This is a genomic window from Clostridium sp. JNZ X4-2 (assembly GCF_054889485.1).
On sequence record NZ_CM142685.1, the window covers coordinates 2,305,497 to 3,228,242 of the forward strand.

At 33.2% G+C, this 922,746-nt stretch carries 864 protein-coding genes, 12 tRNA genes, 3 rRNA genes, 1 other RNA gene, 19 pseudogenes, 21 riboswitches and 9 other annotated features (1 of these 929 cut by a window edge); of the genes and pseudogenes, 175 read left to right on the forward strand and 724 right to left on the reverse strand.

The window, feature by feature from the left end; all coding sequences use genetic code 11:
- Positions 1–26 precede the first annotated feature (26 nt).
- From ACYUJ6_RS11040 to ACYUJ6_RS11060, 5 genes are all read right to left on the reverse strand, one after another.
- A complete protein-coding gene (locus ACYUJ6_RS11040; protein WP_461842835.1) occupies positions 27–470 on the reverse strand; it encodes an MOSC domain-containing protein in 444 nt (147 codons plus the stop codon).
- Positions 471–498: 28 nt separating this feature from the next.
- Positions 499–975 carry a cyclic pyranopterin monophosphate synthase MoaC gene (gene moaC / locus ACYUJ6_RS11045; RefSeq protein WP_461842836.1) on the reverse strand — a complete coding sequence of 159 codons (477 nt, stop codon included), beginning with the start codon at positions 973–975 and terminating at the stop codon, positions 499–501.
- Positions 976–1,005: 30 nt separating this feature from the next.
- Complete coding sequence (locus ACYUJ6_RS11050) at positions 1,006–1,494, reverse strand: MogA/MoaB family molybdenum cofactor biosynthesis protein (RefSeq protein ID WP_461842837.1); 489 nt, start codon at positions 1,492–1,494, stop codon at positions 1,006–1,008.
- A 74-nt stretch (positions 1,495–1,568) separates the two neighbouring features.
- Positions 1,569–1,838, reverse strand: a complete 270-nt coding sequence (locus ACYUJ6_RS11055; RefSeq protein ID WP_461842838.1) for a hypothetical protein — start codon at positions 1,836–1,838, stop codon at positions 1,569–1,571.
- An 86-nt stretch (positions 1,839–1,924) separates the two neighbouring features.
- Positions 1,925–2,413, reverse strand: coding sequence for a metal-dependent transcriptional regulator (locus ACYUJ6_RS11060; RefSeq protein ID WP_461842839.1), 489 nt, complete (start codon positions 2,411–2,413; stop codon positions 1,925–1,927).
- 376 nt (positions 2,414–2,789) lie between these two features.
- On the opposite strand from ACYUJ6_RS11060, the gene ACYUJ6_RS11065 reads away from it, so the two are divergent.
- Positions 2,790–3,623: a methyl-accepting chemotaxis protein gene (locus ACYUJ6_RS11065; protein ID WP_461842840.1), complete on the forward strand. Its 834-nt coding sequence runs from the start codon at positions 2,790–2,792 to the stop codon at positions 3,621–3,623.
- 124 nt (positions 3,624–3,747) lie between these two features.
- On the opposite strand, the gene ACYUJ6_RS11070 is transcribed toward ACYUJ6_RS11065, so the two are convergent.
- The 8 genes from ACYUJ6_RS11070 to ACYUJ6_RS11105 all read right to left on the reverse strand — a co-directional run bounded on the left by ACYUJ6_RS11070 (position 3,748) and on the right by ACYUJ6_RS11105 (position 11,107).
- A complete protein-coding gene (locus ACYUJ6_RS11070; RefSeq protein WP_461842841.1) occupies positions 3,748–5,640 on the reverse strand; it encodes an LTA synthase family protein in 1,893 nt (630 codons plus the stop codon).
- 151 nt (positions 5,641–5,791) lie between these two features.
- Positions 5,792–7,318 carry a HAMP domain-containing sensor histidine kinase gene (locus tag ACYUJ6_RS11075; protein WP_461842842.1) on the reverse strand — a complete coding sequence of 509 codons (1,527 nt, stop codon included), beginning with the start codon at positions 7,316–7,318 and terminating at the stop codon, positions 5,792–5,794.
- On the reverse strand, positions 7,287–7,997 hold the full coding sequence (locus tag ACYUJ6_RS11080; RefSeq protein WP_461842843.1) for a response regulator transcription factor: 711 nt from the start codon (positions 7,995–7,997) through the stop codon (positions 7,287–7,289). The genes ACYUJ6_RS11075 and ACYUJ6_RS11080 overlap by 32 nt, the downstream gene beginning before the upstream one ends.
- 225 nt (positions 7,998–8,222) lie before the next feature.
- The gene (locus ACYUJ6_RS11085) at positions 8,223–8,489 is read right to left on the reverse strand and encodes a hypothetical protein (protein ID WP_461842844.1); all 267 of its coding nucleotides are present in this window, start codon (positions 8,487–8,489) and stop codon (positions 8,223–8,225) included.
- A gap of 95 nt (positions 8,490–8,584) precedes the next feature.
- Positions 8,585–9,394, reverse strand: coding sequence for a hypothetical protein (locus ACYUJ6_RS11090; RefSeq protein WP_461842845.1), 810 nt, complete (start codon positions 9,392–9,394; stop codon positions 8,585–8,587).
- A complete protein-coding gene (locus ACYUJ6_RS11095) occupies positions 9,394–10,089 on the reverse strand; it encodes an ABC transporter ATP-binding protein (RefSeq protein WP_461842846.1) in 696 nt (231 codons plus the stop codon). The genes ACYUJ6_RS11090 and ACYUJ6_RS11095 overlap by 1 nt, the downstream gene beginning before the upstream one ends.
- Before the next feature lie 2 nt (positions 10,090–10,091).
- The gene (locus tag ACYUJ6_RS11100) at positions 10,092–10,460 is read right to left on the reverse strand and encodes a GntR family transcriptional regulator (RefSeq protein ID WP_461842847.1); all 369 of its coding nucleotides are present in this window, start codon (positions 10,458–10,460) and stop codon (positions 10,092–10,094) included.
- A 197-nt stretch (positions 10,461–10,657) separates the two neighbouring features.
- Positions 10,658–11,107, reverse strand: a complete 450-nt coding sequence (locus ACYUJ6_RS11105) for an MBL fold metallo-hydrolase (RefSeq protein ID WP_461842848.1) — start codon at positions 11,105–11,107, stop codon at positions 10,658–10,660.
- Between the two features lie 209 nt (positions 11,108–11,316).
- Here ACYUJ6_RS11105 and ACYUJ6_RS11110 point away from each other — a divergent pair, with 209 nt between their 5' ends.
- Positions 11,317–11,979: an FMN-dependent NADH-azoreductase gene (locus tag ACYUJ6_RS11110; RefSeq protein WP_461842849.1), complete on the forward strand. Its 663-nt coding sequence runs from the start codon at positions 11,317–11,319 to the stop codon at positions 11,977–11,979.
- Positions 11,980–12,030: 51 nt separating this feature from the next.
- On the opposite strand, the gene ACYUJ6_RS11115 is transcribed toward ACYUJ6_RS11110, so the two are convergent.
- From ACYUJ6_RS11115 to ACYUJ6_RS11125, 3 genes are all read right to left on the reverse strand, one after another.
- Positions 12,031–13,128, reverse strand: a complete 1,098-nt coding sequence (locus ACYUJ6_RS11115; RefSeq protein WP_461842850.1) for an amidase domain-containing protein — start codon at positions 13,126–13,128, stop codon at positions 12,031–12,033.
- Between the two features lie 130 nt (positions 13,129–13,258).
- Positions 13,259–14,161: a M15 family metallopeptidase gene (locus tag ACYUJ6_RS11120; RefSeq protein ID WP_461842851.1), complete on the reverse strand. Its 903-nt coding sequence runs from the start codon at positions 14,159–14,161 to the stop codon at positions 13,259–13,261.
- 157 nt (positions 14,162–14,318) lie between these two features.
- Complete coding sequence (locus ACYUJ6_RS11125; RefSeq protein WP_461842852.1) at positions 14,319–15,152, reverse strand: alpha/beta hydrolase family protein; 834 nt, start codon at positions 15,150–15,152, stop codon at positions 14,319–14,321.
- Between the two features lie 249 nt (positions 15,153–15,401).
- On the opposite strand from ACYUJ6_RS11125, the gene ACYUJ6_RS11130 reads away from it, so the two are divergent.
- Positions 15,402–15,575, forward strand: a complete 174-nt coding sequence (locus tag ACYUJ6_RS11130; protein WP_461842853.1) for a Spo0E family sporulation regulatory protein-aspartic acid phosphatase — start codon at positions 15,402–15,404, stop codon at positions 15,573–15,575.
- A gap of 135 nt (positions 15,576–15,710) precedes the next feature.
- Here the strand turns inward: ACYUJ6_RS11130 and carB are convergent, their stop codons facing one another.
- The 7 genes from carB to recQ form a co-directional block, all read right to left on the reverse strand.
- Positions 15,711–18,935: a carbamoyl-phosphate synthase (glutamine-hydrolyzing) large subunit gene (gene carB, locus ACYUJ6_RS11135; RefSeq protein WP_461842854.1), complete on the reverse strand. Its 3,225-nt coding sequence runs from the start codon at positions 18,933–18,935 to the stop codon at positions 15,711–15,713.
- Between the two features lie 21 nt (positions 18,936–18,956).
- Positions 18,957–20,021, reverse strand: coding sequence for a glutamine-hydrolyzing carbamoyl-phosphate synthase small subunit (gene carA, locus ACYUJ6_RS11140; protein ID WP_461842855.1), 1,065 nt, complete (start codon positions 20,019–20,021; stop codon positions 18,957–18,959).
- Positions 20,022–20,035: 14 nt separating this feature from the next.
- Entirely contained in the window at positions 20,036–21,040 is a 1,005-nt protein-coding gene (gene argF / locus ACYUJ6_RS11145; RefSeq protein ID WP_461842856.1) for an ornithine carbamoyltransferase, read from the reverse strand.
- A gap of 20 nt (positions 21,041–21,060) precedes the next feature.
- Entirely contained in the window at positions 21,061–21,861 is an 801-nt protein-coding gene (locus tag ACYUJ6_RS11150; protein WP_461842857.1) for an ABC transporter substrate-binding protein, read from the reverse strand.
- A 201-nt stretch (positions 21,862–22,062) separates the two neighbouring features.
- Positions 22,063–23,082 carry an NADH:flavin oxidoreductase gene (locus ACYUJ6_RS11155; protein ID WP_461842858.1) on the reverse strand — a complete coding sequence of 340 codons (1,020 nt, stop codon included), beginning with the start codon at positions 23,080–23,082 and terminating at the stop codon, positions 22,063–22,065.
- A gap of 139 nt (positions 23,083–23,221) precedes the next feature.
- Positions 23,222–24,124 carry a fumarylacetoacetate hydrolase family protein gene (locus tag ACYUJ6_RS11160; RefSeq protein ID WP_461842859.1) on the reverse strand — a complete coding sequence of 301 codons (903 nt, stop codon included), beginning with the start codon at positions 24,122–24,124 and terminating at the stop codon, positions 23,222–23,224.
- Positions 24,125–24,199: 75 nt separating this feature from the next.
- A complete protein-coding gene (gene recQ / locus ACYUJ6_RS11165) occupies positions 24,200–26,347 on the reverse strand; it encodes a DNA helicase RecQ (RefSeq protein WP_461845493.1) in 2,148 nt (715 codons plus the stop codon).
- A 359-nt stretch (positions 26,348–26,706) separates the two neighbouring features.
- Between recQ and ACYUJ6_RS11170 the strand changes: the two genes are divergently transcribed.
- On the forward strand, positions 26,707–27,537 hold the full coding sequence (locus ACYUJ6_RS11170; protein WP_461842860.1) for a YitT family protein: 831 nt from the start codon (positions 26,707–26,709) through the stop codon (positions 27,535–27,537).
- A 98-nt stretch (positions 27,538–27,635) separates the two neighbouring features.
- On the opposite strand, the gene ACYUJ6_RS11175 is transcribed toward ACYUJ6_RS11170, so the two are convergent.
- The gene (locus ACYUJ6_RS11175; protein ID WP_461842861.1) at positions 27,636–27,869 is read right to left on the reverse strand and encodes a glutaredoxin family protein; all 234 of its coding nucleotides are present in this window, start codon (positions 27,867–27,869) and stop codon (positions 27,636–27,638) included.
- Positions 27,870–28,058: 189 nt separating this feature from the next.
- Here ACYUJ6_RS11175 and ACYUJ6_RS11180 point away from each other — a divergent pair, with 189 nt between their 5' ends.
- On the forward strand, positions 28,059–28,247 hold the full coding sequence (locus ACYUJ6_RS11180; RefSeq protein ID WP_461842862.1) for a hypothetical protein: 189 nt from the start codon (positions 28,059–28,061) through the stop codon (positions 28,245–28,247).
- Positions 28,248–28,389: 142 nt separating this feature from the next.
- On the opposite strand, the gene ACYUJ6_RS11185 is transcribed toward ACYUJ6_RS11180, so the two are convergent.
- The 7 genes from ACYUJ6_RS11185 to ACYUJ6_RS11215 all read right to left on the reverse strand — a co-directional run bounded on the left by ACYUJ6_RS11185 (position 28,390) and on the right by ACYUJ6_RS11215 (position 34,208).
- Positions 28,390–29,406 (reverse strand): ABC transporter substrate-binding protein, encoded by a 1,017-nt coding sequence (locus ACYUJ6_RS11185; protein ID WP_461842863.1) that lies wholly within the window; start codon positions 29,404–29,406, stop codon positions 28,390–28,392.
- Positions 29,403–30,146, reverse strand: a complete 744-nt coding sequence (locus ACYUJ6_RS11190) for an ABC transporter permease (protein ID WP_461842864.1) — start codon at positions 30,144–30,146, stop codon at positions 29,403–29,405. The genes ACYUJ6_RS11185 and ACYUJ6_RS11190 overlap by 4 nt, the downstream gene beginning before the upstream one ends.
- Complete coding sequence (locus tag ACYUJ6_RS11195) at positions 30,143–30,898, reverse strand: ABC transporter ATP-binding protein (RefSeq protein WP_461842865.1); 756 nt, start codon at positions 30,896–30,898, stop codon at positions 30,143–30,145. Before ACYUJ6_RS11195 ends, ACYUJ6_RS11190 begins: the two co-directional genes overlap by 4 nt.
- Positions 30,899–30,900: 2 nt before the next feature.
- Positions 30,901–31,560 (reverse strand): thiaminase II, encoded by a 660-nt coding sequence (gene tenA, locus ACYUJ6_RS11200; RefSeq protein WP_461842866.1) that lies wholly within the window; start codon positions 31,558–31,560, stop codon positions 30,901–30,903.
- Between the two features lie 89 nt (positions 31,561–31,649).
- Positions 31,650–31,761, reverse strand: a riboswitch (TPP riboswitch).
- A 78-nt stretch (positions 31,762–31,839) separates the two neighbouring features.
- A complete protein-coding gene (locus tag ACYUJ6_RS11205) occupies positions 31,840–32,448 on the reverse strand; it encodes an ABC transporter ATP-binding protein (RefSeq protein WP_461842867.1) in 609 nt (202 codons plus the stop codon).
- A 49-nt stretch (positions 32,449–32,497) separates the two neighbouring features.
- Complete coding sequence (locus tag ACYUJ6_RS11210) at positions 32,498–33,247, reverse strand: ABC transporter permease (protein ID WP_461842868.1); 750 nt, start codon at positions 33,245–33,247, stop codon at positions 32,498–32,500.
- Entirely contained in the window at positions 33,210–34,208 is a 999-nt protein-coding gene (locus ACYUJ6_RS11215) for an ABC transporter substrate-binding protein (RefSeq protein WP_461842869.1), read from the reverse strand. Before ACYUJ6_RS11215 ends, ACYUJ6_RS11210 begins: the two co-directional genes overlap by 38 nt.
- A gap of 435 nt (positions 34,209–34,643) precedes the next feature.
- On the opposite strand from ACYUJ6_RS11215, the gene ACYUJ6_RS11220 reads away from it, so the two are divergent.
- Genes ACYUJ6_RS11220 through ACYUJ6_RS11230 form a run of 3 tightly spaced genes read left to right on the forward strand, consistent with a single transcriptional unit; the run spans position 34,644 to position 38,029 of the window.
- A complete protein-coding gene (locus ACYUJ6_RS11220; protein WP_461842870.1) occupies positions 34,644–35,705 on the forward strand; it encodes a sugar phosphate nucleotidyltransferase in 1,062 nt (353 codons plus the stop codon).
- A 21-nt stretch (positions 35,706–35,726) separates the two neighbouring features.
- Positions 35,727–36,887 (forward strand): glycosyltransferase family 4 protein, encoded by a 1,161-nt coding sequence (locus tag ACYUJ6_RS11225; RefSeq protein ID WP_461842871.1) that lies wholly within the window; start codon positions 35,727–35,729, stop codon positions 36,885–36,887.
- 5 nt (positions 36,888–36,892) lie between these two features.
- Positions 36,893–38,029 (forward strand): glycosyltransferase, encoded by a 1,137-nt coding sequence (locus ACYUJ6_RS11230; protein WP_461842872.1) that lies wholly within the window; start codon positions 36,893–36,895, stop codon positions 38,027–38,029.
- Between the two features lie 109 nt (positions 38,030–38,138).
- Here ACYUJ6_RS11230 and ACYUJ6_RS11235 read toward each other — a convergent pair whose 3' ends face one another.
- The 9 genes and pseudogenes from ACYUJ6_RS11235 to ACYUJ6_RS11275 form a co-directional block, all read right to left on the reverse strand.
- Positions 38,139–39,236: a glycerol dehydrogenase gene (locus ACYUJ6_RS11235; RefSeq protein ID WP_461842873.1), complete on the reverse strand. Its 1,098-nt coding sequence runs from the start codon at positions 39,234–39,236 to the stop codon at positions 38,139–38,141.
- A 120-nt stretch (positions 39,237–39,356) separates the two neighbouring features.
- Entirely contained in the window at positions 39,357–40,370 is a 1,014-nt protein-coding gene (locus ACYUJ6_RS11240; RefSeq protein ID WP_461842874.1) for an SPL family radical SAM protein, read from the reverse strand.
- Positions 40,336–41,169, reverse strand: coding sequence for a hypothetical protein (locus ACYUJ6_RS11245; protein ID WP_461842875.1), 834 nt, complete (start codon positions 41,167–41,169; stop codon positions 40,336–40,338). Before ACYUJ6_RS11245 ends, ACYUJ6_RS11240 begins: the two co-directional genes overlap by 35 nt.
- A gap of 212 nt (positions 41,170–41,381) precedes the next feature.
- On the reverse strand, positions 41,382–43,403 hold the full coding sequence (locus tag ACYUJ6_RS11250; protein WP_461842876.1) for a methyl-accepting chemotaxis protein: 2,022 nt from the start codon (positions 43,401–43,403) through the stop codon (positions 41,382–41,384).
- Positions 43,404–43,764: 361 nt separating this feature from the next.
- Positions 43,765–44,352 carry a protein kinase gene (locus ACYUJ6_RS11255; RefSeq protein ID WP_461842877.1) on the reverse strand — a complete coding sequence of 196 codons (588 nt, stop codon included), beginning with the start codon at positions 44,350–44,352 and terminating at the stop codon, positions 43,765–43,767.
- A gap of 131 nt (positions 44,353–44,483) precedes the next feature.
- Positions 44,484–45,537, reverse strand: a pseudogene (locus ACYUJ6_RS11260) (MDR family MFS transporter).
- Between the two features lie 86 nt (positions 45,538–45,623).
- Positions 45,624–46,802, reverse strand: a complete 1,179-nt coding sequence (locus ACYUJ6_RS11265; RefSeq protein ID WP_461842878.1) for a PDDEXK nuclease domain-containing protein — start codon at positions 46,800–46,802, stop codon at positions 45,624–45,626.
- A 139-nt stretch (positions 46,803–46,941) separates the two neighbouring features.
- Positions 46,942–47,853, reverse strand: a complete 912-nt coding sequence (locus ACYUJ6_RS11270) for a ribonuclease Z (RefSeq protein WP_461842879.1) — start codon at positions 47,851–47,853, stop codon at positions 46,942–46,944.
- A gap of 245 nt (positions 47,854–48,098) precedes the next feature.
- Positions 48,099–48,320, reverse strand: coding sequence for a helix-turn-helix domain-containing protein (locus tag ACYUJ6_RS11275; protein ID WP_461842880.1), 222 nt, complete (start codon positions 48,318–48,320; stop codon positions 48,099–48,101).
- A 222-nt stretch (positions 48,321–48,542) separates the two neighbouring features.
- Here ACYUJ6_RS11275 and ACYUJ6_RS11280 point away from each other — a divergent pair, with 222 nt between their 5' ends.
- The 3 genes from ACYUJ6_RS11280 (at position 48,543) to iadA (ending at position 52,031) form a co-directional block, all read left to right on the forward strand.
- Complete coding sequence (locus ACYUJ6_RS11280; RefSeq protein WP_461842881.1) at positions 48,543–49,529, forward strand: biotin--[acetyl-CoA-carboxylase] ligase; 987 nt, start codon at positions 48,543–48,545, stop codon at positions 49,527–49,529.
- A gap of 141 nt (positions 49,530–49,670) precedes the next feature.
- Entirely contained in the window at positions 49,671–50,327 is a 657-nt protein-coding gene (locus ACYUJ6_RS11285) for a YdjY domain-containing protein (protein WP_461842882.1), read from the forward strand.
- 537 nt (positions 50,328–50,864) lie between these two features.
- Positions 50,865–52,031: a beta-aspartyl-peptidase gene (iadA, locus tag ACYUJ6_RS11290; RefSeq protein ID WP_461842883.1), complete on the forward strand. Its 1,167-nt coding sequence runs from the start codon at positions 50,865–50,867 to the stop codon at positions 52,029–52,031.
- Between the two features lie 18 nt (positions 52,032–52,049).
- Here the strand turns inward: iadA and grdD are convergent, their stop codons facing one another.
- The 9 genes from grdD to ACYUJ6_RS11335 all read right to left on the reverse strand — a co-directional run bounded on the left by grdD (position 52,050) and on the right by ACYUJ6_RS11335 (position 61,130).
- Entirely contained in the window at positions 52,050–53,189 is a 1,140-nt protein-coding gene (gene grdD, locus ACYUJ6_RS11295; protein WP_461842884.1) for a glycine/sarcosine/betaine reductase complex component C subunit alpha, read from the reverse strand.
- Between the two features lie 42 nt (positions 53,190–53,231).
- Complete coding sequence (gene grdC, locus ACYUJ6_RS11300; RefSeq protein WP_461842885.1) at positions 53,232–54,764, reverse strand: glycine/sarcosine/betaine reductase complex component C subunit beta; 1,533 nt, start codon at positions 54,762–54,764, stop codon at positions 53,232–53,234.
- Positions 54,765–54,863: 99 nt separating this feature from the next.
- Positions 54,864–56,168, reverse strand: a complete 1,305-nt coding sequence (grdB, locus tag ACYUJ6_RS11305; RefSeq protein ID WP_461842886.1) for a glycine reductase complex selenoprotein B — start codon at positions 56,166–56,168, stop codon at positions 54,864–54,866.
- Positions 56,169–56,215: 47 nt separating this feature from the next.
- Positions 56,216–56,680, reverse strand: a complete 465-nt coding sequence (gene grdA / locus ACYUJ6_RS11310; RefSeq protein WP_461842887.1) for a glycine/sarcosine/betaine reductase complex selenoprotein A — start codon at positions 56,678–56,680, stop codon at positions 56,216–56,218.
- 200 nt (positions 56,681–56,880) lie between these two features.
- Positions 56,881–58,167 carry a glycine/sarcosine/betaine reductase component B subunit gene (locus tag ACYUJ6_RS11315; protein WP_461842888.1) on the reverse strand — a complete coding sequence of 429 codons (1,287 nt, stop codon included), beginning with the start codon at positions 58,165–58,167 and terminating at the stop codon, positions 56,881–56,883.
- Positions 58,168–58,224: 57 nt separating this feature from the next.
- On the reverse strand, positions 58,225–58,557 hold the full coding sequence (locus ACYUJ6_RS11320; protein WP_461842889.1) for a thioredoxin family protein: 333 nt from the start codon (positions 58,555–58,557) through the stop codon (positions 58,225–58,227).
- Positions 58,558–58,573: 16 nt separating this feature from the next.
- Positions 58,574–59,500 (reverse strand): thioredoxin-disulfide reductase, encoded by a 927-nt coding sequence (gene trxB / locus ACYUJ6_RS11325; protein ID WP_461842890.1) that lies wholly within the window; start codon positions 59,498–59,500, stop codon positions 58,574–58,576.
- Positions 59,501–59,556: 56 nt separating this feature from the next.
- On the reverse strand, positions 59,557–59,931 hold the full coding sequence (locus ACYUJ6_RS11330; RefSeq protein WP_461842891.1) for a GrdX family protein: 375 nt from the start codon (positions 59,929–59,931) through the stop codon (positions 59,557–59,559).
- 132 nt (positions 59,932–60,063) lie between these two features.
- Positions 60,064–60,164: riboswitch (glycine riboswitch) on the reverse strand.
- Between the two features lie 225 nt (positions 60,165–60,389).
- A complete protein-coding gene (locus ACYUJ6_RS11335; RefSeq protein WP_461842892.1) occupies positions 60,390–61,130 on the reverse strand; it encodes an ATP-binding protein in 741 nt (246 codons plus the stop codon).
- 113 nt (positions 61,131–61,243) lie between these two features.
- On the opposite strand from ACYUJ6_RS11335, the gene ACYUJ6_RS11340 reads away from it, so the two are divergent.
- Positions 61,244–61,921: a Crp/Fnr family transcriptional regulator gene (locus ACYUJ6_RS11340; protein ID WP_461842893.1), complete on the forward strand. Its 678-nt coding sequence runs from the start codon at positions 61,244–61,246 to the stop codon at positions 61,919–61,921.
- A 644-nt stretch (positions 61,922–62,565) separates the two neighbouring features.
- Positions 62,566–63,393: a methyl-accepting chemotaxis protein gene (locus ACYUJ6_RS11345; protein ID WP_461842894.1), complete on the forward strand. Its 828-nt coding sequence runs from the start codon at positions 62,566–62,568 to the stop codon at positions 63,391–63,393.
- A 200-nt stretch (positions 63,394–63,593) separates the two neighbouring features.
- On the opposite strand, the gene ACYUJ6_RS11350 is transcribed toward ACYUJ6_RS11345, so the two are convergent.
- Positions 63,594–64,604, reverse strand: a complete 1,011-nt coding sequence (locus ACYUJ6_RS11350; RefSeq protein WP_461842895.1) for an asparaginase — start codon at positions 64,602–64,604, stop codon at positions 63,594–63,596.
- 271 nt (positions 64,605–64,875) lie between these two features.
- Here ACYUJ6_RS11350 and ACYUJ6_RS11355 point away from each other — a divergent pair, with 271 nt between their 5' ends.
- A complete protein-coding gene (locus tag ACYUJ6_RS11355; RefSeq protein WP_461842896.1) occupies positions 64,876–65,427 on the forward strand; it encodes a GNAT family N-acetyltransferase in 552 nt (183 codons plus the stop codon).
- A gap of 76 nt (positions 65,428–65,503) precedes the next feature.
- On the forward strand, positions 65,504–66,418 hold the full coding sequence (locus ACYUJ6_RS11360; protein ID WP_461842897.1) for a DUF2156 domain-containing protein: 915 nt from the start codon (positions 65,504–65,506) through the stop codon (positions 66,416–66,418).
- A gap of 108 nt (positions 66,419–66,526) precedes the next feature.
- Here ACYUJ6_RS11360 and ACYUJ6_RS11365 read toward each other — a convergent pair whose 3' ends face one another.
- Positions 66,527–67,894 (reverse strand): ATP-binding protein, encoded by a 1,368-nt coding sequence (locus tag ACYUJ6_RS11365; protein ID WP_461842898.1) that lies wholly within the window; start codon positions 67,892–67,894, stop codon positions 66,527–66,529.
- 160 nt (positions 67,895–68,054) lie between these two features.
- On the opposite strand from ACYUJ6_RS11365, the gene larE reads away from it, so the two are divergent.
- Positions 68,055–68,873, forward strand: a complete 819-nt coding sequence (gene larE, locus ACYUJ6_RS11370; protein ID WP_461842899.1) for an ATP-dependent sacrificial sulfur transferase LarE — start codon at positions 68,055–68,057, stop codon at positions 68,871–68,873.
- A gap of 211 nt (positions 68,874–69,084) precedes the next feature.
- On the opposite strand, the gene ACYUJ6_RS11375 is transcribed toward larE, so the two are convergent.
- The gene (locus ACYUJ6_RS11375) at positions 69,085–69,684 is read right to left on the reverse strand and encodes a nitroreductase family protein (RefSeq protein WP_461842900.1); all 600 of its coding nucleotides are present in this window, start codon (positions 69,682–69,684) and stop codon (positions 69,085–69,087) included.
- A 164-nt stretch (positions 69,685–69,848) separates the two neighbouring features.
- On the opposite strand from ACYUJ6_RS11375, the gene ACYUJ6_RS11380 reads away from it, so the two are divergent.
- From ACYUJ6_RS11380 to ACYUJ6_RS11395, 4 genes are all read left to right on the forward strand, one after another.
- Positions 69,849–70,538: a response regulator transcription factor gene (locus ACYUJ6_RS11380; RefSeq protein ID WP_461842901.1), complete on the forward strand. Its 690-nt coding sequence runs from the start codon at positions 69,849–69,851 to the stop codon at positions 70,536–70,538.
- A gap of 87 nt (positions 70,539–70,625) precedes the next feature.
- Positions 70,626–71,543, forward strand: coding sequence for an ABC transporter ATP-binding protein (locus ACYUJ6_RS11385; protein ID WP_461842902.1), 918 nt, complete (start codon positions 70,626–70,628; stop codon positions 71,541–71,543).
- Positions 71,543–72,337, forward strand: a complete 795-nt coding sequence (locus ACYUJ6_RS11390) for an ABC transporter permease subunit (RefSeq protein WP_461842903.1) — start codon at positions 71,543–71,545, stop codon at positions 72,335–72,337. Before ACYUJ6_RS11385 ends, ACYUJ6_RS11390 begins: the two co-directional genes overlap by 1 nt.
- A gap of 165 nt (positions 72,338–72,502) precedes the next feature.
- Complete coding sequence (locus ACYUJ6_RS11395; protein ID WP_461842904.1) at positions 72,503–73,258, forward strand: sensor histidine kinase; 756 nt, start codon at positions 72,503–72,505, stop codon at positions 73,256–73,258.
- A 43-nt stretch (positions 73,259–73,301) separates the two neighbouring features.
- Here the strand turns inward: ACYUJ6_RS11395 and asnB are convergent, their stop codons facing one another.
- From asnB to ACYUJ6_RS11415, 4 genes are all read right to left on the reverse strand, one after another.
- The gene (asnB, locus tag ACYUJ6_RS11400) at positions 73,302–75,143 is read right to left on the reverse strand and encodes an asparagine synthase (glutamine-hydrolyzing) (RefSeq protein WP_461842905.1); all 1,842 of its coding nucleotides are present in this window, start codon (positions 75,141–75,143) and stop codon (positions 73,302–73,304) included.
- A gap of 274 nt (positions 75,144–75,417) precedes the next feature.
- Positions 75,418–77,073 (reverse strand): glutamine--tRNA ligase/YqeY domain fusion protein, encoded by a 1,656-nt coding sequence (locus tag ACYUJ6_RS11405; protein WP_461842906.1) that lies wholly within the window; start codon positions 77,071–77,073, stop codon positions 75,418–75,420.
- A 361-nt stretch (positions 77,074–77,434) separates the two neighbouring features.
- Positions 77,435–77,710 carry a hypothetical protein gene (locus ACYUJ6_RS11410; protein ID WP_461842907.1) on the reverse strand — a complete coding sequence of 92 codons (276 nt, stop codon included), beginning with the start codon at positions 77,708–77,710 and terminating at the stop codon, positions 77,435–77,437.
- A gap of 118 nt (positions 77,711–77,828) precedes the next feature.
- The gene (locus ACYUJ6_RS11415; protein ID WP_461842908.1) at positions 77,829–78,116 is read right to left on the reverse strand and encodes a hypothetical protein; all 288 of its coding nucleotides are present in this window, start codon (positions 78,114–78,116) and stop codon (positions 77,829–77,831) included.
- 337 nt (positions 78,117–78,453) lie between these two features.
- On the opposite strand from ACYUJ6_RS11415, the gene ACYUJ6_RS11420 reads away from it, so the two are divergent.
- From ACYUJ6_RS11420 to ACYUJ6_RS11430, 3 genes are read left to right on the forward strand one after another with little or no spacing between them, the layout of a single operon-like run.
- Positions 78,454–79,650: a methyltransferase domain-containing protein gene (locus ACYUJ6_RS11420; protein WP_461842909.1), complete on the forward strand. Its 1,197-nt coding sequence runs from the start codon at positions 78,454–78,456 to the stop codon at positions 79,648–79,650.
- Between the two features lie 23 nt (positions 79,651–79,673).
- On the forward strand, positions 79,674–80,849 hold the full coding sequence (locus ACYUJ6_RS11425) for a DegT/DnrJ/EryC1/StrS family aminotransferase (protein ID WP_461842910.1): 1,176 nt from the start codon (positions 79,674–79,676) through the stop codon (positions 80,847–80,849).
- A 6-nt stretch (positions 80,850–80,855) separates the two neighbouring features.
- Positions 80,856–81,980 carry a DegT/DnrJ/EryC1/StrS family aminotransferase gene (locus tag ACYUJ6_RS11430; RefSeq protein ID WP_461842911.1) on the forward strand — a complete coding sequence of 375 codons (1,125 nt, stop codon included), beginning with the start codon at positions 80,856–80,858 and terminating at the stop codon, positions 81,978–81,980.
- Between the two features lie 67 nt (positions 81,981–82,047).
- Here ACYUJ6_RS11430 and ACYUJ6_RS11435 read toward each other — a convergent pair whose 3' ends face one another.
- The 6 genes from ACYUJ6_RS11435 to mobA form a co-directional block, all read right to left on the reverse strand.
- A complete protein-coding gene (locus tag ACYUJ6_RS11435; RefSeq protein ID WP_461845495.1) occupies positions 82,048–82,869 on the reverse strand; it encodes an alpha/beta hydrolase family protein in 822 nt (273 codons plus the stop codon).
- Between the two features lies 1 nt (position 82,870).
- On the reverse strand, positions 82,871–83,569 hold the full coding sequence (locus ACYUJ6_RS11440) for an arginase (RefSeq protein WP_461842912.1): 699 nt from the start codon (positions 83,567–83,569) through the stop codon (positions 82,871–82,873).
- 66 nt (positions 83,570–83,635) lie between these two features.
- Positions 83,636–84,754 carry a D-glucuronyl C5-epimerase family protein gene (locus ACYUJ6_RS11445; protein ID WP_461842913.1) on the reverse strand — a complete coding sequence of 373 codons (1,119 nt, stop codon included), beginning with the start codon at positions 84,752–84,754 and terminating at the stop codon, positions 83,636–83,638.
- Between the two features lie 270 nt (positions 84,755–85,024).
- Complete coding sequence (locus ACYUJ6_RS11450; RefSeq protein ID WP_461842914.1) at positions 85,025–85,183, reverse strand: hypothetical protein; 159 nt, start codon at positions 85,181–85,183, stop codon at positions 85,025–85,027.
- Between the two features lie 266 nt (positions 85,184–85,449).
- Positions 85,450–86,010, reverse strand: coding sequence for a hypothetical protein (locus ACYUJ6_RS11455; protein ID WP_461842915.1), 561 nt, complete (start codon positions 86,008–86,010; stop codon positions 85,450–85,452).
- A 16-nt stretch (positions 86,011–86,026) separates the two neighbouring features.
- On the reverse strand, positions 86,027–86,653 hold the full coding sequence (mobA, locus tag ACYUJ6_RS11460) for a molybdenum cofactor guanylyltransferase (protein ID WP_461842916.1): 627 nt from the start codon (positions 86,651–86,653) through the stop codon (positions 86,027–86,029).
- A 719-nt stretch (positions 86,654–87,372) separates the two neighbouring features.
- On the opposite strand from mobA, the gene mobB reads away from it, so the two are divergent.
- A complete protein-coding gene (mobB, locus tag ACYUJ6_RS11465) occupies positions 87,373–87,915 on the forward strand; it encodes a molybdopterin-guanine dinucleotide biosynthesis protein B (protein WP_461842917.1) in 543 nt (180 codons plus the stop codon).
- 337 nt (positions 87,916–88,252) lie between these two features.
- Here mobB and ACYUJ6_RS11470 read toward each other — a convergent pair whose 3' ends face one another.
- On the reverse strand, positions 88,253–89,539 hold the full coding sequence (locus ACYUJ6_RS11470; protein WP_461842918.1) for a Na+/H+ antiporter NhaC family protein: 1,287 nt from the start codon (positions 89,537–89,539) through the stop codon (positions 88,253–88,255).
- A 329-nt stretch (positions 89,540–89,868) separates the two neighbouring features.
- Here ACYUJ6_RS11470 and ACYUJ6_RS11475 point away from each other — a divergent pair, with 329 nt between their 5' ends.
- Positions 89,869–90,051 carry a hypothetical protein gene (locus tag ACYUJ6_RS11475; protein WP_461842919.1) on the forward strand — a complete coding sequence of 61 codons (183 nt, stop codon included), beginning with the start codon at positions 89,869–89,871 and terminating at the stop codon, positions 90,049–90,051.
- Positions 90,052–90,427: 376 nt separating this feature from the next.
- Here the strand turns inward: ACYUJ6_RS11475 and megL are convergent, their stop codons facing one another.
- Complete coding sequence (gene megL / locus ACYUJ6_RS11480) at positions 90,428–91,630, reverse strand: methionine gamma-lyase (protein ID WP_461842920.1); 1,203 nt, start codon at positions 91,628–91,630, stop codon at positions 90,428–90,430.
- Between the two features lie 194 nt (positions 91,631–91,824).
- Positions 91,825–93,396, reverse strand: coding sequence for a sigma 54-interacting transcriptional regulator (locus ACYUJ6_RS11485; protein ID WP_461842921.1), 1,572 nt, complete (start codon positions 93,394–93,396; stop codon positions 91,825–91,827).
- 329 nt (positions 93,397–93,725) lie between these two features.
- On the opposite strand from ACYUJ6_RS11485, the pseudogene ACYUJ6_RS11490 reads away from it, so the two are divergent.
- Positions 93,726–94,466, forward strand: a pseudogene (locus ACYUJ6_RS11490) (IS256 family transposase); the annotation flags it as partial.
- On the opposite strand, the gene ACYUJ6_RS11495 reads toward ACYUJ6_RS11490, so the two are convergent.
- From ACYUJ6_RS11495 to ACYUJ6_RS11505, 3 genes are all read right to left on the reverse strand, one after another.
- The gene (locus ACYUJ6_RS11495) at positions 94,465–94,728 is read right to left on the reverse strand and encodes a Txe/YoeB family addiction module toxin (protein ID WP_461842922.1); all 264 of its coding nucleotides are present in this window, start codon (positions 94,726–94,728) and stop codon (positions 94,465–94,467) included. The pseudogene ACYUJ6_RS11490 and the gene ACYUJ6_RS11495 overlap by 2 nt on opposite strands.
- The gene (locus tag ACYUJ6_RS11500) at positions 94,713–94,970 is read right to left on the reverse strand and encodes a type II toxin-antitoxin system Phd/YefM family antitoxin (RefSeq protein WP_461842923.1); all 258 of its coding nucleotides are present in this window, start codon (positions 94,968–94,970) and stop codon (positions 94,713–94,715) included. The genes ACYUJ6_RS11495 and ACYUJ6_RS11500 overlap by 16 nt, the downstream gene beginning before the upstream one ends.
- Before the next feature lie 86 nt (positions 94,971–95,056).
- Positions 95,057–95,344 carry a transposase gene (locus tag ACYUJ6_RS11505; RefSeq protein ID WP_461845497.1) on the reverse strand — a complete coding sequence of 96 codons (288 nt, stop codon included), beginning with the start codon at positions 95,342–95,344 and terminating at the stop codon, positions 95,057–95,059.
- Between ACYUJ6_RS11505 and ACYUJ6_RS11510 the strand changes: the two genes are divergently transcribed.
- Positions 95,241–95,471, forward strand: coding sequence for a hypothetical protein (locus ACYUJ6_RS11510; RefSeq protein ID WP_461842924.1), 231 nt, complete (start codon positions 95,241–95,243; stop codon positions 95,469–95,471). The two genes, ACYUJ6_RS11505 and ACYUJ6_RS11510, sit on opposite strands and share 104 nt — an antisense overlap.
- Here the strand turns inward: ACYUJ6_RS11510 and ACYUJ6_RS11515 are convergent.
- The 6 genes from ACYUJ6_RS11515 to ACYUJ6_RS11540 form a co-directional block, all read right to left on the reverse strand.
- Positions 95,465–95,599 (reverse strand): hypothetical protein, encoded by a 135-nt coding sequence (locus tag ACYUJ6_RS11515; protein ID WP_461842925.1) that lies wholly within the window; start codon positions 95,597–95,599, stop codon positions 95,465–95,467. The two genes, ACYUJ6_RS11510 and ACYUJ6_RS11515, sit on opposite strands and share 7 nt — an antisense overlap.
- Before the next feature lie 67 nt (positions 95,600–95,666).
- A complete protein-coding gene (locus tag ACYUJ6_RS11520) occupies positions 95,667–95,915 on the reverse strand; it encodes an IS110 family transposase (RefSeq protein ID WP_461842926.1) in 249 nt (82 codons plus the stop codon).
- Positions 95,916–96,635: 720 nt separating this feature from the next.
- Positions 96,636–97,931, reverse strand: coding sequence for a LysM peptidoglycan-binding domain-containing protein (locus tag ACYUJ6_RS11525; RefSeq protein WP_461842927.1), 1,296 nt, complete (start codon positions 97,929–97,931; stop codon positions 96,636–96,638).
- A gap of 69 nt (positions 97,932–98,000) precedes the next feature.
- Positions 98,001–98,912, reverse strand: a complete 912-nt coding sequence (locus ACYUJ6_RS11530; protein ID WP_461842928.1) for a PLP-dependent cysteine synthase family protein — start codon at positions 98,910–98,912, stop codon at positions 98,001–98,003.
- Between the two features lie 45 nt (positions 98,913–98,957).
- The gene (locus tag ACYUJ6_RS11535; RefSeq protein WP_461842929.1) at positions 98,958–100,100 is read right to left on the reverse strand and encodes a trans-sulfuration enzyme family protein; all 1,143 of its coding nucleotides are present in this window, start codon (positions 100,098–100,100) and stop codon (positions 98,958–98,960) included.
- 2 nt (positions 100,101–100,102) lie between these two features.
- Positions 100,103–100,738 (reverse strand): class I SAM-dependent methyltransferase, encoded by a 636-nt coding sequence (locus ACYUJ6_RS11540; protein WP_461842930.1) that lies wholly within the window; start codon positions 100,736–100,738, stop codon positions 100,103–100,105.
- A gap of 154 nt (positions 100,739–100,892) precedes the next feature.
- Positions 100,893–101,143 (reverse strand) — a binding site (T-box leader).
- 325 nt (positions 101,144–101,468) lie between these two features.
- Between ACYUJ6_RS11540 and ACYUJ6_RS11545 the strand changes: the two genes are divergently transcribed.
- On the forward strand, positions 101,469–101,960 hold the full coding sequence (locus ACYUJ6_RS11545) for a sigma-70 family RNA polymerase sigma factor (RefSeq protein WP_461845498.1): 492 nt from the start codon (positions 101,469–101,471) through the stop codon (positions 101,958–101,960).
- Entirely contained in the window at positions 101,950–102,876 is a 927-nt protein-coding gene (locus tag ACYUJ6_RS11550; RefSeq protein WP_461842931.1) for a DUF4367 domain-containing protein, read from the forward strand. The genes ACYUJ6_RS11545 and ACYUJ6_RS11550 overlap by 11 nt, the downstream gene beginning before the upstream one ends.
- 72 nt (positions 102,877–102,948) lie before the next feature.
- On the opposite strand, the gene ACYUJ6_RS11555 is transcribed toward ACYUJ6_RS11550, so the two are convergent.
- The 6 genes from ACYUJ6_RS11555 to ACYUJ6_RS11580 form a co-directional block, all read right to left on the reverse strand.
- Positions 102,949–103,371, reverse strand: a complete 423-nt coding sequence (locus ACYUJ6_RS11555; RefSeq protein ID WP_461842932.1) for a GNAT family N-acetyltransferase — start codon at positions 103,369–103,371, stop codon at positions 102,949–102,951.
- Between the two features lie 202 nt (positions 103,372–103,573).
- Positions 103,574–103,690: ribosomal RNA gene (gene rrf, locus ACYUJ6_RS11560) — 5S ribosomal RNA — on the reverse strand.
- 167 nt (positions 103,691–103,857) lie between these two features.
- Positions 103,858–106,753: ribosomal RNA gene (locus ACYUJ6_RS11565) — 23S ribosomal RNA — on the reverse strand.
- Positions 106,754–107,281: 528 nt separating this feature from the next.
- Positions 107,282–107,358: transfer RNA gene (locus ACYUJ6_RS11570), tRNA-Ile, on the reverse strand.
- A 231-nt stretch (positions 107,359–107,589) separates the two neighbouring features.
- A 16S ribosomal RNA gene (locus ACYUJ6_RS11575) occupies positions 107,590–109,100 on the reverse strand.
- The 16S, 23S and 5S rRNA genes sit together here with 1 tRNA gene alongside, the layout of an rRNA operon.
- Before the next feature lie 724 nt (positions 109,101–109,824).
- Positions 109,825–109,992 (reverse strand): Spo0E family sporulation regulatory protein-aspartic acid phosphatase, encoded by a 168-nt coding sequence (locus ACYUJ6_RS11580; protein ID WP_461842933.1) that lies wholly within the window; start codon positions 109,990–109,992, stop codon positions 109,825–109,827.
- Positions 109,993–110,247: 255 nt separating this feature from the next.
- On the opposite strand from ACYUJ6_RS11580, the gene add reads away from it, so the two are divergent.
- The gene (gene add / locus ACYUJ6_RS11585) at positions 110,248–111,282 is read left to right on the forward strand and encodes an adenosine deaminase (RefSeq protein WP_461842934.1); all 1,035 of its coding nucleotides are present in this window, start codon (positions 110,248–110,250) and stop codon (positions 111,280–111,282) included.
- Between the two features lie 55 nt (positions 111,283–111,337).
- Here the strand turns inward: add and sufU are convergent, their stop codons facing one another.
- From sufU to ACYUJ6_RS11645, 12 genes are all read right to left on the reverse strand, one after another.
- Entirely contained in the window at positions 111,338–111,790 is a 453-nt protein-coding gene (sufU, locus tag ACYUJ6_RS11590) for a Fe-S cluster assembly sulfur transfer protein SufU (RefSeq protein WP_461842935.1), read from the reverse strand.
- Positions 111,777–113,039, reverse strand: coding sequence for a cysteine desulfurase (locus tag ACYUJ6_RS11595; RefSeq protein WP_461842936.1), 1,263 nt, complete (start codon positions 113,037–113,039; stop codon positions 111,777–111,779). The genes sufU and ACYUJ6_RS11595 overlap by 14 nt, the downstream gene beginning before the upstream one ends.
- Complete coding sequence (sufD, locus tag ACYUJ6_RS11600; protein WP_461842937.1) at positions 113,032–114,210, reverse strand: Fe-S cluster assembly protein SufD; 1,179 nt, start codon at positions 114,208–114,210, stop codon at positions 113,032–113,034. The genes ACYUJ6_RS11595 and sufD overlap by 8 nt, the downstream gene beginning before the upstream one ends.
- Positions 114,211–114,221: 11 nt before the next feature.
- Positions 114,222–115,628: a Fe-S cluster assembly protein SufB gene (gene sufB / locus ACYUJ6_RS11605; protein ID WP_461842938.1), complete on the reverse strand. Its 1,407-nt coding sequence runs from the start codon at positions 115,626–115,628 to the stop codon at positions 114,222–114,224.
- Between the two features lie 29 nt (positions 115,629–115,657).
- On the reverse strand, positions 115,658–116,404 hold the full coding sequence (gene sufC, locus ACYUJ6_RS11610) for a Fe-S cluster assembly ATPase SufC (RefSeq protein WP_461842939.1): 747 nt from the start codon (positions 116,402–116,404) through the stop codon (positions 115,658–115,660).
- A gap of 270 nt (positions 116,405–116,674) precedes the next feature.
- Positions 116,675–116,836, reverse strand: coding sequence for a DUF2292 domain-containing protein (locus ACYUJ6_RS11615; RefSeq protein ID WP_461842940.1), 162 nt, complete (start codon positions 116,834–116,836; stop codon positions 116,675–116,677).
- Between the two features lie 309 nt (positions 116,837–117,145).
- Positions 117,146–117,254, reverse strand: a riboswitch (SAM riboswitch).
- Positions 117,255–117,333: 79 nt separating this feature from the next.
- A complete protein-coding gene (locus tag ACYUJ6_RS11620) occupies positions 117,334–118,671 on the reverse strand; it encodes a nitrogenase component 1 (protein WP_461842941.1) in 1,338 nt (445 codons plus the stop codon).
- Complete coding sequence (locus ACYUJ6_RS11625) at positions 118,664–120,136, reverse strand: nitrogenase component 1 (RefSeq protein ID WP_461842942.1); 1,473 nt, start codon at positions 120,134–120,136, stop codon at positions 118,664–118,666. Before ACYUJ6_RS11625 ends, ACYUJ6_RS11620 begins: the two co-directional genes overlap by 8 nt.
- A gap of 15 nt (positions 120,137–120,151) precedes the next feature.
- The gene (locus tag ACYUJ6_RS11630; protein WP_461842943.1) at positions 120,152–120,985 is read right to left on the reverse strand and encodes a MetQ/NlpA family ABC transporter substrate-binding protein; all 834 of its coding nucleotides are present in this window, start codon (positions 120,983–120,985) and stop codon (positions 120,152–120,154) included.
- Between the two features lie 24 nt (positions 120,986–121,009).
- Positions 121,010–121,678, reverse strand: coding sequence for a methionine ABC transporter permease (locus tag ACYUJ6_RS11635; RefSeq protein ID WP_461842944.1), 669 nt, complete (start codon positions 121,676–121,678; stop codon positions 121,010–121,012).
- Positions 121,675–122,454, reverse strand: coding sequence for a methionine ABC transporter ATP-binding protein (locus tag ACYUJ6_RS11640; RefSeq protein WP_461842945.1), 780 nt, complete (start codon positions 122,452–122,454; stop codon positions 121,675–121,677). Before ACYUJ6_RS11640 ends, ACYUJ6_RS11635 begins: the two co-directional genes overlap by 4 nt.
- A 203-nt stretch (positions 122,455–122,657) precedes the next feature.
- A riboswitch (SAM riboswitch) is annotated at positions 122,658–122,764 on the reverse strand.
- 83 nt (positions 122,765–122,847) lie between these two features.
- Positions 122,848–124,032, reverse strand: coding sequence for a DUF4317 domain-containing protein (locus ACYUJ6_RS11645; RefSeq protein ID WP_461842946.1), 1,185 nt, complete (start codon positions 124,030–124,032; stop codon positions 122,848–122,850).
- A gap of 184 nt (positions 124,033–124,216) precedes the next feature.
- Between ACYUJ6_RS11645 and ACYUJ6_RS11650 the strand changes: the two genes are divergently transcribed.
- From ACYUJ6_RS11650 to ACYUJ6_RS11660, 3 genes are read left to right on the forward strand one after another with little or no spacing between them, the layout of a single operon-like run.
- Entirely contained in the window at positions 124,217–124,555 is a 339-nt protein-coding gene (locus ACYUJ6_RS11650) for a HesB-like protein (RefSeq protein ID WP_461842947.1), read from the forward strand.
- Positions 124,556–124,577: 22 nt separating this feature from the next.
- Complete coding sequence (locus ACYUJ6_RS11655) at positions 124,578–125,903, forward strand: FxLYD domain-containing protein (RefSeq protein ID WP_461842948.1); 1,326 nt, start codon at positions 124,578–124,580, stop codon at positions 125,901–125,903.
- The gene (locus ACYUJ6_RS11660; protein WP_461842949.1) at positions 125,890–127,029 is read left to right on the forward strand and encodes a S1C family serine protease; all 1,140 of its coding nucleotides are present in this window, start codon (positions 125,890–125,892) and stop codon (positions 127,027–127,029) included. The genes ACYUJ6_RS11655 and ACYUJ6_RS11660 overlap by 14 nt, the downstream gene beginning before the upstream one ends.
- Positions 127,030–127,078: 49 nt before the next feature.
- On the opposite strand, the gene thiI is transcribed toward ACYUJ6_RS11660, so the two are convergent.
- The gene (gene thiI, locus ACYUJ6_RS11665) at positions 127,079–128,221 is read right to left on the reverse strand and encodes a tRNA uracil 4-sulfurtransferase ThiI (RefSeq protein ID WP_461842950.1); all 1,143 of its coding nucleotides are present in this window, start codon (positions 128,219–128,221) and stop codon (positions 127,079–127,081) included.
- Positions 128,218–129,354, reverse strand: coding sequence for a cysteine desulfurase family protein (locus ACYUJ6_RS11670; RefSeq protein WP_461842951.1), 1,137 nt, complete (start codon positions 129,352–129,354; stop codon positions 128,218–128,220). Before ACYUJ6_RS11670 ends, thiI begins: the two co-directional genes overlap by 4 nt.
- A gap of 133 nt (positions 129,355–129,487) precedes the next feature.
- Here ACYUJ6_RS11670 and ACYUJ6_RS11675 point away from each other — a divergent pair, with 133 nt between their 5' ends.
- Positions 129,488–130,231 (forward strand): polysaccharide deacetylase family protein, encoded by a 744-nt coding sequence (locus ACYUJ6_RS11675; protein WP_461842952.1) that lies wholly within the window; start codon positions 129,488–129,490, stop codon positions 130,229–130,231.
- Positions 130,232–130,380: 149 nt separating this feature from the next.
- Here the strand turns inward: ACYUJ6_RS11675 and ACYUJ6_RS11680 are convergent, their stop codons facing one another.
- The 16 genes from ACYUJ6_RS11680 to ACYUJ6_RS11755 form a co-directional block, all read right to left on the reverse strand.
- The gene (locus ACYUJ6_RS11680) at positions 130,381–130,992 is read right to left on the reverse strand and encodes an IDEAL domain-containing protein (RefSeq protein WP_461842953.1); all 612 of its coding nucleotides are present in this window, start codon (positions 130,990–130,992) and stop codon (positions 130,381–130,383) included.
- A gap of 81 nt (positions 130,993–131,073) precedes the next feature.
- Complete coding sequence (locus ACYUJ6_RS11685; RefSeq protein ID WP_461842954.1) at positions 131,074–131,733, reverse strand: HAD family hydrolase; 660 nt, start codon at positions 131,731–131,733, stop codon at positions 131,074–131,076.
- A gap of 124 nt (positions 131,734–131,857) precedes the next feature.
- Positions 131,858–133,042, reverse strand: a complete 1,185-nt coding sequence (locus tag ACYUJ6_RS11690; protein ID WP_461842955.1) for a class I SAM-dependent methyltransferase — start codon at positions 133,040–133,042, stop codon at positions 131,858–131,860.
- Between the two features lie 203 nt (positions 133,043–133,245).
- Positions 133,246–134,571, reverse strand: coding sequence for a hemolysin family protein (locus ACYUJ6_RS11695; RefSeq protein ID WP_461842956.1), 1,326 nt, complete (start codon positions 134,569–134,571; stop codon positions 133,246–133,248).
- Between the two features lie 154 nt (positions 134,572–134,725).
- Positions 134,726–134,809: transfer RNA gene (locus ACYUJ6_RS11700), tRNA-Leu, on the reverse strand.
- A gap of 73 nt (positions 134,810–134,882) precedes the next feature.
- Positions 134,883–134,956: transfer RNA gene (locus ACYUJ6_RS11705), tRNA-Lys, on the reverse strand.
- A 217-nt stretch (positions 134,957–135,173) separates the two neighbouring features.
- On the reverse strand, positions 135,174–137,060 hold the full coding sequence (locus tag ACYUJ6_RS11710) for an EAL domain-containing protein (RefSeq protein ID WP_461842957.1): 1,887 nt from the start codon (positions 137,058–137,060) through the stop codon (positions 135,174–135,176).
- Positions 137,061–137,263: 203 nt separating this feature from the next.
- Entirely contained in the window at positions 137,264–138,445 is a 1,182-nt protein-coding gene (rpsA, locus tag ACYUJ6_RS11715; RefSeq protein ID WP_461842958.1) for a 30S ribosomal protein S1, read from the reverse strand.
- Between the two features lie 119 nt (positions 138,446–138,564).
- On the reverse strand, positions 138,565–139,536 hold the full coding sequence (locus tag ACYUJ6_RS11720; protein WP_461842959.1) for a P1 family peptidase: 972 nt from the start codon (positions 139,534–139,536) through the stop codon (positions 138,565–138,567).
- A 59-nt stretch (positions 139,537–139,595) separates the two neighbouring features.
- Positions 139,596–140,186 (reverse strand): ECF transporter S component, encoded by a 591-nt coding sequence (locus tag ACYUJ6_RS11725; RefSeq protein ID WP_461842960.1) that lies wholly within the window; start codon positions 140,184–140,186, stop codon positions 139,596–139,598.
- 146 nt (positions 140,187–140,332) lie between these two features.
- Positions 140,333–141,850, reverse strand: a complete 1,518-nt coding sequence (locus ACYUJ6_RS11730; protein ID WP_461842961.1) for a hypothetical protein — start codon at positions 141,848–141,850, stop codon at positions 140,333–140,335.
- Between the two features lie 262 nt (positions 141,851–142,112).
- A riboswitch (cobalamin riboswitch) is annotated at positions 142,113–142,288 on the reverse strand.
- 79 nt (positions 142,289–142,367) lie between these two features.
- A complete protein-coding gene (locus ACYUJ6_RS11735) occupies positions 142,368–142,565 on the reverse strand; it encodes an alpha/beta-type small acid-soluble spore protein (RefSeq protein ID WP_461842962.1) in 198 nt (65 codons plus the stop codon).
- Positions 142,566–142,742: 177 nt separating this feature from the next.
- On the reverse strand, positions 142,743–143,576 hold the full coding sequence (locus ACYUJ6_RS11740) for an energy-coupling factor ABC transporter ATP-binding protein (protein WP_461842963.1): 834 nt from the start codon (positions 143,574–143,576) through the stop codon (positions 142,743–142,745).
- A gap of 14 nt (positions 143,577–143,590) precedes the next feature.
- Entirely contained in the window at positions 143,591–144,370 is a 780-nt protein-coding gene (gene cbiQ / locus ACYUJ6_RS11745) for a cobalt ECF transporter T component CbiQ (protein ID WP_461842964.1), read from the reverse strand.
- A 3-nt stretch (positions 144,371–144,373) separates the two neighbouring features.
- Positions 144,374–144,712 (reverse strand): hypothetical protein, encoded by a 339-nt coding sequence (locus ACYUJ6_RS11750; protein WP_461842965.1) that lies wholly within the window; start codon positions 144,710–144,712, stop codon positions 144,374–144,376.
- A 2-nt stretch (positions 144,713–144,714) separates the two neighbouring features.
- Positions 144,715–145,383, reverse strand: coding sequence for an energy-coupling factor ABC transporter permease (locus tag ACYUJ6_RS11755; RefSeq protein WP_461842966.1), 669 nt, complete (start codon positions 145,381–145,383; stop codon positions 144,715–144,717).
- 154 nt (positions 145,384–145,537) lie between these two features.
- Positions 145,538–145,709: riboswitch (cobalamin riboswitch) on the reverse strand.
- A gap of 361 nt (positions 145,710–146,070) precedes the next feature.
- Between ACYUJ6_RS11755 and ACYUJ6_RS11760 the strand changes: the two genes are divergently transcribed.
- Both ACYUJ6_RS11760 and ACYUJ6_RS11765 read left to right on the forward strand, forming a co-directional pair.
- Complete coding sequence (locus tag ACYUJ6_RS11760) at positions 146,071–146,523, forward strand: hypothetical protein (protein ID WP_461842967.1); 453 nt, start codon at positions 146,071–146,073, stop codon at positions 146,521–146,523.
- Positions 146,524–146,609: 86 nt separating this feature from the next.
- Positions 146,610–147,038: a ferritin-like domain-containing protein gene (locus ACYUJ6_RS11765; protein ID WP_461842968.1), complete on the forward strand. Its 429-nt coding sequence runs from the start codon at positions 146,610–146,612 to the stop codon at positions 147,036–147,038.
- A 54-nt stretch (positions 147,039–147,092) separates the two neighbouring features.
- Here the strand turns inward: ACYUJ6_RS11765 and ACYUJ6_RS11770 are convergent, their stop codons facing one another.
- The 4 genes from ACYUJ6_RS11770 to ACYUJ6_RS11785 all read right to left on the reverse strand — a co-directional run bounded on the left by ACYUJ6_RS11770 (position 147,093) and on the right by ACYUJ6_RS11785 (position 149,532).
- Positions 147,093–147,608: a tryptophan transporter gene (locus ACYUJ6_RS11770; protein ID WP_461842969.1), complete on the reverse strand. Its 516-nt coding sequence runs from the start codon at positions 147,606–147,608 to the stop codon at positions 147,093–147,095.
- Positions 147,609–147,760: 152 nt separating this feature from the next.
- Positions 147,761–148,000: a binding site (T-box leader), on the reverse strand.
- A 78-nt stretch (positions 148,001–148,078) separates the two neighbouring features.
- Positions 148,079–148,516 (reverse strand): CBS domain-containing protein, encoded by a 438-nt coding sequence (locus ACYUJ6_RS11775; protein ID WP_461842970.1) that lies wholly within the window; start codon positions 148,514–148,516, stop codon positions 148,079–148,081.
- 202 nt (positions 148,517–148,718) lie between these two features.
- A complete protein-coding gene (locus ACYUJ6_RS11780) occupies positions 148,719–148,898 on the reverse strand; it encodes a hypothetical protein (protein ID WP_369704893.1) in 180 nt (59 codons plus the stop codon).
- 238 nt (positions 148,899–149,136) lie between these two features.
- Positions 149,137–149,532 carry an HNH endonuclease gene (locus ACYUJ6_RS11785; RefSeq protein WP_461842971.1) on the reverse strand — a complete coding sequence of 132 codons (396 nt, stop codon included), beginning with the start codon at positions 149,530–149,532 and terminating at the stop codon, positions 149,137–149,139.
- A gap of 449 nt (positions 149,533–149,981) precedes the next feature.
- Here ACYUJ6_RS11785 and cls point away from each other — a divergent pair, with 449 nt between their 5' ends.
- Positions 149,982–151,409, forward strand: coding sequence for a cardiolipin synthase (gene cls / locus ACYUJ6_RS11790; RefSeq protein ID WP_461842972.1), 1,428 nt, complete (start codon positions 149,982–149,984; stop codon positions 151,407–151,409).
- Positions 151,410–151,462: 53 nt separating this feature from the next.
- On the opposite strand, the gene ACYUJ6_RS11795 is transcribed toward cls, so the two are convergent.
- The 17 genes from ACYUJ6_RS11795 to aroF form a co-directional block, all read right to left on the reverse strand.
- Complete coding sequence (locus ACYUJ6_RS11795; RefSeq protein WP_461842973.1) at positions 151,463–153,463, reverse strand: fructose-1,6-bisphosphatase; 2,001 nt, start codon at positions 153,461–153,463, stop codon at positions 151,463–151,465.
- Between the two features lie 140 nt (positions 153,464–153,603).
- Entirely contained in the window at positions 153,604–155,118 is a 1,515-nt protein-coding gene (locus ACYUJ6_RS11800) for a phosphohexomutase domain-containing protein (protein ID WP_461842974.1), read from the reverse strand.
- A 168-nt stretch (positions 155,119–155,286) separates the two neighbouring features.
- The gene (locus tag ACYUJ6_RS11805) at positions 155,287–157,467 is read right to left on the reverse strand and encodes a heavy metal translocating P-type ATPase (protein WP_461842975.1); all 2,181 of its coding nucleotides are present in this window, start codon (positions 157,465–157,467) and stop codon (positions 155,287–155,289) included.
- Between the two features lie 270 nt (positions 157,468–157,737).
- On the reverse strand, positions 157,738–157,965 hold the full coding sequence (locus ACYUJ6_RS11810; RefSeq protein WP_369704899.1) for a heavy-metal-associated domain-containing protein: 228 nt from the start codon (positions 157,963–157,965) through the stop codon (positions 157,738–157,740).
- Positions 157,966–158,049: 84 nt separating this feature from the next.
- Positions 158,050–160,290 carry a heavy metal translocating P-type ATPase gene (locus ACYUJ6_RS11815; protein ID WP_461842976.1) on the reverse strand — a complete coding sequence of 747 codons (2,241 nt, stop codon included), beginning with the start codon at positions 160,288–160,290 and terminating at the stop codon, positions 158,050–158,052.
- 47 nt (positions 160,291–160,337) lie between these two features.
- Positions 160,338–160,610 carry a metal-sensing transcriptional repressor gene (locus ACYUJ6_RS11820; protein WP_461842977.1) on the reverse strand — a complete coding sequence of 91 codons (273 nt, stop codon included), beginning with the start codon at positions 160,608–160,610 and terminating at the stop codon, positions 160,338–160,340.
- 214 nt (positions 160,611–160,824) lie between these two features.
- Complete coding sequence (locus ACYUJ6_RS11825; RefSeq protein WP_461842978.1) at positions 160,825–161,583, reverse strand: YncE family protein; 759 nt, start codon at positions 161,581–161,583, stop codon at positions 160,825–160,827.
- A gap of 88 nt (positions 161,584–161,671) precedes the next feature.
- Positions 161,672–162,325 (reverse strand): L,D-transpeptidase family protein, encoded by a 654-nt coding sequence (locus ACYUJ6_RS11830; protein WP_461842979.1) that lies wholly within the window; start codon positions 162,323–162,325, stop codon positions 161,672–161,674.
- 49 nt (positions 162,326–162,374) lie between these two features.
- A complete protein-coding gene (locus ACYUJ6_RS11835; protein ID WP_461842980.1) occupies positions 162,375–162,809 on the reverse strand; it encodes a hypothetical protein in 435 nt (144 codons plus the stop codon).
- A gap of 166 nt (positions 162,810–162,975) precedes the next feature.
- Complete coding sequence (locus tag ACYUJ6_RS11840) at positions 162,976–163,491, reverse strand: shikimate kinase (protein ID WP_461842981.1); 516 nt, start codon at positions 163,489–163,491, stop codon at positions 162,976–162,978.
- Between the two features lie 3 nt (positions 163,492–163,494).
- On the reverse strand, positions 163,495–164,334 hold the full coding sequence (aroE, locus tag ACYUJ6_RS11845) for a shikimate dehydrogenase (RefSeq protein WP_461842982.1): 840 nt from the start codon (positions 164,332–164,334) through the stop codon (positions 163,495–163,497).
- Positions 164,331–165,470, reverse strand: a complete 1,140-nt coding sequence (locus ACYUJ6_RS11850; RefSeq protein WP_461842983.1) for a bifunctional chorismate mutase/prephenate dehydratase — start codon at positions 165,468–165,470, stop codon at positions 164,331–164,333. Before ACYUJ6_RS11850 ends, aroE begins: the two co-directional genes overlap by 4 nt.
- An 18-nt stretch (positions 165,471–165,488) precedes the next feature.
- Complete coding sequence (gene aroC / locus ACYUJ6_RS11855) at positions 165,489–166,571, reverse strand: chorismate synthase (protein WP_461842984.1); 1,083 nt, start codon at positions 166,569–166,571, stop codon at positions 165,489–165,491.
- A complete protein-coding gene (aroA, locus tag ACYUJ6_RS11860) occupies positions 166,552–167,832 on the reverse strand; it encodes a 3-phosphoshikimate 1-carboxyvinyltransferase (protein WP_461842985.1) in 1,281 nt (426 codons plus the stop codon). The genes aroC and aroA overlap by 20 nt, the downstream gene beginning before the upstream one ends.
- A gap of 36 nt (positions 167,833–167,868) precedes the next feature.
- Positions 167,869–168,951, reverse strand: coding sequence for a 3-dehydroquinate synthase (gene aroB, locus ACYUJ6_RS11865; RefSeq protein WP_461842986.1), 1,083 nt, complete (start codon positions 168,949–168,951; stop codon positions 167,869–167,871).
- Between the two features lie 7 nt (positions 168,952–168,958).
- Positions 168,959–169,849 (reverse strand): prephenate dehydrogenase, encoded by an 891-nt coding sequence (locus ACYUJ6_RS11870; RefSeq protein WP_461842987.1) that lies wholly within the window; start codon positions 169,847–169,849, stop codon positions 168,959–168,961.
- Between the two features lie 27 nt (positions 169,850–169,876).
- Complete coding sequence (gene aroF, locus ACYUJ6_RS11875; protein WP_461845499.1) at positions 169,877–170,911, reverse strand: 3-deoxy-7-phosphoheptulonate synthase; 1,035 nt, start codon at positions 170,909–170,911, stop codon at positions 169,877–169,879.
- 551 nt (positions 170,912–171,462) lie between these two features.
- Here aroF and ACYUJ6_RS11880 point away from each other — a divergent pair.
- Positions 171,463–172,722, forward strand: a complete 1,260-nt coding sequence (locus ACYUJ6_RS11880; protein WP_461842988.1) for an SH3 domain-containing protein — start codon at positions 171,463–171,465, stop codon at positions 172,720–172,722.
- 127 nt (positions 172,723–172,849) lie between these two features.
- Here the strand turns inward: ACYUJ6_RS11880 and ACYUJ6_RS11885 are convergent, their stop codons facing one another.
- The 3 genes from ACYUJ6_RS11885 to ymfI form a co-directional block, all read right to left on the reverse strand.
- Positions 172,850–173,245: an SdpI family protein gene (locus ACYUJ6_RS11885; RefSeq protein ID WP_461842989.1), complete on the reverse strand. Its 396-nt coding sequence runs from the start codon at positions 173,243–173,245 to the stop codon at positions 172,850–172,852.
- A 51-nt stretch (positions 173,246–173,296) separates the two neighbouring features.
- Positions 173,297–174,133 carry a response regulator transcription factor gene (locus ACYUJ6_RS11890; RefSeq protein WP_461842990.1) on the reverse strand — a complete coding sequence of 279 codons (837 nt, stop codon included), beginning with the start codon at positions 174,131–174,133 and terminating at the stop codon, positions 173,297–173,299.
- A gap of 156 nt (positions 174,134–174,289) precedes the next feature.
- Positions 174,290–175,033, reverse strand: a complete 744-nt coding sequence (ymfI, locus tag ACYUJ6_RS11895; RefSeq protein ID WP_461842991.1) for an elongation factor P 5-aminopentanone reductase — start codon at positions 175,031–175,033, stop codon at positions 174,290–174,292.
- 160 nt (positions 175,034–175,193) lie between these two features.
- Between ymfI and tpx the strand changes: the two genes are divergently transcribed.
- The 3 genes from tpx (at position 175,194) to ACYUJ6_RS11910 (ending at position 177,743) form a co-directional block, all read left to right on the forward strand.
- Positions 175,194–175,688 (forward strand): thiol peroxidase, encoded by a 495-nt coding sequence (gene tpx / locus ACYUJ6_RS11900; RefSeq protein ID WP_461842992.1) that lies wholly within the window; start codon positions 175,194–175,196, stop codon positions 175,686–175,688.
- Between the two features lie 170 nt (positions 175,689–175,858).
- A riboswitch (glycine riboswitch) is annotated at positions 175,859–175,948 on the forward strand.
- A 149-nt stretch (positions 175,949–176,097) separates the two neighbouring features.
- Positions 176,098–176,367 carry an ACT domain-containing protein gene (locus ACYUJ6_RS11905; RefSeq protein WP_461842993.1) on the forward strand — a complete coding sequence of 90 codons (270 nt, stop codon included), beginning with the start codon at positions 176,098–176,100 and terminating at the stop codon, positions 176,365–176,367.
- Between the two features lie 17 nt (positions 176,368–176,384).
- Positions 176,385–177,743, forward strand: a complete 1,359-nt coding sequence (locus ACYUJ6_RS11910; RefSeq protein WP_461842994.1) for a DUF711 family protein — start codon at positions 176,385–176,387, stop codon at positions 177,741–177,743.
- A gap of 114 nt (positions 177,744–177,857) precedes the next feature.
- On the opposite strand, the gene ACYUJ6_RS11915 is transcribed toward ACYUJ6_RS11910, so the two are convergent.
- Entirely contained in the window at positions 177,858–179,837 is a 1,980-nt protein-coding gene (locus ACYUJ6_RS11915) for a methyl-accepting chemotaxis protein (RefSeq protein WP_461842995.1), read from the reverse strand.
- Between the two features lie 151 nt (positions 179,838–179,988).
- Positions 179,989–180,624 (reverse strand): tRNA (guanosine(46)-N7)-methyltransferase TrmB, encoded by a 636-nt coding sequence (gene trmB, locus ACYUJ6_RS11920; protein WP_461842996.1) that lies wholly within the window; start codon positions 180,622–180,624, stop codon positions 179,989–179,991.
- 218 nt (positions 180,625–180,842) lie between these two features.
- On the opposite strand from trmB, the gene ACYUJ6_RS11925 reads away from it, so the two are divergent.
- Positions 180,843–181,964 carry a hypothetical protein gene (locus tag ACYUJ6_RS11925; protein WP_461842997.1) on the forward strand — a complete coding sequence of 374 codons (1,122 nt, stop codon included), beginning with the start codon at positions 180,843–180,845 and terminating at the stop codon, positions 181,962–181,964.
- Positions 181,965–182,107: 143 nt separating this feature from the next.
- Here ACYUJ6_RS11925 and ACYUJ6_RS11930 read toward each other — a convergent pair whose 3' ends face one another.
- The 4 genes from ACYUJ6_RS11930 to ACYUJ6_RS11945 form a co-directional block, all read right to left on the reverse strand.
- Entirely contained in the window at positions 182,108–182,758 is a 651-nt protein-coding gene (locus ACYUJ6_RS11930) for a site-2 protease family protein (RefSeq protein WP_461842998.1), read from the reverse strand.
- Between the two features lie 11 nt (positions 182,759–182,769).
- Entirely contained in the window at positions 182,770–183,795 is a 1,026-nt protein-coding gene (locus ACYUJ6_RS11935) for a hypothetical protein (RefSeq protein ID WP_461842999.1), read from the reverse strand.
- A gap of 35 nt (positions 183,796–183,830) precedes the next feature.
- A complete protein-coding gene (locus ACYUJ6_RS11940) occupies positions 183,831–184,838 on the reverse strand; it encodes a phosphodiester glycosidase family protein (RefSeq protein ID WP_461843000.1) in 1,008 nt (335 codons plus the stop codon).
- Between the two features lie 218 nt (positions 184,839–185,056).
- Positions 185,057–186,433, reverse strand: a complete 1,377-nt coding sequence (locus tag ACYUJ6_RS11945; protein ID WP_461843001.1) for a PhoH family protein — start codon at positions 186,431–186,433, stop codon at positions 185,057–185,059.
- A 385-nt stretch (positions 186,434–186,818) separates the two neighbouring features.
- Here ACYUJ6_RS11945 and ACYUJ6_RS11950 point away from each other — a divergent pair, with 385 nt between their 5' ends.
- Entirely contained in the window at positions 186,819–187,016 is a 198-nt protein-coding gene (locus ACYUJ6_RS11950; RefSeq protein ID WP_461843002.1) for a small, acid-soluble spore protein, alpha/beta type, read from the forward strand.
- A gap of 74 nt (positions 187,017–187,090) precedes the next feature.
- Here the strand turns inward: ACYUJ6_RS11950 and ACYUJ6_RS11955 are convergent, their stop codons facing one another.
- Entirely contained in the window at positions 187,091–188,107 is a 1,017-nt protein-coding gene (locus ACYUJ6_RS11955; RefSeq protein ID WP_461843003.1) for an alpha/beta fold hydrolase, read from the reverse strand.
- 209 nt (positions 188,108–188,316) lie between these two features.
- Here ACYUJ6_RS11955 and ACYUJ6_RS11960 point away from each other — a divergent pair, with 209 nt between their 5' ends.
- The gene (locus ACYUJ6_RS11960) at positions 188,317–188,703 is read left to right on the forward strand and encodes a GtrA family protein (protein ID WP_461843004.1); all 387 of its coding nucleotides are present in this window, start codon (positions 188,317–188,319) and stop codon (positions 188,701–188,703) included.
- Positions 188,704–188,739: 36 nt separating this feature from the next.
- Here the strand turns inward: ACYUJ6_RS11960 and ACYUJ6_RS11965 are convergent, their stop codons facing one another.
- The 4 genes from ACYUJ6_RS11965 to ACYUJ6_RS11980 form a co-directional block, all read right to left on the reverse strand.
- Positions 188,740–188,913: an aspartyl-phosphate phosphatase Spo0E family protein gene (locus ACYUJ6_RS11965; RefSeq protein ID WP_461843005.1), complete on the reverse strand. Its 174-nt coding sequence runs from the start codon at positions 188,911–188,913 to the stop codon at positions 188,740–188,742.
- 540 nt (positions 188,914–189,453) lie between these two features.
- Positions 189,454–189,576, reverse strand: a complete 123-nt coding sequence (locus ACYUJ6_RS11970) for a hypothetical protein (RefSeq protein WP_369704931.1) — start codon at positions 189,574–189,576, stop codon at positions 189,454–189,456.
- Between the two features lie 269 nt (positions 189,577–189,845).
- Positions 189,846–190,043, reverse strand: coding sequence for a cold-shock protein (locus ACYUJ6_RS11975; RefSeq protein WP_369704932.1), 198 nt, complete (start codon positions 190,041–190,043; stop codon positions 189,846–189,848).
- A gap of 876 nt (positions 190,044–190,919) precedes the next feature.
- Entirely contained in the window at positions 190,920–191,180 is a 261-nt protein-coding gene (locus ACYUJ6_RS11980) for a hypothetical protein (protein ID WP_461843006.1), read from the reverse strand.
- A gap of 349 nt (positions 191,181–191,529) precedes the next feature.
- Here ACYUJ6_RS11980 and ACYUJ6_RS11985 point away from each other — a divergent pair, with 349 nt between their 5' ends.
- Entirely contained in the window at positions 191,530–191,805 is a 276-nt protein-coding gene (locus ACYUJ6_RS11985; protein ID WP_461843007.1) for a hypothetical protein, read from the forward strand.
- Positions 191,806–192,666: 861 nt separating this feature from the next.
- Here ACYUJ6_RS11985 and ACYUJ6_RS11990 read toward each other — a convergent pair.
- Positions 192,667–193,188, reverse strand: a complete 522-nt coding sequence (locus ACYUJ6_RS11990) for a putative ABC transporter permease (RefSeq protein ID WP_461843008.1) — start codon at positions 193,186–193,188, stop codon at positions 192,667–192,669.
- Positions 193,189–193,330: 142 nt separating this feature from the next.
- Positions 193,331–193,411: an XkdX family protein gene (locus ACYUJ6_RS11995; RefSeq protein ID WP_461845500.1), complete on the reverse strand. Its 81-nt coding sequence runs from the start codon at positions 193,409–193,411 to the stop codon at positions 193,331–193,333.
- A gap of 291 nt (positions 193,412–193,702) precedes the next feature.
- Between ACYUJ6_RS11995 and ACYUJ6_RS12000 the strand changes: the two genes are divergently transcribed.
- The 3 genes from ACYUJ6_RS12000 to ACYUJ6_RS12010 all read left to right on the forward strand — a co-directional run bounded on the left by ACYUJ6_RS12000 (position 193,703) and on the right by ACYUJ6_RS12010 (position 195,007).
- On the forward strand, positions 193,703–193,903 hold the full coding sequence (locus tag ACYUJ6_RS12000) for a hypothetical protein (RefSeq protein ID WP_461843009.1): 201 nt from the start codon (positions 193,703–193,705) through the stop codon (positions 193,901–193,903).
- Positions 193,904–194,477: 574 nt separating this feature from the next.
- Positions 194,478–194,648 (forward strand): hypothetical protein, encoded by a 171-nt coding sequence (locus ACYUJ6_RS12005; protein WP_461843010.1) that lies wholly within the window; start codon positions 194,478–194,480, stop codon positions 194,646–194,648.
- Positions 194,649–194,797: 149 nt separating this feature from the next.
- Positions 194,798–195,007 carry a hypothetical protein gene (locus tag ACYUJ6_RS12010; protein ID WP_461843011.1) on the forward strand — a complete coding sequence of 70 codons (210 nt, stop codon included), beginning with the start codon at positions 194,798–194,800 and terminating at the stop codon, positions 195,005–195,007.
- Between the two features lie 85 nt (positions 195,008–195,092).
- Here the strand turns inward: ACYUJ6_RS12010 and ACYUJ6_RS12015 are convergent.
- Both ACYUJ6_RS12015 and ACYUJ6_RS12020 read right to left on the reverse strand, forming a co-directional pair.
- Positions 195,093–195,167 (reverse strand) — tRNA-Glu (locus ACYUJ6_RS12015).
- A 313-nt stretch (positions 195,168–195,480) separates the two neighbouring features.
- Positions 195,481–195,675, reverse strand: a complete 195-nt coding sequence (locus ACYUJ6_RS12020; protein ID WP_461845501.1) for a DUF2284 domain-containing protein — start codon at positions 195,673–195,675, stop codon at positions 195,481–195,483.
- A gap of 616 nt (positions 195,676–196,291) precedes the next feature.
- Between ACYUJ6_RS12020 and ACYUJ6_RS12025 the strand changes: the two genes are divergently transcribed.
- The 5 genes from ACYUJ6_RS12025 to ACYUJ6_RS12045 all read left to right on the forward strand — a co-directional run bounded on the left by ACYUJ6_RS12025 (position 196,292) and on the right by ACYUJ6_RS12045 (position 201,544).
- A complete protein-coding gene (locus tag ACYUJ6_RS12025) occupies positions 196,292–197,041 on the forward strand; it encodes a DeoR/GlpR family DNA-binding transcription regulator (protein WP_461843012.1) in 750 nt (249 codons plus the stop codon).
- Positions 197,041–197,946: a 1-phosphofructokinase gene (pfkB, locus tag ACYUJ6_RS12030; RefSeq protein WP_461843013.1), complete on the forward strand. Its 906-nt coding sequence runs from the start codon at positions 197,041–197,043 to the stop codon at positions 197,944–197,946. The genes ACYUJ6_RS12025 and pfkB overlap by 1 nt, the downstream gene beginning before the upstream one ends.
- A gap of 67 nt (positions 197,947–198,013) precedes the next feature.
- The gene (locus tag ACYUJ6_RS12035) at positions 198,014–199,912 is read left to right on the forward strand and encodes a PTS fructose transporter subunit IIABC (protein ID WP_461843014.1); all 1,899 of its coding nucleotides are present in this window, start codon (positions 198,014–198,016) and stop codon (positions 199,910–199,912) included.
- Positions 199,913–200,068: 156 nt separating this feature from the next.
- Positions 200,069–200,725 (forward strand): metal ABC transporter ATP-binding protein, encoded by a 657-nt coding sequence (locus tag ACYUJ6_RS12040; protein ID WP_461843015.1) that lies wholly within the window; start codon positions 200,069–200,071, stop codon positions 200,723–200,725.
- A 24-nt stretch (positions 200,726–200,749) separates the two neighbouring features.
- Entirely contained in the window at positions 200,750–201,544 is a 795-nt protein-coding gene (locus ACYUJ6_RS12045) for a metal ABC transporter permease (protein WP_461843016.1), read from the forward strand.
- A 93-nt stretch (positions 201,545–201,637) separates the two neighbouring features.
- Here the strand turns inward: ACYUJ6_RS12045 and ACYUJ6_RS12050 are convergent, their stop codons facing one another.
- The 26 genes from ACYUJ6_RS12050 to pdxR (ACYUJ6_RS12175) form a co-directional block, all read right to left on the reverse strand.
- Complete coding sequence (locus ACYUJ6_RS12050) at positions 201,638–201,934, reverse strand: DUF2325 domain-containing protein (RefSeq protein WP_461843017.1); 297 nt, start codon at positions 201,932–201,934, stop codon at positions 201,638–201,640.
- Between the two features lie 160 nt (positions 201,935–202,094).
- Positions 202,095–202,616, reverse strand: coding sequence for a cob(I)yrinic acid a,c-diamide adenosyltransferase (gene cobO / locus ACYUJ6_RS12055; RefSeq protein ID WP_461845502.1), 522 nt, complete (start codon positions 202,614–202,616; stop codon positions 202,095–202,097).
- Between the two features lie 63 nt (positions 202,617–202,679).
- On the reverse strand, positions 202,680–203,522 hold the full coding sequence (locus ACYUJ6_RS12060) for a GHMP family kinase ATP-binding protein (protein WP_461843018.1): 843 nt from the start codon (positions 203,520–203,522) through the stop codon (positions 202,680–202,682).
- 12 nt (positions 203,523–203,534) lie between these two features.
- Positions 203,535–204,305 (reverse strand): cobalt-precorrin-6A reductase, encoded by a 771-nt coding sequence (locus ACYUJ6_RS12065; protein WP_461843019.1) that lies wholly within the window; start codon positions 204,303–204,305, stop codon positions 203,535–203,537.
- A 25-nt stretch (positions 204,306–204,330) separates the two neighbouring features.
- The gene (locus ACYUJ6_RS12070) at positions 204,331–205,149 is read right to left on the reverse strand and encodes a sirohydrochlorin cobaltochelatase (protein ID WP_461843020.1); all 819 of its coding nucleotides are present in this window, start codon (positions 205,147–205,149) and stop codon (positions 204,331–204,333) included.
- A 17-nt stretch (positions 205,150–205,166) separates the two neighbouring features.
- A complete protein-coding gene (gene cobJ / locus ACYUJ6_RS12075) occupies positions 205,167–205,901 on the reverse strand; it encodes a precorrin-3B C(17)-methyltransferase (RefSeq protein WP_461843021.1) in 735 nt (244 codons plus the stop codon).
- A 2-nt stretch (positions 205,902–205,903) separates the two neighbouring features.
- Positions 205,904–206,917, reverse strand: a complete 1,014-nt coding sequence (gene cbiG / locus ACYUJ6_RS12080; protein WP_461843022.1) for a cobalt-precorrin 5A hydrolase — start codon at positions 206,915–206,917, stop codon at positions 205,904–205,906.
- Complete coding sequence (cobM, locus tag ACYUJ6_RS12085; RefSeq protein WP_461843023.1) at positions 206,898–207,674, reverse strand: precorrin-4 C(11)-methyltransferase; 777 nt, start codon at positions 207,672–207,674, stop codon at positions 206,898–206,900. The genes cbiG and cobM overlap by 20 nt, the downstream gene beginning before the upstream one ends.
- Before the next feature lie 13 nt (positions 207,675–207,687).
- Complete coding sequence (locus ACYUJ6_RS12090) at positions 207,688–208,353, reverse strand: cobalt-factor II C(20)-methyltransferase (protein WP_461845503.1); 666 nt, start codon at positions 208,351–208,353, stop codon at positions 207,688–207,690.
- Positions 208,354–208,432: 79 nt separating this feature from the next.
- The gene (cbiT, locus tag ACYUJ6_RS12095; protein ID WP_461843024.1) at positions 208,433–208,996 is read right to left on the reverse strand and encodes a precorrin-6Y C5,15-methyltransferase (decarboxylating) subunit CbiT; all 564 of its coding nucleotides are present in this window, start codon (positions 208,994–208,996) and stop codon (positions 208,433–208,435) included.
- Complete coding sequence (gene cbiE, locus ACYUJ6_RS12100; protein WP_461843025.1) at positions 208,993–209,616, reverse strand: precorrin-6y C5,15-methyltransferase (decarboxylating) subunit CbiE; 624 nt, start codon at positions 209,614–209,616, stop codon at positions 208,993–208,995. Before cbiE ends, cbiT begins: the two co-directional genes overlap by 4 nt.
- Before the next feature lie 23 nt (positions 209,617–209,639).
- Positions 209,640–210,719: a cobalt-precorrin-5B (C(1))-methyltransferase CbiD gene (gene cbiD / locus ACYUJ6_RS12105; RefSeq protein WP_461843026.1), complete on the reverse strand. Its 1,080-nt coding sequence runs from the start codon at positions 210,717–210,719 to the stop codon at positions 209,640–209,642.
- Between the two features lie 20 nt (positions 210,720–210,739).
- Positions 210,740–211,363 carry a precorrin-8X methylmutase gene (locus ACYUJ6_RS12110; protein ID WP_461845504.1) on the reverse strand — a complete coding sequence of 208 codons (624 nt, stop codon included), beginning with the start codon at positions 211,361–211,363 and terminating at the stop codon, positions 210,740–210,742.
- 33 nt (positions 211,364–211,396) lie between these two features.
- Positions 211,397–212,473 (reverse strand): nicotinate-nucleotide--dimethylbenzimidazole phosphoribosyltransferase, encoded by a 1,077-nt coding sequence (gene cobT / locus ACYUJ6_RS12115; protein WP_461843027.1) that lies wholly within the window; start codon positions 212,471–212,473, stop codon positions 211,397–211,399.
- 17 nt (positions 212,474–212,490) lie between these two features.
- Positions 212,491–213,825: a cobyrinate a,c-diamide synthase gene (locus ACYUJ6_RS12120; protein ID WP_461843028.1), complete on the reverse strand. Its 1,335-nt coding sequence runs from the start codon at positions 213,823–213,825 to the stop codon at positions 212,491–212,493.
- Between the two features lie 49 nt (positions 213,826–213,874).
- Positions 213,875–214,849, reverse strand: coding sequence for a porphobilinogen synthase (hemB, locus tag ACYUJ6_RS12125; RefSeq protein ID WP_461843029.1), 975 nt, complete (start codon positions 214,847–214,849; stop codon positions 213,875–213,877).
- A 44-nt stretch (positions 214,850–214,893) separates the two neighbouring features.
- Positions 214,894–216,366, reverse strand: coding sequence for a uroporphyrinogen-III C-methyltransferase (cobA, locus tag ACYUJ6_RS12130; RefSeq protein WP_461843030.1), 1,473 nt, complete (start codon positions 216,364–216,366; stop codon positions 214,894–214,896).
- Between the two features lie 11 nt (positions 216,367–216,377).
- Positions 216,378–217,250, reverse strand: coding sequence for a hydroxymethylbilane synthase (gene hemC, locus ACYUJ6_RS12135; protein ID WP_461843031.1), 873 nt, complete (start codon positions 217,248–217,250; stop codon positions 216,378–216,380).
- A 32-nt stretch (positions 217,251–217,282) separates the two neighbouring features.
- Positions 217,283–217,939, reverse strand: a complete 657-nt coding sequence (locus ACYUJ6_RS12140; protein ID WP_461843032.1) for an NAD(P)-dependent oxidoreductase — start codon at positions 217,937–217,939, stop codon at positions 217,283–217,285.
- 16 nt (positions 217,940–217,955) lie between these two features.
- Positions 217,956–219,047 carry a pyridoxal phosphate-dependent aminotransferase gene (locus ACYUJ6_RS12145; protein WP_461843033.1) on the reverse strand — a complete coding sequence of 364 codons (1,092 nt, stop codon included), beginning with the start codon at positions 219,045–219,047 and terminating at the stop codon, positions 217,956–217,958.
- 30 nt (positions 219,048–219,077) lie between these two features.
- Positions 219,078–220,031 carry an adenosylcobinamide-phosphate synthase CbiB gene (cbiB, locus tag ACYUJ6_RS12150; protein ID WP_461845505.1) on the reverse strand — a complete coding sequence of 318 codons (954 nt, stop codon included), beginning with the start codon at positions 220,029–220,031 and terminating at the stop codon, positions 219,078–219,080.
- A 72-nt stretch (positions 220,032–220,103) separates the two neighbouring features.
- Complete coding sequence (locus ACYUJ6_RS12155; protein WP_461843034.1) at positions 220,104–221,621, reverse strand: cobyric acid synthase; 1,518 nt, start codon at positions 221,619–221,621, stop codon at positions 220,104–220,106.
- 137 nt (positions 221,622–221,758) lie between these two features.
- A riboswitch (cobalamin riboswitch) is annotated at positions 221,759–221,933 on the reverse strand.
- 112 nt (positions 221,934–222,045) lie between these two features.
- Positions 222,046–222,771, reverse strand: a complete 726-nt coding sequence (locus ACYUJ6_RS12160) for an energy-coupling factor ABC transporter ATP-binding protein (RefSeq protein WP_461843035.1) — start codon at positions 222,769–222,771, stop codon at positions 222,046–222,048.
- Positions 222,768–223,574 carry an energy-coupling factor transporter transmembrane component T family protein gene (locus tag ACYUJ6_RS12165; protein WP_461843036.1) on the reverse strand — a complete coding sequence of 269 codons (807 nt, stop codon included), beginning with the start codon at positions 223,572–223,574 and terminating at the stop codon, positions 222,768–222,770. Before ACYUJ6_RS12165 ends, ACYUJ6_RS12160 begins: the two co-directional genes overlap by 4 nt.
- 96 nt (positions 223,575–223,670) lie before the next feature.
- A complete protein-coding gene (locus tag ACYUJ6_RS12170; RefSeq protein ID WP_461843037.1) occupies positions 223,671–224,225 on the reverse strand; it encodes an NUDIX domain-containing protein in 555 nt (184 codons plus the stop codon).
- On the reverse strand, positions 224,225–225,670 hold the full coding sequence (gene pdxR / locus ACYUJ6_RS12175) for a MocR-like pyridoxine biosynthesis transcription factor PdxR (RefSeq protein ID WP_461843038.1): 1,446 nt from the start codon (positions 225,668–225,670) through the stop codon (positions 224,225–224,227). Before pdxR (ACYUJ6_RS12175) ends, ACYUJ6_RS12170 begins: the two co-directional genes overlap by 1 nt.
- A gap of 230 nt (positions 225,671–225,900) precedes the next feature.
- Between pdxR (ACYUJ6_RS12175) and ACYUJ6_RS12180 the strand changes: the two genes are divergently transcribed.
- On the forward strand, positions 225,901–226,824 hold the full coding sequence (locus tag ACYUJ6_RS12180) for a D-alanine--D-alanine ligase (protein WP_461843039.1): 924 nt from the start codon (positions 225,901–225,903) through the stop codon (positions 226,822–226,824).
- Between the two features lie 284 nt (positions 226,825–227,108).
- Here ACYUJ6_RS12180 and ACYUJ6_RS12185 read toward each other — a convergent pair whose 3' ends face one another.
- The 13 genes from ACYUJ6_RS12185 to ACYUJ6_RS12245 all read right to left on the reverse strand — a co-directional run bounded on the left by ACYUJ6_RS12185 (position 227,109) and on the right by ACYUJ6_RS12245 (position 240,318).
- Positions 227,109–227,975, reverse strand: coding sequence for a diguanylate cyclase (locus ACYUJ6_RS12185; RefSeq protein ID WP_461843040.1), 867 nt, complete (start codon positions 227,973–227,975; stop codon positions 227,109–227,111).
- A complete protein-coding gene (locus ACYUJ6_RS12190) occupies positions 227,972–228,322 on the reverse strand; it encodes a hypothetical protein (protein WP_461843041.1) in 351 nt (116 codons plus the stop codon). The genes ACYUJ6_RS12185 and ACYUJ6_RS12190 overlap by 4 nt, the downstream gene beginning before the upstream one ends.
- 117 nt (positions 228,323–228,439) lie before the next feature.
- Positions 228,440–230,938, reverse strand: a complete 2,499-nt coding sequence (locus ACYUJ6_RS12195) for an MBL fold metallo-hydrolase (RefSeq protein ID WP_461845506.1) — start codon at positions 230,936–230,938, stop codon at positions 228,440–228,442.
- 211 nt (positions 230,939–231,149) lie between these two features.
- Positions 231,150–231,479 (reverse strand): hypothetical protein, encoded by a 330-nt coding sequence (locus tag ACYUJ6_RS12200; protein ID WP_461843042.1) that lies wholly within the window; start codon positions 231,477–231,479, stop codon positions 231,150–231,152.
- Between the two features lie 202 nt (positions 231,480–231,681).
- Positions 231,682–232,974, reverse strand: coding sequence for an oxalate/formate MFS antiporter (gene oxlT, locus ACYUJ6_RS12205; RefSeq protein WP_461843043.1), 1,293 nt, complete (start codon positions 232,972–232,974; stop codon positions 231,682–231,684).
- Positions 232,975–233,177: 203 nt separating this feature from the next.
- Positions 233,178–234,122: an oxalate oxidoreductase subunit beta gene (locus tag ACYUJ6_RS12210; RefSeq protein WP_461843044.1), complete on the reverse strand. Its 945-nt coding sequence runs from the start codon at positions 234,120–234,122 to the stop codon at positions 233,178–233,180.
- A 20-nt stretch (positions 234,123–234,142) separates the two neighbouring features.
- Positions 234,143–235,333, reverse strand: a complete 1,191-nt coding sequence (locus ACYUJ6_RS12215; protein ID WP_461843045.1) for an oxalate oxidoreductase subunit alpha — start codon at positions 235,331–235,333, stop codon at positions 234,143–234,145.
- Positions 235,334–235,364: 31 nt separating this feature from the next.
- Entirely contained in the window at positions 235,365–235,658 is a 294-nt protein-coding gene (locus ACYUJ6_RS12220; RefSeq protein WP_369704162.1) for a 4Fe-4S binding protein, read from the reverse strand.
- Positions 235,659–235,689: 31 nt separating this feature from the next.
- Complete coding sequence (locus tag ACYUJ6_RS12225) at positions 235,690–236,343, reverse strand: oxalate oxidoreductase subunit delta (protein WP_461843046.1); 654 nt, start codon at positions 236,341–236,343, stop codon at positions 235,690–235,692.
- Between the two features lie 51 nt (positions 236,344–236,394).
- Positions 236,395–238,509 (reverse strand): AAA family ATPase, encoded by a 2,115-nt coding sequence (locus ACYUJ6_RS12230; protein WP_461843047.1) that lies wholly within the window; start codon positions 238,507–238,509, stop codon positions 236,395–236,397.
- Between the two features lie 417 nt (positions 238,510–238,926).
- A complete protein-coding gene (locus tag ACYUJ6_RS12235) occupies positions 238,927–239,610 on the reverse strand; it encodes a GntR family transcriptional regulator (protein ID WP_461843048.1) in 684 nt (227 codons plus the stop codon).
- A 228-nt stretch (positions 239,611–239,838) separates the two neighbouring features.
- Positions 239,839–240,069 carry a hypothetical protein gene (locus tag ACYUJ6_RS12240; protein ID WP_461843049.1) on the reverse strand — a complete coding sequence of 77 codons (231 nt, stop codon included), beginning with the start codon at positions 240,067–240,069 and terminating at the stop codon, positions 239,839–239,841.
- 162 nt (positions 240,070–240,231) lie between these two features.
- A tRNA-Leu gene (locus ACYUJ6_RS12245) sits at positions 240,232–240,318 on the reverse strand.
- 368 nt (positions 240,319–240,686) lie between these two features.
- Here ACYUJ6_RS12245 and ACYUJ6_RS12250 point away from each other — a divergent pair.
- The 6 genes from ACYUJ6_RS12250 to ACYUJ6_RS12275 all read left to right on the forward strand — a co-directional run bounded on the left by ACYUJ6_RS12250 (position 240,687) and on the right by ACYUJ6_RS12275 (position 246,237).
- Positions 240,687–242,102 carry an amino acid permease gene (locus tag ACYUJ6_RS12250; protein WP_461843050.1) on the forward strand — a complete coding sequence of 472 codons (1,416 nt, stop codon included), beginning with the start codon at positions 240,687–240,689 and terminating at the stop codon, positions 242,100–242,102.
- An 80-nt stretch (positions 242,103–242,182) separates the two neighbouring features.
- Positions 242,183–242,285, forward strand: a riboswitch (TPP riboswitch).
- A gap of 64 nt (positions 242,286–242,349) precedes the next feature.
- A complete protein-coding gene (gene thiD / locus ACYUJ6_RS12255; protein WP_461843051.1) occupies positions 242,350–243,153 on the forward strand; it encodes a bifunctional hydroxymethylpyrimidine kinase/phosphomethylpyrimidine kinase in 804 nt (267 codons plus the stop codon).
- Positions 243,154–243,197: 44 nt separating this feature from the next.
- Entirely contained in the window at positions 243,198–244,007 is an 810-nt protein-coding gene (gene thiM / locus ACYUJ6_RS12260) for a hydroxyethylthiazole kinase (RefSeq protein WP_461843052.1), read from the forward strand.
- The gene (gene thiE, locus ACYUJ6_RS12265) at positions 243,998–244,612 is read left to right on the forward strand and encodes a thiamine phosphate synthase (RefSeq protein WP_461843053.1); all 615 of its coding nucleotides are present in this window, start codon (positions 243,998–244,000) and stop codon (positions 244,610–244,612) included. Before thiM ends, thiE begins: the two co-directional genes overlap by 10 nt.
- A 162-nt stretch (positions 244,613–244,774) precedes the next feature.
- Positions 244,775–245,578: an amino acid ABC transporter substrate-binding protein gene (locus ACYUJ6_RS12270; protein WP_461843054.1), complete on the forward strand. Its 804-nt coding sequence runs from the start codon at positions 244,775–244,777 to the stop codon at positions 245,576–245,578.
- Between the two features lie 20 nt (positions 245,579–245,598).
- Complete coding sequence (locus ACYUJ6_RS12275) at positions 245,599–246,237, forward strand: amino acid ABC transporter permease (protein ID WP_461843055.1); 639 nt, start codon at positions 245,599–245,601, stop codon at positions 246,235–246,237.
- Positions 246,238–246,261: 24 nt separating this feature from the next.
- Here ACYUJ6_RS12275 and ACYUJ6_RS12280 read toward each other — a convergent pair whose 3' ends face one another.
- From ACYUJ6_RS12280 to thrC, 5 genes are all read right to left on the reverse strand, one after another.
- Positions 246,262–246,384, reverse strand: coding sequence for a hypothetical protein (locus ACYUJ6_RS12280; protein WP_461843056.1), 123 nt, complete (start codon positions 246,382–246,384; stop codon positions 246,262–246,264).
- Positions 246,385–246,516: 132 nt separating this feature from the next.
- Positions 246,517–247,746, reverse strand: coding sequence for a peptidase T (gene pepT, locus ACYUJ6_RS12285; protein ID WP_461843057.1), 1,230 nt, complete (start codon positions 247,744–247,746; stop codon positions 246,517–246,519).
- 139 nt (positions 247,747–247,885) lie between these two features.
- Entirely contained in the window at positions 247,886–251,593 is a 3,708-nt protein-coding gene (gene addA / locus ACYUJ6_RS12290) for a helicase-exonuclease AddAB subunit AddA (protein WP_461843058.1), read from the reverse strand.
- Between the two features lie 37 nt (positions 251,594–251,630).
- Positions 251,631–252,695, reverse strand: coding sequence for a sensor domain-containing diguanylate cyclase (locus ACYUJ6_RS12295; protein WP_461843059.1), 1,065 nt, complete (start codon positions 252,693–252,695; stop codon positions 251,631–251,633).
- A 509-nt stretch (positions 252,696–253,204) separates the two neighbouring features.
- Positions 253,205–254,695 carry a threonine synthase gene (gene thrC, locus ACYUJ6_RS12300; RefSeq protein WP_461843060.1) on the reverse strand — a complete coding sequence of 497 codons (1,491 nt, stop codon included), beginning with the start codon at positions 254,693–254,695 and terminating at the stop codon, positions 253,205–253,207.
- A gap of 227 nt (positions 254,696–254,922) precedes the next feature.
- Here thrC and ACYUJ6_RS12305 point away from each other — a divergent pair, with 227 nt between their 5' ends.
- The gene (locus ACYUJ6_RS12305) at positions 254,923–256,077 is read left to right on the forward strand and encodes an aminotransferase class V-fold PLP-dependent enzyme (RefSeq protein WP_461843061.1); all 1,155 of its coding nucleotides are present in this window, start codon (positions 254,923–254,925) and stop codon (positions 256,075–256,077) included.
- 105 nt (positions 256,078–256,182) lie between these two features.
- Here the strand turns inward: ACYUJ6_RS12305 and cbiM are convergent, their stop codons facing one another.
- The 5 genes from cbiM to ACYUJ6_RS12330 all read right to left on the reverse strand — a co-directional run bounded on the left by cbiM (position 256,183) and on the right by ACYUJ6_RS12330 (position 260,321).
- A complete protein-coding gene (gene cbiM, locus ACYUJ6_RS12310; RefSeq protein ID WP_461843062.1) occupies positions 256,183–257,166 on the reverse strand; it encodes a cobalt transporter CbiM in 984 nt (327 codons plus the stop codon).
- A gap of 296 nt (positions 257,167–257,462) precedes the next feature.
- Positions 257,463–258,314 (reverse strand): lipoyl synthase, encoded by an 852-nt coding sequence (gene lipA, locus ACYUJ6_RS12315; RefSeq protein ID WP_461843063.1) that lies wholly within the window; start codon positions 258,312–258,314, stop codon positions 257,463–257,465.
- A gap of 67 nt (positions 258,315–258,381) precedes the next feature.
- A complete protein-coding gene (locus ACYUJ6_RS12320; protein ID WP_461843064.1) occupies positions 258,382–259,362 on the reverse strand; it encodes a lipoate--protein ligase in 981 nt (326 codons plus the stop codon).
- 416 nt (positions 259,363–259,778) lie between these two features.
- On the reverse strand, positions 259,779–260,057 hold the full coding sequence (locus ACYUJ6_RS12325) for a hypothetical protein (RefSeq protein ID WP_461843065.1): 279 nt from the start codon (positions 260,055–260,057) through the stop codon (positions 259,779–259,781).
- Between the two features lie 45 nt (positions 260,058–260,102).
- The gene (locus ACYUJ6_RS12330) at positions 260,103–260,321 is read right to left on the reverse strand and encodes a hypothetical protein (protein WP_461843066.1); all 219 of its coding nucleotides are present in this window, start codon (positions 260,319–260,321) and stop codon (positions 260,103–260,105) included.
- 238 nt (positions 260,322–260,559) lie between these two features.
- Between ACYUJ6_RS12330 and ACYUJ6_RS12335 the strand changes: the two genes are divergently transcribed.
- Positions 260,560–260,763 (forward strand): cold-shock protein, encoded by a 204-nt coding sequence (locus tag ACYUJ6_RS12335; protein ID WP_106011167.1) that lies wholly within the window; start codon positions 260,560–260,562, stop codon positions 260,761–260,763.
- 176 nt (positions 260,764–260,939) lie between these two features.
- Here ACYUJ6_RS12335 and sdaAA read toward each other — a convergent pair whose 3' ends face one another.
- The 3 genes from sdaAA to ACYUJ6_RS12350 all read right to left on the reverse strand — a co-directional run bounded on the left by sdaAA (position 260,940) and on the right by ACYUJ6_RS12350 (position 263,094).
- Positions 260,940–261,812: an L-serine ammonia-lyase, iron-sulfur-dependent, subunit alpha gene (sdaAA, locus tag ACYUJ6_RS12340; protein WP_461843067.1), complete on the reverse strand. Its 873-nt coding sequence runs from the start codon at positions 261,810–261,812 to the stop codon at positions 260,940–260,942.
- A 3-nt stretch (positions 261,813–261,815) separates the two neighbouring features.
- On the reverse strand, positions 261,816–262,499 hold the full coding sequence (gene sdaAB / locus ACYUJ6_RS12345) for an L-serine ammonia-lyase, iron-sulfur-dependent subunit beta (RefSeq protein ID WP_461843068.1): 684 nt from the start codon (positions 262,497–262,499) through the stop codon (positions 261,816–261,818).
- Positions 262,500–262,620: 121 nt separating this feature from the next.
- Positions 262,621–263,094 carry a hypothetical protein gene (locus ACYUJ6_RS12350; RefSeq protein ID WP_461843069.1) on the reverse strand — a complete coding sequence of 158 codons (474 nt, stop codon included), beginning with the start codon at positions 263,092–263,094 and terminating at the stop codon, positions 262,621–262,623.
- Positions 263,095–263,689: 595 nt separating this feature from the next.
- Here ACYUJ6_RS12350 and ACYUJ6_RS12355 point away from each other — a divergent pair.
- Positions 263,690–264,994, forward strand: a complete 1,305-nt coding sequence (locus tag ACYUJ6_RS12355) for an aminotransferase class V-fold PLP-dependent enzyme (RefSeq protein WP_461843070.1) — start codon at positions 263,690–263,692, stop codon at positions 264,992–264,994.
- Positions 264,995–265,041: 47 nt separating this feature from the next.
- Here ACYUJ6_RS12355 and ACYUJ6_RS12360 read toward each other — a convergent pair whose 3' ends face one another.
- Positions 265,042–265,470 (reverse strand): hypothetical protein, encoded by a 429-nt coding sequence (locus tag ACYUJ6_RS12360; protein ID WP_461843071.1) that lies wholly within the window; start codon positions 265,468–265,470, stop codon positions 265,042–265,044.
- A gap of 129 nt (positions 265,471–265,599) precedes the next feature.
- Here ACYUJ6_RS12360 and ACYUJ6_RS12365 point away from each other — a divergent pair, with 129 nt between their 5' ends.
- Positions 265,600–266,436: a sulfite exporter TauE/SafE family protein gene (locus ACYUJ6_RS12365; protein ID WP_461843072.1), complete on the forward strand. Its 837-nt coding sequence runs from the start codon at positions 265,600–265,602 to the stop codon at positions 266,434–266,436.
- The gene (locus tag ACYUJ6_RS12370; RefSeq protein WP_461843073.1) at positions 266,437–266,808 is read left to right on the forward strand and encodes a DUF1634 domain-containing protein; all 372 of its coding nucleotides are present in this window, start codon (positions 266,437–266,439) and stop codon (positions 266,806–266,808) included.
- 31 nt (positions 266,809–266,839) lie between these two features.
- Here the strand turns inward: ACYUJ6_RS12370 and ACYUJ6_RS12375 are convergent, their stop codons facing one another.
- Positions 266,840–268,303 (reverse strand): aminoacyl-histidine dipeptidase, encoded by a 1,464-nt coding sequence (locus ACYUJ6_RS12375; RefSeq protein WP_461843074.1) that lies wholly within the window; start codon positions 268,301–268,303, stop codon positions 266,840–266,842.
- A 181-nt stretch (positions 268,304–268,484) separates the two neighbouring features.
- A complete protein-coding gene (locus ACYUJ6_RS12380) occupies positions 268,485–269,276 on the reverse strand; it encodes a Cof-type HAD-IIB family hydrolase (protein ID WP_461843075.1) in 792 nt (263 codons plus the stop codon).
- A 166-nt stretch (positions 269,277–269,442) separates the two neighbouring features.
- Between ACYUJ6_RS12380 and ACYUJ6_RS12385 the strand changes: the two genes are divergently transcribed.
- A complete protein-coding gene (locus tag ACYUJ6_RS12385; RefSeq protein WP_461843076.1) occupies positions 269,443–270,336 on the forward strand; it encodes a DMT family transporter in 894 nt (297 codons plus the stop codon).
- A 100-nt stretch (positions 270,337–270,436) separates the two neighbouring features.
- Here the strand turns inward: ACYUJ6_RS12385 and ACYUJ6_RS12390 are convergent, their stop codons facing one another.
- Complete coding sequence (locus ACYUJ6_RS12390; RefSeq protein WP_461843077.1) at positions 270,437–270,802, reverse strand: GerW family sporulation protein; 366 nt, start codon at positions 270,800–270,802, stop codon at positions 270,437–270,439.
- A gap of 45 nt (positions 270,803–270,847) precedes the next feature.
- Positions 270,848–271,507 carry a hypothetical protein gene (locus ACYUJ6_RS12395; protein ID WP_461843078.1) on the reverse strand — a complete coding sequence of 220 codons (660 nt, stop codon included), beginning with the start codon at positions 271,505–271,507 and terminating at the stop codon, positions 270,848–270,850.
- A gap of 123 nt (positions 271,508–271,630) precedes the next feature.
- Here ACYUJ6_RS12395 and ACYUJ6_RS12400 point away from each other — a divergent pair, with 123 nt between their 5' ends.
- Positions 271,631–272,212: a hypothetical protein gene (locus ACYUJ6_RS12400; RefSeq protein ID WP_461843079.1), complete on the forward strand. Its 582-nt coding sequence runs from the start codon at positions 271,631–271,633 to the stop codon at positions 272,210–272,212.
- A gap of 15 nt (positions 272,213–272,227) precedes the next feature.
- Here the strand turns inward: ACYUJ6_RS12400 and ACYUJ6_RS12405 are convergent, their stop codons facing one another.
- Genes ACYUJ6_RS12405 through ACYUJ6_RS12420 form a run of 4 tightly spaced genes read right to left on the reverse strand, consistent with a single transcriptional unit; the run spans position 272,228 to position 276,226 of the window.
- The gene (locus ACYUJ6_RS12405) at positions 272,228–273,256 is read right to left on the reverse strand and encodes an ABC transporter ATP-binding protein (protein ID WP_461843080.1); all 1,029 of its coding nucleotides are present in this window, start codon (positions 273,254–273,256) and stop codon (positions 272,228–272,230) included.
- 28 nt (positions 273,257–273,284) lie between these two features.
- On the reverse strand, positions 273,285–274,094 hold the full coding sequence (locus ACYUJ6_RS12410; RefSeq protein ID WP_461843081.1) for an ABC transporter permease: 810 nt from the start codon (positions 274,092–274,094) through the stop codon (positions 273,285–273,287).
- The gene (locus ACYUJ6_RS12415) at positions 274,081–274,962 is read right to left on the reverse strand and encodes an ABC transporter permease (RefSeq protein WP_461845507.1); all 882 of its coding nucleotides are present in this window, start codon (positions 274,960–274,962) and stop codon (positions 274,081–274,083) included. The genes ACYUJ6_RS12410 and ACYUJ6_RS12415 overlap by 14 nt, the downstream gene beginning before the upstream one ends.
- Positions 274,963–274,990: 28 nt before the next feature.
- Positions 274,991–276,226, reverse strand: a complete 1,236-nt coding sequence (locus tag ACYUJ6_RS12420; RefSeq protein WP_461843082.1) for an ABC transporter substrate-binding protein — start codon at positions 276,224–276,226, stop codon at positions 274,991–274,993.
- A 364-nt stretch (positions 276,227–276,590) separates the two neighbouring features.
- On the opposite strand from ACYUJ6_RS12420, the gene ACYUJ6_RS12425 reads away from it, so the two are divergent.
- Both ACYUJ6_RS12425 and ACYUJ6_RS12430 read left to right on the forward strand, forming a co-directional pair.
- Positions 276,591–276,872, forward strand: a complete 282-nt coding sequence (locus tag ACYUJ6_RS12425) for a DUF4491 family protein (RefSeq protein WP_461843083.1) — start codon at positions 276,591–276,593, stop codon at positions 276,870–276,872.
- Positions 276,873–276,895: 23 nt separating this feature from the next.
- Complete coding sequence (locus ACYUJ6_RS12430) at positions 276,896–277,708, forward strand: lecithin retinol acyltransferase family protein (protein WP_461843084.1); 813 nt, start codon at positions 276,896–276,898, stop codon at positions 277,706–277,708.
- A 3-nt stretch (positions 277,709–277,711) separates the two neighbouring features.
- On the opposite strand, the gene moaA is transcribed toward ACYUJ6_RS12430, so the two are convergent.
- Positions 277,712–278,680 (reverse strand): GTP 3',8-cyclase MoaA, encoded by a 969-nt coding sequence (moaA, locus tag ACYUJ6_RS12435; RefSeq protein ID WP_461843085.1) that lies wholly within the window; start codon positions 278,678–278,680, stop codon positions 277,712–277,714.
- A gap of 254 nt (positions 278,681–278,934) precedes the next feature.
- Positions 278,935–279,405 (reverse strand): spore coat protein, encoded by a 471-nt coding sequence (locus ACYUJ6_RS12440; RefSeq protein WP_461843086.1) that lies wholly within the window; start codon positions 279,403–279,405, stop codon positions 278,935–278,937.
- 438 nt (positions 279,406–279,843) lie between these two features.
- Here ACYUJ6_RS12440 and ACYUJ6_RS12445 point away from each other — a divergent pair, with 438 nt between their 5' ends.
- From ACYUJ6_RS12445 to ACYUJ6_RS12455, 3 genes are read left to right on the forward strand one after another with little or no spacing between them, the layout of a single operon-like run.
- Complete coding sequence (locus ACYUJ6_RS12445) at positions 279,844–280,035, forward strand: spore coat associated protein CotJA (RefSeq protein ID WP_461843087.1); 192 nt, start codon at positions 279,844–279,846, stop codon at positions 280,033–280,035.
- A gap of 17 nt (positions 280,036–280,052) precedes the next feature.
- Positions 280,053–280,307 (forward strand): spore coat protein CotJB, encoded by a 255-nt coding sequence (locus tag ACYUJ6_RS12450; protein WP_461843088.1) that lies wholly within the window; start codon positions 280,053–280,055, stop codon positions 280,305–280,307.
- A gap of 12 nt (positions 280,308–280,319) precedes the next feature.
- Entirely contained in the window at positions 280,320–280,892 is a 573-nt protein-coding gene (locus ACYUJ6_RS12455; protein WP_461843089.1) for a manganese catalase family protein, read from the forward strand.
- 94 nt (positions 280,893–280,986) lie between these two features.
- Here the strand turns inward: ACYUJ6_RS12455 and ACYUJ6_RS12460 are convergent.
- The 5 genes from ACYUJ6_RS12460 to ACYUJ6_RS12480 form a co-directional block, all read right to left on the reverse strand.
- Positions 280,987–281,071 (reverse strand) — tRNA-Leu (locus ACYUJ6_RS12460).
- A gap of 40 nt (positions 281,072–281,111) precedes the next feature.
- Complete coding sequence (locus tag ACYUJ6_RS12465; RefSeq protein WP_461843090.1) at positions 281,112–281,699, reverse strand: lytic transglycosylase domain-containing protein; 588 nt, start codon at positions 281,697–281,699, stop codon at positions 281,112–281,114.
- Positions 281,700–281,742: 43 nt separating this feature from the next.
- The gene (gene coaE / locus ACYUJ6_RS12470; RefSeq protein ID WP_461843091.1) at positions 281,743–282,342 is read right to left on the reverse strand and encodes a dephospho-CoA kinase; all 600 of its coding nucleotides are present in this window, start codon (positions 282,340–282,342) and stop codon (positions 281,743–281,745) included.
- A gap of 23 nt (positions 282,343–282,365) precedes the next feature.
- Positions 282,366–285,008, reverse strand: a complete 2,643-nt coding sequence (gene polA / locus ACYUJ6_RS12475; RefSeq protein WP_461843092.1) for a DNA polymerase I — start codon at positions 285,006–285,008, stop codon at positions 282,366–282,368.
- 334 nt (positions 285,009–285,342) lie between these two features.
- A complete protein-coding gene (locus ACYUJ6_RS12480) occupies positions 285,343–285,897 on the reverse strand; it encodes an MEDS domain-containing protein (RefSeq protein ID WP_461843093.1) in 555 nt (184 codons plus the stop codon).
- Between the two features lie 359 nt (positions 285,898–286,256).
- Between ACYUJ6_RS12480 and ACYUJ6_RS12485 the strand changes: the two genes are divergently transcribed.
- Positions 286,257–287,354 carry a putative NPN-dependent ornithine cyclodeaminase gene (locus tag ACYUJ6_RS12485; protein ID WP_461843094.1) on the forward strand — a complete coding sequence of 366 codons (1,098 nt, stop codon included), beginning with the start codon at positions 286,257–286,259 and terminating at the stop codon, positions 287,352–287,354.
- A gap of 81 nt (positions 287,355–287,435) precedes the next feature.
- On the opposite strand, the gene trhA is transcribed toward ACYUJ6_RS12485, so the two are convergent.
- A complete protein-coding gene (gene trhA / locus ACYUJ6_RS12490; RefSeq protein ID WP_461843095.1) occupies positions 287,436–288,086 on the reverse strand; it encodes a PAQR family membrane homeostasis protein TrhA in 651 nt (216 codons plus the stop codon).
- 205 nt (positions 288,087–288,291) lie between these two features.
- Between trhA and ACYUJ6_RS12495 the strand changes: the two genes are divergently transcribed.
- Entirely contained in the window at positions 288,292–288,960 is a 669-nt protein-coding gene (locus tag ACYUJ6_RS12495) for a DUF6483 family protein (RefSeq protein WP_461843096.1), read from the forward strand.
- 54 nt (positions 288,961–289,014) lie between these two features.
- On the opposite strand, the gene ssrS is transcribed toward ACYUJ6_RS12495, so the two are convergent.
- From ssrS to hflX, 27 genes are all read right to left on the reverse strand, one after another.
- A non-coding RNA gene (gene ssrS / locus ACYUJ6_RS12500) (6S RNA) lies at positions 289,015–289,191 on the reverse strand.
- A gap of 93 nt (positions 289,192–289,284) precedes the next feature.
- Positions 289,285–291,075, reverse strand: coding sequence for an aspartate--tRNA ligase (gene aspS, locus ACYUJ6_RS12505; RefSeq protein WP_461843097.1), 1,791 nt, complete (start codon positions 291,073–291,075; stop codon positions 289,285–289,287).
- A gap of 189 nt (positions 291,076–291,264) precedes the next feature.
- Positions 291,265–292,515 carry a histidine--tRNA ligase gene (gene hisS, locus ACYUJ6_RS12510; RefSeq protein WP_461843098.1) on the reverse strand — a complete coding sequence of 417 codons (1,251 nt, stop codon included), beginning with the start codon at positions 292,513–292,515 and terminating at the stop codon, positions 291,265–291,267.
- Positions 292,516–292,589: 74 nt separating this feature from the next.
- Positions 292,590–294,020, reverse strand: coding sequence for a coproporphyrinogen III oxidase (locus ACYUJ6_RS12515; protein WP_461843099.1), 1,431 nt, complete (start codon positions 294,018–294,020; stop codon positions 292,590–292,592).
- Between the two features lie 50 nt (positions 294,021–294,070).
- The gene (locus ACYUJ6_RS12520; RefSeq protein ID WP_461843100.1) at positions 294,071–294,685 is read right to left on the reverse strand and encodes an MBL fold metallo-hydrolase; all 615 of its coding nucleotides are present in this window, start codon (positions 294,683–294,685) and stop codon (positions 294,071–294,073) included.
- A 31-nt stretch (positions 294,686–294,716) separates the two neighbouring features.
- Entirely contained in the window at positions 294,717–295,166 is a 450-nt protein-coding gene (gene dtd / locus ACYUJ6_RS12525; protein ID WP_461843101.1) for a D-aminoacyl-tRNA deacylase, read from the reverse strand.
- A 27-nt stretch (positions 295,167–295,193) separates the two neighbouring features.
- A complete protein-coding gene (locus ACYUJ6_RS12530; protein ID WP_461843102.1) occupies positions 295,194–297,368 on the reverse strand; it encodes a RelA/SpoT family protein in 2,175 nt (724 codons plus the stop codon).
- Positions 297,369–297,608: 240 nt separating this feature from the next.
- Positions 297,609–298,127: an adenine phosphoribosyltransferase gene (locus ACYUJ6_RS12535; protein ID WP_461843103.1), complete on the reverse strand. Its 519-nt coding sequence runs from the start codon at positions 298,125–298,127 to the stop codon at positions 297,609–297,611.
- A gap of 126 nt (positions 298,128–298,253) precedes the next feature.
- Positions 298,254–299,102, reverse strand: a complete 849-nt coding sequence (locus ACYUJ6_RS12540; RefSeq protein ID WP_461843104.1) for a DHH family phosphoesterase — start codon at positions 299,100–299,102, stop codon at positions 298,254–298,256.
- Positions 299,103–299,265: 163 nt separating this feature from the next.
- The gene (gene secF, locus ACYUJ6_RS12545; RefSeq protein WP_461845508.1) at positions 299,266–300,138 is read right to left on the reverse strand and encodes a protein translocase subunit SecF; all 873 of its coding nucleotides are present in this window, start codon (positions 300,136–300,138) and stop codon (positions 299,266–299,268) included.
- Positions 300,139–300,148: 10 nt separating this feature from the next.
- Complete coding sequence (gene secD / locus ACYUJ6_RS12550; protein WP_461843105.1) at positions 300,149–301,426, reverse strand: protein translocase subunit SecD; 1,278 nt, start codon at positions 301,424–301,426, stop codon at positions 300,149–300,151.
- 269 nt (positions 301,427–301,695) lie between these two features.
- Positions 301,696–303,057 (reverse strand): thioether cross-link-forming SCIFF peptide maturase, encoded by a 1,362-nt coding sequence (gene scfB / locus ACYUJ6_RS12555; RefSeq protein WP_461843106.1) that lies wholly within the window; start codon positions 303,055–303,057, stop codon positions 301,696–301,698.
- An 89-nt stretch (positions 303,058–303,146) separates the two neighbouring features.
- Positions 303,147–303,284 carry a six-cysteine ranthipeptide SCIFF gene (gene scfA, locus ACYUJ6_RS12560; protein ID WP_369704224.1) on the reverse strand — a complete coding sequence of 46 codons (138 nt, stop codon included), beginning with the start codon at positions 303,282–303,284 and terminating at the stop codon, positions 303,147–303,149.
- A gap of 80 nt (positions 303,285–303,364) precedes the next feature.
- Positions 303,365–303,736: a TIGR04086 family membrane protein gene (locus ACYUJ6_RS12565; protein WP_461843107.1), complete on the reverse strand. Its 372-nt coding sequence runs from the start codon at positions 303,734–303,736 to the stop codon at positions 303,365–303,367.
- A gap of 60 nt (positions 303,737–303,796) precedes the next feature.
- A complete protein-coding gene (gene yajC, locus ACYUJ6_RS12570; RefSeq protein ID WP_461843108.1) occupies positions 303,797–304,120 on the reverse strand; it encodes a preprotein translocase subunit YajC in 324 nt (107 codons plus the stop codon).
- Between the two features lie 51 nt (positions 304,121–304,171).
- Positions 304,172–305,302: a tRNA guanosine(34) transglycosylase Tgt gene (gene tgt / locus ACYUJ6_RS12575; RefSeq protein WP_461843109.1), complete on the reverse strand. Its 1,131-nt coding sequence runs from the start codon at positions 305,300–305,302 to the stop codon at positions 304,172–304,174.
- A 14-nt stretch (positions 305,303–305,316) separates the two neighbouring features.
- Positions 305,317–306,342 (reverse strand): tRNA preQ1(34) S-adenosylmethionine ribosyltransferase-isomerase QueA, encoded by a 1,026-nt coding sequence (gene queA, locus ACYUJ6_RS12580; RefSeq protein ID WP_461843110.1) that lies wholly within the window; start codon positions 306,340–306,342, stop codon positions 305,317–305,319.
- 36 nt (positions 306,343–306,378) lie between these two features.
- Complete coding sequence (gene ruvB / locus ACYUJ6_RS12585; RefSeq protein ID WP_461843111.1) at positions 306,379–307,422, reverse strand: Holliday junction branch migration DNA helicase RuvB; 1,044 nt, start codon at positions 307,420–307,422, stop codon at positions 306,379–306,381.
- 14 nt (positions 307,423–307,436) lie between these two features.
- Positions 307,437–308,027, reverse strand: coding sequence for a Holliday junction branch migration protein RuvA (ruvA, locus tag ACYUJ6_RS12590; RefSeq protein ID WP_461843112.1), 591 nt, complete (start codon positions 308,025–308,027; stop codon positions 307,437–307,439).
- Positions 308,028–308,158: 131 nt separating this feature from the next.
- On the reverse strand, positions 308,159–308,761 hold the full coding sequence (locus ACYUJ6_RS12595; RefSeq protein WP_461843113.1) for a hypothetical protein: 603 nt from the start codon (positions 308,759–308,761) through the stop codon (positions 308,159–308,161).
- 52 nt (positions 308,762–308,813) lie between these two features.
- A complete protein-coding gene (locus tag ACYUJ6_RS12600; RefSeq protein ID WP_461843114.1) occupies positions 308,814–309,638 on the reverse strand; it encodes a ComEC/Rec2 family competence protein in 825 nt (274 codons plus the stop codon).
- A 275-nt stretch (positions 309,639–309,913) separates the two neighbouring features.
- Positions 309,914–310,654, reverse strand: coding sequence for a YebC/PmpR family DNA-binding transcriptional regulator (locus ACYUJ6_RS12605; protein ID WP_461843115.1), 741 nt, complete (start codon positions 310,652–310,654; stop codon positions 309,914–309,916).
- Between the two features lie 114 nt (positions 310,655–310,768).
- The gene (locus tag ACYUJ6_RS12610) at positions 310,769–311,413 is read right to left on the reverse strand and encodes a YigZ family protein (RefSeq protein ID WP_461845509.1); all 645 of its coding nucleotides are present in this window, start codon (positions 311,411–311,413) and stop codon (positions 310,769–310,771) included.
- A gap of 54 nt (positions 311,414–311,467) precedes the next feature.
- A complete protein-coding gene (pdxR, locus tag ACYUJ6_RS12615) occupies positions 311,468–312,883 on the reverse strand; it encodes a MocR-like pyridoxine biosynthesis transcription factor PdxR (protein WP_461843116.1) in 1,416 nt (471 codons plus the stop codon).
- A gap of 137 nt (positions 312,884–313,020) precedes the next feature.
- Positions 313,021–313,920, reverse strand: a complete 900-nt coding sequence (locus tag ACYUJ6_RS12620; protein ID WP_461843117.1) for a nucleotidyltransferase domain-containing protein — start codon at positions 313,918–313,920, stop codon at positions 313,021–313,023.
- A gap of 217 nt (positions 313,921–314,137) precedes the next feature.
- Positions 314,138–314,299 (reverse strand): rubredoxin, encoded by a 162-nt coding sequence (rd, locus tag ACYUJ6_RS12625; RefSeq protein WP_461843119.1) that lies wholly within the window; start codon positions 314,297–314,299, stop codon positions 314,138–314,140.
- Positions 314,300–314,529: 230 nt separating this feature from the next.
- Positions 314,530–316,308 (reverse strand): GTPase HflX, encoded by a 1,779-nt coding sequence (hflX, locus tag ACYUJ6_RS12630; RefSeq protein ID WP_461843120.1) that lies wholly within the window; start codon positions 316,306–316,308, stop codon positions 314,530–314,532.
- Between the two features lie 212 nt (positions 316,309–316,520).
- Between hflX and hpt the strand changes: the two genes are divergently transcribed.
- The gene (gene hpt, locus ACYUJ6_RS12635; RefSeq protein ID WP_461843121.1) at positions 316,521–317,042 is read left to right on the forward strand and encodes a hypoxanthine phosphoribosyltransferase; all 522 of its coding nucleotides are present in this window, start codon (positions 316,521–316,523) and stop codon (positions 317,040–317,042) included.
- Positions 317,043–317,118: 76 nt separating this feature from the next.
- On the opposite strand, the gene yunB is transcribed toward hpt, so the two are convergent.
- A complete protein-coding gene (yunB, locus tag ACYUJ6_RS12640) occupies positions 317,119–317,787 on the reverse strand; it encodes a sporulation protein YunB (RefSeq protein WP_461843122.1) in 669 nt (222 codons plus the stop codon).
- A gap of 137 nt (positions 317,788–317,924) precedes the next feature.
- Between yunB and ACYUJ6_RS12645 the strand changes: the two genes are divergently transcribed.
- A complete protein-coding gene (locus tag ACYUJ6_RS12645) occupies positions 317,925–320,288 on the forward strand; it encodes a transglycosylase domain-containing protein (RefSeq protein ID WP_461843123.1) in 2,364 nt (787 codons plus the stop codon).
- Between the two features lie 128 nt (positions 320,289–320,416).
- Here ACYUJ6_RS12645 and sigF read toward each other — a convergent pair whose 3' ends face one another.
- The 5 genes from sigF to ACYUJ6_RS12670 form a co-directional block, all read right to left on the reverse strand.
- Positions 320,417–321,172, reverse strand: coding sequence for an RNA polymerase sporulation sigma factor SigF (gene sigF, locus ACYUJ6_RS12650; RefSeq protein ID WP_461843124.1), 756 nt, complete (start codon positions 321,170–321,172; stop codon positions 320,417–320,419).
- A gap of 9 nt (positions 321,173–321,181) precedes the next feature.
- Positions 321,182–321,610 carry an anti-sigma F factor gene (spoIIAB, locus tag ACYUJ6_RS12655; protein ID WP_461843125.1) on the reverse strand — a complete coding sequence of 143 codons (429 nt, stop codon included), beginning with the start codon at positions 321,608–321,610 and terminating at the stop codon, positions 321,182–321,184.
- Between the two features lie 16 nt (positions 321,611–321,626).
- Positions 321,627–321,962, reverse strand: a complete 336-nt coding sequence (gene spoIIAA / locus ACYUJ6_RS12660; RefSeq protein ID WP_461843126.1) for an anti-sigma F factor antagonist — start codon at positions 321,960–321,962, stop codon at positions 321,627–321,629.
- 485 nt (positions 321,963–322,447) lie between these two features.
- On the reverse strand, positions 322,448–323,275 hold the full coding sequence (gene speE / locus ACYUJ6_RS12665) for a polyamine aminopropyltransferase (protein WP_461843127.1): 828 nt from the start codon (positions 323,273–323,275) through the stop codon (positions 322,448–322,450).
- 112 nt (positions 323,276–323,387) lie between these two features.
- Positions 323,388–325,154 (reverse strand): Eco57I restriction-modification methylase domain-containing protein, encoded by a 1,767-nt coding sequence (locus ACYUJ6_RS12670; RefSeq protein ID WP_461843128.1) that lies wholly within the window; start codon positions 325,152–325,154, stop codon positions 323,388–323,390.
- 161 nt (positions 325,155–325,315) lie between these two features.
- Between ACYUJ6_RS12670 and pdaA the strand changes: the two genes are divergently transcribed.
- Positions 325,316–326,212: a delta-lactam-biosynthetic de-N-acetylase gene (pdaA, locus tag ACYUJ6_RS12675; protein WP_461843129.1), complete on the forward strand. Its 897-nt coding sequence runs from the start codon at positions 325,316–325,318 to the stop codon at positions 326,210–326,212.
- Positions 326,213–326,348: 136 nt separating this feature from the next.
- The gene (locus ACYUJ6_RS12680) at positions 326,349–326,762 is read left to right on the forward strand and encodes an RrF2 family transcriptional regulator (RefSeq protein WP_461843130.1); all 414 of its coding nucleotides are present in this window, start codon (positions 326,349–326,351) and stop codon (positions 326,760–326,762) included.
- A gap of 46 nt (positions 326,763–326,808) precedes the next feature.
- Here ACYUJ6_RS12680 and ACYUJ6_RS12685 read toward each other — a convergent pair whose 3' ends face one another.
- The 21 genes from ACYUJ6_RS12685 to ACYUJ6_RS12785 all read right to left on the reverse strand — a co-directional run bounded on the left by ACYUJ6_RS12685 (position 326,809) and on the right by ACYUJ6_RS12785 (position 351,975).
- On the reverse strand, positions 326,809–327,522 hold the full coding sequence (locus ACYUJ6_RS12685; protein ID WP_461843131.1) for a WecB/TagA/CpsF family glycosyltransferase: 714 nt from the start codon (positions 327,520–327,522) through the stop codon (positions 326,809–326,811).
- Positions 327,523–328,176: a sugar transferase gene (locus ACYUJ6_RS12690; RefSeq protein WP_461843132.1), complete on the reverse strand. Its 654-nt coding sequence runs from the start codon at positions 328,174–328,176 to the stop codon at positions 327,523–327,525.
- Between the two features lie 60 nt (positions 328,177–328,236).
- Positions 328,237–329,244 (reverse strand): acyltransferase, encoded by a 1,008-nt coding sequence (locus ACYUJ6_RS12695; protein ID WP_461843133.1) that lies wholly within the window; start codon positions 329,242–329,244, stop codon positions 328,237–328,239.
- Positions 329,245–329,265: 21 nt separating this feature from the next.
- On the reverse strand, positions 329,266–330,816 hold the full coding sequence (gene murJ / locus ACYUJ6_RS12700; RefSeq protein ID WP_461843134.1) for a murein biosynthesis integral membrane protein MurJ: 1,551 nt from the start codon (positions 330,814–330,816) through the stop codon (positions 329,266–329,268).
- Between the two features lie 14 nt (positions 330,817–330,830).
- The gene (locus ACYUJ6_RS12705) at positions 330,831–331,925 is read right to left on the reverse strand and encodes a glycosyltransferase family 4 protein (protein WP_461843135.1); all 1,095 of its coding nucleotides are present in this window, start codon (positions 331,923–331,925) and stop codon (positions 330,831–330,833) included.
- A gap of 27 nt (positions 331,926–331,952) precedes the next feature.
- Entirely contained in the window at positions 331,953–333,209 is a 1,257-nt protein-coding gene (locus tag ACYUJ6_RS12710; protein ID WP_461843136.1) for an O-antigen ligase family protein, read from the reverse strand.
- 29 nt (positions 333,210–333,238) lie between these two features.
- On the reverse strand, positions 333,239–334,291 hold the full coding sequence (gene wecB / locus ACYUJ6_RS12715) for a non-hydrolyzing UDP-N-acetylglucosamine 2-epimerase (protein WP_461843137.1): 1,053 nt from the start codon (positions 334,289–334,291) through the stop codon (positions 333,239–333,241).
- Between the two features lie 22 nt (positions 334,292–334,313).
- Entirely contained in the window at positions 334,314–335,060 is a 747-nt protein-coding gene (locus tag ACYUJ6_RS12720) for a DapH/DapD/GlmU-related protein (RefSeq protein WP_461843138.1), read from the reverse strand.
- Positions 335,061–335,132: 72 nt separating this feature from the next.
- Positions 335,133–336,239, reverse strand: coding sequence for a Gfo/Idh/MocA family protein (locus ACYUJ6_RS12725; RefSeq protein WP_461843139.1), 1,107 nt, complete (start codon positions 336,237–336,239; stop codon positions 335,133–335,135).
- A gap of 31 nt (positions 336,240–336,270) precedes the next feature.
- Positions 336,271–337,587 carry a nucleotide sugar dehydrogenase gene (locus tag ACYUJ6_RS12730; RefSeq protein WP_461843140.1) on the reverse strand — a complete coding sequence of 439 codons (1,317 nt, stop codon included), beginning with the start codon at positions 337,585–337,587 and terminating at the stop codon, positions 336,271–336,273.
- Positions 337,588–337,663: 76 nt separating this feature from the next.
- Positions 337,664–338,857: a sugar ABC transporter substrate-binding protein gene (locus tag ACYUJ6_RS12735; protein ID WP_461843141.1), complete on the reverse strand. Its 1,194-nt coding sequence runs from the start codon at positions 338,855–338,857 to the stop codon at positions 337,664–337,666.
- Between the two features lie 43 nt (positions 338,858–338,900).
- Positions 338,901–340,439: a murein biosynthesis integral membrane protein MurJ gene (murJ, locus tag ACYUJ6_RS12740; RefSeq protein ID WP_461843142.1), complete on the reverse strand. Its 1,539-nt coding sequence runs from the start codon at positions 340,437–340,439 to the stop codon at positions 338,901–338,903.
- A 106-nt stretch (positions 340,440–340,545) separates the two neighbouring features.
- Complete coding sequence (locus ACYUJ6_RS12745) at positions 340,546–341,529, reverse strand: acyltransferase family protein (RefSeq protein ID WP_461843143.1); 984 nt, start codon at positions 341,527–341,529, stop codon at positions 340,546–340,548.
- A gap of 25 nt (positions 341,530–341,554) precedes the next feature.
- Complete coding sequence (locus tag ACYUJ6_RS12750; protein ID WP_461843144.1) at positions 341,555–342,844, reverse strand: O-antigen polymerase; 1,290 nt, start codon at positions 342,842–342,844, stop codon at positions 341,555–341,557.
- A 28-nt stretch (positions 342,845–342,872) separates the two neighbouring features.
- Positions 342,873–343,874, reverse strand: coding sequence for a glycosyltransferase family 2 protein (locus ACYUJ6_RS12755; RefSeq protein WP_461843145.1), 1,002 nt, complete (start codon positions 343,872–343,874; stop codon positions 342,873–342,875).
- Positions 343,875–343,901: 27 nt separating this feature from the next.
- On the reverse strand, positions 343,902–345,023 hold the full coding sequence (locus ACYUJ6_RS12760; protein ID WP_461843146.1) for a glycosyltransferase: 1,122 nt from the start codon (positions 345,021–345,023) through the stop codon (positions 343,902–343,904).
- Positions 345,020–346,201 (reverse strand): glycosyltransferase, encoded by a 1,182-nt coding sequence (locus ACYUJ6_RS12765; RefSeq protein WP_461843147.1) that lies wholly within the window; start codon positions 346,199–346,201, stop codon positions 345,020–345,022. Before ACYUJ6_RS12765 ends, ACYUJ6_RS12760 begins: the two co-directional genes overlap by 4 nt.
- Before the next feature lie 4 nt (positions 346,202–346,205).
- The gene (locus tag ACYUJ6_RS12770; protein ID WP_461843148.1) at positions 346,206–348,059 is read right to left on the reverse strand and encodes a polysaccharide biosynthesis protein; all 1,854 of its coding nucleotides are present in this window, start codon (positions 348,057–348,059) and stop codon (positions 346,206–346,208) included.
- 123 nt (positions 348,060–348,182) lie between these two features.
- Positions 348,183–349,100, reverse strand: coding sequence for a UTP--glucose-1-phosphate uridylyltransferase GalU (galU, locus tag ACYUJ6_RS12775; RefSeq protein WP_461843149.1), 918 nt, complete (start codon positions 349,098–349,100; stop codon positions 348,183–348,185).
- 32 nt (positions 349,101–349,132) lie between these two features.
- A complete protein-coding gene (locus ACYUJ6_RS12780) occupies positions 349,133–350,224 on the reverse strand; it encodes a tetratricopeptide repeat protein (RefSeq protein ID WP_461843150.1) in 1,092 nt (363 codons plus the stop codon).
- 23 nt (positions 350,225–350,247) lie between these two features.
- Positions 350,248–351,975: a phospho-sugar mutase gene (locus tag ACYUJ6_RS12785; RefSeq protein ID WP_461843151.1), complete on the reverse strand. Its 1,728-nt coding sequence runs from the start codon at positions 351,973–351,975 to the stop codon at positions 350,248–350,250.
- Between the two features lie 283 nt (positions 351,976–352,258).
- Between ACYUJ6_RS12785 and ACYUJ6_RS12790 the strand changes: the two genes are divergently transcribed.
- Positions 352,259–353,719: an aminotransferase class I/II-fold pyridoxal phosphate-dependent enzyme gene (locus tag ACYUJ6_RS12790; protein WP_461843152.1), complete on the forward strand. Its 1,461-nt coding sequence runs from the start codon at positions 352,259–352,261 to the stop codon at positions 353,717–353,719.
- A gap of 87 nt (positions 353,720–353,806) precedes the next feature.
- Here ACYUJ6_RS12790 and ACYUJ6_RS12795 read toward each other — a convergent pair whose 3' ends face one another.
- The 4 genes from ACYUJ6_RS12795 to ACYUJ6_RS12810 form a co-directional block, all read right to left on the reverse strand.
- Positions 353,807–354,703: a bifunctional enoyl-CoA hydratase/phosphate acetyltransferase gene (locus ACYUJ6_RS12795; protein ID WP_461843153.1), complete on the reverse strand. Its 897-nt coding sequence runs from the start codon at positions 354,701–354,703 to the stop codon at positions 353,807–353,809.
- Between the two features lie 112 nt (positions 354,704–354,815).
- Positions 354,816–355,838: an alpha-hydroxy-acid oxidizing protein gene (locus tag ACYUJ6_RS12800; protein WP_461843154.1), complete on the reverse strand. Its 1,023-nt coding sequence runs from the start codon at positions 355,836–355,838 to the stop codon at positions 354,816–354,818.
- A gap of 129 nt (positions 355,839–355,967) precedes the next feature.
- Complete coding sequence (locus ACYUJ6_RS12805; RefSeq protein ID WP_461843155.1) at positions 355,968–358,328, reverse strand: endonuclease MutS2; 2,361 nt, start codon at positions 358,326–358,328, stop codon at positions 355,968–355,970.
- A 54-nt stretch (positions 358,329–358,382) separates the two neighbouring features.
- Positions 358,383–360,752: a DUF3656 domain-containing U32 family peptidase gene (locus tag ACYUJ6_RS12810; protein ID WP_461843156.1), complete on the reverse strand. Its 2,370-nt coding sequence runs from the start codon at positions 360,750–360,752 to the stop codon at positions 358,383–358,385.
- A 144-nt stretch (positions 360,753–360,896) separates the two neighbouring features.
- On the opposite strand from ACYUJ6_RS12810, the gene ACYUJ6_RS12815 reads away from it, so the two are divergent.
- From ACYUJ6_RS12815 to ACYUJ6_RS12825, 3 genes are all read left to right on the forward strand, one after another.
- Positions 360,897–361,442: a DNRLRE domain-containing protein gene (locus ACYUJ6_RS12815; protein WP_461843158.1), complete on the forward strand. Its 546-nt coding sequence runs from the start codon at positions 360,897–360,899 to the stop codon at positions 361,440–361,442.
- Positions 361,443–361,607: 165 nt separating this feature from the next.
- The gene (locus ACYUJ6_RS12820; RefSeq protein ID WP_461843159.1) at positions 361,608–363,422 is read left to right on the forward strand and encodes an exosporium glycoprotein BclB-related protein; all 1,815 of its coding nucleotides are present in this window, start codon (positions 361,608–361,610) and stop codon (positions 363,420–363,422) included.
- A gap of 396 nt (positions 363,423–363,818) precedes the next feature.
- The gene (locus ACYUJ6_RS12825) at positions 363,819–364,868 is read left to right on the forward strand and encodes a glycosyltransferase (protein ID WP_461845510.1); all 1,050 of its coding nucleotides are present in this window, start codon (positions 363,819–363,821) and stop codon (positions 364,866–364,868) included.
- 154 nt (positions 364,869–365,022) lie between these two features.
- On the opposite strand, the gene ACYUJ6_RS12830 is transcribed toward ACYUJ6_RS12825, so the two are convergent.
- The 13 genes from ACYUJ6_RS12830 to ytxC form a co-directional block, all read right to left on the reverse strand.
- Positions 365,023–365,517, reverse strand: coding sequence for a class I SAM-dependent methyltransferase (locus ACYUJ6_RS12830; RefSeq protein WP_461843160.1), 495 nt, complete (start codon positions 365,515–365,517; stop codon positions 365,023–365,025).
- Complete coding sequence (locus tag ACYUJ6_RS12835) at positions 365,496–365,792, reverse strand: hypothetical protein (protein ID WP_461843161.1); 297 nt, start codon at positions 365,790–365,792, stop codon at positions 365,496–365,498. Before ACYUJ6_RS12835 ends, ACYUJ6_RS12830 begins: the two co-directional genes overlap by 22 nt.
- A 90-nt stretch (positions 365,793–365,882) precedes the next feature.
- Entirely contained in the window at positions 365,883–366,872 is a 990-nt protein-coding gene (locus tag ACYUJ6_RS12840; protein WP_461843162.1) for a glycosyltransferase, read from the reverse strand.
- Positions 366,873–366,893: 21 nt separating this feature from the next.
- On the reverse strand, positions 366,894–367,877 hold the full coding sequence (locus ACYUJ6_RS12845; RefSeq protein WP_461843163.1) for a glycosyltransferase: 984 nt from the start codon (positions 367,875–367,877) through the stop codon (positions 366,894–366,896).
- 115 nt (positions 367,878–367,992) lie between these two features.
- Entirely contained in the window at positions 367,993–368,592 is a 600-nt protein-coding gene (locus ACYUJ6_RS12850; protein ID WP_461843164.1) for a cell division protein ZapA, read from the reverse strand.
- Positions 368,593–368,761: 169 nt separating this feature from the next.
- Positions 368,762–371,143, reverse strand: coding sequence for a phenylalanine--tRNA ligase subunit beta (gene pheT / locus ACYUJ6_RS12855; protein WP_461843165.1), 2,382 nt, complete (start codon positions 371,141–371,143; stop codon positions 368,762–368,764).
- A 63-nt stretch (positions 371,144–371,206) separates the two neighbouring features.
- Positions 371,207–372,226, reverse strand: coding sequence for a phenylalanine--tRNA ligase subunit alpha (gene pheS / locus ACYUJ6_RS12860; protein ID WP_461845511.1), 1,020 nt, complete (start codon positions 372,224–372,226; stop codon positions 371,207–371,209).
- 82 nt (positions 372,227–372,308) lie between these two features.
- Positions 372,309–372,528, reverse strand: a binding site (T-box leader).
- A gap of 62 nt (positions 372,529–372,590) precedes the next feature.
- A complete protein-coding gene (locus ACYUJ6_RS12865) occupies positions 372,591–373,376 on the reverse strand; it encodes a TrmH family RNA methyltransferase (RefSeq protein ID WP_461843166.1) in 786 nt (261 codons plus the stop codon).
- A 223-nt stretch (positions 373,377–373,599) separates the two neighbouring features.
- The gene (gene rplT / locus ACYUJ6_RS12870) at positions 373,600–373,959 is read right to left on the reverse strand and encodes a 50S ribosomal protein L20 (RefSeq protein ID WP_369704282.1); all 360 of its coding nucleotides are present in this window, start codon (positions 373,957–373,959) and stop codon (positions 373,600–373,602) included.
- A 28-nt stretch (positions 373,960–373,987) separates the two neighbouring features.
- On the reverse strand, positions 373,988–374,185 hold the full coding sequence (gene rpmI / locus ACYUJ6_RS12875; RefSeq protein WP_461843167.1) for a 50S ribosomal protein L35: 198 nt from the start codon (positions 374,183–374,185) through the stop codon (positions 373,988–373,990).
- 19 nt (positions 374,186–374,204) lie between these two features.
- Entirely contained in the window at positions 374,205–374,726 is a 522-nt protein-coding gene (gene infC / locus ACYUJ6_RS12880) for a translation initiation factor IF-3 (protein WP_461843168.1), read from the reverse strand.
- A 21-nt stretch (positions 374,727–374,747) separates the two neighbouring features.
- Positions 374,748–374,872, reverse strand: a sequence feature (ribosomal protein L20 leader region).
- Positions 374,873–374,919: 47 nt separating this feature from the next.
- Positions 374,920–376,833, reverse strand: coding sequence for a threonine--tRNA ligase (gene thrS / locus ACYUJ6_RS12885; RefSeq protein ID WP_461843169.1), 1,914 nt, complete (start codon positions 376,831–376,833; stop codon positions 374,920–374,922).
- A gap of 60 nt (positions 376,834–376,893) precedes the next feature.
- Positions 376,894–377,119 (reverse strand) — a binding site (T-box leader).
- Between the two features lie 71 nt (positions 377,120–377,190).
- Positions 377,191–377,425 (reverse strand) — a binding site (T-box leader).
- A gap of 67 nt (positions 377,426–377,492) precedes the next feature.
- Positions 377,493–378,395, reverse strand: a complete 903-nt coding sequence (gene ytxC / locus ACYUJ6_RS12890) for a putative sporulation protein YtxC (protein ID WP_461843170.1) — start codon at positions 378,393–378,395, stop codon at positions 377,493–377,495.
- 250 nt (positions 378,396–378,645) lie between these two features.
- Here ytxC and ACYUJ6_RS12895 point away from each other — a divergent pair.
- The 6 genes from ACYUJ6_RS12895 to ACYUJ6_RS12920 all read left to right on the forward strand — a co-directional run bounded on the left by ACYUJ6_RS12895 (position 378,646) and on the right by ACYUJ6_RS12920 (position 379,782).
- Positions 378,646–378,721 (forward strand) — tRNA-Val (locus tag ACYUJ6_RS12895).
- A 9-nt stretch (positions 378,722–378,730) separates the two neighbouring features.
- A tRNA-Asp gene (locus ACYUJ6_RS12900) sits at positions 378,731–378,807 on the forward strand.
- A 3-nt stretch (positions 378,808–378,810) separates the two neighbouring features.
- Positions 378,811–378,886, forward strand: a tRNA-Phe gene (locus ACYUJ6_RS12905).
- A gap of 10 nt (positions 378,887–378,896) precedes the next feature.
- Positions 378,897–378,971 (forward strand) — tRNA-Gly (locus ACYUJ6_RS12910).
- A gap of 10 nt (positions 378,972–378,981) precedes the next feature.
- Positions 378,982–379,055 (forward strand) — tRNA-Cys (locus tag ACYUJ6_RS12915).
- 214 nt (positions 379,056–379,269) lie between these two features.
- Positions 379,270–379,782, forward strand: coding sequence for a helix-turn-helix domain-containing protein (locus ACYUJ6_RS12920; RefSeq protein ID WP_461845512.1), 513 nt, complete (start codon positions 379,270–379,272; stop codon positions 379,780–379,782).
- A gap of 21 nt (positions 379,783–379,803) precedes the next feature.
- Here ACYUJ6_RS12920 and ACYUJ6_RS12925 read toward each other — a convergent pair whose 3' ends face one another.
- From ACYUJ6_RS12925 to ACYUJ6_RS12940, 4 genes are read right to left on the reverse strand one after another with little or no spacing between them, the layout of a single operon-like run.
- On the reverse strand, positions 379,804–381,171 hold the full coding sequence (locus tag ACYUJ6_RS12925; protein WP_461843171.1) for a sensor histidine kinase: 1,368 nt from the start codon (positions 381,169–381,171) through the stop codon (positions 379,804–379,806).
- On the reverse strand, positions 381,155–381,844 hold the full coding sequence (locus ACYUJ6_RS12930) for a response regulator transcription factor (protein WP_461843172.1): 690 nt from the start codon (positions 381,842–381,844) through the stop codon (positions 381,155–381,157). Before ACYUJ6_RS12930 ends, ACYUJ6_RS12925 begins: the two co-directional genes overlap by 17 nt.
- Before the next feature lie 38 nt (positions 381,845–381,882).
- Positions 381,883–383,046 (reverse strand): ABC transporter permease subunit, encoded by a 1,164-nt coding sequence (locus ACYUJ6_RS12935; RefSeq protein ID WP_461845513.1) that lies wholly within the window; start codon positions 383,044–383,046, stop codon positions 381,883–381,885.
- Between the two features lie 2 nt (positions 383,047–383,048).
- A complete protein-coding gene (locus tag ACYUJ6_RS12940; RefSeq protein WP_461843173.1) occupies positions 383,049–383,978 on the reverse strand; it encodes an ABC transporter ATP-binding protein in 930 nt (309 codons plus the stop codon).
- A gap of 107 nt (positions 383,979–384,085) precedes the next feature.
- On the opposite strand from ACYUJ6_RS12940, the gene ACYUJ6_RS12945 reads away from it, so the two are divergent.
- A complete protein-coding gene (locus ACYUJ6_RS12945; protein ID WP_461843174.1) occupies positions 384,086–385,249 on the forward strand; it encodes a pyridoxal phosphate-dependent aminotransferase in 1,164 nt (387 codons plus the stop codon).
- 45 nt (positions 385,250–385,294) lie between these two features.
- On the opposite strand, the gene dapB is transcribed toward ACYUJ6_RS12945, so the two are convergent.
- From dapB to pckA, 5 genes are all read right to left on the reverse strand, one after another.
- Positions 385,295–386,041, reverse strand: coding sequence for a 4-hydroxy-tetrahydrodipicolinate reductase (gene dapB, locus ACYUJ6_RS12950; RefSeq protein ID WP_461843175.1), 747 nt, complete (start codon positions 386,039–386,041; stop codon positions 385,295–385,297).
- Positions 386,042–386,195: 154 nt separating this feature from the next.
- On the reverse strand, positions 386,196–387,077 hold the full coding sequence (gene dapA, locus ACYUJ6_RS12955) for a 4-hydroxy-tetrahydrodipicolinate synthase (RefSeq protein ID WP_461843176.1): 882 nt from the start codon (positions 387,075–387,077) through the stop codon (positions 386,196–386,198).
- 38 nt (positions 387,078–387,115) lie between these two features.
- Entirely contained in the window at positions 387,116–388,111 is a 996-nt protein-coding gene (locus ACYUJ6_RS12960) for an aspartate-semialdehyde dehydrogenase (RefSeq protein WP_461843177.1), read from the reverse strand.
- Between the two features lie 296 nt (positions 388,112–388,407).
- A complete protein-coding gene (locus ACYUJ6_RS12965; RefSeq protein ID WP_461845514.1) occupies positions 388,408–389,241 on the reverse strand; it encodes an undecaprenyl-diphosphate phosphatase in 834 nt (277 codons plus the stop codon).
- Between the two features lie 428 nt (positions 389,242–389,669).
- Positions 389,670–391,256, reverse strand: a complete 1,587-nt coding sequence (gene pckA / locus ACYUJ6_RS12970) for a phosphoenolpyruvate carboxykinase (ATP) (protein WP_461843178.1) — start codon at positions 391,254–391,256, stop codon at positions 389,670–389,672.
- A 427-nt stretch (positions 391,257–391,683) separates the two neighbouring features.
- On the opposite strand from pckA, the gene ACYUJ6_RS12975 reads away from it, so the two are divergent.
- Together ACYUJ6_RS12975 and ACYUJ6_RS12980 are read left to right on the forward strand one after the other, a co-directional pair.
- Positions 391,684–393,033: a MurT ligase domain-containing protein gene (locus ACYUJ6_RS12975; RefSeq protein ID WP_461845515.1), complete on the forward strand. Its 1,350-nt coding sequence runs from the start codon at positions 391,684–391,686 to the stop codon at positions 393,031–393,033.
- 32 nt (positions 393,034–393,065) lie between these two features.
- The gene (locus ACYUJ6_RS12980) at positions 393,066–393,809 is read left to right on the forward strand and encodes a type 1 glutamine amidotransferase (RefSeq protein WP_461843179.1); all 744 of its coding nucleotides are present in this window, start codon (positions 393,066–393,068) and stop codon (positions 393,807–393,809) included.
- A 93-nt stretch (positions 393,810–393,902) separates the two neighbouring features.
- On the opposite strand, the gene ACYUJ6_RS12985 is transcribed toward ACYUJ6_RS12980, so the two are convergent.
- From ACYUJ6_RS12985 to ACYUJ6_RS13070, 18 genes are all read right to left on the reverse strand, one after another.
- Positions 393,903–394,808 (reverse strand): DMT family transporter, encoded by a 906-nt coding sequence (locus ACYUJ6_RS12985; RefSeq protein ID WP_461843180.1) that lies wholly within the window; start codon positions 394,806–394,808, stop codon positions 393,903–393,905.
- 222 nt (positions 394,809–395,030) lie between these two features.
- Positions 395,031–396,152, reverse strand: a complete 1,122-nt coding sequence (locus ACYUJ6_RS12990) for a sodium ion-translocating decarboxylase subunit beta (RefSeq protein WP_461843181.1) — start codon at positions 396,150–396,152, stop codon at positions 395,031–395,033.
- Positions 396,139–396,300: a hypothetical protein gene (locus tag ACYUJ6_RS12995; RefSeq protein ID WP_170065727.1), complete on the reverse strand. Its 162-nt coding sequence runs from the start codon at positions 396,298–396,300 to the stop codon at positions 396,139–396,141. The genes ACYUJ6_RS12990 and ACYUJ6_RS12995 overlap by 14 nt, the downstream gene beginning before the upstream one ends.
- Positions 396,301–396,357: 57 nt before the next feature.
- Entirely contained in the window at positions 396,358–396,738 is a 381-nt protein-coding gene (locus tag ACYUJ6_RS13000; RefSeq protein WP_461843182.1) for a biotin/lipoyl-containing protein, read from the reverse strand.
- Between the two features lie 20 nt (positions 396,739–396,758).
- Positions 396,759–397,082 (reverse strand): OadG family transporter subunit, encoded by a 324-nt coding sequence (locus tag ACYUJ6_RS13005; RefSeq protein ID WP_461843183.1) that lies wholly within the window; start codon positions 397,080–397,082, stop codon positions 396,759–396,761.
- Between the two features lie 24 nt (positions 397,083–397,106).
- Positions 397,107–398,648, reverse strand: coding sequence for an acyl-CoA carboxylase subunit beta (locus ACYUJ6_RS13010; RefSeq protein ID WP_461843184.1), 1,542 nt, complete (start codon positions 398,646–398,648; stop codon positions 397,107–397,109).
- A gap of 28 nt (positions 398,649–398,676) precedes the next feature.
- The gene (gene mce / locus ACYUJ6_RS13015) at positions 398,677–399,084 is read right to left on the reverse strand and encodes a methylmalonyl-CoA epimerase (RefSeq protein ID WP_461843185.1); all 408 of its coding nucleotides are present in this window, start codon (positions 399,082–399,084) and stop codon (positions 398,677–398,679) included.
- Position 399,085: 1 nt separating this feature from the next.
- Positions 399,086–400,042, reverse strand: a complete 957-nt coding sequence (meaB, locus tag ACYUJ6_RS13020; RefSeq protein WP_461843186.1) for a methylmalonyl Co-A mutase-associated GTPase MeaB — start codon at positions 400,040–400,042, stop codon at positions 399,086–399,088.
- A gap of 13 nt (positions 400,043–400,055) precedes the next feature.
- On the reverse strand, positions 400,056–400,454 hold the full coding sequence (locus ACYUJ6_RS13025) for a cobalamin B12-binding domain-containing protein (RefSeq protein WP_369705724.1): 399 nt from the start codon (positions 400,452–400,454) through the stop codon (positions 400,056–400,058).
- A gap of 84 nt (positions 400,455–400,538) precedes the next feature.
- Positions 400,539–402,203, reverse strand: a complete 1,665-nt coding sequence (locus ACYUJ6_RS13030; protein ID WP_461843187.1) for an acyl-CoA mutase large subunit family protein — start codon at positions 402,201–402,203, stop codon at positions 400,539–400,541.
- 17 nt (positions 402,204–402,220) lie between these two features.
- Positions 402,221–403,744, reverse strand: a complete 1,524-nt coding sequence (locus ACYUJ6_RS13035; RefSeq protein WP_461843188.1) for an acetyl-CoA hydrolase/transferase family protein — start codon at positions 403,742–403,744, stop codon at positions 402,221–402,223.
- Positions 403,745–404,046: 302 nt separating this feature from the next.
- Positions 404,047–404,367 (reverse strand): DUF3870 domain-containing protein, encoded by a 321-nt coding sequence (locus ACYUJ6_RS13040; protein ID WP_461843189.1) that lies wholly within the window; start codon positions 404,365–404,367, stop codon positions 404,047–404,049.
- A 116-nt stretch (positions 404,368–404,483) separates the two neighbouring features.
- Positions 404,484–404,661: riboswitch (cobalamin riboswitch) on the reverse strand.
- Positions 404,662–404,663: 2 nt separating this feature from the next.
- A complete protein-coding gene (gene clpB / locus ACYUJ6_RS13045) occupies positions 404,664–407,258 on the reverse strand; it encodes an ATP-dependent chaperone ClpB (protein ID WP_461843190.1) in 2,595 nt (864 codons plus the stop codon).
- A gap of 73 nt (positions 407,259–407,331) precedes the next feature.
- Positions 407,332–408,609 carry a transcriptional regulator gene (locus ACYUJ6_RS13050; protein ID WP_461843191.1) on the reverse strand — a complete coding sequence of 426 codons (1,278 nt, stop codon included), beginning with the start codon at positions 408,607–408,609 and terminating at the stop codon, positions 407,332–407,334.
- A gap of 18 nt (positions 408,610–408,627) precedes the next feature.
- Entirely contained in the window at positions 408,628–409,932 is a 1,305-nt protein-coding gene (locus tag ACYUJ6_RS13055) for a helix-turn-helix domain-containing protein (RefSeq protein WP_461843192.1), read from the reverse strand.
- A gap of 264 nt (positions 409,933–410,196) precedes the next feature.
- The gene (locus tag ACYUJ6_RS13060) at positions 410,197–410,355 is read right to left on the reverse strand and encodes a YtxH domain-containing protein (protein ID WP_461843193.1); all 159 of its coding nucleotides are present in this window, start codon (positions 410,353–410,355) and stop codon (positions 410,197–410,199) included.
- A 91-nt stretch (positions 410,356–410,446) separates the two neighbouring features.
- Complete coding sequence (locus ACYUJ6_RS13065; protein ID WP_461843194.1) at positions 410,447–411,391, reverse strand: YkvA family protein; 945 nt, start codon at positions 411,389–411,391, stop codon at positions 410,447–410,449.
- Between the two features lie 35 nt (positions 411,392–411,426).
- Positions 411,427–413,121 carry a MutS-related protein gene (locus ACYUJ6_RS13070; RefSeq protein ID WP_461843195.1) on the reverse strand — a complete coding sequence of 565 codons (1,695 nt, stop codon included), beginning with the start codon at positions 413,119–413,121 and terminating at the stop codon, positions 411,427–411,429.
- Between the two features lie 338 nt (positions 413,122–413,459).
- Here ACYUJ6_RS13070 and ACYUJ6_RS13075 point away from each other — a divergent pair, with 338 nt between their 5' ends.
- Positions 413,460–415,217 (forward strand): ATP-dependent metallopeptidase FtsH/Yme1/Tma family protein, encoded by a 1,758-nt coding sequence (locus tag ACYUJ6_RS13075; RefSeq protein WP_461843196.1) that lies wholly within the window; start codon positions 413,460–413,462, stop codon positions 415,215–415,217.
- Between the two features lie 73 nt (positions 415,218–415,290).
- Here ACYUJ6_RS13075 and ACYUJ6_RS13080 read toward each other — a convergent pair whose 3' ends face one another.
- Both ACYUJ6_RS13080 and ACYUJ6_RS13085 read right to left on the reverse strand, forming a co-directional pair.
- Positions 415,291–416,310: a rhomboid family intramembrane serine protease gene (locus ACYUJ6_RS13080; protein ID WP_461843197.1), complete on the reverse strand. Its 1,020-nt coding sequence runs from the start codon at positions 416,308–416,310 to the stop codon at positions 415,291–415,293.
- A 92-nt stretch (positions 416,311–416,402) separates the two neighbouring features.
- Positions 416,403–417,461 (reverse strand): HD-GYP domain-containing protein, encoded by a 1,059-nt coding sequence (locus tag ACYUJ6_RS13085; RefSeq protein WP_461843198.1) that lies wholly within the window; start codon positions 417,459–417,461, stop codon positions 416,403–416,405.
- A 230-nt stretch (positions 417,462–417,691) separates the two neighbouring features.
- Between ACYUJ6_RS13085 and ACYUJ6_RS13090 the strand changes: the two genes are divergently transcribed.
- Positions 417,692–418,027 (forward strand): hypothetical protein, encoded by a 336-nt coding sequence (locus ACYUJ6_RS13090; protein ID WP_461843199.1) that lies wholly within the window; start codon positions 417,692–417,694, stop codon positions 418,025–418,027.
- 27 nt (positions 418,028–418,054) lie between these two features.
- Here ACYUJ6_RS13090 and ACYUJ6_RS13095 read toward each other — a convergent pair whose 3' ends face one another.
- From ACYUJ6_RS13095 to ACYUJ6_RS13140, 10 genes are all read right to left on the reverse strand, one after another.
- Complete coding sequence (locus tag ACYUJ6_RS13095; protein WP_461843200.1) at positions 418,055–418,486, reverse strand: Fur family transcriptional regulator; 432 nt, start codon at positions 418,484–418,486, stop codon at positions 418,055–418,057.
- 20 nt (positions 418,487–418,506) lie between these two features.
- Positions 418,507–419,058, reverse strand: a complete 552-nt coding sequence (locus ACYUJ6_RS13100) for a manganese efflux pump MntP (RefSeq protein WP_461843201.1) — start codon at positions 419,056–419,058, stop codon at positions 418,507–418,509.
- Between the two features lie 108 nt (positions 419,059–419,166).
- Positions 419,167–419,883: a M48 family metallopeptidase gene (locus ACYUJ6_RS13105; protein ID WP_461843202.1), complete on the reverse strand. Its 717-nt coding sequence runs from the start codon at positions 419,881–419,883 to the stop codon at positions 419,167–419,169.
- Between the two features lie 576 nt (positions 419,884–420,459).
- Positions 420,460–421,374, reverse strand: a complete 915-nt coding sequence (locus ACYUJ6_RS13110) for a branched-chain amino acid transaminase (protein WP_461843203.1) — start codon at positions 421,372–421,374, stop codon at positions 420,460–420,462.
- Positions 421,375–421,699: 325 nt separating this feature from the next.
- Positions 421,700–422,833 (reverse strand): ISAs1 family transposase, encoded by a 1,134-nt coding sequence (locus ACYUJ6_RS13115; protein WP_461842474.1) that lies wholly within the window; start codon positions 422,831–422,833, stop codon positions 421,700–421,702.
- A 167-nt stretch (positions 422,834–423,000) separates the two neighbouring features.
- Positions 423,001–424,716 (reverse strand): methyl-accepting chemotaxis protein, encoded by a 1,716-nt coding sequence (locus tag ACYUJ6_RS13120; protein WP_461843204.1) that lies wholly within the window; start codon positions 424,714–424,716, stop codon positions 423,001–423,003.
- Positions 424,717–424,778: 62 nt separating this feature from the next.
- The gene (locus ACYUJ6_RS13125) at positions 424,779–426,788 is read right to left on the reverse strand and encodes a penicillin-binding transpeptidase domain-containing protein (RefSeq protein ID WP_461843205.1); all 2,010 of its coding nucleotides are present in this window, start codon (positions 426,786–426,788) and stop codon (positions 424,779–424,781) included.
- A 16-nt stretch (positions 426,789–426,804) separates the two neighbouring features.
- Entirely contained in the window at positions 426,805–427,026 is a 222-nt protein-coding gene (locus tag ACYUJ6_RS13130) for a YdbC family protein (RefSeq protein ID WP_461843206.1), read from the reverse strand.
- 61 nt (positions 427,027–427,087) lie between these two features.
- Positions 427,088–428,128 (reverse strand): low-specificity L-threonine aldolase, encoded by a 1,041-nt coding sequence (ltaE, locus tag ACYUJ6_RS13135; protein WP_461843207.1) that lies wholly within the window; start codon positions 428,126–428,128, stop codon positions 427,088–427,090.
- A gap of 185 nt (positions 428,129–428,313) precedes the next feature.
- The gene (locus tag ACYUJ6_RS13140) at positions 428,314–429,570 is read right to left on the reverse strand and encodes a glutamate-5-semialdehyde dehydrogenase (protein WP_461843208.1); all 1,257 of its coding nucleotides are present in this window, start codon (positions 429,568–429,570) and stop codon (positions 428,314–428,316) included.
- Between the two features lie 395 nt (positions 429,571–429,965).
- Between ACYUJ6_RS13140 and ACYUJ6_RS13145 the strand changes: the two genes are divergently transcribed.
- From ACYUJ6_RS13145 to dapD, 4 genes are all read left to right on the forward strand, one after another.
- Positions 429,966–430,235, forward strand: a complete 270-nt coding sequence (locus tag ACYUJ6_RS13145; RefSeq protein WP_461843209.1) for a small, acid-soluble spore protein, alpha/beta type — start codon at positions 429,966–429,968, stop codon at positions 430,233–430,235.
- A gap of 126 nt (positions 430,236–430,361) precedes the next feature.
- Positions 430,362–431,108: a class I SAM-dependent DNA methyltransferase gene (locus ACYUJ6_RS13150; protein ID WP_461843210.1), complete on the forward strand. Its 747-nt coding sequence runs from the start codon at positions 430,362–430,364 to the stop codon at positions 431,106–431,108.
- Between the two features lie 32 nt (positions 431,109–431,140).
- The gene (hslO, locus tag ACYUJ6_RS13155; RefSeq protein ID WP_461843211.1) at positions 431,141–432,031 is read left to right on the forward strand and encodes an Hsp33 family molecular chaperone HslO; all 891 of its coding nucleotides are present in this window, start codon (positions 431,141–431,143) and stop codon (positions 432,029–432,031) included.
- A 115-nt stretch (positions 432,032–432,146) separates the two neighbouring features.
- Positions 432,147–432,863, forward strand: a complete 717-nt coding sequence (gene dapD, locus ACYUJ6_RS13160) for a 2,3,4,5-tetrahydropyridine-2,6-dicarboxylate N-acetyltransferase (protein ID WP_461843212.1) — start codon at positions 432,147–432,149, stop codon at positions 432,861–432,863.
- A gap of 75 nt (positions 432,864–432,938) precedes the next feature.
- On the opposite strand, the gene ACYUJ6_RS13165 is transcribed toward dapD, so the two are convergent.
- From ACYUJ6_RS13165 to ACYUJ6_RS13190, 6 genes are read right to left on the reverse strand one after another with little or no spacing between them, the layout of a single operon-like run.
- A complete protein-coding gene (locus ACYUJ6_RS13165; protein ID WP_461843213.1) occupies positions 432,939–434,324 on the reverse strand; it encodes a methyltransferase MtaB domain-containing protein in 1,386 nt (461 codons plus the stop codon).
- A 30-nt stretch (positions 434,325–434,354) separates the two neighbouring features.
- Entirely contained in the window at positions 434,355–434,999 is a 645-nt protein-coding gene (locus ACYUJ6_RS13170; protein ID WP_461843214.1) for a corrinoid protein, read from the reverse strand.
- A gap of 11 nt (positions 435,000–435,010) precedes the next feature.
- Positions 435,011–436,135 (reverse strand): hypothetical protein, encoded by a 1,125-nt coding sequence (locus ACYUJ6_RS13175; protein ID WP_461843215.1) that lies wholly within the window; start codon positions 436,133–436,135, stop codon positions 435,011–435,013.
- A 20-nt stretch (positions 436,136–436,155) separates the two neighbouring features.
- Complete coding sequence (locus ACYUJ6_RS13180; protein WP_461843216.1) at positions 436,156–436,911, reverse strand: amino acid ABC transporter ATP-binding protein; 756 nt, start codon at positions 436,909–436,911, stop codon at positions 436,156–436,158.
- The gene (locus tag ACYUJ6_RS13185) at positions 436,911–437,630 is read right to left on the reverse strand and encodes an amino acid ABC transporter permease (RefSeq protein ID WP_461843217.1); all 720 of its coding nucleotides are present in this window, start codon (positions 437,628–437,630) and stop codon (positions 436,911–436,913) included. Before ACYUJ6_RS13185 ends, ACYUJ6_RS13180 begins: the two co-directional genes overlap by 1 nt.
- Before the next feature lie 46 nt (positions 437,631–437,676).
- Positions 437,677–438,495 (reverse strand): transporter substrate-binding domain-containing protein, encoded by an 819-nt coding sequence (locus ACYUJ6_RS13190; protein WP_461843218.1) that lies wholly within the window; start codon positions 438,493–438,495, stop codon positions 437,677–437,679.
- Between the two features lie 558 nt (positions 438,496–439,053).
- Positions 439,054–439,158: riboswitch (SAM riboswitch) on the reverse strand.
- A 317-nt stretch (positions 439,159–439,475) separates the two neighbouring features.
- On the opposite strand from ACYUJ6_RS13190, the gene ACYUJ6_RS13195 reads away from it, so the two are divergent.
- Positions 439,476–441,218 (forward strand): IS1634 family transposase, encoded by a 1,743-nt coding sequence (locus ACYUJ6_RS13195; protein WP_461843219.1) that lies wholly within the window; start codon positions 439,476–439,478, stop codon positions 441,216–441,218.
- Positions 441,219–441,391: 173 nt separating this feature from the next.
- On the opposite strand, the gene ACYUJ6_RS13200 is transcribed toward ACYUJ6_RS13195, so the two are convergent.
- From ACYUJ6_RS13200 to pdaB, 3 genes are all read right to left on the reverse strand, one after another.
- Positions 441,392–442,132, reverse strand: coding sequence for a single-stranded DNA-binding protein (locus ACYUJ6_RS13200; protein ID WP_461843220.1), 741 nt, complete (start codon positions 442,130–442,132; stop codon positions 441,392–441,394).
- Between the two features lie 91 nt (positions 442,133–442,223).
- Positions 442,224–442,721: a hypothetical protein gene (locus ACYUJ6_RS13205; RefSeq protein WP_461843221.1), complete on the reverse strand. Its 498-nt coding sequence runs from the start codon at positions 442,719–442,721 to the stop codon at positions 442,224–442,226.
- A gap of 154 nt (positions 442,722–442,875) precedes the next feature.
- A complete protein-coding gene (gene pdaB, locus ACYUJ6_RS13210; protein WP_461843222.1) occupies positions 442,876–443,631 on the reverse strand; it encodes a polysaccharide deacetylase family sporulation protein PdaB in 756 nt (251 codons plus the stop codon).
- Between the two features lie 177 nt (positions 443,632–443,808).
- Between pdaB and ACYUJ6_RS13215 the strand changes: the two genes are divergently transcribed.
- A complete protein-coding gene (locus tag ACYUJ6_RS13215; RefSeq protein ID WP_461843223.1) occupies positions 443,809–444,336 on the forward strand; it encodes a DUF4364 family protein in 528 nt (175 codons plus the stop codon).
- A 4-nt stretch (positions 444,337–444,340) separates the two neighbouring features.
- Here the strand turns inward: ACYUJ6_RS13215 and ACYUJ6_RS13220 are convergent, their stop codons facing one another.
- The gene (locus tag ACYUJ6_RS13220; protein ID WP_461843224.1) at positions 444,341–445,228 is read right to left on the reverse strand and encodes a YncE family protein; all 888 of its coding nucleotides are present in this window, start codon (positions 445,226–445,228) and stop codon (positions 444,341–444,343) included.
- 146 nt (positions 445,229–445,374) lie between these two features.
- On the opposite strand from ACYUJ6_RS13220, the gene ACYUJ6_RS13225 reads away from it, so the two are divergent.
- Positions 445,375–445,632, forward strand: a complete 258-nt coding sequence (locus ACYUJ6_RS13225) for a TIGR03905 family TSCPD domain-containing protein (protein WP_461843225.1) — start codon at positions 445,375–445,377, stop codon at positions 445,630–445,632.
- Positions 445,633–445,702: 70 nt separating this feature from the next.
- Here the strand turns inward: ACYUJ6_RS13225 and ACYUJ6_RS13230 are convergent, their stop codons facing one another.
- From ACYUJ6_RS13230 to ACYUJ6_RS13250, 5 genes are all read right to left on the reverse strand, one after another.
- Positions 445,703–447,046 (reverse strand): bifunctional folylpolyglutamate synthase/dihydrofolate synthase, encoded by a 1,344-nt coding sequence (locus tag ACYUJ6_RS13230; RefSeq protein ID WP_461843226.1) that lies wholly within the window; start codon positions 447,044–447,046, stop codon positions 445,703–445,705.
- A 20-nt stretch (positions 447,047–447,066) separates the two neighbouring features.
- Positions 447,067–449,715 carry a valine--tRNA ligase gene (locus ACYUJ6_RS13235; RefSeq protein ID WP_461843227.1) on the reverse strand — a complete coding sequence of 883 codons (2,649 nt, stop codon included), beginning with the start codon at positions 449,713–449,715 and terminating at the stop codon, positions 447,067–447,069.
- A 56-nt stretch (positions 449,716–449,771) separates the two neighbouring features.
- Positions 449,772–449,983 (reverse strand) — a binding site (T-box leader).
- A 141-nt stretch (positions 449,984–450,124) separates the two neighbouring features.
- Entirely contained in the window at positions 450,125–450,529 is a 405-nt protein-coding gene (locus ACYUJ6_RS13240; protein WP_461843228.1) for a hypothetical protein, read from the reverse strand.
- A gap of 134 nt (positions 450,530–450,663) precedes the next feature.
- Entirely contained in the window at positions 450,664–451,683 is a 1,020-nt protein-coding gene (locus ACYUJ6_RS13245) for an ABC transporter substrate-binding protein (RefSeq protein WP_461843229.1), read from the reverse strand.
- 228 nt (positions 451,684–451,911) lie between these two features.
- Positions 451,912–456,207, reverse strand: coding sequence for an acyl-CoA dehydratase activase-related protein (locus ACYUJ6_RS13250; RefSeq protein ID WP_461843230.1), 4,296 nt, complete (start codon positions 456,205–456,207; stop codon positions 451,912–451,914).
- 455 nt (positions 456,208–456,662) lie between these two features.
- On the opposite strand from ACYUJ6_RS13250, the gene ACYUJ6_RS13255 reads away from it, so the two are divergent.
- The 3 genes from ACYUJ6_RS13255 (at position 456,663) to ACYUJ6_RS13265 (ending at position 458,732) form a co-directional block, all read left to right on the forward strand.
- Positions 456,663–457,421 (forward strand): ABC transporter ATP-binding protein, encoded by a 759-nt coding sequence (locus ACYUJ6_RS13255; RefSeq protein WP_461843231.1) that lies wholly within the window; start codon positions 456,663–456,665, stop codon positions 457,419–457,421.
- The gene (locus ACYUJ6_RS13260) at positions 457,421–458,224 is read left to right on the forward strand and encodes an ABC transporter permease (protein WP_461845516.1); all 804 of its coding nucleotides are present in this window, start codon (positions 457,421–457,423) and stop codon (positions 458,222–458,224) included. Before ACYUJ6_RS13255 ends, ACYUJ6_RS13260 begins: the two co-directional genes overlap by 1 nt.
- A gap of 148 nt (positions 458,225–458,372) precedes the next feature.
- Positions 458,373–458,732 (forward strand): tetratricopeptide repeat protein, encoded by a 360-nt coding sequence (locus ACYUJ6_RS13265; RefSeq protein WP_461843232.1) that lies wholly within the window; start codon positions 458,373–458,375, stop codon positions 458,730–458,732.
- A gap of 44 nt (positions 458,733–458,776) precedes the next feature.
- Here the strand turns inward: ACYUJ6_RS13265 and ACYUJ6_RS13270 are convergent, their stop codons facing one another.
- The 3 genes from ACYUJ6_RS13270 to ACYUJ6_RS13280 are packed head-to-tail and all read right to left on the reverse strand — an operon-like array spanning position 458,777 to position 462,102.
- A complete protein-coding gene (locus ACYUJ6_RS13270) occupies positions 458,777–459,964 on the reverse strand; it encodes a transglutaminase-like domain-containing protein (RefSeq protein WP_461843233.1) in 1,188 nt (395 codons plus the stop codon).
- Between the two features lie 14 nt (positions 459,965–459,978).
- Positions 459,979–460,818, reverse strand: coding sequence for a recombination regulator RecX (recX, locus tag ACYUJ6_RS13275; RefSeq protein ID WP_461843234.1), 840 nt, complete (start codon positions 460,816–460,818; stop codon positions 459,979–459,981).
- A gap of 51 nt (positions 460,819–460,869) precedes the next feature.
- Complete coding sequence (locus tag ACYUJ6_RS13280; protein ID WP_461843235.1) at positions 460,870–462,102, reverse strand: M16 family metallopeptidase; 1,233 nt, start codon at positions 462,100–462,102, stop codon at positions 460,870–460,872.
- Between the two features lie 153 nt (positions 462,103–462,255).
- Between ACYUJ6_RS13280 and ACYUJ6_RS13285 the strand changes: the two genes are divergently transcribed.
- Positions 462,256–463,827, forward strand: a complete 1,572-nt coding sequence (locus ACYUJ6_RS13285; RefSeq protein WP_461843236.1) for a DEAD/DEAH box helicase — start codon at positions 462,256–462,258, stop codon at positions 463,825–463,827.
- A gap of 169 nt (positions 463,828–463,996) precedes the next feature.
- On the forward strand, positions 463,997–464,578 hold the full coding sequence (locus ACYUJ6_RS13290) for a flavin reductase family protein (protein ID WP_461843237.1): 582 nt from the start codon (positions 463,997–463,999) through the stop codon (positions 464,576–464,578).
- A gap of 182 nt (positions 464,579–464,760) precedes the next feature.
- Here the strand turns inward: ACYUJ6_RS13290 and ACYUJ6_RS13295 are convergent, their stop codons facing one another.
- The 3 genes from ACYUJ6_RS13295 to greA all read right to left on the reverse strand — a co-directional run bounded on the left by ACYUJ6_RS13295 (position 464,761) and on the right by greA (position 467,882).
- The gene (locus tag ACYUJ6_RS13295; protein WP_461843238.1) at positions 464,761–465,255 is read right to left on the reverse strand and encodes a YbaK/EbsC family protein; all 495 of its coding nucleotides are present in this window, start codon (positions 465,253–465,255) and stop codon (positions 464,761–464,763) included.
- A 74-nt stretch (positions 465,256–465,329) separates the two neighbouring features.
- A riboswitch (SAM riboswitch) is annotated at positions 465,330–465,431 on the reverse strand.
- 79 nt (positions 465,432–465,510) lie between these two features.
- Entirely contained in the window at positions 465,511–467,247 is a 1,737-nt protein-coding gene (locus ACYUJ6_RS13300) for a phosphoenolpyruvate carboxykinase (RefSeq protein ID WP_461843239.1), read from the reverse strand.
- A 170-nt stretch (positions 467,248–467,417) separates the two neighbouring features.
- A complete protein-coding gene (gene greA, locus ACYUJ6_RS13305; RefSeq protein WP_461843240.1) occupies positions 467,418–467,882 on the reverse strand; it encodes a transcription elongation factor GreA in 465 nt (154 codons plus the stop codon).
- Positions 467,883–468,284: 402 nt separating this feature from the next.
- Between greA and ACYUJ6_RS13310 the strand changes: the two genes are divergently transcribed.
- From ACYUJ6_RS13310 to ACYUJ6_RS13320, 3 genes are all read left to right on the forward strand, one after another.
- Positions 468,285–469,133, forward strand: coding sequence for a YitT family protein (locus ACYUJ6_RS13310; protein WP_461843241.1), 849 nt, complete (start codon positions 468,285–468,287; stop codon positions 469,131–469,133).
- 141 nt (positions 469,134–469,274) lie between these two features.
- Positions 469,275–469,919, forward strand: coding sequence for an undecaprenyl diphosphate synthase family protein (locus ACYUJ6_RS13315; protein ID WP_461843242.1), 645 nt, complete (start codon positions 469,275–469,277; stop codon positions 469,917–469,919).
- 135 nt (positions 469,920–470,054) lie between these two features.
- Positions 470,055–470,216, forward strand: a complete 162-nt coding sequence (locus ACYUJ6_RS13320) for a CDIF630_02480 family spore surface protein (RefSeq protein WP_461843243.1) — start codon at positions 470,055–470,057, stop codon at positions 470,214–470,216.
- An 88-nt stretch (positions 470,217–470,304) separates the two neighbouring features.
- Here the strand turns inward: ACYUJ6_RS13320 and nifJ are convergent, their stop codons facing one another.
- Positions 470,305–473,829, reverse strand: coding sequence for a pyruvate:ferredoxin (flavodoxin) oxidoreductase (nifJ, locus tag ACYUJ6_RS13325; protein WP_461843244.1), 3,525 nt, complete (start codon positions 473,827–473,829; stop codon positions 470,305–470,307).
- 410 nt (positions 473,830–474,239) lie between these two features.
- On the opposite strand from nifJ, the gene ACYUJ6_RS13330 reads away from it, so the two are divergent.
- Positions 474,240–475,148, forward strand: a complete 909-nt coding sequence (locus tag ACYUJ6_RS13330; RefSeq protein ID WP_461843245.1) for a cation diffusion facilitator family transporter — start codon at positions 474,240–474,242, stop codon at positions 475,146–475,148.
- Between the two features lie 34 nt (positions 475,149–475,182).
- Here ACYUJ6_RS13330 and ACYUJ6_RS13335 read toward each other — a convergent pair whose 3' ends face one another.
- From ACYUJ6_RS13335 to cobC, 6 genes are all read right to left on the reverse strand, one after another.
- Positions 475,183–475,377, reverse strand: a complete 195-nt coding sequence (locus tag ACYUJ6_RS13335) for a DUF1858 domain-containing protein (RefSeq protein WP_369705357.1) — start codon at positions 475,375–475,377, stop codon at positions 475,183–475,185.
- Between the two features lie 45 nt (positions 475,378–475,422).
- Entirely contained in the window at positions 475,423–475,617 is a 195-nt protein-coding gene (locus tag ACYUJ6_RS13340) for a DUF1858 domain-containing protein (protein ID WP_369705358.1), read from the reverse strand.
- A gap of 143 nt (positions 475,618–475,760) precedes the next feature.
- Positions 475,761–476,828: an FAD:protein FMN transferase gene (locus ACYUJ6_RS13345; RefSeq protein ID WP_461843246.1), complete on the reverse strand. Its 1,068-nt coding sequence runs from the start codon at positions 476,826–476,828 to the stop codon at positions 475,761–475,763.
- Positions 476,829–476,869: 41 nt separating this feature from the next.
- A complete protein-coding gene (cobU, locus tag ACYUJ6_RS13350; protein WP_369705360.1) occupies positions 476,870–477,418 on the reverse strand; it encodes a bifunctional adenosylcobinamide kinase/adenosylcobinamide-phosphate guanylyltransferase in 549 nt (182 codons plus the stop codon).
- Between the two features lie 32 nt (positions 477,419–477,450).
- Complete coding sequence (cobS, locus tag ACYUJ6_RS13355; protein ID WP_461843247.1) at positions 477,451–478,212, reverse strand: adenosylcobinamide-GDP ribazoletransferase; 762 nt, start codon at positions 478,210–478,212, stop codon at positions 477,451–477,453.
- A 99-nt stretch (positions 478,213–478,311) separates the two neighbouring features.
- Positions 478,312–478,905 carry an alpha-ribazole phosphatase gene (cobC, locus tag ACYUJ6_RS13360; RefSeq protein WP_461843248.1) on the reverse strand — a complete coding sequence of 198 codons (594 nt, stop codon included), beginning with the start codon at positions 478,903–478,905 and terminating at the stop codon, positions 478,312–478,314.
- A 188-nt stretch (positions 478,906–479,093) separates the two neighbouring features.
- Here cobC and perR point away from each other — a divergent pair, with 188 nt between their 5' ends.
- Positions 479,094–479,513 (forward strand): transcriptional regulator PerR, encoded by a 420-nt coding sequence (perR, locus tag ACYUJ6_RS13365; RefSeq protein WP_461843249.1) that lies wholly within the window; start codon positions 479,094–479,096, stop codon positions 479,511–479,513.
- Positions 479,514–479,574: 61 nt separating this feature from the next.
- Here perR and ACYUJ6_RS13370 read toward each other — a convergent pair whose 3' ends face one another.
- Complete coding sequence (locus ACYUJ6_RS13370) at positions 479,575–480,798, reverse strand: ABC transporter substrate-binding protein (RefSeq protein WP_461843250.1); 1,224 nt, start codon at positions 480,796–480,798, stop codon at positions 479,575–479,577.
- A gap of 164 nt (positions 480,799–480,962) precedes the next feature.
- Here ACYUJ6_RS13370 and ACYUJ6_RS13375 point away from each other — a divergent pair, with 164 nt between their 5' ends.
- On the forward strand, positions 480,963–481,904 hold the full coding sequence (locus ACYUJ6_RS13375; protein ID WP_461843251.1) for an FG-GAP repeat domain-containing protein: 942 nt from the start codon (positions 480,963–480,965) through the stop codon (positions 481,902–481,904).
- Positions 481,905–482,012: 108 nt separating this feature from the next.
- Here the strand turns inward: ACYUJ6_RS13375 and tnpA (ACYUJ6_RS13380) are convergent, their stop codons facing one another.
- Together tnpA (ACYUJ6_RS13380) and ACYUJ6_RS13385 are read right to left on the reverse strand one after the other, a co-directional pair.
- Positions 482,013–482,468: an IS200/IS605 family transposase gene (gene tnpA / locus ACYUJ6_RS13380; RefSeq protein ID WP_461843252.1), complete on the reverse strand. Its 456-nt coding sequence runs from the start codon at positions 482,466–482,468 to the stop codon at positions 482,013–482,015.
- A 321-nt stretch (positions 482,469–482,789) separates the two neighbouring features.
- Positions 482,790–483,743: a helix-turn-helix transcriptional regulator gene (locus ACYUJ6_RS13385; protein WP_461843253.1), complete on the reverse strand. Its 954-nt coding sequence runs from the start codon at positions 483,741–483,743 to the stop codon at positions 482,790–482,792.
- Positions 483,744–483,993: 250 nt separating this feature from the next.
- Between ACYUJ6_RS13385 and ACYUJ6_RS13390 the strand changes: the two genes are divergently transcribed.
- The gene (locus ACYUJ6_RS13390) at positions 483,994–484,377 is read left to right on the forward strand and encodes a hypothetical protein (RefSeq protein WP_461843254.1); all 384 of its coding nucleotides are present in this window, start codon (positions 483,994–483,996) and stop codon (positions 484,375–484,377) included.
- Positions 484,378–484,455: 78 nt separating this feature from the next.
- Here ACYUJ6_RS13390 and ACYUJ6_RS13395 read toward each other — a convergent pair whose 3' ends face one another.
- The 21 genes from ACYUJ6_RS13395 to ACYUJ6_RS13495 all read right to left on the reverse strand — a co-directional run bounded on the left by ACYUJ6_RS13395 (position 484,456) and on the right by ACYUJ6_RS13495 (position 505,159).
- Positions 484,456–485,151, reverse strand: coding sequence for a lysostaphin resistance A-like protein (locus ACYUJ6_RS13395; protein ID WP_461843255.1), 696 nt, complete (start codon positions 485,149–485,151; stop codon positions 484,456–484,458).
- A gap of 24 nt (positions 485,152–485,175) precedes the next feature.
- Positions 485,176–485,775 (reverse strand): ribosome biogenesis GTP-binding protein YihA/YsxC, encoded by a 600-nt coding sequence (gene yihA / locus ACYUJ6_RS13400; RefSeq protein ID WP_461843256.1) that lies wholly within the window; start codon positions 485,773–485,775, stop codon positions 485,176–485,178.
- An 11-nt stretch (positions 485,776–485,786) separates the two neighbouring features.
- A complete protein-coding gene (lon, locus tag ACYUJ6_RS13405) occupies positions 485,787–488,108 on the reverse strand; it encodes an endopeptidase La (RefSeq protein ID WP_461843257.1) in 2,322 nt (773 codons plus the stop codon).
- A 198-nt stretch (positions 488,109–488,306) separates the two neighbouring features.
- Positions 488,307–489,596 (reverse strand): ATP-dependent Clp protease ATP-binding subunit ClpX, encoded by a 1,290-nt coding sequence (gene clpX, locus ACYUJ6_RS13410; protein WP_461843258.1) that lies wholly within the window; start codon positions 489,594–489,596, stop codon positions 488,307–488,309.
- A 19-nt stretch (positions 489,597–489,615) separates the two neighbouring features.
- Entirely contained in the window at positions 489,616–490,200 is a 585-nt protein-coding gene (clpP, locus tag ACYUJ6_RS13415) for an ATP-dependent Clp endopeptidase proteolytic subunit ClpP (protein ID WP_461843259.1), read from the reverse strand.
- A gap of 116 nt (positions 490,201–490,316) precedes the next feature.
- Complete coding sequence (tig, locus tag ACYUJ6_RS13420) at positions 490,317–491,609, reverse strand: trigger factor (protein WP_461843260.1); 1,293 nt, start codon at positions 491,607–491,609, stop codon at positions 490,317–490,319.
- A gap of 267 nt (positions 491,610–491,876) precedes the next feature.
- Positions 491,877–492,665, reverse strand: a complete 789-nt coding sequence (locus tag ACYUJ6_RS13425; protein WP_461843261.1) for a sugar phosphate isomerase/epimerase family protein — start codon at positions 492,663–492,665, stop codon at positions 491,877–491,879.
- 211 nt (positions 492,666–492,876) lie between these two features.
- Complete coding sequence (locus tag ACYUJ6_RS13430) at positions 492,877–493,674, reverse strand: hypothetical protein (protein ID WP_461843262.1); 798 nt, start codon at positions 493,672–493,674, stop codon at positions 492,877–492,879.
- Positions 493,675–493,883: 209 nt separating this feature from the next.
- Positions 493,884–494,456 carry an orotate phosphoribosyltransferase gene (gene pyrE / locus ACYUJ6_RS13435; protein ID WP_461843263.1) on the reverse strand — a complete coding sequence of 191 codons (573 nt, stop codon included), beginning with the start codon at positions 494,454–494,456 and terminating at the stop codon, positions 493,884–493,886.
- 10 nt (positions 494,457–494,466) lie between these two features.
- Positions 494,467–495,363 carry a dihydroorotate dehydrogenase gene (locus ACYUJ6_RS13440; RefSeq protein ID WP_461845517.1) on the reverse strand — a complete coding sequence of 299 codons (897 nt, stop codon included), beginning with the start codon at positions 495,361–495,363 and terminating at the stop codon, positions 494,467–494,469.
- A gap of 30 nt (positions 495,364–495,393) precedes the next feature.
- Entirely contained in the window at positions 495,394–496,167 is a 774-nt protein-coding gene (locus ACYUJ6_RS13445) for a dihydroorotate dehydrogenase electron transfer subunit (protein WP_461843264.1), read from the reverse strand.
- Positions 496,168–496,195: 28 nt separating this feature from the next.
- Positions 496,196–497,056, reverse strand: coding sequence for an orotidine-5'-phosphate decarboxylase (gene pyrF, locus ACYUJ6_RS13450; RefSeq protein ID WP_461843265.1), 861 nt, complete (start codon positions 497,054–497,056; stop codon positions 496,196–496,198).
- Between the two features lie 25 nt (positions 497,057–497,081).
- Positions 497,082–498,269: a dihydroorotase gene (locus ACYUJ6_RS13455; RefSeq protein WP_461843266.1), complete on the reverse strand. Its 1,188-nt coding sequence runs from the start codon at positions 498,267–498,269 to the stop codon at positions 497,082–497,084.
- 36 nt (positions 498,270–498,305) lie between these two features.
- Positions 498,306–498,737 (reverse strand): aspartate carbamoyltransferase regulatory subunit, encoded by a 432-nt coding sequence (locus tag ACYUJ6_RS13460; protein ID WP_369705380.1) that lies wholly within the window; start codon positions 498,735–498,737, stop codon positions 498,306–498,308.
- A 12-nt stretch (positions 498,738–498,749) separates the two neighbouring features.
- The gene (pyrB, locus tag ACYUJ6_RS13465) at positions 498,750–499,670 is read right to left on the reverse strand and encodes an aspartate carbamoyltransferase (RefSeq protein ID WP_461843267.1); all 921 of its coding nucleotides are present in this window, start codon (positions 499,668–499,670) and stop codon (positions 498,750–498,752) included.
- 213 nt (positions 499,671–499,883) lie between these two features.
- A complete protein-coding gene (locus tag ACYUJ6_RS13470; protein ID WP_461843268.1) occupies positions 499,884–500,669 on the reverse strand; it encodes a hypothetical protein in 786 nt (261 codons plus the stop codon).
- Positions 500,670–500,763: 94 nt separating this feature from the next.
- Positions 500,764–501,510: an IclR family transcriptional regulator gene (locus ACYUJ6_RS13475; protein ID WP_461843269.1), complete on the reverse strand. Its 747-nt coding sequence runs from the start codon at positions 501,508–501,510 to the stop codon at positions 500,764–500,766.
- 241 nt (positions 501,511–501,751) lie between these two features.
- Positions 501,752–502,204 carry a NanQ anomerase/TabA/YiaL family protein gene (locus ACYUJ6_RS13480; RefSeq protein WP_461843270.1) on the reverse strand — a complete coding sequence of 151 codons (453 nt, stop codon included), beginning with the start codon at positions 502,202–502,204 and terminating at the stop codon, positions 501,752–501,754.
- Positions 502,205–502,230: 26 nt separating this feature from the next.
- Positions 502,231–503,517 (reverse strand): MFS transporter, encoded by a 1,287-nt coding sequence (locus ACYUJ6_RS13485; protein ID WP_461843271.1) that lies wholly within the window; start codon positions 503,515–503,517, stop codon positions 502,231–502,233.
- A 37-nt stretch (positions 503,518–503,554) separates the two neighbouring features.
- A complete protein-coding gene (locus ACYUJ6_RS13490; RefSeq protein WP_461843272.1) occupies positions 503,555–504,190 on the reverse strand; it encodes a bifunctional 4-hydroxy-2-oxoglutarate aldolase/2-dehydro-3-deoxy-phosphogluconate aldolase in 636 nt (211 codons plus the stop codon).
- 15 nt (positions 504,191–504,205) lie between these two features.
- The gene (locus ACYUJ6_RS13495) at positions 504,206–505,159 is read right to left on the reverse strand and encodes a sugar kinase (protein ID WP_461843273.1); all 954 of its coding nucleotides are present in this window, start codon (positions 505,157–505,159) and stop codon (positions 504,206–504,208) included.
- Positions 505,160–505,821: 662 nt separating this feature from the next.
- Here ACYUJ6_RS13495 and ACYUJ6_RS13500 point away from each other — a divergent pair.
- Positions 505,822–505,971, forward strand: coding sequence for a CGNR zinc finger domain-containing protein (locus ACYUJ6_RS13500; protein WP_461845518.1), 150 nt, complete (start codon positions 505,822–505,824; stop codon positions 505,969–505,971).
- Between the two features lie 10 nt (positions 505,972–505,981).
- Here ACYUJ6_RS13500 and ACYUJ6_RS13505 read toward each other — a convergent pair whose 3' ends face one another.
- Positions 505,982–506,509 carry a cysteine hydrolase family protein gene (locus ACYUJ6_RS13505; protein ID WP_461843274.1) on the reverse strand — a complete coding sequence of 176 codons (528 nt, stop codon included), beginning with the start codon at positions 506,507–506,509 and terminating at the stop codon, positions 505,982–505,984.
- Positions 506,510–506,688: 179 nt separating this feature from the next.
- Between ACYUJ6_RS13505 and ACYUJ6_RS13510 the strand changes: the two genes are divergently transcribed.
- The 5 genes from ACYUJ6_RS13510 (at position 506,689) to ACYUJ6_RS13530 (ending at position 512,728) form a co-directional block, all read left to right on the forward strand.
- Positions 506,689–507,426, forward strand: a complete 738-nt coding sequence (locus ACYUJ6_RS13510) for a hypothetical protein (RefSeq protein ID WP_461843275.1) — start codon at positions 506,689–506,691, stop codon at positions 507,424–507,426.
- Positions 507,427–507,696: 270 nt separating this feature from the next.
- Positions 507,697–508,950: a nickel-dependent malate racemase, LarAH6 family gene (gene larAH6 / locus ACYUJ6_RS13515; RefSeq protein ID WP_461843276.1), complete on the forward strand. Its 1,254-nt coding sequence runs from the start codon at positions 507,697–507,699 to the stop codon at positions 508,948–508,950.
- Positions 508,951–508,985: 35 nt separating this feature from the next.
- On the forward strand, positions 508,986–510,626 hold the full coding sequence (locus ACYUJ6_RS13520) for an NAD-dependent malic enzyme (protein ID WP_461843277.1): 1,641 nt from the start codon (positions 508,986–508,988) through the stop codon (positions 510,624–510,626).
- Between the two features lie 203 nt (positions 510,627–510,829).
- Positions 510,830–511,741 carry a DMT family transporter gene (locus ACYUJ6_RS13525; protein WP_461843278.1) on the forward strand — a complete coding sequence of 304 codons (912 nt, stop codon included), beginning with the start codon at positions 510,830–510,832 and terminating at the stop codon, positions 511,739–511,741.
- 108 nt (positions 511,742–511,849) lie between these two features.
- Entirely contained in the window at positions 511,850–512,728 is an 879-nt protein-coding gene (locus tag ACYUJ6_RS13530; RefSeq protein ID WP_461843279.1) for a LysR family transcriptional regulator, read from the forward strand.
- Positions 512,729–513,122: 394 nt separating this feature from the next.
- Here ACYUJ6_RS13530 and ACYUJ6_RS13535 read toward each other — a convergent pair whose 3' ends face one another.
- From ACYUJ6_RS13535 to ACYUJ6_RS13545, 3 genes are all read right to left on the reverse strand, one after another.
- Positions 513,123–513,317, reverse strand: coding sequence for a hypothetical protein (locus tag ACYUJ6_RS13535; RefSeq protein ID WP_461843280.1), 195 nt, complete (start codon positions 513,315–513,317; stop codon positions 513,123–513,125).
- Between the two features lie 85 nt (positions 513,318–513,402).
- The gene (locus ACYUJ6_RS13540; RefSeq protein ID WP_461843281.1) at positions 513,403–513,861 is read right to left on the reverse strand and encodes a hypothetical protein; all 459 of its coding nucleotides are present in this window, start codon (positions 513,859–513,861) and stop codon (positions 513,403–513,405) included.
- 61 nt (positions 513,862–513,922) lie between these two features.
- Positions 513,923–514,372 (reverse strand): helix-turn-helix transcriptional regulator, encoded by a 450-nt coding sequence (locus ACYUJ6_RS13545; protein WP_461843282.1) that lies wholly within the window; start codon positions 514,370–514,372, stop codon positions 513,923–513,925.
- A 200-nt stretch (positions 514,373–514,572) separates the two neighbouring features.
- Here ACYUJ6_RS13545 and ACYUJ6_RS13550 point away from each other — a divergent pair, with 200 nt between their 5' ends.
- Positions 514,573–514,932: a DUF3139 domain-containing protein gene (locus ACYUJ6_RS13550; RefSeq protein ID WP_461843283.1), complete on the forward strand. Its 360-nt coding sequence runs from the start codon at positions 514,573–514,575 to the stop codon at positions 514,930–514,932.
- A 122-nt stretch (positions 514,933–515,054) separates the two neighbouring features.
- Here the strand turns inward: ACYUJ6_RS13550 and ACYUJ6_RS13555 are convergent, their stop codons facing one another.
- The 4 genes from ACYUJ6_RS13555 to ACYUJ6_RS13570 form a co-directional block, all read right to left on the reverse strand.
- Positions 515,055–515,246 carry a YwbE family protein gene (locus ACYUJ6_RS13555; protein WP_461843284.1) on the reverse strand — a complete coding sequence of 64 codons (192 nt, stop codon included), beginning with the start codon at positions 515,244–515,246 and terminating at the stop codon, positions 515,055–515,057.
- Positions 515,247–515,440: 194 nt separating this feature from the next.
- A complete protein-coding gene (locus ACYUJ6_RS13560) occupies positions 515,441–515,836 on the reverse strand; it encodes a pyridoxamine 5'-phosphate oxidase family protein (RefSeq protein WP_461843285.1) in 396 nt (131 codons plus the stop codon).
- 144 nt (positions 515,837–515,980) lie between these two features.
- Positions 515,981–516,880, reverse strand: a complete 900-nt coding sequence (locus tag ACYUJ6_RS13565; RefSeq protein WP_461843286.1) for a DUF2156 domain-containing protein — start codon at positions 516,878–516,880, stop codon at positions 515,981–515,983.
- Positions 516,881–516,980: 100 nt separating this feature from the next.
- Entirely contained in the window at positions 516,981–517,397 is a 417-nt protein-coding gene (locus ACYUJ6_RS13570) for a MarR family winged helix-turn-helix transcriptional regulator (protein WP_461843287.1), read from the reverse strand.
- 162 nt (positions 517,398–517,559) lie between these two features.
- On the opposite strand from ACYUJ6_RS13570, the gene ACYUJ6_RS13575 reads away from it, so the two are divergent.
- A complete protein-coding gene (locus ACYUJ6_RS13575; protein ID WP_461843288.1) occupies positions 517,560–518,849 on the forward strand; it encodes a transposase in 1,290 nt (429 codons plus the stop codon).
- 444 nt (positions 518,850–519,293) lie between these two features.
- Here ACYUJ6_RS13575 and ACYUJ6_RS13580 read toward each other — a convergent pair whose 3' ends face one another.
- Positions 519,294–521,852, reverse strand: a complete 2,559-nt coding sequence (locus ACYUJ6_RS13580; protein WP_461843289.1) for a Ryanodine receptor Ryr — start codon at positions 521,850–521,852, stop codon at positions 519,294–519,296.
- Positions 521,853–521,873: 21 nt separating this feature from the next.
- Positions 521,874–523,580: a methyl-accepting chemotaxis protein gene (locus ACYUJ6_RS13585; protein ID WP_461843290.1), complete on the reverse strand. Its 1,707-nt coding sequence runs from the start codon at positions 523,578–523,580 to the stop codon at positions 521,874–521,876.
- A gap of 222 nt (positions 523,581–523,802) precedes the next feature.
- Positions 523,803–523,885: riboswitch (cyclic di-GMP riboswitch) on the reverse strand.
- Positions 523,886–524,111: 226 nt separating this feature from the next.
- On the opposite strand from ACYUJ6_RS13585, the gene ACYUJ6_RS13590 reads away from it, so the two are divergent.
- The 4 genes from ACYUJ6_RS13590 to ACYUJ6_RS13605 all read left to right on the forward strand — a co-directional run bounded on the left by ACYUJ6_RS13590 (position 524,112) and on the right by ACYUJ6_RS13605 (position 528,018).
- Positions 524,112–524,438, forward strand: a complete 327-nt coding sequence (locus tag ACYUJ6_RS13590; protein ID WP_461843291.1) for a DUF3870 domain-containing protein — start codon at positions 524,112–524,114, stop codon at positions 524,436–524,438.
- A 124-nt stretch (positions 524,439–524,562) separates the two neighbouring features.
- Positions 524,563–525,642 carry a dipeptide epimerase gene (locus tag ACYUJ6_RS13595; RefSeq protein ID WP_461843292.1) on the forward strand — a complete coding sequence of 360 codons (1,080 nt, stop codon included), beginning with the start codon at positions 524,563–524,565 and terminating at the stop codon, positions 525,640–525,642.
- 84 nt (positions 525,643–525,726) lie between these two features.
- Positions 525,727–527,226 carry a glutamate/gamma-aminobutyrate family transporter YjeM gene (gene yjeM / locus ACYUJ6_RS13600; protein WP_461843293.1) on the forward strand — a complete coding sequence of 500 codons (1,500 nt, stop codon included), beginning with the start codon at positions 525,727–525,729 and terminating at the stop codon, positions 527,224–527,226.
- A 12-nt stretch (positions 527,227–527,238) separates the two neighbouring features.
- Positions 527,239–528,018, forward strand: coding sequence for a serine hydrolase (locus ACYUJ6_RS13605; protein ID WP_461843294.1), 780 nt, complete (start codon positions 527,239–527,241; stop codon positions 528,016–528,018).
- A gap of 328 nt (positions 528,019–528,346) precedes the next feature.
- Here ACYUJ6_RS13605 and ACYUJ6_RS13610 read toward each other — a convergent pair.
- From ACYUJ6_RS13610 to ACYUJ6_RS13630, 5 genes and pseudogenes are all read right to left on the reverse strand, one after another.
- Positions 528,347–528,548, reverse strand: a pseudogene (locus tag ACYUJ6_RS13610) (DUF1232 domain-containing protein); the annotation flags it as partial.
- Positions 528,549–528,830: 282 nt separating this feature from the next.
- Positions 528,831–528,998 (reverse strand): transposase, encoded by a 168-nt coding sequence (locus tag ACYUJ6_RS13615; RefSeq protein WP_461843295.1) that lies wholly within the window; start codon positions 528,996–528,998, stop codon positions 528,831–528,833.
- Positions 528,988–529,146 carry a transposase gene (locus ACYUJ6_RS13620; protein WP_461843296.1) on the reverse strand — a complete coding sequence of 53 codons (159 nt, stop codon included), beginning with the start codon at positions 529,144–529,146 and terminating at the stop codon, positions 528,988–528,990. Before ACYUJ6_RS13620 ends, ACYUJ6_RS13615 begins: the two co-directional genes overlap by 11 nt.
- Positions 529,147–529,395: 249 nt before the next feature.
- Positions 529,396–530,337 (reverse strand): 3-hydroxyacyl-CoA dehydrogenase family protein, encoded by a 942-nt coding sequence (locus ACYUJ6_RS13625; RefSeq protein ID WP_461843297.1) that lies wholly within the window; start codon positions 530,335–530,337, stop codon positions 529,396–529,398.
- A gap of 51 nt (positions 530,338–530,388) precedes the next feature.
- Positions 530,389–531,234 (reverse strand): aldo/keto reductase, encoded by an 846-nt coding sequence (locus tag ACYUJ6_RS13630; protein ID WP_461843298.1) that lies wholly within the window; start codon positions 531,232–531,234, stop codon positions 530,389–530,391.
- 208 nt (positions 531,235–531,442) lie between these two features.
- Between ACYUJ6_RS13630 and ACYUJ6_RS13635 the strand changes: the two genes are divergently transcribed.
- On the forward strand, positions 531,443–531,568 hold the full coding sequence (locus ACYUJ6_RS13635) for a hypothetical protein (protein WP_461843299.1): 126 nt from the start codon (positions 531,443–531,445) through the stop codon (positions 531,566–531,568).
- A 5-nt stretch (positions 531,569–531,573) separates the two neighbouring features.
- Positions 531,574–532,191 carry an HD domain-containing protein gene (locus ACYUJ6_RS13640; protein WP_461843300.1) on the forward strand — a complete coding sequence of 206 codons (618 nt, stop codon included), beginning with the start codon at positions 531,574–531,576 and terminating at the stop codon, positions 532,189–532,191.
- A gap of 73 nt (positions 532,192–532,264) precedes the next feature.
- Here ACYUJ6_RS13640 and ACYUJ6_RS13645 read toward each other — a convergent pair whose 3' ends face one another.
- The 10 genes from ACYUJ6_RS13645 to ACYUJ6_RS13690 form a co-directional block, all read right to left on the reverse strand.
- Positions 532,265–533,464, reverse strand: coding sequence for an FprA family A-type flavoprotein (locus tag ACYUJ6_RS13645; protein WP_461843301.1), 1,200 nt, complete (start codon positions 533,462–533,464; stop codon positions 532,265–532,267).
- Between the two features lie 302 nt (positions 533,465–533,766).
- Complete coding sequence (locus tag ACYUJ6_RS13650; RefSeq protein WP_461843302.1) at positions 533,767–534,399, reverse strand: ankyrin repeat domain-containing protein; 633 nt, start codon at positions 534,397–534,399, stop codon at positions 533,767–533,769.
- Positions 534,400–534,464: 65 nt separating this feature from the next.
- Positions 534,465–535,694, reverse strand: a complete 1,230-nt coding sequence (locus ACYUJ6_RS13655; RefSeq protein ID WP_461843303.1) for an ABC transporter permease subunit — start codon at positions 535,692–535,694, stop codon at positions 534,465–534,467.
- Position 535,695: 1 nt separating this feature from the next.
- Positions 535,696–536,583: an ABC transporter ATP-binding protein gene (locus tag ACYUJ6_RS13660; RefSeq protein ID WP_461843304.1), complete on the reverse strand. Its 888-nt coding sequence runs from the start codon at positions 536,581–536,583 to the stop codon at positions 535,696–535,698.
- A gap of 74 nt (positions 536,584–536,657) precedes the next feature.
- Positions 536,658–537,437, reverse strand: a complete 780-nt coding sequence (locus ACYUJ6_RS13665; RefSeq protein WP_461843305.1) for a hypothetical protein — start codon at positions 537,435–537,437, stop codon at positions 536,658–536,660.
- Positions 537,438–537,445: 8 nt separating this feature from the next.
- Positions 537,446–537,955, reverse strand: a complete 510-nt coding sequence (locus ACYUJ6_RS13670; protein ID WP_461843306.1) for an RNA polymerase sigma factor — start codon at positions 537,953–537,955, stop codon at positions 537,446–537,448.
- A 160-nt stretch (positions 537,956–538,115) separates the two neighbouring features.
- The gene (hcp, locus tag ACYUJ6_RS13675) at positions 538,116–539,762 is read right to left on the reverse strand and encodes a hydroxylamine reductase (RefSeq protein WP_461843307.1); all 1,647 of its coding nucleotides are present in this window, start codon (positions 539,760–539,762) and stop codon (positions 538,116–538,118) included.
- Between the two features lie 497 nt (positions 539,763–540,259).
- Positions 540,260–541,108 (reverse strand): DUF1129 family protein, encoded by an 849-nt coding sequence (locus ACYUJ6_RS13680; RefSeq protein WP_461843308.1) that lies wholly within the window; start codon positions 541,106–541,108, stop codon positions 540,260–540,262.
- Positions 541,101–541,439 carry a PadR family transcriptional regulator gene (locus ACYUJ6_RS13685; RefSeq protein ID WP_106008429.1) on the reverse strand — a complete coding sequence of 113 codons (339 nt, stop codon included), beginning with the start codon at positions 541,437–541,439 and terminating at the stop codon, positions 541,101–541,103. Before ACYUJ6_RS13685 ends, ACYUJ6_RS13680 begins: the two co-directional genes overlap by 8 nt.
- Before the next feature lie 227 nt (positions 541,440–541,666).
- A complete protein-coding gene (locus tag ACYUJ6_RS13690) occupies positions 541,667–542,917 on the reverse strand; it encodes an APC family permease (RefSeq protein WP_106008430.1) in 1,251 nt (416 codons plus the stop codon).
- Positions 542,918–543,134: 217 nt separating this feature from the next.
- Here ACYUJ6_RS13690 and ACYUJ6_RS13695 point away from each other — a divergent pair, with 217 nt between their 5' ends.
- Positions 543,135–544,010 (forward strand): LysR family transcriptional regulator, encoded by an 876-nt coding sequence (locus ACYUJ6_RS13695; RefSeq protein WP_106008431.1) that lies wholly within the window; start codon positions 543,135–543,137, stop codon positions 544,008–544,010.
- A 73-nt stretch (positions 544,011–544,083) separates the two neighbouring features.
- Here ACYUJ6_RS13695 and fumC read toward each other — a convergent pair whose 3' ends face one another.
- The 3 genes from fumC to ACYUJ6_RS13710 form a co-directional block, all read right to left on the reverse strand.
- On the reverse strand, positions 544,084–545,448 hold the full coding sequence (fumC, locus tag ACYUJ6_RS13700) for a class II fumarate hydratase (protein ID WP_106008432.1): 1,365 nt from the start codon (positions 545,446–545,448) through the stop codon (positions 544,084–544,086).
- A gap of 511 nt (positions 545,449–545,959) precedes the next feature.
- On the reverse strand, positions 545,960–546,340 hold the full coding sequence (locus ACYUJ6_RS13705; protein WP_242977472.1) for a hypothetical protein: 381 nt from the start codon (positions 546,338–546,340) through the stop codon (positions 545,960–545,962).
- Positions 546,337–546,540, reverse strand: a complete 204-nt coding sequence (locus ACYUJ6_RS13710) for a helix-turn-helix transcriptional regulator (protein WP_106008433.1) — start codon at positions 546,538–546,540, stop codon at positions 546,337–546,339. The genes ACYUJ6_RS13705 and ACYUJ6_RS13710 overlap by 4 nt, the downstream gene beginning before the upstream one ends.
- Before the next feature lie 243 nt (positions 546,541–546,783).
- Between ACYUJ6_RS13710 and ACYUJ6_RS13715 the strand changes: the two are divergent.
- Positions 546,784–547,218, forward strand: a pseudogene (locus ACYUJ6_RS13715) (PDC sensor domain-containing protein); the annotation flags it as partial.
- A gap of 21 nt (positions 547,219–547,239) precedes the next feature.
- Here the strand turns inward: ACYUJ6_RS13715 and ACYUJ6_RS13720 are convergent.
- Positions 547,240–548,141 (reverse strand): annotated as a pseudogene (locus ACYUJ6_RS13720) (amino acid permease); the annotation flags it as partial.
- 176 nt (positions 548,142–548,317) lie between these two features.
- Between ACYUJ6_RS13720 and ACYUJ6_RS13725 the strand changes: the two are divergent.
- Positions 548,318–549,235, forward strand: coding sequence for a tetratricopeptide repeat protein (locus tag ACYUJ6_RS13725; protein WP_461843309.1), 918 nt, complete (start codon positions 548,318–548,320; stop codon positions 549,233–549,235).
- Positions 549,236–549,251: 16 nt separating this feature from the next.
- On the opposite strand, the gene ACYUJ6_RS13730 is transcribed toward ACYUJ6_RS13725, so the two are convergent.
- The 13 genes from ACYUJ6_RS13730 to ACYUJ6_RS13790 form a co-directional block, all read right to left on the reverse strand.
- On the reverse strand, positions 549,252–550,298 hold the full coding sequence (locus tag ACYUJ6_RS13730) for an alpha/beta fold hydrolase (RefSeq protein WP_461843310.1): 1,047 nt from the start codon (positions 550,296–550,298) through the stop codon (positions 549,252–549,254).
- A gap of 41 nt (positions 550,299–550,339) precedes the next feature.
- Complete coding sequence (locus tag ACYUJ6_RS13735) at positions 550,340–550,804, reverse strand: pyridoxamine 5'-phosphate oxidase family protein (RefSeq protein ID WP_461843311.1); 465 nt, start codon at positions 550,802–550,804, stop codon at positions 550,340–550,342.
- A 54-nt stretch (positions 550,805–550,858) separates the two neighbouring features.
- On the reverse strand, positions 550,859–551,689 hold the full coding sequence (gene nadC, locus ACYUJ6_RS13740) for a carboxylating nicotinate-nucleotide diphosphorylase (RefSeq protein ID WP_461843312.1): 831 nt from the start codon (positions 551,687–551,689) through the stop codon (positions 550,859–550,861).
- Between the two features lie 5 nt (positions 551,690–551,694).
- Positions 551,695–553,263 carry an L-aspartate oxidase gene (locus ACYUJ6_RS13745; protein WP_461843313.1) on the reverse strand — a complete coding sequence of 523 codons (1,569 nt, stop codon included), beginning with the start codon at positions 553,261–553,263 and terminating at the stop codon, positions 551,695–551,697.
- Positions 553,264–553,311: 48 nt separating this feature from the next.
- On the reverse strand, positions 553,312–554,223 hold the full coding sequence (gene nadA, locus ACYUJ6_RS13750) for a quinolinate synthase NadA (protein ID WP_106008440.1): 912 nt from the start codon (positions 554,221–554,223) through the stop codon (positions 553,312–553,314).
- A 240-nt stretch (positions 554,224–554,463) separates the two neighbouring features.
- Positions 554,464–556,710: an RNA polymerase recycling motor HelD gene (gene helD, locus ACYUJ6_RS13755; RefSeq protein WP_106008441.1), complete on the reverse strand. Its 2,247-nt coding sequence runs from the start codon at positions 556,708–556,710 to the stop codon at positions 554,464–554,466.
- A 401-nt stretch (positions 556,711–557,111) separates the two neighbouring features.
- Positions 557,112–557,429 carry a hypothetical protein gene (locus tag ACYUJ6_RS13760; protein WP_106008442.1) on the reverse strand — a complete coding sequence of 106 codons (318 nt, stop codon included), beginning with the start codon at positions 557,427–557,429 and terminating at the stop codon, positions 557,112–557,114.
- Complete coding sequence (locus ACYUJ6_RS13765; RefSeq protein WP_158255875.1) at positions 557,408–557,566, reverse strand: hypothetical protein; 159 nt, start codon at positions 557,564–557,566, stop codon at positions 557,408–557,410. The genes ACYUJ6_RS13760 and ACYUJ6_RS13765 overlap by 22 nt, the downstream gene beginning before the upstream one ends.
- A 45-nt stretch (positions 557,567–557,611) precedes the next feature.
- Positions 557,612–558,502, reverse strand: coding sequence for a cation diffusion facilitator family transporter (locus ACYUJ6_RS13770; protein ID WP_106008451.1), 891 nt, complete (start codon positions 558,500–558,502; stop codon positions 557,612–557,614).
- Positions 558,503–558,591: 89 nt separating this feature from the next.
- Complete coding sequence (locus tag ACYUJ6_RS13775; protein WP_106008443.1) at positions 558,592–559,335, reverse strand: protein kinase domain-containing protein; 744 nt, start codon at positions 559,333–559,335, stop codon at positions 558,592–558,594.
- A complete protein-coding gene (locus ACYUJ6_RS13780) occupies positions 559,326–559,550 on the reverse strand; it encodes a hypothetical protein (RefSeq protein ID WP_106008444.1) in 225 nt (74 codons plus the stop codon). Before ACYUJ6_RS13780 ends, ACYUJ6_RS13775 begins: the two co-directional genes overlap by 10 nt.
- Before the next feature lie 586 nt (positions 559,551–560,136).
- Positions 560,137–561,345, reverse strand: a complete 1,209-nt coding sequence (locus ACYUJ6_RS13785; RefSeq protein WP_461843314.1) for a M56 family metallopeptidase — start codon at positions 561,343–561,345, stop codon at positions 560,137–560,139.
- Between the two features lie 5 nt (positions 561,346–561,350).
- Entirely contained in the window at positions 561,351–561,713 is a 363-nt protein-coding gene (locus ACYUJ6_RS13790) for a BlaI/MecI/CopY family transcriptional regulator (RefSeq protein WP_106011124.1), read from the reverse strand.
- A gap of 412 nt (positions 561,714–562,125) precedes the next feature.
- Between ACYUJ6_RS13790 and ACYUJ6_RS13795 the strand changes: the two genes are divergently transcribed.
- Positions 562,126–562,779 carry a hypothetical protein gene (locus tag ACYUJ6_RS13795; protein WP_106011125.1) on the forward strand — a complete coding sequence of 218 codons (654 nt, stop codon included), beginning with the start codon at positions 562,126–562,128 and terminating at the stop codon, positions 562,777–562,779.
- A gap of 317 nt (positions 562,780–563,096) precedes the next feature.
- Here ACYUJ6_RS13795 and ACYUJ6_RS13800 read toward each other — a convergent pair.
- From ACYUJ6_RS13800 to ACYUJ6_RS13830, 7 genes and pseudogenes are all read right to left on the reverse strand, one after another.
- Positions 563,097–563,285 (reverse strand): annotated as a pseudogene (locus tag ACYUJ6_RS13800) (hypothetical protein); the annotation flags it as partial.
- Positions 563,263–563,793, reverse strand: a complete 531-nt coding sequence (locus tag ACYUJ6_RS13805) for a DUF3368 domain-containing protein (RefSeq protein WP_420866712.1) — start codon at positions 563,791–563,793, stop codon at positions 563,263–563,265. The pseudogene ACYUJ6_RS13800 and the gene ACYUJ6_RS13805, both read right to left, overlap by 23 nt.
- A complete protein-coding gene (locus ACYUJ6_RS13810; protein WP_106011127.1) occupies positions 563,765–564,073 on the reverse strand; it encodes a UPF0175 family protein in 309 nt (102 codons plus the stop codon). Before ACYUJ6_RS13810 ends, ACYUJ6_RS13805 begins: the two co-directional genes overlap by 29 nt.
- A gap of 593 nt (positions 564,074–564,666) precedes the next feature.
- Positions 564,667–565,656: a helix-turn-helix transcriptional regulator gene (locus ACYUJ6_RS13815; RefSeq protein WP_106011128.1), complete on the reverse strand. Its 990-nt coding sequence runs from the start codon at positions 565,654–565,656 to the stop codon at positions 564,667–564,669.
- Positions 565,657–565,719: 63 nt separating this feature from the next.
- Positions 565,720–566,307 (reverse strand): GGDEF domain-containing protein, encoded by a 588-nt coding sequence (locus tag ACYUJ6_RS13820; protein ID WP_106011129.1) that lies wholly within the window; start codon positions 566,305–566,307, stop codon positions 565,720–565,722.
- Between the two features lie 94 nt (positions 566,308–566,401).
- Positions 566,402–566,665 (reverse strand): annotated as a pseudogene (locus ACYUJ6_RS13825) (phage portal protein); the annotation flags it as partial.
- Positions 566,666–566,943: 278 nt separating this feature from the next.
- Positions 566,944–567,939, reverse strand: a complete 996-nt coding sequence (locus ACYUJ6_RS13830; RefSeq protein WP_461845519.1) for a DpnII family type II restriction endonuclease — start codon at positions 567,937–567,939, stop codon at positions 566,944–566,946.
- Here ACYUJ6_RS13830 and ACYUJ6_RS13835 point away from each other — a divergent pair.
- Positions 567,938–568,707, forward strand: a protein-coding gene (locus tag ACYUJ6_RS13835) for an IS5 family transposase (protein WP_420866705.1) whose coding sequence is annotated in 2 segments (ribosomal slippage) — positions 567,938–568,265 and positions 568,265–568,707 — 771 coding nt in all. Because the reading frame shifts where the segments join, the coding sequence is not laid out codon by codon here. The two genes, ACYUJ6_RS13830 and ACYUJ6_RS13835, sit on opposite strands and share 2 nt — an antisense overlap.
- A 287-nt stretch (positions 568,708–568,994) precedes the next feature.
- Here ACYUJ6_RS13835 and ACYUJ6_RS13840 read toward each other — a convergent pair.
- The 6 genes and pseudogenes from ACYUJ6_RS13840 to ACYUJ6_RS13865 all read right to left on the reverse strand — a co-directional run bounded on the left by ACYUJ6_RS13840 (position 568,995) and on the right by ACYUJ6_RS13865 (position 573,838).
- Positions 568,995–569,471 (reverse strand): type IV toxin-antitoxin system AbiEi family antitoxin domain-containing protein, encoded by a 477-nt coding sequence (locus ACYUJ6_RS13840; RefSeq protein ID WP_106010589.1) that lies wholly within the window; start codon positions 569,469–569,471, stop codon positions 568,995–568,997.
- 129 nt (positions 569,472–569,600) lie between these two features.
- A complete protein-coding gene (locus tag ACYUJ6_RS13845; RefSeq protein WP_461843315.1) occupies positions 569,601–569,726 on the reverse strand; it encodes a hypothetical protein in 126 nt (41 codons plus the stop codon).
- Positions 569,726–569,923: pseudogene (locus ACYUJ6_RS13850) on the reverse strand (phage holin family protein); the annotation flags it as partial. The pseudogene ACYUJ6_RS13850 and the gene ACYUJ6_RS13845, both read right to left, overlap by 1 nt.
- Before the next feature lies 1 nt (position 569,924).
- Positions 569,925–571,874, reverse strand: a complete 1,950-nt coding sequence (bioF, locus tag ACYUJ6_RS13855) for an 8-amino-7-oxononanoate synthase (RefSeq protein ID WP_461843316.1) — start codon at positions 571,872–571,874, stop codon at positions 569,925–569,927.
- 226 nt (positions 571,875–572,100) lie between these two features.
- Positions 572,101–572,262, reverse strand: a complete 162-nt coding sequence (locus ACYUJ6_RS13860) for a hypothetical protein (protein ID WP_461843317.1) — start codon at positions 572,260–572,262, stop codon at positions 572,101–572,103.
- Positions 572,263–572,431: 169 nt separating this feature from the next.
- Positions 572,432–573,838, reverse strand: coding sequence for a glycoside hydrolase family 113 (locus ACYUJ6_RS13865; RefSeq protein WP_461843318.1), 1,407 nt, complete (start codon positions 573,836–573,838; stop codon positions 572,432–572,434).
- Between the two features lie 703 nt (positions 573,839–574,541).
- Between ACYUJ6_RS13865 and ACYUJ6_RS13870 the strand changes: the two genes are divergently transcribed.
- Positions 574,542–574,940, forward strand: a complete 399-nt coding sequence (locus tag ACYUJ6_RS13870; protein ID WP_106010591.1) for a (deoxy)nucleoside triphosphate pyrophosphohydrolase — start codon at positions 574,542–574,544, stop codon at positions 574,938–574,940.
- 14 nt (positions 574,941–574,954) lie between these two features.
- On the opposite strand, the gene ACYUJ6_RS13875 is transcribed toward ACYUJ6_RS13870, so the two are convergent.
- Together ACYUJ6_RS13875 and ACYUJ6_RS13880 are read right to left on the reverse strand one after the other, a co-directional pair.
- Positions 574,955–577,846, reverse strand: a complete 2,892-nt coding sequence (locus ACYUJ6_RS13875) for a DEAD/DEAH box helicase (protein WP_420866706.1) — start codon at positions 577,844–577,846, stop codon at positions 574,955–574,957.
- 719 nt (positions 577,847–578,565) lie between these two features.
- Positions 578,566–579,609 carry an ADP-ribosylglycohydrolase family protein gene (locus ACYUJ6_RS13880; RefSeq protein WP_106010594.1) on the reverse strand — a complete coding sequence of 348 codons (1,044 nt, stop codon included), beginning with the start codon at positions 579,607–579,609 and terminating at the stop codon, positions 578,566–578,568.
- A gap of 204 nt (positions 579,610–579,813) precedes the next feature.
- On the opposite strand from ACYUJ6_RS13880, the gene ACYUJ6_RS13885 reads away from it, so the two are divergent.
- On the forward strand, positions 579,814–580,101 hold the full coding sequence (locus ACYUJ6_RS13885) for a hypothetical protein (RefSeq protein WP_106010595.1): 288 nt from the start codon (positions 579,814–579,816) through the stop codon (positions 580,099–580,101).
- A gap of 28 nt (positions 580,102–580,129) precedes the next feature.
- On the opposite strand, the gene ACYUJ6_RS13890 is transcribed toward ACYUJ6_RS13885, so the two are convergent.
- Both ACYUJ6_RS13890 and ACYUJ6_RS13895 read right to left on the reverse strand, forming a co-directional pair.
- On the reverse strand, positions 580,130–580,444 hold the full coding sequence (locus ACYUJ6_RS13890) for a hypothetical protein (RefSeq protein WP_146127611.1): 315 nt from the start codon (positions 580,442–580,444) through the stop codon (positions 580,130–580,132).
- Positions 580,445–580,490: 46 nt separating this feature from the next.
- A complete protein-coding gene (locus ACYUJ6_RS13895; protein WP_170065767.1) occupies positions 580,491–581,873 on the reverse strand; it encodes a transposase in 1,383 nt (460 codons plus the stop codon).
- 231 nt (positions 581,874–582,104) lie between these two features.
- Here ACYUJ6_RS13895 and ACYUJ6_RS13900 point away from each other — a divergent pair, with 231 nt between their 5' ends.
- On the forward strand, positions 582,105–583,235 hold the full coding sequence (locus ACYUJ6_RS13900; protein ID WP_158255936.1) for an ISAs1 family transposase: 1,131 nt from the start codon (positions 582,105–582,107) through the stop codon (positions 583,233–583,235).
- Positions 583,236–583,373: 138 nt separating this feature from the next.
- Here the strand turns inward: ACYUJ6_RS13900 and ACYUJ6_RS13905 are convergent, their stop codons facing one another.
- From ACYUJ6_RS13905 to ACYUJ6_RS14120, 44 genes and pseudogenes are all read right to left on the reverse strand, one after another.
- Positions 583,374–583,949 carry a hypothetical protein gene (locus tag ACYUJ6_RS13905; protein WP_461843319.1) on the reverse strand — a complete coding sequence of 192 codons (576 nt, stop codon included), beginning with the start codon at positions 583,947–583,949 and terminating at the stop codon, positions 583,374–583,376.
- Complete coding sequence (locus ACYUJ6_RS13910) at positions 583,942–584,760, reverse strand: ImmA/IrrE family metallo-endopeptidase (protein ID WP_461843320.1); 819 nt, start codon at positions 584,758–584,760, stop codon at positions 583,942–583,944. Before ACYUJ6_RS13910 ends, ACYUJ6_RS13905 begins: the two co-directional genes overlap by 8 nt.
- A 10-nt stretch (positions 584,761–584,770) precedes the next feature.
- On the reverse strand, positions 584,771–585,178 hold the full coding sequence (locus ACYUJ6_RS13915) for a helix-turn-helix domain-containing protein (protein WP_229980501.1): 408 nt from the start codon (positions 585,176–585,178) through the stop codon (positions 584,771–584,773).
- A 134-nt stretch (positions 585,179–585,312) separates the two neighbouring features.
- The gene (locus ACYUJ6_RS13920; protein ID WP_229980502.1) at positions 585,313–585,513 is read right to left on the reverse strand and encodes a hypothetical protein; all 201 of its coding nucleotides are present in this window, start codon (positions 585,511–585,513) and stop codon (positions 585,313–585,315) included.
- Between the two features lie 551 nt (positions 585,514–586,064).
- Positions 586,065–586,304, reverse strand: coding sequence for a hypothetical protein (locus ACYUJ6_RS13925; protein ID WP_229980503.1), 240 nt, complete (start codon positions 586,302–586,304; stop codon positions 586,065–586,067).
- Entirely contained in the window at positions 586,289–586,693 is a 405-nt protein-coding gene (locus ACYUJ6_RS13930; RefSeq protein WP_229980504.1) for an AAA family ATPase, read from the reverse strand. The genes ACYUJ6_RS13925 and ACYUJ6_RS13930 overlap by 16 nt, the downstream gene beginning before the upstream one ends.
- Positions 586,669–587,154, reverse strand: a pseudogene (locus tag ACYUJ6_RS13935) (IS5 family transposase); the annotation flags it as partial. The pseudogene ACYUJ6_RS13935 and the gene ACYUJ6_RS13930, both read right to left, overlap by 25 nt.
- A gap of 247 nt (positions 587,155–587,401) precedes the next feature.
- Positions 587,402–592,735, reverse strand: a complete 5,334-nt coding sequence (locus ACYUJ6_RS13940; protein WP_229980505.1) for a DEAD/DEAH box helicase — start codon at positions 592,733–592,735, stop codon at positions 587,402–587,404.
- A gap of 20 nt (positions 592,736–592,755) precedes the next feature.
- A complete protein-coding gene (locus tag ACYUJ6_RS13945) occupies positions 592,756–593,808 on the reverse strand; it encodes a hypothetical protein (RefSeq protein WP_461843321.1) in 1,053 nt (350 codons plus the stop codon).
- A gap of 6 nt (positions 593,809–593,814) precedes the next feature.
- On the reverse strand, positions 593,815–595,839 hold the full coding sequence (locus tag ACYUJ6_RS13950; RefSeq protein ID WP_461843322.1) for a hypothetical protein: 2,025 nt from the start codon (positions 595,837–595,839) through the stop codon (positions 593,815–593,817).
- Positions 595,832–597,430 carry a competence protein CoiA family protein gene (locus tag ACYUJ6_RS13955; RefSeq protein WP_461843323.1) on the reverse strand — a complete coding sequence of 533 codons (1,599 nt, stop codon included), beginning with the start codon at positions 597,428–597,430 and terminating at the stop codon, positions 595,832–595,834. The genes ACYUJ6_RS13950 and ACYUJ6_RS13955 overlap by 8 nt, the downstream gene beginning before the upstream one ends.
- Positions 597,431–597,481: 51 nt before the next feature.
- Complete coding sequence (locus ACYUJ6_RS13960; RefSeq protein WP_461843324.1) at positions 597,482–600,733, reverse strand: type I restriction endonuclease subunit R; 3,252 nt, start codon at positions 600,731–600,733, stop codon at positions 597,482–597,484.
- A gap of 263 nt (positions 600,734–600,996) precedes the next feature.
- Positions 600,997–602,583: an SIR2 family protein gene (locus ACYUJ6_RS13965; protein WP_461843325.1), complete on the reverse strand. Its 1,587-nt coding sequence runs from the start codon at positions 602,581–602,583 to the stop codon at positions 600,997–600,999.
- 60 nt (positions 602,584–602,643) lie between these two features.
- Positions 602,644–603,999, reverse strand: coding sequence for a restriction endonuclease subunit S (locus tag ACYUJ6_RS13970; RefSeq protein WP_461843326.1), 1,356 nt, complete (start codon positions 603,997–603,999; stop codon positions 602,644–602,646).
- Positions 603,989–605,506, reverse strand: a complete 1,518-nt coding sequence (locus ACYUJ6_RS13975; RefSeq protein ID WP_461843327.1) for a class I SAM-dependent DNA methyltransferase — start codon at positions 605,504–605,506, stop codon at positions 603,989–603,991. Before ACYUJ6_RS13975 ends, ACYUJ6_RS13970 begins: the two co-directional genes overlap by 11 nt.
- Before the next feature lie 44 nt (positions 605,507–605,550).
- A complete protein-coding gene (locus ACYUJ6_RS13980) occupies positions 605,551–606,144 on the reverse strand; it encodes a helix-turn-helix domain-containing protein (RefSeq protein WP_461843328.1) in 594 nt (197 codons plus the stop codon).
- A gap of 757 nt (positions 606,145–606,901) precedes the next feature.
- Positions 606,902–606,970 (reverse strand): annotated as a pseudogene (locus tag ACYUJ6_RS13985) (CPCC family cysteine-rich protein); the annotation flags it as partial.
- Between the two features lie 41 nt (positions 606,971–607,011).
- Positions 607,012–607,221, reverse strand: a complete 210-nt coding sequence (locus ACYUJ6_RS13990; protein ID WP_461843329.1) for a hypothetical protein — start codon at positions 607,219–607,221, stop codon at positions 607,012–607,014.
- Positions 607,222–607,275: 54 nt separating this feature from the next.
- Positions 607,276–608,442, reverse strand: coding sequence for a phospholipase D family protein (locus tag ACYUJ6_RS13995; RefSeq protein ID WP_461843330.1), 1,167 nt, complete (start codon positions 608,440–608,442; stop codon positions 607,276–607,278).
- 212 nt (positions 608,443–608,654) lie between these two features.
- Entirely contained in the window at positions 608,655–609,050 is a 396-nt protein-coding gene (locus tag ACYUJ6_RS14000) for a TM2 domain-containing protein (RefSeq protein ID WP_461843331.1), read from the reverse strand.
- Between the two features lie 106 nt (positions 609,051–609,156).
- Positions 609,157–609,834 carry a GIY-YIG nuclease family protein gene (locus tag ACYUJ6_RS14005; RefSeq protein ID WP_461843332.1) on the reverse strand — a complete coding sequence of 226 codons (678 nt, stop codon included), beginning with the start codon at positions 609,832–609,834 and terminating at the stop codon, positions 609,157–609,159.
- Positions 609,835–610,052: 218 nt separating this feature from the next.
- Positions 610,053–610,469: pseudogene (locus ACYUJ6_RS14010) on the reverse strand (GTP pyrophosphokinase); the annotation flags it as partial.
- Positions 610,470–610,512: 43 nt separating this feature from the next.
- Positions 610,513–611,502: a helix-turn-helix transcriptional regulator gene (locus ACYUJ6_RS14015; RefSeq protein WP_461843333.1), complete on the reverse strand. Its 990-nt coding sequence runs from the start codon at positions 611,500–611,502 to the stop codon at positions 610,513–610,515.
- A gap of 59 nt (positions 611,503–611,561) precedes the next feature.
- Positions 611,562–612,149 carry a GGDEF domain-containing protein gene (locus ACYUJ6_RS14020; protein WP_106008559.1) on the reverse strand — a complete coding sequence of 196 codons (588 nt, stop codon included), beginning with the start codon at positions 612,147–612,149 and terminating at the stop codon, positions 611,562–611,564.
- Positions 612,150–612,386: 237 nt separating this feature from the next.
- Complete coding sequence (locus tag ACYUJ6_RS14025; protein WP_461843334.1) at positions 612,387–614,069, reverse strand: SWIM zinc finger family protein; 1,683 nt, start codon at positions 614,067–614,069, stop codon at positions 612,387–612,389.
- 449 nt (positions 614,070–614,518) lie between these two features.
- Positions 614,519–615,349 (reverse strand): methyl-accepting chemotaxis protein, encoded by an 831-nt coding sequence (locus tag ACYUJ6_RS14030; protein WP_434735236.1) that lies wholly within the window; start codon positions 615,347–615,349, stop codon positions 614,519–614,521.
- 192 nt (positions 615,350–615,541) lie between these two features.
- A complete protein-coding gene (locus ACYUJ6_RS14035; RefSeq protein ID WP_106008561.1) occupies positions 615,542–616,864 on the reverse strand; it encodes an MFS transporter in 1,323 nt (440 codons plus the stop codon).
- 219 nt (positions 616,865–617,083) lie between these two features.
- Positions 617,084–617,355, reverse strand: a binding site (T-box leader).
- A gap of 319 nt (positions 617,356–617,674) precedes the next feature.
- Positions 617,675–619,861, reverse strand: coding sequence for a hypothetical protein (locus tag ACYUJ6_RS14040; protein ID WP_461843335.1), 2,187 nt, complete (start codon positions 619,859–619,861; stop codon positions 617,675–617,677).
- A complete protein-coding gene (locus ACYUJ6_RS14045; RefSeq protein WP_461843336.1) occupies positions 619,851–622,073 on the reverse strand; it encodes an efflux RND transporter permease subunit in 2,223 nt (740 codons plus the stop codon). The genes ACYUJ6_RS14040 and ACYUJ6_RS14045 overlap by 11 nt, the downstream gene beginning before the upstream one ends.
- Before the next feature lie 134 nt (positions 622,074–622,207).
- Entirely contained in the window at positions 622,208–622,783 is a 576-nt protein-coding gene (locus ACYUJ6_RS14050; RefSeq protein ID WP_461843337.1) for a TetR/AcrR family transcriptional regulator, read from the reverse strand.
- A gap of 404 nt (positions 622,784–623,187) precedes the next feature.
- Entirely contained in the window at positions 623,188–623,805 is a 618-nt protein-coding gene (locus ACYUJ6_RS14055) for a hypothetical protein (RefSeq protein WP_461843338.1), read from the reverse strand.
- A 106-nt stretch (positions 623,806–623,911) separates the two neighbouring features.
- On the reverse strand, positions 623,912–624,835 hold the full coding sequence (locus ACYUJ6_RS14060) for a GH25 family lysozyme (RefSeq protein ID WP_461843339.1): 924 nt from the start codon (positions 624,833–624,835) through the stop codon (positions 623,912–623,914).
- Positions 624,836–625,159: 324 nt separating this feature from the next.
- Entirely contained in the window at positions 625,160–626,122 is a 963-nt protein-coding gene (locus ACYUJ6_RS14065) for an AEC family transporter (protein WP_461843340.1), read from the reverse strand.
- 174 nt (positions 626,123–626,296) lie between these two features.
- Positions 626,297–626,512: pseudogene (locus tag ACYUJ6_RS14070) on the reverse strand (NAD-dependent malic enzyme); the annotation flags it as partial.
- Between the two features lie 75 nt (positions 626,513–626,587).
- Positions 626,588–627,088 carry a 3-isopropylmalate dehydratase small subunit gene (locus tag ACYUJ6_RS14075; protein ID WP_461843341.1) on the reverse strand — a complete coding sequence of 167 codons (501 nt, stop codon included), beginning with the start codon at positions 627,086–627,088 and terminating at the stop codon, positions 626,588–626,590.
- A 4-nt stretch (positions 627,089–627,092) separates the two neighbouring features.
- Positions 627,093–628,349: a 3-isopropylmalate dehydratase large subunit gene (locus ACYUJ6_RS14080; RefSeq protein ID WP_461843342.1), complete on the reverse strand. Its 1,257-nt coding sequence runs from the start codon at positions 628,347–628,349 to the stop codon at positions 627,093–627,095.
- A gap of 473 nt (positions 628,350–628,822) precedes the next feature.
- Complete coding sequence (locus tag ACYUJ6_RS14085) at positions 628,823–630,715, reverse strand: sigma 54-interacting transcriptional regulator (RefSeq protein ID WP_461843343.1); 1,893 nt, start codon at positions 630,713–630,715, stop codon at positions 628,823–628,825.
- Positions 630,716–630,745: 30 nt separating this feature from the next.
- Complete coding sequence (locus ACYUJ6_RS14090) at positions 630,746–631,870, reverse strand: radical SAM protein (RefSeq protein ID WP_461845520.1); 1,125 nt, start codon at positions 631,868–631,870, stop codon at positions 630,746–630,748.
- A gap of 181 nt (positions 631,871–632,051) precedes the next feature.
- Positions 632,052–632,417, reverse strand: a complete 366-nt coding sequence (locus ACYUJ6_RS14095) for a DUF4180 domain-containing protein (protein ID WP_461843344.1) — start codon at positions 632,415–632,417, stop codon at positions 632,052–632,054.
- Positions 632,418–632,561: 144 nt separating this feature from the next.
- Complete coding sequence (locus tag ACYUJ6_RS14100; protein ID WP_461843345.1) at positions 632,562–633,092, reverse strand: GNAT family N-acetyltransferase; 531 nt, start codon at positions 633,090–633,092, stop codon at positions 632,562–632,564.
- 40 nt (positions 633,093–633,132) lie between these two features.
- A pseudogene (locus tag ACYUJ6_RS14105) lies at positions 633,133–633,311 on the reverse strand (acetyltransferase); the annotation flags it as partial.
- Between the two features lie 38 nt (positions 633,312–633,349).
- Positions 633,350–633,649: a hypothetical protein gene (locus ACYUJ6_RS14110; protein WP_461843346.1), complete on the reverse strand. Its 300-nt coding sequence runs from the start codon at positions 633,647–633,649 to the stop codon at positions 633,350–633,352.
- 270 nt (positions 633,650–633,919) lie between these two features.
- Entirely contained in the window at positions 633,920–634,813 is an 894-nt protein-coding gene (locus ACYUJ6_RS14115) for a methyltransferase domain-containing protein (protein WP_461843347.1), read from the reverse strand.
- Between the two features lie 461 nt (positions 634,814–635,274).
- Positions 635,275–635,595, reverse strand: coding sequence for a DUF2087 domain-containing protein (locus ACYUJ6_RS14120; RefSeq protein WP_461843348.1), 321 nt, complete (start codon positions 635,593–635,595; stop codon positions 635,275–635,277).
- Between the two features lie 138 nt (positions 635,596–635,733).
- Between ACYUJ6_RS14120 and ACYUJ6_RS14125 the strand changes: the two genes are divergently transcribed.
- From ACYUJ6_RS14125 to ACYUJ6_RS14135, 3 genes are all read left to right on the forward strand, one after another.
- Positions 635,734–636,168 carry a MarR family winged helix-turn-helix transcriptional regulator gene (locus tag ACYUJ6_RS14125; protein WP_461843349.1) on the forward strand — a complete coding sequence of 145 codons (435 nt, stop codon included), beginning with the start codon at positions 635,734–635,736 and terminating at the stop codon, positions 636,166–636,168.
- A 24-nt stretch (positions 636,169–636,192) separates the two neighbouring features.
- Positions 636,193–637,014, forward strand: a complete 822-nt coding sequence (locus ACYUJ6_RS14130) for a class I SAM-dependent methyltransferase (protein WP_461843350.1) — start codon at positions 636,193–636,195, stop codon at positions 637,012–637,014.
- A gap of 290 nt (positions 637,015–637,304) precedes the next feature.
- Positions 637,305–637,832 carry a DUF6143 family protein gene (locus tag ACYUJ6_RS14135; RefSeq protein WP_461843351.1) on the forward strand — a complete coding sequence of 176 codons (528 nt, stop codon included), beginning with the start codon at positions 637,305–637,307 and terminating at the stop codon, positions 637,830–637,832.
- A 428-nt stretch (positions 637,833–638,260) separates the two neighbouring features.
- On the opposite strand, the gene ACYUJ6_RS14140 is transcribed toward ACYUJ6_RS14135, so the two are convergent.
- The 4 genes from ACYUJ6_RS14140 to ACYUJ6_RS14155 form a co-directional block, all read right to left on the reverse strand.
- Complete coding sequence (locus ACYUJ6_RS14140) at positions 638,261–638,476, reverse strand: hypothetical protein (RefSeq protein WP_461843352.1); 216 nt, start codon at positions 638,474–638,476, stop codon at positions 638,261–638,263.
- Between the two features lie 68 nt (positions 638,477–638,544).
- Positions 638,545–638,712, reverse strand: coding sequence for a hypothetical protein (locus ACYUJ6_RS14145; RefSeq protein WP_461843353.1), 168 nt, complete (start codon positions 638,710–638,712; stop codon positions 638,545–638,547).
- 168 nt (positions 638,713–638,880) lie between these two features.
- The gene (locus ACYUJ6_RS14150; protein WP_461843354.1) at positions 638,881–639,657 is read right to left on the reverse strand and encodes a class I SAM-dependent methyltransferase; all 777 of its coding nucleotides are present in this window, start codon (positions 639,655–639,657) and stop codon (positions 638,881–638,883) included.
- A gap of 10 nt (positions 639,658–639,667) precedes the next feature.
- A complete protein-coding gene (locus ACYUJ6_RS14155) occupies positions 639,668–640,201 on the reverse strand; it encodes a methylated-DNA--[protein]-cysteine S-methyltransferase (RefSeq protein WP_461843355.1) in 534 nt (177 codons plus the stop codon).
- Positions 640,202–640,790: 589 nt separating this feature from the next.
- Between ACYUJ6_RS14155 and ACYUJ6_RS14160 the strand changes: the two genes are divergently transcribed.
- Positions 640,791–641,717: a site-specific integrase gene (locus ACYUJ6_RS14160; RefSeq protein WP_461843356.1), complete on the forward strand. Its 927-nt coding sequence runs from the start codon at positions 640,791–640,793 to the stop codon at positions 641,715–641,717.
- Here ACYUJ6_RS14160 and ACYUJ6_RS14165 read toward each other — a convergent pair.
- From ACYUJ6_RS14165 to ACYUJ6_RS14280, 24 genes are all read right to left on the reverse strand, one after another.
- On the reverse strand, positions 641,714–642,199 hold the full coding sequence (locus tag ACYUJ6_RS14165; protein ID WP_276329485.1) for a restriction endonuclease subunit S: 486 nt from the start codon (positions 642,197–642,199) through the stop codon (positions 641,714–641,716). The genes ACYUJ6_RS14160 and ACYUJ6_RS14165 overlap by 4 nt on opposite strands.
- A 274-nt stretch (positions 642,200–642,473) precedes the next feature.
- Complete coding sequence (locus tag ACYUJ6_RS14170; RefSeq protein WP_461843357.1) at positions 642,474–642,848, reverse strand: type II toxin-antitoxin system death-on-curing family toxin; 375 nt, start codon at positions 642,846–642,848, stop codon at positions 642,474–642,476.
- Complete coding sequence (locus ACYUJ6_RS14175; RefSeq protein ID WP_106011075.1) at positions 642,845–643,090, reverse strand: type II toxin-antitoxin system prevent-host-death family antitoxin; 246 nt, start codon at positions 643,088–643,090, stop codon at positions 642,845–642,847. Before ACYUJ6_RS14175 ends, ACYUJ6_RS14170 begins: the two co-directional genes overlap by 4 nt.
- 295 nt (positions 643,091–643,385) lie before the next feature.
- Positions 643,386–643,721 carry a type II toxin-antitoxin system PemK/MazF family toxin gene (locus ACYUJ6_RS14180; protein ID WP_150358255.1) on the reverse strand — a complete coding sequence of 112 codons (336 nt, stop codon included), beginning with the start codon at positions 643,719–643,721 and terminating at the stop codon, positions 643,386–643,388.
- On the reverse strand, positions 643,706–643,912 hold the full coding sequence (locus tag ACYUJ6_RS14185; RefSeq protein WP_461843358.1) for a DUF2281 domain-containing protein: 207 nt from the start codon (positions 643,910–643,912) through the stop codon (positions 643,706–643,708). The genes ACYUJ6_RS14180 and ACYUJ6_RS14185 overlap by 16 nt, the downstream gene beginning before the upstream one ends.
- Before the next feature lie 386 nt (positions 643,913–644,298).
- Positions 644,299–645,888 carry a type I restriction-modification system subunit M gene (locus tag ACYUJ6_RS14190; protein WP_461843359.1) on the reverse strand — a complete coding sequence of 530 codons (1,590 nt, stop codon included), beginning with the start codon at positions 645,886–645,888 and terminating at the stop codon, positions 644,299–644,301.
- A gap of 31 nt (positions 645,889–645,919) precedes the next feature.
- Positions 645,920–647,170, reverse strand: coding sequence for a restriction endonuclease subunit S (locus ACYUJ6_RS14195; protein ID WP_461843360.1), 1,251 nt, complete (start codon positions 647,168–647,170; stop codon positions 645,920–645,922).
- A gap of 74 nt (positions 647,171–647,244) precedes the next feature.
- A complete protein-coding gene (locus ACYUJ6_RS14200) occupies positions 647,245–650,454 on the reverse strand; it encodes a type I restriction endonuclease subunit R (RefSeq protein WP_461843361.1) in 3,210 nt (1,069 codons plus the stop codon).
- On the reverse strand, positions 650,451–651,026 hold the full coding sequence (locus tag ACYUJ6_RS14205) for a restriction endonuclease subunit S (protein ID WP_461843362.1): 576 nt from the start codon (positions 651,024–651,026) through the stop codon (positions 650,451–650,453). The genes ACYUJ6_RS14200 and ACYUJ6_RS14205 overlap by 4 nt, the downstream gene beginning before the upstream one ends.
- A 1,071-nt stretch (positions 651,027–652,097) precedes the next feature.
- Positions 652,098–653,396 carry a TIGR02679 domain-containing protein gene (locus ACYUJ6_RS14210; RefSeq protein ID WP_461843363.1) on the reverse strand — a complete coding sequence of 433 codons (1,299 nt, stop codon included), beginning with the start codon at positions 653,394–653,396 and terminating at the stop codon, positions 652,098–652,100.
- Positions 653,397–653,399: 3 nt separating this feature from the next.
- Positions 653,400–657,485: a TIGR02680 family protein gene (locus ACYUJ6_RS14215; protein WP_461843364.1), complete on the reverse strand. Its 4,086-nt coding sequence runs from the start codon at positions 657,483–657,485 to the stop codon at positions 653,400–653,402.
- Positions 657,486–657,506: 21 nt separating this feature from the next.
- The gene (locus ACYUJ6_RS14220; RefSeq protein ID WP_461843365.1) at positions 657,507–658,643 is read right to left on the reverse strand and encodes a TIGR02678 family protein; all 1,137 of its coding nucleotides are present in this window, start codon (positions 658,641–658,643) and stop codon (positions 657,507–657,509) included.
- Positions 658,644–660,128, reverse strand: a complete 1,485-nt coding sequence (locus ACYUJ6_RS14225) for a TIGR02677 family protein (RefSeq protein WP_461843366.1) — start codon at positions 660,126–660,128, stop codon at positions 658,644–658,646.
- 106 nt (positions 660,129–660,234) lie between these two features.
- A complete protein-coding gene (locus ACYUJ6_RS14230) occupies positions 660,235–660,633 on the reverse strand; it encodes a hypothetical protein (protein ID WP_461843367.1) in 399 nt (132 codons plus the stop codon).
- A gap of 505 nt (positions 660,634–661,138) precedes the next feature.
- Positions 661,139–661,609 (reverse strand): UPF0158 family protein, encoded by a 471-nt coding sequence (locus tag ACYUJ6_RS14235; RefSeq protein ID WP_461843368.1) that lies wholly within the window; start codon positions 661,607–661,609, stop codon positions 661,139–661,141.
- Positions 661,610–661,714: 105 nt separating this feature from the next.
- Positions 661,715–662,029, reverse strand: coding sequence for a hypothetical protein (locus ACYUJ6_RS14240; protein WP_461843369.1), 315 nt, complete (start codon positions 662,027–662,029; stop codon positions 661,715–661,717).
- Positions 662,030–662,140: 111 nt separating this feature from the next.
- Positions 662,141–662,995 carry a SatD family protein gene (locus ACYUJ6_RS14245; protein ID WP_461843370.1) on the reverse strand — a complete coding sequence of 285 codons (855 nt, stop codon included), beginning with the start codon at positions 662,993–662,995 and terminating at the stop codon, positions 662,141–662,143.
- A 124-nt stretch (positions 662,996–663,119) separates the two neighbouring features.
- Entirely contained in the window at positions 663,120–663,458 is a 339-nt protein-coding gene (locus ACYUJ6_RS14250) for a GNAT family N-acetyltransferase (protein ID WP_461843371.1), read from the reverse strand.
- 336 nt (positions 663,459–663,794) lie between these two features.
- Positions 663,795–664,697, reverse strand: a complete 903-nt coding sequence (locus ACYUJ6_RS14255) for a LysR family transcriptional regulator (RefSeq protein ID WP_461843372.1) — start codon at positions 664,695–664,697, stop codon at positions 663,795–663,797.
- 505 nt (positions 664,698–665,202) lie between these two features.
- On the reverse strand, positions 665,203–666,174 hold the full coding sequence (locus ACYUJ6_RS14260) for a sugar phosphate isomerase/epimerase family protein (protein WP_461843373.1): 972 nt from the start codon (positions 666,172–666,174) through the stop codon (positions 665,203–665,205).
- 82 nt (positions 666,175–666,256) lie between these two features.
- The gene (locus ACYUJ6_RS14265; protein WP_461843374.1) at positions 666,257–667,060 is read right to left on the reverse strand and encodes a pyrroline-5-carboxylate reductase family protein; all 804 of its coding nucleotides are present in this window, start codon (positions 667,058–667,060) and stop codon (positions 666,257–666,259) included.
- A gap of 30 nt (positions 667,061–667,090) precedes the next feature.
- Positions 667,091–667,885: a glycyl-radical enzyme activating protein gene (locus ACYUJ6_RS14270; RefSeq protein WP_461843375.1), complete on the reverse strand. Its 795-nt coding sequence runs from the start codon at positions 667,883–667,885 to the stop codon at positions 667,091–667,093.
- Positions 667,886–667,901: 16 nt separating this feature from the next.
- Positions 667,902–670,283 carry a glycyl radical protein gene (locus tag ACYUJ6_RS14275; protein WP_461843376.1) on the reverse strand — a complete coding sequence of 794 codons (2,382 nt, stop codon included), beginning with the start codon at positions 670,281–670,283 and terminating at the stop codon, positions 667,902–667,904.
- Between the two features lie 39 nt (positions 670,284–670,322).
- The gene (locus ACYUJ6_RS14280; RefSeq protein WP_461843377.1) at positions 670,323–671,648 is read right to left on the reverse strand and encodes an MFS transporter; all 1,326 of its coding nucleotides are present in this window, start codon (positions 671,646–671,648) and stop codon (positions 670,323–670,325) included.
- A gap of 376 nt (positions 671,649–672,024) precedes the next feature.
- Here ACYUJ6_RS14280 and ACYUJ6_RS14285 point away from each other — a divergent pair, with 376 nt between their 5' ends.
- Positions 672,025–672,378 (forward strand): MerR family transcriptional regulator, encoded by a 354-nt coding sequence (locus ACYUJ6_RS14285; RefSeq protein ID WP_461845521.1) that lies wholly within the window; start codon positions 672,025–672,027, stop codon positions 672,376–672,378.
- Between the two features lie 446 nt (positions 672,379–672,824).
- On the opposite strand, the pseudogene ACYUJ6_RS14290 reads toward ACYUJ6_RS14285, so the two are convergent.
- Positions 672,825–673,010 (reverse strand): annotated as a pseudogene (locus ACYUJ6_RS14290) (ParB N-terminal domain-containing protein); the annotation flags it as partial.
- Between the two features lie 544 nt (positions 673,011–673,554).
- Positions 673,555–674,202, reverse strand: coding sequence for a type II toxin-antitoxin system PemK/MazF family toxin (locus tag ACYUJ6_RS14295; RefSeq protein WP_461843378.1), 648 nt, complete (start codon positions 674,200–674,202; stop codon positions 673,555–673,557).
- Positions 674,203–674,423: 221 nt separating this feature from the next.
- Here ACYUJ6_RS14295 and ACYUJ6_RS14300 point away from each other — a divergent pair, with 221 nt between their 5' ends.
- The 4 genes and pseudogenes from ACYUJ6_RS14300 to ACYUJ6_RS14315 form a co-directional block, all read left to right on the forward strand.
- Positions 674,424–674,765 (forward strand): hypothetical protein, encoded by a 342-nt coding sequence (locus ACYUJ6_RS14300; protein WP_461843379.1) that lies wholly within the window; start codon positions 674,424–674,426, stop codon positions 674,763–674,765.
- 518 nt (positions 674,766–675,283) lie between these two features.
- Positions 675,284–677,704 (forward strand): DEAD/DEAH box helicase, encoded by a 2,421-nt coding sequence (locus ACYUJ6_RS14305; protein ID WP_461843380.1) that lies wholly within the window; start codon positions 675,284–675,286, stop codon positions 677,702–677,704.
- Positions 677,705–678,421: an SWIM zinc finger family protein gene (locus tag ACYUJ6_RS14310; RefSeq protein ID WP_461843381.1), complete on the forward strand. Its 717-nt coding sequence runs from the start codon at positions 677,705–677,707 to the stop codon at positions 678,419–678,421. It begins immediately after the preceding gene.
- Positions 678,415–678,588, forward strand: a pseudogene (locus ACYUJ6_RS14315) (transposase); the annotation flags it as partial. The gene ACYUJ6_RS14310 and the pseudogene ACYUJ6_RS14315, both read left to right, overlap by 7 nt.
- Before the next feature lie 897 nt (positions 678,589–679,485).
- Here the strand turns inward: ACYUJ6_RS14315 and ACYUJ6_RS14320 are convergent.
- The 26 genes and pseudogenes from ACYUJ6_RS14320 to ACYUJ6_RS14445 form a co-directional block, all read right to left on the reverse strand.
- Positions 679,486–679,674, reverse strand: a pseudogene (locus ACYUJ6_RS14320) (hypothetical protein); the annotation flags it as partial.
- Positions 679,643–680,182, reverse strand: a complete 540-nt coding sequence (locus tag ACYUJ6_RS14325) for a DUF3368 domain-containing protein (RefSeq protein WP_461843382.1) — start codon at positions 680,180–680,182, stop codon at positions 679,643–679,645. The gene ACYUJ6_RS14325 and the pseudogene ACYUJ6_RS14320, both read right to left, overlap by 32 nt.
- A complete protein-coding gene (locus ACYUJ6_RS14330) occupies positions 680,154–680,462 on the reverse strand; it encodes a UPF0175 family protein (RefSeq protein WP_461843383.1) in 309 nt (102 codons plus the stop codon). The genes ACYUJ6_RS14325 and ACYUJ6_RS14330 overlap by 29 nt, the downstream gene beginning before the upstream one ends.
- Positions 680,463–680,551: 89 nt before the next feature.
- Complete coding sequence (locus ACYUJ6_RS14335) at positions 680,552–680,860, reverse strand: hypothetical protein (RefSeq protein ID WP_461843384.1); 309 nt, start codon at positions 680,858–680,860, stop codon at positions 680,552–680,554.
- Positions 680,861–680,935: 75 nt separating this feature from the next.
- A pseudogene (locus ACYUJ6_RS14340) lies at positions 680,936–681,151 on the reverse strand (distal tail protein Dit); the annotation flags it as partial.
- On the reverse strand, positions 681,127–681,258 hold the full coding sequence (locus tag ACYUJ6_RS14345; RefSeq protein WP_461843385.1) for a hypothetical protein: 132 nt from the start codon (positions 681,256–681,258) through the stop codon (positions 681,127–681,129). The gene ACYUJ6_RS14345 and the pseudogene ACYUJ6_RS14340, both read right to left, overlap by 25 nt.
- 1 nt (position 681,259) lies before the next feature.
- The gene (locus ACYUJ6_RS14350) at positions 681,260–681,565 is read right to left on the reverse strand and encodes a hypothetical protein (RefSeq protein WP_461843386.1); all 306 of its coding nucleotides are present in this window, start codon (positions 681,563–681,565) and stop codon (positions 681,260–681,262) included.
- A complete protein-coding gene (gpG, locus tag ACYUJ6_RS14355) occupies positions 681,525–681,746 on the reverse strand; it encodes a phage tail assembly chaperone G (RefSeq protein WP_461843387.1) in 222 nt (73 codons plus the stop codon). The genes ACYUJ6_RS14350 and gpG (ACYUJ6_RS14355) overlap by 41 nt, the downstream gene beginning before the upstream one ends.
- A 20-nt stretch (positions 681,747–681,766) precedes the next feature.
- The gene (locus ACYUJ6_RS14360; RefSeq protein WP_461843388.1) at positions 681,767–682,333 is read right to left on the reverse strand and encodes a major tail protein; all 567 of its coding nucleotides are present in this window, start codon (positions 682,331–682,333) and stop codon (positions 681,767–681,769) included.
- A 337-nt stretch (positions 682,334–682,670) separates the two neighbouring features.
- A complete protein-coding gene (locus ACYUJ6_RS14365; RefSeq protein WP_461843389.1) occupies positions 682,671–683,057 on the reverse strand; it encodes an HK97-gp10 family putative phage morphogenesis protein in 387 nt (128 codons plus the stop codon).
- Positions 683,026–683,259, reverse strand: coding sequence for a phage head closure protein (locus tag ACYUJ6_RS14370; protein WP_461845522.1), 234 nt, complete (start codon positions 683,257–683,259; stop codon positions 683,026–683,028). The genes ACYUJ6_RS14365 and ACYUJ6_RS14370 overlap by 32 nt, the downstream gene beginning before the upstream one ends.
- Positions 683,260–683,393: 134 nt before the next feature.
- A complete protein-coding gene (locus tag ACYUJ6_RS14375) occupies positions 683,394–683,954 on the reverse strand; it encodes a zeta toxin family protein (RefSeq protein WP_461843390.1) in 561 nt (186 codons plus the stop codon).
- 2 nt (positions 683,955–683,956) lie between these two features.
- Positions 683,957–684,127, reverse strand: a complete 171-nt coding sequence (locus ACYUJ6_RS14380; protein ID WP_461843391.1) for a hypothetical protein — start codon at positions 684,125–684,127, stop codon at positions 683,957–683,959.
- Positions 684,128–684,307: 180 nt separating this feature from the next.
- A pseudogene (locus tag ACYUJ6_RS14385) lies at positions 684,308–684,979 on the reverse strand (IS982 family transposase); the annotation flags it as partial.
- Between the two features lie 421 nt (positions 684,980–685,400).
- Positions 685,401–685,727 carry a type II toxin-antitoxin system RelE/ParE family toxin gene (locus ACYUJ6_RS14390; protein ID WP_461843392.1) on the reverse strand — a complete coding sequence of 109 codons (327 nt, stop codon included), beginning with the start codon at positions 685,725–685,727 and terminating at the stop codon, positions 685,401–685,403.
- A complete protein-coding gene (locus ACYUJ6_RS14395; protein ID WP_461843393.1) occupies positions 685,724–686,029 on the reverse strand; it encodes a type II toxin-antitoxin system RelB/DinJ family antitoxin in 306 nt (101 codons plus the stop codon). Before ACYUJ6_RS14395 ends, ACYUJ6_RS14390 begins: the two co-directional genes overlap by 4 nt.
- Positions 686,030–686,179: 150 nt before the next feature.
- A complete protein-coding gene (locus tag ACYUJ6_RS14400) occupies positions 686,180–687,292 on the reverse strand; it encodes a plasmid pRiA4b ORF-3 family protein (RefSeq protein WP_461843394.1) in 1,113 nt (370 codons plus the stop codon).
- A 196-nt stretch (positions 687,293–687,488) separates the two neighbouring features.
- A complete protein-coding gene (locus ACYUJ6_RS14405; RefSeq protein ID WP_461843395.1) occupies positions 687,489–687,869 on the reverse strand; it encodes a recombinase family protein in 381 nt (126 codons plus the stop codon).
- A gap of 27 nt (positions 687,870–687,896) precedes the next feature.
- The gene (locus ACYUJ6_RS14410; protein ID WP_461843396.1) at positions 687,897–688,730 is read right to left on the reverse strand and encodes a nucleotidyl transferase AbiEii/AbiGii toxin family protein; all 834 of its coding nucleotides are present in this window, start codon (positions 688,728–688,730) and stop codon (positions 687,897–687,899) included.
- A complete protein-coding gene (locus tag ACYUJ6_RS14415; protein ID WP_461843397.1) occupies positions 688,727–689,320 on the reverse strand; it encodes a type IV toxin-antitoxin system AbiEi family antitoxin domain-containing protein in 594 nt (197 codons plus the stop codon). Before ACYUJ6_RS14415 ends, ACYUJ6_RS14410 begins: the two co-directional genes overlap by 4 nt.
- A 149-nt stretch (positions 689,321–689,469) precedes the next feature.
- The gene (locus tag ACYUJ6_RS14420) at positions 689,470–689,679 is read right to left on the reverse strand and encodes an SPOR domain-containing protein (protein ID WP_461843398.1); all 210 of its coding nucleotides are present in this window, start codon (positions 689,677–689,679) and stop codon (positions 689,470–689,472) included.
- Positions 689,652–689,822 carry a hypothetical protein gene (locus ACYUJ6_RS14425; protein WP_461843399.1) on the reverse strand — a complete coding sequence of 57 codons (171 nt, stop codon included), beginning with the start codon at positions 689,820–689,822 and terminating at the stop codon, positions 689,652–689,654. The genes ACYUJ6_RS14420 and ACYUJ6_RS14425 overlap by 28 nt, the downstream gene beginning before the upstream one ends.
- A 15-nt stretch (positions 689,823–689,837) precedes the next feature.
- Positions 689,838–690,140, reverse strand: a complete 303-nt coding sequence (locus ACYUJ6_RS14430; RefSeq protein WP_461843400.1) for a hypothetical protein — start codon at positions 690,138–690,140, stop codon at positions 689,838–689,840.
- Positions 690,141–690,435: 295 nt separating this feature from the next.
- On the reverse strand, positions 690,436–690,972 hold the full coding sequence (locus ACYUJ6_RS14435; RefSeq protein WP_461843401.1) for a hypothetical protein: 537 nt from the start codon (positions 690,970–690,972) through the stop codon (positions 690,436–690,438).
- Complete coding sequence (locus tag ACYUJ6_RS14440) at positions 690,965–691,723, reverse strand: ImmA/IrrE family metallo-endopeptidase (protein WP_461843402.1); 759 nt, start codon at positions 691,721–691,723, stop codon at positions 690,965–690,967. Before ACYUJ6_RS14440 ends, ACYUJ6_RS14435 begins: the two co-directional genes overlap by 8 nt.
- Positions 691,713–692,063 (reverse strand): helix-turn-helix domain-containing protein, encoded by a 351-nt coding sequence (locus ACYUJ6_RS14445; RefSeq protein ID WP_461843403.1) that lies wholly within the window; start codon positions 692,061–692,063, stop codon positions 691,713–691,715. The genes ACYUJ6_RS14440 and ACYUJ6_RS14445 overlap by 11 nt, the downstream gene beginning before the upstream one ends.
- 400 nt (positions 692,064–692,463) lie before the next feature.
- On the opposite strand from ACYUJ6_RS14445, the gene ACYUJ6_RS14450 reads away from it, so the two are divergent.
- From ACYUJ6_RS14450 to ACYUJ6_RS14510, 13 genes are all read left to right on the forward strand, one after another.
- The gene (locus tag ACYUJ6_RS14450; RefSeq protein WP_461843404.1) at positions 692,464–692,748 is read left to right on the forward strand and encodes a transposase; all 285 of its coding nucleotides are present in this window, start codon (positions 692,464–692,466) and stop codon (positions 692,746–692,748) included.
- On the forward strand, positions 692,745–693,380 hold the full coding sequence (locus ACYUJ6_RS14455) for an IS3 family transposase (protein WP_461843405.1): 636 nt from the start codon (positions 692,745–692,747) through the stop codon (positions 693,378–693,380). The genes ACYUJ6_RS14450 and ACYUJ6_RS14455 overlap by 4 nt, the downstream gene beginning before the upstream one ends.
- Before the next feature lie 515 nt (positions 693,381–693,895).
- Positions 693,896–695,386, forward strand: coding sequence for a group II intron reverse transcriptase/maturase (ltrA, locus tag ACYUJ6_RS14460; protein ID WP_461843406.1), 1,491 nt, complete (start codon positions 693,896–693,898; stop codon positions 695,384–695,386).
- A gap of 390 nt (positions 695,387–695,776) precedes the next feature.
- Positions 695,777–696,502, forward strand: coding sequence for a LytR/AlgR family response regulator transcription factor (locus ACYUJ6_RS14465; protein WP_461843407.1), 726 nt, complete (start codon positions 695,777–695,779; stop codon positions 696,500–696,502).
- Positions 696,503–697,858, forward strand: a complete 1,356-nt coding sequence (locus tag ACYUJ6_RS14470) for a sensor histidine kinase (protein ID WP_461843408.1) — start codon at positions 696,503–696,505, stop codon at positions 697,856–697,858.
- A gap of 20 nt (positions 697,859–697,878) precedes the next feature.
- Positions 697,879–698,103: a hypothetical protein gene (locus ACYUJ6_RS14475; RefSeq protein WP_461843409.1), complete on the forward strand. Its 225-nt coding sequence runs from the start codon at positions 697,879–697,881 to the stop codon at positions 698,101–698,103.
- Positions 698,100–698,246 (forward strand): hypothetical protein, encoded by a 147-nt coding sequence (locus tag ACYUJ6_RS14480; protein ID WP_461843410.1) that lies wholly within the window; start codon positions 698,100–698,102, stop codon positions 698,244–698,246. Before ACYUJ6_RS14475 ends, ACYUJ6_RS14480 begins: the two co-directional genes overlap by 4 nt.
- Before the next feature lie 119 nt (positions 698,247–698,365).
- Positions 698,366–698,959, forward strand: a complete 594-nt coding sequence (locus tag ACYUJ6_RS14485; RefSeq protein WP_461843411.1) for an accessory gene regulator B family protein — start codon at positions 698,366–698,368, stop codon at positions 698,957–698,959.
- A complete protein-coding gene (locus ACYUJ6_RS14490) occupies positions 698,946–699,077 on the forward strand; it encodes a cyclic lactone autoinducer peptide (RefSeq protein WP_461843412.1) in 132 nt (43 codons plus the stop codon). The genes ACYUJ6_RS14485 and ACYUJ6_RS14490 overlap by 14 nt, the downstream gene beginning before the upstream one ends.
- Positions 699,078–699,228: 151 nt before the next feature.
- The gene (locus ACYUJ6_RS14495) at positions 699,229–699,615 is read left to right on the forward strand and encodes an SH3 domain-containing protein (RefSeq protein ID WP_461843413.1); all 387 of its coding nucleotides are present in this window, start codon (positions 699,229–699,231) and stop codon (positions 699,613–699,615) included.
- 21 nt (positions 699,616–699,636) lie between these two features.
- Complete coding sequence (locus ACYUJ6_RS14500) at positions 699,637–699,999, forward strand: SH3 domain-containing protein (protein ID WP_461843414.1); 363 nt, start codon at positions 699,637–699,639, stop codon at positions 699,997–699,999.
- An 82-nt stretch (positions 700,000–700,081) separates the two neighbouring features.
- Positions 700,082–700,981: a M28 family peptidase gene (locus tag ACYUJ6_RS14505; RefSeq protein WP_461843415.1), complete on the forward strand. Its 900-nt coding sequence runs from the start codon at positions 700,082–700,084 to the stop codon at positions 700,979–700,981.
- A 31-nt stretch (positions 700,982–701,012) separates the two neighbouring features.
- Positions 701,013–702,392 (forward strand): S8 family peptidase, encoded by a 1,380-nt coding sequence (locus ACYUJ6_RS14510; protein WP_461843416.1) that lies wholly within the window; start codon positions 701,013–701,015, stop codon positions 702,390–702,392.
- Between the two features lie 31 nt (positions 702,393–702,423).
- Here the strand turns inward: ACYUJ6_RS14510 and ACYUJ6_RS14515 are convergent, their stop codons facing one another.
- Positions 702,424–702,900 (reverse strand): transposase, encoded by a 477-nt coding sequence (locus tag ACYUJ6_RS14515; RefSeq protein WP_461843417.1) that lies wholly within the window; start codon positions 702,898–702,900, stop codon positions 702,424–702,426.
- A 611-nt stretch (positions 702,901–703,511) separates the two neighbouring features.
- On the opposite strand from ACYUJ6_RS14515, the gene ACYUJ6_RS14520 reads away from it, so the two are divergent.
- From ACYUJ6_RS14520 to ACYUJ6_RS14535, 4 genes and pseudogenes are all read left to right on the forward strand, one after another.
- Entirely contained in the window at positions 703,512–704,372 is an 861-nt protein-coding gene (locus ACYUJ6_RS14520) for a transposase (RefSeq protein WP_461843418.1), read from the forward strand.
- A complete protein-coding gene (locus tag ACYUJ6_RS14525) occupies positions 704,347–705,183 on the forward strand; it encodes a transposase (protein WP_461843419.1) in 837 nt (278 codons plus the stop codon). Before ACYUJ6_RS14520 ends, ACYUJ6_RS14525 begins: the two co-directional genes overlap by 26 nt.
- 57 nt (positions 705,184–705,240) lie before the next feature.
- On the forward strand, positions 705,241–705,675 hold the full coding sequence (locus ACYUJ6_RS14530) for a group II intron maturase-specific domain-containing protein (RefSeq protein ID WP_461843420.1): 435 nt from the start codon (positions 705,241–705,243) through the stop codon (positions 705,673–705,675).
- A 94-nt stretch (positions 705,676–705,769) separates the two neighbouring features.
- Positions 705,770–706,027, forward strand: a pseudogene (locus tag ACYUJ6_RS14535) (integrase core domain-containing protein); the annotation flags it as partial.
- A gap of 359 nt (positions 706,028–706,386) precedes the next feature.
- Here ACYUJ6_RS14535 and ACYUJ6_RS14540 read toward each other — a convergent pair.
- The 62 genes from ACYUJ6_RS14540 to ACYUJ6_RS14845 form a co-directional block, all read right to left on the reverse strand.
- A complete protein-coding gene (locus ACYUJ6_RS14540; RefSeq protein ID WP_461843421.1) occupies positions 706,387–706,884 on the reverse strand; it encodes a hypothetical protein in 498 nt (165 codons plus the stop codon).
- Between the two features lie 2 nt (positions 706,885–706,886).
- Positions 706,887–707,606, reverse strand: coding sequence for a hypothetical protein (locus ACYUJ6_RS14545; RefSeq protein WP_461843422.1), 720 nt, complete (start codon positions 707,604–707,606; stop codon positions 706,887–706,889).
- 44 nt (positions 707,607–707,650) lie between these two features.
- Positions 707,651–709,669: an AAA domain-containing protein gene (locus ACYUJ6_RS14550; RefSeq protein WP_461843423.1), complete on the reverse strand. Its 2,019-nt coding sequence runs from the start codon at positions 709,667–709,669 to the stop codon at positions 707,651–707,653.
- 43 nt (positions 709,670–709,712) lie between these two features.
- On the reverse strand, positions 709,713–711,104 hold the full coding sequence (locus ACYUJ6_RS14555) for a transposase (protein WP_461843424.1): 1,392 nt from the start codon (positions 711,102–711,104) through the stop codon (positions 709,713–709,715).
- Positions 711,105–711,216: 112 nt separating this feature from the next.
- Positions 711,217–715,680 (reverse strand): DUF4011 domain-containing protein, encoded by a 4,464-nt coding sequence (locus ACYUJ6_RS14560; RefSeq protein WP_461843425.1) that lies wholly within the window; start codon positions 715,678–715,680, stop codon positions 711,217–711,219.
- Positions 715,681–716,349: 669 nt separating this feature from the next.
- Positions 716,350–717,198, reverse strand: coding sequence for a hypothetical protein (locus tag ACYUJ6_RS14565; RefSeq protein WP_461843426.1), 849 nt, complete (start codon positions 717,196–717,198; stop codon positions 716,350–716,352).
- A gap of 62 nt (positions 717,199–717,260) precedes the next feature.
- Complete coding sequence (locus ACYUJ6_RS14570) at positions 717,261–717,680, reverse strand: hypothetical protein (RefSeq protein ID WP_461843427.1); 420 nt, start codon at positions 717,678–717,680, stop codon at positions 717,261–717,263.
- Positions 717,681–718,021: 341 nt separating this feature from the next.
- Entirely contained in the window at positions 718,022–718,936 is a 915-nt protein-coding gene (locus tag ACYUJ6_RS14575; protein ID WP_461843428.1) for a S1 family peptidase, read from the reverse strand.
- A 140-nt stretch (positions 718,937–719,076) separates the two neighbouring features.
- Positions 719,077–720,330 (reverse strand): SEC-C domain-containing protein, encoded by a 1,254-nt coding sequence (locus ACYUJ6_RS14580; RefSeq protein ID WP_461843429.1) that lies wholly within the window; start codon positions 720,328–720,330, stop codon positions 719,077–719,079.
- 98 nt (positions 720,331–720,428) lie between these two features.
- Positions 720,429–720,665: a hypothetical protein gene (locus ACYUJ6_RS14585; protein WP_461843430.1), complete on the reverse strand. Its 237-nt coding sequence runs from the start codon at positions 720,663–720,665 to the stop codon at positions 720,429–720,431.
- 59 nt (positions 720,666–720,724) lie between these two features.
- Positions 720,725–721,225, reverse strand: a complete 501-nt coding sequence (locus ACYUJ6_RS14590) for a hypothetical protein (protein WP_461843431.1) — start codon at positions 721,223–721,225, stop codon at positions 720,725–720,727.
- Positions 721,226–721,230: 5 nt separating this feature from the next.
- Positions 721,231–721,428 carry a hypothetical protein gene (locus tag ACYUJ6_RS14595; RefSeq protein ID WP_461843432.1) on the reverse strand — a complete coding sequence of 66 codons (198 nt, stop codon included), beginning with the start codon at positions 721,426–721,428 and terminating at the stop codon, positions 721,231–721,233.
- Positions 721,429–721,518: 90 nt separating this feature from the next.
- The gene (locus ACYUJ6_RS14600) at positions 721,519–722,781 is read right to left on the reverse strand and encodes a hypothetical protein (RefSeq protein ID WP_461843433.1); all 1,263 of its coding nucleotides are present in this window, start codon (positions 722,779–722,781) and stop codon (positions 721,519–721,521) included.
- A complete protein-coding gene (locus ACYUJ6_RS14605; protein WP_461843434.1) occupies positions 722,775–723,038 on the reverse strand; it encodes a hypothetical protein in 264 nt (87 codons plus the stop codon). Before ACYUJ6_RS14605 ends, ACYUJ6_RS14600 begins: the two co-directional genes overlap by 7 nt.
- A 65-nt stretch (positions 723,039–723,103) precedes the next feature.
- Entirely contained in the window at positions 723,104–723,334 is a 231-nt protein-coding gene (locus ACYUJ6_RS14610; protein WP_461843435.1) for a helix-turn-helix domain-containing protein, read from the reverse strand.
- A 136-nt stretch (positions 723,335–723,470) separates the two neighbouring features.
- Complete coding sequence (locus ACYUJ6_RS14615; RefSeq protein WP_461843436.1) at positions 723,471–725,039, reverse strand: recombinase family protein; 1,569 nt, start codon at positions 725,037–725,039, stop codon at positions 723,471–723,473.
- On the reverse strand, positions 725,026–725,460 hold the full coding sequence (locus ACYUJ6_RS14620) for a recombinase (RefSeq protein WP_461843437.1): 435 nt from the start codon (positions 725,458–725,460) through the stop codon (positions 725,026–725,028). Before ACYUJ6_RS14620 ends, ACYUJ6_RS14615 begins: the two co-directional genes overlap by 14 nt.
- Positions 725,461–725,464: 4 nt before the next feature.
- Complete coding sequence (locus ACYUJ6_RS14625; protein WP_461843438.1) at positions 725,465–727,024, reverse strand: recombinase family protein; 1,560 nt, start codon at positions 727,022–727,024, stop codon at positions 725,465–725,467.
- Positions 727,025–727,076: 52 nt separating this feature from the next.
- Complete coding sequence (locus tag ACYUJ6_RS14630; RefSeq protein ID WP_461843439.1) at positions 727,077–727,304, reverse strand: SHOCT domain-containing protein; 228 nt, start codon at positions 727,302–727,304, stop codon at positions 727,077–727,079.
- A 166-nt stretch (positions 727,305–727,470) separates the two neighbouring features.
- Positions 727,471–728,151, reverse strand: a complete 681-nt coding sequence (locus ACYUJ6_RS14635; protein ID WP_461843440.1) for an N-acetylmuramoyl-L-alanine amidase — start codon at positions 728,149–728,151, stop codon at positions 727,471–727,473.
- On the reverse strand, positions 728,151–728,555 hold the full coding sequence (locus tag ACYUJ6_RS14640; protein ID WP_461843441.1) for a phage holin family protein: 405 nt from the start codon (positions 728,553–728,555) through the stop codon (positions 728,151–728,153). The genes ACYUJ6_RS14635 and ACYUJ6_RS14640 overlap by 1 nt, the downstream gene beginning before the upstream one ends.
- Before the next feature lie 20 nt (positions 728,556–728,575).
- On the reverse strand, positions 728,576–729,928 hold the full coding sequence (locus ACYUJ6_RS14645) for a hypothetical protein (protein WP_461843442.1): 1,353 nt from the start codon (positions 729,926–729,928) through the stop codon (positions 728,576–728,578).
- 194 nt (positions 729,929–730,122) lie between these two features.
- A complete protein-coding gene (locus ACYUJ6_RS14650; protein ID WP_217821399.1) occupies positions 730,123–730,410 on the reverse strand; it encodes a hypothetical protein in 288 nt (95 codons plus the stop codon).
- A gap of 337 nt (positions 730,411–730,747) precedes the next feature.
- The gene (locus ACYUJ6_RS14655) at positions 730,748–731,662 is read right to left on the reverse strand and encodes an RES family NAD+ phosphorylase (RefSeq protein ID WP_461843443.1); all 915 of its coding nucleotides are present in this window, start codon (positions 731,660–731,662) and stop codon (positions 730,748–730,750) included.
- A gap of 252 nt (positions 731,663–731,914) precedes the next feature.
- The gene (locus ACYUJ6_RS14660) at positions 731,915–733,042 is read right to left on the reverse strand and encodes a hypothetical protein (RefSeq protein ID WP_461843444.1); all 1,128 of its coding nucleotides are present in this window, start codon (positions 733,040–733,042) and stop codon (positions 731,915–731,917) included.
- Complete coding sequence (locus ACYUJ6_RS14665) at positions 733,043–734,899, reverse strand: phage tail spike protein (RefSeq protein ID WP_461843445.1); 1,857 nt, start codon at positions 734,897–734,899, stop codon at positions 733,043–733,045. It abuts the gene before it with no gap.
- Positions 734,899–735,606, reverse strand: a complete 708-nt coding sequence (locus tag ACYUJ6_RS14670; protein ID WP_461843446.1) for a distal tail protein Dit — start codon at positions 735,604–735,606, stop codon at positions 734,899–734,901. Before ACYUJ6_RS14670 ends, ACYUJ6_RS14665 begins: the two co-directional genes overlap by 1 nt.
- A 1-nt stretch (position 735,607) precedes the next feature.
- On the reverse strand, positions 735,608–738,052 hold the full coding sequence (locus ACYUJ6_RS14675) for a phage tail tape measure protein (RefSeq protein WP_461843447.1): 2,445 nt from the start codon (positions 738,050–738,052) through the stop codon (positions 735,608–735,610).
- A gap of 201 nt (positions 738,053–738,253) precedes the next feature.
- The gene (gpG, locus tag ACYUJ6_RS14680; protein ID WP_017894908.1) at positions 738,254–738,538 is read right to left on the reverse strand and encodes a phage tail assembly chaperone G; all 285 of its coding nucleotides are present in this window, start codon (positions 738,536–738,538) and stop codon (positions 738,254–738,256) included.
- Positions 738,539–738,580: 42 nt separating this feature from the next.
- Positions 738,581–739,411, reverse strand: a complete 831-nt coding sequence (locus ACYUJ6_RS14685) for a major tail protein (RefSeq protein ID WP_461843448.1) — start codon at positions 739,409–739,411, stop codon at positions 738,581–738,583.
- Positions 739,412–739,431: 20 nt separating this feature from the next.
- Positions 739,432–739,761 (reverse strand): hypothetical protein, encoded by a 330-nt coding sequence (locus ACYUJ6_RS14690; protein WP_461843449.1) that lies wholly within the window; start codon positions 739,759–739,761, stop codon positions 739,432–739,434.
- Positions 739,758–740,138: an HK97-gp10 family putative phage morphogenesis protein gene (locus tag ACYUJ6_RS14695; RefSeq protein WP_291721273.1), complete on the reverse strand. Its 381-nt coding sequence runs from the start codon at positions 740,136–740,138 to the stop codon at positions 739,758–739,760. The genes ACYUJ6_RS14690 and ACYUJ6_RS14695 overlap by 4 nt, the downstream gene beginning before the upstream one ends.
- On the reverse strand, positions 740,131–740,457 hold the full coding sequence (locus tag ACYUJ6_RS14700) for a phage head closure protein (RefSeq protein WP_461843450.1): 327 nt from the start codon (positions 740,455–740,457) through the stop codon (positions 740,131–740,133). Before ACYUJ6_RS14700 ends, ACYUJ6_RS14695 begins: the two co-directional genes overlap by 8 nt.
- Positions 740,454–741,026, reverse strand: coding sequence for a head-tail connector protein (locus tag ACYUJ6_RS14705; RefSeq protein WP_461843451.1), 573 nt, complete (start codon positions 741,024–741,026; stop codon positions 740,454–740,456). The genes ACYUJ6_RS14700 and ACYUJ6_RS14705 overlap by 4 nt, the downstream gene beginning before the upstream one ends.
- Positions 741,027–741,086: 60 nt before the next feature.
- On the reverse strand, positions 741,087–741,548 hold the full coding sequence (locus ACYUJ6_RS14710) for a hypothetical protein (protein WP_461843452.1): 462 nt from the start codon (positions 741,546–741,548) through the stop codon (positions 741,087–741,089).
- 106 nt (positions 741,549–741,654) lie between these two features.
- A complete protein-coding gene (locus ACYUJ6_RS14715) occupies positions 741,655–742,287 on the reverse strand; it encodes a CatB-related O-acetyltransferase (protein ID WP_461843453.1) in 633 nt (210 codons plus the stop codon).
- 233 nt (positions 742,288–742,520) lie between these two features.
- A complete protein-coding gene (locus ACYUJ6_RS14720; protein WP_461843454.1) occupies positions 742,521–743,378 on the reverse strand; it encodes an AraC family transcriptional regulator in 858 nt (285 codons plus the stop codon).
- Between the two features lie 165 nt (positions 743,379–743,543).
- A complete protein-coding gene (locus ACYUJ6_RS14725; RefSeq protein WP_461843455.1) occupies positions 743,544–743,999 on the reverse strand; it encodes an AraC family transcriptional regulator in 456 nt (151 codons plus the stop codon).
- Positions 744,000–744,174: 175 nt separating this feature from the next.
- Positions 744,175–744,633, reverse strand: a complete 459-nt coding sequence (locus ACYUJ6_RS14730; protein ID WP_461843456.1) for a hypothetical protein — start codon at positions 744,631–744,633, stop codon at positions 744,175–744,177.
- 180 nt (positions 744,634–744,813) lie between these two features.
- A complete protein-coding gene (locus ACYUJ6_RS14735; protein ID WP_461843457.1) occupies positions 744,814–746,097 on the reverse strand; it encodes a phage major capsid protein in 1,284 nt (427 codons plus the stop codon).
- Entirely contained in the window at positions 746,094–746,924 is an 831-nt protein-coding gene (locus tag ACYUJ6_RS14740) for a head maturation protease, ClpP-related (protein WP_461843458.1), read from the reverse strand. The genes ACYUJ6_RS14735 and ACYUJ6_RS14740 overlap by 4 nt, the downstream gene beginning before the upstream one ends.
- The gene (locus ACYUJ6_RS14745) at positions 746,917–748,197 is read right to left on the reverse strand and encodes a phage portal protein (RefSeq protein WP_461843459.1); all 1,281 of its coding nucleotides are present in this window, start codon (positions 748,195–748,197) and stop codon (positions 746,917–746,919) included. Before ACYUJ6_RS14745 ends, ACYUJ6_RS14740 begins: the two co-directional genes overlap by 8 nt.
- An 11-nt stretch (positions 748,198–748,208) precedes the next feature.
- A complete protein-coding gene (locus ACYUJ6_RS14750; RefSeq protein WP_461843460.1) occupies positions 748,209–749,759 on the reverse strand; it encodes a terminase large subunit in 1,551 nt (516 codons plus the stop codon).
- A 2-nt stretch (positions 749,760–749,761) separates the two neighbouring features.
- Positions 749,762–750,232 (reverse strand): phage terminase small subunit P27 family, encoded by a 471-nt coding sequence (locus tag ACYUJ6_RS14755; protein ID WP_122057954.1) that lies wholly within the window; start codon positions 750,230–750,232, stop codon positions 749,762–749,764.
- Between the two features lie 55 nt (positions 750,233–750,287).
- Positions 750,288–750,494 (reverse strand): gamma-glutamylcyclotransferase, encoded by a 207-nt coding sequence (locus ACYUJ6_RS14760; RefSeq protein WP_461843461.1) that lies wholly within the window; start codon positions 750,492–750,494, stop codon positions 750,288–750,290.
- Positions 750,487–751,224, reverse strand: coding sequence for a virulence-related protein (locus ACYUJ6_RS14765; RefSeq protein WP_461843462.1), 738 nt, complete (start codon positions 751,222–751,224; stop codon positions 750,487–750,489). The genes ACYUJ6_RS14760 and ACYUJ6_RS14765 overlap by 8 nt, the downstream gene beginning before the upstream one ends.
- 239 nt (positions 751,225–751,463) lie before the next feature.
- On the reverse strand, positions 751,464–751,775 hold the full coding sequence (locus ACYUJ6_RS14770; protein ID WP_461843463.1) for a DUF6329 domain-containing protein: 312 nt from the start codon (positions 751,773–751,775) through the stop codon (positions 751,464–751,466).
- Between the two features lie 68 nt (positions 751,776–751,843).
- Positions 751,844–753,088, reverse strand: coding sequence for a site-specific DNA-methyltransferase (locus tag ACYUJ6_RS14775; protein WP_461843464.1), 1,245 nt, complete (start codon positions 753,086–753,088; stop codon positions 751,844–751,846).
- 273 nt (positions 753,089–753,361) lie between these two features.
- Entirely contained in the window at positions 753,362–753,739 is a 378-nt protein-coding gene (locus ACYUJ6_RS14780) for an HNH endonuclease (protein ID WP_461843465.1), read from the reverse strand.
- Positions 753,740–753,853: 114 nt separating this feature from the next.
- Positions 753,854–754,282, reverse strand: a complete 429-nt coding sequence (locus tag ACYUJ6_RS14785; protein WP_217821423.1) for a DUF1492 domain-containing protein — start codon at positions 754,280–754,282, stop codon at positions 753,854–753,856.
- A 1-nt stretch (position 754,283) separates the two neighbouring features.
- Positions 754,284–754,505 carry a hypothetical protein gene (locus ACYUJ6_RS14790; RefSeq protein WP_461843466.1) on the reverse strand — a complete coding sequence of 74 codons (222 nt, stop codon included), beginning with the start codon at positions 754,503–754,505 and terminating at the stop codon, positions 754,284–754,286.
- Positions 754,498–755,859, reverse strand: a complete 1,362-nt coding sequence (locus tag ACYUJ6_RS14795; RefSeq protein WP_461843467.1) for an SNF2-related protein — start codon at positions 755,857–755,859, stop codon at positions 754,498–754,500. The genes ACYUJ6_RS14790 and ACYUJ6_RS14795 overlap by 8 nt, the downstream gene beginning before the upstream one ends.
- Positions 755,840–756,121 (reverse strand): VRR-NUC domain-containing protein, encoded by a 282-nt coding sequence (locus tag ACYUJ6_RS14800; RefSeq protein WP_461843468.1) that lies wholly within the window; start codon positions 756,119–756,121, stop codon positions 755,840–755,842. Before ACYUJ6_RS14800 ends, ACYUJ6_RS14795 begins: the two co-directional genes overlap by 20 nt.
- A gap of 220 nt (positions 756,122–756,341) precedes the next feature.
- Positions 756,342–758,705: a virulence-associated E family protein gene (locus tag ACYUJ6_RS14805; RefSeq protein WP_461843469.1), complete on the reverse strand. Its 2,364-nt coding sequence runs from the start codon at positions 758,703–758,705 to the stop codon at positions 756,342–756,344.
- Positions 758,702–759,136, reverse strand: a complete 435-nt coding sequence (locus ACYUJ6_RS14810; protein WP_461843470.1) for a DUF7768 domain-containing protein — start codon at positions 759,134–759,136, stop codon at positions 758,702–758,704. The genes ACYUJ6_RS14805 and ACYUJ6_RS14810 overlap by 4 nt, the downstream gene beginning before the upstream one ends.
- A 4-nt stretch (positions 759,137–759,140) precedes the next feature.
- Positions 759,141–759,914: a phage antirepressor gene (locus tag ACYUJ6_RS14815; protein ID WP_461843471.1), complete on the reverse strand. Its 774-nt coding sequence runs from the start codon at positions 759,912–759,914 to the stop codon at positions 759,141–759,143.
- A gap of 108 nt (positions 759,915–760,022) precedes the next feature.
- On the reverse strand, positions 760,023–761,972 hold the full coding sequence (locus tag ACYUJ6_RS14820; protein WP_461843472.1) for a DNA polymerase: 1,950 nt from the start codon (positions 761,970–761,972) through the stop codon (positions 760,023–760,025).
- Positions 761,973–762,047: 75 nt separating this feature from the next.
- The gene (locus tag ACYUJ6_RS14825; protein ID WP_461843473.1) at positions 762,048–762,596 is read right to left on the reverse strand and encodes a DUF2815 family protein; all 549 of its coding nucleotides are present in this window, start codon (positions 762,594–762,596) and stop codon (positions 762,048–762,050) included.
- On the reverse strand, positions 762,574–763,737 hold the full coding sequence (locus ACYUJ6_RS14830) for a DUF2800 domain-containing protein (RefSeq protein WP_461843474.1): 1,164 nt from the start codon (positions 763,735–763,737) through the stop codon (positions 762,574–762,576). The genes ACYUJ6_RS14825 and ACYUJ6_RS14830 overlap by 23 nt, the downstream gene beginning before the upstream one ends.
- Positions 763,730–764,071, reverse strand: coding sequence for an rRNA biogenesis protein rrp5 (locus tag ACYUJ6_RS14835; protein ID WP_461843475.1), 342 nt, complete (start codon positions 764,069–764,071; stop codon positions 763,730–763,732). The genes ACYUJ6_RS14830 and ACYUJ6_RS14835 overlap by 8 nt, the downstream gene beginning before the upstream one ends.
- Positions 764,064–764,270, reverse strand: a complete 207-nt coding sequence (locus ACYUJ6_RS14840) for a hypothetical protein (protein WP_461843476.1) — start codon at positions 764,268–764,270, stop codon at positions 764,064–764,066. The genes ACYUJ6_RS14835 and ACYUJ6_RS14840 overlap by 8 nt, the downstream gene beginning before the upstream one ends.
- A 116-nt stretch (positions 764,271–764,386) precedes the next feature.
- Positions 764,387–764,878, reverse strand: coding sequence for a sigma-70 family RNA polymerase sigma factor (locus ACYUJ6_RS14845; RefSeq protein WP_461843477.1), 492 nt, complete (start codon positions 764,876–764,878; stop codon positions 764,387–764,389).
- Between the two features lie 418 nt (positions 764,879–765,296).
- Here ACYUJ6_RS14845 and ACYUJ6_RS14850 point away from each other — a divergent pair, with 418 nt between their 5' ends.
- Positions 765,297–766,499: a hypothetical protein gene (locus tag ACYUJ6_RS14850; RefSeq protein WP_461843478.1), complete on the forward strand. Its 1,203-nt coding sequence runs from the start codon at positions 765,297–765,299 to the stop codon at positions 766,497–766,499.
- A 12-nt stretch (positions 766,500–766,511) separates the two neighbouring features.
- Here the strand turns inward: ACYUJ6_RS14850 and ACYUJ6_RS14855 are convergent, their stop codons facing one another.
- The 45 genes from ACYUJ6_RS14855 to ACYUJ6_RS15075 form a co-directional block, all read right to left on the reverse strand.
- Positions 766,512–767,810 (reverse strand): LlaJI family restriction endonuclease, encoded by a 1,299-nt coding sequence (locus tag ACYUJ6_RS14855; RefSeq protein ID WP_461843479.1) that lies wholly within the window; start codon positions 767,808–767,810, stop codon positions 766,512–766,514.
- A gap of 6 nt (positions 767,811–767,816) precedes the next feature.
- Positions 767,817–769,469, reverse strand: coding sequence for an AAA family ATPase (locus tag ACYUJ6_RS14860; protein WP_461843480.1), 1,653 nt, complete (start codon positions 769,467–769,469; stop codon positions 767,817–767,819).
- Between the two features lie 308 nt (positions 769,470–769,777).
- Entirely contained in the window at positions 769,778–771,202 is a 1,425-nt protein-coding gene (locus ACYUJ6_RS14865; RefSeq protein WP_461845523.1) for a DNA cytosine methyltransferase, read from the reverse strand.
- A 1-nt stretch (position 771,203) separates the two neighbouring features.
- The gene (locus tag ACYUJ6_RS14870; protein WP_461843481.1) at positions 771,204–772,139 is read right to left on the reverse strand and encodes a DNA cytosine methyltransferase; all 936 of its coding nucleotides are present in this window, start codon (positions 772,137–772,139) and stop codon (positions 771,204–771,206) included.
- A complete protein-coding gene (locus tag ACYUJ6_RS14875; protein ID WP_461843482.1) occupies positions 772,139–772,330 on the reverse strand; it encodes a hypothetical protein in 192 nt (63 codons plus the stop codon). Before ACYUJ6_RS14875 ends, ACYUJ6_RS14870 begins: the two co-directional genes overlap by 1 nt.
- A 519-nt stretch (positions 772,331–772,849) precedes the next feature.
- Positions 772,850–774,694 (reverse strand): 23S rRNA (uracil(1939)-C(5))-methyltransferase RlmD, encoded by a 1,845-nt coding sequence (gene rlmD, locus ACYUJ6_RS14880; RefSeq protein ID WP_461843483.1) that lies wholly within the window; start codon positions 774,692–774,694, stop codon positions 772,850–772,852.
- Between the two features lie 614 nt (positions 774,695–775,308).
- Entirely contained in the window at positions 775,309–776,580 is a 1,272-nt protein-coding gene (locus ACYUJ6_RS14885; RefSeq protein WP_461843484.1) for an MFS transporter, read from the reverse strand.
- A gap of 125 nt (positions 776,581–776,705) precedes the next feature.
- Positions 776,706–777,350 (reverse strand): lipoyl synthase, encoded by a 645-nt coding sequence (locus ACYUJ6_RS14890; RefSeq protein WP_461843485.1) that lies wholly within the window; start codon positions 777,348–777,350, stop codon positions 776,706–776,708.
- Entirely contained in the window at positions 777,311–777,484 is a 174-nt protein-coding gene (locus tag ACYUJ6_RS14895) for a hypothetical protein (RefSeq protein ID WP_461843486.1), read from the reverse strand. The genes ACYUJ6_RS14890 and ACYUJ6_RS14895 overlap by 40 nt, the downstream gene beginning before the upstream one ends.
- A 105-nt stretch (positions 777,485–777,589) precedes the next feature.
- A complete protein-coding gene (locus ACYUJ6_RS14900) occupies positions 777,590–778,477 on the reverse strand; it encodes an NAD(P)-binding domain-containing protein (RefSeq protein WP_461843487.1) in 888 nt (295 codons plus the stop codon).
- 39 nt (positions 778,478–778,516) lie between these two features.
- Positions 778,517–779,917, reverse strand: a complete 1,401-nt coding sequence (gene lpdA, locus ACYUJ6_RS14905) for a dihydrolipoyl dehydrogenase (protein ID WP_461843488.1) — start codon at positions 779,915–779,917, stop codon at positions 778,517–778,519.
- 37 nt (positions 779,918–779,954) lie between these two features.
- Positions 779,955–781,184: a dihydrolipoamide acetyltransferase family protein gene (locus tag ACYUJ6_RS14910; RefSeq protein ID WP_461843489.1), complete on the reverse strand. Its 1,230-nt coding sequence runs from the start codon at positions 781,182–781,184 to the stop codon at positions 779,955–779,957.
- Between the two features lie 14 nt (positions 781,185–781,198).
- Entirely contained in the window at positions 781,199–782,182 is a 984-nt protein-coding gene (locus tag ACYUJ6_RS14915; RefSeq protein ID WP_461843490.1) for an alpha-ketoacid dehydrogenase subunit beta, read from the reverse strand.
- Positions 782,179–783,144, reverse strand: a complete 966-nt coding sequence (locus tag ACYUJ6_RS14920; protein ID WP_461845524.1) for a thiamine pyrophosphate-dependent dehydrogenase E1 component subunit alpha — start codon at positions 783,142–783,144, stop codon at positions 782,179–782,181. The genes ACYUJ6_RS14915 and ACYUJ6_RS14920 overlap by 4 nt, the downstream gene beginning before the upstream one ends.
- A gap of 344 nt (positions 783,145–783,488) precedes the next feature.
- Positions 783,489–785,471: a sigma-54 interaction domain-containing protein gene (locus tag ACYUJ6_RS14925; RefSeq protein WP_461843491.1), complete on the reverse strand. Its 1,983-nt coding sequence runs from the start codon at positions 785,469–785,471 to the stop codon at positions 783,489–783,491.
- 453 nt (positions 785,472–785,924) lie between these two features.
- Positions 785,925–787,682: a pyruvate kinase gene (gene pyk / locus ACYUJ6_RS14930; protein WP_461843492.1), complete on the reverse strand. Its 1,758-nt coding sequence runs from the start codon at positions 787,680–787,682 to the stop codon at positions 785,925–785,927.
- A gap of 43 nt (positions 787,683–787,725) precedes the next feature.
- Complete coding sequence (pfkA, locus tag ACYUJ6_RS14935) at positions 787,726–788,682, reverse strand: 6-phosphofructokinase (RefSeq protein WP_461843493.1); 957 nt, start codon at positions 788,680–788,682, stop codon at positions 787,726–787,728.
- A 254-nt stretch (positions 788,683–788,936) separates the two neighbouring features.
- Positions 788,937–792,419, reverse strand: coding sequence for a DNA polymerase III subunit alpha (locus ACYUJ6_RS14940; RefSeq protein ID WP_461843494.1), 3,483 nt, complete (start codon positions 792,417–792,419; stop codon positions 788,937–788,939).
- Positions 792,420–792,426: 7 nt separating this feature from the next.
- Entirely contained in the window at positions 792,427–793,731 is a 1,305-nt protein-coding gene (locus ACYUJ6_RS14945) for a DRTGG domain-containing protein (RefSeq protein WP_461843495.1), read from the reverse strand.
- Between the two features lie 11 nt (positions 793,732–793,742).
- On the reverse strand, positions 793,743–794,693 hold the full coding sequence (whiA, locus tag ACYUJ6_RS14950) for a DNA-binding protein WhiA (RefSeq protein ID WP_461843496.1): 951 nt from the start codon (positions 794,691–794,693) through the stop codon (positions 793,743–793,745).
- 14 nt (positions 794,694–794,707) lie between these two features.
- Entirely contained in the window at positions 794,708–796,036 is a 1,329-nt protein-coding gene (locus tag ACYUJ6_RS14955) for a gluconeogenesis factor YvcK family protein (protein ID WP_461843497.1), read from the reverse strand.
- Positions 796,033–796,920: an RNase adapter RapZ gene (rapZ, locus tag ACYUJ6_RS14960; RefSeq protein ID WP_461843498.1), complete on the reverse strand. Its 888-nt coding sequence runs from the start codon at positions 796,918–796,920 to the stop codon at positions 796,033–796,035. The genes ACYUJ6_RS14955 and rapZ overlap by 4 nt, the downstream gene beginning before the upstream one ends.
- A 149-nt stretch (positions 796,921–797,069) precedes the next feature.
- Positions 797,070–797,984: a UDP-N-acetylmuramate dehydrogenase gene (murB, locus tag ACYUJ6_RS14965; protein ID WP_461843499.1), complete on the reverse strand. Its 915-nt coding sequence runs from the start codon at positions 797,982–797,984 to the stop codon at positions 797,070–797,072.
- A gap of 120 nt (positions 797,985–798,104) precedes the next feature.
- Positions 798,105–799,973, reverse strand: a complete 1,869-nt coding sequence (gene uvrC / locus ACYUJ6_RS14970; RefSeq protein WP_461843500.1) for an excinuclease ABC subunit UvrC — start codon at positions 799,971–799,973, stop codon at positions 798,105–798,107.
- A 17-nt stretch (positions 799,974–799,990) separates the two neighbouring features.
- The gene (locus ACYUJ6_RS14975; RefSeq protein ID WP_461843501.1) at positions 799,991–800,599 is read right to left on the reverse strand and encodes a metal-dependent hydrolase; all 609 of its coding nucleotides are present in this window, start codon (positions 800,597–800,599) and stop codon (positions 799,991–799,993) included.
- A gap of 174 nt (positions 800,600–800,773) precedes the next feature.
- Positions 800,774–802,201: a peptidoglycan D,D-transpeptidase FtsI family protein gene (locus ACYUJ6_RS14980; protein ID WP_461843502.1), complete on the reverse strand. Its 1,428-nt coding sequence runs from the start codon at positions 802,199–802,201 to the stop codon at positions 800,774–800,776.
- Positions 802,202–802,205: 4 nt separating this feature from the next.
- Positions 802,206–803,408, reverse strand: coding sequence for an FtsW/RodA/SpoVE family cell cycle protein (locus tag ACYUJ6_RS14985; protein ID WP_461843503.1), 1,203 nt, complete (start codon positions 803,406–803,408; stop codon positions 802,206–802,208).
- An 89-nt stretch (positions 803,409–803,497) separates the two neighbouring features.
- Complete coding sequence (locus tag ACYUJ6_RS14990) at positions 803,498–803,935, reverse strand: FHA domain-containing protein (RefSeq protein ID WP_461843504.1); 438 nt, start codon at positions 803,933–803,935, stop codon at positions 803,498–803,500.
- Positions 803,936–804,005: 70 nt separating this feature from the next.
- A complete protein-coding gene (gene uvrA / locus ACYUJ6_RS14995) occupies positions 804,006–806,828 on the reverse strand; it encodes an excinuclease ABC subunit UvrA (protein ID WP_461843505.1) in 2,823 nt (940 codons plus the stop codon).
- Between the two features lie 31 nt (positions 806,829–806,859).
- A complete protein-coding gene (gene uvrB, locus ACYUJ6_RS15000; protein ID WP_461843506.1) occupies positions 806,860–808,851 on the reverse strand; it encodes an excinuclease ABC subunit UvrB in 1,992 nt (663 codons plus the stop codon).
- A gap of 4 nt (positions 808,852–808,855) precedes the next feature.
- Positions 808,856–810,145 carry a PDZ domain-containing protein gene (locus ACYUJ6_RS15005; protein ID WP_461843507.1) on the reverse strand — a complete coding sequence of 430 codons (1,290 nt, stop codon included), beginning with the start codon at positions 810,143–810,145 and terminating at the stop codon, positions 808,856–808,858.
- A 113-nt stretch (positions 810,146–810,258) separates the two neighbouring features.
- Complete coding sequence (locus tag ACYUJ6_RS15010; protein WP_461843508.1) at positions 810,259–811,434, reverse strand: S41 family peptidase; 1,176 nt, start codon at positions 811,432–811,434, stop codon at positions 810,259–810,261.
- A gap of 193 nt (positions 811,435–811,627) precedes the next feature.
- The gene (gene ftsX, locus ACYUJ6_RS15015; RefSeq protein WP_461843509.1) at positions 811,628–812,518 is read right to left on the reverse strand and encodes a permease-like cell division protein FtsX; all 891 of its coding nucleotides are present in this window, start codon (positions 812,516–812,518) and stop codon (positions 811,628–811,630) included.
- Entirely contained in the window at positions 812,508–813,194 is a 687-nt protein-coding gene (gene ftsE, locus ACYUJ6_RS15020; protein ID WP_461843510.1) for a cell division ATP-binding protein FtsE, read from the reverse strand. The genes ftsX and ftsE overlap by 11 nt, the downstream gene beginning before the upstream one ends.
- A 151-nt stretch (positions 813,195–813,345) precedes the next feature.
- Positions 813,346–814,287, reverse strand: a complete 942-nt coding sequence (locus ACYUJ6_RS15025; RefSeq protein WP_461843511.1) for a transketolase family protein — start codon at positions 814,285–814,287, stop codon at positions 813,346–813,348.
- Complete coding sequence (locus ACYUJ6_RS15030; RefSeq protein WP_461843512.1) at positions 814,287–815,111, reverse strand: transketolase; 825 nt, start codon at positions 815,109–815,111, stop codon at positions 814,287–814,289. Before ACYUJ6_RS15030 ends, ACYUJ6_RS15025 begins: the two co-directional genes overlap by 1 nt.
- A 205-nt stretch (positions 815,112–815,316) precedes the next feature.
- Complete coding sequence (locus ACYUJ6_RS15035) at positions 815,317–815,667, reverse strand: type II toxin-antitoxin system PemK/MazF family toxin (RefSeq protein ID WP_369703081.1); 351 nt, start codon at positions 815,665–815,667, stop codon at positions 815,317–815,319.
- Positions 815,627–815,947 carry a CopG family ribbon-helix-helix protein gene (locus ACYUJ6_RS15040; RefSeq protein ID WP_369703082.1) on the reverse strand — a complete coding sequence of 107 codons (321 nt, stop codon included), beginning with the start codon at positions 815,945–815,947 and terminating at the stop codon, positions 815,627–815,629. The genes ACYUJ6_RS15035 and ACYUJ6_RS15040 overlap by 41 nt, the downstream gene beginning before the upstream one ends.
- A 614-nt stretch (positions 815,948–816,561) precedes the next feature.
- Complete coding sequence (gene alr / locus ACYUJ6_RS15045) at positions 816,562–817,728, reverse strand: alanine racemase (RefSeq protein ID WP_461843513.1); 1,167 nt, start codon at positions 817,726–817,728, stop codon at positions 816,562–816,564.
- A gap of 108 nt (positions 817,729–817,836) precedes the next feature.
- Positions 817,837–818,445 (reverse strand): germination lipoprotein GerS-related protein, encoded by a 609-nt coding sequence (locus ACYUJ6_RS15050; RefSeq protein ID WP_461843514.1) that lies wholly within the window; start codon positions 818,443–818,445, stop codon positions 817,837–817,839.
- 80 nt (positions 818,446–818,525) lie between these two features.
- Positions 818,526–820,025, reverse strand: coding sequence for an NAD(P)H-hydrate dehydratase (locus tag ACYUJ6_RS15055; protein WP_461843515.1), 1,500 nt, complete (start codon positions 820,023–820,025; stop codon positions 818,526–818,528).
- A complete protein-coding gene (acpS, locus tag ACYUJ6_RS15060) occupies positions 819,997–820,401 on the reverse strand; it encodes a holo-ACP synthase (RefSeq protein ID WP_461843516.1) in 405 nt (134 codons plus the stop codon). Before acpS ends, ACYUJ6_RS15055 begins: the two co-directional genes overlap by 29 nt.
- A gap of 121 nt (positions 820,402–820,522) precedes the next feature.
- Complete coding sequence (locus ACYUJ6_RS15065) at positions 820,523–820,873, reverse strand: DUF6514 family protein (protein WP_461843517.1); 351 nt, start codon at positions 820,871–820,873, stop codon at positions 820,523–820,525.
- A gap of 330 nt (positions 820,874–821,203) precedes the next feature.
- Positions 821,204–821,908, reverse strand: a complete 705-nt coding sequence (gene sleB, locus ACYUJ6_RS15070) for a spore cortex-lytic enzyme (protein ID WP_461843518.1) — start codon at positions 821,906–821,908, stop codon at positions 821,204–821,206.
- A 121-nt stretch (positions 821,909–822,029) separates the two neighbouring features.
- Entirely contained in the window at positions 822,030–823,292 is a 1,263-nt protein-coding gene (locus tag ACYUJ6_RS15075) for a magnesium transporter (RefSeq protein WP_461843519.1), read from the reverse strand.
- Positions 823,293–823,521: 229 nt separating this feature from the next.
- Positions 823,522–823,692: riboswitch (M-box (ykoK) riboswitch) on the reverse strand.
- A gap of 350 nt (positions 823,693–824,042) precedes the next feature.
- On the opposite strand from ACYUJ6_RS15075, the gene ACYUJ6_RS15080 reads away from it, so the two are divergent.
- On the forward strand, positions 824,043–825,866 hold the full coding sequence (locus ACYUJ6_RS15080) for a YgiQ family radical SAM protein (protein ID WP_461843520.1): 1,824 nt from the start codon (positions 824,043–824,045) through the stop codon (positions 825,864–825,866).
- A gap of 26 nt (positions 825,867–825,892) precedes the next feature.
- Here the strand turns inward: ACYUJ6_RS15080 and ACYUJ6_RS15085 are convergent, their stop codons facing one another.
- From ACYUJ6_RS15085 to ACYUJ6_RS15105, 5 genes are all read right to left on the reverse strand, one after another.
- Complete coding sequence (locus tag ACYUJ6_RS15085; RefSeq protein WP_461843521.1) at positions 825,893–826,564, reverse strand: hypothetical protein; 672 nt, start codon at positions 826,562–826,564, stop codon at positions 825,893–825,895.
- 99 nt (positions 826,565–826,663) lie between these two features.
- Positions 826,664–827,551 (reverse strand): YegS/Rv2252/BmrU family lipid kinase, encoded by an 888-nt coding sequence (locus ACYUJ6_RS15090; protein ID WP_461843522.1) that lies wholly within the window; start codon positions 827,549–827,551, stop codon positions 826,664–826,666.
- A gap of 178 nt (positions 827,552–827,729) precedes the next feature.
- Positions 827,730–828,152 (reverse strand): CBS domain-containing protein, encoded by a 423-nt coding sequence (locus ACYUJ6_RS15095; RefSeq protein WP_461843523.1) that lies wholly within the window; start codon positions 828,150–828,152, stop codon positions 827,730–827,732.
- Positions 828,153–828,218: 66 nt separating this feature from the next.
- Positions 828,219–828,887, reverse strand: coding sequence for a TVP38/TMEM64 family protein (locus ACYUJ6_RS15100; RefSeq protein ID WP_461843524.1), 669 nt, complete (start codon positions 828,885–828,887; stop codon positions 828,219–828,221).
- Positions 828,888–829,259: 372 nt separating this feature from the next.
- The gene (locus ACYUJ6_RS15105; protein ID WP_461842474.1) at positions 829,260–830,393 is read right to left on the reverse strand and encodes an ISAs1 family transposase; all 1,134 of its coding nucleotides are present in this window, start codon (positions 830,391–830,393) and stop codon (positions 829,260–829,262) included.
- A gap of 144 nt (positions 830,394–830,537) precedes the next feature.
- Between ACYUJ6_RS15105 and pssA the strand changes: the two genes are divergently transcribed.
- The gene (gene pssA / locus ACYUJ6_RS15110; RefSeq protein ID WP_461843525.1) at positions 830,538–831,065 is read left to right on the forward strand and encodes a CDP-diacylglycerol--serine O-phosphatidyltransferase; all 528 of its coding nucleotides are present in this window, start codon (positions 830,538–830,540) and stop codon (positions 831,063–831,065) included.
- A gap of 46 nt (positions 831,066–831,111) precedes the next feature.
- Here the strand turns inward: pssA and ACYUJ6_RS15115 are convergent, their stop codons facing one another.
- The 4 genes from ACYUJ6_RS15115 to ACYUJ6_RS15130 form a co-directional block, all read right to left on the reverse strand.
- The gene (locus ACYUJ6_RS15115) at positions 831,112–831,474 is read right to left on the reverse strand and encodes a hypothetical protein (protein WP_461843526.1); all 363 of its coding nucleotides are present in this window, start codon (positions 831,472–831,474) and stop codon (positions 831,112–831,114) included.
- A gap of 235 nt (positions 831,475–831,709) precedes the next feature.
- Positions 831,710–833,158 carry an APC family permease gene (locus tag ACYUJ6_RS15120; RefSeq protein WP_461843527.1) on the reverse strand — a complete coding sequence of 483 codons (1,449 nt, stop codon included), beginning with the start codon at positions 833,156–833,158 and terminating at the stop codon, positions 831,710–831,712.
- 107 nt (positions 833,159–833,265) lie between these two features.
- Positions 833,266–834,231: an alpha/beta hydrolase gene (locus ACYUJ6_RS15125; RefSeq protein WP_461843528.1), complete on the reverse strand. Its 966-nt coding sequence runs from the start codon at positions 834,229–834,231 to the stop codon at positions 833,266–833,268.
- 44 nt (positions 834,232–834,275) lie between these two features.
- Positions 834,276–835,550, reverse strand: a complete 1,275-nt coding sequence (locus tag ACYUJ6_RS15130; protein ID WP_461843529.1) for an O-acetylhomoserine aminocarboxypropyltransferase/cysteine synthase family protein — start codon at positions 835,548–835,550, stop codon at positions 834,276–834,278.
- Positions 835,551–835,854: 304 nt separating this feature from the next.
- A riboswitch (SAM riboswitch) is annotated at positions 835,855–835,969 on the reverse strand.
- Between the two features lie 267 nt (positions 835,970–836,236).
- Between ACYUJ6_RS15130 and ACYUJ6_RS15135 the strand changes: the two genes are divergently transcribed.
- Positions 836,237–837,610 (forward strand): ISNCY family transposase, encoded by a 1,374-nt coding sequence (locus ACYUJ6_RS15135; protein WP_461843530.1) that lies wholly within the window; start codon positions 836,237–836,239, stop codon positions 837,608–837,610.
- Positions 837,611–837,980: 370 nt separating this feature from the next.
- On the opposite strand, the gene ACYUJ6_RS15140 is transcribed toward ACYUJ6_RS15135, so the two are convergent.
- From ACYUJ6_RS15140 to ACYUJ6_RS15195, 12 genes are all read right to left on the reverse strand, one after another.
- Positions 837,981–839,204 (reverse strand): prenyltransferase/squalene oxidase repeat-containing protein, encoded by a 1,224-nt coding sequence (locus tag ACYUJ6_RS15140; protein WP_461843531.1) that lies wholly within the window; start codon positions 839,202–839,204, stop codon positions 837,981–837,983.
- A gap of 44 nt (positions 839,205–839,248) precedes the next feature.
- A complete protein-coding gene (locus tag ACYUJ6_RS15145; RefSeq protein ID WP_461843532.1) occupies positions 839,249–839,953 on the reverse strand; it encodes a DUF4430 domain-containing protein in 705 nt (234 codons plus the stop codon).
- A complete protein-coding gene (locus ACYUJ6_RS15150; RefSeq protein ID WP_461843533.1) occupies positions 839,943–840,659 on the reverse strand; it encodes an ECF transporter S component in 717 nt (238 codons plus the stop codon). The genes ACYUJ6_RS15145 and ACYUJ6_RS15150 overlap by 11 nt, the downstream gene beginning before the upstream one ends.
- Positions 840,656–842,290, reverse strand: coding sequence for an ABC transporter ATP-binding protein (locus ACYUJ6_RS15155; RefSeq protein WP_461843534.1), 1,635 nt, complete (start codon positions 842,288–842,290; stop codon positions 840,656–840,658). The genes ACYUJ6_RS15150 and ACYUJ6_RS15155 overlap by 4 nt, the downstream gene beginning before the upstream one ends.
- Positions 842,271–843,179, reverse strand: a complete 909-nt coding sequence (locus ACYUJ6_RS15160) for an energy-coupling factor transporter transmembrane component T (protein ID WP_461843535.1) — start codon at positions 843,177–843,179, stop codon at positions 842,271–842,273. The genes ACYUJ6_RS15155 and ACYUJ6_RS15160 overlap by 20 nt, the downstream gene beginning before the upstream one ends.
- Positions 843,180–843,254: 75 nt before the next feature.
- Positions 843,255–844,826: an Ig-like domain-containing protein gene (locus ACYUJ6_RS15165; protein ID WP_461843536.1), complete on the reverse strand. Its 1,572-nt coding sequence runs from the start codon at positions 844,824–844,826 to the stop codon at positions 843,255–843,257.
- Between the two features lie 23 nt (positions 844,827–844,849).
- Positions 844,850–846,610 carry a cell wall-binding repeat-containing protein gene (locus ACYUJ6_RS15170; protein ID WP_461843537.1) on the reverse strand — a complete coding sequence of 587 codons (1,761 nt, stop codon included), beginning with the start codon at positions 846,608–846,610 and terminating at the stop codon, positions 844,850–844,852.
- Between the two features lie 141 nt (positions 846,611–846,751).
- Positions 846,752–846,935: riboswitch (cobalamin riboswitch) on the reverse strand.
- Between the two features lie 134 nt (positions 846,936–847,069).
- Positions 847,070–848,002, reverse strand: coding sequence for an ABC transporter permease (locus ACYUJ6_RS15175; protein WP_461843538.1), 933 nt, complete (start codon positions 848,000–848,002; stop codon positions 847,070–847,072).
- Positions 848,003–848,006: 4 nt separating this feature from the next.
- Positions 848,007–849,080, reverse strand: coding sequence for an ABC transporter permease (locus ACYUJ6_RS15180; RefSeq protein WP_461843539.1), 1,074 nt, complete (start codon positions 849,078–849,080; stop codon positions 848,007–848,009).
- Complete coding sequence (locus ACYUJ6_RS15185; RefSeq protein ID WP_461843540.1) at positions 849,073–850,590, reverse strand: ABC transporter ATP-binding protein; 1,518 nt, start codon at positions 850,588–850,590, stop codon at positions 849,073–849,075. Before ACYUJ6_RS15185 ends, ACYUJ6_RS15180 begins: the two co-directional genes overlap by 8 nt.
- A gap of 72 nt (positions 850,591–850,662) precedes the next feature.
- The gene (locus ACYUJ6_RS15190) at positions 850,663–851,775 is read right to left on the reverse strand and encodes a BMP family ABC transporter substrate-binding protein (RefSeq protein WP_461843541.1); all 1,113 of its coding nucleotides are present in this window, start codon (positions 851,773–851,775) and stop codon (positions 850,663–850,665) included.
- A gap of 161 nt (positions 851,776–851,936) precedes the next feature.
- Positions 851,937–852,119, reverse strand: a riboswitch (cobalamin riboswitch).
- A gap of 167 nt (positions 852,120–852,286) precedes the next feature.
- Positions 852,287–853,603, reverse strand: coding sequence for an acetyl-CoA hydrolase/transferase family protein (locus ACYUJ6_RS15195; protein ID WP_461843542.1), 1,317 nt, complete (start codon positions 853,601–853,603; stop codon positions 852,287–852,289).
- Between the two features lie 207 nt (positions 853,604–853,810).
- Here ACYUJ6_RS15195 and ACYUJ6_RS15200 point away from each other — a divergent pair, with 207 nt between their 5' ends.
- Positions 853,811–854,902, forward strand: coding sequence for a glycerol dehydrogenase (locus ACYUJ6_RS15200; RefSeq protein WP_461843543.1), 1,092 nt, complete (start codon positions 853,811–853,813; stop codon positions 854,900–854,902).
- A 50-nt stretch (positions 854,903–854,952) separates the two neighbouring features.
- Here ACYUJ6_RS15200 and ACYUJ6_RS15205 read toward each other — a convergent pair whose 3' ends face one another.
- The 38 genes from ACYUJ6_RS15205 to ACYUJ6_RS15390 form a co-directional block, all read right to left on the reverse strand.
- Complete coding sequence (locus ACYUJ6_RS15205; protein ID WP_461843544.1) at positions 854,953–856,206, reverse strand: restriction endonuclease subunit S; 1,254 nt, start codon at positions 856,204–856,206, stop codon at positions 854,953–854,955.
- On the reverse strand, positions 856,181–856,393 hold the full coding sequence (locus tag ACYUJ6_RS15210) for a hypothetical protein (RefSeq protein WP_461843545.1): 213 nt from the start codon (positions 856,391–856,393) through the stop codon (positions 856,181–856,183). Before ACYUJ6_RS15210 ends, ACYUJ6_RS15205 begins: the two co-directional genes overlap by 26 nt.
- Positions 856,394–856,724: 331 nt before the next feature.
- A riboswitch (cobalamin riboswitch) is annotated at positions 856,725–856,921 on the reverse strand.
- An 82-nt stretch (positions 856,922–857,003) separates the two neighbouring features.
- Positions 857,004–857,885, reverse strand: a complete 882-nt coding sequence (locus ACYUJ6_RS15215; protein WP_461843546.1) for a dihydrodipicolinate synthase family protein — start codon at positions 857,883–857,885, stop codon at positions 857,004–857,006.
- A 25-nt stretch (positions 857,886–857,910) separates the two neighbouring features.
- Positions 857,911–859,020 (reverse strand): M24 family metallopeptidase, encoded by a 1,110-nt coding sequence (locus tag ACYUJ6_RS15220; RefSeq protein WP_461843547.1) that lies wholly within the window; start codon positions 859,018–859,020, stop codon positions 857,911–857,913.
- Between the two features lie 62 nt (positions 859,021–859,082).
- Entirely contained in the window at positions 859,083–859,859 is a 777-nt protein-coding gene (locus tag ACYUJ6_RS15225) for an IclR family transcriptional regulator (protein ID WP_461843548.1), read from the reverse strand.
- Positions 859,860–859,900: 41 nt separating this feature from the next.
- Positions 859,901–861,121 (reverse strand): nickel pincer cofactor biosynthesis protein LarC, encoded by a 1,221-nt coding sequence (gene larC, locus ACYUJ6_RS15230; RefSeq protein WP_461843549.1) that lies wholly within the window; start codon positions 861,119–861,121, stop codon positions 859,901–859,903.
- Positions 861,122–861,211: 90 nt separating this feature from the next.
- A complete protein-coding gene (locus tag ACYUJ6_RS15235) occupies positions 861,212–862,648 on the reverse strand; it encodes a hypothetical protein (RefSeq protein ID WP_461843550.1) in 1,437 nt (478 codons plus the stop codon).
- Positions 862,648–863,265, reverse strand: coding sequence for a 4Fe-4S binding protein (locus tag ACYUJ6_RS15240; RefSeq protein ID WP_461843551.1), 618 nt, complete (start codon positions 863,263–863,265; stop codon positions 862,648–862,650). Before ACYUJ6_RS15240 ends, ACYUJ6_RS15235 begins: the two co-directional genes overlap by 1 nt.
- 137 nt (positions 863,266–863,402) lie before the next feature.
- A complete protein-coding gene (locus ACYUJ6_RS15245) occupies positions 863,403–864,176 on the reverse strand; it encodes a 2-keto-4-pentenoate hydratase (RefSeq protein ID WP_461843552.1) in 774 nt (257 codons plus the stop codon).
- 24 nt (positions 864,177–864,200) lie between these two features.
- On the reverse strand, positions 864,201–865,082 hold the full coding sequence (locus ACYUJ6_RS15250; RefSeq protein ID WP_461843553.1) for a molybdopterin-binding protein: 882 nt from the start codon (positions 865,080–865,082) through the stop codon (positions 864,201–864,203).
- A 6-nt stretch (positions 865,083–865,088) separates the two neighbouring features.
- Positions 865,089–865,916: a beta/alpha barrel domain-containing protein gene (locus tag ACYUJ6_RS15255; protein ID WP_461843554.1), complete on the reverse strand. Its 828-nt coding sequence runs from the start codon at positions 865,914–865,916 to the stop codon at positions 865,089–865,091.
- Between the two features lie 16 nt (positions 865,917–865,932).
- Positions 865,933–867,192, reverse strand: coding sequence for a benzoate/H(+) symporter BenE family transporter (locus ACYUJ6_RS15260; RefSeq protein ID WP_461843555.1), 1,260 nt, complete (start codon positions 867,190–867,192; stop codon positions 865,933–865,935).
- 480 nt (positions 867,193–867,672) lie between these two features.
- Entirely contained in the window at positions 867,673–868,368 is a 696-nt protein-coding gene (locus tag ACYUJ6_RS15265) for an HlyD family secretion protein (protein WP_461843556.1), read from the reverse strand.
- A gap of 19 nt (positions 868,369–868,387) precedes the next feature.
- Positions 868,388–869,146, reverse strand: coding sequence for an efflux RND transporter periplasmic adaptor subunit (locus ACYUJ6_RS15270; protein WP_461843557.1), 759 nt, complete (start codon positions 869,144–869,146; stop codon positions 868,388–868,390).
- Between the two features lie 280 nt (positions 869,147–869,426).
- Complete coding sequence (locus ACYUJ6_RS15275) at positions 869,427–871,298, reverse strand: cell wall-binding repeat-containing protein (RefSeq protein WP_461843558.1); 1,872 nt, start codon at positions 871,296–871,298, stop codon at positions 869,427–869,429.
- A gap of 26 nt (positions 871,299–871,324) precedes the next feature.
- A complete protein-coding gene (locus ACYUJ6_RS15280; protein WP_461843559.1) occupies positions 871,325–872,101 on the reverse strand; it encodes a DUF4430 domain-containing protein in 777 nt (258 codons plus the stop codon).
- Between the two features lie 19 nt (positions 872,102–872,120).
- Entirely contained in the window at positions 872,121–872,807 is a 687-nt protein-coding gene (locus ACYUJ6_RS15285; protein ID WP_461843560.1) for an ECF transporter S component, read from the reverse strand.
- Entirely contained in the window at positions 872,804–874,432 is a 1,629-nt protein-coding gene (locus tag ACYUJ6_RS15290) for an ABC transporter ATP-binding protein (RefSeq protein WP_461843561.1), read from the reverse strand. Before ACYUJ6_RS15290 ends, ACYUJ6_RS15285 begins: the two co-directional genes overlap by 4 nt.
- Positions 874,410–875,312: an energy-coupling factor transporter transmembrane component T gene (locus ACYUJ6_RS15295; protein ID WP_461843562.1), complete on the reverse strand. Its 903-nt coding sequence runs from the start codon at positions 875,310–875,312 to the stop codon at positions 874,410–874,412. Before ACYUJ6_RS15295 ends, ACYUJ6_RS15290 begins: the two co-directional genes overlap by 23 nt.
- Before the next feature lie 74 nt (positions 875,313–875,386).
- Positions 875,387–878,269: a cell wall-binding repeat-containing protein gene (locus ACYUJ6_RS15300; RefSeq protein WP_461843563.1), complete on the reverse strand. Its 2,883-nt coding sequence runs from the start codon at positions 878,267–878,269 to the stop codon at positions 875,387–875,389.
- Between the two features lie 73 nt (positions 878,270–878,342).
- On the reverse strand, positions 878,343–879,707 hold the full coding sequence (locus tag ACYUJ6_RS15305) for a cell wall-binding repeat-containing protein (protein WP_461843564.1): 1,365 nt from the start codon (positions 879,705–879,707) through the stop codon (positions 878,343–878,345).
- A 61-nt stretch (positions 879,708–879,768) separates the two neighbouring features.
- Positions 879,769–882,378: a leucine-rich repeat domain-containing protein gene (locus ACYUJ6_RS15310; RefSeq protein WP_461843565.1), complete on the reverse strand. Its 2,610-nt coding sequence runs from the start codon at positions 882,376–882,378 to the stop codon at positions 879,769–879,771.
- A gap of 154 nt (positions 882,379–882,532) precedes the next feature.
- On the reverse strand, positions 882,533–882,988 hold the full coding sequence (tnpA, locus tag ACYUJ6_RS15315; RefSeq protein ID WP_461843252.1) for an IS200/IS605 family transposase: 456 nt from the start codon (positions 882,986–882,988) through the stop codon (positions 882,533–882,535).
- Positions 882,989–883,246: 258 nt separating this feature from the next.
- Positions 883,247–883,429: riboswitch (cobalamin riboswitch) on the reverse strand.
- Between the two features lie 341 nt (positions 883,430–883,770).
- Positions 883,771–883,911, reverse strand: coding sequence for a hypothetical protein (locus ACYUJ6_RS15320; protein WP_461843566.1), 141 nt, complete (start codon positions 883,909–883,911; stop codon positions 883,771–883,773).
- A complete protein-coding gene (locus tag ACYUJ6_RS15325) occupies positions 883,908–884,015 on the reverse strand; it encodes a hypothetical protein (RefSeq protein WP_461843567.1) in 108 nt (35 codons plus the stop codon). Before ACYUJ6_RS15325 ends, ACYUJ6_RS15320 begins: the two co-directional genes overlap by 4 nt.
- A gap of 251 nt (positions 884,016–884,266) precedes the next feature.
- Positions 884,267–884,638: an HIRAN domain-containing protein gene (locus ACYUJ6_RS15330; protein ID WP_461843568.1), complete on the reverse strand. Its 372-nt coding sequence runs from the start codon at positions 884,636–884,638 to the stop codon at positions 884,267–884,269.
- 43 nt (positions 884,639–884,681) lie between these two features.
- Positions 884,682–885,359 carry an Rpn family recombination-promoting nuclease/putative transposase gene (locus ACYUJ6_RS15335; protein ID WP_461843569.1) on the reverse strand — a complete coding sequence of 226 codons (678 nt, stop codon included), beginning with the start codon at positions 885,357–885,359 and terminating at the stop codon, positions 884,682–884,684.
- A gap of 256 nt (positions 885,360–885,615) precedes the next feature.
- The gene (locus ACYUJ6_RS15340) at positions 885,616–885,921 is read right to left on the reverse strand and encodes a type II toxin-antitoxin system RelE/ParE family toxin (RefSeq protein WP_461843570.1); all 306 of its coding nucleotides are present in this window, start codon (positions 885,919–885,921) and stop codon (positions 885,616–885,618) included.
- Positions 885,905–886,177 (reverse strand): type II toxin-antitoxin system Phd/YefM family antitoxin, encoded by a 273-nt coding sequence (locus ACYUJ6_RS15345; RefSeq protein ID WP_461843571.1) that lies wholly within the window; start codon positions 886,175–886,177, stop codon positions 885,905–885,907. The genes ACYUJ6_RS15340 and ACYUJ6_RS15345 overlap by 17 nt, the downstream gene beginning before the upstream one ends.
- Before the next feature lie 204 nt (positions 886,178–886,381).
- Positions 886,382–886,495: a DUF4351 domain-containing protein gene (locus ACYUJ6_RS15350; protein WP_461843572.1), complete on the reverse strand. Its 114-nt coding sequence runs from the start codon at positions 886,493–886,495 to the stop codon at positions 886,382–886,384.
- Positions 886,479–887,348 carry a hypothetical protein gene (locus ACYUJ6_RS15355; RefSeq protein WP_461843573.1) on the reverse strand — a complete coding sequence of 290 codons (870 nt, stop codon included), beginning with the start codon at positions 887,346–887,348 and terminating at the stop codon, positions 886,479–886,481. Before ACYUJ6_RS15355 ends, ACYUJ6_RS15350 begins: the two co-directional genes overlap by 17 nt.
- 43 nt (positions 887,349–887,391) lie before the next feature.
- Positions 887,392–888,351: a DUF4351 domain-containing protein gene (locus ACYUJ6_RS15360; RefSeq protein ID WP_461843574.1), complete on the reverse strand. Its 960-nt coding sequence runs from the start codon at positions 888,349–888,351 to the stop codon at positions 887,392–887,394.
- 621 nt (positions 888,352–888,972) lie between these two features.
- Positions 888,973–889,341 (reverse strand): HIRAN domain-containing protein, encoded by a 369-nt coding sequence (locus tag ACYUJ6_RS15365; RefSeq protein ID WP_461843575.1) that lies wholly within the window; start codon positions 889,339–889,341, stop codon positions 888,973–888,975.
- A gap of 43 nt (positions 889,342–889,384) precedes the next feature.
- On the reverse strand, positions 889,385–889,615 hold the full coding sequence (locus ACYUJ6_RS15370) for a hypothetical protein (RefSeq protein WP_461843576.1): 231 nt from the start codon (positions 889,613–889,615) through the stop codon (positions 889,385–889,387).
- Positions 889,587–890,075, reverse strand: a complete 489-nt coding sequence (locus ACYUJ6_RS15375) for an Rpn family recombination-promoting nuclease/putative transposase (RefSeq protein WP_461843577.1) — start codon at positions 890,073–890,075, stop codon at positions 889,587–889,589. Before ACYUJ6_RS15375 ends, ACYUJ6_RS15370 begins: the two co-directional genes overlap by 29 nt.
- Before the next feature lie 236 nt (positions 890,076–890,311).
- Complete coding sequence (locus tag ACYUJ6_RS15380; RefSeq protein ID WP_461843578.1) at positions 890,312–893,878, reverse strand: PQQ-binding-like beta-propeller repeat protein; 3,567 nt, start codon at positions 893,876–893,878, stop codon at positions 890,312–890,314.
- A 15-nt stretch (positions 893,879–893,893) separates the two neighbouring features.
- On the reverse strand, positions 893,894–894,022 hold the full coding sequence (locus ACYUJ6_RS15385) for a hypothetical protein (protein ID WP_461843579.1): 129 nt from the start codon (positions 894,020–894,022) through the stop codon (positions 893,894–893,896).
- Positions 894,023–894,248: 226 nt separating this feature from the next.
- Positions 894,249–894,430, reverse strand: a riboswitch (cobalamin riboswitch).
- A 364-nt stretch (positions 894,431–894,794) separates the two neighbouring features.
- Complete coding sequence (locus ACYUJ6_RS15390; protein ID WP_461845525.1) at positions 894,795–895,730, reverse strand: Rpn family recombination-promoting nuclease/putative transposase; 936 nt, start codon at positions 895,728–895,730, stop codon at positions 894,795–894,797.
- 467 nt (positions 895,731–896,197) lie between these two features.
- Here ACYUJ6_RS15390 and ACYUJ6_RS15395 point away from each other — a divergent pair, with 467 nt between their 5' ends.
- Entirely contained in the window at positions 896,198–897,913 is a 1,716-nt protein-coding gene (locus tag ACYUJ6_RS15395; RefSeq protein WP_461843580.1) for an IS1634 family transposase, read from the forward strand.
- Positions 897,914–898,809: 896 nt separating this feature from the next.
- Positions 898,810–898,990: riboswitch (cobalamin riboswitch) on the reverse strand.
- 169 nt (positions 898,991–899,159) lie between these two features.
- Here ACYUJ6_RS15395 and ACYUJ6_RS15400 read toward each other — a convergent pair.
- From ACYUJ6_RS15400 to ACYUJ6_RS15465, 14 genes are all read right to left on the reverse strand, one after another.
- Positions 899,160–899,549 (reverse strand): helix-turn-helix domain-containing protein, encoded by a 390-nt coding sequence (locus tag ACYUJ6_RS15400; protein ID WP_461843581.1) that lies wholly within the window; start codon positions 899,547–899,549, stop codon positions 899,160–899,162.
- 262 nt (positions 899,550–899,811) lie between these two features.
- Positions 899,812–900,996 carry a nickel pincer cofactor biosynthesis protein LarC gene (gene larC, locus ACYUJ6_RS15405; protein WP_461843582.1) on the reverse strand — a complete coding sequence of 395 codons (1,185 nt, stop codon included), beginning with the start codon at positions 900,994–900,996 and terminating at the stop codon, positions 899,812–899,814.
- 79 nt (positions 900,997–901,075) lie between these two features.
- Positions 901,076–901,663 carry a hypothetical protein gene (locus tag ACYUJ6_RS15410; protein WP_461843583.1) on the reverse strand — a complete coding sequence of 196 codons (588 nt, stop codon included), beginning with the start codon at positions 901,661–901,663 and terminating at the stop codon, positions 901,076–901,078.
- A gap of 19 nt (positions 901,664–901,682) precedes the next feature.
- Positions 901,683–902,705: a hypothetical protein gene (locus ACYUJ6_RS15415; protein WP_461843584.1), complete on the reverse strand. Its 1,023-nt coding sequence runs from the start codon at positions 902,703–902,705 to the stop codon at positions 901,683–901,685.
- 12 nt (positions 902,706–902,717) lie between these two features.
- Positions 902,718–903,098: a hypothetical protein gene (locus ACYUJ6_RS15420; RefSeq protein ID WP_461843585.1), complete on the reverse strand. Its 381-nt coding sequence runs from the start codon at positions 903,096–903,098 to the stop codon at positions 902,718–902,720.
- Between the two features lie 293 nt (positions 903,099–903,391).
- Positions 903,392–904,318, reverse strand: coding sequence for a thiamine pyrophosphate-dependent enzyme (locus tag ACYUJ6_RS15425; protein ID WP_461843586.1), 927 nt, complete (start codon positions 904,316–904,318; stop codon positions 903,392–903,394).
- An 11-nt stretch (positions 904,319–904,329) separates the two neighbouring features.
- Entirely contained in the window at positions 904,330–905,505 is a 1,176-nt protein-coding gene (porA, locus tag ACYUJ6_RS15430) for a pyruvate ferredoxin oxidoreductase (RefSeq protein ID WP_461843587.1), read from the reverse strand.
- Between the two features lie 18 nt (positions 905,506–905,523).
- Positions 905,524–905,820: a 4Fe-4S binding protein gene (locus tag ACYUJ6_RS15435; protein ID WP_461843588.1), complete on the reverse strand. Its 297-nt coding sequence runs from the start codon at positions 905,818–905,820 to the stop codon at positions 905,524–905,526.
- Entirely contained in the window at positions 905,817–906,395 is a 579-nt protein-coding gene (locus ACYUJ6_RS15440) for a 2-oxoacid:acceptor oxidoreductase family protein (protein WP_461843589.1), read from the reverse strand. The genes ACYUJ6_RS15435 and ACYUJ6_RS15440 overlap by 4 nt, the downstream gene beginning before the upstream one ends.
- Positions 906,396–906,744: 349 nt before the next feature.
- Positions 906,745–908,163, reverse strand: coding sequence for a sigma 54-interacting transcriptional regulator (locus tag ACYUJ6_RS15445; protein ID WP_461843590.1), 1,419 nt, complete (start codon positions 908,161–908,163; stop codon positions 906,745–906,747).
- Between the two features lie 15 nt (positions 908,164–908,178).
- Positions 908,179–908,727, reverse strand: a complete 549-nt coding sequence (locus ACYUJ6_RS15450) for a molybdopterin-binding protein (RefSeq protein ID WP_461843591.1) — start codon at positions 908,725–908,727, stop codon at positions 908,179–908,181.
- The gene (locus ACYUJ6_RS15455; protein ID WP_461843592.1) at positions 908,687–909,049 is read right to left on the reverse strand and encodes a hypothetical protein; all 363 of its coding nucleotides are present in this window, start codon (positions 909,047–909,049) and stop codon (positions 908,687–908,689) included. Before ACYUJ6_RS15455 ends, ACYUJ6_RS15450 begins: the two co-directional genes overlap by 41 nt.
- A gap of 163 nt (positions 909,050–909,212) precedes the next feature.
- A complete protein-coding gene (gene larB, locus ACYUJ6_RS15460) occupies positions 909,213–909,959 on the reverse strand; it encodes a nickel pincer cofactor biosynthesis protein LarB (RefSeq protein WP_461843593.1) in 747 nt (248 codons plus the stop codon).
- Between the two features lie 170 nt (positions 909,960–910,129).
- Positions 910,130–911,779 (reverse strand): nucleoside kinase, encoded by a 1,650-nt coding sequence (locus ACYUJ6_RS15465; RefSeq protein ID WP_461845526.1) that lies wholly within the window; start codon positions 911,777–911,779, stop codon positions 910,130–910,132.
- A 214-nt stretch (positions 911,780–911,993) separates the two neighbouring features.
- Between ACYUJ6_RS15465 and ACYUJ6_RS15470 the strand changes: the two genes are divergently transcribed.
- From ACYUJ6_RS15470 to leuS, 9 genes are all read left to right on the forward strand, one after another.
- Positions 911,994–912,674 (forward strand): DUF421 domain-containing protein, encoded by a 681-nt coding sequence (locus tag ACYUJ6_RS15470; protein WP_461843594.1) that lies wholly within the window; start codon positions 911,994–911,996, stop codon positions 912,672–912,674.
- An 11-nt stretch (positions 912,675–912,685) separates the two neighbouring features.
- On the forward strand, positions 912,686–913,066 hold the full coding sequence (locus ACYUJ6_RS15475) for a DUF4363 family protein (protein ID WP_461843595.1): 381 nt from the start codon (positions 912,686–912,688) through the stop codon (positions 913,064–913,066).
- A gap of 169 nt (positions 913,067–913,235) precedes the next feature.
- Positions 913,236–914,168: a class II fructose-1,6-bisphosphate aldolase gene (fba, locus tag ACYUJ6_RS15480; protein WP_461843596.1), complete on the forward strand. Its 933-nt coding sequence runs from the start codon at positions 913,236–913,238 to the stop codon at positions 914,166–914,168.
- A 158-nt stretch (positions 914,169–914,326) separates the two neighbouring features.
- Positions 914,327–914,857 (forward strand): class IV adenylate cyclase, encoded by a 531-nt coding sequence (locus ACYUJ6_RS15485; protein ID WP_461843597.1) that lies wholly within the window; start codon positions 914,327–914,329, stop codon positions 914,855–914,857.
- Positions 914,858–914,895: 38 nt separating this feature from the next.
- On the forward strand, positions 914,896–915,774 hold the full coding sequence (locus ACYUJ6_RS15490) for a DUF5685 family protein (RefSeq protein WP_461843598.1): 879 nt from the start codon (positions 914,896–914,898) through the stop codon (positions 915,772–915,774).
- Complete coding sequence (locus tag ACYUJ6_RS15495; RefSeq protein WP_461843599.1) at positions 915,758–916,348, forward strand: J domain-containing protein; 591 nt, start codon at positions 915,758–915,760, stop codon at positions 916,346–916,348. Before ACYUJ6_RS15490 ends, ACYUJ6_RS15495 begins: the two co-directional genes overlap by 17 nt.
- A gap of 23 nt (positions 916,349–916,371) precedes the next feature.
- Positions 916,372–916,890, forward strand: a complete 519-nt coding sequence (locus tag ACYUJ6_RS15500; protein WP_461843600.1) for a hypothetical protein — start codon at positions 916,372–916,374, stop codon at positions 916,888–916,890.
- Positions 916,891–916,968: 78 nt separating this feature from the next.
- Positions 916,969–917,043, forward strand: a tRNA-Gln gene (locus tag ACYUJ6_RS15505).
- Positions 917,044–917,145: 102 nt separating this feature from the next.
- Positions 917,146–917,353 (forward strand) — a binding site (T-box leader).
- Positions 917,354–917,415: 62 nt separating this feature from the next.
- The gene (gene leuS, locus ACYUJ6_RS15510; protein ID WP_461843601.1) at positions 917,416–919,848 is read left to right on the forward strand and encodes a leucine--tRNA ligase; all 2,433 of its coding nucleotides are present in this window, start codon (positions 917,416–917,418) and stop codon (positions 919,846–919,848) included.
- Positions 919,849–919,936: 88 nt separating this feature from the next.
- On the opposite strand, the gene ACYUJ6_RS15515 is transcribed toward leuS, so the two are convergent.
- From ACYUJ6_RS15515 to ACYUJ6_RS15530, 4 genes are all read right to left on the reverse strand, one after another.
- A complete protein-coding gene (locus tag ACYUJ6_RS15515) occupies positions 919,937–920,725 on the reverse strand; it encodes a GTP pyrophosphokinase (protein ID WP_461843602.1) in 789 nt (262 codons plus the stop codon).
- A gap of 225 nt (positions 920,726–920,950) precedes the next feature.
- On the reverse strand, positions 920,951–921,643 hold the full coding sequence (locus tag ACYUJ6_RS15520; RefSeq protein WP_461843603.1) for a metallophosphoesterase: 693 nt from the start codon (positions 921,641–921,643) through the stop codon (positions 920,951–920,953).
- 4 nt (positions 921,644–921,647) lie between these two features.
- Positions 921,648–921,911 carry an EscU/YscU/HrcU family type III secretion system export apparatus switch protein gene (locus ACYUJ6_RS15525; RefSeq protein WP_461843604.1) on the reverse strand — a complete coding sequence of 88 codons (264 nt, stop codon included), beginning with the start codon at positions 921,909–921,911 and terminating at the stop codon, positions 921,648–921,650.
- Between the two features lie 95 nt (positions 921,912–922,006).
- Positions 922,007–922,746, reverse strand: the end of a protein-coding gene (locus ACYUJ6_RS15530; protein ID WP_461843605.1) for a hypothetical protein. The gene runs 1,018 nt beyond the window's last position; the window shows 740 of its 1,758 coding nt (coding positions 1,019–1,758); the start codon falls outside the window, past its right edge — the gene reads right to left on this strand; it ends in the stop codon at positions 922,007–922,009.

The following is a 922,746-nucleotide window of genomic DNA, read 5'->3' on the forward strand; positions in this document are numbered from 1 at the left end:
GCTTCTCTGCACATTATGTATTTTAATTAGACCTGCGGTTCAACTAAAGTTATAGGATCTCCCTCATATATCCATCCATCCTTGATTATTTTGGCAAATACTCCCTCTCTGGGCATAATACAATCTCCAACTTGTTTCCTTATGGCACATCCGCTGTGACATTCCTTACCAATTTGTGTGATTTCCATAATTACTTCCCCTACTTTAAGCACAGTTCCCACTGGAAGTTCATATAAAACAATACCTTCAGTAGTGATGTTTTCCGCAAATTTTCCGCTGGACAAATCATTTACTCCGAGAGCTTTCATCTTGTCAATGCTCTCTTTTCCAAGCAAACTCACCTGCCTGTGCCAGTTTCCCGCATGAGCATCATTTTCCAATCCATTATTTTGTTTGAATAATCCTTTTCCTATAGGTTTTTTTATTTCTCCTTTTTTTTCACTTATATTTACTGAAACAACTGTGGCCATATTTTTTTCCCCCATTACAAAAATATATTTAAAGCTTTCTCTTAAACAATCCAGACTTTCCTCCGCTTTTTTCCACAAGCATTATATTGGATATTATCATTGCTCTATCCACAGCCTTACACATATCATATATAGTAAGAGCCGCTGTACTGACAGCTACTAATGCCTCCATTTCAACTCCCGTCTTTCCTGAAATTTTTGCAGAAGCTTCAATATCAATCTTGGATTTTTCAAAATCCAATGTAAATTTTATATCACAACCTGTTATATTTATAGAATGACACATTGGAATTATATTGGCAGTATTTTTTGCAGCCATTATTCCTGCCACCTGAGCTACAGAAAGCACATCGCCTTTCTTTGCTTTTCCCTCTGATATAATAGATAAAGTTTCCTTTTTCATGAATATGGAACCTGCAGCTATTGCACATCTTTCTGTATTTTCCTTTTCACTTACATCTACCATTCTTGCTCTTCCCTGTTCATTTATGTGAGTCAGTTCCATAAACTATTCCCCCCCTGTAGTAGGCCTTGCCTATTTTGCACATTCAGAATCCCATCCCATCAATATATCAATACCATGGGGCAGTGCAGGCAATATAAATTGAAGGTTTTCCACCGCCCCTTTAGGACTTCCTGGTAAATTTATAATCAGTGTTTTTTTTCTTATACCACACACCGCCCTTGAAAGCATTGCCTTTGGAGTTATGTCCAAAGACTTTGTCCTCATGGCCTCTGCTACACCAGGTACATTTTTTTCTATAACTTTTAAAGTTGCCTCCGGAGTAATATCCCTGGAAGAAAAGCCTGTCCCTCCATTTGTAAGTACCAAATTCACTTTCAATTCATCACAGGCATAACACAGTTCTTTTTGTATATCTTCCATTTCATCCGGTATTATCTTATAATATGCAATATTATATTTAGACTTATCTAAAACATTTTCTATTTCAGGTCCGGTTCTATCAATTCTCTTCCCTTGAGAGCCCTTATCACTTATTGTAATTACAGCAGTTTTTATCATAATATAACCTAAAAGGTTTTCAACTCCTTCCTAATTCAGCTTTTTAAAATTCACTTCATTTTTCAGCTGATCTACTATTTTTTAATTTCATCATAATCTACATCTATAATTTTTTCATTACCAATACCAAATGGATTCTCTTCATTTTTCTCTATATTATCCATATTCTTTTTTTTTGATTTGTTTCTTTTTTTACTTTTAAAATACCCTCCTGCCTTATAAAACACAAAAGCAGCAATTCCCACTGCCACTAATAAGGGTATTATCCTTATTAGAATAAAAATAATAATCAGCGTAAACAATACTTTACAAACTACAGAAATGTTTTTAAATATAAAATCCATATTATTCATCCTTTTTATATTTTTATAATTTATTACTATAAATTAATTATATCATAAAAAAGTCTTTAATAAAGTATCAATACCTTTTATTTTGAATTCTTCTTTACGATCATTTTCTTATTTCTAAAAATTATAAAATCCTCAATCACATCTGGTCTTATATTTACAAAATCTATGAAATCTTTTAAATGCCTTACGGTTTGGCTATTTATAGTATGCTCCAGTTTTTCCGTTTGTTCTAATACATTTTCTGATATGCCAATAACTTTTAAGAAACTTTCAACAATATTATGCCTATCCAGCAAATATTGTCCCATGTTTTTACCCTGATCTGTAAGAATTATTATCCCATACTTTTCGTAATTTATAAAATTTAACTCAGCAAGTTTCTGGATCATCTTTGTAGCTGAAGGAGGTTGTACATTTAAAGCTTTTGCCAGTTCATGAATTCTAGTGAACCCTTCCTTATGGGCCAATCTATATGTCATCTCCAAATAATCTTCCATAGATGCTGTCAAAACGTCATACTCTTTTTTCATATATTCGCTAAAAGTAAAAAAATCTCCATCTGTCATATCATTCTCCTATAAATTGCTATTTTTTATGAATATCGTGTATTTCCCTAATAAATTCTTTCACATCAAACCATATCAGGACTACCAAGCTAAAAGGTATGATAAATATAAATATGACAAAAATGACTTGTAATATATTTTTTATTAACATATTCAATTTTTCAGTTTCAAAAGTGAAACTCCTCCTCATTACAGTCAGATAAGTAGATCTAAAAGTAAATATCTTTATTAAAATCAAAAATTATATTGTACTATATATAAATAATATGCTTTATATTTTTTACATATACTAGTAAATATTATCTTTACCTGTACAATGTGGTATAATCGTAACAATAAAATAATCTTACGTTATTATAAGGAGGAACATAAATAAATGGAAAGCTTTTTTAACATTGCACAATTAAATGCATTTACTTCTATAGCACCTTGTTTACAAAACTTCTTTAAAGAAGACATTCTAATATCCATATCAGATACCGAGAAATATACATATATATTCGGCAACGAAAAATTTAATTTAAATGTAAAACCTGGTGATAAAATAACAAATTCAGGTTCGGACTATACTGCAATGAAAACTAAAAGAATTGCCACAGAACGAATCTCGAAAGAAATATTTGGAAAGGAAGTGGAATCCACATCTATTCCAGTTATAGACGACAATAACATGGTTGCAGGATCTGCTGCAATAGTAAAAGATTTAAGCAAAAGTTTTAAAATATCTAACTTATCACAGTCCCTTTCAGATGCATTGAGCAAAATCAGCGAGTCTACTAACAGTGTGTCAATGGATGTACAAGCTATGGCTAAAACTAATGATAAAATAAAAAATAGTATTGAAGATACAAAAAATCAATCCAGTGAAACTGATGAGATACTGGCTTTTGTAAAAAATATAGCTAATCAAACCAACTTACTTGGTTTAAACGCTTCTATAGAAGCTGCCCGGGCAGGTGAATACGGAAAAGGATTCAACGTGGTAGCTCATGAAATAAGGAAATTATCCTCTTCCAGTTCAGATTCTTTAAAAGAAATCGACCAAATTTTAAAAAAGATTCAATATTCCATATCTGACATATCAAAAAATATGAATAACATAAATGATACCTTTAATAATGAAGTTTCAAAATTTGAAGATATAAACGCCCTTCTTCAGGAACTTTCAGCCAGTTCACAGATATTAAAAGATGTTGCCAACAGTTATTAGTTTAATAAAATACACATCAGCATGGTCAAATAGAGCAAGCCACATGGTAGAAGAAGTACCTGCCATGTGGCTTGCCCTTTCAAGTATAATCATATCATACTTAATATATACCACTTATTCAATTTCACTTTTCCTGATCAAATGCACTTATCAAATTATGATTCAGCAAATCATCTGAATACTCCAATTCTTTTGTGTACTCATCTTTTTCATTCTTCAGTGCCTCAGTTTCATTTACTTTAGTTCCAGATTTCAAATTATAGTATGTGTTAGACCAGGATACATATAAATTCTGTCCATCTATAAAGGATCCATTTCTGAAAATAACTTTCTCGCTATTGCCATTTAGCATGTCACTTCCAAACATATAGTTTTTAGGCAAATTATACATATTAGCTAAAGTTGGATATAGATCCATCTGACCAGTGTACTTATGATTTACCCCTGCATATTCGTCACCTGGAAAATGCAGCAATAAAGGTACCTTCTGATATTTAAACCATGTATAATCATCACTGCTGCTTTCATTTTCAAATTTAAAAAGCTGCTGGGCATTGTCTTTTGGAATAGCAAAATGATCTCCATATAATGCTATAATAGAATTTTGCATTATTCCATCCTTCTCAAGATTATCTAAAAACTCTCCTAATTGGGCATCTGTATAATGTATGGCTTTTAAATAATTGCCTATGAATGTTCCTTCATACTCACCTACATTAAAATCCCCATACTTGTCCACAGCTTCATAGGGAAAATGGCTTGTTAAAGTAACCAAAAAAGAATAGTAAGGTTGTTTAAAACTTTTCATTTTTTCCAAGGACTGATTCAAAAAGGATTTATCACTTAGCCCTAGTCCAATTTTTTCATCAACATTAAAGCTGTGCTCTCCGAAAAAATCATCAAAACTCTGGGCTTTATACATGACATTTCTATTCCAGAACCCCTCACTATTTCCATGAAGAGCTGCAGTATAATAGTTTTTATCTTTCAGGGAACTTGCCAGGGAATCATATTTGTCTCCACTATAGGTATAATAGGCAGCTCCGGATTGTGCCGGATAAAGTGAATTGTTGGACATGAACTCCGCATCTGATGTATTTCCTCCTGCAACCTGATAAAAATAATTGTCAAAATACATACATTTATTTACCCATTTATTTAGGTTTGGCGTTATTTCCTGGCCATTTACCTTTTGATTTATTACAAACCCCTGAAGAGCTTCTACCTGGATTACTATCAGATTTTTTCCTTCTCCTATACCCTTGAAATTGCTTTCATCTGTATTTTTATTGTTATTCTGTAAAAATGTCTTAATATCTTTTTCTTTTTCATCGGGTAATTTTTTTGAATTCTTGATGCTATTACTTATGTAATTATAAGAATCCACCAAATGGAAATTAACGTCTCCTATCATGTTAGTCAAGTATATCCTGTTGCTCATAGCTGTAAGCAATGTAGGCTGCTGTTTAGAAACCCTATAAAAGACACTTGCATTAATTCCAATTCCAAATACAAATATTACTAAAAAATTCAATAATCTTCTGGATAAGGGCTTTATATTTTTCTTCTTTTTTTTATAAATTCTCCCCGCAGGAAGTAAGATGAACAAATCCAATAGATAATAAAGATCTTTAACACTAGCCACGCTGCTGACGCTGGATGATACTCCCTGCAGCAATTTGGCATTCCGTATAGCAGCCACTGTAGTAATATCTTTAAAATATCTATAATACATCAAATCTGCTATAAGTATTCCGCTTAATACGATATCAGCTATATATAAAAAACTAATCCTGGTTTTTTCCTTAAAAGCAAATGAAAAACTTATCAATATTAATATTGATGCAGCTATTGGGAAAATTACAGATTTATTTAAATAGCCTGAAGATATATCTTTTTCATAGGACATAAGTTTTACAAAAACTATAATACAAAATAAAATTATATCTATGTTATTAAACAATAAATTAAGTACTCTGCCCAGTATTTTATTGTCTTTAACATCTGGAAATCTCATTTTTCTTCCTCTTTTCTAAGTAGCTATTTTAAACTTTCAAGGTGAATTTTACATCATTTAAGTGACACTTACATGACAAGTTTATTAATAATTTGTTAATAAACCCATAACCTATTGTTAATAAACCTGTCAGCTTTATATTCATAAAATTTTATACTTTAACAATTATGAAATAAAATTCAACCCCATTATCTGTATTTTTAACACCATACTCATACCCATGCAACTCCAATATGTTCTTGACTATAGCAAGACCGATACCGGTACCTCCCAATTCCCTGTTTCTTGACTTATCCACCTTATAGAAATTATCCCAAATTTTATTTATATCTTCATCTGGTATATTATTCCCAGTATTCTCTACAGATACAATAGCCCTGTTTCCACTGTCTATTATTGAAAAGCTTATACTGCCGCCTTTTTCTGTATTCTTTATAGCATTAGTAGTAAAATTATCTATAACTTGTTCCATTCTGTTCCAATCGGCATTTACTTTAATCTGCTTAATCATATTGAAATGAACCGTTACATTTTTATCCTTTATAACTTTAAAAAATTTTTTGCATACAGAGCTTATAAGCTCGTCTATGAAGAATTCTTCCTTATCCAGTTTAAATACTCCAGATTCGAGATGGGATAAATTTAACATATCTGCTACTAAATTTGCCATCTTGTTGCTCTCATCTATTATAATATCAATATAATCATCTTTTTCATCAGCTTTAAATATATTATCCTTCAAGCCCTCTGCATAACCTTCTATTAGATTTATAGGAGTTTTAAGTTCATGTGAAATGGAGGCTACAAATTCTTTTCTAACTTTTTCTATCTTTCTTTCCCTCTCTATATCCTTCTCCAATTTTATATTGGCTGTTTTAAGAGAAGTTAAAGCTTTATCTAGATTACGAGATAAAAAATTCAAAGTATTTGCCAAATTTCCTATTTCATCTTCATTTTTAATATTGCATTTTTCGGAAAAATCAAGTGATGCCATCTTTTTTGCAGTATCATTTAGCTTGACTAGAGGTTTTGACACCATATTTGTATATATGAGAGAAAGTATTAGAATCAATACTACTGCACCTATATAAAAATAAAAATAAAATTCTTTTATTACAGAAGATGCTTCGTCCACCGGCTGAAGGGAAGTTACCGAAAATATTATTTCTTCCTTTCTGTTATTTGGAATAGCTGTAAGAATATTTTTTGTTCCATTGATTTCCCTGTTCGTAATCACAGTTATAGACTTATTATATTTTTTCATTTCATTAAATAAATCAGAATCCTCAGTCCATCTTATTATAATATCATTTATGATTTTTATTCTAACCGCATCATAATTTTCGCTGTTCAATTTTGTTATAAATTTTATTTTACCACCCTTATCCATTATAACCAGTTTGGCATTATTATCTTCTTCAAATTTTCTGATAAGATCTATTACTTCATTTTCGTCCTTTGCTTTATTATAAGCTATCTTAAACTTTTGAGTTTCATCCTGTAGATTTCTTTCTTTTCTATTTATATAGAATTTGCCAAAAAATAGTGATTGAAAAATCAAAGTACTGCTTATAAAAATTATAAATACCAGTGCAGTTATTACAAATAATTTCCAAGTTATGTTTTTTCTTATTTTTACTATAAATCTATTTTCCCAGAAAATATTTCTTATTTTCATTGTTTTTTACCTCAAATTTATAACCAATTCCCCTAACCGTAGCTATTAAATAGGATTTAACTCCCAATTTTTCTCTCAATCTTTTAACATGAGTATCCACTGTTCTAAGATCTCCATAATAGTCCATTCCCCATATAGAGTCCAAAATTTTTTCTCTGCTTAAAACTATATTTTTATTTTTTATCAAATAACATAATAACTCAAATTCCTTTGGAGAAAGATATACAATTTCACCATCTATTTTCACCTCATGGCCTTCTTCATTTATAAAAATACCATCATAAATATTTTCTTTTATAGAATCATTTTCGTCATCATAGGTTCTTCTTAAAAGAGCTTTTATTTTAGCTACTAAAATTTTAGGGCTTATAGGTTTGGTTACATAACTATCTGTTCCCAGCTGAAACCCTAAAAGTTGATCTTCATCTTCAGCTCTGGCAGTAAGCATAATTATTGGAACATTTGAAATCTTTCTAAGTTCTTTACATACTGTCCATCCATCCATTATAGGCATCATTATATCCAGTACCACTAAATCTATATGGTTTTCTTTAAATTGTCTAAGTGCCTCTTTTCCATCTCCTGCTAAAATAACATTTAATCCCTCTTTTTTTAAATATGCCTCTATGAGAATTCTCATTCTCTGTTCATCATCTGCCATCAGAATAGTTTTATTCATTACGCATATCTCCTAAATATATTATTTTAATATAAACTTTATATATTCACATTGATATATTCATTTACTATTACTATATACCTTCTATAATCTGTATTTCACAGATTAATTATTAATTTACATTAATATGATATAGAAAATAATATAATTTGTACAGCACTGCTGTAAAAGTTATTTAGAAAGGGTTATCTTTTTTTAGATAACCCCTTCTAATATTTTAGGTCATTAATTTTTTTTACCGAGATAGTTGTTGTAAATATTTTCAAGATATATATCGGGTTCAGGCATTGGATAACTTTTTCCCTTTTTCCTCAATTTCTTATGTTGGTTATAACGTTTTACTATTCTATCCCAATCTTCAGGATAATTTTCCTTAAATATTTCTACAAATCCTTCCAGACTGAAATCTTCTTTTAAATCAGCAAATACTTTTTCAAGTTTATTAGTTTTGTCTTTTATTATTTCTGATTTTGAAACATGTATTTTTCCCATAATACATCACAACCCCTCTCTATAATTTATATTCTCCCAATTTTAATTAAATCCTCTAATATTTATAAAATTTAAATTATTGTTAATAGTTTAAATTATAAATCCAGCTTGTTTTCTATAAGATAGGCTGTAGCATAAAACATTGCTATCATTAAAATTATAGATATAATAATCAAAGATATATTAAGATTGGCTCCTGAGGAAAAAACATTATTGGAGTTAGCAAGAGTATTCCCCATCTTTATCCAGGATCCTTCATTACCGCTGTTAAATATTCTCAACGTAAAGCTTTGAGGGAATATATCGGAAAATACATCTTCTATTTTGCTTTGTGCCAGACATAGTACTATAAATATAACAAACGTACCCATCTTTCCTAATTTTCTATTTTTAATGGCAACTCTGCCCAATGTGAGAGATAAATATACAGTAAGTAAAAATGAAACATATACTACAAATAGCACCAATATGCAATATACTATAAATTGTGGAGTTAAGGTACTAAAAACCTGCCTGAAAGATATTCCTGTAAATACAAATCCCTGGGTCAGCTTCAGCATTTGGATTAAAATAGCTGTAAATGCCAGTAAAACCAATGATGCTATCAAACTTTGCAAAATAGCTGTAATAATCTTATTCATCAATATATTCCCGCCGCTTTTAGGTGTAGTAAAGACAAGATATGCGGTATCCTCATATATATCCCTGCTGAACAGCCTTATATTCCATAGTATAATCACTATACCTGCTGCAAAGTTTATGGCAAGATTCAAGAAAACTATAATTTGTGGATCCCATACATTTATTCTGGTAAGCAGCAATATATTTAAAATTATTATAGTACAAATTATTATTATGAAATCTTTAAAACAGCCTTGGAGATCATATTTTATAAATTTAAACATTATTTAAACACCTCACGATATATTTCATCCATGGACATTTTCTTCTCCGCCCTAAGTTTCTCAGCGTTGCCAAACAATATTATTTTACCTTCGGATATAAAGGCCACATCATCAAACAATCTTTCAATATCACTTACTAAATGTGTAGTTATAAGTATGGAACTGTCTTCTGTATAATTTTCAAGTATGGCATCCAATATCTTTTCCCTGGTTGTAGGATCTACTCCTCCTAAAGGCTCATCCAGTACATAAAGTTGTGCCTTTCTTGACAGCACCAACGTAAGATACAATTTTTCACTCATACCCTTTGACAATTCCTTAACCTTGCTATCCTCATTCAATTCCATGAACTTCAAAAGCTCCTGCGCCTTTTTTCCATCAAAATCTTCATACATATCTTTAAAAAAAGCTATGGCATCCTCTATTCTCATCCATTTATAAAGATAATCCCTGTCAGGCAAATATGAAACCTGGGCTTTTGTCTTTATTCCCGGTCTATTCCCATTTATAAATATTTCTCCAGAACTTGGCCTCAATATTCCTGCCACAATTTTTAAAAATGTAGTTTTACCACTTCCATTTGGTCCTAAAAGTCCTGTTATCTTACCCTTTTTAATTTCTAAATTGACTCCATTTAAAGCAGTTTTTCTAAAATAAGATTTTTTCAAATCAGTACATTTTAGTATTGTTTCCATTTTTATATATCCTCCTGTATTTTTTCTCTTACGATTTTAACTATCTCTTCCGGGGAAAACCCCAAGTCTGTCATGCCTTCTATAAAATTACCTATGATATATTGTGCCATTTCTTTCTTTAATTCCCTTATTACAGATATATCCTCCTTTACAAAGGTGCCCATGCCTCTTTGTTTATAGGTAATACCCTGCCTTTCCAATTCTTTATAAGTCCTCTGAACAGTATTTGGATTCACTTTAAGTTTTGCAGACATTTCCCTTACAGAAGATAGTTTGTCTCCGGGTTTCAATTCTTCAGTTACTATTCTTCTCTTTATAATATTCATTATTTGAATGTATATTGGTATATTAGGATCAAATTCAGCATCCATTTTATCACCTCCATGTAAGAATGATTGAGCTTGTGTCATAATATGATAATACACTAATGATATATTATTGTCAATACATGCAATTTGTTTTACACTGTTTGTCCACAAATTGGTTTTAATTCTCTTCTATTTAAAATATAGGAACCTAACAGCTTATTTTTTATTTAAATCAATCAATATCTGTCTTTAACACCATTTTATACAAATAAAATACTATCGTTTACTATATAAGAAATAACTCCTTTTTTATGTCCTGGAAACACAATAGATTTTATTTTTATCTTTCCCATATTAATTTCATCTCCGTCATGAAGTTTCTCACACTTTATATTTGTGGTATCTTCAATATAAAAGGGTCTGTTGGAAAATTTATTTATAGATATATCTGCTGAAAAATAGATATTTGCATTTTTAAATAATTTAATGCCCCCGGTATGATAAAAATTAGGGTAAGTTAAAAATATCCCGGAAACAGATTGAGGATGAATATTTATTTTTTTCAGCTCTCTATTTATGACAGAGGGCATAAGTCCTGTGTTAAAGCAGATAGTAGTTTCACAGTCAGAATACATAAAAAAATTAGAAATTAACGTTCTAACTACATATATATTTCCTGTCAGCTTTTGGGTTTTAGTCAATTTAAACAATATGTATTTCCTCCTAATTCCATCATATCTTTCTTTTTTGTATAGTAAAATATATTCTTACTGTAGCATATCCTTCTTTTATTAATTTATACATTAAAAGTTTCAAGCCAAACTGAATTTATACTTTTGATCAATAGCATAAATTAAGATTATAAGCTAAAAATAATTAATAGAATATAATTCAATATTCTCATAAGGAGGTATAAAAATTGAAAAAGCTATTATATATTACTGCAAACACAAAACCTGAAGAAACGTCCATCAGTAAAACCGTGGGAAGACGTTTTATAAATAATTTTATATCTAAAAGTAAGAACTATACTGTAGAAGAATTAAATTTATATGCGGAAAACATTCCCGAAATAAATCACAGGATATTTAAAGGCAGAGGACAATTGGCTTCCGGAGCTGATTACAATAACTTATCGGAGGAAGATAAGAAATCAGTGGACAGAATTAACACACTCTGCCATCAATTCTTAAGTGCAGATACCTACGTAATTGCAGCTCCAATGTGGACTTTAAGCTATCCCTCAAGGCTTAAGTCATATCTGGACTGTATTATGGTAAATGACAAAATCATCAAAACATCTCAAGAAGACATAATTGGACTTTTAGATGACAAAATACGAGACATGGTTTATATCCAATCCTGCGGAGCAGTTTACCCTAAAATATTCAATTCCAAATTTAATCATGCGGTTGATTATTTTAGAGATGTATTTAAATTTCTGGGTATAAATAAATTTGAACATATACTGGTAGAAGGTACGGATCAATCTTCTGTTGGTGGTGCCAAAGCCATGGAGAATGCTCAAAAAGATATAGAAAATGTGCTGAACAAGCTTTCTAAAGATACTTCAGCTTTATAATGCAAATAAAATTATCATGATTTTCAATCATGATAATTTTATTTTATATTCTTAATAATTTACATGTACCAGCCAAAATTTTATATTTTTATCACTCCATCCCAAATCCCACGGAACCCTGTTTCTGTCTGTATTATGGCAGCTCACCAGGGAATATCCTTTAGAATCTGCATCTGTTACCACTGAAATATGGGTAATATCCCCTTTTTTTTCATAAGCTATAAAATCCCCGGGAAGAAGTTTATAGGAAGCCTTATATACTTTTTCATAACTTCCATGTGCAATAACGGATGCTCTTCCGCTGTATATCATATAGTTTTTAAAACCATCTGCATTTAACCAGGAACTTGTAGCTCCTGATCTGTCATAATTCCACATAGAATTTTTTTTAAACCTTCCGCCTTCATGTAATACTTGAGATGCAAAATTGGCACAATCTCCTCCCTGGGAGTTATAATTTCTATATTTCTTATTATAAGTATATCCATATTGCTCTTCCGAGGCTATGCCACAATATCTACCTGAATACTCCATGGAGGATTTTCTCCTGTCAGTTATATTGGAAAAATCTCTTTTACTCTGAGACAATATATACTGTTTTACTGAATCACCCTTTAAATTCTCCAAATTCAGAGAATCTGCAAAGGGATCCTTATACCACTCTTTTGTAATAATCCACCTGCTATCTTTTTTCGCAATATTTATTACATGAGAGGTTCCAATTCGGCAGCTGTTTACGGCTTTCGGTGCACCTTCGTATATATACCTGTATTCTGTTGAACATATTAAATTTACAGAAAATCTATCATCCTTTTTTCTCACTCTCTTAATTACTATATTGGGAATAATTTCAGTAAATTTCACCCCTTGTTTTTCCTCCCAATTTTTTAGATATTTCATCTTCTTTTCTTCGTGTTCATAGGCCCATGTACCATATGTTGTATTTTTATCATAACTGGACTCTATAAGCTTTAAATTCCCATTTAATATAGCTTCATTTCTATCCCTAAATATTTTTTTTGTGGAATTTATAATCTCATCTTTTTCATCAATTTCTTTTCCCTGTATATTTTCAAAAGGACATGTAAGAAATACAACTAAAATTGCCATTATGATTTTCAAAACTCTTTCTACTATTGAATGTTTCATAAGTCATACTCCTCATACAATTTAATAATGGATTAAAATTTATATAATTTGTACACTTATTGTACCCAATTGCAATAATAATGAGCCTGTAAATTTTAATAAAAATTTCATATTTATTACAAATCCCTCATTACAATTTTCCATCAATTTTTTCAACGTAGCTTTTTACCAGCTTATCTTTATAGGGGGCACCTTCATACCAATAACTCTTATTTTTGCTTTTATCTCCAAAATATCTGGCTTTTAGAATTATCTCCGGTCTGTATTCAAAATGCAATGTGTCAAAATGACTCCATTTACCACCCCACACGAAATTATTTTTTTCAAATATTTCTACAATTTCTCTCGGATATTCTCTTATTCTAACACTGCCTTCTTCTTTAGATACCCACTTCCAATAATCCCTTCTGTCTCTGGCCAGATCAATAGCTATTCCAAAGGAGTGGGGACTTAATAAGCCTGTTCCTGAAATACATCTGTAGTTGAAGGTACCGCTGCTGGGAAACAGACATCTTGAAATATCTGATCTTTCTTGTGCAAGAGGCATAAGTTCTTTCATTGCATTTTCAAGAGATCCTGAAGCTCCATTATTGCCATTAAATTGAAGTCTCTTATATCCAAGGCTGGTCATCTTAAGATTTGATTCCACAGAACCTTTATTGCTGCCATAAATATCTTTTAATAGAGAATAAACCCGTAACCTTCCAGGATCAAAATTTTTTTCTACAGCTCCGTCTATAGCTTTCAACGGATAAGGTTGCTCCATCATATCCTGTAAATCTGTATTTTGAAATTTTTCTTCAAAATTTTTTTCCTTTTTATCATCATACAAAATTTTTTTACCAGAATTCATAATTATATATACACTGCCGCTTTTATCTTTTTCCACATCTGCAATATACTCCGGATAGGCCATCATAAGGCATAAAATATCCTGTTTTGTTACAATATCATAGTCCTTTGAAGCAGCTTTTCCAGGTATATCAATACATATACAAAAAAGTACAGCCAGTATAATCACATTTTTTTTCATAAACTGAATCACACTCCAACTTCATCAAGTTATTCTTGAGTCCAGGTGGAATTTACACATAAGAAATGTTTTTCGTACCTGAATTTTAGAAGAAATTATCAATAATATCAGAACAGCTTATTGAATGAATTTCTAGATTTATTTTATGTACATATATTCAGTTTATGCATTGAAGCCAGATCAATATTTCCTTAGCAAGAGCTATTCTTTTGCTGGTAAAAGAATGATCTCCATCCAAAACTTCCTCTTTAAGATGAATTTTTTGTTTTTTTAGTGCCTTCACAAGAGGCAGATAATGCTCATCTATAGGTGCTACTATATCTTTTTTCCCTCCAATCATTAATATGGAATGTTTTTTTAAATTTTCTGCTATATTCAGTAAGTTCCATTTATACTTGTTTTCTATAATACTTTTTATAAAATTCTGTACAGTTATACCATTAAGGGGTATCACTGCCTTTTCCCATTTCTTAATGGCTGAATCTATTAAAAAATCATTTTTCGAGATATTCTCTCCATATAGTCCAAAGTTAAATCCGGCAATGCATGCTGCTGACTTTATTTCAGCATGATTTGCTGCAGTCATAAGAGCACTAAACCCTCCCAAACTGTGTCCAATTAAGATTATGTTTTGGTCATCAACTCTACAGCACTCCCTGGAGAACCTTGATTTCAAAAAATCAATTGAAGATTCTACATCCTCCAATACGTGGTTTATAGAATAATCTCCTTTGCTTCCCCAACTGCCTCTATAGTGGAATATCAATACGTTATAACCACTTCTCAGCAGTACATGAGCAATATCAAAGTTTTGTTCATATCCGGGAAACCCATGTAATAAAATTATTGTTTTATGGGGGCCTATACCCTGTGCCACATGCATTATTCCCATAATTTTAGATCCATTACTGTTAAAATCAACTCCCTGCACCATTGCTGGATAATTTTCATCTAATTCCCCTGGATCCTCCCATATAGCCTTAAAATTCATATAATCACCCTGCTTTCCAATTTATATTGATACTTATATCTTACCAAAATTCATTACTATTGTTAATCTATCAGTTTCTATTTACAAAAATCTTTATATAAATAAGCTGTCTGCAATTAAATACTATTTGCAAATAGCTTATTTATTGTGTAGAATTAAATATATCACTATTTTTGCATACTAGATTTATATGAATAATAGAAGTTTTGACAGGCATTAAAATATAAAATATAAATTGGAGTGTTAAATTTGTCAAGGGAAAAAATTTATAAATTGAAAAGGGAACTTAATTTATTGATTCACCAAAATACAAATTCGGACAAACTTCTGGAGATAAGCGGGAAACTAGATGAGGCACTGGAAGAATTCATGTATGAAAAACTAAAAAATACACCAAAATATAAAACTGTTTCTGACAAATAGTTTACCTCATAGCTGTTCCCTCTAGTTGTTTCTCTCAGAAAGACTTAAAAGTGATGCAAATAAAAATTATATTGGTTGCAAAAAATTAACTATATCCAGCTTTCACAATCAATATAATTTTAACTTTATCTCTATTTAATTACATGAAACAGTTTCTCTATATTTCACTCTTTTTTTTAAATATTCATTCATCGTTCTATATTCCACGGTTTCACCTTTTTTTTCTATTAAGACAGTCTCAATATAGGCATTGGCCGTATCAAGACATGTAAATACAATTTTATCATGTGCAAGTGCCATATTCCTTAACTTAAAGCCTTCTCTTGTGCTGTCATAACCCTGGGTAGCTATATTTATCACCATATCTATTTTACCTAGCTTTATATATTCCAAAGCATCACCTATATTTAATTCACTGCATTTTATTCCGTTCTCACTTAGAAATTTATAGGTTCCTCTTGAAGCAGTTATATTAAAATCCAGTTTTTCATATTTTTTAATTATATCAACTGAATTCTTCTTATCTATATCACTGATTGAGGCATATAAATTTCCACCTTTAAGCATATGAATTCCCGATGCCTTAAATGCCTTATATATTGCCTTATTTCTGTCAAAATCCACTCCTAGAACTTCTCCTGTGGATTTCATTTCAGGTCCCAATGCCACATCCACCCCAGGCAGTTTTTTATTTGAAAATATAGGCATTTTTACTGCATAGATATTACTATACTTATACATGTCCTGTTTATATCCAAAATCTTTTATCCTTTTACCAAGCATGATTTTCACAGCTATCTCAACCATGGGTATATCCGTGACCTTGCTTAAGATAGGCACTGTCCTTGAGGCTCTTGGATTTACTTCTATCACATATACCTTTTCTCCATCATAGGCATATTGAACATTTAAAAGTCCTTTTACATTAAGCTTTCTGGCTATTTTAACAGTATAATCCTCTATAATTTCAGATATGCCTTCAGGTAAATCATTTGCAGGATAAACTGCTATGCTGTCTCCTGAATGTACACCTGTTCTTTCTATATGCTCCATTATTCCTGGAATTATCAAATCTTCCCCATCAGATATTGCATCTACTTCTATTTCCTTCCCGAGCAAATACTTATCTACAAGTACGGGATGTTCTTTTGACAAGTTAACTGCTTCTTTTAAGTATTTGCGCAGTTCTTCATGCTTGTAAACAATTTTCATTGCCCTGCCTCCTATAACATAGGAAGGCCTCACAATAACAGGGTAACCTATCTTCTCCACAAGTGCATCCGCTTCTTCCATACTGGTTACAGATCCACCTATAGGTGAATTTATATCAAGTTCTTTAAGAAGTACCCTGAATTTTTCCCTGTCTTCTGCTAAATCTATGGATTCAAAAGAAGTTCCAAGTAAATTGACCCCTCTGTCATTTAGCTTTTGTGATAAATTCAAGGCAGTCTGACCTCCAAATTGAACTATAACCCCATCTACTTTTTCTTCATTTATAACATTCATAACATCATCTATATAAAGCGGATCAAAATACAGTTTATCAGAAATGTCGAAATCAGTGCTTACAGTTTCAGGGTTGTTGTTTATTATAATGGCCTCGTATCCTGCTTTTTTTATTGCCCATACTCCATTTACACAACAGTAGTCAAATTCTATCCCCTGTCCTATTCTAATAGGCCCGGAACCTATTACTAATATCTTTTTGTTATTTGTAATAACATTGTCGCTTTCCAAATCATAACAGGAATAATAATAAGATGTTTTTGCTTCAAATTCACCACTGCAGGTATCAACCATCTTATAAACAGATTTTATATTGTTTACCTCCCTCAATTTCTTCAGATCCTCAAGCTTCATTCCTATTAATTTGCAGATATACTCGTCTGTAAATCCCATAATTTCTGCTTTTTGAATTGTCTCCACATTGGGTACACTTTCTGTAAGCTCATTTTCCATATCAATTATATTTTTTATACCGCTTAAAAACCATTCATCTATTTTAGTTATTCCATGAAGCCTTTCTATGCTCATACCCTTTCTAAGACCTTCCGCTACGGCAAAAATTCTTTCATCATCCTGTTCATTCAGTTTTTCAATTATTTCATCTGCATTCATACCTTGAAGATTGTCCAATTTAAGTCCTATTATTTTACCTTCAAGACTTATAACCGCTTTTAAGAGAGCACTCTCAAAGCTTCTATCTATTGCCATTACTTCTCCAGTGGCCTTCATCTGAGTTTTCAAAGTCCTATTTGCGGTTTTAAATTTATCAAAGGGCCATTTGGGCATTTTAACTACACAATAATCCAGAGCGGGTTCAAACAATGCACTGGAATTTCCAGTAACATAATTTCTAAGTTCATCCAGGGTATACCCAATTGCAATTTTAGCTGCAATTTTTGCTATAGGATATCCTGCTGCCTTGGAAGCAAGAGCACTTGATCTGCTCACTCTAGGATTTACTTCTATTACCATATATCTGCTGCTGATAGGATCCAGTGCAAATTGAATATTGCATCCACCTTCTATTTTCAAAGTTCTTATTATTTTTACAGCGGATCTTCTGAGCATCTGATATTCTCTGTCATTGAGGGTCTGTGATGGAGCTACAACTATACTGTCTCCAGTATGTATTCCAACAGGATCTATATTTTCCATGTTGCAGACCACCATGCAATTATCCTTTTTATCCCTCATAATCTCATATTCTAATTCTTTCCATCCAGCCAGACTTTGTTCTAAAAGTATCTGGTTTATAGGACTTTCTTCCAATCCATTTTCACATATTTCAATGTACTCTTCATAAGTTTCTGCAATTCCTCCGCCGGTTCCACCTAAAGTATAAGCTGGTCTTATTATAACTGGAAGGCTGACTTTATTTAAGAATTTTTTACATTCCTCTAAGTTTGTTGCAATATCACCTACTGCTATAGGTTCATTTATTTCTCCCATTAAATTTTTAAAACTTTCTCTATCCTCTGCATTTTTTATGGACTCTGTCTTTATTCCAAGAAGTTCCACTCCGTATTTTGCAAATATTCCAAGCTTATTCAAATCCATTGCAAGATTTAAAGCAGTTTGACCTCCAAATCCAGCCAAAACGCCATCCGGTCTTTCTCTTTTTATTATTGCCTCAAGAGATTCAACAGTTAAAGGTTCTATATAAGTCTTGTCCGCAATATTTTTATCAGTCATTATGGTAGCAGGATTACTGTTTACAAGTACAGTTTCTATACCTTCCTTTTTTATGGACTCACAAGCCTGTGTCCCCGAGTAGTCAAATTCTGCAGCCTGACCTATTATTATAGGGCCTGATCCTATTATCAAAACTTTTTTCAAGTTTTTTCTTAACGGCATTATATCACTTCTCCTTGTTATTTATACTAAAGTCATCAATTGCAAAAATTTATCAAATAAATATTCCGAATCAGTAGGTCCTGGAGATGCCTCCGGATGAAATTGCACTGAAAATACAGGCAGCTTTTTATGCCTTATTCCCTCTACAGTGTTGTCATTTAAATTAACATGGGTTATTTCAATATCACTCTCATTTAAGCTCTCCCTTTTAACTGCATATCCATGATTTTGAGAGGTTATAAAGGCTTTATCTAAAGTTATATCATATACGCCATGATTTCCACCCCTATGCCCAAATTTCATTTTATAAGTATCTCCACCAAAAGCCAATGATAAAAGTTGATGCCCAAGACATATTCCAAATATAGGTACTGTTCCTATTAATTTTTTTATGTTGTTCATAATGTTTCCCAAATCTTTAGGATCTCCCGGGCCGTTACTCAGGAGTATACCATCTGGATTTATATTCATTATGGCTTCATAAGAAGAATTATATGGGAATATTGTTATATCACAATTCCTAATTTTTAAATTTTCAATAATGTTATTTTTAGTTCCAAAATCCAGAAATGCCACTTTAGGTCCACTGCCCTTAATATGCACTATGGATTTTGTACTCACCTGCGCTACCAGATTTTTATCTTCATGGGAATTCAAAATGTCTTTTATTTCATTTATGGATCTGTTTTCATCACATATTACACATTGCATAGTTCCAGCAGATCTTATTTTCTTGGTTATACTTCTTGTATCTATACCCCTTATTCCTACAATTTTATTTTCTTTTAAAAAATTTTCAAAACTATTTTCACTTAAATAATGTGATGTATTATTATACATATTTTTAATTACAATACCTTTAGCCTGTATTTCATTAGACTGGCTAAAATTATAATTGATACCATAATTTCCGATATAAGGATAGCACATGGTTATTATCTGTCCCCTATAGGATGGGTCTGTAAGTATTTCCTGATACCCTGTCATTGAAGTATTAAAAACCAGTTCTCCTGTAGTTATCCCTGGTTTTCCCATGGCTTTTCCCATAAATACAGTTCCATCTTCTAAATACAATATGGAATTCATAATATTCCTTCTTTCTAAATATTACTGCATAGAGTTGCTACCATAACTGCTTTTATAGTGTGCAATCTGTTTTCTGCTTCATCAAATACTACGGAATGCTGACCTTCAAATACATCTTCCGTCACTTCCAAAGCTTCATATCCAAATTTCTTGTATATATCTTCTGAAGTATCCGTCTCTCTATTATGAAAGGCTGGAAGACAATGCATGAATTTCACATTTTTATTTTTACAGGATTCAATAAGCTTGCTGTTTATCTGATATGGCATTAAAGTCTCAATTCTCTTTTTCCATAAAGCTTTATCCTCCCCCATGGAAAGCCATACATCAGTATATAAAACATCCGCCCCTTTTACACTGCTGTATATATCATCACTTATTGTAATATTTCCTCCATTTTGCTTTGATATTTCTTTACACTGCCCAATTAGCTCATCATCTGGGAACAACTCCTGAGGAGCTGCAATCTTGAAATTCATTCCCATTTTTGCAGCCCCTATCATAAGGGCGTTTGCCATGTTATTCCTTCCATCACCAATGTAAATAAAATTTACATCTTTCAGAGGTTTATTCACATGCTCTTCCACAGTTAAAAAATCTGCTAAAACCTGAGTGGGGTGATCTTCATCTGAAAGTCCATTCCATAAAGGTACTTTTGAATACTCTGCAAATATCTCCATGTTTTTTTGTGAAAATCCTCTGTATTCCACTCCATCAAACATTCTTCCCATTACCCTGGCGGTGTCTTTTACTGATTCTTTTTTACCCATATGGCTTCCTGCAGGGCCTATATAAGTCACCGTAGCACCCTGGTCATAAGCCCCCACCTGAAATGAACATCTTGTTCTCAAAGAGTCCTTCTCAAATATCAATGCAATATTTTTCCCCTGCAGTCTCTTCTTTTCCTTTCCGCTATGTTTCTCTTCCTTCAATTTTTTTGAAAGTTCCAGCAGGTATTTTATCTCCTCTTGTGAAAAATCTTTTAATGTTAAAAAACTTTTTCCCTTTAAATCAACCATAAATATCTCCTCCTTAAAAATCAATCTTTATAGGCATCAAAGCCAAACCACTTTACTGAAAGTTTTGAAAGCGTTCCATCCTTTTTCATATCTCCTATGATCTTGTCAACTTCCTTTTTCAGTGAATCGTCACCTTTTCTATAGGCTACTCCCATGGGTTCTTTGCTCAAGGCACCTGGTACCATTTTAAATTCACCTTTTTTCTTTTGGATATAATATCCGCCTACCTGTTCATCCATTATAGCAGCATCCACCCTGCCTATGGACATATCCTGGAAGGCTTCCGTTATCTTGTCGTATTTTTTTGTTTCCTTCACACCTTTTATTCCATTTGCCACCTTTTCTCCGGTGGTACCTAGCTCACAAGCTATAACCTTTCCCTTTAAATCTTCTACTCCTTTTATATCTTCTCTTCCATTTTTTACTGCAATAATCTGCCCTCCATTTATATAAGGTATGGAAAAGTCAGTATTCTTTTTTCGTTCATCCGTTATACTTATGGACGCAATAGCTGCATCAAATTTATTTGAATCAAGTGCCAATATGAGTCCATTAAAATCCATAACTAAGAAATCTGCCTTCACTCCCAGTCTTTTTGCCACCTCATTGGAAAAATCCACGTCAAATCCTACTAATTTACCACTGCCATCCCTGAATTCCATAGGTGGATATCCTTCTTCAGTCCCTATTGTGATTTTACCTGATTTTTTTATTTTATCCAGCAAATTTGAATTTGCATTGCTCTTAGTAGTCTGCCCACAAGCTGTGAATAATACTACGCTGAAAATAATTGTAATCATGATTGCTATTTTCTTTTTCATTATCGTCCCCCTAATTTATAATAATCCAATATAGTATAACAAAATAATACCTTGATATATTTTATAATTATACATATATATTAATAATAATGCAACATACTTTCAGATATTTACCCAAATTTATTTACCTCATAGGATAAATCACAGTATAAAAAACTTACAATAATAACAAGTATTATTGTAAGTTTTCTAATTTATATTTTATATATGATTTATACATCTAATTCCCTTATCTGTCATACACCTGCTGCAGGAAATGCAGCTGGATTTAGTAGTGGATCCGCTAAGCCATTTGTTTATAAGATCGGGCTCGCATATAAAAGGTCTTGACATAGAAAAATACTCTATATGTGTATTATTCAGTATATCATTCATATTGAACACACTCCTGTTTAACCCGTCTAGGATCACAGGGCATTTTACTTCCTCCGCTACTTTTTGTGCATATTTTTTAAATAGAATCTCTGATTTTCCTTCATCCCTGAAATCTTTAATATTTCCGCTAATCTCTATAGCGTCTATACCAGCCTCATCCAATAGCCTGCACAGATAATTCCAATCATCAAAAGCAACCCTTTTTTCTTCCACCTCAGAGGAGTTTATCTTTATAAATATATTAAAGTTCTTTCCCACCTTGCTGCGCATTTTATTGTATACTTCAAATATAAACTTAGCTCTATTTTCCACGCTGCCGCCATAATCATCAGTTCTAGTATTATATATGGTACTTATAGTTTTGCTAAGGAAGCATCCGTCAGCTCCATGAATTTCTACCCCGTCAAAATCACATTGTCTGGCCCTGTAAGCAGCATTTGCAAAAGCATTTGCTATATCTTTCATATTTTCTTTTGAAATCCTATCTGAAAATTCAGAAGTATCCATCTGTCCCTTTGAACTTGTATATCCATCCCTCTGAGCAATTTGCATAACTATATCAGAATGATTTTCATGAACTATATCCGTTAACTTTTTATATTCCTTTATAAAACAATCATCATATATGGACAACATATTACGCCTTGGCTTTTCATCCTCAAATATATCGGTACATCCAGTTATTATGAGTGCCACTCCCCCTGAAGCCAGATTCTTATAAAGCTGAAGTAATTCAGAAGTAATATGTCCATCTTCCGAGGCCATATTCTCCCGGGTTGCAGAGCGCATAAATCTATTTTTTAGTTTCAAATTATTTATATAGGTTGTATCAAATAATGATTTCATAATAAACCTCCAAATAACTTTATAATTTAAACTTTACTACATTATACTTTAAGCTATGAAATTTTACAAAAATACAACCTAATCACCTGATCACCTAATCCATATCTTTAACTCCGCAAATTATTATATTTTTCAAATTCTATACAGTTTCCACTACATTATTTATAAGGCTTCCTATTTTCTCAATATAACATTCTACCATATCTCCATTTTTTAATGCCTTAATAGGATCAAAACCCATTCCCACACCGCTGGGAGTACCTGTGGATATAATATCCCCTGCTTTTAAAGTCAATCCCCTGGATAAATCACTTATTATATAAGGTATATCAAAAATCAAGTTTTTAGTATTGGAATTTTGCCTCACTTCTCCATTTACCATACATTTAATATCTAAATTAACTGGAAAAGGTATTTCATTTTTATGTACTATGCAGGGCCCCATTGGGCAAAAAGTATTCAGGCTCTTCCCCTTAAACCACTGAATATGCTTTCCTTGAAGATCCCTAGCCGACACATCGTTTATTATAGTGTATCCAAAAATATGTTCTTCCACATCTTCTGCCTTTATATCTGCACCATCTTTTCCTATTATAACTGCAAGTTCAGCCTCATAGTCCACCTGCCTTGTAACTTCAGGGGAAAATTCAATATTATCTCCAGTTCCCACGGCAGGCGATGCCACTTTTGTAAAATATATAGGTTCGCTTGGAATACCATTTCCTGATATTCTGGTTATTTTTATTTCCCTGGCATGTTCTACGTAATTTTTCCCAAGGCAAAATACATTTCTCCTGGGATAAGGTATTGGAGCTTTTAATCTAACTGAATCCAGTGGAATAGACAGAGTACTTTTATTGTTTAAAAAATACTGAAGCTTATTTAACTTATTATCATCCAAATACTCTATAAACTCCTGCATGGTCTCAGGTGGATCTTTTTCTCCAATACCTTTAAATAGGTTTTTAAGATTTAAAATAGAACTTCCCTTTAAAATTCCTATATTCTCTTTTTTTTCATAAACATAAGTCACAAATTTCATATTATCACCCCTTTTTATAGTTTAAAAAATAGCTATTTACTATATTAATAATATATAAATACTAATGATCTAATTTTAATTATTCAAAATATAATCTTTAAGTATGACTGCCTTTATCTTATCATAACTTATATTATCCGGAAGAGACTCTTTAATAGGTTTTAATTTAGACATACCCAATTTTTCTATAACTTTTAAAACCTTATTTTCTTCATCTGTTGTAAATAAATTATCAAATTTTACATTCAAATTAAATTTTTCTCCCTCCTCCAGGTATTTTGTAATATGAGATATCACCGTAGATACCGTAAGATCTCTTTTCCTTGAAATTTCCTCTATACTCATATTATCCTTGATCATATTTATGGTGATTTGAAATGTTTTCAACTTATTGCCTTTTCCCTCATGATTTTTTTGCAGCTCCCCTTTAAAAAACCAGCTGGGCTGTATTTTATTTTTTTCTACATATTCTCTTATGATTTTTAAAAATCTATTCCCATACTTTTTAAGCTTTAGTTCTCCAACTCCAGATATATCAAGCATCTGCTCGGAAGTTACCGGATATCTGCTGCTAAGCTCCCTTAAGGTAGTGTCTGCAAATACCAGATATGGAGGAATTGATTCTTCATCAGCTATTTCTCTTCTGCAGCTTCTCAATGTTTCAAATAAATCACTGTTGGTAATTATTTTTTCTGCTTTAGCCGGCTCTTTCAAAACCACCTTTTCCTCTCCTTTTAATATTTTTACAGACTGAGAATTTAATATTACCATGGGATACTCCCCTTCTTTCAAAGAGATATAACCCTGAGCTATAAGTGTATTTATAAAATTAGAAAGCTGACTTTTTGAGTAATTTTTCATTATACCATAGGTAGATATCCTGTCAAATCCGTACTGAAGCACCTTTTTTTGCGAAGATCCCCTTAAAACATCCACTATCATATTCACGCCAAATTCTCTTTTCATCCTGTAAATACAGGAAAGTACCTTCTGGGAATCCACAGTCTTGTCTACATATTCTCCTTTTCCTATACAATTGCTGCAATTTCCGCACTCTTCATAATCCACATGTTCCCCGAAATAATTCAATATATATTTTCTCAAGCAGCCATTGTAGTGGACAAAATCCACCATATACTGAAGTTTTTTATATTCGTTTGTTCTTCTTTCCGGAGATTGTATACTTGTTTCTATTAAATATTTTTGGGTAATTATGTCTTGAGGTGCAAACATGAGTATACATTCGCTTGCTTCCCCATCACGCCCTGCTCTGCCTATTTCCTGATAATAACTTTCTATATTCTTTGGTATATTATAGTGAATTACAAATCTTACATTTGATTTATCAATACCCATTCCAAAAGCATTAGTGGCAACTATTACATTTATTCTGTCATATACGAAGTCCTCTTGATTTTTTTTCCTGTCCATGCTGGATAGTCCGGCATGATATCTCCCTGCAGATATATTATTTGCCTTGAGTTTTTCATATAAACTATCCACTTCTTTTCTGGTAGCTGCATATATTATACCTGACTGTTCTCCATTGGTCTTAATATAGTTCAGCATATGCTGAAATCTATTTCCAACCTTTAAACATTCTATTCTTAAATTTTTTCTATCAAACCCGGATATAAAAACAGCAGGATTGTTTAATTTTATCTGGTTTACAATATCCACTCTCACTTCTTCTGTAGCAGTAGCTGTAAATGCGGTAACTACAGGTCTTTTGGGAAAATCATCTATAAATTTCCAAATATATGTATAACTCACCCTAAAATCGTGTCCCCACTGTGAAACACAATGAGCTTCGTCCACTGCCACCTGGGAAACCTGCATGCTTTTAATAAGATGGCAAAAATCAGGGGAGCCCAGTCTCTCAGGTGCCACATACAGTATTTTTATATCTCCGTTTTTCAGCTCCGAACATATATTTAAAATTTCACCTTGAGAAATGGAACTATTTATATATGCAGCTCCTATGCCTAAATCTTTTATACTGTCCACCTGATCCTTCATAAGAGAAATCAAAGGGGATATTACTATAGTTATACCTTTAAAAAGCAGGGCCGGTATCTGATAGCATATGGACTTTCCTCCTCCTGTGGGCATTATAGCCATAGTGTCCCTCCCACTTAATATGCTTTCAATTACGTCATTTTGATCTCCTCTAAAGTTTTCATATCCATAGTATTTTCGTAAAGCCTTTAAAGCGCTGTTAATCAATGACTTCACCTCTATATTTTATATATTCTAAACAAATTATAGCATATAAAATTATGGTTTTAAAATTGTCACTTATCTTAAAATATCTGCGTAAAATACTTATATGAAAATATTATATAAGTTAATAAATAATTATCTTGATATATATACCTTAATTCATTATAATGAGTATTGTAAATAATAATTGGCAATTTATCTAATCAGATGGTAATTTTAATTATAAAATGTATTTATACTCATAATGGTATTAATTCATTATTTTTAGACAAAATCTGCCATATGAGCAAAGTCTTTCATCCCAAGGGGACGGAGGGCTTTTATAGTGCTTATGTTTTTAAAAATAGGAGGGAAGTGGAATGAAAAAAAATTTAGTTGATTTAATCGTAATTTTATTGGCATTATTTTTATTTTCTTTTGCTTTGAACGTTTTTCTTGCACCGCATAAAATTGTGCCGGGCGGGGTTTCTGGACTAGCAATTGTACTAGAGTCTGTACTGCACATAAGGAAGTCAATATTAATAGGTATTTTTAATATACCCATTTTTATTTTGGGATTATTTACACTGGGTAAAAGGTTTGTGTTGAATACAGTGTTAGGTGCTTTTTTAGTCCCTGTGTTTGTAGAATTGACCAATAATATTGCCCCCTTTACCAATGATATCCTCTTATCCTCCTTGTTAGGCGGTGTACTGACAGGTATTGCTTTAGGGATGCTTTTAAGCAGACAATCTTCCGTAGGCGGTACAGATACCATTGCTAAAGTCATATCCAAATACACCCATAAACCTGTAGGAAAAATAATGATGAGTATAGATCTGTCAATAGTAATGTTTACCTGCTTTGTTTTTGGTATAGAAAAGGCTCTCTATGGCATAGTAACGGTATATTTGATTGGAAGAGTTGTAGATATATATATTAAGGGTTTTACCGATTCCAAGTCAGTATTTATAATCTCCGACAGAGTTGAAGAAATCAATGATTTGATTCTAACCAAACTACATGGGGGGACTACCAAAATTGAAGCAAGAGGCGGATATACAGATGACAAACGTGATATATTAATGTGTCTTGTGACAAATTCGGAGCTGGTAAAACTAAAAAGATTAGTAAGAGAAATTGATATAAATGCCCTGGTTTTAATACAGAATTCTTATGAAGCCTACGGCAAGGGATTTGGCACAGCTTAATTTATTTAAGGAAACCTTATTCATTTATATAAAAGGAGATTCAGGAATAAAATAATTTTTATCCCTAAATCCCTTTTCTCACTTTATAGCAAATTTTATCATCGAATATTCAAAAGGCTTTCTACTTTTGATTCATTAAATCCCACAAGATATTCACCATCTATAACTATGACTGGAACTGATCTATATCCTTTTTTCATTAGTTCCTTTCTGGCATGGGCATCTGTAGTAATATTATGTTCTGTAAAATCTATATTGTTTTTTGTAAAGAACTCTTTTGCACTGTGGCAGTACTGACAGGTACTAGTTGTAAATATGTCTACCTTACTCATAAAAACCATCTCCTTGTAACATTTACCTTTCAAATTTATAATATCATATTGATGTATATAATTCAATAATAGTTATTAAATAATACAGAATATATTTAATAACATGAATAAAGACTGAATTTTATTAAGCCAAATATGAATAAAATCATTAATTCTTACAAAATCTATTAATGGAAAGGTGGGAATGAGATGGATTTAACAACAGAAGATATGATAAAAAATAAGCTTCTTGATGTACAAGAAAATGTAAGAGACTTTCAAGAGTATTCAAAGAAAATAGATAATAAGGAAATCAATGAAAAGTTCAAACAATTTGCAGAGGAATCTGCATTGGAAGCACAGGAATTGGAAAAATTGCTTAATAAATATGGCAAATAATCTAATTTAAATTTTTATAGAGAGAATTTAATCTCTCTATTTTTTATTCAAAGCTGCACTCTCAGTTTTTTCAAAGTTGTGGATAAATACTTATATATCCGGATCTTTAAGCACAGCTTTATCACAACACAGTTCACAATGGTTATTTATTATAATCCAGAACATTTACATAAAAATCTTCTGCATTTACATCCTTTTTTAGAAGTCCCTGTTTTTTTAACCAATCTATATTGTTCTGCCATACTGCTTTATCCTGACTTAAAAAAGGTTCATCTTTTGACTCCATTTTAGGCAAAAGTATACTGAGACTCTTTTCTTCAACAGCTTCTTTAAGTGGGAAACTGCCTTTTTGCTGATTGTCCATGAGTATTTTCAATGATTTATCCGGATTATTTTTCGTATACTCAAATCCCTTCTGTGCGGCTTTCATAAATTTTTTGATGGTTTCAGGTTTTTCCTTGAGAGTTTTGTCACTGGTTACAAATACTTCTTCATAATAATTTGGCACTCCATATTTTGAAGGATCAAAATAATTTACAGGATGATTTTCATTTTGCATCATCAATACTTCATGATTTATAAGTCCGCCTGTAGTTGCATCCACTTTTTTAGTTACCATGGATGATAAAAGATCAAATCCTACATCCACCATTTTAACATTCTCAGGGTTTCCCCCGTCTTTTTTAACCATGGTCTTTACGTACTCAGTATTCAATGGATTTCCCGAATAACCTACGGTCTTTCCCTGAAGATCTTTGGGAGAATTTATACCATTTCCCTTTAAAGCTATTATCACATTAAGGGGAGTATGTACTATTGCCCCCACAGATTTCACAGGCACTCCCTGATTTGCCCTTGCAATTACAAGATCCGGCTGATAGTAAATTCCCAAAGTTGCCTTCCCTGCTGCTGGAAGAGTAAGAGGATCTGTAGGATCTGACGGGAATTTAATATTTACTTTAAGTCCCTCTTCCTTGAAATATCCTTTTTCAATGGCTGCATATATAAAAGTATGTATAGCATTGGGATACCAGTCAAGCACCAGATCCACATTTTCCAATTTACCATTATCCTTTTGGGATGATTTACTGCCGCATCCCGTTAAACCAACCAGCATTAAAGCTGACATGATAAAAGCTAAAATTTTTATTTTTTTCACACTTCATTCCTCCCTTTTACTATTTTATTTTCAAGCACACTTATAATTTTAACCATAACCAGTGCAACTGCAGACAATATTACAATAGGGGCAAAAACTCCCGCACCATCCAGCTGTGTCATCATTCTCTTGCTGAAATATCCAAGGCCAGCCTGTGCTCCCAGCCATTCACTTATAGCCGCACCTACCACACTCAGCGGAACTGCTATTTTAAGAGCAGAAAAAAAATAAGGAAGTGCTGCCGGAAACTTCAATTTTATAAATATATCCTTTTTACTGGCACCATATGTAAATAGAAGTTCCTCCATATCCCTTCTAGTGGAACGAAGGCCGTCATATACATTTATTGTTATAGGGAAAAAAGTTATGAGTATGGTTACCAATACCTTACTCCATATTCCATATCCAAACCACAGCACAAATATAGGTGCAAGTGCAGTTATGGGCACTGTCTGAGTTACAATTACGATAGGATAAAGAGCTCTCTGCACCTTTTCACTGATATTCATGGCAGCAGCAAGAAGCACCCCAAATATTATGGATATTCCAAGTCCCTCAAAAGTTACAAGAAGAGTTGCCGGCAGATGAACCAAAAATAAAATATCTTTCAGTTCCCATATTTTTTTTACAATTGCCGTAGGGGATGGAAGGATATACATGGCATCTATATATCTGGCAATTCCCTCCCAGGCTGCAAAAAATAACAGGCATATTATTATGGATGATCTGTATTTTTTCACAGCCTGACCCCCTTTTTCAATTCATTTATAAGCTCACTCTTTATTTCTAACATATCAGGGCTGTCAAGCATATCCCTTGTACGCGGATAACTTAAATCCACTTTTATTTCCTTAAATTTTCTTATGGGACTTCCATCTGTTATAAATATTTTTGTTGATAAAAAAAGTGCTTCTTCTACATCATGTGTTATGAACAACACCGTTTTATTTAAATTTGACCATTTATCTAAAAGCCACTCCTGCATGGAAAGCCTTGTTATTGCATCCAGTGCACTAAATGGTTCATCTAAAAGAAGCATATCCGATCCTGTAAGAAGAGTTCTTGTAAAAGAAACCCTCTGACGCATACCTCCTGATAAATCCCTGGGGTATTTATTCTTGTATTTTTCAAGTCCAAAGGCCTTAAGTATTTTTTCAGCTTCATATCTGGCTTTTTTAAAATCCTCTCCCTTGATTTCAAGAGGCAGTGAAGAGTTTTGAAGTATAGTCCTCCAGGGTATTAAAAGATCATTTTGAGGCATATATCCTATATATCCTTTTTTAAGGGTATTGATATTTCTATTTTCTAAAAATATATCTCCCTCAAAAGGTCTTTCCAATTTGCAGATAAGCCTGAACACAGTGCTTTTCCCACACCCACTGGGACCTACTATACTTATAAATTCACCTTTGTTCACAGTAAAATTCAAATTTTTTATTATGAAATCAGGGTCTTCATCATATTTAAAACTTATATTTTTAAATTCCAGCACAATTACATCCCCTTTTTATATGACATATCCCAAAACATTCTTTCATATTTACTGGTATTTATAAAAATTTCTTTCAATCTCTTGAATTTTTCCCTGGATATATCTTCAGTCATATGATCAAGCAGATCAATTGTCCACCGTGTTTCCCTTTCATAATCCTCTGATGCATATCCCCTTATCCACTGTCCATAAAATTCATGCTGGGCGGCACCATCTATTTTGCTCAGTTTTTTTCCAATTAAGTAATAACTCCACATACAAGCTAGAAGTGAGGCCGTCAAATCCATTAAATCACCCATCTGGGACACTGACAACATATAATTTGTATATGAAATATTTTCAATGGAAGCTCTGGTATTCTCTATATCCTTTTTTCCAATGCCAAGTCTCTTCATATAAGCCCTATGTATATTCATTTCCCCATTTAATATATTATCCACCATTTTGGAAAAGCCCCTCATAGTAATTTCTTCATTGGATTTAACCACTCCAAGAGCATATATTTTTACATAATCCAAAAGATATATATAATCTTGAATCATATAGAATTTGAATTTATCTATCTCCAAACTTCCATCTGCTATTCCTTTTATGAAAGGATGCTGATAATAAGAATCCCATATGTCCTTTACACTGTCGTACAATTTCATAGATGTCTTCATGTAATTCCCCCCTTTTTCAGTTCACAGTTCACAATTATTTTCATAAAAAAAGGCACAACCTTCTGAAGAGGTTTGTACCTTTACTCGCTAAATTACATGTGGCCTCTTCCTACGCTGGCATTAACCAGATCAGGTATAAATAGGGTCTAAGGATTTAATCCTTACTCTCAGCCGGTAATACCAGCCCCCCTGGGATATATGACGTATTTAATTTTATATATTACACAAACACCAATTATAGTACTACAATAATTGAAATTAATCAATATCTCATTGCATTTACTCCAGTGAATAAACTATATTGCCTAGTTCATCTGCTTCTTTTTTATCATGGGTCACCAGTATAATTGTTCTTTTATTTTCCCTATAAAGTGATAAAAATTTCTTTATTATGTCACCTTTCAGTCTATCATCCAGACCCTTAAAAGGTTCATCCATTAAGAGCAAATCACTTTTGTAGGCAAAGGCCCTGGCAAGTGCAACTCTTCTCTTCATACCACCGCTTAATTCCCTGGGAAATTTATCCCTGCAATTTGACAATTCCACCATGCTTAAAAATCTATTCACAGTAAAATCCACCTGAATTTTACTCATTGTTGACTTCAATACAAAGGCTATGTTTTCGTACACTGTAAGATGTGAAATCAATCTATCTTCCTGAAAAATATAAGATAGCCTGCTGCTCTCCAAATGAACCTGTCCGCTATAATCCTTTTCAATTCCGCTTATGATATTTAAAAGAGTGGTTTTACCGCAGCCTGAAGGCCCCAGGACCGCTGTGATTTTGTTTTTTAGAAAGTTCACATTTAAATTTGTAAATACAGGAATTTCCCCATAGGACTTATTTAAATTTCTAATCACGACTTCGTACTTATCATTATTTTCCATACAGGCTGCCTCCCTTTATACTTACCCATTCAAATTTTCATATTACAAATCACTTTTTTACATCCAAATAATATTTAAATATCTTTTCAAACATAAAACTCAGTATTACAACTACAATAGTCCATGCAAACAGCTCCTGAGTTTCAAGAGTCGTTTTAGAATTCAATAGATTCAATCCTATGGAATAATTGGGTGTACTCAATACTTCTGATGCAACTGAAACCTTCCATCCAATTCCAAGGCACATGAGTATACCTGATACAATATAATTTTTTATACCGGGAAGATATATGTCTTTTAATAAATATTTTTTCTTCACCTTATATATATTTGCCATCTGAATTAGCTTTTCATCCACAGACTTTATTCCCTGAATTACATTTGTGTACACTATTGGAAAACATATGAGAACAGCTGTAAAAATAACCACATAGGATGAAGTAAACCAAATTAAAGCTATGATAATTATGGACATAACCGGAGTTGCCTTCATTGTAATTATAAGAGGATCTAGAATTTCCTCTATAAATTTGTTGAGGCCTGCAGCTACACCAAGCACAATGCCCACAATTATAGATATTAAAATTCCTGAAATTACCCTTATTATGCTGCTAAAAACACTTTTCCAAAAATAAACTTCCTTCATTAAAACAAATAGTGTTTTTATTACCTCAAAAGGTGATGGTAAAAGGAGTGAATTATTTATAAAAAGGGAGCAAAACTCCCATATAGACAACCAGAATATTAATATAAATAATTTTTTAATTACCTTTGGTTCCACTGTAATAGAAATTTTCATCCGGTATCTTTCCCCCAACAGATTTTGGATCACTTTCATATAAAACTTCATAGAATTTTTGAAGGATTTGTTTTCCATCTTTTGCACTTATAAATACTATATTGCTGTTTGGTATGGCCAGCTCTACCACTTTAGCCTTTGGAATTATGCCATGTTTTTCCATGAGTTTTCCAGCCTCTGTCTTCTTTGAATTTACAAAGTTCACAGATTCCCTGTATTTATTTAAAAAGTTATCTAAATCTTTTCCCCTTTTATCTATAAAAGATTTTCTAAATACTATAGTTCCCATAGCCAGCTTACTTTGCCCATTGGAGGCTTTATCCCATTCCTTGGTTAAATCTACAGGTACCTGCAAACTACTGTCTTTCATCTTGGTTGTAGTTACAAAAGGTTCCGGAAGTACTGCTAAATCCACCTTTTTGGCCGCTACTGCTGCTGCCAAATCACTGTGACTCATTTTATAATCAATAATTACATCTTTTCCAGGTTCCAGACCATTTTTTCTCAATATGTAATTTAATATGAATTCCGGAGCAGCTCCCTTATCACTTGAATAAATGGTTTTCCCTTTTAAATCAGCTATACTTTTCACCGTATTGCCATTTTCCACAATGTATAGAACACCTAAAGTATTTATTCCCACAAGTTTAATTGAACCTTTTGTCTTATTATATAAAATTGATGCCAAATTTGAAGGCACCGCTGCACCATCCAATTCTCCATTTATAAGTTTGGAGGTTATCTGATCTGGTGAATCATACAGAGTGATGCTGTAGTTCTCTTTATCTTCCATAAGTTTTGCCATACCCATTCCGGTAGGTCCTTTCAAAGCCGCAATTTTAATCTTTTCCTCTTTAGTCTGAGATTGAGTATTACCAGAACCATTAGAACATCCTGCCGCAAACAAAGTTGACATTATAAGTGCCAGAACCATAATAAATATACTCATTTTCTTTTTCATAAAAAATCCCCCGTTTAATAATTTAGTCGTAATCATAATAACATAGAATTCTATTCTATTATAACATTATTTCTTTAGATTTTAATTACATTAAAGTAATTTTATATATAATTCATCAGGAGAATTATGTTGACATAATAATAATATTATACTACAATGGATTTATTAGCAATTCATGGCAGTGAATACTAATAATACATGGCAATTTAAAATATTCTTAATTTCACATTTGCAAATTCATATCTTAAACTGATCTTTTATTTTTTATATAGGGTTCAGCAATAGTTGTAAAATATTACCTTAAAATTATATTCATGAATATAATTTCTATTTAGCATATACACAATAACTAGAGCTATTTGGCAAATAACATTTTTTTAAATAAAAATGTTTATTCAATATAAGAAATTTAATTAACATAAGGGAGGAATCAACATGAAAGCATTACTTTTAGCTGGGGGTAAAGGTACCAGATTAAGACCTCTAACAGACAAGTTACCAAAACCCATGGTCCCAATTATGGGAAAACCGCTTATAGAAAGAGTAATAACAAAATTAAAAGAAGCCGGAGTTACTGAAGTAGTTCTAAGCACTTGTTATAAATCGCATTACATTGAAAATTATCTGGATAATGGTTCAAAATTAGGGATAAAAATAGATTATGTTTCTGAAGATATGCCTCTTGGTACAGGTGGTGCCATAAAGAACTCTGAAAAATTTTTTGATGATACTTTCATAGTTTTGAATTCTGATATAGTAGACGATATATCCTATAGAGACTTGGTACAATATCACAAAAAAAAGGGAGCCTCAGTTTCCATAGCTATGACAAAAGTTAAGAATCCCTCTCAATATGGAGTTATAGAATTTGATGAAAATAACTATATAAATGCCTTCAAAGAAAAGCCTAAGGAGGGAGAAACAAGTTCAAAATGGATAAATGCTGGAGTTTACGTGTTTGAGCCGGATATTTTTAAGGAAATACCTAAGAATAAAATAGTTTCTGTAGAAAGGGATGTTTACCCTCTGCTGCTTAAAAAAAATTATAAAATGGCAGCCTATGAATACAATGATTACTGGATTGATGTGGGAACCTTAAAAAAATATATACAAGCACACGTAGACATACTTCACAGCAGATGCCGCAAGTTTAAAAAAGCTAATAACCTTTCGGACATAAAAAACATAATCTTTAAAAACAACAATGTAAAAATAAATCCCCGTGCAAAAATAATAGGACCGGTATTTATAGGGAACAATTCTATTATCGGAGCTGGCGCTCAAATAGGTCCTTATGCAGTTATAGGAGATAACTGTCATATAAATCAAATGAGTACTATAAGCAGAAGCATACTTTGGGATAGGGTAAAAGTAAATGAAAATGCAAATATAACAAACTCAGTAATAGGCTCGGGCTGCACCATAGATAAATATTGCAACCTGCTTAATACAGCCTATGTTTCAAATAATTATAATAACAATCTACTTGCTATATAAAAAACTAAAGAGGTGATACCATTGAGTAAAAATATAGTCTTTTTAAGCACTTATCCTCCAAGGGCATGTGGGATAGCCACATTTACTGCTGATTTGGTCAAAAATCTTGAAGATAAATTTCCCTCTAATAATTATAAAATAGCTGCCATCAGTGATGAAAATTATAAATACGGGAAAAATATATGGTCTACTTTAGATCAATTTGACAGGAAGGCTTATGTCCACCTTGCGAACCTGATAAATAATTCCGATATGGACTTAGTTGTAATAGAACATGAATATGGAATATACGGCGGGGATTGTGGGGAATACTTATTGGATTTTATAAACAGTTTAAAAATTCCCTTTATAGCCACCTTTCATACCATATTGTCAAAACCAAATAAAAAGCAGAGGAATATACTAAAAATATTAGGCAGTAAAAGCAAAAAAATTATTACCATGGGAGAAAACTCTATAAAAATTTTAAATCAGGTATACAATATACCTGAAAATAAAATCATAGTAATACCTCATGGAGTGCCAGATATCATTGTAGAGGGAAAAGATCCTTTAAAAGAAAAATTGGGCTATGAGAACAGAAGTGTAATAAGTACCTTTGGTCTTTTAAGCTCCGGGAAGGGTATAGAATATGGTATAGAAGCTATAAGCCAGGTTGTAAAAACTCACCCTGATGTACTCTATTTAATACTCGGTCAAACTCATCCTTGTGTAAAAAGAACGGAAGGAGAAAGTTATAGAAATAATTTACAAAGTTTAGTATCAAAATTAAATATAAAAGATAATGTGAAATTTGTAAACAAATATCTTACGAAAAAAGAAATAGTCCAATATTTAACCTTGTCTGATATATATATGACCCCTTATCTTGCAAGTGAACAGGCAGTAAGCGGCACATTGGCTTATGCTGCCGGATATGGAAAGGTAATAGTATCCACACCTTACAGATATGCAGAGGAAATGTTAAAGGACAATAGGGGAATGCTTGGAAAATTTAAAGATTCAACTTCTCTGTCACAAGCAATAACATACTTGCTTGACAATCCAACAGCCAGAAAAAACATGGAAAAAAACATGTTTGACCTGGGCAGAAAGATGAAATGGCCTTACGTTGCAAAACAATATGAAAATTTATTTTCAAATATAATCAAGGCTGATAAAATCGCAAAGCAGGTGGTGTAACGCATATGCACATTTTTCAGGAAGAACATTCAATACCTCTTTTTATAATGACTGATGATACTGGTATTATTCAGCACAGTGTATTTTCAGTGCCGGATCCAAACTCCGGTTACACCACAGATGATAACTCAAGAGCCTTAATTGCAGCTGTAATGCTCTATGAAAAATTCAAAAGCAAAAAATATTTGAAATTGATATTTATCTACAGTTCTTTTTTATTATATGCTCAAAATGATAAGGGAACTTTTAAAAATTTCATGGATTACAATAGAAATTTTACGGAAGAAGAAGGATCTGAAGATTGTTTTGGAAGATGTTTATGGGCACTGGGATATACCTTTAAATCAAAAGGCGTACCGGAATCCATAAAATCTGCAGTTTTAACTATGATATACAGGGCAATTCCCAATATACCATCATTAACTTATATAAGAGGAAAATCTTATTCCCTATTGGGATTAAATCTCTTTTATAAAGCTCTTTTGGAAAAAGGCAATGATACTATGGCAAAGGAACCCATAGACAGATATCTAAATGGCATTGAAATTTTAAAAACCAATGATGTATCAATGACAACCATGTTGGATTTAGTTAATATCTCAAAAGATCAAATAATAAACATATGCCAATGTCTTACAGATAATTTTGAAGTTCATGCCAGCGGATCCTGGCAATGGTTTGAGGACAGTTTAACTTACGGGAATGCCCTGCTTCCCTGGAGTTTATTAAAGGGCGGCAGCACCTTAAGCAACAAAAAGTATTTGGATACGGCACTTAAATCATTAAACTTTTTAGAAAAACTTTGCTTTTCAAAGGGCTATTTTAAACCTATCGGCAGCAATACCTGGTTTAAAAAGGGAGATACAATTCCTTCTGAATTTGATGAACAGCCTATAGAAGCCTGTGGTACATGTATTATGTATACGGAAGCATATAAAATATTAAAGGATATAAAATACCTGGATAAGGCTCATATCTGTCACGAATGGTTTCTTGGAAAAAACTCTAAAAGCAAAGTTCTAGTAGACAGCTTTACCAATGGCAGTTATGATGGAATAATGAAAACTCATGTGAATTTAAATCAGGGAGCTGAGAGTATACTTGCAAAAATAATAACCGAACTGACTTTAGATAATCTTTAATAGTCAATTTCTACTTGCAATAACAGGCGAATACAATTATAATGCTTATGCAATCCATAAATAACTGCCAGTTTTTGATGATATTTCAAATCAAAAGCTGGCAATTGTTTTACATCTGCTTATACATTTTCCCCAGTTCGTCAGCAGTAAGTATTGCCGAATACACGTCTTCTTTTGTAACCTTAAAGGGCATATTCCCCATGGTATCATTTTTATCACAGGAAACTTCTGCGGCCTTCATTATGTCATCCTTGTTTATTTCCTTAATTCCAAGATCTCTTAGGGTAGTTGGAAGCCCTAAATCAATACAAAAATCTATGACCTCCTCTATTTCTTCTGAAGGACTGTTTTCAAGAATCAATTGAACTAAAGTTCCAAAAGCAACCTTTTCTCCATGATATAATTCATGGCACTCTTTGATTACTGTAAATCCATTATGAATAGCATGTGCAGCTGCCAATCCACTGCTTTCAAATCCAATTCCGCTTAAATAAGTATTTGCTTCAATTATGTTCTCCAATGCCTTTGTAGACACCTTGTTTATAACAGATAACTTAGCTTTAAGTCCATCTTCCAAAAGTGTATCATAACATAATTTTGAAAGTGCAAAAGCAGCCTTTGTAGCTTTACCTCCTGCCATAGTAACTGCTCCTGATCTGACACATGCCCTTGCCTCAAAATAAGTTGCCAGTGCATCTCCCATTCCTGAAACAAGAAGTCTTACTGGAGCCTTTGCCACTATTGATGAATCCACAAGTACCATATCTGGATTTTTAGGAAGTACTAGATATTCACTGAACACACCTTCATCTGTATATATTACAGAAAGTGCACTGCATGGTGCATCAGTAGCAGCTATAGTTGGAACTATTACAACCGGAGTACCTGCATAATATGCAACCGCCTTTGCAGTATCAAATATTTTTCCTCCTCCTATACCAATTACCACATTGTTATTATTTTGTTTCAGTTTTTTTTGCAACCTGTCTATTTCATTTTTAGAACATTCTCCATTAAAAGCTTCAAAATATAACGAACAATCTTTTCCTTTAAAGCTCTCTTCTATTTTTTCTCTTGTCCTTTTAATTCCATTTTCACTGGCTATTATAAAAAAGCTATTTCCAAGCTCTTTAACGTAATCAGCTATTTTATTAAGTTCTCCATTTCCCTGCACGTATTTTCCTGTTGATATGATAATTCTTGACATTTTTAATCACTCCTTTATTCAATTATTTTTAATAACTTGATTTATATTATACCCCGAAAGTCACTTTTATAAAAGATTAAGGTCCAGTTACAACTTCCACTTTCATTTTAACAATACTGATTATTGTATAAATATTTTATCCTTTCTAACGTAATTGGAAACTATATTGTATACAAAATCCACCATTTCCCTGTGGTGTGCTTCATCATAAGTGCAGACTCCATCTAATGTTTTAAAGGGATAGGAAAGCAAACTGGAATCAGGATTTGACTTTATCATATTTTTAAAATAGCTTTTTGAAATTCTGAACACTCCTATACTGATATCCTGTACCTTCTCTACTGGAATAATTTCAAAGGTTTCTTCTATACATCTTTTATAATATTTATCCCAATTTTCAACATACAATATAGGATCAAAACATATTCTCACCTTCCACCCTTTCTCCAAGGCACTTTTAGCTGATTTCAATCTTGAATTTAACTCCGGAGCACCTGTTTCGTATTTCCGGGCAATTTCATCTGGTGAAATTGTCCATGCAAGTACTACATTGTCAAGAGGTACAACATCTTCTATACTTTTAAAATTAGAACTTTTGGTTCTAACTTCTATTTTTAAATTATTCTTTTTTTCAGCAAATTCCAGCCATTTATTTAAAAATCCCGTTATACCCTCAAAAGCCATTATATCCGTATCATAAGATATGCATATATATACAGGATGTTTTTTCAAAATACAGTTCAACTGGTAAAAAACATCCTGTATATTTACGAATATAACTACATTTGCTGAAGAATACATACCTTGAAGATAGCAGTATTCACAATTATACAGACAATTCATTATAGAAGATGTATAATAAAAATATTTGTTCCCAAAATCATCACAAACCTTGGCTCCTTTATAAATCAAATTTCCATCATCATACGCCAATATTAATTTAGGAGACTTTTTTTGTACTAGAAAGTTTTGATTGTGCCTGCAAAAAACATCTTTATAATGCCCTATCCTTATTACCTTTGAATTTTTTAATTTTGAAAGTATGGCTTTTGTATTCTCATCTTCAAAAATCCTGTCTTCTACATAAATGTGGGAAAATCTAGATGAACTCAAGCTGCTGCACCAATTTTTCAAAATACATCTTCCTCTCATATTTGGTTTTACAGTAAATTTGAGTAAAAGGTTCAAGTGCAAGAAGTAAATTACCATTTCTGATTTTATATGATTTGGATAATTTTTTAAGTTCCTGCTGCATGGACACAGATAAATTGAAATTAGATACAATTTCATTTATATAATTCATGTCCTTTTCATCAAGTATATCACTGGGTTTTGCACATTCATGGGCAATATCAAGTATCCATCCGCATATTTTTTCTGAACTTTTTTCAATTAACTCTTCTATTCTTTCTTCATCTATGTCATTGCCATGTACATAATCAAATACTACTTTTAAGCAATAAATTCTATGAGGCGGCAAAAATATGGACACAGATTGAAAAAAGGCGGATCCCTCAATATCCATAATGTCTCCTTTTATCTTTTCAGCTTGTTCTTGATCCAGTGCTTTGGGAAAACTCTCCAGACATCCTTCTTCAAAAGGATGCCTGAATATCATATCAGGATAAAAGTCCCTATTGTTTACACCATCTGTTATTTTATTGCAGAGTACTACGTTCCCTATTTTAAAACTTTTATTTTTACTTGAACATAATCCTATATTTATAAAAGTATCATATTTATTCACATCAAATCTGCCTATAATATAACTACAGGCACTGACCTGATTTACAATTCCAGTGTTACTTATTACAATTACAATTTCGTCATTTTTAAAAACCTGGAACTTGTTTATGGAATTATCCTTTTTCAAGGAGAATTTTTTTATAAAAGGCTCTGCTTCACAATATAATGCTGTTGATATAAAAACCATATAATATATCCTGATCTCCAGCTATCAGGATTTTTCACCTCAACTTTCTTTTATACTTTTTATCACAGTACCATAACTTCATGATAATTCATATGAACTATCATACTATAATAATTAATTTAAAGAAAGCCTTAAATCTATAATTTCAATCTATCTTAAAACACAACCCCCATCTTTACAAGGCGGGGGTTGTGATAAACTGGATTAACTGTTTACATTTTAAATTTATCTGTTTCCTCACTCAATTTGTTTACAATATCATTGAGCTCTGATGCATATTTATCCACATTTTCCGAAGATGCAAACATCTCTTCTGAAGATGCTGATATTTCCTGTGAAGATGCAGAAGTTTCTTCAGATACCGCAGTTACAGATTCAACTTTTCCCAAAACATCATCCTTTGATTTAACAGTCATTTTTAAAGAATTATAGGTATTGTCAAGTAAAGGCCCTATGCCTTCTACTGCATGTGATATTTTTTCAAAGGAACTTTTAGTACCCTTTACTGTATCTTCCTGATTTTCCACAAGGCTGTTTACCTTATTTGAAGTCAAGATTACATCTTTGGTTTCATTGCTTATGGATTGTATAATATGCTGTATCTGTTCTGTTGACTCTTTTGACTTCTCTGCCAGCTGTCTTACTTCTTCTGCTACTACAGCAAAACCTTTTCCTGCCTCTCCTGCCCTGGCTGCTTCTATAGCGGCATTTAATGCAAGCAGATTTGTCTGATCCAGTATCCCGTTTATTACATCCGTTATACTTCCCACCTTGGATACGCTGCTGCTGAGGCCATTTATTTTCTCAGAAACTGCTCCAAATGATTCTCTTACATCTTTTATGGATTTTAACAGCCGGTCTATTTGTTTTTTTCCTTCTTCCAATATAATATTAGTTGTCCCTGAACTTTCTTTAACTTCTGAAAGTTTACTGTATATATTTTGCAGTTCATCCGCCAGACCTACCATGCTATTTGAAATTCCAACTAAATCACTGGCCTGTTGGGTAGTACCCCTGGTTACTTCCTGCACTGCACTTGCCACGTCATTGGCAGCTCCAGTCATCTGGCCTGAATTTGTTTTTAAATCTGAAGACATGGAACTTACCTTCAGCGAATTATCCTTTATGGTTCCAATGGTATTTCTGAGACTGGCGCTCATATTTCTAAAACTGTCCGCCAATACTCCGATTTCATCATTGCTGTCCACATTTATTTTCACATTCAAATCTCCATCCGATATTTTTTTGGATACACCAACCAGTTCTTCCAATGGCTTTGTTATACTGCTGGATATCCTAATAAGTACAAATGCAGCAACAACAAAAGCTATAACAGATAATACTGCAATTATGCCAATTATACTGTAAACAGCCTTGTTTGCATTTTTCATGGAAATACCTATATTTACGGCGCCAACTGTTTTTCCGTCAACTTTTACAGGGTATATAACATCATATACAGGAATCTGATTCTTGTATTTGAATTTAGATGAATAGGGCTTTCCATCCACTGCAGCAGTTTTACTTCCTGCATCACTCAGCTTGGTTCCTATCCTGCTTTTATCCGTATGTGCTACTACCTTGGTATTATTGTCCATATAAAGTGCATATACTATGGAACTATCTTTAGCTAAAGTATTAACTATATTTTGAGGCTGCATCTTGACTGTCAGACTCTGTACTTTATTTGCCATCACTCCTATCTGGATGACTCCCCCATCCGCATTTTTTATGGATCCAAATTTGTAATAATTGTCGCTACTAGTACTCTTTCTAATATCCTCCATGACAATATTTTTTCCACCATTTAATATTTCATAAGATGAATCTCCATTTTTAAAGGCATAACCCAAACTAGTGGGCAAATTTGAATATATTATTTTTCCCTTTGGATCCGTGACATTTATCTCATCTACCTGGAATTCCTTGGCAAGAGTAGTCAAATAATCATTGTTTACCTTGTCCTTATTATCTCTTATGAAACCTGCCAAGGTGCTTATTCTGGTCTCTATGGACCCGTTTAAATTTTTTATGGAGTCTGTATTGTTAGCCAAGCTATCAGATATTTGTTTAGTCATCATCATTCCATCAGTCTCCATCTGAGCTATAACCTTACTTTTAGCTATTCCTATGGATATGGATGCTATTAGTACAATAACTACAGCCATTATAATCATAGGTATGGATAAAATTTTAAACTTTAAATGAGTTTTTTGCTTATTGTAATTTTCCACAATTATTCACGCTCCTCTTTTGCATATTATCATATATACCTGGAAAATTATTCAATACATTGGTTCTATTATCAAAGAAGATTTTAATATTTTTTTATATATTATTAAAAAGCTAATTAAATCATTAAAACATCCATGGTAATTATAACATATTATATAATAAAATCCAATTTTTTCTCTAAATTATTTGCACTTTAAGAAAAATATGATACTTTTTAGAATAAATTATCATTTTATTCCATATATGCCATTACCAAAGTGCAAATTAAGGATAAACAATGCTACACCCCTGCATACTTTTTCCTAAGACTCAGTTGGGAAAAAGTATGCCTTATGAGTAAATTCCACCTGAACCCAAGAGTCACTTGATACCTCTTCCCAGATATCTTCGTATTTTAAAATTCCATTCCCTGTATTCCTCTCCATATTCTTTTTTTACAATTTCCAAAAACTCATCCAGTACTCCCAGTTTACTCAAGCCTTTCATAAGATGCCGCGGATAGCTGCAATTTTTGGAATAATTATTCTTAGGATCTATTACTTTTATAGAAAAATCATCACTTAGATACAAATCCTTGCACCTTATATCTAATTTAGTAAAGCCCAGTTCTTTAAATTCTTTTATGAGTTCAATCATATTAGCTGCTATTTTTCTATTTAATCCATTTTTCTTAATATAATAATCAAGTCTTTCTCCCTTGGCATAGCTTCTCACAATATAATAGTCTCCATGAAAATATACTTGAGGAAAGTATTTGCTTTTGCTTGTTTTTTTCAATATGTCATATTCATTTTTACATACATATTTGCTTTTAAATATTTTAATTACTTTGTTATCTTCAAGCAAATACACTATGCCATTATGCCCGCATCCCAAAAAATCGGCTCCTCTCAGCATATTTTCAGCCCTTTCGTCCAGTTCAATATAATAACCCTCTCTCTTACTCATAAACAAACCTTTCTATATTGTTGTTATTATATTGTATGAGCCTTGATATAATAATTTGATAATAACTTAAATAAAAGTAAAAAAATCTGGGAAGTAATATTCTTCCCAGATTTATTTTATAACTTCAAAATCTAATTATTTTCTTTTAAATCCTTTGGTAAAAATAAAGAAAGTATAAGTGAAACCCCATTAATTATAATAACGTATATGAATAATACATGAAGACTTGAATTTAACGATTCTTTTATAAATTGCAAAGACACTCCCATATTAACGGATGCTTCAGAATACAGATTACTTGGATCTATCCCTGAAATTCCTATTCTATTAAAATATTTTAATATATTCAAATTAAATATACTTCCAAATATGCTTATTCCTATAGTCTGCCCTAAATTACGCAGAAGGGAATTTGATGCAGTAGCCGCCCCTCTCATATAATAACCTACCGATGACTGTACAACTATAGTAAGTGTAGTAAAATTGCCTCCGAAACCAAACCCTAAAATAGCTACACATAGTATGACTAAAAACAATGAAGAGCTAATTTCCATGTGAAGGAGCAGTACACTTCCCAACAGCACTATAATTGAGCATATTAGAATAATCTATTTTTCTCTTTTTCTTTTGAAAATTTTCATTGAGATTTTTTTGAATAAGTACTATTGATATTATTCCAAAAGGTATGTTTATAAAAAATATCCAGTGCCAGGATAAAGTATCTATTAAAAATCCTCCTAAAAAAGGTCCTATTAGACTGGATATACCCCATACCGTACTAAGCCACCCTTGAACTTTTGCCCTTTCCGAAATGGAAAATATATCTCCGACTATAGTATATGTAATTGTAAATATTGAACCTGCTCCAATTCCCTGCAGGGCTCTGAATATTATAAGTGAGTATATATTTTGAGAAAGTCCGCATAAAATACTTCCCAGTAAAAATATTGCTATCCCAATTGTTAGAAGGTTTTTCCTGCCGTATAGATCTGACAGCTTACCATATATAGGAGTTGTTATTGCAGATGTAAGCAGATAACTGGAAAATATCCAGCTTACAAGTCCGAATCCATTCAAATCTTTTATTATAGTTGGAACCGCAGTAGTTACAACTGTCCCTTCTACAGCCGCAAGAAACATAGCCAACATCGTTGCAATAATTATATTTCTCTTTTCTATTACCATGTTAAATCTCACTTTCTTTAAAAGAGCCTTCGATTTACCAGTTTACCTGAGATTTTATACTCTACAAATAATTATTCACCTTAAAATTATAACAATTTTAGTTTGCTTTTAATCCCACAGCCTATTTCTTTTACTGTAGGCAATATTCCTTGATACTGTTGCGGGATATCTTCATTTAATCTGTATTCTGCATCTTCAGATTCTTCCGCATCCTTAAAAGCATACTGTACAATTAATTTTTCATCTTCTTTACAAATAATTATGCCTATGGAACTGTTATCATCTTTACTTTTAACTGAATCGTCCAATATAGAAAGATGAAAAGTCAGAATGCCAAGGTATTCCGGCTTGAATTTTCCAACTTTCAGCTCAACGGCTACATATCGTTTTAACTTTAAATTGTAAAAAAGTAAATCCACATAATAATCTCCTCCGGAAAGTTCCATATGATACCTATTGCCAACTAATGCAAATCCAGAATTTAGTTCCAAAAAAAATTCCATTGTATACTTAATAAATTGTTCCTGAAAATTCTTCTCTTTTTCCTCATCTAAGTCATTCATAAAATCTATGAAATATTCATCCTTTAATGCTGAAAAATAATTTTTCATATCATCCTCAGGTAACTGACCTGTATCTTCATTTGAAATTATATCTTTTATAAAAGGTGATACACCTGCATCCTGTTTTTTTTCATTGTTCTCACCTTTGGAAAGGTTGTCCACTTGTACTTCTGATGTAATAATATCTTTATTTTGAACAGATTGTACCTCTTCATTTGTTGTTTCTTCTTCAGGAACTTCTTCCCCATTATCTTCTGCTATTCCATACTGCAAATCTATTTTTCTGGCTAAAGTCTCCGGATTCCATCCCTTTTCCAGAGCTTCATTCATGTACTCCATTCTTCTATTTACATTTTTTATCCTGTCCACAAGGAGAATATTGCATGACCAGCTTATCCTTGAAGCCACATTTTCCACAAAATTTTGAGACTTGTATTCTTCAGCAAACTTAGCCATATTTTTTAAATTTTTTTCTGAAAAACTGAGTCTGCTTGAAAACTGAGCTTTAAAATATTGTGCTAGAATATTTATAAATTCACTTCCACAGCCCTTATTTTGTCTTGTTAAGATTAAATTCCCAATTTTCCAGTAAAGCATAAACATGTTTTTATTAACAGTTATCAATGATCTGTTTTTTGAAGAGATGACATCATTCCTCAAATTTTCAAGGGACTTGCCCACATCGTTATAATTTTCTATCATAGTAAAACCACCTCAGAACTGGCATCATTTTAGTTTTAATAATTATATATTTTTATTATACGGTAAAATCCATAATATTTCTACCAAATTAAAACTATTTATTCAATATTAAGCCATTCAGCTGAATCTAAGAATAACTTTATTCCTTGAATTTTATGCTTTTCACATATCTGTCCTCTCCTATTATTGTATTTTTAAACATATCCCTGGCATTTTTTAAATATACCTCAGGTTCAGGCATTGAAGGACTAAAATGAGTTAACCATAATTCTCCTACTCCTGCCCTTTTGGCAAGAAGTGCCGCCTCTGAAAACACCATATGTTTATACCGAACAGCCTTTGGGATATTTTCATCATCCCCATACATTCCCTCACATATGAACACATCGGAATGTTGAATGAATTTCACCAGTGCTTCCGTTGGTCTGGAGTCTGTACAATAGGACACCTTTAATCCTGTCCTTTCATATCCAAGCGCCATATCCGGAGTGTATATACGTTCCCCGTCCTTTATGACCTCCCCCCTTTGAAGACTGTTCCAAAACATTAAAGGCACTCTATTTTTTAAAGCCTTTTTCCTGTCAAATTTTCTATTTCTGACTATATCTAAAGAATATGCCAGACAAGGTATACCATGATCCACAGATAATGCATTTATATTAAAGCCACCTATTTTTTTATAATAACTGCCCTCTCCATAAAGTTCAATCAAGTTTATTTTATATGGAAGTACGGGAGCTATGACTCTAAGACCATTTATCACTTTCAATAACCCAGCAGGTCCCATTATAGTAATAGGATCAGTCCTTCCTGAATTAGCTATTGTAAGCAGTAATCCCGGCAGTCCTGCTATATGATCTGCATGAAAATGCGTAAATAAAATCACATCTATATTCTTGATTTTCCACCCTAAAATTTTTAAGCTGATCTGAGTACCCTCACCACAGTCTATAAGCAGTTTTCTTCCATTGTAAGAAGCTATCATAGAAGTAAGCCATCTGCCAGGCACAGGCATGCTCCCTCCGCATCCCAACAAACATAAATCCAACATAAGCGCCTATCCCTTCTCCAAATTTAATATATACATAATATTTCCTTTTAAACAAGACTATAATTTAAATCTATTCACATATAACTTGAACAATCTTACTAAATGGTTAAAGCTGCAGAATTTATCCGCAGCTCACTTTTTCAATATAATAATTTAGGCTTTTTTATATATCCTTTCCTGATGTTTCTTCTTTTATCCGGTAATTATTTATCTCTAAATGTAATTTTATGAGAAGCTCTTATTTATCATGCGCTTAATATTAAATCATCAATTTTACAGCCAAGTATCTTTGCTATTACAACAACTTTTTCAAGACTTGGATTTTTCTTATCTCCTCTCTCCAGCTCTTCTAAATAAGACTTTGAAATTGAAGTTTGGAAACTGGTGTTTTTAGTAAGATTTTGAACATCCAAAGTAGTATACCCTAAGCTTATCCTTATATCACGAATTTTTTTTCCGTTTAACATAAGAAAACCCCCTATTTAATATTAACTTCTCTAATTTAAATTATATTACTTTCTTATAAAAATTTACAGGTGCATTTTATTGTCTAATCTATTTATTATTTCTTATTCAACCTCATACAGGAATATTCAGCTGAAAAATATTTTACCTGATTATTACGATACAGTTTAAATATATGAACTGTGCTATAATACTATTAAATAATATAAAAAGGTGGGTTTTACATGAAATATGAAGTACTTCATTTATTGAAAGAAAATAGTGAAACATTTTTATCCGGGCAGCTCATAAGTGAAAAACTAGGGGTAAGCCGCACCTCCATATGGAAGTACATAAAATCATTAAAGGAAGAAGGGTATATAATAGATTCTTCTTCTAAAAAAGGTTACAGATTGATAAATTCTCCAGACACACTTACTTTTGAGGAAATTAAAAAATATCTAATTACAAAATACATAGGAAAAAAGATTGTACATTTTGAAAGTACCAATTCTACAAATGATAAAGCAAAGGAATTGGCTGAACAAGGTGCCAATAATGGAACTATAATAATATCTGAGGAGCAGGTAGGCGGTAAAGGCAGGCTTGGCAGGCTATGGTGTTCTCCTAAATATAAGGGAATATGGCTGTCTATGATATTGAGGCCCAATATAAATCCAATGAAGGCTCCAAAAATAACTCAAATAGCTGCCGCTGCCATGATAGAAAGCTTAAGGAAATTTAATATAAATGCCAAAGTAAAATGGCCTAACGACATAATAATTCACGGTAAGAAAGTTTGTGGAATTTTAACAGAAATGAGCGGTGAATTAAACAGAGTAAATTATGTAATTGTTGGGATAGGTATAAATGCCAATTTAGATAAAGGTGATTTTTCAAAAGACCTGCTGGATAAAGCCACTTCTCTTAAAATAGAGATAAAATTCCCTGTGGACAGAAAGGCCTTAGTTGGTGCTCTGTTAAATAAATTTGAATGTCTATACACAGAATTTCAGGAAAAGGAGAAAATTGAAACTTCCATAAAAATATGTAAAGACAATTCTGCTGTTATTGGTAAAAATATAAAAATAATTAAAAACACTGATGAAAGCTATGCAAAAGCATTGGACTTAGATGAAGACGGTGGATTAATAGTACAGTATGAAGATGGCTCTGTTGAGAAACTGATATCCGGAGAGGTTTCCATAAGGGGATTAAATAAATATATTTAAATTTTTTAATTAATTTTTACTATAGATAAAATCCGAATCATAATATATAAATATTTGTTATAGGACATATCATCATGTATAATTATTATGAATTAAATCCAAGGATGAAAACATAATCTATATTAAGGGAGGTTCTATGTTATGAAAAGGATTTTATCCATTATATTTTCTGTACTGTTTATTGGTGTACTATCTGTTGGATGTTCAACAGATAAGCAATCATCAAATACACAAAAACAATCTGCTGAAAATAAAGATCAAAAAGTTCTCACTGTAAATAAAAACAATAAAGAGGTTAAAATATTATCGGAAGTAAACGGAAAATATTTTACTGAGAATACCCGTCATGGTGTAGTATTTAAAGATGGATCAAATGGTGAAAAGTCTGTACTCCGTGGACTTGTAGATCCAGAGGATTTTTATAATGCTCTGATATCCATCGGAGCAAAACCTGGAAATAATCTACAGGCAAGTGACAAAGGCAAGGGCAAAAAAGTAGAAGGTTCAAAATTAAATGTATTTGTTACCTGGGATGGTCTTGGAAAGGAAATACCTTTCTCAGATATTATAGATTCAAGTGATCCCAGACCAATGGATATACGATTTGGCGGCAACTTGGCTCATGCTAAAAAAATGAAGACAGGCTGCATACTATGCTTAGACAGCTGTGCTGTGGGTATTACTAGTAATTCAGCTTATGCATTTGGAGAATCTGATACCGTTAAATTTCACGGTAAAAAAGATGTTCTTCCAAAGGATGGAACAAAGGTTACAGTAATATTCAGGCTGGCAGAATAAATACTTTAGGAGGGTACGATATTAACATCGTACCCTCTGCCTGTATACTTGGAGGTGCAAAATGAAATTTTTCAACTTATTATACAATAGTTTCATATGGGGATTGCTGATTGCAATCATAGCTTTTCAAAATGAATGGCTGGAAATGCGGATTAATATAGGTATAATAATTCCAATTATAATGATATTGTGTTTTATAATATATTTTATTATATCAAGAAGGAGTAATTTATGGAATAGAATTGGATTCAAATTCAGTATATGCAACTTGATATTATGTAGTTTAATAACAATTTTAATAATCGGTCTGGACAGATTTCAAAGTCTCCCTGCTTCTATATTAAGGGAAGGGATACACCACAGTAATTTAAGCTTTTTTACAGTGAATTTATCACTAATTATCTTTTTTATAGCAGGACTTCTTATTATCTTTTTTTCTAATAAAACCGAAAGAACTTAATTTTTATGAATAACTTTTATTTCTATGTTTAAATTATAATAAAATAGCAAACTATAATATCAAAGGATGTGTAAATAATGATTTTAATAAAAAACATAGAAGTATTTGATCCAAAATCCATAGGTAAAAAAAACATATTGATATGTTATGATAAAATAGCATATATATCTCAAAGCATAAGTATTCCGGATAAGAATTTCCCTCAGGTGGAAATAATAGATGGAAGCGGATTGAAAGCCATTCCTGGTCTAATTGACCTTCACATACATATAAACGGCGGCGGCGGAGAAGGTGGATTTCAAAACAGAACTCCTGAATTAAATCTTACAAAATTTACGTTAAATGGTGTCACAACTTGTGTAGGACTTTTAGGTACAGATGGAATTACAAGAAATATGGGAGGACTAGTGGCAAAAGCAAGAGCTCTCCAAAAGGAAGGCATAACTACATACTGCTGGACAGGATGCTATGACGTTCCTACCAGAACTCTTACAGATAGTGTCCGTGGAGATATTATCGTCATAGACAAGATAATAGGAGCTGGTGAAATAGCTGTTTCAGATCACAGGGGAAGTCACCCTTCAGAAGAGGATTTAATACACTTGGCCTGTGAAACCAGGGTAGGAGGTCTTATTTCGGATAAATGCGGGGTTCTTCATATGCATCTGGGAGATGGTAAAAAAGGATTGACTCCCATATTTGATTTAATAGAGAATTCAGATATACCTTTTGAAAATTTACTGCCTACACATCTTAATAGAAATAGTCTGTTATCCAAACAGGCTATAGAATATTTAAAGATGGGAGGGTTTACCGACATAACCACCGGAATTAAAAATAATGGTGATGATGCTATGAGTTCCTCCCAGCTATACAGTACAATGTTGAAGGAAAACATTTCCCCTTATCATGTAACCATGAGTTCCGATGCAGGTGGAAGTATGCCATTTTTCGACAGTAAGGGCAATCTGACCAAATTAACCATTGGCATGCCCTCTACAGATATGGACTCCGTAAGAGAATCCATTGAAAGAGGACTCTCCATGGAAACAGCTCTTATTCCACTTACTGTTTCTCCTGCTAAATTTCTTAAATTTCCATACAAAGGGAAAATAGCAGAAGGATATGATGCAGATTTAGTTTTATTGGACAATAAATTGAATATTCATACTGTTATAAGTCGTGGTAAACTTATGGTTCAAAACTACAAGCCCCTGGTATACGGAACCTTTGAAGCCAGATAAGAGGGTCAATTCTCCCTCTTATTTATATCCAGCTTTTTTTAGAATTTCTATGGCTGTTTCCCCTTTTTCCGGATGAACTAAAATTACAGGCCCCGTACAGCCCATGCCGCTTTCACAATATATGCCTTTCTTCCACAATACATTACATGCATTGTCCAATTCCAGTATGTCTATTCCCGGTATTGCATAAGTAACGATTTCTTTATCTGGTATTTTCACCTGTTCAACATTTGATGGTTTTTCCTTTATCAATATTTCTTCTAATCCTGCACATTTTGCTTTTTTGAATTCATTTTTTGCCCTCTGGAGTACTTTCCCTTCAGCGCACATGGCACAATATTTCAATCCTTCACATATAAGAGCTGCCCCTGATGCCCTGGATACTATATTTATCAATTTATCATAATTTTCTCCTATTCCGGGACCGTATCCATATCCCAGTGTTTCATAATTTCCACCTGTAGTATAGGCTGAAAATATTTTTATAAGCAGATTCCCTGTCAGTGAATCACATACCATAATATCCGGAGTACCTGCCAATATGTCATTTCCCCTCATCAATACCTCTCCGTTTTTTCTTAGAGATTGTGCAAAGTCAATTTTATACCCTCTATTCTGCAGTTCTTTCAATGCTCTTTCCGCACCTCTAGCTCCATCTATATTTAAAATACCAACTGTGGGATTGTCTATTCCAATGGAATTTGCCACAGCAATACCGGCTATGGAATTTTTAACCATACCCTCTACCCTATTGGTGGACATAGTACCTGTAGTAGTTGAAATTATCATATTTCTCCCACTGCCCGGAGTAACTAATCTGCCTACAGTTGAAACTCCTATGGGAAAATCAAAATGCTGTGTTACACATCCATCTATCTTTTTTTCTTCAAGGAGGTCCAGCATTTTTTTGTGACCTTCTTCTGAATTCTCTGCCTCTACAATTTCAAAATCGCAATGAACTTTTGGTCCTATAAGAACTATATCAAAATCCCCGTATTTGCTCCTGGCCAGTTGTGCAGCTTTTATCATTTCATCTATTCCATGTTCAGAACCATAAATTGTAAGTCCTATTTTAAGTTTTCTCCTGAAAGTGCCATTTTCTATACCATCTGCTATATCACTAAATGCTTCCGCAATCATTTTTTTTGTTTTGTCCATAATTATCCTCCCACCCTGCAAATTTAACCATATTATTTAATATCAATCACTTATTAATTGCTGTGCAAATTTTTTCATCTCCTGGGATATAATCTTCTTTATCTCCTCTTTACCTACTCCAACACTTTCTTCCAGCCCTCCGTTCTTTTCTACAAGTATGGATACTCCATCAAACAGGTTAGTCATTCTTCCTAAAAATAAACTTCCCTTTCCTATTATCATAAAGTTGTTTAATCTGCCATTCATTATATGTTCTATACCATGTCCTATAATAGGGACACCTGAGGGTATATGTCCTTGAGTAGGAGCATATCCCGGATATCCATGTTTTTTAACAAATAAGGGCAGCTCCTTCCGTTGAATTTGTCCATTTTTAACCGCCAGAGCACCTATCATCTTATAATTTTGCATAGGCACATCACCTGCACCGGCTGGTTCTGTTATATCAGGTATTTGCATTTCTGGAGCAAACTTGTCTACATCTGTAATTTTCATTCCATTTTTAGTAAGAGGATTAAGTACAAGAGCCTGCATTACTGCTTGAGGTGCAGCACCATCTCCTATTGTATGCCTTCCAATCACATCAGTTCTAAGCACAGGACTTATTCCATCATTTTCCGATACAAGAATTGCAAAGCCGCCAAGGCAGTCCTCCAATAAAGGTATGTTTTTCTTCACATGATCTTTTCCATTCATTCCAAGTTTAGCAGTACATCCACCTGCAAATACTATAATGTTTTTATATATTCCTGACTTTACTAAAGCAGCAGCTGTAATCAACGCATGTGCAGGTCCTGCACAAAATCCTCTCATATCAACACCAGTAGCCCCTTTTATTCCGGCTATTTCACCACAAGCTTTGGCAATATTTCCTCCTCCTCTTTGATTCATATCACCTATAGCTTCTTCTGAACACTCTATTAAATAATCAACTTCATTCACGTCTATTCCTGAATTTTTTATGAGATGCATTAAAGCCAAAACTCCTGATGCTTTTACAGATAGATTTTCGAGCATGGTGTGGGCCGACAGATTTGAATCAAATTCATGAGCCCTTTTTATACATCCTACTAATTTATCCTCTTTATAAAGTCCTTCTGCCTTTTTATCATCCAGAAGCTGTTTTATATTTTTTATGTCTTCTCCTTCTTTTAATTGATCAAGTTTTTTATTTAGGATAGGATGTTTTTTAAAACTTTCTTTTACAATTTTCATAAAAGATTTTTCTAAGATTACTAAATCAAACACATCAGAAATCTTCAATAATCCATAGAACTCATCCTGACACATAATTTCTCCAAACTTTCCAAACCTGTTTGTATCTTTCATATTATTTAAATACCAGGGTCTTTCTATTTCAGACAGCTCCTCCGGTATCATATTTCCTATATAAGTCTGGTTAGGAGCATAAGATACAACATCCTGAAAAGATCTTAAATGACTTTTTATTTCTTTTAAATAGTCCGAACCGGGATTTGTATTTCTCTCCATGCTTTGAGTAGTGCCATTGTGCACCAGCATATCCGGTGTATTAATTAAAATATAAGAAGCCTTCTTAATAACAGGGAAACTCATTTTAAAACCTCCATTTACCTTTTTATAAGCCAGGGAAATCAAAAACTGCGTATTTCAATTTCCCCAGACATTCAGTCTTATTTAGATTCCATCAGTTGTTTATTCAAAAACTTTTTGCCCTTCTACCGGTGTTGAAAGGGCCTTCAGTGCCTTTTTAACTAAATTATATCTTAATTCAAATTCACCTTTTTTATCCAATGTGGGCTTTCCCAAGGGATGAGGTATAGCTATTGTAGGTATTATTCTGTTTGCCCCAACTGTCAATGATATAGGAACTACCGTACACATATGAACTACCGGCAGTCCTCCTCTTTCTATTTCTTTTACCATAGTTGCACCGCAACGAGTACAAGTTCCTCAGGTGGATGTCAATATAACTGCATCAACACCATCAGCTACAAGCTCTTTAACTATGGTATTTGCAAACTTTTTGGCAGATGCCACTGCCGTACCATTTCCAACAGTTGAATAATAATATTTATAAAGAGAGCCTATTTTACCTTCCCTTTCCATCTTTCTTAAGACATCTACAGGAAGTACCCTGTCCGGATCCTCATTTGCATAAGTGGGATCATAACCCCCATGAGCTGTTTCAAAGGTTTCAGATGTTAAATTCTGAATTCCTTCTATACTGTATTTTCCAAACTTGGATGCACTGGAGGATTCTATGTGATCCGGATTTCCTTTTGGAACTATGCCTCCAGAAGTAACTAGTGCAATTTTAGCTTCAGCTATGTCTTTCACTGCCGGATTGGGATTTACCTTGTCAAATACGGGCATTTTAAATTCTGTGATAAAGTTTCCCCCTTTCAATTTATTGACAAGCATATCTACCGCTCTTTTAGATCCACGTTCCCCGCTAAAGCAATTTTTTCTTATTCCCCTTTCAATATATCCTTCTTCTTCAGGGCTTCCTATTTCCTCTCCTCCAGCCAGTTTTAAGGATAATGACACTATTTTAGGGAGAGCTTTTCTCATACCTGCAGCACTATTTTTAGTTTCAATTATATATATATACTTTTTAAATAAATCTGCTCCCGGATTTTCAGAATACATGGCAGTAACAGCCGGGATTCCCAGTTTATCCTGAACTTCTTTTGACATGGAACCACATGCCATACCATATCTGCCTGCATTGAAAGCAGGTCCCGCTATAAACAAGTCCGGACTATACTTTTTAATCATACCAATTATTTCTTTTTTTGCATCTTCTATATTTTCATTAAAATAAGAATCTCCACAAATAACCGTGGCCACTATTTCAACTCCTTCTTTCTTGAACAGGCTATTCAATCCCATTCCCGGACCTATAAAACCTTCTCTGACTTCAGGTTTTATATTTGCCTTCTCCTCTCCTCCTATACCGGCATAAAATTGATTTATATAATGCACAACTCTAATCATACAATTTATACTCCTTTCAAAGTTTTGCAAAACTTCCCATGAAACTTCTAGTATTTTGAATACTCATCTCTGATCTGTTTAACTTCACTGATTATTTCATCTACATCCAGAACCATTTCCATCATCCCACACTGCTCATCATAAACTGCAGCATCACACTCTTCTTTTATTTCCGGCTCTACAATGTGATAAACAGCTAATCCCAGCTCAATTCCTGCAAGCGGCCCTGCAAAAGTCGGATCTCCAGCACTTACTGTTTCTGCCGAAAGCCCTGAAGCTTCCGCCTCCGCTCCCCCTAAAATTACCACTATATTTTCTTCACCATATTTTTCTGTTAAATCTTTTACTCTCTGTTGGATCTCCAGATCCATAGCTCCCGCAGCAGTTCAAACAAAACATTCCGTAGAAGCAAATACAACTTCTGCTCCAGCTGATTTTGCACATGCTTCAATAGCTTGGCCAGGTATGCCGTCCCTGTCTCCTATAGCAATGACTTTTTTCCCTTTTAACATTTTTTATCATTCCTTTCAAAAAATATATTATAAACTGTAACCTACTTTTTATATCTGCATAATAATATTTTATCTATTACCAAATTGATATTTTATTTTAAAATATTGCTTATCATTTTCTTTTATTTATTCTATAATAAAATTTGAATATTTTATATTTTTATTATTTGGGATATTCTTTTCCCGCTAATTTAATTGGACTAATATCCTTTGGAAGTTAGTTTGGTAAACCCAACTTCGCTGGTAGCTCCAGTTACCACCTGGAGTTCAGCTTCTATGGTTCCATCTGGTCTTAAGCTTTTTACATGACCGCCTGCAATTACATTAGCAGCTTCAGGATGTCCTATTGTTTTTTTCATTTTAGGAAGTTCAATTATCTCATTTGCATTTCCTGCTGTAACAACTGCATCTCCCTTGACTGTAGAATCTGCCAGTGATTGAGACGCACCATCCCTGCCTGCATATTCATCAGTTATAAGCACAGTTTTTATACCCATATCTGATATTTTATTACAATTCATTACAAGATCCGCATCTGGATTCCCAAATCCCTCTTCCGATATGATAACTGCATCAGCTCCAAGATATTTCACCAGTTTAGCTGTAAAATCAGAGGATCTTTCCTTATCTGCCAGATATACGTTTTCATTTGTAATTACACAGCCTAAGAAATTAATATCTTTTCCATCCCTATCATACAATTCCTGGATAACCGGATTGTTTAAATGCACATAAGTGGGATTTTTATCGCAGGCAGATACACAATTTCCACTGACTACTGCACCATCAAATATTTCTGTAGGATATAAAAAGGTTGGTATAATTTTTTTTGCATCAACTCCATAGACATAAGTGTCATGCATTAATCCCTGACTTTGAAGCATGTAAACATAAACAACTTTAGGCAGATTACTATATCTTTTTACTTGCTCCACTAAAGGCAGCGTTTCATAAATTTTGACTTCATCCGGTTCTATATTCCTTGCAGCTTCGCCAAGATAAGCAGCTGCTTTAAAACCAATCATTCGGATGGCTTCTTCATGTTCGTGCTGTTTTATTCCCTGTTTTGGTTCACAAATTATAACTAAATTATTTGTTTTTGAAAAAGGAGTATACTTTGCTCCCTCCCCACTCATATCTATAATACCCTCTTGAAACCCCACAATACTTCCTGTAGTAACTACAGCTGCTCCACTCAGCACATGTGTTCTGCCCTCTCCAACAGTGTCGACCTTGCTTATGAATCCTGGAAATATACCTCCTTTTCCCTCCACCTTAACTCTGGGCTCAATTACATCTTTTACAGGTATGATCCTGGTTTCATCATCTGGTCTGGCAATATCCACCTCTATTTGCCCAATTCTTTCATCTCCGCCGATTTTTTCTATCAATTCATTTCTGTTTACATAGAGAACCCCATCTGCAACCTCTGTTTCACTTCCAAATTTAATATCCTTAATATGAATTTTTCCAATTTCCAGCTGCAATACCTTCACCTCCAAATTTATTAAAATCAAGAATTTAAAATATTAAATTTTTGATTTTTACAATGTATTATAATAGGACTTAACAAACTCTTCCACATCATCTAAAGATGTTATTTTATCGGCAGTAATAGAATTGATCTTTTCTCCCTTATTATAAAGTACCATAGTAGGCAGCCCTAAAACCTTCTGACCTATTGCAAGCCTTCTGGCTTTACTTATATTGAGGCTTGAAAACTTAACTTTATCTCCATATTTATCTTCTAGCTTGTGCACTCCAGGCATAAGCTGTTTGCATATTTCACATTTATCGCCCCAGTAATCTACAAGTACCGGTTTATCCTTATAACCTAAAACCTCTTCGTTAAAATTTTGTTTTGTTAATTCGATCATTATAGTTTCCTCCTATTCAGATTTTATTTTTTTCTATATAAGCTTCAGCAGCAGTTGCTGCAATGGCACCATCCGCTGCTGCAGTTATAACCTGCCTTAAAGATTTTCTCCTTATATCTCCTGCTGCAAATACACCTGATATATCAGTTCTCATATCCTCATCTGTAATTACGTAATCCTTTTCATCCATAGTTACTTTTCCCTTAAACAATTGTGATATGGGATCATATCCTACAAATACAAAGCATCCATCTACCTTTAATTTCCCAATCTCACCTGTAATTTTATTTTTTATGATCAACTGCTCCAATATTTCCTCTCCTACAGCTTCTTCCACAGTAGAATTCCATATGAACTTTATTTTGGAATTATGGAAAGCCTTATCCTGCAGGGATTTTGTTGCTCTTAATGCATCCCTTCTGTGTATAACCGTAACACTCTCTGCAAATTTTGTAAGGTAAATAGCCTCCGTAATAGCTGAATCTCCTCCTCCTATTACCGCTACATCCAGATCTGTAAAAAAATCCGCATCACAAGTTGCACAATATGAAATCCCCCTGCCCCTCAATTTTTTTTCATTTTTAAAACCTGAAAGCCTGGGATTTGCACCTGTGGCAATTATTATTGTTCTAGCTCTGTAAATATCTTTTTTGCTCTTTAAAACCTTAACTGCCCCATCTATATCCACATCTGCTATCTCATCTTTAACAAATTTCACCCCAAAGCCTGCTGCCTGGTTTTTCATCCTTTCACTTAAATTGGTTCCTGTACAATTTTCAACGGATCCTGGATAATTTTCAAGCTCATCTGTTGTAGTTATCTGTCCTCCATATTTTGCCCTTTCTATAAGCAAAGTGTCCATTCTAGATCTGGCGGCATAAAGTCCTGAAGATAATCCTGCCGGTCCTCCGCCAATTATTATGCAATCATATATATGTTCCATTTTATACCTCCCTGTATTATTGATAAAATACAACAATTTTTTCTGTTGTACATCTTCTAAAGTTTATACTTTACAAGCTCATAGTCTATTAGAGAAAAATCATCCAATATTTTTTGATTCCATTGCGGAATACCATAATCCCTAAAAAATTTTTCAGTAGTATGAATCCCCCTTTCTATATAATTCAAAGAACTAATATCTACAGTATCTTCAGTTTTTTCAGTTATTATGATAGTTCTATATGGAGTCTCATTGGGTTTTATGCTGCCCATAAGCGGATGAGTTAATAATTTATGATTTCCATGTATATAATTTCTTGCTCTTTTCAATACCTGCATAACAGTGCCTTCTATAAAGTCTATTTTATATTTATTTGTTAACTGTTTTTTACACATGGGATTATTGGTAATCACTATTATAGGTTCTATCATATTCCTTCTCCCTTTCAAAATTTTCAATCAAATTCAAATAAAATTAAAGGACAGGGTAAAAGAATTCTCTTTTACCCTGTCCTTTTTACCTGAGAGATTTACTCCGTCGGTGCCAAAAGCTTTCCAGAGTTTTGTCCTTTTTCGGTCCTTTGACCTGAGAGATTCATATTATTTAAGAGAAATAATACTTACTCCTTCGGCTATCCATTTAAGGATACTATAGAATGATATTCTATAGTTAAGTAGTTCTTCAAAGAAATTTTATATATTGTTTAAACTTCTACTTAATCTCCCGAAAAATTCATCCAGCTTATCTTATAATTAAAATTTATTTTCTATTCACTTTAATTATATATTACATCTGGATACTTTTCTATATATTTCAATTAGATTACATATTTCATTTTTTTATAACACCTATAATATTATAGATATACTCATAATGTATTTTAACCTAACTACTCACTTATGCTCTCTCCTTCAGTGGATATTACAACCTCCTTGTAAGGAACTATAATTCCGGATTTCAGCATAGAATTTTTCACTGCATTTACAATTCCACCACAGCATGGTACTTCCATTCTCACTACAGTTATACTTTTTAAATTGGTATTTTTTATAATTTCTATAAGTTTTTCTTCATAGCAGCTTATGTCATCCAATTTTGGACATCCTATTACCACAATATGATCTTTAATAAAATCTTCATGGAAATTTGCGTAGGCATAAGCCGTACAATCAGCTGCTACCAGAAGATTTGCATTTTTTAAATAAGCTGCCTTAGGATTTATAAGCTTCAATTGAACTGGCCACTGCCTAAGTTCTGATATAACACTGCCATTTTCTTCACCATTATCATTAACCTTCCTATGGACTTTTGAGCCTGATGTCCTGTCTATACTTCTAGCTGCTGTTCCAGGACATCCGCAGGGTATAGAAATTTTAAAATTATGCTTGTCTTTTTCCTTTTTTCTTTCTATAACTAATTTCTTATCATAATCTTTACTTTCCCTTTCAATTATATTTATTGCACCTTCAGGACACTCAGGGAGACAATCTCCAAGTCCATCACAGTATTCATCGCTTATAAGCTGAGCTTTTCCATTTAGCAATTCTATGGCATTCTCGTGGCAGGCATTTACACACAAACCACATCCATTGCATTTTTTCTCATCTATATCAATAATTTTTCTTTTCATTCAAATTCCTCCCTTGTTTTTATGTCTATATTATAATAAAATAAAATTATATAATCTGTACCTTATGTTACCATTGTAATTATAATTTAATATTGAATAGATTGGAGAAAATCATGGAGAATATTGCTGATGTATTTAGTAACTGCATACTAATGAAAAACTTTTCAAAAGATAATATCAAAAATTTTCTTGAAAAAATAAATTACACCTCAATGCACTATTCAAAGGGAGAAATCATAGCTATTGAGGAATCAGACTGTTCAAAAATAGGAATAGTCATAAGTGGAACTGTGGAGGTGCAAAAAATATTTTCCTCGGGGAAGGCCATTACTATAAGCAGTTTAAAAAGAAGCGATATATTTGGGGAGGTCATAATATTCTCCAACAGGAACACCTATCCTGCCACTATAATTGCATCAAGTGATGCATCTATAATATTTATATCTAAAGAAAATATATTAAAACTCTGCAATCTATTTCCCTTATTTTTAAATAACTTTATGACTCTCTTGTCTGATAAGATACTCATGCTAAATAAAAAGCTTAAGAATATATCTTATGAAACAATACGCCAAAAAATTATTTCTTATGTTTTAGATGAATATACCCATCAAAAAAAACTGAAACTAATACTAAATTACACCAGAAAAGAAATGGCTGAACAGCTTGGGATTCCACGGCCATCGCTTTCAAGAGAACTTGCACATATGAAAAAAGAAAGGCTGATAGATTTTGGCAGGAACTACATACTGATAAAAAATGTAGACACCCTGGAAAATTTATTATTTTAAAAGAAAAGGAAACGAAAAATTTCGTTTCCTTTTTGTTTATTCTAACATATTCTCCTTCCACATCCACCACATAATAATAATATTATTATTATTATTATTATTGAACTGCTTCCGCGTCTATCATCATCACATCTGTGTGACATAAAGATCCCTCCTTATTATCTCAAATTATAAATATATAATTTTAAGTTATCTTAATTTCTTATCTTTTGTTCTGCTCTGCTATTAATTGCTCAGAATTCTTAAAATTAAAAGCATCATATTCAATAAAAAGTTAAATGCTTGTTTACTAGATATATTTTACTTTTGCATAACAACAGTTTCTATCTAGCATCTTCCTCCCAAATTACCACAATCAATACCACAGCACAATATTAAGATTATTATTATAACCAGTACTTCTTTTCCACTTCCACTATTACCACAACCACAACCTTTGCGTGACATAAAGATCCCTCCTTATTATCTTTAATAATTATATATTATTAGGTACTCTTTTTTTTCATCATGTGTTCTATACTTTTATAATATTAATCAGACCAGCAAATGTTACTTTTATTTTTTAAAAATAATTAAAAAATCCTTTAATTTATGTTATTGTATAATTGTATGTAATAATATTATTAAAATTTCGGAGGAATATCATGGAAAAAATTAAAATTGAAAATAAACTTCAGCAAGCCTTTAACACTTTAATACCCTATATGCAATATTTTTTTGATGATGAAATAGCTTTTACCATGTCAAATACAACTCATTTTATAAAAGTTGTAAACAGCAAAAATATAAACATGAATGCAAAAGCAGGTGATCCCCTAAGACCAACTGGAGCTGCCTATGAATGTATAAAAGCTAGAAAACCCGTTTCAATCATGGTCCCCAAGGAAACCTTCGGATTAGAATTAAAAGCCATAGGCATACCTGTAGAGGAAGATGGTAAAATACTGGGAAGTATAGTCCTTGCGAAAAGCGCAAAAAGACATTATGAATTTATAGAAGTGTCTAAAATATTGTCAGACTCCATAGAAAATATTTCAAAAGCTTCAGGCATACTATCTTCTGGAATAGAAAATGCTGCAAAATTCAATGATGATATATTAAATGAGGTAAGGGATGCCTTAAATAATTCAGAAAACACTGATGAGGTATTAAACTTTATAAAAAATATAGCTTCTCAAACCAATCTGCTTGGTTTAAATGCAGCTATAGAAGCTTCAAGAGCTGGAGAACATGGAAAAGGATTTTCGGTAGTGGCAAATGAAATAAGAAAATTATCCAATTCAAGCAGTACATCCATAAATGAGATAAACTCAACATTAACTGAAATAAAAAAATCTGTAAATAATATTTCCCAGGGAATTTCATCTACAGCTGATACCTTTAAAAATCAACTATCTCAAATACAGGAACTGGATGCTTCAATAAATAGTCTGACTACATTGACAAATAAGCTAACAGAATTGTCAGAATGACCTTTAAATACATATACTTATACAGCCTAAGTTCTAAAACTTAGGCTGTATAAATTATAACGACTTCTTATTTTTCAGCATTCTGAACACATTAAATGCCATACCAAATATACAAAATACAGTTCTGCAAGCATAATAACCTATAAGCAGCCCAGCTGTTCCCCTGGATACTTTCATTGCAGGCTGTAAATACAGATACTTCAGAAATTCTTCTTTAAGCTGAAATCAGGAAATATCTCCCCTATTTTTTCTCCCACATTGTTTAAATTTTTCCCATATCTATATTTATTCAATGCATTTTTTTCATTTTGGTTTAAAACATTTAAATCTTCCAGACATTTAACAACTGTAGGCCATATTGCTCTAGTGCTGCCATCTTCTATTTTAATCGCTACTCCTAAATTCATACCTTTAATTCCAATACAATATATACCTTCTGCTCCAAACTTTCCAAGGATCTTATTGTTAGTGTTTTTAATAACTTCAGTACAGAATCCATTAGTACCTGCTATCATTTCAGGTGCATTATTTACAGCATTAAATATTCTATCTGCAGCCTTTCTATAATCTTTAGGAAGCCACTCAGTATTAGCCATTTTTGAAAAACCCAGCGCCATATTATATAAAGGCATCCCGAATACAGGCACAGTACATCCATCTGTTCCTATAATTATATTTTCTTTCCTTATGGAACAGACTTCAGAGATTATCCCTTTAATTTCTTTTTGAACAGGATGTTCAGGCAAATTATAATCTTGCAGGCTGTATCCCTTTAATACACATACGGAAAGTATTCCCGCATGCTTTCCGGAACAATCCGTATAAGCAGGATTCAATTTTGCATGATTCCATAAAAGCCTTTTAGAATATTCTTCATTTAAAGATAATGTAGAACCACATAATAAATTATCCACATTAAGTCCTAATTTTTCTAATATTTTTTCTACAGTTTTCCTATGAAATTCTTCTCCATAGTGGGAACCACACATTATGGATATTTCTTCATCCGTAAAAGAAAATTTATCTGATGCTCCCGACAATATAACTTCTAAAGCCTGTATTGGTTTTGCAGCAGAACGCATATAAGCAAATTTATGTGCATCTCCCAGGCTGCAGACAAGATTACCATTGCTCCCTACTACTGCTATATCCGCTCTGTGAACACTTTCAACCAAAGGTTCCCTTGTAACTTTAACAACTATTTCCGACATAAAAATTCCTCCAATAAATCCAAATTATAATTAAGTATTCCATCTGAACTTTTCTTTTCTTTTAATATAAAAAAAGTTTCACATATTATCAGCGTTTATATGCATTCTATATTATAGTAAGCAAAAATATATTATAATATATAAAAGATTAATACTAGAAAGTTTATTTTTAATGGGATTTTACATAAGATATGGATTAGGTTATAATAACTATGTATAAAAAACCATTATTTTTTAATTCTAACTTTTTTTACAAGGAGTGATCTATGTTTTGATTAAAAATTTGTTGAAAGGCTCTAAGATACAACTTACTGCCTTCAAAGATTCCCACCTGACCTATTTGGAGAAGTGGTATAATGATATATACTTTTTAAGAAATTTTGATATGATACCAGCTTTTCCAAGAAGCTGTCAGGAATTAAATTTTACATTGAAAAATTTAAGGGAATCCAATGATAAGTTTATGTTTGCAATAAATTCCATAGAAGATGAAAAAATAATAGGAATCACAGGTTTTGAAAATATATTATGGAATAATGGAACTGCAACAATATATATAGGTATTGGCGACAAAAACTATAGGGGCTGTGGAATTGGCAATGAGGCTTTGCATCTAACCCTGGAATTTGGATTTGAAGAATTAAACCTTCACAAAATACAACTTACCGTTTTATCCTATAACAAACCTGCCATAAGGCTTTATGAAAAATCAGGCTTTAAAAAAGAAGGAACCTATAGAGAATTTATTTACAGAGATGGAACCAGATATGACATGTATCTTTACGGAATACTAAGATCTGAATGGGAAGCCACTATAAAATAACAAGGGAGGTACTCTCAGTAAATAATAAGTATTGCACAATTTTATACGTGTACTATTTATTAAACTGTGAATTTTTATGCTTATATTTAAACCTATTACTATAGATGATAAAATTATTTTTGATAAATACTTAAATCACTACAATTTTGATACCTGTGAATATTCTTTTACAAACCTTATCATATGGAGAAAAGGCTGTGATATTAAATATACCATTTATAACAATGCCCTTATTATAAAGAAAAGAGATTTTAAAGGGAATTATCATTTCATGCAGCCCATAGGCTATACTGAAAAGAATCTAAAATCTATAATAGAAGAACTGCTCAGATACAAGGGAAAACATCCCATGGTCTATCTATTCAAGGATGCTGAAGAAAAGTTCTTAAATGATTTAAAAGAAATTTATGGTGATAATATTAGTGTAAAAGCTGACATAGATAATTTTGACTACATTTATACAACTGAAAAGCTGATTACTTTATCCGGGAAAAAACTTCATTCCAAAAAAAATCATTATAATTATTTTACAAAAACTTATGACTATGAAATTAAAGATTTTTCTGAGCCAAATGTGAAATCAGATATTGAAAATGCCGCTGAAAACTGGTATAAGGGAAAAAATAATGGGGACAAATATTTAGAATACGAGTTAGACGGCACCAGGGAAATCATAAACAATATGAAACTTTTGAATTTGGAGGCAATGGCAGTATATGTAGAAGATAGAATAGCTGCCTTTACAATAGGGGAACAAATCAATGACCATATGGGAATTATACATATAGAGAAAGGTGCCTCTTCCATAAGAGGAATATATACTTTTGTAAATAAAACCTTTGTAGAAAATTACCTATCTGCTGTTAAATATATTAACAGAGAACAGGACTTAGGTATTCCCGGCCTTAGAAAGGCCAAGAAATCATATCATCCTGTAAAAATGGCAGAAAAATATTGCATAAACTTTTCTGCCACTATTGTTTTCAATTAACTAGAACAACTATAGTTAAAAGTTAAAAGTTATGAATTGCAAGTTAAAATTACTGGCTGATTCTCAATAAGTGCCCAAAACCTTTATTTACTTTTAACTTTTAACTGTTTACTTATTATTGCAAAATTTTTCCTGGCACCCTTCTATCCAATCCACAAATTGTCTTGCAGTCCTTGCAGAACGTCCATTATACCAGCGTTCCCATTTAAGTGCCTCACTATAAAGTTTTTCTCTATCAATATTTAATTTTCTTTTTTTAGCGATACCCTGTACAATCTGTAAATACTTAACTTTGTCTGGAGATATAAATACCACATTTATTCCAAATCTATCTGCCAATGAGAGCTTCTCCTGTACGCTGTCCTCTCTATGAACTTCTTCATCAAAACCAGAAGTTCCTCTTTCACTAAAATACTCTTTTACAAGATGTCTCCTATTGGAAGTGGCATATATCAATATATTGGATGATTTATTTTCAAATCCTCCTTCCAGCATTGATTTAAGTGCAGTGTAACTTTCCTCATTATCTGAAAAAACTAAATCGTCCACAAATATGATAAATTTCTGCGGTTTGCTTTTCAATTTTCTTATTATATCCGGGAAATCCTCCAGGTATACTTTAGGCAGTTCAACCATACGAAGCCCCCTAGTATAATATTTATTAAGGATGGCCTTAACTGTGGAAGATTTACCTGTCCCTCTATCGCCGTGAATCAACACATTATTGGCTGGAAACCCCTTTAAAAATTGTACTGTATTTTCCTCTACTATTAAATGTTCCTTTTCATAGCCAATAAGATCTGAAAGTTCAATAGGATCTGGATCTTCAATTCCCTTGAAACATCCTTTACCATCAATATGTTCCCAGACAAAGGCCCTATAATTTGCAAATATGCCACATCCGTAAATATTATGAAATTTTGCAAGATCATCAATACATTTACTCCATTTGCTGCTGTAATGAAAACTCTTTTCTATTGGACTTATATGTCCTGGATAATTTTCTTCTTTAAAATCATCTTTCATTTCCAATTTAGGAAATCCCTCAATTATCTTTCTAAATAAATCCTTGTCAAAACACTTTAATAATTGACCCCTTATGTTAAAAAAACTTAATTCTGCAACACACTGAAATTTTTCCAGATCCTTAGCCGCTGCGTCCTTAATTATATTTTCATTTCCTTTAAAATTTCCCTTCTCAGAACTTAATGAAAAATAATTTTCACTAAAAATTATCTTATCAATAATATAATTTTTTAAAGAAGAGTACCCGCTTTCAGTCAAATTAGAGAAAAAACAGTTATACAAATTAGCAATAGATTCCATATTGACTTCCCCCTGGTCAATATAATCGAGAAAATTTTTCAAACTACCTATTACCTTATCCTGAAGTAAATTTCTATAAATAGAAATTGAATCTAAAGCTAATTTTGCATATTTTATGTCAAAATCTGCTTCAAAATTTATGTTTTTCATAAACAGCCCCCTAAAATAAATTATTTATAATTCATTTTAGCACATTAATTATTAAAAATCAGATCCTTTCCAATTAAAATTTACAGACTATAAGCTCGAAAAGTGAAGTATTATGTTATAATAAATATAAATAAAAATAGTTATAAAGTAGAGGTTGATTATGAATACAAAATTAAAAACATTAAAAGAAAATCTTAAATCACTTGAAAGCGTATTAATAGCATTTTCTGGCGGAGTGGACAGTACATTTTTATTGAAGGTGGCACATGATGTGCTTCAGGATAAAGTCCTTGCTGTAACTGCAACTTCATCTACATACCCCAAGAGAGAACTGAATGAAGCTAAAAAATATGCAAAATCCATAGGAGTACGGCATATAATTATCCCATCAGAAGAACTTGACATCAAAGGTTATTCCCAAAATCCTGTTAACAGATGTTATTATTGTAAGAAAGAATTATATTCAAAATTAAAAAAAGTTGCAGAAGAAAATGGTATAAAATTTCTTTTAGACGGCTCCAATTTTGATGACATTGGCGATTATAGACCTGGAATGAAAGCTGCAAGGGAATTAGGTGTATTAAGTCCACTAAAAGAAGCAAAATTAACTAAAGAAGATATCAGGACCTATTCTAAAGGAATGTCCTTACCAACCTGGAATAAACCCTCTTTTGCATGTTTATCATCAAGATTTCCCTATGGAAATGAAATAAACAGTAAAAAATTAAAAATGGTAGAAGATGCAGAACAGTTTTTATTGGATTTGGATTTTAAACAGGTTCGAGTAAGACATCATGGAGAAATTGCAAGAATTGAAGTTGCTCCAGAAGAAAGAATTAAATTTTTTAATTTAGATATGATGAATAAAGTGGGGAAAAAATTAAAGGAACTAGGATTTACTTATGTTACTTTAGATATTTTAGGATACAAAACAGGAAGCATGAATGCCGTATTAAAAAAAGCTGTACAGATCAAATGATTGTTAAGTGCAGTTAAGTTTGCCCATAAGAAATGCTCTCCATATGCAGTCTTGAAATAACCTATCCAGTGACCCAAGCAATGGTCATGGAATAAAATAAGGCTAATGAAATCGTATAAGTATAAAAATAACGGGGAACACCTCTGGATTTTTGTGTGAATCAAATCCAGATGTGTTTCCCCATTTTATTTTAAAACAGCTGCTTTTATGTTTACTTAAATACTCTTATTCTATCCTCTAATGGCTTGATTTCTTTTTCTCCAGCTTCTGAAGTCGGGTTTCCAAAAGCAAGCTGTGCAATTAACTTCCAATTATCAGGTATGTTATATGTTTTTTTCACTTCTTCATCTATGAGAGGATTGTAGTGCTGAAGAGAAGCCCCAAAACCTTCTAATTCCAATGAAGTCCATATTATATATTGAAGGATTCCAGAACCCTGCTGTGACCACACAGGAAAATTATCTTTATAAGTGGGAAAGTTTTTTTGAAACTCCCATACAACATCTTCATCCTCAAAGAATAAAATGGATCCATATCCCCTTCGGAAGGAATTGATTTTTTCTGCCGTTTTTGAAAAGCTTTCCTCTGGAACTATCTTTTTAAGTTCTGCCTCTGTAATATCCCATAATTTATCGTGGTTTTCACCTAATAAAATCACTACTCTTGCACTTTGAGAATTAAATGCCGATGGAGCATTTTTCACAGCCTCATTTACCACTTCTATTATTCTATCATCTGAAACAACCTTCTCTTTATTTATACCATAAATAGTTCTTCTATGTTTTACTGCACTATAAAAATCCTTACTCATTTTACATACCCCCAATTTGATAATTATTATTTATTGATATTAATTATACACTATACTTTCAAAAATTCAAACCCTATTGGTAAATTTTTTTGATTTTCTCATCATTGATTTGATTTTAAATTTATTCTACTATAATAATATAATTTATAGAAAGGTGATAATTTATGAAAGAATCCATAAAAATATTGATAGTGGAAGATGATGCTGATATAAACAAACTACTCTGTGATATGTTAAAAAATTGCGGATACAATACAGTTTCAGCATACTCCGGAACTGAAGCTATACTAAATATAAAAGATGATTATTGGGATATGATTATTCTCGATTTGATGCTTCCAGGATTACCCGGTGAAGAAATACTAAAAAGAATCAGGGCAACTAGAAAAATGCCTGTAATCATAATTTCAGCCAAAGAAGATATGGACACTAAGATCCAGACTCTTAGAACAGGTGCAGATGATTATATAACCAAGCCTTTTGATATAAATGAGGTTTCCGCTAGAATTGATGTCAATCTGCGAAGGTATAAAAATTTTTCCAAAGAAAACAATCTTCTGTTGACCTATGAAGAGATTTCTTTAAACAAGGATACAAGAGAAGTGTTTGTAAACGAAATTCCCCTGAATTTAACCACAAGAGAATTTGATATTTTACAACTTCTAATATCTTACCCTAAAAAGGTTTTTACAAAGACAAATATTTTTGAAACAGTCTGGGGAGAAAATTATCTATGCGATGATAATACAATAAAAGTCCACATAAGCAATTTAAGAAATAAAATTCATAGTGCAAAACCGCTCCATGAATATATACAAACTATATGGGGTATTGGGTATAAACTTCATGTTTAATCTTTACACTTAATTAACCTTTTCTTTACCGTTGCTTATCCATAAAGTTCTAAAATTTATATATTCCATAGAGAGAGGGGTAACACTATGACAGATTATATTGTAAAAACCATAGATCTAAGTAAAAAGTATAAGGATAATTTAGTGGTGAACAACTTAAATTTAAACATTAAAAGGGGTGAAATTTATGGATTTATAGGGAAAAATGGAGCTGGCAAAAGTACAACTATGCGTATACTTACAGGACTTTCAAAACCTACCTCCGGAAAAATAAATTTGTTTGGATTTGATTCTAAAAACAAGATAAATAATTTCAGAAAGAGAATTGGAGCTCTAATTGAGTCCCCTGCACTTTATCCTGACATGTCTGCTTATGAAAATTTAGAAGCCTGCAGAATACAAAAGGGCGTACCCGGCAAAAAATCCACCGAAAAACTTTTAGAATTTGTAGACCTTTCAAACTGCGGCAAAAAGAAAGTAAAAAACTTCTCAATGGGTATGAAGCAAAAACTCGGTCTTGCCATAGCTCTAATGGGAGATCCTGAACTTTTGATACTTGACGAACCTGTAAATGGACTTGATCCAATGGGAATTGTGCAAATAAGGGAAAAACTAAAAAAGCTTAATAAAGATAAAAACATGACCATACTTATTTCCAGTCATATTCTAGGAGAGCTATATCAACTAGCCAGCTGCTTTGGAATAATTCATAAGGGAAAACTTATAGAAGAATTGACTCTTGAAGATTTAAATAAAAAATGTAAAAGGAGTTTAAACATAAAAGTAGACGATATTCAAAAATCTGTTGTGATTCTTGAAAGAGAACTTAATACAGATAATTTCAGTGTACTTGCTGATGAAACCATAGCCCTATACGATTATATAGACAATCCGGGAAAAATATCCAATGCCCTTTCTAAGTCAAACATTACAGTTGAACAGATAGTGACAAAAGGTCAAAATCTGGAGGATTATTTTATGAATTTAATAGGGGGCTTAAAATAATGTATAATTTATTGAAATTCGAGTTATTTAAATTAAAATCCAATATAACCTTTAAAATTTCAATTATCATCACATTGATTTTAATTTTTCTTGTTTTGAAACTGTTTCATTCCCATGCAGGTTTAATTATGATATTTGCATTTACATATGAACATAAAGACATTGGATTTATTGTGAACAGTTTTAATAATATATTGACTCCCACCGCTTTGGAATTTTTCAAATCCTCTTTGGGGTTTAGCGTACTACTTACAATATTGTTACTATTTCTTGTAGGATCCTTTATTGTCAATGAATATAGCTATGGCACCATAAAAAACACCTTATCCTATGGACACAGCAGATTAAAAATATATTTATCTAAAGTTGTAATAATCTATCTGGCAATTTTTATACTTCTCATTTTACTATTGTTTACTCCATTAACAATAGCATTGATTTTAGGGTGGGTAAAATTCATTTCCTTCTATAGGATTATAAAGCTGTTTAAATACACCCTGTTGATATATTTGATTTTTATGGCCACAGCCAGTGTTTATATGTGTCTTGCAACTATATTAAAAAATAAATCCATAGTTATTGCCCTTGGAATGATATACTTATTTATAAATGCAGCTGGATTTCTAATTAATTTTAAATTCGACAAATATACTCCTACATTTATGCTTATAAGACTTGGAAACTTGAATCCATCTTTGTCAGATATTAAAAATATAATATTAATTTGTAGTATTATTATCCTGATATTTGTATCACTTGGAATTATAATATTTAAAAATCAGGATATAAAATAACGAAAGGATGTGCTGCATATAATTTGGCTCATATATATATTAATATTTTTTCTTATATTCTTACTGTTATATCTAATTTCTATAAAAACACAAATAAGAAGCATTACAACACAGCTTAAAGATTACAATAATAACAAAGTTCATAAAAAATTGGACATAACACTTTTGGATAGAGACATTGAAAATCTGGCCCTTATCATAAATCAACATATAAATATAAGTAAAAAGGCAAAATTAATGCAGAAAAATTCCCAGGAGGATCTCAAAAAATCCATAGCCAATATATCACATGATCTTCGCACACCTCTTACTTCCATAAAAGGTTATGTTCAAATGCTGCTTTCCACAAAAACATTAGATGAAAAGCAAAGGGAATATCTTGAAACAATACTTAGAAAGTCAAATTTATTGGAAGTCTTAGTAAAGGATTTTTTTGAAATTTCCATTGTAGAATCTCCTGAATGTGAATTAAAAACTGAAGCTTTAAATATAAATAATATTTTATATGAATCACTTGCTGACTTCTATTACAATTTTACTGCAAACAGTATTACACCACATATAAAAGTATCCAATGAGAATATATTTGTTATAGGAAATACTGCTGCCATAAGAAGAGTCCTTGATAATTTATTGAATAATATAATAAAACATTCACAAAAATGTGTTTCCATAAATTTATTCAAAGGTGAAAATTCAGCCGTATTAAATATAGTAAACAAAGTTGACAACCTTAATAAATACAATGTCAAACTTATATTCAATAGATTTTACAAAGCTGACAATTCTAGAAGTTCTGGCAGCACCGGCCTTGGCCTGTCTATTGCCAAAAGCCTTATGAGTAAAATGAACGGCAGTATATATGCCAGTTTAAACAAAGATATGCTTTGCATATCCTGTATATGGAAGCTTTCAAAATAATGTCATAATAAAAAATTACTGGTTAAACACCAGTAATTTTTTATTAAAACTCTATTTTAACCTTATATTCTTTAAGCCATACATTTACCTGAATCAAATAAGCCAGTAATTGAGGCCCTCTCATAAGCTGGCCGAACCATGGAGCTTTAAAAGAAGAACCTCCTGTCTCTATTAAAGTTTTCACAGCCTCTTTATCTATAAGGGGAAGTATAGGAGAAGTTTTATCATCCATTATATCCTGCATCCACTTCTGAACTATTTTAGTATATTGGGGATTATGGGTTTTAGGGTAAGGACTCTTTTTCCTTTTGATAATATCTTCTGGTAAAATTCCCTCCAGGGCTTTTCTAAGCAGCCCTTTTTCTCTTCCCTTATAAAATTTTATATCAGAAGGTATATTGAAAGCATATTCCACCAGTCTATAATCTGCAAAAGGAACCCTTACTTCAAGACTATTTGACATGCTCATTCTATCTTTTCTATTTAATAAAGTGATCATGAACCACTTTATATTTAAATAGAACAACTCTCTCATACGATATTCTGTCTTTGACTCTCCATCCAGATGGGGAACCTGTTTTATAGTACCTTTATACTGTTCATTCAAGTATTCATCTAGATTTAGAGATTTCAATTCATCTGATAAAATTTCCTTTCTGGAATTTACAGACTTTGACCATGGAAAAGTCTGTGCATTGATATCTTCAGGTCTTCTGTACCATGGATATCCTCCAAATATCTCATCTGCACATTCTCCTGACAGTGCTACCGTATTGTCTTCTCGTATCCTTTTGCAAAAAAGATACAGCGAGGAATCGATGTCTGCCATACCTGGAAGATCACTGGCTTTCACCGAATTATACAGAGCATCAGCTAAATCCCTGCTGGTATTTATAATTCCGTGATGGCAACTGTTTACATACTCCGACATCTTTAAAGCCCAGATCTTATCTGAAGTAGGTTCAAAATCATTTGCTTTAAAATATTTATCATTGTCTTCATAATCAATGGAATAAGTATTTAAAACTTTTCCCTTCTTTTTAAATTCTGATGCTGCTACAGCAGATATGGCACTGGAATCAAGTCCTCCTGAAAGAAATGTGCAGACAGGAACATCAGCTACAAGCTGTCTTTTTATAGCATCCACCAAAAGTGTTTTTACATACTCTGCTGTAGTTTCCGGGTCTTCATTATGAACTTTACACTGGGGTTTCCAGTATTCTTTTAGTTTTAATCCGTCTCTGTTATATATAAGATAGTTAGCCGGCGGTATCTCATGTATATTCTTAAATACACCTCCGCCGAGAGATCTTGCAGGCCCCAGTGCAAATATTTCAGTTAATCCTTCTCTGTCAACTACGGGTTGGATAAATGGATGGGCTAGAATTGTCTTTATTTCTGAACCGAAAATAAAGGAATTATTTTTTATTGTATAAAACAGCGGCTTTACTCCCAAAGGGTCTCTTGCCATAAACAACCTTTTTTCATTTTCATCCCATATTGCAAAAGCATATATGCCATTCATATATTTCAAACAATCTATTCCCCAATGTATATAGCTTGTAATAAGTACTTCTGTATCAGAATAGGAGTCAAAAGAATACCCCTGTTCTACAAGCAGTTTTCTTAAATCCTCAGTATTATAAAGTTCTCCATTATATACTATTATATATTTTTTACCATTTACCTTTTTTAACATAGGCTGAGCACCGCCAGAAGGATCCACAACTATCAGTCTTCTATGTCCTAATAGTACATTTTTTGAATAATAATATCCTTCATTGTCAGGTCCTCTTTCTTTTAACGTATTTGTCATATTTAAAATCACATCTCTATTTTTAGAGATATCCTCTTTTAAGTTAATCCATCCTGCAATTCCACACATAGAAGTCCCCTCCGAATAAATTATTTAGTATAGAGCTACTTATAATTTATGATTTAAAAATATATATGTGCATAAATCAATAAATTTATACATTAGTTATGCCCTCTTGATTTTAATTCTATTACTTTGGGAAAAGCTTATTTGGTACAAAAAACATTTCTTAATGGCCAACTCCGCCTGGACCCAAAAATCACTTGATTAAATTTTTCTGAACAAATAAAAATTGCCTTAAAATGATACAAGATCATCTTAAAGCAATTTTTCATCATAAAACTTACTTGATTTTAAAAGAACTCTTAAGAGATACTATCCTATTAAATACCAGTTTCTCATCTTCAGTGTCTTTTGGATCTACATTAAAATACCCATGCCTAAAAAACTGAAACTTTTCTCCAGGTTTTGCCTCTTTCATGTCAGGCTCCAAAAATCCATTTAAGATTTGAAGGGATTTGGGATTCACATTATCTAAAAAAGAATCATTTTCTTCTCCAGCCTCATTTAAAATCAATGGTTCATACAATCTTATTTCTGCTGAAATTGCGGTATTTACATTTACCCAATGAATTGTACCTCTTACTTTCCTTCCATCCGGACTATTGCCGCCTTTTGACGCCGGATCATAGGTACAGTGCAGTTCAATTATATTTCCACTTTCATCCTTAATTGCTTCACTGCATTTTATAAAATATGCACCTTTTAATCTAACCTCATTTCCTGGAAATAACCTATAATACTTTTTAGGTGGATTTTCCATAAAGTCTTCCTGTTCAATATATACTTCTCTTGAAAAGGGAACCTCCCTAGTTCCTGCTGAAGGATCATCCGGATTATTTTCAATTTTAAAAGTTTCTGTTTTATCCTGCGGATAATTAGTTATTATAATTTTTAGTGGATTTAAAACAGCCATAGTTCTTAATGCTTTTTTTTCAAGATCATCTCTTAAAAAGTAATCCAGCATTTGGGAGTCGACTACACTGCTGGCCTTCGCCACCCCAATTTCCCTGCAAAACCTGCGGATAGATTCCGGAGTAAATCCTCTTCTTCTAAGTCCTGCAATAGTTGGCATACGCGGATCATCCCATCCATCTACAAAATTTTCATCTACAAGTTTTTTAAGTTTTCTCTTGCTCATAACAGTATTTGTCATATTCAATCTGGCAAATTCTATTTGTTTAGGCTTATTCTCTGTTTCACACTCCTGTATAATCCATTCATAAAGTGGACGATGATCTTCAAATTCAAGTGTACAAATAGAGTGAGTAACTCCCTCTATTGCATCCTCCAGGGGATGTGCAAAATCATACATAGGGTATATGCACCACTTATCTCCTGTATTATGATGATGTGCATGAGCTATCCTGTATAATACCGGATCCCTCATATTTATATTTGGTGATGACATATCAATTTTAGCTCTTAAAACTTTTGCTCCATCTTCAAATTCTCCATTTTTCATCTTTTCAAATAATTTAATATTTTCCTCTACTGTCCTATTTCTATAAGGACTTTCTTTCCCTGGCTTCGTTAAAGTTCCCCTATATTCTCTTATTTCATCCGGTGTTAAATCACATACATATGCCTTTCCCTTTTTTATTAAAATCAATGCATATTTGTACATCTGATCAAAATAGCTGGATGCAAAATGTAACTCCTCCCAATCATACCCAAGCCACTTCACATCCTCTTTTATTGAATCCACATATTCCGTATCCTCTTTTGAAGGATTGGTATCATCAAATCTCAAATTAGTTCTTCCATTAAATTCATCTGCCAAACCAAAGTTTAAAACTATGGATTTGGCATGACCTATATGTAAATATCCATTTGGCTCCGGAGGAAATCTAGTTATTACCTTCTTATATTTACCTGATTTTAAATCCTCTGCAATTATATTCCCAATAAAATTTGATGAATTATTGTTATATTCCATTAAGTACCCTTCCTTTTCTAAGACTTATTCATATTTTAGCAAATTTTTTATTTTAAAAACACAGATTAAAATTCCACAATACTTTTATTTGATATTACCATATATTTCGTGTATGTTCAATAATAAGCCTTTATTTATCTAACATTGTAACTTTCTCTTTCACTTTTATTATGTTATAGTTTATGCAATTATTATATAAGATACTATATAATTTTAAAAAGTTTATTGCATCTTACCTTATATTTTTTTAATTTTTATAACAAAATTTTCTCTTTAATTTCATATATTCCTCCATATAAAAATAAGAGCCTACTTAAGGCTCTTTAAGGTCTCTAATTATTTAATTAAAATAGCATAGAAACTAATCTATACTATTAAGGTTTTCTTCTTTTCCCTGTTGTTTTAAATACCATCTTGACGCATTAATTTTCTGGTTCAAATCTCCAGCAGATGGTTCAAAACTTTTTATTACCTTATCTTCTTCTTGAAGTTCACATAAATCATCATAAATTATAGAAACATCATCTATTTTTAAAAGAAATTTTAAAGTAGTCATTGGGCATTCGCTTAATCCACTTATGTAATTATGTTTTTCTAATATGTCTAATATTTCTTGCTTTAAATTCTCTTTATCCATTATCATTATTCCCTCCTAAACTTTTATATCTATATGAATTTCTACAAACAATGATAATATCCTGCTAAAATAAAAAGATGGCAACAAGTACCAGATTCTCTGGTACTCTAAATCATTATTATGCTTCTTCTAAAGTGCCAAAATGTTTATTATATAGTTCAACTTCATCTAGACTTTTAAACAATTTTTTCACTGTATCATTAGTTTCTTTGTATGCTATTTTCTTATCAAAATTTTTCATAGCTACTGAAAACCAATTGCCTTTTCTGGTTCTATATAAAACAGTATCGTACCTAGGATTTATTATAAAACCTAAAGGACCTTCCAATGGATATTGCTTTGTGTATTTTATAATCTTTTCAGATTTTTCAGTATCATATACTTTGTTATCTATTATAAATTTCATTTTTTTCCTCCATACAGTACAGAAATATAATAAAATCGTATTTGTTATTATCACTTATTTATTATATTTATCTTATACCATAAATGAGACTAATCTATCCCCTTAATTCCAATTAAATCTTACTTATTTTTTATAAAGTATATGTTTTTTTACTTCCTAAGGTAAGCACCAAGCAAAAAATAATGCTCTAAAAACATTAACTAAAAATTTATTTTAAATTTTTTTGACGAATTTTTGACGAATTATTTTGCAATCCCATATAAATAAATATAAAATAAAGTATTGACCCTTACCTTACGTAATGTGATACAATAATTTAGGTAGAGGTGATATTGTTATGTCTGACCCAAAACCTAATTTAGTTACTATAGGTAATTTTGCCAAAAAATCTGGTGTTACTTTAAGAACTCTACGGTATTATGATAAAATAGGACTTTTAAAACCTTGTTCTTATAATCAATCCGGGCATAGGTTGTACAATTTAGAGGACTTTGGTAAATTGCAAAAAATACTGACACTTAAATTTATAGGACTTTCCCTTCAGGATATTTCCAGAATAATGAATTATGATGTAAATCATAATGATTTAAAGAAATCTCTTGAAATACAAAAAGAAATAATGAAAGGAAAAATATATCATATTGAAACTGTAATAAAGTCTATAGAAGAAGCTGTCCATATGCTAAACCATAATAGAGAATTAAATTGGAATAAGTTTATAAATATAATAAATGCAATAAACATAGATCAAAAATGGATAGAACAATATGAAAATGCCTCTAATTTAAAAGCAAGAATAAGAATGCATGAACTTTTCAGTACCAACAAGCAGGGCTGGATGAGCTGGTTTTTCAATCAATTAACCCTTCCAGACAAGGCTCGTATATTGGAACTGGGCTGTGGAGACGGTGAACTATGGGCAAAAAATTCAGATAAGATTCCAAGGGGATGGGATATAACCCTTACTGATTTTTCCCCTGGAATGTTGGAAGATGCTAAAAAAAATCTCAGTTTAAAAAGATTTACATTTAAATTGGTAGACGTACAGGATATTCCTTACAGCAAAAACAGTTTTGATGTAATAATTGCCAACCATATGCTCTATCATGTGGCTGACAAGGATAAGGCTTTTTCAGAAATCTATAGGGTTTTAAAACCCAATGGATATTTTTATGCCTCTACAGTTGGGAAAAATCACATGAAAGAAATGAGAGATATTGTTAAAAAATTTAATTCCCAGGGTATAACAACAGACAGCTGGAATCTTACAGAAAATTTTCAGCTTGAAAACGGACTTGCTGAAGTTTCAAAGTGGTTTAAAGATGTAACTTTAAAAAGGTATAGTGATAATTTAAAAGTAACCTCTTCTGAACCTCTTATAGATTATATATTTTCAATGCCAGGCAATACTAAAAATACACTTGACGAAACCAAGATTCAAAATCTTAAAAATTTTTTGCAGTCTGAGATAAACAAAAATGGATATATTTATATAACAAAAGATACTGGCTTTTTTAAGGGTATAAAAGATTAAAATATAGAAAGGATTTGATATTTATGAATAAAAAAATTCCCTTTTCTCCTCCAGATATTACTGAAGCTGAAATCAATGCAGTAGTAAATGTTCTAAGATCCGGCTGGATAACTTCCGGACCAAAAACTGCTGAATTTGGAGAAAAGATAGCTGAATATTGTGGTACAAATCATGCCATAGCATTGGCAAATGCCACTGCAGGTCTTGAAATTCTGCTTCAGGTATTCCATATAAAAAGCGGAGACGATGTGATAACCACTCCTTATACTTATACTTCTACTGCCAGTGCATCTATTCACCGCGGAATACTGCCTACTTTTGTAGATGTAAAAAAGGATGATTTTCTAATTGATCCGGATAAATTATATGATGCTATAAAACCAAATACAAAGGCCATATATTCTGTGGATTTTGCAGGAGTACCTGTTGATTATGATGCCATTCATGAGGTTTTAAAGGCTAAAAATCGTAAAGATATACTTCTGGTATCTGACTCCGCCCATGCCTTTGGTGCAGCCTACAAGGGTAAGAAGGTAGGAAGTCAGGTTGACGCCCATGTATTTTCCTTTCATGCTGTAAAGAATTTAACTACAGCTGAAGGTGGTGCGGTAACTTTTAACAATAACCATTTATTTGGTAAAAAGGATCTTTTAAAAGATTTAAAATTAATGTCCCTTAATGGTCAATCCAAGGATGCCCTTTCAAAAACACAGGCAGGTGCATGGAAATATGATGTATTATTCACTGGAGCCAAATGCAATATGACTGATATAAATGCAGCAATAGGTCTGGTACAGCTTTCCAGATACGAAAATATGTTGAAAAAGCGTAAGACAATATTTGATATATACACCAATGCATTAAAAGGCAAAGATTGGGCCATAATTCCTTTTGAAAAAAATGATGATAAAGTAACCTCCTATCATTTATATCCACTTAGATTAAGGGGTTTTAAGGAAGAAAAGAGGAATGAAGTCATAAGAACTCTGGCAGAAAAGAATATTGCAACCAATGTACATTTTACACCTCTTCCAATGTTTACAGCATATAAAAAACTTGGATATTCCATAAATGATTATCCAAATGCATATTCACAATATGTCAATGAGATAACTCTTCCTCTCTATTCAACTCTTTTACCGGAAGACGCTGAATATGTGGCACAGGAACTTATAAAAGCTGTAGAGAAAGTGAGGTAATATATAATGGAAGTTAAATTTTTTACCCCTACAAGGGAATATTCTGAAAAGAAAGATGAATTTGATAAGGCAATACAATCTGTTATAAACAGCGGAAGTTTTATAATGGGAAAAGAAGTTACAGACTTTGAAGATGCCATAAAAAAATATACAGGAGCCAAATATGCAATTTCTGTAGCTTCAGGTACAGATGCACTGATTATAACTTCTGATATACTGGGATTTAAAGATAAAAAAGAAGTGATAACTTCACCCTTTACTTTTCTTGCATCTGCTTCCTGTATAGCTAGGCATAATGCAAAACCTGTCTTTGTAGACATAGATGAAACTACCTTTAATATAGATGCCAATAAAATCGAGGAAAAAATAAACCCCAATACGGCAGGTATACTCCCTATACATTTATTCTGCCAGATGTCAGACATGGATAAAATAATGGATTTGGCTTCTAAAAACAATTTACGTGTACTTGAAGATGCCGCAGAAGCTTTTGGCATGAGATGGAAAGGAGACAATGGTATTGTATATAAACATTCCGGTACCATTGGTGATATGGGCATATTCTCCTTTTTCCCCACTAAAACACTAGGCGGTTATGGTGATGGAGGAATGATAGTTACAAATGATGCCAAACTGGCAGAAATGGCAAAAATGTTTAGAGTTCATGGGGCCTCTAAAAAATATCATTATGATTATCTGGGTTATAATTCAAGACTTGACACCATACAGGCTGCTGTATTGTCAGTTAAATTAAAGCATTTAGATAAATCTATAGAAAAAAGATTGAAGGTCTCAAATTGGTATAAAGAAAGACTTAATGACTGTGAATATGTAAAAATACCTGGAATAAAGGGAGAACAAAAATCAGTATACTATGTATTTAACATATTGGCAGAAAGCAGGGATGAACTGGCAGCATATTTAAAACAAAATAATGTGGGTACCAGTATATATTATCCAATTCCGCTTCATCTTCAAAAATGTTTTAATTATTTAGGATACAAAGAAGGGGATTTTCCTGTAGCTGAAAAAGTGTCAAAGGAAATACTTGCACTTCCAATATATCCTGAAATAACAGAAGATGAAGTTGACTTTGTGTGCACTGCCATAAAGAATTTTTACAAAAAATAATCTATCGGTTTACAATATAACCATATTCTTTACTTCCAGTGATCCTGGGAGTAAAGAATAAATAAACCTAATATAATATATGTTTTTTGGTAAAACAAACTATTTTTTGCACAAGCTGCTGATAATAAAATGGACTTGAATAACAGTGATCTGCTCCCGTAATAAATTGCAGCAAGGCTTTGTTTCCCAATAATCTTTCAATTTTTTTAGAATACAGCGGCGGCACTGACTCATCATCTGTACCATGAAGTATGAGTACATTTCCATTTATATTTTTTAAGCAATTAAAAAAGTTATAGTCAGATGCATCCTCTATAGCCTTTTTATCAAGTTCATTATTTTCAAAATTTATATATCCCTTATTTAAAAATTCATACAGCCTGTCTCCTTTTATTTCATTGATAAATATATCATACATATTAAATGCAGGGCTTATAAGTATAGAATTTTTAATCATATCCGAATAATTAGATGCAGTTATTACGGCAATTGCCCCACCCATGCTAAATCCTAAAATGTTCATATTTGTTTTATCTATATAATCAAGGGAACTGGAAAATTTCAGTATCACACTACAATCCTCAGCTTCTTCAGATATAGTTACATATTTAAAATCCCCATCGCTTTCACCGCTGCCGGCAAAATCAAATCTAATAGAAGCCACTCCCAGTTTTTCTAAAATTCTAGCTATTTTCACAAACATAAAATTATGGCCAACTTTATTTCCCATAAACCCATGGCAAAAAATTATACACGGTACCTTACCCTCTATTTCAGGTCTGTTTATAATTCCTCTTAGAGTTCTATTTTTTTTATTTTTTACTTCAAAGTTTTCAACCATATTATTAACCCTCCTATGGCTTTCCCTCTTTTTAATTTTTGAAATTATATTAAAGTGTTATATATATCTTATCAGAAAGAGTAAGACCTTCAGGATTCCAGTTCCGCTTAGGACATTTTACTACTTTATAGGGCATATTCAAATCTTTTATAAATTCATAGAATTTACAGTCCAGCCAAGGCGGAGTCCAGCTTCCCGATCTGCATATATGGATATAATCAATAGCTGTTTTATCTTTAAGATCTTCTATTTGAGGATATTTTACATTAAAAATCTGATTTATTTCCTTAAATTCATCTTTGCTTTCATGAGTATAAGGACTGTAAACTATACTAGCCTTATTTACCACCTCATTCTTCAACAGCTTTCCAAGCCAGTTAGCACAGTTCAATTCAAAATCAAGTGATTTAATTCCTCCATATCCCAGATCAGAGTGAGCATCAAAATTTATTACTTCACCACGATTACTATTTTCTTCTATATAATAGGAAAATTTATGTGAATCAGATACATATACTTTAGCCTTCTTTTTTATGATAAAATGCTCTTTGATTACATTCCAGAATCCTATCAGTTCTCTTCCCGTTTTAACTGATTTTTCTATATTAATTCCCTTTTTTTTGTCTTCAAAATATCTTCTATACCACATAATAACATTATTTCTTCTATTCTCAATATAGGAACCATACCAGCTCTCTTTTATTGGAATAAAATAATCCCAATCAATACTCAGAAGATTTTTTTTCATAAAAACACACCTCTTTTATTACTATAATTTTAAACCACCCTGAGTAATTTTTAAAGTATGTTAAAATCACTTCTTAACATATGAAATCCACATATCTCTCATGTTTTTGAAATATTCTTCTTTTGTTATATCATAAAGTACATTCATCTGTTCTATATGGACTGCATGATAGAAGTCAGAACTGCTGGGCACTGAACTTTTTACCATATAGTTCAAATCGTAAGATGTGAAATTTCCCATATCATAATAGGGCAATATATATTTCAAAGTTTCAAGTCCTTTATTCCAGTATCTTTTAGCTGTATTAGAATAATGCATATTTCCCAGGCAACGTACACTGCTCCAATCATAAAGGCCCATTAAAGTAAATATATGCCCATTCAATGTATAAGTGGATGTGGAATTTATATACTGCTGAAAAAATATTTTATTTTTAAGTCTTTTATCCAAGGTGCCTAAATTATCCATTACCCCCCCCTCTGAAATTGGTGTTAAAAGATATCTCAATACCTTCTGGCCTGATTTTACATATTTATGATCTTCAGTTATATGATAAGCTCTGGCAAATACACTTAAAGCTTGACCCTGTGACATACTGGAGGCCCATCCTTCATTTAAACACTCATAATGATTGTATTTAAATTCATACCTTAAAGACCCGTCCTCTTTTATACTCTTTATCAAAAAATCTACTATATTTAAAAATTTATCTTTATTATCTTGTCCATCCATATATTTATCATACAGATGAAGTGCGTACTGACATATAGTAACTGCATTATAATAAAATTTTTCATCATATTTTACCATAGGTATTCCATTTTTATCAAATTTAAAACTTGGAGATTGTATATAAACCCAGTCCTGTTGATGATTGAAATATTTTTTAAAGGGGCTGTATTCCCCATATAAAATATAACTGCACTTATTATTTTTATAATAACTTCTCCCGTCTTCGGCAATATGTACATACTCAGGTAAAAAGGAGTAATTTTTTAAAACCGGTAGCTTTTCTTCTGCCAGCAGTTTACACACTTTAGCTTCATTTACAACATATATTGGCAAATGCGGATTGGATAAAATCATATTATATCCCTCTATTGCCTCCGTATATTTTTTATTACACTGCAGCCGGCGGCTTCTTTTTAATATGTTCTTTCCTTCTTCTTTAGAAGGTTCACCCACTTTGAGAAGCTTCTGCACCTCTATTAAAAGATCCTGTAACACTAATTAAAATAATAAGCATACTTATTATTCTTATAAATATATTTTTCTTCAATTTTATATTTTCTCCCCTTTTATAGTTTTTAATTGCTGCTTTAAAAATGACAACTTTTAATATTATTTTCTAATGTATAAAAATATATTCGAATTTTCGTGTAAAATAAAAAAGCACTCCTCCTTATGAAAGAGTACTTTTCTCTCTTTACCATCCTATTTACCTGTTCTTGACATCTATGAACTTATTTTCTCACAGTATTTTTGAGTTATTTTATTTATTGTTTTCCTGTTAGGGCAACCGTAGCAGCACATATTCGTTATAATTTTTTCACGTTCCATAATAGCTGACAATTTGCACACATCACATGTTTTAGGATATTTCTTTTTCTCCACTGCACTTCCTCCAATTAAATAAATTATTATTAAAACGTATACTATTATTTAGTTATTTCCATTTTATGCATTATCTAAACATATGTGTAATTATTTAACTTAAAAAATCTGTTTAGATAGATCACCAGCATTATAATTGGATACACATATAGAACCTTGAGCTTTTGTCAGAATTAGATCCAAATCATTATTCTTAAGTTATTGAGCTAATTTCCATATTCACAATTCATTAATTTCAGTTGAATATAAGGATAAGAATTTCTAAACTATTTTTTTATTATAATATCTATTTTCTTTAGTATTTCTTGAAAATTTTCATTGAAATTGTTTTCTATAATTATGTCAGCTTGATCTATGACATCACTTGCCGATTTCTTTATTCGGCAATTTCCAGAATTTTTTATCATAATAAAAACACCTGGATTAACAACAGTTCTCAAGCTATTTGATTCACATACTATAATATTATTTTCAGGTATTTGGGCAATAAATACTCCAAATCCTTCACATATATTACCTTCCAATGTTTTTAGCCAGTAAACCTTATCCGCTCCTGCAGCTAACAGCAAGGAAGTATCTTTATTATTGGATGCGTCCAGCTCCTCCGTTATTTGAAAATTTTCCTTTAAGCTTGAACACACCCCGCAACCTTCTCCTCCATGTATGCATTTTTTATTTTTGTCATGAATAGTTGTTACTTTTAATCCTACTACTGGTCTAATTAATTTATACTTGCTTATTATTGAACTTGAAAGAGTAGTTTTACCACTGTTTCTAGCAGTTGAGCCAATCAAAATCATATTGGGTACATTATACTTCCTGATCACAGCTTTATTCACCTCATTATAAATTATTAGTCTGCCGTCCTGGAAAGTTATTTATTGTAGAAATGTATCTATCCAAATCTTCTTTAGTATTTATGTTTAGAAACATATCCCAGTTTGGACTGTACCTTCTCGCTTCCTGCTCTTCTATATAGAGAGTATTAACCTTATTGGTTAAACAAACTATAGCCCTATGATTTTCCAAAAGAAGCTTTTCTATATATTTTATTAAACTTCTAGAATAAAAAGCATTAAAATGCTCCAGCCTGTCTCCTACTCTAGTTATACACGCATCTACATCTAATTCTCTTATTTTTTCCTTCATATATCTTATATAATCAACGTTTATATTTGGCATATCACAAGCTACAAAATATACATACTTGCTGTTGCTTTTCTTAAGTCCAATATGAATACCGCTCAATGGTCCCTTTTGTTTTATTTCATCACAGACTATGCTGTAGTAACTTCCTGTATACTGTTCTGGTTTATTTGTAACTACAATAATATCATCAAATTCCTTTTTTAGTTTGTCAATCATAATTTTCAGCAATCTTTTTTCATTTATCTTCATAAATTGTTTATCAAATCCCATCCGTGAGCTTCTTCCGCCCGCTAATATCACTGCCGTTTTAAACTTTTCCATAGTTCCTCTCTTCTTTTAAAAATTTTATTACAATTATACTGTCCTAATCGTTTTCAGAAATTAATAAGCATTTATTAATATAATATATCATAATCAATATCTATAATCAATTTCAAATTATCATATAATTAGTTTAAAAACAGAATAGTAAAAATAAGATCTATTCTAATTTTAGATACATAGCATTATTACAGGCCTGAACTGGTTCCCTAAAATGATGACCTGGCTTCTGCACTGAAGGGCAGCTTTAACATAAATGTAGCTAAATGCAAAACCGGTTTTCAGCTCCTCTTAAAGCAGAGAGTTGAATCTTATACTATTCAAAAGGCAGCAGAGATTTGCTGCCTTGATGCAGGTAAGATTGAAGAAGCCCTTAATATATATGCACAGAATTCTCCTGCAGGTCTTTGTCCGGGCATTGCGGATGATCAAAGTTCTAATTCAGTACAAGCAGCTATGGCGGCAGTTATTCTGAGTTAAAGGGCAGTCCTGGAAAATGCAACGTAAATATGGATCTTGTATGTGGTGAAAATTAATATATAATTATCTTATGGAAAGTCGGGCAAAACTTGAATCCGCTATAGATATGAGATTCAGAAAGTTCAAGTTTTGCTTATACAATAACATAAAAATAGAATGTATAAGGTAGAGAAAGAAGTAAAAATGATTGATATAGATAATACATTAAATATAATTAATAAAAGCAGGAGATGTTTTAAGTGGAAAATTTATATTCAAAAAATAAAAAAGAAAATATAGCTGTAATTTCCATAATTTCAACTAAATCCGGTATGGGGAAGACTACTTTAGTTGAATCACTAATTAAAGTTTTTAAAAGCAGGAATTACACTGTAGGAACATTAAAATATGATGTTAAAAAATTTGACATAGACAAAGAGGGAAAGGACAGCTATAGATTTAGTCATGCTGGAGCTGATAATGTAATCATTGCATCTTCTAAAAAATTAGCTATGATTCAATCATTAAAAGAGGAAAAAACTATAGAAGAAATTATTACTCTTTTTGGTAATTTAGATATTATATTGATTGAGGGATTTAAAAATAATATTTATCCTAAAATAGAAGTTCATAGAAAAGGCATAGACAATAATTTGCTTTGTAAAAATTCTCACTATGGGACATCTAACTTTATAGCTGTGGCTAGTGATGAAAATTTAGATGTAAATATTCCTATTTTAAATTTAAATGATTCAGTTTCTATAGCAGATTTTATAGAGGACAGCCTAATTAATAAGAAGTAGAGCTTTTAAATTTCTCCTCAAATTTGGTTAATAATATTATACTTGATCTAGCTGCAATAATTGATATTTAGTATTTATTTTATTATTTTCATCATTTTTAAAAAAGATATTAACATTAACCAGCCATATTGCAGTTACTGCTACAATCATGGCTGACATAATTATGATTTTTTTCCTTCACGTTACATAAATTAGTATATGGCCTCAGTTATATGAATATTTGGAATTTCAACATTTTTTTAAATCCATTCATCTCTGCACCATCAAAACAATATAGTTTAATCAACAGCTTCCGTAAAGTTTCTATATTAAAGATTCTGTTAAAGGGTATGTACTTTTAAATGCTAGTAGAATTTTTATAATCTTCTAATTTAATACATCCTTTAGCTGGAGTTTTAAACTTTGGTATTCCAAATATTATAGCCAATATTGATGCAACACCTAGAAGGTATGGATAACAAAGATATTTCATTATTAAAAATGGTGAAATTGCTGCGAGACTAGAAGCAACCAAAAGTTGGGCACCATAAGGTATACATCCTTGTACAAAGCAAGCAAAAGTATCTAAAAGACTGGCAGTTTTTCTTCTATCTACATGATATTTCTCAGATAAATCTTTAGCTAGTGAACCAACTATAATTATAGAAACAGTGTTATTAGCAGTACATAAATCTACTAAACTAACTAATATACCGATGCCAAATTCAGCACCTTTCTCGGAATGAATTCTTTTTTGTATCGTATTTAATAAAAAATCTATACCGCCATTGAATTTTATTAATTCACCTATGCCACCGATTAGTATGGATATTATAGATATATCCTCCATACCTGCAATACCTTTTGCACAAAGTTGAAATACTGTAAATACATCAAAAGAACCGTAAATAAGACCTATTATAGCTGCTAATACGATACCTCCAACTAATACTAAGACCACGTTAAAACCCGTTAAAGCTACTACTAGTACAGCTATATAAGGTAATATTTTAATAAATTCATAGTTATAAACTCCTGTATGATTGATTTTCATACCTAAAGTCAAAAATGCATATATAAGTAGTGTTATGACAGCTGCTGGAAATACTATTTTTATATTAGCTTTAAATTTATCTACCATTTCACAGTCTTGAGTTTTTGTAGCAGCTACAGTAGAATTTGATATCATAGATAGTCCATCACCAAACATAGCCCCACTAACAACAGCAGCAACTAAAAATGCAACAGGTAAACCTGTTTTTTGTGCAATTCCAATTGCAATAGGTGTTAATGTTACTATGGTTCCAACGGAGGTTCCAAGTGACATAGATAAAAAAGAACCAATTATAAATATACCAGCTACCATAAAGCTGTGCGGGAAAACAGCTAGTCCCAAGTTTACAGTGGAATCTACAGCTCCCATAGCTTTACTTACTTCCGCAAAAGCACCTGCTAAGATAAAAATCAAACACATAAGTATTATGCTGGAATCTCCAGCACCTTTACAAAATCTTTCAACTTTTAATTCTATAGGTATTTTTTTGTTTTGAAGTATGGCTATGGTAGATGCAATTATTAAAGCTACAACTACTGGCATTTTATAAAAGTCTTTCATTACAATTGAAACACCAAGAAATAGCACCATAAATACAACTAACGGCAGTAGTGCTATAGCATTACCTTTTTTTTATTCATTATTCTGAATACCTCCTTCAACATTTTTATACAAATTTCAATATAATCACCTAAATCTTTTATAATTTCTACAGTTAAAAGGTGTTATCTTCAAGTTTTTTATATCTTCTCTTTTGATGCAATATTTGTGGATTAAACCAAAGTCGATAAGTATACAATCATTCATAGATTTTGCTCCTTCATATTTCATTTTTAGATATGTTATAATATATTCATAAACATAGTAATTAAGCAATTTACACGAGGGACGTTGATTAATCTGATCAAAGAGATCTACCTATGGCAGTAGCTCCGCTTAATGAGGTTAGAAAAGTAATAAGTTATGCTGTAAGCGTAATCCCATCTAATAAGATACTGATGGGCATACCAATGTATGGTTATGATTTGACACCAGGGGGTGAATTTGCAGAGAGCATCGGGCATCAGGAGGCAGTGAACAGGGCAAGAAGATATGGGGCATAAGTAAAATTTGATGAACTGGCTCAATCTCCTTATTTTAACTACGTAGATGAAGAGAGAAGAGAACATGTGGTGTAGTTTGAAGATGACATAAGCATACAGGTAAGGTACAGACTGGTCAGTGAATACGGACTCCGAGGAGTCCGTTACTAGACACTGGCTCAGCCTTTCCCTCATAATTGGTATATATTAGATAACATGTTTCAGATTACAAAAGTTATACCTGCTGAATAAATATAGATTTTTTAAAGTGTAAATGTTAGCCTAAAGTATTAGGTGCTCATTTACACTTATTTAACTATTTAAAATATTACCATAGGTTTTGGTAAATTTTAAATTTTATCATAATTATTTTGAAATTTGGATTATATTATTAAATTTATTTTACTATTAAATCAAGAGCCTGTTTTAAATCATCTATTATATCCTCTGCATTCTCTAGACCAACAGATAATCTTACAAGACCATCACTTATTCCAGCAGCATGTCTTTCTTCTGGTGAATATGGTGAGTGAGTCATAGAAGCAGGATGCTCAATAAGAGTTTCAGCATCTCCTAAACTTACTGCAAGTGTAGCTAATTTTAAATTGTTCATAACTAATGCACCTTCTGCTACACCACCTTTTAATTCAAAGGAAATCATAGCACCTGGAAGTTTCATTTGAGATTTAGCAAGGTCATGATATTCGAAACTTTCAAGACCAGGATAATATACTTTTGAAACAGCAGGATGTGATTCTAAAAATTCAGCAACTTTCATAGCATTTTCACAATGTTTTTCCATTCTTATAGGTAAAGTTTTCATTCCCCTTATAATAAGATATGCATTAAAAGGACTAAGTACTGCACCAGTCATATCTTTTAATCCAAAAAGTTTAACTTGATCTATAAATTCTTTTTTACCAATTGCAAAGCCGGCTATAACATCTCCGTGTCCATTTAAGTATTTAGTTGCAGAATGAACAACTACATCAGCACCTAATTCTAGAGGCTTTTGGATATAAGGAGTACAGAATGTATTGTCTACAAATACAAGACAGTCCTTATTGTTTTCATGAGCTACAGTAGATATTTTTTTAATATCATTAACTTTTAATGTTGGATTTGCTGGAGTTTCAAGATAAACAACCTTTGTGTTTGGTTTTAAAGCTTTTTTTACATTTTCAATTTTTGTTGCATCAACAAATGTTACATCAACACCGAATCTAGTAAGACCATGATTTAAAAGAGAGAAGGTGCATCCATATAAAGTATCTGATGCAACTACATGATCACCAGCTTTAAGTGCAGACCAAAGTGCAGCAGAAATTGCTCCCATACCAGATGCAGCAGCTGCAGCAGCTTCGCCACCTTCTAGTAAAGCTATCTTATCTTCAACTTCTGAACAAGTTGGGTTTCCAAGTCTAGAATATACATATCCGCCTTCTTTTCCGGCAAATCTTCTTCCACCTTGTTCTGCTGAGTCAAATACGAAAGTTGATGTTTGATATATTGGTGTAGCTAGGGAACCATATTGAGTATCACCAACATGACCTCCATGTATTGCTAATGTGTTAAATCCCATTTTTTTTGTATTTTCCATAAAAATTTATCCTCCTAAACATTCTTATTTATACAACATTCATTGAGCAAATTTTATGCCAATTATGTAACACAGTATTTACAATACGATGTAAAGGTTTCCAACCACTTTTTTAAAGCAAGCGTAAAGTTTTATTTACATATGTCAATAAAACTTTACACTTGCTTTAAATTTGCATAGGAATGTAATATAAATTAGTGAAAATTTATTCCGTATTTATTTAATTTATTTATTATGGTAGTATGAGATACTCCAAGAGCTTTTGCAGCTTTTCTACAGCTTTTATGGCTTTGCATAGCAGCAATAAGGGCTTTCTTTTCAGCAGCTGCCACTACATCTTTTAATTTAAAATTAAAGTTATGATTTTCGGAATCCATTTCATGTTTTGTAGTTTTTTGAAAATCCATGATCAAATTTTCTTTTTTAAGAAAAGATACATGACACATATTCATAGCTCTTTCTACAACATTTTTTAATTCACGTATGTTACCAGGCCAGTTGAACTTTACAAGTTCCTCTATAAATCCCATTTCTGCACCTTTTATATTTTTATCCATCTGTTTATTTAAGACTTTTATAAAAAAGCTAACTAACATAGGTATATCTTCAATTCTATCTCTAAGACTAGGAATATATATAGGTATTACATTTAGTCTATAATATAAATCTTCTCTAAAAGTATTTTTTTTAATCATATCTTCTAAATTTCTATTAGTTGCTGCAATTATTCTTACATTTACTTTTTCTTCTACCGTACTACCTATTTTTCTTATAGTGCCTTCCTGTAAAACTCTTAAAAGCTTTGATTGAAGAGGAAGCGATAGTTCTCCTATTTCATCCAAAAATAAAGTACCATTATCTGCTGCTTTAAATAAACCGTCTTTACCGTTTTCTGTTGCACCAGTAAAACTTCCTTTCACATATCCAAAAAGTTCACTTTCTATAAGATTATCTGGAAGAGCAGCACAATTTATAGCTATAAAACTTTTATCTGTTCTTGAGCTTAATTTATGTATAGCCCTTGCAAATAGTTCCTTGCCTGTACCACTTTCACCGCGAAGAAGTATAGTTGAATTACTTTTTGCTACAGATATACATATTTTTTTAGTCTTTACAATAGAAGAACTATTGCCTATAATATCTTTAAATACAAATTCTTCTTTTGAAGTAATGACATTTGACATTTCTATGGCCTCATCAATGTCTTTAAGTGAGGCAACAGCAGCTATGGTTTTTCCTTTATCATCTTTTACAGGACGTCCTGAAGTAATATAGTGAAAACTATCTTTAACATTTTTTGTAAGTACTTCAACATTGTCATAATTTTTACCAGTTTTTAAAAGGTTAATAATAGGTCCATCGAAGCCTAAAAGTTCCTTTATATTTTTCCCAACTATTTTTTCTCTTTCTGTATGGAATATTTTTTCACAATAATTATTGAAGAGTTCTACTTCCCCACTATGGTTTATGGCTAGTATACCATCTTGTACAGCATCTATAATAGCACGAAGTCGCCTTTCATTTTTTTCATAAGAAAGTAATTCAACTTCTCGAACTTTTAAAACACCATTTATATTAAGTAGATTTTCAATGATATTTGATTCTTTTTCTTCTTCTTGTAAAGTTTCTACCTTTATATATACTTTGTTTGGAAAAACTTCGAGAGAATGAATACTGATGTTATTTTCATAAAGTTTCTTTAAAATATCTAAAACCATTCCTATTCGATCACGTGAGATTATTTCAAGTCTTAAGTAAGTTTTCATAAATATCACTTTCCTTTTTAATATAATAGTGAATTGATTATAGAATAATATCTACATAATTTTATATTTAAAATAGCAATCGTTTCAAGTAAAAATGAAGTTCTATATAGTAATTGCCTCAAGTTGTTACATTTTAACTAGCAAATTTGTTTAAAACGTTTACACGGTTTTTATTAGTTAGCTTATTTTGCTAAAATTAAAGCTATTACAATTTTTAAATACTTTGGCATAATAAATGCTATTACTAAAAAACTGTATTTAAGAAAACCAACAGCAAATTGAAATGAATGCTTGATGAATATTATGGTGCAATGGGTTCATCAGCAATTATGACTACCCGGGATATAACCGAACAAATAAAAAATCTCTATGATGTTGAACTATCTGCTGAAATGGTCTCTAATATAACAAATAGGATTGTACCTGTAGTTACAGAGTGGCAAAACAGGCCTCTTGAGAAAACATATTCCTTTATATTTATGGACGCAGTGCACTATAAAGTACGGGAAGATAAGCAAATTATTGTCAAAGCTGCGTATGTTGTACTGGGTGTAAATATGGATGGTGAAAAAGAAGTTCTCGGCATATGGATAGGGGCAAATGAAAGCAGCAAATTCTGGCTTTCAGTGCTTAATGATCTTAAAAACAGGGGAGTTAAAGATGTCCTCGTATTCTGTGTTGATGGACTCAATGGATTCAAAGAAGCAATAAGTGCAGTATATCCTTTTGCTAAGATTCAGAGATGTATAGTTCACCAGTTAAGATCCAGTATGAAATACATACCTCATAGACATAAAAAAGAATTTGCCAAAGATTTAAAGTCTGTTTATGGGGCAGTGAATGAAGATACTGCCCTTGAAAACCTGATGACTGCTAAAGAAAAGTGGGATAACAAGTATCCAAACGCCATAAAAAGCTGGGAGGACAACTGGGATAATCTCGTAACTTTCTTCATGTTTCCCGATTATATTGGAAGAATCATGTATACTACAAATGCAATAGAGAGTCTAAATAGTCAATTTAGGAAAGTAACTAAAACAAAGCTTATATTTCCAAATGATGAAAGCCTTATTCGTAATGTGTCCACATTCTTATGATTTTTATTATATTTTCTTCTTCTAAAACATCATATATTAATCTATGCTGTATATTAATTCTTCTAGAATAAAGTCCTCTTAAATCACCTACTAATTTTTCATACCTAGGTGGATTTTGATAAGGATTTTTTATCATTATTTTTAGTAAACCCTTAGCCTTTTTATCTAATCCACAAGCTTCCAGCTTTTTAGCATCTTTTGCTGCCTGCTTAGTGAAAACTATTTTAAATTCCATCCTATATCCTCTAATGTTTTACAATCTCCAATAGGCTCTTTTTTACCTTCAAGTATACTTTCTTTCATACCAGGTATAGAAACAAGATTCAACGTTTCCTGTATAGCCTCCCAATCTTTCATACTAATCATTATCACATCACCATTTTTACTTGTTATTTGTACTGGCTCGGAGCTTACTATCGTCTGATTTATAATGTTATATATATCATTTCTAGCAGCAGTAACATTAACAGTTTTCATAATACCACCTCTTTATTTTTATTATAGCGTACGTTTTTACGAATGTCCATACACTTCTATTTATTATGTGGATTAAAGCTTCATTATTACTTCTTATGGTAGTAATAATTGTATTCTCTATTGAATCGTAAAATACTGCCTGCAGTTTCGAGAATATAGTATCTTAAATATTTATTACCTGTTTTAGTTAAATACGTATCCTCAGCTGTAAAGTTACCTGATTGCTTTTTTCTCCAGGTAAGTCCTAAATATTTGGCAAGGCTTGCCTGATTGTTAAATTTAGTTATATCACCAATTTCTGCTGTAATTCCGGCTGCAAAAACAGGACCTATGCCATATATAGAACAAAGACATTCAAATTCATGTGTCTGCAGTGCCTTGACTGCTCTTTCAATTGCTTTGTCAAAAGTTGTAGCCTCTTTTTCTAAAGCTTTTATGCAGTTAAATAATGCGGCAATTGCAGCATTAAGTGGGTTATATAAAGATTTATCAAGTCAATGAGAGTCACGTGCCGCCCTTTTTAGAATTTTGGCGGTAGCCATTGGATCTTTGAATCTATTTTTACTTTTGTCAACTAGAAAATCAACTAATTGGTTTATATCAGTGTTTGCAATTTCTTCTGTTGACATAAATTCCATCAAACTGCTGAAGATGCAGCACCAAATTTATTTGAGAAAGACCGGTTGATCTTATCCATTACAGCCAGTTCACTGAATTTGAGAAAATATTTGAGAGAATATATGATTTTTCTCTACTGATATTTTCTATGATGTGAAGTCTGCATCTAGTGAGTCTCTGTAATGCAATATATTGGCTGCCTTTCCATGGTGCCGTTGTTATTTTTCCTACTCTTGCAAAATCTGAAATAACCATAGCATCCTTCGGATCAGTTTTGTCAATATCAATAAAAGTTTTCTTATAATTAGTTATAACCTTTGGATTCATGCAATAGACCTTCGGTTTAAACCACAATAATTCCTCTAAAAAAATAAAAGATAAGTTGCATGAAGTATACAGTTACTATGAGAATAATTTTAATGCACTTGCAAGGTATCAGGACAGGAAGGATGTCACCCGCTTGACCTACTGCAGTACGAACTTATTATAAAATTGGAACCCGTATCCGATGAAGCCATATCAGAGATTTTAGACAACATTTTTATACCGCTTATACATGCAATCCAGTGATAGCAAAATCTTTGACAAATGCATGATTGGTAAAACAAATCGATACCATAAAAACATAACAACGGTGTTTGCAAGCTGTTTTTCGAATATTTTAGGTACAACATCACGATTTCAATACGAAGAATACAATGAATTTATTAAGTCTAAGGCCGTTAATAGAGCCTACAAATTTACTTATCTCCTAGCGTACAAAAATAAAATAATTCTAAGGGGTTTGGCTTCTTAATGTATATTTTTTACAAAAATCTGACCATACCCCATAAATCCTATTATGCAACAGCCTATAATCGAATTACAACACTTTGTTTATCTCCTACATATAAATTATCAAACTTTTTAATGGGGCAATGGGGCATCCATGCCATATACCAAAAGTAAATGTTATAACTTGATATATGATATTTATAAAAATATAAAGAAAAAAGGCATAGCTGCCTTTTTTCTTTATTGTACTTTTTCCATTAAAAAACTTTATATTCATTCAGCAGGTATAACCTTTGTTATGTGAAACATATTATCTAATATATACCAATTCTGAGGGAAAGGCTGAGCCAGTGTCCAGTAACTCACTCCTCGGAGTCCATATTCGCTGACCAGTCTGTACTTTGCCTGTATACTTCTGGCATCTTCAAACCAAACTACATGTTCTCTTCTCTCTTCATCTACGTAGTTGAAATAAGGGGATTGAGCCAGTTCATCAAATTTTATTTCTGCCCCATATCTCCTTGCCCTGTCCACTGCCTCCTGATGTCCGATGCTCTCTGCAAATTCACCCCCTGGTGTATAAGGTAATGTCCAATCATAACCATACATTGGTATGCCCATCAGTATCTTATTAGGCGGAATTACGCTTACAGCATAACTTATTACTCTTCTAACCTCATTAAGAGGGGCGACGGCCATAGGAGGACCTCCCGACCACCCCCATTCGTAAGTCATTATTATAACAAAGTCCACTATTCTTCCATGAGCGGCATAATCATGAGCTCCATGCCATGCACCAGATGTTACATCATATGTTTTAGGTGCCAGTGCAGTTCCAACTACATATCCTAAAGGATGAGCCTTTGATACTAATTTCTCAAGAAAATTATTATAATTTTCTCTGTCCGAAGGTGGGATTCTCTCAAAATCTATCACAACTCCGTAATATCCCTTTTCATCCATAGTTTTAATTATATTGTTTATCAAAGTATCCTGAAGATTTTTATTGTTTAATATAGTGGATATTAAATCAGTATCAAAATTTGCTCCTGATATATTTGTCACTGATAGCAATGGTGCAATTCTATTGCTTCTTCCCACCTCAATTATTGTTTCATCTCTAAGAGAAGTCAGTCCGCCTTCTATGGTAACATGATGGCTAAAAGGGGTTACATAGGTTAAATAAAGACCTACATTATTTATGATAACTCTCTCCCGCTCAGCCGTAGAAGGCTGTATAAATCCATTGGTTTCAATAACTCCATAATTTTTTGCCTGTTCAGGTATTCTTATTATCATACCAGGATAAATAGCTGCAGGATTTACAATATTATTTAGCTGAACTATACTATCTACAGAAACTCCAAATCTTTGAGATATGGACCATATAGAATCACCTGGCCTAACCCTGTATGATCTTTCTGTTGTAGGGATTACAAGGGATTGACCTATCACTAAACTTTCCTGTGGATTAAGATCATTGGCATCTATTATACTGTTTGGAGTAACACCAAATCTTTGAGCTATAGACCATATAGAATCACCTGAACGAACTACATATACATTCAAATATGGTACTCCTTTTTACTTACTATCATTAACCATTATATTCAAAAATTATATTTTTGTTCTAAAAAATTAATTATAAATATTTTTGCTAAAATATCTGTCCCCTCTATCTGGAAATACGGTTATTATATTCCCAGCTTTTATAACCTCTGCTAATTTCATTGCTCCTGCCATAGCAGCGCCTGAAGAGGATCCTACTATCAGACCTTCTCTTTTGGCCAATTGTTTTACCATATTAAAAGCTTCCTCATCACTTACTTTTATGATTTTATCAACTAAGTTCATATCCATGGTATGAGGAATGAAATTATTGCCTATACCTTCAATATCATAGTGGCTTTCAACCCCACCGCCTAAAGTAGAACCTTCGGGATCCACTAACACTGATTTCATATCCTTTATTTTTTCTTTTAAATATTTTGAAACTCCTGTAAAAGTTCCACCACTGCCTGCTCCTGCTACAAGGTAATCAATTTGCCCCTCCATACCCAAATATATTTCAGGACCTGTAGTTAGATAATGAGCTTGCGGATTATCATCATTTTCAAATTGTTTTAATGAAATTGAGTTTGGTATGCTTTCAAGAAGCTCCTGTGCCTTTTCTATAGCACCAAGCATACCTTTATCTTCAGGAGTGTTTATTATTTCTGCACCAAGTGCTTTCATAAGTGTTTGTTTTTCAGAGGAAAATTTCATTGGAACTACAAATATAACTTTATAACCTTTGTTAAGTGCCCCCAATGCAACCCCTAATCCAGTATTACCTGCAGTTGGTTCTATTATAGTATATCCTTTCTTTAAGATTCCTTTTTCTTCTGCAATTTCTATCATATACACTCCAATTCTGTCTTTTATACTACCTCCAGGATTGAAATTTTCCAACTTGGCAAATATGCTTACTCCTTCTTTTATATCAAAATTATTTAACTTTAATATTGGAGTATTGCCTACCATTTCTTTTATATCGTTATAATACATCATATTATTAATCCTCCACCAAATTTCACATTTTGAAAATTCACTGTATTATTTGGCAAATTTCAATGCATTTTTCAAATCCTCTACTAAATCCCTTTTATTTTCAATCCCCACTGACAATCTAATTAGGCCGTCAACTATTCCTATTTCTTGCCTTATATCATAGGGCACTGCCGCATGAGTCATTGTAGCTGGATGGGATATTAAAGACTCTACTCCACCTAAACTTTCTCCTAATATTATAAGTTTTAATCCTTTAAAAAACTTATTTATATCTATATAATCCTTTAAAACAAAGGAAATAATTGCACCATATCCATTAGCCTGCTTTTTTTGAATTTCATGTCCTGGATGGGTTTCAAATCCTGGATAATAAACTTTTTCTACTAAACTATTTTCCTTTAAAAAATCAGCTACATATTCAGCATTTTCATTGTGCCTATCCATCCTAACCGATAATGTTTTTATTCCTCTTATTAAAAGCCAGCTATCAAAAGGATTCAATATTCCACCTGTTGAATTTTGAATAAAGTGAACCCTTTCCCCCAGTTCTTCATTGTTTACCACCAAAAAACCAGCAATTAGATCACTATGGCCGCCTAAGTATTTGGTAGCACTGTGAATTACTATATCTGCCCCTAATTTTATAGGCTTTTGCAGATAAGGTGTCATAAAAGTATTATCTACAATAGTCAATACCTTGTTTTTTCTCGCTATTTCACTTACTTTAGATATATCCGTTATAGACATAAGAGGATTGGTAGGTGTTTCAATAAATATTGCTTTTACATCTTCAGTAATACTATCCCTTACTTTTTGCAAATCACTGGTATCTACTAATTCATAATTTATATTAAAATTTTTAAATACTTTATCTATAACCCTGAAAGTCCCTCCATATACATTATTGGAAAGTATTATTTTATCTCCGCTTTTGAAAAGCATCAAGGCTGCCGATATAGCTGCCAACCCGGAAGCAAAAGCAAAGCCTCTATATCCCTCTTCCAAATCTGCAATTAATTTTTCCACTGCATCTCTAGTTGGATTTCCTGTTCTTGAATATTCATAACCGCTGTTTTTTCCAAGTGCTTCTTGTTTGTACGTAGAAGTCTGATATATAGGTACACTGACTGCACCTGTTTTTTCGTCTCCGTCTATTCCTCCATGTATTAGCAATGATTCGATTTTCATAATTATTGTTCTCCCTTCTTAATTCCTTTTGCTATAAATATTCCAGGTTCCGTATGCTCACCCTTGCTTGAATACCCATTACATTTCAATTTTGTGTTTTCAAAACTTATATCACTAAATCCTGCCTTGCTGAACCAATCAGTTATTTGTTCCTTAGAAAATCCCAGCCACTCATCATGCATTTCAGTTCTTGCCCATTCTCCATTATGCTCTTTTACATCTGATACAATAAATGCTCCATCTTTTTTCAAAATTCTATAGGCCTCTTTTACCGCTTTTTCTGCATCCGCCACATGATGAAGGGCCATATTTATATAAACCGCATCAATTGATTCATCAAATAGTGGAAGATCTGTTATTGACCCTTTTATAGGATATATATTCTTTATTTTCTTATCCAGACATTCATCATGCAATTGTTTTAACATATTTCTAGAATTGTCCAAAGAAAATACTAAATTTGCATTTTTCGATAAAGCCAAGGAAATAAATCCTGTCCCGCATCCCAGATCCACACATATTTTATTTTCTGTGTTAAATTTAGAAAGTACAATATATTTTAGTTTATCTTCAAAATATTCTTCTCTTATTACATTCCATTTGTTTGCAATGGAATCAAAATATGATACTGAATTCATAATTAACTCCTCCATAAATACTAAATTAATTTTATATAAAATCATATTTTAGTATTTTTAAATTTCTTTATATCCCAGTAAAGGTATTTCTGGCAGTTACTTATATTACTTTTCAAATTCCGGAATTTTGAAAAATAAAAAACCCCTGCCTCAATACAGAGGCAGAAGGTTACTTCCGCGGTTCCACTCTGTTTATATCATATAAAATATAATCATATGATAAAACTCTTTTATTGGTACAATCATACCTCAACGTTTTAACGGACGTTTCCGCTGAAATCTACTATTGTTCAATTCAGTACTCCAAGATGCAATTCAATTACCTCTAGTTAAAGTTTCCTTACACCCAGGGGAAACTCTCTCTTATAACTTTGTGTAACCTACTCTTCTTATCATCGTAATTCTTAGTAATTTACTATGAAATAAATTTACATTATTATAATACTATATAAATTTATTTTAATCAAGTGTAAATTATAAGATTCCAATTTAATTAACCATAAATATCTTTTTTATTTTAATTTTATTATATACCTGTTTTTATAAATTGCTACTAAAACTTTATATTTGCTTAAATATACTTTTATAAAAAATCAGATACTTTACAATTTGGACTTACTATTTTAAAATAAATTATGTGCTTTTATATTTGAAACATAAAATATATGTATTTCGTCTAATTTATAGGAAGGAGAATGCTTTGAATACAGAAACGGAACTTGAAAGATTAATGAACTGCTACGGAAATGATGTTTTAAGAATTGCTTATATTTATCTTAAAGACTTGCATTTAGCTGAAGACGTTTTTCAGGATGTATTTATTAAAGTCTATAAAAATTTTCATAAATTTAATGGCAAATGCAGCGAAAAAACCTGGATACTGACCATAACCATAAATACTTGCAAAGATGTACTCAGAAGCTCATGGATAAAGAAAGTTTTCAAATTTGACGACATAGAATATGAATCTTTTAGTGAAGCCAAAAATTCAATAGATGATAGGGTAATTAAAAACATAGAATATGAAGACTTGTTAAAAAAAGTTATGGACTTACAAAAAAAATATAAAGAAATTATACTCTTGTATTACTATCAAGGTTTGTCCACCTCTGAAATAGGCAAAGTTCTAAGAATACCTGAAGGTACTGTAAGAAGCAGACTTTATAGAGCAAGAGAATTATTAAAATATAATATAGGCGGTAGTATTGAATATGAAGGATGATATTAATAATTTAAAGGAAATAGTAAATTCAGTTCTGGAGGATATTCACGTAACTGAAGAATTAAAAAATAAAACTTTTATCAAATGTAAAAATAGAAACTTAAAGCCTTTATTTATTAAAAGTTTATCTGCAGCAGCAATAACATTTGCTCTATTAGGATATTATTATTACTTCCATGCTAAAAATAATACGGTAGCAGAAAATTCTATTAAAACTTTAAACAAATTCATAAAAATGCCAATTCATAATAATTATACTCTTTTACCATCTAAAAAAATTAATATAACTAATACTGACAGTAAAATTTATCCAGATAAAAAAACTGCAAATTCTAAATCCACTTTCAATACAAAAGACATTTATAATTCAAGTTCTGTAAATACTAGTAATCCTCCAGTTTTCATATCCCCCAATAAGAATGAAGTTAAAAATACAAATATAGAATTCAAAAATGAAGATTCCATAATAAATAATAAAGTAAATAAAGAAAATGATACTTCAAATATAACCATTTCTCCATCATTAAATGGAAAAATGATGGAATCAAATTTAAAATTCTCAAATATACTGGATTTAGCTACTATACAAAATTATTTTGGAAACAACGTTTCTTTACCTTCATATATTCCTGAAGGCTTCAAATTAGCCAGTATGATTGTTCCGCAAAATTCAGAAAAAGGGAAAAGCATAAATATAGAATATACCAATACTGATAGTAAATATTTTAACCTAATTCAAAATAAAAAACCTTCTCCTGATATTTCTGGTGAAAAGGTACCCATTAATGAAATTACAGGTTATATATCTACAGAGGACATTATAAAAATAACATGGATAAAAAATAACATCCAATATACCCTATATGGAAATATTTCCAAAGATTCTATAATATCTATAGCAAAGTCTATTAATTAATCATTATTGCCTTAGGTATTTTATAATTTTAGTACAATAATTTAACCGATATCATGTATTTACTAAAAGTGCCTAATTAATTATACACATATTTATATGTTCTATACCAGCTTCAAAAAATTTTTCTCCATAAGGTTTAAATCCCAACTTTTTATAAAAACCTTCAGCAGAAACCTGAGCATGAATGAAAACCTTTTTCCTTCCCTGCAAAAAGATCTTATTTAAAAGCTTATTTACTAAAATCTTCCCCAATCCTTTTCCTCTATATTTCTTCAATACAGCTATCCTGCCTAAATAATATTCTTTATTTTCAATTATTATCCTTCCTGTAGCTACCGGCTCCCCTTGTAAATAAATAACCAGATGATCACATATTTTATCTTGATCATCTAATTCCTCCTCTATAGGAACACACTGTTCTTTTACAAATACTTCATTTCGTATTGTAAATGCATCTTTTGAATTTCTAATGCCTTTAAACCATTTTATTTCCATATTACACCCTCCTATACTTTTATTTTACTGCTTTTTATAATAAAGTGTAAAAATAAATAACCACAAATACTTATTTATCTGATAATGTTCTGTATATAAATTAAACATTCCTCTCCATTATCTAGGAAAGAAATGTCATGTAGTATACTTTTTATAGTATACATTAATAAATTTAATTGTCTTTACAATATAATTAAAAATTACCTGGCGGCGACCTGCTCTCCCACAGGGCCTCCCCTGCAGTACCATGGGCACTGTGAAGCTTAACCTTCCTGTTCGAAATGGTAAGGGGTGTTGCCTTCACGTTATTGCCACCAGATGCTGATTTGTCAAAATCTTCGATTTTGGTAACGAATCAGTACTCCTCAGCTTTAGCTGAGTGAGTTTCATTATATAGCTTTATTCTTCAAACTTCTATCTCTGTTCTATGAACTTTGATATATTGTCCTCTGAAAATTGCACAGTAAATATTTATCCATATTGTTTTTGGTCAAGCCCTCGACCTATTAGTATCAGTCAGCTTAACATGTTGCCACGCTTACACCTCTGACCTATCACCTTGTGTTCTTCAAGGGGTCTTACCAGCTTTCGCTGTGGGAAATCTTGTCTTGAGGGGGGCTTCACACTTAGATGCTTTCAGTGTTTATCCCTTCCCGACTTAGCTACCCAGCTGTGCTCCTGGCGGAACAACTGGTTCACCAGAGGTCAGTCCATCCCGGTCCTCTCGTACTAAGGACAGCTCCTCTCAAATTTCCTGCGCCCGCGACGGATAGGGACCGAACTGTCTCACGACGTTCTGAACCCAGCTCGCGTGCCGCTTTAATGGGCGAACAGCCCAACCCTTGGGACCTACTTCAGCCCCAGGATGCGACGAGCCGACATCGAGGTGCCAAACCTCCCCGTCGATGTGAACTCTTGGGGGAGATCAGCCTGTTATCCCCGAGGTAGCTTTTATCCGTTGAGCGATGGCCCTCCCACGAGGTACCACCGGATCACTAAGACCGACTTTCGTCCCTGCTCCACCTGTATGTGTCGCAGTCAGGCTCCCTTATGCCTTTGCACTCTCCGAAGAATTTCCAACCCTTCTGAGGAAACCTTTGTACGCCTCCGTTACTCTTTTGGAGGCGACCGCCCCAGTCAAACTGCCCACCTAACATTGTCCCGTTGCCAGTTTCATGGCACCCGGTTAGAATTCCAGTACTGTCAGGGTGGTATCCCAACATCGACTCCAAAATGGCTGACGCCACTCCTTCCATGTCTCCCACCTATCCTGTACAGACAATACCGAAATTCAGTGATAAGCTACAGTAAAGCTCTACGGGGTCTTTCCGTCCAATCGCGGGTAGCAAGCATCTTCACTTGCATTTCAATTTCGCCGGATTTGTTGTCGAGACAGTGCTCAAATCATTACGCCATTCGTGCGGGTCGGAACTTACCCGACAAGGAATTTCGCTACCTTAGGACCGTTATAGTTACGGCCGCCGTTTACTGGGGCTTAAGTTCTTACCTTCGCATTGCTGCTTAGTATTCCCCTTAACCTTCCAGCACCGGGCAGGCGTCAGCTCCTATACTTCAGCTTTCGCTTTAGCAGAAACCTGTGTTTTTGATAAACAGTTGCTTGAGCCTTTTCTCTGCGGCCTCTTTCGAGGCACTCCTTCTCCCTAAGTTACGGAGTCAATTTGCCGAGTTCCTTAACAACAATTCTTCCGATGGTCTTAGGATTCTCTCCTCACCTACCTGTGTCGGTTTGCGGTACGGGCACACATAAATTCCATAGAGACTTTTCTTGGCAGTGTGATATCAGATACTTCTCCTTTCGGATTCCCCTTCACAGCTCGCAATTGAATACATGGTTTTCCCTCTGTATTCTCACTCACTGCTTAGACATACCTCCAACAGTATGCACATCCTATCCTCCTGCGTCATCCCTTCTGGTCTTTTTCATCTATATGCGGTATCGGAATTTCAACCGATTGTCCATCACCTACGCCTTTCGGCCTCGGCTTAGGTCCCGACTTACCCTGAGTGGACGAACCTTCCTCAGGAAACCTTAGGTTTTCGACCAATAAGATTCTCACTTATTTCTCGCTACTTATGCCAGCATTCTCTCTCCTGTCCTGTCCACCGCTCCTTCCGGTACGGCTTCTCCCTGGACAGCATGCTCCTCTACCGCTCTTTCAAGCCCACAGCTTCGGTGGTAAGTTTTAGCCCCGGACATCTTCGGCGCATGACCTCTTGACTAGTGAGCTATTACGCACTCTTTAAATGAATGGCTGCTTCTGAGCCAACATCCTAGTTGTCTTAGAGATCACACTTCCTTTTCCACTTAACTTACACTTCGGGACCTTAGCTGGTGGTCTGGGCTTTTTCCCTTTTGACCACGGATCTTATCATTCGCAGTCTGACTGCTGAGATTCAAGTTTATGGCATTCGGAGTTTGATAAGGTTCAGTAACTGTTGTCAGCCCCTACCCCATTCAGTGCTCTACCTCCATTACTCACTCTCAACGCTAGCCCTAAAGCTATTTCGAGGAGAACCAGCTATCTCCGGGTTCGATTGGAATTTCTCCGCTATCCACAGCTCATCCCATGGTTTTTCAACACCATTGTGGTTCGGTCCTCCACGAAATTTTACTTCCGCTTCAACCTGGCCATGGATAGGTCACCCGGTTTCGGGTCTACAACATACAACTTCTCGCCCTCTTCAGACTCGGTTTCCCTCCGGCTCCATACCTTAAGTACTTAACCTTGCTGCATATCGTAACTCGCTGGCTCGTTCTACAAAAAGCACGCCGTCGTACTTTATCGTACTTCGACTATTTGTGGACACACGGTTTCAGATTCTATTTCACTCCCCTCCCGGGGTTCTTTTCACCTTTCCCTCACGGTACTTCTTCTCTATCGGTCACCAGGTAGTATTTAGCCTTGGGAGGTGGTCCTCCCTGCTTCCCACAAGGTTTCTCGTGTCTCGTGGTACTCTGGTTCAGGTCTCGCAGTTCTTCCTTTTCACTTACAGGGCTGTTACCTTCTGCGGCTCAACTTTCCAGTTGTATTCAATTAAGTCTTCCCTGCTTTTATGACCTGACCTCAACCCCAGAAACAAGTTTCTGGTTTGGGCTCTTTCCCTTTCGCTCGCCGCTACTTGGAAAATCGATGTTTCTTTCTCTTCCTCCGGGTACTTAGATGTTTCAGTTCCCCGGGTCTGCCTCTGCATATCTATTTATTCAACATGCAGTACCCAGCGTTGTCTGGGTGGGTTTCCCCATTTGGATATCTCTGGTTCACTGGCTATTTGCGCCTACCCAGAGCTTTTCGCAGCTTATCGCGTCCTTCTTAGGCTCCTGGTGCCAAGGCATCCTCCATGCGCCCTTTGTAGCTTGACCTTTAGTTTTAAAATTGCCATTAACTTCGTCCAGCTGCGTCAAATACCTCACTCCGGTACTCATTTACACTAGTAAACTCCGTTCCTCCTTCGGTATTTTCCTTGCTGTACTCGTTACTATCAATTTTCTTAAAAATTACTATCAGCTTCACAATACTGCGTTAAAACCTTCCCTTCGGTGCTCATTTACATTAGTAAACTCTGCTCCTCACTCAGGTTTTTCCTTGTCTTGTCCGCTGCTATTAATTTTAATTACATTGGTTCTCAGTTATAACTTACGTCATAACTTACAAATAAGTATAAACTAGTTATACTTACATACTACAAAGGTTATTTCTAACCTTAGCTTTGTTTCTAAAATTGATATTAACTTCACATTTCTGCTTGTTACTACCAATTTTTTATTTCTTATTTACTGTGCAATTTTCAAAGGACAATTTTTTTCTGTTCACAATTACAGCCTGCACTGTACAATTTGGAACAGAAATTCAATTGTGAAATGTACATTGTGCATTCTACAATTGATTAATGGTGGGCTTAAATGGACTCGAACCATCGACCTCACGCTTATCAGGCGTGCGCTCTAACCAGCTGAGCTATAAGCCCTTATGGAAAGAAAGATCTATGATCCTTCAAAATTAAACAGAATAAAGCGGATTACTTCTATAAGTTAAACCATCAAAAATCGCTATTAACTTCACATTTCTTCGTCAAGTCTTTCGCTGTGGTGCTCACTTACACTAGTAAGCTCTGCTCCTCGCTCAAGCCTTTCCTTGATCTGCTCGTTACTACCAATTTTTTTAAGACAATCATTACAATCATCTTTCGACTCCCTAGAAAGGAGGTGATCCAGCCGCAGGTTCTCCTACGGCTACCTTGTTACGACTTCACCCCAATCACTAACCCCACCTTCGGCCGCGTCCTCTTTCGTTAGACTACGGACTTCGGGTGTTGCCAGCTCTCATGGTGTGACGGGCGGTGTGTACAAGGCCCGGGAACGTATTCACCGCGACATGCTGATTCGCGATTACTAGCAACTCCAGCTTCATGCAGGCGGGTTTCAGCCTGCAATCCGAACTGAGAGTAGTTTTTGAGGTTTGCTCCACCTTGCGGTCTTGCGTCTCGTTGTTCCTACCCATTGTAGCACGTGTGTTGCCCTGGACATAAGGGGCATGATGATTTGACGTCATCCCCACCTTCCTCCGCGTTAACCGCGGCAGTCTTGTTAGAGTGCTCATCTTACTGTTAGCAACTAACAACAGGGGTTGCGCTCGTTGCAGGACTTAACCTAACATCTCACGACACGAGCTGACGACAACCATGCACCACCTGTCTCCCTGCCCCGAAGGGCTTCTCTTATCTCTAAGATATTCAGGGGATGTCAAGTCCAGGTAAGGTTCTTCGCGTTGCTTCGAATTAAACCACATGCTCCGCTGCTTGTGCGGGCCCCCGTCAATTCCTTTGAGTTTTAATCTTGCGATCGTACTTCCCAGGCGGAGTACTTATTGTGTTTACTGCGGCACAGAAGGGGTCGATACCTCCTACACCTAGTACTCATCGTTTACGGCGTGGACTACCAGGGTATCTAATCCTGTTTGCTACCCACGCTTTCGTGCCTCAGCGTCAGTTACAGTCCAGAGAACCGCCTTCGCCACTGGTGTTCTTCCTAATCTCTACGCATTTCACCGCTACACTAGGAATTCCGTTCTCCTCTCCTGCACTCCAGACACCCAGTTTGAAATGCACTGCCCGGGTTAAGCCCGGGTATTTCACATCTCACTTAAATGTCCGCCTGCGCACCCTTTACGCCCAGTAATTCCGGACAACGCTTGCCACCTACGTATTACCGCGGCTGCTGGCACGTAGTTAGCCGTGGCTTCCTCATCTGGTACCGTCATTATCGTCCCAGATGACAGAGCTTTACAATCCGAAAACCTTCTTCACTCACGCGGCGTTGCTGCATCAGGCTTTCGCCCATTGTGCAATATTCCCCACTGCTGCCTCCCGTAGGAGTCTGGACCGTCTCTCAGTTCCAATGTGGCCGATCACCCTCTCAGGTCGGCTACGCATCGTTGCCTTGGTAGGCCGTTGCCCTACCAACTAGCTAATGCGCCGCGGGTCCATCTCAAAGCGGATTACTCCTTTAAAGTACCATCCATGTGAATCATACTTGTTATGCGGTATTAATCTCCCTTTCGGGAGGCTATCCCCCTCTTTGAGGCAGGTTACCCACGTGTTACTCACCCGTCCGCCGCTAATCCACTCCCGAAGGAGCTTCATCGCTCGACTTGCATGTGTTAAGCACGCCGCCAGCGTTCGTCCTGAGCCAGGATCAAACTCTTAATTTAAAAGTTTATATGGCTCTGTTTAAAATTGCCATTAACTTCGTCCAGCTGCGTCAAATGCTTCATTCCGGTGCTCATTTACGTAAGTAAACTCTGCTCCTCATTCAGCCTTTTCCTTGCTGTACTCGTTACTGCCAATTTCAGGCTTATTGCCTCTTTAGAAAATTAATACTAACTTCGCATTTCTTCGTCAAACCCGACCCTGCGGTGCTCATTTACTTAAGTAAACTCCGCTCCTGGCTCAAGGTTTTCCTGGAACTGCTCGTTATTATTAATTTTAGATACATTACGCTAAGTATGTATAACATCATAAATGATGCTTTACTACTGAACATAACATACAAAATATTACGAAATTACTTTCTTTGCTGCTGCTGCAGCTCAAAAGAATTGCTGGTTTATTCTTATATAAGTTTTCCTTATATTTTATTCTGTTTAATTTTCAAGGATCATCTTCAATTGCCTGTCTCTCTTAAGACAGCTTGTATAGTGTATCATTTAATTTCATATTTGTCAACATATTTTAAAATTAATTTTATTAACTGCCAATATATTTTTTACAGCTGCAAACTTACCATGATTTCAAAAGTGTGACTTAAAAATTAACCGCAAATTTAGATAAAACATTATATTATAGAACAAACCAAAGCTACTTATTTCTTCACCAATTTCATTATGAACCACACAGTAAAAAACATATCACAACCTATTTGTTAACACACAATGGCTACATATTAAAAATCAAATTATTTCCATAATCATTAACATTCCTATATTGAAGATAAATTAATTTGTCCAACTGTTGACTTATCTCCAATATTTCTCCATTGTATAAAACTTCACCTTTAATAACCAATGAATTTAATTTTTCTCTTAATTGTTCTATTTGTTCCATAAATTTACCATCTTTCTTATAAATTTTAACAACCTTATTTATTGTATTACTTTATTGTGTAAATTACAACACCTAATGAAAATATTTTGCAATCTCTTTTTAAAAAATACACCACTATAAGTAATATCCTCCAAATGAACTGTGTTCAATAATTTAATTTTTCTTGAAAATCTTTAAAATGTAACATATCATACTTTAATATTTAAGATATATAATATTAATATATCTTAAATAACTAATAAGGAGCAGGATATAATGAATCTTAATAAAATAATAAAACTTATCCCAAAAACAGATCTCCATTGCCACTTAGACGGAAGTTTAAGGCCTGAAACTATTTTAGATATAGCTTCAAGGGAAAACATACCTGTTTTAAGCAATACTTTAAATGATTTTGAAAAACAAGTTAAAGTTTTTGGAAAGTGCAGTTCTTTAAAAGACTATCTGGACAAATTTAATTTACCTATAAAAATTATGCAAAGTGAAAAAAATATATATAGAGTAACTACTGAATTACTAGAAGATGCCTGGGAAAAAAACATTAAATACATAGAGATACGCTTTGCTCCTTTTAATCATTCAAATGATAAATTAAATCCGGAACAGGTTGTAGAAACTGTGCTATCTGCCATGAAATATAATAGAAATACTCTAGGAATCAAGTCAAATTTAATCCTATGTATTTTAAGGCAGGAGCCTGTTAAATATGGAATAGCTCTTGTCAATCTGGCAAAAAAATTCTTTGGCAGGGGTGTAGTTGCCATAGATCTTGCAGGGAATGAATCCGATTTTCCACCTGAAATTCACCGGGAATCTTTTAAGCTGGCAAAAGAATATGGTATTCACCGTACAGTTCATGCAGGTGAAACAGGTATATCACGAAATATAATAAAATCTATAAAAACATTATATGCTGAAAGAATAGGTCATGGTACCTATGCATATAAAGACAACAAAATAGTTGAATATATGAAAGAAAACAAAATTCCTCTTGAAGTGTGTATAACCAGCAATGTAAATACATCTGCCGTAGGCTGTTATACTGAGCACCCTGTAAAAAAATATTTGGATGAAGGTCTTGTCATAACAATAAATACAGATAATACCACAGTGTCAAATACAGATATAATTCAAGAGTTTAAATACCTTGTAAAATATCAAAATTTTAATTTTACGGACATAAAAAAAGTTATAGAAAATGGAATAGATTATTCCTTTGCATCTGAAAAAGATAAAAATGATCTGCGAAATGAATACAATTCTTTTATAAATAAATTTAAAAACATTTGATTATTAAAAGCACCTCAAAAGCAAAACTTTTGGGGTGTTTTTAATAACTAAATTTTTAATTGTCAGAGCTATCTTTTCCTCTTTTTTTTATAGCTTCTTCCAATGTATGCCAGGCAAGAACTGCACATTTTACTCTGGCAGGCATCATTGATATATTTTTAAGCGCTATGGCATCCTCTAATTTTTCCAGTTCTTTTTCATCTGTAATTTCTTTTTTTATCATTCCTATAAAAGTTTTGACATAATTCAAAGCTTCCTCAATGGTTTTACCTTTAATCAAATCTATCATCATGGATGTAGAAGCCTGGGATATGGCACACCCACTTCCCTCATAGGCTATATCATCTATAATATCCCCTTTGAATTTCAATGAAAGAGTTATATCATCCCCACAGCTTGGATTATGACCTCTTTCTTTTAGATCTGGATTTTCCAGTTCTCTTTTGTTTGTTGTATCCTGATTGTGCTCTGTTATTATTTCAGAATATATTAGACTAAGATCGTCCATATCCTAACCACTTCCTTACATTTTTAAGAGCTTCTATAAATTTATCTACTTCTTCATAAGTGTTATAAAAATAAAAACTGGCTCTGGAAGATGCTTGAATTCCCAAATGTTTCATAAGTGGCTGTGCACAGTGATGTCCTGATCTTACTGCCACCCCATAGCTGTTTAATATAGTTGCAACATCATGAGGGTGAACACCTTTTACATTAAATGAAATAATTCCTGCCCTATTTTTTACATCTTTAGGACCATACACTGTAACATAGTCTATATCTGAAATTTTTCTAAGAGCATATTCCGTAAGCTCTTCTTCATAAGCTTCAATATTATCAAGTCCTACTGAGTTCAAATAATCAATAGCTGCTCCAATAGACACTGCTCCCTCTACATTCTGGGTACCAGCTTCAAATTTAAAAGGCAGTTCTGCAAATGTGGCATTTTGTTCCGTAACGTACTCTATCATATCTCCACCTCTCAAAAATGGAGACATTTTTAAGAGAAGCTGCTCTTTTCCATAAAGTACACCTATCCCCATGGAGGCTAACATCTTATGGCCTGAAAATACAAAAAAATCAGCGTCAAGATCAGATACATCTACTTTCATGTGAGGTGTGCTCTGCGCTCCGTCTACTATAGCTATGGCTCCCTTTTCATGTGCATATTTCACAATATCTTTAACTGGATACTTTGTTCCAAGTACATTTGACACCTGTGCAATAGATACAATCTTTGTTCTATCAGTAATTTTGTTCTTATACTCTTCTTCAGTTATTCTCCCGTCTTCATTGACATACATGTATTTAAGTACTGCACCTTTGGCCTTCACCACCATCTGCCATGGAAGTATATTGCTGTGATGCTCTGAAATAGCAATTACTATTTCATCTCCCTTATTTATAGAATTGAGTCCATAACTGTAAGCTATTAAATTCAATGATTCCGTAGTATTTCTCGTAAATATTATTTCAGAAGATTTCTCTGCTCCAATAAATTTTCTTACCTTCTCACGGGCTCCCTCATAAGCTTCTGTGGATGTAACTCCTAAGTAATGAGCTCCTCTATGAGGATTTCCATTTAAATTTTCATTGTAATGTTCCACAGCTTTTATGACAGATAATGGTTTTTGTGTAGTTGCCCCATTATCAAAATATACCAAGTCTTTACCTTCTACCTTTATGGAGAGTATTGGAAAATCCTTTCTTACCTTTTTTACATCTATACCTGTTTGTATTACATTCCCATTACTCATTTATAATCCTCCTTTTAAGTTCTTCAGATAAAAATTTCTTTAAATCCTCTGCAGGAATTTTATCAAAAATAGGACTAAATCTGGCTTCTATAACTAATTTTTCCGCTTCACCATAATCAAAACCTCTGCTCATTAAATAAAAAAGCTGATTTTCATCTATTTTACCTACACTAGCTGCATGCTGACCATCTACATCTTCCTCCTGGCAGAGAAGCATTGGAATAGTATCCGTCTTAACCGTTGGATCTAAAAGAAGCACTTCTTCAGCTTGAGATCCCTTGGACTTGGAAGATCCCCTTTTAAAATCTATATTTCCCTTAAACACTTTCCTTGCTTTATCTTTTAATACTCCTTCTATGACCATATTGCTGACGCTCTTCTTTCCAAAATGATTGGCAGTATAATAAAGATCTTGTCTTCTATCTCCATCTACCAAATAAGCTGAATATATATCAGCACTGCTGCGCTCCCCTTTTAAATCCGAATTATAATTTGTAACATTTATATGACTGCCTATTTCTATAGTAACCCAGTTTACCTCTGCGCCTTCATCAACCTGTGCCATATTTGAATCAAAATGAGTAGATTTATCATTCATTCTTTGAATTTTTATAATATTTACCTGAGATCCATTTTTAGCAAACACCTTGGTCAGTCCATTATGAAAAGCAGTTGTTTCTTTTTCTCCGGTATAATAATCTACTACCAAAGTAATCCTGCTGTTTGGTTCTGCTACAATTATATTGTGATCCACCACTGCAGGGTTATGCTTATCTAAATTAAAATTAAGCCTAACATAGGAGTTTAAAATCCTGTTTTCGGGAGTTTTTATAAATACTCCTGAATTAAATTCATTTTCCGCAAGCTTCACAAAATCCCCTGACACAGAAGTGGCATCTTTAAAACTGGAATATTTACAAAGGCAGTTTTCACTTGAAGCTTCCTTTATAGGTACTATGGTAACATCTCTAAAATCTTCGGCCTTAAAATCTATATAATCTGCATCATATTCCCGTATATCCGGAAGCTTATAATTGTCAATATGAAAATTATTCAATCCTAGATGCTTCCATGTGAGTACATGGGCTTGATTTAATCTAAAATCCCTTTTATTCTGCAATGTGGAAATTATATTCTTGCTGTCACTAAAATTCTCCTTACTATCTATCATACAGTACCTCCTTATCCTATAGTTCCCTTTAATTCTAGTTTAATTAAATTGTTCATTTCTACTGCATATTCAAGAGGAAGTTCCTTGGCTACAGGTTCAACAAATCCCGTAACTATCATACCCCTTGCCTCTTCTTCCGTAAGTCCTCTGCTCATAAGATAGAAAATAGCATCATCACTTATTCTCCCTATTTTGGCTTCATGACCCACATCCACATTGTTATTTGCCACACTTATAATAGGTACTGTATCCGATCTGGATTCACTATCAAGCATCAATGATTCACAGGATACACTGGATCTGGAGTTTACTGCATTTTTTGTGGAACTTAAAAGACCTCTGTAGATGGAAACCCCTCCATCTTTAGATATTGACTTTGAATTCACCACAGATGTGGTATTTGGTGCTGCATGCACTACCTTAGAACCTGTATCCAGATATTGTCCCGCACCTGCAAAAGTTATTCCTGTAAAATCACATCTTGCCCCTTCTCCTCTTAGTATGCTCATGGGATACAACATGGATACTTTGGAACCAAAAGAACCTGTTACCCATTCTATGTGACCATTTTTATCTACTGCCGCCCTTTTAGTATTTAAATTGTACATATTTCTTGACCAGTTTTCTATAGTGCTGTATTTTAGTGAAGCTCCCTCTCTTATATAACACTCAACACATCCTGCATGCAGATTGTTTACATAGTATTTAGGTGCTGAACAACCTTCTATATAATGAATTTTTGCTCCCTTTTCAACCACTATAAGCGTATGTTCGAATTGACCTGCCCCAGGGGCGTTTAATCTAAAATAAGATTGAATTGGTATTTCAACTTGAACTCCCTCTGGAACATACACAAAAGAACCGCCGGACCAGACTGCTCCATGAAGTGCTGCAAACTTATGGTCTGTTGGAGGTACAAGTTTCATAAAAAGCGGCTTTACAAGTTCTCCATAATCTCTTATTGCCGTCTCCATATCCATGTACAAAACACCTTGTTTTTTTAGTTCTTCACTTACATTGTGATAAACAACTTCTGAATCATATTGTGCTCCAACTCCCGCCAGTGATTCGTGCTCTGCCTTAGGTATTCCAAGCAAGTCAAATGTTTTCTTTATATCCCTTGGTACGTCCTTCCAGTCATGCTTCATATTGGTATCCGGTCTTACATAAGTAACTATGTTATTCATATCCAGATCCGTTAAGTCAGGTCCCCAGGATGGCATTGACATATTATTGTAAATATCCAGAGATTTAAGTCTAAATTCTCTCATCCAATCAGGATCATTTTTCTCCTGGGATATTTCTTCTATTATTTTTTTTGTAAGACCTGATCCGGTTTTATAACTGGATTTATCTTCATTTTTTATATCATAAATACTTCTTTTTACATCTTCTATATGAGTTTTATCTTTTTCCAATAAAAACACCTCTCTTCCAAGACAATCCGCTAAACCAGTGCCTTAAACTTGTCATATCCATTTTTCTCTATTTCTTCAGCCAAGGATGCATCACCGGTCTTAACTATTCTGCCGTCCACAAGTATATGAACATAGTCCGGTTTTAAATGTTCCAAAATACTGTCATGATGTGTAATTATAAGTATGGAATTATCTTTTGTCCTAAGTCTGCTTACTCCTTCTGATACTATTCTAACTGCATCTACATCAAGTCCTGAATCTGTTTCATCAAGCATGGCAAGTTTAGGTTCAAGTACTGCCATCTGAAGTATTTCGTTTTTTTTCTTTTCCCCGCCTGAAAATCCCACATTTAAATATCTCTGTGCATAATTTTCATCTATTTTTAAAAGTTTCAGTTTTTCTTTTAAAGCTCTTTTAAATGCCAATATGCCACTTCTTTCTCCCGTAACAGCAGCTTTTGCACTTCGCAGAAAATTTTCAACAGTTATTCCCTGTATTTCTTCTGGATATTGAAAAGACATAAATATCCCGCGTCTTGCCCTTTCATCTACTTTTAAATCATTTATTTTCTCCTCTTCAAATACTATATCTCCTGCTGATATAACATATTTAGGATGACCCATTATAGTATTTACAAGAGTGGACTTTCCTGCTCCATTGGGACCCATTATAGCATGAACTTCACCTTTCCCGATTTGTAAATTAAGTCCTTTTAATATCTCCTTATCTTCAACTTTTGTTCTTAGATTGTTTATTTCCAGTAACTTTTTTCCCATTATACCTCTCCTTTATATCCGAGTATTTGAGTCATGTTTAATTTTAAAAATCAGCTACAATATAAATGAGTAATTTAGATAAGATAGAATATCCGACTTAAATACTCAACATTGTACCTGATTACATTTTACTATTTATTTAAAGGATAATCAATAATGAAAATATGCATTTTATATTTTTCTCTAAAAGTTTTTATTTTCTGATAATAACTTAAGCTAATTTAAAGTATCCCAATTTCTATTCCTTAGGTAATTAAACAAATCCCCCATTTATTTAAGTCTTATTTTTTCCTTTGTCTCTACCTGAATTACTATGCCGTCTTGAATAACTAAAGTTATTGAACCATAGCTTATGCTTTTTAATGATTGCAGTATTTCCTTAATGTACTGCTCTGAGATCTGGTTTTTTTTCCGTATAATTTTTGCCTCCATTTTTATATTACCCCCTTTTATAATAATTTATCCAATGGCTGCCATTGCTGACACCCCCATCTTTTTCAAGATGAAGTATGACAAGTACTTGCTGTGCCTCTGGATTTATTCTTCCCCTAAAGGATAACGTATTCTAAGTGCTAAAGACGCTAAGAATACTATTAATAAGGTTCGGTATAAAAGCATTCCTTATGGGCAAACTCCACCGTACCTAAAAATAACTTGATAAACTAAAAAATCCTCTTCAGATGAAGAGGATTAACTTATATGGCAATAAATATAAAAGATTTGCATTAAAGTTTTACCTTTACCTCATCTTCCAGAACTATGTTCTGATGGACTTAGCACCTTACATGTAATACTAACATGGGTTGCTGAAACTTCATCGGGCCATTCCCTAAGTTTCTCTTGATAAGGATCAATATTAAATTATTGTTTTTAATTATACCGTATAATGTTTCTAGGGTCAATTAATTTTTTAATTAAACTGCATTTAATTATTTATAACTTTCCAATATATTGCTATATATATCTTCTGTCAGTGTCAATCCGCCATTATAGCCTACATAAGTCCTATTAAGTACCAACCTGTGCATCACTGGCAAGGATATATTTATTCCAAAACCTTTTAATTCTGATACTATATCCCTATCCCAGGAACTTCCCAAAATCAATGGTGTATAATTACCATGATTATATTTTCTTAACCCCTCATGTATTTTACCTCCATCAGTTTCAAATATTACTTTAGAAGATATATTCCGGGACAAATGTTGAAATTCATACTCTATTTTTTCCCTATATTCTTCTGGAGCATCATCTGTAATATATTGTTCTCCCGGAACAATTCCAAGTTCATTTACTAAAAATTTACTGATTCCAAGTGCATAAAAGGAGTCTGTTATATTAAAAAATTTATCTGCCATATCATATCTAAATTCTATGAAAAAATCCAGTGATCTTTCAATATAATAATAAAATCTTTTTTCCTCCCTGCTTATAAAAGCTTCCACCCTTTTTTTATCTAATTGTGAAAATTCTGCTACAGTCCTTAGAAATTTACTGGTTTCCCTTGCTCCTATAGGTAACACTGGATAATGCAGATAAGGAGTACCATATTTTTCATTTAACAGTTTGGCTGTATTTAATCCTACCCAGGGAGAAAGGACTAAATTAAACTGGGCATTGGGAATTGTTTTCCATTCATCTACACCATTGGACTCCGTTCCAAAAAGTATGTTGACTTTAAGACCTATTGACTGGAGCAATTTTTTTATTTCCGCCAAATTACCCGTCCAAAAGGAATCCTGATATGGAACTACGGACCAAACATTTACAAGACCCTTCTCCACTTTTGGTTTTCTCTCACCTATAAACTGATCTATAATGGCTTCAACTACCAATTCATGCCCTTTGAAATTGCTTCCTTTAAATCCGCCTGTTTCTGCATAAACTATAGGAATCCCTTTACTTTTATATTCACTTACCACCTGACCTACATCATCCCCTATTATATCTGCAGTACATCCTGTTAAAACCACAAACAGATCACCCTTTAAAACCTTTAGAGATCCATCTATTACCTGTCTTAACCTGTGTTCTCCTCCAAACACCACTTCTCTCTCCGTTGTATTAGTACAAGGTACGGCACTTCCTCCCGAATACCCTATGCCCTGATATCCTGATGCAGCACTGAGACCATCATGAAGTTTAATTCCACATCCCGGCCCGGAGTGTAATATGGGTATGGCCCTTTTAATAGCCAGTACTGACTGCTGTGCTCCCAATGCACAATAGTGCCTGGGCTGTTCTATTATTTCAGTTGTTTTAGTCACTATGACCACCTCCCAAAAAGCTATAAGGATCCTGTTTCAGCCACCAATCAGTATAGGGCAATTCACAGTGTGCAGCAATATTCTTCACAAATTCCTTAGATGCCAGTACATCCACTATTTTATTTCCATAATTTATCAGGCCTTCATATCCTAAGCCAAACTGCTCATCCCCCATCAAAAATGTGGGTATTCCCAATTTAGGTCCCCAGGAAGACATTCCTCCATGACGTGCCACCAATAAATCTGGTTTTAATCTATTCAATATATTTACCAATTCAAAAGGCTGTTTATTGCAGATATTAAAATTTTTCACATCTCCATAATTTTCAACAACATACCCTAAGCTGTCGCTTTTGGGATCCATATTGTCATAACAGGGATCATGGTGAAATATAGCCGCACCTACTACTTCCATATGGAGATCTTTAAGAAGAGCTATTAAACTGTGCCCATGAGCTGCTCCAGCTGTGACATATACTCTTTTTCCCTTTAATTTGCTCCTAAGCTCTTCAAGCTCATGGGCAATTTTGTCTTTTTGGGACTTTATAAGTTTCTCAACTTCTTTTTCTCTATGAGTAACTTTACCAAGTTCCCTAAACCACATATCAGCACCTTTAATACCATAGGCTGGCGGAGCTTTAACTTCAGGCACGCCATATTCCTGTTCCAATCCAGCTGCCAAATATGTCCCCAGTGTAGGACATATTTGTACTGTAGCTGCAGCTTCAGATATTCCTTCCAGTTGAGCTATAGTTGAAAAAGGTACAATGTAATTGGGCTTTAACCCTATTTGTTCAAATAAATCCGTAAATATATCACTTCCCCAAAAATTAATTACATTTACCATATCTTCTCTTCTTTTAACTGGTGGTTTGACTATTTTCCGCAGGATACCATGGTATGCAGCATCAAAACCTGTTGTCCAAATTCTGGATCTAAATCCTTCACAGGCCACAAATACTACAGGTATACCCAATTTTTTTTCTGCTTCATCAGTTACCTCCTCTACATCATCTCCAATAATTCCAGATGCACAGGAAGTAGTTACAAAAATTGCTTTAGGTTTAAATCTTTTGTAAGCTTCTTCTATGGTCTTTTCCAGTTTGAAGATTCCACCATATACCATATCTTTTTCCTTCAAATTGGTATTTAACAGCCTTGCATTTTTTAAAGGCAGTTTCCTCTTTCTCTGTCCTACTCTATTTGTAAAATTATAATCCTGGAAGTCAGCTGAACACCCTATTGGAGCATGGTTTATTACTACTGCATCCTGTATCATAACCAATTGGCATAATGCATTTCCCGAACTGCACCCCAGGCATTGGCTAAAACTTCTTCTCTTTTCACATAACTTCCCACTTTTGGATTTACTGCATAATTCCTTAGCACTTCCGCCAAATCCCGTAATTGAACCCAACCTGGATTCTCTTATTTCAACTTCCGGAGATTTTATATTAATACTCAACCTTATACCTCCCCCTTAAAAAGCCGGCACTACTGCAACCCCGTATTTTTTCTTTATAAAATTTCTCACGTCCTCTGAATTAAGTTTTTTTACTATTTCTTTTATTTCCTTCTTATTTTCATCGCCTTTTCTCACTACAATAAGATTGGCATAGGGTGATTTGCTGTCCTCTCTAAATAATGCTTTATTAGGATCCATTTTTGCCTCAAGCACAAGATTTGTATTTATTATGGAACCATCTACATCCGGCAGTACCCTAGGAAGCTGAGCTGCATCAACTTCTATAAACTGTAGATTTTTAGGATTATCTACAATATCCGAAGGTGTAGCACTATAGTTAGCTATTCCAGATTTTAATTTAATTAACCCCTGCTCCTGAAGAAGTTCCAAAGCCCTGTATTCATTGGATGGGTTATTAGGTATTGCAATTTTGGCACCACTTTTGAGCTCATTTTTAGACTTGATTTTATTAGAATAAAAACCTATTGGCTCCACATGAACTTTTCCAGCTACTGCAAAATTATATCCTTTTTCTTTAGCTACAGACTCCAGATAAGGCAGGTGCTGGAAATAATTCGCATCTATCTGTTTTTCCTGCAAAGCTGGATTCAATTGATCCTCATCATCCAGTACTACAACATCCAAATTTATTCCTTCTTTTGCCAGAGCGGGTTTTATGTGGTTCAATATTTCCGCATGGGGCACTGCTGCAGCTCCTATCTTCACTGTAACACTCTTGCTCTTATGGCTTGAACTGCTTGTACTCTTTGAATCAGCACCGCTTCCACAGCCTGAAAACAATCCTACAACCAACACCAGTATCAATGATATTACACTTTTCTTTTTCATATTAATTCATCTCCCTTAAAATAATCAATCAAATTTATATCTTTTTTTATTTACATATCTGGAAATATGATCTCCTGAAAATTGTATAAATTGTACCAGAAAAATTAATAGTATAACTGTAGCCGCCATAATGTCTTTACGAAATCTCTCATAACCAAAACGTATTGCCAGGCTTCCCAATCCTCCTGCTCCTATAGCACCAGCCACGGCAGTAAATTCAATAATGGATATAATTGAAATCGTAATCCCCCTTATAAGTGAGGGCAGTGCTTCTGGTATTAAAACTTTTAATATAATCTGAAATGGTTTTGCTCCTACAGCCAAAGCTGCTTCAATTTTTCCCCATTCTACTTCTTCTATTGATGTTTCAATAATTCTAGCTAAAAAAGGTGCTATTCCTATGGATATTGGAACAATAGCCGCCTTCATACCCAGGGTAGTTTCTACTATCAATCTGGCTAATGGCAACAAGACCACAATTAATATTATAGAAGGAAGGGATCTTATTGCATTTACTATAGCAGCCAATACTTTATTTAATTTTTCATGCTCTAAAATATGTCCTTTTTTAGTAACAACCAGAATAATTCCAAGGGGCAGCCCGATGAGCAGTGCTATGCAGCCAGCTATAATTACCATTTCTATGGTTTCCGACAATCCTTTTAGAATCAGCATTTTAAAATCATCAGTCATATTACCTCACCTCCAGGATAATTGGAACTCACACTGAGACTTCTCATTATTTTAACAAACTTTTTAGCAGTATCACTTTTAGGATTTAAAAATACTGAATTTGTGCTTCCTGTTTCCACAATCTTACCTTCTTCAATTACTGCCATATTATTGCATATATATTTAATAACATCCAACTCATGGGTTATAAGCAGAATAGTTAAATTAAGTTTTTTATTTATATCCCTTAAAAGCTCCAATATGGAATAAGTAGTCTGAGGATCTAATGCAGAAGTAGCTTCATCACTTAATAACACATCTGGTTTATTGGCCAGTGCCCTGGCTATACCCACTCTCTGTTTCTGACCTCCGCTTAATTGGGCAGGATAAGAATCCACCTTGTCACTCAGCTCTACTAAACTCAATATTTCATGCACTCTGTTTTTTATCTTTTGTTCAGGATAACCGGATATCTTTAGAGGAAAAGCTACGTTCTTATATACAGTCATTGAATCAAACAAGTTAAAATCTTGAAATATTATTCCAATTTTTTTTCTAGCTTCTCTAAGTTGGTTTTTATCCATAGCAGTAATATCTTTGCCTCCAATGAGTACAGTACCTGTAGTTGGTTCCTCAAGCCTGTTCAAGCAGCGTATCATTGTAGATTTTCCAGCTCCGCTAAAGCCTATTATTCCAAAAATATCTCCTTTCTCCACTTCAAGGTTTATATCTTTTAGTACTTGAATTTTACCTTTAGGCGTACTAAAGGTTTTACTTAAATTTTGTACACTTATCATAATAATTTCCTTCCTCCTTTCCTTTTAATAATTGCCTATATGTCATCTCTCTTCAATCAAAATAAATTTTGCCAAAACAAAAAGAGACTAAATCTTATAAATCAGAATTTAGTCTCCAGTTTTTCTGGTGAACCTTTAAAATTTATATTTAATTAAATTATAAAAAACTCAGAGGAAACCCCTGAGTTTATATTCTCATGATTACCTCATCTCTCAGCTATAACAGGCTGCAGGAATTAGCACCAATGCATTAGTAAATACTGGTTGCTGGGCTTCATAGGGCCTTTCCCTCCACCTCTCTTAATAAGTTTATTCAATATTTAATATTATGACAATCAGTATATCAGCAATACTAAACATTGTCAATAAATTTTTTACTGAAAAATTGAAAATTTAGATATAATCTTCTATTTCCTCAGTCTCCAGATTAAGTCCATTTACAACCATATCTTCTTTCAGTTCTATTAATAGACATTTTCTGCCCTTTTTATCCACTACCTGCCTTACACTGCCCAAGTCCTGTGGTTTTATGGTTATGCTTGTATTTTCATTCTCAATCTTTATGGATTTGCTTTTAAAATCCGGAACTACATTTCTGGCTTTAAACTCATAATCTTCTCCGCATACTTCCTGAAAAGCATTTTTAATAGATTCTGTACTTTCTACACCACTTTCTCCCATAACTTTTGTAACTTCATTCATATCTAAGGTTGGTTCTTCTTCTGTGTCTTCTTCATCAAGCTTTTCATTTATTTTTTCATATATGTCCTGCATAACATCCGGTTTTATTTTGCCTCCTACTGCGCTGCCCAATATGGCATTAAAATTTTCTTTTTCTTCTACTGCTGTAGGTTTTATGGTACAATCCAGTACCTTCTCTACAAAAGTTCCATTAATTTGTTTGGCCTTTGAAGAATAATATATTATCTTATTTACATCTACATACTGAGATGTAAAACTTGGAAACATAAATCCATCCAGGGGGGAATTTAAATTTATGATCATATCCAATGCAGAGTTTGGCTTGAATTTCATTTCAGTATAGTCAAATTTTAATACCTTTTTAGGAATTTCCACTTTATTTACACTACATAATAAAAATTCTACAGCCTGCACATAATCTTCTATGTCACTGTCTCCTTCATCCTCACTTTTTTTATTACTGCTGTAATACTCCGCTTTTATAAAATTTATCACTACATCTGTATCGTAAGTATAATTCTCAGATATTTTATCCACTACTTTATCTCCAAATTCAGCTATACTCTCCTTGGAATTTAAAGCATTATACAATATATGCTGGGTATTTTCACTGTCATCCGGATTTTTTTCCATTTCCATTGCTCTAAAATTCAATTCAAATATTTTGGAATCCAGGGAACCTGTGAGCACCTTCTTAAAATTATTTAAATAAAGTTCTCTTTTCTCTATTTCCATCATTTCAAAATGCTCCAATTCCCTAGTTATTATTTCTCCATTATCTTTTTTTAAATATACGCTGTAGACCTCTTTAATAGGCAGCTTATAGCTTCCCAATTTAAATTCCTTCCTTATATTTGCCAAATCTTTTTTATTCATGTTTACATCTCCGCTCTATGTAATTATGTAATTCTATCTTATACATACTTATTTTAACAAAATATAATAATATTTGCTATAAATAAATTTCTATAGTACAAATATAAAATTTTTGATACAATACATATAAAGTATGTTTATGTACTTGCAAAAAAATAAATTATTATATAAGAGAGGGTTTTATATGAATTTTATAAAAATAAGTGATATAGCCTATAGTGAATTCAAAAAGTTTTTAACTGAAAACAATATAACTTGTGATGTAATAAGAATCTATTTAGAAGGCATGTCCTGTCATGGTCCCCGTTTTAACATAAGTGTGGACAATAAAACTGATAATGACTTAATTCAACAGGTAAAGGATATAAACTTTATAGTAGATAAGAATTTATTTGTACAATTCAGTGGTTTCATATTCCTTTGTGGAAGTGAAAATGGCCTTGGGGATGGAAAGTTCACTATAGCACCTGTATTTAATCCTAATGTTTCAAATTGTGAAAGCTGTCATGGATGTGAAAATTAATAATTTTAAGGAGAATGACCCAATGTTTTGTTATAAATGCGGAGCTAGAATTTCCAGTGAAGCTTTATTTTGTGAAAAATGTGGAGCCAATTTAAAAGATAATATTAAAGAGGAAAATTCAAATGGAAGCACCATTCAAGTTCACAACATACGGCAGGTCCTGAAACAAAACATAGAAAAGGATCAGGTGAATGCTCTAACTCCAGATAAATCAAATAACAATGTAACAGATTCTAATTCAAGTATAAAAGATAAAAATAAAGCTTGCCGTAAAATTCCTTTTTATAAAAACATAAATATAGCCATGCCCCTTTTATCTGCAGTAATTACTGCAGGTTTAACCTGTACCTATTATTTCTATCAGGTTTCGCTTTCAAAAAATATAGAAAAGAATAGGGTAACTGCTGAAAACATGGCACTTCAAGGTAATATATCCGGTGCTTATCCAATAATAGACAAAGCTTTAAGCTTACGTCCAAATAATGAAACTTTAAAAGCAGATAAAAAGTTTTTACAGGATGGTGAAATTGTAAACTCCCATATAAATGCTCTAGACAATTACATAAAGGAAAAAGATTACAATAAAGCTTTAAATGAACTGGATGAGACCAGTAATTTAATATCAGACAAAGCTGGAGCTTTTTATTCCCTATTAAATAAAAACATAGACAATAAAAAGATGAGTATAACTGTACTACAGATAAAAAACGAAATGAATAATAAAAGCAGTATAGAGGATTTGGCTGAACTCCTCAATAAAATATCCAATTACAATGTAAAAGAAGCCAGTGAAACTGCTTCGGAACTGAGAAAGAGAATAAGCAGCATAGCTTATGATACTGCAAACGAATACTTGAAGAAAAATGATTTTACTTCTGCCCTTGAAACCTTAAACAAGGGTATTACCTATAATCCAAATGACAAGAAATTAATTAATTTTAAACAGATTATAATATCCGAAAAAAATTCTTTTGAAGCAGCTGAACAAACCAGGCTTCAAAACGCCCTGGCCTCAGCAGCCATGGAAGATAAAAATAACAAGACCAATGCAGTAGAAGTAACTTCCGCTTCCACTGCTGTAAACAAATATGGGGATTTTGTAATAAAGGGAAATATTAAAAATATAGCTACAAAGCCAATAAGTTCAGTTCAAATATACTATACCATATATGATTCCAACAACACTGAACTTGGAAGTGACTCTACTTACGTATATCCTAACCATCTGGATATAAATGATACAGGTGAATTTGAGAATACAGAATATGGGTTATCAAAAGGCCATCATATTAAAATTACAAATATAACCTGGGTTTTGCCACAGGAGGACAATTATGAAAATAAATAGAAATTTTATAATCTCCCTTCTTATAACAATAACCCTTGTAGTATTTGGTGCTGCTGCATGTATAATTATACATAAAAATATAAGTCTTAAATCCTCTAGAAGTTCATCTAAATTAGGAGATGTGGCTGAAGCGCTAAGTGCTCCTAAGCCCAAAAATTTAAAGGCAATAATACATGAAAATCAAAAACTGGTTGTATCCCTGGAAGTAAAAAACGGCAGCGAAAATATAACCGGTTCTGGCTTTTTATATGATACAAAAGGAGATATAGTAACCAATGCACACGTGGTGAACAATGGATCTTCCATAACCATAAAAATGGCTGATACTACAACATATAAAGGTAAACTTATAGGTAAAAGCGAAATCACAGACGTGGCTTTAGTCAGAGTTGATAACTTAAGAGGAAAAAGCCCTATGAAGATTTTGAAAAACAAAAAGGCTGACATAGGAGATGAAATAATAGCTCTTGGAAGTCCCCTTGGACTTCAAAACACAGCTACCACTGGTATAATAAGCGGATTAAACAGAAGCTTCAACCTGGAAAATTATCAGTATAAAAATGTTTATCAGATTTCTGCTCCTATATCTCCCGGCAACAGCGGCGGTCCTCTTCTGGATAGAAATACAGGACAGGTTATAGGCATAAATTCTGCAAAAGTAGATACTGAGTCCATAGGATTCAGTATACCAATAGCTCAAGTTATTCCCATGATAGACAACTGGGCAGCTAATCCCAATACATATAAATCTTCACCTGAGGATATCACTTCAGACAAAAACCAGAAGCCCACTAATGAAGATGCTGCTTACTTAGTTTCATATTTCTACAACAGCTTAAATTCCAATGACTATGTAACTGCCTATTCTCTTCTTGGAGCTGGCTGGCAGCAAAGCACGGCTTATGACGATTTCAGGAAGGGCTATCTTCAGACTGTATCTGTAAAAATAGATAATATGATCTGTGGTGGAACAAATAATGGGAATATAGAAGTTTCAGCCACAATCCAGGCTGTTGAGGGAACTGAGCCCAACTCTAAGACAAGTAAATACAATGTAGTATATAATGTAGGGTATGAAAACAACAATTTAAAAATTTTAGACGGTAAAAGTACAGTCATAGAATAAAAAGTACAGTTCACTTAGATTTAAGTGAACTGTACTTTTTTAACTGATCTCAATTAAAAAACTCAGTATTTTCCACAGCCTCTTTTACCAGAGCATCTATATCCAGAACACTTTCTGCTTTCCTTATTTCTTCAACCTTTGGTTTGATTTTAGGGTGTTTTGGCACAAATATAGTACAACAGTCCTCATAGGGCAGTATGGAGGTTTCATAAGTGCCAATATGTCTTGCCACATCCATTATATCCACTTTATCCATAGCTATCAATGGCCTGAACACCGGCCTGTCTGCCACATCACTGCTTACAATGAGACCTTCCATAGTCTGGCTGGCAACCTGACCTATACTCTCACCTGTAGTTACAGAATCTATATTATATCTGCCTGCTAAATTGCAGGCTATTCTCATCATAAATCTTCTCATTATTATAGTTAGTTCATCTTCCCTGCAGTTCTCAATTATGCCCATTTGTATTTTTGTAAAAGGCACAACATACAGCTTTATACTTCCCGTATATTTCTTCAATATTCCAGCCAATTCCTTAACTTTTTCCTTGGCCCTTTCACTGGTATAAGGGTGACTGTGAAAGTACACGCAATTTAACTGCACCCCTCTCCTTGCCATCATATAACCGGCTACCGGAGAATCTATGCCTCCTGAGAGCATAAGCATGGTGCTGCCGTTAGTGCCGTAAGGCATTCCACCTATCCCCTTTATTCTCTTTGAATATACATAGGTTTTTTCCCTTATCTCTATATTTACAAAAAAATCCGGTTTTTTCACATCTACAGTTAATTTTTCAGTATTTTGTAAAATATAGGCCCCAACTTCTCTGCTTACATCCATGGAGGTTTCAGGAAAACTTTTATCTGCCCTTTTAGTTACAATTTTAAAAGTTTTCCCCCTGTTTTCGAAAACACTTTTCAGGGCCTGTTTTTTTATACTTTCCATATTGGAATCTATTTCATCTACCACACATATTTCCGACACCCCGCATACCCTTTTGAGTCTTTTTATTCCATCCTCCAGATCACCACATTCTATAAACCATCTTCCCTGATCTATTACAAAATCATACTTGCTGTCATTAAAAACATTTTTTATATTATCTTTTAATTTCCTTTCAAATTTTCCCTTGTTCAATCCTTTTAAAAATATTTCCGGGGCACACTTTACAAGCAATAACTTTCTCATCTGCCTACTCTCCTTAAAAACTTTAAAGATTTATCCAGCACTTCTAAAGTATAATCCACTTCATCTTTTGAATTGCCATCACCAAAACTAAATCTTATAGTGCCTTTTAACTCTTCTTTGGGAAGCCCAATAGCCTCCAATACATGACTGTCCTTACTGCTTTTGGCAGAGCAGGCGGATCCTGTGGAAACATAAATACCTTTTCCCTCCAGCATGTGAAGCAGAACTTCTCCCCTGACACCTATAAAGGAAACACTAAGTACATAAGGTGAATACTCTTTTCCCCGGCTGTTTATTTTAATTTCATCCATCTGCTCCAGTTTTCCCATGAAATATTCCTTCATTTCAGCTACATGGCGAAAGTTTTGTTCCCTGTGTTCATATATTTTCTCTGCAGCTTTTGCAAATCCCACAGCAGCACACAGATTTTCAGTACCCGACCTGAGGCCCCTTTCCTGTCCCCCTCCATATATAAGAGGTCTGGGCAAAAGCCCTTTCTTAACATAGGCAATTCCCACTCCCCTGGGGCCATGTATTTTATGACCGCTGGCAGACAGCAGATCTATATTCAGCTTTTTAACATCTATATAATACTTTCCATAAGCCTGAACTGCATCTACATGAAATTTCACCCTGCTGCTCTTATTTTTTATAAGCTTTCCTATAGCTTCAATATTTTGAACCGTACCTATTTCATTATTGGTATGCATTACACTCACTATCCGGGTCTGTTTATTTATATTTTTTTCAAGCTGATTGAGATCAATCTGTCCTCTGCTGTTCACATCAAGATAAACAACCTTCACTCCAGCATCTTCCAAAGCTCTGCATGTATTTAACACGCTGGGATGTTCTATCCTGGTAGTTATGATTTCATCCCCGGGTTTTACAAAACCCCTTATCAAAAAATTATTGCTTTCGCTCCCTCCGGAAGTAAATATTATTTCATCTCTTTCACAATTCAACGTATGTGCAGCTATATCTCTGCTCTCGTTCATCTTCAGCTCTGCTTTTAATCCCAGGGAATATGCCGAGGATGGATTTCCATAATAATTTTTCATAGCATCTGTCATTGAATCTATAACTTCAGAATAAGGTCTGGTTGTAGCACTATTATCAAAGTAAACTTCCACTATTGTCACTCCTTATATATGTAAAATGATTAAAATATAATAAAACTAATATAACATATATTATCACACTTATAAAAAAATAATAAGAGTAAATACTAATTAAAGAAATAAAATAAAAAAGAGGAGGTTTAAAATGAAATTCAGGTATTTTTTATCAGCTCTACTATGCACTTTATATGTATCATTAAGCTGCACAGCTTCTGTAAGCGCTTTTTCAGAAATTTCACCTTCTGCGGGGGACGATCTAACTGACTGTCCTAAAAACAAGATGATATATCTTACTTTTGACGACGGGCCCAGCACGGAAGTCACCGAAAAAATACTGGATATCCTAAAAGCTAAAAACGTAAAAGCAACATTTTTTGTAATAGGGTATAAAATAAAGGGACATGAAGAAATACTGAAAAGAATAGAAAATGAAGGACACAGTGTGGGGCTTCATACATATACACATAAATGCAGTAAAATATATTCAAATCCTGATTTTTTCTTAAATGAAATGGATAAAACTGATGAAGAAGTAGAAAATATTTTAGGCTTTAGATCTAAAATAATAAGATTTCCCACTGGAAGCAAAGGTCACTTAGACAAAGTGCTGCTGGACAAATTACATTCTTCCGGGTATAAAATATATGACTGGAATCTATGCCTGTCAGACGGAATAGATTACAAAACTCCCGTTGACAAACTGTACAGAGAGGGTACAAAAAAATGCATTAATCCCAACAAAATATTTTTACTGGCACATTGCGACACTCAGAATGAAAATACCTGTGAGGTACTGCCTAAAATAATAGATTACTATATTAATTCAGGCTACCAGTTTAGTGCCATTACGGAAGATACTCCTGAATATCATTTTAGAGTCACAAATTAAGTCCATTAATTCACAGGAATAAGTTTATTTTCTCCCAGGTTCACTGTTATCCACCTTTGTTCTCTTTATCTATATAATACCAGGCACTTTCAGCTGAATGATCTTCCATACTGTAAAAACATCATCGAATACAAATTTTATCCGAAATATCATCTTCCTCCACTTTCCAGCTCGTGGCAGAGGAAATCAAACAGCTCTCTATCTTTAGCATCCAATGCTCCATCTATCAATATATATATAACTTCTGCATGCAATTTATCTCTTTCTATCTTGCTTAAAGGATTTGTAATATAATTCATACGATATATAAAAGAATCACTCATTTCAGTTAAATGAACACTTTTTAGTATATTTATATAGGATCCCAGCTCTTTTTTTGAGATGACAAAGAATAGCTTATTATAATTATTCCTTGAAGATATTTTTATCATCCTTTTATTGAGAAACATCAATTCTATTTCTCCATATTTTTTTATTTCAAATTTTTTGCTCCTTATATTTGAATCCTTAAAAGAAGTTAAAAACTCTATATATCTCAAGAAATTTTTTTCATCAAATTCAAAATTGTTTAAAATAGTTTTAATGCCGCATCTTCTCTTAAAAGAAGCCTTATATTTATTATATCCCTTAGAATTTTTTTCTGTTGAAGTCAAAATGCTGTCTACAAATCTATCCATTGCTAAATTTGGAACAAGTTTCACTCCATATTCAAATCCTCTGTTCTCCTTTTTACTGTGAACAACAAAATTACTTATATCCATATTTATCTCCTTTTTTATATTATTGTACTATTATAAACGAAAAAAGTAATTTTTTGCGTTTATCCACAATATTAAAAAAGTTTAAAAAACAATTTTTTTAAATTCTCTCAACATACAATAAAAAGAATCACATATAAAATCTGCCTTTGATAATTCTTGATCCCCTGAATTTAAATTTTTAAAGGCCATGCAGTACATCCCAGCTTTTTTTGAAGCTTCCACTCCATTTTTAGAATCCTCTATCACTATACAATGATCTGGTCTTGCACCTAAAAGTTTCGCTGTTCTTAAAAATATATCTGGAGCAGGCTTGCTTTTTTTAACATCGTCACCTGTAACAAGCTGGCAGAAATATTCTTCCAGTTTAAATCTTTTAATGACAATTTCTATAACATTTATTGGGGATGAAGATGCTACAGCTAATTTTAAATCCTTGCTGTAAAGGAACTTTATAAGTTCACCCACGCCTTCTATTGGTTTTATATCCTTATTTCTCTTTAAATTGGTTAAATACAAATCCCTGTCCCTTTTTACCAGTTCCTCCAAAGAGTTAGATAAATTATACCTTCTTTTAATTGTTTTCCATTCATAATAATTTGTGGTTCCTATAAAACCAAGTTGTTCTTCTTTACTCATTTTTACACCATATTCAGCCAACAACTGGTCATTTAATTTTTTGTGCAATGGCTCACTATCTATAATAACTCCATCCATGTCAAAAATAACTGCATCTATAATCATACATTATCCCCTTTTTATATTTTATACAATATACTGATTTTCAGCTTATACCAGGTATTTTCAGATTCAAGAGGATTCTTCCCATAAAAAAATCAGAGTATATAACTCTGATTCTACAACATATTTAATCTTCATACAAATATTTTCTAGTCATAGGAAGCTCATTATTAAGTCCTTTAGTAAATACAAATTGATGTATATCAACTACTCCATAGTGAAATGAAGCTGCGCAGGCATTTAGATAAAGCCTCCACATCCTTATAAATCTGTCATCCTTAATTTTTTTTATTTCATCTAAGTTGTTTTCAAAATTTTCAGCCCAGCATTTCAATGTTTTAAAATAATGCAGCCTCAGGCTCTCTGCATCAACTAGATGAAGATCATTATCTGCCATTAAACTAACTAATTCTCTTATAGATGGAATATACCCGCCAGGAAATATATATTTTTTTATCCATTCATTTGCTTCTCCCTCGGTCTGTGCGGTAATACAATGAAGAAGAGATACTCCCCCCTCATTTAACATCTCTTTTACATCTTCCATGTAAACAGGCAAATTTTTCTTTCCTGAATGTTCTATCATTCCCACACTTACTATTCTATCAAATTTATCCGTTTTGCCCAAAAGCTCTCTGTAATCCAATAATTTTATTTCCACTTTTCCCTGTAAATTATTTTCAATCACTCTTTCAGCAGCTTTTTTATATTGTTCCTCACTTAAAGTTATTCCCAGGGCATTTACTCCATATTGCTTTGCAGCCTCAATAACAAGTTCTCCCCAGCCGCAGCCTATATCCAAAAGTCTTTGATCTTTTTTTAAGTTCAGTTTTTTCAATATATAATTTACCTTGTTTATCTGTGCCTGATAAATAGAATCATTTTCATTCTTAAAATATGCACAAGAATAGGTCATGGTTTTGTCAAGCCAAATACTGTAGAAATCATTCCCTAAATCATAATGATATTGTACATCCGTTTTACTTTTCTTTAAAGTATTAGGAATAACTTTATACAATTTGGAAAACATATCCGCTTTATTTAAAAAACTTTCCTTATTTTTATACACTGATTCTATAACTTCTCTAATATTTCCCTGAAAGTCCAGAATATTATTCATATAAGCTTCTCCCAGGGTAAGGAAAGGATCTCTTATAATATCCTTCTTAGGTATATCTTCATTTATGTATATCTTAAACTTGGCCTCTCCATCTCCATATTTTTCTTCCGTACCATCCCAGTATATAACCTGAACAGTATCCGAAAATACATTTTTCAAAAAATTTCTGAAAAATATTTTGTCTAAATTCATATTACATCTCTCCTTTTATATAACTCATATGCAAACAGGCAAAGACTCTTATCTTATCCGAGGGATTCATCATAGACCGAAATCCCGGATTAATAAAGCAAAGAATAAACACTTCTTATACCTCTAGACAAGAGTTCCTGCCAAATTTTCTGAACAAATATTTAAATCAGCATTAAAATTGCTCTATAAATATTGATTATTTCTTACAGCTGAGAATTTGTTTTTTTAGGGGTGTATATCTTCAAACTTTCTATTCTTTTCTCATCTACTTTTTCCACTTTAAAAATTACATCCCCGTATTCTACTGTGTTTTCCTCTTCTTCTTTTGGAATACTTCCCAAAAGTTCTACCACAAATCCTCCTATAGTATCTGAATTATCTGATTTTAAGTCTAAATTTAAAAATTCATTCACCTCATCTATGGATAATAATCCACTGACCAGATAAGTATTTTGATCAATCTTATTTATATACTGTTCATTATCGTCATATTCATCAAATATATTTCCCATTACCTCTTCAATTAAATCCTCTATGGTTACAATTCCTGAAAATCCTCCATATTCATCAATTAAAATGGCCATATGATTTTTGGTACTTTGAAGTTCTTTAAAAAGTACATCTATATTTTTGTTCTCCGGTACAAAATATGGAGTTCTAAGCATTGATTTTATATCTATATTATTCACCGAACTCTTCATCAACTTGGCAAACAAATCCTTAATATACAGTATTCCTATTATATTGTCTATGTCATCTTTATATACAGGTATCCTGGAATACTTCTCTTCAATAATGCTTTCCACGGTGTTTGAATCCAGATCATCTATGTCTATAACAAATACTTCAGTTCTGGGAGTCATGACTTCCTTTGCCAGTTTGTCATCAAACTTAAATACTCCTTCTATCATTTCCTTTTCAGATTGATTAAATACACCGGTTTCCTGACCTTCTTCCAGCATGGATCTGATTTCTTCTTCCGATACTCTATTTTCAATGTCTTCTGTACTCACATTGAACAATTTCATGAGAATAGTAGTGGATCCTGATAGCAATTTCACAAATGGCAGCATTATTTTACTTATAAATAAAATAGGTTTTATCAGTGCCATTGACATTGCTTCTGAATTTTGAAGTGCAACTCTCTTTGGAAGTAATTCTCCAAAAACAAGGGTAACATACGATAATAATATTGTAATGACAATTACGGATATTTTATCACTATAGGGAATGCCCAATTTATTCAAAAAAAACGCAAATTTTGTTGACAGGGTAGTAGCTGCAAATGCGCTGGCAAAAAATCCAGCAAGAGTTATTCCTACCTGTATAGTAGCTAAAAAATTACTAGGTTCTTTTAATAATTGTAATATTATTTCTGCCCTCTTATTCCCTTCTTCTGCTAAATAACTAATTCTGTTTCTATTTAAAGCGACTATGGCCATTTCTATGGCTGAAAAAAATGCATTAATCACCGTGAGTACTAATATTAACATAAGTTCAAATACTATACTCTGCCAGGTAACATCCATGCTAAATCAAACGCCCTTTCATCTATTTTTTAAGATAATAAATAGGAATCAGATGATAAGTCTAATTCCTGCAATAAAATTCTCAATCATGCTATGGTACTGTATAATATGTAAATCATTCTTATCATTTAAAATGAATTTTATTGTAAACAAGTGGTGCAGATGAAGGGAGTCGAACCCCCACGCCATAGGCGCTAGATCCTAAGTCTAGTGCGTCTGCCAATTCCGCCACACCTGCATATATAAAAATAAATATTAGGATTTTATCATGTCAAATCTATACCACAAAATCTATAACCTCGGTTCAATGATGGCTTACCGGAGAATCGAACCCCGGACACCATGATTAAAAGTCATGTACTCTACCAACTGAGCTAGTAGACCCCTGGCTGGGGCGGCAGGATTTTAATCTAAGAATGATGGAATTAAAGTACACTGCCTTGCCACTTGGCTGCGCTCCAGTAACTTAATTTTATATTTACGACAAGATAAATTATCTATAAAATAATTCCCATATTTAAATTAGAATTTTTTGTAACTGCAAGATAAATTATAAAGCACAACTTTTGGAATGTCAATAGCTTTTTCTTCCCCAGCAATAACTAAAGCTGAGGCATCTTTTTCTCTAAAAACATATTTATATCTTCCGGAGGCATTGGTCTGCCAAAATAATATCCCTGAATTTTATTACAATTTTCTCCTTCTAAATATCGAATTTGTTCTTCCATCTCCACTCCCTCTGCCACCACTTCTAATTTCATTTTATGGGCAAGCTTTATTATTTCTCCAGTTATAATATCCTCATAAGGATCCTTACATATCCCATCTATAAAAGTCTTATCAATTTTAAGAGTATTTATTGGAATATTTTTTAGATAGTTCAAAGAAGAATATCCACTTCCAAAATCATCTAATGCTACTCTGACGCCCATATTTTTAAGCTCAGTTATTACCCCTAGATTCAATTCAAGGGATTCCATCATAACACTTTCAGTTATTTCCACTTCCAAATATTCAGGTTTTAAATCCGTTTCTTCTAAAACCTGTCTGACTGTGCTTAGAAAATTGCTGTTCTTAAGCTGTATTGGAGAAACATTTATGGATATAAAATCATAAGAATACCCCTTATCTTTCCATATCTTATTTTGTATACAGGCAGTTTTAAGAACCCACTCACCTATAGGCACTATAGACCCTGTTTCTTCAGCCAGGTTTATAAATTCCAAAGGCATGACCCATCCAAGTATGGGACTGTTCCATCTAATTAAAGCTTCAAATCCAACTACCTTTTTAGTTTTTATATCAACTTGAGGCTGATAATATAATATAAATTCGTTGTTCTTTATTGCTTTCCTCAATTCTCTCTCAAGTTCTGTCTTCCTTAAAATCTCTTCATACATGGATTTTTCAAATAATCTATAAGAATTTTGGCCAGATAACTTAGATTTATTCAATGCTATATCTGCATTTCTAATTAGCTTTGCAACTTTATTCCCGTCCCTGGGGAAAACTGTTATACCTACATTAGCTGACACCAAGGTTTCTTTTCCATCGAAATCCCACAATCCACTTATTGTATCCACTATATATTCAGCTAAATCATTTAATTTTATTTTATCACTTATTTCACGTTTCAAAAGCAAAAATCCATCTCCGCCCATCCTTGAAACTACTCCAATATTCAACTCTTTCAAGGTGTTTCCTATTTTTTTTAATAATTTATCCCCATACTCGTATCCGAAAATGTCATTTATACTTTTAAAATTGTTCAATTCGATTTGGAATATTGAAAAACTTTTTCTGGGATATTTTTCAATTTGATTCTCAACCTCCTTTGTAAAATAATTCCGATTATATAAATTAGTCAACTGATCATAATAAGCCATATTTGCCATTTTATCATATCGAAGTATAAATTTTTTATATGATGCATATAATTGTTCGTATGTATTATAAAGTTCTGTATAATTTTCACTAGTAACTTTGGTTCTGCCTGAGTCTTCAATCAATCTATACTCCAATTTGGCCAATACCATGAATTCATTACGAAAGAAGTTAATAATTTTTTTCATATTTTTTTCTGAAATAACAGGTACTCTCATAATACCATTGACATATTCCTTATTTCCCTGGCTAAATTCATCTGATTTTTCTATAGCATTTTTTCTGTAACTTTCTTTAAAAAATACTGGATTTAAAAAAGTTGTTGCAATATGTTTTTTATTTATAATTATAGGTATACCTATGTAAATCAGACCATTACAATGTTTATAAACTCCGATCTTATTTCCCCTGTCAATCTGCCTAAGTATATCCTCTTCATGCCCGTCACATACCAATCCAGGATATAAGCCAGATTTAAACGGTACATTAAATACATCTCCATTAATATATTTTATTAAACATGATATCCCCGTTATAGAGTAAAAACTCTCCATTAAATTTTTAAACTCAGGTATGTCTACCAAATTTGACAATCTATATTCCATATTAACACCAACTTTCATCTATACTGCATATTTTACAAAACTTATTTAAACATCTACTGTGACTGTGTTATATACGTATGAGCATTACATGGTATATCAATCATATTAAGATTAGCTTTGTTCTTTAAATATTAAATACTGTTATTATTTATATGCCCCATATGGAAAGTATATAATCCTTTTATAAATTATTTAAATGCTCTTTAATCAAATTTTATATTCTTTAATTTATCTTTAAATAGATCACCTAAAGTAACTCCCTGGTTAGAATTATCTATATATTCTTTAAAGTCCCCCTTAGAAGAGCTATCTTCAGCTTCTTTTATGCTGAGTGACATTCTGTTGGCTTTTGCATCTATATTGAGTATTTTTACTTTTACTACATCTCCTACACTTAAAACATCTGAAGGTTTCACAATATGTTCTCGAGATATCTCAGATATGTGTACAAACCCTTCCAGCCCGGATTGAATTTCTACAAAAGCACCTATGTTTATAATTTTGATCACAGTTCCTTGAACTATATCATCTAATTTATATTTTTCATTTACCTTGCTCCAGGGATTATCTTCCCTATTTTTCATAGAAAGTGAAATTCTATTTTTTTCTTTATCCACATCCAAAACATAAACCTTAACATGGTCACCTATAGATACCACTTCAGAAGGATTTTTTATTCTCTTCCATGAAAGCTGAGAGACATGTACTAATCCATCTACACCGCCTAAATCAATAAATGCTCCAAATCCTGTGAGTCTACTTACAACTCCTTCCCTTTCCTCACCCTTTTGTATATTATTCCACAGCTGTTCTGCCTTTTTTGCCAGCTCTATTTGTTCAACTTCTCTTCTGGACAGCACAATTTTATGCTTGCTCTTATCCAATTCAATTATTCTCACAGATAAAGTTCTGTTTATAAAATCCTCTAAATTGTTTACATATTTTACTGAAAGCTGAGATGCAGGTATAAAAGCTCTTAAATCATATAAATCCGCCAGCACACCACCTTTTACTACTTCCTTTACAACTACCTGAAAGGTTTCCCTGTTTTTGAACAAGTATTCAATTTTATCCCAGGCTCTTATTTCATCAGCTTTTACCTTTGACAATAACAAGCCCTCTTCCCCGCTATTTATATTAACTATATATACATATATTTCATCTCCGACTTTTAAAAGTTCTCCCATATCTTCATCTTCTTTTTTGCATACTTCACTTTTAGGCAATACTCCATCCACCATATAACCTATATTTACCATAGCCTCTTTATCAGTTATTGAAATAACCTTTCCTTTTACTATTTCTCCATTTTTTACATTCTCCATAGTTGAATCAATTTGATCTATAATTTCATTCATTGAACTTACTTCCTTATCATATGACATTAAGATATCTCTCCTTTTATATTTATAATTGCAATTTCAGCAGTCAACAGTTATATTTTATCACAAATTCCAGCCATAAAGTCAAACTTTAACTCTAACTTTCAATAATTATCAAGTAATTATCTGGTATGCTGGATATCTCCATAGCTTTTGTAGCCTAGAATTGAGTCTGCACTTTTTACAGCTCTTACAACGGCTTTTTCTATAACTTCAGCTGCCAAGAATCCTACAACGCTCAAATCTGCCTGAACTTTTGCCGTACCCATGGAAAATATGGTATCCCCGTCAAACATGGAGTGTGCTGGTCTCATGGCTCTTCCATAACCATTATGTGCCATAGATGCAATTTTACTCATTTCAGATTTTGTAAATTTACCATTAGTAACTACAATTCCAATAGTGGTATTCCCGGTAAATAAATTTTTTTTATTGGAATATCTTGAAATCATTATACTCTCAGTACCTGCAAAAGATCTTTTATCTTCCCTTAAAACACCTGCTATTATATTTCCGCTGCTGCTGTCTATTACATCCCCAAGACAATTCACTGCAACTACCGCTCCCACTTTAAGCTCACCTGACTGAAGAGCAAAAGAACCAAGTCCTCCTTTCATTGCATACCTGCTTCCTAGTATTTTCCCAACAGTTGCTCCTGCTCCTGCTCCTATGTTGCCATTTTCACATAAATTCAACTTGGAATTTATACAAGCTTCATATCCCATGGACTTATCCGGTCTTATTTTATAATCACCTATGTTGAGATCAAACAAAACCGCCCCGCAAACTATAGGCACTTTTGTAACGGTTACATCAAAGCCAATATTTCTTTCTTCTAAGTACTGCATTACTCCGCCTGCTGCATCCAATCCAAAAGCACTTCCTCCTGCAAGAACTACTGCATGAATTCTATCCACTAAATTAACTGGATTTAATAGATCCGTTTCACGGGTACCTGGTGATCCTCCTCTCACATCTACTCCAGCAGCTGCCCCATTTTCACATATAACCACAGTACATCCTGTAGGACCTTTTAAATTCTGGGCATTTCCTATTCTTATTCCCTCTATACTATTAAATGAAATTTCCCTCATTTCTACCTCCTATATTATAAAACCCCAAGCTTGCAAAGGCTCAGGGTTAATTGCATAATTTATTTATGTCTCATCTTAGTAATGGCAGTGACAACAGATACCGCAATAATTATAGATAAGATCATTTCAGGCATGCCGTTTGTAAAGGCTACAACTAGTATTCCCTTTTTGGCTGCACTTAAACTTATATTTAGTGCCTTGGAATAAGGACCCAGGTATATAATATATATCATGCCCAGCACACCTACGGTGTTTATCAATGACCCTACGGCGGCAGCTATTCCTACAGATAAAACTTCCCTTTTCATTCTTATGAGCTTAAATACGTAATAACTTCCCACTCCTATAAGTATTCTCGGTAAAACAGATACCAGAGGGTTCATAAAAACAAAAGAAACAGGGGTAGGAGTAGTTATAGATTGAATCACACTAAATACACCAAAGATAAGTCCTACCATAGCACCCACAAGCGGCCCCTCTAAAACAGCCCCTATTATAACAGGTACGTGCATTATAGTGGCTTTCACCGGCGGAATAGGTATAAAACCCAATCCAGTTACACCAAGTACAATAGAAATTGCAGACAGCATGCCAATTATGGCAATCTGTCTAATACTAAGCTTTGACCATGTTTTTAATTGTCTTTCCATAAGTTTTCTCCGTTGTTATTCATTTTGATATAACACGGAACCTCCTTTATAAAATTTAGTTCAGTTTTTTAATAAATACTGACGATTTTATTTTACCACTTTTAATGGAAAGTTCAATAAAGCAGTTAAAAAACATAATCTTTTTTTCAATCTCTATGTATTGGAAATCCCTCTTTAAAATACTCTTCAGGATACAATAAATCTATTGTCTTTCTCCTGCTGCATTTTCCATCTTCCATAAATATATCAGGTATCCCGCTTAAATTTATCCTTATATTTTTTAATGGAAATATATCACATATGTTTTTTATGCACTCAGCCGCAGAATTATTTTTTGTTCCTTTTATATATTCCACTATCTTATGGCCCTTCAGCCAACCTGAACCTCTATACCCTTCATCATAGTTTACTACAGTACATTTCAGCTTATCTCTGTCATTTCCAGATATAGAAGACATGAAAAAGGTTTTAACCATAATATCATCCTGCGGCAAACTATATCCTGCAAAAATTATATGTTTTGCATTTTTCATAAGAAGTCCCATTTCAGTTTTCAATTCTTCTAAAGTTGGTACACTCTTTTCCCTTGAAAGGCTCTGTATTATAAGAGGCATATCATAAGGGTAAGTTATTTGTCCACAATAAGGACACTCTATGGCACCTCTTTTATATGTCTTTTCTTTTTCTGTTGTATACCTCCAGTTTTTTTGCAATGTTTTTAAAATAGATGGCCCAAAAACCTCTGTAGACAGTCTATCCCATCTTTTTGCAAAACTAATTATGGATTTGCCGCATTCAGGGCAGACCCTGGAACCAAACATACCATGGGGAAACAGTATTTTTCCTATCCTCATTATCCTAGAAGGGTAATTATAATCATTTATACTTTTACACTGGGGTTCATCCGTTACATACCATATGCCGGATTCATCCTCATTCAATTGGGCAGAAGATATCTGAGTTCCAAAATCATCATATAACTGCAATTTTAAGCCATCTTTTAGTCTGACAGGCCTTTCATTTTTCTCCTTATGGGCATTGAATAAGTTCCAGAGTATTATGGGATCCCAATTAAAAGATATTATGGCATAGGAATAAAGATAAAATCGTCTTGTATCCCTTCTATAACCTCTGTTTTCAAATGCCTGCGCCTCTTCTATCATAAGATCTACAAGTATTTTTGCAAATTGATAATAAGGTTCCATTTTTTCTCTGTCTGCATATCCCTGGGTACCTTGTATACTAAATCTCTCCAACTCTTCAATAATCAAAATGAGACATCTTTTGGCCGCCTGAACTCTTTCCACCCTTAAAAACTGTGTTTTCCCATGAGAAAAAGCATTAAATCCCATATTATTGTCAATAAGTTGATCAAGCATAGTAAAAAGTTCGTGCATGTTAAACTTGGCGTTGGTACTTATTATAGCCTCTAGAGCTTTTAAATCGTATATCTTAGACATCTTAGAGTCTTTAATTAAATCTTCCGTAATTAATTTTTCAAAAGCATCAGCCAGTTTTTTATCTTTTCCCTTCAAAAAGGAAAAATCCCTTTTACTTATTTTTAAAATAAGCTGCATCAACTCATTAGTTGCATGAAGCCCTAAGCTTTTAGTAGCACCGGCTCCCCAAAGTATAATCGTTTCAGGCCAATATTTTTCAGACATGATGTATCCTTCCTTTTAAGTTTATTCCAATCAATAGCTATTTTAAAATATTATAACCTAATATAGGCTCTTTAAAACACAAAAATGCACTTATTCATCCATAATAAGTGCATTATTAAAGGGATTAGATATGTTTAAGTTAACACCAAACACATATATATAAAAAGGGACTTCTTTTAGAAGTCCCTGATTATCATATTACAAAACTACACTATTAAAAATAGTATCAGCATTACAATTGATAAATCCTTCCCTCCGAAAGATTTCTATGCAAGTATAGGCAGGTTTCCTGACTATCGGCTCATCCTCTTTTTCCCTTCCCAGAAACACTCCAGTGGAAATTTAAAATTGTCACCTGATACAGTAGCGGGGGCTGTAATGGTATTTCACCATATTCCCTTTTAATTATAATATAAACCGTATACTTTATTATTTAATTATGAGTTAATTATATTCTTATTGTCTATATTAGTCAAGTAACTATTCATACTTTTTTCATTTATTTTAATTAATATGGTTACTTTAATCCCTGCTCATAAGCCTCTATCATCTTTTTTACCATCTGTCCCCCTATTGAGCCTGCTTCCCTTGATGTAATATCACCATTATATCCATCTTTTAGATTCACTCCTACTTCTCTAGCTGCTTCCATCTTAAATCTATTAAGACCTTCCTTTGCCTCTGGAACTAAAGTTCTATTTCCATTACCTGTCATGATGAATTCCTCCTTCACATTCTCATAGATTTTTTTATTGAAGTATTTTATTTAATTGTGTATCTAGAGTTTATGTAATTTAAAGTTTTATAAACTATTAAATTCATGACAGATATGAAAAAATCACTGAAATCTTATTAAAAAATTCCAGTGATTCTACTTTTATATCTTTTCATGTCAATTTCTATTTTGATTTTCTAAAACACTTTTGGCCTGACCAATGGTAAGAGGTAATGTATCTGCATTTATTGCTCCATCTCTATCCAGAATTTCAACCAAATGAGCTACTCTTGGAAGTCTTAAATCAATTTTTCGAATAAACTCTTTTTGATTAAACACTTCCTGAGTTGTGCCTCCCCTTACAATTTTTCCTTTATCCAAAAGATAAACCGTATCAGCTAAAAGAGGAACTGTATCCACATCATGGGTGGCAAAGATCAAAGTAATTCCAAGTTTTTTATTTATTATGTCAAGAAGTTTGATTAACTTATATACTCCCCTGGGATCAAGAGCTGCTGTGGGTTCATCCAGAACCATTACCTTAGGCTTCATGGCAAGGACACTTGCAAGTGCTATTCTTTTTTTTTGCCCTCCACTTAAATTATGGGGACTTTTATCATCATAACCTGTCATTCCAACCACCTTTAATGACCATGCTATTGTATCTTCCAATTCCTGCCCTCTCATACCCATGTTCAAAAGCCCATAGGCAATTTCCTGTCGAACTGTAGAATTAAAAAGCTGATCATCAGAGTCTTGAAATACCATGCCTACCATACGTCTTATTTCAACTAAATTTTTTTTGCATACCTGAAGTCCATTTATTGTAATAGTACCTGATTTAGGCTTTAAGATTCCATTAAACAGATGAAAAAGAGTGGATTTACCTGCACCATTGGGACCAAGTATTGCTACCTTTTCCCCGCTTTTTATTTTCATGTTAACATCTTTAAGTGCCAGGCTTCCATCACCATAAGCATAGCTGACTTTATCCACATCAATAAGTTCCATATATTATTCTCCTTTTAAATCAATATATTTGCAATAATTAAAGCTGCCAATAAAACTGCTCCTAATATTCCAAAGCGAAAATCCTTGGCTGGAATGGAGTATGTGAAAAACTTAGCTTGTTTACTCTCTTCGTTATATCCTCTTGAAAGCATGGCATTGTAAACCCTCACACTGCGATCCAAAGATTCTATTATGACATAAACTGCTATTTTTCCCGCATCTTCAGCACGGCGCATCCAACTGGAATTATCTCCCATACGGCTCAATTGGGCATGTCTCATACTTTTTCCCGTATCCTCAATTATAAATATATATCTGTACATCATATCCGCTAAATCTATTATAATTGATGGTACCTTAAATATTCTCAGGGTTTCAAGTATTTCAATCATGGGTGTGCAAAAGGACAGTATACATGCCAGACTAACTGCTGCCATTATCCTGAGCATCAACAAAATTCCAAGTATAAGACCTTCTCTGTAAATATTAAAGCGATATCCAAAAAGGGGAATATAGGTTAATACCTGCTGTCCATTGGTAAATAACATACTGGCAAACACAAGCCATGCTATACTAAAGGGCATAAGCATCCTTTTTATAAGTCTTTTCCAGGGCATATTCAAAGTATAATATCCAATTATAGAAAGTGCCCACAGAGAAACTACTAAGTACCAATGGGAAAGAAAAGTTACAATTATAATTGCACTTAAAAACAAAACTGTTTTTACCCTTCCATCCAAACGGTGTAAAAAACTTTTATTACCAGATATCCTGCCAAATGAAGATAGTTCCATAATTTATTCTTCCTTTAACGATTTTTTATTTTTAGCTGATTCTCCAAACAATTTTTCCCAATGATGTCCCACTATTAAGCCTGCAAAAAAATTTGCTACAGAAAAGGCTCCTACCTGTGCATCACCAGGTAATTCAACAAAAGGCTTGTGATTATTGGATGCCATGGTATTCACCTTGTCATCTGTACCTCCGGCTTCCATTTTATGATTGACCATATATTTTGAAGCCCCAAATATAAAAATAAACAGGATTATCATTACTGTCAACATAATTCTAGTAAATTTATCTAAAAATTTAATGCTTGTACCTTTTCCATTTTTTATATTACCACTTGATTCCATAATTATTTTGCCTCCTCTTTCCTAAGTACACCTGGCAGCAAATCTGGACGTCTTTTTATCATGACCTGAAGAACCAATGCTGTAAATACACCTTCTGCTATAGCTAAAGGCAGCTGAGTAGGACCATAACCTAAAAAGAATATCATCCACTGCTTCATCAAAGGAACATGTCCATGTAAACTTATGGCCAATTCAAGGGCAGCTACCAGATATGTAACTATATCACCTACAAAACCTGCCACTCCTGCGGCCAGCCAAATAGGACTTTTAAAATACCTTAATATTTTCCAACATAAATATCCTAAAATCCCCGCGGCTATACCCATGGAAAAAGTGTTTGCACCAATGGTGGTTATGCCTCCATGTCCTAAAAATATGGCCTGAAAAAACAATACAATAGCTGAAATAACACCAGTTGCAAAAGGTCCTACTATAATAGCTGCCAGTGCAGTACCGCAGGGATGAGAGCAGGAGCCAGTTACAGGAACGGGAATATGCATGCATGATATAACAAATACTGCTACGCCTACCATTGCCAAAAAAGGTTTATAATATAAGTTCTCTTTAACCCTTTTTTTTATCTCCTTAACACCTGGTATCATAAATACAGCACTTATAGCATACCATGTTCCCCAAGCCTGTGGTGATAAAATACCATCTTCAATATGCATTTCTTATTACCTCCAATTTTATATTTAAAAATCCATTTTAATTCTAAATAAAAATTTAACCCCTTAGCTTAAAAGCGCTGAGGGGTTAAAATTTATAAAAAACAATATAAATTCCTATATTACAGTCACCTCCCTATCACTCGTAGAGCTTAATGGTTCCCAAATAATATAGGCAGGTCTTCTGACTTGGAATCATCATCCTTATAACCTTCCCAGTTTCCCAGTGGTATATCTATAAGGACTCCTCTTTTACAGCGGCGGGACCGTGCAGACTTCTCATCTAACTTCCCTTTTAAGTAAAATACACCTATATATTTTAATATTATTTTTGCTATGTTTACTTTTTTTAATACTTAAAAATCATTACATGTAATAATTAAGTTAAGTTTCTCACAAACTTTTAAAGCTGTCAAGTGAAATTAAAAAAAATTAATTCAGAGCAAGCTGCATGTTCTAAATATTTTTTTACTTCATCATAAAATAACTTTTGATTACCTTTTAGTGCAATCACATAGTCAGATATTTTTTGAAAAAGTTGATTTTATCACTTGCAAAATTTTCTATTTATTTACTCATACGTCTGCCATGAAAACTGTACTTAAAGTTTTAATTACTTACCAAAAACGCTTTACAAATTAATAGTAAATATTATATAATTATTATTATAAACTTCTGGGGGGTAATAAATTGGAAACAGAAATAAATTTTAATTCTCTCATAACATCAGTGGGAAATTGTTGTTTAGGAAAAGAAATTTGTGGGGACCACTGTGATAAATCAAATTGTCTAATAGGATATTGTAAAAAAAACTTACTTGACTGTCTTAAATCTGGTCAGCAATTTTTAGATGAAGAGATAGATGAAATCCCACTATTTGATACAAAAGTCTTTGATAAATCCTCTGTTATAGATACAATTGGCCTTATATTAAATCAATGTAAAAGCTGTAATGCTTATCATGACGAGGACTGTATAATAAATATTTTGAGAAGTGCATGTGAAGTAATTTTATTTGGGAACCCAAAAGATTATAAAGGCAGTGTGCTCTTATATCTGGCTGATATAAAAAATGACAATTCGGAAACAGCAGATAAAATTCATGAAGCCTACATACTTAACAAAAAATCATCTCAAAATTAATTATATGTAGTTTATGTATAACCAGCCATGGCGAGGGGCTTACAATACCTTGTACATAGATATTAAGGAAAGAAGGTTATTATAATATGGAAAATGTAAAATTAACTTATGAAACAACCTTGGGAGATACAGAAGGCACTGACGTTGAAAGATTAGTAAAACAGACATTTAAGGGTGAAACAAAAGAAGCTGGTCTATATACTGCTATAGCACGTCAAGCTCAAAGACAGGGATATGGAGACATTGCAGAAATACTAAAAGTTCTTGCAAAAGAGGAAATAGAACATGCTGCTACATGTGCTGAGTTAAACAATATGATAACGGGGGATTGCTTCCAGGATATAAGACAGATGCTGGAAGGAGAAATTTTTGCAAATAAGTCAAAACGTGAAGATGCACTTCACTCAGAAAAATTAAAAATTGATTCTGCAAGAGAGTTTTTTAACTCAGCTTCTAAAGATGAAGGCCGTCATGCCAGAATACTTGAAGGAATACTAAAAAAATATAATAAATAACTTAAAAAAATCAAGGGAGATAAAATAAAATCACGCCCTTGATTTTTTAACAATTTATATTTGTTTTACTGCCCCTCTTTTTACTGCTATATTTATTATATTAAATAAGACTGCACCCACTATGGTGTTTACAACAGCTGCTGGTAACACTACAGTTAAAAATAATGCCGTAAAGCTAGTGCCAAGTCCTACTGTAAGCAAAACTACAGTTAAAAATGCAGTACCGCTTACTATTGTTCCAATTGCCGTAGTCAATACAATATTTATCTGATTATTCACTTTGTCCCTAAAAGGTTTTACCAAAATAAACATTACATTTATAGTTATGAATTTGTCAATTACATTTGCAAATTGTCCTCCTGGAAAAGTTGTAGTTGCCGCTGCCAATATTCCTGCCACAACACCCGAGCAGACACAAGTCTTGTAATCCTTATTAAGCAAAAGTATTATAAAAAGCATGGCGAGAGATATATCTGGTTTCATTCCAAATAAAATTGGAGGCACAACTTGATGCAATACTGCACCAATGGCAAGCAGTATAGAATTTATAATCATTTTTTTTAAGTTCATAATTGACACTCTCCTAAAATTATAATTTTAAATATTAAATCCTAGGGAAATCCCTAAGTTTATACTATAATTGAGAGAGAAATATTTCTTTCATAACATAATAAAACACCACCAATGCCTATATTTTTTCCATAAAAAAACTCCATCCTAAAAACTAGGACGGAGATATCCGCGGTACCACCTAAATTGTGTCTGTTAAACACCTCTTTTTAGATACAAACATATCCTATCCGTTATAACGTACGGCTAACGTTAACCACTACTTTCTACCTGAGTAGATTTCAATTTACTCCTCTTAGGTCCATTCACTACATATCCAGTATTGAGATTTCACCCTTCTCAACTCTCTATAACTTAATTATATAGTTACTCTTCCTCGTCAAAGGATTTAATATTTAAATTAAATACATGATATCACTTGAATCTTATAATGTCAACATATATTTTTATAGAATTTAATCTTATTAAATTCATTCTTTTATTTTACCAGCTAGGCTGCAATTTTTATGGAATAACCCTTTATAACAATAATTTATTATATCACTTCGTTTTATAATTCCTATAAATACATCTTTATCATCTATGACTGGTACAAAATTTTGATTTACAGCAAGTGATATCAAATCTTTCATATCGGAATTAATTCTAACTGATTTATTGTTCATCCGCATGGAAATTTCTTTTAGAAGTACCTTGTCTGTATTCTTAAAGTTCAAATCAGGAGTGTTTTTCAACTTCCAGAGCAAATCCCCCTCTGTGAGGGTACCCACATATTTGCCCTTATTGTCAATAAGTGGAATAGCTGTATACCTATACAACTCCATTCTCTCCAGTGCTTGTCTCATAGTTGAGTTCGGTGTCTCATAAACTACATCTGCCTTAGGTGTGAGAAAAAATGCTATATTCATATATTTCTACTCCTTAATATCTTTAATTTTAATGCTGATTTCTGTATTTCCTTTCAAATCATTATAATAATTCAATTAGACAGTTAAAATGTTCATGAAAATTTCAACCCCACTAATAGGCCAATTATCACTACTAATATTTATTATAAAATATAGATTTTAGATAATAATCGACCTAACAGCATAGGATTTTTAGTAAATACTACTTCGAACATTCAGCTTCTACTTGAAGTAATTTTCTAAGCACGTCCTCTATATTATCCACTAACTTCTCATCAATCTTTACATTGTCCTCATTTACAGCATCAATTGCAATTTTCAAGCCTTTAGTTATATTACTTATTTCCTCCAGCGTTAACAACATAAGTATATTCTCTTTCATGTCAATAACCCCCTTATCTAACTTAATTTTTTTAGAAAGCGACTATATCCATTATCCCTTTATTGTATTTTGTAAAATTTAAGTTAATATAAAGTGCTTATTTTAGAGATAATTTTATTAATTAGTGTTTTAGTAGACATTTTTATAATAACTGGCAAGTTTAAAATGATTAACCTGCAGTTTATCTTTAATTTCATTTAACGCCCTTACTATAAAGTGTATTTTGAAACAGCTGTTATTAGAAATTTGCTATAAAATCATAATATTCTTCCATCATATATTCTGTGTATGTCCTTCTGCCCATAAGTCTGTATATTACATCAAAACTTCTATATCCCTCTTTATATAATTTATATTCTCTTAAAAGTTTTTTTAACATACCCTTATTTATTTGAAGAAGGGTTACTAATTCATCCAACGTATAAAACTCTTTACAAAGCAATTCTTCAAGTTTTTTCTGCATTTCCAGTTTATACTCTAAATCCAACTTTCTATTTTTATGAGGTCCGTATTCTCCCCTGTGATGTTCTGGACATAAATATTTAAAATTCAAAGGAAAATCCACGCCTCCCTGGCTCCTATAAACTATATGATGCCTATCCGCTGGCTTACCACATATTTGGCATTTTAACAATTTCTTCCCTCCCAGTTTTTATAATGGATTCTATTGTAATTTATATTAACATTATAACACAGGTTGTACTATATTTCACTTATAAAAATTTGTGAAATTTATTTGAATTATTTCCTATTATTCTTTAAATTTTTAATAAAAACTACTAAAAGGAAAATAAATAACACTACAAAAATAGGTACTGCAGAATAATATATTATTTTATCAAGATCAAAATTCATTAGCTCAGTCCCCTTTATTATATTTTCTATTTATAAAATTTCTACACTGAAAATAAAAAACCTTTAAAAAACTAAAAAATTATTTTTATCCATGTATTTATAAACTTTGTAAATATATATGTTATAATAAAAAAATTAAGGTTCAAGTATAAATAATATTTCTCATAGGGAAATTCCACCCAAATCAGTAATCACTTGATACACACAATATTCAGGAGGAAATAAAAAATGCAGAACATTTTTTACCTTACATTTTTAATTAATGTTATATTATCTGTAATTGTTATAATTTTGGAAAGAAAAAATCCTGAGAAAACAATTGCCTGGTTAGCTGTTTTCATACTATTGCCGCCTTTTGGTTTAATAGCTTATATCTTTTTGGGAAGGAACTGGAAAAAGCACAAACTTCATGACCAGACAAATATAAACATAGAAGAATTAATATATGAAGCTATAAAAAACATAGGAGACAACAGTTATACTCCCCTAATTGAACTTCTTTCAAAAAACAGTGAATCACCTTTATTTACAAACAACTCCATAGTGTTGTTTAAAAATGGTCTGGAAAAATTCAGCTGTCTAAAAAAAGAGCTTTTAAAAGCAAAACATCATATTCACATGGAATATTTTATAATAAAAAGTGATGAAACCGGAAATGAAATAAAGGACATATTGATAAAAAAAGCCTTAGAAGGAGTAACTGTAAGACTTATACTTGATAGGGTTGGCTGTATAAAATTAAATAAAAATTTTATACAGGATCTAAAAAAGGCTGGTGTGGACTTAGTACAATATTCATATTTCCTGGCCCCAATTTTAAGACATATAAATACTCAGATAAATTATAGAGATCACAGAAAAATAGCAGTTATCGATGGCAAGGTGGGCTTCGTAGGTGGAATAAATATAGGAAATGAATATGTGGGAAAAAGTAAATACGGCTATTGGCGCGATACTCACATAATGGTAAAAGGAGATTTTGTATTGGGCCTCCAGGCTGTATTTATAGATGATTTTGCTACAATAAAAGCTGCAAATGAAGAATATTTTTTATATGATGGAAATTTTGAAGAATTTTTTCCCCAGGCTTCCTCCAATAACAATAACAAATTAATGCAGCTTGTAAAAAGCGGCCCGGATTCTGAATTTCCAGCTATTGAACAATCAGTTTTAAAAATGATAAGCATGGCTAAAGAACATATCTACATTACCACCCCTTATTTTGTACCTACGGAAAGCATATTGAACGCAATAAAAGTTGCATCCTTAAGCGGAGTAGATGTACGTATTCTATTCCCTGGCAGATATGATCATATACTTGCATACTATGCATCCAGAACTTATCTTGGGGACTTAATTAAAAACGGAGTGAAAGTTTATTTCTACAATAAGAACTGTTTTGTCCATTCTAAAACCACCAGTATAGACGGAAAAATATGTACTATAGGCACTGCCAATATGGATATAAGAAGTTATGAGTTAAATTATGAGATAAATGCAATGATTTACGACCAGGAAACCACGGAGGAACTTGAAAATTTATTTTTTGAAGATCTTCAAAACAGCAGGAGGATTTCTGATAAATACTTTGACAATTTATCTCCTCTCATTAAGGCTTTTGAAGCTTTTTGTAAAATATTTTCTTCATTGTTATAACTGCTTCACGGCAAATATGAAGATTGCTGTGAGGCAGCTATCAATGTATAACCTCATTCCACCTGGTTATTATATTCTTTGATAAGTCCCTTCCTGTAGGCTATTAAGAGTTTCTCCAGATCGGCTATCTGTTCTTTAAGCTCTTTTCCTATATCCGTGTCCGCTACTCTCTTTCTTTTAGCTACATGTTCCAAAATTATTGTAGATGATATAATATCCTTGTCCTCTTCTATGGCATTTTTTATAGCTGAAAAAGGTTCATGAGAAGTAAGCAGCAATCCATAGGAATTATATATCAAAGTATATCCTGCAATTCCAGTCTCGGGCTGATATGCCTTGCAAAATCCCCCATCTATTACAAGCAGTTTCCCGTTTGCCTTTATGGGACTTTCACCTTCCTTGGTTTTTACCGGAATGTGTCCATTTATAATATGGGAGCTGTCTGGATCTAAATTAAATTCCGATAATATATTTCTACATACCTGCTCATTGTCTCTATATCGGTAATAATAATTTTTGGGTTCGCAATGAGCCTTATCATCATCAATAAAATATCTTTCAAAAGTGGTCATTCTGGTTTTTCCAAACATAGGTGAATCCTCTCCGCACCACATATACCACATCATGTCCATAGCATATTTTTTACCCTTGTTGCTGCATTTAAAGAAAAATGCATCCCTGGCTATACGATCATATCTGTCTAAAAGTTCTTTTCCCCTATAGCTTATCTTTCCTATTTTGACTTCTCTAAGACTTCCGTCCTTATTCAGTGGAATGCATCCATGATAGAGAAGATTTGAATTATAAACTAAATACATACTGCCTTTTCCATATAAGAATTTAATATGTCTCTGCAGTTTTTCACTGTTTACAAAGGAATTCGTCAGCTTTTCAATAATCTCATCTTCCCTGTCCGTCAATTTATAAGGATCCTTCCAGTCTACAGTGGGAAATTCAGTATCATTCAATTTATAAATATGGCCATATATGCTTATTTCCCATTTTTCTCTATTTATTTTATCCAGTAATAACCTGTCTTCCATTTTAAATTCGGGATGTCTTTTTATTATCTGACCTTCTATTTTAAACTGCATTATAGCTATGGCCTTATGCATTTTTGCCAACAACTGAAGTTCATTTTTATTTATATCCTTGTCTAAAGTTTTAGGAATAAAGTTTTCACAAGGATCATCTTTATAAAATTCCAGGGCAAAGGTTGCAAGAGGAAGCAGATTTATCCCATATCCATCTTCAACAGTATTTAAATTTGCATATCTAAGTGATATTCTCAATACATTAGCTACACAGGATCTGCATCCGGAAGCCGCCCCCATCCACAGCATATCATGATTTCCCCATTGAATATCCACAGAATGATGCTTCATAAGTGCATCCACTATGATTTCAGCTCCAGGCCCCCTGTCATATATGTCTCCTATAATATGCAGCCTATCCACTACTAATCTCTGTATTACATTTGAGATTGTTATAATAAATTCAGGAGCACGATCAATATCTATAATAGTCTTTATTATACCATTATAGTACGCTTGTTTGTCTACTCTGTCATCCTGCTCATGAAGCAGCTCTTCTATTATATATGAAAAATCCTTGGGCAAAGCCTTTCTAACTTTAGAACGAGTATATTTTGAGGATACATTTTTACACAATTCAATTAACTGATATAAGGTTATTCTATACCAATCCTGCAGATTGGCTTCTTTTTCCTTAATTAACTCCAATTTTCTTTCAGGATAATATACTACTGTTGCCAGTGCTGCCTTTTGTTCTTCTCTCAGTGAATTTCCAAATACATCGTCTATCTTTCTCTTTATTACTCCAGATGCATTTCGCAGCATGTGAGTAAAGGATTCATACTCCCCATGAATATCACTTATAAAATGCTCCGTAGCTTTAGGCAGGTTCAATATAGCCTGAAGATTTATAATCTCCGTACTTGCACTGGATATTGTTGGATATTCCCTAGATAATAATTGAAGATATCTTAAATCCTTTTCTATTATATCTAAATTGTTATCATCATAGAAAATCATGTCCGTTTTCTCCTTCTTAAATATTATAGATATAAAAATGATATACTATATTATATTATAGTATATCATTTTTAACATGTATAGTATAAATTACAGGATTTAATATAACACATCACTGCATATATCTTAAAAGTATACACTTATTTAAAGCTATTAATATCTAAATCCTTATAATTCATTAAAAAGGATTTTAATTTATCTATAATTATTTTTGATCCTCCTATAACGTCCGATTCAATATTCAGGCATAATACGGGTTCATGGAGGGAAATCCTCAGCAAAAACCAGCCGTCTCCCTTGGACCTGTCACATTCCACTCTTATTCCCTCATAATTGTCAGGTGCTGGATTCCACCCTTCAATTTTTTTTATACAGAATTTTAGATCCTCTATTATTTTCAAGCCATAGTCTTTAAAGTCTTCATCTAAAATATCAAACCTAAATTCCAGACTCTCCAGGGGAATCTTTAAGGTATCTATCAAATTTTCTATACTTTTCCCCTTTTCATGCATTTTGGCCATTTTTATCAGTATCTTAGCTATTAAATAAGCTCCGTCATCTAAAAAATAGTTCTCCTTTAAAGCTGCATGCCCTGAAGTCTCAATAGCTAAAAAACACTTTTCTCCTTCATGATTCAGCCTTATACCCTCGTTTATAACATTTCTATAGCCTCTTTTAAACCTATGGTGTTTTCCCCCCAAATTTTGAATAAATTCGTTTAAGCCTCTTGAAGTTACAGAATCAGTGACTATAGCAGTACCTGGATGTTCTTCCAAAACTATGGAGGATACTAAAGCTATCAGTGTATTTCTGTTTATACCTTTACCATTGCCATCTACAATAGCTGCCCTATCCACATCCGCATCAAACACTATGCCCATATCCGCTTTATTTTTGATTACTGCACTTTTTATAGATTCCATGGCTTCTTTAGCCTCCGGATTGGGGATATGATTTGGAAATCTTCCATCCGGATCAATGAATTGACTTCCACCAGTTTCTGCTCCCAAGGGTTCTAAAACCTTACTTGTAAAAAATCCTCCTGCTCCATTGCCTCCATCTACAATAATCTTAAATTCCAATAGGGGTTTCCCATAATTGATCTTCGAATTTATACCTTCCCTGATCTTTTTAACCAGTATATTGGAATATTCAGTTATAAAATCCACTTTTAAGATTTTACCTTTATTACAGGCTATTTTACAATTGTCATTGGAGGCTTCTGTCAATATATATTTTATATCTTCCTTCTCACATCCACCACTTTCAGTAAAAAATTTCAGCCCGTTATAATAATAGGGCAAGTGGCTTGCTGTTATCATAATAGAACCCTGGCATTTATACCCGGGATGCACAGTAGTCATAAACATAGCCGGTGTGGTACAAAGATTACAATCATATACAGTACATCCTAAATTCAGAAGTTCCCTTGATATAACATCCCTAAGTTCAGGACCTGACAGCCTTGAATCCATGCCTACTGCAATTTTTAATTTATCTCTTCCTATACCCTTTTTGTTTTCAAGCCATATTACAAATCCCCGAATTATTTTCTTTACCCTTTCAGCAGTGAAATTTACATCCTTTTCCTTATTTTCAATGGCAATTCCCCTTATATCCGTACCATTTTGTAACTCATACAACTTTTCTAGCATATTTGTCCTCCTACTCTCCAATTCTTATATATATTATATAACAAAATACAGAGCATACATATCCCCATATGGCAAAATATCTCCAATTACTTCTTTCCTAAATTTACAACAGGCAGATGCTTATATAAAGCCCTGCCTGCATAGTACAATTTTCTTCATATTCTCAACCTATTCATTGTCAAATTTCATGGTTCTCATGGAATTCAACACTGCTATAAGGGCAACTCCCACATCTCCAAATACAGCTTCCCATATATTTGCAATTCCCAGGGCTCCCAAAATCATAATTATAACCTTTACCCCCAGGGCAAATACTATATTTTGTGTAACTATTTTTTTAGTGTTCCTGGCTATTTTAATGGCCACTGACACTTTAGAAGGTTCATCTGTCATTATGACCACATCTGCAGCTTCTATAGCCGCATCTGAACCAATACCTCCCATAGCCACTCCCACGTCTGCTCTTGCAAGTACCGGAGCATCATTGATTCCATCCCCTACAAATATTAATTTTCCGTTTTCACCGTTTCTATTATATATTTCTTCTAATTTTTCCACCTTTTCATCCGGGAGAAGCTCTGAATACACCTCATCTAATCCAATACTTCCAGCTATCTTTTTCCCCACCAAAGAATTATCTCCTGTTAGCATTATCACTTTTTCTATGTCTTGATTTTTTAAATCTTTTACTGCTTTTCGAGAATCTTCTCTCAGCTCATCAGATATGATTACATATCCAACATAGCTGTTGTTCAAAGCCACATGCACTATAGTTCCCACTGACTCAACCTGCTCACATAAAATTCCCTTATCAGACATAAAGTTTTCATTTCCTACCAATATTTCACATTTACCTACAGTAGCACTTATGCCTTTGCCTGGAGTTTCCCTGTAATCTTTTATTAAGCTTCTTTCTACTTCTTGGTTATAAGCTTTTAGAATTGAAAGTCCAATGGGATGATTGGAATACACCTCCGCAAATGATGCATATTTCAAAACATCCTCCTCTTTAAAACTGCCATAGGCTTTAACTTTTGTAACCTTAAATACTCCTTTAGTTAAAGTCCCGGTTTTATCAAATACAACTGTATTTACATAATTTAACGCTTCTAAATAATTCCCTCCTTTTATGAGAATGCCATTTTTAGAAGCACTTCCTATACCTCCGAAAAATCCCAGAGGCACGGATATAACCAATGCACATGGACAGGATACAACTAGAAATACCAATGCCCTGTAAAACCAGACTGAAAAAGTTGCCCCGGTTACAAAAAGCGGTGGAAGTACTGCCAGCATAAAAGATAATACAACTACTGTGGGGGTATAATATCTGGCAAATTTAGTTATAAAATTTTCCGTAGGAGCTTTTTTACTGCTGGCATTTTCAACCAAATCCAATATTTTGGCTACAGTAGATTGTCCAAATACCTTGGTTACTTTTACAGACAGGACTCCATTTTTATTTATAAATCCTCCCAATACCTCATCATCTACGGAAACCTCCCTGGGAAGTGATTCACCCGTTAGCGCTGAGGTATCTACCGTGGAATTACCCTCTACTATTTCTCCATCCAGAGGTATTTTTTCTCCTGGCTTAACTAATATTATATCTCCCACATTTACATTTTCCGGATCTACCTTTTTTATCTGGCCATTTGATTTTACGTTGGCAAAATCTGGCTTTATATTCATCAAATCAGATATGGATTTTCTAGAATGATCTACCGCTCTATCCTGAAAATATTCACCAATCCTATAAAACAACATTACTGCCACAGCTTCTGGGTACTGTTCAATACAAAAAGCTCCGATACTTGCAATGCACATTAAAAAATTTTCATCAAACACCTGGCCTCTGCCTATATTTTTAATTGCTTTTAACAGCACTTCCTGTCCGATTATGAGATAGCTTATTAAATACAATGTCAATTCTATTTTAAACTGGAAATTAAAAATTACGGCACTGGCATAAATCAAAACACCTATGCCCAGAATTATATTTTCAATACTATACTTTTTTTCCCTAGCACCATCTGAATTTTTTTCTAATTGGTCCTTTTTCATATCATATAATAGCTTTACTTCTGGTTCTACTTTGTGTACTATTTTTTCTATCTTTTTTATAACACAATCCAGTTTTTCTTCATCTTCCAACTGTACAATAAGTTTTTTAGACAAAAAATTCAGATATGCAGTTTTTATTTCGGGAATATCTTTTACTTGATTTTCAATTTTATTAGCACAATTGGCACAGCATAAATTTTCCAGTATGAACTCTCTTTTTTTATTACCATCTTTAATATTCATAATTCTACTGTCATTTAACTTTTCACCAGCAGCCACATTCATTTAAGTTCCCCTCCCCTGTTATTTTTATTCCGCCCTGACAACTTCTTTTACTTTCCACAATTTTAGTAAAATCAAAATAATGGATATGTATGTATAAATCTACATATGAATATATGAGTACTTGTTCATATGTTTATATCATTAGTATATTTTAATACTTCATAAATGTCAATAATTTATGTATATGAATCTAAATAAATTTAAAATGACCAGTGAAAAGTCATTCATTGGTCATTTTAGTATTCGCTAATTAAGGCATATTGAATTTTCCTATTCTATGCTTTTTACTTCGTAACCTGCATCCTTCACAGCTGCTTCTATATCAGAGTTATTGATTTCAGATGAAGATTTTATAATGGCAGTCTTACTGTCCAAATCCACCTTGGCATTTGAAACACCTTCTATTGACTCCAAGGCTGACTTTACATGATTAACACAATGCTGACAGCTCATTCCCTCTACATGTACAATCTTCTTTATCTTTCCTTTAAAAAACATAATTACACCTCTTTATATTTTTATATTTATTTTAAGTTGACAGCTATAATTAAGCTGTCAACTTAAATTATCAGTTTAAACTTTCTAATTATACATTGGTCTAAATCTCTTCAGCCTAAGTGCATTTAAAAGTACTGAAACTGAACTAAAGCTCATGGCCAATGCTGCTATCATAGGATTTAAAAGCGGACCGCCAAATATGAAAAGCACTCCCATGGCCACAGGTATACCTAAAGAATTATATCCAAAAGCCCAGAATAAATTTTCTTTTATATTTTTTATGGTTTTTTTGCTTAAATCTATAGCTGTAACCACATCCATCAAATCACTTTTCATAAGTACGATATCCGCTGATTCCATAGCCACATCCGTCCCTGAGCCTATTGCTATACCCACATCTGCCTGGGCCAAAGCCGGAGCATCATTTATTCCATCCCCCACCATAGCTACCTTCTTATTCTCATTTTGCAGCTTTTTTACTTCATTGGCCTTATCCTGTGGAAGTACCTCTGCAAGTATTCTGTCTATTCCCACTTGCTTTGATATAGCCTGAGCTGTATTTTTATTGTCTCCGGTTATCATAACTACTTCTATTCCAAGAGAGTGAAGCTTTTCTATGGCCTTTTTGCTATTTTCTTTAACAGTATCTGCTACAGCTATTATTCCTATCAATTTATTGTTTAATGCTATATACATAGGTGTCTTGCCTTCACTGGACAGTTTTTGTGATACTTCTTTCATATCTTTTAGAAAAATTTTTCTATCCATAATAAGCTTTTTATTACCTAAAAGCACGTCATTGCCTCCCAGGGTGACCTCAATGCCATAGCCAGGTATGGCAAGAAAGGACTCTATTTTTTTTAGCGGGATATTTCTTTTTTCGGCTTCTTTAACTATAGCTTCCCCCAATGGATGTTCTGATGCTTTCTCAGCAGATGCAGCAATTTGGAGCAAATAATCCTCTTTTAAATCGCTTGACAGCACTATATCTGTGACCTTGGGCTTTCCCTCAGTTATAGTACCGGTTTTATCAAACACTACCGTCTGTATTCTATGTGCAATCTCTAAAGCTCCACCACTTTTTATAAGCACTCCGTACTCTGCACCCTTTCCTGTTCCCACCATTATAGCTGTGGGAGTTGCCAGTCCCAATGCACATGGACAAGCTATTACAAGTACGGATATAAATATAGTTATTGCAAATACTCCTGATTGCCCGGATATATACCAGGCTATGGAAGCTATTATGCCCAATATTAAAACTACAGGTACAAAATAACCAGCTATCACATCTGCCAGTTTTGCAATAGGTGCCTTTGATCCCTGAGCCTCTTCAACCAATTTTATTATCTGAGAAAGTGCTGTATCCTTTCCAACTCTAGTAGCCCTGTATTTTATGAAGCCATTCTTGTTTATACTTGCACCGATAATTTTACTTCCCGGGGTTTTTTCCACCGGTATACTTTCTCCTGTAAGCATTGATTCATCTACAGAAGTCATTCCATCTATAACTTCACCATCTACGGGAATTTTTTCTCCCGGTCTAACCACAATTACATCTGAAACTTCCACTTCATCAATTGGAATCTTTATTTCTTCCCCATCTTTTATTATATTTGCAGTTTTAGGTGCCAAATCCATTAACTTTCTTATAGCTTCAGAAGTTTTCCCCTTAGCCACATTTTCAAAATACTTTCCCAAAGTTATAAGAGTTAGTATAACCCCTGCAGATTCAAAATACATATGATAATAATTATTGTCCAGTAATATTTTGAATACAGAGAACAAACTATACAAAAACGCTGCCGATGTTCCTATAGCTATAAGAGAATCCATATTAGGGCTTTTTCTAAATAGTGATTTAAATCCCACTGTGAAATATTTTCTTCCAACTGCTATTACCGGAATAACCAATAAAAGCTGAATTACTGCAAATTCCCGGGGGTGTACCATAGGATCTATTGGTCCAGGAAGCATTATATTCAATTTTTCAGTTATCATAGGACCCATAGCTGCAACAAGAAGGGGAATTGTAAATACAGCCGACACTATAAATCTTCGCTTTAACTCTTTGATTTCTTCTTCTTTTTTCTTGTTCTTGTCAATATTGCTTTCTTCTTCAATGATCTTGTATCCTGCCCTTGCAACATCCTTTTTTAAATCATCAACTTTCATTTTAGAAGGATCAAAGGTTATAGTTAACTTTTCAGTGGCAAAATTTACATTGGCTTCTTCCACTCCATCTAATTTTTTGCTTACCTTTTCTATTGTTCTGGCACAAGCTGCACAACTCATTCCCTCTATTTGAAAAGTTCTGCTTTTCATTTTAATACCTCCTATACTTAACTTACCCAAATCCATATACTTAATTTCTATCCGTTCTTATCCAACAATTTCCCCAATAAACCCATTATTTCATCTACCTTTTCTTCTCCAGAATTATGAAGAAAAGCATCTTTTACACAATGATTTAAATGCTGCTTCAATATTAGTAAATTTGCTTTTTTCAAAAGTCCCTGAGCTGCTACTATTTGATTGGATATATCAATACAATACCTTCCATCTTCTATCATTTTCATTATTCCTTCAATTTGTCCCTTTGAAGTTTTTAATGCCTGAAAAGCTTTCTTTTTTTCTTCATTCACTTTTACCTCCCCCCACCCCTGAGGGGTGGTATTTTGTAAAAAATATAAAATTTAAACAAGAAAAGCATTTTTTCGTTTAAATTTTCTTATTGATTGATAATCATTCTATACATATATTATAACTCAATTTATAATCCTGTATATACTTTTTAAAATATATTTACGGATACTATATTAAATATGTATATATTATTTCATCATTTATATTTTGTCTTTATCTATAAATGTTTTTAGGTTCATCCGCCAGATCAATTTTTTCAATATCCTCTGTATGGGGATTTATCAGTGCTATAGCTTTTTCCCTGCTTAAAGTTACCATAATGTTACCACTATCCTTATTTAAAGATATATCTACAGGATATCTTCCCACCCTTATTTTTTTTATGCTTTTAAAATTATTCATATCCACTGCAGTTATGGTATCCTCACCAGTGTTTGCCACATAGCAATATCTGCCATCCGCAGACATACAAACACCTTTAGGTCTTCTTCCAACAGGTATGGGCTGAAGTACAGTATAATTTTCAGCATCGATTAGAGATATATCATTACTTTTTGCATTGGTTATCATTATATAATTTTTGTTTGGGACAAAGGCAATCCGTGAAGGATGTTTTCCAATTTCTAATTTTTTTATAAGTTTATTGTCTTTAATATTATAAAATAATACAAATCCATTATTATCTTCATCCTTAATATTTGACACCACTACCACTAAAGTTTTTCCATCTGAAGAAGTTTTCATGTCTTCAGGTGTACCCTCCACATTGATTTTGCTTACAATTTGGTTTGTGACTGTATCAATTTTACATATGGTTTTTTTTCCGATAACTACAAAATAATAACTTCTAGGATCTTGTGCCTCTTTTGCCAAAGATTTTGTCCTGTAACCTACGGTTATAAATACAACAATTAGAAACACTGCCAATAAACTCAAGGCTAATAAAATTTTATAAGGTTTATATTTCAACATAATAAAGCACCCCTTCACATGTTTTTCATTTTATTTTGTGCTTTTTTTGCCCTATATATTCCTATTTATGCTAATAAATCAAGATTTTTTATTTATATATTTCCACAGGTGTTTTAAGAGGTGCATATTTTTTTAATATATTTATATCTTCATTGGATAGAGCCACACATCCATATGTCCAATCATACTTAGAGCCACCGCCATGTATGCCTACAGCACCACCAAGTCTGGTATTCCAGGGTGGTTGTCTTTTATTTTCTACAGCAGATTTTATTTTTTCATATTCAGATTTACTGATAATATTTTTATTCAATGCATTTTTCGCATCTTCTACATTGGGATAGCTTATTCCTAAAAAATATGTATACTTAGTTTGAGAATTTATATAGCATATATAGTAATCTCCTTCTGGTGTCTTGTTGTCTCCTTCTGCTTCTTTTTTGCCCTGGGGATTCCTTCCAATGCCGATTTTAAACCTTCCTATCAAATGTCCGTCTCCATAAAGCTCCATTATTCTTTTGACCTTGTATATTTTTATAGAAGTTTTATCTGGAGATTTTTCAGGTTTTCTAAAAAATATTTTTTCTCTCTTATTTTCTTGGGATGAAATACCTTGTTGAATTATCTTTTCATCGGCATTTGTTCTGTTATACCTTTTTATGGATATTGTTGAAATGGTTCCTACTAAAATCAATCCAAAAACCAAAAATAGAACAGGGAATCTTTTGTATTTATTTTTCATTTTTTTCCTCCACTTTTATCCTTTATTACATTCCATTTTACATTAATTTTTAACTTATTCCAATTATGCTTTTAATCCATTCTATTATATTTTCATTTTTCTTTTTCATACTTTCATATTGCTGATAGCTTTTATTATAAATATTTATCTTTTTATTGTATTCATCAATATGCATATTATACGCTGTCAATTTGCTATTATATGCCACCACTGCCTCGTTCCATTTATAAGTGTTCCCTGATTGTGCAGCATCATCCATGTCATTTTTTAATTTTTTTAACTCTATGCTTTCTCTTTGCACAGTATTTCCTAAATTATCTAATGACTTCTTATACTGTTGAAGCGTACTTTGCATATTATGCACCACCTGGGAGGTTTTGGAGGACTCCCTGGATTTTACATCCACCAGTGATGCCATACATATAATCAGCAATATTATAACCGCAACTGAAATTTCGGTTATAAAGTACTTTAATTTTTCCATAAATACCCTCCCCGACCTAGAAGCTAAACTGCTATAATTTAATTTCCCCATAAATCTGCTGAATTTATAGCTGTACTAATCCTATATACTATATAATACTATTATTATGATAAAAAATATGATAAAAAAACCGACAGCAAAATAAATTTACTATCAGTTCCTTATATTAAGGCTGCATATTGTCATTATAAATTTTAATTATATCCCTCAATACTTTTTCAATAGTATTTATATTTTCAACAAAAAAGTCACAGTAGTTTTTATAAACAAGGTACCTGTCTTTAAAAATTTTTTCAATTTCTCCTGCATCATTTTTTAAAAGAGGTCTTTTCTTTATATCCAAATCACCAATTATATTCTTCAATGGCCTGTCTATAAAAATTATCAATCCTTTTTTTCTAAGATTTAATATGTTTATTTTATTTTTTATTACTCCTCCTCCAGTAGATATTATAACATCTTCTTTATCACTAGCCTGTTCCACTGCCTTTAATTCTAAATTTCTAAAATATTCTTCTCCACCTTTAAAAATCTCTGAAATAGTAAGCCCCTGCTGTTTTTCTATACACCCATCTATATCTATGAGTTTTTTGTTTAATTTATCAGATAACATTTTACCTATTGTAGTTTTACCTGATCCGGGCATACCTATGAGGACTATATTTTTAATTTCTCTTTTCATAAATTACACAATATCCTCATGCATTAAATTAGAATTTTCATTTGTATTTAACAATTCATTATATATTTCATCCACAATTTTCAAAGGTATTTTTCTCTTTTGCCATATCTGCTGGGACGCCACAGCCTGAGCTACCAGCATATACAATCCATTCACGGTATTAAGTCCCAATTTGTTTCCCAATTTCAAAAACAAAGTATTCCGGGGATTGTATATTAAATCCACAGCTGTGTTAAACTTGCTTATAATCCCTTCATCTACAGAGCAATTATCTACATTGGGATACATTCCACAAGGTGTACAATTTATTATTATATCTCCCCCTTTTATTTTATGTAATTCTTCATATGAGATAATTTCAAATTTATCACTGCTTGATTTACAGGGATTTCTGCTTGCATGTATGATATTTTTTGCTCCCTTATCCAAAATATACCTGGCTACAGCTTTAGACGCTCCTCCTGTACCCAATAATATTATATCTTTATTCGATACATCTATATCATATCTCTTTAAAGTCAATCCAAACCCATAATAATCCGTATTATAACCCGTTAGTTTATTACGTGTAAATTCTATAGTGTTTACGGCCCCTATATTCTCTGCCTCTTCAGATATCTCATCCATATATTTTATGATTTCAACCTTATAAGGTATAGTTACATTAGCACCCCTGCATCCTAAAATTTTTAATGCCTCTACAGATCTATTCAAGTTTTTTTCTTCTACTTCAAAAAGATTGTATTCCCCATTTTTACCTATCTTTTTTAAAATCAAATGATGTATTATACTGGAAAAACTGTGTATTAATCTCTTACCTATAAGTCCATAAAAGTCACTCAACTTAAATCATCTCCCCTGTAATTCCCCAATAATTTAAAATAAGAGCTTTCTCTCTCTATTCCCTCTATTGCATTTTCAGTACCATTCTCCATTATGTTCCCACAGAAATCAATATAAAAAAAATATTGCCAGGGCTTATTTATCATAGGTCTTGATTCTATTTTAGTCATATTTAAATTATTTTCCCAAAAAAACTTGAGTATATTGTATAAGGTACCTGATTTATGGGGCAGAGTAACAAGAATACTGACTTTATCACATTTTTTATCATATTCCATATTCCTGCCTATTATTATAAACCTGGTATAATTATCACTGTTGTAATTTATATTTTCCTCCAATATATTCAGTCCATAAAATTCTGCCGCCTTTTTACTGGCTATAGAAGCCTTGATCTTATTATTTTCTTTCTTTACATATTCAGCACTTCTAGCTGTGTTAAAATAGGGAATAAGCCTCCATTCCTTATGTTTTTCTAAAAAACTGCTGCACTGCATAAATGCCTGACTATGCGAATACACTTCCCTTATATCTTCAATTGAAGCTCCTGCAGTGCCTATCAAATTGTGATTTACTTTAATACATTTTTCTCCCACTATATAAAATTTATGTTTTTCCAGCAGATCATAAACCTCGGAAATACCTCCTGTAGAAGAATTCTCAATGGGAAGAACTCCATAATCTATATTTCCATTTTCTAAAGCTTGAAATACATCTTTAAAATTATCAAAACCTGCAGTTTTGACTTTATCTCCAAAATAATTAGTTAGAGCTTCATAGCTAAAAGATGCAAATATACCTTGAAACCCCACTTCACATGAACTATTATAAGTTCTTATTTTTGAAGTATTATCCTTATTATGTAATCCCATTATCTTTTTCTTCTGTAGGCTTTTACTTATACTCATAACATCTCTTAAAAAAACCTCTATCTCATTTGCCATTGATCTGTGCCCTATATTATCCAAGTGAATTTTTATAATATCTTCTTCCCGACTTTTATCCAATATTTCCATATGTTTTTTTTCTTTATATTCTGCCACTTTAGAAACTATATTCATTCTCTGCTGAAAGAGTTCAATCATTTCTCCATCTATTTTGTTTATCTTATTTCTCAACTCATCTAAGCTTTCCAAATTATCCCCTCCATTAATTCATTCTTCCATTAAATTCAATATTCCTATAGCTGTAACTGCTTCTATCACCGGAACAGCTCTGGGTACAATACAGGGATCATGTCTTCCTTTTATTTTCAAAATTGTATTTTCCCTGTTTTCAATATCTACAGTTCTTTGTTTTTTTTCTATAGAAGGAGTGGGCTTTATAGCAGCTCTAAATACTAAAGGCATGCTATTTGTAATTCCTCCTAGAATTCCTCCGTTATTATTGGTGTAAGTTTTTATATTATTATCTTTTGACATATAATATTCATCATTTGCCTCTGAGCCTTTCATAGTTGTTATATTAAATCCCTCTCCAAATTCCACTCCTTTAACTGCTGGAACAGAAAACAAGAGATGTGAAAGAGTGCTCTCCACTGAATCGAAAAATGGATCACCTATGCCCGCCGGTAAATTTATAACTATAGTTTCTATAATTCCACCAAGGGAATCTCCTTCTTCCTTTGATTTCAATATACTTTCTTTCATCCTATCACCACAAGTCTTATCCAGCACAGGAAAACTATCTTTTGAAAAATCCAGAAGCGTTTCTTTTTTTACGGAAACAATATCAAAAAAGCTTTCATCTCTAATTTTTCCTATGCTTTCTATACGGCTTCCTATTATTATTCCTCTTTTTTCCAGGATTTTTCTACACAGGGCACCGGCAAAAACCAGTGGTGCTGTGAGCCTTCCTGAAAAATGGCCCCCGCCTCTGTAATCATTAAAATTATGGTATTTAACTCTTCCTGTAAAATCCGCATGCCCCGGTCTAAGTATACTGGAAGTCTTTTTATAGTCCTGGGAATGGGTATCCTTATTTAGTATAACTGCACAAAGAGGAGTACCTGTAGTTCTGCCGTTAAAATATCCGCTTAAAATTTGAAACTCATCCTGTTCTTTTCTGGCAGTGGACAGATTTGTAAGGCCTGGTGCCCTCCTCTTCATCTGTTGCCTTATATATTCCAGATCAATTTCAGTACCGGGTTTTAATCCATCTATGCTGATACCTATAGCTTTCCCATGGGATTCTCCAAAAATAGATATCTTTATCCTATTACCCCATATTCCACTCATTTATATTGCCCCCCAAAGTTCCAAAATCCTTCCAAAAGTTTGGATATGACTTTTTTACACATTCAGCTCCTGCTATTACCATGGGATTTGAACATTTTGATGATATGGATGCCAGAGCCATGGCTATCCTATGATCTTTCCAGCTGTTCACATTTCCTCCAACAAGTTTTTTTCTTCCTCTTATGATAAGTCCGTCTTTTTTTTCTATTATATCTCCTCCTATTTTATTTAATTCTGAAGATATGGCCTCAAGTCTGTCTGATTCTTTAATTCTAAGCCTGCCTGCATTTTTAATTTCAGTAATACCACAGCTAACAGATGCCAAAGCTGCCAGTGCAGGTATAAGATCCGGACATTGTGAGGCATCAATAGTAGTTCCATGAATTTCATGGCAGGGTTTAACAGTTACACTGTTTTCTCCCCATTTGATTTCTACACCCATTCTTCTGAGTATATCTATTATAATTTTATCTCCTTGAAGGGAGTTCCTTTTTAATCCATAACAGGTGATACCATTTCCAAGGGATCCCATGACAAGCCAAAAAGCAGCTTGAGAAAAATCGCCCTCCACTTTGAAATCTGTACTCTTGTATTTCTGATTTCCTTTAACCTCATAATTGCCGCAGTTATTTTTATCTATGCTTATTCCGAACTTTTTCAATACGCTTAACGTAATATCCACATAGGGTTTGGATTCCAATTCGGTAGTTATACATATTGTGGAATCCCCATCCAATAGGGGAAGGGCAAATAAAAGTCCGGTTATAAACTGGGAACTTACATTTCCCTTTATCTTGTATTCACCTGGCTTCAGTTTTCCTTTTAAAGTCAATGGCAATTTACCCCGGAAATTCCTATAATATATTTTCTGATCATCAAATATACTGTAATAAATATCAAGAGGTCTTTCCGCCAGCTTTCCTTCACCTGTAAAAACAGCCTTTTCTCCAATGGTTGCCGCTACAGGTATCAGGAACCTTATAGTGGAACCTGACTGAAAACAATTTATATTTGAATTTTTTACATGAAGCTGAGAGTTTCCCTTTACAATCAGGGAGCTTTTATTTCTTTGTATTTCTGCACCTAAATTTTCTAAAGCACCACAAGTGGCTTCTATGTCCTTTGAAAAATCCACATTTTCTATATTACTTATACCATCACATAATGAAGCACATATTATTGCTCTATGACATATACTTTTAGATGTTGGAACAATTATATCTCCTTTTAATTCAGCTGGATTTATGTGTACATACTTCAAAATACCTTCCTCCCTTCTTTATCCTCGTTATAATTGCTATTTAATTTTATCTGAAAATAAGAAGTCATATACCTGAGATATTTTTACCTTCATTATTTTTGCTTTTCCCACTTCTTCTAAAACTATGAGGTTTATGGAATCTTTACCTGATGATTTTTTGTCCAGTGCTATGGAATTTATAATAACCTGCCTATCCACATCCGGCATATAAGTTGGGAGGCCGTATTTTTTCAATATGAATTTCATGTAATTATAAGTGCCCCTTTTAGTAATCCCCATCTCCTCAGTTCTTTTGGTTATACAGGCCATGCCAATGGCAACAGCTTCTCCATGACTGTATTTTCCATAATCATAGTATCTTTCTACGGAATGTCCAAGCGTATGCCCAAAATTTAATATCATTCTGTCTCCTAAATCTCTTTCGTCTGCCTCCACCAATTGTTTCTTTATATCACAGCATTTATATATTATATTTTCCATATTATCTAAAGTTTCGTTTTTCTTTGCATAAGAGCTTAAATCCTCCAAAATGCTTTTGTCCCGTATAAATCCATATTTTATGACCTCTGACATTCCATCACTAAAAAACTTGTCATTCAGGGATATAAGTACTTCCGGATCTATAAATATAGCGTCTGGATGATAAAAGTTTCCCACTAAATTTTTTCCCCAGGGCAAATCTACAGCTACTTTTCCCCCTACACTGCTGTCTACCTGAGCCAGAATTGAAGTTGGAACCTGAATATACCTTATTCCTCTTAGATAAGTGGCTGCGGCAAAGCCTGCCAAATCACCCACCACTCCACCTCCAAGAGAAATTATAATATCACTTCTTCTTGTGTTAAATTTACATAATTTTTTATACACTTCTTCCAATACACCCAGAGTTTTGCTCTTTTCTCCCGGTGCTATGGATATTGTATTCACCTTAAATTCATTATCTAAAAGTGATTTTTTCAATACATCCAAATACAATTTCTCTACATTATGATCAGTAATTACAACTATGCTTCTGTCCCTGTATACAGATTTTAGTTTTTCTCCTATGGATTTCAAAATTCCTCTTTCTATATAGATTTTATAGTATTTTTCTTTAAGATCAATATCAATAATATTCATAAAATCACTATCCTTGTCTTTTAACTATATTTTTTCTCCTATGTACTGCATTTTCAAAAATATCATCTATCTTGTTCACATCTTTATATATTACGGCTGTTTTTAATTCATCAATACTTTTTTGAAATTTTTCTATTTCTTCTACTAATTTATCTGAATTCATTATAAATAACTGACTCCATAGTTTAGAGTTGATTTGTGCCACCCTGGTGGCATCCCTGAAGCTTCCTCCTATGAATAATTCCATATTATTTATAGAATTTTCATCATAGGAATTCATAAGAGAAACGGCTGCAACATGTGGAAGCTGACTGGTAAAGGCAATTACATTATCATGTTCTTCGGGGTTTACATAAGTCACATTGCTGCATCCTATTTTTCTTGCCATATTATCTATCATATTGAGAGCCTTGAGAGTATTTCTGGAGCTTGGTGTTATTATATAATTGGCTTTTTTAAAAATATCTGCTGAAGCAAATTCTATCCCCCTGGACTCCCTGCCTGCCATGGGATGACCTGGAACAAACTCCATACATTCAGGTAAAAATGAATTTATACTGCTAACCACATATTCTTTTACACTTGAGGTATCTGTTATAATTACCCCTCTTTTTAAGTTCTGCAGATTATCTTTTACAAACTTCACCGTATCTTTAGGATAAAGAGCTATTATAATCAAGTCAATTTTTTTTAAAAATCTTCCACCACTTTCATATGCCCTATCTATAATACCCATATCTAAAGCTTTATCTAAAGTCTTTTTGTCCTTATCTATTCCAACTATACATCTGGGATTTAACTCTTTAAGTGCCATAGCATAGGAACCTCCAATAAGCCCCATTCCCGCCACAGCTATATTTATATTAAAGTCAAAATCCTCAAAGTCACAATCCTCCACTTGTATCTCTCCTTTCAATATGTGATTCTATACATTTACTGCCTCATATTGCCTATTCATCTTTACATTTATCATTCTGTTTATATCTTCCATAAGTTCTTGAAATACCTTTGGCTTTATGGACTGCTGTCCGTCACATTTTGCATTGGCAGGATCATTGTGAACTTCTATCATAAGTCCGTCCGCTCCCACTGCTACTGCTGCTTTAGCCAAAGGCTCCACCATCCACCAGATTCCTGCTGCATGACTTGGGTCTACTATTACAGGAAGATGGCTCAATTTTTTTATAGCAGGTATAGCACTTAAATCCAGGGTATTTCTTGTATAAGTTTCAAAAGTTCTTATTCCTCTTTCACAAAGTATTACATTTTCATTTCCGCCGGCCATTATATACTCCGCAGACATGAGCAGCTCCTCAATAGTAGCTGAAATTCCTCTTTTCAGCAAAATAGGCTTTTTTGTTTTTCCCAGCTGTTTTAGAAGTTCAAAGTTCTGCATATTCCTTGCTCCAACTTGTATTACATCCACATCCTCAACAAACTTATCTATCATATCAATGGACATGATTTCTGTTACTATGGGAAGACCTGTTTCTTCTTTTGCTATTTTTAAAAGTTCCAATCCTTTATCTCTAAGCCCTTGAAAACTATAAGGCGAAGTTCTTGGTTTAAAAGCACCTCCTCTTAAAAACTTAGCTCCGCTTTTCTTTACATCTTTTGCAATACTTACAATTTGCTCTTCACTCTCCACAGAGCAGGGTCCTGCTATAACAGCTAATTCATCTCCGCCTATAGCCTCATTTTTTATTTTTACCACGGTATTATCCGGATGAAACAATCTATTGGATAATTTATAAGGCTGCTGCACTTTTTTTACATTTTCCACAAATTCATTAGCTCTAATTTTATCTGCATCAACCTTTGTAGCATCTCCAATAAGACCCAGCAGACAATATTCCTTTCCCTGTATTACATTTACCGATATATTGTTTTCCCCTTCAATTTTTTGTTTCAAGTTAATTATCTCTTCTGCTGGCGACTTTGGTTTCATAATCACAATCATCATAAACTCCTCCTGTAAATAAATTTTAAAAAATAAAAAGGCAAGACCCTTAATGAGTCTTGCCTAAAATTAACCAATTACACTTTTATTTAATATGCAAAAAGTCTTTAATCAACATGTATAACTGTATTCACTCATTAGAAAAGGATTTATATTTTTTTGAAAGCAAAAGTAACCAGCGCTAAAATAAAAATAGCCCCAGCTAAAAGTAAAGTAATAATAATTTTTACTTGCTGCTTTCAATTCCTTTCCAATGATACTTTTCATTTTGCCTTTACCTCCATTATTGATAACAATAAAATCATACAGTACATTAACTTCGTACTATAAATCAATGCAAAATCTATTTGTTCTTAATTATAACAGGTTTCTTTTTTATGTCAACAGCAAATTTAAAATTCATCCTCTGGTTTATTATAGAAAATTTATTCAATTTTATGGAATATTTCCAAAAAATATAGTACAATTAAACTAAATTATTTTCAATTAGCTACGATAATTATTATGGTTTGATAATTTTAGATTAATTTATAATTTTAGGAGGACACAGCATGAATAAGTATAAGAAGTTAGTCTTTGCTTTTTTTATTTCTGCAGCTCTTATGAATAGTAAAAATGTAATGAATACTGTACATGCCTCTGGTATTTTACCAAATATTCAAAGTAGTGCATACACTGCAGTAGGAAATATATTTGCTAAATGCGGATACACAGGACAATGTACCTGGTTTACATATGGAAGGGTCCTTGAAAAGCTTGGAATTTCGCTGCCTTCAGAATTCTATGGAAATGCAGTAGACTGGTGGTATGCCAATGCCAAGGATAACATATATTCCTACGGTTCAGAACCAAAAGCAAATTCTATAATAGTATGGGGCGGCGGCAGTGTTGGTTACGGTCACGTAGGATTTGTAGAAGAAGTGGATGGAGATACAGTATATTTTAACGAGGGCAATTTTAACATAAGAGGAAATTATGATGGAAATATAAAATCTCTTTCAAAGGAAGCAATAAAAAATAGAGGTAATTTATATCTTAAAGGATACATATATGTGGGAGACGGCAAACAATCTTCTCCTGCTTCTTCCACAAGTACAGGCACTTCTGCAAGTACTTCCCAAAGCGGAATTGTAAATATTTCAAATAGCAGTTCAGCCTTGAATATAAGAAACGGAGCAGGCACCTCCTTTGGAATACTTGGAAGTTTAAAAAAGGGACAATCAGTCCAAATAGTGGGTACCGTAGGGAGCTGGTATAAAATTAAATTTAATTCTTCTTACGGATACGTAAGTTCTGCCTACATAAGCTCAAGCGGAAGCAGCACCAATACCTCTAGTGAACAGCCTGCCTCTAATTCATCAGGTCAAACTTCCGGAGGTACAACATCTTCAAAAACAGGTTATGTTAAACTAAGCAATAGTTCTTCTGCCTTGAATTTAAGAACATCACCCCAAGGTTCCATAATCGGCTCTCTTTTAAATGGTGCTTCCGTAAATATTCTAGAAACCAGTGGCAGCTGGTATAAAGTAAGTGCAAATGGCAAAACCGGATATGTATATTCCAATTATATAAGTACTTCCCAATCTGTATCTGAAAATACAGCTGACACTGTGAATGCCAAAACTGGAACTGTAACTTTAAGCGACAAGTCTTCAAAGCTAAATTTAAGAGACAATCCATGGACAGGCCGTATTCTTGCAACTCTCCCTTATGGAAGTAAAGTTACAATTTTAAGTACTGACGGCCGCTGGTATAAAGTTCAGACAGGATCTTTAATTGGCTATGTCCATTCAGATTATATAAAAGTATAGATAATGTTTATGGGAACCCACCTTTTTTTAAAGGATGAGTTCCTCCTAAGCAAATCTATTTGAATTTTCTGCTGAAATAAAAAGAATCTTATATTCTTATTAAGATTCTTTTTTCTAAATAAGTTCATCAGTTATTTACGCTATTTCGTTTTAAATTCTTGGATTCATCAATTCTTTTTCCATTTTTATCAAATATATTTTTTAAGTGTTTTTCCGTAGTAAATACCGTAAATATTAAAACAGGTATAAAACCTATCAATGGAACTAAATAACCTTTACCCTGAAGAAAATAATATCCTACATTACCTAGAATAATCAAAATAATTCCTGCCAATATATATTGATTAGTGGAATATCTGTTTCCTTCATTCCAAGTATCCTGATTTTTCATGGAGATATTAGTTCTATACCCATACCAGGAATTAATTTTTTTAGGCCTTGCTATTTTAGGTATAATTCCAAAAGCCAGAGTTACCAGACCAAATACCAATGAATTTACCACATACTCAGCTCCTTTAAACAAATTAATTTACACCTAATTTAATGATAAAACAACTTTCAAGAAAAAGCTAGTTTATTTTTTATTTATCTTTATCTTAATATTGGAGGTCAATTTATCCAGCAGCTGATCCTTGTCTTTTCCATCATCAGGGAAAGTGACATAACTGTATTCAATATGGTATTCACTATATTTCCCATCTATTTCTTTTATTTTATTGTATATTTCATTAATCCTATTGATAATAAAAAGCATTTTTTCCCTCTGACACTTGGGAATTACACCTACAAAAGTAGAAAATCCATACTTTTCAAATAAATCTGGTGTTTTGAAAATAGGCTTCAATTTTTCATAAAGAGAATCCATCAAGATAAGATAGTTGTCCTTTACATCTATCTTTTCATCCATTTCTGTAGCATACTTTTTTATCAAACTCACCATTATAACTGAAAGTTTCGTATTTTCAGCTTTAGCTTTGATAATTTGTTTTGTAATGTATTGTTGAAAATTCAAATATATTATTTCACCTTGTTCACCTTTGTCCTTACTGGATTTTATAAGATTGTTTATTCTTTCAAGCAACACTTTATTATCAAAAGGTTTTAATATATATTCCGAAGTCCCTTCTTTTATACATTTTATAAATGCACTTCTGGTATTCATCTTTGTAAGTATCATTATGGGAATATTTAAATTTCTGGCCTTTATTTTTCTAAGTACTTCAAAGCCATCCTCATTACTAAGTCCCACTTCCAATATTATTAAACTTATTTCCTTTTTTTTATCATATAACTTGTTAAAGAAATCAAAAGAAGCTCCTGACTCATATACTTGGATTCCTATTTTTTCCAGCATATCCTTCACCCTATACCTTATATAAGCCATATCATCCAATATTATAACTTTACACATAATTATCATCCTATTTTATTAATAATATTTTAATTGCATTTTACCTATTTATTAAATTAAATCTTCCATATCATATTCTTTATTTATCGTTCAATTTAAAGCTTACTTTATAAAAATAATATGCCTATATAAAAATTCACAGGATCTATTGCCTAATTATGACATTCCTCCATCTACAGTTATTACCTGTCCCGTTATATAGGATGATGATTCTCCTGCCAGGAAGCACACTGCCTTTGCTATATCAATGCCGCTTCCAAATCTTCCTGTAGGTATTTCTTCCAATAGACTTTCTTTATCTTCAGCTTTTAAACAAGAATTCATCTGGGTATCTATTACTCCAGGCGCAACTGCATTTACCCTAATATTGGATGGTGCCATTTCTTTTCCAAGAGATTTAGTAAAAAGGTTTATTGCTCCTTTAGTGGCAGAATAAATTGTTTCACAAGAAGCACCCACATTTCCCCACATAGATGAAATATTTATTATGGAACCGCTTTTCCTTGGAATCATGTATTTTAATGCCCAATGGGTACAATTGAGCATTCCCTTGAAATTAACATCTATTATAGAATTCCATTCATCCTGCTGCATATCTGCAAAAAGTCCTATATGACAAACTCCTGCATTATTTACCAGTATATCTATTTTGCCCATCTTATCCATAGTATTTTTTATCATTCTTTCAGCATCACTGTATAAACTCACATCTCCCTGTAGAACCACTCCCAAAGAGCCTGCCTGCTTAACCATCTCCAGAGTCTTATATGCTCCCTTTTCATCCTGCTTAAAATTTATTACTACGCAGGCTCCGCACTTTGCCATATTTACGGCAGTACTCCTTCCTATTCCCCTTGATGCTCCAGTGATTACAACTACTTTTCCTCCTAAATCTTCCATCTTAAAATTCCTGCTTTCTAAAAAAATTTGATTTTAACTGTGGTTTCAATTAATATTATACATTAAATTTAAATTATTGTTAATTTGCATATTTTATACATTTGTGCTACTATAGTAGATAACAATTATTAATTAGTATTTTTTGTTTGGAGGGATATATATGAGGTTAAAATTTCAGGGAAAACCTGTGAAGGTTTCCGGCAATATTCTTAAAGTTGATGATACAGTACCTGACTTTGCTGTTATAAACAACTCAATGGATACCATTTCTTTAAAAGATACTAAGGGAATTAGAATATTTTTGACAGTGCCTTCTATAGATACACCTGTTTGTGATTTAGAAACCAGAACTTTCAATGAGAATACATCAGAAATTCCCGGTGTAACTGTATATACAATATCTATGGATTTGCCTTTTGCTCAAAATCGATGGTGTGCCGCTAACGGAATAAAAAATATAATTACAGTATCAGACTTCAAGGACAGATTATTTGGTAAAAACTTTGGAACATATATGGATGATCTTGGTCTTTTAGCTAGGGCTGCTTTTGTAGTGGACAGCACAAATAAAATTGTCTATGTAGAATACGTTCCCGAAGTTACACATCAGCCAAATTTTGATGCCATACTAGCTGCTGCTAAAAAGGCAAAATAATATAATAAAGCAGAAAGCTTGCTGAGCTTTTAAATAAACCGGGTAACCTTTTTATTTTTTACTGTAAAACTGTATTTGAATTAATCCATAAAACATGTTATAATCACTTTAATAATTTAATAGGCTGGATGAAGTTAACGGAATATATTTATAGTTTATAAACCGTTATCAGACAAGCCTCTGGAGAGACTCTTAAGGAGCGCCGAAGGGGAAAGCTAATTATAGCGAAACTCTCAGGTAAAAGGGACAGGGGACTTTATATTTAATATAGTAGATCTTGGTATTTACTATTTTAAAGTCTTGTTTACCAGAGATTAATTTCATTTTAATCTCTTTTTATTTTTCCCCCCCTAAATGGTTATCTTCCAGTAAAAGCTTTTAACTAAATATTAAGGAGATGGATAGGACAATGAAGGCATTTATAACGGTACTTGGAAAAGATAAGGTAGGTATTATTTACAAAATAACTTCTGTATTATTTCAAAATAATATAAATATTTTGGATATTAATCAAACTCTAATAGAAAATTATTTTACCATGATAATGCTTGTAGACTTAAGTAAAATGAAAACAGATTTTACAAGTATAAAAAATGCTCTTGAAAACAAAGCTAAAGAAATAGGTGTTGTGGTTAAAATTCAAAGGGAAGACATATTTACTTCTATGCAAGAAATTTAGACTGGGGTGTGAATTAAATGATAAATACTAAAAATATAATGGAAACAATAAATATGATAGATAAAGAAAACCTGGATATAAGAACTATCACCATGGGTATATCCCTTATGGACTGTATCGATAGTGACGGGGATAAAGCACGGATAAAAATCTATGATAAAATAACCAGATATGCTGAAAATTTAGTTAAAACTGCAGAGCAAATTGAAACGGAATATGGCATACCCATAATACACAAAAGAGTGTCCGTATCCCCTATCTCCCTTGTAGCTCAAGCAACTTCAGATACAGACTATGTAGAATTTGCAAAAGTCCTAGATAAGACCACCGAAACTCTCGGTATAGATTTTATTGGAGGTTTTTCAGCACTTGTACATAAAGGTTATTCCAAAGGTGATAAAATACTTATAAAATCTATACCTGAAGCACTTGCATCCACCAAAAAAGTATGCTCTTCAGTAAATGTAGCAACTACAAAAGCAGGAATAAATATGAATGCAGTAAAGGATATGGGAAAGGTAGTAAAGAGGACTGCCTATCTCACTAGAAAAGATGACAGCATAGGTTGTGCCAAACTTGTAATATTTTCAAATGCTGTTGAGGATAATCCCTTTATGGCAGGAGCATTTCACGGCATTGGAGAGGCGGATGCAATAATAAACGTAGGTGTCAGCGGTCCCGGTGTTGTAAAATCTGCATTGGAAGAGGTAAAGGCTGGGAGCTTTAATGCAGTAGCGGAAACTATAAAAAAGACTGCCTTTAAGATAACTAGAATGGGTCAATTGGTAGCCGGTGAAGCCTCAAGAAGATTAAATGTACCCTTTGGTATAGTTGATCTGTCTCTGGCCCCAACACCTGCCGTAGGAGATAGTGTTGCAAGAATTCTTGAAGAAATGGGACTGGAGAGCTGTGGATGTCCAGGTACAACAGCAGCCCTTGCGCTTTTAAATGATTCTGTTAAAAAAGGCGGTATAATGGCTGCTTCCCAGGTTGGAGGGCTTAGTGGTGCCTTTATACCTGTAAGTGAAGATGAGGGAATGATAAATGCAGTAAATGCAGGTTCCCTTAATTTGGAAAAATTAGAAGCCATGACCTGTGTATGTTCTGTAGGACTTGACATGATAGGAATACCAGGAGATACCCCTGAATCCACCATATCTGCCATAATTGCAGATGAAGCTGCCATTGGAATGATAAACAGTAAAACAACTGCTGTACGGCTGATTCCCGTTTACAATAAATCCGTAGGAGAAGAAGCCAATTTCGGGGGTCTTCTGGGAAAAGCCCCCATAATGCCTGTAAGTAAATTCTCCAGTGAAATTTTCATAAATAGAGGTGGAAGGATTCCCGCTCCGATTCACAGTTTTAAAAACTGATACTATTTTGCCTCAAACATATAAAGATTTATATATTAAAAAACTGGTTATATATAACCAGTTTTTAATTTTTATATAGGGGATGATATTAATAAAATCACCCTGAACATAAAATTAAATTTTAAATTTTTGAATGACTTCATTGAGTTTTTGAGCCTGATCGGATTGATCCCTTGCAGTTTTATCAACCTGTATCATGCCCTGCGTTGCATCATTTATAATATCCTGAATTTCATTAGTACTTTCTGAAGATTTTTGTGCAATGCCAGCCATATTGCTAATTGCCTTGGTCACTTCATTTACAGTATTCTTTATTTCCTCCGTCATTAAGGATAATTGTTTTAAAGAGTCAGATGTAAATTGAGAATCTCCATAATATTTTTCTCCAGTACTCAGGTATTTATCCAATTGAACATTTATATTTTCATCAATAAATTTTAAAATTTCATAGCTGGTATCTGAAAGGTTTTTAAAGGCATCTTGAACCTTTACTACAACATTTTGAATTGTAGAAACTGTTTCTGAAGATTGTTCCGCCAATGTCCTCACTTCTTCAGCAACTACTGCAAATCCTTTACCATGTTCACCTGCTCTTGCAGCTTCAATAGCTGCATTTAATGCCAGCAAATTAGTCTGCTCTGCAATATCTGCTATTACATCCGCCATTTCTTTTATCTTTGAAACCACATTTCCATCATCTATGGCTTTTAATATATTTGTCTGTTCATTCTGATAGATGCTTTTACATTCCTTTATTGCATTTTGAGCATTTTCTTGAACGGAAAGAGCATTTTCCTTGGATTCCTTTGCATTGTTATTTACATTCATGGCCTGATTTGACAATTGATTTATATTGGAATCTATCTCTTCTACAGATGCTGTAACTTCTTCAGCTGAAGCTGTTGTCTCCTGGGAACCATTTACTATATTATTTATGGAGTTGTTTATATTTTTAAATTTAGATGTCATTTCCTGAACAGTTGCCGAAAGTTCCTCACTTGAGGCACTCATATTCTCAGAATTGTCAATTATAGTCTTAACTAATGATTTCACATTTTCCTGAGCCGTATTAAGTGAAAGTGCTGTATCTGCAAACTCATCCTTTCTCTTTATAATTATAGGAGTACTAAAGTCACACTCTGATAATCTTTTAGCAAATCCCTGTATCTGTGTTAAAGGTTTAGTTGCATATTTTGAAATAAATACCCCGCATATAACAGCTATAATTAACATAATTAACAGGACTATACCGGCTGTGGTAATGCTGGCATTTAACCCCCGGAAATAATCGCTTTTAGGAATAACAGTTACAACTATCCATCCAGTTTCTTTTGACTGATTAAATCCAGCTATTTTTGATTCTTTCCCACTTCCATACTTTATATTTCCATGCTTTTCACTTAAAATAGATTGTCCCGATGGAATTTCTTCTTTTATATTTTTCGTCACCTTGCTCTTATCGGGATCTGCAATAATTGTACCATTTGTTGAAACCAATATGGCATACCCACTTTTCCCCACCTTAGTTGCAGATAGCTTGTCTCTTAATGTGGACAAATCAATATCAAATCCCACAGCCCCTTTTCTTCCATCATTAAAACTTACTTTTTTAGCAATAGTTATAATAATTTTACCTGTAAAAGCATCCTTATAGGGTTCAGTTACAGATACCTGTCCATTTGCAGACATTGCATCTTTATACCACTGCCTGGATGTGGGATCATATCCCTCAGGGAATTTAACAGTTTCAGGATATATAGTCATCTGTTTAGTCTCGTCAGCCACATATGACTGCATTATATCTTTATTGCTTTGTGTTATACTTCCCAGTGCATTGATAACATCACTTTTATTTTGTGAAAACACATCCTTGTTAATTGATAATGATTGTAACTCCTCTTTCAACGAAAGATTATGTAAATCTATATATGAAACTTTTTCATTTGATATTTGATATGTAAGCTCATCTGCATTATCACTTACAATTTTAGATGAGATGAGAAAAGAAAAAAGCGATATTATAAGCAGCGGTATTGCAACTAGTAGTATTAATATACCAATTAGTTTATGATGTAACGACATTTTATTTACCATAGTTCAATATTCCCCCTATTAATTACATAATTATTTATATACTACCATATTATACATTTAAAATCTATGAAACATTAAATGCTTCTTCAATTCACAACACACAATTATACATTAAATATTTAAAAATTTTGTATAAATATCTTCAACCCGATTACATCATCTTAGCTATAAGAAACATAATCTTCATACCAAGTGCAGTGAATTTTTCCTCATATTCCGTAGCTGCATTTTCATCAAAATTACTGCTGTGCAGATCATAGGTTAAATACTCTATTTTATACCCGCTCTTTGGAAAATACTCCTGAGACTCTTCAAAAAGTCCCCTGTCATCTGTCTTAAACCATATTTCACTTCCTGGCTTTAAAAAGTTCTTATACATATTTAAAAATACAGTGTGAGTAAGTCTCCTCTTTTTTTGTCTTCTCTTAGGCCATGGATTGCAAAAGTTTATATATATTCTTCCAATCTCCCCCTTATAAAAAACTTTTTCAATCTGACTTATATTCATAGGTAATATCCGTACATTTTCTATTTCACTTTCTTCTGCTTTCTTCAGCGCATATATTAAAACTTCGTCCTTTAAATCAATTCCTATATAATTTATATCCATATTATTCATGGCCTGAGTACATAAAAACTTACCTCTTCCACATCCCAATTCCAGGTATATTTTATTATTATTTTTAAATTCTTCATTCCACCTGCCCTTATATTTTTCAGGTTCTGTTATAACAAAAGAGCTGGCTTCCATCTTAGGCCTGGCCCACCATTTTTTTCTCAGTCTCATATTGCAAAATTCCTTTCTTTATTTATAGTGCATAGCTTATTTTAGCTAAAGATGTAATGCGTATTTTATATTTATTAATTAAATACAAAATATATTATCTATTTTAATATAAAAACTGTCAATAATATTTTCAAAATACACTTTATTAAAGTTTTTTTTACAGTATACGATAATAAAAATTAATCATATTATATAATAATATTCGGGTTGTGAAAATTATGGAATACTTTGTTGAAGAACTTAAAAACAAGAAGATAATTAGTAAAGATGACATAGAAATTCTCAAAAATTATATTAACCAAAAATATCTTAAAGTTGATTCAAAAGGAAAGGCAAAAATGCTTTCCAATACTATACATCATATTTTAGATACAAACTTAAAGGATCTTCCTGAAAATTATAGACAATCCATAAAACTGGATATTTTAAAAACAACTCTTTTTCAAAACAAAAAATCTATCTTCATGTATGACATATTCGAGTGTTGTATGAAAAATGAATTTGTTAAAAAAAACTTTAAAAGAGAACTTATTCAGTGGGTAAACAATAATATTGAGAATAAAATTAAAGAAATCGATTTGAGTACTTATGAAAAAAATACAGAATACATTCCAATTTTAAAAGAAAAACCAAGTGCAAAAACAGGAGCATTTCCCACATCAATTGCACAGAATGAAAATACTTCTAATCATTCTCTGCCCTTTGGGTTAAAATCTCCGAAAAAACTTTTAGCAGTCATTACTGCATCTATTTTAGCCGTTGGTATATTAGGACAGCTGATTTTTAAATCACCCTTTAATATAATTGGTTTTTCCCGAAATGACAGTATCCATTTAGAAAATTTCATTGATAGAATAACTCTACAAAATTATAAAATAAACTTTCCCAATGTATATCTTCCTGAATACTTAAAATATCAAAATATAGATAAAAATAAATTAAAATCTTATTTAAGCACTCGAAATTCACTGCTATGTAAAGAGCCCTATTTTTCTACCATAATTAATACCTCAAAGGAATTTAATTTAAACCCTATTTTATTATTTGCTATAACGGGCCAGGAACAAAACTTTGTTCCTGCAAATACATCCGATGCTTACAAAATGGCTAACAATCCATTTAATGTATATCACAGCTGGCAGGAGTACAACACTGATATAGGTGATTCCTCCAGAATAGCTGCCCGTACAATTATAAATTTATCCATAAACAAGCCAAAAGAAAATAACCCTTTTATGTGGATAGGTAAAAAATATGCTGAAGATGAAAACTGGGGAAAAGGTGTTCAATCTATATTCGAAGAAATAAATCATTATTATGTGATTCACAGTGAAAGATAATGTAATTCTTAGATATAGTTTGGTTTTCTCATAAGAAATACTTCCCGCACCAAACCTTGAATGAAATTTATCCAGAAACACAACATTGCTTATGTCCCTGCTTTATGAAGCTGGGATATAAGCAATGACAAAAATGGGATAAATTAAAATATGCTATTGGCTATATTGATAAAAGCCCGATATATCATAAAAGATGGAACACCCACTATATATCTTGCCAGTGGAGTAGCCACAAACAACACCAATATAACAAATTGGTATCTGTATATACTGCCCGATATCCTATAAAACAGTGAAGGGAAAATGTCCCTCAATATATGAAACCCATCTAACCCAGGTATTGGTATTAGGTTGAATACAAACAACATACAGTTTATATTTACGATATACAATATAATTTTAGTCAATATGTTAAAAGTTGAAGAAGTTCCTATGGACAATCTTTCGAATTTATATAACAACACCACCAGAATGGCAGCTAAAAAAGCTATTATCAAATTTGCCAGCGGACCTGCAATGGATACCTTCAAATCATCTGCATTCCTATTTTTAAATGCATTTGGATTGATTTCAACTGGTTTGGCCCAGCCAAATCCCGCCAATAGTATCATTATAAATCCTATAATATCTACATGTGCAAATGGATTTAATGTAAGCCTTCCTTGAAACTTAGGAGTTTTATCTCCCAACTTATCTGCCACAGCTGCATGTGCAAATTCATGAAATGCAAATCCAATAAGTATAGCAGGTATTATAAGTATTTTTTCCAATATAGCTTCAGTCAAATATTTCATTCCCTTCTTTTTTAATTTAATGATGCCTTTTCCAATTGACCATTACTTACAGATGCAATTCCGCCTTCAAATATTTGTATGAAATTTCCCTTATATGTATACTGTTTTCCAGTTTCAACTTGAGTAACAACGCCTTTTAGGTTGTCATTTATGTATATCTTTCCTGAAGGCATTACGAATATGTTATCTTTATCTACAGATTGATTTAAATTTATGCTTCCATAATTATTTTCATCTGTATCTATATTGCCATAATAAATATTTGATATCTTGCCATTTTCTTCATCCCCTATATAGATTTTATCATTTTCATCCGATCCTATCCATGCGGGATTTTTAACTCCCTTAATTGTAATAGGATTTTCCCTGCCTGTAACATATATATTGTGATATATATCATCTCCATATATAAGCTTGTCATCAAGGGATAGAATTCCTATTTTACCTATTATATAAGATCTTGTAGATATTTTTTGCATATCATTCATTATATTTATTCTGTATATATTGGTTCTCCGCCCTTTACTTTCCATTTTAACATATATTACATTTGTAAAAGGAGATTCCTGTATATCATCAATCTTAGCCCTTTTATCAGACCAGTCCAATTCTTTAATATCTTCTTTTATATCTTTATCTGCCTCATAGTAAGACAAATTAAATTTAGAATTTCCACTGGAATCTTCCTTTTCTGCTATAAGCATTCTATTTCTATCCTTAAGCCATTTATAAAAAGACACCTTCACTCCATTTTTAAATTCTACACTTTTTTCATCTCCAGTTTTTGAATCTACAACTTTTAAAATATCTCCCTGGTAGTAAGCCAGATATTTGCCATCAAAGGAAACGCTAACATTTTTTGCATCCTGTGGTACTTTTATAACTGCATCTTCTTTTTTAGGTTCACTTTTTAAAATCTTTTTGGTTTTTATTTCAGTTTGAGAAGATAAAAAATAATTATTTATATAAAACAATCCTGCAAATTGTATTGCCAGTGATACAGCCACCCAAACAATAATTCTTTTAAAAGCCTTCATCTCACACTCCCCTTTAATAATTATACAATAAGTTTCTATGGCTTTACATAAATAGCAGATGGAACAGATCTTTCACCTAGAGGATCACAGGTATTGTTTATTACTTCTCCTTCGTAATACATGGTAGAAGAAGAACCTCCATCCAAATTTGTAGCATTTATTGCACCATATTTAATCATTATATTTTGAACATCTTTTAAGGAAGCTCCTACACTTTTAGTTTGACGTCCATCTATAACAAGAAAAAGCATAGCTCCATCTGACCTTTGACCTATTGCAGTTCTGGGAGCTATTCCCCAGCCGCCGTCTCCAGATTTTATAGTACCCTTTCCATTTACCACTAAAGCAGGTCCAAAAGATATAGCTTCTGTAACACCTTTTTCTTTCATTTCGTTCAAACTATGATTTCCCACTAAAAGCTGCCCTTTATTTGTAATTGCCATTACTTCTGATTTCTGATTATTATCACTTATATCATTGGCAACAATATTTCCGCTGCTCATAAGTATACCTGTAGGTTTTCCTCCTGTGCCAGTCCACTTGCTGTTGCTAGAGGAACTGTCCTTAAATCCCCCTCCATTTATAGCAGCTACGGCATTATTATCCTTTGCTATTCTGCTTGTAAGTTCTCCTGCAACTCCTAATTTCCTGCTGTATCCAACTTTAATCCTTGTAGGATCATGAATTATCAATATGTATCCTCTAAATTTTCTGCCATCGGTTATATCTTCCCTTTCTATGCTGCTGTCATGTTTATTTTCAAAACTTAAGGGTTTTACATTATCTTGTTCTACATTTTCAGCTGTATTCCCAGCCACTATTTTTTGTATATCATTATCTGATAAAAATAATTTTGCAATATATTGATGGCTTAAAGTTGTCATGGATGCACCTACTACTGTTCTCTTTACATTATCAAAAGGACCATAAAATATCAAAAAAGGGACAGTAATTCCCGTGAATATACATTCAAACAGTAAAAAACAAAATATCAGTTTCAGCACTGATTTCTTTTTTTTATCTGCTGTTTTTCTTTTTTTCATATATTTAAACCTTTCCTTTCCAAAAAATATATGTTAAATTAAAATTATATCTTTCAATATTGTACAATAAACGATAAAATTTTTAAATAGAAATAATTATAAATATTAAAAATTCCCTAAAAAGCAGTAAATAAAAAAGATATTTACTATGGTAATGTATAATATTCCCATAGTAAAGTATCTTTATATGGTATGATTGTATTCAAAATTATTTCAGTTTATAATCTCTTGGAGGCCTCATAGGCCAGAGGTGATCTTTCACATTCATCATGTTTCAAGGTAACCTGATAACATAGATGACTTCCCTTCATCTTTTCCGAGGCATAACATAATCCATTGGATCTGGAATCCAAAAATGCCTGATCTATTTGCTCTGGATCTCCTATTAGCAATAACTTAGTGCCTGTTCCAACTCTAGTTATTATAGCTTTTACCTGTTTAGGAGTTAAATTTTGAGCTTCATCAACTACAAGCCAGTTTTTTGTAATGGATCGCCCTCTTAAATACCCCACTGCTTCCGTAGTTATAATTCTTCTGTCAAACAGTTCCATTACCTTATCCTCAAGTTCTTTTTCATTTTTATATCTTTCTTTTTCATCAGAATCCACTAATATCTCCAGATTATCCAATATGGGTCTCATAAAGGGAAATATTTTCTCCTGTTCCGTACCCGGTAAAAATCCTATATCTTCATCCATGGTGACATTGGGTCTGCATACCAACATTTTTCTATACTTTCTATTATCCTCCTCCATCATGTTATGAAGTCCAACTGCTAATGAAAAAAAAGTTTTTGCCGTTCCCGCAGGACCTTTTATTATCACAAGAGGAGCTTTTTCCGCATCTGTAAGAAGAGCTTCCAGCATAAACTTCTGACCCACATTTCTTGGATTTATTCCCAGCGGCGAACTGGCTTTAAAATAAAGCTGGACAATTTTTTTGCCGTCAAATCTTCCAAGAGCAGTTTGTCTGGGCTGATCAAAGCAATGTATTATAACAAATTCATTAACGTAGAGAACTGGTGTAAAATATTTCTCGGTTTCTTCATTATAGCAAGTGATCTTATCAGTTTCTATATACTTATCTCTATAAAAACCTGCTATGTTTTGTTTTGATGTGTACACATCTATTCTTCCCGTATATTGACTTTCATCTTCTGGAACAACCTTTTCATAAAAGTCTTCTACATCTATATTAATTATATCAGCTTTAATTCTTTCAAAAATATCTTTTGTTATTAAGCAGACATTTTCACCCTGTTCCTTAAGACCTTTACATACCTGCATTATTCTGTTATCGGGCTTACTCTTATCCCAAGCCGGAGGTAACTCCACATCATAATGATTCATTTCAACTCTGAACTTTCCGCCAGATGGCAATTGTACTCCATTATTAAGTTTTCCTTTTTTTCTAAAACCATCTATCAATCTGGCCGCATGTCTGGCATTTGCACCCAGATCATTCTTGTCCTTTTTAAATCCATCCAGTTCCTCAAGTACAACTTCAGGTATGACTACATCTCCATCTTCAAAAGACAATATAGCTCCTGATGAATACAGAATAACATTGGTATCTAAAACATAAGTCTTTTTCAAAGTCATTCCTCCCCTCTCTCTCATTATTATAATATATTCGTCTGAACATATAAATGCATTGATTTCTTATGCAATTGCATTTATTCATAAATATATCTTTATTTAATTATTAAAAAGTAAGCGCTGGTTATTCCCAATGCTTACTTTTTTAAGGGAGATCTATATAATTAAGTTATTCGCTTATTACAGTTATTATTTTATACAATGGCTGTGTCAATACTGTGTCATAGATGTTAAATAAATATTTACTTCTTTAATATTTTATGAACATTTCAGTTTTACAATTATACCCTGGTATCCATTTAATTACCTGGAGTAATTTTTAGAAGAATGCACAAACTTTAATTGTAAGCAGTAAGGTTTACTATTAAAAGAGGTGAATATTATGGCATATAGTAGTAATAAATTAGTAATTCCCCAAGCTAGGGAAGCTTTAAACCGATTTAAGATGGAATCGGCAAAAGAAGTTGGAGTAAACTTAAAAGAAGGTTATAATGGAGACTTAACTTCCAGGGAAGCTGGCTCAGTAGGTGGAAATATGGTAAAGAAAATGATTGAAGCCTATGAACAAAATCTAAAGTAATTCAGAGGGTATATTTCAAAATAATGTTTTGAAATATACCCTCTATCTATAAAGCTGAACCAATTAAAAAATTTTTAGTGAAGGAAATTGTATTTATAGATTGAACGTTTATATTTTTCATTCAAACCATCTTTAGGCTTATTTATATGCTTACCTCCACTTTTTAGATAATTGACAACATAGTTTCTCATTGCATTCATTGCATCAGGATCCCTAACCATATCACCATGAGCATAATTGGTTTGTATTACACTGAACCTCCTATTAACATCATCAAATTTATCACTTTTTTTATTTAAGAAATTAACTAAATCTGATACATTATTCTCTGTAATATCCGGAAGTAATTTGGCTTTGTCAGGATCAATCCCAAACTCTGAAGGATCTTCTTTAATCATTGAAATAATCCCTGCTAAAGAAGGTGTACCAGTTGAAGGATCTCCGGTAAAATTTTTGCCGTTTCCTGCAAGCAGCAATACATCTTTATTGATGTCCCAGGTCTTAGTAATATCATTATTCCATGACATATCCATGTATTGTAAAAATTCATTATATGACAAACGGGATTCTGGCTCATACTCCAAAATATTCATGGTATCTTCCGTCACATTAAACCTTTCAAGATCACTATAATTGTAATATGCTCTGTCAAGTAATACAATATCTTTTACCCTATCAGGATATTTTTGAGCGAACATCATTGCTGTATCTGCTCCAAAGGAATGTCCAACTAAATGCACCTTTTTTATGCCATAGGAATCTAATACCGCTTTTATTGAATCCAGCTGAGTATTCCAGCACATACATGGTACATGTCCGCTATTGCCATGATCTAAATAATCTAATGTTATTGTCATATATGGATTACTCTGATTATACAGAAATTGGCCATGGCTATGATTCCCCCCCAATCCATGCAGGAATATAATTGCTTCATTTGCATTTGAATGATAATTATAAACTTCAGTATATATTTTCACTCCCTTGTAGTTAACATATTTTTGCCTGATGCTGTCATCTGCCCTGCAAGGCATTATTATAAAGCTTAAAATTAAAATGGTTATAAAACTTGATGTAAAAATTTTCTTCATATATATCCCCCCGAAAACAAGTATTTTTAACTTAATATTCTACAGCAGCCTTTAAATTCCTGCAAGCTTTTACAACAACAATAAGAATATGAGCTATTTTTTTAATATATTGGCGATTAATTTTTAAGAAGATATTAAGAATACTATACTAAAATTTTTTATAAAGTTATACTCATTTTAGATAATAAGAAATATTTATGGAGATAGAGATGTTTTTAAACTTATTATTAAAAAGAAAACAATTTATAAAATATGTTATTTCAGGAACTTTAAATACAGCCATAACTTTAATTGTTTATAATATTCTCATAAAAGTTGATATTAACTATATAGCTTCAAATGTTACAGCATATTCTCTTGGAATTATAAATGGATTTATCTGTAATAAACTTTGGGTGTTTAAGTCCAATGGAAATATAAGTACTTTATTTGTTAAATTTATTATTGTGAATTCAATATCACTTATTTTCAGTACTATAATTTTAATTTTTTTAGTTAATACCTTACATTTTAATAAAATATTATCTCAATTAATGTCTACTGCTATTACAGGTGTGCTTAATTATGTATTGAATAAATTATGGACATTTTCTTAGTTATATATAAAAGAGAGGCCGGAGCCTCCCCTTTTTTTACTTGTCCATTCTTTTGTTAATTGCCTTGCTGTATTCATTTAAAATCAAATCCAGCTTTTGACTTTCAGCAATTATTTCTGAATCCAGTAAATTCCCATTTTGTCTAATTGCCTGCAATAACTCAGTCCTTAATTTTTCTACTTCTTTTAATATTTTGTCAATTTTAGACATAAAAAACACCTCCTTTCTCAAATCAGTATAGAAAAGAAAGTGTTTTTTATAAATATATAAATTATTTATTTTATGAAATATATTAATAAGCATCAGTAAAAACTGATGCTTATTAATTGATAGTACACTTTTAAGGAGCTCTACATAATATTTTATTTCTCTAAGGTTTATTCCTTAGGGTACTTACTATGATACCCAATAACTGTGGCAGCATAGTGTCAGACTTGTTAATTAACTGTTTACTTTTTGAATATCCTGTAAATGCCAATACAAATTCTATTATTTGCAAATGTCTCTCAACCAATTACTTTATAGAATTATTACCTATTCACAAAGTTAAACTACCAAACAGCATATATAATATGACAAGTATAAAGAGCCTTTGTCTTTCAGTCAGCTCTAAATTATTCAATTCAGTACCTGCATTAAACTCCAGCTCTTTATTTATTTTATTATTTTTATTAAAATAAGGTTCCACTATTTTTCTACATTACCATCTGTTCATCTCTTTTATTATTCTATACATAAAAAAGAAGGTAGTTAATCCTTCTTCTCATCATCTTTCTCTATTTTATTACTGTCATTTTTTTCCTCATTTTTATTGAGCAAATAACTAAAATCAGTTAATTCCCTATTCTTACCTTTAATATTTTTACGTCCCAAGTAAATCACCTCTTATTTATAGTATAACCCATAATCTAGATTAATACTAATATTATAGAATCTATTTTTTAATAAGAAAATAAACACCTGGTATTCTCCAAATGTCTACTCTCCCCTCTAAGTATTAATCTTAGGACAAGTATTATTATAAGCGTAAATATTTTCCAAATCAAGGATTAATTTCTACAAATTAAAATTAAAAATATTCATTCATTTTTAAACAGCAAAAATCCCTTAGATATATATCTAAGGGATAAAATATTTACTAATTAAAGAACAGTAATATTTTCTGCCTGTGGTCCTTTTTGTCCCTTACCTTCATCATAAGAAACTTTTTGACCTTCATCAAGTGATTTATAACCATCTGAATTTATTTGAGAAAAATGTGCAAAAATATCTTTTCCATCTTCTCCTGTAATAAATCCAAATCCTTTATCTCTGTTAAACCATTTAACTGTACCAGTCATATACTAATACCTCCAATTTTATTTTCTTAAATTTTTTGTAATAAACCTAACCAAATAAAATTTCGATATTAATATACTATATTATTAAGTACTTACTGAAATATATTCGTGTTTAAATTAATTACTATTCATTTAAGTTACTGATAAATTATAACACATATTACTGAATAAAGCAAGCTAAATATTTTTTGACCATTTTAAATATTATATTCTGGAGGTTGCACTTATATTTAAGGTGCCCTGCAACCACAGGCACAAAGCTGGTAATTACCTTTACCTAATTATTTTAATATTTATATATGCTTATGTTATTTTCATTTTCTCTAAGGCCATTTCCTTAGGACACCTACTATTATATAAATTACTTGTGACATCATAATGGCATATTGGTTAATTATCCATTTACTTCTTAAACAATCTGTAAATAATATGAAAATAAGCACTGATTTGACAGTGCTTATTTGTACATAGGTTATTTAATTTTTCACTAAGTTTTACCTTAGCTCAATTATTATTTTATAACATTATTGTTACAATACTGTGTCATTTATACTAAATAAAAGCATATAAGAAAAAAATATATTATTCTCCGTTGTTTTTATCTGTCATAATTAATATAAATACTATTAAAATAGGCATAATTATCGACATCATATTTATTATTACTGACATTATTTTTAATGAACCTATATCTTCAATCATACTATTCACCTGTTTGTGTTTATATTCTTATATCTTACTTTACCACCTTATAATCCATTTTATACAAAAAATAAGCACCCAGATGACAGTTGCTTATTTTGTATCTCACAATTTCTTAAAATGCAAATATAAAATTGCTATAAAACTCAATTAAAATAGTACGGTATATTTATATTATTTTTTTAATAAAATAAGGACTCTCCCCAAACACATAATTATAAAAGCTACTATGCAAACTACAGCTGATTCCTTAGATTTATTTTTAAATGCACTCATACCGCAAAAAAGTACAAAAGGTGCTGTAAAGAAAAGTAAAAACACTCCCCAATTCGGAATAAGTGCTATTGAACAGGTTATATAATAGATTGAAGCAACTATCATCTTAAACTTTTGACCCGTTCTAAATCCAGGTATATATTTTAATATATTCTTCAATTTATCATCTCCAAATATGTATTCTGTATTTAGTATTCTACAAATTTTTTTTTATTCCTGCTTGATTTTATTTAAAAACATAAAATTCTTTCCTTTTTTTTAATAGAATTAACAATTTTCAATAATTAATTTACTTAGAGTTTTACAGAAACTAAAATTTACATCAAAACTGCCATTGTAATTTCAACCCTTGAAACACGATTAATTGCCGTGATGTGTTAATTCTAATTCTTTATGTTTAAATCATCATTTTTTTATTGTCACCCAACGGTATTTTATTATCTATTGCTTTCAATGCTGACATAAGTGATATAATAATATTATTAACTTAAAGTAAGGAGTTGTAATCATGGACAAAGTACTTATTGAATTGGATCTACTTTATTCTGATGCCCAAAAAAATCCTTTGCTAAAAAAAGAACTGCTTGCAACCCGTTCAGCAGACGACCCCATGGATACCTTTTGTAAAGTAGCTTGCAATGCAGGTCATCCTATAACAGTTGGGGAACTTTTTGCAATTGGACAAGAATATAGTGACAATCAATGCAAAAGCACAAACGGTGGAAATCCCTACCCATACGAATCATTTGAAGACACATATGAAACATTTCTGGCCTCTCTATGAGCTGTATATTAAATTTCATAACCTAATTACAAAAGTACCAATATAATAATTGGTACTTTTGATTTTATAATCACTAAGCTCTAGTATTTATTGTAGCCTATCCAAAGTCCCTGGATGAGAAAAATAATACAAATTTTCCCCAAGTTATCCAAACTGCAATTAAATAAGAACCTGATATAAGTGGATAAATTAAAAGATGAGTATGATTAATTTACATACATTCATTAAAAATATCTACGGACTTTCTTACAGTACTCTACATATTCCTTGCCATAAATCTTTTTCAAAGAATCTTCCTCACAAAGAACTTGGTTATTCAAAATCCAAAAGCCTGCAATCAAGTACAATAATAATATCCAGTTTGAAAAAATGAAAAATACCCCAAACAGTATAGAACCAAAAGCAACATAAATTTGTTATAATTTTCTTTGATTACATAATGCACCCTATTATTCAGCTTTTAAAGAACAATTCTAATTAATAAATCAAAATAATCCACATCCCTTTTTAATTTAAGATCATTTATGATATTTCTTGAAATAAATCCCCCATTCCAGAATATAATATTCTCTCTCTTTATTTTGAAAATCTCCATCATGTTGAAAAGCTTCGATTATAACTGGTTTCTTTAAGTAGCCACAACCTTCCAAATTCTGTTGTACCCATAAAACTACATAAGATTTATGTCCTTTTATTATAATGTAATGAGAATAATAGTATGCACCAGTCTTTAGTCCTGCATTCTTTGCATTTTCTATATTTTTATGATATTTTTCATCCCTTCACTGCTTTAATATCCCTCTTGTAATTACTTCCAATTTTTTTATTAGTACCCCTCTATAATTAGTTCGCAAAATAGTTCTATTGTAACTTAACTAACCTTACAAAATAACTCCATAAGCTTGATGGCCTTTCATCCTGATAAAAATAGTAGGATAGAACATCATCAAACCATATAATTATCACAATGGACAAATACCAGTAGATAAGGTTTTTCAAACATATCTGCCCAATAAAATTACATTTCTCTTGGGAATAATCCCACAAATTCAAATGTAAGTACAGGTTGAAAAATATTCCTGAGAGCAATTCTATTGCAGTAATTACAGGGCCTCCCATAACTACCTGCTGCCAAACCTTGAGATTATAATATCCAGGTCTATCATTTAGAGAACCTATAATCACACCACATAACCCACCTATGGGAAACATCCATAAAGAAGTCCAACCACATAAGCTCCACTTAGATATACCATTAAAACCTATTAGTGAACCGCTAAAAGCTCTTGAAAATATCTCTACATTTAAATAAAGGCTTCCAAACACTAGAAAATGGATTATTTTATTTTTCAAGTAATAGTTGTTGAAATGACTGTATCCCATTCTACTAAATTCACCTCTTCCACTGTTGTAAATATTTTTACATAAGCCTGAAGTAATTATTTATGTTTTATAGTATTTGTCATAAAGATTTTAGTTATAAGTATTTTAAGATAAAATAAAAAAGCTATCTCTAGCTCTTATTTTATGCTGTATAATCCTGCCCATTTATGGCTTTATACTCATCTGCTGCTACAATATTCTTCTGAACAGCCTGCTTTACCATATCCAAAGATGCTCAGTTATTTTTACAGCACATACTCCAAGAATTAAAATACTTACTCATTTATACCACCCTCCGTGTCTGATTATTTCTACATTTATAAAATTAAGTATAAATTTGTAAATATCTTCTTACTTCTCACCTACTTTCTCCCAACAATTCATTATTTCCGATTCACTTTCATTAGAGTTTATAAAATGAGATTCATAAATCAATTCATAAAAATCTTAGTATTATATTTACCATATTGTAAATAATATTAATTAAACATGATAGTAAAGGAGGATTCAATTAATGAATTCACAAGCAAGAGATAACATTCATAAAGTAAAGGAATCATTGAAAGACACTCAGCAATGTCTCCAAATGGCTTCAGATGAGGTTGAAAATTCTAATATTAAAAAGCAAATAAACACTCAATTAACTCAGATTACTAATTGTCTTGGAGAATGTGAAAAAATAGCTTCTGGATTAAGCCAACACAAAAATCACTAAATATAATAAAAAGTTTGAACTACACAAAATAACCACCCTAAATAACGGATGCTTATTTTGTGTACATAAAGAGTTTGTTTTTTTATATTGTATGCAAAGATTGTTATGTAAAAATATTGTACTTGTCAAGTTCTCGTTAAAAAGAATCCAATACAGTAAAATTGCACTTTCAAAAACATTATTATATAATGGGAATGTTGAATGATTTCAAAGCACATAGCCTATTATAAGTCCACCAAACTTATAATAGGCCTTTTCTTTAGTATAGGACATGCTGTCAAATTATTTAATAAGTTCCACAAAAATGTACTTAATTCACCATAATTACATTATATGTTATTTATACAATATATATATTCAACATTTAGTTAAAAAATCCTTAAAATATTTAATAGATCCTAATAGTCAGCTCATTATATCTTTGCCCTTTATCTTTATACTTTCCCATGAGATTATGATTTTACTGGAGCTTATCTACATTGAGTAAAATATTTGACTTAAGTAAATACTATTATTAATGAAAACAGTAATATCTTTTATTGGGCAATTTATTAATTTTACAGGAGGAACTTATATGGATAATAATAAAAACAGAATGAAAGACAGACCTAAATCCAACACTGAAAAAAGAAAAATGTATTCTGAAACAGGAGCCCAGATAGGTATCGAACATGGTAAAAAAATAGGTTCTCATTCAAATGGGAAAAAGTATACAAAAAGATCAAAATTATCTCATAATAAATAATAAAACCCCAGGCCAAATTAATCACCTGGGGTTAAAATTATTGTGCTGGCTGTGTAGATGCAGGAGCCACAGTATTCTGTATCGTAGTAAGTTTCTGTTTCAACTGTACATTTTCAGCTTGCGTCTATTAGCACACTTGGATTCGATGGATGGATACAAATCTTCTCCATCTCTCAGGCATACATATGCCGCCAAGCAATGCTACCAAGCAATTTAAAAATAATATACCTTTAAAAACCATTTCTATGCTCTTAAGTCATAGCAGTATTGAAATAACTGCCAACATCTACACTCATGTTGTAAAGAAAGAAAAAGAAAAATCCATAGATTTATTGAGCAATATAAAAACTATGGTGTAAAAATAGTGTAAAATATCAAAAAATAAATACTTAAATAAAAAATGAGAACGCCTTAACTACTGATGTTAAGCCATTCTCTTTGATTTGGTAGTCCCTAGGAGAATCGAACTCCTGATTTCACCGTGAGAGGGTGACGTCTTAACCGCTTGACCAAGGGACCTCATAAAATTTTTGCAATCAACAAATATTATTATATATTTTTTTACCTATTTAGTCAATATATTTTTTTAGAGTTTCCGCGAAATTTAAAACTTTCTTAATTGTAAAAGTAAAATAGACCCTTATTCACAAATCAGTCTAATTTAGTCGTACAAATCCATCAGTCTAATTTACTTATGCAAATTTTTAAAATGATTATTTCTGTTTTGATGAGCCTGAAGGTTCAATTCTTATTTTTACCCAGCTAGCCACCGCAGGGAAATGTTGATACCCAAATTATTAATTAGACTATCAATTTTTTAAAACATGATAAATTACTCATTAAAAAGTATAAGCCCTACATAGGAAACTGTATTTGGGCCATTATAATATGAAATTCCCACATCTTTTTCAAGAGAAATAACATCAATTCCGTAAGCTTCAACAGAGGAAAGTGCCCTGTCAGGACATCTGCAATCTTCACCATCAAGATAGGTACATCTTTCACATTGGTATTGTAATTGCCGCAGGCATTTTTTTCACAGGCTTTTCTATAATCCTCATGGAATTTAATTTTTGATGTATCTACAATTGCAGCATTATCGGCATTAAGCTTCAATGCATCTCTGACTAAATTATCAAGATCAATTCCCATATAATAACTGCCTTCCGACATAATCATTTACCATATAATCCAATTATTTTTATAATTACTTTAAGATCTTAAAATAATAAAATATTCTTTAAATACAGAATATCATATAATCCAACATAATTTATTACATACTGAATTCATTTATAATTACAAAAATATTGTAGGTACTTCAGTAAAGCTGCCTATAAGACAAACTATAATTCTATGAGCCTCTTGGATTCAAGTGAAGTTTACCTATTTAAAAGAACTTATCCAGGAACATAGCAGTACTTAATCCCAGCTTTAGAAAAGATGAGCTCTTAGCAATGATAGTCATTAAAAAAATAAATTTTAAAGAATACATATGATTGTTTATGATTTATATATGAAAAAAAATGATTTTTTTTGACTTATAATGATTGATTTATAAAAACTTTTATATTACAATATGCATATAGTACATATTTAATAATTTATGATAAAGTTTCAAATTGAAAGGATGGTAAATACTTTTGTTAACAGAACAACGGCATAAGATAATATTAGAGCAATTAAAAAAAAAGGAAATTGTAAAGATCAATGAACTGGTAACTCTTTTAAATACATCAGAATCTACTATAAGACGTGATTTAGCTTATCTAGAAAACATAAATGCAATAAAACGGATTCATGGCGGTGCCACGTTTCCAAAAGGACGACTTATAGAACCAAGTTATGGTGAAAAGGAAATCCAAAATATAAAACAGAAAAGAAAAATAGCAAAACTTGCAGCTTCTTTTATAGATGAGGGTGATTGCATATATATAGACGCAGGAACTTCCACATTTGAAATGATTCAATATATAGACAAGAAATCAATAATAATAGTAACAAATGGTCTAAATCATATAAACTCTATTATTGAGAATAATATAAATGGATATATACTTGGAGGAAAAGTAAAGAACAGGACAAAAGCTGTCATAGGTTCGGATGCACTTAAAAGTCTTGAAAAGTTCAGATTTGACAAATGTTTTTTAGGTATAAACGGCATTCACCTGCAGTATGGCCTTACTACTCCCGATTCCGAAGAAGCCATACTTAAAGAAAATGCTATTAAACATTCATTCAAAAGCTATATTCTGGCAGATGGAAGTAAGTTTGGAGAAGTGAGTTTTATTAAGGTAGCAAATTTGGAACAAGTTTCTGTAATTACCGATTATAAAATAAAAAATTATGAAAAATATGCAGAGAAAACCGAAGTAAAGGTTGTGATGAATTAATGATATATACTGTAACCTTCAATCCCTCCATAGATTATGTAATACACATTAATAATCTGGTTTTAGGCGCTGTCAATAGAAGTACTGATGAAAAAAAATATGCTGGTGGAAAAGGAATAAATGTATCAAGAGTCCTGAATAATTTGGGAATACCAAGTAAAGCGCTTGGATTTATAGGTGGATTCACCGGAAAATTCATAAAAGATTCTCTTGAAAATGCAGGCATTGCCACTGATTTTATACAGATTAATGAAGACACAAGAATAAATGTAAAACTGAAATCCAATAAGGAAACTGAAATAAACGGTTCCGGCCCTTATATAGATGATTACAGTTTAAATAAATTATTCAAAAAAATAGAAAACTTAAGCCCTGAGGATTTTATAGTACTTGCGGGAAATGTTCAAAAGTCTGTAGATACGGACGTATACTCCAGGATTCAAAAGAAATGTCCAAGTGCCAGGGTACTAGTGGATACCACTGGTGACTCTCTAAGGGCTACATTAAAATATAAACCTTTTTTAATAAAACCCAACATACATGAACTGGAGGATTTATTTAATGTAAAAATAAAAGATACTGGAGAAATTATCCATTATGCAAATAAATTAAGGGATATGGGAGCGCAAAACGTAATAATCTCCATGGGAAAACAAGGTGCTCTGCTTATAGGTTACCAGGGCATTTACACTGCTTCTGCACCAAAAGGCAAGGTCAAGAACTCTGTAGGTGCAGGTGACTCCGTAATAGCTGGGTTTCTTGCTGAATACACCAGAAGTTTCAATTTGGTGGACAGCTTTAGATATGGTGCAGCTTCCGGAAGTGCTACTGCTTTTTCTATGGATTTGTGTAAAAAAGAAGATGTGGATAACTTACTTTCCAGTGTCCATATAACCAAATTGTAATAAAACTCTAAAATATCGGGAAACTTAGTGCAAAATCTCTAATACCAATTTGAAATGGAGGAAAATTATGAAAATTACTGAGCTTTTAGAAAAGAATACAATAAAGCTTAAATTGGAATCAGATACTAAATCTGAAGTAATAAACGAACTCGTAAATATACTTGATTCTGCAGGAAAATTAAATGACAGGGAAGAGTACAAAAAGCAAATATTAAAAAGGGAATCTGAATTTTCTACTGGTATAGGAGAAGGCATAGCAATACCTCATGCAAAAACATCTGCTGTAAAAATTCCTTCTCTGGCTTTTGGTATAAAAAGAGAAGGACTAGACTATGATTCCTTAGATGGAACTGATGCTAAACTGTTTTTTATGATAGCAGCAACTGAAGGAGCTGACAATGAGCACTTAGATACTCTTGCAAGATTGTCCAGTATGCTGATGAATGAAGAGTTCAAAGATAAACTCATGAGTGCTGAATCCAAGGACACAGTGCTAAATCTCATAGATGAACAGGAGAAGGAATATATAAAATCTAAAAAAGGCAATATTGAACCTGCAGAAAATAACTTAGATGAAAGGTCTCATAAATTAATACTGGCAGTTACAGCTTGTCCTACAGGTATAGCACATACTTATATGGCAGCAGATGCCTTAAATAACAAAGCTAAAGATATGGGAATTGAAATTAAAGTAGAGACAAATGGCGCTACAGGCGTAAAAAACAAACTTACTGATGAAGATATACGAAGGGCAGATGGAATAATTGTAGCCGCTGACAAACAGGTTGAAATGAACAGGTTTGATGGCAAAAATTTAATTCAGGTATCTGTATCCAATGCCATTAAAGATCCTGAGGCACTTATAAATAAATCTATAAGCAGTGAAGCACCTGTATATCACTCAGATAAAAAGGATGAAACATCAAAATCAGAGGGAAAACAAAAAAACGGTTTCTATAAACACCTGATGAGCGGTGTTTCGAATATGCTTCCTTTTGTTGTAGGCGGCGGTATACTTATAGCCATATCATTTATGTTTGGTATTAAAAGTTTTGATCCCAAGGATCCATCCTTCAATGTTATAGCCAAACTTTTTCACGATATAGGAAGCACATATGCATTTTCCCTTATGATACCCGTACTTGCCGGATTTGTTGGAATGAGCATAGCTGACAGACCTGGTTTTGCCCCTGCAATGGTAGGTGGACTTATAGCATATAAAAATGATGCAGGATTTCTAGGAGGATTGATTGCAGGATTTCTAGGAGGCTATGTTGTAATATTTCTAAAAAAAGTATTTTCTAAACTGCCGGCTTCACTTGATGGTGTAAAACCTGTATTATTGTATCCCATGTTTGGCATACTGATTACTGGAATTATAATGCTGCTATTTATTGTAGATCCTGTTAAGGCCATAAATATATCCCTGGAGCACTGGCTTGGATCAATGGGAACGGCAAATAAGGTGATTTTGGGAATCATACTTGGTGGAATGATGGCTGTAGATATGGGAGGGCCTGTAAATAAGGCAGCTTATACTTTCGGAATAGCCATGATAGCTGCAGGAAAATTCACTCCCCATGCTGCAATAATGGCAGGGGGAATGGTTCCACCTCTTGGAATTGCCATTGCCACCACATTTTTCAAAAATAGATTTACAACTCAGGAGCGAAATACTGGAAAAACATGCTATATAATGGGTGCAACCTTTATAACAGAAGGTGCCATACCTTTTGCAGCCTCTGATCCTGCCAGGGTAATTCCCGCCTCTGTAGCAGGAGCTTCCGCTGCAGGAGCACTTTCCATGATATTCAATATAGGATTGCCTGCCCCACATGGTGGTATATTCGTAATACCAATAATCAATGGAAATCCTCTTTTATACGTATTCTCCATATTGATAGGATCTTTTATAACTGCATTTTTGCTTGGCCTTATGAAAAAACCTTTGGATAAAAAATTATAACATAAAAAATTCAATATGATTATTTAAAATTCTTATAACCACTTGCAAATTGTTCGCAAGTGGTTATATAATAATATGAAAATGTATTTTATATTATTTTAACTATATCTACTATAATGTTATACAAACCAATAAGTAAACGGAGGAAATTTTAGTATGATCCGCATAAAAGATTTGACTTTTTCCTACACTGACAATCCACCTTATTTACTGAATAAAGTAAATTTAAGTATTGAAAAGGGAACTTATACTTCAATTATAGGTGAAAACGGCAGTGCCAAAACCACTTTAATAAAGCTAATTTTAGGGTTATTGCACCCTTTAAAAGGCAGTATATATGTATCCACAAAAAAAATTGGCTATGTCCCCCAAATGTTGGAAACCTTTAATTCTCAATTTCCCATTACTGTTTCTGAATTAATCAAATGTCATATGAAAGTCTTAAAGATAAAGGATAAAAACTCCATGGACAGATGCTTGGACTTCATAGGAATGGGATCTTTTAAAAACAGCCTTATAGGAAATCTATCTGGAGGACAGCGTCAAAAAATACTTATAGCAAGAGCACTTGTAGGGCATCCTGAGCTTTTAATATTTGATGAACCATCTACAGGTATTGATACTCTAAGTCAAAAGAGTATATATAAAATAATAAAGGATTTAAACAGAAATTCATTCATAACAGTACTATCTGTAGAACACAATTTGAAAGCTGCCCTTGAAAATTCCACTGAAATATGTACTATGAATGATGGAAGTGCATGCATGTACAGTATTGAGAAATATAAAAAATTAATAACTTTGAAAATTTAAACAAACTTTTACTGGAGGGAAGTTATGTTACAATACAGTTTTATGCAAAATGCAATTATTGCAGGCATATTTATATCTATATTATGTCCTGCAGTAGGTACATTTTTAGTTTTAAAAAGATATTCCATGATGGGAGATACATTATCCCACTCATCTCTTGCAGGTGTGGCAATAGGTTTGGTACTGGGATATAACCCCATATTGACCTCTTTTATATTCACCTCTGCTGCAGGTGTGACAATAGAGTTTTTAAGAAGTTATTATAAAAAATATGCTGAATTGATACTTGTAATAATACTTACTCTATCAGTTGGTATTGCAATTGTGCTTATAAGTACTGGAAAAGCAAATGCAGATGTAAATTCATACTTGTTTGGAAGTATACTTACAGTATCTAAAAGTGAACTTTATACAGTATTTTCATTAAGTATAATTTCAGTCCTGACTTTATCACTATTATACAATGAACTTCTTTATATAACATTTGATGAAAATGGTGCTAAAGTGTGTGGAATAAAGGTAAAACTTATAAACTACCTCTTTGCTCTTTTGGTAGGTGCTACAATTTCAGTATCCATAAGAATCCTAGGCATTCTTGTAATTTCATCTATGATTGCCATGCCCGTAGCTGCGTCACTTCAACTTCACAAAGGCTTTAAAATCACATTTATACTTTCCATAATATTTGGATTTATAGACATAATGGGTGGACTATTTCTGTCGTATTATATAAACAGTGCTCCCGGTGGTACTATTGCATTGACTTCAGTATTGTTACTTATAATTGTATTAACTTATAAAAAATTATTTAGCAGATAATTTTTTATAAGTGCATTATATCAGAGAAAAATTCACTTATTTTAATCCCCATAAAACTATTGTTATAAACCTGCAATTATTCACAGAAATCCCCTAAGGTTTTCTTATTTGTTCTATATAACTTTCTATATTCTTATACATACTTGACCAGGATCGCTTGCAAAACATAATTTTTACATCACTTCTCCTGGATTTGTTTTTTATTATTTCCGATATATTATGACCTATATAGTCTGTAAATACCAGTACTAAATCTGTGCTTTCAGGAATTTTTATTTTCCTATCACCTTTTTTTCTCCCACTAACATGCCCTATCTTATTAAATCCATTTTCTTTTAATTTATCTTTTATATTTCCCAGCCTATCTCCTCCGATAACTAAAATACTCATAATAACATCCTCTCTTATATATTTTTAAATTCTAATTGATACTGATTATCATCTTCAATTCTAACTTAATTCTCCTGTTTTGTAAATACAAAAATTAAAAGCCTAACAAATTCAACAAGATTTGCTAGGCTGAAGCTCATTCTATTAAAATACCCACAATTTAATTTTCTATTCCCTTTCTGGCATTGACACCTTCCGTATAATAATGTTTTATCTCTTTCATCTCTGTAACTAAATTTGCCCTTTCTATTATTCTTTCATCAGCATATCTTCCTGTCAATATAACTTCCGTTTTTTCTGGTTTCATATCTAAAAGTTCCAATACTTCATCTACAGTAAAAAGTTTATAAAATACAGCTATGTTTATCTCATCCAATACAACCACATCATAATCCCCTGAACTGAGTATTTTCTTAGCCTTTTCCAAGCCTTCCTTAGCCACTTCTATATCTTCTTCACTGGGTTTGTCAAATATAAAAACATCTCTTCCAAACTGCTCTAATGTAAAATTAGGCAAATATTCTCCTGCCTTTAATTCACTGTAATCCATTCCCTTTACAAACTGCCCGAAAAACACCTTTTTCCCGGCGCATATGGCCCTAAGAGATAATCCCAGTGCTGCTGTAGTTTTGCCCTTGCCATTTCCAGTATAAACTTGAATATATCCTTTATCCATTAAAATCAACCCCTTTTCTCATAATAATTTATTATTCTTTTCATATATGTGAAATTAAATTCATTGCAGCTAATTTAAAATCTTATTTAATGTTTTTAGACTATATAACTTAATGTTCTTTAACTTTAGCTTTTTTGAAATTTTTTCTCCAAAATGAAATTTTTCTTCATCTTCATATATTATACCCAGCACATTTCCACTGTGAGCTCCCATTATCCCAAGACCTGAAGTTTTATTCTTTATATCCAATACTATATTTAAAAAATCATAATAAAGTCTTTTTTGATTTTTTATTATACTTTCTGTGGATACATATGCCAGCTTTTCTAAATTTCTTTCTTTTACTGCCTCTTTAAGTACAGGTATTAAGCTCTCAACATCACTTAATTCCGGTAAATTCATATTATTAAATTCCACAGTGTCAATGATTTTATTTCCTTCAAAAGCAAGTATATTATAAGATAGATAATCTCCTAAAGTATACTTATACTTTCCATTTTTATAATCAAACAGAGTCATTTTTTTAAATATTATGCTATCCGTTGGCTCTATATTTACACAATTTTTTATAAGCTCTGATTCATTAAATTCTCTATTAAACATATTTATAAGGGAATAATAAACGCCGCATAAATCCGCTGTACTACTGGCAAGTCCCTTTCCCTGTGGAATTTTAGAATTTATTTCTATATCTATATTTTTATAATACCTTTCATATCCCCAGGACTTGAGAATATTCAATAAAAAATCCGATGATTTTTTTAAATTTACTCTCCTCATAGGATTATCACACTCTATAAGTTTAACTTCACTATAAATATTTACAGGGCAGGACAGTAAAATATCTTTATTTTCTATTTTTCCCTGAAGTATTTCACCAAAACTTCCAGGATAAGTTGCTGTAACCTCCATAAGATACATCCTCTACAAATTCTTTAAACTTCTTATATATTTCACCATTTCATTTACATTGTGAAAAGCATGATGGTAATCCATTTTTTTTCTTTCTATTATAAAAGCATATATTCCACAATCTAAACAGGCTCTTATTTTTTCAAAAGTACCACCTTCTATACCACTGTCCTTAAGCAGCATGGCCTGTGCTTTATATTCCTTTATAAAGGCACAATTTAATTCGTAGCCCACAGGTCCCTTTAATGCAATTATATCACCTAGTTCTATATTTCTATCATAAAGTTCTTTTAAAACCTTCAAAGTGGGCAGGACCCTGTAAACTATTCTGTTTTCAAGCTTTAATGCCAGTATCTTATCCACACTCCTGCTTCCTGTAGTATTTAATATAGTGCCTTTTATATCTTTAAGCTTTAATTTAAGTTCATTATAATCCTCCACTTCTATAACCTTAAATTCATCTTTAAATTCTTCTATACAGGATGGTCTTTCATATCTTATATATTCTATATTTAATTTATTACAAGCCTTAATCGCATTTCTAGTAACTTCCACTGCATATGGATGAGATGCATCCAGCAATACTTTTACATGTCTTTTTTTAAGTTCATCTACAAGTTTTTCCAAGTCAAGAGGCTTGCTGTTCATATAGTTATATTTATAATTTTCAAGAAGTGAAGCTCCATATTCCGTTGCAGTAGATATAAATATGTCTTCTGTAAACTCATTTAGCAGTGAAAGTATTTTTCTTCCTTCAGAAGTTCCAAGAATTAATCCTATCATATCAAAAATCTCCTTAATAAATCACCTAAACCTTAACTTTTTCATTCATAAATAAATTGCCTTTTATACAATCCTTAATATGCTGTACGTATATTTTCTGAAAAGCTCTATTTTCTCCAAGTCCATGAATATATGCACTAACTTCAAATCCTTTATCTTCAAGTATTTCTTTCCATGAACTGCTGTCTTCTCCCGCCATATCATTTAATGCATGCTCTCCTGCTACCAGCATAAAAGGCATTAGAGTAACACTTCTTATTCTATTTTCTTCTAATTTAGGTATTATATTTTCAATTACCGGATACCCTTCTACTGTACCTACAAAAATTCTTTTCATTCCCATATCATCCAATATATACTGAAACATAGCATAAGAAGCATTACAAGGATGAGAAGAGCCATGCCCCATCAGTACCACGGCCTCATCCTCTCTTAAATCAGGGATTTGACTTTTTAAAGCTTGGGCTGCTATTGTATAGTCATTTTTTTTATATAATACAGGTCTTCCCACTGTTAATTTATCAAAAAAAACTGCATACTTATTTACATCACATATTACCTTGTCATATTCATCCCCCGGCATTATATGAAGGGGCTGCACATATACTTCTGAAAACCCTTCATCTTTCATTTTATCCAGTGCTTCCGACACTGTATCTATATTAATTTTCATCTTTCTCTTCAATTTTCTGATTATTATACCTGAAGTAAAAGCTCTCCTTACTTCATATCCCTTAAATTCCCTGCTAATCTCATCTTCTGTAGTTTCAATACAATTTTTAAGTGCCTTCAGCACACTAGTGCCAAAACTAACTACCAGAATACCTTTTTTTAAAATGTTCAACTTACACCACCCTCTATCTAATAATCACTTGATTCAGTCAATTTATATCCTCTTGGAGTTATAAATCTGCCTTCTTTTAAATAGCTGTTGCTGTTGCCCACTATTACTATAGACATCATATCCACCTTGTCACCATTAAAAGAATCAATAGTAAAAATTTCAGTTTCCTGTCCATCCCTCAGGGCATTTCTAACCACAGCTACTGGAGTGGAGCCATCTCTATATTCCCTTATAATATTTATGCATTCTTCTAAATAATAAGGTCTTCCATGACTTTTAGGATTGTAAAAGGATATTACAAAATCTCCTGAAGCTGCAAGTTTTACTCTCTTTTTTATAAGTTCATAAGGGGTCATAAGATCACTTAAACTTATATTGCAATTATCATGCATAAGTGGTGCTCCAACTACAGAACCGGCAGCAGAAGAAGCTGTCACTCCTGGAATGATCTCCACATCTTCATCTTTTCTCAACTCTAAAATAAGTCCTGCCATTCCATATATTCCGGAATCTCCCGTACTAACTATGGAAACTACATTATCTCTGGAAAGCTGAAGCGCCTGTTTACATCTTTCCAGTTCTCCTCTCATGCCTGTGGAAAATACCTTTTTATTTTCAATAAAACTACCTATCATATCTATATACTTAGTATATCCTATAATTATTTCACTATTTTTTATTGCATTTACAGCCCTGACAGTCATATTTTCAACACTGCCGGGACCAATTCCCACTACATAAAGCTTACCCAAATTCAACACATCCTTTTATCAGCACATATTTTACAATTATTAAGCTTTCCAATGCACAGTGTCATACCATCTGCTTTTATTTTATCCGTAATCAAAGCTGCTCCTGTAAGTTTTACACAGGGCTGGCACACTGCCCTCACTCCCACGGATTTTTCTACAAAATCACTGCCTTCATAATCATCCTGTACATTCTTTATTTCCTCTATAGAAAATATTTTCAAACTGCATTTAAAATATTTTGCCAGTTCAATTATGGCCTTTTCCTCAGATTTAATTTCTATAGTAGCTATGTATTTTACAGATCTTTCATCTATATTATAATTTTCAAGAAGTTTTCTGATTTTATCCATCATATCCCGGGGGTTAAAATTTTTTCTGCATCCAATCCCCAGTACAATATCCTTTCTTATGAGTTTTAAAATTCTCACATTATCCACATTTAATTTATTTTTACCTGTCACATATACAATTCCCTGGGCATTATCCAAGTCGCAGCTGTACCCCTTAGGAGTATCTATTAAATTGTCTTCATCTACAAATCCAACTTTTTTGCCATCAACCAAAAGTGCTGCTATGTACTTTGCATCCCCTAAACTGTCTATAACAAGTTCCTTTTCCCTGGCTAAAACATCCGGTGCCTTTATTCCCATATTATCAGTGGCAGTTGTAATAACCGGAGTAGCTTTTAAAATCTCCGCTGCCTTTATTGCAAGCTCATTTGCTCCTCCCAAATGGCCGCTTAAAAGACTTATGACGAATTTGCAGCAGCTGTCTATTACAATCACTGCAGGATCCCTGTCCTTGGTTTTTATAAATGGTGCTATGGCTCTTACAGCTATGCCTGTGGAACTTATAAATGCAATTGCCCTGTATTTTAACATGGCCATTTCAGTGATATGTTTTAAATTGAACATGCAATTGTTTTTTTTGGAATAAAGATCTATGGAAAAATAATGTCCAAGTCTTTCTGCTATTTTATCTCCGGCACTTGTAACACTAATTACTGCTATCTTCATCTTTTCCCTTCCTGTACATATGTGTAAAGTTTTCATCATATAACAAACTCTTGTTGTATTTGCAGTGAATAAAATCTCCTACCAGTATTTGTGCTGTTTTTGTTATATTTTCACTTTTCACTTTTTCTGCAATATCATCCAATGTACCCACAACACACTTTTCATCCTGCCAGGTAGCTTTCTGGATAACAGCTACAGGAACGTTTCTTCCATATCCCTTTCTCAATCTTTCCACCACTTTATCTATCATGCTCACAGATAAGAACAGTGCCATGGAGGCTCCTATGGATGCAAGCTTTTCCAGTCTTTCATTTTCAGGTACCGGCGTTCTGCCTTCTATCCTTGTAAGTATTACGGTCTGACTTACATTTGGAAGGGTGAATTCACTTTTTATTGCAGCTGCTGCAGCTGTAAAAGAACTTACTCCAGGTATTACTTCATAAAGTATATTAAGTTTATCCAATTCATCCATCTGTTCTTTTATAGCCCCATATATGGTAGGATCTCCCGTATGCAGCCTAACTACCTTTTTACCCTGGCTATAATATTTATTTATAACTTCAATAACTTCCTTTAATGTCATGGAAGCCGAATTATAAACTTTTACTCCATTTTTACAGCAATTCATATGTTCTCTGCTTACAAGAGAACCTGCATATATTACTACGTCTGCACTGGACAATATATTTCTTCCTTTTACCGTTATCAAATCTACATCTCCAGGGCCTGCTCCTATAAAGTAAACCTTATTAGTCATATTTATCCCTCCATTAGTTTCTTTGTGCTATTATAATTGACATATAATCCTTATTTTTCAATATGTCCTCTCTATTTCTCAGAATCTGCTGTCCTTCTCTATAGGCCCTTTTTACAAATACGTATTTAAAGCCTTTTTCTTCTAACTTATCTAAAACCTTCTCTTCATTTTTATATACTTTCATTATGACTGCAAACTTTTCATCTTTTATTTTATCCACTTGGGTGGCAGGAAGAATTAATACCCTCTCATCCCCTATGACAATATTTTCACCTGCCAAACTGGCAGCTGCACAAAAAGATGTTATTCCAGGTATGGTTTCCGTAGTATAACCCTTATCTTTTATATGAGTGAGAAGATATATATACGTACTGTATACAAATGGATCTCCTATGGTCAAAAATGCTACATTTTTGCCTTCTTTCAATTTTTTTTCTACAATTTCAAAGGCTTCAAATATCTTTTTATCCTGATCCTTTCCTCCCATGGGAAAATGTTTTACTATAACTTCCTTATTTTCATCTATAAAATTTTTAGCCGTGTTAAGTGCTATGCTGTTTTGTCCTGCTCTGGCACAGGGAGCTACTATTACATCACAGCTTTTTATAGTCTTTACAGCTTTTAATGTAAGCAGCTCTTCATCTCCAGGTCCAACTCCTATTCCATAAAGAGTTCCCATAGGTGTATCTGTATTTTTCATATGATTCTCTACTCCTTCTATGTATAATTTAACCCATATCTCCTGTGTAAATCCCTGATTAAGGCTTAATTGCAGTAACTATAAATATACTGTTATTGGAGGTCATCATATAGCTGTTTTTCCTTGTCTTGTTTATGGATACCTGCATACACTCCACTTCATAATTCATATTCTTTAAAGTATTTAAAGTTTTATACAGATTATTTAGAGTTATAAAATTCAGTACCATGTTTCCATGACTTTTCAGCTTTAAACTATATGCTCTTATTATATCCTCTATATTTCCACCACTTCCACCTACAAACACAGCATCAAAACAGAAATTTATATTATTCTCAACCTCCAGAGCCTCTCCTTTTACAACAGTCAAATTATCAATATTGAATTTCTTTCTGTTCTGTTCAATAAGTTGAAGTGCCTCTTCATCTTTTTCAACTGCAATGATCTGACCTTCAGTGCATATTTTAGCCAGCTGTATACTTACTGAACCTGTACCAGCTCCTATATCCAATACCCTGGAATTATCTTTAACCCCCAGCTTTGAAATACTCAGTACTCTAATTTCTTCTTTTGTCATTGGACAATTTCCTCTTATAAATTCATCATCCTTTATATATATCATAAGATTTCTCCCTTTTTTTCTATGACAACTACAGAAAGCCCACCAAACCTTTTAGTTTTTATTTCATTTACACTTCCTACAGTAATTTTTTCATCATCATAGGAAAGATTTTCTCCTACATACACTTTTCCCTCTATAGATTTCTCTTCCAGAATGCTGCACATATAATCCGGAGAATGTACATTATCCGTAAACCATATGGACACCTGATTTTCTTTTACCATATTGCAGAAATCATCCTGACGGCCATGAAGACTTCCCAAAAAAGCTCCCTGCCAGCTTAATTTTATTTTTGCCATCATATATTGAAAAGAACTTATACCCGGGATAACTTCTATATTTCCCCGGTAATTTTTCTTTAAATATTCAGTTATACCATAATAAAGCGGATCTCCAGAGGCCGCTATTGATACACTTTTATATTTGCCCATCTCTATAATATCTATTATTTCTTTAAGCTTTTTTACTTTTATTTTATTTACATTTATAAAACCAAGACTGTCCACAGCTCTTTGAAATCCAACAACCACATCAGACTGATTTATTATGGCCACAGCCTTGGGAAGTATATATTCCGCACTTCCAGGTCCTATACCCACTATAAAAACTTTTGTATCCATTTTATTTCCACCTACTATTAAATCTATTTAATACTGTTATAAAGTACCCCTTCCTTCATGGAATACATTATAATCTCTGCTTTAATAGAACCATAAGTATATTGTTCTATTCTGTTTTTTATTTTCAATCCTATATTTTTATATAATTCTTCATATCCTTTTCCCAGAAATTCTACAGCTCCTTCTGTAGTCTTCTGCTCATATACCTTTTTTACAAGCTCTCTGCTTTTCCCCATAAGGGCCAGTTCAAGAGCCAGTGTTTCAAGTCTCACATCACACACTCTGCTGTGAGTATTAAAACATCCTGAGGCAACTTTACTCAGCTTTCCTATATGGCCTACTACAAGTACTTTTTTTATCTTTTTATTCATACAGCAATTTAATGCAAATCCCACATAGTTAGACATTATAACCATCTTATTTTTATCCAGTTTTAAATCCAATGCCATATTTTCACCCATGCTGCCAAAAAGAAGAATTAGATCCCTGCAGCCCTGTGCTATTTTCTGATTTATTTCCAGCTCCACAGACTGCATTAGTGCCTCTTCAGACATAGGCATCACAATTCCTGTAGTTCCCAGTATGGAAATCCCTCCAACTATATTCAATCTTGGATTAAAAGTTTTTTTTGCTATTTTCTCTCCTTCAGGGACAAATATAGTTACCTCTATACCACTGCCTTTTGGCAGTATTTCTTTTACCTCTTTTTCAATCATCTTTCTGGGAACTGGATTTATGGCATGTTCTCCTTTTTTTACATACAGCCCTTCTCCCTGTACTGTTCCAATCCCTCTTCCACCTTTAAGCACATAACCGGAGGAGATTTTTTTTACTTTTGCCCATATTTCTATACCATCAGTTATATCAATATCGTCTCCCCCGTCTTTCAAAACACAACACTCTACATAATCCTTCTCCTGTTTTATCTTATGTACAGGTATTAAGAGTTCAATTCCCTTTGGAGTATCTATCCTAACTTCTTTTAAACTTTTCCCAAAATATAGAATAGTTGCAGCGGCCTTTGCCGCTGCTGCTGCACAAGAACCTGTGGTATATCCACATCTCAATTTCTTTCCATTACAATTTACATACATATCCAGCAAAATATATCACCTCAAAAAGATTATCTGGTTATCATATACATAAGTGAATTTACTATTGCTGCTGCTATATTGCTTCCGCCTTTTCTTCCCCTTATGGTTATCATGGGTAAATCCAATTTTTCTATCTCTTTTTTTGATTCTTCAGCTCCCACAAAACCTACGGGAGCTCCCACTATAAATTTAGGTTTTGCTTTTCCCTGCAATACAAGTTCTTTTAATTTAAAAAGAGCTGTAGGAGCATTTCCAAATACAAAAAACTCCACCCCTTCTTCTACTGCTTTTTCAACTGCAGCCATGGAACGGGTTATCCCTTTATTCTTAGCTATCTCTGCTATTTCTTCTCTATTCACAAAACACTCTATTTTACAGTTCAGTTTGTTTAATACCTTCTTATTTATGCCAGCTGCAGCCATATTTGTATCCGTATATATGGTTATGCCTTTTTTCAAAAGCTTCAGTGCACTATCTATGGCTCCCTCTCTTATATACACAATTTCCTTATATTGAAGATCTCCTGTAGTATGTATCACTCTCTTTACTACAGAAAGTTCTCTTTCTGAAAAATCATATTTTCCCATTTCCTCTTCTATTATCTCAAAACTTCTGTTTTCTATATCCATAGGTGACTTTATATAATCCATAATGACTCATTCTCCATTTCTATATATGAAGTTAAATTATTGATCTTCTCTAATATCTACAAGAACTGAACCATCTACATCGGCATCAGCAAAACTTCCCATATTGTCCATTACATAAAGAGCTGATTCTATTATTCCAAATGCCATGGGGCAGCCTGAACCTTCTCCCAGTCTCATTCCCAAATTCAACATAGGAGTCAGTCCCAGTTCTTCCATTATATATTTTGTAGCCGGTTCTGCTGAAAGGTGAGAGGCAAATAAATAATCACCTACCTTTTTATTGAGTCTGAAAGCACAAAGTGCAGCTACTGAAGATATAAATCCGTCAATTACAATAGGAACATTGTTTTTGGCAGCTCCTAAAAAACATCCGCATATTCCAGCTATGTCAAAGCCTCCAACTTTTGCCATGGTATCAATTGCATCCTCAGGATCCGGTTTATTTATGTCAATAGCCCTTTGCACTGCTTTCTTTTTAAAATCAAACTGACTGTCCGTAACTCCCGAGCCCTTTCCAACTGCTATGTCCACAGGCAAATTTTTAAGCACACTTAAAACTGCTGAGCTGGTGGCGGTATTGCATACTCCCATTTCCCCCGTACCAAACATGTCATATCCCTTTTTTACAAGTTCATCTACCACTTCAATTCCAGCTTCCACTGCTTTTATACATTCTTCTCTTGTCATAGCAGGCTCCTTGGTCATATCTTTAGTACCATAAGCTACTTTTTTATCTATAATTCCGGGATCTTTAAAATCATAATCTACACCAATGTCCACTACTGTCCTGTCTGATTTGAAAAAATCCCCAAGTACACAAACTCCTGTTATACCTCTTACAAAATTTTTAGTAATAGTTACAGTAAGATTTTTAGGGCAGCTGCTGAGCTTTTCATTCCATATTCCATTATCAGAACACATTATAACTATATCTTTTTTATTTATTTTATTATGAGTTTTTCCTGTTATTCCAGCCATCTTAGCTATTATTTCCTCTAATTGTCCAAGGCTTCCTATAGGTTTTGCAAGATTGTCTATATCTGTCCAGGCCTTTTTTACAGCCTCCTCATTCCTTCCTTTTATACTGTTTAAGGTTTCTTCTAATAAACCCATTTATATTCCTCCAATTTTTAGTTTCTAACTTTTTTTAAAATTTCCTTAATCATGTCCAGATTTCCAAAAAAATGAACATGAGCATAGGCCCCTAACGTATTTTTATTTATATAACCACAGTTCCATTTTTTTATCTTTCCATTATAAGTATCCTTAGTTAATGTGAAAATTTCTTTTTCATTGGAATCAATATAAGATTTATGAAATTCATGACAGTTTATTTTTAATCCTGGTGGTAAAATATTATTTTCTCCAGTTACTTCAATTTGGGCATATCCAAAATGCTGCAACTTGGAGGTCATAAATGCTTTCCCATTAAAAAATCCTACTGTATGAAAAGTATTATTTTCATTCACATCTTCAATACCTTCCATTAAATACATGAGACCTCCGCATTCCGCATAACATGTAAGACCTGATTTTAATTTTCTATTTATACTTTCCAGCATGGATTTATTATTGCTCAGCTCTTTTATAAAAACCTCAGGATATCCGCCTCCTATATATAAAAAATCTATATTGGGGGGAAGGCATTTATCCTCAAGCGGACTAAAAAATACAGTTTCTCCACATTCTTCAAGAAGTTCTAGGTTTTCTTTATAATAAAAGCTGAAAGCTTTATCATAAGCTACTGCTGTTCTTATTTTTCTATTTTCAACATGATATTCATCTTGAAAATCAGAACTTTCCCTAAAGAATTTTAATAACATTTCCACATTTACATTTTTCAAAATAAGTTCACTGCATAATTCTATCTTTTCATTTAAATCTTCTACCTCACTACTTTGAACCAATCCCAAATGTCTGCTTTTAAGAGACAGCCTTTCGTCAGAGGGTATATATCCAAACACCTTTAAATTGCAGTTTTTTTCTACAGCAGCCTTTAAAAGTTTATAATAGCTTTCACTAATATTGTTAAAAATAATCCCGCATATATCTGTGTTTTCAAAGTTTACCATTCCATTTATTTCAGCACAAAGGGTTGTACTTTGAGATTTTGGGCTTATAACCAAAACCACAGGCAAATTTAATACTCTGGCTACATGTGCTGTAGAATATTCACTATCTATGCCCTTTCCATCATAAAGTCCCATAACTCCTTCAATTACGCCTAAATCTCCCCGGCCTCTGCTAAAAGATGCCTTTACTCCACTTTCCCCCATAAGATAGAGATCAAGATTTCTAGAAACTATTCCAGTTATACTTTTATGAAATGCAGGATCTATGTAATCAGGTCCCACTTTATATCCTTGAACCTTATATCCGCTTTTTATAAGAGCTCTCATAATACCAAGAGTTACTGTAGTTTTTCCACCACCGCTGCTGTCTGAAGATACAATAATACTTTTCAAAATAACCTCTACCTTTCACATCTCAATTCTATCTAAATTTTTGCAAGTCCTAATTATTCTCTTCTTTTATCCATCTGCATATATCCATAGCATAATAAGTAATTATCATGCCTGCCCCTGCTCTTTTTATACAGGTGAGCATTTCCTTTGCTATAGCTTTTTCATCTATAAGTCCGGCTTTGGCCGCTGCTTTAACCATGGCAAATTCTCCACTTACATTATAAGCTGCTACCGGTACGTCAAACCTGTCTCTAGCCCACCTAATTACATCTAAGTAAGGCATAGCAGGTTTTACCATTATTATATCTGCTCCCTCTTTTATATCATCTTCTATTTCCAGCATGGCTTCTCTTATGTTAGCTGGATCCATCTGATAGCCTTTTCTGTTTCCAAATTTAGGAGATGAATCCGCAGCCTCCCTGAATGGGCCGTAAAATGCAGAACAATACTTGGCACTATAGGCCATTATGGATACATTCTTGAATCCATTTTCATCCAATACCCTTCTAATAGCTCCAACTCTTCCATCCATCATGTCCGAAGGTGCCACCATATCTGCACCGGCCCTGGCATGGGACAAAGCTATTTTTGCAATATATTCAATGGTTTCATCATTATCCACTTCATGTCCATGTATTATGCCGCAGTGACCATGACTTGTATATTCACACATACATACGTCAGTAATTATAAAAAGCTCAGGATTTAACTCCCTTAATCTTCTAACAGCTTTCTGAATTATCCCATTTTCTTCAAAAGCTGAAGTTCCCACTTCATCTTTATATTCTGGAATTCCAAATAAAATCACACTTTTTACTCCTGAATCTTTAAGTTCCTTCACAATTTCATCAAGTCTGTCAATAGAATAATGATAATTATTTTCCAGAGAAGGTATTTCCTTTTTAATATTTTCTCCCTCCACCACAAACAGCGGATAGATAAAGTCCTGCTTGTTAAGCACTGTCTCTCTAACCATATCTCTTATAACTTGGTTTTTTCTCAATCTTCTATGTCTTGTAAACATTTCTATTACTACCTTTCACTTAAAAATTTTAACAATAGATGAACCTATTGCTGCGACTCACTCCCATTGAGTATAGTATCTATAACCCCATCTGTGGTATACTCGAGGGACATATCATAAACTATATTATGTTTTTCCAGTTCTTTTCCCGTTATAGGTCCTATAGCCACTGCCTTTTTTTCTTTTATAGCTGTAATACCCACAAGCTTTATCATATTATTAACTGTAGTGGGGCTTGTAAAAATAACTGTATCTACATTATCAAAACAATCTTTATCCGGCAATTTGCCGCTTATTGTCTCATATGTATAACATTCATCCACAATACATCCTTCCAGACGCAGAGTTTCCGCCAGATAAGGTCTGGAATTTTTAGATCTGGGAATAAATATTTTATCTCCCTTTTTTATAAAATCTTTCATTTTATCATGGAGGCTTTCAGCTACGAATTTTTCTGCTACCATTTCCGGTATGATTCCCCTCTGCCTTATAGCCTTTTCTGTAGCAGGACCTATAGCTGCAAATTTTCCCCTTACTTTTCTGATATCATAATTTTCATTTAAAAGTCTGTCAAAAAAACTATTTACTCCATTTACACTTGTAAACACAATATAATCATAATCCTGCAGCTTATTCATATATGCTTTAATATTTTCTGAAGTATACCTTATTTCAATGGAATGTATTTCAGTAACTTCTGCACCTAAATCTAAAAGCTTCTGACACATTTCCCTTGACTGAGCTTTGGATCTTGTAATACAAATATTTTTTCCAAAAAGGGGTTTTCTTTCATACCAATCCAGCTGCTCATTGAATTTAATCACTTCCCCTATGACTATAATACAAGGAGAAACTAATGAAGCCCTATTAGTTTTTTCACTTATGTCCTGTAGTTGTCCCACAATCTTTTTCTGTCTTGAGGTGGTTCCCCTCATAACTACTGCACAGGGGGTATTTTTATTCATACCATTTTTTATTAAATTGCTGCATATTACATCCAGGTTTTTAAAACCCATTAAAAAAATTAGAGTTCCTCCTATTTTAGCAGCTGCATTCCAGTCTATATTTAATTTATCTGCAGCTTTCCCCGTAAAGACATGAAAACTTTGAGCTATCTTTCTATGGGTTACAGGTATACCTGCATAATTCAAAACGGAAATGGGAGATGTAATTCCAGGAATAACTTCAAATTCAATATGCTCTTTTAAAAGGGCAAGGGCTTCTTCTCCCCCTCTTCCAAATATATATGGATCTCCTCCCTTAATTCTTCCTACAACTTGTCCCTCTTTTGCCAGTCGAATTAGCATAGCATTTATTTCATCCTGACTTTTATAATGACAGCCTGGTTCTTTTCCGCAATAATATATTTTGCAATTATCATTTAAATATTTTAGAACTCCAGAACCTGATAATCTATCATACATCACCGCAGTACATTCACCAAGTTTTCTTACCGCCTTTAAAGTTATAAGTTCCTCATCACCGGGACCCGCACCTATAAGATAAACTTTACCCATGTGTAACCTCCTTAAGAATTTACTATATCTTTAGCAAGTTTTTTTCCTAAATTCATGTAATCTTCTCTATTACCTGTTATATCTTTTTTTATCAGCCTTGTGCCTACCATAAACACTCCTATAATATTTATAAGTTGTCCATCTATTTGGGCATAGGCACCTATGGTAGAGTGACAATCTCCATTCAATGTTCTCATAAAACTTCTTTCGGCCTCCACACAAACCCTTGTATTTTCATCATTCAACTTTATAAAGGAATTTCTATGCAAACTGTTCTTTTTTATTTCAACTCCCAAAGCTCCTTGTCCAATTGCAGGTATCAGTTCTTTTATTGAAAAATAATCCGTTACTGATTTTTCAAGTCCCAACCTTTTAACACCTGCAGCTGCCAGAATTATTCCATGTAAATTTTGTTCCTTCATCTTATTTATTCTGGTTTGTACATTGCCTCTTACAGCAATTATCTCCAAATCAGGTCTTAATAATTTCACCTGAGCCGCCCTTCTGTTGCTGCTGGTTCCAATCCTGGCTCCTGCAGGTAATTCTTTAAAATGTATATTATCTGCAGAAATAAAGGCATCCCTTACATCTTCTCTTTCCAAGATAGCAGCTATTTCAAAATCCTCTGGAACATCAAAGGGTATATCTTTCATGCTGTGCACTGCTGCGTCCGCCTCATCCTGTAAAAGTGCCAGCTCAATTTCCTTTAAAAACAGACCTTTCCCGCCTATTTTATTCAAGGCTATATCAAGTCTTTTATCTCCCATAGTTTCTATAAGTATCTTTTTACATTTAACACCAAAATTGTTTTTCAGTATACCCATTACTATTTCAGTCTGAATTTGAGCCAGCCTGCTCTTCCTAGTTGCAATTTTAAACTCCAAATATTATCACCATCCTGCAAAAAGCAATTATTTTATATAAGCTGCTCCTCAATTTTTTTATTATAAAACATTTCCATTATGACAGCAGCTTTGCCCTTTTTATAAAAAAAGTAAAAATCCTCACTGCATATAAACCTCATAACTTTTCTTCTAATTTCTATATTATCTATACTGTTCCTAACTGCAGAAGTAAACTCTACAAAATCATCATAGTCCTTCACATATTTTGCTATTTGCTCAGCAATAAATACTGAAGTTATGGGAGATGCCGCCGCCCCTCTAGTATTTACTCCCAGGGAAACATTTTTAGTATTCCTCTGACAAGGTGTAATGCAATTTCCCCTTTTAGGTTGTGATGCATCCAAATAAATTTTGCAGAGCTTTCTGCAGTGATTCCCTATAGAAAGATTTAATTCTGTATTATCTGTGGCAATTACTATAATATGTTTATCTTCTATATAGCTTTTTTCATATTTTCCTAAGATCATGTGTATATTTAAATAATCCTTTATATTGTGAAATTCATTGATAAATTGAGGGGAAAGCACGTAAACCTGACATCCCCTTAATGCAAAAGTTCTACACTTTATATAAGCTGCTTTCCCTCCGCCTATTATAATAACCTTTATCTTTGACGATAAGAGAGCAAGAAGTGTATCTGATTCATCTTTTAATAGGTTCTTATTCACTTTTACTCTCCTCTCTCTATAGTTTTTTTAATACATTTAATATTTTTATGTTTTTATCTCTGTCTTTTATGGCCAATCTAATAAATTTATCATCTAATCCCTTAAAATTACTGCACTTTCTTATAAGTATTCCTTTTTTCAAACACAAATCATATAAATCCCAGCAGTTCATATTCTGAATTTGGCACAATACAAAATTGCCATGTGTAGGATATACTTTTTTTATTATGGAAATTTTCCTTAAATTCTCCACCATGAACTTTCTTTCATTATCAATCCATTTCAGAGAACTATCCATATAATTCTTATCCACCAGCACATATTTAGCTGCTGTTTCTGCAAAACAATTTATATTCCAGGGGTTTTGTCTGGTTCTTATCATATCCATTAACTTCTCATTTTTACAAAGTCCATAGCCCATTCTTATTCCAGGCAATGCAAAAAACTTTGTAAGAGCTCTGACTATAAAAATACATTTATACTGCTCCATTTCCCCTAAAAAACTGCATCCACTTTTGCCCGTAAATTCCACAAATGCTTCGTCTATAATTATGGTTTTGTGGTTTTTACTGCAGCAATTTATGATTTCCATGAATTTATCCTTATTTATTATCCCTCCGTTGGGATTGTTGGGATTTCCTAGAATCAAAGCCTCTGAACACTTAAGTTTTAATTTGATGTCTTCATAATCATAGTCCATATTTTCCGTCAAATTAGAATAGCTTATATTGCAGTTCCATTTTACAGCATCTTTTTCATATTCTATAAAAGAAGGTACTACAATACATATGCTTTTAAAGCAGCTTATTACCAGATCTATTATTTCCGCAGCTCCATTTCCCAAGACAATATCTCTATCTTTAATGGTACTTGTTTTGTTATATCCATGGTTTCCAAAATAATCCTTTGAAAAACCTAAATATTGCTTCAAATTCCATTTTAATTCTCTGTATTCCACATCCGGGTACTTTTCTACAGCCTTAAGTGATTCCTCTATATTTCCTGTAAAACTATCCGGCACTCCTAAAGGATTTATATTTGAACTGAAATCCAAAAGCTTCCTTCCCTTAAAAAGCCCTTCCGTATATATATCCCCGCCATGCTCCATATAAACACGTCCTAATTCTTATTTTTATTATTACATCCAATATGAATTCAACACAATAAATATTATTCCACATAAAATTACCATGAGTATTTCAGTAAAATACATGAGATTTATACAATACCTTATGTGTTCAAAATTTAGTTCCATCAGTTTATCCCCTATAGTCGGCTTATACACCACCTCTCCAAAATAGATATTGGTGCCGCCCAGCTGGATCCCTATGGCGCCTGCTGCTGCTGCTTCAGGGTAAGCACAATTGGGACTCTTATGATTTTTTCTGTCCCTAATCATTATTTTAAAGGTTTTTATTGGATTGCCCTTTACCATGAAAGATGACATACACATGAGCACTCCTGTAATCCTTGAGGGTATAAAATTAAATATATCATCTACTTTAGCAGGAAAAAATCCTATAAATCTATACTTTTCATTCATATAACCCAGCATTGAATCCATGGTATTTATACCTTTATAAAGCATTGCAGCGGGTGCTCCAAATACAGCTGCATATATCATAGGAGCTATAACTCCATCAGAGGTATTTTCTGCCACTGTCTCCACATCTGCCCTTATTATCTCTTCACTTTTTAAATTAGAAGTATCCCTGCCCACTATATAAGAAAGCTTTAACCTGGCATCTTCAATATCTTCTTTTTTTAAAGCATAATATACCTTTTTTGCTTCTACAGCCAGACATTTAGCGGAAATAGCTGTCCAAATAATGAATATATTTATTATTTGATATAAAATCACATGTTTCCTTAAAAATACAAGTACTGTAAAAGGTATAAAAAAACTTACTGTTCCTACTATTACAACTATTAAACCTCCAAAAGCTTTCAAGGTATTGTCCTTTTTACAAAGTTTTCTGCCTTTCTTCTCCAAATAGGATATAAGTTTTCCTATATATATAACAGGGTGGGGAAACCAATGCGGATCCCCAATTATCCAATCTATTATAACTGCTGCAAAAAGGTCTATGATATTCATATATACAAAGGAAATGGACAAATTACCCCCCCTATTCTCACATTATTATAGTAATATATCAATTTTTTATCTTTTAATACCCATAATTTTATATATTTTACCCACATCAATGTTCTCCCTGACTATATGGGCTAGCTTATCTATCTCTTTTTCTCTAAGATCCTCATAGATGGTTGATTTTTTATAGCTCAATCCTTTATTTTCTCTTATCCTGTTTGCAATGTATTCTCTAAAATCAACGGCATCAAAGATACCATGTATATAGGTTCCAAATACATTGTGTTTTGCATTTAAAGCTCCATCTTCTATATTGACCTTCTTCTTATTTTTTTCTGTCAATTTAAACAGTGGTTTTGCATCTGCGCCATATTTACATATTCCCATATGGATTTCATATCCATATACATCCAATTTTCTTTTTTCTAAAGTTCCATCATTTTTTGTCATGGGAAAATCCACATTACTTCTAGCCTTTATTCTAGTAGTGACTTTTTCCCTTTCAAACACAGTCTCTATATCTAAAAGTCCCATTCCCTCTACTTCTCCTACATCCGTCTCTGTTTTATAAGGATCCTTTATTGACTTTCCAAGCATTTGATAACCACCGCATACTCCTATTATAATTCCGCTATTACTGTATTTTTTAATGCAGGCTTCAAGTCCGCATTGTCTTATTTTTATTAAATCCTCTATGGTGTTTTTACTTCCTGGAATTATGAGTAGATCGGGATTGCCGAATTCCTCTTCAGAATTTATAAATCTTACAGAAATATCCCCTTCACTTTTTAGTGCGTCTAAATCCGTAAAGTTGGATATATGAGGTAATTTTATTACAGCTATATCTATAGGAGCTGTAACCTTTTTGTTGAATTCCACAGCTCCATCTTCATCTTCCAATGCCAGATTAAAATAAGGTATAACTCCTATGCAAGGCACTTTAATAACATCCTCCAGCATTTTAAGACCGGGCTTTAATATGTCTACATCTCCTCTGAATTTATTTATTATTGTACCTTTTACCCTGGTTTTTTCTTCCTCCGTAAAAAATAACATAGTTCCTGCAAGAGAAGCAAATACTCCACCTTTATCTATATCACCTGCTAAAACCACTGGTGCATCTACTAATTCTGCCATACCCATATTTACAATATCTCTATCCCTCAAGTTTATTTCTGCAGGGCTTCCGGCACCTTCCATAACTATTATTTCAAAACTTTTTTCCATCTTTTTAAAATGACTTCTAAGCATATCTCTAAATTCCAATTTCATATTGTGATATTCCATGGCTGTACTATTTCCATATACCTTGCCATTTACTATTATCTGGCACTTTTTATCTGATGTTGGCTTTAACAATATGGGATTCATATATGCCTCCGGCTGCAGCCCAGCTGCATAAGCCTGAAGTACCTGAGCACGTCCCATTTCTTTGCCATCCAGTGTTATATATGAATTCAATGACATATTTTGAGATTTAAACGGACATACTGAATATCCATCTTGTTTAAATATTCTGCAGAGAGCAGAAACAATTATACTTTTACCAACAGAAGAACCTGTTCCTTGAATCATAATCTTTGCCATAATGGTTACTCCCCCTTAATCTTCTTAAGTATAATAAAAACAACGAAAGGCAATGAGCCTCTAGAGCTCATTGCCTTTAACATAAAAACCCAGCTTGTGCTGAGAAATCAATCATACTAAAAGTTTCTTCCCCTCCGAAAGCAAAAATAAATTAGGCAGGTTTCCTGACTTATGATAAAATACTTGCCTTTATCCTCTTATTATAAAATAATAAGATAAAACTCATTATCAAATACAGTAGCGGGGGCTGCTGCGGATTTTAACCGCATTCCCTTTTCACCTATATAAGGCACCTAAAATTTCTATTTAATTATAGTCTAAGTTTATTATAATCTGGCGTTCATGTCAACCAGCAGACATGAACTAGTTTTTACCACTTAAACAAAAACACTTCTTATTTACAAACTCCACCTGAACCTGAAAATCACTTGATATTATATTTTATTAAAAAATCATTGTCCTCAATCACTTTATTGTAAATATCGTCTCTTATTAAACAATGATCTTCCGAAAATACCAGCACACGTTTGAAAAGTCCTTTTGTATATTCAAAATCATGGGTAGAACATATTATAGTTTTTCCAGCTTTATTTAACTCTATAAATAAATTATTTAAAAACTTTTTGCCTTTCGGATCTATTCCACTCATAGGTTCGTCTAAAACCAATACTTCCGGATTAAGAGCAAGCACAGAAGCTATTGCAACTCTCTTTTTCTCCCCTCCGCTTATATTGTATGGCTCCTTATTTTGAAGATCCTTTACATTTAAAAGATTTAAACAATCCTCCACCCTTTTTTTTACTTCTGCTTCGTCCATGCCCATTTGTCTTGGACCAAAGGCCACCTCTTCATAGACATTGGAACAAAAAAGCTGTGCATCTGAATTTTGAAAAACGAACCCCATTTTTTTATGGAATTTCTTTGAAAAACTGCCTTGCTCCAATTTATCACTAGATATTTCTAAATTATCAAAATAGTATCTCCCTTCTGTAGGAAATATCATTCCGTTCAATAATTTCAAAAAAGTTGATTTTCCACTGCCATTTGCTCCTATAAGTGCCACTGAATCCCCTTGTGCTATTTTAACATTTATATTCTTCAGCACTTCTTCGTCTTTATACTTAAAAAATACTTTCCTAAATTCTATCATTTTAACCCCATCCCAGTTATGTAAAAATACATAATTATAATAAAAATATTTACTATTAAATATAAAAAATCAGTAACCTTAAACTTAAACTTTGCATGGGAGATATATTCCCCTGTAAATCCTCTACATTCCATAGCATAATACATCTCATCTCCCATTTCTTTAGACTTTAAAAACAAACTTCCCATGAGTTTTGAAATAGAAGAATACTTATTGTTATTTTTCCCCACAGACCTAAGCTTGAGAGAATAGAACATATCTAGTGCAAATTCTCCTAAAATATAAATATATCTTAAAGTTATATCAAATACTAAAATAAAAATATCCGGCACAAAAAACTTCTTTAATGCCTTTATTATATCATGCCAGCTGGTAGTGTAGGATAAAGTATTTATGGAGATTATGGTTCCAACCACTTTCAATATAAGCAGTATGCTGTTTCTTGTATTCCCCATAACTATAGACGGTATTAGCATTATAACAGTAAACAATGGTACAGCTGTACTTAGAATCAATATTTTTTTTATTTCCCCTATATCCAAAAGACTCAATACCAGCAAAAAATATACATCCACCAGAAATACATAGTGAAAGCTTTTGGATAGAGATAAAAATATTATATTTAAAATAGTAAAAAACAATTTCACCGTGGGGTTCAAATTGTATATAAAATTATTTCCCATTCTATTATTTCTTTTAATAAGAGACAGAAGATGTAATATAGAAAAAATACTTTTATCTATAAATTTATCTTTATCTTCTGTGGGAATATAGTCATCTTTTTTTAAAAGCCAGTCTTCCATAAATTACACCCTCAATTTTAAATTATAATATGCTCACGATAAAAATATATCATAATTATAAGTATATTTCAAACAAACTTCCAGCTTATGTTTTTATTACATATCATCCATAGCAAAAAAGGCATACCAGGGACCAATACCCAAAGCAGTTCCATTTGCCTGCTCCTTAATAAAAAAGCCCTTCATTTCTTCCCTTTTCAAGGCAATCACCTGTATATCCTCTGCTGCTTCCAGCTGCTGCTTGGGTTTTTTATTTTCTTCCAGGTTTTCATCCACTTCCACCTTAGCCACCCTTACTTTATCAGTTAACAGTGCTGCATTTGAATACAGTGAAGGTCCCACTGATTTTACTTTTCCTATATATCCGGTTTCTTCCTTTAGCTCTCTCAGCGCATTTTCCGGCAGGCTGCCACTTTCTACAAGTCCTGCAGGGTATCCAATAACATAATTATCTATGGCAGGTCTATATTGTTTTATAAGTATGTATCTATCAGATGGTATCATTTTAGCTATTATCACAACTGTATTTATAGTATTAGTTCTCTCTATACTTTCCCATTTCAGCTGTTCATGTTTTTTCCCCAGATAAGTTATCTCTTCTAATTTAATCCAATTTCCTCTATACACCGTTTTCTGTGATATTTTTTTCATTATGCTCCCCCCATTTTTTCAATTTCTTCTCCAATTATCTTAAAGCCTTTCCTGATATTCTTTTTACTGACTCTTGAAAATCCAAGTCTTAAAGTATCCTTCCCGCTGTCATCTACATAAAACACATCTCCAGGTGTAAATATTACCCTCCTATCGCAGCATTTCTGTAAAAGCTTTCTGGAATCTATATTTTTTAATTTTATAAATATGTGCAGCCCCCCCTCTCCAAGTATTTCTCTGCTTGGTATATACTGTCTTGCACACTCTAATGCAAATTCATATTTTTCTCTATATACCCTCCTTGCCTTTTTAATGTATTTATCAAAGTTCCCATTTTCAAGATAGTCATAAAAAACTGCCTGATCCAGGGATGATGTATGAATATTTCTTGATCTCTTGGCACTTTCCAAATATCCTGTAAGTATTTTATCTGATAATATCCAGCCTATTCTTATTCCCGGAAATAATATCTTTGAGAAACTTCCTATATATACAACACTGTTGCCTTTTCCGCTAAAAGCAGCTATAGGTGACACATGGGTACCTGAATACCTTAACTCTTCATTAAAACCATCTTCAATTATTGGTACATTATAATTCTTAAGTATATTGTACAGACCCACTCTTTTTTCCGGAGACATCACAATTCCTGTAGGATTGTGATAAGAAGGTATAAAATAGGAAATTTTAAATTTTTCTCTTTCCAGCCTTTCCTTAAGATCATCTAAATTTATACCCTCTTTTCCAACTTGAACTCCCTTTATATTTAGTCCATGCAGTTTCATAATTTTAATTGCAGTATTATGGGTAGGATTTTCGCACAATATATTATCCCCCCTATTTGTAAGACAAGATAGAACTAAATCAAATCCCTCTGTAAATCCATTTGTTATGAGTATATCTTTTCCCTCTATGTCAACTCCCTTATTCTCCATATACTTAAGCAGATATTCTATGAGGGATTTATATCCCTGGGCATACCCATAATTCAATATTTTTTCCCCTTCTATAGATATGCGGTTCAAAAATGCTTTTTTAAATTCCTCTATATTAAAAAGTTTTTCATCTGGAGCTATGCTCTTGAAAGATATCATTCCCTTCTGCCATTTTGTTTCATGTTTAATTATATCCAATTCTTCTGACAGTTTCCCATAGTTGTTTATTTTATCTTTCCAATTTATATTCCATTTTCCCTGAAGATCTACTTTTACATTTGAAACAAAAGTGCCTTTTCCCTTTTTTATATAAACAAATCCTTCATCCTGCAAAAATTCATAAGCATATAACACTGTATTTCTGCTTACATTTAGCATGACAGCCATTTCTCTGGAAGATGGAAGTTTTTCATCTCTCCTTAGCAGTCCTTTCAATATCATATTCCTAATATAATCTTTTAATTGTATATATACAAACTTATTCTTTGTTATTTTCATATCAGAAAACATAATAAATTTCACCTCAATTATATTTTACACAATTAGATAAATAAATAAAGAATAATATCCACTGTCTGAGTTTGGGAAAATTTTTCAAGCACTGATTACAAAACCACAATTCAAGTAAAATAACCTCAGTGTGGTTCTTTATTTTATATGGCAAATGTATAGAATAAATATTAAGAATAATATTTTTAAAAACCAAATCAGTAAAAGAATAATTTTGTGGAGGAATTAATATGAAAATAGGAGTTATAATGGGTGGAATATCTTCAGAAAGAGAAGTTTCATTAAACTCAGGTAAAGAAATAGTCAATTATTTAGATAAAAATAAGTATGAGGTTAAACCTATTGTTATAGACAAGAAAAGTGATGTTTTTGAAAAAGCAGCAGATATAGATTTTGCCTTCATTGCACTTCATGGAAAGTTTGGAGAAGACGGCATAATTCAATCTGTATTTGAAACCATGGATATTCCTTATTCCGGCTGTGGTCCTTTAACCAGCGGCATCTGCATGGATAAAGATATAAGCAAGAAAATATTTAAATCTGTGGGAATTAATACTGCAAAGTGGATATGTATTAATTCAGTGGAAGAAATAAATTATAAATACTTAGATGAAATAGGTTATCCTGTAGTTGTAAAACCTAATTGCGGCGGTTCAAGCGTTGCCACTAATATAGTAACTGAAAAAAATCAAGTGGAAGATGCCGTGAAGCTTGCTCTCAATTATGATAGAGAAATCATAATTGAAAAATATATAAAGGGAGACGAAGTTACCTGCTGTATATTAAATGGAAAAGCTCTTCCTCTAATTTCAATAAAACCTAAAGCTGACTTTTTTGATTATAATTCAAAATATGCAGATGGCGGCTCCGATGAAATAATAGTAGAACTGGAAAAATCTCTTCAAAATGAAATAGAGAGGATATGCATTAAATGCTGGAAAGTTTTAAAATGCAGCAGTTATGTACGAGTGGATATGATAATAAAGGATAATATTCCATATGTACTGGAATTAAACACCCTTCCGGGATTAACCAAAAACAGTCTTTTCCCTAAGAGTGCCCGGGCTGTAAATATGGGATTTACAGAATTATTGGATAATATAATCCAATATTCTCTTGATTCCACATCTGCAGTATCTTCAATTAATAGCTAGTCAATTGTGTATATGCTTTTCCATAAATGAATTTTAAGGTGCGGTAGAACTTTCTCATAAAATGCTTTTCTCACATGATACCTTAGAAAAACTTACCCAGAGACACAGCATTGCTTATCATCCCTTACTTTACAAAGTTAAGATATTAGCAATAGCGGCCGTGGGATAAAAAGTTAAAAGCTTTTTCAAATCCTTATTTTCAAACGGCTTTTAACTTTTTTTAATATAAGAATTACTCATCTATAAAATTATTTCTTTATATGGAAGTTTAAGTCTATAAAAAATCAAGCTTTCATTTTATCCTTATTATCCGCTACAAACAGATGGCTGCTAGTACTTTTTGCCTTAGTAGAGGCAAGGCTTGCATTATTAACTAATTTATTTATAGAATCAAATATATCATTTTCATCATTGAAATCATCTACTTTATATTCTGTCATTCCTATAGATACTGAAACTAAAATCTCATCTGGAAAATTATATTTTCTTATTAATTTTATTAATTTTTTCGCAAATACTTCACTTTCATTTAGACAATAAGATGTTAATATGGCAAATTCATCACCAGCATACCTACAAAGACAAATATCATCAGATGTAATATTTTCTTTTAAAATAGAAGCTACCAATTTTAATATTTTATCCCCATTTACATGTCCATATTTTTTATTTATAAATCCAAAATTATCTAAGTCTATAAATATAATTGAAACTTGCTTACCTTTTTTTATAAACTTGTATGCATTATAAAATATATAATCATTTTTATAAAGTCCTGTAAGCAAATCAACATGTCTTCCCAATTCAATTTTTAAAACTGTTTTCGTAACAAACCCTACAACTATATTTTTTTCTTTTACCAACACAACTTCTAAATCTTTATTTAAATTAAATATATCCATAACTTCCCATAAATATGTATTTTCATTTGCATATGCATATTTATCAGACATGACATCTGCAATTATTCTATTTGGATGGGCTGTAATCAATTCTTTTTCTGTAACTACACCTACTAATTCATTAAATTCATAGACTACAAAACATTTAATATTATTTTCATAAAAATGACGCTGAATGGAATTGACTCCAGAAAACATATCAACCTTCACAAAATTTTTATTCATCATACTTAAAATATTTTGTATCATAAACTTATAGATTTACTAACATGCAATGTTATATTAACCTGTGCTTTTATAATCATTGTTTCGTCAGCAATTTTGCCTCCTTCCTCCATAATTATATCAATTAGCTTATTCACAGGGATTAAATTCATTAAGGATTTTTTAAGTACAACTGCTTCTACGTTTTCATGCTCTATTTTAATAACTTCATATTGATCCGGTGAAAGCATATCCACCATTCTTTTAGCAGCCTCCGGGCCAATTGGTGCTCTTCTGCCAACAATCAACACATCTTGCATTGGTGGTACCTCAAATTCTGAAAAATACATCGAAATTTCCGCTTTTTTTGTTCCTTGTACTCTATTTTTCATTAATATGTCACCTTCCCTATAATTCATATATAATATTATCATATTTTGTCTAAGTCTTCTATAAATTATTTTATGTTTGTCATATTTAATACAAAAAACCATATTTTTCCTTAATCCCTACCATCTTAATATACAACCTGTTTTATGTTCAAATTCCTCCTTTATCATATTTAATTTTTCATTATTAATCTCCGGACAGTTGTTCCCAATTTTCAATTCCACACTCAGATCAAAATTATTAAAGGCTGGATTTTTCCTTAATATTATGTTTTTTTCTTTACAAAGTTCTACTGCCGTTTTTATTATTTCACTTTGATTTGCACTGCTTGATATACTTATATCCCATCCTATAATATTTGCTATTTTTTCAATATTCTTTTCATATTTTTTCCCTATTACAGGACTTATAAAAGAAAGTTCTATATACTTTTTTCCCGAACAGGATTTTACACTTTTTTTATATGGTCTAAATTCTTCCCTATAAAAAGATTCATCAATTAATTTCAGAGCCTGGTTTTGTTCTACAGTTTCACATTTATCATCAGTCTTTATAATTATATTATCTGCTCTTTCCCCTGCAAAAACCTCAGGCACTTTAAGCAGAATGTCAAGCCCTGTAATATTTTTAAATTCAGTCAATTTACCTTCTTCTATATCCAATACAGAATCCAAGGTTACTACCACTTCATTTTTTTCCAGCCTATAAGATATTTTTTTAATATGATCCTCCTGTAAAAATCTTTTCACCACTTTAGAGGCCTCGTTTATATTCACTATATTGTTTATTTTCACTTTCCATCCCAATTCTTCTTGAAATTTTTTCATTACATTATATATATCCTCACTGATGACAGATGGGAAATCAAAATTCAGGATAACTTTTTTTTCATCATATATATAGCTGGCTTTTTTGAAATGAAACTCATTAAAATACTTATATACAATTTCCCTCAGTTCATTTGGTTTAAGCTCATTTTTATCCACACTTTCCTTTACTTTTTCTTTTCCCTTACAGCTAAATAAAAATAATCTTTTACTGTCACTTTCAAAATAAGGGGACTCAATTATAATCTTCTGAAAATCCTGAAAAGTATTTTTTAATTTATTATCCCCTTTCCATATATAAAAAAGTTCTTCCAATGTAAATAACCTTTTGTTATAATTATCGAGCACAAATTTCCATAGATTCTCCACATTAAATTCATCCAATTCTTCATAAGAATTCATAATTTTATCTATATATTTTCTCCATTGTCTTCGAGGCGTATGTATATTGATTTCGTAGCTTTCTCCACATTTAGGAGCATACACTCTTCCATTTATCTCTGAAGAAATTTCCTTTGAAAAACCCTCCACTACCTTTTCATCTCCATGAACAATAAATATATTCCTTGGATTCAAAAAATGTATTAGGGATTTTATTTCAGATTTATCGCTGTGGGCTGAAAGTCCTATTTTTTTCACATTGCAATTTACTTCAACAGTTTTTTCATTTATAAATAATTTTTTATTTTCTTCATCTTTTAAAAGATCCAATAATTTTCTTCCAGGAGATTCTTCGTCCTGGTAGCCTGTTATAACTATATAACCATCTTCCATTGGAGCTATTTTTTCCGCATAATACTGGCTGAACCCCCCTGTAAGCATGCCTGAACTTGATACTATCACACAGGGCTCCTGATTTTTCAATATGTCCTTCCTGACTTCATTATTATCCAACGCAATTATATTATCATCATAAAAGGGCTCATTGCCTTTTAATATTTTTTTTCCCAAGGAATTTTTAAGATAGAGTGGATTTAATTTATAAGTCCTATTTATATCTCTTATCATTCCATCTACATAGACCTTAATATTTTCCACTATTTTTTTATTAATGGCTTTTTTTAGAATAAGAATTACTTCCTGTGCCCTTCCAAGAGCAAATGCCGGAATAAGCATCTTACCTCTTTTTCTGATGCATTCATTTATTATGTCAATGAGTTTTTCTTCTTCCACCTCCCTATTTGAATGAAGCCTGTCTCCGTAAGTAGATTCAAAAATTGCCACATCCGGTGCCAATTTTGGTACCTTCAATCCTTCCACAGTTTTTTGTGAAAACAGGGAAAAATCTCCGGAGTAAAAAAGTGAACCCTCCGGTGTGGTAATATAAATGCAGGCAGCCCCTGCTATATGCCCTGCAGTGTAAAAAGTAAGAACTATGTTTTTAAATATAGGAAATTTAACCATATAGTTAATTGGAAACACATGATTCAGCATACTGATAACATCCCCTTCTGCATAGAGGGGAATTTCACCTTCTCTGTTGTTCATAATTTTTAAACTGTCATAAATCAATACTTTCATTAAATCTTTTGTCATCTTAGTTGCATATATTCTGGCTTCTGGATACTCCTTGCTTATCATGGGGAGTGATCCTATATGATCCATGTGGGCATGGCTTATAACTATAGCATCCACACCTCCACTATCCTGAACTAATTTAAAATCAGGCAAGGTATCTTTAGAAGAACCTTGTCTTATACCGCAATCCAATAATATATTCTTATTATATATTCTTAAGAGTATACAGCTGCCTCCCACTTCACGGGCTCCTCCTAAAAATGAAACATCCATATTTCTCTTTTCTCCCTTCTCTAATTTCATATCCATTGGTTTCCGTCAATTACAATTTCTACGAAATGCTTATTGTATATTATTATTATATATTATACACAAAATAAAAAAACTATATCTTATCTGCATTAAAAATAAGGTACAGCTTAAAACAAAGCTGTACCTTAATGATAATAGATGTTTTAAAATTAAATCTACAGTGAATCATCCCCTATTGTAATGTTATATTTTTCCCAGGAGGTGTAATTGCATTTGCAATATTTTTAACTGAAAAATCAGTAACGGTTTTAAATGCATTGCCTTGTTTAAATACAACCACAATGGGGCTTTCATCTTCCCCAATTCCATATTCCTCTGGTACGCCTTTTCCTGTAATATCCATAACAGCAGATGCTACATTCCCATGCTTCTTTGAAAATTCCTCCATAGCATTCAACATCTCATCTCTGTTTTTTGCAGAGGGATAATAAAAACCTACCACTGAATAAAAACCATCTCTTATAAAATCTTCAAATCCCTCATCCTCTAGTTGTTTCAACATCATTAACTCCTCCAATCTTTTTGTAATTATACTTATTTTGTATAATAAACCAGTATTTTTAAATAATTTACAGCATATTCTTTATTAAAATAGGTATTTGGTATACCAAATACTATTGAAATAATAAATGGCTTATGATATACTGTAACTGTAAAGTGGGGAGTGAAAATAAAGTATTTTCAAAGATATATTTAATTGAGTGCTAAGTGGTGGTTTTAGTAGTTTCTTCCTTACTTACAATGGATTGTTTTTTCACTGGTTTTGGTATGCGAGGCAAAACCAGTGACATTATACAGGCATATAGTGAAAGTATTGCAGCACAGGAAAATACAACATTCCATCCAAAGGAGCTGGCTAGATATGCTCCCAAACCACCACCTAGAATAGAAGCTATTCCTTTACCACTATATAAAAAGCCATAATTGGTAGCGGCGTAGGTGGAACCAAATACATCGGCATTAGTTGGCGGGAATAGGGAAAAGAGCTGTCCCCAGGTAAACATTATAAACATTAAACAAATTATATATAGAATATTGTTACTACCTATAATAGGTAAAACAAATAAAAATATTGCATTTAAACCGAAAGATATAAACATAGTTTTGGGACGACCAAGCCTATCTGAAATCCACCCCCAAAAAATTCGACCTATTCCATTGGCAAGACTGTTCAACATAACTGCCAGTACAATAATCGAAGAAGCTATACCCATTTCCTTTCCAAAAGGTTTTGTATTAGCCGTAATAATAAGTCCGCCCACACTAATAGAAAAGAACATGGACCATATAATCCAAAAATTTGGAGTTCTTAGCATTTGCAGAGGACTAAATCCGATTTTTGATTGATCTAATTTTGCAATCTCTTCTTTTTTGTTAGGCATTTTTGATCCAACCGGATAGCGTAAAATCAAGGCCACAATTATAATTACAATACCTTGTAATATTCCGGTAACCAAAAATGCTTTTGTAACACCACTATTTTGCAATAAGTTATCGATTACAGGCACAAAGGGCATGGATCCCAATCCAAAAGCACCTGCTATTATACCTGAAGCCATACCCCGTCGATCCGGAAACCACCGGATTGCAACACTGACACATCCGCCATAAATAATTGCCGCACCAACTCCTGCCATGGCATAAGAAAAATACAAACCAGCAACGGAATTTACCTGTCCCATCATACTCCAACCAGACCCAATCAATAAACCAGCAATAATAAACATTAATTTTGAACCAAATCTATCAAGCAGATAACCTCCCGCCGGCTGTACAAAAGTTTCAAACATAATAAATAAGGTAAAAGCATATTGAATGACAGTTAGAGATGACTTTAATTGTGCAACTAATGGAGTAGTAAACAAAGTCCAGGCATATTGAAGATTAGCAATCATTATCATAGCTATAACAGCAGCAATCAATTGAAGCCAACGATTACCCAGGATTGAGCCATATGCCTTGATATTTTTAGCTTTCATCTCGTCAACACTATTCATGCATTATTCCTCCTTAAATTCATATTTAATTATCAAAGATCCAGATTTAAATTAATGGTATAATTAATAATACTTACTCTTTTATCACCTTGCTTTTTTATTAATTAGAACCCCGGAGTTAATAAATCAATCCGGGGGTAAAACTTCACCAGGTTCATTACAAATTATGGCATTATTATATATTATATTATATTTAAATTTTATTATTCTGCTACTGGCGGTACACGGTACTCTATTCCAACTTCTTTCATACGTTGATTTGCAAATTCCTGAAGTTTTTCAATATGTTCAGGCTGCAGATGACTAAAACGTCCCTGATATTTTATATATTCACTAACTGGTTTGAATTTAGCAGGTTTATAGGTTAGTTTATATTGACTCTCTACAAGTTCATATAATTGAACCATACCAGTTTCAACTGCCAATTTAGCAATTTCAACTGTTTTTTCTGCTGGGAAGCTCCAGCCTTTTGGACATGGTGCGTGAATGTAGAGAAAAGCTGGTCCATCAGCATTACAGGCTTTACGTACTTTATTCATTAAATCCAATGGATACCCTACTGATGCAGTAGCTAAATATTTTAATTCAGGATGTCCATGAGCCATAACCTTGGTAATATCCTTAGGCATGAGTTTTCTGCCTTCTGGAACTACAGGTCCAGCTGGAGTAAAAGTAGTCCAGGCACCATAAGGAGTAGTGGGAGAAGCCTGAATGCCGGTATTGGCATAGGATTCATTATCATAGCAGATAAATACTATATTGTGTCCGCGATAAAATGCTGCAGATAAAGATTGAATACCAATATCAGAGGTTCCGCCATCACCTGCCATTACAATAATGTTAGGGTATTCCGCATCCGTTTCATGTTTACGTATCATAGCTTTAAATGCTGATGATATTCCAGATGCAACTCCTCCGCCATTAGTAATTTGTGCATGTATCCATGGGACAGCCCAAGGACCACAGCCATAACTGGTATTTGCAACATACATACAACCTGTAGGTCCAATAAAAATTGTATTTTTTCCTGCTGCTTTAGCCACTAATCTATATTGAAGTGCCGGCCCACATCCAGCACAAGTACGATGACCTGGAACATAATATTCCTCTTTTGGTGCTTTTTTAATAGATTTAATTTGTTCTAACACTTAACTTCCTCCTTTCATATTTACAGCTCAAATGGCGACCAATAACTCTGTTTTTCATTTTTTCCGGTTTTAATAACATTCTTCATTATATTAAAAATTTTATAAAATTCATCCTGAGTGATCATAGAACCACCTAATCCTGCTACAAATCCTATTGTCTCCACTTTTTTGTCATTGTTATATAAGGCAGCCCTGACTTCAGTTAATAAAGCACCTGCTCCACAGGAAATTCCAAAATTAACTGAGTTGTCAACTACACCTACAACTTTAAATTTACTCAGGGCTTCCCGTACCTGTTTAGTAGGGAAAGGACGCAGAGTACGCAGACGGACTACACCAACTTTTTCACCAAGATTTCTCAAATGTTTTGCAACATTTTTAGCTGTTTCTGCATGTCCTCCTTGTAAAAAGATAACTGATTCAGCATCCTCAGTCATATATTCTTCCAACCAAGGATCATATTTACGTCCAAAAATATCAGCAAATTCTTCATGAACTTCTTCAAATACTTTGTATACTCCTTCTACAGCCATATGTCGTTGATACTGAGTCCCAGGACCCATTTCAGGTTCCATCTGTGGTCCAATAATCATAGGATTTTTTGTATCCAGCACATGATGATTTTTATAAGGCGGTAAAAATGCATTGACCTGTTCCTGTGATGGCACATCAACCTCACCAAGAATATGAGATACGAAGTATCCATCCTGACAGGCATATTGTGGTAAAAGAACCCGTGGATCTTCACCAATACGGTAATACATAAGACTTACATCCAAAGCTTCCTGAGGAGTAGAAGCCCAGCCTTGAATCCATCCCTGGTCACGGCAGCACATAGCATCTGTATGCTCGGACCCAAAATCACCTGGGGGATCCAATGTACGGTCAGCAATTGCCATCTGAAGGGGAAGTCTTTCACCTGAAATTGGAGAATACACTTCCATTGCATAGGTTACACCTACTCCTGAACTGCCTGTAAAAGCTCGGGCTCCAGCAGCTGAAGCGCCATATACAACACTTAGCTGCCCATGTTCTCCTTCACCGAGAATAAATTCAGCATCTAACTCTCCATCTGCCACCATCCTTGCCAATTCCGACATAATTCCAGTATATGGGCGAATGGGATATGAACATATAACATCCACATTAGCCAATTTAATTGCGTTAGCCGTTGCCACGCATCCTGACATTCTTTTTATATTGGTTTTCATTAATTTAATTCACCTCCTGTTAAATATAAACTTAATCTTTAAAATCCAATTCAGGTACTAAGGTAATTGCTCCTACAGGGCACTCCTCAGCACAGACTCCACAACCCTTACAATATTTTAAATTAAAAGTAATAGGGCTATCCTCGGTCATAAGATTGACACAAGAATCAGGGCAGCTAATCCAACAAGTTTGACATTCCACACATTTTTCAGCATCCAATATTGGCCTTCTAGTACGCCAACTTCCGGTAATCATACCTTCATTTTCTTTTTGAGGGGAAGGCACGGTTCCTGCAAAGGGAATTTTTTCATATGGTACAGCCATTTTACAGCACCTCCTTAATATTTTTTAATGGTTAAACAGAAGCTTTCGGTATAGCATTTACATCTACAACAACTGCTTGTTTATAAGCTTTCTTTGCAGCACTCTTATTGGCAATGATCTTAAGTAAATTATCAAATTGTACAATTTCTGTACCTTTGACAACAGCAGCAGCTAACGCAGCACCAATACCTTTCCCGATTCCAGATGCATCTGTAGCACCTTCAGCTCCAGAAAGAGTAATAATAGATTTTGACAGGCTATTTGCATCTACTGTAACAATTCTAGAAAGGTTTTCTGTATTCTTTTTAATAAATCCAAATAGGTATTCTGGTAAACGTTTTGTATTTATTACAAGAACAGCTCCCGGTTTTATTCCTGATAAAATATCCACACCTTTTACGAGAGTTTCTTCTGTAAGTACCACAATATCAGGAGCTTCATTTTCATAAACATACTTGGACTCAATTTCCTGAGGACTAATTTTACCATATGCCCTTACTGGAACATAGATACGATCGGGAAGATCAACATAATCCTCCCATGCTTGAACATATTTACCTTCTACTGCAGCAGCTTCAGTTAAAGAAACCACTACATCACGAGCCTCTTTGTTTTCATAAACTCCTCTACCCCAAACTGTAATTTGCCTTAACCCTGGTTCATCAAACAAATTTTGACTTGACACCTTGTTCCACCTTCCTTTCTTTAATGGTTAACATTATACTGAATTTAAATGTTAAGATTTTGTCTTAATCACCTCCCCAAATTTCTTTTGCCTATTTATTTCAGCAATGGCCTTATTAAAGATATCTTGATTTATCTTTATTTTCAAACCATTTTTTATTGCCAACATAAGTGCTATAAACGAGGACTTATGGCATAAGGTGGCCAATTCTGCACCACTCATACCCTTGGTCTCCTCAGCCAGCTGCCTGAAATTTATATCTTCAGATATAGGCAGATCCTGGGAATGAATTTTCAAAATAGATTCCCTTTCGTCAATTTCTGGTAAAGGCAGTTCCAAAATATACTCAAAACGCCCTTCCCTGAATAAAACGGGATCAATTAAATCTATTCTATTAGTGGCAGCCAACACTGTAACTCCCTGAATTTTTTCCAAGCCATCAAATTCTAATATGAGTTGACTTATAAGTCTGTCTTTTAAATTGCCCGACCCCGAGGAACGAGAGCGGACAATACCATCCAATTCATCGAAAAACAAAATACAAGGAGCAGTTTGTTTTGCTTTAACAAACATATCATGTAAGGCCTTTTCAGCTTCTCCCTTCCAATGTGAATCCAGTGTAAGGCCATTTATTATTATAAAATTTACTTTTGCAGAATTTCCAGCAGCATTTGCCAACATGGTTTTCCCCGTACCTGAAGGGCCTGTCAGCAAAATACCTTTAGGCGGTGTAAACTTATATTTCTGACACAAATCAGGATGATGAAGTGGAAGTTCTACTAAAGTCTGCAAAATCTCTTTAGTCTTTTTCAGACCTCCTATATCCTTCCACTTTATATCTGGAATTTCTGAATAATATTCTCTGGTGGATGAGGGCTGAATTTCTCTTAGTGCATCAGTAAAATTATCCATTGAAACCTTAAAATAAGGAATATTATTATCCTCTGTGATTTTTGGCAGTATTTTTCTCAACGCTATCATTCCAGCTTCTTTACATAAAGCTGAAAGATCTGATCCAACAAATCCATAAGTAATTTTAGCTAATGCACCTAATTTTACATCTTTGTCAAGTGGCATGGTTCTTGTATGAATCTGTAATATTTTAAGCCTTCCCTCTTTATTGGGAGGCATAATGGCAATTTCTCTATCAAATCTTCCTGCACGTCTAAGTGCCGGATCTAATGAATCAGGTATATTGGTGGCACCAATTACAACAACCTGCCCCCTGCTTTCCAATCCATCCATAAGTGCAAGAAGCTGGGCCACTACTCTTTTTTCAACCTCGCCATGTACATCTTCTCGTCTTGGTGCAATAGAGTCCAATTCATCTAAAAAAATTATACTTGGCGATCTGCTTTTGGCCTCTTTAAAAATTTCCCGCAGTTTGGCCTCACTTTCCCCATAAAACTTATTCATTATTTCCGGCCCATTTACATGGACAAAATAAGCCTTTGTTTCAGAAGCTACTGCTCTGGCAATTAAAGTTTTTCCCGTACCCGGAGGACCATAAAGCAATATACCTTTAGGCGGCTCAATACCTAACTTTTTAAACACATTTGGATATTTTAAAGGTAATTCCACAATTTCTCTTATTTTTTGAACCTGTTCATTTAATCCCCCTATGTCTTCATATGTAATTCTTGATCCAGTAGTGCCAAGCTCAGGTTGTACAAAAATAATATCAGTTTCCTTACTCACTTTTACAATCCCTGATGGCGCCGTTCCACTTATAAGAAAGCTGCACTGGCTGCTGCCAAAAAAGGTTAAAGATAATTCATCTTCACATATTATTGGCATTCCTCTTAATATACCTTTTATTTCATCTTCATCTTCTTGTGTCCAGTCAGAAAAACTTTCAAGCGGGGAAAGTACCACCTTACGCGCTATTTTCACTTCAGTTTTGCTCACTGTTACTTCATTATTTATTCCCACCCCAGCGTTGTGCCTAATTATCCCATCCATCTGAACTAACGGGCTGCCGTAAATATCATTAAAAGATGGATAAACCTTTGCTGCAGTAGTTCTTTTACCTTTTATACTTATAACATCTCCGGTATCCACACCTAATTGCTCCATATCTTCTCTATTTATCCTCACAATACCCTTGCGGGAATCCTCCACTAATCCCTCTTTAACTTTCAATTTAACAGAATTAATTCCAGCCATTTCATTTACCTCCTGATGTTCTAAAGCAAGTATCAATTATATCAAACTATAATTATGGTATACGGTATACCATAATTCAATAATATACCCCTTTTATCTATTATCTTAACTGACTATAACAGAATCAATGTAAAATCAAATTTATTTCCCCCTAATATGGTATACGGTATACCATATCCATATGAGATCATTACAGTTGTTAATTTAACTGGCAACTATATATTTATATATTATCTGTAATTCTTACAGTACAAGCATCAACTTTTCCAGTTTTTATTATATCATCCTTTAATATGAAACTCAATAAACTTTCAGAATACTTTCAAAATACTTTTAACCGCTATTTATCTCTATAGTATAAAAGACATAATTCCCCTATAATTATTCTCATCAAAATACATAAGCATTATAGTATGATCAATGCTTTTTATCTGCATAAGCCATTTCAAGAAATATTTCTCCAGATTTTTCCGCATGCTTTTTCATGGCCTCATAGGCAGCGGCACCATCATGTTTTTGTAAAGCATCAACTATTTCATTATGTTCCAATACTACTTCTTCAATTCTTCCAGGTTTAGTATAAGTTAAATGGGTGAATTTATTGACATATTCACAAAGTGTGTTTATAAAATAATATAAATGAGGACTATCTGCTGCTTTCCAGATACATTCATGAAATTTTTTATTCAACGAGCTCAGTTTTCCATTGTTCACCTTTTCAGATTTATCTGATATCTGGTTAATAATTGAAGTTAGATAATCTAATTCCTTATTACTGATTTTCACAGCTGCAATACTGCAGCTTAATGCTTCCAGTGTAGTTCTGATAAGCTGAATCTCCTCAATATCATCCTTACTAAACCCTGAAACCACTACGCCTTTACGCGGAATATAAGTTACCAGCCTTTCATATTGGAGTTGACGGATTGCTTCACGTACCGGAGTCCTGCTTATTTTCAACTGATCTGCAATATTGCGTTCCACTAATCGCTGACCTGGTTCCAATTTGCCATCTAATATTGCATTTCGCAAAATAGAAAATACCGAATCCCGAATATAACCCCTGTTATCAAACCTTATAGGTGAAAATTGATATTCCACTTGCACTACCTCCCTCAAAACATTTTAATACAATTCTACATAATTAATTATAATTCCCCCAGTATATTAAATGCAAGTGAAATATAATATACCATTTGTTTCGAGTATTGAAAATCATCAATATGCTCTTTCTTGCAATCAATAGATTGATCCTGAATGAGAAAAATCTGTTATATAAAATACTTATGATGGTAAAATTGAAATTATTCCTAATCTACAAAAATATATTTAACACGAGAGTTTATTTTTATATACAAATGCGTAAAATACAGTGTAAATATATATTGTAAATATTTGTATCTGTTTCTTCTCATTTATATCGTCCTCATTTCCATCATTATAAGTTTCAATTACTGATGCCGGACTTCCATACACTCTATTCATAACATACTGGTTAGCTGCAAGTTTAACACTTTTATCTGAACTGTCATTGGCTAACTCTTTTAGCCATTTTAACACTTTATTTACTCATGCATTAACCCTGAACTACATACAGGTTTTTGCTATTTTGCTTTAATCTGTTTTAATTTGTGATATTTTTTTGGAGGACATTTGGAGGACATAAACCCAAAAAGAGCATTTTGGAATAAATTCCAAAATGCTCTTAAACATTGATATTCATGGTGCCGGAGGCGGGAGTCGAACCCGCATGTTGTCACCAACGACGGATTTTGAATCCGTTGCGTCTGCCAATTCCACCACTTCGGCATGTAACAAAATTATGATATCACAAATATTATTGAAGGTCAAGAGGTAATTATAAAATACAAATCTGTCCTATTTTTTAGAATAATTTTTAAAATGAATATTATTTTCATAATGCATTTGTATTTTAAGATAATATACGGTTTTCATTATATTATTTACACATTTTTTTAAATAATATAACTTAAATATAAAATAATTGTTAATTCACAGAAATTTGAAATAGTAGTTGTGAATAAATAAAAAATATGATACTATTTATTTAAGAATATTCTAAATAATGTATAATGATTAACGGAGGTGACTTAAATTCAATTAAATATTTTTTATTACTTATTATAGAGTCTATATAACTACTAAGGAGGAATACGATGAGTAAACAAGACGCATTAAATGAAGACCTTGAACGTGGTCTAGAAGAACGTCACATTCAACTGATTGCACTTGGCGGCGCTATTGGTGTAGGTTTATTTCTAGGATCTGCCACTGCTATTCAAACGGCTGGACCGGCAATTCTATTCGTCTATGTTATAGCTGGTTTTGCTATGTTTGTTATAATGAGGGCCTTAGGTGAGCTGGCAACTTCCTATCCTGTTTCTGGATCCTTTAGTGCCTATGCCAACGAATTCATAGGACCATTGGCGGGTTACATGACTGGATGGACATACTGGTTCATGTGGGTGGTAACCTGTATGGCTGAAATTACTGCTGTAGGTGTATACGTTAAATTCTGGATTCCGACCATGCCCCAGTGGATACCTGCACTGGCAGCACTTGTTGTAATGACATGCGTAAATCTAATTGCAGTAAAGGCCTATGGTGAATTTGAATTCTGGTTTGCACTTATTAAAGTAGTTACAATTATTGCAATGATAGTATTAGGTCTGCTTATGATTATATTTGGCCTGGGTAACGGCGGAAAGCCTATTGGTATTTCAAATCTATGGTCACACGGAGGATTTTTCCCTAAAGGTGGATGGGGACCTATGCTTGCAGTAACAATGGTTATGTTTGCTTACCTTGGCACAGAACTTATAGGTGTTACAGCAGGAGAAGCAAAAAATCCGGAGAAAACGATACCATCGGCTATCAACAAGGTATTTTGGAGAATACTTATATTTTATGTAGGAGCACTTTTTGTAATAATGTCCCTTTATCCATGGAACACTCTTGGCACAACTGGAAGTCCTTTTGTCTTAACTTTTAGTAAACTGGGTATATCAGCAGCAGCAGGTATTATAAACTTTGTAGTATTGACTGCAGCTTTATCTTCCTGCAACAGTGGTATTTTCAGTACAGGGCGTATGCTCTATAATCTTTCCCTTCAGGGAACAGCACCAAAAATGTTTGGTAAATTAGGCAAAAGTCATGTTCCGACTAATGGTATCATAATTTCTGCACTTTTTCTTTTAATTGGAGTTGTACTTAACTATTTATTCCCTGGAAAGGTATTTACTTATGTTACAAGTGTAGCTACACTTGGTGCAATTTGGGTTTGGGGAATAATCTTAATAGTTCAATTGAAGTTCAGAAAAAGACTTACTCCAGAGGAAGTAAATAAGTTACATTTTCCAATGTTCGGATACCCTTATCTCAACTGGATTGTACTCGCCTTTCTAGCTTTTGTTATTGTAATGTTAGCTTTCAGCAAAGATACTATGATTGCTCTTATTGTAGGGTGTATCTGGTTCATACTTTTATTAGCTTTCTACTTTATACTTGGTTTAAATAAAAAGAATGTCAACCCTAAAACCTCAAATTCTGGACAACCAACCTCAGAAAAATAAAATTTATTTCAACATCTTTTAGTTTTTATTTAATTTAATTTACAAATTTTTATTACTGTAGTACAATAAATTTAAAATAAGATAGTTTGTGGGGGTGCTCTATATAGCTGAGAAGAGATATTCTCTAACCCTTTGAACCTGATCCAGACAGAACTGGCGTAGGGAAGCAATTTCACATAATTTTAGATTTTTATTAGGTGTATGCTTTTCCGCATACACCTTTTATATTTATCCGGAGGTGTTTTAGATGAAAAAAGTATTGACAATTGCAGGCTCTGACAGTTCAGGCGGAGCTGGAATACAAGCCGATTTAAAAACCATGAGTGCCCTTGGTGTATACGGCATGAGTGTAATCACTGCTGTTACAGCACAAAATACAGTGGGAGTACAGGATGTACTTGATATAAGTCCTGAAATTGTAGAGGCTCAAATAAGGTCTATATTTGATGATATTAAAGTAGATGCAGTAAAAATTGGAATGGCTTCCAATAGCAAAACCATATCTGTAATAAAAAAACTCTTAATAGAATATAAGGCTAAAAATATAGTACTGGATCCAGTAATGATATCAAAAAGTGGATATTTTCTCCTAAAGCCAGAAGCTGAAACAGCCATAAAAGATATGGTAAATATTGCAGATATAGTAACTCCAAATATACCGGAAGCAGAAATCCTAACTGGATTAAAAATCAATAATGAAAGTGAAATGGAGGAGGCTGCTTTTAAAATAAAAGAATCCGGTGCAAAAAATGTATTTGTAAAGGGAGGCCACAGATGTAATGATGCCAATGATATTTTGCTCTACAATAATAAAATACTGACTCTGAAAGGTCACAGAATAAATACCAAAAATACTCATGGAACTGGCTGCACCATATCTTCCGCTATAGCCTCCTATCTAGCTAAGGACTATACCATGGACAGAGCGGTAGATCTATCAAAGCAGTATATAACTAAAGCAATAGAAAACTCATTTCCCATAGGCAGCGGCGTTGGTCCTGTAGGACATTTTGTTGAAATTTATAAAAAAGCCGGCATACCTTTTCAATAAATATAAATTGCAATTCATGTATTAAAATTAAAGGGGGTTAAAAATTGAACAATTCAAATTTAGACAGAGTAGCAAAAACATTATCAGAGGTTAGAAATAAAGTACCTCTTGTCCATTGTATTACCAACTACGTCACTATAAACGACTGTGCAAATATTCTTTTATCTTATGGTGCTTCACCTGCTATGTGTGAATCTTATGATGAGGTTTTTGATTTTGTTAAATTATCATCTGCCCTATATATAAATTTAGGAACTCTTGATAAGGAACAGGAAGCGGCCACAATTTTAGCCAGTACTTCTGCAAAAATCCATAACATCCCTGTAGTATTGGATCCTGTAGCTTGTGCTGCTATACCAAGGAAAATTCAAGTTATAAACAGAATACTCCAGGTTGGGAAAATTGATGTTATAAAAGGCAACATAGGAGAAATTAAATTTTTAGCAGGACAATCTTCCAGAGTAAAGGGTGTTGATTCTTTAGACACTGGAGAGGGAGCCTTGGAGTGCTGCATAGCCTTATCTCGCAAATATAACTGCATAGTTGCTGCCACTGGTAGAAAAGATTTCATAACAAATGGTAAAAATAGTGCCATAATTGAAAACGGAACAAAAATGTTAACTAAAGTTACTGGATCAGGCTGTATGGTAGGTGCTCTTTGCGGAGCTGCCTGCGGAGCTTCTGAAAATAAATTTACAGCTACTGTAAGTGCCATACTTTCAATGAATATAGCCGGGGAAGAAGCTTTTAAAATAGCCGCTGCCCCTGGAAGCTTCAGAATTAAACTCATAGACTGCATATATGAATTAAGTGAGAAAAAATTAAAAGAAGGTGCAAAAATAACATGGAAATAGATTATAGTCTATATCTTGCTACAGACAGAAGCCTGTTAAAAGAAGATAACTTGCCCAAGGCTGTAGAAGATGCAATTTTAGGAGGTGTCACTCTGGTACAGCTAAGGGAAAAAGACATTTCTTCAAAGGAATTTTACAATATTGCCCTAAAAATCAAAAAAGTCACCACTCATTATAAAATCCCTTTTATAATAAACGACAGGTTAGATATAGCCCAAGCTGTAGATGCAGATGGTGTACATCTTGGTCAAAGTGATATTCCCCTAACTGCTGCCAGAAGAATATTAGGTAAAGATAAAATAATAGGGATATCTGCCGGCAGTGTAGAAGAAGCTGTAGAAGCAGAAAAAAATAGCGCAGATTACATTGGAATAGGCACCATATTCTACACTGGAACTAAAAAAGACATAGACATCCCTATAGGTATAGAAGGGCTCCGTAAAATATACAATAGTATAACCATACCTGCCGTTGCCATAGGCGGTATTAATGAACATAACTTCAAGGAAACATTATCCACAGGAATCGACGGCATTTGTGTAATATCCGCCATTTTGGGAAAAAGCAATATAAAAGCTGCCGCTCAAAGCCTTAGACAGCATTAGTTGAAAAAATACCAAACACCGAGTAAATTATACCCTGCCTTATAATTTGCCCGGTATTTTTATGTTCAATTATTATCCCTTCTATAGATTTATCAGTTTACAAATTTATCATGGTAAATTATAATATTTATTGTAATTATAATTTTAATGGGAGGTAATAAAATGAAAAAAAAATTAGGTATTTTAGCTCTTGTGGTTTTTCTAATTGGAGCAATGCTTTCAGGATGTGGACAATCTCAGCAAACTGATAAATCCTGGGATGATATAAAATCAAAAGGTGAGTTTGTAGTAGGTCTGGATGACAGCTTTCCTCCAATGGGGTTCAGAGATTCAAAAGGACAAATTGTAGGATTTGACATAGATATGGCCAAAGCAGCTGCAAAAAAGATGGGGGTAAAGGTAGTCTTTAAGCCTGTAGAATGGGATGGTATTATTCTCAGCTTAAAAAACAAGGACATAGATGTTATATGGAATGGTCTAACTATAACAAATGATAGGAAAAAACAGATATCCTTTTCAAAAGTATATCTTCAAAACAAGCAAATAATTGTGGTAAAAAATGACTCCAACATAAAAAGCAAGAAAGATTTATCAGGCAAAACTGTAGGACTTCAACTGGGAAGCAGCAGTGAAACCGCATTGAAGACAGATACTGTCACTTCTAAATCCTTAAAAGAAGTCAGAAAATATTCAAATAATACGGAAGCTCTATTGGATTTGAATCAAGGACGTATAGATGCTGTTGTAGTGGATGAAGTTGTTGGAAGATATTATTTACAAAAAAAACCTGGGTTATATAAAATACTTGATGACAATTTTGGAAAGGAAGATTACGGTGTTGGTATTAGAAAGACTGACACAGCCTTTAAAAACAAGTTAAATGAAGCACTGGATTCCATGAAAAAGGATGGAACCGCGAACAAAATATCCCAGAAGTGGTTTGGTAAAGATATAATTGCAAAATAATTGGTTAGGATGTGATTTAATTGGCTGATCTTATGGACATTACAGGGTTTATATTAAAGGGAAGTTTGATAACTGCAGAATTATTTTTTATAACTGCTATATTTTCAGTACCTCTTGGATGCATAGTAGCAGTAGGAAAAATATCTAAGATCAAACCATTGAGAGCTTTACTGAGTTTATACACCTGGATCTTCAGAGGAACTCCTCTGCTTTTACAGTTATTCTTTGCTTACTTTGGTCTTCCTGTAATTGGCATAAGATTATCCCCTTTAGCTGCTGCCAGCATTGCCTTTACTATAAATTATGCTGCATATTTGGCGGAAATATTTAGAGCCGGCATTGAGTCCATAAACAAGGGGCAATACGAAGCTTCCAAGGTTTTAGGTATGAATTATTATCAGACTATGACAAAAATAATAATTCCACAAACCGCTAGAAATGTACTTCCGCCTGTATGTAATGAAAGTATAAATTTAATAAAGGATTCTGCTTTAGTTGCAACCATTGGAGTGGGTGATCTTTTAAGAGCAGCAAAGGAAGTGGTAACCCGTGATTTTACCATTACTCCCTTTATAATAGCTGCTGTAATATACTTGATTATAACTTCAATTCTAGTTATTGCTTTTAGACATCTTGAAAAAAAATATTCAATTGATTAAATTTTTATAATGAAAAGCATGCTCTTATCTATTACTAACAGGGTGTGCTTTGTCTTTTTCTTCATGCCCATCTTTATTTTCAAGACATTCTTGTAAACATTCTTCTATTATCTCCATTGTTATTTTGAATTCATTATTATCCTTCATCCATACCCCCTCCACTAAAAATACTATGATTTTTTATTGAAAAAGCATTTTCTACGAACAAACTCCATCTTAACCTAACAATCACTTGATATCTTATATTGAATATAATATTACAAACTTTAAAAAAAGTTACTATAATTTTTTTGCAACTATCTCAGCTATTTTGATTATAACCTGTACTGCCTTCTCCATGGCAAACACCGGTATGTATTCAAATTTACCATGGAAATTATGTCCTCCTGTAAATATATTAGGGGTTGGAAGTCCCACAAAGGAAAGTCTGGCCCCATCAGTGCCCCCTCTAATTGGTACAATCCTAGGTTCTACTTCAGCTTCTTTCATGGCCTGAAAAGCTATATCAACTATATATTTTACAGGTTCAATTTTTTCTTTCATATTTTTATATTGTTCTGATATATGAACTTTTATGACATCTTTATTATACTTTTTATTAATTTCATCTGCATATTTTTCTACCAATTTCTTTCTTCTATTAAATTTCTCTTGGTCGAAATCTCTTATAATATAATTAAGTGTGGTTTTATCCACATCACCTTTCATAGAAACAAGATGATAAAATCCATCATAACCTGATGTAGCTGCCGGTATTTCATCCTTAGGAAGCATATTTATAAATTCACTGGCTATAAGCATTGAATTTATCATTTTACCTTTTGCTTCACCTGGATGTACATTTCTGCCCGAAACCGTTATTTTTGCAGAAGCCGCATTGAAATTCTCAAATTCTAATTCTCCAATGGAGCCTCCATCTATGGTATAGGCAAATTGAGCGTTAAACTTTTTCACATCAAAATAATCTGGACCTCTCCCTATTTCCTCGTCTGGAGTAAATCCTATTTTTATATCTCCATGCTTTATTTCCGGGTGCTCTATTAAATATTCTACAGCAGTCATTATTTCTGCAATACCAGCTTTGTCATCTGCACCAAGTAAAGTTGTTCCGTCAGTAGTTATCAGCGTCTTACCTTTATATTCTTTTATCTCTGGAAAATCTTTAACGCTTAAAACTACATTTTCCTTCTTATTTAGAACTACATCCTTACCATCATAATTTTCTATTATCTGAGGATTTACATCTCTTCCTGAAGTTTCCGGACTGGTATCCATATGGGCTATGAATCCAATTGCAGGAACTGTTTTTTCAGTATTGCCAGGTAGAGTAGCCATAACATAACCATTCTCATCCAGGGACACATCTTTCATCTTAAATTTTAATAATTCCTTTGACAATTGGCCTGCCAGTTTCAGTTGTTTTGAGGTACTTGGAACAGTATTGGATTCCTCATCAGAACTGGTGTCGAACTTTACATATCTCAATAATTTGTCAACAACATTTTCCATATAAATTCCTCCCATGCAATAAAATATTTATTTATTGATCTTCTATGAAATTATATCATCATTATATAAAAACCACAATTTACAACATTAAAGCTTTACATAAAATTATATTGTACTGTATATTCACTTTATCTCTCATTTAAACTTCCAATACATCATCACTGTGAAATAGATATAAATATTTATTTTTAACCCTTTTACCCGTTAATTTTTCCAACGCCCGTGCATAATAATAAATTTGAATCCTATATTTTTCTTTTATCTTTTCTATACTTTCCACATAATCCGTTTTATAATCCACAAGTACTAATTCATTTTTTTCTTGAAAATAACAATCTATTATTCCCTGGATTAATACCTTTTCGCCTCCATAGATCTCCTGTGGTAATTCCTTATATATTTCACTGCTGTTAATTTGCATATAAAAAGGAACTTCTCTGTATAAATTTCCAGCCATCTTCATTCTTGACCCAAGGGATGAATCAAAAAATTTTAATATTTTCTTTATAGATACGGATTTGGCCTCTTCTCCAGTTATAAATTCCCTCAGCACCAATTTATATATTTGTTCTTCTATTTCAGAATAGGAGTTAACTTTTTTAATATCGACATGCTGCATTACCAAATGCATAATGGTTCCTCTCTCTGCTGCGGTAAAACCTTTTTTCTCTTTTAAGAAAAGCGGTTTTTTCAAATATACAGGTTCCATAAACTCCACACTATCTTCTGTATCAATTAATTTAAATCTTCTTTTCAATTCTGATACTGAAAACTTGGCAGGTATTTTAGAAGCTTCGCCATACTTGTATTTCCAGTCAAGCCTTTTATGAACTTCATTTTCATATCTTCCCTCACTACAGTTCAAATCCAAGTCTTTAATCCACTCCATTATATCCTCACAAGTTTTTTCTTTAAAGATACCTTTAGTAAAGCTATCTTTATTTTTAATACACACCTTCCACTTGGAGTTATCTCCTTCAACTATCCAATTCAAATTACCCTGAATCCTAGAAACATCCCTAATGGATTTTCCGCCAAGATGTCTTGCAACTGCCGGTCCTATCCAATCGAGAAAATTCTTAGCATTTATAAGGGAATACTCCGGAAGTTTGACTCCACTATAAGATGCATATTCACACCAATTTTTCGCTGTCTTTTCAACATCATTTATCATTCCCGTTATTATAAGTTTTTCTTTTGCCCTAGTAAAAGCTACATATAATATTCTCATTTCCTCAGAAAGAGTCTCAACTTTCAATTTTCTTTTTAATACCTGCTTCATAACAGTAGGATAGGATAGATGCCTCTCAACATTTACACAATCCGGCCCAAATCCCAGCTTATTATGAAACAATACACTCTTGTTTATATCCGTTAAATTAAAATTTTTTCCTGCTCCTGCTAGTATCACTACAGGGAATTCAAGTCCTTTGCTTTTATGTATGCTCATTATCCTAACTACATTTTCATTTTCTCCAAGCACTTTTGCACTTCCCAAATCCCCACTGCTGTTCTTAATCTTATTTATAAAATTTATAAAATTAAAAAGCCCTTTATAGCTGCTTTTTTCATATTGTTTTGCTCTTTCAAACAACATTCTCAAATTTGCCTGTCTTTGAATTCCTCCAGGCATAGCTCCCACAAAACCATAATAACCTGTTTCTGTATAAAGATGCCATATAAATTCATCTATAGGCATATATACTACCCTTTTCCTCCAGCCGTTAAGCTTTTTCAAAAATGCTTTAACTTTACATCTCAATTCATCCTCTATATGATCCAGAGAATATTTTGATTCTGCCTTTTCTTCTGCCACTGCCTTTAATATTTCATAAAAAGGAACTTCCCTATTCACTATTCTCAAATCCATAAGCTCTTCTGGTGAAAATACCTCTATAGGAGATCTTAGTACAGCTATGAGAGGTATATCCTGTATTGGATTATCTATTATTTGGAGAAGTGATATTACAGTTTTTATTTCAATAGCTTCAAAATAACCTACTGAAGTATCAGCAAATACAGGTATTCCCAAATCATTCAGCTGCTCTACAAAAGTTGGTGCCCAATTTTGAGTTGCACGCATCAATATTACTATATCCTTATACATTACGGCTCTATAGCTATCTATTCCCTTATCATATATTTTAAAACATTCCCCATTTGATTTGGGACTTATCAATTCATCTATCCTTTCAGCTGCAATGCGGGCCTCAACCTGGATATTATCCAACAACTCCTGGTTATCCCGTTCCAGACCTTCCCCAGTTTCCTTTTTATCTGCTATGTAAATTTCTACATCTCCACCGCATCTTCCTTCACAGGCTTCATATTTAGCTGAACTTATTAAACATTCATCATCATCGTAATCCAGCTCCCCTATTTCCCTGCACATTATCTGCTTAAATAAATAATTTACCGCATCTATTATCTCTTTTCTGCTTCTAAAATTTTCAGATAATTTTATTTTTCTATTTCTGCTTCCCTTTTTTTCAGAATAAGCAGCATATTTTTGCAGGAACAGCTCTGGTTTTGACTGTCTAAACCTGTATATACTCTGTTTTACATCTCCTACCATAAACAAATTTGCATCTTGGGCTTTTCTGCTTATCATATTCATTATAACTTCTTGAACTTCATTGCTGTCTTGATATTCATCTATAAATATTTCTTCAAAATACCTTCTATATTCCAAAGCTATTTGTGAAGGTATTTTATTTCCTTCACCATCCACATCTGTTAATATATCAAGGCAAAAATGTTCTATATCACTAAAATCCAGTATTCCCCTTGCTCTTTTCTTATCATAATACTTATCACTGAAATCTATTACAAGGGAAACCAGGCACTTGAGCCTGGGGTATACTTCCTTCATATCTTTACCCACATTACCTGAACTTAAAAATATACTTTCTCTTATATCATTTAATTTCTTTTTTACTTCATCTCTTATATTTTTAACTTTTTCTTTTATATTTTTTATGTCATCTCCCACTTTTTTCACTGGAAGTTTATCAAATTCTAATTCTATAAATTCCTTTTTCATCTTATGCCAGGAATCAGCACCCAACATCCTGTCTATACTTTCAATATCATTTTCAAAAGGGCTTAAATAATGCTCCAGACCCTTGGTCTCTTTAATCATTTTTACGGCATTTTCCATCTTATCCCTGTAAGCATTAATCTCCATGTCTAAACTATGCGTTAATACTTTAGCCCAGGTGGTGTCTTCAAAATTAAAATCTTCTTCTACATTAAAATCTTGTACAGCTGCCTGCAGCCATCTTTTAGGCCAGGGATTACTTTTTGAAAATTCATATAACGACATGACCATATTTTGAAGCTTAATATCATTTTTATTTCCAAAACTATCTACCAGCCTTAAAAATTCTTTTTCTCCTTCCTGATACTTTTCTTCCAGGACCTCTTCAAGTGCATCTTGTTTTAAGAGCATGGACTCAGTGTTGTCACATACTCTGAAGTTAGGATCCAAATCTATTAAATGGAAATTACTTTTTATAACTTTAAGACAAAAAGAATGGATAGTCATTATATTGGATTGATTTAATAGAGCCAATTGTTTTTGAATATTTTTAGAATTGTAATTTACCTCTAATAAGTTAGAAAGTGCCTCTCCTATTCTCTCTTTCATTTCAGAAGCTGCTGCATTTGTAAATGTAACAACCAATAATTTATCTATGTCTACATTTTCACTATTATCAGTTATTTTTTGTATTATTCTTTCCACCAACACCGCTGTTTTACCTGTTCCAGCTCCTGCCGCCACCAGCAAATTGCACTTTTGTGTAAAAATGGCCTCACTTTGAGCTTCAGTCCATCTTTTACTCATATCTATCACCCTTTTCAAATCCTATATATTATTATGATCAACAAACTACTCTATTTTTTCCGGAGTTTTTTGCCCTATATAAATTCATATCTGCTTTTCTTATTATATCCTCGATATTTTCATTCTTATTATAAGATATACTTATACCCATAGAAACTGTTACATGGCACAACTTTCCATTGTATTCTATAGGTTCTTCCTCTATAAATTTTCCTATACTGCTCATCCTGTTATATACATCCGACACCCCTTTTATATCATACATATATATTATAATCTCTTCTCCTCCATATCTAGCCACCATATCTTCTTTCCTGAGCTTATCCTTTATTATACTGCTGACCCTTTTAAGAACCACATCGCCATATTGATGTCCAAAAGTATCATTACAGCTTTTAAAATTGTCTATGTCTATCATTACAATAGCAAAACCTCTCCCACAATCTTTTATCTTTTCCTGTATAACTGAAAAAAAATAATTTCTGCTGAACAGATCCGTGAGAAAATCCTTTTGAGAATTCTCCTTTATTTTATTATAAAGTCTATTATTTTCTATACATATGGCAATTTGATTGCTAAGTGCAGATAGTAATTTTATATTTCCCTGATTTAAATAATTGTATATATTATGTTCCACTAAAATAGCACCCAAAAGATCTTCCTTTAAATATATAGGCATAAATAACGAGGAATGTATCTGAATGCTGTTGTCTACATATATATTATCAAGAGAATTAAGTAAATATGGAGTTAATTTAGTTAACTTCTTACTGTTGTACTCTTCTATTTTGAAATGGTGTTTTGTATTATACAAATTGGTAGACTTTAGCTTTAATTTTCTATTTTCCAGAAGATACACACTGGAATAATTCACACCTAAAATTCCTATCATTATATCATTTATCTTAGAAATTATTTCATCACTGCCAAGGCATTTATTTATATACTGATTTATTTCTATTATTGAAGATAGCATATCCAGTTTTTTATCCAATTGTCTAATCTTCCTATTTTGCTTTTGTATGGTTTCTTCCGCTACCCTTTGATAGCTTTCATAATCATGTTTAAGTTGATTATATCTCTCCAATAATGATACAAACATAAACCTCTCCTTTATTACAACCTATTTAATCCCAGTTTATCAAATATAATCTCTATTATATTCAATATATTTATAATTTTATCCCCATGAGCAAACTCAATCCAAATCCAAGAATCACTTGATATAAGTTATCCGTCTTTATAATAATACCCGTAAAAGTATATTTTATAAGTAAAAATTTTCCTTATATATGTATAAATATATACTCCACCTATTAATTGATTGGGATTATAATAAAATATATATAATATTTCACTTGGTCCTTAATGTCAATTTGTTATTGCCTCTATTTCAATATTATACTACTGATTACATGTGTATCATAGTATTTTTATATAATACTTATCGCTCATTTACAATCTTATTTTACAAAATATAGCTATAATTTTATTTTTAATATCATCTATTCATTCTATCACCTGATTCTTTGCATTTTTTTCAGTTACAAATAAAATTTACCAAATAATTTATTAAAATTATTTGGTAAATTTTATTTTTTATGTAGAATTCTATCTTAAAAATTTCTTGACTTCGGATTCCATTTGATTTATTTCACATACAGTACTGTGTTGGATTTTACACTTACTTAATTTTTCTATAGGTTTTGGAATTTTAAGTTCAGCCACTTTACCCATTACCTCTATAAGCTGAAAATCATCTTCAGAATTATATTTATCATCTAAAGCACCCATTACAGATCTTGTAAACTTAAAAGGACTTGCAGTGGAAACTATTATAGTTTTGGTGTTGTCATGGGTATCTCTCAAATACTTTTTATATACAGAATAAGAAACTGAAGTATGAGTATCCATAAGATATTTGTAATTGTTAAACACCTCTCTTATAGATTGACGTGTCTCCTCATCACTGGCAAAACCACCATAAAATATCTTCATTTCATTCTTCATATATTCACTGATCTCGTATTTACCCCCTTTACTTAAATCATCCATAAGATCTTTCACAATGCCGGCATCCCTGCCGCTTATATCATATAGCAACCTTTCAAGATTACTGGATATCAATATATCCATAGAAGGTGATATGGTCACTAAAAATTCTCTTTCAGCATCATAGATTCCAGTATTCAAAAAATCATATAATACTTTATTTTCATTTGAAGCACATAAAAGCCTGTTTACAGGCAAACCCATCTTTTTAGCATAATAAGCTGCAAGTATGTTCCCGAAATTTCCCGTTGGAACTGCAAAATTTATCTTTTCTCCAAATTTTATTTCCCCTTTTCTTAAAAGTTCCATATAGCCATGAAAATAATATACTATTTGCGGTATCAGTCTGCCAATATTTATGGAATTGGCTGAAGAAAACATATAAGATTTTTTTTCCAGTTCCTTCTTAAATTCAGCATCATTAAAAATTCTCTTAACTTCTCTTTGAGCATCATCAAAATTTCCTTTTATGCCTACAACTTTTACATTTCCACCTGTTTGAGTAATCATCTGCTTTTTTTGTATGCTGCTCACACCTTCTTCAGGGAAGAATACCACTACTTTTGTCCCCGCCACATCTGAAAAACCTTCCAATGCAGCTTTCCCGGTATCACCAGAAGTAGCAGTAAGTATAACTATATCTTTACATAGATTCTGTTTTTTGGCTGCAGCTTTCATCAAGTGTGGAAGAAGACATAATGCTATATCTTTAAAAGCCAAAGTCGGTCCATGAAATAATTCCAGATAAAACACATTTCCTCCTTTATTTAAAGGAGCTATATCCTCAGATTCAAATTTATGATCATAAGCCATATCTATACATTTTTTTAACTCATTTTCATCAAAATCCGTAAAAAATTTTTTGCTTATATACAAGGATAATTGCTTAAAGTTCATGTGTTTGCATTCTCTCAGCTTTTCTTCATTTATAAATGGAATATTATTGGGAACAAATAGTCCCCCATCTCCAGCTATACCTTGCAATATGGCTTCAGACGCAGTTAGATTTTCATTTAACCCTCTAGTACTATTGTAATAAATTTCTTTCAAGTATATCACTCCTTTTAAATAGCAAGCATGGTATTAATTTTGCTTTTTAAATAATCTAATATTACATATTAATTATATAATAACATATGGTATATGACTTGAAAATTAGAATTAAAAAAATATAATGACGCAAAACCAAAATATATGTCAATTGTCTCTTTCTACTTTTATATAATAAAGTTATAATATGATTATGATTTTAAATTATAAATAAGGAGGTAACACTTTTGGGAACTTATTTAGATAATGCTGCTACATCCTATCCAAAACCTGATATAGTGATAGACAGTATTTCAGAATTCATGAAAAATATAGGTGCTACTGCAGGAAGAGGTGCTTATAAATCAGCCATTGCTGCCGATAGACTTATCTTTGATTGTAGAAACAATATATGTAAACTGTTTAATGGTAAAGATCCTTCCAAAGTGATTTTTACTTACAATATAACTGATTCTTTAAATATATTGATAAATGGCATATTGAATTCCGGAGATCACGTTATAACCAGCAGTTTGGAACATAACTCTGTATGGAGACCCCTAAAGATCCTCGAAAGGGATAAGCATGTGGAGATATCCCAAGTACCTTGTACATCTGAGGGAATAACTAATCCAGAAGATGTAGAAAAACTTATAAAAGAGAATACAAAACTCATAGTATTTACTCATGCCTCCAATGTACTTGGTACCATTCAGCCCATAAGAGAAATAGGAGCTTTAGCTAGAAAACATAAAATACCGTTTTTAGTAGATAGTGCCCAAACAGCAGGTGCTTATCCTATAGACATCCAAAGAGATAATATAGATATTCTTGCTTTTACAGGTCACAAAAGTCTTTTTGGGCCTACAGGTACTGGTGGATTTTTATTAAATTGTGATATAAACATACGTCCTCTAAAATCAGGTGGTACCGGTGAAGATTCTAAAAACCCATATCAGCCTGACTTCTGTCCTAATAAGTTTGAAGCAGGAACTTTAAATGTGTCCGGAATAGTTGGCTTAGGTGAGGGAATTAAATATATATCCAATTTAAGTATAGGAAAAATAAGATCCAGAGAAGATAAAATAATTGGATATGCACTTAAAAGGTTAGAAGAAATTCCAGGGATACACATATATGGTCCAAAGGATCCTCAAAAAATAGTTGGTGTCATTTCCTTTAACATAAAAAACATATCAGGGGAAGAAATTGCTTTTAAGTTGGATCAAGAATATGATGTAATGATAAGAGTTGGATTTCACTGTGCTCCAACAGCCCATAGAGTTATGGGGACATATGAAACTGGTGCCATGAGAATAGGCATAGGATATTTCAATACAAAACAGGATATAGATATTTTAGTCGGCGCCTTAAAAAATATAGTCAAAAGTTATAAGTTATAAGTTAAACTTTTCATTAACTGCTACCCCACGTTCTTCATATGATGTAAAATGGTTGTTTCAAAGTTTTTTTGAAACAACCATTTTTCTATAATATATAAGAAATCATTATGTGTTTTTAGGATGTTTTTTTAAGGATCCTACTATTTTAAATACAATTATAATAAGTGCAGTTCCTGCTATTGCGGAAATAATATATCCAATTACACTGTTCATACCCGATATGGAATAATCTGCTGCAACAGCGTGATAATCCATTCCATGCTGGAAGGCTTCAGGTATATAACCTACCAGTGACTTTATGCCTTCTGCATCCCATTCGCCCCATGCATCTCCACTGGCTAAAAGGCCTAAAGGACATAATACTATTAATGCTGCTAAAATCCCATAAAGTGGTTTTCTATTTCCTGTTTTTGCATTTTCATTGCTGTTGTATATTATATCCGGTGACATCTTTTTAACATAAGCATATACTGCTGCAGTTATTCCTCCTTCCAATATCCCTATTATAAGATGGACCAAAACCATAGATGGAATAGCTATCTTTAACCCGTAAGGACAATAAAGTGCATGTCCATATACATCTTTAAAAAGAATAGGCTGTATTCCAAATTCAATGGAAGCCATAAAGGCTGCAGCCACAATTCCCACATATGCTCCAATAAAAGCTGCTATATATTCTCCTTTAGTGCTCTTTAATCTATTTCTTATAAATTTAAATAGTGCATACCCTACGAATGGCATTACAAATGCCATATTAAAGGTATTTGCGCCAAAAGCAAGTATTCCTCCATCCCCGAAGAAAAGTGCCTGTATAAGCAAAGCTATGCTCACTGAAATAGTTGCTGCATAAGGTCCCAATAAAATTGCAATGAGAGTTGCCCCTACAGCATGAGCTGTGGTTCCCCCGGGTATGGGTACATTAAACATCATAATCAAAAATGAAAACGCTCCACATATACCTAATAGCGGAATTTTCTTCTTGCTAATATCTTTTTTCACTCTTTTAACGGCCTTTGTCCATATGGGCAACATTATTATTCCCATAACTGCACAAGTTGACGGACTTAAATAATTGTCAGGAATATGCATAATAATACCTCCTAATTTTTAAAATTACTTCATTTAATTAAATTATAAGCAATTTTTATGCCATTGTTTTAAATATAACCATATCATTTAAAAAGTCCATATACAATTATATGTACTAAGCTCTTTCTTAATAAGCAAACCCCCTATTAACCTAAAAATCACTTGATAATGATAAAATCTCAGCTGCAAATAATAGTATGAATTTTCTCATCATATAAATAAATTATTCTCAAAATGATATAAATCTTATATCATTTTGAGAAGGTACCTATATTTTATTCCATTTTGATATTATATTAATTTTTCAAAGCTTCTTCTGCATGGTAGGAGCTCCTCACTAAAGGAGAAGATGAAACAAATTTAAATCCCAATTCCAATCCTATTCTCCTGTATTCTTCAAATATACCAGGATGAACATATTCCACAACAGGATGGTGTTTTAAAGAAGGTGCTAGATATTGACCTATTGTAACAATATCACAATTCACCTTTCTTAAATCCTTTAATATCTGTATAATATCTTCTTTTTTTTCTCCGAGTCCAAGCATAAACCCTGATTTTGTCAAAATTGAACTATCCATGGCTTTGGCCCTATTTAGCAGTTCCAATGAGCGTTCATATACTGCCATGGGCCTTACTTCCTTGTAAAGGCCTGGTGCAGTTTCTACATTGTGATTTATAACATCTGGTTTTGCATCCACTACTTTTTTTAAAGACATCTTATCCCCTTTAAAATCTGGTATCAAAACTTCTATTGTTACACCTTTTCTTAGCTTCTTTATTTCCTGTATGACTCTGACAAAATGGGAGGCACCTCCATCTTCCAGATCATCTCTCGTAACAGAGGTTATAACTGTGTGTTTCAGCTGAAGCTTGTCTACTGCCTGTGCCACATTAAAAGGCTCTTTTTCATCAACCTCTTCAGGCCTGGCCTTTGTAACATTGCAAAAGGTACAGTTTCTTGTGCAATTTTTACCTAATATCATAAAAGTTGCCGTCCTGTTATTAAAGCATTCCATCCTGTTAGGACAATTTGCTTCTCTGCATACAGTATTTAAAGAATACTTTTTTAGTATGTCCTTAACCTCTCCTGAAATTTCTCCTCCTCTTATCTTAACTTTCAGCCAATCCGGTTTTCTATCTTTCATAAAATATTCTCCCTCTCTCCCAGTTTAATATACCTTAATTATAACATCATAATACTGTATGCTGCCGTTAAAACATGACCTCTATAATATTTTTGGCATTTATGCTATACATATACATCCCTACATCTACACTTTCAAGTAACCTTAAAACTTCATCTTTATCATATCTGACGCCTATAAACCGTTTCTCAAATTCGCCAATTTCCCTTTTACTAAAAAAATCTCCAAAAAACCTTATGTAATCTATTACTCCCTTATATACATTTATATCGGCCTGTACAATTCCTCCCTTAAATTTTTTTTCATTGGAATAATTGAATTTTTTAAAATTGCCATAGTTCCATTGCCATGAGGCATACTTACTGTCTGATATTCTTTTTATTTCTTTCCAGTCATCTGTTGAAAACCTATATACTTTCATACATTTATGCTCTTCCATTATTGATTTTATTAAAAAATTTTTGAAATCTATTATTGTCATAGGATCTTTAATGTATTGGTTTAAATTTACAACCCTACTTTTTACGGACTTAACAGACTTGTCAGAAAATTTAATCGAGCTTGCATTTAATGAGCCGTTTAAATTTTTCATATCAACTGAAAATAAAATGCTTCCATGATGTAAAATCTTATTTCCATGCCTGCACTGAGAATTTCCACAAAATTTTCTTCCATTTATGAGCAAGTCATTTCTGCCGGAAAGTTCTACTCCTATATGCAAGTTTTTCAGTGCTCTTATTATAGGTTCTGTAAACCGTCCAAAATCCGCAAAAGTATTGTCATCAGCTGCAGCTATGAAGGTAAAATTCAGAGTTCCCAAATCATTAAATATAGCTCCTCCCCCTGACATTCTTCTAACAACTGGCAAATTCCTCTTTTTTACATAATCTGCATTTATTTCTGCCATTGTATTTTGGTTTTTCCCGATTAAAATACAGGGCCTATTTCTCCACAACATGAAACATTCCTCATGAAACATATTCATAACATATTCTTCAATAGCATGATTTATATAAGGATTAGTATTATAATGTTCAATAAAAAGCATATAAGATTCCTCCTGTACATCAATTGATTATTTGAATGTAATCATTTAAATCCTCCTTTAATTATAACTTAAACTAAAATGAAATACTATATGTACTACCTGCCCAATATAAAAAGAAAGGCCCTCCAAAAGATGATTAATTATCCTCTGGAAGCCTCTTTCAGGAAATTTAGGGGTATCTAATAGTTAGGAACTTTGATGATGTTATTACTTTACAAAGGAAAGCATTTAAAAGCTTGTTTAATAATTTTTGCATTTAATTTCAATACATTTTCAACGTTTAAAACTGGGTTAATTCCTTTTATCAATTTTATTGCATACAACATTTATTATATTGTTTATTTTGATGATTATAATATGTTTTACTAATTAATAAATGATTTCCCTTGCCAATTATTATTATACAGTAATTTATTCTATTTTGCAAGTATGTTAGGCACTGCAACAATACCGCCTATGCCTAGTAATGCAAATAGTCCTGCAGCTTTACTTCCCATATTATATACAGGAGATTCCAAAAAGAATATAAGAGTTGCCCAAAATACACTGAAAGCCCCAAATATCATGGCTCCACTTAAAGAAGATTGTCTAAGCACTGATTCCTTTTTAATCAAATTCTTTAAAGAAATCATTATATTTTCATGAGAATCTTTGACGACAGGAACATTTTTGGGAAATAATTTATACACCATCAAATACAAAATAATCATAAGGTCCGAGGCAATATAATATACATTTCTCTATCCTAAAGATGCTCCCAGAAATCCACTTACAGTACGTGCCAATAAAATTCCAAACAAAAGTCCGCTTAAAACCCTCCCCAGAACTTCACCTCTTTCATCAGGACTAGAAAGTTCTACAGCAAAAGGTATAACAAGTTGTGGAATCACAGTTGTAAATCCTACTAAAAAACTGCTTCCAGCAAACCACTTTAAGTTTCTTGAAAAAGTAAATAACATCAGTTATGCCATTGATGTCAACAATTATAAATTTACAATACAAATTTATAATTTTTTTTGCTTATACAAGGATTTTAATGTATAATAATGTTGTTAGATAACACTATAACATTATCAAAAGTTTATCAAATCTCTTGTTAATATTATATCTTTGTGTTATACTAATATAATTAATAAACACCGATATACAAAATTAGATATATCAATTATAAGTGTTTTATCTTTAGGAGGATAATAAATGAAAACAGGAACAGTAAAATGGTTTAATTCAGAAAAGGGATTCGGATTTATTGAAGTACCGGGAGAAAATGATGTCTTCGTACACTTCACTGCCATCCAAAGTGATGAACCAAGAAAAAATCTTGAAGAAGGTCAAAAAGTTCAATTTGATGTTGAAGAAGGACCAAAGGGTCTTCAAGCTGCTAATGTTGTAAAATTATAATATATTTTGCAATATGATAAAAAACATCTTAACATAAATGAGTGTAATGTTTTACCACCTTTCTACAAAGGGTGGTTTTTTATAATAACCATAAATTAACGAAGGTAAACTAAAAAGGGATATATACTTATTTTTTAGGTATATGTCCCTTTTCTGTTAAAATTCATGTATATTTATTATTTTCCAAGTACTTTTTGTTTTAATTTAAGTCCAGTTTCTGTAACCGCAAGTCCTCCAAGAGCTGTTTCCCTGAGTGCACAGGGAAGTTGTTTACCCACCTTGTACATTGCCGAAACAGTATCGTCAAATGGGATTCTGCTGACCACACCTGCCATAACCATATCCGCCGTAGTCAATGCACTGACAGTTCCTGATGCATTTCTCTTTGCACAAGGTATTTCCACAAGACCTGCTACGGGATCACATACTAATCCAAGTATGTTTTTTATAACTATGGCGCTGGCATTTAATGCCTGCTCTGGAGTTCCTCCCATCATTTCAACTACACCTGCCGCTGCCATAGCTGAAGCTGAACCGCATTCTGCCTGACATCCGCCTTCTGCTCCCGCCATAGTAGCATTCTTAGCTATTATTATTCCCACTCCAGTTGCCGTAAAAAGACTTTGAATCAATTCATCTTCACTTTTATTCAGCTTTTCTCCTGCAGTTATTATGACCGCTGGTATTATTCCACAAGACCCAGCTGTAGGTGCTGCTACTATTTTGCCCATGTCAGCATTTACTTCTGAGCAGGAAAGAGCCCTTGCCATGGCCTTTACCATGAACCTGCCAGTCAGTGTTTTCTCCTGTCGGCAGTATTCATTTAATTTATATGCATCTCCACCTATAAGACCGCTTACTGATTTTACTTTATGCTCCAATCCATATTCTGCTGCATCCTTCATTACCTGAAAGTTCTTCTTCATATTTTTAAGAATCTCTTCTTTACCTTTTTCAGTGGACTTCATTTCCTGTTCAATGGTATATTCCCAAATTTTCATGCCTTTCTCTTGGCATACCTCCACTAATTTTTCTCCAGTATTAACCATGAATTATTCCTCCTCACTTATAGGATTTATGGCCCTCACTTTGTGTATATTTGGTATTTTACTTATTTCATCTATTACATCCTTTGAAATAAAATCATCTACTTCAAACACCATAGCTGCGCCAGCTCCTTTTATACTTTTTCTGTACACCTTCATAAAGGCTATATTTATTTTATACTTATAAAGTATATCAGATACCTTGGCAACCATACCTGGTATATCCACATGATTTATCAATATAGTAGGATAAACCCCTGTAAACTCTATCTTATCTCCATCTACTTCATTTATGACTACATTGCCGCCGCCTATGGATGAACCCATTATTTCTGAGATATTGCCGTCTTCTTTTGTTATTACAAACTTAACCGTATTTGGATGCACATCTCCCAAATCCGTTTCTATGAATTCAACTTGTATATTTTTCTCTTTTGCCAGCTGCATAGATTTTTTCAAATTTTCATCCCAGGGATTCATACCTAATATTCCAGCAACCAATGCTTTATCAGTACCATGTCCCTTATAAGTTTTTGCAAAAGAACCATGAAGGAAGAACTGTACTTTTTGAACCTTACCGCCGGCTATAGTTCTTGCAATTTTCCCCAACCTTGCCGCTCCAGCAGTATGTGAGCTTGATGGTCCTATCATTATAGGCCCTAATATATCAAAAACACTATATTCCCTCATCTTCAACACCAACCTTTCTTTATTTTCTGGATATAAAAATATTTGAAAAATAAAACACTATTAAAATTTGCAGATAGATTTTAAATAATAATAGTGTTTATTTTACATATTAAAAAGTCCCTTAATCTTCTTTGTTGTCAATCTTTTTAAATTTATTTTTTCGGATCATATATATAGGAAATCCTATCAGTGTTCCAATCAAACCTAATCCTGCATTTAAAGGCTGGGTAAACAATGTATTAAATATTATATAGAGTCCTCCAAGTATTGCTATAGCAGGAACTATTGGATATCCAGGAACTTTATAAGGTCTTTCCATATCCGGTTTCTTTTTTCTGAGAACAAATACTGCAAAGAATGTCATCACATAGAATATCCAAATTACAAATATAAGCAAGTCTGTCAGCCGGTCAAATTTACCCGAAAATATAAGTATTATAGATATAATTCCCAACAGTATACCGCGTCCTGGTGCCCCCGTGGCAGTAAATACAGCGGTAGGTTTAAAAAATACTCCCGCTCCTATAACTATGCCAATAACCAAAGCAAGAGCAGGTACCAAACCCAGATTCTTCTTTAATTCATCTTTACCCATTCTTCATCTCCTCATCATCTTTATAATATAATTATTGCTCTAGTAAATTTTAATAAATCCATTAAAAAAACATGAAATAATTCAGTAATAAAATTCTATCAATAGAATTTTATTATTCACTATATCAAAATTTATTTATCCGTGCAGCTATTTATACCAAAATATAAAGTCTTATTATTTAAACATTTTATTTTAAATTATCGTTCGTACATAAAATACATATTTGATATATTGTTTTTTAATTTTCGCTTTTATAATAACATATCAATATCCTTTATACAATAAAATTCTTAGTAAAAATTAATATATTTATATCACTTATATAAATATTACATAATATGCTGCAATTGCTTACACTATTTAGTCATATAAATCATTTCATGATATACATGGCAATTAACTGTCAATTAAAAATATCCATATAAATTTAAAAAGAAATTAGGGCATCTATCCTCCCAATTTCTTTTTTTAATTTATTTATGCATGGTACATTTACAATTACAGTTACATAATATAAATAAATACAAAAGTATATTTTCTACATTTATACAATTACCTTTAAACTATATTAAGACTAACAGGAAGTGATTTTAACATGTCTCATACAGAAATATTTTATAATTATAGAGATCTCATAGCCGGTGCGGATATAAAAGTTCCCTTAAAAAACGGCAGACTCGTACCTGCTATAAATTTTGACAATGCTGCTACTACTCCTCCTTTTAATTACGTTATGGAAAGAATAAACAGTTTTTCACCGTATTATTCCTCCATCCATAGGGGAACTGGTTTTAAATCCAAATTATCTTCCGATGCCTATGAGATGTCACGAAATATTATATGTAACTTTGTGCACTGCGATTCTAAAAAAAATACAGTGATTTATGTAAAGAATACTACAGAAGCCATTAATAAATTATCTTATATATTTAAGGATTTATATAAGGGCTCAATTATATTGTCTACCAGAATGGAACATCATTCCAATGACTTACCATGGCGAAGTAAATTCAAAGTGGATTATGTTGAAGTGGACGAGCTTGGCAAATTAAACTTGTCAGACTTAAAATATAAACTGAGAAAGTATCATGGTAAAGTAAAACTTGTATGTGTAAGCGGAGCATCCAATGTAACTGGATATAAAAATCCAATATATAAAATAGCTAAAATCGCCCACAACCATGGAGCTGAAATTTTAGTGGATGGTGCACAGCTTGTGCCACATTATCCTATATATATGGAACAGCAGTCAAAAGAAGAATCCATTGACTATTTAGCCTTTTCTGCCCATAAAATGTATGCCCCCTTTGGAATAGGAGTACTCATAGGCCCCAAAAATACCTTCTGTAATGCACCGCCTGAATACAGCGGCGGCGGCACAATAAAGGTAGTAACAGATGATTATGTGCTTTGGGATGATCCGCCAGGAAAAAATGAGGCTGGAACTCCTAATGTACTTGGAGTTACAGCCCTTACTTCTTCAATCAAAGTATTAAATAAATTATCCATGAATTCCATAGATAAGAGGGAGATGGACATATACAATTATACCCTGGATAAAATGCTTCAGCTTTCTGATATTATTATATACTGTGATACGAAACCAGGCTGCAATAAAGTTGCCATTCTGCCTTTTAATATAAAAGGAATTCACCATGAAACTACTGCAAAACTTCTATCGGATTTATCAGGTATCTCAGTAAGAAGCGGCTGTTTCTGCGCCCATCCCTATGTTCAAAGGCTATTGGGACTTTCTCCTGAGGAAATAAACTATTTCAAAACTCATTTTAATAATTTTCACCCTGGTATTGTCAGGTTAAGTTTTGGCCTATATAACACCTACAATGAAGTTGACATTTTAATAGATACTTTAAAAAAAATAATAAAAAATAAAAAGTAATTTTTATTCAAAATACAACATAGATACTATGTTGTATTTTGATATTATCAGCTGGAAAGCCCTGCTGACAATATAAGCACCATAAGTATGGGAATACTGTCACATATAATCCATCCTAAAAATATAAATATAAGACTTATTTTACTGTATTCATTAAAAAAATATAGTATTAAATTGTACAAAAAAAACAAATTAGTCATAATAAATATTAGAATTACAGGAACTGGATTGGATATTCCATATACTACTGTAATATGAGCCATTAAAATCAATGCTAAAACGGTACCTATAAAAAATATCAATTTAATCCCATCTCTGTTTTTGACTTTAAGAAATATATAAATTCCATCATATATGCATATTATACAAGGTATCAATACAAGCATCTCTAATTTATTTATATAAAGATATGATGCAACTAAAATTCCCACAAAAACTAATATTTTAATATTGAAATTCAAACTTTTTTCATTCATCTATAATATCTCCTATAGTATATAAATTGGATATATTAAAAACACTAAAAATATATTTCTAATATATTTTTTTTCTTGTTATAATAATACTTGAAAAATAAAACTTATTCAACACAGGGAGATGGTATTTTGTCATTATTTTTATTAGAACTTCTGGGTATATCTGTACTTGCCGGTATGGTTGGTTCTATTTTAGGCCTGGGCGGCGGAACAATAATTACTCCTGCCCTTACCCTATTATTTGGAATAGATATACGATATGCAGTTGGGGCGAGCTTAATATCTGTAATTGCCACATCAAGCGGAGCCGCTGCAGCTTACATAAAAGATAAAATAACAAATTTAAGAGTTGGTATGTTTCTTGAAATAGCCACCACCATAGGTGCAATAACCGGAGCTTTTTTAGGAGGAATTATAAGCCCTGATTACCTTTATTTTCTTTTTGGCCTGCTTCTCCTATATTCTGCTTTTGCCATGTTTAAAAAAAGGAAAAGCGAGTTGCCCAATGATGTTGAAACTCATCCACTGGCAAAAAAGCTTAAATTAAACGGGCACTACTATGATAAAGTTCTGGATAAAAATGTATCCTACAAGGTGGCCGGTGTTCCCAGTGGATTTGGAGTAATGTACGGTGCTGGAATTATTTCCGGTCTTCTTGGAATTGGAAGTGGAAGCTTTAAGGTTATGGCCATGGATTTATTTATGAAACTTCCTTTAAAAGTGTCCAGTGCTACAAGTAATTTCATGATGGGTGTCACTGCAGTTGCCAGCGCCGGTGTATATCTGCTAAGAGGAGATATTGATCCTAAAATTTCTGCTCCAGTAGCTTTGGGGGTCTTAGCCGGTGCTACCATGGGAACTAAAATCATGCAAAATATGAAAAGTAAAACTATAAGAAAAATTTTCATCCCTTTCTTAATATATATATCAGTGGAGATGATACTAAAGGGATTAGGAGGTAAATAAATGTACCAAAAGAAAGTCACCAATGAAGAAATGGAAGAAATGGACATGATAATAGGCTCATTTTTAAGAATAGGGGTAATAATAAGTTCAATTGTAATAACCATAGGATTTTCAATGTTTTTGATATCCGGCACCAGTGGTTATCCCGGAAATTATTTTCCGACTACTCCAATTGAAATATTAAAGGGAAGCATAAAATTCAAACCCTATGCAGTTATACTATTGGGATTATTATTTTTAATGGCAATACCAGTACTCCGTGTAGCAGTTTCCATATTTGTATTTTTTAAAGAAAAGGATTATCTATATGTAAAAATCACCTCATTAGTACTTGTAATACTTATATTAAGTGTTTTTATAGGAAAAGCATAATAAAAAGGCAGATTAAAATCTGCCTTTTTATTTATTTAAGAGTTTTTAATACCTCAACAAGATACTTCCAGGTTCTCTGTGTAGACGGTATGCTCAAATGTTCATCTGCAGTATGAACTCCAAACATAGTTGGCCCTAAAGATATCATATCTAATTGTCCCTTAAACTTTTCTTCAAAAAGTGCACATTCAAGCCCTGCATGGATTGCACTTACTAAAGGTTTCTTGCCAAACAACTTCTCATATACCTCTATAAAAACTTCTCTTATTTTTGAGTCAGGATTATACTTCCACTCTGGATAAGCTGACTCAGCTGCTACTTTGGCATTTGTAAAACCACCTATAGTTACTATAGTATTAAATATATTTTCTTTTAAACTTCTAACAGAACTTCTTATTGAACTTATGATTTCTGCACTATCCTCTTTAGTTTGAACTACACCTAAATTCAATGAGCTCTCTACAAGTCCCTCTATGTCCATACTCATGCTTTGAACTCCATTTGGGATTAAATACAGGAAATTTATTATATTTTTTGTAGTATCTCCATCCATGACTTTCTTTGGCATCTGATCTGCAGTTTTTAAGTTAACTTTCAGATCTGGATCTGCTGTTTTGAATTCATCTTTAAATAATTTTTCTACATTGGCAGCTTCTGATTTCAGTAAAGCTTCATCTTTCTGTTTTATGCATATTACAGCTTCAGCTTCACGGGCAATAGCATTATGCTTTGATCCTCCATTTATAGAAACCATGCTAAAATCCATTTTGGAACTTAATGTTTTAAGTAGACGAGCCATTAATTTATTGGAATTAGCCCTTCCTTTATGTATTTCTGCTCCGGAATGACCACCTTTTAATCCTTCCACCTCAATTATAAAAGCAGTTGAATCATCACTTGTATTTTCCCAGGTTATTGGGATAGTTGCTTTAGATGAGCATCCACCGGCACAACTTACAAGTAATATCCCCTCTTCTTCTGAATCTATATTTATAAGTGTTTTACCGGATACACTTTTAGGATCCAGTGCAACAGCCCCATCCATTCCTGTTTCTTCAGAAGTGGTAACTACCAATTCAATTGGCGGGTGAGCTATGCTGTCTGATGCTAAAACTGCAAGTCCCATGGCAACTGCTATGCCATCATCTCCTCCAAGAGTTGTTCCTGTAGCATATAACATATCATCCACTACTCTTAATTTGATTGGATCTTTCATAAAATCATGGTCTACTCCAGACTTCTTTTCACAAACCATATCCATGTGCCCCTGAATTACTATTATAGGGCTATTTTCATAACCTCTGGAGCCTTTCTTTTTTATAATTACATTTAATGCTTTATCCTGTATGACATCCAAATTATGTTCTTTAGCAAAAGAAACCAGATAATCACTAACTCCTTTTTCATTTCCCGAGCCTCTTGGTATTTTACTGATTTCCTCAAAATATTTAAATACCTCAACAGGTTCAATATTTTTCAGCACTGTATCGCCCATTTGTAATCTCCTCCTAATTCTAGAATATTTATTTTTAAATAAACATTTATATAGTGATGCTTATTTATATTTCAACATAAGGCGCAAGAAAAATCAATGCCTGTAATTGTTTGATTTTTTTAACTTTTCCTCATTGTCTTTAACTTCAAAAAAAATACTAACCCATGCTCACTGATTTACTTTATAATTTATTTAATATAAACTTTTCCAAGGCATAGGCCGCTCCATCTTCTCTATTACTTTTAGTCACATAATCCGCCATTGATTTTAGTGCTTCACAACCGTTGCCCATTGCTATGCCAAACCCTGCATATTTTATCATTGGCATATCGTTATCCCAATCCCCTATAGATAATATCTGCTCTCTTTTTATATTATAATGATCTGCAACCTTTTTAATCATTCTTCCCTTATCTACATTTTTGCTGAATATCTCCAGATAATTGGGAAGTGAAAAATTTGCATTTATTTTATCATTGAATTTATCCAGGATTTCTTTCTTTATTTTTAAAAGCTTTTTCCGATCTCCCAAAAGCACCATTTTATACATTGTCTGCCTATTATAAAATGAAGATAACTTTCCAACTACATTCCATTTTTTTATATATGCATTAAGATTCATATAATCAGTAGGTTTTTCTATATAAACTTTTGCATCATCAAATAATATAATATAAATACCATTTTTCTCACATATGTGTATAATTTCACTGCATATTTCATTCTCAATAGGTTCCCCTGAAATCAATTCTTCCCTTTTATATAGATTTGCTCCATTTAAACATATGAGAAAATCATCCAAATCCAGTTCATCTGCAAAATCTCTTAGGCTGTTAATTCCTCTTCCTGAGACTAAAACCACCTTTACTCCCAGTTTTTTTATTTTTTTTACTGTATCTATGGTATTTTTACTTAAAACATGATCTTCATTTAACAAGGTTCCATCCATATCCATGGATACTAATTTATACATAAATGTCCTCCTTTTATACTAAGTACTATAATATTATTTATCTATAAAAATTAATTTGTCAAATGGTTTAAATTGAAATTATTTGACAATAAATATAAATATCACTACAATATATTTATTGATGACAAAACTAAATATATTTCACCAAACATTCGAGGTATGAATCATGGAGATTAAAAAAAACAAAAAAAATTTATTAGCAGATTCATCTCTATTACTGGCTGCTATGTTATGGGGCGGAGGTTACGCTGCTACAAAAGACGTCCTAAGTAATATAACCCCCTTATATACCATGGCTATAAGATTTCTATGTGCCGGAATTTTAATTTCAATTATATTTTTTAAAATAATGATAAAAATAACTTTAGAAGATATGGTCCGAGGTCTTATAATAGGTATATTCCTATTTTTAGCATATGCCGCACAAACCATAGGACTTAAATATACAACTGCAAGCAAGCAGTCTTTTTTAACTTCAGTTTATGTAATTGTACTTCCCTTTTTATACTGGGCAGTATTTAAGACAAAGCCAACATATCGTGCTGTAATTTCAGCTGTGATTTCCCTTATTGGCATAGCCATATTAAGTTTGAAATCCCATATGCAGCTTAATATAAATATTGGAGACTGGCTCACACTTCTGTCAGCTGTTTTATTTGCATCACATATAATTTCCATAGCCTGCTTTGCAAGAAAATCCAATCCTATAATATTATCTGTAGTACAGATGATGTTTGCCGGTGTTTTTTCTCTTTTATCTGCAATTATTTTTGAACCCAATTTTTCAAAAATACCTGAAGGTGCTATGTTTCCACTTTTTTATTTAATAGTCTTCAGTACTATGATAGGGTTTTTAATTCAAAACGTGGCCCAAAAATATACTAACCCAAATCACGTCGGAATATTACTTTCCCTGGAATCCGTATTTGGAGCAATTATATCCATAATATTCTTAAATGAGGTATTTACCTTAAATATGATAATAGGCTGCAGCATAATATTTTTATCTGTAGTGATCTCTGAAACAAAATTAAAATTTACATTTAAAAAGAACTCTTAGAATATGAACGGGAGTACACTAAACTTGATCCAATAGATTGTATACTCCAATTTACAATTTTAACACTAAGAATTATTGTTCCACTGTATATGTATATAGTCTACTTTTCTTCTTTATCTTTATTTTTCTTTATACCCATTTTCTTAATTATACCAGGAACTAATTCTATAATTTTATCTAAATTATCCTTACTTTTTATAGGAATAACTTTAACTGTATCATCCTTTATTACAAGTACTGCATCTGCAGTTATCTTTGCCCCTGCACCCATACCGGCACCAGAACCTTCCTGTTTATCTGCAGCAGCCCCTTGTCCTCCGCCTCCGGTTGCACATCCAAAATTAACAGTTATAAATGGTACTAGAGTTATACCCTCTACATTTATAGGTTTTCCTACAACAGTTTCTGTTTTCAAAAAATCTTCCAATTTTGAAAACAGCATTTCTGCATTTCCCTTGATATCCATATAAATACCTCCTTTAAATAATCACTTGATCTGATACATTAAAACTTAGTTAACCTTGATTTCCTTTGATTTTTTTAGTCTGTATTCCCTAATTGTATGCTTTTTATGAAGTCTTTTTTTTACAAAATGAGATGACAATAACTTAATGACTATAGAAATTAAAGATATGATTCTAAAACTCCCTGCAGCTTCAATACAAAAATTAAGAATCTCATTAAAAAAATCTGGTTTCATATTTACAGATTTTTTTGGGAATATACTCCCTATTACAGCAAATAGTCCCCCTAACATTCCAATTATAAAAGGATCATTCAATCCATAATTTCCTTCTATTTTAACATACTTAGGTTTAATTATAAAAATAATTTTCTCTATGGGCTTTTTATATACATAGACTTTTTTAATTTTATCTAAAATATTGTACTGTAGTTTAGAGGCATTATATTCAAAATCTTTATCTTTTTTAGAGTTTATATTAATTCTTTTTTTCAAAAAAAGTACTTTTATAAATATCTTTGTTTTTCCTTTTCTTCCTGTTCCTATTACAGAAATAATTCCAAAAAATAATTTAGCATTTATATAATAATCAAGTGTATTTTCTTTTAGAATACATTTGATTTTGTATTTCGTATTAAATACTATTAGAGAAACTATGAAACCTGTAAATAGTAAAATTACAATTCCAATTATTCTTAAAGTAATCAAATTAAAAATACCTCCTTGGTGCTGTTAATTTATAAAGCCTGAAAAGTTTAGCAAATTAAGTATATATTTTTATAAGTTTTTCTGTTAAAATCTATATGAAGTTTACATTAGGAGAGATTAATTATGCTTTTTTTCTTATATTTATCAGGTTTTTTAACTATATTGTTGGGGATAAGGTTATTTCATAAACAAAATAAAAAAATAATAGGCAAAAATTATAGTGAAAAGAAAATATTGCAATATTGGATAAAGAGAATGATTGTAAATATAACGGTGATGTGTATGTCAGCCATGTTTATATTATTTATTATTCCACTTTTAATATGGGTATCGGCACCTAAAGAAACAGGTCTCGCAGACAAGATCCTTGAAAGCAAAAATTTAGTCCCCATTTCATCCTCAAATAAAAATCAATACATAAAGGAAACATCAGATAAAAATATCAGAACTTATGTTGTAAATGTAGGTGATAGTAAAAATCAGGATCTCCAAAACTTTAACAGTAAATCCACAGAAATCATATCTACTGATAAAGAAAGTCCTAAATACGAAAAGGTAGCTGAGTATAAAATGGAAAAATTAAAGGGCAACTGGATAGTACCTAATTCAGTAAATGATATTTACGCCAACATATATATAGACTATGGGCCAAAAAACTTTATTGGGAATAAAATAAAATTACTTGTACCATTAAATTCAAAGTGATGTTGTATATGTCCATCACTTTGAATTAAAATATACTGCTTTTGAAAAATCTATATTAAAATATATATTGCTCCCCACCTGAAAATTATTGGAACTATCTTCTATGCATTTCAGTAAATAATCGCCCTGCTTTATTGTATAATAAATTCTATCCCCTGCATATTTCTTATCTAAAATTTTACCCTTATTATCTCCGCTACCTTTAAAAAGTTTTACTTTTTCAGGCTTTATAAGTGCTTCCAGACAGCCTCCCTTTCCAATATAGCCTATAGCCGGAAATTTCCCGAATTCGCAATTGAATACATTGTTTTTCATCTTTCCCTCTATATAGTTTACATCTCCAAAAAAATTGGCAGTTTCCTTACAATTTGGCTTTTCATACATATTCTCAGGTGAATCCTGTTGTATTATATCTCCGTCTATCATAAGAGCTATACTATCACCCATGGTAAGGGCCTCCTCCTTATTATGAGTTACAAGGATAGTAGTTATATTTAATTTCCTCTGCAGATTACGTATAAGTTCCCTCATGGAATTTCTAATATTTATATCCAAATTGGCAAAGGGCTCATCCAGCAATAAAATTTTAGGTTCCACTGCCAATGCCCTGGCTAGTGCCACTCTTTGTTTTTGTCCTCCGGAGAGTTCAGACGGATATTTTTTGCCTATTCCATGAAGGCCAACCATTTCAGTCATTTTCTTTACCTTTTCTATTATGTACTTTTTATTTTTTTTTCTCATTTTCAAACCAAAACCTATATTATCTTCTATATTCAAATGTGGGAAAAGTAAAAAATCCTGAAATACTATAACTGCCCCCCTTTTTTCTGCTGGAATCTTATTTACTAAATTACCATCTAGATATATTTTACCATCATCTGCATCCAAAAGTCCTGAAATTATTTTTAAAGTGGTACTTTTACCACAGCCTGACGGCCCAAGAAGGCATAGTATTTCCCCCTCATTCACAGAAAAGCTTATATTCTTTAAAACATATTTATCATTGAAAGATTTCTTAATATTAATAAGTTCTATGCCAAACATTTTCAATCTCCATTTTCAATAAATTCAATTATATATAAAAATAATCTTCCATCTCATAATGACTTCTAAGAACTTTCTCTATTACAAATAAAACTATTAATGAAGTTATTATAAAAATCAAGCTAAAACCCGCTGCAATGTTTTTATCTCCACCTTCAATAAATGGAAACATCAATATGGAATAAGTTACAACTTTTCCTCCTCCTATTAAAAAAGTTAAAAAGTATTGACTAAAAGATACTATAAATACTAAAAAGGCGGATGAAATCACTGCAGGCATAATTGTAGGCAAAGTAACATGAAAAAACGTTTGAATTCCAGTAGCACCTAGAACCCTTGCCTGTTGTTCCAACTGTTCACCCAGCATTTTAAACACATCGGATATAATACTCACTGCATAGGGAATACAGGGAATTAAATGAATTATAACAACACCCAGAAAACTATTTGCAATACCAAACTTTAAAAATTCCACATGTATGCCCAATCCAACTGATACTGGAGGTACTATTACAGGTGCAAGTACCAATAATTTTACTATATTTTTACCTTTAAAATGGTATATTCCAAGGGCACGTCCTGCTGGTATACTTATTACAATGGTAACTAATGTAACTGTCATTGATAGAATTACACTATAAATTAAAACTTCTAAAGAATTATTACTGCTGCTGAGTACATACTTAATTCCCCTCAGGCTAAATTGTCTTGGAACAAAATAAGGCCACTGCCAATTTCCCGAAAAAGCTGAAATTATAAGTATGATTATAGGAAACAGGCAAATAAAAGCTAAAATATATAACAAAATTTTAAATACAGCATTTTTATTTCCTATCATAAGTTCTATCCTGCTTTCCATAAAATAATGCAAAACATCTTTCATATAAAAATACCAGTACAGAGGCAATAACAATAAGTATAGTATTTATCACCATGGCATAAGGTCTGTTGGTTAAATCAGAATTTGAATATTCTATATACGCTTTAACGGAAAGAGCCTTTGGAAAGGTCGGTCCTATTAAATAGGGAACTTCAAAAGACCCAAATGAAAATGCAAATACTATCAAAAAACATGAAACTACGGAAGGCATTATAAGAGGCAATACTACATAGAAAAAAGCTCTTCTTTTACTGGCCCCCAAATTCAACGCGGCTTCAAATAATTTTTTATTCACTCTTGACATGGTACCATAAACCACCAATGCAATAAAAGGTACTTCCTTCCATACATATGTAATAATTATCCCCAGTCCCTTTCTATCAAGAATAAATAGAGGAAATTGGCTTGTATTCTTTATAATTCCCATATAATAAAAAACTCTTGAGATTATTCCACTTTGAGATAATACATTAAATACTAAAAGCACCACTACTGTATGCGGCACTATTATTGGAATTCTATATATCCTATTTAAAACACCATTTCCCTTGCTACTTATAAGTATAAAATAAGCAATACTTACTCCCATAACAACTGATAAAACAGAAGATACCATAGAAGTATACACACTAAAATTAAGAGATTGAATAAAATTAGATGAAGTAAATACTTCTTTATAATATTTAAATGTTATGTCTCTCAGTCCTGCTGCCGGAAAGTATCCTAGGCTCTGAAATACACAATTTACTATTCCAAAGCCTAAAATACTCACAATTATAATTAACACGGGACTTAACAGAAAATAGGGCTTCATTTTTTCTTCTATAAGCTGGTTTTTCACCTTTACCCTTCCTCTATTTTTTATTTGGTATATTTTCCATCCACACTTTTTCTATGATAGGTACTAAATCTGCAGGTACTTCTGGTAATCTGGCTTTAAAAAGCTGTTCCTGAGGAATTGCACCTTCACCAATCTTTACCTTACTCAGCCTTTCCTTTTCATTATTATCCAATTTATTATTATCAAATACTGGCAAGTCTCCCCACACATCAGGGTTATACTTGGAATATTGTGCATCGAAACTCAACACCATATTGATGACTGCCATAGCTCCTGCCTTGTTTGGAGCATTAAAAGGTATTGCTAAAAAATTAGTATTCCCCACAGTACCCTTTTCGAAAATAAAGGACTTTGAGGTATTGGGAAATTCACCGTTTTGTATCTGCTGGCTTACGAAATTTGGATTGTAAGACATAGTATCCAACACTTGTCCCTCACTATATAAATTATTTAACATAGATATATTGGAAGGATAAGTTTCTCCTTTATTCCAAAGATAAGGCTTTATTTCTTTTAAATAATCTATAGCCGGTTCTATCTCCTTTTCCACAGTTTCCTTATCCGGTTTCATATTAGAGAGTTTCTGATAACCAACTATATCGTATATTATATTCCTTACAAAGGCACTTCCCGTAAAATCCGGCGGTGCAGGATAGGTAAACTTTCCTGGATTTGCCTTTATAAAATTCATAAGTTCCTCATGGTTTTTAGGAACACTTGTGACTTTTGCTGTATCATATATCATTACAAATTGTGCCTTTCCATAAGGTGCCTCATATCCATCTATGGGGTATCCAAAATCATACTGAACGTCCTTAGAACTTTGATCTATGTACTTTTTATAATTAGGTAATTTCCCCGTAAACGGTCCATACAACAGGCTATTTTTTTTGGCAGTATAAAAATTTTCCCCATTTATCCAGACTACATCTATAGTACCTTTTTCATTAGCTTGTTTTTCTCCAAGCATCTTATTCAATATATCATCAATATCCATAGGTACTCTTTTTAAGGTTATATTGTATTTTTGTTTCAACTGTTTAGAAAGATAATTATCCAACCATTTGTTGGTTTGTTCACTTCCTCCCCATCCATAAAAATTCACAGTAGTTCCCCTTGCAGATTTCAATATATCATTCCAATTTTTATTTTTTAACTCATCTTCTGCCTGACTATTTTTTTGTCCACATCCTGCTAAGAGAAAAATTGGAAACATCAGCAGTAAAAGTATAGAAATAAACCTTTTCATATTATACCTCCCTTAAATTGAAAAAATTATATGAATCCAAATATACTATAATTATTATATCATACAAAATTTATATCAACTATTTAGTTTTATAATAGTAGGATGTACATAAAAAACATTTAATGGTATCATATTTAGTATATACAGTAAAGTTCAAAATTTTTATCCCATGGTTATCATTAAGTCATAAACTTCATAAATGGCAGAATCTGCAGCACTGCAGCCTTGGATAAATTTCTTCCCTTAAAGGATAACCTATTCTAAATGCTGAAGACACTAAGAATACTGTTAATAAGATTTAACACATATAAAGTGATGGGCAAACTTCATCTGAACCCAATGTCAATTGATAAGGAGGTATTACATGCTTAATTACTATGGACTTATAACTGGTATTTTCGTATTAATTTTAACAGGTATTGGCCATATACTTGTAATAAAAGGTGAATATTATTTTGGAATAAAAATATGGCCTTTATTTTTATTAATAGGCTGCTTGAGCATAGCATTTTCCCTATTAATTAAATCCAATATACTATCTGGATTTTTAGGCATTTTAGGCTTCACTTTTCTTTGGGGCATATTAGAATTATTTAAGCAAAAGGAAAGGGTGTCCAAAGGCTGGTTTCCTAAAAAAGGTAATTAAAAACACAAAGCAAGGTGTCTTATATGAAGAAATACTTTTTTGTAAAATTGATATCAATATTTATAATAATTACAGCTGCATTTTTTATCTGTAGGACTTATATACTTCAAAATAAAGCAGCAGATATTTATAAATACAGCCAGATTCAAATACCACTGGGAGGTCAAATTATATGGGATGATTCCACTTTAAAAAATATATCTGTAAAAGATAAAAATAATGACACCATTGATGTATATATATTTCCCAGTGCCAGCGGCAAAACTCTACTTATAAATCCTCCTGTAGATGGATTTAACGAAAATGATAAAATTTATGTTACACTATCTTCAAATTTACATTTTAGAAATCACAAAATGAAGAAGGACAAAAAGCTGTGTTTTAATATAAAAACGGACAATTCAACTATATTGTCGAGAATTACAAGAAAACCTCAGTATGGTGATATCGTGGGAACTACTGATAATTTCATGGGATATAAATATAATCACTATGGAATATATATTGGAAATAATAAAGTGATTCATTACTGCAGCGGTACAGGTACTGCAATGGATGCCCAGATAAAGGAAACAGATATGGATACTTATTTCAAACCGGGAAATTATTTTATCCTAAATGTAAAAAGTAGTGTGGAATTTAATCCTAAGGAAACTGTAAAAAGGGCGGAAACAAGACTTGGTGAAAAAAGCTATAATCTTTTAGAAAATAACTGTGAACATTTTGTTATTTGGGCTAAAACCGGTAACTCAAGATCCTATCAGCTAAGTAACTTGTCCCAAGCAGAATTAGCCCAGATAAAAATATTTACAGCAATGGGGATAAACTTACAATAGTTTTTAACCTCCTATTTGATACATCATCTTATTGCTTCCACTTTTATTTTTTGAATCCATATTATGCTGCAATGGTTTACTAAATATACCCTGTTTTAAGTTCTGCATAAGAAGTTCATCATTATTAAGACAGGGTTTTAAATTAATTACTTTATCTGAATGCAAACAGGGTTTTAGATTTCCCAATGAAGTAAGTCTTATTCTATTGCAATTCTTACAAAATTTACAACTCATTGGGCTTATAAATCCTATACTGCCACAGTAATTATTTACCTTGTATAAAGAAACTGTACTTTCTGAATCGGTTTTCTGAGGAACCAATTCAAAAATATTTTTTATAATTTTCAAAACATTTTGCGAAGACAAATAACTGGTTTTATAAAGCTTTTCACCTTGTCCAATTGGCATTAATTCAATAAACCTGATTTCTATAGGCAAATCTTTCGTAATCCCTATAAAATCTACAATCTCTTCATCATTAAATCCTTTTATAAGCACCACATTTATCTTAACAGGTGTCAATCCAATACTCAAGCACTTTTCAACAGATTTTAATACGGTATCTATATTACCTCCCCTTGTAATATAATTAAACTTGTCCTTTTTTAAGGTGTCCAAACTTATATTTACTCTTTTTAAGCCAACTGATTTTAATTTATCTGCTAAGTCATATAACAATGTGCCATTAGTAGTAATGGCTAAATCAGAAACTCCCTGTATCCTGGCAGTTTCTTCTATTAAATAGTCTATATCTTTTACTATAAGTGGTTCTCCTCCAGTATATCTGATTTTATTTATTCCAAGATGAGTTGCTGCTTTGATAATCTTTAATATATCTTCGAACCTTAATAATTCATTATGGGGTCTTTTTATTATTCCTTCTTTAGGCATACAATATCTGCATCTTAAGTTGCATCTATCTATAAGTGAAACCCTGAGATAATTTATCCTTCTTCCATACTTATCTTCCATAACCAATCCTCCTATATCTGAGTAATACATCAATACTCTGAATTATTATGAATATTAAAAAAATTTCAGTCACATAATCACTTTCTTGATCTGCCACATCAACTTATAATATAGTTTCATAATATATCATAAAATTATGCTGTGCAAGTCTAATATTAAAAATCGCCTTAAAAGTATTACTAATGTTCCTTACTTTTAAGGCGATTAATATTAGTTTATACTCCCTTTTCTAGCTATATCATATTATGAATTCTCTACTGAAGCTTATACATCCCCTTGCTTTCCATATACTTATATATGGACTCACCGTGTTTCTGCTCTTCTTTTTGTATATGATTTAATACATCCCGGGCATTTGTGTCCCTGAATTCAAATATTGAAGTATCATATGTACCTGAAATATATTTTTCAGTCATGAGCATATCCTTGCACATATCTTCATCGCTAACTTGAGACATGCCTGCCTGCGATGAAGAGATACTTGAATTTACATTTGAATTTGAATTACCCTGCTTATTGTTTAAATCCGGTACTGTTCCATTTAAAAGTGAATTAACGCTGCTCAAATGTTCCTGCTCAATAGAAGCATTGTTTAAAAACAATTGTTTCAGCTGAGAATCCTTAGCCTGATTGGCATAATTTGTGTACTTGTTTATACACATAGTTTCATGGCTTTTTTGATCCTCCAACAGCAATCTTTCTTTGTTTGTTAAATTTATTGACATAAAAACACCTCCAAATTTATTTTGTATAATAAAGGATGATTTTATACCTAAAAAAATACTTCAAATAAAATATAATTTTATTTGAAGCAATAGAAGTTCTTCAATCGTATAATATAGTAGAAAGATTTATGTAAGCTCCTAATAAATATAAAATATATAAGTGGAGGGTACACAGATTATATAGCTAAAATTTTCTAGGAGTTTACACAATCTTATTTACCCATAGTCATTATTATACTCAATTCCATATATTTTAATAACATTATCCAAGATGATTATATCATTAAACGGGAATATTTAAAACCTCTATTGATAAATTTATAAAAGCAAATACATATTAATTTATCCGGAATAAGTTTTATGTGCACAATTTATGTTAACACAATTCAAAGCCATGAATATATTATCATTGTAAAGAAAATATAAGAGGTGAAAATAGTGCATTCAAAATTTGTTCCCTATATGGATCCCGAATATATATCCCCTTCTATGTTTCCAGCTGACTCAGGCAAAAGTTTGGCAAGAGCCTATGTACCTATGCAGCCTTATATAGGATTACTTCCTTTAAATACAGCCCTGGAGAAGGGTACTGTATTCCCTAATCTGGTTATACCTTATCCCGAAAATTAAGATAGGAGGAAATAAACATGAAGGATGGTAAGAAATTATTAGATAAAATCAGGCAAGTTGAATTTGCTGCAGTAGATCTAAATATTTTTCTGGATAATTTTCCTGACAATAAAAAAGCCCTTGCCGATTATAACACTTTGTCAAAACAGCTGATGTATCTTAAAAAGGAATATGAAGTAAATTTCGGTATGCTTACTAATTTCGGATTTAGTCAAAGCGAATATCCTTGGTCATGGACAGATAAACCTTGGCCCTGGGAGCCTGACAAATAGGAGGTCTCATATATGTGGATTTATGAAAAAAAATTAGAATATCCTGTTAATATTAAAAGCAAAGATATACGAATGGCTAAATACCTTGTAGCTCAATACGGAGGACCTGATGGAGAACTAAGTGCTTCTCTCAGATATTTGAATCAGCGCTATACCATGCCTACCGGCAAAACCAAAGGTTTACTTACTGATATTGGCACTGAAGAACTGGCTCATGTGGAAATTATAGGTGCCATGGTATATCAACTGATAAAAGATGCCACTGTATGCGAATTGGAGGAAGCAGGCCTGGGAGGGCATTTTGTTCAGCATGGACGTGCACTTTACTGGCAGGATGCAAATGGAGTTCCCTGGACTGCCGCCTATATAACCGCTACAGCAGATCCAATAACAGATCTACATGAGGATATGGCAGCTGAACAAAAAGCCAGAACAACTTATGAGCATTTGATAACCTTAACGGACGATCCTGATATAATAGATGTTCTCAAATTCTTGTGGGCTAGGGAAGTTGTTCACTTTCAGCGCTTTGGAGAAGCTCTTGTTCAGGTCCAGGATAAGATGGATTCCAAAAAGTGTTTTTAAATCACACCCATTATTGAAAGAAAAAACTTTCAGTAAATCCAATATCTGCCAGCACCTAAAAATGCTGACAGATATTTATGTACATATTCAATATTGGTGCGAAAGACGGGACTTGAACCCGTACGATTTTACTCACACGCCCCTCAAACGTGCGCGTCTGCCTGTTCCGCCACTCTCGCATACAATAAATATTATAATAACTTTTCACATAGTTGTCAACTAAAATTTTTCAGAAATTTTCACCAGAGACATACCTAAAAAAGCTTCCCCGTATAAATACTTATAGACTTTATAACTAACCTCCACCTTTTTAATATACTTGTCTGTTTCTTTAAAAGGTATATAGTGAAGATTTTCTCCATCTGCTGAATGTTGAGAGTCCTTAAGCCATTTCTGCACATTGCCCCTTCCTCCATTATAAGCGGCTAGAACAAGTTTCATGTTACCGTTAAACTCCGTTTTTAAATTGTTCAAATACCAGCATCCCATTTTAATATTAAACTCCGGATCATTTAACATATCCTCTCTAAAATCCCTTATATTCATTTTCTCTGACGCCCATTTTGCAGTATCTGGAGTTATCTGCATAAGACCTATGGCATTTTTATTGGATCTGATATCTGCTTTAAAATTGCTTTCCGTTTTAATCACAGCCATTACAAAATGTGGATCCAAATCATATTCTTTGGAATACTTCACTATATAACCTGAATACTTTAAAGGAAAATAGTATCTTATAATATTCTTTGCATTTAATACTGCCATTATTATTAACATAATCACTACTATTTTACTTATATATTTCAATTTCATCTATGCCCTAAATATTATTTTAAGGCACTTCACCCCCCTATAATTTCATATTTATCTTATTAAATATCTCCTCCAGCTGCCTTTTGGTTTCCTCCAATGTATATGAATTATCCAATATAAAATCCGCATATTTTTTCTTTTCTTCTAAAGGCATTTGAGAATTTATTCTATGGATTATCTGAAGCTCCGTCAACTTATCTCTTTTTTTTACCCTGCATATTTGAACGCTGCTGTTTACCCAAACCAGTAAAATTAAATCCAAATATTTATAAAATCTATTTTCTATAAGAGTAGCTCCGTCTACTATACAAATCCTTTCATTATTTTTTTCCAGTTTATCAATACTGTCTAATATTTCTCTTTTAATAAAGGGCATTATAATATTTTCATATTTTACTCTTTCATATTCACATGAAAATATATGATCTCCAAATTCTTTTCTTTTAAGTTTTCCTGAAGCATCTATAAATTTTCCCCCGAAAATTGATTTTATCTTATGAATTATAACAGGATATTTCTCAATTACATTTCTGGCTATATCATCTGCATCTATTATTTTAACACCCTTTTCCCTAAGCATATTGGAAACAGTGCTTTTTCCGCTTCCTATACCTCCAGTAAGTCCTATTTTAATCACAGCCATCCCTCTTTTAACACTTCTTATTTAGCCTCATACCAATTGCTGCCTATACTTATATCCACTTCAAGAGGAACTTTCAAATCCAATACATTTTCCATTTCCTCTTTCACAATACCCTTCACTTTTTCAAGTTCTTCCTTATATACATTCAAGATCAATTCATCATGTACCTGAAGTATTAATTTACTTTTTAAATTACCCTGTTCCAATCTCCTGTACACATTAACCATGGCTATTTTTATAATATCCGCTGCACTTCCCTGAATAGGAGTATTCATGGCAAGTCTTTCACCTAGAGATCTTATTATTTTATTTGAAGACTTTATTTCAGGTATAAATCTCCTTCTGTTCATCAATGTAGTAACATAAAGATTCTTTTTAGCTTCCTTTACTATATTGTCCATGTATACTTTTACTTTTGGATATCTTTCAAAATAAGTATCTATATAGAGTTTAGCTTCCTTTCTGGATATTTTAAGATTTTTGGCCAGACTGAAATCACCTATGCCATATACTATACCAAAATTTACAGCTTTTGCATTGCTCCTTTGAGTAGGTGTAACCTGATCTATTGGCACCTTGAATACCTCTGAAGCAGTTTTAGTATGGATGTCACTGTGATTTATAAATGCACTTATTAAATTTTTATCCTCTGCAATATGGGCAAGTACCCTGAGTTCTATCTGTGAATAATCTGCTGAAAGTATGACGCAATTTTCATTATCCGGCACGAATATTTTTCTTATTTCTTTACCCATTTCATATTTTATAGGTATATTCTGGAGATTGGGTTCTGTACTTGAAAGTCTTCCAGTGGTAGTCACTGTCTGGTTAAAACTGGAATGAATCTTATTATCCTCTTCTATAACAGTTTTTAAACCCTCAATATAAGTAGAATACAATTTTGTGAGCTGCCTGTAATAAATTATGTTTTCAATTACAGGATGCTTATCCTTTAATTTTTCCAGTACCTCCGCATTAGTGGAATATCCTGTCTTGGTTTTTTTTATCACAGGCAGATCTAACTTTTCAAAAAGTATCTTTCCCAGCTGCTTTGGGGAATTTATATTGAACTCCTCTTCAGAAAGAGAGTATATTTCCTTTTGTATTCTTTCTATTTCCAGCTTGAATTTATTCTCCTGCTGCATAAGTTTACTCATGTCAACTTTAAACCCCTGGTATTCCATCGACGCAAGCACATGTATAAGTGGCTGTTCTACTTCATATAAAAGCTTCTCCATATCTCCTTCTTCTATTTTTTGTCTTAATGAAGAATATATTTTGCCAAACATCATGGTCTCTTTGGCAAAAAGATTTTTATCTTCCTTTGAAATATTCATTCCTGTATATTCCTTAATAATATCTACAAGTTCATAATTTGACTTGGATGAATCTATAAGGTAAGCTGCTATTTTTATGTCAAACTTTATTTTCAAAAGTTTTATGCCCATTCTATGCAGTATACTGCAGGGAGCCTTTATATCATAGCTGATCTTATTTAAATCAGGATTTTCAAATAAGTTTTTCATAAGCCTCACTGTACTGCTGCTGTCTTCACCATACAATTTATTTATCTCTATTTCAAAGTTTTCTTCCTGTAAATTTATAAATATTTTATCTATAAAGTTTTTAGAATATACCTTCCCACTTACCACCTTAAAATTCACATATAATAAATTATCCCCTATTTTTGAGTTCGCTAGATGATCTGCAAATTTTTGTAATCCAGTTAAAGTATCTATATTGTTGACTTCCACCTTAAATTCCTCTATTTCAGGTTTTTCCTGTCCTTCTATTTTAGGTATCTTACTTATTAAAGACTTGAATTCAAGCTTTTCAAACAAACCCCTTAGTCCTTCAGCATCATATTTACTTTTAGATTCAATTGACTTTAAATCCATCTCTATAGGCACATCTGTAATAATAGTAGCAAGCTTCTTACTAAATGCAGCCTGCTCCATATATTTTTTTAAATTTTCTCTCAGCTTTTTACCACTAATATTATCTATATTCTCAAATACATTTTCTATGTTTTTATATTCTTTTATTAACTTAAAGGCAGTTTTCTCACCTATACCCGGAACTCCTGGTATGTTATCTGAGTTGTCACCCATAAGTCCTTTAACATCTATAAATTGTGTAGGAGTTACGCCATATTCTTCTATCATTCTATTTTTATCATATATTTCCCTTTGTGTAATTCCTTTTTTGGTTATAACCACCTTTACCCTGTCTGTAGCCAATTGAAGAGCATCTCTATCTCCAGTAATTATATATACCTCTACTCCTTTATCTTCAGCAAAAACAGACAGTGTTCCCATTAAATCATCTGCCTCAAATCCATCTATTTCAAAAATATTTATGGACATCATATTAAGTATTTTCTCTATTATAGGAAATTGCTGGGATAACTCAGGAGGCATCTTTTTTCTTCCAGCTTTATATTCACTATACCTATCATGTCTAAAAGTAGGTGCACTTCTGTCAAAAGTACAAACTATATAATCGGGCTCAATTTCTTTTTTCATTTTTAACAGCATATTTAAAAATCCATAAACTGCATTGGTATGAGTTCCCTCTGAATTAGTTAAATCCGGCAGTGCATAAAATGCCCTATTCATTAAACTGTGACCATCTAGTATTAACAGTTTTTCATCATTCATCAAATTACCTCCAAAATCATTTCGTTTATAAAAAAGTTTTATCTCATTAACTCTTAACTCTTAACTATTAACTATTAACTCTTATATAATATCACCCTTATTATAAATTAGAAATAAGGTAATGTAAATTTAATTACTAATTTAGAGAAAGTTTTATATTTACCATTTAATTTTTGCATATTATTATTTATATATTCTCTTCCAAAATGTATAGTTTTTATTAATTACGGTTAAACTTATATTGCCTTGATAATGTAATAACTCCCATAAGTTAATGGATTTTACCTAAAAATTCTGAATGTAATTTAAAATAATCCTAGTTCTTCAACTAGGATTATTTTAAATTTAATAGCTTATTCCATTTTTTTAATTCACCCTTGTATAATCTAAAAAAATGATTTTTATAGGATTTTCTAAGCACATTATCATTTATAAAATTCTTATTGTTTAAATAGTCTTCAAAGTCGTAAATACACATAAAGGAAGCCCTTGTCCCTAAAATCATATCTGATATATTTTCATCAAAGCATAAGAAATCCTTGGAACAGGTTTTGGAAATTACATAATCAATTTGCATAATAAATCTCAATCCCGTATAACCCTTCTTGATATTTTGTGCTATATATTTTGAAAGCTTTACTTTTGTCTGGCTCAATCCTGTTCTCTTATAATAATCCATCATTTCAACTGCATCAAAACATTCCATATACTTACTATATGCACCTAGATGTTTTAATAATTCCAAATATATTATGTTATCAGTACAAATACATATTTTTTCCCTTTTATCAACACCATCTTTAATATATTGATACATATTTACAATTAAATGTTCTAATCCACAATAGTAAAATGAAGAATGAAATCCAAAAACATTACTATTAATCATAATTATTATCCTTTACAAATAAACTTATTGTTTATATATTCTACATAATATGTAAATACTCCTTTTAATATTTACTAAAACCTCATCAAAATATTTCATCATTTTTCTATATTTTATACCATAATATTTTATTATATATCATATTTTTTATCTTATATTATATAATTCTATTTATTGTGTCATAAAATGTCTAATTAAGTTTCCACTATCTTTTACAATAATACAAATTTCTGCTTATTTGGAGTCCCCACATTGGATTTTACTATTATATAATATAAAAATTTAAACTCTAGCCTATCCCTTTAGCCGGCATTTTTTGATATAATTATATTTAATAAATCTATAGGGAGGTCTTTGCAATGAATTTTAAATTACCTGATTATCATTTACCTGATTTTTCAAAGGAACCATTTCTTTCTTCCCCTAATGTAATTACAAAAAAAGTTGAAGTAGAAGGGGTGGCTCCGGATAATTATCATGCTACTTCCATATATCCGGAATATTTTAAAATAAACCAGAAATGGGTATTAGCATCTGAAAGCCGAATGGACTGCGTGGCAGTATTGGATAAAAGCAGTAATTTAAAGATAAAGGAATTTAGAAATTTAGAAATTGGAGAAGAAGTAATACTTGGAAGAAGTGAGGATTCCAGCCAAGGTATTTTCGTACATACAAATGGATTTAAGGATAATCCCAGCTCAGAAAACCAAGTGTTTTCATTTAGGGCTGGAAGGAGCAGGGAGAGTTCTTATTCCAAAGATTATGATAATTTATATGACTTGCTGGAATATGAAAAAAGACATGGATATATATTATGGGTATTAGGCCCTGCTGTAGTATTCGATGCTGATTCTAAAAAAGCCATGTCCTCTCTTATAGAAGCTGGATATGCAAATTGTATCTTTGCAGGAAATGCACTTGCAACCCATGATCTTGAGGGTTCTTTTTTTAAGACAGCACTTGGCCAGAATATATATACTCAGCACTCTGTAACAAACGGTCACTATAATCATATAGATGTAATAAACAAAGCAAGAAGATATGGCTCCCTTGATAACTTCATTAAAAAAGAGGATATAAAAGATGGTGTTGTTTACTCCTGTATTAAAAATAAAATTCCTCTTGTACTTGCAGGTTCTATAAGGGATGATGGTCCCCTCCCTTCTGTGATCTCAGATGTATATAAAGCTCAGGATATCATGAGATACTATTGTAAAAAAGCTACTACGGTTATATGTCTGGCAACTCAGCTTCATACCATAGCAACGGGAAATATGACTCCAGTATACAAAATAGAAGGTAAAAAAATAAGACCAGTTTATATATACACTGTAGACATATCAGAATTTGTAGTAAATAAATTAAGAGACAGGGGAAGCTTGGAAATAACTTCTATAATAACAAATGTCCAGGACTTTGTGGTAAATGTAGCCAATAATCTAGCGAATAAAAGCTAAAATTATTTTGGAACTGAGTTCTACACATCTTGAAGCACTATTGAAACTGAATATATTTCAATAATGCTTTTTTAATCATAACTATGAATTGGGAAATAAATATAAAAATATACAGAAAAAGTGACATGTACTTCCTCCCATGACAAAAATATGCCATATTGCATGATTATAAGGTATTTTATTCATCATATATAAGACAGCACCAACGGTGTATATAATTCCCCCTGCAACCAAAAGAGCTATACCTGCAGGAGACAATAATACCAACAGTTTTTTCATGGCAAAAATTATTATCCATCCCATGAAAATATATAATAAAGTAGAGGCGATTTCATACTTTCCCACCCAGAATACTTTCATTATTATTCCCAAAATGGCCAAGATCCATATTATCCAAAAAATTGTCCATCCTACGGAATTTCTTAAAATAGTCAACGTAAAGGGTGTATATGTCCCTGCAATTAATAAATAAATAGATGCATGATCAAATATTCTAAACACTCTTTTGGCCTTTACATTAGTTATACTATGATATAAAGTAGATCCTAAATATAAAATAAACATGGAAATTCCATATATAGTATAACTTATCACGTACCATTTATCACCTTTTTCAACAGAGAAAACAATTAAGAGCACAAGAGCTGCAATTGACAATAATGCACCTATTCCGTGAGTTACAGCATTGGCAATTTCCTCACCTCTGGTGTAAAACTTCAATTGATTATCCATATGTTACCACTCCTTCACCAAATATAAATATCGATATCGTGCAACGTAGTTTTAAAGACTATGTGTCCTATATATTATAATATCACAATAAATATTAATATTCAATATTTATTATGGCTTTTTATAGTAAATAAAATAATTTTTTAGTATAATAATATATAATATTATTGACATTATTTTTTATAAGATCTTGGAGGTATATGCGATGTTAAAAAGAACTATAACTGCAGAATTAATTAAAAAATTCAATGAACTGTTAATTAAAATACTGGATGGCAAAAAAAACAAAAATTACAGGGAGGCCCTGGATTTAATTGATACTGCTTTCAAAGATATGTTTAGACTAAGTTTAAAATTTTTTAACTCTCTTTCTGTAAACAGCTTAATGGAAATGGTAAAAATTAATGGAACCATAAACACAGACAAATGTATAATAATGGCTAAATTATTAGAAGAAGAAGGCAATATCCTGGAAAGCCAAAATAAATTAAATGATTCATTTTACATACATCAAAAATCTCTTCATTTATTTTTGAATGCCTATTTAAGTGAAAGGGTTGATTGTGAGCTGGAGGTTCATTTTTCAGATATAGACTCCATTATAAGTAAAATATGCCAGTACAAATTATCCTATGAACTTGAAAATCAAATTGTAGCTTATTATACAAAATCCTGCAAATATGATAAAGCTGAAGATATAATATATGAATTATTACAGGAAAATGCCTATAGCTCCCAATCTATCAAGTATTCAATAGAGTTTTACAACAATCTTTTATTAAAAAGTGACAGTGAATTGTGTGCTGGCAACCTTCCTCGAGAAGAAATAATTGACTCCCTGTCTTCTTTAAAAACCAGTCTGCAAAAATTATAATGTTATAAATATAAAAAAGATGTACAAATTATCAAAAATTATATTTTAAGACAATAAAATCCCACCATGCCGTATTATGAGTTACTTTGAACCCGCTCCCAGCAGGTGGGCATTTCCTTCTTGCTTCCTGTGCTCAAATTAAATTGAGTTTCATTCCACAAGAAGAGTCAAATTCCCTTTTATAAAATGTTCGGTCAACATCAACTCATTCCACGTACACAGCAGGAATTATTAAACTTTAGGTATAAGCAAAAATTATATTTTATCAAATCATCAGTATTATTATACTACATTTTTAAAAATTTATCTTTATTATGCAGATATTTAATTCTCTTTATTTAAAGTTTCTATATCAATTCCAAGTTCTTCTAATTGAGATTCATCTACTACATTTGGAGCTTCTGTCAATGGGCAAAATGCATTTTGATTTTTAGGAAATGCTATAACATCTTTTATATTATCAGTTTTTGCCAAAAACATCACCATTCTGTCAAATCCATAAGCCAGGCCTCCATGAGGTGGTGGTCCGAACTTAAATGCTTCCAGGAGATATCCAAATTTCTCCCAGGCATTTTCTTCTGTAATTCCAATTACCTGAAACATTTTTTCCTGCAGCTTGGTGTCATGTATTCTTATACTTCCTCCTCCCAGTTCCTCTCCATTTAACACTATATCATAGGCCTTGGCCCTTACCCTTCCAGGATCACTATCCAGGTATTGTATATCTTCATCCATAGGCATAGTAAATGGATGGTGTTCCGCCTGATATCTCTTTTCCTCTTCATTGTAAGATAAGAGAGGAAATTCTGTTACCCATACAAACCTAAATTCATTATTATCCTTTAAAATACCTGTTTCCTTTGCCATATGAACTCTAAGTGCACCTAAACTTTCAAATACAATTTTATTTTTATCTGCAACTATCAATATAAGATCTCCAGGCACTGCTTTCATGCTGTCCAATATATCCCCAGTATTTTTTTCAGTTAAAAATTTTGATACAGATGATTTAACTCCGTCTTCTCTGTATTCCATCCATACAAGTCCCTTAGCCCCATAATCTTTTACAAACTCCACCAGCTTATCAATCTGCTTTCTGCTCATGGAAGCGGAATTTGGAACTTTTATAGCCCTTACAGAACCACCCTTTTCAATGGCAGATTGAAACACCTTGAAATTTGTATCTTTTATAACTTCAGTTATATCATTTATCTCCATGCCAAATCTTAAATCCGGTTTGTCGCTTCCGTACTTTTCCATGGCAATTTTATAAGGCATTCTCTCTATGGGAAGCTTTATATCTAAATTCAATATTTTCTTAAATACTCTCTGAAGCAATTTTTCATTTACCTTCATTACATCCTCTTGTTCTACAAAAGAAAGTTCCATATCCACCTGGGTAAATTCAGGCTGCCTGTTTGCCCTTAAATCCTCATCTCTAAAGCATTTAACTATCTGAAAGTATTTATCATACCCCGAAACCATTAAAAGCTGTTTAAAAAGCTGAGGTGATTGAGGAAGTGCATAAAATTTCCCTTTGTAATTTCTGCTGGGTACAAGATAGTCTCTGGCACCTTCTGGAGTACTCTTCCCAAGTATGGGCGTTTCTATTTCAACAAATCCTTCTTCATCCAAAAAATCTCTTATGACCTTTGCTGCCTTATGCCTTAGCATAAGTATTCTTTGCATATCAGGTCTTCTTAGATCAAGATACCTATATTTCAGTCTTATATTTTCATCTGTATCCAGATTTTCTTTTATATATATTGGAGGTGTTTTGGACTCCGAAAATATTTTTATACACTCCCCCTTTAATTCTACCATGCCAGTGGGAATTCCCCTATTAGGTGATTCTCTTTTTACAATAACTCCAGTAGCCGCTATACAGTATTCAGATTTAACATTGTCTGACTTCCCGAAAGCTTCTTTATTTATCTTTTCTCCAAATACAATCTGAAGTATTCCTGTTCTATCTCTAAGATCCACAAATATGAGTCCGCCTAAATTTCTTTTTCTCTGAACCCACCCCATTACCGTAATCTTTTCACCTATATTGCTTTCTCTAAGTTCACCGCACATATGAGTTCTCTTAAGTCCATTTAATGATTCTCCCATTATATTCCGTTATATATGCCTTATTGTAATATAAAATAAGTGCATTTACCTGTTTCATTGTGCCTGAAGTTAAACTTCTCTGGTCCGGCACTCCAAGGTATATTTAACATTATAAGCTTTTAATGTTATTTTAACGGTTTTTCAACTCCTATTCCTTCATTATTTGACCATTTAAATTTTAACACCATTTTATAATCTGACTAAATTTAAAATTGAACCTATATTCTGCAAATCAATCTCAAATTGTTCTCCATCCGACATTCTCTTAAACTTAGCAGTATTTGACTGCAGCTCATTATCACCTATTATGACGGTAAATCTGGCATCTATTTTATTTGCATATTTCATTTCAGCTTTTACACTTCTATTCATATGATCACACTCACACCTTAAATTTCCCTCTCTCAATTTATTTGCCAGATTAAGAGCTTTTACTTTTGCAGCATCTCCCATGGCACCTATATATAAATCTATATAGGGAAGCCTTGGTATTTCTATTCCATTTTCATCCAAGGTTAGAAGTGTTCTTTCTATTCCCATTCCGAATCCTACTGCGGGCATTTGTGGTCCTCCAACCTCTTCTATTAAATAATCGTACCTTCCCCCACCGCATACGGTTATGTTATTATTGATTATTTCAAATACAGTTTTACTGTAGTAATCTAGTCCCCTGACTATCAACGGATTTATTTTATATTCTATTCCAAGGGCAGTCAAATACTTTTGTAAATTTTTAAAATGATCTCTGCATTCATCACACAGATAATCTAATATTAAGGGGGCATCCTTTACTATTTTCCTGCAGCTTTCCACCTTGCAGTCCAATATTCTCATAGGGTTTTTATGAAATCTGCTTTTACAGGTATCACAGAGTTCATCATACCTTTCAGATAGAAAATTTTTTAAAATCTCATTATATTTCTTTCTGCACTTAGGACACCCTATACTGTTTATATTTAATTCCAACCCCTTTACTCCCAGTTTCCTGTATACCCTCATAGCCAAGCTTATGACTTCTGCATCAAGTGAAGCTTCTTCAGCACCAAAAGCCTCTATTCCAAACTGATGATGCTCTCTAAGCCTTCCCTTTTGAACACTTTCATATCTTAAAACCGGTGTAAAATAAAATAATTTGGTTGGCTGAGCTTCATTATACAAACTGCTCTCTACAAAAGCTCTTACTGCCGGTGAAGTTCCTTCAGCTTTAAGAGTTAAGCTCCTGCCTGACTTATCCTTAAATGTATACATCTCTTTTTGAACTACATCTGTAGTTTCACCTACTCCTCTTTCAAAAAGCTCCGTATATTCAAATACAGGTGTTCTTATCTCCCTGTACCCATAAGAAGCTGCTATATTTTTAAATATGTTTTCTAAATAATGCCATTTATAAGATTCCGTAGGCAATACATCTTTAGTACCTCTAGGTGCCTGTATAATCATAATACTTTATTTCCTCCCTGCTTGCCTGGCAATAAAACCCTATGGATTTCATAGCCAATTTACTTATAATATATTCAATACAACGTATCCAAAAGCTTTGTTTTCTTCTGAACCATTTCATCCACTCTGTTTATGTACTCCCTCACATCCTTTACGTTTGCCTGTCTTTCCAGCCTGTTTTCATCTAAAAATATAACTTTGGTAACGGCATCAGCTCCACAAGCTATTATGGTCTGCTGTTCTTCAATCATTTCTATATTATAAATTCCCGAATTGTGGACTCTGGTATATCCTACATTTTCCATGTTGCCCACCATGTTTTTTTGTCTATACATATAATAGGGCTTCATATCCAATGTTTTAGCTAGTGCAGCTGTCCTCTTATACATGGAATTTAACTCTTTATTATCAGCAATAGAATATTCTACGTTGTTCAATATATTTTCATAGAGCCTTGATCCCCTTTTCACAGACATACCATGTACTGTCAAATTATCCGGGGAAAGCCTTTCTATTTCTTCACAAGTTCTGTTGATATGTTCCATACCTTCACCAGGAAGGCCTACAATTATGTCCATGTTTATATTGTTGAATCCACATTGTCTTGCCATATGAAATTTTTTCCCTATATCTTTTACAGAATGTTTTCTTCCAATAAATTTTAAAGTACTGTCATTCATTGTCTGTGGATTTATACTTATTCTGCTTACCTTACATTTTTTCATGATCTCCAATTTATTTAAAGTTATACTGTCAGGTCTGCCGCATTCTACATCAAATTCTTTTATTTTATGATCACATATAAAACCATTATATATTTCATCCATTATTTTTTCAAATTTTTCATCATTTATGGAAGTTGGGGTTCCCCCGCCAAAATACACACATTCTATATTTAAATTATGTTGTCTTATATAATGGGAAATTTGTCTTATTTCATAAATCAGACTTTTGAGATAATCTTCTACAATATTTTTGCACTTTTCAATGGGATTAGAGGTAAAAGAACAATAAAGGCATCTAGTAGGACAAAAAGGCATTCCTATATATACACTTATATTTTTGCTGCTGGTATTTACCAGACTTCTTTCCCTTCCTGCTATATCAATACAAAGTTCTGATTTATCCTTTCTGCAGCAAAAATGCCTGTAAAAGTATTCTGCTATATGTTCCTTGCTTTTACCCTCTTTTATCAATTTCAATGCTATTTTACTTGGTCTTATTCCAACCAGAGTTCCCCAGGGTAAATTTCTATCTATGTTTTGACTGAAATATAAAAATACTATTTTCCTAACATTCTCATTGTCCGTCAAATCACTTTGAAACTCTGTTTTATGAATACCCTGCTTATCTTCTATGAGCATGATATTTTCCAATATCATAATATTGAAGTCCCAGTCCTTACCTTCTACAAAAACTATATCCGTAAAATCATAAAACAAGTTTATTATCTGGAATACTTGATATCTGTATATATTAGGATTTAATTTAACTTTTATTTTCATATCCACTTAAAAGCAGCATTAATTTATAGTAAAATGCTGCTAAAGTATTTTCAGCTCCTTTCTTCAGACAAAAACGGATTATAAATTTTTTCCTTGCCAATAAAGCTTTTAAGTCCATGACCCGGCAACACTTCTGTTTCATCCGGAAGAATCATAAGTCTATTTTTTATACTGTCTATAATTGCTTCAAAATCTCCTCCAGGGAAATCAGTTCTTCCAACAGAACCCTGAAAAAGTGTATCCCCGGTAAAAACTAAATTTTCTGTTAAAAAGCTTACTCCTCCAGGAGTATGTCCTGGGGTAAATATTGTTTTTAAATTTATATTCCCAATTTCAAATATCTGGTTATCCTTAAAATAAATATCAGGCTCCGCTGTCATAGTACCATACATAAGACTTCCTTTTTTCATCATTTCATAATCCAGCTTGTTTATTCCTATGGGAGCATTATATCTATTTTTTATCTGTTCTGCCCCTTCTGTATGATCTGCATGGCCATGGGTCAACAATATATATTTCACTTTGCAATTAGAATCATCTATTGCATTTGTTATGTCCTTTACATCTCCACCCGGATCAATCACAACACATTCTGCTGCATCTTCATCCCATAATATATAGCAATTAGCCCCATATACCCCTACAATCAATTTTCTTAATTTCACAAAACACACCTCCTGTATTCGCAAATTAAATTTAAAATTTTTTCTCACTGTCTACCATAATGGTCACCGGTCCATCATTTTCTATAGTTACCATCATATCTGCCCCAAATTTGCCGGTCTGAACTCTATCTATTGAATTTTTGCACTCCCTTACAAATTCTTCATATATATCATTAGCCTTATCTCCTGACAGAGCCCTTATAAAACTTGGCCTCCTGCCTTTTCTGCAATCCCCGTACAAGGTGAATTGTGAAATTATAAGGAGTTCTCCCTTCACATCCAGAAGAGATTTATTTAACTTCCCATTTTCATCCTCAAATATCCTTAAATTAAGTATTTTATCCTTCATATAAGGTATATCTTCATTAGTATCTTCTACAGATATACCCAAAAGCACATTCAATCCCTTTCCTATTTCACCTATAATTTCTCCACCCACTTCAACCTTAGAGCTTTTCACCCTTTGAACTACAGCACGCATGGCAAACAACACCCCTTAACTTAATAATCAATTTTCTGTTCTATAAACCTCAATAGTACCTTTTATTTTCCTCAATTTTCTCATCACATCTTTAAGTTCATCAATACTGGATATTTTTAGTTTTACATTTATAACAGCTATTCCGTTTTTAACTGGTTTGGCATTTATAGCATAAAGATAAATTTTACTGTCACTTATAATTTCCATTGATTCAGCCAAAATCCCCTGCCTGTCTTCAGCTTCTATTTTAATTTCGGTAATATACTCCCCCTTAGGTTTTCCCCAGCTTACCTCTACTACCTTATTATCCTTGTTTTTCAGCAGAAAGTCTATATTTTTACAATCTTTTCTATGAATTGAAACCCCTCTGCCCTTGGTTATATACCCTATTATAGGATCTCCTGGTACCGGGTTGCAGCATTTTGCAAATCTTACAAGTACATTGGTTTCACCTTTTACAATTACCCCCGGAGACTTTTTATCCTTTTTGTGAGGCTTACTGGTAAATTTATTCAGCTTATCCCGCAGTTCTTTCCAATCATCAATATTCATTCTGGAAGTTTTAATATACATATCCTTCATCTTTAAAACTATGGTAGAAGAATTCAAACCACCAATTCCCACGGAAGCATACAAATCATCTAAAGAATTCATGTTGTATTTTTTAAGTACAAAATCTATAACTTCACCTTTTGCAATTTCACCAAAATTATATCCCTGCTTTTTTGTCTCCTTTTCCAGGAGATCCTTACCCTTTAATATATTTTCCTCTCTTCTAGCCTTTTTAAACCAAGCTCTTATCTTACTTTTTGCCTGATTGCTTTTGACTACATTCAGCCAGTCAATACTGGGACCCTTTGGGGTACTTGATGCAAGTATTTCTACAATTTCTCCTGTTTTCAGATGATAATCCAGAGGTACCATTTTTCCGCTTACTTTTGCTCCGATACAGCTGTTTCCTATATCCGTATGTATTTTATAGGCAAAATCTATGGGAGTTGCTTCATAAGGTAAATTTATAACAGTACCCTTAGGTGTAAAGACAAATACTTCATCCGAAAACAAGTCTATTTTAAATCTTTCCATAAATTCTTCTGCATCCGAGGTTTCTCTCTGCCATTCCAGCATTTCTCTAAGCCAGGTAAGTTTTTTATCTATATCCTCTGCAGTTTCAACCCCTTCTTTATACTTCCAATGGGCCGCTATACCATATTCTGCAGTTTTATGCATTTCAAAAGTTCTTATCTGTATTTCAAAGGGCTTTCCCTGAGGTCCCATAACCGTAGAATGAAGTGACTGATACATATTGGGTTTTGGCATGGCAATATAATCTTTAAATCTTCCCGGTATGGGTTTGTATATAGTATGAGCTATTCCAAGAGATGCATAACAATCCTTTACCGTATCCACCAAAATTCTCACAGCTGTTAAATCAAAAATTTGATCTATAGTCTTGTTTTTCTGTACCATCTTTCTATATATACTGTAAAAATGTTTTGGCCTGCCTTCAATATCTGCATCTATACCTGACTTTTTTAAACTTTCTTTTAACTGTTTTATTATCTGCTCAATATATCTTTCTCTTTCTACTCTTTTTTCTGCAATTTTTCTGACTATAAAATAATATTCATTCTGATTTACATATCTAAAAGCTAAGTCTTCCAATTCCCATTTAATTTTAGACATTCCAAGCCTATGAGCCAGCGGTGCATATATATCGAAGGTTTCCTTTGCCTTTTCCTTTTGCTTTTCCACAGGTAAATATTTTAATGTTCTCATATTGTGAAGCCTATCTGCCAATTTTATAAGTATGACTCTAATATCATTTGCCATGGCAAGCAGCATTTTTCTTACATTATCCGCCTGCTGCTCTTCTTTGGTCTTATATTCTATTTTCCCCAATTTAGTAACACCCTCCACCAGGTTTGCTACTTCAGGGCTAAACTCCCTGCTCACATCCTCATGGCTGAAGTCGGTATCTTCAATCACATCATGTAGAAGTCCTGCCACTATTGTGCTAGTGTCCAATCCCATTTCTGCCAATATACAAGCTACTTCTACAGGATGCATTATATAGGGCTCACCAGATTCCCTCTTTTGCCTTTTATGGGCTTCATCAGCAAAATAATAAGCTTTTTCAACCATATTTTTATCTACATTATTGCAATTTTTATCTATTAGTTCTATTAATCGTTCTAACATACTGATACTCCCTAAAATCAATGGCTGGTTTAACAAACCAGCCATTATTTTTTATTAACATTATATTATATACCGTTAAAACTTGCAATTTGAAATTTATCAAATGATTCTTAGGTTCAAGTGGAACTTTCCTGTAAGAAATGCTTTTCCACCCGAACATTGGAAAAACTTATTCAGCTGCCTGTCATCCCACACTTTACAAAACTGAAATTCTCAGCCATATGATCTGTTGTAGGGGTTTTAAATATTGTACTGGGTCAAAGATTTTACATCATAATCCTTCAGTTTTTCTCTTCCCTTCAAGTCCGTCAATTCTATTACAAAATCTATAGTTACAACTTTTCCGCCAGCTTCTTCTACTAATTTAACAACGGAACTGATGGTACCTCCAGTTGCAAGTAAATCGTCAATTATGGCAACCCTCTGCCCCGGCTTTATTGCATCCTTGTGCATCTCCAATTCATCACTGCCATATTCCAAATAATATTTAACTTTTAGTGTGTCACAGGGTAATTTTCCCTTTTTTCTTACAGGCACAAAACCGGCATTTATGGCATAAGCTATTGGTGCACCAAATAAAAAACCCCTTGCTTCAGGACCAACTATTATGTCTATATTCTTGTCTTTCAAATATGCCGCCATTTTATCTACGGTATATTTGAAAGCATCTTTATTTTGAAGTAAAGTAGTTATATCTTTAAAGCTTATTCCTTTCTTTGGAAAACCCTCTATTACTCTTATGCTGTTCTGTAAATTCAATTATATTCCCCCCTCAAAATAACTTTATTAGCTTGCAGTCCAATTTAAATCCCAATATAAGTTTTTCTTTCATCCTATAATTATATATTAAATATTCATAAATATTCAAGCCATAGCATTTATGAACTACACAATTTCATTTTTTAAATATTTAGCTATCTGTTCTGCCCTATCTATACTTTCGGTTATAAAAAGTTCCACTGTAATCCTTGCATTATCTATATATCTTTTATTTTTGATTGAACACATCATGCCGCTTGAAAGACTGAACATACTTTCTCTATTCACATTAGAAATATTATTTACCTTAAGTAAAGCTTTTACTCCATAATTATTTGTATAATTTATATAATACATGCCATGATTTACCATGATTTTATTTTCGCCCTTTATATCCACTCGCTTTGAAAGAATTCCAAGGGTCACAAGATCCAAATACTTGCCTATATATTTCATCTCATAATACATTGATATAGCCTGACACAATTTAAATGTTACACCTGCTGCAGTCAAATCCTTGGATGGATATGTACACTGTTTTTGATTTGGATCTACAATAATGGTTTTTGGCAAAACCTCTCCACTTTTATGGTAATCTGTTATTATGACATCAATCCCCAGACTTTTACATAAACCTATTTCGGAAACAGACTTTATGCCACATCCAACAGTTATTATGAGCTTGGCACCTAAAAATTTTATATGATTTTCTATTATATCTGACTTTATATCAAAATCATTAATTTCATCAGATATAAAATATTCTACATCTGCATTCAGGTATTTCAGCACAAGCAATAATAGAGACACTGAAGTTATACCATCTAGATCACAGGTGCCATAGATTACTATTTTTTCTCTTTCATTTACAGCTTCTATTATTCTTTTTAAAGCTTCCCCCATATCTTTTAGGAGAAATGGGTTTTTCATGCCTAAAAAATTAAAATCCTGTATATTTTCCTTTTGCATCTCCATAATAAAATCCTCCAAATTTATCGAAAGCACTTACATTATAAATGATATTGTCTTCTAATACAAATACAGTATGGTTAGATTTTCTACAATAAAAAAATCCAGAGTTGCAATATACTCTAGATTTTTTATCTTATCATATTAAATGTATATTTTAAAGAATTAACTATATTGTTTTAGGTGATTTTTTTCTATTAGCCAACATATGTTTTTTTATAATAACCCAGCATGGACTAGCTATACATATAGAAGAATAACATCCTGTAATTATTCCTATAAGGATAGGTTCCGAAAAAACCCTTACAGAAGGAACTAAAATATATACAGAAGAAAGTGTTATTACAACGGTCAATACAGTATTTATAGATCTTGCCAGTGTCTGAGTAACACTAGCATCTGCGACAATCATAGGATCTACCCTTCGCATGTATTTTTGATTTTCTCTTATTCTGTCAAAAACAACTATAGTATCATGAATTGAATAACCTATAACCGTAAGTGCTGCTGCTATAAAATTAGAATCTATGGAAACTCTAAGGACTGCATATACAGACAGCATTACAAGCACATTGTGAATAAGAGATATAATAGCTGCCACGCCAAAACTCAATTCAAATCTTATACCTATATATATAAACATGGCTATTATAGCTATTATAACAGCTTCTATGGCTTTAATCCTGGTTTCTTTTCCTATAACGGCACCTATATTCTCCTGATTTGTCAAACTGCTTTTTTTGTACTTTGCTTTTATATCTTTTACAATACTGCTGACAGCATTATTGCTAAGGGAAGTTGCTTTTATAGTTATGGATTTATTATCAGCTTTATTGGATTGAAAATCATTGGAATACTTTTTTATTATACTATCCACATCTGATTTATTAAAATCTGTACCTAAATTTATTTCCACTATGGTACCGCCCTTAAAATCCAATCCATATTCCAATCCTTTTGTGGCAATGGTAAACATTCCAATTACAATTATTATAAGGGATATAGTAAACCATATTTTTCTTTTTTCAATAATCCTATATATGCCATTCATACTATTTTACTACCCCCTTTCTAAAGTCATGCACTCCAAATGTTCCAATAGTTTTTATATGATTAAACCAACCTATATTGGCTACTAATTTCATAAGGGTTCTGGTTACGGTTATAGCCGTAAACATACTTAAAACTACACCTATAATCAAGGTAAGGGCAAATCCTTTTACCGAACCTGTTCCAATATTATAAAGTACAAAACCTGATATAATGGAAGTGATGTTTGAATCCAGGATTGAACTCATGGCCCTGCGAAAGCCTGCATCTATAGACGCTTTAATTGACCTCCCGCTTTTAAGCTCTTCTTTAGTCCTCTCAAATATAAGTATATTTGCATCTACTGCCATACCCACCGTTAAAAGAAATGCTGCAATACCCGCCAAGGTGAGAGTCACATTCACGCTGGCAAAAGCTACTAAAACTATGTACACATATAAGGTTAGTGCTATGTCCGCAATAAGTCCCGGCAATCTATAATATAACAGCATAAACAGCATTACAAGTCCTATACCTATCTTGCCTGCAAGTATGCTCAGCGGAAGGGCATTTGCTCCAAGAGAAGCTCCTACGGTTTTAACCTGCACCGGCTTTACTGTAACCGGAAGTGCCCCTGATTTTATTAGATCAGCCTGCCTTTGTGCCTCCTGAAGAGTCTGATTACCACCACTTATACTGGCCCTACCATCAGTTATATGTGCATCCACCTGAGGATTGGTAAGCATTTCATTATCCAAATAAATTGCGATTTTTTGTCCTAAGAATTTTTGAGTAGCATCTGAAAACTTTTTAGCCCCTTCTTGATTTAATTCCAAACTTATTGCAGGTTTATTGCCGCTCTGGGAGTCAATGGAAGCAGTGGCATCTTTTACATCCTTGCCTGTAAGTATTGTCTTATTATCAGGTCCTACAAATTTAAGTTCACCGGTTTTTGCCACACCATCTATTACTTCCTTGGCATCAAATTTCCCTGGTATATCGATTCTTATTCTCTTTTGGCCTTCTCTGGCAACTACTGTTTCACTTACCCCTAATTTATTAACTCTTAAAGATAAAAGCTCCACTGTTCTATCTATGGTCTTTTGATCCACATTATTTCCCTGAATTTCCTCAAGCACAGAAACGCCGCCTTGAAGATCAAGTCCCTTATTTATCACCTGACCAAGAGGTTTCAGTTTATATCCTCCTAAAGTTACCCCATATGCTCCCGAATAAGCTAAAAAACCTATTAAAATTATGCATAGGAAGAAAACTATGGTACTCTTTACCTTAGATTTCATCTTTATCCTCCTTAAACTATAAATACTGTTTTCTACAACAATCCACATTAAAAATTATATTACTTAGAGAAAATACCGTCAACACTATAAATCCAAATAGAATTATATTATATATTAACTTTATGTGAATATATAACATAATCCATATCCTGCTTTATCTAAGATATTTCTCCATATGGCAAGGCAGAAATTTGTCCAAAAACACAAAAGAACCTGTTCCTTGCTCTAAGCAAGCCAGGGAACAGGGCTCTTTATTAAAACTAATCCCTTTATTTAGCTGTATTTCTAGCTTTAAGTGCAATAGCACATTCAATTCTCTTCTTCTGCATTTTACATCCCAGTGCATAAGGCTCTTTCATATCTCCGTTAAAATTATAATTATTAGCCTGACATCCTCCACTGCAGTAAAACCTTGCCCAACATTGTCTGCATTTAGGTTTATTGTATATATGGGCATTTTTAAATTCCCTGGAAATATCATCTCTCAAATTATTCCAATCCTTCAAATTTCCCATTTTGAAATCTTCATTGCCTACAAATTGATGGCAGGGATATATATCCCCATCCGGGGTTATGGCTACATACTCATGTCCTGCACCGCAGCCTGATATTCTTTTATATACACAGGGTCCGCCTGTAATATCTATGTTAAAATGATAGAACTTAAATTTTTTCCCATCATTACTAAGCATTTCTTCATATAGCTTATCATATTGTTCATAAATAGTAGGAAGATCCTCCTCCCTTAGAGACAATGGGTTGTCCTTTGGAAGTACTACAGGTTCTATAGATATTTCATCGAATCCTTCATCTGCAAGATATTTTATATCTTTAAAAAAGTCTGTATTTTTTCTGGTGAAAGTTCCCCTTGCATAATACTGCTTAGACTTGTCCCTAATTTTTACCATACTTTTGATTTTAGGCAATATGGAATCAAAAGTGCCGCTCCCATCTATTCTCACCCTTACACTGTCGTTTATTTCTTTTCTTCCATCAATACTCAATACTATATTTCCCATATTCTTATTTAAATAATCCATTATCTCATCATTTAAAAGTGTAGCGTTTGTAGTCATTGTAAACCTGATACTTTTATTATGTATTTTTTCCTGGGATTTTGCATAATCCACAATCTCTTTTACCGCATCAAAAGCCATAAGAGGTTCACCGCCAAACAAATCCACCTCTATATTTTTCCTGGGGCCCGATTTTTCTATGACAAAATCAATAGCTTTTTTACCAACAGCAGCAGACATGAGTTTTCTGCTTCCCTTATATTCACCCTCATCTGCAAAGCAGTATTTACATCTTAAATTACAATCATGTGCAATATTTAAGCATAGCGCTTTTATAAAAGATGTTGAGTTATCATTTTTTAGTGCAATGTCTTCATACAGATCTTTAGAATACAGCATATCCTTTTTGATTAATTGCTCTATTTCCCCGTATGCCTCTACGATATCCTCTTTTTTATATTTATCTTCAAGAAATCTTAAAGTATCTTCTATACCAGGCAATTCTTCATCATCTAAAATATCATAGACTAATTTATCAACTTCATGAAGTGCCCCAGAGTTTACATCTAATGCATACCGATATCCGCCCTGTATAAATTTATGAATATTAGCCAAGTTTTTCCCTCCTACAATAAAAGCAGTAATTTTTTACAGCATAAATTTTAGGCAGTAACTGTTTTATTTGTTACTGCCTAAAATTTATGTTAGTTTTCACAAGCCAAATTGGCTACTGTGCAAGAAGTCTTACATGCTGACTGGCATGAATTAGCACATTCTTTACACCCTGGTTTTTTTAGGCTATCTTTTATATTAGTATTATTTATAGTTCTTATATGCTTCATATTAAACTCCTCCATTAATAAAGATATCTTTTTGATTATAACATAAATTACTTATAAAATAAAGTTGCCAGCGGAAAGGCTTATTGCAGGTTAATACCAATCATTCCAGATAAAGCTCCAACCATTAGTGCAAGCACCAGTCTCCTAATTCCATCCACACCTATCACCGCAGAATTTCCAGAAATGATGGAAACTACATATAGTATAAATAAATATAAAAGAGTAACTATAATACCTATAAGCCAGCCTCTTTCCCCTATTTTTCTCACTGCATAAATAGAAGCATACATTATACTGACTATTGTGGTAACCAGATAAACTATATAACTCACCCCGGAGCTGACTTCTATAAAAGTCATTACCACTGCAAAAATCAGAAGCAAAATCACTGTAATTATGAACCCTCTTATAACCCCTTCTATAGCAGGAAGATAATTATTACTTCTTTCCAAATTAAAACACCTCCCATCTAATAGTATCTATGTAGATAAAAGGTGCTTTATACCTAAATTTTAAACTTCTTTTTTTTCTTCAATCTTACCTTTGTTAGAATCCTCTGCTTTTTTATCTTCTTTTTCAGATAGGACATTCAATACTCCTGTCTTGTCAAGTTTTATCTTTACCCTGTCAGGTCCTGTCTGAATTGTTAACACTCTTTCATTGATATTAACAATTTTACCAATTATACCGCCTTTGGTCATAACCTCATCATTAACCTTAAGATTATCCAGCATGGCATTATATTTCTTTTTTCTCTTACTCTCAGGTAAAAATATAAGCACATAAAAAAATACTATCACAAATATAAATGGTGCTACTCTAGCTAATAAATCCAATCTTTTCACCTCCTTATGCAACAATTCTATATAAAATGGAAAAATCCTTCTTTAACTTTTATTATTCCACTTATCAAGCTTTTCCCTTTTATATGATGGAAAATAGTCTCCATCAATGGCATCCCTTATTTCCCTCATTAAATTATTATAAAAATATAAATTATGAAGTACACAAAGTCTCATGGCCAGCATTTCCTTTGCCTTGAACAAATGCCTTATATAAGCCCTGCTGTAATTTTTACAGGTTGGGCAGCTGCACCCCTGGTCAATAGGACTGTCGTCTAATTTATACTTTGCATTTAAAAGATTTATCTCACCTTCTGATGTAAATACGTGAGAATGCCTTCCATTTCTTGCAGGCAGGACACAGTCAAAAAAATCCACTCCCCTGTCCACTGCTTCAAGTATATTGGCAGGTGTACCTACTCCCATTAGATATATGGGCTTATTCTGTGGAAGATATGGTATGACTTTTTCTAAAATTCTATACATCTCTTCATGAGTTTCCCCTACTGCCAGTCCTCCGATTGCATATCCATCCAGATCCATTTCACTTATTACCTTGGCATGTTCTATTCTTATATCATCATATACCCCACCCTGATTTATTCCAAACAGCATCTGTTTCTTGTTTATGGTATCCGGCAGGGAATTTAATCTATCAATCTCCACTTTACATCTTTTAAGCCATCGGGTAGTTCTCTTAACTGAATTTTCAACATAATCCCTTGGAGAAGGGTTTTTTACACATTCATCAAAGGCCATGGCCACAGTAGAAGCCAAATTACTTTGAATTCTCATGCTTTCTTCAGGACCCATAAATATCTTGCTGCCATCTATATGAGAATTAAAATACACCCCTTCCTCTTTTATCTTTCTTATGTCAGCCAGTGAAAATACCTGAAATCCACCTGAATCAGTTAAAACAGGTCTATCCCAATTCATAAATTTATGCAATCCCCCAAGTTCTCTAATAACTTCATCTCCTGGTCTTAAACTTAAATGATATGTATTGGACAGTTCTATCTGACAGCCGATTTTTTTTAAATCCACAGTAGAAACTGCACCCTTTATAGCTGCCAGAGTACCTACATTCATAAATACCGGGGTTTGAACCACTCCATGAGGTGTGACAAACTCACCCCTTCTTATACTTCCACATTTCTTCAGCAATTTATACATCAAAACACCTCTATCTACTTGATGAACATAGCATCTCCAAAACTGAAAAATCTATATCTATTTTTTACTGCCACCTCATATGCATTTAATATATTTTCTCTTCCGCAGAGTGCACTTACCAGCATTATAAGTGTAGACTGGGGCAGATGAAAATTTGTTATGAGTTTATCCACTATCTTATATTTATATCCTGGATATATAAATATGTCCGTCCAGCCTGATTGCTCTCTGACTCTTCCATTTTCATCGGCTATGGTTTCAAGAGTCCTGCAGGAAGTGGTCCCCACTGAGATCACACTGTGTCCGCTTTTCTTTGCCCCATTAATTATATCTGCAGTTTCCTTTGTCATGCGGTAGTATTCCGAATGCATATCATGATCCTCTATATTTTCAACTTTAACCGGCCTAAAAGTCCCTATTCCCACATGCAAAGTCAGGAAGGCAAGTTTAATTCCCTTTTCTTCTATCTCTTTAAGCAATTTCTTTGTAAAATGAAGTCCGGCTGTAGGAGCTGCCGCTGATCCTTCTTCTTTGGAATATACTGTTTGATACATCTCCTTATCCTCTAACTTTTCCTTTATATAGGGAGGCAAAGGCATTTGACCAAGTTTGTCTAATACTTCTTCAAATATTCCCTTATATTCAAACTTCACTATTCTATTTCCATCTTCCTCTATTTTAACTATCTCAGCTTTTAACTCTCCATTTCCAAAATCAAATCTATCTCCAACTCTGGCTCTTCTTCCTGGCTTAACCAGTGTTTCCCAGCTGTCATCTTCATTTCTCTTTAACAGTAAAATTTCCATTTTACCGCCACTGCCTTCTTTATTTCCTATAAGCCTTGCGGGCAAAACTCTTGTATCATTTAGCACAAGACAATCACCTGGATTTAAATAGTCTATTATATCTTTAAATACCTTATGTTCTATATTTCCTGTGTTTTTATCCAATACCATAATTCTTGCTTCATCTCTCTGTTTTAACGGATGTTGTGCAATTAATTCCTTTGGCAAATAAAAATCAAAATCTGTAACTTTCAATATATTTCACTCCGTTTCCTTTTGTCCAAGTTATGTTTAATTATCAAACAAAGATGACTGCCCTGTATTTTTTTGTGGAATCTTATTTTTCCTGGTCTTATTAAAATGCCTGTATGCACTGTCAGATGCCATTCTTCCCCTGGGTGTCCTGATTATAAAACCTTTTTGGAGCAAATACGGCTCATATACATCTTCTATAGTATCCAATTCTTCTCCTATAAAATAAGCCAGTGTCTCTATTCCAACAGGTCCTCCATTAAAATTGTCAATTATGGCTTTTAATATCTTATTATCTATGCTGTCAAATCCTTCCTCATCAACTTCCAATAACTCCAAAGCCAATTTGCTGGTTTTAAGATCTATTATTCCATTGCCCTTCACCTCTGAATAATCCCTTACTCTTTTTAAAAGTCTATTTGCAATTCTTGGAGTTCCCCTGGATCTCTTTCCTATTTCCCAGGCAGCCTCATATTCTATATTTATCTTAAGTATCTCTGCAGATCTAATTATAATTTCACTAAGTTCCTTTTCTCCATAAAACTCCATGGGGCACAACATTCCAAACCTATCCCTTAGCGGAGCAGTTAAAAGTCCTACTCTTGTAGTTGCCCCAATCAGAGTAAATTTAGGCAAATCCAGTCTTATGGATTTTGCTGCAGCTCCCTTTCCTATAACTATATCCAGTGCATAATCTTCCATGGCAGGGTATAATATCTCTTCCACACTTCTATTCAACCTGTGTATTTCATCTATAAAAAGTACATCCATATCATTTAAACTGGTAAGTATTGCAGCTAAATCTCCTGCTCTTTCTATGGCGGGGCCAGAAGTAACTTTTAAATTTCCTCCCATTTCCAAGGCAATTATATTGGCTAAAGTAGTTTTACCAAGTCCCGGCGGCCCGTAAAGCAGCACATGATCCAGTGCTTCTTTTCTGTTTTTAGCAGCTTTTATAAATATTTCAAGCTTGCTTTTCACCTTGCTTTGTCCTATATATTCACTAAGTCTTTTAGGTCTTAAACTATACTCGTTTTCAGAATCACCCGTAATATTCACTGGAGTGACTATTCTATCCTCCATACCCATCACCTAGCCTAATTCATTAAAAATTTCAAAGCTTCTTTTATCATAATTTCAATGGAATTGTTATTATCTATGGCAGCCAATGCACCATTTGCCTCTTTTTCAGAATATCCAAGAGCTTCAAGAGCTTCTGTAACTTCAGAAATAGTTTTACCCCCACTGAATCCCTCAAAATTATTTTTGTAATCTATGATTTCATCTGATGATACCTTATCCTTCAGTTCCAGAATAATTCTCTGAGCAGTTTTCTTCCCTATACCAGGAGCTCTCACTAAATTTTTTTCATCTCCAGATATTATAGCATATTTTAAATTGTTAACGCTACTTATGGATAAAAGTGAAAGTGCCGCTTTTGCCCCTATACCATTTATAGTCAGAAGAATATTAAACATATTTATCTCTTCTTTTGTCAAAAATCCATACAGCCCTATAAAATCTTCCCTCACTATCTGCTGTAAATACAATAATATATTCTCACCTATTTTAGGGGTTTTAGCAATAGTACTTCCGGATGTATTTATCTTATAACCTATACCATTGTTTTCAACTACTATATAATCTCTATTCACACCTTTATATATTCCCTTTATGTATTCATACATCTAAAACTCCCCCGTTAAGCTATTAAAAATCATATATAATATTATAACATATATTACTTTATCATTTTAGATATCTTAGTTCAAGTTATACTGTAATAGAATTACCTATACTAAAAAAACCTTAAAGACTATTATTCATAGTCTTCAAGGCGTGCTTCCGCTTCTTCTCTGGTATTGCATTGAAAGTATTTATCCCCTTTGGTTAAAAGTCTGATATCCTCTTGCTTCAATCTGCTTGTCTTTATATGGGTAATATCTCTCTTTTCATTTTCTATAAACATATTTCCCTGTTTATCTGTTTTATATATGGCAATGGCTCCATCCTTTATGCCCAATACATATTTATCAGGAGCATATTTATCTACATCTTTTACTAATATTACTTCTTTTGCACTGAATTTCTGAACCTTATATCCTATACTTTTATAAATTTTTTCAACTTCACCTTTTTTCTTTCCTGTCAATTTTCCTGATGATTCTTCCTTTTCTATTTCAAGATCCCCGCTTTTATCATATTTTATCTTAAATACGATCTTTGTACTATCAGAAACAATTTCATTTACAGAAGAATTTACCTTTACGGTATCAGATGAAGTATCATTTTGTCTAATCTGGCCCAGCCTTCTTTCCATATTTATATTTTGAAATCCCACTACACATATATAACAACTCAATCCCAAGATCAAAATAGTAAAAACAACTAAAATTGCCGTATGAATTTTTCTCTTATCCACAATATCCCTCCTTTTTTGAATATTATGGACAAATTTCCTAAAAATATACATATTATTTTAATTTTATACTGGTATAATTTTTACTGCAGTATAATATATTATTTTTAATAACTATATTTCCCTGTTTATCTATTCTCCAGACTATGGTTCCTCTGTTTATCAGCCTGTTTTCAACTCTTTTATCAGGAGTTCCCGCTCCATCACTTGTTATAATTGCCACTCTGGGTTTTATTTTATCTAAAAACTCCCCAGTTGTACTGGTATTGAGACCATGATGGGATACTTTAAGTATATCACATTTTTTAAGTTCTCCTGTTTTTAAAATGTCTTCTTCTTCTGTTCTTTCACAATCCCCTGTAAATACATATGTTAAGTCACCGATTTTTCCCTGTAGTACAATGGAATTATTGTTTTCTGTAGGTTTATTTTTAACAACTGGACCAATGGCCTTAAGGCTAAGACCATAAGTTTCAATATGCCAGTTTCTCTTTATATACTTGACATTCACCCCCATCTTAATCAATCTATCCCCTATGATATTCTTCATGCAGTTTTTATGATCAGGCAGATACACCTTACAAACTTTTCTGGAATGGGCTATTTTAATTATGCCTTCATAATGATCATCATGATAATGAGTGAGTATTATTCCATCTATTTTATTTATATTGTTCAAATCCAAATACCTTATAATCCTTTTGGTATAATAAGCAGCTCCTGTATCTATTAAGTAATTTTTATTGTCGGCCTTTATTAAAATACAGTCACTTTGACCTACGCCTAAAAAATGTACTTCATAATTTCCAAATTTGGCTGAGGTGGCACTATCCATGTACATTATAATTATAAAAATAATAACAGCTAATGTTTTTTTCATATTAATATTCCCCCATAAACTGTGTGCTGCTATTATTTTTTACAATTTAAATTCTTATATTCTAAAAGGTAAGAAAAATACCTGCAAAATTTTAAAATTGAATATTCTTAACATATAATAAAAAAATCACTTTCAACAATAGGTATTTTACATACCTCTATTGAAAGTGACTTATACTTTACATATAAATATCTTATGTATTTTTGAACACAATATACCATTAATCAGCTTATTTAACGTATATTTATTCACTGTCATTAAATAATTGATAGTTTTTAACCTTCAAATTCTTCTGGAAAATCAGCATTGTGGTAAACATCCTGAACATCATCATCTTCTTCAAGTTTATCTATTAACTTTTGAACTTTTTCAGCAGTTTCCATATTAACAGATATAGTGTTATCAGGTATCATGGTAATATCCGCCGATAGAAAATCCAATTCTTTTTCCTCCAGTTTTTCCCTAACTGCTCCAAAGTCCTCCACAGCAGTAATTATTTCAAACACTTCATCCTGGGCATCAAAATCCTCTGCGCCGGCATCCAGTGCCTCCATCATAATTTCATCCTCATCAATATCTTCTTTTTTCTCTATTATAATTTGTCCTTTTGTTTGAAACATCCATGATACACATCCATTAGCCCCTAAATTTCCACCATGCCTTGAGAATGCAGCTCTCACGCTACTTGCTGTTCTATTTTTATTGTCGGTCAATGCCTTTACTATTATTGCAACTCCATCTGGTCCATATCCTTCATAAACTATTTCTTCATAGTTTACTCCTTCCATTTCCCCCGAACCTTTTTTAATTGCCCTGGTCACTGTATCTTGAGGCATATTGTTAGCTTTGGCTTTTGCTATAACATCCCTCAATTTTGCATTGCTGTCTGGATTTGAACCTCCAGTTTTAGCTGCTATAGCCAACTCTTTTCCTATTTTAGTAAATATCTTACCTTTTTTTGCATCTGCCTTACCCTTTTTTGCCTGTATATTATGCCATTTTGAATGTCCTGACATATAAATTTCCTCCCAACTTACAGTTTATAATTATTATATTAATTATGCAAACTGTATTATATCATATAAAAGCCTTTAACTACAAATATAAGGTATCTTATATGCCGGAAAATACTACTCTTTAATCAGAACATTATCAACTTTAAAGTAAAATTCCTCATCTCCAACTATTAACTCACATTTTCCATTAGTTGCATCTATAATTTCATTTATCAACAAATCAACATTTTCCAGAATACAATTTATTGATAATTGAACCTTATCAGCATATTCTATATTTTCTATATGAATAGATTTTTGTTCAAAAAGATACTGTAGTTTTCCCAAAACTTCATAATCTACAGATATGTCTATGGGCGACCCCTTCACTCTTTCTACTATCTTTGCATTATCAATAGAAAGAGCAGCGGATTTAGAATAAGCTTTTACCAGCCCCCCCTTGCCCAAAAGTATTCCCCCAAAATATCTTGTAACCACTATTACTACATCTGTCAGCACCTTTTTTTTAATTACCTCTAAAATAGGTATTCCTGCAGTTCCCTGTGGTTCTTTGTCCTCGTTATATCTCTGAATATTCATTTTTTCTCCAATTACATATGCATATACATTATGTGATGCTTTAGGATTATTCTCTTTTATTCCACTTATAAATCTTTTAGCATCAGCTTCAGTGTATACCCTTTTTATACTGCCTATAAATATGGACTTCTTTTCTTCAAACCTGGAACAGGCTTGATCCTTTATTGTAAAGTACCCCAATATTACCCCGCCTTTCAAAACATCCATAATCAAATCATTTCATAATGTAGTAAATTATATCATAAGCTTGTTTAATATTTGAATTCCCTTTTTTATATTCTCCCTGCTTATATGTGAAAATCCAATTTTAAAATATCTTTTACCTTCTAAAGGGTTTTTATAATATAATGAACCTGGAGTAATTAAGACCCCCTTATTTTTTGCTTTTCTAAAAAGATCTATAGAATCTATTTTAACATTATCCTTGATTTTCAAATAAAAATGCAGTCCTCCTCCCGGTTTTATAAAATCAATCTTATCCTTTAAATACTCAGTTATACATTCTTCCATATATATATATATATCCTTGTATTTTATATTCAAGGTATTTATATAATCCTTCCACATACCCCTTCTAATATACAAATCCAGTGCCCTTTGCATAAGACTAGACGTAGCTATATCCGTGTTGATTTTAGAGTTTTGGATATTTTCCCTGAATTTTTTAGGAGGTATTAAATAGCCAATTCTTATACCAGGTAAAAATATCTTTGAAAAACTCTTTATATAAACAACTCTATCATTATGATCCAGGCTCTTAAAACTATTATATTTTATATTACTATCATAAATCAATTCTGAAAGATAATCATCTTCTATTATATAAAAATCGTATATCTCTGCCAGTCTCAATATTCGACTCTTTTTATCATTATTATAGCTTATACCTGATGGATTCTGAAAATAACTCATAGTATAAAAACATTTTATATTATTTTTCTGGAGTATTTTTTCAAGTTTATCCACATTGACCCCATTTTTCTCAACAGGAATTTCAACTATTTCTGATCTTCTAGACTTAAACACGGATAATGCCCCGCTGTAAGTTGGTTTTTCAACTATTACACTGTCATTTGTATTTAAAATAGACTTTGAAACTACATCTATTCCCTGTTGTGCTCCAGAAATTATAAGTATATCCTCTTTGCTCACATCTCCCTTCCAGAAAATATCACTTATGCTCTTTCTCAATCCTTCATACCCCAAAGGCTCTTGGTAGATTAAAGCTCTGGAGCCGTCCCTATCCAATACCTCATTTAAAACATCCTTAAAAAGATCTATTTTAAAAAATTCTCCACTGGAAGTCTCTCCTGTAAAATCTATGTAATCTCCTATTTCACTGCTGAATATTTTCTTCAAAGCCCTGGAATATTCTCTATTAAGATTTCTATTTATATCTTTCCTTTTAGCATAGGTTCCACTTCCCATTTTTTGAACAGCATACCCTTCACTTTGAAGCCTTTTATAAGCATTCACTATTGTAATATTATTTACCTTTAGGAATTGTGATAATTCCCTTATAGAAGGCAGCTTTTCACCATCTTCTATTTTATTTTTATCTATTAATTTTTTTATATGTTCTTCTATTATTAAATATTTGATTCCTCCCCCGCTTAAATCCATGAAATACTTATTCAATAGAAAATTCATTTCCTTCCTTTATGTTATTTGAAAATAATTTATACATTATTTTATATCACCACAATATCACAAAAATAAAAGATTTAGTACTAAAATTTAAAATTTTTAATACCAAATCTTATTATTACAATATAAAGGAAAAATACTTAGATAAAATATACATTTTCTTTAAATAAAGGAGTGCCGTTTTTCATCTTGTAATCCCTGGTTTCTCTTTTAATTAAATTCTTTTTCCACAATTGATTTAAAATTTCTTCCACATTTATATTATAATTATAAAACAGTTCGTCATTTCTTATATCTTCCGAACTTAAAAAGCAATCTTTTTCCCTCATGTAATTCAAAAGTACCTTTGCAACATTTCTGATATTTTTATCTACATTTTTCTTCAAATAATCCATAGTGTCTTTTATAGCATTTTCCACTTTCTCAGCATTATTAAAAAACAAATTATCCACACACAATTTAAAATCATCATTTAAATTCATAGCTATAGTCATGGCATCTTTACTTATCATATGTCCTGATGAATTTATATATAACTTGGAAAACTCCTCTATTGATCGTACTGCTGCAATATATGAAGTATGTATCCCGTCATTCTGAAGATACTTTTTACATATACTCATATTTTTAAACAATTCACCAAGATAAAACATATTCCATCTTTCCCTGTCCAAATCAGGATAATACCTGCCCACATCATATTTAGATGTTATATCCATATCTTTAGAAAATATTAGTCTGGATGAAGATATTATTCTGTGAATAAATCCACCTTTTAAATCTTGTTCAGGCAGCTGCAAAAAATTGCTTTTGCTCATGAGCTTGACATGAATGGGAACACCTTCCTTCTCCGTGTACAAATTTTTCATATTATCCATATTATTGTCACATACCACTAGTAAATCAATATCGGATTCATCCCACAAGTCCCCTGTAATCATACTTCCAAAAACCATAGCTGCCAGAATGGAATCATTGGCTTTAAGCTTTTCAATAACAGCATTAAAAGCTTTTTGATATTGTAAAATAGTTTTTTCCACTTCAATTAGCCCCCTTTAAAATTTTGCTGTATAAAAATTATATTGTATATATATTATACAATTATATACTATTTTTTTCATGAAAATTTAATATTTTAATTTAATTCAGGATAAATATTTATAAAAATAAAAAAGTACCCATAGATATACACCTTTTAAGCATTATATCTATAGGTACCAATTACACTATTAAACGCTGTTCTGTTAATATTATTGATTATTCCTGTTTTTCAAAATCACTTTTTGGAACTCCACAAAGTGGACATACCCAATCTTCTGGCAAATCCTTAAATGAGGTTCCCGGTTTAATACCAGAATCCGGATCCCCTACTTCAGGATCGTAAACATAACCACAAGCAGTACAAACATATTTATCCATTTTAATTCCTCCTGTACAATATAATTTATTCCATGGCTGCCATTGCTAAATCTCTGGCTTTGTAAATCGGCGGATAAGCAATTCTTCACCTCTGGATAAGTTCTTCTAAGTTTCATGTAGAAAACTATTTCCTATTGGTAAATTCACCTGAACCAAAGAATCATTTTATATTATAATTATGACACAATCCATTTTTCAAGTCAATACATTCTATCATATAATATATATTATTATTTAATCATGAACTTTTTAAATTTATTATACACCTTTTCATCAACTAATACGCTCATATACGTTCCCCCTTCCCTATACTCTTCTTCTTCCACCTTACAATTGCCATGCATAAACGCCACTAGAGACTGTTCTGTATATGGAATCAAATATTGAACTTTTTTCATATTCATGGGAAGCAAGTTTGATATTTGTTTTAAAAGTTTTTCCAGATTAGTACCGTACTTGGCTGATATACAAATTATGTGGAAATTTTTGTATCGGGATATTATATGATTTATTTTTTCCTGGCCTATTTTATCTATTTTATTCAATACCATAATAATAGGCTTCTCTCTTATTGAAAGCTCCTCCAACACTTTATTTACTGCTTCTATTTGTTCTTCTGCATAATTGGAGGATACATCCACTACATGTAATATTAAATCAGAATAATTGATCTCCTCCAAAGTGGATTTAAAGGACTCTATTAAATCATGAGGAAGCTTATTTATAAAGCCTACAGTATCAGTAATAGCAATTATTCTTCCGTCTCTCAATTCTACAGCCCTGGTAGTTGTGTCCAGAGTAGCAAATAACATATCTGCTTCAAATACTTTTCCTTTATGGATATTTTCATCTGGAACAGCTATTTCACACAGCTTATTCCTCAAAGTAGATTTTCCTGAGTTAGTATACCCCACCAGAGAAACCTTACACATCTCATTTCTTCTCTCTCTTTGCGTACTTCTAACTTGTTTTATCTTTTTTAATTCCCTGTTAATCTCATATATTTTTTCTCTTATATGTCTTCTATCGGTTTCCAATTTCTTTTCTCCAGGTCCTTTAGTACCTATACCTGCCCCTGTCCTGGAAAGAATTATACCCAGTCCAGATAGTCTGGTCAATCTATACTTAAGCTGTGCAAGTTCTACCTGCATTTTAGCTTCCCTGCTCTTTGCCCTGGTAGCAAATATATCAAGTATTAAAACAGTCCTGTCTATTACCTTTATGCCTAAATTATCTTCCAAATTTTTTATTTGGGATCCAGATAATTCATCATCAAAAATAACTATGTTTGCACCTTCTATTTGACATATTAATCTTACTTCATCCACTTTTCCCTTTCCAATATAAAAAGCAGCATCTACAGTATCTCTTTTTTGAAATACCTTTCTCAGAGGTTTTACATTACAGGCCTTAGACAACTCTGCCAGTTCATCTAAACTCTCCTCAGTATCCGTTCCCACAAGTATTGCCCTTTCACCCTTTTCCTCCAATATATCCTTTAGCCTTAAATTTTCTTCTACTTCATGTATTTTTGTCAATATATCGTATTCAATAACCTGATCTACAGTTAGAATATTTGAAATTTCTGATATAATGGATCCGTTTCGAAGCCTGCAAAATCCCAGACTTATTTTAATATCATCCGGCTTAATTCCTATGGCAGCTATACAATCCAGCCTTAATTTTGTCAATGCTGAAATATCTACTGTAGAAAGCTGAGCTGTACCATTTGGATGAGTATGTACTATTCTAATGCCTGAAAGCCTGTTTTTTAAAAAGCTAACCTCCTCCATATTCACAGTACTGCTGTCTCCAATTGTCACATTTACAACTTTTCCTTTTCTATCAATAGCTGTACTTATCTCTCTATTTAAATAAATAGAGAAGCTGCAAATCATTTCCATAACTTCCCTACTGCACAAACTGTCTTTAGGAACCCTCATATCATAAATTTTCTCCAATTTATCCAGTATGGAATTTTTTACTCCTTCAGTATTGCCATATATCAAAATATCATCTCCAATTATCACTTTTGTATAATTCTATACTAGATAAAAAACATTGTAAATACCAAAAACTTCAATTTTATCTGCTTAATTAAAATAACTTTACAACTTTTCAACATGAGCATTGAAAACTCACAAAAATATTGCTAATATTAATAATATGATTTTGTGTTTATTGAAACTAATGTTTTAATATATATTACTGGAGGTTTGTAATGGAAAATAAGTCAAAGAATATACTGATAACTAAAGATCAGATTGCAGGTAAGATAAGTGAAATTGGAAAATTGCTGGGTCAGGAATACAAGGGTAAAAATTTATATGTATTGTCCCTTTTAAGGGGAAGTTTTATATTTACATCGGATTTGGTAAGAGAAATAGATCTTCCCTTGAAGATAGGTTTTATGACCACATCAAGTTATGGAACTTCTGAAACATCATCCGGAAAAGTAAAGATTCTAAATGATATATTAGATGATATTCACGGATATGATGTATTAATTGTAGACGATATAATAGACACAGGAATAACTATGAATTTTGTCATAGATTATATAAAGTCCCTGGGTGCTTCCAGTATAAAATGCTGTGTATTATTGGATAAGCCGGAACGACGAAAAGTTCCTTTAAAACCGGACTTTTATTGTTTTAAAATTCCTGATGTATTTGTTGCCGGTTATGGCCTTAATTATGGTGACTATTATAGAAATGTACCCTACATATTTAACTGGAACTAATTACATTCATACCTTGTTTTAGGAGAAAAATCATGGGTTATCACCAACAACTTTTTCTCCTAATTATCTCTTACAGCTAGTTTGGAATTTTAAACCCCGCTTTATCAAGTCCTAGATTTATGGCTGTTTCAGGAACCTTACCCAATATAATGGTTTCAGATATAGGCACCTCATTTTTCACTTTTATATCTTCAATCCTCAGTGGAATTATAATTCTCATATTTGTATTCACTTGAACATATATTTTATGCCTGGATTGATTTATACCCACGCTTTCAAAACTAGACAAGTATTTAGTTTCTATATATCCTACAGGCTGCATTTTAATAGTAATGCTAGGACCGAAAAACGCCAGCAAATTGTTTTCCATTACGTATCCCAATGGAAGTTTTAATCCCACCTTTCCTATATCCTTTAACCTTTGTTGACATTTAATAGCTACATCACAAGCTATTTTATTCATCTTTAATGTATTTGCTCTTATCATGACTATGTTTCCCTGTTTATCTTTCTCTATATCTATAATATTCTTGTAATCAAATTGTTTTGAATACTCTTCTATGATTACCGAATTTATAGTTTCAGTAATTATAGCTCTGGTTTGTACATCCGCAGCTGTAACAATTGCCGGACTTATTTTGGCATTTACAAAATAAATGCCGGATCCTAAAATTATTAATATGAACCCTATTATAAATATACTCTTCACTTTATTGTCAATTACCTTGAATATTCTTATAGCCATCACACCCTTATTATCATATACCATAATATATGATAACAAGTAATCCTTTATTTATCTAAAAATTTTATATATTTCATTAACACTTTAATTTATGTTATAATAATTTAAATGTAAAGGTTAAAACAAGGAGGACAATTATGGTCAAAAGACATAAAAAGACCCAAATCAAGACTTTTAAAAAGGTGGCTATCATTTTATCTGGCTTGTTAATAATCGCACTGTTAGTGTCAATAGGCATGTCCCTCGCAATTATAAAAAATTCCCCCAAGCTGGATGTAACCCAGATATTAAATTTAAGGGAGCCTTCTGTTCTATATGATGATAAGAACAATTTAATGGATGCAGTGGTTACTCCCCAGCAGAGAACGGTGATCCCATTTAGCAGTATGCCCCAAAATTTAAAAAATGCCTTTGTCAGTATAGAAGATCAACGATTTTACAACCACAGGGGAATAGATTTAAAAAGACTTGTTGGAGTAATATTCATAGATATTAAAAGCAAATTTATAAAGAGTTCGGATATTCAAGGCGCATCTACAATAACACAACAACTGGTGAGAAGTATATTTTTATCATCTGAAGTATCTTACAAAAGAAAATTACAGGAAATATATCTTTCTCTGAAACTTGAAAAAAAATTAAGCAAGGATCAAATACTGGAAGCATATATGAATACAATTTTTTTAGGCGGCAGAGCTTTGGGTGTTGAAGCTGCTTCTAATCAGTATTTTGGCAAACCTGCAAAAGATTTGAATTTAATTGAATGTGCCTTTATTGCCGGTATGCCCCAAAGTCCATCCGTATATTATCCATATTCCTCAGCCTCCCAAAAGAATCCATCCATATATTTGAACAGAACTGCTACTGTAATAAAAAAAATGTATGAAAATGGATATATATCTCATTCTCAATATACATCTGCTATAAATGACATTTCAACAGGTAAATTGGATATTAAACCACAGCCTGCTGTAAATAATGGTTATAATAACGAATGGTTTACAGTACCTGTAATTAATTCAGTAAAAAAGGATTTAAAATCCAAATATAGGTACAGTGATGAACAAATAGAAAACTTACTTATGTACGGCGGTTTAAAAATACATACTACAATGAATAAAGACCTACAGGAAAAAACTGAAAATACCTTGGACAATGACAGTATTTTTCAAGCTTCATCCTTAGACAAAAATGGAATAGTACAGCCTCAGGCTTCTGCTGTAGTTATGGACTACCATTCCGGAGAGGTCAAGGCTCTGGTTGGAGGAAGAGGTAGTCAGCCTGCCAGATCTTTTAACAGAGCTGCATCCCAAAATTATTTACGGCCTGCAGGTTCTAGTATAAAGCCATTAACTGTGTACAGCCCTGCTGTAGATTCAAAAAAATTTACAGCAGCCAGCATTTTTGAAGACTCTCCATTATCAGATGATGTGGCAAATAAATATACTACCAATGGAGAACCATATCAACCTAAGGATGATACCTCTATAGGTGGAAATATGACCTTAAGAACAGCTATAACTCATTCTATAAATTTGGTTGCAGTAAAGCTGGAAGATAAATTGGGATTAAAAACCGGTGCGGATTATGCAGAAAAATTCGGAATAACTTTAGATGAAGATGACAGAAGCAGTATAGCTGCACTATCTCTCGGAGAACTTCATCATGGGGTAAACACCCTGATAATGTCTGCTGCCTATGGAGTATTTGGAAATTCCGGCATATACACTTCACCAAGACTCTATACTAAAGTTGAGGATAGAAATGGAAAAATTCTATTGGACAATAGCACCAGGACAAAAAAAGTTCTTTCTCCTCAGTCAGCATATATAATGTACGATATGCTCAAAGGTCCAGTTAGTGCTGAAGGTACTGCCCCAAGTGCAAATCTGGGAAATATGCCTGTAAGAGGTAAAACCGGAACTTCCAGTGATAGTAAAAATCTATGGTTCTGTGGATTAACACCATACTATTCTGCTGCTGTATGGATTGGTAATGACGATAATTCCGTAATACAAGGGGTTTCTAGTGGCTCCATAAACAGTAATTCAGCTGCTAAACTTTGGGCGGACATAATGTCTCCTTTTCATGAAGGCTTACCTGCAAAAGATATTAAAATGCCTTCTGAAATAGTAACTCAGGCAATTTGTTCTGAATCCGGAAAATTGTCTACTTCAGCCTGTTACACGGATCCTACTGGCAGTAAGGTTTATAATGAATTCTTTATATCCGGTACTGCTCCCACAGATTACTGTGACATACATCATTCCTGGAATATATTTGATTATTTTTCAGGTAATAAAAACAAAACAAATAATAAGAATGACAATGAAGATCTTAAACATAACAATAACAATAGTACAAAAGGAAATGACAATAATTTAAACAGAGGTGATACTACATTACCTGACAGCACTCCGAAAGATGACATAAATAACAGTGAAAACACCACAACAGATTCTGACAATACACCTTCCAAGACATTTGATTTAAATAATTAAAAGTCATTTATCCAGGGACATAACAGTACTGTCATCCCAGCTTCACAAAGCCGGCAGTTCTGAGTCAAAAAAAGGCCTGCTGAAATTTAAATAATATAATAAATTTCAGCAGGCTCCTTTTTTAATAATTATCCGCCTAAAATTTTTCTCATTGTTTTTAACACTTTTTTTTCTATTCTAGAAACCTGTACTTGATTTATACCCAGCATCTTCGCCACTTGAACTTGGGTCTTATCCTTAAAATATCTGAGCATTATGATTTGTCGTGACTTTACATCCAGATTTTTAAGTGCTTCCTTAAGGGCAATCCTATCTACCATTTCTACATCTTCATTTGGATTCTCACTTATTTTATCTATTAAAAGAACTGGTGAACCATCGTCTTGATGTATAGTATCATAGAGGTATTGCAAACTGGTAGCAGATTCTGTAGCAAATATCAAATCTTCAACTTCCACACCAGAATACTTTGCCAGCTCCTCTACAGTAGGTTCCCTATCCAGCTTTTTTGTTAATGTTTCCCTGTCATAGTGAAGTTTCTTAGCTGTGTTTTTTACACTTCTACTAACTTTTATCATTCCGTCATCTCTTAAAAAACGCTTTATTTCACCTAATATCATGGGTACTGCATATGTAGAAAATTTCACATTATAACTTGGATCAAAATTATTTACTGCTTTCATAAGTCCCATACAGCCTATTTGAAATATATCCTCATATTCATATCCTCTATTTAAAAACTTTTTACTTATAGCCGATACCAATGGTAAATTCAATTCTACTAATTTATTTAAGGCGTCCTTATCCCCTTGCTTGGCATATTTAATCAATTGCAAATTATCTTCATAACTATACTTTAATTTTTTTACTGCTTCTTCACTCATACTATTCACCTAACTTAATGAATTAAAAACTTTTTTCATTATTAATCTTGTCCCTTTATTTTTTTTAGATTCTACCCTAAGTGAATCCATAAAAGTCTCCATTACAGTAAATCCCATTCCCGATCTTTCAAGATCAGGCCTTGATGTATAAAGAGGTTGTCTGGCCAGATCTATGTCTTCTATGCCTATTCCTTTATCTTCTATAACTAAGGTAAGTTCTCTATTCTCAATAAAAGCTTCAATTGCAACTGTACCCTCTTTATTTTCGTAACCATGAATAATAGAATTTGTAACAGCCTCTGAAACTGCAGTTTTTACATCCGTCAGTTCTTCTATTGTAGGATCCAGCTGAGACACAAAAGCTGCTACCGCTACTCTCGCAAAACTTTCATTTTGTGATTTGCTAACAAACTCTATTTTCATACTGTTATCGTACATAATATTTATCCCCCCATTAAATATTCTCAATTGCTTCCTCAACGCTGTCATAAAGCTTTATAATCTTAAACAAACCTGAAAGCTCAAATACTCTTTTTACCAAGTCAGTTGCTCCCGCAATACACATAGCACCATTTTTTAAATTTAACTTTTTATACCTTCCAATTACCACCCCTATTCCAGAACTGTCCATAAAACTCACCCCTGAAAAGTCCATTATGAGTTTATCCAATCCATCCCTGTCCAATCTATCATCAATTTTATTTCTCACCTCTTCTGCACTGTGGTGATCCAGCTCTCCTTTTATGCCCACTATAAGTTTATCAACTCTAACTTTAAATTCCAAATTCATAAATTATCCAAAGCTCTACTAAAACCATACTGCAAAACCGCTCCTATAATTTTAGCGTTAAAATATTATTTTAACTTTAATTTACCATATAACATATAAAGGCCTTAATGTTATATGACTAAAGTTCAATACATAAACTTTAGCATATGCAAAATATTGCATAGTCCGAGCCAGACATTCTTACCCCCCCTCTGTTATTTTTTATGTAATATTTCTCTAATCTATGGAATAAAACATTCACCTTAATTATTATTCTATGTGTGTCATAATTTTCCTTTTTTTTTCGTTAGTCATTTTATTATTTATTTTTACCATGTATTATGTTTTTAAACATATATCTAAGTTATTTTTAAAAATATTCCAGTTCCAAGTTTTTTCAGCAAAAAATTTAAGCCATAATAAAAAAAGGCACATCCAATAAGTTCATTAATCTAATGGATAATGCCTCTTAATTACAACTGGCTGAAACTTTAAAATAAATATATTTATTTAGTTAAATCTTCTATAAACTTTGGAAGTACAAAACAAGCTTTGTGTAATTCTTTTGTATAATATTTTGTATTTATATCTATAGTAGAAGATAAATCCACTTTCTGCGGATCATATTTTTTGGAACCCAATGTAAAACTCCAGAATCCACTTGGATAAGTCGGTATGCCGGCCATAAACAATTTTGTCACAGGAAAAACAGCTTTTGCATCCCTATAAACACTTTTTACCACTTCAGGTAAATAAAAAGGAGTTTCAGTTTGAGCTACAAATATGCCGTCTTCTGTCAGGCACTCATATAGTTCTTTATAAAAACTTCCGCCAAACAAACCTTCCGCAGCACCAAAAGGATCTGTAGAATCCACTATTACGACATCAAAACTATTTTTATGCTCATGGACATACTTTATTCCGTCTCCAATAAAGATTTCACATTTTGGATTCTCCAGAGCACAGCTTATTTCAGGAAGATATTTTTTACATTCGTCTATAACCTCTCTGTCTATTTCACAGAGAACAACTTTTTTCACCGTAGGATGTTTTAAAATCTCTCTTACAGCACCACCGTCTCCTCCTCCAACTACAAGCACCCTTTTAGGATCCGGGTGGCTAAATAAAGGTATATGGGTTATCATTTCATGATATACATATTCATCTTTAATAGTAGTTTGTACTATTCCATCCAAAACAAGCATTCTTCCAAAACTGTATGTATCTACTATAGCCAAATCCTGATACTCAGTTTTTTTTGTAATCAAAGTCTGTTTTATTTTATATGTCATAACAGCATCTTGAATTTGCCCTTCTTTCAACCATAAATCCATTAAATATACCCCCTTGTTTGTTTTAAACTCAATCTTCTTAAATTGTTATTTTACTGCAGCAAATATCATTATAACAATAATTTTATACTATGACAACAATACTACAAAATGACTATTTTCCAAAACAACTGTCCTTTTTCACGATTTTAATTTCTTCTTCTGTCAACTCAAAAAATCTATACAAACACTTTTCCACATCATCTTCACCATAAAAATCAATAGAAGGAATCTTCAATTTCATCAAATTGCTGGGATAGTACTCATACAAATTTTGTCCCAGCTTCTTACCAAATGTTTTAAAATAAAATTCGTATAAGGAACTGTTTAAAATCTTAACTAAATCATCATATGTAAAACTGACATTCTTTTTTAATACCAGGGAATATACATCCGCACTAAAATAACTTCCCTCATCTATGGCAAATCTGTTGTCTTCAGATTTATAGGGAAATACAATTTTTTTACCTTCAAATATCTGAGGCTTTCTTCCCCACTGAAGTTCATACCATTTTCTAATTCCTTTCCTGCACTCTCTCCTATTTAAAAGCCTTTTTTTGTATGTTTTTATATAATTTATGGAGTTGGGACAGTCCTCTTCACTTTTTATAAAATTGGAGTATATAATAAATTTTTCTCCGTTTATTATCTTATCCCTATGTATATAACTGCTTTTTATCCATGGTCTGATTAACTGGGGTTCAATATTCTTTTCTTTTAAAATATGCTTATCTATTATAAAGGCCCTATCACAACCTGTTATTATTCCCTGATGACTTTCACATATGTCCTTTAAAGTACATTTACTTTTTTCTTCTACTTTATCGATTATCCTCCTTTCCAATTTGTCGATAAATATCCACCCACCATTATCAATAAAACTTTGATGCATAAAAAAGCTTTTATACTTCTTATCTTTCTTTAAAAACAGGGAATTGTAAAATCTGTTTTTTTCCAGTACGCTACCCTTTTCAGGTTTTATAATCTCTATACTATTATTTAAATTATTTTTCTTTGATAAAAATATTATAATTGGATCCACTCCCACATTTTTAAAAGGCCTTATACCATAAAAATCTACGATTTTATATATAGAAGTATTTTGGATTAAAAAATTTCTAAGTTCTTTGCCACTGCAGGCTTCACAAAAATATCTAGATGTAATAAATCCAAGCTTCCCACCTTTTCTCAAGCATTCTAATGATTTTTTCAAAAAACAATAGGAGATATCTCCCTTATCTCTGTATATGCTTCCATACATTTCTTTTAAAATTTTGCAATAATCCCTATCCACATGTTTATGACCTATGTAAGGAGGATTTCCTATAAATACATCAAATACTTCATCTATATTTTCCATTAAAAAATCTTTTATTATAAAGTTATTTGAGTTAAGATGTCCACTAAGAACAAATAAATCTATCTGCAAAACCTTTACTGCCATTTCATCTATATCAAAACCAAATAAATTGTTGCATATTATATGTGCATTTATATCCTTCTGTTTTAAATTAATATTATTGTGTTTATTTATAGATTCTATATTATTTATAAATATATTTCTCAAGTAGGAAAAACATGCACATATCAAATTTCCACATCCGCAGCATGGATCTACAATCTTTATAAATGGATTTTTAATTACATCCAGAGGGCTAATTAAATTTTCAATCATATATGCTGCTATTTCATAAGGTGTGTATACTATCCCTTTTCTTTTATTTGTATCTCTTAGTTCATAGTACTTTTGGGAAAAACACCTCTTTTCTGATATATTAAACTTCTTTTTATAGCTTTCTATAAATTTGAATTTAAGTTCATTATCTATATCTTTATTCATATAGTTGTAAATCTTTTCAATACCTTCAATAAAATTATCCACATCACTATCTCCAATTTTTATTATCCCTAATATTAAAGAAACATTGATATGCCAATGTTTCTTTAGTATTATTTACTACTAATTCCTGTAAGACTTAAGTATAAATTATTAAATTAAGTATATCATAAATTATATCTTACAAGGTAGGTGATAATATAGCTATGATTAAAAAACTTATATCAACTTTCTTAATGTTCATAATATCCTTGTGTTCTTACAGTGCAGGAGCCTATTATAAACAAGAAAAACCTTTAATATATGATAAGCCTTTAGCTGCACATATAGAGCCAATTTCTAATAAAAAAGAGGATAATACTACTAAAAAAACTGGAAAACTTCAGGGATTAGATATTTCCAAATTGGATGGCAGTGAAAAAAATTGGTTTTTTAAACCCAATAATAAAGGTACTCCTTCAGAAGAGCCTGAAGATGTCCTTAAACTTATAAATAAATACTCTGCATATTATCTGGGAGACACTTCTAAAAAAGTACTCTATTTAACCTTTGATGAAGGATATGAAAATGGATATACATCTAAAATATTGGACATATTGAAATCAAATAATATAAAAGCTGCTTTTTTCGTCACAGCTCCCTATATAAAAGGTAATCCGGATTTAATAAACAGGATGGTAAATGAAGGTCATTTAGTATGCAACCACTCTGCCAAACACCCTTCAATGGCGGATACTGCAAAAGATCCTATAAAATTTGAAAAAGAATTTTCAATAACTGAGGAAGCTTATAAGGAAGTTACAGGCAAACAAATGCCCCGCTTTTTCAGGCCACCTATGGGAAAATACAGTGAGTTATCTTTATTTTATACTAATAAATTAGGATATAAAACTATATTTTGGAGCTTCGCCTATAATGACTGGAATATCAAAAAACAGCCTTCTCCTGCAGAATCTCAGAAAATGATAAGCCGCAGAACCCACAACGGAGCAATTATATTGCTTCATGCAGTTTCCAAAACAAATTCTGAAATACTGGATTCTGTGATAAAAAATTGGAAAAGTCAGGGTTATACACTGGAAAGTCTAGATAAGTTACCATAAATGTATATGTCTTTCCAATATAATTTTTCTTTATATTGGATCATAAATTAGGTATAATTGATTTATACATTATATTTTTAGTTATACCTAATTTATTAAATTATATAAAACAAATATTTTTGGGGAGATATTATATATGAGAATTACACAAGAATCAGATTATGGTCTTAGAGTTATACTCTATTTGTCAAAATTAGGCTATGGTAAAAAAATTGAAGCTAAATCCATAGCTAAAGATGAAAAGATACCGCTTAGATTTCTTCTTAAACTTTTAGGAAAATTGACCCAATCAGGTATAATTAAATCCTACAGGGGGGTTAATGGAGGCTATGCATTAAATCATATGCCTGAAGAAATAAATTTAAGAAGTATAATTGAAGCTATAGATGGTCCTATTTATTTAAACAGATGCCTGTATGACCCTGGGCATTGTACTGCAAATAGGAATGGTCACTGTGATATACATAACTCGCTTTTAAAGGTACAGAACAGACTAATTAAGGAACTGGAAGACATTAACTTCAAAGATATACTGGAAAATAAAATTTAACAACTCACATAATCTAAAACTGATTAAAATTTTAATCAGCTTTAGATTATATTTTATTAAAAGTCATGACTTTTAATAAGAATTTAGGTATGGATAACAGCCTTTTTATTCTGGAAGGTTCTGCAATAACCCTATAGAGCCATTCAAGTCCCAGACCTATCATCCACTTTGGTGCCCTTCTTACCTTGCCTGCAAACACATCAAAGCTTCCTCCTACACCCATGAATATACTGCAGGGCAGCTTATTCATGTTCTGGGATATAAAAATATCCTGCTTTGGTGCTCCCATGGCTACAAATATTGCATAGGGACTGCTGAACTTTATGTCATAAATTACATCGTCACAATTATTCAAATCAAAATAGCCATTGTGACTTCCACATATTTTTAAAAGAGGATATCTTTCTTTTAAATTTCTTTTACACATATCCAGGACATCCTGTTTAGCTCCAAGCAAATATATGGGCTTGCCTTCTTCCGTACATTTTTTTATTATGTCTTCCATAACCTCAATGCCGGCTATTTTTTCTTTTACAGGCATGCCTACAATTTTAGAAGCCAAAAGAGTTCCTACTCCATCTGGAATTATTACAGTATTGCTGTCTGTAAAACTTTTTAACAGCAAATCACTGTGAAGTCCATTGTACAGTATCTCAGGATTACCTGATACTATATTTATCTTTGAAAATTTATCTATATATTTCATAAATTCCATTTTGCTTCCACTAAATATATTGTACTCCAGCAGCTTAGTAAACATTTAAAATGCACCTTCACTTTTAAATACAGAAGAAATTGTTTTAAATAAAATCTTCATATCCATAAAAAGAGAAAAATTTTTTATATAAGTTAAATCATAGTGGATAGTTTTACCAAGTTCTATCTCTCCTCTTCCGCTTACCTGTGCAAGACCTGTTATGCCTGGAGTAACCAGCAGCCTCTGGCGGTAGGCTTTGGGATATAATTTAACCACTTCCGGTATTTCAGGCCTGGGGCCCACTAAACTCATATTTCCTATGAATACATTAAAAAGCTGGGGTATTTCATCCAAACTTGTTTTTCTCAAGAAAGCTCCGGACCTGGTAACCCTGTTGTCACCCCTACTTTGAAATACAAAATTCTCTAAATTATGGGGATCGATATCCAGTGTATGTTTTTTTTCTGCATCAACTACCATTGTTCTAAATTTATATATTGTAAAGTTTTTTCCATCCTTGCCTACCCTGACCTGCTTAAAAATAGCAGGACCCTTAGAATCTAACTTAACCCATACAGCAAGTATAATAAATACCGCACTCAATAGTATTATCCCCAGTGCAGAAAGTATAAAATCATAAACTCTTTTGAAAAAAAACTGCACTGCCTTATTTCTTATATCCTCTACAACATTTATTTCTATTTCATCTGCTTGCATGATTTCGCAAGTTCACCTACTCTCTTATATTTTTATTTATTATACCATACATGTTTTTTACTATAAAATCTTTTTTACTTTAGTTAAAACAATAGAACTAAAAACAGTGATTAAAAAGGCACTCATTTCAAAACTCAAATTATCTGCATGAATGTATTTATTCAGATAGTACTGGGTATAAAGATATAGTATGCCTGCCTGAACCAAGTATATATCATAAGATATATCCGATATATATCTTATGATCCTCATAATAAATCCATTTTCAAACTTAAAACTAAATATAAAAAGTATAAATGCTGTAGAATAGAAGAGTACGGCCGGTCTCTGAAAAGTAGTGACGTAATCTACATTTCCACTAAATTGATTGCCTGATATGAAACCATATATAACCATAAAAACTGAGATTAAAAAAAATACGGATACCCAGACCCTGTGATGATTTAATTTTTCACAGATGCTGTCAATATTTTTGCCTATGCAGCCTCCAAGAGAAAAATAAAAAAGCCAGTATAACAGGTTTTTTTTATCCCAAAACCATTCTTCTGGGGAAACAATTTTAAAATAATATGTATACGCCAGAAAAAAAATTGTAATTGTAAAACTGAGCAAAATCCACCATCTTTTATTCATGAATTTATATACAAATGGAAATATGATATAAAATTCAATTATCAGTGGTACATAATAAAAATGATAAAATACATTTCCATAGATTATGTTGTTCACATCCTCATGTATATTAAAATCCTTGGTTATTATCAATATGTAAAGTGCACACCAGACTATGTACTGAGGCACTACCCTTAAAAATCTTTTCACTATGTATTCCGAATAACTTCCGCCTTTTTTATAATTTACAGTAAGTCCCATTCCTGAAATAACTATAAAAGCTGGGACACAGAACCTGGAAAGCTGATTTAGTATAAATGATGCATTATAAGTAGCAGAATAAGGGGTGCACCTGTAAAGTACGGTTGCCGAAACATGCAGTGCTATAACTGCAAGTATTGAAAAGGCCCTTATTACATCCATACCCAAAATACGTTTTTTAATAATGTCTGCCACCTTCTTTACTCAAAATAAATATTATACTGCAATTTTATTTTTAACTATTTTTATCAGGTATTCATACTCCTCAACCTTTGTAAAGTACAGACATATGAAATAAACTGTACTTCCCAGTATAAATGAAGCCACAATAGAAATCATACTGCCTTTCATAAAAGAAGCAGTACTATTCATACAAATATAATTTACAGCATATATACACGCTCCCATAGCTGCTGAAGAAAGAGCAATTTTTAAGAAGCTTAAAAAAAGCTTTCCTATGTTCATTCCATTCAACCTTTTATTCAAACTTATCATCATAAGTATTGTAGTTATAATTGCAGAAATTGTAGTAGCCAGCGCCAGCCCTGAAACTTTCATGTATTTTATCAAGATAAAATTTATGATTATGTTTATAATTATCCCCACAAAACTATTCACCATAGGCGTCCTTGCATCTTTAACAGAATAAAAAGCTTTATTCAACATATCTCTTATTCCATAGGCAATCATTGCAGGGCAGTAAAATAAGAGTGCATTAGAGGTCAGATTTGAAGCTTCCAGGCTAAAAGCTCCACGCCTAAAAATCACATTTACAAGAGGATGTCTTAAAACTCCTATTGCAACTGCTGCTGGTATCATAATTATCATTATTATATTTACAGAACTTACAAGAGCCTTCTTGTAGTTTAAAATATCCTTTTTAACTGCCAGCTCTGAAAGGGTTGGATATACAATCATGGCAATGCCTATGGCAAATACTTCATAAGCCAGGGTATTCACCTTATTTGAATAATCCAGAACTGTAACTGCACCAAAGTATATATTGTTTGCAAAAGATCTGTTTATAAATAAGTTCAACTGAACTACTGAAGTACTTATGACTATAGGTATCATCAATTTAAACATGGAAACTGCATCACTATCTTTTAAATTCATTACAAATTTATACCTGTATCCAAGTTTCCTGTACCTTGGGAGGTTTATGGCAAACTGAACAAAAAAAACTATTACAGTAGCTACTGCAAATCCCTTTATCCCATATTTGGCAGTCAAAAATATCAGATAAACTATATAAACCAGATTGGACACCAGCGCCATGGCAGCAGGTTCATAAAACTTTTTATGGGATTGCAGCACTCCTGTAACTACGCTTTGCAATGTGACAAATACAAGCGATAACAACATTATCCTAATTATTTCAACTGATTGATTAAATATATACATATTGGATGTAAATCCATGTCCAAATAAATATATTATCTGTTTTGAAAATATAATGAGCACAACTGTAATTATAATTGTAAAAAAAGCAGACAGGTTTATTATATTGTTTACAAATGTATTTCTTTTTTCACCGGTGCTCTTTTCAATATGCTCTGAATTAAGCGGTATAAAAGTTGTAGTCAATCCATAACTTATAGTAGTTAAAAGATATACAAGTCCCAGTGAAAAATTATATATGTCAGTTATATAAGTTGCCCCAAATTTTTCTGCTATAAGAGCATCCCTTACAAGTGCCAGAACTTTACCCCCTACTATGAGAAGCATTACTATAATGGAACTCTTTATTACTCTTTTTCCCGCCATTTTCTTCACTCCAACTATTTTTGGGAGAGTATTTTAGTATATATATCATTGTACTGCCTGCAAAAATTATCTATTGAAAACTTTTCCATACAAACATGATATAATTTTTCTCCCATTTTTGATATGTACTCTCTTTTATCGTAAGCCAATTTCATTTTATCACTTATATCCTCTATAGAATTTGGATTCACTAAAAATATAGAATCCCCATCCATGATCTTTCTTATATCGCCTGTATCGGGAGCTATAAAAGGTTTCTTTACTGACGCACTTTCCAGCAGGGTTATAGGAGGCGCTCCACCTTCACTGAAAGATGTCAATATTCCCACATCCCCTGCATTTATAAAGTCCACAGCATTTTTTTTATATCCCGCAAGTATTACATGATCCTGCAATTTTAAATCTACTATGAGATTCCTCAATTTAAGTTCCTCTGACCCTTCTCCAACTATAAGCAGCTTTACATTTTTCACCTTATCCCTAACAATACTAAAAGCTTCTACAAGTGACATCTGATTTTTTACGGGATGCATTCTCGCCACATTTACATATAGAAAATCATCCTGGGTAATACCATATTTTTCTCTTATACACTCTCTATTTTCCCTTACATTAACTCCATTAAAATCAATTCCATTGTTTACTCTGAATTTTTCCCCTGTAAAATTCTCATGACTTAATATATTTTCTATATAACTGGATACACATATATACCTGTTAAAACTTCTCAACCCCTTTTGGCTTAAAGGTGTAAAGATCAGATGTTTAATTTTGTTATTCAAGAAATCCTTTCTAAAATCACTGTGTACTGTAGCTATTGTAGGAATTTCTATTTTGTTTTTTATAAAATAATGCATAAAAAAAGCTTTGGGTCCGTGAAAATTCACAATATCAATCTGATTTTTCTTTATATACTCCAATATATGTCTGTCATAAGTTGCACTTCTTCTGAACTTTACTGTAGCTATGTTCATCTCCCTGCTCTTGTCATAGAGGCCGCCTCCGCCTATAGTGCCTATAATACAGTCAAACATATGTTTTGAATAAAGACTTAGATTTAATACATGGTTTCCGCCGCCTCCTGTATCATTTCCCGATATAACCTGCAATACCTTAATATCTGCCACCTCCTATTTTTAAAAAATGTTCAAAAATATACTTTCATGATCTTCTCTATACATCATGCCCTGGGATACAGCCAGAATAAGCCAGAAATATGCAGTGGTCTTAGGTACAAAAAATAAATTGTCAAACAGGTTCATCATATAAAAAGCAATCATGGAAGCAAAAAAACCTGTGTAAAAATATTTATAAAATTTATTTTTTGTATTATCAATAAAAGATTTAACTTTTACCAGAGAAGATATGATAATACCGGCAAAAGATATTCCCCCTATAATTCCAAGCTCGCTTTCCACCTTCAAATAGGAATTATGGCTGGGCCATCTACTGTATCCATAAAATTTATATTGGGGATATATCTGAACATATCTGTCATAAAGGCTCACATAATTTCCATTTCCCACACCAAATACAGGATGATCCTTTATCATCTTCTGCGCAATTCTCCATAAATATATTCTGGACTGATTTTGGACAGGATCATCTATAGCCATAATCCTCTCTCTTAATTCCGGCACCAGCATGGATATGGCTCCTGCAGCCAAAAGTGGTATGATAAATTTGGCACTGTACAAAACCACAAGGACAATAAGTCCGACTGCAGCTCCAATAATGGCATTTCTGGAACCTGTAAAAGCCAGATCCAAAAACATAATACATGTCAATAGTAAATAGAAACACTTTTTTATCTTTTTACTTTCATATATAAGCAGCATAATCATGGGGAAAATACCGATTATCAAAAAAGCTGCCAGATTATTCGGATTATCCATATTAGCTGCTATTTTAAATTTTGTATACCCATAATTTTTAAATTCACTACTTAACCCAAAACCTGTGAAATGCTGATATAATCCATATACACCTACTATAAGGATAGAACATATATAAGAATACAGTATTCCATTTAAAAGTTCCTCTTTATTCCATTCATATTTTACCATGAAAAACAATATGATATATGATATGAACCTCAGGCTTTCACTGACTGCAAGTGTTTTTTCTGAAGCATAACTCACTGAAACCAGCATCATAACAGCAAATATACTCATAAATACAGTCAAATAATTTTTAAAAAAATCTTTTATCCCCTTTATAAATCTACAACGTGTCTTTTCTGAAATAATAATTTTCAATATATAAACCAACATGATAAATGCCAGTATACAATCTGAAAATCCAATGCTTCCTATCTTAGCTGTGTCAGACAAACTGGGAAGCGCTATTATATAAACACACAGTAACAAATATAAAATTCTATCTAAAAACAAATCCTCACCTCCACGCTAATTATATGGTACTATATATCAAGTACTTTCAATATTTTGCCTGAGGCATTTCCATCTCCAAATATATTTTGCTGTTTACTTAAAGGTGTAAAATTCAATATGCCATCCAGTATTTTTTCTGTGTCAGTTCCCACTACCTTGTTCCAGCCATTTTTTACAGTTTCAACCCACTCCGTTTCCCCTCTCATGGTTATACAAGGTTTTTTCATAAAGAAAGCTTCTTTTTGAACTCCACCGCTGTCCGTAACTATTTTTTGGGAATTCATTTCAAGATTTATCATTTCCAGATATCCCACAGGCTCTATAACTTTTACATTTTCATTAAACTCCAGTCCATAATCCATCATATATTTTTTGGTTCTGGGATGAAGGGGGAGTACAATGGTTTTACCGCATTTGTTCAATGCATTTACTATATTCCTTAACTTGCCTATATGATTTGTATTTTCAGCCCTGTGTATGGTGGTAAGTATATACTCTTTACCTTTAAGATGAAGTTTTTCCATAATTTCATTCTTACTTTCTGCCAACTTTTTGAAGTTCAATATGGCATCAAACATAACATCTCCCACATTATAAATGCCTTTTTTTATACCTTCTTCTTTTAAATTATTCTCTGCAGATTCTGTAGGAACAAATAAAAGGTTTGAAATATGATCTGTAAGAACTCTGTTTTGTTCCTCAGGCATTTCCATATTGAAACTTCTAAGTCCTGCTTCTACATGTGCAACGGGGATTAAGAGTTTACTGGCACACAGAGCTCCTGCCAGAGTTGAATTGGTATCACCATATACAAGTACAAAATCAGGCTTTTCCACTTCATATATCTCCTCAAGCTTTATAAGCATGGTTCCTGTCTGCCTTCCATGGCTGCCGGAACCCACTCCTAAATTATAATCTGGTTTAGGTATATTCAATTCTTCAAAAAATACTTTAGACATGTTTTCATCATAATGCTGTCCTGTATGCACCAATATTTCCTTATGATGTTCTCTTATTACATTTGAAACAGCAGCAGCTTTAATAAATTGAGGTCTTGCCCCCACAACTGTTAATATCTTCATGGATATCCTCCTGTAAAATTTACTATTGATTTTTGAGAAGCTGATCTTCAGGAACTTTTCTCAACTCTTTAGCTGGATTTCCTGCAACTATAGTAGCTTTTTCCACATCCTTTGTAACTACACTTCCTGCTGCTGCAAAGCCATCTTCATTTATGATCTTTCCCGGCAATATAGTGGCCTGAGCACCTATTCTGCCGCCCTTTTTAACAGTAACACCCTTAAAATGATTATATCTTTCCTTGGATCTGGCTGCAAAATTATCATTTGAAGTCACAACCCCTGGTGCAATAAACACATTGTCTTCAACTTCAGAATAAGCCGTAATATAAACATTTGTTTCTATTTTGCAGCTTGAACCAACCTTTGAGAAGTTTTCTATTGCAGCTCCCCGTCCTATTATGGTTTTGCTTCCTATAGTAACATTTTCCCTCACTGTTGCCAAATCAGCAACAAGTACATTTTCTCCTATAATGCACCCGCAATAAATTATAACTCCTGCACCTATCAGGCATCCACTTTTTATTACGGCAGGCTCAAACTTTTTATCATCTTTAAATATACTGTTTACTGATCTCATAGGTTCTTTGCCTATTACGGTATTGTCATCTATTCTCACATTATCTCCTATTTTACAACCCCTATGAATAACTACATTGTGACCTATCATACAATTGTCGCCTAATACAACCTCATCTTCTATAACTGCAAATTTTCCAATAGTTACGTTATTGCCTACCTTTGCAGTATCAGATATATACTTGTTACACATATCAACTCTCCTCGTCTACTTACACATATTTAAGAATTGAGAATGAAGCTTTTCCATTCTCAATCCCTACTGCTAATTATTTATTTTCTCGATCCCAGTCATATCCATGGTGGAAAAATCCTCTATAGGAAATTTAACAGGCATGCCTGTAAGTCTTGATTTATATGCCGCCAATATTATAGACATTCCTTTTTTGCCTTCTCTTCCATCTATGAGAGGTTTTGTATTGCTATTTACAGCATCTATCATATTCTTAAAAAGAGGTATATGTCCAAAACCATATACAGTATCCGGATCCCCTTCCTGGGATTTTAATATTTCATCATCTATATCCCTGTGATCTTCAAATTTCCAGGTTTCTATTTTATTAACTGCAAGTCCTCCTATGCACACAGTACCCTTCTCTCCAAATATATTTAAAGTTTCCTCTAGATTTTTAGGATAAACGCAGGCACTTCCTTCAACTATACCTATGGAGCCATTTTTGAACCTTATTATAACTGCTCCAAAATCCTCAGCTTCTATATCTCTTATAAAAGTATCACATTGTGCATAAACACTGTCAATTTTTCCACCCATCATCCACTGAAGCAAATCTATATCATGTATACATTGATTCATCAGGGTACCGCCATCAAGCTTCCAGGTTCCACGCCAAGGAGCCTGCTCATAGTACCCCATATTTCTGCTCCATAGAATTCTGGCTGTACCATTTATCAGTTTTCCAAACCTGTTTTCTTCAATAGCAGCTCTAAGCTGTCTCACTGGTTTGTTAAATCTGTTTTGATGACATATGCACAGTTTTACATTATTTTTTTCAGAAGATTCTATCATGGCATCAGCATCTTTTATTGAAAGTGCCATAGGTTTTTCACATATCACATTCTTCTTTTTATTCATGCAGTAAATGGCTATTTCAGGATGATATCCACTTTCAGTGGCTATAGTGACTATATCTATATCCTGTTCCTGGAGCATTTTTTTATAATCAGTGTAAATTGCTATATCTTGAGTTTTTCCCGTTTTTTCTATATACTCGCTTCTTCTTTTTTCGGCTTTCTCACTAATCACATCACATACTGCCGTTAAGACTGCTTCCTCTTTATTAGCTGCCAGAGCTTCAATATGCTTATAGGAAATTCTGCCGCATCCTATAATGGCAAACTTTAACTTTTTCATAAAAACACCTCTTATAAATAATTAATCTGAATTACAATTTATGAATTTTATCTCTATTGTTTTTTACTTCTTTAGTGGCATTTCTTGTATCATAAATTATCTTAGCCCTATCAACTATGGTTTCATAATCATAACAGCTGTGATCTGTAGTTATAATTACTATATCAGAATCATCAATTTCATTTTTCCAATTTACCGTATGGTACACTTTTCCGCCATGCTTGAATTCAGGAATAAAAGGATCATCCACAACTATTTTTGCTCCATTTTTCTCCAAATGTTCTATCACCTTGAGGACTGGTGATTCCCTTAAATCATCTATATCCTTCTTATAAGCTACTCCAAGAAGAAGTACCTTTGCTCCATTCATTGCCTTTTTATGCCCATTTAAAAGCTTCATGGCATTATCAACCACAAATTCAGGCATGAAATCATTTATTTCTCCGGAGGTTTCTATTAATTTTGTATGATAATCATATTCTTTTGCCTTCCATGAAAGATAAAAAGGATCAAGGGGTATGCAATGTCCTCCCAGACCTGGTCCCGGATAAAATGCCATAAAACCATAAGGCTTGGTTTTTGCAGCATCTATTACTTCCCATATATCTATGCCCATTCTTTTGCAAAGTACGGCCATTTCATTGGCAAGACCTATATTTATATTTCTAAATGTATTTTCAAGTATTTTCTCCATTTCTGCTGCTGCAGGACAAGATACTGTGTATATTTCGCTTTCAAGTATATTTCTGTAAAGAGCTGCTGCAACATCCGTGCATTCAGGAGTACACCCTCCTACTACCTTTGGAGTATTTTTTGTCTTATAGTATTTGTTCCCCGGATCTACTCTTTCTGGTGAAAATGCCAGAAAAAAATCCTCTCCGCATTTTAATCCGCTTTTTTCAAGTATTGGCTTTAACACTTCCTCCGTAGTACCAGGGTAAGTTGTACTTTCAAGTACTACAAGCATTCCTCTATGAAGGTATTTTGCAACACTTTTAGTGGAATCCACCACATAGGATATATCCGGCTGCTTATATAAATCCAGAGGAGTTGGAACGCATATTGAAACAGCATCTACATCTTTAACAAAGCTAAAGTCCATAGTAGCTTTTAGCTTGCCCTCTTTTACCAGCTTTTCTAAATCTGAATCCACTATATCTCCTATATAATTGATTCCTTTATTTACCGATTCAACCTTTTTATCCTGAACATCAAATCCTATAACCTTATACCCTGCTTTGGCCTTTTCTACAGCAAGGGGAAGTCCCACGTAACCCAATCCTACTACTCCCAGTCTAGCTTTCCTATTTTCAAGTTTTTCTATTAATTCGTCTTTCAACTGCGACATATTTTTACCTCCTAGATTAACTTACTCAACGTTTTTCATTATAATACATCATTTTTCCTTTGTCACCCCGACATTTTTACTGTTTTTCTTTTACAATAAAATCCAGTATATCCTTTTCTATTTTTTGCCCGCATTCTTTTGGAGTTATTTTACCTGAAGTCAAATCCATCATTATTTTATTTGTATTTTGGAGAGCCTGTATTTCAGTCACATTAGGCAATATTTCCCCATATTCCGATTGTCTGACAAAAGTTTTTGCTTTTTCATCATTTTTAACTTCTTTTATATTATAATCCACCTTAAAAGGAGGAATTCTTCCCGTTATCTTAAAAAGAGGCTCACTTGAGTTATCTATAAGATATTTTATCAAGCTCCAATCTTCACTTTTATATTTTGATTGAGGACTTACATAAGCCACCTGGGCTGTGACAAAAGACATCATCTGTTTCCCATTGTATTTTGGAAAAGGAACTACGGAATAATTAAGTCCTGATTCATCAAGTTCCTGTAAATCCCAGGAACCACTTATATAAAAACTTGTCTTTCCATTTTTAAAATTATTTCTTGCCGTTATGCTGTCTATGTTTTCCGGCATCAGCTTATATTTCTGAACCATATCTTGAATCATGGAATATCCTTTAATTGCAGATTCATTATTAAGCCCTATGTCCTTTACATTATATCTACCATCTTCCTTTTTGAAAATATAGGCTCCATTGGCATCCAATATGGGAAAACTCAAATAAAAATTATTTATATCATATTGAAATCCCTGTTTTTGGCCCATGGAAATCAATTCCTGCCAAGTTTCAGGCAAATTTTTCACTTTATTTTTGTTATAATACAATCCATAGGTTTCTATAGATAATGGTATGCCGTACATTTTATTTTCAAAAGAAACAGTTTCCAGTGCTGAGGGTATATATTTATTTTTGTCTATTAAATTATCCGGCACTTTAGCCAAAAGATTTTCATTATGTAGTTTTTCCATCCTGTCATGGGATACTCCAAATTCTATATCCGGTTCCATGTTTCTGTAAGATGCCTGGATGTATGCCCTATTGTCGCCTTTATCTGAATGAATTATCACCTTATACCCCGAAGTTTTTGACCACTTATCTGCAAGAACTCTCAGTTGAGTTATTTCAGGATCCGTAAAATGGGACCAAATTATTATTTCCTTATTGTGTCTTCCTGCAATATCCGTACATCCTGTTGAAAAAATCATAAATACTAAAAGTGCAGTTATGAGTTTACAAAATTTCTTCATTAGAACTTTATTCTCCTTTTCACCACATTAATCTATAAATTATCTATCTTTTCAGTTTACTCTTAATTAGATTTATTATATTTGTAATTTCATCTACCTTTAATAATAACAGCATTACACTATAAACTCCTACTCCAACAATTATGGAAATCAGTATTATTATTATCTGTCCCTTAAATCCTATGAGAAACCTACCCAAATAGCTGTTTATTAAAAATATGCAGAATCCCATAGTTGATGCTGCAGCCATTATCTTGCTTCCCACCACGAACATGTTAAATCCGTTTACGCTGCCCACCTTTTTTCTAAGATCTTTCACCAAAAGAACACAGCTTACAAAAGCAGAAATAGTAGTGGCCAGGGTCAAACCGCCTATACCCATTTTTTTTACAAGCACAATGCTCATCACTATATTTACTCCTACACCTATAGCTCCATTTATCATAGGTGTGGTTGTATCCTGCAGTGCATAAAAGGATCTGTTAAATACATCTCTTATACCCCAAAACACCAATCCTGACACTAAGAAAAAAAGAGCTTCTGCTGTCATATCAACTGCTGATTTATTAAATGCACCATGCATAAAAAGTGCGCTTATTATAGGGACTCTAAGTATCAAAAGACCTATAACAGCTGGAATCACTATAATATTTATGTTGTTTACAGCTGAACTTATATGAGCTTTAAAATTATCAAAGTTTTTCACGCTTCCATCTCTGGATAGTGAAGGAAAAATAACTGTCACTATGGCAGAAGCAAAAGTAAAATACACAAGCATATTCAGCTTATTTGCATAATCAAGTGCCACTATACTTCCAATTGCAAGGCTTCCTGCCATTCTTTTTTGAACAACTTCATTAACTTGGTTCACACCTGTTCCAATAATAACCGGAGCAATTAATGACAACATCTTTTTTATTCTGGAGTCCTTGAAATCTATTTTAAAACTGTATTTGTATTTGTTTTTTATAAGCCATGGTATTTGTATTACTATCTGCAGCCCGTTTCCAATCATGGTAGCTGCTGTAAGTCCTATTATCCCATAATGGGTTCCTGTCAATATGTACAATATTATAGGTATGTTCATTATTATTCCAACTAGTGCTGGTGCTGTAAAATCATCCAAAGTCTGAAGAATTGCCGTATATCCGCTGTTTAAGCTTAAAAAAAGTATATTTATCATGCTTATTTTTGTCAAAAATACAGTTAAATTATATCGTTCTCCTGTAAAATTCGCAATAACATTTACTATATCTTTAGTAAATATCCATCCCAGTACACATAAAAATAAGGATATGATCATTAAAATATTCATTATATAGTTGGCAAATTTAAACATTTCTTCTCTGCCATTTTTGCTATAGCACTCACTGAGTATTGGAATAAAAGTTGTAGTAATGGCAAGGCCAAACAAATTAAACATCAAATTAGGTATTGTAAGGGACATGGTATATGAATCCGAACTTACAGAAGCCCCAAATACACTGACAATAAGAGCATCTCTTACAAATCCCATAACCCTACTTATCATTGAAATAACCATCACTACACCAGCAGCTTTTACAAGTTTATTGCTTTTCATGTTTTCCTCCAAAATAATTAACTGCGTTTACTTTAAGTATTTTATCACTAATTAATTTTATATACAATGAAATAAAATCAATGAACTTTTACTTGAAAATAACAATTCATTTATGTCCTAAAAATATTTTTCCAAGCATGGGCCTTTTATTAAATATCCATTTAGACATGAATATCGGCATAAACCCTATAAAAAGCATTATTACAATTACCATATTGTAGTTTAGTTTGAAAATCTGATAGAATACAACCCTGGCCCCTGTTTGAAAGAACCAGGACAATAAATATATATCATAGCTGTATTTTCCTATTTTTCTAAATAACTCCCCAGTTGAAGAATTGACTATAAGCTGTGATACAAGTAAAAATATACTGCTGCCTGCAAGAGCCGTAAGCAAATTATAATAAGGATATACTTCTTTTTTTACAACAAATATATTGATAACTACAAGAAATACTGAAAACAATAAAACTATAACATATTTACCCTTAATATTTTTCCACCTGTCATATGTAATTTTTAAATAAATTCCAACGAAAAAATAAAACAGATAATGTATTATCCCATATACATAAAATAATCCTATTTGTTTTGTAAACAGCAAATTTAAAGCCAATGTTATGGCCAATGTAAAAGTTACCGGCAGTTTATTAAAAACAGGAGCTACTGCAAATATAAAAAACAGTGTATAGATAAACCAAAAATACTGTATTGGAATATCCAGCGGATAAAATAATATGTTTGTTATGAGGCCATTCAACTTCACAGGTCTTGCAGCAAAATTGTTCATATACAATTTTATGGGAACTGCTACCAATGATACTGCAAAATACGGAACCATCAGTCTCTTCAATTTTTTATGTATATAATGCCTATAATTTTTTAAGCTTTCTATTTCATATATTTTGTAGGCGAAAAAACCCGATATAATGAAAAAAAACGGCATGTGAAATGAATATATAAGTTTATATACATATGCATAAAAAGCACTGTTATTAAACTGTGAATCGGGGAAAGAATGTCCGAGAACTACTAAAAATATACCTATCCCCCTGGCTATATCCATATCCTTGTAATATTTTTTTATCATCTTATACCTCCGCAAATAGAAATATTTATAGTTTTTTAGGCAGCAAGTAGGCTAAAACAAGTCCCATTCCAAGCCCATTTGTAAGCAGTGTAGTTAGTATAGGCCCGTTAAACAATGACATTATTCCTCCAAATAGAATTGTGCCAACTAAAAATATATTTTTAGTTTCTACAGACTTAATAACTATCATTATAAAATAGAGCAGTATGGAAAATAATATTACCCCGGCAATACCAAAGTTCATATAGGCATCCCCATACCAGGTCACATTTAATCTCATATCAGGTCTTCCATAATATACCGTGGCCATATAGAAATTTGGATCCATATTGTATATGTTTTTGAAAAAATGACCCAGTATGCTTTGTGATAAAAGCATTTTAGGATACATCCAAAAGAAGTCATAGTATTCCAGTGCTATAAGTGAAGGCCATAGAAATATCCTTATTATTACAAGAAGATATATGGACAACTTTTTTAAGTAAAGAGCAACAAGTCCAAATGCTACGGCAAGTGCCATTATTTTTTCTACAAAGCTTCTCTTTATACCATATTTCAATATCATTCCAAAAAATGGTGCTAAAATCAATACTGCAAACTGGCTCTTATAGGCAGCATAACCATATAAAATAATCTGTAATATAAATGGTATAAATACAAGTTTATACTTTTTCTTATATATTAAAAATGCAAGTATAAAAGGATTTATTATATTCCCAAGCCATTGGACAAAATAATCTACAAATCTCCCGGCTTCATTTCTGTAATTAAGTCTTACTGCATATACATCTTTAAAAGATTCAAATATATTAGTGGGAAATCCCAACTTATATATTAAATAGGAATAACCTATTGCCATAAATGCTATTACAAATATCCAAAAAGTCCTAGGGCTGATTGTAAGCTGTGGTATTTTAAAATCCATTTTATTTACTATGATAACTCCAATTATAGCAATTGCAGTTATAGTATATATAAGTATTGCAGAATTCTTGCTTTCTCCCAGACCACTCATTGTATAAACCACTAAAAGCGGAGTAATGCTTAAAACTAAAAATAAAAGCCAATATAAACTGGTAAGTCTCTTAATTCTATTTGGAAGTAAAAATATAATGGTATAGGCCACAGCTATTGCCAGCGGAAGCATAATAAGTGCTCTTTTTAAAATTCCAGAATTTATTATAAAATTAAATGATTTATAATACTTGATGGAACCTATATATCCTATAGTCAATCCTGCTATTATAAATATGTATAATGCAGCAGACAAGATTTTTCTGCTTTTACTTTGCCTGTCATAAATTTCATCTATCATCCAGCAACCTCCTGTTCATTAATTATCTCTATTTGTAATTTTTTGTGAAAAATGATTTGAAAAATCCACATATGGTACCTATTCCGTAGACTATATGTAATAAAAAGAAAAGCATGAACATACAGGGTATATATTTTATTCCACTTTTTATTCCTATTTTCATACTTTCTGCTATATCAATTATAAAATAACTTCCCAAAGCTAAAATTTCTATAATTCTACTTGCAAAAAATAATCTATAAGTTATTCCAAACACAGTTATAGTGAGAAGAAATATGAGAGGAACAAGATGCCTGATTCTAACTATTTCCCTGTTGCCAATCAGTGATGCGCCTATTGCCTTACCATTTCCAAAATTTTGAGAAATTATTTTTTTTATACTGCTCCTGGGTTTGTAATAGGATATTATATTTTTGCTTTGGTATATCCTATAACCTGCCTTTAATATTCTATTGTTTAAATCATTGTCTTCACTTCTGGGCAGGTTTTCATTATATAAACCAATCTCATCAAATATCCACCTCCAAAAAGCGCCATTCCACACAGTATCTACAAATCCTTCATAATCTTTCTGCCGAAACTTGGCAACACCTATTCCAAATTTACTTTCATGCAAAAACACTATGCAATTCTCTACATAGGATTTGGAAGTCAGTAGATATGTAGGTCCTCCCACATTTACAACCTTTTGGGGCTTCAACCTGTTTAAAGTACTTACACACTGGCTTACATAATTTCTGTCATAAAGTGCATGGGCATCCACTCTTACAACTATATCACCCTTTGCCACTTTTATCCCTTTATTAAGTGCTGCAGATTGAATTCTTTTTTCATTATCCAAAATTGTCATTTTTTTATTTTCAAATTTTTTTATTATACTTCTAGTAGAATCTGTAGACATACCATCAACTATCAATATTTCAATAATATTTTCATAAGTCTGACACATTATAGATTCAAGACATTTCTCAATGTGCTTTTCTTCATTATATACAGGAATTATTATTGATACCGTGTCCTTATTACACATATGAATCTCCTTTTAACCTTATATAAATTACTTTCCATATATTTTTTTTAATTTAGCCTCGTTGGCCTCCCAAAAATAATTTCTTTTTAATTTTGCCATATTGCCCATTATTCTTTTCTTTTCCTCTGGATTTTTTACAAGCTTTTCCATAATATCTTCCAGTTGTTTTTCTAAATTATACCCATCTATTCCATATCCAAAATCATTTTTATTCACTTCAAAACCAAATTCAGTTGCCACATTTGCAATAATTGGGGTTTCAGTTATTATGCTTTCAAAAAACTTATTGGGCATGGATACAGATGCCGTACTTCCAGGATAAAAAGCATAGGTTATATCAATATTCCTGTATAGTCTTTCAAGTTCATCTATATGGTATACTCCTTGTATATGTACATTTGAAAACTTTTTTGAATATTCAGCAAGCTGTTCAGAGTATATACCTCTACCGCAAATTATAATTTGTATGTATTTGCTGTATTTTTGTGAAGCATCTATAAGTGCTTTCATTTCCTCATAATATCTTACTGATCCTATAAAACCAATTCTAAGTTTATCACTGGGTATTTTCCCTATATTATCAAATAAGTCCTTATATGGGGCATTGTTCACTATATAGATGTTTTTGCTTATTTTGCTGTAAAGCTGTTTCATCTTTGGAGTGACAACTATATGAATATCCACCTTTTTTAACATATGCTTCTCCATTAAAATAATCGAATTATAGATAAATTTATTTATAAAACCCGGTCTATTATAAAAGTACATATAAAAAAGATCATGTTCGTCATATATAAGCTTTAATTTAAGCTTTTTATTTATACCTGTTCCTATAAAAAGTCCGTCAAAATCATGGCAGTGAAGTGCCTGAAAATTCTTATTCCTTAAATAATCATAGACCTGCCTTTTAAATTTTAAAAATTTAAAAATCTGTTTATATCCGGAACCATATTGCGCTTCTGCAAAAAATCTTACTATTTTTATGCCATCTAAATTTTCTTCAGGTTTATCTATATATGTCCCATCTCTATCCCAACATAAAATAGTAATTTTATGTCCAATCTTTGTAAGGGACTTCGCCTCTTTATAAACTCTGGGATCAGGATCAAATCCATTTGTAAGCAGCATAGCAATGTTCAAAATTTTCACCTCATAATTTCATCATATATATCAATGGTCTTCTGTGCATTTCTAAGCCATGTAAACTCACTGAGCACAGTATTTTCCCCATTTAATCCGACTTTTCTTGCCTCGCTTTTATGACTTAATATATAATCAATAATATTTGCTAAATCATCTACATCATGCGGTTCAGCCAGGAATCCATTTTCCCTGTCCTTTATAACATCTTCTATACCCTGGCCCCTTACTCCAATGACAGGTATACCGCTGTTCATTGCCTCTATATACACTATGCCGAACCCTTCCTGCCAGCTTGGAAGTGAAAAAACGTCACATTTTGAAGACATATATTTTATTACTTCAGAATGTGGCAGTTTTCCTAAAAAAATCACATTTTTATCTAAATCCAATGCTTCTACTAATTTTTTTAAGTTTTTACTTTCCTCTCCGCCGCCAATTATGTAATATTTTATACCAGGATATTTTTTTACAAGTTTTGATAAGGCCTTTATGTTGAGATCTATGCCCTTTGTCTTAATGAGAGCTGAGACGCTGAGCATTACATATTCTCCCCTTAGTTCTATCTGTTCATCTATTATATATTCCTCTGGATTAATTCCATTATTTATAACTGCAGTTTTATTTAGAAGATATTTTTCAGTTATTACATTTTTCAATTTATTGCTGACGGTTATTATTTTATCTGCAGCTTTTAAAACCTTAAATACATTTTTTCTGCATATGTTGTTCTTTTTTATAGTATACTGAAAATCCTGACCATGGATGGTTACAACAAAAGGCACCTTGTATTTTCTGTCAAGAAGCATACTTGAAAACCCGACGGGTATTGCCGTATGTGCATGTATAACATTAAATTTAAAATTTTTATACAGTTTATCTACGGTTTTTTTTATGCCAAGATACATAAAAAATCCTGAATACTGCAAAAAAATTCCCCTGGGAAATTCAATATACCTGGGATAAAAAACTTCTACTCCGTCAAGCACCGTTGTAGATGGAATGTCAATATAAGATTTATATTTTTTTATTACACCTAAAAAAGCTGGAACATAAGGCACCGGGCATATTACCTTTACCTTACATCCTTCACTTATAAGCTTCTGCACCTGTTTATGAACAAAAATACCTAAAACACTGTTAAAAGGTGAAGGGTACATATGGGAAATAACTAGCACATTCTTCATGGTCTTATTCATCCTTTTGATATTTTTTTCTTTTATAAGTTGGTACTTTTTTTTCTATAACTCCAATTATCCGTTCCCTGTCACTATTTACTACTTTTTTAAACTCATCTATGGATTGTTCTACAAAATTCATATCTATTTTATTTGGCTTCTCAACAAATATCTTATCATGTTCTGTGGAAGTCAAGGCCACTTCATTCATAAGCAGTTCTTCATACAATTTTTCTCCCGGTCTAAGTCCCGTATATTTTATTTTTATATCCACATCTGGTTCATATCCAGATAGTGTTATAAGATCTTTAGCTAAATCCACTATTTTTACAGGCTTACCCATGTCTAATACAAAAATTTCTCCACCATGAGCTATAGCACCTGCCTGAATAACAAGCTGTGCAGCTTCAGGTATTGTCATAAAAAATCTATTTATTTCAGGGTGGGTTACAGTTACAGGTCCTCCATGAGCTATCTGCTTTTTAAATAATGGAATTACAGAACCATTGCTTCCCAGGACATTTCCAAATCTTACAGCTACGTATTCAGTTTTACTGACTTCATCAAAAGCCTGAACCATAATTTCGCAGAATCTTTTAGAAGCCCCCATTACATTGGTTGGATTAACCGCCTTATCAGTACTTATCTGGACAAACTTCTCTACCTTAAATTTGTCACAGCATTTAAGTACATTGTAAGTCCCAATTATATTATTTTTGACTGCCTCTGCAGGATTACTTTCCATAAGTGGTACATGTTTATGTGCAGCTGCATGAAAAACCACCTGTGGTTTATATTTATCAAATATACTTGAAAGCCTCTCCACATCCCTTATAGAAGCTATAATTATTTTTTTATTTAATTGGGGATATTTATAGTTCAATTCCATTTGAACATCGTACACATTATTTTCATATATATCCAGTATTAAAAGCTGTTTTGGCCCAAATCTGGCTATCTGCCTACAGAGCTCGGAGCCAATGGATCCTCCCCCTCCTGTTACAAGTATAATCTTGTCTTTTATGTATTTTCTTATATTTTCATTATTTAACTTTACTTCTTCCCTGCCAAGTAAATCTTCAATATTTACATCCCTAATCTTTGAGATGTTCACATTTCCATCTATCATTTCATATATTCCCGGTAAAGTTTTAAGTTTGCACTTTGTACTCTTGCATATATTTATAATTTTCCTTTTAGTTTTAATATCTGCAGAGGGCATTGCTATTATTATTTCCTCTATATTTGCTTCCATGCATATCTTTTGAATCTGATCTCTCCCACCTAAGACCTTTATTCCATTTATCATTTTTCTCTTTTTTGATTTGTCATCATCTATAAGCCCTATTATATTGTAATTAAGATTTTTATGTTTTTTTATTTCTTTTATAAGCATGGCTGAAGCATCTCCTGCTCCAACTATAAGCAGTCTTTTGCTTTTTCTTTTCTTATATTCTCCTGTATTCCTGTCTTCCGATACTCTATATATAAACCTTATTCCCCCCAATGCAAGTACGGACAATATCCAGAAGATTATATGCACTGTATATGGAAATCTATAATACCTGTTTTCAAGAAATTTATAATTTATAAGATAACTGTAAATTATAAATATAAGATTGGCCAGTGACACAGAATATACAATGGAAACAAGTTCCTCCACGGAGGCATACTTCCATATACTGTTGTATAAATTGAATATTTTGTTTAATAACAGAGTTATAACTACCACAGGAATAATGGAAAGTTTTAAAAATATCATATATTCCGGCGGTATATTAAAATCAAACTTAAGTAACAAAGCAAAATAAAGTGAGATTATCAGGAAAAATATATCGTATATTATAAGTTTTTTGTCTTTCTGCATTTCAACACTTCCTAAGATCATTGTAAGAGTTCCCTATAAAAACTCTCTTTATCTATTTTACATCATAAACGAAATTATTCAACACATTTTTTAATTCCACAGCTTTTGCATAATTATGTTATATTATGTAGGTATTTGCTTTTTAGTTAATTCATCATGTACATTTTTAAACAGTTCCTGATCCTTTAAATTTAAAAGATATTTCATAAAGGGTATTTTTAATTCCTCTCTCTTTAGTGCATACTCTACTGTAGCCTGAAGGAATCCAAGCTTGTCACCTACATCATATCTTCTTCCTTCAAAATTATATGCGTACATGGCTTCATTTTTTGCAAGTGTCCTTAAAGCATCTGTAAGTTGAATTTCCCCTCCTTTTCCTGGAACAGTATTATCCAATATTTCAAATATATAAGGAGTTATTATATATCTCCCCAGTATGCCTATATTGGAAGGAGCTTCTTCTACCTTAGGTTTTTCTATGAGATCCTTAACCTTATATACTCTGTTTTCTATATACATGCCTTTCACTATACCATATTTATAAACTTCACTTTTGGCTACTTCCTGCACTCCTATAATGGAAGTTTTATACTCATTATAACAATCTATAAGCTGTTTCAGGCAGGGAACCTGGCTATCCACCACATCATCCCCCAGCATTACTGCAAAAGGCTGATTCCCCACAAAAGTTCTGGCACAGCTTATTGCATGCCCCAGCCCTTTAGGTTCTTTTTGTCTTATATAGTAGATATCTGCCATATTTGATATATCCCTTACCATTTTCAAAAGTTCATCTTTTCCCTTGCATTCCAGTTCTTTTTCCAATTCTACCGATTTATCAAAGTGATCCTCTATTGCTCTTTTATTTCTTCCTGTTATTATAAGTATCTCTTCTATCCCCGATGCTACCGCTTCCTCTATAATGTACTGTATAGTAGGCTTATCCACTATAGGTAGCATTTCCTTTGGCTGAGCCTTTGTAGCAGGCAAAAATCGTGTTCCCAGTCCTGCCGCCGGTATTATGGCTTTTTTTACATTCACTGTAAAATCTCCTTTCCCACCAAGTGATTTTTCTAGAGCTTAGGTATATTCCTGACTATATTATCCAATTTAACTACTACTTCATCTTTGGGATTCAACTTTTTTGCAATTTCCAGATGGATTCTTGCATCCTTTAAATTTCCGGAATTTAAGTAGCACATTATAAGATTTGTACATATTTCTACAGATTTAGTAGCTTCAAAAGCTTTTCTCAGATAAGCTACAGCAGTTTCATACTCTCCAATAGAAGCATAATTTATTCCCATTTCATTTACAATTTCTACTATGCTGCTATCTATATTAAGAGCTTCATTTAGATAATAAATTGCCTTTTCATAGTTTTCCAGCATTCTATAGGCAACAGCAATATAATAATATAACAGAGCATTGTCACCTAATGTATCCATAAGCGGTATTAGAAGTTTTAAGGCTCTTGTTGGATCTTCAGGTTCATTCTCCAAAAGCTCTTTTCCCCTGTCATAATTCACAATGGATATTAACCACTGCTTCAGATCCGTTACTTCTAAAGTCTCTTCTCCGCTTTTTTTTATATAGTTGTTTATACAAAATAATGCTCCTTCATAATCTCCTTTTTCCTTTTTTATAATAGCTTCATAAAAATAGGGAAGTGCATAATTTTCCTTGAGCTCAGCTTTTTCCAGGATTTCCAGTTCCTCTTCTTCATACATATTATCTTTCTTTCTGATTTCATCTACCATAATTATGAGTTTGTCATATACCTCCCTGGTATCTTCTAAAATAGATAACCCCTTTAAAATTACATAAGCATCCTCATAGTTTTTATCATTAATATTTTTTGCAATTATGCCTTTTATAAATTTATTATTGTTTTGGTCACTTTTCAATATATTCTTGTAATATTCGCCAAACTTAAATTTTGCATCTGCCCCCAACACATAAAACATTCCTTCAATGAAATAACCTACCGGTATTTCATCCATATTTCTTTTTGACTTGATATTATTTACTATATATTTAGAGTTCACGGGCAAATATACATTTCCTGAAACCTTCACTCCAAATATTTTTTCAATATTTTTTTTGTCCACTTCTAAAAATAGAAGTTCAGACAACTTCTCTGCAAAATATGATTTTATATCCATAAACTTTATCACCTACATCATTATCAGCAATTTGCATTTTCAATTATATTCATAACGTTTTTTTCAAAAGCTTCCATTTTATCTTGAGAGTCTTTCAAACTGCCGCCTATTACAGAAAGATATATTTTTATTTTAGGTTCTGTTCCTGAGGGCCTTACTACAAACCAGGACTTATCCTCCATAATAAATTTAAGTACATTTGATTTAGGCAGTTTTATGATATTCTCACTTATATTCACCAGATCTTTTTCAACACCTAATTTATAATCCAATTTTTTAATTATTTTCACATTTCCCAGCGTTCTTTTCATAGAATGTCTCAAACAATGCAGTATTGTCTCAATTTCCTCATGTCCCTTTTTACCCTTAAGTTCTATAGAAATTAATTTTTCTCTATAAAAACCATATTTTTTATAAAGATCTATTAGTGCTTCATAAAGACTTTTCCCCTGCATCTTGTAATATAAAGTCATTTCACATACTAAAGTAGAAGCAATTACTGCATCCTTATCCCTCACAAAATCCCCAGACAGATATCCATAACTTTCCTCAAAACCAAATATAAACTTTTTATCCCCTTTTTCTTCAAATTCCTTTATTTTTTCTCCTATATATTTAAATCCAGTAAGTACATCTGTCACATCTATTTTATAGTCCGCAGCTACCTGAGCTGCCATTTCCGTAGTAACTATTGTCTTAACTATTTCACCATTCTCAGGCAGCCTGTTAAACTCTTTCAAAGACATTAGAATATAATGGGTCAAAAGCACTCCAACCTGATTTCCAGTAAGTACTTTGTATTCACCCTGGACGTCCTTTACCACTACACCCAGTCTATCACAGTCCGGATCCGTTCCAAATATTATATCTGGTTCTATATCTTTTGCCATGTTTAAGGCAAGGTGAAACACTTTTGGATCCTCTGGATTCGGATATGCTGCCGTTGGAAAATTTCCATCTGGTTTTTCCTGTTCCTTAACCACAAACACATTCTCATATCCAAGCTCTTTTAAAGTTCTTCTCACTGGAACATTTCCCGTTCCATGAAGAGGAGTATATATTACTTTTAGCTCCTTTGCATGGCAATGTACAAATTCTTTCCTTATCACCAGATCTTTTACCTTTTCTATATAAGACGTATCTATTTTTTCTTCTATTATGTGAAGAAGTTTTTTATTCTCCCCTTCTTCCATGCTCATATATTTTATCTCCGAAAAATCTTGAATGCTTTCTATGTTGGAAAGTATTTCATTTGCAGAAGTGTCTGTTATCTGACCGCCGTCTTCCCCATATACTTTATATCCATTATATTGTTTGGGATTATGTGATGCTGTTATGACAATGCCTGCCTTACATTCCAATTTTCTTACTGCATATGAAAGCATTGGGGTAGGATGAAGTGTTTTGAAAAGATTGACTGTAATTCCATTGGCACATAAATTACATGCAGCTGTCTGTGCAAATTCCTTAGACATTATCCTGCAGTCATAAGCTATTGCCACAGAAATACCCTTTTTATATTTTTTTACAAGATATTCTGATAATCCCTCTGTAGCCTTTCCAACAGTGTGTACGTTCATTCTATTTGTTCCTAAACCTATTAAACCTCTAAGGCCTCCTGTACCAAATTCCAGATCTTTATAAAATCTATCTTCTATTTCTTTTTCATCAGTTATATCTTTTAACTCTGATTTTTCACCCTCATCTATATAAGGTGAGTTCAGCCAATATTCATATTTTTCTCTATACATACTATTTCCCCCTATATGCAATATTTAACAAGTACTATTATACTATAAAACATAATTAAAAACACTTATGCCATCATATTTTTACTGCAGTTTCATTTTATATATTTATATGAAATATTATTTTAAATTTGTCCATAATTTATTCTACAAAATTTACACCCATAATGTTGAATTTATAAATCAATTAACATATAATTATATTAGTTTTTATTAATAATGCAGCCCAGCCCTTTAATTTCAAGAATTAAAGGGATATTTTTATGAAGGAAGGTGCTTTATCAAGTTGTATAGATTAGATCAAAACGAAACACCATTATTTGATGCACTAATGGAATATGTGAACAGGGAAACCATACCTTTTCATGTCCCTGGGCATAAAAAGGGTGTGGGAGTAGATGAGGAATTCAAAAAATTCATGGGTGAAAATCCTTTTAAAATTGATGTTACCGTATTTAAACTGGTGGATAGCCTTCATCATCCAAACGGCCCTATAAAAAGAGCCCAACAATTAGCTGCTGATGCTTATGGTTCGGATTCTGCCTTTTTTTCAATTCACGGCACATCTGGAGCTATACAAGCAATGATTATGTCCGTAGTAGCTTCTGGAGATAAACTGATAATTCCCAGAAATGTTCACAAATCTGTTACTGCCGGAATTATATTAAGCGGCTCCATACCTGTGTATATGCAGCCTGCTTTAGACAAAACCGTTGGAATTGCACATGGTGTCACTCCTGAAACCGTAGAAAAAACTCTACAGGAGAATCCTGATGCAAAAGCAGTTTTAATTATAAATCCCACTTATTACGGAGTGGCTGCGGATATAAAGAAAATAGCAGATATTGTACATAGTTATGATATTCCATTAATTGTAGACGAGGCTCACGGACCACATCTTGGTTTTAATGACAACCTGCCAATATCATCTATACAAGCTGGTGCAGATATATGTGCCCAGAGCACACATAAAATAATCGGCGCTTTGACTCAATGTTCCTTACTTCACGTTAACTCCAAATACATTGATGTACATAGAGTGCAGCAAGTGATGTCTCTGCTTCAAACCACCTCACCTTCATATATTTTAATGGCTTCACTGGATTGTGCCAGAAGACAAATAGCTCTTCATGGAAAAGAACTTTTGGACAAAGCCATTGAACTTGCAAATTATGCCCGATATGAAATAAATAATATTCCAGGTTTCTATTGCTTTGGTGAGGAAATAGTTGGAAACGAAGGCGTTTTTTCACTGGATCCAACTAAAATAACTATAACCTGCAGGGATTTGGGAATCACCGGCTATGATTTGGATATGATTTTATCAAACAAATACCACATTCAGATGGAACTGTCAGATATATATAACGTTCTAGCTGTGGGCTCTTTTGGTGATACCAAGGAAAATATGAATTCTTTAATAAACGCTTTAAGGGAAATAAGCAGTGAATATTACGGCATGGGAAACAAAAAATCAGATTTTCTGGATATACCTGATATACCAAGACAGTTAAAAATACCTCGAATAGCTTTTAATTCTCCAAAAATTCCAATAGCTTTAAAAAGCAGTGTGGGCATGATAAGCGGTGAATTTTTAATGGCATATCCTCCAGGAATACCTATACTTTGTCCCGGGGAAGAAATAACAAGAGAAATTGTAAACTACGTACAGGAATTAAAAGATACTGGCCTATACGTCCAGGGTACAGAAGATCCCGAAGTTGAATACATTAAAGTTGTAAAATAAACAATTTAGGTATATAAAGTACTTTAATCAGTCCATTATATACCTATTTATTATATTATCAGTTTTTACTCAACGCTTTTTACACAATTATGAGACAATGGAACCAAGGGCTATAGAATAAAGTTTTGATTTGGCACTGTCCGATCTGGATACCAATACTACTGGACATTTGGCACCAACTATAATTCCCGCACTCTCTGCACCAGCAAAATATGTCATGGATTTTCCAAGTAAATTACCTGATTCTATATTGGGAACCAGTAGTATATCCGTATCTCCTGCTACTTCACTTGTTATTTGTTTATGTCCTGCAGAAATTTTAGATACAGCAATATCAAGTGATAAAGGACCGTCAACTATACATCCATTTATCTGACCCCTTCTATTCATCTGTGTCAGCACCGCTGCATCTAAAGTTGCCTGCATGGTTGGGTTTACAACTTCCACTGCACATAGAGCGGCTATTTTAGGCAGATTTATCCCCATTTTATGCGTTACAAAAACTGCATTTTTTATTATACCTGCTTTTTCTTCTAAATTAGGATAAGGCAGCATTCCTCCATCTGTCAAAAATAATAATTTATGGTATGACGGAACATCATAAATCATCACATGGGATAAAAGTTCCTTTCCCCTAAGCCCTGCTTCCTTATTTAAAACAGCCCTGAGCAGATCTGCTGTTTTTATCATGCCCTTCATTATAAATTGTGCTTTCCCTTCAGACACAAATTTTACAGCTGCCGCTGCGGCCTTGGATGGATCCTTTTCATCTACTATTTTTATATTATCTTTATACAATCTTTCCTTTTTCAATATATCAACTATACTTTCTCTATCCCCTACTACAATTGCATCCACAATTCCAAGTTTCACCGCTTCTGTAACAGCCTTCAAGACTTCAACATCCTGAGCCACAGCTACAGACAGTACCTTTTTACCCTTTTTCCTGGCTGCATCCATAAGTTCCACTAATCTTTTTACCATTTATATACCCCCCATACTTTAAAAGATGGCAAAAACTAAGTTCCTTTTACCATAATAAAATTTACTTATTGCCATCTTCGCCATATATTATATATAATTAATGTATAATTTTTTATTGCCTGTTATATAATATTCTACTATCTATATGTTTAATGGATTTACATCCTGTTAAAACCATAGCTGATTTTAAATCATTTTTTAAATTTTCCACATATAATTTTACACCTTCCTGCTGCCCTCCAAAGGATGCAGTTACAAAAGGCCTCCCTATAAGTACAGCATCTGCACCAAGAGCCAGCATTTTAAGTATATCCACTCCGCTTCTGATTCCGCCATCTGCTAATATGGTAACCTTGCCCTTTACTGCTTCGGCTATACCGGGAAGCACCTCTGCCACTCCTGGTGTCTGATCTAAAACTCTGCCTCCATGATTGGAAACCACTATGGCCTTTACTCCTGCTTCAGCAGCAAGCTCTGCTTCATCCGGAGTCATTATACCTTTTAATATAAATGGAAGTTCAGTACTTTCTACAACTTCCTTTATTTCACTTATAGTCTTGGGTCCCACAGGTTTTCCATGAAGTGACAAGGTTATCAGTCCTGCTGCATCTATGTCCATACCTACAGCAAAAACCCCTGCCTCTTCTGCAAGTTTTATTTTATTTATAACATTCTTATTCTCCCAGGGCTTTATTACAGCTATGCCATTACCTTTATACTGTTTCAACTTCTCCAGATTGGTAATTAAAAAAGAATCCACCGCAGTATCTCCCACTATGGGGTATATTCCTCCCTCTAAACATCCTCCTATAACCCAGGATATATATTCTTCTTCAGTAAATTTTCCGCCCATATTAAGGGTAGTTCCAGATACTGGAGCTGCAAAAACAGGTATATCCATCTCTCTTCCAAATAGTTCTATGGAAGTGTCCGGATCCTTGGCATCATGTATAACCCTCATGTTTAATTTGTATTTATTAAGCGCATTAAAATTTTCTTTAAAAGAATCTCCTGTTCCCTTGCCTCCCATACCTGGAACTTCGCCGGCACAGGCATTTCCATTACAAGCAGGACACACCCTACAGCTTCCATTCAGATTTTCACGTGCATTTTTTAATACATCTTTATAATTCATAATAATAACACCGTTAAATAATAAACCATATCTACGTAGGATCTTCATTATTTAGCGGACTTTTCACCCCTCTCCTCTAAATATAATAATTATATCATATAAAATAAAGCCTGATTACCTGAAGTTGTGTTATTTTAACTCAACTAATGTAACCCCGGTGCCTCCTTCACCATATTCCCCCAATCTATAATTTTTTACATGGGAATGACGTTTCAGCATATCTGTTATGGAATTTCTAAGTACACCAGTACCTTTCCCATGTATTATAGTTACTTCCTTGAGTCCACCCAGATAAGCATCATCTAAATATTTATCTGTAGTATAAATTGCTTCTAAGGAATCCATTCCCCTCAAATCCACAGAAGTAGAAACATCCCTCAAGTTTAATTTAGCTTCTCTTTTTACCTTCTTCTTTTTATCCTTCAAATCACCTTTACAAGCTCTTAAATCTTTTAAATTCACGCTTATTTTCATAATTCCAGCTTGAACCTGCAATTCTCCTTTATTATCCGGTTTGGACAAAACCAATACCTTTTGATTCAGGGAAGGAATAAACACTTCCTGCCCTTCTTTTACAGATTGAATTTTTTCACCATCTTCAGTTTTTGCAGTGTATAATTCTTCCTCGGTTTTTTCCAATTTATCTTTAAGTTTCTTCCTGTTTTCCTCTAACCTGTGTCTTGCCGAAGAAGTATATCCCATTTTCTCTAATTCTCTCATATCCTTTAAAATTTTATCTGCCTCTTCTTTAGACTGCTTTAATATTTCCTTTGCCTCTCTCCTGGCTTCAATAATGGATTTATCCCTTATGCTCTGCAGTTTATTTGCCTTTTCCTCATATTTATATTTGATTTTAGCTGCATCATTTTTTAAAATCTCTGCTTCTCTGGCATAATTCTCAGCCTTTGATCTTTTTTCCTGAAGACTTTGAATTAAATCTTCAAACTTTAAAGCTTCACTAGCTATATTTTTTCTTGCATCTTCTATTATAAATTCAGGCAATCCGAGTCTTTTCGATATTTCAAAAGCATTTGATTTTCCTGGTACTCCTATCATAAGTCTATAAGTGGGCTTTAATGTTTCCACATCAAATTCCACTGAAGCATTTTCTACACCCTGGCTTTTCAGTGCATATACTTTTAATTCACTATAATGAGTTGTGGCAGCTATAGTACATCCCCTGTTCTTCAAATTTTCAAGTATGGACACTGCCAATGCTGCACCTTCCGTGGGATCCGTACCTGCTCCTAGTTCATCAAATAACACCAGGGATTTTTTATTGGATTCTTTAATAATATTTACTATATTGGACATATGTGAAGAAAAGGTAGATAAATTCTGCTCAATGCTCTGTTCATCCCCAATATCAGCAAATATTTCAGTAAAGAAACCTACCGTTGAATTTTCCCTGGCAGGTATCATAAGACCACACAATGCCATGATATGTAAAATTCCTATAGTTTTAAGTGCTACTGTTTTTCCTCCTGTATTGGGACCGGTTATAACCAGGCAGGTAAAATCCCTGCCTATGTGTACATCCATAGGCACTACCGATTTTTTGTCTATAAGAGGGTGCCTCCCCTCTATTATATCAACTAATCCCTCCTCATTTACCTTTGGAACAGCTGCATTTAATTCACTGCCGAATTTGGCTTTTGCAAATATAAAATCCAATTCCCATATTATATCTGCATTGATTTTAACTGCATTTATATTTTCATATATTTCACTGGATAATTCAGCTAATATCCTGTCTATTTCTGCTTTCTCCTTTAATTTCAACTCTTTTATTTCATTATTTAAATTTACAAGTCCCATAGGTTCTATATAAAGTGTAGCTCCGCTGGAACTTTGATCGTGCACAAGTCCAGGCACCGAGGATTTATTTTCTGCCTTTACAGGCAATACATATCTATCTCCTCTCATGGTATATAAATTATCCTGTAAATATGAAGAATAGGTCCTTATAAATGAATTTACCTTATCCCTCACAGAAGCATTTTTATCCTGTAGGCTTTTTCTAATATTATATAATACAGGACTTGCTTTATCAGATATTTTTTCTTCACTTTCTATTGACATAAGAATTCTGTTTTCCAAATCTTTTAAAACTATAATACCTGCACATATATCTTCTATAATTTTAAAATGCTCTTCTTCTTCTTTGGTACTTATATATTTTTGGAATCTTCTAGCAGCTCTCAAAACTGCGCCTATTTTTAAAATTTGTCCAGGCATTAGGACAAAACCTTTTTCAGCCATTTCTATACCCTGTCTTACATCATATACTCCTTCAAAAGGAGGAGCCCCTCTAAATATAAGAAGCTTTAGCGCTTCACTGGTTTCCTGCAGATGTTCCTTCACTTCATAGGTGCTATTGTACGGAGTTAAAGCTTCTATTAAATCTTTACCCGCGCTGGTATTTGCATATTTTTTTAACTTTTCTTTTATTTTGTTAAATTCCAATATTTTTAACGATTTTTCATTCATTTAAATTTATCTATCCTTTCAATGAAAAATAAGTTTATTATTTGTTGATATAATTTATTCTACACCATTTTTATAATGTCCTCGTGTAAATCCGCTAAAGTCACCTTCAAATTCTTCTTTTTCAAAATATCCTAATATTTTTTTAGTCTGATTATAATCCTCATCTATAAAATCCACCCTAAAGCTGTTTATACCCGCATTTCTTAACTCCCTTATATTAGGAACTAAGTTGATAGGCACAGTATTGTATATATAATTTCTGCAAAACTTATCCGTTTTTATTTTAAATTCTTTTTTCTTTCTGTCCAAAAGCAAAAATTCTCCTTTTTTACAAGCTTCATTACAGCCTTTAGAACCATATTTATTTCCCAGAGTACTTCCTATAACACAGTGTTCACTTATCATAAGTTCTATTTTGCCATATACAAGTACCTGTGCTTTAGCCCTGGCTTTTTCAATAAGATCCTTTATCTCATGTTTGTTTAATTCCACACTTAGGCAGTTCCCATTTGTAATTTTACTATAAAAATTCAAAGCAGAGCTATTTGTTATATTTAATTTATAATCTCCTAAAATCCTTGTTTTATCTTTAAATTTACTTATTACACCTAAATTAGCAGTAACTATACCCTCAATTTTATTTAGATTTTTATTTATAAACTCTTCTATATAATTAAACTCCTCTTTTACTATATTGGGTATTTTAATATATATTTTTTTAGATTCAAAGTTTTCTAAATCTTTAATTTTACTCTGCTGAAATGGATTTATGCATATGCACTGAAAATTTGATTCCAATACTGCCTTTAATTGTTCACCACTGCTTACAAATACTATTTTTTCAGGTAAATTTGCCTTATGAAGTTCACTTTTTATAATGAATGGATTATAAACATCCCTATGGCAATTATTATTTCCACTATTTTTATTCAATATATATTTTTTGATTTTTTTCAGAAGCTCTCTTCTAACTTCATTTAGTGCAGACACAGGCAAAAATCCATTTTCAAAATATTTAAACTCTATACTGCTGAATTCAAATATTTCTTCTCCTGTTTTATTTAAATTTTCATATATTCTTTCTTTATTCAAAGGCTGATTCAATGCCTTTACAACTTTTTTTCCCTCTGTTTTAAAATTCACACCATCATAACAGGTTTGTAATGTAATAGGTCTTCCCTGCTGAAATCGCACCATCAATGGCAATTTAACCTTTTTTAAGCGGGGATTTTTATAGATTTTCTGCAATTGTCTAATTTGTGTTAAATCAGATGTCTTGTATATTGTATTTTCCCCTTTACATTTAAAAGGTATGATTTTTACATTTTCTCCTGCACAGGCCTTTGCTACTTCTGTTTTCCCCTTGAATATCTTAGAAACAGCAAAACCTTCATTTCCAATTCGCACTCCATCCCCCGGAGATATGTCCCCAATTAAAGAAATAGTTTTATCATCCCTAATACGGCCTATTTTTATTCCAGTATTTTTAGGGAAAGAATAGGACATCATATCCTTTCCGGTGTTTCCATATAAATAAGCTTTTGAAAAACCTCCTCTGTTAAATAATTGCAAAAGGTTTTTTTTACTATTATTTAAATAGGACATATCATTTAATTTTTCGGAATTCTCATAAAAATTATCCATTGCATTTCTATATTCTCTTACCACTCCCGCCACATATTCAGGCCTCTTCATTCTTCCTTCAATTTTTAAAGAAGATACACCACTTTTCATTATTTTTCCTATATCCTCAATAGTGCACATATCTTTGGGACTCAAAAGATAGCCTCTTTTTTTATTTTCACCTTTTTTGTCCATTATCTCATAGGGAAGTCTGCAGGGCTGAGCACATCTTCCTCTATTTCCACTTCTTCCTCCAATAATACTACTCATAAGGCATTGTCCGGAATAACAAATGCAAAGGGCACCATGTATAAATATTTCCGTTTCTATTCCCATATCTTTAGATATGTGTTCTATTTCTTTCAATGAAAGTTCTCTTGAAAGTACTATCCTTTTAAATCCTATGCTGTTTAAAAACAGTGCAGCTTCACCATTATGTATGGTCATTTGAGTGGAAGCATGTAATTCAAGGTTTGGAATTCTGTCTTTTAAAATGGAGGAAAATCCTATATCCTGTACTATAAGGGCATCTACTCCTATATTATATAAAAACTCAGCATATTTACAAGCTTCATTTAATTCCTTTTCTTTCATTATAGTATTTATAGTAACATACACTTTAGCATTGTATGAATGGCAATACTCTACTGCCTTTTCCATGCTCTTGTCATCAAAATTATGTGCATAGGCCCTGGCAGAAAATTTACTTCCTCCCAGATAAACAGCATCTGCTCCTGAACCAATAGCAGCATACATACTCTCCAAGCTTCCTGCAGGAGCTAATAATTCTATTTTTTTCATCACTTTATCACCTTCACATCAATTATATAATAAATCAACATAGTTGAAAATTATATTGTAATTTTATCTTTTTTTAAACCATATATTATAATTGAAACAATTATAGATAGTATATGAGGAAGTAGAAATTCAGGAGGTAAAATTATGGCTTTTTGTATAAGTTGTCCAACTGATGATATATATATATCAGAATTTTTTCCCGCTAAAAATTTTGTATCATCCCCATTTTTATATACAGGAGAATATACCGAACATAATAAATGTCCAGATGCTTATAGAAGTCTGTTAAAATTCAATACTACAAATATAATACCATCTAAAAGTTCCATAGAAAAGGTGACTTTGAATCTCTATGTAAATAGAAAAGATAGAACTGATTATAAACATTCATCCCAATGTCTGACTGTTTATAGTAATCTAGTAAACTTCAGTGAAAATACGGCAACTTGGAATAATGCCCCCAATATTTCTATAACTCCATATAGTAAAACAATTTTAAATAAAGATATGGGCAGCTATATACAGTTGGATATCACCTGTCTATTCTTAAAATGGCATAATAAGATTATCGCAAATAATGGCATAACCTTAGTGGGGTCAGAAAATATTATTGATACCATAATTGGATATGGCAGCAGCAGATCTTCCAATTCGCCTTATCTCTCAATTAAATATACTTATAACACATAATGCCAGCAATATACCAAAATATAACTGTTGGCATTATTACATAAATATAAGAAATTATTATTCAAAGTATGTAACAAAAAAACCGAAAAATCTATATATTATAATTGAAACAATTTTAATTATTTATACAAGAGAGTAATACTCGAAAAGTGAGGAGGAAAATTTATGGCTTTTTACACGGCCTATCCAACTGATGACGTATATATATCTGAATTTCTTCCAAATCAAAACTTTGCTTCATCACCTGTTTTGTATGTGGGAGAATTTTCTCAATATAATGGATGCCCAGATGATTATAGAAGCCTGTTAAAATTTGATATTGCTAGTTCAATACCTTCTGGAGGTACAGTAACGAATGCAATTTTATATCTTTATGTAAATCGAAAGGATCAATCTGATTGTCAGCACCCATACCAACAGATAACTGTTTATAACAATTTAAGTGATTTTAATGAAAATACAGTTACCTGGAGCAATGCACCTAATATTGCTATAACTCCTTATAGTGAAACAATATTAGATGAAGATGTTGGCAGTTATATTCAAATAGATATCACAAATTTAGTTATTGATTGGTATAACAATTCAGTTCAAAATAACGGAATAACTCTAGTTAAATCGGAAAACAGTATTAATACCATAATAGGTTTTGACAGCAGCAGAGGAAATTGTCCACCTTATTTGTTAATAGGATACAATGATGACTGCACTGATCCTTGTAATCCATGTCCACCTGTATGCCCTACCGGCGCTACCGGTCCTCAGGGTGCTACTGGCGCTACTGGCGCTACCGGTCCTCAGGGTATCCAGGGTGTTGCAGGACCTACTGGCGCTACCGGCCCTCAGGGTATCCAGGGTGTTGCCGGTGCTACTGGCGCTACCGGTCCTCAGGGTATTCAGGGTGTAACTGGCCCTACTGGCGCTACCGGTCCTCAGGGCATTCAGGGTGTTGCAGGTGCTACTGGTGCTACCGGTCCTCAGGGTATTCAGGGTGTAACTGGCCCTACCGGTGCTCAGGGTATTCAGGGTGTTGCAGGCGCTACTGGTGCTACCGGTGCTCAGGGTATTCAGGGTGTTGCAGGTGCTACTGGTGCTACTGGTCCTCAAGGCATTCAGGGTGTTGCAGGACCTACTGGCGCTACTGGCCCTCAGGGTATTCAAGGTGTTGCAGGACCTACTGGCGCTACCGGTGCTCAGGGCATTCAGGGTGTTGCAGGCGCTACTGGCGCTACTGGCCCTCAGGGTGTTCAGGGTGTTGCAGGACCTACTGGTGCTACCGGTCCTCAGGGTATTCAGGGTGTAACTGGCCCTACTGGTGCTACCGGTGCTCAGGGCATTCAGGGTGTTGCAGGATCTATAGGTCCTACTGGTCCTCAAGGTGTTCAAGGTGTTCAAGGTATCCAGGGTATCCCTGGTGCTACCGGTCCTACCGGAGCTACTGGAGCAACTGGCGGAGGCGGCGCTATAATTCCATTTGCATCAGGTCTTCCTACTTCATTAACTACTGTTTTAAGTGGATTATTAGGAACTGTAAGTCTAGTTGGTTTTGGGAACTCAGTTACTGGTGTGAATGTTGCCGGAGGCGGTACTATTGACTTAACAGGTGCTGGAGGAACTCTGCTCAACTTTGCACTTTCCGTTCCTCGTACCGGTACTATTACTTCAATATCCGCATATTTCAGCACTACAGCATCATTGACTCTTATAGGTTCAACTATAAGTATTACCGCACAATTATATCAATCAACTACACCTAATAATATTTTTACTCCAATCTCAGGTGCTGCTGTAACATTATCTCCAGCATTAACGAATATAATTTCAATTGGTTCTATTAGCAGTGGCTCTGTTACAAGTCTGTCAATACCGGTAACTACAGGAACTCGTTTATTAATGGTATTTTCATCAGATGTCACATCTGGTATTGATTTAGCTACAACCATTGCAGGTTATGCGAGTGCTGGTGTTAATATCAATTAATTTATTTTTCTATTAAAAAAGCCATTTCTCTATATAAACTACTTTTATAGAGAAATGGCTTTTTAAAATTTATCTGAAATTTTATTTAAATAACCTGTTGTTTAAATTTTTATGGCTAAAATCACATATATTATGAAAAAACATATTATAAATAAGAGTATACGTCATACCTCACTTATGATATCAAGTAATTTTTAAGTTCAAACAGAGTTTTCTCATGTGGATGCTTTTCGTATCTAAACCTTAAAAAAACTTATCCATGGTCACAGCAGTGCTTATACTCCGTTTTACAAAGCTGGTCATATTGGCAATAGCAGCTTCAGGATAAACTTTTATTATAAAATTAATACAAGTGGAGATGATATATTGGAACATTCCATAACAATAAGCCTTTGTATGATAGTAAAAGATGAAAAGGATACAATAGATCGCTGCCTTTCATCAGTTAAAGATATAGTTGATGAAATCATAATAGTAGATACAGGATCTTCTGATAATACAAAGGATATATGTTCAAAATTTACTGATAAAATATATGATTTTAAATGGATAAATGATTTTTCAGCAGCAAGAAATTTTTCATTCAGTAAGGCTACCAAAAAATATATATTATGGCTTGATGCAGATGATATCCTGCTTCCTGAAGATATAAAAAAATTTAAAGTTATGAAGAAGTCTTTTGATACTTCTTTAGATTCTGTAACCATGAAATACAATATCGCATTTGATGAATACGGCAATATAACTTTAAGCTACAGGCGGAACAGATTAGTCAAAGCTTCAAGGAATTTCAGATGGATAGGCTTCATTCATGAATATCTGGAGGTATATGGCAGTACACTTGATTCTGATATAAATATAACACATAAAAAAATAAACTACAAACCTAATCGCAATATTGAAATCTATGAAAACAAATTAAAGGAAGGGATAAATTTTTCTTTAAGAGATATTCTTTATTATGGCAATGAACTCTATGATCACAAAAGATATATTGAGGCCATTAAATATTATTCTGAATTTTTAGCTTCCAATGAAGGATGGTTAGAAGATAAGCTCAGAGTATGCAATAATATGTGCGATTATTATTTATCAATAAATAAACCTGAAGAAGCTAGAAAATATATATTCAAAAGCTTTGAATACGACAGTCCCAGAGCTGAAGGCTGCTGTCGAATTGGTTTTTCATTTCTAAATGAAAATAAATTATATCAGGCAATATTCTGGTATGAAATGGCTTTAAAATTGGAAAAGCCTAAAAATAGTCTTGGATTTTTTAATGATGCCTACTGGACCTGGATCCCCCATCTTCAATTATGCGTCTGTTATGATAAACTTGGAAATCATAAATTAGCATACTCTCACAATGAAATGGCCGGTAAATTCAGACCTGCTGATAAGCATATACTTTTTAACAAAAATTATTTTAAGGATATGGGTATATAATTTGCTCTTCTATTCACAATTCATATAGATCACCAGCTAAAATAAGATTTAACAGTAAATGAAGATTTTCGATATTAACCGAAAATCTTCATTTAATCTTTACTGTAAACTATAAAATCTCAACTGCCCACTGCCCACTGTCAATTGTCAATTGTCAATTGTCAATTGACAAATGCCCTGCCCCTAATATATTACCTTCTACCAAATAAATCTTATTATTTTGCCCTATATTAAAATCATACATATTATGAATATCAACAACATGATTATACCTTTTTAATATATCAATTTTTGAATTGAACCATCTCATATGGCCATCAGAATAAAAATTAGGTACAGAAAATATAATATTTGAACCAATTTTAATTCTATTTATTAACCCTATGTCATTATCCAAATACTCAAACACTTCAAATAAAACGACTATATTATATTCTCCATTAACTATATCAGATGTATAGGCATCATCCACTTTAAACAAATTCCTATATTTATCATTTCTTATCTTAGCCATTTTAATTGCCTCCTGGCTGAAGTCTATCCCCCTGTAATTGGTTATGCCGCTATCAAATACAAGATTTGCAAATTGACCCACTCCACAACCTATATCTATAATATTGGCATCTCTTATACTTTTAATAATTTCCATGCTTTTACTCCAAATGGGAAAATACTGTGTTTCACTGTAATGCTTAAAATAGGTTTCATTCCACCCACCGCTTTCATATTATGTTTATTTTCAATCTCATATAAATTAGCCAAAGCATATAATAAATTCACATCTAATGGATTTATTTTCAAACCCTTATTAAGTGTATCATAAGCCTCATCTAATTTATTTTCTCCCATAAGAATTTGCAAGCTGTGTTCAATCTGCTTTCTATAACTTTGAAAAAAAAATTGGTTATTCAAATCTTTATCCATATTCTCACCTTTTACCCCACATAATAGTATATCTATAGAGTTTCATATAATTCTTTGAAGCACTTATCAAAATTTTAATTTTTTATAATATTACAATATGTTGTTTAGCTTTAGTTTTTCAATTATATTGGATACCCTTTTGTCCCAGCTGTTATTTAGTGCAAAGTTTCTCCTTGAAATGACAAGACTTTCATTATCTTCATCAATTGATTTTATTATATTCTCTATAAAATCTTCATTTTTCCGCGATATATAACAACTGCTTCCCATTTTGACAACTTCTTCTATAGCAGTACTTACTACTGGCTTTCCCATAGACAAATATTCATACAGCTTTATGGGATTGCAGCCATTTGTCATCTCATTTACTTTAAATGGTATAATACAGCAGTTAAAATTGCTAATGTAGTAAGGAAGTTCTTCATATTTCTTCTCACCTAAAAAATAAATATTATTATTACTAAAATTTATATTTATATCTCCATATTTAGCTCCTACAAATACAAAGTCATAATTACTGTTTGATATATATTCAACCAAGTCCCAATCTATCCATGTTGCCACAGCTCCCACATATCCCACAACTTTTCTATTCCTGGGAATATCCACTGGAATTTCATTCTTATCCAGGGAAAAATTATCTACATCAAGTCCATTTTTAACTAAATAGATATTATTATGTCTTGGAAAAAATTTTTTATAAAGTTTATCTGCTGTTACAAATACTATATCCGCTGCGCTTAACATATCGTCTACATATATATTCCAGGCCTTAAATTCATGTGAATAATCATCTACTATATCGTATATTACATAATCATGGCATATATCATCTATTCTAACTACTTGTTCTGGAGAAGAACACCATAATATTACAGGCTTAATTAACCTTTCAACATTAATTTTATACTTTGCTCCCACTTCATATAGATTTCTATTTATCTTTATAAAATACTCTTCATTTATATTATCCATATAATATACAATATGTCCCATTTCACTTAATTTTCGCATTATCTGTTGAGGTCTTTGATACATTTTATTATATGGAACTGTAGGCATTTGGATAAAAGTAGCCAATTGCACCCTCCTGTTTTTATATTACTTTACAAGACTTTTATAACTTTCAAATAATACACTTATACATCTTCTCCAGTTATAATTTTTAATCACATACTTTTTTAATTTTTCATCCTTTTTCTTTTGAAAAGAACGTATTACAGCATCTTTTATACTATTTTCATTATAAGGGTCGCAGTAGATGCACATATTTTTAAAATATTCTCTTGTACTTCCTTCTATGGTTGAAACTATATTACAACCACTGACAGCTGCTTCTAAAGAAGATAAGCCCGGTGTCTCCACAAAACTTGGCAGTATATGAACCCTGGCACACATACTGGCATTGTATATATTGTAGTCATTCATAAATCCCAGATATCTTACATTATTGTAGGACATACATTTATTAAAATAATTCATATCATTTATACTTCCTATAAGCACTAACTGCAGCCCCAGTTGACTGCATATTTTACTTAAAGCAAGTTGATTTTTCCTACTGCATATTCTTCCTACACAAAGTACGTAATCATTTAATCCATATACTTCCTTGAAATTATAGGGAACTCTGTGTCCTGTTTCCGTTCCATTATAAATTACTTTATAAGGAGCATTTATATGAAAATCTTTCTGTATCTGAATGTTTTCCAATTTACTATTAGGATATATTGATTTGCATCCCATTAATATCTCTTTCCTGCACCTATCCAACTTATCCCACAGTATTAAATTTCTAGTATCCTTTACATAATTATAATATTTCTTTAAGTTCCAATATATAGGTGATAATACTACGGTTTTATTATAATATTTAGCTCTTTTGTAGTATTTATAAGTTTCTTCAACTCTGGTTAAATTAAACAGATGTATAATATCATAAGATGAGTAATCATATATGGACCCTGTATTTATATCCACTTTCACCTTTTTCTCTTTTAAATACTTAGCTGTTTTCATAAGCTGCATTGAGTCTCCTGCAAAATTACTGAAGCAGTCTCTTCTTATGCAAAATAAAGCTTTCATATTAATCCTCCAGACAATATTACAATAAAGTTTTTTTACTCATCTTATTATATGCAGATATTTAAATTTAGTTATTAAAAAGAAATCCGAACCAATATCATTATCAGTCCGGATTCTACCTTGCCTCCTTATTTAAAAGAGGATTTTTCTGTTTTTTTTCCTTTGCTAAATTTATTTGATTTTCTATTAACTTATGCTGAAGATCTATTATCTTGTATTTTCCAGATTGGACCTGGAATTTCAACTCCTTATTTTCTTCTGTAATTTTTGTATTTTCCTTTATATATTTTTGAGTGGTTTCCTTTATAATTTCTATTTCAGCTTGGAGTTTTTCAATATGTTCGTCTTTTTCTTTTAATTGTTTATTATTTTCAGTTCTTTTTAACTTTTCTTTAAACTCTCCATTAAGCTCTTCTGTATATTTAAGTTGTTTTTTTAGGGAACTAATCTGATCTTCATAAACCTTTTCAACCTTTTTTAACTCTCTTACCTGCTTTAACAACTCATCATTATGTTCTTGTGTTTTTAACATATCATCTGCTACATTAAGTGCAGATAAAATGGCTGCTGAGGAAGTGCTTAACTTATTATTGTTTCCCAATATATTTTTTACTTTCTTATCTACATAACTGGCTACTTTATGCAAATATTCTTCCTGTTCATCACCTTTTAAATTGTATTCAATTCCATTTATAAATACTGTTACTACATTCATTCAAACACCCTCTCAGATCAATGCTGTTTTCCAATTTCCTATAAGAACATTCTATCACAAATCTTATATATGTTAAATATTATATTTAAGTTTAAATTTTTATAAAGTATAATTAAATTAAGTTAGACAGTTATTCATTTACCATCTAACTTAATTAAATAATAATTATTTATCTGAGCTGTGCCCCGAATTTATGCTCTAATGCCTTTAATATTTTATCATGAATCTTATTTACTTCCTCATCTGTAAGAGTTCTATTTTCAAGCCTGTAGGATATAGAATAAGCTACACTCTTCTTCCCTTGAGCCACTTGCTTTCCCCTGTAGACATCAAAAAACTTTACACTCTCTACTATATTTCCCCCCTGCTTCTTTATAACATTTTCTATTTCTTTTACCAGAACATCTTCATCCACCAATATTGACAAATCCCTTGTAACTGCAGGAAACTTAGGAAGTGGCTTATACTTTTTATCCCAATTGGCATATTCATAAAGCACATCTAAACTCAATTCTGCCACATAACACTTCTCATCAATTCCATAATTATCTAGTACGTTGGGATGAATCTCTCCTAATATTCCCGCCATATTCTTTTTGATATATAAGCATGCTGTCTTTCCCGGATGAAAACTTGGATTATTGCTTTCCCTTTCAAAATAAAATTTTTCTATTCCCAGCACCTCTAATATATTTTCCACTATGCCCTTTAAATTAAAATAATTCACTCCGCCATAAATGCCAATAGTAACAATATTCTTTTCATGAGGCAATTTATTTGTATCTTTATTGGGCATATATACTTTACCTATCTCAAATAACCTGACCAGCTCATTTTTCCTGGAATAATTTCTACCTAAGGATTCCATCATAGAAGGAATTGTAGTAGTTCTCATTATACTGTAATCTTCTCCCAGAGGATTCTTTATAGCTACAGCATTTCTGAGGGCACTATCCTCTGGCAAAAGTATTTTGTCAAACACCTTCCTGCTAATGAAGGAATAACTTATGGATTGATTTAAACCACTTGAAGTAAGTGCTCTTAGAATTTCATCATCTAATTTCTGTTTAGTATTTTTCCCACCCCTGGTACTTACACTTTTTATTATAGTGGAAGGTACATTGCTGTATCCATATATTCTAGCTACTTCCTCGGCAATATCTTCTTTTATCTTTATATCTGCAGTTCTAAAAGTAGGTATATTTATTTTTAAAACTTCTCCTTCAATTTCTGTATTTAATTCCAGTCTATTTAAGCATTGGGCCATTTCATTTTTAGATATTTCAGTACCTAAAAAATCATTTATCCAATTGTAATTTACCTGCAGACTAACCGGTTCAACTTTTTTCTTGTATATATCAATTGTACCCTGCATAACTTTTCCTGCCCTTAGTTCTTCCACTAAATGACAAGCCCTATCCATAGCCATTTCAGCCAAATTAGGATCCAGATCTTTTTCAAACCTGGTTGAAGCTTCCGTTCTAAGTCCTAATTTTTGAGAAGAAATTCTTATATTAACCCCGTCAAAATTGGCACACTCAAATACTATGGATGAAGTATCCTCTTTAACTTCAGAATTAAGTCCTCCCATTATTCCTGCAATGCCTATAGCTCTGTTTCCATCTCTTATGGTAAGCACATTTTCATCTAACACTCTTTTCTCATTATCCAATGTGACAAATTCTTCTCCGTTTTTTGACCTTTCAACTACTATGTTACCGGATTCTATATGTCTTGTATCATAAGCATGCATGGGCTGCCCTGTTTCAAGCATTACAAAATTAGTTATGTCCACTAAATTATTTATAGGTCTTACCCCTGCCTCCAGAAGCCTTTCCTGCATCCATCCAGGAGACTGTTCTATTTTTACATCTTCTACTCCTCTTGCCATATATCTTCTGCAAAGCTCATCCTTTACTTCCACCTTCAACTCATCATTTATATTCTTATGTGAAGAGGCCGCATACCCTGACTCAGGCATATTATACTTTTCATTTAAAGTTGCTGCGGTCTCTCTTGCCATTCCTATGATACTTAAACAATCAGGCCTATTAGAAGTTATTTCAAAATCCAATATGCTGCTGGTCATATTCAGTACTTCTTTTATGTCTTTTCCAAGTGGAGTGTCTGCCGGTAAAATCATAAGCCCATATACAGGCTTATCCCCGGCTATTCCCAATTCTTCTTCAGAACAAAACATTCCATTTGACATAATTCCTCTTAATTTTCCCTTTTTTATCTTTACTCCTCCATGGATTATCGAATCATGGAGTGCAACTGGAATTATATCATTTTCTTTCATATTAGTTGCAGCAGTTATAATTTGAAGCAATTCGTCTTTTCCTGTATCCACCTGACACACAACCAATTTATCTGCATTGGGATGTGCTTCTATTTTTACTATCTTACCTGTAACTACATTTTGAATTTCATCTCCAGTTGTAATAACTTCTTCAACCTTTGAACCGCTTAAAGTCAGTTTATCTCCCAGGGCCTTCCCTGTAATATCTATTTTAACATAATCTTTCAGCCAATTTACTGGTACTTTCATAAAAAAATCCCCTTTCTCATTCTAACTAAAGTCACTAATTAAATCCCGGCCATTTTACCTAAACTAAAATTGGTCCAGAAATCTCATATCACTTTCATACATATTTCTTATATCATCTATGCCATATTTTAGCATTACCATTCTGTCTACACCCATTCCAAAGGCAAATCCGCTGTAGACTTCAGGATCTATGCCGCAATTCCTAAGCACCTGTGGATGAACCATACCACATCCCAAAAGTTCTATCCATCCTTCGCCCTTGCATACTCTGCATCCCTTTCCATTACATACAAAACAGGTAGCATCCATTTCTGCTGATGGTTCAGTAAAAGGAAAATGATGGGGCCTGAATTTTGTTTTCATGCCTTCTCCAAACATTTTTTTGGCAAACAATTCAAGAGTACCTTTTAAATTTGCAAAAGTTATACCTTTATCCACTACAAGGCCTTCCATCTGATAAAATATAGGTGAATGAGTAGCATCTACCGAATCTGCTCGATAAACCTTCCCTGGGGATATCATTTTTATTGGAGGTTTTTGCTTCTTCATAGTTCTTATCTGTATGGGCGATGTCTGGGTCCTAAGCACTATATTATCGTCTATGTAAAATGTATCCTGTTCTCCTCTTGCTGGATGATTTTTAGGTATATTCAGTGCTTCAAAATTATAATAGTCCTCTTCAATTTCGGGTCCTTCTTCTATAGTAAATCCCATTGAAATAAATATTTCCTTCATGTTCTCCAAAATCTGTTCCAAAGGATGGCGTCTTCCAATATTTTGTTTTATGCCAGGCATAGTTATATCAATTGTCTCGCTCCTAAGTTTTTCTTCTGTTTTAAAGTCTTTTATTTTCCTGGATGTCTCTTCTATGGCATTTTCTAAAACGGATCTGATTTCATTGGCAAGCCTTCCAACCATGGGCCTCTCTTCTTGAGAAAGTGTTTTCATTGCCCTAAGTATTTTAGTTAATTCACCTTTCTTTCCCAAATACTTAATCCTTATATCCTCTATACTCAGGCTGCTCTCTCTATCCTGCAATTCCTTAAGTGCATTTTCTTTAATTTTCTCTAATTTCTCCTTAATCATACTCATACTAAATTCTCTCCCTTCTCAGTAAAATTCAATTTCTTGAATTAAAATATTATATAAAAAAAAGCCCTCCCAGTTAAGGGACGAACTTCTATTCCGCGTTACCACCCAAATTAATATTATAAAATAATATTCTCTTTGAAAATTTATCGGCATTACCGCTAACTGCTACTCATATTTCACAGATAGTACTCCAGAGTGAACTTCAATATACAATATTCTTAAAAAAGCTTTCAGCCCTGACTTTTTTTCTCTACAAAAACTCATATATCTACTTTCTCTTTCACAGTATAACATTATAAAATTTTTTATTATCTATATCTTTAAATATTACATATACTTTTATCTATTGTCAATATCAAAATTTTGAATTTTGTCTCACTGCTTCAAACATCATTATAGATACTGCTACAGCTGCATTTAAGGATTCAGCTTTCCCAGGCATCGGTATTCTTGCTTTTATATCCGCAATTTGTTCTATATCCTCACTCAGTCCATTTGCTTCATTTCCCACAGCAAATATAATTTTCTGTTTTAAATTTGTATTATAAAAATTAGTATCTGCATCCAGAGAACTGGCTATGAGCTTAAACCCCTCTTGCTTCAGGGTTTTAGTTTTTTCGAGATCCGTATCTTGAATTATGGGGATATAAAAAACAGAACCCATAGTGGATCTCAGCGTTTTTTCATTATATATGTCTACTGTTCCTTTTGTTATTATAACTCCTAAAGCTCCAGCTGCATGAGAGCTTCGTATTATAGTACCCATATTTCCTGGATCCTGTATTCTATCTGCCAGCACATAAAATCCCCCTGTATTTTTAGGGCTTAGCTGCGTATTCTCTACCACGGCAGCCACCCCCTGAGGACTTTCAGTACTGCTGATACTCTTTAGCACCTCATCAGTAACAATATATACGGAAGATCTATATCCAATCTTTTCTTCCATGAAAGTCTTTTCCCACTTATCATAAAAACTGTCACTTAGGAAAATAGCAGACACCCTAAAGCTGGAATTCAAAGCTTCCCTTACAAATCTAAAGCCTTCTATTAAAAACTTTTTATTTTCAATTCTGTATTTTTTCTCCATCAGCTTTCTAGCCTGTTTTACCTGCAGATTATCTCTGCTCTTAATTATATTCATTGAACTCATCCTCATTATTTATCTTAGAATTCAATAAAAGAGCCCAGTAAACTATACTGCACTCTTTTATGCCATAGCTGTCATTAATAACACTCCCATCTTTTCAAAGTGAGAGATAATAATCAATGCTAAGCCCCTGAAGAGGTTCTTCCAAGGTTCTGTGTGAAAAATATTCCTTGTAAAAAACTCTGCTAAACCTGAGAATCACTTGATGTAGCTTGAATTATGCGCTTAATTGTTTTTTAGCTATGTCAACTAATTCAGTAAATGCTTTTGGATCATTTATTGCTATTTCTGAAAGCATTTTTCTGTTTACATCAATGCCAGCTGTCTTTATTCCATTTATAAACTTGGAATAGGAAAGTCCATTTATTCTAGTTGCAGCATTTATCCTTGCTATCCAAAGCTTTCTAAAATCTCTCTTTTTTAATTTTCTTCCTATATATGCATTTCTTAAAGCTCTTATAACTGTTTCATTGGCGGATCTGAATAATCTGCTTTTGCCGCCATAATAGCCCTTTGCAAGCTTTAATATTTTCTTATGATGTTTACGAGCATTCATAGCTCTTTTTACTCTTGCCATTTTAAAACCTCCTTTTAAAATCTTTTAATTATACATAAGGTATTAATTTTTTCATTGTTTTCTCTTGAGTTTCCGACACATATCCTGTTTTTCTAAGATTTCTCTTGGTCTTTGTACTTTTCTTCGTCAATATGTGGCTTCTGAAGGCTTTTGCCCTCTTTAACTTGCCTGTTCCTGTAACTTTCAATCTCTTTGCTACACTTCTTTTTGTTTTCATTTTTGGCATAACAACTTCCTCCTCTCAATTATGCTTTTTTTATTGATAATGTCATTGTCATATTTCGGCCTTCAAGTTTTGGCTGTTTCTCTATTATACTAATATCTTCAAGTTTAGAGTAAAAATTATTTAAAGTCTTTCTACCTATAAAGGAATAACCAGCCTCCCTACCTCTAAATCTTATAGTGACTTTAACTTTATCTCCTGCAATTAAAAATTTTCTTGCATTTTTAGCCTTAATGGAAATATCATGTTCTTCTATAGTTGGACTAAGCCTAACTTCTTTTATATCAATGACTTTCTGCTTTTTTTTAGCTTCTTTCTCCTTTTTGGACTGTTCATAAATAAACTTGCCATAATTCATTACCCTGCACACTGGTGGATTTGCATTAGGAGATATCATAACCAAATCAAGTTCTTTTTCTTCTGCAAGCTTTAAAGCTTCTTCTAAAGGCACAATTCCAATCTTGTCTCCATCATTTGAAATAACCCTTACTTCCTTTTCAACTATATCGCTATTTAAAACAAAGCCTTTATTAATAACATTCACCTCCTAGGTGGATTTAACAAAAAATATGAAAAAGGACGGCATCTGCCGTCCCTTGAATACATCAAAATAAAGAATTTATAATAAAATCCTTAAAACCTTACTGGCTCTGCCGTAAGGTGAGAAACGGCTGGTTTCTTCTTAACGAATTATATTATACTATTTTTGTCATTGTAAGTCAATATATAAATTTAATTTATATATCACTTACCTTATTGGAAATTTCATCTTTAAGCTTTGCTATAAAATCATCCAGTGACATGGATCCTAAATCTCCGTTTTTTCTGCTTCTTACAGATATATTCTTTTCACTAACTTCCTTGTCACCCAGAATAATCATATAAGGTACTTTTTGCATTTGAGCTTCCCTTATCTTATAGCCTATTTTTTCATTTCTCACATCAGCTTCCACCCTTATATCCTGATCTTTTAATTTTTTGATTACCTCTTTTGCATATTCTTTTTGATCATCAGTAATGTCCATGACTTCTACCTGAACCGGTGCAAGCCAAGCTGGAAATGCCCCTGCATAATGTTCTATAAGAATTCCTATGAACCTCTCTATGGAACCAAATACAACTCTGTGTATCATAACCGGCCTGTGTTTTTCTCCATCCGCACCTATATAGCTGAGATCAAATTTTTCCGGCATCTGGAAATCCAACTGTACTGTTCCGCATTGCCAAGTTCTTCCGATGCAGTCTCTTAAATGGAAATCTATTTTAGGTCCGTAAAAAGCTCCATCACCTTCATTGACTTTATAATCAAGTCCTGCAACTTTTAATGCATTTCTCAATCCATCAGTTGCAGCTTCCCAATCTTCATCACTTCCCATGGAATTTTCAGGCCTTGTAGAAAGCTCTACAAAATACTTGAATCCAAATACCTTATAAAAATCATCTATAAGTTTTATAACCTGTATTATTTCATTTGTAATATCCTCTTTAGTAATGAATATATGGGCATCATCCTGAGTAAAACATCTTACTCTCATAAGCCCATGAAGAGCTCCTGATTTTTCATGCCTATGGACAATTCCCATTTCACCATATCTTTTAGGTAAATCTCTATAAGAACGTATGCTGTTCTTATAAATGAGTATAGCTCCTGGACAATTCATAGGCTTTATAGCATAATTTTCTCCATCTATTTTAGTAAAATACATATTTTCCTTATAATGATCCCAATGTCCTGATTGATGCCATAGCTCTTCATTTAATAAAACCGGAGTCATTACTTCATCATAATCGGCTCTTCTGTGCATTTGTCTCCAAAAATTTTGAAGTTCATTTCTAATTATCATTCCCTTTGGATGGAAAAATGGAAATCCAGGTCCCTCTTCATGCATGCTGAATAAATCCAATTCTTTCCCCAATTTTCTATGATCTCTTTTCTTGGCTTCTTCCATAAGTTTAATATAATCTTCAAGATCGCTTTTCTTTTCAAATGCAGTTCCATATATTCTTTGAAGCATCTTGTTCTTTTCATTTCCACGCCAATAAGCACCTGCTATGGAAAGGAGTTTTATTGCCTTTACCTTCCCTGTAGAAGGTAAATGAGGTCCTGCACATAGATCTACAAAATCCCCTTGTCTGTAAAAAGATATAATTTCATTCTCCGGCAAATCCTTTATCAATTCCACCTTGTAAGGTTCTTTTCTTTCTTCCATAAATTTTATGGCTTCTGCCCTTGGAAGTTCAAATCTTTCCAGTTTAATATTCTCTTTGACTATTTTGTTCATTTCATTTTCGATCTTAACTAATAATTCCGGTGTAAATGAAAAATCTGCATCTACATCATAATAAAATCCTGAATCTATGGCAGGTCCTATAGCAAGTTTAACCTCCGGATACAATTTCTTTATTGCCTGGGCAAGTATATGAGAAGCTGTATGTCTCAATATCCTTTTTCCATCTTCATCTTCAAAAGTGAGAACTTCAAGTTTGCAGTCTTCATTTACAGGATGATTTAATTCCACTATTTCACCATTTATTTTAGCTCCCAGTGCTTTCTTCCCAAGGGAAGTACTTAGTTTCTTTGCAATATCGCTTACCTTTAATCCTTTCTCTTCATCCAATTCTTTACCATCTTTGAGACTTATTTTTATCATAATTGTTCCTCCTTATAAATCTATTTTAATTTAAAATTTATAAAAAAAATTCTTCCCAATATAAGGGACGAATTTACCGTGGTTCCACCCAAATTTAACAAGAAATTTATAAATCTATCTGTTATCTTTGACTCTTTAACGCAGATTAAACGGAAATACCTACTAAAAATTTCAGTATACAACTCCAAGGTGGTTTTCGATAAATTTTGTTTAAAGGATATCTCAGCTTAAAATCCCTCTCTCTTAAAACAAACTTTTATTTACTCTTCCTTTTCATAATTTTTCTTAAATTTAATAAAATATAAATACTTTACTTTTAGCTTATATAAAAATAAACAACAAAAAACTCCTCCCAAAATATGGGACGAGTATTACCGCGGTTCCACCCAAGTTAATAATAAAAAAACTATTCATCAATTTAAATACTATTCACTCTACCTTTAACGTGGGTTAACGGAAATACCTACTAAAAATTTCAGTATACAACTCTAAGGTGGTTTTTCAATAAACTTTATTTAAAGGATATTTCAGCTTAAAATCCCTCTCTCTTAAAATAATTAATTTATTTACTTTTCCCTTTCATAGTTTTTATTTCTGTTTAGGCTTATTATATTATTCTAAAATCAATATGTCAACATGAAAATTAAACTTTTTATAAATCATACTCTATTTAAATTACTCTTTACCGATTTGCATATACTACAGCTGTTGCAGAATTCAACTCTATCGGTAAAAACTTTTTCAATTGTATCTATCAGTTCTGAATTCCTGCAATTTTCAGCACAATGAATTACTATCTTTTCCGGTGAATTGGTTATCAATGCACTTATTAAAACATCATCTAAATCTGAATTTATATTTTTATTGCATTTTAATGCTTTTAAGTCTTTAAAAAAGCTTTCTGTTATATCGCTTTCTTTATCTTTTATTATATATTTTCCATCATTATCTATTATTATACTTAAATAGTCTATTTTACTTTCTTGAATTTCTACAAAATATTTTAAAAGCTTTATAAATTCATTGTATTCCTTATCCACCATATACCTTTCAACCACTTTATCAATTATACTTTCCAGATCACCTAAAAGTTCCCTGATTCTAAAAGTTATAAATCCTTCTATATTTATCTCATTATTTTCATTTATACAATTTGATATTTTATCCAATATGTCATTTCTCTTATTTATACAAAAAATGGAGTTTTCATCCATAATTTCCATTTCACCTTTCAATACTTTTAAGCTTTCCAGCCTAATTTCCTCCAATTCCTCATATTTCAGGAAAAAATATTCGTTAGACAAAAAAGCCAGAATATCTTTTTCATAAAACTCATCTATCACTATATTATATATAATGTTTGCAATATACATATTATATATATTCATAAGTTTATTGTTTATTTCTCTATCACAAAATAGTTTGAGGAAGTGAGTATCAGACTCTATACTTTCATATACACCAATGAGCACGCCTTTATGCCTGAAATATTCTTTTAGTTCTTGAATACCATGTATTACACTTTCCTTTTCCTTATCGTAAACTATAGTTGTTAATAGCATTATTCACACTCCCTTCAAAAATAGTATGTGTCTAAAAAAAATCTATATTCAAATTTCTATTGTCAAATATCGACATAACAAAGTCAATATATTAAAATGATATTTTAATATGGTAAACAAATAATAAATAAAATCATATTATCAATAATTTTAAAATTCACTAAAGCCAGTGCGATTTTTTAATATAAAGTATTGACAATATATAGAACTCAATATATAATATGAATTGTCGTGGTGATAATGTGATTATGGGCGCATAGCTCAGCTGGGAGAGCATCTGCCTTACAAGCAGAGGGTCACAGGTTCGAGCCCTGTTGTGCCCACCATAATGTTACGGCCCAGTGGCTCAGTTGGTTAGAGTGCCGGCCTGTCACGCCGGAGGTCGAGGGTCCGAACCCCTTCTGGGTCGCCATATGGCCAGATAGCTCAGTCGGTAGAGCAGAGGACTGAAAATCCTCGTGTCCCTGGTTCGATTCCTGGTCTGGCCACCATTTAAAATATGCGGGAGTGGCTCAGTGGTAGAGCGTCACCTTGCCAAGGTGAACGTCGCGAGTTCGAATCTCGTCTTCCGCTCCACTTTTTATATGGCGCTATAGCCAAGTGGTAAGGCAGAGGTCTGCAAAACCTTCACCCCCAGTTCAAATCTGGGTGGCGCCTCCAAAAATAAAAGTAGCTTATTATCAATATTTGATAATAAGCTACTTTTATTTTCCGCATATCTAAACTTTTTATATCAAGGAAATTTATGTTAAAAATAATTAAATAATTAGTGAAATTGCACAATACACAAGCAGTAATGCCATTATAGTATTAGCTAATTTACTATTCTTTATATGGATAAACTTAATACTGTCATTGCTGAAAATTTCAAAAAATTCGTGAAGAAAAGAAACTTAGCCTCGATAATGTTTCAAAATTAACTGGTGTAAGTAAAAGCATGCTTGGACAAATTCAACGTTGTGAAGTAAATCCAACTGTATCAACAATATGGAAAATTGCAAATGGCCTTAAAATATCCTGTACCCAGCTTATGAGTATGCCGGAAGCTGACTTTGAAATTGTTGATAAACTCAAGGTTCAGCCCCTTGTTGAAGACAATGGCAAAGTAAGAATATTCCCTATGTTTCCTTTTGACAGTATAAGGAGATTTGAAGTATATTCTGTAGAAATTGATACAGGAGGTTATTTATGTACAGAAGCTCACAGACAAGGTACGCAAGAATTTATAACTGTCTTTTCCGGAAATCTTACTGTCAATGCAGATAATAAAAATTTTACTGTAAAACCTGGTAACTCCATCCGGTTCAAAACAGATAATGTTCATGATTATAAAAATAACTGCGATGATATTTGCTCATTAAACATGGTCATTTATTATCCAATATAGAACATTTAATAATATTAAGTTTTAATGTTTCACTTTCATGTATATTTTAAATACCAGCTTCTCATCTTCTCTATATGCCCTTATAAATCCACCATGGTGTTTAACTATTTCTCTTACAATTGACAATCCCAGACCGCTGCCTTCTTTTTTTCTGGACAAATCTCTTTTATACAGTCTTTCAAAGAAATTCTCCACATCTTCATGGCCAACTGGGGTTTCAGGAATATTTGATACTGAAATCACTGAATACAAGTTATCATTGTATTTTTCCTTGCCTACATTGAATTCAACAGCTGTACCATCCTTAGAATATTTAAGTGCATTACTCAAAAGATTGTTTACTGCCCTTAAAAACAGATTGGGATCTGCTTTGATACCAATAGGTTCCTGAGGTAATTTGAGAGAAAGCTTCAAGCCTTTCTGCATAAATTCCCCTTCCTCTTCTTCAGCTATCTGCCTTGCCAGTTCATTTAACTGCAGATATTGTTTTTCCAGTATTACGTCATTGGAAGCCAGCTTTGAATATTGAAAGAAATCGTCCAACATATTCTTCAAATACAATCCTTTTCTGTTCATTATATCTATGTAATTGGCAAGCTCTTTTTCTGAATCATATTTCCCGTTTTTAATCATATTTATATATCCCAATATAGTAGTTAAAGGTGTTCTAAGGTCATGGGATATATTGGTGAAAAATTCATTTCTGCTTTTTTCTTCTTTTTCTATTTTTGAAGCCATATAATTTATGTTTTCTGACAATTCCCTAAGCTCATTTTTATATTTAAGTGGAACTCTATTGGATAAACTGCCCTCAGCAATATCACTAACTGTTGACTTTATTTCAGATATATAGGATATGCGCCTCCATATGAGCAGGAAAAATACAATTATGAAGATTAAAATTGCCATTACACCTATAATGTTTCCATTATCCAGCTTACCATAACCATTGTATATATAATACAGATAATACCCCTCTTTTAGATAATCACACCTGGTTATTTTAACCAGGTTATCTCTATGAGTATTTAAAAACTTGAATGATCTTTTCCCATTTTCAATCTGATTATTATCTACACTTTTAATTTCACTATTGTTTGAAGCTATCACCCTTCCATCTTTTCTCACTACAAAAATAAAGTAAGTCATGCTAAACTCTCCATCCATGTATTTCTGTAATTTCCCCAAATCATTTATATTCATATTCTTCAGATCCTGCTCCACTGAAGCAATCATATTTTCATGTACGAATTTGGGAGTATGATCATAACTGTTCAAAAAAGAGCCAAGGACAGATTCCCTCAAAAAAACCGCGAGTATAAGGGATATAATTACTGAAATAACTGCAGAAAAAGCCAGCTCACTCCTTAATTTAAATATTCTTTTCAATCTTATAACCCACTCCCCATATGGTTTTTATATATTTGCCCTGCTTCATACTATCCCCCAGCTTTTCCCTCAGATTCTTGATATGCATGGTTACAGTATTGTCATTTTCCAGAAAGGTATCCTTCCAGATTATCTCATAGAGCATTCTGGTGGAATATACCCTTCCTTTATTTGATGCCAGTATGTACAAAATCTCATATTCCTTTGGAGTAAGCACAATTTCCACATTATCTTTTTTTACTGTATGTTCCAGGGTATTTATTTCTATATCCCTAATTTTCAATATGTGGTTTTGCAGTATATTACCGGACTTAGATCTCCTGAGTACAGCCAACACCCTTAATGAAAGTTCTGTAAAATCAAAGGGTTTTACTATATAGTCGTCACATCCAGCTATGAATCCCCTTATCTTGTCCATTTGCTGGTCTTTTGCAGTGAGAAGTATAACAGGCAGACTTGAGAATTCTCTGAGTCTAGACAGCATGGTATACCCATCCATCTTTGGCATCATAATATCCAGAATTATCAGAGAAACTGACTTCGACCTCAAAATTTGCAGTCCTTCCTCTCCGTCAGAAGCATTATATACCGGATAACCTTCCTTTTGAAAATAATTTACAAGCATATTCCTTATGTCATTGTCATCATCTATTATCAATATATTTTCCTTCACAACAATCACCTAATTTAAAATTATAGCACTTTGGACTCTCAATCAAAATCCCTTTTACCAAAAACATAGCCGCTTAAAAACAGCATAGCTAAAGTCCATGCCAAACAGATCATCAATACAAAAAACACATTTACAGTACTGGTAAGCTGCACGGAAATGTCCCCGCTTAAAGTTCCCACTGCATCAGCTATATATGGAACAGGCAGAAATTTCACAAAGGCTCCATATTTGGCTGATACAACGTATCTGCCTGTAAATCCAAAAAGATACCAGACAGCTGTTCCTCCAATCAATATAAAACTTGCCAGAGCGGAAACAAGCGAATTTCTGCAAAAAACTGATATGAACAAAATTATTGATATAATAGCCATTGATACAATTATTGCAATCAGCACCAATTCAATAATTGCACTCCAGAGAGGAATAATTGATCTGCTCCCATTTACATACCTCATCTGTGAGGTTATGGGAGTCAATGTTATGGATTTATCCATAACATATTTTGCACCTACGTCAAAAGGCAGTCTGTAATCTGAAACACCAAGATGTATGCCAGCTTCTACTATAAATATTATGGTACTCAAAATCAAAGTACCTGCACTTAAAATCATGGAGGCGGCAAATTTGGACATAATGATTTTCTTCCTTGAAATAGGCTTTGTAACTAAATTTTTAATTGTATTTGGGGAATAATCTCCCGACACTATATCGGATAAAAATACAATGAGGATAAGCAAAAAAAACACCGGTATAAAATACGCCAGAATTTCCATAGCCGAATACATCCCCTTTGGTATAAGCTCACTTTTTTCTATATTATATTTTTTTTCATATTTCAATTGGAGTATCTTATACTCATTTTCAGGATTATTTTCTTTTTCCAGTTTTTGAATTTGTTCATCTAATTTTGATCTATCGTAATTGTTTATTTCGTTCAACTGTTCTTCTTTATCCTTTATCTCTTTTTCAGTTCCAATTATATCTCTTGAAAAATCCGCTTTTTTAAATTGTGAAGCTGCTTTATCCCTTCCCATTTTCTGAATGTTAAGAAGCTCTTTATCTTTTTGAATTTGCACCTCCAGAGTATTTGTTTTTAAAGTGCTTGCCAATCCGAAGATAACTGTAATCATAAGAATAATAACAATTGAAAATTTCTTTTTAATTATTATTCTTTTAAGTTCCTCCCATATATATTTATTCATCATCATTTTTCCCCCATCATCTTTATAAATTTATCTTCCAGGTTTTGCTTTATTTCGAAGCAGCCTTCTACAACTATTCCGCTGTCATGTAATTTTTTTAATACATCAAATGTATCATGCAGCTCGGTATTTATTAAAATTGAAACTCCCTCGTCTTTTACTTCCAACAACCTTACATCAGATATATTTTTTATAATTTCCCATGTTTTTTCAGGTAAATTTGTTTTTACAAACATGTTTTTTACACTACTGGCTTTGGAATTTCTGCCTATTTTCTCAACACCTGCAATTTTACCCTCATCTATAAAAACAACCTTTGTACATATACTCTCTATTTCACTTAAAATATGTGAAGATATAAAAACACTTACTCCCTTTTCTTCAGCCAAAACCTTTATAGTATTTTTAAGTTCCACAACCCCAATTGGATCCAAACCATTTGTAGGTTCATCCAATATCAAAAGGGATATATTGCCCATAAGAGCCTGTGCAAGACCCAGCCTCTGCTTCATTCCCAGAGAATATGTTTTCACCTTTTTGTCAATTTTAGCACCTAATTTAGAATATTTTATAACATCTTCTATCTTATCTTTTGTCACATTTTCCATCATGCTGGCTATATAATTTAGATTCTGTCTTCCTGTCATATAGCCGTAAAACTCCGGTGTTTCCACTATGGCTCCCAGCTTCTGCAGTGCTTCTTTTCTTTCGGTTTTAAGGTTTTTTCCGTCTATTATAATTTCACCTTCATCCGGGAACAACATACTGGTTATAATTTTGATCAATGTAGTCTTTCCAGCACCATTTTTCCCTACAAGACCGCAGATTTCACCTGCATCTATGAAAAAAGAATTGTCTTTTAACACCTGCAGCCTTCCTCTTTTTTTAGAAACCTCTTTTAATTCCAGTACTTTTTGTATCAATATTATCATTCTCCTCTAATCTATTTACTATGTTCATTTAAAATTGTAAAATATAAAAGTATAATTAAAATATATTAAAAATAAAGAAAAAATAAATTTTAACACAATCAAAATAGATGGGAAGTGTAAATTTGAACATCATATCAAGAAATGTACAGTCTGTAGAAATTTCAGGAATCAGAAAATTTTATAATAAAGTCATCCAATATCCAGAAGCAATATCACTAACTTTAGGACAGCCTGATTTCAATGTACCTGATAAAATTAAAACAGCCATGATAAAAGCTATTGAAAACAACAAAACTGCATATACTTCAAATGCCGGCATTATAGAACTCAGAGAGGAAATATCAAAATATCTTGAAAGCTTTGATATAAACTACGCAAAAGATGAAATCTGCATTACAATAGGCGGAAGTGAGGCTCTCATGGATGTATTTGCAGCTCTAATTAATAATGGTGATAAAATACTCATACCCGATCCTGCCTATCCTGCTTATGAAAGCTGTATAAAAATTTTAGGCGGAACTGTATTAAATTATGATTTGAAAGATGATTTTTCCATTGACTTTGACAATTTGGGAAAAATACTTGAACATGAAAGACCCAAGGCAATGATTTTATCCTATCCCTCTAATCCCACAGGTGCTATTTTATCAAAGGACCATAGGGAAAAACTCTTGGAGCTGTTAAAAAACAATAATGTTATTTTAATAAGTGATGAAATATACGCCTCACTATGTTTTGAAAAGAATTACTATTCTATTTCACAATATAGTGAACTAAAGGACAGAACCATATTAATCGGTGGATTTTCTAAAATGTTCTCCATGACAGGACTTAGGATTGGATATGTATGTGCAAATAAATTATTTATGGACGAAATACTGAAGGTTCATCAATATAATGTATCCTGTGCGCCGTCTATTTCTCAATGGGGGGCTTATGAAGGCCTTAAAAGCTGTATGAAAGATGTAGATTATATGTGTTCCAAATTTATGGAAAGAAGGGATTACATATACAATAAATTAAGATCTATGGGATTTTCTGTTAATTTACCCAAAGGAGCTTTTTATATATTCCCATCCATAAAAAAATTCGGCATGAAAAGTGATGAATTTTGTGAAAGACTATTAAAAGAAGCCAAAGTTGCAATTGTACCCGGATCCGCCTTTGGTACAAAAGGTGAAGGATATGTTAGAATATCTTATGCATACAGCATGGATAAACTTAAATTATCTATGGAAAAAATAGAGCATTGGATTAATACCTTAAAATGAAAAAATAAAATTCCCTACAGATTAATCATGCAGGGAATTTTATTTTTAGGAAATTACATCTTCCATGGAATAAAATCCACTTTTTTGTTTATACATAAACTCACAGGCCTTTAAAGCCCCTACTGCAAATACTTCCCTGGAAATAGCCGTATGCTTTATCTCTATGGTCTCACCCTGTCCTGCAAATATGACTTCATGCTCTCCTACTATACTTCCTCCTCTTACAGCATGGATACCTATTTCATTATGGGTCCTTTTCCTAATTCCCTCTCTTCCATTTACAAAATTTATATCCTGTGAAATGGAATCCTTTATAGTATTTCCAAGCATCAACGCCGTTCCACTTGGAGCATCCACCTTTTGGTTATGATGTTTTTCTATTATCTCTATATCAAAATTTTTATATAGAAGACCACTTACATCCTTTAATACCTTATTTATTACATTTATACCTATGGACATATTTGCAGATCTGAAAATGGGAATGCTCTTTGAAGCTTCTTTTATTTTTTTAATTTGAGCATCATCATACCCTGTAGTGCAGAATATTATACCTATATTTTTCTTTTTCCCATATTCAATAAGTGAATCCAATGCATCAGGTCTGGAAAAATCCAATATAACATCTGCTTCCACATTACACTGCTCTATGTCATCAAAAACAGGAAATTTATTCTGTCCGGAATTTTTATCCACTCCTGCTGCTATAGACACATTCAAATCTTTTTCTGCCAGATCCTGTATTACCCTTCCCATTTTACCATTACACCCATTCAATATAATCCTAATCATTTACATCTCTCCTTAAAGTTCTTTGTAAAATTACTTTACTTCAGAAAATTGAAAGTTATATATAATTTAACGTGAAAGAAATTAGTCTTTCACGTTAAATTGGCAAAAATAAGCATTCCTTATACATAATATTCTTAATATTTTTTATTATCTTTTATTTTAAAAGCCCATAATTCTTTAGTTCTGTCTTTATAACTTCCTCATTTTCTTCTGACATACTGCAAAGTGGGAGTCTTAAATCTCCTACATCCATTCCTAAAATATTCATAGCTGTTTTTATAGGGATGGGATTTGTCTCTATAAACATGGAATTCATTAAAGACAGTGCCTTTAATTGTAATTCCAGAGCTTCCTTTATATTCCCCTCTAAAAATAGTCTGCACATATTATGCATATCTTTTGGAATGATATTGGCAAGCACTGATATAACACCTATTCCTCCCAATGAAAGTATAGGTATGGTTTGATCATCGTTGCCAGAATACAAATCAATTTTATCTCCGCATAATGCTTTTACTTGAGCAATCTGACTTATATTACCGCTGGCTTCCTTAACAGCTGCTATATTTTCTATATTACATAATTTTTCTAAGGTTTTAGGTTTCAAATTTAATCCGGTTCTTCCCGGTACATTGTATATCACTACCGGAATCTTTATACTTGAAGCCACTGCCTTAAAATGCTCCACTAATCCTTTTTGGGTAGTTTTATTATAGTAAGGAGTAATTACCAGCACTCCATCTACACCTATGCTTTCTGCCCATTTGCTCATATTTATAGCTGATTGGGTACAGTTGCTTCCTGTTCCTGCAATAACCGGAACTCTTCCCTTAACTGTATCTACAGTAAATTTTATGGTATCCTTTCTCTCCTTTTCCGTCATAGTGGAAGCTTCTCCTGTAGTCCCGCAAATTATTATGGCATCAGTTCCTGACTTAATCTGCCATTCCAATAATTCTTCTAATTTTTCAAAATCAATTCCCCTGTCATTAAATGGAGTAATTATTGCAACCCCTGAACCCTTAAATAAACTCATAAAAGACACCTCGTTATTAAAATATTTAATAAAATATATTACTTTTTATTCTTAATTATACATTCTGCTATTTGAACAGCATTTGTAGCAGCACCTTTTCTTATATTATCTGCCACAACCCATAAATTCAATCCACTGTCCAAACTAAAATCTCTTCTTATTCTTCCCACAAACACTTCATCCTTTCCAGCACAGTCCACAGGCATAGGATATACCAGATTTTTAACATCATCTTTTAGTACTATTCCATTATACTCTTTATACAATTTAAATATATCTTCTATATTAAAATTTTTTTTAAGCTCTACATTTATACTCTCGCTGTGTCCATATACCACCGGAACCCTAGCTGTAGTAGCTGTAATTTTTAAAGTATGGTCATGCAGTATTTTTCTAGTTTCATTTATCATCTTCATCTCTTCTTTTGTATATCCATTATCCAAAAAAACATCTATATGAGGAAGTATGTTTCCTGCTATTGGGTAAGGAAACTTTTTAGGAGGATTTCCCTTATAACCTTCCATCAAATCATTATATCCTCCCATTCCAGCACCAGATACAGCTTGATATGTAGAATATACTATTCGCTTTATTCCATATTTATCATAGAGAGGTTTAATTGACACCACTGCCTGTATAGTTGAGCAGTTGGGATTGGCAATTATTCCACTGTTCCAATTTATATCTTCAGGATTTACCTCTGGAACCACCAAAGGTACCTTGGCATCCATTCTCCAGGCACTGCTGTTATCCACAACTATTGCTCCATACTTTGAAAACACAGGCGCAAATTTAACACTTACACTTGCTCCTGCTGAAAAAAGAGCAATATCTATTTTTTTATTTTTTATATTTTCTTCATTTAACTCTTCCACAGTAAAATCTTCATTTTTAAACTTTAACACTTTTCCACTGGACCTAGCGGAAGCATACAGATATAAATTTTTTATTGGAAAATTTCTTTCATCCAATACCTGAAGAAATTTTCTTCCTACCATTCCAGTACATCCAACTACTGCTACATTACAATTCATATTAGTCCCTCCTAAAATTTATAAGATAAGATTAGTTGTCATAACCTTATTCCTATCTATAATTCTATAAGTTAAAATTCATATTACATTTAAGTATATTTTTAGATTGCCAATTAAATTTAATCCTATTAAATATTTTACACTAAATTACTGAAATATGTTAATAAAAATAAATATTATTTGGAATTAAAAATAACATACATATGCTGCATACATACTATATTATGCAGCATATAATTCATGAATGTTTATTAATGAGATAAGACATATCACGGCTCCAATATATACAAATACTTTTAAACATTTATAACTTTTGTAAAGGCCAGAACAAGTACTACTATTCCTATAAATATTCTATATATGGCAAAAACCTTCATGGGTTTTTTCTTCAAGAAATTTATGAACTTGTCTACAACTATCAATGCCACCACAAACGACACCACAAATCCTATAACAAGACCAATTATCTGAATTGAATTCATGGATATTTTAACCTTTAAAAGCGAGAATCCGGTTGCTGCTATCATTGTAGGTATAGCCAGAAAAAAGGAAAATTCAGCTGCAGCTACATTGGTAAGGCCGCTTACCCAGCCACCTATTATTGTAGAAGCAGATCTTGACATTCCCGGCCACAGTGCCAGGCACTGAAAACATCCTATTTTAAATGCTTGTACAATATTTACATCCTCAATTTTTCTAATACTGTTTCCCTTTCTATATTTATTCTCCATATATATCATAAGTACCCCTCCAAACACAAGGGCATAGGAAACAGTAACAGGATTAAATAATTTTTCCTGAATAATATCATTAAGAAAAAATCCTGCAGCTGCAGAAGGTATAAAAGCCACTAAAATGCTAAACCAAAGTTTGAATCCCCATTTGCCTGGTGCCAGGTTTTTAAGTGAATTAAATATTTTATTCCAGTAGAGAACCACTATACCCAGTATTGCCCCAAGCTGAATTACAATCTCAAACATATCTACATATGCTTTATTATAGGCAGGTGCTTTAAAATTTATCAAATTTCCCACTATTATCATATGTCCCGTAGATGATATAGGAAGGAATTCAGTTATCCCCTCTACTATTCCAATAACGACAGCTTTAATGATAAAGATTATTTCCATTAATTTTACTTCCCTTCTTGTATATCTATCGTACAAGGATTGAGCCCCTTGTCATAGCTTCATTTACATACAATGGACACAGTTTATAACTTCACAGCAATTATCACTGCAAATACTTTAACAACAAACATCATTATACTATCATATTAAGTTAATTCACAAGTCATATTTCAATTGTACATTTTAAGTATTTTCTAATAATTATCCAATATTAATAGTTAACTGTCAAGTATTAACAATAGGAGAACCGCATATCCCATATATCTTATATAAATTTATTAAATATCCATATCCGCATATCTGCCTTATAATTTAATTTAAAATATAAAAAAATTAACCATCAATTGAAATTTGACGGTTAATTAAATTTTTTTATAATACTAATTACATCATATACCTCTTATAACAGCATCAGTAAAATGTAAAATTTACAAACAACTTAAAGATTTAACTCTGGGCCCGGCATTTATTATATCCTTTGAAACTCCCTTAAATCTCTTAAAATTCTCATAAAATTTTCTGGATAATTCCCCGGCTTTAATATCATAGGCTTTTTTGTCTTCCCACATATTTCTGGGATTTAATATTTCATCTGGAACTCCAGGACATTCTGTAGGCATCATTATTTTAAATACAGGATGTTCTATAAAGTTTACATTTTTAAGTTTCCCATCCAAGGCTGCTTTAACCATAGCCCTTGTATACGATAGATTTATTCTGCTTCCAACTCCGTATACGCCGCCTATCCATCCTGTATTTACCAAATACACTTCTGTATTGTACTTATTTATTTTTCTGCCCAGCAGTCTGGCATATACTGCAGGATTCATTAACATAAAGGGTTCTCCAAAACATGCTGAAAAAGTTGTCTCAGGCTCCGTTATACCTCTTTCAGTACCAGATACCTTACTGGTATACCCGGACATAAAATGATACATGGCTGCCTCTTTAGACAGCTTGGATATAGGCGGTATTACTCCAAAAGCATCTGCAGTTAAAAATATTATAGCTTGTGGGTTCCCTCCCACTCCGCTCTTTTCTATATTGTCTATATATTCAATAGGATAGGCTGCTCTTGTATTTTCCGTATATCTGTTGTCGTCATAATCAGGTACCCTATGCTCATCTGTAACTACATTCTCAAGAACAGTACCGAATTTTATAGCATCATATATTTCATGTTCATCTTCCCGGTGAAGTCTTATAGTTTTGGCATAACATCCTCCTTCAAAATTGAACACACCTTTATCACACCATCCATGTTCATCGTCTCCTATTAATTTTCTGTCTTCATCTGCAGATAAAGTTGTCTTTCCCGTTCCCGAGAGGCCAAAAAACAAAGAAGTTCTTCCGTTATCTCCTATATTAGCAGAACAGTGCATAGGCATTACTTCTCTTTGCGGCAATAAAAAATTCATCACTGAAAACACAGATTTTTTTATTTCGCCGCAATAATGGGTTCCCCCTATCAATATTATCTTTTTGTCAAAATTTATCAATATAAAGGTTTCCGAATTAATGCCGTCCTCTTCTCCATTGGCCTTAAAATCAGGTACAGCTATTACATTAAATTCAGGACTAAAATATTTCAATTTATCCTGATCTGGTCTTCTAAACATTTGGGTGCTAAACAAAGCCTGAGACGCATTTTCACATATAACTCTTATTGGCATGGAATATTCCTCTAGTGCCCCCACAAATCCATCAAATATAAAAATATCTCTGTCTTTTAAATAATTTAAAACTCTATCATATAATTTATCAAAGGTTTTCTCATCTATGGATAAATTTGAATTTCCCCAGTTTATTTTATCCATTATACTTTCCTGTTTAACTATAAATCTGTCTTTAGGAGATCTTCCTGTATACTTCCCTGTATTAATTATCAAGGCTCCCTTGTCAGACAGAAATCCCTCATTTCTTTTGATTGAAAGTTCTATCAATTCTGCTGGTGATAAATTTTTGTACACATTTTTATATTCCTCAATATTCAAATATGCCAAATCCACATTCATGTTCCTTCCCCCCAAATAATCTTATAATTATATACTATACTATTTATAGAAAAATGCAACAAAAAAATTATTTTTTTCCTATCCTTAAAGATTTCTGATTGAACGCTTGCAATAGCATACTCATTATTTAAATTTAAGAAGTATTGTGCTATGCTATTTCAATATATGATATATTATATCAAGAATTTATAACTTCTTCAACCTTTAATTTTCATATTATAATTTTTAACATTTTTATCTCATAATTTATGCTTTATATTATATTAATCAGTTATTATATAGCTGAAATTTGTTTTATTATTAAATTTGAGCCAGTTTTTTCACTTTTTTAATGTAAAAATCATCATATTGTATTATAATATTTAAGAGTTAATTTACATAAGTAAAGGCATAGTAATTTTTTACTTACATGAAGGTGGTGTGAAAAATTAATATAAAATCTTTTTTTAGTATTGTTATTTCCAAAATCATAATAAAATTATCAAAGATTTTATTTAAGGGCGGGAGTAATTTCCCTGGAAAAGTTGCATTAAAATTAGACAAGGACATTCTAAAAATCCTATGTAAAAATTACAAGGTTATACTTATAACAGGTACAAATGGTAAAACCACTACTACAAGTATGGTATACAATATATTAAAAGACACGAATACCCCTGTAATAACCAACAGCACAGGAGCAAACATGATCACTGGAATAGTTGCCTGCTTTGTGAAAAATTATTCATTTAAGAGATGCTGCGAACCCAGATATGCAGTTATAGAATGCGATGAAGCAAATGTTCCTCTTTTTACAGATTATGTAACACCCCAGATTATAACTGTTACCAACTTATTTAGAGATCAGCTGGATAGATATGGTGAAGTTTATACTACTTTGAATAAAATTCTCCAGGGTATCAAAAAGACTCCTCTCACAAACTTAGTTCTAAATGGTGATGAATCATTACTGGGTGATTTAGGCCTGCCGAATAGAACTATTTATTATGGATTCAACTGCTCTCCCACAGGAAACAAAAAAGTAGGAATCAATGCTGATGCTAAGTTTTGTAAAAAGTGCAAGAATCCCTATAAATATAATTTTCTTACCTACAGCCATTTAGGTGATTATTACTGTGAGAGCTGCGGCTATAAAAGACCTGACTTGGACTATACCTTGGATGAAATAAGACTTCAGACACCCGAAGAATCATTGATAATCATAAATGGGAAGGAGTATTACATAAACCAGCCAGGTGTATATAATATATATAATGCACTATGTGCCTATTCTATAGCCAGAGTTTGTGGGATCTCCACTTCTCATATATATAACTCTCTGAAAAACCAGCAGAGTACCTTTGGAAGGCAGGAAAGCATAGGTATAGACGACAAGAAGGTTAAGATAATCTTAGTAAAAAATCCTGCTGGTTATGATCAAGCTATAAATACTATAAGCCTTGACAATAGAACTTTCAATCTGGCAGTGCTTTTAAATGACAATTATGCAGATGGAAGAGATGTATCATGGATATGGGATGTTAATTTTGAAAAATTATCTTATCTTCACATAGATAAAATAATGATATCGGGCATACGGCTTTATGATATGGCTGTCAGGTTAAAAATTGCAGGATTACCGGAGAAAAACTTTGTGGTTTGCAAGACCTATGAAAAACTAGTTGATGAAATAAAAAATTGTAAACTAGATACTGTATACATACTTGCCACTTATACTGCTATGATAAATTTTAGAAAATTTCTTAATGTTAAAGGCTATATCAAAAAGTTATGGTAAACTATTTAAATCAATAGGAGGTGTAATATAAAATGGAACTGAACATATGCCACTTGTACCCCGATCTATTAAATGTATATGGAGATTTGGGAAATATCCGTATCTTAAAATACAGGGCAGAGCAAAGAGGGATATCTGTTAATATATACAATATATCTTTAGGTGATGCTTTTGATGGTTCCAATTATGATATAACTTTCTTTGGCGGTGGACAGGATTATGAACAATCTATAGTATCAGAGGATTTGACCAAAAATAAAAAAGAAGGTATAGTAAATTATATTGAAGAAGGAAAGGTATTCTTGTCCATTTGCGGCGGTTATCAGCTTTTAGGTAAATACTACTGTACTCCAGATGGTGAAAAACTGCCTGGTCTTAATGTATTGGATATATACACGGAAGGTGGTAATAAAAGATTCATTGGAAATACAGTGATATACAATAAAAAGTTTAAAGAAACCTATGTGGGATTTGAAAACCATTCAGGAAGGACTTACATAAATAATCTGGAACCCTTTGGGAAGGTAATTGCAGGATATGGAAACAATGGTGAGGATGGTTACGAAGGATGTATTTATAAAAATTGCTTCTGTACCTATTTTCACGGTTCCCTGCTTTCCAAAAACCCGGAATTAGCAGACAGATTTATATACAGGGCTCTTTCAAAAAAATACGAAGATGTAAAATTGAAACCTTTGGATGATAAATTTGAAATAGCTGCTAAAAACTTCATAATAGAAAGAGAAACTAAAAATAAGAAAGATCATATTATATAATATGGTCTTTCTTTATGTTAGGAGTCACCTGATTATTTGTTAAAATAACCTCTGCTGCTCTTTTAAACTAAAATCACATATCTGAATCATCTATTAAGCCTTTGCAGTTTCTTTTTTACCTGCACTAAATTTAACATAAGATCCGGCAATTATTAATATTATTCCTATAATCATATTGGTTTTTATACTTTCACCCAGTATAAGTACGGCAAAAATAGTGGCTAATGCAGGTTTTATCAGGAATACCATTGATGCAGTTATTGCTGAGGTTTCCTTTATAGCACCAAGATAGCATATATAACCAATTGCTTTTATAAAAATACCCATATACAATAATACCAGTATATTACTTAAAGTTATTCCTGAAAAAATTGGTCTACCTGTTACTACAAGAATAATCAACAGAGCTAGTACTCCAAAACAAAAGCCGAAGAAATTTGAAACATACCCTCCATATATTTCAACTCTCTTTTTACTGTATACAGTATAAAAAGACCAGCTTACTGCAGAGCCAAGTGCAAAAAGCATACCTATAATATCTCTTGGATTCCCAAGTCCTCCTATAATTTCTGAAGGATTAAGTATTACAACAGCTCCAATTAAGGACACCACCATTGATATAACAGTTGCCTTGGACACCCTTTCCTTCAGCATGAAATATGCAAAAGGTACTGAAAACACTGCATTCAAACAATACAGAACTGCTGCAGTAGATGCTTTGGTGTAAGTAACGGCAAACTGAAGCAATACCATGGATACAGTAACCGCCGATATACCACAAATGGCAAAATATCTTAAATCGTCACCTTTTATTTTTAGTTTTCTAGCTTTGACATCCTTCATAGCCAGAGGACATAACAATATGGCTCCTATTAAAAAAGCAATAAACATGACCTGAAATGGATCCATACTGCCTGTTTGTGCTAGAATTCTACCTGCAACTTCAGCAGTACTATAAAAAATAGCAGTTAAAATAATAAATATATATCCCTTTTTCATTTTTCTACCTCCCAAAAATATATATGCGATAAAGTTCTCCCTGAATTTTAATACCACCATTGCTAATGTTCACTACTCCATTAAAGGTTTTCACTTTTTCCACCATTATTTATGCCTTAATAATTTATATTATGCAAAATTCCTGCTATTAACGGGTAAAATATAAAATGGAATCCGTACTACATTTAATTTTCCCATGTAGTACGGTATTTCATTAAGCCTTTAATGGGCAATTAATGTAATGAGTATTCCCCCTGCTATTGCAGTTCCGAACACACCGGCCAGATTAGGCCCCATTGCATGCATTATAAGGAAATTATATTTATTTTCCTGCAAAGCTACATTATGTGAAACCCTGGCTGCAATTGGAACTGAAGCTATACCTGCAGATCCAATAAGAGGATTTATCTTTCCATGTGACAATTTGCACAAGATCTTTCCTCCCCAGATACCTCCTGCAGTACCTGTCATAAAAGCTATAAGTCCCAGTACTACGATTTCAAGGGTTTTTACTGTAAGAAAAGTATCTGCTCCCATTCTTGAACCTATAGATAATGTCAGCATTATAGTAATTACATTCATAAATGAATTGCTGGCAGTTTTGGCAAGTCTGTCTACAACTCCACATTCCTTAAATAAGTTTCCAAGCATCAGCATGGTTATAAGTGGTGCAATTGGAGGAAGCAATAAATCAATTATTACTGTTATAAGTATTGGGAAACAAATTTTTTCCCTTTTAGTTACTGCCCTTGACTGCTTCATCATTATATTTCTTTCATCATGAGTTGTGAGCCATTTCATAATTGGCGGTTGTATAAGCGGCATAAGTGCCATATAGGAATATGCTGCCACAGAAATCTGTGCCATCAGGTGAGGCGCCAATGTCTGCGTAACATATATAGCCATAGGTCCATCTGCTCCACCTATTATTCCTATAGCACCTGATTCAGCTAATGTAAAGTGAAGTACTTTAGCTCCGATGATTGCTATAAATATTCCCACATGGGCAAATGCACCCAGTACCATGAGACTTGGATTTGCAATCATGGGTCCAAAATCTGTCATGGCACCTACTCCAAGAAATATCAAAGGTGGAAAAACAACCTTTTGAACTCCTAAGTAAAAATAACTGAAAAGTCCACCTGGTTTAATAAGTTCATTGCCAGGTATATTTGCAACTATACATCCAAAGCCTATTCCTACAAGTAAAAAAGGTTCATATTTTTTAACTATGGCAAGGTAAATGAACACCATACCCAGAACAATTAAAAATATATTTCCAAATGATAAGTTTATCAAAGACGTTGAATGCCACATTGAATTAAGTGCATTAAGTATTATCATGTTTTTCCCTCCCATGAGAATTAGAGTGAATTTTATTAATCAGTGGGAGTAATTTTAAAATCAAACCTATGACATATAGGAAAAAAAGCAGCAGTATCATATCTATTATAGAAATCAGAACTGCACCTGTAACAGAATCTGTTATCATTTTTCTACCTCCCTGTTCAAATTTAAACTATAACTAAATGTTGTCATAAATAAGGTGCTATTTTAATACTGCCAGTGTATCTCCTGTATTTACTGATGTTCCTTTTGTAGCTACTATTTGTGCAACAGTCCCACCTTTTGAAGCTCTTATTTCATTCTGCATTTTCATAGCTTCCAGTATGAAGAGAACATCATTCTTTTTAACTACATCTCCTTGTTTTATCTTTACATCCAGCACAGTTCCAGGCATTGGACTTGTAACTGTCTCTCCTCCGCTTATTATTGGGGCTTGTTTTTTAGCAGGTGCAGCCTTTTTAGGTGCTGGTGCAGCTTTTGGTGCTGGTGCAGAAGCCTGGTAAACAGGTGCTGAATTTTCAACCACTTCGTCTACTTCAACTTCATATGACTTTCCATTTACGGTAATATTAAATTTTTTCATAATTCATTCTCCTTAACAATTTAAATTGCCTTCATTTGTTCTTGACGTCCTACAGTAGTCCATGGCGAAGCAGCCGGTGCTACTCTTTTTATTGTTCTTATGAATACATGGGAACTGGAAGTTCCAAGGGTTTCTGCCACTGCAGCAGTTATTACAGCTACCAGTTCTTCCTCGTCTTCCTCCTCCTCTTTCTCATCTTTTACTAAAACATTCTGCTTTTCCTCTTTGTTTGCAGTTTCACTTTCTATACTATTGTTTTTAGGCGGCTTATAGGATGAGGGAGTCACCTTAAATAACAATAACATACAAGCAACTGCAACTATTAGGATCAATAAACTAGACATACAAATCCTCCTCTATATACCCTTTTATACAGGTATATTGCCGTGCTTTCTTGGATGGTTGCTTTCCCTCTTGTCTTTTAGCATTTCAAAGGCTACTGCCACTCTCTGCCTTGACTCTGATGGAACTATTACATCATCCACATATCCTCTCTTTGCTGCCATATATGGATTAGCAAAATCATCCTTGTATTCCTGTACTCTTGCACGTCTTTCAGCTTCTGGATCCTGTGCAGCCTTAATTTGTTTTTTGAACACAATATTTGCTGCACCGTCAGGTCCCATTACAGCTATCTGTGCAGATGGCCAAGCATATACTATATCTGCTCCCAGATCCTTGCTGCACATTGCCAGATAAGAACCACCATAAGCCTTTCTAACAATCAATGTCACTTTTGGAACAGTGGCTTCCGAATATGCATAGAGCATTTTAGCACCATGTCTTATTATTCCACCATACTCCTGATTTGTGCCTGGCAAAAATCCTGGTACATCAACTATATTTAAAAGTGGAATATTGAAGGCATCACAAGTTCTTATAAATCTTGCAGATTTATCTGAAGCATTTATGTCAAGACATCCAGCCAGCATCTTTGGCTGATTTGCTATTATTCCAATGCTTCTTCCATTAATTCTTCCAAAACCTGTTATAATATTCTGGGCATACTTTTCTTGTACTTCGAAAAAACTTCCGTTGTCAATTACCCTGTTTATTATTTCCTTCATATCATAAGGTTTATTTGGATTATCAGGAATTATAGTATCAAGATCAGGAATAGTCCTGTTCAAATCATCCTCCATTTCAACTTCTGGAGCACTTTCCATATTATTTGAAGGCAGATATGACAAAAGTTTCTTTACCTGATCAAGAGAAGTCTTTTCATCTGGGGCTTCAAAATGTGCAACTCCAGATCTTGTGTTATGTGCACCTGCTCCTCCCAATTCCTCTACAGTTACTTGTTCACCTGTAACTGTCTTTAACACCTGTGGACCTGTTATAAACATCTGGCTAGTATTATCAACCATAAATATAAAATCAGTCAATGCTGGTGAATATACTGCACCACCGGCACAAGGTCCCATTATCATGGATATCTGAGGTACTACTCCTGATGCCTTTGTATTTCTATAGAATATGCTTCCATATCCGGCAAGAGCATCTACACCTTCTTGAATTCTAGCTCCGCCTGAATCATTCATTCCAATTACAGGGGCTCCAGTTTTTATAGCCAAATCCATTATATTGCATATTTTCTTGGCATGCATTTCTCCAAGAGCTCCACCTGTGGAAGTGAAATCCTGAGCATACACATAAACAAGCCTTCCATCAACCGTACCATATCCAGTTACAACACCTTCATCAGGTATTTCAACTTTTTCCATGCCAAAATTACTGCATCTATGGCTTACAAATACTCCTACTTCAACAAAACTGCCTTCATCCAGCAGGTACTCTATTCTCTCTCTGGCAAACATCTTTCCCTTTTTGTGCTGTTTCTCGATCCTTGCCTCTCCTCCACCTTTTTCAATCTTTTTCTTTTCGGCTACAAGTTCATTAATTTTGCTCATATTTTTCTCTCCTTAATAACTAAAATTATTATCTCTGGCAGAGTTCCAAAAGTACACCTTTTGTGCTCTTGGGATGTACAAAAGCAATTTTTGCACCGCCTGCACCATCCCTAGGTTTTTCATCGATAAGTCTGATACCCTGTTTTTTAAGTTCCTCAAGTGATGCTTCCACATCATCTACTCTGACTGCAATATGCTGTATTCCCTCTCTATTCTTTTCAATAAATTTTGCTATAGGACTATCATCACTTGTAGGCTCAAGAAGTTCAAGTTCACTTTCTCCAAGTGGTATAAAAGCTGTTATTACCTTCTGGGATTTTACTTCTTCAGTTCCTGAACACTTAAGTCCCAAAACTCCTTCATAGAATTTCAATGACTCCTCAATACTTTTTACAGCAATTCCTACATGATCTATTTTCTTTAAATCAATACTCATGTTATTTTTCATCTCCCATTTTAAAATTTTTATATAGTATAGTGGATGCAGTATAGGGATCAATCTTTTTATCAAATACGTCCTCTACAAGCTTTTTAAGCATACCTGTCCTGTCATCCATGTTCAAGGCGGATTTTACAAGATTGCTCTGAAGTATGGAAATTATCTTTTCCCTTAATTTGGACTTTGATCTCTGTGTCAGTGAACCGTCTGACAGCATATTATCATAGCAGTCATCTATGGTGGAAAGCAGTTTGTCTATTCCATCATTACTCTTTGCGGTTATATTTAACACAGGAGCATCTTTCCCTTTTTTATCACTAAAGCTCAACATGGCTTCTATTTCTGCTGCTGTACGCTGGGCCCCTTCTTTATCTGATTTATTTACTGCAAACACATCTCCTATTTCCATTATTCCTGCCTTCATGGTCTGTATATCATCTCCCAGACCTGGAACCATTACCATAACTACAACATCAGCTACTTTGACTATATCCACCTCAGACTGTCCTACTCCCACAGTTTCAATAAATATATAATCCATTCCAAAAATATCCAGGATATTTACAGTTCCATATACGGCATTTGAAAGTCCTCCAAGTGCCCCTCTTGTACCCAGGCTTCTTATAAATACACCTGGATCGGTGTTGAGATCATTCATTCTAATCCTGTCACCAAGTATTGCTCCATGGGAAAATGGGCTTGTAGGATCCACAGCTATAATTCCAACATTTTTGCCCTGTTTTCTAATAAGTTTTGCTATCTGATCCGTCACCGTACTTTTCCCAGCCCCTGGAGGACCAGTTATTCCTATTACCTTTGCCTTTCCAGTTAGATGATATAACTCCTTCATTAAATCAAAAGCTCTGCTGTCTTCATTTTCCATCATTGTTATAAGTTTGGCAGCAGCTCTCTTCTGGCCGTTTACAACCCCTGCTTTAATATCTTCAATATCCATATATACTCACCCTTTAATTCAACTTGACGTTACTCTTAATGAAGTCCACTGTCACTGATGTCTTAGTTCCCGGTGTGAAAATAGCTTTTACTCCAGCCTTCTCAAGTCCTGGTATATCTTCCTCCGGTATAACTCCACCTCCTATGACAAGCATATCTCCTGCTCCCTTTTTCTTAAGCAGATTTACCACTTTTGGAAATAAGGTATTATGTGCACCTGACAATATACTCATTGCAACACAGTCAACATCTTCTTGTATTGCTGCCTCCACAATCTGATCCGGTGTCTGTCTAAGTCCCGTATATATAACCTCCATACCTGCATCTCTAAGTGCCCTGGCTATTACCTTAGCTCCTCTGTCATGTCCATCCAAACCAGGTTTTGCAACTAAAACTCTTATTGGTCTATCCATATTTAAAACCTCCGTTTAATTTATAAATTATGAATTTAATATTAAGCAGAATTATATACTTTTAATTCATGCCAACAAACAAGTCTATTTATATTCTCCAAATACTCCCCTTAAGACGTCGCATATCTCGCCTAAAGTAGCATATTGTTTTACAGAATCAATTATAAAAGGCATAAGATTGTCACCTTTTTTAGCAGCAGTTTCCAATGCAGCAAGTTTTTCACTTACAGCTTTTGAATCTCTCTCTGCCTTTAGCTTTTCAAGTTTTTCCTTCTGTTTTTCTCCTACGGAAAGATCAACTTTAAGAAGTCCCTTTGGTGGTTCCTCTTCTATCTGGAATTTATTCATACCTACAACTACTTGTTCGCCGGATTCTACTTCCTTCTGATAATCATAGGAACTGTCCTCTATTTCTTTTTGTATATAACCCTTCTCAATAGCCTTTGCTGCTCCACCCAGCTCATCTATCTTCTTTATATATTCCATTGCCTTTTTCTCTGTCTCATCAGTTAAAGATTCTACAAAATATGATCCAGCCAGAGGATCTATTGTATCAGCTGCTCCACTTTCATAAGCTATAATCTGCTGAGTTCTAAGTGCAACTCTTACTGAATCCTGGCTTGGAAGTGCCAGTGCTTCATCTTTGGAATTTGTATGAAGGGATTGAGTACCTCCAAGTACTGCTGACAGTGCCTGCAGTGCAACTCTTACCACGTTGTTGTCAGGCTGCTGTGCTGTAAGAGTGCAGCCACCAGTTTGAGTATGGAATCTCAGTTTCAAGGATTTAGGATTTTTAGCATGGAATCTTTCTTTCATAACCTTTGCCCATATTCTTCTTGCTGCTCTGAATTTGGCTACTTCCTGGAACAATCCATTGTTGGCATTAAAAAAGAATGACAATCTTGGTGCAAACTCATCTACATCAAGGCCTGCCTTTATAGCTGCCTCTACATATGCAATTCCATCTGCAATGGTAAATGCCACTTCCTGTACAGCTGTTGAACCTGCTTCTCTTATGTGATATCCGGATATGGATATTGTATTCCATTTTGGAAGATTCTTTGAACAGAATTCAAATATATGTGTTATAAGTCCCATGGATGGCTGAACTGGGAATATATATGTTCCCCTTGCCACGTATTCTTTTAGAATATCGTTTTGTATAGTACCTTTTAATTTTTCTGGAGTTACTCCCTGCTTTTCAGCTACTGCAATATACATTGCAAGGAGTACTGAAGCTGGTGCATTTATTGTCATGGAAGTACTTACCTTGTCCAGTGGTATTCCATCAAACAACGTTTCCATGTCTTTAAGGGAGTCTATGGCAACTCCAACTTTTCCAACTTCACCTTCAGCAAGTTCATGGTCTGAATCATAACCTATTTGTGTTGGCAGATCAAAAGCTACACTTAGTCCAGTCTGACCTTGAGATAAAAGATATTTGTATCTCTTGTTTGATTCTTCTGCAGTGGCAAAACCTGCATACTGTCTCATTGTCCAGAATTTTCCTCTGTACATTGTAGGCTGAACACCTCTTGTATAAGGATATTCTCCTGGGAAAGAAAGTTCTTTGTTATAATCAACATTATTCACATCTTCAGGAGTGTACAGTCTTTTCACTTCTATATTAGATGTAGTTTTAAAAGCCTTTTTCCTTTCTGGAAACCTTCCAAGAGCTTTTGAAAGGGTACCTTTTTCCCAGTTCTCTTTTTCTTTTTTAACTTCATTCAACTTTTCTTCATTAAACATTTTCTAACCCCTTTTCTTTATACTTCTACCTTTGATTTATCAGTTTTAATTTTCATGCTCCCAGTCTTAACAAATCTTTCATGCCATGATAAAGCTTCATTTAATAAAACCGGTGTATGAATATTTTTACCTTGACTTGCCCTCTTAAAATAATCTTTAAGGAATGGCTTATAGTCAGGATGACTGCAGTTTTCTATTATTACCTTTGCCCTTTCTTTTGGAGATAATCCCCTTAAATCAGCTACACCCTGCTCTGTTACTATGACATCCACATCATGCTCCGAATGATCACAATGAGGTACCATAGGTACTATTGAGGATATTGCACCATTTTTAGCTATTGATTCTGTAGTAAATATTGAAATATATGAACTTCTTGTAAAATCACCTGAGCCGCCTATTCCGTTCATCATCCTCGAACCCATTATTTGACTTGAATTTACATTTCCATATATATCTGCTTCTATAGGTGTATTCATGGCTATTACTCCAAGTCTTCTGATTACTTCCGGATTGTTGCTTATTTCCTGAGGCCTCAATATAAATTTCTTTCTGTATTCATCAATCTTTTCATAGAATTTTTTCTGCCCTGCTTCAGAAAAAGACACTGATGTAGCAGAAGCTACTGAAATCTTGCCTTCATCCATTAAATTAAATACTGAATCCTGTGCAACTTCAGTATATACCTGCAAATTGGTAAATCTGGATTCTTTTAATCCTTCAAGTACTGCATTTGCAACTGAACCCACCCCTGATTGAATTGGAAGCAAGTTTTCCGGAAGTCTTCCCTGTTTAACTTCATTTTCAAGAAAGTCTATCAGATTTCCCGCCATTTTTCTGCTTACATCACTTATAGGTGCAACTTTTCTGATATTATCCTTTATATCACTGAAAACTATGCATTTTATCTTTTTAGGATCCGAAACTATGTAATCGGTACCTATTCTGTCTCCTGCATGAATTATAGGTATTGGCTGTCTAAAAGGCGGTTTTTCAGGAACGTACACATCATGTGTTCCTATGAGAGATACAGGCTGACTTTCATTTATTTCTACAATCACTATATCTGCATCTCTAACATAAGTAGGTGCATTACCCACTGATGTAGTCGGTATAATATATCCTTCTTCAGTTATACCCACAGCCTCGACTATTGCCACATCTATTTTTCCCATGAACCCATAGTCCACCATCTGTGGCGACATGCTGAGATGAGCATCTACATAATTAATTTCACCTGCATTAATGGCATTTCTAACGTCTTTATGTGTCTGATATGGAAATCTCTTGTTAATTGCCCCAACTCTAGCTAATTCTCCATCAAGTTCATCACCTACAGAGGCGCCTGTAAATAAATTTATTTTTATCTTAGCACCGTCTTTTATCTTTTTTGCCAGTGCCATTGGTACAGATTTTGGATATCCTGAAAATGTAAATCCGCTAGTTCCTACAGTCATTCCATCTTTTATAAGATCAGCTGCATCATTAGCTGTGCCTATATATTTCAAAAGGTCTTTGTTTTTTATTCTATCCGTAATCATGCTATCCCCTCTTCATTATAAATAATTGATCTTTTTTAAATTATTATTACCTTTTAAATTATTATTACCCTTAAGCTTAAATAAATGCCTTAACTTTTTAATTAATTTATACTATTAATACCAGAAACTCACATTCTCCTTTCTACTTTTTTCTTTCTTTTTTAACACATAGTTTAAAAATATACATTTAAAAAACGGCATCAGTGTACTCAGAAATACACTAATGCCGTGTTTTTTATTAATTCTTCATAAAGGGATCAACCTTTATGTTATAATAAAATGGCAATTTTATTAAATTGTTTTTAATTCTCTTTGTTCATTATTATTTTATACCTTTCATAACAGTTTATCAATACCGCTATAAAAGATTTTTTAGCCATTCCAAAGTAATTATCTTCTATATCCCCCACTATTTCTTTAACATTATTCAAATTCTTCCCTATTAATAAATTTTTTGCGTATTTCTTTGCAGTATCAGTCACAAAAGAACACTCAACATCCTGTATTTCACCGGAACATCTATTTATAATAATCCCTATAACAATTTCATTGTAAATTTCGGTTGCAGTTATTCCCTTCGGAAGCTTTGCATATCCAGTAATAAATATGTTATTTTTCTTCAAAATATACACCTCAAATCTACATATCATTTATAGAACCTAATGTATTAATAATTTTACATTAAATCGTAAATATAACTTACAAATTTAAAGTATGCAATTTTCCTTCCCTCCGAAAGAATCAACATAGATATTAGGCAGGCTTCCTGGCTCAGATTCATTTTACTCCTTGGCCTTCCCAGATATATAATCCAGTGGCATAATAAAGTTTCATCCTCCATACAGTAGCGGCGGGCTGCAGTCTTTATACTTTTCCTTTTACTTATTAAAATAACACCCATTTAAATATTCAATCTTACTTATATCTTGTCTATTTTAAATCTATCATCATAATCTACCCTTATATTACATCCTTCATAAATTTCACCCTTAATTATCTTCTTGGCAATAGACGTTTCCAGTACATTTTCCATATATCTTTTTAAAGGTCTAGCCCCATAAACCGGATCATATCCTTCTTCTGCTATGATTTCTTTAGCTTTGTCAGTTATTTCTATATAAATATTCTTATCTTTTAACCTGCTTTCTATATCTTTTAAGAATATATCTATTATAATTTTAATCTCTTCCGTATTTAACGGTTTAAACATTATGATATCATCCAGCCTGTTTAAAAATTCAGGTTTAAATTTCAACTTCATATCATTCATTACTTTATCTTTTATGTCTTTATCTATTCCCCTACTGCTCTTATTTTCCAGTAAATAACTGCTTCCTATATTGGAAGTCATAATTATAATACAATTCTTAAAATCTACCACTTTGCCTTGATTATCCGTAAGTCTTCCATCATCCAGTATCTGAAGGAAAATATTAAATACATCATTATGAGCTTTTTCTATCTCGTCAAATAATATTACACTATAAGGCTTTCTTCTAACTGCTTCCGTAAGCTGCCCTCCTTCTTCATAACCTACATATCCCGGAGGAGCTCCTATAAGCCTTGAAACAGAATACTTTTCCATATACTCCGACATATCTATTCTGATTATATTTTCCTCACTGTCAAACAAAGTTCTTGCAAGGGTTTTAGCCAGCTCGGTTTTACCTACACCTGTAGGTCCCAAAAATATGAATGATCCTATTGGTCTATTTGGATCCTTCATTCCTGCCCTTGCTCTTATTACAGCATCAGAAACTGCTTTCACAGCCTGCTTTTGTCCTACAACTCTTTTTGAAAGTTCATCTTCCAATTTAATAAGTTTCTGCCTTTCTCCCTCTACCAATCTTGATACAGGTATTCCCGTCCATTTAGATACTATCTGGGATATCTCCTTTTCTGTAACTTCTTCTTTCAGCATTGCACTTTCATTATTTTCTTTTATCAAATTTTCACCTGATGCTATTTCACTTTCCAGTTTAGGTATGACTCCATACTTCAATTCTGCAACTTTATTTAGATTGTATTCTCTTTCTGCTTTTTCAATTTGTCCCTTTGCTTCATCCAATTGCTTTTTTAAATTCCTGACTTCCGTTATATTGGACTTTTCCTTTTCATATTTGGCAGTTAGTTCATTGTCCTTATCTTTTAAATTATTCAGTTCTTTTTCTACTGTTTTAAGTCTTTCCACGGAAGCATTATCTTTTTCCTTTGATAATGCTTCTTTTTCAATTTTAAGCTGAAACAATTTTCTCCTGACATCATCCATTTCAGTTGGTACACTATCAATTTCAGTTCTTATCATGGCGCAGGCCTCATCGATTAAATCTATGGCCTTATCAGGTAAATATCTGTCTGTTATATATCTGCTTGAAAGTTTTGCTGCTGCAACTATAGCAGAATCATGAATTCTTATACCATGATATATTTCAAATTTCTCCTTAAGTCCCCTGAGTATTGAAATAGAATCTTCTACGCTGGGTTCATCTATTACAACTGGCTGAAACCTTCTTTCAAGAGCTTTGTCCTTCTCTATATATTTTCTGTATTCATCAAAGGTAGTAGCTCCTATACAGTGAAGTTCACCTCTTGCAAGCATTGGTTTTATCAAATTTCCTGCATCCATGGAACCTTCCGTTTTTCCGGCCCCAACTATAGTGTGAATTTCATCTATAAAAAGTATTATCCTGCCTTCACTTTTTTGTACTTCTTTTAAAACAGCCTTTAATCTTTCTTCAAACTCACCTCTAAATTTGGCTCCAGCAATCAGGGATCCCATATCAAGGGAAAATATTACCTTGTCTTTTAATCCATCTGGTATGTCACCTTTTATAATTCTCTCTGCCAATCCTTCCACTATAGCAGTTTTCCCCACTCCTGGCTCTCCTATTAACACAGGATTATTTTTAGTTCTTCTTGAAAGTATTCTGACCACTCTTCTAATCTCTTCGTCTCTGCCTATCACAGGATCTAATTTATGTTTTTTTGCCTCTTCAACCAGATTTCTTCCATACTTAACCAGTGCTTCGTAAGTTCCTTCCGGATCCTGGGTATCAACTCTCTGATTACCTCTTATCTGAGACAGTGCCTCTAAAAAACCGCTTTTCCTTATATTAAATTTTTCTAATATCTTATCCACATCACTGGAGTGCATTTCCATAATACTCAGCATTATATGCTCTACACTTATATAGGAATCTTTAAAATTTTTAGCTATACTTTCTGCTTTTACAAAAACATCTTCAAACCTTCTAGTAGCATAGAGAGAATTACTCTGTGCCCCTTCTCCCAGTACCTTAGGCATTTTATCCAGGACATTCTTAGTTTCCTTTACAAGTGATTTTACATCTACGGACATCTTTCCAAATATGTTTGGAATTAATCCATTTTCCTCAAACACCAGCGCTGAAAATAAATGAATCACATCTATCTGCTGATGACTGTATTTTACAGCTATGAGTTGTGCCTCATTTATTGACTGTTGTGCTTTTACTGTAAGTTTATTTATATCCATAATATAATATGTGGTGCAAAACTCGTATAAGTTTTAACACAGCTCCTCCCTCTCAATTTATTTTAATTTAGTATTATACATATGTACACTTTTTATCAGATAAGAATTTATACTTTTCCTTTAAATTAATGGCAAAGCTAAAATATTTAATTGATTCCGGGACATTCTTCATATTATAATACATTTTCCCCATTTCCATATACCTTTCATATATTTCGCTGCTTGTACCAAACTTAAGCAGGTTATCCAGAGAAAAGTTCATATACATTTCTCCCCTTATAAAATCTCTTTCTTTCAATAATATTAATGCCTTATAATAATAAGCCTTTTCTATAAAAATTATATTATTTAGATCTATTGCATAATCTAAAGTCATATCACATATAATATGAGCCCTTTTCATAACTTTGTTTTTCACCAGAGTGTCTGTGCTCATGAGCATAAAATTTGCCAGTTCCTTTATATTATCCTTAGGATATATATCCAATGACCTGTTTAAGTAATTTAATGCCCTCTCCTTCTTTTTGAAACCAAATAATATTTGAGCATAGTCAAACATTGCCTCAGCTTTACTTTTTAAATCATCTTTATAGAGTTCATATACCTTTTTTTCATATTGCTCAAATTTACCGGTATGCATCTTCAATGAGAGCACAGCAAGCATATGATATACCTCTGCACTTTCTCCCTTAGAATCCTCTAAACCTATAATTTTTACTGCCAATTCATATGCCTTATCATAGTCTTTTATAATAAAATAGCAAAAAGCTTTACAATACATGGCTTTTGATAAATATTCACTATATCCGCTTTTTATGCAAATACTCAAAACATTATCATAATAATTTATAGCTTGAAAATATTCTTTTGAAACATAAAAATATCTGGCAATATCCATATAATACATAGATGCATTTTTATTGGAGAAACATTTCTGTAAATACTCATAATATGGAGAAATTATAAATTGTATCTTTTCAAATTCTTTTTTATCCAGCTGGTAATTAAAAAGTTTATGCATTATTGTAAAACATATATTACAATAGGAATAACCTTCAGCAAATTTTAGATTATACCATAGTATCTTTTCATAATTTTCTGCAGGTGGATTTTTAGATATATCCTTTATATTTTTTATTATTTGGCTTTTCACATCCTGCTCCAGATATTGAATATCAATCTCAAGCTTATCCGCCACAAATTCCAGAATCCAATGTTCAGGCTTTATTTTATCATTTTCTATGCAGCTCATTTTTGAAACAGAGATTTTATTATTACATAAGCTTTTCAGGGTATATCCTTTATATATTCTAGCTCTTTTAATCTTTTCTCCAGTAGAAAGTATTTCCATAATTCTCACCTATTTTATTTAAGAATCTTTTAGCATTCCAATTTTTTTAAAGTTCTCAACACCTTCATTTAGATATTTAGCGGCTTCCTTATCCATGTTATTGTCTATATAAAACTTTCCCAATGTTATTGATATTTTAGCAGCTTCTTCAATATAGTCCATATTATTGGCAAAATTCAATGCCATAATCAATGTATTTTCTGCTTCCTTTTTATTGGACTCCAGCATATTTATTCTGAATTTCAATAGATAATAATACACTAAAGTTTTATTATTGCCCTCATCTACCCTATTCATTATTTCATCAAGAACCTTTTTTGAACTTTCAATGTCCTTTAACTTTATATAATTTTCACATATATTTACCAATGTTGTAGTAACATTACTATCTTTAAGCTTTATTCTCAAGTCTTTTGCCTTATTTAAATGAATAAAAGATTCTTCAATATTATCGAACTGATAAAAAAGTTTTCCCAAATTATTTTCAATTTTTGCAATATTCATAGTATCATTTAATTTTCTATACACTTCCAAAGTCTTTTTAGAATATTTTATAGCATTACTCATATCTCCTCTTTTGCTGTATTCTTCAGCCAGCAAAAAAAGTGTCTTAGCATATTCCTTTTTATTGTCCATCCGATTAAATTTTTCTTTTGCTAAATAAGAATAATTTATAGCTTGTTCTATATTTTCTAATTTAAAATTTGTACATGCTATATAATAATATATCTCTCCAATCAAAAAATCATTTCCTATTTTATTTTCATTATATATGTTTTCTGCCTGCTGGAAATAGCTGCAGGAAGAATGATACGACTTTAAGTCCATTGTAATTTTGCCTAAATTAATAAAGGTTTTTATAGTTTCTTCATACCTGTTATTTTTAATAAATATACTATTAGCTGACAGGAAAATTTGCTGTGAAATTGGATACTCCCCTTTGAGCATATAAATTATACCTCTTAAATATAAATTTTTTGCTTTTTTGTATTCCAGGCAGTATCTTTCTGCAAAATATAAAGCTTTTTCAATATATTGCTCCGCTTGAATCAAATCTTCACTTATTATGTAGGATTCAGCTATATTTTCAAAATAAGTACAAATTTTTTCTGCCTGAGTTTCTTCTGATTCCATCAGGTATTCAATAGAAGTCTTTAATTCTGCAGCCAGATATTCCAATAAATCCATACTAGGATTTGACTTTCCCGATTCCACAAGACTTATTTGACCCGGTGTAATTCTATCCCCTGCTAAATCCTTTAAGGTCATATTTAATTCTTTTCTTCTTCTTTTTATTTTCTCTCCTAAAGAAAGTATTTCCATAAATCACTCTTCCTTTTCCATATGCAGCTATAAATCATAAATTTTAACCAAATTAAAATTTTCACGAAGTATTTATCTTATTATACCATATTTTTAGCAACAAAAGAAAACCTTTTAAAAAAATGATATAATTTCAATTATGTTATAGATGGCTTCAGCAAATATTTACATTAAAAATAAAATAAGATGTACATCTTTACTCATAAATATACAATATTTAGGGGAAATGTACATCTTATTTTATTTATATTAAATTTTAAACTGTCATTTCATCCAATTCACCATATTATCTGCAGTACTTTTCAAATGTCTGGAAGCTCTCCTTATCTTTCTCTTACTGGATCCTCCCAATTCCGGAACTACCATCATGCCAACTGCCGCTCCAATTATTGCACCTGCTAAAAATTTTCCATGCATTGTCATCCTGCTCCTTCCTTAAATTTTTCACAATTACTTATTAGTTTTAATAAGAATTATATATGTAGGATGTGCAAAATTTATTTTTTTAAACAAATTAATTTTTACAATTATCTATATCTCTGGATTTAAATATATTGTGAAGTTGTTTTAAAATTTTAGATATATTTTTACTTCCAAGTATTTTTGTAATATAACTTACCACTTCTTTTGTAATCAAAATTATATTTTCTTCTCCCTGCCAATTGTCAATTATGATCTTTTCCGGTATTTCATCTATTATAATATTCAGCGCAAAAAACGCTATGGCAATATCATCTATTTTCCCTATAAAAGGTATGAAATCAGGTACTAAATCGATTGGGCTGGCAAGATATGCTATTAGTGCCGTTAGCATTGTCTTGACCTTTAAATTCACTCTTTTATCTTTCAGTAATCTCCAAAACAACACTATAATATCAGGCACAAGCATTCCATACTCCACAATTTTTTCATATTTAGGAGGCACTTTATGTATGATTTTCTTCCTGAATTTATGATATTTATCCAAAATCAATACATTCCTTTTCTTCTTTTCTATATGGGGAAATTTTTTTTCTTTTTCATATTTTATATTTTCTGCTTCTATTTGTAATGCATTAGGTAATATTTCTATACGGTTTAATTTAAGATTAAAATAAGGTATAAGTTTTACGGCTAAATTCAGATCAACAATTATGTTATCTTTATACACACTTATTCCATAGGGAGAAAAATCTTCCAATGCCTTTTTTATGGCAATATTTTTGACACCTTTAAATATCTTCAATTTATGAACCTTTAAATCAAATATTTTTAAATTTATAATATTGTCTTTTATATTTCCCAGCCCCAATTTAACCTCAAAAGCAGTATTTATCTTTTTTTTATAAATTCCCCTTACTGTAATAATCTCTTGTATACTTATATTTTCTATGTTCAATCCTTCTATTTTTAAATAATCCTGAGCTATGCTGAGTATATCTTCTTCAGTTAAAATAACTTTTGCCACAGACACTTTCATACATAATTCTCCCTTCATATATTGCTGATTTTTATTTATTTTAATTCCCTTTCCCATAAACCATTTTTCAAAAAAGACGCCGCTTTTTTCTCGGCCTTATTTACAATACCATCCTCATATCCTAAAATGCTTAAAAGCTTTATTGCATTTTGAGTTGTAGACTTTCCCTGGTAAATTTTATAATCAAATGCTATCTGATTATTTACGATATTTTCCTGAAAATGATAATTTCTAAAATAATCTTCAAGTATATATGCAAGTTCTATATCATGAGTGGCCGCTATACATATACAGTTACTTAAAGTAAAATATTTAAGTACTTGGGAAGAAGCAGCTATCCTCTCCACTGTATTAGTTCCTCTAAGTATTTCATCTACAAAACATACAATAGGTATGTTTTCATTCATGCTGTCTATAATTCTCTTAAGAGATTTAGTCTCCACTACATAGTAACTCTCCTTACTCAATACATCATCCCTCAAAGCCATGGACGTATATATTTTAACATAATAACCCTCAAAATAACTGGCAGTACATGTACATATAGTCTGTGCAAATATAATATTTAAAGCTACAGTCTTTAAAAAGGTAGATTTACCTGATGCATTGGAACCTGTAATCAAAATAGAATCTGCAATCCCCAGAGAATTTGGCACGGCCTTTTCTATAAGCGGATGAACTACGTTTTTAATTATAATATTTTGATTCTTCTTATTATTACACATATGTAATTGGGGGACAGCATAGCTTTTTATTCTGACTCTATATGAAGCAATTGCTATACAGCTGTCTATATTTCCAATTATAGAATGGATGGTTTTGAATTCATCGCTCTTTTGTCTAAGTATAAAACTCATTTTTTCATAATTGATTATATCCGTCAGAAATAGTATACTCATGTATTCCATTAACATGGCCATATCTGTGCCATTGTTGAATAAGCTAAAATAGAATTTCTTAATTTGTTTTACTGAATCAGCAGCTTTTTTCAATCTATCAATACATTGTCCCAATTCTTCCACCTGAGCCTTCAATATTGAATTGGAACACCTCACTATATTGATTATGTAGGCAAAATCCCTAAGCCTGCAATCCAATTTCCTTTTAAAAAAATAATGAATTCCAAAATTTATGAAGCAGCATACAATTAAAGAAAATGCCCCAAAATATAAATTCACAAACATCACTGCAATTGAAACTATGGGCATAATGCTGAATAACCTGTACATGTTTAAGGAAGAGCGCTTGTGTTCATAACTGTTATCATCATAAAAATAGTTGGTTATGGAAATTCCTCTTTTCCTCCCAAGCTTCCCAAGTATATACTGAATATTCTTCCTTTTATCAGGGTTTTTCATAAAATATTCTATAATCTTATTTCTATATTTGAAATTTTCATCATTATATATGGGCTTTCTTAATATGGCATAGAGTGATTCTTCTCCCGGTGTACTAAATGTAGTATCTATATCCTTAAATATTTCATCCATCTCCAGATCATTCCATGTAATCTCATCAATAAAGAAACTATCCTTTTCATACAACTTTATATTTTTAAAATATCCAGCTATATCATCAATTTGTTCCCTATCGTACTTTTTATCTGATTTTTTACCCCACTGTTCCTCTATTTTTCGTTTTATTTCAGCATTATTTCTTAAAATTGATATAGTGGAAACTATAGCAACTATTATCACTACTGCTATTAAATATCCGATAAATTCAATCACTTCATGGGCCTCCTCATATTAATATCTTAAATTATATCAGATTCAAATTAACATATCTATTTAATTTTTGACAAATTAACTTTACGGGTTATACCATCCCGCCATTTCAGTGAATTTCAGCTTCTTCCATAAATTACACTAGAAAAATTTATGATTTTCATTAGACTAATGGGCAAAAATATTATAATATCATTATAATATTACAATTTATATATGCCTGATATTTTTAAATCACTTATTGTAAATTAACTCATTTTACAGATTATATGTAAAATAATTTCATTATAGTTAATTCTTTATAATTAACCAAGAATTATTTTAAGAGGGTGAAAATTTTAATGAAAATGATAAAAAATAAATTTATTTTAATACCAATTTCAGTGCTTATACTATCATTGAGTTTGTTAATATTTATGAATTACAGCAATAACTCTATAAGCTATAAATCCTATATTTTATTTGAAAAAGATCTATCAAATAAAAATATCTCCACAATTTATATAACGGATTCTCCTAAGATAAGGGTGCAATTAAAAAATGGTACAACCTATGAGACAGATAACCCCAGAACACCTGATTCTAAAGAAGTTTTCTTGAAAAATGGGATAAATGTACTTGAAAATTATCCTGCAAATAGCAGGCAGACTTATCCTGCTGCCCTAATGATTATTTCCATTATATCCATTATAATCATGTCACTTAAATCTTCTGGAAAAGCTTCTAAAAGAGTATTGTCCCTGGATTCTCTTGATGCCGCTGCTGTTGAGGACTCCAACTATAATTTTAATAATGTGGCTGGAAATGAGGAGGCAAAAGAAAGTGTAAAAGACGTAGTGGATTTTTTAAAAAATCCGGAAAAATATGCTTCATATGGTGCTAGAATGCCAAAAGGCATTATGCTTTATGGACAGCCAGGTACAGGTAAGACCCTTCTTGCAAGAGCTGTTGCAGGCGAAGCTAATGTTCCTTTCTATGCTGTTTCTGGTTCTGACTTTATACAGGTATACGTAGGTGTTGGAGCCAGCCGTATAAGACAATTATTTAAAAAGGCCAGAAGCAACAACCAGGGAAAAGCAGTTATATTTATAGATGAAATAGATGCTATTGGCAAAAAGCGAAGTGGTTCAAACAGTTCTGGTGGTTCTGATGAAAGGGATCAGACTTTAAATGCTCTTCTCACAGAAATGTCCGGATTTGATGAAAAAGAAGGTATTGTAGTCATAGCTGCAACTAATAGGTTGGATATGTTGGATCCTGCTCTTTTAAGACCAGGGAGATTTGACAGACATATAGAAATAACTTTACCTGATATTTCTTCAAGGGAAAAAATCATAAATCTTCACCTGAAAAATAAACCTGTGGGTAATATAAATGTACATGAATGGGCACAAAAAACTTCTTATTTTTCAGGTGCAAAAATTGAAAATTTGATAAATGAAGCTGCTATAATTGCCTGTAAAGAGGATAGTGCAACTATTGAAAACAAGCATATGGACAAGGCATTTTCCATTGTACTTGCAGGATACGAAAAGAAAAACAGAGATTATATAAGAGATATAGATAGAAAAATAACTGCATACCATGAAGTAGGACATGCATTGGTGTCTTTGAAGATATTGCCCAATGAAAAAATATCCAAAATAACAATTATCCCCAGCACAAAAGGTGCTGGAGGTTATACCTTAAGTATTCCGGAAGACAAACTCTATGAAAATAAAGATTATTTAAAAAGAAGAATAATGGTACTACTTGGAGGACGAGCTGCTGAAGAGGTGGTGTTCGGATCCAATTATATAACTACTGGAGCCCGTAATGATCTTCAGCGCAGCACTAGTATATCCTTCAACATGATAACTCAATATGGTATGGGTAAAACACTGGGACTTTTAAGTATGCAGGAACTGAATGATTTAAATATAAACCAGGATGAGATAATCCATGAATGTAAAAAACTAATTGACTCCATATACTCCGAAGTAAAAAATATTATAATTGAAAATAGACATTGTCTTAAAAAGATAACAGAATTGCTCTTGGAAAAAGAGACTCTGTTCTCAAAGGATTTGGAGGATTTAAAAATAATAACACATAGGTAATGCCCATAAACCTTGGTCTTCAAGTTCAGAAATAATTAATTCATATCTGAACCTGAAGACCCCTTTATAGAAATCACTTGATCTTATCCAGTAAATAGGTAATAGATATACCTCCCAAAAGCCCGCCCAGGTGTCCAAAATTATCTACATTTGCTATGGAAAATCCTATTATAAGATTCATTATAATCACAGATAATATATTCATAATAAATCCTTTCCCCATCTGCTGTTTCATTTTAAGGGCAAATACCAGCGCAGCACCTAAAAGTCCAAATATTGCACCTGAAGCCCCTACTGAAATTGAAGGTGAAAATATATAGCTTGTCATAGACGAAATAATACCGGAAATAAAATATATAATTATATATTTGAATTTGCCGTACACCTTCTCAATAAAGGTACCCATTATATAAAGAGAGTACATGTTTACACCTAAATGTATTATACCGGCATGCAGAAACATGCAGTTAAACAATCTATAGTACTGTCCGCCGGCTATAAGTGAATTAACCTTAGCTCCCATAAATACAAGCACATTTAAATCACTGTCAAATATATTTCCAGAAAGATATGAAGTTATAATATAAACCATTACATTTAAAGCTATAATAATGTATGTAACAATAAATTTACTTATTTCCATTTTACTATTGACATCTTTATTATTAGATTTGTCCCCTTTCATATAGGATATTACACCGGATATTTGATTTGCTAATTTCTTTGCACCATTGGTACAGCACATTATCTGATTTAAAACAGGATTGATCAAGATCAATTCACATTGTGGATAAATTTCATGGTTTAATTGTGAATTATTATCTCCCCATATACAGGCATTTCCGTCCAGCACTATCTGTATCAGTCTTATATCTGCATTTTCAAATGATTTTCTCAGATTGTAGATTATATCTTCCACTCTTATATTCCTGTAACTTTCTATAACAGAAAAAAACATTATATTTAAAGTATCACCATCTTTGTTGTATACTGCCCATTTACCATATACTCCTGCTTGTTGTTTCATTTCTATAATATTAAAATTATATGTTTTATATAATTTATCTATTAAATTGTTAATATATAGATCCATGTTTATCTCCTAAAAAATATTCCTACGCAATAATCAGATACACTTAGATTTATTATATGTTTTACAAGTTATTCTATCCAACTTTATTTTATTCAAACTACTGTAGTTATAACTATACTTGTGTTTTTTAACAAGTCTATCTCAAAAGCCGGTATGGGTTCCCTGGTTTTAATATCATAAAGCACTCTTATTACCGGTCTATCCGGAAATCCTCTGTTTTGCCTTACAACATAACCTTCAACTTCATTTGATAATTTGACGCAACACCCCAATGGATAAATAGCAAAAGTATTCTTAAAATAAGATACCAGACTTTGATCAAAACTGCTTCCGCTTCCTGAAAGTATAAGTTCATAGGCATCACTGGGACTAAACTTCTTTCTATAACACCTGTCATTACTTACTGCATCATATACGTCACATATACAAACCAGTTTTGCAGCTCCTGTTATTTGTTTATTATTAAGCCCGTAAGGGTATCCTCTTCCATCCACTCTTTCATGATGTTGTTCCACCATTTTTATTATTTTATTTGAAATTGCAAAATTTTTTTTCAATATTTGCGAGCCATATATAGGGTGCTTTTTTATTTCATAAAATTCCTTATCCGTAAGCTTATCTTTTTTATTTAATATGGTTACGGGAATTTTGATTTTCCCCACATCATGCAGTGCTGCTCCTACTCCAATTTCTTTTAAATCCCATTGATTGTATCCTGCTGAAATACCTAAAAAAGAAGCCATAATACACACATCTATGGAATGAATAAAAGTATAATTATCATAAGTTTGGATATCATAAAGACTTTTATTGACATCTCCAAGTTCAATTATATAGCTTATCATATCTTCTACAATACTTAAGGATTCCTTCAACTTTCTCCCATTACAATCATGTAGATTTGCAAGTATATTTGACATGCTCTTAATGGTAAATTGTTTCAATTTAGTTAATTTTTCATCTTCCACATCCACATCTTCTAATCTTTCATCCTCTACATATAGATAGAATACACCTAATTTCTCTAATTTATCTATATAGTTATTATTTAATTCCACCCCAGCCCTTAACAAAACTTGTCCTTCACTTGTTAATATACTTTTTCCCAGAACATCCTTTTCTTTAACCTTATTTATAAATTCTAGTCTCATTATTTCACCTCAATAAAGTTTTGCGTAGTAATTTTCTTTCTTATGACAGCATAACATATTATTGTAAAAATTAAAATATCTTTACTTTTAATTAAAAAATACCTTTACTTACGTTTCATTTTTTATTATTGAAAACTTTATTATATAAATATTAATTTAGTATTTACTTATGTTTAAATTTTAGATATTATAATATTGAAAGTATTTTTTCCATTATATGGGGGTAAAATATGAAAAAGCTTATATCTGCAGTTATATTAATTATTGTGACTCTTACAACAATTAAATATATATATATATCAAACAAATGTACAGACATGGATTATGCAGTTACACATTATTTTACTACGGGAATTTTCAATAAATATAAGGTGTATGATATGCAGGAGATGACCACATCATTTTCCAACGGTGCAGTTGCATTCATTAAAATTGAGGGTATATCAAATAAATCCCCTCATAGAAAGGTAGGGTATACAGTATTTTTAGGAAAAAACAACAGAGGAGTATGGAAAGTAAAAAAAGTATATCCTGCTGAAATAACTCTTCAGAAAACTGACTTTTAATCCATGCTTTTTATTTATGATTTTTATTTATGATTTTTTTATTTCTCTTTTTCTGCAATCCCTGCATATACCTTTTATCTTGAAATCAAGTTTTTCTTCTTCAAATACAAAGCCTGTTTTATTTTTTATTATTTCCTCTATTTGCTGCATAGGGCAATCTATTTCTATTTGTTTATGACATATTTTACATTGCAATATGTGTTTATGCTTTTCTTTTATTATGACATATTTGTATTCTCCCTGACCTAAGTCAAGTTTCCTCACAATCTTTTTATTTTCGAACAACTCCAGGGATCTATAAATTGTAGATAAATCCACATTTACATTTTTTTCCCCAAGCCTTTCAAATATTCCTTCTGCACTTATTGCATCTTCGCTTTTAGATAATATATCCAAAATATTTAATCTTGCCTTTGTAATTTTTATTTCATATTTTTTTAAACATTTTTCTACATCCATAAATTCACCCCAGGTTTCCATTAAATAAGCATCATTTTAATGCCAAATATAATAAGTATTATACCACCTATATAATCTGCATACTTACTTATAATATGTATTTTTCGAAGATACCTTGAAATTATAAAGGCAGACAAAGATATTAAAAATGTAGTTATACCTATAAACAAAGTACTATATAATATATTTAAGTTGCTTTCTATATTATTTAAAGTAGTAAATCCAATTACCAAAGCATCAATGCTCACTGAAACTCCAAGTACCACAACCATTCCTGGTTTAATAATCAAACATTCTTCTTTACTTTTTAAACCATCTTTAAGCATTAGTATTCCTATTATTAATATTAATGTTCCTCCTACTATCTCAGGTACAGAAGCAATATATCTGTTAAATAAAAATCCTGCATAGGCTCCGGATATTGCAAAAAAGAATTGAAAAAATCCAAAAGAAGCTACAAATTGAATTTTGTTTTTTCTTTTTATTGCTCTATTTAAGCCTATGCAAAGCGAAACACCAAAGGCATCTAAAGAAAGTGCCAGCGCAATCAAAAACAGGGAATAAAACTCCATATTAGTTTTCCTCTCACATTACTTTACTCGTATTAATATTATTTTACTTTATTTTTTTTCCCATGTCTACACCAGGAATATGTACTCAAATTATAACCTATTTAGAATTTATGGGAATCTAAGTAAATATCCATTGTTTTTAAGCCAGCTTCTTTTATTTAAATATTGAGGAATTATGGTTTCCACCAAACTCCAATACTCTTTAGAATGGTTCATGTATATTAAATGGCAAAGTTCGTGTACAACTATATAATCTATTATATCCAAGGGTGCCATTAAAAGCTTGTAATTAAAACTTAAATTTCTATTTGAAGAACAGCTTCCCCATCTGGTTTTTTGACATCTGACTGTAATTTTATGGGGATGTACATTAATTCTTTTACTATAAAAAATTACTTTTCGGTTAAAAATCACCTCAGCCTTTTCTTTATAAAATCTACGGATATTTTCGTTAATGCTGTTTTGATTTTTTATTGATATACTATTGCCATAAATAATAATTTTATCTTTCAGAACTTCTACATGGCATCCTTTTATATCTGACTCACATCTTTCTATTCTCAAAAGCTTTCCCAGCCAAAGCATATTTTTCCCTTCTGAAATACCCATGGATTTCAGATGACCCATCTTGTTTTTTATGATATTTGTGCTTTTGGATATCCAATCTATTTTATCTCTTATTATTTTCTCTATAGAATCATAACTTATGTCAATGGGAGCATTTACAATTACTTCTCCATTTTCATTTATACTGATATTTACACTTTTTATGTTCTTTTTAATTACCTTATATTCAAGTGAAGAAAGTCTATGACTAGTCTCCATCTTTCCACCTTCTCACAATAATTTATCCCATAGCTACCATCATTACTTAAGGCATATAAATTAATTATATTATTTATTATTGACTCTTAGACTTAATGTGTCAAGAGCTGTTAAATTAAATATCACATTTATATTGTTTATGTTGTTATCATACAGCCTCAATTTTTTGTGATTTATTAAATTTTCAATACCATTAAAATATCCTTACTATTATCCTAAAAAAGCTTGCAGCGCTGCTTATATTTGCTGATTATAATGTTGAATTTATAAAATATTTATTGTATAATTAATTTAATTAAATTTATAATTAAAATTACATAAAAGGAGTTATCTTGACATGAAAGAACAGCTCTCACCAATAGAATCACGAAACAGACATGTTAAAACTGCCACTTTAATTTTCTTCATACTGTTAATTTTAATGGTATCTGCAGTAATATTTTTAATATCTTCAATTTAAACTAAAATAAATGCCAATTCATCACTAATCTTATGGCAAATTAACACTAGAATTAACTTAATACGTAAATAAAAAAGAGAGGGATTTTAAAATTCCTCTCTTTTTATACTATATAATTAATAAACAGACGTACAGTAACCTGCATATTTAGGATTTTTCCCTGTTGTAAGTCCAAAGAAAAGTTCCTTAATCTTTTTATAAACCTCTCCCTGCTTTCCTGTACCTACAGGTCTATTATCCACTTTTACTATTGGAGTAACTTCCATGGCAGTTCCACTGAAAAATATTTCATCTGATGCATAAAGCTCTGTTCTTGCAATACTTCTTTCCACCACTTCGATTCCAAGTTCCTCCTTGCCAAGTCTCATAACAAGATCTCTGGTTATGCCTTCCAATACATTGTCGGAAGGTGGAGGTGTAATCAATTGTCCTTTTTTAACAATAAAAATATTTTCCCCTGGTCCCTCACAGACATGTCCATCTGAAGTTAAAAACATAGCTTCATCATATCCGCTTTGGTTTGCCTCCAAAGATGCTAATGCAGAATTCAAATAGGCTGCGGTTGGTTTGGTCCTTGGTGGTAACATACTATCTTCCAGCCTTCTCCATGAAGATATACATACACTTAATTCCTCTTTGCCTGCAAATTTACCCATAGGCTGACAATATATAAGTAATTTAGGTTCTGAATCTGAAAGAGTAGGATTTATATTTGTTCCTCCATCAAATATGACAGGCCTTATGTAGGTAGTCTGCTTAAATTGATTTTTCTTCAATAATTCAACAGTAAATTCACACAACTGATTTACACTATAGGGAATATTTAAATTTAGAGATTTTGCAGATTGAAGCAGTCTTATATAATGATCCTTCAACCTAAATCCATATAGCTGTTTTTCACCATCATCCCAATAAGCTCTTATACCTTCAAAACATCCTAACCCATAGTTGAATGCCTTTGATCTTATACTTATTGTTACTTCACTTTCATCTACAATTTTTCCTTGATAAAATACATATGATTTTGACACAAAAAAGCCCTCCCTTTAAAATTATATTAAAAGTAAATCACATAAAACTGAAATAAAACAATTTACCTTTATATGCCCCAAAATTTTAAATGTTTATACATAAATATACTGCTATAAAAAAAATAAGTCAATAACATTGTCCTAATTAATCAGGGCAAACGCATGAAAAGTTATAATCTCTTATGTCCCAGATAAACTCTGGAATAAATTCTATCATTGCTAAATTTTCACATATGGTGGTATGAACCAATAGCTTTTTTTTAATTAACCAGATAGTCCTTGTTATTGGATATATCCCGTGACATCAAAAATAAGCCCTATTTTATCAAGCCAAAAATGTATGCTTTACAATTGAATCAAGAAAATCTTCATTTGTCATTGCTTTAGCCCTTTTCCTTGGGCCACTCATAGGTTTTTCTGTTTCTATATTTCTAAGTATATTAAGTGCAAACTTCCTAAGTAATGATAGATTCTCTGGACTGTGTTCCTTTCTTGTCCTGTTAGAATCTTCATTAAACACTACATCAAGTACCCAATGCATACTTTCAATTCCCCAGTGCTTACGCACAGCATTTGAAAATTTTACAGCATCAGCCGGTAGAGAACTTATATAGTATCTTTTCTCTATTGTTATTTTCCCTTTTTCTTCACTCTTTCGTACAGCTATTCCTATACTTTTTAAACTTTTCCATTCACTGCGTGTACTGAGCCAATCTATACTTTCTGTAATGTAGTATTTTCGTACTTCATTTCTTCCATGTCCCTTATCTACTGTCATTGTATAATTGTATGGAATACCTTTAAAGCCCGTTTCTACTGCATCATCTAAATATTCTTTAACTTCTTCATAAAAAAGCTTCTGGTTTCCTTTTAGTGCAAGCACATAATCAGAATTCTTATCCACTATCGCTTTTACTATATCTTTCTGACATCCCATTGCATCAGTAGTTACAATACATCCATTAATATCTAGTAATTTTAGAAGTTCTGGAATAGCCGTAATTTCATTACTTTTTTCGGCAGTTTTTACCTGTCCTATAACTATTCTATATTTACTTGCCCATGCACTTACTATATGTATTGCTGATTTTTCTTCAGCTATATTACGTGCTCCGCATACAGTCTTTCCATCAATCGCTATAATAGATCCATTCAAACTTGCTGATATTTCTTCTATCCATTTCATAAAACTACTTCTAAATTCTTTTGGGTCAATCCATTCAAAAACTCTTTGCAAGGTATCATGAGAAGGTATCCCATATGGCAAAGTCAGATATTTTTTGAAGAAATCGATCCTGTCGTTTGCAAAATCTTCTATAGCCACCCAGCTGTCACAATTTGCTAATGTTGCAACTACAGCTATGAATAATATTGATGTTAGGTTATGTTTAATTTTTGTATCCTGTCTTTGATCTGTTATAAGTCCAAAATAATGTGTTAACATTTTACGTTTTACCATGGTATTTTACCTCATATAAATTTATATGATTTATAATACCACAATAATATGTTTAAAAGAAGCTCCAAACTTACTATTTTAGGCATTTTAACACTTTGTTTACTCATGCGTTAACCCTGCCTAATTAATCACATTAAAGAGCTCCTGGGTTCTAATTAAGGACTGATTTAAATGGCCCTGCCACCTGCAATTTTAAATTTTTCTATACTCTTTTTAAGCTCCTCTACCATATTTCTCAGATTTTCTATAGAATTATAAACTTCATCAGCAGATTTACTCATTTCAGTACTGGATGCAGATATCTCTTCAGTCGATGCGGATATCTCTTCTGCAGTAGCTGAATTTTCTTCTGAAGTGCTGACTATTTTGTTCTTGTTTTTTTCTAAATTATCTATAGAAACATTCATATTTTTAATCTTAGGAACCATATTTTCAACAGCATCTGCAATATTTGAAAAAGCCTCCAGAGAAATATTTATGGATTGGGTTTGGCTTGAAATCTTTTCCTCCAGCAGGGAGCTTTGTTTTACTATATCTCCTATTTTTTCAGAAACCAGTTTAACCAGTCTATTTATTTCTGTAGATGAATCTTTTGTCTGAGAAGCCAATTTTCTCACTTCATCTGCTACAACTGCAAATCCCTTCCCGGCTTCTCCTGCCCTAGCTGCCTCTATAGCTGCATTTAGTGCCAGAAGATTTGTCTGATCAGAAACATTATCTATTATATCTGTTATATCATTTATTTTGACAACATTGCTGCTGAACTCAGTAATACTGTTTTGAAATTCTTTAAAAGATGAACTTATTGTTTCTATGGATTTTATTGTTTTAGGCAGCTGCCTGCTGTTTTCCTGTGCCATGATATTTATTTTATTAGAACTTTTATCTATATTATTTATTTCTTTAATTATTGCTGCTAATTCATTGCTAAAAGAATCCAGCACTTCATTTACACCAATTAATTGCTGAGCCTGACTTGTATTTGCGGAAGCCACCTGACTTATAGTATCTGATACATTTCCTGATGAGTCCATAAGCTCCTTGGAAGTCAAAACCAAATTGTCATATTCACCGGTTATAAGGTTAAATTTATTTTTAATTTCAAATAGCAAATTATTGAGGGATTTTTGCATATTGCTTATACCTTTTACAAGCAATCCACCTTCATCCTTGTAATTCAAATATTTATCAGGCACATTTTTTGTAAAATCTCCTTCTGCCATTAGGCTTATATGTTTTGATGAATAAAGCATTACTCTTATTATCCTTGTTATAAAAATATTCACCGCTACAATTGCCAATGCAAGTATTAAAACTACGATAATGCCTATGCCTACAAAAGTATTGTATATTTGACTTTTCAGTACACTTTTATTTACACCGATAAAAAACATGCCTATGTTATTTCCACTGCTGTTTTTTATGGGATTGTATATTACTTCATAGGGCTCATTTAATATTTCTGCCTCTCCCTGGTAATTCTGCCCTAATTCTAATACTTTATTTGATACCTGAGCTGATGCCTTTGTATTTACAGCTCTTTTGCCATCTTTTACTATAGTTGTAGACACTCTGGTGTCATTTAAAAATATAGTAACATGATCTCCTGTTTCTTTATTTATCTCATCTACAAATGCAGTATTTCCGCTTATAAGCTTATTTCCCTTATACAGTTTTCCATTTTTATTCTGCCAGGAACCACTGTATTTTTCATTTAATAATTTTAAAGCCATTGCAGAATTTGACTTAAGCTGACTTGAATAACTATTAATGGTCATTTTGCTTAAATTATAGTATACCAATATCAAAATAGCTGTACTTAAAATCAACATTATAGTTATCACCAAAAGATTAATTTTTGATTTAATAGTTAAGCTTTTCATATAAAATCCCCCCAAAATAAAAAATTCAAAGTCTGCTTTAAATCCTGTATACTATCCACTACTTATATTCCATTCATCACTTCTTGAAAAACATTTTTTACTATTGGCACAACATACTGGCTTCCACCCTTATCCTTGGCATTCTCCACCATGGCCACCACAAGAAGATTTGGATTATCAACATTTACTGCAGCAAACCAACCTACTTCTGTACCTGTAATATCCTGCTGGGACGACTTTATTTCCGCTGTACCTGTCTTTCCCGCCAGAGTTATCCCTGATATATAGGCTCCATGTCCCGTTCCTTCAGGGTTCTGCACCACCTGTACTAAATCATTTAAAATAACATTTGCTATTTCTTTTGAATATACATTTTTCTTCCATATTTGTGCCTTTGCATTATGTTCATATAATAGATAGGGTTTTACAATATCGCCGTCATTTACGAAAGAATCATAGATGGCCATTAAATGAACCGGATTTAACAGTATTTCTCCCTGTCCGTATCCGCTGTCTGCCAGTTGAATTTCATTTTTTATATGTCCATCTGCTCCAAACTGGGATTTTGACAATCCATATTCAAAAGGTATTTTTTCACCAATTCCAAATTTTTTAAGCTCAGCTTCCATATTATCTTTTCCAATATCCAATGCAGTTTCTGCAAAGTATATGTTGTCTGAATAAATAAAGGCATTTAAAAGATCACTGGGCTGACCATAATTCTCCACTCTAGTGACATAATAGTTTCCCCAGCTGCTGTCTTTCTGCCATTTAGTTCCTGAGATATTCTTGGATAACTGTGGATTTAATTTATTGGTTTTCAGTCCTATAGCTGCCGTAACAGGTTTAAACACAGAACCTGGCACTACATTGCTCTGAAAGCGGTTATAAAAAGGTTTTCTCTTATCTTCATTTAAACTTTTCCAAGTATCACTTGACATGCCCATAATAAAATCATTGGGGTCAAAAGAAGGGGTGCTGACGAGAGCCAAAACCTCACCAGTTTTGGGATTCATACTAACTCCGGTACCTGCATCTTCCTTTAATTGATCATATAACAGACTTTGAATTTTGGAATCTATAGTAAGTTTTATATCCTTACCATTGTGTACCTTTTTTCTTATAATTGTGCTTTTCCGCTTTCCGTTTCCATCCATGATATATATATCGTATCCATTTTCCGCTTTTAAAACATTATCATATATTTTTTCCAATCCGGACTCGCCAATTATATCATCAGCTCCATAATTATTATTTGATTTCAAGTCCTCTGCTGTAACTTTACGTACATACCCTGTAAGATGGGCGGCAGCATTCTTTAACGGATATACCCTTTCCCCAATATCCTTTACACTTACTCCTGAAATCTTTTCCAGGATATTGAGTCTCTCATCATCTTCCGGTATGACCTTTACAGGCACAAACATATCGTTCTTTACATAGGAAGCTGAAAGCTTCTTGTCTATATCATCCTTTGACATATTTAAAAGATCTGCCACATCTGCCTTTACCTTTTCCCCATTGTCACCAAGATCACCAGGGACAATGCCAACTTGGGCTGCACTTCCATCTTCTGCTATAGCACTGTCATTTCTATCATAAATAGTTCCTCTTTTACCCTTTGCAGTATCCACCCTGACTTTATCTTTCTCATTTAGCTGAGGAAATATGGCCTTAGAATCCCACATTACCTTCCAAGCTTTATTTTCTTTTTTTAAAGTTATTGTGTTTAAAAAATGCAAGTTTCCGGCTGCTGTATTCATATCCACTTTAACAGGGACTTTTGCATTTCCATCTTCATATTTTATATCTTTAGTGTTGTCAATATCTACACTTATATTTTTTGCCCCTATGCCGCTGTAAATGTTACTATATCTGTTTACAAAGTTCTTTTCTGAAATTTCAGACTTGCTTTCATCACTTATATTGCCGTACATGGATATGTAGTTACATTTTGTCCAAGCATTTATATACTCATTTAAACCTTCTTTTACCATTTGATCTCTGCTGCATCCTGTAGTACTCATTATAAATAGAATTATAAAAATTTTCCATAAAAATTTGCATTTCATAAATTAGTACCTCATTTTACAAATTCATATTATTCAATATATTCCTCAGCTCTTTTAATTCCTCCCTGGTTAAAGTCACTCCCTTTCCCATTTTATCATGTTCCGGTGCCCAATCCCTTATATCGTATTTGACTTCTCTGTCATTCCAACTAATTAAATTCAGCTCCTTTTTCCATCCTTTTGCAGATTCAGAAAGTACCCCTTCATTTTCCTCTATTTTATATTTTATTCCTGCCATTTTACATACACCTCTTACAATCAAAAGTTTTATTGATATATTGTACCTATGAGAACAGTCCTTATGTAATATTTTCAGACAATATTTTCTTTAAAGTATCCACAATATAAGATATATCCTGTCTTTTGACCCAGTAGTTAGTTACGAACCTCATTTTCCCGCCCTCTTCAGGATTTATTTTAATTCCATTTTTATAAAATTCGTCAACCAATTTATTACTGTCATATCCTGTTCCAGACATATCGAAAAAAACCATATTTATTTGAATGTCCTTTATATTGACTTTTATACCAGGTATTTTCGACAGCTCTTCCCCAAGTAAAAGAGCATTTTCATGATCTTCACCTAACCTGCCAACCATATCTTTCAAAGCTACAAGCCCAGCTGCTGCCAGAAAACCTGCCTGTCTTAATCCGCCTCCCATAAGCTTCCTGCACTTTCTGGCTTTTCTAATAAATTCCTTGGACCCGGCCAGCATAGAACCTACTGGGGCACATAATCCTTTTGACAAACAAAACATTACAGAATCACAGTACTTTGTTATTTCCCTTACATCCACTCCCAGGTAGGAGGCAGCATTAAACACCCTGGCGCCGTCAAGATGGACTGGTATATTATATTCCTTAGCAGCATGGTAGATTTCTCCCATATTTTTTAAAGAAAGTACCTTTCCATCAGAATAAGCATTTTCCATACATATGAGGCTGGTTTCCGGATAATGTATATCTTCCTCAGATCTTATTGTGTTTTTCACTTCATCAGGATCCATTTCTCCCCCATTAGTTCTCAAAGTTCTAAGTTGAACTCCTGCAATAACAGATGCTGCACCTACCTCGTGAACTACAATATGACAATCGCTTCCAAGTATTACTTCCGATCCTCTTTTACAGTGGGTAAACAGGGAAAGCTGATTTCCAAAAGTACCGCTTGGCACAAACAATGCTGCTTCTTTGCCTACAAGTTTAGGTGCATATTCCTCCAGTTCCCTCATAGTTGGATCATCACCGTACACATCATCTCCAACCTCGGCTTTATACATGGCATCCCTCATAGCTTGAGTTGGTTCAGTTGCAGTGTCGCTTCTCAATTCTATAAATCTCATAGAAAAACACTCCTCTCTTTAAATTCATTATCTTAATTATAAACTTATAGGTTTCAAAACACCATAATTAAAGCTGTATTGTACCATAAATTGAGCTATTCATATCATAAATTAAACTTCTGGATACTATTAAATAATATCCAGAAGCTTAATTTGAAAAAGCGCTTTATTTTCTAAAACAACATTTACTCTCGTATTTGTCCTTCTCCATAGATCATATATTTAGCAGTTGTCAACTCACTCAATCCCATAGGTCCCCTGGCGTGAAGTTTTTGAGTGCTTATACCTATTTCTGCACCAAATCCGAATTCTCCACCATCAGTAAACCTAGTGGAAGCATTTACATATACAGCTGCTGCATCAACTTCTCTCAAAAACCTCTGGGATGAAGCATAATTATTTGTTATTATGGATTCAGAGTGTTTTGTACCATATTTATAAATGTGATCTATAGCTTCATCCATGGAATCAACTACTTTTACAGCTAAAATCAAATCCAGGAATTCCCTTTCATAATCTTCCTCAGTAGCCAATTTTGTACCGGGAATCAATTCCTGTGTTTTACTGCATCCTCTTATTTCAACATTCAACTTTTTCAAGGTATCACCCAAATGGGGCAAAAATTCCTCAGCTGCATCTTTATGAACAAGCAATGTTTCCATAGCATTGCAGACTGCTGGTCTTTGAGTTTTAGCATTTACAACTATATCTTCTGCCATATTTAAATCTGCGTCGGCATCCACATATACATGACAATTTCCAGATCCTGTTTTAATTACAGGTACAGTAGAGTTTTTTACAACAGAACTTATAAGCCCGTTACCGCCTCTTGGTATTAAAACATCTACGTATCTATTTAGTTTCATCAAGACTTCCACTGCCTTCCTTTCAGTAACATGGATAAATTCCATAGAACCTTCCGGAAGACCTGCTCCGATGGCAGCCTTATTTATAATGTTATATATAGCCGAATTGGAATTAATAGCTTCTTTTCCTCCTCTTAAAATAACCGAATTCCCACTTTTAAGGCATAATGCCGAAGCATCTACTGTTACATTTGGCCTGGCTTCATATATTATTCCTATTGTTCCCAGGGGAACTCTTACCTTTTCAATACGCAAATCATTAGGTCTCTTCCACATTTTTATACCCTCTCCTATGGGATCAGGAAGAGAAGCTACTCTCTCAAGACCATCCGCCATAGAATTTATTCTTTTTTCATCCAAGGATAACCTGTCAATAAATGCTTTGCTTTTTCCTAATTTTTTTGCATTTTTCAAATCCAATTCATTGGCCCTTAAAATATCTTCTTTATTACTTTTTACCTTTTCCGCCATAGACAGTAATGCCCTGTTTTTCATTCCACTGCCTGCATTGGATAGTATTCTGGCTGCTAAGCCAGCCCTTCTGGCCTTTTCTATAACATAATCATCTATATTCATACTTATCTTCACCTCTCATATTTTACCTAATGAAGTAATTCTTAGGTGTGCCTAAACTTTCTCATATAAACTGCCTTATGTAATTTATTCATAATTGTAGCAATAAATTAATATATGGTCAACAAGTTTTTTCTCTTGCTTTATAAATAAACCAAATGAACCGCTAACATTCAATTGCAAATTTAAGGTTTTATGTAGATAAACATTTAAGAACATTTCTTATTCAGCCTTTAGAATACTTATAAAAATATAGTATAAGTATATATAATGTTCTAAATATATATTATAATTATATATAGCTGAGAATTACTTTTTCAGCAAACAAATTTTGATTATGTATAAATCTCGCTTTTGAGGTAAAAATAATTTATAGTAAAAGTGGGAGGGTGGTATTAATGGCAAGAACACCGCTAAAAAAAATAATAAAAGCAAAACTAAAAGCAAACAGAGAACTTACAGAGGCGGAGAAGCTGAGAGAAAAGCTAAAATATGAGATTGCAGAAGATTTAGGATTAAAAGAAAAAGTTGATCTTTATGGATGGAGCAGCTTAACAGCTGAAGAAACAGGACGAATTGGCGGTATTATGACTAAAAGAAAAAAAGAATTGAAAATTCCCAAGAACGAAACCTTAATAAGCAATGAGATGGTCAAAAGAAAACATTAACTTAATTATAAAGAATATAATATTAACTTATGAAAACAAAAGCTTTACATTTCTACAGCTATAAATATAAAATACATTACAGGAAGGAGCAAAAGCCGTTAAATACAAATTGTAACGGAGATATAGATGAACTGCTATAAAAGATTTGCACATATATATGATGATTTAATAAATGAAGATATTGACTATAATGCCTGGTGTTTAAAAATTTTAAACCTGTGTCAGCTTTTAAATGTAAAAAAGCAAGATTACTTGGATTTGGCCTGTGGAACAGGCAATATGACAGAAAAAATAGCACCCCATTTTGAAAACAGCTGGGCGGTAGACTTATCTAATGAAATGCTCTCTGAGGCAGATGAGAAACTTAGAAACAAAAGATTAAAAATAAATTTAATATGCGAAGATATAAGCAAGTTAAATTTAAATAGACAATTTGATTTAATAACCTGTTGTCTTGATTCCACAAACTATTTATTAGGAGAAAAATTTTTGGAAAATTATTTCAGGGGTGTATTCAGCCATCTGAATTCCAATGGAATATTTATATTTGACATAAATTCATATTATAAGATTACCAGTATACTAAGTAATAACACTTACACTTATGATGATGAAAAAATAACTTACATATGGGAAAATTATTTGGAAAATGAAATTGTGGACATGTATCTTACATTTTTTTTAAAATGCAAAGACGTATACAAGCGATTTGATGAACACCATAGGGAAAGGGCCTATAGGTGTAAAACCATAGAACAGATTCTAAAAAATTGCGGATTAAATGTTATAAAAAGACTTGACAACTATGAGGATAAAACTGTAACTGATACTTCTGAAAGAATAGTTTATGTAGTAAATAAACAAAACAAATAAATTGCTAATACTTATAGGAGATGAATTAAATCATGGAAGATAAATTAGTACGAGCTACAGCTAAAGACAATAATATTAGAATAATTGCAGCCTCTACTACAAATCTGGTAAATAAAGCTGTTAAGATTCACAAATGCTATCCTACTGCAGCTGCAGCCCTGGGGAGAATGTTAACTGCTGGAAGCCTTATGGGTGCAATGTTAAAATCCCAATCTGACAGTTTAACTTTAAGAATATCAGGAGGTGGTAATGCACATGGAATAATAGTAACCTCCTATGCAGATGCACATGTAAAAGGATATATTGGAAATCCTATGGCCAATCTGCCACCTAATAGTAAAGGAAAGCTGAATGTAGGTGGGATCATAGGTACAAATGGGAATTTAACTGTTACAAGGGACATGGGCCTAAAGGAACCTTATTCCAGCCAGGTTCCCATACAAACTGGAGAAATAGGAGATGATCTGGCTTTCTATTTTACAGTTTCAGAACAAACCCCATCTGCTGTAGGTGTTGGAGTTTTAGTAGATACAGATCTAAGCATAAAATCTGCAGGTGGATTTATAATTCAAATGATGCCTGGAGCAGACAGAGGTTTGTCGGATCTATTGACCTGCAGATTACAGGAAATACCTCCTATATCAACTATGATAGACAACCAAAAGGATATTTATGAAGTATTAGATGATATCTTCAATGATATGGATTTAAAAATATTGGATGAGCTTACCCCTTCCTATCAATGTGACTGCTCCAGAGAAAGAGTGGAAAAAGCCTTTATAAGCATAGGTTCCAAGGATTTGGAAAAGATCTACAATGAAGGTAAGTCCGAAGAACTAAAATGTAATTTTTGTAATAAGTCCTACATATTTACCCACCAGCAAATAGGAGAATTACTTAAAAGCACTAAAAAAAATCTTTAAAATCAATTTATGGATTTTGAAAAACTTATATGTTATAATTGTTTAAAAAATTAAAAATATCTTTATAAATGCCAAAGATTATTATATATACATACAAAAGAAAGGATGATTTAACATGGAATCAAAATATGATCTGACGGATCCCTACCAAATAGCCAAATATATAAAAGAAGCTAAAAAATCCACTCCAGTTAAAGTGTATATTCAAGGAGATATATCAAAATGCAGTTTAGGAAATATAGAAGATTACAGTAATGGCAATTTTCATATCCTCTTTGGTGAGAGCAGTGAAATATCTAAATTTTTAAATAAAAACAAAGATAAGATTCATCATTTCAGAATGGAACAAGACAGAAGGAATTCAGCTATTCCACTTATAGATTTGATAAATATAGATGCCAGAATTGAACCTGGTGCAATAATACGTGATAAAGTCAAAATAGGGAAAAATGCGGTTATAATGATGGGCGCAGTGGTAAATATAGGTGCTGAAATAGGTGAAGGCGCTATGATAGACATGAATGCAGTTGTAGGTGCCAGAGGTAAAATAGGTAAAAACGTTCATTTAGGTGCTGGAGCTGTAGTAGCTGGAGTTCTGGAACCACCCAGCAAATCTCCCTGCGAAATAGGTGATGATGTACTGATAGGTGCCAATTCAGTAATTCTAGAAGGTGTAAAAATAGGGAAAGGTGCAGTTATTGCTGCCGGTTCAGTGGTAATAGAAGACATTCCCTCAGGGGTTGTAGCTGCCGGTACTCCTGCAAAAATAATAAAAGCAGTAGATGACAGCACTAAAAATAAAACTGAAATTTTAGCAGATTTAAGAAAATAAAATAATATAAAACCAAGCGGATAAGATAAAATTTAAAAAAATCTTATCTTATCCGCTGAAATACATTATTTACACTTAATCTAACTTCAGGTCATATTCTGATGGTATAAAATTATTTAAGTTTAATTCATGTTTAATTTTATGCCAAAATTCTTGTTCGTTCTCTGGAATATCTTCAAGTTGCTCATTCATAATATCAAGCCATGCATATTCTCTATTTTCAACATATACTTCCTTACTGTCAATTGCTTTTCTTATTTCATCTATGGCAATTTGAGCTGAACGTTTTGTTCTCACAAAAGGATCTTCAATCTTCACTATTTCCTTACTTATTCTAAAAACTACATCTGGTCTTAATACATATGCCTGAGGATCGTATCCAGCATCTGATTCTGTAAGTAAATCCCTAAAATTATTGGCAAAACCTTTGCTTGATGCGGTGTTCATGAGTCTACAGTCATATATCAATTGTTCTGTGGAAACTATTGGAGCCATATCACTTAACAGTTTAATCTGCTGTACAGATTCATTACTCCAAAGGTCAGCTACAGCAGCAGTTATATTACCTATTGGGCTAAAATGTGCACAGGAAGCAGACTTTCCCTCCATAGAAATTGGAGCACCTGTTATAGCTTTTAAATATGGACCTTCATAAGCACAATCCTTGCTTGGTCCCACTGCACCCATCTCAAAGGCCACTAATGCTCTAGCAACTGTTGCTACCCTGACTACTGCTGCAAATACTTTTGGTATAAAACCTCTTTCTGCAAGTACCATTGCTGTATTGGCAAAACCACAGGCAGAATCCCCTGCCGAGATACTATCAGTTTCTTTTGCTATCCTGCCAATATTGTCCCAAAGGAATCTCATATCACGTACCCCCAATATTCCTATAGAAAATATTACTTTTTCTAGGTCAGCATTCACAAGTGCCTCATCATGTATTTCTTTTCCCCCCGTAGATTCTACAGAAAGAAAATCAGCACCATTTTCTGCACATCCTCTAAAGGTTTTAAGCATATTCTCCCATATTTGACCTTTTCTCATTATAGGCGGTTTGTTAATTTCCCGGACATCATTGGGCGTGATTCTAAGTGCACTTTTAAGTCCATATTTAATTTCATACTCATACATGACATCACGAACTACTTTATTAATCTCTATTCCCCATTCTGGGTTTACAGTCATAGGTGGAAGAAGTTCTAATTCCACCACCAAGCCTTTGCAATATAATTCTCTTGCCCTTTTTAATACTCCGTCTATTATCTGCTTATATATATTTCTTATTTCAGGCATTGTAGTGTTATTAATTTTAATAGGTGGTAATGTGAAATTTATTTCCGGATAAATTTCCCCTCCTCCTATTATCAATCCATTTTTTGTTGCCACCGGATTTTCAGCCACACCATATATAAAATCTTTTAATGAACTATAAGCTAACCTATTAAACTTTTTACTCATATGAAGTCCTCCTCGTAGAATAAGGCAATTTTAACTTGAGTGTCTTTTTATCAGAATATCTCTTGCTAATTCTGCAGCAGTAGCCGCATCTGGTGCATAAATATCTGCATCAACTTGCTTTGCATAGATATCTGTAACTGCTGCACCGCCTATCATAAATATATATTTATTTTTTATACCATTGGCCTTAAAAGTTTTAATTACCTCTCCAATAGAAGGCATGGTAGTGGTCAATAACGCTGAAAGTCCTATAATATTTGCATTGACTTCTTCAGCTTTTTCCACAAATGTTTCTGGTGTAACATCTACTCCTAAATCATATACTTCTATTCCTGCTCCCTGCATCATCATTTTAACCAGGTTTTTGCCAATATCATGTAAATCACCTTTTACAGTACCAATAACAACTGTGCCTATGGGTTTTATACCTGATTCCGTTAATATTGGTTCTAATATTTTTAAACCAGTACTCATAGCTCTTGCTGCAATAAGCATTTCAGGTACGTATATTTCACTATTTTTAAATTTTATACCTACTTCATCCATAGCAGCTATTAAAGCTTCATCTAAAATCTTCTTTGCACTGATCTTTTTCTCTATTGACTGTAACACGAGCTCCTTTGTTTTTCTTACATCACCTTTTTGAACATATAAAGAGAGTTCCTTTAAATCCATTTTAATTACCCCTATCCATTATGTTTTGTCCATTTACGGGAAAATATCAAAAATTCATCTGCTTCTTTTTTACTTGAGCAATTTACAACAAAGAACACACCGTCTGGAGAAATGTTATTTAAAATAGGTTCTACCTGTTCAGGTATAATTTCTCTTATAACTAATTTTTTCCCGCATAATTGAATTTGTTTATAAACCTCTATAGATACTTTACTGGAAAAATCCTTAATTACTTTATTAAATTTCGGATTATATTTTGGTACAGGATCCCATTCTATTGAATGAAGCCCTTTTAATTTCAATAATATGGATAAATATTTAATTTGATCTTCACCATCTAAATTAAAAAGAGCCTGAGCCAAATGATCGGCTTCTCTTTGAATTGCAGGAAATACTATACCCTCAAACATAGCTGGTGAAATCATTGCTGAAAATTCACTTAAAAGTGGATACCAGGTTTTTGTGTTTGCAATAGGAACCCATGAAGTAAAGACCTTTTTATATCTGCTTATGATATTTATATTTTCATCAAATACTTCTTTCCAGAATTCATCGATTTGAAAAAGGAATTTTTTAATTTTATCTGGTTCAACAATCAAGTCCATTAGTAAATTTTCTCTTCCTCTTAAAGATGCTATTACGTCCATATTTACACCAACATCAGTAATACTGGTGATATATTTTCCCTCTGATGCTTCACAAAAACTTTTGGTAATGTTAATAAATTTTTTATAAATTTCACTATCTTTTAGAAGGATGAGTTTGGGTAAATCATTCCAATCTGAAATGATAGGTTTAACATCGTACCATATAGTGTCCTCTGCTAATTTATACTCAGAACCTAGAAATGAAGCTAAGATACCAGATCCGAAATCAATATTGGCAATGGGAACTGCATCACCAGCAAAATAAGTAGTATTAAGTTTTTGATTAGTTTCTTCCAATCTATAATCTATATCAAACCATTTTTGTTCAAGAGAACCTGGAGGCTTTATTGGTGGATATTTGCCAATGGTTGTTTCATCTGGTGCTGTAATAGCAAAATATGCTCCTTCTCCTTCAAATCTTTTATCCCAAAAACTATAATGTCTATTAAGTCTTTTTTTCATTTCCTCTGAATCCAACAAGTATTTCATCCCCCACTATATAATAATTTTTAAATTGCATTTACAATAAACCTTTTGAGTGCCTTTCCTATAAATTGACGTGTTCTGTGTTCTAAAGGATTGGTAAATATCTTTTCTACAGAACCTTCTTCAACTATTACTCCATCCTCCATTAAAACTACCTTATCTGCCACATCACGAGCAAAGCCAAGCTCATGTGTGACTATAATCATTGTATTACCATCATTGGCAAGCTGTTTTATAGTATGAAGCACCTCATCAACCAATTCTGGATCCAGTGCAGATGTAGGTTCATCAAAAAGAAGTACTTCAGGATTCAAAGCCAACGCCCTGGCAATACCAACTCTCTGCTGTTGACCTCCTGAAAGCTGACAAGGATAATAATTAATCCTATCCTTTAAACCAACTTTATCTAAAATCTGCTCAGCAATTTTTACTGCTTTCCTTTTATCTAATTTTTTAACAGTTGTAAGTCCTATAGTTACATTTTGAAGCACATTCAAGTTTTTAAAAAGATTATATTGTTGAAAAACCATGGCAGTGGAGGTTCTAAGTTGAAATATATCTTTTTTACTTGCAGTTTGAGAATTAACCCTGAGACCATTGATTTCAATTATTCCAGAGGAAGGTTGTTCTAAGAAATTTATACTGCGCAATAAAGTTGATTTTCCAGAACCACTTGGTCCAAGTATGGCAACTACTTCTCCCTTTTTTACTGTTAGGTTTATATCTTTTAATACATGATGCTCAGAAAAATACTTATTGATATTTTGTAGCTTAATCATCAAACAACACTTCTTTCAAATATTTTGCTTCGCTTTTCTAATAAATTAAGACATTTTTCAAGTATTATGCATATGATCCAGTATATAATGGAAACAGCTATGTAAATTTCAAAAAAAGCTAAACCTCTGGCACCAATTATTTTCGCCTCTCCCATAATATCCACAATACCTATCATAAAAATGAGAGAGGTATCTTTAACAGTACTAATCAAAGTATTTCCCAAATTAGGTATAGCTACAATCAATGCCTGGGGAAGGACAATTTTAAGCATTATCTGAGTTTGACTCATTCCTATAGAATTGGCTGCTTCGAACTGCCCTCTGTCCACAGCCTCAATTGAAGAACGAATGGTTTCAGATAAATATCCTCCTAAATTAGCTGAAAATGCTAGTATTGCATAATATTGAGGTGCTATGATATTAACATTGACATTTTCAAACCAACCGTATTCTATCTGAAAAAAGTATAAAAATTTAGGCATTCCAAAATAAATAAGGTATAACTGAACTAATAAAGGCGTTCCTCTTATAAAAGATACATAAGCTATAGAAATCTGTTTTAATACTGGTATTTTATAAATTTTAACAATAGCTATAAAAAGACCTATCAGCAATCCAAACAGCATAGATATAACAGTTATCCATATTGTAACTGGTAAATATGGTATTAATTTTGGAATACATTGTACCATATAAGTAAAATCAAATATCTTATTCATAAAACACCCTCCTGATATCGAGTCGAAGCATTTTTATATCAACAATTTACTTAGGTATATACTCTCCACCAGTCCATTTCTTTGATAATTTTGCAAGTGTTCCATCTTCTTTCAGCTGCTTAATTATAGGATCGATTATTGTTTTAAGTTCCTGTCCTTGCTTGTCCTTCTTAAAAACAAGGTGTATCTTGTCACTTTGGACTGGTTTTCCAACTATCTGTACCTGTAAATTCTGCTTTTTGATAGTGGCCTCTGTCATTACAGGATCATTTACATAAGCATCAACTCTCCCATTTTGTACATCTATCAAATTATCTGACGAATTTCCCGTATCGTTGTATTTTAAAATTATTTTGTTACCATTTTCTTTATTATATTTTTCCAGTAATTGTGTATACGAATCACCTACAGAAGCTGCCACATTTTTACCTTTTAAATCTTGCAATGACTTTATATCACTCCTACCTTTTTTTACAATTATGACTGACTCAGCTGTAAAATACGGCTGATCTGAAAAAAGATATTTTTTCTCACGTTCAGGATTTTTGGCAATTTCATCTGCAACAACTTGTGTTTTATTTGATTCCAATGAAAGGAAAATACTGTCCCAAGCGGCAGGTGAAAATACAAATTTATATCCATCTAACTTTTTGTCTATTTCCTTAATTACATCAATATCATATCCAGTTAAATTACCTTTATTATCATTGTAGCAAAAAGGCGGGTAATCATTTTGGGTACCTACATATATGGTTTTTACCTTTTTACTTGTATTGGTGGATGCTTTATTTGAAGAAGAGCATCCGCTAAAAACTCCTATTAATAATGATAATAATAGAGATGTTATAATCTTTACTTTTTTCATATTTTTCTCTCCTTTGAATTTTACTTTATATCTGTATCATGTTTGTAATCATTTTAAATAGCTTTGTAAATAACTCTGGCCTTTAAATCCAACTTCAAAAGCTATATTGCCTATTAGAATAATCAATACTTTTCAATAAGTATTTACTGTGATTAATTACGTTAATATCACCACCATTTGATAATTATTTTAGAAACAAACAAAGGCCAAGAACTCGCCATCATAAAATTATAAATTTATAATTTCACAACAGCAAAAACTTAGCCTTTAGTTTTCTAATCAACTAACTTTAAATTAATAATGTTCAAATCAAGTAATTTTTGAGTACTGCGGAGCCTTCCCATAAGAAATACTTTTCTCCACCTAAGCCTTATTAACAGTATTCTTAGTGTCTTTAGCACTTAGAATATGTTATCCTTTAGGGGAAGAACTTATCCAGGTTTGTATCATTGCTTGTTCCCTACTTTTAAAAATCTGGGGTTCTTAGCAATATTATCCTAACCATAGTATAAAAAAACTTCCTGCAGAGGAACTACAAGAAGTTACATTCTAATAATATCCTCATCTTTCAGGCTTTGCCTGATGGAATTAGCACCATTGAATATATTATATCCAGGTTGCCGAGCTTCATAGGGCCAGTCCCTCCACTTCTCTTGATAAGAAAATCAATTTTAAAATTTATATTAAATACATATTTTATGGCTTTAATTATATAATATATAAAATTATTTGTCAATAAAAATCGAATTTGAAGTTTTTATATTTCTCATCTATAATTACATATCTAGGATATACGTTTATCCTCTATGTTTCCTCCCAGATTGTTTTCCTGTTTCTTTTTTACCGGGTCTTTGACAGTTGAGCAGATGAAAAATCTCTGAAAGCCTTGAAATAAGCTTATTATTTTGTCAAGTCTTCATATTTTGAATTGCGTGATATTACGTGATATGGTATAATATAAGTAGTTTGGAGGATTGCTTATGAGATTAAAGGTATCACGTTCAAAAAACTCAGCTTCACTTTATGTTACAAAAACTGTTTATATAGATAAAAAAGAACGCACAATTACCGTTGAAAAACTTGGAACCGAAACTGAACTTAGAGAAAAACTCAATGGTGCCGATCCATATGAGTGGGCTAAAGAATATATAAGACAATTAAATGAAAAAGAGAAAGAACAAACACGGAAGGTACTTGTTCCTTTCGAACAATCCAAAATTATTTTGAAAGATGAACAGCGTTCCTTCAACGGAGGGTATCTATTCCTGCAAAAGATTTATCATGAACTCGGAATTCATAAGATCTGTAAAGATATTTCCCAAAGGTACAAATTTGATTTTGATTTGGATTCAATCCTCTCAAGGTTAATTTACGGCAGAATTATCTTCCCTGCTTCAAAACTTGCAACATACGAGCTTTCTAAAAGGTTTATTGAGCAGCCTAATTTTGATTTGCATCAAATATACAGAGCTCTTGAAGTAATTGCTAAGGAAACAGATTTTATTCAATCCTCATTGTATGAAAATACCCTAAAGGTTTCAAAAAGAAATACAGGTGTACTTTACTATGATTGCACCAATTACTTTTTTGAAATAGAGCAAGAAGACGGTAGCAAACAATACGGTCCGTCAAAAGAGCACAGACCAAACCCAATAGTCCAGATGGGACTATTCATGGACGGAGATGGCATTCCACTGGCTTTTAGCATTAACAGGGGCAATATGAACGAACAGCTGACTTTAAAGCCCTTAGAAAAGAAAATAATTTCTGACTTTAAGCTTTCTAAATTCATCGTCTGCACAGATGCAGGTCTTGCATCCGAAGATAATCGGAAGTTTAACGACAAAAACGGACGAGCTTTTATTACTACTCAATCTATTAAAAAATTAAAACAGCACCTTAAAAAATGGGCTCTTTCTACAGATGATTGGAAACTCCCTGGCAGCGAGAAAAACTATGATATTTCTAAACTTGATGAAATGATGGATAAAGCTACCTCCGATGATAAAGCAAAAATACGGGCAAAGGTATTTTACAAGGAGCGTTGGATCAAGGAAAAAGAGTTTGAACAAAGGCTTATTATAACTTATTCCATTAAATACAGAGATTATCAGCGTAAAATCCGCAACACACAAATAGAACGTGCTCAAAAAACAATAGAAAATAACCCAACAAAAATCAAAAAGTGTAATCAAAATGACTACAAAAGATTTATTCAAAAAACTAGCTGTACTGCTGACGGTGAAATTGCAGATAAGGAAATATACAGCATTGACCAAGCTGTCATTGAAAAGGAAGAGTCCTTTGACGGTTTTTATGGAGTTTGCACAAACCTTGAGGATGATGTGTCTGAAATCATCAATGTAAATCACAGGAGATGGGAAATTGAAGAATGCTTTAGGATTATGAAAAGTGAATTTAAAGCACGGCCTGTGTATTTAAGCAATGATGACAGGATTGAAGCACATTTTACAACTTGTTTTATATCACTAATTCTTTATAGACTACTCGAAAAGAAACTCAATGAAAATTATACTTGTCATGAGATTATTTCTGGGCTCAAAGACATGGAATTCTTTGAGGTTAAAGGTGAAGGCTATGTTCCAACCTATACAAGAACTGATTTTACAGACGCGTTGCATGAATCTTTTGGCTTTCACACAGATTATCAGATTGTTGCAGCAAACATGATGAAAAAAATTTTTAAACAAACAAAAAGGTAAAAAAGTACGCACTTTTTGCACAAGCATTAAATCCTGTAAATCCTTTGAGATCAAGGCCTTACAGGATTTTTGCTTTGTTCAAGTGTCAAATACGGGATTATATAATATATAAAATTATTTGTCAATAAAAATCGAATTTGAAGTTTTTATATTTCTCATCTATAATTACATATCTAGGATATACGTTTATCCTCTATGTTTCCTCCCAGATTGTTTTCCTGTTTCTTTTTTACCTCTTGAAATTTTTCCTCATCTTCATCAAAAACCTTTTCTTCATATTCCTCATTATCATTATTTTTATTTACCTTTTCCATTTTGGATATGGAAACTTCATAAGCTACTTTTTTTATGGTTTCTGTATCAGATACTTTCTTCTGGTACTCTCTGCTCTGTAATCTTCCCCAAATTCTTATATTATCACTGACTTTCAACGACTTACAGAATCTTGAATTTCTTCCCCAGGCAATAGTGGGTATGTAGTCAGATTTATTATAAGCTCTATTGACTGCTAACAGCATATCAGAAATCTCTCTTCCAAAAGGAGTTGTCCTATAAACCGGCTCTTTGCATATGAAACCATCAAGAAAAATTTGATTTGGATTTTTGCTTTTTTCTTTACATAAGCTTATATTCCTTGCAAATACAGTTAATATCAATCTATTTGCTCCATCTACAAATTTATTGTATGATCTCAGTTGTCCTTCTACTATAATATTCATTCCCGGACTAATATTCATTCCTCCTATAAGTCTTTCTGAAATTGTAATAAACAGTACATCTTTACTTTCACTTAACCTGGAAACCTCAATATTAAAGGTATAGAAACCCTCTCCATACATTTCATGACTGAATTTTAATTCTGAAACTACTCTGCCTTCAAGATAAATCTTATTATTTAACATTAAATTGTCCATCATAAACCCCTCTTTCCCTTAGTTTTAAATATCTCATTACCATATAATTATTCATTATAAGTCAAAAATATACTTACAAATATAGAAATATTTAGATTAAAATCTTAAATCTTCTATTTTTAAGCAGTACATACATATATTTATCTTCCATCAACCCTAGAGTTATAGCTATCATTGCTGCATACAGCTCATCAATATCCTTTAATACCATGTTGATTGGAATTTCCTGAGATTCGATTATCTTCTCACCATTTTGTACAATATCTCTTTGAAGGCAATATACAAATCCACTATTATAATCCAGGCTGGATATTGTAACCGTATTTTTGCTTCCTAATCCATAGGTTATAATATAACCATGTATTTTGAAATCATTACTTTTTCCATCTATCAAGTCCATATTTATAAAACAATAGTGTCCATCCAGAATATCATGTTTTTCATTCATAGAATTCAATATCATGTATTTTGTTATTTTTTCATTGCTTTTATTTGTAAGAGTGCTATACTGTAAATCCGTTAGATTCAATAGATTTATCAAATAATTTTTAAAATCATCACTGCTTTCAACAATTTCTATAGCCTTCATAACTTATTACCTCCTGCAAAATATATAATCTAAAATTATTTTAAGCAGGATATAATTTTTTATACCAATTATTCACTTACTAATAACTTTACCCCACTGACATTATAATACATATTTATTGTATTTTTCAATAAATGCTATAATATAAGATATATTAATTACTTATTTGCTTTCCAGCATGATCCAACTTATAATTATTTTTATAAATCATATCCCCTACCTTAACAAATTTATACCCCTTTTCCTTTAAATTTTTTATTATCTTAGGTAAATTTTCCGGTGTATATTTTGCACTATTGTGAAATAACAATATTGAACCCGGTTTTATATTGTTCATTACCCTTGTGTATTCAATGTCTGCCCCTTGTTCTTTCCAATCTATACTATCTACATTCCATTGTATGCAATAATATCCTGAACCCTCTACCAAATCTATCACCTTGTCATTGTAAGATCCCTCGGGACATCTAAATAACTTGGTACCTGTTCCTATTATGTTTCTTATTTTAGCTTCATTTATATTTATATCCTCAATAATTTTTCCCTGAGATATGTTGGTCATATCTGGATGTCTATTGGAATGATTTCCTATTTCATGCCCCCTTTTATATATTTCTTTTAGTTTGTCAGGATTTTTATCCACCCAGTCACCTACTACAAAAAATGTAGCTTTAATATTATACTTATCCAATATATTTAATATTTTTTCGGTATAATCATTTTCACCCAAGCTCACGTCAAAAGTCATAGACACCTTTTTTTCTTTTGTATCAACAGAATAAATAGGCAATTTTTTGTTTAGTACTGTAAAAGTTCCCTTATACCCGTAATTAGTAAACAACGATACTCCAATAGCTATAAACAATAATACAGATACCATAAATATTTTCTTTATAAGCCTTTTTTTCAATATCTCTCCTCCAACATTATTTATTCCTATAATTGTATATAGTATCTTGCATTAATAAATATTACATAAATCAAAAAAATTTATCTATATAAAATATTTTTAAAATATATGTTAAAATATTTTATGTTATAATATAGATATATTTTTATATTTCAAATTCAATGGAGAGGATTTTAAATGTTTGAGGATACTTTAGAATTAGCGGAAAATAAACTATTGCTGCTTTATATATTTAAAAAAATTAAATTTCCCATTTCCAATAATGAAATAACACAAATTATACTTGAGAATGATTTTATAAATTATTTCACTCTTCAGCAATATCTAAATGAGCTTTTGTCTTCTAATTTTATTAAGAAAACAGCTGGCTCCAATAATCATAAATTTATAATTACCAAGAAGGGTTTAAGAGTTCTGGTCTTATTTGGAAATAGAATTTCAAAAGGCAAGATAGACACCATAGATCACTATTTGAATACAAAAATTAAAAATATAAAAAAGAACATTTCCATAAATGCTAATTATACGGTTGATCCTAAAAATAATTTTACTGTGGATTTAAAAATATCAGAAAACAACTCCACATTGATGAATATAAAGCTAAATGTAGATTCCAACAAAAAAGCCAAGGAGTTATGCAAAAAATGGAATAAGAATTATTCGGATCTATACTACAATATAGTTGAATTACTTATGAGCAATTAAAAATTCAAATTAGAACCATACCTGTAGGTTCTCCACCTATGGGTATATATTTTTTATTCTTATTTTTTATATTTATTCTTATTAAAAGATCATTATAATTATCTCCTATATACAGATTTTCTTTATATTTTAATATATTCTTTGGCATTCCACCAACAATTATCTTTTTTTCTTCCTTATAGTTATTTATATCCAAAACGCTTATTGTGCCATCTCCAAAATTGGATACAAAACAATGTCTACTGCTGCAATAAATATCCATTGGTGAATTTCCTACAATAATTCTGTTTATTATCTTATAATTTTTCAAAGACAGAACAGCTATACTTCCTCTAAATTCAGATCCTATATTGCTTTCACATATTAATACATGCTGTCCGTCTAATGCAAATATAGCTTTAGTGGGATAAGAACCTACCCTTATATTTTTAATACATTTATTATTGGTACAATTTATTAAAGTTATGCTGTCATCTTCCATATTAGATATCAATAATAGTTTCCTCTCTTTATTTAGGCATATACTATAAGGAAGACTTCCACAGGGGATTTCTTCAATTACCTGTTTTTCTTTAAGGTCAAAAACCAGTAAACTGTTTAAATCGCTGCATATTATATATGCATTGCTGCCATAAACCACTACATCATTACAACATGACCCTACATAATAGCTTTCTTCTTGTATTTCCTTTCTCATATCAACTATAGATATGGTATTATTATATCTGTTTGCAGTTATGAGTTTATTATCATTATTATATATTCCATGAGGCCCCACTCTGTAAGTTATATCATTGGGCTTTAAATATATCCTCTTTTCTTCATAGAAATGGTCCAAATTAATTTTTGACACAAAATCAGAAGAAGTGCTGCATACATAAAGGTAATCCAACACTATCACCCCCTCACAAATATAATATGAATATTTGTTAAAATAGGTAATAACAATTGAAAATTTATTTTATTGTATAATTTAATGGTATATTATATAATTATTTTGTCTAACAGATTTATTTTGTAAAGGAATCAGGTGATAGGATGTATACTTATAACACAAAAGGGGTTTGTTCAAGTCAAATAACTTTTGATATAGTAGAAGATAAAATAACAAATGTAAATTTTACAGGTGGTTGTAATGGTAATCTTCAAGCTATATCTAAACTTGTAGATGGAATGAATATAGATGAAGTAGTAAAAAAACTACAGGGCATTTCTTGCAATGGAAAGGGTACTTCATGCCCGGATCAATTTGCAACAGCTCTTAAAGAATTGGTTTTAAATAGTAAATCAGCATGAATTTATTAAGCTGTTTATCAGAAAGGACATAATGTATTTATTTACCATTATATCCTTTTTGAATTATATTTTAGATTTTATTGTATTTTTTTATAATTTTCCTCATATCCCCTATCATATAAAGTGAGCCGGATATTAAAAGCAAATCTTTTTCTTCACAATATGAAAATGCCTTCTTATAGGCACTTTCATAATTGTCAAAGGCCTCACAGCTTTGATTGTATTTTTCTATTACAGATTTTAGTTGTTCTGAACTTTCTGCCCTGATATTGTTGGGAGTAACAGCTATAACCTTCCATGCCAGCGGCACAATGGTTTTTACCATCATATCCACTTCCTTATCAGCCAATATACCAAGTATAAGCACCATGTGATTATACTTGAAATAATTTGTTATATTCTCTTTAAGCATAGAAATTCCTTCTCTGTTATGGGCTCCATCTATTACCACCAGTGGTCTGTTTCCCATTACTTCAAGTCTTCCCATCCACTTTACCCCACTGAGAGCTCTTAATATTACGGATTTATCTATTTCAATACCATATCCGGATAATTGTTCTACAGCAAAAATAGCCACAGCACAATTTATCAATTGATGTTTACCTAAAAGGGACAATTTAATATTGTACTCTCCTTTTTTTGTATGTACACTTATATGCTGTATATATTCTTCACTATTGTTGTCAATTTTATCTTTTTCCATACATCTTGCAGAACCCAGTGGTACTTTTATAATCTTGCTTCCCTTTTCTCTGCATACCTGTTCTATAACTTTCCCGGCTTCATCTGCTTCCGGATACATTACAACGGGAATACCTGGTTTAATTATTCCCGCCTTTTCACGAGCTATCTTTTCCAGTGTATTTCCCAATATCGTCATGTGATCGTAACTTATGGAAGAAATTATGCTCAGCATAACTCCTCCATCTTGTTCTCTGGAGAAAGGCAGCATTACATTTGTGGAATCCAGTCTTCCGCCCAGTCCCACTTCAATTACAGCCATGTCAACTTTCTTCTCCCTGAAATAATAGAACATGGCACAGGTAATTATTTCAAATTCAGTGGGATTATCATATCCAAGTTTTATAACTTCTTTTACAACCCCGGATACCTTTGTTATTACCCTGCTTAAATCATCTCTGGATATGTTATTTCCATTTATCTGAATTCTCTCTTCAAATACTTCTAAGTAAGGTGAAGTATACATGCCTACTTTAAATCCAGCTTCCATTAATATTTTGCTTATCATGGCTGTAATAGAACCTTTTCCATTAGTGCCTGCCACATGTATAGCTTTTACTTTCCTGTGAGGATTACCCAGCAGTTCTAACATTTTTTCAGTTCTATTAAGTCCAAAGTTACTTCCGAATTTAGCTACACCTTCTATATAATTCAATGTTTCTTCATAGTTCATAACAGCACATCCCCATGTTTTTATTTTAAATTCTGCAATCTCTCCATTACAGTTCCAAGCATTTCTTTATATTTGCAGCCTTTTGCCCTCTCTCCATCCACCACATCTTTAGGAGCCTTTAATATGAATTTCTCATTTGAAAGCTTTTTCTCCACTCTTTTTATCTCATTTTCCAATTTTTCTTTTTCTTTATTCAACCTTTCAATTTCCTTATCCCTGTCTACCAAATCCAAAAGTGGAATAAATAATTCTGCTCCTCTAGTAACTGCAGATACAGCATTTTCCGGAACATCATTTTTACTGTTTAAAAACTCCAATTCACTTGCTGAAGCCAGTTTTCTGAAGTAATCCTCTCCATTCTTAAATGAATCCAATGCATTATTTTCAGTTACCCATACCATTATCTTAGCCTTTCTTGAAAAGGGCACATTCATTTCAGTTCTAACATTTCTAATAGCCTTTATAGCTTCTATAATATATTCCATATCCTCCTCAGCTTTTAAATTCCTGAGTTTATCCTCATATTCCGGCCATTTTGATATAGTTATGGACTCATATTCTGTATGAAGATGAGTATATATTTCTTCTGTTATAAATGGCATAATAGGATGAAGTAATTGTAAACTTACAGTAAGCACCTTGTTCAATACATTATAAGCTACTCCCTTGGCCTGCTCATCTTCACCATACATGGCCGGTTTAACCAATTCTATATACCAATCACAAAACTCACCCCAGATAAAATCATATATTTTCTGAGCAGCTATTCCAATTTCAAATTTTTCTATATTATATGTCACTTCTTTTATTAATGTATTCACTTTAGACAATATCCATTTATCTGCGCTACTATAATCCCTGCAATTTTTGTACTTATCCATTATATCCTCATCTAAATTCATAAGTACAAATCTGGAGGCATTCCATATTTTATTGGCAAAATTTCTAGAAGACTCTACTTTTTCCGGATAATATCTTATATCATTGCCCGGTGCATTTCCTGTAATCAATGCAAATCTGAGTGCATCTGCTCCATATTGTTCTATTACTTCTATAGGATCCACACCATTTCCAAGGGATTTAGACATTTTTCTTCCTTGAGAATCTCTTACAATTCCATGTATAAGTACATTTTCAAAGGGAATATCATCCATACAATATATACCTGAAAATATCATTCGCGCCACCCAGAAAAATATTATGTCATATCCAGTAACCAAAGTGTTATTGGGATAAAAACATTTTAAGTCTTCTGTATTGTCAGGCCAGCCTAATGTTGAAAAAGGCCATAGTGCGGAACTAAACCAGGTATCCAATACATCTTTATCCTGCTCCAGGTTATCTGAACCACACTTACTGCATTTTGTAGGATTAGTGTCACTTACTATAACCTGCCCACAGTCCCTGCAGTACCAAACAGGAATTCTATGTCCCCACCAGAGCTGTCTTGAAATACACCAATCCTGAATGTTTTCCATCCAGTTGAAGTAGGTTTTTTCAAATCTTTCAGGTATAAACTTTACCTTTTTGTTTTTTACCACATCAACAGCTGGCTTTGCCAGTGATTTCATTTTTACAAACCACTGTTTAGAGAGCATTGGTTCAATAACAGTACCGCACCTGTCATGACATCCTACATTATGTACATGCTCCTTTATTTTTACCAGGAATCCCTGTTTTTTTAAATCCTCTACCAGTAATTTTCTGGCTTCATATCTATCCATTCCATCATATTTGCTCCCTGGAAGCTTTATCGTTCCGTCCTCATTCATTATTACAATTTCAGGTAAATCATGTCTTTTACCCACATAATAATCATTAGGATCATGTGCAGGAGTTATTTTTACTGCCCCTGTACCAAATTCCATGTCTACATAATCATCGGAAACTATTGGTATCTCCCTGTTCACAATAGGAAGTATGGCAGTCTTTCCAACCAAATGCTTATATCTTTCATCTTTTGGATTAACTGCAATAGCTGTATCACCAAACATGGTTTCCGGCCTTGTAGTAGCTATCTCCAGATATTCATCACTTCCAACTATCTTATATCTTATATGCCAGAAACATCCCTGTTGTTCCTTGTATTCAATTTCTGCATCGGATATGGCGGTCTGACATTTCGGACACCAATTTATTATTCTGTTCCCCTGATATATAAGTCCATCCTTATACAATTTAACAAAAAACTTTCTCACAGCCTTGTTGAGTCCAGCATCCATGGTAAATCTCTCTCTTGTGAAATCTACAGAACATCCAAGTTTTTTTACCTGATTTCTTATTCTCTCCCTGTACTCATGAGTCCAATCCCAGGTCTTTTCAAGGAATGCCTCTCTTCCTATCTTTTTCTTTACAATACCATCTTTTAAAAGTTCCTTTTCTACCTTTACTTCAGTAGCTATACTAGCATGATCTTCTCCTGGAACCCACAAAGTATTATATCCCTGCATTCTTTTGGTTCTTATCAGTATATCCTGAATTGTATCATCTAAAGCATGACCCAGATGTAATTTTCCCGTAATATTTGGAGGGGGTATCACTATAGTATAAGTTTTTTTATTATTATCTGCACGGGGTGTAAAATACCCTTTTTCCTGCCAATTATTATAAAGTTTTTCTTCAAATGTCTTTGGATTATAGGTAGTTTCCATTTCTTGCCTTTTTGACATTAAATCTCCTCCTTAACAAGTTTAAAATACTCTTATATATAAAAAAGCCTTCATCCACAAAGGACGAAGACCCGCGCTGCCACCTTTTTTCCTGAAAATTACAGGCTCTTAAAAAATAACGATTGAGAAAACCGCCTCTGCCTACTTTTATTTCAGCAGAGAAGCTCCAAAGCTACCTTCAGGATATATTATATAAAAAGCCTCTCAACTAACAGCTTTTCTCTCTTTATAGAATTTTGTCCCTACTCCTCTTTTTCACAGCTAATAAATTTAATTTAATACATTTTCTATTATAACGTTAATTTTTAAGCTGTCAAGAAATTTTTATACAAGTTTGTTCATATGAAAGTATTCTCTGTAAGCAAACTTCACCTGAACTTAAGAATCATCTGTAAATAGTTTAAAAGTATTAGTATCTTTCAGATATATTTCCAGCTGAATCATTAATCAACTTTACAGCTAATCTATATTTATAAGGAAATATATCTTTATATTCTTCTTCTAAAAGAATTTCTTCAAAATCATCTTCCTGTACAAGTCCATGGCTGGGGTGAAAAACCATAGCTCCATAATTTTTACCGCCATCTCTTATTTCTATAAAAAATACAGCAACAAATTTCTTACCGTCAACACCTAAAAGTGTGCCGGGAATATAAGCCTCATCCATTTCATTATAGGAAAATCCGTACATACTTTCAAATTTCATGCTTATTTCCCTATATATTTTTTCAAAGTAGAGCATGTCGTTTTCCATTCTCTTGAAATCAACTTTTAAAGTATATTCTTTTATATATTTTAAATATTCACTGTTCAAGGGCCACATCACCTACCATTTATATTTTCTACTATTATATCAAAATTATATTGCTGTGAACATATGAAATTTAAAATAAATATCTTCTAAGCCTAATTTACTTATACAACTGTAAGTTGGGTTTAGAATCACGGTTACTTAAGGGACTTTTCTGCAAAAGAATTATTGACTATCTTATCAAAAGGAGGCTTTTCAGGTATTAGATCTGATTTATATGATTGTATTATATTCATAAGTCTGTTTAAATTTTGTTCTTTTATAACAGTAGTATCAGCATAGGCTTTTATATTCCTGTAGTTTTTTATTACGGATTCCAATACATCTTCGTCAGTTCCCGGGAAAAAAGATTTTATGGCTTCAGCTATTTCTTTATCATTATGCTTTTGAACCCATATCTGACCTTTATGAATAGCATTTGTGAATTTTTGTATTGTTTCAGGATTTTTTGATATATAAGACTTGGTGGCAAAATAACAGGTATAAGGCAATACACCTGCAGATTGACCTACTGAAGCTGATATATAACCATTCTTATCCTTTTCCAGCATGCTGGCAGTTGGTTCAAAAAGAGCCACATAATCTCCTGTATTTGCCTTAAATGCACCGGCTGTTGCAGTATAAGCTAAATTGGTTATTAAGTTTACATCCTTTCCCGGTTGTATACCATTTTCTTTAAGTACATATTCCAATGCCATTTCTGGAACTCCACCAGGTCTTCCTCCAATTATGGTCTTCCCCCTGACAGATTCCCATTTAAAATCCTTTTCTGCATTCCTGCCCACTAAAAAGGAGCCATCTGTAGTAGTCAGCTGGGCAAATAATACAGGAAAGTCCTTTCGCTTTTGATTATATATATATATTACCTGTTCTGGACCACAAAATCCTATGTCACAGCTGCCGCTTAATACCTGCTGCATTGTTTTATCTGCCCCTTGTCCCGTTGTAAGATCTATATTTATACCTTGTTCTTTAAACATTCCCTGGTTTATTGCCACATACATAGGAGCATAAAATGCAGATCTGGCAACTTCGTTCAACTTTATATTAACTAGAGCCTTATCATCCTTTTTACTGCTGCCGCAGGCTGTAAAAATAGTAACTACAAATATAAAACACAGCAAAACAGAATAGATTCCAAATTTTTTTCTTATCATATACCCTCCAAAAAGCAATTTTAATATCTATTTATAATATGACTGCTGCTAAAATTATGTTAAAACTTTTTAGAGCATAATGCATTACAGTGAGAATTAATAGTGAAGAGTATATAAAATATAATAATTGAAGATTTTCAGCAGCAAGCCGAAAATCTTCACTGTTTGCTATTTGCACTTTATTCCCTGTCAATTGTATATTGTGAGCTGTGAATTGTCAGCCATTAATCACTTGTTTCCATCCTCTACAAGCACTGCTTTAGGAACTAAACTCTTTTTATGGCTTTCTACTACCACTTCATCTTCCATGGATTTAAATGCCACTGACAGCATGAGTTTTAACCTATTTAATTGATTCACCTCGCTTGCACCGGGATCATAGTCTATAGTTGCAATATTACTGCCCGGATATCTTCTTTTAAGCTCCTTTATCATTCCCTTACCTGTTACATGATTGGGCAGACATGCAAAAGGCTGCATACATACAATGTTTTTTGCTCCACTTCTTATAAGTTCTATCATTTCAGCCGTCAAAAACCAACCTTCTCCCGTTTGATTTCCAATAGACAATACTTTAGAAGCATACTTTGCCAATTCAGCAATATTAGATGGTGGCCCAAACCTTTTACTGTTTTTCAGTGCATTTCTCATATGCCGTCTAAAGTGTTCAATAAATTTTATTGCTCCACCTTTTATAATGGTATCTAAATAACTTCCAGATAAATATTTGTATTTAAATTTAGCATCATAAGCACAGTACAGAAAAAAGTCCGTCAAATCAGGTACTACTGCTTCAACTCCCTCTTTTTCCAAAGTATCCACAATGTTATTGTTGGCCGTGGGGTGAAACTTCACCAATATTTCTCCCACTACTCCCACTCTTGGTTTTTGTACATCCCTTATTCCCAAATTGTCAAAATCCTCTACTATATTGTAAATATTCTCTTTGAATTCTCTATGCACACCATTGGCAACATTTTCCTTGCACCTTTCAATCCATTTTTCATAAAGTAAATTTGCAGATCCCGGTATTTCTTCATAAGGTCTTACTCTGTAAAGTACTCTCATAAGTAAATCCCCATATAAAAGTGCCATTATGGATTTATTTACAAGCTGCGGTGTAATCTTAAATCCAGGATTTTTTTCCATTCCCACTACATTCAGTGATATTACAGGTATATTTTCCATACCCGCTTCTTTTAAGGCTTTTCTTAAAAATCCTATATAATTAGTTGCCCTGCAGCCGCCTCCAGTTTGAGACATTATTACAGAAGTATTGTTCAAGTCATATTTTCCGGATTTTAACGCTTCTATTAACTGTCCCACCACTATTATAGAAGGGTAGCAAGCATCATTATTCACATATCTTAATCCTTCTTCAACAGCTCCCTTATCCACCGAGGGCAATACCTTTAGATTATAACCTGACTTTCTAAATGCTTCCTGTAAAAATTGAAAATGTATAGGTGACATTTGAGGACATAAAATAGTATGATTTTTTCTCATCTCTTTAGTGAATACTACTTTTTTATAATTATTCTCAATTTTATGAGGCTTGAAGCCTGCCTTTTCTCTCTCTTCAAGAGCTGCTTTCAAGGAACGTATCCTTATTTTAACTGCTCCAAGGTTACTTCCCTCATCAATTTTTAGTACTGTATATATTTTCCCATACCTATTAAGTATTTCCTGTGTCTGATCCGTAGTCACTGCATCTAATCCACAGCCAAAGGAATTCAATTGCACAAGTTCCAAATTATCCTGAGTAGTTACAAGGCTTGCTGCTGCATACAATCTAGAATGATAAACCCATTGATCCACCACCCTTAGAGGTCTTTCTACCATACCCAGATGAGCTACTGAATCTTCAGTAAACACTGCCATACCATAGGATGTAATTATATTTGGTATCCCATGATTTATTTCCGGATCAATATGATAGGGTCTTCCCGCCAGTACTATTCCTTTTTTGCCGGTCTTTTTAAGGTAATTTAATACCTCTTCTCCCTTTGTTCTTATATCCATTTTAACTTTTCTATCTTCTTCAAAGGCCCTATCCACCGCATTGAATATTTCTTTTTTAGGTATGTGAAATTCCTCTAGCTCCTCTACAAGTCTTTCCTTAAGCCTTTCTTTATTATCCAAGGGTAAAAATGGATTTTTAAAATTAATATGCTTCTCTTTAATTATATCCATATTATTTTTTATAACTTCAGGATAAGAAGTTACCATTGGACAATTATAGTTGTTATTAGCTTTTTCCTGTTCCTTCTGCTCATAAGGTATACAAGGATAAAATATGAAGTTTATTCCTCTTTGTATTAAATTCATTATATGGCCATGAACTATCTTTGCAGGGTAGCAGGCTGATTCAGAGGGTATTGTTTCTATTCCAAGTTCATAAATGTGCTTGGAAGAACGGGCAGATAATTCCACTCTAAATCCTAATTCAGTAAAAAAAGTAAACCAGAATGGATAATTTTCATATAAATTTAAAACTCTGGGTATACCCACCTGCCCTCTCTTTGCTCTGTCTTTCTTGAGAGGAACATAGTCAAATATTTTCTTATATTTATAATCATATAGATTTGGTATATCTGCAGTTCTATTCTCCAGTCCTGCTCCTCTTTCACATCTGTTCCCCGATATAAATTCCTTTCCATCTGAAAATTTATTTATAGTGAGAAGACAATTATTAGCACACTTGCCGCATCTTCTCATAGTACTTTCTGTAGAAAATTTATCTAATTGAGCTGGACTTAGCAGTGTGGTCTTATGTTCCGCTTCAAACCTTTCCCTGGAAATAATGGCAGCTCCAAATGCTCCCATGAGACCTGCTATATCTGGTCTTACTACCTCCCGCTGGGATATGATTTCAAAAGCTCTCAATATGGCATTGTTGTAAAAGGTCCCTCCCTGAACTATTATTTTTTTGCCCAATTTTTTAGGATCTCTTATCTTTATTACCTTAAATAATGCATTTTTTATAACTGAATAAGAAAGCCCTGCTGAAATGTCTCCTACAGAAGCTCCTTCTTTCTGGGCTTGTTTAACCCGTGAGTTCATAAATACGGTACATCTGGATCCCAAATCTACAGGCTTCTTAGAACTTTCTGCGGATTTTGCAAAATCTTCTACATTCATATTCAAGGATCTGGCAAAGGTTTCTATAAAAGAACCACACCCAGATGAACAAGCTTCATTTAACATTATGCTGTCGATTACTCCATCTTTTACTTTCAGGCATTTCATATCCTGTCCGCCAATATCCAATATAAAATCTACTCCAGGCTGGAAAAATTCTGCTGCCTTATAATGAGCAATAGTTTCAACTTCACCTATATCTACTGATAAGGCTGACTTTATAAGGCTTTCTCCATACCCTGTAACCGTTGAATTTACTATATTGGCATTCTCAGGTAATTTTTTATACAAATCTTTTAATATATTTACTGTGGATTTTAAAGGACTTCCCATATTGCTTCCATAAAAAGAATATAACAAATTTCCATATTCATCTATTAAAACTGCCTTAGTAGTGGTAGAACCTACATCTATTCCTAAATAACAGTTCCCGCTGAACCCGTCTAAATTTTTTTTCTTCACTGAATTCTTATTATGTCTTTTCTCAAATTCCCTTAATTCATTTTCGTCTTTGAAAAGAGGCCTGAGTACTTGTACTTCGTCACTTGAAGACCTGTTTAAATTTGGAAGCCTATCTATCAAAGTTTTAAAAGAAATAGGGTTCTCATTTTTAGATGAAATAGCAGCACCAAGTGCCACAAATAATTGGGAATTCTCCGGGAAAATCACCTGCTTGTCTGTAAGTTTTAAAGTTTCTATAAACCTTTTTCTCAATTCAGATAAAAAATATAGCGGTCCGCCTAAAAATGCTATATTTCCCCTTATGGACTTTCCACATGCAAGTCCACTTATTGTCTGGTTTACCACTGACTGAAATATGGATACTGCAATATCTTCTTTTGCAGCACCCTCATTTAAAAGTGGTTGTATATCAGTTTTGGCAAATACACCGCATCTAGCAGCTATGGGATAAATTACCTTATAATTTTTAGCCAGATCATTTAACCCCCTGGCATCTGTTTGAAGCAGGGATGCCATCTGATCTATAAACGCTCCAGTTCCACCTGCACAAGTTCCATTCATTCTCTGATCAATTCCATCATCAAAAAAAGTTATCTTGGCATCTTCACCGCCTAATTCTATTGCCACATCAGTATCTGGAATAAATTTTTCTATAGTATTAGTACATGATACAACTTCCTGTATAAACGGTATATTAAGCCATTTGGATACAGACATTCCTCCAGACCCTGTAACCATTATAGTGATATCTGAATCCTTTAGCTTTACATAGGCATCTTTAATAACTTTAGCTATAGTACTTTTTATATCAGAAAAATGTCTTTGATATGTTTTGTAAATTATGCTATCCCTTATATCAGACACCACTATCTTTACTGTAGTTGAACCTATATCAAGGCCTACGTGAAATAAATTTTTCATAACTAATCACCTTTTAAAATTAATAATTTAGACCAAATTTATAGACTTTAAAATGATACATACTCTACAAATTCAGACCCATTACATATTTAGCTAATAATAAATATTATTAGTTACACTTTTTATTATACTATATATTTTCATATAATATAAAAAATAACCCTACTTTTATATATACGGTTAAACTATTGCCCCTACTTTCCAGATCATAAAAAGTACATCTGTAAAATATCTTTATCTATATTATAACATATGTATACGCATGTGCAATTCTAATATATTCCACATATTTGAATCCTCTAATAGTCTCCTTGATAATACGGATTTTTAACACCATATTGCACTTATTCATATAATAGACTATGACTTAATTTTTACTTATGTTAAGTAAGATAATATTAAAACTTCAACTTATTTTTTAATATCGCAAAACACAGTTGTTAGGAGATGATATCTTGAATAAGTTAATTGTCAATAACATCTATATGAACTATCATTCACCCAAAAATTCTACTAGGGCATTGGAAAATATAAATTTTACTGTAGAAAAAGGTGAATTTTTAAGTATAGTAGGGCCCTCTGGATGCGGCAAAACTACCCTTTTAAATATAATATCAGGTCTTATAAAACCATCAAATGGTGAAATATATATAGATAATGAAAAATTAACTTCTTTTTCTTCCAAAATGGGATATATGTTTCAAAAGGATCAACTATTTGAATGGTTAAGTGTGTGGGATAATGTACTGCTCAGCATTAAAATACAGCATAAACCTATAGATAAATATAAAGATAAAGTAATATCCATGTTAAAAAATTATGGTTTATGGGATTTTATTTATCATTATCCCGAAGAATTGTCCGGTGGTATGAGGCAAAAAGTGGCTTTAATAAGAACCCTGGCAATGGAACCAGAATTCCTTCTTTTAGATGAACCATTTTCATCTTTGGATTATCAAACCAGGCTGAATATAAGTGATGAAATATTTAAGATAATAAAAAAAGAAGGTAAAACTGCAATAATGGTAACTCATGATATTTCCGAAGCTATATCAATGTCAAATAGGATTATAGTCCTTTCCAAAAGGCCTGCAAAATTGAAAAAGATATATGACATAAATTTTGAAGAATATCATGATTCACCTTTAAAATGCAGGGAAGATCCCAGGTTCAGAATTTATTTCAACAGTATTTGGAAGGAGTTGAACCATTGATTATGGATTATATAAAAGAACGTGAAATATATTTAAAAAATGTTACTAACCGAAAGAAAAGAATTGTAATAAGCAGGTTGACAATTTTAATAGCTTTTTTTGTTCTATGGGAAATTGCCGGAGATTTTGGGTGGATAGATCCCTTTTTAACCAGTACTCCTTCCAGGATGTTAAAAAACCTTGTAAAACTTTATACTGAAGGAGATCTATTTAAACATATTGGCATAACCTGTTTTGAAACAATATTGGGCTTTTTACTTAGCACTTTTATCGGTACTTTAATTGCCATACTTCTCTGGTGGTCCGATTTCATTTCAGATGTATTGGATCCCTATGTAGTAGTGTTAAATGCCCTTCCTAAAGTTGCCTTAGCACCTATAATAATATTTTGGGTAGGCAACGGCATACCTGCTATTGTTTTAGTAACTGTACTGATTTCTGTAATCGTAACTATACTGACTGTCTTAAATGGCTTCAAAGAAGTAGATAAAGATAAAATTAAGCTTCTTCAAACTTTTGGTTCTTCAAAGCTTCAAATTTTAATTTATCTGATAATCCCTGCTTCCATCCCTACTTTAGTATCTTCCCTGAAAATAAATGTGGGACTTTCCTGGGTTGGAGTAATAATGGGAGAATTCTTAGTGGCAAAAGAAGGCCTTGGATTCTTAATAATATATGGCGGACAGATATCCCAGCTTGACACGGTTATGCTGAGTATAATAATTCTTTCAATTTTAGCTTATGCGATGTATGAAGCCGTGGCATTAGCAGAAAAGAAACTGAGAAAAATGATATTTCATTAAAAGGTTTTGTTAAAATGCCATTATGGCATTTTAACTTTTTTAATTCAAAAAACAATCCGCCTTAAAATCCTTTGGAATATTTTCTCTAAAAGTGGATATAAATTTATTAAGGGACTATAAAATATCATATAATCTGAGGAGGAATAAAATGAGCTACTTTCAAAAAGCCAATGAGTATTATAATTCCAAGAATTATAAAAGAGCTATTGATATGTATGAAAAAGCAATAAAAATAAAAGATAACGAATCATCTTCGTTATATAATTCAGCTGTATGTTTTATAAAACTGAAAGAATACCAAAAAGCAATTGTCTTATTAAATTCTGCAATTAAATTGAAGAGGGAAAGTAAATATTTTTATAATCTTGGATATTGTTATACCATGTTGAAAGACAATAAAAAAGCTCTCATATATTTTAATAACGCATGGTGTTTAAATAATACGGACTCAGATTGTGAAAAGGCTATAAATACTATACTTAAAAATTACATAGCAAAATCAAAATAGACAAATACCACTCTCATCAAACCAGAGTGGTATTTATCTTATTTCTACCATTCACCTACTATCTGGGCATTTTTATGATCAACCAGGAATCTTTTACTGTTAAAATAATTTCCTCCTTTGTAAAAGGTGGTATCTACATTTATCCACTTATTTTCGTCTGGAATATAAACTTGATTCCAGGCATGGCTTACCCAGCTTATTCCATTAAATCCTTCACCTGTTATTAACCTCACCTTTATGTTATTTGCCCTGGCCATAGCTACATATAAACAGGAATAATCAAAACAAATTCCCTTTTTAGAGTAAAAGGTTGGAATAGCACCTGACTGTACATTAAAATCATTATTTAATACCTTGTTGGCTTTTTGATTATCATAATTTATATTGGTTCCTATCCAATTATACAGCATATCTGCCCTCTCAATAGTATTGCTCCCTTCTGAAGCAAGATCCCTGGCAAAACTATTAATTTCTCCATTTGATTTAACCCCTTCATCCAAAGTAACTCCATTATAATACACTATGGTGTTTCCATTATTCTTTACCCTGTTTAAGTCATTTACTTCTTTTACTTCATTTGAATTTGGTTCTCTTATTACTACTTTGAAGGAATTATCTATTACATTGGGTAATTGTTTTGCAATAGTTGAATTGGTAACTGGAATTATTATCTCCTTGCAAATTGAATTGTAGGGCTTTGAATTTTCCATGTACTTATTTAATTTTGAATTTATATTAAACATGGACATTATATTCAATATAAATGTAACTAAAAGTACATAGCATATTGCCTTGGGCAGTTGAAAAATCATTCCCAGCACTCTTTTAAAACCATTGCTTTTAGATCTTAACAATCTGTCTATACTGTCAAGTATAGGATAAAAAGTAAAATAATTAAATAAATCAAAAAGTAATTTTATAATTTTATAGCATATAAACACAAAAAATGGAATTACAACTGCATATATTATAAAACTATTACTCTCAAAATATTGTGAAAAACTTGCAGGTATTAAATTGTATATCTTTCTATATATTCCGTCATCATGCTGTATAAGTATTTTCTTACATAAATATGTGCCCATTATCAAAGATATTATAAATGAAATACTTCTACTCACATCATTTATATCTGATTTTAAAGCATTAGAAGAAAACTTAATTAGAAATCCCTTTATAAGGGGATATAAAAATATTAATCCTATCATCAATGTTATAGGATTTACATTCATAATCATACTCACCTCTAAACAATAAAAAGTTTTAGAACTTTCTTTATGTCATCCCATAAATATCCTTTCCGCAGTAGATATGACCCCAGTTTTCTATATATCTTATTTTTATCTTTTTCCGACTTTATTATTATTTTATACCTTTTTTCTGCAATATTGTACAACTCACCTTTATCATTTTCTTTTAAATACATGCTCTCTCTTTTTTCATTGCAGTCATCACATTTTTTTAAGATATTTCCAAGTACGCTTTTAACTATACCAAAGTCATATCCTCTTCTTATTAAATAATCTCCTAATCTTTTATATATCTTTTTTGCATTATCTTCACTTTTTACAATGACAGAGTACTTTTTTTCTGCAATATTTAAAGCCGCCTTTTCCTCAAAAGAACTATCTATCAAATTCAGCTTTTCATCTAAAAAGCTTTCATTTATTCCTTTTTTTATTAAAGAATATTTAATTTTATTCTTACCCTGGGAATTAATCTTTTCTTTTATATAAAGTTCCACAAATTTATTATCGTCTATAAACTTGTATTTTCTCAAGAAATCCATAACTTTTTCAATAACATCTTCATCATATTGTTTTTCAACCAGTTTATCCTTCATTTGTTTTTCCGTCTTATAGTTCTTCTCTAATATTTTAAGAGCAGAATTTTTGCATTTCATATAATTGTTTTCATTTATTATACTTTTAAGATACTCTACATCTACAACTTTTCCCTTCACTATATTAAACTTATATACAAGTTCTAGATTACAGGAAAAAGCAAATTCATTATCTATATATATGTTAGTTCTTTCTTTACTTTTCTTCTGGATTTCAATTTTAGTGACTATATGCTTATCCATAATCTTCTCCCTAAATTTATATAAATAATTGATAAAGGTCCACATTAACCATTAAGGTTTTCTTTTCAGTATATGGATAGTAGGATTTTTAAAGACAATTTTAGCTACTTCATATATATCCTCTTTCTTTATATCTTCAATTTTCTCTATGTCATAAATGAATCTATATATATTATCCTCCTTCATGGATTGATGTAAAACATAATTTCCTATATCTGTTGGATCTTCCAGTGTAAATACTACTGCAGTTTTTAATACTTTTTTCATTAAACCCATTGTATTGTCATCAAAAGCTACCTTTTCATTCTTTACATTATTTATACAATCTTCGATAACACGGACAGCATCCTCTATATTTTCTTCTTTTACAGAAGTGTATATGTATAAAGTTTTCACCAAATCCGATAAGTCCAAATCAGTATATATATCATAAGCAAGTCCTTTTTCTTCTCTCAATTTCCTGAATAGAATGGAATTACTGCTTTCTCCAAATTTATGGTTCAATATTCTAAGAGCCATTTCCTGTTTTTTACTCAATCCATAAAAGGTAAACAAGTATATTATTGTACTCTGTTCTATATCCTTTTTATAAGAAATCTTTTTGCAGGAAAGGTTTTTTTCAATTATAACATCATTTCTTTTAAATTCTCTACATTTCCATGTTCCAAAATATTTTAGAATCAACTTATAGATCTCCTCATGCTTATAAGGGGAAACTACTGATATAAAACAATTATTGGGTACATAATATCTATTATAAAATTTAATTAAATCATTTCTTTTATATTTACTTACCTTTTCTTCATTTCCCGTTATGTCGTATCTAAGGGGACCCTTCTTAAATGCCAATTCATTTATTTTTCTAAAGCTATAATCCTCTATATCATCCTTACTGGTTCTTATTTCCGAAAGTATAACTTCTCTCTCCCTTTCAATTTCCTCCCTGGGGAATGTAGAGTTCATAAGCATATCCGAAACAATATCCATAGCTCTTTCTAATTCTATCCACAATGATGTAATGCTATACACCGTAGAGTTATTATCAGTATAAGCATTGTATTCTCCACCTAAAGCTTCCAAATCCATATTTAGCTTTTTATTATCCCTGTGCTCTGTACCTTTAAAAAGCATATGTTCAATAAAATGAGATATGCCTTTTTCATTTATATCTTCATATACAGCACCAATTTTAATACCAGCATGAAAAGCCGCTATTTGAGTATCTCTCTTTATAGTAACAAGTTTTATACCATTAGGCAGGATACTTTCCTTAGCATCAAACATATGAAATTCTCCTTTAAATTTATTAGTATATTCTATTATAGTTTATATTATTGTAAATAAAAAGAGTTGCAATTAAATTAAAATTTGATAATATGTATATACTATGATATGATAAACTTTGTTTTGTAATATAAAAAAGAAAGAGGAATTTCAATGAAAAATATTAATTTTAACGATTTAGACTTGGATCCCAAGATCCTCCAGGCCATAGATAATATGGGATTTGAAGAGCCATCACAAATTCAGGCAGAATCAATTCCAATAATATTAGAAGGAAAAGATGTAATAGGCCAGGCACAGACAGGTACGGGAAAAACTTTAGCCTTCGGAGCACCAATGCTGAGCAGGATAAATTCCAAAGATAAAAAAATTTCCTGTATAATAGTTACACCAACTCGAGAACTCGCCATTCAGGTAAATGATGAATTGTCTCGAATTGCTAAATTCAAAAGAACATCACTGCTTCCAATATACGGCGGCCAGCCTATAGAAAGACAGATTAAATCCTTAAAAAGAGGTGTAGATGTAGTCGTAGGCACACCTGGAAGAATACTGGATCATTTACACAGAAAAACCCTGGATTTAAGCAGCATACAGTTTTTAATAATAGATGAAGCAGATGAGATGCTGGATATGGGTTTTATAGAGGATATAGAGGATATCATCAAATCATGCAGTTCAGACAGGCAGACACTTCTCTTTTCCGCTACTATGCCAAATCAGATAAAAAGATTAGCTTCAAAGTATATGAAAAACGATGTAAAGTATATAGAAATAGCCAAGAACACACTGACCGTAGAAAAAACAAAACAATACTATTATGAAATAAAAAACAAGGATAGGTTTGAATCTTTATGTAGAATTTTAGATGTAGATGAACCTTCAAGCGCTATTATATTTTGCAAAACCAAACGTGGTGTTGATGAATTAGTGGAAGGCATGCAGTCAAGAGGATATAACGTAGAAGGCATGCACGGCGATATGGGACAAAATCAGAGATTAAATACCCTGAGAAAATTCAAGGATGGTTCTCTGGATTTCTTAGTGGCCACAGATGTAGCTGCAAGAGGTATAGATGTAGAAAATGTCTCCCATGTTATAAATTATGATCTTCCTCAGGATACGGAATCCTATGTACACAGAATTGGAAGAACGGGAAGAGCCAATAAAGACGGCATTGCTTATTCTTTAGTAACTCCTAAAGAGTATATACTGTTAAAACAAATAGAAAAGTTTACTAAGAGCAAAATAAAGAGAAAAGAAATTCCTACAGTAGATGATATATTCGAAGCTAAATATAAGAATATAGAAAAACAGATAAGAGACGTTATATCTGAAGGCAATTATAAAAATTTTATTCCAGTGGCAACAGAATTGGATGAGGAATATAATTTAGTAGATGTAGCTGCTGCCCTTATGAAAATAATTTTCGAGAAGGAATTAAGTTTTAATTACAAGGAAAATTCCATAAGTACAGAGGATGAAAACATAAGATTATTCTTTTCCATAGGAAGAATGGATAATATAACTCCAAGAAAATTATTGAAATTTATAACTGAAACCTCTTCAGTGGAAGCTTATGAAATAGGTGATATAGATATATTAAATAAATTTACTTTTATAAACATACCGGAAAGATTCGGAAATATCATACTAAAGAAATCCAATGGTAAAAGACTTCAAGGAAGAAGAGTTTCTGTAGAACTGGCAAAAAGTAAAAAATAATTTTCACTTTACTTTTCTCAGATTAATTTACCTCATAGTGACTAAATCAAGGCCCTATAAATACCATGAAATACGTCCAATGGTTCCTAGGGCTTTTTGCTTATTGTATAGCATTTATAGAAAATACATCATAAACATAAAATGTGTATAAAACAAGTGGAGGCTACATATGAATAAATTAAATTTTAAAGGCAGTGCAATGTTAAACCCTACTCCAGTAGTTCTTGTTACTTCTAAGAACAAATCCAGCAAACTAAATATTTTTACAGTTGGATGGATAAGCACTGTCTGCACCAGAGAGCCAATCATCTCCATGGGAATAAGACCTGAAAGGCTTTCTTATGAATATATTAAGACAAGTGGAGAATGTGTCATAAATCTTCCTGCAAAAGATATGGTTAAGATTGTAGACTATTGTGGTGTTATTTCCGGAAGGACAGAAGATAAAATCAAACACTTTAACCTGCAGCTTAATAAAGGTGTATCCATTTCTACTCCTTCGTTACAAAAATCTCCAATAGCTTTAGAATGTAAAGTAAAATCAGTTACACCTCTTGGAACCCATGACTTATTCCTGCTTAAAGTTTTAAATGTTAAAATAGATGAAAATTTATTGGATTCAAATGGCAAAATACATTTTGACAAGGCAAATCTTATCTGTTACAGCCACGGAGAATATTATAGTTTGAATTCAAAATCACTTGGCTCTTTTGGTTATTCAATTAGGAAGAAAAATAAAGCCCCAAGATAAGGACTTTTATTTAAGCTTTGAAAAATAATAATGCACACACAGTTATAGTTGCCCCGGTTGAATAAGCATTAAATCAATTTATGCTCTGGAACATTTTTATTGGGCAAAGCTGTATTACAGACATGACTACCATGGGAAAACTTAATACCTAAACAGAATTCCCTCACAAACAATATAGGGCTTTAATCCTGACTGTCAATTTGTTTAGAACACATATTACCTTCGCAAACATCTATCCACTGCCCATTGACTAAATTGCTGATTGTTTCAGGCTCTATTTTAAGAGCAAATTCCTTTGAACCAGCAGCAGGGTATACGTATTGAAAATCTTTTATAGACTCATCCAAATATACTTTAATAGGATTTTTTAATCCAAAAGGACATAGTCCTCCTACAGGATGACCTGTAACCTCCAACACTTCATCGTGATTCAGCATCTTCGCCTTGGTTTTAAAAAAGTTTTTAAATTTTTTGTTGCTGACTCTCAAATCACCCCTCATGACTATTACTATATCTTCATCTTTAAGCTTGAATGCCAATGTTTTTGCTATATATTTAGGATCTGTATGTATGGTTTCTGCAGCCTGCTGTACTGTGGCTCCACTATGTGGAAGCTTAAATACAGGATTTTCAATACCCCTATCTAAAAAATAATTAACTACACTTTCTACACTCATCTTCAATTCCTCCAATTTTTTTAAATAAAAAATCTCCTTATAGATAAGCTATAAGAAGATTTACGTACTTCTATATCTTATCTTCCAGGTATTACCTGCTGGAATTAGCACCTTAAAATATAATTTTAGGTTGCTGGACATCATAGGGCCAGTCCCTCAGTCTCTCGCGATAAGAATTGTGATATTTAATTATATAAAGAATATCAAAACATTAACTTTTTGTCAACTTATGTTTTTGATAAATCACAATATTTTTTACAGATTTTTTATTTCTTCCAATAGTTTTAAAGCAGCCTTTTTAGGTCCTTCCTTTTCTCTGCCGCTTATACCTAGACAGGTTCTAAGCTGACCCACCTTTATACCTGACTTAAAAAACTCATCCAGATATCTTCGCAATATTTTATCTGTTTCCTCTTTCTTTTGTACGGGTCCAAATGGATTGGCAAAATAAGTCCCCACAAGTCCTTTTTCAGTAGTAGTTCCCTTGGCAATTCTCTTTCCAGCCCTAAACACTCCTATGGCTTCATCTGTAGATTTAAAAAATTCCAGTTCATCACCATCTTCATAATTGTTTGCATATAAAAATAAATCTATAGGATATCCCTTTGTAATCTCTGTATAACTGGCAACTGGAATAACCAGTCTGGCATTTATCTTGTCGGGATTCATAAATATACTTCTGTCTATCTGTCTAAATGCATATCCCGTATCCAAGTCGTCCAGCCTTACAAAAGCTCCTATTTCAGTGCCATAGGCCAATGGTTTATTATCCTCTTTAATTTTAACCGTACCCATATCATCAAAAACTACAGTCATATCACTTATATAATCTTCTCCCAATTCCCTAAATGCCTCCAGGCTTTCTGATTTCCCAGCACCGCTGTCTCCCATTATAATTATGTTAGCTGTCTTATTATCCTTTGTTACTATATTTACCATAGCTCCATGTATTGGCAAATATCCTTTCTTTATCATTATAAGATTATGAAGGGTCAACGTCATTTTCTTCATATAACCAAAATAATCTATATCTTCACTGTAATTTACATATCCAAGCATTATGCCGTTTTCTGCGTCATCGTAAAAAATAGTTCTTATATCTTCACAATTATCCCTAGCCCCAAACACATAAATTATATCCGGCTTCTTTCCTCTATATTCTTCTTCACTTGCCATTTCAAATAAATTACACAATGTAACCCCATGGGCCATAAAATCCCTGTGAAAATATATATATGCCAAGAGACTCCCAACCTTTGCCGGATAACAAAACCAGTGATTTGGATTTAAAGAACATCCTGCTAGAGGATTGGATTCACATTCACTAAAAAATCCATCTCTTTTATTTTTTCCTGGGTAAATTATAAAAGGAGGATCTAATATTATAGATTGAATAAAGGGTATCTGGTTAAGACATCTATAATCTTCCGGACATGGCCATGCTATATTATTCAATATTAACCCGGCATTTCCACCTGCAGGAAGCTGCCTGTACACCTGAGGTTTATGTCCCAGTACGCTTTCCTCTATCTTTCTATAAGTATCCAATATCAATTGTGAGAATTCATTATTGGCTTCTATAAAGCTTACATTTTCAAGCCCCTCTCCAATTTTATTATTCTGTACAATAGTATACCTTTCTAGTTTTCTCCAGAACCCATATAAATCTTCGATAAATAATATAAATTCATCCCTGTTTTCCAGCAGAATCTTGTAACTTTTATCAAGTTTTAATACTTCTTCTCCCTTCAAGACCATTAGAAGCTTAAACATGGTAATTACTGTATTTAACATTTCTCCATCATCTTTAAAGTCTATATTTCTACAAATATATTTATAAATATTTGTATCTTTATTCTTTATCTTCATAAAGTAATCCTTTAAAACACGTTTAAAAACATTGCTGTCAAATAGCTTTTCTGCAGTATTACAATATTTAGCTGTAAAATTCACCATAACTTTACCATTATTTAAATAAAATTCTTTTTCCATAATGAGCCCCCTATAGATTTATCTTTTTTAACAAATATATAATAAAGTTTTATCACTTTTAAATTAATTAATCAATATTTTAAAACTTGAAATCCAAAGTTTTAAGTTTTTTTCATATATAATTTTGAGTAAAAAAAATACTCCGCCAGATAAAATATCCAGCGAAATATTTATAAAAGCTTTTCTACTTCAACATCATAGTTTCCGTCCGGAGATACAACCGTTGCTCTCTCCCCTACCTTCAGCCTAAATAAAACCTTACCCAGAGGTGATTCTATACTTATCTTCATTTTCTTTACATCTGATTCTACAGAACTTACAAGGGTAACTTGTTCAACTTCATCTACATCACAAAATTTTACTTCTGCCGTCTTATTTATATCGAACACATCTTCATCCTGTGAGCTCTCTATTATTACAGCATTTTTAAGTTGATTTTCCAGTTCCTGTATTCTGGTTTCAGTCATGGACTGATCATCTTTAGCTGCACTATAATCAGCATTTTCACTAAGATCTCCCTGTGCACGGGCAGCTTTCAATGCCGCTTTTATTTCTACCCTTTTAACTGTTTTTAAATATTCCAACTCCTGCTCAAGCTTTTTTTTACCTGATTCCGTCAAAATTACATCTTGCATAAACAATTCACCTACTATTCTAAATTTTCTATAATGTCATTATAAAATTCGTCAATTTATATAAATTTAATACATTTATATATTAATTGTTTTACTACCTTATTATAATATTACTAATTGAATAATACAACCCAAACAAGAAAAACTCAAGACTAATGGTATATTCAGATGAAAAATTTGTAATAATTTATTCCCTTCAAAGTAATATTAAAAACATATTGACATAATAATATTTACCATTATATAATATTATTAGAAACATCTTAAAAGACGTATATGCAGTATTTATAATTTGTATGTATGAGAGCATATAAATCTAAGAGAACCTTACTTGGATTTCATATGCTTTTTTTGGTGGATAAACTTAAAATTCAATAATAATTATATAAAGGGGACTAATTTATGAAGATAAAGCTAAAAAACATTTTTTTCATGTTAATGGGAACATTTTTAGTAGCCTTTGGAACTTATTTTTTTCTAGCTCCAAACCACATCGCAGCTGGTGGCACAAGCGGCATTGCCATAATTATAAACAGTGTATTTCCAAACCTCCCCATAGGCTTATTGATGATGGGAATGGAAGGTATATTATTCACCATAGGGATTATAATAATCGGACCCGTATTTGGTGGTAAGACCATATTTTGCAGCTTCTCTATATCTGCGCTGATTCTATTGCTTGAAAAAATATACCCTAATATAAAACCCTTTAGCAGTGATATTTTGATACAACTTATACTTGGCATATTGATATGTGGAATGGGGATGGGTATAGTATTTAATCTTAATGCTTCCACTGGCGGGACAGATATAATTGCAAAAATAATAAATAAATATACAAAAATAAGCATAGGTAAATCCGTATTGATAGCTGACATAACAGTAACTATAGCTGCCACTATAATACTTGGAATAAATAAAGGAATGTATGCAATTCTAGGGGTAATATTAAATTCTACTATAATCGACAAAGTTATAATAAGTTTAAATTCTTACAAACAAGTTGCCATAATAAGTAATAACGGAAAAAATATAAAAGATTATATTGTAAATGAATTGGAAAGAAGTGCAACTATTTATTATGCTAAAGGGGCTTACAAAAATGACAAAAAGGAAGTCATAACCACAATTTTAGATAGAAAACAATTTTTAAAATTAAAAGACTATATAAAAACTTTGGATGATAAAACTTTTATCACTGTAAATGATATAAATGAAGTATTAGGAGAAGGTTTCAGCAGTATAATATAAAAAATATCTCAAAAGATAATTAATAACTTTTGAGATATTTTCTACACTTTATTTCAGGATAATTTATTTTATATATTTTAGAATACTAATTTAAACTATTGGCAATAATCTAAATTAGTATTAAATAAAGGGGATATATGTATGACATTGCCAAACCACATAGGTATAATTCCAGATGGAAACAGACGATGGGCTGTAAAAAATAAACTTGGAAAAGAAAAAGGTTACAATTTCGGCTTAAATCCTGGTATAAAATTATTTAAATTATGTGAAAAATTAGGAATAAAAGAATTGACTTATTATGGCTTTACCACAGACAACACAAAAAGACCGCCAGTTCAAAGGAAGGCCTTTACTGAAGCCTGTATAAAAGCCGTGAAAATGCTTTCTAAAGAGAATGTTTCTCTGTTGGTAGTGGGGAATGTCAATTCTGCCATGTTTCCCAAAGCTCTTCTGCCATATACAGTCAGAAAAAATTTGGGTTGTGGCGGTATACGGCTTAATTTTCTGGTGAACTATGGTTGGGAATGGGATCTGGGAAAAACAGTGAATTCTCAACCTACAAACAGACATTCTATTATTTCAAGCTTGAACTCCCATGACATATCAAAAGTGGATCTAATAATACGATGGGGCGGCAGAAGAAGACTCAGCGGTTTTTTACCTGTTCAATCGGTATATTCGGATTTCTATATAATAGATGATTACTGGCCTGATTTTAAAAGTGAACATCTTATGCAGGCTCTTAAGTGGTATAATCATCAGGATATAACTCTTGGCGGTTAATGATTTTACAATTTTATACCCGTATTATCCACAAAATTTTCCCGGGTAATATAGCTAAACTCTTTATTATATGGGAAGATTTTTCACTTATATATTATAGTTTTTGTAAAATACTAAAGTTGAGGTGATAAAACTATGTTAAAAAGCAAAAAAAATCATAAAGAAAAGATCATAGAAAATCACGAGACTGCTTCCTGGGCAAATATCACCGAAACCAAACCGGTTTCCAAGGTACCTATCCCAAGTAGAGATGAAACTAAAAACTCAAAAGAATGGGTAGATACTAATGAAAAATGAGATATTGCAGATATATATATAACTGATAGTTATATTATAGATTGAGAATTGAGGATCACTTATAATACAGTGATCCTCAATTTTTAATCTAATATTGTATTTGGGATAGTTTTTTGTATATGTCATACCTATCCATAGCATTTTTTTCTGACAATTTAAACAACTCATCTGCTTTTTCTGGAAATATATTTTTAATAGATGAGAATCTTATTTCTCCCTCTATATATTCCCTGAAAGATAATTTGGGGGGTTGAGAATCTAAGACAAAAGGATTTTTATTTTCCAGCTTCAGCAGAGGGTTAAATCTGTATAAATGCCAATATCCGGATTCCACAGCTTTTTTCTCCTCAGCCATACTGGTTCCCATACCAGTTTTTATACCGTGATTTATACATGGAGCATAGGCTATTATAAGTGAAGGTCCTCTATAATTTTCAGCTTCTGTTATAACTTTTAGTGCATGATTCATGTTTGCGCCCATAGAAATTTGTGCCACATATACATATCCATAACTCATTGCCATAAGCCCTAAATCTTTCTTTTTCAGGATTTTACCCGAAGCTGCAAACTTTGCCACGGCACCAGTCTGGGTTGCCTTGGATGATTGCCCTCCTGTATTTGAATACACCTCCGTATCCATTACAAACATGTTTACATCCTCCCCTGAGGCCAATACATGGTCTACACCTCCAAATCCAATGTCATAGGCCCAGCCATCTCCGCCTATTATCCATTGAGATTTTTTTACCAGGTAATCCTTTTTATCCATTACCTCCCTTAATACAGGATCTTTTATATAATCATGAGCTTCAATAGCCTTTACTACTTTTTCTGAAGCTATCTTAGACAAGCTTCCGTCTTCCATAGTATTCAGCCATTCATTAAAGACATTCTTTATATTATCCTCCTTGCAATCTCTCAGATATGAAGTCATAAGAAGTTTAAGTTTTTCTCTCATTTGTTTTACTGCTAAAAACATACCATAACCGTACTCTGCATTATCTTCAAACAGTGAGTTTCCCCAAGATGGCCCTTTTCCGTTTAAATTTTTAGTATAAGCCATGGATGGAGCACTTGCACCCCATATGGATGAACAGCCTGTGGCATTTGCAATCATCATTCTCTCTCCAAAAAGCTGGGTTAGCAGTCTTACATAAGGAGTCTCACCACATCCAGGACAAGCCCCATTAAACTCCAAAAGCGGCTTTATAAACTGACTTCCTTTCAAAGTGTTTCTATTCATTAGATCCTCTTTTGGAATTATACCAACTGCATAATTCCAATTTTTTGACTCCACTTCCAGCTTTTCTTCAAGTGGTTTCATAATAAGAGCCTTTCCCGGTGCAGGGCATATATCTGCACAATTTCCACAACCTGTGCAGTCCATAGGACTCACCTGTATACGGAAATTCATTCCTTCCAGTCCCCTGCCAACAGCTTTTTTGCTTTCAAAACTTTCAGGGGAATTTTTTATTTCATTTTCATCTAAAAGGAAAGCCCTTATAGTAGCATGGGGGCAGACAAATGCGCACTGATTGCACTGTATACACTTGTGGATCTGCCATTCAGGTATGGTTACAGCTATGCCTCTCTTTTCATAAGCTGTTGTTCCAACGGGATAAACTCCGTCCGGCATATTCAAAAATGCACTTACAGGTAAATCATCCCCTTCATTTTTTGCCATAGGTCTTTGAATGTTTTTAACAAAATCCGGCTCATCTACCGTTACATTGGTTTCAGGCACTTCATCTGCCCAGCCTTTAGGTATCCCTACCTTTACCACAGCTTCCAGCCCTCTGTCCACAGCCTTATCATTCATTTGAACTATATTTTTTCCCTTACGTCCATAGGTCTTTTCTATGGATTCCTTTAAATATCTAACTGCATCATCTATGGGTATTACATTGGCCAATTTAAAAAATGCCGCCTGCATTACCATGTTGATTCTTCCGCCAAGACCAATTTCTCTGGCAATTTTAACTGCATCTATAATATAAAATTTTATATCATTTTCAGCAATATACTTTTTCATGGAAGCTGGAAGCTTTTCATCCAATTCCTCCGATTTCCATGGACAATTTAATACAAAAGTTCCACCTCTCTTAAGTCCTTTTAATATGTCATAATTATTTATAAAGGATTTGTTATGGCAGGCTATATAATCTGCACTGTGTACAAGATAAGGTGATTTTATCAAGTTTTTTCCAAACCTTAGATGAGATACTGTAGTTCCTCCTGATTTCTTGCTGTCATAAGAAAAATAGGCCTGAGCATAAAGATCTGTATTATCTCCTATGATCTTTACAGCAGATTTATTGGCCCCCACTGTACCATCAGAACCCAATCCCCAAAATTTACAGCTTATAGTTCCCTTGGGAGTGGTCTCTATAATGCCGTGATCCTCCAGAGAAGTATTAGTAACATCATCTACTATGCCAATAGTAAACCTTTCTTTTGGCATATCCATTCTCATGTTTTCAAATACAGACAATATCTGCGAAGGAGTAGTGTCTTTGGATCCAAGTCCGTATCTTCCACCAAATATTGAAGGTGCATTTTTCCTTCCGTAAAATACCTTGCATATATCCAGATACAGTGGTTCTCCAATAGAACCCGGTTCCTTGGTTCTGTCTAAAACTGAAATTTTCTTCACAGTAGAAGGAAGTACCTTTAAAAAGTGCTCTTTTGAAAAGGGCCTGTAAAGATGTACTTTTATACACCCTACTTCTTTTCCCTTTTCCATTAAATAATCCACAGTTTCATCTATGGTGTCACATACCGATCCCATAGCCACAATTATACATTTTGCATTTTTATGTCCATAGTATTCAAAAGGTTTATACTTTCTTCCCGTTATCCTGTTTATTTCCTTCATGTATCTTTCCACAATTTCAGGAACTTTTTCATAAAACCTATTGGACACTTCCCTGCTCTGAAAATATATATCTGGATTTTGGGCAGTTCCCTTAGTGGTAGGATGTTCAGGATTCAAGGCTCTGTCTCTAAATTCCCTTATGGATTTATAATCTACCAGAGGCCTGATATCTTCATAATCCATAATTTCTATTTTTTGATATTCATGAGAAGTTCTAAATCCATCAAAAAAATGTAAGAAAGGCACTTTTGATTCTATGGCACTTAAATGTGCAACAAATCCCAAGTCCATTGCCTCTTGAACATTAGAAGATGCCAAAAGGGCAAATCCTGTCTGCCTGCAGGCCATTACATCCTGATGATCTCCAAAAATTGAAAGAGCATGAGCAGCAACTGCACGGGCACTTACATGAAACACCCCTGGCAAATGTTCTCCTGCTATTTTGTACATGTTTGGAATCATCAGCAGAAGCCCCTGGGATGCAGTATAAGTAGTAGTCAGTGCTCCAGCAGCCAGGGAGCCATGCACTGCTCCTGCAGCTCCAGCTTCCGACTGCATTTCAGCTACCCTGACAGTCTGACCGAAAATATTCTTTTTGCCATGGGCGGACCATTCATCCACAGCCTCAGCCATGGGAGTAGACGGAGTGATGGGATATATGGCGGCTACCTCAGTAAACGCATAAGAAGCATAAGCTGCAGCCTGATTTCCATCCATAGTCTTCATATTTTTAACCATAAAACTTGTAATCCTCCTTTATTATTTATAGATAGATATGTATAATGTTTGTAGAGCATATTTGCATTACAAACTCTCTCCACCTTTATTTTCTTCTAAAATAAGTCATTCCTTTCACCTTTAAGGCAGAAAGTATATCTTTCCTAACTTATTATTTGAAATATAAAGATTCTCATACATAAAAATTTGAAAAATATTAGGTTTTTCCCAATGAACAAATTTAATTATTATTATATATAATAATAGATGGATTAACTTGTATATTTGCAAACTTTAAAATTGATTCTCTTTGTCAATTGATAAAGCCTATTATTTCATATTTCTATTGACTTATAAGGCATATTAGCCTATTATAATAGGTATTATAATTTATCATTTGATAATTATTGAATTTTAGGAGATGTTTTTTAATGGATGAAAGAGTAAAGACTGCCAGGCTTTCTATAATTTCTAATAGCAGTTTAATAATCATGAAATTAATAGTAGGTGTAATTACAGGTTCAGTAAGTATTCTATCTGAAGCCATACACTCCACCATGGATTTGGCTGCATCCATAATATCATTTTTTTCTGTGAGAATATCATCCAAACCTGCGGATAAAGAACATCCTTATGGTCATGGAAAATTTGAAGATGTATCTGGTGTACTGGAATCAATATTGATTTTCACCGCCTCCATATTTATAATAATAGAAGCTTCCAAAAGGCTCGTCAGCGGAAAAGAAATAGGTTCATCTACCCTGGGTTTTTTAATCATGTTTTTATCAGCAATTATAAACTTTTTTGTATCTAAAAAACTATACAAAGTAGCAGAGAAAAATGATTCTATAGCTTTAAAGGCAGATGCTCTTCATCTTAAGACAGATGTGTATTCCTCCCTAGGAGTTGGTGTTGGATTATTTTTGATATGGATTACCAATCTTCATTTTTTAGATCCTCTGGTAGCTATATTCATAGCTCTGTTTATTTTAAAAGAAGCTTTTAATCTTTTAAAAACTGCCTTTGATCCACTGGTAGATGTAAAATTATCTGATGATGAAATATCCATTATAACCAATGCTATATCTAAATATAGTTCTGGATACTGTGGTTTTCATAAATTAAGGACTAGAAAATCCGGCAATAAAAGATATGTGGATCTTCACCTTGTATTTCCCGGGAACATGCATATGAAAAGGGCCCATGATATTTGCAATAATATAGAAAGTGAAATGAGCAGATCCCTTGAAAATACAGAGGTAATGATTCACCTGGAATCCTGTGATAATGATTGTATAGATTGTGGACTTTCCAACAAATCAAAATGCAAAAATAGATAGGAGTACCTCCTATCTATTTTAAAAACAATTACTTTTATTCTACTTCATTTAGTGCTTTAACCAATTTTTTTACATTTACACCATGTACCATAGCTGCTTCTTCTACTGTTTCAGCCAATGATGCAGGACAACCTATGCATCCCATTCCAAAATCCATAAGTATTTCAGCATATGTGGGATTTATTTTTACTACATCCCCTATAGTCATGTCTTTAGTAATCTTAGCCATAATATTAACCTCTCCTTACAATTTTTTATAAAACCCATTCATCCACTAAACAAGTGCATTTAATGCCCTCAACAGATTGTCAACATCTATTCCATGTACCATAGCTGCCTCCTCTAAAGTTTCTCCTTGAGATGCAGAACAGGCTACACATCCCATTCCAAATGTCATCAATGTTTCAGCATGCCTCGGATGTAATCCAATTATTTCACCTATAGTCATATCCTTGGTTATCTTAGACATATTTTATACCTCACTTTAAATTATTAACATACTGATTTAGTATGCCTATATATTATTACTTACTAATAAGTATCATAGAATAATTTTAATACTAAAATCATTTCATAGCAAGCTTTACATAAATTAAAATATTATTACGTAATTTATTTAATATCATGAATCAATTTAAAACTTGAATTAGTGATTTGGAAATCATTTTTTAATGATTCTGTAACATAAACCTCTTTATTTTTAGTAATAAATATGGCACTTAATCCTGGCACCTTTTTCACATATTCCGCACCTTTATCCAATCCCAAATAAAATATATTTTTTGTCATGGCATCAGCATCTATGGACACATTTGTCACCAGTGTCACACTGGCTAAATTATTATCCATAGGATACCCAGTAAAGGGATTTAGTATATGATGATATTTTTTGCCGTTTTTTTCAAAATGCCTCTCATATATACCTGATGTGACCACTGTTTTATTGGTAACATCTATGGTACCAACTACGCTCCCCCTTGATTTGAAGGGATCCTGTATTCCTACGGTCCATGGATTGCCATCAGGATTGTCATTTATAGTCAGAACATTTCCACCTAAATTTACAATAGCATGTTCAACTCCATTTTCCTTCAATATCCTTGCTGCTTCATCCGCTGAATATCCCTTGGCAATTCCCCCTAAGTCCAAAGACATTCCAGGTTTTGCAAGCATTGCTTTTTTATTCTTTTCATCCAGCAGAAGATCCTTATAATTGACCAGTGATTTTTTTTCATCAATTTCCTGCTGAGAAGGAACTCTGGCATGATCCGTTCCTATTCCCCACAGCTTTACTAACGGTCCAATAGTTATATCAAAAGATCCCGAGGATTGCCCTGAATAATATTTACCCTTTTTCAGCACATAGAAAGTGTCATCCGACACTTTGACAAAATTCTTGCCTGCAGCATTTGCTACAGCATCAACTTCTGTTCCCGATTTATTTACACTCATTTTATTTTCAATTTCTTTAATTCTTGCAAAAGCCTTATCTATAGAATTATTTATAACTGTTTCAGACTTGTTGTCATATACGGTTATTGTACATATAGTTCCCAACATATATTCAGTTTTTGATATAGGTTCTGAATTTCCATTGTTATTTATACATGAAGATAATGGGATCACAGATATTATTATTATTGCAATTAAGAAAATATGTATTTTTTTACTATAGTTCATTTCATTTAACCCCTTTTAATAAAGCAAACGGTTTAAACCGCTTATTTTAATTTTAACGGCAGACCACAGGCTATCAAATATACCTCATCACTTGACTGAGCTATAAATTGATTTACCCTTCCTAAAATATCCACGAATATTCTACCCAGTTTATATTCCGGCACTATACTTAAACCCACTTCATTAGTTACAATTAAAATATGTTTGGAACTTATATTTATTGAAAAAATTATACTTTTAACTTCTTCCATAATATACTCTTCCAATTCTTTTATTTCATCAAAAGTAATATTATCAAAGTCAACTTTCTTTTCAAAGATTATGTTGGTTATCATAGTGCCTATACATTCCAACATTATATATTGACATTGGCTGTTTCTTATTACATTACCCAATCCCCTATATCCTTCATGGGTTATCCAATTTGGATTTCTCCTTAACTTATGATTTTCTATTCTTTTTTTCATTTCATCATCTGTAACTACAGCTGTAGCTATATAAAGGACTTCTTCCTTATCCTTTAAAAGTTTTTCAGCAAAAGTACTTTTCCCACTTCTGCTTCCTCCCGTTACCAAAATTATTTTTCCCATGTTCTTATCCTCCAAACAAGTATCATAACCTATTATAAGTGCATAATTACAACAGATACTATAAGCATTGTGATTATTTCTACCATCTCATTATCCGCCCCGAATAGATCTCCTGTAAGTCCTCCTATTTTTCTATTACAATACAGATTAAATATAAACGGCACAATAAAAGCGGCCAGCATCAATATAGCCACATATCCGGGATTTATATTAACCACAAAAAGCAGGATAATCACAGCTATGCATGCAGTAAGAAACATTTGGAGTTTTCCTATATTGCCTATAAATAAGTTTCCTGATCCTGTACTTTTAGCTGTTCTGCCTATAAAAGCTATAAATACTATGGAGAATCTGGCTACAACAGGTGCTGCTACTATTATAAGGGAGAACCTGGGCACTATAAAACAAAGCAGGCTGTATTTTAAAAGCAAATCCAGCACTATGGTGACACAGGCATAACTTCCTATTCTGCTGTCTTTCATTATATCTATTATCCTATCATTGCCCTTAAAAGCAAAAAAACCATCACACATGTCCCCTAATCCGTCTACATGTAATGCACCAGTCAATATTATCCCCGCCAACAGCACAATAACTGCAGAAATATTTACTGGCAGTATAAGTATAGCCAATTTATATATTATCCACTGTATTCCCCCCACTATAAGCCCTATAACAGGCATAAAAATAGATGCTCTTCTAAAATTTTCTTTTCCGCAGGGCAAACTTTTATTTACCGGAATTCTAGTTAAAAATTGAATCATCAAAAGAAAATTATTAATAAATTCTCGCACAAAAATCCCCCCCTTAATATTTTAAAGGTATTAATATTCACTGCTTGATTTGATAAATACTATATGAAATGGTCCAATTCAAATTTTACAGCATAAGTACTAAATGTCAACATGAGTTATGCTGTCTATGTATAAATTATGGTATTCATATTTCACCAGAGTAATATCACCATTTTTTGATGCAAACTTCCAAAAAAAATCCAAATTCTCATCTAGGACATAGCAATAAGCAGATCTTATAACACCGCCATGGGTGACTATGAGAATATTTTCTTTATTTAATTTTAAAATATCATCCATAAAATCATGTATCCTTGAATAAAATTCCACATAACTTTCTCCCTCCGGAGGTGATTCATTTTTCCAATCACTGCACCATCTGGCATATTCCTCTGGATACATCTTTTTTATATTCTCATAACTTTTACCTTCAAATTTTCCAAAGCTTATTTCATTTATTCTCTTGTCTACATTAAATTTTTTTAAATTATTCCTTAAAATTATATCAGCCGTTTGAGCAGTTCTTCTTCTCTCACTTATATAAACTTCATCAAATCTTATATGATTCAAAAGCACAGCCGCTTTTTTAGCCTGATCTAAACCCTTTTCATTTAACGATACATCCATTTTTCCATAATAATATTTATTATTATTTTGATCAGTTTGTCCATGTCTTACAAAATAAATATTCATATAAATTTTATACCTCTGCTTAATTAATTGTCTTTATTATATATTATTAATATAAAATATACAAATTAAAAACTGTGAGTTTTATAACTTATTATGAATATAACCAAATAATTACTATAAAATTACTTTTGACAAGTAATAATTTTTATTATATAGTTATAATTGATTATAAAATAAGGATGGTGTTTATGGATAACTTAACTAGTATCTTTAGAAATAAAAAATTGAAACTCACTCCTCAACGTATTGCAGTATATAAATATTTACAATCTACTAAAGAACATCCTTCAGCAGAGACAATATATAAAACCCTGCAGCAAGATTATCCTACCATGAGTTTGGCAACCGTGTACAAGGCATTAAAGACATTGGTTGAAGTAAATCTGATACAGGAAATAAATGTAGGAGAAGGCAATTTCAGATATGATGGAAATGTTCAGCCTCATTCTCACATTCAATGTTTAAATTGTGGAAGAGTAGATGACGTAGAAGGAGTTTGCTTTACATCTCTAAATGATAAAATTAAAAATTACGTTGACTACGAAGTAATAAGCAATCAGGTTTATTTTTATGGCATATGTAAAAATTGCAAAAAAGATATTCATTAAATCAATGTCAGGATGATGGCAGTTACAATTGAATTAATTGCGGCTGCCAATTTTTTATATTCTAATATGACTCTTCCACTATTTCATTCCATTCATTCCCCGTATATTTTCCTGAAAATATATGATCTATTTTAATAGATATATTGGATCTGAAATTTTTAGGTACATTATATATAAAGGATATATTGTCTTCTGTACTATTTTTCAAATGCATTATTACATCTTTGTTTATATTTCCTTTTGGAATATCTGCCTTTTTGTCCCCTGTTGCAAATCCCTTTTTATATAATTTTTTTTGGGCATTGTCACTGAGCACAAATTTTACAAAATCACTCATTTCATCTGTATTTTTACCACTTACAGGAATACCCATTACAGTATCTGCCATAACAGGAATGTTAACATTATTGGATGCTGAATTATAAGATTCCAAACATTTTATTCTGGAATTTTTGAGATCTCTTATATAACAGGAAGATGCTATTAATACAGGTATGTCATCTCTATCAAATTTTTGTACAGTATTTTCATTGCCAATTTCAAAAGTATCCTTATTTACATATCCGTTTTTTACCATATCCTCCAACCTGTCAAAGCATCCCTGTATCCCGGCTAATGCCTTATAAGCTGAAGGTCCGCTATCATATATGCTTTCCAGCTTTCTCATTGGAATCAAACTGTTGGACATAATAGAAAATAAAGCGACATTTATATCCATGCCCTCATTTAACACTACAGGTATTCTTTTTTGTAAAGAATTGAGAATTTTTAAAGTATCTATAAATTCATTCATTGTATTTGGTACTTTTAAGTTTAATTTATTAAAAGCTTCTTCATTACATAATATTTCTATAGTATAAGGAGCCAATGCAATACCATAATATTTATCGTTAAATCTTCCATAGGATTTTGATATACTATAATACCTGTTATTTACACCATTTTCCTTATATATGTTTCTTACATCAGATAAGACTCCTTTTCTAATTAAGCTTAACATATCTGTTCTGGAAGTAAATATGACATCCATATTACTGCTATCATTTATATCTTCATCTACTCTTTCTCCCATGGCATTATTTATATTTAATTCAGTTTTAGGATTTGCTTTCCTGTATTCATCTGTCAAGTATTTTATCATGTTTAAAGATTCCTTGTCTTTTACTCCTATATATATTTTTATTTGCCTATTATCAGTCATCTGATTATTTTTGCCGCATGCAAATAAATTAAATACCAGTATTAATACTAAAAAGGATATTATTATTTTTTTCTTATAAAGCATAAATTTTCTCATCTCACTTTCAATATAAGCACCTGAAAAACTACTTATGCTTATTGTTCTTATATTAAACTTATTTCTTATAGAATTAATATTTTATAAATTTATTTTGTACATAAATAATTAAATATATAATAAGTTCATATAATTAAATGGAGGTGAAATTTATGAAATTTAGGGTAATATTCCTAAGTAAAAGACATATTTACTTTTTAATATTGTTATTGTTAATCATTTTTCTATCCATAATTTTTATAGTATCCAGGGATTCTTCTCCTTCATTCAACACTATTTCCAGTAATAAAAAAATAAAAGCTGATCTTAATGGAGACGGCAAAGATGATATATTATCCATTCGGAGAAAGGATAATAACTATTTAATGAATGCAACTATAGATAATAAAACTTTTATCCTGAGCACTAATAAAAATTCATCAATAATTGAGGACTATTCTCCACACTGGCCTTTGAGGATAACTCTCATGGATATATCGAGGAATAAAATACCTGAAATATTCATACAGGGTTCAATAGCAAATAAGCCTGTCCAACGCATCTTTATGTTTGACGGCAGTAAATTTAAGAACATTATCTCAAGTTCCAACAACATACTTGGGTTTATGGATTGCAAAAATAACAAAACTCCAAAAATTGTATCAGGTAAATTAGGTGAAAATGCTATTTCAATTTCCAAGTACATATTTTTAAATAATAAATTTAAAAATTATGATTATGAATATAACAGTACTTTAATGGGTCAGGATACCATTTATTCATTTGTAAAGTTTATACAAGGGCTTCCTGAAAGTGAACCCTATAAACCCAAGAATATATTTTCACCTAAAATATCCAAAGAAAACCTGGCTTTAATCGGCAACTTAACAGGAGAAAATAATTTCTATGTATTCCAGGATGGTTTCTTCATGGAGAATAAGTGCGATAAAAATGGCAATGTTTCTGAAGTTTCCTGGGCTTTAAACTTTAAAGGTATTTCTAAGGCAGATAAAAATATAATAAAAAATTATACATTGGATTTGATTCTCATACCAGATAACAGCAGTACTAAAAATTACTATTTTAAAATTGCCTCTATGTATAGAAGCAGATAGTCATAACCACCCCTAAAAGAGGTGGCTTGCTCAAGCCCTATAAGGGCGTAATACTTCCAGCGCCTAAATGACGCTGGCTTTTACCTTGTTCAAGCCTCAGTGGATTGATTACCTAACTGTACCCTTAAAAGGGTTTTCCAATTCTTTTATTGTAATCTTATCCATTATTTGATCATTTTTTTCTTGTTCTCGAATATACTTTGCTATTGTTGCTTCATTAAGTCCTACTGTACTCACATAATATCCTTCTGCCCAAAAATGTCTATTTCCAAATTTATATTTAAGATTTGAGTGCCTATCAAATATCATCATTGAACTTTTCCCTTTAAGATATCCCATAAAACTTGACACACTTGTTTTGGGAGGTATCGATACTAAAAGATGTATATGATCCGGCATCATATGTCCTTCTATAATTCTTATACCTTTCCATTTACACAAATCTTTTATTATTTCTTTTATATCTTCTCTCAATTTGTAGTATATTATCTTTCTTCGATATTTGGGCGTAAATACTATATGGTACTTGCATAACCACTTGCTATGTGCTAAACTTTCTGCCATAGAGTATTACCTTCTTTCTAATTATTTTGATGACTTGAACATTCATCATTATAACAAAAAAGGTAATACTTTTTTTGCTTAAGCATTTAATCACACCCGCATAGCGGGCGGTTTTTAGTTTCAGGTACTAAAGTACCTTCAACTTGTTAAAACATAAATTAAAAAGGGACCGTATACGCGGTCCCAAGGGGGATGGGGGGTTATCACATCAAACATACTTAATACTTTGTATTATTTGATGCTAAGGAGATTTTTATATCTCCTAATTACATTTATTATATTGTCCTAATATAAATAAATTATTCATATTACTCAAAAATTTTAATATTTTTTACATAACTCCTCTAACTCCAATTTTATATTTTTTCTTAATCCTTCAGGCTCAATTATCTCTGCACTTTTTCCAAAGCCCATTACCCATACCTTTATATCTTCAATATCATCTACATATAAGCTGAGAAGTATATCTCCATCTTCCAATTCATCTATATGCTGATTCGGGTTCCATTTTATATTTTTTATAAAATGAGATATATTTCTGCTAAATTTTATTACCACTTTTATTTTATCCCCCATAAACAATCCCCAGTGATCATTTAAATATTCCTTCAGTGAAAACGTATGTGGTCTCATGTAAATATCATTACTTACTTTTAAGCTTTTTATTCTGTTCAATTTAAAACTTTCCACATCGTCTTTCATGTGACAATACCCTATTACATACCAATCTCCCTGTTTAAATATTAAGTTATATGGATCTACCTTTCTCATAGTCAGATTGTTTTTATTTATTGAAAAGTAGTTTATGCTTAAACTTCTACCTCTGCTCATGGAATAGCTTACCTGTGATATCTTATCCTCTAAATTTCCAGTATTACCTATAAAATCTATTGAAAAACTTCCTGTATCATCCATTTGATCTAAATTCATATCTGAATTTATAGAAACGCCTTTTATTTTATAAACTGCATTTTTAAGCTCTTTTTCATATATAAACCCATTTTGTTTTGTAAGTATTTCCGAGGCTATAAGAAGCGCTCTAAGTTCTTCTTCAGTTAAATTTGCAGGCTTCATATAAAAATTCTTATCTATATAAAACCCGCCATATCTTCCTTTCTTAGTGTAGACGGGTATATTGGCTTTATTCAAACTACTTATATATCTATATACGGTTTTCTTGTCTACTCCTAACGTTTGAGCTAATTCCGATGCAGTAGTCAATCCCTTATACTGTATTATCATTATTATTTCTAATAAATTAGAAATTTTAGACATACTCTTTACCCCCCAATATAAAATTATAGTAACATTTAATTATATCGTTATTTTCTATAATTTTTTTAATAAAATTTTACATAAAATTAAATTACGCTCATTATCTGCAATATTCATTATACGTTTTCCTTTTTGTATCAAATTTATTCATTTTGAATAGTATATAGTATAAATTGAATTTGGCACACACATATAAAAGTACAAACTCTATTTACTAAATAGAGAACATTAAAAATGAGGTGAATATTATATGTCAAAACACCATCGAAACTATAATAATGGTTTTAATATAGCTGATATTTTAAATAATATAGATATAACTCAGCTTCTGTCCATAATATCTTCATTAGGAGGAAATAAAAGCCTTGGCAATGATCAGCTGAGTTCACTTATGAACAATTTGAATTCAGGAAATTCGTCCAGCGGCCCCGCTGCATCAGGTTTTAACAACTCCAATATAAAATCCCAGCTGTCAGAACTAGAAAATAGATTATCAAAAATAGAAAGCGAAGGGACTATAAAAGAAGACCTGCTCCGTGCAGTAAAAGAGTTGCAGAACTCCCCGGATGCAGCTAAAATATTAAACGACTATATGAATTCCAGCAATTCCGGTAGAAATACACATAGAAAGTAATTAAAATTACATTTAAAAAGCACTATCAAAATTTTCTATTTCGTTTTAATCTTGATAGTGTTTTTTTTATTCATAAAATCACCTTAATTTTTGCAGCAGAAGTGCAGCTACAGTTATTGAATTAAATGTAAAATGATTAAATACCGCATACCAATACCCTTTTTTATTTATTAAATAACAATTATACAGCCCGATCCATAGTATTATTGGAAATACATTTAAGTTAAAATGTATTACTGCAAATAAAAAACTGCTTAAAAGTGCTGCCAGGTAAATTCCCATTCTCTTCTTTAATATCTTTTCAAATATAATCCACCTAAATACGAATTCTTCCAATATAGGTGCAAATATTATAACTATGGGAATCATTATTAAAAACTTTCCCAAAGGCATGCTGGCCATATTGGTAACTATATCCTGCTGTTTTAATTCCACTTTAAAATTAGAAAGTACCATGGTCTCCACTGCTGATATAAAAATAGTAGCCAAATAAAATATAAATACCATTTTTAATGCTTTAAAGAATTTAAAATTTTTTAGAGTAAATTTGTAAAATTCATCTGTATGTCTTATATACCATAGGTTAATAATTACAAAGATAAATGGTATAAGATTTTCTGTAAACAGGGAAAGCACTACATATAATATACCAATAGGAATCAAGCCTATATTACTCCTCTTGCCTTCTCTCCAGAACTTTGCAAATAGTAAAAATGGCGGTATATAAACAATCATAAAGACTAAAATGTTTTTTATAATATTCAATCCAAACATTATTAATTTCTCCTTGTTTAATTCTTAACCTTTAGGAATAAAATCAACCATAGAATCCAGGGTATCCAAAATTTCTTCCCTGCCTTGTTTATTTAAAGAAGAAAAAGATAAAATTCTATCAGCTTCTTCTAATTTTAAGGTATTCCGTATAATTTTCAAATTATTATACAATTTACTTTTAGAAACCTTATCAATTTTAGTAGTTACAATAATAATTCTATAATTATAATGTTTTATCCACTTATACATAGTTATGTCATCCGCAGTTGGTTTATGTCTGCAATCTAGAATAAGGACTATTACCTTCAGCTGTTTTCTATCATGCAAATATTCTTCTATTACCCCTCCCCAGCTTTCCATTTCTTTTTTTGAAACTTTTGCATAACCATAACCCGGTAAATCTACAAAATAGAACTTCTTGTTTATCAAAAAAAAATTAATTAACCTGGTTTTGCCTGGAGTACTGCTTACTTTAACTAACTTTTTTCTATTTACAAGTGAATTTATAAGGGAAGACTTCCCAACGTTGGATCTTCCCACAAAAGCTATCTCTTCTCTATTATCTTTAGGATACTGATTTGAACGTACTGCTGAAATTACAAATTCCGATTGCTTTATTTCCATAATAATCCCACCTAATCTTTAGTTAAAAGTGCATTTTTCAGTACTACATCTATATTATCTGCCAATATATATTTCATCTTGCTTTTAACTGTATTGGGAATCTTCAGTAAATCATCTTTATTCTTTTCAGGAATTATAACTGTATCTATGCCCGCCCTGTATGCTGCAAGGCTCTTTTCTTTTAATCCTCCTATAGGAAGCACTCTTCCCGTGAGAGTTATTTCTCCCGTCATAGCTACATTATGTTTTATCTTTCTTTTACTCAAAGCAGATATCATGGCGGTTACCATGGTCACACCTGCAGAAGGTCCATCTTTGGGCACTGCACCTTCCGGTACATGTATATGTAAATCATAATCCTTATAAAATCCACTTTCGATTCCATATTTATGTGAATTTGCCCTTATATAACTATATCCAGCTTTAGCGGATTCCTTCATCACATCTCCAAGTTGACCTGTCAATTGTAATTTTCCACTTCCAGGCATGACACTTACCTCAACAGGAAGAGTATCTCCTCCATATCCTGTCCATGCCATTCCCATAACTACTCCAACCTTATCTTCTTCATTTGCCTTATCATAAATAAATATTTCAGAACCAAGATAGTATTTTACCTTAGTGACAGTTATACTTATACTTTTTTTATCCTTTTCCATCATTTCTGATATGGCTTTTCTTATAACGGCAGCAACTTTTCTTTCCAGACTTCTAACCCCGGATTCCCTTGTATAATTATCTATCAATTTATATATAGATGAGTCTGAAAAGGTAATTTCATTATTTTCTATTCCATTTTCCTTCAGCTCTTTGGGTATCAAATATTTCTTACATATATGAAATTTTTCTTCAACAGTATATCCAGATACCTCTATTACTTCCATTCTGTCAAAAAGTGGTCTTGGAATAGTTTCCAGAGTATTTGCAGTAGTTATAAACATGACATTAGACAAATCGAAATCCAATTCAATATAGTGATCTCTAAAGGTGCTATTTTGCTCGCTATCCAGAACTTCTAAAAGCGCGTCAGCTGGATCCCCTCTGAAATCATTACTCATTTTATCTATTTCATCCAATAAAAACAGCGGATTTTTTGATTTTGCCTGTTTTATTCCATATATGATTCTCCCTGGAATAGCTCCTACATAAGTTTTCCTGTGTCCCCTGATTTCAGCCTCGTCTCTCACTCCCCCAAGTGACATTCTAACAAAATTTCTATTTAAAGCATGAGCTATGGACTTTGCAATAGAAGTTTTTCCTACACCAGGAGGCCCTACAAGGCAGAGTATAGGTCCCTTAAGAGAATTGCTCATTTTTTTAACTGACAAATACTCAATTATTCTATCTTTAACATCTTTTAATCCATAATGATCCTTTTCAAGTATTTCTCTAGCTAGTTTTATATTTAAATTATCCTTAGTTTGAATATTCCAGGGCAAATCCAATATCCAATCCAAATAAGTTCTTATTACCCCTCCTTCTGAAGAATAAGATCCTGTATTTTTAAGTCTATCCAATTCATACAATGTCTTATCTTTAACAGCTTTGGGCAGTTTAGCCCTGGTTATTTTATTCTTATACCTTTTTATCTCTTTTTTATCCTCATCATCTTCTCCAAGTTCCTCCTGTATAGCCTTTAACTGCTCCTTTAAATAGTATTCCTTTTGAACTTTATCTATTTTATTTTTTACCTTAATTCCTATCTTTCTTTCCAATTTCAGAATTTCTATTTCATTTGCCAGTATGGAAAGTACTTTTTCAAGTCTTTTTTCTATATCATAACATTCAAGAAGCTCCTGCTTTTTTTCCTGTTTAAGCATCAAATAGGAGCTTACAGTATCAGCTAGTCTTCCAGGATTATTTAACTCATCCAGTGTGATTATAGTTTCTACGGGTATATTACCTGACAATTTTATATATTCATCAAAATTTTTTTCTATAGCACGTACAAGTGCCTCACAATTTTTATTTTTATCATAATCTTCATCTTTTATTACTTCAATTTTAACCTTAAAAAAAGGTTCCTCACTGATATATTCTCTAAGTATTGCCCTGGATTCACCTTCTACAAGTACTCTAACTGTATCCCCAGGTAATTTTAATATCTGTTTTATATTACAAATTGTACCTATCTTGAATATGTCTTCTTTACTTGGCTCTTCAGTTTTTGCTTCCTTCTGTGCAGTTAAAAATATTTTTTGTTCTGCAAGCATAGCCTCTTCTAACGCAAGTATTGATTTTTCTCTACCTACATCAAAATGCAAAACCATATATGGAAATATAGTAATACCTCTCAACGGAATTAGAGGAAGAATTCTTAAATTTTTATCCATATCTCTCTCCTCCTTTTAAAAGATTTTATAGTATAACAACAATTTTACTAACAAATAGATCATTTTATTATAACTGTAAAACATATTTTTTTCAATTGCCATATATTTTGTTGATAATCATATTGCTAAATTAGGTGTAAACAATCTAAAATTTACTTAAAAAAGAGTACCGAAATCAGTACTCTCCTTTATATGAACTTATGCAGTTTCAGGGCCCTTTCGTGTCCTTGATTTTTTTAGTTTAATAGGAGTTCTCTTCCCATTCTCAGCATTTATAACCTGGGGTTTTCCTGTTGCAACTGCATTTTTATCTATTATTACCTTGGCTATTTCTTCTTTTGAAGGAATATCAAACATTGCATCCTTCATAGTTTCCTCTATAATAGCTCTAAGACCTCTTGCACCAGTGTTTCTCTCCAATGCCTCTTCTGCTATTGCATCCAATGCATCATCCTTAAACTCAAGTTCCACATCATCAAATTCAAAAAGTTTTTTGTATTGTTTCACAAGTGCATTTTTAGGTTCCTTTAAAATACTTATCAATGCACTTTTATCCAGTGCCTCCAAGGTCACTATAATAGGAATCCTTCCTACAAACTCAGGTATAAGGCCATATTTCAAAAGATCTCCCGGCATTATTTCCTTTAAAAGTTTTCCTATATCCTTTTCTTTTTTAGACTGTATATCTGCACCAAAGCCAAGCGTACTTATCCTGGTTCTTCGCTCTATTATACTATCTATACCATCAAAAGCTCCACCGCATATAAACAATATATTAGTGGTATTAATCTGGATAAATTCCTGATGTGGATGTTTTCTTCCTCCCTGAGGCGGCACTGAAGCAACAGTACCTTCTAATATTTTCAAAAGTGCCTGCTGTACACCCTCTCCAGATACATCCCTGGTTATAGATGGATTTTCAGATTTTCTAGCTATCTTGTCTATTTCATCTATATAAACTATTCCATGTTCAGCTCTTTCTATATCATAATCTGCATTTTGTATGAGTTTCAGCAATATATTTTCCACATCTTCGCCTACATATCCGGCTTCTGTAAGAGTAGTGGCATCTGCAATAGCAAAAGGTACATTTAAAAACTTCGCCAGAGTCTGAGCCAAAAGTGTCTTGCCGGATCCTGTAGGTCCAAGCAAAAGTATATTACTTTTTTGAAGTTCTATATCATCACTTTCCTTGTTTGAATTTATTCTTTTATAGTGATTATATACAGCTACTGATAGTGATTTTTTTGCACTCTCCTGACCTATTACATACTGATCAAGATAATTTTTTATTTCTATGGGCTTTGGAATTGAAGTCATATCTATTTGAACATCTTCCTCAAATTCATCGCTTATTATCTCGGAACAAAGTTCTATACATTCATCACAGATATATACTCCCGGTCCCGCAATTAATCTTCTAACTTGATCTTGTGTCTTACCGCAGAATGAGCATTTAAGCTGCTTTTTTTCATCATTTTTTGCCATTTCTACACCTCACTAAAGGTTATTTCTTCTTTGTAATAACTTCATCTATCAAGCCATAATTCTTAGCTTCTTCTGCCGACATAAAGTTATCTCTCTCTGTGTCGTTTTGAACTTTTTCAAGTGGTTGACCTGTTCTTTCACTTATTATAGTATTCAGCTTCTTTTTTATTTTCAGTATTCTATTGGCATGAATTCCTATATCAGTGGCCTGGCCTTGAAATCCACCAAGAGGCTGATGTATCATTATTTCCGCATTTGGAAGTGCAAATCTTTTTCCCTTTGCACCAGCTGTAAGCAAAAATGCACCCATAGAAGCTGCCATTCCTATGCATATAGTGGATACATCCGACTTTATATACTGCATTGTATCATAAATTGCCATTCCAGAGGTTATGGATCCTCCTGGGCTATTTATGTAAAGATATATGTCTTTATCCGGATCCTCCGCTTCTAAAAACAGCAATTGTGCCACTACAAGACTGGCCGTTACATCATTTACTTCCTCACTTAACATTACTATCCTATCTTTCAAAAGTCTAGAATAAATATCGTAAGATCTTTCTCCTCTATTTGTCTGTTCCACAACTACTGGTACTAAACTCATAAAACTCTCCTCCTTTTATATAACCATCTTTTATAGTTAGTATACATCAAAAATAATTTATATTATATTTTGAAGTCAATTGCTGGAAAATTTCCATCAATTGACTGCCTGTCATATTAATCTATTACCTTGCTGCTGTCCACTAACATCTTTATTACCTTTCCATTTATTACATCTGTTCTTAAATACTCTTTCTGGCTGTCAAAGATTAATTTTGACATTTTCTCAATATCCTTGCTGTTATATTGTTTAGCCATGCTTTTTGCTCTCTCTAAAAGTTCCTCATCTTCTGCTTTTATATCTTCTACCTTAGCTATCTCTCCAATAACCAAATCTGTTTTTACCCTTTTTTCTGCTGTTTCTTTCATATAATCCCTAACCTTTTCTTCAGTGCTATTTGTATACTGATAATAAGTTTTAAGATCCAGTCCCTGGTATTTCAATTTCATCTCCAAATCCTTAAGCATATTATCTACTTCTTTTTTAATCATGGCTTCTGGTATATTTACTTCTGCATTTGAACAAACCGCATCCAAAACCGCTTCTTCAAATTCTCCCTCAGCCTTTAATTCATTTGCTGCCTGTTTTTTATCTCTTATATCCTTTTTTACTTCCTCTAAAGTATCAAATTCAGATATTTCCTTTGCAAATTCGTCATCAAGCTCTGGTAATTCCTTAATTTTTATCTCTTTAACTGTAACTTTGAATAGTGCTTCCTTTTCATTTAAATCTTCTCTTCCATATTCTTTAGGGAATTTTACATGGACATCCTTTGAATCACCTGCTTTTAATCCTATCAGTTGATCTTCAAAATTATCTATAAAGGTTCCTGAACCAATTTCTAATTGATAATCCTTTCCTTCTCCGCCTTCAAAATCCTTTCCATCCACAGATCCCTTAAAATCTATTATGGCAATATTTCCTTTTTCTACATTTCCATCTTCCTTTGTTTCTATTCTAGCATTTTTTTGCTGTATTGTCTTCAATTCTTTTTCTACTTCTTCATCCGTTACATTATATGTATTTTTTTTCACTTCAAGATCTTTGTATTCTCCAAGTTTAACCTTTGGAAATACAGTTACAGTTGCTGTATACACAAAATCTTTATCATTTCCTATTTGAATTATATCAATCTGAGGATAATCTACAGGTTTTATATTATTCTCTTCCAATACTTGCGGATATGTATCATCACAACAGAAATTTATGGCATCTTCATAAAAAACTCCTTCACCATAATATTTCTTTATTATATTCATAGGGGCCTTACCCTTTCTAAAACCTGGTATATTAAATTTTTTGGCATTTTTGGCAAATGATTTTTTCATTGCTTCATCGAATTTTGACGATTCTACAGTTATTTCTAATTTTACAACATTCTCTTCTATCTTTTCCTTCTTAACATTCATTATAAAATTCCTCCCAATAATTACTCTATATGCTTATATCAACTATGCTATTATATCATATATCTATATACATTTATACATCATACCTGCCACTTTTACTTCTTGACTGTAATTTAATTTCAATATTAAAAATGAAAAGCATCCCTTATGAAAAAACTTCACCGTCCATAAGAATCACTTGACCACTCCATTATATATATTTTACCACTAAAATTATAATATTCGTACTACAATCTCACATCAGGCAGACAAAATTTTATAGTATTTTTAACTGCTGCATATATTACAAATATAATCTTTGGCTTCCTTTAACTGACAGTAGTTTTTATAATTGTCACTATATACTTCAATTATACCCACTTTATTATACCCTATTTCCTTTAATTTACAAAATATTTTTTTATAATCTACCTTTCCCTTACCCGGAAGCAAACAGGAGCTTTTATCATTTCTGTCATTTACATGCAGGTTTTCCACAGCACTGCCCATAACATCTATATATTCTTCAGGTGTTTTATCTGCTCTATAAGCCTGTTTTATATCCAGGGTAAAATATATGGGTTCAGTACATTTTTCTTTAAGTTCATACAAAAAATCAGTATTACTGGATAAACACCAAAATACATTTTCCTGGCATAATTTTATACCCTGCTCAACTGCTGTATATGCCAATTTATTATAAATATCGAAAATAAAATTGCTGTGAATTTCATGCAGCTTCCCATACCTCATACCGTGAAAAGTATAACATCTGGCTCCCAACAATTTTGCCAATTTACATACTTTCTTAAACTTCAGAAAAGCATCATCTCTTCTTCTTTTATACCGGTCAAACAAATAAGGTTCAAAAGAAGAAGAAAATGCATGAATAGAATTAATGGTAAAATCATTTTCTAATTTTTGCTGCAAAAGCAGCTTTCCAAAATCTTCTTCATATTCACTGTCACTATTTAAAAATATCTCTCCAATTTTAAATCCTAGATTTTTCATTAAAGCTATACTGTCTTCCGTATTAACATATGGATAAAAACTGGCAGATGATAATCCTATATCCATAATACCTCCAAATTCATATTTATCTCATGACCGCTGGACTTGCTCTTCGATGGACTCACTCTTCTCTAAAAAGAGAGATAAGCATTGTCACACTTCTGTATTAGCTCTTCTAATATTCATAAAAAGTTATTCCCTATGGGAAAGTTACAGCTAACCTTGGAACAGTTTTACAATTCACTGTGAAAATACCCAGCAGAAGTTCATAAACCTTCTACTGGGTAACAGAACCCGACGCATTTACATAAACAGTTGTACCGTCTTCAACTACTGTAAGCCCTTTATCAGTCAATCCCTGAAATTTTATATCTTCTCCTTGTATGTCCTGAACCATAACATGATTTTTATCTTGCAGACTCTCTATCCACACATATTTTGCAGTCTTTCCAATCCAGGGCAGCTGACTTATATATGCAATATTATTATCGTCCAAAAATTTTGGTGAAGAGCACCATATATAATTTGGATTGCTGGCTATCTGGGCATCTTTGGTTATTACCGTACCAGTAGTGGATACATACTGTGGATTTGTCATATCCTGCTTATTTCCATTTATGTCCACTAACAATATACTCTGAGATTTATTATCAAATAATACTATATCTTTAGCAGATGGACTTATATCATAAGCTACACTTCCATCTCCAGGAGTAACACTTTTAAATTTTTTATCATTGCCTTTACCCTCATATATTAAATTTACATCTTTACCATCACTTAATTGTACCTTATAGTTATTCTCTTTTTTGGCATTCTTGTCTGTTGATTGGGTTTTACTATCTATTGAAGATGTTTTTGTACTCTCACCATTACCCTTTACTTGTTTATTTTCAGCAGAAATATTGCTTTTTATTTTATTTGTTCCATTTATCACATCTTTGAATGCCCCTCTTATGTAGATTACAGCTAAAACTATTACCAATAAACACGCTATCACAAGTATAACTATATTTCTCTTGCGGCGTCGCATTTTCTTTCCATACTCTTTGCTAAAAATACTTGGCTTACCCACTCAAAAACTCCTCCTATACTCAGTATTAAAATTATAAATTCAAATAATTATCTATAAATATAAATCATATATAGTTATAAAACTATCTTAATTCTTTATATTAATAACATGAATACTCGTTATTTATTATAACTCAAAATTCTAAGAAATAGTACTAATTTTTTGTGAACCTTCCCAAATATATTTCAATGCATACATCATCTTTGAACTTATTTGAACACTCTGCTTCCAGGTTTTATATAATCCAGCCCATTTCTACACATAGGACAATCTTCTGCATTATAAGTAATTATATTTAATTTTACCGCACTATAGACAGGATATGGTATTTTAATATTTCTTGAGCTTCTGTCCACTATACAGCATATACCTGCAACTTCTCCTCCCAGGTTTTCTATTACCCTGGCAACTTCTAAAGAGGATTTTCCCGTAGTCACTACATCTTCTGAAATTATGACTTTCTCCCCTGGATTTATCTCAAAGCCTCTTCTTATAGTCATATTTCCATTCTGCCTTTCTGCAAATATTCCAGGTTTTCCAGTCTGTCTTGCAAGCTCATAGGAAACTATTACCCCTCCCATTGCAGGGCCAACTATTTTATCAAAATTTACATCTTTTAATTTATCAGCAATCACCGATAATACTTTTTCAGCTTTATCCGGGTATTGCAAAAGTTTGGCACACTGGCAGTATTTATTGCTGTGCTTACCTGAAGAAAGTAAAAAATGTCCTTCCAAAAGTGCTCCTGCCTGTTTTAAAATGTCTATAACTAAATCATCCATAATCTTCCTCCTAAATTATTCCTCTTATCTCCTCTAGATCCTTTATATTTTCATCTGCCATATATTTTTCTATATTATCTATTATATCCAAGCATATATCCGGCTTAATAAAATTTGCAGTTCCAATCTGAACTGCACTGGCTCCTGCCATGATAAACTCCAAAGCGTCCTCCCAGCTGCATATCCCCCCTATTCCAACTACAGGAACCTTTACAATCTTTGAAACCTCATATACCATTCTGAGAGCTATTGGTTTTATTGCAGCACCGGAAAGTCCCGCAGTCACATTGTCAAACACCGCTCTTTTATTTTTTATATCCACTGCCATAGCTTTAAATGTATTTACAAGGGATATACTGTCTGCTCCGGCTTCACAGCATCTATAAGCCATATCCACAATATCTTCTGCATTTGGAGACAGCTTCACCATAAGCGGTTTCCTGCATACCTCTCTAACAGCCTTCACTACTTTATAAGCTATTTCGGATTTTATCCCAAAGGCCATGCCTCCGCTCTTTACATTAGGACAAGATATGTTAAGCTCTACAATGTCCACATCCGAATCACTCAATTTTTGTGCAGCCTCAACATATTCTTCTAAAGTACTCCCGCCCAAATTGGCTATAATGACTGTATTGTATCTTTTCATTTTTGGAAGTTCAATATTTATAAAATGCTCTACACCCGGGTTTTGAAGCCCAACACTGTTTAATATGCCTCCTGTAGTTTCAAAAATTCTCATGCCCTTGTTTCCTTCTCTTTTATTCAGGGTAATTCCCTTGGAGCATATTGCCCCCAATTTGGATACATCATAAATCTCATTGTATTCTTCTCCAAATCCAAAGGTTCCCGATGCAGCAATTACAGCATTCTTCAAGTTTACACCGCATATATCCACCAAATCAATAACCTCCTTCCAGATAATGATTTTTATAATTTACCATACTATTTCTTCACCTGAAAAAACCGGACCATCTTTACATACTCTTTTGTTCCCAGAAGTGGTACTGCAGGTACATACCAGACAGGCTCCTATTCCACAAGCCATATGTTTTTCCATGGATACATATACCTTTACCTTCTCTTTCATACATTTTTCTACCACCTTTCGTATCATGGCTTCAGGTCCACAGCACAATACCGTATCATACACTTCAGGTTTGAATTCATCTGTAACATAACCTTTTATCCCAAGGCTTCCATTTTCCGTTGATACATATATATTATCTACAAAAGGCTGAAATTTTTTTATAGAATATACATTATCCTTAAATCCTGCATACAGATCTACATTATGCTTTCCTATACTTTCTCCGGAATTTAAACTCTGATCTTTCATATACCTTGCAAGATAAAACATAGGAGCAATACCTATTCCACCAGTTATTATAGCAGTTTTTCCCTTCAGGTTTTCCCTGCTGAATCCATTTCCCAGAGGACCTAAGAGCTTAATTTCATCTCCCCTTCTTAAATTGCACAGCTTTTCAGTGCCTCTTCCCACTACCTGATATAAAAAGGTTATCTTGTCTTCCTCCAAATCATGTATACTTACAGGCCTGCCCAGTGCAGGATCCAATTCCCAGCATCTAAGCATATAAAATTGCCCCGGTATTCCCTTAAAAATTCCCTTGATTTCAAGTTTATATATATTATCAGTTACTTTTTTATTTTCATATACTTCCATAACCCAGTAGTTTAACTTACTCTCCACTACATTTCTTCCCCATTTCTAAAAATTATTATCTGAATTTCCATATGTTATTCCTTATTTTAATACACTCTTCCCTTGCACATTCCCCATAGTTTTTCTCACCATTTTTTCTGGTTTTATAAGCAAGTAATATACTTCTTGAAGAATTGACCACACCGCCATTTCCATCTTTGAGATAGGTTGAAATATCCCCTGCTGTTCCACCTTGAGCCCCATATCCAGGTATCAAAAAAAATGTAGTATTTAAGTTACTCCTCAGCTGAGCTCCTTCTTCCTGATGGGTACAGCCTATTACTCCTCCAAGGGCGCTGTAGCCACAGTTTCCAAGATACCTTTTGCCAAGCTCGTTTATTTTTTCACCCACTATGTCATATAATTTCTTATTTTCTGCTGTATCTACATACTGTATATCTTTTGCACCCTTGTTTGAAGTCCGTATAAGTATAAATAATCCCTTATCTTTATTTGTCACATAAGGTATATATGGCTCTATTGTATCAAAACCCATATATGGATTAAGTGTTATAAAGTCACTTTCAAAGTCCCCCTGGAAATGAGCCTTGGCATACATCTCTGCCGTCTTTGCTATATCTCCTCTTTTAATGTCCGCAATAGCTATGGATTTTTTACTTTTTATATATTTTAAAGTTTTACTATAAGCCCTGATTCCTTCAATACCAAGTGCCTCATAATATGCAATTTGCACCTTATAGCAGGCAGCTATATCACAGGTACTGTCTATTATGTTCCTGTTAAATTCAAATAGGGCATCTTCTGCATTCTCATATAAGTTTAATACACCTTCAGGTATGTATGCCAAAGCCGTATCCAAACCCACACACACATTTCCTTTTTCCGCCACTTGGGAATACAATTTATCTATAATCATAAATAACCTCCTCCAACCAAAAGTATCAGATTTTCTGCTGAAACACAATCTTTCCGGCTTTTATGGTCCTAAGCACCCTGCCAAATACCTTACGTCCTTCAAAAGGAGTGTTTTGACCTTTGGATTCAAATTCAGATCCCTGTATTATATAATCCCCATTTAAATCTGCTAAAATCAAATCGCCGTCATATCCGGGAGTTATACGGCCCTTTTTTATCTTCAATATTTCAGAAGGATTTTTAGACATCAATTCAGAGAGTTTATTTAAAGTTATATGTCCACCCTTTACAAGTTTTGTATAACACAGGCTGAAAGCTGTTTCTATACCCGATATGCCTGCTGCTCCCCTATTCTTGTCTTCTTTGGTATGGGGAGCATGATCCGTGCTTATAGCATCCACCCATCCTTTTTTTATACTGTCTATAAGGTAATTTACATCCTCTTTATCCCTAATAGGTGGGTTTACCCTGTAATTGTCTCCTGAAAGTATTATATGATGGGGAGTGACTTCACAGGTTACATTTACTCCCTTGTTTTTTGCTTCTATTATATATTTCATAGCCTCTTTAGTGCTTACATGAGCTATGTGTACATGGCACCCCGTGAATTCTGAAAAGGTTATGTTCCTCCAGGTCATTACATTCTCCGCCAGTCTCATATCTATATTTGAAAGTGAATGTTCTTCTGAATGACACATTACTATTTTTCCTGATTTTTTAGCCTTCATCATGGCTTCCAGCATAATTTTACCGTCCATAACATCTTTTCCATCTTCAGATATTATTTTTACATTTTCATCAAGTTTATCTAAATGTCTTATATCCTCTCCATTAAAATTATTGGTTATGGATACGCATTGGTGTGCGTCTATCAGTCCAATTTCCGCAACCTTTTTCAATACATAATCTACAATTTTCATATTGCTGCAGGGAGGATTTGTATTTGCCATAAGATTTACCATGGTATATCCTCCCCTAACTGCAGCCCTGCAGCCAGTTCTTATATCCTCTTTATCTGTAAATCCCGGTTCTCTAAAATGTGCATGCAGATCAACCAAAGACGGCATAAGGAAAAGTCCTTCAGCATCTATGGTTTTACAATTCTCCTCCAGACTTTCTCCAACCCTGCTTATTATTCCGTTATTTATATAAACATCCCCCAGAAAATCTTGAGAACAATCCACTATCCTTGCATGTTTTACGAGAAGCTCCATTTATATCATCCTTTCAAAATTTCAGTCTTCTCTTATTTACAGAGATAAATTTTCATATATCTGATCACAGTATTCACACCTGTATTCTCCTGTTTTTTCATCTACCAGGTTAAAAATATGAGGTATGTTTTTTTCTACAGAAGTTACACATCTCGGGTTTTTACATTCTATTATATTTTCTATTCTATTTGGTAATTTTAATTTTATCTTCTTATATATTTTTTCATCTTTTATAATGTCAATTGTTATATTGGGATCTATAAATCCCAATACAGCAAAATCCATTTCCAGATTATTTTCTATTTTAATTATATCTTTTTTCCCCAGCTTGCTGCTTTCTGCATTCATTATAAGAGCCACAGAATAATCAGCCTTATCCAGTTCCAGATATTTATATATTTTCATTCCGTATCCAGCTTTTATATGATCAATTACAATTCCATTTTTTATACTATTTATGGTAAGCATTATTTCTCCTCCTTATTGAATCCCAAGTAATTTCACTATAAGTGCCATTCTGACATACATGCCGTATTTTGCCTGTTTAAAATAACAAGCTCTAGGATCACCGTCAATTTCATATGAAATCTCATTTACCCGGGGCAGCGGATGCAAAACTATCATATCTTCTTTTGCTCTGGATATCTTCTCCTTATTTAATATGTAGCTGTCTTTTAATCTTATATAATCTTCTTCATTAAAAAACCTTTCCTTCTGAACTCTGGTCATATAAAGTATATCCAGGGATCCTATAGTACTTTCCAAACTACTGGTTTCACTGTATTCAATTTTTTTATTATCCAGTTCTTTTTTTACATAATCCGGGATTTTTAATTCCTGAGGAGATATTAGTGTAAAACTGTTGTTTTCATATCTAGACATGGCTTTAATAAGTGAATGTACTGTCCTTCCAAACTTCAAATCGCCGCAGCATCCTATCCTTAAATTAGACATTGTTCCCTTTATAGATTTAATGGTTAAAAGATCCGCAAGAGTTTGAGTAGGGTGCTGGTGTCCTCCATCTCCTGCATTTATAACAGGTATATTGGAATACATGGATGCAATTTTAGGTGCTCCTTCTTTGGGATGTCTCATGGCAGCTATATCTGCATAACAGCCAATTACCCTTATGGTATCTGCTATACTTTCTCCCTTGGAAACAGAACTTGAACCCGCATCCGAAAATCCTATGACTTTTCCGCCTAACCTCATCATGGCAGATTCAAAACTCAATCTGGTTCTGGTACTGGGCTCATAAAACAAAGTAGCCAGCAGCTTACCTTCACAAACATGAGAAAATTGTTCTTCTTTGGAAATTATCTGATTGGACAATTTAAATATTTCATCCAGTTCCTCTATTGAAAAATCCATTATGTCAATCAAGTGTCTTCCTTTTAACATTTCCATTCCTCCTTCTCAGTATCTCTGTACTAAAATTTAAAGGTTCAAAAAAGTGCCTTCACATTGAAAGGCACTATTTTATACTATAATAGCATTTAAATTTCTACCAGGCCTTCCCAGCTTCTCAGAACTAGTTTTAAAGGGCTTTTAGTATTTAATTTTACTGTAGTCTAGAATATCATAATTTTAATTTAAAGTCAACAGTTTAATTTGTTATCTATTGCTAATTGGAAAAGGTGGTTCCTTTGCAACAGAACCTATTATATCAGAGGCAGTTAAAAGTTGTGCATCTGTCCCGGTAACCGCAATCCAATAACTACCTTCTGCACCATAAACCCCTCCTGCCGCAACAAGTTCCCCGGAAGCTCCTGTAAGAATTTCAATGGCCTCAAGTTCCGTTATGATGTTGCCGCTTATAGGAAGCAGCCTCAATCCAGTAGCAGATGGTGAATTAACCTTGGCTGCAATTTCTCCTATATTTCCGAAAACTCGTTTTTCCAATCCAACAGGAATTATAAGTTCTGTACGTCTTCCCATAACGGTTTGCAGAATAGGTCCGCTTGTCCCAAAAGTTGGATTTGCAATCTGGATACCAGCCAATTTTCTTTCAGCATCAATGGCATTAGCGCCTTTAAGTATAATATCTCCATATCCAAGATCTTGTACAACATCAAATATGGTCTTTCCCCTAATCCATTTTCCCTTTTCAATAACTATATCCATATTAAAATAAAACTCACCTTGGGTATTTATTTTTTTGCCCGTCCCCAGATTAACTCCACGGAAAAAGAATTCTTTGGAGAAATCTCCCTTTTGTCCCATTAATGATAATAATTCCTCGGCAATATAACCATTTGTAGTTCCTCCGGCAATAACAATAGTATTGTTTTTCAATGCTTTTTGTATTTGTTCAAGAGAAACCACTGCCTTGGCAATCAATCTCTTGCCTGCAGGGACTGTAATTAGAAATTGTTTTGTTTTTAATTGGTCACTTGGCATTTTCATCCTTCCTTCCATTATATTAATTTTTAAAAATAGAAACCGTATACTTATAGATACTACTAGATTGTTGAATTTTTATATTGATATACTTTTATTTTCCTCCAAGTTTTCTGGAAATCTCATTTGCCGCATCAAACAGATGACCAACAATAGTTTTCTTATTAGAAACCATTCTTGCTTTTAATCCGGATATACTAATAGCCGCTTCTATGTTCTTATCCACAGTAGAAATTGTTGTGGCAATACAATATAACCCGTATTCACTTTCTTCATCATCAACGGCATAACCCTGGCATTTGAATTGTTCCAGCTGTCCAGCAAGCACATTCCTATCTGTAATAGTATGTACAGTAACTGGTGTCAATTTAATATTGGATAGGATCTCCTCCTGCTCCTTTTTATCCATAGATGCTAAAAAAGCTTTTCCTAATCCAGTATCATATAAAGGCCTATGATATCCTGGCTGAGCAGTTGTATTAACAGATCGATTTGAATCAATCTTTAATATATATACAACCTCATGCTGGGCACGAATAGCCAAAAAAGCTGTTTCCTGAACCTCTTTCACTAGCTCCTGCAATATTGGCTTTGCCACCGCACTTATATCAAAGGATTCCATAGCCACTGATCCTAATTGAATTAACCTTACTCCAAGAACATATTTCTTTGCTTCATCCCGTGCAACATATCCTGAATTATATAATGTTTTAATCAAATTGGAAGTGCTGCTTTGTGGAATATCCAATTTCTTACTTATATCCGCTATAGACAATCCACTCTTATTTTTTGATAATAACTCAAAAATTTTTAATACTCTATGCGCTGATTTAACTGCCATTTTTTTCTCCTAAATTTAATATATTTTTAATAATTCTACTGAAAGTAAAATAAATTTTTCCTATTTAAACCTAGCAAGGTAATAAAATAACTCTATTTTATTATACATGATTGCATTTAAAATTGGCAAATTAACTAAATATTCTATAATTATTATCAATAAAACGCATAAAACAACATACCTGGATTTTATTTAAACAAATCCAGGTATATAAAAAAATTATATTTTTTTCATAATAATTCTAATCTATTAAGATTTTTACCAGTATTTTTTTTACTATTTGTGAATCATCAGCTTCAATACTTGGCATATGTGCATCCTTTGGTGTAAATAATGCAAATTCACCCTCATGTATAGTTAAGAAATCACCTTGTCCATCCATAAACAGGATATCTTTTTTTTCATCATATTCAATTATAGTTTTCATGCAGTCGCTGCAGCAATAGCCCATTTTTTCCTTTCCAGAAACAATATATTGTATATCAATATACTTTCTGTGAGCTTCCCATAACCCTTCTTTGAGAGATTTTGTTTTATACTCAGAAACAACAGCAAAAACTTTATCATCCTCAATTGCATATTTTCCTGGTTTTATATCTGTTAAATCCGTATTTTGAATATATTTAAAGGCTTTTTCAATTCCAGGTGAAAGTTTGTAATATTGTTCAGCATTAGCCAATCTATCTACTATCATAATTATTCCTCCACTATTTATTTTAATTATATTACTTCAGATTCATCTTTTATTTCAATTTTTTTCTTCAAAAATACTCCATAAGTAATAGCACTCATAATTAACATCATGGAAGCTACAACAAATACAAGATTGTATGATCCTGTCTTAGAAATAATTACTCCAGTTATTATAGGTGCTATAGTTCCTCCTAAATAGCCAGCAAAATTTTGAATGGCTCCCAGAGATCCCACTAGTTTTTCAGGAGCAACATCAGTAGCCAATGTCCATACCACTCCATTTGGCATACTGGAAAACAGGAAACCAATAGTCAATAATATTACGGATAAGGAGCCACTCTTGACATATGCAACTGGTGCAACAACAATAGAAGCTGCAATAACTGCTATTACCAACACTGTTTTACGTGCTTTAATAGGTTTAAAACCTTTTTTATCTATTAAATAATCAGATAAATATCCTCCCAGAGGCACACCAATAATTCCTGCAAAAAACGGAATTGCCGCAAGCCATCCAGTTTTCATCAGACTAAATCCACGGGCAGTTTTTAAATAGGTAGGAAGCCATGTAAGATAAACCCAAAATACATATATTAGTCCAAAGTTACCTATCATCATTGCCCAAGTTGAAGGATGCTTCAACAGCACAGCCCAGGAAACCTTTCCCTTATTTTTATTCCCGGATGATTTGACATCCACACTCTTCACATCAGAATTTGATTTTTCTCTATAAAATGTAAGCCAGAGAAATGTAACTGCAAAACCAACTAGGCCAAGACCCACAAACATTGATCTCCACCCAAATGATATCAATATAACTGTCAGCAATGGAGGTGCAATTGCATTTGCAATAGGAGGTCCCATATTGATTACAGAAGTGGCCAAGCCTCTATTCCTGTCATCAAACCATTTTTTAGTTATCTTGGCACCACAGATAAAAAAAGGTGCTTCTGCAATACCTAACAATACCCTGGATGCATATAGAGATGAGTAATTCTTGGAAAATCCTGCTGCCAGAGTAGCTATTGACCATACTATAGTTGCTATAGTAAATATTTTCTTCTCACCATATTTGTCTGCAAGCCACCCTGCTGGTAGATTAGATATGGAATAAGGAAGTAACATTGCTGAAAATAATAATCCCATTTTTATTGGATCTATGTGAAATTCCCCTGAAATTGTAGTACCTGCTATACTTAAATTAACACGATCCAAATAGTTAACAACTGCTCCAAATAACATAATCCCTACAAGAATCCAGCCATAATTTATCTTTCTCTTTTTGCTGTTCTCGTTTACATCAAAAGTTGACATAATTCTATCCTCCCTATCATATGGAATTTATTTAATTTTAATTACACTTATTTACTTTGTTTACAAACTTGGAAGCCTTCACTGTAAGTTCTTTTAAATATGCCTCATTAACAGCAATTTTTGAATTTACAAGAGAACCTCCAATACCTGCACCCACTGCTCCATTTTTTATATAAGAATCTATGTTATCTAAATTTATACCTCCTGTAGGCAATAGTGGTATTTGATTAAGAGGTCCTTTAATATCTTTTATATAAGAAGGTCCAACAGAAGATGCGGGAAAAACTTTTATAATATCCCCTCCATTGACAAAGGCATTTAAAATTTCAGTGGGTGTAAAAGCTCCTGGAATACTTACGGCGCCATATCGCTTTGTCATTTTAATGGTTTCTTTATCAACAGTAGGTGATAAAATAAATTTTGCACCAGCAGTCAACGCATTTCGAGCGGTCTGAGAATCTAAAACTGTTCCTGCTCCCACAATCATTTCATCTCCTAGTTCACATGACAATTGTTCAATAACATCAAGGGCCTTAGGTGAATTCATAGTGACCTCTATCAACTTGATTCCACCTTCATTTAGAGCTTTGGATATTTTAATAACATCCTGGGCCTTAGAACCTCGAATAATAGCTATAATCTTATGATCGAGAATTTGTGATAAAACATTCATACTATCTCTCCTCTTTTAGCGGTTAATTTCATTATAACCGGAACTTTCAACAAAATACTTCAATGTTTCCCTGTCGGGTAAACCTTCAATATCACCATTTACAGTAGTTACAATAGATCCAATAGCACATCCTCTAGATATGGATTCTTTTAAACTCAATCCATCCAATAACCCTGATAAAACTCCAGCAGCAAAACCGTCTCCTGCACCAACAGGATCTACTACATGACCTATCTTTACGCTTGGAACAACTCCCCTATCATCACCGCTCAAATAATATGCTCCTTTTTCTCCGAGCTTGATAATTACCTTAGATGCTCCATTGTCTGCAAAATCCTGTGCTATTGATTCATAATTTTTATCTCCAAAAACAAATTTACCTTCACTTAACCCGGGCAATACTATATCCGACATTCCCGCCAGTTTTAAAATAGTCTCTCTGGCATAAGCACCGCTCCAGAGCTTATATCTGATATTAGGATCAAAAACAACCTTTACACTGTTTTCTCTGGCAATTTCAACAGCATAAAAAATGCTGTCATAGCAGGATTGACTCAATGCAGGAGTAATTCCCGTTATATACAAATACTTGGCTTTTAAAATATATTGTTTATCAATATCCTCGGGAGTAATCCTGCTTGCAGCAGAACCTTTCCTATAATAATACATTCTTGTATCCTTTTCATTTACCACCCCTTTAAAAAATATTCCTGTAGGAGCAGATGAATCGCATAAAACCTTACTGGTATCTACACCTTCTCCCCTAACAGTTGAAATTATAAATTCCCCTAATTCATCCTTTCCAATTTTACTAATCCATCCCGTTTTATGTCCCAAACGAGAAAGTCCTATTAATGTATTGGTTTCAGCCCCGGCACATCTAGAAGAAAAATCTCTAGCATATCGTATTGATCCATTTGCTTTTGGACTAAACAGCACCATGGTTTCTCCTATACCTACTACATCCATACTTTGTCCTCCCAATATATATTATTTAGTAATTTAACTAAAGCATTAAATTTATATAAGATATATCATCACATATAAGATGTTTAATCCCATATATGATTACTATTTTCAATTTATCATATACCTCTTATTTTGTCAATGTCTATTTGAATAATAAATATACAAAATATTTCAAAATTAATAAAATATCTTATTACAAATAGCTTAAAAATTAGCAGAAAAGATAATATAATAGAACTCCAACTGCATGAAGTTGGAGTTCTTGTTCTTAATATTTTTTAAAATTTATTTATGCCTAAGCAAAGTTGATATATCTGCATTTGATATGGAAGGAATTTATAAAATCCCCATTTTAAAGCCTCCTTTTAAAATTGCATAAAATAATTTTAAAACAGCTTTCTCAATATTTCCTTAAAGTTATAAGATTTCCAAATTTATTTTATATATAACATGGATTCTATAACAATCCACTACTTGTTAAAGTTTTTAAATTACGGGCAAGTAAATTATAATCCTCTATAAAATTAATTGACTTTGCTTTTAGAAATTTTTTATATATAAAAAACACAATCCATGAAAAAGACATTGATAAAATAAACAGATATCTTACATGCTTTTCCTTTTATTTTGTTGAAATCATAACGGATTATGACATAAAACGAATCAAGCTTTGCAAAAACTCTAAATGTAACTGGATTTTTTATGACGAGAGCAGAAACCATACGCGAAAATGGTGTGACAATACCTGTGCAACTCTCATGAAAGTTCGCAGATTTAGAAAAAAGCAGATAATAAAAGAGCAGCACAAATAAATAAATTTTTTTATAAGTTTATTACTTTTATCTGCATTCCCTCCATTACATCCATGGCCTTCTGATTCAAACTATCATCATTGCTGGCAGTACAGGCGGCATCCACTATGATTTCAGCTTCCGGCAGTGCAGCTTTTGCCAAAACAGCATTGGATATGACACAGATATTGGACACAACGCCAATGAGCTCAACACTATCATATCCACCTTGTACAAGGTACTCCGCCAGCCTCAGTGAGCCAAAAGTTGCTTTTTCAAAGCACCTGGTGCTCTCATCACATAGATCAGCAATCCTTCCGTATAAATTCCATCCTTCTGTATCTTTTATACAGTGTAGAACAGGTAGATTTTTCCCTTCCTGTGTATGCATATAATCATCCCTATGGGTGTCAAAGGTGAATACCACTTCATGTCCATTTTCCTTATAATGCTTAATTTTTTTTTCAATTCCACTTTCCAGTGCAACTGCCTTGTCAAACCCCAAACTACCGTTTACAAAGTCTTTTTGATAATCCACAACCACCAATATTTTCTTCACTTAAAATCACTCCCTTATACTCATATAATCTTTCTTTTATAAATAATTATATAATATCCCATAAAAAAAGCCTAATTCTAAAAATTTTAAAATACTTTATAAAATTTTAAAATATCTTTGATGTATTTTTAACCTCAACCACTAAAATCACATTATAAATAAAATTTAGGAGGGTATACATGAATAAAATTAAATTTATCTATGATCTAATAGGTTCAGTGAAACAACAAGAAGATATTAAAGGCAGCTTTAACATGTCCGGAATAAAGGCAGGCAATAAAGTATTTGAAGTAAATAACAACTTTAAGAAGGAAAATACTGAAGAAAAACTTAAATCCAGCTTTAATCAGGAAATTCTATTTGACGGTAAAAAATTAAGGCGAAACTTTTGCACTGAATTAGAAGGTTTTTCCCAGGATGAAAAAAAGCTTCATCATTCATTTATGTCACATATTCACAACGGATTTCACATTCACGAACACAATGAATTTCATATTCATGAATTAAACCACAAAAACAAACTAAATAAGATTAAATTGTTATTTGGAATGTTAAATGACATGGAAATTGAGAAAGATCAGGAAAATGGATATACTCTTTCCTTAATTTCAGATAAAGCTTCTGAGGATGTGAAAAAACTATTATTTGAAATTATAAATGATCATATGAAAGAGCATAATGAATGTGCTCATAATAACCAAAATAATTATGAATTTGATAAATTTCATAAAAGCTGCAACTCAGAAAAAAGCCATAACGAGTTTCATGATTTTATGAAAGAACTTCATGAATCAAAAAGCTTTAAATTCTACATTAAAATGTCTGTAAATGAGAACTATGAAGTAAAAAAATCCATTGTGAAAATAGAAAGTCTCCAGTCTCAAATGGAGCTCAATGTGAATGTGAATTTAGCCTGATTTAAAAACTTATGAGAAAATAATATAATAAATACGTAACTTATATGTAGGCTGCTGCAAAATAAATTTGCAACAGCCTACATACTTTTTATCTAAAATCCTCTTTAATAATAATTGTCATAAAATGTAATATTCATAACAATAACAGTAATTAAAATATTAAGAGCTTATAACCATTACTTATAAGTAAATAAACAAACAATATTTAATAGGACCTGTTTGGTGTAATATAATTGGTGTGTACTAAAAATAGATAAAGGGGTGAAATTAATGGAACAAATTAAACTTAAATATAAAAACTCATATGATACAATAAATATACCCAGTAAAAATCTTTTAGGTGTTTTAAATGCAAAGAATCTACCTTCAGTATCAGATCCTGAAGGAGAAGTAAGACGGGCTTTAAAAAATCCCATAGAATCAAAAGCCTTAGGTGAACTGGCTAAAGGTAAACACAATATAGTGATACTTGTAAGTGATATAACGCGTCCTGCACCGTCTTATATTTTACTTCCACCAATAATAGAAGAGCTCACTGAAGCAGGAATAAGTTATGATGACATAACTATAGTTTTTGGACTTGGATATCATAGGAAGCAAACTGAAGAAGAGATGAAAAAATTAGTTGGTCAATACATATATGATAAAATAAGATGTATTAATCACAATATAGATGACTGCGTTCATATTGGAACAACTTCCAGAGGAACTCCTGTAGATGTATTTAAACCTGTAGCTGAGGCAGATTTCATTATAGCCACAGGCAATATGGAATTCCATTATAAGGCTGGTTACAGCGGCGGCAATAAAGCTGTTCTGCCAGGTGTCTGCAGTAAAAGAACCATTGAAACAAATCATATAATGATGATAAAGCCGGGAACCATGCCTGGAAGATGTGAAGGGAATCCCATGAGAGAAGATATTGACGAGGCAGGTACTATTGTGGGAGTAAACTTTATGGTAAATGCTGTATTAAACAGTCATAAAAAAATTGTAAAAGTGGTGGCAGGCCATCCAATCAAAGCTCATAGGGAGGGTACCAAATATATAGATAAAATGTACAAAATGGAACTGGATAAAAAAGTGGATATTGTAGTTGCATCCTGCGGCGGTTATCCAAAGGATATAAATTTATACCAATCCCAGAAAGGTTTGGAAAATGCCAGTTATGCCGTAAAAGATGGAGGCAGTATAGTCCTTCTTGCAGAATGCAGGGAAGGATTTGGTGAAAAACTATTTGAGGATTGGATGATGAAAGCGAAAAATACCCATGAGCCTGTAAAGTGGATACAAGAAGACTTTAGATTGGGTGCCCATAAGGCAGCTGTCATTTGTACAGTTCTTGAAAGAATTAAAGTGTATCTTGTTTCAGCAATGAGTGATGAAATTGTAAAAGGCATTTTTATGCACCCTGTTAAATCTGCTCAGGAAGGATTGGACGCTGCATTAAAAAAACATGGAGATAATGCACAAGTGTTGGTTATTCCATATGCAAATTCAGTTTTACCTTATGTTGAAGATTAAAATAAAGATCAATTATTAAAAAGGAGTGTTTATAGATGAGTACTTTAAAAGGACAGGATTTATTGAGAAATCCATTTTTAAACAAGGGAACTGCTTTTACAAAAGCAGAAAGAGAAAAATATGATTTAACAGGTTTTTTGCCTGATACAGTAAGAACCATAGATGAGCAGGAAAAACTATCTTATGATAGATCTAAGGATTTTGACAGTAATCTTGAAAAACATCTTTATCTTATGAATATATATGATACAAATCGAACCTTATTTTATTACCTGGTCGGAAAGCATATCACCGAGTTTTTGCCAGTAATCTATACACCCACTATAGGAGATGCAGTTATAAGCTACTCTAGGAACTATGACACTCCCAAAGATGCAGTTTTCTTGTCAGTGGACCATCCTGAAAATATAAAAAAATCCATTGAATTATCCCTAAAGGATTTAGATGAAATCAAACTTATAGTTGTAACAGATGGAGAAGGAGTTCTTGGAATAGGAGACTGGGGAGTTCAAGGAGTTGATATTTCAGTTGGAAAATTAGCAGTCTATACTGTGGCTGCAGGTGTAAATCCTAAAAATGTCCTGCCTGTGGTAATAGATGCAGGAACCAACAATGAAACACTTTTGAATGATCCCTCTTATCTTGGAAATAGGCACAAAAGGGTTACTGGCAAAAAATATTATGATTTTATAGATCGATTTGTAGAGATAAGCCTTGAACTGTTCCCGAAAGTACTTCTTCACTGGGAGGATTTTGGCCGTGGAAATGCAAGAACTATTCTGGAAAAATACAGAGATAAAATCTGTACCTTCAACGATGATATTCAAGGTACCGGGGTAATGATGAATTCCGCTATAAATGCCGTAGCCAGGGCTACCAACACACCTGTAAAAAATCACAGGGTAATGGTATTTGGAGCTGGTACTGCTGGAATAGGTGTAACTGACCAAATATTTCTTGAGAAGGTAAGAAATGGGCTATCACAGGAAGACGCTAAAAAACAGTTCTATCTTGTAGATCGTCAGGGATTATTGACAGAAGATATAGATGATCTTACTGAAGGCCAAAAAAAGTACGCCAGACCAAAGGGAGAATTTAAAAAACCATTAAAGGATCTGGCTGAAATAATAAGGAAAGTTAAACCTTCCGTGCTTATTGGAACATCCGGTGTACACGGCGCATTTACAGAAGAAGTAATAAAATCCATGGCTGAAGTAAATGAAAGGCCAGCTATCATGCCTATTTCCAATCCTACAAAACTCTGTGAAGCAACGGCACAGGATATGATAAAATGGAGCGATGGCAGGGCACTTGTAGTTACAGGAAGTCCATCAGAGCCTGTAAATTACAAAGGAGTAACTTATACCATAGGTCAGGCTAATAATGCACTTCTCTATCCTGGATTGGGCCTTGGAATAATAGTTGCAAAATCAAGAATAGTAACTGATGGAATGTTATCTGCTGCAGCACATGGTATTGCATCCCTGCAGGATCTTTCGAAACCAGGAGCTCCTATACTTCCACCTGTGGCTAAATTAAGAGAAGCTTCAAAACTAGTGGCAACTGCTGTAGTAGAAGAAGCCATAAAAGAAGGCTTAAACAGGGTACCTATATCCGATGCTGGAAAAGCGGTAGAAAATGAAATCTGGGAACCTTGCTACAGAGATAATATTTAATATATTTACATGATACAGACAATATAGAAATAAAAAGTTTAAATGGAATACCCGTACTACATATTATTTATATGTAGTACGGATTCAATTTTTATATTTTAAGAGTTACTAACAAAAAATCCTAAATCAGCATAGTAAACTATATCGGTATTAAAATTTAAGCAAAACATTAATATAAATATATTTTGGAGAGGGATTAAAAAATGAAAAAAGGATATATATTTATTATTTTAACTGCTATCTTCTATAGTACTGCTGAAGTTGCAGGTAGAATTCTATCACAAACAGGTAGTATGGATCCATTTCAGGTTATGTTTATTGCTTTTTTAATAGGAGCTGTATTGTTATGTCCTCTGGCTATGAAGGATGTTAAAGCTAGAAAACTGAAAATAAAAGCTGACGATTTAAGATATTTTGCAATTTGTGGTATATCGGCAGTTACTGTATCCATGGTATTGCTTCAGTTTGCCGTTACTTACACCAAAGCATCTACTGCAGCAGTTCTGTATTGTTTGAATGCAGTGTTTTCAGTACCCTTTGCATATTTCATGCTGAAGGAAAAGGTATCCAAGGCAACTGTTATATCAATGGTTGTGTCTTTAATTGGAGCTGTTATAATACTGAATCCTTCAGAAATTATAGGAGGACTTGGAAATCCCAGAGATATTATAGGTATGCTTTTTGCACTTGGTTCTGCAGTAAGCTGGTCTTTTTATACTGTATACAGTAAAAAAAGAGTTGAAATATATGGAGGATATGTTTCAAATTTCTTCGGCTTTTCTTTTGGAGTGCTGGCTTTACTGATTATCCTTATAGTAACCGGCAGACCGATTTTTTCAGGAATAACTTTAAGCAATATACTGGTATTATTATATATGGGTATTTTTATAAAGGCAATTGGCTATATATGCTATCTTGGTGCTATAAAGGAAACTTCAGCAATAACTGCATCAATGGTATTTTTAATAAAACCTGCATTGGCCACTATTTTTGCCGTACTTATACTGGGTGAAAGTATAAAAACCAATATGATTATAGGAATAATATTTATAATTGCCGGATCTTATGTTAAATTCAGTTCAGGTAAAAAGGAAAGTAGAAAATTAGCATCATGACTAAAATTTTTCAATTAAGTATATGTATCTAGTCAACAAAATAAATAAATACCTCTTGATCTAATATAGTATAGAATAATTATTTTAATTAAAGTTAGGTGTTATAATATGAATATCAGAGATCTGGAATATTTCGATTCTCTCTGTATAACTAAAAGTTTCACTAAAACCTCCAGACAATTTTATATATCCCAACCTTCTATAACTATGGCACTTCACAGACTTGAAAAAGAGTTGAATACAAAACTTATAATAAGGGATCATTCCCAAAATCAGATATCACTTACGAAATCTGGACAAGTTTTAGAAAACCACATCAAAAATATATTATTTGAAATAAAAGAAGCTAAATCAGAAATATCTCGAATAAATGGTGACAAGATAAAATTAGGAGTTCCTCCTATAATAGGTGCATACTATTTTCCACTAATTTTAAAAGATTTAGTTAAAAATAGTTTGGATAAATGCTTCAGTCTTGTGGAAACCGGCTCAGTAACTATGAAAAAACTTCTTATCAAAAACGAAGTAGATATGGCACTTATAGGATCTATTGAACCATTGGAAGATGACATTATAAAATCATACGTTTTGACAACAGATGAATTTACAGTTTGCATAAATAAAAATAATCCTCTAGCTAAAAGAAATAAAATAGATTTTCAAGAACTTTCAGGAGAAAAGTTTATTTCTCTAGGTGAAGGATATGTACATAATCAAGTTCTTAAAGATCTCTGCAATAAAAACAATATATCGACAAAATATTTTTATCATACAGATGAAATACAAACTGCTAAATCTCTCATAGCATCAGGATTTGGGGTGGGATTAATGGTACGTCAATCTGTTAAAGACATGAATGATATAAAAGCATTATCTCTCAGGGAACCCATAACCTTTTATATATCATTGGCATTCAAAAAAGAGCATTTTATGGTTTTGCAGGAGAAAGAAATTATAGATATAATACTTAAATCAAGCAAAATTTAGATATTATATCTTAAATATCATCCTTAAATTACCAGCATAATAAAATTCACTTATACACATCCTATTTACATAAGGCTATATCAATATGTTAAAGTTATTAAATGTTTTATGTTTTTAATCAAGTGATTTTTAGGTGTGGTGAGGTTTTCCCATAAGGAATATCTTTATTTACTGAATCCTAAAAGAACTTATCCAGGGATGTAAAATTGCTAAGCTTCCACTTCATGAAGTGTGAGCTTAGCAATGACAGCCATTGGATAAACTAAAATGTTATTTCTAAAATATATTGATACTTGCCTTTATGCCGGGGATGATGAATCCCCGGCATTTAAGTTTTCATTTAATTTATGCTTACTAAAATATCATTATTTGAGATTATTTAATTACAGGTGAATTAGATTCCCTTACTTTGGAGAAAATCACCAAGTAAATTCATACAGACATTCTTTCTATATTCTGCAGAAACTCTACCTCTTATAGGAACAATTGCCTTGTCATATACTAAAAGATAATCCTTCTTAATAGATTTTGCCTCTTTTATAGTCTTGCCTATAAGCATTGTTTTCCTATCATTTTTCTCTATATTCATACCTCTTACCCCGTTTGGTTAGTGCCAAATTTGATCTATTCTATCTTAATTTTATACATTTTCCGTTTGCATAGCCCACTTATAATTATAATTTTTTATTTTTTCTAATAATATTAATTGCTAAAGTCGATAAAATTACAAATATCACGGAAATTGAAATAACAGAAAATAACCACTCTTTAACTGGTAATTTAAAAAACACTTTTAACCCATATAATGGCGTTACAAATATAACATGAAACAAAATACTTATTATGGAAAATTTAGAAAGACCAACTGCAACTTGAGCATTTAACCTGATAATGATTAAGTTTATTATAGAATCAGCCATCACCATTACCCAATATCCCAGCATATATATATAAATAATCAATTCTTTTTTAGTATAAAAGTATATCCCGAAACCAATCCATACCAATAAATAAAAAGCTGAAAAAATAAAATTAAAGTATGTAGGTCTGCCTTCAAAAGCAATAGATATATTCACCATTATGCCAATCACATTTAGAATAATTAAATTTAAAATAGCGGTTTTACTTTTCAAACCCATCACGCCTCCCTGATAACAAATTAGTGTTTTAAGCTTAATCATCAATTAATGAAAATCATGGATTCAATTCACTTAACCTTTTCTGCACATAGTCAAGTTTAAAGGAAGAACATATTCTTCTGTCTTTATCATCTAAAATTCTATAGTGTTTTGATATTATATTCTGTTGAATTTTATAGCTGCCTTTAATCTCGACATCACTCCACCACATTTTACCTCCCATGGTCTGCCCATAGCTTCTTTCATAACCGCCAAAGGCCAGGGACAATATGATATCCTGTGTTTCGCCTCCAAAAGCCAGCTGCAATATTTCACTGTCTTTAAATATAGTGCATACGGCAACAGAAGTGGTCCAGCCCAAAGTACTCCTTCCCTTCTCTATTTGTACAAGAGTTTTTTTGGATATTCCAAGAACATGTGCCATTTTATCCTGAGTATAGTTTTTCTCATTCCTTATGAGTTTAACTTTTGAATCTACTATTTTTATAAAATCTTCCCTTGTCATAATGGTCCCTTCTTTAATTATATTTTTAAGTATATAGTTATGTGTTATAATAATACTATTATAATGTAATTTTACACTAAAGATATAAAATATGATATCATTATTTTATATGGATTACCACATCACTTGCAGATAAAAAATAAATAAGCTTATATCAGCAATTTAATTGGCTATAAACTTATTGAGATGGGAGTAAAAATGTGAAAAAAAAGATTAAAGTTACAATTTTTGTAATACTAGCATCCTTTTGTTTTATTCAATTCATTATAGTTATTAGTAATAAAGTAACTATTCATTCAAAAGCTGAGAATTATTTAACAAATACCAAAGGCTATACTGCTAAAGATATTAAATATATAAAAGTAAAACATACTTATATGGGGAAAATATTAGGTTCTGGTGAATATGTTCTAAGCGTAGTCTTTACTGACGAACCAAAAGCAACATACTGGTATGATTATAAAAATATACATCAAACTGGTATATCAGGTATGCGCTCTGATGGAAGAGTTTATAAACATGCTGAAAGTGAAGCGTTAAAATACCTATATGATAAATAGTTTATAGTTTTTTATAAGACACCAAATAAGCCATTTAAACTATGCTTGTCAATCATAATTTAAATGGCTTTTATAGATGTTGAAAATCAGATCTTGATTAATCGAGTAGGCCGTGTAAATAATTATTTTATCTCTTTAACCCTTCCTACAATTCCATCCTCAAGCATAACTTTGATACCCCGAGGATGAACCTGTGAATTTGTAAGAATCCTTTTCACTACACCCTCAGTTAATTTTCCTGAACGCTGATCTTGCTTTTGTACAACTAAAACTCTTGTACCTGGTTTTACATTGCTTCGTCTTGTTCCATCCATAGATATTACTCTTCTTTCTTTATTTTTTATGTATATTCACCACATGCTCTGTATATATTGGTATATTCAATAAATGAAATAAAAATTCCCTCCGGACTCATACATAGTCTGAGGGAATTTTAAAATCAAAGATTTTAATAAGCACATTATTTCCATATACGGTCTAACACTATCTTTCTAGCCAAATTAAATTTTTATAATTTTATGGTTCTGGATTCACCCTTCATGTTATAAAATGTTGCTTCAGCTTCATCTGCACAGAAGATCTCAAAAATCTGATCGCCAACACTATACATTTTTCCGAGAGAAGGCATAACATCCAATGCTGCGCGTTTTGAATCCTCAGTGGTGATAAAGGTTGCCTTACCTTTTAATCTCAGCCATTCAGCAGTTTTAGATGTAGTAGATATTTCAAATTTAGGATTGGCTTTCAACTGTTTGTAAACATCTTTCTGATTATTTGTAGAAAAGCAGAGTTTACCCTTGTATTCCATTACAAATCCAAATGGCCTAACCTTTGGTGTAGACCCATCCACTGTAGCAAGATAAAAAACATGATTGTGTTTTAAAAATTGTAAAACTTCATCCATATTCTTTTTACTCCTTTCAATAAGTAAAGATATTATAATCTAAATATTGGTTTTTGTCAAATTATGAGAAATACGAACTACTGAAAACACTCTTATTTACTACCTCCATATTTTTAATTAATTTACTTTCACATTATATACAAGTTAACAACTAATAATAAACTTCTTTTCCAGTTTGAATGGATTATAGGAGAGTTTAGCTTTTCTAAGTCCTTCTATGCCTAAATCCTGTTCTCTATTTATTATTTTCACGTCACTAAAACATTTATCTATAAAAACTTTATTAATAAAACTGTAAACTCCCTTGTAATTCACATCTCCTTTCTCCACATGAATTACTGCTAATTTATCATTGAGTTTTTCTCCTAGACTAAAAGCTACTACTTCATGATTTACATAAACCGCTATTCCCTTTAAATTAAACTTATCTATATTTTGGACAATATCTTTTACAGCTACAGTTTCATAATAAATCATTTTGTCATTATTATTGTTTTCACTGCACCATTTTTCTGCAGCCTTTATTACTCCATTAATAACTTCTTCTCCCTTTATTTCTTTTACTTCATAATCATATTTCTTAACAAAAGAATTATAATGATTTTTCTTTCCATGAAATTTCTTTCCCGAAAGTTTTATCAGTTTTTCCGCTTCATATAAATAATCAAAATTATCCCTGTCTTCTTTGATGCACATTCCCTGTTCCTCTATACCTAAAGTCCTGATTTTTTTTATAAAATCTTCTTCCAGATCCTTAAATATATACTTCATTCCATTTTCTTTTTTATATTTTGACAGATATTCCAGTATATCTTTTAAATTTTCCGCCTTATATCCCAGCGGCTGCATAAAATGATAATTTCCCTGGAAATCTTTTTTCTTTACAATCAATGCACCTTTATAGATTTCATACTGAACATCACAAGCATCTCTCCATATATATAAAGTAGTAAATGAGTACTCACAACTTAAAAACTTATAAGGGCATATATACTTTTGGAACAGCTCTTTGTCCTCCAAGGTAATCTTCTTAAAATTCATCATATCAACCTTCCATATATTATTTTAAGTCACATATTTTCTTGGAAATACTTCAATTAGTTTTTATTAACCTAACTTTATTTTTATTTATTAACTTGGTCTGCTACTTGATTTTCAACAAAATATTTATTAAAATATTTATTTCGTCTTCACCAAGGCTTTCAATTATTTTATCCACTAATCTTTTAATTTTCAAATTCTCGAAGCCAGCTATGCATTTTCCTCTATCTGTAAGAAATACATACTGTACTCTCCCATCTTCCTGACATTGCTTTTTATAAACACAGCCCAATTTTACAAACTTCTTCACCATCTCTGTAATAGATGGTTTAGATAAATTTAAAATTTCTGCTAATTTACTAACTGTAATACACTCATATTTGCCGATTTTTTTTATATATTCAATTTGCCGAAGTGTTAATTCCGACATATTAAGTTCATCAATTAATTTACAGGAACACTGTCCCTTTATTTTCATAAGTCCGCTGTAAGTTTCATATAATTTTTTTTTATTATCCAAATTATCACCTCTGTAGTTACCTAGATTTCGTACAAACTAAATCTAACTAATATGAACAAATTTCCATGGTATTATATCCAAAAAGTAACTAAAGGATAATAGCACACCTTTCTAGAAATAGTTTCTTTGGAAAAACAATCATGAAAGGTGGTATTATCCTATATGAATAAGATAACATTTTCTCAAAGTGACTGTAAAGAAGAAACTACTTCCATTTGGCTTATTTCAGTAATGCAATATGGGCTAAAGCTTGAATTTTTCAAGCCCTTAGAGAATTTTAAACTAAAGATGAAAGAAGTAAAATTCTCAGTTTATCAGAAACTAATCACCATAATAATGTCCATAGTTATAGGCTGTGAATTTATGAAAGACATTAATGAGAACCTTGGTCCAGAAAAATTATCTGCAAATCTATTCAATATGGATAGTTTTCCTGATCAATCACAGATTAACAAAGTTTTAAACCGTTTTGACATTGACTCTATATCCCAGTTTGAGGATATACATCATAAACTTTTCATTAAAAATAGTAATTCAGTTTTTATTGATAAAAATGTCGTTGTAGATTTTGATCAATCTGGATTAATTGCAAATGGAAAATCCTATGAATTAACTGCAAAAGGATATTTCTCAAAGAAGAAAAATCAACGTGGATACCAAATGTCAGCAGCATTTACAGGAAAACACTCTGAAACAATTGCAATATATCTTGATTCTGGAAATACACACTGTCAAGATCATTTTAAAGATTTGCTTAAATCTACATTGTCAAAGTACACAGACTCATTGAATAATGGTAATTTAATTATACGGTCAGATAGTGGATATGGCTCTACAGATATAATTGAACTAATGAAATCCATACCTAACTTAAAGTTTGTTACCAAAGGTTATTCTACTGTAAAAGCAAAAAATATTGCCAAAGGAATACCATATTCTGAGTATACCCAGGCTGATGAGGCTGCATGGGTTTATGAACTTCCTAATACTGATGGATTGAGGATTATAATAGTTCAAATTCTCACTAAAAGTGGTAAATTAAAATATACAATGCTTGTAACCAATATTGATTCAAATGATATGAATGCAGTTGAATTATTCCACTTCTATAATGAACGTCAAACAATTGAAGCATTTTTTAAAATGGCTAAAAATGTATATCATATTAAAAACCTTAGAACTACTTCTTTTTATGGCATCTATGGATTCCTCTGGTTGGTTTTCTTAACTCACAATCTTATAACCTGGTTTAAAACAACAACATTGCATAATACTGAATTAGAAACTGTTGGGGTTAGAGTTCTAGTAAAGAAAGTTGGCAATATAAAAGGTTTTGTAAGACGAACTATTGATAAAATAGAGGTTAATATTCCTTCGCTTACCAAACTTTCTAAAATTATTGCAGACACACTATGTGGACCTTCATATGAGCAACTATGTTTTAATATTTAAAAGTGTAATGAAATATAATCCATTAATGGTAAATCTATTTTACCTATATTAAGCAATTTGTTTTTTAGGGCTACCACATTAAACCAGCAGGCTCTGCCTAAAAAAAGGATTAATTTAGTAATTATTGGCTTAAATTTACTGGCATTAAAATCAAAAATATTATTTTACATTGGTACAAAACTTAGGTAGTTAGTTAATTAATTAGTTAGGTTTTACCTAATAATATATTAAATCCTATTACGCAATTTGTCAAATGTACAAAACACCTGTTGTCTAAGAACATAACTGGATTCAGCTCAAGAAATAACTAAATTTCAAGATGGAAGATGATTTTTCACCTTTCCCATTATAATTGATTCCAGCTATGTGCATGAAACAACTAACTCATGAAAACTTCTATCCGTATATATTATCAGCGTTAGTGCCCTTTGAGCAATATTAATTTTACACAAATTTAAGATGAGATTCACAATAACATGCAAACTTTAGCCTTTCTATTTTAAAATTGGCATTTGCCAGTATCTTAGGCCAACATTTAATATAATCTATTATTTTATTTTTACTATCATTTGATAGACTGTCCCAGGACAACATTGAAGAATCAGTTTCCTTTTTTGTCATCAGCCAGTATTCATGTTCATATTTTGCCAGAATATTTAATTCCTTTTCTGTAAATTCAATAACTTCAGGCTTTTCTTTTTCAGATACAGAAATCAGATCATAATAAACCTTGTATAATATATCAGGAATATGCCTTATATTATCTCTAATGGAGTCCTTTTGGCTTTCACTGAGAACCTGCCAGTATTTATCCGGACTTGAATCAACTTCATCTTTGCTTTTATGAATCACTATATAACTATAATTAAGAGCCACAGAAAGCTGCTCAACTTTTTCATTAAAAAATTCATCCCTCATCAAATGGCGGAAGAATTCATCCTCATCCACATGAAGTCTTAATTGATCCTTGGGAGGTAAATAGGATTGTTCCCATTTTTTTGCATCGGTCAGCCTGCTCATTTCCAATATTGCTTCCATAGATCTTGATTCATGTTTATATCTGCTGACTTTCAAAAGTGCCCGCAGCACACCTTTGTCTATCTGTGCTTCTCCTCTTTCGTTTATAAGATGTGGTACCTTGCGTTCCATCAGAGATCTAAGCAGCATGGCTCTGCGGATGATAAATAATTGATCCCAACGTTCATCCGTTTGATTGGGTCCTAGAATATTTACATAACCTCTTAGTCTGCTTATAAAATCCGGACCCTTTGCACTTTGAAATTCCCTAAAGAATTCTTTATATTCAGTTTTATTCTCAATATTTTCTCCGCAGAATTCTTTAAACGTACTGCTGGTACCTCCTGCAAATACAAAAATAGCTTTTCCAATGGGATGAATAGAATTATCTTCTCTAAATATGCCATCCTGCATAGGTGCCAAAAAATACTTCAGCCATCCCAGCTTTTTTTCAAAGGTCGAATCAAATTCATCAAAAAATACCAGAGGAATTTTCCCTACTAAAGAAACATCTCTTATTTTATGAAAGCTTATAATTAAATCCGATAATGTTTGAAATTGGGATAAATTAAAATCCAATTTTTCAATTGAATTTGGGGCTACACAAGACGCAACCTCTGTTACCCCGAAGGATTTTCCAGAACCTGGTGTCCCAAATACAGCAATAGAAAGCGGCCTGACTGTATTTTTTGAAAGAACATATTCGGACATAAGATTTTTAATACTCTTATAGGCTTCAAATTCATCTCTGTCAACAGTTTTCAATTTACCAAATTGAGCTATGGGTATATATTCAAGAGCACTTTCTTCACCGTTTTTAACAATATCATAAGCTATTTCAGCCAAATTGGCAGAACTTTTATCTTTGATGATATACCAGCATGACTGACAGTTAGGATTACTTAAACTGGGCACTTGTACATCCTGTATATATTCTTTATATATGAAGTCATTTTCTCCTTCACTAAAAATTAAAGGATTAGGAAAAATATTTTCCACAATATTTTTACCAAAGCCATACATAAAATATTTTTGTGCAGCTGTAATTCCCTGACGTATGCCATCATCAATTGATTTGTCAAGGGATCTGTTTTCAAGCTTTCCCAAAGCAACAGATTTTGCAAGTCCAGCAACAAAGCAGGAAGTGAGGCCATACATTTTTCCCTGAGTTCCTTTTATAAAATCACCTTCAAATGCATATGTCAAAAAATATAATTGAGATTTAGCTTCTCCTTTATTTCTACAATAGTATATAGCACCTTCCAGACCTAATGGTACAATTAGGTGATTGCACTTAGACAGAAAAGTAAGAGTGGGGTTATTTTTTATTTGCCAAACAAAATCCAGTGCCGTTCTTTCCCAGGAAAGATTTTTACTTATGTTAACTTCCTTGGAACGCAGATCATCTCCGTTTATAACTACTATAGTGTTTTCCATATGAAATTGTTCTAAATGTTTCCAAAGCTTAGTTGATTTAGAGGGATCGTCCATTTTATATATAATGGTTGGATGGCTGTCAGATTCTTTTAAAGCTGAAGGCCAAAATTCTTCATTATTATTAAAACCATTATTTTCATCATCAAGTATAACCATACCGGCATTTTTATCATCATTTATAATAGGAAACAATTTGGGATCATTAAAAAGTATTTCTGTAAATCCCAAAAATTCCTTTACCCTATACACTTTATTCCTGTCTTTGTCCTTGGATGTTGCAGGGAAAAGGCCTAACTGTATGGTAGAACTGAGAATTCCCTTTGGCAAATGATCTTTATCATAATCTATTTTAGGAGAAATCACATTGGCTCCTGTAGATAAGGATACAAGTTTGGCTAAAAGTAAAGACTCTCCTTCAGCCATTTTATTATATATATGTGGATACTGCTGCCAATTTAAGTCGCTTATATATTCATTGTTGATTTGCCAAAATAATAAATTTACGCATACATCACCAGATACAACAATATTAAAATCCTGGATTTCCATAACTGCAACTCCTTCTTTCATTTAGATGTTAAATTTTAAAACAAGTTCTTTCAGATATTTCGAACTCTGATTAACATGATCCATCTCAATTTTTATCTGATTTGCCCTATCTTTTATTTTTAATACTTTATCAGCAATATCATTTGTACCCTTGGCACCATCACTGCTTGCTCTTGATATCTCATCAATTCCCTCCGACATAACCTTTATTGATGCAAAAAGTTCCTCTGAAGTTGAACTTAAATTTCTTACTAAATTATTGATATACAATGCATCTTTATCATAATTTTCTCCTACCAAAACTGATTCTTCATAACTTTTAACTACTTTTGCTTCAATATAATCTAATGTCCGTTCTGAAGCATTTGACAGGCTGTCTACAGCTTCAAATACGGTATTAATAGTACTCTGTATTTCCTTGACAGTTTCCTTAGAGTTTTCAGCCAGTTTCCCGATTTCCTCAGCAACTACTGAAAAGCCCTTTCCTGCTTCACCAGCTCTAGCGGATTCAATTGCAGCATTTAAAGCCAGAAGGTTAGTTTGTGAAGATATCTGTGAAATTGACTCCAATAATATTCTAATTTTTTCAACTTTTTTTACTTTTTCCAAAGCTTCATCCATAATCTTTTTAATGCTTGCACCTGTTTCATTGGCATCTGCTTGAAGTGCCACAGAATTTTCCTTTAAAGCAACGGCCTTCTTACTAATCTCATCTGCGGATTCAGCCCCTTTCTGGGATTTATCTGCCATGGATTTTACTGCATTCTTAAACTCAGAAGAAGAGGAGTTTATTTCCTCTGTTGAAGATGAAGTTTGTTCTATTCCAGCAGATACTTGCTGCACTGCTGCAGATATGCCTTCAAGCTTCTCTGCAAGATCAACAATATCATCATTTGAAATTGCTAATGCCTTATTTATATTTTTACTTTCATCAGTTATAGCCATAATAATACCTTTTACAGAATCTTGCATTGAATTAATTGCATTGCTCAACTGTCCAAATTCATCTTCTGCATTTACTTTCAATGGAGGAATTTTCAAGTTACCCTTAGCAATTTCTTTTAAAGATATTATACTGTCATTTATCTGGATTACCATCATATGTGAAAAAAACAAGGCTATAACTACAGCAATTATAAAACCAATTGCAAAAATGACACCCATAACAAGTTTTGCCTTAACATTCTCCGCTCTAATACTGTTAAGTGCATCGTTATTCAATTTATTTATTTCATTATTTAATTTATCATGAACATGCTTGCACACATCCATGTATTTTTTTCCATCCCCCAGTCTGTTTAATGCCACTTCAATTTTACCTGTCTTTACAAGTTCAACTTGAGAATCAAAATATTTATTTATCACTTCAATATTAGGAATTTCTTCATCAGTTATAATACTTGCCATATCTTGATATTTAGTATAGTAATTTTTAATTTCTCTTATATTCTCATCTATACTTTTACGGCTGGTACTATATGATTCTAAATATTTTTTATCCCCATTACTTGCAATATATCCTCTGACCCCTGATTCCTCATCAATCAATTCACTATTAATGTCTTTAATTAATCTATCCATTGGAATGACATTACTTATTAATTTATCATTAATAGTCTCCATATAGCTAAAGTTATAATAAGCACAAACAGTAGTAACCAACATAATTATTAAAATAATACCAAATCCAATTAACAGTTTTATCTGCAATTTAGCATTTTTAAACATAATACTCCCCCCTAATTATACTCCTATTTATTGCTTTTCATTATCAATGTTCTCTTTTTCAATGATTTTATAATTAATCAGCATTACCTCCTTAAATACATCTACTACCCATAACACAATATTCTCATTATTGGCAACTGTACAAGGATCTTCACCATATACTTTGACCTTTTCACAGGGTATTCAACAGCATAAATAAAAAAACAATAATCAGTTGTTAAGCTAATTATTGGACGGTTGTACCATTAACTTCAAATTCCCAAGGTACCCACATTAAGAGAATTCTTCATCGTTTCCATATTATGTATTTTATTAATGTAATTAATTATTACTAAGAAAATATATGTATTTAATAATAAAATTTATATGTTAAGCTTTATTTATGTAATATTACCATATTAATATCAATATTTCAATAAATATTGATACATAATAAAAACAAATTGACTTCTTTGAATATTTAGTATATTATATATTTATTAATCAGCAACTGCATCTAAATTTACTTCTTATATAAAGCAAGGTGATTTGATGTATACAGAAAATACAGTATATATAGTGGGTAATGCAAAAACTAATGTTGATAACGCCATTACCATTAGATTCAATTCGTTCTATATAGGTTTTGTGGTGGATTTAAATACAGGTAAGATACTTGATTTGAATTCATCTTCCACATTGAAGACCACTGATGAATTTATAAGATCCCTTTTAATGGGCAGAAGTCTTAAAGCCTTTGATAATGAATTAGAAAAGCAGATAATAAAAAGATATCATGGTTCCTCTCAGAGGGCCATCATTGTAGCTTATAAGGATGGAATTAAAAAATATAATGAAATCAAAAAGAAATATTTTTAATTTTACTGTTTTATTTATGATAAATAAGCTATCCTTATTTTAAAGTAAATGAAAGCCAGTAAAAGCACAATACTAATAGTGCTTTTACTGGCTTTTTTATATTAATTTCAAGGAGGTAATCTTAATGAAGATAAAGGATATAAAAATAAGAAAAATATCCGTTCCACTGAACACCCCGTTTAAAACTGCACTGCGTACTGTGGAAAGTGTAGAAGATATTATAGTGGAAATATACACGGACACAGGCAATATCGGTTTTGGAGAAGCCCCGCCTACCGGGGCCATAACAGGAGACACAACTGGAGCAATAAAAGGGGCTATAGAAGATCACATAAAGAAATCCATCATAGGTATGGATATAGAAAACTTTGAAGCCTTAATGCAGAAATTAAACAGCTGTATTGTAAAAAATACCAGCGCAAAAGCTGCGGTGGACATAGCCCTCTACGATTTATACGGTCAATTGTATAAAGCTCCCTTATATAAGCTGCTTGGTGGATTTAGAAAAGAAATAACAACGGATATAACTATAAGTGTAAATAACCCTGATGAGATGGTAAAGGACAGCATAAATGCCATAAAAAGAGGATATAAAACCTTAAAGATAAAGGTAGGTAAAGATTCTAAAAAAGATCTGGAAAGAATGAAAGCTATAAGACAAGCTGTAGGATATGAAGCCGGCCTTAGAATAGACGCCAATCAAGGATGGAAACCTAAAGAAGCAGTAAAGGTGTTAAGAGAGATGGAAGATGCAGATCTTAAAATTGAACTTGTAGAACAACCTGTTACAGCACATGATGTAGATGGATTGAAGTTTGTTACAGACAACATATCCATACCGGTTTTAGCAGATGAAAGTATATTTTCTCCTGTGGATGCTCTAAATATTCTACAGAAGAGAGCAGCGGATCTAATAAATATTAAGCTCATGAAAACAGGTGGATTATACAATGCATTAAAGATATGTGCTCTGGCAGAAATATATGGAGTTGAATGCATGATAGGATGCATGCTGGAAGCAAAAGTAAGCGTTACTGCCGCAGTACATCTGGCCTGTGCAAAAAGTATAATAACTAAAATAGATCTGGACGGTCCTGTTCTATGCAGAGAAGATCCCATAAATGGGGGAGCAGTGTTTAATGAAAGCAAAATAATACTTACAAATAAACCTGGACTTGGTATAGAATCCATAAATTATTTATAGGCTAACACGAATTTCTTAAGTTAAATTCTTAGGAGATTCTGTAGGAATATTATATGTTTACTTAATAAACCTAGGAGGGAAAAAATGGGTACGAATAATTTAAAAAAATTGTCGCTTACAGCACTGATTCTAATGATATTCACCGAGGTATTTGGGTTTGCTAATATGCCAAGAGCATTTCTGCTTATGGGATATTCTTCTATTCCCTGGTATGTAATATCAGGGATAGCCTTCTTTATTCCATATTCATTTATGATGGCAGAATTCGGATCTGCCTTTAAAAATGAAAGGGGGGGAATTTATTCTTGGATGAATAGATCAGTAGGCCCTAAATATGCTTTTGAAGCTACATTTATGTGGTATGCATCATATGTTGTTTTGATAGTTGATATGTGTTCTCTTATATGGATTCCCCTTTCAAATCTAATATTTGGGAAAGATGTAACAGCCACTTGGGGGTTTTGGGGACTTAAATCCACACAGGTTATAGGAATCCTCAGTATTGTTTTTATAATAGCCATAACATTTGTGGCTACCAAGGGCCTGAAGGATATTTCAAAGGTTACTTCAGCCGGAGGCACTGCAGTTATGCTTCTGAATGTTCTTTTAATTGTAGGAGCTTTGATTGTACTTGCAGCAAATCATGGTCATCTTGCGCAGCCTCTTAGTTTTACAGTATCTCCAAATCCAAAGTACAACAATGGGCTTTCGATTTTATCTTTTATTGTGTTTGCCATATTTGCCTATGGAGGAATCGAAGTTGTAGCAGGACTTGTAGATCAGACCGAAAAGCCTGAAAAAAACTTTGCCAAAGGTATTACCATATCTGCAATAGTAATAACATTAGGATATTCCATAGGTATATTTATGTGCGGCATTTTTACAAATTGGAAACAGGTACTTTCCAATCCAGATGTTCACCTGGCTAATGTTGCCTATGTCATAATGCAGAATCTGGGCTATCAGCTGGGAATCAGTTTGAATTTAAGCCAGTCCGCAGCACTTTCACTGGGTGCATGGATAGCAAGATTCGTTGGATTGTCAATGTTCCTTGCACTGACCGGCAGCATTATAACTTTAATATATGGTCCCCTGAAGCAAATAATAGAAGGTACCCCAAAGGGCCTATTTCCGGAAAAAATGACAAAAATAAAAGATGATATGCCCAAGAATGCAATGTGGATACAGTGTATTGTAGTTGTTTTGCTGCTGCTGCTTCTTACAGTTGGCGGAGAAGGAGCATCTAAATTTTTCAACATAGTTGTAAGCATGACAAATGTGGCATTGACAATTCCCTATATGTTTATAGCGGGGGCTTTTGTGCCTTTTAAAAAGAAAAAAGAGATTGTCAAGCCCTTTGTAATTTTTAAAGGCTATAAAACTTCATTAATTTGGGAGATAGTTGTTGTGTTTACTATAGGTTTTGCAAACTTATTCACTATAATTACACCGGCACTTCAAGGTGATATGCAAAGCACTATATGGATGGCTGCAGGTCCTGTAATTTTTTCCATTATAGCATTTATACTATATTCCAATTATGAAAAAAAGAACAAAATTTCAAAACAAAAAGTTAAAAATTAGGGGGTATAAAATATGCTGTATGAAGAAATATTGAATACAATAGACTTTAAAAAATTAAACTGTGGGTTTATTATAGAAAACCTTAAAACAGGAGAAAAAATTGCCCATAATGAAAAGGTGGCTGTGCCTTCCGCAAGTCTTATAAAAATACCCATAATGATGGAAATATTGGAGCTGGTTAAAAAAGGCACCCTTTCCCTTAAACAGAGAATAACAGTTAACGATGAGATTAAAGTACCCTTCAGCATACTCAATCTTTTGGAAAGCGGTAACAGCTATACTTTAAAAGATATAATCACTTTAATGATAATACAAAGTGATAATACTGCTGCAAATATACTCATAGATCTTGCAGGTATGAGTAATGTAAATAATTATATTAAAAAACTGGGACTTAAAAATACTGTACTTCAAAGAAAGATGATGGATTCAGATGCAAGAAAAGAAGGACGGGAAAATAAAACCACTGCCGCCGATATGGCAAAATTCTTTGAGATCATCTATAAAGGCGTAAAAGTGGGAAATCCCTACAATATCCTAATGAAAAACATATTGACTGCTCAATTGGACAACAGTGTCATGAGACTTTATATTCCAGACGATACCCTTATTGCACATAAGACAGGAGATCTGGATGGAATAAGTCATGATACAGGCATAGTATACCTTCCCAATGTAGACTATATTTTCTGTGGTCTTACATGGGGTGCTCCTGTTAACAATCTAGCACGGGACACCATTGGAAGAATGTCCAAAATAGTTTACGAACATTTTATAAACCCGAAGCAGTAATTTACCTTGCCTATATTTATGTATAATTCAATGAAAGGGGTGGAGAAATCCGCTCCTATTTTACATTGGAATTAATTGTCCATTATATACTTTATTTTTCTTCATTCAATAAAAAACTATCCAGCAGTAGATAACCTTGAGAATCAGAGTCCACTTCACCATGTACATCCTTCCTGTCTTATGGCATTCATTTTCCACTATTAAAGCCTGCTGGAATTTTCAACAAATTATCCCTTACTCACATTTCCTCATCATATCGGCAAAGGATAGTTCAGACAAAGATGAAGGTGAAACCACAGCCGCCAAACGACTTATGAGCAAGTTATATAAGAGGTATTGTAACAAGTATTGGAAGTAAAATTAGGCCATCTAACAAACCTATAACTGGTATAAAACCTGGTATAAAATCAATAGGTGATAGCGCATATCCAATTGTAATTCCTGGCAAAGATCTTTTCGATTACTGGTGTTTCTTTCTTCTTTAAAACAATAGATACAGCAGGTATATCTAATTTTAATTTTCTCACCATAACTTTTAAATTCACTATTTAAATCTCCTATTCACTGTTCTATTTTACTGTTGTATATTAAGGCCCGAATTATTCATGAGCTCAATTTTTATGGTTATTATCGTAAATCTAATGATAGGATTTGAATTTTTAATTTTTTGTATTAGTTCAAGACCTATCTTGACCTTAAAATTAAGCAAAAAGAATGTAACCTAAAAGTACATATCCCCAAAAATGGTAGACTACCCTCCTTGACATCAAATGTAAACGCTGCAATATTTTGCTTTTAAATCATACGTTCATTTAGAACGTGATAGGAATATTTCCTATGCTGTCAAGTATTTTAAAAAACAGTTTTTTATATGGATAACTGCTGCATAATCTAAATTTCAGATATCTTCCGCCTTTCACTATCTTAGCTGCAACCTTTATTAGCTTCATACGAATTGTTTCAATTGTCCTAGATTTCATTAGTCAATCCATCAAACGTAAGTAATGGGTGGTATCCATTGGAACCATAGTGAGAATTGTAATCTGAGCCATACTGCGTACCATAGGTCTCAAAATTGGTGGAATCTATATCAAAAATAATATGTTCTGGTATTTCCAAAGAATACATTTTTGTATACTAATGGCTGCAGTTTCACATCACATTCTATTCAAAAAGACCTGTTGGTGAATTTTATTCACCAACAGATCTTTGATTTATGTCTTTTCTAAGATTATTTCATTGAATCCATAATGCTGTCAGAAATTTTACCCCTGAAACCAGCATCATCCTCTTATCCTTTTCCATACTGGGTCTGAATGATATTTCCATTAAAAAGCTTCTTTTAAACTTTTTAATGGAAAATTACCAACGCAAATTTTAATTTTCCATTGAATCTCTTTTGAGAAACTCCAGCAAAACTTCTACACGTTCTCTTTGCTTTTTTTCTAAAAATTCAGGTGTCCAGTTATAAAATCCTCTACCGCTTTTACTTCCCAGATCACCGGATTCAACTTTACTCTGTATAAGCTTGGAGGGAACTTTATAATCACATAAATCTTTAAATAAATATGTTGATATATTATTAAATATATCAAGCCCTCCCAAATCCGCACTACACAAAGGTCCTGTAACAGGCAGTCTTCTTCCATGTCCATATTCCATGGCTTTATCCACCTCTTCCGGTTTGGCCCATCCTTTTTCAACTATATACAGTGCTTCTCTAAGCAGTGCCAATTGAAGGCGGTTTCCTATAAATCCCGGGCATTCTTTTTCCATACGCACACCTTTTTTCCCTATAAACTCCACCCATTTCATTGTTTCCTCCATTATATCCCCTGAAGTTTTTTCTCCTGGTACAACTTCTACCAGTGGAATCAGCTGAGGCGGATTCCAAAAGTGTGCAACAACTACTCTCTCTGGATTTCTTGTATACCTTGCTATATCTGTAGGGCTAAGTCCTGATGTATTGGAAGCAAGAATTACTCCACTGCTGCAAATACTATCTAATTGTTTGAATATATTCTGCTTCAATTCTAAATTCTCAGCTACACATTCTATTACAAGCTGCACATTCTCAGCAGCTTTTTCAATAGTATTAACACCTTTTATCCTGTCTAAAATTTCCCTGCATTTATCCTCCTGAAGATTTCCTTCATTTTTTAAGAGCTTCAAACTGGATTTTATATTATTAAACCCTCTATTCAAACTCACATCTGTTCTTCCATACATCTTTACATTTAATCCTGCTTCCGCAGAAAGCAGTGCTATACCATGTCCCATAGTTCCTGTTCCAAGCACACTTATGTTTTCAATACTCATTTTATTTCAGCTCCTCTTATAAATTTATCTATCTATACATTATATATAAATTTAAAATTCTTCGTAGGTTCTGGGATCCTGGTTGTTGTTTCTCCCTGATTCTCGGGTAAGTCCACAGATTGTCTTCATCTCTTCTTCCGACAATTCAAAATCAAAAATATTAATATTTTCACATTGGTGCTGACCTGAAGATGCCTTTGGAATAGGAATTGTCCCCAGCTGCAGATGCCAACGCAATATTACCTGGGAAACAGTCTTTTTATGTGATTTTGCTATTTTGTCTACACTTTTTTCTTTAAGTATACTGTTGCCTCTACCCAGTGGACTCCATGACTCCGTCATAATTTTATGTTCTGCATTCCAAATCCTCTGCTTCTGCTGGTTGAAATATGGATGGAGTTCAATCTGATTTATACTGGGAACTATACCCGTTTCTTTTATTAATTGTTCTATATACTCCGGTACAAAATTACAAACCCCTATGGATCGAATCAGTCCTTGTCTTTTTAGTTCTATTAAAGCCTGCCATGCCTCCACGTACAAATTAGCCCTTGGGTTAGGCCAGTGAATCAGATATAAATCATAATAATCCAGTCCGGCTCTAAACAATGACTCCTGAACTGTTGCAATTGCCTCTTTATATAAATGATGGCGTCCGGGCAATTTGGAAGTGATAAAAAGTTTATCTCTTGATACAGAGCTTTGCCTGACTGCTTCACCTACAGCTCCTTCATTTTCATAATTGAATGCAGTGTCAATCAATCTATATCCCATATCAATTGCACTCTTTATTATTTCTACTCCAGGGGTACCGTTTAAAGTATAGGTTCCAAAACCAATGGAGGGAATTTTTAGCCCGTCATTTAATTTTACTGCTTCATCTAATATTTCACTCATGTGTAAAGCCTCCTTTTTTATAATTATAATTCAACAATAATATTAATACAATTTAATCTATAAACTGTACAGTGAAATGAAAAGAATTGACTTCATGAGACATGTTTGGAAAAATTTCCAAAATAATTTATGTTCATCTTTCCCAGATTGTATAATGACCTGCATAAATATGCTTCTCATTGGAATACTAACTTTAGAGGTGATATGTATGTCCAAGAGTAAAAAAAATTTACAGGAAAAATGCAGCAGTACAGCTGATTCTATTCCCAAAAATAATCAGAATCAAAATCACAATACCAAAAAGCAGGCCCTGGGACCAAATACAAAAAGATGATATATATGAACAGCTTATATATCAGTATTGAGGAGCACCTTCTTCATGATTTCAGGCCATCAGACTATTTGAGGAAAATATATTCGACTTCATTATTTCAGCAATATCCATTTGATATGCTGTATAAACTAAATACTACAAAACAATCCCCTAAATATCATGAAGAAGGCAGTGTATGGAATCATACTCTCCTGGTAGTAGATGAAGCCGCCAAAATAAAAATGAAAAGTAAGAACCCCAAAGTATTCATGTGGGCAGCACTTCTTCACGATATAGGTAAACCTTCTACAACAAAAAAAAGAAGGGGTAGGATAACATCCTATAATCATGACAAGGTAGGATCTGAACTGGCAAAAGAATTTCTGTCATGTTTTACAGAGGACAAAAATTTTATTTATGATGTGTCCAATCTTATCAGATACCATATGCAGATACTTTTTATAATAAATAATCTTCCCTTTGCGGACATACGAGGTATGGAAAATCACACAGATATTGAAGAAGTGTCTCTTTTGGGCTTATGTGACAGAACAGGCAGATTAAATGCAGACAAATTAAAAGAGGAAAAAAATATTAAAGAATTTCTCAAGAAATGTAAAAATCATATATGCCGGCAAACATGATTTTCTATAAATAAACTTCAATAAAAATCATCGGTTCATGAGTGTTTCATATAAACCGATGATTTTTTTCAAATCACTTCATTGACTGTATGATGCTGTCTGAAAGTTCCTCCATTGAGCTAATATCGTATTTTTTCATGCTGGAGCTCAATGATATTTTTTTATCTAAAACAGTCATTTCTTTCATTCCACCTAAAAATTCACCCATCAATTTCCCTGATTGAGGAGCCCATGATCCATTTTCCATTAGGGCAAAAGTACGTTTCTGAAGATTCAATGCCTTCATATCCATTAAATAATCAAGCATTGGCGGATAGATTTTCATATTATAGGTTACACATGCAAGAACTACATGGCTGTATTTGAATGTCTCTGAAATTAAATAGGATACATGAGTTTGTGAAACATCATACATGACCACATTTTTCATCCCTTTTTCCACTAATTCTGTTGCCAGACGGGTGGCAGCTGATTCCGTATTGCCATACATTGAGCCATATACTATCATTACACCCTTTTCTTCAGGTTCATAACGGCTCCACTTGTCATACTTTTCAAGAAAATATCCTAAATTATTCCGCCATACCGGCCCATGCAGGGGACAAATTTTCTTAATATCCAATTTACTGGCTTTTTTCAAAAGTGCCTGGACATTAGGTCCGTACTTACCTACAATGTTTGTATAATACCTTCTGGCATCATCAATCCAATCACGCTCAAAGTCTACCTCATCATTAAAGAGCTTTCCATCCAGTGCACCAAAAGTACCAAATGCATCAGCAGAAAACAATACACCATTTGTAGTATCATAGGTAACCATAACTTCCGGCCAATGTACCATAGGTGCAGTTACAAATACAACATTATGTTTTCCAAAGGACTTGGTATCACCTTCTTTGACTTCTGTCACTTGTTCGTCTGCACTAAAACCAAACTGCCTTATAAATACAGCTGCTTTTTTTGTACATATGATCTTTACATTGGGATAGCGGAGAATAACTTCCTCAATGCAGGCTGCATGATCTGGCTCTACATGGTTGATTACCATGTAATCTAAAGTTCTGCCATGAAGAACTGTCTTGATATTTTCAAGGAACTGACGGCAAACTGACCAGTCTACAGTATCAAAAAGCACAGTTTTCTCATCCAAAAGTATATAAGAGTTATAGGAAACACCTCTTGGAATTGGATGAATATTTTCAAATAATGCAAGACGATGATCACTGCCACCGACCCAATAAAGATCTTTATCTACTTTTCTAACACAATACATATTAATCCCCCTCGTTATATTTATTTTATGTTTCTTTTAAAACACTAAATCAGATAATATTTCTTCAAAAAAACCTTCATTCTTCAAATAATCTAGTAAGTGAAATATCTATATCTTTCACTGCATCATGAAGTACTGCACCTGCAGAATCACTCTGTCAAGCATATAAATACACTGCCTTTTTTGCTATAAAGTTAATTCTTTAACTTTATTATACAATACTTTTTATTTTAAATATATCTGATATGTGCTAAAAATATCACCTCATGGACTTTTATTTGTTATCACACCAGTTAATTTAATTAAAGGCCTGTCTTTCCACCGTATTTTATAAGTATATTTTCAATATATTTATTTTTGCACAAATACAGCGGAGTATGCCCTGCATTATTTTTTGAATTTATATCAAAGCCAAGAGAGATAAGAACTTTTAAAAAACCTTCAAAGGTTTCAGTATTACAATTCAGGTAGTCATCATGTAAAAGAGTATTGTTATACTTATCAGTATGTTTGATATCTGCTCCATATTTTACAAGAAGGTTCAAAAGTTCTACAGAATAACTAAAACTGCAGTAAAAGACAGGGGTTTTACCTGATATATTTTCAGCATTTACTTTAGCTCCTCTATCTAATAATAATTGCACAACGTCAATTTTAGGTTTTATTCTTGCACATATTCTATGTAAAGGTGTTTCTTTCAAATAGCTTTGATGACTGTTGATGTCTGCACCGCTATTGATTAAAAGCTCTATTATTTTGAAATAATTGTTTTCACAATTATCTATGGCGAAATGAAGCAGACTCTTATTATCATATTCTTTATTAACATCACCTCCACTTTTTATAAAAATTTTAAGCTCATCCAAATTCCCCTCCCCTATTGTTGTTGAAATAGATTTTGGTCTTGAACCAAATAAAATATCATAAATCTTCATAATATTTACCTCCCAATAGATTTTATGATGCAGTTCTAAAACTCATGCTTTTTTGCCTCTAAAAATCAAGCTGATTCATGTTTGCAATAACATCGAATTGTCAAAGTCATAAATAATGGAATGGCAATAATTGCTGCAGCACTCATTACATAAGGTGCCCAAAAACTAAGAGAACCGATTTTCAGAAAAGTAAGTCCCGTAAGTTCAACTCCAAAACTATTTCCCATGCCTGTACCTCCAGATGGCAGAATCATTCTTACCCACTTCATCACATTGCTTCCGGAAATAGACTCAAGTATAAAGGGCATTATGCAGAACACAATGCTTATCATAATGGAATTTACTGTGTTTTTGCATTTTGCAGATAAAAACAATGTAAAACTCACAGTTGCAAGAAGTGTCAGCACGCCTGCAGCTGCAGTAAGCATCTGAAATTCTCCCACACTTAAAGCCGGCAGACAAATGCCTCCAATACTTTGAAGTGATGTTTTCAAACTGTCCCATCCAAATGCCCTGTTTTCAATAATACTAAAAATGGAAATACAAACTGCAAAAGTTATGCCGCAGATCAAAACAGCAGAAATTATTTTACATGAAGCAAGTTTTACCCTGCCGTATTTGGTACATCTAAGTATACTGTCCGCCCCTGTCTGATATTCTGAAGAAAAAATGGGTGCAGTAATAAATGTACATATAATCACCAGCAAAAAGATCAGCATAATAAGATAACTTCCTGCATCACCACTGCCATATCCATATGTAAATTTAAAAGGCTTATCTACCTTCTCATATAGCGCAAGGGCCTGTTTTTGGGCCGACGGCTCTGCAATTCTGCTCTTTATCTGCTGGGTATATTTTTTGTAGAAATTTGCTGATGCCTCCCTGGGAGAAATTTTGCTTAAATCCGCAGGGGTTTTTGTCTGTGGATCTGCATATACACTTTCCAAAAGTCTTATTATATGTTGAACGGGCAATATTTTTTTATCGTAGGCTGCTTGTGGAACATCAAACTTATAAATACTTCCATACTTCTTTGTAATTTGCTGATAATTTTCAACTGCTTTCTCTATCTTGTCCGGTGTAATATTCCCCTGAAATGTGGAATTCTTGTTTGCCTGTATGGCCCTTATACCAGAAGCGGTAATACCTTTCCCATTTTTGTCCATATAGCTTCCTTGAACAAAGGATATGGGAAAATATGCCATGATTCCTGACATCAGGAGTGCTGCCAGCAGTAAAATCCAAGTTGAGCGAGTTTTTAAAACCCTTTTAAGCTCCAGATAAAGAATACCCATATCAAATTCCCTCCTTTACAATTTCATCCTGTGGAAACATCCATAAATACAAATCTTCAAGCCTTGGAACAGCAGCTTTTGAATCAGGTATATCTGGTGTATCCGACAAATATCTTATAGAAAGATTTCCATTTTCCTCATTTCGTACATTCACAATACGGGTACTTTTCTCATAACGGGCAAGTTTTTCAGGCAATATTATACTTTTCCACACCTTTCCCTCTACATTTTTTACAAGTTCTTCAGTAGTTCCCATTGAAATAATCTTCCCTTCTTTCATAATGGTATTGCAGGTAGCAATATATTCCACATCCGAAACAATATGAGTGGAAATAAGTACAATTCTGTCCTGTGCAAATTCTGAAATAAGGTTGCGGAATTTTACACGTTCCCCTGGATCAAGTCCACTGGTGGGCTCATCCAGAATTAAAACTTCAGGATCATTTAAAAGAGCCTGTGCAATACCCACCCGTCTTTTCATACCTCCAGAAAGTTTGGAAATTTTCTTTTTCCAAACCTGGGTAAGGGTAAGGATTTCAAGCAGTTCACCTATCTTTTTCCTGGTGTGCTTTTTGGAAAGCCCCTTTAAAACTGCAATATATTTAAGATAATCCATCACTGTAAATTCAGGATAAAAGCCGAAATCCTGGGGCAGATATCCGAAAATACTCCGATAAGCCTCCTTGAGCACGCCAATTTCAATTCCATCATATAGTATTTTCCCTGAGGTTGGTGCCATAATGCCGGCTATCATCCTCATTAGAGTGGTTTTTCCAGCACCATTTGCACCAAGAAGACCCCATACACCGGGCTCCAACTTAAGGCTTACATTTTCAACAGCTACTTTGTCTTTATATTTTTTGGTCAAATTACAAATTTCAAGTTCCATAACATTCTCTCCAATCCGGCTCAGATGTGAAACTCTTTATAAGTAAATTCCACCTGAACCCCATAATTCCTTTATTAAATAACATAAGAATCACATATCTTGTTTAATTTATTCATCATCTGATATATCTGAAAAACAAGAATCACTGCAAATAAGATACTGAGGGTAATCCATGCATTTAAATAAGTTCCGTAGTAAATTTGTGGTAATAATTTATGGATAAACGGCTGAAGCACCAACATAAATAGTGAAAAAACTTCACAAGAAAATACAGCATATTGCCTGTTGCTATGTCCAAGAATAAAAATATAACCACAACAGCATATTAAAAAAGGCAATAGTAAATAGAGTGATATTAAAACTGCTGGAATATTCACCTTGTTTATGACAAGGGAAGCTATGGCAATGAAGAAAATACCGTCGCCAAAAGAAATAATCAGTACTCTGCTTGAAAGTAATTTTAAAATTGAAATACCCGCACCCAGTTCCACCTCATACATTTTATATTTCTGTGATCTGTAGAACACAAACAAACCCGACATATTGATGAAAACTGCACATGAACAAAGCAGATCCCCTATATGATTATTTACAATATATTTAAAATCTCCATCAAAAATTGTATTCAGAAGTAAAAGCATGAAAACCAACAGTATTCCCTGAAATAGCCATATTTTCCTGCCTATAAATGGTATCTGGCGGAACAGGAATTCAAAATATCCGATTTTCTCTCCTGTTTTGTATTTTTGAAATTCCTCCTGTGCCCTATTGACAAGATTATCAACAGAATTTTCTGAGTATATGGGAGATGTATTCAAAGCCCTTTTTAAATCCCCACATAGTTTTTTACCCATAATATCTTTCACCTTCCTTCAATATCTTCTCTGATTTGTTTCAGTGCTGCCCTTAAACGTGATTGAACAGTTCTAAGGGGTACATTTTCTATATCTGCAATTTCTCTCATGGATAAATCCTGTGCAAAACGAAGTAATACAATTTCTCTGTATTTTTCAGGAAGCTTCTCTACAAATCCCCTCAAATCCACATCAAATTCTGTTTGCTGGAATCCGGTTTCCATATAGGAAAGATCTTCAGGCAGAGATTCTGTGCTCTTTTTTCTCCATATATCAACACATACATTGGAAGCCACTTTATAGATATAGGACTTGAATTTTCCACTATGAACGTATTGCCTAAAATATCGGACTATCTTTAAAAATGTTTCCTGAACTGCATCTTCCGCAGTCTGGCGATTTGGTGTATGCCAAAGGCAGTAGCGAAATATGTCAGGATAATAAGACCTTATCAAATCATCCAGACAACTTGTGTCATCCTTTTCAGTTTTTTTCAGTATTTTACGTTTATGAACCACAGTTTATCCTCCTAAATATCCTCCGAGAACGTCCTCTATATTATATAACGTTTATAAATGAAGAAATGATTTAATCTATACACAATTTATAACAAAAAACATGCCCGAATTTAATCTTCATAAACTCAGGCATGCCTTTTAATAATTAACTGTTCCAATTTTATTTTTCAAAGAAAATCTTCATGTCATCCTCTACTGAGCCTATACCTGCGATTCCAAAATTGTCCACCAATACTTTAGCTACATTTGGAGAAAGAAATGCAGGAAGTGTAGGTCCAAGGTGAATGTTTTTTACACCAAGATACAATAGTGCAAGAAGTACTATTACGGCCTTCTGTTCATACCAGGCAATATTGTATACTATAGGAAGCTTGTTGATATCATCCAGTCCGAAAACCTCTTTCAATTTCAATGCAATTACTGCCAGGGAATAGGAATCATTACATTGTCCTGCATCCAGTACACGAGGTATTCCACCGATATCACCCAATTTAAGTTTATTGTACTTATATTTTGCACATCCTGCTGTAAGTATAACTGCATCTTTTGGAAGTGCCTTTGCAAAATCAGTATAATAATTTCTGGACTTTGCCCTTCCGTCACATCCTGCCATAACCACAAATTTCTTTATGGCACCTGTTTTTACTGCCTCTACGATTTTATCTGCCAGTGCAAGAACCTGGTTATGGGCAAATCCACCTATGATTTCACCCTTTTCTATTTCAACAGGAGGTGCACATTTTTTTGCATGTTCAATAATCTCTGAAAAATCTTTTTCTTCTCCTATTTCACCTGGAATATGCTTACATCCTGGAAATCCTGCTGCGCCAGTGGTATAAAGCCTGTCTTTATAGCTGTCCTTAGGAGGAACTATACAGTTTGTTGTCATAAGAATAGGTCCATTAAAGCTTTCAAATTCTTCTTTTTGCTTCCACCATGCATTTCCATAGTTTCCTGCAAAATGAGAATACTTTTTGAATTCCGGATAATAATGGGCTGGAAGCATTTCTGAATGGGTATATACATCTACTCCTGTTCCCTCAGTCTGCTTCAGAAGCATCTCCATGTCCCTGAGGTCATGGCCTGAAATAAGTATACCAGGATTGTTTCTCACCCCTATATTTACTTTTGTAATTTCAGGATTGCCATAGGCGGATGTATTTGCCTTGTCCAAAAGTTCCATTCCGTTTACACCATATTTCCCAGTTTCAAGTGTCAATCCTACCAGATCATCCACAGTTAAACTGTCATCCAATGTTTTTGCCAGGGCTTTTTGTATAAATGCATCCACTTCCTCATTATCTTTTAACAGTGCATTTGCGTGTTTGCTGTAGGCAGAAAGTCCTTTCAATCCATAAGTAATAAGTTCACGCAGGCTTCTTATATCTTCATCTTTTGTGGAAAGAACTCCAACTTCATCTCCTGCTGCTTTTGCTGCAAACTCATTTCTATCTGAACTGTCCCAGGTTGCTGCTTCTGGAAGTTTGCTTCCATTATCCAGCTGCTTTAACAGTTCTTTTTTCTTCTTCAAGGTTCTAAAAATTCTTGAAATTATCCTATCTTCATCAAAATTTGCATTTGTTATTGTAGTGAAGAGATTAAGTGTTACAAGATGATTTATTTCACTGCTTACTTCTTTCCCCTCTTGACGAAGTGCTGTGGTAACTGCAGATATTCCCTTCGTTACATATACAAGCAAATCCTGCATAGCTGCTACTTCAGGTTTCTTGCCGCATACTCCTCCTTTGGTACAGCCTTTACATCCTGCTGTTTCCTGACATTGATAACAAAACATTTTATTTTCCATGATTATGTTCCTCCCCGTTTCTTTCTATGATTCTATATTAACAGGAGTTTTAAAAAAGTTCCGTAACATAAGTTACAAAGCCTTCTGTTTTTTATAAATTTCAAAAACACTTTCTTTATGATAAACTGGATATGGTTGTTATTTATTCAGTTCTTTCAATAAATGTTTATGTACACTTTGAGGATGGACACTCTTCTGAAATCTATGCTTGAATCCGGCTTGCCCTGAATTTTTTCTTTATAAATGCCAATTTTTCGTTTCGAATGCAGTATATTGTCTTCTATATTGAAATTATTATTAAAGTAGGCACCTTACAATCAGTGCCTACTTTAATATTTACTCTTGAGGTACATAATATTTTTATCTCGCTAAGGGTTTATCCCTTAGGACAATTATTATTATATACAATATTTGTTAAATATTAATGACATATTTGTAAATTTTGTGGAAATAACCGCCAGAGCATAACTTCTTTCATAGCTCTAACAGCAAGATAACTATCCTCTCTTTTCTCTAAGGCACAAATAAGTTAATGCCCAGAAAAAAATGAACCCAAATCCAGTTAACACTGCTGCTGCAATTTTCCCATTACTGCTTTGCATCCAGTTTTCCATCATCGTCAGCCTTGAGGCAATTCCAATAAGCCCTAAAATCCATATAAATGGCAGAAAAGGCCACCACATCCTTCCATCCTGTTTACTACGGCTAAATACCAGAATAACACTGCCAATAAGCAAAATGGATATTATTAAAATTCCCAAAGAATTTGACAAATGTACAGTCAGCAGGGGTGGAATAAATATTTCAATCAATATAAATGAACCAATTATCAGAGAACAGATGAGCCATGTAAACAGAAAGGAAGCAACCTTTCCTCTAATAACTTTTGTATAAATACTCTTGTGTATTATAAAAAATACAATTCCTACAAATAAAAAGCTCAACAGGCAGTTTATAATCAATACGAGAAAATTTATTCCCTTACTTGGAACAGTCAATGCACCTAGCAGTTCAAAAAAGGAGCTGATGCCAAAAACCAGACCTGCCAATTTCAATATTTCTTTTCTGCTGGATTTGCCAAGATTGTGAATTAATTCATCCGCCGCCAGCTGTGGACTTTTTCCAAAGAATTCTTCAGCAGATTGTCCATCCTCCTGGGCAGAAATTATATCTTGTAAAATCTGCAGTAATAAGTTTTCTATCTCATAATCGTCATAAAATAATCCGGCACTGCGGATGTATACCAGCAGCTGTTCATAGTACTTTTTATTCTCCTCCCTCAATTTTTCACGTAACTGATTATTTTGTTCAATAATTTTGTTCACAGAATCCTTTTGTTTATTCATGCAGTTTCTCTCCTTTCAGGCATATGAGATTATCAACCTTAGACGCCAAATCCTCCCACTGCTCAATAAAATCTCTGCAGTGAGCCTTTCCCCCTGGGGTTATACAATAATATCTTCTGTCCGGACCCTCCGGTGAAGGTTTTATTGTGCTGGAAAGATAACCTTGCTTTTCTAATTTTTGCAGCAGCGGATATACGGTACCGGCAACTATTTCCTTAAACCCGTGTTTTTTTAGCAGCTGAATCATCTCATATCCGTATACCTGATTCTCTAAAACAATCAAAAGCACGCATCCTTCCAGCACACCCTTCAAGAGCTGAGTCTGCTTCAAATTATCCCTCCTCACCTCATCTATTGTGCAATACATATTAGCTTTGATATTATTATATGCCAATTCACCTATTATGTAAAGCATAATAGGTGAAAAAATTTCTATGAGTATTTAAACAAGTTTTTTTCTTAAAGTATAACATATGCTAAATGCTAAAAACGCTAGGGATACTGTTAATACGGTTCAGATGTAAATAAGCATTTCTTATAAGCAAACTCCATCTGGGTCTAAGAATCACTTGATGTGCAGGAATTAGTAATTTTCTCATTTTTAACTCTTTTATTATTATATATAGATAAAAATATTACTAAAATTAAAATCAAAAGACTCCACAAAGCTGCTTTAAATAATAACAGCACAAATGATAGGATGAGTATGGAAATTGCAATTTTCAGCTTGATACTGTGCAGCAGCTTAAATCCAGCAGCTAATCCAATTATTGCATTAGATAGGAAAAATACATTGGCACAGGTTATAATTTTATCCAGATTTATGAGGTTTACAGCAGACAGGAATAAAACTACAAAATGTATACATACAAGTGTTATGATAGCATTAGTTGGGCTCCCATACCTGTTTATATATGACAGATATGCAGGCAGCTTATTGTTTGCTCCACGCTGTGCACTCATTCTTGAAACTCCCCCGACTACCATAAGATAGGTGCACATGCATAGTCCTGATGCAGCAGCAGTGATTACAGGTAAAGAAAATGAACCAAACAGCGGAGTCATGATTGCCAATATATCGTGATTGCTGGCAGACACATTTTGTATGGAAAGGGCAACAATAATATATAAGCTGATAATTACTATTAAGCTTACAGTCATTGCTTCAACAAGTGTTTTTTTAGGATTTTTTATATCTTCAATATAGTTGCCTACAATTTCCCATCCTATGATTGCCCAAAATAAAAGCAAGAGAGTATATCCAAATTTAGAAATTGAAAAGGACGTCTGGGGTACATGTACATTTGAAGCAAAAATCAGTGTATACATACTTCCGCAAAACAATAGTACAGCTGTAAATCCTGTTAAGATTAAGGTGACTTTTCCCAGAGCTTTTACACCATACATAAGAATCAGGGCACATATGATCTCCATCCCGAATGCGATTATCTCCACTTTTATATTTGAAAACAGGCTGAAGTTTTTTAAAAAGTCTGCAGCTGTAATCATCACTGCCGTAGGGCCAAAGCAAACTGCAGCTGTGAGAAAATTTGAAGTCAGTTCCCTAAAAAAATCTCCAAAGGCATTTCCAACTGCAATTGCAGCACCTTCATTTCCAGGGCTTTTCAGACTCAAGAATATAAAAACATAGGCAAATATAATACCCAGCAGCATTATAATAATCCAGGCAGCTATTGCCCACCCCCCAACCAGCCTGTAGGCAATGGGCGGCAGCAGTATTATTCCTGATCCCAGTACCGAGCCTGCTATGAGGCCGGAAAGTGTTATTGTTCCAATATTTTTACTCATATTTTACATTTAGTGATAGGATTTAATAATCAAACCTTCACTAAACTTCACCCCCTATTTTTTCTAATCTTGTTGCAGCCAACTGTATTTTTTTAAAATTTAATTGAAAAATTCATTGAATTTCCAATAGATTTATATTAGCATAAGATTAACTATTAATAAAATTGAATTATTTGAAAATACAATTCGATTTTATTGAATTCACTGGAGGTATATTATGGAGTTTAGAAATATGATAACATTTTCGGAAATTGCCCATTTGAAAAGTTACACCAGGGCGGCAGAGGAATTAGGATATGCTCAGTCTACTATTACAACCCAGATTAAACTTTTGGAGGAGGAGCTTGGTGTAAAACTGTTTGAAAAAATCGGAAGAAAAATACATCTTACTTTAAAAGGCGAAGTATTTCTCAAATATGCAGAAAATATAATAAGTCTTACAGAAGAGGCCAGGGAAGCGGTGAGCGGTGTAGATATTCCCCGTGGAATTTTAAGAATAGGAATTGTGGAGTCCCTGTGTACTATGAGACTTCCAGAACTGCTCAAAAATTATCATATGAAATATCCTGAAGTAGAAATCATAATTAAAGTTGGAGTTTGTTCGGATTTAAGAAGTATGCTCAAAAACAATATAGTTGATCTGGCGTTTATTCTCGATAAAACAACTGTTGATCCAGATTTGATATGCTGCATATCCTGCAATGAACCCATGATATTTCTTGCCTCTCCAGTAAACAGGCTTGCTGACAAGAAACAGGTTACAATGGAAGATATTAAAGATGAGCCTTTAATTGTAACGGAAAAGGGCTGCAGCTATAGAAATATTTTTGAGAAAATGTATCAAAAATCAGATCTGAAACCTAATATAGCTTTGGAAGTTGGAAGTATTGAAGCAATTAAAAGTTTCACCATGAGTAATCTAGGAATAACCCTGCTTCCCGTTATGACTGTAGAGAAAGAAATCCAAAATGGACAGCTTGTCGGGTTTGATCTGGATGGATGTGAATTTAATATGGCAACACAAATACTATATCACAAGAATAAGTGTGTAACAGCTGCAATGAGGGCTTTTATATCAGAAGCCAGGGGCTAATCACTCAATTATGAGAGTAGGTATGGGGAGAGAGATACCCACTCCCAAAGGCCATATAACTCCCAGCAGATGTTTAAACCATATTTTCCGGCTTGATAATATGGTCAAACTGTTCTTCTGTCAAATATCCCAATTCCACAGCAGCATCTTTCAAACGGATTCCTTTTTTATGGGCAAGCTTTGCAATCTCTGCTGATTTATCGTAACCGATGTATGGATTAAGTCCGGTTACCAGCATCAAGGACTTATCCAGATTTTCCTTCATTTTATCCACCTTAGGTTTTATCCCCGATGCACAATTATTGTTAAAGGATACAATTACATCTGACAACAGCCTGACAGATTGTAAAAAATTATATATGCACACTGGCATGAACACATTCAGCTGGAAGTTTCCCTGTGAAGCACCAAAAGAAACTGCAGTATCGTTGGCAATTACCTGGCAGGCCACCATAGTTACAGCTTCGCACTGTGTCGGATTTACCTTGCCCGGCATTATAGAGCTTCCAGGTTCATTTTCAGGAATAGTTATCTCCCCAAGGCCGCATCTGGGGCCGCTGGCATACCATCTGACATCATTGGCAATCTTCATCAAATCTGCTGCCAATGCCTTTAAAGCACCATGGGCATAAACCAAATCATCCCTGCTGGTTAAAGCATGGAACTTATTTTCGGCAGTGACAAAATTCGTATCAAGATAATTGCTGATTTCCTCCGCTGCAATTTTCCCAAAGTCAGAAGGTGCATTGAGTCCCGTTCCCACAGCCGTTCCTCCCAGTGCCAACTCTCTCAGGCCTTCTATAGATTGTTTTATATTTTTATCTCCCTTGATGAGCATCTGCTTCCATCCGCTTATTTCCTGAGAAAATGCTATGGGAACGGCATCCTGCAAATGAGTCCTTCCTGTCTTTATAACTTCCCTGTTTTCTACCTCAAGACATTCCATGGTGTCTTTCAGTATATGTACTGCCGGCAGTAATTTATTTTCTATTTCCACTACAGCAGCTATATGCATAGCCGTTGGAAAAGTGTCATTTGAGCTTTGGGACATATTTACATCATCGTTGGGATGAATGAGCTTTTTCCCCAATATCTGATTTGCCCGGTTGGCAATGACTTCATTTACATTCATGTTGCTCTGGGTTCCGCTGCCTGTCTGCCAGACCACCAGTGGAAAATTATCATCCAATCTGCCTTCATAGATCTCATCGCACACCTGCTGAATAACCTTCATTTTTTCATCATCAAGCTTGCCCAGTCTATTATTGGCCCTTGCAGCTCCCTTTTTTAAAACACTGAATGCCCTGATCACTTCTATGGGCATTTTTTCTATACCTATTTTAAAATTTTCAAAACTCCTTTGGGTTTGGGCACCCCATAATTTATCGGATGGGACTTTCATTTCTCCCATTGTGTCCTTTTCTATTCTATAATCCATAAAAATACCTCCTGTTTATTTTTTTGCTAAATCCCCAGTATGTTGGTTCATAAAATAAGAATAATATGTTATAAAACTGTATCGGCTAATCTCAATTAAGGTATAATACCAAATCCTATAACAATTAATATACAGTATATAAATAAAATTATATTCCCACCAAATCCTACCTTGGACAAAACTCTAACAACCTTATTTTCTTGTATATTTGAAGGTTTGGTATAACCTATCCCTAATACCCAGTAAACAAATAATAGAAATAAATTCAAACTACTTGAAACCATTAATGGCAGCCATTCAGAATCGCTTATTCTTAATTTCACCGCCCAGGCATATATACTAAAAACAAGTAATAAGCATGATAAAATAACTAAAGTGGTTCTAACAAATTTAATAATCTTTTTAATAATAACACCTCCTAAAATTCATATTTTTTGGGGCTGGTACATAATACCTTATATATTAAAGCCCCAGATGATCCATCGTTTTATTCTTTTAGAAAATTTTCTATTTACATTTCTCTATGATACCTGGAAAAATATATCATATAAACTACAAAAATAATTAAATATGCTATAAGTGCAAATGAAATTATAAGCAAGTTGACCTTTAAAAAGCCATATACAATCACAAGAATACCAAATACTATTCCCATAATATCAAAAGCTTTTGCTTTGGATTTGTCTTCAATGCTGGCATCCCGTTCATCCTTATCTTTTTTCCCAACAAAAAATTTATGATATATCCCGCTTATGACCAAATATACCGATGCAGATATTAAAATTGCAGATATAGTCTCCAGAGTATATCCTCCTACAAAAAACATACCCACCGATGAACTGATCAACAGTATAACTAATATTGCAATAAATACATAGTTAAAAGTTTTCATTTTCCATCCCCCTCATAAATAAAAATTTCTTCAATGCTCATGTTAAAATATCTTGCTATCTTAAAGGCCAGTATTATTGACGGATTATATCTGCCATTTTCAAGAGAGCCTATTGTCTGTCTTGATACTTCAAGAGCTGCCGCCAAATCCTCCTGTTTCAAGCCATGTTTCTTTCTTATTTCTTCCAGCCGGTTTTTCACATTCTGCCCCTCCTTATGGAAAGCAGCCTTTCCATATGTCAAGTATATCAGAATCATTCTTAATGTCAAGCACACTTTCCATAAAAATGACAGATAACCTTTCAAGACTCCCACAAATCAGCAGCATTTACATACTTAGAGCCAAATAAAATTCTACCTGAAAATAAAAAGCTGGTTACATGTCCTGATAGCACAGGTAAACTTGCCAAAGATCCCGATTGACTTGCTGAAAAACGCAGCTGGTATAAAGATGCAGTTAAAAAAGATGGACAGTCTGTATGGTCGGCTCCCTACATAGATTCCACAACGAAAAAACCTATGATTACTGTTTCAAAAACAGTAAAAGATAAAAAGAAAACACTTGTAGGCGTAATGGCAATAGATTTTTTTCTAGATAGCATATCTAAGGAGGTTGAAAATTATAAAAGCATTGACAAAAGCAATCTATTTATTCTGGATAATAAAAGCGGCAAATACTTTGTTGTTCCAAGCAATGATAAAAGTATTAATAATATGGAAAATAAAAAAACAACATTAATTAATTCAATAAATAAAATTTCTGCAGTTTCTGAAAACAATGTTTCTAGCTCTGAAGAAATCAATTCATCAATAGAAGAATTTAGCTGCTACTATTCAAAATATTTCAGGTTCTATAGAAACATTATGAAAGATGGCTAATACTCTTGAAAATATATACTTCTATGCCAAATTCTTTTTCACATCTTCCCTGCTTTTCTTTTTTGAACCCAGTGCTTTATAAATAATTCCAAGCATTATAAAGCATACAGGTGTTACAAATAGAGCTACACGAGTTTCACTATTGAGGGCCAGTACAACTAATACAAAAGCAATAAATGCTAGAATTCCATAGTTGGCAATTGGGTAAAAAGGCATCTTGAATTTGCCTCTGGCCGCAAATGCAGTGTTGGCTTTGCGATATTTCAAATGACAGATCACTATAATAGCCCAGATAAAGCAAAATGTAGATATGCTGGTAATAAGTACAAACACACCTTCCGGCATAATATAGTTCAGAATAACTGAAATCAAAATAACTGCTGCAGAAAACATCAAAGCATTAGAAGTACTTTATGAGAAGTCAATTTTCTCATTGAATCAGGTGCATTGCCTTCTTTAGAAAGAGAGTAGACCATACGGCTTGTACTAAATATACCGCTGTTGCAGGCAGAAGCTGCCGATGTCAGCACAACAAAGTTTATAATACTTGCTGCTGCTGCAATTCCCACTCCAGCAAACACCTGTACAAAAGGGCTTTTATCCGGATTAATTGAATTCCACGGATATATGCTCATGATGATGGCAAGTGCTCCGATATAGAAAATAATAATTCTAATTGGAATATTGTTAATGGCCTTTGGAATAACATGCTCCGGATCCTCAGTTTCACCAGCTGTCAAACCTACCAGTTCAATTCCCGTGAAGGCAAATACAACCATCTGGAATGAAAGTATAAAACCACCTGCGCCATTTGGAAACCAGCCTCCATGATTCCACAGGTTTGCAAAGCTGGATACACCTGCATTTGTAGAAAATCCCCTTATAATCATAAATGTACCCACTGCAATCAATGATAAAATTGCTTAGAATAAAAATATTATTATGCAAAGTCATTCTACCAGCAACAAATTTCTTATTCTCCAAAAGGTATATAATTAAATTTCACAAAAGAAAACTTGAAATTAACTTCCATTGGTGATAACTTAATCTATGGATACTTTAAAAATATATAAATTGCAAAATAAGAAATGGTGTATTTATGAAAAATGATATGAAAATCAACAGATACCTGAAAAAAGCAGAAGAGGCTTTTGAAGAGGACAACCTAATTAAAGCACTGAATCTATACAAGAGGGTTTATGAACTTTCAAAGGGTAAAGATATAGATGCAATAATCAACCTGGCATTGATATATGACTTCTGGGGAAAATCAAAAAAAGTAAAGGAATATTACAAAGAAGCTTTAATCATAAATGACTGTGAAGAAAGGGCTTATTATGGGTTGGCTGCAATATATGATGATGAGGGAGATTATGAAAAAGCTATAAAATTATATAAAAAAGCCATTTATATAAATCCCTGCTATTATAAGGCCTACTTTTTTCTGGCAAATTCATATGATGTATCCGGCAAAAAAGATCTGGCAATAAAAACTTATAAAAAGCTGTTGAGTTTGAACCCCACTGATTTTTGGGCGAATTTAAACTTGGGAAGCATTTATGAAGAAAAAGATCAAAATGAGCTTGCATATAGGAGATTCTCAAAAGCTTTGAAAATAGACCCGAATAATTATCTGGCCCTGTTCAACATGGGTGTGATCTGCCGTAAATTCAACATGTCGGAAAAAGCTGTCAGATTCTATGAAAGATCTATTGAAAAAAATAAAAATTATGAATACAGTTACTTGAATTTAGCAGTAATCTATAAATATAAAGATACAAAAAAAGGCATAAAAATTTTATCCTGTGGAATCGACAACTGCAGTGAAGTTCATTTTTTATACTACAACAGAAGCTGTTTCTACGCATTGATAAATGAGGAAAACAAGGCCTGTGAAGATATAATAGAAGCTTTAAAATTACATCCTCAATTTTTAAAATATATTCTGGAAGATGAAGAACTTGAAAGAGTAAGACAATTGAATTCATTTAAAAAATTCATTGGAAATACCACATAAAATTTGTATTTTATTATCATATTTTATTTAAAAAATCTACCATGATATGAATAAATTTATCTGGTTTTTCGAAATGAATATCATGCCCGGATTTTATCTTTACCATTTCATTTCCCTTGAGCAGACTATGTGCCTTTCTGGCATCTTGGTCACTGTTGGCTGCATAAAGCACTCCATCCTTTCCATATAATGTATTTGCCTTAATATATACTGAGGGGCAATTTATCTTAGATAAAATTTTCTCCTGATTAATTCCTTTAAACCAGGAACCTGTATAAAACATTTCCGAAAAATCCAAATCAAAGTCATCTATATAAAGGATACCGTGAATCCATTTATATGGTACATACCATAATTTCAGAGGTTCTCCACTATGCTTTTCTCTATAGTTTCTCGTACTTCTTGCTATAATGGATCTCAAATTTCCAAATAGTCCCCAAATATAACTATTTTCCATATAATACACTACATAATCTTTAATTTCTGTTTGACTTTTAAAATTATGTACTGTTTCAAAATTCTCCCGCCAAACAAAAGTGTTTTTCATCTCTTCCGGTTCCACACTAAAAAATGGCGGATCCTCCAGAACTACTCCCAATACATTTTCCGGTGAATTGGCTGCAATCCACGCTGCCAAAATTCCTCCGGAGGAGTGACCTGATATTACAACCGGATTTCCAATAACATCTTCAATAAACAGGATAAAATCCTGCCCCATAGCAGCTCCTGTATATTTTGAGGAATCATGACTGGATTTCCCATGTCCATGACAATCAACAGCATACACGTGATAATACTTAGCTAATCCCGGGAGCACTCTTGAATAATCCTCCCACTTCATAGACTGCCCATGTATCAATAAAAGAGCCGGTCCATTATCAGGTCCTTCAGCATAATTCAGCAGAGTTCCATCATCAAGAGCTATGCGTTTTTCCCTATATCCAGTGCTGTACGTTTCCTTCAACGGTTTTTCATCGTAATGCATGTTCTTATAAGCATAGATGCTGACAGCAACTACTGCAGCAGCAACAATTACAACTAAAACAATCAAAAATATATTCATATTCATCTCCTTTTGTATTGAATAAATTACCTACACCTTAATTATCTCCTTGCTTTTCCGGAAATATGTTCAATATTTATTTTTATCACTTTCACTTTTGAATTTGCCTTTTTCAGGTACTCTCTGCCTTTTTCCACATATTCTTTTGAATACTTTTCCAGCATTTTCAGCATGACCGCATTTTTTTCATCATCGAAAATCTCTTCCGCCCTTCCAAATATAATTACACTTTCATAATTGGTAGTGAATTTATCCGGCAGAACATAATTTTTCCCAACTACACAAAAAGAAACTCTGTTTTGGTTTACTATATTATCCAATTTATGTCCCTGTTCAGCACTGTGAAAATATATGGAATTATCGGCATAGACATAATTTAATGGTACTCCATAAGCATATCCATCTTCACTCACTGTAGATAAAACACCATATTCACAGCTCTTTAATATTTCTATAACTTCAGTATGCCCAATCTCTCTGTCTTTTCTTCTCAAATCTCTAAACATAATTATTCCTCCATATCATCGGGATATAATTTTAATTTTACACCATTTCATCTTTTAAATAAATCTCAAACTTATGTCCAGAGCTTTTACCGAATGTGTAAGGGCACCTATTGATATTATATCCACTCCTGCAACAGCAATACTCCGCACATTTTCTTCAGTGACATTTCCTGAAGCTTCCAGAACAAATCTTCCATCTATAAATTTTACAGCCTTTTTCATCTCATCCACGTCCATATTATCCAGCATTATTACATCCGCTTCGGTATCAGCTGCTTCCTGGAGCTGCTGCAGGTTTTCCACTTCCACTTCTATCTTGACAGTAAAAGGCAGGCTGTTCTTTATTTTTGCAACAGCTTTCTTTATGGAACCCACTGCCTTTATGTGATTGTCCTTTATCATAACGTAATCCGAAAGATTCAGCCTGTGATTATATCCTCCTCCCACTTTAACCGAATACTTATCCAGCATCCTGAATCCAGGGAGTGTCTTTCTGGTATCCACTATTTTAACATCATAGTCTTTTACAAGTTCCACCATTCTTCTGGTTTTGGTTGCAATGCCGGACATCCTCTGCATTATGTTGAGGGCAACTCTCTCCCCCTTTAATATGGATCTGGAACTGCCCTTTATCTCCGCAATGACACTGCCTTTCTCAACCCTATCACCGTCTTTTATTTTTGCAGCAAATATTATGCTGTCATCTAAAATTTCAAATACTCTTTCTGCCACGGCAATACCTGCAGCAATACCAGATTCCTTTGAAATAAATTTACCCTGTGAAATCTGGCCCTCAGGTATCAAATTATCAGTGGTCACATCTCCATAATCTATATCCTCCAGAAGTGCTTCCTCTATCAATTTGTCAACCATTAAAAAATTCAAGCAAATCACCTCAAAACCTTATCGTCTTTAGAATAATTTTCAACATAATTGCTTCCTATGGAAGCTTTGGATTCAAGAATTGAAATCACAATATTTCTGGCTACCTGATACATATTATATGTTTCTACGGATTCCACACTTTTAAGACTTGAAGTTTCCAGCTTAGAAAGTCTGTCCTCGACAATATCCAATGCTGCTTTAAGATCATCTGTATTTCTTATTATTCCAGCATGTTTTTCCATAAGAATTTTTAAAGATCTTTTAAACTCATCAAAATAAACTTCTTTATTTTTTCCATTCAGGCTGTCTTCATTTTTCAATTTCGGCAGGGTGCATACTTCTCCACATGAAATTTTTTCAGAGATATCCCCTGCGGCTCTTTTCCCAAACACAAGAGCTTCGAGAAGAGAATTGCTTGCCAGCCTGTTGGCACCGTGTACTCCAGTGCAAGCACATTCACCTATGGCATAAAGTCCTTCCATGCTTGTTCTGCCAAAGAGATCCACTTCAATTCCGCCCATGAAATAATGTTCCGCAGGAGTCACAGGTATATAGTCCCTGTACATTTCTATGGAGTTGTTTTCACATTCCCTGTAAATCTGTCTGAATCTGTTCTGAAGAAAATCTTTATCATACATGGTGGCATCCAGGTATACATATTTAGATGATGATTTATTCATCTGATCGAATATGGCCCTTGCAACAATATCCCTGGGTGCAAGTTCCATTTTTCTGTCATATTCTTCCATAAATCTCTTTCCCTCTATATTTCTAAGTACTGCACCTTCTCCTCTTACAGCCTCGGATATGAGAAACAATCTGTCATTTGTATTTCCTGAATAAAACGCTGTAGGGTGAAATTGAACATATTCCATGTCCTTGAGTTTCACATCTGCCCTTATTGCCATGGCAATTCCGTCTCCAGTGAGCACATCCACATTTGTGGTTTTTGAAAACAGCTGGCCTATTCCTCCTGATGCTATTATACAATACCGGGAGGTCAAATACACTGATCTGCCCTTATAAAATGCCGTTACGCCGCAGCATTTTCCCCTATTTTCCACAATATCCAGAGCAAATATATCTGATATTATTTCTATATTGTCAGCACTTTCAGCACCTCTTATAAGCACGTCCATTATACCCTTGCCCGTGGAATCGCCATTTACATGGAGTATTCTGGGTATGGAATGATTCCCTTCAAAGGATCTGTAGAAATTACCCTGATCATCCCTGTCAAAATTCACGCCAAGTTCAATCAAATTCTCTACGGCCTGCTCGGATTCATCTACAAGCACCTTCACGGCTTCCACATTGTTCACATAACAGCCTGCATTTACAGTATCCTTTACATGGAGTTCCCTGTCATCATCTCCTATGCTGGCGGCAATACCTCCCTGGGCCATGTAGGAATCCGAATCATCTATTTCTTTTTTACTGAGCACTGCTATCTTCAATTTTTTTGGAAGCATCAAAGCAGTATAGAGACCGGCTATTCCAGCCCCTATTATGACAATATCAAAATATTTACCTTCACAGAGTTCATTTTTAAAATCAACCAAATATCTTTTCAATTCATATCACCAGCCTATTTTATAATCACTTTATCCAACACCGCCGCTTTACTCAATACACAACATTTTCTCCAGGGAGTTCTCAGCTTTTTTCCTGATATTTTCAGGCACTGATACTTCGTATTCCATGTTGAGAAGACATCTATAAACACTTTCAAGAGATGTCATTTTCATATTTTCACATACAAGTCTGGGGCTCATGAGATAAAATTTTTTATCGGGATTATCCTTCTTCATTTTATGAAGCACACCTATTTCAGTACCTATGATAAATTCTGTATTTGAAGATTTACGGGCATGATCAATTATCTGTGAAGTGCTTCCCACAAAATCAGAACTTTCCCTTATTTCCTCGGAAACTTCAGGGTGAACCAGTATTTCGGCTTCTGGATGCTCTTTTGATGTTTTTACAAGGTCCTTCACTGTTATTCTGGCATGGGTTATGCAATGTCCAGGCCAGGGTATTATATGTTTCCCACTTACTTTTTCAGCTACATAACCGGCAAGATTTTCATCAGGCACAAACAGCACTTCATCCTCCTTTAAGCTTTCAACAACCTTGACTGCATTGGAAGAAGTACAGCATATGTCACTTATGGCTTTAACTTCTGCTGAAGAATTCACATAACATACAGCAGCTGCACCAGGATGTTTGCTTTTCATGGCCTCAAGCTGTTTTGCAGTTATGGAATCTGCCAGAGGGCACCCTGCATATTTTGAAGGGATCAGCACTTTCTTGTCCGGAGAAAGTATCTTTGCACTTTCCGCCATAAACCTGACACCGCAAAACACTATAATTTCCTTGTCCATTTTCGCTGCCGCCCTGCTGAGAGCAAAGGAATCACCTACAATATCCGCTATATCCTGAACTTCAGGCACCTGATAATTATGTGCCAGTGTACAGGCATTCCTTTCTGTTTTCAGTCTTTTTATTTCATTTATTAAAAAACTTCTATCCATTTTGTACTCCTAAAATAATATTTTATAATTACTGTATATACATTAGTATATACCTTTTTTATTTTTTAAACAATATTATCAATGATACTTAGTGCAACATATTTAAATGAATAAAAAACAGTAGACCTTTTAAATCTACTGAAATAATTTCACCGTTTAAAGAACAGCACAAAAGTCAAGGTATTGTCCTTATAAACTGCATTTATTGCCAATTTAGTTCTTTATTTTGTAGTAATAAATTTAATAACCTCCTCTCAGCAATGGTGTAACCTTACCTAAATAGTATATGCATAAAGCATGAAGTGCTCTGGTGCAAGCAGTATAGAGCAGAAGTCTTTCTTCCTCACAACCGTAATTTTCATCGCCTGCGTTATATATAAGCACCGCATCAAATTCTAATCCTTTAGCAAGATAGCCTGGAATAACCAAGGTATCACTTACGAATTCGTCATCATCCTTCATTATGGCTTTGACAGAAATCTTGCCTTTTAGGAAACTGTATACCTCCTGTGCTTCCCTTACAGTCCTTGTTATGATACCAATTGATTTACACCCTTTTTCTTTATATATTTTAATATCATCAAAAAGTCTATCTTTTATAGCCTCTTCATTTTGAAAGCCAAGAACTAAAGGTTCCTCTCCTCTTCTTTCCACGCACTCATCTGTAATCTCCTCATTAAGCAGCCTTCTTGAAAACCTGGTAATTTCCATTGTGGATCTGTAACTCTTTGTTAAATTTATTATGCAGGTATTATCTTTTGGAAATATATCTGATATATTACTATAATCTCCTACATTCATAAATGGATTGATGGATTGATGTAAGTCGCCCAGTATGGTCATATTTGCATGCTGAAAAAGCTGATGAAATATCTCATACTGTAACGGTGTATAGTCCTGTGCTTCATCAATAATAACATATTTGATTTCTGAGGTTTTTAGAAAGTCTCCAATGGCACCTTTTAGATATAGAAGGGGAGGCTGATCCTCATAATTAAGTATTCCAGTGTTCAGATTTTCTAGAGTATAGCTTTTGATTTCATCAATTTCCGTCCCACAGTATTTATTATTTGGACCTGAGTAAAAAAACTCGAGTTTCTCAAAAAGTTTTTTATAAATATCCACCAAATCAAGTTCTGTGATCCTATTGATTTCATAATAAATATTCTTCATTTCTTCCTTTACAATAAGTGTACTTTGCTTCATAATTTCTGCTTTATCTTTAAAAGAATCCGAATCCTTAAGATCGCTAGCCACTTCTTCCACCCATAGTTTTTTATAAGGCTCTACAAGGAACAAAATTCTTTTTCTTATCTTTTCAAGCCTTCTTTTCAGCGGAAGCCCTGCATAATCTTTAGAAAATAATTCTTGTATATCCTTAGAGGAAATTATCAAATTACCTCTGAAAATGATATCCGTAAAATTTCTATCCATCTTTTCCAGATAGGATACATATCCTTTTAATATATCTAAAAATTCCATGGAAGACTTAAATTTTATATTGCTGATTCTCCTTTGGTAAGAATCCTGCTTTTTAGAGATAAGGATATATTCCATCATCTGGCAATAGTTTTCCTTTATGAGATCATTGCCTAAGGCCCTCTGCATATATTCCTTAAATGTAGTCTGGTACATATTGTCTTCTCCAAGCTGCGGCAATACATTGGAAATATAATCATTAAAAATATCATTTGGAGATAATATCACTATATTTTCAGGCTTTATTTTATCCCGATGTTTATATAAGAGATATGCAATTCTATGAAGGGCAACAGAGGTCTTTCCACTTCCGGCAGGACCTTGAACAATCAAATTTTTATATTCCTCATTACGAATTACTTTATTCTGCTCCCTTTGAATAGTTGTTACTATTGTCCTCATTTTGCTATCAGTGCTTTTACTCAAGATATCCTGCAGCACTTCATCGTCTATCTTAAGATTGCTGTCAAACATATACTCAATTTTACCATTATTAATTTTATACTGTCTTTTGAGTGTAAGCTTCCCATCTACAATTCCTTCAGGACACTGGTAACCAGCCTCTCCAATTTCGTAATCGTAAAACATACTGGAAACTGGTGCACGCCAGTCATATACGAGAATATCATAATTATCATTAATAAGATTTGAAATTCCAATATAACACTTTTCAGCTTTCTCCTCTCCATTTTCAAGGAAATCAATTCTTCCAAAATAGGGTGATAAAAGCATTTTCTCATATTTTTTCTCAAGTTTTCTTGTAAACTCATAGCTTCTCTTCTCTATTTTCATTGTATTGATAAATTGCATAAAATCTACAATCTGTTCCAATCCATTGCTTACGGAAACAGCACCTATATCCTGCCACAGTTCCCTTTGTGTTTTAATGGCCTCCTTTTTAAATCTTTCTTTAAAATCATGTTTTTCATTAAACTGTTTTCGAGTTTCTTTAAGCACCTCCTGCAGCCATTCATTTTCAAGTTTCCATTTAAGATCATTCTTGTTCATAATATACCCCCTCCTTTTTGACGAATAACTAAGTAAGATTTTTTTCAAATACTGTTGACATCATTATTATAAGGATGTATAATATAATTAGATAGTTATGTTATTCTTTATTTATAATGATGATACTGGTTTAATATATCACTTTTATTTTGTTGTGTCAATGAGAGGGGCTGCTACACAATTGAATTTGTGCAACAGTTTATTTTTTTGCTCAAATATAGAAAATGCAGGGCCCGAAAACCCTGCAAATATTCTATAATTAATTTATGCAAAAAACAAATTACCAACATAAAAATTATACCGAAAAGTATTCCCTTCGCTCATTTATATACATATCCCTTAAATCATCTATTATTTCATTTATCTTATTCTGACTCTCTTCTTGATTTAAACTGTTAAAGTCATAATCCTGCTGCAAATAATTGTATATTAACATCTCTATTGTATAACCTACAACCTTTAGCCTCCAAGCAAAAAATATTTATCTTCTTATATATTTTCTCATCTTTAAACGTCTTATCATAATACGCTATATCAGCTAAACTATCATCCTTAGTATTTCTAACTGTCATGGTTTGTGATGGAATATTTTTTTCTGTTTTTGCAGAATTATCAGTTTGAATCGGTTTAGGTTTATTTTCTGATGTCTTATTTTCAGTAACATACATTCCAAATAAAATAAATGTAACAATTAATCCTATTCCATAATATTTGAACACACTATGGATAAAGCCTTTTTTAATATTTCATTTTTCTCCTGGACCATAGCATTTTTTCTAAGAATTTCTTTAATATTTTGCTCTTTGACTTCTGTACCATTGTTTTTATTTTTATCCTTAAGTAGCCACTGCCTCATTGTTGTTTTAGGTGTTCCATATTCGCTGTTAAGTTCACTTTAAAATTAATAATCTTTTTTAACTGTGTCCTCTTCATATGGTTCTAGATGTACAATGACATCTGCATTGTTATTTAATTCTTTTCTTAGTGCATCTTGAATTTTATGATTAAGTCTATGCGAGTCTTCAAGACTCAGCTCAGAATCGGCTAGGATATGCATATCTATGTGCATGTCATCAGTGGTTCCTCGACTTCTTATCTTATGAACTCCCTTTACACCTTCCTGAGCCAATGCGATTTTTTCTATTCTTGCTGTGTCAACTGCTGTAGTATCGACTAAAATTCCACTGGCTACTTTGAATATTTCATAGGCAGCATACAATATAAAACCAGCTACTATAACAGATGCTAGTGCATCAACAATTGGAGGTGCTCCTAGTTTTATCGCAATAATGGTAGTAATTACACCAATTGTTACGTATATATCACTTTTTGTATGCATTGAATCAGAAATAAGAATTGTACTGTTTAACACTGTACCCTTTCTATGTTCATATTTTGTAACAAATATATTAATGCAAAGAGTAATAATCATCACCATAAGACTTTCAATAGTAATTTCAGGTCTAACCGGATGCATGAATTTAGTAATTGCATCGGCTATAATTTTAAACCCCAGATAAACCAACATACCTACAATAAATAGTCCTGTAAGTGTTTCAAACTTTCTGTGCCCGTAAGGATGGTCATCATCGATAGGTTTTGCAGCTATTCCTATGCCAATGATTCCAATAATATTTGAAGAACCATCTGTAATTGAATGGAATCCGTCAGCTGTCATACTTGAACTATTTATAAGAGTACCAAAGATTATTTTTGCCACTGCCACTGCTATATTGGCAAACATGATAATCCACAGTACTTTTTTTACCTCCCTAAAGTTGTCTTTTATCAAAATAGCACCTACTTTCAATTAATAAAATTTAATTGACTTATATATTTTTTCTCTCTTGTTCTTAAATATCCTTAAAATTCATACAATTATTACAGCATATTCTGTAGGTAATTTTTTGATATCTGGTGAAAGTCGTATTCAACATCAATAACGCTTTTATACCTCTCTTGAATACCAATAAGTTTTTTCAAAAATATCATTTCTTTTTCTGTCAATTCCAACTCATCATACCACGGCTTTGATTTTTTATTAGTTTTTTTGAAAGAAGAATAGTATAAATAAAGAAGTAAGTGACCCAAATATGAAAAATCCACAGAAGGCGTATACCTTTCATTATTTACTAATCTTGCAAGTCCAAAATCAATAAGATAAACATCTTCTTCATCAATAATCACATTTGGTAACCTTATATCCCTATGAACAATATTTCTCTCGTGCAGATACTTTATTATACCTATAAGCTTAATCCCTATTTTATAAATTTCAGCATTGGTAAAGATATGATTATCTCCAAAAATCATATCTTCTATTGTCTTTCCCTTTTTGTATTCCAAAATATAAGCATAGATATTATCATTTTTTATTGTATCAATTATTCTAGGAATTGATGAATGGTCAATAGATGAAAGTATTTCTTGCTCAAATATGATTTTGTTGCCACTTTTCTTAATAGCTTTAGGCTTAATCTCTTTTAGGATATATTTCTTGCCATCTAAATTAACCAAATAGCATATACCAAACCGTCCTTCACCTATTAATCTTATAACCTTATATCCACCAAGTAAACAACCTGGTGGATATATGTTTATTCTGAAAAATGGTATCATGACCATGAACCTTTAGATCTCCTTCTTCTATTATATTTTTGATCTGAATAATGTCTTTGATCTGAATTATGAGAATGATGGTTATTATATCCTTTGTCTGAATTAGAAAATGAACCAAACATTCTTAATATGCGGCTTAAAAATCCTTCTCTTTTATAATAGTTGCTACCTTGATGTTTATCTCCATAATGCCTTTTTCCTGATGATCTTGAAAAACTCATTCTAATACACCTCTTTCTAATCTATTTTCCATTAGATATATACCCTGTTAATTATCAATTGCAAATAGACTCTGTGTTTTTATATTATGATATAACTCCATATTTGTCAATGGTTTATAAAATAAATTTATATTTAATATTTATTATCAATTGATAATAGAATATAATTGATAACCTTTATTATAATTAGATATTTACTTTTCCTTATATAGCCTTACCACGCATTCTACGTGTGTTTTGATAGAAAGGTGATACTAACGCTCGAAATTATAGATTTCAAAATGGGAGGATGTTTTAAGGTATCCATGAAATTTTATGAAGTAATACTTTTATCCAGAGAGAATTTTCAACTGTACACCCTACTCTATCCCCAGTTATGGATATGAGCTCAGTTCCATATTTCTCAAACTAACATTTCATAATCTTTTAAGTAAATATTTCCCTTAAATATAACTATTATAAAGAAATACAACTGTGCATAGTGATTTATCATTAATGCAATACCATTACTCTATTTTTTACTCTTTTCAAAAAGCTTATTAATAATCTCTGCATCTAAGCCTCCTGAAATAGCTTTATTAATAGATTATTTATCCCAAACTACTGAAACAAATTTCCCAATTACATCTGAATCCTTAACTTCTATATTAAGTGCTTTGCAGTTTTCCTCATGTTCTTTTCTTAATTCTTCCGGAGCGTCTTTATAGGTATATGTTTTCAACGTTACTGTTGCGCTTCTCTTTGCTGCTGATTTTTTTCCTGCATAGCCATTATTGCTTTGATTAAATTTTTTTTCAGCTGCAGTATCGGTATTATTTTCCGAAGTTGTTGCTGATACCTCATTGATATTTAATGCAAACAGGGAGCCTCCTATAACAGCTAGTGATATAGCAACAGCTGCCATTCCTTTTTTTCTTGACTTTGAACTTAACATGTTTTCTACTCTCCTTTTCGTTATATTTACTTTTTTATTAGTTAACTGTGATGACATCATAGAAAGTTTTAGCGTATTTTTATATCTAGCAGATTTCACCAAAAGCAGTGCATATTCTTTAATATCCTCTGTTCTGGATTCACTAATAACTACTTCATCACAGGATAACTCACATTGTTCATTAAAAAATTTTCTAAGTATATATATTAATGGGTTAAACCAATGTAATGCTACTGAGAATATCATAAGAAGTTTTATAACATTATCTTTTCTTTTAAAATGAACTAGCTCATGTCTAAATATCCATTTTAAATCATTGTTTGAAAATTCTTGTTCCGGTATAATTATTATAGAATTTAGTATTCCTATTATAGCTGGCGAAGAAATTCCTTTTACTATTTTCACTCTTATATCCTTAGTTATATTTAAATTTATTTTTTCATTATTTAAAATTTCTTCTATTCTTATATCCTTTACAGAAGTCATATTATTTTTAACTTTTAAATAAAATTTTCCTTGAAAATAAGTATAATATAGTAGAACTACTATTAATCCTATAAGCCAGATCAGCATTCCAATATAAATATAACCAATTGTATTTATACTGTTTAAATGAGATTGAGTGAAATTATATATACCTTCATGATAATCAGTGTAACTCTCTTTTGTGAAATCACTTATATTTATACTAAGTTTAATACTGACTATTAAAAGCATTCTTATAATTACTATAATAGCTAAAAAATAGTTGAATTTATGACTATACTTAGTTAAAAACTTATCTTTTATAATAATTATTCCAAATATTAATATCCCCGCTAACAAACTTGTTCTTAAAACTTCTAAAAAAATATCTCTCATAACAATTACCTATTCTTTATCCATTTTTCAAGATCATCTAAGTCTTCATTAGTAATTTCATCACTTTCCTCAAGGGTGGATATTATACTTTTTAATGACTTTCCATGAAGATAATTAAAGAAATCTTTAGTCTCAAATTTTAAGTAATCATCCTCCTCTACTGTTGATGTATAATAGGATTGTTTCCCTATTCGTTCTGTAACAAGAAATTCTTTTTTTACAAGCCTTGATAAAGTTTTAGATGTAGTACTAAGTTTCCATCCTAAAACCTTTTCCATATGGTTGGCTACCTCCTTTGTAGATACTTTATCTTTTTTGCTCCAAATAAATTTCATTATTTCAAGTTCCGTTCTAGGAATTTTCTTCATTTCTTAATCAACCTTTCTTTCATTTTTTATCTTAACTAAAGTATATGCGACAAATGTCGTAGTGTCAACATTTTTATAAAAATTTATTTATTACAAAATAGTAAACTTAAATAATAACTGTATATATAAATCAGTTCTAGAACTACTTCTTTAGGAATGTAGTTCATTAAATTCCTTACATAAATGTGATATGATTACCGATCAAATAAGCATCAAGGGATACATGGAACCTTTTATGATAGCAAGTAATATAAAATATGATAATTTGTGACTGATGGGATTTTTTTAAATACCTTAAGAAATGATGCTGCTAATATGTCCTTAAAGAGATTAAGAAAAATCACCAGCTAGGTTATAGTTAAAATGTGAAACAAAGAATAAAACTTTTGATTTATATAGATACATTTATGATATGCTTTTATTTATCGTTTTTCTCAATATTTTCAAAAAAAACCTTTACTTTTACACTTGTAAAAGTAATAATTATGAAATTAATGATAATGTTACTAAAACAAAAAAAGCAACTATTTCTGGTATATCCTTTTCTTATAAAGACGCACCTGAGAGTGTTAAATCTGATTACTTAAAAAATGCTAGAGCTTTAGGTGTACAAGTTACCAATGATAGCAACATATTTATTCCTGATTTTGATATTTCTAAATATAATCTAAGTAAAAGCGATTCTCAGAAAGCTGCTGTTGAATCTTGGGCCATACAAGATTATGGATCTTATTTTATCTCAACTGAACTTTATACTGGAAGACAATATACAGTAAGTAAATCAGCACTTGTAGGCTATAATCATGTTACTTCTGGTAATCCAGTTCACCTAACTCAACTATTTTTAAATATTTTTGCATATAAATATCCAAGACATAATAGCGTAACTGTAGATTCAATATTTGGTATACAACCCATGACGCAGTTCTTTCATTTCAACAATTCGCTGGATTGTCAAATGATGCTACAGTTGGCCCCAATACTTGGAATGCATTTTCATCCTATTGCTTTCATTGAAGCAGAAATTATCTGCCATATATGCCATAAAAAATTATCTAAAAGGTAGAAAAAGCCAAGAACAATTATCAAAAAAATATAATGCTGCAAAACTCTGATTGGAACGGCAAGATTATCACTAGTGACTAGTCATAACCACCCCTAAAATAGATGACTTGCACAAGCCCTATAAAGTCATAATACTTCCAGCGTCACTTAATACTCCGAGACCGCTGTTATCAAAGTTTCCTTTGGCAGTCTTTTTATCATAAACACATATCATTTTATCAACTCAAATCATTTTAATTCTGGATATTAAAAAAATCAGCTTACTACACCATTAATAAGCCAATTTAATATAAATATTTCATTCTGTTTATAATTATCTTACTTTAGTACTTTCCTTATCAACTCAATTTCATCAATATCTAAATCTGTCAATTTTTTTATTGTTTCGTTGTCCATACCTTTTTTTATTGCTCTCTTGACTATCTCTATAGTTTTTTCTTTTTTTCCTTCATCTTTTCCTTCATCTATTAAGCTTTTACCGAGTTCAGTCATTTTCAACTTCTCCTGCTGATTTTAAAGCCTCATTATACAACTTCACTGACATTCTAAAACCGTTCTCTATTAATACATCTAAATACTCCTTTAAACTATTAATTTTTTTACACTCTTTTGCCAACAATAATATACCCATAAGTCCAATTGTTCTTAATAATACTGTTTCTGCAAAATGCCTGGCTGATCTATCATCTATTATCACTCTTTTTATTTTTAATTCTTTTGCTGCAACCATTACTTCAAGTTCGCCTCTATGAAGTCTTCCATACAATTGTTCTATCAAAAGTTTATTTTTTACACTATATACTTTTATACGGCCGTTTTTCACAGCTTCAATTAATTCTTCTGCTCCTATATTTTTAACCTTTTCACCTGTTGTTATTTCTCTATAAACCTCTTCTGTAATATAAACCTCATCAAAAATTTCCCACAGCAAATCTAATTTTTTAATGATACTCAATCCTATAATGGGACTTGAATTACATACAGCTTTAATCATTTTTGTTTTCTCCCAATTCATCTTTAAAATCTTTTACTGCAATTTCATCCAGGCGGAACTCATCTTCCGTATATTCATTCCAGGGTATATTTTTATTTTTAAGCAAAGTCATAAAATCGGCAAGTTCCATTTCTGCTATTTCCGCTGCCCGTGCTAAAGATACTGATCTACTGGTAAATAATGCAATCGCTATAGATATTTTTATGTTGTCATCTAAAGATTTTGAAAGACCTAAATCTTCTATAAGAGGTATTAAGTCATTAGATATATTTAAATCAACCTTTACTTTTTCAGCACTCATTTATTTCACACCCTTACTCATCATTTATTATAATTATACCCTATAATATAGATAAATTAAATTATCTGGTGTAAAAAGCCAGAACTTTATTGTATCAATTTTATCTGCAAGATTTTGCGTATCCTTTACTGAACACTCAATAGTCAGCATTATGTCATCTTAAGTCTTTTCATCTTCTCTAATCTTTTGTACTCCCTTTACTACAATTTCAGCAACTTTAGAGCCAGCTACTTCTGCCATTCGCAACAGCCTCTTCTAATTCCTTTTGTTTTTCTTCATTTAATTTTATTGTATTAATAATCTATTTACTTATTTCTTGAATTTCTGGTTCTGTCTTTTCTTGCAGATTATTTTTCAGTTCTTCAGTTAACCATTGATTCACTTTCATTCTTATCTATTGTCTTTCTCATTGGAAAATATTAATAAGTCTTTTAACTATCTCCACATTAGAATCTAAATTTATATTTGCTACTTTTTCTAAGATATCATAATATCCTCTAACATTAAGCCATCTTTAAAATACTTATATCATATTCATCAATTACTTTTACAATTCCGATTTCTCTGTATTGCTTAGTTCTATTTATAAACTATTACATATATGAATTTTTCATTTCTTCAATAGTTTCTATCATCTCTTCCCTAAATTTATCAGAACCCAAAACCTCTACAGAATCCCCCTGGCTCAAAAGCCACATCTTTATTCCCTTTCCGAATACTCTGGCTTCCACCATGTATTCACCATTTTTTTCTTCTACTATTCTGGCATTAGGCAGTTTGTCTGAAACTGCCTCTATGGATCTGCCTGTATATCTAAATTTTACCCTTTCCAATTCTCCCGCCTGCATGAATTGAATCAGCTTTCTGAACTCTCCATCCTTAAACCTCTTACTATAATCCACCTTGTATTTCATATCTGTAATAACCAGCTTCTCAATCCTATCCACTCTATAAATGGCAGGATATTCATAAGTTTTACCTTCTATTAAAGCTATAAGATAAAAATAATACTCGGAAAACAAAAGTCCCTGAGGATACAAAGTTCTTTTTGAAATTTCCTTCTGTATCTTTCCACCTGCTCCAATTTTAAAATATTCGATTTTCAACACATTTTTGTCTTTTATTGCACTACTTATTTTCCAAAGTTTATCCAAAAGCTTTTTGCCGTGTCTTGGTGAAACATAATTCATAAGTTCATTTCCTATAATATATTTAATATTTTCCTTGTCTCTACATATACAATTATCAAGAAGCTTGTAAATTATATCTTTTATTTCTGACTCTATAAAACCTCTGCTCTCTAAAATCACTTTACAAACTGCCAAAACTTCCTTTTCATTAAGATTTTTTTCATATCCACTTTTTAAAATATATCCTCCCTTTTCTCTGTCCGATATAATTTTCTCTCCCATTAGCTCGCCATTGGATTCATCTTCTACAAATCTCTTTATGTCTTTTATGTATCTATAAAAAGTTCTTTCATTAATATTAAACTTATCTATTACATCATCCTTTATAACTACTTTTCCTTCTTTTAACTGATTATAAATGAACAATAATACATCTGCTTTAAATCTTTCCATATTATATATATTGTCCTTCCCTATGTTTCCTTAATACTTTATTAATTAGTTATACATATATACTTATAATTCCTTCTTTTTCTGCAATTTTTTCTTATACATTTCAAGATCAGCTTTTTTTATTAAATCACTAAGAGTCATTTCACATTCTGTTTCCTTTTTATACTCACAAAATCCATAACTCAAACTGAAACTATAGCTATTATTATTTTTATTGCTTTCTTCCAATCTTAAATTAATTCTATTTAGAATTTTGTGAACTTCTTCTATCGTTGCACCGGGAAATACTACTAAGAACTCATCCCCACCCATCCTGATTACAAAATCAGTTTTTCTAATACTATCTTTCAGAATTTCAGCTGTATTCATCAAAAGCCTGTCGCCTTCTTGATGGCCAAAGTTATCATTTATTGTTTTTAAACCATCTACATCAACAAAACAAACAACAAGGTTTTTATTATTGATCTTTGAAAAAGTGAGTTCTTTATCCAGCAATTCCAGACCTGATCTTCTGTTTAATACTCCAGTCATAGCATCTGTACTTGCATAATAGTTTAATTTTTCTTTTTCTATACACAGCTTTTTAAACATATCATCTTTTTTTCTCAAAAGTTTAATAAGTGTCTCTTTGTCCATATCCTCATAATCCACGCAATACCCCTGCCCTCAGCATTTATATATTACACTTTCAATTATATATGGTCATAATGACATAGACTGTCAGTAATAATAAAATTACCTATAATCTGACTCTTGCAGGATCTTTCACTATACCTGGATGCTCAAGTACACCGCCTAGATTTGCACCATTTGCAAAGAATTTAGCACCATATTCTTCTGTTGCTATAGCCATACCAATTGCATTTTTAGCCATGGCTATAGGAGAATATCCAATTAATCCATCAAATCCAAGTCCGGGAATATGCAAAACTTCATCATATCTCAGTGAATAAAGCTGACCTTCTTTATTGTAAACATAGTAAATCTGTCCCCTATCATTTCTGTCTACTGCTTCCACAGTCTGGATAGTATCGGTATTTTCATTATGTTTACCTCCTAAAAATGGGTATGAAAAAAGCACTTACTTTATTTAAGTTAAGTGCCTTTTTAAACCTTATTTTAAATTATTTAAATAGAAAGTGTTTTTGCAAACTTATATGAAATTAAACAGTTACTGTCCGTATATTTATATGCATCTTCTTCAACTCTTTCCATCGTCAATAGACAGTTGCTAAATTTTTCAATTATTATGAGTTTATAATTGAAAATTCCTATATTATAAATAATTTAAAAAATGTTGTTTATAATTTCTTCTAACATTCCATTCTTAGACATATTGAAATTCAATAGATAATTTAAATGTCTAAAACCTTTTAATAATTGTGGCTTATGGTCATTTCCCCAGCATTTTTTGCCATCAGTTATAAGTGCAAATTCTATATTATTATTTCTTAAATCCTCTTGTCTATTTATGTATGAATCTATTATTTCTTCTGGTTTTGAACCAGAACCACCATAGAAGTTAGCTTCTATATTCATAATTTTATTATCTTTTAGTAATATAAAATCAGCCTTTCTATTAGCTATATCTTCTGAAATTTCAAATCCCTTTTGTCTTAACGTTTTAAATTGTTTTTGAGTTATTACTTCTACATTATATTTTTCTGCAATATATACTATTATAGGTTCTAAAGCTAATTCAAAAGCTAATCCACCTCTATTCTTTCTTCCGTTACTATCTAAACCTACTTCACAACCAATTAAATAATCAACTAAATGTTTTTCTAATAAATCTGTAAATAAGTATTTTAATCCTATTTTTTTAGTAAAATCTAAATATTTATCTATCTCATATTCACTTAAGGTTTCTTCATCATCTATATTGAATCTATACTCCATCACATCATCTTCTAAAGCATCTATGTTTACAACTTTAAATAACTCCTTACCATTTTTCAAACTATCTCTTTCATTTTTTGATAAAGCAAATAAAGCTGGGAAAACATTTATTACAGTTGGAATTCTTCTAACTATTTTTTTGAAATCTTCATCATAATTTTTATTTTTCACAAGTGCATTTAAAGTATTAAGTTCTATATTATATTCACTTACAATTTTACTAGGTCTTTCCCAATTAACATAAAAATTAAATCCTCTATTTGTTTCTAATAAAGATTTAGTGAATATTTTTACTAAATCACTAGGTCGTGTCTGAAAACTAAATATTGCGCAAAAACCGAGTTTTAGGTAAAATAAAATAAAAAACTCGGAGGTTGCAAATATGGCACAAAAGCGTTATGAAATATCAGATGAACAATGGGATCAAATAAAAAACTTAATTCCAATAGCAAAAACAGGACGACCTCCAAAGGATAACCGACTTATATTTAATGCCATACTATGGATTGCAAGAAGTGGTGCAGCATGGCGTGATTTACCAGAACGTTTTGGTTCATGGAAAACTGTATACAGTCGTTTTTGTAAGTGGCGTAATGATGGTACTTTATTAACAATTTTTAGAGAATTAACCTCAGAGGCAGATTATGAAAATTTAAACATTGACTCAACATGTATAAAAGCTCATCAGCATAGTGCTAGTGCTAAAAAGGGGCTATAAACAGCGAAACAAAACAGCATATTGGACTAAGCCGTGGTGGACATACCACAAAAATTCATGCAGTTGTTGATGGGCTTGGTAATCCAATCTATTTTCAATTATCATCTGGTAATTTACACGACAGTACACAGGCTGTAGATGTTCTTTCCAACATCGATATAAAAGATAGCAATATCTTGGCAGATAAAGCATACGGTACAAACGAAATTAGAGAATATATTACTTCCAAGAAGGCCTCATATACTATTCCACCAAAATCCAATGCAACAAACCCGTGGAATTGTGACTGGTGGCTGTATAAAGAACGTCATTTAGTAGAATGTTTCTTTAATAAAATCAAACATTTTAGAAGAATTGCAACTCGTTATGACAAGCTTGCTGATTCTTTCCTCGCTTTTGTTTATATTGCTGCTATTTTTATTTTGTCTAAGTAGTCTATTGCTACATTGTTTTCAGACACACCCTAAAAGAAAAAATTTTACTTTCAAAGGAGATTATTGACCTAATAATCGATAGTTTTATTCATGCTCTGCCTTGTTATATAAAGGAAAAGCTATCGCTTTTGTCCTGCGAAAGTTGAGAAATTTATTCTTATATTCAGATTTAGATAAACGTTCTAAAAATCTCTCAAACATATAATTTTGTAAAACAACTTATGCAGACATATCTTTAGCTTTAGCAAGTTTTTTAATTTTTGCCTTTAAACTCATAGCTTTACCGCTCATAGAAGAACCTCCATATATTTTTTCATTATTTTATCAATATGAAGTTTTTTTGCATATTCTCCCAGCAAGGTAAAATCTGCAGATTTCAATTTAATATATCGCTTTAAAGCTTCATTTAAGATTTGAATATCTACCCTATTCCTGCTCCTCACAATATCACAAATTGTCCTTTCCACATTATACAATCTAATATTATTTCTAAAAGAAGTTTTTGCTGTAGTAACACCTAAAGAGTGCAATTCATTTTTTATATAATGAATCTTATTGCTTTCAGAAATACTTTTTACAACCTTGTAACTACTTGGTACAGTTACCGAATATTCAAAAGGTGTTCTATCAGATAAGCCATGTATAAATAGAGCCGTTTCATGTGAATAAATTAACTTTGGATATTTAAGATGTACTAAATCTGATGTAAATACCATGTCATTACGTTGTTTAATTAAATTTTCTAATTTTTTCAAGTAATTCATCTACATCACCTCTTTACAAATATACTGATATTATATTTTAGATCAGTATATTTGTAAACATTCACTTCCTGCCTAAACTTTTATATATTCATGATATTTGTCTTATGAATTAATACTTAAATACCATAATCACAGCATCAAAGCCAGGTGCCTTAAGTTTCTTTTTAGTTGAACTTCAGCATTTTCTTCCCTGCCTTTATAGCAGGCACCGCTGTCCGAACCCCCATGTCCATAATCAAAACATAATCCCGCCATTATTTATCCCTCCTCTCATTTACCTGTTCTAAAATATTATTCAGTTTTTCAGGTACAGGAAGTCTAACTTTAGCTGAATTTTCTATTATACTTATGCCTTCATTGGAAATGTAGAAAAAAATAACAGCAGTGCGTACTGCACTACCGTTTTTAATCAAATGCACATCTATTATGTTTCCTATTCCCACGAGTACAAATCTATACATATTCTCTCGTTCTTTTATATCTGTTTACAATTGCGGCAATGACCCGGGCAGCACGTTTTAATTCATCCTTGTTGTGAGTTGACATCAAAGCTACACGAAGCCTTGCGCATCCTTTCTTAACAGTTGGATAACGAATTGCCGAAATATAATAACCTTGTTCAAATAATTCCCTGGATATCTCCATGGCACTTTTTTCATCACCTATAATAATAGGAATAATAGCAGTCTCAGAATCTGCTTCAATTCCTGCTTCTCTTAAACAGTTGCAAAAATATTGAATATTTTCCTGTAATGCCTGTACTCTCTGTGGCTCATCCATGATTAATTCAATGGATTTTATTGAAGCCGCCATAACAGCTGGAGATAACGACGTGGAAAATATAAAGCTGCGGGATTTATTTTTTAGATATTCAATCAATTCTTGTTTCCCACAAACAAATCCTCCCTCGCTGCCAATGGCCTTGCTTAAAGTACCCATTATAATGTCAGGATTTCGCGTCATATGAAAATATTCCATTGTTCCACGGCCATTTTCTCCAATTACTCCTGTGGAATGTGCTTCATCAATCATAGAAAATAACCCATACTTATCTGCAATTTCTACCAATTGTGGTAAATTCACAATATCTCCATCCATGCTAAATACGGCATCACTTACCACTAAACCTTTACTACATGGATTTTGTTTAATTTTATCCTCCAAGTCATTCATATCATTGTGACGATACACTACAATTTTTGCCTTACTTAAACAACATCCATCAATTATACTAGCATGATTCAACTCATCACTAAAAATAACATCATCTTTTGAACATAACGCAGAAATTATCCCTATATTTGCCATATACCCAGTATTATAAACTAAAGCTGCCTCTGTTCCTTTAAATACCGCCAGAAGCTCCTCCAATTGATTGTGTAAGTTTATCGTTCCAGTAGTTAGTCTGGAGCCGCCAGAACCAACACCATATTTTCCCATAGCTTTTAGTGCATAAGCTTTCACCTGTGAATCATTAGACATATCCAAATAGTTGTTAGAGGCCATCATAATCATTTCTTTTCCTTGAAAAGTGACATGCGCACTTTGTGCTGACTTAATCTCATTCATAGTTCGGTACAAATTATTATATTTTAAATTCTCCAATGCCTTATCTATAAAATTCCATTTATTTTTTGTACTTTCTTCTGTTTTATATGGCTTATTTAATATGGAAGATATATTTTTAACCAATACCTCCCGTTTTTCTATATAATCAATGCAATCTTGAACTTTGGAATGGTCTCCTCTATAAAGAAAAATCCGTCCCCCGTCCTCACTTCCCATTTTCTTCAATTTGGTAATGCGCATATATCCATTTTCCTTTGATGCCACATAACCTGTTACATAATCAGGATCATCAGAAATGCAGATTTCACCAATAATATTAGGCGCATATGCTACCTTGGTAGCTAATACAATTGCTTCATTATAGTGATCCTTGGTATCCTTTTTTTTCATAACAGAATTAACTTCATCCATATAGGTAGCTCGAATTCCTCTATCTTTATTAGGTTCCAATCTTTCTAATGTATCTACGTTTAATAACATAGCACCTCGCATATTATAAGTATCCTTTAATTTTTCTAAAACAGCCGAAGCATTAGTAATGCCTATTTTTTCTAACATAGCTAATAACTTTTGAATGCCATCTTGGTAGCTACTTACATTTACCGTAGTAACAGGTAATGCATCAAGGAATAAAATATCTTCTTGATTTACTTTTTCGATTTTTATATTTATAAAATCTGCTTTGCCTTTTGAGTGATATAATGCCCTAGTTAATAAAGCTTTAGAATATATAAAAAGACTGTCTTCTCTTGTTATTTTTTCTGCACCTGAAATATGTTTCTCTATTCCATCTTGACTTTTACTTGCTCTCATTTTTAAACTATATAAATCCATTCAATTCACCTTATCCACATTAGTATTTAGATTTAAATATTTGATACTACAATAGTAAATAACGTACGTAAAAGCATTGCAATTATTACGATTAACATTACCATTAATTTTAATTATTCTGTAATTTGTTGTTTTTTATATAATATTCCTATTTTTTTTAAGAATATAACTAGTATAAATATATCTTACTTATTTGTCAACCTTATAGTGTACATATGGTTGACAATTAGTTACTGTATAACTTGCCCCATCCTGCTGTCTGGGCTAAATTTACAACAACAGTTGCTGTAATGGCATTTTTAAGAGTTGCATAGTTACTTGTTATTGTATCGTTTGTAGTTTTAGGCTCAAAGGCCTGTATTACTTTATACTTTTCAATTATTGCCATAATTTATTTTCCTTCTTTAAAATCTATTAATATGAATAAGCAATAAAAAGACTTACTGATGAGCAAGTCTTTTTGTTATCTTTTGAAATATTATTCATGAATTATTAAAACAAAATTGATTATTCTAGAGTATTCTATTACTTGAATTTCTAAGTTACCTGTGACAAGTTTACTGTTCCTTACTATACCAATTTCTGATAACTAATGTACTTTCTTCACTTGGGTAATATTGTTTATTATCGTCTTGTTTACCTATTGCAAATACAGAAAATCCTAGAAGCCATGGCTCATTCTCAAACTCTCTTCTATAAGCTTCAAAGCAATTAGCCTGTTCAACATTATTTACAGTATTATTTTCATCTGGATTCCATGGATGAAAGGATGCTTCATCAGTTTTAGGAAAACCAAGTTCTCCAAAAAAGATAGGTTTATTCCATTTATCATAAAAATTTTTTATTTCTTGTTTTATATTTTGGTTTCTAATTTGTCCATTAACAGATATCTGTGAACTTTCTATGGCGCTTACAAGATTTTCCACGGTATTTTTAGGATTATTTGTAAGCTCAAAATAAGCTGCAATAGAGATAAAATCTAGTTTTGAAAACAACTTATTATTTAGCTTGTTTTCATAGTCAGTAATACTTTTAGTATCCCATGATGCTGTATACCACCAATTGGTTCTATAGGTTACTAATCCTTTATAATAGGTTCTAACATAATCTATAGTATCACACCAATTCTTTTCTTCGAGTTCTATATTTACAAAGTTGCTCCCTATGTTTAGTGCATCTACATTATATGGTACTGCAATATCATCTATTAGCGTTTTTAGTACATTTGTCTTCCAATTTGAAAAGAAAGTATTCATATTATCTGGATTCCAATCTGTTTCACTCTTCCCTCCCTCAGCTATCCAGGGATAAGGCTCTAGTATTATATTTATGTTTTTACCATTCAATTGTTTGATTAAGTCTATTGCTTTCTCCTCGCTTGATCTGTCAACTCTCATATCACTTGAAGAAAGATTATCTATTTCTATCTTTACAGGTATATTTAAAGTATTTAATTGAAATTTATCTATATCACTTAATACTTGTTCAATATCATAGTCTGTAGATAGATTACCTGATTTAATTTTTTTTCCGTTTAACATTTTATCTCCGTTGCTCTTAATATTAAAGCTCAATTTGCATTCATTATTCAAGATCTTACCTTTAGTAGAATGTACCTGATTTCCAATGTTTAATGTATAGCTTTCTCCTGGTGTATATCCTCCTTGCGGAGCTGTCACTGTAACTGTTTTACTATCCTGTCCTAGCTGCAATCCTATATTTACTTTAGTGCCTTTACTGTCTATTACTGTTATACCTTGTTTAGTTAAATCATCAAAACTAACTTCACTATTAAAGCTAACTGTCCATGCTTTGTTTGAATCTACTGTTTGGTTATCTGTAAAGTTTGCTGCCTGTACATTAAATGATATTAGAAAAAGAAGACTAAAAATAGCTGCTATTAAAATTTTATTTTTGAATTTGCCTATCATATTATAGTTATTTACATATTCAACAATTTTCATTTTTCCTCCCTTAATTCCCCTTAAATATAGTATATAAAATCCATATTAGTATTTGTATACTATATTATATCAAAATTCTATATTATTGTATATATTATAAGTTTTTCATAATATATACAGTTTTAATCTCTATCTATCCACCAAAGTCACAAATGAACTTAAAACTTAACGCATTAGCTCCTTTATAATGTTTAATAGGTTTATTTCTACATGGTGCACCATTGAATTTATATATGAACCTAAATACCTGTTCATCATATAAAAATCTTATTCGATTTTGGATACAAAAAAAGGGCTAGTCATATAAACTAACTCCTTATAAAAATGCTGCTATTCAATTTTATCTATATAAAAAAGTTGCCTACTCTAAATTAGAGCAAATAACTTTTTGTTTTCATATTGAACTATTACTTACTTGAAAATATTTTAATGGCCATTCTTCATTTCTCAATTCAAAGATATACCCCCTAAAAGTAAACTATTTTCCCATTTTTACATATTATTTTTGTTTATGATTATATCAAATGTTTCATCATCTCATTCTAAACTCCACTTTTATATGCATCAAGCGGATACTTTAACGCAATATACATTAATATTTTCCCAGCACCATTTACTCCTGCAAATATAGTATAATTAGCTATTACTCATAAAATTTTTAAAAATGCTAGACTTATGATACACTAATTTTGAGGTGTTGTTCATGAAAAAATTATTAAAAGTTGTTGGTGCAATTATAGAAAACAAAGACAAAGAAATCCTATGTGCTCTCCGTTCTCCCAAAATGTCACTCCCAAACAGATGGGAATTCCCAGGTGGCAAAATAGAACAAGGGGAAACTTTTAAACAAGCTATTGAAAGGGAGATCAGGGAAGAGTTGTCATGTACAGTTAAATTCATAGATGTTTTTAATGAAAATACTTATGAATATGAAAAATTCACAGTGAACCTGATTACAGTTAAATGTAAATTGATGTCGGGAACTCCCACAAAAAGTGAACATTCAAAATTAATATGGATGTCCAAGGAAAATTTACCTTCTTTAAACTGGGCACCTGCTGATATCCCAACTATGAAAAAACTTTTACAAGAAAAAGTATAGCAAAATTAAATCTGCTATACTTTTTTGAAAAATTCATTATACAATCCAAATGGTACTTGATTTTCCAGCTTTATCTTTACCGTTATAGGTTTTTCTTCCTGATATTCTATTACATTTCCCTTTCCTATATAGATATAGGGTTGAACCGATCCATCTATCTGTTTGTATTTCCTTATAAAAATATGTAAATTTACATTTCTCTCTTTATTGTGTATTATATTTTGCCCTCTCTCAGAATTTTGAGATGTACTATTTGGACTCTGCCATTGAAAAATATCTTCATTTATAAATTTATCTTTGTAATTAATACTCTCTTTAATTCCCTCTTCCTTATGCAAATCTACAAAAATAAAATATTCACTACCATTGCTTATAAGACCACTTCCTCTAAAAGAGCTGTGAGCTTTTTCATAATTTGACAACAATGCAGTATCCGTCATTTTATACTGCATATACAACTTAAAAAACGGTACTCCATAATATTTATTGGAAAATTCCTTCTCATATCTTATGATCCCATAATTTACAATATCCTCTATGTACTTCCTACATTCCCCATTGTATATTATCTTTTTAAAATTCCAGGTAGAATATAATTCTTTATTTTTTAATTCAAAACATTTAATAGTGGCATTTGTCTCAGATTTGTCATAATAATTCTGATTTAGATATTTAAAAGCATGGGAAATACTTTTATCATCCACATATTCAATGTGTTTTAAAATTTCATTTTTAGCCTGCTCAAGATTTATATTTTCATGATTTAAAAGATATTTTATTATACTGAACTCATATACTCTCTTTATAGGCAGCTTTCCCGTGAATTCTTTTAGAACTTTAAGGAAATCATCATTTTGCAGTAATTCTTTCAATCCTTCATCTTTTTCCATTTTAGCTACAAATGAAGTATAGATCTTCTCTTTGTTAACAAACTTAAGTGGATCAGGTGCTCCGTCATATTTCATATAATCCATTAAAAAATATGGGACTCTTCCTCCATTCATCTTCTTAAACTCCATATACTCTTCTTTTAAATATTTCATGGAATTAAAATTTTCTTCATCCAGCTGCTTCAGTATTCTCTCCTGGACAATCCTGTCCATCTGAATATTAGTACATCCGTATAAATTTCCAAATTGGGTTGCTACAGCTACTTTCAGGCTATCCTTATCATAATATCTGGATCCATTAAGTGCTATGGCTATTAAAAATGCTCTTTTATAATTGCCTATAAAATCCAACACCGTTAAAAAGGTCTTTTCCATGCACTTTCTAAGTCCTCTTCCGAGCTGCTGTATAAATATTACAGGTGAAGTCGTAGGCCTGAGCATTAAAATCAAATTAATAGATGGTATATCTACACCTTCATTAAAAATATCCACAGTAAATATAACTTCAAGCTCATTACTGTCATCTTCAAGTTGTTTTATATACCATTTTCTTTCATCAGCCGAATTCTTTCCCGTCAGACATACACTTCTTATGCCTCTCCTGTTAAATTCAGAAGTCATATACCGGGCATGGTCAATATTTGCACAAAATCCTATGCATTTTCTCTTTTCCCCATCATACCCATAAAAATTCATTTTTTCTATAATAAAATCCACCCGTTCATTTACCTTAAGCCTTCTGACTATTTCATCTACATCTTTCATATCAATATTACTTAAGTCAATAGAATCAATATCTGTTATTCCAAAATAGTGAAAAGGTATGACTAAATTCAATTCCAGTGCTTCCCTAAGTCTCACTTCCAATGCCACATTATTGTCAAAGATATCAAATATACTCTCTCTGTCACATCTTTCAGGTGTAGCAGTCATTCCAAGCAAAAAATCAGGTTCAAAATAATCTAAAATTCTCTTATAAGATGGACTAGATGCATGGTGAGCCTCATCTAAAACAATGTAATCAAATTCATCTTTACTGAAATGCCCCAGATAATTATTCATAGATTTTATAGTTGAAAATAAATAATCACAATCTAAGTCTTTACTTAAACCAGTTAAAAGTCCTAAAGTTTTATTTTTGTTTTTCACTAGTCTTGAAAAGGCACTTTCGGCACTTCTTAAAATTTCTTCTCTGTGAACCAAAAAAAGCATCTTTTTAGGATTGCAATTCATAACATCAAAAGCTGATAAATAAGTTTTACCAGTACCTGTAGCTGCAATAATAAGTGCCTTTTTCTCTCCTGAATCCCTGAGTCTCTTTAAATTTTCCACAGCTCTTTTTTGCATATCATTAGGTTTTATTATTTCATAATTATTAAAATATAATGTCTCGTCATGTCTTCTTTTTTTAATTTCTCTCAAAAAATTCCCATAGCTGTTTAAAAATTTATCATCTACAACAGAAGTTGTTTCCCACAAGCCCAAATATTCCTCTAAAACTTCACAGGAAAAACTATCATCTTTCTTGGAAATCACTCTGACGTTCCATTCTACATTACTCTTTAGAGCTCTTTGAGTTATATTAGAAGATCCTATAATTATTTTATATTCTCCACTATTTTCAAAAATATAAGCTTTTGTATGAAATCCCTTATCCTCTGAAGCAACAAATACTTTTAGATCAATATTAGTAAATTTTTTTATTTTTTCCAGTGCTTTTGGTTCAGTAAAATTAAGATATGTAGAAGTTATTATTTTACCTCTGATTCCATTCTCTTCAAATTCTTTAAAACTATCCAATAAAAGTTGAAGTCCGCTAAAATTAATGAAGGCTACACTGAAATAAAATTTTTCACACTGACTGAGACATCTTTTAAGTTCATTCAATAAATTCCCTTTATTTGAGTTAACCACTAATTTATTATTTATAAGATAATTATTATCTTCTATTTCTTTGTTTTGAATACCAAAATGTGATTGTTGTTGAAGGTCTATTTTATCAGATATGGATTCCATAATTTTCATCTGTCCTTAAAATAATTTTTAAATCTATTTAATAATTTATCTACCCATGCCGCCACCTCCTCTGCTGTCAATTACCGCAATAGCTCCTTTTGTGAGAGATAAAACCCGGAAGGCGCCTGTCTAAAAAATATTTATGCTCTCTTAAATATTATAAATCACTATATGAATTTTTACTATATCCAGTTTATTTTCAGTAACCACTATTTCTATAATAGCACTGTCCGATAAAAAATCAGATATAAAAATTGAAAATAAAATTACTTTGGTGTCTGATGAAATATCATCAGACACCAAAGTAAACATAAATAATAAAAAAATAATAGATAGGCCGGCTAAGATCTATCTATTATTTAACCATGTAAACTACCATGTAAACTACTAAGCAGACTAAATTCATAATCCACCCTTCTTATTACTGATATTATACTATAGAATATAAAAATTATACAGGTAAAAATTTATAAGTCTCGCTTCATACAAGTAATTTTTCCACTGAATATTCTTCATCACATAAAAGGGTTATCTAACAAAAAATAACATTCACTCAACAGTACCCAAAAGCTCATTTGCAATATTTATGCTCTCCAGCCTCATGATACTTTCCTCTGCACTTACATAACTTAAAAGATTAATGCTTCCATAATTTATACAAAAAAGCTCGACCAGTATCCCCTCTTAATTTCACAGTATCAATATCAAAACTTTAATCTCTATTTAGACAAGTCAAACAGTCTGCATCCCATATTCATTATCAAATCTTTTAACTGAACATTTTCTATCCACTTTTCAGGAATTGACTTCATTCCATAGGCTGCACCCAGTATATTTCCACAAATTGCTCCTGTAGAATCACTGTCCCCGTCATGGTTTACCGCCATAATGAGTGCCTTTTTCACATCAGAACCCTTTAGAGCACAGTACAGGGCAATAGCCAACGCCTCTTCCGCAATCCAGCCCTCACCCAATTTTTTAATAGATTCTCTTGAATTTTCACTACTTTCTGCCAACCTTAAAGCTTTCTCAACAGCATCTACAGTTTCTTCATGACCTCTATAGATTTTTAATATATCAATTGCAGCCCTTGTACTTTCTATAATATCTTTTCCATTCACAAGTTCTGCAACAATAGCAGCAAAAGTTCCTGCTGCCAGATAACCTGTAGGATGACCGTGGGTCATTGCCGCAGCTTCTGCCGCAACCCTAAACGCATATTCTGGCTGTCCATGAAGAAACAGGCCTACAGGAGCAACACGCATTACTCCCCCACAACCTTTACTGTTATTGACAGGCTCATCCATTGTTCCCATTTTCCCACTTCCAAGTGCCGTCAAGCAACTATTCCCAGGTGCTCTTTCAGAAAACAGCTCCTTGAAATCTAAAATGCTGTTTTTCTTTTCGTGGGGCTGTTTTTCAAGCCAAACCTTATCTTCATCTGTTGGCATTCTCCCCGTCTGAGTATAATACCAACGAAGGTAGGACTGATATATACCACTTACCGAATAGGATCCGATACCCCTTTCACTACAGCGTAAATATGCCCATATCATACCATCTGCAGTAAACAAACTCATCTGTGTATCATCGGAAATAAGAGCTTTGCCTATTGCCTTGTCAACTTTTAGATCTTCTATTCCCTGCTTCCCAAACCTATATTTAATTTCATCCCATGTCATAAACTCAACAGGATATCCCAGTGCATCCCCCAGAGCACCACAGAGCAGTGACGCCATAAATAAATCTTTTAAATCTGTCATTATTACCTCCCGTTATTATTTTAAATTATTGAAAATTTCAAGACTGTTTTTTGAATGAATTCTTTTGCTTTTTAAGTTTTCAGTAATTAAAGTATATGTTATAATTTGAAATGTAATAAGAAAAATTTATATGGCTGCCTCTTCTTTATTCATGGGTGGATTATGGTTAATAATGTCTGCATATGAAGAAGAGGTGATGCATTTATGTCAGAAGAATATTTAATATTGTTTTTCAGTTTATTTTCAGTAACCACTATTTCTATAATAGCATTATCTGATAAAAAATCAGATATAAAAATCGAAAATAAAATTACTTTGGTGTCTGATGAAATATCATCAGATACCAAAGTAAACATAAATAATAAAAAAATAATAGATAGGCCGGCTAAGATCTATCTATTATTTGACCATGTAAACTACTATTATACCATAAAATATGCCCTATATATTTATTTAATACTGAAACCAGCAACGACACCTTTATTAAAATAGCAATTAAATACATAAATATAATTATCTATCAAAATATAATATTAAAAGTGCTGTCCTTTAAATTTTCTATAAAAGCTTCATTGCTTAAAATTTCATCATGTTCTTCAACCGAAGTATCAAGTGCATTTTTTGTATATTTAACCCTCTTCTCATCTCCAAATCTTATAATAGAATAAATATCCTGTCCATCATTTATATAGTTATTTAAATAGCTTTCTTTAATTATGAAATCATTAGACTTAAACGTTACAGGACTTTCTTTTAATTCTATAAACATACTATCTTTTGATAATTTTAACTTCGCAAACTCAATAAAATCATACGTATCCCTATCATTGGACAATATAGTTATCTTCAATTCGTAATTTGAATATAATGATCCAATCCTGCTATACTAAAGCCAGGGTTGGATCAAGAAGTTTCCTGACTTTTGCCGGACAACCAGCATACAACTGAATAAATTCAATAAATGGGAACACTCCAAAATATTGACCGGAGTATATAATAACAGATTTCTGCTTGTCTGATTTATAATTCTTAACTACTACAGGCAGTGACTTGCCTGAATATCTACTTCCTTCCTCCATGTTTTTGAATAGCTGAAAGTACATATATCCTATCAATGTCATAGTAATATGGAACGTTATGAAATTATATTTTGTACTTTTAAAGTCTTCCAGTTTCCAGAAATCTTTTATTTGCCTGAAATCTTCTTCTATCTCTGGTCCTAATTCATATGTATTTATTATCTGTTTTGCAGTTTTATCTGTATCTGTGGTCAAAAATACATAGTATTTATCATCCTTTTTATCATGTACCACACAGCCACATAAATCTATATCACCTGAAGGGTTACTGCTTTCCCACACTGCTCCAAGATTTCTAACGAGCTGTATTTCCTGAGTCTTCCTCTTTTTATTTGGATGCTTTGACCACTTGCCTTGTGACTTAGCTATACTTACAGCTTCACTATAAATTGTCATGTTCTTTTTTGCCGGTATATATGTATCAACTCCCCGTTTCAACTTGAGATCATTTATGATGTCCCTTGAAATGAATCCTCTGTCATTTATGAGTATATCTCCATTCTTTAAACACTTACTTTTTAGAATCATATCCTTGCAGAGTTCCAAATCATGAGTTTTTATAGAACCATAGGTTATCTCTTCAATTATTCCAGAATCATCCATAAGTCCCCTTAGTGTTCCTAGTTTATATCCCCGGACGGGTTTCCCATCTGCAGATATAACCTCTGAGTTCTCATAATTTGTATTATCTAAATTAACCTTTAATTTAGTGCAGTCAAGAATATGTATTGATGAGTACACATCAATACTCGGCAGTACATTATTCTGGATATAATGGTTATATGAGTTTATAAGATCTTCACTTTCATATTTACTGACAAGATTTCTAATAACCCCTTCTGAAAACAAACCTTTGCTCATATCCCTGTCAGTGTCCCATATGTTCCAGCCCAATTCAGACAAGAGTTCGGGGTCGGTCACTGCAAATATAACATCAGTTAAACTTGTTTTTAATTTCATTTTAGCCGTAATCACAAGTGCAATTAATATATCTAAGGGCAGATGTTTGTTTCCACTTCGTTTGTCTTTAAAGCTGTCTGATAATTTATCTATAAGGTTTAATTTTTTCATTTTTAATACTATAGTATCTATAAGGTTTGGGAAGGTAACATCAGCAGCATCAATGCTGCCGCATTTTATACTTTCCAGGACTTTCTTTTTATTATTTTTGCTCAGCTGTAACATTATAAATATCCTCCAAATCATTATTGTGTAATATATTTATAATTTTACTTTTAAACTTAACATTTTACCATAATATATTCTGATTTTTTATATTACGAATTACAGAAATAGTTCAGGGCAAACGCATGAGTAAATAAACTGTAAAGATGGCTTGGATTATGGATTTAAGACTTCCCTTAAGTTAATCATTATAGTATGATAATCATATAAACTTATATGAGGTATGGTGCTATGATAAAAAATAAAATGATAGATTATTTTGGAATTATAACAGATCAGAGACAGAAAGCAAAAATTAGACATAAGCTAATAGATATATTATTTATATCTGTAGTTTCCACATTGGCAAACTGTGATAATTGGGTTGCTATAGAAGATTTTGCAAATGACAGGATCAGCTTTTTCAGAAAATATCTTACTTTGCCCTATGGGATACCTTCTCATGACACGATGCAAAGAGTTTTTGAATGGATCGATCCAAAGGAATTTCAAAGTACTTTTATGAAATGGATAAATGAAATATCCGCCAATCTAAAAGGATCTATCATTGCAATTGACGGTAAAACAGTGTGCGGGGCACGTAATACCAATGAAGAAAAATCACCAATCCATATAGTAAGTGCCTGGGCGAGCAAATATAGAATAGTTATTGGTCAAGTGAAAACTTATAAAAAAAGCAATGAAATAACAGCAATTCCAGAGCTTTTAAAGTTATTGGATATAAATGGATGTATTGTAACTACTGATGCCATGGGGTGTCAGAAAGAAATAGTAAAAGCTATTGTAGACAAGAAATCTGATTATGTATTGGCACTTAAAGGTAATCAAAAGTTATTTTATAATGAAGTAAAAGAATATTTGGATGATGCATTAGAAACAAGCTTTAAAGACATTTCCCACAGCTATACCAAGTCTTTCGACAAAGGGCATGGAAGAAAAGAAGTAAGAGAATACTATGTTACTGAAGATATAGACTGGCTTAGTAGTAAGCAGGAGTGGGCAAATCTAAAAAGTATTGGTATTGCTGTAAGACAAAGTGAAGAAAAGGGAAAAACAACAATTGAAAAAAGATATTATATAAGTTCATTACCAGCTGACGCTGTAAAATTCTCAAATGCTGTGCGCAAGCATTGGGGGATTGAAAGTATGCATTGGGTACTTGATGTAGTCTTTGATGAAGACTCTAACAGAACCATAAAAGAACATAGCCCTGAGAATTTATCAATGCTCAGGAAATTTGCACTTAATATACTCAGAAATATAGAAACTGAAAAGATAATGAGTGGTCCAAGAAAAAGAGCCAAGGCAATGACAGATGAAGACTTTCTGGATTTAGTCGTAAAAACTACATTTTTAGCTTAATAAAATTGAGCTTATTTTTGATGTGACGGAATATATCCTTTAATATGGACTATTTGGTTATGTGAAAATATTTCTCTTGAACTATGCTAAAAATTGTAAAAATTTAATATTCATGACATTTATTTTTGATTAGAATTTCTAAAATAATAAAATATTATTTTTCATGCGTTTGCCCTGAGAAATAGTTATAGTATGATTTGCCTTAAAATAGATATATGATATAATTAAGGATAAAATACTTATGGAAATTTCACCTGCATTTTTCTTTTTCATTCTTCCATTTCTAAGCATTTTACCTTCAAATCCATTATAATACAATAAGTTCAACCATACTTGATAATCTTCTAATTCTTCCAGGGGTTGACCTTTTTCGATATATCTCTTTATAAAACTTTTTAACTCACCAATTTTATACGAGGAGTAGAGGAAAAATTTATACAGCCATATCGCTCTATAATTTATTAATTTTTCATAGCCTCTCTCATCTATCGCAAAAATTTTTATGCCCCTGTTAAAAATTTTCTCTATATAACCTACCCTTCCCTTTGAATCTCTTACTTCTTCATAAATCCAATTAGGTATTAGTAGCAGATCATAATTTGTCAATATTTTTTCTATACAAATATATTCACTTACATTTATTAAAAAACTAATCGTATTATTACCAAGGATTCCAATTTTTTTAGGAGTACTGGAACTTAATATTTCAATCAATTTCTTTACCTGAATTATTTCCATTATTTAGCTCTCTCTTCATCAGATCCTTGAGTTTATTTAAAAATTTCAAATTGTCCTTGTGATAATCAACATCCGGTTCTTTTTTCGACAATAGCTCTATTTTTTTATCCAATCCCCCAAAACTTATTATATTAGATGGCTTAACCAAATCATTATCCAATTCCAAGTTTTCAAATAACTCAACTAGATTTTCTGGCTTCTTATCAAAATTTTCAATTATAAGTCTTTTCAATCCAATGTCATTGAACACATCTACGGCATCCTCATATAACTGAATTAATACAGCCTTATAGGGTGCTTTGAATACATCCATGCACCTAGCAATTTTATTTATAAACTCATCGCTTTCCAATGAATAATAATATCTATAGACATCTCCCAATAACATTCTGGCAGCAAAGTAATCTGTTTTTCTCTCATTCAGTTCCATTTTTTCCGCTTTTATATTGTGTTGTCCCTCAACTATGGAATTATCATAAAGTAAATGAAATATTTCATGCCATGCAATAAAAAATTGATAAACTCTAGGCTGTGCTGAATTAATGACAGGTATTTTGAAATTATTTCTAATAAATATGGCTCCCCCCCAATATTCGTCATCTATTGGCAGCTGTATTAAATTATAATTTTTCTTTAGAACTTCAAAAGCTAACTTATCAAAACCAGTTATTCCAATTTTGTTATAATTAATAAAGAAATCACTTTTAAAGTTTTCAATTTCATTCCTTATTTTTTTATTTGCTTGTATAACTTCATTTAAATTCTGAGATGTTATATATTGAGACATATTTATCAACCTACCTATCCTCATTATAAACTTCATAAAGATCTATTATATCATCTAAAAATCCCAACATTCTCTTAGCACTGTCACTTAATTTATATTCCTCCGGTGCATTATCAGATGCTACAATTCTACATTTACTTTCTGACTCCAGATGTTTATAATCCATCAATTCTTCAAGATTTATATTAAAGGTTGCAATAATCTTATCCACATGCTTTTTTAGTGTTGTATTGTTGTCTATTTCACCCTTAACCAATTTATCAATAGTCGGTCTGGAAATACCAGCTAATTTTGAAAAAGATGACTTAGTGTACCCATTATCTCTAATAAATTGAAGAATGTTAGAGCCTATTTTATATCTATTGTCGTATATATAAGATTTTAACTGCATTTCACCATACTTTTCTGCTATATCCATACTATTACCTCCTTACTTATATTATAGACCAATATTGTAAAAAAAGATACATATGTAAAAAATATTTTTACATATGTATCTTTTTGAGCTTTTTACTTATAGATTTATATTATTATTAAAAATATTATTTATTTTTATTCATTTTCTACTTTTTCAAATTCACTTATATATTCCTTTAATATTGCTGCATTTTTAAGTAAACTTCCCAATCCACCAATAAATAATTTCCATGCATCTATAATATCTTCAAATTTTATTTGTTTCTCTAGTGGAGCAGCTGGAGTAATTATGTAATTAAATTTCTTTGCATTTTTTATTCCCAGTCTTTCATCCATTTGCAAAAGCATTTTTCATGTTAACAGATTCGGTTTTTTATATTCAAAACTTTTTAGTGAAATACAGTCTATTCCTGGATTGCTTCTATGTGTAAAAGGATTTCTGATTTCTTTAAAAATCTTCACATGTTCATCAGTATTAAATTGTTCCATAATATTTTTTATTAATCTAAATTCATCATTATTAATCCAAGAAATATTATTATTATAAATATCAATAATTTTCAGCTCTTTATTAATTTTCTAGCTTATAAAGTATTTCTCGTTCAACTAAATTATAATCTATATTAGCTATAATGTTTTCTTTAAGTATTATGCCTTCAATTGTATCATATAATTTATTTTAAACACTTAAAAATTCCTTTTTAGAAAATGAATATTTCATTTTATTTACCACCTGGTCTATTATTTCATAAATTTAATTACTCAATCATTGTGTATATCAGTATTATCGTAAATTACCAATGGAAATTCCTATGCAATTTTAATAGTAATCGTCTACTAATAACCCTATTTAATATACTTTACTTTCAAAAATTATAAATTATATATCATACTAAATTATCAAATCTTTTATCCGTATTTTTCATTAGATCAACTTGTGTTTTTGCCCAAGCTCCTCTACCAATATCTCGTATAGGTCTTGACTTATGTAAATATTTAATTGGTAAATTTTGAATAATACTATTAGGAGCCATAATATTTAAATCTTCAATCTTAGCTACTGGTTCAGTAGTCAAGAATTTTGGTAAACATTTATATGCATCTATTGCATCTAAACTTTTAACCAACTTTTTTCCACTACATATTTTATTCTTTCAAATTGTGCTTTATCTACTCCTGTTTTCTTATTCTTTCTTGTTTCAAATCCATTAAAAACCCATCCTGCAAATTTGGGTTGCCCCTTTGTAAGTATCAATTTATCATATTTATTTAAATTTATATATCTCGATTTACCCTGCTGCCAATCATTAATAAACATTGGTAATACTTCACCAATTAATCCAACACAATATGCAGAAAAAGAATCTGGGATACATGGAACTAAAAAATAATCTGAGCAATATAAAGCTGATCTCACTAATGCATTAAATACCGATGGTAAATCTACTAAAATGAAATCATATTTCTTATCATAATATTTTTCAATTTCATTTACCAAATGACGTTCTTTATACATTCACAAGCCCACGGGTTTTTTGCATTAGATTTTAGTTGAATAGTATATAAGACCTTCTTGAAAATAATATATTCTCTAATTTGGTTTGTACCGTATGCTTTATCTGCCAAGATATTACTATCTTTTATATCAATGTTGGAAAAAACATCTACAGCCTGTGTACTATCATGTAAATTACCAGATGATAATTGAAAATAGATTAGATTACCAAGCACGTCAACAACTGCATGAATTTTTATGATATATCCACCACAGCTTAGTCCAATATGCTGTTTTGTTTCACTGTTTATAAGCCCCTTTTTAGCACCAGTACTATGCTGGTGAGCTTTTATACATGTTGAGTCAATGCTTAATTTTTCATAATCTGCCTCTGAAGTTAATTCTCTAAAAATTGTTACTAAAGTACCATCATTACGCCACTTACAAAAACGGCTGCATACAGTTTTCCATGGACCAAAATGTTCTGGTAAATCATCACGCTATACTACACCACTTCTTGCAGTCCATAGTATGGCATTAAATATAAGTCAGTTATCTTTTGGAGATCTTCCTGTTTTTGCTATTGGAATTAAATTTTTTATTTGATCCCATTGTTCATCCAATATTTCATAACGTTTTCATGCCATATTTGCAACCTCCGAGTTTTTTATTTTACCTAAAACTCGATTTTTGCGCAATATTTAGTTTTCAGACACGATCTAATCTAATTTATAAATTAGATTTATTATAAATATATTTCTCTACTATTTTCCACACATTTGCAATAGACACCTTAAACAATCTATCAGGTATTAAAATTGTCTCTTTATCTCTATCTATTTTATTCATATTGCACATTGCAGGATATATTTTTATTTTTTTCTTTAGTGTTCCTATATTTATCCAATAATTATTTTCTCCTTTTATAATGTGACCTGGTTCTTCCTGCAATTGTGCTATTTCTTCAAGTGTTTTCATATAATCAATTTCTTTTTTTTGATCAACTTCAGCTAATTCACCCTTTCTCACCCAGTTTAACAACTGTAATCCTGCCTTGCGATCCAAATTTGCCCTGATAGATTGATTCCAAAAATTTTGCAAACAATTTGGGCATGCTGTTTCACAATTACATTTTTTTAATCTATTTTCAGCTTCGTCCATCACTTCCTCTATTAGATCTGCAACTCTATTTGCATATCCAGCTCCACTTGATAAACTATCATATAAATATATATCTACATAAATACTTTCCTTACCATATCTTAACCGATATCCTGATCTTAAATCACTAAATTCAATATCCAAGACCTTACTAGCTGCTAGTGCTAATGCTTCAGATAATGATGTCGCTGCGGGTATTACCCATATGTTTAAACTATCTTTAGCAATATTAATATATTCATTTTCCAATTTTAATTCTAAAACGAGCATATCAGTATGTATATCACAGCCCAAAAATACTTTTTGTCTCGTATGAGAACATTCTTGCATATCTTTCTTCCATTTATAAGAAACTTTATACGGTCTCTTTCGTTCTTTTTTATCTTTACCCGAGCTTACACATGGATCAATGGCACCACATTTAGTACATAAATCAAAACCTTCATCATCAGGTCCTTTATTGACGAGAATCAATTGCTGATCTTTTCTATTTTCCATACAAATCAGCCCTGTTTTTGATATTGAATCCATTTTACTTGTATCACCATAAACTGAAGCATAGGAAGGTTTACTTACAATGGAGTATTCTTGATTATCTCTCACTTCTGGAATTTTCATTCCATCTCTTGCTGTAAATCCCCAAGGTTTAATCAAAATTTCTTCCCTTAAACTACCTCCACACAATGGACAAACTCCTGTTTTGTTTTCTAATCCAAACCATCCACAGTCATGATTCTCACAACAATAAATGCGTTTATTATATTCATTCATCTTTAACCATGGTTCCGCAGCTTTATATGCATATTCCTTATTATACTTAGTATAATAATCATATAAACCGCCTGAAATATAGGACTTTTTATCAATAACAAGCATACGGCCCGGAGCATATTCACTAAGGGCAATATCAATACTTCTTTCAGGACTTTGTTCTACTTTACCATATTTATCTTCAACCCAAAAATGTACAATATCTCTTGGGAAAGAGTATGTTGGCAATAGGCCTTCCGTAAAGAGCTCATTCATCAATGAAATATATTTCTCTTTTTCGTCTTCTTCACATTTTTTACTTGCCCTGTAAATAATTGGATTTTTATTAACTTTTACTTTTATTTCTTGAAGCTGCTTTGTTATATCTTTTTCATATTTATCCCAACTAATTGAAATTTCATCAGGTATGAGTCTTCTTACTCTTTCTTGTGACAATGGTAATCTATCTTTTAGCCATTCAATGAAATTTAGATAATTGGGCTTTACTTCCTCTGAAAAGAAATTTATAACATCTATGTCAGCCATACTCATTTCATAGGACATAAAAAATTCTTGTAATAAAATCAAATTCAGATGTCTTCCGATTAGTTTTTCATTAGTATAGTCAATCCAGGGTATTCTGGGATTACCTGAAATAATCTCTCCTGGATGATTAAAATACCATGCATCATGCGGTCCATTTTCTGTATATGTTACAATGGTAGAAACAGCTGCACCTTTCCTTCCTGCACGTCCGGAACGTTGTTGATAGTTTTCCCTCATAGGCGGTATATTTCTCAAGCCAACTGCTGTTAATGACCCAATATCAATTCCTACCTCCATAGTAGTCGTACAACTTAAAATGTCAATTGGCTCACTATTCTTTTTTATTAAAATATTTCTAAAAAGCATTTCATTTTTTTCCGTAGTTGCCCAAACATCATTTTCTTGGCTTTTATGAGATAATTGTGCTGTATGCTCGTCAGTCACAAAGTTCTTAATTTTTCTTCCTTGTATCGCTTCTATTACAGGCTTTCTCCAAAAATCATATCTTTCTAAGTCTTTTTGTGACATCTCTGATAAATAATCCTTACTGCCACAATAAATACAACTATCAAATAAAGTAAATGTAGATGTGCCTGAACACCTATTGCATCTATACCATTTACCATTTTCATTTGTTTTTAACATCAAATTGCTCGACAGCAAATATCTATTATTATGAGATACATGGCTGTCTTTGTTTACATCAGTAAGCAGTAAAACAAAATTTCTTCTCATCTCTTCTATCTGATTTTTATTTATTCCATTTGACTTTAGTATTTCAATCAAATATTTAGGAAACTTATCTTCTTCTCTAATACCTAAGTTCCCTTTATCGAAAGGTAATATACTGTTCCTCACTTCATCAGATACTGATGGAAATATAGCTATATCTTTAACTAAAATATTTTGAATCCATGTATTATATATATTTCTAATAATATTTACATCTAATCCAGTATTTCTTTTTACTCCTTTTAATACTAATTCCTCCAATTCCTCTGCATCTTCACCTTTTTCTAAAAGAACAATTTGTCCTAAGCAAAGGTTATTAAAAGAACGATAACTATCACTGATGTTTTTTAAAAGAAGCTGATAAAACATTTTAGGTGGAGTTCCTAACCTTCTCGCCATTCTTTCATAATCTAACCCTTTTTTATTTTTACTACCATACATATCTCTATAACGTTCTAATTGTTCATTAAATTCTTTTTTTTCATCTCCATAAAAAAATGAAATATTATTTTCCTCAACAACCTTAAGAAATGCATAATACAATATATCAAGCGATTTCTGCTCTTCACCATATCTTTTATTTAACTCTTTTTGCGCCATAAAAATGGCTTGTCTTCCTGCATCTCCATCAGTCGCTATTGTCAAATCACGTGCTAGTGTAGCTGCACGCTGCCTACTGTCAGAAAACAGGAGCACTTTTTTTCCCTCATTCTTCAATTTTGCATTTTTAACTGGCTGATCTATCAACTGCTCTGTAACTAAATTGGCAAAAGGTTCATTTCCCCTTACCCTAAATGGTGTTGGATTATTTTTTTCTCTCCCGCAATTGGGACACATCTTAAAAGTATACATTTTTTTATCTTTATCATAAGTTCTCGGTATTAATACTCTAATAAATCCTTTTTTATTAGAAAATTCTTCTCCTTCATATAAAATTCCTGTCTGACTGTTAATATATCCAAATATAGATTCTTTTCTTGATTTACTATTTTTTACTCCCTCTTTAAATATATCATCTTTAGTTCTATACTTTGGTGCCAACCACAAATGTATTTCTCTAGGATTATCGATAAATTTACTGCTATCCTGCCATAAAAACGTGTGATATCCCATATCTTCACTTTCTTTAAATGCTCGAATAAATAATGTGCCACATCGTCTATCTCCGACAAGCTCAAAAACCCTTCCTCCACATTTAGGACATGTAAAATTAGGCTGATTGCTAATATGTCCTATTTTTATTCCCATTATTTCATGATTATCTTTACACTCCGGGTTTATACAAGCATATATACCATTTATTCCCCTGAATAATAAATGCACTTTAGCTGAAAGTAATACCTTACCATCTCTAGATCGTGATAATGCTCCTAATGCTAATAAAATCTCCGTTGCCTTTTCTGCATCTTCTTGAGAAACTCCTTTAAAAACACATTTGGCAATTTTCTTAAATGGAACAGCACTACCACTGCATAATCTAATCAGTTCCAACATAGGTGGATATTTAGATAATTTTTCATAGAGCCAATCATTATAATTATCTGTAATTTTCCCCCACTTGAATGATTGCGAGAGTATAATAAGCTGATCCTTTAAATTCTTTTCATCACCCTGTAATTTATCATAGTCAAGCTGTAAAAGGCAATTCACATCTTCTTTATTACCTTTTTCATGACCTAGTAGCAGCGTTTTCTCTCCTTCAATAATAGAAAATTTATCTTTTTTCAAACTTTGCCCTGTTAAACCACAAGCAAATTCTCGTAATTCCTTTTCACTGTTAGGCGGTACACTAGCACTAGTTAATATACATTTAACTTGTTCTCTGCTAATATCTAACTTATCCAATAGTCTTCTAATAAGTAAAGAAACTTCTCCCCCTGCAGCACCTCTATACATATGAGCTTCATCTATGACTAATAAAAGTTTATTATTTATTGAACGTTTTAACCATTTTCTTGTCTTTTCCCAAAAGCACTGCTCAATAGGTCTCATAAGCATAAATTCAAGCATACTGTAATTAGTAATAAGGATATCAGGGCATATTTTCTGCATTTCAGTACGCGTCAGAAGTTCAGCATCATTCTCCCCGGTTACTTGAATTCCCTTATCCAGGGCACAAATAAAAGCATTTAAATCTTTAGCTGGAATTTTTCCTGCTTTTTTCAATTCTTCATATAACATTTTCTTATATTCACCTTTTTGATAATATGTACTTTTCAATAATTTAGAAAGCTTCTTATTTTTATTTTTATCTTCTTTTCCTGAATAAGGTGTACGTCCCGTATACATACCAAACCTTAATCTTCTGACATCATTATTACTTTCCTGTTTCATAAGGTTCATATAAGCATCATCTGCTCTTCCTACAATATTGCGTATTCTTCCCAGTTGATCTGATACTAGAGCATTCATTGGATATAAAATAAGTGCTCTTATACCTTCTTGTTCCCAATTATTTATATCAGCAGCTGCTTGTCCTATCATCTCAGTTAATATAGGCCAAAGAAAACATTCTGTTTTACCTGAACCAGTCCCAGTCGTAACTAACATATCTTTATCATGATAAAAAGCTTCGAGTGCTTTAACTTGATGTGAAAAAGGTGTATCAAAAACACCTAAATTATTTTTTACTAAATAATCTAAGTATCTCTTTATATTTTCATCCAAATCTGCATTTTTAAATCCTTCTATCTCAACCTTATAATTTTGTGTTACTTCAATAAAAGGCTCCCGGAACAATACACCTTCTTCATTTAACATTGATTTTGTAGCTTCTAGTAACAAATCATTTTCTGCAAAATATTGAGCCTTAATATAATTTGCAAGTTTTTCCTTTAGCTTTTCATGTATCTTTCTGATTCCTAATTGACTCACTATTTTTCTCCTTTCTATAGTTATTTAAATACTACTTGAATCCCTAATCCATCCAGCATATCTTCTATATCTTCCCACATAAATACAGGAATTTCTCTTAAATAAATATCGTCATACGTTCTTTTAGGCCAGGATGACATTAAAAGTATTCTGGTCTCTGCATCAGGTAATCTACTATGGCAATGCAATTCTATTATTTTTCCATTTGTTTTTGCTTTAAATATTGCAGGCTTACCACGATAATAATCCAAAGCATACATAATTCTGTTTATCTCTTTCTCCCTATAATACCATTCATCCAGTTTGGCCGTAAAAAATTTTCCTTTTTCATGATACAGTAAAACATAATTGCATTTCTGATCACTTCTTCTAAGTAATGAAATACCATTAGGAATACATGATCTATTAAGTTTTCTCCAGGCTTTGCTGTGCCACAAGCCATTTTCTCCACTAAAATATTCATAGTCATCTTCTAATTCATCTAGCTGCCAGGAAGCATTTTCTTCTAAAGATCTATAATATTCCTCTAAGTTGCATTCAGGTATATTAAACACTTTCCTATAATTAGGTTCACATTGTTGCTTTTTATTTCTCCATTCTCCCAAGCCAACAGCACAAGCCCCTTTAAGACTACTGTTCCAATCTACACCACCCAAAATCAATTCATTGTTTTTAAAATATACTATTCGCTCAGGTGATGATGTCAGCCACTGTGTTTTACATGTTTTATTTATTTGATAACAAAAAATCAATTTTTCAATTATATAATTACTCAACTCTTTTTTTACTGACCGGGTGTCATTTACTTCTGTCCACTTTTTTAAATGAGGAATTGCATTAACTAACCCATTAGCAACATGTCTTAGTCTTTCATTTACATAGCGTTGACTTACGCATGGATATTCTCTTTCAGTTTCATTCATTATTTCAACATAGGAATTTCCTAGGATTTGAACTTTTGCCCAGGCTGCTAACGCACAATATATAACTCTACTACCATACTTCTCATCTGTTTCACTATCAAAAGGATACATTCTTAAATCCTGTGAAATTTGCGATATCAATTCATACATATTATATTAATCACCTGCTATAGATTCCTTTAAATCCTGTGTAAAACAATCAGGATAGTTATCTATATTACTCCCTATTTTTTCTTTTATACCATCATCTTTAAACATTGATTTTAAATCACATATACTTAAGCATTTAAGCGCATTTCCCATATCCTCCATATTCATATTGTACAAATAAGCTAGTATGAGGCTTCTAGTAATTATATAGGGATTTTTAAATCCAACATATTCAAGCAGTTTACTTAGCTTTTTATAACTATCCTTTATATTCAATTCACTTTTTCTAATTGATCGCAACATTTCCGTATTATCGGCATAATTATAATTACATTGTATCACTGGTCTAATATCTAATATTTCAATAAGTGCCAGATATTCAAATAAATATGACGGCATTAAATTAACCATATCAATATCTTCACATGAAATCAATATAATTTTATTGTCTTCTTCTGATTCAGTATACTCTTTAAAAAGCGGCAGCATTAAAGATTCATTCATCTGACCTATTGCATTTTCTATTAAAATAATCTTTGCTTCAGAATTATGATAAAGATCTATCAATTCATTTATTTTACTATATCCTGCTGGTAAGGTTATAATAAGAGGTGTTTCTCCTGCATATGAACAGCTTATGGCTTTGGCAATTTCCCTGGTCTTGCATCCTACAATAAGTGGTATCATTTTAGCTGCCAATACACTTATTACATAATCTGACCATTCATCTCTATCTCTTCCTACACCTATGTTTTCAAGATTGAGTGATATTGTGTCACTCCATTCATATTTATCTATACCTTTACATAGATCTATTTTATTACACTTAGTTTGATGCTTAATATACAACTGCATATTATTCTCTTTTGTCTGCAATTCCTTTATATTTAAAACTGAAGATTCTAACGCTGATTCAATAAGCTTTTTATCAATATTATTAATAAAATCACTTAATACACTGTTATATTCTTTTAATTTTTTCTGAGATTTTTCTTTTTGCTCATTTAAGTTTATAATTTCTTTTTTTAAGTCAGCAACTTCTTTTCGCAATTTCCTAATATTTTCCTCTAAGCTATTCTTTTCATATATTTCTCTATCTATTATTAATTGATTCTCTTTTTTCCATCTTACCTTGTATTCATTGCTATAATCTTCATATTGTCGATTTAATTCATTTTCTAGGTACTCAATCTTTTTATTTTGATCTTCATTTATATCTTTTAACTTTTGATTTTTCTGATTTTCCTTGTTTATATTTTGCTGCCACTCTTCTTTGTTATGGTTTAATTCTCTCTTAACTTCATTAATTTTAGATTTCAAAGATTCCGATTTATTTTTTAAATGCTCATAATTTTTTTGTTGCTCATCTATATATTCATTTTTTTCATCAAGCTTTTGATTTATATCTTCAATAATATTTTCTTTTTCTAAAATCTGTAAACTTAAAATCTGATTTTCGTTTTTAAATTTATCTTGTGCAATTTTAAGTTTTTCCTCATATTTTATCTCTAATCTTTGTTTTTCTTCCCTTTGCACTTGTTCTTTTATTTTCTTACGTTCAACAGCTTTTTCAATACTGCTTTCAATCATTTTGGCCTGTTTTGTATTAAGATGAATTTCATTTAGATCTAAAAATAATAAAACCCATTTTGAACTCTTTTTTATATATTTTGGCTCTATTTTTTCTAATAAAATATCTACTAATTTTATATAGTCTTCTTCTTCACTACTTTGTATTATCTTTTCCATATTTTGCATTGAATCCATTTTTGATTTTATGTATTGATTAATTTCATCTAACTTTTCACTTACATTTTTTTTAACAAAACTAATTACTTTATTATTTTTCCGTCTAATCTCATTTGAAAAAGCATTTGGCACTTTAGTTGGCAATACTAGCGAATCCAACTTAAAATCTGATCCATCAAATTCATTTCCAAATGATTTTCTATTTTTCTTTAAAAATTCTATTAATTCAGACGTTATAGGCAAAAAAAATTCTATCATTAACTTTATTTTATTTTTATCCAATTTTTCCAGTTGAATCATAGTACATATTTTCCTCCATTTCATGTAAAAGTCCCTGCAGATTTACAGGTACTTTTTCTGTCCAAATCCATTTATATAAGATTTTATAGATCTCTCTGTTTTCTTTAGTAAGATTTCTTTTAAGCTTGTACAATAATATTTTATTTTCATAAGTCGAAGGGCCTGTAACCGCCCCTTTGTATTTATAAAATTTTTCACATATCCCTTTCCAATCTATTTTGCTATACTTGCAAATTTTATTATATCTGTAATATATATTTCCGAATCCCCTGCAATCAATATTTACTGTACTTCCGTAAGCTATTCCCTCTAAGCCATATCTACCTGAATATACACAATAATTATCTTTTATTACTCTTGCTATAACTGGAACATTAGCATCAACAGACAAAATACCTTTTTCAGGGACAGAATCATTACTCTGACTATAATCAATAATCTTCCCTTCAATATCTTTTATTATTATTTTAGGTTCTAATAAATTTTTATCGTTTAACCTCTTTTTATAATTTAAAATATATTTAATTTCTGCTGAAACATACGTATCATCTGCATTATCTAACATTTTTTGATTTTTAATTACTTTATTTGTAATTACAACGGCTTTTTCACTGCATACAGATATATCAGAGATTTTAAAGGCCCTATTTCCCGATAAAAAATACATTTTCCCATCTTGTATCTCGTAAAGGTATTCGCCACTACTGTTAGGTGAATGATAGAACCAAGCTGCGTCACCATCAAAAGTAAGTTCTTTTCCATTACATACAGCAGGCGGCCACAAAGGTATAATTTCATTTATTTTCTCAGTAAGATGATAGCCTTTTCCTTCTATAAACTGTCTTGCTTCTTCTGTAAATTTTGTAATTTCCATTTCATATATATTAAATAGTTTTCGTTTCCAAGTTTCCTTTAATTTAATTTGACCTATATTTTTAAATACAATACCGTTAACCCAAGGTGCTTTTTCTGAAAACATCATTCTGTATTTTTTACCAATGTAAATATTTGCCTTTATAGTTACACGATATCCCCCTTCATTATTAGCATGATATATATCATTTTCTATATCAATTCCTCTTATTCCATACAGCCATTTTCTTCTTACTTCTTCAAATTCTTTGTCTGGTTTAATACTGACATCTATCCATTTAGTAATATAATATACTGGATAATAGCCTAAATTTTCTACACAACACCACCTCTTCTTATTTATAAAAACTTCTATTCGATTTTCTATCAATTTATTTCTGCAGTTTTCGCTTATGCTAGGAAAATAAGCACGGAGTTCAAATTTATTTCCATCGTTACATAAATATAATGGAATTCCCCCATTATTAATATATACAACATCTGCTGCATTATCAATTTTTCCATAGACTGTATTTTCATGATACTCAGGACATGTACGTTGCAAAGGTGTCCTCTCTTTTATCACATTATGTGCAAAACAAGGTTTTTTACCATTCCTCAAAACTAATTTTTCCGTACAATAAGGGCAAAAATATTGTTTCCATTGTAAAGCATTTTTATAATGTACTTTTCTGCCTTCTTTATCAATACCAAATTTCATTCTGTACCTCCACACAAATTACATAAGATTGCCAATATTCAATGTAGAATATCAGACTTTATAATCCCCTTCATCTTCCGCAACTTTCCCATAACCTGAATGTGCATGGCTTTCCACATTACCACACATTAATTCAGCCTGCTTCATTACAGTTTTCAAAGCACTTTTAGCCTGTTTGGGAGGATAATCATATTTTTTCAAAAGTCTCTTTATAATTCTCCTCATACCTGCCTGGGCACTTTTTCTTATACTCCAGTCAATAGTTATATTTTTTCTGATTGCTGCAGTCAGCTCATGAGCTATTTTCTTCAAAACATCATCTTTCATAAATTGTTTTACAGCATCATCTGCTGTCAGGGCGTAGTAAAAAGCAACCTCATCTCTATTCATTCCCAAATCTTTTTCATTCTCCACATCTTTCTTCATTTCATTAGCCATTTTTATAAGTTCTTCTACAACCTCTGCATTGGTAATAGCCTGATTTCTATACTTATTCAGAGCCCTCTTGAGTTTTTCGGAGAATTTTTCCGACTTTACAAGATTGCCTTTCTCCATGGTCTTTATATTACCTTCAAGCAATTTTTTCAGCATTTCCACAGCAAGATTTTTATATTGTATATTTTTGATCTCTTCAAGGAACTCCTCTGATAAAATTGATATATCAGGCTTTTCAATACCCATAACATCAAATACATCTATTACTTCCTCCGATATTATGGAACGCTGAAGCATTTGGTTTACTCTTTCTTCAATCTCTCTTTTGGATTTTTTCCGAAGCTTTTTGTCCTGAAGCTTTGCAAGGCTTGCCTTTACACATTTAAAATAACTTACCTCAAATGCGGATTCTTTCCCTTCAGGTGTAGCTGCACAGAGCGAATGGGCTTTTGCAAGTTCTACTGCTATCTGTTTGAATTCCTTCTGCTCTTTTTGAGATTTTCCCAATACAAAATTCATTCCGCCGGTAATTGCCCTGATTCTTCCCGCCTGTGACTTACCCATATAATCGGAATAATCAAAACCGTACATCATGTCCTGTAAAATTTCCAGTTTTTCCAGCATGACCGCCACCGCTGCAGAGGTATCTATTCCAGTATTCTTCCTGTCATTGTCCGTATACTCATTCAAAGCCTTTTTTAAACTTTCAAGAATACCCAGATAATCAACTATGACCCCACCAGCCTTATCCTTAAAAACTCTATTGACTCTTGATATTGCCTGAATTAAATTATGGCCCTTCATAGGCTTGTCAATATACATTGTATGCAAAGATGGAACATCAAAACCTGTAAGCCACATATCACGGACAATAACTATTTTAAGTTCATCCTCATTGTCCTTCATCCTTTTGGCAAGAGTATCACGCCTCTGTTTCCCTCCAATATGTTTTTGCATCCTGGGCTCGTCCGCAGCGCTTCCAGTCATGACAATTTTAATCTTACCCTTGTACAAATCATCACTGTGCCAATCCGGCCTCAATTTTACAATTGCATCATACAGATCCACACAAATCTTTCTGCTCATACATACAATCATGGCTTTTCCATCGACGGTTTTGGCCTTTTCCTCATAATGATTCACAATATCCTGGGCAAGTTTTTTGATCCTGTTAGGCGATCCAACCACTGCCTCAAGTCTTGACCATTTGGATTTATTTTTCTCCTTTTCCCTTTCTTCCTGGCCTTCTGTAATTTCTTCAAATTCATCATCTATCTTCTTGAGTTCTTCATCATTGGTCTCAAGCTTTATTACCCTGTTTTCATAGTATATTTTAACTGTGGCTTCATCCTCAACAGCCCTTGTCATATCATAAACGTCTATATAATGGCCGAATACCGCCGGTGTGGATTTGTCTTCATTCTCAATGGGTGTACCTGTAAATCCTATAAAAGAGGCATTGGGAAGTGCATCCCTCAAATGCGTGGCATATCCATATTTTACCTTACCTGTTTTAGCATCTGTTTTTGCTTCCAGACCATACTGGCTTCTGTGAGCCTCATCAGCAATAATTATCACATTTCTCCTGTCTGTTAAAACCGGCATTTCATCACTCTCCGGCCTGAATTTTTGAATAGTGGTAAATATAATTCCACCGGATTCCCTGTCATTTAACAGATCATAAAGTCCATTGATTTCTCTTACATTTTCTTTAACCTGCTGGTTTTTCTGTTCATCGGTCAATTTTCTCACATCAGCCTGCTTGGGAGTCTGCCTGAGAAGATCCTCCGATTTCGAAAAGGTTCTGTACAACTGATCGTCCAAATCATTTCTATCAGTTATAACCACTATAGTAGGATTATTGAATTTTTCAGCTAGAAGTGCTGCATAAAATACCATGGTAAAGCTCTTTCCCGAACCTGTAGTATGCCAGACAACGCCTATTTTCCTGTCTCCATGGGCACTTATTGCAATTTTAGTTTTCTCCAGTGCCTTTTTAACGGCAAAATATTGATGATACCCTGCAAGTATTTTTATTATGGTCTTTTTATCCCCAATTTTGTTTCCATATGAATCCTTTTCCTCTTCTTTGGATTCCTGAAATAAAATAAAATTCTTAATTATATCAACAAATCTTTCTTTCTCAAACATTCCCCTAAACAGCACTTCGTACTGTGGAACAGACAGAGGCTCAATATTTTCTCCATCTATGGTTCTCCAATTCATGAATCTTTCTTCATTAGAGGTTATGGTTCCAGCTTTTGCATTAATTCCATCAGATATTACACAAAAGGCATTGTAGTTAAAAAGAGAAGGTATATCCCTTTTATAGGTTTGAATTTGATTGTAGGCATTTTCAATCCCTACATTTTCATCAGAAGCAGATTTAAGCTCAATGACCACTAGTGGAATACCATTTACAAATACTACAAGATCAGGTCTTCTCTCTTCATTTTCAACAATGGTAAATTGATTTGCCACCAAAAACTCATTATTGCTATTGTTTTCAAAATCCACAATATAAGCTCTTTTTGTCCTTGCCAGTCCGCCTTCCATATAGGAAACTTCCGCACCCTCCGTTAAAAGTCTATGAAAATGCCTGTTGTTCTCCTCAAGCACAGGACTGTTAAAAGTTATTATCTGCCTGTAGGCATCTTCAAGGGCTTCCTCCGGCAAATCCCTGTTTATTCTAAACAGTGCATCCTTAACTCTATCCTTTAAAATGACATTCCTATAATCTTTCCTTTCAGGATAATCTCCGTCACAGGATATATCAGGCGCAAAAACATAATCATATTCAAGTTCCTTAAATATTTCTACAGTTGCCTGTTCAAGCTGATCTTCCGTAAAATTTTCAAGTGCACTCATAGCATAACCCCCTCCTTATATTTATTTTATCATCTTATATGACATTTCTATACAAAAAACAACTATTTGCTTCTATGGAAAATTTTTATATTGCCTTAACAATCTTTTTCATGTATAATTTAAATACAATAACATATGTTAATAATATAGTGCTTAAACGAGGCAAGTGATTCTCACTCCTTGCTATTCGTCAATTGGCATTATTCAATAGACTGTTAAGAATCTTAGTTGTTTGGTGAGTGATTTAATCCTTACTAAATGTACTAGGATTCTTTTATTTTACTATATTTTAACCAATCATATATCTTAATCAATCGTCTAAAATTAGTTTTATCAGTACTTGCACCATTACTAAAAATATCAGGATTATTTTTATAATAATCTCTTAAAAAATTGCCAAGTGATTCAATATCAATATTTTCCTCTTGTAAAAAGGAAATTAGCCATAAGCTCTTATTAGGAGCATTATTTGGTACAATATCATTTACAGTTTTATCAATGTAGTCTTGTCTTTTTCTATTGGTACGTATATATCTACTTAATAGATCCTCATATCCTGTTTTAATTGCACGCTGCACATATGCAGGTATTTCAACTGTCGCTTTTGATATATATTTGTATATTGGAACACTTCCCGTATTACGTTTAAGCAGTATAGGTAAACTTTCAGTAACTACAAGATTAGAGTCATAATTTCCATTATCAAATAGAACATCCTTAAATATTTCTTCAACCTTTAACCCACAATATCCTTTTTTACCAAATTGAGATAAAACTCCTACACCAATTACAACTTCTATATTATCCAGATTTTCATCATCTTCTATTCCAACAACTTTCATTTTTGTAGTAGGTTCATTATTGATAACCAAGTCATAAATTTCTTTCTTAAGTCTTCTTAATACAGCAGTATTATATTTAAATTTATTTTTTAATAATGCTTTATATAATCTAGAATAATCCTTAATATATATCCTCGTCATATTTAAAGTTTTTTCATCTTCAAAAGATATACTATGAGTTGATATTTGATCCTCCTCACTTGAATTATTCCATTCTACAAAAATAAGCCTTTTTTTAAATTTCTCTAATTTTTCCTTTGAAAGACATTTCACTATTGCCTTTAAAATACTCTTAATATCTTTATCTTCAATAGAATACCCAAGAAAAATAATTGGATGTTCCAAGAAAATGGTCAATATCTTGGCTGCAAGATATGCATTATTTTCCTCAAAATTCAAGTAATCTTTCTCATTAATTACTATGGAATCCGGTTCAGTGCAACAGCCATGAATTTTATATATTTCACCTACTCCCTGTATATTTGAAAATATAAGTTCTTCTTGTCCTATAAATCTCCTATAAGTATATAAACTGTCTTCTATAAAATTATCATAATTTGTTGTAATAACTGCTGCTATACTCTTTTTACCTAGTTTCTTGAACAATTTAATTTCATCAGCATACTCTTCCTTAACACTTAGAGAATTATTTTTAATATATTTAGCAATTTCTATTTTCAATGGCGAGGCTCCTGCTAAGGCAAGTTCTTTATATTCTCTCCTACTCTCCTCAAACTTAGGATCTTCAAACCAAATATCCGATAAATCACGTTCTATCAATTCTGCTATTTTCTGAAACTCACCAATTTTAAATCCCTCATTTTTAGCCTTTCTACTATATATTTCAAATGCGAACTCATTATCTTTAGTCAATTTTGCCATTTCACGCAAAAGAGTTTCCCAATTTGCCAACCCCAAATATCTTCTAGAGATGCCAGCACCAATAAATAAAACTGGTGCTGTATCAAAATTTCTAAATACATCTTCGAGTTTTTCTATTCTAATCACCCTCTTTTTAATTAAGAGTTAATAATGGAAAATCATAACCCAACTCTTAATTCTACATTCTTAATTATCTAACGGTACTCTTATTTCACCTGACATTAGTTTAGGAAGTAATATGTCTCTTATTTTAGTAAGTCTTTCATTTTCTTTATAATTGTTAGATACTTTTGACATTATTGCTGAAAATATATCACCTAACTGCTTTTCTACATTTTTATTATGAGAAATTGCTATTTTGTATTTTAGTATTGTACTTTTAGATAAGTGTAATACTGTAGTCCCACTAACATATCCTAGTGCATATTTTTTAAATCTATAATCCTTCAATACAAAATAAATTAAGCAATTATTATATTCTTTAAATTTAGGTATAACTTTTACTGTATCCATTGACATAATTATTTTATCATACTTCCCTTTTGTAAATATCATTATAGGATTTCCTATGATTTCAGCTTTTTGAGTTAAGTCAGTATGTGCAACTATTACATCATTTATATTTACATAATGATGTTGTTTCACCCTATCAGAAATAACAATTTCTTTTAGTCCATCTAATTTATAATTACCATTTCTATCAAAATTTTTTATTGTAACCATAGCATCTTTTGACTTTAAGAGTTCTTTCCCTTTATATGAATATCCATTATAAGTATTAACTAATTGTCCTAATTGAACAACTTTCCAGTCCTTAGGAATCATTCCCAGTTTACTTTCAACCATCTGTCCACCACTTGATTTATAAGGCTTCCCTTCTTTATTAGGAAACTCAAAGTCCACAAACCAGTGTTTGAATATAGTTTGTGCTATTTGTTCCAGGTTTTTGTTGATTTGATTGTTAATTTCTATTTTATTTTCAAGGTCGTAAATTATTTTTACTATTTTTTCTTGTTCCTTTATATTTGGATATGCTATTTCAAGTTTTCTTACATTATGTTTAGTTATTGTTTTAGTAACACTTCCTTGAGCCCTACTTTTTATATATTTTTCATGATTTTTCATAAAATAATATGCATATTTCTGATTAATAATTTTCTCATTCATTCTTATAAGAAATAAATTCATTGCAAGTGAAACTTGTTTATTAAAATTTGGAACAATATAAACACTGCCTGCATTTGCAATTTTATTCATTAATATATCATTCTGATATACTTTTGTTTTTTCTAAAAAATTATATGCCTTTTCTGTTATATACTTAAAATCTTGCTTATTGAAAGCATTTTGTTCAAAATTTGTTGTTCTTATCATAATTGCATAATTTTCTTCATCTAATAGTTCTACATTTTCTTTCAATTTTTTATATGAACCATTGGCATGATAATCTGTAAGTACAGTTATAATTTCTCCTAAATTACTAATACTCCAATCTACTGGGTATTTACCGAATTCAGCTTGTTTAAAATTATTAAAACTCATACCCAATCCCCCTTAGATTTTTCCTTATCTCCTCTTCTAAACGGTGGGATTTATCAAACAATTCCCCCAGCTCACTTGTCAAAGTCTCCATCTTTTCATCAAAAGGAATTCCATCATCTTCTACTTCTTCTATTCCTACATATCTTCCTGGGGTCAATACATACTCATTTTCTCTCACTTCTTCAAGCTTTGCTACTTTACAAAAACCTTTAATGTCCTCATACTTTCCATCTATATTTCTGTAATTGTGGTAGATATCTGCAATTTTTTTTATATCTTCTTCACTCAGCTCCCTGTGCCTTCTGTCAATCATTTGTCCTAGATTTCTTGCATCTATAAATAATATTTCATCTGCTCTGCTTCTAAATTCAGTATTATTCTTTTTATTCTTGTTTAATATCCACAGTGAAGCTGGTATGCTTACTGAATAAAAGAGTTTATCCGGTAATGCTACTATTGCATCTACCAGATGTGCTTCAACTAAATTTTTTCTTATTTCTCCCTCATTTGAAGTATTCGAGCTTAGTGAACCATTTGCCAGAACTATGCCTGCACAGCCATTTGGAGCCAGATGATACACCATGTGCTGAAGCCACGCATAGTTTGCATTTCCCTCAGGCGGGATACCATATTTCCACCTGACATCTTCTGTCAATTTATCACCACCCCAATCACTTATATTGAAAGGTGGATTGGCTAAAATAAAATCAGCTTTTAATGTTTTATGGAGATCATTATGGAAAGTATCATCATTATGTGGTCCTATATTTGCATCCAGACCTCTTATGGCAAGATTCATTCTGCAGAGCTTCCATGTAGTAGAGTTTAACTCTTGACCATAAATAGATAAGTCATTGATTCTTCCCTGATGTCCTTTAATAAATTTTTCACTTTGAACAAACATACCACCGCTGCCGCAGCAAGGATCATATATTCTTCCCTGATATGGCTCTATCATTTCAACTAATGTTTTAACAACTGAAGTTGGAGTATAGAATTCTCCACCGCCTTTTCCCTCTGCATCTGCAAACTTTTCGAGAAAATACTCATACACCCTTCCCAGTAAATCCTTCTCACCATTATTATGAAGCTTTATAATAGAAATTAAATCTATAAGCTCTCCAAGCCTTCTTTTATCAAGTTCTGGTCTTGCATATCTTTTATCTAAAACACCTTTAAGTGTAGCATTTTCTTTTTCTATTAAAATCATGGCATCATCAATTAATTGCCCTATCTTAGGACTCTTAGCATTATCTTTTATATAATTCCATCTAGCTTCTTTGGGAACCCAGAATATATTCTCTGCTTCATATTCATCTCTATCCTCTTCAAAACCTTCTCCCTCTTCCACAAGTTCCTCATGCTTGGTTTCAAATTTATCGGAAATATATTTTAAAAATATAAGCCCCAATACCACATGCTTGTATTCTGCCGCATCCATGCTGCTTCTCAGTTTATCCGCAGACTTCCACAGTGTTTCCTCAAATCCAATATTTCCTGTTGACATTGTTTTATTCCTCCCTGGTTATTCTTCTGTACTAAGTAATTGATCTAAAAATTATAATCATCAAAGATCTCAAATATTTCACTTTCAAATTCATCCTGGCTTTCATCAGTATTTATTTTATCCGGAAGAACCTCCAGGTAATGTGCCAGTGCCTCGATGGTTCTATGGAAAACAACTTCCTGCTGAGCTTTGTTCAGCAATTCAGTAATAAGCCTGTAGGTATCCATATATGGATTGTCATCTACTACATCCAAAGCTTGTTTAAATTTAGAAACAAGTTTTGCTTTTTCAATCTTTCTCCCAATCCTGTTCATCTCTTCTTTATCATAGATGGGCACTTTATAGATACCGTTGGTCTCTTTTACCATAAACTGTTTATCATATTTTTCAATTACGGGGTTTAATTCATTTTTCAATTTTTCTTTTTGAATTTCAAGTTTTTCTATTTCATTTAACTCTTTAGGAAAATACTCCTTGCTAATTCCAAATATCTTTTCAAGTCTGGACAAATATTTTTTTGGTATGCCCTGCCTGCCCTTTATCCACAAATTAATATTTTGTTTTTTCAATCCAAGTTCTTTGGCAAGTTCTATATGCTGCATATTGTAAAGTCCTAAGATATATTCTAATCCTATCAATCCACCACCACCTAACTTAGGCCTCATTGTCTTAGTCAATACAATTATATTACCTCTTTTTATTGTCTCAGTCAATATCTTTTTAATAAGAATTATATCATTTTGTTAAGTATGATTTAAACCTCATCTTTTCCATCAGTGTAAGCAGGTATAAAAAATGCCAAAAAAATAGGGCAAAATGCCCAATCTTATATAAAAATAGAAATAATTATTTTTATATATCTCATATTTAGTTTCTCCTATAATTCATCTAATCATTATCAATACTTATTATAAAATTCATCTACCCAGTCATCTAGTTCATCTTCTTGGTCTTTCCAGTGCTCTAATAATTTTTTCACACCTTTTTTTATTTCACAATATTTCTTCCCAGCTTCACCAGTACTGGAAGCAAAAGCTATATGGACCATCAGGCCATAGATGCCTATCGTTATAGCAAATGGTATATTACCACAATCACGCTCAAGTATTATTCATGATTCATCGTCATAAGATTCATCAATTACAACAACTCCATTTTCAAAACCAACTTTACCAATAGTTATACCTTTTTTATACTTTTTCCACATTACTAAATGCTCCTTAATTATTTATCGTCCTATTTATTGGACAAAAATTGCAAATAGAACATGTCTCATTTTTCAAAAAAACCTTTATCTCCCAAACTGCTGAAAAGGCTAATTTTTTCTTAGTTACCATGATTATTTTACGACATAGTTTCCTTGTAATTTTCTTATCAAGAGGATCATCCTCTCTCTCAGTCACACAGTCCACAAATATCCCAGCCATTTTCTTCATCTAACGACAATGCTCCACAGCAGGGACACCTATACCTTTTCCACTACAATCTCCCCAAATATTTTAATCTCATTTCAGTTCATTTATGCCGCCGTCAAAAAACCCGTAATTTCTCTCAATGAAATCTATAAACTTATCCCAGAATTCATCTTTTGAACAATTTTCCGGCACTGATACGCAGCCATCTATTTCAATTTCCTTGGTGTTAATAAACTCTCCATCTTCATTCTGGTCAAGAGCATAGAATATCCTATCATCGGCTTTACGGTATTTTTTCACCCTCTCGTAATCTGCATCTAAAGGATTCTTTATCCTTGACAAGTCCATGTTATTTCATAAATTACCATTTTCATTATTATTCCAGTCAACTATCATGTTTGAATCCCTCATTCTGGTTTTTTTACCATTATAGGCAATTAGACAAGCTTTGGCAAATGATTTCCAATTTTCTTTTTTAAATTTCAGAACTTCATCAAAACTCAAATAGAGAATATAACATTCAATATTTTTAAATATCCATTCTTCTGAAATATTTGTTAATCGTTCTTCCGGAATTATATATTTCAAATCATATATATTTATTTTAGGATAAATTATTTGAACTATTGGCTTATTTTTAAATGGAAAAAGAAAAATCCTGTAGTTCATTATATTCATAGCTACATCTACTTCTCTTTTATTTTTTCTATATCTAAATTTACAAAAGCTTCTTACACTTATAGGTATATTATTTTTAATCAAATTATAAATTTCAAAAATCTTCTGTTCAAAATTTTTCATATTACATTCGTTAATTATTAAATTTAAAGCTTTATACTCTGAAATATTATAAACAATTTTATCATTTATTTTATTTAAATGATTTTTATCCTCCTTTTGTCCATAGTTTTTACCACTCATAGTCTGATTCTTTTCTTTATATTGATGACTTTTCTTCTGTTTTACAACTTTTTTATCGATCTTTATAACTTGGTTCCTTATACCGTACATCTGATTCTTATTTTTCTTGAAAACATCAAGTTTATTTTGTATTAAAGCCATTTTTTTATCATTTATTACACCGGCTTTATTCCATAAATTATTTATATCTTCCAGCATATCATCCAAATTATTTTCAATTAAAACACCATATTCTAAATTATTGTACATACCATTTTGAGTAAAATTAGCTGAAGTTACTATAGCTTTCTGCCTATCGATAATATAAATTTTAGCATGAAGATTAGAATAATACCTTACCTCTGAGTTTGGATTTTTAACTAACCTATCAATTATATTTATATCTGACGAATCATTTAAAAAATCTTCCAGAGAAAATCGTGTTAGCACTCTTAACTTTATTCCATTTAAGTCATAAATCATATCTATTAAAGGGTTGTTTGAAATATAAGGTGACATAATTATAACTTCATTTTTTGTCTTACTTATTAGATATTTCAACCTTTCTCCAATTGAATTAGATATACCATGATGATTATACAAAAATTTTACATTCATCATAAAATGGACTTCTCCTTATTTTATTTTTTCATCACTGTATTCCATACTGTAATAATTGAAACTATTAATACAATTCTGAATAAAACATTTACCGCAAATTGATGTCTTTTCATCGTTATTTATCTATGTAAATTTTTAAAAAATGAGCTGTTACATAATTAATTATGCAGCAGACCCATTTAATTTAAAAATATAGAATAAAACTTATATTATTAGTTATTATCCAGTAAACTATCTATAACTATTTGTTCTTCTTCCTCATATTTTTTCCTGACTTGTTTTGGAATTGTAAATAAATCAACTAAAAGCATTATAGCCAGTACTATAATACATATTAGGCCAATAATAGATGCTCCACCTCCACTAGCGCCTTCACTTGAAATAGCTGAGATACTACCAGTTAAAATGGCAATCCATCCAAAAATTCCTAATACCAAATAAATGATACCCATTTTTTTATTGCCTAAATAAAACTTATGGACACCTAAAGAACCAAAGAAAATAAATAACACATACGAAAGTCCAACACTTTTTTTTCGCTTGTCCATTTCACTGTTAAGTATGGACATTTGTTTTTCTGTAAGCTGTTCCTTTTCCTTTATAGACATTCAATCTTCACCCCATTTATATATAATTTTTATATTGTATAATAATTTATAAATAAATTATTATAACATTTACAATGTTGTATTCTACACAATGCCACTTAGAAATTTATTTAAGAGCAATATTCCATTCCGGCTGATTTTCTTTAATAAGCTTTCTTTCCAATGAACATATTTCTTCATCATCTTCTAAAGGCATGACATAAAATGTAACTTCACTCCCTATATTGTTGATTATAGAATTTATATGACAGTTGGTCACCTGACCATCAATATAACAATTTCTCGGAGAAATACTAGCATACCCAGAATTTATCCTCTTATAAAAATTAAAATTACCTTTCACCCTTCCTATATACTTTATCTCTTCATTACATACATACATATAAATTCCCTTACATTTTTCCAGAGGATTTTGTTCCATTTTAAATTTACAGAAAAGTTCATCACCATAAGGATTAAGAAATTTTTTGTAAAATAAATCATTATCTTGTTTAAGCCTGGCAAGGAATAGACCCAATTTCATATTCATATATTCTTTGTATATTCGATAACATTCATCTTTCAATTTCATATATTTATCTTCAGTAAGAATTTCTCCTAATGTATGTGTACCAAATCTTGAAAATGTATCTTTGATATCGGTATTTTCAAACTTTAGCTTTATTTCTATAAAATTCTTGCCACACTGATTAAAACTTTTATTCAATTTTGTGGGATTTAGCGTTTCTTTGTCAGATCTTATTTTTTTTAATGGATTTACATCTGCACAGTTTTTATGAGACATAATGACCTCCTATTAATAATGTATATATTTTCTCCTTTCCATATTCTCAAGAATCACTTGATTTCATTTATGCCGCCGAAAAAAGACCAGTAATTTCTCTCAATAAAATCTATAAACTTATCCCAGAATTCATCTTCTGAACAGTTTTCCGGCACCGATACACAGCCATCTATTTCAATTTCCCTGGTACATATAAATTCTCCATCCTCATTCTGATCAAGTGCATCAGATATTCTATCTGCAGCTTTACGGTATTTTTTCACCCTCTCGCGATCTGCATCTGAAGGATTTTTTATCCTCGACAAGTCCATATTATCGAATAGATCACACATTTTTACATGACCGGCTGTTTTATTTTTTACAATCCTGCCTATGTATTCATCATAGGTTTCGCCATATCGCCTGGTGAGAGCATCCAGTGCAGACAGTACTTCCTCGGAAAATCCCTGATCTCTCAGGTAGTCCAGCGATATATCAGTGTCTTCTACTACATCGTGAAGCACTGCACATATTCTCTCAGCTTCACTTCTTCTTGAAAACATCACCCGCAGAGGATGCAGTATATATGGCTCACCGCCTTTGTCAACCTGACCCTCATGGGCCTTTGCAGCTATTAGAATTGCCTTGTCCAGCATAATATTCCCTCCTTACTTACTTTACTTACACTATATAAAAAGTTCACCTGTACCTTTCCCTCATTCTGCCTATAGTCTCTATCATATCCTCTCTGAATCTATCCGAGCTCAAGACCTCCACAGAATCTCCCTGGCTCAAAAGCCACATCTTTATTCCCTTTCCGAATACCCTGGCTTCCACCATATACTCACCCTTTTTTTCTTCTACTATTCTGGCATTAGGCAGTTTGTCTAAAACTGCTTCTATAGATCTGCCTGTATACCTGAATCTCACTCTTTCCAGCTCCCCTGCCTGCATGAACTGGATTAACTTTCTGAACTCCCCGTCTTTAAATCTTTTGCTGTAATCCACCTTGTATTTCCTGTCTGTAACAATTAGTTTTTCAATTCTATCCACCCTGTAGATGGCAGGATATTCATAACTTTTACCTTCTATTAAAGCTATAAGATAAAAATAGTATTCAGAAAACAACAGACCCTGAGGATACAAGGTCCTTTTTGAAGTCTCCTCCTCTACCTTTCCTCCTGTGCCGATTTTGAAATACCCAATTTCCAGTATATTTTTATCTTTTATTGCAGCACTTATTTTCCAAAGCTTATCCAAAAGCTTTTTCCCATGTTTTGGAGGAACATAATTCATGAGCTCGTTGCCTATAATGTATTTGATATTCTCCCTGTCCTTAGATATGCAATTATCAAGAAGTTTGTAAATTATATCTTTTATTTCCGCTTTTATAAAACCTCTGCTCTCTAAAAGCACCTTGGAAACTGCCAGTATTTCTTTTTCGCTTAGATTTTTCTCCTGCCCGCCTTTTAAGATATATCCGCCTTTTTCTCTGTCTGATACAATTTCTTCTCCCATTAGCTCGCCATCAGATTGGTCTTCTACAAATTTCTTTATGTCTTTTATATATCTGTAAAAAGTTCTTTCATTGATATTGAATTTATCTATTACATCATTCTTTAAAATCACTTTTCCTTCTTTTAATTGATTGTATATAGACAGTACTACATCTGCTTTAAATCTCTCCATATATATGTGCCCTTCCTTATATTTTGTTAACATTTTATTAACTAATTATACATATATATTTATAATTCCTTCTTTTTTTGCAATTTTTTCTTATACATTTCAAAATCCGCATTTTTTATTAAATCCTCCACAGACATTCCACACTGCATTCCTTTCCTGCACTCACAAAATCCACAGCTCAAGCTAAAATTATAATTTTCATTATTCTCATTGTATTCCTTTAATTTTTCCTCAATTCTATGCCAAATTTTATGAACTTCCTCCATTGCAGCGCCTGGAAATATCACTAGAAATTCATCCCCGCCCATTCTAATTACAAAATCAGTTTTTCTAATACTGTCTTTCAGTATTTTAGCTGTATTTATCAAAAGCTTATCGCCTTCCTGATGTCCAAAGTTATCGTTTACTATTTTTAATCCATCTACATCAACAAAGCAGACAACAAGATTTTTATTGCCTATCCTTGACAAATTAAGTTCTTTATTCAGCATCTCCAGACCTGATCTTCTGTTCAACACTCCAGTCATAGCATCTGTACTTGCATAGTAATTCAATTTTTCCCTTTCCATATACAATTTTTCGAGCACAGTGTCCTTTTCCCGTAAAATCCTGATAAGCGTTTCCCTGTCCATATCCTCATAATCCACACAATACCCCGCCTTTAATGTTTGTATTCTATATTTTTATTATATACAACTACAATGACATGGACTGTCAGTAACGATAAAAGTTTTTGACAAAAAATAAAAAAACAGTTAAAGCAGATAAAATCACTTTAACTGACCCTTATTTTGGTTTTATTTTAGAAAAGTCTGCTTCAATTTTCAAAAGCTCTTCTATCTCCAAAAGTTCTTAAAAACTGATTTTCATCTTCATCAAGATCATCAGCATTTGATCTTTCCCATTTCATCAAGAAATGCCGGTCGTCTCCTGTAGATAGCACCCAGCACATTTATAATTTCTTTTGTCTTTTCCCTACCGGCTATCTTTTTATATCTCTTTATAATTTTACAAACTCTTTTGTACTGCACCCTGTTTGATGCTTCTCTTGCACTTTCCCTGATATTTTTTTCATATAATTTTATAACCTCTTCTCTGTGTTTATCAATCAGCAAGTAAGCATATTTTTCTATACTGGATGGATTTTCTCTAGCATATTTCATCAATTCATCAATATCTTTTTCTTGAACTATAAGTTCAAGAAAAACATTTTTTGCCTGCCAGTTTTTACAGTTTTTTATTTCTCTCTTGATATTATTATAAAAGTTTTTGTAATTTCCGCTATTTAACTTTTTAAGCTCCTCATAGTATTCAGACCTACCATCAAATAATAGCTCTTTTGCCAGTTTCTCCTGTTTTTCCTTCAATGAAAGTTTTTTATAGGCCCTGTATCTTATCTCTTTCCATTCCAATACTAATCCAGCATAATTTTTGTCCTGCTTTTCACCTTCAAGTGCCAGTTCTATAACTCTTGAATAGTTTCCTGCTTTCATGAACCTGCCTATAAGTATCCTTCTGAAAGATGAAAATCCAATATTTTTCTCTATAAACTTTTCAGATTCTTCTTTAGTACCATATTTATCTATAATATCAAACAGTATCAACAGTATTCTTTCAACCCCATATTCATTGCAGCTATTATGGGACATGCTGTTGAGCAGATCCTCTATTTTGATTTTGAGTTGATTCCTAAATTCCTCATTATCTGCAAACTCGGAACAGATTTGAATCAAATTAATCCTATAATCATCCCAGCCATCAAAAATATTATTTTCAGCTTCTTTCAGTAATTTTTTAAATGTTTTTCTTCTTGTATCTATATCTTTAGAAAAACGTGCAATTTTACCTATAGTTTCTATTGTCTCCGACACAAGCATTCCTATATCTCCATCTGAATCATCTGCATATTGGAAAGCTTTCACGGATTCACGCAGAATCATAAGGGCAATATCTAATGAAATCAGAGGATCATTGCCAATTTCACATATTTCTTTTATTCTTTTCAGTATAACCTCCATTTCGCTGGCAAAATCACAGGCCTCTATGTAGGAAATAAAACCATCTCTTCCCTTGTATTTTCGTACTATCGAATTCATAAGTTTTTTACATCTGCTGATTTCCTGTTTTTTATCGACCGGTGAATATTTAAAAACTATTTTGTTCTTTAAATTATCATCATCCTCAACTATATCTTCTATAATATCCATCAACTTTTCTTTTGAAAAGTTTTCCAACATTTTTTTTACTGCAGGTTTGCGTACTATTTCATATTTCTTGAATTTATCAGTTGATTTTCCATTTAATATCTCATTCAGCTTGAAATAAGCTGCAGCTTGATGTTTGCATACAGGTCCAAAATCATAAGGACAGTCGCAATTTGAATACAGTATATCTCCACCTTCATCTATTTTTATATCTACCCGGTATTTTTCGCTTCCTTCTACAAGAAAAACATATTCACTATTCCCGTTTTTATGGAATTCGACTATGTTTCCAATGTTATAATAATCATATCCCCTGTCTAAAATTGTTTTACCTATGTGCTTCTCAAAATCATTTATGTTCACATTCTATTCCCCATTCTTTAAAAATTCTATTTATTATTCGTATTAAAGTCTTTTTACCATTTATCATTAAAATATGGATACTATTCCACTTTCTCTTTTACTTTCATACCAATTCCAGGTATTGACTTTTCATGTAGAAAAGCTTTATGAAGTACTGCATACCATCAATCACCTTTTGCAATAAGATTCCTTTAATTTGAATTACCAATAAGTCTACTTGCCTTCACAATAATTCACTTACTGCCTTGCATAGCACTTATTTCATATAATACCCTATAAAGATGAATTTTTATTTGCTAAATATAAAAAAGCCTATACAATTGTATATAGACTTCAGTGGTATAATTGAAATACGTTAAAATATTCTCACAAAATTCTCGTGTCTGCCTGTTCATACCATACTCTTTCTATTCCTAGAATCCGGCAGCATTCACAAAAGCTTCCTAAATTCACTCTACTTTGGAAATTTCAGTCATTGTCTGTGCACTTGCGGTGATCTCTTCCAATGTGGAAGTAATTTCTTTCATTGAAGTCACCTGCTTTTCTGAAACAGATTTAACTTGATTGACTGTCTCAAATATATTTTTTATATTATTACTTATTTCCGATAATGCCCTTGAAACCTTTTTTGAGGATTCACCGCTTAATTGGGCCAGTTTCCTCATTTCACTTGCAACTACTGCAAATCCCTTCCCCTGTTCTCCGGATCTGGCCGCTTCTATTGCTGCATTAAGTCCCAATAAATTTGACTGTGACGCTATATTTTGTATCATGCTTATTATTTCATTACTTTCTTCTATTTGCTTCTCTGCCTGTCTTGTAATTTCGGACATGTTACATATCATTTGATTCATTTTTTCAGAGCCGGAATTAATTTCTTCAATACCTGCACCGGTTTCTTCTAGACCAGAAAACAATGTATCCGCTGATTCTTCCAATTTCATCTGCTTATCTAAACTTCTTCCAACGCCAACAGCACCTATGACATCGCCATCTGAATTTTTAACAGGATATGTGACACCTCTAAATGGTGTTCCGAATATTTCCTTTGGAACAACTGCACTGTATCCCTTCCCTTCTTTAAGCGTTTTATACAATAAGTCCTCAACTGGAACTTTGCTGCCCACTTTTATCTTTGCATCAATGTTGTCACCGGGTCTATAATATAAGAATTTTGAAGTATCTGCAACAGCAGCAAAAACATCTTCCTGCAATATTTCTTTTAAAACAGGCATGACTTGCAAAAAAGGTTCTAAAATTTCTTCACTCATAATACTCATTTCCCTTCTAACTATATTTTAAGTTTTGATTGTTGTAAAATTGCTTCTCTTTTGGACAACCACTATTATAGGTATCGAGCTTTTATTGTCTGCATTTATATATCAGCAACATTATCAATAATAAGCATGCCAAAAATATTCTTTTTTAAGAGTACTTTTGACATGCTTATTATTGACCAATCTATTTTTTTATTATCCCACTTTAATTTTATCTAAATCATCCTTGTCCTGTTGACCTGACAATTCATCAACGTCAACTTTTTTCTTGAGTGTCAGCATCACAAGTCCTGAAATTATCAATGATACAGACAAACAAATGTATGCAGTCGTATAAGATCCTGTACTATTTTTAATAAATCCCACAAAATATGGTCCAACCCATCCTCCCATATTTCCTACTGAATTGATCAAACCAGTGGCACCAGCTGCTGCCGGTCCGGATAAAAAGGATATGGGTACACTCCACCAGACTCCCATTCCCACATACACACCTATAGCAGTGACACAGGTAAATATGAAACTTAATACCGGATTGGAAACCATGGTTCCAAAAGCCATACCAGCAGCTCCAATGAAAAGTGGAAGAGCTATATGCCATTTTGTTTCCCCGGTCCTGGAGCTGGAATTACCATTAAATATAAAACCAGCAAGCGCTGCAGACATAGGTATTATAATCAACCAGCTCACACTGGAATTACTCAGCCCGGATACTGACTTTAAAACCGTAGGCAGCCAGAAACCAAATCCCCAGAATCCGGTAACCCACATAAAATATATAAAACATAATTTAAGTACTGTTTTATCCTTCAATGCTTCCCATAAGGTATATTTTTTTATGGAATTCTTCACGGCAATCTCTTTTTCGTAATCTGCTCTTATCTTCTTTTTCTCTTGAGCAGTCAGCCAATTGACATCTTCAGGCCAATCCTTCAGCCAGAAAATAAGAATTATTCCAAATATGAAGGCCATTGACCCTTCCATGAGGAACAGCATCTGCCAGCCCTCAAAACCAAAAGCTTTAACATTAAGGATTACTCCTGCCAAAGGAGAACCGATAATACTTGAAACAAGCATAGAAGTCAATAAAACCGAAAGTGCCTTGGGCCTCTCCTTTGCATTAAACCAGCGAGGCACAATGGCCGAATAACAAACTGGATAAAAACTCGCCTCTGCAGCCCCTACCAAGAAACGAACAATATAAAATTGAATTTCCGTATGCACAAATCCCATAAGACTGGTAACAATACCCCAGGTAAGCATAATCCTGACAACCCACCTGCTTGGACTTCGCTTTTCCGCAAACACGGTGCCCGGTACTTCAAACACCACATATCCAAAAAATAAAATACCTGCACCCATTCCAAAAATCTGGGCATTAAATCCCAAATCCTTGTTCATGGTCAAAGCAGCATATGATATATTCAGCCTGTCAATATATGCCAGCATGGAGCCGATGAACAAAGGTAAAACAACATTCAAATATTTTCTTTTAGTGACACTGCTATTAGTATTCATATATATGAGCCCCCTTTTTTACTTCTGTACAATCATTTCAATTTGCCCCAATTTTCAATATTGCTTGATTTTCAGCCTTAACCGAAAATCCTAATTATTTGTACTTTGAATTTTATAATAAAGCTGCAGTGTTCAAATAAAAACTATCCTCCTTTCTTATTTACCTATATTTTAATGAATAAAAAAATCTTTCATCCTTATAAACACATTTCATATGTTCATAAGGACGAAAGATCTATCTCCGCGGTACCGCCTTATTTGCAATCAGATAAACTAACTGCCTCTCAATTCAGGTCAGCTTCAAATAAAAATTTTATTTAATGCAAACCCTAACCATATATCGCTGGTACACGTCTCCGTTTACTTGGCAAAAACCTTTCTACTTGGAAACTCCGGAGTGATTTCAATATTTTGTTAACACCAGCTCACACCAAACGCCGGCTCTCTTAAGTTAATACAGCAAATATTTGTTTCTCCATCATAGTCTATATTATTTTATGTCATTAAGTATATTATTTTTTTTCAAGCTTGTCAAATTTTTTTCAAGCTTTTTTTCTGGTCTTAAACACGCCTTCATGAAAAGATTTTTTCAGTAATTTTTGATATACAGCCATTATATCATTTTTAACCTGACAGCAGTCTGTCATAAATAAAATCTTTCTGTAAAGCTATAAAAAAGAGCTTATTTAAAATGGCTATTACAAGCCACCTGAACAAGCTCAAAAATAAATCTTTAAATATATTAAATTATGTGAATCCCGGGTATTTCCTGTCACTTGACGCCTTGACCAAATTCCAGTTTCGGTATATTTACTTGTTGATATTTGAAAAAATTGATACCACAGCCTGCTTTAACTGAACAAATACACGAGCAATTCTGTAAAGTACACCCTCGTCTTTTCCGTCCGAATCTGCATTTGCAATATTGTCTCTGTTGTCACTGTCCTTGTTGATTTCCTGTGTTCTCATGATCACCTGGATGCTCTTGGGTGAAGGGTTTTTACTGGAAGTAAATGAGATTAATTCTGCTTTCGGATCTAGGTACAGAAGTCTGTTCTCATTCTCAAATTTATCGATTTCCTTGTCTGTGGTGGACTTAATAGAATCATTTGCCTTCCGCATGGTAGGTGTAGTTTTAATTCCCTCAAGGCTCTGCTTCAATACATTTATGAGACCCTTGAGCATATCACTGCTGCCCTGGCTGATATCACCGCTGTTGTTTTTAAGCGTAGATTCAAAATCACTCAGAAAATCCTGTGAACTATTAAGACCTTTCACCATGCTTTCCAAAAGAGTTCCCGTGTCCTGTAACGCCTTTACAGAACTACTTTCGTACTTATTGGCTGTATCATTGATTGCTGAAACATTGTCAATAAGCGTCTCACCTTTTGTCAACATACTGCTGGTGGTTGACAATATCTGCTTCTGCTCACCCAGCATATCATCTGTAACTTTACTTGCCTTATCAAAATCTTTAAAATAATCTTCTATCAAAGATATGCTTTTATTGGCAGTACTTAGATAATCTTTCCCATTTTCAGATATATCAGATGTTACACTCAGCAGTTCGCTGGCAGAATCACATGCCTCAGTAAGATCTGAGAGCGTTGAGTCAACATATGAGAGCATTTTCTGTATGCTGTCGCACAATGTCTTCAGTGTTTCATTAGACTCAATAATTTGTGAGTATTTCCCGTAAAACTCTGAAAACTCCGACTCTACATTTTTCATGGCATTTGATAACGTGGATATGTCAGAGCCAATTGTACTCAATTTTCTGCTAAGGTCAGCAGAGCTGTCGCTCAAATTGTCCAAATCTGTTTGCATGTCCTCTATATCTGACTTGGTACGCTGCAGCAGCTCATCTCTTTCATCGGATTTGCTGTTTACATCTTTTACAACAGCACGCAGTGCCGTGATATCATCCTGTACATTTTTAATGGAAGTCTTATATTGCTCTATCTCAGTTTTTGAGCCTTCAATGGTTTTTGTCATTGCATTCAAATCATAGTTCAAGTCTTCAATAGCATTCTCCCCTTCACTAATATGAGGGATCATTGCTGCCGTATTGGCCGTGATCTCTGACAAATCCGCCAATGCTGTTTCTGATTTGGCAAAAGAGCTGTCCTTGGAGGCACTTATGTTGCTGTTGGCACGATCCAGTGAGGATAAACCAGACTGAGCCTGTGACAGACCGCTTTGCATATTTTCAGTTGTCTGTAAAAGAGTATTCGTACTGTCGTAGATAGAATTCAGAGAATCTCTGAATGTATCAATGTCATCTTTGAGATCTTTCACATCCTGCATCTGTTTTAAGGTTCCTGGCACCATGGTCAGCAGAATACCATCAGTCTCAAAACTGTTTGTACCGATACGGAGAGTAAATGTATCTTTCTCTCCCGGAAGTGCAGCAAATATGACAATTTTTTTATTGCCTATGGTCTGGACCTGTGCCCCCGGTGCATCCACACTGGATGCCTTTGACATATCCACTATGGTCTGCATCTGCAAAAGCATATTGTTTCTATAATACATATTTGCCTTGGTATTTGGCGTTACTTTTACATCAATCTGAATTAATCCGGACGCACCCGCCAGCTTGGAGGCATCTATGGGAGTACCGTTAAGAGAATAGGACACATCCACGTTCCAGGGTAAAACCACAGTTCCTTTTTTCGGGGTGCATTCATAATAAAATTTTCCATCGTAATTGTTCAAATTCCAGCTGATCGATCCATCCTTCACCGTCGGAGCAGTATTATTGGACATATTAGTTACCTTTTCATACTCGCCATAGTCTGTAAATTGCTTGTTTCCGTTTAAGCTTAAGCTTTTTACTATATTTATATTGGTGGGTGTACCATAGTAATTCAGATTTACATAAGCGGATTCATCCACCGAGACTCCCGGTGCTGACGCCATTGCCGTGCTGGACATAGTTCCAATCAAAATCAGCAATATTAACATACTTGATATAATTTTTTTTCTAATTTTCATCCTTCAATCCCTCCAAACTTTTAGCAGATTTATCATCATCTATTGTCTTAGGACACACTTCACCCAATTGCAGCTTATCTGCAAGTTTTTTCTTGATTTTGTCCTTTAGCTGCTTTCTTCTGGAAATATGCCTGTAGATTGGTGAATCAAAAATATACAAAAGTGCCGGCAGCAGTATAACTACCATTGCAATGCTCAGCAGTGCTCCACGTCCGATAAGATGACCCATAGCACCAATGGCCGCAATGCTGGAAGTGAAATAAAGTGTATATCCTGCAAAGGACAGAATTATTCCAGAATTCATAATAGGTGGAACCGCTGCCCAAATAGTTTCCATAATAGCCTGTTTTCTATCCAAACGCATTCGATATTCCAAATAGTAGTTGGTCATCAATATCGCATAGTCCACGGTTGCAGCCAATTGGATACAGCTGACGATAATATAACCCATGAAGATCATGTTTTCTCCCATGAAATAAGGTATTGCCATATTGAAAAAAATAGCTATTTCAATGGGTATTACCAGCAGAATGGGGAGCAACAGTGATCGGAAAGCAAGCACTGCCACAACTACCACTCCAAGTAGAGAAAGCTTGTCTACAAAGGTATAATCCCTGGTGATGATAGTTTTGATATCCTGTGTAAAAGGCGTGGCTCCGATTAAAAATGAATGCTGCGGATAATACTTTTGAACGATGGCCTTGATCTCATCAGAATATCTAAATGCCGCAGAACTTTCTTCCCGTGTCCTTATATAAACTAGTATCCGGGCATATTTGCCTGAGTGAAATTGTGTAGTAATTTGATTTGGAATAATACTTTCCGGTATACCTTCCGGCAGCGTATTTTCCAGTGAAGTCACCTTTTTCACATAACTGAGTTTCCCCAGCTCATCGGACAATTGTTTCTCTTTTATGTTGGAATCATCGGGTATCAATGCCATAAGCATATTGCTTCTTCCAAAAATCCTGTCAATCTCCTGCTCATCTTTATAAACCTGAGTTCCTTCTCCTGCACCCACCGCCGAGTTTCCGAAAAGAAAGCTGTTCATGTCTTTTGCAATAAAACAGGGCACCGCCAAAAATATTGCAAGTCCAAGCGCCACATATTTGACCTTGAAAATACCTTTGGCTAGGTTTTTAGGAAGCTTTATCAGTTTACGATGTGCAGTTTTTTGAATCATATTTTGGCTGCGTATAATCATGGAAGGCATCAAAAATAAAACAGTCAGCAGGCTGATAAAAATTCCCTTTGCCAGAACAATACCCAGGTCATAACCTATAGAGAACTTCATAATGGTCAGCGCTAAAAAACCGATAATAGTTGCCATACCGCAGGCAACAACAGAGGATGCGGATTGTCGTATGGCAATCCTAATGGCTTCTTTGGGCTCTTTACCCTCATCTTTTTCTCTGCTGAACGCATGCATCAGGAAAATAGAATAGTCCATTGCAACTGCCATCTGCAGAACAGGTGCCACACTTGCCGTCATAAATGATATTTCTCCCAGAAACACGTTTGTTCCCATATTTATCACGATAGCAATCCCCATTACCAGAAGAAACAACAAGGGCTCCAGCCATGCTGTTGTTGTCAGAATCAATACCAATGCCACAACACCAACTACAATTACCGTAGCGCTTTTCATTTCCCTATTCAGACTCTCGTTCAAAGATTTATTTTGAACAGCTGGTCCTGTAAAGCTGCCCTTATCCCCTATAATCTTCTGAATCTTATCCAGTGCTTTCGATGTTCTTGTATCTGAATCTCCTGAAATAAAAGAAATGTCCATCACTGAACAATTGTCTTTATAATAATCCTGGATGTTTTCAGCTTTTATAAATGTATCAGAAGTATATATGTCAGTATACTTTTTAATATCATCTGTTGTATCTGCCCAAAAAACCGTATCTACGCCATCCACTGCTTCTATCTCCTGCTTATACAGCTTTGCTTGATACAAGGATACATTTTTGATCATAATACGTGCGGTGCCGGGATAGCCAAACTCTTTCTTCATAAGATTCAAACCGGCTTTGGATGCCGCCGTATCAGGAAGATATTTGGTCAAATCATAATTTACTTTCACAAATGGATATAAAAACATGCTTATTGCAACCACCACAGCGAAAAATATTTCGATATATTTGCTTCTATTTACGATAAAACTTATTACTAAATCGGATGGTTTAATTTTTATTCTATTTTTCATCAAGTTTCTACCTCTCCATTTCTTATGCATTTCTTCCAAAATATACGATAAAGTCATATGCACGAACATCATATAAATTACTGCTTTTTTGCTTCATTGATAAATAAACATTCATTCATTAATGAAGCAAAAAACTATTTTAATGCATTAATACATATTTCCGCTATTCTTTTAGCTTCTTTTTCTGTAAATTTTTTATTATTTTCTAATTCCAATGCAAATGATAGATACCTAAATGGAATTGTAAAAGACACAACCAATACCTCCGCAGCAGTTATATTGGATTTAATTTCACCTGTTTTTTTCCCCAACTCAATACATTTTTCTGCCAAATTTAAGATACTGCTAAATCTTTCTTTAGTCAGTATTTTTAGATCCATTACAACTGAAGCATCAAATTTTGCCAGCATGGGTTCCTTGTTTGCATTCATAAATAATTTCTTTATTGTTTTATATCCGGCTTCATACATCGTATCAGAAGAATCAATATCTGATATAAAACTATTAACTATTGCGCTCATTTCCAGATCCACCAATTCCTGTACCAATTCTTCTTTACTATTATAATACCTGTACAAATATCCAGGTGAAACTCCTGCTTTTTCACAAATTAAAGCAATTGATACTCCTGAATAGCCGTAATCTATTATACACTCCATCACCGCTTTCTTGATATTATCCATTTTTTTAGGGTCTGCAATTCTAGCCATTTCATATCACCATCCAAAAAATACAAATAAATAAACATTTATTTATTTGTATTTTATATTTATTTTCCTTGTATGTCAACATACTTTTAATTTAGAGATTCTCCAAAATTAAAATTCTTGTTTCTCTAGCTTTTTATTCGCCACCAGATAACTACTTCAATTTACTATATTCTTTGTTTTATTATACCCATTTAAATACCATGATTATTTTGTGAATCGGCTTATTATACTTCACCTCATTTCCTTAATGCAATAATTCTTACGATAGCATCTGTTTGAGTGAATAATAATACCTTTTAAACCTGCTCTATTAGTATAGACATGCTCAGTATCTAATTTGTTTTTAACTGCTTAACAAGAAGGAATAGTAAACCCCAGGCCAGACTAATCACCTGGGGTTAAGATTATTGAGCTGACTGTACTGGAGTCACCGTGTTGGCTGTACCCTGTGCAAGTGCCACAGTACTCTGTATATCAGTAATTTTCTTTTTCAGTTCTTCACTTTCCTGTTGTAGTTTGTCTCTTTCAGCTTGGAGCTGTGAAGTTTGAGTTTGAAGCTGTGATATTTGAGCTTGAGCCGCCGTCTGCTGAGCTGACTTTTTCTCTTCTGGACTTTTGAGCTCATATACCTTGCTTTCAATTACTCCTTGGACTATTGTTCTTACATTGTCATCTATTTCTATACCAAGTTTTTGAAGCACACTGTATACATAATCTTCCGCACTCTTTTTCCTCTGATCTGCCGGAAGCTGTGAAGATATACTAAGCTGCTGAGCTTGTCCGACACCTATTTCTGCATAGTGCTCAATGATACTTAAGACATTCAGAAATTTATTGCCGGGTACCAGTGCCTTTGCCGCATCTGTATACTTTTTAACTTCCTGAAGTCCAGTTTCAACTTTCTCCAGTACTTCCCCGGTATCAACACCCTTCTTCTTAAAATATGGCAGGAGAATCAATACTGCTGCTCCTACTCCTACAGCCAGTCCTATAATTGTAAATAGTATGCTTAAATCCCACATTTTATATTACCTCCATTATTTCTTTATGATAATTTTATTCGCATATAATATATATGCATTTTTCAAATATAGGAAAGGAAATTTAAAAAATTCTTGTAATTATTTTTTAGTTGTTCAGAAAAATACTCCAGGTTTCTATTCTTAATACTCCGTCTATCGGCCTTCCCCATGCCCTTTGTAAATTAGTTACTGCCTGGAAAGTCGGCTCGTCATAGAGCATAGGTGTATAGGAATCCTTCTGTAAATACCCATAGCCTTCTAATTTTTGTTGAATCCAGAGAATCACATAAGACTTATGCCCTTTTACTATAACATTTTGTATTCCCTTTAATGCTGCCATAGTTGCTTTTCCTGCCATTCCATCCATATCAAGTTTTGCATTGTAATCTACATTAAGGTTATACTGCAAAGCTTTAATTTGTTCTATAAGTGGATTTAACTGTCTTGTATCACTCAGACTCTTGTAAAAATCCTCAGTCATATAATTTAAATCCAGATAACCGCCTATACCAGATATCCTGCCCTTATCCGTATACTGCCATATTGAATAATTATCCCATAGAGTAAAACTTGGTTTGGAAACACCATAATGGGCAATCCACAGAGGATACTCATTTATCCTCGAATTTAAATGTGCCTTTATCCAACTTGGATTTGCGTAGAACAAAGGCTGTGCTTCCTTAGATGCTTTGTCCAGAAAGTCTACACATAAGTCTGTCATATTCCCGGTACAGCTGTTTTCACAGTCAAGTATAACAATATCGGGATCTGTACCTTTTATGAAATCCAGAAAATTAGCTATCTCGGTCAGTTCTTTGGCTTTATCTGCAAAATGCGAGAAATGGTACGCTCCAGTCAAAAGCTCTGCTTTCTTTGCATTTTCTATATTTTGATGATATTTTTCATCTCTTGAACCAGAACCGGAAGTTCCTTCTGTTGCCCTGCAAAACACAAATTGATACCCTGCATTCTTGAGCAGGTTCATATCTACATTGCCATTTAAATTACTTATATCGATACCTTTCAACATAAAATTACCTCCTTGCTTTCAATATATTGTTGAATTTAAAAACTTGCCAATAACAATTTCGGCCAGGATGTTGGAATATTCATTCAATCTCCTATCATACTGGTCAAATGTCTCAGTTATCTGCCTGTGCCCCTCCTTGCATAGTTTAGCATTATAATATCAGCTCATTTATAGTCTCCTTAATTTTCTACATTAAAAAAAAGTCTCAGATTTCTCCAAAACTCTTTCTACTAATTAACCTTCTCCAATTCCATCAATTAACCAAGGTGAATTCTTTACATACCTACAGTCAGCGGCACAGAATTTTTCTTTGCAACACGTATATTAAACGGGAAATAAAATTCTGGCTATGTATATGGCTGATGTAAGTGTAACAGCACTATAAATAGTTGATGCCATTACCTCCTGAGATGCAAAATCTTGATTATTATTGCATTCAACGGCAATTAAGGCTGTATTGACAGCTGTTGGTACCGAATAAGATATAAATGCCGTTTGTGCAATAACCCCTTTAAACCTAAATACATGTATCAAGATTAATGCAAGCACAGGGCCTATAATAAGACGGGTAAAAACTGCCATATTTACATTACTGTTTCTAAGATCAAATTTGGTCTTTGAAAGCTGAGCCCCCAAAGTTATCAACGATATTGGCACCAGTCCGCCCTTTATATATTCAATTGCAGGCCATAACGGTGTTGTAGTTATGTCAATTCGAGTGTATTTAAGCAGCAATGCAGTGAGTACTACATATATAGATGGCATGGTAAATATTTGGTGCATTGAATCTTTTATATTCATATTAGCTCTTCCAGCATTGTAGAAACCAATCGTATTCATTGTAATATTCATAAACACAAGAATCATAATCTGCACTGTAAGGGCTTGGCCCAGATATGGTGTCTTGCCGCCAATTACAAAAGGTGCACTTCCAAAAATAAGAGTAACAAGAGATACACCTATATTTCCTGTATTATTAAACATAATGGAATTTTTAAAGGCATTTTCCTGACTTAAGTCATATTTGCGAATTTTGGAAATAACTCTAGCTATTAAATCGTTGATTATTAGATTCACTATACAAAAAAGTAAGATCATAAGCATACTGTAAGATAAATTGGTTGTATAAAGATTATAAAATATAAATCCAGGTACAAATATGTAAAAATTCAATTTACTGAGCGTAAACACACTTAGAGCAAATTTTTTGCTTATTATAAATCCTAATCCAATTAATATAAAAATAGGTATAATATTATTTCCTAATATGTATATAAAAATAGACATATTGTATCCCCCATCATATTTCAACGTTTTTAAAAAATTAACTTTTATAATATACTCACACAAATCAAATTTTGAACAAATACTAGGAATGAATATAGATTTGATTTTACACAAATTTACACTCATTCCCCGCTATTTCTTATATTCAAGACTGAATATTATTGTGTATGCTTCACCTGCTTCCGGTCCTATATTTCCAAGTCCGAGTACTGCTGTTCCATTAGTAATTACAGCTACTGTCTTCCCTTTTATTGTATAATCATACACCTTTTCTTTATCCCGCGCAATCTCCAGGCATGTTCCTGTTACACCTGGTGTATATGCTAACGCCAAATCATCACTATTTCTCAATGGCATAGTTCCGACAACTTCTATTTCACCATAATATATTTATCCTATTGAAGGCAGCCATTCTCCCCCTTATCTATTAAATTCTCAGCAAACTACTAAATTATATTTGTTTATTCATTTTCTCAACCTTTTTTTGAATAAAGGCTTGATTCCACCATTCTCCAGAATATTCATAGTATATTCAGACAGTTTTTCACCTATTATACTTGTTCCGGCAGTTTTATTTAAAACTACTCCATTAACAAGATTTACATCAAGAACATCGCCTTCTTTTACTCTTCCACCTATTCCCGGACACACCATCAGCGGAAGAGCCAGGTTTATTGCATTTCTGAAAAAAATTCTGGCAAATGATTCAGCAAGTACTACACTGACACCGGCATGCAATAATGTTATAGCTGCATGTTCCCGGCTGGAGCCACATCCAAAGTTTGTTCCTGCAACTATAATATCTCCGGAAGTCATACGTTTCCTAAACGTGGGATCTACTCCTTCCATACAATGTTTTGCTATATCCTCAGGCTTTACAAGTTCCAAATATCTTCCAGGATATATTTGATCTGTATCAATATTTTTCCCATAGACAAAAGCTTTTGCTGTTATTTCTTTTAACATTTTTCTACCTCCCCAATACTTCTCTTACATCAGTAATTTTACCGGTCAACGCTGCAGCAGCCACACTAGCAGGTGAAGCAAGATATATTTTGGCTCCTGTGCTTCCCATACGTCCTGGAAAATTTCTATTTGTAGCTGTTATACATACTTCACCATTTGCAATGAGTCCCTCATGAGTTCCTAAACAAGGGCCGCAGCCAGCTGCCGTAAAAGTTGCCCCTGCAGCCATAAGAGATTGTACATACCCAAGCTTCATTGCTTTTTGATATATCTCTGTTGATGCCGGTATAATAATGAGCCTTACATCAGTATTTATCTTCCTGCCATCAAGAACCTTGTACGCTTCTTCTATATCTTCCAATCTTCCTCCTGTGCAGGATCCTATAAAGGCCTGGTTGACACTTACTTTTTTAACATCCTCTATAGGATAGACATTGTCAACACTGTCAGGTACTGCAATCTGTGGAGATAACTTACTTATATCAAAAACATGGGTCTCTGAATATTCAAAATCAGCATCTGTTTCCTGAATCTCAAATTTCTTATCTGTTCTTTCTTTTAAATACTCTAAAACCTTATAATTTGGTTTCATATAGGCTGTCTTGGCTCCCATTTCCACAGCCATATTACATATGGTCATTCTTTCCGCTATGCCTAGATCATCAATATAACTTCCCGTAAATTCTATTGCTTTATATACTGCTGCATCTGATTTAAGTTTTCCAAGTATATAGAGAATAACATCTTTTGCATAAACTCCTTTTTGAGGTTGTCCATTTATTTGTATATTTATTATTTCAGGCACTCTGAACCAAATTTCTCCGGAAATCAATACCGTTGCCATATCTGTAGCTCCAAGGCCTGTGGCAAAAGCTCCAAAAGCTCCATGAGTGGTAGTATGAGAATCTGTTGCAACAAGAATCATTCCCGGCCAAACCAGCCCGGCTTCAGGCATAACCTGATGGCAGACCCCCTTATTAATATCAAAATGGTATTTTAAGTTTTGTTTTTTAGCAAAGGCCCTCATTTCACTATGATTTTGAGCAGTCTGTATAGTTGGTGCCGGGGCATAATGATCAAATACAAAAGCTGCCTTCTCATTATCCCAGACTTTCTCACCCCCCATTTCATAAAAAGAATATACCGTCTGAAGATAAAGATCGTTAATTTCAGCAAAATCTACTTTGCAGGTAACTATTTCTCCTGTTTCTACTTTATCTTTTCCTGCAGCTTTAGCTAAAATTTTTTCAATAGCATGCATCTGTTTTCCTCCTTAAAATTTTTTAATAAACTGGATAAGTTTTGGGCAGATAAAACTACAGTGTATGAGTATATGATGTAATTGATCTGCCTTTTTACTTCCGTAAATGATTACACTATTTTATAACAGCAACAATCATGCCAAAATTTTATAAAGCTGTCGTTTACTTATTTTTCTTACAATAAAGTTAGCATTAAGTAAAAGTAAATTACATAATTTTTATATAGAATTGCATTTTAAAATCAAGCAATATCAATATTTACAAGAATTGAATGACAGTCAACACCATATTTATATACAATTATTTCACTTTATCTGTAATAATCAGCTAAAGCAAAAGCAGCTGTTACATTATGAAATTATATATTACATAATGTAACAGCTGCTTTTGCTTTAAAATCTATGGATTAAATAAAACATCACCTATGGAAAACTAAACAGTCCCAATGCAGCACATATTCCCAATTTCACTTCTACTTGTCATTTAAAATGCGCCACAATTGTGTACGGCTGATTCCCAGTCTGCTGGCTGTCAAAGTGTGGTTTCCCCTGCATTCATTTAAAACCTTATAAATATGCCTCTTCTTAACTTCCTCCAGGTTATCAGTATAGTCAAAATTATTTTCTTCGTATTTACAATTTTTACCTTCCAGCTTTTCATCTATTATTTTCTCTACGGCCTCACCAGTTATCACACTATCATTTAGCACCACAAGACTTTCAATTATATTTTCCAACTCTCTTATATTTCCAGGCCAATGATAATGCTGCAGTTTATCTAAAGCATCCTTTGAGATTTTAACTGATTTTTTATTGTACCTGGATGAAATTTTATCTGCAAAATAGCTGCTGAGCAGTTTAATATCATCTTTCCCCCTATGCCTTAAAGAAGGCACTTTCAATCTCAAAACATCCAGCCGGTAATACAAATCTCTTCTGAATTTTTCCTTTTCAACCTCAATCAAAAGATTTTTATTAGTGGCAGCAATTATACGTATATCTATGGGAATTACTCTGTTGGAGCCTATCGGCCTAACCTCTCTTTCCTGAATCACTCTCAGCAATTTACCCTGTAATTCAATATCAATATCCTCAACTTCATCTAAAAATATGGTTCCACCATGAGCTTCAGTAAAAAGCCCCGCTTTACCTGCTTTCTTAGCTCCAGTAAATGCCCCTTCATCATATCCAAAGAGTTCACTTTCCAATAGGTTTTGAGATATTGCAGTACAGTTTACTGCCACAAAAGGTCCTTTTTTCCTCCGGCTTTCCAGATGTATTGCCTGTGCAAACATCTCTTTGCCAACTCCACTTTCCCCCACAATCAATACTGTACTATCGGTACCAGCATACATCTTTGCTCTCTCTTTAGTTTTAATTAAAGCTTCACTTTCACCTATGATTTCCGAGAAGCTGTATTTAGCTATATTGCCTTTATATAAGAGCTTACCCCTGATTTTTTTCTCGTACTCTTGAATTTTAGTTATATGCTGAAATGTTTCTACTGCCCCAACTGTTTTGTTATTTATAATAACAGGTACCCTGTTAGTGACAATCTGGGTTTTTCCAATTTGGAACAGCTGTCCTAGTTCGGACTCGGTTTTATTCAAAACTTCAGGAAGCATTGTATTTGGTATTAATTCATCAACTGGATGTCCAATGGCCTTTTCAATGGGAATACCCAGTATTTTACCGGCGGCAGAATTAAAAGTAATAACTCTTTTAGTATCATCTATAGAAACTACGCCCTCACTGATATAATTTAAAATTGCTTTAAATTGCTCCGTTTTTTGTTTTTCTTTGCGTGTACTTTTTATAATTCTTCCAGCTTCTTTGATGCTGGAATCCACTGTTACAGCACTGGTTTCTAATAAAACAGTGGGAATATTATATTTCAAAGCCAGATTTTCAGCAACTGTTCCTCCAAGAATCACATCTATTTTTTCACCGGAATTAATTAAATTTTTTATGTATCTTTCTCCATCCTGCTCATCGTTGATATAATAAATGTGTATATTTACATTTAAAATTTTTCTTAATAAGCCAACTCCTTCAATAATATTTTGAAATCCAATAATAAAAATATTGGGTCCATATTTTTTGGCGGTGTACACAGCATTTATCAAATCATAGGGTGAAACCTCCATTTTAATTACAGGTACCCATTGAACAGTATTTTCAATAATAGAAGCAGTACCTCCCCTGGATATTATAGCCTCTACACCTTCCTTTTCCGCCAGCTTAGCTATTTTAATTGATTGATTCAATAATGCCAGTTTTACATCTACATCATTATAACGGGCAGCTACTTTTTTAGCTGTATATTCAATTTTAAAATGTGGAGCAATAATTAAAATAGGTTTCACATTTCATCCTCCCCTTAATGATAAAGCCCTCTAAAAAATCATCTCACCCGGTTTATAGCCCTCAGGCAATTCTTCTTCACTTAAAAACTTGAAATTGTCATCACCCAGTATTGGTAAAAATGCTTCATATGGAATCCTGGAAAACTCACAGGCATAATTGCTGGCTCCGAACCATTTACCCTCCTTGCTGCTCAAGTTTAAATCCCTGGCAAATTTTGTATAGTTTGAGCAATCATGAACTACTAAATCCCACTTTTCTTCATCGGCTATTTTCATGAACTTCAGAGTTAATTCCCTGCTCCAAATTGGAGATATGTAGCCCTGCCTGGAAATATACATGTCTTCCCCATAATAATTGTTTATGTTATTCTCATTTAAATGTAATTCTGCACAATTGATAAAATCAAGTTTTGTCTCCAATATGGCCTGCTTTTTCCTAAAAAAAGTTTGGAAAAACTCAGGAGTCATTGGAGTTTCAATGCCTACACTTTTAATATATTTTTTCGCTGTTCCAATATTTTGGATCACTTTGTCCGAACACTCAGAAGCACCCAGGTTGAAACGTATCTCGTCAAGACCGGCTTCACCTAATGCTTTCAATGTCTCCGGTCTAGCTAAAATACCATTTGTATACAGATGTTGATGAACTTGAGCATCACTAAATTTTTTTATTACCGGATAGTATTTTTCAATTTCCATAAACGGCTCTAAATAAACATAGCAAATGCCAGTGGGTTTCTTCTGAATGGAAAGAAGCAAATCAATATCCTTGTCATAAAATCTTGTGCCACCAATTTCCCACATACCTTCGCCAATTGGTGGAATATCTTTCAGTTCTCCATAATCATAACAGAACTTACACTCCATATTACACTTGTTGGTTTTCCTGATTGCATTCAAACCAGTACCCAACAGACAGGAACGGCACCCCTGGGGAAATTTACTTTCATTTCCCACAAAAAAAGTTCTATTCTTCAAAGTTTTCAATCCTTTAATTTTCGACATTAACGTATCATTTCTATAATCGATGGCCGCCTCAATTTGTGCAAAGGCAGAGTAAACTATTTCCTGCTGTTTCGTCATAATTTCCTCTTCCTCAGGCAGTGTTGAAAAAAATTCAAACCACTTCAGCGCATCTTTCTTTGAAATCTTCATAATATATCCTCCTCTAAGTCTGCCTTTCACAGCTCTAATTCTAACTCTTTCTTTTGCTGCATGGCAATTATAAGCTCCAATATAATTCATAACCACATAAAAAATCTCCTTGACTCACTCTTTTCATACTAGCATCACATAAAAAAACAGCTCAATATCAAAATACCAAGCTAGTTTCACTTTAGAATTTTTTCAATCTATCAACAGCATCTTCCTCGGAAGATACAAAGAAAATATCTCTTCCCTTATTACTTTCATATATAAAATCTTTCAGTGGCTTGCTTGTGTAGACGGAAAAATCACCGACAATGGCAAGTTTAAACTGGTAAGTGATAAACTTTTGCAAAATTTCACCAGCAAGTCTTGTGCTTAAAACAAAAAAATCCTCAATCACAGCTTCTTTATTTATTACAATAGAATGACTTCCTGTTTCATAATTTACAGACATCATGAAATCCAGTGCTGACTGCACATCTGAAATCAGAACCTCATTGCTGTTAACAATGGCTATCTCACTGCCATTGGCAGTAATTTTCTTTATATTCATAACGGGATTTTCCTCCTCATAAATTTTGATTTTTATCTCTAATGTTGACTTATATATAAGATTTATGCGTATATTTATTTCGTTAGGATTTTGCAGAACGAAAAGTACATGACAGAATTCTTTATTGCGGTGACACAGGTTATCTTACTCAAAAAATTCTTTACAATAAACCACCCTTCCCTTAATGTTGTCAAGGCTTCCCTTCTCAAGTTCCAATGCCATAAACGATTCATCCGGTACATCAAACGGTGCTTTAATTCCCCATGTACTTGCAGGTTTAAATCCAAATCGAGGATAATACCTGTCATGTCCAAGAACAATTATAGATTTGAAGCCCATTTCTTCCGCAAGCTTCAGACTTTCCTCAATCAAGCCTGTTCCAATACTTTTATTCTGATATTCAGGCAAAACCGAAACAGGAGCCAGTGCCAACGATTCGTATTCCTTTTCACCATCTTTAATAATTAGCTTTGTCATCAAGATATGACCTACAATTTTTTTGTTAACTTCGGCAATAAGAGAAAGCTCCGGTATAAATACATCGCTTTTTCTCAATTTAGCTACCAAAAACTGCTCTCTATGGTCACTGTGTTCTTCATTTTCAAATGCTTTTTCTACCACTTTTTCGGAAAGTTTGTAGTCTTTTTCAGTTTCCTGTCTTATAATTATATCCATCCCTAAATATCCTCCTTACATAGAATTTTTATTTATACCATATACCCTCTGCAATTGCACAGGACTTGCCTATTATGAGTTTATCACCCAAGAATTCATAATAGTATATTATCATAGAATTTCTCTGGAGACTTTTTATTATCCCTATAATAAGTGTATTCCCCAATCTCAACATTGGGTCTTTTAGGTTAGACTACTTATATCGCAAACCGTTTTTATATTTTCATTGGGCTAAAGTTTTTTCTTATCTGGTCTCGTCATTGAATATTGGCTTCTTTCAAGTGTTCAACCTCATTTACTAGTCTTTTAAGAATCTCTATTCCTTTTCTTGTACAATTTACATCAGTTGATATTAAGGAAATAACCTTATCGACCCTTTCCTTGTAATTACTTGGCTTGATTTTAAACTCTTCAATCATCTTAACAGCCTTTTTTTCATTTATACAGTATTCTCTGTTTACTGCAAATAAGACTTGATTAAGAGAAGATATGCTTCGAAAGCAATGACCGCAAACATAGGATACATCATCTTTATCTATATTATTCTCAGCAAACATTAAAGAGAAACCTGCCTCAAACATAAAAAATTCGCTTAACCCTTTCTGCAAAGCAGAATGTTTTACTAATATCATTCTGTAAAAAACCCATTGATACTAAAACAGAACGTATTTCGGAAACATTGTAATCACAGTCATCTTGTATAAACTTCACTACTACTTGATCACGGTTATATTTATATCCATTTTGTACAAAATAGCCCATTTTCGCCTTAGGAGAAATCAAAATGCCCTCTTCCCTGTTTAAAATCATTTGTATTGAAGATCAGTTTATATTTTCTTAATGCCAATTATTAATGCTAAATCTACAGTTATTGAAGATATATTCTTTTTATATAAATCATTTAACTCTTCAGTACCTTTTCCCCAAGTTAATGGTGTCATTTTAATGAAATACGGTAAAAGCCCCTCATTGACATCAAATTTATAGTTGATATTTTGGATATCCTCAACATCTAACTTTTGCTTAAAATAATTAATTACTTTACTATTTGAATAGTCAGAAATATCCTTGTCAATATAAATTATCTTACGTAATTCTTTAAGATAACTAGATCCCGGAACCACTTTTATAACAATTCCCCTATCATTTAATATTCTATCAAATTCACCATAATTAGCTGGAGATAAAATATTTAGTGCAACATCAAAACTCTTATTTTGAAAAGGCAGCCTTGTTAAATCTGCCACACACCAAATAATATCAGCGTTGTTTTTTGCAGCAATGTTTATACTGTCTTTTGAAATATCCACTCCTACATAAATGTTGCCCTGGTTTTCTTTAAGCTTTTGAGAAATACTGTAAATGTGGGATCCTTCACCGCATCCTGTATCTAAAATCTTTATCTTTTTATTGTCCCTGGATTTTTTGTATTCATCAAGTATTTCCGTAAGTTCATCAATCAAAGGGTCATAGAAACCAGCTTCACAAACTCTATGTCTTGCTTCAAATAATTCCTTTGAATATACAGGAGCTTTGCCTGATACTAATAAATTCAGGTAACCTTTTTTAGATAAATCAAAGTTATGTTTAAAATCACAAGTCAAGCTTCCAAAATCATTCATAACCATTGCCCCATCACATATAGGACATTTAAATAAATTATTATTGTTTTGTATCAATTCTCTAATTCTATCTTTTTTCTTAATATTATTTATGCACATATTCTCAAATTCACCTCATTTATTAAATTTGATGTGAATTCTTGAAAATGACCATTCAACATAAAAAAGGCTGCAAATGAATGATTCACTTGCAACCCCAATATCTCTATAAAAAATATAGGGCAACAAAAACTACACTTATTGTAGTCACACTTAATGCCTATGATAAGATACTATAAAGCATATGAATGTTCATTATAAGAATCCCAAAATAAGGTACAACAAATTAACCTAAAACTATAGGACTTTTTACCTTATCTTTATTTAGCTATTTGTATTAAACTAAATAACGGAGTCTCATTTTAACAATAAACATCCCTATACCTCTCTTCTAAATATTTGCTTCAGTATAACATATATAAAAATGATTATCAATAATACTTTTTCCCTTGTTTTTCTTTATAAAATTTCATGCCTTTTTTGGATAACCTATCCTCCCAGATCAGTTTTAATATATTTAGTTATTCGCTGTAATCAACCAGGTAACCTTTAATTACCGCATAATGGTCATAAATCTCCTTCAATATTTGATTCAATTCTTTTCCCATGCACTGTTTTCCATGCTCCAGCTGCTCCGTTATTTTTGTGAGAACAACAATTTTACTCTTCTCTTTTCCAGGGAACGTTTTTAATTTTAAAGAAGATAGATTTTCAAATACAGTTTTTAATATAACTATATAATAATTCTCTAACATAGTAAAGTAACAAGCGAAAAAAGGCACTTCTATTAAGAGTTCCCTGGCCTGCTTGAATGGTTCTTTCCCAGCAATGCCATAATTCATTTCACATTCTCTGCAATTACATATAACTTTCCTATAATAGTTTTAGTAAATGATTACTTACTAAAATGCAAATTTACTATTGATTTGATCTAAATAAAGTAATAATATATATACTATATAAAAGAAAGGAATTTTTTTATGATAGAAGAAATAGCAAAAGAATACATGACTCTAATACCAAATATTTTCGGAAATTTTGATGAATTAAACAAGGATTCGGCAGAGTTGTCACATATGCAGAATCATGTTATTGAATATATGTATATGCAGAATAAAGCTTTAAATCTTAAAGAAATCAGCAATGGTCTGAAAATAGCCAAGCAACAACTAACGAATATCATAAAGGATTTAGAGACTGAAGGCTATCTAATCAAATCCCCGGATCGTAATGATAAACGTGCCGTTCTAGTTTCTCTTACTCCCAGAGGGAAGGAAATCCAAGATCAGAAATGGAAAAAGGTATATAAAAATTTCAGTGAAAATATCTGTAAGCTAAACATGGAAGAACAGTTGGATATAAGATACGCTCTGCATAAGGTAAACATACTGTTAGAAAAAATAAAGTCTTTCTAAATTCGTTGGATAGGAGATATATTCGTGGATTCAACTAAGAACCATAAAATAAATTTAAGAGGGAAAAAAGAAACACTTCTGATTACTTTACTGGCAAAGGCTCAGGACAGCTATTCCAAACATCCTATTCTCAATGACAAAAGAGCAGCAGAGATTCTTGACATGATTGACTATGATTTTGAAAAGGTCAGTCATTTTGGGAATGAAATTATGGTCATAAGGGCAAAACAATTGGATACTTGGCTGGAGGAGTTTATAAAAAAGCATCCTGATGCAACTATACTCAATCTTGGCTGCGGTCTGGATACAAGAATAGCAAGAATTAATCCACCATCCACAGTAAATTGGTTTGATTTAGATTTCCCTGAAGTCATTGAGTTACGCAAGTATTTTTTTACAAATCTAGAAGGCTACAGAATGATTTCGTCTTCTGTTACAGAACTGAACTGGCTGGAGCAGATTCAGAGAAATCAGCCTACAATGATCATTGCTGAGGGTATTTTGGAATACCTAAGTGAAGGTGAGGTAAAAAAATTGCTTAACCGTCTAACAAGCTATTTTCCCCAGGGACAAATTGCCTTCGATGTTATGAGTTCATTTGCAGTTAATTCCGGGAAAGACAGCCTAAAAGCAACAACTGGAGCTGTACACAAATGGACAGTGGATGACATAAGTGATGTAGATAAATTAGATCCCAAACTTAAACGAGCTGCTGATTTATCTATTTTTAAATCAAAATTTATCCGTAAGCTTCCCTTTAAAATCCGCTTACTTTATTCTATCATCCACAGAATTCCAAATTTCAGAAATATGATGATCTTGCTGTTATATAAAATATCGACATAAATTTACGATTGGGATCATGTCTCAATTCAATATAGATGATTTAGTTGAAAGAAAGATTCTGAAAATTCCCGAGTTATATTCTATTAAACAAATAAACAAATTTATATATGGATGTTTTCCCAGCGCCATTAACACCTGCAAACATAGTATAGGTTCACCATAGTATTTTTTATAAAGAATAGTGAATCACATGAGAAAAAATTATAGTTCTGAATTCAAAGCAAAAGTGGAAACTTGATTTCACATTTTCCAAACAGCCTTCATATAATGCAGTAGAAAGGATGATATCTATGTTTGATAATCCATACCAGCCACCGTCTTATCCAATGTCATTATATCAATCTCTTCGGGGTAAGTATTTCGTTGGATTAAGCCGTGAAGAATTCGGCAAGGGCAGATATGCGTGGGCCGGACTTTTCAATCCTCTCAATTCCGGAATATTACTTTTCGTAAATGTTTTTACCGTTGGCAATGTCACCGAAATTCCATTTTCTTTTCAGGTCTGGCTGAATACGAGGGCATCAGGAAGGGCGAAACTTACGAATATGCAAAGCCCATCAAACACATCAATCCGTCCTTTGCCGAGACCAAGGGTTAAGTTTTTGTATTCAGAAAACGTCGATGAGGAACCTATGGGCGGAACAATTATATTTGGACGCCGCTGTCCTGCTGAAACGACCATTGTATCAGAGGAGGACGGAAAATTCATTTGCCCGCCGGGAGGTAATTTTTTAATAAACTGTCTTCCACCAGAAACAAGCAATGAAAAAGTTCTGGGACGTATTGCATTTGGATGGTGGGAGGAATCTTGTATATAACAGCTTACAACATCACTTAATGCTCCAAGGCCGCTATTATCAACGTTCCTTTGAGCAGTTTTTTATCATGAACACATATCATTTTAATCCCAGATAATAAAAAAGTCATAACCACCCCTGAAAGAGGTGGCTTGTTCAAGTCTTAGTGGGTTGATTACCTAACTGTACCCCTAAAAGAGTTTCCCAATTCTATATATAATCACTGATTATTCTTTTTCAAACAATCGAAACTGCCCTGGCATTTCATCTAGACTCAGTATGTCTTTTTCAATTCTATCCAATGCTGAAACTAGTGGCATATTTCGAATTTAATACTTCTATTTTTATTCATTACTTAAGAGCTTAAATTTCATCCAGGGATTTTTGTTTTGTTTCAACTCCTAACACAGCAATAATAAATGCCACTATTACAAGTATACATCCAAGTACTATAAAAACAGTACTGCACAACCTACAATACTTCTTGAGATCATATTTTTACTGAATAAATCACTAAACTTCGCCGATTCTTTATTATGTTCCTTCCTTATAACATTAGGCTGTGCTATGGAATTATCAGCTTCCTTTTCTGCTTCATGGTAAAATATATTTACAACATGCTGTGCATTTTCTTCCATTCCTTTGGATTCATACCATCTTGGCATTCAGGCATATCCTTTCTCATATACCATACAATTACAGAGAATACACCTACAAATACAAACATCCATCTTCAGCCAAACCGTGGTATTATAAGATATCCCAGAAATGCAGCCGCCGGTGTAGAAATGTTTGTTATAAGCGAAAGCATGGGCACCCACTTTCCCCTGGTTTTTGAAGGCACAAATTCTGCAAGTAGTGCATATCCTGTAACAATTTCAGTGCCAAGCCCAATTCCCACAAAATACCTCCATTTAGTAAACAAAAATTTAATATTTTTAATATATAATTTCACTGGCCAGTAAAAATTATTTTCTAAAATTAAGCATAAAAAATAGACCTTTCCATGGGACGAAAGGTCTATCGCGGTATCATTCAATTTTTTCCTTTTTTTATATATTGTCAAGGTTTAGAACTCATTTATTTCACACCCTATCAGCATCACCCATCTCTGATCAAAATATATTTTATTCTCTTTCAAGTATGGGGCAAAACCTGTCTGTTCCCCGCCTGATATATCCTCCTTCATCAGCAGTCGAATTTTCTCTCTCATTACCTCTGGTGTCTTCGTAAGTTCCATCCAATTTTCAAGAACTGTAGGCATTTTCACTTTTTCACATAATGTGATTGATAAGTGGTTGCCTGCAAAAAGTTGTTTCATTTCTTCTATGCTCAGATTCTTCACATGTGACGCATCACGCAATGTTTCAATTTTATCTTCCTTTCTGCGCAGCTCCTCACTTGCAGACTCCATATCGATAAGTATCAATTTGCCGCCTGGTTTTAGCACCCTTGCCATTTCTGCAAAGGGCATTTTCACACTTGTAAAATGATGAAATGCAAGCCTTGACACAACCACATCAAATGAATGATCCAAAAATGGCAGTTCTTCTGCATATCCTTTCACAAATGATATGTTGTGGAGTCCAGCTTCTTCTGCTTCTTTTTTCCCAATCTCAAGCATAGCAGCAGTAGCATCCAGACAAATAATCTGTTTTACATGAGATGCCATCTCTCTGCCGCAGGCACAAGTTCCAGCTGCAACCTCTAATACGGAATCTCTCTTTTGCAGCTGCATATTTTCTATGATATGCTCCAGATACTCTTTTTTGGTAAAGTTGTAATTCTTACTTTCAAAATCAGCTGCCTGTGTCTCAAATGATTTATTTATAATTCCTAAATTCATTGGTCTCATATTACAATGCCGTACCTTTCTTAGGAATATAGAAAGAATCCTTATATGCCCTTTCTATTTTTAACAACTTTATTTTTCTGTCTATGCCGCCTGCATATCCCGTAAGATTTCCATTTTCTCCTACAACCCTGTGACATGGAACAATAATAGATATGGGATTATGTCCAACTGCACCGCCCACTGCCTGTGCAGACATTCTTGTAATGCCCCTTTTCTTAGCAACCTGCTTTGCAATCTCCCCATAGGTCATTACTTCTCCATATGGAATGTTTTTTAATATATTCCATACTTCCATGCGGAAATCACTTCCTGTCATAACAATCGGCGGCACAAAATCTGCCTCCTGTCCTCTAAAGTACAAGTCAAGCCACCTGCTTGCTTTCTCAAAAATAGGAAGTGACTTTACTACAGCATCCGCAGGCACTTCTATATCAAAATATTTCTGCCCGTCGAATACCAATCCCGTAAGGCACTTACCATCACTTACCAACGTTATTTTTCCAAGTGGTGAATTATATTTTTTCATATATTTCATGTTCTACACCTCGTTCATTTTACCTATCAGATTATCTCAATTATTATGAGTCATTGTGAAATCTGTAAATGAGTTATTAGATAGTATTCCATCCTTTTTAAGCATATCTTTTCCACATATCATTTCCTTGATCATGGAAAAAATACTTATCAGTCATTTAATTCTATCCCTTCATTTCCTATATTATATACTATATCTGATTCTAAAACCATCAAGTAATAACTCCTCATACTTTCCATTTGAAATTAAGCCTTTTTCATTTAGTCTCTACTCTTTGAACATATTTACCATTATTGAATAATAAACCTAATGTTAAGTGCTATTTTATTTATTGCTGCTATAGTCTGTAAATCTTCATTTTGCAAATTATTTGAACGAAATGCCATTGACATTGGTGTATACTTTTCATCCTCATTTTGAAAATACTTTAGAGTACACCCAAATAAATCACACATATGGTTATACTAAGAAAATAGGTGTGTTTTTCCAATTATTGATTTGTGCACACACCCAAGGATTAAGCAAGCAACATCCCATTCAAATGATCAGCGTGAGGCAATTTTCCATAAATCAAAAGGAGGAATTAATAATGTTAGGAAAAGTAAAAGGAACTGATCTATTTTACCAATATTATGAACAATGGATTACAGTATACAAAGATGGTGCTATACGAAAAGTGACTATGGATAAATATCTTATGACGAAAAAGTGGCTTGAAAAACTTATTCCAAAGCTTATAATTTGCGATTTGAATCGTATAACTTACCAACAATTACTTAATAGCTATGCTGCGTGGCATGAACGTCAAACAACAATGGATTTTCATCATCAATTAAAAGCTGCAATTTTGGATGCAGTGGATGAAGGTCTAATTGACAGGGATCCTACGCGAAAAGCAATAATCAAAGGGAAAACTCCAAAAGATAAAAAAATAAAATACCTGAATCAGTTTGAGCTGCATACTCTATTAAGCAATCTCGATTTAAAGCCTGAAGTAAGCTGGGATTGGTTCATACTATTAGTTGCAAAAACCGGGATGCGCTTTTCAGAAGCATTAGCGCTTACACCTAAAGATTTTGATTTTTCACATCAGATTCTTTCAATCAGTAAAACATGGGATTATAAAGGAAATGGCGGCTTTCTTCCAACAAAAAATCAATCCTCCGTACGCAAAGTAGAAATAGACTGGCAAACAGTAATTCAGTTTTCTGAGTTAATAAAGGGATTGCCGGAAGGCAGCCCTATATTTACAGAAAACAAAGTATATAATTCTACTGTTAATAACATATTAACAAGACACTGTAGGGATGCAAAGATTCCAGTAATTTCAATTCACGGATTACGCCACACCCATGCCTCTCTTTTGTTATTTGCCGGTGTATCAATTGCAAGTGTTGCCAGAAGGTTAGGGCATGCTAGTATGACAACAACCCAAAAAACCTATTTACACATTATTCAGGAACTTGAAAATAAAGATGTAGATTTGATTATGCGTTCATTGTCAGGATTAAGTTAACTGGAAATCATTATCAGAAATGACTTACGCTGATGAAGGGTGATAAGGTGGTCAATATCTTGGAAAAAGTCACCTATTTGTTTCTGTTCCTTATAATCAGGTATCAAAACATCTACATTATTAATAGCAGTTTTGGATAAACTTGGCACACCTGTTGATTCATCTTTTTGTTTCCACTTTATATTTTGAAAAATATCATAAACAAAATTTAAATTATTATTATTCTCAGGAACCGCATAAAATAAGGTATCCACAGTCCAAAAAGGTGCTCTCAATATGTATGGTTTATCAATTGTACCTTTTCTCCCAATACCTATCGCATCTTCTTTATATGATAAAGCTTCATTCACACTTAGCATATATCCACCAGTTCCATAGACTGGAATTTTACCCTCTGAAAGGTGCTTATAGTCTCTCCCGCTTTTAACATCAACTATATTTTTTAGCTTACGCTGTTCCCAAGCAAGCGTAGGAAAGTAAATGCATTAGCTCCAGATTAAAATTCGAATTATTAATTCTTTCCTATAATCATAAAAACTCAATAGTATTTATATTTTTTAAATCAATTTTTAATCATATCAACAGGAGCTTCTGGTTTCTTATATTTTGCAATATCAATTAAAAGACAGATATCATAATTGGGTATAATCATACTTGTAAATTCATTAGCCGTTTAACTGTCTCCATAAGCGCTGTTAGATTCATGGTATCATCATTTTCTCAGGCATAATAAGCACCTACTATAAAAGTAAGTACCTATTTATGATTTTCTATCCATGATATTATATCTTTCTGATTTAACTTCCCGGATGCTATATCCACACCTAAATCCACTAATTCTTTTTGGGTAAATTCTAATTTAATATTGTTATATTCAAGAAGCATAAGCATAACATATATTCCAGTTCTTTTATTGCAATCCACAAATGCATGATTTTTTATTATATTAAAACAGATATTTGCGCATTTAGATTCAGCAGTTGGATATAAATCTTCCCCACCAAATGTAGCCCTGTAATTTTCTATTGATGATTTCAAAAGTTCTATATCCCTAATTCCTTTTGATCCTCCTGTAATACCTATCATCTTATCATGCAATTTTATTATATATTCCAAAGATATATATTTCATCTATCAGCCAGTTCCTTAAAAGCTTCTATATTTTCTTCAAGAATTTTATCCGCAATCCTATCAAGGGTCTGTTCTTCAGATACAGCTTCTTTAGTAAATTCTTCAAAGTCCAAAACTACATATTTGGGCTTGTTATTTTTCATAATAACTACCGATTTGTCCTCATCAACCATCTTGGCTATTTTAGAAAAATTCTGGTTAGCCTCTGACATTGAAACTATCTTTTTAGTATTTACCAGCATTGAAACCCCTCCTAACACTATAATATGTTTATATTATACCATAAGTAGGATAAAAATATCCTACTTATATAAAATTTTAAATCGCATCTAACTCACACTGTTCCCAGCACCGGCAAATCTAAATTTTTACGCCTAAGATCTTCAATTGTTCATTAATCCTTGTTTCAAGTTAAACTCATTTTCCCTGATTTCCTCAATTGATGCCACATGGGCATTATTTAACGTCATATTGTTATATAGAGCAAACTGCCCTAAAAATCTTTTTATATAATAAGTTTTACTTATAACTTCATTTTTAGCCTTCTACAAAGATTCTAATAACCCTATCTGTTACCTCTTTTATTTTTTCTTCATTCAAATGCCCAATCTTATACAAAACTATATTTCTGTCAGCCGTAAATATCTTATTAGGTCTGATATTACTATTTTTTATCAATGATCCCTCTTCAAAGTCACTATTCTTCAATTTTATTGAATATGAATCAAATACATTTTGACTTGTTATTTGGGAAAGAATTAAATCATATCCTTCTAAATCAGCTAATACTAAGGCCGGTCTCTTCTTCGATTGCGATAAATCTGAAAAGGGAAAAGGTACAACGACTACATCACCCTTTATAAGTCTTTCCATGCTTTATCCTCCTCAGGTTTAAGCCAATCTTTTGCTAGATTCTCTTCACTTGCTAATGTTATATCATCTATCTTTAAATTGCTTTTTCTATTTTTTTTAAATTCTATATAATCTATATAATCAGCTACTTCCTGCAATAAGTAAGGTGGTAATGTTTCAATTTTTTTTACTAAGGCATCCTTATTAATCATATAAATCACCTTCCTGTATATTCTTTATTTTACTATTATTATACCATATTAACTAAAACATCATTGTCTAAATTCGTTGGTTTCATATTACAATGCCGTACCTTTTTTAGGAATATAGAAAAAATCCTGATATTCCCTTTCTATCTTTTAATAACTCTATTTTTCTGTCTATTCCGCCTGCATATCCCGTAAGGAACTTACCACCACTCACCAATGTTATTTTTCCAAGTGGTGAATTATATCTTTCGATATAATTTCATATTCTACACCTCGTCCATTTTCCCGTTTTTTATTGTTCCAACGGGAAAAAATTTGAAATCCGTATTCTTTTAAGTTACTTTATCTGAAATTGCACCCAGCTCACACTGCTCCCAGCACCAGCAAATTTAAATTTTTACACCTAAAATCTTCAATTGTTCCTTAATCTTTGCTTCAAGTTCTGCAATTTCTTTATTGTCCTGTTCTAACTGCTTATTTACTTCTTCCAAATCAATTGGAGCTTCTTCTTCAAAAGTATCAACATAACGTGGAATATTCAAGTTAAACTCATTTTCCCTGATTTCATCAATTGATGCCAAGTGAGCATATTTATCAACATCTTTGCGTTCCTTAAATGTATTGATGATTTTATCTATATTTTCATCATTCAAGTTATTTTGATTCTTTCCCTTTTCAAAATCACTGCTTGCATCAATAAATAATATGTCTTTAGTTTTACGATTCTTCTTAAATACCAAAATGATTGTAGGTATACTTGTCCCATAGAATAAGTTAGGCGGCAGACCAATAACTGTGTCAAGATAATTTTTTTCAATCAGAGTTTGACGGATTTTGCCTTCTGCTGCACCGCGAAACAGCACACCGTGAGGCAGAACAATAGCCATTGTGCCAGTGTTGTTTAAATGATATATACCGTGTAATACAAAAGCATAATCTGCTTTTGAGGCTGGTGCCAATTTCCCATAATCGCTAAAACGCGGATCTTTTAATTTAGTTTTATCATTATCCCATTTCGCAGAATACGGTGGATTTGCAACCACTGCATCAAAATTGCGCGGGTGGTCAATCCCTTTTTCGTCCGGTCCATCCGGCCAATCGTTTTCCAGAGTATCAGCATTATTTAGTGTCATATTGTTATAAGACACATTGTGCATCATCAAGTTCATACGGGCCAAGTTATACGTTGTTGTATTCAACTCCTGACCAAAATACTTCATAGGAGTACCATCAGGCAATTCTTGTCCAACAGTAAGCAGTAGGGAACCTGAGCCCATCGTCGGGTCATATATATTGAAAAATTCATCTGATTTTTCTACACCGCTGGTGACTATTTTAGCTAAAATCTTACTTACTTGATGAGGCGTATAGAATTCCCCGCCCTTTTTACCAGCACTTGCAGCAAATTTACCGATTAAATATTCATAGATTTCACCTAGAATGTCTTTCCCATCATCTCCCTTGTACTCAATTTCGTCCACTAACTTAACTACATTGTTAAGTGATTTTGCACGTTCATTTGTAGAACTTCCAAGACGTGTATCTCCCAAGTTAATATCGTTGAATATACCGCGAAAATCTTTCACCGCTTCTTTATTTAATTCCGCATTCTTATTAAAGTTATCAAAAATAGCCTGGTAGTCGCTGGGAATAACTTGTGAATCATTAATTTTATTAATCAAAGACTTCCATGTATCATTTGGCGCAATTGCATATCCCAAACTTGATGAAATATCCTGTAAATAGTCAACTAAATCTGCACCTGCCGCCTGTTTTAGATAAGCATCATTGATAGATTCTCCCTCCGCAGCGTCAATAACATTATTTTTTACCAAATACTGTTCTTGATGTTCCGAAAGATATCTATAAAACATAAACGCCAGGATATAGTTTTTGTACTCTGAAGCATCCATTGTGCCGCGCAGTTCATTTGCCATAGCCCAAAGTTTACTAGTAATTGTTTGCATATTATTGCTCATTTTCTTAATTCCTTTCTCTTTTTAAATTATTTCATATAAACATCTGTTGTAGTAATGCTTTCTTTTGTTTTTTCAAATGATTTAACTTACGTTGATGAAGGGTGATAAGGTTGTCGATATTATTGAAAAATCGTCCGATTTTCTCTTGTTCAGCCTTATCTTTTGGTATTGTTAATTCTGTTTCAAAGAAATCTGAAACGGCAATATTTAATAGGCCATGATTTCTTGCTCCCTCAGCTGCGTGTTTTGAAATCTCATGATACCAGTATGTCGTATCATAGTATTTTGTCAAGAAATCACTATTCACATCAGTTGGCTTGAAAACTATGTAAAGCGTTGATAATACACCCATATCATAACGTTCAAGACGTTTAACTGCACCCCAAGGATAACCATTTGAATATGATTTGTTATAAGCAAATTCACCATTTTTCACTAGGTAATATCCACTTACATCACGACTCGCAACAGTCTTATTAAAGAACACGTTTTGGTCAACTAATCCATCTTGTGCAGAAATTGTTAGTGGTAATGTTGACTCTAAATCTTTGTTCTTTCGAGTAACACGTTCAACAACATCTCCCAACTTACGCTGTTCCCAAGGGTCAGTAAATCCCAGAAAACGAAGTTCTGGAAAATTCTCACCTTTTTTCGGGAACATTTTTTGTAACAAACCTTTCTTCTCATCCTTCAGGTGATTTAACTTACGCTGATGAAGGGTGATAAGGTTATCTAAGTTCTGAAAAAATATCTCTATTTTACGTTGCTCTTCTTTACTGGGAAATAAAACTTGTACATTTTGTAACTTTACCATTGTTAATGCTTTTTGATTAGAACCAGCAGCACTTTCTAAAACTCGTTTCTTTCCTATACCATCACCTAGATATGTATTCAAATACTGTGAGTTAATCTTAATATCACTAAGCCAGATTAGATTTCCATCCTTAAAATAAAATGGTGTATTATCACGGATTAAATAGGAATTTCCAAGTGTCCCAACAGCAGTAATCAAAATATCTCCAATTTGAGGGACACCATATTTATCTTTTAAATTTTTATAATATTCTTCTGAGATATACAACAAATCTTCTAACTTTGAAGAACTTCCTAATTTTGAAATTTCTAAACCTCTAAAAAATGGTATTCCTGTTTCCACATAATCTTCTCTATGTACCCGCTTGCTAGAACTTAATTTTGAAATCTCTCTAAGTTTACGCTGTTCCCAAGGGTCGGTAAATCCTGGAAATCTTATTTTAGGTACATTAGCTTTATTTTTATCCATTTTATCTCCTATCTTAACTGTCAATTGATAATTAGCAGTTTAATAATTAATTTTAAAGTTTTATTAGATATAAATTAGCTTTCAGCACGCTCATCAGCCAATTCATAAATGGCTTTACGCAAACCATTACGATACTTGATTTTAGACAAAGATTGTATCTTTTCGTCATGTGCCAACGTCTTATAATCCACGCTTGCCTGGGCAATTATATTCCGGATTTGACCAGCATCATCTAAATCCTGCATACCATAACGATGATGACTAAATAATTCACGCATCTGGGCACTTGTGATAATATCTGTAATTCCCCACTTCACCCGAAAATCCAGGAACATTCTATCAAGGCTGACATTGTTGGCCGCTTGAATAATTTGCTCACTATCTCTCAATTTTACTGGATATTTAAGATTAAAGCCTTCCGGTGGAAAATGACCTCTGATAATAGCAATTGCTGCATTCATAACCTTCACAGCATAATTTCTGTCCTCCAAACCAGTGGCAAATTGATCAATTTTCTCTTTTGTAGCTTGCGCTTCCTGACTCCTGCCCTCATGCACCTGGTTTAATAATTGTTCCACCAATTCAGTTAGATAATCATAATCTATTTTCACATCCTTCACATGGGTCATTTTCAACTCAATTTGATAAAAAGGAATTTTCTTTTTCTTTGACATATACTGTTTAATCTCATTGGTTAAAGTTGTGGTAAGCATGGTTTCCTGAGCACTTGTCATTCCTAATTTTTCAACTAATTCATCAGGATTGTCGTAATTGAAACCTACTGTATTTCCATCAACTTCTTCAGGCGTATATTGTTTTAATTTAGCCATTCCAACATTATAATTGCGCAGCAAATCAAATATATAATCTTTTTGCTTCTCAGAAGATGGTAATTGTTGAAACTCATTAGTTAAGCTGTCTAATTTCTGAACAACCTCTTTAACTTCATTAAATACATCTTCAAAAGGTTTAGCGATAATACCATCTTTTTGGTTGGATTTACGCTGCTCATTTTCCGATAAAATTGCGGAATCTTTATTGGCATAAACTGCGAGAGCTTTATTCATCAGCTTCTCATTTTGAGCAGGCCAGCGATAATTTACAATACGCCCCCAGGGTTTTTCCTGCATGTCAGCAATACGGTTTGTTCTTGAATAAGCTTGAATAAGTCCTGCTCCTTTGAGTGTTCTGTCTACATAAAGTGTATTAAGTTCCGGTGCATCAAATCCAGTCAAAAGCTGATCTACCACAATCACAATATCCAGGAAATTCTTGTCGGCAGCAGTTTTTTTCAAGCGTTCAGTAACATCCTGTGTATATCCAGCTGCATCATCCATACCAAAGCTTGTACCAAATTCCTTGTTATAAGCCTTCATAGCATCATATAAACCCTGATTGGCAGCAAGCATACTGTCATTATTGGATGAGTTCTGGCTGAATGTAACTGCCACTTTCAATGTTTGCTTGCCATTCTTCTTATTCTCATCATTTACTCGCTGAAATTCATTGAAATACATCATTGCCATTGGGGTACTGGCTTTTCCGCCGCCAACATGAGTGGTAAAAAGTGCATTATATTTACCTTCATTTGAGCGATTTCGCCAGTTCTTGAAAATATCTTCAACTACTAATTTGATATGATCCGGATTTTCATCATAGAAACTTGGTTCAACTGCATCATCCATATCTTCCTGACTTAGATTATTGATCTTATCTTTAATTTGTTGTTCAGTCCACTTCGAATAGCGTTCCCGGTAGAAATTTGGCAGATATTTGGTTTTCATTTGCTCTTCATCAATGGTGGTTTCAAAATCCACTTTAAAACCTAAAACATTTCTGTCTGCAATTGCTTCACGAATAGTATAGGCATGTAACAGTGTTCCAAAAATATCTTTAGTTCGCAAACCGCTGGTAGTTTCATCGAACATGGGTGTCCCTGTATAACCAACCCAGGCGGATTTCCTGAAAGCCTTTTGTATCTTTGCAAAACTTTCGCCGCCGGTTGAACGGTGTGCTTCATCCACAATAAATACAACATTTTTATCAGGTGCTTTAAAAGATTTACGTTTCACTAAAGTATCAAGCTTTTGAACAGAAGTAACAATGATACTATTATCTTTGCTCTTTAATTTACGGCTTAAATCAGTAGTATTATCGGTATCTTGAACACTTCCAATCATATCTTCACCAGCATCCGGATCATAGGCCCTGTAATTTTCATTTGTCTGTTTTGTTAAAGCAATTCTATCCACTACAAAGACAACTTTGTCAACCTTCGGCATGCGGCTTGCAAGCCATGCTGTTTTAAAACTGGTTATAGTTTTACCAGAACCAGTGGTATGCCAAACATAACCTACTTTATTTGTACCCAGTTCAAAATCAACTTGCTTTAATTTTTCAATTACATTCTGAGTTGCATATACTTGATATGGACGCATTACTTTTAACATTTGTTTGTTTTTTGTGCCATCCAAAATCATATAATTGGTAGCCATCTGATGGGCCATTGGAATACTTAACATTGAATCGGCAAACTCTTTCCAATTACGCACAATGGTATTATCACTTTTACGCTGCCAGTTAAAAGCAAAATCCTTATTGAACTTATTGGGCGTGGTATTCGCCATATACTTCACGTTATTCGGCGTAATTGCCACCAATATCTGCAATGTGGAAAATATATCACCATATTGGTTTTCTTCGGAATACTGATGCATTTGATTCAGTGCTTCATTGACATCATGCGTATCACGTTTTTCTTCAATTTGTATAATAGGCAAACCATTAATAAGAAGTGTAGTATCAAAACGGCGATTTTGCTTCCCAGCAATAACTGCAGGGCGTTCAATTTGATTAACCACTTGATATACTGTATCCCCAGCACCAATCTGTTTTTGATCAAAAACCGTTAAAAACACGTGACGGCCGTCATCTAAATCAATTTCGATCTGCGATACACCATTAAGTCCATATAAAAATTGTCCAGCTTCATATGGTGTTTGAATATCAGATATAATCTTTTTAACTTGATTAAATTCCACAGTACTTAGTGGATGATCAAGTGTATTTTGATTGTGCCTCTCAAGAATTTCTTTGAAATTATCCCAAAGCTTTTCTGTAGTTTTAATTTTTGGTTCATACTTCCACAACTTTGTTTTCACACAGTAATCGGCAGATTTTTCACTAACCTTAAAGCCGCTGATTCCTTCCAGATGTTCAGGTTTAGTTATGGTTCCGCTGGTAATATATTGTATTAATTCAGTTTCAAATTGCTCTTCATTCATTTCTCGCTTGCCTCCTCTAACCTGGATAATATGATTTTTGTTTCAAGTTCTGCTGCCCTATTTTTAAGGGCCTGCAGCCTTAACTGATTAAAATAGACTTGTCCTATAATTTTTTGCTTATCTATGGAAGGTATTTTCGGTATTTCAAGCTCTTTAAGCTGCCTGAGAGTATATTTTAAAACTTGCGAACCTTGCAGTCCCAACACAAACTGTTTCTTGATTGTTTTGTTTTCATTAATGAGATAAACCAAAAACTTTGAATCAATGTTATGGCCAGGTAATAATTTAACGTAGTTTTGAGTATAAAGATATCCCTGGTGCTCTTTTCTTACCATGGCTGCAATTCCCGTAATTAAACTAAACACCACATCACCATGGCATAATATATTTACTTTATCATTGGTTCTGACCTGTTTGTTATCCGCATCCTTTGAAACAATACCTGCCAAATCATCCGTTAAATCTATTTGACTATAATAAGTAAAAAGCGGTGTTTTCTCATCAAACACTTCAGTAATTCTAAACTGGGCAGATCCACTTACTAATTCAACCAATTCACTCAACTTTTTCATAAAATATTGTGCCTTTCTAAAATTAACTTTATTTACTATGATGTAATCATATCATAAAAGGAATTTTACTGCAACTATAAAAATGTAATTTATTAAAATTACATTTTTATATTTCAACTGTTTTTTACTAAATACTTCCACTAAGAGTGACCACACATTAAACCCTTTTATGCACCTCTGGTGCATTTTTACTATCAAGCAGTAATTTTAATAAAATAATTCAGCCTAACCAACATATTAATCCCTTACCCTCCGTAATGCTGGCTTTCACGCTAAATTCAGACTCCCAATACTCGCCTTCACTAAGCATTCAATGCAACTATCTTCACCACACACCCCATATGCCAGTAGACAATCCTTTGATATAATTATGCAGAAATATTGACTTTTGCGTAAGGATATGCCCCCTATAACAGATGGAGCATGCTATTAACAGGATTTATACTTTTATACAATTTTCTTAATAAATTCTCATCGACAAATACACCCCAAAAATCCATACAAATATCATGACGATAAGGGTAGAAGGCATCACTATAAATTACACTCTTATCTTTCAGATGTTCATAATTGTCATTGGGGTATTTCTTGAATTGCTCCCTCAGTGCTCCCATATATAAATTGCTGATCTTATTCGTCAATTTGTCTCACCCTCAGCAAGCCACAATCTCCATAGTTTTTTCTTTTTTTAGTTAAATCACTAGCAAGATTTACAAATAGAAAACCTCCAGCATGATGTGTTAACCTATCAAGGACTATCGTCCTAAAAATTTTCCAAGTGCTAAATCTCTGATTTACCGGGTTGCACTTTTAAAAGGCAACCTGAATAGATTGCATAAAAGCAGCTATATCTTCAAAGATAAAATACATCAATAATCAGAGACCACTTTTGTCATCCTGAAGTTTGTTAGGGATACTTTTTACATTACTAAATGTGATTTTAAGGTACCTAAATTGTATAAGCTAATCACAAATATTTTTTCTAAATAATTTCTTTCTTAAACATTTATTGCCTCCATAAATACCTTATTTAACAATTATATGTACATTATCTGAATTTCTCCTTAAAACTTAATTTTCCTGATTATTTCTGATGTCCTCTTCATATTTATCTATCAACAATTCCTGATAAGCTGCACATTTGCAGTTTTCTATAGCTTCACATATTTTCATAAGCTCAGCACTTTTTACACTTTGAAGTTTTTTTATTCTGGTTTCGGTAAGTACCACCTTTGAAACTATATCCTGGTAATCCCCTACACCATATCTCCACAATATAAGTTTTTGTCCATATCGAAACTTCAATTTATCTGCCATCACTATTCCCTCTGGATCCATATCTCCTGAGTAATATATATGTGCACCATTTTCAACTAATTTGTCCATTAAAACGAGAGATGCCAGCTTAAAGTTTCCAAAACTGCATATAAGGGACGGCTTGATTTTCAGGGTTCTGTAAAGTATTTCACTGAATACGGTAGGATTTTCAAACACATATACCTTTTTATGGGGACTTGAAATTTTACTGACTCTGCTTATATTAATCAGTGATACCTGTATGGGTTCTCCGCTGTCATAAAATCCCTTCCATCCCTGGTGGACCTGGTTTTCTTTAAAGTATGCCAGCATACCGCTGCAAAGTGTGTAATTTGAAACTTCATCCTTTATTATTCCCGCATTGTACATTGTTTCTGCAAGTTCTTCAGCATTTTTAGGATAGGCTGTCTTTATAAAAAATACTATTGCAAAGATCATAAGTTTTCCCGCATCTCTGTCCTGGTCAAAAAAATGCGGATCTTTAGTAACTTCAGATGCCAGTAGTGCCAGCCTGATAAGGTGCCTGCTGTCAAAGGACATAACAGAAAGTGCCCTGCATACGGCCTTCAAATTTCTTTTCAAAGCTTCCCTGTTCTCGTAATATTTTTTATTTATGAATCTAAAAGCACTGCTGTCACTTTCAAATACAGCTAGAAGCCACTGTTTTCCATGGGTTTCCTGTACTTCATTCAATATACCTTCATAGAACAGATGCCGGCTCTTTTTATATTCAAGTTCTTCATCTTTCCTTGAACAAAGCTTGTGTCCCAGTAATTCTTCCAGTACAGTCTTGAAATCAACACCTGAAAATTTTGTAGAATCCAGTTTCTTTACAAAGTCGCCCACTTTTATGGAAACAGATTTCTTGTAATAATTTTTACCGAAAAATCCTGTAAGTGCATCTTTCTCACATTCACTTAAATTGTTTAATTGTATCCTGCCTCCCAGGGTTCCAAGAGATCTGTATTTTTCATCAATCTTTTTAAAAACTCTCTTGAAGCCTTCATTCTTTCTAAAATAATCCACACATTCCTTGAACAGTTCATTATTCATAATTTATACTAAAAGCTCCTTAACCTTTCCATTCCATTTATATCTCATGACTGTAACATATTCTGCATTATCAGGTCTCAAAAGTTCACAGATTGACAAAGAAGGCACCGTATCATAGTCTCCCCACAATATCTGTGAATTTATTATATAATTTAAATCCAGTTCGTCCAAAAGCCTGAACATATCTCTTATATTCTTTTCGTCAACTCCTGCAAAAGCCTCGTCCAGAGATATTATCCTGGGACTGTCGGCTCTGGCACCTTCATATTTGGCATACACCGCTGAGAAAAGAGGTACATACATAGCCATGGCTTTTTCTCCACCGCTGAACTGATAAAAAGCATTGTTCGTAAGTTCTTTTTTATTTCCTCCTTTTTTCACATAGTACAATTTGAATTCAAACCATTTTCTATAATCCAGTATTTCTTTCATAATGCCATGGAAGGTCTGACTCTGACCTTTGTCTTCCAATATTCTGCGTGCTTCTGATATCTTTGACCTGAAGTGCCCGGAAAGTTTATTAAGATCCGATGGCTTTAAAAGATTACCATCCTGTTTTAAAAGTTCCACTAGTTCCCTGGTATCCATCTGTTCTTCTGTTTCCGCTTTTTTACTACTCCATCTAAGAGAAAAGGACAAACCACTTGACGTATTCATTGATTCCATGAGTTCATTCATCTTTTTCACCCATTTTTCACTGTGAAATATTCTGGCCCTTATTTTCTTACTTATATTGTTCACAAGTATATCTTCAAAGAGCTGTCTGTCACCTTCTTTAAGCAGCATCTCATTTTCCTTTATGCTGTCTTCTATAAAATCAACAAGTCTATAGAAATTTACATCTTTTCCTCTTACCTTTGCTGTTATATCTACCCTGCGTCTGCTTCCACTGGCATTGACCACTGCTTCCTCCGTGCTTTTAGCTTCATCAGTAAATATATATCCGGTTTTAACTGTATACTCTCTTAAATATTGATTGTTTTCCTGAAATTTTTGAAACAGCATGCTGCTGTAATCTTCTCTTACTTTTAAACTTTTATCCTCCATTACCCTATTCTTTATAATGTTATCAGCCAATTCATAGCTATTCATATCTTTTTTCTCAACTACATATCCAAGTGAAGCTTCTTCCTCAAAAGATCTCCTATATATGTCTTCAATCTTTGACATACTTTGAATTTCCTCAGAAATATCTGCAATTTTTTTATCCTGATCCTCAAATATCTTTTTTTCTCTTTCACTTTTCCTCGTGTTTTCCTTAATCTTCTCGGGAATTTCTCTTAAAAGTCTTATACATTCCTCCACCTGTATTTTTATGGCTTCATAGTCTGACAGTTCAAGTTGTTTCTGCGAATTCTCAAGATTTATGGAAGATTCCTTCAATTCCCTTTCAATTGATGATCTATCATAGATGATATCGTCTATATCCTGAAAAATATCTTCCATGCTGCTGTTGAATATTTTAAGCTTTTCTATAATCTGCAGAAACTGGCCGTGTATTTTTTCAAGCTTGAAGAGGTTCTCTCTGTAGTCATCGGCGGCTTCAAGTGCATTTTCATAATCATCCGTATTTATATTGATTCTAAATCTTAATGTAAGCTGATATACTTTTTCTTTTATACTTTTCAATTCACCATATATTTTTCTCTCCGCATCATTTTTATTTTGTACATCTTCACAAGCTTTTTTATATTTGAATTCGGCATCCTTAAGCTCATATACCGCAGCAGAAATATCCCTGCCTGAAGGAATATTGTCAAATTCCTGCTTCAGCAAGTTCAGCCTTGATTCAATTATTTTTTCATCACTGCTGTATTTTGAAATATTATCCTCTATTTCTTCAAGCTCCTCCGAAAGCCTGTTTATCATATCCTGCCTATATCTGTTTCTGGCACTTGTTCCTATAAACCTGGGCACATATAATCCTGAAATGTTTCCTTTTATCAATCCTATAGAATATTGTCCATTCCCATCAATATAGGTTTCACTGCTATTTTCATGGATAAGTATGCTTCCAAGAACCTCATTTACATCTTCAGTGTCAATTTGATCTTCATCCACAGACTCGGGTTTCAAAAATTCAAAGAGATTTCTCTCACAGGCCTTATTTTTCGGAAATATATATTTATCAGCAGTATTCAAATCAAGCTTTAAAACCTTGTCTCTGTATTTCTTGGGAATTACAAGTGCATCCAGAAGTCCCATATCCATAAGAGCTTCTTCCAGTTTTCCTCTAACCTTTTCAGAAATATCATCTTTAAAATCCACTGCCCTGTAAAATGGAATAAATGGTATGTGCATTTTCTTAAGTTTTTTTCTATTCTCAACAACCTTTTGTTCCCTTTCAGGTTCCGGGTCTTCCTTGTTTTTCCAGTTTTCTATTTCCTGTTTCTTTTCCTTCTGCAGCTCTTCTAAATTCTGTTTTTCCATTTCAATCCTGTATTTTACACTGCTTAAATCTCTTTCAAAAGCATTGTATTCATTTCTGGCTAAAGCAATTATATCATCAAAAGAGCTGGTATAGTCAAAATTATTCACTAACCTTGACATACTGTTTATGGATTCCTCTGTCAGCTTGAACTCCCTGTTGTTCTTTCTCCAGTCATATAATTTTTCAATGTACTCTTCCTGTATCTCCAGAAGAAGGTTTCTGGTCTCATCAAAAGTTTTTAACTTTTCTTCTCTCTGTTGTTTGCTTTTCTCAAGCTTCTCAAGAGCTCCGTCATATTCTTTATTTTTAGCTTCCTGCTCCTGTATTGCCTTAAATGCCTCTCTCATACCTTTTATGTATTTTTCAAGACTGCTTTCCACGTAGTTGAAGGAATATTCTTTATCCATACCCGCTTTAATTTCGTCCTCCATAAAACTCTGCTCGTCAAAATATATCTCTTCTGCCGTATCATCCATTTCAAGCAGTATCTTTTCTATTTTATCCTGCTTAAGATCCTTTTCCTCCTCCAGTTTTTTTATGCTGTTTTTTAAGGAAGCTTCATCTTTTCTCTTTTTCTCATATGCTTCATCCTTCTTTTCCTTCTGTGCACTTAAGTTTTCAATATTTCGGTTCAACTGCTCGATCCGTTCTCTTATTTTTATGCTGTCATGCTTATCAAGTTCCCTCTTCTTTTCCTCCACTGTGCTTTTCTGTATGTCAAGATTTTTTAATCTATTTTCTGCTTCCAGGTATTCCTTTCCTGATCTTTCCTTTTCGCTCTGGCAGTGTGACTTTTCAAGCTGAAGCTTTTTAAGCTGATCTCTATATTTTTTATAGAGCCTGGCTTTATCAAAAATAAAAAAACTGTTGTATTTATCAAAAGCAGATTTTATTTTATAAGCTGCCCTTCTGCCATCTTTAAGCTGTTCTAACCTGCTCTTTATATTATCCATATTTTCTATGGCTTCGGACATAGGCCTTAAATCCTCTTCTGAAAGCGGCTGAAGTGAATTTTCCATTATCTCATAGCTTACCGTAGGCTTGAAGTCCTTGGAAAGCTTTGGAGTCCTGAGCTGGACCAGAAGTTTTATAAGTTCATCATAATCATCTATACTGTTATAGCCGAAAAGGTGATTGTTTACAAGCTTCATATAATCGTGCTGACTTTCTGCAATCTGACCGCCGGAACCTATTTTGTTCTGGAGTTCCTTTGCCGTAAGGGGAAGCTTGCCCCCCGCTTTTTTGTATAGAAAAATATCCTTTCCTATTCTTCTGCCGTCATTTATGACAAACCCCCAGGATTTCAGAGCCTTTCCCCGGGAGGCTTTAAATCCCATTCCTATAGTTATGTAATTTTCCGTTTTTCTCTTTTTAAATTCCATATAGAGATATCCTATGGATTCATCCTTTCCACTGTCCTCATCCCCGAGAAGATAATTTTCTATTTTTCTGGCCTTTGATCCAAATGGATCCAGTCTCTCGGGACTTTTATTTCCATCTAAAAGAAGGGGTATGAAGCTCTGCATTGTAACTGATTTACCAGAGCCATTGGAGCCCCTTAGAAGAAGCTTCCCGTCTGAAAAATCAAATTCTTCTTCATCATAGTACCAAAAATTTAGAAGTCCTGCCCTGTTTATAATCCACTTGTTATCTTCCATATAATAATCCTCCTTATCCATCTAAAGCTTTTTATTAAAGCTTTCTGGATATGCTCCCACTATTTTTCCGCAAAGGGGAAGTATCTTTATCTCTTTTTCCTCTTCCATAACATCTATCATATTAAAATCATGCATATAATGTATTATTTCCTCACTCAGTTCACTCTGCCTAATTTCCCTGTATTCCTTACTCCACCCCATGCCGAAATTCAATTTGAGCTTTTCTACCAGACTTTCAAAATAAGCTCTTGAAATCACTGCAGTATCGTCAGTCTTAAGTGTAATTCTATTTTTATTTATTTCATCAACTATCAATCTATTGAAAAAAAGAACCACATCACTTATGGCTTTATTTCCCGGGAAGGTATCCTTGAGATTCTTTTCAGGATTTAAAACTACCATGGCGCCATTTCTATGCACGTGAATATCATAATCCAGATATTTTTCCAGATCATTTGAGAGCATGCTCCTGTAATTTTTTATATAATTGTAGTCCACATCTTCTGCACCTTCATTGTATACCACAGGTCCCATTACAAGCCTTCTGTATACCCTCTGTCTCCTTATGAATCCTTTGTCCGTACCGATATCAGTCCATTCTTCTTTTTCAATATCCCTGTAATTATCGTATTTAAGTATATTCATTGGAAAGTTTCTTACAAAATATCTTGAAAGTCCGGTACTCTCATACAGCACCTCTGCTTCCATATTGCTTGTAAATTTCTGTTCCTCACCATCATCAACTCTTATCATGTCCATGGAAGACACAAACTTAAGTACCTTTATAAGATATCTTCTATGCCTGTATAATGTCCAGTCTACCTTTTCATCACCTGTATAATTTGCCTGTATGTACTCTGTAACTTCGGATAAAACAAATTGCTCCTCCCGACCCTTGTCTTCCAGAAACATTATAATTATGCACAAAAATGCATACTCCATGACACTTCCAAAATCTTTGATCCCCATCCAGCTTTCTGCTTTTCCCGGAAACTTCTCAAGCTTTATCAGAAACGGATTTACAACAAGGTGGTAGCCAAGCTTATCAGTTATAAAATTTTTAAACCTAGGTATGCTGTCTTTTATTTTATAGTACAATTCCTTATTTTTGTCCTTGCTTATCCAATAATTCTCCAGAAGTATTTCCAATTCGCTCATCTATATATCCCCTTCAAATCGTATAATATAAGGCGGCATTACAAGTTTTCCGTCATCACAGTCCAGTGTACATCTTCTACTCACATCTTCAGGTATCTGAACCACATATTTTATCCCATCTTCAGTTTTTCCGCTGTTGTCAGAACTGTTTATTCCCTTACTGAGCCATCTGAGAAGCGTTATACGGACACTTTGTGGTATTTTGGGAAGATTAGAAAATTCTATGCATCCATTTTTTATGTAACCTTCCATTATCTTTTTCTCCTCCGCCCTTTTCTCCATAATCTTATGGAGCATGGCACTTTTCTTTTCTGCATTGCTCACTATGGGATTTCTTGAGGTTTTTTCCCTGTAGGCACGCACCCTGGGTTTAACCACCTTCACCTGGGGTTTCTCTTCGAAAATGCCGCTGTTTATACTTTCGGTACTTCTTGCTGCTGTCTTAATATGTTTCATACTGAATATTCCAAAGCTTACGGAAGAAAGTTTGTGGGCCTCCTCTATACTCCCGCACTTTAAAAACATGCTGCAGAGTTTTCTGTACTCTTCCTTCCTATTGGCAGCACTGTTCCTGCTCTCTGCTATCTGTGACGCAAATCGTGTTATTTTTCTTATTATCTCATTTGTTATATTTAAAAGCTTTTCCGCCTCACTTTCACCTCCTGCAGGTGCCAGGAACCAATTTCGGAGGCTCTCCCAGCGCCCGTAAATATTATCCTTAAGCATATCATCATTTACTTTCATATCAATTCTAGGTATTGACTTTTCATGCAAAAAAGCCTTATAAAGTACTGCATCCACCTGATCAGTTTTAAGGTTCTCAAGAATATACTCTATATGAGATGAATTATATTGAAGACTTTTTATAAAATCCCTGAGATACTCTATAAATTTATCCTTGAATATCAGAAATTGACTTGTCTTCATGAGTTCATCCGCCTTTATACCATATAAATCTCTTATGTAGTCTTGATAATTCTGATTCAATCTCTTGAAGTCATTATTCAAAGATCCCCACCAAACTCCCACTTCTTTTTCACTTTTAGACACCATTTCAGTAAGTTTTTCAATCTGTTCCTTTATTCTTTCAAGAAGAGAGGGTTCAAGGGAAGCACTTTCCACGAATAGGTTTTCAAGTCTTATAGTCAATCTTTCAATTTCCACACTGTACTCTGAAAGTTCATATCTGAATTGCTTGTTTTTAAATTCCTCCACTGTAGCAACTTTGGCGGTATCCTGAACCGCCACAAGATTTTTCCACGATATAAGCACATCCAGATCCTGGCGGCAGGTTTCCATGGTATAATCTTTAAATTCATCATGAGTTTTCAGTTCCTGGAATAACTCTTCCTTATACATCCAGTATTTCATTTTCTCATACTGAAGGTAGAAAAATCTCAATATAGTTCTGTACCTCCAGGCATTTTCCGCTGTAATATACCTCATCTCATCAATTTGTTTGGTAAGTTTATCTGTTATCTGCATGCGTCAATCACCTTTTACAAAAGTTTTTTTAATATATAACCACTTTTATTATGCTCCTGTTTCTTTGATAATTCATTTAGTGCCTTATTCAACAACTTATCTTATATTATATACTATAAAGACAAATTTTAAATCGGTAGATGTAAGAAAACCTATACAGTTCTATAAAACTAATAAGCATGCCAAAAATATTCTTTTTAAGAGTACTTCTGACATGCTTATAATGGTCTTTCAGTTCAATGTCATTTAAATATGGTGCACCACCTTGTGCGTGAGAAGCAGATGAAACTGTAACAACAGGGGGATGTCCAGTTCGATAATGTGCAGAGATACTTCCTTCCTGACATTCTGTAATCACATTTTCAACCCATGCAACATCGCGAAGAATAAAGTCAACATGATATCCATTAATAATAAGCCAGCCGCCGAGTATGACAGCTTCAATACCTGAAGTCGCTGTTAAAGCTGTTACAACTTTATCTAATATTATTTTAATTTCATTCATGTGTAGCTCTCTATCCTTTCGTTAATATGGTGCAGGTTCCGTATACATCAGCATCTTAACTATATTTTTTTAATGTTTCACCTGCAATCGCTACCTCTACTTCACTGGCAACCATGCTTCCCACTGCAACAGTCAGTGCTTTTTCTCATGCAAAGAATTCGAATGTTAATTTTAAAGTTGTAGGAGCACTAGTCGGTTCTGTCGTCTTGCACAAAGTCGTTTTTAAAAACAAAAAAACATCTATGCTGTCCTATCGCCGGAAATCGGTATCAATCCTATACACTCGCGAACGGAAATTTCCTCGGTTACCTTGTTCCCGCGCGCAAACAAAATATCATTCCGAATGTACGGATCGGAAATTGGGAAATCACAGAAATGGCTTATATACTGAGTTTTTCAGCCTTTTCAGTCCTTCACCCTTGACATCAATAAGACGCACTCAACATTCCAAAAGTGTGTGAAACTTAAGATAAAATGCTGAACAATATGGGGGAATGATCAAAAATTATCTATTAATTTCTAATCCATTGTCATTACACCAATCCAATGCAATTTTCTTAAATTTATCATCCGTAAATTTGTACCATTTCTTTTCTACATTAAATCTTATGACTGCATCCTTAAATCTCCTAAAAGCTCCCTTTCCATTTAATGCATTTAATAGTTTATTGGATATTTTATCATTATCTAAGGAATAACAGAATTGAACCATAATATCATACTCATTAATATCAAACTTGGATGGCAATGAAATATAGTTATCCCAATTTTCTTCCACGTCAATGGCAGCTTTAACATCATCCAGCTGCCATTCCATCAGCTTCTCTGCATCATCTTCATCATAATCCTCAGCCATCCTCCTTGTCTCATCATCTATATAAATAACTTCACCTGTAACCTTATTATAATAATAGTTTCCCTCATCACTAGCTAATTCTATTGCTTGTAATACATCTTCTATTTTAACTTTTCCCATTTTTACATTCTCCTTTTACCACATTTCCAGATATGAACCTGCCTTTCAAAACCTGCCGATTCATGCATTGTGCTGACGGGCAGCCGGTATTATCCTTACTTTTAATTATTGTTTTAGAACAATAGTTATGATAAATGCAATCGATACGCTGGTCAAGGTGCCCACCAAATATTTCTCTGCAAAATTTTTATCTTCAAGCTGCTTGTAACATGCAATACTTTTTGCAGTCAACACAAAGCCAATTGCTCCAAATTGATTACATAAGATTAAACCTGAAACAATGATTCGTTCAAGCTTTCCAATTATACGTCCTACTTGAGGATCATTCTCCTCCTGATCACTGCTGTTTTCATCAATAATATACGATAATAGCTTCTTTATAAAAACTGCTGCAGGATCCCATATTATCACAAATATCAATGTGAGCAAGCAACTAAACTGTTAAAATGCGGCCATTGCTGTATATGTTCGTATAATGAGGTTGTTTCTGCACCTAGATCAAACGCATAATATATAATCATATTTTACCTCTTATAAATACTTATCCATAAATTTTAAAGCTACAATAGTTAAATTTCTAGCTTCGTAGATATTGGCTGTTTTAAAAGTTTTTTCAATACTTTGTCTACTTATGTTTAAAATTTCAGATAATTGTGTAGTCATTCCTCTTTTCTTTCCGCTGGAAACATAAAAATTGCTATCATCGTTAGCTGCATCTATTGGAATAGGCTCTAAATTCATAAATTCAATCTCATCGAAGGGATATTTTTTTACCGATTTACTTTTCTTATAATACGTATAATAATTGAATTTGTTTTTTGATACTGCAAGTTTTGAAATGAGGTTACTTTTACTATGATCAATCACCCGGCCATAATCAATAGGGTACAGCAATTCTGAAATTAGCATAAGTTCATTTTGATATTCACTATGGTTGCCGGTTAATATAAAAGAAGTATTAATTAAAGCGTTTAAAAATAAATCAGCCTCAGTTCCTGAGTAAAGAAGTACAGAATGTCCTAGTGAATCTTTTACGTTTTCAATGGCATTACGTGCATTATGATATGCCGGACCATCTTGAGCAGTTGTGCTTGCATTTTCAATTTTTATATTCCACTCGCCTATGCCAATTCCTGCTTTGATTTCCACTGGAGAAATAAGCATATAAAACATTCTAAAATAAAGATATGCAGATTCTGTGGAGATAAACAGACCTTGGATCTCATCTCCTGCACTGAACTCCACATCCCTGGCCAATGAACTTGAAAACACCTCGTTTAATTTTTTAATTACCGTGACAATGTACTTCTGTATAGAATTTCTATCCTCAACTGAATAGGATCGAGACTTTTTCAGATCCATTATTAACACAGTGTAATTTTTCATACCATCACTCCTGATAATCATTGTAACACAATTTAGCAAAAATGCAATCAATATGAGTTGCACTTTTAAAAAGCAACCTGAATAGATTGCATAAAAGCAGCTATATCTTCAAAGATAAAATACATCAATAATCAGAGACCACCTTTGTCATCCTGAGGTTTGTTAGGGATACGTCTTCTCTGACAACTGTATTTTCAGTCTGCATCACATATCCCAGTTGCTCAAGAAAGGGTCTGACTGTAATGGATGCATATGTTTCAAAGCAAACCACATTATTCTTTCCCACGCGCCGCTCTAATTTCTTCACCAGCCCCGCTGCAATTCCCACGCTTTGATAATCTTTATAAACAAAAAGTCTGTCCAGATAACCATTTCCATCCATATCGGCAAAACCCCCAATCACACCGGCCTGCACAGCTAGCAAAGTGGTGTACTCTGAGAAGAAGAAGTTCCATTCTTCCAAAATCTACAACACTTGAGCCAATCTTCCAAATCAATGCCCATTATACTCACGATATGAACACTGTACCATCTTTCCTTGAGTGATTTTCCGTTCAAGTTCATATACTTATAACCTCAGGACGCTTTTTCCAATCACTCAACTTTACAGTCCAATACCCTGACCATTCCTTCATTGCCTTTAACGTAGTAAAGCGAAGAGACTGTTCTCTCTCCGTTTTACACCACACTTATATTTAATTTATCCTACTTATCCACAACACCCCATTTATTCCACCTTCACATTTTTCAGCGAATCTACAATTTTGATACTCATAAATGAAGTAAAGGGACATATAAGTTATTTTTCCGTTTCAATGCAATATCTATTAATCAAATCCAAAAACAGTTTTATTACAGGATTTGTATTATCGGGATTTACCACACAAACATATGAGTCAGAATATTCGGAATCAAGCTTTATAGAATAATAGTATGGACTATTTAACAACATTGGATCATATGGATTTGAAATAGTAAGTCCATTATCCGATAATACCTTAAAGTAAGCAACTTCTGATGAAGCCACTTCCACCTGATGAACATTTGTAAGATCAAAACGGTCTTTGAAAACTTTGTCCACCTGATGTCCATTTGGTGCAGTTAGAAAAAAGGTTTCTCCACAAAGATCATTATAATCAAGAGTTTGTTTATTTGCTAACCTATGATAAGCAGACATAACAATTAGAGTTTCTACTTCTTTCAATGGTATAACAGTAAAGCCTGATTTGTCCCAATGAGGGACATTAAGACCAATAGCAATATCTATGCTCTCATTTTTAAGTCCTTTGATTTGTTCCCATGAAAATAATTTATTACATCGTATCCGTAATGATGACCATGTTTCACGTAGTTCATTAATAACAGGGAAAAACATATATTCTGAATAATAACCGGATTGAAAAGAGATAGATAATGAACCTATTTTCCCTTCCGAAGCAATTCCTGCCATATTAAGAGTATAATTTATCTCTGAAATTGCTGCTTTCACACCTTCATATAGTATTTGTCCAGGCTCAGTAAGGCGAATTGGTTTACTGTTTCGATTGAAAAGAGCGTAGCCTAATTCATCTTCCAACAACTGTATATACCGACTTATTGTTGGTTGGGATGTATAGACTTGTTCTGCTGCATGGGTAAAACTTCCTGTTTCAGCAACTGAAATAAAATATTTGAGTTGTAGTAAAGTCATATTAATCTCCATTCCTCCGCCAAAGGGCGGCACAAATAGTAATGAAAGTTTTTGACTACCTCTACTTTTTTGCTACAATAGTTTCAAGAAGCTACACTATAAAGCACGGTAGGAGGAGTCGTAAAAACTCTCTTCGTTTTATACAGCATATTATAATCAATGTAAGTCTCACCTTTCAAGCACAAATAAATAGCTCTATAAGACCGTACACTAAGAATTATCTTAACACCTAGTTAAATGCGTGGTGAGGTACTCAAACATCCAATACCCCCACAGATTGAAATGGAAAACCACTGGCATATAGAATATTCCGATTCTCTTTTCTTCATACACTTCCCTTTCTTATTTTCGGTATAGCAATCCTTCCGATTTTCATGGACTTGCTCCTTACCTGTATATTTTTCTGTCCTAGATTATTTTTATAAAGTAAAACAGCATGATCAGGTATACGAGTTTTAATCGATTATCCAATCATGCTTAACATCTCAGTTCAACTTACACTAAATTTCCCATCGAATTATTTGTTCAAAAAGTAATTACTATCGCCGTAGATCTTTGCAGGATTGTAACCGATTCCTAATTCTTTATACATATATTCAATAGACTCACGTAAGCTCTTCAGTTCTAACTTTCTACCTTCTTCAATAGTATAACCAGAAAGGGGTAATTCTATTTCAAGATCGATGGTATCCAGACTTTCTGGTGCTTCTTCTCTCAAAATATCAATGATAGCTTTGCAGTCAACATTTCCTGCTCCGATTGCTGTACCAAGTGAATGTGTTCCATCAGGATCTGCAAATACTCTATTATCACAGAAATGTACACAATAACAATATGGTGCCATTTTACGGACACAATCTGCAATACCTTCCATAACCATTAATGAATTGATCGTATCACAGCATGCACCTATCAGAGGATGATTCAGCTTTTCAACCAGCCAGATTACTTCATCTGCGAACAGATCACAATGGTTCTCGATTGCAATTTTCATACCATATTCCTCAATAAGTGGAATATTATCATGGAACTGATTATAAACTTCAACCAGCTGTGCCATAACAGAAGGTGCTAAGCAAGAGTTAGAAGATTTCTCTGGATGCTCTACATCTGTGCTATACTTCACAAGGTTACATCCTAATTTATGTGCAATATGTAACGAATCTACAACATTGCAATTTACACGGGGATCAGAAGGAGCATTAAAAGAAACGTTAAGCTCAAGTTCAATACCTGCATCCTCAGCAATCTTACGGCACTCTGCCAAATGTTCGTCTGATGTGTCATTCTGGATATCTACCAAAGTGATATGAAGAACATCCAGTCCAACTTCTGCTGCAATGTTTACCAAATCCTTAAATGTTGCTATCTGTTCAAATGCATGATGTTCCCCAAACTCCTGAAATCCCCAGCTCTCGCCAAAACCTGAAAGGTGCAGCGTATAACTATGCATTCCAATTTTAAATTTTCTATCGTGATTCTTAATCATGTTTTTTCTCCTTTATTTTAAAAATTTTATTTTACAACTTATCTGACTTAAGTACAACTTATCATTGGTTTATTTTTATTAATTATTGATTTCCAAGTTTCTTGCAGTGATCAACTGAAACCTTTACAAATCCTTCAAATATTGCATCAAATCCCATAGATTCAATCTTTTCCAATGCTGTTACCGTAGCACCACCAGGTAATCTAAGTGCAGTTTCAAGTTCCTTCAGACTAATATCGGAAGAAAGGATCATTTCTGCACTTCCCTTAACTGTCTGAGCAAATAAACGAATTGCTGAATCGGGATTCAGTCCTAACTTTTCTGCTTCTTTTACCATTAGGTTGGCGATATGATAAATGAATCCAGGTGTTGAACCATTAAAAGGAAGTATTTCAGCCATCATACCATCTGGAATCTCTTCCACAATACCACATAATCTAAGGATTGCTGTAACCTTCTCTACATCTTCATCCGTGCAGTTTTCATTACGTGATACCGCAAATGCACCTTCTCCTACCTGTGAACTCATGTTAGGCATGCAAATCACAACCTTGCAGTCCTTGCCAAGATGTTCTGTATACCAAGGCTGCTCAACACCAGTTACCACTGTTAACATCAGCTGTCCCGGTCTATAGCATGCTTTCAACTCATCGATGATAAATCCGGCAACCTTAGGTGTTACTCCAAGAACCAGCATTTCTGAATTATCAACAAGCTCCTTCATGTTATCAAATGTTGCATAACCTTTGGATGCATAATCTTTACGTACATCTTCGTTAATATCGTAAACACCAATTTCTGAAGGGTTATACCCCTCTTTAAGTTCTGCTCCTCTGTGCATTGCACGAATAATATTTCCTGCAGCAATAAATCCATAACGTAACATAATTGTATCCACCCTTCTCTTAAATTTATTTTAAATTATTGTTCTAACATATTTGTTTGTAATGCACGCACACTGCTCCATATACTCTTTTGAAGGAGTCTCAATATCGGGAAGCTGATATGTAAGTCCCAATTTACGGTAAGTATCCGTTCCAAGACGGTGATAGGGCAATAGTTGCAGATGATCCACACCCGATAGTTCAGCAAGGAACCTTCCAAGGAGCTCCAGATCCTTTTTGGAATCATTCACTCCTGGAATCAGCGGTCTACGAATAATCAGTTTCATATTACTTCTTCTCTTAGCCCCAGCTTTACGAATGTTGCTAAGAATGACGTCATTGGACACCCCTGTATATTTTTTATGTTTTTCTGGATCCATTAGTTTCAAATCCACAAAAGCAGTATTTGTACATCTTAGAATAGGCTCGATCTCATTCCAATCCCCGTAAAAGGAGGTTTCGATGCAAGTGTTAATTCCTTCCCAGCATGCACGGCGCACTAAATTATAAACGAACTCGGATTGTGTAAGAATTTCTCCTCCGGATACCGTCATCCCGCCACTTGAATGGAAATAAAAAGGAATATCTTTTCGAACTTCTACCATAACCTCTTCAACAGTCATAATACGGCCGTAGGTAATACTTCCATCCATAGTTGTCTGAATCCCTCTATGATGACTTTCAGGAGTTGAACACCACTGGCAGCGCAGAGGGCATCCTTTCATAAATACAACTGTCCGAAGTCCATCTCCATCGAAAATGGAACTTTTTTCAATACGAAGTACAGAACCTGGAAGATCCATATTTTCATAACTTTTATAGCTCATTATATTGACCTTTCTATTAACCCCAACTTTCAATCTCCGTACGCTGAATAATATCATTCTGGATATCCTTGCCCAGCTCTACAAAGAATGCTGTATAGCCTGCAACTCGTACTAAAAGATCTCTATGATCCTCCGGATTCTTCTGTGCATCCAAAAGAACTTCGGGATCGATAATGTTATATTGTGTATGATAAATATCCAATGTACACTGAGTCTTCAACATAACCATCATATTATTTAGTCCACGCTCGCCTTCAAGAAGTTTCGGATCAATCTTTAGATTCATCTGTGTTCCCTGAGTGAAACGTGCATGTGGTAAGTTACTGATAGATTTCAAAAGTGCAGTAGCACCATTTACATCAGTACCACCTGTAGCACCGATACCATCTGCAAGAGGTGTCCATGCTTTACGTCCAGAAGGAAGCGCTCCTACGCTTTGTCCGATTGGCACGTTACCAGATACGGGAAGCATGCCTGCTGTCAATTTACCAAATGGTGAATCATATTTCTCAATCTGATCCACAAGATAGTTGTAGATTTCTCCGGCACAAAAATCAGCCTTAGGATCATCATTTCCGTATTTTGGCGCATCCATACACATCTTATAGATGTCATCATATCCTTCAAAATTTGCATCCAACGCTTTGCAAAGTTCATCCATAGTCAATTTCTTTTCATCGTAAATAAGATCTTTAATATCTGCCACAGAATTAATGATATCTGCTTGTCCGATGATATTGATACCATTGCCTACATTAAACTCAGCTCCGCCATTTGCATAATCTTTACCCACCTTCATACAGTTCGGATATGTCAACGAAAGCCCTGCAACCGGACGATAATTCTCGCTAAGATAATCCAAATAGGAATTCATTGTTGCCATTGTATGCACGAAATGATCAATCTGTTTTTTGATTGCTGCCATAAAACTGTCGAATGTCTTAAAGTCACGAGGATCACCAGTTCGAATAGAAATCTGCTCACCAGTCTTACGGCTCTTACCATTATTCATAACCATATCTACAACGCCGCCCATGCTGATTTCACCAATATCAGTATAAGATTTTAAACGGCCTTCCAGATTCGTTTCAACGCAGCCACATGGAGTCCAGTCCCATGCCTGTGACATTGGAATACCCTTATTAAGAAGCATCTTGATACCAGCATCATCATGATAGATAGCAGGCATGGTACGTCCCATACGGATGCACTCTGCAGCTTTTCTTAAGAATGAATCCGGGTTTTTGGAAATGCTGTAACGAACGGTCATGTTTGGTTCTTTTAGGGCAGTATCTTCTGTAGCCTGAATTGTCATATAGGAAAGGTCATTAACAGCGTCATTTCCATATTGATCAATACCACCTGCGCAAACCTGAACAGTCATATTGTAACCTGCGGAGAAAGCAGCACTTTCACCATCTTGAAATAATCCCATTTCTGCAATCTTAATCCAGAAACAATCCATAAGTTCCTGAGCTTCATCCTGTGTCAGTATACCATCTGCAATATCTTTCTTATAATAATCAATAAGATACTGATCCATACGGCCTAAATTGTAGGAAGAGGCATTCTGCTCCATGAAGATACAGAACTCATAAGTAAGCATACTCTGCAGTGCCTCATAGAAGCTGCCAGGTGGATTTGCAGGAACATTGCGGTTTACTTCTGCAATTTTTAACAGTTCTGCCTTACGTGTCTCATCTGTTTCTTCTGCTGCCATCTTCTCAGCCAGATCTGCATGACGGTTAGCAAGTACAATAATACCTTCAGCTGAGATAATAAGAGATTTGTAGAAGATTATCTGTTTCAGTACATCTTCTCCATCTGCATCATCAAGAGCAGCAAGTTTTTCTTCAGCTTCTTTCTTAATTCCTGAAATACCTTTTTTAAGAAGAGTTCTCCAGCCAGGTGTATTCTCACCATATCCACGAACAAACTTTTTATCAACATACAGCATTCCGCCATCACGCATTGTTCTTACATCTTCAGGCATCATTGCATCCCAACGATCAAGAACACATTTACCTCTCCAATAAGGAGCCACTTCATCCATGAAGAGTTTTTTGTTCTCATCAGACAGATAAAATGGATCATATTTACGTGTGCTGATAGTATCCAGCTCTTTCTCAATTACGGAGCAAGCAGAATCTGGATTGAGGATTCCCGCACGCGGTTTGAATGCAACACCGCCAACTAAAAGTTCATTGTCCTGAATGTAAATCGGTTTATTCTCATATACATTCTTCATAGCGGTAGCTTTCTGAATCTGCCATGGCTGGCCTTCTGTAGCTTTAAATCCCTGAGTCACATAATAAGCATCCAGAATGTCCATTTCAACACGATGAGACATATAATTTTCTCTCAGTGCCTGTATTCTCTGCATATAATCTTTTGACATGATATGTTCCTCCTTTATAATTATTATTTTTTTCTTTAATTAACTTGTAGATAATCTCTTATCCGTATTTACCAAATGAATATATTTTACGGAAGTTTCTGGTGCAAACAGATGGCAAACCACTCCTCCGACAAGCAATATGGCAAAACAGACACCTAAAGTACCATATACGCCAACGCCTTTTACAAGAATTGGAAGTAGAAAAGTTCCTGCAGCTGCTCCAAGTCGACTGAAGGCAATAACTATACCAACACCTGTGCCTCGAACACGATCATCAAATAATTCTGGTGGATATGGATTTTCTATTACAACAGCAATTGACATAACCAGTGCATATACACAGAATGAAGTAACCATAATAATAGTTGGTCCGTTATGTCCTACAATCATCACACCTAGTGCAATGGCAGCAATATAAAATGTTGAAACAAGAAAGCGTTTTCTCGAAATCCTGTTACACAGATAGGTTCCGATGAATGCTCCTGCCATACAGAAGACATCGTATAAAATACTAGATGTATTTGCATCTCCCATGTTCAATTTACTAATTAATATAGGAAGAAAGATACCTACTCCAAAGTAAGGGAAAACCTGACATGCCCAAAATACTCCACCTACAAGTGTATTTTTTCGGTACTTTGCACTAAACAATTCCATCACAGATACTTTTTCATTAAATTCTTTCTTTTCTTCAGCAACAATACAATATTCATCTCCAAGTTTTTCCCTAATTAGCTTGTTTGCATAATCTAAACGACCAACTGTAGCCAGCCATGCAGGAGATTCTGGAACCCCTATAACAATTCTTGAAATAGCGGCAAGTGCACCTGGAATAACTGAAGTAATGAAAATGACATGGTAATCCGTAGATAAGTTTCCCATAATAAGTCCTGCAAAGAAAGAAGCTACATAACCAAATGTCCAGAAAATAATAAATCGACTCAGATAAATCGGTCCGTCCTTAGGTGAAAACCACTCTGAAATAATTGTAGTTCCCACTGTATAATCAACAGCAATACAAAGACCGATACAGATACGCAAAATCATTAAAATTTCAACATTTGATGTAAAAAACTGGAGGATAGAAAATATAGAAAATAATCCCATATCCAATATCAACAATTTGCTTCTGCCAATTTTATCTGCAATATTGCCGACAACAAGGCTTCCTGCAAGTCCAATTAGTGTTCCAGCTCCCAACAACCCAACCCAAAAAGTACTTAACCCCAATTTATCCTGAGCTTGTGTTACTGCTGTACCTGCAATCCCCAAAGCATACCCACACGCAATCTGACCTAGAATAATACAGACATATAGCATCAGATGGAATTTCGTAAATGGCGCTTCTTTATAATTTTTTTTCATTTTTTCTCCTTTCATATGTCTTTGTTATTATATTAACATTTACTCTTGTTATTATATTAACATTCAATTGTTCAAACTGGAAATACCTATGATGAATACCACTATTCAAAAAATAAATAGTAGGTTTTTCAAAACACGACGTCATTTCAAAATTTTCCACGGTTTTGCAGTTACATATTGCTTAGTTTAGCCTGAACCTATTGAGTTTACTGGGATTAAGGCTTAAATTTAGTGGATTAAAAATAGATTATATATAGATTGTAAATAAACTTCTTTTTTCTGCTCTCCGGTAATTCCTATATATCTTAAAGTTTATGATTTTGAGGAATGATTAAATATATCCATATCAACTCTGCGTTATTACGATAAGGAAAGACTGCTTCCTCTTGTCAATAAAACCTCTGGAAATGTAAGGATGTTTGATAACACAGACATTGAATGCCTGAAAATGATAGAATGTTTAAAGAATACAGGTATGCCACTTAAAGTTATCAAACAATTCTTTGAATGGTGCGAAGAAGGGGATTCCACAATTGACCAGCGATATAATCTATTCATTCATCAAAAAGAAAAAACTGAAAAACAGATTGCTCCCTTACAAAATGCACTTGACCGCATCAATTATAAATGTGAGTTTTATAGAATAGGAAAAGAAAAAGGGACAACCAACCTTCCTGGATTACGCGAAGAACTGGCTATGAAATTTCTTAATAAAGATGCAGAAAAATAAATATCAGAGTAATTTGTTGTCCCTTTTGTGTTTTTAGCCATCAAGAGAATATTTTCCAAACCAATAGTTTTTTCTTTTCCTACAGATAACAATAATTTCATTACAAATTAAATTATTATACATTTTCTGTGTTATCTTCATATCCATAACCAATATTTCCAATCCACATTGTAGAAAACCCCAAAACCTCATGAGAATTATTTGTTTTATGTGGATTCCCTTTATCCTTTCTTTGCCAAAACTATAAATTCTACTACTTATATACTTATAACACCATATTTAATGTGTATAATGCTTATCTTTGTTTTTTAACATAATTTCCAGCACTGCTTAACGTTGAATTGTGAGTTTATAAACCCACTTTTGGAGTATACTACAGAATTCAGCTGTATTTACCTTGTTATTATCATGGGAGCACAATTTGTCAGTCTTATTATTTTTATCCTTAATATTTCTTCTCTTTGGTTTAAATTTATTCCTGTTCTCTTATTCCAAATTACAAGTTCTACATATCCAAAGGTTTCAATTGATCTTTTAAGTTTTTCATATTCTGGATCTCCCGGCTTTAAATCTTTTCTTGGATTATATTTAGCCGGATTAAGCTTTTTAACAGATACTTTTTGAATCTCCAAATTATCACCTTCCTTAAAAGCAAATAGAAAACACCTTAAGAAGTATATTTTTAATTTAACTTCTTAAGGTGTAAAATTTTCTGTAATTCCTTTAAAATTCAGCATTTTTCATATTTGATTTTTAGCCTATACCCCCTATGGAATTTTGCGATTTTTCACGCGGGGAGGGCCACCCGGCCTTTCCGGCACAACTCCAGGGGAAATTATACCCCATATCCCTTTGAAATTTATATATTATAATCATTTCTTGTAAAATAAAAAAGACCTCACAAATATTGTGGGTCTCGACTTACATAATACAGAAGAGCCCACTCGTGACTCTTCATTTTGTTATTATTACCACTTTGGACATTCATTTCAAAGCATCTTTGTATCTTTATTATCTTCATCTAATAATATTATATTCATTTAAAGATAAAAAGATACTAAAAATTGTATAAAACAGGGAACCCGCTCGTGATTCCCATTTGAAATAATATTACGACTATCCCACTCGTGAATAGCATCTTTGTACTTTCATATTACCACTGATTTTGCTGCTTGTCTACATATTTTTATCAGAATTACTTTTAATTAATGATTTCAATTCTTCTACATCTTTTAACCCAAATTCATTAAGTAATTCTTTAAGTTTTCCAATTTTCTTCTCTTTCTCATCTAACTCATTTGCTAATGATTTAACTTTATTTTTTAATTTGTCTATATATTTTAATTTATCATTCAATATATTATTAAGCTTATCATAATGTCTTTTAATATCCAAAGAAATAGCAATTGCTTCATCTATCCTTTTAATTTCATCTTTTTCTAAATTAGTAATAAATTCTCCCAATCTTCCTTTACTAACACATATTATATTTCCTAAAAGCACATTACCATCAAGAATAACATCTCCATCTGAATTATATTTGTCTGCTATTGGAATAACAATTGGTAATTTTGAATTGCTATGGGTTATAGGTGCCACAATCGTATTAGGTGATTTAGTGTTTCCAGCATCATATTGTATTATGACACAAGGTCTTTCTTTACATTCTTCACTTCCAATATTCTGACCCAAGTTACACTTGTATACTTCACCTCGTTTCACAATTCTGCTTTTAGCACAACTTGCTCTTGAATCAAGAAACAGTTTTGTTTTAAGCCATTCTAAATACATTTGTGTCCTAGATAAATCTATATTTATAGGCACAGTCCTCTCCCCTTCTTGCATTTGTAATGCATTTATCTGTAAATTATAACATACCTAAATTTATATATCTATATGTGGATTCAATAGGGTACATTTAATTAAAATGAAGAAAATAAACCCATGGATAAAGATACAATTATACGGTTAAATTTCTGGTAGAAAAGCATAAAAAATAGTCTAAAATAACCTTGCAATCCAAATATAAGGAGGTATCTTAGACTATGATTAAAAATCGTAATGAAATTATAGCACAAAACATTAAAAAATCTGAGAGTATTCTAGTGGATTTTACGGATGAACTTGCTAATTTGGATAATAAAAGTAATATCAACATTAATACTGTGGAAAAGACTCTCGGGAATACGATTTCTTCTTTTATAGGTATTGGCTTACAGATTTCTGGAGAAGTTTTAAGTAATATTGAAGTTAATAATCACGATAAATACTGCAGTTGTGGTGAAAAATTAATTACCCCAAAGCGTGGGGTTCAAACTCATATATTATCCATGTATGGATATATACCTTTTAAAAGAGATAGCCTTATTTTGCAGGCGATGCCGTAAAGGATACGGAATTTCAGATGAACAATTTCAAATACCGGCCAATCACAGGATTACAAAGGGTATGACTGAAGTAATAACATATGTGTCTCAACTTATGCCATTTAAAGAAGCTTCCGAAACTATAAAAAAGCTTATTAATGTAGATCCATGGACATCTTAATATTGATGAGGTAACATAAGATGAAATGGTGTATAAAAAAATATACTGGTAAAAATATGATATATAGGTATAATAATAGAAATGTAAATTATTTTATTAGGAGGATATTTTTTTGAAACAAAGGATTAAAGAAAAGAAAGAATTAATAGTTATTTTTACTCAAACAGGCTTTACAGTAGATTATGAAATAGCTTCTAAAAAATTTTTATCTAAAGAAAATCAAAACAATCAAGAAGTTTGGTATACAAAATTCTTAGAGGATAAGTATAAAACCTTATGGGAGCTTGGATTCAGTAATCAGGATGATTGGATGTCACAATCAATAAGCTTTTTATATTTTATAGCTAATAAATTAATAATGAAAATTTCAAGGCAGTCAGATATAGAGTTTACCAGGGAAGCAGCAGAATTATCTTTAGGCTATGAAGATCTTGATGAAATTAAAAATAGAGTACCTTTTGCAATAGGTATAGAATTTATTAATGATAAATGGATTTTTTCCATCTGGGAAAAAATTATTGATGTATATAAAAGACAGATATCCAACTATAATGGAACCGTTAAGGATTTTTTAATAGAGAGAAATACTAATATCAATATAGTTGGAAGAGTATTTTTCCATTTAGTAGAAAATAAACAAGAAGATTATCCCTTTGCATTTCTGGCTACATATTCTACAGAAAATAAAACTGCAGGTTTACATAAAGCAAAACACATGCCTTTAAAAAATGCTCTTTTAGAATATAAAGAAGATAAAGAAAAACTCCTCCAATTAATGTCAACTATAAGCAAAGCAGCAGATAAAAGTAGTTTTATATCAGAGCTTATGGAAAGCGGAGAATTATTTTCACCATTAAAGTTTTCGAGAAAAGAGGCTTATACCATTTTAAAGGAAATACCTATTTATGAGGAAGCAGGAATAATGTGCAGAATTCCAAACTGGTGGAAAAAGAAAAGTAATTCCTTAAGACTTTCAATTTCTATTGGAGAAAAAGAACCTTCAAAGGTTGGAATGGATACATTATTAGCTTTTAAACCAGAAATATTCCTTGGAGAAGAAAAACTTTCTAAAGAAGAATTGCAAAAGCTACTTTTAGAATCTGAAGGACTAGCTTTAATTAAGGGAAAATGGATAGAAATTGATAAGAATAAGCTGTCAGAGATTTTAGAAGCCTATGAGAAAGCCAATACTTTATCTGAAAATCAAGGATTAACCATAGCAGAAGCAATGAGGATGGAACTAACTGCAGGTGAAAAGTTAGGGATTAATGAAGCTGTTGTGGACTTAGAAGTATCAAACGGAACATGGCTCAAAAAAATTAGAGAAACTATGCTTAATCCAGAAATTATTAAAGAAATCAAACCTGTTGAAAGTTTTAATGCCACTTTGAGACCATATCAACAAACAGGTTTTTCATGGCTTTCTTATATGCAAAAGCTTGGTTTTGGAGCTTGTCTTGCGGATGATATGGGACTTGGTAAAACTGTGCAGATTATTGCTTTTCTTGAAAAAATCAGAACTGAAAGAGGAGGAAAGATACTTCTTATAATCCCAGCCTCCCTCATCGGGAACTGGCAAAAGGAAATAGAAAAATTTGCACCTAAAATGACAATAACTGTACTCCACGGAAAAGAATCTGCCATAAACTTAAAATCAGATACTGCATTTTTGTATATTACTACCTATGGCATGGCAGTCCGCTTAGAAGAACTAAAAGATATTATTTGGGACATATTAATTCTTGATGAAGCTCAAGCAATAAAAAACCCAGGAACAAAACAAACTAAAACCATTAAACAAATTAAAAGCAAAAGTAAAATAGCAATGACAGGTACCCCTATTGAAAATAGACTTTCAGATCTTTGGTCTTTATTTGATTTTTTAGATGCAGGTTTACTTGGAAATGCTAAGGAATTTACAGATTTTACAAAGAAAATGAGAGAAAACAATAGTGCTTATGCAAAGCTTAGAAATATTATAGATCCATTTATATTAAGAAGGTTAAAGACAGATAAAAATGTTATAGCTGACCTTCCAGAGAAGATTGAAATTAAAGAGTATGCAGCTTTAAGTAAGAAGCAAATTGTTCTCTATAATAAGCTGGTAAAAGAGCTTGAAGTTAAATTACAAAATTCAGAGGGCATAGAAAGAAAAGGTCTTGTGCTCGGAAGTATAATTAAATTTAAACAAATATGTAATCATCCAGATCAATATCTTGGTCTTCAAGAATATAAATGGAATTACAGTGGAAAATTTGAGCAGCTTAAGGATATTTGTGAAAATATATATGAAAAACGAGAAAAAGTTCTTGTTTTTACACAATTTAAAGAAATGACTGAGCCTATAGCAGAATTTTTAGAAGAAATATTTAATAGGAAAGGCTTAGTCCTTCATGGTGGAACTTCTATTAAAAAAAGAAGTAAAATGGTGGAAGAATTTAATGGAGAAGAATATATTCCTTATATGGTACTTTCACTTAAAGCAGGTGGCGTTGGGTTAAATCTTACAGCAGCTAATCATGTTATTCACTTTGATAGATGGTGGAATCCAGCAGTTGAGAACCAAGCAACAGACAGAGCATTTCGTATAGGTCAGACAAAAAATGTAATGGTACATAAATTTATTACAGCAGGAACAATTGAAGAAAAAATAGATTTGATGATAGAAGAAAAACAAAAATTAGCTGGTGATATAATAGGTTCATCCGGTGAAAATTGGATTACAGAGCTTGATAATAAGGAAATTATGAAATTGTTCAAGTTAGGTGGCGAAAAATAAATGGGCTATTATGGATTTTTTGAATATGTTCCTGTTGCACAGAAAAGAGAAAACGCTAAAAAAAGTCTTGAAAAACTTAAAAAGACAAATCCTGATATCTCACCAATTATCATTGAAGGAAGAACCATTGCAAGCAAATGGTGGGGAAAGGCTTGGAACAAAAACTTAGAAAACTATGCTGATTTTAGCAATAGAATAGGACGAGGAAGATCCTATGTAAGAAATGGCTCGGTATTAGATTTAAAAATTAAAGAGGGAAAGGTTGAAGCTTTAGTTCAAGGCAGCAGCTCTAAACCATATAGCGTTGTAATTTCAATTGATAAATTAGACAAATCTAAGTGGCAAAAGGTTAAAGAAATTTGTAATCATAAAATTGATACTATGGAAACCTTACTTGCAGGAAAATTTCCTAAGGAATTTGATAAAGCATTTAGTACTTCATCAAATGGAATGTTTCCAAGTCCAAAAGAAATTCATTTTAAATGCAGCTGCCCGGATTCAGCAAGAATGTGTAAGCATATAGCAGCGGTGTTATATGGAGTTGGTGCAAGATTAGATGAAGATCCAATTCTATTCTTTAAGCTTAGAGACATTGATTTTCAAGAATTGCTCAAAAAATCAATGGAAGAGAAAATGAAAAATATGCTTAAGAATGCAGATAAGAAGAGTAAGCGTATTATTGATGATACAGATATATTTGATCTGTTTGGAGTATAAGCTATGGAAATGGATACAGTCTTAAAAACATTAGAACCAGTTTTATCCCGGTTAAAGTAGATGTACCAAGGGATAGAAAGTCTGAGTTAGAACCTAAGATAGTCAAGAAATATAAAACTGTCTGCAGTGAACTTGATAAGAAAGTTATAGGTTTTATAGGGAATGGGTATAGATTTGTATAAAAACCAAATCTATACCCATTCCCTTTTTATATTTATATTGTATACAAAAATTGTTATGTAAAAATATTGTACTTGTTAAGTTAGTGTTAAAATTCACCCCGCCAGCATTGTTAAGAGGCTTTTAAAAAGAGGGTATCATTATGTCCAATCTTCTTACAATATTATTATATTACATTGTGGCAATGTAATAATTCCTTTATAATTCCGATTTAATTCCTAAATAAATTCCTCATATACGGGTATTTTTCATAACTTAAAACTTTTTTCACGATAATTTTTCCAACATCTATCACAAGTTAAGCAGCAACGAGTGGCGAAATTAGGACAGTGACCGGCAGCTGTATATCCACTAGCAGTTGGTTTCGAACCATAGGCTATGCTTTTTAACCAGTTAGTTATATGCGTTTTTATTGTTATTAATTTCAAAAAACCACCTTCAATATCATATTAAAGTTAAATTGTATACATATTATAACATTTCATACCAATGAATTCGGTAACATTGGTAACATATGATATAACTTATTCTACTGCACTAGCCCACGATTCCCAATTAGCAATATTCTCAATCAATTTATGTCTTCTTTTGGTAACAGCGCCCTGGGACATATTAAACTTCATTCCAATCTGCCTTCCCATATTGGTATTTCTCCTTACCTATAGCTAACTTTATATTGCAAACGCATCCTCAATCTTATGCAAATAAGGGCAATATTTTTGTGAATGCTTCAATAATCCTTGCTTTGCTAAATGAGAACATAAAGATCCAACAAGGTAATACTTTTTTTGCTTAAGCATTTAATCACGCCCGCATAGCGGGCGGTTTTTAGTTTCAGTCACTAAAGTACCTTCAACTTGTTAAAACATAATAAAAAAATCAGCCTACTTTAATACTTTCCTTATCAGTTCAATTTCATCAATATCTAAATCTGTCAGTTCTTTTATTGGTTCGTTGTCCATACCTTTTTTAATTGCTCTTTTGACTATCTCTATAGTTTTTTCTTTTTTTCCTTCATCTTTTCCTTCATCTATTAAGCTTTTACCGAGTTCGGTCATTTTCAATTTCTCCTGCTGATTTTAAAACCTCATTATACAACTTTATTGACATTCTAAAACCATTCTCTATTAATACATCTAAATATTCTTTTACACTATTAATCTTTTCACACTCTTTTGCCAACAATAAGATACCCATAAGTCCAATTGATCTTAATAATACTGTTTCTGCAAAATGCCTGGCTGATCTATCATCTATTATTACTCTTTTTATTTTTAATTCTTTTGCTGCAACCATTACTTCAAGTTCGCCCCTATGAAGTCTTCCGTATAATTGCTCTACCAAAAGTTTGTTTTTTACACTATATATTTTTATACAGCCATTCTTCACGGCTTCAATTAATTCTTCTGCTCCTATATTTTTAATCTTTTCACCTATTGTTATTTCTCTATAAACCTCATCTGTAATATAAACCTCACCAAAAATTTCCCACAGCAGATCTAATTTTTTAATGATACTTAATCCTATAATAGGACTTGAATTACATACAACTTTAATCATTCCTGCTTTCTCCCAATTCATCTTTAAAGTCTTTTACTGCAATTTTATCGAGGCGGAATTCATCTTCCGTATATTCATTCCAGGATATATTTTTATTTTTAAGCAAAATCATAAAATCAGCAAGTTCCATTTCTGCTATTTCCGCTGCCCTTGCTAAAGATACTGATCTGCTGGTAAATAATGCAATTGCTATAGATATTTTTATATTGCCATCTAAAGATTTTGAAAGGCCTAAATCTTCTATAAGAGGTATTAAGTCGTTAGATATATTTAAATCGACCTTTACTTTTTCAGCACTCATTTATTTCACACCCTTAATCATCATTTATTATAATTATACCCTATAATATAAATAAATTAAATTATCTTCTGTATTTTTTATTTATATCATTACAGGCACCGCCAGTTTGGCAGAAGTTCAGCTTTAACAACATCTCCACTCCATTCTATCATATTTTGCCCGGGTTTCAGTTTCAGAAACTCCCCTGCCATCTTTCCGTTCAGATTATTTCCTGCATCATTATAGCAGTCCTGTATAACTGAATTCATTATAACTTTTTCAGTTACACCTTTAAAACTTATCTGCTCCTCATTTATTTTAAGAACTATATCACCAGAGCCATAGATGTTTATTATAGGTTCGCTTTCCACGGTTCCCGGGTTTATTACAGCCGTGTCTGAACTGATTATATTTATCATGTGATTTTCCACCGCATATTTAAAAGGTCTGCAGTTAAATATTACAGGGAACTCACTGAAGTATTTATACACCTGCTTAAAGTCAATGGAATTTACCACCTGGGCAATATATTTTTTATGAGACTGGAAGCTGAATATCAGATCACTCTCACCTGCTGTAAAAAGCCATGCTTTTATATCATCAATTTTATCTGGAAAATTATGTATACCCTTTACTGAGCACTCAACAGTCAGTATTATATCATCATAGGTGTTTTCATCAAATCTTAAGTTTGAATCCCTGCCGGGAATATTATTGTATTTACCCTGCGCTTAGGAGAAGGAAGATCCGGCCTTCTGGCTATTAGAATTTCAAAGTCATCACAGCTGTTCTTACCGCCAAAATCAAAACTCAGCACATTAAACTCCTCCTTTTCCCAGGGCAGCTTTCTGCCTGTAAAATTCAAGTTCATAGGCAAGCTGCTCTATATCTTTTTCAGTGTAATTATTAAAGTTTTCTATATATAGGGTAAGTCCGTTTTTGCTGCTCATATTCCCTTTTTCTTCTGAACTATTGCTATAATTATGGGATACCGGTATTTCTAACACCCCGGGACTTACTTTCATATCAAGTGGCAATCTGTTTACAGCATCAGAAACAAGGTACCTGCTCCTATTTATTCCTTCAGCAAGACCTTTCATAAAGTCCGGCATCCAGTCCGTCATAAAAATCATCTCTCCCGAATTTGTTCCCGTAAAGTTCAACTACAAAATCAACCAGACCGTCCAGATCCTTTGTCTTAAGATTATTAAAGTCTGTGTTTTCATTTATCTCTATGGCTCTTCTGAGCATTCTGGTTTTCACCCGGGGCATTACATAGGTCTTGTCATTTAATGCTATCTCCACAATTTATCCCTCCTTTTATATTAAGCTGATGGCTTATAAACATTGGTGAACCAGGTATCCCCTCCTGTAAATCCGCTGTCCTCATCGGCGGTATACTTCCACCTGCCGTCTGCTCTTGTAAGAAAAATGCCTTTAAGTTTTGGTGTCTGAAAATTGGTTTTATCCTCCTGAGTTGAATGTTCCTCCTCCGGTTCGCTGAATTTACCCTTGAGAAGCCATACATATCTGTACCTGCCGTTTGCCTTTTTTATCTTGAATCCAATAGCTGCATAAGGTGCCGTGTCATCAGCTGAGTAACTCATCACCTTTGTCGTTTCATCCAGACTATGACCTAAAAGCACTGTCTGCACCTCCAGAGGCAGATCCTGGGTTTCAATTTCTACCTCCACCTCTCCCATGCTGGATACTGTCTCAACTGCCCTGTCATCTGCATAGAGGGTGTCTGAATTACTCTTCGGACTTATCTTCACATTTATTGCCGGTGAAATTAAATCCGGTATTCCATAAGTTACCGCTGTTTCATCCGTCAGAACCGCATATACTAAATTTTCCACTCCCACAGGAGCGCTGTTTACCACCTGAGGCATATATTATCTCCTCCCTTTGATCAATCTAAATAGAAAAATCTTAATGCTTTATGATATATTTTTGTATCCTGCTCAAATAAATCAGCCGCAGAAGTTCTTACAAACCCTGCGGCTTCCATACGACTTTTTACATTTTCTTCAAGTTCCGTATAATCATTTTTACTCCATACATCTACCTGAATATAGTAACCTGCAGCTTTCTCTTCATTGTCGGCATACTGCTCACCCTGCTCCAGATAGCTGAAAAAGGTTATATAGGTATTTTTCCTGCCGCTGTATTTCTAAAATGAAACAGGAACATTCAAAGGTTTTAACGCCTGAAGTATGAGACTGTTTATCACTTCAAGCCCTTCTTCAAGGTTTCAGCTATAGTTTTCTGTATTTCTTCTCTGTTTTTTTCATATGCCGGCTGCAGAAACGGTCTTGCAGATATTTTTGAAGTACCAAACTCTAAAAATTTACCATAGAATATCTTCGAATTATCACTTTTATCCACACCTACAAGGATGTATTTAACTCCCTCTTTCTTTTTCACACCGCTTATTTTAAGTCCCTCTCTGAGCCTGCCGCTCCTGTCATTAAATGCATTTGTGACCTTTGCATCTTCAAGTACAGGCTCTGCGGCATTTTTCAGTGCCTTGTTTTCAAGCCTTGTTATGTTTGAACCCATCCGGCTGAGCTTATCTAGTATTTCATCCACTCCTTTGAGTACTATACCAGCCACTTTTCTCCACCTCCACAGCTTTTATTTCCATAAATCTATTTTTGTATTTGATATTATCAATAGAAGTTATATTGTACTGTTTACCTTCAAATAATATCCTCATATCACTGGATATACCGGATAGATACCTTACAGTAAATTTAACAGTTTTCTCTGCCTGCAAAGCTGCAGTCTCAAAATATTCTCTTCCGTAGAGGTGGATTTATTTTCTTCACTTTAATTAAATGCACCCAATCCAATATAATTCATAACTACATAAAAGCCTTCTTGCCTCGCTCTTTTTATACTAGCATCACATAAAAACTAGCTCAATATCAGCATACCAAGCTAGTTTCACTATAAAATTTTCCCAATCCATTTAGGCATATTTTTACTTTTCCATTTAATAGTCCCATTAATCAAATAAGCTACTTCCTCAATTTGTCTTGTATTATCATATATATTTGTTTCATCACAGACAAGCATCAATATCTTTAAATTTTCTAATGATTCATAATATCTTCTTTCTATGGCATCTTCTTCAATTCCATGTCCACCTTCTAAGACTCTGATTTTAACTCTTGCTTTAGCAATTTCAGGACTATCAACTCCAATAAAGTTCATAACTACATAAAATCCTTTTTCTTTTGCTGTCTTTATATTTCTAACAATACTTTTGCCTGAAAGAGTTGTCTCTTGATTAAATGATATATTATTTTTTATATAGTAATCTATAAGTTTAACTGCTTCTCTTGCACATTTAATTTGAAGATTATTATCTTTCCATGAACCTATTCTTGCTACCATTTCATCTGTATTTATTCTTTTTTCATTTTTATTTCTTTTATAATAAACAGATTTATATATGGATGTTTTCCCAGCGCCATTAACACCGGCAAATATAGTATACGTAGACATCTCTATTTACCTATTATCCTTTTTTGCTCTTTTTGTAATACCATATTTGATAAATTCATATAAAAATCTTGTTCTTCTTTTGTTTTTGCTTCTTTAAATAGTTCTTTTAAATCCCAATACGAATATTTTAGGAATTGTTCATATAAGCTATTTTGTTGATTTATTTTTTCCATAATAATTCCTCCAACAAACAATACTTTTATTATATTATAGCTTAATATAGCACTTATATAAACAATTTTTTACCTATCTGCTTAGGAATTATTAACCTATTAAAAAAGTACTGTACCGTAAACTTGAAGTACTAATTATATTTTTGCTTCTTCCCACAAATTCTCCTCCAGTTGCTAACATAGCTGGCTGAATAATTGAGAGAAAGTTGTCTCAATTCTTCGCCTGGCTTTAAATATTGTCTGTCTGAATTCTTTTGAAAATTGATTTACAGTTTTCTTTCTTTTCATGGCGATAAGATTGATTTTTGTTTCAGATTTTAGTTCTGAAATAAATCTATCTCCAATATATCCTTTATCCCCTATTATAGTTACCGGGGATAGGGAGGATGTTAAATTCCATACTGCTGCCCGATCATCAATATTGGCAGGAGTTAAGATAAAATCAGTAAGGTATCCATCAAATGTTGTAGAGCATGCAGTTTAAATCCATAGTATGTTTCTTCCTTGGAAGCACATCTTCCATAAGTAGCTTGTGCTCTAAAGGTCTTGTGGAAATGAGCTCTCCCAAATTCACAAACAGGAATTGGCATACTGTCAATTATTCTGTATTGTTCATAGGTATAGCTAAGCAGTTGAGTTATTTCTTTCGGAATCTATATCGATAAGTTTGCCAACTAGTGACAAAGTAATTATTTCACTGTCACTCATAATTGCTTTATTAATATTTCTACGATTTTTAATATGTGCTGGAGTAACTTTGTGGTAAAAGTCATCAATTATTACAAATGTAACAGTAATAAAGTCTTTAAGATTGTTGATTTCTATAGTATAATTTTTTTTGAACTCTAGCATGTGTGTTTTCCCCCTATCATTAGGATTTTTGGTGATTTTTTAATGATAAGGTAACATAATTGCTAGAGTTTTTCTATTTGTAAATTATGTTAGTCAATTTAACTAGCACAACGAGTTAAGTTAAATTATCTAATATATTTTTATTTATATTCCCAGGTTGTCGTTAACCTGCTTATCACACCATTCTGTGAGAACATAAAACACACAACAAAAAATAGCAGAATGCCCAAGCCTTTGATATCAAGCTATTCTCGTACTAGCTTCACCACGCACTTCACGTGCCAGTAGACAAGTCTTAAATACAATTTGCAAAGACTTTAATTTTAAAATCTAATTTCTATATTTGACAGTACCTCATAAATAAAGACTAAAAAAGCACCTACAATGGTAGATGTTATATGATCTGTATCCTTAATATATACTACTGATTAGTTTTTTTTAACTGCTTATCAATGTCCATTCCACCATACATAACACGGATAATGGTAACTGTTTCATCTTCAGCATTTGGAATATAAAATACAATAAAATTATCTACTGAAATCTGTCGAAGACCTCTGCTATACCATGGTTCTTTTTCAAACACATGAAAGCGCTTTGGCATTTCATCCAAACTCAGTATTCCTTTTTCAATTCTCTCCAATTGCCTGACTGCTGTTTGAGGCTCAATCAAAGTAAATGCAATATATTCATAGATATTTCTCAAATCAGTATCAGCTTGTTTTGTTAATGTAATTTTGTATTTCATATATCATAATCCTTACGTATATCTGAAAAAACTTTCTCAGCGGACTTTGTATTTCCTTGAGTAAAATCAGTATATCCTTTTTCCAATTCTTCATTAAGCTCTATTTCAGTTAAGTCTGAAAGCACAATAGGTTTTGCGGCAGGAAGCTTAACATCAAAAGGAATTCCTCTTTGCATAACAACTTGTTTTAAAAATATATTCACTGCATTAGATACTGGAATACCTAATTGCCCTAAAACTGATTCTGCCTGTTCCTTAAGTCCTGGTTCAAGCCTTACATAGAGATTTGTCGTTTTTGCCATTGCCAATCACTCCTTTCATATACTATTGTATGCCATTGTATTTACAAAAGCAATACAAATGCCAAAGCTCATAGTAAATATTCATCATTTAATCCTTCTCTTCTAATTAAATTCGTCTCAATCCATTTGGTTGTTAATATTGATTTCATCTCAAATCCATATACCTATAACCCTAGGGTGCTTTTTCCAATCACTCAACTCTACAGTCCAATACCCTGCCCATTCTCGCATTTCTTTACATTCTGTGGAGTTAGGATTCATGATAACTTCATGAAAGTGAATAAATCCTGGTACCCCTCCCACATCCTCTGGTGGCGTTTGACCACTTGCCTCTAACAAATATGGCGACTCCTTATCGTACTCATCTATTACATTTATAAGCTGGATTTCGTGCTTCCAGTTGTCTCCCATATCATAGGTATAGATTATATATTTCTGCTCAGACAAAAATTCTGACAGGGTGTGACTTTCCATCAAAATTGCTTCTTTATCATACTCTAAGTCCTCCCCAAAAGGAACAATTCTGGTAGTCAGCTTGCACTTGTACTTGTCCCTATCAAAAACAGTAAAGTCATATAGATGATAGTTCCTCCATTCAAACGCTGACTGCAGCACCTTGTGTAATTGTGTAAATTTTATATCGGCAGGTACAATAATTTTTCTTACCGCTTTGTATATGTCCAAATCAAGTGTGACAAGTAATTCAAAGGCACGGTATTTGTAGGCTTGCTTTCCAGTAATCTCAGAAAGGGCATTAATCATTGCCTTGTAAGGGTAGAATCCCTCTTTATTAGTACCAGAACAATTGACAATGATTCGATTTGCAGCAGCACCTATTGTATCATTAAACATTTTTCCAATCCCATTATATTCTTTCCCTACATAAAATGCACATTCCATTCCAGCTTTTGTTACCCATGCTGCTGCCTGCCTGCTGCTATTTTGAACGAATTTCACCTCACCTGACAGCCCCATATATTCTGCCACAAGCTCTGGGTTTAAATTCATGGAAAGAAGTGTGTTTGAAATGGCTTTCTTCATCATTTCCGCTATATTTTTCAGCGAATTTCGCTTAACTTGATAAATCGCAACAGTAAAGCGTGTCGCATTGTTCACAAGAACAAGCATATCCTCTGTCCTACGATTATCCCAAACTTTAGTCCAGTTTGCAGTCCAGGAAAATAATGGGTTTACAACCTCATGAATAAGCGGTGGATTTATTCCCATGGCAATGGCCAGTTTTTTAGTTAGTGCAATTTGCATATTTTCTCCTCACTTTCATCAAATTAAAATTCTTGCAATCAAATCACTAGTTGAGGGTAAGATACGATTAAAGTTTCTTTTCCTTCTTTATACCATAATGAATTCCTTTTCTTTTAACTTTCCCATCAAGAATTTCAATATTTCTCCTAAGTCTCATCTCCTCTTGTACCTGCTCAAATTTTTCAAGCTCTATTATTTACTCATGAGCATTCTCCAGTAAATACTTTTCTTGAGCACCATGATTTATTTGCTGTTTATTATTAGGAAATGCACCTGTATAGATTTTGCGTAGAATTACATTTCCTATATATTTTTCATTTGCAAGTATTGTTTGAATAGCACGTTTAGGCCACTTATTTTTACCCCTTAAAGTCTTGATATTTACACACTCAAGCTCATTTATAATTAAGCCTATACTGTATCCACTTAAATATAAGTGAAAGATTTTTCTTACAACTTCTGCCTGCGCTTCATCAATTACCAATTCTCCTTTTTCGTTATGTTTATAGACATAACCTCTAGCATAAAGCTTAGATTTCCCTGATTCAAATTCAAAGAAGATAGCATAATAAAACACACTCCAAAAATGAAGTATCTTTTAACTTTATTTTATTGATGCTAATAATTCTTTCAAGACACAAACTATGTCCTCAAATGAAATATCTTTTGCATAGTTGTAATTTTTCTTATATTTATCCCATAGATTCTTCAAATCTTTACTATTTTCTATAATTGATACTCTCTTTTTAATATTCTCAAAGATGTGTGTTGTTCCTCTATGCTTTGATGTTTTCAAAATTGCTTTATTAAACAAATTTTTATTAAAAGCTTGTGTTTTTGTTAAAATATATATATCATAAAAATCTCTTGGTCTTGTGTTGAACTCTCCACGCCTTAATATGGTTTCATATTTTTCTGCTAGAACTGTTTCTATATTATATGCCCAGATATTAATAGTATTATCATCAAAAATCATTTTAAAGCTATATAGTATTTCTCCCGGAGTTATTGCATCTCCTGTTGTAATATCAATTTGCATCGGAGTTATGATAGTGTCATAAACAGATTGTATACTTGCTCTGTAGCCACCATAGTCATCATCTTTTCTAATGGGTTCAACCTTAATAAAAGAAAACATTACGCCATCATCTATATCAACAGAACAAATATCACTTATAGCTTTCAATAATGAATTTTCATTTAATGGGTAATCTTTTAAAGTTGCATCCATATCCATTGTTGCACGATTATCTATGCCAACAATGGCAGCTATCAACATACCGCCCTTTAATATAAATTTATTCTTATATTCAGATTTAGATAAACGTTCTAAAAATCTCTCAAACATATAATTTTGCAAAACAACTTGTGCAGACATATCTTTAGCTTTAGCAAGTTTTTTAATTTTTGCCCTTAAACTCATAGCTTTACCGCTCATAGAAGAACCTCCATATATTCTTTTATTATTTTATCAACGTGAAATTTTTTTGCATATTCTCCCAGCAAGGTGAAATCTGCAGATTTCAATTTAATATATCGCTTTAAAGCTTCATTTAAGATTTGAATATCTACCCTATTCCTGCTCCTCACAATATCGCATATTGTCCTTTCCACATTATACAATCTAATATTATTTCTAAAAGAAGTTTTTGCTGTAGTAACACCTAAAGAGTGCAGTTCATTTTTTATATAATAAATCTTATTGTTCTCAGAAATACTCTTTACAACCTTGTAACTGCTTGGTACAGTTACCGAATATTCAAAAGGTGTTCTATCAGATAAGCCATGTATAAATAGAGCTGTTTCATGTGAATAAATTAACTTTGGATATTTAATCTGCATATAATACATTTCATCTTCAATTTCACCAGACAAAATATATACACCTCTGCTGACCCTTTCTAATTTCCCTATACTCACAAGCTTAGATAAATAAATCCGTGGAATATTGAGATGTACTAAATCTGATGTAAATACTGTACCATTACGTTGTTTAATTAAATTTTCTAATTTTTTCAAGTAATTCATTTACATCACCTCTTTACAAATATACTGATATTATACTTTTAACCAGTATATTTGTAAACATTTTTGTAAAATAAATTTAAAAAAATAAAAATTAAGCACCATCTTTTCCTGCCTAAACTTTTATATATTCATGATATTTGTATTATGAATTAATACTTGAATACCATAATCACAGCATCAAAACCGGCAGTCTTTAACTTTTTCAGTTGAACTTCAGCATTTTCTCTTGATGAAAAAGAACCTGCCATAACTCTGTAAGCAGTTTTTTCAGTGGATATCTGCTTTGGCGGCATTGGAGTCTTTGCGGTTATTTTTTCTGTGTAACTGATTCCTAACTGGGATAATATAGCTTTCTCCATCTGCTGTTGTAAAGTTTCTTAAAAGGTCTGCTTGTCTTACTGTAGTTTTTATCTATTTCCTTTCGGTGTTTACTGCAGTATCTTTCACTTGTAAGTTCAGGACATCCTGGATAACTGCAAGGTCTTTGATGTTTAAATGGCACGACTTTCACCTCTACTCATTTAAGTACAGCCTGTGTTATTTTAATTAACTGTTTCTTATTTAAAGCTTCTAAATATCTTTGCCTTTCTTTATAAGAACATTCTTCAAAACTTTTTTGATTTCTGCCTTGCTTTATAAAAATTCCTGATAGTCTCAAATCATTTCTATTTGATTCTAAGTAATGCCTTCTCCAAATATTGTAATACCTAATTGCATTATTTTTACTAATACCTCTTGCAACAAGCTTTTTAATAGCAGTAGCTCTATCACACATTTCAAAGCTATTACAAAGATTATATATTTTTTCTAGGTCTATCATTTTTATTAACCCTCTTACTTTTTCTTATACATCCTGGGAACATACAAAATATAAGATTATTGCTTATTTTGTCACTCCATACACATCCTCTGCATTTATTCATAATTCCTCCAACAATAGCAAAGGCCTCAGAACATAATTCCGAAGCCTTAATTTTTTGTATAATAAAAGCCCTAAGAGTTCTATCTCTTAAGGCCGTTACTTCTTTTTCTATAATACTATAATACCACATATGAAACGGACAAAACGGACGGGTTTTAAATTTTTTTACTTATCTGTTTATTAAAATTCCGTTCTATCTTCTTCTACTATTTAAAAAATCAGTAAAAGTATTATTAGGCAATTTTCTATTCTTTGCAATCATATTTGCCCAAATTTCATTTCCTTCATCTTCTGTAATATATTGTTTATTTAATGCCTCTAATAAAATATCAGCAGTAGTAATATACTCTAGTCCATATTCTTCTACATACTGCTTAATATCCCTCATATTATTACTAGCTAATATTCCACCTTTTGTTTTAGCTAATGCAATTGCAGCTGCTTCACCTTTACCTATAACTTTAAAACCCTTATCTGGATTCTGTGTTAGTTTACAATATATTCTGTATTCTTCTGTATTAAACTCGATATTTTTAACAGATATATCTCCACTGTTCTTTAAAACATCAGTTCTTTCTTTTAATTGCGGGATTCTAGGATGCGATAACTCTGAATAAACCTGCTCAGGTAATATAATTTTACCTCCATAAAGCTTTATCAAAAGATTTTCATTTCTTACCCAAAGGAAGGCAGATAAACAATCGGTATCAAAAAAATACTTATCAGTCATTTAATTCTATCCCTTCATTTCCTAGATTATAAACTATATCTCCTCTAAACCCATCTAACATTAACTCTTCATACTTTCCATTTGAAATTAAATCTTTTTGCCTTAATTCTTCTACTTTTTTAACATATTCACCAATTGAAAAATACTTTCTTTCTTCTTGAGACGCTTTATATAGTTTATCATCATATCCTAATCTTATAGCTTTTTGTGAAACCGGTATTTTAAAATTTTCAAATGTATCCCAATCACAATACCCATCATATGCCAACCTATATAACATTGCTTGATGACTTAATTGATAGTACTGTTCCATATTTATTACATCTTCTATAGTAAACTTATGATTATCCAGTATATTATTTTCTTCTAAATAATTTCTTAATGAATCATAAGGTGCTAAAAGATATGAAGCAAATTTATCTGCCTCTTTTTCACTATCTGACTTTGATTCACCAATCTCCTTTTCACATATTACACTTCTAAATTTTTTTTCAAAAAACAAATGATATAATTCATGGGCTGCAGTAAACCTTTGTCTTCCATAAGACATATTTGAATTTATCCCGATTATTTTGCTACTTTCTTCTCTAATACACATACCACTTATTCTATCAGACATTGGATAAAATATTAAAGTAACACTCTTCAGATTATTAATTAAGGAAAAAATATCTATTGGCGATGAAGAGTCTTCATTTAATATTTTTCTCATTTTTAATGCATTCGAATTCAATTCAATACTACTCTTCAATATTATCCTCCTCCAACATTGAATTAATAAATCTAACATTAAGTGCAACCTTATTTATTGCAGCTATTGTTTCTAAATCTTCATTTTGTAGGCTGCTTGAACGAAATGCAATTGACATAGGTTTATATTCCTCATCTTCATCTTCAAAATATTTTAGATTACACCCAAATAAATCACATACTTTCTCCAATAAATCTACACTTAAATTTCGTTCTCCCTTTTCAAACTTAGAGATATAACTTTGATCAATATTTAAAAATTTTGCTATTTGTGATTGAGTTAAATTATTGCTTTCACGTAACTCTTTAAATCTTGTGCTTATTAAATTTGTATTTTTCATGATCATTCCTCTCCTTTTATTTAATTATATTATAGTCTTGTCATAAATTCAATCTATTATTCACTATATATTATGACAACATTATAGAAATGATACTCAAATACATATATTTTAAATCCATCAAATTTGACAGGTTTAAAAATTAGCTTATCCTATTTTTTCTTAAAAATCTGTCATGTGCTTTTCTTACACTATCTCCCGATGCATATGGACTAATACTTGCTGCAACTTGCTCCCATCCTAATCCATTAATATACCTTAAACTTAATATTAATCTCATTTCGCTATTGTCTATACTATTTATATATCTATTTAGTGCTAGAATAAAAATAGTACAAGAGAAATTGAGAAAGTTCCCAATAAGAATTAAAATTAATATAAGAGATGGGGGAACTTAATCATGATGAAACAACATGACAAACAGTTTAAAGAAAATGCTGTAAAATATTATATGGATCATAAAGAACTTGGAGTAAAAGGCTGTGCCCAAAACCTTGACATAGGTACCAGTACCTTATCAAAGTGGATCAGGGATTCTAAAAATGAAAATGGCATTCAGGTTCATGGTTCTGGTAATTATTCTAGTGATGAACAAAAGGAAATTGCAGGATTAAAACGTGAACTTCGTGATACAAAGGATGCTCTTGATGTATTAAAAAAAGCTATAGGCATTCTGGGAAAGTGACAGAAACAATCTATCTTGAGGTCCAAAATAAATGTGAAGATCTTAAGGGTAAACGCCGGGTTTCTGCCAGCGGAATGCTCGGTATATTAGGCGTTTCACGTTCAGGGTATAATTCATGGCTGCATCGCCTGCCTTCCAATCAACAAAAGAGAAAACAGCTTGTAAAGGAAAAAATTAAGAAGATTTACGATAAGTCACATCAAAATTATGGTGCTCCTAAAATTACAAAAGAAATACAAAAAACTGGTGAAAAAATATCGGAGCGCACTGTTGGAAAGTACATGAAAGAACTTGAAATCAAAGCTCAATATGTAAAACCATATACTGTTACTACAAAGGATTCTGATTTCAGCAGGGAACTTAAAAATATTTTAGATGAACAATTTAATCCTGATGCACCAAACGTAGTATGGTGCACAGATATTACATATCTCTGGACTGATGCAGGTTTTGTATACCTTACAAGTATAATGGATTTATTCTCTCGAAAAATCATAGCCTGGATGCTTTCGGAAAGTCTGGAGGTTTCCTGTGTTATTGACACAATTAATAAAGCTAAAAAAACAGAAGGCTTGTTAATCCAGTTATCATACACAGTGACAGGGGGAGCCAGGTGCGATATATTGCCGTAAGGCTACCCCATCCATTCGGGGTAACTCTATTGTGACTAGCGTAGATGGTAACGTCTAGGTTAGAAAGCTCACAAGACAATGTGGAAGTCCGAGAAGCCTAAATCTGGGATGACTGCTAGAGTAAGAAAGTTATGGAGAACATAAAATGAATCACTGTAGGAATCGTTACGCTGGAGAAAGCGAAATAGGCTGAAACGCTTCGACCAAAAGGTAAGGAGTCAAGCAAAGGTGCTATGGTAAACCAATGCGAATGGATAAAGAACTCCCGGTTTAAAGGTGGCTCCTAAGGCTTTCACAATTATGTATTATACGGAACTTGGTAAACCCTATATGCTCCTCATGATAGAGAGGTATCCAACCGCAAGGAAAAGAAATGGCATAGAGGGCAGAAGAAATGGATAAAAAGCGAATGCTACTTTTGTAATGAAAGAAGATAAGGGTTCAAACTTTGCCCAGACTTGAAAAGGTGCTGACTTATCCAACGGTATTTCTTGGCAGGAAAGGATAGTAAACTTATGAATTTTAGTAATTCAATGACGGACAAAACCGAGAGACTAAAAGACACAAAAAGACTTGCAAAACAATGGAATTCTATTGATTGGATACAAGTACAAAATGAGGTTAATAAGCTGCAATCCCGAATCGCTAAGGCAACAGTGAAAAATAATAAAAACAAGGCTAAAAGATTACAATATTTATTAACACACTCTTTTTCAGCAAAAGCTTATGCAGTAAAGAAAGTAACTACCAATAAAGGTAAAAATACATCAGGAATAGATAAAAAACTGTGGTCAACCTCTGTCTCGAAGATGAAAGCTGTGCTTTCACTTACTGACAAAAACTATAAAGCAAAACCTTTAAAACGAGTATATATCGAAAAGAAAGGTAAGAAGCAGAAACGTCCATTAGGTATACCAACAATGTATGATAGAACAATGCAAACACTATATGCATTAGCGCTTGAGCCAATCGCAGAAACAAAAGGTGATTCCATTTCCTTTGGATTCCGCCGTGGACGAAGTGCAAAAGATGCTTGTGAGCAGATATTTTGTGTATTAGCTAGAAAATGTTCTCCAACATGGATACTGGAAGGTGATATTAAAGGTTGTTTTGATAATATCAACCATGAATGGTTACAAAACAATATCCCCATGGATAAAAGAATTATGAAACAGTTTCTAAAATCAGGATATGTATACAAAGAAAAGCTGTTTCCAACGGAAACAGGCTCGCCACAAGGTGGTGCAATCTCAAGTATATATGCAAATATGACATTAGATGGACTCGAAAAAGTGATTCAAGATAAATATCATAGAAATTCAAAAGGTAAAATAGAAAATCATTACAGAGCCAAAACTAAAGTTAACTTGATTCGGTATGCTGATGACTTTATTATTACTGCAAACTCAAAAGAAATTGCTGAAGAGCTTAAAACTACGGTTAGTCAATTCCTCCAATCAAGAGGTCTAGCACTATCAGAAGAAAAGACTGCAATTACACATATCGATAAAGGGTTTGACTTTCTTGGATGGACATTTAAGAAATACAGAGGGAAATTAATAGTGAAACCTTCTAAAAGTTCTATTAAAAACATAATTAGGAGATGCTCAACAATAATCCTTAAGGAGGGCAAAGCTAGCACCCAATCTGACTTAATAAGAAGGCTTAATCAAGTCATAAGAGGTTGGACAAATTACCACAAACATGTGGTTGCTAGTAAAGCCTTCTCAAATATTAACAACACCCTTTATCATTTACTACAGCAATGGGCAAAGCATAGACACCCCAATAAGAACAAATGGTGGAGATTAAATAAATACTGGCATGAAAGAGGCTGGAAAAGATGGCTTTTCAAGACAGATGAGTACAGTCTAATTAATTTGAGACGGATTAAAATCGTCAGACATCCAAAATTGCAGATTAAAAAAACACCTTTCTTAGACAAGGACTATTTTGATAAAAGAAAGATAAAACTGCATACACTTGTTGCCGCCCGAAAGGGTTAAGAAATGCTTGAGCCGTATGAGCGGGAAACTCTCACGTACGGTTCTTAGATGAGGGAAAGGGAGCAATCCCTTTTTCTTAATCGATTTTACAAACCCTAAATATATAGATTTGTTTCTTGAGTTAGATTCCAAAATCAATACGAACCGATGTTGATGTGACTAAGACAATATTTTTATTTAAAGATTGTGGCTCAATCTTAAATATAAGATATTGTATATTGATCTAATTATAAATTTATTAAAAAATTGTCTTGACAAAGAAGAGCACTTTAGTTGTTGTTTTTAATCTATAGTAAATTGACACAATCAATTTAATGAAGATTTTGCTTGATTTTAGTGAAAGTATTAATAATTAAGCATAAATAAACTAGAGATTAGGAGGATGATTATATGTTTAGAATAGCTATATGTGATGATGAGAAATATTTTCTAAGTTCTTTGAAAGGTGTTTTATGTAAATATCTAAATAAACATGAAATACAGTATGAAATAGATACTTTTAAATCAGGAAAAGAATTTATAGAATTAGGAATTGAAATAGTTAAATATACTATTATTTTTTTGGATATAAATATGAATGAGATTGATGGTATAATGACTGCTAAAAAAATCAGAAAATTTAGTAAGGAAGTATTTATTGTATTTGTAACAGCATATATTAATTATACTCTTGAGGGTTATAAAGTGGATGCAGTACGATATTTATTAAAGGGTAATAAAAATTTTGAAGAAACGGTTTATGAATGTATTGATGCAATTATTGAGAAAATGAATTATACTATTGTGAAAAAGATATTCAAATTCAATGAAGGGATTAAGAAAGTTCGATTGGATAGAATGATATATATTGAAAGTAAATTGCATAAGTTGGAATTTCATATTATGCAAGATAAAACAAGAATATATACACTATATGAAACTTTAAATAAAATAGAAGAAGAATTAAATGATAATGGATTTATTAGAATACATCAGAGTTTCTTAGTTAATAAAAAATATATAAAAAGTATTTCTAGGTATGAGACTACATTAAGTAATGGTATAAAGCTGGGGATATCACAATTACGGTACAAAGATGTGAAAAATAAATTTATTGCATACATAGGAGAAATATAGATGTTCATTTATTTACAGAGCTTTTTGATTGTTATGTTAGAAATTTTTTGTTGTAAGATATTTTTTGAAGCCTTTGGGAAAAGGCGCTCTGAAAAAAACATTTATAGAAATTATGGAATAATAGCAATGTTGATGTTAACTGTATATTTTAGCGCATTATTTCTTTCGGATTTTTTTGTAGTCAAGCAAATGGTTATTATTATTATTAGTGCAATATTGATGTATTTATATTTGGATATTAATATTAGAAAGTCGATTGTATTATCCATATTATTTCAGGGATTGCTACTTGTGGTAGATTATTTCGCATTTTCAATAAACACTCTACTTTTTTTAAGTGAAAAAGCTGCGGACAAATCATACATTTTTGAAAGCTCCTTAATTATTATTTTTGGAAAAGCATTGCTTTTTTTTATTGTGATGATAATAAAAAAAAATATAGGTAATAAGTATCTGGAGTTTTTGAAAGACACAGAATGGATAAAATTTATATTTTTCTCTGTATTTACAATATGTGCGATAGTAGCAATGCTTTCAATGTCAAATTATATTACAAGTAAAAAGCAGGCAAATGTTTATTTTATCATAGCATTTGGACTAGCTGGAATGAATATAATAGTATTTTATTTAATTAATGATATTTTAGAACGTGAAATGGAAATTCACAAAAATAAGATTTTTAAAATGCAAGTGAAAAGTCAAACAAATATGTACCTCTCTATTTCGGAGAATTTCGATAAACAAAGAGAAAAAACACATGAATATAAAAATCAGATACTATGTATTAACTTTTTAATAAAGGAAAAAGATTATAAAGAATTAGAAGAATATATAAAAAATATAAGTGATAATTTAAATAAAGAATTAGACGCAATTAATACAAATAATGTTATTATTAATGCTATTTTAAATACAAAATATCAAGAGGCAATAAATAAAAACATTATTTTTGTACTTAAGGTTAATGACTTGTCTAGAATAAAAATAAGTGATGAAGATATCATTGTGATACTATCTAATTTATTAGATAATGCAATTGAAGCATGTGAAAAATGTTCGGATAGAAAAGTACTAAAATTAAAATTTGTAAATGAAGATGGTGCTATTATTATATCAATAAAAAATACATATAGTAATAATATATTGTATAGTAATGGAAAAATATTGACTTCCAAAGAAAATAAGAAAGAACATGGCATTGGAATAAGTAATATAGTGAATACAATACAAAAATATGGCGGATCTTATGTTATTCAAAATAATAAAAATGAGTTCTATTTTTCAATCTTTATTTCTAAAGATGAAGAGATTGGTATAGATAGAAAAGAATATAGTAAACAGACCTTAAAAAATTAAAAAAATAGAGAATGGGGAAATTGTTTAAATCATTACTGACAAAGAAAGCTGAATGTTCTATAAAAGTTAAAAAGAAAAAATGTTCTGTTTATTTGGAACACATGTCATATTATAATTTCAATTTTATTTTAGGTTTTGAAGTTATACTTAAAGATATTTATGACAGTGCAGGGTTTTATTATGTTTACAATAAAGTGTATATAGAAGAAGAAAAGAAACAATTGAACGCGTATTTGCAGATGTGAAGAAAAACCATGGATTTAGATTCACACATTTAAGAACCATGGCTAAAATTAATATGAAGGTCACGCTTATTTTTGCATGCATGAATTTAAGGAAATTGGAAAATAGACTTTGGAAAAGAAGAATGTATTTGTATATAATCTGAGCAAGTTATAGTATATAAATTGCTGTTTTTTATTTTCTGCAATAAAAGTCTATTTTCTGCAATAGATATTGTTTATTAAAAATTAAAGATTATACTAGATTTTAAGAAGGAGTAAATTTATGATTGAAAAAATTGTAAACGATCTAGTAAAACTAATGTCAGATGAACAAATAATTGATGTAAAAAAAGAAGAGGATTATATTTATGCTTTTACTTGTATGATAGAAAAGTTTTTAACTTTGGGAACTATTATAATAATTAGCATATGTTTAGACTTGTTTATACATACTTTGATTTTTCTTATATTTTTTCTTTCATTACGAAAGAGGACAGGCGGCTATCACGCTAACGTATTTTTACAATGCTATTTTGGAACAGTTGGTACTTATGTGTTAATTATATTTGCAGATGCTTTCCTACTAAGAAATTTTCGTATTTTGGATGTTTTTCTTTTAGCATCAATTCCTATTATATGGATCATAGGAACAGTAAATCATCCTAATATGAATATGAATTCTTATGAATTACAGGAATCTAAGAAAGCAGCAAGGCTTATTCTTATACTGGAAATTGGAATAATATATTTTGCGATTTTTACTGGCGTAAATCTAATTATTGTAAGCTATATGTTAATTTCTATTATATTATGTGCAATTTTACTTTTAATAGCAAAAATATTAAATCAAGAGGTGAAAGGAAATGAAGAAAATTAACAAAAATTTATTAAAAATAGTTGAACGTATTACAAGAATTGAGGTGCAAAAGAATTCAGATGAATGGCCGCCATTTTGTTCAGGAATCTATCATCAACCTAAGAGACCTAAAAAATAAATTAATAAGTCTTGATGGCAGAGATACAATATTTAATTGTAGAAATCAAGAAAGATATTTTTTAGCTAAATATTATAAAATATCTTCTAAAAATGTAAGCTAATTAATTATAATACAATGATTAACTATAGTAATATTAGGAGGGATTTTTATGGAAAAATTATTAAAAACATGCTTCAGAGCATTAGTAATTGGTACAAGTCTGTTGATACCTTTTTCAGTAAGTGCAGCTTCAATTACTGGAAATGACAATATTTCCAGCAGTTCAATAACGGAACCTTCAATAAATACTACTCAAAAATCTAGTGATTTAAAGTCAAATGTAAAACCTGCTTGGGGAGAGCCTGTAGTAGTAAATGCAAATGCAGTTAATTTTAGAAGTCAGCCTAATACAAGTAGTACTATCTTAAGACAATTTAATAAGGGGACACAGCTTACTTTTCTTAATTACGAGTCAAATGGCTGGTATCATGTAGCTTATAAGTCATCAAGTGGTTGGATTTATGGTTATGTATATGGAAAATATATAAATAGGTAAAATATGATAGGAGGAATTCTTATGAAAAAATCATTAAAGACACGTTTCGGAGCATTAGTAGTAGGGACAAGTTTATTAATACCTTTCTCGGTAAGTGCAGCTTCAATAAATACAAATAGTAACATATCTAATAGTTCTGTAACAACAGTAAATACTAACCAAGAATTAAATGTAAAACCTGCTTATATGGACAAAGGAGTAGTAACTGGTAACGCTGTAAATTTAAGGAGTCAGCCTAATACAAGTAGTACTATTTTAAGGCAACTTAATAAAGGAGATATAGTTTGGTTAGAAGGGTATTCAGGAAAGTGGTGTCATGTTGTTTATTACTCATCAAATGGTGCAATTCAGGGATGGATTTATGATCAATATGTAAGTTTCTAAGAATAATTAGTTATCTTAAAGCAAAATAAAATTTTATATATTTTACTTTAAGATAACTTTATCATAGTGAGGAGTAAGAAAGATGAAGAATAAATACATAAAATTGACATTAATATTTGTACTGATAAGCTGTTGTGCTTTCTCAGGGTGTACTGGTCTATATTTTAATAATAAAAACCAACCGGCAGTGGCTAATAATGTAACAAAAGAATCAAATCGACAGTTGATGATGAATACTATTAAGTCATTGACTTCTAGTAATAGATCATTTGCTTCATACAATGAAAAAAAAGCTTATGAATACATAAAAAATAGAATTCAGTCCTATGGATACAAAACACAGACACAAACATTTTCTTTATATGATCGTACATCAGATAATAAATTGCAATTGAATAGTAGTCAAAATTTAATCGCAATTAAGAAAAGTAAAGCAAATTATAATAAAGGGATTGTAATCATTTGTGCACACTATGATTGTGCTAAAAATTCTGTAGGAGCAAATGACAATGCTTCAGGGGTCTCGGTGGTTATGGAGACGGCTAGATTATTAAAAAATGTATCAAGTAATTATGAATTAAGGTTCATTTTTTTTGGTGGTGAAGAATTGGGGGGAGTAGGTTCAAACCATTATGTAAAAAATTTATCTTCTAATGATAAAAAAAATATAAAAGCAGTTATAAATATAGATTCAATAGCACAAAGAGGTGCTAGTAAACCATATATATTTACCATAAGTGGAAAGAAAAATTTTGCCGTTACGTTATTAAAAAGAAAACCTAAAGATATGAATGTAAAGAAAACAGATCGTGAATTTAGTGATTATGTTATTTTTAATGATAATGGAATTCCATCGTTGTGTATAGGACAGACTTATGACAAAAATTTAAAAATAAATGGTCTACAGGATACAATTTCACTTATAGATGAATCAAAGCTTAAATTAGTTGCAGATACCATTATAAATTCATTGTCTGATTAGGTCTTAAAATAATTTATAAGGGGAAATTATTGTGAAAAAATATAAAATATATTCTTTCATTATTGGTTTATTAATTTTGCTATCAATTAATATAAATGTAAGTGCTAAATCAACATCATCTGATATTGATTTAATAATAGTATTTAATAATGATATTGACAATAATGTAGAGAATTTTATAGTTAATTCTGGGGGAAAAATCATTTCAAAATTTAATGAACTTGGAGCTATAGAAGTTAAATGTAATAGTGATCTAATACCTAAGGTTATTAAATATTCAAATGTTAAATCTTTAGCTCCTAATCATAAGATTAAATTATCTCAAGAAAAAGTTACTACAATTAATATGCCTTCGCTAGACAATAATACAAGGCAAGCTGATTTATATAACAAATATCAGTGGGATATTAAAAGAGTAACTAATGATGGTAAAAGTTTTAATCTAGAACCTGGTAATCATAATGTAGTTGTCGGAATTATAGATTCAGGAGTTAATAAAAATCATCCTAATTTAAAACGAAATTTTTTAGGTGGTGAAAATTTTGTTCCCCCCAATTTTGAAAATGATTTAGGTGAAACAGGTAATCCTAGTGATATAGATGATAGATTCGGACATGGTACACATATTGCAGGTACAATTGCAGGCAATGGTAGAATATTAGGTGTTGCACCTAATATAGGCTTTAAATCTTACCGCATTTTTAACTCAAAACAGGATACTAATGCTTCAATAGTTACTTCGGCCATACTTAAAGCTGCTAAGGATGGAATTAAAGTTATTAATTTAAGTATTTCAGGATATGATTTAAAAGGGAAATGTTTTTGGACTGATTCTACGGGTAAAACATATAAATTAGGTGATGATATGGCTGAGTATTCATTATACAAGCGTGCTATTAAATATGCAATTAAGCAGGGAGTTACTGTAGTTACTGCTGCTGGTAATGATTCTTTAGACTGCTCTGATAAAATTAGTGTAACAAATTATCTTAATGAGCAATATAGAGAACAAGGATTTAAATACGAAGGATTAGCATATGAATTACCTGGAACTATTAAAGGGGTAATAAGTGTTTCTTCTACCGGACCAACTGATAAAATTGCTTCTTATTCCAATTACGGAGCTAAGTTTATTGATGTGACAGCTCCAGGTGGAGATTTTATATCCGATATATCTGATATGTGTTACAGTACATATGAAAATGGTTATGATTTTAGACAAGGAACGTCAATGGCGGCTCCTAAAGTTTCTGCCGCTGCAGCACTGGTTATATGTAAATATGGAGATCTTACACCTAAAGAAGTCGCTAAAAAGCTTTATAAGTCTGCAGAAAAGTTAAATTCTAAGAATTCTAGCGAATACTTTGGACATGGTTTAGTTAATGCATATAATGTATTGATTGATAAATGAAACGTAAGCGTCAAGTAGGTTCTTTCCAACTTTAGTTGATTAGCCTTAATAATTCTAACCTCAATATCTTAGATTTTAGCAATAAAAAACTATTATGTCCATACATTATGCGTTTTACTACTTTCAGTTTATTGACACTACCTTCAGCAATTCCATTATTGTATGAATATAAGATACTGTTTTTTACTGCAGTTATATCTTTTTTCATTCCTTGAATAAAACTGTTTATTTCTGTAATTTTCAGTATCTCAGTTTTATTCATCCATTTATCTAATCCATTTGCATTTTTAGAAAATAATATTGAATGGAATTGTTGAATCATTTTATAAATTTCTCCTAAGATTGGATATTTCTTTATTACAGCATCATATTGTTCAAGGGTAATTCCATTCACATTTTTAAGTTCTTTATATATTAAACGTACCATCCATTTTCTAGCAATATATTCTTTAGCCTTAGTTTCTTGACCTACTACGGCATTTTTATGGTGTTCTCTTTCCTTCTGCATAAAAACACGTAATGCATCGACCGTACCACAATATCCTTTTTTTCTTATTATCTCAGTAATTTTTGCATATGTAACTCCTTGAGATCGAAGCTTTATAATTTCAGTTTCATACGGAGCAAGTTTTCCTGGACGTTTATTATCATAGTGTCCATTTATTGTAGAACAACCATCAGAAAGATAATTCCTGACAGTTTGTCTCGTATGTCCAGTTATTCTAACTATTTCTTCAATAGATTTTCCCTAACGTACATGGTGAATATCTTTCATCATGTCTTGCAGGAAAATATTTCATCCTTAGTAAAGACATATGGTACAAAATCTTTTGGTGTTTTAACCAGTTCCTTAGGATATACATAAGCAGGAATGCCACGTAAATTTAGGAATAACGCCAACTGACGTATATGTGACTGACGTATATGAGTTGTCCTGGTTTTTTCATTATTACGTTTTGAAGCAAATGAATTAACTAATTCTGGTGTCAATATCAGTTTCGGAGCAGTTGTTGAGTATTTCGAATAAATAGGTTCATCCGTAAAATTCCGTTTTTCTGTATTTCTTCATAAAAGAAAGTGATATAATAGACATATCAAATTTGAAAGTGGTGTATGTTAATGCTTGCCATAAATGCTCTTGAAATAAGCTCATTTTTCCCTAAAGATTCGTTTATCGTAACTGATATAGAAAACAATGATAATGAAATTCTCATCAAGTTGAAATCCAAAGCTAACAGCTGTGAATGTCCTAGATGTCATACAATATCAAATCATTATCATGGAACGTATATAAGGAAAGTCCAGGATCTTCCTATACTTGGGAAGGGTGTTTTATTGGAGATTACATCTCATGATTATTGCTGCGATAATGAAGACTGTGATGTGGTCACTATCGCTGAAACGTATCATGGATTTCTTAATCCATACAGCCGGAAAACAGAGCGGCTGGAAGATTTTATTTGCACATTAGCACTGGAGACAAGTTGTGAAGGGGCTTCTCGCATATGTAAGTTAATAGGTATTGATATCAGTGGAGATACCATCATTCGTCTTCTAATAAATCGTTATGAGCAGCAGCCTAAATTTGAATACGGATCTGTAATTGGTATAGATGATTTTGCATTCAAGAAGAGACATACATACGGGACAATTATAGTTGACGAAAAAAGTCATCGGCTCATTGACATACTGGATGGCAGGGATGGAAAAAGCTTACGGCAATGGCTGAAAAACAATAAAAAAATTAAGACGATTACAAGGGATAGGGCTAGTGCGTATGCAAAGGTCATCGCCGAAGAACTTCCGGATATAATGCAGGTTGCAGATAGATTTCATTTACATCAAAATCTTCTGGAAGCAATCAAAAAAACCCTTAATCGAGAAGTGCCTGCCACTATTGCCATTCCGCATGAAAATGAAACTGTATCCACAGGTTTACGGGAAGAAATTACGGATGACAGTAAAAAAAACCATATCTGATGTGGATAACTTTCACTCTTTTCATAACAAACGTTATCAACTTATTCTTCAGATACAAAAATTCAGTCAGGAAGGTTGTAGTGGCCGTGAAATAGCACGGCGATTAGGTGTTGGCAGAAATACAGTAAGTAAATATAGAACTGGAGATCCTAAGCTACTTTATCAATATGGAATCCGCCAAAGCAAGTTAGATGTTTATCGTGACTATATTGTACAATGTCTTAATAATGGTTATAGCAAGAGTAAAACTATAAAATCAATATATGAACAAGGTTATGATGGTGGTATGACAAATGCATTTGATTATCTTAAAAAAATGGAACAGGAATCCGGTAAAAACTTTGAGCCACAACCATATGTGAGAACAAAGACGGAAGCTCTAAAATATAAAACAGGTTCTAAAGGAAGAGATTGTGATTATATTACAAGAAATGGTGTATTCAACCATCTTTGGATGAACAATAAATTGGCTGACAGCCACTATAAGTACATATTGGACAAATATCCAATACTGCACTATGTACATAAATGTATCAGAGAATTCCGTAAAACCTTTGAACTTAAGAGTATTCCGTGGCTATATTTATTCATTGAAAAATATAAGGACAGTGAAGTAAGCGAAATTAAGTCTTTTGCTAACGGATTAAATAGGGATTGTGATGCAGTTGAAAATGCAGTAGCGTATGATTTTAGCAATGGTTTTGTTGAAGGAACTAATAGTAAACTTAAAATGATAAAACGTACGATGTATGGACGTTGCAATATCTCCTTACTCAAGGCAAAGATGATGTTGGCAAAATCCAATATATAACGGATAATTGCGGATGAACCTATTGAAGCGAAATACTCATACAGAGGGAAATTAATAGTGAAACCTTCTAAAAGTTCTATTAAAAACATAATTAGGAGATGCTCAACAATAATCCTTAAGGAGGGCAAAGCTAGCACCCAATCTGACTTAATAAGAAGGCTTAATCAAGTCATAAGAGGTTGGACAAATTACCACAAACATGTGGTTGCTAGTAAAGCCTTCTCAAATATTAACAACACCCTTTATCATTTACTACAGCAATGGGCAAAGCATAGACACCCCAATAAGAACAAATGGTGGAGATTAAATAAATACTGGCATGAAAAAAGTTGGAAAAGATGGCTTTTCAAGACGGATGAATACAGTCTAATTAATTTGAGACGGATTAAAATCATCAGACATCCAAAATTGCAGATTACAAAAACACCTTTCTTAGACAAGGACTATTTTGATAAAAGAAAGATAAAACTGCATACACTTGTTGCCGCCTGAAAAGGTGAAGAAATGCTTGAGCCGTATGAGCGGGAAACTCTCACGTACGGTTCTTAGATGAGGGAAAGGGAGTAATCCCTTTTTCTTAATCGATTTTACAAGCCCCAAATACACAAATTTGTTTCTTGAATCAGGTCCCAGGATCAGCATGGACCATCGAGGGCGTGCCTATGACAATATTTTTATTGAAAGATTGTGGCGCAGTGTTAAATATGAAAATATTTATCTGCAGGATTACCAGAATCCACGGGAGGCACGCATTGGAATCAACGGCTACTTGAAATATTATAATTATAAAAGGCCGCATCAAAGTCTTGGCTATAAGACTCCCGCTGAAATATACAACAAATGATTTATTTGCTTTCCTGAGAAAAATTATACCTGCAGATGGAAATTACGTCAAGGATGCTGACGCACCATCTGCGATGGCATGTCCTTGACATAATTTTCATCAACAGGTGAAGTGTATTTAAGGGAAAGCATTATGATACTGTTTATCAACCTAACTATAAATCTACTAAAAAATTGTCTTGACAAAGGGGTGCACTTTACATCTTAAATTTTTATTCATTAATAACACCTCCACATAGTATATATGCAGATGTTTCTTAAAGTGGCAAGATTAATATAAAACTTTATTACTATAATTTACTTATTATATAAGTATTGCCCTTTACTCACTTCTTATATCCACAAACCTACCTTATACTTTTATACAATACATTTTATTCTATCTCTTTCAACTGTAAACTTTTTCTCATTCATTGTACCACACACCTTTAACTCTTTTCGGGATTCAGAATAAACAGTAAAAGTTTGTTGATTAATTGAATCAATATCAATTCCTTGTAATATCTCCTTTTTATTTAATAAACATAATTCCATTGGTTTGGTTTTACAATCCTTTTGCGCACATACTAATGCCAGCCATAAATTATTTGATAAAAATTTCTTTAATTCATTTAAATGTTCATTTGTAAACCTGAAAGTCCATCTAACGTGTTTTTTAGTAACTTGTGGGGATAAGCAATATTTTACATAAAATATATAGTCATTTTTATTACTTGAGATTTTATACGCTGACCAGGATTGATTCTTATCTGTTTCTATAAGAGTTAAAGTCATAGGAATATCTTTTCTCAAAAGCTTTGTTAAAACTGCGCCATGATAATACTCAAATTCCTTAATTGCCATTAAAATCACTTCCATTATCATAAACTTTCTTTATTTATATTTGTGTAATCAGCTCTAAAATAAAGTTTAAAATCATTTACCTTAATATCATATTCTCTAAGCATTTTAACTATAATATTTCTTATTGAATTACTGCTCATATTAGTCTCTACATATATTTTGTTTGAAATCATTTCCGGCTTTCGCATTCCTTTAACACTAACTGAAAAATATTTATTTTTCTTACCATTCATATTAGGTTTATTTTCAAATTGCAGAAATTTTTTTTCATCTTTATAAAGAAGTAATTCACATGTTTTTAAAAATACTTCCTGCCAAGTTTTAACTTCAATAAGTTCTTCCCCATCAATTCTAAATCCAAATGGCCTTATATGAGTAAAATTTTCATATAAGGTATGCTCTACTTTATTGTCAACAAGGTATTCTTCATAATTAGGTAAAGATTTAATATTATCATTTTCAGATTCATCTTCTTTATTGGCTTTATTTTCTTCTATTCTTGTAAAATTAATTACTTCATCAACTTTATTTTCATAAAAGTTAATTAATTTACCGAGAGTAACATATTTTTCAGCAGTTAAAAAATCTCTATTTAAATAAGCCTGTCCCATTTTATCATTTATCCTATTCATAATGTCATCAATTGTATCCATTAAAAGTCCTAAACTTTCAGAAATATCTATTGATTTATCTGGAAAATCATCTTTTATAATATTTAAAATTTCTTTAAGCTCCATATAATACACTCCATTTACAATTTAACATTATTTTTCATACTTACCTATATGCTTTTTTTCTCCTGCTTTATTCCATAACTACTATCACAAACAACTTTTCCATTTATTATAATAACCTTTTTTATGTCAATAAGATATTTAAATGCATTTTTCATAGCCTGTGTTATATTATCACCAATTCTTTGAAATCCAAAAGTTCTTGCAGTTATTACAAATAAGTCGTTTTGCGTAATTCCAAACCCTTTACTTGCTATAACATACATTGCTCTAGACAATTCTTCAATTGATATAAAGTTAATTTGTCGGCAATTTTTATTGGATTTTGGGATTCTAACATTTATAGGTTTATCACTATTCAGAAAACAAAATTTATTTTTTATATAAACTTCATTTTTTAACTTTAAATTAATTATATTTTTAGCTGAATTTCTAACCTTAATTGTTGCCTTTTGGTTACCAAACAAAGGAGCTAATCTTTTACAAAGTTGTTCAAAATGTATTGGTTGTTCAGTTTCAATAACAAATTTTATTACATTTGCAAGATAGTCACTCTTACTTCCCTGTTTGTTTACACTATAAATATCTGCTTCTTCATACCAATTAAATCCATAAATATTTTTTTCTTCATTAGATATTTCCTTTTCATCTTTTTCCTCTTCGATTTCTACAAATTCATTTTCTATATTACATTGAACATTTTCTTCATTGTTTTTATTAAAATAATCACTATCATCATCCTCGTATTCTAAGATAGCTTTATTTACAATTTCAACTAACTTAGCACCTTCCGTAACTGGATCTTTTATCCAGTCAGTTGACCATATTCTATAAATTTTCCAACCCATATCTTCTAATATACTTTGACGTAGTCTATCTCGTTCTCTTGCAGTTCTTGCAGAATGATATGTAGCACCATCGCATTCAATACCCAATACAAATCTTCCTGCTAATTGGGGATGCCTTATAGCAATATCTATACGATACTCAGAACACCCAACCTGTGTACTAACCAAAAATCCTTTTTCTACAAGAAAATCATAAACAGCCTCTTCAAAAGGAGACTCTACTTCAACTGAATTAGGACAAATGTTTTCCTGCTCCAAAGCTTTCATACCATTTATTGCAAATTCAATATATGATCTCAGCATTTTTACTCCTTTAGAATTAGTTTTATCTATATTAATATCTGTTGGTCTTATTGAACCTACAAGCTTGATATTATATTTGGCTCTCGTTATGGCAACATTTAATCTTCTATAGCCACCACTTTTACTAAGTGGTCCAAAATTCATATACATTAATCCATTTGAATCTTTAGCATATCCAATACTAAAAATAATTGTATCTCTTTCATCACCCTGTACATTTTCAAGATTTTTAACAAAAAAAGCTTCCTCTTTTTCTTCATTAAAAAAATTTTCGTATTCCTGATTATTTATTCTCATTTGTCTAATAATTGTTTCTACAGCTTGCTGTTGTGATTCACTAAAGGTAACAACTCCTAATGAACGGTTAGGGTGATTTTTAATATGTTTAAATACCAATTCTGCTACCTTTTTTGCTTCAATAATATTATTCTTTTTTCCTCCCCTATCATATACTCCATTTTCAACATAAACATATTCAACACCATTATCAGGCATTTTATCTACAGATGATGGAAACGTAATAAGGTTATTATTATAAATTTTAGCATTTGAAAAAGCTATTAAGTGTTCATGTCTACTTCTATAATGCCATTTCAGAGAACGTTCTGGAAGTACAGTAACTGCTTCATCTAAGATTGATTCATATCCATCAATATCTTCATAAGATTCATCTTCATCCTCAAAGGAATCAAAATCACTATCTGAGGTTATTGAAGAAAAAAAGTTTGTCGGTGGAAGCTGTTTACTATCACCCGCAATTACTACCTGCTTTCCCCTTATAATTGCTCCAATTGCATCTTCAGTACAAACTTGAGAAGCCTCATCAAAAATTACAATATCAAAATTATAAGAATCTCCTTGTAAAAATAAGCTTACAGATAATGGCGACATCATCAAACATGGTTTAAGAGACATTAATAACTTCAATTCGTAATTTGGGTGTAGCCCTCCAACCCTGCTATACTAGAGCCAAGGTTGGATCAAGAAGTTTCCTTACTTCTGCGGAACAACCAGCATACAACTGAATAAATTCAATAAAGGAAAATACACCAAAATATTGACCAGAATATATTATAACGGATTTTTGCTTATCTTCTTTATAGTTCTTAATAGCTACTGGGAGGGACTTGCCTGAATACTTACTTCCCTCCTGCATATTTTTAAACACTTGAAAATACATATAGCCAATAAGTGTCATGACTATATGAAAAGTTATAAAATTGTATTTTGTACTCTTAAAGTCTTCTAATTTCCAAAAGTCCTTTATTTGCCTATAATCTTCCTCTATTTCTGGCCTTAATTCATAAATATTTATTATTTGTTTTGCAGTTTTATTTGTGTCTGTAGTTAAAAACACGTAATATTCATCATCTTTTTTATCATGCACAACACAGGCACATAAATCAACATCACTGCTGGATTTATCACTTTGCCACATCAAGCCTAAGTGTTTAACCAGGTGTATTTCTTGAGTTTTTCGTTTTTTATTAGGATGTTTCTGCCATTTGTTTTCGAGGACAGCTATTTTTACAGCTTCTTCGTATATTGTCATGCTCTTTTTTGCAGGTATATATGTATCTACACCTTTTTCGAGTTTTAACGAATTTATAACATCACGTGAAATAAATCCCCTGTCATTTATGAGAATATCACCCTTCTTTAAACATTTACTGTTTAAAAGCATATATCTACAAAGCTCTAAATCATGAGGTTTAATAGAGTCAAAAACTATTTCTTCAATAATGCCTGAATCATCCATGAGTCCCCGCAAAGTTCCAAGTTTGTAACCACGTACAGATTCTCCATCAATTTTTATAACTTCTGAATTTTCATAATTTGCATTATCTAAGTTTACCTTTATTTTAGTACAATCAAGAATATGTATTGAGGGAGATATATTAAGAGATGGAAGTACAACATTTTGAGTGTAGTGATTATAGGATTTTATGAATTCATTTTTTTCGGTAGATCCATATTTGTCAATTAAGTTTCTCATAACGCCTTCGGCAAATAAACCTTCTTCAAGATTTCTATCTGTATCCCACATATTCCATCCAAGCTCTGATAATAATTCACAATCAGTTACAGCAAAAGCAACATCAGTCAAGCTAGTTTTAAGTTTCATCTTGGCTGTAATTGCTAATGCAATAAGTATATCAAAAGGAATATGTTTATTTTGCTTTCTTTTATCTTTAAAGCTTTCAGCTAACTTGCTTATAAGTCCAATATTTTTCATTTTTAGAATTATTGTATCTATAAGGTTAGGAAAATTTACATCAGCAGCATCGATGTTTCCTGATTTTATGGCTCCTAATACTTTGCTTTTATCATTTTTGCTTAATTGTAACATGTAAAATATCTCCTTTAATTATTATTACTTCAGATATTATAATTCTATAAAGAGTTTTAAAATCTTTTTTTTTAAGCAAATATTATATCACTTATTTTTAAATATTTTCATATTACTTATTGAAGATTAATAAATTAGGTATTGCCATAAATAATTTACGCAGTGGCATAATTTTTCTTTTTTTGTTTAGTTCATGTTTTAATATAGATACTTCTCCAAATGAAGATGCTACATCATTAACATCAGGTAATTTAGAAATTAATTTTTCTCTTATTCTAGAACGTGCAATAGATAACTGTAATAAATCTAATTTTTTAAAGTTATTTATTCTTTCTTCTTGATTTCTTCTTCTAAAATTATTAATAGCAGGATAATCTGGCAATATAGAATCAAGCCATAACCTATAAAATCTTTTAAAAAATATTGGTACTATAAGCGTATTATGTACTTTCATCAATTGAATTTTATCAATAAAGTCAGATAGGCCCTCTTCATTACAAAGTTTACGGATACTTCTAAAGTCAATCCATTCTTCAAGTTGTGCTATATTGTTTAAGCAATTCTCAGTTCTCGTTAATAATTTTAATAAATTTATATTTAACAATTCTTCCTTTTCATCGAATAAATTTATAAACCAATTCAAATTATCTTGCATTCTTTGGTATTTACCACTTATATTTTTAAACGCATCTTTAGCATAAATTATAGAACTATCACAATTACAGATCTTTTCTATAAATGCATTTGATAGTTCATATTTTTTACATAAAGTCTTAAACTCATTTGTCCATCCAAGTATAGATATAACCTTGTCCCAATCAGTCTCAATACCATTGAAAAAGCGATCGTAGTTAACTTCAAGCGTTCTATAATTTAAAACAACATTTTTTTTAATTTCCTGTATTTTAATAAGTTTATTCAAATTATTCATGGTATTTGTATAAGATATTTCCTTATTGGCAAATTGATTTAATTCATCAAAACTTTTATATAATAATCTCAAAAGTAATACGATATTACTAAAACGATCAATTATTTGTCCTAATTCAGTTGTCTCAATATTATCAAAGTTAAATATCTTATTTACCTGAATCTTAAAATCATCATTTGTTATTGAATTAATACTATTAATTGTTTTAATGATATATTCTTTTTCTAACTTACCAGATAATAATAATTCCCTTATTTTTTGTGGAATAGGATTATCTCCAAAATATGAACGTATTATCATAAAATTATCAATTGCCTTTTGAACATCTTCCCAATTAGTTTTTTCCTTAAAATAATATGTTCCCAAAAATGTTTTTAATGATTTTTCATTCTCTATAATCCAACATCTAGCCACATCTATATTTTTTAATTCATTAAGAATACAAATAATATTATTTTGATTTTCTTCTAAAGACGTATTTTCCGTTTTATTTAATGACTTAATCGTTGCAAAATCTTTTTTCAAATCATCAGAAGTTTGTATAATTTTTATAATATTTTGTTGTAAAGTTTCAACTTCAATTGTTTCAATAGAATTGCTAAAAATCTTATGCAACTTACTATTAACATTATATTCTATAATTTTATTAACAACATTATAGTTCTTTTCGATACTATCATATTTATCTAATAATGATAACATAACTTGTTTTAATTTATTTGGAATGGAATTATACGGAAAATAGTGGCATATTTTTTGAAAGTTTTTAAGATCCTTTTCTAATAGTTCCCAATCTGTAAGTCGCCCTAAATAATGGTTTCCAAACATTGATTTAATAAGTTCCTCATTATCTTTCAACCATTTTTTCTTCTCATCTATTCTTTTTAGTCTGCTTAATAAGTCAATAATCTCTGCATCATCAATTTTTTTGTTTGGAATAATCATTAACGCTCTAATTGTATTTTTATCATCTTTATAATTTCCTTTAAATACTTTTAAAAAGGATGTATATTCAGTTTTAAATCTAATTAGCATACCTGAATAATCTAAATTAAAGATTTCATTTTCATATTTAGCAGTTATTGTTTTAATTTCTTCATCCATTTGTACATATTTTCCCTTAACCTCTGAAATAAGTTGTAAAATAGCATTAGTTTTTGAGGAATCGAACCACATTTCTGTAGGTTTAGGATTTGATAATATAAGCTTCACAATTTCATTTAAAGAAATAAATGAATTAACTGTTTCAATTGCATTTAAGGATAACATTTCGACTAATTTGTTACCAGAAATATATGCATCAGTAATTATAGGCAACAAACTTTTCAAAGTTTCAATTACATCATCATAAAATTCATTAAAAATCCTGTAAGTTATTACTCCATCATCATTTTTTAAATTTAATTGCTCTTTTGTATAACATTCATTAATTAATTTATAAATCTCGGTGTATTCCACCGTGAACCTTTTAAGCATAGATTCATAATCTATGTCTAATATTCCATTTTCATACTTGCTTAATATCATTGCTGTTTTTTCTGATATTATCTTACATCTATTTCTTCCATCTGAAAATAGTTGCCTCATTATACTATCATTTCTTAAATCAAACCACATTTCCGTTGGTTTAGGATTTTTAACGATAGCATCAAGTAAATTATGAAGTTGGCCTAAATTTTTCATAGTAAGACTTACTTTAACATCCAGATTGTCACAAATTTCTTGACAACTATCATATGCCGATTTAATTTTTAACAACATTTGACTAGCTTCAATATAGAGGCTATGTGAAGATCTTGTTATTCTCTCTTCACCATCGAAATTTGTTAAATTTAATATTTGTTTAAGGGCAACTTGGCTACTTATAATATTCTCCTTTATATCGCTTGCAGGCAAATTACAGAAATCCTTGTCATATTGCTCCAAAACCTGTACTAATAAATTATTATATTCTGAAAGTAGTCTCTTATAATTTTCAGCTTTTTCAATTAAAATTCCAACATCATCTTCCAAAATCCATTCTATAGAAATTTTCGATGATTTAGATGCCACATCTAATATACTTATTAATTTCGATATTCCATTAACAGATGCTTCCTTATTTATGTTTAACTCTTTTTTTATACAATTAAAATCTGCATCAATATCTTTTAATTGAAAACAAAGTTTTCTTAAATATGTTTCAATATCATGTCTTAATTCATGTGTCACTATTGAAACATTGCAACCACGCCAAGGATTTGTTCTATAATCTTCGCTCATTTCACCGATTATACCTGAAAATTGTTCAAGTAAATACTTATATTTTCTCAATTTTTCAGAAGAAGTATCTTTTACATTTTCAATAGAGAAAACAACATCCGGTATATCCTGGAGTTTTGCTAATTTACCATTAACATCATATATTGACACATTAAGTGGCCTACATATACTATGTAACTGTTCATCATATTCATTTAATTTAGCTCTTTCACGATTTAAAACTTCAAGATTGTATAAAACATCTTTTTGAAGTTTAATTTTATTTATATTAAGTGTTTTAGCAAGTTGTTGTAAGACTTCTTTTTTATTTGCTTTATAACTATGCAAGTTTAAGCAAAAATCATCTAACCCAGCCTGCTTTAACCTTTTATAAACTACCTCAAGGGCAGCCATTTTCTCAGAAACAAACAAAACCTTTTTTCCATCAGCAAGTGCTTCTGCAATAATGTTAGTTATGGTTTGACTTTTACCTGTCCCTGGTGGTCCCTGTAACACAAAACTGATGCCTTTCTTTGAAAAAAGAATTGCATCCTGTTGACTTGAATCAGCATCAACTACTTGAAATGTATCAATTGGTCTTGTATTTTTGTCATGATCATAGTTATTATACTCTTCTGGTAATGTAGTTATTTCTGACAAATCACCCGATAACGCCTTTATAATAGGATGTGATCTTATTCTTTCTTTATTTTTATCTAAATCTTTATACATATTTATTTTCAAAAAAGATAGTAAGCTTAATCCTGTTTCAAAGGATACTTTCCAATTATTTTTTAAAACTATTGAATTTACATCAGAAAGATACTCATTTATATTATCTTCATGACTATCAAATTCTGGTAACACAATCCCAAAATCATTTTCTAATTTATACGCCAATGTTGGATTTACAACAACTTCATCTTCATATAAACTTAAAGCATAAGGTGATGTAATTGATTCTAAGGTAAGTGCTACAGGAACAAGAACAATAGGTGATACTAATATCTGTTCTGAATTTTGGCTTTCTTTCCATTTTAAGAATCCAAAAGAAATATACAAAATATTTACTCCTTGTTCTTCTTTTGCAGTCTTAGACTTATTTCGTAGATTTCTAAGTGTTTTTTGTTGATCTTTTATAGTGCTATTAGTTTTCAAATCACCTTCAATTATCCTAATTTGTTTATCTTCATCTTCTTCATTAAGAAATTCTTCATAAAGTGGGCGTGAAAATTTTAAACTTTTTTCTTCTTTTACTAACATTTCAAATAATTCAGAAATGTTAGGTTCTATTATCTTTATGTTAGAACGTTTAGTATCTTTATAATTAATCAATCTATTTCTCTTGCCTAAATCCAATAATTTACTTTTCCATTTATCTATTCGAGTATCAATATCTCCCATAGCTTTTACCTCTCATATCGGTCTATAGTATAATAATTTATTTAAAAATTATTCATCTTTTACATTAACTTTCTACAACATTTTCCATAATAATATTTTAGACCTTCTCATAAATCAATTCAAGGTTTTGGATAGTTAGTGTTAAGTAAAAGTAAACAAATTTATATTTTAACAAATAATTACTTTCTTAAACAAATTAATATCAATACAATGCAAATTAAAATAAACCAGTAATTAAAACAATTTTTAGCCTGTAAAAAAAATTTATGGTATCGTATACTTGTTTATATCAACTTCATGGTTCTACATTAAGTAATATACATTTTGTCTATATAAAAAAGCCTTAAGTGCATCACCTACAACACTCAAAGGCTTTCTAGCTTAATAGCTTTTACTATATTTTCTTTTCTTGCCGTTTCCTAATCCTGTATCACCAAACATATCCTATTTTTAACATTTTCTAAGTCTAGCTATACCAATGCTTCTAACTGTCTTTCCTTTTAAGCCTTACTACCGTCTCCACGTGGCTAATAGGGCTTGGATTGATGTCCAAGCTATGTTTGGTTTATAAATCTTCCTTTTTTACATATGCTCGTTCGTGGGAATATGTCGATAGCATTCTTGTAAGTTTTTACGTTTACGGAAATATGTCAATGACCGTTAAATTTACTACCGTAACATTTCCCATGTAATTTCCTCTTTTGCAATAAAGTATTCTTCTTGCATTACATCATTGTCAGCTAGCCTAAGAATTGGATTATCATGGTCAAACATATATCTTATATCTGTTATCGTGTAGTCATACAATCTATGTAATACTTGATTCAATAAATATTGCTGTTTGCCTTCATTTGGTAAATGCTCAGCATTATCAAAATATACTTTCTCAATTGGAACAAGATATTCAAAACAATAGTATTTACTGTTTTGGAAATACTCAGTTCCAATATTTGGATTTCTTAAGAATGTAGCCAAGACTCCTATAAATTCTGGTACATCATATAATTCACGTGCATAGTTGTTTCTGTATAATAAATCCCTTAGCATAAAACCATTAAAGCAGTAATCTATACGATTACTATTATAACCTAAACGCCATCTTAAATAAGGAACATTTTCTCTTTCCTTGTTATCTAAAGATATAAGTTTCCCCTTATAGTATAAATCTAAATGCCCATTATTCGGTTGGAATGTTACTTCATGATTTTTTAAAAATGTACTCATCTCATTTTCAGTTGATAGTAATTCAAATAGATTCTTTCCTTCTACACAATTACTAGCAGAGTTCAGCCTCCGCCCTAAGTGAAAAAACAAAATCTTATCAATGGGTTTGTTGGACATTTTTAACTCAATAAACTGATTTATAACTTTGTTAAACTTATCTCCATCCATATAATTCTCTGTGCAAGATGCTTTTCCAGCTCTCTCAAAAAGTTGATGTAGTTCTTTAACCGTTATATTAAAAATTTGGCATACTGATTGTTGAATTGTTTCTTTTGTATGCGTGTCTATATACATATTATCTGCCCCCGCTAATTCTATTTTATCTAAACCTCTCACTTATATAAAATCTTATCAAATTAATTACCAAATACAAATAAGTTATCAATGGGGATGTGTTTCCTTATATAATCTGTTAAATCTATATTCCCAACAGATACTCCCCCACAAAGTGAGCCTTTAAAGATATGTTTTTTATTATCCGTATCCGTAATTTGCATTTCCCAGACCCCAATATCAGTTGCATAGCAAAGCAGTTGTTCGCTTTCGAAGTACTGTGAAAAGAGCTTAAATATTTCATCTGTAATAGACTTGCTAATACTAAATTGATATTTTCTACCTATTTTATATTTTCCAAAACCACCAGCGTAGTTATAACCTGAAAACCATATTCGCCCTGTGGATGATATAGTCAGATGTTGTTCCACTTCATCGATGGGGGAAGGTTCTGGACCATAGCAAATGTTATTAGATATGATTTTTATTTTCTGTATATCCATGCAATCCTTCCTCGCTTAATTACAAATTGGAAAGTTGTCATATTTTGTAACTATTCAGGCATTGACAAATTTAAAATTGTTGTTCCATGTGCTTATAGAGCCAGTTCAAGAACTTACATGTTTTGACTGTTACAAAAATACATTAAGATAGATTAATTTAATCATTTTAAACCATAAATTTGTTCTCAAAAGCACAACATATTGTATTTTGTATTTGTAAAATACAATATATAGTGGCTGAATAGTTACCATATTTTTATTATTTCCATAATATAGAATTTACATATTCTAAGGAACTTTTATGGCTATAGATAATATAAAATGCACAGCACACATCAAACTTATGAAGCCGAGGGATGATAATTTACGCCATCACTTATTATTTGCGGGATTAGGTATGAATACCATACATTTCCCAATCCATATGAGTTCCCCATTTTAATTATATTACCGCCTATATTTATATCTTCATACCATTTAAACTCACCTGAATATACACCGAGAAAAACAAACTGTTTTGTCTGGTTATACCTCAAGCTTCCGTCTATCATAGCAATATTCGTGGGTTTACTGATAACTAAACCTCCAGATGAACCAGGAAATAGTTGAGCGTCAATTTGAAATATTGGCAATCCGTTAAAATGCGAACCCCACGCTGAAGCTATAATACCTGACTTTACAATAGGGAATTTATTTAGTTTATCGTAAAATCCTTTTGGATAACTTGCCACAATAATATCACTTGTAACATCAATGCTAAGAGGTTGATTTTCTGGTAGATTTGTATTTGATAGCGTTGTTGGCAAATATATGTTTTGAGTTCCAGGATTTTTTGAAATTTCATCGATGATTCCCTGTATATATGGCGAAATATCAATTAGTGCAACATCAACTTCATTTTGTTTGTGAAGTTTTAGCGAGGATAATAACTGTGCTTGAGTTAAACTGATGGGCTTCCACTGAATAAACCCATTAATATTTTCTCTAATAAAAAAATCAAATCTGTCAGGAACACATTCTACTCCATCTATTTGAGGAAGCACAACATGCCTATTGGTTACAAGCCAAAATTTATCTAATGAATACCATTGTGGTCCACTTTTGTTGGGGTCAGAGGGACTGACTTGATTATAGTAAAACCCCGAACCTTGTGAAGAGTAAGTTTTTCCGTCTTTGGTTAAGGAACTTTCAATAATCGTTGTTATTGAAAATAATTGCCGTTCAAAAGCATTGTCATTTTTTGTGGTAATCGCCATGTTATCTACTCCTTATCTAATGAATTTTCCATTATAATATAAATAACCTTTGGTCAAAAGCTATTCGAAATTGGAATTTGCATAAATACAACGAAAGGCAAATCCTAATAGTAATACAGTTGAGTAATGATAATAACTGCCTAAATAGGGAATAATACATCCATCAATTTTATATTGTTATTTTTCTGAATTTGATCTGGAATTTCATATGTTCCTTCTCTATGAACAACATATAGATATAACTTTTCTTCATCCGATAACTTTTCAAATGCTTCATTATTAAAATATATGTTTTGTGCGTTCATAAGTAACATAATTATAAATTCTGACAAACAATTAATCTGAAGTTTTTTATTTAAATTTAAACTTTGGAATTTACTTTTAAGTTCATTTAGTCCGTTTAGTTTATTAAAACTGTCTTCTTCATAATATGATATGATAACATACGGTTTTTTACTGTTTATAACATTGACAAAGCAGTATGTTTGCCATTCATATATAACTTCTGAGCATGAAAAATTAACTTTGTCCACAGGTAACTCAAAACACACACTTTTTAATTTAGGCTTTACGCTTTTCTCTTTTAAATCTTTAATCTCTGAAAGAATTTTCAACATTAAGGGATAAATATCAAACAATGCTTTTTTAGCATAATAATAATCTTTAAAGTATGATGAATATTTTCCATCATAGTTATATACAACATTTCTATTTTCATTTATTAATTTTGCCATATAACTAATATTCATAATTTTATAATAAATATCAAAAGAAACTGCTTTTAATGAGTACTCTAAATTTTGAATATCTGTTTTCTTATATTCTGTGTTTCCATCTGTTTCAATATCAACAAATAACTCTACATCATGTTTTTTACAAAATAATACTGTAACGCTTGCATCTTCTATGAATACATTAGTAAAGTATTGGCTAATATTATCACTAATATTTTCGACATCTGCCACTTTATGATCATTAAAGCGAGCCACACTATCATTGCCGTCTCCAGATAAATTCTGCAAAATATTCCCTCGAGACAATGTATGTGAACGTGTATTATTATTGTTAGTATCACAATCACCAAATATCTTGCATGCAGAACAATAGGATACATTTTTCTTTTCTACTGATTTTTTCTCAACTTTACTACTTATCAGTTTACTATCCTTTTGGAAATATAATTGTCTCAATTCTTCTTTTATATCTTTAACTTTTCTATTTTTTTTAGTTTCATCAATATCTTTTTTACAACAATCCTTATACTTTTGCCCTGATAAGCAAATACATGGTTTATCATCCTTTGGAACATATGTAACTTCTCCTGAAATCATAATTTTTTCAAATTCAGGATAATTATCTTTATTAAAAATATCATCATATTTCTGAAAATCCACTTTAATCTCCTCCATAAATTACCATTCACGACTCAACCTTAAATTGGAATTTGACTATTATTTGGCTTTGTTTTTATTGGTAAAAATAAACAATATTACTAATTTATTTGAAAATTAAGTCCAATTGAAGCAATTCTATCTTGGGTTTCTTTTTCAAATTTTTCAAACAATTTATCATCAAAGAAATCATTTTCATCACCAATCACGAACTCTCCCATATTACTAATTTCTTGTAAAGGAAATGTGTCAAAGATTCCAATTCCCCAATTGCTATCTGGTTGTGATGTCATTCCTAAGCCATATTTGCCATTATAAATAATCATATTTCCTATCACATCATTATTTTCTACCTCTCCAACTAAATACCTTACTGCTACTTCGTCTTTTTAATACTTCAGCAAATCCAAAAAAGAGGATGTCCATATGTTTGGCATAGTTTATTCTTCAATTCACATTTTTTTATAAAATCGAAAAATAGTAAACAATCTGAAAGCAACAGATAGGCTTTTAGTGGGATATATTTTTGCTCGCCATCTATATTTATTACTAAATATATTTCATAAAAATGTGACTTTCTAATGCTCGTTACTAGTCCCATTGAAAATAACATTTTTGCTATATTTTCTTCAGACGTATCCTTAAATTGTCCTTCGCAATCATATATTATTAACATGCAATACTTAGAAACCTCGGCAGAATATTTATCCAATCGTTTTTCTTTACTTTCGATTGTATGTTTTAAGGAAATTAAATAATTGCGAATGGTGTATTTGTTTGAAAATAATGCTGGCATTTTAATTGGTCTATATTCCAGTTGCTGTGAAAAATATGTTATTTTTTCAATCTTAATTTTTTTCTTATCATCTTTATGCCAATATTTTCTCTCTTGTAACAATTGATTTATATATTCACCTTTTTTAATCTAGCAGATGTACCATCATAATATAATTCTGTTACCTCAACGCCAAACTTAATATCTGCATTATAACTAAGAATGAAATCTGGTTGTTCACTTTCCTGGATCATCGGCACGGAATTACCAAATACTTTCTTTAATATTTCTACTTCACGAAGCTTTTTCTCTGGATAATGGCTCAAATTTACACTCCCTTTTCTTTCAGTTTTATCAACAACAAATTCCTATTTATTGTCCTTAATCCATCTAATAATACAATTACATCAAATATTTTAAAATTGTTTTTCATTGCATTTTCCTATTGCATCATCTAAGGCATTTTCAAACTGTTTTACTTCTAAAAATTCTTGATTTTTTAGAATAAATAACAAAGAATATCTTAGAAATTCAACAGCAAGTTCTTTTGTATATCTATCTTGTCCACCTATTTCAATTTTACTGTTTTTTGCAACATTTCTCCCATGAACTATGTCAGACCTCAATCCATATATAGTTTTCATGGCTTTTCTTGCTTCTTTAGTTGAATATGGACAATTATCTAGTCTAGCAACAACCACCGATATTCTGTTTGAAATTGTATAAGTAATTTCTCCATGTGTATCTCCCGAGAGTAATGTCTCTATTCCAATGATTGCGTCTAGTGCAGTATCATCATCCGTCTCACGTAACATACACCTATTTAGCCGTTCAATTGCTATAAATACCTTATTGAACTCCTTATTATACTTTTTACTGCTCTTTTTATTGTCTCTGTTTTCCCGAATTATATTAAATATTTCCTTTATTGAATCTATATCTTTATTTAAAATATTATAAATTTTATGTTGCAGGAACTTAATATCTACATCTTTTCTATTAAAAGCTCTAATTTGCGCACCATATAGCGGAAGTAAATCAGTTATCCATTCACAGCTCCAGTCAATTGGTTCAATAAGCAATTGTCCATATCCAGTATTAAATCCAGATGCAATTCGAATCGCTGCAAACATATCATCAATTATTTCTAGAGGATAAGCCCAATAATTAGAGATAGCATTTTGAACCGAATCCTTCTCTTTATTTTCTATTTGATAACCAGTCATTTTAATCATAAATGCAGCACATTGTACCACATTGCTTTCTTGCGTAGATTCATAATTTACTGCATTAAATCGGCTTAATTGGAAGTCCTTATTTATTCTACAAATAGTAATATTTTCAGTAATTTTAATTTCATCAATATTAAAATCTAAAAAACATATAGGAATGCAAATATTCACCTTTAATGTTTCGGAAATGTAACACATTATTTGTTCTACAATCAACTTTTTAAGTAGAATAGTATCTATTTCTTCTTCCTGAAATTTTTTGCTTACATATAAATATCGATTTACTATGTTTGAAATAAACCGTACTACAAACCCCTCTATGTACTTAGGCTCAGATACGACCATTTTCTTCAATGTTTTATTATCATCAAAAATTTTTAACAAAGAATCAAATTGCTCTAACTTGTTACAATTTATACTAAATTGTCCATCACTTGCTTTTAACAAATCACCATAGTTTTTAGGCGTATTATATTACTTCTATGAAAAAATGTAATACCACATTTAATTGCAGGTATATTCTCTCGCACCTCTTTATATACTTCTTCTTTTTCTATTCCTTTGAAGAACTCCTCTGGATATTTATAGTATGATGGTAAATAAGTATTACTCTTTTGGTACTCATATATTGCTTTAATAGCATTTATACTTACTGTTTCACATACTTCATATAGTTTTTTTACCAAATTGCCTTCTATTTTCATTTCTTCCCCCTTGTATACAATGTATTTTGAATCATATCTTTTATCTAATCCCCATTAAGTAACTTTTATTTCTTTCTATTATTTATTCGAATAACCTCTCCATCAGCTAATTCAAAAGACTGCTCAAAGATAACCCCAAGAGCATCTGCAATCACGATCAGTTCATCTAAGCTCACGGTATTTCTCTTTAGCTTTTTATTGAAATTTTGTGGGGTCTGACCAATACGTCTTGATACCTCTGCAATACCTATATTCAGTTTTTCACACAATTGTATTACCATATCAGATGTTGTCATATTTTACCTCCATTGTATTTATATATTATAACCCTTTTGGTTGATACCTTCAATATAAGTAACCAATATCTACAAAAATTTAAAAGCACCTTGCAAGTTTCATCAACCCACAAGGTACTTCTAAACATTCTAATTTTTACATCTCCACTTCAACTTCCACCCCAGACTTAAATTCTACTGTGAACTTATCTTCATGCACCATAATCTTTCCAATCAATCTCCTTATCAGCTGCTCATCACATTCATCAATAAGCGTTGCCTGCTCCTTTAGAAAAGCTGTCATATCCATAAGTCTTTTACCCACCGCCTTTTTTTCTGCATCTTCTGCTAAAGCATTATGCTTTTCTTCCCGCAGGCGATAAATCTCATCAGCAATATCATTATAATCCTCTTTAGAATTGGCCAGTATTAATAATTGCTTTTGTAGTTCTTCCAGCTTTTTCTCTATTCCAGCTACTGCACTGTTATCCTGTTCATTAATTACTGTTTCTATATTATTGCTAAGAACTTCCATAAAATCATTCTTTTGTCCCAGCAAATCATTAATTGCTTTTACAACGGCATCCTTCAATAAATCCTCAAGCACCGTCCTTGAATAGCAAGCTAGGCCTGTGTTCTCCAATCTACTGACGCATCTCCAAACAATAGATTTCTTGCCACGGTTGTTCCAATGCACTCTGCGATATATCTCTCCACATTCACCGCAGAAAACAATTTGAGAGAATGGATGACTGCAGCTAAAGTTTCTTTTCTTCCCACTGCTGCTGATATGGCCTGTACTTCTCCTAACTAATTCCTCCTGAACCTGCATAAAAATCTCTTTTGGAATTACAGCTTCGTGGCTATTTTCTACATAATATTGAGGCACAACACCATTATTTTTAACTCTCTTTTTAGTAAGAAAATCAACGGTATAAGTTTTCTGCAAAAGTGCATCTCCCATATACTTCTCGTTGCTGAGGATCTTTCGAATTGTACTGGTATGCCACCTTTTCTTACCTGCACTTGTCAGTATCCCATCTCTTTCAAGTCCTTTTTTAATTTTATCCATGCTAGAGCCTTCAAGATATTCTCGATAAATACGTTTTATTATCTCTGCCTCTTCTGGCACAATGATAAGGTGCTTGTTTTCGTCTTTTGTATATCCTAAAAACCTATTAGTATTAATTTGAATGATACCCTGTTGGTATCGATACTGAATACCAAGCTTTACATTCTGACTTAAACTCTGACTTTCCTGCTGGGCGAGGGATGCCATGATAGTAAGCATAATTTCTCCCTTAGAATCCAAACTATTAATATTTTCTTTTTCAAAATATACTGCGATATTTTTCTCTTTTAACTTACGAATATATTGCAAGCAATCCAAAGTGTTCCTAGCGAAGCGGCTAATTGACTTGGTTATAACCATATCAATATTTCCAGCCATGCATTCCTCAATCATTCTATTAAACTCATCACGCTTTTTAGTATTAGTACCACTGATCCCATCATCTGCAAATATACCTGCAAATGCCCACTCGGGATTCTTTTTTATAAATTCTGTATAATGCTCAATCTGCACTTCATAGCTGCCTGCCTGCTCATCACTATCGGTAGAAACTCTACAGTAAGCAGCAACTCGAAGTTTTGGTTTCTCATCTGCTATATTATTTCCTACAAGTTTTCTTGCAGGAATGACCATGACATTTCTACTGACTGCCATTCACAGTACCCTCACTTTCTATTAAACTGTAAGCATGCTCTGCCTGCTTTAATGGATTTTTATATTTTTGCTCTACTGCTCCAACCTTAAAAGTTGTTGGAAAATATGGCTCCTCTAATATTTCTTTTTCATTCCAAACTCTGCCAAGAGCCGTGGCTCTCTTTATTCGCTCTGCTTCAGCCTTTTCAAAGGTATCTCCATCAATAATAGCTGGATAATAGTCATCACCTAGGTAACGCTTATTCCTTAGCATTTTTCCTGCTGTTCCATGATATGTGTCTATACCTGCCTCTTTAGCTGCTGCTAATAAAGATAGACCTCTTAAATAACCTAGAAATAGCTTCTTTACTTTATTTGCTTTTTCCTCATCAATTAGAGCCTTTCCATTTTCAATTCTATAACCATATGGTATGTGCGACATTTCCTCACAACACCTCTCTTAGTGTAATTCCACATTTCATTTGAAATCCAAGCTCTTCTCTTGAGTACACAAATACTTGATTTACAAAACTTTCAAATATCTCTCCATCAAAAGTTGTAAGCATTTGAGCTTTATTTGTAAATTTCAATAATTCTCTAACTTCATGGGTCTTTGATATTTCGCTGTTCATATCAAAATTTAGGCTTTCTATTTCATCACGATAGCTTTCTGCCTCTATTTCAAGTTCATTATTTTCCTTATTAAAAAGAGCTGGTTCAAGGTATCCCTTTGCCATTAGCTTTATCAGCATTTCCTTCTGCTCTGTATTTTTCTCTATCAATTTTTCAAGCTCTGAAATTCTTGAAATGCTATCTGCTTTCCTCATATCTCTTAACCCTTTAAGAAGTGGCTTTAAAATAAATTTACGTCCAAAGATCAGCTTGTTCATCATCGTTATAAACGCTCTCTCTAGATTATCTTCTCGAATAAATTTCATTGAACATTCATCTGCCTGAGTAATATGTTTTTGGCAGCACCAAGCTACATATTTTTTATTTCCATTTGTATGAATTCTTCGTTTAAAGGTACTGCCGCACTGAGAACATTTTAATTTTCCTGAAAAAGGATATCGGTTTTGATATTTGCCGCTTCCTTTTACAATACCCTTTTCTTTACCACGCTGATTAATTAATTTATCCACCGTTTCAAAATCTTCTCGACTGATAATAGTCTCATGGTGATTTTGAATATAATACTGGTCTTTCTCGCCATAATTGGTATGTCTATTAAAATTGTCATCTGTATAGGTCTTTTGCAAAATAGCATCCCCAATATACTTTTCATTTGATAACATTCCTCTGATAGTTGTGGAGGCCCATTTGTTACCCCTTTTAGGTTTAATGCCTTTTTCATTCAATTCATCTGCAATTTTTCCTGTACCTTTACCTGCCAATGTCTCTTTAAAAATAAATCTCACAACCTCTGCTTGCTCTTTATTTACCGCCATCTCGCCATTTATATAGTCATATCCATATGGTGTGTAGGAAATCTTATAAGTCCCATTTTGAAATCGTCTTTGCACTGACCATCTGTTATTTTCTGCAATGGATAATGACTCATTTTCTGCTAAACCACTTAGAATGGATAACATTAGCTCACTTTCCATTGACTGTGTATTTATATTCTCTTTTTCAAAATAAATGTAAACTCCAAGATCAACTAATTTACGCACCAATTCCAAGCAGTCTGTAGTGTTCCTTGCAAACCTGCTTATAGATTTTATAACAATAAAATCTATCTTCTTTTGTTCACAATCTGATATCAGCCTTAGAAGTTCTGAGCGTTTTTCCTTTTTTGTACCAGAGATACCTTTGTCATAATATATCCCTGCAAACTCCCAGTTAGGATTTGATTTTATATAAGACTCATAATGTAACTTCTGCGTTTCAAGGCTTACAAGTTGTTCCTCGCTATCAGTTGATACTCTGCAGTAAGCAGCTACGCGAAGTTTCTCTTTCATAACTGTATCTTTAGAATTCTTAACTATCTTCGTTATCTTTTTCATCGTCTCACCTCGCTTTCGTTACGTCACATATTACCTCTCAAACCTATATATATCAACGATTTAAGGGCATAATCTCTGCTAAAAACGGGGAGAAAGTTTTACGATTTAATTCTGTTATTTTATTAAATTCCAAAGAAGTAATAAGTCCTTTTTTAAGCAAAGTTTTCAATAATCTTTCTGCCCTAAAATAATCAAATTCTCTTTGCAATTGTTCTGTTGTAATTTCTCTTGCAGGAGTTGAATTTTTTATATGTTCCTCTAAGATTTTTGTTACCTTCATGAATCAAACCTCCGTTTCTGCAAATATAACTTGCACCTATATGCAAAAAACCGAGGATAATCGAACCCTTAAAAGTATAAAAAATTTCAGTACAAATAAAAAAAGCCTGCAAGAGTGATTAAACTCCTACAGGCAATTCCTTATTCATTATTTATAAAATTTCTGCTTAATTATATATCATTATGCAGGCATCAAAGCCGGATGCCTTTAACTTTTTCAGTTGAACTTCAGCATTTTCTCTTGATGAAAAAGAACCTGCCATAACTCTGTAAGCAGTTTTTTCAGTGGATATCCCCTTTGCCGGTATCTTTCCTGTATAACTGATCCCCAACTGGGATAATACAGCTTTGGCTATCACCTTTATGATTTCATTTCTCTTTGCATCAAACAAATTATTGTCCGCACTGTTGTCAATAAAGCCCACCTCAATTAAAACTGCCGGTGCCTTGGTCTCCCTGAGAACGTGGAAGTTCGCAGTTTTCACTCCCCTGTCTATAAAACCTAAAGCCGCAAGGGAGGTCTGTATGCTTTGTGCCAGTGACTTAGCCTTTGTTCCTGTGTTTATATAGGTATAAGTCTCCACTCCTCTGGCTTTTTCAGGCTGGTATGCATTTCTGTGAAAAGATATGAAATAATCATAGGTTTTTCTGTTTTCGAAGCCGCTCCTATATCCAAGACTTACCGTGACATCTGAAGTTCTTGTTTCATCCACAGTTACTCCGTATTTTCTGACTTCTGCCGCTGCAGCTTTTCCTATACTCAACACATCATCACTTTCTTTCCTGCCTTTATAGCAGGCACCGCTGTCTGACCCACCGTGTCCATAATCGAAACATAATCCTGCCATTATTTATCTCCCCTCTCATTTATCTGTTCTAAAATATTCTTCAGTTTTTCAGGTATGGGCAGTCCCACCTTAGCCGAATTTTCCATTATACTGATACCTTCATTAGAGATATAAAAAAATACAACAGCAGTGCGTACTGCACTGCCGCTTTTAATCAAATGTATATCTATTATGTTTCCTATTCCCACAAGTACAAATATAAGTACCTTTTTAAATATTCCCCTGAAGCCAATTTCACTTGAAAGCTTTTTCTCAAGTACTGCTGCCATAAGTCCTGTAATGTAATCAACTGCTACAAAAGCAACCAGTGCATACAAAAAGCCATCGAAGCCTCCCAGGAACCACCCGGTATATGCTCCGACAGCCGTAAATACTAATTGAAAACTGTTAATTAAATTTTTCACTTTATCTCCTCCATATATTATTAATGCTGTGGCATATCCAGTGGATACACATAGTCACAGGTAAAATCATACTGTATTTTCATGGTATTTGTAGGGGTTTTGGTTACTGCTTCCGGAAGCAGCGTATGCGCTGAAGCCGGTACAATATACTGCTGTTTTAACTCTCCATAACTATCACCGCTGAATGTGAACAAATTTGAGGTATCTTTGTCCCAGACAATACTATCGTAATCAGTAGATGTAAAATCTGAAGTGCCGTAAATACTCATATCGCTGTTAAGCTGCAGGCAGGCACCATAATCTATTATCACCCACAATTTATTGTTGGGTATTTTAGTCAGAGTAATCTCATTGTAATTTCCAGAATATATTTGAGCTTTATCAGAAAAAGTGCCGTCTTTATTATATTTAGCTATACAGCTCTTATATTTGGACATTGAGCCGGAAGAATCTGTACACCCGTTGTAAGTTATATAGACATTGGCAGCATTTACTGCTATATCATAATAATGCACACCATGTACAAGATCACCAGGCACAGCATCACTTTTAGGATAGGACTCTATTACTGCAAAATTTTTATCCAATTTCTTAAAAGAACCGTCACTTATAAGTATCCAGAAATTCGTGCCGTCATAAGCTGCAGCCTTGGCGGCTTCAGGAAGTGCTGCATCATTTTTCTTGTCACCTGTGATCTTGTCATATACATGCAGTGTTTCTGAATTAATTTCCAGGGCATAAAGATTTGTTCCATCTGTGCATAAGTTATAATTAGGCAGATAATTTCCACTGCTGCCTTCTTCTAAAGTTTTCCTGGCATACAGCGGATTTATCCTGGGAACTTGAGCACTGCTCCCGGTTCCTGCGCCGCCTGTCCAGTATATGCTTTTAAAAGTTCCGTTGGCCGCATTTGTCGGAAAATCCATGACATAATGTTTTGTGTTTCCATTTCTTGTTGTTTCAGCACTATTTACATTGCCCTTCAAGCTGTCACTGCTGCTGTACTTATATAGGCTGTCAGCATAACCTACAATACTTCCCCATGTGAAATAATCATAAGTATCTTCTGCAATATCTCCTGTAGTGAGAGCCATTATCCTGAACGGATAAGTTGTATATATTCGTGTAAGCAGATTATCCTGATCATTATCCAGCATAGGATAGTAGAAACCGTCAAGATAAGCTATGCTGCCAAATACAGCAGATATCCTGTTTTCACTTTCAGCTTCATATGTCTGTTTTCCAGTAAGTGAATCATACAGTTTTACTGTAGCCGTGCCTTTGAAAGGCATTATCAGTTTTTTCTTCAATATTTCTATTTTAGTTCCCTTTATTAGATCTTTGCTGTAAGCTAAACTTTGTTTGTATGGCATTGCTTCCCTCCTCTCTGATATTTTGAATATAAAAAAAGCCTATACCATTTTGATATGGGCCTTTAGTCATCTAATAAGAAATGTTTGTATTAATCCTTAATAACAATTTTTATTAATCATCTTCTTATGCGTTTTTTATTGCTTTTATTGTATCCATCCATATTAGTCTCCCTAAAATCTGAACAACACTCTGCTTATTTTTTCATAGTCTCAAAGATTCCAATAACCTTTAAAGCATCCTTATAAGCACATATATAAATCTCCCTGTATATAACAGCCATCTGGGCATTTATAATATCCCCGTATTCTACAAATAATGCCTGTAATTCTTCATCAGTCCTACTTATTAACTTATCTTGTACTTCCGATAATGTAATTTCTAATTTTTTGTAATTGCCATCTTTCTTCCCTAAACCAAGTGAAATATCATTAAGTCTTTTATCAATAAAGAAATCAATAAACTCCTGAAACTCTTCCAGCATATCCATACCTCCAAATCTTATGTTTGTGGTATGTTAACTCTTAATCGATATGCTTTCAAGTTATACTTATTAAATGCAAAAAGAAACTTATAAAAATTAATTAGTGATATCATACTGATGACTCTCATATTGCACATAATAAGAATATAGTATCTATACAAGTTTAAATAGACATTATTACCCAATGCTAGTTTTATTCAATTATAAAAATTGGACTTTGTACTATTCTAATCCAACTTGCTTAATAACTTATTCAATTAAGATTTTCAGACGTAAGGAAGCGTTTAACAATTATGCGACAAAGCCCTGTTTCATGGGGCATGCCATCTTTTCTTGTTTATGAGCTCCTTTTTGTGATGTTCTCTCTCTTATTCTCAATCCAATCATTCAAATATTCAAATTTCTTTTCATTCTTTTCATTTTCATACTCATTGTACGAATTTATGTATTTGTTTTTTCCGTTCTTAGAATATTCTTGTATTGAATCCTCAACCTTCTGATAAGCATATTTTATTTTCGTAGCAGCATAAATTTTTTCGCTATATTCTACAAGTTGGAAAAGAGAAGTATCAAAACAAACAATATTATGTCCTTCAGCTTGAACACTTTCAAAGTATATACCATTACTGTTTATACTTTTAAATATATCCGCCAGAAAACGTGTTATATTGTATATATGTTCTGTTCCATTGTATACTGGCTGCGTCAGAATTTTAAGCCAAGTTTCTATTTCCACATTATTATCAAATCTTGTCAAGTCAATTACTTCCATCTGCTCTTTGCACTTAAACTCACCAATACTACAATTCTGCCCTATTTGTAAATGAACCTCTGCTAAACAAGTTTCTATTGTATCTGCTAGGTACAAATAAGATATCCCTTGCCTGTTAAATCTTCCTCCATTTGTATATATTGGTGATGGTGCTTCAATACCATGCTGATAATATGGTAGTATAAAACTTCTATTATAATCATCCTCTGCTCCATAGATTACCTCATTTCCAATACGTCCACGATAAAAGACTGTGTCGGTAGCTATAATTTTAGTCGGTAATGCTTTTGTTTTGAAATACTCTTTATATTCTTCAAATAGGTTATCAGGATTATTATGCATTAAATCATCATTGACTATCTTTTTTAAATCTGATTGAAAACTATGATTCCATACAAATTCTTTGTGTTTTTCAATAGCACAGTTGGCTAATGCTTCTGCCATTCTTTTTGCTTTTTCAATCTTGTCCGATAAACTCATTTTTATCCTTCTTTCTGTTCTGACTATGGGAAGTCGAGAAATGAATTCCCCTCCCCACAAAATTAAAGAGAAACTATTTTTTCATTTCGTATGTTAATGCCTATAAAACCATAGATTTAATGATTACTTTTATTCCTACAAATTTCTAATTTATCTAATACACAAATTACTATTTTACAGTAACTAATTCTAGTATATCATGAAGTTTGAGGAAATTTAAATCACTCCAAAATTTTTAGACCACTTCCTCTTCTATACAGTATTATAATTAACCCTTATCTCCTTCAACTTTAAAACATCTGTACTTGAGCTAATTTCCATATGCCAAGCAAATCTTATCTTCTTATCAGAAATGCCAAGAGATGTCCATTGTGCTTCAGTAATTCCCTGAAGCTCTGCAGCAGACATTCCTTTTGACTTTACATCCTGCATATTTGATATATCCACCAGTATCCATGAACTGCCATTCCATACTTTCCATGAAACTCCGCTGTCTGTGCTTACTATAAAAACTATGATTACACTGCCCGTGATGTCCACGGTCAATACAACATTTGTGATATCCTGTATATAGGCTTCACTAAATGAAACATCCTCCAGCATTCTTACTATTATAGGTTTAGGAACAATTGTCTGGATTATTTTTTGCGCAGGCAGTTCTTCTGAAGGCAACCATATTTTTAAGACCGGAGATGAATATACAAGTCCTGTTCTTTCTTTGCGGCAGATATCATCACCATAGGTTTGAAATTTTTCTGCTGTCAGCGGCAGTTCTGAAACTTTGACATAGCTTTCGCTTACAGTATCCCAGTGTTTGATATCACTTCCGTCAGCTATAAGATATTTTATATCGGTCTGAATATAGGAACCTTCATTGACAGTATACGCTTTTCCCTGTTCCTGTCCGGGAATAAAAGCATAGGATTTGCTGTTTTCAAGAGTTAAGGTAGTAGTTCCAATCACAGGATTTGCAAAGGAGTTCGTACCTGTATTAGGTATTTTGTCAATGACAAGCACCATGGCACTGTCATCAAACAGTATAAGCTCCCACACAAGATCAAGAGTTCCCCAGCTGCTGTAGCTCTGATGTCCTTCCCATCTTATTCTGAATGTTGGTCTGCAATTCACTGTTTCTTTTGCATAGTAGATATTATCCGCCCCGGCATCTCTCCTGTTTATTTTAAGCTGTTCAGCTGCACCGGTGAAACCAACCCAGGAATTTCCGCTTACGCTGATTGCAGTTCTGCAGTTTGTTCCATTATAGAAAAAATCGAAACCAATGTCCGGGAAACTAACTGTGCTGTCATCATTATGAGAACTCAACAAAGTCATGCCGCTGTTTCCCTTTGGAGAAATCACAGCTGCAGTATATATGCCCAATTATTCCACCTCCAGTTTTTCAATGCCTGCAAAATTACCGCTGTCCAGAAGTTCAAAGCTGTACATTTTACCTGAATCTACAGACTCACTTGCTGCCGTTCCCTCGTAAATTGTCCTGAAGCAGAGTCCATCACTGTCCAGTATTAATACATCTTCATCTATTGAATACCTGTACGTGTACTGTGGAGTGAAATACAGGATATCCCCGTATTTTTTAATTGAAACAGCATAGTTTGTGTTCATATTTTTGCCGTTTATAATTGCTGATATATCTGCTGTTTCATGAATTCCGACTGTCTGGGTAAGAGGATTCTGAAATTCCGTTCCCATATAGTTACTTTTCACTTTACTTAAATACAAGCTGTTTATATTCACAAGGTTCTGTTTCTCAAGACATTCTGCATGCGGGTGCTGGGCACTTAATCCGCCCTGGAGATTTCTTCCGTCAATCATACACTGAAGATTGAACATCGGTATATTTATCGTACTTGTATCCACCTTTAAAACCACAGCTATATAATGCGCCCCCTGCGGAACCTGCGGTATTCCAAGAGGCATACCTACAACATTATCACCCTGCTGCAATTTCTGCTTAGGTGTAAATACAATATCTGCATTGTCCAGCTGAATCTGAATTGTTACTGTACATGAACTTTCTGCTGTGCAGTACATACTGAAATTCATCGACAGATTTGTATCCGCTACTGCCGTTATCCCGAGATAAACCGGCTCAACAGGCGACGTACCTACAGTCAGCGGCACAGGATTGGCATAATAAAGCATTGAACTGAAAGATGCGGCCACCTTATTTCCCAGTTCATCCAGAGTTGTTTTAATATTTGCCGTATCAAGCTTGTTAAATATGCTGTCCTTGGGCTGTCCGAGTTCAACTTTAGCATTTACACCTGTCAGAACATCTTTTTTTATTTTAATTACAGGTACTTTTACATCGATGTCAAAGTCTTTGTGCCTTACTATAACCAGATCTCCTATGCTTACTGTCTGGAGATGTTTATAATTTTCATACTCCTTTGTCCTGCTGAGTTCAATAAAATCCACGTCAATGTTCACCCTGCTTAAGCCTGTCACCTCTGCCGCTTCCTGTGCCAATGATCTTAATGTGACCTCATCTTCTGCCTCCTTGAACTCCACTTTTTTTATTATGGGAAAAGGCGGATAAGCATCGCCGTTCCAGTTGGGGACGCTTATATATTTTTCAGTAAGTTTTACACCATTTTTACCTACAGGGTAAAGCTTTGTCACAACACTTGTGGTATCTATATTAAACTTAAGTCCTGATATATTTTTACCCTGTGCAATTAAAACACCCGCATCTTTTCCAATACTATTTAATATCTTGATATCAAAGTTATCCCTTTTAAGTTCCCCGATGCCCCATATATCAATTATTGAAAATATGGCTTCCACGGGATTTTTCTCCGTAACGCTTATGGAGTTTGAAATTATAATATCGCTGTCTGCAGAATATATGGTTATTAAATCTCCTACTAAAGATTTCTCCAAAGCTGTTTTCACACTGCAGTTTTCGGCTTTCATATTTTCTATAAAATGATAAGAGAGGTCATAGAAGATATGCTTTGCCCATATCTTAATTACATTTTTGCCATCACTGCTTTTCTCTACCTTATATATTCTAAAGAGCTGATCCTCTGCCCTGATAATATTCCATTCAACAAAATACTTTGATTTTTTAGAATTGGCAGGATACTCTAGTTCTAAGGAATAATCTCCATTTAGTTCTTCAGTAATATAACAGCTTATGGCTTCACTTAAGATTCCAAGACCATTGTTATCAAAGTTTCCTTTAGTAGTTTTCTTATCGTAGATGCATATCATTATAACCACCGCCAGTTTGGTAAAAGCTCAGCTTTAGTAACATTTCCACCCCATTCTATAATATTTTCACCAGACTTCATTTTTAAAAATTCACCTGACATACTTCCATTTAAATTGTTTCCAGCACCATCATAGCAGTCCTGTATAACTGAATCCACTATGATTTTTTCAGATACACCTTTAAGACTTATCTGCTGTCCATTTATTTTAAAAACTATGTCACCAGAACCATAAATACTTATTACAGGCTCACTTTCAATAGTTCCCGGATTATTTATAGTGGTTCCAGTTTCAATTATATTTACTATATTATTCTCTACTGCATACTTAAATGGTCTGCAGTTAAATATTATAGGGAACTCGCTAAAATATTTATAAACCTGTTTAAAATCAATAGAATTTACCACTTGAGCAATATATTTTTTATCTGGTTGAAAACTGAATGTCAAATCACCTTCACCTGCTTCAAAAAGCCAAACTGCTATATCATCAATTTTATCTGCAAGATTCTGCGTATCCTTTACTGAACACTCAACCGTTAGTGTTATATCATCATAGGTTTTTTCATCAAACCTTAAATTAGAATTTCTTCCAGGAATATTTATCATATTTACTCTGCGTTTAGGAGAAGGAATAACTGGTCTTTGAGCTATTAAAATGCCATAATCATCATAACTGTTCCTGCCAGCAAAGTTAAAACTAAGCATTCTAAATTCCTCCCTTTCCCATAGAAATTTTCCTTCTGTAAAACTCCAGTTCATAGGCCAGCTGTTCTATATCCTTTTCAGTATAATTATTAAAATTTTCTATATGCAGGGTAAGTCCGTTTCTATTATTTAGATTTTCATTTTCTTTTGAGTTATTACTAGCTGGTACTGATATTTCTGCTATATTAGAATTCACTTTCATATCTAAGGACAATCCATTTACAGCTTCAGCAACAATGTGTTTGCTCTTATTTATTCCTTCTGCTAAACCAGCCATAAAATCCGGCATCCATTTTTCATAGTCAGTAAGTGGTCCTTCATCCGGAACTGAAAAGTGAAGATAGCTTCTTATTTTAGCAGCCAGAGCACTTACCGCATCTTCTACCCTTCCTATGGCGGATCTTATGCCGTTAACAATTCCATTCACGAAATCCACTCCGTAGCTCCAGGCTCTGCCCGGCAAACCTGCCAGATAACTTAATGCGCTGTTTATGCCGCCTTCTATGGAACTTCTGACACTTCCTATGGTGCTTTTAACCCCATCTTTCATTCTTGTGAACATGCTTGAACCATAATTATAAAGTTTCCCGGGAAGTTCTGAAAACCAGGACAGTACGGAATTCCATATATTAATCACAGTTTCTTTTATACTGCTGCACAAGCCTGTCACAGATTCTTTAAGTCTGGTCCAGGCATTTACAGCAGTATTTTTTATAGTTTCCCATATATTTGCTAAAGCCGTTTTTATATTTGTCCATATATGCTCCGTATCAGATTTCAGCTTTGTAAAGTTTCCGGTAACTATATCAAGGATTATAAGAACCGCTCCTGAAACAACATTTTTTATAATGTCCCAGGTATTCTGAAATATTGTCCTGTAAAAATTCAAAGCAGGCTCCAGAAAACTCTTTATGCTGTTAAGACCGCTGATCACTGTACTTTTCAAAGTCTCCCAGGCAGCAAGCGTGACAGTTTTTACATTTTCCCAGGCACCGGACACGGACATTTTAATATTTTCAAAAACAGCGGTAAGATTGTTCCAAAGCTGAGCAGCCCCCTGCGAAATAACATCCCAGTGCTTGTAAATTTCATAACCTGCAAGTATGGCAAGTCCTATGCCGATAACCCAGGGATTAAACACCATTCCTAATATCTTAGACATACCGCCTAATTTTCCTGCTGCAGCTGATACCTTAGAAATGGCTGAAGATATTTCACCTACAGCCTTTACCACACTTCCAACTGCAACAAGGACCGGACCAGCTGCAGCAATTAATGCCCCTGTGATTAGTATTATCCTCTGGGAACCCTGGTCCAGTTTACCGAATGCCTGTATCCATCCATTTAATGCAGCAATTATGGGAGTTATTACAGGGAGTATATTCTGTCCCATTGTAGCACCAAGCTCCTTTAAACTCTCCTGAAATACTCTCATCTGGTTGGCAGTGCCTGCACCTGTACGCTCAAAATCGCCGTGGGCGTTTTTTGTCTTGTCCAAGACATAGTTATACCTGAGCTGTACCTTTTCCGCTTCGGTCATATCCTGGGTTCTCTTCTGTATTCCCTTAGAATAGGCATACTGCTGGAGATTTGTGTCTGTCATAACTACACCCAGCATTTTCAGGCTCTCAGTCTCTCCTGTGAATATGCCGTTTAAAGCTTCCTCCGCCTGCTTTATATCTATATTTTTAAAACTGGACAGGTCACCTGCAAGTCCAACAAGAGACATGGACATCTTTGCAGCTTCTTCCTGGCTTAATCCCATGCTTGTTGCCATATCTCCGTAGAGAGCTGACATATCAAGTGCTGTACCCTTTGCTATGCCGTAGCTTTTTAAAGTGGTATCCGACCAGTCTTTTACCTTTTGACTGATGCTTCCAAATGCAACCTCCACTTTGTTCATGCTCTCCGCTGTGTCTGAGGCAAGTCTTACACTTGCAGCTCCTGCGGCGGCAATAGGGGCAGTTACTGCAAGTGAAAGTTTAGATCCCGCACCTGCCAGTCCGTCACCTATGGATTTCATTTTACTTCCTATATTGTCCAAACTTTTACTTAAAGAAGTCCATCTGCTGCTCTGTGTCTCTATTTCCTTATTGGTCTTTGAAAGTTCATTTTCCATCTGTGACAGGGTTTGTCTTGCCTTATTTAATTTTATCTCAAGGTCTTGGGTGGCTTTGCTGTCTTTACCTTTAGTTTCAGCACTTTTGGTATAGACATTTTCAAGGGTGCTTACTTTTTGCTTTTGAAGCTCCAATTGCTTGGATAGACTTTCTGATTTCAGCTTAAGTCCCTCAAGACCTTTTCCATTTTCTCCAAGTGCCGCAGTGTTTGCCTTAAATTCACTGTCAAGCACTCTCAGATTTCTGTTGATACTGCTTATGCCGTTTTGAAAACCACTTGAATCCAGTCCTATCTTCACAGCCAGACTTCCCAGTTCTTCAGCCACTCTCTCACCTTCTTTACAATATATTTAAAATGGCATCTAAATTTTGCTTATATTTCTTATTTGCCCTGTAAATTAAGATATCAAAATAGAAGAATATGTCCGTTTCATCAATATCATTCAGTGTCCATCCCTGCTCCAGAAGTTTCGAATATATCTCCTTTATAAAATCAAGCGGAGAAAGCTTTTCTTCTGCTCCTCCGCCTACTTGTTTGGGAATTCATTTAATTTATTTCCCAGGTTTCCCACTATCCCGTTTATGCTGCTGTTAAGAGTCTCTATCAGTTTATCGGCATCCAGGCCATCATAAAAATCATCTCTGGTAAATTTATTGCCATATAGCTCCACTATAAAATCTACAAGTCCATCTAAATCTTTTGTCTTCATATTGCTAAAATCTATATTTTCGTTAATTTCAATAGCCTTTCTAAGCATTCTTGTTTTAACTTTAGGCATTACATAAGTTTTATTGTTCAATGCTATCTCCATAGACTTTACCCCCCTATCAATGAATCTTACTTATCGGATAAATTAACCTGCAGTATATACTAAAGTTGAACTTAATACTAATCCCGCTGATCTGCCAGCTTCCGCATCTGCCTTTACCCTTACCTGTATTTTTCCTAAATCATAAGCACTATTTCCAACATTTTGTGGATTTTCTGTTACTGCTGACCATGTTGCTCCTCCATCTGTACTGTACTCATAATCTGATGCATTATCATATCCGCTAACATTAGTCCATCCAAAAGTATTAGCTGTATCATCCTGTACTGGGTTAGTTGGTGCTGCTGGTATAATCATTGATTTATACACACTGCCAAACCATGCGGCTCCACCTGTAAATCCACTATCTTCATCAGCTGTATATTTCCACTTACCATCTGTTCTTGTAACAAATATACCTTTAATTTTAGGTGTCTGAAATTTTGTTTTGTCTTCCTGTGATGAATGTTCTTCTTCCGGTTCACTAAATTTGCCTTTAAGAAGCCATACATATCTATACTTAGCATTAGCTTTTTTAATTTTAAAGCCTACAGCAACATAGGGTGCTGAATCCTGAACATCAGAAGACATAACTTTAGTTGCTGAATCGATCTTATGTCCTAAAAGTTCTGCCTGCACTTCAAGTGGTAAATCCTGTGTTTCAATTTCTACATCTATCTCACCTAATGATGTAGCTGTTTCTACAGCTTTATTATCAGCATACAGTGTATCTGAATTGCTCTTTGGACTTATTTTTACATTTATTGCTGGTGAAATCAAAGCCGGCGTACCATAAATTGAAGCAATTTCATCTGTTAAAATTGCATAGACTAAATTTTCCACTCCTATAGGAGCACTGTTTACTATTTGCGCCATAGACCATTACCTCCCTTTCTTTATTTTATTGGTACTGTAATTACATACCTCAACGCCTTGTGATATATTTTAGTATCATCCTCAAATAAATCAGCCGTGGAAGTTCTCATAAACCCTGCGGCTTTCATAACATTTTTTACTTTTTCTACAAGCTCTGTATAATCGTTTTTGCTCCATACATCTATCTGAATATAATATCCTATAGCTTTTTCTTCATTATCAGCATACTGCTCACCTTGTTCTAGATAATTAAAAAAGGTTATATAGGTATTTTCTTTCCCTTTATACTTTTGAAATGAAACAGGTACATTAAGAGGTTTTAAAGCTTCTACTACTAATTTGCTTATCACTTTAATCCTTCCTTTAGAGTCTCAGCTATAATTCTTTTTATATCATCTTTATTTTTTTCATAAGCAGGCTGCAGGAAAGGATGTGCAGCTCTTTTACTGGTTCCAAATTCAATAAATTTTCCATAAAATATTTCTGAATTGTCTCCTTTATCCACACCTACAAGGATGTACTTTACCCCTTCCTTCTTTTTAACATTAGTTATCTTAAGACCTTTTTTAAGTTTTCCGGTTCTTACAGGAACATTTGTCTTTGCATCTTCAAGTACAGGTTCTGCCGCATTTTTTAATGCTTTATTTTCAAGCCTTCCTACATTTGAACCTATCTGCTGAAGTTTGTTTAATATTTCATCAACACCAATAAGTTCTATATTACCCACTATTCTCAACCTCCAAAGCTTTTATTTCTATATATTTGTTTCTATATTTAATATTATCTATGAAAGTTATATTGTACTGCTTGTCTTCAAACAGTATTCTCATATCATCTGTTATGCCATGTAAATATCTTATAGTGAATTTAACAGTTTTCTCTGCCTGCACTGCTGCAGCTTCAAAATATTCTCTTCCCATCAAATTTGATATTGATGCCCAAACAGTTGAGTAATCCTCCCATATTTCAACTTCAAATCCATTTTCATTTGTAGTTGCTGTAAGTTTTTGAAAGATTATTTTATGTTTCAATTTCTCAGTTCTCATACTGGTATCACCCTGTTCAAACTTAATAATGAATTTCTTGCTTCTTCAATTTTAGTTCTTTCATCAGGCTTATAATCATCATAGAGAAGCCTCATATGAAGAATCATTGCCCATTTAACTGTTTCTGGAATATCTGCTTCTTTATCTCCAAAACCAGCTGTAAATCTAATCCTTACAGCATTAACAGTTTGTAATGCTATTGTTGGCCATAATTTACAGTATCCAAGTACAATTCTATTAACAAAACTATCTGTATCAACAATATAATTACTTGAATCAAATATATACTCCTGTCCACCTGCATCATAGTACTTTACACTTTCTACACTTTGAACTGGTGAACAGTTTTTAAATGAAATACAATTATCCTCCGGGAAACAATCCCGCACCATTTCTAAAGTTTGAGTAATATACTTTCTGTTTTGAAAGTCCTCACAAAATTCTCTAGCCTGCTTGATAATGCTGAGTAAAATAATATCATCATCACTTCCGGTTACTCTTAAATGCTGTTTTGCTTCCTCCAAAGTTATAGGTTCAGCTGCAGGTGGTGTTATAATTTTTAATGCCATAAAAATCACCCCAAAAACAAAAGAGCCTAGATGGCTCCCCAAAATTTAATCAACTAATATCTAATTTTTTTTATCCCCAGCATATTTGTTATCCAATATAAATTCGCCACTTGCAAAGTTTGCAGCCTGTGAACTAGCTCCAATTCTCACATTTAAACAAGTGAATTCATTATTTATATCAAGTTTAGCTGGATCAACGTGAAATATTATCTGCTTATTCTTTGCAGTATTTGCTACAGTATAACTTACTCCATCTGCTTGTCTTATTAATGTATCACTTGCCCCAACATCTTCATTTGCAAGTATAGGGACATCATTTGATAAAGGCTTTGCACTAGTTCCTTCTATATCTTGTGCCTGGTATAAAGAAATTTGTGTTGTATGTCCCACTGTTTGGGCTAGATTTACAACAACTGTTGCTGTAATAGCATTTTTAAGAGTTACATAGTCACTTGTTATTGTGGCATTTGTAGTTTTAGGCTCAAAGGCCTGTGTTACTTTGTACTTTTCAATTACTGCCATAATTCATTTTCCTCCTTTAAAATTTATTGGTATAAATGCACAGCAAAAAGACTTACTTGTAAGCAAGCCTTTTTAGCATATTATAAGAAGAATGTAATATAAAATATCACTCTAATTTATCAATATTACCCGATTGAATGTATTGAATATTTGCCTGGATCTTTTCATATGACCAATCCCACCACTTAATTTTCACCAACTTAAAAATCACCTCATCACTGAACCTTTTCTTTATAATCTTTGCTGGTACTCCTCCAATAATAGCATATGGTGGAACATCATTAGTAACTACTGCTCTAGTTCCAATAATTGCACCATCTCCAATTTTCACACCTGACATAATTATAGAGTCATATCCTATCCACACATCATTGCCAACTACAATATCCCCCTTATTATCCCAAGCATCTGTTATATGGCTGACGTCTAAACCCCATTCCTCATAAAATATTGGAAATGTATACGTAGATAATGATTTCATTGTATGGTTCCCACTAGTCATGAGAAACTTTACTCCACACGCAATTGAACAAAACTTCCCAATTATTAATTTATCATTGTTTACAGAATACTGATATAATACATTATTTTTCTCAAAATCCCTTGGGTCATTATAAAAATCATTATATATTGTATAATCTCCAACTTTTATATTGTCTCTAGTAATTACATTTTTAAGATATACTGTTTGGTAATCGTTACTTCTTGGATATACTTTATTTAAATTTGGAATAGTCATTTTAACTCTCCCCTCTTTATATTATGATACTTTTTGACTATCCCATTATTACAATGCATTTCTTCACAAAACCACTCCTTAAATAATAACTATTATTTATTAGTTTGTATCCTAGTATTTTATTTACTTTTTCGCCGCAAAAGAAAGATACGATAGAACTGGATTAAAATTACTCTGCATCAACTTTACAAACTTGGAATTTGATGAACTTCAAATTATGCTCTTTTACGTAGTTATCTTTTCTTAACTGGAATCCAAATTTCGCTGTAGTAGTTTTCATCTTGATTACCTTGCGGATAATCAGCTGTATTAGTGTACATTTCAATATTATAACCTGCTGCAATTTCATAATCCTTGCAATTAGGCAGCCATTCTGAGAAGATTTTTCTGTTCATATCTTGCAGAGATTTCGGCATTGCGCCCTTGCAAGCAAAAATAGCCCACGTGTGTTTAGGAATAATCTTTGTAACAAAACCATTAGGTATTTCTATGGACGGATTATAATTGTCTGCAATCAAATATTCAAACTCATCTGAACCCATGCTCTCATCTATGCTTATTCCGTACATTCCACATACAAATTTCCCCTTTCCTGTTTGATAATGCTCTGTCCAAAACTGTGGAATTTCTGTAGTTGCACTATCATATTTAAACACCTTTGATACGCCCATGACAGTAAACGAATCTTTTTTAACAATTTTGTAATCCATAATATAACCGCCTTCCAATAAAAATTTAATTTTCAGCGGAGCAAACGATTTAATCATTGCTCCATCCTTTCGAACAGCAGTGGGTGTGACACCATGAAATCGAGTAAAAGCTTTTGTAAAACTATCTGGTGAGGCATAGCCATATTTCAGTGCAATATCAATGATTTTTTCATCAGTAGAAACAAGCTCACTACCGGCAAGGGTAAGCCTGCGTTGTCTGATATACTCTCCGACCGTAAAACCACAAAGCATTGCAAAGCCTTTTTGGAAATAGAACGGAGATATAAATGTTTTTTTTGCAATATTTTTTATTGTGATTTCTTCAGTGATATTCTCCTCAATATAGTTGATAGCTTCACCGATTCCTTCAATCCATCCCATAATCATCATCCCCTGTCTGTACATATATCTTATCTCTTTTCAAGCGGTTATTCCCGACTTTTTGTGTTATGTTTTGTCTTACCAGAAAGATTACTAAATAACCTATACATCAAATTACTATTTATAATACTCAATCTTAAATTTAGAATTTGTTTTAATATTCTTTTATAATATTGGTACGCAAATTTCACAATAATGCTTATTTATCATCTTCATTGTATAGCGTTCAAGAATAGGTCTTCTATCATCAAATTCATAATTTCTTTTTGATAACTCCGAAAATATCTCCATCCATGCTTTTTGCATAGCATCTATCGTATGACTTATTTTAAATACGCAATATTTTCCACTGATAGTTTTTCCAAAATTAATATACTTGTTATCAACCTCAAATTCATCCGAAACAACTAAACATGTATCATAACGACAATCTTTAGGTTCTGTGAATTGAGGGTTATCTTGGGCTATTCCTAATATAATTGAACTTTCATTAAATAAATTTTTTTCTCTAGCCCAACTTTTTAATTGTTCCATTATTTGTACATTCTCTGAACCGTAAGGACCTGTTTTTCGTATATAAGCAATTTTATGTGATGATATCATTTCAATATTAATATCCATAACTTACCTTCTTTTTTAATAGAGTACATCGATGCCTGAATTCATCATATAATGCTTTAAAATGTATTTCAACTTATTTTTTAAATTTGTCAAATTACCATTTATCATGTTTAGCCTTAAACAATAATTGGAATTTGTCAGCTTTGTACTATGTTCACAATCTTATTTTTTTATTCTACTTAATGGCAATATATAAATAACAATGTGGTTTTCCATCTTTCGTATATTCGCCGGGAACGGTACTCTCATAATCTTGGGTAAATGCTCTCTTTATATTGCCTGATTTTTGTTCAAGCCACACTTTTTCCCATGCCTTTCTTGTACATACACCTATCTCTCCACTTTCATCTTTTTCATCATATTTTTTATATAGGCATTTACTTACTGCTGTTTCCATTTTTCGAAAAAAGCCAGCTGTTACAGCCATTATTGTAAGGTCATAATCCCCACTTTCATCACTGGAATAATTACTGTATTTTGAAACTGGAGAGACGCCTTGTTGAAACATATGCTCGGTATCAAAAAGAATGGGTAGTTTTCCACTGACAATATCTTCCCAGATTTCACTAACTACTTTTGTTCCTTCTTCAGAATTATTCGTTCTTACTGTTACTTCCCTCAATTTATAAGCCATAGTTTTATTCATCTCCTTATATGGATAATTACCTTTTTATTTTTTATATAATATCACACTGAATATGACAGCAGTATGTCATAATAAATTACAAAGTCGTAATAACATTTGTAGATATTATATCAGAAACTACTATTAGTTTACACTCTCAAGTTATTTCTGATATAACCCCCTGAGTTCCTATCTATCAACCAAAGTCACAAATGGACTTAACGCATTAGCTCCCTTATAAGGTGTAATAGGCTTATTTCTATATGGTGCACCATTGAATTTATACATAAACCTAAAGACCTGTTCATCATATAAAAATCTCACATGTATTGACACATCTGCTGTTGGTGCTTTTTTATCTATTCCTATATACTGCGTTGGATCTGCAAGTATAATGTCTCCTTTTTTACCAAGCATTGAACACTGCTCTATTGGAATTATCGGTCTGTTTAAAAGGGTGCTGTATTGTGAACTTGAAGCTCCGCCGGAAGGTAAAAACACAGGTGCCCCACCAGTTCCTATATTAAGTGCCATCGTGTAAAGCTGGGGTTCAATTTCCTGATTGATATACCACACAGCATTTGCCCTGAGCCTTGCTGGCATTGAACTCCACATTTTAAGTATGTTTTCATATTTTATGGTACCTGCAGTTTGTCCGGATTCTTTTGCTGATGAAACAAGTGCACTTGAATTTAGTATTCCGAGGGGCATTCCAACACCTGTACCATTTATTACAGCATCGTCAATTTTAAAGGACATCTCATCTGCATAGGCCTGCTTTACTATGGCTTCAAGTGCCGTTGCATCCTGAAGTAAATCATCTGTGACATAACAAAGTGCCAGTAATTTCTGAAGTGCCATATCAATTTCTCTAAACTTAGGTTTTGACTTTGTAACAGTTTCTGCTTCAGCTATCCAGTAAGCTTGAACGCCGCCCCATCTGCTTCCATTAGCCCTGCTGGTTTCATCAATTCCAAGAGTTCTTAGTCTATTTGTATTTGCACCAATTGGAATCATTCTTATTCTGTTTGCGACCTGACTTTCGGACATCATAACATCAAACATATCCTGTATAAAATCATTTTCCAGCATAAATCCACCTTCAGAACTTACATTCTCATTTAGTCCTGAAGCTGAATTTTGATATATGAGCCTATTATCCATTATTCCACCGGGTGAAGATGCCTTTGCTACAGCTTGAAGAAATTCTCCCATACCGCCTTTCCACTTTTTATCATTAGGATCTTTAGGCTTTGCATATATAGGCTCATTTACTGGTGTCTTATTAAGCTTTTCTCTTTCTTTTAGTTTGTCTTCTGCTTCTATTGTTTTTTCAAGATTTTTAATTTCTACCTCTAAATCATCATATAACTTTTGCTCATCTTCATTCATTGCCCTTGCTGCATTAATTGCACCTTGCACTATAGCTGCTTGAGAATCAAGTTTTTGTTTTAATATTTCTTTTAAACTCATATATTAAATCTCCTCTCATGAATTTCATTTAGTTTTTTGTATAAATCTATGGGAACTTGCTTTTCAGCCTTTTCCACTGTGATTTTATTATCATCTATAATTCTTTCTTTAGGTTCTGCCATATCAGCAGGATGTTCTTTAATTTTATTTTCACTTGAAATTGGCTCTTCAAATTGAATTTTACTTACTTGAAGATTTTTATATCTAGTAATATCAACCTTTAATCCATTAATAGCAAATATTCTATTATTCAACGAAGCTGCTACTTGTTTTTCTTCTTCAATTTCATCTGCAAAACCAAATTCTACTGCTTCTTCTGCTGTCATCCAAGTTTCTGCATCCAGCAGTTCAACTATACTTTCTTTCTTCATTCCTGTTTTATCTTCATATACTGAGATCATACTTTCTCTTACTTTATCTAAATCATCAGCTAACTTTCTAAAATCATTTGCATTACCCATACCAAAAGACCAAGGATTGTGCACCATAAGCATTGCGTTTTTAGGCATTTTAACGTTATCTCCTGCCATAGCAATTATTGAAGCTATACTTGCTGCAAGTCCATCTACATAAACATTAACTGCTGCACTATGTCTTTTTAACATGGAATATATCGCCTGTCCTGCAAACACATCACCGCCGCCGCTGTTTATATAAACATTTAAGGTTTTAATATCTCCAAGTGAATCTAATTCTTCCTTAAAATTTTTAGGTGTGATTTCGTCTCCCCACCAAGTGGAATCACTTATATCTCCATATAAAAGCAGTTCTCCTTCATTACTATTTTCTTTTGCATTAAATGTCCAGAACTTCTTACCTTTACTCATGCTTTTCACCACCTTTTGAGATTATTTCATATATTTTTTCTGCCAACTCTTTGTTCTCATTTTGTGTATCAGCAGAACCTGCTTCACTCATATTTAAAGGCTGTAAATATATATCTCCATTTTCAATCGGGTCCATATTTTCAAGTCTTCTTATATCATTTACACTTAGCCAACCCCATTGTCTGCCCTGTGCATAAGCTGAAGCTCTAGCCTGTGCATCTCCTCTTAAAAGTGCGTCCACTTTAAACTCGAAATATCTATTTTTTCTTTTTGATTCATTTGAAAGCAGCTGCAAGTTCAAATTTTCTTCCCATCTTTTAAACCAAGGGAGCATTGTATAAACAATAAACTCTAGGCTCTGATGTTCTATATTATTGTTCGTGGATCTTGTTAAATCTTGTACCAAATGAAGTGGTATTCTAAATATTCTACATACATCTTCTATCCTAAATCTCTTGGATTCTAAAAACTGTGCATCAGTAAGTTTCATAGTAACTTCTTTAAATTGACCTCCACCCTCAAGTATCATTGGTACTCCTGCATTGGAAAGTCCCGTATAATTTTTCTTTATGTCTTTTTTTAATCTCTTAAAAGCTTCGTCTCCTAGTTCATTAGGATACTGAAATATTCCACTTGTCGATGCCCTATTAAGATAAAAATTTCTTTCAAATTTGTCTTGAGATAATCCAATATCAATAGTTAATGCCGCATAAGTTAAAGGTGTTACTCCTATATAACCATCTAAAGTTAAACCCGGTATATGCAGTATTTCATCTCTTGTCTTCGGCTCAGTTTTACCATCAATAAAGTAAAGCAGCTTTCCTGTGTCTTTATCTATATCAATCCTTACTCTGTTCCATAAAATAGGTCTAAGTTCTAATAAATCACCATGAAAATTAAATACCTTTTGAGCTATAAAGTTTCCGCCTAAGTTCATATTACTCATTCCTGTTTCTTTAAACTGACCCGGTGTCATTTCTGAATTTGGTGTATAATGCATCAGTTGATATTCCTGCGCATCTGTAACTTGAACTCTATTGCCTTTACTGTCTTTCTCATATAAAAATATAGGACAACTGGCAAGAGTTTCTGAAAGTACCCTGTTGCAGGCAAAAACTGCTGTAAAACTCATAGCTGTATTAGCATCTATAGTTGAATTATCTGCTGTAGGAACCTCTTCTCCACTCAAAAAGTCCTGCGAATATTTCTGCAGTACTTCAAATAATGCATTCTGTGGAGTTAAAAAAAGCTTACATCTATCTATAAATTTCAAAACATCACTTCCTAATCAAGTAAACTTCTCATTCCTCTTTTTTCATAAACTGATTCTTTAGATTCATGTCTTATTGCCCTATCAAGAGCCATTATTAAAGCCACAGCTCCATCTATTTTTTCAGTGGACTTTTCTTTATCCGGCTTTATATTTCCGGCTGGATCTGTTCTTACAAATATGTTGTCCATCATCCAACTTAATACAGGATGCCCTCCATGAGCTATTTTCTGTTCCAGAGTTATTTTCATAAGCTCTTTTGTTGGTGGACTCATATCCTTATAACCCTGGCCAAAGGGAACTACTGTAAAACCTAAACCATCTAAGTTTTGAACCATCTGCACAGCCCCCCAGCGGTCAAAAGCTATTTCTTTTATGTTAAATTGTGTACCAAGCTCCTCAATAAAGCTTTCAATAAAACCATAGTGTATGACATTTCCTTCTGTAGTTTTAAGAAAGCCCTGCTTCTTCCATACATCATAAGGAACATGATCTCTTTTTACCCTAAGTTCCAAATTATCTTCCGGTATCCAGAAAAAAGGTAAAACATAATATTTATCATCCTCAGTTATTGGCGGAAAGACTAAAACAAAGGCAGTAATATCATTTGTACTTGAAAGATCCAAGCCGCCATAACATTCTCTGCACTTAAGTTTTTCAATATTAACTTCAAAAGAACACTTATTCCAAACATCCATAGGCATCCACCTTACAGATTGCTTAACCCATTGATTAAGTCTAAGCTGCCTGAATATATTTTCTTCAGCTGGATTTTCTTTTGCACTATTAAAAGCATCCCTAACCTTTTCAATAGGTATGGTATATCCAAGAGAAGGATTCGCTTTATACCAATTAGCTTCATCTCCCCAATCTTCGTTGTCTGCAGTACCATAAATTACTGGATAAAAAGTTTTATCGATTTTCTTGCCCCTTAAAATATCCTCCGCCTTTTGATGTACCTCATAGCATATAGAATTTCTATCTGTTCCAGCGGTTGTAATTAAAAAGAACAGCGGCTGCATTCTTGCATCACCACTGCCCTTTGTCATAACATCATATAATTCTCTATTAGGCTGTGCATGTAACTCATCAAAAATTACTCCATGAACATTAAGTCCATGTTTACTAAATGCCTCTGAAGATAGAACTTGATAAAAGCTTCCAAGAGGCATATAAACCAATCTCTTTTGAGATATTACAGGCTTTATTCTTTTTTTAAGTGCCGGACATTGGTCCACCATATCTACTGCCACATCAAAAACTATAGATGCCTGCTGCCTGTCTGCGGCACAACCATAGACTTCTGCACCCCATTCGTTATCTGCACAGGTAAGATAAAGAGCTATAGCTGCTGCTATTTCAGATTTTCCATTTTTCTTTGGAATTTCTACGTATGCAGTATTATACTGTCTGAACCCATTTTCTTTAACATTTCCAAATATATCTCTTATAATTTTATCCTGCCAGGGTAATAAATCAAAAGAAACTCCATGCCACACACCTTTTGTATGCTTTAAATTATTTATGAAATTTACTACCCTTTCTGCTTTCTCCTCATCAAACATCTTTACACCATCCTTAGAATGTCTTCCATAGGATCATCAGTTTTACCTGTTTCTGTACCTACTCTAATCCTAGTACGGGATGATGGTGTTAATCCAAATTCAGAGCAAAAGTCCTTCATAATTTTAAGATAGGTTTGAGCAATAGAAACCTGCGGCACCTGTTGAATATATCCTGATGGTGTTTTAAAAATAGTACCATGCTTTGTTAAAAATTCTTCTGCTTCCTTCCATCTTGCATAAGCTTGACAGTAACCTGCAAAAGCAGCTGCATCAACTTTTGTAAGTACACCTATTTTCTCTAATGTCTTTGTCATTCTTCTCCATTCTTTTTTAGCTTCCGGTTCAAGCCATGACGGACATTTTGGAGCTTTCTTTTCAGGTTTGGGTTCATTTATATTTAATGGTCTTTTTCCTGGATTTCCTTCAAGAACTTTTAGAGCTGTTGGCTTTGGTTTTCTTCCTCTTGTCGCCATGGTTTCACCTCCCCCATTAAAAAAGAGCCTACACTTGCAGACCCCTTATCATATCTTAACCTTTTATACCTTTGTAATTGTAATTTCCTTTCTTAATCTCCTCATGTTCAGCTTCTACAGCTTCTTTGTAATCATTACGTTTTTTTTCTTTATCTTTGCAGCTTAAGCATATGCAATCCTGATTATACATAGACATTATTCTACCATTTTTAAGGCTTCCACAACAGCGGCTACAGATTTTTTGAGTAAAAAACTTATCCATTTATTATTTTCCTCTCTTCCTTAACAACTTTTCTAAAAGCACTGTTGCCATCTAGCTTACTAAGTAATTGATTCCTTGCCTCTTTATACCTTTCTCCTATAAATCCAAGCCTTAAAAGCCAAGTTCTGAATGTGTATTTTTCATTATCCGTTTGCCTTTCCTTCGGAGAAGAATGTCTAAACTTCTTTGAGCTTTCATTAAGTGCCCCAGCAAATTGAGCAGCAATTTCAATATTCTCCAGTCCTTTTATAAATTTAAATTCTAAAACACCTTTTTCAAAATCAAAACTAATACCCGGACACTTTTCAGCTCCAATTTCTAAAGCTGCTGTTTTAAAATCTTCAATACTTACAATTCTTGTATTGTTTATACCTTCCACAAATTCTCCTGTAACAATCTCAGTTTCAATTGCTAGTGCCTTTTTTATAAGAGTCTGCTTACTGCTTATTATATTTATTAGATTTCTTAATGTAATCCCTGTATGCCCATCCATTGGAAAAGTTAATTCTGTGGCTATGTTTTTTTCCTTTATTGGTTCTTCCTTAAAATTATTTAACAATTCTTCAAGTTTCACTTCTATGCCTTCTGAATTTTTAATCCCACCTTCTTTATCAACAGTTATAATTCCTTGTGGTGATTTAATTTGGTAAGCAGAACTCGGTACTCCCATATATTCCGGTTTCACCCCAAAATGCTCACCTAATATTTTTACAGTTTCTTTCCTTTCCAAATCAATTACCTCCTGTGCTTTTTTGTTATTACATTAATCACTCTAAAGCACAGATATATCAAGTTATTTATAAATGTTTATTTTCTTTGAATAAAGGCTAATATGAGTACCAAGGCGGTGATATCAATGAAAAAATCAAGTTTCATAAGAATAGATACCCTTATAACTATTTCAGCAATTATAATTTTTACATTAGCAGCAGTTAAATTTATACACTAAAAAAAGCCCCCGCAGGCTTTTTATTTTTCCATGGCTGTGTATCTTGGGTATGTATATCCTTCTGAATCTACCAGGATACTTTTATTTGTTTTTGTATTTTTTACCCTTATGCATCTCAACTCACCTTTTTCGTTGCAGCCGCCATCTTCTTCTGATATCCATGTTTGATCCTTCCAAAGTTCCTTTTCAAACTGTTCAAATTCATCATCACTCAATTCTATTTCTTTTATAACTTCATAAGCTGTTCCTCTCATTCCATCCTTTTTAGCTTCTTTTGTAAATTCCTCAAGTTCCCTTAAATTCAAAACCTTTCTCCCAAATAATGCTCTCATTTTCTTTCCCTCCATGTGCTTTTTTGTTATACTATATATCACTCTAAAGCACAGTAATAGCAAGGGTTTTATTCAACTTTAAATACATTTTTATATTCTATCTTTTTGCCATCTCTAATTAGAAAAACTCCTTCATCTCCAGCAGTTTCTATATATCTTTTTACAATAACATCACAATATTTTTCATCAAGCTCTGCTGCATAACATATCCTGTCTGTTTGTTCACAGGCAATTAAAGTAGATCCACTTCCAGCAAAAGGTTCAAATACTATACAGTTTGTCATGCTGCTATTCTTAATTGGATATGCTATTAATGGTACTGGCTTCATTGTTGGATGTTCTGGACTTTTCGTTGGTCTATCAAAATTCCATACAGTTGTCTGTTTCCTATCTGAATACCATCTGTGCTTCCCTGTTGGTTTCCAGCCATAAAGTACAGGCTCATGCTGGAATTGATAATCACTTCTTCCTAAAACCAACGACTGCTTTACCCAAACACATACACTTGAAAGATGAAAGCCAGCTTCTCTAAAAGCCTTTCTAAAGTTCAATCCTTCTGTATCCGCATGGAAAATATACGTTCCTGCACCATCGTCCAATACTGAATAGATATTTTTAAAAGCAGCCAATAAAAATTCATGAAAACTTTTATCGTCCATGCTGTCATTTTTTATAACTCTTGCATTTTCTTTTCCTGCTGAATAGTTAACGTTGTAAGGTGGATCAGTAACACATAGATTAGCCTTTTTCCCATTCATAAGTTTTTCAATATCAGAAGATTTAGTGCTGTCACCACAAATTAATCTATGTTTTCCTAAAATCCATAGATCACCTGCTTTTGTTATAGGTTCTTCTATTTCTTCAAGAGCTTTATCTTCATCAAAGTTATCATCACTAACATCTTTATCATGAACTTTAGAAAATAAATCTTCAATCTCTGCCGCATCAAATCCTGTAAGAGAGATATCAAACATAGATTTATCAAGATCCTCTAAAATATCAGCTAACTTTGGCATATCCCATTCTCCACTTACTTTATTAAGAGCTACATTCAATGCCTTCTCCTCATCTGAACTTATATCAACAACTACACATTCAATTTCCTTTGCACCTTCCTGTTTTAAAACTTTAAATCTTTGATGTCCCCCCACAATATTTCCTGTTTTCTTATTCCAAATTACAGGTTCTACATATCCAAAGGTTTCAATTGATCTTTTAAGCTTTTCATATTCAGGATCTCCCGGCTTTAAATCTTTTCTTGGATTATATTTAGCTGGATTAAGTTTCTCAACAGCTATCTTCTGAATGTCCACTTTTTCACCTTCCTTAAAATCAATAAAAAACACCATGAAAAGTATATGTTTTAACACTACTTTTTAAAGACATAACCTCGCCTAATCCCTTTAAATTCAAAGTTTTTAATTTTCAAACTTTTTCTATACCCCCCTCTGGAATTTCTCGAAAATCTACACGAAGGGGGCCACCCGGCCTTTCAGCACAACCACAGAGGAAATTATACCCCCTACCTCTTCAAAAAAGTTATCAACAAGTTGTTCACAGGTTATTGACAGGTTTCTGTTGATAACTTAATAAGAATAAACTTTATTCTTATTTCCAAACCTACCATCTTCCTTTGCAGTCTTAACATCATGATGATGCTTGCATAAAGACTGCCAGTTGCTCTCATCCCAGAAAAGTTCTTCATTACCTTTGTGAGGTATAACATGATCTACTACTTCTGCGGCAGTAATTACTCCTTGTTTCTTACATTCTTTACAGAGAGGATGCTCTTTTAAAAATTGTTTTCTAATCTTTCTCCACCTGCTGTTGTAGAGTTTCTTAAAAGGTCTGCTTGTTTTGTTGTACTTACTTTCTATTTCTTTTTGATGCTTGCTGCAGTATCTTTCACTTGTAAGTTCAGGGCATCCTGGATAACTGCAAGGTCTAGCTGGTTTTCTTGGCAATTGGTTCACCTCATTTTTATCAAAATAAAAAGTCACTACAGTTTGTCTGTGATGACTTTTTGCATTTTCTTTTTACTTTTCTATTATAACTATATCATTTTTCTAGGGTGTCTTTCAGTGTCTTTTAGTGTCCTCTTTTAAATTTATCTCACAATTTTCTAATGCCTTTCCATGAAGTTTATGAATATAACGTAAGTCATACCCCATCTCTACTGCTATCTGTTCCCAGGTCTTAAAGCAAAGATATCTAAGTTCCAGCAATGTTTGGTATTCAGGGTTGCTAATCTTTTTTATAATAAATACGAATTCCCTCTTTAAATCAACTAATGTGTTTATATCCGCATTTATTTCATTTTCTAAATCCACCATCTTAGTTATTGTGTCCTCCATAGAATGCACATTACGTGTTCCACTAGGAGGTGTATCACTTAATGTGGATGTAGCTTTTGCAGCTAATGCCCTTAAGGAAACTATCTGCTCAAGTTTACTGTTTATCCTTTGGTCAATTCTGTATGCCTGTGATAAATATTGTTTCGCTGTCATCTTACTTGTCCCCCTCTATCCAAGGCATTTTGCCATTGTAATAAGTATCAGCAATACTTTTTTGAATTGCCTTATCTAGTGAAGCAATACGAGCATTTGCTCTATTAATGCTTTCCTCTTGCTCCTCTTCAGTTTTGAAGAATGAACAACTATTATTAGCACACTGTATATCGTTAAGGATTTTACACCTACTGTTTTTATTTGCAAAGCAATTTTTATTCATAAGTTTTCTCCTCCTTTAACTTAGCCTTTACCGCGTCTATTAAATCTGATTGCACTTTTTCTTTTCGTTTTAAAGCTCTCATTATATCCGCATCAATAGTCCCTTTAGTAATAATGTGGTGGATAACAACTGTTTCATTTTGTCCTTGCCTCCACAATCTTGCATTTGTTTGCTGATAAAGCTCTAAACTCCAAGTAAGCCCAAACCATATAAGAGTTGAACCTCCAGCTTGAAGGTTCAGTCCATGTCCTGCTGATGCTGGGTGAATTGCTGCTACTTCTATTTCTCCATTATTCCAATCCTTAATATCTATTGAAGTTTTTATTTCACGAACCTTAAACCTCTTTTTAATTCTTTCTAAATCGTGATTAAACCAATAAGCCACAAGCACTGGCTTTCCATTTGCTGATTCAATTAAATCTTCTAGTGCATCAAGTTTTTTATCATGTATCCTAAACACTTGCTTGTTCTCACCATACACAGCACCATTTGCCATCTGACAAAGCTTATTTGATAAAGCTGCAGCATTTACAGCATCTATTTCTTCATCTTTGAGGGATAGAACCAAATCTTGCTTCATGTCATCATAAGCTTTACTTTCTTTTTCTGAAAGCGTTACAACTACCTCATTTATAACGCATTCTGGCATTTTCAAATAATCCGTACTTTTCATAGAAATTGTAATATCTGAAATAAGGCGATAAATTGCATCTTCAGCACCTGCTTTAGGTTTATAACTAAACACCATCTGCTGATTTCTTTTATCTGGGTCAAAGAAGTTATTTCGATAATGAGTAATAAATCTTCCAAGCCTTTCCCCCATATCAAGTAGCCTAAACTCTGCCCATAAATCCATTAATCCGTTACTGCTTGGCGTTCCAGTAAGTCCTACAATTCGTTTTACTTTAGGTCTTACCTTTAATAAACTTTTAAATCTCTTAGCACTATAAGATTTAAAGGATGACAATTCATCAATTACAACCATATCGTAGTCAAAAGGCAGACCACTCTCATTTATCAGCCAGTCCACATTTTCACGATTGATAAGATAAATATTTACTTTTTGCATTAGTGCTGATTTTCTTTGAGTTTCACTTCCTATAGCTACTGAATAAGTAAGTTCATTAAGATGACCCCATTTTTTTATTTCTAAAGGCCAAGTATCTCTAGCAACTCTTAATGGTGCAATAACTAATACTTTACTAACTTCAAAGCTATCAAGGCAAAGATCAAATATTGCAGTAAGTGTTATTACACTTTTACCTAAACCCATATCAAGTAGTACTGCTGCGATAGGATTTTCTAATATGAATTTAGTTACAAATCTTTGATAATCATGAGGATTGTATTTCACTTAAAATTCCTCCAATCTGACTTGCATCATCTATGCAGTAAACCAAAAATCCTAGCTGCTCCAGCTGTCTTTTTCTCTTTACTTGCAGTGGTCTTAATTTCTTACCTTTTGCCTTTAATTCAACAAAGGCGAACTTGCCATGTGGCAAAAGCACTAGTCGGTCTGGCACTCCATCAAATCTAGGAGATACAAACTTAGGACAAATGCCTCCCATCTTTTTAACTGCTGTTACAAGTTTATTTTCAATATATTTTTCAAGCATAAATGCCTCCCAATTTTTAAATTAGAACAAGAAAACAAATTTGAACTAATTTCCTATATGCGCACATACATACACCTGCACACACTCACTTCTTTCTTTTTTATTATTTTTTGTTTATATAGATTTTAACTTGTTCCACCTATTCTATATAGCTTATTTTTCTTTAATTCACTAGCTTTTTAAGTGAACCAATTTAGAAACAGAGTATGGTACAGCCCTGCTAACGTTCCTTTACTCTGGAATAAGCACGCTGCTTTCCATAGATAGGAAAATTGCTTGTTCCGTTTTTGTTTCCACAGTACTTGCTCCAGTCACTGATTTTTCTCATAATGGCTCCAATCGCATAAGAATCTGCTGTTTTCATAGAAGATGCATCTTTGCCAAAACACTCACACCAAATTTCCATGTTGCAGACAAGGTTTCGTTTTACAGTACCTACACGGGTGCTGCCTCCAAATTCGCTGCCTCCAAGAAAATTTCTACGTTCGTATAAAGACATTGTGCCCCAATCCTCTGGCAAAAGAATATCAAGATAAGTACGCACCAAGCCTTCACGCTCGTCAGTTTCCATGGCATCAGCTTGTTCACCTCTCGCAAGAACATCATCATCACCTTCAAGATAAAGTTTTTCGCCTTGTTTATATAGATAGCTAGTCTCTGCCCAAATCTGCTGCACTTCTTCAGTAGTAATTTGCCATGATTTTTTAACAGAATTGCCACTGATACGAACTGGCCAAAATCTTCGGTTGCCTGAAATATCTCGTAAAAATCCATTCTCCGCATTAGTAGAACCGACAATAATGCACTGTCTTGGATGGTTTTCTACATTTACTCCATAGCTTGCTCTATATTTATCATCTACTCTTGAAATAAAAGATTTAACAATTTCAACATCTGTCTTACGCATTCCAGCAAGTTCCCCAAGTTCAAGCATCCAATATCCCTGCAGCTTTTCTGGACCCGCCTTATCTTTCATATCTGTAATGGTTAAGCTATCTGAAAACCATTCTCCGGCTAGTTTTGCAAAGAATGTAGATTTGCCAATGCCTTGCGGTCCATTTAAAATAAGTACGCTGTCAAATTTTGTTCCTGGTTGATATATGCGTGCAACTGCCGCCACCATTGTTTTTCTAATCACCGCTTTTGTATATGTACTGTCAGCTGCTCCAAAATAATCTATCAGAAGATTTTCTACACGGGCCACACCATCCCATTTGGGCAAATTATCAAGATACTCCCTGATGGGATGATAAGCTCTTTCCGCAGCTACTGCCAGCACAGCATCTTTTGTTTTAGCAGGAGCATAAATTCCATATTTACTGCTTAGATACACCTTTAAAGATGAGTTATCTGAATCATTCCAGCCGTACTTAATTTGCTTCCAAGGCAACCCGCCTTTGGCATCTATACCATCACGATGGCAGTTAAAAGCAAGTGACTTTAACCTGTCATCATTACGCAAAATCAGCACAATATTATCCAGAGTACCCTTTACTTTACCTTGCTTATCAAGTTCTAAAGCAGTCTGCCAATCATCCTCTGAAAATTCATCTTCTGCCTGTGCTTGTCTTTCTTTTGCAAATTCTTCTTTTACTGCAGTATCCTTAATTGCAAAATCACACATTGCCACATAAGACGGCAGTTTACCTGCAGCTGTATTTACAGCCGCTTTATCATCAAGAGAACCAAATTTATGGATACGTACAAGGTCAAATGCATTTAAAAGCAGACCACTTGCAGGGTCTGTAGCATGATGGCTGTATGCAAATTTATCATCATAGATTATTACACCAGCACTGCTGTCAGCAGGAATATAATCATATCTACCTTCCATCGCTGAAGGCGCATAAACATCATTTAAGAATTTTTCAATTACATCACGAATTGAATAAGTACGGCAGAATGTTCCTACTACACCTTCCTTTAAAAGAGGATCTGCTTGTTCTTTTAAACTTCTTTTAATAATTTCAGATTGACGTGAAGATACTGGCCAAGTAGTGGTATCTTGCCAATTATCATATTTGGCAAGATATAAATCTGGATCAAGTAATGCTCCATCATTTTCTTTATATACAAATACACCATTTGAAGATGTGGAAGGCCAGTACATGAGACGTTCTGCCTCATAGGTTGTATCATCAAAAAGGTCAATGCCTATTTCTTTTGCTACCATACGAGCAGCAGCGGCATACTCTTCTTCACTAATTTCACGGGCAAGTGGAATGATTAAACGGAATCTTGGATTTTCTGGTGTATGTTTATGGGTTGAATACATACAGCATTTAAAATCAAAAAGCATTGTAATTTTCTCCCATATATCTGCTGCTGCATAATCCATATCTAATGTTAAAATAGAACGGCAAAGCACATGCCCTTTCTTACGTCTGCCCTGCCTTAAATAGCCGCCCACAAATCCACCTACATCTTTAATATCATCCTGCTGTCCCCTTTTTAGTTTGCGGTATTCTTCTATGGTTTCTGTTGTTTTTTGCGTAGTTTTTACGCGGGAGCAAAAATCCTTCCATGAAATATCTGTGTTTTTCCACTTTTTATCCATACGGCTATTGCCGACTGCAATTTTCATAAACTTCCTACCTCCTGCGGCTTCTCATTGAAATATCTGATTAACTGCTTGCGTTTCTTTGCCTTTTCTATTTCCTGTGTCATCCCATTTGATATGGTATTTCCAAATACCCATAGTTCATTACATTTTCCAAGTAAGATCACATTCATAAACATAGCTAATTCCCGCTCCTGCGGATTTTCATCATCCATAAACTGAGGGAAAAGCAAATGTGGAGCAAGCGGGATACAATTCATCTCCAATGCAAACCTACAGAAGGCACGTGCCTTTTTTACATTTTCCTCAATATTGCCAGAATAAGGAGAACAAATATACACAAGAGGCTTAAAAGCAGAATTCCTTTCTGCCTTCTCCTCTTTGATAACATTTGTAATTGCAGCATAAGGAGTTGGGTCATAATAGCCTTCGGAATTAAACTTATTAAACCCCATACTACTACTTAACCTCCTCTAAGTATCGATTAATAAAATACTGCTGTCCTTTGCCTGTAACTTTTGTTGTTTTTGAAATTGTTACATGACCATCAGAATGTGTAATTGCTGTTTCTTTAACTTTAAACAAACCTAATTTCATAGCCATTTGCGTTGGAGCATTATAGTCTGTTCCTTTGCGTTTAATAAGAAATCCTTCTTGACGCAAGCGTTCAAACAAACGGTTTTGTCCAATATCAAGGCCATTACCTTTAAGAATTTTTGCAAGTTCCCCTATAAGTATTGTTCCATCTGATACCGATACTGCATCAGCAAAAACAACCTTAGGCTTATCCTCTGTTACTTGTACTTTTAGACTTTCTTTTTCTTCTCTTTCAGCCTTAAGTGCAGTCAATAGCTTTATCCATGAATCTGGGTCATTCATAATTTCTTCCATCTTCTGTGTTGTGATATAAGCACCATGCTTATGAATAGAAGGTAAAACTTCGTCAAAAACCCATTGTTCAAAACGCTCTGCAGCAGGTAATTTAGAGTGTATTATAAGACGATATAGATTTCCTTCATCTATAAACTTAGCCTGCTGGGTTCTGCCAATATTGTCGATGACTGAACGAAACGTTACCCCATCTTCACGGCAGTGATCTTTAATTGCTTTTTGTGGATTTGTATAACCTAGTGATGATGCAATATCAGTTCCACAAAATATTACCTTTCCATTTTCTTCAATGGTTCTAACTGTGCCAAACTCTGGATTTTTAAAAATTTGTATTTCGCTCATACGAATACCTCCATTAAATTTATTGAGGAAATATCCCTCTGCCTATAAGCGAAAAACTGAATGTAATCGAACCCCTAAATATTGAAAACTTTTTATTCTTCTTGTTCCTTATTCCTTTTTATAAAATTCACATTCATAGCCATCAGCATTAAGAATCAGTCCTTTTGCCCATGCTGGTGTTTCACTCATAATCCTACATATTTCTTCTACAGAAGATACTTTATTGGGTGCTTCTATTACCACCTCATCATGAACATGCATGACAATTTTAAATCCATGAGCAGATAATCTAAGCATTGCCTCCGCTAAAATATCACGGCTAATTGCCTGAACAATATTCTCTACAAACTTAGGACCATAACTTTCTATTCGTTCCCATTTTTTCGTGCCACCAACACCTTCATAGGTGACAGACTCACCATCGAATCTGTTCTCTCCAATAAGAGGTTTCACATATGCAAGCTTTCTTCCACTTGGCAGCTTAATAAATAGAATTCCACTTTGATAAAAAATTCCGATACCATATATCTCAATTGGTTGTTTTGTTTTTACTACAGTTTTTACTGCACGGTCTATCCTCCACCAAAGAGAAGTTATATTAGGATTAGAATTTCTCCACGCATTGACGATAGGTTTTAACTCATCTTCAACAAGTCCCATTTGAATTGCTCCCATTGCTTTAAGTGCTCCTACTGAGCCGCCATAACCTAAGGCTAATTCTGCTATTTTACCTTTCTGCCTTAAATGCCCGTTAATACCGTTTTTCTCAACAGGAACATTAAACATCTGTGATGCTGAAGCACAATAAATATCTCCACCACCTGCAAATATATCCATTCTCCATCTCTCACCAGCAAGCCATGCAATAACACGAGCCTCAATTGCAGAAAAATCTGCTACAATAAACCTACTCCCATACCTTGGTATAAAAGCTGTTCTAATTAGTTCTGATAGCACACTTGGAATGCTGTCATAAAGTAAATCTAAAGCTGTAAAGTTTCCAGATTTCACTAAAGAACGAGCTTGCTTTAAATCCGGAAGATGGTTTTGCGGCAGGTTCTGCACCTGGATGAGCCTACCTGAATAGCGCCCTGTTCTATTTGCACCATAAAACTGAATTAAACCTCTGGCTCTGCTGTCACTACAAACCACATTTTCCATTGATGTATATTTCTTTACGCTGCTTTTTGCAAGCTGCTGTCTAATTGAAAGCGTCTCATGTATTTCTCCATCTGAATCTTGAAGTAACTCCGAAACTACTGCCTTGGAAAGAGAATCTGTTTTCATACCTTGCTTAAGAAGCCAGTCCTTTAATTGTGCAGGAGAATTAGGGTTTTCAAGACCTGTTAACTTCTTTGCTTTTTCCATATTTTCTGCTTTGAATTTTTCATCGCAGAAAATTGACTGTTTTACAAAATCCATATCAAGATTAATACCACCGTCATTGATTATCTGGTCTAAGTGGTAATTCTGCCATTCGGTTTTGGATACAGGAAATTTAGATAATTTATTTTGTATCGCCATTTCTGTTTCCACATCACGCTTGTTATAGAAGGTGAACATTTTCCATTTTTCTATGTCATGGTTTGGTAGATTCCGAGTACGTCCACCATTTGATTTAGTTGGAGAACATGGAATACAAAAATATTTAATTAGATTTTTACCTTCTGATAATTTTTGTTTTTTAAGACCCAATACTGCCCCAACACCCTCAAGGGATAATGGAAGTCCTAAAGTTGCCGACCAAATCATGGTGCAATGCCATGACTTTGGTGAAAGATAAGTACCTGCTTTCATACCAAGCCACTTTGATAAGCAGATTCTTTCAAACTGTGCGTTGAATGCCCATTTAATAACAGAATCATCGGTAAGAGCATTTATAATTTCAATTGGAATTTTCTCACCTCTAGCAAGGTCAATCACCTTCACCTCTCCTCCATCTACTGAATATCCAAACAGAAGAATGTCAAAAGTCTCGCTCTCGGCATAACGGTATACACCTGACTTTTGAAGATTGACACTTGAAAAGGTCTCAATGTCTATTGAAATATATTTCATATATACCATCCTTTCAAAAGCAAACAAGGTGGCAGAAGAATGTCCTCCATCACCTTGTCTTTATATTTATTTTTCTTATGCTAAAAAATCATCATCTTCCACAGTTGTGAAATCATCAGCTGCATTTGTTCTGCCACCTAAAGGCTCGCCATCCTTAATTTTTTGAATGTTACCAAGTCCACATGCAACACCTTTGTTGCCATTACTGTTGAAAGCATAGAAATTTAAAGATACTCTTGCATAGCAGCCACTATACACTTCATTACGATCAAGTATAGGCTTTACTGCCTTATCTACAATCTGAGGTGCTGTTATGCTATTGGCATTTACAAAATAATGCCCTTTGTATGCTTCATCATCACGCTCAGCATCTCCATCCCTTAAAGGTAGTTTAATAGTAGCTTTATTTGGTTTTTTACCACCGAACTTTGAAATTCCTTCTTCGATTGCTGTATCTATTGCTGCATTAATAGCATTGATAGTTTCTGTATCCGTCTTAGGGATGAGTACTGATACGCTGTATTTTTCAGCACCCCCATTAATTGATACCGGCTCCCAACCGTGGAAATAGCTCAAACGAGTGTTTGTCCCTGTAATAACCTTAGTTTTGTTTTGATTTATCATAATCTTCATCCTCCATAATTTCATTAAATTCGTTATTTGCATTTGATGTATTCATAGCCGTTCTTTTATCTGTAATTGGAACCAGTGTCGGCTTTCCTGGTGGTTTATAGATAAGGTCACCTAAAATTTTCTCAAATTGTTTCTTACCCATAAGTTTCTGCATTTCAGTAATGGTGATAAGTCTCTGATGGTAGATATCTTTATAACCATTTGTCTTAGCTGCATCTGCCACAGCATCTTCATTTTTATACTTGCGATTAGATCGACCCTCTACTACTTTAAATCCACTCCACTTTTTACCATGGTTGATGGCAGCATCTGTGGCATATACCATAATTTCATTTGCCCACTTAGTTAGGTCTGGTATTTTATGAAGAATTTCTTCTATCTCCATATCCGTTAAAAGAGGTGGAAACATAAACTCAGATCTTGCAAGTTCTAATTTTGCCTCTGCTCTTGCACGACATTTTACTGATGCTTTACAAAAAGTACACCATTCTCCAGGTAGGTATTCTCCCTCACCGTTAATTGCCATCTGAGCCTTTGGCTTTAGTTCATTTTCTGCCCAATCCTTTAATTCTTCCACTGAAATTGTCCATGTGCTGATATTCTCCCTACGTGGTTGGAATATTGTCATAGATACTTCCTTAATATCATAGAGGCTATCATAGATTTCCAAAGCACCTAATGCATACAGTTTCATTTGAGGATTGTCTACTGCATCTACCAAAACTCCCATGCCATATTTAAAATCAATAATATAGAGTTCCTCATCAGCAATAATAATGCAATCCCCTGTGCCAAATCCCTGTGGAACATAAGAAGAAAAATCCAGCTTCTGTTCAATAAGTATCAGTGGATCACTGCAACTTTGTTTTGCTATTTCCAACTGCTCCATTACAAAATCTACATAGGCATCACTGTGTTCTTCCATTTCATCAGTATCATAACTTGATACTGGTCTTTTACTCCTCATCCTAAGTACTTTTCGAAGTTTATACTCACAAAGAGCATGGGCGGCAGTACCTTCAGCAGCTGCTGTGCTTTCTTTATCTTCAAATTCAAGTTCCAGCCTTGCCGATGGCAGGCAGTTGAGCCACCTATGTGATCCTGATGCAGAAAGTATCGCATGACTACCCATCTATAAGTCCCTCCGCATCTTTCAAAATATCAGCATAATGCTTAGGATTAACCTCACTTAGCTTTGCCGCACCGTATTTCTGAATAATTTCACGCACCTTGGCAGTCATGCCGGCTTGACTCTTTTCTGCAAGAACAGCCCTTACATCCTCAAGCTTAATTTTCTTATTAACTGACTTTGCTGTTTTCTTTGGCTCTGACCCTTTAACTGAAGTAGGCTTCTTATCTGCATCTGTAGGTTCACTTTCTGCCATTGCATCACAAACAGCCTGCAAGCTATCTGCCAAAGAACGCATATCTGACACCACATCAAACAGCAACTTTATTTTACTCACCGCTTTCACCTCCTTTAAGTTCATGAATTTCCACAGTTTCAACCGAGTCACCCGGTGTAAGCACAAGTACATTCACTTTTTCACCGAAAAGAAAATTCAATAATCTTTTTCGGAGTTGCATTGTACCACTCTCGATAACAGGATTAGGGTTACCACTTGGATGTGCAATGTTGATACATACTTTATGTTTTAAACTCATAGCTTTTGCTCCTTTCTGAGGGGTTTTATTTACCCCTCTGTCCATATACAAAAAACTTTAAGGAATCGAACCCCTTTTTTGAAAACTTTATTTAGGGGGATTTTACCCCCTATTTTTTAGATTTTTTTACGAAGATTATCATAAATCTTTTTTAAACGATTTCTAATTGCTGCTTCAGTAACACCTTCTTCTGCAGCAATAGAAACATTGGTACGATTTTCATAGAATACTTTTTTGATTAATTCCTTCTGCTTAGGCTTTAGAGTTTCAATTGTGGTTCTTAACTTGTCTATCTTTTCCTCATGCTCAGATACTTCAATAGACTTGATAATACTTTCTAATGGGTTGGAAGCATTATCAACTAAATATGGATTGCGGTCTGCTGCATCATCTTCATTTTTGTCACAATAAGCATCCATATGCACTGGCACATGGTACTTCTCACGTCTACCTGCATTGTATTCTTCATCGTCAAAGCTATGTAGAGTGACAATTATAGCATCTGTAACCCCATTTTCATTTGGTGCAATTTTTATTGCCTGTCCATCAGCTGAGTAATAAATATAATTGGTTCTGTTCTTTTTACTTGTTTTGTAATTTCTTAACATAAGTGCATCCTTTCCGCCGGATTGCATTGGCGGCAAAGGATACAAAAATAAGGTTTGTGCCTAAACAAAGTACACAAACCTTGAAAATGAGCGCAATAAGGTAAGGTACTTCTATTTCTCCACTATTGTTCTTAAGAACAACTATGAATTAATATGTATCCTTTGCCTTATTGCAAATCAGGCATTTAATATTTTTTGAGATAAATTACTCTTTTAACTTCAGAAAAATAACTATCTAAATTTTCAGTAGTTTTCTTTCTAGGTATATTCTCTCATCTTTTTAGTAATAATTAGAATATTACAAATCACTCATTATATATTTTTTTAGTAATTACTTTTTCTATTAATTTGTGGTATATTATTATAATAGTAATTAATTATATTATATTTACTAATTATTAATTTGGAGGATGCGTTCATGGGTAGTTCTGATACTTTTAAAAGTGCATTTATTTTTAAAAGCTATAAATGCTTCACCGACTGTAATGAAGTAGTTGATTTAAATACCGGAAGTAAGGTCAAAAATATTGTAATTAGAAATGATATTTCAAAAAGCTTTAGGGCAGCATATCTATATGGTGAAGGTTTAAAAGAAATAAAAAAGGGAAAATATAATGACAAAAATAATATCTTAGGTGAATTTTTAGGTATAAAAAAAAATGACATAGACTCTGTCATGTCATTTTTTAATAAGTATGGTTTTTTATTTGATTTAAGTGGCTATGATAAATATGTTAATGTAAATATGGAAGATATAATGTACTTAAAAGATAATCTTGAAGCCTTAGTAAACTTATTAAATGCCCAATGTTCAAATGAAATAAATTATAAGAAACTCCTAGATTCAGTCCTATTTTTATTACTTAGAGAAGATCGAGAAATAAGAATTAATGATAGAACTATATATAAATCAAATAATAATGTGTTTCTAAGCAATATTAAAAATGCTACCAAAACCAATCTTATGAATGGAAATAATATAGTTCACATACCAAGATCTGATGGAGGCAATGATATAGTCTATAGGTCTAAAGACTCTATTGCAGAGGGTGGATATCAGGATATAAATGTATATGATTATGATATGCTTTTAGAAGATGAAGAACAATCTTTGGAGTTTATTAGGCAAATATTTAAATTATATGTACTAAAAGATTCACCTATCTTTACTACTATTGAAAGGCTGGCTATAGAATTCCTATTTCATTTTGTTCAACAAGTATCGTTAATCAATTTGGAATCTATATCTTTAGATATACCATTCCAAGATGAATGCTACACGAAATTAGAATCTAAAGAATGTACCTCTTTGGCTAAATCTTTATATAAAATATCTAAGTTATTAATTGAAAGAGAACTTAACTATCATTTATCAGAAATAAGACCGATTTATAACATAGAAACTATGCAACCTAACTGGAATCTTCCTTCTTTATTATCTGCTATGTACCTTTCACTATTTTACTTAGACTCAAAACAAGCATCTTATAGGGCTTGTCAAAATGTTAATTGTGGTCAGTTTTTTCTTGTCACCAAAACAAATTCAATAAAAAAATACTGCTGTGTTGATTGCACCAATGCTGTTTCCCAAAGAAAATATAGGTATAAAAAAAGAGAGTGATAGATAATTCCATCATTCTCTCCCTTTAGCCATATTCTTTTTCAAACTTTCCTCTATTGCTTTAGATAGTTTCTGTATTTCTTGTCTATTAGGTCTAGTAGAATTCGCTATTAATGCCTTTACATCTAAAAGTATACCTTGAACATGCTCATAATCCTTAGTACAATCTTTCCATTCTGCCACAGCCTCTCCTACAGAAAAATAATTGTCCTTAGTCTGAAATATATTGTTGGCTTTACTAAAAGGCATAAGAAATGCGTTTAATACATCTTTTCCTTCTTCACGTTCTTTTTCAAACTTCTTATTTTCAGCTATGTATTCAGCATAAGTTATTTGTTTATTTATGGAAGTAGATTTAGGTAAATCACCGTGTTTCCCTGTAACACCATACTTGTAATATTTTGCATCCAAAACGCATATATGGTAATTGGTTATCATGATAGTATCTGGTTCTAGGGCTGGGTTGTCTCTCTTTCCAGCATAATTTAACTTCCAAGTAGTTTTTGGGAAATAATCTTCTTTATTTTTTATACCATAAGTTTCATCAATTAATCTTTCCCATACATATTCAAAATTATTAGTCCCAAAATAAAATTCTTCTGGATCATCTGCACTGTTCCTAAAATCAATTATTGCTAACATACTTTGAAATAGCTGCTTCCTTGTATCATCATTAGCCTGTCCTAACTTTTGTTGTAATATGCTTCTATATACCTTAATATTTGGATTTTTAACATGTGCTTGTTGAGGAAGTTTATACTTATAAATCCAACCTAGCTTTAAAAAACTTTCATAAACACAATACTTATTAATCTCAGTTATTAGATGCTTATCTGTATCATTATTTTTTCGAACCATTAAATTAGGAAAAACAAAACCAGATTTTTGAACTATAGGCGGAACTTTATTTATAGTTTCCCTCATATTAATCGGCCCCGACATACCTTTAACATAGATTTCCTCATTCTCTTTGTAGTAGTCATGTTGTAAATAGTAATGAATAACTCTAAGATAAGCCTGAACAGGAAATCTTACAGTTTTTAAAACTTGATTAGCTGTTATCTTAGATATCCTAGATTGTTTATCATTATATGTTTGTAGAACACTAAATAAGTCTAAAATCTCATCTCTAATAGTTTCTTCTTTTTCAGATATTTTATAGCCTATTGGGAAATATACACTTATTTCATGTTTCTCTCCTACAATTTCAGATTTAATTCCAACAAATGTATCTCCCTCTCGGTTTGTTGCATTTCTACAGTATTCACTTAAAGGCTTAGATAAAATAACTTCCTTAAAATCCTTACTCATTTTAGGTTACCTAGATTCTTCCGTTGTAAATAGGTTATCTTTGATATCTTGATTAAATATATCAAATCTTCTGTTACCATCAAATCTACCAAAATCATCTAGTACTTTCTCTAAGCTTTTATAACTTGATTCAAATAAATCATCCCTACTAAATTTAAACGCATCATCCCACAGATATTTAATAACTTTATCTCCAAACCTTGAATTTAAATCTTTAATTACTCCTTCAACTTTTTTAATATCATCTGATTTAATGCCATATCTCTCTACTATCTCATCTTTATCTTCATCAATAGAATAATATTTAAGAATATCTTTTGTTACAAAATATGCTCCTAGACGTTTATCTTCAGATGATAAAGTAGTTGCTCCACTAGTAATTATTTGTTCATTAATAACTGTATTAAATTTCTCCCAAGTTACAGTGGTATCTAAAATTTTTGTTTTAGCATGTTCAGCTTTTGTTACATCATTTTCTATCATTTTCATATTCCATCTTCTTTGAAACGCTGTATCTAAAGTAAAAACATTTTGATCCGCAGTATTCATTGTTGCTAAAATGCTTAGGTTTGATGGGATGAAAATTGGGGTCTCTTTTTTCCCAAAAACTTCACTTGCAATGTTATGATTAGTTATTTTATAAGAACTTGTCCCATCGGATTCTCTATCTAACAGTTGAAATATTTCTCCAAAAATTGCAGGAGCATTACCTCTGTTTATTTCTTCAATAACTAAATAGTAATGTTTTCCTGGATTATTTATTGCCTTCTTCAGTACTCTAGTAAATGGGCCTGGTGTAAAATCATAAGTTATCTCTTTTTCATCACCTTCACCTTTGACAGTTGGTAAAATCTGTCCTACAAAATCAGTGTTCATGTAATCGGGATGAAAGACCACTCGTTCCATTAAGCTAAAATCATTACAATAATTAGTTTCTATTGTATGACTTTTCCCAGAGCCCGGAACACCGTATAACAAGGTGTTTGTCCCCCCTTTAATACGCTCAATATTTGTAGAATATTCTCCTTGAACCTCTGCAATGTTAACTGCAGTGTATGTTGATAATTTATAGAATTGATTATTTAATTCATGTAGTCCACCATCACCTTGTATAACACGGTTTTGCTTAACACCATAAAACTCATATTCTAGTTTTTCTTTTCTTTTTAAAACAATCAAATAATCTCCAGTGTGTAAGAGTTTTCTAAAGTTAACAAAACTAGGACTATCCATATTTATTAGTGACATTTGTATTTGATCTGTTTGATTTCTACGCCTACTTCGCACAATACTAGTTACTACTCTTTTCGAAGGTGAGTTTCCAAAAATATTCCCAATATTATTTCCTTCATCGTTCAAATATTCTATATTGGTTTTACTTAACCAAACAGGTATTTGAGTTATAAAAAATTTTTTCAAGTCATTATCCTGCTCTCCATAATTAGCCGAAAAATATCCTTCTGCCCGTAAATAAGGAAATATATCCATTTGATCACCAGTAATAGCAATATGCGTCTGATTTGTAGTTCGACCAGCATCTAATGTGTTAGATGCTTCAAGTCTTTTTACTATTATACCGTCATAATCCTCTTGATTAATATCAATATTAATTTTGGACATTACAGTTGATATAGTATTAATAGCTTCATTAAAATTCACTTAAACCCCCCCTTTTACCCTGTAAGTTATGTTTATTTTACTTGAATCTCTTAATCCACAGCTTCTATTAAACCTTTTTGAACTACTCTTAATATTTTACAGCAATGTTCACTAAAAATCTATAAAATGAGTGCGCTTATAAATGGGTTCTTTCTCATGTTAGGATATTTGTTATGTGCGACTCTTCTGATTTTCTGGACATAAAAGAATATTCCAGAGAATTGAGAGAAGCAATATATCCAAAGCTGAGAAAGAACCTATAAATGAAAGCCACACTCATTTATTGTTAGCATAATATTTAATATTGTCTACTTTATTAAGTATTTCTTTATTACTCGAGCAATTGCTCTACCTAATAATGGTGGTACAGAATTGCCAATTTGCATATAAGTTTTCGTATACGCTCCTCTAAAGAAGTAGTCATCTGGAAAAGATTGTACTCTTGCTGCTTCTCTTGGAGTTAACCCTCTAGCTTGAGTAGGATGAATATACATATTGCAGTCAAATTTCATATGAGCAGTAATTGTTTTACAAACCTTACTATTCTCAAGTTTATAATATTTATCTTTAAAAATATCATTTCTGCTTGTGTATGGCATAATGTCCGCTATTTTAGGATCATCAGAGCGATCTCCTTGATTTAATCTCCCAAAAATCTCTATATCTCTATCATTATTATATCTTGCTTTATGATTACAAACTACATAACAATTTCTACCTTGATTAATCATATTAATATATCGATTTGTTTCAGTATTTCGAGCAGCTTCTATTCTTCTTCCTGATTCTTCTGTGTTTAAATTTGTGGAATTTTTAATTCTTGAAGCACTTAATTCACGAAGTCCAAATAGCGCATCTTCAAGCACATTATCTGGAATTGTTAATCCAAAGGCTTCTATCTCTTCAAATATTCTGTCATTATTTACTTCTATTCTATTACCTATGTATATTAATCGCTCTCTATTTTGTGGGACACCAAAATCCTTGGCATTTAGAACCTTAGCAGTAACCGAATATCCAATACTGTTAAAATCTTCAATGACTTGATTTGCTACTGTAAGCATACCTTTAACATTTTCCATGACAAAGAATCGTGGTTGAACCATATCTACAACTTCAACATAGTTTCGGTATAGTTGGTTTCTAGGGTCATCTATTAATCTTTGTCTATTTGCCATACTAAAACCTTGACATGGTGGTCCTCCAATTACAATATCAACGGTATCATATCTTAGTAATCCTTCTAAATTGGTAATAATTTCTTGAATATCTCCAAGTACTATATGGTCTCTAGGTGTTTCTGGATGGTTGTGAGCATATGTATCAACACAACAATTCTGTATATCGTTAGCCAAGCTCGTTATAAATCCCTCTTGTGTAAACCCTAATGATAGACCCCCAGCTCCACAAAATAAATCTATCATTTTAAGTGAATCCTCATTTACATTTTCTCTTACCATTCTTATATAGGTATTACAATACTTTTTTATGGGACATTGACTGCATTGTTGACTAATTTCATTGCATATGCTTTCCATCTTTCCAAATGCATCTTTTATTTCTTCATGTTGGATATATGCCTTTTTAACTTCTTCAGCCCTACGCAGAAGAAATTGTTCATTAATCTCCGCACTTACTCTATCAACACAAGATCTACCATCACCGACAGCACCTTCTGGCATATATGCTTCAATAAATTCCTTTATTTCTAATACTTCATCATTGACTTTCATTTTATTCAATCCACTCTCCAATTTCTGTCAATGTAGTTCTAACACTTTCCGCTACTGCTCTAGAAACATTTACTGTAACGGCATTACCAAATTGTTTATAGGCTTGACTGTCCGAAACAGGTATTACAAAATCGTCACCAAATCCTTGTAGCCGCGCACATTCTCTCGGAGTAAGTCTCCTTACCCTTCCATTTTGTGTAACGTAATTATCTTGGCATGCTCTGTGCATTTTAGCCATCGAAGCACATAAAGGTCTGGCTATTTGTAAATCTATTTCAGATTTTGCCTTATAACCTCCAGTTCCATCCGATAATATTGTAGGTAAAATTCTTTCAGATAAAAAATACTTATCATCAACATCATCTTCCAATAAGTCTTGCAATGTCAATCCATTAAGAGGCACTGGGAGTGGATAATGATAATCTACATCGTGATTTGCAAAACATACAATATATGTTCTGTTTCTTTTTTGAGGTACACCATATTCTACTGAATTCAATATTTCATCGTAGACTCTATACCCTAATTCCTCTAATGTTCTTCTAATTATTGCAAAGGTATTTCCATTATCATGTGTTCTCAACGAACGAACATTTTCCAAAATAATAGCTCTTGGTCTATGACCTCTTTGAATTTGATTTCTTATTATTTCTACAATACGGAAAAACAGTGTTCCTCTTGTATCCTCAAAGCCTCTCATTTCTCCCATCATACTAAATGGTTGACAAGGGAATCCTCCTATCAGTACATGATGATTAGGAATATCTTCTAATGGTATTTCATTAATATCTCCTAAAACAATGTGATCTCCAAAATTTGCTCTATATGTTTGAACTGCATATTTATCAAAATCATTTGCCCAAATAATATTATAACCTGCTTCTGAAAAGCCTATATCCAAACCTCCAATTCCGCTAAATAGTGAAACAACATCCATTATTTTGTGTCCTCCTTATGTTCTTTTATATACGCCCTAATCCAACACCCGATTTCTACTGATGCCGTTTTCCCTTCATCATAAAGCAATTCCATAAACTCTTTTTTTATTTTAGGTTCAATTGCAATTTCAATTTTTGAAGTTTTTTTTCTTCCAGGTGGTCTCCCACAATTAGCTTGTTTATTACTCATATCATTCTCCATTTTTATACATATTGTATATGGTTTATATCATGGTCAAAATCATTTTACCAAATCTCATGAATAAGTGCAACTCATTTTTCTATAACATCTAATCCGCTCAATTTTCATATACATACTTATTATAAATCCTAAACTAAAAGTACATTTTAAGGGATGTCTAATATCAGTCTGAGGAAACATAAAACACTTTTCAAAATTCACTTAAAAACTTTCAAAGCTTTTGATATCATCCTATTTACATACTATATTCACAGCTGCCTCAATGCATACTCTGACTTTTTAATCTTTGACAGCATTTAAAATTCTTATTCAAAAAGCCATTCAACTTGCCCACTTAACTTATCTCACATCTATACCACCTACTCAACTTTAAAACTCTACTAACCATTGATATCTTCCCTCTCAATATAAAAATAAAGATTTCTGAATCATAAACACACCATCAAAAAACTGATAGTTTTGCTCATAATCTCAGAAATCCTTTATTTATCAGTGTTTCACACACTTTTATTTATCTATTCTTGTTATCAATACTACCGTCTCAACATGGGCTGTCTGTGCAAACATATCCACGGGCTGCACCTTTTCTACCATGTATCTCATGTCTCGCAGTACCCCAAGATCTCTGGCAAGTGTGGCAGGATCACAGGATACATAGACTATTGTTTTGGGAGCCATGCTGCCAATAGACTGCAAAAGAGATTTGTCACAGCCTTTTCTTGGAGGATCCACAACAACTACATCAGCCTTTATGCCCTGTTTTATAAGCTGGGGTATGACCATCTCGGATTTACCAGCTATAAATTCTACATTATTGACGCCGTTTTCCACTGCATTTATCCTGGCATTTTTCACAGCTTCCTCTATGATCTCCACACCATAAACTTTTTTTGCCTTTTGGGATAAAAACAGGGAGATAGTGCCGGTACCACAGTAGGCATCAAATACAATCTCATTTCCGGTGAGTCCTGCATATTCCAGAGCCTTACTGTAAAGTATCTCTGTCTGGACAGGATTCACCTGAAAAAAGGACAGCGGTGATATATTGAATTTGAACTTTCCTATGTAATCACTTATGGTATCCTGTCCCCATAATGTTATACATTTTTGTCCCAGTATTACATTGGTTTTCATGCTGTTTATATTTTGGACTATGCTCTTTATACCTGACATATTTTCAGTCAAAACCTCTATAATTTCATGCCTGCCGGGCAGGTTTAATGTAGAAGTCACAATTACCACCATGATTTCACCGGTTGCAAAAGCCTTTCTCACCATTATGTGCCTTATAATTCCCTGACCGGTTTTTTCATCATAAACAGGTATATTATATTTTTCAATCCACTTTCTAATAAGTTTTACAACTTCATCTGCAGACTCATCTTGTATAAGACAGCTGTCCATATCTATTATGTCATGGCTCCTCTTGGCATAGAATCCAATATTCAATTTGAAATTGGACCTGTTCACTGGGAGCTGAACCTTGTTTCTGTATCTATAAGGATTTTTCATGCCTATGGTGTCATATAATCTCAAAGCACCTTCTGGAAGAGTGGGAGGAGCGGTAATGCATTTTTTCCCACTGCTGTCGAACCTGCCTTTGCTGTTACCTAATTTCTCTTCAATGCCACACAACTTTATTTCGTTGTGCTGTAAATTGTATTCGCCGCCACAATTCTCTTCTTTACCGCCCCATAAGTTATTCTCTCTGTGGCTTAATTCCTCTTCACTGTTCCAAAATTTGCCTTGAATGTCACTTAAATTTTCTTCACTGCTGTGCTGCTTCATTTCATTGTGCTGTAAATTGTATTCGCCGCCACAATTCTCTTCTTTACCGCCCCATAAGTTATCCTCTCTGTGGCTTAATTTCTCTTCAATGCCCCAGGATTTGCCCTGGATGTCACTTAAATTTTCTTCACTATCCCATAAGTTATCTTCTCCGTAAATTGATTTCTCTTCACTGTTACAGGACTTGCCTTGATTGTGACAAAGATCTACTGCAGTTTCAACTATATTAAATTTTCCTATCCTTTCAAGACAGTCCTTTACCCTGTTTTTCTTGAAATCCAGCTGTGCCCTATAGGACATGTGCTGGAGCTGGCAGCCGCCGCATCTTTTGTATATGCTGCAGGGCGGACTTACTCTATGAGGAGATGATTCAATGACCTCCAGTAATTTTCCAAAGGCAAAATTCTTGTTTACCTTGACGGCTTTTATCTTGATCTTTTCGCCCTTTATGGCCCCAGGTACAAAAATAGTGAATCCGTTTATTTTTCCCACTCCTTCTCCCTGGTACCCCATTCCATCTATTTGCAATATATATTCTTTATTTTTTTCTATTTTTTCATTCATATTTTCACCTACTAAAAAAATTGATTGTTTAAATACAGTATACATTATTCTGTCAAAAGGAATCTACAGCATTTAATCAAGTAGTTCTCAAGTGAAGTAAACATTATTACATCGCACATAAAGAATACCTTTCTTCTCCATACCTGAGAAGAACTACTTGTCCAGTGCAGCATACCATTGTCTGCCATGCCTGTATTTTAAAAAACCTGAAAGCACAGCAATAGAATAAATTCAATACTTTGTACACATTAAAAAAAATTGCACCTGTAAAGGTGCAAAAAATATAGAATCAGTTGTCTTACTTTCCTATCATATAATTCTAGCCATATGCTTATTTATTATACATCAAATTTATGATTATTTCCAATTTTTTAAAGAAAAATTTTTGTGAACAACTCCAGCCAGTAATTTTATTTTTAAAACTTTACTATAATATGAATTTTTTTATATGATTTTCAGTAAAACATAGTTTTTCGGTTATTTTAGGTACAGATGAAATCTTGCTCATAAGGAATACCTTTAAAAGTTTGTGAACCCGAAACCGGGTGATCTATCCATAGGCCTATCCATAACAGGTTTTTTCCATAAAGAATGCTTTTAAAAAACCTTAGATGTCAGACTTTCGAAAATGACTTATCATTTTTTTTGTTAAGATCCTTGTTTGCTTTTTTAATCAGAATACACAACAGTGATGTAACTACAAGAAAGAATGCCAGCACCACAAATCCCATATATCCCGATGATACATTTTTAATATAACCAACTAAATAAGGTCCAAGAAAACCTCCTAAATTACCTAATGCATTTATGATTCCAATTGCCGCACCTGCTACCTCTGGCCTTAAAACCATAGTGGGCATTGCCCAATAAGGACCATATGGCGCGTAAACCCCTATTGCCGTAATAACTAGAAATATCATTTTCATAACTGGTGTATGAGCTAAATACTGTCCGCCTATCAAGCCAAAAGCACCTACAATAAGCGGAATAGCAATATGTGCTTCCCTTTCCTGAGTTTTATCGGAATGAACTGAATTTATAACCATTGCAATTCCTGCAAACAAGAATGGTATAGCACTTAATAATCCTACCAAACTAGGACTAATACCGTTAAAACCCTTAATAACATCCGGCACCCACATGGTATATCCGTAGAAACCCGATATCCAGAAAAAATAAGCAAGTATAAGAAGTATGACAATTTTATTTGTACAGGCTTTAAAATATCCTATATTTTCAGGTTTGTCAGCGTTTTCTGCTGCAATACTTTCTTTAACATATTTTTTTTCGGCTTCAGAAGCCCATTTCGCGTGATCTGGATTATCAGCTACTGTGAAATACCAGACAAATGACCAGATTAAAGGAGGCATACCTTCTATAACAAAAACTATACGCCATGACAGAAATGATAGAAGCCATCCTGTTAAAGGCGACATTATAACTGCAGAAATCGGAAGGCACAATATCCAAAGTGCATTGGCACGGGCCCTTTCCTTTTGCGGAAACCAGGATGCAAGCAAAACCAAAGTTGCCGGCCAGACTCCTCCTTCAAAAATTCCAAGTAAAACTCTTGCTATAAAAAATTGAGTTTTTGTCTGAACAAATGCAATGCTTATTGCAGAAAATCCCCACAAGAACATAAGTATCAGCACAGTTTTTTTAGCACTCCATCTGGTAGCCAAAATTCCTCCGGGTATCTGCAAAACCATATAACCTACAAAGAAAATTCCTGATGCAAATCCTATATCCGCACTTGTAAAATGAAAAGAGCTGCTCATATAGGGAAGAACCATTGCAGTATTAATTCTATCCATATATGCCAGCATATACATTATAAACGCCACCGGTATTATCCTGCTCCAGCGCAGTTGATCAACTTTACCCATTATTAAAACACCTTCTTTTTATGAATTTGATTTTTTTACTTTACTTTTGAAAAATTTTACTGCCTCTTCTGCCTTATAGGAACTTCCAGCAAAAGGGGAGCTGTACACATATAAAAATCCTTTTTTCATCCCTGCCTGTATCTTTCAAACTTTTCAGGAGCAACACATTCAGCAACTTCAATATGCTGCTTTGTTGGACATAAATACTGTCCTATTGTAAGAATATCGTATTTAACATTCAAAGCATCATCCATAACCTTATAAATTTCTTCCTCAGTTTCACCTAAACCCACCATAATACCTGTTTTGCTTAAAATATCCGGATTCTTGTCTTTTACATATTTAAGTACAGATAATGACCTCTTATAATCTGCCTCAGGACGAACAGTATTATATAGACGTTGTGCTGTTTCAATATTATGGTTGATTACATCAGGATTTGCTTTAATTACAATGTCCAGATTCCTTTTTATGCCCTTTAAATCAGGTATTAGAACCTCTACAGTCGTACTGGGACACAAATACCTGATTTCCTGTATCGTTTCTGCAAAATGTTCAGCACCACAATCACTTAAATCATCTCTTGTTACACTTGTAACCACAACATGTTTTAGGCTAAGCTGTTTTACGGTTTCTGCAACATGTCTTGGCTCCTTGGGATCAATATCCGATGGTTTACCATGTACAACATTGCAAAACCTGCAGTGTCTTGCACATTGATTTCCCATAATCATGAACGTGGCGATATGTTTTTTATAACATTCTCCCATATTGGGCAATTAGCTTCTCTGCAGACAGTATTCAAGGAAAGTTTCTCCATGAGAAGACTAATTTCTTCAATGGACTTTTTATTGTAACTGACCTTCAGCCATTTTGGCTTCCCATTTATATTTTTATCATACATATTCTGCCTCCTTCATTAGTTAGCATCTTAAATACTGTGTATTGATGAAATAAATCCTGTTCCAAATATCTGACCAGCTTATGGTATATGAACCGCCAGAAAATTTTATTGAATTTTTTTTATTTCCACTCCCATATTTTTTTCATATATTTTCGCAATGGCACAATGATCCTCATTTACCTTTCCATATGATTCCATCTCATTCATGTAATTTAAAATAATTTTTGAAAGAGGTATTTCCACTCCTAATTCTTCAGCCAATTTTACTGCATTTTTTAGATCCTTTTGATGTATTGCAATTCTGGCACTTGCATCAAAGTTTCGGCTGATAATTTTAGGAATTTTTGAATCCAGCACTGCACTGCCTGCAAATCCATCTTTTATGGCATTAAAGAGAACTTCCGGATCAATCCCCGCCTTTACAGCAAATGCAAAGCTCTCCGCTGCAGCTCCTATGTTGCATCCCACAATCATGTTATTAGCAAGCTTGGCAACACTGCCGCATCCTGCTGGTCCCATATAAGTGGCGGAACTGCCCAAATAAAGCAGCAATGTTTTAACTTGTTCAAATATTTCATTATCTCCACCGCACATAAGCACAAGGGTCCCATCAATAGCTCCCCTTTCCCCGCCGCTGACAGGAGAGTCCAAAAGTCTGACGCCATGGTTTTTTGTCTTTTCATACATCTCTTTTATAACATTAGGAGCTGTTGAACTTAAATCCACCACTATGATTCCATTTCTTTCCGTATCAATAATTCCCTGTATATTTGATTTAACAAGTTCATTGGTAGGCAGTGAAATGAAAATAATATCACAGCAATTATATATTTCTTCCACCTTTTCTACAGGTATTCCGCCATTCTCCCTAAATATTTTTTTCTTTTCATCAACTATGTCAAAACCCATTATGGACTTGCCGCTTTTTTTAATCATGTTAATAGACATGGGAAGTCCCATTATACCCAGTCCTATAAATCCAATTTTTTTCATATATCAAATATCCCCCTCTCACTTTCAAAAAACTTTTTATCAATTCGGCATGTGTATTGCACGCTTTTCCACTACCATTGCAGCTTCTCTAACAGCTTCTGATACAGTAGGGTGTGCATGAATTGTAGCAATGATGTCTTCAGCTGTGGCCTCCAATTGAATGGCAAGTGCACATTCAGAAATCAAATCGGTAGCCCTGGGTCCTGCAATATGAGTTCCCAATATTTCTCTATACTCCTTTCCAACAACAAGTTTTATCATTCCCTCCTCTCCTCCCATAATAAGGGATCTCCCATTTGCCGCCAATGGGAATCTAGCTACAGCATACTCTATTCCCTGTGCTTCAGCTTCTTTTTCCGTCAATCCTACAGAAGCAAATTCCGGATCTGTATATACGCAGGAAGGACTTGTCTTAATATCAAAAACCCTCTCATGACCCAAGGCATTTTCTGCTGCAGCCTCACCGCCGGCAGATGCAACATGGGCTAACATATTACGTCCTGTGCAGTCACCTACAGCATATATGCCCTTAACATTTGTTTCCATTCTATTATCAACTATAATTCCTTTTTTATCACTTATAATACCTGCCTTATCCAGTTCTAAAACACTTATATTTGACTTTCTGCCTGCAGATATCAAAACCTTTTCACAAGCAGCCACTTTTTTTTCACCCTGGTCTGCTTCAATTGTTACATCAGCTTGGCTTCCATTGTCTTTAATAGACATAACCCTAGAACTTGTATAAATTTCTACACCCTTTTTTATTAATTTTGAACTTATAATTTTTACCAGTTCCCCATCCATCATAGGTAGTATTTGACCCTGCCTTTCAATGATTCTTACTTTGGAGCCAAGTGCATTATATAAAGCCGCAATTTCAACACCTATTACATCACCCCCAAGAACAATCATTGTTTCAGGAACTTCTTTAAGTTCAAGAGCCTCTGTACTTGTGATACATGGTTTTGATTCAATTCCTTCTATGGGAGGTATAACGGTAGCAGCTCCTGCTGCAATAACAGCCCTGTTGAATTCTAAAATTTCAGTTTCTCCATTTACCGTCTTAATTTTTATTGAATTGCTGCTCTCAAAAGATGCCGAACCTAAAATCACTTTTACATCATTTGCTGCAAGCAGGCCTTTTACTCCGCCCACCAGCCGTTTTATAATTCTTTTTTTCCTTTTCTGCATTTTTGTAAAATCCAGCTTTACGTCTGTAATAACACCATAGCCCCCGCCATTCTTTGCGTTCTCATAAATTTCCGACATGCGGAGCAAAGCTTTTGTGGGAATACAGCCAATGTTTAAGCAGGTGCCTCCCAGATGATCCTTTTCTACTAATGTAACTTCCCCGCCAAGCTGTGATGCCCTTATAGCTGCAACGTAGCCTCCAGGACCTCCTCCGATGACAGCAACCTTTATTTTTTTACTACTCACAGTGTGTACCTCCTTCATCAGCTTTTTTATGCCTCTATTACAAAATAACATCCATTGGGTTTTCAAGTAAATCTTTTACTGCAGTCTTAAATCTGGCAGCTGTTGCTCCATCCATTAATCTGTGATCATAAGTCATTGAAATCCTCATCTTTTTTCTTACCACCACTTTATCTTCCTCAAGAGCCAGTTCATCCTGTATTTCACAAACTCCGAGAATAGCTGCATCCGGCTGGTTTATAATAGGTGTGAAGGTTTCTACATGCAGCATTCCAAGATTGGATATTGTAAAAGTGGAACCACTGCATTCATCCATATTAAGTTTGTTTTCACGAGCCCTTTTGGCTAAATCCTTTGCAGTTAAAGAAAGTGCTTCTATTCCCATTTTATCAGCATCTTTAATAACAGGAACAATCAACCCGTTATCAACTGAAACTGCCATGCCTAAGTTTATATGATGGTGATATACAATTTCATCCCCGTCAAGGCTTACCAGAATATGTCCATTTGCTGTCAATGCCTTTGCAGCAGCTTTAAGTACAAAATCATTAATAGAAATTTTCTGCTCTCTGTTTTCATTGATCTTTTTTCTAAATTCCATTAAATCCGTAACATCCACCTTGACATTTTGAGTTACAGCAGGAATTTCATTATGGGATTTGAACATTCTTTCTGCAATAACTTTTCTCATGCCGCTGAGTTTTTCTCTTCTTTCAATTTTCTTTGGAATTATACCTTCTTCTGATGGAATTATATTTTCTCCTGAATCTATTACCTCACTTTTAACTTTCTCCACATTATTTAAAATATCTCTCTGTATAATCCGCCCGCCAATTCCAGAACCAACAATTTCTGAATAATCCACATTCATTTTTCTAGCTGTCTTTTTTGCCAGAGGAGATATTTTTATTCTTTTAGCCGGAATTCTTTCCCCTGCCCGCTGTGTAGTTTGTTCCTTCTCCTCTTCAACAGAATCCGGATTTTCTTTTTTGTTTTCCTTTGCCAGGATTTCATCAATATTAACTTTTTCCCCTTCTGACCCTATTACACCAAGTAAACCTTTAACAGGAACATCCTCACCTTCATTGGCACAAGCAGCCAGTAAGACACCATCTGCTTCACTTTCAATTTCACTTGTCAGTTTATCCGTTTCAATTTCCAAAACAGGTTCTCCCTTTTTCACGGTATCCCCCACCTGCTTTAACCAATTGACTATTGTACCTTCAGTCATAGTCAAGCCCAGCTGGGGCATTCTAATTTCAGCAGCCATTTTATTTACCTCCCCTATACAATACAGCTTATTGTTTTCTTTACCGCTTCTACAATATCATTTTTATTTGGAAAGACTGCATCTTCCAATGGAGGACTGAAAGGGGAAACCGTATTTAATCCAGCAACGCGTCCTACCGGAGAATCCAATTCATCAAACAGCTCTTCCATAATCTGAGCTGCAATTTCACCACCATATCCGCCTCTCTTACAATCTTCTTCCACCACTACTACATTATGTGTCTTACATACAGATTCCCTGATGGATTCCCAGTCTAAAGGGACAAGAGTTCTAAGATCAAGTACTTCTACATCTATATCCTCTTTTTCCAACTCCCTGGCTGCCTCCAGTGCAAAAATCACCTGACGGGACCAGGTAATAATGGTTGCATCCCTGCCTTTTCTTTTTATATCTGCCTGACCTAATGGGATCACGTATTCACCTTCAGGGATTTCATCTTTTACCGCATATAAGAGCTTATGTTCCAAAAATACAACAGGATCATCATCACGAATAGCAGCCTTAATAAGTCCCTTCCCGTCTTTAGGTGTAGAAGGGCAAACTACCTTCAGACCTGGTATGTGAGTAAACAATGCTTCTAAACATTGGGAATGCTGCCCTGCATTTCTTCTTCCTGCTCCCATGGGAGCACGGATTACCATAGGAATTTTTAATTGACCACCAGTCATATATCTGAGCTTTGCAGCTTGATTCATCACAGGATCCAGGCATACTGAAATAAAGTCATTATACATAAGCTCCACTACAGGGCGAATTCCCCTTATGGCAGCACCTACGGACATGCCTGTAAACCCGGATTCAGAAATTGGAGTTTCAATGACTCTTTTAGAACCAAATTCCTTTAAAAACCCCTGGGTAATACCAAAAGTGCTGCCCATGGTTCCCAAATCCTCTCCCACCATGATTACATTTTCATCTCTTATCATTTCCTCATGCATACCTTCTCTGATTGCATGACTCAAGCTAATCCTGGTCATCTAATAACACTCCTTTCATTATCAAAAGAATAATTATCTTTTAACACATCATCTACATCCGGATATGGAGAGGCTTGTGCAAATTCATATGCTTTCTGAATTTCATCATCCATTTCCTTTTCCATCTTAAGAAGTTGTTCTTCCCCCACACCTTTTTCAAGAAGATAAGCCTTAAACGCATTAATAGGATCTTTCTTTTTCCACTCCTCTGTTATTTCCCTGGGACGATAGTTAGCCGAATCACCTTCATAGTGACCTCGCATACGGAAGGTCATACATTCCACAATACAGGGTCCATTACCTTCACGTGTGTACTGCACTGCTTTCTTTACAGCTTCATAGACCTCCAGCACCTGGTTGCCGTTGACTGTTATTCCTGGAATGTTATAAGCCTTGGCACGAACTGAAATATTGTCCGTATTTGTAACTGTATTAATGTTCACAGAAACAGCATATTGATTGTTTTCACACAAATAGATTACGGGAAGCTTCCATGCAGCTGCCATATTGATGGATTCATGAAAAGTCCCCTGATTAGATGCACCATCACCGAAGAATGCCAATGTAACTTCCTTTGTATTTTTTATCTTTGAAGCTAATGCTGAACCTGTAGCAATAGGAATACCTGCACCAACAATACCGTTGGAACCCAAAATACCTAAATTAGTATCTACTATATGCATGGATCCGCCTTTTCCATGACAATATCCTGTTTCCTTTCCAAAAACTTCTGCCATCATTCTATCAGTTTTTGCACCTTTAGCTATACAGTGCCCATGACCTCTATGAGTTGATGTAATAAAATCTGTCTTTTCCAGTGCTTGACAGGTGCCTACAATAGCTGCTTCTTGTCCAACACAAAGATGGAGATTGCCTGCTACTATGCCCTTTTTAAAGCACTCACTTGCCCTTTCCTCAAATTTCCTAATTCTCAGCATTTTCTGGTACATATCGAAAAGCATTTCACTTGAATATTTCCAATTGCCTTCCAAATAAACCAACACCTTTCTTAAAATTCACATTTTCATTATTTTAATAACACACTCTAATATATAAGCAAATACAATGCCAAATATATTTTTACATAAAAAAATATATTTCAATACATGACCTCAATAACTTAAAACCACAGTTATCTGTATTAAAATATATTTAATCTTATACATTTAAAATTGTCCCAAATACTTTCCAATATATTTTACTTGTTCCGAAACCGGACACTATTTAAGAAATCCTCTATATTTAGTAATCTTTACATTGTTCATAATCCAAACAGTATCCGTAATCCAAACATATTTATTGCAATTTATTCATTGCCATATTCAATTAACCCAATCTTATGAATTTTTTCATATAAAGTAGTGCGTCCTATTCCCAGCATCTTTGACGCTTTTGTCATATTACCGTTTACCTGATTCAATGCATGCTTAATGGCAATCATCTCTGCCTGCTTTATTGTAATGACTCCATTATCATAGAGATGCATATTAAAACCTCCATTATTTTCACCTTTCGTCATGGAATTAAAAATTCTACTTGGTAAATGTTCAGGTAAAACTTCTTTATTCTCAGCCATACAATAAGCATATTCTACTGCATTTTCAAGCTCACGCACATTCCCGGGCCATTCCCATTCATCAAGCATTTCACGGGCTTTATCAGAAATTACTTTATGGGTAGCATTAATCAAATTATGCCGCCTCAGCATGAAATCTATAAGTAAATCTATATCTCCTTCCCTTTCTCTTAAAGGAGGCGATACAATATTTATGACATTAATTCTGTAATATAAGTCCTCTCTGAAACTTTTCTCCCTTATCATCTCATCCAGGTTCTTATTTGTTGCAGCTATTATTCTCACATCAACAAACATTTCTTTAAATCCACCAATTCTCACTACACTTTTTTGTTGTAAAACTCTTAAAAGTTTACTTTGCATATCAAGAGGCATATCTCCTATTTCATCAAAAAACAAGGTACCTCCATGAGCCATTTCAAACTTTCCAGGTCTTCCGCCTTTAAGAGCTCCAGTAAAGGAACCCTTCTCATATCCAAATAGCTCACTTTCAATTAAATCCCGGGGTATTGCCGAACAATTTATAGCAATAAAAGGTCCATCTTTTCTAATTCCATGATTATGAATTGCCTGTGCAATAATTTCCTTTCCGGTGCCACTTTCGCCCTGAATTAATACTGTACTGTCATTTCTCCCTGCTATTTTTATCATCTTTTTTATATTTTGTATTGGGTTACATTTACCGATAATATTGGAAATAGTGTATTTGGCCTGAGCACCTGTTAATTTATTTACCATGGATTTGACCTGTGTTATACTGCGGAATACATCCAGACAGCCTATCATGTTTCCCCTTTCATCCTTCATTGGAATAGCAGTTTTAACAAAATGTATCATTCCATTTTTTCCTTCCAGCCTGAATTCCCTATCAATATATCCTTTTCCGGTTCTTATCACCTCAAGTATTGTGGGCTCAAAATCCACACTTTCTGTTATATGTTTTCCTATACAAGACTTATCAATGCCCAGTATCTGCATGCCTGCCGGATTAACTGAAGTGATGATGCCCTCCATATTAACTGTAAGCATGCCATCTGATATAGTATCAAAAATTATGCCATATAAAGTGCTCTTTGTATCCAGCTGCCTTTCAACATTCTGCATTTTTATATTATTTGTTATCATCTTACTTGATATAGCCAGGATGGTATCCAGATTACTGACTTTATTTTTCAATATACCTGTACCGCCTAATATAGAGCAGATATTATTATTCTCATCATAAATTGGCACAGCAACACAAAACACATCATGGTATTCTCTGCAGTAATGTTCATATCCTGATATTGTTTCAACTTTACCGGTTTTAGCACACATGGAAATTGCTGTGGTGCCAATTTTCTCTTCTGAATAGCAAAATCCAGGCCTGTTGCTTATTTTCAAGGTATTGCACAATAACTCATCATGGCTTTTTTGCACAACTAAAACACACAAATCCGTATCCAGCAGCGTAACCGTTAGCCTATACTCCTCAAACTGCTCACATAATTCCTTCATAACAGGTTTTACAATTCGTATGATTTTTTTATTTTTATGAAGAGAGTCTTTCAATTGCCCGTCTTGAACCATATTTTTCTCCAGACATATTTTATTGGGATTGACTCCTGCCTCCCTTGAATGAATCCATGACTTAGCAATATTTTCAGATAAACTGCCGTCAATACTGCCGGTATTCTGAAACATTTCCCATATGAGTTTTTTGTTTTTGCCCATACAAATTCCCCTTCCTATTCTCTGCCTTCAAGTAATACTACGTATGAAAACTTCAAAATATCACACCGCCTGAAATTATATTCTGAAAAGGTTTACAATAAATCCTGTAATTTTATGTCTTTATTATACACCTTAGATACCTCTTTCTCCAATTATATCAGTGTATAAAATCCTTCAACAAAATAATCAGTCCTCCAATGTTGTCACATGATGATATATGCTTCAAATTGCAGAGCAAATATATGTGCAAAGGTCTGAAATAGCTGTGACTGCCATAATAAAAAATTTAATTTAAGACTTAATGTGTACGCAAAACCCCCACCTCTATCATAGCAGAAAGAGACGGGGGAAAATTTTCTTGCCAGTTGTATAAAAAAACTGCCGGATTTCCAAAAACAATGCAGTACCTGAAGTCAATGATATATTCAGCACTGGATGAGCCTATCATATATCTTACATTATATTGGCTCTGCCGTTGTATACAATACCCCTTGTAACATCCATGGTTACAAAGGTACCTGTCTTCAACACTTCAGTGGCCCCTCCTGCGCTGCATATAATAGGTATTTCCCTGGTTATACACTCAATGGCAAGATGTGATGTCAAACCGCCTTTTTCCGCTATAACTCCTGAAACCCTGTCTAATACATTCATATATCCCCTATCCAGATTTTTAACTACTAAGATGTCATCCCTTTCCACAATTTCATCTGCTTCCTTAGGGCTTTTTACTATCTTCACATTACCATATCCCGGTCTGATTCCCGATCCTCTGCCCTGAACCAATATATCTCCTACTATGTGCACCTTCATCATATTGGTAGTTCCTGAATAACTTACAGGTATACCTGCTGCTATAATTACCAGATCTCCTTTTTCTACATAGCCGCTTTTTAAAGATATTTCAACAGAATTATCTATTAATTCATCTGTGGATTCCACCTTCTTTGTGAGTATAGGATACACTCCCCAATTCAGAGCCAGACTTCTTGCCACTTTATGGCTTGGAGTAACAGCTATAATGTGACATTGAGGTCTGTACTTTGAAACCATTCTGGCTGTATGTCCGCTTTGAGTGGCAGTTATTATAGCCGATGCCTTTAATTCTGAAGCAGTAGTGCAGGTAGCAAGGCTTATGGCATTGGGAACATTTTGTATATGTGTTTCTCTCTTTTTGCTAAGTAAAGTATCATAATCAATTTTTTCTTCTGCTGTCTGGGCTATTTTTGCCATGGTTTGTGCAGCTTCTACAGGATATTTCCCATTGGCGGATTCTCCGCTTAACATTATGGCATCTGTTCCATCAAATATGGCATTGGCTATATCCGATGCTTCTGCCCTTGTAGGTCTTGGGTTTCTTATCATGGAATCAAGCATCTGAGTGGCAGTTATAACGGGTTTCCCCACCCTGTTGCATTTTTCTATTATGAGCTTCTGAATCAATGGAACCTGTTCTATGGGAATTTCCACTCCCATATCTCCCCGGGCCACCATTATGCCATCGGAAAATTTTATTATTTCATCTATATTGTCAACGCCTTCCTGACTCTCAATTTTAGAAAATATCTGTACATCTTGTCCTCCATTTGCCTCAAGCACTTTCCTTATGGTCAGCACATCCAAAGCTTTTCTTATAAAAGAGGCAGCTACCATATCTATTCCCATTTTACACCCAAATTTCAAATCTTCTTCATCCTTTTCCGTAATAGCCGGAAGGGCTATGGAAACCCCTGGAACATTTACCCCCTTGTGATTACTGATGGTTCCACTGTTTTCAACTATGCAATGTATTTTATTCCCTTCAACATTTTCAACCTTCAAGTCAATTAATCCATCATCAATCAGTATATGGTTGCCTTCTTCAACATCTTCACTCAGTCCATCATAAGTCACATAACATTTATGATTATCTCCCAGGACATCTTCTTTGCAATAAATAGTAAATTTATCATTTTCCCTTAACTCCACACTATCTTCCTTAAAATTTCCCGTTCTTATTTCAGGTCCCTTGGTGTCCAGCATGATTGCTATGGGCCTTTCATACTTTTTCCTCAATTTCTTTACAGTATTTATCCTCTCTTCATGTTCCGCATAGTCCCCATGGGAAAAATTGTGTCTGGACACATTCATGCCAGCTTCAATAAGCTTTGATAAAACTTCCTCCGAGCCGCTTGCAGGCCCAATAGTAAAAATCATTTTAGTTTTTTGCATAGTATAACTCCTCCTCAATACAAGATTTATTCTGAAGAACTGCTCAGGCTAATGCATTTGCTATTTTATATAATTTATTATCAAAATGTCTTGGTATGCTTAAAGCCTCATCTATATCCAAATCAATAATTTCCCTACCTTCAATTCCAACAAGCCTTGAGGTCTTTCCATTTTCCAGAAGCTCCACAGCCCTGTATCCAAATCTTGAAGCCAGTATTCTATCCAGGCAGCTGGGACTTCCTCCCCTTTGAATATGACCAAGTTTCGTTGCCCTGGCCTCTATTCCCGTAACCTTTTGTATTTTTTGTGCAAGGTTTTCAGCTCCTCCAATACCTTCTGCCAGAACTATTAAATTATGCAACTTACCTTTTATCTTTTCTTCCATTACATTTTTACACAATTCATCCTGATCATATCCCTTTTCAGGCAGGATTATATTTTCAGCTCCTCCTGCAAGTCCGGAATAAAGTGCTATATCTCCACAATTTCTCCCCATAACTTCCACCACACTTACCCTCTCATGGGAAGTGGAGGTATCCCTTAATTTATTTATGGCATCTAAAACCGTATTCACTGCAGTATCAAATCCTATAGTAAAATCCGTATATGATAAATCATTATCTATGGTACCTGGAATTCCAATAGTTGCTATAGACATTTTGGACAATTCCTGAGCTCCTCTAAAAGAACCATCTCCTCCAATTACCACCAGTCCGTCTATACCAAACTTCTTTAACATCTGTACTGCTTTTTTTCTTCCCTGTTCCGTCTTGAACTCTTCACTGCGGGAAGTTTTTAATATGGTTCCCCCCCTTTGTATAATATCCGCCACGCTTCTTCTGTCCATGGGCATTATTTCACCCTTTATCAATCCACTGTATCCTCTTTCTATTCCCATTACAGTAAAGTTTTTATCTAAAGCTGTTCTCACTACTGCTCTTATGGCAGCATTCATGCCTGGGGCGTCTCCGCCGCTTGTTAATACAGCTATTGTTTTCATATTAGTACCTCCTATGACCACTGGGACTTTTAATGTCCCATCGAGACTAGAACCAACTTTCATATAACTACAGCTTTAATTATATCATACAATCCTGTTTTTTTCACCATATTATGGTTTTAATTTAAGTAATTCTCAAATTCAAGTAAAATTTCCCCATAAATAATACTCTCCTTGATTTAGGCTTTGAAAACCAAGGGAGAAAATTTTCTCTCTAATATTTTGTTTATATCGCGTTAAAAATATACTGGTTTTCAAATAATTTTTAAATTTTCCTCCCCAAATCTTTTTTTCAAAATAGAAACAAGCTCCGAATCCGGTTCTACCCAGAGTTCCCTGTCAAGCCTGAACTTCTTTCTCTCCTTCTTTGTGCATAAATATACGGGCATATTGCCTTTAAAATTTGAAAATATATTTTTAACATCCTGCAGGGCATTTTTTAAATCCCCCTGGTTCCCGATTAAGATATAAAGTTTATCTATATCCACCCTTACCAGAGGTTCTATAGTTTCACAGAGAAGCTTGGGCTGTTCTTCCTCCCTGACACTTACCCTGCCCTTTGCTATAATCATGGAATCATCATAAATCAGGTTCCTGAATTTTTGAAATACCTTTGGAAATATTATTATTTCCATAATACCATAAAGATCTTCCAATTTTGCAAAAGCCATCATATCATTGTTTTTGGTTATTTTTTTGGACACTTCAGAAAGTATTCCTCCAATTATAACCCTGTCACCATCTCTTGCCTTTATTTCTTCCGCAAAACCCTCTTCCAGAGTTTTCACGCTTACTATGTCGGATATCTTCGTATCCGTCTGAAGTTCTAAAGTCCTGGCATATTCATCAAGAGGGTGTCCTGAAAGATACAAACCTGTCATTTCCTTTTCCAATGCAAGCATATCCGTCTTTCTAAACTCTCCTATTTTGGGGTAATGTATTTTTACACCATTATCTTCAATTTGCGAAAACAAGCTGACCTGCCCTTTTATATTTTTCTTTCTGGAATTTATCACGCTGTCAATTACTTTCTCATGAACTGCCACCAGCTGGGATCTATACACATTGAAGCAGTCAAAAGCTCCTGCTTTTATAAGGCTTTCCACAACCCTCTTATTTATTGAACTCACATCTATATTATTGCAGAAATCAGTTAAATCCTTAAATTTTCCATGATGCAGCCTGGACTTGACTATACTGTCTATTATATTTTCACCTACATTTTTTACAGCAGACAATCCAAATCTGATACTTCCATTTTCCACTGTAAATTTAGCACAACTTTGATTTATACTTGGCGGCAGTATTTCTATTTTTACACTTTTTGCAAACCTTATATAATAGGCAACTTTTTCACTGTCACCTTTTACACTGTTCAACATGGCTGCTGTAAATTCAACTGGATAATAATACATTAAATAGGCAGTTTGAAATGCCACAACTGCATAAGCTGCTGCATGGGATTTATTAAATGCATAGGATGCAAAGTCAATCATGGAATCAAATATTTCATTGGCAATACTCTCGGATATGCCATTTCTTATACAGCCTGGAACTTGAATCTCTCCATTGTCATCCACTATTCCATATACAAAATTATGCCTTTCCTCTTCCATGACATGATGTTTCTTCTTGGACATGGCACGTCTTACCAGGTCACTTCTCCCCATGGAATACCCTGCCAAATCCCTTACAATCTGCATTACCTGTTCCTGATATACCATGCATCCATAAGTAACAGAAAGAATATGCTCCAGCTGGGGGGTTATGTATTCCACTTCATGGGGATTATTTTTATTTTTAATATACTTTGGTATTTCAGACATAGGTCCTGGTCTGTAAAGGCTTATTCCTGCTATTATATCCTCCAGTGAATCCGGCTTCAATTCCTTCATAAATGAAGTCATTCCAGGAGACTCCAGCTGAAATACCCCTGTGGTCTTTCCCTGGCCTATCATATTGTATATGGCCTTATCATCATAATCTATATTATCCAAATCAATTTCTTCACCCTTATCCTGTTTTACCATATCCACTGCATCTCTAAGTACAGTTAATGTGCGAAGGCCCAAAAAATCCATTTTTAAAAGTCCAAGCTCCTCCAAGGTATTCATGGTAAATTGAGTTACTATATTGTCCTCATTTCTTTGAAGGGGCACGTAATTCACAAGAGGCCTTGAAGCTATTACAACTCCTGCTGCATGGGTGGAAGTATGTCTTGGAAGTCCTTCCAGAACTTTCGCCACATCTATAAGTTCCCTTGTCCTGGGCTCACTGTCATAGGCTTCCTTAAATTCGGGATTCATTTCAAGTGCCTTATCTATGGTTATATTTAAACCCGAAGAAAGCTTGGGAATCATTTTAGCTATTCTATCCACTTCTCCATAGGAATAACTCATGGCTCTTCCCACATCTCTTATGACTGCCCTGGCTGCCATGGTTCCAAAGGTCACAATCTGGGAAACATTATTTTTTCCATACTTTTCTACAACATAATCTATAACCTCTCCACGTCTTTCATAACAAAAGTCACTGTCAATATCGGGCATGGAAACCCTTTCCGGATTTAAAAACCTTTCAAAAATAAGATTGTATTTTATAGGATCTATCTTGGTAATTCCGAGGGTGTAGGCAACTATGGAACCTGCACCGCTGCCCCTTCCAGGTCCCGTCATAATTTTATTTTCCCTTGCAAATCTTATAAAATCCCAGACTATGAGAAAATAATCCACATATCCCATGGTCTTTATTACACCCAGTTCATATTCCAGCCTGCTTTTTAATTGGTCAGTTATGTGGTCATACCTTTTTTCAAGACCTTCATAACACAAATTCCTCATATAATCATAGGGATCTGTCCCCTCAGGAAGGGTAAACTTAGGAAGCTTGGATTTATGAAATTCATAGTCAAAATTACACTGCTCTGCTATCTTAACCGTGTTTTCCAGTGCCTCCGGCACATTTGAAAACATCTTATACATTTCTTCAGGAGATTTTAAATAAAATTCATCTGAGGGATATTTCATCCTGTTCTCTTCATCTACAGTTTTTCCAGTTTGTATGCAGAGCAAAATATCATGAGCTGTATAATCTTCTTTCCTTATATAGTGAACATCATTGGTAGCCACCAGTGGAATATGAAGCTCCTTAGACATGGATATAAGCTGCTCATTTATTTTAAGCTGCTGCTCTATGCCATGATACTGAAGTTCAAGATAGAAGCCGTCTTTAAAAGTATCCTTATAAAAAAGTGCCGTATCCCTTGCAGTCTTCAGATCATCCCTTAATATACTGGACTGTACTTCGCCGCTCATACAGGCACTTAATGCTATTAGTCCTCTGCTGTGGGATTTTAAATAATCATGATCCACTCTTGGTTTATAGTAAAACCCTTCTATAGAAGCAGTGGAAACTATCTTCATTAGGTTTTCATATCCCTCTTGGTTTTTTACAAGAAGCACAAGATGATAGTTTTCATTTCTGCCGTTATTTTGTTTTACATGCATATCTCCCTGCGACACATATATTTCACACCCTATTATAGGCTTGATTCCCTGAGCCCTGGCCTCTTTATAAAAATCCACACATCCATACATAACTCCATGATCCGTTATTGCCATGCTGTCCATTCCCAGCTCCCTGGCTCTTGCTATAAGTTCCGGAATCTTGGCTGAAGAATCCAGAAGAGAATATTCCGTATGTTGGTGCAAACTCACCCATTTGCATTTTCCCTCCATAATCAAATCACCTTCTTATCATTCTTGCAGATAAAATACATTTTCCCACTATATCCTTACTGACATCAAACATGTCAACTTCCACTTTACAATAATTTATGCCTTCATCTATTGTATTTACGTATATATCAATTTCACTGTCAACCTGCACAGGTTTCATAAAATATGTATTTATAATGTCAACCAAAATATTGGCATTATTTTTTTGTCTCAAAATCATGACTGCCACAGTTGACAACAACATATTCAGTGTACTCCATGAAGCAGTACCTATGGGATCCAGCATTTCGGGGGTTACTTTCCCGCTGAAATGTGCCACATTATCCTCAATCTTGAATTCAAATTCTTTTAGTATGGAATCTTCAAGAGTCTCTCCCGCCTGAGGCTGTCTTGCCATATATTGAAGTGCCTTTATCACATCTCTTCTTGTTATAACGCCTGCCAGTTTTTTACTCTTTACTACCGGAAAAAGCTCTATGCCCTCCCAGCCCATTATGTGTGCTGCATAAGCCACTGTAGTTTTAGGAGTCACTGTAATGGGATCCTTGTGCATTATCCTGCCTATCTGCTCAGTATCTGTCTGATGATCTGACAAATCCTTTAAGGACACAATTCCCACCACTTTTTTGTCACCGTCTACTACAGGATACCTCTCATGTTTAACTTCCTGCATTATTTTTTTCCACTTTTCGACTGTATCTGTAATTTCCAGGTAACAGGGATTATCTTCCACTATATCTTCTACAAGAACTATATCCTTTTTTATCAGGTTTTCTGAAATTGCCCTGTTTATCATACTAGCTACAGTAAAGGTATCATAACTGGTGGATATTATAGGAAGACATTTTTCATTTGCCAGGCTTTTTATTTCATTGCTGCATTCAAAACCTCCGGTTATAAGAACACCTGCATCATTTAAAAGCGCAAGTTTTTGTGCCTCTTCCCTGTTTCCTATTATAACCAGACAGTCCTTCCTTATATATTCCTTCATGGCTTCTATGGTCATTGCCCCTATTATAAAGCTGTGAAGTATTTTATGTATTCCATTTTTACCTCCCAGCAAACTTCCATCCACCACATTTATCAATTCACCATAAGTTAATGCCTCTATGTTTTTCTTTTCAACTTTCTCTACTCTAATGGTCCCCACCCTTGGAATGGTAGTAACTATCCCCAGAGTATCAGAATCCTTTATAGCCCTGTATGCTGTTCCATCGCTGACACCTAATTCACTTGCCACACTTCTAACTGAAATCCTAGTGCCGACTTCCAGTGAAAGTATATACTTTATTATATCTTCATGCTTCGACATATACTCTGTTCCTACCTTTCTTTTCTAAGTTCTCCTGCTATTTTTTCAATTCTTCTCAATCTATGATTCACTCCCGATTTACCTACCTTGGGATCCAGCATTTCACCCAATTCCTTTAAAGACTCATCTGGATAATTTAATCTCAATTCTGCAATTTCCCTTAAATTTCTAGGGAGTCTATTCAATCCTATTTTCTTTTCTATGAGTTTTATGCTTTCCACCTGTCTTACGGATGCATTAACAGTTTTACTTAAATTTGCAGTTTCACAGTTCACAAGCCTGTTAACATTATTCCTCATTTCTTTTACTATTCTTATATTCTCTAAATTTAAAAGTGCAGAATAAGCTCCTATTATACTTAAAAGATCTACTATCTGTTCTCCTTCCTTAATATACACTATAAAACTGTTTTTTCTCTGTATTACCTTGGAATTCAAGCCATATTCATTTATAAGGTGACTTAAATCCCCTGCATATACCTCATTGTGAGTTACAAATTCCAGATGGTAAGTTTTTTCCGGATTACTGATACTTCCCCCTCCCAAAAAAGCCCCTCTTATATACGCTCTTTTAAGCAAATCAGTTTTCACCATGTTTTCCGGTATACTGTAATCCAATGAAAATATATTTTCTTCCTCTTTTAAAATTCCCACTTCTTTCAGCAGTGACCTGACATTTTCATCTTCTGTTATAATTATCTCATACACATTATTTTTTTTTAAGGAATTGCTTTTTTTAACTAATATTTTTGTATGTATGTTGAATTTATTTTTTAATATTTTAAAAAGGAATCTAGTAATTGCCGCACTTTCCGTAATTATCTTAAAACTAAATTTCTTGATGCGGCCTAAAAGTAAAGTTCCACTTACTTTCATTATCGCGGATAATTCTGCTGCGGCTTCTTCTCTGCTCATATCCGTATACCTGCAAACCTCATTTTTTACCTTTAATGAAAACGACATATCTATTCTCCCATTTATCTCTTCATTTCCTTTAATCTCTCTGATAGATAGAAATATTCTATTATCTTCTTTCTATCATACAAGAGTTTTTTATCCATAATAGTTTCTATTAATATAGAAGCTAATTTTTCAGAATTATGTCTTATCAATCCATTGTTAATACTTATAAAATCCCCTTCTATTACCCTTACTCCAAGTGAAGAAATCAGCTCTTCATTTATTTTGACCAGATGGGATTCTTCCTCTTTATATTTTCCTTCCAGTTCCCTGTCTATCTTACCTACATTTACAATTACATAATCCATTATACCGCTGCCTATATGATCAAAAATAGCTTTTATATGATCTTCCACGGAAAAACCGTCAGTTTCGCCAGGCTGAGTCATTATATTTGATACATAAAGTCTTATGGCACTGGTATTTCGCACAGCACCAGCTATATCCCTGACTAAAAGATTGGGAATTACGCTGGTATAAAGACTGCCCGGTCCCAATATTACCGCGTCTGCTTCCAGTATGGCATCCACTGCTTCCTTTAAAGCCCTGGCATTTTCAGGTTCTATAAATATCTTGTCTATACTACTATTCTGTGCAATAGCCTGCTTGGGAATATTGGATTCTCCCTCCACAATGGATCCATTTTTAAGTTTTGCTTTTAAAACCAAATTATCCAGGGTAACAGGCATCACCTTTCCCGTTACTGCGAGAACAGAACTCATTTTATGAACAGCTTCCTCGAAATTTGCCGATATTCCATCCATAGCTGCCAAAAATAAATTTCCAAAACTCTGGTTCTTCAATCTCCCATCCTTGAACCTGTACTGGAGCAAATCCTCCATAAGCGGTTCTGTATCTGCAAGAGAAAGTATACAATTCCTTATATCTCCAGGGGGAAGCATACCCAGATCCTCCCTCAAGTCACCGGAGCCTCCTCCGTCATCTGCTACAGTCACTATTGCAGTTATGTTTGAAGTGTAATACTTAAGCCCCCGGAGCATGGTGGAAAGTCCGGTACCGCCGCCTATGGCCACAATCTTGGGTCCCTTCACCAAAAGACGTTTTTCATATATGAGGTTTTCCAACTTTTTGGAGTCCAGAGATACACTTAAATATCCTTTATTTATTAAAGCTATTATAGAACGCATTCCCTGAGTTATAGAAATATATACTACGAAAATTCCCGATATAATTAAAAATATATAAAAGGAGATATAGTAAAAACTGTAAAACCTCCTATTTACAAATTCTATAACTCCAAATATTATAAACAACACCCCCATAGCCCCAAGCATAACCCATCTTTTAACCTTTATGCCGGGTCTAAGCCAATCTGCAATCCTCATAGTTTTTTACCACCTTTATTATTTATATCCTCTTCAATGTCTCTGTGGTCTATATTGACTTTGTGTCCATTGGCTTTTAACCTGCTGTAAATAGCATTTGCAATAGTGACAGAACGATGCCTTCCTCCTGTGCATCCTATGGATACAATGAGCTGTCTCTTACCTTCTTTTAAATAATTGGGAATTAAAAATTCCAGCATATCCTCCAGCTTATCTATAAATACCAGTGTTTCCGTGAAATTCATTATATAATCTATTACGGGTTTATCCTTTCCCGAATAACTTTTTAATTTAGAAATATAGAAAGGATTTGGCAGAAACCTTACATCAAACACCAAGTCTGAATCCACGGGTATACCGTATTTGAATCCAAAAGAAAGCACCGTTATCATCAATTGTGTTTCAATCTGACCTTCCTCTGAGTATATTTTTGTTATTTCTTCCCTCAGTTCCCTGGTTGCAAGCTTTGAAGTATCTATTATATTATCCGCCCTGTCTTTTATATTCCTAAGTCTGTTTCTTTCCATAAGTATTCCCTTCAAAATTCTTCCATCAGGAGCCAGTGGATGTTTTCTTCTTGACTCTTTAAATCTTTTAACAAGTACTTCGTCTGAAGCATCTAAAAATAATATTTCATATTTATATCCTTCTCTTTTTATATAATTCAAGCTTTCAAATATATCATCAAAAAACTGTCCTCCCCTTATATCTATTACTAAAGCTATTTTATCTATCCTGCCATCTGTTTGATAACAGGCCTCTGCAAATTTAGGTATAAGGGTAGGGGGCAGGTTATCTACACAAAAAAATCCCAAATCCTCTAAATTTCTCACTGCCTGAGTTTTTCCAGCTCCGGATAGTCCTGTCACTATAACAAATCTCATAGCTGCATCCCTCCACCAACAATATTTAGCATTTTTACTTTTTTTTAATTATAGCACAATGAATTATAAGAATAAATATGGCTTAAAAAGGAGAATCAAGTGCAGTTCGGGCACCAAAATTCTCCACTTGCTTACAAAAATTTTGTATTTTAGTCTTCTCCTATAATTCTAACCTCAGTATAAAGATTCACATCAAATTTTTCTTTTACTCTGCGCTGTACAATACCTATTAAATTTAAAATATCCCTGGCAGTAGCATTGCCTCTATTTATTATAAATCCTGAATGTTTCTGAGAAACCTGGGCATCTCCCACATTTTCACCTTTAAGCCCGCTGTCCTCTATTAATTTAGCGGCAAAATGGCCCACCGGTCTTTTAAAAGTACTGCCTGCAGATGCATATTCCAGGGGCTGTTTCTCACTTCTTCTTCTATTTAAATCATCCATACGGTTTTTTATCTTTTCATATTCTCCGTTTTTTAAATTGAATGTCACTTCCAAAACGGTGTATCCATACATTAATATAGAACTAATCCTATATCCCAATTTCAATTCCTCTTTATTCAATATCTTCACTTCTCCGCCATCATCTATGATCTTCGCACTTTCTATTGTATTAGAAATTTCCCCGTTATAAGCACCTGCATTCATAGTAACTGCCCCACCTACACTTCCTGGAATTCCACAGGCAAACTCAAGTCCTGTCAAACTGTTGTTCAAAGCTTCTGTTGAGATTTTTTTTAAAGATGTTCCGCTTCCTGATGTGATTTTATTTCCCTGAACTTCAATGTTATTTAATTTTATAAGTTTAATTATTATGCCTCTTATTCCGCCATCCCTCACAAGTAGGTTGGAACCATTCCCCATTATAAAAAAGGGTATGCTGTCTTTCTTGCATAAATTTATAACATCTATCACCTGTTGAAAGCTTTTGGGGGTAATCAGTATATCTGCAGGCCCGCCTACCCTAAAAGAAGTATGATTCTTCATGGGTTCATCTATTTTTACATCCTCTTCATCCAATATTTTTTCTAGCTTTATAGCAAAATTTTTAAACTTATTCATTATAAATATTCTCCTCGAAATTTAAAATTAAGTATTATATTTAGTATAATGTATGTATACTCCTTAATCAAGAACTACATGTTCATGTATATTACATTTTACCCATTAAGTTGAAATATACTAATTTTTACTATTTTTGAAATAAAAAATTATATTTTCTGCTGTATGCCTATCTATGGATGGTGTAGCCACCAGTTCCTCCAAATTTGCACTTTTTATATTCTCTATACTTCCAAACCTTTTTAAAAGTGACTTTCTTCTGGCTGTTCCCACATTTGGGATATCTTCAAGTACGGAATGAAGCACTCTCTTGTTTCTAAGACTTCTGTGGTATGCTATGGCAAATCTATGAACCTCATCCTGTATCCTGGCAATAAGCTTGATTACATTAGAACTGTGACCTATGAGAAGTTCTTCATTGTTGTATATAAGGCCTCTGGTTCTATGTCTGTCATCCTTTACCATTCCACACACCGGTATATCTATATTAAACCCTTTCAATACTTCAAGAGCTACATTTATCTGCCCTTTTCCTCCATCCATGAGGATTAAATCAGGAAATACACAAAACTTCCCCGCACTTAACTCCAGATTTCTCTCCTTTATCTTCTCTATTTCCTCCAGTCCATGTTTAAACCTTCTTTCAAGTATTTCCCTCATGCTGTCATAATCATTGGCTCCCGTTACAGTGTTTATCTTAAATCTCCTATAATCACTGTTTTTAGGTCTTCCATTTTCAAACACCACCATTGTACCTACTGAATCCACCCCTTGAATATTGGATATATCATAGGCCTCTATTCTATGTGGAATGTCCTCCAGCTTAAGCACTTCAGAAAGTTCCTCAAGAGAGGTATGATACAGTTTTTTATCCTGAATAAATTTTAACTTGAAATTTTGCAGCATGGTTCTGGCATTTTTTTGTACTAAATCCAGGGTTGCCCTTTTATCACCCTTCAGCGGTATTTTAATATATACATTGGAACCTTTCTTCATGCTGAGCCAATCTCCCAGCAATTCAATATCATCCACTTCAGGAACATATATGGTCTTGCCTATATAAGCCGCACCTCCGTAAAACTCCTTTATAAAATTTGCCATTATTTCACTTTGGGGCAAATCCACTGTATTTTCTACAATAAAATGCTCTCTGCCGATTATTTTCCCGGATCTCAAAAAGAATACCTGCAGACAGCTGTCTTTCCCATCAGAGTATATGTTTATAAAATCTTCATTTTCAAAACCAACCGTAGTTATCTTCTGCTTTTCAATAACTTTTTGTACAGCAAGTATCTTATCTCTCAGTTCTGCTGCTTTTTCAAATTCAAGGTTTTCTGAAGCAGAATTCATGTCAGCTTTCAAATTTCTTATTATATCCTTGTTTTTTCCGGATAAAAAATCTATGACTCCATCCACTATGCTTCTGTATTCTTCTTTAGTTATATGTGCTTCACAAGGGGCCCTGCAAAGACCTATATAATAATTCAAACAGGGTCTTGCCTTTTTCTCCCCTTCTTTTATGGAAAACCTGCAGGTCCTTATGGGAAATATTTTTTTTATAATCTCCATAGTCTCATACACAGAAGAAGGACTTATATAAGGTCCAAAATACTTTGATCCGTCCTTTGCCACAGTTCTGGCATATATTATCCTTGGGAAATCTTCATTTACGGTTATCTTTAAAAAAGGATATCTTTTATCATCCTTCAGAAGTATATTGTACCGCGGCCTGTACTTTTTAATAAGGTTGCATTCCAAAATAAGAGCTTCCATCTCTGAATCCGTTACGATATACTCAAATTCAGAAATATGTCTGACCATGGCCTTTACCTTTTCAGAATGATTTTTTGAGTTCTGGAAATATTGCCTGACTCTGTTTTTTAGAATCTTTGCCTTACCCACATATATGATTTCCCCCAAAGAATTTTTCATTAAATATACTCCAGGTCTATCTGGTAATACCTTTAACTGATATTGAAAATCAAACACCGAATTCACTCCTAAAACTATTTATAAAATATAACCGGAAGTCTGTATATTGTAAACAAAAGTCCAAATATCATCAAAAGCTCTTCTATTGCAGAACCAACTTTGGAGTTGCTTCTATAGGTGAGAGGCAATTTGATTTTCTTGCTTTTAAAAGGATAAAATAGTGGTACTCCCTTATTTGTAACCATATCACAGAGCAAGTGCATACCATAGCCTATCATAAAATAATACACCAGATAGTGTATATTATACATATTACCCAGATATCCCACAATAAAAGAGAACATTATCATACCAGTCAAACTGTGAGTCAGACCGCTTCTATGAGAAGATACCGCTATTATCAAAAAGGATATGCCAATAGCTTTGATTATTGGAGAATTGGTATATAAATAATCATACCAGATAAGTGTTACTCCCACACAACCATATAGAATAACTTTGGTAAGTTTATTTTTGAAAGGAAGCACATACTTGTTTATCATGCTTTTAGGATGATCTACATCCGGCAGTATGGATGCAAAGGTCACCAATAATAACCCCATATAATTAAATTTTCCCGGAAGCATATTGTAAATGGATAAATAAGTAATTATCCCCATACCTGCATGAGTTTTACCCTTCATATTTTCTCCTTTTTAACTGTCATAATATTAGACAATTTTCATCCCTGTAATTTCAATAACCCCTTTATTGACTATATTATAACATTAAATTCAGAATAACTTTGCATTTTACAACAAAATTTCCCGGGTAATTTATTCAATTCACAACTCACAATTCACTGCTATAGTTGGAGTTTACTTTCTCAGCGCTGTTCCCATAACTTCCGAAGCTATGGAAGCGGCTAATTTACCTCCCTGTCCTCCATTTTCTACAATTACTGCCACAGCTATCTGTGGATCATCATAAGGTGCAAAGCCTATAAACCAGGAATGAGGAGGTGAATTTTTCCCCAGAGATTCATTATCTGCGGTTCCTGTCTTTCCGGCTACCTGTATTCCATCTACGGAAGCATTAATCCCCGTTCCCGATTCTACAACAGATCTCATAAGATCCTTCATGGTATCTGCCGTACCTGTAGAAATCAACTGTCCCACCTGCTCCTGCTGTATACTTTTTACTTCTTCTCCCGTACTTGTAAGTACATCACTTACCAAATGAGGTTTCATCAAGATTCCATCGTTTGCTATGGTACTTGTAATCACTGCCATCTGGAGGGGACTTGCCAAATCACTGCTCTGTCCTATGGCACTTTGAGCTATACTTCCCTTTTCATAGGATTTAAGTGCTGGAAATTTACTTGGTTCTACAGGTATACCATCTGTTGGAATTTCCTTGTTAAAAAACAACTTTTCTGCAGTCTGCTTCAATTTGTCATTACCAAGTTCAATTCCCAGTGAACCAAAATACACATTGCTGGAATGAGTATAAGCATCTTTGAAATTAATATTTCCAAGAACTTCTCCATCAAAATTGTGCAGTGAATATCCTCCTCCAAGAGGCAGCTCGCCAGTATCCTGAAAATATCTGTTCTGAACACCAGGTATATTTTCCAGAGCGCTTATAGCAGTTACAGTCTTAAAAGTGGAACCAGGAGGGTACAGCCCTGCTGTGGCTCTATTTAAAAGAGGCTTGGTGGTATCTTCATTTAACTGCTTCCAGGTATTTTGCAGATCATTGGGATCAAAGGAGGGTTTTGACACCATGGCCAATACTTCACCTGTCTTAGGATTTAAAGCTACAACCGCCCCTCTGTTATCACCCAATAAATCATAAGCCTTCTGCTGGGTATCTAAATCCAGTGTAGTCTTCAGGCTGTATCCAACCTTTTTTTGAACCTTGCCTTTGTTTGCAATAAAACTCTTTATGCTGTCCTGGATATTTGAATACATCAATTCCTCATCATATTTTCTTTCAAGACCTGTAATCCCATATTTAATGTCCACATATCCCAGTACATGGGCAAACATTGCCCCTCCTGTATATTCTCTTTTTTGAGTTTCTGCATTTATTGGTTCACTTTTAGTAAGCGCATTTCCATTTCTGTCATATATGGTTCCCCTAAGCACTTCATTTCTTTTTATCCACAGTCTTCTGTTGTAAGTACTGTCTACTATTTGCGGGCCTGTTATCATTTCAAAATAAGTCATGTAGGATATAAGTGCTACAAAGCATATTAAAAAAACCAGCATTACTTTTTTTATATTACCCAATATGTTATTCATGACGCTACCTACCCTCTTCTGATATCTTCTGAATTATACCCAGTGAAAAAAACGTTATTAACATGGAGCTTCCGCCCCTGCTCACAAGAGGCAGCGTTATACCCGTAAGTGGAATTGCATTCATCACACCGCCCACTATTACCAATACCTGTGATGCAATCATGGCACTATATCCCACGGCCAGGAGTCTCGAAAATTCATCATTTCCATATACTGCAGCTCTCATGCATCTGTAGAACAATAAAAAATACAATATTATTATAGCAAACCCAATCAGTATACCAAGTTCTTCACAAAGCACTGCAAATATGAAATCCGTAGTATTTATGGGCACATATTCAGGATGACCCAATCCCAGCCCCGTTCCCGTAAGTCCTCCAGATGCTATAGAAAACATGGATTGAACAACTTGATAACTTTGATCATTTGCATAGGGCCAGGGGTTTTTCCATATCATAACCCTGGTTCTCACATGGGCAAACAATTTATAACTGAGCACAGCTCCTGCTGAAGATAATAAGAAGCAGATTATTACATACTTGAACTTGGAAGTGGCTATATAGAGCATGGTTACAGCTATTCCGAAAAATATAAGGGCGGATCCCAAATCTTTTTGAATTACCATAAATGCAAGAGATGCCATTACCACCAGTGCAGGCATTATGAGATTTTTAAAATTTTTAAAATCCTTCAGCTCAGAAGCTAAGTATGCCACTAAAAACAGTTTCCCAAATTCCGACGGCTGAAATTGAAATCCGGCTAAATCCACCCAGTTTCTAGACCCATTTACTTCAGTTCCTGCAAAACTGCCCATTCCCATAAATATCATGGTAAACACCAGGTATATGTATTTATATTTGCTGAATCTGCTGGTATCAGGCATTAGAACCACAATGAGTATAAATCCTGTAACCCCTATTGCAAACCAAATTATCTGTTTGATTGCAACTGTCATATTTATTCTGTACAGCATAACCATACCTATAACTGACAATATACTGGAAAAAATAAATATATATTTATCTCCATCGGAAAAAAATTTTCTTATTACAAAATAAGAATATCCTATAAGCAAGCAAGTTACCAGTGCCATTATCATGGCACCCTTATCAAAAGGTTGTTTTATTACTGCCAAATTAAAAAAACATATAAAGCACAGAAGGTATGTATACCTCAATAATTTTTTTTCATCCTTACTAGTGTCCAATACTTTCACCACCCACCTATTTACAGCAATTTTATAAGAATCCATAAAATCACCGAATACCGCATATAAAAGTTATTTTAATAAATTTATTATATGACCTTAAAAGATGTATTTCCTATTCTGATTTCATCTCCAGAATCCAGATAATGTTTTCCCCTAAGTTTTTTGCCGTTTAAAAGAGTACCATTAGTGCTTTCCAGATCCTCCAATATACAATCTTTTCCGTTTTTTATATATATTCTTGCATGATGTCCTGATGCATAGGGGTCTTCCAATATGAGCTGATTATCACTTTTCCTGCCCACGGTTATTTCCCTTCTCACTGGAATCACAGCACCCTTTCTAAGATTTGAACTTTTGCCCGGATTCACCACTTCAAGTCCAAAGGATTTTCTGCTTGCACTCCTAGGTCTTCTGCTTCCAACTTTTATATCCTTATACATTATTCTCAATGCCCAAAATATTATAATATAAACTATACCTATGATTACAATTTTAAAAATCATACTCAATTTACTCAGATCCATTTAAAAGTATCCTCCTTAACACATAGAAAGACTAGCATTATAAGTGTGCCTATGCTAGCCTCTATATAAATTATAACATTTTTTTTAAGTATTGTCCCGTATAAGAGCTCTTATTTTCGGCTATTTGCTCTGGAGTACCGGTACAAATAACAATACCACCTTTTTCCCCGCCTTCAGGTCCAAGATCAATGATATAATCCGCACACTTTATAACATCCAAATTGTGTTCTATAACTACCACTGTATTACCTATATCCACAATTCTCTGAAGTATATTTATAAGCTTGCTTACATCATCTATATGAAGCCCTGTAGTAGGTTCATCCAATATATACAGTGTCTTTCCCGTACTTCTCCTGGATAATTCATAAGCCAGCTTAATTCTTTGAGCTTCACCTCCAGATAGTTGTGTGGAGGGCTGACCCAATTTAATGTATCCAAGCCCTACATCCATCAATGTCTGTAATTTATTCTTTATTCTAGGTATATTCTGAAAGAATTCCAGGGCTTCTTCTACAGTCATATTCAGTACATCATCAATATTCTTATTCTTGTACTTTACTTGAAGGGTTTCCCTGTTATATCTTTTCCCCTTGCACACTTCACAGGGCACATATACATCTGACAAAAACTGCATCTCTATTTTTATTATTCCATCACCACTGCAGGCCTCACATCTGCCGCCCCTCACATTAAAACTGAATCTTCCAGGTTTATATCCTCTCATCTTAGACTCAGCTGTATTTGAAAATACTTCTCTTATTATATCAAATACTCCTGTATAAGTGGCAGGATTTGATCTGGGAGTCCTCCCTATAGGACCTTGATCTATATTTATAATTTTGTCTATATTCTCTATTCCCAAAATACTTTCATAAGCCCCTGGATTGTCCCTTGAATTGTTCAACTTCTTATGCAGGGCTTTATACAATATCTCATTTACCAAAGTGCTTTTTCCCGAACCAGATACACCGGTAACACAATTAAATATTCCCAGTGGAAAATCCACATTTATATTCTTCAAATTATTCTGCCTGGCTCCTATTACTTTTATATATTTTCCACTGCCCTCTCTTCTGTACTCTGGGACCTCTATTTTTTTTCTGCCTGTCAAATACTGCCCCGTTATGGATCTCTTACAATTCATAATATCTGAAATAGGTCCTGCTGCAACTACCTCTCCACCGTGTTCTCCTGCCCCGGGTCCTATATCCACTATGAAGTCTGCCTGTTTCATGGTATCTTCATCATGTTCCACAACTATAAGGGTGTTTCCCAAATCCCTTAAATGCTTCAATGTGGCAATAAGCCTGTCATTGTCTCTCTGATGAAGCCCTATACTGGGTTCATCCAATATATAAAGCACCCCTACCAGTCCGGAGCCTATTTGTGTTGCAAGTCTTATTCTCTGGGCTTCTCCTCCTGACAGAGTTCCAGCTGTTCTTGAAAGAGTCAAATAATCCAGGCCTACGTCTATTAAAAATTCAAGCCTGCTGTTTATTTCTTTAAGCACCTGATCACTTATAATCTTATCCTTTTCCGACAGATTTATCTCTTTAAAAAATTTCAGCTCATCTTTTATAGACATGCTGCAGAATTCAAATATGTTCTTTCCTCCCACTGTAACAGACAGTGCACCTGGATTCAATCGAGCTCCCTTACAGGCCGGACATGGATTGTCGCTCATATAATTTTCTATTTCCTTTTTTATATAATCGGAATTTGTGTCCATGTATCTTCTCTTTAAATTATTCACTATACCTTCAAAGGAATGATTGAATTCCATTATTCTATTTTCCTTTTTATATTTGACTCTTATCTTCTCTCCCCGCAGTCCATATAAAAGTATATCCAAAACCTTGGGACTGAGTTTTTCTATGGGGGTATTCAATTTAAACCTGTATTTGCCGGAAAGGGCCTTTAGTATGCTGAAAGTCCAGGAATCTTCTTTCAAGCTTCCTTCTCCCCAGGGTATGACAGCTCCCTCCAAAATACTCTTTTTCCTATCAGGTATGACCAGATTGCTGTCTATCTCCAGTAAAGTTCCCAGTCCGTCACAGGTGTCACATTTTCCAAAAGGTGAGTTGAAGGAAAAGGTTCTGGGGGTAATTTCCTCCATACTTATGCCGCAATCAGGACATGCAAACTTTTCACTGAAAAGCATATCTTCCCCATCTACAACATTTATTATAACCACACCATCTGACAATTTAAGTGCAGTTTCTATGGAACCTGCCAGTCTGCTCCTTATTTCCTCCTTGATTATAAGTCTGTCTACTACTACTTCAATGGTATGTTTTTTATTCTTCTCCAGTTTTACTTCCTCATCTTCAAGATCCACTATATCCCCGTCAATTCTTGCCCTTACAAATCCACTTTTCACTATGTTTTCCATTACTTTTACATGCTCGCCTTTTCGTCCCTTTATTATTGGTGAAAGTACCTGTATCCTGGTTTTTTCAGACATGCTCATAATTCTGTCTACCATCTGATCCACAGTCTGCTGACTTATTTCCTTGCCGCACTTCGGGCAATGAGGTACACCTATACGTGCATACAAAAGTCTCAGATAATCATATATTTCAGTAACCGTCCCCACTGTAGAGCGGGGATTCCTGCTGGTTGTCTTTTGATCTATGGATATGGCAGGTGACAATCCTTCAATATATTCCACATCCGGTTTATCCATCTGGCCTAAAAACTGCCTGGCATAGGCAGACAATGATTCCACATACCTTCTCTGCCCTTCTGCATATAAAGTATCAAAGGCCAATGAGGATTTCCCCGATCCTGAAAGACCGGTAAAAACTATTAATTTGTCCCTTGGTATGGTTAAGCTGATATTTTTCAAATTATGGACTTTGGCACCTTTTATAACTATGCTATCTTTCATTGGTTTAACTCCTTAGGTATTTTAATTCTCTTTACACAGGTTTCTTATTTTTCTGTTTCTTCAAGGTTGTTATTATATCTCTTAATTTTGCAGCTTCTTCAAATCTAAGTTCCTTAGCTGCTGATCTCATCTGCTTTTCATGGCTTTTTATAAGCTCATCTATTTTTTCATTATCTGCTTTTACAGCCTCTTTCAAACTATTATATTCCTGTTTCTCTTCTAAAACCATAGTTGATTCTATAACTTCCCTGATATCCTTATGGATAGTTTGTGGTATAATACCATTTTTTTTATTATAGTCCATTTGTATTCTTCTTCTTCTTTTAGTCTCACCTATGGCCTTATCCATGGAATTTGTAACAGTATCCGCATACATTATAACCCTGCTTTCAGAATTTCTGGCTGCTCTTCCTATAGTCTGTATGAGAGATCTTTCCGATCTTAAAAACCCTTCTTTATCCGCATCCAAAATGGCAACCAGCGCAACTTCAGGTATATCAAGTCCCTCTCTTAAAAGATTGATTCCCACTAAAACGTCAAATTCACCTTTTCTCAAATCTCTTATTATTTTCATTCTATCTATAGTAGTTATACCGGAATGAAGATATCTTGCCCTTACATTCATATCCTTAAAATAATCCGTCAAATCCTCCGCCATTTTTTTTGTAAGAGTGGTGACAAGAGTTCTGTAACCACGGGCAGCAGTTTCCTGTATGCTGTTGTAAAGATCATCTATCTGTCCCTTAATAGGTTTTACTATAATTTCCGGATCCAAAAGTCCAGTAGGTCTTAATATCTGCTGAACTACATTTTGGGAATGTTCTAATTCATAGTCTGAAGGAGTGGCACTTACAAACACAACCTGATTTATTTTCTTTTCAAATTCCTGAAATTTGAGAGGCCTGTTGTCATAAGCAGATGGCAGTCTGAATCCATACTGCACCAGAGAATCTTTTCTGGATCTGTCTCCTGCATACATGGCCTTCACCTGTGGAAGTGTAACGTGACTTTCATCTATAAAAAGCAAAAAATCTTTTGGAAAATAATCTATGAGAGTCTGGGGAGGACTTCCCTTTGCTCTTCCGTCCAATATTCTGGAATAATTCTCAATCCCACTGCAATATCCCACTTCCCGCATCATTTCTATATCAAAATTAGTTCTCTGTTTTAATCTCTGAGCCTCAAGCAGCTTATCCTGGGATGTAAGTTCCACAAGTCTGTCTTCAAGTTCTTCCTCTATTTTTCTTACAGCTATTTCAAGTCTTTCCTTGGAAGTTGCAAAATGGGATGCAGGAAATATGGAAACATGATTTCTAATTCCAATGGTTTTTCCCGTGAGAACATCAAATTCTCTTATCCTATCAATTTCATCTCCAAAAAACTCCACCCTTATTCCATGATCCGTAGATGAAGCCGGAAATATATCCACTATATCCCCCTTTACTCTAAAGGTCCCCCTTATAAAATTTATATCATTCCTTTCATATTGTATTTCCACTAATTTTTTCAGCACATCATCCCTGTTTTTTATCATTCCCGGCCTTAAGGACAATGTCAGTTTCTTATACTCTTCCGGATTACCAAGTCCATAAATACAGGATACGGAAGCCACCACTATTACATCTCTTCTTTCAAGAAGGGCAGATGTGGCTGAATGTCTTAATTTATCAATCTCATCATTTATTGATGCATCCTTTTCTATATAAGTATCCGTCTGAGGTATATAAGCTTCCGGCTGATAATAATCATAATAAGAAACAAAATACTCTATGCTGTTTTCAGGAAAAAATTCTCTAAATTCCGAGCACAGCTGTGATGCCAGTGTCTTATTATGAGCAAGTACAAGGGCTGGCTTTTGCACTTTTTGTATTATATTTGCCATGGTAAAAGTCTTTCCCGAACCAGTTACACCAAGCAACGTCTGAAATTTATGTTTTTTTAAAATACCTCTTGTTATGTTATCTATAGCTTCAGGCTGATCACCTGTAGGTTTAAACTTAGAATGTATTTTAAATGTTCCCATTTTTTCAATCATCCTTATCTTTATTTTTTATCTTATCCAGTACATCAGAAAATTTATTTTTATCCAGCTTTACCACCATGCTGTCGGGCGGTATTTTTCTTGGTACGAATACTATTCCCAATTTTTTATCACTGTTCATTTTGCTATAACTGACCTGTTCAAAATTCCCAGCTGCCTTTTTCACTTTAAACCATATAAAACTTGAACATTCCCTAATAACCTCTGCTATTTTATCCTCATCTTCAATTTTTTCATTGTTAATTTCCACCAGTAAATCTCCGCTTTTAATTCCCATTTCATTAGCTGGAGAACTGGGTGCCACTGCAAGTACCATAATGCCTTCACTGGTACTTATGTACTTTGGTTTTCCCTTGGTTTCCAGATATCTCTGCAGCATTATGACTCCCTCATGAGCTATTGGAGCAAATATCACTACTAAAAATTTAAACCAGATATTTAAAACCGCAAGCTGTGCCATGCCCAGCAGGGCAATACTGTATCCCATTGTGAGCCCGCCTGATATAAAGGACTTTTCTTTGGTGTTTCTTGTAAAAGTTACACTGTTATATCCCATTACTGCATAAAATGGTATTAAGGATAATACTGCACTTTTTAAAATATTATATGGTATGGAACCATTTATCAGGGGCCACCATCCAGGAACAGATACCTGCCATGAGCTGCCTATCATGGATTTATTGTGAATGATAAAAAATATGGCCACTGGAATTGTCCAATATCTTTGTAGAGCGAATCCTCCTACTATACTTCCATTTTTACTTGAAAAAACAGGAATTGCCCCTGTTTTCCCGTCCAGTATAATCAAAACTCCCTCTACAAAATGCAGTATAGCCACCATGCTCATAAGTGCCACTACATCTATTTTTAAAAAATCCAGACTTGGAATATTGAAGGTCTGTGCCGACATTGCCAATACAAGGCTTAAAAACCCCAATATTGCTCCAGAATAAGAAAAGCATATAAATCTCAAGTTGAAAAACATAAAAACTATAGATGCTAAAAATATTAAATCCACAGCTGAATTCTCGTCAAAAACTATCCCTAGATAGGACATAATAACACTTGCCAGTATACCTCCAAAAATTCCTATTACAATTTGAGATATTGTGAGTTCAAAAGGAGAATTAATCCCTTCCCCAATTATCATTTTCTGCATTATAACTGTCTGTTTATTTTTCCTATATAATGTAAACACCAAAATAGCTAGAACTAACACCAGATATGGCTCTGTTAGTGCAAAAGCTATAGATTTCAACGTGTACAATAATATCATTAAAACTAATTCCCCTCTCCATAAACTAAGTTAGACAGAATTTACCTGCCTAACTTAAAATCCCAAATATATTATAATTATATATTCATTAATCGTCAAAGTTATTTCAAATTCTATTTTATTTTACTTTTTGCTATATCCAAAGCTTTATTAAATTGCGGATCTTTGTTTCTATCATAAGGGGAACTTTTGAGGGTTTCCGGATATACCACTTTTACATCAGGTTTTATTCCCTTTTTGTGTATATTCTCACCATTCGGAGTATAGTATTTGGATATGGTGACTTTAAGTGCAGTACCATCTCCCGTATCCAGTACGGTCTGCACAACTCCCTTTCCATAAGTCTTTTCTCCCACTAAAGTTCCAAGTTTATAATCTCTCACTGCTCCTGAAAATATTTCTGAAGCACTGGCTGTATTTCCATTGGTAAGTATGGTCAAAGGTAGGTTGTTAAAATTCCCGCCTTTTGATTTATATTCCTTTTTATTATTATATTTATCTACAGTTGAAACTATTACTTTGTCCTTCGGTACAAAATTGGAAACCATGTCTACACATTGATCCAGGAGTCCACCTGGATTATCTCTTAAATCTACAATCAAAGACTTCATTCCCTGATCCTTCAATTTATCCAATTGATTCTTAAAACTTTTAGCCGTGTTTTCGTCAAACATGGATACTTGAATATACCCTATGTTACCTTGAAGCATTTCACCAGTTACTGTAGAAATATCTATTTTCTGTCTATTGACCTTTACATCAAAACTGCCCTTGTTTTTCCTATACAATGTAAGAGTGACCTCTGTATTTTCCTCACCTTTCATAAGGGATACAGCTCTATCCACATCCTTTCCGCTTACAGCAGTTCCATTCACCTTCTGAATTATATCATTTACAATTATTCCGGCCTTTTTTGAAGGCGAGTTGTCAAATACACCTGCTATCACAATATTGTTATCCTTTGTTATAACTTGAACACCTATGCCGCTGTAATTTCCTTCAGTCTGAACATTAAAATCATCATATTCCTTTTTATTCATAAATACAGTATATGGATCATTTAATGATGAAGTCATGCCCTTGATGGCTCCCTCCACCAATGTATTGTCATTTATGGGTCCATCATAATATTTATATATCTGATTTCTAACCTCAAATAACTTTGAAAACTCTCCTATTACATTCCCCTGAGTACTTCTTATAAAACTAGTAGTTCCAAACATTGTAAGAATATTTGTCACAAGTACAACAACCACAGTCCAGATTATCCACTTTTTCCTATTCTTCAAATTATCCACCTCGTTTTCTGAAACATTCACTACACTATATAGTATTTATGTAAATCTTAAATAATTATAACACTAAAAAAAATAAATTTGCAGAAATATTTATAAATACTTTATAATACAGTTATAAAGCTAAGGGTTGTTTCAAAATAAATTTTGAAACAACCCTTCTCAAGTTAACAGCTGCTATATCAATTTAAACATTTAAAAATTTTCTAATAGACATTACACTTCCTGCTGCACCTATGATTATACCCGCCAGGACAAACAAGCCCAAAATACTGGTAATTACATACTGCGGACTTAACAATTGCATCATTATAAATGCAGATGCCGCCTTGGCATAGACTATCCTGTAGATATAATACAGTACCACATTGGAAATTACTGCTCCAATTACACCTATTATAATACCTTCTATAATAAAAGGCCACCTTATGAACCAATCCGTAGCTCCAATATATTTCATTATGCCTATTTCTTTTCTCCTGGAATAAACTGTTATCTTTATGGTATTTGCTATTAAGAACAATGAAACTCCAATGAGCATTATAAATATAATACTTCCTGCCCACTTTATAGTCCTGGTTATAGTTATAATTTTGTCTACAATGCCTCTGCCATCCTGAATGCTGTATATCCCCGGCATTCCCTTTATGCTGTTCACTATCTGTGAGATAATTTCCGGATTATCAACCTTAACTATATATGAACTTGGAATTGGATTATCCTTATCCAATCCTTCCACCAACGATTTATTCTGATCTCCCAGTTGGTTTTTAAATTTACTCAGTGCCTGGGATTTTGTTTCATAATCCAGACTAACTATCCCATCTACACTCTTTATCTTATTTTCAATATTTCTTTTTTGCAGCGTGGTTACATTATCCTGCAAATAAACTTTTACTTCTACCTTGGATTGTATCTCCAATATTCCCTGCTTTATATTCAGCATTGTAAGCATGGATATGCCGAATATAAAAAGTGTAGCCGCCACTGTAGCTGCTGCTGCTATACTTATAGTCTTATTTCTCTTCAAACTCCTAAATGCATCCTTTATAAAAAAACTCATGGTGTTAATCCTCATAGCCGTATGCACCCCTTTGCTCATCTCTTACTATAATACCTTTTTCTATTGCTACAACTCTTTTTCTCATGGAATTTACTATATTGCTTGCATGGGTTGCCATTAATACTGTTGTTCCGGCCTGATTTATATCATTTATAGTGTCCATTATATCCATTGAAGTATCCGGATCCAAATTTCCTGTAGGTTCATCTGCTATTAGTATGGATGGATTATTTACTATGGCCCTTGCCAGGGAAATTCTCTGCTGTTCTCCTCCTGAAAGCTCATGTGGAAAGGATTTATATTTATTAGCCAATCCAACCAATGACAATACAATAGGAACCTTTTTTCTTATTTCTCTTGAAGGAGACTCAATGACCCTCATTGCAAAAGCTACATTTTCATAAACATTGAGAGTGGGTATTAACCTGAAATCTTGAAAAACGACTCCTAATTTTCTTCGATATAAAGGTATCTGGCTTCTCTTTAAATTCGTAATATCTACATTATTAACTATAATACTTCCAGTTGTAGGTTCAATTTCCTTTAAAATAGTCTTCACAAATGTAGTTTTTCCCGCACCGCTAGGCCCAACTAAAAACACAAACTCTCCTTTTTGAATATCTAAATTTATATTAGACAATGCAAATATGTTGCTGTTGTAAACCTTGCTCACGTTTTTAAACTGTATCATCTAAACCTCTCCTTATACTTAACAAGTTTCTACGCTTGTACATTACAAAAACCATTATATCATAATAATTAAAAAAACCAAAAGTTAATTATATGAAATTATTATTAATAAAGGGGTGTTATACAAATTGCATATAACACCCTTATCATATCTATTTTAAGGTCAATCCCTTTTTAACAGCCTTCACTATATGGTCCCCAGTCAATCCATAAGCTTTTAAAAGTTCTCCCGGCTTTCCACTTTCTCCAAAAGTATCTTTTACTCCTACCCTTATAACCGGTGTAGGCATATTTTCGCTTAAAACCTCACATACAGCAGATCCCAATCCGCCAATAATACTGTGCTCTTCTGCTGTTACAACCACACCAGTTTGTCTTGCAACTTTGACTATGGCCTCTTTATCTATAGGCTTTATGGTATGAATATTTAAAACTGATACCTTTATTCCTTCTTCTGCCAGGGTATTATAGGCATCCAATGCCGCATCAACCATTATTCCCGTGGCTATGACAGCTGCATCTTTTCCTTCTCTCAGTTTTACAGCCGTTCCAATCTGAAACTTGTAATCCTCATTGTCATTTATAACAGATACCTTGGATCTTCCAAGTCTAATATAGCAGGGACCCTTCATTCCCGCTGCGGCTTTAACTGCAGCTTCTGTTTCCACTGCATCGCTGGGGCAGATAACTGTCATATTGGGTATACTCCTCATAAGTGATACATCTTCTATGGACTGATGAGAAGCTCCATCTTCTCCTACAGTAATTCCTGCATGAGTAGCGCATATCTTCACATTTAAATTTGGATAGCATATGGAATTTCTTACCTGTTCAAAAGCTCTTCCAGTTGCAAACATGGCAAAAGTGCTTACAAAGGGTATTTTATCACAGGTGGATATTCCAGCTGCTGCTGCCATCATATTGGCTTCTGCTATTCCCATATCCATAAATCTTTCCGGATATGCTTTTTTAAATCCGGCAGTTTTGGTGGATTTTGAAAGATCTGCATCAAAAACCACTATTTTTTCATTTTCAGCTCCCAATTCCACCAGAGCTTTTCCATAAGCTTCCCTAGTTGCTATTTTATTTGGCATTATTTTTCACCTCCTATATCCTTTAATGCTTCTTCACATTGTTCCATATTAGGTGCCGAACCATGCCATCCTACCTGATTTTCCATAAAGGATACTCCTTTTCCCTTAATAGTCTTGCAGACTATTACAGTTGGTTTGTCTTTAGTTGATTTTGCTTCTTCAACAGCATCTATGAGCTGCCTGAAATCATGTCCATCAGCTTCTATAACATGCCATTTAAATGCCTTGAATTTGTCTCCAATAGGATAGGCAGACATAACCTCTTCACAGGTACCATCTATCTGAAGTCCATTGGCATCTACAAAAGCCGTCAAATTGTCCAGCTTATAATGAGCTGCAGCCATAGAAGCTTCCCAGACTTCGCCTTCTTCAAGTTCCCCGTCTCCCAATAAAGTATAAACTCTATAATCCTTCTTATCAATTTTACCGCCCAATGCCATTCCCACAGCTGCAGACACTCCCTGTCCCAAAGATCCTGTAGACATGTCAACTCCAGGAACCTCATTCATATTGGGATGTCCTTGAAGCATTGATCCCAGCTTTCTAAGGGATTTCAATTCTTCTACGTTAAAATATCCCCTTCTGGCAAGAGCACTGTACAGTACAGGGGCTGCATGCCCTTTTGACAATACAAATCTATCTCTATTTAAATCTCTAGCCTTTTCCGGATCAATGTTCATTTCATAAAAATATAATGTAGTTAGAATTTCCACTGCAGACAGCGAACCACCTGGATGACCTGAACCAGCCTTGGTCAGCATCTTTATTATGTCTTTTCTTATAATTGACGCAATTTCTTTAAGCTCTTCTATGTTTTTCTTCACAACTTCAACCTCCTACTATACTACTATGAAAACTATAATTTCATTTTAACACAAAATCTTATTTTAAAATATACGAAAGACATAAAACTTTGCCCCTGTGCTCTTAACACCGGGGCTTATAATCAACAATAAAAACCTGAACCCAGGTTCCCTGTCTAAATTAAAATTATAGAAAATTATAAGCTGTTGGGACTCAACTGAAAACTCATTGAAGTCCAACACTTACCAAAAGTGCATTATCTACTTTTTTCATATCGTTATCTGTCATATGACCAATTTTTTCTTTTAACCTTCTTTTATCCAGGGTTCTTATCTGTTCCAGCAATACTACCGAATCCTTATTGAGGCCATAGGCCTCTGAAGATATTTCCACATGAGTCGGAAGTTTTGCTTTATTTATCTGAGAGGTAATAGCTGCAACAATTACGGTTGGACTATATTTATTACCAACGTCATTTTGTATGATAATAACAGGCCTTACCCCCCCCTGTTCAGACCCAACTACAGGGCTTAGATCAGCATAAAATATATCTCCTCTTTTCACTATTGTTGTCATCTGGCAAATCACTCTCCGAAAGCTTCGCTTCATATTCTTTAAATTCCTTCATGTCACTTGCAAAGCCCATTTCTGAAAATTCAAGATTAAGTTGTGCCATTTCCCTATATCCTTTTTCCATTTCTGATATTCTATTCAACCTTTTTTTCTCACTAATATATAATATGATAACTTCTCTAATAAATTCACTTCTTTTTTTGCAATCTTCCTTAAGTGCCTTGTTGAATTCATTATATAGTGTTTCTGAGAGGTTTATTACTAATCTTTTAGAATTTGACATATACAAATTAATACCTCCTATTACCCTAAGCAAAAGATATACACAATCCAATTATAGTACCAGATCTGCAATCATGTCAAAGAAATTATGTACAATTTCATCATTTTTCTACTTGTATTTTTTTACATAGGGCTTTTTATCTTTATAATTATTCTAATATAGCTTTTCAATATTCTCACTTAAGCATATTATAATTTATATGTAAAAACTTTCAGATATTAATTTAAATATTGTATGTATCAATTTATCTATAATATTTATAAACCGCACCCATACATATTGCAATGAATGCTGTGCTGGAAAAATCAATATTAATCAGGCATTAACTAATCATATATAATTATGTACTACTATACTAAATATAGATATAATTTCATATATTCATGTTATTATACTGTACCAGATTTTAAATTTATATTCATAATTTTGTCATATATGAAAGTAATGTATACATGGTTTATTAAAAAATACAACCTTGCAGCATATATTACATAATTATATAAATTATCACAAAGGCTGTGTACAAGAGTTATTATATTTCATATATGTAATTTTGATTTAACAATTCAGCAGCATATACTGCCAGCTCATAGAAGTACTGGCAGTCATTTTTATCACTTCACTAAATAATTTTTAACTTTTATTACCTTTCCGTTTTTTATATATACTCTTGGAATTCTCTTACTCATCATGCAAAGCACCTCATAGCTTATAGTTCCAAGGATTTGTGCTATATCCTCTGCATTAAACCTGAGGCCATCTTTTTCCCCTATAAGCACGACTTCGTCTCCCTCATTGACTTCACCTACATCAGTTACATCCACCATACACTGATCCATGCATATGTTGCCCACTACCGGAGCAAACTTTCCATTGATTATAACCTTGGCCTTTCCAAACAACATTCTGCTGTATCCATCTGCATACCCTATAGGCAAAGTTGCAATTACACTCTTTCTTTCAGATTTAAATTTTCTTCCATATCCTACATATTGTCCAATTTCCATGGTTTTTACATGAACTACATTGGCTTTTAAGGTCATTAGGGGTTTTATGCTCAACTGGTTTTTATCCACCTCATTGGAGGGATAATACCCATAAATTATTATTCCAGGCCTAACTGAGTCACAATAGGTATCAGGAAGTTCCATTATAGCAGCACTATTAGCTATATCTCTCATATTTATCTTTATATCTTTTTCTACCAGCTTGCTGTAAATCAATTTATATTTTTCAAATTGTTCATGAGAATATGTTTTATTCGCCTCGTCTGCTGTGGAGAAATGTGAAAACAGGCTTTGTATTTCTATGTTTGGCAATTGACTTATTTTGTAAATTTCATCTACACTGTCATCATTTGTCAAAAATCCTATTCTGCCCATTCCCGTATCCAGCGCAATGTGTATCTTTGCAATTTTTCCCTTATCTGCAGCTGTCTTAGACAACTGACAAGCATATTCATATGAAGGAGCTATTGATTCTATATCATAATCCACTATGTCATCAATAAGGGTAGGTGGTAATATACCAAGTACCATTACAGGTGCTTTAATCCCGTTTTGCCTGAGTTCTACTGCTTCATCCAGAACAGCTACTGCCAGTCTTTCCACTCCATTTTCAAGCAGAACCTGGGAAACTTCTACAGCCCCATGTCCATAAGCATCAGCTTTAACAACCCCAATTAATCTCTTGTTGCCTACTTTTAATTTTATCTGACCTATATTGTATGCAAGGTTGTCTAAATTGACTTCCTCCCATACAGGTCTATGATTTTTAAACATAATATACCACCCCTATACATAATTGATTGAATAAAAACAAATAATTTTAATATATTAACTCAATTATATACCTTTTTCATAAAAATTGTGAATATAATTTATTTCAAGCTAACTTATCTTGAACATATCCTCCTTCAGCTCTGGATCTGCCTTAAAATCAGTATATTCCACATCTATTTTGTTTTTTCCGTTGGAATCACATATTTTCAAATACGTTGGTATATTATGTTTTAAATTCACGTATAATTCAGCCTTGCTTATATTTTTATTATTGCCCGGTATATCCAAATGCACGATTTGATACTGTTCATTATTTATTTTTTTAAAGGAGCTCTCAATTTTTTCATTGGTATAAAGCAGTGATATATACTCATTTATAAAACAAAATTTAAATAAGCTGTTGAAACTTTTGTCCATACTGTATTTCTCGCCTTTATTGAGATCTTTAATGAAAATCTCATTTCCTCTGTAGACAATTATCCTATCTTTTCCCAAATCAAACCTATTGCCATACCTGTTGTCATAATATTGTTTACCAATGTAATTTATCTGCTGCTTGTCATTTTGTATTCTAATATTCACATTGCAGCTATAACTATTCAAATCCTTTAAATAATATATTATTTTTTCCCTGTCTTGAATGTCTCTTCCACGAAATAAAAATATAATAAGTAAAACAAAGGATATGCCTATTAGTATTAACAGTTTTTTTTTCATGCCCGCCTCCTGATTTTCAGCTTTTCACTATTAATCTATTCCATTACATCCTTTGATATTACTTTTTTTTAGCTCCTATCCTACCTCATAAATTCTTTTATGGAAAAAGGAAGCTGTTCTAAAATATGGCTGGCATTTACACAGAACATATCACGGGATAATTTTTCTCCGCAGTACCCATGTATAAATGCAGCTATACATGCTGCTTCAAAAATATTATATTTCTGAGCTGCAAAGGAAGCTATAATTCCAGTAAGGCAGTCTCCCATACCTCCCGAAGCCATGGATGCATTTCCGGTAGGATTTACAGCTACTACATTTCCATCAGTAATAACTGTATTATAACCTTTTAAAAGTACGGTCACCTCATTTTCAGCTGCAAAGTCTCTGGCTACTTTTATTCTGTTTTTTCTTATATATTCAATGTCAAAGCCTGTAATTCTGGACATCTCCCCCAGATGAGGAGTTAAAATTACATGGCACTTTTTATTCTTTAATATATGGAGGTTTTCCCTTAACACATTGATTCCATCTGCATCTATTATTACATTTTTTTTAGACGTATTCAGAATTTTATCAATTAGATTCAGGGTACTGTCATTTGATCCCATTCCGGGCCCTATGGCAACAGCATCACTTTTCTCTACAGCCTCTTCCAATTTTAAATCATCTTCAAGAGCAAGTGTCATGCCCTCTATGAGTTTTGAACTGAGTATAGGCTGTATATCTTTGTAACAGCCCAGAGTAACAAGACCTGCACCGCTTCTTACAGCTCCTTCAGCACATATATAAGCAGCTCCTGTAAATCCCCTGGAACCAGCTATAACAAGTACCCTGCCATAATCACCCTTGTAACTTAATTTGTTTCTCGCTTTCAGCTTCTGCTTTATAAAATCCCCATCCATTATAAATTGAGAATCAATAAATTTTTTAACAGCTATTTCAGGAATTCCTATATTCTCCACTACTATTTCCCCGGTAAACACATCACTTCCATATCTCAGGAAACCACTCTTATACAGTTGAAAAGTAACTGTTTTATCTGCCCTTATGCAGTTCCCCATGATTTCCCCTGTATTTCCATTAAATCCTGATGGAACATCTATGGAAACAGTATACCTGCTGTTTTCATTTATCAATGATATAACAGAATCCTGTATCCCCTGTATATTTCTTGAAAGACCTGTGCCAAATATTCCGTCAATAACAACCTGACTCTCCACTATGCTTTTCCTAAGCTGTACCATATCTTCCAGAGAGTTCACTCTATCCAGACTTATATTCAAGTTCTTTAATATATTGTAATTTACTCTGCATTCCTCGCTCATACCTTCTTCTTTCCCCACTAAAAACACATGAACTTTTTTATTTAAATTATACAGATGTCTTGCTATGGCAAACCCGTCTCCTCCATTATTGCCCTTTGTACATATGACACAAAAATTATGGAGATTCTTTAAATCTATATTTTCAATCACCTTTAAAGCTGCATTTTCCATTAGAACAATGCCGGGTATTTTTAACTGGCCTATGGCATAGTTATCTATATTTCTACATATCTCTATGGATGCTATCCTCAATTTCATCAACCTCCATTATTGCATAAGCTATAGCATTATCTACACCATGGGATATACTCAGGTGTATTTTATAGGTCCCACATTTATTAGCCATTAATTTGGCCTTTCCTTTCAATATTACGCTTGGTTTACCTGAAGCTGCCCTGTCTATTTCCACTTCTTTTAAATCAAATCCCCTGAATCCGGTACCCATTGCCTTTACCACCGCTTCTTTTGCTGCAAATCTTCCAGCTACAAATTCAGGCCTTAAATTTCTATTTTTAAGATATTCTATTTCATTCTTACTAAAAACTCTGTCTATAAAATTTTCATGTTTACCAATTGCTTCTTTAATTCTTCTAATTTCAACTATATCCACTCCGATTCCAAATATCAAAATACACTACACCCCCAATTGAATTATATCAATATCTATTATATTTTATATTATATTTATTTGCCGATATAGTAAATAAGAAATTAAATCTATATTAAAAAAAGAGGATTTCTCCTCCCTTCTAATAGGCTATATAATTATTGGTTTGTTTATCAAAATCCAGAATATATTCATCTACATAATCCCCGATTACATCAACTAGATGTATAGGTGATACCCTGTTGTCGTACAGCAGCTTCAGTAAATTATGTACCTTATACCTTTCCGGACTTATACTTCCAACACAATCTCTTTGTACATTCACTAATTTCCCCTCTGATATATCCTGTCTTTCCACTTCGATTCCATAAGATTGAACTTCTATAATCTCATTCTTATATGTTATTGCCAGTTTTTCTTTTAACAGCCTGTAAAAATATACATATTTCATTTTCTCTACTATTTCACTAAAAGTAAAATTCTCAACTATCATAAACGTTTTCCCCCTGCTAATATTATTGACTTAAAAATATATTATCACAGGTCTTAAAAAAAATGTGTCAGTTCATGATTAGCTGAATTATAAATTATCCCTCATATATGACAATAAAAATCTTTCACTTGCTTAACTAAAAGTATAAATATACTTTTATACTATTTATTAACATTTTTTATTGGACTTTTCTGTCGAAGGTACATATATATTGACTATTTATTTTTATAAATTTAAAATTATATGTCTGCACTTGTATATACGCAATAATCAAATTTGCCTAAAACTGAACTATATTTCCTAAAATTCATTTTATATTCATATAATCTTCTATCTGCAAAACCTATGTTTTCCTATGATTTTTATAAGAGGTCTTGACCATATCCATGAACTGGTTGCCGTGGCAGGATTAAAATAATATACTGCCCCACCGGAGGGATCCCATCCGTTTAACGCATCCCTGGCTGCATTCATGGAGCTTTGCTCCATATCGGCATGTATCTGGCCATCCACTATGGCAGTAAAAGCTCCAGGCTGATATATCACTCCAGGCACAGTAGCTGGAAATCGCGGATCCCTGGTTCTGTTTAATATTACAGCCCCTACGGCTACCTGTCCTTCATAAGGCTCTCCCCTGGCCTCCCCATTTATCAAGCGGGCTATAAGCAGCACATTCTGATTATTGCTTTCACTGTTGGATGCAGTATTACCCCCGGAGGCGTTTATTCCCAGAGCTGCCAATGTAGCATCTCCTGCCACACCATCGGAATTCAATCCGTTCTTTGACTGAAAATATTTGACAGCAGTGTAGGTCTGATATCCATAAGCTCCATCTATACTGCCGTTATAGTACCCCCAGTCCTTGAGTTTTGTCTGTATTTGTGTCACTATATTTCCTTTGGATCCATAGGAATAGGCCACAGCTTTTACTGCATTGTTATAAGGAAGCAAAAATAGGGAAGTGGATATATATGTGAATATTATGGCAAGCATCAGCACTATTTTTGTTTTGAAACTTATAATTTTTTTAGCCATAAGACCATCTCTCCTTTAATATTTATTAAACTTACATTTATCCTTGCTTTAATATAGTTTGTGCACAAATATAATAAAAAATACATAAAGAAAAGCTGTCAAAAATGACAGCTTTATAATTTTATCCTACTTTTCTCAATCTCTTTTTCCAGTTTGGTATCAATATGTCTTCCATAATATCATTTATTACTACTATGCCGCACAATTTTTCTTCATCATCTACTACAGGCAGAGAAAGTAAATTATATTTTGAACAGTCTTCTATGGCCTTGTTTATATTTTCATTATGATTTATACTCACTATATCATCTACCATAATGTCTTTTAATCTGGTTTCAGCACCGGATAATATCAGATTCTTTAAAGACACGGCACCTTGAAGCCTTCCCTTGTCATCAACAATATATATATAATAGGATATTTCATCCTCCGGTTTAATTTCCCTGAATAGTTCAATAGTTTCATTAACCGTTATATTTACATTAAAAGAAATAAAATCTTTCTTCATCATACTCCCTGCGGTTTCATCCTTGTAATCCATAAGGGTTTTTACTTCTTCAGCATCTCCTTTTGTCATGTTCAAAAGTATTTTTTGTGCTGTATCTTCATCAACCTCATCCAGAATATCCGCAATTTCATCCTTTGGCATATTAAACAATACCTCATCCCTTTTGGACTGACTTAAATTTTCCAGAATATTGGCCTGTATTTTCGGTTCTATTTCTTCTAAGGTATCTGCCGCCAAATCTTCATCCAAACTCTCAAATACCTTTTTTCTGTAATTCACATCCATATCCTCCAGTATATCTGCCAAATCTGCAGGATGAAGTTTTGATAACTTTTTATAGGGTACAGAAAGTTTTAAATTATTATTTACCATTTCCAGGGACTCCACATTGTCCCAGATTATAAGGCTGTCTTCTGGCTTTTTATTGAGTATATCATAAACTTTTCTTATAATATGTTCCACACCAAATCTTCTTCCTAAAGCTAAAACTCCGGTATCAACAGCCACAACCCTGTATTCGCCTGCCATTTTTGCAATTCTTAGATCATTGACTCTTACTAATTTTTTACCATTTATATCCACGATCTGTTTATCCAGAAGATGCTTTGACAAAAGATAAGAATAACTTTGAAGTATTATTTCCCTTATACCTTCTCCCTTGATTATTATATTATTATTATCTTCATAAAAATTTATATTTTTACATTCACAATTGGATACTTCCATGCCGTCTTTTATCTTATATCCTATAGTTCTGGGCATGCCGTGATCAGTGGATACATATATATCCACAAGTTTTCCCACATATTCATCAAATTCATTATAAACCTTCTTATAAAGAACCTTGCTCAAGAAGAAACTAGTTAATTTTTTCATAAATATTCCTCCCTTGACCTATAGAGAAATATTTAAATCCAATTAAAAAGCTAATAAAACCAATTGATAATTATTATTCAAAAATTAATTCAGATACTTCTCTATACATGTCTATTAAATTTTGTACAAAGTTACACCGGCCTCCATAAGGTCCGTTTTCCATTTAACCACACCACCTAAATTAAAAAATTTAAAAAAGAGCCCTCCCTGAGAGCTCTCCATATAAACTAAAACTTTTTAATCGTCCGAGTTTTAGCACTATATAGCTTTAGACTAAATTTTGTCCAGCTGCATTAGATAAAACCTTAATCCGGTAATATCTGTTGACCCATTGGCATCTCTCGATGTTTCCGGGCATCAGCATATGTCTATATAGGAGCCTCACCTAACATAACAAATATTAAACAACAGTATAAAATATTAGCTAAAATATTAGCATTTACATTATAATTATATTACAAATTTGCCAAAATGCAATAAGTAAATACTAAATTTATCAATATTTATTTACTATCTACTCATTAATGCATTTTTCCCTCATTTTGCTCATTCTAATTTAAAATATCATCTTTTCTTTCATTTGCTCAAACTTAAGATAAATTTTTACTCCTTTATTTATTATATACTATACATTCATTTTAGTACACAAATCATTTTCTGTTATTTCTTATCTTTTTCCTGTTCTTTAAACTGTGTTATACTATGAATAAAATTAAAATTAACAGATAAGATCAGAATGGAGAATGTAAATTGCAATTAAATAAAAAATTTTTACCTATATGCAAAAAAGACATGAAGTTAAATAATATAGAGCAGCTTGACTTTGTACTTATAACTGGAGATGCCTATGTGGATCACCCTTCTTTCGGTACCGCCATAATATCCAGAATTTTAGAAAGGGAGGGCTTTACCGTTGGAATAATAGCTCAGCCAAATTGGAAAAGTGACGATGACTTCAAAAAGCTAGGCAAACCCAAACTGGCATTTCTCATCAACTCGGGAAATATGGACTCCATGGTGAATCATTATACTTCTTCAAAGAAAAGAAGGCATGAAGATCTCTATTCTCCAGGCGGGAAATCAGGCTGCAGGCCCGATAGAGCTCTAATAGTATACTGTAATAGGGCAAAAGAGGCCTATAAGGATGTCCCTATAATAATAGGCGGAATAGAGGCAAGTTTGAGAAGATTTGCCCATTATGATTACTGGAGCGATAAAATAAGAAAAGGCGTACTACTGGATTCAAAATCCGACATACTGGTATACGGCATGGGTGAAAAATCCATAGTACAGATAGCAAACCTGTTAAAATACGGTATGGATATCCATAAAATTATAGATGTGAGGGGTATTGTTTATTGTTCCAAAGATAAAAATCATTTAAAAGATTATATAGAAGTGCCTTCCTTCGAGGAAGTTTTAAAAGATAAAGGCTCTTATGCCGAAAGCTACAAACTTGAATATTTGGAGCAGGATGCCATAAGAGGAAAAACATTAGTACAGAGACATGGAGATCACTATATAATTCAAACTCCCCCCCAATACCCATTAACGGAAGAGGAAATGGATATTGTATATAATCTGCCTTATACAAGAACTTATCACCCTATATATGAAAAAGAAGGCGGTATACCTGCAATAAATGAAATAAGTTTTTCCATTACCAGTCACAGGGGATGTTATGGCGGATGTTCTTTTTGCGCATTGACTTTTCACCAGGGAAGAACTGTACAAAACAGAAGTGAAGAATCAATAATAAACGAAGCGGAACTTCTGACTACACTGGATAATTTTAAAGGATATATACACGATGTGGGGGGACCCACTGCAAACTTCAGACATAAGGCCTGCAGGATTCAGGAGAAAGTAGGAGTATGTAAAAACAGGCAATGTTTATTTCCAAAACCCTGTAAAAACCTCATCATAGATCATAGTGAATACTTAAGCCTATTGAAAAGAATAAGAAAAATTCCCGGCATAAAAAAAGTATTTATACGTTCAGGAATACGATATGACTATCTGATAAATGATAAAAATACGGACTTTTTTACAGAACTGTGCAAATACCACATAAGCGGCCAGCTGAAAGTGGCTCCCGAGCACATAAATGACAGAGTATTAGCACAGATGGGGAAACCCCAAATGGAGGTATATAACAGATTTGTAAAAAAGTTTTTTGAAATAAACAAAAAACTGGGGAAAAAGCAATATCTGGTACCCTACCTCATGTCCAGTCATCCTGGAAGTGATTTAAATGCAGCTATAGAACTAGCCTTATATATAAAAAAAATGGGTTATACTCCAGAGCAGGTTCAGGATTTTTATCCTACACCAGGAAGCCTGTCTACAACTATGTATTATACAGGTACCAACCCTCTAACCGGAGAAAAAGTCTATGTTCCCAAAAAGCAAAAAGAGAAAAACATGCAAAGGGCTCTTTTACAATTCACCCTTCCCCAAAACTACAATCTGGTAAAAGAAGCTTTAATTGCAGCCGGACGTAAAGATTTAATAGGGAAAGGCCCCAATTGTCTGATTTCTAAAAATCCACCCAGAAGAAAACACTCCCGGTAAATATCCTAATAGGTTCACAGCTGTAATTAACAACCAGGAAATGATTTCTTTTTAACTTTATTTAAAGCATAAATCAATACAGCAGTCCAACTCATATCACCAAGTACAGTCTGCACTAAAATTCTCACTCCCAGGAGCCAGGATATATATTCTGCTGCAGTTATGCATGCTGCCAGCACCATCATGTATATTCCAAATTTATTCGGATTGTTTTTGCCCATGAACCCAAGTGCCAAAAATACTACAAAAGTATTAAATATTATATATATCCAATATACATATGAATCTTTGGTAAGATACATGGTATATCCCAGTACAGCCTGGTACTGCTGTACATTCTCCAGAACGACTCCGCAGCTATACATAATAAAGCCATAATACCCCAATAGTATTGCAGATATTGCAAATATATAATAAAATTTTGTATTGTCCTTCCTCATAAAAATATACATCACAGTGAGAGCCGTTAGGGGAATTGCAATTAGATTTAAGAAAAAGGGTATCTTAAGCATATACAAGTATTTAATATTATTGGATAAAAATAAAATAAAAATAGATATATACCTGAACATCATGGCTATTAAAATAAAAAAGGTCATGATTTTCACCTTTACCGGTAAAAATTTAATCCATATAAACCCTTCAATAATCATTATCAGCATAACAGGCAGCAGACAAATATAAATGTAAAATACCATATATTCTCCTTCTTTTAACAGCACTATAATTTATATTTATTAATATTACCCAACTTATATTACTATTTTAAACAAAAACTATGTATTATGTTTAGCTTTTCAATCCATATTTACTCCTAAAACCTCTATTCCGCCTTTTATACATTCTATTAGAAGAGGAAAATCAGGACCTCTTTCACCATCTATATCAGTTACTATATTTTCACTGCAGTCCACTTCTATTTTATTTGATTTAAAATATATAAGACCTGTGGTGTTTTCCAGGTGATCTCCCCTGAGCATTTTTATAAATAGTGTAATAGTATCCTTTATCATGCCCGCCTTTATTATTATAACATCTAAAAGTCCGTCATCTATTTTTGCTTTATAGGCCAGTTTCAAATTTCCAGCAGTCTGCCCGTTAAATACCATCATAAGATACATGTCTCCATGGAAAAATGCAGTTTCAGATTTAACTTTTATCCTAAGCTTTCTCAGATTATGAAGCTGTTCCAGACCCTTGACATAATAAGCTAATTTTCCCATTGTGTTTTTTAAATTTACATCTGTCTTTTGAGAAACATCTGTAAACAGTCCTGTACTGGCCACATTTATGAAATACTTGTCATTTACCTTGCCCAGATCCAGTTTTCTTGGCACACTGTTTACTATCTGCTCGCAAGCTTTTTCAACATTTTCAGGTATACCTATGAACTTTGCAAAATCATTGGCAGTACCTACGGGAAGAATAGCTATGGGTATATTTATATTTAACTTTTTCATATGGTTTACAGCAGTATCTACTGTTCCATCTCCTCCTGCCACCAATATGTATTTATAGGTTTCATCTATTCCTTTAAAAGCCTCTTTCATATTAACCTCAAAACTGATTCTAAAAGGCACTATTTCATATCCATATTTCTGATGTATTTTAATCACCTTATCTATATCGGATATTATGGTATTTTCTCCGGAATACGGATTATAAATAAATTTTACTTTATTCATATTAAACTCTCCTATTATATAAACTTGACAAAATATGTATTAATTAATCTATTCATATTAAACCAAAGATTCCAAATCTCTGCTTATGTCACCTGATATTATATCACCTGAAGCAATAAATCCACAAGATTACTTAGTAATTCCTGTGGATTTATTTATAAATTATTAAATTCTAATTTTAAGATATACCCGGACGTGATATATTGCTTAAAGCATCTCCTGCCTGCTCATTTGTCCCGGTATTGGTTGCCAGATCACCCAAAGATACAATTCCAACAATAGATTCATTTTCTATTATAGGGATTCTTCTTATCTGTCTTTCACTCATTATTCTGGAAGCATCCCTGAGATCCATATCTGGAGAAGCAGTTACGGGATTTGAAGACATTATATCCCTTACTGTTCTGGAATTATAACTCTCACCTTTAACTCCTGACCTTATAGCTATATCCCTATCCGTTATAATCCCTATAATTTTATTTCCTTCACATACTGGAACAGCTCCTATATTATTCTGCTCCATAATCTCAGCTGCTCTTTCTATGGTATCGTCAGCTTTCAAGCTAATTACAGATTTAGTCATTATATCTTTAACCTTCATTTATAAAACACCCCTTTAAATTTAGATTACACAGTGTATTATGTCCTAAGTTAAGGATTATGTTGCTTATAAATTATTGGTATTTTTAGATTTCCTCTTATGTATATATATAGAACAAAAGGCTATGGCACATAAAATCATTATTGGCAATATGAATTTAACAGAAAAAGGATTCCCCAGATTTTTTCCCATTAATGAGTAAGTCACCATTTCCGGTAAAGTTCCTATCAATGTACCAAGGATAAAATCACTATACTTCATTTTTGTGAGCCCCGATGCATAACTTAAAGGATCGTAGGGAAATACGAAAGACAATCTCATTATGGTCATAATTTTAAAGCCGTATTTTTCTATATTTTTATCCAATGTCAAAGCCCTGCCTTTTAAAATCCTGTGGACAAATGAACGTCCAAAAAACCTAGATAAAAAGAAAGCTACTGTAGCCGATCCGAAACATCCAATCATACTCAGTAAAATAGCTATATGAGAATTAAATATGTTTCCTGCAATAATTGACATAAGCGATGCTGGAAATATAATAAGCAGCGGTCTTAAAGTATACATGATAACGAAGATAAGAGCCGAAAATTTTCCATAACTTTGTATATAACTTCTAATATTATATGTATTTATAGAGCATAATTTATCTTTATAAATAAATACTAGTATTATAATAATTAAAATCAAAAATGCAGATATCATATATTTACCAATATTTTTTTTATTTTTTTTCATAAATCTTCAACTATCCTTTTTATAAAAACTCTATAGCTTAATTAAGCCTTAAAAAACATATTTTTTTAATAAAAATTTATAAACTTTACACAAAAAAGCAATCTATTACTTAACTATTTTCATAAAATGAGTTATAATTAGCTTATGTAATTATATACTTTTTACTCAGCTTAGGCAATAAAATATTGTGTTATTTTCAGGGCAAACGCATGAAAAGTTATAATCTCTTATGTCCCAGATAAACTCTGGAATAAATTCTATCATTGCTAAATTTTCACATATGGTGGTATGAACCAATAGCTTTTTTTTAATTAACCAGATAGTCCTTGTTATTGGATATATCCCGTGACATCAAAAATAAGCCCTATTTTATCAAGCCAAAAATGTATGCTTTACAATTGAATCAAGAAAATCTTCATTTGTCATTGCTTTAGCCCTTTTCCTTGGGCCACTCATAGGTTTTTCTGTTTCTATATTTCTAAGTATATTAAGTGCAAACTTCCTAAGTAATGATAGATTCTCTGGACTGTGTTCCTTTCTTGTCCTGTTAGAATCTTCATTAAACACTACATCAAGTACCCAATGCATACTTTCAATTCCCCAGTGCTTACGCACAGCATTTGAAAATTTTACAGCATCAGCCGGTAGAGAACTTATATAGTATCTTTTCTCTATTGTTATTTTCCCTTTTTCTTCACTCTTTCGTACAGCTATTCCTATACTTTTTAAACTTTTCCATTCACTGCGTGTACTGAGCCAATCTATACTTTCTGTAATGTAGTATTTTCGTACTTCATTTCTTCCATGTCCCTTATCTACTGTCATTGTATAATTGTATGGAATACCTTTAAAGCCCGTTTCTACTGCATCATCTAAATATTCTTTAACTTCTTCATAAAAAAGCTTCTGGTTTCCTTTTAGTGCAAGCACATAATCAGAATTCTTATCCACTATCGCTTTTACTATATCTTTCTGACATCCCATTGCATCAGTAGTTACAATACATCCATTAATATCTAGTAATTTTAGAAGTTCTGGAATAGCCGTAATTTCATTACTTTTTTCGGCAGTTTTTACCTGTCCTATAACTATTCTATATTTACTTGCCCATGCACTTACTATATGTATTGCTGATTTTTCTTCAGCTATATTACGTGCTCCGCATACAGTCTTTCCATCAATCGCTATAATAGATCCATTCAAACTTGCTGATATTTCTTCTATCCATTTCATAAAACTACTTCTAAATTCTTTTGGGTCAATCCATTCAAAAACTCTTTGCAAGGTATCATGAGAAGGTATCCCATATGGCAAAGTCAGATATTTTTTGAAGAAATCGATCCTGTCGTTTGCAAAATCTTCTATAGCCACCCAGCTGTCACAATTTGCTAATGTTGCAACTACAGCTATGAATAATATTGATGTTAGGTTATGTTTAATTTTTGTATCCTGTCTTTGATCTGTTATAAGTCCAAAATAATGTGTTAACATTTTACGTTTTACCATGGTATTTTACCTCATATAAATTTATATGATTTATAATACCACAATAATATGTTTAAAAGAAGCTCCAAACTTACTATTTTAGGCATTTTAACACTTTGTTTACTCATGCGTTAACCCTGGTGTTATTTTAAGGAGTGATCTACTATGGCTAAAATAAAAATAGCTAAAAGCACTGTACCAAATGCATTTACCCTTGGTAATCTTAGTTTCGGTATAATGTCTCTAATGATGTCTTTTGAAGAAAATTATATATGGGCCGGTTTATTCATACTGCTTGCATGTTTAGCTGATAGATATGATGGAAGGGTTGCTAGATTTCTAAATGTATCCAGTGATTTGGGTAAGGAATTGGATTCTCTTGCAGATTCAGTTTCCTTTGGAGTGGCGCCTTCGGTTCTTGCCTTTAATCTTTATAATTTTTCCAGTATGGGTTTGCTAGGTTATATATTGGTATTGTTACTGCCAATATGCGGGGCATACAGACTGGCAAGATTTAATGTCACTGAATTTGACGGAGAATTCTTTGGAATCCCAATAACATTTGCAGGTATGTTCATGGCACTTTATTGTTTAATCACAATAAGACATCCTCTTCCCCAAGAAGCTACAATCTTACTCATTATAGTACTTTCCTATTTGATGATATGCAAACATAGATTCAAGAAATTTTAATTTATAAAATCATAAAGGAGAAATAAGTATAGATAAACTTTTATACTTATTCCTCTTTCATGTCGTTATCTATCTCATCCAGACTATTGATGAACAATTCCTCATCTATTTCTGTTTCTATATATTCAAATTTCATCTTTTTCTTTATAATTTCAGTCCTCATTTTACAGTACTGAGCATATTCCACAGTAGATTTATCTATTGCATTTATGATCTTGTCAATTACATCACCCAGCTCATCTGCCCTGTGCAGTGCATCCTTAACATCCTTTTTATGTGCCGCTGCAATGGAATTCAATTCTCCCGCACCTCCCACCAGCAATCTATAACAGTTTGTCAATTTAGACAATAAATCTGTCAGGTTATTTATATCACAATAATAATCTTCAATTACCTTTCTATGAGACATATTTACCACCCTGACCAAAATTTATAGTATACTATATTATTTATATTAAAATTATATGAAATTATAACTTTACATAGTTTTTAATCTTATCTTTACGGAAAACATCTCCTCAAATAAAATAAAATTTCTCAAAAAAGTGGCATGAAGAAAGCTTTCAAGTTCGGCCACTGAATAGGCAAAAAAGTCAGCACCTCAATAGTGATGACTTTTTTGTAAACACTTTCCAGGTGATAACTTATATGGCCATATTATGTTTGTCTTTATATTGGCCTTCCCTTTCTTTTTGGGAGCTATTATAATTATCATCAAGCTGCCGGTTAATATTTAAGATAATATCCGGTTGTTTTCTGCATTTCCATAAAAACCTGATAAAACCACTGGCCAGTAATACAATAAAAATATAAACAAGTAGATTATTAGGATATGCTGGAATTGGATAAACACTGCCTATAAACGGTATAAGCACACTAATGCCTCCAATTACTGATATAATTATATTTGTTGCCCTTAACTTCTTTTTATGATACAAGAATATGGGAGCTGCTATATCAATTAATAGATAAGTGGTTAAAAACCCCAAGGAACTTATACTGCCAACTAATCCCCAAATTCCCGACAGCCCAACTTTTGATAAAGTTAAAATTGTAGGTACTACAAATGTTATAATAGATACAATACCTATTGCCACATGAGGTGTTCTATTTTTTTTATGTGTATTTGATATATTTTCATTTAAAATACCGTTTTTAGACATTTCATATAATCCTCTGGCACCAGCATTTATACTGGCTAATACCACTGCAAGAGAACTGACAACGGCACCTATTGTCAATAATACCGCTAATGCGGATACTCCAAAATGAGCCGCCACTTCTGTCACAGGAGCCTGACTTGTGGTATATTTATCATTTAAAAACCTAAATGCCGATATATACACATAGGAATTAACAATATAATAAAGTCCTGCAATAAAGGCACTTAATGTCACCGCTTTAGGAATATTTTTCAAAGGGTTCTTTGCTTCATCTCCAAGCATAGTTGCACTTTCAAAACCTACCATACACATAAATGCCAGAATTGTACCCTGCATAACTCCTGAACCAGAAAATGCTTTTACATTTAATTGTGCTGCATCCACATTTGAGCCTAGTTTAAAAACTACAATAAAAGCAAGTATGACCCCTATTATCAATGAAGCAATCTCAATATAAAGCATAACCTTGGATGATAAAGAAATATCTTTCCATGCTAAAAACCAAGCTGCAAATGAAACTATACCAATAATCAATACCGATGGAATATAAATACCAATTGGATTTATAATTACATTTAAGTAGCTGGCAAATAAAGGTGCAACTGAAGCAGCACAAGCAATATATGCAATAACAAGTGCCCATGCACCAATTATACCGAATCTCGGTCCTATACCCTTTATGATATATCCATATAACGACCCTGTTCCTAAATATTCTCTTGCAAAACAGTTAATATTTTTACCTATAAAAATCACTCCTATAACAGCAATAGCAAAAGATAGCCATGTTCCATTTCCCGCACTGGCTGCTACCATGGGAATTGCTACTAAAGGCCCACCTGACGGTCCAATAGTTGCGATAGATTGTGCAAATAAATCTTTAAATTCCAAGCACTTCAATTTTAGTCCCGAATTATTATCATATACCATATTATCTTCCTCCATATTATAAATTATTTTTTATAAAAAAGGCTTTAAGCAATTAAATGTTTTGCTTAAAGCCTCCGGTTTTCCAGTGAGCAATTTATAGTTATTTTTTATATATGGCTGCACAGCCAATTATATAGATCCCTGATTACTTCATCTCTATTCACTTCCCTCAGCATCTCATGCCTTCCATTTTTATATGTTTTATATGTTGTATCCTTTATTCCAAATTTTTTATATGTCTGAAATAGTGTTTTTATGCTTTCTCCGTAGTTCCCAAAAGGATCATCATTTCCCGATATGGAAATTATAGGCAGATCTTTAGGTATTTTTTTAATAACTTCTTCTCTATGCAAATTTTTTAAAGCATAGATGAAATCTTCATAATATCCAACTTTATAATCTATGGCTGCATAAGGAGAGCTTAATGTATTTTCAAGCATGGTGAAGTCACTGGTGAGCCAGTCATAATCTGTCTTTGCAGGCTGAAATTTATCATTATAATGTCTAAAAAAATAATCTGCAGTTTTTACACTTTTACCCTTTCTTCCAACCTGGGCAACCTCTTCTTCCACTACTTCAATCAATTTTTCTATTCTTCTTCCATCAATTGGCCCGGTAGTTCCAGAATATATAATCCCATTTACTTTACTTCCATATTTATATGCATATATCTGAGCCAGCACAGATCCCAAGCTATGTCCTAAAAGGAAATTTGGTAACCCTGGATTTTCAATTTTTATAATATCCGTTAATAATTTAATATCTTCTACCATCCACGATATTCCATCCTCACCCATATAACCTGCACTTTCTTCATAAGATGGTTCATTTATGTTTCCCGCTGTCCTCCCATGACCACGGGCTTCATTAACATATACGGCAAAACCCAATTTAACCATATTCACACTGAATTCCCTATAATAATCAGCAGTTTCACCCATTCCATGTGCTACCTGTATAATTCCCTTTATTCTAGATTCATCACATGGCAACCATTTTTTAGTAAAAAGTTTTACATTCTGCTGATCTCTGTAAAAAAACGTTTCAGATTTATATTCTATACTGTTACACATAATATATATACCTCCAGAGAATATATTTTTCTAATCTGCATATGTCAGATTTTATCTAGAGCTTGTTCAAAATCTGCTATTATATCTTCAATATCCTCAATTCCTACAGATACTCTAATCAATTCAGGTGTTACACCTGCAGATCTCTGCTGCTCTTCATTAAGTGCAATATGTGTTGTACTTGCAGGATGAATCACATATGTTCTCACATCTCCCAGATTAACAACTATGGAAGCCACCTTTAAACTCTCCCCTACTTTTTTTGCCGCTTCAATACCTCCTTTTACACCAAAAGTCAAAATCCCACTAGCACCTCCTCTTAAATATTTTTTAGCTCTATCATACTCCTTATCCGATTTCAGATAAGGATACTTTACCCACTCAACTTTAGGATGTCTTGAGAGGTATTTAGCCAGACTTAATGCATTTGAGCAGTGTCTTTCCATTCTTAAATGCAAAGTTTCCAATCCTAAAATTGTTAAGAATGCATTCAACGGAGCTTGTGCTGCACCAAACTCTTCAACTAGATTTACTCTTAACTTACCGGAAAATGCTCTTTCTTTAAATTCATCTACAAATATTAAATCAGTTGGCCCTGTTGGAGTTGTATAGTCAGGGAACTTTCCATTTGCCCAATTGAAATTACCACCATCAATGATTATTCCACCTAAAGCTACTGCATGTCCATCTGAATATTTAGTTGTTGAATGTACTACAATGTTGGCACCATATTCAAATGGATTGATCAAATAAGGAGTAGCAATAGTATTATCTACAGCAAATGGTATATCCAGTTTTTTTGCCACTGATGAAAACTTATCAAAATCAAGAACATTAAGCCCTGGATTTCCTATTGTTTCTCCATATATAAGCTTAGTATTTTCTTTAGCAAGAGATAGTATTTCTTCCTCAGAGGCTTCCGGATCAGCAAAAGATACCTTGATACCTAACTTGGGCAAAATTGCATTAAAAAGATTATAAGTTCCCCCATATAATTTGGAACTTGCAATAATGTTATCACCGGCATTAGCTATGTTTATTATGGAATAGACCACAGCAGACTGCCCTGAAGATGTTGCTACTGCTTCAATTCCGCCCTGCAATTCCACATATTTTTTTTCCAGATCAGTAACTGTAGGATTTCCTATCCTTGTATATAAATATCCCGGAGTTTTTGCTGCTGCAACATTTCCAACTTCATCAAATGTGTCATACCTGTAAGATGTGCTCTGTACTATAGGAACTACTCTTGATTCTCCTGATTTAGGGAAATATCCAGATTGTACAGCTTTTGTCCCTATTCTAAATTCCTTACTCATAAAATCATCCTCCAATTTAAATGTTATTTATAATTTCTTATACTTTTCAATAATTCTGCCACTTCAATTTCCAGCTCATAAATCAAATTTTATCTCTTTAATCTCAATTCCCCACAACCTCACATTAATACCCGAAATTATTTTCTTATTTCAAAAAATTTTTTTAAAAAAAGACCATGCAGCATTCAATAAATGAACCTGCATAGTCTCTAGTATATCTGGTCAACTAAGTACATCATTTTAAAATTATATCTAAAATCACAAAAAACCTCTTATAGTAAACCTATGAGAAGCTCAATTCCATTTCTCATCTCTCAGGTTTAACCTGCTGGAATTAGCACCGTTAAATACAATATAATAAATCGCATTTAGGTTGCTGGACGTCATAGGACCAGTCCCTCAGTCACTCTTGATAAGAATCCACTATTAAATTAAATACACAATTAAAATCTGACCTCCAGCTTTTCCAGCTAAACAGTCTATGTATAACTTGTATATACTATACAAGCTTTTATCTTTTTTGTCAACATCAATTAAAGGATATTAAATATATAATATGATTGATTTGTGATAATGTCTTAGTATACCATTTGCGATTATGTCCCAAATAAATAAAAAATAATGTTAGAATATACCTCATGACAATAAGAAATGAGGTGGACATAATTAGAAAGGTAGAATTAAGTATGAAAGAAGATTTTAAATATAAGATTATTAAAAAATTAGTAGAAACCAATGGTAATAAGAAAGCTGCTGCTATTCGTCTTGATTGTTCTGTTAGACATGTGAATAGAATGGTAAATGGATATTGTGCTAAGGGCAAGGATTTCTTTGTCCACGGGAATAAAGGCCGCAAGCCTATCAATTGCTTTTCAGAAGAGACTAGACGTAAAATTATTGATTTATATCAAACTAAATATCATGGAGCAAACTTTACACACTACTCTGAGCTTTTAGCTGCTTATGAAGGCATTTCTATTGCTCCTAGCACTATTAACACAATCCTTATGGCTGAACATATCATATCTCCCAAAGCCTGTCGTGTTACGAAAATGAGGGTGAAAATGGAATTACTAGAGAAACAAAAAAGTTCCAATTTATCCACAGACGATAAGTTAGAAATTGATAGATCCATTATTGCTATTGAAGACGCTCATCCGCGCCGACCACGTTGTGCTTACTTTGGTGAAATGATCCAGATGGATGCATCTTTACATCTTTGGTTTGGAAACACTAAATCCCAGCTCCACATAGCCATTGATGATTCAACTGGTGCTATTGTTGGCGGGTACTTTGATGAACAGGAAACCCTGAAAGGATATTACAATGTATTGAATCAGATTCTTGTACAATACGGTATCCCATATATGTTATTCACTGATCGAAGAACTGTATTTGAATACAAACAAAAGAAAGCTCCAACTACAGAGGAGGATACCTTTACACAATTTGGATATGCCTGCAAACAATTAGGTATTGAAATTAAAACTAGTAGTGTCCCTCAAGCAAAGGGTCGTGTAGAACGCCTATTCCAAACATTACAATCACGATTACCCTTAGAACTTGAGCTAGCAGGTGTAACAAGCCTGGAACAGGCAAATGAATTCTTGAATCACTACATAAAAGAATTCAATACCAAATTTGCTCTTGAAATCAATCATACCAAATCTGTGTTTGAAAAACAACCATCTATTGATAAAATTAATTTAACACTTGCTGTTTTAGCAGATCGTAAGATTGATTGTGGACATTGTGTAAAATTCAATAATAAGTATTATAAACTTGTTGATGCCAACAACCATCCTATTTACTTTAGAAAAGGTACTGATGCCTTAGTTATAAAAGCCTTTAATGATGGTTTATACGTCAGTGTAGGCAATAAAATATATGGTTTAGAAGAATTACAGGTTCATGAAACTAAGTCAAAGAATTTTGATTTTGTAGAAGATAACCCTAAAAAACATAAGCGCTACCTGCCACCAATGAGTCACCCTTGGAAGCAAGCATCATTCCAAGCATATCTAGAAAAGCAAGCGCATAGGGCAAGTAAGACTTGCTAATGTTAATTTAAAATAAATAGATTCAAAAACGACCTCTGCATTTTTTTAAAAAAATATCAAGCAGTAGGTATGTTTAGTGTACCTAAAATTAGGACTTAAAATAAGTAGAGCACCAATTGATTATTGGTGCTAATGTTTCACTTATTTTGGGACATTTTCGAAAATGGTTGACACATCAATTAAAGGATATTAAATATATAATTGAATCAAAAAATAATACTGCATGGACAGATTACCTGGTTAAAGAAGAAGGCTGGGATTTATATTTTTAGCTTTACAACATAAAACTCATTGAAAAAGATGAAATGCAAAGAAATGCAAAGAGATGACCTCTATACAATATAGAGATCATCTTTTCGCACTTATTCTTCTATTTTGATACATATATGCCAGTGCCTTGTTCCTTGAACAGCTTATAGGCTTCCAGAGCCTCAGCAGCCTGTTCAGTTGAAAGGGAATTATAACCGGTCTGTTTGTCAAGGCTGAACCCTCCGTCAACCTGATAGCTTAAAAGCATATCCATTAAATTCCTGCCATTTTTAGTGAACTCACTTCCTGCAGGATCCACCCCGTTGCTGCAGAGAGCTATTATTACCTGGGATAAACTCTGGCTGTTTTCTGTACCCATGGAAGAATATCCTCCATCACTGTCCTGCATGGAAGAAAGTTTTTCAATTCCACTATCTATAATCTGTTTTACATCTTGCCTATCTGCATAAGGTGCCAGAGCCGTGAGAGCCATGGCCGTCATATCCGTATCCGCTTTGTCAGTGATGCTCCATCCATTATCTGCTGTCTTGGAAGATATTATTTTATCAATTAATTTATCTTTGTTCAGCAGCGCATTGTCCGGCAGGTCAAAATTCCCGGAATCCAGAGCTATAAGTCCAAATATGTATGCATTTACCCCTTGACTGTCCATATTTGTGTTGTTGTATATTTTTTCTACTAAATTATCCCCCCCAAAATTCGTGGGATCCTGCCCTATGGATGATAGAACAATTGTCATTCTTTCATAGTCTGTAGGATCTAAAGAATCTGCTTTTGCCGAACTCAAAGTATTTTTCAGAGAGGTCAAATAACTTGAAGGAACTTCTTTTCCATGCTTGTATACCACAAATGCCTGCCAATCATCTTCGATTCCATCTTTTAAAATTCTGTCTACAGTTGTATTAAGTGCATTTTCCACCCGGGATTTATAATTATAATCCTGGGAAGCAGGGCTCAATTGGAAGGTATACCTGGCATCATCTTTTAAATATCTGCTTCCTACAGAATGAACTTTACTTCCTATATTTAAAGTATAGATTTCACCCTGCTTGTATCCGCCTTCTGGAGCATCTACTTCTATCTTGTTGTTATCAAGCAATTTTATATTGGTGGATAGCACATTGCCCTCACTATCCGTTACAGTTATGGCATTCTTTGTCTCATCGTCAAAACCTACATACTGATTGAATTTTATGGTCCAGGATTTATCCGGGTCAGTTATGGATTTATCTGCTGAGGCAGCCTTTGCAAAAAAAGGCTGAACCAACAATGTTGAGCTTATTACTGTCCCCAAGACAGCATATTTTATCTTTGATCTTAACATTTTATCTTTTCCCTCCCGTATACAGTTATTTTAATAAATACAACTTAGTTGCTGTATCCATTTTCAACATACTTCCAGATTACAGCATCGCCGCTGTTTAACACATATTGTCCGCTTCCAACACTTGCCTTGCTGAATTCAGACTGTCCTTTTTTCTTTACATAATAACACCAGCCGGATAGTGGGCCTTCTGCTTTTTCCTTCAATCCATTTATATCTGAAAAATAGACAGTAGACCCGGTTCCCTTAGTGGTATAATTTATTTTAGCTTCATCCAGAGCTTTTTGAGTTATATATCCCACAGTTTGTCCATCTATGTTGTCCAGATTCTTCTGTAAAACTACTGTATTTCCATGTATGGCATCAATAATTTCAATAGATGATTGTTCTGCTGGTTTCTGGGAACTTGTACCATTTGTGCCGGATGTCTGGGCCGAGCCTGACTGGCTGGAAACAGCCTGCCCTGCTTGACTATTTCCTTTTGAAGTCGTATTTGAACTATTTGAATCAGATGCTGCAGCTGCTTTACCGGATGCTGCAGAAGTTTGGGAACCATTTTTAGCTTCAGATTCACTTTTATCGGATTTATACACATCTTTAGACTTTCCCTGAGTGTTTTCAGCACTCATCTGCTTATTTGTAGTAGTACTTGTATAGATTTTCTGGGCCTTGATTGCAAATGCAAATACCACCACGCAGACCACAACGGCAGATATAATGACTGCATACTTTTTCTTTTTACTTTTCATTAATTCCATCTCCCCCTTTAATACCCGTATAACTTATAATTAATCTTCTCTTATAACGCTGAAGTACCGGTAAAAATCTTTTGTAAAATATAATGGAAAATACAAATGAACTGGTGCCGTGCAGAATATCAAAAGTCAATCCGGAAGCATAGGCACCTACAATAGTCCAAAATTTTATGGGCTTTACAAAAGCTAGCACATACTGAAGATTCATAATCCAATCAAACATGAATCCAAATAAAAAACATATGACTGAAAATTTAAGAGCGGAAACTTTTCTATCATCTTTTCCCAAAACTCCGGAAACAATTCCCACAAGGCCCCAGGAAAACATCTGCCATGGAGTCCAGGGTCCCTGGCCAAAAAATATGTTTGACAAAAATGCAGATGTACTTCCAATTAGAAACCCCTCATAGGGTCCAAATACAAAACCGGAAATTGCCACCAGAAAAGTTATGGGCTTTACATTGGGAACTACCGCAAATATTATTCTGGAAACAGCTGCAAAAGCACTCAATGTAGCTATAATTGCAATTTCCTTCGTGCCTGAGTGACTCTTTTCAAAATAAAAATAACTCATAAAAAGTATTGCAAAAACTCCTATAGTACATATAAGTGAAATTCCCGTCTGAAAATTGCTTTTAACTGTAAGTACCATGAGCACTATAATTATAGCAGAAGTAACAGCAATAATTAATTTCTTCATATTGAACACCTTCCAATGGCTTCTTCCAGTGTGAATATACTGCTGTCCTTGTCTCTCAGCAGTTTATTCATGGAAGTGGTATAAAATATTCCGTCCCCCAGTACCTGCTTTTTGCCGCCGTCTGCTACAATACTGCCGTTGAACATGACCATATACCTTTTGCAAAAATTACTGGCAAAATCCGTATCATGAGTTACAAGAATAATGGAAGTACCCTTTTTATTGAGTTTCTGAAGCAATTTTCCCAATTTATACTTAAGCCCGCTTTCAAGGCCTCTCGTGGGTTCATCCAAGAAAATCATATCCGGCTGCAGAACAAGTATGGATGCTATAGCCACCCTCTGACGCTGACCTCCGCTTAAATCCCTTGGATTTTTATCTTTTAAATCATATATTTCAAGTTCTTTTAGAATATTCTCCACTACTTTTCCATCGTATATTCCATAATTGTCCATAGTAAATCTGACTTCCTCATAAACACTGTCCTTGGACAGATAATCATTGGGATTTTGAGATACATAGCCTATGTGTCTGGCTATCTGTTTTATATCCATTTTCGAAGTATCTTTTCCATAGAGCTTTATTGTGCCTTCATACTCCTTAAGTCCCAATATAGTTTTCAAAAGAGTGCTTTTTCCTGCACCGTTAGCTCCCATTATGGCAATAAATTCACCATCTCTTACAGTAAAATTTATATTTTTTAAAATTTGCTTTGAACTGTATTTACAGTTCAATTTCTTTACAGAAAGCACTTCTTTCACATTGTTCTGATCTTCAGTGGCAGCGACTTCATTTTCTGGTTTGATACTGAGAGAACTGTTTAAAATCTTGACTCTGGCATCTTTAAAATCCCTTGGCATACTATCAAAGTTCATCTTTTTGAAAAACTTTAGATAATCAGGCATAAACATAAACTGTCTGTTATTACAATTGTAATAGAAATCACTCTTATCTTCAAATAATTCCAAAGTACCATCATTCATAGTGGCTATGGAATCTACAGTATCAAACCACCTGTTCACCCTCTGTTCTATTACTATTATGGTTATACCAAGTTCCTCATTTATTTTTTTTGTTATATTGAGCATTTCCTCTGCAGAAGAAGGATCCAGCTGTGAAGTGGGTTCATCCAGAATTATGCAGTTAGGCATATATACAAGTGCAGAGGCTACTGCCACCTTTTGTTTCTCCCCACCCGACAGGGAAGTTATATCCCTGTCAGCCAGATGAAGTATTCCTGAAAATTGAAGTGCCTCATAAACCCTTCTCTTTATTATCCTTTCATCCACTCCTATATTCTCCAGGCCAAAGGCTATTTCCCTGTGAACTTTATTCATCATGAGCTGCTTTTCCGGATCCTGAAATACCATAGTCACCTTCTGGGCTCTTTCTTTATGATCCATATCCTTTAAAAATCTGCCGTCTATTTTTATTTCTCCGCCTATAGTTCCACCGTAAAAATTGGGAACTGTCCCCACTATTGCCCTGGCAAGAGTTGATTTGCCGGATCCGGATCTCCCCGCTATTAACAGAAAATCATTTTTCTCAAGGGATAGATTTATATCTTTCAAAGACCTTTCCTTTTCCATAGGATAAGTAAAATTCAAATTTTCAATCTCTATATATGCCATATTCCCTCTCCTCGCCATTTAATATTACTGTTAGTGAAATAGCCACTATAAAAGCAAAAATAACAGCTATACCAATATTTATGAAGTTCACAATGGTTACACCATTGTATATATCAAATTTTGCCCATCCTTTAAACTGTGCTATTCCATAAAATACAATGAGAGTTATGTTTAAAATTATTACCTGCCAGTCCCTGCTTTTAAATTTCTGCCTTTCATAAACGCTTCTGTTTCCACTTAAAAATCCCCTGACATAAGCCGCTTCTCCTATGTTAAAGGAACCTTCCATGGAATCCTCCAGCAATATTGACATCACCGGAATATAACTTGCAGCTTTTTCCCTGGCTTTTTTCCTGTGAAATACCACACCTCTTATTTCATATATTTCTTTTAAATTTTTAAATCTATCCTTCATGCTGGGTATAAGCTTGAAACTTATCATCAGCATAAGGGTTGACTTTGGCATTATGGAGGAAAAATAGGAAACGGCCCTGTCGGAGTCAATCATCAGTTCCAATATCAAAAACAGATATATAACCGCCAGGAACTTAAAGCACATCACCACTGCATATACAAAGGCCTCCAGTGTGAATCTTTTATGAAACAGATAGAATAGTGTCGTTCTTCCTGAACTCACAAAGAGCACATTTAATAGAATTATAAAAAAGGCAATGGGTACAAAATAATAGAGTGCCACTTTAAATTTATGTTTTTCATTGCAGAATAATATCATGGATATAACAAATACATATACAGATGCAAGTACTACCGGATTGTCATTTGAAAATATTATCATCATCATGGAGATAAAAACCAGAGAAGCTGTAAGCACATGGTACTGTTTAAAATCAATGAAGTATCTGGAATTTTCTCTATTTTTATAAGTCATGGATTTTCACTTCCTTTAAGCTGTTTAAAGAATGGCTGTAATCCAGCAGCCATTCTTTAAGTATTCCCCAAAATATCAGTTTATAGGTATTTCTATAGTATCAGAAAGTGGATTATCCTTGTCATCCAAAACAAAGGCTTTTAATGTATATTTTCCCGTAGATGGAATCTGCATAGATGCATCTATTGTAGATGATTCAGCATCTTTTATAGACTGACTTACACTCACATGATTGATAAATTTACCTTTATTATTATCATCATACAGAGCTACCATCAGTGTAACCGGCTGATCCTGAGAAGATACATTTTCAGCTTTTATTTTTATGTCTGCATCATTTCCCAAAGAAAAGCTGGTGTTTTCAGTTAAATTTTCTATGTGAACTATTTCCTTGACTACAGTAATTTCACATGTATCTTCTACGCCGGAATTATCTGTAGCAGCAGCTGTTATAGTGGCCTGTCCTTCTCCAACTGCAGTAACCTTACCATTAGAATCAACTGTAGCTACATTATTATCAGAACTGCTCCATGAAATTTTATCATCACCAGGTAATGAAGATGCTGTAAGCTGTACACTTCCACCCTTTACTAATTTATCTTCACTTTCATTTAAAGTTATGCTAGTTGCAGGAACATAAAATCCCTTGTATACAGATCCTTTTCCTTCAGTTAAAAGTTTATAGGATACTAATGCTTCCAGTCCCTGGTTTGTGGCATATACATTTACACTATTACTATCTGTATAGCCAAATCCTGATTTATCGCTAACGGCATATCTTAAAAGAGCATCTATAGGATTCTCATTTTTTATAAACCTGCTATCTGTAGTAGGATTTATTCCATTGTCACAAAGACCAATTATGACCATTTCTGTGCTATTGGAGTTTTCCCCGCCATAACAAGATGTAAATCCCCCGTCTTCATTTTGTTCATCGGAAAGTTTCTGTACTGCACTGTCTACTGCAGATTTCACTTCACTATTCTTATAATAATAAGGTGCAAGAGCTGAAAGTGCCACAGCTGTGGTATCTGGATCCATAACATATTTTTCTTCTGCACCTGGAGTCCACTGGTTAACATTAGAGTACCAGGCACCATTTTGCCTGCTGGAATCACTCAATATAGCATCAATTAGTTTTTCTCTCGTCCAAACAGCATTTTGAGGTACATAAAAATTTGCCGCGTCTAAAGCTAAAAGAGCATATAAATAAATATTCATTCCTCCATTTTTCATAGTCTGCTCATCACAGTTATATATATTTTCTACAAGATTTACGCCCTCAAAATTGGTAGGATCTTTCCCTTCTGCCAATAATCCAAGTACGCCTTTTTCATATGTTCCAATCGTTGGAGTTTTCAAGGCTTCTTTAAGATTATCTACATAATTCGATACTGTATCTTTGTCAGCCTTGTACAGTGCCAGATTTGCAATTGCCCTGTCCACAGCTATCCAGCCATTGTTATTTTCATCATTCACCGTAGCACTTATATTATCTATAAGTTCATTTACAGAATCCATATAATCTGTCTGTCCGGTAGTTTGTCCCTCATCTGCAAATACAGTACTTGTAGTACTTCCTGCAACACCTATTACCATAAATGCAGATACTATAAAAGATAGAAATTTTCTATTAAAATTTTTCATCACATTCACCCCTTATACCAAAATCAAGATACACTAAATGTTTCTATATCAATCTTATTATCCATGCTGGAAGATGCCTTTATAGTTCCTGTATAATTACCAGGATCTAAAGTAGTATCTATATCCATCTTCCCACCTGAAGATTCATTTATATATTTTAAGTTACCTTTATCATCATAAAGCCTGATGATTATACAATCGCTTAAATACCTGCTATTAGCCTGTATATTTATAGTTCCATCCACTTTTTCCGTGATCACAAGATTAAGCCCCTCAGCTCCATTCAGCGTTGTCAACTGGGTATCCTGTTTAGGAGGATTATTATTTCCACCAGAGCCACCGGACCCTCCTCCAGTTCCGCCAGGATTTTCATAAGTCCAATTATGATAATCAAACCTTATGACATCTCCAGATTGTGGCTTTATAGACTGGGAACCTACAGTGGCAAAGCCTTCATTTACATATATAAACCAGCTGGTACCATGGGACAAATCGGGAGCAGACTTATTCACATAGCTCTGTCCATTTACAGAAATAGAATTTATATATCCACTTTTCACTTCTACACTGTCCACCATAGATTTTAAATAATCAAAAGCAGTTTTACTGCCATCTATATTTAACACCTGCTTTTTTAAAACAGTTTCATTATTATCCTTAGTAATTTCCAACGTAAAGGTTCCTGAATTTCCGCCTCCCCCTGTACCGGGTTTGGTATCATCTCCTATGCCTCCGCTGGTAGCCTCACCGTTAAAATAATGAACCAGATCATCCACGATTACAGCCGGTACCACCAGCGCACCTCCCAATGCTGTAAGCATGGTTTTGCTGGACATATTTGATTTCAGGAAATCTGCGGTTTTTGTACTCAGGGTTTTGTAAACCAAAACCATAGGTGCAGATTTTGTGGACGCAAGAGCCGATCCGGAAAGGGCGTCTGCAAACTCATCCCCATTGGGGCCGTCTCCACTGGCTATGTACACATTGTCAAAATTAAGGTCGTCTTTGAAATTTTCAAGTACAGCCAAATTTGTATCAAACCTGGTGGTACCTCCAAGTCTTATGGCATTTGGAAGAGATGATTCCAGACTGCCGGCTATAACCGCTGTACCGCCTACTATGTAAGTTTTTGCTATATCCCGGTTTTTCAAGTAATTTTTCACTATCTGGGGAAGTTCATTACTTTGAGACAGTAATATGGGCATTCCCTTTTTTGCAGCTATGGATGCTATTGAAAGACTGTCCGCATAACCACTTCCGGATGTCACTACAATATTATCAGCATCTCCCAGTTCTTCGGCTATTTTTACAGAAGTTTCATATCTGTCTGCTCCGCCAAGTCTTTTCACACTGCTGACACCAATGTTTTTCAACTGTGACTCCACATTGTCAGAAAGGGAACTTGTCCCTCCAACCACAAATACCTTGTCCACCTTAAGCCTTTTGAGTTCACTTATAGTTTCATCACTCAGTGAATCCTGCCTGGAAAGTATTATAGGCGCATTGTATTTTTTTGCAAGAGGTGCTGCACAAAGGGCATCTGCATAGCCATAACCCTGGGCTATAACCGCAGTATTTGCACCATATTTCCACCCATCCTGACTTATTTTTAAAGATGTTTCAATTCTGTCATTTCCTGAAAGTCTGTTTTCATTTGCAGTGGTAGTCATGCCGCCGGTACTGTTTGAATCCGCAAATACATTTCCAGCGGAACTGGATAAAGCAATGCCAATTACAAACAAAAACATGACAATTCTGCTTATGATTTTCTTCATATGTTGCATATCATAATTCCTCCTTATGATCAATAATAAAGAGACCTCCAAGGGTCTCCATTATTTACATTCCAGCATAAATGTTCACATATATCTTACCAATAAAGCACATAACTTTAATAAAATATATAATATCTTTCCCTCCGAAAGAATTAACAAAAATGTCAGGCAGGCTTCCTGGCTCAGATTCATCCTACTCCCTTATCTTCCCAGATACATTACCAGTGATATAAACAAGGTTTCATCCTCCATACAGTAGCGGCGGGGCTGCAGTACTTCTTCAACTTTTCCTTTTAACTGTTAAAACAACAGCACCTAACAACAAATATTAAATTTTTACAAACAATTTATTACCTTATTGTTAAGTATATGATATAAATTTTATCCAGTCAATACATATTAAACAGGATACCGAGTAAAAACACTATGGTAAGTTTACCCAATGAATAAACTGCCACGCCCTTATAATTATCTTTCCTCCCTGGAATATGGCATTCCAAGTGCCTGAGGCATGACGGAACGTCTTGTTCTTGTTTCTCTGGTAGTAAAAATAAGGACTGCAAAAGTCAAAATATAAGGAAGCATCTGAAGTATATATACAGGAACAGCAAAGCCGAAAGCTTGAAGATGAAGTCCAAGGGAATTTATAATTCCAAAAATATATGCTCCTATCATACCCCGAATGGGATTCCACATTGCAAATATTACAAGAGCTACTGCAATCCATCCCCTGCCTGCGGTCATATTTTCACTCCAGGAAGGAGAATATGCAAGTGATATATATGCTCCTGCAGCTCCCGACAACATGCCTCCTAAAATTACACATGTATATCTTACAAGAAAAATATTTATGCCGGCTGCATCTGCGGCAGATGGATTTTCACCAACAGTTCTCACTATAAGTCCTGCTTTCGTCTTATACAGTACAAACCACATTACAAAAACCAGTATAAAACTCAGATATACCAGGGCATCATTTTTAAAAAAAATTTTTCCTATTACAGGTGTTTCATTTAAAAATGGTATACTTATTTCCTTAAATGACACAGAGGGAAGCACCCCAATATAAGATTTCCCCAAATATGCACTAAGCCCTGTACCAAATATAGTAAGAGCCACACCGCTTGCCACCTGATTGGCCTTCAATTTTATGGTAAGGATACCATGAAAAAATGCCAGGATTGCACCAGCACTGCAGCCTGCCATAAAACCCATCCACTTATTTTGAGTATGAATACTCACTGCAAATCCCACTACAGCTCCTACAAGCATCATACCTTCCACTCCCAGATTCATAATTCCCGACTTTTCAGATAGGATTTCACCAAGGCATGCATATAACAGCGGGGTTCCTGCAACAATGCCCGCCGCAATCACTGAAATCATAAAGGTACTGTTCATATGATCACTCTCCCCTCCTCACCAGTTTATACTTAAGCAATATTTCACTGCCAAGTACAAAAAGCAGTATAGAACCCTGAAACATCAAAACTGTGCTCAGCGAAAAACCCGATGTCTGCAGATTATATCCTCCTACAAAAAGTCCCCCCATAAAAAATGAAACAATTATTATACAAAATGGATTCAGCCTTGCCAAAAGGGCTATTATAATGGCCGTATATCCATATCCTGGAGATATATCCTGCTGAAGCCTGTGAATTACGCCTGATATCTCTACCATACCAGCTATTCCGGCTATTCCACCGCTTATAAACATGACAATCAGTATATTCTTTATATAATTCATGCCTGCATAAATCGCCGTATTTTTATTATTTCCGCTGACTTTTATTTCATATCCCCATTTGGAATACTTGAGAATCAAAAACATCAGCATTGCAATTATAAATGCAATAAAAAGCCCTGCATTTATATCTGTATTTCCAAAAGAGGGCAAAGTGGCATTTTGTGAAAAAGTTGCAGTTACAGGAAAATTTTTACCTTCAGGATCCTTCCAGGGGCCAAATACCAGATACTGAACCCACAAAATAGCTATATAATTTAAAAGAAGTGTGCTTATAGTTTCATTTATATTTAAAAATGCTTTTGGAACTGCCGCTATCAGAGCCCATATTCCCCCTGATATAAAACCACATACAAACATAAGCATTAAAAGTTCTCCAATGGGAAGTTCCGGAAACTTAAGCGCAGCCCAGGAAGCCCCAAAAGCTCCCATAAAAAATTGACCTTCTCCTCCTATATTCCAGAGCTTCATGCGAAATGCCAGTGAAACTCCAAGGGAAGTGAGCATAAGCGGAATGGACTTTGCCACAGTTTCAGAAATACCATATAAGGATCCGAAGGCTCCCGAAAATATCTGATAGCACACATCTACCGGATCATTTCCAGTAATGGCAATTATAACAGATGAAAATACAATTCCACCCATTAAGGACACAACAGGAACAATTATCTGTTTTATCATGGAACAGGAATTCGTTTTTTCCAGCTTCCATCTTATAAAATCTGAGTTAGCCACTATAATCATCCCTTTCATTTCCATACATCATAAGTCCTATTGATTTAACATTAACTTGACAAGGTTTTACTATACCCATTATGGATCCCTGGTGCAGTACGGCAATCCTGTCTGAAAGCTGTAATAAATCTTCAACTTCTTCACAGATAAGGAGAATTGCCTTGCCTTTATTTCTCTCATCTATCAAAAGTTTTTTTATATATTGTGAAGCACCTACATCAAGACCTCTAAAGGGATATGAAAGGACAATTATATGGGGATCCAGCTCAATTTCCCTGGCCAGAAGAAGCTTTTGTATATTTCCTCCGGACATTACGCTGATATTATCATTTATAGAAGATGTCTTAATGCCAAATTGTTTAATTACATGGGCTGTTTTTTTACATATTTTATCCCAGTTTATATAAAATCCAGGAGTATATCTATAACTTTCAAGTATCATATTTTCGGAGATATTCATATTTCCTACAAGTCCTGTGCTCATCCTGTCCTCGGGTACATAACCTATCCCCTTTTCTATATGTTTTCTCCTGTTTTCATTCATACAGCTTGATCCATTTAAAATTATATCGCCCTTTTCAATGGGAACAAGTCCTGCAATTACTTCTGCCAGTTCTCTCTGCCCATTATCATCGATTCCTGCAATGCCAAATATCTCACCTTCATGTATACTAAAAGATATATCCTTTAACTTTACAGATCCTTTTAGAGAATCACAGCATACATTTTTCATTTCTAAAACTTTTCTCTGTTTTATTTCAGCTCTTTTACTTAAAATATATATTTTACCTTTTCCCATCATCATTTCTGAAATTTCGTTTTCTTCCACATCTCCTGTATTAAATGTGCCTATTGATTTACCATTTCTCAATACTGTGATTCTATCGGTATTTTTTATAATTTCCTTCATTTTATGTGATATTATTATGATGGATTTTCCTTCTTTTACAAGCAAATGGAGGGTATTATAAAAAGCCTCTATTTCATTTTCTGTAAGCACTGCCGTAGGTTCATCCATTATAAGTACTTTTGCTCCATGCATCAGCACTTTTACAATCTCCACTTTTTGTTTCTCGCCTACTGTAAGCTGCCATATCTTTGCATCCGGCTCTACCTTCAGCCCATATTTTTCAGCACATTTTACAATCTGATTGTTTATAAGCCTCTTATTATAAATTTGTTTTAAGTTCTTAAGGCCCATCATTATATTTTCCGAAACCGTGAATGCATCCACCAGTTCAAAATGCTGGTGAACCATTCCTATGCCACAGGTTATGGAGTCTTTTGGTGAATTAAATTCCACAGTTTTTCCATTTATTTTTATCTTACCGCTGTCCGGCCTGTAAAGCCCTGATAATATATTCATAAGAGTACTCTTTCCCGCTCCATTTTCTCCTAAAAGTGCATGAATCTCTCCTTCATTTAATGAAAAACAAATTTTGTCATTGGCAGGTATTTTAGAAAATTGTTTGGATATATTTATCATTTCAACTATTGGTATTTTTTCCATGCTATCCCTCTCAAACCTTTAAAATCTGCATACCGGCTTTTTTAAAAAGCCGGTATGTAAAAATAACATACTTTATTTAGAAATTGTTCCTTCAATGCCTTTTACAAACCAGTTAAGTGAAAGCATTTGTTCATCCGTAAGCTTCTGGCCTTCAGCAACTTTCAGATTTCCTGACTGGTCATATACAGGTCCTTCAAACACATTGAATTTTCCATTTATAATATTGCTTCTATCCTTTGCAACCAGTGATCTTACATCACTGTCTACCATATTTCCGTAAGGCCCTATGTCAATTATTGAATTATCTTCAATTCCACCCCAATATTGTGATGATTTCCATGTACCATCAGCTACAGCTTTAACTGCTTTTACATAATAGGGTCCCCAGTTCCATACTGCTCCTCCAAGTACTGCTTTTGGAGCTTTGGATCTCATATCGGAACTGAATCCAATTGCATACACTCCCCTTTCCTGTGCAGTCTGGGGTACAGTTGTAGAATCCAGGTGCATTGCAAGCACATCCACTCCCGCATCTACAAGACTGTTGGAGGCTGTTTTTTCAGTTGCCGGATCACTCCAGGAATTTGTATAAACCACTTTAACTTTTACATTTGGATTTACCGATTGAGCCCCCAGTGTAAATGCATCAATATTTCTTACCACCTCAGGTATGGAAAATGGAGCTACAAACCCTATTACATTGCTCTTTGTATATTTTCCTGCAATGACTCCGGAAAGATATCTGCCTTCATAGTCACGTCCAAAATATGTACCTAAATTACTTGAAGTTTTATATCCACTGCAGTGCATAAAAACTACATTTGGAAACTTTTTTGCCACATCAGCCATATAATCCATATATCCATAAGTTGTCCCAAATATAATTTTATTTCCTTTTTGGGCAAGTTGTGTAAATACTTTTTCTGAATCGGCAGTTTCAGGAACATTGTCCACATATGTTACTTCTGCATTTGGCATATGACTCATCAGATATTTTCTGCCCTGCTCCTGGGCATAATTCCAGCCTGTATCACCTATAGGACCTTCATAGACAAAAGCAACTTTAATTTTTTTATTACTCGAGGCAGATTGCTCCTTGGTCTTGTTTTGACATCCGACTATAAAACTTGACATTGCCACAATAACACACAATAAAACCAGACTGACTTTTCTCAATTTTTTCATAATTTCCCCCCATATTATAATTCGTCGTCAAAAAATTTTTGAACAAAATAAAAAGGAGACCCTTGCGGATCGCCATTATTTACATCTGAATGTAACCATTTGCGTATATATTACAAATAAAACGCAGTTTAACAAAATGTATAATACCCTCCCTCCGAAAGAATTAACAAAAATGTCAGGCAGGCTTCCTGGCTCAGATTCATTTTACTCCCTTATCTTCCCAGATACATTACCAGTGATATAAACAAGGTTTCATCCTCCATACAGTAGCGGTGGGGCTGCAGTGCTTCTTCAACTTTTCCTTTCAACTGTTAAAAAACAGCACCTAACATTAAATATTAAATTTTTACAACCATTTATTATCTTATTGTTAAGTATATGATATAAGATTTACACAGTCAACACATATTCAAATCAAATATTCCTAAAAAAGAAGTGATCTACGTTTTCACATAAATCACTTCCTGCATATTATATCACCTATACAAGGGATTTTAACATAATATATTGTCTACTCACAGTATCTGCATTTAAGCCTGCTTTCAAATTCTTCTATAAGTTTATCCCTGAATTTTGGATGGGCAATTTTTATAATCTCTTTATGTCTTTCTCTCAGTGACTTTCCTTTAAGCTGGGCTATTCCATACTCAGTAACTATATACTGTATATCATTCCTTGAAGTTGTAACAGCCTCCCCCCTATTTAGGAAAGGAACTATTCTTGATATCTTTCCCCCTGCTGTAGTGGATGATATGGCCATAATGGATTTTCCGCCTTCAGCCATACTGGCTCCCCTTACAAAATCAATCTGTCCGCCCACACCGCTTATCTGCTTAACTCCTATACTTTCAGAAGATATTTGTCCAGTCAAATCTATCTCCACACAGGAGTTTATACAAACCATTTTATAATTTTTCATTATAACCATGGGATCATTTACATAATCTACGGGATAACATTCAACCATGGGATTGTCATCTACAAAATCATATAATCTGCTGCTTCCCATAAGAAAAGTAGTTATTATTTTCCCTCTGTGGATGCTTTTCCTGCTGTTTGTGATAACACCGGATTCCACCAGGTCTATAACTCCGTCGGATATCATTTCAGAATGTATGCCCAAATCCTTTTTGTCTTTTAAGGATGAAAGCACTGCATCCGGGACAGCTCCTATTCCAAGCTGAAGAGTGGATCCGTCTTCTATTAAAGAAGCACAGTACTCACCTATTTTCTTTTCCACATCCCCTATTTTAGGAGGTTCCATTTCAATTATAGGTCTGGAACTTTCAACTATATAATCTATGTCTGAAATGTTTATAAAGCAATCTCCTAAAACCCTGGGCATATTTTCATTCACTTCTGCAATAACCAGTTTGGCGCACTCTGCCGCCGGCTTTATATAATCATTGGACACCCCAAAACTGCAAAAGCCATGTTTGTCCGGCTTGCTTATCTGAATTAGTGCCACATCTACGGGTATATAATTCTCTTTAAACAACTTAGGGACCTCATGAAAAAAGCAGGGAATATAGTCTGACCTTCCAGAGTTAACAGCTTCTCTTGTATTCTTTCCGAGAAATAGAGAAGTGTAGTGGATATATCCTTTCAGCCCTTCCTGTACATATTCACTTTCAGATATGGACAGCATACTGTACAGTTCCACATCTCTATATCTTGTCTTATTTCTTACCAGGGCATGTAAAAGCATCCTAGGTTCTGCAGCTGCATGTCCAAAAACCACGTTATCACCAGACTTGATTTTAGACACAGCTTCATCAGCATTAACCAGCTTACTTTTATATAAACTTTTTAATTTTACGGAAACCATTTCAACACATCCTTTCAATTCAATATTAACATATTAATGTATGATATAAAATTTATTCAGCCAATAAAAAAACAAACACACGGAGGTGCATATTTATATATCTAATTGATAATAGATAATTTTCTTTATATTTTGAATATTATCTATTTTAATGTTATAATGTAAATACGAATTTCCATAAATATGTAAATAAGGGAGATGGTCAATGTGTTAAAAGCTATTATTTCAACAGGAAAGTATGTGCAGGGGAACGGAGAACTCAAGAAAATATCCAGCTATATTAAAGATCTGGGTAATAGTTTTTTGGTAATAACCAGTGAAAATGGAATTAAGAGAACAAGAAAAACAATAGAAGAAAGCCTCAAAGGCAAAAATTGTTCTCTATCTTTTGAAATCTTTAATGGAGAATGCTGTAAGAGTGAAATAGACAGGCTTCACAAAAAATTAAAACATAACAACAACAATGTGGTAATTGGTGTAGGAGGCGGTAAGATATTTGATACTGCAAAAGCAGTTGCCTATTATGGCGGTGTTCCAGTTGTAATCGTTCCAACTATAGCTGCAACAGATGCACCCTGCAGTGCACTTTCTGTAATATATACCGATGAAGGTGTATTCAGTGAATACTTAATGCTTCCTAAAAACCCGGACCTTGTACTTGTAGATTCAGAAATAGTTGCAAAAGCTCCTGCAAGACTGCTTATTGCAGGAATGGGTGATGCATTGGCCACTTATTTTGAGGCAAGGGCCTGCGTTAAATCCGGAGTAACTACTATGGCTGGAGGAAAACCCACCAAAGCTGCATTCACACTTGCTAGATTATGTTATGATACACTTTTAGAAGACGGGCTCAAGGCTAAATTATCTGTCTTAAACAAAGTGCCTACTAAGGCTTTAGAAAATATAATTGAAGCAAACACTTATTTGAGTGGAGTTGGTTTTGAAAGCAGCGGAATTGCAGCTGCACATGCTGTTCACAATGGGTTTACAGCAATTAAAGAATGCCATGAATTATATCATGGAGAAAAAGTGGCTTTTGGAACCTTAGTACAGTTGATTCTTGAAAACAGTCCTATTGAAGAGATAGAGGAAGTGATAAATTTCTGTATTCAAGTTGGTCTTCCAATTACATTAGGTGATCTTGGGATTAAAGAAATAAATAAGGATGAACTATTGAAGGTAGCGGAAATTTCCTGCTATAAAAATGATACTATGGGAAATATGCCTTTTGAAGTTACAAAAGAAGATGTGTATTCTGCAATACTCACTGCTGACGAAGTGGGAAAAATGTACAAGTAAAAAACAAGCAGCTGGTGGATGGTAACTGCCCCCAGCTGTTTATTTCTTTGCTATTGTATATCATCTTCCAAAAGTGCCTTGCCTGAAACCAGTCTTGAAAGAGATATATCCCTTATATTTATGAGATTGCTGCTCATAAAATTATTTTGGGCCATTTTTTTATACAGCTTTGAAATCAATTTATTAAACCCTAGGATTACATTGTCAGGAGGAATAATCACAGGGATATTCCTCAGTTCCGTAAGGGAAATATACTTCTGGTTGTTTCCCGTTATTCTAGTTTTCATATAATCTTTCATTTTATCGGAAGACAGATACATAAAAATAAACTCTGCCATTTTCTCACTTGAAGAGGTTTTTATAAGTCCTATGTTTTTTATGGCATAATCTATGCACTCGTCCTGAACAAACAGTGTATTGCCTATAGTTCCAATCATGGTTATTAGCGTATCAAATTTTTCCACCCTGCTTCTTTTATTGATCTTTTCAAAATCATCTTTTGATATAAAATTAACATTTTTAAGCTGGATATTGTTGTTTTTTATATTTCTGGAGGTTATAAGTTTATATCCTGTTTCTTTTTTTTTAGGTGATTCATGCGTGCCGTCTGTTACATGAACTATATCCTCCATTTTTTCAACCTTCCAGCCACTGGGTATAATTCCCATTTTGCTTTTTCGAAATTCACCCCGGCTAAAAGGTCCAAAATCCATAAACCAATATTTAAAAATAGTATCTGCCATTTCATTCATCACTTTGTTCATTTCATCATTCAATTTAATTTTGTCATCTAATGAAGAGAGGATGAATATAATCCTTTTCTGCTGAGCCATGGGTGGTATATATATTTCCAGATTTTCAATGATTTTTTTTGTAAGTGATGTGCTGTTTTCACCCTCCATAGTCATGGAAAATAACGTATTTTGTGTTTTATCCCACATTAAAAAATACTTTAAAAAAACAGGATGGATAATGTATTTTTTTACCCTTATTACAGAAACATGCTGATTTACCCTTCCCCCTATTATATCTTCAGGCACCAGAGTAAACCTGAGGGAAGAATTCAACTTCATGTTAATCAATATATCTCCTTTTTCCAGTTTTACACCTTTCATCTTTTCCGCCAAATTATATTCGATAAATGCAAGCCCTTTATAATTAAACCTGTTATTGCCTATATTCTGGCTTTTTACAAAAGGTACTCCGGATTCCACATAACCTTCTCCATTACCTATTGCAGTTGATCCTCTGCTTATCTTGAAGCAAACGCTGCCCAGTTTAGCTTTCTTCCAACAAATTTCCATGTTTTAGTTCCTCCAGATTATGTTTTATGGATATATCCAGTCTACTGCTTTCATCCATCTGTCTATACAATTTTTCAGTAAGTTTGGACATTTTATTTTCGAACAAAATCTCTTTAAAACTTCTTTCTTCTTTCCACAAATAGCAATCTTCCGCCTCATCTTCAATTTGCTGTAATCTCTTTTCCATTATTGATGCCTCCTAAAAATATTTTTTACTATAATACCTGCAGTTAAATCTATTTTCAAATTCATCTATTAATTCATCACTAAATTTTCCAATTTCATAGGGATCATTTTAAAACTACCCTTTAAAAAATTTGATTTACTCTGCTGAAAAATAAAAAAGAGAATCCAAAGGGATTCTCTTTTTATATGTTAATACAACTGTTTACAAATCAAAAATATACTGCACAATTCACAAAAGCCTACAAGGTACTGCGTACTGCCTTCCGGCAACGCTCCTTAACCTTCACATATGCAACAGTTTGCTTAAGCCACGTAATATCTCCCCCTCCGAAAGAATTAACACTTATTAGGCAGGCTTCCTGGCTCAGATTCATTTTACTCCCTTGTCTTCCCGGATATATCACCAGTGACATAAATAAGGTTTCATCATCCATACAGTAACGGTGGGCTGCAGTGTTTTTTGCACTTTTCCTTTTAACTGTCATTTAAATGTCCTCTAAAATAACAGCACCTAACAGTACATATTAAATTTTTATAAAATATCTGTTCTTAACTGTAGTATATATTAAAAATTTTTATAAGTCAAATGCACTCCGTTTAATAATTTATTTTTATATTATTATCTCTTTTATTTTTTCTTTTATCTTCTCATCCACTTTTACATTATAATTTTTTAGTGACACATTTATATTTAGATTCAATGAAATTCTCACTGCTTCCTTTAACGCTACTATAAAAGGATCTACCTGATTGTATAATTCCATAAGGCCATTTATTTTTTTCTGGTAATCCGATATTTTGTCCAAATCATTATTGAGAAATGCCTTGTAAGTATGGATAAAAAGGTTCGCTTTTACATTAGTAAGACCTCCTATTATGCCATCTCCACCGCAATTCAAATTAGGTATCAAGTATTCATCAAACCCAGAAAATATGGAAAAATCTTTTTTATATGACTTAACTTTTTGTACATAACCTCTTACATTGCTTATAGAATCAGTTGTATCTTTTATACCAACAATATTTTCAAATTCGGTTACCAATTTAAGTACGAAACCCGGAGATAAGTTTGTGGACGTCCTTGCAGGAAAATTATAAAGCAAGATAGGGAGTTCAGTATTTGCAGCTATGGTTGAATAGTATTCATAAACATACTCCTCATTCAAACTAAAAAAATATGGGGTTATAATCAAAACGGCATCTGCACCATATTTTTTAGCATATTTATTTAATTCTATAACTTCCCTTATATCATTACTTCCTGTGCCAACTATTAGCTTTGTTCTTCCACCAACAACTTCACTTATAAATTTTACATAATCTTTCTTTTCTTTCAATGAAAGATTAAAAAATTCTCCTACACTTCCCAGAGCAACAATACCATCTACTCCATCTGAAATCAACTTTTCAGCTAAAATACTTTGATTTTTTGTATCTACTGTTCCATCATCATTAAAAATAGTAACCATAGGTGTAATTATTCCCTTAAACATTTCAATCTCTCCTTGTATAATTAATTTACTTTTGTATCATTTCTTTAGGAAATTCAGTAAGCAACTTCGTACCCGTATCTGTCACCTGCAATATATCAGTTATCCTGGGTCCTCCTACTTCCTTTTTATATATAGTTGGCAATAATAAATCCACTACCATATTTTTCTCCATTATGGTTTTCCCATCCCGCCTTATAATTGGATAAAATTCGGATTGTCTTAATCCCACTCCGTATCCAATAATATCTATAAAATTTTTCCCGTATCCTGCATCCTCCACCACTTTAAAGGCGGCATCATAAACAGCTCCTACTGATACACCCGTTTTTACGGTTTCAATTGCTTTATTCTGGGCCCGAATTAAAACATTGTATATATTTCTTGTTTCAGGATCTACATTGCCAAGTGCTACAGTTCTACACATCTTTGAAGTATATCCCTTGTAGGAAGCTCCTAAATGAATTACAACAGCTTGGTTATTGTCAATAATATAATTGCCTGCAAAAGGATGAATTATAAGCTGTCTTTTTTGTATTAAAACCTGCATTCTAAAAGTTGAGCCTTCTGAACCCGACTTCTGCATAGCATATTGTGCCTCGGCAAGTACCTGAACCTCAGTCATTCCCGGTTTAATAGAGGTTATTGCAGCTTCCATACCCTTTTCTAAAAATTCACTGGCTTTTTTTATACATTCTATTTCATTTTTATCTTTTATAGAACGAATCCTGTAACATATATCAGTTATATCCACAAAATCCATTCCCCTTAAACCCTTGCGCAGGGCATCAAATACACTAAATTCCACAAAATACTTGCTGAAACCGACTCTAGGAGAATCAAATCCCATATCTTCTTTTATTACCTGCACTAATTTTTCACCTAAATTACTTTGAGGGAAGGCATATCCCACTACATTTGAAACAGCACAGTTCTTTTTTATAAATGGTAAATCTATACCTAAAGTGATACAGACACACTCTCCACTGGCGGGAACAACAAGAGCCATACATTCAATATTCGTCAATCCGGTATAATAGATTAAATTTTCTCTATCTACCAACACGGCTATGTCTATACCTGACTTTAAAAGTTCCTGCTGAAATTTAATGAATCTTTTATTATATGTTTTCTCCATAAAACCCCCTCCTGCAGTTATATATTTAAATTCAAAGCTCTTTAGCTACATTCTTAAATAAATTATACATTTTTATACCCCAATGTTTCAGAAATCTTCATAATAATCTCTTTAAGATCTTTTGCAATAAGATTCATCTTTTCATGGTTCATCCTGCTTGTAGGTCCTGATATACTAATGGAACCTACAGCTTCGCCATTATAATCCATTATAGGTGCTGCTACGCACTTTAGACCAATCTCTATTTCTTCATTATCAATGCAGTACTTCCTTTTCTTTATTTCCTTTAACTCCTCTTTCAGCTTATTTGAATCTGTAATTGTATTATAAGTAAATTGATGAAATTTAATATTTTTTATAATTTCTTCTACATCTTTTTCCGGCATAAAAGCTAACACTGCTTTTCCCACCCCAGTGCAATATACATGTGCCCTTTTACCAACTTGGGAGCTCATTTTAATACCGCTTTCCCCTTCTACCTTGTCTATATATATTACCTGATTTCCATCACGCATGGCCAGGTGAGCGGTTTCGTCATATTTATATACTAATTTTTTCAGGTAAGGAAGTGAACTTGTTCTCAAATCCATACCATCTTCAACTAATTTTCCTAATTCAAAAAGCTTTATTCCCAGCTTATACTTTCCATTTTCCAAATTTTGTTTCAAATAACCTCTGTTTTCCAACGTACTAAGAAGCCCAAAAGTAGTACTCTTGTGAAGATCTAATCGATTGGCAATCTGGGTCACTCCCAGTTCATTTTCTCTTCTGGAAAAACATTCTAATATTTGTAAGGCTCTGTCCACCGATTGAATTAAATTCGATTTACTTTTTGGCATCTTATATACATCCCTTTCTCGTTTTACACATAATATCTCAGCTACTTACATTTATTATACTTTTGTTTTACATAGCTGTCAGCTGATAATTTAACCATATCATACACTTTCTTTATGGGTATATTATATTCTTTAGCCTTAGCACAACATTCGCCATATTCAGGAGATACATTCGAGATTTTGTCACCGTAAAATGCTATCTTTATTGAAATTTCACCTAAATCAGTGGGCACCTTTTCCATTTTATAGGAAAGCATATATTTGTGAAAATTAAATATCTTTACCCCAATAGTAGTAGTTTCTTCAAATATAGTCTTTAAAACTCCGTCTAAATCCTTTTTCTGTACATTTATATTTAAAATGCTGGCAATCCTATTTTTCTTAGTAAAAGCGGTTTGTACATACACATCTTTTGCCCCCTGTGAAAATAGCCTTTCTGTTATATACTCATAAAATTGCGGGTTCATGTCATCAATATTTACTTCTATTTTTACAGCTTCTCCTTCTTCAGCCAACTGCTTGCTGTGACAATTTGCTTTTTCATCCTCTGCTGCTGAATCTCCTATACAAATTCTAAGTAAATTAGGTATATCCAAATCTCTATTTCCTGCTCCATAACCACAATTTTCAATATTCATAAGAGGTATTTCTCCAAAATCACTGCAAATAGTTGATATAATGGCAGCTCCTGTAGGAGTAACCAATTCATTTTCTACACCTTTTGAATACACTTTAATTCCATGCAATAATTCAAGAACAGCTGGTGCCGGAAGCGGTATAATTCCATGAGCACATTTGATAAACCCAGTTCCCAGGTGTATGGGAGAACAATATACTCTTTCAATATTTAACAAGTTCAGTCCAATAACGGCTCCACATATATCAACTATGGAATCCAGAGCTCCCACCTCATGAAAGTGTATTGATTCTATAGCAGCATTATGCACTTTGGCTTCAGCCTGAGCTAATCTTGTAAATATCTTCATTATTTTTTCTTTTACTTCTAAATCCAACTGGCTGCTTTCTACAATAACTTCAATGTCACTCAAATGTCTGTGTACATGTTCATCCTTTACTATGACATTTACCTTGGTACCACATATTTCCTGTTTCATTACTTTTTTTTCTTCCAGATCAAAAGGTATATTCAGTTTTACAAGTTCCGCCTTTAAAGCCTCCAATTTCAGCCCGGCATCTACTAATGCACCTAAGATCATATCTCCGCTTATACCTGCAGCACACTGAAAATAAGCAATCTTCATATTCTATTCCTCCTGGAAATTTCTTTATACATTCAACCTGTATCTACAACAAATAGATACAGGTGAACATATAATCAAGCTATTTTTGAATTATTCTTTTAATACGGATATATCAACACCCCTTTGACGAAGCCATTTAGGAAGCAGTTCCTTATCAACTCTTTCACTAACTTCAGGTGCTTTTTTGATAAGTAACTCTGCAAGGGATTCACTTACATTCAATGCTCCCATTGCTCCATCAAATATGATAACATTCTTGGTCCCTGTAGCTGCATATGCAAAACTCATTGCCGTTTTGGTATCTTTGACAAGAGCTGCATAATCCATGTAATTTAAATTGAGGGGATCTCGATTAAACAGCTCTGCCTGCTCACTTCCTACAACTAATGTAGGTATATGTTGAGCAAAGAAAGCCGAAGGATACCCTGTCCATGCGTAGTTATGAATACACATTTTTATAGCAGGATTTATAGGAGGTATGCTTTCCAATAGAGGTTTACCGTTCTTGCCATAGAAAGCTTCAGTATACCAGGTATATGGAGCCATAGGCCTATCCAAATCATAGAGATCCGTATTGGCACCTGCAAAATTGGCATATATTACTCCCGCTGAAAATACATAGGGAACAGGACAAGGAAAGTCAAGTACCGCTATACACTTATCTATTTCACCAAATAATGTCATTATCTTTCCATATTGTTTGCAGCCTATGAAAGTTACTTTATTATTCAATTCATACAAATCATTGTTTACATCTACACCCACAATACCATTTGGTGCAACATCCAAAAAAGCTGCAAATGCAAACTTTTTCTGTACAAAATCCGAATCAAAAAGGGCTCTTGCAACAAAATTTGCTCCCCTTGGTCCAAGATTCTGATGATAGGTGGATCTGGTTTCAATACGGGCATAAGACATTCCAAAAGGTTTTACTGCCTTATCCACCTGGCGGTGAAAATGTACTTCACGGACATCACTGTGATGCGCATGTACTATCCAGTCTGCATCATAAACCTTTTTAAGTCCATATAATGTACCTATTTCAGTTTCAATGGGGATTCCCTGATCTACCGGAGCCACCCCTATTGCCTTACCATTAAAATACTTATCCAGTTCATATCTTTTTATATATTCCTCGGTCTCACGGAAACGCATTCCAACACCTGCACGTAGACGCACATCCTTACATCCAGTTCGCTTTTCTATTACATCCTTGATGGTTTTTAAAAGTTCTGCATAGGGCTGCCCGCCTAAAAGAGTAAATCCATGATGGGAGGCTAGAATATTAACTGAATGCTCAGGCTTTATCATACTCATGTCAACTTTCATAAGAGCTGCTTCTGCAGCTTTTCTTACTTTTTCTATACCATTTTCTCCCGGAAAAATCACATCAGGCAAATCAGGGAAAAGCTCTTTCAGGTGAATTGAAGTCATACCCGGAAGGTCAGCTGCTCTGGTTTTCACCAAGGATGGATCAATACCATACTGTGATGTTTTTGGAGATATGGGAGTAATTGCTGATCTCATTATTTATCCTCTCCTTTCTTACATCCATCAATAATTTTGTCTAATACTTCTCTATCTTCTTCAAAATAAAATCCACGTGAAGAATATTTCTTTTTAACTTTCTCTGGTAAGTCCCATGCAGTAGCTGTTTTGCCATACCACTGCCATCCGCCTTCAACTGGATTGAGCTCACATCCTGCAGCATCCAAAAGCCTTAATATAGGTTGTATACATTCTATGGTACACCCTGTACGAATACCTGTTTGAAGTGAAACTTCCTCTGGAGTTTTTGCTCCTTTTAAAATAGCTGCAGCCGCTTCTTCCGCTCTTACCCCTACACAATAACAAAGGGTTTGCTCTGGATGAAGATGTGCTTTTACACAAAGATCTATTATGTCATCATAATTTACACTATTTATGTCTACACCTATCTCCAAGGGCTTATCCCTTTTTATCATAGTTATAGCATCAAATGGACATCTTTGCTCGCAATTTGCACAACCCCTGCACCTGTCAGCATCAATTACAGCTTTACGATTTTCAACTTTTATTGCCAGGACAGGGCACACTTTTTCACATGTACGACATGCTTTACATTTATCATTATCTACATCAGGTAAAAGTGTAACTTTTTTCATTGTATTAATTCCCTCCTTAGTATAAAATAAATTACATAAATTTTATTTTCCTAATCATTCATTAGGTTTTATATTTTCCTCCTATATAAAAGTGGGACTCTAATATAGGAGGGGAATATACTCATTTTATTTGATCATTAAACAAATTTTATACTTACACTTCCAAGGCCGTGAAAAGAAACTGTAAATATATCTCCCTCCTGAGCTTTTTCTGCTGCTGTAAATGCGCCTGCAAGAATTATTTCACCTTTTTCAAGTGCAATATCAAAAGCACTTAATTTATTTGCGAGCCATGCTACAGCTGCTGCAGGATTTCCCCAGACTTCTGCACCTACACCACTGCTTACCATCTCACCATTTTTCTCAAACATCATTCCAATCAATTTTAAATCCAAATCTTTAACGGAAGCCATTTTGCTTCCTAAAACCAATCTGGCACTGGAAGCATTGTCTGAAATAGTATCTGCCAATTTAATGTGCCAGTCTTTAATACGGCTGTCAACAATCTCAAAAGAAGGAAAAACTCCTTCAGTGGCTCTGTATACATCTGCAATTGTTATTCCCGGTCCTTTAAGGGTTTCCTTTAGGACAAATGCCAGTTCTCCCTCTACTTTAGGGGCGATAAGCTCACTGCGATTTAATGTGTCACCTTCAAGAATAAGCATATCATCCAGCAGATGACCGTAATCCGGTTCATTTACACCTAGAAGCTTTTGCATTCCACGACTTGTAAGTCCAATTTTCTTTCCTATTATCTTTCGTCCTTGAGAAAGCTTCATATCAACTCCAGCAAGCTGTATATGGTATGCATCTTCAATGCTTAAATTAGGATATTCCTCTGTAAGCTGCCCTATAGGAGTCTTATTAGCCTCTGATGTCAAAAGTTTTTTTGCTATTTCTTTATAATTCATATTTTAATCCTCCATCATATATTTTTATTTCATTTTATTTCTCCATCGCTGACGCAAAGCACCAGCAATAGTTTCTGCCAATAAATCCTTTTCAAGTCCCTTTTGTATTCCCTTTATTAAAGTATCACATCCCAGTTTTGCCTCTTCATGGGGCCCTGGAAGGGCAACTATATAACTCATGCCCGCTTTTCCTACCCCAATGCGTACTCCCTCTTTATGATGTCTGTGATAATCCGGCTTAAATTTTAAAATCCATGGTGTACAAGCTTCTTTATCTATTCTCAATATAGCTTCCACACTGAAATCCTTGTCTTCAGCTCCAACACCTCCTGTAGTTACAATCAATCCATACCCTTCTTCCAGCGCTTCCTCTATGCCATTGGCTGCAGCCAATACATCATCTTTAAGAATGCCTCCAAATTTAACCTTGTATCCTGAGCTTTTCAGAGCATTTATAATATATGGAGAATTGGTATCCTCTATTTTGCCAGCTATAACTTCCGCACCTGAAGCAAATACCTTAGCACGTTTTGAAACTGCCTTTTTAATTTGTGTAGTGAGTCCGGCAGATTTTTCTAGGACATCCTTTGCTTCTTTAGAATCAAGCGCAATAAGCCCAAGTATACCTTCTGAATGTACTGCAGCATTATCTCCTACCTCCACTCCAGAAATTTGAGATAGTCTAAGTAATATTTCCTTTTCTTTTCCTATAACCGATTCAGCTTTAACTTTGCGTTTCATAATGTCAAAGGCCAAAAGTCCAGGTCTTACATCTACAACCATAATTTCTTTGGTTGTCATATTAAGTACATTGGCAACTTTTTCTGCAATTTCGCCAAGATTGGCATTTTTTAAATTTACATTATCAATCCAAAATGTAGTCTTTTCAAGTAAATCCCATTCCAATTAGAATCATCCTTTCAAATTTTCTATGACATCCAGGCTAAAATCAAGTATTGGAGCATCAATAATTGCCCTTCCTACATCAACAATATCAGCACCACAATCCTTTATAATTTTAATATCTCCTAAAGTAATTCCTCCTGCATATGCTATCTTAATATTTTCACGCCATCCATTTTTTTCTGAAATATTTACAACGGACTTCAAATCTTCTATATTTCCTGTATCCACCATAATTATTCCTGCTCCAGCTTCCACTGCCTGAACTGCTTCCTGCACTATAGGATCTATTTCCCCCCGAAGCTGTACAACCACAATCCTGCTGCTGTCATACTCTCTGGCTTTTCTTACAGCCTCTTTAACACATCCTAAAAGCCTGACGTAATTTTTATCTAAATAGATAAAAGGTTTATCTGTTATGCGGACTCCTATACCTCCTGAAATAATGGATTGACGAATATCTTTTCTGATTTCACCAGGTACTTTTTTGAATGCACCGCATACAATCTTTATATTGTCACCAGCTTTTTTCAAAAATTCATATGCAGCAGTGGTAATTCCTGAAAACTTTCCAATAGTTCCTAAAAGCATTTCTTCAGCCTTTATAATCTGTTCCGCATTTCCAACCCCGGAAAATACACAATCTCCTGTTCTAATTTTATTTCCCTCAGGGCACACTCTTTTAATTTCTATTTTTAATTCATCTGCCAATTGTTTAAGCCTGTCAGTTCCTGAAAAAACGCCTTCCTGCTTGGAAACTATTTCAAAATTCCATTTATAATCCTTTATATCGGAAAAAAGATATTCTCTAAGTTCCACAATTATTTCCCCTCTCATAAAAATTATATACCACCTATTTTACTGCAGCTTTTTCTTTTTTAAAATCTTTACTCTCCACCAATAATGAGATTATTACTCCTCCTACAAGTGCAAGCAGCGGCGCACTGATTTTAAATATAGTTATGTTGCTCATTGCAATAACAAGTGCAAAAAATGAACCATATTTAAATTTATTAACTGAAAAGGCATCATGGAATGAGCTATACAGCACATTTATCATTGCAAGCCCTGCAATAATATTGGTCAAGGCTGCAGGTAAAGCTGAAACAAATGCCATTGCAAGACTTGCTATAAGTCCAAAAACTATAAATAATATTCCGTTTATAACACTGGATGCATAACGGCCTTCCTTGTCTTCTCCTGCCTCTTCACTGGCACAGATTGCGGTCATAGGTCCTGCAACATTTGCATTATGTCCTCCAAAAAAAGATGTAATCATACTCCCTATTCCACTTACTACAGTCATTACATTAATTGGAGGTTTATACCCTTGTGATATCAAAACACCAGTTGCCTGAGCATTTTCAGAACCTATAATCAATACAGCAAGAGGTATTGATACAGATAAAGTAGCTCCTAAACTAAATTGAGGCATAATAACCTGAGGTGCAATAAATCTGAAATCTTCTGCCTTGAAATGCAATGAACCAGTTGCTGCCACAGCTATCATTCCCAATACCAATGCGCCTAATACAGGTGGCACTTTTTTAGTGACTTTAGGTATTATAAAAAATCCTGCTAAAGTCAATAATCCTACTATTGGCATTGATTGAGTTGAGGTAATTATCCCCGTGCCAAACTTTATCATGGCTCCTGCTATCATTGCCATAACTATGGGAAGTGGAAGCCATCTCATTATCTTTCCAATTAATCCCGAAATGCCTAGTAGAAGCACTATAATACCTGCAATAAAATATGCACCGGAAGCTTCATATATATTAAATGTTTTGAGTACGGTTACAAGCATAACAGCGGCAGGTATATTGAAAGCTCCACATATAGGTTGTTTATATTTTAGGGCTAAAAATATACTAACTAGACCTCCTATAAAATAAATGGAAAATAGCCACGAAATAGATTGTACATTAGTCAAACCGCCGTCAGCAGCAGCCTTTATTACTAAAAGCGCAGGGCCTGTACACCCAAAAATTGCAGCTACAGCACCAGCTGTTATTGTACTTCCATTGATATGTTTAGGTAATTCTCTTAAGCTATCTAAAATTTTATATCCCTTTTCAAATCTTAATTCTTTTTCATCCTGTTGAATTTCCATAGTTTCCCCCTTATATTCAATAAAATAATTTTGTTCTGCATTATCTGACCTTGTTCTCATTAACTTTTATACGAAAGCTATCACTGCTGACACTTTTAACTTCGTAAAGCTGGTGTAAAGCACTGCTATGCCTCTGGATAAAGTTCTTTCCCCTAAGGGATAACGTATTCTAAGTGCTAAAAGCGCTAAGAATACTGTTAATAAGGTTTAGATAAAAAAAGTATTCCCTATGAGCAAACTTCACCTGAACCTAAGAATCATTTGATAAAAAACTAGATAAGATACAATAATATGACTAATATACTTAAATCATATTCAGCTGAAATATAACTTTGTTCTATATTATCGTACTGCGTTTTATATTATTTCTTATAAGATAATTATAGATAATTATTTTTAATATGTCAATAATTTAACTAATCTTTTTAAATAAAAAGCTCAGACACAATGACAGATACCTGCCATTATATCTGAACCCTGCTATTTATTATTTACCACATGAATTTTCACCGATGCATTATCCCCTATGGTGAACTTGCTTTTTAGATTGCTGGAATTGTCAAACTTGATTTTTACAGGTATTTTTTGGACTGTTCTTTTATATTTTCCCTTGTCTGAATAAGAACTGGGTGTCAGTGCAGCCTGGGACATATGTCCTATGGACTTCACTTTTCCTGTAAATTTTTGTGCTCCATACTCATCTATGCTTATATCCACTGATTGTCCTGCTTGTAATCTCCTGGTTTCCGTTTCATCTATATTGGTGATTATATAAAAATTATCCGGATCTGCCAAAAGTGCTATGGTTTTATCCGGGGATAAATTTTCTCCCACGTTTGCCTGCTTTTTTACAATTATACCATCAATAGGTGCCCTTATTAAAGATTGATCTATGCTTGAATCAGGAAGACTTCCCATATCCTGACGGGCCAGTATCTGATCTTTTACAACTGTATCCCCTTCATCCCCGTCAAATTGCAGCAACTTTCCACGAACCTGAGGGTTTACCTTGATTAAATCCGCAGTAACTTTTGCATCATCAGTAGAAACATAGTAAATATGTTCATACACATAATAGGAAATGATGCTGACCACAACTACTGCCGCAGCTATCAATGTCCCGACAATTATTTTTTTACGGTTTTTTTTCATGCTGGAAATTATATTAAACTTCATATTAACCCCACCTTCTCCATTACTTCAATCCAACTTCCGCAAACATACCCGGTTTCAAAAGCTCGTTTTTATTATCCAAGGTTACTTTCACCAGCACATCCGAGCTCTGTGAATTCAGTTTTGAATTAATAACAGCTATTTTCCCTGAAAATTCATTGTCCGATACATCGGGTACTTTTACAGCTACACTTTGTCCCACCTTAATTTGATTTAGAATACGGGTGGGGGCATATGCATTTACATATAAATTATCCGTGTTAACTATTGAAATAAGCGGTTTGCCTGGAGTTACCATATCTCCTACATTTACATTTCTTGAACTCACCGTACCTGAAATGGGTGCTGTAATAACTGCAGCATCCAGAGCTGCCTGGGAAGCCTTTAGCTCCGACTGAGCCTGAGCAAGCTGGGATTGATATCCGCTGACATTGGAGGTATCTGAATTGGCAGCACTTTGTGCACCAGATAAACTTGTCTGTGCTGAACTTACTGCCGATTGTGCCTCATCCACCTTGCTTTGAAGCTCTGTAGTATCCAATTTCACAACCACATCTCCCGCATTTACCTTCTTGCCTAAATCCGTAGATATGTCTGCAACTTTTCCTGCAATATTTGAACTAACATCTATGCTGTCATTTGTTGCAATTTTCCCGCCCATAATAAATACGGTGCCGGTGCTTGGCCCATCTATGGTAATGGACTTGCTGCTGTTTTTATTAGGGCTGCATCCACTAAAAAGCAGCCCTACAACTAAACAAAATAAAATAGCTCTTTTCATTTAGATCCTCCTATGAATTATATAATTTAAAGTTCATTTATATACTAACATTTATTCTATTACATGAACACCCTAACATCAATATGGCTGTAACAAATCCTATTACTTTAATTTTTCCTTAAGATAGTTTTCCTAAAAAACACCCTTTACCTGCCACAGCTGTAAAGAGTGTTTTTATATTATTTAACTGGTATTTCTATAACATCAGAAATGGAATTCATTTTTCATATCCCCTCTGATTAAAGTATTTTGGCATTTCGCTTACCAGTGAAGTGAAGGTTTACTTGAATTTATATATGCCAGTGCCTGTATTTTGCTTAAACATATTGTATGCTTCAAGGGCCTGGGCGGCCTGCTCTGTTGCCATGGCATTATAGCCTGTTCCCTTTGTATGGCTGAATCCGCCTCCAGATACCTCATAACTTAAAAGTGCATCTACAGGTGTCTTTCCATTTTTAGTAAAAGCAGCACTTGAAGGGTCTATTCCATTTGCACAAAGACCTATTATTACCTGTGAAATACTCTCGCTGTTGCTGACTTTCCAGGAAGAAAATCCTCCGTCACTGTCCTGCATGGAGGACAATTTATCAACTGCCTTGTCAACAGCATCTTTTACTTCAGCTTTGTCCTTATAAGGTGCCAGAGCTGTGAGGGCCATACCCGTCATATCCGGATCCGCACTGTCCCCTGCATAGTCCCATCCATTATCGGCAGTTCTGTTCTCCAAAACTTTATCTATCAGTTTGTCTCTTGTCCATACAGAGCCTTCAGGTATTTCAAAACTTCCGGAATCAAGTGCAGTAAGTGCAAATACATAGGCATTTATTCCCTGATCATCCATACCGGTATTGTTGTATATCTTTTCTATAAGATTATATCCCTGAAAATTTGTAGGATCCTGACCTACTGCCATAAGTGCCAGGGTAGTTCTTTCATAATCCGTAGGCTGTGATAAAACTCCATTTTCAGAAGTTATGTTTTCCGCAAGATTTGTCAGATAACTTGATGGAACTGCTGCACCATATCTTGCAACTGCCAGTGCCTGCCAGTCATCCAGGTTTCCATCTGAAAGTATTTTATTTATGGCTGAACTTAAAGAAGAGCTCACGGCAGGAGAATTCCCATTATATAAATCTTCGATTTCATTTAAAATTGTATCAGGCACCACAAGTGTTCCGCCTAAAGCAGTAAGTACAGTATCTCCTGCCATATTTGACTTTATAAAATTGGCAGTATCAGTGGAAATGGTTTTATAAGTCAGTACCATAGGTGCAGATCTTTCAGCTGCCAGGGCAGAACCTGAAAGTGCATCTGCAAATTCATTTCCATTAGGCCCGTCTCCTTCTGCTATATACACATTTTTAAAATCCAGATCGGATTTGAAATTCTGAAGTATGGCAAGATTTGTATCAAATCTTGTAGCACCTCCAATTCTCTGTGCATTTGGCAGGGAAGCTGCCAGAGTATCACTAATAGAGGCATTTCCTCCTATTACATAGGTCTTGCTTATGCTTTTATTCTTTATATAGCTGTTTACAGCATCCGGGAGAGCATCTTTTTCGGATAAAAGTATGGGCATTCCCTTGCCGGCAGCTATAGGTGCTATGGAAAGACTGTCTGCATAGCCATTTCCTGAAGAAACTACAATGCTGTCAGAATTATCAAGGCTGTTTGCTATTTTTACAGAAGTTTCATATCTGTTTGCCCCTCCCAGCCTTTCTATATCACTTATCCCAAGGCTTTTCAGCTGAGTTACAACATTTTCAGATAATGAAGCTGTTCCTCCGATTACAAATGCCTTGGTGGATTTAAGCCTTTTAAGCTCATTTATAATATTGTCATTGAGTGCATCCTGACTGGAAAGGATTATAGGTGCATTGTACTTTTTTGCAAGAGGTGCCGCACAAAGTGCATCCGCATAACCATAACCCTGGGCTATAATCACTGTATCCGAACCATCCTGCCAGCCATTTTGACTTATCTTAAGTGAAGTTTCAATTCTATCATTTCCATAAAGCCTGTTTTTTGATATGCTTACAGCAGTACCTGTACCAGAGGTTACCTCCTGGGCATGTGCATCTACTGTAAAACCTGATGCTGCAATGCTAAAAGCAAATACGGGTATAATAGCTTTACCAATAATTTTTTTCATTTTCCTACCTCCAAATTTATTAAAAATTATTTTGTTTCCCAGTCTCCCTCATAACCGTCATGAATTCCATCTGCAAGATACCTCCACACAACCACATCTCCCTTGTGCCAAATCCATTGACCGCTGCCTATATTCGGCTTGTGAAACACACTGTCTCCGCTTTTTCTTATATAGTAGCACCATCCGGAAAGCTTTCCCGCCTTTTTTTCTTCAAGACCGTCTATAGCGGCAAAATATAATGTGGATACAGCCCCTGTGGCTTTGTAGTTTATCTTGGCATCATCCAGAATTCTTTCTGTTATATAACCTACGGTCTGACCCTCCATACTGCTGTCTATATTCTTTGCAAGAATCATCTTGCTGCCGTTTACTGTATCAATAACCTGGAAAGTGTCCCTGCTTTCGGGATCCGTGGCACTTACCTTTACAACACCATCTGGAGCTGCAGTGGAAGGATTCTCTGTTTTTGAAGCAGTATTTCCTGAATTTCCGGTTCCAGAGGAGGAACTTGCAGAAGACTTTCCAGCGGATGAAGATGATGAGCCTGAAGAAGCACCCCCTGAAGCGGAAGACTTGGCAGCAGAACTGCCTGCAGCATCCTTGCCGCTCTTAGCCGAATCTGCAGAACCTCCTGATATATTTTTAGAAGATTTTCCCTGATCCTTCTGGGCGCTCATCTGCTTGTTTGTAAGAGTGTTGGAGTATATTGAATTTGCTTTAAGTCCCAAAACAAACAGTACAGCAAATATGGCAAAAGCTCCTATGGCTATCATATACTTCTTTTTATTTTCTTTCATTTTCATAACCCATACCCTCCTTGTATCATTTTATATAACTTATGATGAGTTTTCTCTTGTACCGCTTGAACACAGGTAAAAAACTGCTGTAGAATATTATGGAAAATATAAAAGAACTTCCTCCATGAAGTACATCAAAAGTAAGTCCGGACATATATCCTCCTATAAATGTCCATAAATTCAGAGGTTTCACAAATCCGATTATATACTGAAGATTCATGATCCAGTCAAACATGAATCCAAAGAGAAAACATACCACTGAAAACTTAAGAGCTGAAACCTCTTTGCCCTTCTTTCCCCAGAACCCGGCTACAATTCCTACAAGACCCCAGGAAAACATCTGCCAGGGAGTCCAGGGCCCCTGACCAAAGAATATATTGGATAAAAAAGCCGTAGTGCTTCCCACCAGAAATCCCTCATAGGGTCCGAAGACAAAACCTGTAAGTGCAACAAGAAATGTAACGGGCTTTACATTAGGTATAGGCGCAAAGGCTATTCTTCCCACAGTGGCAAAGGCGCTTAATGTAGCTATAATGGCTATTTCCTTTGTACCTGCATTGCTCTTTTCGAAATAAAAATAACTCAAAAACAGTATTACAAATACCCCCACCATGCACATGGCTGAAACCCCAGTCTGGAAATCACTTTTTACGGTAAGTGCCATGAGTACTATAATTATTGCAGCTGTAACAGCAATTATGGCTTTCTTCATAGTGTACACCTTCTTACAGCTTCTTCCAGTGTAAATATACTTTTATCTTTACCCCTGAGCAGTTTATTCATGGAAGTGGTGTAAAATATTCCGTCTCCAAGTACCTTTTCCTTATCACCATCCGCCACAATGGCACCGTTGAACATTATCATGTATCTTTTGCAGAAACTGCTGGCAAAATCCGTATCATGGGTTACAAGCACAATAGCAGTACCTTTTCTGTTAAGCCTTTGAAGCAGTTTCCCAAGTTTGTCCTTAAGCCCGCTTTCAAGCCCCCTGGTAGGTTCATCCAGAAGAATCATATCCGGCTGCAGCACAAGTATGGTTGCTATGGCCACCCTCTGACGCTGTCCGCCGCTTAAATCCCTTGGATTCTTATCCTTCAAATCATATATTTGAAGCTCTTTAAGTACATCTTCCACAACTTTTTCATCGTATATATCATAATTGTCCATGGTGAATCTGACCTCTTCATATACACTGTCCTTAGATAAATAGTCATTGGGATTTTGTGATACATAACCTATATGCTGGGCTATCTCCCTTATATTCATTTTACTCATATTACTTCCATAAAGTTTTATTGTTCCTTCATAAGTCTTTAGGCCCATTATGGATTTTAAAAGGGTGCTTTTACCTGCACCGTTTGCCCCCATTATACTTATGAATTCCCCTTTTTTTATGTCAAAATTCAAATCTTCCAGGACTTCTTTCGAGCCGTATTTACAACTCATCTTTCTTACAGAAAGTATGGTGGGCTCATCTTCTTCGGCCGCTATGGCCTCTTCATATTTTTCCATCTTAAAGGGGGCATTTAAAATTTTCACCCTGGCATCTTTAAAATCCCGGGGCATATTATCAAAGCCAAGTTTTTTAAAGAATTTAAGATAATCCGGCATGAACATGTACTGTTTTTCACTGCAGTTATAGTAAAAATCCTTTTTATCATTGAACAACTGCAGACTTCCCTCATTCATGATTGCTATGGAATCCACAGTATCAAACCATCTGTTTACCCTCTGTTCTATGACTATTATGGTTATTCCCAGCTCTTCGTTTATCTTCTTTACCAGATTCAGCATTTCCTCTGCAGATGACGGATCAAGCTGTGAAGTGGGCTCATCCAGAATTATACAGCTTGGCATATATACAAGGGCGGAAGCCACTGCCACCTTCTGTTTTTCCCCGCCGGACAGTGAAGTCACGTCCCTGTCAGCCAGGTGAAGTATTCCCGTAAATTGAAGTGCCTCGTAGACTCTTCTCTTTATAACCGCCTCATCTGTCCCTACATTTTCAAGTCCGAAAGCTATTTCCCTGTGAACCTTGTTCATCATAAGCTGCCTTTCAGGATCCTGAAAAACCATGGTTATTTTGTTTGCCCTCTCCTGATGGGTCATCTTCCCTACAGCTTTTCCATCTATTTTTATCTCACCGCCTATAGTCCCCCCGTAAAAATCAGGAACAGTTCCCACTATAGCCCTGGCAAGAGTGGATTTACCCGATCCGGATCTTCCTGCTATGAGAAGAAAATCATTTTTCTCAAGAGACAGGTTTATATCTTTCAATGATCTTTCCTTTTCCAGAGGGTATGTGAAATTCAAATTATTGATCTCTATATATGACATATTCCTTCTCCTCACTATTTATAATTATAGTTACAGTAATTGCTATTATAAAAATCAGAATCACAGCTATTCCAATATTAAAAAAATTTACAGTGCTTACACCGTCATATATGTTAAATTTCACCCATTCTTTAAACTGGGCTATACCGAAAAATATCATAAGTGCAATACTTAAAACTATTACCTGCCAGTCCCTGGTCTTAAGTTTCTGCCTTTCATAAACGCTTCTATGTCCGCTTAAAAATCCCCTTACATAGGCTGACTCGCCTATATCAAAGGAACCTTCCATGGAATCCTCCAAAAGCACGGACATTACAGGGATATAGCTCCTGGTCTTTTCCTTTGCCTTTTTCTTGTCAAATATGACTCCCCTTATTTCATAAATCTCTTTCAGATTCTTAAACCTGTCCTTCATGCTGGGTATAAGCTTAAAGCTTATCATGAGCATGAGAGTGGATTTCGGCATTATGGAAGAGAAATAGGAAACTGCTCTGTCGGAATCAACCATCAGTTCAAGTATGAGGAAAAGATAAATTACCGCCAGAAACTTGAAGCACATCACCACTGCGTAGATTATGGCCTCCAGGGTAAATCTCTTGTGAAAAAGGTAAAAAAGAGTGGTGCTCCCGGAACTTACAAAAAGCATATTTATTCCTATTATCAAAATGGCAATTGGAATAAAATAGTAAATACCTGTTTTAAATTTTTTCTTTTCTTTACAGAATATTATAATTCCCACCATAAATACGTACACGGAAGCAAGCACCACAGGGTTGTCCGTGGAAAATATAATTATCATCATGGAGAGAAACACCAGGGAAGCAGTTAATACATGATACTGCTTGAAATCTATAAAATGTCTGACTTTTTCACTATTCATCTTGTTCTTCACTTCCTTTAGCTGTTTAAAGAATGGCTGTAAAATAGAGCCATTCTTTAAATTATTTTATAGATTTACTGTACCGTAAATTCATCTATTGTTATCTTGTTTGTTACTGAAGACTTTATAAAGCCATGATATTTACCTGATACAAGTATAGTATTGAAATTCATAGAACCAGAACCTTGATTTATATATGCAAGATTTCCATTCTCATCATATAAAGTGATAGCAATATAATCCGAGGCATTTTTACTGCTGGAGTTTATATTTACAACACCAATTGCAGTCTGAGTAATGTTTAAACCAAGTCCCCCATTATTTGTTCCATCAATGTTTACAAGCACAGTACCTTCAGATGACTGAGCATTTACCGTTACAGTACATGCTGCTGTCTTGTTCCCGTCAGCTGTAGTAACCGTTATGGTTGCAGTACCTGCACTTACTCCTGTTACAACACCGTTTTGATCCACTGTGGCCACAGACTCGTCGCTGCTCGACCAGGTTAATCCTTTATTTGTGGCATCTGTCGGGGCAACAGCTGCAGTAAGCTGATCTATACCTCCTGCTTCCACGGTAGTACTGGTTTTATCCAGAGTGACCCCGGTTACCGGAACTGTGTCTTCATTGAGCCCAAATTCAGATATTTCTATCTTATCCGTACTGGAAGCCTTTATAAAGCCATGATATCTCTTGGCAGAATCAAGTACTGTAGTACAATCCATAGTTCCTGCAGCTTGATTTATATATGCCAGATTGCCATCTTCATCATACAAGGTGATGGTAATATCATCTGAAACATTTGGAGCCTTGGACTTTATATTCACAGTACCAACTGCAGTCTTGCTTATGGTCAAATCAAGACCCTCTTTATGAATTTCTACAATATTATTCTGTAAGGTCCCATCATTTACAGTTACAGTACAGGATGCTGTCTTGTTGCCATCAGCTGTAATAACCGTTATAGTTGCAGTACCTGCACCTACTCCTGTTACAAGTCCATTTTGATCTACTGTTGCAACGGATTCATCACTGCTTGACCAAGTTAATCCCTTATCAGTGGCATTTGACGGCGTAATAGCTGCAGTAAGTTTATCTGTACTTCCCTTTTGTATAGTTGTACTTGTTTTATCCAGAGTAACACTTGTTACTGAAATATTAGTACCGCTGCCACCACCGCCGGAACCTGAAACTGTAACAGTGCAGATATCCTTGTTTTTGGAGGTATCATAGTTAGGATAACCATTAAACTTCCCATTGTCTACGGACTCTGCTGTTATAGCTGCTGTTCCTGAACCAACCGCCTTTACCTTTCCATTAGCATCCACTGTTGCCACAGATTCATTGCTGCTGCTCCAAACTACATCCTTATCAGTGGCATTGGAAGGACTCACTGTAGCCCCAAGAGTTTCGGAACCATTTACATTCAGATTCAAACTATTCTTGTTAAGTTTTACTGAATCCACATCCCTGAAACAAGTCTCATCCCAGACATCAAGTACATAAATCCAATGTATCTTTTCTCCGCCCTGAAGTATTTCTTGTGAAGCTCCACAGCTGAAACTCGGGAAAGTACCATCTACGCTGTATTTCCAGCCGCTGTAGTTTGACTTTCCACCCCCCTGAGGCCTGTCCTTTTCAGCCTCATGATTTATGCTGGATATATAAGTTGTTCCACCGCTGCCTGTATTTGTAAAATGGATACCTTTACTATCAAGAGTTCTCTTCAGCACATCAAAGACAGTATCTCCCTTAGTGAAAGAAAGGCTTGACTCACTTACAATATTGCCCTTGTATCCGTCAATTACAAGGGATACATGATTACTATCAGGATTGGAAGTTCCGCCACCGGATCCGCCTCCGCCCGTAGAAGGATTTGAAGGTGTAGTTGGATCACCTATGCCTTCACCAGGTGTCTTTCCATTATACAAATCCTCAATTCCACTTAAGATTGTATCAGGTACTACCAAAGTGCCTCCTAAAGCTGTAAGTACAGTCTTATCAGACATATTTGACTTTATAAAGTTTGCAGTATCTGTAGCTATAGTCTTGTAAATAAGCACCAAAGGAGCTGATTTCTGGGCTGCGAGAACCGATCCTGAAAGTGCATCTGCAAATTCATCACCATTAGGGCCGTTTCCCTCTGCTATATAGACATTGTCAAATTTAAGATCAGATTTGAAATTCTGGAGTATGATAAGGTTTGTGTCAAATCTAGTAGTGCCTCCCAGTCTCTGGGCATTGGGCAGTGAATTTTTCAAGCCATCTTCAATAACAGCAGTTCCGCCAACCACATAAGTCTTGCTGACATTCATTTCCTTTATGTAATTGTCAACTAAATCAGGGAGGCTGCTGCTTCTGGTCAAAAGTATGGGCATACCCTTGGCTGCTGCTATAGGTGCTATAGAAAGGCTGTCTGCATAACCGGCTCCGGAAGTCACCACAACACTGTCTGTGTTTCCAAGTTCTTTGGCTATTTTAACGGAGGTTTCATACCTGTCTGCCCCTCCAAGCCTTTCGGTATCACTTATTCCAAGACTTTTGAGCTGGGACTCCACATTATCTGAAAGGGAAGCTGTGCCTCCAATTACAAAGGCTTTCTTTGCCTTAAGCCTTTTAATTTCACTTATTGTATTGTCACTCAGTGAATCCTGTCTGGAAAGAATTATAGGTGCATTATTTTTCTTTGCAAGAGGTGCAGCACAAAGGGCATCGGCATAACCGTAACCCTGGGCTATTACCACAGTATTCGCACCATCCTTCCAGCCATTTTTGCTTATTTCAAGTGAAGTTTCTATCCTGTCATTTCCCGCCAATCTGTCTTTAGTTATAGATACATCAGTACCAGTAGAAGAAGCCGAAGTTGAATCAGCAGCATATGCACTGCTTCCAAAACCTGATATTGCAATACCTATGACAAATAAAAAGGTTATGATCCTGCTAATAACTTTTTTCATATTTTCCCCCTTAAAATTATTTCCTAAATTTCACAGAGAATAACTGTTATATACAGTTATTCTCCAGAATTTCCTATTTAACTGTAAATCCGGGTATAGTTATCTTTCCTGTACTTGAGGCATTTACAAACCCGGTATATTTTCCAGAAGAAAGCACCGTACTCAAATTCATGGAACCCGCAGCTTGATTTATATATTTTAAATTGCCGCTTTCATCATATAAGGTAATGGTTATATTATCTGAAGCACTTTTACTGGCTGCCTGTATATTTATAACTTTATCTGAGGTTTCAGTAATGGTCAGGGCAAGGCCTCCATTATCCGTTCCATCAATATCTACAAGCTTGGTATCCTGCTGAACAGGAGTGGTACTTCCACCTCCACCGCCAGATCCTCCAGATCCTGGATTTACCGGAGTAGAATTTCCCTTATTGTATTCATCCACTACGCCGCTTACAACTCCATCGGGAACTACCAGTGTTCCTCCAAGTGCTGTAACAACAGTTTTTGTAGACATATTGGCTATTATAAAACTTGAAGCACCTGAAGTCATGGTCTTATAAATGAGCACCAGAGGAGCTGATTTGTGAGCTGCCAGGGCTGCTCCTGAAAGGGCATCTGCAAATTCATCACCATTAGGACCATCTCCCTCTGCCACGTACACATTGTCAAAATCAAGATCAGATTTAAAGTTCTGGAGTATGGCAAGGTTTGTGTCAAACCTTGTATTTCCTCCAAGCCTCTGGGCATTGGGCAGTGAATTTTTCAAGCTGTCTTCAATAACGGCAGTGCCGCCAACTACATAAGTCTTGCTGACGTTCATTCCCTTTATGTAATTATCAACTACATCAGGAAGGCTGCTGCTTCCAGTCAAAAGTATGGGCATTCCCTTGGCTGCTGCTATAGGAGCTATAGAAAGGCTGTCCGCATAGCCGGCTCCGGAAGTTACTACAATGCTGTCTGCACTTCCAAGTTCTTTGGCTATTTTAACAGAGGTTTCATACCTATCTGCCCCTCCAAGTCTCTCAGTATCACTTATCCCCAGTGTTTTAAGCTGAGACTCCACATTACTTGAAAGGGAAGCTGTTCCCCCAATTACAAAAGCCTTCTTTGCCTTAAGCCTTTTAATTTCACTTATTGTATTATCACTCAGCGAATCCTGTCTGGAGAGAATTATAGGTGCATTATTCTTTTTTGCAAGAGGTGCAGCACAAAGGGCATCGGCATAACCATAGCCCTGGGCTATTACCACAGTATCCGCACCATCCTTCCAGCCATTTTTGCTTATTTCAAGTGAAGTTTCTATCCTGTCATTTCCATAAATTCTGCTTGAAGATGCAACTGCAGAAGTATCTGCATATACACCAGTTCCTGAACCTGAAAGTGCAATTCCAAACACAAACAGAAACATAATAAATTTGCTTATAATCTTTTTCATATTGACCTCCCTGAATTCATTGTTAAGTCATAAAAATAAATTACTCTTAGTTAAAGTATTATTAAAAAGCTATATTACAATTTGGCAATGCATTTTTTAAATCCTGCTGGCCATCATCGTCTATTGTTATGCCATATAAAACAAGGCTTTTTAAATTTGTCAAGCCCTTTAATGTACTTAAATCAGTTATTCCAGAATTATAACTTAAATCCAGAGTCGTTAAATTTTTCAATCCGCTTAATGCACTTATATCGTTTATTTTATCGTACTTAACCTGGCTATTACCAGAATATTTACTCAAAAGAAGGGTCTGCAAATTAGTCAATTTACTTAAAGCGCTTATATTGTTTACTGGGTTACTGTCTAAATCAAGATACTGCAGATTTGTAAGATCACCTAAACTACTTACATCTTCTACATTATTTCTACTTAAATTAAGATACTGTAAATTTTTCAGTCCGCTCAGTACACTTATATCGCTTATAGTAGTATTTGTTGAACAAGTATCTTCTAGATTAAGCTTTTCCAGGTTAGTTAGATCTTTTAGCCCATTTATATCACCAATAGGATTGTCACTTAAATCCAACTCTTTTAAATTTGTCAAACTTTTTAATCCGTCTAAATTAGCAAATCCATCATATTTAGAATTCATATATAACTTAAGAGACTGCAAATGGCTCAATCCGCTCAATACACTCAAATCATCCACCGGAGTACTACTTAAATCGAGGTATTCCAGATGGGGCAGTTCATTCAGCTTGCTTATGGTATCCACATTTAATTTTCTATTACTTGTCAGATTGAGAGTTTCAAGTGAAGTCAGGTTTTCAATACCACCAAGGTCCAGTATATTCTTACCAGTGACATCCAGTTCAGTTATCTTGTCCACGTCACTTTTATACAAGGTGCCCTCGGGCTTTCCTATGGAATCCCTCACTGCTTCCTCCAAACCCCAGTCAGCAAAAGTTACTTCACTATCATTTTCACCTGTATCACCGCTCACAACAGGTACGGTTTTAACATCGGAGAGGGGTTCCATGTCATCCAGTCCGTCCCACACAAAGGCTTTCAATTCATAATTTCCCGTATCCGGCAACTTTATACTACCTGTCAGTGCAGTGGATCCTTTTGATTCAACATCCTGCTGTGCTGCTGTATAAGTCACAAAGGCATTGTTGTCCTTGTTGAACAGTGCAAGTATCAATGAAACGGGCTGCTCTTCATCAGAATTATTTACAGCATTTATGGTTACTTTGGCATCACTTCCCAGTTTAAAAGACGCATCTTCAGGCAAATCGGTGCTTATATCTACAAGGTTGGTTTGACTATTATCAGTAACTGTTACACTGCAAGCTGCGGTTTTATTTCCATCTTCCGTAGATGCTGTTATTGTGGCCGTACCTTCTGCCTCTGCAGTTATCTTTCCAGTTTGATCCACTGCAGCTATTTCAGGTTTATCACTTGTCCAAGTTACATTTTTATTAGTGGCATTTTCAGGAGCAACAACTGCTGTAAGCTGATCTGTACTCCCCTTTTCCACAGTTGTACTTGTCTTGTCAAGAGTTATTCCTGTCACATTTACAACAGACTCTGCAGCCCTGGTTACAACTATGTTATAGGTCTTTACAGTTCCATCCTCTGCTGTGACTTCAACCTTTATGTTGTTTTCCCCTACATTAAGGTTGGCCTGCTGACCGCTTACATCCTCTCCATTTACACTTACCTTTATCTGAGCTTTACTGTCTGCTGCAGCCGCTGTTATGTCAGTATTTGACACTTCATTGCCAACTGATGCCGTGTAGTATGTTACAGATGAATCAAAAGCTTGATTGAGAGTTACTCCTGAAAGACTCAGATTTGAAAGATCTGCATTGCTGCTCTGTGCAGTTGTAAAATTATATATGGAACCCTTTCCTTCTTTAAACAGCTTATATGCGGTTATCCCCCTAAAACCAACTTCTGTTGATGTAGGATCCAATGATGTATTATTTGTACCTCCAAATCCGCTGTTGTCATTTAAAGCAAAGCTCAATAGCGCATCCATAGGGTTATTGTCTCCCTTTATAAATCCGCTGTCTGTGGCAGGATCTATCCCCAGTGAACATAATGCTGTTATTACTGGGGCTGTTACACCTGTTCCTGAATCCGAGCTGTTATTAACAAGTCCAAACCCTCCATCCGAAGCCTGCCTTTCCTGTAAAAGGGCAATGGCGTTGTCAATGGCTTTTTTCACATCTGCATTTGTGTTATAATATGGTGCCAGTGCTGAAATCACCTCTGCTGTAACACTAGCTTGTGATATATTTGCCTGAGGAGTTGGGTATACGACGTTTCTGTTCCATCCGCCGTCAGATTTCTGCTCACTTAACAGAGTTTGAATCAATTTATCCTTGGTCCATTTTGCATCATCGGGAATGGTAAAGTCCCCTGCGCTTAAGAGTATAAGGGCATATGCACAATATTCTTCATTTCCTACTCCCGGAAGATTTTTTGACATGCCATCACTATTGTATATTTTTTCTATAAGATTAACTCCCCAAAAATTTGTAGGATCTTTACCGTCAGCGATCACTGCAGCAGCAATGGATTCACATTTTGCGACATCATCTACTACGGGGCTTTTGTTTGTATCCATTAAATAATCAGGATCATTTTTGATATTACTTTCCATGGACTTAAAATAATTTTCAGGTATTTCTTTACCTGCCCTGTTTAAGTCATAACCACCCCTAAAAGAGGTGGCTTGCTCAAGCCCTATAAGGGCGTAATACTTCCAGCGCCTAAATGACGCTGGCTTTTACCTTGTTCAAGCCTCAGTGGATTGATTACCTAACTGTACCCTTAAAAGGGTTTTCCAATTCTTTTATTGTAATCTTATCCATTATTTGATCATTTTTTTCTTGTTCTCGAATATACTTTGCTATTGTTGCTTCATTAAGTCCTACTGTACTCACATAATATCCTTCTGCCCAAAAATGTCTATTTCCAAATTTATATTTAAGATTTGAGTGCCTATCAAATATCATCATTGAACTTTTCCCTTTAAGATATCCCATAAAACTTGACACACTTGTTTTGGGAGGTATCGATACTAAAAGATGTATATGATCCGGCATCATATGTCCTTCTATAATTCTTATACCTTTCCATTTACACAAATCTTTTATTATTTCTTTTATATCTTCTCTCAATTTGTAGTATATTATCTTTCTTCGATATTTGGGCGTAAATACTATATGGTACTTGCATAACCACTTGCTATGTGCTAAACTTTCTGCCATAGAGTATTACCTTCTTTCTAATTATTTTGATGACTTGAACATTCATCATTATAACAAAAAAGGTAATACTTTTTTTGCTTAAGCATTTAATCACACCCGCATAGCGGGCGGTTTTTAGTTTCAGGTACTAAAGTACCTTCAACTTGTTAAAACATAAATAAAAAGGCCTTCTTTTGAAGGTCTTCACATATCATATTAATATATTTCACAATTTAAATGGAAATACATCTGATACCAGTCTTTCCTACCAAAAGAACTATATATACCGGCAAGCAGGTAGGTATACTGGCTTGGAATCATCTTACTCTCCATACCTTCCCAAAGGTTGTCCCTTCAGTGGTTTCACATGGATTTCATCTTCCTTACAGTAGTGGAGGCTGCAGTGGTTTCTAACCACTTTCCCTATTAATTCATTGAGAAGCCTGCTGCAAATATTATTTAATTTTCATTACCTTGATAATATATCATGTATAGGTATTTGTCAACATATTTGTTAAAACTTTATCTTAATGGAATTATATTATTTATATACAACTTTCTACATAACACGTCATTTTTTGTCTAAATATTCTTTTTATGGTTAATACATTATTCAATACCCCTTATTGATCTTTTACTTTAACTCTATACCTAACAATTAATTAAATAAACAATCTATCTGATAAAAAAAACTATTTGCAGCAAGCACATTTATTGCATGTAATTCCATATAATACCTGTACTGTTTGTGAAAAAAAATAATATCCCGAGCTTTATTTCCCAGGATATATTACAACAATTATCTACATAATATTCATCATAACTCTAATTAGACGTTTTCCTCCTGTAATTTCAGCTTCATCCTTATCTGAACCATCTCTTTTAGGCTCCAGCATTTCATTTACACGTTCCCTTAGACTGTCTCTCGCTTCTTCAACACTCAAACACTCATAGTCTTTTCACCATTAGTTCGCTCCTGCTCTGCCTGTAAAACCTTTGCTCTGAGTTGTAAAATTTGTTCTCTCCTCTCAAAAGCATCTATGCTCATCAAGACAACATCACCCTCATCATTTTTAGTTATATAAATTGGTTCTTTTTGTTTCATGAGCTAATGGTGATATTGCCAAATATTCATTTCTAAGTGCTGCCGATACTTTAATAATCATATTTTCTTCTCCCTTTATACCATTATTATGATAGAATTATATCATAATTTTTTTATACAATTAATGGATTAGCCAACACACATTTTGTGTTTATCTCACTCAAAAAAATTTTACTTAGTTTTTCAAGCTTGACCTATCGTATCATAGTGTTCAGTTTTTTCACCATTTTCTGTATTTCTTCTTCTTTTAAATCTTTTTCTATTTTATCAGGCAAAAGCACAAGGGCAATCACGCTTGAATGGGTAATAAAATAAACCTGTGCATAGGCATACTCCCCTATATGCTCATATAATCTTCCGGAACTTATGGTCCCCTTAAAAACAGTATTGGGGCTGTTGGCTACATAACCCACGGTGCCAATATAAGGAAGCTCAACTCGTATTGCCTCGCCGTCATATTCATTTTCAGGCTCTTTTACAATTTTAAGTATACGGTCAATCTCAAAGGGTTTTTTATCGTAATAATGGTTCAATCCTGTAATTGTAATAAAACAATTCTTCTCCAAATATAACACCCCTTTCAATCTGAAGTTCAAAGTTCTTTGTTCTTTAATTCTGGTATTTCTTTTTCAGTTCTATTATTTTTTCTTTTGGTAATTCAGTTATGTCTGCTATATCATTTATTGAATCTCCACGATTAATCATCTTTTTAGCTATCCTTATTGCTTTATCATTTGTTCCTTTTTCTATGCCTTTTTCTATTCCTTTTTCCTCTGCCACTTTTATCCTGGTACGCTGGTCACTGATTTCTGCCTGCCTTGCCTCATATAACATCCTGGCTTTTTCATCCCGGCTTATTATTTGAAGCAGTCCATAAGCTTTTTTTATATTTTTGTTCTTCCCTGCCAGCACCTCTATCACTCCCTTCGATTTTGCATCCAGAAATTCCATCCACTGTACTATTGGATCATCTTCACTTCTCTCAACTTTTTCGTCAAATAATTTTGGTATTTCTAGAAAGTGAACTTCCAGTATGTCAGTCAATTTATACCCTGTTTCATCTTCTGTCAGGTGATAACTTGAGTATAATTTATTTAACGGTGTACATTTGAAATCCACTATATTTATAGTCACACATTTCTTTAACTTATCATAGGTATCCCCTAGTTTTATCTGGCTTGTGTACATCTTGCTCCAGTAAAATATGGTGCGTTCTGCCATATATTCCACTGGCAATATTTGTATTTCAACGTCTATTTGTTTTCCAGCCCTGGTTTTTACCCTCACATCAAGAATTCCCTTTTTATTCTATCTCTCTATACTACTATTTTATCAGAAAATTAAGTCTTATTCTATAATATTTTATTATTCAAAGTTAAAAATCAAGAGTTAATAGCTTTGGCTGATTTTTGGCATCGGCCAAAAATCTTCCTTTACTATTAACTCTTTATAAACTCTAAACTGCATTCTACTAAAAATATCTCTTCAAATCCTATATCCTCTCCATATCAAATCCAGCTTTTGCAATGACTTCATCTTTAAACTAATAAAACAATTTCGTATATTCAGTCTGTGTATTTGCAAAATGATATACATATACTACATCTTCTATATGCTTATAAATTGCCGCATATTTTCCATTAATAACCATCCTGTATCCTTGTTCATTCAGCCAATTATCAGGTATTTTAGAACCAGAATCCGGATATTCTTCTAATCTTTCAATAGCATCTAAAATACTGTCACTCACTTTAATTGCTGATTCTACACTAAATTCAATGCAGTAATAATCTTCAATAGCTTTTAGATCCTCCCAGGCAGCAGGCAGAATTTCAACCCTGTATCTCATTTACACGTTCCCTTAAACCATTTCTAGCTTCTGAAATGCTCATAGTCTTTTCGCCATTGATTCTCTCCTGCTCTGCCTGCAAAACCTTTGCTCTAAGCTGTAAAATCTGTTCTCTCTTTTCAAAAGCATCTATACTCATTAAAACAACGTCACCCTCACCATTTTTAGTTATATAGATTGGCTCTTTTGTTTCATGAGCTAATGCCGATATTGCTGAATATCCATTTCTAAGTGCCGCTGATGCTTTAATAATCATATTTTTCGCCTCTTTTATATCATTATTTTGATATAATTATATCAAAATTTTTCTATACAATCAACAGTTCCGGAAAAATCAGTTCTACTATCTCGGCTTCAAAATCCTCCAGTATAGTTTTCCATGCCGCATCAAGCTCGTGTATTCTTACCAAAATCTTCATTTACTGTTGACTCTTCACTATAAACCCTAAACTGGATTCTACTAAAAATATCTCTTCAAATCCTCTGTTTTTTCTATATCAAATATATCCACACCAATGGCTTCGATTTTATCATTGGAGATGGTTTTTATTTTATCTTCATAGTTCTCTGGCAATCCATTGAACTTTTTTTTTCAACTGCTTAATAAGCAGTCCTACCTTCTCTTCCCTGCCTTCTTCTCTGCCTTCTTCCTTTCCTTCTTCTTTAAGTTTTTTATCAATTTCAAATTTTTTCAGCATATCCATCAAAAATACCCTGTTGTCTTCATTCAATTCTATTTTCGCCATATTCTTATACACCTCCGTTACTCTATTGGGATTTACTCTTGCCAATACATCCATTATCACTGCATATAATGGGTTTTTTATATTTTTCATGTATTCTGCCATCCAGCTCTCCATCAAGCTTTTATCCTGCTGCTGGGTTTGAAGCAATTTTAGATATTTTGCATCATCATCCTTCAATTTTTTGGATACTATAAGCTGTGTCTCTATGTCTGTATTCTTTATATAATATATACCATTGTCTACAGCCTCTATTACAGCACCCTGTTCATTTTTTAAATAATCCATCAGTTTTCGGGGATATTTGCTTGAAGTCAGTGTAATTGTAATTTCATCTATACCTACACCGTTGGTCTCCTGTGACAGTGACTTGTATAAATAAGCATATGCCTTCACCTTATAGTAGTCATCTATTGATATATAATCCGTGGGTGATTTATATTCCAGTATATTATATTTCCTGAATATCTTCCCTATGAATTTATTTATTTGTATATCTTTAAGTTTCTTTATAACAAGTACATCTATTCTCAACGGCTCATCCGTCAATTGATATTCTGTTGTAAATTCCAGATCATCCTTGTATTCTTTTAATTCCAGCTGTATTGCCGCTGCAAATGCCAGATGCCATTTTATTTTATCATCATCGGTATGTCTATAACATCTGAGAAAGCAGCCATACACTCTAAGCTGAATTTTGCTAAAAATATTTCTTCTGATGCAATTTTCAATTTAAATACTTATTTAGATCTTCTAGCCTTTCTATATCCAGAATATTTTCAATGATTAAATTCAGCTTACTGCTGCTTGCTTTTTTTATCTTTTCATCAAAAGCTCCATCCGAGTAATTAAATTTTCTTTTAAGCAGCTTTAAGACTCTTTCCACATCCTTTAATCTGGTATATTCCTTTTCTTCTTCTCTGCCTTCTTCTCTGCCTTCTTCCTTTCCTTCTTCTTTAAGTTTTTTATCAATTTCAAATTTCTTCAGCATATCCATCAAAAATACCCTGTTGTCTTCATTCAATTCTATTTTCGCCATATTCTTATACACCTCCATTACTCTATTGGGATTTACTTTCGCCAATACATCCATTATCACTGCATATAATGGGTTTTTTATATTTTTCATGTATTCTGCCATCCAGCTCTCCATCAAGCTTTTATCCTGCTGCTGGGTTTGAAGCAATTTTAGATATTTTGCATCATCATCCTTCAATTTTTTGGATACTATAAGCTGTGTCTCTATGTCTGTATTCTTTATATAATATATACCATTGTCTACAGCCTCTATTACAGCACCCTGTTCATTTTTTAAATAATCCATCAGTTTTCGGGGATATTTGCTTGAAGTCAGTGTAATTGTAATTTCATCTATACCTACACCGTTGGTCTCCTGTGACAGTGACTTGTATAAATAAGCATATGCCTTCACCTTATAGTAGTCATCTATTGATATATAATCCGTGGGTGATTTATATTCCAGTATATTATATTTCCTGAATATCTTCCCTATGAATTTATTTATTTGTATATCTTTAAGTTTCTTTATAACAAGTACATCTATTCTCAACGGCTCATCCGTCAATTGATATTCTGTTGTAAATTCCAGATCATCCTTGTATTCTTTTAATTCCAGCTGTATTGCCGCTGCAAATGCCGGATGCCATTTTATTTTATCATTTGCCAATCTTATCACTTCACCTTGATTTTATTTTATTACATATATAATTGAAATTTTTTTGCTGGGATTTATGAAGTTAACCATAAAATGATATGTTAATATTATTATATCATACTGCATTTATTTGTCATCACTCTATTTTATGCTCAAAGCCTCAAACTACATTTAAACATCCAGAGTTCAAAGTTCGGATATTAAGGTTCAAATTAAGTGAAAAAATCAAGAGTTAATAGCTTTGATTGATCTCCGGCATCAGCCGAAAATCTTCCTTCACTATTAACTCTTCACTGCCCATAATTCACTGCCCATAATTCACTGCCAATTCTCAACTATCAATTCTGAATTATGAATTATGCACTGTGCCCTGTGAATTGTCACTTCATTAAAGGTTTCATCCTCCATACAGCAGCGATGGGCTGCAGTGTTTGTACACTTTTCCTTTTAACTGTCAACTTGACAGCACCTGATATTAAATATTAAATTTTTGTGACTATGGATAGTTTATACTAAAAATTGCGGACATAAAATAAAGAGCTAACTCTTAAAGAATTACCCTTTATTTATAATCAAAATTTTTAAGTATTAATGCATCATAAAAGTATTACTTAGTTTTCCAAGTTTGACCTATCATATCATAGTGTTCAGTTTTTTCACCATTTTCTGTATTTCTTCTTCTTTTAAATCTTTTTCTATTTTATCAGGCAAAAGCACAAGGGCAATCACGCTTGAATGGGTAATAAAATAAACCTGTGCATAGGCATACTCCCCTATATGCTCATATAATCTTCCGGAACTTATGGTCCCCTTAAAAACAGTATTGGGACTGTTGGCTACATAACCCATGGTGCCAATATAAGGAAGCTCAACTCGTATTGCCTCGCCGTCATATTCATTTTCAGGCTCTTTTACAATTTTAAGTATACGGTCAATCTCAAAGGGTTTTTTATCGTAATAATGGTTCAATCCTGTAATTGTAATAAAACAATTCTTCTCCAAATATAACACCCCTTTCAATCTGAAGTTCAAAGTTCTTTGTTCTTTAATTCTGGTATTTCTTTTTCAGTTCTATTATTTTTTCTTTTGGTAATTCAGTTATGTCTGCTATATCATTTATTGAATCTCCATGGTTAATCATCTTTTTAGCTATCCTTATTGCTTTATCATTTGTTCCTTTTTCTATGCCTTTTTCTATGCCTTTTTCTATACCTTTTTCCTCCGCTGCTTTTATTCTAGTACGCTGATCACTGATTTCTGCCTGCCTTTGCCTCATATAACATCCTGGCTTTTTCATCCCGGCTTATTATTTGAAGCAGTCCATAAGCTTTTTTTATATTTTTGTTCTTCCCTGCCAGCACCTCTATCACTCCCTTCGATTTTGCATCCAGAAATTCCATCCATTGTACTATTGGATCATCCTCACTTCTCTCAACTTTTTCGTCAAATAATTTTGGTATTTCTAAAAAGTGAACTTCCAGTATGTCAGTCAATTTATACCCTGTTTCATCTTCTGTCAGGTGATAACTTGAGTATAATTTATTTAACGGTGTACATTTGAAATCCACTATGTTTATAGTCACACATTTCTTTAACTTATCATAGGTATCTCCTGGTTTTATCTGGCTTGTGTACATCTTGCTCCAGTAAAATATAGTGCGTTCTGCCATATATTCCGTTGGCAATATTTGTATTTCAACGTCTATTTGTTTTCCAGCCCTGGTTTTTACCCTCACATCAAGAATTCCCTTTTTATTCTATCTCTCTATACTACTATTTTATCAGAAAATTAAGTCTTATTCTATAATATTTTATTATTCAAAGTTAAAAATCAAGAGCCAACAGTATTGGTGGATTTTCGGCTTTTGCCGAAAATCTTCCTTTACTATCAACTCTTCACTATTAACTATTCACTGTCAATTCTCAACTATCAATTCTCAATTGTGAATTATGCACTGTGCCCTGTGAATTGTCAATTATCTATCGGTACATCTATAACATCTGACAGAGCCACCATGTTCTCAAGGCTGTCCCATACAAATGCCTTCAACTTGTATGCCCCCTCTTCAGGAAGTTTCAGCATACCCGTCAAAACAGATGAATCTCCAGCTTTTACAGTCTGTTTCCCGGATGCATAGCTTATAAGTTTATTGTTCTCGTCATACAATGCTATTATAAGCGAAGCATCTTTTGCTTCTTCAGAAGTATTTTCAGCTTTTACAGAGACTCTGGCATCTTCACCAAGCTTGTATACTGCACCTTCAGTCAGGTTTGTTATCTTTATTGGTTTTGCTTCACCATTGGCAGTACCCTTTACACGGAACATTGCAGCATAGTCATTAACAACTATGAGTGAACCGTCATCAGCCACTACAACATTTGATGTGGAGAATTGTTCGTATTTGGATCCATCATACAGCTTTTTAATTGTACCCTTTGTTGAATTCTCATTATCTGCTAAAACATAAATTTTATTTGGTCTTGTATTTGTATTGAAGTACAAATATACCTGATTACCATTTTCTACTGTTGCATATCCCTTTGAAAGTGTCAATGACCCAAGTTTAGGACTTTCTCCTGCTTCAAAATCAGCTGTATAGATTACTTCAAAAGTGTCAGCATCAATTACGTTTAGCCCTTCAGATCCACAGATATATATTCTTCCATTGTATGTAACCGCTGAGTTATTGTAAACACCCAGATCAAGATTCTTTACATTTGCATTGTTTTCTCCTTTGTCAAATGTACCATCAGTGTTTAGTTTAACTGCATGGAATATACCACTGTATGAAGGGTAATAAATAGTCTGTCTATTTTCATCATATAAAATACTTGAACGTATTATGCTTCTTTGTATTCTTTCAGTTTCATCAGTTATCCCAACATTATCGTTTTCGCTCATATTTACTATGTCAACAATGACAGCTTTTTTTTGCTTTATGGATTTAGCAATATCTATTGAGTATACATCTCCAGTATCGCAAGGAACAATTAAATAATTTTTTGCAATGCATGCTCCTGCCCAATAAAAGCTCGGACCGTTAATTTCCCATACTGCTTGTTTTGTTTCTGTAGGAATGCTCGGATCCTCGTCAGTGACATCCATACAGTAAAAGCCTCCCGTTGGTGGGTTGCCTCCTCCTGTGGTTATGCCTGAATAAATATATCCGTTATGATAAATTATTGGTGAACTGCTTTGTGGAGCCGAAACACCTGTTGATCCCAACCATAATGGAGATAAGTCATCTGCATTAAAAGCTTTAACTGTAGATCCTATAGGAACAAATATCATTCCATCACCATATGCAAGCCAGCCGGTGTATCCTCCGCCAAGTACTGTTGATCCAATATCTTCTGATACAAGGAGATTGCCTTGCATGTCATATTTACGCAATTCTTTATCCACTGCTATATAAATATCTCCGTTTACAACAATTGGATAAGTCCACTTGCCCCAATCCATCATTCCGCCTCCATTGGAGCGAATGACTTTCTCCCATGTTTCTCCTGTATCTATTTCATCCGTGCTCCTTGGAGTCAAGGCATCTACTACACTTGAATTGGCTGTATCAACCCGAGCCATTCCATAAAATGCATCATATACAGGTAGTGTAGTGGCTGATTTGTAAAATTGAATTGTATATGTACTCTTTGAAACCACAAGTCCTCCACCAAACATTTTTGGATGATAGCGCTCAACAGTAATGTTAAATGAATTTAACACCTTGTCCGGATTAATTTTAAATGTAATAGGTTCTCCAAATTGATATTCGGTTTTATCAACCTTTAACTTTAAGTATGAGATATAATCCGTTGCTGCAGGTATCGCTGTTACTTTTATTTCAGTTATATCTTTATTCAGAGTAAAACGGTATGTGCTTTTCCCCTCCTCAAGTTTAAATCCGGGAATTCCTTCAACAGTTAAATCCTCCAAAACTGTTGTTCCTGATCCTATAACTGTAAGTATAAATGTCTTCGTATATACTTTGCCAGATGGATCAGCAGCTGAAGCCGTAATTTTAACTTCTATATCTTTAGAAGTCCTGTTATTTGTCGAGTACTCCAATCTATTTTTATCATAGTCAGATTCGATTTTTACTACAGCTTCATCTGTACTCTTCCATTCTATTTTTGTCTTACCTGTTTCTCCGATAACTGTAATTCCTGATGTAATATAGCCTGTTGCAATACCTGATAAAACGGAATTATTTTCACCCCAGTTGACAGTTTCCCAATCTTTTTCAAATCCATATTCATCTACTGATTTTACATTTATAATAGGATATACTGCATTTGTAACCCTTTTATCTTCCTCAATTTTTTGTATACAAAGTTCATATTGACCGATTTCATTAAATGTATATTCTAATTCGTTCCCAGTAACCGCTCCTATTATATAATTTCCATTCTCAGGGGTAAGTTCAGTTTTAGTGCCATCTTTCTCTATACGCCTTACTGTGACACTGGAACCATCCGCTGCATACAGCGGTATTTCATTTCCATTATAAGGAGTTGTAGACAAATGAAGAGTTCCGCTCATACCTTTACCCATAGTAGTTAACACAGACGTGTTTAAAATGAATTTTGCCTGAGAGTTGTCTATGCCATAAAAACTAACTGTAGCAACTGAGCCATAATCATCCACTTCGCTTTTAGTAAAGTCGGCCTCAGCATTTGAATAACCTGTACTTGATACCCACTTTGCATTTTCATTGTTTCCTTTATCGATGCCATTATGATCTTCAATAGTGTTTACAATTCCGTCAGCATTGACGTCAATATAGTTTTTAAGAGTTGCTGTTGTAGCTCCCTTTTTCTGCAAATAATATTGAGCAAGCACATGCAGAGGGGTGATCTTGCCGGGGTCGTCATTGGTAACTGTTAGTCCCAATTCACTAAATTTGTTGTAAGGCACCGTCAGCTGCTCAGATTCTGTGAATTTATCATTAAGTCCATTGATAGCTACAATGACATTTTCACTTGGTACTTCTACAGTTTCTGCCACTCGGTTTACAGGAATTTCAGCCGTACGTGCTGATTGAACCTGTTCCTTATCATTTAAGGTAAGGTTGTCTAAAGATGGAATTGCCGATATCAAGCCGGTTACTCCGCCTGCATCAACCGGTGGAGCCTTGTCTTTTACCGGCTCTGAATTTTCATCTCCGGATACATAGGTCACCTTATAGGTTTTCGCTGCTGTATTTCCTTCCGGATTAACCGCAGTTACGACAATTGTATTTTCACCTTTTGAAAGGCTCAGTTCACAATTTCCCTGCTGGTTTTGTACAGCACTGCCGTTTAACGTGACAGTTACCGGAAGGTTTCCCTCTTTGCCATCTTCAGCTACTGCCGTAAAGTTTATATCCGGCAAGTTTACAACTGCATTATCTGCAAGTCCCTTTACAGTAATAACGGTTGGTGCTGCTGCTTCTGCAGATACATGAGTAAATGCAGGGGAAAGCAGTATTACACCCACGGCAATTAAAAGCAGTTGGAAGATATTTATAAAAACCCTTCCGGATTTTTTTATTTTATTCATTCAATCCATTCCTCCTCATAGTATTTTTAATTTTTCCACTATTGCCAGCAGCAGTGGTGGTGCACGAATTCCTCTTACAGAATCAAGTTCAAGTGCAAACACCAGCAATTTACTTGATCCCGTTTTTATCCATAGTTTTCTCATCTCATCCCCCTCATATAATTCATAATTCAAAGTTCACAATTAGATTTATCCTGTTTTTCCGGATAATAAAATGCCTTCCGCAGCGAAAGGCATTTTATGTCCAGAAATAAATAGAGGAGAGTCCCAAGGAACTCTCCAATTTACACATTTTTATGTAACTGTTTACAAAAACATTATAATAGAATAAACAGCCTGAATAAATTATGTAATATCTCTCCCTCCGAAAGAATTGACAAAATAACAGGCAGGCCTTCTGGCTCGGGTTCATCCTACTTCCCCGCCTTCCCGGAAATTTACTCCAGTGGCGCATTGAGGTTTCGTTCTCCATACAGCAGCGGTGGGCTGCAGTGTTTGTACACTTTTCCTTTTAACTGTCAATTTGACAGCACCTGATATCAAATATTAAATTTTTATGACCTTTGTGTGACTTTTATGTTAAGTATAGGATATAAATCTACCAAAGTCAACATTATTTTTACTCTACTGGTTATTGATGGATAAGTTTATAATAAAAATTATAAACACAAAATAAAAGGCTGACTCTTAAAGAATTGCCTTTTATTTATAACTGGAACTATTTATCATTCATAGCTTGACCTATCGTATCATAATGTTCAGTTTTTTCACCATTTTCTGTATTTCTTCTTCTTTTAAATCTTTTTCTATTTTATCAGGCAAAAGCACAAGGGCAATCACGCTTCAATGGGTAATAAAAAAGTTCTCCTCCAAATATAACACCCCTTTCAATCTGAAGTTCAAAGTTCCTTGTTCTCTAATTTTGGTATTTCTTTTTTAGTTCTGCTACCTTTTCTTTTGGCAGTTCAGTTATGTCTGCTATATCATTTATTGAATCTCCACGATTAATCATCTTTTTAGCTATCCTTATTGCTTTATCATTTGTTCCTTTTTCTATGCCTTTTTCTATGCCTTTTTCTATGCCTTTTTCTATGCCTTTTTCTATGCCTTTTTCCTCTGCCACTTTTATCCTGGTACGCTGGTCACTGATTTCTGCCTGCCTTGCCTCATATAACATCCTGGCTTTTTCATCCCGGCTTATTATTTGAAGCAGTCCATAAGCTTTTTTTATATTTTTGTTCTTCCCAGCCAGCACCTCTATCACTCCCTTCGATTTTGCATCCAGAAATTCCATCCATTGTACTATTGGATCATCCTCACTTCTCTCAACTTTTTCGTCAAATAATTTTGGTATTTCTAGAAAGTGAACTTCCAGTATGTCAGTCAATTTATACCCTGTTTCATCTTCTGTCAGGTGATAACTTGAGTATAATTTATTTAACGGTGTACATTTGAAATCCACTATGTTTATAGTCACACATTTCTTTAACTTATCATAGGTATCCCCTGGTTTTATCTGGCTTGTGTACATCTTGCTCCAGTAAAATATAGTGCGTTCTGCCATATATTCTGTTGGCAATATTTGTATTTCAACGTCTATTTGTTTTCCAGCCCTGGTTTTTACCCTCACATCAAGAATTCCCTTTTTATCTTCTTTGAATTCCTTTATGAGCTCATTATTCATTATCTCTATTCCTTCAAATTCTTCTTCCGGGACAGCCAATATATCACTGAGCAGTGCCATCAATATATCCTTATGCTTTTCATTGCCAAATATATATTTGAATACAAAATCATATTTAGGTGACATTATAAAATTATCATCCAGTATTTTTCCCTTTTTCCCAGGCATTATATCACATCCTCTAAATTTACTACAATTATCTATTCCTATTAACATACAATTCGCTTTCCTGTATCTCTCTATTATCTATACTACTATTTTATCAGAAAATTAAGTCTCATTCTATAACATTTTATTTATTTAGAGTTAAAAATCAAGAATTAATAGCTTTGGCTGATTTTCAGTACCAGCCGAAAATCTTCCTTACATAAAAAAGCTCCCGCAAGGCATATGCCTCATGGAAGCTTTTATTCTGTCTTTTAATTCATAGTAGATTTAATTCATATTCATTGTCATGTGGATTGTTGTAAATCCAACTCCACAGTTTTGCAGCAACTTTTTACTTAACTTAACCTGGATTCATTGATTTTACTGGCGAATTCGGGGATTTTTATTTTCGTTTTTCGTCGTATTTTACTAGCGCTTTATGTAGTATTGTGATATAATTAGTATTATATGTGTGGAGATGATTGTTTATGTACCTAAAAAAGACTCCTTCTAGCAATGGCAGAATTCGATTATCCATTGTAGATAGTTACTATGATAAAACTAAAAAATGTTCCCGGCAGATAACTGTGGAATCTTTAGGATTTCTCGACGAATTAGAAAAAGAATATGATGATCCAATCTCTTTCTTCTCTGCACGTGTTGAACAATTAAAGGAAGAAAAGAAATGTAAAAGAGCTCCAATCACTTTTGTATTTCATGATGCTGATACAATCGAGCAAGATGTTACCTTGCGTAAAAATTTTGGATATACTGCGTTAAGCAAGATTTATCATGAGCTTGGCATACACACTTTCCTTACCAACAGACAACGTCATACTAAGGACAATTATGATGCTGATACAATCATGAAACTCCTTGTTTATTCAAGGCTTTTGAATCCTGCTTCAAAAAAGAAAACTTTTGAGAATAAAGATTGGTTCTTTGAAAAAGATAACTATTCTCTTGATGATGTTTATCGTTGCCTTACCTTTTTTAACAAGCATAAAGAGAGTCTCCAATTTTGGATCAACAATAAAATCAAAGAACTCTATGGAAGAGATACCAGTCTTATTTACTATGATGTAACCAACTACTACTTTGAAACTGATAAAATGGACAACCTCAGAAAAAAGGGAGTATCGAAAGAACACCGACCAAATCCAATTGTACAAATGGGGTTATTTATAGACAACAAAGGGCTTCCCATTACCTATGAGCTATTTTCAGGAAACACTAATGACTGCCTTACCTATCGACCTAATTTTGCACGTATCAAGAAGGAATATAATCTTGGCAGGGTAATAACGGTGGCAGACAAAGGCATGACTACTGGCGACAACATTTGGTATACGACTCATACTCCTACAAAAGATGGGTATGTATTCAGTATGTCTGTTCGCGGTTCTGACAAAGAATTAAAACAGTATGTATTAGCAAAAGAAGGATATGAATGGCTAGGCACAGAATACAAGAGAAAATCTAGATTATACCCAAGAACAATTCAGATAACATCATCTAACGGAAAAAAATTAAAAAAAGTAGTACATGAAAAACAGGTAGTATTCTACAGCGAAAAATATGATAAACGTGCTAAGGCTGAGCGTGCTGCCGCACTTGCAAAAGCACAGGACTTAATCGCAAATCCGGGTTCTTATACAAGGGTTACTTCCTATGGTGCAGCTAAATATATAAAAAACATTAACTTCGATAAAGAAACTGGAGAAATCTTGAAACCAACACAACTTCTAAAATTAGACATGGACAAACTAGAGGAAGAAGAAGCTTTGGATGGTTACTATGTCATTGTAACTAGTGAATATAAAGAATCTGATGATAAAATCATTGATATGTACCGAGGGTTATGGAAGATTGAAGAATCTTTCCGAGTAACTAAAAGTGACTTAGAGGCAAGACCAGTTTTTGTATCCACCCAAGGGCATATAGAAGCACATTTTTTAATCTGTTTCGTTGCTCTGGTGATTGCAAGGATACTTGAGATGAAAACAGGAAACAAATATAGTATTGGAAAACTACTAGAAACTTTGTCAAAAGCTGAATGCAGCTATGTTCAGCAGAATTATTACATGTTTGATTATTTCAATGATATATTAAATGAAATTGGAGTTATTTCTAACATTGACTACTCCAAAAAGATACGAAGTTTAGGTGAGATAAAAAAAGTTTTAGCATCTACCAAAAAATGATTTATAACGCTATGATTCTCTGACAAAAAAGAATACCCGCTAACCAGCATGTTTACTGGCCTAACGGGTATTTTTTATTCGTTTTTGCTGCAAAACTTAGGTTTCAGTACCAGCCGAAAATCTTCCTTACATAAAAAAGCTCCCGCAAGGCATATGCCTCATGGAAGCTTTTATTCTGTCTTTTAATTCATAGTAGATTTAATTCATATTCATTGTCATGTGGATTGTTGTAAATCCAACTCAAGGTCGGATTTTGAATTTGACAATATCAATTGTAAATTCCACTAGAAATCAATTCCTAAATGTCATTGCTTATGGATATGTTTATAAAAATCGGAAAGAACTTTCATAGGTCACATTATAGGTTTTTTACTGCCTGATTTCCTGCCGAATTAACCACAGTTACGACAATTGTGTTTTCACCTTTCAAGGGGCTACTACACAATTTCCCTGCTGATTTTAGGCAGAATTGCCCTTTAATATGACTGACATAACCGAAAGGTTTCCATCTGCAGCACTGGCACCGGCTTCAAAGTTTTAACTTTCTCCTATTATTGCCACTAATAGTGATGGTGCCCGGTCCCCTTTTTTCAGTCCAATACAGAATAATACGGAACTGACTTTTTTAATAGTTTTATAGTTTCACCTCCCCTTGTACAGTTTACAATGCATAATTAATAGTTTTAATGAATTTTCAGATTTTGCCCAAAATCTTCATTTACTATTAAATATCAGCTCTTACCTGAATTCTGCAATTTGTTCTGTTTTATGCTTAGGAATAAATAAAAGAGAGTTCCAAGGGACTCTCCAATTTTACATATATTGTAACTGTTTACCTGCATCAATATAAAGAAACAAACAGTTTCAACAAACTAGTAATATCTCCCCCTCCGAAAGAATTGACAAAATAACAGGCAGGCCTTCTGGCTCAGATTCATTTTACTCCCCTGCCTTCCCGGATATAATCCAGTGGCTTAAATAAGGTTTCATCTTCTATACAGCAGCGGTGGGCTGCAGTGTTTATACACTTTTCCTTTTAACTGTCAAATTAACAGCACCTGATATCAAATATTAAATTTTTATGACTTTTATATTACTTTATATTAAGTATATGATATTAAAATGCCAAAGTCAACATCAACTTCTTCGAATATTAATTTTTTGCAATAAGTTATATTCAAAATTATTAACTCTTTACCGTGAACTGATAAAAGTTATTGATCTACAATATGAATTTTTACCTTAATTATTTGATATAGGGCAGGATTAATTTTACCATATTTTCTATTAGATTCAATTCTTTTTTGGAACACCTCTCAAGCAACTTGTACAATATAGAATTATCTTCTGTTTTAGATAACTGGTATTTCTTAAATTTTTCCTTTATCAGGTTATCTCTAGTTTCTTCTTTATATTCTCCGTATATTAAATAATCAGTTGTAACGTGGAGACAATTAGCTATTTTAACTAAAGCCGTAAGGCTCATCTGTCTTTCTCCCCGCTCCAGTTGTCCTATATAAAGCGTAGAGAGATCTACCATTTCAGCAAACTTTTCTCTTGTTAAACTAAATTCTTCTCTTTTTTCACGGATTCTATGACCTATTTCCCGTCCATTGATTGATTCCTCATTCTTCATTTGTCTTCACTCCTGTCCTCAGCCTCTTACTCTAACTTTATACGTAACGATTAATTAAATAAATAATCTATATGCCAAGAAATTATATATGCAATGTGCATAACTATTGTACATATCATAAATAATCTCTATATTATTTATTCAAATTGGAGTGTTAAATTTACTAAGATAAAAGAACAATTTAGATAAGCTTCTAAATAAAAAGTGCAAAAAAATTAATATCCCGGGTTTTGTTTTCCCAGGATATTTTACAAAAAATTATCTATATAATATTTTGTTTGGCAGCAGCCTGCTTTACCATATCGTATACCTTTTTAATAGGTATGCCATATTTTTCCGCCTTATCACAGCATTCTCCATATTCAGGAGATATATTTGAAATTTTGTCACCATAAAACGCTATCTTTACAGAAAATTCCCCCAAATCCGTATTTATCTTCTCAACTTTATAGGGCAGCATGTATTTATGAAAGTTGAACACTTTTACACCGATAGTAGTTGTTTCTTCAAATATAACCTTTAAGATGCTGTCCATGTCTGCACTGCATGCATTGACACATAATATATTGGCAATTCTGTTTTTCTTCATGAAAGCCGTCTGCAGGTATACGTCCCCTGCTCCTGCGGAAAATAATTTTTTAGATATATACTCATAAAACTGGGGGTTCATGTCATCTATGTTGACCTCTATTTTTACAGCCTCCCCCTCTTTTGCCAGGTTATTGTTTTCATTGTCTTCCAATTGACCTATACATATTCTAAGTAAATTAGGTATGTCAAGTTCCCTGTCCCCTGCTCCATAACCACAGCTTTCCATATTCATAGGTGGAATTTCTCCAAAATCACTGCAGAGAGTGGAAATAACGGCAGCACCAGTGGGGGTTACAAGTTCCTTTTCCACTCCTTTTGAATATATCTTTATACCGTGGAGCAGCTGTACCACCGCAGGTGCAGGCAGCGGTATAATTCCATGGGCACATTTCGTAAATCCTGTACCTATATGTATTGGAGAGCAGTATATTTTCTCAATTTTTAAAAGATCCAACCCGATAACAGCACCACATATGTCTATAATGGAATCCATTGCCCCCACTTCGTGAAAATGTACAGCTTCCACGGTGGTATTATGTACCTTGGCCTCTGCTTCTGCAAGGTTTGTAAATATCTTTATTATATCTTCCTTAACCTTTTCTCCAAGTTCACTTTCCTGTACAATAGTTCTAATATGGCTTAAATGCCTGTGAACATGGCCTTCCTCTACAATAACCTGTACTTTTGTACCCCCTATTCCATTTTTCAATACATGCTTTGACTTCAAGTCAAAAGGTACTTTAAGTTTCATAAGCTCATTTTTTAAAACATCCAGCTTTAACCCGGCATCCACCAGTGCACCTAAAATCATGTCTCCGCTTATTCCGGCAGTGCATTGAAAGTAAGCAATTTTCATGTTTGTTCCTCCTTAAAAAATGACTATGAAAGCATCTGTTATGTAAATTTACTTTCATAGTCATAATAATTAATCTATTCTATAATATTCTCATGGATATTTTGTCATTTTCTATTGTCACTGCACTTCCCCTGCTATTGGGTCCACAGCCATCTGTAACAATAAGTCCCAGATTCACATGGTATTTCATCATATTGGAAAGTATGTTAAGCATTCTATGGGAGACGGATTTATCCTCCAGCATAGATTCTTCATATATTTTTTTAGCTGTGTTTTCATCACTTCCAATTATAAATCCGGGTCCTCCAGGTACTGAAACAACCACCAGACCCCCTTCCAGACATTCTATATCCTTGTCTGAAGAAGATATATCCTCCCCGGGTGATCCAATTATTCCTCCAGTAGATTGTCTAACACCATCAATATTGATGCTGACACCCAATGCTTTTATATAATCAGGTGATATGGTTTTCACTCTGTCAGCTAATTTATAATCAATAAAAAATGGATCCTTTAAACCATTGAATTTGATTTTTTTTAGTTCCAAAATCTTATCCAAACTTTCTTTTTTCTTGTTTTCATCACATATTCCGCATATAACCATGGGGTATGATTCCACAGTTACAGTTTTTACTATAAAAGTAGTAACATCATTTATACTATACACAATCATTTAACCTAAAAAATTATACTTGGAGAGTTTCCTTTGTAACAAATTCACTGCTGTTTATTTTTACCGGCTTCTCCACACCCGGTACAATCTCATCTGCTTTTGCTATAATCTCTTCTTCAGACAATTTTTCAACCGGAGCCTTCAAATAGTCAAATGTAATACCTACACTTGCAAGCTCTGCCTGAGCTTTTTCAGTAATATTATCAAAATCTATGTCAATGCCCAAGTACTTGGCAATTGTCAAAACTACAGGAGAACATCCGATATGTTTTCCCGGAATCATTCCAGCTTTTAATGCATCAATGGTATATTTTGCAATGACTTCTTTAGGTGCCACTATACAAGGAATATGTTTTTTAAGAGTTTTTGCATATTCTCCTGAACCATGAGCTGTATCTCCTGCCTTGAATTGTCTTGTAGGGAACACCCTCCCATACTTTTCGGCAACAGTCATTCCAATTCCAACAGATATAAACTCTCCTGTATAACCTATGAGTACATCCTGATCCTTCATTATCTGAAGTTGTCCAAAAATAGGCAGTAATATCTCTTCCATAGTAACCACATTCATCATTTCAGTGGCAGAATTATTGTTGACAGCTCTGCCTGTCATAACTGCATTATGCACCGGTATCATTTTTTTTGCAGGATTAGGTCCTCTGAAAAGTTTTCTCCCGCTGTAATATTTCTTCCACTGTGCAAGATGGGGTTCTTCGGAAATCAACTGATCTGTAACTTCCATCTCTTCCATTGAAAGCATTCCAAATTCCTTATGGATTTTTCCATTATCCGATGCAGCCATTTTAACTATTGCACTGTCCAGCACAATTCCATCACTGCTGGTAGTACATGCCTCCATGTCAAATACATTTATGCCTGCTGGTCCCTTTATTTGCTGGGCTATTTTTTTAATTGCCTCATCTATTTCAAGTCCTGAATTTTCAATATCCTTTTTATCTACAAATACTATATTTAATGGAATTAAAATATCTCTGACCTGACCTTGCTTTATCATTCTATATAACAGCTTTTTCACAATTACTCCTCCTTAATGTTTTCCCAAAGGTGGCCTTCTATCTTCCACTTCTTCACAATCTGCAGTTTCCACCTCTTCAGTAGGATGTATAATATTGATAACTTCTAAAATTGCCTTCTTAGCTTTTCCATTTTTGTCAATTCCCTTTACAATGACAGTGTGCATTGTTTCAGGAACTCTTGGTATGACAATGAGTTCAACCTTTTCAACATCTTCTCTTTTTGCCAGTTCTTCTACTGAAAGCTCAATTCTTCCTGTTCTAAGGGACTGCATTTTTGCAGATTTTAAATTTTCGAGCCCTTTTATTTCAATGGTTTTATCTGGAGTGTTTTTTACAACTGCCCTCTTCATTTTTTCAATAAATTCAGGAAGCTTGGTATGCATCAGTTTCATAACTCTCATCTCCTCATCTAAAATAATAATTTAATACGATTCATATATGTCAAGAGCAATTTTAATGCCAAATATATAAATGTTACTATTGCTTATAATTCAGCCATCTATCATTCATAATAGATATTTAAAATAATTAAATCTTTATATATTGATAATTATAAGATAATTCTTTGTTAGATTTCACCATGATACATGTTAGAATTATAACACTATCAAATTATAAATGCTAACGGATTTTAAAGTTTAGAGCCTGAAAGTCTTCTCTAAAGCTTAAAAATCCATTTAAAAACCTAATTACATCTTCTAAGCAGTTCTTCCCAGTTTTTATCCACTTCTTTTTGAATTGCATCTATCATATATTCATTTCCAGCTTTAAATAAATGTTTGAATCTTCCCTGGGGTTTTAACCACTCAGTTATAGGAAGCTTTTTCTTGGGTTTGTAATTCAGCACATATTTGCCGTCAATTATTTCGTACAGTGGCCAGAAACAAGTTTCAACAGCCAGGTCGACTATCTGAAGTTCCTTTTCCGTATCACATCTCCAACCTCTTGCACAGGGTGTAAGTACATTTATAAATGCAGGTCCCTTGGTATAAATTGCCTTCTCGGACTTTTCATAAAGATCCTTCCATTTTGAAGCAACTGTCTGAGCTGCATAGGGAACATGATGAGCAGCTATTACACTGGTCAAATCTTTTCTATACTGCTGTTTTCCAGGAACCGCTTTTCCCTGGGGAGAAGTAGTAGTACTGGCACCGAAAGGAGTAGCAGATGATCTCTGAATTCCGGTATTCATATATGCCCCATTGTCATAACATACATAAAGCACATCGTGGCCTCTTTCCATGGTGGCAGAAAGTGATTGGAGGCCAATATCATAAGTCCCGCCGTCTCCGCCAAAAGTTATGAATTTATAGTTATCCTTTATCTTGCCTTGTTTCTTCAATGAATCATAAGCTGTTTCAACACCGCTTATAGTTGCCCCTGCATTGGCAAATGCGGAATGAATAAACGAATCCTTCCAGGCAACATAAGGATACAGACATGTGGAAACTTCCATACAGCTTGTGGCATTTGCAACAACTGCCTTATCTTCCGGCTTTAATGCCTTAAGTACCCACTTTGCAACTATTGGCGCTCCACATCCGGCACACATTCTGTGGCCTGCAGTTATTCTGTCTGCTTTTTTTGATAATTCTTTTAAATTTACTGCCATTTTATCTCCTCCTATTCTCTAACACTCAGATAGTTGTAAATTTCATATTTTCCTGCAGCTAGATCTTTTTGAAGTCCTGTGTAAACTTCTTTAATGCTGTCTGTAGTTACATCTCTTCCGCCTAATCCATAAATATAACTTTTTACAATCCTGTTACTGCCGCCTCCATAAAGAGCACTTCTTACTTCCTTGAAAAGAGGTCCTCCCGTAGTGGCAAAGGAATCGGTTTTATCCAGAACGGCCAGTGCTTTTACATTCTTTAATGCCTTTGCTATTTCAGGTGCCGGGAAAGGTCTGAACACTCTGAGTTTAACAAGCCCTGCTTTAATTCCATTTTCCCTCAGTTCATCTACAACCACTTTTGAAGTACCTGCTGAAGAACCAATAATAACTATGGCAATTTCCGCATCATCCAATTTATATTCTTCAAAGAAACCATATTTTCTGCCCGTAATTTTTTCATATTCTTGTGCAGTTTCAAGAATCACCTTTTTAGCATTTATCATTCCCTGGGCCTGCAGTCTTTTATGTTCAAAATAGTACTGGTTTCCGTCAAATGCTCCAAAGGCAACAGGAGTATCCCCGAGAAGCGAGTAGTCAGATTTATATTCTCCAACAAATTTTTTTACCTTCTCTTCTTCAAGCAAATTCATGTTTTCAATTCCATGACTTGTTATAAATCCGTCATAACATACCATTGCAGGTAATTTTACATTAGTATTTTCTGTAATTTTAACTGCCTGTATAAAATTATCATATGCTTCCTGTACATTTTCACTATATATTTGAAGCCATCCTGAATCTCTTGCACCCATTGTATCGCTGTGGTCATTATGTATATTAATAGGACCTGACAGCGCCCTGTTAACTGCCGCCATAACTATGGGTCTTCTCAGAGATGCTGCAATATAAAGGGGTTCCCACATATATGCAAGTCCATTGGAAGATGTGGCAGTCATTACTCTTGCGCCAGCAGCGGAAGCACCTATACATGCACTCATTGCACTGTGCTCTGATTCAACTGGTATAAATTCTGTCTTCACCTGTCCGTTATTTACAAATTGTGAAAAATACTGTGGAACTTCTGTAGATGGAGTTATAGGATATGCTGCTACTACATCAGGTTCAATCTGCTTCATTGCTGTTGCAACAGCTTCGTTACCGCTTAAACTTACTCTCTTTGCCATATTCATCACCCTTTCTTATTATTCTGAAATCAATTTTATAGCATCAAATTTGCATTGAGCAGCACATAAACCACAGCCTTTGCAGTGATCATAATCGATACCTTTTATTTTTCCATTTTCAGCTAATATAGACATATCCGGACAAAAAGCCCAGCATAAAAAACAGTTTTTGCACTTTTCCTCATCCCACACTGGTTTTGTAGTTCTCCAGTCTCCAGTTTTAAATTCACCGGCATTTCCTGCATCAAGAATTATTCCACCGGGAGTTGTATCCTGCCATCCGCATTCTGTGGAATAATAATTTTTATCACTCATATTTTTTGTACCTCCTTCATGGATCTTTTCAACGCTGCCATGTTGCCATCTATTACCTGTGGTTTAGTTGCAAATTTATGCTTAAAAGATCCTTCCATATTTTTTATGAACTCTTCTTCTTCCATAACTTTCGAGATTTTAACTATTGCCCCAAGCATAGGAGTATTGGGGAAATTCCTTCCTAGTTCTTCTTCGGATATTTTTCTGGCATCAATGGTATAAATATTACCTTTATAGTCATCAAAATATGATTTTATTTCTTCAGGCTTTTTTGATGTATTTACTACTACTGCACCAGACTCCTTTAACCCTGCTGTAACCTTTACACTATTTATGAGGGTTTCATCCACTACCACTACATAATCCGGTTTATAAATATTGCTGTGTATCTTAATAGGCAGATCACTTATTCTGTTATACGCAGTTATAGGTGCTCCCATTCTCTCAGGACCGTATTCAGGAAACCCCTGAACATATTTACCTGTATTGAATGCAGCTTCTGCCAAAAGCAAAGATGCTGTTTTAGCACCTTGTCCCCCTCTTCCATGCCACCTGATTTCAATAATCTTACTCATTGTTTACCCCCTTATAAAATTCAACATAAAAATTAGACTTTGCTGTTTTACTGTAGCAAGTTTAATGCCAAACTGTAAACATTCTAAAAATAACTTGATTTCTTTTTCCTCTTAATACAATTTTAGCAGATGAATGAATGTTAAATATATTAAAAAGTCATAGAGCCCGCTATAAATTTATTTATCAGGCTGTTGTAATTCCAACATTTTATAACAATATACTAACAGAAGAAGGTCCTTTAGGAAATATTCTGAATAACCTACGGAAAATAACAATATTCAAAAAATACGTTAATATTCCAAAGGATATTAACGTATTTTTATATAACCCTGTTTATCTGATATATAATCAAAAATCTTTCTGTTTCAATTTATATGCCACCTGATAGTACTTGATATCTATACCCTTTTTATTAAGGACTTTTGCTATTTTCCTTGGTCCAAGCCCCTTTTTCCTGAGTTCCAGAATAATATTATCCACTATTTCAGAATCACTATTTACCTCCAGCTTATTGACGGAACTTTTGTTTTTATCAGCACTATTGGTATAAATGGAATCAACGGGCAGGTGCTCCACATCCACTGTAATATTCAAATTGGAATCCGTAACATTGCTTATAAGAGGTGCTGAACAATCTATGCTTTGATTAACTATATCCCTGAACTGCCTTATGTTCCTGGGATAATATTCATTCAATAATATTTTTTTTGCCTCATCTGAAAACATTATATTTAAATTTATATTATACTTATCATATACATTGGCTTCATATCTATTTATGAATTCAGTGAGTATCTGAATCTTATCCTCAATTGATCTTTCCCTGAGAGGAGGCAGATACAAATCATACTGTCCCAGTCTCTGATACAGCTCCGGCAGCAGCACTTCCTCCAAATTTTTTGTAGAAGCTGCTATTACAATAACATTTACAGGTATATCACGATTTCCTCCGATACGCCTTATAGTTCCTGATTCTATGGCTTTAAGCAGAAGGTTTTGATAATTGTTTAAGGCATGAGCCTCATCTAAGAACAAGATACCTTCATTTGCCATTTCAAATAACCCCTTTTTATCTTTGGAACCGGTAAAAGAACCTTCACTGCATCCAAATATCTCCATGGCAGCAATATCAGTATTGGTGAATTGGGCGCAATTTATTTCAATAAATGGGGCATCCGGCTTTATTACTCCTATTTCCTTGGCATAATAGTAAATACATCTTGCCAGAAGAGTTTTTCCCGTTCCAGATTCACCAGTTATGATGCAATGTCTGGGTCCTCCAAGAGCTCCAACGGTTTTTCTGGCCTTTTCAATAGTTGTACTCAAACTTGAATTGGAGCCTATAATACTGGAAAATGCATCGTTTTTATTTTTTAATGAGATTTTATGCCTGAGATCTCTTATTTTATCATTTAAGTTTTCCATCTCGGTAATATCAGAAAATATTGCAAATCCGCCTTCCAACTTTTCATCTATGAATATGGGTTTTGCCTTCACCATATACTTTCTTCCATTTGTGTGTTTTACCTTGCCGTAAAACACCATGGTCTTTTTGTCTATCACTTCCAGCAGTGCAGCTTGAGGATAGTATCTGGATATATGATTTCCTATCATGCTTTCAGGCCTGCACTTTACATATTGTGCAGATATTTCATTGACAAAAACAAGATTCCCCTGTTTATCCACAACGTTTACTCCCTCATTCAAGGAGTTAATAATATCTGCAAACATATCATTTATCTGCGGATATTTAAAATATTTCATCATCTTATCAACACCAATCTAATTTTTAGGGTATTTTGATAAAACTGCACTGGATATTCTGTCAACTATAATGTTTAAATCCTTTTCATTGTCAGTCAGACAATGAATACAGGCTTTGGCTGCTTCAACTGCCTCTACATAAGGTCCCGGTACATTTACCACCAGTGTGTCTCCTTGTCTTGCCGCCACCAGTTTAGACCACATATGGCCGTTTTTCCCGTATATCTCTTTATATTTATATTCACTTATACATTTTTCTATGGCACTGTGAGTAAAATCCTTTGCCAGAGTGGATACATACCTGTGGCCTCCTCCTGAACCACCTATAAAAATTACCAAATCTATATTTTTATCAATACATTTTCTAAGCCGTGCTGCTATTTCATCTTCATTATCAGATACCGGTTTCAAACGCGTTATCTCACATTTAGGATACTGATCTAAAATCAGCTGCATTATTGCCGGACTGTTTGTATCGGTTACAACTCCGTTTAACACTTCATTTCCTGTAGGTATAATGACAACACTATTTATCAAGATTATTCCACCTTTCTTTCTGGCATCCATATTTTTGTCCCTTGGGAATACTGTCTACATTTACCTCCATTATTTTTCTTGCAGAGTCAATTTTAGTAAGTTCCGTTGCTGTAATTCCCTCCACTGTGGAAATTGCCTTTATTATTCCAGTCTCATCTTTTAATATGGCTTCCGGATCTATATTATAGACATCCATTTCTATAGATTCACCAGTTACTCCTATTACCCTTATGCCTCTTTGTATGAATTCTGAAAGCTTTTTCTCAAGTTCAAAAGGCTTAAGTCCTTTCACATCCACACCCTTTATTCTTACCACTGTCTTGTCTATATATGCTATTACCGAATTATCCATCCTTGGTTCACTCCCTATGAATTTATTTTGACGTATAAAATTTTAATATACCTTTAAAAAATATTTTAATGATTCTAAATTAACTGCCTATACTTATTTTTAATTTTATCATAATTTGTTAGAAAATGTCCATATATAAAGTTTTTTTACAAATATATCCATATTACAGTTTATTTATAATACTTGCAAGATAGCCTGCTCCAAAGCCATTGTCTATATTTACCACGCTTACTCCGCTGGCACAGCTGTTCAGCATGGAAAGAAGAGCGGTTACTCCTCCAAAGTTTGCTCCATATCCCACACTTGTGGGTACTGCAATAACAGGCTTATCCACCAAGCCGCCTATAACACTTGCAAGTGCCCCTTCCATTCCTGCAATTACTATAACTACCTTCGCCTGTCTTATAATATCCATTTTATTGAACAGTCTGTGTATTCCGGCTACTCCGGCATCAAACACCTTTTTTACTTTATTGTCGAATATGCTGGCAGTTTCAAATGCCTCTTCAGCTACGGGAATATCTGATGTGCCCGCTGTAACTATGGCAATATAGGAATCAGTTTCTTCCTGTTCTTTTTTCCTTATAGTTATAGTCCTGCCTGCCTCATTGTATTTTGCATAAGGACAAAGTTCTTTCACCGCCTTGTACATTTCTTCATTGGCCCGGGTTCCCAATATATTATTTTCCTTGGTAAGCATAAATTCCACTATTCCCCTTACCTGATCCACAGTTTTCCCTGCACAATATATGACTTCAGGGTATCCAACCCTTATTTCCCTGTGATTGTCTATCATGGCATATCCCAGATCCTTAAAGGGCAAATCCTTTAATGCCTCCACCCCTTCATCCACATCTATTTTTTGTTTCTTAATATCTTCCAATAATTTTCTTAATTCAGCTTCATCCAATTTTTTCACCCCTTACATAAAATATATTAAATTTGAATACTGTTTTGATTTTAATTATATTGATTATGCTTGTAAGTTTCAACTAATTGTTCATAAGAGTTTAAAAATAACTAACAGTTCACATATCACCGTGAACTGCTAACCTAAAACTATTAACTATAATTTATAAACTATTCATCCTCAAACTCGCTTCCCCCCATAAATTCTCTTAAAATGGAATTGCGGGGTACAAACTTTTTATCTACATCTTTAAAAAAGTGAAGAAAACTTCTAAGTCTTAAAGATTCGTAATATACCGGACTGGAGCTTTTTATTTTTTCCAGTTCTTCAAGTGCATAGTTCTTCAATACACAGAGTTCATACACTAATGTGGAATTAAACATCACATCCGCATTTTCCTGAAATACAAAAATATTTTTTTCTTCACCCCTTTTTACAGAAGGCCACATCTTTAGAGTATCTTCACCACTATAGCCTCTAAAATGATAATCTCTCACTATTCTTCTTATAATTCTCACATCAGTGGTGGCTATTCTATTATGATTATCCACATTTAACTGGGTGAGAGCGCTTATATATATTTTAAATTTATTTTTTCTCGGAATAGCAGAAGTAAGAACTTCATTCAGGCCATGTATCCCTTCAATTATAATTACACCATTTTGTGGCAGCTTTATCCTTTTGCCAATCCACTCCCTGGCCCCCTTTTTAAAATTAAACACTGGAATTTCAATTTCCCTTCCCTTCATAAGAGCTTCCAGATGCGAATTAAAAAGTTTTAAATCCAGGGAATATATGGATTCAAAGTCGTAATTTCCATTTTCATCCTTTGGGGTATATTCTCTATTTACAAAATAATCATCCAATGAAATGGGGACTGGTTTAATGCCGTTTACCCTCAACTGAACTGCAAGTCTTTTTGCAAAGGTAGTTTTTCCCGAGGAACTGGGGCCTGCAATCAATACAATTTTTACATCTTTTCTTTCACTTATCATATCAGCTATATTTGCTATTTTCTTTTCATGAAGAGCCTCCGCCACTCTTATAATATCTACAATTTCCCCGCTTTCCACCTTGTTATTTAGAGAACCCACATCCCCCACGTCCAATATATTTCCCCATTGTTCCGTTTCATAAAATATTCTGCTTAATTTTTTATATTCTACAAATTTAGGAAGATGATATGGATGGTCTTCTACAGGATATCTTAGTATAAAACCGGGTTTATAGTACATAAGATCAAAAACCTTGAGTACCCCTGTAGAAAAAGCCATGGAACCATAAAAATAATCATATCTTCCGTCTAATTCATATAATTTTACTTCTTCTGTATTTACATGATTTAAAAGTCTTATCTTGTCCTCCATCTTATATCCCTTAAAAATTTCTATGGCTTTCTTCCTATCCATGCCTATTTTTTTTATAGGTATGTCCAATTTTATTATATCTCTCATTCTATTACTTATTCTCTTTATATCTTTTTCTGAAAGTGGAGTATCTTTATGAATTTCTCCAAATATTCCCTTGCTCAAAGAGTGCTCTATAGTTACCTTTGCATGGGGAAATAAGTCATATACAGACTTAATGAGTACAAATTGAAGAGTTCTCACATAGGTCTTATTCCCAAGGGTATCTCTTATATCTACAATTTCAAAACTTCCAGATTCCTTTAATTGACTGGTAAGCTCAAAATATTCTCCATTTACTTTGGCCAATACTACAGGTATATCCTGCGGCTGATAATTGTCTTTAAATACCTTGTATAAAATGGTATTATATTTGACTTGAACATTTTTAAATCCCAATTTAAGATATAACATGCAATCTTTCCTGCTGCTGAAGGTATCAATATCCTTGTACCTTAAACTAGTAATCAGCTTATCCATAAATTCATCCCCCTAACTTAGTGTCATTATTATTATACTTCATATTTACTTGTAAATGTTCTTGTTTTACTCATATTTTTTCGTATTAATGTAAGAATATAAGTAAGTATAAAAATTTAACAGTATATAACTTGAAAGGTGGTATTTTATGTTTACAGTGCTTTTTAGAACAATTGTATTATATTTGCTTGTAGTAGTATCCATGAGACTTATGGGCAAAAAACAAATAGGAGAAATGGAACCTTTTGAATTGGCCATAGCAATAATGATATCAGAACTGGCTTCTCTGCCAATGCAGGATACGAGGATATCCATAACTCATGGAGTAATACCCATAATAACTCTTCTAACACTGCAGTCTCTGCTGGCGCTGTTTCAGCTTAAAAGTGAAAAAATGAGATTACTTTTCAGCGGCAAACCCAGTATATTGATAGACAAAGGCAAATTGGATCTAAAGAAGTTAAAGGATGAAAAATTCAACATAAATAATTTGATGGAAGAATTGAGGATGCAGGGATATTACAATTTATCGGATATAGAATATGCCATACTTGAAACCAGCGGCCGGCTTTCAGTCATACCCAAAACGGAACTTGAACCTGTAACAAAAATAGATCTGAAGATAAAACCTGCCCAGGAAAGCTTACCTATAACCCTGGTGTTAGATGGCAAGGTGAATTTTAAAAATTTAATCATAGCAAACAAAGATGAAAGCTGGTTAAATCAGATGATGAAAAAAAACAGTGTATCTTCCATAAAAGATATACTGGTAGCTATGCTGGATTCAAAAGGGAAATTTTATTATCAGTTAAGAGAAAAAAATAAATAGGACGTGATTACATGAAAAGTATAATAATATCTTTCAGCATATTTGTAGTAATGATATTTTGTATAATATTCTCAGTAAATTATTTAAATACTGTATGTACAAAATTAGAAAATTCAAATATTCAAATAGAAAAATCCATTCAGTCAAATTCCTGGGATGAGGCATATAAAAATTCTCAAAGCTTTATGGAAGACTGGAAAAAATATTCCTCCAATCTATCCATTTTTTCAAATCATAATGAGATAGAAGACATCAACAATGAATCATGGAAACTTATTAATCATATAAGTCATAAAAATTCGGAAGAATCTCTGTCATCTGTAAATGTAATACAGAATTCACTGAATCATATATTGGAAATGCAGCGGTTAAATATTCAAAATTTATTCTAAGCCTTCAGATTGGATAGTAATATTATACTGCCGTTATAACTTATATTAAACTGCAATAATTGAATATCATATGAAAATAATAAATAATAGGTTATAATATAAAGTAGATAAATAAGCTAATTGATTTTTGTAACTATAAAATATCTTATATTGAAAGGTGGAATATCAAATGGCATTAGTTACTACTAAAAATATGTTTAAGAAAGCATATGATGGAAAGTATTCAATAGGTGCTTTTAACATCAACAACATGGAAATAATTCAAGGTGTTGTAAATGGAGCAAAAGCTAAAAATTCCGCTGTAATTTTACAGTGTTCAGCAGGTGCAATAAAATACGCAGGGCCAAAATACTTAAAGGCAATGGTAGATGCAGCTATAGAAGAAACAGGAATTGATCTTGCTCTTCATCTGGATCACGGTCCCGATTTTGAAACTGTAAAATTATGTGTGGAAACAGGTTTTACTTCAGTAATGTTTGATGGTTCACACTTGGCTTATGATGAAAATGTAGCAAAGACTAAAGAGGTTGTAAAATATGCTCATGAATATGGAGTTGTGGTAGAGGCGGAACTTGGTGTACTGGCAGGAGTTGAAGATGATGTATCTGCATCCAAACACATATATACGGATCCAGACCAGGCAGCCGATTTTGTGAATAAAACAGGTGTAGATTCCCTGGCCATAGCCATAGGCACTTCCCATGGAGCATATAAATTTCCGCCAAATTTCAAGCCAAAATTGAGATTTGACATATTGGAGGAAGTTCAAAACAAACTGCCTAATTTTCCTATAGTACTCCATGGAGCTTCATCTGTAGATCAAAATGATGTGGCAACCTGCAATAAATACGGCGGAAACCTGGCCGGTGCTAAGGGAATTCCAATAGACATGCTCAGAAAAGCTTCTTCCATGGCAGTCTGCAAAATAAACATGGATACGGATTTAAGATTGAGCATGACTGCTGCTGTAAGAAAAACCTTCGGCGACAGTCCAAAAATCTTTGATCCTAGAAAATATCTGGGTGCTGGAAGAGATGCCATACAAAAAGTAGTGGAATACAAAATAGAAAATGTACTGGGTTCGGAAAATTCTCTAGAATAGCTCATTACCCAATGTATCAGGAGACCTTCATTTAATTTAAGAAAGTCTCCTATTTCTGCAAATGGAATATATATGATTTTCATATAATTAATTTTTTGCAGCTTGTTTTTATGGTATAATTCAATAGTAGTGTTCTATGCAGGGAGATGAATTTTCTCATGGAAGAGTGTGAAACCAGAATACTAAAAATAGATCCTGAGGATATACGCATGAAATTAAAGGGCGCTGCCGCCTTAAAGGTCAAGATGGAAAATCAGATAAATTATATATATGATTTTGAAGATGGAAGACTGATAAACAGCAGGGGTTATGCCCGTATAAGGGTTGTGGAGGATCTAATACATAATTCCAGACATTTTTATATGACTACAAAAAAACTGCTCAGTCAGGATACATATAAAATAATGGAAGAAAATGAAACAGAAATATTGAATCCTGAAGCCGGGAAAAAAATTTTTAAATCTCTGGGACTGAGATTGCTGCAGTCCATAAAAAAATACAGGGAAAGCTACAGATACAGGAACAGCCTAATTGAGATTGACATAAATGACAAATCCTTTTGTCCTTTTGCCTACGTTGAAATAGAAACCAAAAATGACGAAGATCTCTTTAAAATAGTGAATTTACTGGGTTATTCCATGGAAGATACCACCTCGGAAACCATATATGAAATACTGCACAAGGCATGAAATACTCTATAGTTTAAAATACAAGAACAGGTGAATGTATGTTTGGTTATGTAACTCCTTATAAAATGGAGCTTAAAATAAAAGATTACGAAAAATTCAAGGCATATTATTGTGGATTATGCAGATCAATAAAGCACAACCTTGGAAATGTGCCCAGAGTTTTTTTAAACTATGACATGACTTTTCTGGCAATACTTCTGGATTCTCTGGAAGATGGAAGACAAAACTACGAGAAGGAAAGATGTGTCCTCCATCCCATGAAGAAAAAAGTGATTTTAAAGGATAGTAAAGCTTTGGAATATGCAGCTTTCTGCAATATATCCCTTGTCTATTTCAAGCTTCTGGACGATGCCAGCGACGATATGTCCTTTTCAAGCAGGATACTTTCGTTTTACTTAAAAAGATATCTGAACAAAATGCCGGAGAATTTCAAGAAAAACTTCACATACATGAGCTGTAAACTCAAAAATTTATACGATCTTGAAAAGAATTCGAAAAATAAGTCCATAGACGTACTGGCACATCCTTTTGGAGAACTTACAGGTTTTATACTGAGTTCTTTTAAAGATGGGGAATTTAAGGATAAGATATATTCTCTCGGATATAATCTGGGAAAATGGATATATATTATAGATGCACTGGATGATTTGAATACAGACATGTATCATGAAAAATTCAACGCCATAGAGCACTGTTTTAACTGTAAAAATCTGCATTTCAAAGAATTCTCCAAAGAAGTAGAACCCAGGATAGATTTTATTTTGGGCATATGTGCTGCACAGTGCATGAATGCTTTCAATGAACTTCCTGTAAAAAGAAATGAGGAGCTTCTTTACAATATACTGCAGTATGGACTTTTAGATAAAATGGATAAAGTTTTTAGAAGGGGCGTTTACAAAGATGAGAAATCCATATGAAGTACTGGGAGTAAAACAAAATGCTTCAAAAGATGAAATAAAAAAAGCTTACAGAAATCTGGCTAAAAAATACCATCCTGATCAGTATGACAACAATCCGCTGAGGGATCTGGCCGAAAGCAAGATGGCTGAAATAAATGAAGCCTATGATTACCTGATGAAAAATGGCTCCAACAGCACATATAATAGTACAAATGGCAATACCTACAGCGGAGACAACTTCACCATGTATCAATCTGTGGAAAATGACATCTCCAATGGTAATTTTAAAAATGCCGAGTCCACACTTAATGGAATAAATACAAGAGATGCCGAGTGGAATTATCTAATGGGAATTTTGAATATGAGAAGGGGCTGGTATAATGATGCCTATAATAATTTAAGCACCGCCTGCAGACTGGAACCCAATAATTTCAAGTATCAAAGTGCATTCAACAAATTATCGGGAATGAATAATTCCTACAGACAGCCTTATTATGGAAATCAAAGAAGAGATCCTGACATATGTAATATTTGTGCTACATTATACTGTCTGGATTGTCTTTGCGGCGGTGGAGACTGCGGCGGATGTTAATAAAATAACGAGGTGATTTTAAAATGGCAGAAAAAACAAATACCGCTTCCAATATAGCTAAAGGGGGACTTTTAACTACTATTGGAGTTATTCTGGTGTATATAAGCGGCATAGTTCCTTTAAACAAAGGTTCACTACTGGTTTTGTCTTCCTTGCTTATCCCCCTGGGTGTATTGATTACGGATTTGAAAAATGCCTTTACAATTTATGCTGCCACTTCCATCTTATCCCTGCTCATATGTGGACTTAAAATGGCAGTAATCTCTTATATAATATTTTTTGGCCTTTATGGACTTGTTAAATATTATATTGAAAAATTGGGAAAACTGCCTTTTGAAATCATATTGAAGCTGATTTTTTTTAACTTATGTATAGCTTTGCTGTTTTTAATATACAGCCTGTTTTTTCCCGAGCTTTTAAAAATAAAATTTCCTCTGTATATAGTTATAATAGGAGTACAGATAGTATTTTTGATATATGATTATCTATTAACCCTATTTATAAATTATATAGATAAATATATCTTAAGAAGACTTAAATAATACAAATTTTACTCTATTATGCTATTGACATATAAATTTTTGATGATATAATATTGAGTGTTGAGATTCACATAATGTTGCCCATTAGCCAAACGGTAAGGCACCTGTCTCTGGAACAGGCATGTGTTGGTTCGAATCCAGCATGGGCAGCCATAAGAGAACTCTTTATTCAAAGGGTTCTTTTTTAAAATAAGTTTTTAAATTATTTCTTGACAAAGTATTACTTAATATTATAAAATGTGAAATAAACCAATATATGTAGCTTTGAAGAAGGAGTAGTAGTATTTATACCACTAAAAGAGAACTGTTGTCAGGTGAAAAACAGTGTGAGGATGATATGAACTCACCTTAAGAGCTTATCTGAAAAAATCAGGTACGGTAAAAAGCCGTTATTTTTTAAGGGAAACCAGTTTACTGGTTTAATTAGAGTGGTACCGCGGGAGCTTGGCTTTTCGTCTCTTAAAATTTAAGAGATGAAAAGCTTTTTTAATTTTATCTGAGATTAAAAGCAAAGGAGAAGATTTTATGTACAGTGTTAAAGTTGATAAAAAGTGGCAAGAAAAATGGGAAAAGACAAATCTTTATAAATTTGATGAGAATCATGTGGATAATAAATTATATGTTTTAGAGATGTTTTCCTATCCATCCGGGAGCAAATTACATGCCGGTCATTGGTTTAACTATGCCCCTGTAGATTCCTGGGCCAGGTTAAAAAAAATGCAGGGATATAATGTATTCCAACCTATGGGATTCGATGCATTTGGCCTTCCTGCTGAAAACTATGCTATAAAAACTGGAATTCACCCAAAAGATTCTACTGAAAAAAATATTAAAACCATGGAAACCCAGCTTAAATCCATGGGAGCAATGTTCAACTGGGAAAATGAAGTTATTACCTGCCATCCTGATTATTATAGATGGAACCAATGGCTATTTATACAGCTGTATAAACACGGATTGGCCTATAGAAAAAATGCACCTGTAAACTGGTGTCCCAGCTGCAAAACAGTACTTGCCAATGAACAGGTGAAGGAAGGCTGCTGTGAGCGCTGCGGCACTGAAGTCACTAAAAAGGATTTAACACAATGGTTCTTTAAAATTACTGACTATGCAGAAGAGCTCCTCCAGGATCTGGATAAAATAGATTGGCCATCAAAAACAAAAGCCATGCAGAGACACTGGATAGGCAAATCTACAGGTACAAATGTTACCTTCAAGGTAGTAGATTCTGCCATAGAATTCAGTGTATTTACAACAAGGGTTGATACCCTGTTTGGTGTTACCTATGTAGTTATATCTCCTGAAAACAACCTGGTTGATAAAATAACTAAAGAAGCCTACAGAGACAAGGTGGAAAAATATAAAGAACTGGCTAAAAAACAGACTGAGATTGAGAGACAGTCAATTACAAGAGAAAAAACCGGTGTATTCACTGGTTCTTATGCTGTAAATCCTATAAATGGGAGAAAGGTTCCTATATGGGTAGGAGATTATGTACTCAGCACTTACGGTACTGGTGCCGTAATGGCAGTTCCAGCCCATGATGAAAGAGATTTTGAATTTGCTACAAAATATAAATTGCCTATTGAAAGAGTTATAGCTGGAGGAGATTCCCTTCCATATGTACAATATGGCAAGATGATTAACAGTGGTAAATTCAATGGATTGTCCACCGTAGATGGTAAAAAGGCCGTAACCGAGGAACTGGAGAAAATTGGCCTGGGTTCCGGAAAAGTAAATTACAGGCTGAGGGACTGGCTGGTATCAAGGCAGAGGTACTGGGGAACTCCTATTCCAGTAGTTTATTGTGAAAAATGCGGAATAGTCCCGGTACCAGAGGATCAACTTCCAGTAGAACTCCCTTACAATGTGGAATTTTCCCCTGATGGGAAATCTCCTCTTTTAAAATCAAAGGAATTTATAAACACCACCTGTCCCCACTGCGGAGGGCCTGCAAGAAGAGAGGCTGACACCCTGGATACCTTTGTATGCTCTTCCTGGTATTACTTGAGATATGCCGATAATAAAAACAGTACAAAGGCTTTTGATAAAGATAAGATAGATAAAATGCTTCCTGTAGATATGTATGTAGGCGGACCTGAACATGCATGTATGCATCTCCTGTATGCCAGATTTATCACTAAAGCACTTAGAGACATGGGCTTTTTAAACTTTGATGAACCCTTCCTGTCTTTAAGACATCAGGGCATAATACTTGGGCCTGATGGTCAGAAAATGAGTAAATCCAAGGGCAATACCATATCTCCTGACAGCTGTATACAGCAATACGGATCAGATGTGTTTAGAATGTATCTGATGTTCGGCTTTGATTACTCCGAAGGCGGCGCCTGGAGTGAAGACGGAATCAAGTCCATGAATAGATTCATAGATAGAATAGAAAGACTTATTAATTCAACAAAGGATGCCCTTAAAAATAAAGATGGCAATAAAACCTCCATGGATAATGCGGAAAGAGAATTAAATTATATAAGGAATTTTGCAATAAAATCCGTATCGGAAGATACTGCTAAATTTCAGTTTAATACTGCTATTGCCAGAATTATGGAGTTTACAAATGGGCTTTCCAGGTACATCCAGGAGGATAAAAAAAATCTGTCCTTTTTAAAAGACAGCATACTTGACTTTATAAAGATCCTGGCTCCCTTTGCTCCCCATTTTTCAGAAGAACAATGGTGTAATATGGGCATGGAATACTCCATATTCAATCAAAAATGGCCTGAATTCAATGCTGATGCACTTATAAAAGATGAAGTGGAAATAGCTATTCAAATAAACGGCAGGATAAAAGCCAAGATAAATATACCTACAAATTTAAATGAAAAAGAAATAAAGGAATTATCTCTTTCAAATGACAATGTGAAACCTTTGCTGAAAGGTAAAGATTTAAAGAAAGTCATAGTAGTAAAGGGAAGACTTGTAAATATAGTTGCAAAATAATACAATAACAGCGGGCAGCTCATTTTAACTGTCCGCTTATCATATTCAGTTCTGAGCTCCCCCTCATTACCTCAGTATAAGTTTACTATTATCTGTAAATCTGCAGCAGTTTTTCTGTGGAACGTAATAAATTTACCAGTTCAAAAACTTCCCCTTCTTCGGTCAATCTGTTTAATTGTACCTGATACCTGGTAGCTTCGGCTAATTTACCCATGGATGACAAAGTCAGTATATTGTTCATTATATCCGAAACCAAACTGGACTTTACTTCAAACAACTTCTGGGCATCTTTTATTTCATCCTTAATTTCAAGCATTTGTTTGTCAAGTTGAAATGCAGCATCAGCTGCACTTTTAAGTTTCAGTTTAATTGCATCCGGTATATCATGTTTATATTTATAATTCAGAGAATGTTCTGCCGTAGCCCAAAAATTCATGGCTAAGGTCCTTATTTGAAATTCAGCCAGTATTTCTATTTCTCCATCCGACATATTGACGGGATATTTAATTACCATATGATAACTTCTGTAACCACTTTCTTTTACATCAGTAATATAGTCCTTCTCATACATTATCTGCATGTCTTTTCTGTTTCTTACTATATTGACCACCTTTTCTATGTCATCTACAAACTGACACATTATTCTAATGCCTGCTATATCTTCCATTTCATATCCTATCCTGTCTAATGGTATGTTAAACTTAGTTGCCTTCTCCAATATGCTGGATATTTCCTTTACTCTTCCTGTAATAAACTCTATTGGCGAATATTCATTTTTTCTTCTGTACTCTTTTCTTATGCTTTTAAATTTTACTTTAAGCTCCTCAACAGCTTGATTATATGGTAGTAAAAATGTTTTCCATTCTCTTATTGCCACATAAATCACCCCTAACAGATATTATAAAATTAATGACATAGTACAATAATACTATTATATCAAGAATATGGAAAGCAACAAAACTATGATTTTCTCTGAATTTTTGATATAACAATAACAAGATCTAGCTTATATTACAAATTTATATGCTTGATAATAGAGATTATACAATATGTCTAGGAATCTCCACAACCGAAAAATTCAGGCTACAAGACAGGACAAAACTCATTTGCATATTATTTTTCTGGGATCAAAATCTATATAATCTGCAGAAGTCAATATATACTCCACTCCGTTTAAAATTCCTGTTACAGCCTTTAAAGAAGCTTCTCCATGAAGATGCCCATATATAACCTTTTCCACTCCATACTCTTCAAATATATCCCTAAATCCCGAGTTCATGAACTTTTCACCTATAGGCGGATAATGGATCATAATTATAAATTTACTATATCCGGCTTCTGCAGCAGAATCCAATGAATTTCTCATTCTCATAAGTTCCCTGTTATATATTTTTTCATCATGCTGGGAAAAATTTTCACTGCCAGGACAGTTCCATCCCCTGGTGCCGCACAATGCATAATCTTTATATGTGAAAAAATTGTTCTGTATAAAATTCATATTCTCATACAGATTATTCAACTTTGTAATTCCTGTCCACCAATAGTCATGGTTTCCCTTTATCATTATCTTTTCCCCGGGGAGATGATGAATCCAATCCAAGTCCAAAAAACCATTTCCTATATTCATGGACCAGGATATATCTCCTGCTATAAGTACTGTATCTTCACAAGTTATCTTATTATTCCAGTTTAATTCTATCTTTTTATGATGCCCAATCCAATTATCCCCAAAGATGTCCATGGGCTTGCTGCCAGTCATGTCCAGATGTAAATCCGATATTGCAAATAAAGCCAAATAATCACCTTCCTATATTTTTATCTATATCTATTACATATGCTATGACTTTCGCCACTGCATCATATAATGCAACAGGTATATCATCCCCTATATCTATATTGCTCAAGAGATCGGCAAGCTCCTTATCATAAACTATAGGTACACTGCTTTCTCTTGCCTTATTCAATATATTATCCGCTATCTTGCCTATACCTGCAGCAGTAATTATAGGTGCATCATAACCCTCTTCATATTTTAAAGCCGCTGCTTTTTTTCTCTCATTCATTTTTGCTCCTTTCCCTTACCCCGGATGGATACATTTTTTCACTGCGCCCATGAAGTACAGGGAAAAATGTCTTGGCCCTGGAAAAACGAATTAAATCAGACTCTGGTATTAAGTATGCCTATATCATTATCCTCAAAGAATTCCCTGCAGGTTGATATGTTCATTTCTTCCACTTTTTCATGAAATTTAACATCTATATTATAACCTACATCTGATAAGCTCTCTAGTATTTTTTTATGTTCCCTGTCCAATAAACCAAGCCATTTTTTACTGCATTTAATATCTATATCCATGTCATGATTATTTACAGCCAAATAGGCATCCACTACACCCATGTTTTCAGTATTTATGGAAGCAGCTATTTTAACATTTGTGGAGTCTATTTTTTTACCCTTTTTTCTTTCATCTTTAATCATAAGCTTGCATTGATAATCCTCATGATTCAGGTTAATAGGCAAATCCATATAATAATATGAGTTGGAAATGGTGTTAAATATCTTGAAATCATTTATATTATTGTTTAATATGCGGACTATATCTTCACTAGCTTCACTCTTACCGCTGTTTTTCTGTTCCAAAATTCCCCTTATGATGTCTTTCATATCATTGGTCTTTATATCTACCTGAGCTTTTATCTGTTTTTCAATTTGCTCTATATCGTTTTGTTTTATCATGCTGTTGCCATGAGAAATATGAGGTATGATTTTGTCTTTTACAAGAGAAGTCAAAATACTGCCTAAATGATCTTTCCCCATATTTTTCTGCCTGTTGTCCTCCGGGATGTTTTTATATATCTGTGTGTCATCACCCGTTTCAATGGGTTTATTTTTTATGC

What these genes read in the sequence shown, in the direction of transcription:
- gpG (WP_017894908.1), bottom strand. Translation starts at nt 738,538, where the DNA reads ATGGAGATAGCATTGAACAATAAAACTTATGTAATGCCTAAAGTTAAA.
- ACYUJ6_RS14110 (WP_461843346.1), bottom strand. Translation starts at nt 633,649, where the DNA reads ATGTTTGCTGAGAATAATATAGATAAAGATGATGTATCCTATGTTTGC.
- ACYUJ6_RS11655 (WP_461842948.1), top strand. Translation starts at nt 124,578, where the DNA reads ATGTTTTGTTATAAATGCGGAGCTAGAATTTCCAGTGAAGCTTTATTT.
- ACYUJ6_RS14410 (WP_461843396.1), bottom strand. Translation starts at nt 688,730, where the DNA reads ATGAGCGGTAAAGCTATGAGTTTAAGGGCAAAAATTAAAAAACTTGCT.
- ACYUJ6_RS14015 (WP_461843333.1), bottom strand. Translation starts at nt 611,502, where the DNA reads ATGGAGAGATTTAAAGCAGATGTAGTACTGTCTATATACAATCAATTA.
- ACYUJ6_RS13845 (WP_461843315.1), bottom strand. Translation starts at nt 569,726, where the DNA reads ATGGCGGGATTATGTTTTGATTATGGACATGGGGGTTCGGACAGCGGT.
- ACYUJ6_RS14030 (WP_434735236.1), bottom strand. Translation starts at nt 615,349, where the DNA reads ATGAGTATTATGAGTGAAGAAATTTTAGAACCTTTTTTGCAAGTCATG.
- ACYUJ6_RS13165 (WP_461843213.1), bottom strand. Translation starts at nt 434,324, where the DNA reads ATGAGTAAAAAGTTTAATAGGTTAGCTTATAGTTCATTAAAAGATTTT.
- ACYUJ6_RS12420 (WP_461843082.1), bottom strand. Translation starts at nt 276,226, where the DNA reads ATGAAAAGGTTTATTTCTATACTTTTACTGCTGATGTTTCCAATTTTT.
- ACYUJ6_RS15125 (WP_461843528.1), bottom strand. Translation starts at nt 834,231, where the DNA reads ATGTGTAACAGTATAGAATATAAATCTGAAACGTTTTTTTACAGAGAT.
- ACYUJ6_RS13490 (WP_461843272.1), bottom strand. Translation starts at nt 504,190, where the DNA reads ATGAATGTTTTATCACAAATTCTCGATCATAAGATTATAGCTATTATT.
- ACYUJ6_RS14790 (WP_461843466.1), bottom strand. Translation starts at nt 754,505, where the DNA reads ATGAATAAAAATTGCTTTGCAAATAAAAACAGTAGGTGTAAAATCCTT.
- ACYUJ6_RS11265 (WP_461842878.1), bottom strand. Translation starts at nt 46,802, where the DNA reads ATGATAGAAAATTATAACGATGTGGGCAAGTCCCTTGAAAATTTGAGG.
- ACYUJ6_RS12485 (WP_461843094.1), top strand. Translation starts at nt 286,257, where the DNA reads ATGAATTTTAAATTACCTGATTATCATTTACCTGATTTTTCAAAGGAA.
- clpB (WP_461843190.1), bottom strand. Translation starts at nt 407,258, where the DNA reads ATGGATATAAATAAACTTACAGTAAAAGCACAACAGTCAATAAATGAG.
- ACYUJ6_RS14540 (WP_461843421.1), bottom strand. Translation starts at nt 706,884, where the DNA reads ATGGAAGTGATTTTAATGGCAATTAAGGAATTTGAGTATTATCATGGC.
- addA (WP_461843058.1), bottom strand. Translation starts at nt 251,593, where the DNA reads ATGAGTAAAAGATGGACTGAAGCTCAAAGTGAGGCCATTTTTACACAA.
- ACYUJ6_RS14505 (WP_461843415.1), top strand. Translation starts at nt 700,082, where the DNA reads ATGAAGAATAAATACATAAAATTGACATTAATATTTGTACTGATAAGC.
- ACYUJ6_RS13995 (WP_461843330.1), bottom strand. Translation starts at nt 608,442, where the DNA reads ATGATGAATGTAAAATTTTTGTATAATCATCATGGTATATCTAATTCA.
- ACYUJ6_RS13205 (WP_461843221.1), bottom strand. Translation starts at nt 442,721, where the DNA reads ATGAAGGCTATAGAAATTGTTGAAAGCAGTGATGATTTTAAAAATTAT.
- ACYUJ6_RS15465 (WP_461845526.1), bottom strand. Translation starts at nt 911,779, where the DNA reads ATGTTATATCTTAAATTGGGATTTAAAAATGTTCAAGTCAAATATAAT.
- ACYUJ6_RS12780 (WP_461843150.1), bottom strand. Translation starts at nt 350,224, where the DNA reads ATGGATATAAAATCATATTTTGCAGAGAAGTTGTCTGAACTTCTATTT.
- ACYUJ6_RS12940 (WP_461843173.1), bottom strand. Translation starts at nt 383,978, where the DNA reads ATGATAATATTGATACAAAAAGTACTGGAATTAAAAGAGGTTTCTAAA.
- ACYUJ6_RS14735 (WP_461843457.1), bottom strand. Translation starts at nt 746,097, where the DNA reads ATGAGTTTAAAAGAAATATTAAAACAAAAACTTGATTCTCAAGCAGCT.
- speE (WP_461843127.1), bottom strand. Translation starts at nt 323,275, where the DNA reads ATGGATTTATGGTTGAAAGAAGGGCAAATTCAAGATGCTGTTATGACA.
- ACYUJ6_RS14395 (WP_461843393.1), bottom strand. Translation starts at nt 686,029, where the DNA reads ATGGCAAAAACGACAAATCTCTATGTAAGGCTTGAACCAGGACTTAAG.
- ACYUJ6_RS11170 (WP_461842860.1), top strand. Translation starts at nt 26,707, where the DNA reads ATGAAAAAAAATTTAGTTGATTTAATCGTAATTTTATTGGCATTATTT.
- aroC (WP_461842984.1), bottom strand. Translation starts at nt 166,571, where the DNA reads ATGAGTGGAATATGGGGTAATAGGATAAAGATATCTATTTTTGGAGAA.
- ACYUJ6_RS12480 (WP_461843093.1), bottom strand. Translation starts at nt 285,897, where the DNA reads ATGATTAATAGTAATGTTTTTGGATTTCATTCTTCATTTTACTATTGT.
- ACYUJ6_RS11120 (WP_461842851.1), bottom strand. Translation starts at nt 14,161, where the DNA reads ATGAAAAAAAATGTGATTATACTGGCTGTACTTTTTTGTATATGTATT.
- ACYUJ6_RS14225 (WP_461843366.1), bottom strand. Translation starts at nt 660,128, where the DNA reads ATGCAGATAACAGATAAACTTACCAAACAAATTGATGAGATGAGGTAT.
- dapA (WP_461843176.1), bottom strand. Translation starts at nt 387,077, where the DNA reads ATGAGTTTATTTAAGGGTTCAGGGGTTGCAATAATTACTCCATTTAAT.
- larE (WP_461842899.1), top strand. Translation starts at nt 68,055, where the DNA reads ATGAATACAAAATTAAAAACATTAAAAGAAAATCTTAAATCACTTGAA.
- ACYUJ6_RS15155 (WP_461843534.1), bottom strand. Translation starts at nt 842,290, where the DNA reads ATGGCATATATAGAGATTGAAAATTTGAATTTTACTTATCCTATGGAA.
- ACYUJ6_RS15190 (WP_461843541.1), bottom strand. Translation starts at nt 851,775, where the DNA reads ATGAAAAAATTGAGAAAAGTCAGTCTGGTTTTATTGTGTGTTATTGTG.
- ACYUJ6_RS13005 (WP_461843183.1), bottom strand. Translation starts at nt 397,082, where the DNA reads ATGTCTAGTTTATTGATCCTAATAGTTGCAGTTGCTTGTATGTTATTG.
- ACYUJ6_RS13090 (WP_461843199.1), top strand. Translation starts at nt 417,692, where the DNA reads ATGAAAAAGCTTATATCTGCAGTTATATTAATTATTGTGACTCTTACA.
- ACYUJ6_RS14450 (WP_461843404.1), top strand. Translation starts at nt 692,464, where the DNA reads ATGATGAAACAACATGACAAACAGTTTAAAGAAAATGCTGTAAAATAT.
- cobC (WP_461843248.1), bottom strand. Translation starts at nt 478,905, where the DNA reads ATGAATATTTATTTTGTAAGACATGGACAAACTGATCAAAATAATAAT.
- ACYUJ6_RS15425 (WP_461843586.1), bottom strand. Translation starts at nt 904,318, where the DNA reads ATGGCAGTAAATTTAAAAGAATTATCAAAAAAAGCAGACAGAATAACT.
- ACYUJ6_RS15170 (WP_461843537.1), bottom strand. Translation starts at nt 846,610, where the DNA reads ATGCAACATATGAAGAAAATCATAAGCAGAATTGTCATGTTTTTGTTT.
- ACYUJ6_RS14825 (WP_461843473.1), bottom strand. Translation starts at nt 762,596, where the DNA reads ATGATAAATCAAAACAAAACTAAGGTTATTACAGGGACAAACACTCGT.
- bioF (WP_461843316.1), bottom strand. Translation starts at nt 571,874, where the DNA reads ATGGATTTATATAGTTTAAAAATGAGAGCAAGTAAAAGTCAAGATGGA.
- ACYUJ6_RS13865 (WP_461843318.1), bottom strand. Translation starts at nt 573,838, where the DNA reads ATGAAAATTGTTGAATATGTAAATAACTATAATATGATAGGCAAATTC.
- ACYUJ6_RS12065 (WP_461843019.1), bottom strand. Translation starts at nt 204,305, where the DNA reads ATGATAGGATTAATTCTTGGAACTTCTGAAGGAAGAAAAATACTTTCA.
- ACYUJ6_RS13895 (WP_170065767.1), bottom strand. Translation starts at nt 581,873, where the DNA reads ATGTTACAGCTGAGCAAAAATAATAAAAAGAAAGTCCTGGAAAGTATA.
- ACYUJ6_RS13140 (WP_461843208.1), bottom strand. Translation starts at nt 429,570, where the DNA reads ATGAATATAGATGATTATGTTATAGAAAAGGCCAGAAGGGCTGGCTTA.
- ACYUJ6_RS14515 (WP_461843417.1), bottom strand. Translation starts at nt 702,900, where the DNA reads ATGCAGAAGGAAAGAGAACACCATAAAAATGCCGTAGTAGGTCAAGAA.
- ACYUJ6_RS13620 (WP_461843296.1), bottom strand. Translation starts at nt 529,146, where the DNA reads ATGTATTCTTTGGAAATACCAGAACATATTATTTTTGATATAGATTCC.
- ACYUJ6_RS11695 (WP_461842956.1), bottom strand. Translation starts at nt 134,571, where the DNA reads ATGGATGTTACCTGGCAGAGTATAGTATTTGAACTTATGTTAATATTA.
- ACYUJ6_RS15470 (WP_461843594.1), top strand. Translation starts at nt 911,994, where the DNA reads ATGTTTACAGTGCTTTTTAGAACAATTGTATTATATTTGCTTGTAGTA.
- ACYUJ6_RS13115 (WP_461842474.1), bottom strand. Translation starts at nt 422,833, where the DNA reads ATGGTAAAACGTAAAATGTTAACACATTATTTTGGACTTATAACAGAT.
- ACYUJ6_RS14840 (WP_461843476.1), bottom strand. Translation starts at nt 764,270, where the DNA reads ATGAGTTTAAAACATAAAGTATGTATCAACATTGCACATCCAAGTGGT.
- ACYUJ6_RS14980 (WP_461843502.1), bottom strand. Translation starts at nt 802,201, where the DNA reads ATGAATAACATATTGGGTAATATAAAAAAAGTAATGCTGGTTTTTTTA.
- ACYUJ6_RS11915 (WP_461842995.1), bottom strand. Translation starts at nt 179,837, where the DNA reads ATGGTAAATAAAATGTCGTTACATCATAAACTAATTGGTATATTAATA.
- ACYUJ6_RS13170 (WP_461843214.1), bottom strand. Translation starts at nt 434,999, where the DNA reads ATGGATTTAAAGGAACTCTCTTTATATGTTCAAAAAGGTGATGTAAGA.
- ACYUJ6_RS11795 (WP_461842973.1), bottom strand. Translation starts at nt 153,463, where the DNA reads ATGATTTTCTATGATGATAACAATTTAGATATAATAGAAAAGGATTTA.
- ACYUJ6_RS15085 (WP_461843521.1), bottom strand. Translation starts at nt 826,564, where the DNA reads ATGGTATTTTACATTTATATTTGTCTGCTGCCTGTTATGCTGATAATG.
- ACYUJ6_RS15490 (WP_461843598.1), top strand. Translation starts at nt 914,896, where the DNA reads ATGTTTGGTTATGTAACTCCTTATAAAATGGAGCTTAAAATAAAAGAT.
- ACYUJ6_RS14055 (WP_461843338.1), bottom strand. Translation starts at nt 623,805, where the DNA reads ATGTGGGATTTAAGCATACTATTTACAATTATAGGACTGGCTGTAGGA.
- ACYUJ6_RS13295 (WP_461843238.1), bottom strand. Translation starts at nt 465,255, where the DNA reads ATGAGTGTAGAAAGTGTAGTTAATTATTTTTTAGATAGGGGTATTGAA.
- ACYUJ6_RS15040 (WP_369703082.1), bottom strand. Translation starts at nt 815,947, where the DNA reads ATGTCAAATTCTAAAAGATTAGTAATAAACCTCTCAGAAACACTATAT.
- ACYUJ6_RS11410 (WP_461842907.1), bottom strand. Translation starts at nt 77,710, where the DNA reads ATGGATAAAGAGAATTTAAAGCAAGAAATATTAGACATATTAGAAAAA.
- ACYUJ6_RS12815 (WP_461843158.1), top strand. Translation starts at nt 360,897, where the DNA reads ATGGCTTTTTGTATAAGTTGTCCAACTGATGATATATATATATCAGAA.
- helD (WP_106008441.1), bottom strand. Translation starts at nt 556,710, where the DNA reads ATGAACAAGAATGATCTTAAATGGAAACTTGAAAATGAATGGCTGCAG.
- ACYUJ6_RS13245 (WP_461843229.1), bottom strand. Translation starts at nt 451,683, where the DNA reads ATGATAAGAAAAAAATTTGGAATCTATTCTGTTTTGCTGTGTTTTATA.
- ACYUJ6_RS11680 (WP_461842953.1), bottom strand. Translation starts at nt 130,992, where the DNA reads ATGGATATAAGTAATTTTGTTGTTCACAGTAAAAAGGAGAACAGAGGA.
- ACYUJ6_RS12515 (WP_461843099.1), bottom strand. Translation starts at nt 294,020, where the DNA reads ATGAAAATAAAAGTTAAATTAAATCCTAATATATACAGATATCAAGTA.
- aroB (WP_461842986.1), bottom strand. Translation starts at nt 168,951, where the DNA reads ATGAATATTATTGATATTGATCTTAAAGAAAAATACTATAAAATCTAT.
- ACYUJ6_RS14635 (WP_461843440.1), bottom strand. Translation starts at nt 728,151, where the DNA reads ATGGCAGGATTATGTTTCGATTATGGACACGGTGGGTCAGACAGCGGT.
- ACYUJ6_RS13335 (WP_369705357.1), bottom strand. Translation starts at nt 475,377, where the DNA reads ATGGCTAAGATTACTAAAGACATGACTATAGGGGATGTAGTAAAAATA.
- ACYUJ6_RS15130 (WP_461843529.1), bottom strand. Translation starts at nt 835,550, where the DNA reads ATGAGTAAGGAATTTAGAATAGGGACAAAAGCTGTACAATCTGGATAT.
- ACYUJ6_RS14305 (WP_461843380.1), top strand. Translation starts at nt 675,284, where the DNA reads ATGAAAATTTCAAGGCAGTCAGATATAGAGTTTACCAGGGAAGCAGCA.
- ACYUJ6_RS13145 (WP_461843209.1), top strand. Translation starts at nt 429,966, where the DNA reads ATGGCAAGAACACCGCTAAAAAAAATAATAAAAGCAAAACTAAAAGCA.
- ACYUJ6_RS12360 (WP_461843071.1), bottom strand. Translation starts at nt 265,470, where the DNA reads ATGAATGAAAAAAGTTTGAATTTCAATATTAAAATATTAGTTTTTGTG.
- tenA (WP_461842866.1), bottom strand. Translation starts at nt 31,560, where the DNA reads ATGAAGACATCTATGAAATTGTACGACAGTGTAAAGGACATATGGGAT.
- ACYUJ6_RS11380 (WP_461842901.1), top strand. Translation starts at nt 69,849, where the DNA reads ATGAAAGAATCCATAAAAATATTGATAGTGGAAGATGATGCTGATATA.
- ACYUJ6_RS11835 (WP_461842980.1), bottom strand. Translation starts at nt 162,809, where the DNA reads ATGGAAAAATTAAAGTACTTTATAACCGAAATTTCAGTTGCGGTTATA.
- fba (WP_461843596.1), top strand. Translation starts at nt 913,236, where the DNA reads ATGGCATTAGTTACTACTAAAAATATGTTTAAGAAAGCATATGATGGA.
- ACYUJ6_RS11800 (WP_461842974.1), bottom strand. Translation starts at nt 155,118, where the DNA reads ATGCTAGAAAAGTTGTATGAGTTACAAAATGGTACGGATATAAGGGGA.
- ACYUJ6_RS14615 (WP_461843436.1), bottom strand. Translation starts at nt 725,039, where the DNA reads ATGGCAGTCAGTAGAAATGTCATGGTCATTCCTGCAAGAAAACTTGTA.
- ACYUJ6_RS12375 (WP_461843074.1), bottom strand. Translation starts at nt 268,303, where the DNA reads ATGGGCGATACAGTGCTGAAAAATATTGAACCTGTTGAGGTATTTAAA.
- ACYUJ6_RS13105 (WP_461843202.1), bottom strand. Translation starts at nt 419,883, where the DNA reads ATGGAGACTAGTCATAGACTTTCTTCACTTGAATATAAGGTAATTAAA.
- ACYUJ6_RS13650 (WP_461843302.1), bottom strand. Translation starts at nt 534,399, where the DNA reads ATGAAGATTTATGATATTTTATTTGGTTCAAGACCAAAATCTATTTCA.
- ACYUJ6_RS11245 (WP_461842875.1), bottom strand. Translation starts at nt 41,169, where the DNA reads ATGGTTTTTATATCAACAGCATTATATTGTGAAGCAGAGCCTTTTATA.
- carB (WP_461842854.1), bottom strand. Translation starts at nt 18,935, where the DNA reads ATGCCGTTAAGAAAAAACTTGAAAAAAGTTTTGATAATAGGATCAGGC.
- ACYUJ6_RS11630 (WP_461842943.1), bottom strand. Translation starts at nt 120,985, where the DNA reads ATGAAAAAGAAAAGTGTAATATCATTGATACTGGTGTTGGTTGTAGGA.
- ACYUJ6_RS15390 (WP_461845525.1), bottom strand. Translation starts at nt 895,730, where the DNA reads ATGCCTGGGAAAAAGGGAAAAATACTGGATGATAATTTTATAATGTCA.
- ACYUJ6_RS14920 (WP_461845524.1), bottom strand. Translation starts at nt 783,144, where the DNA reads ATGCTTTTCGATATGTACCAGAAAATGCTGAGAATTAGGAAATTTGAG.
- ACYUJ6_RS12850 (WP_461843164.1), bottom strand. Translation starts at nt 368,592, where the DNA reads ATGAATGTAGTAACAGTATTTATAAATGGAATTGAATACAATTTAAAA.
- ACYUJ6_RS13085 (WP_461843198.1), bottom strand. Translation starts at nt 417,461, where the DNA reads ATGAGACTAGAATTTATAAATAAGGTTAAAGAAAAGGATGTTCTGGGA.
- ACYUJ6_RS11495 (WP_461842922.1), bottom strand. Translation starts at nt 94,728, where the DNA reads ATGGAATTTAAAATAGTTTTCACTAAGCAGGCAGCAAAAGATGCTAAA.
- ACYUJ6_RS12440 (WP_461843086.1), bottom strand. Translation starts at nt 279,405, where the DNA reads ATGTCAATAAATTTAACAAACAAAGAAAGATTGCTGTTGGAGGATCAA.
- ACYUJ6_RS15385 (WP_461843579.1), bottom strand. Translation starts at nt 894,022, where the DNA reads ATGAGAAAACTATGGATAAAAACGGGATCAAGTAAATTGCTGGTGTTT.
- ACYUJ6_RS14360 (WP_461843388.1), bottom strand. Translation starts at nt 682,333, where the DNA reads ATGCCTCAGGTGGTAAACAGCGCTCCTGTGGGAGTGGAAAATTTAGTA.
- ACYUJ6_RS12430 (WP_461843084.1), top strand. Translation starts at nt 276,896, where the DNA reads ATGAAGAAATACTTTTTTGTAAAATTGATATCAATATTTATAATAATT.
- ACYUJ6_RS14605 (WP_461843434.1), bottom strand. Translation starts at nt 723,038, where the DNA reads ATGAAAATAGAAGGCAATTTGGTAAAAAAACTATATGAAGTATGTGAA.
- ACYUJ6_RS11770 (WP_461842969.1), bottom strand. Translation starts at nt 147,608, where the DNA reads ATGAACTTAAAAAAAATGATTATAAATTCTATACTGCTTGCCATTGGT.
- ACYUJ6_RS12985 (WP_461843180.1), bottom strand. Translation starts at nt 394,808, where the DNA reads ATGAAAAAGGGATATATATTTATTATTTTAACTGCTATTTTTTATAGT.
- ACYUJ6_RS14650 (WP_217821399.1), bottom strand. Translation starts at nt 730,410, where the DNA reads ATGCTGGAAGAGTTTCAGGAGTTTATTGATTTCTTTATTGATAAAAGA.
- ACYUJ6_RS11485 (WP_461842921.1), bottom strand. Translation starts at nt 93,396, where the DNA reads ATGAAAACTTACTTAAGACTTGAAATAATCTCACGTGATCGAATAGGA.
- ACYUJ6_RS11615 (WP_461842940.1), bottom strand. Translation starts at nt 116,836, where the DNA reads ATGGAGGCAAAAATTATACGGAAAAAAAACCAGATCTCAGAGCAGTAC.
- ACYUJ6_RS14205 (WP_461843362.1), bottom strand. Translation starts at nt 651,026, where the DNA reads ATGAAAAAGTTGAGTGAATTGGTTGAATTAGTAAGTGGATCTGCCCAG.
- ACYUJ6_RS12330 (WP_461843066.1), bottom strand. Translation starts at nt 260,321, where the DNA reads ATGTTATTTACTTTTTCAAGAAACTTAAAGTGGTTTGCTGGAAGCAGT.
- add (WP_461842934.1), top strand. Translation starts at nt 110,248, where the DNA reads ATGAATCTTAATAAAATAATAAAACTTATCCCAAAAACAGATCTCCAT.
- ACYUJ6_RS12200 (WP_461843042.1), bottom strand. Translation starts at nt 231,479, where the DNA reads ATGTTGAAACAACTAGAGGATGAGGGATTTGAAGATTTTATAAGAGAT.
- ACYUJ6_RS14485 (WP_461843411.1), top strand. Translation starts at nt 698,366, where the DNA reads ATGATTGAAAAAATTGTAAACGATCTAGTAAAACTAATGTCAGATGAA.
- ACYUJ6_RS14555 (WP_461843424.1), bottom strand. Translation starts at nt 711,104, where the DNA reads ATGTTACAATTAAGCAAAAATGATAAAAGCAAAGTATTAGGAGCCATA.
- lipA (WP_461843063.1), bottom strand. Translation starts at nt 258,314, where the DNA reads ATGAAAGATAGAAAACCGGATTGGCTGAAAGTTAAGATAAGAGGAGGA.
- ACYUJ6_RS12170 (WP_461843037.1), bottom strand. Translation starts at nt 224,225, where the DNA reads ATGAAAAAAATATCACAGAAAACGGTGTATAGAGGAAATTGGATTAAA.
- ACYUJ6_RS14380 (WP_461843391.1), bottom strand. Translation starts at nt 684,127, where the DNA reads ATGGAAAAAATAAATCAACAAAATAGCTTATATGAACAATTCCTAAAA.
- ACYUJ6_RS15295 (WP_461843562.1), bottom strand. Translation starts at nt 875,312, where the DNA reads ATGAATAGTGAAAAAGTCAGACATTTTATAGATTTCAAGCAGTATCAT.
- ACYUJ6_RS11840 (WP_461842981.1), bottom strand. Translation starts at nt 163,491, where the DNA reads ATGAAAAGAGAAATTAAAAATATAGTCCTCATAGGTATGCCCGGATCA.
- ACYUJ6_RS14160 (WP_461843356.1), top strand. Translation starts at nt 640,791, where the DNA reads ATGTTAGGAAAAGTAAAAGGAACTGATCTATTTTACCAATATTATGAA.
- ACYUJ6_RS12050 (WP_461843017.1), bottom strand. Translation starts at nt 201,934, where the DNA reads ATGAGTATTTTAGTTATCGGAGGAGATAGGCTGGGAAATATAAAAGAT.
- ACYUJ6_RS15175 (WP_461843538.1), bottom strand. Translation starts at nt 848,002, where the DNA reads ATGAACAGTACCTTTATGATTTCAGTGATTGCGGCGGGCATTGTTGCA.
- ACYUJ6_RS15345 (WP_461843571.1), bottom strand. Translation starts at nt 886,177, where the DNA reads ATGATTATTAAAGCATCAGCGGCACTTAGAAATGGATATTCAGCAATA.
- ACYUJ6_RS14000 (WP_461843331.1), bottom strand. Translation starts at nt 609,050, where the DNA reads ATGTCTATAAAGGAAAAGGAACAGCTTACAGAAAAACAAATGTCCATA.
- ACYUJ6_RS11535 (WP_461842929.1), bottom strand. Translation starts at nt 100,100, where the DNA reads ATGAAAATCGAATCATTGCTAATACATGGAGGAATAGACGGAGACGAA.
- ACYUJ6_RS14375 (WP_461843390.1), bottom strand. Translation starts at nt 683,954, where the DNA reads ATGTCTACGTATACTATATTTGCCGGTGTTAATGGCGCTGGGAAAACA.
- ACYUJ6_RS15485 (WP_461843597.1), top strand. Translation starts at nt 914,327, where the DNA reads ATGGAAGAGTGTGAAACCAGAATACTAAAAATAGATCCTGAGGATATA.
- ACYUJ6_RS15005 (WP_461843507.1), bottom strand. Translation starts at nt 810,145, where the DNA reads ATGATATTATTGTACACGTTGAAATCTATAGCTTTTGCACTAACAGAG.
- ACYUJ6_RS11515 (WP_461842925.1), bottom strand. Translation starts at nt 95,599, where the DNA reads ATGTCAACAGAAGAAATTGCAAACACTGATATAAACCAATTAGTTGAT.
- ACYUJ6_RS14100 (WP_461843345.1), bottom strand. Translation starts at nt 633,092, where the DNA reads ATGGATATAATTATAAGACAGGAAACTGAAAAAGACTACAAACTTTCC.
- moaC (WP_461842836.1), bottom strand. Translation starts at nt 975, where the DNA reads ATGGAACTGACTCACATAAATGAACAGGGAAGAGCAAGAATGGTAGAT.
- ACYUJ6_RS11235 (WP_461842873.1), bottom strand. Translation starts at nt 39,236, where the DNA reads ATGTCAAGAATTATCATATCAACAGGAAAATACGTGCAGGGAAATGGA.
- ACYUJ6_RS11685 (WP_461842954.1), bottom strand. Translation starts at nt 131,733, where the DNA reads ATGATTATAGATGCAGTTATTTTTGACATGGATGGAGTTATTATAGAT.
- perR (WP_461843249.1), top strand. Translation starts at nt 479,094, where the DNA reads ATGGATAACTTAACTAGTATCTTTAGAAATAAAAAATTGAAACTCACT.
- ACYUJ6_RS12540 (WP_461843104.1), bottom strand. Translation starts at nt 299,102, where the DNA reads ATGGAGATGCAAAAGGAAAATATACAGGATTTTAATTTTTTAGGCATG.
- ACYUJ6_RS11330 (WP_461842891.1), bottom strand. Translation starts at nt 59,931, where the DNA reads ATGATAGAACCTATAATAGTGATTACCAATAATCCCATGTGTAAAAAA.
- hcp (WP_461843307.1), bottom strand. Translation starts at nt 539,762, where the DNA reads ATGGAAAATAAAATGTTTTGTTATCAATGTCAGGAAACAGCAGGATGT.
- ACYUJ6_RS11405 (WP_461842906.1), bottom strand. Translation starts at nt 77,073, where the DNA reads ATGGAATATAACAATAATTCATCAAATTTTATTGGGAATATAATTGCA.
- ACYUJ6_RS14230 (WP_461843367.1), bottom strand. Translation starts at nt 660,633, where the DNA reads ATGAATGAAATTAAAATAATATTAGATAAAGTTGTAACAGCTTTAACA.
- ACYUJ6_RS14755 (WP_122057954.1), bottom strand. Translation starts at nt 750,232, where the DNA reads ATGGCGACAAGAGGAAGAAAACCAAAGCCAACAGCTCTAAAAGTTCTT.
- ACYUJ6_RS14875 (WP_461843482.1), bottom strand. Translation starts at nt 772,330, where the DNA reads ATGAGTAATAAACAAGCTAATTGTGGGAGACCACCTGGAAGAAAAAAA.
- ACYUJ6_RS11280 (WP_461842881.1), top strand. Translation starts at nt 48,543, where the DNA reads ATGAAATATGAAGTACTTCATTTATTGAAAGAAAATAGTGAAACATTT.
- ACYUJ6_RS14845 (WP_461843477.1), bottom strand. Translation starts at nt 764,878, where the DNA reads ATGTTAAGAAATTACAAAACAAGTAAAAAGAACAGAACCAATTATATT.
- ACYUJ6_RS15495 (WP_461843599.1), top strand. Translation starts at nt 915,758, where the DNA reads ATGAGAAATCCATATGAAGTACTGGGAGTAAAACAAAATGCTTCAAAA.
- ACYUJ6_RS11115 (WP_461842850.1), bottom strand. Translation starts at nt 13,128, where the DNA reads ATGAAACATTCAATAGTAGAAAGAGTTTTGAAAATCATAATGGCAATT.
- ACYUJ6_RS12405 (WP_461843080.1), bottom strand. Translation starts at nt 273,256, where the DNA reads ATGTTTGGCATAGAACTTATTAATATTAAGAAATCTTTCAATGATAAA.
- ACYUJ6_RS15380 (WP_461843578.1), bottom strand. Translation starts at nt 893,878, where the DNA reads ATGAATAAAATAAAAAAATCCGGAAGGGTTTTTATAAATATCTTCCAA.
- sigF (WP_461843124.1), bottom strand. Translation starts at nt 321,172, where the DNA reads ATGAGTGAAGAAGCAGTAAAAAAATTAAAGTATAGTTATGAAGATAAT.
- ACYUJ6_RS12980 (WP_461843179.1), top strand. Translation starts at nt 393,066, where the DNA reads ATGGAACTGAACATATGCCACTTGTACCCCGATCTATTAAATGTATAT.
- ACYUJ6_RS15265 (WP_461843556.1), bottom strand. Translation starts at nt 868,368, where the DNA reads ATGAAGTTTAATATAATTTCCAGCATGAAAAAAAACCGTAAAAAAATA.
- ACYUJ6_RS11765 (WP_461842968.1), top strand. Translation starts at nt 146,610, where the DNA reads ATGGAAAATGTAAAATTAACTTATGAAACAACCTTGGGAGATACAGAA.
- ACYUJ6_RS11815 (WP_461842976.1), bottom strand. Translation starts at nt 160,290, where the DNA reads ATGAAAAGCAGAACTTTTCAAATAGAGGGAATGAGTTGTGCAGCTTGT.
- ACYUJ6_RS11955 (WP_461843003.1), bottom strand. Translation starts at nt 188,107, where the DNA reads ATGAAGAAAATTTTTACATCAAGTTTTATAACCATTTTAATTTTAAGC.
- ACYUJ6_RS11935 (WP_461842999.1), bottom strand. Translation starts at nt 183,795, where the DNA reads ATGAAGGCTTTTAAAAGAATTATTGTTTGGGTGGCTGTATCACTGGCA.
- ACYUJ6_RS12350 (WP_461843069.1), bottom strand. Translation starts at nt 263,094, where the DNA reads ATGGGTAAAGATGAATTAAAGAAGAATCTGGGTTTGGTACCTGCTCTT.
- ACYUJ6_RS14180 (WP_150358255.1), bottom strand. Translation starts at nt 643,721, where the DNA reads ATGGAAAGACTTATAAAGGGTGATGTAGTCGTTGTACCTTTTCCCTTT.
- ACYUJ6_RS12425 (WP_461843083.1), top strand. Translation starts at nt 276,591, where the DNA reads ATGCTTAATTACTATGGACTTATAACTGGTATTTTCGTATTAATTTTA.
- ACYUJ6_RS13455 (WP_461843266.1), bottom strand. Translation starts at nt 498,269, where the DNA reads ATGGAGCTTCTCGTAAAACATGCAAGGATAGTGGATTGTTCTCAAGAT.
- porA (WP_461843587.1), bottom strand. Translation starts at nt 905,505, where the DNA reads ATGGCAAAGAGAGTAAGTTTAAGCGGTAACGAAGCTGTTGCAACAGCA.
- clpP (WP_461843259.1), bottom strand. Translation starts at nt 490,200, where the DNA reads ATGAGTTTAGTACCAGTAGTTGTGGAACAGACAAATAGAGGAGAAAGA.
- ACYUJ6_RS14730 (WP_461843456.1), bottom strand. Translation starts at nt 744,633, where the DNA reads ATGGCTTATAAATTGAGGGAAGTAACAGTAAGAACGAATAATTCTGAA.
- ACYUJ6_RS13765 (WP_158255875.1), bottom strand. Translation starts at nt 557,566, where the DNA reads ATGAGGCAGTGGCTACTTAAGGATAAAAATAAAAACAATGGTACAGAA.
- ACYUJ6_RS11150 (WP_461842857.1), bottom strand. Translation starts at nt 21,861, where the DNA reads ATGAAAAAGAAAATAGCAATCATGATTACAATTATTTTCAGCGTAGTA.
- ACYUJ6_RS14610 (WP_461843435.1), bottom strand. Translation starts at nt 723,334, where the DNA reads ATGACAACATCTGATATGGTAATACAATTGTGTGAAAAACTGAATATA.
- ACYUJ6_RS13320 (WP_461843243.1), top strand. Translation starts at nt 470,055, where the DNA reads ATGTTAAAAAGCAAAAAAAATCATAAAGAAAAGATCATAGAAAATCAC.
- ACYUJ6_RS15455 (WP_461843592.1), bottom strand. Translation starts at nt 909,049, where the DNA reads ATGGATAATTCGGTAATAGCATATATAGACAAGACAGTGGTAAGAATA.
- ACYUJ6_RS13285 (WP_461843236.1), top strand. Translation starts at nt 462,256, where the DNA reads ATGAAAAATATTAATTTTAACGATTTAGACTTGGATCCCAAGATCCTC.
- rapZ (WP_461843498.1), bottom strand. Translation starts at nt 796,920, where the DNA reads ATGAGATTTGTTATAGTGACAGGACTATCCGGAGCTGGAAAAACTCAG.
- ACYUJ6_RS11635 (WP_461842944.1), bottom strand. Translation starts at nt 121,678, where the DNA reads ATGACTGATGATTTTAAAATGCTGATTCTAAAAGGATTGTCGGAAACC.
- ACYUJ6_RS14215 (WP_461843364.1), bottom strand. Translation starts at nt 657,485, where the DNA reads ATGGAAGATAACAAGTGGATTATAAACAGGGCAGGACTTCTAAATTTT.
- ACYUJ6_RS12185 (WP_461843040.1), bottom strand. Translation starts at nt 227,975, where the DNA reads ATGATACAAAATATTTTAAGTATGATGAATAAAAATTTTGTGAAGGTT.
- ACYUJ6_RS13525 (WP_461843278.1), top strand. Translation starts at nt 510,830, where the DNA reads ATGAAAAAAGGATATATATTTATTATTTTAACTGCTATCTTCTATAGT.
- pepT (WP_461843057.1), bottom strand. Translation starts at nt 247,746, where the DNA reads ATGGAAAATGTTGTTGACAAATTATTGAGATATGTAAAGTTCGACACC.
- ACYUJ6_RS11430 (WP_461842911.1), top strand. Translation starts at nt 80,856, where the DNA reads ATGGAAGTTAAATTTTTTACCCCTACAAGGGAATATTCTGAAAAGAAA.
- cobM (WP_461843023.1), bottom strand. Translation starts at nt 207,674, where the DNA reads ATGACTAATAAGGTTTACTTTATAGGAGCAGGCCCTGGAGATGTAGAT.
- ACYUJ6_RS11755 (WP_461842966.1), bottom strand. Translation starts at nt 145,383, where the DNA reads ATGCATATTGAAGATGGTATTTTATCACCACAGGCTTGGGGAACATGG.
- ACYUJ6_RS15185 (WP_461843540.1), bottom strand. Translation starts at nt 850,590, where the DNA reads ATGGAAAAAATACCAATAGTTGAAATGATAAATATATCCAAACAATTT.
- thrS (WP_461843169.1), bottom strand. Translation starts at nt 376,833, where the DNA reads ATGATAAAAATAAGTCTCAAAGATGGTAAAGAATTGGATGAAGAGAAA.
- ACYUJ6_RS12390 (WP_461843077.1), bottom strand. Translation starts at nt 270,802, where the DNA reads ATGGATATCAAGGGAAATGCAGAAATGCTGTTTTCAAAATTGGAAGAT.
- ACYUJ6_RS14525 (WP_461843419.1), top strand. Translation starts at nt 704,347, where the DNA reads ATGACAGTAAAAAAAACCATATCTGATGTGGATAACTTTCACTCTTTT.
- ACYUJ6_RS14815 (WP_461843471.1), bottom strand. Translation starts at nt 759,914, where the DNA reads ATGAGCGAAATACAAATTTTTAAAAATCCAGAGTTTGGCACAGTTAGA.
- ACYUJ6_RS13805 (WP_420866712.1), bottom strand. Translation starts at nt 563,793, where the DNA reads ATGAATTGGGAGAAAACAAAAATGATTAAAGCTGTATGTAATTCAAGT.
- ACYUJ6_RS12605 (WP_461843115.1), bottom strand. Translation starts at nt 310,654, where the DNA reads ATGTCAGGACATTCAAAATGGCATAATATACAGGCAAAAAAGGGTAAG.
- ACYUJ6_RS15285 (WP_461843560.1), bottom strand. Translation starts at nt 872,807, where the DNA reads ATGAAGAAAGCCATAATTGCTGTTACAGCTGCAATAATTATAGTACTC.
- ACYUJ6_RS12355 (WP_461843070.1), top strand. Translation starts at nt 263,690, where the DNA reads ATGTCTCATACAGAAATATTTTATAATTATAGAGATCTCATAGCCGGT.
- ACYUJ6_RS15305 (WP_461843564.1), bottom strand. Translation starts at nt 879,707, where the DNA reads ATGAAAAAGATTATAAGCAAATTTATTATGTTTCTGTTTGTGTTTGGA.
- ACYUJ6_RS11825 (WP_461842978.1), bottom strand. Translation starts at nt 161,583, where the DNA reads ATGTTGAAATATAAACCTTATAAAATTTTATTAGCCTTGAGTTTATTG.
- ACYUJ6_RS13795 (WP_106011125.1), top strand. Translation starts at nt 562,126, where the DNA reads ATGCTTTTATTTATCGTTTTTCTCAATATTTTCAAAAAAAACCTTTAC.
- ACYUJ6_RS13645 (WP_461843301.1), bottom strand. Translation starts at nt 533,464, where the DNA reads ATGTATTGTGTTAGAAAAGTAGATAAAGATCTTTATTGGGTCGGTGGC.
- ACYUJ6_RS14900 (WP_461843487.1), bottom strand. Translation starts at nt 778,477, where the DNA reads ATGAAAAAAATTGGATTTATAGGACTGGGTATAATGGGACTTCCCATG.
- aroF (WP_461845499.1), bottom strand. Translation starts at nt 170,911, where the DNA reads ATGATTGTGATTATGAAACCAAAGTCGCCAGCAGAAGAGATAATTAAC.
- ACYUJ6_RS11375 (WP_461842900.1), bottom strand. Translation starts at nt 69,684, where the DNA reads ATGAGTAAGGATTTTTATAGTGCAGTAAAACATAGAAGAACTATTTAT.
- ACYUJ6_RS11550 (WP_461842931.1), top strand. Translation starts at nt 101,950, where the DNA reads ATGAAGGATGATATTAATAATTTAAAGGAAATAGTAAATTCAGTTCTG.
- recX (WP_461843234.1), bottom strand. Translation starts at nt 460,818, where the DNA reads ATGGATAAGCATATAGTCACTAAAATTGAAATCCAGAAGAAAAGTAAA.
- ACYUJ6_RS13375 (WP_461843251.1), top strand. Translation starts at nt 480,963, where the DNA reads ATGAAATTTAGGGTAATATTCCTAAGTAAAAGACATATTTACTTTTTA.
- ACYUJ6_RS13730 (WP_461843310.1), bottom strand. Translation starts at nt 550,298, where the DNA reads ATGAATATATTTTTGATTGTTTTAGTTGTAATTGTTGCTGCTGCAGTA.
- ACYUJ6_RS14720 (WP_461843454.1), bottom strand. Translation starts at nt 743,378, where the DNA reads ATGGGATGGATTGAAGGAATCGGTGAAGCTATCAACTATATTGAGGAG.
- ACYUJ6_RS15435 (WP_461843588.1), bottom strand. Translation starts at nt 905,820, where the DNA reads ATGAGTGATAAAAATTATTATTCCACAGAATGCGGATGGCAGGATACA.
- ACYUJ6_RS13885 (WP_106010595.1), top strand. Translation starts at nt 579,814, where the DNA reads ATGTCAGAAGAATATTTAATATTGTTTTTCAGTTTATTTTCAGTAACC.
- ACYUJ6_RS13605 (WP_461843294.1), top strand. Translation starts at nt 527,239, where the DNA reads ATGCTGTATGAAGAAATATTGAATACAATAGACTTTAAAAAATTAAAC.
- tnpA (WP_461843252.1), bottom strand. Translation starts at nt 482,468, where the DNA reads ATGGCAGAAAGTTTAGCACATAGCAAGTGGTTATGCAAGTACCATATA.
- ACYUJ6_RS13230 (WP_461843226.1), bottom strand. Translation starts at nt 447,046, where the DNA reads ATGAACTATGAAGAAACATTGAATTATATAGAAGGTGTAGCTAAATTC.
- ACYUJ6_RS15160 (WP_461843535.1), bottom strand. Translation starts at nt 843,179, where the DNA reads ATGACTTATAAAAATAGAGAAAATTCCAGATACTTCATTGATTTTAAA.
- ACYUJ6_RS14915 (WP_461843490.1), bottom strand. Translation starts at nt 782,182, where the DNA reads ATGACCAGGATTAGCTTGAGTCATGCAATCAGAGAAGGTATGCATGAG.
- ACYUJ6_RS13930 (WP_229980504.1), bottom strand. Translation starts at nt 586,693, where the DNA reads ATGTATAAAGAACGTCATTTGGTAAATGAAATTGAAAAATATTATGAT.
- ACYUJ6_RS15140 (WP_461843531.1), bottom strand. Translation starts at nt 839,204, where the DNA reads ATGTTAAGATCAAAGATAAAATATGCTGTCTTGGGGACAGTAATAAGC.
- ACYUJ6_RS14975 (WP_461843501.1), bottom strand. Translation starts at nt 800,599, where the DNA reads ATGAAGGGTAAAACTCATGCAGGTATGGGGATAATTACTTATTTATCC.
- ACYUJ6_RS14060 (WP_461843339.1), bottom strand. Translation starts at nt 624,835, where the DNA reads ATGTTGAAAGGTATCGATATAAGTAATTTAAATGGCAATGTAGATATG.
- ACYUJ6_RS13225 (WP_461843225.1), top strand. Translation starts at nt 445,375, where the DNA reads ATGTATACTTATAACACAAAAGGGGTTTGTTCAAGTCAAATAACTTTT.
- ACYUJ6_RS14655 (WP_461843443.1), bottom strand. Translation starts at nt 731,662, where the DNA reads ATGAGTTTATCGGACAAGATTGAAAAAGCAAAAAGAATGGCAGAAGCA.
- ACYUJ6_RS12995 (WP_170065727.1), bottom strand. Translation starts at nt 396,300, where the DNA reads ATGATAACAGATTCTGTTACAGGTGCAGTTCTGATTTCTATAATAGAT.
- ACYUJ6_RS12145 (WP_461843033.1), bottom strand. Translation starts at nt 219,047, where the DNA reads ATGGAGCATGGCGGGGATATATATACGGAAGGGCTTTTTAAGGGAAGG.
- trxB (WP_461842890.1), bottom strand. Translation starts at nt 59,500, where the DNA reads ATGGAACATATATATGATTGCATAATAATTGGCGGAGGACCGGCAGGA.
- ltrA (WP_461843406.1), top strand. Translation starts at nt 693,896, where the DNA reads ATGAATTTTAGTAATTCAATGACGGACAAAACCGAGAGACTAAAAGAC.
- ACYUJ6_RS14255 (WP_461843372.1), bottom strand. Translation starts at nt 664,697, where the DNA reads ATGGAGATTAATATGACTTTACTACAACTCAAATATTTTATTTCAGTT.
- thiE (WP_461843053.1), top strand. Translation starts at nt 243,998, where the DNA reads ATGGAAATAGATTATAGTCTATATCTTGCTACAGACAGAAGCCTGTTA.
- ACYUJ6_RS14700 (WP_461843450.1), bottom strand. Translation starts at nt 740,457, where the DNA reads ATGAGAACTGAGAAATTGAAACATAAAATAATCTTTCAAAAACTTACA.
- ACYUJ6_RS15275 (WP_461843558.1), bottom strand. Translation starts at nt 871,298, where the DNA reads ATGAAAAAAATTATTGGTAAAGCTATTATACCCGTATTTGCTTTTAGC.
- ACYUJ6_RS14750 (WP_461843460.1), bottom strand. Translation starts at nt 749,759, where the DNA reads ATGTTTGATGAGGAGAAAGCAGAAAGGGTAGTAAATTTCATAAATAAT.
- pyk (WP_461843492.1), bottom strand. Translation starts at nt 787,682, where the DNA reads ATGCAAAAAACTAAAATGATTTTTACTATTGGGCCTGCAAGCGGCTCG.
- ACYUJ6_RS12755 (WP_461843145.1), bottom strand. Translation starts at nt 343,874, where the DNA reads ATGTGTAATAAGGACACGGTATCAATAATAATTCCTGTATATAATGAA.
- ACYUJ6_RS14090 (WP_461845520.1), bottom strand. Translation starts at nt 631,870, where the DNA reads ATGAAGATTTCAAAGAAAGATGCGCTGAAGTGGTTTGAATTTTTTTCA.
- carA (WP_461842855.1), bottom strand. Translation starts at nt 20,021, where the DNA reads ATGAATTCCATATTGTATTTAGAAGATGGAACTGTATTTATGGGAAAA.
- ACYUJ6_RS11040 (WP_461842835.1), bottom strand. Translation starts at nt 470, where the DNA reads ATGGCCACAGTTGTTTCAGTAAATATAAGTGAAAAAAAAGGAGAAATA.
- ACYUJ6_RS12005 (WP_461843010.1), top strand. Translation starts at nt 194,478, where the DNA reads ATGGATAATAATAAAAACAGAATGAAAGACAGACCTAAATCCAACACT.
- wecB (WP_461843137.1), bottom strand. Translation starts at nt 334,291, where the DNA reads ATGAAGATATTAACAGTTGTGGGGGCAAGACCTCAATTTATTAAAGCT.
- aspS (WP_461843097.1), bottom strand. Translation starts at nt 291,075, where the DNA reads ATGGGAGAATCATTAAATGGACTTAAGAGAACTCATATGTGCGGTGAA.
- pheT (WP_461843165.1), bottom strand. Translation starts at nt 371,143, where the DNA reads ATGAAAGTACCAGTAAATTGGCTGAAAGATTATGTTAAAATAGATATT.
- ACYUJ6_RS13000 (WP_461843182.1), bottom strand. Translation starts at nt 396,738, where the DNA reads ATGAAAAAATTTAATATTACCGTAAATGGAAAGTCATATGAAGTTGAA.
- ACYUJ6_RS14855 (WP_461843479.1), bottom strand. Translation starts at nt 767,810, where the DNA reads ATGAGTAAGGATTTTAAGGAAGTTATTTTATCTAAGCCTTTAAGTGAA.
- cobA (WP_461843030.1), bottom strand. Translation starts at nt 216,366, where the DNA reads ATGGGTAAAGTTTATCTTATAGGTGCGGGTCCCGGTGATGAGGAACTT.
- ACYUJ6_RS11180 (WP_461842862.1), top strand. Translation starts at nt 28,059, where the DNA reads ATGGATTTAACAACAGAAGATATGATAAAAAATAAGCTTCTTGATGTA.
- ACYUJ6_RS11335 (WP_461842892.1), bottom strand. Translation starts at nt 61,130, where the DNA reads ATGAAAAGAAAAATTATTGATATAGATGAGAAAAAATGCAATGGATGT.
- greA (WP_461843240.1), bottom strand. Translation starts at nt 467,882, where the DNA reads ATGCAAGATGTAATTTTGACGGAATCAGGTAAAAAAAAGCTTGAGCAG.
- thiI (WP_461842950.1), bottom strand. Translation starts at nt 128,221, where the DNA reads ATGAGAAAGTTATTGCTTGTAAAGTGTGCCCCGGAAATATTTTTAAAA.
- ACYUJ6_RS14095 (WP_461843344.1), bottom strand. Translation starts at nt 632,417, where the DNA reads ATGAATATAAAGAAAATTACTGCCAATGGCAGTGAGATAGCCATTGTT.
- ACYUJ6_RS13250 (WP_461843230.1), bottom strand. Translation starts at nt 456,207, where the DNA reads ATGAAAAATTTATTTCACGTAGGCCTTGATATAGGTTCAACTACAGTA.
- ACYUJ6_RS11780 (WP_369704893.1), bottom strand. Translation starts at nt 148,898, where the DNA reads ATGAAAGAGAATATACTTATGTTGTTAACGCTGGAGGAAATAAGTAAT.
- ACYUJ6_RS11540 (WP_461842930.1), bottom strand. Translation starts at nt 100,738, where the DNA reads ATGAATTCAGTATCATATTTTGATTCCATTGCAAACAAATGGAATGTA.
- nifJ (WP_461843244.1), bottom strand. Translation starts at nt 473,829, where the DNA reads ATGGTTAAAAATATGAAGACTATGGATGGAAATCAGGCTGCAGCTTAT.
- trmB (WP_461842996.1), bottom strand. Translation starts at nt 180,624, where the DNA reads ATGAGACTGAGAAAAAAATGGTGGGCCAGGCCTAAGATGGAAGCCAGC.
- clpX (WP_461843258.1), bottom strand. Translation starts at nt 489,596, where the DNA reads ATGGCAAAAAATGATGAAAAAAAGCAGCTTAAATGCTCATTCTGCGGT.
- ACYUJ6_RS14200 (WP_461843361.1), bottom strand. Translation starts at nt 650,454, where the DNA reads ATGAATGAAGAGCAATTTGAAACTGAATTAATACAATATATTACCAGC.
- ACYUJ6_RS11175 (WP_461842861.1), bottom strand. Translation starts at nt 27,869, where the DNA reads ATGAGTAAGGTAGACATATTTACAACTAGTACCTGTCAGTACTGCCAC.
- ACYUJ6_RS12530 (WP_461843102.1), bottom strand. Translation starts at nt 297,368, where the DNA reads ATGTTAGAACGATTAATAGAACTAATAGATAAAAATTGCAATAATGTA.
- ACYUJ6_RS15255 (WP_461843554.1), bottom strand. Translation starts at nt 865,916, where the DNA reads ATGAGAGGGGAAATAATTGTGGAACTTAGAGAATATCTTTTTTCCGAT.
- ACYUJ6_RS14350 (WP_461843386.1), bottom strand. Translation starts at nt 681,565, where the DNA reads ATGACGGACTGGATGCCGGACTTTATGAAAGGTCTTGCTGAAGGAATA.
- ytxC (WP_461843170.1), bottom strand. Translation starts at nt 378,395, where the DNA reads ATGCTATTAACAACTATAGTTTACGATAAGGAAAAGGAAAGTGTAATA.
- ACYUJ6_RS11675 (WP_461842952.1), top strand. Translation starts at nt 129,488, where the DNA reads ATGAAATTCAGGTATTTTTTATCAGCTCTACTATGCACTTTATATGTA.
- ACYUJ6_RS11720 (WP_461842959.1), bottom strand. Translation starts at nt 139,536, where the DNA reads ATGAGGGAAATTTCATTTAATAGTATAGAGGGAATAAGAATAGGAAAT.
- ACYUJ6_RS13300 (WP_461843239.1), bottom strand. Translation starts at nt 467,247, where the DNA reads ATGGAAAAAGAATTTTATTTAAATAATGGTAAAGTTATGGTGAATTTT.
- tnpA (WP_461843252.1), bottom strand. Translation starts at nt 882,988, where the DNA reads ATGGCAGAAAGTTTAGCACATAGCAAGTGGTTATGCAAGTACCATATA.
- ACYUJ6_RS15145 (WP_461843532.1), bottom strand. Translation starts at nt 839,953, where the DNA reads ATGAAAAGTAAAAAGAAAAAGTATGCAGTCATTATATCTGCCGTTGTG.
- ACYUJ6_RS15215 (WP_461843546.1), bottom strand. Translation starts at nt 857,885, where the DNA reads ATGTTTAAGGGAATAATTACACCTATGGTTACTATTTTTAATGATGAT.
- ACYUJ6_RS13960 (WP_461843324.1), bottom strand. Translation starts at nt 600,733, where the DNA reads ATGAGTGCACTTGAAAATTTTACGGAAGATCAGCTTGAACAGGCAACT.
- sdaAA (WP_461843067.1), bottom strand. Translation starts at nt 261,812, where the DNA reads ATGGTTAATACTGGAGAAAAATTAGTGGAGGTATGCCAAGAGAAAGGC.
- ACYUJ6_RS12845 (WP_461843163.1), bottom strand. Translation starts at nt 367,877, where the DNA reads ATGAAAGCTTTATTTTGCATAAGAAGAGACTGCTTCAGTAATTTTGCA.
- ACYUJ6_RS11925 (WP_461842997.1), top strand. Translation starts at nt 180,843, where the DNA reads ATGGAATACTTTGTTGAAGAACTTAAAAACAAGAAGATAATTAGTAAA.
- ACYUJ6_RS15475 (WP_461843595.1), top strand. Translation starts at nt 912,686, where the DNA reads ATGAAAAGTATAATAATATCTTTCAGCATATTTGTAGTAATGATATTT.
- ACYUJ6_RS11215 (WP_461842869.1), bottom strand. Translation starts at nt 34,208, where the DNA reads ATGAAAAAGAAAATGAGTATATTTATTATGGTTCTGGCACTTATAATG.
- ACYUJ6_RS13370 (WP_461843250.1), bottom strand. Translation starts at nt 480,798, where the DNA reads ATGCTTTATAAGAAAAAAATAATAATATCCTTTTTAGTATTAATACTG.
- ACYUJ6_RS14190 (WP_461843359.1), bottom strand. Translation starts at nt 645,888, where the DNA reads ATGAGCAATAATATGCAAACAATTACTAGTAAACTTTGGGCTATGGCA.
- ACYUJ6_RS11930 (WP_461842998.1), bottom strand. Translation starts at nt 182,758, where the DNA reads ATGAAATATTTGACTGAAGCTATATTGGAAAAAATACTTATAATACCT.
- ACYUJ6_RS14490 (WP_461843412.1), top strand. Translation starts at nt 698,946, where the DNA reads ATGAAGAAAATTAACAAAAATTTATTAAAAATAGTTGAACGTATTACA.
- hpt (WP_461843121.1), top strand. Translation starts at nt 316,521, where the DNA reads ATGGAAAATAAGTCAAAGAATATACTGATAACTAAAGATCAGATTGCA.
- ACYUJ6_RS13660 (WP_461843304.1), bottom strand. Translation starts at nt 536,583, where the DNA reads ATGGAACTTGAAATTTGTAATTTGACCAAAAAATATAAAGACAAAGTA.
- ACYUJ6_RS15105 (WP_461842474.1), bottom strand. Translation starts at nt 830,393, where the DNA reads ATGGTAAAACGTAAAATGTTAACACATTATTTTGGACTTATAACAGAT.
- moaA (WP_461843085.1), bottom strand. Translation starts at nt 278,680, where the DNA reads ATGGAAGATAAGTATGGAAGAAGGATAAATTATCTCAGGGTTTCACTT.
- ACYUJ6_RS13640 (WP_461843300.1), top strand. Translation starts at nt 531,574, where the DNA reads ATGAACAGCTTATATATCAGTATTGAGGAGCACCTTCTTCATGATTTC.
- ACYUJ6_RS11160 (WP_461842859.1), bottom strand. Translation starts at nt 24,124, where the DNA reads ATGAAATTTGTGACTTATGTTTATGAAAAAAAAGAGAATATAGGAATT.
- ACYUJ6_RS11080 (WP_461842843.1), bottom strand. Translation starts at nt 7,997, where the DNA reads ATGAATAAAACTATTCTGATGGCAGATGATGAACAGAGAATGAGAATT.
- ACYUJ6_RS14810 (WP_461843470.1), bottom strand. Translation starts at nt 759,136, where the DNA reads ATGGGGTTTAATAAGTTTAATTCCGAAGGCTATTATGACCCAACTCCT.
- ACYUJ6_RS14330 (WP_461843383.1), bottom strand. Translation starts at nt 680,462, where the DNA reads ATGAGTGCTGAAAAAGTAAAGGTCGATTTAAATATATCTAACGACTTA.
- ACYUJ6_RS13575 (WP_461843288.1), top strand. Translation starts at nt 517,560, where the DNA reads ATGAATAAGATAACATTTTCTCAAAGTGACTGTAAAGAAGAAACTACT.
- ACYUJ6_RS11595 (WP_461842936.1), bottom strand. Translation starts at nt 113,039, where the DNA reads ATGAGTAATGGGAATGTAATACAAACAGGTATAGATGTAAAAAAGGTA.
- ACYUJ6_RS11365 (WP_461842898.1), bottom strand. Translation starts at nt 67,894, where the DNA reads ATGAAAAACATAAATTTTGAAGCAGATTTTGACATAAAATATGCAAAA.
- ACYUJ6_RS15165 (WP_461843536.1), bottom strand. Translation starts at nt 844,826, where the DNA reads ATGAAAAATTTTAATAGAAAATTTCTATCTTTTATAGTATCTGCATTT.
- ACYUJ6_RS14115 (WP_461843347.1), bottom strand. Translation starts at nt 634,813, where the DNA reads ATGTGCATAAATAATATTAAGAAAAAAGATAGAATTAGAGAATTGATA.
- ACYUJ6_RS12865 (WP_461843166.1), bottom strand. Translation starts at nt 373,376, where the DNA reads ATGAATATAATTAAGAGCAGAGATAATCTGCAGGTAAAACAGGCTAGA.
- ACYUJ6_RS15205 (WP_461843544.1), bottom strand. Translation starts at nt 856,206, where the DNA reads ATGGAAATTTGTTGGAAGAAAGCTAAACTGGGCAGCGTTTGCTTCAAG.
- ACYUJ6_RS11975 (WP_369704932.1), bottom strand. Translation starts at nt 190,043, where the DNA reads ATGACTGGTACAGTTAAATGGTTTAACAGAGATAAAGGATTTGGATTT.
- ACYUJ6_RS12735 (WP_461843141.1), bottom strand. Translation starts at nt 338,857, where the DNA reads ATGAAGAAATTTTGTAAACTCATAACTGCACTTTTAGTATTTATGATT.
- ACYUJ6_RS12945 (WP_461843174.1), top strand. Translation starts at nt 384,086, where the DNA reads ATGGGAAGTGTAAATTTGAACATCATATCAAGAAATGTACAGTCTGTA.
- ACYUJ6_RS12040 (WP_461843015.1), top strand. Translation starts at nt 200,069, where the DNA reads ATGATCCGCATAAAAGATTTGACTTTTTCCTACACTGACAATCCACCT.
- cobT (WP_461843027.1), bottom strand. Translation starts at nt 212,473, where the DNA reads ATGGGTTTATTAGAAGAAACCTTAAACAGTATAAAAGGAAGGAATGAG.
- ACYUJ6_RS14665 (WP_461843445.1), bottom strand. Translation starts at nt 734,899, where the DNA reads ATGATATGCATCTACGATAAGAAAACTACTAAAGGAAACTTTGATAAC.
- ACYUJ6_RS13545 (WP_461843282.1), bottom strand. Translation starts at nt 514,372, where the DNA reads ATGACAAGGGAAGATTTTATAAAAATAGTAGATTCAAAAGTTAAACTC.
- lon (WP_461843257.1), bottom strand. Translation starts at nt 488,108, where the DNA reads ATGGATAAAAATTTAAGAATTCTTCCTCTAATTCCGTTGAGAGGTATT.
- ACYUJ6_RS13530 (WP_461843279.1), top strand. Translation starts at nt 511,850, where the DNA reads ATGAATATCAGAGATCTGGAATATTTCGATTCTCTCTGTATAACTAAA.
- murJ (WP_461843142.1), bottom strand. Translation starts at nt 340,439, where the DNA reads ATGAAAAGCAATAAACTTGTAAAAGCTGCTGGTGTAGTGATGGTTATT.
- ACYUJ6_RS13330 (WP_461843245.1), top strand. Translation starts at nt 474,240, where the DNA reads ATGGATGAAAGAGTAAAGACTGCCAGGCTTTCTATAATTTCTAATAGC.
- ACYUJ6_RS14955 (WP_461843497.1), bottom strand. Translation starts at nt 796,036, where the DNA reads ATGAGGATTGCAGATTGGCTTAGACCCGGCATAAAGGTTAAAAGATGG.
- ACYUJ6_RS12455 (WP_461843089.1), top strand. Translation starts at nt 280,320, where the DNA reads ATGTGGATTTATGAAAAAAAATTAGAATATCCTGTTAATATTAAAAGC.
- pyrE (WP_461843263.1), bottom strand. Translation starts at nt 494,456, where the DNA reads ATGGATGATTTAGTTATAGACATTTTAAAACAGGCAGGAGCACTTTTG.
- whiA (WP_461843496.1), bottom strand. Translation starts at nt 794,693, where the DNA reads ATGTCGTTTTCATTAAAGGTAAAAAATGAGGTTTGCAGGTATACGGAT.
- ACYUJ6_RS14325 (WP_461843382.1), bottom strand. Translation starts at nt 680,182, where the DNA reads ATGAATTGGGAGAAAGCAGGAATGATTAAAGTTGTATGTAATTCAAGT.
- sleB (WP_461843518.1), bottom strand. Translation starts at nt 821,908, where the DNA reads ATGGCTAAAAAAATTATAAGTTTCAAAACAAAAATAGTGCTGATGCTT.
- ACYUJ6_RS12690 (WP_461843132.1), bottom strand. Translation starts at nt 328,176, where the DNA reads ATGCAAGCAGATGAAATAGAAATAAATGTTGTAGAGGATATAAGAAAT.
- ACYUJ6_RS13785 (WP_461843314.1), bottom strand. Translation starts at nt 561,345, where the DNA reads ATGAGAGATATTTTTTTAGAAGTTTTAAGAACAAGTTTGTTAGCGGGG.
- ACYUJ6_RS13955 (WP_461843323.1), bottom strand. Translation starts at nt 597,430, where the DNA reads ATGAAATTTGGTATTGATAAAGAAGGCAGAAAAGTACATTATAAAAAT.
- ACYUJ6_RS11730 (WP_461842961.1), bottom strand. Translation starts at nt 141,850, where the DNA reads ATGTCTGAAAAATATTGGCCTGAAACGATTATACTTTGGGGAGCCGGT.
- ACYUJ6_RS14575 (WP_461843428.1), bottom strand. Translation starts at nt 718,936, where the DNA reads ATGGCGATTACCACAAAAAATGACAATGCTTTTGAACGGCAATTATTT.
- megL (WP_461842920.1), bottom strand. Translation starts at nt 91,630, where the DNA reads ATGGAAAATACAAAAAAAATGGGATTTAACACATTAGCAATACATGGA.
- ACYUJ6_RS11275 (WP_461842880.1), bottom strand. Translation starts at nt 48,320, where the DNA reads ATGTTAAACGGAAAAAAAATTCGTGATATAAGGATAAGCTTAGGGTAT.
- ACYUJ6_RS15075 (WP_461843519.1), bottom strand. Translation starts at nt 823,292, where the DNA reads ATGAAAAAATTAACTAGTTTCTTCTTGAGCAAGGTTCTTTATAAGAAG.
- ACYUJ6_RS15245 (WP_461843552.1), bottom strand. Translation starts at nt 864,176, where the DNA reads ATGAATTATAAAGAAATAGCAAAAAAACTTTTGACATCAGAGGCTAAT.
- ACYUJ6_RS14120 (WP_461843348.1), bottom strand. Translation starts at nt 635,595, where the DNA reads ATGAATTATGGCATTGCTGGGAAAGAACCATTCAAGCAGGCCAGGGAA.
- ACYUJ6_RS14050 (WP_461843337.1), bottom strand. Translation starts at nt 622,783, where the DNA reads ATGGCTAGAATTGCAGACCCTAAAAAAATGGATAATATCAAGAAAGCG.
- cbiT (WP_461843024.1), bottom strand. Translation starts at nt 208,996, where the DNA reads ATGATATATATAAAGGATGATGAATTTATAAGAGGAAATTGTCCAATG.
- ACYUJ6_RS14830 (WP_461843474.1), bottom strand. Translation starts at nt 763,737, where the DNA reads ATGGGTAGTCATGCGATACTTTCTGCATCAGGATCACATAGGTGGCTC.
- ACYUJ6_RS14125 (WP_461843349.1), top strand. Translation starts at nt 635,734, where the DNA reads ATGATAGAAGAAATAGCAAAAGAATACATGACTCTAATACCAAATATT.
- ACYUJ6_RS15100 (WP_461843524.1), bottom strand. Translation starts at nt 828,887, where the DNA reads ATGAAAAAAAATAAAAAAAATATTGGTAAATATATGATATCTGCATTT.
- ACYUJ6_RS14420 (WP_461843398.1), bottom strand. Translation starts at nt 689,679, where the DNA reads ATGGAGAAAGCTATATTATCCCAGTTAGGAATCAGTTACACAGAAAAA.
- ACYUJ6_RS13815 (WP_106011128.1), bottom strand. Translation starts at nt 565,656, where the DNA reads ATGGAAAGATTTAAAGCAGATGTATTATTGTTCATTTATAATCAGTTA.
- ACYUJ6_RS11220 (WP_461842870.1), top strand. Translation starts at nt 34,644, where the DNA reads ATGAAAGCATTACTTTTAGCTGGGGGTAAAGGTACCAGATTAAGACCT.
- ACYUJ6_RS14065 (WP_461843340.1), bottom strand. Translation starts at nt 626,122, where the DNA reads ATGTCTATTTTTATATACATATTAGGAAATAATATTATACCTATTTTT.
- pyrF (WP_461843265.1), bottom strand. Translation starts at nt 497,056, where the DNA reads ATGATTATAGATAAATTGTATTCCCAAGTGGCGGAAAAAGGAAATGTG.
- ACYUJ6_RS13055 (WP_461843192.1), bottom strand. Translation starts at nt 409,932, where the DNA reads ATGGAAATACTTTCTTTAGGAGAGAAAATAAAAAGAAGAAGAAAAGAA.
- ACYUJ6_RS13780 (WP_106008444.1), bottom strand. Translation starts at nt 559,550, where the DNA reads ATGAGTTTTTCAAGATCATCAGGAAAAAGGCATTATGGAGATAAACAT.
- cbiG (WP_461843022.1), bottom strand. Translation starts at nt 206,917, where the DNA reads ATGAAGATAGCAGTAATTAGTGTTACAAGTGCCGGAGATAAAATAGCA.
- ruvB (WP_461843111.1), bottom strand. Translation starts at nt 307,422, where the DNA reads ATGGAGGATAGAATAGTCACTCCAGTGAATATTACGGGTGATTCTGAA.
- larC (WP_461843582.1), bottom strand. Translation starts at nt 900,996, where the DNA reads ATGAAAATTGCTTACTTTCAATGCACTGCCGGAATAAGCGGAGACATG.
- ACYUJ6_RS15370 (WP_461843576.1), bottom strand. Translation starts at nt 889,615, where the DNA reads ATGAGGCAAAGGCAGGCAGAAATCAGTGATCAGCGTACTAGAATAAAA.
- ACYUJ6_RS13725 (WP_461843309.1), top strand. Translation starts at nt 548,318, where the DNA reads ATGAAAAATGATATGAAAATCAACAGATACCTGAAAAAAGCAGAAGAG.
- ACYUJ6_RS13035 (WP_461843188.1), bottom strand. Translation starts at nt 403,744, where the DNA reads ATGATTACGGATAGAATAAAAAACAAAGACCTTTTGAAATATATAGGC.
- ACYUJ6_RS12035 (WP_461843014.1), top strand. Translation starts at nt 198,014, where the DNA reads ATGAAAATTACTGAGCTTTTAGAAAAGAATACAATAAAGCTTAAATTG.
- ACYUJ6_RS15065 (WP_461843517.1), bottom strand. Translation starts at nt 820,873, where the DNA reads ATGATAGTTGAGAATTTTACTTTTAGTGAAATAGTAGAGAAAATGAAA.
- ACYUJ6_RS14270 (WP_461843375.1), bottom strand. Translation starts at nt 667,885, where the DNA reads ATGAGCTATAAAAGTTATGAAAATATGGATCTTCCAGGTTCTGTACTT.
- ymfI (WP_461842991.1), bottom strand. Translation starts at nt 175,033, where the DNA reads ATGGAAGATTTAGGAGGAAAAGTAGTTGTAATCACTGGAGCATCAAGG.
- rpmI (WP_461843167.1), bottom strand. Translation starts at nt 374,185, where the DNA reads ATGCCAAAAATGAAAACAAAAAGAAGTGTAGCAAAGAGATTGAAAGTT.
- yjeM (WP_461843293.1), top strand. Translation starts at nt 525,727, where the DNA reads ATGGGTACGAATAATTTAAAAAAATTGTCGCTTACAGCACTGATTCTA.
- tig (WP_461843260.1), bottom strand. Translation starts at nt 491,609, where the DNA reads ATGAATGTTAAGAAGGAAAAGATAGAAGAGAATGTTGTAAAATTAGAA.
- ACYUJ6_RS13120 (WP_461843204.1), bottom strand. Translation starts at nt 424,716, where the DNA reads ATGAAAAGCTTAACTATTAAATCAAAAATTAATCTTTTGGTGATAACT.
- ACYUJ6_RS11155 (WP_461842858.1), bottom strand. Translation starts at nt 23,082, where the DNA reads ATGAAATCATTATTTGATACAACCTATATAAATAATTTGAAACTAAAA.
- ACYUJ6_RS14785 (WP_217821423.1), bottom strand. Translation starts at nt 754,282, where the DNA reads ATGACAGCGAAACAATATTTATCACAGGCATACAGAATTGACCAAAGG.
- ACYUJ6_RS12000 (WP_461843009.1), top strand. Translation starts at nt 193,703, where the DNA reads ATGAATTCACAAGCAAGAGATAACATTCATAAAGTAAAGGAATCATTG.
- ACYUJ6_RS15525 (WP_461843604.1), bottom strand. Translation starts at nt 921,911, where the DNA reads ATGAATGAGAGAAAAAAAGCAGCGGCTTTAAAATATGAAGAGGGTTAT.
- ACYUJ6_RS13310 (WP_461843241.1), top strand. Translation starts at nt 468,285, where the DNA reads ATGAAGATAAAGCTAAAAAACATTTTTTTCATGTTAATGGGAACATTT.
- ACYUJ6_RS15220 (WP_461843547.1), bottom strand. Translation starts at nt 859,020, where the DNA reads ATGGAGAAAACATATAATAAAAGATTCATTAAATTTCAGCAGGAACTT.
- ACYUJ6_RS12280 (WP_461843056.1), bottom strand. Translation starts at nt 246,384, where the DNA reads ATGAAGGATAATAATGAATTCAAAATAACAATGGAGATAATAGAAGAA.
- ACYUJ6_RS13880 (WP_106010594.1), bottom strand. Translation starts at nt 579,609, where the DNA reads ATGACAGATTTAAAAGATTTATTTATGGCGTCACTGCTCTGTGGTGCT.
- rplT (WP_369704282.1), bottom strand. Translation starts at nt 373,959, where the DNA reads ATGGCAAGAGTAAAAAGAGCTATGAATGCTCGTAAACATCATAAGAAA.
- ACYUJ6_RS13695 (WP_106008431.1), top strand. Translation starts at nt 543,135, where the DNA reads ATGGAGTTTAGAAATATGATAACATTTTCGGAAATTGCCCATTTGAAA.
- ACYUJ6_RS14850 (WP_461843478.1), top strand. Translation starts at nt 765,297, where the DNA reads ATGGGTAGTTCTGATACTTTTAAAAGTGCATTTATTTTTAAAAGCTAT.
- ACYUJ6_RS13385 (WP_461843253.1), bottom strand. Translation starts at nt 483,743, where the DNA reads ATGTCTAAAATTTCTAATTTATTAGAAATAATAATGATAATACAGTAT.
- ACYUJ6_RS13690 (WP_106008430.1), bottom strand. Translation starts at nt 542,917, where the DNA reads ATGAGTAAAAATATTGGAACAATAACACTTTCCGGCCTCATAGCAGGC.
- ACYUJ6_RS12180 (WP_461843039.1), top strand. Translation starts at nt 225,901, where the DNA reads ATGAAAATAGGAGTTATAATGGGTGGAATATCTTCAGAAAGAGAAGTT.
- ACYUJ6_RS14925 (WP_461843491.1), bottom strand. Translation starts at nt 785,471, where the DNA reads ATGGGCAAAAACAAAAAACTCATATGGGAAATGTTTCAGAATACCGGC.
- grdD (WP_461842884.1), bottom strand. Translation starts at nt 53,189, where the DNA reads ATGGACAAAACAAAAAAAATGATTGCGGAAGCATTTAGTGATATAGCA.
- ACYUJ6_RS14820 (WP_461843472.1), bottom strand. Translation starts at nt 761,972, where the DNA reads ATGAAATATATTTCAATAGACATTGAGACCTTTTCAAGTGTCAATCTT.
- ACYUJ6_RS15225 (WP_461843548.1), bottom strand. Translation starts at nt 859,859, where the DNA reads ATGCCAAAAAGTAAATCGAATTTAATTCAATCGGTGGACAGAGCCTTA.
- ACYUJ6_RS14150 (WP_461843354.1), bottom strand. Translation starts at nt 639,657, where the DNA reads ATGAATTTAGGAATTATAAATAAATCATTTGAGACACAGGCAGCTGAT.
- spoIIAB (WP_461843125.1), bottom strand. Translation starts at nt 321,610, where the DNA reads ATGTACGATAACAGTATGAAAATAGAGTTTGTTAGCAAATCACAAAAT.
- grdC (WP_461842885.1), bottom strand. Translation starts at nt 54,764, where the DNA reads ATGAGTTTCCCTGTTATTAAGAAGGCTTCTTATATTTTAATTAATACA.
- ACYUJ6_RS15450 (WP_461843591.1), bottom strand. Translation starts at nt 908,727, where the DNA reads ATGGATGCCAGAAAGAAAGGTGGAATAATCTTGATAAATAGTGTTGTC.
- ACYUJ6_RS12745 (WP_461843143.1), bottom strand. Translation starts at nt 341,529, where the DNA reads ATGATAAAAAAATATTACAAGGATATGGATATAGCCAGGGGGATAGGT.
- ACYUJ6_RS13425 (WP_461843261.1), bottom strand. Translation starts at nt 492,665, where the DNA reads ATGGATATAGGATTATCATCTGCCAGTTTTTATCCATATGTTAATACG.
- ACYUJ6_RS14435 (WP_461843401.1), bottom strand. Translation starts at nt 690,972, where the DNA reads ATGACTGATAAGTATTTTTTTGATACCGATTGTTTATCTGCCTTCCTT.
- ACYUJ6_RS14310 (WP_461843381.1), top strand. Translation starts at nt 677,705, where the DNA reads ATGGGCTATTATGGATTTTTTGAATATGTTCCTGTTGCACAGAAAAGA.
- ACYUJ6_RS12785 (WP_461843151.1), bottom strand. Translation starts at nt 351,975, where the DNA reads ATGTATAGAGAAAAATATGAATATTGGCTGAACTCACCTTATATAGAT.
- ACYUJ6_RS11350 (WP_461842895.1), bottom strand. Translation starts at nt 64,604, where the DNA reads ATGTCGGAAATAGTTGTTAAAGTTACAAGGGAACCTTTGGTTGAAAGT.
- rlmD (WP_461843483.1), bottom strand. Translation starts at nt 774,694, where the DNA reads ATGAATGAAAAAATAGAAAAAAATAAAGAATATATATTGCAAATAGAT.
- ACYUJ6_RS11985 (WP_461843007.1), top strand. Translation starts at nt 191,530, where the DNA reads ATGGACAAAGTACTTATTGAATTGGATCTACTTTATTCTGATGCCCAA.
- yihA (WP_461843256.1), bottom strand. Translation starts at nt 485,775, where the DNA reads ATGGAAATAAAGCAATCGGAATTTGTAATTTCAGCAGTACGTTCAAAT.
- ACYUJ6_RS14805 (WP_461843469.1), bottom strand. Translation starts at nt 758,705, where the DNA reads ATGAAAATTGCAGTCGGCAATAGCCGTATGGATAAAAAGTGGAAAAAC.
- ACYUJ6_RS11095 (WP_461842846.1), bottom strand. Translation starts at nt 10,089, where the DNA reads ATGGAAACAATACTAAAATGTACTGATTTGAAAAAATCTTATTTTAGA.
- ACYUJ6_RS12600 (WP_461843114.1), bottom strand. Translation starts at nt 309,638, where the DNA reads ATGAAAAAAACATTAGCTGTTATTATTTTTATAATTATAATGTACATG.
- ACYUJ6_RS15340 (WP_461843570.1), bottom strand. Translation starts at nt 885,921, where the DNA reads ATGAGATACAGGGTTGAAATTCTGCCTGCTGCCTGGGAGGATCTAAAA.
- ACYUJ6_RS13100 (WP_461843201.1), bottom strand. Translation starts at nt 419,058, where the DNA reads ATGGAGTTTTATTCCCTGTTTTTGATTGCGCTGGCACTTTCTTTAGAT.
- pdxR (WP_461843116.1), bottom strand. Translation starts at nt 312,883, where the DNA reads ATGAATTTTCTATTGAATAAGTATTTCATGGATTTAAGCGGGGGAGGA.
- ACYUJ6_RS11530 (WP_461842928.1), bottom strand. Translation starts at nt 98,912, where the DNA reads ATGATGTATTATAACGATATAAAAGAAATGGTAGGCAATACTCCAATA.
- ACYUJ6_RS12165 (WP_461843036.1), bottom strand. Translation starts at nt 223,574, where the DNA reads ATGGAAGACTGGCTTTTAAAAAAAGATGACTATATTCCCACAGAAGAT.
- mce (WP_461843185.1), bottom strand. Translation starts at nt 399,084, where the DNA reads ATGAGTATTGATTTAAAGAAAATAGATCATGTAGGAATTGCTGTAAAA.
- ACYUJ6_RS13065 (WP_461843194.1), bottom strand. Translation starts at nt 411,391, where the DNA reads ATGAAAGTGTCTGTGGCAAAAGTTATTTTAACTGAAGAAGATATACTC.
- fumC (WP_106008432.1), bottom strand. Translation starts at nt 545,448, where the DNA reads ATGGATTATAGAATAGAAAAGGACACAATGGGAGAAATGAAAGTCCCA.
- ACYUJ6_RS14185 (WP_461843358.1), bottom strand. Translation starts at nt 643,912, where the DNA reads ATGATTAATAAGGATGCCTTAGTAAAAAAAATTGAAACATTACCACCT.
- ACYUJ6_RS11475 (WP_461842919.1), top strand. Translation starts at nt 89,869, where the DNA reads ATGGCAGTAGCTCCGCTTAATGAGGTTAGAAAAGTAATAAGTTATGCT.
- ACYUJ6_RS13470 (WP_461843268.1), bottom strand. Translation starts at nt 500,669, where the DNA reads ATGCCAAGTGACCAATTAAAAACAAAACAATTTCTAATTACAGTCCCT.
- dapD (WP_461843212.1), top strand. Translation starts at nt 432,147, where the DNA reads ATGGAATCAAAATATGATCTGACGGATCCCTACCAAATAGCCAAATAT.
- ACYUJ6_RS14265 (WP_461843374.1), bottom strand. Translation starts at nt 667,060, where the DNA reads ATGTTACGTTATGGATTTATTGCTGCAGGAAATATTATTCGTGCAATG.
- ACYUJ6_RS11440 (WP_461842912.1), bottom strand. Translation starts at nt 83,569, where the DNA reads ATGAAAAAAAATCTTCTGAGTATTGATTGGGATTATTTTATTCCAATA.
- ACYUJ6_RS11965 (WP_461843005.1), bottom strand. Translation starts at nt 188,913, where the DNA reads ATGTCTAAAATTGACAAAATATTAAAAGAAGTAGAAAAATTAAGGACT.
- ACYUJ6_RS11090 (WP_461842845.1), bottom strand. Translation starts at nt 9,394, where the DNA reads ATGTTTAAATTTATAAAATATGATCTCCAAGGCTGTTTTAAAGATTTC.
- ACYUJ6_RS14210 (WP_461843363.1), bottom strand. Translation starts at nt 653,396, where the DNA reads ATGAATAATGAACTGTTCAAGGAATGTGTGGATTATTTTAGAAAGAAT.
- uvrA (WP_461843505.1), bottom strand. Translation starts at nt 806,828, where the DNA reads ATGAAAGATAGCATAGTTATAAAAGGTGCCAAAGTCCATAATTTGAAA.
- ACYUJ6_RS11070 (WP_461842841.1), bottom strand. Translation starts at nt 5,640, where the DNA reads ATGAGATTTCCAGATGTTAAAGACAATAAAATACTGGGCAGAGTACTT.
- ACYUJ6_RS14465 (WP_461843407.1), top strand. Translation starts at nt 695,777, where the DNA reads ATGTTTAGAATAGCTATATGTGATGATGAGAAATATTTTCTAAGTTCT.
- ACYUJ6_RS13345 (WP_461843246.1), bottom strand. Translation starts at nt 476,828, where the DNA reads ATGAACTATAGTAAAAAAATACATATTTTCTTAATTGCAATAATAATA.
- ACYUJ6_RS11640 (WP_461842945.1), bottom strand. Translation starts at nt 122,454, where the DNA reads ATGATAAGTGTACAAAATTTAAGTAAAACCTTTAGTACGCCTAAAGGT.
- spoIIAA (WP_461843126.1), bottom strand. Translation starts at nt 321,962, where the DNA reads ATGAATTTGGAATTTAAAGTTAGAGTTGATAAACTTATAGTGGGCATA.
- tpx (WP_461842992.1), top strand. Translation starts at nt 175,194, where the DNA reads ATGAGGTTAAAATTTCAGGGAAAACCTGTGAAGGTTTCCGGCAATATT.
- ACYUJ6_RS11385 (WP_461842902.1), top strand. Translation starts at nt 70,626, where the DNA reads ATGACAGATTATATTGTAAAAACCATAGATCTAAGTAAAAAGTATAAG.
- ACYUJ6_RS11890 (WP_461842990.1), bottom strand. Translation starts at nt 174,133, where the DNA reads ATGTGTAAAGTTATAATATTGGATGATATGGCTTATATAAGGTATAGG.
- ACYUJ6_RS12060 (WP_461843018.1), bottom strand. Translation starts at nt 203,522, where the DNA reads ATGGAGGTTACAGCAACTTATCCTGGAAGTTTTGGTGAAATACTTCAG.
- ACYUJ6_RS14550 (WP_461843423.1), bottom strand. Translation starts at nt 709,669, where the DNA reads ATGTCTCTTAAACCATGTTTGATGATGTCGCCATTATCTGTAAGCTTA.
- ACYUJ6_RS14940 (WP_461843494.1), bottom strand. Translation starts at nt 792,419, where the DNA reads ATGGAGGGAAAATGCAAATGGGTGAGTTTGCACCAACATACGGAATAT.
- ACYUJ6_RS12990 (WP_461843181.1), bottom strand. Translation starts at nt 396,152, where the DNA reads ATGATAATACTTAATGCACTTAATTCAATGTGGCATTCAACGTCTTTG.
- ACYUJ6_RS15150 (WP_461843533.1), bottom strand. Translation starts at nt 840,659, where the DNA reads ATGAAGAAATTAATTATTGCTGTTACTTCTGCTATAATTATAGTGCTC.
- ACYUJ6_RS13050 (WP_461843191.1), bottom strand. Translation starts at nt 408,609, where the DNA reads ATGGAAATACTTTCTACTGGAGAAAAGATTAAAAGAGCTAGAATATAT.
- ACYUJ6_RS13315 (WP_461843242.1), top strand. Translation starts at nt 469,275, where the DNA reads ATGACATTGCCAAACCACATAGGTATAATTCCAGATGGAAACAGACGA.
- ACYUJ6_RS12730 (WP_461843140.1), bottom strand. Translation starts at nt 337,587, where the DNA reads ATGTCGCAGTTGAAAGACGAATTAATAGAAAAACTTGAAAATAGGAAA.
- ACYUJ6_RS13130 (WP_461843206.1), bottom strand. Translation starts at nt 427,026, where the DNA reads ATGGCAGGAATAAAATATAAAATAGAGGAAAATGAAGGGGTACTTTCT.
- ACYUJ6_RS12045 (WP_461843016.1), top strand. Translation starts at nt 200,750, where the DNA reads ATGTTACAATACAGTTTTATGCAAAATGCAATTATTGCAGGCATATTT.
- ACYUJ6_RS11725 (WP_461842960.1), bottom strand. Translation starts at nt 140,186, where the DNA reads ATGGAAAGACAATTAAAAACATGGTCAAAGCTTAGTATTAGACAGATT.
- ACYUJ6_RS11645 (WP_461842946.1), bottom strand. Translation starts at nt 124,032, where the DNA reads ATGAATAAAAAAGATTTGGCAAATATAAGGAAGGAATTTAAATTGGGA.
- ACYUJ6_RS15135 (WP_461843530.1), top strand. Translation starts at nt 836,237, where the DNA reads ATGAAAGAAGATTTTAAATATAAGATTATTAAAAAATTAGTAGAAACC.
- ACYUJ6_RS14390 (WP_461843392.1), bottom strand. Translation starts at nt 685,727, where the DNA reads ATGAAATACAAAATTACATTAACAAAACAAGCTGATACTGATTTGAGA.
- ACYUJ6_RS13215 (WP_461843223.1), top strand. Translation starts at nt 443,809, where the DNA reads ATGTTTGAGGATACTTTAGAATTAGCGGAAAATAAACTATTGCTGCTT.
- ACYUJ6_RS14800 (WP_461843468.1), bottom strand. Translation starts at nt 756,121, where the DNA reads ATGCTTGAAAAATATATTGAAAATAAACTTGTAACAGCAGTTAAAAAG.
- ACYUJ6_RS12960 (WP_461843177.1), bottom strand. Translation starts at nt 388,111, where the DNA reads ATGAATTGTAATGTAGCAGTAGTTGGATGTACTGGAATGGTAGGAAGA.
- ACYUJ6_RS15420 (WP_461843585.1), bottom strand. Translation starts at nt 903,098, where the DNA reads ATGAAACTGATGCATACCAAGCTTCCTGAATTTATTGAAAAAATGAAG.
- ACYUJ6_RS14045 (WP_461843336.1), bottom strand. Translation starts at nt 622,073, where the DNA reads ATGAAAAATAGAATAAAAATTAAACCATCCGATTTAGTAATAAGTTTT.
- ACYUJ6_RS11345 (WP_461842894.1), top strand. Translation starts at nt 62,566, where the DNA reads ATGGAAAAAATTAAAATTGAAAATAAACTTCAGCAAGCCTTTAACACT.
- ACYUJ6_RS13340 (WP_369705358.1), bottom strand. Translation starts at nt 475,617, where the DNA reads ATGTCTAAGATAACCAAGGATATGACTATAGGTGAAATAATTGGATTA.
- ACYUJ6_RS11470 (WP_461842918.1), bottom strand. Translation starts at nt 89,539, where the DNA reads ATGGTGCTATTTCTTGGTGTTTCAATTGTAATGAAAGACTTTTATAAA.
- ACYUJ6_RS15445 (WP_461843590.1), bottom strand. Translation starts at nt 908,163, where the DNA reads ATGATGAAATATTTTAAATATCCGCAGATAAATGATATGTTTGCAGAT.
- ACYUJ6_RS15260 (WP_461843555.1), bottom strand. Translation starts at nt 867,192, where the DNA reads ATGGAAATTCAACAGGATGAAAAAGAATTAAGATTTGAAAAGGGATAT.
- argF (WP_461842856.1), bottom strand. Translation starts at nt 21,040, where the DNA reads ATGGTTGATTTAAAGGGAAAAAGTTTTTTAACATTAAAAGATTTTTCA.
- ACYUJ6_RS12765 (WP_461843147.1), bottom strand. Translation starts at nt 346,201, where the DNA reads ATGAAGAATGTGCTAGTTATTTCCCATATGTACCCTTCACCTTTTAAC.
- ACYUJ6_RS14770 (WP_461843463.1), bottom strand. Translation starts at nt 751,775, where the DNA reads ATGAGAGCATTATTTGGGAGAAAGGTTTTGAATTTAAGGGAACTTGAG.
- sdaAB (WP_461843068.1), bottom strand. Translation starts at nt 262,499, where the DNA reads ATGAGGGAATATAGTGTTTTTGATATATTAGGGCCTATAATGATAGGA.
- ACYUJ6_RS13290 (WP_461843237.1), top strand. Translation starts at nt 463,997, where the DNA reads ATGAATAAATTAAATTTTAAAGGCAGTGCAATGTTAAACCCTACTCCA.
- ACYUJ6_RS12935 (WP_461845513.1), bottom strand. Translation starts at nt 383,046, where the DNA reads ATGAATAAATATATATGGGAGGAACTTAAAAGAATAATAATTAAAAAG.
- sufD (WP_461842937.1), bottom strand. Translation starts at nt 114,210, where the DNA reads ATGATAGATAGTAAGGAGAATTTTAGTGACAGCAAGAATATAATTTCC.
- ACYUJ6_RS13390 (WP_461843254.1), top strand. Translation starts at nt 483,994, where the DNA reads ATGTCAAAACACCATCGAAACTATAATAATGGTTTTAATATAGCTGAT.
- ACYUJ6_RS11065 (WP_461842840.1), top strand. Translation starts at nt 2,790, where the DNA reads ATGGAAAGCTTTTTTAACATTGCACAATTAAATGCATTTACTTCTATA.
- ACYUJ6_RS13185 (WP_461843217.1), bottom strand. Translation starts at nt 437,630, where the DNA reads ATGAATAAGATATTTGATTTTACTTATATGGTACAATGTATTCCAAAA.
- ACYUJ6_RS11580 (WP_461842933.1), bottom strand. Translation starts at nt 109,992, where the DNA reads ATGGAACAAATAGAACAATTAAGAGAAAAATTAAATTCATTGGTTATT.
- ACYUJ6_RS13280 (WP_461843235.1), bottom strand. Translation starts at nt 462,102, where the DNA reads ATGTTTGATGCTAAGGAAAGTATCCTGCCTAATGGTATAAAACTTGTT.
- ACYUJ6_RS13945 (WP_461843321.1), bottom strand. Translation starts at nt 593,808, where the DNA reads ATGTATGAATTGATATCGCAAATTTCACAGGATTTAAGAATGTATCCT.
- ACYUJ6_RS12010 (WP_461843011.1), top strand. Translation starts at nt 194,798, where the DNA reads ATGGATACAAATCTTCTCCATCTCTCAGGCATACATATGCCGCCAAGC.
- rd (WP_461843119.1), bottom strand. Translation starts at nt 314,299, where the DNA reads ATGGATAAATATGTTTGTACTGCTTGTGGTTATGTTTACGATCCTGAA.
- ACYUJ6_RS14740 (WP_461843458.1), bottom strand. Translation starts at nt 746,924, where the DNA reads ATGAGTAAAGGTAAGAAGTTCTGGACATTTAATGCAAAAGAAAATAGT.
- ACYUJ6_RS11545 (WP_461845498.1), top strand. Translation starts at nt 101,469, where the DNA reads ATGAACTGCTACGGAAATGATGTTTTAAGAATTGCTTATATTTATCTT.
- ACYUJ6_RS13480 (WP_461843270.1), bottom strand. Translation starts at nt 502,204, where the DNA reads ATGATAGTAGATAGATTGGCTAATGCTGAACAATATTACAAACTTTCA.
- ACYUJ6_RS13555 (WP_461843284.1), bottom strand. Translation starts at nt 515,246, where the DNA reads ATGGATGGAACAAGACGAAGCAATGTAAAACCAGGTACAAGAGTTTTA.
- ACYUJ6_RS11775 (WP_461842970.1), bottom strand. Translation starts at nt 148,516, where the DNA reads ATGAATATAGCATTTTTTCTCACACCTAAGGCAGATGTAGTTTATGAG.
- ACYUJ6_RS13615 (WP_461843295.1), bottom strand. Translation starts at nt 528,998, where the DNA reads ATGAAATCTAGGACAATTGAAACAATTCGTATGAAGCTAATAAAGGTT.
- pckA (WP_461843178.1), bottom strand. Translation starts at nt 391,256, where the DNA reads ATGAATGTGGATTTGGCATATTTGAATATTGAGGAATATAAAAATGTG.
- sufU (WP_461842935.1), bottom strand. Translation starts at nt 111,790, where the DNA reads ATGGACGATCTTAGTCTAATATATTCTGAAATAATAACAGAGCACAAT.
- ACYUJ6_RS14705 (WP_461843451.1), bottom strand. Translation starts at nt 741,026, where the DNA reads ATGGCATTAAAAATTATAACACCACCTGCAGCTGAACCTATAACTTTG.
- ACYUJ6_RS14685 (WP_461843448.1), bottom strand. Translation starts at nt 739,411, where the DNA reads ATGGCGCAAATAGTAAACAGTGCTCCTATAGGAGTGGAAAATTTAGTC.
- ACYUJ6_RS13665 (WP_461843305.1), bottom strand. Translation starts at nt 537,437, where the DNA reads ATGGGTAAAAAACTATGTGGGGATTTAAAAAGGGCTTTGAATACATCT.
- ACYUJ6_RS11995 (WP_461845500.1), bottom strand. Translation starts at nt 193,411, where the DNA reads ATGGTAAAGCAGGCTGTTCAGAAGAATATTGTAGCAGCAGATGAGTAT.
- ltaE (WP_461843207.1), bottom strand. Translation starts at nt 428,128, where the DNA reads ATGAGATTTATAGAATTGAGAAGCGACACTGCAACTGAACCAACTCAA.
- ACYUJ6_RS13970 (WP_461843326.1), bottom strand. Translation starts at nt 603,999, where the DNA reads ATGAGTTTTAATAATTTTAAACAAGCTGAATTCGGTAAATACCCAGTA.
- ACYUJ6_RS11085 (WP_461842844.1), bottom strand. Translation starts at nt 8,489, where the DNA reads ATGGGAAAAATACATGTTTCAAAATCAGAAATAATAAAAGACAAAACT.
- ACYUJ6_RS14715 (WP_461843453.1), bottom strand. Translation starts at nt 742,287, where the DNA reads ATGACTATTCCAAATTTAAATAAAGTATATCCAAGAAGTAACGATTAC.
- ACYUJ6_RS11905 (WP_461842993.1), top strand. Translation starts at nt 176,098, where the DNA reads ATGAAGGCATTTATAACGGTACTTGGAAAAGATAAGGTAGGTATTATT.
- ACYUJ6_RS14335 (WP_461843384.1), bottom strand. Translation starts at nt 680,860, where the DNA reads ATGATAAATATAATCAGTTCAGACACGGCTGTAATAAACCCGGGAACC.
- ACYUJ6_RS13705 (WP_242977472.1), bottom strand. Translation starts at nt 546,340, where the DNA reads ATGAAAACTTTTAACTATGTATTTATTGCAATATTAGTTATACTGTTG.
- ACYUJ6_RS12685 (WP_461843131.1), bottom strand. Translation starts at nt 327,522, where the DNA reads ATGTTTACTAAGCTGCTGGAGTACAATATATTTAGTGGAAGCAAAATG.
- ACYUJ6_RS13630 (WP_461843298.1), bottom strand. Translation starts at nt 531,234, where the DNA reads ATGAGTGAAATATTAGATGAAGCAGTAAAATTAAATGACGGGCTAAAA.
- ACYUJ6_RS14865 (WP_461845523.1), bottom strand. Translation starts at nt 771,202, where the DNA reads ATGAAAGTCAATGATGAAGTATTAGAAATAAAGGAATTTATTGAAGCA.
- ACYUJ6_RS12680 (WP_461843130.1), top strand. Translation starts at nt 326,349, where the DNA reads ATGAGAATTACACAAGAATCAGATTATGGTCTTAGAGTTATACTCTAT.
- ACYUJ6_RS11950 (WP_461843002.1), top strand. Translation starts at nt 186,819, where the DNA reads ATGGCATATAGTAGTAATAAATTAGTAATTCCCCAAGCTAGGGAAGCT.
- ACYUJ6_RS11415 (WP_461842908.1), bottom strand. Translation starts at nt 78,116, where the DNA reads ATGAAATTTATAATAGATAACAAAGTATATGATACTGAAAAATCTGAA.
- meaB (WP_461843186.1), bottom strand. Translation starts at nt 400,042, where the DNA reads ATGGATATTGAAGATATTAAAGCAGGGGTTGTAAACGGCCAGAAGAGA.
- ACYUJ6_RS14500 (WP_461843414.1), top strand. Translation starts at nt 699,637, where the DNA reads ATGAAAAAATCATTAAAGACACGTTTCGGAGCATTAGTAGTAGGGACA.
- ACYUJ6_RS14075 (WP_461843341.1), bottom strand. Translation starts at nt 627,088, where the DNA reads ATGTTAAAAGAAATAACAGCAAAAGCTTTTGTCTATGGGAAAAATATT.
- dtd (WP_461843101.1), bottom strand. Translation starts at nt 295,166, where the DNA reads ATGCGTGCTGTAGTTCAAAGGGTGAAAAGCTCTAAGGTTGAAGTGGGT.
- ACYUJ6_RS13060 (WP_461843193.1), bottom strand. Translation starts at nt 410,355, where the DNA reads ATGACAATGCATGGAAAATTTTTAGCAGGTGCAATAATTGGAGCGGCA.
- ACYUJ6_RS14945 (WP_461843495.1), bottom strand. Translation starts at nt 793,731, where the DNA reads ATGTCGAAGCATGAAGATATAATAAAGTATATACTTTCACTGGAAGTC.
- ACYUJ6_RS14470 (WP_461843408.1), top strand. Translation starts at nt 696,503, where the DNA reads ATGTTCATTTATTTACAGAGCTTTTTGATTGTTATGTTAGAAATTTTT.
- asnB (WP_461842905.1), bottom strand. Translation starts at nt 75,143, where the DNA reads ATGTGTGGAATTGCAGGATGGATTAACTTAAAAGAGGATATCTCTAAA.
- ACYUJ6_RS11555 (WP_461842932.1), bottom strand. Translation starts at nt 103,371, where the DNA reads ATGGAAATAAAATGGTTTAAAGGCATTAGAAATTCAAAAGATGCATTT.
- scfA (WP_369704224.1), bottom strand. Translation starts at nt 303,284, where the DNA reads ATGAAGCATATAAGAACTATAAATAATACTAATATAAAAGATAGCCTA.
- ACYUJ6_RS13920 (WP_229980502.1), bottom strand. Translation starts at nt 585,513, where the DNA reads ATGGATGAAAGACTGGGAATAAAAAATGCAAAGAAATTTAATTACATA.
- ACYUJ6_RS14040 (WP_461843335.1), bottom strand. Translation starts at nt 619,861, where the DNA reads ATGAAAATTAGAAAAAAAATTATATCAAGTATGTTAATATTGCTGATT.
- hemB (WP_461843029.1), bottom strand. Translation starts at nt 214,849, where the DNA reads ATGTTTACAAGACATAGAAGATTGAGAAAAAACCAAGTTATAAGAGAT.
- ACYUJ6_RS14560 (WP_461843425.1), bottom strand. Translation starts at nt 715,680, where the DNA reads ATGGGAGATATTGATACTCGAATAGATAAATGGAAAAGTAAATTATTG.
- ACYUJ6_RS15395 (WP_461843580.1), top strand. Translation starts at nt 896,198, where the DNA reads ATGTACCTAAAAAAGACTCCTTCTAGCAATGGCAGAATTCGATTATCC.
- ACYUJ6_RS15270 (WP_461843557.1), bottom strand. Translation starts at nt 869,146, where the DNA reads ATGAAAAGAGCTATTTTATTTTGTTTAGTTGTAGGGCTGCTTTTTAGT.
- ACYUJ6_RS12295 (WP_461843059.1), bottom strand. Translation starts at nt 252,695, where the DNA reads ATGTTTGTATCATTATTGGAGAGATATAATCAACTTAAACATGATTAT.
- ACYUJ6_RS13860 (WP_461843317.1), bottom strand. Translation starts at nt 572,262, where the DNA reads ATGGCAATAATTGAAAAGTATAAAGTAATACAGGCCTTTGAGCCTAAA.
- sufC (WP_461842939.1), bottom strand. Translation starts at nt 116,404, where the DNA reads ATGGGAAAAAAGTTACTGGAAATAAACAATCTAAGAACAAAAGTTGAA.
- uvrB (WP_461843506.1), bottom strand. Translation starts at nt 808,851, where the DNA reads ATGGGAACATTTAAAATACATTCTAAGTTTAAACCTACAGGTGATCAG.
- ACYUJ6_RS12400 (WP_461843079.1), top strand. Translation starts at nt 271,631, where the DNA reads ATGCTTTTTTTCTTATATTTATCAGGTTTTTTAACTATATTGTTGGGG.
- ACYUJ6_RS14520 (WP_461843418.1), top strand. Translation starts at nt 703,512, where the DNA reads ATGCTTGCCATAAATGCTCTTGAAATAAGCTCATTTTTCCCTAAAGAT.
- ACYUJ6_RS13565 (WP_461843286.1), bottom strand. Translation starts at nt 516,880, where the DNA reads ATGATGAATTTTAAGAAGATTACCTTGGAGGACAAAGAGCTGTTCCAA.
- ACYUJ6_RS15240 (WP_461843551.1), bottom strand. Translation starts at nt 863,265, where the DNA reads ATGAAAAAAGTTACACTTTTACCTGATGTAGATAATGATAAATGTAAA.
- ACYUJ6_RS14620 (WP_461843437.1), bottom strand. Translation starts at nt 725,460, where the DNA reads ATGTCGCACATACCATATGGTTATAGAATTGAAAATGGAAAGGCTCTA.
- tgt (WP_461843109.1), bottom strand. Translation starts at nt 305,302, where the DNA reads ATGTATAAATTGCTGAAGAAATGTGGAAGTATAAGAAGGGGTGAGTTT.
- ACYUJ6_RS14035 (WP_106008561.1), bottom strand. Translation starts at nt 616,864, where the DNA reads ATGAATACTAATAGCAGTGTCACTAAAAGAAAATATTTGAATGTTGTT.
- ACYUJ6_RS14400 (WP_461843394.1), bottom strand. Translation starts at nt 687,292, where the DNA reads ATGCAAATTGCACTAACTAAAAAACTGGCCATTGCCATGGGAATAAAT.
- ACYUJ6_RS12320 (WP_461843064.1), bottom strand. Translation starts at nt 259,362, where the DNA reads ATGCTTTTTATTGAACATTATAATACTAATCCTTATATAAATCATGCT.
- ACYUJ6_RS13810 (WP_106011127.1), bottom strand. Translation starts at nt 564,073, where the DNA reads ATGAGTGCTGAAAAAGTAAAGGTTGATTTAAATATATCTAATGACTTA.
- ACYUJ6_RS13270 (WP_461843233.1), bottom strand. Translation starts at nt 459,964, where the DNA reads ATGAATGTAAATCCTATAACATTGATGATAGGATTAATATTTTTATAT.
- ACYUJ6_RS15090 (WP_461843522.1), bottom strand. Translation starts at nt 827,551, where the DNA reads ATGAATAAAGTAAAATTTATTTATAATCCGTATTCCGGAGAAAATACC.
- ACYUJ6_RS13580 (WP_461843289.1), bottom strand. Translation starts at nt 521,852, where the DNA reads ATGGAAATCCAGGATTTTAATATTGTTGTATCTGGTGATGTATGCGTA.
- ACYUJ6_RS11075 (WP_461842842.1), bottom strand. Translation starts at nt 7,318, where the DNA reads ATGAAAATAAGAAATATTTTCTGGGAAAATAGATTTATAGTAAAAATA.
- cbiM (WP_461843062.1), bottom strand. Translation starts at nt 257,166, where the DNA reads ATGCATATTCCTGACAATTATTTAAGTCCGTCAACTTGTGCAGTTATG.
- ACYUJ6_RS12770 (WP_461843148.1), bottom strand. Translation starts at nt 348,059, where the DNA reads ATGCAGAAAGACAAAAAACTTATAATATACGATATATTTTTCCTGATA.
- ACYUJ6_RS13235 (WP_461843227.1), bottom strand. Translation starts at nt 449,715, where the DNA reads ATGTCAAAAAGGCAAGAAATGGAAACTACCTATAATCCAAAGACATTT.
- nadA (WP_106008440.1), bottom strand. Translation starts at nt 554,223, where the DNA reads ATGGATAGAAGTTTTTTAATAAATGAAATAAAAAGACTGAAAACAGAA.
- hisS (WP_461843098.1), bottom strand. Translation starts at nt 292,515, where the DNA reads ATGATTATACAGGCACCTAGAGGTACTAAAGATGTATTGCCTACGGAA.
- ACYUJ6_RS13585 (WP_461843290.1), bottom strand. Translation starts at nt 523,580, where the DNA reads ATGTTTAAAAATGCTAAATTGCAGATAAAACTGTTAATTGGATTTGGT.
- ACYUJ6_RS12090 (WP_461845503.1), bottom strand. Translation starts at nt 208,353, where the DNA reads ATGGGAACTCTTTATGGAATAGGAGTTGGACCTGGAGATGAAGAGCTG.
- ACYUJ6_RS12820 (WP_461843159.1), top strand. Translation starts at nt 361,608, where the DNA reads ATGGCTTTTTACACGGCCTATCCAACTGATGACGTATATATATCTGAA.
- ACYUJ6_RS11360 (WP_461842897.1), top strand. Translation starts at nt 65,504, where the DNA reads ATGCTTATATTTAAACCTATTACTATAGATGATAAAATTATTTTTGAT.
- oxlT (WP_461843043.1), bottom strand. Translation starts at nt 232,974, where the DNA reads ATGAATAGTGTTGACGAGATGAAAGCTAAAAATATCAAGGCATATGGC.
- ACYUJ6_RS13635 (WP_461843299.1), top strand. Translation starts at nt 531,443, where the DNA reads ATGTCCAAGAGTAAAAAAAATTTACAGGAAAAATGCAGCAGTACAGCT.
- ACYUJ6_RS12160 (WP_461843035.1), bottom strand. Translation starts at nt 222,771, where the DNA reads ATGATAGAATTTAGGAAAGTATTTTTTAAGTATAAAGACGAAGAAGTG.
- pdxR (WP_461843038.1), bottom strand. Translation starts at nt 225,670, where the DNA reads ATGTTTTCTGATATGAAAATAACAAAGAATAAGTTTGTATATATACAA.
- ACYUJ6_RS11270 (WP_461842879.1), bottom strand. Translation starts at nt 47,853, where the DNA reads ATGTTGGATTTATGTTTGTTGGGATGCGGAGGGAGCATGCCTGTGCCT.
- ACYUJ6_RS14220 (WP_461843365.1), bottom strand. Translation starts at nt 658,643, where the DNA reads ATGAGCGAATTGGAAATACTTCTGGAGAATTATTGGATAAGCAAGGAC.
- ACYUJ6_RS11340 (WP_461842893.1), top strand. Translation starts at nt 61,244, where the DNA reads ATGGAGAATATTGCTGATGTATTTAGTAACTGCATACTAATGAAAAAC.
- ACYUJ6_RS12270 (WP_461843054.1), top strand. Translation starts at nt 244,775, where the DNA reads ATGAAAAAAAAATTAGGTATTTTAGCTCTTGTGGTTTTTCTAATTGGA.
- larC (WP_461843549.1), bottom strand. Translation starts at nt 861,121, where the DNA reads ATGAAGATTGCTTATTTTCAGTGTGCTGCAGGTATAAGCGGAGATATG.
- rpsA (WP_461842958.1), bottom strand. Translation starts at nt 138,445, where the DNA reads ATGTCATATGATAAGGAAGTAAGTTCAATGAATGAAATTATAGATCAA.
- ACYUJ6_RS12215 (WP_461843045.1), bottom strand. Translation starts at nt 235,333, where the DNA reads ATGAAAACCAATATAAAAAGAATGTCAGGATGCGTGGCAACGGCTAAC.
- dapB (WP_461843175.1), bottom strand. Translation starts at nt 386,041, where the DNA reads ATGATTAGGATTATATTGAATGGGTGTAATGGTAAAATGGGAAGGGTA.
- ACYUJ6_RS13775 (WP_106008443.1), bottom strand. Translation starts at nt 559,335, where the DNA reads ATGGTCATGATACCATTTTTCAGAATAAACATATATCCACCAGGTTGT.
- ACYUJ6_RS15500 (WP_461843600.1), top strand. Translation starts at nt 916,372, where the DNA reads ATGGCAGAAAAAACAAATACCGCTTCCAATATAGCTAAAGGGGGACTT.
- pyrB (WP_461843267.1), bottom strand. Translation starts at nt 499,670, where the DNA reads ATGTTAAAAGGAAGACACTTGATTGACATAATGGATTTTTCAATAGAG.
- ACYUJ6_RS13025 (WP_369705724.1), bottom strand. Translation starts at nt 400,454, where the DNA reads ATGGATAGACCAATAAGAGTTTTAGTTGCAAAACCTGGTTTGGATGGA.
- ACYUJ6_RS15120 (WP_461843527.1), bottom strand. Translation starts at nt 833,158, where the DNA reads ATGGTATATGATAATAATTCGGGACTAAAATTGAAGTGCTTGGAATTT.
- ACYUJ6_RS12810 (WP_461843156.1), bottom strand. Translation starts at nt 360,752, where the DNA reads ATGAAAAAAATAGAATTATTAGCTCCTGCAGGAAGCTTGGAGAGTATG.
- ACYUJ6_RS15025 (WP_461843511.1), bottom strand. Translation starts at nt 814,287, where the DNA reads ATGCCAAATAAAATAGCAACTAGGGAAGCTTATGGAAAAGCTCTGGTG.
- ruvA (WP_461843112.1), bottom strand. Translation starts at nt 308,027, where the DNA reads ATGTATGAATACATAAAGGGAATATATAAAGGTGTGAATAGAGATTAT.
- ACYUJ6_RS15115 (WP_461843526.1), bottom strand. Translation starts at nt 831,474, where the DNA reads ATGTCTCATAGAAAGGTAATTGAAGATTATTATTGTGATATAAATAAC.
- ACYUJ6_RS13560 (WP_461843285.1), bottom strand. Translation starts at nt 515,836, where the DNA reads ATGGATGAAGTTTTACAATTTTTAAAACACAATCATGTTTTTTATCTT.
- ACYUJ6_RS13590 (WP_461843291.1), top strand. Translation starts at nt 524,112, where the DNA reads ATGTATACAGAAAATACAGTATATATAGTGGGTAATGCAAAAACTAAT.
- ACYUJ6_RS11255 (WP_461842877.1), bottom strand. Translation starts at nt 44,352, where the DNA reads ATGAGTAAGAGAGAGGGTTATTATATTGAACTGGACGAAAGGGCTGAA.
- ACYUJ6_RS13190 (WP_461843218.1), bottom strand. Translation starts at nt 438,495, where the DNA reads ATGAAAAAAGTAAAGATTATAACATCTCTATTATTATCATTATTAATA.
- ACYUJ6_RS14155 (WP_461843355.1), bottom strand. Translation starts at nt 640,201, where the DNA reads ATGAAATATATGAAAAAATATAATTCACCACTTGGAAAAATAACGTTG.
- ACYUJ6_RS12825 (WP_461845510.1), top strand. Translation starts at nt 363,819, where the DNA reads ATGATAGTAAAAGATGAAAAGGATACAATAGATCGCTGCCTTTCATCA.
- ACYUJ6_RS12720 (WP_461843138.1), bottom strand. Translation starts at nt 335,060, where the DNA reads ATGTGTAACAAGTATATATCTGATACTGCAAAGGTAGGCAATAACGTA.
- ACYUJ6_RS14495 (WP_461843413.1), top strand. Translation starts at nt 699,229, where the DNA reads ATGGAAAAATTATTAAAAACATGCTTCAGAGCATTAGTAATTGGTACA.
- ACYUJ6_RS13180 (WP_461843216.1), bottom strand. Translation starts at nt 436,911, where the DNA reads ATGATTAAGCTACAAAATATCAATAAGTATTTTTCTGAGCATCATGTA.
- ACYUJ6_RS14570 (WP_461843427.1), bottom strand. Translation starts at nt 717,680, where the DNA reads ATGGATATACAGAAAATAAAAATCATATCTAATAACATTTGCTATGGT.
- ACYUJ6_RS13010 (WP_461843184.1), bottom strand. Translation starts at nt 398,648, where the DNA reads ATGAGCAAAATTAATGAACTTGTAGCCGAAAAGAAAAAGATTGAAAAA.
- ACYUJ6_RS11500 (WP_461842923.1), bottom strand. Translation starts at nt 94,970, where the DNA reads ATGAAAACTGTTAATGTTACTGCTGCTAGAAATGATATATATAACATT.
- ACYUJ6_RS11060 (WP_461842839.1), bottom strand. Translation starts at nt 2,413, where the DNA reads ATGACAGATGGAGATTTTTTTACTTTTAGCGAATATATGAAAAAAGAG.
- ACYUJ6_RS13625 (WP_461843297.1), bottom strand. Translation starts at nt 530,337, where the DNA reads ATGAGTATTGAAAACATAAGTGTGCTTGGAACAGGAACTATGGGACAT.
- ACYUJ6_RS11910 (WP_461842994.1), top strand. Translation starts at nt 176,385, where the DNA reads ATGATAAATACTAAAAATATAATGGAAACAATAAATATGATAGATAAA.
- ACYUJ6_RS12645 (WP_461843123.1), top strand. Translation starts at nt 317,925, where the DNA reads ATGGTCAAAAGACATAAAAAGACCCAAATCAAGACTTTTAAAAAGGTG.
- cbiE (WP_461843025.1), bottom strand. Translation starts at nt 209,616, where the DNA reads ATGGATACAAAAGTTTTTATAGTGGGTATAGGACCTGGAAGTGCGGAA.
- ACYUJ6_RS13485 (WP_461843271.1), bottom strand. Translation starts at nt 503,517, where the DNA reads ATGTCAACTTTTGATGTAAACGAGAACAGCAAAAAGAGAAAGATAAAT.
- ACYUJ6_RS14080 (WP_461843342.1), bottom strand. Translation starts at nt 628,349, where the DNA reads ATGCATGCTATTGAAAAAATTTTAGCTAAAGCTGCAGGAAAAGATAAA.
- ACYUJ6_RS14565 (WP_461843426.1), bottom strand. Translation starts at nt 717,198, where the DNA reads ATGTATATAGACACGCATACAAAAGAAACAATTCAACAATCAGTATGC.
- ACYUJ6_RS11320 (WP_461842889.1), bottom strand. Translation starts at nt 58,557, where the DNA reads ATGATCGAATTAACAAAACAAAATTTTAACGAAGAGGTTTTAGGTTAT.
- ACYUJ6_RS14870 (WP_461843481.1), bottom strand. Translation starts at nt 772,139, where the DNA reads ATGGATGTTGTTTCACTATTTAGCGGAATTGGAGGTTTGGATATAGGC.
- pssA (WP_461843525.1), top strand. Translation starts at nt 830,538, where the DNA reads ATGGCTAAAATAAAAATAGCTAAAAGCACTGTACCAAATGCATTTACC.
- ACYUJ6_RS13875 (WP_420866706.1), bottom strand. Translation starts at nt 577,846, where the DNA reads ATGGAATCCATATCTGATAAAATAGACCTTCAACAACAATCACATTTT.
- ACYUJ6_RS13535 (WP_461843280.1), bottom strand. Translation starts at nt 513,317, where the DNA reads ATGAATATAGAGAAAAATGATAGGAAAACAATGCTTATAGGCAAGACT.
- mobA (WP_461842916.1), bottom strand. Translation starts at nt 86,653, where the DNA reads ATGGAAAAGTTTAAAACGGCAGTGATATTAGCGGGCGGAAGAAGCTCA.
- ACYUJ6_RS11210 (WP_461842868.1), bottom strand. Translation starts at nt 33,247, where the DNA reads ATGAAAATTTCTATTACAGTGGAACCAAAGGTAATTAAAAAATTATTT.
- ACYUJ6_RS13595 (WP_461843292.1), top strand. Translation starts at nt 524,563, where the DNA reads ATGAAGATAAAGGATATAAAAATAAGAAAAATATCCGTTCCACTGAAC.
- ACYUJ6_RS11125 (WP_461842852.1), bottom strand. Translation starts at nt 15,152, where the DNA reads ATGAATTTTAAGGCTATATGGGAGGATCCAGGGGAATTAGATGAAAAT.
- ACYUJ6_RS11740 (WP_461842963.1), bottom strand. Translation starts at nt 143,576, where the DNA reads ATGGAACTTATTGATGTGGATAAAGTCAGCTATGCTTATGGTGATGGA.
- ACYUJ6_RS11805 (WP_461842975.1), bottom strand. Translation starts at nt 157,467, where the DNA reads ATGAATGTGGCTGCTGGTGAAAAGTTAAATGACAGTAGAATTATGAAT.
- ACYUJ6_RS12335 (WP_106011167.1), top strand. Translation starts at nt 260,560, where the DNA reads ATGAAAACAGGAACAGTAAAATGGTTTAATTCAGAAAAGGGATTCGGA.
- ACYUJ6_RS15210 (WP_461843545.1), bottom strand. Translation starts at nt 856,393, where the DNA reads ATGGAAAAGAGATTACAGCAAATTGAAGATGAGGCGGAAGATTGCTAT.
- ACYUJ6_RS15400 (WP_461843581.1), bottom strand. Translation starts at nt 899,549, where the DNA reads ATGAAGAATGAGGAATCAATCAATGGACGGGAAATAGGTCATAGAATC.
- ACYUJ6_RS15290 (WP_461843561.1), bottom strand. Translation starts at nt 874,432, where the DNA reads ATGTCATATATAGAGATCAATAATTTGAATTTCACATACCCTCTGGAA.
- ACYUJ6_RS12155 (WP_461843034.1), bottom strand. Translation starts at nt 221,621, where the DNA reads ATGGCAAAGATTATGATTCAAGGAACAGGTTCTTCTGTTGGTAAAAGT.
- ACYUJ6_RS14625 (WP_461843438.1), bottom strand. Translation starts at nt 727,024, where the DNA reads ATGAAAAAGATAACGAAGATAGTTAAGAATTCTAAAGATACAGTTATG.
- pfkB (WP_461843013.1), top strand. Translation starts at nt 197,041, where the DNA reads ATGATATATACTGTAACCTTCAATCCCTCCATAGATTATGTAATACAC.
- ACYUJ6_RS13075 (WP_461843196.1), top strand. Translation starts at nt 413,460, where the DNA reads ATGAAAATGATAAAAAATAAATTTATTTTAATACCAATTTCAGTGCTT.
- murB (WP_461843499.1), bottom strand. Translation starts at nt 797,984, where the DNA reads ATGAATAAGTTTAAAAATTTTGCTATAAAGCTAGAAAAAATATTGGAT.
- ACYUJ6_RS11735 (WP_461842962.1), bottom strand. Translation starts at nt 142,565, where the DNA reads ATGACAGGTAATGGAAATAGAACTTTAGTTCCAGAGGCAAAGGAAGGT.
- ACYUJ6_RS12370 (WP_461843073.1), top strand. Translation starts at nt 266,437, where the DNA reads ATGTACCAAAAGAAAGTCACCAATGAAGAAATGGAAGAAATGGACATG.
- ACYUJ6_RS12495 (WP_461843096.1), top strand. Translation starts at nt 288,292, where the DNA reads ATGTTAAAAAGAACTATAACTGCAGAATTAATTAAAAAATTCAATGAA.
- iadA (WP_461842883.1), top strand. Translation starts at nt 50,865, where the DNA reads ATGATTTTAATAAAAAACATAGAAGTATTTGATCCAAAATCCATAGGT.
- ACYUJ6_RS14885 (WP_461843484.1), bottom strand. Translation starts at nt 776,580, where the DNA reads ATGGGTAAAGTTGATCAACTGCGCTGGAGCAGGATAATACCGGTGGCG.
- ACYUJ6_RS13840 (WP_106010589.1), bottom strand. Translation starts at nt 569,471, where the DNA reads ATGAATTACTTGAAAAAATTAGAAAATTTAATTAAACAACGTAATGAC.
- ACYUJ6_RS13125 (WP_461843205.1), bottom strand. Translation starts at nt 426,788, where the DNA reads ATGAAATGCAAATTTTTATGGAAAATTTTTATAATTCTATTTATAATG.
- ACYUJ6_RS13655 (WP_461843303.1), bottom strand. Translation starts at nt 535,694, where the DNA reads ATGGGTATTCTTTATCTGGAGCTTAAAAGGGTTTTAAAAACTCGCTCA.
- ACYUJ6_RS12220 (WP_369704162.1), bottom strand. Translation starts at nt 235,658, where the DNA reads ATGGCTGTACCATATGAAAAAATTCCCTTTGCAGGAACCGTGCCTTCC.
- ACYUJ6_RS11940 (WP_461843000.1), bottom strand. Translation starts at nt 184,838, where the DNA reads ATGAAAAAAAGAAAAACAGCAGATAAAAAAAAGAAATCAGTGCTGAAA.
- ACYUJ6_RS13475 (WP_461843269.1), bottom strand. Translation starts at nt 501,510, where the DNA reads ATGGCAGTTAAATCAGCGCATAGAGTATTAAAAATTTTTGAGTTATTA.
- ACYUJ6_RS11285 (WP_461842882.1), top strand. Translation starts at nt 49,671, where the DNA reads ATGAAAAGGATTTTATCCATTATATTTTCTGTACTGTTTATTGGTGTA.
- ACYUJ6_RS11960 (WP_461843004.1), top strand. Translation starts at nt 188,317, where the DNA reads ATGTTTTTAAACTTATTATTAAAAAGAAAACAATTTATAAAATATGTT.
- ACYUJ6_RS14725 (WP_461843455.1), bottom strand. Translation starts at nt 743,999, where the DNA reads ATGGATATTAATATTGAAATGATATCATCACATAAAATTGCTTATATA.
- ACYUJ6_RS14430 (WP_461843400.1), bottom strand. Translation starts at nt 690,140, where the DNA reads ATGATAGACCTAGAAAAAATATATAATCTTTGTAATAGCTTTGAAATG.
- ACYUJ6_RS11520 (WP_461842926.1), bottom strand. Translation starts at nt 95,915, where the DNA reads ATGAATCCAAAGGTTATAACTAATTATAAGAAAACTTTTATTGATATT.
- ACYUJ6_RS13520 (WP_461843277.1), top strand. Translation starts at nt 508,986, where the DNA reads ATGAGTACTTTAAAAGGACAGGATTTATTGAGAAATCCATTTTTAAAC.
- ACYUJ6_RS13460 (WP_369705380.1), bottom strand. Translation starts at nt 498,737, where the DNA reads ATGCTTACCATAAATAGTATAAAAAATGGAATTGTAATTGATCATATA.
- ACYUJ6_RS12385 (WP_461843076.1), top strand. Translation starts at nt 269,443, where the DNA reads ATGGAGATTAAAAAAAACAAAAAAAATTTATTAGCAGATTCATCTCTA.
- ACYUJ6_RS15325 (WP_461843567.1), bottom strand. Translation starts at nt 884,015, where the DNA reads ATGAGCATAGATGCTTTTGAGAGGAGAGAACAAATTTTACAACTCAGA.
- ACYUJ6_RS14895 (WP_461843486.1), bottom strand. Translation starts at nt 777,484, where the DNA reads ATGTATGATAAAAATATAAATGGGAAGCCAAAATGGCTGAAGGTCAGT.
- ACYUJ6_RS15310 (WP_461843565.1), bottom strand. Translation starts at nt 882,378, where the DNA reads ATGGAAAGTAATATCAAAAATGATCCTGATTATTTAATGGATACAAAC.
- ACYUJ6_RS12795 (WP_461843153.1), bottom strand. Translation starts at nt 354,703, where the DNA reads ATGGTAAAAAGATTAGTGGAACTTATGGATGCAGCCAGGAAAAAGGGT.
- ACYUJ6_RS13510 (WP_461843275.1), top strand. Translation starts at nt 506,689, where the DNA reads ATGAATAAAATTAAATTTATCTATGATCTAATAGGTTCAGTGAAACAA.
- ACYUJ6_RS13150 (WP_461843210.1), top strand. Translation starts at nt 430,362, where the DNA reads ATGAACTGCTATAAAAGATTTGCACATATATATGATGATTTAATAAAT.
- ACYUJ6_RS14260 (WP_461843373.1), bottom strand. Translation starts at nt 666,174, where the DNA reads ATGATTAAGAATCACGATAGAAAATTTAAAATTGGAATGCATAGTTAT.
- secD (WP_461843105.1), bottom strand. Translation starts at nt 301,426, where the DNA reads ATGAAATCTAAGGTAAAGAGTACCATAGTTTTCTTCCTATGCATAATT.
- alr (WP_461843513.1), bottom strand. Translation starts at nt 817,728, where the DNA reads ATGTTTAAAAATCATAGACCTGTATGGGAGGAAGTCAATTTAGACAAC.
- ACYUJ6_RS11205 (WP_461842867.1), bottom strand. Translation starts at nt 32,448, where the DNA reads ATGGAAAATAATGATAAGTACGAAGTCGTGATTAGAAATTTAAATAAG.
- ftsX (WP_461843509.1), bottom strand. Translation starts at nt 812,518, where the DNA reads ATGAGGATTAACACCATGAGTTTTTTTATAAAGGATGCATTTAGGAGT.
- ACYUJ6_RS13790 (WP_106011124.1), bottom strand. Translation starts at nt 561,713, where the DNA reads ATGAAGAAAATTCCTAGAACGGAACTTGAAATAATGAAATTTATTTGG.
- larAH6 (WP_461843276.1), top strand. Translation starts at nt 507,697, where the DNA reads ATGGAACAAATTAAACTTAAATATAAAAACTCATATGATACAATAAAT.
- ACYUJ6_RS13910 (WP_461843320.1), bottom strand. Translation starts at nt 584,760, where the DNA reads ATGTCTCAATATATAACATCTCAGAATTTAAATGAAGTTATACAAGCA.
- ACYUJ6_RS15035 (WP_369703081.1), bottom strand. Translation starts at nt 815,667, where the DNA reads ATGACAACAATAGTGAAAAGAGGAGATATATTTTATGCTGATCTAAGC.
- ACYUJ6_RS11650 (WP_461842947.1), top strand. Translation starts at nt 124,217, where the DNA reads ATGAATTTTATAAAAATAAGTGATATAGCCTATAGTGAATTCAAAAAG.
- leuS (WP_461843601.1), top strand. Translation starts at nt 917,416, where the DNA reads ATGTACAGTGTTAAAGTTGATAAAAAGTGGCAAGAAAAATGGGAAAAG.
- ACYUJ6_RS12450 (WP_461843088.1), top strand. Translation starts at nt 280,053, where the DNA reads ATGAAGGATGGTAAGAAATTATTAGATAAAATCAGGCAAGTTGAATTT.
- ACYUJ6_RS14275 (WP_461843376.1), bottom strand. Translation starts at nt 670,283, where the DNA reads ATGTCAAAAGATTATATGCAGAGAATACAGGCACTGAGAGAAAATTAT.
- ACYUJ6_RS12380 (WP_461843075.1), bottom strand. Translation starts at nt 269,276, where the DNA reads ATGTATAAATTAGTATCCATGGATATGGATGGAACCTTGTTAAATGAA.
- pdaA (WP_461843129.1), top strand. Translation starts at nt 325,316, where the DNA reads ATGATTAAAAAACTTATATCAACTTTCTTAATGTTCATAATATCCTTG.
- ACYUJ6_RS12190 (WP_461843041.1), bottom strand. Translation starts at nt 228,322, where the DNA reads ATGAAAAATAGAGTACAAGGAACAAAAAAAGCGGAAATTTCGATGTAT.
- ACYUJ6_RS14235 (WP_461843368.1), bottom strand. Translation starts at nt 661,609, where the DNA reads ATGGGAAAAGTTAAAATAGAAGATGTATTACAAGCAATAGAATTAGCT.
- ACYUJ6_RS15095 (WP_461843523.1), bottom strand. Translation starts at nt 828,152, where the DNA reads ATGAAGGTTAAAGATATAATGACTAAATCTGTAATTAGCTTGAAAGCT.
- ACYUJ6_RS11425 (WP_461842910.1), top strand. Translation starts at nt 79,674, where the DNA reads ATGAATAAAAAAATTCCCTTTTCTCCTCCAGATATTACTGAAGCTGAA.
- ACYUJ6_RS11990 (WP_461843008.1), bottom strand. Translation starts at nt 193,188, where the DNA reads ATGGGATACAGTCATTTCAACAACTATTACTTGAAAAATAAAATAATC.
- ACYUJ6_RS12965 (WP_461845514.1), bottom strand. Translation starts at nt 389,241, where the DNA reads ATGGAAATAATCTTTATCATTAAAGCTGTCGTTATTGGAATAGTAGAG.
- ACYUJ6_RS12805 (WP_461843155.1), bottom strand. Translation starts at nt 358,328, where the DNA reads ATGAATGAAAAATCGTTAAAAATATTGGAATTTAACAAAATAAAAGAA.
- ACYUJ6_RS11830 (WP_461842979.1), bottom strand. Translation starts at nt 162,325, where the DNA reads ATGAAAAATAAATACAAAAGATTCCCTGTTCTATTTTTGGTTTTTGGA.
- ACYUJ6_RS11810 (WP_369704899.1), bottom strand. Translation starts at nt 157,965, where the DNA reads ATGTTTTTTAAAGGAAAGATAAAGAAGATTGTACATGTAGAGGGAATG.
- ACYUJ6_RS13900 (WP_158255936.1), top strand. Translation starts at nt 582,105, where the DNA reads ATGATAAAAAATAAAATGATAGATTATTTTGGAATTATAACAGATCAG.
- ACYUJ6_RS12835 (WP_461843161.1), bottom strand. Translation starts at nt 365,792, where the DNA reads ATGGATAAAGATTTGAATAACCAATTTTTTTTTCAAAGTTATAGAAAG.
- ACYUJ6_RS13030 (WP_461843187.1), bottom strand. Translation starts at nt 402,203, where the DNA reads ATGTTTAATGAAGAAAAGTTGAATGAAGTTAAAAAAGAAAAAGAGAAC.
- pfkA (WP_461843493.1), bottom strand. Translation starts at nt 788,682, where the DNA reads ATGAAAACAATAGCTGTATTAACAAGCGGCGGAGACGCCCCAGGCATG.
- ACYUJ6_RS14990 (WP_461843504.1), bottom strand. Translation starts at nt 803,935, where the DNA reads ATGGATCTGAGTAAATTGAGTATGATTTTTAAAATTGTAATCATAGGT.
- ACYUJ6_RS11055 (WP_461842838.1), bottom strand. Translation starts at nt 1,838, where the DNA reads ATGGATTTTATATTTAAAAACATTTCTGTAGTTTGTAAAGTATTGTTT.
- ACYUJ6_RS14170 (WP_461843357.1), bottom strand. Translation starts at nt 642,848, where the DNA reads ATGAAATATATATCTTTGGAATATATAATAAAATTGCATGATAAGATG.
- ACYUJ6_RS12725 (WP_461843139.1), bottom strand. Translation starts at nt 336,239, where the DNA reads ATGAAAAAGTTAAAGTTTGCCATTATAGGATGCGGCAGAATTTCCTAT.
- ACYUJ6_RS13200 (WP_461843220.1), bottom strand. Translation starts at nt 442,132, where the DNA reads ATGGACAATTTAATGTTAAATAATAAGATTTATCTTGAAGGCAGAGTA.
- ACYUJ6_RS14890 (WP_461843485.1), bottom strand. Translation starts at nt 777,350, where the DNA reads ATGGGAGAATGTTATAAAAAACATATCGCCACGTTCATGATTATGGGA.
- ACYUJ6_RS14195 (WP_461843360.1), bottom strand. Translation starts at nt 647,170, where the DNA reads ATGGATAAAAATAAAGCTAATGTACCTAAAATAAGATTTCCAGGATTT.
- yunB (WP_461843122.1), bottom strand. Translation starts at nt 317,787, where the DNA reads ATGGCTATAAGAATATTCAAGGTAATTGACAATAAAGTGAAGAGTATA.
- ACYUJ6_RS11050 (WP_461842837.1), bottom strand. Translation starts at nt 1,494, where the DNA reads ATGATAAAAACTGCTGTAATTACAATAAGTGATAAGGGCTCTCAAGGG.
- cls (WP_461842972.1), top strand. Translation starts at nt 149,982, where the DNA reads ATGCAGAACATTTTTTACCTTACATTTTTAATTAATGTTATATTATCT.
- ACYUJ6_RS13975 (WP_461843327.1), bottom strand. Translation starts at nt 605,506, where the DNA reads ATGTCAACAGGAAATATTGGATTTGAGGAAACACTGTGGAAGTCTGCG.
- ACYUJ6_RS12195 (WP_461845506.1), bottom strand. Translation starts at nt 230,938, where the DNA reads ATGGATGTTTCATTTTTAGGAGGAGCCCGTGAAGTGGGAGGCAGCTGT.
- ACYUJ6_RS11660 (WP_461842949.1), top strand. Translation starts at nt 125,890, where the DNA reads ATGAAAATAAATAGAAATTTTATAATCTCCCTTCTTATAACAATAACC.
- ACYUJ6_RS13095 (WP_461843200.1), bottom strand. Translation starts at nt 418,486, where the DNA reads ATGGATGTAGAAAAATGTTTAAAAAAATATGAAATAAAAATTACAAAG.
- ACYUJ6_RS11100 (WP_461842847.1), bottom strand. Translation starts at nt 10,460, where the DNA reads ATGGATGCTGAATTTGATCCTAATATACCAATATACATTCAAATAATG.
- ACYUJ6_RS14630 (WP_461843439.1), bottom strand. Translation starts at nt 727,304, where the DNA reads ATGAAGGTAACAAAAATCTTAGAGGAACATATAAAAAATTCAACTCCT.
- ACYUJ6_RS14445 (WP_461843403.1), bottom strand. Translation starts at nt 692,063, where the DNA reads ATGAAAAATACAAATTTAATAAGCACAAGATTTAAAGAGTTACGTGAA.
- ACYUJ6_RS12800 (WP_461843154.1), bottom strand. Translation starts at nt 355,838, where the DNA reads ATGAATTATAAAGATGTATTAAAAAATGCACGTGAAAATCTGAATGGA.
- ACYUJ6_RS12230 (WP_461843047.1), bottom strand. Translation starts at nt 238,509, where the DNA reads ATGGCTGGAATTAATTCTGTTAAATTGAAAGTTAAAGAGGGATTAGTG.
- ACYUJ6_RS15280 (WP_461843559.1), bottom strand. Translation starts at nt 872,101, where the DNA reads ATGAAAATGAAAGAAAATAAAAAGAAGTATATGATAGCCATAGGAGCT.
- ACYUJ6_RS11420 (WP_461842909.1), top strand. Translation starts at nt 78,454, where the DNA reads ATGTCTGACCCAAAACCTAATTTAGTTACTATAGGTAATTTTGCCAAA.
- ftsE (WP_461843510.1), bottom strand. Translation starts at nt 813,194, where the DNA reads ATGATACAGTTTAAAAACGTGAGCAAGGTTTACAACAGCAACATATTT.
- ACYUJ6_RS14710 (WP_461843452.1), bottom strand. Translation starts at nt 741,548, where the DNA reads ATGGCAGTAATTGAAAAGTACAAAGTAACACAGGCCTTTGAGCCTAAA.
- ACYUJ6_RS14135 (WP_461843351.1), top strand. Translation starts at nt 637,305, where the DNA reads ATGTTTGATAATCCATACCAGCCACCGTCTTATCCAATGTCATTATAT.
- murJ (WP_461843134.1), bottom strand. Translation starts at nt 330,816, where the DNA reads ATGGCGGGAAAAAGAGTAATAAAGAGTTCCATTATAGTAATGCTTCTC.
- ACYUJ6_RS14760 (WP_461843461.1), bottom strand. Translation starts at nt 750,494, where the DNA reads ATGGATAAGTTTTTTACTCAAAAAATCTGTAGCCGCTGTTGTGGAAGC.
- ACYUJ6_RS14300 (WP_461843379.1), top strand. Translation starts at nt 674,424, where the DNA reads ATGATTAAAAATCGTAATGAAATTATAGCACAAAACATTAAAAAATCT.
- ACYUJ6_RS13265 (WP_461843232.1), top strand. Translation starts at nt 458,373, where the DNA reads ATGAGCTACTTTCAAAAAGCCAATGAGTATTATAATTCCAAGAATTAT.
- thiD (WP_461843051.1), top strand. Translation starts at nt 242,350, where the DNA reads ATGAAAAAAGTATTGACAATTGCAGGCTCTGACAGTTCAGGCGGAGCT.
- trhA (WP_461843095.1), bottom strand. Translation starts at nt 288,086, where the DNA reads ATGGATAATCAATTGAAGTTTTACACCAGAGGTGAGGAAATTGCCAAT.
- ACYUJ6_RS15050 (WP_461843514.1), bottom strand. Translation starts at nt 818,445, where the DNA reads ATGAAAAAAAAACTGTTAATACTAATAGGCATATCCTTTGTTTTACTT.
- ACYUJ6_RS11710 (WP_461842957.1), bottom strand. Translation starts at nt 137,060, where the DNA reads ATGGAATATAGATTGTCAAATTTGGTAGACATACCTGAGTTTAAAAAT.
- ACYUJ6_RS15195 (WP_461843542.1), bottom strand. Translation starts at nt 853,603, where the DNA reads ATGGTTTCCGTAAAATTAAAAAGTTTATATAAAAGTAAGCTGGTTAAT.
- ACYUJ6_RS13195 (WP_461843219.1), top strand. Translation starts at nt 439,476, where the DNA reads ATGAGATTAAAGGTATCACGTTCAAAAAACTCAGCTTCACTTTATGTT.
- ACYUJ6_RS12410 (WP_461843081.1), bottom strand. Translation starts at nt 274,094, where the DNA reads ATGATAGGAAATAAAAATGCTGTATTTAAAATTTTGTTATATATTTTA.
- cobU (WP_369705360.1), bottom strand. Translation starts at nt 477,418, where the DNA reads ATGGGAAAAATAATTTTGGTAACGGGAGGAAGCAGAAGTGGGAAAAGT.
- ACYUJ6_RS13915 (WP_229980501.1), bottom strand. Translation starts at nt 585,178, where the DNA reads ATGGATATAGCAGAAAAGTATGGTGAAATGCAGTTAAAATCTTATATA.
- ACYUJ6_RS13080 (WP_461843197.1), bottom strand. Translation starts at nt 416,310, where the DNA reads ATGGATCTATATATTAACAATTTAATAGATAAATTATATAAAACATAT.
- ACYUJ6_RS11690 (WP_461842955.1), bottom strand. Translation starts at nt 133,042, where the DNA reads ATGAATTTAGACAAAATATTTTTCAGAAATTTTTTGAAAAATGTATTT.
- ACYUJ6_RS12750 (WP_461843144.1), bottom strand. Translation starts at nt 342,844, where the DNA reads ATGATAGATGAAATTTATGACAGGCAAAGTAAAAGCAGAAAAATCTTG.
- ACYUJ6_RS13175 (WP_461843215.1), bottom strand. Translation starts at nt 436,135, where the DNA reads ATGAAATACTTGTTGGATTCAGAGGAAATGAAAAAAAGACTTAATAGA.
- ACYUJ6_RS11390 (WP_461842903.1), top strand. Translation starts at nt 71,543, where the DNA reads ATGTATAATTTATTGAAATTCGAGTTATTTAAATTAAAATCCAATATA.
- ACYUJ6_RS13870 (WP_106010591.1), top strand. Translation starts at nt 574,542, where the DNA reads ATGAAAAAATTATTAAAAGTTGTTGGTGCAATTATAGAAAACAAAGAC.
- hslO (WP_461843211.1), top strand. Translation starts at nt 431,141, where the DNA reads ATGGAAGATAAATTAGTACGAGCTACAGCTAAAGACAATAATATTAGA.
- ACYUJ6_RS11750 (WP_461842965.1), bottom strand. Translation starts at nt 144,712, where the DNA reads ATGGAATCAAGTGGTAATATAAAAAATGGAAAAGGTACAAGCATTAAA.
- ACYUJ6_RS15300 (WP_461843563.1), bottom strand. Translation starts at nt 878,269, where the DNA reads ATGAAAAAAGTTATTAGCAGGATCATAACCTTTTTATTTGTCATAGGT.
- ACYUJ6_RS14175 (WP_106011075.1), bottom strand. Translation starts at nt 643,090, where the DNA reads ATGCTGGTAAATACTAAAAAGATAGTTTCAATGTCAGAGGCTAACCAG.
- ACYUJ6_RS14545 (WP_461843422.1), bottom strand. Translation starts at nt 707,606, where the DNA reads ATGGAGCTTAAAGAAATTTTAAATATTATAAAAGATGATTTTCCAGAT.
- ACYUJ6_RS11880 (WP_461842988.1), top strand. Translation starts at nt 171,463, where the DNA reads ATGAATAAGTATAAGAAGTTAGTCTTTGCTTTTTTTATTTCTGCAGCT.
- ACYUJ6_RS14005 (WP_461843332.1), bottom strand. Translation starts at nt 609,834, where the DNA reads ATGTCTCATAAAAACTGTGCAGATGTAAATCCATTAAAAAAAATAAGA.
- ACYUJ6_RS13395 (WP_461843255.1), bottom strand. Translation starts at nt 485,151, where the DNA reads ATGTTTGGATTGAATATTATAAAAAACATTTTAGTCTTTATGATTGTT.
- ACYUJ6_RS14910 (WP_461843489.1), bottom strand. Translation starts at nt 781,184, where the DNA reads ATGGCTGCTGAAATTAGAATGCCCCAGCTGGGCTTGACTATGACTGAA.
- polA (WP_461843092.1), bottom strand. Translation starts at nt 285,008, where the DNA reads ATGAATGATGAAAAACTGTTAATACTAGATGGTCACAGTTTAATGAAT.
- ACYUJ6_RS14670 (WP_461843446.1), bottom strand. Translation starts at nt 735,606, where the DNA reads ATGCTTAGTTTTAACTTTGCTGGCAGGAACAGTTATGATGATTATGGC.
- ACYUJ6_RS15235 (WP_461843550.1), bottom strand. Translation starts at nt 862,648, where the DNA reads ATGAGATCAGCAATTACTCCCATATCTCCAAAAACATCACAGTATGGT.
- ACYUJ6_RS14280 (WP_461843377.1), bottom strand. Translation starts at nt 671,648, where the DNA reads ATGAAAAAAAATTATAAAGAAGCGCCATTTACGAAATTCCATCTGATG.
- ACYUJ6_RS12250 (WP_461843050.1), top strand. Translation starts at nt 240,687, where the DNA reads ATGAGTAAACAAGACGCATTAAATGAAGACCTTGAACGTGGTCTAGAA.
- ACYUJ6_RS11230 (WP_461842872.1), top strand. Translation starts at nt 36,893, where the DNA reads ATGCACATTTTTCAGGAAGAACATTCAATACCTCTTTTTATAATGACT.
- ACYUJ6_RS14415 (WP_461843397.1), bottom strand. Translation starts at nt 689,320, where the DNA reads ATGAATTACTTGAAAAAATTAGAAAATTTAATTAAACAACGTAATGGT.
- ACYUJ6_RS12830 (WP_461843160.1), bottom strand. Translation starts at nt 365,517, where the DNA reads ATGGAAATTATTAAAAGTATAAGAGATGCCAATATTATAGATATAGGT.
- ACYUJ6_RS14245 (WP_461843370.1), bottom strand. Translation starts at nt 662,995, where the DNA reads ATGAAAAATTACACTGTGTTAATAATGGATCTGAAAAAGTCTCGATCC.
- ACYUJ6_RS13680 (WP_461843308.1), bottom strand. Translation starts at nt 541,108, where the DNA reads ATGAATAAACAAAAGGATTCTGTGAACAAAATTATTGAACAAAATAAT.
- ACYUJ6_RS13735 (WP_461843311.1), bottom strand. Translation starts at nt 550,804, where the DNA reads ATGTTTAGAGATTTGAGAAGAAAAGACAGAGAGATTGGGCATACTGAA.
- ACYUJ6_RS14645 (WP_461843442.1), bottom strand. Translation starts at nt 729,928, where the DNA reads ATGCCATACAAACAAAGTTTAGCTTACAGCAAAGATCTAATAAAGGGA.
- cbiQ (WP_461842964.1), bottom strand. Translation starts at nt 144,370, where the DNA reads ATGGAACTATCTTCATTTGGCAGGATATCTGGTAATAAAAGTTTTTTA.
- ACYUJ6_RS14140 (WP_461843352.1), bottom strand. Translation starts at nt 638,476, where the DNA reads ATGCCAAGATGGTATGAATCCAAAGGAATGGAAGAAAATGCACAGCAT.
- ACYUJ6_RS13495 (WP_461843273.1), bottom strand. Translation starts at nt 505,159, where the DNA reads ATGGATGTAGTAGGTATAGGAGAAACCATGGTGCTGTTTAGTCCAAAA.
- ACYUJ6_RS15440 (WP_461843589.1), bottom strand. Translation starts at nt 906,395, where the DNA reads ATGAGTAAGATTATTGAAATCAGGTGGCATGGAAGAGGGGGACAAGGT.